743 protein-coding genes, 4 tRNA genes, 9 pseudogenes and 1 CRISPR repeat array (2 of these 757 running past the window's edge) are annotated in these 922,746 nt (G+C 61.9%); of the genes and pseudogenes, 379 read left to right on the top strand and 377 right to left on the bottom strand.

The window, feature by feature from the left end:
- From bchL to J8C05_RS15035, 4 genes are all read right to left on the bottom strand, one after another.
- Positions 1-102, bottom strand: partial view of a ferredoxin:protochlorophyllide reductase (ATP-dependent) iron-sulfur ATP-binding protein gene (gene bchL, locus J8C05_RS15050; protein ID WP_211423558.1) — the 5' portion only. Its footprint begins 774 nt before the window's first position; the window shows 102 of its 876 coding nt (coding positions 1-102); its start codon is at positions 100-102; its stop codon lies beyond the left edge, outside the window.
- An 86-nt stretch (positions 103-188) separates the two neighbouring features.
- Positions 189-1,496 carry a glutamyl-tRNA reductase gene (hemA, locus tag J8C05_RS15045; protein ID WP_211423557.1) on the bottom strand — a complete coding sequence of 436 codons (1,308 nt, stop codon included), beginning with the start codon at positions 1,494-1,496 and terminating at the stop codon, positions 189-191.
- A 43-nt stretch (positions 1,497-1,539) separates the two neighbouring features.
- Positions 1,540-5,373: a magnesium chelatase subunit H gene (locus tag J8C05_RS15040; RefSeq protein WP_211423556.1), complete on the bottom strand. Its 3,834-nt coding sequence runs from the start codon at positions 5,371-5,373 to the stop codon at positions 1,540-1,542.
- Between the two features lie 249 nt (positions 5,374-5,622).
- Positions 5,623-6,615 carry a hypothetical protein gene (locus J8C05_RS15035; protein WP_211423555.1) on the bottom strand — a complete coding sequence of 331 codons (993 nt, stop codon included), beginning with the start codon at positions 6,613-6,615 and terminating at the stop codon, positions 5,623-5,625.
- Between the two features lie 88 nt (positions 6,616-6,703).
- On the opposite strand from J8C05_RS15035, the gene J8C05_RS15030 reads away from it, so the two are divergent.
- Entirely contained in the window at positions 6,704-7,171 is a 468-nt protein-coding gene (locus J8C05_RS15030; protein ID WP_211423554.1) for a hypothetical protein, read from the top strand.
- A 67-nt stretch (positions 7,172-7,238) separates the two neighbouring features.
- On the opposite strand, the gene J8C05_RS15025 is transcribed toward J8C05_RS15030, so the two are convergent.
- A complete protein-coding gene (locus J8C05_RS15025; protein WP_211423553.1) occupies positions 7,239-7,946 on the bottom strand; it encodes an SDR family NAD(P)-dependent oxidoreductase in 708 nt (235 codons plus the stop codon).
- Between the two features lie 227 nt (positions 7,947-8,173).
- Here J8C05_RS15025 and J8C05_RS15020 point away from each other — a divergent pair, with 227 nt between their 5' ends.
- A complete protein-coding gene (locus J8C05_RS15020) occupies positions 8,174-8,461 on the top strand; it encodes a type B 50S ribosomal protein L31 (RefSeq protein WP_058865972.1) in 288 nt (95 codons plus the stop codon).
- A gap of 84 nt (positions 8,462-8,545) precedes the next feature.
- A complete protein-coding gene (gene rpsN / locus J8C05_RS15015; protein ID WP_211423552.1) occupies positions 8,546-8,851 on the top strand; it encodes a 30S ribosomal protein S14 in 306 nt (101 codons plus the stop codon).
- 123 nt (positions 8,852-8,974) lie between these two features.
- Here the strand turns inward: rpsN and J8C05_RS15010 are convergent, their stop codons facing one another.
- The 10 genes from J8C05_RS15010 to queF form a co-directional block, all read right to left on the bottom strand.
- On the bottom strand, positions 8,975-9,772 hold the full coding sequence (locus J8C05_RS15010; protein ID WP_211423551.1) for a carotenoid biosynthesis protein: 798 nt from the start codon (positions 9,770-9,772) through the stop codon (positions 8,975-8,977).
- Complete coding sequence (locus J8C05_RS15005; protein WP_014100813.1) at positions 9,769-10,020, bottom strand: hypothetical protein; 252 nt, start codon at positions 10,018-10,020, stop codon at positions 9,769-9,771. The genes J8C05_RS15010 and J8C05_RS15005 overlap by 4 nt, the downstream gene beginning before the upstream one ends.
- 3 nt (positions 10,021-10,023) lie before the next feature.
- Positions 10,024-10,500 (bottom strand): hypothetical protein, encoded by a 477-nt coding sequence (locus J8C05_RS15000; RefSeq protein ID WP_211423550.1) that lies wholly within the window; start codon positions 10,498-10,500, stop codon positions 10,024-10,026.
- Positions 10,501-10,553: 53 nt separating this feature from the next.
- Positions 10,554-11,978, bottom strand: a complete 1,425-nt coding sequence (locus tag J8C05_RS14995) for an aspartate kinase (protein ID WP_211423549.1) — start codon at positions 11,976-11,978, stop codon at positions 10,554-10,556.
- Positions 11,975-13,039, bottom strand: coding sequence for a homoserine O-acetyltransferase MetX (metX, locus tag J8C05_RS14990; RefSeq protein ID WP_211423548.1), 1,065 nt, complete (start codon positions 13,037-13,039; stop codon positions 11,975-11,977). The genes J8C05_RS14995 and metX overlap by 4 nt, the downstream gene beginning before the upstream one ends.
- Positions 13,040-13,192: 153 nt before the next feature.
- A complete protein-coding gene (locus tag J8C05_RS14985; protein WP_211423547.1) occupies positions 13,193-14,509 on the bottom strand; it encodes an O-acetylhomoserine aminocarboxypropyltransferase/cysteine synthase family protein in 1,317 nt (438 codons plus the stop codon).
- A gap of 221 nt (positions 14,510-14,730) precedes the next feature.
- On the bottom strand, positions 14,731-15,936 hold the full coding sequence (locus tag J8C05_RS14980) for a hybrid sensor histidine kinase/response regulator (protein ID WP_211423546.1): 1,206 nt from the start codon (positions 15,934-15,936) through the stop codon (positions 14,731-14,733).
- Between the two features lie 4 nt (positions 15,937-15,940).
- Positions 15,941-16,609, bottom strand: a complete 669-nt coding sequence (gene plsY / locus J8C05_RS14975) for a glycerol-3-phosphate 1-O-acyltransferase PlsY (protein ID WP_211423545.1) — start codon at positions 16,607-16,609, stop codon at positions 15,941-15,943.
- 19 nt (positions 16,610-16,628) lie between these two features.
- On the bottom strand, positions 16,629-17,396 hold the full coding sequence (locus J8C05_RS14970) for a class II aldolase/adducin family protein (RefSeq protein WP_014100806.1): 768 nt from the start codon (positions 17,394-17,396) through the stop codon (positions 16,629-16,631).
- Positions 17,397-17,430: 34 nt separating this feature from the next.
- The gene (gene queF, locus J8C05_RS14965) at positions 17,431-17,826 is read right to left on the bottom strand and encodes a preQ(1) synthase (protein WP_211423544.1); all 396 of its coding nucleotides are present in this window, start codon (positions 17,824-17,826) and stop codon (positions 17,431-17,433) included.
- Positions 17,827-17,983: 157 nt separating this feature from the next.
- Between queF and J8C05_RS14960 the strand changes: the two genes are divergently transcribed.
- The 4 genes from J8C05_RS14960 to J8C05_RS14945 all read left to right on the top strand — a co-directional run bounded on the left by J8C05_RS14960 (position 17,984) and on the right by J8C05_RS14945 (position 21,977).
- Positions 17,984-18,877 (top strand): 3-hydroxyacyl-CoA dehydrogenase family protein, encoded by an 894-nt coding sequence (locus J8C05_RS14960; RefSeq protein ID WP_211423543.1) that lies wholly within the window; start codon positions 17,984-17,986, stop codon positions 18,875-18,877.
- Positions 18,878-18,963: 86 nt separating this feature from the next.
- The gene (locus J8C05_RS14955; protein WP_211423542.1) at positions 18,964-19,275 is read left to right on the top strand and encodes a DUF2103 domain-containing protein; all 312 of its coding nucleotides are present in this window, start codon (positions 18,964-18,966) and stop codon (positions 19,273-19,275) included.
- 24 nt (positions 19,276-19,299) lie between these two features.
- Positions 19,300-21,351 carry an NAD-dependent DNA ligase LigA gene (ligA, locus tag J8C05_RS14950; RefSeq protein ID WP_211423541.1) on the top strand — a complete coding sequence of 684 codons (2,052 nt, stop codon included), beginning with the start codon at positions 19,300-19,302 and terminating at the stop codon, positions 21,349-21,351.
- Between the two features lie 14 nt (positions 21,352-21,365).
- Positions 21,366-21,977 (top strand): hypothetical protein, encoded by a 612-nt coding sequence (locus J8C05_RS14945; RefSeq protein ID WP_211423540.1) that lies wholly within the window; start codon positions 21,366-21,368, stop codon positions 21,975-21,977.
- Here J8C05_RS14945 and J8C05_RS14940 read toward each other — a convergent pair.
- The gene (locus J8C05_RS14940; protein WP_459543879.1) at positions 21,974-22,822 is read right to left on the bottom strand and encodes a DNA-methyltransferase; all 849 of its coding nucleotides are present in this window, start codon (positions 22,820-22,822) and stop codon (positions 21,974-21,976) included. The genes J8C05_RS14945 and J8C05_RS14940 overlap by 4 nt on opposite strands.
- Before the next feature lie 383 nt (positions 22,823-23,205).
- On the opposite strand from J8C05_RS14940, the gene J8C05_RS14935 reads away from it, so the two are divergent.
- The 6 genes from J8C05_RS14935 (at position 23,206) to J8C05_RS14910 (ending at position 30,506) form a co-directional block, all read left to right on the top strand.
- Entirely contained in the window at positions 23,206-24,801 is a 1,596-nt protein-coding gene (locus tag J8C05_RS14935; RefSeq protein ID WP_211423538.1) for a putative Ig domain-containing protein, read from the top strand.
- Positions 24,802-24,909: 108 nt separating this feature from the next.
- Complete coding sequence (locus tag J8C05_RS14930) at positions 24,910-25,899, top strand: DNA-methyltransferase (RefSeq protein ID WP_211423537.1); 990 nt, start codon at positions 24,910-24,912, stop codon at positions 25,897-25,899.
- On the top strand, positions 25,896-26,465 hold the full coding sequence (locus J8C05_RS14925) for a BglII/BstYI family type II restriction endonuclease (RefSeq protein WP_211423536.1): 570 nt from the start codon (positions 25,896-25,898) through the stop codon (positions 26,463-26,465). Before J8C05_RS14930 ends, J8C05_RS14925 begins: the two co-directional genes overlap by 4 nt.
- 184 nt (positions 26,466-26,649) lie before the next feature.
- The gene (locus J8C05_RS14920; protein WP_459543852.1) at positions 26,650-27,081 is read left to right on the top strand and encodes a VOC family protein; all 432 of its coding nucleotides are present in this window, start codon (positions 26,650-26,652) and stop codon (positions 27,079-27,081) included.
- Positions 27,062-29,620: a S9 family peptidase gene (locus J8C05_RS14915; RefSeq protein ID WP_246840781.1), complete on the top strand. Its 2,559-nt coding sequence runs from the start codon at positions 27,062-27,064 to the stop codon at positions 29,618-29,620. The genes J8C05_RS14920 and J8C05_RS14915 overlap by 20 nt, the downstream gene beginning before the upstream one ends.
- A 10-nt stretch (positions 29,621-29,630) precedes the next feature.
- Entirely contained in the window at positions 29,631-30,506 is an 876-nt protein-coding gene (locus J8C05_RS14910; RefSeq protein ID WP_211423535.1) for an alpha/beta fold hydrolase, read from the top strand.
- Between the two features lie 21 nt (positions 30,507-30,527).
- Here J8C05_RS14910 and sctN read toward each other — a convergent pair whose 3' ends face one another.
- Positions 30,528-31,856, bottom strand: a complete 1,329-nt coding sequence (gene sctN / locus J8C05_RS14905; RefSeq protein WP_246840780.1) for a type III secretion system ATPase SctN — start codon at positions 31,854-31,856, stop codon at positions 30,528-30,530.
- Positions 31,857-32,065: 209 nt separating this feature from the next.
- Between sctN and J8C05_RS14900 the strand changes: the two genes are divergently transcribed.
- Together J8C05_RS14900 and J8C05_RS14895 are read left to right on the top strand one after the other, a co-directional pair.
- Positions 32,066-33,616: a peptide MFS transporter gene (locus J8C05_RS14900; protein WP_211423534.1), complete on the top strand. Its 1,551-nt coding sequence runs from the start codon at positions 32,066-32,068 to the stop codon at positions 33,614-33,616.
- A gap of 35 nt (positions 33,617-33,651) precedes the next feature.
- Complete coding sequence (locus tag J8C05_RS14895; protein WP_211423533.1) at positions 33,652-34,752, top strand: alpha/beta hydrolase; 1,101 nt, start codon at positions 33,652-33,654, stop codon at positions 34,750-34,752.
- Here J8C05_RS14895 and J8C05_RS14890 read toward each other — a convergent pair.
- A complete protein-coding gene (locus tag J8C05_RS14890; protein WP_211423532.1) occupies positions 34,659-35,111 on the bottom strand; it encodes a hypothetical protein in 453 nt (150 codons plus the stop codon). The two genes, J8C05_RS14895 and J8C05_RS14890, sit on opposite strands and share 94 nt — an antisense overlap.
- Before the next feature lie 95 nt (positions 35,112-35,206).
- On the opposite strand from J8C05_RS14890, the gene acs reads away from it, so the two are divergent.
- Genes acs through J8C05_RS14870 form a run of 4 tightly spaced genes read left to right on the top strand, consistent with a single transcriptional unit; the run spans position 35,207 to position 41,190 of the window.
- Entirely contained in the window at positions 35,207-37,156 is a 1,950-nt protein-coding gene (gene acs, locus J8C05_RS14885; protein WP_211423531.1) for an acetate--CoA ligase, read from the top strand.
- A gap of 6 nt (positions 37,157-37,162) precedes the next feature.
- Positions 37,163-39,376, top strand: coding sequence for a protein-disulfide reductase DsbD family protein (locus tag J8C05_RS14880; protein WP_211423530.1), 2,214 nt, complete (start codon positions 37,163-37,165; stop codon positions 39,374-39,376).
- A gap of 50 nt (positions 39,377-39,426) precedes the next feature.
- Positions 39,427-40,578, top strand: a complete 1,152-nt coding sequence (locus tag J8C05_RS14875) for an AAA family ATPase (RefSeq protein ID WP_211423529.1) — start codon at positions 39,427-39,429, stop codon at positions 40,576-40,578.
- A 3-nt stretch (positions 40,579-40,581) separates the two neighbouring features.
- A complete protein-coding gene (locus tag J8C05_RS14870; RefSeq protein WP_211423528.1) occupies positions 40,582-41,190 on the top strand; it encodes a hypothetical protein in 609 nt (202 codons plus the stop codon).
- Positions 41,191-41,219: 29 nt separating this feature from the next.
- On the opposite strand, the gene J8C05_RS14865 is transcribed toward J8C05_RS14870, so the two are convergent.
- The gene (locus tag J8C05_RS14865; protein WP_211423527.1) at positions 41,220-42,446 is read right to left on the bottom strand and encodes a BtaA family protein; all 1,227 of its coding nucleotides are present in this window, start codon (positions 42,444-42,446) and stop codon (positions 41,220-41,222) included.
- Positions 42,447-42,481: 35 nt separating this feature from the next.
- The gene (locus J8C05_RS14860; RefSeq protein WP_211423526.1) at positions 42,482-43,156 is read right to left on the bottom strand and encodes a class I SAM-dependent methyltransferase; all 675 of its coding nucleotides are present in this window, start codon (positions 43,154-43,156) and stop codon (positions 42,482-42,484) included.
- Positions 43,157-43,374: 218 nt separating this feature from the next.
- On the opposite strand from J8C05_RS14860, the gene J8C05_RS14855 reads away from it, so the two are divergent.
- The 4 genes from J8C05_RS14855 (at position 43,375) to J8C05_RS14840 (ending at position 50,211) form a co-directional block, all read left to right on the top strand.
- The gene (locus J8C05_RS14855) at positions 43,375-44,217 is read left to right on the top strand and encodes a DUF4384 domain-containing protein (RefSeq protein WP_211423525.1); all 843 of its coding nucleotides are present in this window, start codon (positions 43,375-43,377) and stop codon (positions 44,215-44,217) included.
- Between the two features lie 78 nt (positions 44,218-44,295).
- Entirely contained in the window at positions 44,296-44,892 is a 597-nt protein-coding gene (locus tag J8C05_RS14850; protein WP_211423524.1) for a sigma-70 family RNA polymerase sigma factor, read from the top strand.
- Positions 44,889-46,805 carry a serine/threonine-protein kinase gene (locus J8C05_RS14845; protein ID WP_211423523.1) on the top strand — a complete coding sequence of 639 codons (1,917 nt, stop codon included), beginning with the start codon at positions 44,889-44,891 and terminating at the stop codon, positions 46,803-46,805. The genes J8C05_RS14850 and J8C05_RS14845 overlap by 4 nt, the downstream gene beginning before the upstream one ends.
- A 64-nt stretch (positions 46,806-46,869) precedes the next feature.
- On the top strand, positions 46,870-50,211 hold the full coding sequence (locus J8C05_RS14840) for a CHAT domain-containing tetratricopeptide repeat protein (RefSeq protein WP_211423522.1): 3,342 nt from the start codon (positions 46,870-46,872) through the stop codon (positions 50,209-50,211).
- A gap of 16 nt (positions 50,212-50,227) precedes the next feature.
- On the opposite strand, the gene J8C05_RS14835 is transcribed toward J8C05_RS14840, so the two are convergent.
- From J8C05_RS14835 to clpA, 15 genes are all read right to left on the bottom strand, one after another.
- Positions 50,228-50,848 (bottom strand): hypothetical protein, encoded by a 621-nt coding sequence (locus J8C05_RS14835; RefSeq protein WP_211423521.1) that lies wholly within the window; start codon positions 50,846-50,848, stop codon positions 50,228-50,230.
- Positions 50,849-50,952: 104 nt separating this feature from the next.
- Entirely contained in the window at positions 50,953-51,558 is a 606-nt protein-coding gene (locus J8C05_RS14830) for a hypothetical protein (RefSeq protein WP_211423520.1), read from the bottom strand.
- Between the two features lie 223 nt (positions 51,559-51,781).
- A complete protein-coding gene (locus tag J8C05_RS14825; RefSeq protein ID WP_211423519.1) occupies positions 51,782-52,390 on the bottom strand; it encodes a hypothetical protein in 609 nt (202 codons plus the stop codon).
- A gap of 295 nt (positions 52,391-52,685) precedes the next feature.
- Complete coding sequence (locus J8C05_RS14820; RefSeq protein ID WP_211423518.1) at positions 52,686-53,231, bottom strand: hypothetical protein; 546 nt, start codon at positions 53,229-53,231, stop codon at positions 52,686-52,688.
- Between the two features lie 727 nt (positions 53,232-53,958).
- Entirely contained in the window at positions 53,959-55,356 is a 1,398-nt protein-coding gene (locus J8C05_RS14815; protein ID WP_211423517.1) for a hypothetical protein, read from the bottom strand.
- 89 nt (positions 55,357-55,445) lie between these two features.
- Complete coding sequence (locus tag J8C05_RS14810; protein ID WP_211423516.1) at positions 55,446-55,994, bottom strand: hypothetical protein; 549 nt, start codon at positions 55,992-55,994, stop codon at positions 55,446-55,448.
- Between the two features lie 92 nt (positions 55,995-56,086).
- Positions 56,087-56,704: a hypothetical protein gene (locus J8C05_RS14805; RefSeq protein WP_211423515.1), complete on the bottom strand. Its 618-nt coding sequence runs from the start codon at positions 56,702-56,704 to the stop codon at positions 56,087-56,089.
- 422 nt (positions 56,705-57,126) lie between these two features.
- Positions 57,127-57,690, bottom strand: coding sequence for a hypothetical protein (locus tag J8C05_RS14800; RefSeq protein WP_211423514.1), 564 nt, complete (start codon positions 57,688-57,690; stop codon positions 57,127-57,129).
- Positions 57,691-58,062: 372 nt separating this feature from the next.
- Positions 58,063-58,260: a hypothetical protein gene (locus J8C05_RS14795; RefSeq protein ID WP_211423513.1), complete on the bottom strand. Its 198-nt coding sequence runs from the start codon at positions 58,258-58,260 to the stop codon at positions 58,063-58,065.
- A 118-nt stretch (positions 58,261-58,378) separates the two neighbouring features.
- Positions 58,379-59,512 carry an alanine racemase gene (locus J8C05_RS14790; protein WP_211423512.1) on the bottom strand — a complete coding sequence of 378 codons (1,134 nt, stop codon included), beginning with the start codon at positions 59,510-59,512 and terminating at the stop codon, positions 58,379-58,381.
- Positions 59,513-59,523: 11 nt separating this feature from the next.
- Positions 59,524-61,329, bottom strand: coding sequence for an aspartate--tRNA ligase (aspS, locus tag J8C05_RS14785; RefSeq protein WP_211423511.1), 1,806 nt, complete (start codon positions 61,327-61,329; stop codon positions 59,524-59,526).
- Positions 61,330-61,332: 3 nt separating this feature from the next.
- Positions 61,333-63,999 carry an MGH1-like glycoside hydrolase domain-containing protein gene (locus J8C05_RS14780; protein ID WP_211423510.1) on the bottom strand — a complete coding sequence of 889 codons (2,667 nt, stop codon included), beginning with the start codon at positions 63,997-63,999 and terminating at the stop codon, positions 61,333-61,335.
- A gap of 94 nt (positions 64,000-64,093) precedes the next feature.
- A complete protein-coding gene (locus J8C05_RS14775; RefSeq protein ID WP_211423509.1) occupies positions 64,094-64,657 on the bottom strand; it encodes a hypothetical protein in 564 nt (187 codons plus the stop codon).
- 9 nt (positions 64,658-64,666) lie between these two features.
- On the bottom strand, positions 64,667-65,863 hold the full coding sequence (locus J8C05_RS14770) for a protoporphyrinogen/coproporphyrinogen oxidase (RefSeq protein WP_211423508.1): 1,197 nt from the start codon (positions 65,861-65,863) through the stop codon (positions 64,667-64,669).
- Positions 65,860-68,124: an ATP-dependent Clp protease ATP-binding subunit ClpA gene (gene clpA, locus J8C05_RS14765; protein ID WP_211423507.1), complete on the bottom strand. Its 2,265-nt coding sequence runs from the start codon at positions 68,122-68,124 to the stop codon at positions 65,860-65,862. The genes J8C05_RS14770 and clpA overlap by 4 nt, the downstream gene beginning before the upstream one ends.
- A gap of 247 nt (positions 68,125-68,371) precedes the next feature.
- Between clpA and J8C05_RS14760 the strand changes: the two genes are divergently transcribed.
- From J8C05_RS14760 to J8C05_RS14730, 7 genes are all read left to right on the top strand, one after another.
- On the top strand, positions 68,372-69,172 hold the full coding sequence (locus J8C05_RS14760; RefSeq protein ID WP_211423506.1) for a tryptophan 2,3-dioxygenase family protein: 801 nt from the start codon (positions 68,372-68,374) through the stop codon (positions 69,170-69,172).
- Positions 69,169-69,567: a RidA family protein gene (locus J8C05_RS14755; protein ID WP_249355654.1), complete on the top strand. Its 399-nt coding sequence runs from the start codon at positions 69,169-69,171 to the stop codon at positions 69,565-69,567. The genes J8C05_RS14760 and J8C05_RS14755 overlap by 4 nt, the downstream gene beginning before the upstream one ends.
- 90 nt (positions 69,568-69,657) lie before the next feature.
- Positions 69,658-70,806, top strand: coding sequence for an MGDG synthase family glycosyltransferase (locus tag J8C05_RS14750; RefSeq protein WP_211423505.1), 1,149 nt, complete (start codon positions 69,658-69,660; stop codon positions 70,804-70,806).
- Between the two features lie 21 nt (positions 70,807-70,827).
- Positions 70,828-71,577: an SDR family oxidoreductase gene (locus J8C05_RS14745; RefSeq protein WP_211423504.1), complete on the top strand. Its 750-nt coding sequence runs from the start codon at positions 70,828-70,830 to the stop codon at positions 71,575-71,577.
- The gene (gene mutY, locus J8C05_RS14740) at positions 71,574-72,662 is read left to right on the top strand and encodes an A/G-specific adenine glycosylase (RefSeq protein WP_211423503.1); all 1,089 of its coding nucleotides are present in this window, start codon (positions 71,574-71,576) and stop codon (positions 72,660-72,662) included. Before J8C05_RS14745 ends, mutY begins: the two co-directional genes overlap by 4 nt.
- 94 nt (positions 72,663-72,756) lie before the next feature.
- Positions 72,757-73,173, top strand: a complete 417-nt coding sequence (locus tag J8C05_RS14735) for a hypothetical protein (protein ID WP_058865934.1) — start codon at positions 72,757-72,759, stop codon at positions 73,171-73,173.
- Between the two features lie 27 nt (positions 73,174-73,200).
- The gene (locus tag J8C05_RS14730; RefSeq protein ID WP_211423502.1) at positions 73,201-74,340 is read left to right on the top strand and encodes a DUF3810 domain-containing protein; all 1,140 of its coding nucleotides are present in this window, start codon (positions 73,201-73,203) and stop codon (positions 74,338-74,340) included.
- Here J8C05_RS14730 and J8C05_RS14725 read toward each other — a convergent pair.
- From J8C05_RS14725 to J8C05_RS14705, 5 genes are all read right to left on the bottom strand, one after another.
- The gene (locus J8C05_RS14725) at positions 74,337-75,476 is read right to left on the bottom strand and encodes a 5-(carboxyamino)imidazole ribonucleotide synthase (protein WP_211423501.1); all 1,140 of its coding nucleotides are present in this window, start codon (positions 75,474-75,476) and stop codon (positions 74,337-74,339) included. The two genes, J8C05_RS14730 and J8C05_RS14725, sit on opposite strands and share 4 nt — an antisense overlap.
- Before the next feature lie 6 nt (positions 75,477-75,482).
- Positions 75,483-76,112 (bottom strand): metallophosphatase domain-containing protein, encoded by a 630-nt coding sequence (locus J8C05_RS14720; RefSeq protein ID WP_211423500.1) that lies wholly within the window; start codon positions 76,110-76,112, stop codon positions 75,483-75,485.
- 176 nt (positions 76,113-76,288) lie between these two features.
- Complete coding sequence (malQ, locus tag J8C05_RS14715) at positions 76,289-77,842, bottom strand: 4-alpha-glucanotransferase (protein WP_211423499.1); 1,554 nt, start codon at positions 77,840-77,842, stop codon at positions 76,289-76,291.
- Positions 77,839-79,410, bottom strand: coding sequence for a glycosyltransferase family 4 protein (locus tag J8C05_RS14710; RefSeq protein WP_211423498.1), 1,572 nt, complete (start codon positions 79,408-79,410; stop codon positions 77,839-77,841). The genes malQ and J8C05_RS14710 overlap by 4 nt, the downstream gene beginning before the upstream one ends.
- 147 nt (positions 79,411-79,557) lie before the next feature.
- The gene (locus J8C05_RS14705) at positions 79,558-81,039 is read right to left on the bottom strand and encodes a protein adenylyltransferase SelO (RefSeq protein WP_211423497.1); all 1,482 of its coding nucleotides are present in this window, start codon (positions 81,037-81,039) and stop codon (positions 79,558-79,560) included.
- A 131-nt stretch (positions 81,040-81,170) separates the two neighbouring features.
- On the opposite strand from J8C05_RS14705, the gene J8C05_RS14700 reads away from it, so the two are divergent.
- Both J8C05_RS14700 and kdsB read left to right on the top strand, forming a co-directional pair.
- Positions 81,171-82,085: a branched-chain amino acid ABC transporter permease gene (locus J8C05_RS14700; protein ID WP_211423496.1), complete on the top strand. Its 915-nt coding sequence runs from the start codon at positions 81,171-81,173 to the stop codon at positions 82,083-82,085.
- Between the two features lie 21 nt (positions 82,086-82,106).
- Positions 82,107-82,859, top strand: coding sequence for a 3-deoxy-manno-octulosonate cytidylyltransferase (kdsB, locus tag J8C05_RS14695; protein WP_211423495.1), 753 nt, complete (start codon positions 82,107-82,109; stop codon positions 82,857-82,859).
- Between the two features lie 18 nt (positions 82,860-82,877).
- Here the strand turns inward: kdsB and J8C05_RS14690 are convergent, their stop codons facing one another.
- The 9 genes from J8C05_RS14690 to J8C05_RS14650 form a co-directional block, all read right to left on the bottom strand.
- The gene (locus tag J8C05_RS14690) at positions 82,878-83,183 is read right to left on the bottom strand and encodes a hypothetical protein (protein WP_211423494.1); all 306 of its coding nucleotides are present in this window, start codon (positions 83,181-83,183) and stop codon (positions 82,878-82,880) included.
- A 167-nt stretch (positions 83,184-83,350) separates the two neighbouring features.
- Positions 83,351-86,041 carry a hybrid sensor histidine kinase/response regulator gene (locus tag J8C05_RS14685; RefSeq protein WP_211423493.1) on the bottom strand — a complete coding sequence of 897 codons (2,691 nt, stop codon included), beginning with the start codon at positions 86,039-86,041 and terminating at the stop codon, positions 83,351-83,353.
- Positions 86,042-86,217: 176 nt separating this feature from the next.
- Positions 86,218-87,165: a hypothetical protein gene (locus J8C05_RS14680; RefSeq protein ID WP_211423492.1), complete on the bottom strand. Its 948-nt coding sequence runs from the start codon at positions 87,163-87,165 to the stop codon at positions 86,218-86,220.
- 249 nt (positions 87,166-87,414) lie between these two features.
- Positions 87,415-88,209, bottom strand: a complete 795-nt coding sequence (locus J8C05_RS14675) for a hypothetical protein (protein WP_246840779.1) — start codon at positions 88,207-88,209, stop codon at positions 87,415-87,417.
- 402 nt (positions 88,210-88,611) lie between these two features.
- The gene (locus J8C05_RS14670) at positions 88,612-89,430 is read right to left on the bottom strand and encodes a hypothetical protein (protein ID WP_246840778.1); all 819 of its coding nucleotides are present in this window, start codon (positions 89,428-89,430) and stop codon (positions 88,612-88,614) included.
- A 257-nt stretch (positions 89,431-89,687) separates the two neighbouring features.
- Positions 89,688-90,971 carry a glycosyltransferase gene (locus J8C05_RS14665; protein WP_246840777.1) on the bottom strand — a complete coding sequence of 428 codons (1,284 nt, stop codon included), beginning with the start codon at positions 90,969-90,971 and terminating at the stop codon, positions 89,688-89,690.
- A gap of 19 nt (positions 90,972-90,990) precedes the next feature.
- On the bottom strand, positions 90,991-92,142 hold the full coding sequence (locus J8C05_RS14660) for a PHP domain-containing protein (RefSeq protein ID WP_211423490.1): 1,152 nt from the start codon (positions 92,140-92,142) through the stop codon (positions 90,991-90,993).
- A gap of 210 nt (positions 92,143-92,352) precedes the next feature.
- Positions 92,353-94,233 (bottom strand): serine/threonine-protein kinase, encoded by a 1,881-nt coding sequence (locus tag J8C05_RS14655; protein WP_211423489.1) that lies wholly within the window; start codon positions 94,231-94,233, stop codon positions 92,353-92,355.
- Positions 94,230-94,868: a M15 family metallopeptidase gene (locus J8C05_RS14650; RefSeq protein WP_211423488.1), complete on the bottom strand. Its 639-nt coding sequence runs from the start codon at positions 94,866-94,868 to the stop codon at positions 94,230-94,232. Before J8C05_RS14650 ends, J8C05_RS14655 begins: the two co-directional genes overlap by 4 nt.
- On the opposite strand from J8C05_RS14650, the gene J8C05_RS14645 reads away from it, so the two are divergent.
- The 15 genes from J8C05_RS14645 (at position 94,789) to J8C05_RS14565 (ending at position 121,468) form a co-directional block, all read left to right on the top strand.
- Positions 94,789-95,187 (top strand): pentapeptide repeat-containing protein, encoded by a 399-nt coding sequence (locus J8C05_RS14645; protein WP_211423487.1) that lies wholly within the window; start codon positions 94,789-94,791, stop codon positions 95,185-95,187. The genes J8C05_RS14650 and J8C05_RS14645 overlap by 80 nt on opposite strands.
- Positions 95,188-95,211: 24 nt before the next feature.
- A complete protein-coding gene (gene msrB, locus J8C05_RS14640; protein ID WP_211423486.1) occupies positions 95,212-95,619 on the top strand; it encodes a peptide-methionine (R)-S-oxide reductase MsrB in 408 nt (135 codons plus the stop codon).
- Positions 95,619-96,365 carry a bacillithiol biosynthesis deacetylase BshB1 gene (bshB1, locus tag J8C05_RS14635; protein WP_211423485.1) on the top strand — a complete coding sequence of 249 codons (747 nt, stop codon included), beginning with the start codon at positions 95,619-95,621 and terminating at the stop codon, positions 96,363-96,365. Before msrB ends, bshB1 begins: the two co-directional genes overlap by 1 nt.
- A gap of 77 nt (positions 96,366-96,442) precedes the next feature.
- On the top strand, positions 96,443-96,865 hold the full coding sequence (locus J8C05_RS14630) for a nucleotidyltransferase domain-containing protein (RefSeq protein WP_281503763.1): 423 nt from the start codon (positions 96,443-96,445) through the stop codon (positions 96,863-96,865).
- Between the two features lie 14 nt (positions 96,866-96,879).
- Positions 96,880-97,152, top strand: coding sequence for a nucleotidyltransferase family protein (locus J8C05_RS14625; RefSeq protein ID WP_459543851.1), 273 nt, complete (start codon positions 96,880-96,882; stop codon positions 97,150-97,152).
- A 296-nt stretch (positions 97,153-97,448) separates the two neighbouring features.
- The gene (locus J8C05_RS14620; protein WP_459543850.1) at positions 97,449-100,289 is read left to right on the top strand and encodes a helicase-related protein; all 2,841 of its coding nucleotides are present in this window, start codon (positions 97,449-97,451) and stop codon (positions 100,287-100,289) included.
- Positions 100,286-106,093, top strand: coding sequence for an Eco57I restriction-modification methylase domain-containing protein (locus tag J8C05_RS15815; protein ID WP_459543849.1), 5,808 nt, complete (start codon positions 100,286-100,288; stop codon positions 106,091-106,093). The genes J8C05_RS14620 and J8C05_RS15815 overlap by 4 nt, the downstream gene beginning before the upstream one ends.
- 67 nt (positions 106,094-106,160) lie before the next feature.
- On the top strand, positions 106,161-107,207 hold the full coding sequence (locus J8C05_RS14600; protein ID WP_211423481.1) for an Rpn family recombination-promoting nuclease/putative transposase: 1,047 nt from the start codon (positions 106,161-106,163) through the stop codon (positions 107,205-107,207).
- 20 nt (positions 107,208-107,227) lie between these two features.
- A complete protein-coding gene (locus J8C05_RS14595) occupies positions 107,228-108,250 on the top strand; it encodes an Rpn family recombination-promoting nuclease/putative transposase (RefSeq protein WP_211423480.1) in 1,023 nt (340 codons plus the stop codon).
- A 20-nt stretch (positions 108,251-108,270) separates the two neighbouring features.
- Positions 108,271-109,305: an Rpn family recombination-promoting nuclease/putative transposase gene (locus tag J8C05_RS14590; RefSeq protein WP_211423479.1), complete on the top strand. Its 1,035-nt coding sequence runs from the start codon at positions 108,271-108,273 to the stop codon at positions 109,303-109,305.
- A 20-nt stretch (positions 109,306-109,325) separates the two neighbouring features.
- A complete protein-coding gene (locus tag J8C05_RS15685) occupies positions 109,326-110,336 on the top strand; it encodes an Rpn family recombination-promoting nuclease/putative transposase (RefSeq protein WP_211423478.1) in 1,011 nt (336 codons plus the stop codon).
- Positions 110,337-110,525: 189 nt separating this feature from the next.
- Complete coding sequence (locus J8C05_RS14580) at positions 110,526-115,679, top strand: DEAD/DEAH box helicase (protein ID WP_211423477.1); 5,154 nt, start codon at positions 110,526-110,528, stop codon at positions 115,677-115,679.
- Between the two features lie 101 nt (positions 115,680-115,780).
- A complete protein-coding gene (locus tag J8C05_RS14575) occupies positions 115,781-118,519 on the top strand; it encodes a site-specific DNA-methyltransferase (protein ID WP_211423476.1) in 2,739 nt (912 codons plus the stop codon).
- Between the two features lie 12 nt (positions 118,520-118,531).
- The gene (locus J8C05_RS14570) at positions 118,532-119,170 is read left to right on the top strand and encodes a hypothetical protein (protein ID WP_211423475.1); all 639 of its coding nucleotides are present in this window, start codon (positions 118,532-118,534) and stop codon (positions 119,168-119,170) included.
- 36 nt (positions 119,171-119,206) lie between these two features.
- Entirely contained in the window at positions 119,207-121,468 is a 2,262-nt protein-coding gene (locus J8C05_RS14565; protein ID WP_211423474.1) for a DEAD/DEAH box helicase family protein, read from the top strand.
- Between the two features lie 131 nt (positions 121,469-121,599).
- Here J8C05_RS14565 and J8C05_RS14560 read toward each other — a convergent pair whose 3' ends face one another.
- Complete coding sequence (locus tag J8C05_RS14560) at positions 121,600-123,411, bottom strand: DNA/RNA non-specific endonuclease (RefSeq protein ID WP_211423473.1); 1,812 nt, start codon at positions 123,409-123,411, stop codon at positions 121,600-121,602.
- Positions 123,412-123,821: 410 nt separating this feature from the next.
- On the opposite strand from J8C05_RS14560, the gene J8C05_RS14555 reads away from it, so the two are divergent.
- From J8C05_RS14555 to J8C05_RS14545, 3 genes are read left to right on the top strand one after another with little or no spacing between them, the layout of a single operon-like run.
- On the top strand, positions 123,822-124,433 hold the full coding sequence (locus J8C05_RS14555) for a DUF1517 domain-containing protein (RefSeq protein WP_211423472.1): 612 nt from the start codon (positions 123,822-123,824) through the stop codon (positions 124,431-124,433).
- Positions 124,434-124,443: 10 nt separating this feature from the next.
- A complete protein-coding gene (locus J8C05_RS14550) occupies positions 124,444-125,469 on the top strand; it encodes a VWA domain-containing protein (RefSeq protein WP_211423471.1) in 1,026 nt (341 codons plus the stop codon).
- Entirely contained in the window at positions 125,466-127,028 is a 1,563-nt protein-coding gene (locus J8C05_RS14545) for an OmpA family protein (protein WP_211423470.1), read from the top strand. The genes J8C05_RS14550 and J8C05_RS14545 overlap by 4 nt, the downstream gene beginning before the upstream one ends.
- A 75-nt stretch (positions 127,029-127,103) precedes the next feature.
- Here J8C05_RS14545 and J8C05_RS14540 read toward each other — a convergent pair whose 3' ends face one another.
- The 6 genes from J8C05_RS14540 to J8C05_RS14515 are packed head-to-tail and all read right to left on the bottom strand — an operon-like array spanning position 127,104 to position 133,944.
- Positions 127,104-130,346: a VPS10 domain-containing protein gene (locus tag J8C05_RS14540; protein WP_211423469.1), complete on the bottom strand. Its 3,243-nt coding sequence runs from the start codon at positions 130,344-130,346 to the stop codon at positions 127,104-127,106.
- A 56-nt stretch (positions 130,347-130,402) separates the two neighbouring features.
- Positions 130,403-131,065: a 5,6-dimethylbenzimidazole synthase gene (bluB, locus tag J8C05_RS14535; RefSeq protein WP_211423468.1), complete on the bottom strand. Its 663-nt coding sequence runs from the start codon at positions 131,063-131,065 to the stop codon at positions 130,403-130,405.
- Positions 131,065-131,886, bottom strand: a complete 822-nt coding sequence (locus J8C05_RS14530; protein ID WP_211423467.1) for an SDR family oxidoreductase — start codon at positions 131,884-131,886, stop codon at positions 131,065-131,067. Before J8C05_RS14530 ends, bluB begins: the two co-directional genes overlap by 1 nt.
- Before the next feature lie 28 nt (positions 131,887-131,914).
- A complete protein-coding gene (locus J8C05_RS14525) occupies positions 131,915-132,259 on the bottom strand; it encodes an Hpt domain-containing protein (RefSeq protein WP_211423466.1) in 345 nt (114 codons plus the stop codon).
- Positions 132,256-132,984, bottom strand: coding sequence for a peptidase (locus tag J8C05_RS14520; protein ID WP_014101464.1), 729 nt, complete (start codon positions 132,982-132,984; stop codon positions 132,256-132,258). The genes J8C05_RS14525 and J8C05_RS14520 overlap by 4 nt, the downstream gene beginning before the upstream one ends.
- A 12-nt stretch (positions 132,985-132,996) precedes the next feature.
- Positions 132,997-133,944, bottom strand: coding sequence for an alpha-E domain-containing protein (locus J8C05_RS14515; RefSeq protein WP_211423465.1), 948 nt, complete (start codon positions 133,942-133,944; stop codon positions 132,997-132,999).
- A 245-nt stretch (positions 133,945-134,189) separates the two neighbouring features.
- Between J8C05_RS14515 and J8C05_RS14510 the strand changes: the two genes are divergently transcribed.
- The 9 genes from J8C05_RS14510 to J8C05_RS14470 all read left to right on the top strand — a co-directional run bounded on the left by J8C05_RS14510 (position 134,190) and on the right by J8C05_RS14470 (position 144,799).
- Entirely contained in the window at positions 134,190-135,680 is a 1,491-nt protein-coding gene (locus J8C05_RS14510; protein ID WP_211423464.1) for an Eco57I restriction-modification methylase domain-containing protein, read from the top strand.
- A 23-nt stretch (positions 135,681-135,703) separates the two neighbouring features.
- Positions 135,704-136,003: a BsuBI/PstI family type II restriction endonuclease gene (locus J8C05_RS14505; protein WP_246840774.1), complete on the top strand. Its 300-nt coding sequence runs from the start codon at positions 135,704-135,706 to the stop codon at positions 136,001-136,003.
- A gap of 85 nt (positions 136,004-136,088) precedes the next feature.
- Complete coding sequence (locus J8C05_RS14500) at positions 136,089-138,854, top strand: response regulator (RefSeq protein ID WP_211423463.1); 2,766 nt, start codon at positions 136,089-136,091, stop codon at positions 138,852-138,854.
- A gap of 180 nt (positions 138,855-139,034) precedes the next feature.
- Positions 139,035-139,961, top strand: a complete 927-nt coding sequence (gene hpnC / locus J8C05_RS14495; RefSeq protein ID WP_211423462.1) for a squalene synthase HpnC — start codon at positions 139,035-139,037, stop codon at positions 139,959-139,961.
- Positions 139,962-139,974: 13 nt separating this feature from the next.
- Positions 139,975-140,856 carry a presqualene diphosphate synthase HpnD gene (hpnD, locus tag J8C05_RS14490; protein ID WP_211423461.1) on the top strand — a complete coding sequence of 294 codons (882 nt, stop codon included), beginning with the start codon at positions 139,975-139,977 and terminating at the stop codon, positions 140,854-140,856.
- Positions 140,857-140,860: 4 nt separating this feature from the next.
- Positions 140,861-141,628, top strand: coding sequence for a hypothetical protein (locus tag J8C05_RS14485; protein ID WP_211423460.1), 768 nt, complete (start codon positions 140,861-140,863; stop codon positions 141,626-141,628).
- Between the two features lie 4 nt (positions 141,629-141,632).
- Positions 141,633-142,364: a hypothetical protein gene (locus tag J8C05_RS14480; RefSeq protein WP_211423459.1), complete on the top strand. Its 732-nt coding sequence runs from the start codon at positions 141,633-141,635 to the stop codon at positions 142,362-142,364.
- A 54-nt stretch (positions 142,365-142,418) separates the two neighbouring features.
- Positions 142,419-143,159 (top strand): hypothetical protein, encoded by a 741-nt coding sequence (locus J8C05_RS14475; protein ID WP_211423458.1) that lies wholly within the window; start codon positions 142,419-142,421, stop codon positions 143,157-143,159.
- Positions 143,160-143,347: 188 nt separating this feature from the next.
- Entirely contained in the window at positions 143,348-144,799 is a 1,452-nt protein-coding gene (locus J8C05_RS14470; RefSeq protein ID WP_211423457.1) for a circularly permuted type 2 ATP-grasp protein, read from the top strand.
- Between the two features lie 50 nt (positions 144,800-144,849).
- Here the strand turns inward: J8C05_RS14470 and J8C05_RS15585 are convergent.
- Positions 144,850-145,824: pseudogene (locus tag J8C05_RS15585) on the bottom strand (CofH family radical SAM protein); the annotation flags it as partial.
- 209 nt (positions 145,825-146,033) lie between these two features.
- On the opposite strand from J8C05_RS15585, the gene J8C05_RS14465 reads away from it, so the two are divergent.
- A complete protein-coding gene (locus J8C05_RS14465; protein ID WP_211423456.1) occupies positions 146,034-146,732 on the top strand; it encodes a WG repeat-containing protein in 699 nt (232 codons plus the stop codon).
- 27 nt (positions 146,733-146,759) lie between these two features.
- On the top strand, positions 146,760-147,641 hold the full coding sequence (locus J8C05_RS14460) for a hypothetical protein (RefSeq protein WP_211423455.1): 882 nt from the start codon (positions 146,760-146,762) through the stop codon (positions 147,639-147,641).
- Positions 147,642-147,651: 10 nt separating this feature from the next.
- Here the strand turns inward: J8C05_RS14460 and J8C05_RS14455 are convergent, their stop codons facing one another.
- A complete protein-coding gene (locus J8C05_RS14455; protein ID WP_211423454.1) occupies positions 147,652-149,490 on the bottom strand; it encodes a tetratricopeptide repeat protein in 1,839 nt (612 codons plus the stop codon).
- Positions 149,491-149,818: 328 nt separating this feature from the next.
- Between J8C05_RS14455 and J8C05_RS14450 the strand changes: the two genes are divergently transcribed.
- The 4 genes from J8C05_RS14450 to hpnE all read left to right on the top strand — a co-directional run bounded on the left by J8C05_RS14450 (position 149,819) and on the right by hpnE (position 153,602).
- Complete coding sequence (locus tag J8C05_RS14450; protein WP_211423453.1) at positions 149,819-151,063, top strand: acetate/propionate family kinase; 1,245 nt, start codon at positions 149,819-149,821, stop codon at positions 151,061-151,063.
- 320 nt (positions 151,064-151,383) lie between these two features.
- Positions 151,384-151,758 carry a hypothetical protein gene (locus J8C05_RS14445; RefSeq protein WP_211423452.1) on the top strand — a complete coding sequence of 125 codons (375 nt, stop codon included), beginning with the start codon at positions 151,384-151,386 and terminating at the stop codon, positions 151,756-151,758.
- 20 nt (positions 151,759-151,778) lie between these two features.
- Complete coding sequence (locus tag J8C05_RS14440) at positions 151,779-152,144, top strand: LysM peptidoglycan-binding domain-containing protein (RefSeq protein ID WP_211423451.1); 366 nt, start codon at positions 151,779-151,781, stop codon at positions 152,142-152,144.
- Between the two features lie 75 nt (positions 152,145-152,219).
- Positions 152,220-153,602, top strand: coding sequence for a hydroxysqualene dehydroxylase HpnE (hpnE, locus tag J8C05_RS14435; protein WP_211423450.1), 1,383 nt, complete (start codon positions 152,220-152,222; stop codon positions 153,600-153,602).
- An 89-nt stretch (positions 153,603-153,691) separates the two neighbouring features.
- Here hpnE and J8C05_RS14430 read toward each other — a convergent pair whose 3' ends face one another.
- A complete protein-coding gene (locus tag J8C05_RS14430; protein WP_211423449.1) occupies positions 153,692-156,595 on the bottom strand; it encodes a serine/threonine-protein kinase in 2,904 nt (967 codons plus the stop codon).
- A 43-nt stretch (positions 156,596-156,638) separates the two neighbouring features.
- On the bottom strand, positions 156,639-157,268 hold the full coding sequence (locus J8C05_RS14425) for an ECF-type sigma factor (protein WP_211423448.1): 630 nt from the start codon (positions 157,266-157,268) through the stop codon (positions 156,639-156,641).
- 369 nt (positions 157,269-157,637) lie between these two features.
- On the opposite strand from J8C05_RS14425, the gene J8C05_RS14420 reads away from it, so the two are divergent.
- Positions 157,638-159,629: a LysM peptidoglycan-binding domain-containing protein gene (locus J8C05_RS14420; protein WP_211423447.1), complete on the top strand. Its 1,992-nt coding sequence runs from the start codon at positions 157,638-157,640 to the stop codon at positions 159,627-159,629.
- Positions 159,630-159,713: 84 nt separating this feature from the next.
- Here the strand turns inward: J8C05_RS14420 and J8C05_RS14415 are convergent, their stop codons facing one another.
- From J8C05_RS14415 to J8C05_RS14350, 14 genes are all read right to left on the bottom strand, one after another.
- Positions 159,714-160,559, bottom strand: a complete 846-nt coding sequence (locus J8C05_RS14415) for a tetratricopeptide repeat protein (RefSeq protein ID WP_211423446.1) — start codon at positions 160,557-160,559, stop codon at positions 159,714-159,716.
- 213 nt (positions 160,560-160,772) lie between these two features.
- Complete coding sequence (locus tag J8C05_RS14410) at positions 160,773-161,750, bottom strand: tetratricopeptide repeat protein (RefSeq protein ID WP_211423445.1); 978 nt, start codon at positions 161,748-161,750, stop codon at positions 160,773-160,775.
- Between the two features lie 81 nt (positions 161,751-161,831).
- Positions 161,832-163,265 (bottom strand): serine/threonine-protein kinase, encoded by a 1,434-nt coding sequence (locus tag J8C05_RS14405; RefSeq protein WP_211423444.1) that lies wholly within the window; start codon positions 163,263-163,265, stop codon positions 161,832-161,834.
- The gene (locus tag J8C05_RS14400; protein ID WP_211423443.1) at positions 163,262-164,122 is read right to left on the bottom strand and encodes a PP2C family protein-serine/threonine phosphatase; all 861 of its coding nucleotides are present in this window, start codon (positions 164,120-164,122) and stop codon (positions 163,262-163,264) included. The genes J8C05_RS14405 and J8C05_RS14400 overlap by 4 nt, the downstream gene beginning before the upstream one ends.
- A gap of 54 nt (positions 164,123-164,176) precedes the next feature.
- Positions 164,177-165,961 carry a trypsin-like peptidase domain-containing protein gene (locus J8C05_RS14395; RefSeq protein WP_211423442.1) on the bottom strand — a complete coding sequence of 595 codons (1,785 nt, stop codon included), beginning with the start codon at positions 165,959-165,961 and terminating at the stop codon, positions 164,177-164,179.
- A gap of 184 nt (positions 165,962-166,145) precedes the next feature.
- Positions 166,146-166,706: a hypothetical protein gene (locus J8C05_RS14390; protein WP_211423441.1), complete on the bottom strand. Its 561-nt coding sequence runs from the start codon at positions 166,704-166,706 to the stop codon at positions 166,146-166,148.
- Between the two features lie 24 nt (positions 166,707-166,730).
- Positions 166,731-168,071, bottom strand: coding sequence for an RNA-guided endonuclease InsQ/TnpB family protein (locus J8C05_RS14385; RefSeq protein ID WP_211423440.1), 1,341 nt, complete (start codon positions 168,069-168,071; stop codon positions 166,731-166,733).
- Positions 168,062-168,712 (bottom strand): IS607 family transposase, encoded by a 651-nt coding sequence (locus tag J8C05_RS14380; protein ID WP_459543848.1) that lies wholly within the window; start codon positions 168,710-168,712, stop codon positions 168,062-168,064. The genes J8C05_RS14385 and J8C05_RS14380 overlap by 10 nt, the downstream gene beginning before the upstream one ends.
- Positions 168,713-168,743: 31 nt before the next feature.
- Positions 168,744-170,975 (bottom strand): hypothetical protein, encoded by a 2,232-nt coding sequence (locus J8C05_RS14375; protein ID WP_211423439.1) that lies wholly within the window; start codon positions 170,973-170,975, stop codon positions 168,744-168,746.
- Between the two features lie 214 nt (positions 170,976-171,189).
- Positions 171,190-172,425, bottom strand: coding sequence for a zinc metallochaperone GTPase ZigA (zigA, locus tag J8C05_RS14370; RefSeq protein WP_211423438.1), 1,236 nt, complete (start codon positions 172,423-172,425; stop codon positions 171,190-171,192).
- A gap of 78 nt (positions 172,426-172,503) precedes the next feature.
- Positions 172,504-173,934 carry an ABC transporter permease subunit gene (locus tag J8C05_RS14365; protein ID WP_211423437.1) on the bottom strand — a complete coding sequence of 477 codons (1,431 nt, stop codon included), beginning with the start codon at positions 173,932-173,934 and terminating at the stop codon, positions 172,504-172,506.
- Between the two features lie 16 nt (positions 173,935-173,950).
- Positions 173,951-175,369 carry a DUF3526 domain-containing protein gene (locus J8C05_RS14360; protein ID WP_211423436.1) on the bottom strand — a complete coding sequence of 473 codons (1,419 nt, stop codon included), beginning with the start codon at positions 175,367-175,369 and terminating at the stop codon, positions 173,951-173,953.
- Between the two features lie 28 nt (positions 175,370-175,397).
- Entirely contained in the window at positions 175,398-176,099 is a 702-nt protein-coding gene (locus J8C05_RS14355; protein WP_211423435.1) for an ABC transporter ATP-binding protein, read from the bottom strand.
- A gap of 180 nt (positions 176,100-176,279) precedes the next feature.
- Entirely contained in the window at positions 176,280-177,092 is an 813-nt protein-coding gene (locus tag J8C05_RS14350) for a hypothetical protein (protein ID WP_211423434.1), read from the bottom strand.
- A gap of 311 nt (positions 177,093-177,403) precedes the next feature.
- Here J8C05_RS14350 and J8C05_RS14345 point away from each other — a divergent pair, with 311 nt between their 5' ends.
- The 10 genes from J8C05_RS14345 (at position 177,404) to tsaE (ending at position 190,087) form a co-directional block, all read left to right on the top strand.
- Positions 177,404-180,394: a sigma 54-interacting transcriptional regulator gene (locus tag J8C05_RS14345; protein ID WP_211423433.1), complete on the top strand. Its 2,991-nt coding sequence runs from the start codon at positions 177,404-177,406 to the stop codon at positions 180,392-180,394.
- 54 nt (positions 180,395-180,448) lie between these two features.
- Positions 180,449-181,237, top strand: a complete 789-nt coding sequence (gene rfbF, locus J8C05_RS14340; protein WP_211423432.1) for a glucose-1-phosphate cytidylyltransferase — start codon at positions 180,449-180,451, stop codon at positions 181,235-181,237.
- On the top strand, positions 181,222-182,262 hold the full coding sequence (locus tag J8C05_RS14335) for a GDP-mannose 4,6-dehydratase (RefSeq protein ID WP_459543847.1): 1,041 nt from the start codon (positions 181,222-181,224) through the stop codon (positions 182,260-182,262). Before rfbF ends, J8C05_RS14335 begins: the two co-directional genes overlap by 16 nt.
- Positions 182,243-182,704 (top strand): dTDP-4-dehydrorhamnose 3,5-epimerase family protein, encoded by a 462-nt coding sequence (locus J8C05_RS14330; protein ID WP_459543846.1) that lies wholly within the window; start codon positions 182,243-182,245, stop codon positions 182,702-182,704. The genes J8C05_RS14335 and J8C05_RS14330 overlap by 20 nt, the downstream gene beginning before the upstream one ends.
- A 20-nt stretch (positions 182,705-182,724) precedes the next feature.
- A complete protein-coding gene (locus J8C05_RS14325; protein WP_211423431.1) occupies positions 182,725-183,684 on the top strand; it encodes an NAD-dependent epimerase/dehydratase family protein in 960 nt (319 codons plus the stop codon).
- The gene (locus tag J8C05_RS14320; RefSeq protein ID WP_211423430.1) at positions 183,681-184,784 is read left to right on the top strand and encodes a glycosyltransferase family 4 protein; all 1,104 of its coding nucleotides are present in this window, start codon (positions 183,681-183,683) and stop codon (positions 184,782-184,784) included. Before J8C05_RS14325 ends, J8C05_RS14320 begins: the two co-directional genes overlap by 4 nt.
- Before the next feature lie 125 nt (positions 184,785-184,909).
- Positions 184,910-185,815 carry an ATP-dependent sacrificial sulfur transferase LarE gene (gene larE, locus J8C05_RS14315; protein WP_211423429.1) on the top strand — a complete coding sequence of 302 codons (906 nt, stop codon included), beginning with the start codon at positions 184,910-184,912 and terminating at the stop codon, positions 185,813-185,815.
- A 27-nt stretch (positions 185,816-185,842) separates the two neighbouring features.
- Positions 185,843-187,123 carry a Glu/Leu/Phe/Val family dehydrogenase gene (locus J8C05_RS14310; protein ID WP_211423428.1) on the top strand — a complete coding sequence of 427 codons (1,281 nt, stop codon included), beginning with the start codon at positions 185,843-185,845 and terminating at the stop codon, positions 187,121-187,123.
- A gap of 278 nt (positions 187,124-187,401) precedes the next feature.
- The gene (locus tag J8C05_RS14305) at positions 187,402-189,525 is read left to right on the top strand and encodes an OmpA family protein (RefSeq protein ID WP_211423427.1); all 2,124 of its coding nucleotides are present in this window, start codon (positions 187,402-187,404) and stop codon (positions 189,523-189,525) included.
- Between the two features lie 79 nt (positions 189,526-189,604).
- The gene (gene tsaE / locus J8C05_RS14300; protein WP_211423426.1) at positions 189,605-190,087 is read left to right on the top strand and encodes a tRNA (adenosine(37)-N6)-threonylcarbamoyltransferase complex ATPase subunit type 1 TsaE; all 483 of its coding nucleotides are present in this window, start codon (positions 189,605-189,607) and stop codon (positions 190,085-190,087) included.
- A gap of 57 nt (positions 190,088-190,144) precedes the next feature.
- Here the strand turns inward: tsaE and J8C05_RS14295 are convergent, their stop codons facing one another.
- The 7 genes from J8C05_RS14295 to J8C05_RS14265 all read right to left on the bottom strand — a co-directional run bounded on the left by J8C05_RS14295 (position 190,145) and on the right by J8C05_RS14265 (position 199,495).
- The gene (locus J8C05_RS14295) at positions 190,145-190,912 is read right to left on the bottom strand and encodes an FHA domain-containing protein (protein ID WP_211423425.1); all 768 of its coding nucleotides are present in this window, start codon (positions 190,910-190,912) and stop codon (positions 190,145-190,147) included.
- Between the two features lie 52 nt (positions 190,913-190,964).
- Positions 190,965-191,747 carry an inositol monophosphatase family protein gene (locus J8C05_RS14290; RefSeq protein WP_211423424.1) on the bottom strand — a complete coding sequence of 261 codons (783 nt, stop codon included), beginning with the start codon at positions 191,745-191,747 and terminating at the stop codon, positions 190,965-190,967.
- A complete protein-coding gene (locus J8C05_RS14285; protein WP_211423423.1) occupies positions 191,744-192,370 on the bottom strand; it encodes a carboxypeptidase-like regulatory domain-containing protein in 627 nt (208 codons plus the stop codon). The genes J8C05_RS14290 and J8C05_RS14285 overlap by 4 nt, the downstream gene beginning before the upstream one ends.
- A gap of 97 nt (positions 192,371-192,467) precedes the next feature.
- Positions 192,468-193,004 (bottom strand): metal-binding protein, encoded by a 537-nt coding sequence (locus J8C05_RS14280; RefSeq protein ID WP_211423422.1) that lies wholly within the window; start codon positions 193,002-193,004, stop codon positions 192,468-192,470.
- A gap of 57 nt (positions 193,005-193,061) precedes the next feature.
- A complete protein-coding gene (locus J8C05_RS14275; RefSeq protein WP_211423421.1) occupies positions 193,062-194,672 on the bottom strand; it encodes a long-chain-fatty-acid--CoA ligase in 1,611 nt (536 codons plus the stop codon).
- Between the two features lie 181 nt (positions 194,673-194,853).
- Positions 194,854-195,540 carry an SOS response-associated peptidase gene (locus J8C05_RS14270; RefSeq protein ID WP_211423420.1) on the bottom strand — a complete coding sequence of 229 codons (687 nt, stop codon included), beginning with the start codon at positions 195,538-195,540 and terminating at the stop codon, positions 194,854-194,856.
- A 67-nt stretch (positions 195,541-195,607) separates the two neighbouring features.
- A complete protein-coding gene (locus J8C05_RS14265; RefSeq protein WP_211423419.1) occupies positions 195,608-199,495 on the bottom strand; it encodes an ATP-binding protein in 3,888 nt (1,295 codons plus the stop codon).
- 177 nt (positions 199,496-199,672) lie between these two features.
- Between J8C05_RS14265 and J8C05_RS14260 the strand changes: the two genes are divergently transcribed.
- The 3 genes from J8C05_RS14260 (at position 199,673) to J8C05_RS14250 (ending at position 202,452) form a co-directional block, all read left to right on the top strand.
- Entirely contained in the window at positions 199,673-200,425 is a 753-nt protein-coding gene (locus J8C05_RS14260; protein WP_211423418.1) for a response regulator transcription factor, read from the top strand.
- A 118-nt stretch (positions 200,426-200,543) separates the two neighbouring features.
- Complete coding sequence (locus tag J8C05_RS14255) at positions 200,544-201,869, top strand: NAD(P)/FAD-dependent oxidoreductase (RefSeq protein ID WP_211423417.1); 1,326 nt, start codon at positions 200,544-200,546, stop codon at positions 201,867-201,869.
- Positions 201,870-201,873: 4 nt separating this feature from the next.
- Positions 201,874-202,452 carry a hypothetical protein gene (locus tag J8C05_RS14250; RefSeq protein ID WP_211423416.1) on the top strand — a complete coding sequence of 193 codons (579 nt, stop codon included), beginning with the start codon at positions 201,874-201,876 and terminating at the stop codon, positions 202,450-202,452.
- A gap of 68 nt (positions 202,453-202,520) precedes the next feature.
- On the opposite strand, the gene J8C05_RS14245 is transcribed toward J8C05_RS14250, so the two are convergent.
- Together J8C05_RS14245 and J8C05_RS14240 are read right to left on the bottom strand one after the other, a co-directional pair.
- Positions 202,521-203,240 (bottom strand): sigma-70 family RNA polymerase sigma factor, encoded by a 720-nt coding sequence (locus J8C05_RS14245; RefSeq protein WP_211423415.1) that lies wholly within the window; start codon positions 203,238-203,240, stop codon positions 202,521-202,523.
- Between the two features lie 34 nt (positions 203,241-203,274).
- Positions 203,275-204,378: a transglycosylase SLT domain-containing protein gene (locus tag J8C05_RS14240; protein ID WP_211423414.1), complete on the bottom strand. Its 1,104-nt coding sequence runs from the start codon at positions 204,376-204,378 to the stop codon at positions 203,275-203,277.
- Between the two features lie 258 nt (positions 204,379-204,636).
- On the opposite strand from J8C05_RS14240, the gene J8C05_RS14235 reads away from it, so the two are divergent.
- Entirely contained in the window at positions 204,637-205,059 is a 423-nt protein-coding gene (locus tag J8C05_RS14235) for a hypothetical protein (protein WP_211423413.1), read from the top strand.
- Between the two features lie 37 nt (positions 205,060-205,096).
- Here J8C05_RS14235 and J8C05_RS14230 read toward each other — a convergent pair whose 3' ends face one another.
- Positions 205,097-206,167 (bottom strand): phosphotransferase family protein, encoded by a 1,071-nt coding sequence (locus J8C05_RS14230; RefSeq protein ID WP_211423412.1) that lies wholly within the window; start codon positions 206,165-206,167, stop codon positions 205,097-205,099.
- Between the two features lie 148 nt (positions 206,168-206,315).
- Here J8C05_RS14230 and J8C05_RS14225 point away from each other — a divergent pair, with 148 nt between their 5' ends.
- From J8C05_RS14225 to J8C05_RS14200, 6 genes are all read left to right on the top strand, one after another.
- The gene (locus J8C05_RS14225; RefSeq protein ID WP_211423411.1) at positions 206,316-206,837 is read left to right on the top strand and encodes a DUF6702 family protein; all 522 of its coding nucleotides are present in this window, start codon (positions 206,316-206,318) and stop codon (positions 206,835-206,837) included.
- Positions 206,837-207,337: a CIA30 family protein gene (locus J8C05_RS14220; RefSeq protein ID WP_246840773.1), complete on the top strand. Its 501-nt coding sequence runs from the start codon at positions 206,837-206,839 to the stop codon at positions 207,335-207,337. Before J8C05_RS14225 ends, J8C05_RS14220 begins: the two co-directional genes overlap by 1 nt.
- A 173-nt stretch (positions 207,338-207,510) precedes the next feature.
- Positions 207,511-209,496 carry a LysM peptidoglycan-binding domain-containing protein gene (locus J8C05_RS14215; RefSeq protein WP_211423410.1) on the top strand — a complete coding sequence of 662 codons (1,986 nt, stop codon included), beginning with the start codon at positions 207,511-207,513 and terminating at the stop codon, positions 209,494-209,496.
- 44 nt (positions 209,497-209,540) lie between these two features.
- Positions 209,541-210,065: a hypothetical protein gene (locus J8C05_RS14210; protein ID WP_211423409.1), complete on the top strand. Its 525-nt coding sequence runs from the start codon at positions 209,541-209,543 to the stop codon at positions 210,063-210,065.
- Between the two features lie 213 nt (positions 210,066-210,278).
- Positions 210,279-210,698: a hypothetical protein gene (locus tag J8C05_RS14205; protein WP_211423408.1), complete on the top strand. Its 420-nt coding sequence runs from the start codon at positions 210,279-210,281 to the stop codon at positions 210,696-210,698.
- Positions 210,695-211,090, top strand: coding sequence for a hypothetical protein (locus J8C05_RS14200; protein WP_211423407.1), 396 nt, complete (start codon positions 210,695-210,697; stop codon positions 211,088-211,090). Before J8C05_RS14205 ends, J8C05_RS14200 begins: the two co-directional genes overlap by 4 nt.
- Before the next feature lie 44 nt (positions 211,091-211,134).
- Here J8C05_RS14200 and J8C05_RS14195 read toward each other — a convergent pair whose 3' ends face one another.
- Both J8C05_RS14195 and J8C05_RS14190 read right to left on the bottom strand, forming a co-directional pair.
- On the bottom strand, positions 211,135-212,484 hold the full coding sequence (locus J8C05_RS14195) for an MFS transporter (RefSeq protein WP_211423406.1): 1,350 nt from the start codon (positions 212,482-212,484) through the stop codon (positions 211,135-211,137).
- A 40-nt stretch (positions 212,485-212,524) separates the two neighbouring features.
- Complete coding sequence (locus J8C05_RS14190) at positions 212,525-213,577, bottom strand: polysaccharide biosynthesis/export family protein (RefSeq protein ID WP_211423405.1); 1,053 nt, start codon at positions 213,575-213,577, stop codon at positions 212,525-212,527.
- A 304-nt stretch (positions 213,578-213,881) separates the two neighbouring features.
- On the opposite strand from J8C05_RS14190, the gene mog reads away from it, so the two are divergent.
- Both mog and J8C05_RS14180 read left to right on the top strand, forming a co-directional pair.
- Positions 213,882-214,418: a molybdopterin adenylyltransferase gene (mog, locus tag J8C05_RS14185; RefSeq protein WP_211423404.1), complete on the top strand. Its 537-nt coding sequence runs from the start codon at positions 213,882-213,884 to the stop codon at positions 214,416-214,418.
- A gap of 4 nt (positions 214,419-214,422) precedes the next feature.
- The gene (locus tag J8C05_RS14180) at positions 214,423-216,399 is read left to right on the top strand and encodes a PEP/pyruvate-binding domain-containing protein (RefSeq protein WP_211423403.1); all 1,977 of its coding nucleotides are present in this window, start codon (positions 214,423-214,425) and stop codon (positions 216,397-216,399) included.
- Here J8C05_RS14180 and J8C05_RS14175 read toward each other — a convergent pair.
- Together J8C05_RS14175 and J8C05_RS14170 are read right to left on the bottom strand one after the other, a co-directional pair.
- A complete protein-coding gene (locus tag J8C05_RS14175) occupies positions 216,352-217,431 on the bottom strand; it encodes a helix-turn-helix transcriptional regulator (protein ID WP_211423402.1) in 1,080 nt (359 codons plus the stop codon). The two genes, J8C05_RS14180 and J8C05_RS14175, sit on opposite strands and share 48 nt — an antisense overlap.
- 212 nt (positions 217,432-217,643) lie before the next feature.
- Positions 217,644-218,711 (bottom strand): HNH endonuclease, encoded by a 1,068-nt coding sequence (locus tag J8C05_RS14170; protein WP_211423401.1) that lies wholly within the window; start codon positions 218,709-218,711, stop codon positions 217,644-217,646.
- A gap of 391 nt (positions 218,712-219,102) precedes the next feature.
- Here J8C05_RS14170 and cas7g point away from each other — a divergent pair, with 391 nt between their 5' ends.
- The 7 genes from cas7g (at position 219,103) to cas2 (J8C05_RS14135) (ending at position 229,678) form a co-directional block, all read left to right on the top strand.
- Positions 219,103-220,422 (top strand): type I-G CRISPR-associated RAMP protein Csb1/Cas7g, encoded by a 1,320-nt coding sequence (gene cas7g, locus J8C05_RS14165; RefSeq protein WP_211423400.1) that lies wholly within the window; start codon positions 219,103-219,105, stop codon positions 220,420-220,422.
- 5 nt (positions 220,423-220,427) lie between these two features.
- Positions 220,428-221,978 (top strand): type I-G CRISPR-associated protein Csb2, encoded by a 1,551-nt coding sequence (gene csb2, locus J8C05_RS14160; RefSeq protein ID WP_211423399.1) that lies wholly within the window; start codon positions 220,428-220,430, stop codon positions 221,976-221,978.
- Positions 221,979-221,981: 3 nt separating this feature from the next.
- Positions 221,982-225,053, top strand: coding sequence for a type I-G CRISPR-associated helicase/endonuclease Cas3g (gene cas3g, locus J8C05_RS15680; protein ID WP_211423398.1), 3,072 nt, complete (start codon positions 221,982-221,984; stop codon positions 225,051-225,053).
- Between the two features lie 41 nt (positions 225,054-225,094).
- Positions 225,095-226,006: a type I-G CRISPR-associated protein, Cas3-extension family gene (locus tag J8C05_RS14150; RefSeq protein ID WP_211423397.1), complete on the top strand. Its 912-nt coding sequence runs from the start codon at positions 225,095-225,097 to the stop codon at positions 226,004-226,006.
- Positions 226,007-226,409: 403 nt separating this feature from the next.
- On the top strand, positions 226,410-227,663 hold the full coding sequence (locus J8C05_RS14145) for an RNA-guided endonuclease InsQ/TnpB family protein (RefSeq protein WP_459543845.1): 1,254 nt from the start codon (positions 226,410-226,412) through the stop codon (positions 227,661-227,663).
- Positions 227,654-229,354 carry a CRISPR-associated endonuclease Cas4g/Cas1g gene (gene cas4g/cas1g / locus J8C05_RS14140; RefSeq protein WP_211424023.1) on the top strand — a complete coding sequence of 567 codons (1,701 nt, stop codon included), beginning with the start codon at positions 227,654-227,656 and terminating at the stop codon, positions 229,352-229,354. Before J8C05_RS14145 ends, cas4g/cas1g begins: the two co-directional genes overlap by 10 nt.
- Before the next feature lie 27 nt (positions 229,355-229,381).
- Positions 229,382-229,678 carry a CRISPR-associated endonuclease Cas2 gene (cas2, locus tag J8C05_RS14135; protein ID WP_014101551.1) on the top strand — a complete coding sequence of 99 codons (297 nt, stop codon included), beginning with the start codon at positions 229,382-229,384 and terminating at the stop codon, positions 229,676-229,678.
- Positions 229,679-230,346: 668 nt separating this feature from the next.
- On the opposite strand, the gene J8C05_RS14130 is transcribed toward cas2 (J8C05_RS14135), so the two are convergent.
- Together J8C05_RS14130 and J8C05_RS14125 are read right to left on the bottom strand one after the other, a co-directional pair.
- Positions 230,347-232,434, bottom strand: coding sequence for an adenylate/guanylate cyclase domain-containing protein (locus J8C05_RS14130; RefSeq protein ID WP_211423395.1), 2,088 nt, complete (start codon positions 232,432-232,434; stop codon positions 230,347-230,349).
- A gap of 89 nt (positions 232,435-232,523) precedes the next feature.
- Complete coding sequence (locus J8C05_RS14125; RefSeq protein WP_211423394.1) at positions 232,524-233,312, bottom strand: 3',5'-cyclic-nucleotide phosphodiesterase; 789 nt, start codon at positions 233,310-233,312, stop codon at positions 232,524-232,526.
- 945 nt (positions 233,313-234,257) lie between these two features.
- Between J8C05_RS14125 and trfA the strand changes: the two genes are divergently transcribed.
- Positions 234,258-235,931: a plasmid replication initiator TrfA gene (trfA, locus tag J8C05_RS14120; RefSeq protein WP_211423393.1), complete on the top strand. Its 1,674-nt coding sequence runs from the start codon at positions 234,258-234,260 to the stop codon at positions 235,929-235,931.
- Between the two features lie 73 nt (positions 235,932-236,004).
- Here the strand turns inward: trfA and J8C05_RS14115 are convergent, their stop codons facing one another.
- From J8C05_RS14115 to J8C05_RS14090, 6 genes are all read right to left on the bottom strand, one after another.
- Entirely contained in the window at positions 236,005-237,924 is a 1,920-nt protein-coding gene (locus J8C05_RS14115) for a response regulator (RefSeq protein WP_211423392.1), read from the bottom strand.
- A 37-nt stretch (positions 237,925-237,961) separates the two neighbouring features.
- Complete coding sequence (locus tag J8C05_RS14110) at positions 237,962-238,549, bottom strand: ferritin-like domain-containing protein (protein WP_211423391.1); 588 nt, start codon at positions 238,547-238,549, stop codon at positions 237,962-237,964.
- 262 nt (positions 238,550-238,811) lie between these two features.
- Complete coding sequence (locus J8C05_RS14105) at positions 238,812-239,780, bottom strand: DNA adenine methylase (protein ID WP_211423390.1); 969 nt, start codon at positions 239,778-239,780, stop codon at positions 238,812-238,814.
- Between the two features lie 3 nt (positions 239,781-239,783).
- Entirely contained in the window at positions 239,784-240,548 is a 765-nt protein-coding gene (locus J8C05_RS14100) for a tetratricopeptide repeat protein (RefSeq protein ID WP_211423389.1), read from the bottom strand.
- An 89-nt stretch (positions 240,549-240,637) separates the two neighbouring features.
- On the bottom strand, positions 240,638-241,195 hold the full coding sequence (locus tag J8C05_RS14095) for a cytochrome c3 family protein (RefSeq protein ID WP_211423388.1): 558 nt from the start codon (positions 241,193-241,195) through the stop codon (positions 240,638-240,640).
- 217 nt (positions 241,196-241,412) lie between these two features.
- Positions 241,413-242,612, bottom strand: coding sequence for a cytochrome c3 family protein (locus J8C05_RS14090; protein ID WP_211423387.1), 1,200 nt, complete (start codon positions 242,610-242,612; stop codon positions 241,413-241,415).
- Positions 242,613-242,904: 292 nt separating this feature from the next.
- Here J8C05_RS14090 and J8C05_RS14085 point away from each other — a divergent pair, with 292 nt between their 5' ends.
- The 4 genes from J8C05_RS14085 to J8C05_RS14070 all read left to right on the top strand — a co-directional run bounded on the left by J8C05_RS14085 (position 242,905) and on the right by J8C05_RS14070 (position 246,609).
- The gene (locus tag J8C05_RS14085; RefSeq protein WP_211423386.1) at positions 242,905-243,675 is read left to right on the top strand and encodes a hypothetical protein; all 771 of its coding nucleotides are present in this window, start codon (positions 242,905-242,907) and stop codon (positions 243,673-243,675) included.
- Positions 243,676-243,704: 29 nt separating this feature from the next.
- The gene (locus J8C05_RS14080; RefSeq protein ID WP_211423385.1) at positions 243,705-243,998 is read left to right on the top strand and encodes a hypothetical protein; all 294 of its coding nucleotides are present in this window, start codon (positions 243,705-243,707) and stop codon (positions 243,996-243,998) included.
- 107 nt (positions 243,999-244,105) lie between these two features.
- Entirely contained in the window at positions 244,106-245,143 is a 1,038-nt protein-coding gene (locus J8C05_RS14075) for an META domain-containing protein (RefSeq protein WP_211423384.1), read from the top strand.
- A gap of 14 nt (positions 245,144-245,157) precedes the next feature.
- Positions 245,158-246,609, top strand: a complete 1,452-nt coding sequence (locus tag J8C05_RS14070) for an ABC1 kinase family protein (protein WP_211423383.1) — start codon at positions 245,158-245,160, stop codon at positions 246,607-246,609.
- A gap of 30 nt (positions 246,610-246,639) precedes the next feature.
- Here J8C05_RS14070 and J8C05_RS14065 read toward each other — a convergent pair whose 3' ends face one another.
- From J8C05_RS14065 to J8C05_RS14055, 3 genes are read right to left on the bottom strand one after another with little or no spacing between them, the layout of a single operon-like run.
- Positions 246,640-247,539, bottom strand: a complete 900-nt coding sequence (locus J8C05_RS14065) for an aldo/keto reductase (protein ID WP_211423382.1) — start codon at positions 247,537-247,539, stop codon at positions 246,640-246,642.
- A 24-nt stretch (positions 247,540-247,563) separates the two neighbouring features.
- Complete coding sequence (locus tag J8C05_RS14060) at positions 247,564-247,893, bottom strand: putative quinol monooxygenase (protein ID WP_211423381.1); 330 nt, start codon at positions 247,891-247,893, stop codon at positions 247,564-247,566.
- A gap of 39 nt (positions 247,894-247,932) precedes the next feature.
- The gene (locus tag J8C05_RS14055; RefSeq protein WP_211423380.1) at positions 247,933-251,304 is read right to left on the bottom strand and encodes a sensor histidine kinase; all 3,372 of its coding nucleotides are present in this window, start codon (positions 251,302-251,304) and stop codon (positions 247,933-247,935) included.
- Positions 251,305-251,520: 216 nt separating this feature from the next.
- On the opposite strand from J8C05_RS14055, the gene J8C05_RS14050 reads away from it, so the two are divergent.
- Genes J8C05_RS14050 through J8C05_RS14040 form a run of 3 tightly spaced genes read left to right on the top strand, consistent with a single transcriptional unit; the run spans position 251,521 to position 254,253 of the window.
- Entirely contained in the window at positions 251,521-252,558 is a 1,038-nt protein-coding gene (locus J8C05_RS14050) for a cysteine hydrolase family protein (RefSeq protein WP_211423379.1), read from the top strand.
- Positions 252,558-253,346: a ParA family protein gene (locus J8C05_RS14045; protein WP_187288463.1), complete on the top strand. Its 789-nt coding sequence runs from the start codon at positions 252,558-252,560 to the stop codon at positions 253,344-253,346. The genes J8C05_RS14050 and J8C05_RS14045 overlap by 1 nt, the downstream gene beginning before the upstream one ends.
- 4 nt (positions 253,347-253,350) lie before the next feature.
- Positions 253,351-254,253, top strand: a complete 903-nt coding sequence (locus J8C05_RS14040) for a ParB/RepB/Spo0J family partition protein (protein ID WP_211423378.1) — start codon at positions 253,351-253,353, stop codon at positions 254,251-254,253.
- A 126-nt stretch (positions 254,254-254,379) separates the two neighbouring features.
- Here the strand turns inward: J8C05_RS14040 and J8C05_RS14035 are convergent, their stop codons facing one another.
- A complete protein-coding gene (locus tag J8C05_RS14035) occupies positions 254,380-257,415 on the bottom strand; it encodes a TonB-dependent receptor (RefSeq protein WP_211423377.1) in 3,036 nt (1,011 codons plus the stop codon).
- 138 nt (positions 257,416-257,553) lie between these two features.
- A complete protein-coding gene (locus tag J8C05_RS14030; RefSeq protein WP_211423376.1) occupies positions 257,554-258,723 on the bottom strand; it encodes a hypothetical protein in 1,170 nt (389 codons plus the stop codon).
- A 339-nt stretch (positions 258,724-259,062) separates the two neighbouring features.
- Here J8C05_RS14030 and J8C05_RS14025 point away from each other — a divergent pair, with 339 nt between their 5' ends.
- Positions 259,063-259,980: a ferredoxin reductase domain-containing protein gene (locus J8C05_RS14025; RefSeq protein WP_211423375.1), complete on the top strand. Its 918-nt coding sequence runs from the start codon at positions 259,063-259,065 to the stop codon at positions 259,978-259,980.
- Positions 259,981-260,272: 292 nt separating this feature from the next.
- Positions 260,273-260,500 (top strand): type II toxin-antitoxin system MqsA family antitoxin, encoded by a 228-nt coding sequence (locus tag J8C05_RS14020; protein WP_211423374.1) that lies wholly within the window; start codon positions 260,273-260,275, stop codon positions 260,498-260,500.
- A 106-nt stretch (positions 260,501-260,606) separates the two neighbouring features.
- On the opposite strand, the gene J8C05_RS14015 is transcribed toward J8C05_RS14020, so the two are convergent.
- The gene (locus tag J8C05_RS14015; protein ID WP_211423373.1) at positions 260,607-262,313 is read right to left on the bottom strand and encodes a CTP synthase; all 1,707 of its coding nucleotides are present in this window, start codon (positions 262,311-262,313) and stop codon (positions 260,607-260,609) included.
- Positions 262,310-268,105: an alpha-2-macroglobulin family protein gene (locus J8C05_RS14010; RefSeq protein WP_211423372.1), complete on the bottom strand. Its 5,796-nt coding sequence runs from the start codon at positions 268,103-268,105 to the stop codon at positions 262,310-262,312. Before J8C05_RS14010 ends, J8C05_RS14015 begins: the two co-directional genes overlap by 4 nt.
- Positions 268,106-268,490: 385 nt before the next feature.
- Here J8C05_RS14010 and J8C05_RS14005 point away from each other — a divergent pair, with 385 nt between their 5' ends.
- Positions 268,491-270,296 (top strand): M14 family metallopeptidase, encoded by a 1,806-nt coding sequence (locus J8C05_RS14005; RefSeq protein ID WP_211423371.1) that lies wholly within the window; start codon positions 268,491-268,493, stop codon positions 270,294-270,296.
- A gap of 162 nt (positions 270,297-270,458) precedes the next feature.
- On the opposite strand, the gene J8C05_RS14000 is transcribed toward J8C05_RS14005, so the two are convergent.
- The 4 genes from J8C05_RS14000 to J8C05_RS13985 are packed head-to-tail and all read right to left on the bottom strand — an operon-like array spanning position 270,459 to position 272,376.
- Complete coding sequence (locus tag J8C05_RS14000; protein WP_211423370.1) at positions 270,459-270,866, bottom strand: hypothetical protein; 408 nt, start codon at positions 270,864-270,866, stop codon at positions 270,459-270,461.
- Positions 270,867-270,900: 34 nt separating this feature from the next.
- Positions 270,901-271,605, bottom strand: coding sequence for a hypothetical protein (locus J8C05_RS13995; protein ID WP_211423369.1), 705 nt, complete (start codon positions 271,603-271,605; stop codon positions 270,901-270,903).
- Positions 271,606-271,657: 52 nt separating this feature from the next.
- Positions 271,658-271,867: a hypothetical protein gene (locus J8C05_RS13990; RefSeq protein ID WP_058865798.1), complete on the bottom strand. Its 210-nt coding sequence runs from the start codon at positions 271,865-271,867 to the stop codon at positions 271,658-271,660.
- Between the two features lie 50 nt (positions 271,868-271,917).
- The gene (locus J8C05_RS13985) at positions 271,918-272,376 is read right to left on the bottom strand and encodes a tetratricopeptide repeat protein (protein ID WP_058880936.1); all 459 of its coding nucleotides are present in this window, start codon (positions 272,374-272,376) and stop codon (positions 271,918-271,920) included.
- 312 nt (positions 272,377-272,688) lie between these two features.
- Between J8C05_RS13985 and J8C05_RS13980 the strand changes: the two genes are divergently transcribed.
- The 3 genes from J8C05_RS13980 (at position 272,689) to J8C05_RS13970 (ending at position 277,716) form a co-directional block, all read left to right on the top strand.
- Positions 272,689-273,903 (top strand): FHA domain-containing protein, encoded by a 1,215-nt coding sequence (locus J8C05_RS13980; protein ID WP_211423368.1) that lies wholly within the window; start codon positions 272,689-272,691, stop codon positions 273,901-273,903.
- A gap of 72 nt (positions 273,904-273,975) precedes the next feature.
- Complete coding sequence (gene sctV, locus J8C05_RS13975; protein WP_211423367.1) at positions 273,976-276,123, top strand: type III secretion system export apparatus subunit SctV; 2,148 nt, start codon at positions 273,976-273,978, stop codon at positions 276,121-276,123.
- A 258-nt stretch (positions 276,124-276,381) separates the two neighbouring features.
- Positions 276,382-277,716, top strand: a complete 1,335-nt coding sequence (locus J8C05_RS13970) for a hypothetical protein (protein ID WP_211423366.1) — start codon at positions 276,382-276,384, stop codon at positions 277,714-277,716.
- An 83-nt stretch (positions 277,717-277,799) separates the two neighbouring features.
- Here the strand turns inward: J8C05_RS13970 and J8C05_RS13965 are convergent, their stop codons facing one another.
- Both J8C05_RS13965 and J8C05_RS13960 read right to left on the bottom strand, forming a co-directional pair.
- Complete coding sequence (locus J8C05_RS13965) at positions 277,800-278,807, bottom strand: lysylphosphatidylglycerol synthase transmembrane domain-containing protein (RefSeq protein ID WP_211423365.1); 1,008 nt, start codon at positions 278,805-278,807, stop codon at positions 277,800-277,802.
- Complete coding sequence (locus J8C05_RS13960; RefSeq protein ID WP_211423364.1) at positions 278,804-279,316, bottom strand: tetratricopeptide repeat protein; 513 nt, start codon at positions 279,314-279,316, stop codon at positions 278,804-278,806. The genes J8C05_RS13965 and J8C05_RS13960 overlap by 4 nt, the downstream gene beginning before the upstream one ends.
- 146 nt (positions 279,317-279,462) lie before the next feature.
- Between J8C05_RS13960 and J8C05_RS13955 the strand changes: the two genes are divergently transcribed.
- The 6 genes from J8C05_RS13955 (at position 279,463) to fliK (ending at position 285,773) form a co-directional block, all read left to right on the top strand.
- Complete coding sequence (locus J8C05_RS13955) at positions 279,463-280,866, top strand: dicarboxylate/amino acid:cation symporter (RefSeq protein ID WP_459543844.1); 1,404 nt, start codon at positions 279,463-279,465, stop codon at positions 280,864-280,866.
- 66 nt (positions 280,867-280,932) lie between these two features.
- A complete protein-coding gene (locus J8C05_RS13950) occupies positions 280,933-281,925 on the top strand; it encodes a hypothetical protein (protein ID WP_211423363.1) in 993 nt (330 codons plus the stop codon).
- A gap of 27 nt (positions 281,926-281,952) precedes the next feature.
- Positions 281,953-282,600, top strand: coding sequence for a type III secretion system stator protein SctL (gene sctL / locus J8C05_RS13945; protein WP_211423362.1), 648 nt, complete (start codon positions 281,953-281,955; stop codon positions 282,598-282,600).
- Positions 282,597-283,544, top strand: coding sequence for a formylglycine-generating enzyme family protein (locus J8C05_RS13940; RefSeq protein ID WP_211423361.1), 948 nt, complete (start codon positions 282,597-282,599; stop codon positions 283,542-283,544). Before sctL ends, J8C05_RS13940 begins: the two co-directional genes overlap by 4 nt.
- A gap of 45 nt (positions 283,545-283,589) precedes the next feature.
- Entirely contained in the window at positions 283,590-284,885 is a 1,296-nt protein-coding gene (locus tag J8C05_RS13935; protein ID WP_211423360.1) for a tetratricopeptide repeat protein, read from the top strand.
- A gap of 117 nt (positions 284,886-285,002) precedes the next feature.
- On the top strand, positions 285,003-285,773 hold the full coding sequence (fliK, locus tag J8C05_RS13930; RefSeq protein ID WP_211423359.1) for a flagellar hook-length control protein FliK: 771 nt from the start codon (positions 285,003-285,005) through the stop codon (positions 285,771-285,773).
- Here the strand turns inward: fliK and trpA are convergent.
- The 4 genes from trpA to J8C05_RS13910 form a co-directional block, all read right to left on the bottom strand.
- On the bottom strand, positions 285,761-286,576 hold the full coding sequence (gene trpA / locus J8C05_RS13925; protein WP_211423358.1) for a tryptophan synthase subunit alpha: 816 nt from the start codon (positions 286,574-286,576) through the stop codon (positions 285,761-285,763). The genes fliK and trpA overlap by 13 nt on opposite strands.
- Positions 286,577-286,612: 36 nt before the next feature.
- Positions 286,613-287,305 (bottom strand): 7-cyano-7-deazaguanine synthase QueC, encoded by a 693-nt coding sequence (gene queC / locus J8C05_RS13920; RefSeq protein ID WP_211423357.1) that lies wholly within the window; start codon positions 287,303-287,305, stop codon positions 286,613-286,615.
- Positions 287,306-287,354: 49 nt separating this feature from the next.
- Positions 287,355-288,803 (bottom strand): hypothetical protein, encoded by a 1,449-nt coding sequence (locus J8C05_RS13915; RefSeq protein WP_211423356.1) that lies wholly within the window; start codon positions 288,801-288,803, stop codon positions 287,355-287,357.
- A gap of 140 nt (positions 288,804-288,943) precedes the next feature.
- Positions 288,944-290,287 (bottom strand): MFS transporter, encoded by a 1,344-nt coding sequence (locus tag J8C05_RS13910; protein WP_246840772.1) that lies wholly within the window; start codon positions 290,285-290,287, stop codon positions 288,944-288,946.
- A 515-nt stretch (positions 290,288-290,802) separates the two neighbouring features.
- Between J8C05_RS13910 and J8C05_RS13905 the strand changes: the two genes are divergently transcribed.
- From J8C05_RS13905 to J8C05_RS13895, 3 genes are all read left to right on the top strand, one after another.
- On the top strand, positions 290,803-294,027 hold the full coding sequence (locus tag J8C05_RS13905) for a TonB-dependent receptor (protein ID WP_211423355.1): 3,225 nt from the start codon (positions 290,803-290,805) through the stop codon (positions 294,025-294,027).
- A gap of 66 nt (positions 294,028-294,093) precedes the next feature.
- On the top strand, positions 294,094-295,959 hold the full coding sequence (locus J8C05_RS13900; protein ID WP_211423354.1) for an alpha-amylase family glycosyl hydrolase: 1,866 nt from the start codon (positions 294,094-294,096) through the stop codon (positions 295,957-295,959).
- A gap of 24 nt (positions 295,960-295,983) precedes the next feature.
- Positions 295,984-298,128, top strand: coding sequence for a glycoside hydrolase family 15 protein (locus J8C05_RS13895; protein WP_211423353.1), 2,145 nt, complete (start codon positions 295,984-295,986; stop codon positions 298,126-298,128).
- A 60-nt stretch (positions 298,129-298,188) separates the two neighbouring features.
- Here the strand turns inward: J8C05_RS13895 and J8C05_RS13890 are convergent, their stop codons facing one another.
- Positions 298,189-298,944, bottom strand: coding sequence for a helix-turn-helix transcriptional regulator (locus tag J8C05_RS13890; protein ID WP_211423352.1), 756 nt, complete (start codon positions 298,942-298,944; stop codon positions 298,189-298,191).
- Positions 298,945-299,116: 172 nt separating this feature from the next.
- On the bottom strand, positions 299,117-301,096 hold the full coding sequence (gene shc / locus J8C05_RS13885) for a squalene--hopene cyclase (protein ID WP_211423351.1): 1,980 nt from the start codon (positions 301,094-301,096) through the stop codon (positions 299,117-299,119).
- 220 nt (positions 301,097-301,316) lie between these two features.
- Here shc and J8C05_RS13880 point away from each other — a divergent pair, with 220 nt between their 5' ends.
- Genes J8C05_RS13880 through J8C05_RS13870 form a run of 3 tightly spaced genes read left to right on the top strand, consistent with a single transcriptional unit; the run spans position 301,317 to position 305,131 of the window.
- On the top strand, positions 301,317-302,513 hold the full coding sequence (locus tag J8C05_RS13880) for a 4-hydroxy-3-methylbut-2-enyl diphosphate reductase (protein WP_246840771.1): 1,197 nt from the start codon (positions 301,317-301,319) through the stop codon (positions 302,511-302,513).
- A gap of 40 nt (positions 302,514-302,553) precedes the next feature.
- Positions 302,554-303,555 carry a fatty acid desaturase family protein gene (locus tag J8C05_RS13875; RefSeq protein WP_211423349.1) on the top strand — a complete coding sequence of 334 codons (1,002 nt, stop codon included), beginning with the start codon at positions 302,554-302,556 and terminating at the stop codon, positions 303,553-303,555.
- 10 nt (positions 303,556-303,565) lie between these two features.
- Positions 303,566-305,131, top strand: a complete 1,566-nt coding sequence (locus tag J8C05_RS13870) for a CYTH and CHAD domain-containing protein (protein WP_211423348.1) — start codon at positions 303,566-303,568, stop codon at positions 305,129-305,131.
- A gap of 6 nt (positions 305,132-305,137) precedes the next feature.
- Here the strand turns inward: J8C05_RS13870 and chlG are convergent, their stop codons facing one another.
- Complete coding sequence (gene chlG, locus J8C05_RS13865) at positions 305,138-306,097, bottom strand: chlorophyll synthase ChlG (RefSeq protein ID WP_211423347.1); 960 nt, start codon at positions 306,095-306,097, stop codon at positions 305,138-305,140.
- A 575-nt stretch (positions 306,098-306,672) separates the two neighbouring features.
- On the opposite strand from chlG, the gene J8C05_RS13860 reads away from it, so the two are divergent.
- Together J8C05_RS13860 and J8C05_RS13855 are read left to right on the top strand one after the other, a co-directional pair.
- Positions 306,673-311,367, top strand: coding sequence for an LAGLIDADG family homing endonuclease (locus J8C05_RS13860; RefSeq protein WP_211423346.1), 4,695 nt, complete (start codon positions 306,673-306,675; stop codon positions 311,365-311,367).
- A gap of 260 nt (positions 311,368-311,627) precedes the next feature.
- Positions 311,628-313,235, top strand: coding sequence for a hypothetical protein (locus J8C05_RS13855; protein WP_211423345.1), 1,608 nt, complete (start codon positions 311,628-311,630; stop codon positions 313,233-313,235).
- Between the two features lie 37 nt (positions 313,236-313,272).
- On the opposite strand, the gene J8C05_RS13850 is transcribed toward J8C05_RS13855, so the two are convergent.
- The 4 genes from J8C05_RS13850 to J8C05_RS13835 all read right to left on the bottom strand — a co-directional run bounded on the left by J8C05_RS13850 (position 313,273) and on the right by J8C05_RS13835 (position 317,833).
- Complete coding sequence (locus J8C05_RS13850; RefSeq protein ID WP_211423344.1) at positions 313,273-314,220, bottom strand: cobalamin-binding protein; 948 nt, start codon at positions 314,218-314,220, stop codon at positions 313,273-313,275.
- 240 nt (positions 314,221-314,460) lie between these two features.
- Positions 314,461-315,387 (bottom strand): hypothetical protein, encoded by a 927-nt coding sequence (locus J8C05_RS13845; RefSeq protein ID WP_246840770.1) that lies wholly within the window; start codon positions 315,385-315,387, stop codon positions 314,461-314,463.
- Entirely contained in the window at positions 315,384-316,451 is a 1,068-nt protein-coding gene (locus J8C05_RS13840) for a DNA methyltransferase (protein WP_211423343.1), read from the bottom strand. The genes J8C05_RS13845 and J8C05_RS13840 overlap by 4 nt, the downstream gene beginning before the upstream one ends.
- A 140-nt stretch (positions 316,452-316,591) precedes the next feature.
- Positions 316,592-317,833, bottom strand: coding sequence for an FAD/NAD(P)-binding protein (locus J8C05_RS13835; protein WP_211423342.1), 1,242 nt, complete (start codon positions 317,831-317,833; stop codon positions 316,592-316,594).
- A 201-nt stretch (positions 317,834-318,034) separates the two neighbouring features.
- Between J8C05_RS13835 and J8C05_RS13830 the strand changes: the two genes are divergently transcribed.
- The gene (locus tag J8C05_RS13830; RefSeq protein ID WP_211423341.1) at positions 318,035-321,370 is read left to right on the top strand and encodes a TonB-dependent receptor; all 3,336 of its coding nucleotides are present in this window, start codon (positions 318,035-318,037) and stop codon (positions 321,368-321,370) included.
- On the opposite strand, the gene J8C05_RS13825 is transcribed toward J8C05_RS13830, so the two are convergent.
- The gene (locus J8C05_RS13825) at positions 321,367-324,384 is read right to left on the bottom strand and encodes a protein kinase domain-containing protein (RefSeq protein ID WP_281503774.1); all 3,018 of its coding nucleotides are present in this window, start codon (positions 324,382-324,384) and stop codon (positions 321,367-321,369) included. The genes J8C05_RS13830 and J8C05_RS13825 overlap by 4 nt on opposite strands.
- 69 nt (positions 324,385-324,453) lie before the next feature.
- Here J8C05_RS13825 and J8C05_RS13815 point away from each other — a divergent pair, with 69 nt between their 5' ends.
- Both J8C05_RS13815 and J8C05_RS15575 read left to right on the top strand, forming a co-directional pair.
- Positions 324,454-325,104 (top strand): IS607 family transposase, encoded by a 651-nt coding sequence (locus J8C05_RS13815; protein ID WP_459543843.1) that lies wholly within the window; start codon positions 324,454-324,456, stop codon positions 325,102-325,104.
- Positions 325,095-326,429, top strand: a complete 1,335-nt coding sequence (locus J8C05_RS15575) for an RNA-guided endonuclease InsQ/TnpB family protein (RefSeq protein WP_211431228.1) — start codon at positions 325,095-325,097, stop codon at positions 326,427-326,429. Before J8C05_RS13815 ends, J8C05_RS15575 begins: the two co-directional genes overlap by 10 nt.
- A gap of 309 nt (positions 326,430-326,738) precedes the next feature.
- Here J8C05_RS15575 and J8C05_RS15570 read toward each other — a convergent pair.
- A pseudogene (locus J8C05_RS15570) lies at positions 326,739-327,164 on the bottom strand (ligand-binding sensor domain-containing protein); the annotation flags it as partial.
- 288 nt (positions 327,165-327,452) lie between these two features.
- On the bottom strand, positions 327,453-327,845 hold the full coding sequence (locus tag J8C05_RS13805; RefSeq protein ID WP_082670891.1) for an HU family DNA-binding protein: 393 nt from the start codon (positions 327,843-327,845) through the stop codon (positions 327,453-327,455).
- Between the two features lie 284 nt (positions 327,846-328,129).
- Between J8C05_RS13805 and J8C05_RS13800 the strand changes: the two genes are divergently transcribed.
- On the top strand, positions 328,130-329,773 hold the full coding sequence (locus tag J8C05_RS13800) for an NAD+ synthase (protein WP_211423338.1): 1,644 nt from the start codon (positions 328,130-328,132) through the stop codon (positions 329,771-329,773).
- A 49-nt stretch (positions 329,774-329,822) separates the two neighbouring features.
- On the opposite strand, the gene J8C05_RS13795 is transcribed toward J8C05_RS13800, so the two are convergent.
- Entirely contained in the window at positions 329,823-333,752 is a 3,930-nt protein-coding gene (locus J8C05_RS13795; protein WP_211423337.1) for a Kelch repeat-containing protein, read from the bottom strand.
- Between the two features lie 371 nt (positions 333,753-334,123).
- Between J8C05_RS13795 and J8C05_RS13790 the strand changes: the two genes are divergently transcribed.
- The 13 genes from J8C05_RS13790 to ribA all read left to right on the top strand — a co-directional run bounded on the left by J8C05_RS13790 (position 334,124) and on the right by ribA (position 350,641).
- A complete protein-coding gene (locus J8C05_RS13790; RefSeq protein WP_211423336.1) occupies positions 334,124-334,423 on the top strand; it encodes a PqqD family protein in 300 nt (99 codons plus the stop codon).
- Positions 334,424-334,433: 10 nt separating this feature from the next.
- Positions 334,434-335,687 (top strand): radical SAM/SPASM domain-containing protein, encoded by a 1,254-nt coding sequence (locus tag J8C05_RS13785; RefSeq protein WP_211423335.1) that lies wholly within the window; start codon positions 334,434-334,436, stop codon positions 335,685-335,687.
- A 340-nt stretch (positions 335,688-336,027) separates the two neighbouring features.
- Positions 336,028-336,894, top strand: a complete 867-nt coding sequence (locus tag J8C05_RS13780; protein WP_211423334.1) for a hypothetical protein — start codon at positions 336,028-336,030, stop codon at positions 336,892-336,894.
- Positions 336,891-337,316, top strand: a complete 426-nt coding sequence (locus tag J8C05_RS13775; protein ID WP_211423333.1) for a S26 family signal peptidase — start codon at positions 336,891-336,893, stop codon at positions 337,314-337,316. Before J8C05_RS13780 ends, J8C05_RS13775 begins: the two co-directional genes overlap by 4 nt.
- Positions 337,317-337,324: 8 nt before the next feature.
- Complete coding sequence (locus J8C05_RS13770; RefSeq protein WP_211423332.1) at positions 337,325-341,521, top strand: C25 family cysteine peptidase; 4,197 nt, start codon at positions 337,325-337,327, stop codon at positions 341,519-341,521.
- A 132-nt stretch (positions 341,522-341,653) separates the two neighbouring features.
- Complete coding sequence (locus tag J8C05_RS13765) at positions 341,654-342,052, top strand: hypothetical protein (protein ID WP_211423331.1); 399 nt, start codon at positions 341,654-341,656, stop codon at positions 342,050-342,052.
- Positions 342,049-342,879, top strand: coding sequence for a tyrosine-type recombinase/integrase (locus J8C05_RS13760; protein WP_211423330.1), 831 nt, complete (start codon positions 342,049-342,051; stop codon positions 342,877-342,879). The genes J8C05_RS13765 and J8C05_RS13760 overlap by 4 nt, the downstream gene beginning before the upstream one ends.
- Positions 342,876-343,886, top strand: coding sequence for a COX15/CtaA family protein (locus tag J8C05_RS13755; protein ID WP_211423329.1), 1,011 nt, complete (start codon positions 342,876-342,878; stop codon positions 343,884-343,886). The genes J8C05_RS13760 and J8C05_RS13755 overlap by 4 nt, the downstream gene beginning before the upstream one ends.
- 102 nt (positions 343,887-343,988) lie before the next feature.
- A complete protein-coding gene (locus J8C05_RS13750) occupies positions 343,989-344,462 on the top strand; it encodes a VOC family protein (protein ID WP_211423328.1) in 474 nt (157 codons plus the stop codon).
- Between the two features lie 119 nt (positions 344,463-344,581).
- Positions 344,582-345,331, top strand: coding sequence for a LolA family protein (locus J8C05_RS13745; protein ID WP_211423327.1), 750 nt, complete (start codon positions 344,582-344,584; stop codon positions 345,329-345,331).
- Positions 345,332-345,723: 392 nt separating this feature from the next.
- Positions 345,724-346,494: a LolA-like protein gene (locus J8C05_RS13740; protein ID WP_211423326.1), complete on the top strand. Its 771-nt coding sequence runs from the start codon at positions 345,724-345,726 to the stop codon at positions 346,492-346,494.
- A gap of 185 nt (positions 346,495-346,679) precedes the next feature.
- On the top strand, positions 346,680-349,802 hold the full coding sequence (locus tag J8C05_RS13735) for a WD40/YVTN/BNR-like repeat-containing protein (RefSeq protein WP_211423325.1): 3,123 nt from the start codon (positions 346,680-346,682) through the stop codon (positions 349,800-349,802).
- 200 nt (positions 349,803-350,002) lie between these two features.
- Positions 350,003-350,641 (top strand): GTP cyclohydrolase II, encoded by a 639-nt coding sequence (gene ribA, locus J8C05_RS13730; RefSeq protein WP_211423324.1) that lies wholly within the window; start codon positions 350,003-350,005, stop codon positions 350,639-350,641.
- 132 nt (positions 350,642-350,773) lie between these two features.
- Here ribA and J8C05_RS13725 read toward each other — a convergent pair whose 3' ends face one another.
- Positions 350,774-351,739, bottom strand: a complete 966-nt coding sequence (locus tag J8C05_RS13725; protein WP_211423323.1) for an enoyl-CoA hydratase/isomerase family protein — start codon at positions 351,737-351,739, stop codon at positions 350,774-350,776.
- 241 nt (positions 351,740-351,980) lie between these two features.
- On the opposite strand from J8C05_RS13725, the gene mdh reads away from it, so the two are divergent.
- Positions 351,981-352,904 carry a malate dehydrogenase gene (mdh, locus tag J8C05_RS13720; protein ID WP_211423322.1) on the top strand — a complete coding sequence of 308 codons (924 nt, stop codon included), beginning with the start codon at positions 351,981-351,983 and terminating at the stop codon, positions 352,902-352,904.
- A 62-nt stretch (positions 352,905-352,966) separates the two neighbouring features.
- Here mdh and J8C05_RS13715 read toward each other — a convergent pair whose 3' ends face one another.
- From J8C05_RS13715 to J8C05_RS13705, 3 genes are all read right to left on the bottom strand, one after another.
- Complete coding sequence (locus J8C05_RS13715; protein WP_211423321.1) at positions 352,967-353,947, bottom strand: glycosyltransferase family 9 protein; 981 nt, start codon at positions 353,945-353,947, stop codon at positions 352,967-352,969.
- Between the two features lie 23 nt (positions 353,948-353,970).
- Entirely contained in the window at positions 353,971-354,921 is a 951-nt protein-coding gene (locus tag J8C05_RS13710) for a VWA domain-containing protein (protein ID WP_211423320.1), read from the bottom strand.
- Between the two features lie 63 nt (positions 354,922-354,984).
- On the bottom strand, positions 354,985-355,521 hold the full coding sequence (locus J8C05_RS13705; protein ID WP_211423319.1) for a hypothetical protein: 537 nt from the start codon (positions 355,519-355,521) through the stop codon (positions 354,985-354,987).
- Between the two features lie 289 nt (positions 355,522-355,810).
- Between J8C05_RS13705 and J8C05_RS13700 the strand changes: the two genes are divergently transcribed.
- Together J8C05_RS13700 and J8C05_RS13695 are read left to right on the top strand one after the other, a co-directional pair.
- Positions 355,811-356,311: a histone gene (locus J8C05_RS13700; protein ID WP_211423318.1), complete on the top strand. Its 501-nt coding sequence runs from the start codon at positions 355,811-355,813 to the stop codon at positions 356,309-356,311.
- 180 nt (positions 356,312-356,491) lie between these two features.
- On the top strand, positions 356,492-357,901 hold the full coding sequence (locus J8C05_RS13695; RefSeq protein ID WP_211423317.1) for a serine/threonine-protein kinase: 1,410 nt from the start codon (positions 356,492-356,494) through the stop codon (positions 357,899-357,901).
- A 77-nt stretch (positions 357,902-357,978) separates the two neighbouring features.
- Here the strand turns inward: J8C05_RS13695 and J8C05_RS13690 are convergent, their stop codons facing one another.
- Both J8C05_RS13690 and J8C05_RS13685 read right to left on the bottom strand, forming a co-directional pair.
- A complete protein-coding gene (locus J8C05_RS13690) occupies positions 357,979-361,140 on the bottom strand; it encodes an IPT/TIG domain-containing protein (protein ID WP_343316666.1) in 3,162 nt (1,053 codons plus the stop codon).
- A 278-nt stretch (positions 361,141-361,418) separates the two neighbouring features.
- Positions 361,419-362,966, bottom strand: a complete 1,548-nt coding sequence (locus J8C05_RS13685; protein WP_211423315.1) for an ABC1 kinase family protein — start codon at positions 362,964-362,966, stop codon at positions 361,419-361,421.
- Positions 362,967-363,583: 617 nt separating this feature from the next.
- On the opposite strand from J8C05_RS13685, the gene clpS reads away from it, so the two are divergent.
- Together clpS and J8C05_RS13675 are read left to right on the top strand one after the other, a co-directional pair.
- Positions 363,584-363,901, top strand: a complete 318-nt coding sequence (clpS, locus tag J8C05_RS13680) for an ATP-dependent Clp protease adapter ClpS (RefSeq protein WP_014101365.1) — start codon at positions 363,584-363,586, stop codon at positions 363,899-363,901.
- 258 nt (positions 363,902-364,159) lie between these two features.
- Entirely contained in the window at positions 364,160-364,870 is a 711-nt protein-coding gene (locus J8C05_RS13675) for a class I SAM-dependent methyltransferase (protein ID WP_211423314.1), read from the top strand.
- On the opposite strand, the gene J8C05_RS13670 is transcribed toward J8C05_RS13675, so the two are convergent.
- From J8C05_RS13670 to J8C05_RS13660, 3 genes are all read right to left on the bottom strand, one after another.
- A complete protein-coding gene (locus J8C05_RS13670; protein ID WP_211423313.1) occupies positions 364,857-365,681 on the bottom strand; it encodes a class I SAM-dependent methyltransferase in 825 nt (274 codons plus the stop codon). The two genes, J8C05_RS13675 and J8C05_RS13670, sit on opposite strands and share 14 nt — an antisense overlap.
- The gene (locus tag J8C05_RS13665; RefSeq protein ID WP_211423312.1) at positions 365,678-367,237 is read right to left on the bottom strand and encodes a radical SAM protein; all 1,560 of its coding nucleotides are present in this window, start codon (positions 367,235-367,237) and stop codon (positions 365,678-365,680) included. The genes J8C05_RS13670 and J8C05_RS13665 overlap by 4 nt, the downstream gene beginning before the upstream one ends.
- A 168-nt stretch (positions 367,238-367,405) precedes the next feature.
- The gene (locus tag J8C05_RS13660; RefSeq protein WP_211423311.1) at positions 367,406-368,812 is read right to left on the bottom strand and encodes a dihydrolipoyl dehydrogenase family protein; all 1,407 of its coding nucleotides are present in this window, start codon (positions 368,810-368,812) and stop codon (positions 367,406-367,408) included.
- A 279-nt stretch (positions 368,813-369,091) separates the two neighbouring features.
- On the opposite strand from J8C05_RS13660, the gene mqnC reads away from it, so the two are divergent.
- Positions 369,092-370,186, top strand: coding sequence for a cyclic dehypoxanthinyl futalosine synthase (gene mqnC, locus J8C05_RS13655; RefSeq protein ID WP_211423310.1), 1,095 nt, complete (start codon positions 369,092-369,094; stop codon positions 370,184-370,186).
- Positions 370,187-370,199: 13 nt separating this feature from the next.
- Positions 370,200-371,279: a mechanosensitive ion channel family protein gene (locus J8C05_RS13650; protein WP_211423309.1), complete on the top strand. Its 1,080-nt coding sequence runs from the start codon at positions 370,200-370,202 to the stop codon at positions 371,277-371,279.
- 54 nt (positions 371,280-371,333) lie between these two features.
- Here the strand turns inward: J8C05_RS13650 and J8C05_RS13645 are convergent, their stop codons facing one another.
- From J8C05_RS13645 to J8C05_RS13630, 4 genes are read right to left on the bottom strand one after another with little or no spacing between them, the layout of a single operon-like run.
- Positions 371,334-372,116, bottom strand: a complete 783-nt coding sequence (locus tag J8C05_RS13645) for a glycosyltransferase family 2 protein (RefSeq protein ID WP_211423308.1) — start codon at positions 372,114-372,116, stop codon at positions 371,334-371,336.
- A gap of 8 nt (positions 372,117-372,124) precedes the next feature.
- Positions 372,125-372,889, bottom strand: a complete 765-nt coding sequence (locus J8C05_RS13640) for a glycosyltransferase family 2 protein (protein WP_211423307.1) — start codon at positions 372,887-372,889, stop codon at positions 372,125-372,127.
- An 8-nt stretch (positions 372,890-372,897) separates the two neighbouring features.
- Positions 372,898-373,818, bottom strand: a complete 921-nt coding sequence (locus J8C05_RS13635; protein WP_211423306.1) for a hypothetical protein — start codon at positions 373,816-373,818, stop codon at positions 372,898-372,900.
- On the bottom strand, positions 373,802-374,749 hold the full coding sequence (locus J8C05_RS13630; protein ID WP_211423305.1) for a hypothetical protein: 948 nt from the start codon (positions 374,747-374,749) through the stop codon (positions 373,802-373,804). Before J8C05_RS13630 ends, J8C05_RS13635 begins: the two co-directional genes overlap by 17 nt.
- Here J8C05_RS13630 and J8C05_RS13625 point away from each other — a divergent pair.
- The 4 genes from J8C05_RS13625 to J8C05_RS13610 all read left to right on the top strand — a co-directional run bounded on the left by J8C05_RS13625 (position 374,748) and on the right by J8C05_RS13610 (position 380,431).
- Positions 374,748-377,798 (top strand): TonB-dependent receptor, encoded by a 3,051-nt coding sequence (locus J8C05_RS13625; protein WP_211423304.1) that lies wholly within the window; start codon positions 374,748-374,750, stop codon positions 377,796-377,798. The genes J8C05_RS13630 and J8C05_RS13625 overlap by 2 nt on opposite strands.
- A 229-nt stretch (positions 377,799-378,027) precedes the next feature.
- Positions 378,028-378,663, top strand: a complete 636-nt coding sequence (locus J8C05_RS13620) for a hypothetical protein (RefSeq protein ID WP_148264122.1) — start codon at positions 378,028-378,030, stop codon at positions 378,661-378,663.
- 24 nt (positions 378,664-378,687) lie between these two features.
- On the top strand, positions 378,688-379,674 hold the full coding sequence (gene hpnA, locus J8C05_RS13615) for a hopanoid-associated sugar epimerase (protein ID WP_211423303.1): 987 nt from the start codon (positions 378,688-378,690) through the stop codon (positions 379,672-379,674).
- Between the two features lie 13 nt (positions 379,675-379,687).
- Positions 379,688-380,431 (top strand): 2OG-Fe(II) oxygenase family protein, encoded by a 744-nt coding sequence (locus tag J8C05_RS13610; protein ID WP_211423302.1) that lies wholly within the window; start codon positions 379,688-379,690, stop codon positions 380,429-380,431.
- Between the two features lie 39 nt (positions 380,432-380,470).
- On the opposite strand, the gene mtnP is transcribed toward J8C05_RS13610, so the two are convergent.
- Positions 380,471-381,364, bottom strand: coding sequence for an S-methyl-5'-thioadenosine phosphorylase (mtnP, locus tag J8C05_RS13605; protein WP_211423301.1), 894 nt, complete (start codon positions 381,362-381,364; stop codon positions 380,471-380,473).
- Positions 381,365-381,415: 51 nt separating this feature from the next.
- On the opposite strand from mtnP, the gene J8C05_RS13600 reads away from it, so the two are divergent.
- The 5 genes from J8C05_RS13600 to J8C05_RS13580 all read left to right on the top strand — a co-directional run bounded on the left by J8C05_RS13600 (position 381,416) and on the right by J8C05_RS13580 (position 390,101).
- Entirely contained in the window at positions 381,416-382,456 is a 1,041-nt protein-coding gene (locus J8C05_RS13600) for a hypothetical protein (RefSeq protein ID WP_211423300.1), read from the top strand.
- 128 nt (positions 382,457-382,584) lie between these two features.
- Complete coding sequence (gene acnA / locus J8C05_RS13595) at positions 382,585-385,323, top strand: aconitate hydratase AcnA (RefSeq protein WP_211423299.1); 2,739 nt, start codon at positions 382,585-382,587, stop codon at positions 385,321-385,323.
- A 98-nt stretch (positions 385,324-385,421) separates the two neighbouring features.
- Positions 385,422-386,192 carry an ABC transporter permease gene (locus J8C05_RS13590; protein WP_211423298.1) on the top strand — a complete coding sequence of 257 codons (771 nt, stop codon included), beginning with the start codon at positions 385,422-385,424 and terminating at the stop codon, positions 386,190-386,192.
- Positions 386,193-386,297: 105 nt separating this feature from the next.
- Complete coding sequence (locus tag J8C05_RS13585; RefSeq protein ID WP_211423297.1) at positions 386,298-389,423, top strand: AMP-binding protein; 3,126 nt, start codon at positions 386,298-386,300, stop codon at positions 389,421-389,423.
- Between the two features lie 21 nt (positions 389,424-389,444).
- On the top strand, positions 389,445-390,101 hold the full coding sequence (locus J8C05_RS13580) for a phosphoribosylanthranilate isomerase (RefSeq protein WP_211423296.1): 657 nt from the start codon (positions 389,445-389,447) through the stop codon (positions 390,099-390,101).
- Between the two features lie 80 nt (positions 390,102-390,181).
- Here the strand turns inward: J8C05_RS13580 and J8C05_RS13575 are convergent, their stop codons facing one another.
- From J8C05_RS13575 to J8C05_RS13560, 4 genes are all read right to left on the bottom strand, one after another.
- Complete coding sequence (locus tag J8C05_RS13575) at positions 390,182-391,180, bottom strand: ribonucleotide-diphosphate reductase subunit beta (RefSeq protein WP_211423295.1); 999 nt, start codon at positions 391,178-391,180, stop codon at positions 390,182-390,184.
- 106 nt (positions 391,181-391,286) lie between these two features.
- Complete coding sequence (locus J8C05_RS13570) at positions 391,287-393,689, bottom strand: ribonucleoside-diphosphate reductase subunit alpha (protein ID WP_211423294.1); 2,403 nt, start codon at positions 393,687-393,689, stop codon at positions 391,287-391,289.
- Positions 393,690-394,039: 350 nt separating this feature from the next.
- Complete coding sequence (gene coaE, locus J8C05_RS13565; RefSeq protein ID WP_211423293.1) at positions 394,040-394,651, bottom strand: dephospho-CoA kinase; 612 nt, start codon at positions 394,649-394,651, stop codon at positions 394,040-394,042.
- Between the two features lie 34 nt (positions 394,652-394,685).
- The gene (locus J8C05_RS13560; RefSeq protein WP_211423292.1) at positions 394,686-395,678 is read right to left on the bottom strand and encodes a threonine ammonia-lyase; all 993 of its coding nucleotides are present in this window, start codon (positions 395,676-395,678) and stop codon (positions 394,686-394,688) included.
- 199 nt (positions 395,679-395,877) lie between these two features.
- On the opposite strand from J8C05_RS13560, the gene truA reads away from it, so the two are divergent.
- The 4 genes from truA (at position 395,878) to J8C05_RS13540 (ending at position 401,701) form a co-directional block, all read left to right on the top strand.
- The gene (gene truA / locus J8C05_RS13555; RefSeq protein ID WP_211423291.1) at positions 395,878-396,834 is read left to right on the top strand and encodes a tRNA pseudouridine(38-40) synthase TruA; all 957 of its coding nucleotides are present in this window, start codon (positions 395,878-395,880) and stop codon (positions 396,832-396,834) included.
- Positions 396,835-397,039: 205 nt separating this feature from the next.
- On the top strand, positions 397,040-399,976 hold the full coding sequence (locus J8C05_RS13550; protein WP_211423290.1) for a response regulator: 2,937 nt from the start codon (positions 397,040-397,042) through the stop codon (positions 399,974-399,976).
- 19 nt (positions 399,977-399,995) lie between these two features.
- Positions 399,996-400,775 carry a type II restriction endonuclease gene (locus J8C05_RS13545; RefSeq protein ID WP_211423289.1) on the top strand — a complete coding sequence of 260 codons (780 nt, stop codon included), beginning with the start codon at positions 399,996-399,998 and terminating at the stop codon, positions 400,773-400,775.
- Positions 400,772-401,701 carry a DNA adenine methylase gene (locus J8C05_RS13540; RefSeq protein ID WP_211423288.1) on the top strand — a complete coding sequence of 310 codons (930 nt, stop codon included), beginning with the start codon at positions 400,772-400,774 and terminating at the stop codon, positions 401,699-401,701. Before J8C05_RS13545 ends, J8C05_RS13540 begins: the two co-directional genes overlap by 4 nt.
- A 78-nt stretch (positions 401,702-401,779) precedes the next feature.
- Here the strand turns inward: J8C05_RS13540 and J8C05_RS13535 are convergent, their stop codons facing one another.
- Both J8C05_RS13535 and J8C05_RS13530 read right to left on the bottom strand, forming a co-directional pair.
- Positions 401,780-402,601, bottom strand: a complete 822-nt coding sequence (locus J8C05_RS13535) for a glycosyltransferase family 2 protein (protein WP_211423287.1) — start codon at positions 402,599-402,601, stop codon at positions 401,780-401,782.
- 2 nt (positions 402,602-402,603) lie between these two features.
- The gene (locus J8C05_RS13530; protein ID WP_211423286.1) at positions 402,604-403,671 is read right to left on the bottom strand and encodes an NAD-dependent epimerase/dehydratase family protein; all 1,068 of its coding nucleotides are present in this window, start codon (positions 403,669-403,671) and stop codon (positions 402,604-402,606) included.
- A gap of 86 nt (positions 403,672-403,757) precedes the next feature.
- Between J8C05_RS13530 and J8C05_RS13525 the strand changes: the two genes are divergently transcribed.
- Together J8C05_RS13525 and J8C05_RS13520 are read left to right on the top strand one after the other, a co-directional pair.
- A complete protein-coding gene (locus J8C05_RS13525; protein ID WP_211423285.1) occupies positions 403,758-404,825 on the top strand; it encodes an NAD-dependent epimerase/dehydratase family protein in 1,068 nt (355 codons plus the stop codon).
- Between the two features lie 166 nt (positions 404,826-404,991).
- Positions 404,992-405,315 (top strand): nucleotidyltransferase domain-containing protein, encoded by a 324-nt coding sequence (locus J8C05_RS13520; RefSeq protein WP_211423284.1) that lies wholly within the window; start codon positions 404,992-404,994, stop codon positions 405,313-405,315.
- 101 nt (positions 405,316-405,416) lie between these two features.
- Here J8C05_RS13520 and J8C05_RS13515 read toward each other — a convergent pair whose 3' ends face one another.
- Both J8C05_RS13515 and J8C05_RS13510 read right to left on the bottom strand, forming a co-directional pair.
- On the bottom strand, positions 405,417-407,948 hold the full coding sequence (locus J8C05_RS13515; protein WP_211423283.1) for a TonB-dependent receptor: 2,532 nt from the start codon (positions 407,946-407,948) through the stop codon (positions 405,417-405,419).
- Between the two features lie 32 nt (positions 407,949-407,980).
- Positions 407,981-408,682 carry a phosphorylase family protein gene (locus tag J8C05_RS13510; protein ID WP_211423282.1) on the bottom strand — a complete coding sequence of 234 codons (702 nt, stop codon included), beginning with the start codon at positions 408,680-408,682 and terminating at the stop codon, positions 407,981-407,983.
- A 51-nt stretch (positions 408,683-408,733) separates the two neighbouring features.
- On the opposite strand from J8C05_RS13510, the gene hpnI (J8C05_RS13505) reads away from it, so the two are divergent.
- The 10 genes and pseudogenes from hpnI (J8C05_RS13505) to bchU all read left to right on the top strand — a co-directional run bounded on the left by hpnI (J8C05_RS13505) (position 408,734) and on the right by bchU (position 422,220).
- On the top strand, positions 408,734-409,945 hold the full coding sequence (gene hpnI / locus J8C05_RS13505) for a bacteriohopanetetrol glucosamine biosynthesis glycosyltransferase HpnI (protein WP_343316663.1): 1,212 nt from the start codon (positions 408,734-408,736) through the stop codon (positions 409,943-409,945).
- A complete protein-coding gene (locus J8C05_RS13500) occupies positions 409,932-411,872 on the top strand; it encodes an ArnT family glycosyltransferase (RefSeq protein ID WP_211423280.1) in 1,941 nt (646 codons plus the stop codon). Before hpnI (J8C05_RS13505) ends, J8C05_RS13500 begins: the two co-directional genes overlap by 14 nt.
- Positions 411,873-411,905: 33 nt before the next feature.
- Positions 411,906-415,592: a hypothetical protein gene (locus J8C05_RS13495; protein ID WP_211423279.1), complete on the top strand. Its 3,687-nt coding sequence runs from the start codon at positions 411,906-411,908 to the stop codon at positions 415,590-415,592.
- Between the two features lie 82 nt (positions 415,593-415,674).
- Entirely contained in the window at positions 415,675-416,634 is a 960-nt protein-coding gene (locus tag J8C05_RS13490) for a ribonuclease Z (protein ID WP_211423278.1), read from the top strand.
- Positions 416,635-416,824: 190 nt separating this feature from the next.
- Complete coding sequence (locus tag J8C05_RS13485; protein WP_211423277.1) at positions 416,825-417,466, top strand: peroxiredoxin; 642 nt, start codon at positions 416,825-416,827, stop codon at positions 417,464-417,466.
- Positions 417,467-417,484: 18 nt separating this feature from the next.
- Positions 417,485-418,423: a PLP-dependent cysteine synthase family protein gene (locus tag J8C05_RS13480; protein WP_211423276.1), complete on the top strand. Its 939-nt coding sequence runs from the start codon at positions 417,485-417,487 to the stop codon at positions 418,421-418,423.
- A gap of 3 nt (positions 418,424-418,426) precedes the next feature.
- Complete coding sequence (locus tag J8C05_RS13475) at positions 418,427-418,852, top strand: M67 family metallopeptidase (RefSeq protein ID WP_211423275.1); 426 nt, start codon at positions 418,427-418,429, stop codon at positions 418,850-418,852.
- Positions 418,853-418,858: 6 nt separating this feature from the next.
- Positions 418,859-419,119 (top strand): annotated as a pseudogene (locus J8C05_RS15810) (MoaD/ThiS family protein); the annotation flags it as partial.
- Positions 419,105-420,310 carry a molybdopterin-synthase adenylyltransferase MoeB gene (gene moeB / locus J8C05_RS13470; RefSeq protein WP_459543878.1) on the top strand — a complete coding sequence of 402 codons (1,206 nt, stop codon included), beginning with the start codon at positions 419,105-419,107 and terminating at the stop codon, positions 420,308-420,310. The pseudogene J8C05_RS15810 and the gene moeB, both read left to right, overlap by 15 nt.
- Positions 420,311-421,149: 839 nt before the next feature.
- Complete coding sequence (bchU, locus tag J8C05_RS13465; RefSeq protein ID WP_211423273.1) at positions 421,150-422,220, top strand: bacteriochlorophyllide d C-20 methyltransferase BchU; 1,071 nt, start codon at positions 421,150-421,152, stop codon at positions 422,218-422,220.
- Positions 422,221-422,457: 237 nt separating this feature from the next.
- On the opposite strand, the gene J8C05_RS13460 is transcribed toward bchU, so the two are convergent.
- Positions 422,458-425,211, bottom strand: coding sequence for a cation-translocating P-type ATPase (locus J8C05_RS13460; protein WP_211423272.1), 2,754 nt, complete (start codon positions 425,209-425,211; stop codon positions 422,458-422,460).
- Positions 425,212-425,483: 272 nt separating this feature from the next.
- Here J8C05_RS13460 and J8C05_RS13455 point away from each other — a divergent pair, with 272 nt between their 5' ends.
- The 6 genes from J8C05_RS13455 to ggt (J8C05_RS13430) all read left to right on the top strand — a co-directional run bounded on the left by J8C05_RS13455 (position 425,484) and on the right by ggt (J8C05_RS13430) (position 432,595).
- Positions 425,484-427,625, top strand: a complete 2,142-nt coding sequence (locus J8C05_RS13455) for an MFS transporter (protein WP_211423271.1) — start codon at positions 425,484-425,486, stop codon at positions 427,623-427,625.
- Positions 427,626-427,692: 67 nt separating this feature from the next.
- Positions 427,693-428,343 carry a hypothetical protein gene (locus tag J8C05_RS13450; RefSeq protein WP_211423270.1) on the top strand — a complete coding sequence of 217 codons (651 nt, stop codon included), beginning with the start codon at positions 427,693-427,695 and terminating at the stop codon, positions 428,341-428,343.
- Between the two features lie 143 nt (positions 428,344-428,486).
- Positions 428,487-428,891: a carboxymuconolactone decarboxylase family protein gene (locus tag J8C05_RS13445; protein ID WP_246840768.1), complete on the top strand. Its 405-nt coding sequence runs from the start codon at positions 428,487-428,489 to the stop codon at positions 428,889-428,891.
- Complete coding sequence (locus tag J8C05_RS13440; protein ID WP_211423269.1) at positions 428,888-429,865, top strand: alpha/beta hydrolase; 978 nt, start codon at positions 428,888-428,890, stop codon at positions 429,863-429,865. Before J8C05_RS13445 ends, J8C05_RS13440 begins: the two co-directional genes overlap by 4 nt.
- 11 nt (positions 429,866-429,876) lie before the next feature.
- Positions 429,877-430,830 carry a ChaN family lipoprotein gene (locus J8C05_RS13435; protein WP_211423268.1) on the top strand — a complete coding sequence of 318 codons (954 nt, stop codon included), beginning with the start codon at positions 429,877-429,879 and terminating at the stop codon, positions 430,828-430,830.
- 31 nt (positions 430,831-430,861) lie between these two features.
- A complete protein-coding gene (gene ggt, locus J8C05_RS13430; protein ID WP_211423267.1) occupies positions 430,862-432,595 on the top strand; it encodes a gamma-glutamyltransferase in 1,734 nt (577 codons plus the stop codon).
- 11 nt (positions 432,596-432,606) lie between these two features.
- On the opposite strand, the gene J8C05_RS13425 is transcribed toward ggt (J8C05_RS13430), so the two are convergent.
- The 6 genes from J8C05_RS13425 to J8C05_RS13400 form a co-directional block, all read right to left on the bottom strand.
- Complete coding sequence (locus tag J8C05_RS13425; RefSeq protein ID WP_211423266.1) at positions 432,607-434,040, bottom strand: efflux transporter outer membrane subunit; 1,434 nt, start codon at positions 434,038-434,040, stop codon at positions 432,607-432,609.
- Positions 434,037-435,092 carry an HlyD family secretion protein gene (locus tag J8C05_RS13420; protein ID WP_211423265.1) on the bottom strand — a complete coding sequence of 352 codons (1,056 nt, stop codon included), beginning with the start codon at positions 435,090-435,092 and terminating at the stop codon, positions 434,037-434,039. The genes J8C05_RS13425 and J8C05_RS13420 overlap by 4 nt, the downstream gene beginning before the upstream one ends.
- The gene (locus tag J8C05_RS13415; protein WP_211423264.1) at positions 435,089-435,835 is read right to left on the bottom strand and encodes an ABC transporter ATP-binding protein; all 747 of its coding nucleotides are present in this window, start codon (positions 435,833-435,835) and stop codon (positions 435,089-435,091) included. The genes J8C05_RS13420 and J8C05_RS13415 overlap by 4 nt, the downstream gene beginning before the upstream one ends.
- 89 nt (positions 435,836-435,924) lie before the next feature.
- Positions 435,925-437,070: an ABC transporter permease gene (locus J8C05_RS13410; protein WP_211423263.1), complete on the bottom strand. Its 1,146-nt coding sequence runs from the start codon at positions 437,068-437,070 to the stop codon at positions 435,925-435,927.
- 7 nt (positions 437,071-437,077) lie between these two features.
- Positions 437,078-437,584 (bottom strand): PaaI family thioesterase, encoded by a 507-nt coding sequence (locus tag J8C05_RS13405; RefSeq protein ID WP_211423262.1) that lies wholly within the window; start codon positions 437,582-437,584, stop codon positions 437,078-437,080.
- 52 nt (positions 437,585-437,636) lie between these two features.
- The gene (locus J8C05_RS13400; RefSeq protein ID WP_211423261.1) at positions 437,637-438,254 is read right to left on the bottom strand and encodes a TetR/AcrR family transcriptional regulator; all 618 of its coding nucleotides are present in this window, start codon (positions 438,252-438,254) and stop codon (positions 437,637-437,639) included.
- 125 nt (positions 438,255-438,379) lie between these two features.
- On the opposite strand from J8C05_RS13400, the gene ggt (J8C05_RS13395) reads away from it, so the two are divergent.
- From ggt (J8C05_RS13395) to J8C05_RS15750, 3 genes are all read left to right on the top strand, one after another.
- On the top strand, positions 438,380-440,128 hold the full coding sequence (gene ggt / locus J8C05_RS13395) for a gamma-glutamyltransferase (protein ID WP_211423260.1): 1,749 nt from the start codon (positions 438,380-438,382) through the stop codon (positions 440,126-440,128).
- Positions 440,129-440,289: 161 nt separating this feature from the next.
- Positions 440,290-441,258, top strand: coding sequence for a response regulator (locus J8C05_RS13390; RefSeq protein ID WP_211423259.1), 969 nt, complete (start codon positions 440,290-440,292; stop codon positions 441,256-441,258).
- A 24-nt stretch (positions 441,259-441,282) separates the two neighbouring features.
- The gene (locus J8C05_RS15750) at positions 441,283-441,528 is read left to right on the top strand and encodes a DUF4388 domain-containing protein (RefSeq protein WP_211423258.1); all 246 of its coding nucleotides are present in this window, start codon (positions 441,283-441,285) and stop codon (positions 441,526-441,528) included.
- A 454-nt stretch (positions 441,529-441,982) separates the two neighbouring features.
- Here J8C05_RS15750 and J8C05_RS13380 read toward each other — a convergent pair whose 3' ends face one another.
- The 21 genes and pseudogenes from J8C05_RS13380 to J8C05_RS13320 all read right to left on the bottom strand — a co-directional run bounded on the left by J8C05_RS13380 (position 441,983) and on the right by J8C05_RS13320 (position 457,126).
- Entirely contained in the window at positions 441,983-442,531 is a 549-nt protein-coding gene (locus tag J8C05_RS13380; RefSeq protein WP_211423257.1) for a hypothetical protein, read from the bottom strand.
- Positions 442,532-442,785: 254 nt separating this feature from the next.
- The gene (locus tag J8C05_RS13375; protein WP_211423995.1) at positions 442,786-442,959 is read right to left on the bottom strand and encodes a hypothetical protein; all 174 of its coding nucleotides are present in this window, start codon (positions 442,957-442,959) and stop codon (positions 442,786-442,788) included.
- 22 nt (positions 442,960-442,981) lie between these two features.
- The gene (locus J8C05_RS13370; protein WP_211423994.1) at positions 442,982-443,461 is read right to left on the bottom strand and encodes a PP2C family protein-serine/threonine phosphatase; all 480 of its coding nucleotides are present in this window, start codon (positions 443,459-443,461) and stop codon (positions 442,982-442,984) included.
- Between the two features lie 189 nt (positions 443,462-443,650).
- Positions 443,651-443,809 (bottom strand): hypothetical protein, encoded by a 159-nt coding sequence (locus J8C05_RS13365; RefSeq protein WP_211423993.1) that lies wholly within the window; start codon positions 443,807-443,809, stop codon positions 443,651-443,653.
- Between the two features lie 219 nt (positions 443,810-444,028).
- A complete protein-coding gene (locus tag J8C05_RS15675; RefSeq protein ID WP_281503769.1) occupies positions 444,029-444,154 on the bottom strand; it encodes a hypothetical protein in 126 nt (41 codons plus the stop codon).
- A gap of 121 nt (positions 444,155-444,275) precedes the next feature.
- Positions 444,276-444,647: a hypothetical protein gene (locus tag J8C05_RS15565; protein WP_246840815.1), complete on the bottom strand. Its 372-nt coding sequence runs from the start codon at positions 444,645-444,647 to the stop codon at positions 444,276-444,278.
- Positions 444,644-444,775, bottom strand: coding sequence for a 3-hydroxyacyl-CoA dehydrogenase family protein (locus tag J8C05_RS15560; protein ID WP_246840814.1), 132 nt, complete (start codon positions 444,773-444,775; stop codon positions 444,644-444,646). The genes J8C05_RS15565 and J8C05_RS15560 overlap by 4 nt, the downstream gene beginning before the upstream one ends.
- Positions 444,772-445,200, bottom strand: coding sequence for a 3-hydroxyacyl-CoA dehydrogenase NAD-binding domain-containing protein (locus J8C05_RS15555; protein WP_281503768.1), 429 nt, complete (start codon positions 445,198-445,200; stop codon positions 444,772-444,774). Before J8C05_RS15555 ends, J8C05_RS15560 begins: the two co-directional genes overlap by 4 nt.
- Positions 445,157-445,354, bottom strand: a complete 198-nt coding sequence (locus J8C05_RS15670) for a 3-hydroxyacyl-CoA dehydrogenase NAD-binding domain-containing protein (RefSeq protein ID WP_281503767.1) — start codon at positions 445,352-445,354, stop codon at positions 445,157-445,159. Before J8C05_RS15670 ends, J8C05_RS15555 begins: the two co-directional genes overlap by 44 nt.
- A 207-nt stretch (positions 445,355-445,561) precedes the next feature.
- Positions 445,562-445,912 (bottom strand): hypothetical protein, encoded by a 351-nt coding sequence (locus J8C05_RS15665; RefSeq protein WP_281503772.1) that lies wholly within the window; start codon positions 445,910-445,912, stop codon positions 445,562-445,564.
- A 31-nt stretch (positions 445,913-445,943) separates the two neighbouring features.
- Positions 445,944-446,045, bottom strand: coding sequence for an enoyl-CoA hydratase-related protein (locus J8C05_RS15660; protein ID WP_281503771.1), 102 nt, complete (start codon positions 446,043-446,045; stop codon positions 445,944-445,946).
- A 121-nt stretch (positions 446,046-446,166) separates the two neighbouring features.
- Positions 446,167-446,265, bottom strand: a pseudogene (locus J8C05_RS15655) (hypothetical protein); the annotation flags it as partial.
- Between the two features lie 86 nt (positions 446,266-446,351).
- Positions 446,352-446,654 carry a hypothetical protein gene (locus tag J8C05_RS15805; RefSeq protein ID WP_459543877.1) on the bottom strand — a complete coding sequence of 101 codons (303 nt, stop codon included), beginning with the start codon at positions 446,652-446,654 and terminating at the stop codon, positions 446,352-446,354.
- A gap of 24 nt (positions 446,655-446,678) precedes the next feature.
- Positions 446,679-447,563, bottom strand: coding sequence for a thiolase family protein (locus J8C05_RS13355; RefSeq protein ID WP_459543871.1), 885 nt, complete (start codon positions 447,561-447,563; stop codon positions 446,679-446,681).
- A gap of 115 nt (positions 447,564-447,678) precedes the next feature.
- The gene (locus J8C05_RS13350) at positions 447,679-448,947 is read right to left on the bottom strand and encodes a glutamate-5-semialdehyde dehydrogenase (RefSeq protein ID WP_211423992.1); all 1,269 of its coding nucleotides are present in this window, start codon (positions 448,945-448,947) and stop codon (positions 447,679-447,681) included.
- A gap of 23 nt (positions 448,948-448,970) precedes the next feature.
- A complete protein-coding gene (locus J8C05_RS13345) occupies positions 448,971-449,828 on the bottom strand; it encodes a hypothetical protein (RefSeq protein ID WP_211423991.1) in 858 nt (285 codons plus the stop codon).
- Positions 449,785-450,801 (bottom strand): alpha/beta hydrolase, encoded by a 1,017-nt coding sequence (locus J8C05_RS13340; RefSeq protein WP_211423990.1) that lies wholly within the window; start codon positions 450,799-450,801, stop codon positions 449,785-449,787. The genes J8C05_RS13345 and J8C05_RS13340 overlap by 44 nt, the downstream gene beginning before the upstream one ends.
- Before the next feature lie 79 nt (positions 450,802-450,880).
- On the bottom strand, positions 450,881-452,020 hold the full coding sequence (locus tag J8C05_RS13335; RefSeq protein WP_211423989.1) for an agmatine deiminase family protein: 1,140 nt from the start codon (positions 452,018-452,020) through the stop codon (positions 450,881-450,883).
- On the bottom strand, positions 452,007-454,154 hold the full coding sequence (locus J8C05_RS13330) for a SpoIIE family protein phosphatase (protein ID WP_211423988.1): 2,148 nt from the start codon (positions 454,152-454,154) through the stop codon (positions 452,007-452,009). The genes J8C05_RS13335 and J8C05_RS13330 overlap by 14 nt, the downstream gene beginning before the upstream one ends.
- A gap of 8 nt (positions 454,155-454,162) precedes the next feature.
- Positions 454,163-455,059, bottom strand: coding sequence for a carbon-nitrogen hydrolase (locus tag J8C05_RS13325; RefSeq protein WP_211423987.1), 897 nt, complete (start codon positions 455,057-455,059; stop codon positions 454,163-454,165).
- 36 nt (positions 455,060-455,095) lie between these two features.
- The gene (locus J8C05_RS13320; protein ID WP_246840813.1) at positions 455,096-457,126 is read right to left on the bottom strand and encodes a thioredoxin-like domain-containing protein; all 2,031 of its coding nucleotides are present in this window, start codon (positions 457,124-457,126) and stop codon (positions 455,096-455,098) included.
- Positions 457,127-457,193: 67 nt separating this feature from the next.
- Here J8C05_RS13320 and J8C05_RS13315 point away from each other — a divergent pair, with 67 nt between their 5' ends.
- Positions 457,194-457,394 (top strand): cation transporter, encoded by a 201-nt coding sequence (locus J8C05_RS13315; protein ID WP_246840812.1) that lies wholly within the window; start codon positions 457,194-457,196, stop codon positions 457,392-457,394.
- Complete coding sequence (locus tag J8C05_RS13310; protein WP_246840811.1) at positions 457,394-459,715, top strand: heavy metal translocating P-type ATPase; 2,322 nt, start codon at positions 457,394-457,396, stop codon at positions 459,713-459,715. Before J8C05_RS13315 ends, J8C05_RS13310 begins: the two co-directional genes overlap by 1 nt.
- Positions 459,716-459,721: 6 nt before the next feature.
- On the opposite strand, the gene feoB is transcribed toward J8C05_RS13310, so the two are convergent.
- From feoB to J8C05_RS13265, 9 genes are all read right to left on the bottom strand, one after another.
- Complete coding sequence (gene feoB / locus J8C05_RS13305; protein WP_211423985.1) at positions 459,722-461,914, bottom strand: ferrous iron transport protein B; 2,193 nt, start codon at positions 461,912-461,914, stop codon at positions 459,722-459,724.
- Positions 461,915-461,919: 5 nt separating this feature from the next.
- Complete coding sequence (locus tag J8C05_RS13300) at positions 461,920-462,147, bottom strand: FeoA family protein (RefSeq protein ID WP_211423984.1); 228 nt, start codon at positions 462,145-462,147, stop codon at positions 461,920-461,922.
- A complete protein-coding gene (locus J8C05_RS13295) occupies positions 462,144-462,413 on the bottom strand; it encodes a FeoA family protein (protein WP_014101291.1) in 270 nt (89 codons plus the stop codon). Before J8C05_RS13295 ends, J8C05_RS13300 begins: the two co-directional genes overlap by 4 nt.
- Before the next feature lie 110 nt (positions 462,414-462,523).
- Entirely contained in the window at positions 462,524-463,132 is a 609-nt protein-coding gene (locus J8C05_RS13290; RefSeq protein ID WP_211423983.1) for a protein-methionine-sulfoxide reductase heme-binding subunit MsrQ, read from the bottom strand.
- 50 nt (positions 463,133-463,182) lie between these two features.
- Positions 463,183-464,523 carry an RNA-guided endonuclease InsQ/TnpB family protein gene (locus J8C05_RS13285; RefSeq protein ID WP_211423982.1) on the bottom strand — a complete coding sequence of 447 codons (1,341 nt, stop codon included), beginning with the start codon at positions 464,521-464,523 and terminating at the stop codon, positions 463,183-463,185.
- On the bottom strand, positions 464,514-465,164 hold the full coding sequence (locus tag J8C05_RS13280; protein ID WP_211423981.1) for an IS607 family transposase: 651 nt from the start codon (positions 465,162-465,164) through the stop codon (positions 464,514-464,516). The genes J8C05_RS13285 and J8C05_RS13280 overlap by 10 nt, the downstream gene beginning before the upstream one ends.
- Positions 465,165-465,173: 9 nt before the next feature.
- Entirely contained in the window at positions 465,174-467,615 is a 2,442-nt protein-coding gene (locus J8C05_RS13275) for a hybrid sensor histidine kinase/response regulator (protein WP_211423980.1), read from the bottom strand.
- 70 nt (positions 467,616-467,685) lie between these two features.
- Complete coding sequence (gene sctT, locus J8C05_RS13270; protein WP_211423979.1) at positions 467,686-468,528, bottom strand: type III secretion system export apparatus subunit SctT; 843 nt, start codon at positions 468,526-468,528, stop codon at positions 467,686-467,688.
- 32 nt (positions 468,529-468,560) lie between these two features.
- A complete protein-coding gene (locus J8C05_RS13265; RefSeq protein WP_211423978.1) occupies positions 468,561-469,055 on the bottom strand; it encodes a DUF427 domain-containing protein in 495 nt (164 codons plus the stop codon).
- A gap of 111 nt (positions 469,056-469,166) precedes the next feature.
- Here J8C05_RS13265 and J8C05_RS13260 point away from each other — a divergent pair, with 111 nt between their 5' ends.
- On the top strand, positions 469,167-470,633 hold the full coding sequence (locus tag J8C05_RS13260; RefSeq protein WP_211423977.1) for a nicotinate phosphoribosyltransferase: 1,467 nt from the start codon (positions 469,167-469,169) through the stop codon (positions 470,631-470,633).
- 48 nt (positions 470,634-470,681) lie between these two features.
- On the opposite strand, the gene J8C05_RS13255 is transcribed toward J8C05_RS13260, so the two are convergent.
- Entirely contained in the window at positions 470,682-471,077 is a 396-nt protein-coding gene (locus J8C05_RS13255; RefSeq protein ID WP_014101285.1) for a phosphomannose isomerase type II C-terminal cupin domain, read from the bottom strand.
- 169 nt (positions 471,078-471,246) lie between these two features.
- Here J8C05_RS13255 and J8C05_RS13250 point away from each other — a divergent pair, with 169 nt between their 5' ends.
- From J8C05_RS13250 to J8C05_RS13225, 6 genes are all read left to right on the top strand, one after another.
- Positions 471,247-471,990, top strand: coding sequence for a tetratricopeptide repeat protein (locus J8C05_RS13250; RefSeq protein ID WP_211423976.1), 744 nt, complete (start codon positions 471,247-471,249; stop codon positions 471,988-471,990).
- Positions 471,885-472,748, top strand: coding sequence for a DUF4388 domain-containing protein (locus tag J8C05_RS13245; RefSeq protein WP_211423975.1), 864 nt, complete (start codon positions 471,885-471,887; stop codon positions 472,746-472,748). The genes J8C05_RS13250 and J8C05_RS13245 overlap by 106 nt, the downstream gene beginning before the upstream one ends.
- A gap of 126 nt (positions 472,749-472,874) precedes the next feature.
- A complete protein-coding gene (locus J8C05_RS13240) occupies positions 472,875-473,627 on the top strand; it encodes an esterase family protein (protein WP_246840810.1) in 753 nt (250 codons plus the stop codon).
- A gap of 90 nt (positions 473,628-473,717) precedes the next feature.
- The gene (locus tag J8C05_RS13235) at positions 473,718-475,091 is read left to right on the top strand and encodes a thermonuclease family protein (RefSeq protein WP_211423974.1); all 1,374 of its coding nucleotides are present in this window, start codon (positions 473,718-473,720) and stop codon (positions 475,089-475,091) included.
- Positions 475,092-475,156: 65 nt separating this feature from the next.
- Complete coding sequence (locus J8C05_RS13230) at positions 475,157-477,007, top strand: serine/threonine protein kinase (RefSeq protein WP_211423973.1); 1,851 nt, start codon at positions 475,157-475,159, stop codon at positions 477,005-477,007.
- 170 nt (positions 477,008-477,177) lie between these two features.
- Positions 477,178-477,657, top strand: a complete 480-nt coding sequence (locus tag J8C05_RS13225; protein ID WP_211423972.1) for a tellurite resistance TerB family protein — start codon at positions 477,178-477,180, stop codon at positions 477,655-477,657.
- 124 nt (positions 477,658-477,781) lie between these two features.
- Here the strand turns inward: J8C05_RS13225 and J8C05_RS13220 are convergent, their stop codons facing one another.
- The 11 genes from J8C05_RS13220 to J8C05_RS13170 form a co-directional block, all read right to left on the bottom strand.
- Positions 477,782-478,117: a HesB/IscA family protein gene (locus J8C05_RS13220; RefSeq protein ID WP_058868567.1), complete on the bottom strand. Its 336-nt coding sequence runs from the start codon at positions 478,115-478,117 to the stop codon at positions 477,782-477,784.
- A gap of 220 nt (positions 478,118-478,337) precedes the next feature.
- Positions 478,338-478,625: a hypothetical protein gene (locus J8C05_RS13215; RefSeq protein ID WP_058868568.1), complete on the bottom strand. Its 288-nt coding sequence runs from the start codon at positions 478,623-478,625 to the stop codon at positions 478,338-478,340.
- A 169-nt stretch (positions 478,626-478,794) separates the two neighbouring features.
- Positions 478,795-478,989, bottom strand: coding sequence for a hypothetical protein (locus tag J8C05_RS13210; protein ID WP_211423971.1), 195 nt, complete (start codon positions 478,987-478,989; stop codon positions 478,795-478,797).
- Between the two features lie 102 nt (positions 478,990-479,091).
- Positions 479,092-479,799, bottom strand: a complete 708-nt coding sequence (locus J8C05_RS13205; protein WP_211423970.1) for a transposase — start codon at positions 479,797-479,799, stop codon at positions 479,092-479,094.
- Positions 479,800-479,876: 77 nt separating this feature from the next.
- On the bottom strand, positions 479,877-480,146 hold the full coding sequence (fliQ, locus tag J8C05_RS13200) for a flagellar biosynthesis protein FliQ (RefSeq protein WP_014101275.1): 270 nt from the start codon (positions 480,144-480,146) through the stop codon (positions 479,877-479,879).
- 43 nt (positions 480,147-480,189) lie between these two features.
- Complete coding sequence (sctR, locus tag J8C05_RS13195) at positions 480,190-480,954, bottom strand: type III secretion system export apparatus subunit SctR (RefSeq protein WP_014101274.1); 765 nt, start codon at positions 480,952-480,954, stop codon at positions 480,190-480,192.
- Positions 480,955-480,961: 7 nt separating this feature from the next.
- Positions 480,962-481,363 carry a FliO/MopB family protein gene (locus J8C05_RS13190; protein ID WP_211423969.1) on the bottom strand — a complete coding sequence of 134 codons (402 nt, stop codon included), beginning with the start codon at positions 481,361-481,363 and terminating at the stop codon, positions 480,962-480,964.
- Between the two features lie 3 nt (positions 481,364-481,366).
- A complete protein-coding gene (sctQ, locus tag J8C05_RS13185) occupies positions 481,367-482,677 on the bottom strand; it encodes a type III secretion system cytoplasmic ring protein SctQ (RefSeq protein WP_211423968.1) in 1,311 nt (436 codons plus the stop codon).
- A 50-nt stretch (positions 482,678-482,727) separates the two neighbouring features.
- Positions 482,728-483,933, bottom strand: coding sequence for an iron-containing alcohol dehydrogenase (locus J8C05_RS13180; RefSeq protein WP_211423967.1), 1,206 nt, complete (start codon positions 483,931-483,933; stop codon positions 482,728-482,730).
- A 158-nt stretch (positions 483,934-484,091) separates the two neighbouring features.
- Entirely contained in the window at positions 484,092-485,186 is a 1,095-nt protein-coding gene (locus tag J8C05_RS13175) for an ABC transporter permease (protein WP_211423966.1), read from the bottom strand.
- Between the two features lie 9 nt (positions 485,187-485,195).
- Complete coding sequence (locus J8C05_RS13170; RefSeq protein ID WP_211423965.1) at positions 485,196-485,957, bottom strand: SAM-dependent methyltransferase; 762 nt, start codon at positions 485,955-485,957, stop codon at positions 485,196-485,198.
- A gap of 238 nt (positions 485,958-486,195) precedes the next feature.
- Here J8C05_RS13170 and J8C05_RS13165 point away from each other — a divergent pair, with 238 nt between their 5' ends.
- Together J8C05_RS13165 and J8C05_RS13160 are read left to right on the top strand one after the other, a co-directional pair.
- Positions 486,196-486,585 (top strand): hypothetical protein, encoded by a 390-nt coding sequence (locus J8C05_RS13165; protein WP_014101268.1) that lies wholly within the window; start codon positions 486,196-486,198, stop codon positions 486,583-486,585.
- Between the two features lie 29 nt (positions 486,586-486,614).
- Positions 486,615-487,226 (top strand): DUF5942 domain-containing protein, encoded by a 612-nt coding sequence (locus J8C05_RS13160; RefSeq protein WP_211423964.1) that lies wholly within the window; start codon positions 486,615-486,617, stop codon positions 487,224-487,226.
- Here J8C05_RS13160 and J8C05_RS13155 read toward each other — a convergent pair.
- From J8C05_RS13155 to J8C05_RS13125, 7 genes are all read right to left on the bottom strand, one after another.
- Positions 487,223-488,191, bottom strand: coding sequence for a DNA-methyltransferase (locus tag J8C05_RS13155; RefSeq protein WP_211423963.1), 969 nt, complete (start codon positions 488,189-488,191; stop codon positions 487,223-487,225). The two genes, J8C05_RS13160 and J8C05_RS13155, sit on opposite strands and share 4 nt — an antisense overlap.
- 106 nt (positions 488,192-488,297) lie before the next feature.
- Positions 488,298-489,644 carry an amidohydrolase family protein gene (locus tag J8C05_RS13150; RefSeq protein ID WP_211423962.1) on the bottom strand — a complete coding sequence of 449 codons (1,347 nt, stop codon included), beginning with the start codon at positions 489,642-489,644 and terminating at the stop codon, positions 488,298-488,300.
- An 8-nt stretch (positions 489,645-489,652) separates the two neighbouring features.
- Positions 489,653-491,083: an amidohydrolase gene (locus J8C05_RS13145; protein WP_211423961.1), complete on the bottom strand. Its 1,431-nt coding sequence runs from the start codon at positions 491,081-491,083 to the stop codon at positions 489,653-489,655.
- A 109-nt stretch (positions 491,084-491,192) separates the two neighbouring features.
- Positions 491,193-492,200, bottom strand: coding sequence for a phytanoyl-CoA dioxygenase family protein (locus J8C05_RS13140; protein ID WP_211423960.1), 1,008 nt, complete (start codon positions 492,198-492,200; stop codon positions 491,193-491,195).
- Between the two features lie 32 nt (positions 492,201-492,232).
- On the bottom strand, positions 492,233-494,248 hold the full coding sequence (locus J8C05_RS13135; RefSeq protein ID WP_211423959.1) for an amidohydrolase family protein: 2,016 nt from the start codon (positions 494,246-494,248) through the stop codon (positions 492,233-492,235).
- A 203-nt stretch (positions 494,249-494,451) separates the two neighbouring features.
- Entirely contained in the window at positions 494,452-495,024 is a 573-nt protein-coding gene (efp, locus tag J8C05_RS13130; protein WP_211423958.1) for an elongation factor P, read from the bottom strand.
- A gap of 18 nt (positions 495,025-495,042) precedes the next feature.
- Positions 495,043-495,879 carry an oxidoreductase gene (locus tag J8C05_RS13125; RefSeq protein WP_211423957.1) on the bottom strand — a complete coding sequence of 279 codons (837 nt, stop codon included), beginning with the start codon at positions 495,877-495,879 and terminating at the stop codon, positions 495,043-495,045.
- 78 nt (positions 495,880-495,957) lie between these two features.
- On the opposite strand from J8C05_RS13125, the gene J8C05_RS13120 reads away from it, so the two are divergent.
- Positions 495,958-496,608, top strand: a complete 651-nt coding sequence (locus J8C05_RS13120; protein ID WP_459543876.1) for an IS607 family transposase — start codon at positions 495,958-495,960, stop codon at positions 496,606-496,608.
- Positions 496,599-497,921: an RNA-guided endonuclease InsQ/TnpB family protein gene (locus J8C05_RS13115; RefSeq protein WP_211423955.1), complete on the top strand. Its 1,323-nt coding sequence runs from the start codon at positions 496,599-496,601 to the stop codon at positions 497,919-497,921. Before J8C05_RS13120 ends, J8C05_RS13115 begins: the two co-directional genes overlap by 10 nt.
- Before the next feature lie 46 nt (positions 497,922-497,967).
- On the opposite strand, the gene J8C05_RS13110 is transcribed toward J8C05_RS13115, so the two are convergent.
- Positions 497,968-498,435: a hypothetical protein gene (locus J8C05_RS13110; protein WP_014101259.1), complete on the bottom strand. Its 468-nt coding sequence runs from the start codon at positions 498,433-498,435 to the stop codon at positions 497,968-497,970.
- 135 nt (positions 498,436-498,570) lie between these two features.
- Here J8C05_RS13110 and gap point away from each other — a divergent pair, with 135 nt between their 5' ends.
- Positions 498,571-499,584 (top strand): type I glyceraldehyde-3-phosphate dehydrogenase, encoded by a 1,014-nt coding sequence (gene gap / locus J8C05_RS13105; RefSeq protein ID WP_211423954.1) that lies wholly within the window; start codon positions 498,571-498,573, stop codon positions 499,582-499,584.
- 95 nt (positions 499,585-499,679) lie between these two features.
- Here the strand turns inward: gap and J8C05_RS13100 are convergent, their stop codons facing one another.
- Together J8C05_RS13100 and prfB are read right to left on the bottom strand one after the other, a co-directional pair.
- Positions 499,680-502,487 (bottom strand): DNA translocase FtsK, encoded by a 2,808-nt coding sequence (locus J8C05_RS13100; RefSeq protein WP_211423953.1) that lies wholly within the window; start codon positions 502,485-502,487, stop codon positions 499,680-499,682.
- Between the two features lie 42 nt (positions 502,488-502,529).
- Positions 502,530-503,664 (bottom strand): peptide chain release factor 2 gene (gene prfB, locus J8C05_RS13095; protein ID WP_211423952.1). Its coding sequence is split into 2 segments (ribosomal slippage): positions 502,530-503,597 and positions 503,599-503,664, totalling 1,134 coding nucleotides; the frame shifts between segments, so codons are not numbered across the junction.
- 294 nt (positions 503,665-503,958) lie between these two features.
- Between prfB and J8C05_RS13090 the strand changes: the two genes are divergently transcribed.
- Positions 503,959-505,851: an ABC transporter ATP-binding protein gene (locus tag J8C05_RS13090; protein ID WP_211423951.1), complete on the top strand. Its 1,893-nt coding sequence runs from the start codon at positions 503,959-503,961 to the stop codon at positions 505,849-505,851.
- A gap of 569 nt (positions 505,852-506,420) precedes the next feature.
- Here J8C05_RS13090 and J8C05_RS15545 read toward each other — a convergent pair.
- Positions 506,421-506,585, bottom strand: coding sequence for a hypothetical protein (locus tag J8C05_RS15545; RefSeq protein ID WP_246840809.1), 165 nt, complete (start codon positions 506,583-506,585; stop codon positions 506,421-506,423).
- A 66-nt stretch (positions 506,586-506,651) separates the two neighbouring features.
- On the opposite strand from J8C05_RS15545, the gene J8C05_RS15540 reads away from it, so the two are divergent.
- Positions 506,652-507,410: a HEAT repeat domain-containing protein gene (locus J8C05_RS15540; RefSeq protein WP_246840808.1), complete on the top strand. Its 759-nt coding sequence runs from the start codon at positions 506,652-506,654 to the stop codon at positions 507,408-507,410.
- A 110-nt stretch (positions 507,411-507,520) separates the two neighbouring features.
- Here the strand turns inward: J8C05_RS15540 and J8C05_RS13080 are convergent, their stop codons facing one another.
- On the bottom strand, positions 507,521-508,861 hold the full coding sequence (locus J8C05_RS13080) for an RNA-guided endonuclease InsQ/TnpB family protein (RefSeq protein WP_211423950.1): 1,341 nt from the start codon (positions 508,859-508,861) through the stop codon (positions 507,521-507,523).
- The gene (locus tag J8C05_RS13075) at positions 508,852-509,502 is read right to left on the bottom strand and encodes an IS607 family transposase (RefSeq protein WP_459543870.1); all 651 of its coding nucleotides are present in this window, start codon (positions 509,500-509,502) and stop codon (positions 508,852-508,854) included. Before J8C05_RS13075 ends, J8C05_RS13080 begins: the two co-directional genes overlap by 10 nt.
- 87 nt (positions 509,503-509,589) lie before the next feature.
- Between J8C05_RS13075 and J8C05_RS13070 the strand changes: the two are divergent.
- From J8C05_RS13070 to J8C05_RS12970, 22 genes and pseudogenes are all read left to right on the top strand, one after another.
- Positions 509,590-510,144, top strand: a pseudogene (locus tag J8C05_RS13070) (DNA methyltransferase); the annotation flags it as partial.
- Between the two features lie 47 nt (positions 510,145-510,191).
- Positions 510,192-510,323, top strand: coding sequence for an ABC transporter ATP-binding protein/permease (locus J8C05_RS13065; protein WP_014101250.1), 132 nt, complete (start codon positions 510,192-510,194; stop codon positions 510,321-510,323).
- On the top strand, positions 510,320-510,739 hold the full coding sequence (locus J8C05_RS15800; RefSeq protein ID WP_459543869.1) for a nucleotidyltransferase family protein: 420 nt from the start codon (positions 510,320-510,322) through the stop codon (positions 510,737-510,739). The genes J8C05_RS13065 and J8C05_RS15800 overlap by 4 nt, the downstream gene beginning before the upstream one ends.
- Positions 510,636-511,382: a restriction endonuclease subunit S gene (locus tag J8C05_RS13055; protein ID WP_211423948.1), complete on the top strand. Its 747-nt coding sequence runs from the start codon at positions 510,636-510,638 to the stop codon at positions 511,380-511,382. The genes J8C05_RS15800 and J8C05_RS13055 overlap by 104 nt, the downstream gene beginning before the upstream one ends.
- A complete protein-coding gene (locus J8C05_RS13050; RefSeq protein WP_211423947.1) occupies positions 511,369-511,728 on the top strand; it encodes a virulence RhuM family protein in 360 nt (119 codons plus the stop codon). The genes J8C05_RS13055 and J8C05_RS13050 overlap by 14 nt, the downstream gene beginning before the upstream one ends.
- Positions 511,729-511,737: 9 nt before the next feature.
- Positions 511,738-511,869 carry a hypothetical protein gene (locus tag J8C05_RS15650; RefSeq protein WP_281503766.1) on the top strand — a complete coding sequence of 44 codons (132 nt, stop codon included), beginning with the start codon at positions 511,738-511,740 and terminating at the stop codon, positions 511,867-511,869.
- Between the two features lie 469 nt (positions 511,870-512,338).
- On the top strand, positions 512,339-512,608 hold the full coding sequence (locus J8C05_RS13045) for a hypothetical protein (RefSeq protein WP_211424502.1): 270 nt from the start codon (positions 512,339-512,341) through the stop codon (positions 512,606-512,608).
- Between the two features lie 132 nt (positions 512,609-512,740).
- Complete coding sequence (locus J8C05_RS13040; RefSeq protein ID WP_211423946.1) at positions 512,741-516,118, top strand: Eco57I restriction-modification methylase domain-containing protein; 3,378 nt, start codon at positions 512,741-512,743, stop codon at positions 516,116-516,118.
- Entirely contained in the window at positions 516,115-517,242 is a 1,128-nt protein-coding gene (locus tag J8C05_RS13035) for a hypothetical protein (RefSeq protein ID WP_211423945.1), read from the top strand. Before J8C05_RS13040 ends, J8C05_RS13035 begins: the two co-directional genes overlap by 4 nt.
- Positions 517,243-517,248: 6 nt before the next feature.
- Positions 517,249-518,931, top strand: a complete 1,683-nt coding sequence (locus J8C05_RS13030) for an ATP-binding protein (RefSeq protein WP_211423944.1) — start codon at positions 517,249-517,251, stop codon at positions 518,929-518,931.
- 78 nt (positions 518,932-519,009) lie between these two features.
- Positions 519,010-519,663 (top strand): hypothetical protein, encoded by a 654-nt coding sequence (locus J8C05_RS15525; RefSeq protein WP_246840806.1) that lies wholly within the window; start codon positions 519,010-519,012, stop codon positions 519,661-519,663.
- Complete coding sequence (locus J8C05_RS13025; protein WP_459543875.1) at positions 519,546-520,352, top strand: methyltransferase domain-containing protein; 807 nt, start codon at positions 519,546-519,548, stop codon at positions 520,350-520,352. Before J8C05_RS15525 ends, J8C05_RS13025 begins: the two co-directional genes overlap by 118 nt.
- A 287-nt stretch (positions 520,353-520,639) precedes the next feature.
- On the top strand, positions 520,640-520,981 hold the full coding sequence (locus J8C05_RS13020; protein WP_211423942.1) for a hypothetical protein: 342 nt from the start codon (positions 520,640-520,642) through the stop codon (positions 520,979-520,981).
- A gap of 356 nt (positions 520,982-521,337) precedes the next feature.
- Positions 521,338-522,027 (top strand): JAB domain-containing protein, encoded by a 690-nt coding sequence (locus J8C05_RS13010; RefSeq protein WP_211423941.1) that lies wholly within the window; start codon positions 521,338-521,340, stop codon positions 522,025-522,027.
- Positions 522,024-524,942: an ATP-dependent DNA helicase gene (locus J8C05_RS13005; RefSeq protein ID WP_211423940.1), complete on the top strand. Its 2,919-nt coding sequence runs from the start codon at positions 522,024-522,026 to the stop codon at positions 524,940-524,942. The genes J8C05_RS13010 and J8C05_RS13005 overlap by 4 nt, the downstream gene beginning before the upstream one ends.
- Before the next feature lie 3 nt (positions 524,943-524,945).
- A complete protein-coding gene (locus tag J8C05_RS13000) occupies positions 524,946-526,304 on the top strand; it encodes an AlbA family DNA-binding domain-containing protein (RefSeq protein ID WP_211423939.1) in 1,359 nt (452 codons plus the stop codon).
- A 10-nt stretch (positions 526,305-526,314) separates the two neighbouring features.
- Positions 526,315-528,249 carry a DNA methyltransferase gene (locus tag J8C05_RS12995; protein ID WP_211423938.1) on the top strand — a complete coding sequence of 645 codons (1,935 nt, stop codon included), beginning with the start codon at positions 526,315-526,317 and terminating at the stop codon, positions 528,247-528,249.
- 2 nt (positions 528,250-528,251) lie between these two features.
- Entirely contained in the window at positions 528,252-531,056 is a 2,805-nt protein-coding gene (locus J8C05_RS12990; protein ID WP_211423937.1) for a DEAD/DEAH box helicase family protein, read from the top strand.
- Between the two features lie 180 nt (positions 531,057-531,236).
- Entirely contained in the window at positions 531,237-533,024 is a 1,788-nt protein-coding gene (locus J8C05_RS12985) for a GmrSD restriction endonuclease domain-containing protein (RefSeq protein WP_459543868.1), read from the top strand.
- The gene (locus J8C05_RS15715; protein WP_211423936.1) at positions 533,024-533,671 is read left to right on the top strand and encodes a restriction endonuclease subunit S; all 648 of its coding nucleotides are present in this window, start codon (positions 533,024-533,026) and stop codon (positions 533,669-533,671) included. The genes J8C05_RS12985 and J8C05_RS15715 overlap by 1 nt, the downstream gene beginning before the upstream one ends.
- A gap of 267 nt (positions 533,672-533,938) precedes the next feature.
- Complete coding sequence (locus J8C05_RS12975; protein WP_459543867.1) at positions 533,939-535,192, top strand: RNA-guided endonuclease InsQ/TnpB family protein; 1,254 nt, start codon at positions 533,939-533,941, stop codon at positions 535,190-535,192.
- A gap of 10 nt (positions 535,193-535,202) precedes the next feature.
- On the top strand, positions 535,203-535,451 hold the full coding sequence (locus J8C05_RS12970) for a HepT-like ribonuclease domain-containing protein (RefSeq protein WP_014101219.1): 249 nt from the start codon (positions 535,203-535,205) through the stop codon (positions 535,449-535,451).
- Positions 535,452-535,500: 49 nt separating this feature from the next.
- Here the strand turns inward: J8C05_RS12970 and J8C05_RS12965 are convergent, their stop codons facing one another.
- A complete protein-coding gene (locus J8C05_RS12965; RefSeq protein WP_211423934.1) occupies positions 535,501-540,834 on the bottom strand; it encodes an AAA family ATPase in 5,334 nt (1,777 codons plus the stop codon).
- 214 nt (positions 540,835-541,048) lie between these two features.
- Here J8C05_RS12965 and J8C05_RS12960 point away from each other — a divergent pair, with 214 nt between their 5' ends.
- The 5 genes and pseudogenes from J8C05_RS12960 (at position 541,049) to J8C05_RS12940 (ending at position 544,399) form a co-directional block, all read left to right on the top strand.
- On the top strand, positions 541,049-541,525 hold the full coding sequence (locus J8C05_RS12960; protein WP_211423933.1) for a DUF4760 domain-containing protein: 477 nt from the start codon (positions 541,049-541,051) through the stop codon (positions 541,523-541,525).
- A gap of 24 nt (positions 541,526-541,549) precedes the next feature.
- Positions 541,550-541,750, top strand: coding sequence for an AhpC/TSA family (locus J8C05_RS12955; RefSeq protein WP_014101215.1), 201 nt, complete (start codon positions 541,550-541,552; stop codon positions 541,748-541,750).
- Positions 541,751-541,762: 12 nt separating this feature from the next.
- Positions 541,763-542,074, top strand: a pseudogene (locus J8C05_RS12950) (redoxin domain-containing protein); the annotation flags it as partial.
- A gap of 73 nt (positions 542,075-542,147) precedes the next feature.
- Positions 542,148-543,401 carry a hypothetical protein gene (locus tag J8C05_RS12945; RefSeq protein WP_211423931.1) on the top strand — a complete coding sequence of 418 codons (1,254 nt, stop codon included), beginning with the start codon at positions 542,148-542,150 and terminating at the stop codon, positions 543,399-543,401.
- Positions 543,401-544,399, top strand: a complete 999-nt coding sequence (locus J8C05_RS12940; RefSeq protein ID WP_211423930.1) for an RluA family pseudouridine synthase — start codon at positions 543,401-543,403, stop codon at positions 544,397-544,399. The genes J8C05_RS12945 and J8C05_RS12940 overlap by 1 nt, the downstream gene beginning before the upstream one ends.
- A 122-nt stretch (positions 544,400-544,521) precedes the next feature.
- Here J8C05_RS12940 and J8C05_RS12935 read toward each other — a convergent pair whose 3' ends face one another.
- The 4 genes from J8C05_RS12935 to J8C05_RS12920 all read right to left on the bottom strand — a co-directional run bounded on the left by J8C05_RS12935 (position 544,522) and on the right by J8C05_RS12920 (position 547,480).
- Positions 544,522-544,791 carry a hypothetical protein gene (locus J8C05_RS12935; protein WP_211423929.1) on the bottom strand — a complete coding sequence of 90 codons (270 nt, stop codon included), beginning with the start codon at positions 544,789-544,791 and terminating at the stop codon, positions 544,522-544,524.
- Between the two features lie 97 nt (positions 544,792-544,888).
- Positions 544,889-545,599: a hypothetical protein gene (locus tag J8C05_RS12930; RefSeq protein ID WP_211423928.1), complete on the bottom strand. Its 711-nt coding sequence runs from the start codon at positions 545,597-545,599 to the stop codon at positions 544,889-544,891.
- Positions 545,583-546,092, bottom strand: a complete 510-nt coding sequence (locus tag J8C05_RS12925) for a hypothetical protein (RefSeq protein WP_211423927.1) — start codon at positions 546,090-546,092, stop codon at positions 545,583-545,585. The genes J8C05_RS12930 and J8C05_RS12925 overlap by 17 nt, the downstream gene beginning before the upstream one ends.
- 50 nt (positions 546,093-546,142) lie before the next feature.
- Complete coding sequence (locus tag J8C05_RS12920) at positions 546,143-547,480, bottom strand: hypothetical protein (protein WP_211423926.1); 1,338 nt, start codon at positions 547,478-547,480, stop codon at positions 546,143-546,145.
- A gap of 385 nt (positions 547,481-547,865) precedes the next feature.
- On the opposite strand from J8C05_RS12920, the gene J8C05_RS12915 reads away from it, so the two are divergent.
- Genes J8C05_RS12915 through J8C05_RS12900 form a run of 4 tightly spaced genes read left to right on the top strand, consistent with a single transcriptional unit; the run spans position 547,866 to position 553,101 of the window.
- On the top strand, positions 547,866-548,339 hold the full coding sequence (locus J8C05_RS12915) for a (2Fe-2S)-binding protein (protein WP_211423925.1): 474 nt from the start codon (positions 547,866-547,868) through the stop codon (positions 548,337-548,339).
- Positions 548,336-550,471, top strand: a complete 2,136-nt coding sequence (locus tag J8C05_RS12910; protein ID WP_211423924.1) for a xanthine dehydrogenase family protein molybdopterin-binding subunit — start codon at positions 548,336-548,338, stop codon at positions 550,469-550,471. Before J8C05_RS12915 ends, J8C05_RS12910 begins: the two co-directional genes overlap by 4 nt.
- Complete coding sequence (locus J8C05_RS12905; protein WP_211423923.1) at positions 550,468-552,126, top strand: N-acyl-D-amino-acid deacylase family protein; 1,659 nt, start codon at positions 550,468-550,470, stop codon at positions 552,124-552,126. The genes J8C05_RS12910 and J8C05_RS12905 overlap by 4 nt, the downstream gene beginning before the upstream one ends.
- Before the next feature lie 15 nt (positions 552,127-552,141).
- Positions 552,142-553,101, top strand: coding sequence for a pseudouridine-5'-phosphate glycosidase (locus J8C05_RS12900; RefSeq protein WP_211423922.1), 960 nt, complete (start codon positions 552,142-552,144; stop codon positions 553,099-553,101).
- Positions 553,102-553,230: 129 nt separating this feature from the next.
- Here the strand turns inward: J8C05_RS12900 and J8C05_RS12895 are convergent, their stop codons facing one another.
- Positions 553,231-553,599 (bottom strand): hypothetical protein, encoded by a 369-nt coding sequence (locus J8C05_RS12895; protein WP_211423921.1) that lies wholly within the window; start codon positions 553,597-553,599, stop codon positions 553,231-553,233.
- A 208-nt stretch (positions 553,600-553,807) separates the two neighbouring features.
- Positions 553,808-555,178, bottom strand: coding sequence for an acyclic terpene utilization AtuA family protein (locus J8C05_RS12890; RefSeq protein WP_211423920.1), 1,371 nt, complete (start codon positions 555,176-555,178; stop codon positions 553,808-553,810).
- Between the two features lie 248 nt (positions 555,179-555,426).
- Between J8C05_RS12890 and J8C05_RS12885 the strand changes: the two genes are divergently transcribed.
- Positions 555,427-555,735 carry a hypothetical protein gene (locus tag J8C05_RS12885; RefSeq protein ID WP_211423919.1) on the top strand — a complete coding sequence of 103 codons (309 nt, stop codon included), beginning with the start codon at positions 555,427-555,429 and terminating at the stop codon, positions 555,733-555,735.
- A gap of 402 nt (positions 555,736-556,137) precedes the next feature.
- Here J8C05_RS12885 and J8C05_RS15795 read toward each other — a convergent pair whose 3' ends face one another.
- The 10 genes from J8C05_RS15795 to J8C05_RS12840 all read right to left on the bottom strand — a co-directional run bounded on the left by J8C05_RS15795 (position 556,138) and on the right by J8C05_RS12840 (position 565,022).
- Entirely contained in the window at positions 556,138-556,401 is a 264-nt protein-coding gene (locus J8C05_RS15795) for a zinc ribbon domain-containing protein (protein WP_459543866.1), read from the bottom strand.
- The gene (locus tag J8C05_RS12880) at positions 556,367-557,392 is read right to left on the bottom strand and encodes an RNA-guided endonuclease InsQ/TnpB family protein (RefSeq protein ID WP_459543865.1); all 1,026 of its coding nucleotides are present in this window, start codon (positions 557,390-557,392) and stop codon (positions 556,367-556,369) included. Before J8C05_RS12880 ends, J8C05_RS15795 begins: the two co-directional genes overlap by 35 nt.
- 103 nt (positions 557,393-557,495) lie before the next feature.
- On the bottom strand, positions 557,496-558,632 hold the full coding sequence (gene arsB, locus J8C05_RS12875) for an ACR3 family arsenite efflux transporter (RefSeq protein WP_211423918.1): 1,137 nt from the start codon (positions 558,630-558,632) through the stop codon (positions 557,496-557,498).
- Positions 558,633-558,931: 299 nt separating this feature from the next.
- Positions 558,932-559,642 (bottom strand): GntR family transcriptional regulator, encoded by a 711-nt coding sequence (locus tag J8C05_RS12870; protein ID WP_211423917.1) that lies wholly within the window; start codon positions 559,640-559,642, stop codon positions 558,932-558,934.
- Positions 559,639-560,226 carry a helix-turn-helix domain-containing protein gene (locus J8C05_RS12865; protein ID WP_211423916.1) on the bottom strand — a complete coding sequence of 196 codons (588 nt, stop codon included), beginning with the start codon at positions 560,224-560,226 and terminating at the stop codon, positions 559,639-559,641. The genes J8C05_RS12870 and J8C05_RS12865 overlap by 4 nt, the downstream gene beginning before the upstream one ends.
- Before the next feature lie 5 nt (positions 560,227-560,231).
- Positions 560,232-560,468: a 50S ribosomal protein L28 gene (gene rpmB / locus J8C05_RS12860; protein WP_211423915.1), complete on the bottom strand. Its 237-nt coding sequence runs from the start codon at positions 560,466-560,468 to the stop codon at positions 560,232-560,234.
- A gap of 112 nt (positions 560,469-560,580) precedes the next feature.
- On the bottom strand, positions 560,581-560,913 hold the full coding sequence (locus J8C05_RS12855) for a UvrD-helicase domain-containing protein (RefSeq protein ID WP_211423914.1): 333 nt from the start codon (positions 560,911-560,913) through the stop codon (positions 560,581-560,583).
- Entirely contained in the window at positions 560,910-563,327 is a 2,418-nt protein-coding gene (locus tag J8C05_RS12850; RefSeq protein WP_211423913.1) for an Hsp70 family protein, read from the bottom strand. The genes J8C05_RS12855 and J8C05_RS12850 overlap by 4 nt, the downstream gene beginning before the upstream one ends.
- A 222-nt stretch (positions 563,328-563,549) precedes the next feature.
- A complete protein-coding gene (locus J8C05_RS12845) occupies positions 563,550-564,290 on the bottom strand; it encodes an EI24 domain-containing protein (protein WP_211423912.1) in 741 nt (246 codons plus the stop codon).
- Positions 564,291-564,335: 45 nt separating this feature from the next.
- Entirely contained in the window at positions 564,336-565,022 is a 687-nt protein-coding gene (locus J8C05_RS12840) for a hypothetical protein (RefSeq protein ID WP_211423911.1), read from the bottom strand.
- A 214-nt stretch (positions 565,023-565,236) separates the two neighbouring features.
- On the opposite strand from J8C05_RS12840, the gene J8C05_RS12835 reads away from it, so the two are divergent.
- Positions 565,237-565,821 carry a hypothetical protein gene (locus tag J8C05_RS12835; protein ID WP_211423910.1) on the top strand — a complete coding sequence of 195 codons (585 nt, stop codon included), beginning with the start codon at positions 565,237-565,239 and terminating at the stop codon, positions 565,819-565,821.
- 31 nt (positions 565,822-565,852) lie between these two features.
- Here J8C05_RS12835 and J8C05_RS12830 read toward each other — a convergent pair whose 3' ends face one another.
- The gene (locus J8C05_RS12830) at positions 565,853-569,371 is read right to left on the bottom strand and encodes a TonB-dependent receptor (protein ID WP_211423909.1); all 3,519 of its coding nucleotides are present in this window, start codon (positions 569,369-569,371) and stop codon (positions 565,853-565,855) included.
- Positions 569,372-569,690: 319 nt separating this feature from the next.
- Positions 569,691-570,506: a pyrroline-5-carboxylate reductase gene (proC, locus tag J8C05_RS12825; RefSeq protein ID WP_211423908.1), complete on the bottom strand. Its 816-nt coding sequence runs from the start codon at positions 570,504-570,506 to the stop codon at positions 569,691-569,693.
- Between the two features lie 281 nt (positions 570,507-570,787).
- On the opposite strand from proC, the gene J8C05_RS12820 reads away from it, so the two are divergent.
- The 4 genes from J8C05_RS12820 to J8C05_RS12805 all read left to right on the top strand — a co-directional run bounded on the left by J8C05_RS12820 (position 570,788) and on the right by J8C05_RS12805 (position 579,441).
- On the top strand, positions 570,788-571,558 hold the full coding sequence (locus J8C05_RS12820) for a class I SAM-dependent methyltransferase (RefSeq protein ID WP_211423907.1): 771 nt from the start codon (positions 570,788-570,790) through the stop codon (positions 571,556-571,558).
- 21 nt (positions 571,559-571,579) lie between these two features.
- A complete protein-coding gene (locus J8C05_RS12815) occupies positions 571,580-574,111 on the top strand; it encodes an ABC transporter permease (RefSeq protein ID WP_211423906.1) in 2,532 nt (843 codons plus the stop codon).
- 118 nt (positions 574,112-574,229) lie between these two features.
- Complete coding sequence (locus J8C05_RS12810; protein ID WP_211423905.1) at positions 574,230-576,161, top strand: APC family permease; 1,932 nt, start codon at positions 574,230-574,232, stop codon at positions 576,159-576,161.
- On the top strand, positions 576,151-579,441 hold the full coding sequence (locus tag J8C05_RS12805) for a two-component regulator propeller domain-containing protein (RefSeq protein WP_211423904.1): 3,291 nt from the start codon (positions 576,151-576,153) through the stop codon (positions 579,439-579,441). The genes J8C05_RS12810 and J8C05_RS12805 overlap by 11 nt, the downstream gene beginning before the upstream one ends.
- A 111-nt stretch (positions 579,442-579,552) precedes the next feature.
- On the opposite strand, the gene J8C05_RS12800 is transcribed toward J8C05_RS12805, so the two are convergent.
- Positions 579,553-579,625, bottom strand: a tRNA-Arg gene (locus J8C05_RS12800).
- A gap of 145 nt (positions 579,626-579,770) precedes the next feature.
- Between J8C05_RS12800 and J8C05_RS15710 the strand changes: the two genes are divergently transcribed.
- The 7 genes from J8C05_RS15710 to J8C05_RS12760 all read left to right on the top strand — a co-directional run bounded on the left by J8C05_RS15710 (position 579,771) and on the right by J8C05_RS12760 (position 593,311).
- Entirely contained in the window at positions 579,771-581,957 is a 2,187-nt protein-coding gene (locus J8C05_RS15710; protein ID WP_343316703.1) for a DNA methyltransferase, read from the top strand.
- A gap of 122 nt (positions 581,958-582,079) precedes the next feature.
- Entirely contained in the window at positions 582,080-583,081 is a 1,002-nt protein-coding gene (locus J8C05_RS12785; RefSeq protein ID WP_211423903.1) for an ABC transporter substrate-binding protein, read from the top strand.
- Positions 583,078-584,052: a DUF3108 domain-containing protein gene (locus tag J8C05_RS12780; RefSeq protein WP_211423902.1), complete on the top strand. Its 975-nt coding sequence runs from the start codon at positions 583,078-583,080 to the stop codon at positions 584,050-584,052. The genes J8C05_RS12785 and J8C05_RS12780 overlap by 4 nt, the downstream gene beginning before the upstream one ends.
- Before the next feature lie 357 nt (positions 584,053-584,409).
- Complete coding sequence (locus tag J8C05_RS12775; protein WP_211423901.1) at positions 584,410-588,228, top strand: TonB-dependent receptor; 3,819 nt, start codon at positions 584,410-584,412, stop codon at positions 588,226-588,228.
- 238 nt (positions 588,229-588,466) lie between these two features.
- The gene (locus J8C05_RS12770; protein ID WP_211423900.1) at positions 588,467-591,226 is read left to right on the top strand and encodes a protein kinase domain-containing protein; all 2,760 of its coding nucleotides are present in this window, start codon (positions 588,467-588,469) and stop codon (positions 591,224-591,226) included.
- Positions 591,223-592,914, top strand: coding sequence for a sodium:solute symporter family protein (locus J8C05_RS12765; RefSeq protein WP_211423899.1), 1,692 nt, complete (start codon positions 591,223-591,225; stop codon positions 592,912-592,914). Before J8C05_RS12770 ends, J8C05_RS12765 begins: the two co-directional genes overlap by 4 nt.
- 112 nt (positions 592,915-593,026) lie before the next feature.
- Complete coding sequence (locus J8C05_RS12760; protein WP_211423898.1) at positions 593,027-593,311, top strand: hypothetical protein; 285 nt, start codon at positions 593,027-593,029, stop codon at positions 593,309-593,311.
- Positions 593,312-593,426: 115 nt separating this feature from the next.
- On the opposite strand, the gene J8C05_RS12755 is transcribed toward J8C05_RS12760, so the two are convergent.
- The 11 genes and pseudogenes from J8C05_RS12755 to J8C05_RS12705 all read right to left on the bottom strand — a co-directional run bounded on the left by J8C05_RS12755 (position 593,427) and on the right by J8C05_RS12705 (position 601,629).
- Positions 593,427-593,633, bottom strand: a complete 207-nt coding sequence (locus J8C05_RS12755; RefSeq protein ID WP_459543874.1) for a nucleotidyltransferase family protein — start codon at positions 593,631-593,633, stop codon at positions 593,427-593,429.
- 298 nt (positions 593,634-593,931) lie between these two features.
- On the bottom strand, positions 593,932-594,702 hold the full coding sequence (locus J8C05_RS12750) for a hypothetical protein (RefSeq protein WP_211424043.1): 771 nt from the start codon (positions 594,700-594,702) through the stop codon (positions 593,932-593,934).
- Between the two features lie 416 nt (positions 594,703-595,118).
- On the bottom strand, positions 595,119-595,319 hold the full coding sequence (locus J8C05_RS12745; RefSeq protein ID WP_211423897.1) for an energy transducer TonB: 201 nt from the start codon (positions 595,317-595,319) through the stop codon (positions 595,119-595,121).
- A gap of 24 nt (positions 595,320-595,343) precedes the next feature.
- Positions 595,344-595,655, bottom strand: a pseudogene (locus J8C05_RS12740) (HepT-like ribonuclease domain-containing protein); the annotation flags it as partial.
- Positions 595,656-595,685: 30 nt separating this feature from the next.
- A complete protein-coding gene (locus tag J8C05_RS12735; RefSeq protein WP_459543864.1) occupies positions 595,686-596,939 on the bottom strand; it encodes an RNA-guided endonuclease InsQ/TnpB family protein in 1,254 nt (417 codons plus the stop codon).
- Positions 596,940-597,101: 162 nt separating this feature from the next.
- Positions 597,102-597,392 (bottom strand): nucleotidyltransferase family protein, encoded by a 291-nt coding sequence (locus tag J8C05_RS12730; protein ID WP_211423894.1) that lies wholly within the window; start codon positions 597,390-597,392, stop codon positions 597,102-597,104.
- 76 nt (positions 597,393-597,468) lie between these two features.
- Positions 597,469-598,665, bottom strand: coding sequence for a TonB family protein (locus J8C05_RS12725; RefSeq protein ID WP_211423893.1), 1,197 nt, complete (start codon positions 598,663-598,665; stop codon positions 597,469-597,471).
- A gap of 55 nt (positions 598,666-598,720) precedes the next feature.
- Entirely contained in the window at positions 598,721-599,044 is a 324-nt protein-coding gene (locus J8C05_RS12720; RefSeq protein WP_211423892.1) for an SCP2 sterol-binding domain-containing protein, read from the bottom strand.
- Between the two features lie 21 nt (positions 599,045-599,065).
- Complete coding sequence (gene moaA, locus J8C05_RS12715) at positions 599,066-600,091, bottom strand: GTP 3',8-cyclase MoaA (protein ID WP_211423891.1); 1,026 nt, start codon at positions 600,089-600,091, stop codon at positions 599,066-599,068.
- 87 nt (positions 600,092-600,178) lie between these two features.
- Positions 600,179-601,216 carry an isoaspartyl peptidase/L-asparaginase family protein gene (locus tag J8C05_RS12710; protein ID WP_211423890.1) on the bottom strand — a complete coding sequence of 346 codons (1,038 nt, stop codon included), beginning with the start codon at positions 601,214-601,216 and terminating at the stop codon, positions 600,179-600,181.
- A 170-nt stretch (positions 601,217-601,386) separates the two neighbouring features.
- On the bottom strand, positions 601,387-601,629 hold the full coding sequence (locus J8C05_RS12705; protein ID WP_014101176.1) for a hypothetical protein: 243 nt from the start codon (positions 601,627-601,629) through the stop codon (positions 601,387-601,389).
- Between the two features lie 141 nt (positions 601,630-601,770).
- Between J8C05_RS12705 and J8C05_RS12700 the strand changes: the two genes are divergently transcribed.
- Entirely contained in the window at positions 601,771-602,328 is a 558-nt protein-coding gene (locus tag J8C05_RS12700) for a flavodoxin family protein (protein WP_211423889.1), read from the top strand.
- 87 nt (positions 602,329-602,415) lie between these two features.
- Positions 602,416-603,159, top strand: a complete 744-nt coding sequence (locus J8C05_RS12695) for a superoxide dismutase (RefSeq protein ID WP_211423888.1) — start codon at positions 602,416-602,418, stop codon at positions 603,157-603,159.
- A 28-nt stretch (positions 603,160-603,187) separates the two neighbouring features.
- On the opposite strand, the gene J8C05_RS12690 is transcribed toward J8C05_RS12695, so the two are convergent.
- Positions 603,188-604,219 carry an aldo/keto reductase gene (locus J8C05_RS12690; RefSeq protein ID WP_459543863.1) on the bottom strand — a complete coding sequence of 344 codons (1,032 nt, stop codon included), beginning with the start codon at positions 604,217-604,219 and terminating at the stop codon, positions 603,188-603,190.
- A 225-nt stretch (positions 604,220-604,444) separates the two neighbouring features.
- Between J8C05_RS12690 and J8C05_RS12685 the strand changes: the two genes are divergently transcribed.
- The 4 genes from J8C05_RS12685 (at position 604,445) to hpf (ending at position 608,027) form a co-directional block, all read left to right on the top strand.
- Entirely contained in the window at positions 604,445-605,395 is a 951-nt protein-coding gene (locus J8C05_RS12685; protein WP_211423887.1) for a universal stress protein, read from the top strand.
- A 170-nt stretch (positions 605,396-605,565) separates the two neighbouring features.
- Positions 605,566-606,111, top strand: coding sequence for an HNH endonuclease (locus tag J8C05_RS12680; RefSeq protein WP_058868425.1), 546 nt, complete (start codon positions 605,566-605,568; stop codon positions 606,109-606,111).
- Between the two features lie 115 nt (positions 606,112-606,226).
- Entirely contained in the window at positions 606,227-607,225 is a 999-nt protein-coding gene (locus tag J8C05_RS12675) for a serine hydrolase (RefSeq protein ID WP_211423886.1), read from the top strand.
- Positions 607,226-607,460: 235 nt separating this feature from the next.
- Entirely contained in the window at positions 607,461-608,027 is a 567-nt protein-coding gene (hpf, locus tag J8C05_RS12670; protein WP_058868423.1) for a ribosome hibernation-promoting factor, HPF/YfiA family, read from the top strand.
- Between the two features lie 153 nt (positions 608,028-608,180).
- On the opposite strand, the gene J8C05_RS12665 is transcribed toward hpf, so the two are convergent.
- On the bottom strand, positions 608,181-609,506 hold the full coding sequence (locus J8C05_RS12665) for a hypothetical protein (RefSeq protein ID WP_246840805.1): 1,326 nt from the start codon (positions 609,504-609,506) through the stop codon (positions 608,181-608,183).
- A 381-nt stretch (positions 609,507-609,887) separates the two neighbouring features.
- Here J8C05_RS12665 and J8C05_RS12660 point away from each other — a divergent pair, with 381 nt between their 5' ends.
- A complete protein-coding gene (locus J8C05_RS12660; protein ID WP_211423885.1) occupies positions 609,888-610,778 on the top strand; it encodes a DMT family transporter in 891 nt (296 codons plus the stop codon).
- Positions 610,779-610,831: 53 nt separating this feature from the next.
- Here J8C05_RS12660 and J8C05_RS12655 read toward each other — a convergent pair whose 3' ends face one another.
- From J8C05_RS12655 to J8C05_RS12645, 3 genes are all read right to left on the bottom strand, one after another.
- On the bottom strand, positions 610,832-612,367 hold the full coding sequence (locus tag J8C05_RS12655; protein ID WP_211423884.1) for a hypothetical protein: 1,536 nt from the start codon (positions 612,365-612,367) through the stop codon (positions 610,832-610,834).
- 160 nt (positions 612,368-612,527) lie between these two features.
- Positions 612,528-613,109, bottom strand: coding sequence for a cob(I)yrinic acid a,c-diamide adenosyltransferase (cobO, locus tag J8C05_RS12650; protein WP_058868419.1), 582 nt, complete (start codon positions 613,107-613,109; stop codon positions 612,528-612,530).
- Positions 613,106-613,519, bottom strand: a complete 414-nt coding sequence (locus tag J8C05_RS12645) for an acyl-CoA thioesterase (RefSeq protein ID WP_014101164.1) — start codon at positions 613,517-613,519, stop codon at positions 613,106-613,108. Before J8C05_RS12645 ends, cobO (J8C05_RS12650) begins: the two co-directional genes overlap by 4 nt.
- A gap of 93 nt (positions 613,520-613,612) precedes the next feature.
- Between J8C05_RS12645 and J8C05_RS12640 the strand changes: the two genes are divergently transcribed.
- Both J8C05_RS12640 and rpmB (J8C05_RS12635) read left to right on the top strand, forming a co-directional pair.
- Positions 613,613-614,926: a HEAT repeat domain-containing protein gene (locus J8C05_RS12640; protein WP_211423883.1), complete on the top strand. Its 1,314-nt coding sequence runs from the start codon at positions 613,613-613,615 to the stop codon at positions 614,924-614,926.
- A 135-nt stretch (positions 614,927-615,061) separates the two neighbouring features.
- Entirely contained in the window at positions 615,062-615,298 is a 237-nt protein-coding gene (gene rpmB, locus J8C05_RS12635; protein ID WP_041569990.1) for a 50S ribosomal protein L28, read from the top strand.
- Between the two features lie 341 nt (positions 615,299-615,639).
- Here rpmB (J8C05_RS12635) and J8C05_RS12630 read toward each other — a convergent pair whose 3' ends face one another.
- The 6 genes from J8C05_RS12630 to J8C05_RS12615 all read right to left on the bottom strand — a co-directional run bounded on the left by J8C05_RS12630 (position 615,640) and on the right by J8C05_RS12615 (position 618,307).
- Complete coding sequence (locus J8C05_RS12630; protein WP_211423882.1) at positions 615,640-616,344, bottom strand: AAA family ATPase; 705 nt, start codon at positions 616,342-616,344, stop codon at positions 615,640-615,642.
- Positions 616,345-616,520: 176 nt separating this feature from the next.
- Positions 616,521-616,733, bottom strand: a complete 213-nt coding sequence (locus tag J8C05_RS12625; protein WP_211423881.1) for a DUF2283 domain-containing protein — start codon at positions 616,731-616,733, stop codon at positions 616,521-616,523.
- Between the two features lie 12 nt (positions 616,734-616,745).
- Positions 616,746-616,850 carry a zinc ribbon domain-containing protein gene (locus J8C05_RS15790; RefSeq protein ID WP_459543873.1) on the bottom strand — a complete coding sequence of 35 codons (105 nt, stop codon included), beginning with the start codon at positions 616,848-616,850 and terminating at the stop codon, positions 616,746-616,748.
- A 143-nt stretch (positions 616,851-616,993) separates the two neighbouring features.
- Positions 616,994-617,257 carry a type II toxin-antitoxin system RelE family toxin gene (locus J8C05_RS15785; RefSeq protein WP_246604703.1) on the bottom strand — a complete coding sequence of 88 codons (264 nt, stop codon included), beginning with the start codon at positions 617,255-617,257 and terminating at the stop codon, positions 616,994-616,996.
- Complete coding sequence (locus J8C05_RS12620) at positions 617,254-617,559, bottom strand: hypothetical protein (RefSeq protein ID WP_211423880.1); 306 nt, start codon at positions 617,557-617,559, stop codon at positions 617,254-617,256. The genes J8C05_RS15785 and J8C05_RS12620 overlap by 4 nt, the downstream gene beginning before the upstream one ends.
- Before the next feature lie 457 nt (positions 617,560-618,016).
- Complete coding sequence (locus J8C05_RS12615; protein ID WP_211423879.1) at positions 618,017-618,307, bottom strand: hypothetical protein; 291 nt, start codon at positions 618,305-618,307, stop codon at positions 618,017-618,019.
- Positions 618,308-618,459: 152 nt separating this feature from the next.
- Here J8C05_RS12615 and J8C05_RS12610 point away from each other — a divergent pair, with 152 nt between their 5' ends.
- The 4 genes from J8C05_RS12610 to J8C05_RS12595 all read left to right on the top strand — a co-directional run bounded on the left by J8C05_RS12610 (position 618,460) and on the right by J8C05_RS12595 (position 623,263).
- Positions 618,460-620,088 (top strand): DEAD/DEAH box helicase, encoded by a 1,629-nt coding sequence (locus J8C05_RS12610; RefSeq protein WP_211423878.1) that lies wholly within the window; start codon positions 618,460-618,462, stop codon positions 620,086-620,088.
- Between the two features lie 2 nt (positions 620,089-620,090).
- Positions 620,091-620,702 (top strand): class I SAM-dependent methyltransferase, encoded by a 612-nt coding sequence (locus J8C05_RS12605; protein ID WP_211423877.1) that lies wholly within the window; start codon positions 620,091-620,093, stop codon positions 620,700-620,702.
- 110 nt (positions 620,703-620,812) lie between these two features.
- On the top strand, positions 620,813-622,126 hold the full coding sequence (locus J8C05_RS12600; RefSeq protein WP_211423876.1) for a lytic transglycosylase domain-containing protein: 1,314 nt from the start codon (positions 620,813-620,815) through the stop codon (positions 622,124-622,126).
- A gap of 9 nt (positions 622,127-622,135) precedes the next feature.
- Positions 622,136-623,263, top strand: a complete 1,128-nt coding sequence (locus tag J8C05_RS12595; protein ID WP_211423875.1) for a serine hydrolase domain-containing protein — start codon at positions 622,136-622,138, stop codon at positions 623,261-623,263.
- Here J8C05_RS12595 and sufU read toward each other — a convergent pair.
- The 6 genes from sufU to J8C05_RS12565 form a co-directional block, all read right to left on the bottom strand.
- Positions 623,252-623,701: a Fe-S cluster assembly sulfur transfer protein SufU gene (gene sufU / locus J8C05_RS12590; protein WP_058868402.1), complete on the bottom strand. Its 450-nt coding sequence runs from the start codon at positions 623,699-623,701 to the stop codon at positions 623,252-623,254. The genes J8C05_RS12595 and sufU overlap by 12 nt on opposite strands.
- A 12-nt stretch (positions 623,702-623,713) precedes the next feature.
- On the bottom strand, positions 623,714-624,967 hold the full coding sequence (locus J8C05_RS12585; RefSeq protein ID WP_211423874.1) for a cysteine desulfurase: 1,254 nt from the start codon (positions 624,965-624,967) through the stop codon (positions 623,714-623,716).
- Positions 624,964-626,298, bottom strand: coding sequence for a Fe-S cluster assembly protein SufD (gene sufD / locus J8C05_RS12580; RefSeq protein ID WP_211423873.1), 1,335 nt, complete (start codon positions 626,296-626,298; stop codon positions 624,964-624,966). The genes J8C05_RS12585 and sufD overlap by 4 nt, the downstream gene beginning before the upstream one ends.
- A complete protein-coding gene (gene sufC / locus J8C05_RS12575; protein ID WP_211423872.1) occupies positions 626,295-627,092 on the bottom strand; it encodes a Fe-S cluster assembly ATPase SufC in 798 nt (265 codons plus the stop codon). Before sufC ends, sufD begins: the two co-directional genes overlap by 4 nt.
- Before the next feature lie 69 nt (positions 627,093-627,161).
- Complete coding sequence (gene sufB, locus J8C05_RS12570; protein WP_211423871.1) at positions 627,162-628,598, bottom strand: Fe-S cluster assembly protein SufB; 1,437 nt, start codon at positions 628,596-628,598, stop codon at positions 627,162-627,164.
- Positions 628,599-628,674: 76 nt separating this feature from the next.
- Positions 628,675-629,154 (bottom strand): RrF2 family transcriptional regulator, encoded by a 480-nt coding sequence (locus J8C05_RS12565; RefSeq protein WP_058868397.1) that lies wholly within the window; start codon positions 629,152-629,154, stop codon positions 628,675-628,677.
- Between the two features lie 150 nt (positions 629,155-629,304).
- Here J8C05_RS12565 and J8C05_RS12560 point away from each other — a divergent pair, with 150 nt between their 5' ends.
- The 4 genes from J8C05_RS12560 to J8C05_RS12545 all read left to right on the top strand — a co-directional run bounded on the left by J8C05_RS12560 (position 629,305) and on the right by J8C05_RS12545 (position 633,218).
- Complete coding sequence (locus J8C05_RS12560; protein ID WP_211423870.1) at positions 629,305-629,925, top strand: helix-turn-helix domain-containing protein; 621 nt, start codon at positions 629,305-629,307, stop codon at positions 629,923-629,925.
- A 107-nt stretch (positions 629,926-630,032) separates the two neighbouring features.
- The gene (hemH, locus tag J8C05_RS12555; protein ID WP_211423869.1) at positions 630,033-631,091 is read left to right on the top strand and encodes a ferrochelatase; all 1,059 of its coding nucleotides are present in this window, start codon (positions 630,033-630,035) and stop codon (positions 631,089-631,091) included.
- Between the two features lie 18 nt (positions 631,092-631,109).
- Positions 631,110-631,817: a response regulator transcription factor gene (locus J8C05_RS12550; protein WP_211423868.1), complete on the top strand. Its 708-nt coding sequence runs from the start codon at positions 631,110-631,112 to the stop codon at positions 631,815-631,817.
- Positions 631,818-631,826: 9 nt separating this feature from the next.
- Positions 631,827-633,218: an ATP-binding protein gene (locus tag J8C05_RS12545; protein WP_211423867.1), complete on the top strand. Its 1,392-nt coding sequence runs from the start codon at positions 631,827-631,829 to the stop codon at positions 633,216-633,218.
- On the opposite strand, the gene J8C05_RS12540 is transcribed toward J8C05_RS12545, so the two are convergent.
- The 3 genes from J8C05_RS12540 to J8C05_RS12530 all read right to left on the bottom strand — a co-directional run bounded on the left by J8C05_RS12540 (position 633,215) and on the right by J8C05_RS12530 (position 635,457).
- Complete coding sequence (locus J8C05_RS12540) at positions 633,215-633,559, bottom strand: DUF190 domain-containing protein (protein WP_211423866.1); 345 nt, start codon at positions 633,557-633,559, stop codon at positions 633,215-633,217. The two genes, J8C05_RS12545 and J8C05_RS12540, sit on opposite strands and share 4 nt — an antisense overlap.
- Positions 633,560-633,681: 122 nt before the next feature.
- Positions 633,682-634,695 (bottom strand): lipase family protein, encoded by a 1,014-nt coding sequence (locus J8C05_RS12535; RefSeq protein WP_211423865.1) that lies wholly within the window; start codon positions 634,693-634,695, stop codon positions 633,682-633,684.
- 222 nt (positions 634,696-634,917) lie between these two features.
- Complete coding sequence (locus J8C05_RS12530; protein ID WP_211423864.1) at positions 634,918-635,457, bottom strand: YbjN domain-containing protein; 540 nt, start codon at positions 635,455-635,457, stop codon at positions 634,918-634,920.
- A gap of 282 nt (positions 635,458-635,739) precedes the next feature.
- Between J8C05_RS12530 and J8C05_RS12525 the strand changes: the two genes are divergently transcribed.
- Positions 635,740-639,276, top strand: a complete 3,537-nt coding sequence (locus J8C05_RS12525; RefSeq protein WP_211423863.1) for a TonB-dependent receptor — start codon at positions 635,740-635,742, stop codon at positions 639,274-639,276.
- 8 nt (positions 639,277-639,284) lie between these two features.
- Here J8C05_RS12525 and J8C05_RS12520 read toward each other — a convergent pair whose 3' ends face one another.
- The gene (locus J8C05_RS12520; protein ID WP_211423862.1) at positions 639,285-640,694 is read right to left on the bottom strand and encodes an ATP-binding response regulator; all 1,410 of its coding nucleotides are present in this window, start codon (positions 640,692-640,694) and stop codon (positions 639,285-639,287) included.
- 111 nt (positions 640,695-640,805) lie between these two features.
- Between J8C05_RS12520 and J8C05_RS12515 the strand changes: the two genes are divergently transcribed.
- The 4 genes from J8C05_RS12515 to J8C05_RS12500 all read left to right on the top strand — a co-directional run bounded on the left by J8C05_RS12515 (position 640,806) and on the right by J8C05_RS12500 (position 643,038).
- Positions 640,806-642,110, top strand: a complete 1,305-nt coding sequence (locus tag J8C05_RS12515) for a tetratricopeptide repeat protein (RefSeq protein ID WP_211423861.1) — start codon at positions 640,806-640,808, stop codon at positions 642,108-642,110.
- Complete coding sequence (locus J8C05_RS12510; RefSeq protein ID WP_211423860.1) at positions 642,107-642,304, top strand: DUF2256 domain-containing protein; 198 nt, start codon at positions 642,107-642,109, stop codon at positions 642,302-642,304. Before J8C05_RS12515 ends, J8C05_RS12510 begins: the two co-directional genes overlap by 4 nt.
- A gap of 108 nt (positions 642,305-642,412) precedes the next feature.
- A complete protein-coding gene (locus J8C05_RS12505; RefSeq protein WP_211423859.1) occupies positions 642,413-642,703 on the top strand; it encodes a nucleotidyltransferase family protein in 291 nt (96 codons plus the stop codon).
- On the top strand, positions 642,700-643,038 hold the full coding sequence (locus J8C05_RS12500; protein ID WP_211423858.1) for a HepT-like ribonuclease domain-containing protein: 339 nt from the start codon (positions 642,700-642,702) through the stop codon (positions 643,036-643,038). Before J8C05_RS12505 ends, J8C05_RS12500 begins: the two co-directional genes overlap by 4 nt.
- 279 nt (positions 643,039-643,317) lie before the next feature.
- On the opposite strand, the gene J8C05_RS12495 is transcribed toward J8C05_RS12500, so the two are convergent.
- Complete coding sequence (locus J8C05_RS12495; protein WP_246840804.1) at positions 643,318-643,809, bottom strand: low molecular weight protein-tyrosine-phosphatase; 492 nt, start codon at positions 643,807-643,809, stop codon at positions 643,318-643,320.
- A gap of 40 nt (positions 643,810-643,849) precedes the next feature.
- On the opposite strand from J8C05_RS12495, the gene J8C05_RS12490 reads away from it, so the two are divergent.
- Both J8C05_RS12490 and J8C05_RS12485 read left to right on the top strand, forming a co-directional pair.
- Complete coding sequence (locus J8C05_RS12490) at positions 643,850-644,509, top strand: L,D-transpeptidase family protein (protein ID WP_246840803.1); 660 nt, start codon at positions 643,850-643,852, stop codon at positions 644,507-644,509.
- A gap of 98 nt (positions 644,510-644,607) precedes the next feature.
- The gene (locus J8C05_RS12485) at positions 644,608-645,477 is read left to right on the top strand and encodes a hypothetical protein (RefSeq protein ID WP_211423856.1); all 870 of its coding nucleotides are present in this window, start codon (positions 644,608-644,610) and stop codon (positions 645,475-645,477) included.
- Positions 645,478-645,509: 32 nt separating this feature from the next.
- Here the strand turns inward: J8C05_RS12485 and J8C05_RS12480 are convergent, their stop codons facing one another.
- The 9 genes from J8C05_RS12480 to J8C05_RS12440 all read right to left on the bottom strand — a co-directional run bounded on the left by J8C05_RS12480 (position 645,510) and on the right by J8C05_RS12440 (position 653,990).
- Positions 645,510-646,457 carry an RluA family pseudouridine synthase gene (locus tag J8C05_RS12480; protein WP_211423855.1) on the bottom strand — a complete coding sequence of 316 codons (948 nt, stop codon included), beginning with the start codon at positions 646,455-646,457 and terminating at the stop codon, positions 645,510-645,512.
- On the bottom strand, positions 646,454-648,931 hold the full coding sequence (locus tag J8C05_RS12475; RefSeq protein ID WP_211423854.1) for a PPC domain-containing protein: 2,478 nt from the start codon (positions 648,929-648,931) through the stop codon (positions 646,454-646,456). Before J8C05_RS12475 ends, J8C05_RS12480 begins: the two co-directional genes overlap by 4 nt.
- Before the next feature lie 12 nt (positions 648,932-648,943).
- Positions 648,944-650,284, bottom strand: coding sequence for an RNA-guided endonuclease InsQ/TnpB family protein (locus J8C05_RS12470; RefSeq protein ID WP_211423853.1), 1,341 nt, complete (start codon positions 650,282-650,284; stop codon positions 648,944-648,946).
- A complete protein-coding gene (locus tag J8C05_RS12465) occupies positions 650,275-650,925 on the bottom strand; it encodes an IS607 family transposase (RefSeq protein ID WP_459543862.1) in 651 nt (216 codons plus the stop codon). The genes J8C05_RS12470 and J8C05_RS12465 overlap by 10 nt, the downstream gene beginning before the upstream one ends.
- A gap of 167 nt (positions 650,926-651,092) precedes the next feature.
- A complete protein-coding gene (locus J8C05_RS12460) occupies positions 651,093-652,109 on the bottom strand; it encodes an isocitrate dehydrogenase (NAD(+)) (RefSeq protein ID WP_211423852.1) in 1,017 nt (338 codons plus the stop codon).
- The gene (locus J8C05_RS12455; protein WP_211423851.1) at positions 652,106-652,705 is read right to left on the bottom strand and encodes a Uma2 family endonuclease; all 600 of its coding nucleotides are present in this window, start codon (positions 652,703-652,705) and stop codon (positions 652,106-652,108) included. Before J8C05_RS12455 ends, J8C05_RS12460 begins: the two co-directional genes overlap by 4 nt.
- 49 nt (positions 652,706-652,754) lie before the next feature.
- Positions 652,755-653,171: a hypothetical protein gene (locus J8C05_RS12450; protein WP_211423850.1), complete on the bottom strand. Its 417-nt coding sequence runs from the start codon at positions 653,169-653,171 to the stop codon at positions 652,755-652,757.
- Between the two features lie 23 nt (positions 653,172-653,194).
- A complete protein-coding gene (locus J8C05_RS12445; protein WP_211423849.1) occupies positions 653,195-653,878 on the bottom strand; it encodes a DedA family protein in 684 nt (227 codons plus the stop codon).
- 35 nt (positions 653,879-653,913) lie between these two features.
- A tRNA-Pro gene (locus J8C05_RS12440) sits at positions 653,914-653,990 on the bottom strand.
- A gap of 285 nt (positions 653,991-654,275) precedes the next feature.
- Between J8C05_RS12440 and J8C05_RS12435 the strand changes: the two genes are divergently transcribed.
- Complete coding sequence (locus tag J8C05_RS12435; protein WP_211423848.1) at positions 654,276-654,914, top strand: hypothetical protein; 639 nt, start codon at positions 654,276-654,278, stop codon at positions 654,912-654,914.
- A gap of 13 nt (positions 654,915-654,927) precedes the next feature.
- The gene (locus tag J8C05_RS12430; protein WP_211423847.1) at positions 654,928-655,722 is read left to right on the top strand and encodes a hypothetical protein; all 795 of its coding nucleotides are present in this window, start codon (positions 654,928-654,930) and stop codon (positions 655,720-655,722) included.
- Between the two features lie 53 nt (positions 655,723-655,775).
- On the opposite strand, the gene J8C05_RS12425 is transcribed toward J8C05_RS12430, so the two are convergent.
- Positions 655,776-657,005, bottom strand: coding sequence for an MFS transporter (locus J8C05_RS12425; RefSeq protein WP_211423846.1), 1,230 nt, complete (start codon positions 657,003-657,005; stop codon positions 655,776-655,778).
- Positions 657,002-657,547 (bottom strand): DinB family protein, encoded by a 546-nt coding sequence (locus J8C05_RS12420; protein WP_211423845.1) that lies wholly within the window; start codon positions 657,545-657,547, stop codon positions 657,002-657,004. Before J8C05_RS12420 ends, J8C05_RS12425 begins: the two co-directional genes overlap by 4 nt.
- Before the next feature lie 303 nt (positions 657,548-657,850).
- On the opposite strand from J8C05_RS12420, the gene J8C05_RS12415 reads away from it, so the two are divergent.
- The 3 genes from J8C05_RS12415 to J8C05_RS12405 all read left to right on the top strand — a co-directional run bounded on the left by J8C05_RS12415 (position 657,851) and on the right by J8C05_RS12405 (position 665,477).
- Positions 657,851-659,737, top strand: coding sequence for a hypothetical protein (locus J8C05_RS12415; protein WP_211423844.1), 1,887 nt, complete (start codon positions 657,851-657,853; stop codon positions 659,735-659,737).
- A gap of 63 nt (positions 659,738-659,800) precedes the next feature.
- Positions 659,801-664,015 (top strand): LVIVD repeat-containing protein, encoded by a 4,215-nt coding sequence (locus J8C05_RS12410; protein ID WP_211423843.1) that lies wholly within the window; start codon positions 659,801-659,803, stop codon positions 664,013-664,015.
- A gap of 427 nt (positions 664,016-664,442) precedes the next feature.
- Positions 664,443-665,477 (top strand): RNA-guided endonuclease TnpB family protein, encoded by a 1,035-nt coding sequence (locus J8C05_RS12405; protein ID WP_211423842.1) that lies wholly within the window; start codon positions 664,443-664,445, stop codon positions 665,475-665,477.
- Here the strand turns inward: J8C05_RS12405 and J8C05_RS12400 are convergent.
- From J8C05_RS12400 to J8C05_RS12395, 3 genes and pseudogenes are all read right to left on the bottom strand, one after another.
- Positions 665,402-665,665, bottom strand: a pseudogene (locus tag J8C05_RS12400) (zinc ribbon domain-containing protein); the annotation flags it as partial. The gene J8C05_RS12405 and the pseudogene J8C05_RS12400 overlap by 76 nt on opposite strands.
- Positions 665,666-665,686: 21 nt before the next feature.
- Positions 665,687-665,950: a zinc ribbon domain-containing protein gene (locus tag J8C05_RS15780; RefSeq protein ID WP_459543861.1), complete on the bottom strand. Its 264-nt coding sequence runs from the start codon at positions 665,948-665,950 to the stop codon at positions 665,687-665,689.
- Positions 665,925-666,941, bottom strand: a complete 1,017-nt coding sequence (locus J8C05_RS12395; protein ID WP_459543853.1) for an RNA-guided endonuclease InsQ/TnpB family protein — start codon at positions 666,939-666,941, stop codon at positions 665,925-665,927. The genes J8C05_RS15780 and J8C05_RS12395 overlap by 26 nt, the downstream gene beginning before the upstream one ends.
- Positions 666,942-667,171: 230 nt before the next feature.
- Between J8C05_RS12395 and iscB the strand changes: the two genes are divergently transcribed.
- Positions 667,172-668,581: an RNA-guided endonuclease IscB gene (iscB, locus tag J8C05_RS12390; protein ID WP_459543872.1), complete on the top strand. Its 1,410-nt coding sequence runs from the start codon at positions 667,172-667,174 to the stop codon at positions 668,579-668,581.
- A gap of 341 nt (positions 668,582-668,922) precedes the next feature.
- Here iscB and J8C05_RS12385 read toward each other — a convergent pair whose 3' ends face one another.
- The 3 genes from J8C05_RS12385 to aat all read right to left on the bottom strand — a co-directional run bounded on the left by J8C05_RS12385 (position 668,923) and on the right by aat (position 673,108).
- On the bottom strand, positions 668,923-669,849 hold the full coding sequence (locus J8C05_RS12385; RefSeq protein WP_211423840.1) for a magnesium transporter: 927 nt from the start codon (positions 669,847-669,849) through the stop codon (positions 668,923-668,925).
- A gap of 123 nt (positions 669,850-669,972) precedes the next feature.
- Positions 669,973-672,228 (bottom strand): VWA domain-containing protein, encoded by a 2,256-nt coding sequence (locus J8C05_RS12380; RefSeq protein ID WP_211423839.1) that lies wholly within the window; start codon positions 672,226-672,228, stop codon positions 669,973-669,975.
- Between the two features lie 181 nt (positions 672,229-672,409).
- Complete coding sequence (gene aat, locus J8C05_RS12375) at positions 672,410-673,108, bottom strand: leucyl/phenylalanyl-tRNA--protein transferase (RefSeq protein WP_211423838.1); 699 nt, start codon at positions 673,106-673,108, stop codon at positions 672,410-672,412.
- 106 nt (positions 673,109-673,214) lie between these two features.
- Between aat and J8C05_RS12370 the strand changes: the two genes are divergently transcribed.
- Entirely contained in the window at positions 673,215-673,481 is a 267-nt protein-coding gene (locus J8C05_RS12370; RefSeq protein WP_211423837.1) for a DUF167 domain-containing protein, read from the top strand.
- Between the two features lie 9 nt (positions 673,482-673,490).
- On the opposite strand, the gene J8C05_RS12365 is transcribed toward J8C05_RS12370, so the two are convergent.
- A complete protein-coding gene (locus tag J8C05_RS12365) occupies positions 673,491-674,852 on the bottom strand; it encodes a formylglycine-generating enzyme family protein (protein ID WP_211423836.1) in 1,362 nt (453 codons plus the stop codon).
- Positions 674,853-675,120: 268 nt separating this feature from the next.
- Between J8C05_RS12365 and J8C05_RS12360 the strand changes: the two genes are divergently transcribed.
- The 3 genes from J8C05_RS12360 to J8C05_RS12350 all read left to right on the top strand — a co-directional run bounded on the left by J8C05_RS12360 (position 675,121) and on the right by J8C05_RS12350 (position 678,459).
- Positions 675,121-676,404 (top strand): HEAT repeat domain-containing protein, encoded by a 1,284-nt coding sequence (locus tag J8C05_RS12360; RefSeq protein ID WP_211423835.1) that lies wholly within the window; start codon positions 675,121-675,123, stop codon positions 676,402-676,404.
- Between the two features lie 92 nt (positions 676,405-676,496).
- Complete coding sequence (locus J8C05_RS12355; protein ID WP_211423834.1) at positions 676,497-677,123, top strand: TetR/AcrR family transcriptional regulator; 627 nt, start codon at positions 676,497-676,499, stop codon at positions 677,121-677,123.
- Between the two features lies 1 nt (position 677,124).
- Positions 677,125-678,459 (top strand): efflux RND transporter periplasmic adaptor subunit, encoded by a 1,335-nt coding sequence (locus J8C05_RS12350; RefSeq protein ID WP_211423833.1) that lies wholly within the window; start codon positions 677,125-677,127, stop codon positions 678,457-678,459.
- 3 nt (positions 678,460-678,462) lie between these two features.
- Here the strand turns inward: J8C05_RS12350 and J8C05_RS12345 are convergent, their stop codons facing one another.
- A complete protein-coding gene (locus J8C05_RS12345; protein WP_211423832.1) occupies positions 678,463-680,304 on the bottom strand; it encodes an LIC_10190 family membrane protein in 1,842 nt (613 codons plus the stop codon).
- Positions 680,305-680,357: 53 nt separating this feature from the next.
- On the opposite strand from J8C05_RS12345, the gene J8C05_RS12340 reads away from it, so the two are divergent.
- From J8C05_RS12340 to J8C05_RS12330, 3 genes are all read left to right on the top strand, one after another.
- Complete coding sequence (locus tag J8C05_RS12340) at positions 680,358-683,471, top strand: efflux RND transporter permease subunit (protein ID WP_211423831.1); 3,114 nt, start codon at positions 680,358-680,360, stop codon at positions 683,469-683,471.
- Positions 683,472-683,502: 31 nt separating this feature from the next.
- On the top strand, positions 683,503-684,888 hold the full coding sequence (locus tag J8C05_RS12335) for a TolC family protein (RefSeq protein ID WP_211423830.1): 1,386 nt from the start codon (positions 683,503-683,505) through the stop codon (positions 684,886-684,888).
- Positions 684,889-685,002: 114 nt separating this feature from the next.
- A complete protein-coding gene (locus tag J8C05_RS12330) occupies positions 685,003-685,521 on the top strand; it encodes a CBS domain-containing protein (protein ID WP_211423829.1) in 519 nt (172 codons plus the stop codon).
- A gap of 44 nt (positions 685,522-685,565) precedes the next feature.
- Here J8C05_RS12330 and J8C05_RS12325 read toward each other — a convergent pair whose 3' ends face one another.
- The 9 genes from J8C05_RS12325 to J8C05_RS12285 all read right to left on the bottom strand — a co-directional run bounded on the left by J8C05_RS12325 (position 685,566) and on the right by J8C05_RS12285 (position 696,721).
- Positions 685,566-688,661 (bottom strand): efflux RND transporter permease subunit, encoded by a 3,096-nt coding sequence (locus tag J8C05_RS12325; RefSeq protein WP_211423828.1) that lies wholly within the window; start codon positions 688,659-688,661, stop codon positions 685,566-685,568.
- Between the two features lie 13 nt (positions 688,662-688,674).
- Positions 688,675-689,796, bottom strand: coding sequence for an efflux RND transporter periplasmic adaptor subunit (locus J8C05_RS12320; protein WP_211423827.1), 1,122 nt, complete (start codon positions 689,794-689,796; stop codon positions 688,675-688,677).
- Positions 689,797-689,846: 50 nt separating this feature from the next.
- Positions 689,847-690,503, bottom strand: coding sequence for a TolC family protein (locus J8C05_RS12315; protein ID WP_211423826.1), 657 nt, complete (start codon positions 690,501-690,503; stop codon positions 689,847-689,849).
- Positions 690,418-691,131, bottom strand: coding sequence for a TolC family protein (locus J8C05_RS12310; protein WP_211423825.1), 714 nt, complete (start codon positions 691,129-691,131; stop codon positions 690,418-690,420). Before J8C05_RS12310 ends, J8C05_RS12315 begins: the two co-directional genes overlap by 86 nt.
- A 126-nt stretch (positions 691,132-691,257) precedes the next feature.
- Entirely contained in the window at positions 691,258-692,403 is a 1,146-nt protein-coding gene (galK, locus tag J8C05_RS12305; protein ID WP_211423824.1) for a galactokinase, read from the bottom strand.
- Entirely contained in the window at positions 692,404-693,183 is a 780-nt protein-coding gene (locus J8C05_RS12300; RefSeq protein ID WP_041569983.1) for an SDR family NAD(P)-dependent oxidoreductase, read from the bottom strand.
- Positions 693,170-694,921, bottom strand: coding sequence for a protein kinase domain-containing protein (locus tag J8C05_RS12295; protein WP_211423823.1), 1,752 nt, complete (start codon positions 694,919-694,921; stop codon positions 693,170-693,172). Before J8C05_RS12295 ends, J8C05_RS12300 begins: the two co-directional genes overlap by 14 nt.
- A gap of 22 nt (positions 694,922-694,943) precedes the next feature.
- Positions 694,944-695,570, bottom strand: coding sequence for a nucleotidyltransferase family protein (locus J8C05_RS12290; protein ID WP_211423822.1), 627 nt, complete (start codon positions 695,568-695,570; stop codon positions 694,944-694,946).
- Complete coding sequence (locus J8C05_RS12285; RefSeq protein WP_211423821.1) at positions 695,567-696,721, bottom strand: XdhC family protein; 1,155 nt, start codon at positions 696,719-696,721, stop codon at positions 695,567-695,569. Before J8C05_RS12285 ends, J8C05_RS12290 begins: the two co-directional genes overlap by 4 nt.
- A 195-nt stretch (positions 696,722-696,916) precedes the next feature.
- Here J8C05_RS12285 and J8C05_RS12280 point away from each other — a divergent pair, with 195 nt between their 5' ends.
- Complete coding sequence (locus J8C05_RS12280) at positions 696,917-698,137, top strand: hypothetical protein (RefSeq protein ID WP_211423820.1); 1,221 nt, start codon at positions 696,917-696,919, stop codon at positions 698,135-698,137.
- 102 nt (positions 698,138-698,239) lie between these two features.
- Here J8C05_RS12280 and J8C05_RS12275 read toward each other — a convergent pair whose 3' ends face one another.
- From J8C05_RS12275 to J8C05_RS12215, 13 genes are all read right to left on the bottom strand, one after another.
- Positions 698,240-699,391: an RNA-guided endonuclease TnpB family protein gene (locus tag J8C05_RS12275; RefSeq protein ID WP_211423819.1), complete on the bottom strand. Its 1,152-nt coding sequence runs from the start codon at positions 699,389-699,391 to the stop codon at positions 698,240-698,242.
- 323 nt (positions 699,392-699,714) lie between these two features.
- Positions 699,715-700,350, bottom strand: coding sequence for a PP2C family protein-serine/threonine phosphatase (locus J8C05_RS12270; RefSeq protein WP_211423818.1), 636 nt, complete (start codon positions 700,348-700,350; stop codon positions 699,715-699,717).
- A 20-nt stretch (positions 700,351-700,370) separates the two neighbouring features.
- Positions 700,371-701,624, bottom strand: coding sequence for an RNA-guided endonuclease InsQ/TnpB family protein (locus J8C05_RS12265; protein ID WP_459543860.1), 1,254 nt, complete (start codon positions 701,622-701,624; stop codon positions 700,371-700,373).
- Positions 701,625-701,629: 5 nt separating this feature from the next.
- Positions 701,630-702,268 (bottom strand): triple tyrosine motif-containing protein, encoded by a 639-nt coding sequence (locus J8C05_RS12260; protein WP_211423816.1) that lies wholly within the window; start codon positions 702,266-702,268, stop codon positions 701,630-701,632.
- The gene (locus tag J8C05_RS12255) at positions 702,235-704,328 is read right to left on the bottom strand and encodes a ligand-binding sensor domain-containing protein (RefSeq protein WP_211423815.1); all 2,094 of its coding nucleotides are present in this window, start codon (positions 704,326-704,328) and stop codon (positions 702,235-702,237) included. The genes J8C05_RS12260 and J8C05_RS12255 overlap by 34 nt, the downstream gene beginning before the upstream one ends.
- A gap of 376 nt (positions 704,329-704,704) precedes the next feature.
- A CRISPR array of direct repeats spans positions 704,705-714,492; the repeat unit is 36 nt; unit sequence GTGATCAACGCCTTTCGGCATCAAAGATTTTTGCAC.
- A gap of 246 nt (positions 714,493-714,738) precedes the next feature.
- On the bottom strand, positions 714,739-715,029 hold the full coding sequence (cas2, locus tag J8C05_RS12250; protein WP_014101088.1) for a CRISPR-associated endonuclease Cas2: 291 nt from the start codon (positions 715,027-715,029) through the stop codon (positions 714,739-714,741).
- A gap of 27 nt (positions 715,030-715,056) precedes the next feature.
- Positions 715,057-716,748 carry a type I-MYXAN CRISPR-associated endonuclease Cas4/Cas1 gene (locus J8C05_RS12245; protein WP_211423814.1) on the bottom strand — a complete coding sequence of 564 codons (1,692 nt, stop codon included), beginning with the start codon at positions 716,746-716,748 and terminating at the stop codon, positions 715,057-715,059.
- Between the two features lie 68 nt (positions 716,749-716,816).
- Positions 716,817-717,491: a type I-MYXAN CRISPR-associated protein Cas5/Cmx5/DevS gene (cas5, locus tag J8C05_RS12240; RefSeq protein WP_211423813.1), complete on the bottom strand. Its 675-nt coding sequence runs from the start codon at positions 717,489-717,491 to the stop codon at positions 716,817-716,819.
- 6 nt (positions 717,492-717,497) lie between these two features.
- Positions 717,498-718,451 carry a DevR family CRISPR-associated autoregulator gene (locus tag J8C05_RS12235; protein ID WP_211423812.1) on the bottom strand — a complete coding sequence of 318 codons (954 nt, stop codon included), beginning with the start codon at positions 718,449-718,451 and terminating at the stop codon, positions 717,498-717,500.
- Complete coding sequence (cas8a1, locus tag J8C05_RS12230; protein WP_211423811.1) at positions 718,448-720,019, bottom strand: type I-MYXAN CRISPR-associated Cas8a1/Cmx1; 1,572 nt, start codon at positions 720,017-720,019, stop codon at positions 718,448-718,450. Before cas8a1 ends, J8C05_RS12235 begins: the two co-directional genes overlap by 4 nt.
- Positions 719,977-722,445: a CRISPR-associated helicase Cas3' gene (cas3, locus tag J8C05_RS12225; protein WP_211423810.1), complete on the bottom strand. Its 2,469-nt coding sequence runs from the start codon at positions 722,443-722,445 to the stop codon at positions 719,977-719,979. Before cas3 ends, cas8a1 begins: the two co-directional genes overlap by 43 nt.
- Positions 722,442-723,041 (bottom strand): type I-MYXAN CRISPR-associated protein Cas6/Cmx6, encoded by a 600-nt coding sequence (gene cas6, locus J8C05_RS12220; RefSeq protein ID WP_211423809.1) that lies wholly within the window; start codon positions 723,039-723,041, stop codon positions 722,442-722,444. Before cas6 ends, cas3 begins: the two co-directional genes overlap by 4 nt.
- Before the next feature lie 71 nt (positions 723,042-723,112).
- Positions 723,113-724,099 carry a helix-turn-helix transcriptional regulator gene (locus J8C05_RS12215; protein WP_211423808.1) on the bottom strand — a complete coding sequence of 329 codons (987 nt, stop codon included), beginning with the start codon at positions 724,097-724,099 and terminating at the stop codon, positions 723,113-723,115.
- A 165-nt stretch (positions 724,100-724,264) separates the two neighbouring features.
- Between J8C05_RS12215 and trpD the strand changes: the two genes are divergently transcribed.
- On the top strand, positions 724,265-725,230 hold the full coding sequence (trpD, locus tag J8C05_RS12210; RefSeq protein WP_211423807.1) for an anthranilate phosphoribosyltransferase: 966 nt from the start codon (positions 724,265-724,267) through the stop codon (positions 725,228-725,230).
- Between the two features lie 91 nt (positions 725,231-725,321).
- The gene (locus tag J8C05_RS12205) at positions 725,322-726,494 is read left to right on the top strand and encodes a ferritin-like domain-containing protein (RefSeq protein ID WP_211423806.1); all 1,173 of its coding nucleotides are present in this window, start codon (positions 725,322-725,324) and stop codon (positions 726,492-726,494) included.
- 55 nt (positions 726,495-726,549) lie between these two features.
- On the opposite strand, the gene J8C05_RS12200 is transcribed toward J8C05_RS12205, so the two are convergent.
- From J8C05_RS12200 to J8C05_RS12165, 8 genes are all read right to left on the bottom strand, one after another.
- A complete protein-coding gene (locus J8C05_RS12200; RefSeq protein ID WP_211423805.1) occupies positions 726,550-726,927 on the bottom strand; it encodes a SaoD/DsrE family protein in 378 nt (125 codons plus the stop codon).
- A gap of 106 nt (positions 726,928-727,033) precedes the next feature.
- Complete coding sequence (locus tag J8C05_RS12195) at positions 727,034-727,975, bottom strand: NAD-dependent epimerase/dehydratase family protein (RefSeq protein WP_211423804.1); 942 nt, start codon at positions 727,973-727,975, stop codon at positions 727,034-727,036.
- The gene (locus J8C05_RS12190) at positions 727,972-728,595 is read right to left on the bottom strand and encodes a class I SAM-dependent methyltransferase (protein WP_211423803.1); all 624 of its coding nucleotides are present in this window, start codon (positions 728,593-728,595) and stop codon (positions 727,972-727,974) included. The genes J8C05_RS12195 and J8C05_RS12190 overlap by 4 nt, the downstream gene beginning before the upstream one ends.
- A gap of 9 nt (positions 728,596-728,604) precedes the next feature.
- A complete protein-coding gene (locus tag J8C05_RS12185; protein WP_211423802.1) occupies positions 728,605-730,005 on the bottom strand; it encodes an AsmA family protein in 1,401 nt (466 codons plus the stop codon).
- A complete protein-coding gene (gene rnc / locus J8C05_RS12180; protein ID WP_246840802.1) occupies positions 730,002-730,730 on the bottom strand; it encodes a ribonuclease III in 729 nt (242 codons plus the stop codon). The genes J8C05_RS12185 and rnc overlap by 4 nt, the downstream gene beginning before the upstream one ends.
- Positions 730,731-730,782: 52 nt before the next feature.
- On the bottom strand, positions 730,783-731,139 hold the full coding sequence (locus J8C05_RS12175) for a HepT-like ribonuclease domain-containing protein (protein ID WP_211423801.1): 357 nt from the start codon (positions 731,137-731,139) through the stop codon (positions 730,783-730,785).
- A complete protein-coding gene (locus tag J8C05_RS12170; protein WP_407062871.1) occupies positions 731,126-731,431 on the bottom strand; it encodes a nucleotidyltransferase family protein in 306 nt (101 codons plus the stop codon). The genes J8C05_RS12175 and J8C05_RS12170 overlap by 14 nt, the downstream gene beginning before the upstream one ends.
- Positions 731,432-731,779: 348 nt before the next feature.
- Positions 731,780-732,766, bottom strand: a complete 987-nt coding sequence (locus J8C05_RS12165) for a hypothetical protein (RefSeq protein WP_211423800.1) — start codon at positions 732,764-732,766, stop codon at positions 731,780-731,782.
- Between the two features lie 338 nt (positions 732,767-733,104).
- Here J8C05_RS12165 and J8C05_RS12160 point away from each other — a divergent pair, with 338 nt between their 5' ends.
- The 15 genes from J8C05_RS12160 (at position 733,105) to J8C05_RS12090 (ending at position 751,186) form a co-directional block, all read left to right on the top strand.
- Positions 733,105-734,274 carry a hydroxymethylglutaryl-CoA reductase gene (locus J8C05_RS12160; RefSeq protein ID WP_058866193.1) on the top strand — a complete coding sequence of 390 codons (1,170 nt, stop codon included), beginning with the start codon at positions 733,105-733,107 and terminating at the stop codon, positions 734,272-734,274.
- A 121-nt stretch (positions 734,275-734,395) separates the two neighbouring features.
- A complete protein-coding gene (locus J8C05_RS12155) occupies positions 734,396-734,845 on the top strand; it encodes a hotdog fold thioesterase (protein WP_246840801.1) in 450 nt (149 codons plus the stop codon).
- 111 nt (positions 734,846-734,956) lie between these two features.
- Positions 734,957-736,078, top strand: a complete 1,122-nt coding sequence (locus J8C05_RS12150) for a hypothetical protein (protein WP_211423799.1) — start codon at positions 734,957-734,959, stop codon at positions 736,076-736,078.
- Positions 736,079-736,216: 138 nt separating this feature from the next.
- On the top strand, positions 736,217-736,756 hold the full coding sequence (locus J8C05_RS12145) for a hypothetical protein (RefSeq protein WP_211423798.1): 540 nt from the start codon (positions 736,217-736,219) through the stop codon (positions 736,754-736,756).
- 224 nt (positions 736,757-736,980) lie between these two features.
- A complete protein-coding gene (locus J8C05_RS12140) occupies positions 736,981-737,448 on the top strand; it encodes a CBS domain-containing protein (protein ID WP_211423797.1) in 468 nt (155 codons plus the stop codon).
- Positions 737,449-737,526: 78 nt separating this feature from the next.
- Positions 737,527-739,380, top strand: a complete 1,854-nt coding sequence (locus J8C05_RS12135; RefSeq protein WP_058866189.1) for a 2-oxoacid:acceptor oxidoreductase subunit alpha — start codon at positions 737,527-737,529, stop codon at positions 739,378-739,380.
- Positions 739,381-739,443: 63 nt separating this feature from the next.
- Entirely contained in the window at positions 739,444-740,487 is a 1,044-nt protein-coding gene (locus tag J8C05_RS12130) for a 2-oxoacid:ferredoxin oxidoreductase subunit beta (RefSeq protein ID WP_211423796.1), read from the top strand.
- A 200-nt stretch (positions 740,488-740,687) separates the two neighbouring features.
- Complete coding sequence (gene trpB / locus J8C05_RS12125) at positions 740,688-741,869, top strand: tryptophan synthase subunit beta (protein ID WP_211423795.1); 1,182 nt, start codon at positions 740,688-740,690, stop codon at positions 741,867-741,869.
- Between the two features lie 164 nt (positions 741,870-742,033).
- Positions 742,034-742,795, top strand: coding sequence for an ATP-binding cassette domain-containing protein (locus tag J8C05_RS12120; RefSeq protein WP_211423794.1), 762 nt, complete (start codon positions 742,034-742,036; stop codon positions 742,793-742,795).
- A gap of 25 nt (positions 742,796-742,820) precedes the next feature.
- Positions 742,821-744,383 carry a glycine betaine ABC transporter substrate-binding protein gene (locus J8C05_RS12115; RefSeq protein ID WP_211423793.1) on the top strand — a complete coding sequence of 521 codons (1,563 nt, stop codon included), beginning with the start codon at positions 742,821-742,823 and terminating at the stop codon, positions 744,381-744,383.
- Between the two features lie 185 nt (positions 744,384-744,568).
- Complete coding sequence (locus J8C05_RS12110; RefSeq protein ID WP_211423792.1) at positions 744,569-745,594, top strand: PHA/PHB synthase family protein; 1,026 nt, start codon at positions 744,569-744,571, stop codon at positions 745,592-745,594.
- Positions 745,595-745,694: 100 nt separating this feature from the next.
- On the top strand, positions 745,695-747,491 hold the full coding sequence (locus J8C05_RS12105) for a GmrSD restriction endonuclease domain-containing protein (protein WP_211423791.1): 1,797 nt from the start codon (positions 745,695-745,697) through the stop codon (positions 747,489-747,491).
- An 847-nt stretch (positions 747,492-748,338) separates the two neighbouring features.
- Complete coding sequence (locus J8C05_RS12100) at positions 748,339-748,617, top strand: hypothetical protein (RefSeq protein ID WP_211423790.1); 279 nt, start codon at positions 748,339-748,341, stop codon at positions 748,615-748,617.
- Between the two features lie 474 nt (positions 748,618-749,091).
- The gene (locus J8C05_RS12095; protein ID WP_211423789.1) at positions 749,092-749,847 is read left to right on the top strand and encodes an SPASM domain-containing protein; all 756 of its coding nucleotides are present in this window, start codon (positions 749,092-749,094) and stop codon (positions 749,845-749,847) included.
- Entirely contained in the window at positions 749,801-751,186 is a 1,386-nt protein-coding gene (locus J8C05_RS12090; RefSeq protein ID WP_211423788.1) for a hypothetical protein, read from the top strand. Before J8C05_RS12095 ends, J8C05_RS12090 begins: the two co-directional genes overlap by 47 nt.
- Here J8C05_RS12090 and J8C05_RS12085 read toward each other — a convergent pair.
- Positions 751,140-751,883, bottom strand: a complete 744-nt coding sequence (locus tag J8C05_RS12085; protein WP_343316697.1) for a glycosyltransferase family 2 protein — start codon at positions 751,881-751,883, stop codon at positions 751,140-751,142. The genes J8C05_RS12090 and J8C05_RS12085 overlap by 47 nt on opposite strands.
- On the opposite strand from J8C05_RS12085, the gene J8C05_RS12080 reads away from it, so the two are divergent.
- Positions 751,882-752,646 carry a TIGR04282 family arsenosugar biosynthesis glycosyltransferase gene (locus J8C05_RS12080; protein ID WP_211423787.1) on the top strand — a complete coding sequence of 255 codons (765 nt, stop codon included), beginning with the start codon at positions 751,882-751,884 and terminating at the stop codon, positions 752,644-752,646. The two genes, J8C05_RS12085 and J8C05_RS12080, sit on opposite strands and share 2 nt — an antisense overlap.
- A gap of 122 nt (positions 752,647-752,768) precedes the next feature.
- Here the strand turns inward: J8C05_RS12080 and J8C05_RS12075 are convergent, their stop codons facing one another.
- On the bottom strand, positions 752,769-754,430 hold the full coding sequence (locus tag J8C05_RS12075) for a GMC oxidoreductase (RefSeq protein WP_211423786.1): 1,662 nt from the start codon (positions 754,428-754,430) through the stop codon (positions 752,769-752,771).
- A 26-nt stretch (positions 754,431-754,456) separates the two neighbouring features.
- On the opposite strand from J8C05_RS12075, the gene J8C05_RS12070 reads away from it, so the two are divergent.
- From J8C05_RS12070 to J8C05_RS12045, 5 genes are all read left to right on the top strand, one after another.
- Positions 754,457-754,831 carry a hypothetical protein gene (locus J8C05_RS12070; RefSeq protein WP_211423785.1) on the top strand — a complete coding sequence of 125 codons (375 nt, stop codon included), beginning with the start codon at positions 754,457-754,459 and terminating at the stop codon, positions 754,829-754,831.
- A gap of 79 nt (positions 754,832-754,910) precedes the next feature.
- Positions 754,911-755,486, top strand: coding sequence for a type 4a pilus biogenesis protein PilO (gene pilO, locus J8C05_RS12065; RefSeq protein WP_211423784.1), 576 nt, complete (start codon positions 754,911-754,913; stop codon positions 755,484-755,486).
- Positions 755,487-755,903: 417 nt separating this feature from the next.
- Positions 755,904-756,716 (top strand): hypothetical protein, encoded by an 813-nt coding sequence (locus J8C05_RS12060; protein ID WP_211424042.1) that lies wholly within the window; start codon positions 755,904-755,906, stop codon positions 756,714-756,716.
- Positions 756,717-756,795: 79 nt separating this feature from the next.
- Complete coding sequence (locus tag J8C05_RS12050) at positions 756,796-758,085, top strand: RNA-guided endonuclease InsQ/TnpB family protein (RefSeq protein ID WP_211423783.1); 1,290 nt, start codon at positions 756,796-756,798, stop codon at positions 758,083-758,085.
- A 200-nt stretch (positions 758,086-758,285) separates the two neighbouring features.
- Complete coding sequence (locus J8C05_RS12045) at positions 758,286-759,233, top strand: hypothetical protein (protein WP_211423782.1); 948 nt, start codon at positions 758,286-758,288, stop codon at positions 759,231-759,233.
- A gap of 128 nt (positions 759,234-759,361) precedes the next feature.
- Here the strand turns inward: J8C05_RS12045 and J8C05_RS12040 are convergent, their stop codons facing one another.
- From J8C05_RS12040 to J8C05_RS12020, 5 genes are all read right to left on the bottom strand, one after another.
- Entirely contained in the window at positions 759,362-759,697 is a 336-nt protein-coding gene (locus tag J8C05_RS12040) for a hypothetical protein (RefSeq protein WP_211423781.1), read from the bottom strand.
- Between the two features lie 296 nt (positions 759,698-759,993).
- Complete coding sequence (locus J8C05_RS12035; protein ID WP_211423780.1) at positions 759,994-761,283, bottom strand: RNA-guided endonuclease InsQ/TnpB family protein; 1,290 nt, start codon at positions 761,281-761,283, stop codon at positions 759,994-759,996.
- Positions 761,284-761,296: 13 nt separating this feature from the next.
- A complete protein-coding gene (locus J8C05_RS12030; RefSeq protein WP_211423779.1) occupies positions 761,297-762,301 on the bottom strand; it encodes a hypothetical protein in 1,005 nt (334 codons plus the stop codon).
- A 285-nt stretch (positions 762,302-762,586) separates the two neighbouring features.
- Positions 762,587-762,772, bottom strand: coding sequence for a hypothetical protein (locus J8C05_RS12025; protein WP_211423778.1), 186 nt, complete (start codon positions 762,770-762,772; stop codon positions 762,587-762,589).
- A 28-nt stretch (positions 762,773-762,800) separates the two neighbouring features.
- On the bottom strand, positions 762,801-763,667 hold the full coding sequence (locus J8C05_RS12020; protein WP_211423777.1) for a DUF547 domain-containing protein: 867 nt from the start codon (positions 763,665-763,667) through the stop codon (positions 762,801-762,803).
- Positions 763,668-763,996: 329 nt separating this feature from the next.
- Here J8C05_RS12020 and J8C05_RS12015 point away from each other — a divergent pair, with 329 nt between their 5' ends.
- The 7 genes from J8C05_RS12015 to J8C05_RS11985 all read left to right on the top strand — a co-directional run bounded on the left by J8C05_RS12015 (position 763,997) and on the right by J8C05_RS11985 (position 770,298).
- Positions 763,997-764,719 carry an NAD(P)-binding domain-containing protein gene (locus J8C05_RS12015; protein WP_211423776.1) on the top strand — a complete coding sequence of 241 codons (723 nt, stop codon included), beginning with the start codon at positions 763,997-763,999 and terminating at the stop codon, positions 764,717-764,719.
- A 7-nt stretch (positions 764,720-764,726) separates the two neighbouring features.
- The gene (locus J8C05_RS12010; RefSeq protein ID WP_211423775.1) at positions 764,727-765,629 is read left to right on the top strand and encodes a Rossmann-fold NAD(P)-binding domain-containing protein; all 903 of its coding nucleotides are present in this window, start codon (positions 764,727-764,729) and stop codon (positions 765,627-765,629) included.
- A complete protein-coding gene (locus J8C05_RS12005) occupies positions 765,623-766,381 on the top strand; it encodes a 4Fe-4S binding protein (RefSeq protein ID WP_211423774.1) in 759 nt (252 codons plus the stop codon). Before J8C05_RS12010 ends, J8C05_RS12005 begins: the two co-directional genes overlap by 7 nt.
- A gap of 174 nt (positions 766,382-766,555) precedes the next feature.
- A complete protein-coding gene (locus tag J8C05_RS12000; protein ID WP_211423773.1) occupies positions 766,556-768,025 on the top strand; it encodes a glycosyltransferase family 2 protein in 1,470 nt (489 codons plus the stop codon).
- Positions 768,026-768,308: 283 nt separating this feature from the next.
- On the top strand, positions 768,309-769,475 hold the full coding sequence (locus tag J8C05_RS11995; protein WP_211423772.1) for a hypothetical protein: 1,167 nt from the start codon (positions 768,309-768,311) through the stop codon (positions 769,473-769,475).
- 92 nt (positions 769,476-769,567) lie between these two features.
- Positions 769,568-769,981, top strand: coding sequence for a nucleotidyltransferase substrate binding protein (locus J8C05_RS11990; protein WP_211423771.1), 414 nt, complete (start codon positions 769,568-769,570; stop codon positions 769,979-769,981).
- A 44-nt stretch (positions 769,982-770,025) separates the two neighbouring features.
- Positions 770,026-770,298 carry a nucleotidyltransferase family protein gene (locus tag J8C05_RS11985; RefSeq protein WP_211423770.1) on the top strand — a complete coding sequence of 91 codons (273 nt, stop codon included), beginning with the start codon at positions 770,026-770,028 and terminating at the stop codon, positions 770,296-770,298.
- Between the two features lie 334 nt (positions 770,299-770,632).
- Here the strand turns inward: J8C05_RS11985 and J8C05_RS15775 are convergent, their stop codons facing one another.
- The 3 genes from J8C05_RS15775 to J8C05_RS11970 all read right to left on the bottom strand — a co-directional run bounded on the left by J8C05_RS15775 (position 770,633) and on the right by J8C05_RS11970 (position 772,592).
- Entirely contained in the window at positions 770,633-770,848 is a 216-nt protein-coding gene (locus tag J8C05_RS15775) for a DUF6079 family protein (protein WP_211424041.1), read from the bottom strand.
- Between the two features lie 25 nt (positions 770,849-770,873).
- Positions 770,874-771,719, bottom strand: coding sequence for a hypothetical protein (locus J8C05_RS11975; RefSeq protein WP_211423769.1), 846 nt, complete (start codon positions 771,717-771,719; stop codon positions 770,874-770,876).
- 108 nt (positions 771,720-771,827) lie between these two features.
- Positions 771,828-772,592 carry a DUF6683 family protein gene (locus J8C05_RS11970; protein WP_211423768.1) on the bottom strand — a complete coding sequence of 255 codons (765 nt, stop codon included), beginning with the start codon at positions 772,590-772,592 and terminating at the stop codon, positions 771,828-771,830.
- A gap of 249 nt (positions 772,593-772,841) precedes the next feature.
- Between J8C05_RS11970 and J8C05_RS11965 the strand changes: the two genes are divergently transcribed.
- A complete protein-coding gene (locus J8C05_RS11965; protein ID WP_014101027.1) occupies positions 772,842-773,264 on the top strand; it encodes a secondary thiamine-phosphate synthase enzyme YjbQ in 423 nt (140 codons plus the stop codon).
- Positions 773,265-773,289: 25 nt separating this feature from the next.
- Here J8C05_RS11965 and J8C05_RS11960 read toward each other — a convergent pair whose 3' ends face one another.
- The 6 genes from J8C05_RS11960 to cobN form a co-directional block, all read right to left on the bottom strand.
- The gene (locus J8C05_RS11960; RefSeq protein ID WP_211423767.1) at positions 773,290-774,702 is read right to left on the bottom strand and encodes a cobyrinate a,c-diamide synthase; all 1,413 of its coding nucleotides are present in this window, start codon (positions 774,700-774,702) and stop codon (positions 773,290-773,292) included.
- A gap of 6 nt (positions 774,703-774,708) precedes the next feature.
- The gene (locus J8C05_RS11955; RefSeq protein ID WP_211423766.1) at positions 774,709-775,146 is read right to left on the bottom strand and encodes a YddF family protein; all 438 of its coding nucleotides are present in this window, start codon (positions 775,144-775,146) and stop codon (positions 774,709-774,711) included.
- A complete protein-coding gene (locus J8C05_RS11950; protein WP_211423765.1) occupies positions 775,110-776,051 on the bottom strand; it encodes a class I SAM-dependent methyltransferase in 942 nt (313 codons plus the stop codon). Before J8C05_RS11950 ends, J8C05_RS11955 begins: the two co-directional genes overlap by 37 nt.
- 157 nt (positions 776,052-776,208) lie before the next feature.
- A complete protein-coding gene (cobO, locus tag J8C05_RS11945) occupies positions 776,209-776,838 on the bottom strand; it encodes a cob(I)yrinic acid a,c-diamide adenosyltransferase (RefSeq protein ID WP_459543859.1) in 630 nt (209 codons plus the stop codon).
- Between the two features lie 38 nt (positions 776,839-776,876).
- On the bottom strand, positions 776,877-777,803 hold the full coding sequence (locus tag J8C05_RS11940; RefSeq protein WP_211423764.1) for an ABC transporter substrate-binding protein: 927 nt from the start codon (positions 777,801-777,803) through the stop codon (positions 776,877-776,879).
- On the bottom strand, positions 777,787-781,707 hold the full coding sequence (gene cobN / locus J8C05_RS11935) for a cobaltochelatase subunit CobN (RefSeq protein WP_211423763.1): 3,921 nt from the start codon (positions 781,705-781,707) through the stop codon (positions 777,787-777,789). Before cobN ends, J8C05_RS11940 begins: the two co-directional genes overlap by 17 nt.
- Positions 781,708-782,153: 446 nt before the next feature.
- On the opposite strand from cobN, the gene J8C05_RS11930 reads away from it, so the two are divergent.
- The 4 genes from J8C05_RS11930 to J8C05_RS11915 all read left to right on the top strand — a co-directional run bounded on the left by J8C05_RS11930 (position 782,154) and on the right by J8C05_RS11915 (position 784,570).
- Positions 782,154-782,468 carry a hypothetical protein gene (locus J8C05_RS11930; protein ID WP_211423762.1) on the top strand — a complete coding sequence of 105 codons (315 nt, stop codon included), beginning with the start codon at positions 782,154-782,156 and terminating at the stop codon, positions 782,466-782,468.
- Positions 782,469-782,607: 139 nt separating this feature from the next.
- Complete coding sequence (locus J8C05_RS11925) at positions 782,608-782,832, top strand: hypothetical protein (RefSeq protein ID WP_211423761.1); 225 nt, start codon at positions 782,608-782,610, stop codon at positions 782,830-782,832.
- 7 nt (positions 782,833-782,839) lie between these two features.
- Positions 782,840-783,601: a DUF6683 family protein gene (locus J8C05_RS11920; protein ID WP_211423760.1), complete on the top strand. Its 762-nt coding sequence runs from the start codon at positions 782,840-782,842 to the stop codon at positions 783,599-783,601.
- 33 nt (positions 783,602-783,634) lie between these two features.
- Positions 783,635-784,570: a DNA adenine methylase gene (locus tag J8C05_RS11915; RefSeq protein WP_211423759.1), complete on the top strand. Its 936-nt coding sequence runs from the start codon at positions 783,635-783,637 to the stop codon at positions 784,568-784,570.
- 46 nt (positions 784,571-784,616) lie between these two features.
- On the opposite strand, the gene J8C05_RS11910 is transcribed toward J8C05_RS11915, so the two are convergent.
- The 7 genes from J8C05_RS11910 to J8C05_RS11880 form a co-directional block, all read right to left on the bottom strand.
- Complete coding sequence (locus J8C05_RS11910) at positions 784,617-785,072, bottom strand: hypothetical protein (protein WP_211423758.1); 456 nt, start codon at positions 785,070-785,072, stop codon at positions 784,617-784,619.
- 41 nt (positions 785,073-785,113) lie between these two features.
- Complete coding sequence (locus J8C05_RS11905) at positions 785,114-785,995, bottom strand: radical SAM protein (protein WP_211423757.1); 882 nt, start codon at positions 785,993-785,995, stop codon at positions 785,114-785,116.
- Positions 785,973-786,860, bottom strand: a complete 888-nt coding sequence (locus J8C05_RS11900; protein WP_211423756.1) for a radical SAM protein — start codon at positions 786,858-786,860, stop codon at positions 785,973-785,975. Before J8C05_RS11900 ends, J8C05_RS11905 begins: the two co-directional genes overlap by 23 nt.
- Positions 786,861-786,900: 40 nt before the next feature.
- The gene (locus J8C05_RS11895) at positions 786,901-788,040 is read right to left on the bottom strand and encodes a radical SAM/SPASM domain-containing protein (protein ID WP_211423755.1); all 1,140 of its coding nucleotides are present in this window, start codon (positions 788,038-788,040) and stop codon (positions 786,901-786,903) included.
- Complete coding sequence (locus J8C05_RS11890; protein WP_211423754.1) at positions 788,018-789,889, bottom strand: hypothetical protein; 1,872 nt, start codon at positions 789,887-789,889, stop codon at positions 788,018-788,020. The genes J8C05_RS11895 and J8C05_RS11890 overlap by 23 nt, the downstream gene beginning before the upstream one ends.
- The gene (locus J8C05_RS11885; protein WP_211423753.1) at positions 789,886-791,139 is read right to left on the bottom strand and encodes a hypothetical protein; all 1,254 of its coding nucleotides are present in this window, start codon (positions 791,137-791,139) and stop codon (positions 789,886-789,888) included. Before J8C05_RS11885 ends, J8C05_RS11890 begins: the two co-directional genes overlap by 4 nt.
- Positions 791,140-791,230: 91 nt before the next feature.
- Positions 791,231-793,378: a BACON domain-containing carbohydrate-binding protein gene (locus J8C05_RS11880; RefSeq protein ID WP_211423752.1), complete on the bottom strand. Its 2,148-nt coding sequence runs from the start codon at positions 793,376-793,378 to the stop codon at positions 791,231-791,233.
- A 249-nt stretch (positions 793,379-793,627) separates the two neighbouring features.
- On the opposite strand from J8C05_RS11880, the gene J8C05_RS11875 reads away from it, so the two are divergent.
- Complete coding sequence (locus J8C05_RS11875) at positions 793,628-794,548, top strand: hypothetical protein (protein WP_211423751.1); 921 nt, start codon at positions 793,628-793,630, stop codon at positions 794,546-794,548.
- Positions 794,549-794,784: 236 nt separating this feature from the next.
- Here J8C05_RS11875 and J8C05_RS11870 read toward each other — a convergent pair whose 3' ends face one another.
- Positions 794,785-799,098, bottom strand: coding sequence for a S8 family serine peptidase (locus tag J8C05_RS11870; protein ID WP_211423750.1), 4,314 nt, complete (start codon positions 799,096-799,098; stop codon positions 794,785-794,787).
- Between the two features lie 495 nt (positions 799,099-799,593).
- Between J8C05_RS11870 and J8C05_RS11865 the strand changes: the two genes are divergently transcribed.
- From J8C05_RS11865 to J8C05_RS11845, 5 genes are all read left to right on the top strand, one after another.
- Positions 799,594-799,758, top strand: coding sequence for a hypothetical protein (locus J8C05_RS11865; protein ID WP_246840800.1), 165 nt, complete (start codon positions 799,594-799,596; stop codon positions 799,756-799,758).
- A gap of 132 nt (positions 799,759-799,890) precedes the next feature.
- Complete coding sequence (locus J8C05_RS11860; protein ID WP_211423749.1) at positions 799,891-800,541, top strand: IS607 family transposase; 651 nt, start codon at positions 799,891-799,893, stop codon at positions 800,539-800,541.
- Complete coding sequence (locus tag J8C05_RS11855; protein WP_211423748.1) at positions 800,532-801,872, top strand: RNA-guided endonuclease InsQ/TnpB family protein; 1,341 nt, start codon at positions 800,532-800,534, stop codon at positions 801,870-801,872. Before J8C05_RS11860 ends, J8C05_RS11855 begins: the two co-directional genes overlap by 10 nt.
- Positions 801,873-801,886: 14 nt before the next feature.
- On the top strand, positions 801,887-802,198 hold the full coding sequence (locus tag J8C05_RS11850; protein WP_211423747.1) for a nucleotidyltransferase family protein: 312 nt from the start codon (positions 801,887-801,889) through the stop codon (positions 802,196-802,198).
- Positions 802,188-802,529: a HepT-like ribonuclease domain-containing protein gene (locus J8C05_RS11845; RefSeq protein ID WP_211423746.1), complete on the top strand. Its 342-nt coding sequence runs from the start codon at positions 802,188-802,190 to the stop codon at positions 802,527-802,529. The genes J8C05_RS11850 and J8C05_RS11845 overlap by 11 nt, the downstream gene beginning before the upstream one ends.
- 117 nt (positions 802,530-802,646) lie before the next feature.
- Here J8C05_RS11845 and fahA read toward each other — a convergent pair whose 3' ends face one another.
- The gene (fahA, locus tag J8C05_RS11840) at positions 802,647-803,966 is read right to left on the bottom strand and encodes a fumarylacetoacetase (RefSeq protein WP_211423745.1); all 1,320 of its coding nucleotides are present in this window, start codon (positions 803,964-803,966) and stop codon (positions 802,647-802,649) included.
- A 30-nt stretch (positions 803,967-803,996) separates the two neighbouring features.
- Positions 803,997-807,365 (bottom strand): DEAD/DEAH box helicase, encoded by a 3,369-nt coding sequence (locus tag J8C05_RS11835; RefSeq protein ID WP_211423744.1) that lies wholly within the window; start codon positions 807,363-807,365, stop codon positions 803,997-803,999.
- Positions 807,366-807,598: 233 nt separating this feature from the next.
- On the opposite strand from J8C05_RS11835, the gene J8C05_RS11830 reads away from it, so the two are divergent.
- The 6 genes from J8C05_RS11830 to J8C05_RS11805 all read left to right on the top strand — a co-directional run bounded on the left by J8C05_RS11830 (position 807,599) and on the right by J8C05_RS11805 (position 811,341).
- Positions 807,599-807,850, top strand: coding sequence for a hypothetical protein (locus tag J8C05_RS11830; protein ID WP_211423743.1), 252 nt, complete (start codon positions 807,599-807,601; stop codon positions 807,848-807,850).
- Positions 807,851-807,998: 148 nt separating this feature from the next.
- Complete coding sequence (locus J8C05_RS11825) at positions 807,999-808,361, top strand: hypothetical protein (RefSeq protein WP_211423742.1); 363 nt, start codon at positions 807,999-808,001, stop codon at positions 808,359-808,361.
- 45 nt (positions 808,362-808,406) lie between these two features.
- Positions 808,407-808,802: a tetratricopeptide repeat protein gene (locus J8C05_RS11820; RefSeq protein WP_211423741.1), complete on the top strand. Its 396-nt coding sequence runs from the start codon at positions 808,407-808,409 to the stop codon at positions 808,800-808,802.
- Positions 808,803-808,878: 76 nt separating this feature from the next.
- A complete protein-coding gene (locus J8C05_RS11815) occupies positions 808,879-809,304 on the top strand; it encodes a hypothetical protein (RefSeq protein WP_211423740.1) in 426 nt (141 codons plus the stop codon).
- Positions 809,291-810,370, top strand: coding sequence for an EscU/YscU/HrcU family type III secretion system export apparatus switch protein (locus J8C05_RS11810; RefSeq protein ID WP_211423739.1), 1,080 nt, complete (start codon positions 809,291-809,293; stop codon positions 810,368-810,370). The genes J8C05_RS11815 and J8C05_RS11810 overlap by 14 nt, the downstream gene beginning before the upstream one ends.
- 320 nt (positions 810,371-810,690) lie before the next feature.
- Entirely contained in the window at positions 810,691-811,341 is a 651-nt protein-coding gene (locus J8C05_RS11805) for a hypothetical protein (protein WP_211423738.1), read from the top strand.
- 41 nt (positions 811,342-811,382) lie between these two features.
- Here J8C05_RS11805 and J8C05_RS11800 read toward each other — a convergent pair whose 3' ends face one another.
- The 8 genes from J8C05_RS11800 to J8C05_RS11765 all read right to left on the bottom strand — a co-directional run bounded on the left by J8C05_RS11800 (position 811,383) and on the right by J8C05_RS11765 (position 818,709).
- Positions 811,383-812,756: an O-antigen ligase family protein gene (locus J8C05_RS11800; protein ID WP_211423737.1), complete on the bottom strand. Its 1,374-nt coding sequence runs from the start codon at positions 812,754-812,756 to the stop codon at positions 811,383-811,385.
- A complete protein-coding gene (locus tag J8C05_RS11795) occupies positions 812,756-814,033 on the bottom strand; it encodes a tetratricopeptide repeat protein (protein WP_211423736.1) in 1,278 nt (425 codons plus the stop codon). The genes J8C05_RS11800 and J8C05_RS11795 overlap by 1 nt, the downstream gene beginning before the upstream one ends.
- A 51-nt stretch (positions 814,034-814,084) precedes the next feature.
- The gene (locus J8C05_RS11790; RefSeq protein WP_211423735.1) at positions 814,085-814,801 is read right to left on the bottom strand and encodes a hypothetical protein; all 717 of its coding nucleotides are present in this window, start codon (positions 814,799-814,801) and stop codon (positions 814,085-814,087) included.
- 74 nt (positions 814,802-814,875) lie between these two features.
- Positions 814,876-815,733 carry a vWA domain-containing protein gene (locus tag J8C05_RS11785; RefSeq protein ID WP_211423734.1) on the bottom strand — a complete coding sequence of 286 codons (858 nt, stop codon included), beginning with the start codon at positions 815,731-815,733 and terminating at the stop codon, positions 814,876-814,878.
- A gap of 170 nt (positions 815,734-815,903) precedes the next feature.
- Positions 815,904-816,389: a flagellar export protein FliJ gene (fliJ, locus tag J8C05_RS11780; protein WP_211423733.1), complete on the bottom strand. Its 486-nt coding sequence runs from the start codon at positions 816,387-816,389 to the stop codon at positions 815,904-815,906.
- A 136-nt stretch (positions 816,390-816,525) separates the two neighbouring features.
- Positions 816,526-817,710, bottom strand: coding sequence for an alpha/beta fold hydrolase (locus J8C05_RS11775; RefSeq protein ID WP_211423732.1), 1,185 nt, complete (start codon positions 817,708-817,710; stop codon positions 816,526-816,528).
- On the bottom strand, positions 817,707-818,177 hold the full coding sequence (locus tag J8C05_RS11770) for a hypothetical protein (protein ID WP_211423731.1): 471 nt from the start codon (positions 818,175-818,177) through the stop codon (positions 817,707-817,709). Before J8C05_RS11770 ends, J8C05_RS11775 begins: the two co-directional genes overlap by 4 nt.
- 163 nt (positions 818,178-818,340) lie before the next feature.
- Entirely contained in the window at positions 818,341-818,709 is a 369-nt protein-coding gene (locus J8C05_RS11765) for a hypothetical protein (RefSeq protein ID WP_211423730.1), read from the bottom strand.
- 314 nt (positions 818,710-819,023) lie between these two features.
- Between J8C05_RS11765 and J8C05_RS11760 the strand changes: the two genes are divergently transcribed.
- From J8C05_RS11760 to J8C05_RS11715, 10 genes are all read left to right on the top strand, one after another.
- A complete protein-coding gene (locus J8C05_RS11760; protein WP_246840799.1) occupies positions 819,024-821,510 on the top strand; it encodes a TonB-dependent receptor in 2,487 nt (828 codons plus the stop codon).
- Between the two features lie 107 nt (positions 821,511-821,617).
- Complete coding sequence (locus tag J8C05_RS11755) at positions 821,618-822,841, top strand: efflux RND transporter periplasmic adaptor subunit (protein ID WP_211423729.1); 1,224 nt, start codon at positions 821,618-821,620, stop codon at positions 822,839-822,841.
- 46 nt (positions 822,842-822,887) lie between these two features.
- Positions 822,888-826,145 carry an efflux RND transporter permease subunit gene (locus J8C05_RS11750; protein ID WP_211423728.1) on the top strand — a complete coding sequence of 1,086 codons (3,258 nt, stop codon included), beginning with the start codon at positions 822,888-822,890 and terminating at the stop codon, positions 826,143-826,145.
- Between the two features lie 168 nt (positions 826,146-826,313).
- Positions 826,314-826,760 carry a hypothetical protein gene (locus tag J8C05_RS11745; protein WP_211423727.1) on the top strand — a complete coding sequence of 149 codons (447 nt, stop codon included), beginning with the start codon at positions 826,314-826,316 and terminating at the stop codon, positions 826,758-826,760.
- A gap of 261 nt (positions 826,761-827,021) precedes the next feature.
- On the top strand, positions 827,022-827,549 hold the full coding sequence (gene phaR, locus J8C05_RS11740; protein WP_211423726.1) for a polyhydroxyalkanoate synthesis repressor PhaR: 528 nt from the start codon (positions 827,022-827,024) through the stop codon (positions 827,547-827,549).
- On the top strand, positions 827,546-829,090 hold the full coding sequence (locus tag J8C05_RS11735) for an acyl-CoA synthetase (RefSeq protein ID WP_211423725.1): 1,545 nt from the start codon (positions 827,546-827,548) through the stop codon (positions 829,088-829,090). The genes phaR and J8C05_RS11735 overlap by 4 nt, the downstream gene beginning before the upstream one ends.
- Before the next feature lie 25 nt (positions 829,091-829,115).
- Positions 829,116-829,937: an alpha/beta fold hydrolase gene (locus J8C05_RS11730; protein WP_211423724.1), complete on the top strand. Its 822-nt coding sequence runs from the start codon at positions 829,116-829,118 to the stop codon at positions 829,935-829,937.
- Positions 829,938-829,962: 25 nt separating this feature from the next.
- Positions 829,963-830,964, top strand: coding sequence for a 3-oxoacyl-ACP synthase III family protein (locus tag J8C05_RS11725; protein ID WP_211423723.1), 1,002 nt, complete (start codon positions 829,963-829,965; stop codon positions 830,962-830,964).
- Entirely contained in the window at positions 830,961-832,508 is a 1,548-nt protein-coding gene (locus J8C05_RS11720; RefSeq protein WP_211423722.1) for an acyl-CoA synthetase, read from the top strand. Before J8C05_RS11725 ends, J8C05_RS11720 begins: the two co-directional genes overlap by 4 nt.
- Before the next feature lie 54 nt (positions 832,509-832,562).
- The gene (locus J8C05_RS11715) at positions 832,563-835,985 is read left to right on the top strand and encodes a TonB-dependent receptor (protein WP_211423721.1); all 3,423 of its coding nucleotides are present in this window, start codon (positions 832,563-832,565) and stop codon (positions 835,983-835,985) included.
- A gap of 102 nt (positions 835,986-836,087) precedes the next feature.
- Here the strand turns inward: J8C05_RS11715 and J8C05_RS11710 are convergent, their stop codons facing one another.
- The gene (locus tag J8C05_RS11710) at positions 836,088-837,599 is read right to left on the bottom strand and encodes a Do family serine endopeptidase (RefSeq protein ID WP_211423720.1); all 1,512 of its coding nucleotides are present in this window, start codon (positions 837,597-837,599) and stop codon (positions 836,088-836,090) included.
- Between the two features lie 208 nt (positions 837,600-837,807).
- Between J8C05_RS11710 and J8C05_RS11705 the strand changes: the two genes are divergently transcribed.
- From J8C05_RS11705 to J8C05_RS11690, 4 genes are all read left to right on the top strand, one after another.
- Complete coding sequence (locus tag J8C05_RS11705) at positions 837,808-838,356, top strand: Spy/CpxP family protein refolding chaperone (protein ID WP_211423719.1); 549 nt, start codon at positions 837,808-837,810, stop codon at positions 838,354-838,356.
- A 47-nt stretch (positions 838,357-838,403) separates the two neighbouring features.
- Positions 838,404-839,549: a glycosyltransferase family 87 protein gene (locus tag J8C05_RS11700; RefSeq protein WP_211423718.1), complete on the top strand. Its 1,146-nt coding sequence runs from the start codon at positions 838,404-838,406 to the stop codon at positions 839,547-839,549.
- 34 nt (positions 839,550-839,583) lie between these two features.
- Positions 839,584-841,134, top strand: a complete 1,551-nt coding sequence (locus tag J8C05_RS11695; protein WP_211423717.1) for a glycosyltransferase family 39 protein — start codon at positions 839,584-839,586, stop codon at positions 841,132-841,134.
- Positions 841,135-841,227: 93 nt separating this feature from the next.
- Entirely contained in the window at positions 841,228-842,649 is a 1,422-nt protein-coding gene (locus J8C05_RS11690; protein WP_211423716.1) for a glycosyltransferase family 39 protein, read from the top strand.
- 23 nt (positions 842,650-842,672) lie between these two features.
- On the opposite strand, the gene J8C05_RS11685 is transcribed toward J8C05_RS11690, so the two are convergent.
- Positions 842,673-843,032, bottom strand: a complete 360-nt coding sequence (locus J8C05_RS11685; RefSeq protein ID WP_211423715.1) for a hypothetical protein — start codon at positions 843,030-843,032, stop codon at positions 842,673-842,675.
- A gap of 170 nt (positions 843,033-843,202) precedes the next feature.
- On the opposite strand from J8C05_RS11685, the gene J8C05_RS11680 reads away from it, so the two are divergent.
- A complete protein-coding gene (locus tag J8C05_RS11680) occupies positions 843,203-843,634 on the top strand; it encodes a DUF2237 family protein (protein WP_211423714.1) in 432 nt (143 codons plus the stop codon).
- Positions 843,635-843,700: 66 nt separating this feature from the next.
- Here J8C05_RS11680 and J8C05_RS11675 read toward each other — a convergent pair whose 3' ends face one another.
- Positions 843,701-845,212 (bottom strand): aldehyde dehydrogenase family protein, encoded by a 1,512-nt coding sequence (locus J8C05_RS11675; RefSeq protein ID WP_246840798.1) that lies wholly within the window; start codon positions 845,210-845,212, stop codon positions 843,701-843,703.
- A gap of 324 nt (positions 845,213-845,536) precedes the next feature.
- Here J8C05_RS11675 and hpnH point away from each other — a divergent pair, with 324 nt between their 5' ends.
- Positions 845,537-846,547, top strand: coding sequence for an adenosyl-hopene transferase HpnH (gene hpnH / locus J8C05_RS11670; RefSeq protein WP_211423713.1), 1,011 nt, complete (start codon positions 845,537-845,539; stop codon positions 846,545-846,547).
- Between the two features lie 35 nt (positions 846,548-846,582).
- Here hpnH and J8C05_RS11665 read toward each other — a convergent pair whose 3' ends face one another.
- The gene (locus J8C05_RS11665) at positions 846,583-847,206 is read right to left on the bottom strand and encodes a hypothetical protein (RefSeq protein ID WP_211423712.1); all 624 of its coding nucleotides are present in this window, start codon (positions 847,204-847,206) and stop codon (positions 846,583-846,585) included.
- Between the two features lie 122 nt (positions 847,207-847,328).
- Here J8C05_RS11665 and hpnJ point away from each other — a divergent pair, with 122 nt between their 5' ends.
- From hpnJ to J8C05_RS11545, 24 genes are all read left to right on the top strand, one after another.
- Positions 847,329-848,795: a hopanoid biosynthesis associated radical SAM protein HpnJ gene (gene hpnJ, locus J8C05_RS11660; protein WP_246840797.1), complete on the top strand. Its 1,467-nt coding sequence runs from the start codon at positions 847,329-847,331 to the stop codon at positions 848,793-848,795.
- Between the two features lie 48 nt (positions 848,796-848,843).
- Entirely contained in the window at positions 848,844-849,692 is an 849-nt protein-coding gene (gene hpnK, locus J8C05_RS11655; protein ID WP_211423711.1) for a hopanoid biosynthesis-associated protein HpnK, read from the top strand.
- Positions 849,689-850,105: an EamA family transporter gene (locus J8C05_RS11650; RefSeq protein ID WP_211423710.1), complete on the top strand. Its 417-nt coding sequence runs from the start codon at positions 849,689-849,691 to the stop codon at positions 850,103-850,105. Before hpnK ends, J8C05_RS11650 begins: the two co-directional genes overlap by 4 nt.
- Positions 850,102-850,482 (top strand): EamA family transporter, encoded by a 381-nt coding sequence (locus tag J8C05_RS11645; RefSeq protein ID WP_211423709.1) that lies wholly within the window; start codon positions 850,102-850,104, stop codon positions 850,480-850,482. Before J8C05_RS11650 ends, J8C05_RS11645 begins: the two co-directional genes overlap by 4 nt.
- A gap of 74 nt (positions 850,483-850,556) precedes the next feature.
- On the top strand, positions 850,557-851,729 hold the full coding sequence (gene hpnI, locus J8C05_RS11640; protein ID WP_211423708.1) for a bacteriohopanetetrol glucosamine biosynthesis glycosyltransferase HpnI: 1,173 nt from the start codon (positions 850,557-850,559) through the stop codon (positions 851,727-851,729).
- Between the two features lie 194 nt (positions 851,730-851,923).
- Positions 851,924-853,702: a GlcG/HbpS family heme-binding protein gene (locus J8C05_RS11635; protein ID WP_211423707.1), complete on the top strand. Its 1,779-nt coding sequence runs from the start codon at positions 851,924-851,926 to the stop codon at positions 853,700-853,702.
- A gap of 26 nt (positions 853,703-853,728) precedes the next feature.
- Positions 853,729-855,168 (top strand): cytochrome c3 family protein, encoded by a 1,440-nt coding sequence (locus J8C05_RS11630; RefSeq protein ID WP_211423706.1) that lies wholly within the window; start codon positions 853,729-853,731, stop codon positions 855,166-855,168.
- Positions 855,169-855,235: 67 nt separating this feature from the next.
- Entirely contained in the window at positions 855,236-856,777 is a 1,542-nt protein-coding gene (locus tag J8C05_RS11625) for a transcription antitermination factor NusB (RefSeq protein WP_211423705.1), read from the top strand.
- Positions 856,778-856,832: 55 nt separating this feature from the next.
- Positions 856,833-857,981 carry an N-acetyl-alpha-D-glucosaminyl L-malate synthase BshA gene (gene bshA / locus J8C05_RS11620; RefSeq protein WP_211423704.1) on the top strand — a complete coding sequence of 383 codons (1,149 nt, stop codon included), beginning with the start codon at positions 856,833-856,835 and terminating at the stop codon, positions 857,979-857,981.
- A 505-nt stretch (positions 857,982-858,486) separates the two neighbouring features.
- Positions 858,487-859,131: a cytochrome c3 family protein gene (locus tag J8C05_RS11615; RefSeq protein WP_246840796.1), complete on the top strand. Its 645-nt coding sequence runs from the start codon at positions 858,487-858,489 to the stop codon at positions 859,129-859,131.
- 19 nt (positions 859,132-859,150) lie between these two features.
- Complete coding sequence (locus tag J8C05_RS11610) at positions 859,151-862,390, top strand: TAT-variant-translocated molybdopterin oxidoreductase (protein ID WP_211423702.1); 3,240 nt, start codon at positions 859,151-859,153, stop codon at positions 862,388-862,390.
- A gap of 25 nt (positions 862,391-862,415) precedes the next feature.
- Entirely contained in the window at positions 862,416-863,822 is a 1,407-nt protein-coding gene (gene nrfD, locus J8C05_RS11605; RefSeq protein ID WP_211423701.1) for an NrfD/PsrC family molybdoenzyme membrane anchor subunit, read from the top strand.
- Positions 863,819-864,367 carry a DUF3341 domain-containing protein gene (locus J8C05_RS11600; protein WP_211423700.1) on the top strand — a complete coding sequence of 183 codons (549 nt, stop codon included), beginning with the start codon at positions 863,819-863,821 and terminating at the stop codon, positions 864,365-864,367. Before nrfD ends, J8C05_RS11600 begins: the two co-directional genes overlap by 4 nt.
- Entirely contained in the window at positions 864,351-865,016 is a 666-nt protein-coding gene (locus tag J8C05_RS11595; RefSeq protein WP_246840795.1) for a c-type cytochrome, read from the top strand. The genes J8C05_RS11600 and J8C05_RS11595 overlap by 17 nt, the downstream gene beginning before the upstream one ends.
- Positions 865,016-866,251 carry a hypothetical protein gene (locus J8C05_RS11590; RefSeq protein ID WP_211423699.1) on the top strand — a complete coding sequence of 412 codons (1,236 nt, stop codon included), beginning with the start codon at positions 865,016-865,018 and terminating at the stop codon, positions 866,249-866,251. The genes J8C05_RS11595 and J8C05_RS11590 overlap by 1 nt, the downstream gene beginning before the upstream one ends.
- Complete coding sequence (locus J8C05_RS11585; RefSeq protein ID WP_211423698.1) at positions 866,238-866,891, top strand: hypothetical protein; 654 nt, start codon at positions 866,238-866,240, stop codon at positions 866,889-866,891. Before J8C05_RS11590 ends, J8C05_RS11585 begins: the two co-directional genes overlap by 14 nt.
- 75 nt (positions 866,892-866,966) lie before the next feature.
- Positions 866,967-867,857 carry an SCO family protein gene (locus J8C05_RS11580; protein ID WP_211423697.1) on the top strand — a complete coding sequence of 297 codons (891 nt, stop codon included), beginning with the start codon at positions 866,967-866,969 and terminating at the stop codon, positions 867,855-867,857.
- 10 nt (positions 867,858-867,867) lie between these two features.
- The gene (gene coxB / locus J8C05_RS11575; RefSeq protein ID WP_246840794.1) at positions 867,868-869,040 is read left to right on the top strand and encodes a cytochrome c oxidase subunit II; all 1,173 of its coding nucleotides are present in this window, start codon (positions 867,868-867,870) and stop codon (positions 869,038-869,040) included.
- A 53-nt stretch (positions 869,041-869,093) separates the two neighbouring features.
- Entirely contained in the window at positions 869,094-870,800 is a 1,707-nt protein-coding gene (locus tag J8C05_RS11570) for a cytochrome c oxidase subunit I (RefSeq protein WP_211423696.1), read from the top strand.
- Positions 870,793-871,470 (top strand): cytochrome c oxidase subunit 3 family protein, encoded by a 678-nt coding sequence (locus tag J8C05_RS11565; protein WP_246840793.1) that lies wholly within the window; start codon positions 870,793-870,795, stop codon positions 871,468-871,470. The genes J8C05_RS11570 and J8C05_RS11565 overlap by 8 nt, the downstream gene beginning before the upstream one ends.
- A 16-nt stretch (positions 871,471-871,486) precedes the next feature.
- Positions 871,487-871,870, top strand: a complete 384-nt coding sequence (locus tag J8C05_RS11560; RefSeq protein ID WP_058866102.1) for a cytochrome C oxidase subunit IV family protein — start codon at positions 871,487-871,489, stop codon at positions 871,868-871,870.
- Positions 871,871-871,914: 44 nt separating this feature from the next.
- Positions 871,915-872,823 (top strand): heme o synthase, encoded by a 909-nt coding sequence (gene cyoE / locus J8C05_RS11555; RefSeq protein ID WP_211423695.1) that lies wholly within the window; start codon positions 871,915-871,917, stop codon positions 872,821-872,823.
- Between the two features lie 56 nt (positions 872,824-872,879).
- Positions 872,880-873,689, top strand: coding sequence for a PhzF family phenazine biosynthesis protein (locus tag J8C05_RS11550; RefSeq protein WP_014100969.1), 810 nt, complete (start codon positions 872,880-872,882; stop codon positions 873,687-873,689).
- Between the two features lie 261 nt (positions 873,690-873,950).
- Positions 873,951-877,349, top strand: a complete 3,399-nt coding sequence (locus J8C05_RS11545) for a TonB-dependent receptor (RefSeq protein ID WP_211423694.1) — start codon at positions 873,951-873,953, stop codon at positions 877,347-877,349.
- 99 nt (positions 877,350-877,448) lie between these two features.
- On the opposite strand, the gene J8C05_RS11540 is transcribed toward J8C05_RS11545, so the two are convergent.
- From J8C05_RS11540 to J8C05_RS11460, 17 genes are all read right to left on the bottom strand, one after another.
- The gene (locus tag J8C05_RS11540) at positions 877,449-878,762 is read right to left on the bottom strand and encodes a glycosyltransferase family 4 protein (RefSeq protein ID WP_211423693.1); all 1,314 of its coding nucleotides are present in this window, start codon (positions 878,760-878,762) and stop codon (positions 877,449-877,451) included.
- Positions 878,759-879,346: a WcaF family extracellular polysaccharide biosynthesis acetyltransferase gene (locus J8C05_RS11535; protein WP_211423692.1), complete on the bottom strand. Its 588-nt coding sequence runs from the start codon at positions 879,344-879,346 to the stop codon at positions 878,759-878,761. The genes J8C05_RS11540 and J8C05_RS11535 overlap by 4 nt, the downstream gene beginning before the upstream one ends.
- Positions 879,343-880,506 (bottom strand): glycosyltransferase, encoded by a 1,164-nt coding sequence (locus J8C05_RS11530; protein ID WP_211423691.1) that lies wholly within the window; start codon positions 880,504-880,506, stop codon positions 879,343-879,345. The genes J8C05_RS11535 and J8C05_RS11530 overlap by 4 nt, the downstream gene beginning before the upstream one ends.
- A 16-nt stretch (positions 880,507-880,522) precedes the next feature.
- Positions 880,523-881,458: an NAD-dependent epimerase/dehydratase family protein gene (locus tag J8C05_RS11525; RefSeq protein WP_211423690.1), complete on the bottom strand. Its 936-nt coding sequence runs from the start codon at positions 881,456-881,458 to the stop codon at positions 880,523-880,525.
- Between the two features lie 19 nt (positions 881,459-881,477).
- Positions 881,478-882,788 (bottom strand): hypothetical protein, encoded by a 1,311-nt coding sequence (locus tag J8C05_RS11520; RefSeq protein ID WP_211423689.1) that lies wholly within the window; start codon positions 882,786-882,788, stop codon positions 881,478-881,480.
- 29 nt (positions 882,789-882,817) lie between these two features.
- Entirely contained in the window at positions 882,818-884,020 is a 1,203-nt protein-coding gene (locus J8C05_RS11515) for a glycosyltransferase family 4 protein (protein ID WP_211423688.1), read from the bottom strand.
- Between the two features lie 13 nt (positions 884,021-884,033).
- Positions 884,034-884,732 (bottom strand): FkbM family methyltransferase, encoded by a 699-nt coding sequence (locus J8C05_RS11510; protein ID WP_246840792.1) that lies wholly within the window; start codon positions 884,730-884,732, stop codon positions 884,034-884,036.
- A gap of 14 nt (positions 884,733-884,746) precedes the next feature.
- Positions 884,747-885,676 carry an acetylglutamate kinase gene (gene argB, locus J8C05_RS11505; protein WP_211423686.1) on the bottom strand — a complete coding sequence of 310 codons (930 nt, stop codon included), beginning with the start codon at positions 885,674-885,676 and terminating at the stop codon, positions 884,747-884,749.
- 6 nt (positions 885,677-885,682) lie between these two features.
- On the bottom strand, positions 885,683-886,630 hold the full coding sequence (locus J8C05_RS11500; protein ID WP_211423685.1) for an N-acetylornithine carbamoyltransferase: 948 nt from the start codon (positions 886,628-886,630) through the stop codon (positions 885,683-885,685).
- Positions 886,627-887,664 (bottom strand): N-acetyl-gamma-glutamyl-phosphate reductase, encoded by a 1,038-nt coding sequence (argC, locus tag J8C05_RS11495; RefSeq protein ID WP_211423684.1) that lies wholly within the window; start codon positions 887,662-887,664, stop codon positions 886,627-886,629. The genes J8C05_RS11500 and argC overlap by 4 nt, the downstream gene beginning before the upstream one ends.
- Before the next feature lie 6 nt (positions 887,665-887,670).
- Complete coding sequence (locus tag J8C05_RS11490; RefSeq protein WP_211423683.1) at positions 887,671-888,717, bottom strand: hypothetical protein; 1,047 nt, start codon at positions 888,715-888,717, stop codon at positions 887,671-887,673.
- Positions 888,714-890,072, bottom strand: coding sequence for an argininosuccinate lyase (argH, locus tag J8C05_RS11485; RefSeq protein ID WP_211423682.1), 1,359 nt, complete (start codon positions 890,070-890,072; stop codon positions 888,714-888,716). Before argH ends, J8C05_RS11490 begins: the two co-directional genes overlap by 4 nt.
- Positions 890,073-890,084: 12 nt before the next feature.
- Positions 890,085-890,351, bottom strand: a complete 267-nt coding sequence (locus J8C05_RS11480; RefSeq protein WP_211423681.1) for a hypothetical protein — start codon at positions 890,349-890,351, stop codon at positions 890,085-890,087.
- Positions 890,352-890,472: 121 nt separating this feature from the next.
- Positions 890,473-891,678, bottom strand: a complete 1,206-nt coding sequence (locus tag J8C05_RS11475) for an argininosuccinate synthase (RefSeq protein ID WP_211423680.1) — start codon at positions 891,676-891,678, stop codon at positions 890,473-890,475.
- The gene (locus J8C05_RS11470; RefSeq protein WP_211423679.1) at positions 891,675-892,184 is read right to left on the bottom strand and encodes an arginine repressor; all 510 of its coding nucleotides are present in this window, start codon (positions 892,182-892,184) and stop codon (positions 891,675-891,677) included. The genes J8C05_RS11475 and J8C05_RS11470 overlap by 4 nt, the downstream gene beginning before the upstream one ends.
- 141 nt (positions 892,185-892,325) lie before the next feature.
- The gene (locus tag J8C05_RS11465; protein WP_211423678.1) at positions 892,326-893,723 is read right to left on the bottom strand and encodes a sigma-54-dependent transcriptional regulator; all 1,398 of its coding nucleotides are present in this window, start codon (positions 893,721-893,723) and stop codon (positions 892,326-892,328) included.
- Positions 893,720-895,282, bottom strand: a complete 1,563-nt coding sequence (locus J8C05_RS11460; protein WP_211423677.1) for a sensor histidine kinase — start codon at positions 895,280-895,282, stop codon at positions 893,720-893,722. Before J8C05_RS11460 ends, J8C05_RS11465 begins: the two co-directional genes overlap by 4 nt.
- 236 nt (positions 895,283-895,518) lie before the next feature.
- Between J8C05_RS11460 and J8C05_RS11455 the strand changes: the two genes are divergently transcribed.
- On the top strand, positions 895,519-896,829 hold the full coding sequence (locus tag J8C05_RS11455) for a nucleotide sugar dehydrogenase (protein WP_211423676.1): 1,311 nt from the start codon (positions 895,519-895,521) through the stop codon (positions 896,827-896,829).
- Positions 896,830-896,940: 111 nt separating this feature from the next.
- On the opposite strand, the gene J8C05_RS11450 is transcribed toward J8C05_RS11455, so the two are convergent.
- Positions 896,941-898,401, bottom strand: coding sequence for an amino acid permease (locus tag J8C05_RS11450; protein WP_211423675.1), 1,461 nt, complete (start codon positions 898,399-898,401; stop codon positions 896,941-896,943).
- 162 nt (positions 898,402-898,563) lie between these two features.
- On the opposite strand from J8C05_RS11450, the gene J8C05_RS11445 reads away from it, so the two are divergent.
- Positions 898,564-899,691 (top strand): branched-chain amino acid ABC transporter permease, encoded by a 1,128-nt coding sequence (locus tag J8C05_RS11445; protein ID WP_211423674.1) that lies wholly within the window; start codon positions 898,564-898,566, stop codon positions 899,689-899,691.
- 198 nt (positions 899,692-899,889) lie between these two features.
- Positions 899,890-899,965 (top strand) — tRNA-Phe (locus tag J8C05_RS11440).
- A 238-nt stretch (positions 899,966-900,203) separates the two neighbouring features.
- On the opposite strand, the gene J8C05_RS11435 is transcribed toward J8C05_RS11440, so the two are convergent.
- The 6 genes from J8C05_RS11435 to J8C05_RS11410 form a co-directional block, all read right to left on the bottom strand.
- The gene (locus tag J8C05_RS11435) at positions 900,204-900,722 is read right to left on the bottom strand and encodes a hypothetical protein (RefSeq protein ID WP_211423673.1); all 519 of its coding nucleotides are present in this window, start codon (positions 900,720-900,722) and stop codon (positions 900,204-900,206) included.
- Positions 900,723-900,744: 22 nt separating this feature from the next.
- A complete protein-coding gene (locus tag J8C05_RS11430; RefSeq protein WP_211423672.1) occupies positions 900,745-902,193 on the bottom strand; it encodes a hypothetical protein in 1,449 nt (482 codons plus the stop codon).
- 10 nt (positions 902,194-902,203) lie between these two features.
- Complete coding sequence (locus J8C05_RS11425) at positions 902,204-905,290, bottom strand: DUF3987 domain-containing protein (protein WP_211423671.1); 3,087 nt, start codon at positions 905,288-905,290, stop codon at positions 902,204-902,206.
- A gap of 99 nt (positions 905,291-905,389) precedes the next feature.
- Positions 905,390-905,608 (bottom strand): MerR family transcriptional regulator, encoded by a 219-nt coding sequence (locus tag J8C05_RS11420; protein WP_211423670.1) that lies wholly within the window; start codon positions 905,606-905,608, stop codon positions 905,390-905,392.
- 84 nt (positions 905,609-905,692) lie between these two features.
- Complete coding sequence (locus tag J8C05_RS11415) at positions 905,693-906,640, bottom strand: hypothetical protein (RefSeq protein ID WP_211423669.1); 948 nt, start codon at positions 906,638-906,640, stop codon at positions 905,693-905,695.
- 130 nt (positions 906,641-906,770) lie between these two features.
- Positions 906,771-908,063, bottom strand: a complete 1,293-nt coding sequence (locus J8C05_RS11410; RefSeq protein WP_211423668.1) for a tyrosine-type recombinase/integrase — start codon at positions 908,061-908,063, stop codon at positions 906,771-906,773.
- A gap of 173 nt (positions 908,064-908,236) precedes the next feature.
- On the opposite strand from J8C05_RS11410, the gene J8C05_RS11405 reads away from it, so the two are divergent.
- The 7 genes and pseudogenes from J8C05_RS11405 to J8C05_RS11380 all read left to right on the top strand — a co-directional run bounded on the left by J8C05_RS11405 (position 908,237) and on the right by J8C05_RS11380 (position 912,746).
- Positions 908,237-908,330 (top strand) — tRNA-OTHER (locus J8C05_RS11405).
- Positions 908,331-908,907: 577 nt separating this feature from the next.
- On the top strand, positions 908,908-910,071 hold the full coding sequence (locus J8C05_RS11400) for a hypothetical protein (RefSeq protein WP_211423667.1): 1,164 nt from the start codon (positions 908,908-908,910) through the stop codon (positions 910,069-910,071).
- Positions 910,072-910,268: 197 nt separating this feature from the next.
- On the top strand, positions 910,269-911,156 hold the full coding sequence (locus J8C05_RS11395) for an alpha/beta hydrolase family protein (protein ID WP_211423666.1): 888 nt from the start codon (positions 910,269-910,271) through the stop codon (positions 911,154-911,156).
- Positions 911,062-911,436: pseudogene (locus tag J8C05_RS15745) on the top strand (DUF2703 domain-containing protein); the annotation flags it as partial. The gene J8C05_RS11395 and the pseudogene J8C05_RS15745, both read left to right, overlap by 95 nt.
- A gap of 45 nt (positions 911,437-911,481) precedes the next feature.
- Positions 911,482-911,757: a hypothetical protein gene (locus J8C05_RS15500; protein WP_246840791.1), complete on the top strand. Its 276-nt coding sequence runs from the start codon at positions 911,482-911,484 to the stop codon at positions 911,755-911,757.
- 36 nt (positions 911,758-911,793) lie between these two features.
- On the top strand, positions 911,794-912,405 hold the full coding sequence (gene sigZ / locus J8C05_RS11385; RefSeq protein WP_211423664.1) for an RNA polymerase sigma factor SigZ: 612 nt from the start codon (positions 911,794-911,796) through the stop codon (positions 912,403-912,405).
- Positions 912,402-912,746 (top strand): Mpo1-like protein, encoded by a 345-nt coding sequence (locus J8C05_RS11380; RefSeq protein WP_211423663.1) that lies wholly within the window; start codon positions 912,402-912,404, stop codon positions 912,744-912,746. The genes sigZ and J8C05_RS11380 overlap by 4 nt, the downstream gene beginning before the upstream one ends.
- Positions 912,747-913,572: 826 nt before the next feature.
- On the opposite strand, the gene J8C05_RS11375 is transcribed toward J8C05_RS11380, so the two are convergent.
- The gene (locus J8C05_RS11375) at positions 913,573-913,713 is read right to left on the bottom strand and encodes a hypothetical protein (protein WP_211423662.1); all 141 of its coding nucleotides are present in this window, start codon (positions 913,711-913,713) and stop codon (positions 913,573-913,575) included.
- Positions 913,714-913,751: 38 nt separating this feature from the next.
- Here J8C05_RS11375 and J8C05_RS11370 point away from each other — a divergent pair, with 38 nt between their 5' ends.
- From J8C05_RS11370 to J8C05_RS11360, 3 genes are all read left to right on the top strand, one after another.
- Positions 913,752-914,930 (top strand): ATP-binding protein, encoded by a 1,179-nt coding sequence (locus J8C05_RS11370; RefSeq protein ID WP_459543858.1) that lies wholly within the window; start codon positions 913,752-913,754, stop codon positions 914,928-914,930.
- 292 nt (positions 914,931-915,222) lie between these two features.
- Positions 915,223-915,804 carry a winged helix-turn-helix domain-containing protein gene (locus tag J8C05_RS11365; RefSeq protein WP_211423661.1) on the top strand — a complete coding sequence of 194 codons (582 nt, stop codon included), beginning with the start codon at positions 915,223-915,225 and terminating at the stop codon, positions 915,802-915,804.
- 137 nt (positions 915,805-915,941) lie between these two features.
- Positions 915,942-916,736 carry a hypothetical protein gene (locus J8C05_RS11360; protein WP_211423660.1) on the top strand — a complete coding sequence of 265 codons (795 nt, stop codon included), beginning with the start codon at positions 915,942-915,944 and terminating at the stop codon, positions 916,734-916,736.
- Positions 916,737-916,870: 134 nt separating this feature from the next.
- Here J8C05_RS11360 and J8C05_RS11355 read toward each other — a convergent pair whose 3' ends face one another.
- The 4 genes from J8C05_RS11355 to J8C05_RS11340 form a co-directional block, all read right to left on the bottom strand.
- A complete protein-coding gene (locus J8C05_RS11355; RefSeq protein WP_211423659.1) occupies positions 916,871-919,606 on the bottom strand; it encodes a phospholipase D-like domain-containing anti-phage protein in 2,736 nt (911 codons plus the stop codon).
- A 10-nt stretch (positions 919,607-919,616) separates the two neighbouring features.
- Positions 919,617-920,969, bottom strand: a complete 1,353-nt coding sequence (locus tag J8C05_RS11350; RefSeq protein WP_343316685.1) for a hypothetical protein — start codon at positions 920,967-920,969, stop codon at positions 919,617-919,619.
- 77 nt (positions 920,970-921,046) lie between these two features.
- Positions 921,047-922,345: a KGGVGR-motif variant AAA ATPase gene (locus J8C05_RS11345; protein ID WP_211423657.1), complete on the bottom strand. Its 1,299-nt coding sequence runs from the start codon at positions 922,343-922,345 to the stop codon at positions 921,047-921,049.
- On the bottom strand, positions 922,342-922,746 hold the 3' portion of the coding sequence (locus J8C05_RS11340) for an SAM-dependent methyltransferase (RefSeq protein ID WP_211423656.1). It continues 12 nt past the right edge of the window; 405 of the gene's 417 nt are visible here — the last part of the coding sequence; the start codon falls outside the window, past its right edge — the gene reads right to left on this strand; the stop codon is at positions 922,342-922,344. The genes J8C05_RS11345 and J8C05_RS11340 overlap by 4 nt, the downstream gene beginning before the upstream one ends.

The following is a 922,746-nucleotide window of genomic DNA, read 5'->3' as shown; positions in this document are numbered from 1 at the left end:
CACCTGAAGGACACGCGCGCCACGCTTGGCCATGGCGATGGCGATGTTGGAAGAGGTCGTGGATTTACCGATACCGCCTTTGCCGTAGATTGAAACGATCATGAATCAGTACCTCACCTGGGGTTGGAATGGATGAAAACTGGTCAGGGGACGAAGGGCCGGTTCCAACCCTCCATCACGGAGTCACTTCAGGCCGAACGCGCCAGGCGCACCTGCTGTTGAGCGCCAACCCGCACTTCCAGCCCGAAGGTTTCACACAGCCGGCTCTGCTCGCCCTGCGCGGCGGCTTCGCGGATGTTCTCGATGAGCGGATGGGCGAATTTGCGCAGAATCGAGGTGATGATGACCTCGCGCACGTACCGCTCGACTTCGGGAGACATCCCGCCCAGCCGGTCAATGCGCTTGCGATGGCGCTCATATTCGGCCTGGGCCATCTCCACAAGGTGCGCATTGAGCGCGGCAATGAAGGGGGCAGCGGCCATGCTGCGCCATTCGGCCACAAAGGCCGCGACTTCCTCCTCGACAATGCGACTGGCCCGTTCGGCTTCCTGTTTCCGCTCGCGCAGGTTGCTTTCAACCACGGCCTGAAGGTCATCCACGTCATACACAAAGACCTGCTCCAGGTCGTTGATGGACGGGTCCACGTTGCGCGGCACGGAAATGTCAATGATGAACATCGGGCGGTGCCGCCGCCGCTCCATCGCCGCCGCCACGTCGGCCACACGCACAACGAAGTGCGGGGCCGCCGTGGCAAAGATGAGGATGTCGGCTTCCGGCAACCGCTCCCGAAAGCGGTCGAAAATCACGGCCGAGCCATTGAACTTGGTGGCCAACTGAACGGCTTTGTCGAAGGACCGGCTGGCCACGACGATGTGGCTCGCTCCGGCGCTCATCAGATGGGTGGCAGCCAGCTCGGCCATCTCCCCGGCGCCGACCAGCATGACGGTCTGCCCTTCAAGACTGGTGAAAATACGCCGCGCCAGCTCGACGGCGGCGTAACTGACCGAAATGGCGTTGGCGCCGATTTTCGTCTCCGTGCGGACCCGCTTGGCAACGCTGAACGCCTTGTGCATCAGCTTGTTGATGAGCGTCCCGGTCTTGTTCAGTGACTGCGCCGTGGCGTAGGCGTCCTTGACTTGTCCCAGAATCTGCGGCTCGCCGATGATCATGGAGTCCAGGCTCGACGCCACCCGGAAGACGTGCCGTACCACATCCTGGTCGGTGTAGTAGTACAGGTGCTCGTCGTAACTGTCGCACTTCTGATGAATGGCCTTGAGGAAGTTTTTGACGCAGGCGATGCCCTGGGTTCCTTCGTATGGCGTCACACCCAGCAGTTCAACCCGGTTGCAGGTGGAGAGAATCATCCCTTCGCAGATGTTTTGTCCATCCACGAACAGGTTGAGGGCTTCAGGCAGGTAGTGCTTGCTGAAAGCAAAGCGTTCGCGGACCGCAATGGGCGCCGTGTGATGATTGAGGCCAACGAGTACAAACTTCATGGCAGTTCACTTGGGGGGTACTTCCCGGATAAGGGCTTGGGGATCACAAAGTCACGTTTTCCAGTGCGTCTTCCATCTGGGCGTAGGCTTCACGCAACTGTTCAAGCGTCGCCTCGTCTGTTTTCCACAGCCCCCGCCCATGGGCTTCGAGCAGCCGGCGGGTCAACTTCGACAGACTGCTGGGGTTGAGGCGCTGCAACCGCGCACGCATGGCTTCGTCAAGCACGTAGGTCTGCGCCACGCCGTCATACACCCAGTCATCCACGGCCTGGCAGGTCGCGCTCCAGCCAAAAGTGTTGGAAACCTGCCGTTCGATCTGGCTCACACCGGCGTAGCCGTTCTCCAGCATGGCTTCGTACCACTTGGGATTGAGCAGCTTGGTGCGGGATTCGAGCCGGACCGTTTCTTCGAGACTGCGCACCTTGGCTTCGGCTCCGGTCGCATCAGCCAGCATCACGGCCGGCGCGGCACCATCGCCCCGCAGGTGCTTGACGGCGCTGGTGACACCGCCCAGGTACTCGTAGTAGTGGTCAATATCGGTGATGTTCATTTCAGTGGAATCCACGTTCTGAAACGCCAGCGTGACGCCCCCCAGAACCCGTTCGTAGTCGGCCCGGGCCTCGACAAACTGCCCGTTCGGGTCGTAGGCAAAGCCCTTGCGTGAAAGGAACGTCTGGGCAATTTCACCGTCGTTTTCCCACGTGGACGAATCCACCAGATGGTTGACATTGGCCCCGTAGCTGCCGGCGGCATTCGAGAAAATCCGCCGGACGGCATCTTCCCAGGCCACGCCCTGCCGCAGCATTTCCTGCACGTGGGCGCGGATGAAGTTTTGCGCCTCCGGCTCATCCGCCTGGGCCGCCAGGCGCACGGCACGGTCAAGCAGCCGCATCTGCTGCGGCAGGACATCCCGGAAGATGCCGGACAGCGTCAGCACCACATCAATCCGGGGCCGTCCCAACTCGGCCAGCGGGAGGAGTTCGACGTTGGCAATGCGTCCCATCTCGTCGGCCACGGCCCGCGCCCCCAGCAGCCACAGGGCCTGGGCCACGCCCACGCCGCCACTTTTCAGGTTGTCGGTGCCCCACAGCACGAGCGCCACGCTGCGCGGCAGTGCGCCGCCGTGCTCCCGCGCATACCGCTCAAGAAGCTGCTCCACGGACTTCTGGGCTTCGCGCGTTGCGGCATAGGTCGGCATGCGGTACGGGTCAATGGCATGCAGGTTGCGCCCGGTCGGAAGAATGCTGGGATCACGCACGACATCCCCGCCCGCCACCGGCGCAATGTAGCGCCCGTCCAGGGCCCGCAGAATGGCATCGAGTTCGGCGTTGGTGCGGAGTTTTTCGTGCAGGTCAAACAGAAACGCAAAGTGTGCGTCAAAGAGACTCCGCCTGGCGCGGCAGAGTTTGGCCAGGTGGCTCGCCCCGGCGCTGGCCGAACGCTTCTGGTGCATTTCCAGAATGGCCTCGCCGATGAAATGCCGCGCCTGCCGCTCCAGCTCAACGTTTTGTGAAAAGGTCGCCAGCGCATCGTCCGTCCCGGTCTTTCCGGCGGCGGACTTCCCGTTCAGATCGGCCCAGTGGGCCAGGACGGTTTTGGTCAGGCTTGGCAGGTGCTGCCCCGCAACCGGAAAATCCGCCACGACGCGCAGCATCCCGACGAGTTCCTGGCTGTCGAGGCCGTCATCCATCGTGTGCAGCCCCGTCGGAATGAGGCTGTATTCCAGTTCCAGCAGGTCGGCATAAAGCTTCTGGAAGCGCTCGGTCGTCAGTTCGTCGGGGGTGAAGTCGTGGTCGAGCAGGTTGAGTTCTTTGGCCTTTTCGACGATGGCCGGGATGTAGGCTTCGCGCCGGGTCGGTTCATTGCGGAAACCGTCCATGGTTTCCTTGAGCGTCACGAATTCCTTGTAGAGACCGGCCGCCTCGATGGGCGGGCTGAGGTAGCTCACCAGCATCGCGTAGCCCCGGCGCTTCGCAATGAGACCCTCCGACGGGTTGTTGGCGCAGTAGGCATAGACGTTGGGCTGGTCGCCAATGAGCCGGTCGCTCCAGCAGAACTGGCTCAACCCAACCTGCTTGCCGGGCATGAACTCCGTCGCCCCGTGCGTTCCGAAGTGGAGCAGCACATCCGCCCCCCACGTCCGGTTGAGATACGCATAAAAGGCGGTAAAACCGTGGTTGGGCGTGGCGTCCTCCGAAAACAGCAGGCGCATCGGGTCATCCTCGAAGCCAAAACTCGGCTGGACAAACACCCCGACGTTGCCAAACACCCGTCCCATGATGGCGAAGTCGCCGCCATAGACGTTCTTTTCACCTGGCGAGGGTCCCCACGACCGCTCGATTTCGCGGTAGATCGGCACGAGCCGCTCGTATTCCAGCCGTGGAAACAGGTCACAGACGTTGGCCGGCTGGCCGTACTGGACGGCATTGCCGTGAACGATGCTGTCGCGCAATTCGTCCACCGTGGCCGGCACGTCGGTGAGGTGGTAGCCAGCCTGCTGCATTTTGCCGAGCAGGCGGTGCAGGCTTGTCCACACATCAAGGTAGGCCGCCGTGCCAACGTTGCCCTGGCTCGGCGGAAAGTTGAACAGCACGATGGCAACGCGCCGTTTGGCCGGCGGCAGGCGGCGCAACCGGACCCGCGCCATAACCCGCCCAACCAGACGCTCGACCCGATCCGGGATGGGTTCCAGCAGGCGCGAGTTCCCGGACTTGCCGGCAAAGACAATCTGATCGGTCGTCCCGTCCAGCTCTGGAATGGAGACCATCAGCGTTGCCTGAAGGCGGTTCAGTCCCTGAGTGTCGGAGAGCCACTCCTCGATGGTCTGAAACTCCAGCGAGGGCGCGCAGATGTAGGGCACGTCAAGCTGCTTCAGCAGCCGCTCGGCCGCCAGGGCGTCGTTGTAGGCCGGCCCGCCGACGAGAGAAAACCCGGTCAGTGACAGCACGGCATCCACCACCGGGCGGCCGCGTTCGAGGAAGTATTTTTCCACCGCCGGCCGGCCGTCCAACCCAAAGGCATAGGCCGGAATGACATTCGCGCCACGCTGTTCAAGGGCTTCGATGACGGCCGCATAGTGCGCCCGGTTGCCCGACAGCAGATAGGACCGCAACATCAGCACGCCAATCGTAGGAGCATTCGGCCGCGACGGGACGTGCGTCCGCAGTTCCCTGATGGATTCGACAATGCGCCCTTCACGGGGGTGAAACAGCCCCACATCGGGGTATTCAACCGGCGGCTTCGGGTTGAAGCGCCCACGGTAAGCTTCCGTGTAGCGCGTCAGCAAAAACAGCAGAAACTGCTCCAGATTGTCAGCCGAGGCGTTGAGCCAGTACTGGATGCTCATCATGTAGGCGTGAATGTCCTGCGCCGTGCCGGGGATGTACTTCATAATCTTCCCGGCATTCTTGAGCATGGTGAGCATGGTGCGTCCCGGCGGCTGGGCCGCCTTGGGTTCGGCGGTCGGGGCGTCGTCCTTTTTGAAGGAATCCTTGACGGCCCGGATCATGCGCAGCGGCGAATACCACGGCGTTTCGCCTTCATCCTTTTTGGCCAGCACGAAGCGTCCCAGGCGCGTCTCCCGAATCAGCGACGGCGCGCACATCACGCAGATGACAGCCTGGTAGCGGGCGGCATGGCGGTGGAGCAACTCCCGGATAAGGGCAATTTTTTCGTCGTCAAACTGGTGGACGACAAACACCAGGTCGGCTTCCGCCGCGTCGGCGCGGAGCTTTTCAATGGCCTCAGCCCGGTCAAGTTCGGCTGCAATGTGAAAGGCCACCTGGAGATTGACGCCGTGCTGCTCACGGACCCGCGCCGCAGCAACAGCAAGGGCCAGATCGGCCTGTCCATCGAGTGCGATGAAAAGAAACTTCATACCCGAAAACGCTCTTCTGAAACCCAAAGCAAGCGCACCGCCGACTTTCCCGGCAGGACACGCCTCGGATGGGACTCACGCGATTCGGGGACGCACACCTTCCAGCAGGCAGGTGAGGGGGGAAGGCTGTGAGGGACTGGGTGAGCCTGAAACCAAGCTATAGAACGGTTTATGGCATCGCAAAAAAATTCTTTGAAGTTTTTCCGTATCAGGCCCGGAACGCGCAGCGCAGGCCCGGAACGCACGGCGTCAGGCGCCGGGCGGCAGCTCCAGCGCCCAGCGTCCAATGCCTTGTGCGGTCTGTGCCATAGCCCCCAGAGCCAGAAAGCCAACGGTCCAGCGGGCATTGATTTCCAGAAGGCAGCGCCACCCCTGGGAGTGTTCAAGAACATCCATTCCCCACGGGCCGCGGTAGCTCTCCGCGGCCAGGCGCGCACCGACCTGTCTTCCCAGAGACAGCACCGAAGCCGGCAGCGATGCCGCTTCCAGTTCATAGCCGACAAGCACGCCAGCCCCGTTGGTGACAGGCCGGCTGACGCCCAGCAGCCGCAGGTCGCCCTCCGGGTCAAGGAAGCCACACAGTCCGTATTCCTGCCGCACGTCATACCAGGGCTCAAACAGCAGCGGCAGCCCTTCGGCAAAGCGCCGGCGACACCAGGCGGCGGCCGGTGGCGACACCACGGGCCCGCGCCCCAGCACCCGCTCGCGGGCGGCAACCCCGTAGGGATGCTTGATGACCCATTTGGCTTCTGCCTGCGGACAGGCCTGCGCCACATGCGCCACGAGTTCCGCCTCGGACGCCACCAGCCGCGCCCGTTCATCGGCTACAGCGAGTTCGACTTCCAGACTGTGGCTGTAGACTTTCGAGTTGACCCGCGCCACGCTGTTCAGTGGCGGCGGTGACAGCCGCGCGCCAGCGCGCACTCCAACGGCCAGCGCCGTGGGCGTCCAGCCCCAGGGCGTGAAGTGGTAGGTGGACGCCTCCTGCGTGCTTTCCAGCGGCAGCAGGGCGATGCCCCGCCGGGCGGCCACGTCCTCCAACGATGTCCGCCAGGCGTCGGGCGTCAGCAGGGCATCACCGGGCCGAAGCAGGTATTTCAGCAGGTTGTAGGCGATCACCCGGTTGCGCGCCGCAAAGCGTCCGGTCGGGACGTAGCGCCGCCCCTGCGACAGAGCCGCCAGTTCGGCCTCAAAATCGGTGTTGACGTACCACAGGCGCGGTTCACCCGGAACGTCCCCCATGGCGTCCTTGTCAGGGCTTGACGCCAACGCACCCGGTGAATGACTGTGCGTTAATCTCCCCCGGACCCCAGTTCCTTCAGGAAGCATTATGATCAAGTTCTATTCCAAGGCATGGCTCGATGAAATGGCGCGGCGGATGGAGACCGACCCGCGCTTTCTGGCAGATGGCAAAAAACTCAACGGCACGTTCGTCTTTCGGGTCTATGACGGCCCGGACGGCCGGGACCGGCGGACACAGTGGACGTTCAAACAAGGCAAGGCCATCGAATGGAAGTATGAAGACCACCCCAGCCCGTGGCAGGCACTGCGGGAAGAACCCTTCAGCGCCAACTTCGTGTCCCGCACCACCATGACCTACGACAAGGCGGCCCGACTCAACCGGGGCGAAATCACCGTGCAACGGGCGCTGTCATCGCCGGACTACAAAATCGAGGGCAACATGAGCCTCGTCATGGCGATGATGAAGTCCTTTCAGGCGTGGAACCTCGTCGCCTCGGAAATTCCGGTCGAGTACGACTTCACGGCCGAAGACCAACCCCAGCCGGACCAGCCCTGACCGGACCAGCCCGGTCACGCCGGCAGCACGAATGCCGGGTGCGCCGCCGCCGCCAGCCGGCCGGTTTTCAGCCCCCCACCGGAAGGCTGGTGCCACTGACGGCCCGGGCGGCATCGGACAACAGAAACACCAGCACGGCGGCAATGTCTTCCGGTGCAACCCACGTGGCGCGGTCCGCCCCCGGCATCGCCGCCCGGTTGGCCGGCGTGTCAATCATGCCGGGCAGGACGACGTTGGCCCGAATCCCGTAGGGCGCACCCTCCGCCGCCAGGGTTTCCGTCAGACGGATGACGGCGGCTTTGGCGGCAGCATAGCCGGCATGTCCGGCCGTGCCGCGCAGCGCCCCCAGCGAGGAGACATTGACGATGCTTCCCCGGCGGCGCGGTTGCATGGCGCGGAAGGCGGCCCGGCTGCCCAGAAAGGCCGTCCGCAGGTTGAGCGTCAGCATGGCTTCAAACTCCGCCAGTCCGAGGTCGGCGACGGGCGTCCCCCCGGCATAGCCGCCGACCAGATTGAGCCAGCCGTCGAGTCGGCCGTACTGCTGTATGGCGTGGTCAGCCAGCGCCGGGACACTGGTTTCATCCGTCAGGTCGGCTGACACAAACGCAAGCTGCCCGTCCGCAGCTCCAAACCGGGACCGCCATTCATCCGCGGCGATGCGTCCGCGATGACTCACCACAACCACGGCCCCGGCGCGCAGGCAGGACTGCACGACGGCCGGCCCCAACCCGCCGGTGCCGCCGGCAATGACAATGACATGTTCCTGAAGTGACATAGGCAACGTCCCCCCGTCCGCTACCGGCGCACAGGCCGCTTCCGGGCGGTTGGGATACATCCTTTCTGAAATTTGCGCTTGGCGAAGGGCAGCATTTCCGTGTAGGATTGCGGTTTCGCTTTGGCTTCGGCCCGGCGCGTCTCAGCCGGTGAGTTTGTGCAAGACCAAACGGGGCGTCCAGTGAAGATGGCATGGCATCCGGCGCCCGTCTGGCAGGAAGGTGAGCAGTGAAAAAAGGCATCCATCCCGAAAACTACCGTCCCGTCGTGTTCCGGGACGACTCCGCCGACGTCAACTACATCATCCGTTCGACGGTCAGAACCAACAAGACCATCACCATTGACGGGCAGGAATACCCGCTGGTGATGCTGGACATCTCCGCTGCCTCCCATCCGTTCTTCACCGGGAAGCAGAAGTTTGTGGACACTGCCGGGCGCGTTGACCGCTTCAACCGGCGCTATGGGAAAAAGACGACCGGGGCCGCGGACAAACCGGCGGCGAAGGCGTCGAAGTGACGGACCAATTGATGGACAGGGCGGCGGCGTCCGCCCGCCAAGGCAGGTTGCCGAGCCAACATCGCTGATTTCACGAGAGTCGTTATGGCCAAGAAAAGTCGCATTGCCAAAGCTGAGAAAATCAAGCGCCTTGTCGCCAAGTATGCCGAAAAGCGGGCGGCGCTGAAGGCGATCATCCGCAATCCGAACGCAACCGACGAAGAGCGCGAAGCGGCGCTGTACAAGCTCCAAGACCTGCCGCGCAACTCCTCCCCGGTACGCATTCGCAACCGCTGCGCCATCACGGGACGCCCACGCGCCTACCTGCGCAAGTTTGGCCTGTCGCGCATCAAGTTCCGCGAACTGGCCCTGCGGGGCGAGATTCCGGGCGTCAAAAAGGCCAGTTGGTAACCTCCGCCACACGGCACAACCCACCACCGGACCTCACGTTCCCCAGCACCGACTTCCCCACCCGGCCCGGCGTGTGTGAACCCGCCGGGCTGTGGTGTTTTTCTGTGGCTGTTGTTTCCGCCGTCATTCACCGGGCCGGCTTCGGTAGGGTGAGAGGGCGTGCTGAACGAACATCCAGCCGATGAGGAACGCAATGAAGGTGCTGGCCCAGCCCATGGTCGTCTCGCCAATCCAGAAGGTGACGGCAATGTTGAAGGCGAAGATGCCAAAATAGACCCCCAGCGGGGCAACGTGCTGGAACGGAAAGGCAAAGGTTCCCGTCCGCGCGACACCCCGCAGCAGCGTCGCTTCCCACAGGCGAAAGGTTGTGGTGATGAGCACGCTGACCACAAACCACCCGACATAGTTTTCAATCGTCACGCCAAAGTGCGGGCCGCCATGTGGATAGCCGTAGATTTGCCCCAGAAACCACCGTTCGCCCTGGAGCGTCACCGGATCAATCACCACATCGAGAAACATCATCAGCAGTCCGGCATAGACGGTCGTCAGCCATGACCGCCGCGCCGGAGCGTCATCGGGCGACACATGCCAGGAAGTCAACGGCGTGCGCAGGATGACGGCCGCCTCGAAGCTGATGAAGGAAAGAAAGGCAAAGGACAGCGAATCAAAAAAAGGCACGCCCGCCACCCACAGTTCGCGGTCACTCGTGCGGTCAATGTAGTCGTACCGCCCGAAGGGAAAACCGTTGTGAATGGAACTCCATTCACAGGCCCACGCAATGAGATAGGCCGTGACGGTCCAGACCAGGGTACGCAGCCAGCCCAGCCGCGCCACAGCCAGAAACAGGTACGCCAGCAGGAACACAAAGACGTAGGGACGCAGCAGGACGGTCCCCGCCAGGCGGTGCAGCAGATCGGTCATGGTTGAAAGTCGCGGATGAGCGGCAACGGCTCATCGGCGGTCAACAACTCCAGCGCCGCCAGGATGACCCGCCGTTGGAGCGCCGGGTTGTGGGGTTCACCCAGGGGATACCCCAATGGGAACGGCACCCACAGGGCGCGCGGCGGACGTACCTTCTCGGTGACGAACCGGTACAGCGAAATCGAGACCGTCACGATGCCTTCGTTTTCAAATGCAGCCTGAATCAGTCCGACCGACTGATTGCACATCGGTCAGACCGGGGTCAGCAGGGCGACTTCCACGCCGTCGGCCCGGGACTGGGCGGCAGCTTCCGGCGCGGTACGGGCAATGAGTTCCCCCGGCTTGGCAATCGAACCGCAAAATGACCAGGCCCGCGCGTTGAGTGCCCCCACGACACCTTCCGCCACGAGTTCCTGAAAACGGGTGATGGGCAGCGCCAGGTTCGGGTCCCGCTCGATGCCCGTGTGGTCAAACGAAGGGCTGACGTGTCCGACCTTGAGCGTGGTGAGGTCACAGTCGGTCGGAATGACGCGAAAGGACGGATCGCCGGCCAGCTTGAGATCAAACGCCGGTTGCGTGGGCAGGTGAAAGGCGGCTGTCGTCACCAGGCCGACCTTGCAGGCGGACAGCGGCTTGGTCAGCCGCGCCGGTTGCCAGACGGACACCGTGTAGCGGTAGGCGCGCATAAAGGAGCGGACAAGCAGGCTGGCATCGGAAAGTTCCGCCATGGCGACTCACCTCCGGCAGTTGGGGCGTTTCACGGGTGACAACGGTGACACGCTCAGGCTGGATTTTCAATGAGCTGTGCGTGCAGCTTCTGGACGGCCGTCGGCGCGGCAGCTTCCGCCAGAAGAAACAGACGCGCGTGGGGCGATGGATGGGGCAACAGCGGCGTGGAACGAAACTCGGCCAGAATTTCGCTCAGCGCCGGATGTAGTTCCGTGGCCTCAGTTCCGAAGTTGCCGACGACACACAGCAGCGCGCGGTCGGTCGTCACCTGCACGTCGCCACAGGTCTGAAGGTCGCGCCGGGCCGCTTCCAGTGCCTCGCCGTCCTCCACTGTGGCCGTCAGCCCCAGGCGCGAGGCCGCCAAGTGCTCGACCAGGATGCCGTGGGCGTCCAGAATCTGGGCCATTTCGTCCAGGGCCACCGCCGCGCGCCAGCTCCCCCGTGGACGCACGTGAACGGCCGCCACACCGTTGCGGTGGGTGACGGCCAGAATGGCCCCGGACGGAGCGCCGGATGAAGCCCTAATCGTCGAGTAGCCAGCTTCCGGGTCGTACGAGTTGCGAATGCTCACCGGAATGCTCAACCGCTCGACCGGCTCGATGGTGCGTGGATGCAGCACTTTCGCTCCGTACAGTGCCAGATCGGTGGCTTCCCCGTAGGCCAGCGTGTCCAGCCGCCGTACTTGGGCAACCAGACGTGGATCGGCCGAGTAAATGCCGGCGACATCCGTCCAAATCTGGACTTCGCAGGCCTGAAGTGCTGCGCCAATCAGGGTGGCCGAATAATCCGAGCCGCCGCGGCCAAGTGTCGTGGTCGCGCCGTCAAAGGTCGCGCCGATGAAGCCGCCCAGCACCGGGATGACTCCTTCCGCCAGCAGCGGCTCCAAAACCTGGCGGGTGTGGGTTTGCGTCGCATCCCAGCGCGGGCGCGCCCGCCCGTAAACATCATCCGTCACAATGCAGGTGCGGGCATCCACCGTACGGCAGGCGGTGCCGTCACCCGACAGAACGGCCGCCAGCAGCGCGGCGGAAAGATGCTCACCATAGGCCACGACTTCATCGCGCAGCGGTGGAATGGTGCCCGGATAGCGACGCATCACTTCCAACGCCTGCCCGATGTGTTCGCGTGCGGCATAGAGCACGTGGACGAATGCACCGTAGGCGATGCCATCAGTCAGCCGTTCGGCCACCTCGCTGTAGCGGGCAAAATGGGGTTCCAGCCACTCCAGCGCCGCCGTCGTGTCCTGTTCCAGGGAACGCTTGACGGCATCCAGCAACGCATCGGTCATCCCGGCCATGGCCGACACCACGACGACGGGCTGCTGTCGGGGCGGCTGTCCCTGCTGCCGACGAATGATGGCGGCCACCCGCTCAAAGGCCGCCGTGTCCTGAACCGAAGTGCCGCCAAACTTCATCACCACGGGGCACAGCCCGGAGTTGGCGGCCGAAGGCACGGAAAGAGATGGTGTTGGGTTCATGTGGGTTGGGTCGTGAGTGCCGCACGCAGGCAGGGGGCAACAGCATCGGGTTCGGCCAGAAAGCCATCGTGACCATGGTCGGTCGTAATTTCATCATACTGAACCGCTACCTTGACCGCCCGCAGCCGGTGGGCCAGCGCGCGGACGCCGGCTGCCGGAAAAAGCCAGTCCGAAGACAGCCCCACCAGGTGTATCCGGGCGCGAATCCGCGCCAGGTCAGCGTCGGTGAGATCGAAGGTGTCCATGGCCTTGCTCAGCACAAGGTAGCTGTTGGCGTCGAACCGCCGGACGAACTTTTCTCCCTGGTGGTCGAGATAGCCGGCTACGTCGTATCTTCCGGTCAGCGTCTTTCGGGGGTCTTCACCTGACCGGTCGGGACGGCGGCCGAAACGGGCATCAAACAGCGCCGCTGACTTGTAACTGCACATGGCAATGGCGCGGGCCAGGGCGAGTCCGGCCACCGGCTGCGTCGTGTAGTCGCCATCCTGCCAGGCGGGGTCGGACAGGATGGCCTGCCGCTGAAGATGGTTGAGCGCCAACCCCATGGCCGGCAGTGGCGTCGCGCCAATGGCGCAGCAGACATCGAGCACGGCGGGGAAATCCGTGGCCCAGCGCAGCGCCTGCATGCCCCCAATCGAACCGCCAATCACGGCCGTCAGGCGCAGGATGCCCAGTTGCCGCAGCGCAAGGTACTGGGCGCGCACCATATCCCCGATGGTCACCAGCGGAAACCGCGCTCCGTAGGGGCGTCCGCGCTGCCGGTCAGGTGTTGTCGGCCCGGTCGAACCATAGCAGGAGCCAAGCACATTGATGCCCACGATGGCATAGTGCGCCGGGTCCAGCAGGCGCCCCGGACCCACGAGTCCGCCCCACCAGTCGGCCACCCGGGCCGAGCCGGTCAGGGCATGGCAGACGAGAATGACGCCGCCGGGAGCCGTTTCCGGTTGGCCGTACCAGGCGCACCGGAGCGTCACCTCCGGCAGTTCGCCCCCGGCTTCCAGGCGAAAGGGATGCTCGTCGAGGGTGACATCGCACTCGACCGTTGGTTCGATGGCATCCATGGCGTTTTTTCAGGGCCCCGGCAACTTTTCCTTCCCGCCGGGAAGGAAAAGCGCCGCAGGCAAAAACCATCGCCGACGCCAGGCGCTGGGACGGAAACTCTCTCAGCCCGAACCGTCACAAGAGAGCGCCGGCGCCGACGAAGCTCGCAGGTTTCAGGCCGTGGCCGATTGCGCCGCCGGTGTTTCCGAAATGACGGCGCTGCGCAACCCGGCGTCAAGGTCGGCCAGGATGTCGCGGATGTCCTCAATCCCGACGGAGAGCCGGATCATCTCCGGCGTCACACCGGTCGCCCGCTGTTCTTCTTCGGAAAGCTGGGAATGCGTGGTTGAAGCCGGATGAATGACCAGGGACTTGGCATCGCCGATGTTGGCCAGCAGGCTGAACAGCCTGACCGAATTGATGAAGCGTTTGCCGGCTTCGTAACCGCCCTGAATCCCGAAGGTCACGAGCGCCCCGGCCCCCTTGGGCAGATACTTTTCCACCCGCGCCTTTTGTTCGCCTTCCGCCAAACCCGGATAGTTGACCCAGGCGACGTGGGGATGGTTTTTGAGGAAGTTGGCGACAGCGAGGGCGTTTTCCGAATGACGCGCCATGCGCAGGGAGAGCGTTTCCGTCCCTTGCGCCAGCAGGAAGGCGTTGAAGGGCGACAGCGCCGCGCCGGTATCCCGCAGGCCCTGCACCCGCGCCTTGATGATGAAGGCCAGATGGCCAAAGGCTTCCGTATAAACGATGCCATGGTAGGACGGATCGGGCGTCGTGAAATCGGGAAAACGCCCGGAAGCCTTCCAGTCGAAGTTGCCCCCGTCAATGATGACCCCACCAATGCTTGTCCCGTGACCGCCAATGAACTTCGTGGCGCTCTCGATGACAATGTTTGCGCCGTGCTCGATGGGACGGCACAGCGCCGGCGAAGCGGCGGTGTTGTCAATGATGAGCGGCAGTCCGTGGCGATGGGCAATTTCAGCAAGGCGCGTGATGTCGGTCACGAGCAGGTTCGGATTGCCCAGGGTCTCCGAGTAGATGGCCTTGGTGCGTTCGTCGATGAGCTGCTCGATGCCGGCAAAGTCGTCGGCATCCACAAACTTCACGGTGATGCCCAGCTTGGGCAGGGTGTAGCGAAACAGGTTGTACGTCCCGCCGTAGAGCGAGTTGGTTGAAATGATGTTGTCACCGGCGCTGGCAAGCGTGGTGATGGCCAACGTTTCGGCTGCCTGCCCGGAAGCTGTCGCCAGCGCGGCCACTCCACCTTCGAGCGCAGCCAGGCGTTTCTCGAACACGTCGGTCGTGGGGTTCATCAGCCGCGTGTAGATGTTGCCAAACTCCTTGAGCGCGAACAGACGCGCGGCATGGTCGGCGTCGTCGAACTGGTACGAGGTCGTCTGGTAAATCGGCAGGGCGCGGGCTTTCGTTGTTGCCTCGGGCGCGTAGCCGCCGTGAAGGGCCAGGGTATCGAAGTGGTATTCCGCCATTGGGACATCCTCCGTGAAGTGACCGGCGTGAAATGACCCGGCGCAGCCCCAAAAAGCAACTACCCCGCACGCTTTGCCCAAAGCGTGCGGGGTAGGTACGGCTCAAAACCACCGGCGCTTTAGCAGTTTTTAGCGTGGAGCAAGTTGCCTAAATCGCCACGTCAGGTTGTCAAAGTCATCCGTTATGACGGACGAACGATGGATGATAACGGAGAGCCTTGTCAACCCATTTCCGTGTCGGCCGCCGGCAGCGCAGAGGATGACGAAAGCAGGCACGTGTTTGTTGTCGGCAGGGCGATGGTAAAGGCAGTTCCGACACCTTCGGCGCTCTTGACACTCACCTGCCCGCCATGGGCGGCCGTGATGCGCTGCACGATGGCGAGTCCCAGTCCGGTGCCCAACTGCCGGGTGCGCTGCCGGGCCTGGTAGTAGGGGTTGAAAATGTAGGGCAGGTCCTTGGCCGGAATACCCGGCCCGGTGTCTTCGACGTGAATGACCAGAAAACTTTTACCCGCGTCCAGCCCGACGCCTTCTGTTTGCTCGGCGCGCAGCGACACCGTACCGCCGGCGGGCGTGAACTTGATGGCGTTGGAGAGCAGGTTGCCGATGGCACGCAGCATTTTGCCCCGGTCAAGCAGCAGACTGGGCAGGTCAGCCGGGCACTCGACGCGCAGGGTGATGCCCTTGCGCTCGGCGTTGAGGGAGACCTGATCAGCCGCTTCCTGGACGAGCTCCCCGGCAGCCACCAGTTCCAGTTCGAGCGTGGCTTCCCCGGCTTCGGCCTTGGAAAAGTCCAGCACCTCGTTGACCAGCCGGGTGATGTGGTCGAGGGTACGGTAGCCATGCTGAAAAATCCGGCGCAGGTCGTCATCCAGGATGCCGGTTTCCTCCGCCCGGAGCTCCGTCAGTTCCAATGCGCCATAGACTGTGGCGAGTGGCGAGCGGATGTCGTGGACGAGCACGGCCGTGAATTCCTCCCGCTGGTGGGCCAGCTCTTCCAGCTTGGCAACGGTTTCCTGAAGCTGGGCAGCTTTTTCGCGCAGTTGGTGTTTGAGTTCGTGAATGCGCATGGCGCTGCGCACCCGCGCCAGAAGTTCCTTGGTTTCACAGGGCTTCACCAGGTAGTCATCCGCCCCGGCATCAAGCCCCTGCACCCGGTCTTCGAGTTCGCTGCGCGACGACAGCATGATGATTTGGCTGTCGAGCAATTTGGGATTGGTGCGAATCAAACGGCACACCTCAGGCCCATCCAGACCCGGCATCACCCAGTCCAGCAGAATCACCCCCGGCAAGGCGGCTTCGGCCTGATGCAGGGCGTCTTCTCCGTCCACGGCCTCCAGCACGGCAAAGCCGGCCTTGGTCAGGATTTTTCTGAAAAACAGGCGTATCGTGGCTTCGTCATCCACCACCAGCACCGTGTTGGACATAGGCTCAGGAACCCTGTGGCGGCGTCGAACGCAGCCGCGTCTCTCCAAAGGTCAATTCCGTGCCCCGATAGAGCCGCTGGAGATTCTCGCGGTGGCGCGCAACAATGACCAGACCAATCACAACCGACCACACCAGGGTCGGCAACCAGACGGACGACGGACGCCCCGCCCACCAGCCATCACAACTCCAGATGCCAAGCGGCAGCGCGACCACCCCCAGCAGCGAACCTAGCGACACCGCGCGCGTCAGGGCAAAGGCAACCACCCAGACTCCGAGCGACAGAAGCGTGGCCCACGGCGACAGCATCAGAAACACGCCCACTCCGGTCGCCACACCCTTCCCGCCGCGAAAGCCGAGATAGACCGGAAACATGTGCCCCAGTACGGCCGCCAGCCCCACGGCGCCCTGAGCTGTGGGCGCGGACAATCCGAACCACCGCGTCGCCAGCCACAGCGCCAGCAGGCCCTTGGCCACATCCAGCACGTAGGTTGCCAGCCCGGCCGCGAGTCCGGCCTTGCGGACGACATTCGTCGCCCCGGTACTTCCCGACCCGGAAGCCCGTACGTCTTCACCGGTCACGGCTTTGGCAATCAGGAAGCCCGAAGGCAGGCCGCCGATGAGGTAGGCCAGCGTCAGAGCGACAAACCAGGTTGCCAGCGGTGCGGTTTCCATCGGTTCCGGTATCGTTGCACTAGTTACGGTATGAGGCGTCCACCCGGTCGAGTTTGCGCAGCAGCGCAGGCCAGACCAGTTCAGCGCCCAACCCAAGCGTCACCTGGTCAGCCTGGGCGCGAATGCCCCGCAGAATCGGCTCAGGAATCGTCACGAGCGGTTGCCCGCCAGACTGCGCCAGAACCTGGATGCGGCAGGCGCTTTCCACGACGTACATCAGCAGGAAGGCTTCGGCGGCCGTCCGCCCGACAGTCAGCAGGCCGTGGTTGCGCAGGATGAGAATCTGCTTGTCGCCCAGGTCGGCCACCAGACGTGGCTTTTCGTCTTCATTGAGCGCCACGCCTTCGTAGTCGTGATACCCAAGGCTGGCAAGGGCAAAGAGCGACTGCTGGGAAAGCGGCCGCAGCCCTTCGGCCTGGGCGGCAACGGCAATGCCATGTGGCGTGTGCGTGTGGAACACACACCGGGCATCTTCCCGCGCGGCATGAATGGCGCCGTGAATGGTGAAGCCGGCCGGATTGATGCGGTAGGGTGTTTCCATGACGATCTGCCCATTGAGATCAATCTTGACCAGGTTCGAGGCCGTCACTTCTTCAAAGAGCAGACCGTAGGGATTGATGAGAAAGTGGTGGTCTTCCCCCGGAACGCGCATCGAAATGTGCGTAAACACCAGGTCATCCCAACCATACAGCGCCGTGAGGCGATACATGGCGGCCAGATCAACCCGCGCCTGCCATTCTTCCGGCGAGACACGGTCACGAACACTCAGCGGCGCAGGTGCGGTCATAGGACAATTCCTCCGTAGGCGCAAATGGACGGGTTCAGGCCGGGCGGTGGGCAGCCTGGTAGGTGGCTTCGACCAGGGAACTGATGCCGCCGCGGGGTGTAAAGTCACCCGTGACCGTACATTCGACCGGATCGCAGGCCGCAACGACATCGCGCAGGATGCGGTTGATGGCGTTTTCGTAAAAAATCCCCAACTGGCGGTAGGCGTGCATGTAAAGTTTCAGCGATTTCAGCTCCAGGCAGCGGTCACGGGGCACGTAGGTGATGGTCACCGTCCCAAAATCCGGCTGCTCGGTGAGCGGGCACACGGACGTAAACTCCGGGATGCGAATCGTAATTCGGTAGTTCGGAAACTGGTTGGCCCAGCACTCGATGGGTGGCAACGGTGCATCCAGCCCCTTTCTGGCATGTTCATCGGTGTAAGCGCCCATGAGACATTCAGACCTCGTTTCCTGAAAATCGGTGTTACCTTACCAGCCGCCAGGCGGACTGGCACGAATTTTTCTGACATGAATTTTTGCGCCGTGGAGCTGAACTTTTGCGACATTGAGGCGCAAGCACTTTTCATTTGAAAGGAATCATAACGGTATGACTGAACTGCGCAACATAGGCGTCGTCGGCTGCGGCACGATGGGCGCCGGTATTGCCCAAACCGTGATTCAGGCTGGCCTGGATGTGGTGGTGGTCGAAGCGGACGACGACCGGCTGCAACGCGGTTTTACGATGATTGTTTCATCCCTGTCGAAACTGGTCGAGAAGGGGCTTTTGGAAGATGAAGCCAAAAGTGCGGCCCAGCAGCGGCTGCGTGGCTCGACCGAGCTTGCGGCGCTGGCGGGATGTGACCTCGTCATCGAGGCCATCGTGGAAGACCTGGCTGCCAAGCAGACGTTGTTCCGCCAGTTGGATGAACTGTGCCGGCCGGAAACGGTCTTTGCCAGTAACACCTCCTCGCTCTCGATTACCCAGATGGCGGGTGTCGTTTCACCGGCGCGGCAGACCCGTTTTCTCGGCCTGCACTTCTTCAATCCCGTCCCGCGCATGGCGCTCGTGGAAGTCGTCCGGTCGTTTCTGACCGACGCCGCCGTGGCCGAGCAGGTCACGGCTTTTGTGCATGCGATTGGGAAAACGCCTGTTCAGGCTACGGACAAGACGGGCTTCATCGTCAACCGCCTGCTCGTGCCCTACTCGCTCGACGCCATCCGTGCGCTGGAAGAGGGCGTCGGCTCGATAGCCGACATTGACCAGGCAATGAAGTTGGGGGCGGGGCATCCCATGGGGCCGCTGATGCTCAACGACCTGGTGGGGCTGGATGTCCTCCTCAACGTGGCCAATGTCATGTACGATGCCTTCCGGGAACGGCGGTTCGCGCCCCCGCCGCTTCTGACGCGCATGGTGGCGGCTGGCTGGCTGGGTCGCAAAACCGGACGCGGCTTTTACGACTACAGCGACCCGAAACAGCCCAAGCCCATGACACTACAGTGACAGGCCGGCTGCCCGGGCCGGGCAACGGGCCTGGGACAGGCAATTGAAGGCCCTCCACTGGCAGCTTTCTTTTGGGAGGCGTCGGCATGGTCAGGAAAAAGTCTTCGGAAGCAGCCGAAGGTCGCCTGGTGTGGAACCATTCGACCCACATTCCGGGACTCATCCCCGTGCTGACGCGCCTGTGCAAAGTGCCCGGCGTCAAGACGGTGACGCCGGGCCGCCTGGGACAGGCCAAGGGACGCCCGCTGCCTCTGACGATTCGGGTCACGGTGCCGATTGTCGGCGGCTTCAAACTTCAGGCGCGTTCCAGCGGGGGCGTCCAGGAAATTTTTGTCATCACTTCCCTGACCGAAGCGGAGTTGCAGCAGGCCATAGACGGACTTCTGGCCGACGACTGACCGCCGCGCCCGCAACCAACTACGATGTCTGACGCCTCTCCCACCCTGTTTTCGGAATCTCTGCCATTGACGCGGGAGGCCGCTGAGCGCGAAGCGGCAGCCCTGCGGGCTGAAATTGCGCGTCATGACGAGCTGTACTACCAGCAGCATGCGCCGGTCATCAGCGATTACGACTACGATCAGCTCGTCAAACGGCTTCAGGCCATCGAGGCGGAGTTTCCCGACCTCATCACGCCCGATAGTCCGACGCAGCGGATTGGCGGACGCCCCAGCGAAGGCTTTGCCTCTGTGCCGCACCGGATTCGCATGCTGTCGCTGGACAACGTCTATTCGCCTGACGAACTGCGCGAATGGGAAGCCCGTTGCCGACGCGCCTGTGACGGGCCGTTTGACTACGTGGCTGAACTCAAAATTGACGGCCTGAGTCTGGCGCTGCGCTACACCGACGGACTGCTGACGGAAGCCATCACCCGTGGCGATGGGCTGACCGGCGATCTGGTGACGGAAAATGCCCGTACGATCCGACAGATTCCCCTGCGGCTGGCGCAGCCGCTGGCGGCTGACATCGAAGTACGGGGCGAGGTCTATCTGCCTCTTTCGGCGTTCCGGCGGCTTAATGCCGACCTTGAAGCTGAAGGCGAAAAAACCTTCGTCAATCCCCGGAACGCTGCCGCCGGCACGATGAAGCTGCTGGACTCACGGGTGGTTGCCAGTCGGCGGCTGGCGATGTTCTGCTACGAGTTGTTTGCCGACGGCGTCAAACCCTTTGCCACGCACTGGGAAAGTCTTGAATGGCTGCGCCAGGCGGGTTTTCCGGTCAATCCTCATGCGCGGCGGTGCGCGACGCTGGATGAGGTGCTGGCGTACTGCGCCGAAATGGAAAGCCAGCGGATGGCGCGCGACTACGATACCGACGGCGTAGTGGTGAAAATCAACCCGGTGCGCGTTCAGGACGAGTTGGGCGCGACGGCCAAAGCGCCACGCTGGGCGGTTGCCTACAAATTTGCGCCGATGCAGGCCCAAACCCGGCTGCGCGGCGTGACGTGGCAGGTTGGTCGTCTGGGTACGCTGACGCCGGTGGCCGAACTCGAACCGGTTTTTGTAGCCGGGACGACTGTGGCGCGCGCTTCCCTGCACAATGAAGACCAGATTCAGCGGCTTGACGTACGGCAGGGCGATCTGGTCATCGTCGAAAAAAGCGGCGACATCATTCCGCAGGTTGTGGGCGTGGTCATGGCGGCGCGCACGGGCGCGGAGACGCCGGTTGGTGTCCCGGAATACTGTCCGGGCTGCCCGGAGCGGCAGGTCCGGCTGGTGCGCCCGGAAGGTGAGGTGGCGTGGCGGTGCCCTGAAATGCACTGCCCGACCAAGCTGCGGCAGCAGGTACAGCATTTTGCCAGCCGTCCGGCGATGGACATCGAAGGGCTGGGCGAAGTGCTCGTGGACAAGCTGGTACGGGAGGGCCTCGTGACGGACGTTGCCGATCTCTACGCCCTGACGGCCGAACAGGTCGCGGCACTGGAGCGGTTGGGGGAAAAGTCCGCAGCCAATCTCATGGCACAGCTTGAGCGCAGCCGGACGGCCGGGTTGGAACGGCTTATCTTTGCCTTGGGGATTCCCGATGTCGGCCGCCGCAAGGCGCAACTTCTGGCCCAGCACTTCGGCTCGCTGGCGGCACTGGCGGCGGCTTCGGAGGCGGAGCTGGTGGCCGTACGGGACATCGGTCCGTCCACAGCCGCGCACATCCGTCAGTGGTTTGCCGACGCCCGGCATCAGCAGACGGTGGCACGGCTGGAGGCGGCGGGTGTTGTGACCCGGCTGGACTCGTCCGGTGCGGGTACGACGGCGCGGCTGGCAGGCAAGCAGTTCGTACTGACGGGAACTCTGCCCAACCTGACGCGGGAGGAAGCGACAGCGCGCATCGAGGCGGCTGGCGGACGGGTGACGAGCGCCGTCAGCAAGAAGACGGATTATGTTGTGGTGGGTGAAAATCCCGGCTCGAAGCTGGCCAGGGCCGAGGCGCTGGGCATTCCGGTTCTGGACGAAGCCGGACTGCTGGCATTACTCGCCGGATAAGAAGACCTGCCGCTATGTCGGATACTGCTGCCGTCTGCACACCTGTCCCGGTGAATCCAGGCGGCTTCAACCAAAAGTCCACGCTTCCGTATGGCTTGCAACTCAATCAACTGCACCAGGCCATGAATGACTTTCTGGGCTTTGTCAACAGGCAGCTTTACTCAAAAGGGATACCCCGCCTCGAATGTCTTCTTATGCCAGCAACCTTCAGTAGTTTGGTTGGAGAGTACATCGTTTACAGAATTCCCTTCTACTGCACGCAACTGGTAAAGAATCAACACCACAATGGGCATCCAGACCTGATTCCAACAGGAATTTTCCCCCAAAATGCCGTTCTTCACACAGACGAGGGCATAGAAGTAAAGGCTTCAAAATACTCAAGTGGTTGGCAGGGACATAATCCTGAATCCGTTTGGCTTCTGGTATTTCAGATTGATTGCAACTCACCCAATGAGAAGGTCACGCAACCCAAGCCTTTTCAGTTCAAGGCGGTTTATGGGGCCAAACTTGACAAGCAAGACTGGAATTTTTCCGGCCGCTCAGCCACGAGCCGTCGGACGATAACAGCCAGCGTCAACAAAAGTGGACTTGAGAAGATGAAGCAAAACTGGATATACCGGACTTAGGGCAACTGAAGAGACATTTGATTTTCCTTGACGTCAAGTGCCGATAAAGCCGGTATGGACGTCAGGCTTAAGTGGTAGTAATCCGGGTTTTTCTCGATACCGAGGGCAGAATACCCAACTGCCTCGGCAGCCGCAATCGTGGAGCCTGAACCCATAAAAGGGTCAAGAAGAATGCCTTCGCCAAGCGGCAAAGAAGCATACACAAGCTGGCGCAGAAAAGATTGCGGTTTCAGGCTCGGATGATTGGCCAGCATCCGTTCTTTTCGTGGCGTGCGTTCACTTTCAATGACGTCCTCGAAAGGATTGCCATCGGGCTTGCGCCGCAAGCCGCCGGTCTGAAACTGTCGCAGGCACTCGCTGACGGTCATGCCTTTAGGTAGTGGCTTGCGGAAGATGCCCCAGGGTTCGTAACACCCACGCGGCATGGAACAGACATCGGGAAACTCCTCTTCGGCATTTTTGGGCTTGTCCCCGCCCCGCAGGGTTCTCACCAACCGGATGACCTGCCCCCGAAACTCCAGGCCGGCGCGGACCAGAGCCGCAAAAACGGTTTGCGACAGAAAAACATTGGAGGCAAGAAAAAGATGCCCGCCTGGGTACAGGACCCGCAGGGCAAGCATTGCCCACTCCTGAAAATACACTTCGATTTGTTCCCGCTCCTTCCCGTTCAGGGCCGTGAAGCGCGGGAGCGGTGATCGGGTGTGCCCATCAAAGGAAGGTGGGATGCGCCAGATACCGCCGTGACCGTTTGAGCGTTTGGCCAACTGTTCCGGGTCATACTCTTTCAGCCCGTATGGCGGATCGGTGACGATGGCATGGAAACATTCGCCCGGCACGCGACGCATCCACTCCAGGCAGTCGGCGTGAATTACCACGGAGTTTCCCACAGACTGATACGCACAGTCGCCGGCGTAGCGTTGTCCAAGCTGTTCCGCAGTCATTCAGATTACCTGTTCATGGCTGTTCACAGAACGAACCCCGGCACACTGGCTTTCATACAGCAGGTTCGGTTTCCTGCATCTTTCGCCGTGTTCCGTTTCCGGGAGTTTTCAGAAACGCCGGCGGAATTGGTAGCACAATCCGGGGCAGGTCAGACATTGGACGCTGCGCCGGCCCCCTGTCCACAGCACCAAGTATCCCGGACTCAACAAATTGGCCGCGGTGTCCCGAAGCGGTAAAGTCCCGGCTGGTGGGGATTTTTCTGGCGAGGTGAAGGATTTTGCCTGCAATGCGGTTTCTCATCAGCGTGCTGTTGCTTGCCCTGACAGCCATGCCGTGGCCGGTTGTCCATGCGGCGCGGGCGGCCCGTCCGGTGTCCGCCCTCCCGGAAGAGCCTCCGGCCGAACCGAGCTACCCGGACATCGCGGCCAACGACGAACCGACGCCACGCCTCAACGGCCCCCGCGTGGTGGGCACGACGCCGGGGCGCGAGTTCATCTACCGCCTGCCCGTAACCGGCGCCGCCCCGCTGACCTGCACCGTCACCAATCTGCCGCCCGGCTTGACCTTCGATGCCGCCACAGGTGTCATCCGCGGCCGGGTGGAAAAAGAAGGCGTGACGCCGGTTTCGATGACCTTGCGCAACCGCTACGGCACGGCGCGGGCCACGCTGCGCATTGTCGCCGGCCGGAACAAACTGGCGCTGACGCCGCCCATGGGCTGGAACTCGTGGAACGTCTGGGGCACGCAGGTTTCGGACGAAAAGGTGCGCGCCGCCGCCGAAGCCCTTGAACGGACCGGGCTGGCAGCTCATGGCTACCGCTACGTCTGCATTGACGATGGCTGGCAGGGCCGCCGTACGCCGGAGGGCGTCATGCAGCCCAACGAACGGTTCCCGGACATGAAAGCCCTTGGCGACTGGCTGCATGCCAGGGGCCTGCTTTTCGGGATGTACACCTCGCCGGGGCCGTTTACCTGTGGGCGTTATGTCGGCAGTTGGCGGCACGAGGAAGCTGACGCCCGGCTGTATGCCAGTTGGGGCGTGGATTACCTCAAGCATGACTGGTGTTCGTACGAGGGCATTGCGCGGCAGAAGACACCGGAGGCACTGCAGCAGCCATACATCGTGATGCGGACGGCACTCGACAAAACCGACCGCGACATCGTTTATGCCATCTGTCAATACGGCATGGGCGAGGTGTGGACGTGGGCGCGCCAACCCGACATTGGCGGCAACCTCTGGCGGACGACGGGCGACATCGAGGACACGTGGCAAAGCGTCGCGGAGATTGGGTTTCGACACTCGCCGCTGGCACGGTTTGCCGGGCCCGGCGGCTGGAATGACCCGGACATGCTTGTGCTGGGGGTTGTCGGGTGGGGGGAAAAGACCCGTCCGACGCGCCTGACGCCGGACGAACAGATTACGCACATGACGTTGTGGGCGCTGCTGGCAGCCCCGCTCATCCTGGGTTGTGATCTGACCCGGCTGGATGAGTTCACCCGGCGGCTGCTGACGAATCCCGAAGTCATTGGCATTGACCAGGACGAGTTGGGCGTACCAGCCACCCGGCGCGATACAGCACAGGATGGAACGGAAGTCTGGGCGCGTCCGCTGGCTGACGGCCGTCTGGCGGTCGGGTTGTTCAACCGCAGCAACGACACGCAGACGGTCACAGCGAACTGGCGTGACCTGGGATTGCGCGGGCGCTGTACTGTACGGGATGTGTGGCAGCGGCGTGATGTCGGGACGTTTGACCAGGTGTTTGCCGCGCTCGTACCGCCACATGGCGCGCGGTTGTTGCTTTTGCGCCCCCAGCCGACAGCGCCACGCTCCCCACGGCGGACGGCCACGCCGCCCGCCAACCAGCACGGGAACGGGAACTGAAAGCTGCCATTGCCGTTTCTTCACCGATCAGGAATCCTGCCCGGTGACTTGAGGGAAGTTCACAAACGCTTTGCCTTTGGAAGTGCTTTGGATTCAAAGAAGTCCATCATGAGCAGCCTGCCTTTGTTTCACCCGGTCAAATCAATTGAAGCCACTTTTCATCAGGAAGCTGAAATCGTAGCTTTCAATGGCGATGTGGCGGACTTTGTGGCACAGATTCCAGATGAATCCATCACACTCATTATCACTTCCCCGCCATACAATCTTGGAAAAATCTACGAAAACCGCACAACGATAAGTGACTATCTGGAAACCCAATCCAGTCTGATTTCGGAGCTTTGCAGGATACTGAAACCAAACGGGAGTATATGCTGGCAGGTTGGTAACTTCGTGGAAGATGGAGAAATCTATCCATTGGATATTTTCTATTATCCCATTTTCAAAAAGTTTAGAATGAAGTTGCGCAATCGGATAATATGGACGTTTGGACATGGACTGCATTCCTCCAAACGTTTTTCTGGTCGGTATGAAACAATACTATGGTTTACCAAGTCAGATGACTACATATTCAATCTCGACTCCGTTCGTGTTCCCTCAAAATATCCGGGAAAACGTCACTTCAAGGGACCAAACAGGGGAAAGCCATCAGGCAATCCCCTTGGTAAAAACCCATCCGATGTCTGGGAGATACTCATCCAGGACTGGGAAGCCGCAGTATGGGACATTCCCAATGTGAAATCCAATCATCCTGAAAAGACCATCCATCCCTGCCAGTTTCCCATTGAACTCGCCGAACGCTGCGTACTGGCACTGACCAACGAGTGGGATTGGGTTTTTGACCCCTACATGGGCGTTGGCTCAGCACTGGTGGCGGCTGTCAGGCACGGCCGGCGGGCTGCAGGATGCGACAAAGAAGCCACCTACGTTGAAATTGCCCGCCGGCGCCTGTCCGACTATTTCAACGGCACCCTTGGGTATCGCCCAATAGGCAAGCCGGTTCATCAGCCGACGGGGAGAGAGAAGGTGTCGCAGGTTCCAGAGGAATGGAAGGAAAAGTTGCAGATTGACACTATAGAAAGTCAGGACAAAGCTGAATGAACATTGCAGGCATTTACTCGTTCAATAATGGCAAAGAAGTTGTCGAAAGCGAATACACTCTGGAATTCAGCGAAATCAAAAATATCATCCGCAGCATAGACAGCGAAAGGTGCAGAACGAAAATCAGCAGGGAAAAAACAATGTCTGGAAGAAAGCTCTACAATCCAAAAGAACTGAATAAAGCATTCACAGAAGAGTTTGCAAGGCAAAATTGGAAAAGGCATAGAATAAAATGTACATATTCCAGTAAATACTACACAGAAAACTTTCACCCTGCAGAACAACCAAAGAGTGCATTCCGCGAAATTGATTTTGTAAAAAATCGTCTCGGTGTAGAGGTTCAATTCGGCAAATACGCTTTCATGGTGTACAATGTGTGTGCGAAAATGACTATTTTTCACAAGTCGAATGTGATAGACGCAGGTATTGAAATCGTACCCGTCAAAACTTTTGCTGACAAAATGTCAACCGGTGTTTCCTATTTTGAGCAGTTTGTCTGGGACCTGGAGACCCGTGGCGTCTCCAACATTGACATCCCGGTGCTGGTGCTGGGCATCACGGCCTGAAAACGGCATTGCGCCAGGATGCCAGATGCGATGTCGTACGCCACAGCCGGTTTGTACCCCCTTCCCGACCATCCCGGTTGTCTCGCCTTTGGCGCGCGGCTTAAGATGACCAGCGCCGCCGGATGAAAACGCCCTCTTGGGCAGGCGGCAGAGACTCTTCCAAAGACCTGTCCCAATACGGCCTATGCTGAACGCACCCTGCTTTCACCTGGCATTTCCCGTAACTGACCTTGGAGCAACCCGCCGTTTTTATGTCGAAGGTCTTGGCTGCACTCCGGGCCGGGCCTCAGAGCGGGCGCTGATTCTCAACTTCTTCGGACACCAGCTCGTCGCCCATCTCGTCTCCGAGCCGCCGCCACCACAAACCGGTATCTACCCGCGTCACTTCGGCATGGTGTTTCCCACCGAGACCGCCTGGGCCGACGTTGCCGCACGCGCCAGGGCGCACGACCTGCGCTTTCGCCATCCCCCGCGCGTCCGCTTTCCCGGCGAGCCGACCGAACACCGGACGTTCTTTCTGGAAGACCCGTCGGGCAACCTGCTGGAGTTCAAGCACTACACCAACGCCGAAGCCGTGTTCGGGTGTCCCGAACTGAATGACATCGGCGACGCCTAAGCCACCCCCCAACGACCACAACCTGCTGATGCTGCCTATGGTTCCCAAACGGACTCCCTCCCGCGCCTGCATCGGCGCACTCCTGCTCCTTGGCTGGCTGGCTGGATTCGGTCTGGCTTCCACGCCGGCCGAAACACCCTACCGCACGCCGCCCAAAGCCATTGCCGACCTGGTGGACGCCCCCCTGCCGCCCGCGGCCCTGCTGAGTCCGCAACGGAACTGGCTGCTGCTGGCCGACCGCCCCACCCTGCCGCCCATTGCCGAAGTCGCCCAGCCCGAACTCCGCCTGGGCGGTATCCGCTTCAACCCAAAGACCAACGGCCCCAGCCAACCGTCCTACCTGACCGGACTCACGCTGGTGCGCCTGACGGACGGGACGAAACGCCCTGTGACCGGACTTCCCAACCCGGCACGCCTGAGCGACCTCAGTTGGTCGCCGGACGAACGCTTCCTGGCGTTGACCCACACGACGCCCGACCGCGTCGAACTGTGGCTGCTCGATGTCGAACAGGCCGCCGTGCGCCGGCTGGGTGATTTCCAGCTCAACGCCATTGCCGGACGCCCCTTCCAGTGGCTTCCCAACAGCCAGGCGCTGCTGTGCCGAACCGTACCGGCCAAGCGCGGTGCACCGCCATCACCGCCAGCCGCGCCGGACGGACCCATCGTGCAGGAAAACCGCGGACGGGTCACGGCCGCCCGTACCTTCCAGGACCTGCTGCGCAATCCCTACGACGAAACGCTGTTTGACTACTATCTTACGTCCCAGCTTGTCCGGGTTGACCTGAACGGCCGTACCAAACCCATCGGCGCCCCGGCCGTTTTCCAGAGCGCTGCGCCCTCACCCAACGGGCAGTATTTCCTGGTGCAGATACTGCACCGCCCCTATTCTTACACCCTGCCGGCAAACTATTTCCCCAACCGGATTCAGGTCTGGGACGAAAACGGGAACGTTGTCCGCGAAGTTGCCGACCTGCCGCTGCGGGATGACATCCCGACGAGCTTTGACGCTGTCGCCAAAGGCCCCCGCAACGTACAGTGGCGCAGCGACGCTCCGGCCACGCTCGTCTGGGTGGAAGCCCAAGACGAAGGCAACCCAGCCGTCAAGGCTGACATTCGGGACCGTCTCTTTTTCCTGTCCGCGCCATTTGCCGGCACACCGACTCCCAGCCTCGGCTTTGCCTACCGCTTTCTGGCCGTCCAGTGGCACAGCGGACAGTTGGCCATTGCCTACGAAGGCTGGCGCAAGACGCGCCTGCGCCGTACCTGGCGATTCCAGCCGGATACGCCCGATGCGGCACCGACGCTTGTGTTTGAACGTTCAACCGAAGACCGCTATGGCGACCCCGGCAACTTTCTTACAGCCACAGCACCCAACGGCACACCCCGCCTGCTTTCGCCCGATGGCGGCAGGACGCTCTACCTGACCGGCGAAGGCGCTTCGCCGGAAGGCGACCGCCCGTTTCTGGACCGCTTCGAGGTGGCCACAGGCCAGACAACACGGCTGTGGCGGTCAGAACCGCCCTACTATGAAAACCCCGTAGCCCTGCTTGACCCGGCCGCCACGCGCGTTCTGCTCACGCGCGAGTCGCCAACCGCGCCGCCCAACTACTTCATCCGGGACATGGAGACAGGCCGGATGACGGCGCTCACGGACTTCCCCCACCCGACGCCGCAGCTTATCGGCATCCAGAAAGAGCAAATCCGCTACAAACGGGCCGACGGCGTTGATCTGACGGCCACGCTGTACCTGCCACCCGGCTACGATCCCAAGCGGGACGGCCCGCTGCCGCTGATGATGTGGGCCTACCCACAGGAATTCGTCAGCGCCACGGCCGCCAGCCAGGTACAGGGATCACCCTACCGGTTCGTCCGTGTCAGCTACTGGGGGCCACTTTTCCTGCTGACGCAGGGGTATGCCGTTCTCGATGACCCTTCCTTCCCCATCGTGGGCGAAGGCGGTCGCGAACCGAATGACACCTACATCGAGCAGCTCGTAGCCTCGGCCAAGGCAGCCATTGATGAGTGTGTCCGGCGCGGTGTCGCCGACCCCAACCGCGTCGCCATCGGTGGCCACTCCTACGGGGCGTTCATGACGGCCAACCTGCTGGCCCACTCGCGGCTGTTCCGCGCCGGGATTGCCCGCAGCGGCGCCTACAACCGGACGCTCACCCCCTTTGGCTTTCAGGCTGAAGAGCGTACCTACTGGCAGGCCCGCGAGGTGTATCAGCGCATGTCGCCGTTCAACTACGCCGACCAGATACGCGACCCGCTGCTGCTGATTCACGGCGAAGCCGACGACAACTCCGGCACCTTCCCCATCCAGAGCGAACGGCTGTTTCAGGCCATCAAGGGCCTTGGCGGGACAGTACGGCTGGTGATGCTGCCTCACGAACGCCATGGCTACCGGGCGCGCGAATCCATCCTGCACATGCTCTGGGAAACGCACACCTGGCTGGAAGAGCACGTCAAGGCGGCCAAACCGCTGGAAGCCGAAACGAAACCGGCCGGGACCCGTTCCGGCCAGCCGGAACAGCGCTGACGCAACATCCATGGAACAACCTTTGAACCCATCGTCACACTACTTCCACTCGCACCGGCTCAAGCTGCACTACTGGGACTACGGCGGGCCCGACGACCGCCCGCCCCTCATCCTCGTTCACGGCACACAGGATCACGCGCGAAGCTGGGATGACTTTGCGCGGGAGTTCCGCCGTGAGTACCACGTTTATGCCCTTGACCTGCGCGGTCATGGCGACAGTGCGTGGGTGGAAGGTGCGATGTACGCTTTCCCGGAGTTCATGCTCGACCTGGTGGCCTTCGGCGGTGTCGTGCAGCGGTTTCCGGCGGCCATCGTCGGGCACTCGCTGGGCGGCATTGTGGCCATGCACTACGCCGGCGCGTTTCCCGAACGGGTTGCGGCCGTCGTCAACATCGAAGGCTGGGGCCCGCCCCCGGCAACCAGGACGAAGACCTACACGGAACGGCTGCGCACCTGGGCAGAACGGGTGCTGGCGGCCGAAAGCCGGACGCCGCGCCGCTATGCCTCCATCGAGGAAGCCACCGCCCGGATGAAGGAAGCCAACCCGCATCTTTCCGACGCCATGGCCGCGCACCTGACGCGCTACGGCACGAACCGTACGGCCGACGGCAGCCTCATCTGGAAGTTCGATCCCTACCTGCGCAACCTGCCGCCGCTGGGACTGCCGACCGAACTGGCCAGGGAACTCTTTGCGGCCGTGAAATGCCCGGTACTGTGCATCCGGGGCGCGAAAAGCTGGGCAGCCAATCTGGCCCAGAGTCCGCAGCTTCAGATGATCGAGCGGATGCAGTACGTCGAAATCCCCGACGCCGGCCACTGGGTTCACCACGATCAGTTTGAAGCCGTCGTGGACGCAACGTGCCGCTTTCTGGCCGATGTTCCGTAGGCCGGGCGCGCCCTTTCTGCGTCAGGAAACCAGCTTCGTCAGGCGGTTGAGCGTGTCCTGGAAATCGGCTTTCTCGCTCGTAGGCTGGCGCAAAAACTGGTTGACGGCGTCAATTTTGGAAATGGCGTAGTCGGTGCGCTTGTCCTTGCCGCTTTTGTAGGCCCCGATGAGAATGAGGTCCTTCTGCGACTCGTAGGCGTCGAGGATGTCGCGCAGTTTCATGGCCTTGGCGATGTGGTCCTTGTCGGCCACGGCCGTCATGACGCGCGACACCGAGTGCCGTACATCAATCGCCGGATAATGCCCGGCCGCCGCCAGCGCCCGCGAGAGAATGATATGCCCGTCGAGAATCGAGCGGGTTTCGTCGGCAATGGGTTCCGTCATGTCGTCGCCTTCGACCAGAACGGTATAGAAGGCCGTGATCGAGCCGCGCTGGGAATTGCCCGTCCGTTCGAGCAGCTTGGGCAACTCGCTGAACACCGAAGGCGGAAAGCCGGCGCGTGCCGGCGGCTCCCCCGTGGCGAGACCAACTTCGCGCAGCGCGCGCGCAAAGCGCGTCACGGAATCCATCATCAGCAGCACCTTTTTGCCTTGGTCGCGGAAGTATTCGGCAATGGCCGTGGCCACGTGCGCGGCCTTGAGGCGCACCAGCGATGGCTCGTTTGAAGTGGCAACCACGATGACCGAGCGTTTGAGACCTTCGGGTCCGAGGTCATGTTCGAGGAAGTCGCGCACTTCACGGCCACGTTCGCCGATGAGCGCGATGACGTTGACTTCGGCTTCGGTATTGCGCGCCAGCATGCCGAGCAGGGTGGATTTCCCCACGCCAGCCGCCGCAAAGACGCCGACACGCTGGCCTTCGCCAACCGTCAGGGTGGCGTCTATGGCGCGGACGCCAGTCATAAACCGCCTGGTCACGCGCTGGCGCTTCATCGGGTCCGGTGGGCGCGCCGTGACGGACACCTCCACGGCATTCGGAATCGGCCCCTTGCCGTCCATCGGCTCGCCCAGGCCGTCGAGCACCCGCCCCAGCAGACTGTCGCCCACCCGGACCTTGAGGGAGCCGCCGGTCGAGATGACCTCCGCCCCCATGGCGACATCCTGCAACTCGCCCAAGGGCATGAGGATGATTTCCGATCCCCGGAACCCGACGACCTCGGCCTTGAGGTCATGCGCCCGGTGCGGCGACCGAATCAGGCACAGCTCTTCCACGCGGGCGCCCGGCACGGATGCCCGTACCAGCAGGCCGACCAGTTCCGTCACGCGCCCCCGGACTTCCACCGACGGCAGCCAGTCAAGCGCCCGGACGTAGGGTGACAGGTCGAGTTTCGGTAACGCCAGGGTCTCCATGGCCTTTCCACAGCCTCCGGCTTCGGCAGAAATGTTCCGGCAGCAATGTTGAAGCGATGATAGCGGCCGGCAGCTTTCTGTCATAGCCGGCCAGACCGGCCCGGCGGCCAAAGTTTTTGCGCCATGCATTTCATCCGTGTACGAACGACGTGAATGCGTTATTGTGCGCAGCCAAATTCATTTCGATTCCCGTCAAGGAAGCTCACACCATGTCGGCTGCCATTGCAGAGACGCCGGAAGGCGTCATGTCAGGGAAGCAGTTTTTCGGCCATCCCATTGGCCTGATGACCCTGTTTTTCACGGAACTGTGGGAGCGTTTCAGCTACTACGGCATGCGGGCGCTCCTCGTTTTGTACATGACGGCCAGCCACGAAAACGGCGGGCTGGGCTATTCCAACGCGCAGGCGGCGCTGGTCTATGGGACGTACACCTCCGCCGTCTATCTGCTGGCCATGCCCGGCGGCTGGGCGGCTGACCGGCTGCTGGGTCTGAAATATGCCGTCTTCATTGGCGGCATCATCATTGCCGCCGGTCACTTCACCATGGCCTTTGAGTCGGAAGTGGCTTTTTACACCGGTCTCGTGCTGATTGTGCTCGGCACGGGTCTTCTGAAGCCCAACATCAGCGCCATTGTCGGGCGGCTCTACCGGCCGGAAGACCAGCGCCGGGATGCCGGTTTCTCGATTTTTTACATGGGCATCAACATCGGAGCCTTTCTCGCCCCGCTGGCCTGCGGCTTTCTGGCCCAATCCGACACGTGGAAACGCACCATTGCCGGCTGGGGCTTTCAACCAAGTTCAAGCTGGCACTGGGGCTTTGCCGCCGCCGGCATCGGGATGACGCTGGGACTGGTGCAGTACCTTGTCGGGTTCAAGTATCTGGAGGGCGTCGGCGAACGTCCGGTGCGCGAAGATGGCAACGCGACGCCGGTCTGGCAGGGGCTGGCCTCCTACCTGGCCGTGGCATTCGCGCTGTTTGCCGTCGTCGCGGGCCTTCAGCAGCTCCACGGGCTGGTTGTGGGCCGTCTGGGCAATGCGGCCGGCTATGCCTACATTGCCCTGGTCTTTGCCGGCATCATTGCCCTGGTCTGGTTTTCCTTCCTCCGTACCCTGGCGGAAGACGAACTCAAACGGATGCTGGCCATTGTGTATTTCTTCCTGGCCTCGATTGTGTTCTGGGCGCTTTTCGAGCAGGCCGGATCGAGCCTCAACCTCTATGCCGACCGGCTGACGGACTGCCGCATCTTCGGTTTTGCATTTCCTTCGAGCTACTTTCAGTCACTCAACGCCATGCTCATCATCTTTCTGGCCCCGGTCTTTGCCTGGCTCTGGGTGCAGTGGGGCGACCGGCAGCCGTCCAGCCCGGCCAAGTTTTCCGTCGGCATCCTGTTGGTTGGCGTCGGCTTCGTTGTGGCGGCCGTGGGCGTGGCCTTTCTCAACGGCGGCAAGCTGAGTCCGTGGTGGCTGGTGGCCGTCTATCTCATCCACACGCTGGGCGAACTGTGCCTGAGTCCGGTGGGTCTGAGTACGATGACCAAGCTGGCCCCGGAACGGCTGAGCGGGCTGGTGATGGGGATATGGTTTCTGGGGCCGACCTTCGGCAACTACATCGGCGGTCTCATTGCCGGTCACTTCGACGAAACCCGCCCGGAAAGCGTCGGCTCGCTGTTTTACCAGGTGGCGGCGACCGGGATCGTGGTTTCCGTGGTGGCGTTTGTCCTCACACCGTTCATCCGCCGGCTCATGGGTAACGTGCGCTAGAACAACCGCCATTGAACGGAGTGGTGCAGAAGCGCATGGCAGGACTGAAAACAACATCCACAGAGACCAATCCACAGGCTTCCTTTGCCCGGCGCTATCTCTTCGCAGCGCGCCTGCTGCGGGTCTTTCTGGTGCTGTTCACGCTGGGACTGCTGGGCTACATCGGCGCAGGCATTTACTTCTACACCCGCCAGCACGCCATGGTGTTCCGCGCCGTCGCCCGTGGGGAACGGGCCCGGCGGCAGGTGATGCCGCCGCTGGGCGCAGGCTATGTCACGTTTCCGGCGGCGCGGGGTGAAACGATTACGGCGCTGTTCGGCCCGGCGCTCGACGAACACGGCGACCGGGTGCTTCCCGATACGGCCCGCCGCCCGACCCTGCTGTTCTTCTACGGCGTCGGCGAATACCTCAACTATCCGTTTCTCCGTTCCCAGATTGAAGTCTTCCGCCGGGCCGGGTTCAACGTCCTGGTGCCGGAATACATCGGGTTGGGACTCAGCAGCGGGGAGCCAAGCGAACAGGGCCTGTATGACACGGCACTGGCCGCCTTTGAATATCTCAAACAGCGGCCGGACATTGATCCGCAGCGGATTTTCATTGTCGGGCACTCGCTGGGCGGTGCGCCGGCCGTGGATTTGGCGGCGCGGGTGCAGCCGGCCGGACTCATCACGCTGGCCACCTTCACGTCACTGCCTGATATTGCCGCCCTGCGCTACCCGATGTTTCCCTGCCACTACCTGACGCGCATCCGCTGCCCGAACGTCGAAAAAATCCGGCAGGTGCGCGCGCCGATTCTCATCCTGCATGCTGAAAACGACACCACCGTGCCGCTCTGGATGGCCGAGGCGCTGACCAAGGCGGCCTTTGAAGGCGGCAATCAGCAGGTGGTGCAGATCACCATCCCCAGCGGGAATCACGACACGACCTTTGCCCTGCCCCATGGGGAGGCTGTCCGCGCCATGCAGGCGTTTGCCGGGATTGCGCCAGCGCACCCGGAGACAGCGCACCCGGAGACAGCGCGCCCGGAGACGCCGCAACCGGCTCAGGCCGCCGGTGGTGTCGGGTCCACACCTTCCGCCGCCGTCCGCAGCATCGCCGTCGGGACGACCACCGCGGCCACAATGAACAGGCAGTAGCCCAGCGCCATGAGCACGGCGCTGCGCCCGCCATACTGCCCACGGGACAGGAAAAACGTCCAGAAGGTGGCCACGCCAACTTCAACCAGCGGCAACAGCAGCAGGCGGCGATTGGCAACTGGATCAAGCCCGATGAGAAAGTACGCCGCCGCGACGACACACAGCGCAATACCATACTGCTGCGTCATCGCCGGGTCACTGATCTCCCAGCCGTAGAAGCTGGCCGCCGCATCCTGAAAAAAGAGCGCCATGAGCGCGTTGGCCAGCTCGACGCCGGCAAGCAGAAAGAACACCGCCTGCAGCCAGTAGCGGGCATAGGTGGCTGACCTGGAAAGTGGTGCAGAGTTCGCGCGTTCCATACCTTTCAAGCTACATTCCACTAGACCCGCCGACAACCTGCCTTGCCGTCGGGTTGGCCCCCGTCATTTTGCTGCATCCTGGAGCCACACAAGCCATGACTGAATCCTATGCCATCGAGTCTCACCAGCATGAAACCAGACAGTTTCCACCGCCGCCGGACTTTGCCTGGCAGGCCAACGTCACGCCGGAACTCGCCGCCCAGCTCTATGCCGAAGCCGAAGCTGACTTCGAGGCTTTCTGGGCCAAACAGGCAGCGGCTCTCGACTGGATGACGCCCTGGACGCAGGTTCTGGAGTGGAACCCACCCCACGCCAAATGGTTCATCGGCGGCAAACTCAACATTTCTGCCAACTGCCTTGACCGTCACCTGAAAACCTGGCGGCGCACGAAAGCGGCCATCGTGTGGGAAGGCGAGCCAGGCGACACCCGGACGCTGACGTACTGGGAATTGCACCGCGAAGTCTGCCGGTTTGCCAATGTTCTGAAGAAGTTTGGCGTCCGGGCCGGCGACCGCGTGGCCATTTACATGCCGATGACGCCGGAAATCGCCATCGCCATGCTGGCCTGCGCCCGCATCGGGGCGACACACTCCGTCGTCTTCGGCGGTTTCTCGGCCGAAGCCCTGCGCGACCGCATCAACGACGCCGGATGCAGGCTTGTCGTCACGGCCGACGGCTGCTGGCGACGCGGAACGGAAGTCCGCCTCAAACCGGCCGTGGATGTGGCCCTTGACCAGACGCCGACGGTCGAAACCTGTATTGTGCTGCGGCGGACCGGCTCGAAGGTGGACATGCAGCCCGGACGCGATCACTGGTGGCACGAAATGCTCGAAACGGTGGGCGACGACTGCCCGCCGGAAGCCCTCGACGCCGAACACCCGCTGTTCATCCTCTACACCAGCGGCACGACCGGTAAACCCAAGGGCATCCTGCACACGACGGGCGGCTACCTGACCCAGGTGGCGGCCACGGCCCGGTGGGTGCTCGACCTCAAGGACGATGACGTGTACTGGTGCACGGCCGATGTCGGTTGGGTGACGGGCCACAGCTACGTCGTCTATGGGCCGCTGGCCAACGGGGCCACGGTGATGATGTACGAAGGCGCGCCCAACCATCCTGAGCCGGACCGCTTCTGGCGCATCGTGGACCGCCACGGCGTGACGATTCTTTACACCGCCCCGACTGCCATCCGGGCGTTTATCCGCTGGGGTGAGCAGTGGGTGCTGAAACATCGTCTCGACAGCCTGCGCCTGCTCGGTACGGTTGGCGAACCCATCAACCCCGAAGCCTGGATGTGGTATCGCCAGGTGGTGGGGAAAGGACGTTGCCCCATCGTGGACACCTGGTGGCAAACCGAAACCGGCGGCATGATGATTGCGCCCCTGCCGGGGGCCACGACGACGACGCCCGGCACGGCCACCCGTCCGCTGCCGGGCATCAGCGCCGACATTCGTACGAAGGACGGGCAGTCCGTCGGAGTCAACGAGGGCGGGTATCTCGTGCTGACGCGGCCCTGGCCGGCAATGCTGCGTACCATCTGGGGCGACGACGAACGCTACCGCCGGCAGTACTGGAGCGAGATTGAAGGCGTCTATTTTGCCGGCGACGGCGCACGGCGCGATGAACATGGCAACTACTGGATCATGGGGCGGGTGGATGATGTCATCAACGTCAGCGGCCACCGGCTGGGCACGGCTGAAATCGAAAGTGCATTGGTGTCGCACGAAGCCGTGGCCGAGGCGGCGGTCGTCGGCCGGCCTGATGAACTCAAAGGCTCAGCGATTGTGGCGTTTGTCACGCTTCAGGGCGGCCGGGCCGGGGATGATGCCCTCCGGGCTGCCCTGCGCGAGCATGTGGCGAAGGAAATCGGCGCGCTGGCCAAGCCGGACGACATCCGCTTTACCGATGCACTGCCCAAGACGCGCTCCGGTAAAATCATGCGCCGCCTGCTGCGCGAAATCGCCGCCAGCGGCAATGTCGTCGGGGATGTCACCACGCTGGAGGATTTTTCGGTACTCGAAAAGCTCCGCACTGATGAGGATTGAGGTTTGATGATGCAACACAGGTGGAAACACGGCCGGCTGTGGTTGGCGGCCGTTGCTCTGGGACTCTTCTCGATTGGTTGGCCGGGTGGGTTGTGGACCAGCCCGGCGGTGGCGGCGCCCGTGGAACAACCGCACGTCAAAGCCGAACTGATTGCCGAAACGACGGCCATCCGGCCCGGCGTGCCGTTCTGGGTGGCCATCCGCTTTGAGCTGGAAGAACACTGGCACACGTACTGGCGCAACCCCGGCGATTCCGGGCAACCCACGTCCATCAAGTGGAAACTGCCGCCCGGTTTCAAAGCCGACGACATTCAGTGGCCGATTCCCAAACGTATCGAGGTCAGCGGCCTGGTTGGCTATGGCTATGAAAAGGAAGTCCTGCACCTGATCCGCATCACGCCGCCAGACAAGCTCCCGGTCGGCAAGCCGGTGACGCTGGCAGGCAAGGTGCGCTGGCTCGTATGCAAGGAAGAATGTATCCCCGGCGACGCCGAGTTGACGCTGACGTTGCCGGTGACGAATGACGTTCCCCAGCCTTCGCCGTGGACGGAGGCATTTTCCCGCGCCCGTGCGCAGTTGCCGCTGGCGACTTCGGAATGGAAGCTGCGCGCGGCACAGGACGGCGACCATCTGGTGCTGTTGCTGACGCCGCCGACGGGGGCCGAACCGCTGACGGAGGTGACGTTCTTTCCCTTCGAGGAACTCGTCATCGAAGGCGCTGAACCGCAGCGCCTGCTGCGCGTCAAAGGTGGGTACGCCCTGCGCCTGGTGCGCTCAAAAGTCGCTGAAAAGACGCCAACCCAACTGGCCGGGGTGGTTGTCACACCCACCGGGTGGCGCGGGGCCGGAACGGAACCGGGGTTGACGGTGGAAGCGCCGATTGAACCGCTGACGGCGCTGGGCGATCTGCTGACACCAGTCGCCGGCACCCGGTCTGACCGGTCATCGTCGGGCGGTCAACCGCTGGGCTGGCTGGCGCTGCTCGTCACGCTGGGCGGCGCGTTTCTCGGCGGGCTGATTCTGAACCTGATGCCATGTGTGCTGCCGGTGCTTTCGATCAAGGTGCTGGGTTTTGTCGAGCAGGCAAAGGCCGGGCGGGGCGAGGCCTGGCAGCACGGGCTGGTGTTTACGGCCGGCGTCGTGCTGTCGTTCTGGGCGCTGGCCGGCATCCTGCTTGCGCTGCGGGCCGGCGGACAGCAGCTTGGCTGGGGCTTTCAGTTGCAGGAACCGGCCTTTGTCGCCTTTCTCGTGGCCGTGCTGTTTGTTTTCGGGCTGGTGCTGTTTGGCGTCTTTGAAGTGGGACTGACGCTGACCACGGTTGGCGGTGCGGCCATGAACCGGAGCGGGCTGGCCGGCTCGTTTTTCACAGGCGTACTGGCCACGGTGGTTGCCACGCCGTGCACGGCCCCGTTCATGGGGTCGGCGCTGGGGGTGGCGCTGGCGCAACCGACGGCCGTGGCGCTGCTCATCTTCACGGCGCTGGCGCTGGGGATGTCCGCGCCGTACCTCATTCTGGCCGCCGCGCCGCAGCTTCTCCGCTTTGTCCCCCGACCGGGCGCGTGGATGGAGAGTTTCAAGCAGTTCATGGGCTTTCTGCTCATGGGGTCGGTCGTCTGGCTGCTGTGGGTGCTGGGGCTGGAAGTTGGCGTGGACGGGCTGGCACTGATGCTCGGCATGCTCGTCCTCATCGGGCTGGGCGGCTGGATTTGGGGACGCTGGGGCAGCCTGACACGGACGCCGGCCGTCCGGCGCATCGCCATGGCCACGGCTCTGTTGATCATCGTGGGCAGCACGGTCTTCGGAGTGCGGACGATTCACCAGCTTCCGTCAGCCGCCAGTGCGGCGACCGGTTCCAGGGAAACGAAGTCCGGCGGCATCCGGTGGGAGCCGTTCTCACCGGCCCGGGTCGAAGAACTGCGCCGGGCCGGCAAGCCGGTCTTTGTGGATTTCACGGCTGCCTGGTGCCTGAGCTGCAAGGCCAATGAAAAGGTGGCGCTGGAGACCGAAGCCGTGCGGCAGGAAATCGAGCGGCGCGGTATCGTCATGGTCAAGGCCGACTGGACAAACCGCGACGAAGAAATCACCCGCACCCTGGCCGAGTTTGGACGGAGCGGCGTACCGCTCTACGTGTTTTATCCGGCCAACGGCAGGGAGCCGAAAGTGCTGCCGGAGGTCATCACGCCGGGACTCATCCTGGAAACCTTCCGGGAAGATTCCTGAATGCAGAACAGGCCAGACAAGGGACAGGGGCGACGTGGGAGAAACCATCCATGAGCGAATGTGGAACCCCCCGGTTCACACGCCTGCAACTCCGCAACTGGAAGAATTTTACCGACTGCGACGTGGAGATTGGCCGGCGGCTCTTTCTCGTCGGGCCCAATGCTGCGGGCAAGTCCAACTTTCTGGATGCCTTCCGGTTCCTGCGCGATCTGGCCATTCCCGGCGGCGGCCTGCAGGAAGCCGTGCGCCGGCGCGGGGGAGTCAGCGCCCTCCGCTGCCTGGCGGCACGCCGCTTTCCCGATGTTGAGATAACAGCCACGCTCGAAGTGGCCGATCACATCCAGTGGACCTACCAGGTGGCTTTCAACCAGAAGCAGGGCCGCCTGCACCTGCGCAAGGAACAGGTCCGGCGCAACGGAGAGGTCATCCTCGACCGCCCCACGGCGGATGACCGGCGCGACCCCGAACGACTGACGCAAACCTACCTGGAGCAGGTCAATGTCAATCAGCCGTTCCGTGAAATTGCCACGTTTTTTGTCTCCGTACGCTACCTGCACCTCGTTCCCCAACTGGTCAGGGAACCGGACCGCTCGGTGGGACGCGCCCATGATCCTTTCGGCGGTGACTTTCTGGAGCAGGTGGCCAAAACGCCTGCCAAGACGCAGAAAGCCCGGCTGCAACGCATCCAGGAGGCGCTGCAGGTGGCCGTGCCCCAGATGCAGGCCATTGAACTCTGGCGCGATGCACGGGGCACACCGCACCTGCGCGGGCGCTACCAGCACTGGCGTCCACAGGGGGCATGGCAGACCGAGGAACAGTTGTCGGATGGCACCCTGCGGCTGCTGGGACTGCTGTGGGCTGTGACAGACGGCACGGGGCCGCTCCTTTTGGAGGAGCCGGAACTTTCCCTGCATCCGGGCATCGTCAGCACCCTGCCGCAGATGCTGGCCCGCATCCAGCGCCGGAACGGACGGCAGATTTTCCTGAGTACCCATTCACCCGAACTGCTCCGCGATGAAGGTATTGGCCTGAATGAAGTCCTGTTGCTGCTTCCGGCTCTGGAAGGCACAACCGTCACACCGGCCAGCTCCATCGAAACCATCCGCCAGCTCCTGGAAGGTGGGCTCTCCATCGCCGAGGCCGTCCTGCCCCACACCACACCCAGGCAGGCCGAGCAACTCATGCTCTTCGGAGAGAGCTAGCGCATGCGGGCGAGGATTTACGCAGCCGTTGAAGGGAAAACCGACAAGGTGGTGGTTGAGCGGCTCATCGCGCATGTCGGGGCTGAAGCGGGGCCGGTGTACGTGGCGGAAGGCAAGCCCAATCTCAAAAAGCGGATTGCCGGCTACAACCAGGCCGCCCAGCATTCCCTGTGGCTGGTTCTGGTGGATTTGGACCGCGACGGCTGTGCGCCGTCATTGCGCGTCGCCTGGCTGCCGGAGCCTTCTTCCGGGCTGTGCTTCCGCGTTGCCGTGCACGCCGTCGAAGCGTGGCTGATGGCGGACGCCGAAACGCTCGCCGGTTTTCTGGGCGTGGCGCGCAGCAACATTCCGGCCGACCCGGAATCGGTTCTCGATCCCAAAGCAATGCTGGTCGAACTGGCGGCGGGATCACATCGCCGGGACATCCGCGAAGACATGGCTCCACAACCGGGGAGCGGCCGGCGGGTTGGCCCGGCTTACACGTCACGCATCATCGAGTATGCCGGCAAACACTGGCATCCCGACACAGCCGCGCTCCAGGCTACAAGCCTGGAGCGCGCCATCCGGTGCCTGCGCCGGCTGGCTGCCGGCGCGTTGTCGCCTACGCCGTAAACCTTCTGCCCGAGGGTAAAGGGCGGCGCTCAGGCTTCGTTGACGACGTACAGGTGAAAACCGCCGTAAATGGCGCAGCGGTCCTGTGTGAACAACTCAGCCGAGCGTTCCCGTTCGTAGCGCACGCGCGCCCGCAGCTCCGGCGGAAGCGCCTGTTCCACCGGCGAAGTTTCCGGGGCCGTACGGAAGATGATCCGCGAACCGGCCGGGGCCACCCGCAGCACCTCCCGCCACAGGGCGGCAATTTCCTCGTCTTTCATCCAGTCCTGGGCATCGAGAAACACAAACCGGTCGTAAGCCCCGGCCGGCTGCCGGCGCAGGTGGTCCGTCAGCGAAGTCACCTCGGTCGTGACCCGCGAAATGTTGGCGCGCAGCGTCCCGAAGTGTTCGGCTCTGAGGTATTCGGGAATCGCCCGGCAGTGTTCGGTATCGTAGCGCCGCGCCAGCGCCTGCCAGGCAAAGTAGTTTTCCTCGATGGGAAAATCGCAGATGAAGCGCCGGACGCGCCGGCGGTACATCGCCAGGATGTTCTCCGGCGTTTCACGGCGCATGGCTTCGTACTGCCGGGGTGGAATCCCCAAGCCAAAGACGATGAAGGGCAGCTTGGAGAGCAGGCGTACCAGCCAGTGGTCGAAGTAACGCCCAATGGTGGCATCAAAGACGCGGGCGCGTTCGTCCGGGTCGGTGACGTGCACCATGCGGTCCGGGTAAATGCCTATCAGGTGGGCGAGTTTTTCGAGGAAGCGCAGGTAGAAGCCATTGCGGGCGTGGTCGTACAGGTTGTCGGCGAAAAAGTGGATGCGCCGCTTGCCGAACATCGTCAGCCCTTCCCAGAAGTCCCGCGCGGCCCCGTCCAGGTGTGCGCTCAGATAGGTGTCGTACGCCCTGACGTTGCGTGGGTCATTGGCTTCCCCAAACATGCGAAAGAACGTCTCGTGGTCAGGCAGATGGCGCACGGCCGCCAGCTTCAACCGCAGCAGTGCCAAGTGGTAGCGGTTCAGATCAATCGCCGTTATCTGTGCCGGACCGTGAATCAGGTAGTTGAGAACGTTACAGCCGCCGGAAGAAATCGTCAGGATGCGGCTTTCGGGCGTGAGTTCCAGCGCCGCCAGGTCAACCCGTGGGTCTTCCCAGATTTGGTTATAGACGAACGCATCGAAGTACGCCGTAAAAAGCCGTTCCAGCAGGCCCTGCTTTGAGGTGATGGGGCTTTGGTGAACGGCGGCGCGCAGCAGTTGGGCCGTATCGGTTGCCACGAATGAATGCCTCACAAGGGGAGTTGTTTTCAGGATCAGGAAACCGCCCCGGCAGCGCCGGGAACGGCCGTCTCAAAGAGCGCAATGAAAGCGTAGCGTCCGCCGACGGATTCGACGGTGAGTTTTCCCTCGCCCCGGTCACGGCGGGCCGCCAGCGCATCGAGGATTTCGGGGCGTGGCGTCACATCGAAGCGCCGCACCCACGCCGTCAGGACTTTTTCAAACCACACCGGCAATTCTTTCTGGTCCCAGAAATCCACCACGGCCAGACAGCCGCCCGGACGGACGCTGGCCAACGCCGTTGCCAGCGCCGCCTGCCAGTCAGGAATCATCGAGAGCGAATAGGAAAAAAAGGCGACATCAAACGGCGCTTCGAGACCAAACAATCGGTGGTGGTCAGGCGCTTCGGCCGCGGCCAGTGCCACGGTGACGTTCTCCAGGCGGCGGCGGCGGATGTTGGCACGCGCCGAGCGCAGCATTTCATTCGAGATGTCAAGGCCATAGAACTGCGCCTGGGGATGCCGACCGGCCAGAATCACCAGATTGCGCGCCGTGCCGCAGCCGATTTCAAGGACGCGGGCAGCCGGGCGCACCGGCAGCCGGGCCAGCAGCCGATCACGTCCAAACAGGAAGTATTTGCGGGACAGATCGTAGATGTATCGCTGCCGCCGATACATCGCATCCATTTTCGCGGCGTGGGGGTTCGTCATCGGGTTTACGAGTGTGGCGCGAAACTGTGGCGACCGGGCCAGGTTGAAGCTGGCGTAACTTAGTCGGACAGGCGCAGTTCCGTCAATTGACCGCCAAACGTCGGCTGCAACGGTCAGCGCCCTCCCTATGCTTTTCACCGGCCCGTGATACTGTTTCCGGTCAAACATCGCGTCATGAGGTACAAACCACTTCCCCCTGGAAAGGCAGGTTTATCCCTATGTCGGTTGCAAAAGTCTCTGTCAAAGCCGGTCTCTTCATCGTGGCGGCCCTGTCTGCTGGTGGGTTTCTGTTGGCGCAGTCCGGGCCGGGAGGCGATGATCAAGTCCGCGATGCCTTCATCCGTACGCGCCCAACGTCCGTCAAGCAGACGCGCCCGGTTGTGGCCCGCAACAAATCGCCGAAAAACCGTCCAACCCCTCCCGCCAGCCTGGAGCCACTCGGCCTGGGTTACACGCTCTATGCCAGGAATTCGCAGGGACGCCCGGAGCGGGTTGATCCCCGGCGGGTTTTCAATACGGGCGATGAAATCCGCTTCGTGGTGGAAGCCAACCAGGATGCTTACCTCTACGTTTTCAATGCTGATTCCAAAGGCGCACTGCGGATGATTTACCCGCACGCGCGGCTGCAAAACGGCGACAACTTCATCCAGGGGCATGTGCCTTACCAGATTCCCTCGGCCAAGGAACCTGACCCCGAAGCCCAGTGGTTTGCCTTTCTGACACCGGGCGAAGTACGCGAAAAAATCTTCTTCGTGCTATCGCGGTCACCACTGCCGGATGTGCCAACCAATGAACGGCTCATCCAGGCCGTACGTCAGTCCGGGCAGGAAGTCTGGACGCCTCCGGGCAACGTCTGGGCACGAGTCGAGACAGCCATGGAACAGCCGGTCAAGCGCACGATTGTGCGGCAGGAACTGGGACGCCTCCAGTCTCCCGACGAGGCGCTGGCGATCACCCGCGAAATCGGCCTGCGCCCCAATGTGGCAGCCCCATCGGTCATCCATCTGAGTGAGTCGGCGGCGGATGCCCTGGTCGTGGGACTTGAACTCGTCAAACAGTGAATGCACGTGAAGGGTGCTGGCAGAGGGTGAAAGCCACGGTGAACCCACGCCGACGTGTGACCTGACCGGCAGGTTTGTATGGGGGACATCACGCAACTTCTCAATGCCTGGCAGGCCGGAGATGAAAGCGCCCTGGCGCGCCTGATGCCGGTTGTTTATGCAGAACTGCGGCGCATTGCCGTCCGCGCCATGCGCCGGGAAGCCGTCGGTCATACGCTTCAGCCGACGGCGCTCGTCAATGAAGCGTACCTGCGACTCACCCAGCAGGAGCGCACCAACTGGCGCAACCGCACGCACTTCTTTGCGATTGCCGCCCAGCTTATGCGGCGCATCCTGGTGGACCACGTCCGGCGGCGGCAACGGCAACGGCGCGGTGGCGAGCACGTCATCATCACGCTGGATGTGATGCCGGACCTGGCAGCGCCGGAACCATCCGGCGGCGCAGTGGATGTGCTGGCGCTCGACGAAGCCCTGGGCAAGCTCGAAGCCCTCGCGCCCCGGCAGTGCCGCATCGTGGAGCTGCGCTTTTTCAGTGGATTGACCGTCGAGGCCACGGCCGAGGCGCTGGGTATTTCCGCCATTACGGTCAAGCGGGAGTGGGCCATGGCCAAGACGTTTCTGTATCGGGAGTTGCGTCCGGCGCGCGAAGCGGCCTGCGGGGGAGAGCGGCCATGACACCAGAGCAATACCAGCGGGTAACGGAAATTTTCAATCAGGTCATCGAGTCACCGTCTGACCAGCAGGCCGGCCTGCTGTCGGCGCTCTGCGCCGGGGACGACACCCTGCGCCGGGAAGTTGAGTCCCTTCTGCGGGTACACCCTTCGGCGCAGAGTTTTATCGAGGAGCCGTTCCGGGCGTCCGGGCTGGAAGACCTGGAGGATTTGCCCACCGAGCAGGCCGTGCTCCAGACGCAATCCTTCTTCCATCTGGACACGGGACAGCAGGCGCGCGGCACGAGTGTCAGCGACCGCTACGTGGTGGAGCGGGAACTGGGGCGCGGTGGCAACGGCATCGTCTATCTGGCCCGTGACCAGCAACTCCATGGGCGGCTGGTCGTCGTCAAGGTCCTTCTCGAAAACCAGCAGGGCGAACCGCTCGCCCAACGGATGTTTGAGAGTGAAAGCGAAGCCCTGGCCCGCATTTCCCATCCGGGTGTGGTGAAGGTTCTGGACCGCGGCCGGCTGCTTTCCGGGCAGTCATATTTCGTCATGGAATACGTCCGTGGCGAGACGCTCCGGGCCGTGATGCAGCGGCGCAGGCTGTCGCTGGCCGAAGTCGCCGGGGTTGTATCGCAGATTGGCCGGGCGTTGAGCGCCGCCCATCGGGAAGGCGTCTATCACCGCGACCTGAAGCCCGAAAACGTCATGCTCGAAGACCTCGGCGATGAGGCGCTGCACGTCAAGCTGATTGACTTCGGCATCGCCAAGGTGGCGAACTCGGCCGTGAAACAGGACGGCCCGGATGGTCTGGTGGGCACGTTGCCCTACATGGCCCCGGAGCAAATCCTTGCCAGCGGGTGCTCGGCTGCGACGGACATTTACGCCCTGGGCATCATTGCCTACGAACTGCTGGCCGGGGAGCGGCCCTACAAGCCGGCCCAGTCCAACCTGCGCAGTGCCATCCAGTCCATGACCACCCTGCAGCGCGCCGGTTTCGGCCAGCACCTGCGCCAGCGCCGTCCTGACCTCGATGAAGAAGTCGAACAGGTGCTGCGCAAGGCACTGGCTTACGATGCCGGTCAGCGGTACGCCAGCGCCGAAGATTTCGTCCAGGCTTTTCTGCACGCTCTGGAGCTTTCAGCAAAACAGGAAGCGTCACTGCGCGCGGTGGAAGAGGAACCGACGATTTCGCTTTCCAATCTGCCTCCCGCCGGCGAGGCCGCCACGCTGGACGAGTCGGCCATCCCCACCTCGACCACCACGGCCGAGACACCACCGCCGGCCCCTTCCCCACGGGAACGGGCGCTGGAGCGCATGGCTGTGACGGCAGGCGTTCTGGTGCTGCTGATCGCGGCCGGCAGCGCCCTGCTGTGGTGGTGGGATGCACCGACCAAAGGCAAAATGACGGCCGCCGCTGGGGCCCCGTCATTGCCGGCGCCGCCGGCAGCCGCCAGCGCGCTGACCTGCAACATCGAACTCGTGACGCCCGGCAGTCCGCAGCAGGGTGCCGGCTTCCTGCGCCCGGAGGAGGTCGTCCCGCCGGGCAAGGACATCGTCTTTCACCTGACGCCGCACCAGTCCGGCTACCTCTACCTTTTCGCACCTTCCAACGGCCAGTTGTCGGCGTTCCGTGTCCCGGATGAACCTTCTGCCGTGGGCTATCCGCTTGTTTTTCCCAAAGATGCCTCGATTGGTCTGGCGCGCACGGCGGCCACACGCTTCACCCTGGTGCTGTCGGGAGCCAGACTGACGGTGTTTGACGGACTGCGTCCGGGACAGGCGCTGTCCGCCGCCCAGCAACGGGAACTGGCCACACTCGTCGAACGCTTCGCGCCAAAGGCCCAGGTCATCATTGAAGACACACAACGCCAGATCAGAGTCCCTCCCGGAACCGACCCGGCAGTGTGTGAAGTCATTGTACGCCACTAAAGCTGCGTCCGATCTGAACTTGTCACCCATCGCACAGGCTGCAATTTCCTGTGGAGGCCCCCCCATGCGCATCCCGTCTGCCCGAACTCTGCTCACCGCCTTCTGGCTGGCGACCGGCCTGCTGAGCGTGGCCGCACCCGCCGCGGCCCAGAACCCTTCCGACCCCACCGGGCAATCCATTGAAACCCTGGTGCAGAAAGCCGACGCCCTCATTCAGGCCGGGCAGTATGACGCCGCCCTGCGGACGGCACAGGAAGCCGTGACGGCAAGTGAAGCAGCCCGGTCCGGTGGCCGGGAAGGTGTCCCGCCGGCGCTGGTGGCGCGCGCCTACAATGCCCTTGGTGTGGCGCAGGCCTTCAAGCAGATGCCCGAAGCTGAAGCCGCGCTGCGGCGCGCCCTGTCGCTGCGCGAGCAGCATTTCGGCGCGGAACATCCTGAAGTGGCGCAGAGTCTGGCGAATCTGGCGATGTTTTACCGGCTGCGGGGGAACTACCAGGCGGCCGAGCCGCTGTACCGCCGGGCGCTGGAGATCATCGAGAACGTCCGCGGGCCGGAGCATCCCGAACTGGCGATGGTGCTTAACAACGTGGCGCTTTTTTACAAGACCAAGGGTGATTATGCGGCGGCCGAGCCGCTGTATCGGCGGGCGCTGGAGATTCGGGAAAAGGCGCTCGGTGCCGGGCATCCCGATGTGGCGGCAACGGCCAACAACCTGGCGGAACTCTACCGCACTCAAGGCAGGTACGCGGCGGCCGAGCCGCTGTACCAACGCGCCCGCGCCATCTGGGAAAAAACCCTGGGCAGGGAACACCCTTACGTGGCCACGGTGCTGACCAATCTGGCGTTACTTTACAAGGACCAGGGGGATTACCAGCGCGCGGAACCCTATTTCCAGGAAGCCCTCAGCCTGCGTGAACGCATTTTCGGCCCGGAGCACCCCGAAGTGGCCACGGCGGCCAGCAATCTGGCGGAGCTGTACCGCGTACAGGGAGACTACACGGCAGCCGAGCCGCTGTACCGCCGGGCCATTGCCATCTGCGAGGCCAGGCTGGGGCCGGCGCATTCCGAGCTGGCCATCGGGCTGAACAACGCCGCCGCCATGTACCGGGACCGGGGCGATTACACAACGGCCGAGCCGCTGTACCGGCGCGCTCTGGACATCTGGGAAAAGGCGCTGGGGCCGCAGCATCCGCTCGTTGCCAATGCGCTCAACAATCTGGGCGAGCTGTACCGGATGCAGGACCGCCCGGACCAGGCCAGGCCCCTGCTTGAGCGGGCGCTGGGTATTCGTGAAAAAGCCCTTGGCGCGGGGCATCCACTCGTTGCCTCAACACTTGCGAATCTTGGCGTGGTTGAGCTGGAGCTGGGCAACCTGGCTGCGGCCGGGCAGGACTTCACCCGGGCGTTGTCCATTGCCGAGCAGGCCGTCGGCCCGACGCACCCGCTGGTGGCGAGCATCCTCAACCATCTGGGGCATCTCAGCCGACGACGTGGGGACGACGCCGGCGCGGAATCGTTTTACCAGCGCAGCTTCCGCATTCGGCAGCAGGTGCTTGGGCCGGGACATCCCGACCTGGTGGCCTCGGCGATGCACCTGTCCCTGCTCTATCTGGCGCGCCGTCAGGCGCAGACGGCGGGTGAGTGGCTGGCCCGCGCTACAGACCTGTCGGAAGCCGACGCCCGGCGCAATCTGGTGGTGGGTTCGGAACGACAGAAAATCCTCTATGCCCAGCGCGCCGGACACCTGGCGGAACTCACCGTTGCCTGGCAGGTCCGGTATTTCCCGGCGGAGGCCACGGCGGCGCGGCTGGCGCTGCTGACCGTCCTGCGCCACAAGGGACGGGTACTGGATGTGTTGGCCAATCAGACGGCGGCGCTCCGTCGCCGTGCGACGGCGGCCGACCGGCAGGTGCTGGATGACCTGCAAGCCGCCCGCAACCGGTTGACCCAGCTTGCCGGAAAACCGGAGGCCCAGGATGAACGCGCCCAACTGGAACGTACCATCGAGCAGTTGGAAAGCCAGCTTGGGGAACGCTTTGCCCAACTCGGCGCCCAGCTCCAGACGGTGACATTCGAGGCCGTACAAGCGGCACTGCCAAAGAACGCGGCGCTGATTGAATATGTTATCTACCGCCCGCTCGACCCGTCCCAAACCGACCGGCTGGCCCCGAAGCGCCACCTTGCCGCCTACCTGCTGCGGGCTGGCGACCCTGCGCCCCGGTTCATCGAGTTGGGCGAGCTTGAACCCATTGAAACACGCCTGGCGGCTTTCCGTCGCGCATTGGGCAATCCGCAGTCGGATGTGCGGCCGCTGGCGCGGGCGCTGGATGAGCAACTTCTGGCTCCGGTGCGGTCACGGCTGGGCAAGGCCCGACATCTGTTCATTGCGCCGGACGGGAGCGCCAACCTCATTCCTTTCGAGGCGCTGGTGGACGAACGTGGGCGCTACCTCGTGGAGCGTTACGACATCACCCTGTTGACCAGCGGACGTGACCTTGTGCGGCTTGAAGCAAAACGCCCTCCTGAGCGTCGGCGTGGACTTGTCATTGCCGACCCACGCTTCGATCTGGGCGAACAGGCCGCACAGCAACCAGCCGGACAACCTGCCAACGGGATGCGCTCGGTGGATTTCCAGACGGTGGTGTATCCACCGCTGCCGGGAACGCGCCGCGAGGCGCAGCTTTTGCAGCGCACTTTCCAGGAAGCCGAGGTGGTTCTGGGCGAGGCGGCAACGGAGTCGCGGCTCAAGGCCATGCACGCCCCGCTGTATCTCCACATTGGCACGCACGGGTTTTTCCTCCCCGAAAACACGACCGAACAGGGCGCGGCGGAATCACGGGAGTTGGGGCTGGTTATGGAGAGCCGTCCGGCTGTCCGGGAAAATCCCTTGCTGCGGTCCGGTCTGATTCTGGCCGGGGTGCAGCAGGGGCAAAGCGGCGCCGGTGAAGATGGCGTGCTGACGGTGCTCGAAGCCGCCGGACTCGATCTCCGGGGAACGCAACTCGTGGTGCTTTCGGCCTGTGAAACCGGGCTGGGTGAAGTGCGCCAGGGGGAAGGGGTGTACGGGCTGCGGCGGGCGCTGGTGCTGGCCGGAGCGGAGACGCAGGTCATGAGTTTGTGGAAAGTCTCGGATGCGGCGACGGCCGCCCTGATGGGCGAGTTTTACCGGCGGCTGGGCCGGGGTGAAGGCCGGATGGCAGCGCTGCGGGCGGCCCGGTTGGGGCTGTTACGCGGAGCCATACGGCCGCAGTCGGAAGAAACCCAGCGCGCCATCAGGTTGTCGTCCGGCAAGCCGACAACCGGACGCCCGGCCAACTGGCAGAATCCGTACTATTGGGCAGCGTTTGTCATCTCCGGCGACTGGTCTTCGATAACCCTCTACCGCACGCCACACGCACCTCGCTGAACCGAAACCGTATGGTTTATGTCTTCTCGATTACTGGAACACCCAAGAGTTCGGCTATCAGATGAGCGAGTTCAAGTTTTCTTTCGTTTTCGACAGAAGTCTCGAATACAATCGGAGCATTTGGCTGCGTATCTCCTATAACATAAATAGACTCCGTAGAAGAGTTTAGGTATATGTCTAGTTTGCCGTAACTATCAACAACTACTTTCACATTCTTGATGTCCGACATGCTGTAGCATTTTTCAATTTCGATTTTCCCTTTTCTTTCATTTTCAAATGTAATAATTTTCTTGCTCTTATCAAAGATTGTTCTTCTGGCATCTTTTTTGGTAATTATAGTCCGCAAAAGAGCAACAACACCACCCATCAAAAGAAATAAAACAAATGGTAATGATAAGTACGGTTCTAACCATGACAAGTCTACTCTTAGGAAACTAACCATTATAGGTGTGGTGATGTAGTACAGAATCGGTACTAAAACTACTGCAAGAAGTAAAGCTGCGCCTATTTTTACGCTGACTTCTTCAAACAAAAAGTTATACTTTCTTTCAATGACCAATCTGCTACCTCTTACATAAATAAACTTGACATCCATTGATATCTCCCTCTCAATAGAAGCTTCGTCAATACCCCGCATCGTGTACCTCCATAATAAGCCGCTCTCTGCACTTGTCCTTTACTTTTCGTCGGAACTCAACCTTTGGTTTTCATTTAAGATCATCAGAGTTGATGGAGTACGAATCATGTTTTCTCTATTATTGAAACCCCAAGAAGTTTCGACATTCGGTGGGCAAGGTCGAGTTTTCCCCGGTGGTCTTTGGTTTTTTCCAGTCCCGCTGCTGATAAAATTCCAATAGCACTATTATCAGCAAACTTTAGATAAATGTACATTCTCCCATAATCACCAGTGGAGATTATTATATTTTTAACGTTCAAAAAACTGTACTGTTCTTTTGAGTTTATTTTCCCATTCTCTTCATTTATGACAGTGATAGCATTGCTGTACTTATCAATAGTTATTCTCTCAGTAGCGTTTTTTATAAGACCCGAAATGAGGAAGAACGCTACAAAAATTAGCATAGTAGCAAAAAGTACAAGAGCGGGAATTCTGCAAACTGTAGGGGCTTCTTCAGAGCTTCCTTCATAAGAGCAAAAGGTGAACATTAAGACAATACATGGTAATGAAATTATTAAAAAGGACATGACAACGTAGGACACATACCTAATACCTAGGAACGCAGAGTATCGCCGCTCGACAGTTATCTTGTCCTCACCTTCGTAAGTAACTATATAGTAATTAGTAAAGTCATAACCAGGAAAATATACCGGTGTCATTTTCTTCTCCATGTCAGTTTTCTTTCCTTTCCTTTAGGTCTTCTCCGTTACTGGAACTCCCAGCAGTTCCGCCATTCTGTGGGCAACCTTAATCTTCCCCTCATCACTCATTCTATTAAGTTCTTTAATGTAGAAAGATTTAGAGACAGAGTCTAAACATAAGTTCGTTGTACCATATTCATAGACAATCACTCTAATGCCCTACACACCTGGCAAACCCATGGCTGCGCAGTTTCTATGTCTTCTCAATCACCGGAACACCCAGTAACCCTGCTATCTTGTGAGCAATTTCAAGTTTCTTGCCATTATCAGAGATTTCATTATCGCCCACAACATAAATGGACTTAGTAGTTGAGACAAGGTAAATATTCATTCTGTAATAGCTGTCAACAACTACCCTAACGTTTTTGATAAGCGACGTGCTATAATTTTTCTTGACCTTAACTTTCCCCTTTTTCTCCCTCTCAAGAAAAACTTTCTTTGTTCTAGAGTCAATGACGACTCTATCTACGGTATCCACAGGAAGTTTAATTAGAAATACCGAGAGCACAATCGATAACAATAATGAGGACAAGCTCCAGATGCCTGCTATAAGGAGTATGGAGGAATATTCTTTCCCATAGAGAAACACCAATATAAAAAGAAATGGCAAAAGAACAAAAGGAGGTACAAACAAAAGACCTGGTTCACCAAGTTTTCTGAGAAAACTATATCTTTTTTCTAAAACTAGTATCTCATTATTTATATAAACAACAAAAATTCCACCTCTTGCCATATCCTCCCTATAGAGAACCTTGCAACCTTTAGCAATAAGATTTTTATCAAGAAAATCTTGCCGATCCATCACGCGCCTCCCGTTCCCCTTACTTACTTGCCAGGGTGCAGTCCCAACTTTGCAGACTTTTTTGGAGGGGTAACACTGGTCAAGTTAAGGAAACCCAAACAAGGATAAGCTAAAGGCTACATCTACCTAATCCACTCACTGCTAGCTAACACGGCTACTGGGCATATTGACAACAAGATGCAAACAAGCATGTTCTGCTATACTAAGGGACACTTGCTGTCCCCAGTGGTCATCACTCATTTTTGCACTAAACCTACCTATCGGCCGCACCCACCAAGCTAAAGTCGCACAGTTTCTATGTCTTCTCTATTACTGGAACTTCCAGTAACCCTGCTATCTTGTGAGCAATTTCAAGTTTCTTTTTATTTTCAGAAACTTCATCACTAATGATACGAATAGACTCAAAATTAGAATCCAAGTAAACAGACATTTTGTAATAACTATCAACATATACTAGTATATTTTTGATAGCTGATACAGGAAACTCCCTCTCAGATTTTACCTTTCCTTTTTTCTCTTCCTCAATTCTGACAGTTTTTCGATTCATATCAAGAATTACTCTTTTTGCATCTATAAGTCTCCTGACCATAAAATAAAAAGACACGACAAGTAAAAAAGATAAGAAGAAGGATTTTAGATTTAACTCACCTAGTAACAAAACCTCTAATACAATAATAAGTATGCTTAGAAGCATCGGTATAAGAAATACAAATATAACACTTGGTCGCTTGAACCATGGACCATAATTTCTCTCAATAACTAATCTATTATTACCCCAATAGAGTTTAAGCTCCCTAGATATATTCTCTTCGATGCTGGAAAATATAGCTTTACTATTCATCACAAACCTCCTGGCAAACTGCTTTTTATACCCATCTCACCGGTCATTGAGACACAGCCCTGATCAAGCAGGTTTTGTTGAGAGACAACGTTGCTGGAGTTAACGGGACTTGAACGAGGTGTAAAACAACAGCAACACCTAACCAAACTTTAGCTAATGTTATCTAGTTTAGCTATCCCGAGTAGCAGGTGCAAAGTTCAATTGGCCCAGGGAACAAAGCGTGCGGCTGACCACACAGCAGGGCAGGTATTGCGGGGTGTGACCGATACCAGCTGGGGCGCAAACGCGTTGTGCACTCACTCGAATGCCTTGGGGCTGTTCAGAAAATGTAGTTTGACGGGCAGAGGCAAACTGGCAGCTTCTCTTGTGTTGGAAGCGCTTGCTACCCACAGTAGCCAGAGTGCTCCAGTTTTTGCGACTTGGAACAATTGATGGAACGCACCTTTCAAACCAGAACCACTTGGTTCATGTCTTTTCAATTACCGGCACCCGCAGAAGCTCTCCTATCCGATGGACAAGTTTGATCGTTCCCTCATTGTCAGGGTCTTTCATGCTATAACTACTTTTTTATCACCTATGTAGACAACTCGTTTTCCTCCAAGTTTCCTAGTATAAGTTATGTTATTTTTATACATCAGGCAATCTCCAGTCAGAAGATTCTTCTCACTTGTTTTGATATTTGGTAGACAATAATTACGTGACCTCCACTAAGCCGAGACTGGCTGGTTTATGTCCTTTCGATCACTGGCACTCCTAGAAACTCTGCTATCCGATGGGCAAGCTTAAGTTTCTCTTCGTTGCTAATATCATCCATGGGTCCTACAATGTAGAAAGACTCATTGGTGGACTTTAGGTACACGTCCATTCTATCATAATTACCAACGACCACTGTCACATTTTTGATAGACGAAGTGCTACATTGCTTCCTAAGTTTGGATTTTTTCCCTCTTTCCTCTTCAAATCTAACGAGACCTTTATTAATGTCAATCGTTGTCCTGTCGACAGCATTCTTAGTTAATCTTCTAATGGATATAGCAGCAAGTACAATCATAATGATAAAGGCAGTCGCGAAATTCACAGGACTAAGCGAACGAAATAATAGAAATAGAAAGAACCAAAATAATAGAAAGAACATGGGGATAAAAATACAGCCAATTGGCCCTATTGGCGCCAAAAGTGGATTACGTCTAGTTTCTACAACTAGTTTGCCCTTATCCATATAGACAAGTACGTCGTCACTTACCTTAGTGATACCACTACCAATAGCCCCAGAGCTCTGAGTGCTAAACTGTTTACTGGGGCTTATTGTGGTGTAGCTCGTTTTTACACTGCTCTCACCGGGCAAACCGGTAGAATCCTCAGCGATACTATAGTTGCGGGTATCAGATTGCCTGTCAGAATATACCGCAGTACTCCTCGCTCCTTCAGGAATCCTGTTGTCCAGCTTTTGGTCTTCAAGCGAATACCTCTCTTGTCTTTCAACTAAATCCTCGCGGACTATAGTACTGCCAGCGCTGCCATCAAGAACTGGTACTTTCAAAAATTCTGCCGCCTTATATGCTAACTCTAGTTTCTTCCGGTTACCAAAGGGGGTTTCGCCCCATTCTCCCAATGGAATCAAAGGTATCCGACCCTCAGTAGACTCTAGGTGAAATCGTACCATAATGGCAGGCTGATTTATACTGATTCTCACACTCTTGATAGTAGAAATAGAATATTGTTTTTTGGGCTTAACTTCTCCCTTCCTTTCATCTTCAATCAAGACCATGCTTTTCTCTTTATCAAGGACAGTTCGTCTAATTCCATCCATTACATACTTCCCAGTTGCTAAGTATATCTGGTAGTAAACAAGAACGATCAAAAGTAATGCAGATAGTGCTGTGGATGCTGGAACTGAAAAAGTCCTTACAAAGTTAGAGATTTCTTCGAGATTTAATTGTTTGGATATAACATCAGCCAAAAAGAAGGCAAAGGCTGTCAGCAAAAAAAGCACTGCACTAAAGAGAATCGTATAACCTGTCCTCATTTCTGATGAAGAGTAATGTTCCTCTACTATAATTTTTTTATCACCCATATAAATGATTTTACTATCCCCGAATTGCTCAACGATAACATCCTTGTTCATAGGATACCTCCTGTTTTTTAACAGTTATATGAAGCCTGCTTATTTCACTGGTATTTCTTGTATCAGCTTAGCTGATTGATGGTCCAGACTTACTTAACTTGTGGTTTTATGCTACTGACTGGTACACCTATAAGGTCTGCTATACGGTAGGCAAATTCGAATTTTTGCCTATAGTTTTCAGTTTTTCCTAATTTTGCTGACAGCAGAAAAACATTCTCATCGCAAACGAGTAAAGAGACCTGAACTATATTATACCCGTCATTATAGATATTTAAACTCTTGATATTAGAAAAACTGTACCGGTTGAAAATTCGAATCGAATTACCTACTTGACGTTCAAAAGTAACTAAACTTTCATTTTTATCAATTGTTATTCTTTCTATTTCCTCTTTAAATAAAATACGAACTAGAGCAAAAAAAGCTGAACAGACAATAGAGCCAAGAAAAAATGGCAGTACTACTCTTGCAGCCCCAGTAAGCAAATATGGTACCAGGCCAAGAGAGATAATTGCACATGCAAAGAAAAGCGTGCTAAATAGGTCGGTAGTCTTTTTTTCTATAACTACTTTTTTATCGCCTATATAGATAACTCGTTTTCCTCCAAGTTTCCTAGCATAAGTTATGTTATTTTTATACATCAGGCAATCTCCAGTCAGAATATTCTTCTCACTTGTTTTGCTATTCGGTGGACAATAATTACGTAACCTCCGCTAAGCCGAGACTGGCTGGTTTATGTCCTTTCGATCACTGGCACTCCCAGAAACTCTGCTATCCGATGGGCAAGCTTAAGTTTCTCTGTATTGCCGATACTCTCCCTATACCCTATAATACAGAAAGACTCAGTGGTGGAATCTAGATATATGTCCATTCTATCATAATCATCAACATCCACTCTCACATTTTTGATAGATGAGATGCTACACTGTTTCTTAAGTTTGGACTTTTTCCCTCTTTCCCTTTCAAATTTAACGGAGCCTATGTTGTTATCAATTATTACTCTATCTATAGTATTCTTAGGTAAACTTTTCGAGAAAAGTGTAGCAATTACAACTAAAATAACAGACAAAGAAAAAACAATTATAAAAAAAGCGGCTATGGGAACGGCTATGGGAATGATAGAAATTATAGAGCCGAGCAAAAAAAATAATAAAAATGGAATGCAGCCAATTGACCTAACGAGTGAGTTATACCTACTTTCTATGACTAGTTTGCCCTTATTGATATAGACAAGTACATCATCACTTAACTTAGTAATACCGTTGCCAATGGTCTCAGGGGTTTGTGTACCGAACTGTTCACCAGGGTTCATTGTAGCCTCGCTCGCTTTTACACTGCTCTCACCGGGCAAAGAGAAGCAGTCTCATTTAGCTAGGTTTTGCAACAAAGAACGCCGTTGAAGTTAATGAGACCTGAACAGGACGTAAAATAACGGTAACATTTTCCCGACAAATCTCGACCGGTTGTTATCCAGCCCAGCCAGCCGTGATGGCACCGCAAGGTACAACCGGCTCAAAAAGAACAAAGCCGTGTGGTTTGACCACACGGCAGGGCAGGCATTGCGGGGTGTGACCGATACCAGCTGGGGCGCAAACGCGTTGTGCTCACTCGAATGCCTTGGGGCTGTTCAGAAAATGTAGTTTGACGGGCAGAGGCAAACTGGCAGCTTCTCTTGTGTTGGAAGCGCTTGCTACCCACAGTAGCCAGAGTGCTCCAGTTTTTGCGACTTGGAACAATTGATGGAACGCACCTTTCAAACCAGAACCACTTGGTTCATGTCTTTTCGATTACCGGCACGCCTAGAAATTCGGCTATCTTGTGGGCAAGCTCAAGTTTCTTTGCATTATCCCAGACTTCTCCTCCTATGATGCAAACGGACTCAGTTACAGAACCTGGATAGAAATCCAGATAGACACCCATACGACTGTAATCATCAACAACCACTTTTACATTCTTGACAACTGAAGTGCTGTACTGGGCTTTTGTTTTCAATTTCCCTTTTTTCTCTTTTTCAAATCTAATTATCATTTTCTTTTTGTCTATTATTTTCCTGTCAATAACGTCACTGGCTAACTTTGATACAAGAAGAAAAATCATAATAAATAAAGCCATAAACAAAACAGGAAGTAATATGGAAAACTGGAGTTGAAAAGTTAAAACCAAAATAATAGCGAACAAAAAAGATAAAAGACAGCCAAGCAATTCAATGATCGGCCTGGATTTACTCTCTATAACTATTGTGTCATCATTTGTGTAGACCAAAACATTGTCTATCTTGATAATATCACCCTCTGTGCCGGAACCTGCTGCATTACCGCTTGTTTTCTCATCGCTCATGTTTGGCAGTCTCTGCTGACTCATCACACACCTCGTGCCAATCTTCCCTGCCCTTCGAGCTTTGTCGAAGGGCAGCCTTGATCAGGTAGGATTTGCAGCGGAAAACGCTGTTGAAGTTAACGGAACCCGAACGAGGCGTAAAATAAAAGTAACATTCACCCGATGAGCCCTGCCTGGCTGTTATTCAGTCCAGCCGGACGGACTGGCGCTGCAAAGCACAACCGGCTCCAAAGAACAAAGCCGTATGGTTCGACCACACGGCAGGCTTTATCGGGCTGATGGGCACCGTTCGGGACAAGCGCAGTATAACTTACCCAGACGTTCGGGCCCGGGCGTTCGGGGCGGTTCAGGCGACGGCGGAAACGCACACCGCTAAATCGAGTAACCGGGCGAACGGCGCTTGATGTCGAGAATGATGGCAAAGATCATTCCCATGATCAGGATGAAATGGCTGACACCGCCCAGCGCATCGGCAAAAGCCACCGTCAGTACCCAGAAAACAAGCAGGGGAACGTAGGTCAGCAGGGCGTAGATGATCGCCATCTTCCAACTGATTTCTTTCCAGTTCATGACCAACCTTACCGCGACCGGATGACCGGTCGGCGCAAAAGCTCGATATTGGGGACGCACCTGCCAATCTAGTCCTGCCCCGCGCCAGCCTACCGTTTTCCGCCACACAAAGCCCAAACTACCAGCCCTGCACAATCGGCCACCGGGCGACAATGGTCCCATCGGCAACCACCAGGTAGTGCGCATGCTGCGCGGCCGTCAGACATGAATGGTTGACCGCCACGCGCAGGCGCGTCCCGACAGGCAGCCGCTCCAGCAGGGCCGGGTCAGCCACCGGAATCCGGCCGTGCTCCTGCGACACCGCCGCCACCCGCAAGCCCAGCGGCCGTCCGGCAAGGTCGCCAACCAACCCATAACCGCTGTGGGGAAAGAAATCCGCTGCGCCAATGTCTTTCGACAGGGCAATGGCACCGGCATCCACCACGACCTTCCCTTCACTGCGGTGCACGACGGCGGTCAACACCGTCAGGGCACAGTCGTCAAAGGCACAGACGCCGCACTGCGCCTGGAAAGCGTCGAAAAAAACGTAGTTGCCCGGCCGGACCTCAAAGTTGGGCGGTAGTGGCTCATCGAGCGCAACTACTGTCGGCGTTGAGCCAATACTGACGCACGGCACTGCCAAACCCCTTTGTTCCAGCGCCGCTGCCACATGTGCCATGCGGTCGCGTTCGAGATAGGCCACCATTCGCCGTTCAGCCGTCGTACGCGCCGCGTATGACTGCCCGGCGTGCGTCAAAATGCCGGCCAGCGTCAGCCGTCCGGCGGACGCCACCGCACGTGCCACCTGCTCAATCCGGTCAAGGTGGTCAAAAGACACGCCGGTGCGCCCGTCGCCGCAGTCAATTTCAACGAAAACATCCAGCGACACCCCGGCAGCTTCTGCCGCCGCCGAAAGCAACGGCGGCAACGTCGGCTCATCGGTCAGAACGGCCAGTCGCCGAACCTGCCGGGCAAGCTGGCAGAGGCGCCCGAATTTGCCCGGCTCGACCGGCACGGCATAGAGCAGATCGTCAAAGCCGGCTTCGGCAAAGGCAAAGCCTTCGGCGAGCGTCGAGATGGTGATGCCGCCAAACTGCCCGGCAACCTGCTTCCGGGCAATCGGCGGGCACTTGTGCGTCTTGACATGAGGTCGCAATCGCGCGCCCAGCCGGGCGACATGGGCGCTCATCCGCGCCAGGTTGCGCTCCAGGCGGTGCTGGTCCAGCAGAAGCGCCGGTGTCGGGACAGTCAGCAGGTCTTCAGGGCGTGTCACACCGGCCGTCGTCACGGGTCGAGGCGCAGACGCAGCTCACGCAACTGCGCCGGGTCAACCACATTCGGCGCGTCGCACATCAGGTCGGTCGCATGTGCCGTCTTCGGAAAGGCAATGACATCACGGATGGATTCCATCCCGGCCAGCAGCATCACCAGCCGGTCAAGCCCCAGGGCAATGCCGCCGTGCGGGGGCGTGCCGTAGGTGAGCGCGTCAATGAAGAAACCAAAACGCTGCCGCGCCGCTTCCGCGCTGAAACCGAGCGCGTCAAACACCTGGCGCTGCACGTCCGCCCGGTGAATACGAATCGAGCCGCCGCCGACTTCGACGCCGTTGAGCACGAGGTCATAAGCCTGCGCGCGTACCTTTCCCCACTGCTCCGGGCCGGCGGCAAGCAGCGGCAGGTCTTCCTCGCGCGGCGAAGTGAACGGGTGGTGCATGGCGTACCACCGGCGCTCGTCAGGGTCGAACTCAAACATCGGAAAGTCCGTCACCCAGAGGAAGGCAAAGTGCTGCGGGTCGAAAAGCCGCTCCCGGCGCGCAATTTCCACCCGCAACGCCCCCAGACTGGCGGCAACCACCGGGTGACTTCCCGCGACAATGAACACCATGTCGCCCGTTTCGGCGCCCACCGTACGAACGACCGACCGGGCTACGTCCTCGCCCAGCGACTTGACCAGCGGCGACTGCACGCCATCAGGCAGCACTTTCAGGTAGCCCAGGCCGCCGGCGCGGTGGTCCTTGCGCAACCAGTCGGTGAAGTCGTCGAGCGTTTTGCGGCTGTAGTCAGCCTTGCCGCGCGCCACAATGGCTTTGACACACCCGCCGGCTTCCAATGCCGCCTGGTAGGGCGGGAAATCCACCGACCGGACGACCTCGGAAATATCCTGCAACTCCATGCCGAAGCGGATGTCGGGCTTGTCCGAGCCGAAGCGGCGCATGGCTTCGTCGTAGGTCAGGCGCGGCAACGGACGCGCCACCTGGATACCACGCAGTTGCGCCAGCTCGACCATCAGCCCCTCGATGATGTCAAACAACACTTCGGTCTGGGGAAAGGACATTTCCACGTCAAGCTGGGTGAACTCCGGCTGGCGGTCGGCGCGCAGGTCTTCATCCCGGAAGCAGCGGGCAATCTGGTAGTAGCGGTCACAGCCGCCAATCATCAGCAACTGCTTGAAGAGCTGCGGCGACTGGGGCAGAGCAAAAAAGTTGCCCGGATGCAACCGGCTGGGAACGATGAAATCCCGCGCCCCTTCCGGCGTGGAGCGAATGAGAAAGGGCGTCTCCACTTCGAGAAAGCCATGGGCTTCCATCCAGCGCCGGATGGTTGCCGTCACCTGGGCCCGCAGGCGCAGGTTGGCCTGCATGGTCGGCCGCCGCAGGTCGAGATAGCGATACTTCAGGCGGACATCCTCACCGGCCAGCGTCGAGGTCTTTTCCTCGTCGAGCGGCAGCGGCGGCGTCTGGGCATCGTTGAGAATGCGCAGTTCGTCCGCATGGACTTCAATTTCGCCGGTCTCCATCTTGGGGTTGACCGCATCGGGCGCGCGCCGGACGACGACGCCCCGGACGGCAATGACGTATTCGGTGCGCAGCGGCCGCGCCTTGGCGTGCACCGCCCCGTCGCCCCGGGCGCTGTCAAAAACAACCTGCACGAAACCGCTATGGTCACGTAAATCCACAAAGGTCGCCGTGGCGTGGTCGCGTCGCCGTCCGACCCACCCCATCAGGGTCACAGTCTGCCCAACATGCTGGACGCGCAACGTCCCGTTGAGGTGCGTGCGCTGCCAGTCCCCAAGATGCTCCAACACAGTCATGGTTTACCCTTCGCCGCTCTGGGCCAGCAGTTTGGCCACCAGTCCCGTCCATCCGGTCTGGTGACTCGCGCCCAGTCCCGCGCCAGTATCGCCGTGAAAGTATTCGTAAAACAACACCAGGTCGCGCCAGTGCGGATCGGTGTCGAAACACTCCATCCCCGGATGCCGATAGACGGGCCGCTTCCCGTCGGCGTCGCGCAGAAAAATCCGCGACAACCGCCGGGACAGCTCAGTAGCCACTTCCCACAGGGTCATCAGGTTGCCCGAACCCGTCGGGCACTCGACCTTGAAGCTGTCGCCGTAGAAGTGGTGAAACTTCTGCAGCGACTCGATGATGAGAAAGTTCACCGGAAACCAGACCGGGCCGCGCCAGTTGGAGTTACCCCCGAACATCGGGATGGAAGACTCGGCCGGGTCGTAATCCACCCGGTATTCCTGCCCGTCCACGTGCAGTACGTAGGGATGTTCCCGGTGGTAACGCGACACCGACCGGATGCCATAAGGCGAAAAAAACTCGTTTTCATCCAGCATGATGCGCAGGATGCGCCGCAGTTGGGACGTGTTTGGCAGCGAAAGCAACTGCTGGACGACATTGCCCTGCTCATCCACCGAAACAATGCTGTTGACGAGTTCAGGGCGGTTGCGCACGAACCAGTCCATGCGCCGGCGAAAGCCGGGCAACTGCTCCAGCCACCAGCTTTCCATCATCTGCACGGCAAAGAGCGGAATCAGCCCCACCATGGACCGGACGCGCAGTTGCAGCCGCCGCCCGTCGGGAAAGGCAATGGCGTCGTAGTAAAACCCATCCTGCTCATCCCAGAGCGCCTCCCCTTCCACCCCCACGCGATGACTCAGGGCATCGGCAATGTAGAGAAAGTGCTCGTAAAACTTGCTCGCCACATCCTCATACACCCGGTCGTACCGGGCGAGTTCGAGCGCCATGGCCAGCATGTTGAGGCAGTACATCCCCATCCAGCTTGTGGCGTCCGACTGTTGCAGCGTGCCACCGGTCGGCAGTTTGGCGCTCCGGTCAAACACGCCGATGTTGTCCAGTCCCAGAAAGCCGCCCTCGAAGATATTGCTGCCGTCGGCGTCCTTGCGGTTGATCCACCAGGTGAAGTTGAGCAGCAGCTTGTGGAAGATGCGCTCCAGAAAGGCCGTGTCCCCCTGCCCGGTACGCTTCTTTTCGATCTTATAGACGCGCCAGGCCGCCCAGGCATGCACCGGCGGATTGACATCGTCGAACGTCCACTCGTACGCCGGAAGCTGGCCGTTGGGATGCATGTACCACTCGCGCAGCATGAGAATGAGCTGCTGCTTGGCAAAGTCGCTGTCAACCAGCGCCAGTGGGACGCAGTGGAAGGCCAAATCCCAGGCGGCAAACCACGGATACTCCCACTTGTCCGGCATGGAGATGACATCCTCGCAGTGGAGGTGCTTCCAGTTGCGGTTGCGCCCACGCAGGCGGCTCGGCGGCGGCGGTGGCTGGAGCGGGTCGCCGGTCAGCCACCGGTCAACCTCGTAGGCGTAAAACTGCTTCGTCCAGAGCAGGCCGGCAAAAGACTGCCGCATGACGTTTCTGGCATCGGCCGAAAGCGTTTCAGGGATGCGGGTGGCGTAGAATTCGTCGGCCTCGACCTGACGCTCGGCCAGCACCCGCGCCGCCGGCCCGAACGGTTCCCCGCGCAGTGTGTCCGGGTCGTAGTTGCACAGCCGCAGCCACAGGGTCGTCGCCGCGCCCCCTTCCAGCTCGAAGTGATAGTGGGCGGCGGCTTTCGTCCCGGTGCGCTCCGGGTTGACGGCATACGTTCGCCCATTGACAAGGTATTCGTTGATGCCGTCCTTGACGTACGGTGTGCGGTTTGGAACGCCGTACAGCCGCTCCAGGTTGGTTTCATTCTCGGTAAAGAGCAGGTCGGGCGCATCAGCGCAATATAGCCAGCGATTGCCCAGCGTGGGATGATCGCACGCCATGACGCGCGTCCGGCTCAGGTCCGGCGCCTGCCGGATGTAGGGCTTTTCGCCGGACATCGGCTGCCACGACCAGGTGTTCCGAAACCAGAGCGTCGGCAGGATGTGAATCGGTGCGCGCGCCGGCCCCCGGTTGACGACCGTGATGCGGATGACGATGTCATCCACGTCGGCTTTGGCGTATTCGACGAAGACATCGAAGTAACGCTGTTCGGCAAACACCCCGGTGTCGAGCAGTTCATACTCCGGCTCGCGTCGGGAGCGGGCGCGTCCAAAGTGGAGCAGTTCCTCGTACGGAAACCGCGCCTGGGGATACTTGTAGAGCCACTTCATGTAGCTGTGGGTCGGCGTCGAGTCGAGGTAGAAGTAATACTCCTTGACATCCTCGCCGTGGTTGCCCTGCGGGCCGGTCAGGCCGAACAGCCGTTCTTTCAGGTGCGGGTCGCGTTCGTTCCACAGTGCCAGCGCAAAGCACAGGATTTGCCGCCGGTCACAAATCCCGGCCAACCCGTCTTCGCCCCAACGATAGGCTTTTGAGCGGCTGTGCTCATAGGGAAAGTAGCTCCAGGCATCGCCGTGGGGGCTGTAGTCCTCCCGAACGGTGCCCCAGGCCCGCTCACTGACGTAAGGGCCCCAGCGTTTCCAGTGTTTCGTGCGCGCGGCCGATTCGGCGAGCCGCAACTCTTCAGCAGTCGGCATGGAGGTTCAGGAAAGGGCAGGTGCCCGGTGGTGGCGGAAGATGATTCGTGCGGGGGTGGAAGCTATCACCAACCGGACCGAAGACAAACGACTTTCAGGGAAACAGCCGGGCGCGCCGGTTACCCGGCTCGCGCCGCAGGGCGGCGTCGAGGGCTTCGGCAACAATGTCGCGGTGGTGGTCATGGACGAGAAACACCTCGCGCTCCTGGCCATTCTGCGACAACCGTACGCCGAGCGGCTCGCCATCGCCATCGAGACGCACGTCACAGACGCGGACGTTGGCCAGCTCCGCCGTTGTTGCGCCCGTGACCTGCTGAAACAGACTGGCGGGTTCTCCAGCAACCAGTTCCGGCTGACCGCCTGTGCCATCCGATGGTGCCCCGGAAGACGCACCTGGAGTATCCACTGACGCAGGCTTCATCGGCGGCAGCACAACCTGCGGGCGACGGCGGCGGCGTCTCCGGCGCCGCTTGCGCCACGATACTTGGGAAGCTCCCACAACCATGCCTCCCAGACCGCCGATCAGCCACAGGAGCGGCAGCATTTCTTCGCCAACATAGTTTTGCAGTGCGTAGCCCCCCACCACCGCGGCCACAACGCCGAGCACACCACCACCCACACCGAAGGCGAGGAACTTGCCAAGCGTTTGCAGGAGCATACCCAAGGCTCACTTCAGGGAAGTCAGCCGGGTAAACTCCTGCACGGCGCGGAGGGCGCAATCCTCAATCGAGACGCCTTCAAAATAGTTACCGACAAGAAACAGCGGCATGCCGGCAAGGGTCGCGTTCAGGCTTTCGACGAGGGCGGCATGGCCGACTTTGGGCGAGGGAAGCACATTCGTCCGAAAGACCGACTCAACAATGTCTGTCGGGGCAATTCCCAGCACGTCCGCAATGCGCCGCAACCGGCCTTCTGCGTCAAGTTTGCCCGGCTTGAAATGAAACGCAAAACCACGCCATGTTGCGTCGGGCACAACATCGCGTGATACTGCTGAATAAAACACATCATCCCGCGCAATCAAGCCCGCAATTGGAGGAATTCTGACGGCGGCCCGGGGGACGAGCACCCCCACCGTCTCGATGGTCTCAACCCGAATCCGGGACAGTTTTTCGGACACCGAAGGAAAGGCATGACGCAGCAGTTGCGCCGCCACGTGGGGCGGTGTCGCCACGACGAGCAACCTGGCCTGATAGGCGGCACCGGTGGACGTGGTGACTTCAAAGCCGGTGTCACCACGTTCCACGCTCAACACCTCGCAGTTGGCCACCAGATGGATACCCGGCTGTGCCAGAGCAGCCTTGACGATGCCCTGCAAGCCATCGGGCAGCGTATAAGTTCGCTGTACATCGGCCCGGCGGGGACGCTTCTTGAACAGCATCTCGGCCGGCAAACCACCGGCAGATTGGCACATCACGGCATTGAACGCCGGCGCGAGAACATCGGCGTAGTTCTTCGCGCCCAACAGTCGGGTGTAGTAGTCGGCCACACTGAGACCGTCCTTTGGCGTTCGCAGGCCGAAGGGGAAATGCCGCAGCGCCTCGAAGAAGTGCAGTTGGGAGGGGATGGATTTGACCTGGTTGGCCACCAGAAACCTGAAGCCCACCCTGGCGCGTGGGCGCAGCGCCGGCAGCAACCCGCACTCCTCGATGACGGAAAGCAGCGTGCCATAGCTGTTGTAACAGGTATGCGCGCCCAGTTCCGTCCAGAAGCCATTACCTCTGGCAAAGCGGTGTGACCGCAGCGCCCCGCCCGGTTCGGCGTCTTTTTCCAGAACCAGCACTTCCATGCCGGCGCGGGCGCAGCAGTGGGCAAAGGTTGTTCCGGCAATGCCGCTGCCGATGACAATAACCGCTGCCGGTTTCACAGTGCAGACTCAACCGGGTGGTAGTGGAGGGTGAGGTCCTCACCGGACAGGTCAACCACGGCGCGGCCACCCTTGGTCAGCGTGCCAAAGAGCATCTCATTGGCTAGTGGCTGCTTGATCTTCTCGTGAATGAGCCGGCCCATCGGGCGCGCGCCGTACTTCGGATCAAAGCCCCGTTTGGCCAGCCAGTCCACCGCCGCCGGGCTGACCTCCAGCGTCACCTGCCGGTCGGTCAACTGCGCCTGGACTTCATCGAGAAACTTCCGCACCACCCGCTGGATGTGCTCGAACGACAGCGGCTCGAACACAATCCACGCATCGAGGCGATTGCGAAACTCCGGTGCAAAGGTGCGTTCCACGGCCTGTTTGGTACGCCCCCCGCCAGCTTCCTTCTTGAAACCAATCGCGGCGGCACTCATTTCCTTTGCGCCGGCGTTGGTCGTCATAATCAGGATGACGTTGCGGAAATCGGCCTTTTTGCCGTTGTTGTCGGTCAGCGTGGCGCTGTCCATGACCTGGAGCAGGATGTTGAACACGTCGGGGTGCGCCTTCTCGATTTCGTCCAGGACGACGACCGAGTAGGGATGCTTGTTCACGGCATCGGTCAGCAGACCGCCCTGATCAAAGCCCACGTAACCGGGCGGTGCGCCGATGAGCCGCGATACGGTGTGCTTTTCCATGTATTCGCTCATGTCGAAGCGCAGGAACGTCACGCCCAGCGCCAGCGCCAGTTGCTTGGCCAGTTCGGTTTTGCCGACGCCGGTCGGCCCGGAAAACAGAAAGCAGCCAATCGGCTTGGTCGGGCTGCCCAGTCCGGCACGGGAAATCTTGATGGCATTGACGACCTGCCCGATGGCCTTGTCCTGACCGTAGATGACGGCTTTCAAGTCCGCCTCCAGCGTCTGTATGCGGTCGCGCTCGGCGGCGGAAACGGATTTGGCCGGCACCCGCGCCATCCGCGCCACGACGGTTTCGATCTCATGCGTCCCAACGGTCTTGGGACGCTCATCCGGCGGCAACAGCCGGAGCGCCGCGCCAGCTTCATCCATCACGTCAATGGCCTTGTCGGGCAGGCAACGGTCAGTGATGTGCTTTGCCGCCAACTCGGCGGCAGCCCGCAATGCCTCCTGGGTGTAGTTCACGCCATGGTGCTGCTCGTAGGCCGGCTTGAGACCGCGCAGAATCTGCTCCGCTTCGTCAATGGTCGGCTCACCGACTTCAATCTTCTGAAAGCGCCGCGCCAGCGCGCGGTCGCGCTCGAAAGACTGCTTGTATTCCTGATGCGTGGTCGAACCGATACACCGCAGTTCACCGGCAGCCAGCGCCGGTTTCAGAATGTTGGCTGCATCCATCGTGCCGCCGTTGACGGCACCGGCACCGACAATGGTGTGGATTTCGTCTATGAACAGAATGGCGTTGGGCCGTTTCTTGAGCGCGGCAATGACCTGCTTGAGGCGCTGCTCGAAGTCCCCCCGGTAGCGCGTCCCGGCCAGCAGCGCCCCCATATCGAGGGCATACACTTCGGCATCCTTGAGCAGGTCCGGCACGTCGCCGGCGTGAATCTTCATCGCCAGCCCTTCGGCAATGGCGGTTTTCCCCACGCCGGGGTCGCCGATGAAGATGGGGTTGTTTTTGCGCCGCCGGCAGAGCACCTGGATGGTGCGTTCGAGTTCCGCCTGGCGGCCAATGAGCGGGTCAATCAACCCCTGGGCGGCCCGTTTGACGAGATTGACCGTGTAGATGTCGAGCGGATTCCGGGCGGGAGGGGCTTCGTCGCCTTCGGCATCGTCGGTTTCATCTTCGGCCACTTTGGGGATGCCGTGCGAGATGTAGTTGAGCACGTCCAGCCGCCCGATGCCCTGGCGCTTGAGAAGATACACGGCGTGGGAGTGTTCCTCGCCATACATCGCCGCCAGAATGTTGCCGCCGTCAATCTTGCGCTGTTCGGAAGCTTGCGCCTGGGCGTAGGCCCGCTCCAGCACGCGCTGAAACGCCGCCGTCTGCTCCGGCGGGTTGGGCAGCTTGCCGGCTGGTGGCTTCACCGGCGTCAGGCGCTCGGCAAAAAACCGCTCCAGGTCACGGCGGAGCGCATCGAGGTCGGCGCCGCAGGCGCGCAGGATGTCCGCCGAAGTCGGGTCATCGAGCAGGGCGAACAGCACGTGTTCCAGCGTGAGATACTCATGCCCACGCGCCATGGCCTCATTGACGGCAGCGGTGAGCGCGGTTTGCAGGTCTTTGGTGAACATCGCAGGCATAGGCATGGGAAACCAACAGCAACTTCGTCCGGTGCGGACCGTTATCGAGCCAACGTTCAGACGCAAGCATAGAACGTCCCCCGGCCGCGGCAAAAGGCCTCGCCGCTTCCGGGGCAACCCCCAGCCGCCAGCGCGGTTTCCCGCTCCCAACCCCGGCCGGGGAAGCGAAAAAGACAGGCAGCAACGCCGGTGAAACGTTATATTCAAACCGGCACGCCAGGCTGACCGGCTTACCGCAGGACAAGCAACCCTGATGACCAGCACACCGCTCACCTACTGGGATTACGTCAAGCTCGACACCATTCAGGCCCTGCAATCCGGGCGTCAGACCGACTGCTACGACGAGGTGATGTTCATCGCCGTCCACCAGCACTTCGAGTTCTGGTTTGCCCAGGTCATCCGCGATCTGCGGGAAATCATCCGCCGCTTCCGCCTCACCCCACCGGAAGTTGCTTCAGGCACAGCCCTGCTGCACCGCTGCAACGTCGAGTTTGCCCTCGCCACGCGGGGCTTCGAGGTGATGAAGACGCTGACCCGTGAAAGCTTCCTGGCGTTCCGGGGTGCGCTGCAGCACACTTCGGGACTGCAAAGCGTTCAGCTTACGGTGATCGAACTGTTGGTGGGACGCACGGCGGAGCAGCTCTACCACCACCTCATCGCCGGTCCGGGCATGCGTGACTTTCTGGCCCAGTACGGCGGCCCCGACGGCCTTCTGGCGCAAGTCCTGCGCGAAGTCGGGCAAACCGGAAACCTGCGCCAGAACTACGACCGGCTTGCGCCCACCACCGCGCCCGACCAGTTGCTGGCGCTTGAGCGGGAACTCGTCACCCTTGACCGTCAGTTGCTGGACTGGCGACGACACCATGCCGAAACCGCCGCCCGCGTGCTGGGGCGGGATTTCAGCGAATCAGCCGGCACCGTGGGCAACACGCACTCCTGCCGGGACAACCTCGACATTGGAAAACGTCACACCCGGCGCTACTTTGCTGACCTTGAAGCCAAGCTGGCTTCTTCCTCCACGCCGGAAATGCCTTCCCAGGAGACCACCCCATGATCTGCACACGCATTGCCACCGACCAGGCCCCGGCGGCCATTGGCCCCTATGCCCAGGCGGTACAGGTTGGACCGTTTATCTTCACTTCGGGGCAAATCCCCCTCGACCCCGCCACGATGACCATCGTCGGCGACGACGTGGCGACCCAGACCCGCCAGGTGCTCACCAACCTGGCGGCCGTCCTGCAGGCCGCCGGCAGCCACCTCTCCCACGTCGTCAAAACGACGGTTTTCCTCAAGGATATGAACGAGTTTCAGGCGATGAACGAAGTCTATGCCACGTTCTTTCCCAGCGCGCCGCCGGCGCGTTCGACCGTTGAAGTGGCCCGGCTGCCGAAGGATGTCCGGGTCGAGATCGAATGTATCGCCGTCCTTCCCGACCAGACTCCCCGGTAACGCACTGCGTCAGGGGCTTGTTTCCAGCCAACGGGCGTCACTATAGTGTGGCTCCGGCAAGCGTCACATCCCGCACCGCGTGAGGGTCGAGTGGAAAAAAAGGTTCTTATTCTGACCTCCGATACCGGCGGAGGTCACACCAGCGCTGCCCGCGCGCTCGAAGCGGGACTGACCAAGGTTGCCGAAGGTGTCAATTTTCTGGTTCATACGGCCCACGCCTTGGAAGAATGCAGTGCGGTGACACGGGCCGCCGGCAACGTCTATAACTTTCTGCTGCGGTCCCACCAGAAATACGTCAAGTACTACCACCGCTTCATCAACCGCTACCACCCGGAGCAGTGGGTCCTTATCGAGCGGTACGCCAAACCCTATCTGGAACGGCTCTTCGACAAACACTGCCCGAATCTCATCGTGTCGGTGCACCCGATGTTGCAGTACCCCATCGCGCGCATCCTGCACGACCTCAATCTGCGGGGCAAAATTCCGTTTGTCACCGTCGTCACCGATCCCTGCGGCAACTCCTGGCGGGCGTGGAGCGATGCGTATGTGGACCTCTACATCGTTGCCCACGAGCGCGCCAAAGCCGAACTGCTGGAATACGGTGTGGAAGAGCATCGGATTCGGGTCATCGGCATGCCGATCCACCCGAAGTTTCAGGAGGTCAACAACCTCGACCCCGGGATGCTGCGGAAGGAACTCGGTCTTGACCCGGAGAAGTTCACCGTCTTCGTCAATGCCGGCTGGATTGGCGGCGGCAACATTCCACGGATTTACCGTTCCCTGGTGGCGGCGGACCTCGACCTGCAGGTGGTGTTTCTGACTGGAAAAAATGCGCGTCTGGCGGACGAGGCGCGCACGCTGGCCCGGCAGGCGCGGTTTCCGGTCAAGGTGCTGGGCTTTTCCAACCACATGGAGCGGCTGATGCGCGCCTCGGATGTCATGGTCTCGAAGCTGGGCGGGCTGACGACCTTCGAGGCGCTCGCCACCCGGCTGCCCATCATTGCCGACGCCGTGACGCCGCCGATGCCGCAGGAAGCCGGTACGGGAGTGCTGCTCGAAGAACACAATGCCGGGCTGATGCTGCGCCGGGCCGAGGACATCGTGCCCACGCTGCGGCAACTGCTCGATACGCCGTCCCGGCTCAAGGCCATGCGCGAGGCAGCGGCAGCGCTCGGCGTCCCCGATGCCACTCAGCGCATCGTGAACGAACTTTCAGCACTTGTCCCCGCCAGTTCCTGAAAAACAACAACGGCTTACCCCATGTCAAAACTGCTGGAAGGCAAAGTGGCGCTCGTCACCGGCGGCTCGCGCGGCATCGGACGTGGCATCTGTGAAGTCTTCGCCCGTGAAGGCTGCGATATTGCCCTCAACTACCACACCAACGATGCGGCGGCTGAAGAAGCAGCGACAGCCATTCGCGCCCTGGGGCGGCGCGTCGTCACCTACCGCGCTTCGGTCGCTGACCGCCCGGCGATGAAACGGGTCGTGCAGGAAGTTCTGGCCGACTTTGAACGGATTGATATTCTCGTCAACAACGCGGCCGTGAACCGGCCCGACATGTTCCTCACCATGAGCGACAAGGCGTGGGATGAGGTCATGGGCGTCAATCTCAACGGCCTGTTCAACGTCACCAAGCCAGTCTTCAAGCACATGGCCCGGCGGCGCTACGGACGGATTCTCAACATCAGCTCGATTGCCGGCATTCGCAGCGTGCCGACCAGCGTCCACTACGCCACCTCGAAGGCCGCCGTCATCGGCTTCACGAAGATGCTGGCGCGGGAAGGGGCGGCGTTCGGCGTGTTGGTCAACGCCATTGCCGCCGGTATTTTCGACACGGATTTGGGACACACCCTGCCGGACCGCTTCCGCGAAATCTATGAGATGTGGTGTTCGGTCGGGCGGCTGGGCAACCCGCAGGAAGTCGGCGAACTGGCGGCCTTTCTGGTTTCCGACCGCAACGCCTACATGAACGGCGAAGTCATCATTCTCGACGGTGGCACGGTCACATGAAAGCCACGCCAGTGACCGTACGACGGCGGTTGCTGGAGTGGTTTGACGGCCACCGGCGCGCTCTGCCCTGGCGGCAGACGACCGATCCCTACCGGCTGTGGGTGGCCGAAACACTGGCGCAGCAGACCCAGGCTGTGCGCGCCGCCGCCTATTACCTCCGCTTCATGGCGTGCTTCCCAACCGTCGCCGATCTGGCCGCCGCCGACCTCAACACGGTGCTCAAGCTGTGGGAAGGACTGGGCTACTACCAGCGCGCCCGGCGGCTGCACCGTGCGGCCCAAGAGATTTGCGCCCTCCGGCAGGGACAGCTTCCGGCAACCTTTGCCGAATGGCGAACGCTGCCCGGCGTCGGGGACTACACAGCGGCCGCCGTGGCCTCGATGGCCTTTGGCGAACCCGTCGCAGCCATTGATGGAAACGTCCGGCGCGTTCTGGCGCGCTTCTGCGCGACGGACATCGGCGATGACCTGGCGCGACAGGCGGCGGTGGTGCAGGCGGCAGCCCAGGCGCTCGTCGGCGGCGCGCGTCCGGGTGATGTCAACCAGGCGCTCATGGAGCTTGGTGCCATGGTGTGCCGCCCGCGCACGCCACGGTGTGCCACGTGTCCACTGGCGGCTGACTGCATGGCGCAACGCTACAAACTGACGGCGCACTATCCGCTCCGACCGCCCCGCCGGATACGTCCGACCCGGATGTTCGCGTGCCTGCTCGTCACCTGGCAGGGGCGCTACCTGGTCGTTCGCCGCCACCAAACGGGACTGCTGGGCGGGCTGTGGGAGTTTCCCACCTTTCCCTGCCGGGAAGGCGAGTTGCCGGCCGAGACAGCCGCCAGTGGACGGCACAGGCTGGGACTCCCACCCGGCCCCAGCACGCCGGGCCCCGTCCTCGCCCACAACTTCACCCACTTTCGCCAGATACTGCACGTGTTCCTGGCAACGGTTGAAACACCCGGCGCGGCGACAGATGCCGAAGTGCGCTGGGTGACGCCGGATGAACTCGATGCACTTCCGCTGACACGTCTGGCCCGGCGGCTCGCCCAATCGGTGGGAACAAAACCGGCTGGTGTGGAAACAGCTCCGGGCTGATTCCCTTCGCGGCTATCCCTGCCGTTCGTGCTATGTTTCGTGCGACATCCGGCGCATCTGCTGCGCAACTTTCTTTCGACCGAGGCCGCTTCCCGTGAGCAAACACAAAAAAGACGACAAACACGACAAACTCAAGGACAAACGCAAAACCTCCCCACCGACCATCTTCGAGAACGTCGTTGAGCAGGCCACCGAACGCTGGGAGCAACTGGTTCACAATCCGCAGTTTGCCACCGCGCTGGCCACGGCACTCGAACAGCCCATGAATCTGGCCAACCGCGTACAGGAACTCGTCGGCGCCAGCCTGCGCACGATGAACATTCCGACGCGCGACGATTACAAGCAGCTCAGCCGCCAGCTCGATGCCATTGCTGACCAGCTTGAAGCGCTCCGGGAGCGCCTCGAAGAAATGGCCGAACACCAGCCCGAACCACCGCCACCACCGGCTGCACCGCGCAAAGCTGCCAGCCGGCGGAAAAAACCCGCGCAAGCCGATGATGCCGAGGCCTGAACGGACACGCCCCGGCCGGTCTCTGCCATGCATCGCCCCGCTGCCCTGACCTGGAGCCTGTGGCTGCTGGCGGGCGTCGTGAGCGGCAGCGCCTATGGCCTGCGCCGGCTGGCAGAGGCCTGTCCAGACTGGGTGGAAGGATGGTATGCCCGGCGGCTGTATCCCCTCCTGGCCGCCTGGGTGGGATGGCCGGCCCGGCTCGTGCCTTTCTCGCTGGCCGAAGTCCTCGTGGGGTTTCTGGGGTTGGGGGGGCTTGGTCTGCTGGGCTGGGCGCTGTGGCGCGGACGGCGCGAGCGCCCACGGCTGGGCATCCTGCTGGGGCGTGGCGTGCCGGTCATCCTGCTCGTCGTCGGGCTGGGAACACACGTTTTTCTGCTTCTGTTCGGCTATCACTACGCGCGGTCGGCCGTGCGGCAGACCTTTGCGCTGACGCCGCCACCGCCCGACCCGGTGGCCCTCGAACAGTTTGCCCGCACCTGCATTGAACGGGCCAATACCGAGCTGGCGGCCGCAGCGCCGGTGATGGATGCCGAGCAGGGCAGCTGGCTTCCCATGTCGCCGGCCCAACTGGCCAGCCTGCTGACCGAAAGTTTCCGCCGTTGCCCGGAGCTTTCCCATCTGGCCGACATCCCCTTTGCGCCGCCCAAGGCTCCCTGGTCATCGGAACTGATGGCGCGCGCCGGCATTTCGGGCATTTTCATTCCCTTCACCGGTGAGCCGCACTACGACGCGCACCAGCCGGCCAGCAGCCTGCCGTTCACGCTGGCGCACGAAATGGCGCACCAGCGTGGCTTTGCCTTTGAAAGCGAGGCCAACTTCGTCGCCGCCGTGGTGTGCCTGCGGTCAGATCACCCTTACATCCGGTATAGCGGCTGGGCCGGCGCGGCCCGGTATGCCCTCCGCGACCTGGCGCGGACACCCGAACGCTACACGGCCGTCCTGGCGCTGGCCGGCGACGGCCTGCGCGCGGACTGGCAGGCGCAGCGGCACTACTGGTCGCGCTACGCTTCCGGTCGGCTGGCGCGCGTCTCAGCCCGGCTCAACCATGCCTACCTTCAGGCCAACGGCGTCACGTCGGGAATTGCCAACTACGGCGAAGTCACCGGCTGGCTGCTCGCCTGGCAGGCCGCCGGCAGGCTCCCGGAACCGACCGAACGTGGCTCCTAGATGGCTATGGCCCGCGCCGCCCGCAGCGCCCGCTCGCGGGTTTCCACCAGGTCAGCGCCCAGGGCCGTGACATGCCCCATTTTGCGTCCCGGACGGGAAGCCTTTTTGCCGTACAGGTGCACCGTCACGCCCGGCACCTGCAACGCCGTTTCCAGTCCCGTCGGTTGCGCCGGCGCTTCAAAGCCGCTGAGCAGATTGACCATCACGGCCACGGGCGTACGCATGCGCGGCGACCCCAGGGGCAGGTTCAGACCGGCCCGGATGTGGTTTTCAAACTGCGAGGTTTCACACGCCTCGATGGTGTAGTGGCCCGAGTTGTGCGGGCGCGGCGCAATTTCATTGATGAGCACTTCGCCGTCATTGAGCAGAAACAGCTCAATGCCAAAGATGCCCGTCCCGTGGATGGCTTCGAGCACCTGTCGCGCCAGCGCGGTCACGTTCGCCGCCGTCGTTTCGGAAACCGCCGCCGGAGCCAGTACCGTGTGGCACACGTGGGCATGCTGGATGGTTTCCACCACCGGGTAAATCACCTCTTCCCCGCGCTGGTTGCGTACGGCCATCACGGCCAGCTCCTTGGTGAACGGGATGAATTCCTCGACCATCAGGGGGCTGCCGCGCCGGAGCAGTTTCTCAAAGGCCGGAGCAATGTCAGCGGTTCCCCGGATGAGTTCATTCCCGTAGCCGTCATAACCATTTGTCCGGCACTTGAGCACCAGCGGCAGGCCGAAGCGGTGGCTGGCGGCCAGCACGTCATCGGGCGTGTCCACGGCCGTAAAGCGGGGCACGGGCAGCCCGGCCTGAGCCAGCGCCGTTTTCTGGAAAAACTTGTCCTGAACGAGGGCAATCGTCTGTGAAGACGGCACGACCTGACATTTGCCGGTCGCTTCGAGGTAGCGCAGGATGTCGGGCGCAATGAACTCGTTTTCGAGCAGCACGACATCGGCACCGGCGGCCACGGCATCGAGCAGCGCCGGGGAGGACCAGTCACCCACGAAGCGCTCCGTAGCCAGCCGCAGGGCCGGGCTGTCGTCGCCCGGACGCGCCACGATACCCACTTCACAGCCCAGACGGTAGGCGGCCGCAGCCGACATGCGCGCCAGTTGCCCGCCACCCAGAATGGCTATCCGCTGCGTCATGGACGGCTACACTTCCAGGTCAACCACAACCGGGGCATTGACGACGCGATAGCGCAGGTTGCACAGCGCCGCGTTGACAAACTCGGTCGTTCCCTTCCGCAGGCGGCCGTAGGCTTCGTGAATATGGCCGAAGACGTGCAGCCGGGGGGCAACCCGCTCCACGGCCGCGCGCAGTTCGTCACAGCCAACCCGCCAGCCAAACTGCGTGCGGTCGAGAATGTCGTACGGCGGCGTGTGGGTAATCAGGATGTCAATGCCTTCGGGAATCAGGTCCCACTTTTCCCGCAGGGCCGTTTTTTTCCACAGGTTGAAGGCCCCGTTCATAAACCAGGGCTGCCACGGGCTGCCGTAGATTTTGAGACCACAGGCCACGGCTGAGGCATCCACCAGATGGATGGCATTTTCCAGCAGGGCATCCGCGGCGCCATCGTTTTCCTGGGCGCAGTGGTCGTGGTTGCCGGAGACGACGAACTTGTGCGGATGTGGCTGCCGGCGCAGAAAAGCGTCGAAAAGGCGGAGTTCATCCATGGTGCCACGCCGCGTGAAGTCGCCGGCATGAATGAGAATGTCACCCTCCGGCACGTGAAAGTCGTGGTTGCCGTGGGTATCGCTGATAACGACGATGCGAACGGACATACCGCATTACCTCGGAGCGCGGCGGCCATTCCCGGATGAATGGCCAGCCAGGTGATTTGGGCCACAATAGCGCATCATGTCCGCAGATTTTCCGCTTTTTTTCAGCACAGTGCCGCGCCCAACGTACCGACCAGGGCCGGGCGTCATCGGGAAAACCGCCACGGCCGTCCGGCACGTCAATCCGAGACGGATGAACCGGGCAACCGGCCGTACAGGGAGGCCAGCTCGCGCAGGCGTTTGGCCGCTGATGCCGTGAAGTCCTCCCGCCGGCAGCGCCAGGACCAGTTGCCGCGTTCACTGGCTGGCAGGTTCATGCGCCCTTCACTCCCCAGCCCCAGGACATCCTGCATCGGAACAATCGCCGTATGGGCCACACTGGCGTAAGCCGCCCGGATGAAATCCCAGTGAATCTCAGCGCCATTGGTGTTGAGATACGCCCGACAGAAAGCCCGTTCCCGCTCAATCCCTTCGGCGTCGCGCGTCGAACCGACGCCTGGACGACTGGCATACCAGCCAACCGTCGTGTCGTTGTCGTGCGTTCCGGTATAAACCACGGCATTGGGAACGTAGTTATGCGGCAGGTCCTGATTGTTGGGATCGCCGCCAAAGGCAAACTGCAACACCCGCATGCCGGGAAAACCGAAGGCATCGCGCAGCGCCACGACATCCGGGGTAATCACACCCAGGTCTTCGGCAATGATGGGCAGGACGCCAAACGCGCGTCTCATTGCCGTAAACAGCTTGCGTCCGGGTGTTTTGACCCACCTGCCGGTAGCCGCCGTCGGCGCGTCGGCCGGAATGGTCCAGCAGGCAGCAAAACCACGGAAGTGATCCAGCCGCACGACATCCACGAGCCGGAACAGATGGCGCATCCGGGCCAGCCACCAGCCAAAACCATCGTCCGCCATGCGCTGCCACCGGTAGAGGGGATTGCCCCAGAGCTGTCCCGTGGCACTGAAGTAGTCCGGCGGTACGCCGGCGACATGCGTGGGCCGCCCCTCGGCATCGAGCTTGAACAGTTCCCGGTTGGCCCAGACATCCGCCGAGTCGTAGGCGACAAAAATTGGCGCGTCGCCGATGATGCGGATGCCACGGCGGTGACAGGCTTCACGGGTACGCTGCCACTGGCGGAAGAAAAGCCACTGCTGAAACTGGTGCGAGGCCACGGCCGCACTCAGGTTGCGCCGGGCGGCTTCCAGCGCCGCTGGCTTCCGGTCGCGCAACTCCGGCGGCCACGTATGCCATGCGCGGCCGCCGTGGGCATCCTTGAGCGCCCGGAAAAGCGCATAATCGGTCAGCCAGTCGGCTTCGGCCGCGCAAAACGCCTCGAAATCGGCCCGCCAGGCATCCGGGGCGGCCGCCACGAAACGCTCAAAGGCTTCCGCCAGAAGCCTCTGCTTCCAGGTGATGACCGCGCCGTAGTCCACAGATTGTTCGGAGAAAGGCGGACGTTCGTGCAGCCGTTGGCGCGCGACGAGACCCAGTTCAACCAGGGTCTCCGATGGAATCAGCAGTGGGTTCCCGGCAAAGGCCGACAGGCCGGCGTAAGGCGAGTCGCCGTAGCCGGTGGGCACCAGCGGCAGGATTTGCCAGTAGGTTTGCCCGGCGGCCGCAAGAAAGTCGAGCCATTGTTCGAGGTGCCCGTCCAGTGTGCCAATGCCGTCCGGTCCGGGTAACGAGGTGGGGTGCAGCAACAGGCCGCAGGCGCGCGGCCACCGGTAGGTTGTCACGGACGTGTTATTTTGGGAAGCAAGGTGCTGCCGGAGTCAAAGAAACTCTCGTGCAGCCGCCGGGGATCGGGAGCCTCGACCGGCAACCGGGAGACAGTTTGCTCGATGACCCGCCGCAACTTGCCAAAGAGAAGGTTGACATCAAACAGCAGGGGACGTTCGGGGGAACGGTGGAGTTCGAGGCATCCCGACTGACCATCTTCAAACCGCAGGGGAATCACCAGCTTCACAACGGGACAATCCTCCTCCTCGGTGGCTGTGGCCGCCGTCCAGGTGGCAATGACCAGCGCCCCCCGGCGGGCAAACCGAAAGCCGGGGTGTTCCTGGACGTGCCAGGCATACTTGAGCGGCAGGTGAATTTCGACCTGGGTGAAATCGGTCGCCTCGAAGCATTTGCTCAGGTGGGTGTAAAACGCCTCGAAGCTCTCTGAACCCAGCAGAGACTCGGTCAGTTCGTGAATGCGGATGTTGTTGGCAATGACGCTCCGCTGGTTGAGCGACCGCTGGATAACCCGCCCGATTTCACCAAACTCGTGGTAGCCGAAGTGCTGCACAGCAATCCAGATGACAATGCCCAGCGTCAGCAGAATCAACCCCAGCAGGCGGTTGGGCGAGTTGTACGCCAGCAGACTCATGAGCGCAAAGAAGGCGGACAGGCCGTACAGAAAGATGGTCGTCGTGCGGTGTGAATAGCCCTGCGCCAGCAACCGATGGTGCATGTGCCGGCGGTCGGCTTCAAAAATGGGCTTGCCGGCCAGGAACCGCCGCCCGATGGAGAGCGCCGTTTCCATGATGGGCAGCCCGAAGGCCAGCAGTGGAATGGCCACGGTCACGGTGGTGGCGGATTTCTGCGCATACAGCAGCGCCAGCCCGGCCAGCGTGAAGCCAATGAACAGGCTGCCGCAGTCACCCATAAACACCGTCGCCGGATTGAAGTTGTACTTCAGAAAACCGGCTGTACCGCCGGCCAGCGCGCACAGCAGCAGCGCCAGTGGCACATTGCCGTTGGCCGCCGCCACGTAAGCCAGAGTAAGCGTCGAAAACAGCGCTGCGCCGGCCGACAACCCATCCACACCGTCAATGAGGTTGAAGGCATTGCTGATGCCGACCAGCCACAGCACCGTGATCGGCAGCCCCCAGATACCAAGCTCGATGGTCGTGCCGGTCAGGGGATTGGGCAGACTCGTGATGCCCTGAACCGTAAAGTGAAACCAGGTGGCAATGAGAACCTCGATGACAAACTTGACGCCGGCCCGTAACCGCCGGATGTCATCCACCAGACCCAGGATGAACATTGCCAGCGTGGGCAACAGGAACTTGGCCGACAGAGCCACTGTGCCGCTGAGCTGTCCGCCGGCCTCAAATCCGAACGCTGTGGTCACTCCCACCAGAAAAGCCAGAAAAATGGCAATGCCGCCGACGCGCGGAATGGGCAGGGTGTGGACGTGGCGTGCCGCCGATGGCGTATCCACGAGCGATTCCCAGCGGCGCGCCCAGTTGCGAATCAGCGGCGTCAGAAGAAAAGCCGCCACCAAGGACGCGCAGAAAACCGCGGCATACGTCAGCATGCGAACCAGACTCCTCTCTTTCCGGGCTTTGACCTGGTTGGTGCGCTATGCCTTGTCAGAACATTCCAGCCGGATTGTCTATGATGCCCGGTGGAATGTCCAGCCCGGATGTGGTCTGCGGAGCCTGCCGGCAGCCCCGAAACATCTTCAGGAAGAACAGCTTATTTCGAGGCGACGCCCCCAGTCCGGCGGCGGTTCGGCATACCGGGCCGCCTCCGGCTGCTCGGCATAGGGCTGTCGCAGGACGGTCAGCAGCCGCTCGAGTTCGGAGAAGTCCCCTTCCCCGGCGCGTTCAATGGCGATCTGGGCCAGGTAGTTGCGCAGGACGTACTTCGGATTGACGCTGCGCATGCGCGCCTGGCGCTCCGGCGACGGCACGCCTTCCTGAGCCAGCCGCAGGCCGTATTTTGCCAGCCAGGCAGCCACGGCCTCCCGATCCACAAACAGGTCCTGCAGGCGTGCATTCGCGGGATGTACCGGGTCTTCCGGGACGGTTTCCGACAATCGCCGGAACGCGAGGGTGTAATCGGCCCGGTTCTGCGCCAGCAGTTCGAGCCAGTCGGCCAGCAGTTCGGCATCTCCGGGTTGCGGGTGGCGCAACCCCAGTTTGGCGAACATCAGCCGCTCATACTCGTCAAAAAACACGTCCCGAAAAGCGTTGAGGCTGTCCACCAGCCGCTCGCGCGGCACCCAGGTCAGGAAGGTCTGCGCCAGACAGCGCAGATTCCACAGGGCAATGCCCGGCTGCTGGTTGAAGGCATACCGCCCGGTGACATCCGAATGGTTGCAGATGAACTGCGGGTCGTAGTCGTCCAGAAAACCAAAGGGGCCGTAATCGAGCGTCAGGCCCAGAATGGACATGTTGTCGGTGTTGAGTACGCCGTGGGCAAACCCGACAGCCTGCCACTGGGCAACCAGCCGCGCCGTCCGGTTTACGACTTCCTGCAGGAAGGCGGCAAAGCGGTCTTCTTCACCGAGCCCCTGAAGTTCCGGGAAAAACTGCCCGATGACGTAATCGGCCAGACGCGCCACATCCGCCAGGCGACGGCGATGGAAAAACACCTCGAACGAACCAAACCGCACGTGCGTCGGGGCCAGCCGCACCAGCAGCGCCCCCTGCTCAACCGTTTCCCGGTACACCGGCTCGTCGCTGCCGATGACGCAGAGGGCGCGCGTCGTGGGGATGCCAAGCGCGTGCATGGCTTCGCTACCGAGATACTCCCGAATCGTCGAGCGCAGGACGGCGCGGCCGTCGCCCATGCGGGAATAGGGCGTACGGCCGCTGCCCTTGAGTTGCAGGTCCCACTTCTCGCCGCGCACATTCCGTACTTCACCCAGCAGAAGAGCGCGGCCGTCGCCAAGCTGCGGCACATACACGCCGAATTGGTGGCCGGCATAGAGCGCCGCCAGCGGCTCGGCGCCGGGCAGTGCTTTTTCGCCGTTGAAGTACGCCACAAAGTCCGGGCGGGCCGCCTCGGAAGGGTCCAGGTCCAGCAGGGCGGCGGCTTCCGGGTTGAAGGCCACCAGACGGGCGCTACGCAGCGGCGTCGGTGCCACCCGGCTGTAGTAGTCTTCCGGCAAGGTGGTGTATGTATTGTCGAAGACCAGCGTTTCAAGCGTGCGTGACAAAGGCGAACGGCTCCTTGCGGCCACGGCGTGGAAAACAGCCGGGGCTGTTTCCGGCCGGGGTGTGTGCTGCCGGATGACAGACGGGCCGCATTGAAGCGGTTTATCCCACCAAAACCAACCTGCTCTGCCGTATGGAAACCTTCCTCCAACAACTCATCAACGGGCTGGCGCTCGGCAGCATTTACGCGCTCATTGCCTTGGGCTACACGATGGTCTATGGCGTGCTGCGGCTCATCAACTTTGCCCATGGAGACGTGTACATGCTGGGGACGTTCGCCGGCTACTACACGGCGCTGCGGCTGGGCTTTTCCGAAGTCAACCCGTCATGGTTGCAGGCAGCCGTGGTTTTGCTGGTGGCGATGTTGCTGTGCGCCGTGGTTGGGCTGGCCATTGAGCGGCTGGCCTACCGTCCGATTCGCCAGGCTTCCCGCCTGACGGCGCTCATCACGGCGATTGGCGTATCGCTGTTTCTGGAAAACCTGGGGCAGATTGTCTTTGGCGCCAACCCCAGGTTTTTCCCGCAACTGCTTCCACCCGGACAGTTTCCGGTCTATGGCGCGGCCCGGATCACCACTCCCGACCTGGCCATTCTGGGCGCATCGCTGCTGCTGACGGTGGGGCTGCACCAGCTCGTCCACCGGACGGCTTTCGGACGCGCCATGCGCGCTGTGGCCCATGACCTGGACACGGCCAGGCTGATGGGCATTGACACCAACCGCATCATTGCCCTGACCTTTGCCCTTGGCTCGGCGCTGGCGGCGGCGGCCGGCATTCTCGTGGCCCTGCGTTATCCGAAGTTCGACCCGCTGATTGGCATCACGACGGGACTCAAGGCGTTCATTGCGGCGGTTCTGGGAGGCATTGGCAACGTCACCGGCGCGGTGCTGGGCGGCGTCATTATCGGACTGGCGGAAACGATGGCCACCGGCTACCTGCCGGCGGCGCTCAATCCCTACAAGGACGCCGTGGCCTTTGCCATTCTGGTCACGGTGCTGCTCGTACGCCCCACGGGTCTGCTCGGCACGACGGCCCCGGAAAAAGTTTAGGACGAAAACGGAGTCAACGCCTTGCCGTCAACGGTGGCCATCATCCCCGCCCGCTACGACGCCACGCGCCTGCCCGGCAAGCCGCTCATTGACCTCGCTGGGCAGCCGATGATTCAGCGCGTCTATGCCCGGGTTCGGCAGGTGCCGGAGATTGAACGGGTCATCGTCGCTACCGACGACCCCCGGATTGCGGATGCCGTTGCGCAGTTTGGGGGTGAAGCCCGGATGACCCGCGCCGACCATCCCAGCGGCACTGACCGCATTGCCGAGGTGGCCGCGACACTCGATGCTGAAATCATCGTCAACGTCCAGGGCGATGAACCGCTCATCGCACCCGAAACCATCACGGCAGCCATGCTCCCGATGCAGTCCGAGCCGGACCTGCCCATGGCAACGACTTGCGAGCCGCTGGAGGCGGCAGATGCCGAAAATCCCCATGTGGTCAAGGTGGTGTGTGATGCCCAGGGTAACGCGCTCTATTTTTCACGCGCCCCGATTCCCTATCCACGCCAGCCGGACATCGCCCGGACCCTGTGGCGGAAGCACACGGGGCTGTACGTTTACCGCCGCCGGGCACTGCTGCACCTGACGGCGCTTCCGCCAGCACCACTCGAACTGGCCGAAGGACTGGAACAACTCCGCGCGCTGACCCATGGCCTGCGGATTCGCGTCGTGGAGACAAAACACCGCGCCATTGGCGTGGACACCCCCGACGATGTCGTGCGTGTCCGCCAATGGCTGGCCAGGCTGGAAAGCAGCGCGTTGCCGGAGTAAAGCCGGAAACGGCCGGGGCTACCGTGGATCGTACCAATCCGTCGTGGGCCGGCCTGTAATCCGTGGCGTTTTCCGTGGGATGGGCTTGGTGTACTGCTCCGGCTGAAAGGCGGAAGTGCGGCGGCTGGCGTAAAAACCGGCCGGAAGTTTTCGCCCCCGTGGGATTTCACTTCCAAAGCCACCGGCTGGCGCCGGTGGGGTTGTATTCATGACTGGCGGGGAAGTAACCCGCGCTGCATAAAAGTTGCGCGACAACTTGCGTCCTTCGGGAATATCCGATGAACTGCGGTAGGGTGACAGCCGGGAGGGAATTTCTTCAGCCATTGGTGTAAGACCTCACAAACCTGTAGCTTTTGGCCTGTAGCTTTTGGCAGCACAGCATCGGCTTTCGGCCCCAGTCAGGCTAGGGGCAAAGCCGCTGACCAGGCTGTACACATCTATACACGCCCCGGCAACCGACTGACCACGCAACTTCGCAGGAGGCAGGCAGGTCACATGACCTTGGTGGAACCAACTGCCCGGGCCACGGCCGACAGCAGCACTTCCGGGGTGAAGGGCTTTTGCAAAAACATGGTGGCCTGGGCTGCCAACTCGCCCGAGGTGACCTCTTCGCTGTAACCGCTCACGACCAGTACCGGAATCTGTGGCTTGTACTGGCGGATGGCCTGAAGGCATCCCAACCCGTCGAGCTTGGGCAGCAGGGCATCAAGAATGACCAGCTCGAAGGCGTCAGGCTGTTCGGCGAAGCGGGCGACACCCTGCTGCCCGTCCGTGGCCACAACCACGTCGTAGCCGACTTCGTGCAGGATTTCCGTAAAGAGCTGGGCAATCAGGTTGTCATCCTCGACGACCAGGACAAGCCTTGCGGCTTCCGGCAGGAGAGGGATTCCTCCGGGCGTCCGCCGCAGGTTTTCCGCCACCGGCTGCTCGCCGGTTCTGCCTGACCGCAACGCCGGAAACCGTACCTCGAAGCAACTGCCTTTTCCGGGAACACTCTTGACGCCAACGGTTCCACCGTGCGCCGTGACGATCCCGTGAACGACTGAGAGGCCAAGTCCGGCCCCATCGCCCAAGTCTTTGGTTGTGAAAAACGGGTCGAAGATGTGCTGGCAGGTGGTTTCGTCCATGCCAACGCCGGTGTCGGCCACGGTCAGACAGACACAGTGACCGGCAAGCTGGCCGCTGAGGGTACGTCCATCGCGTTGCACGGGGAAGACATCGGCCCGGGTGCCCAAGGTCAGCGTCCCCCCGTCGGGCATGGCGTCGCAGGCGTTGCGGCACAGGTTGATGATGACCTGCTGAATCTGGTCGGGATCGCCATCAAATGGCGGCAAATCCGGCAGAAGGCTCGTCACCAGCTCGACGTTGGGAGGGAGCAGGCTGCGTACGAAAAACAGACTGTCCTCAACCACGGCATTCAGGTTCACCGTCTGCCGCGAGGCTTCTTTCCGACGGCCAAAGGCCAGCAGCTTGGACACCAACTGCGCCGCGCGCTCGGCGGAACCTTCAATGGCCCGGAAGTATTCATCGAGAGCCGGATCATTCATCTGGCTGGACTTGCGGTGGGCCAGCCGCGAAAACCCAAGGATGCTGTTGAGCAGGTTGTTGAAGTCATGGGCAATCCCGCCAGCCAGCCGTCCCACAGCTTCCATTTTGTGGATTTGCTGGAGCGTGGCTTGCAGGCGCTTGCGCTCTTCCACGTCGCGCATGACGGCGATGAGGTACTTTTTGCCGCCGGAAAAAAACTCGGAAACCGAGTTTTCGAGGGTCACTGTCGTTCCGTCAGCACGCTGGGCCGTGAACTCGTAGGTAGCCGGAGCGGCTTCTCCCCGCATGCGGCGCTGGGTATAGTCGCGCAGCCGGCCTTCCTCATGCGGCGCACACATGACGGAAAAATCCTGCCCAACAAGGGCCTCCGGTGTTTCCACGCCGTAGAGGCGCGCCACGGCCTGATTGGCATAGACGATCCGCTGGTCATCCTCGACGATAATGCCGTCCAGGGCCGCATTGAGGATGGCATGAAACCACTCCTCCCGCTGGCGCAGTCGTTCGTTCAGGTGCTCGGCTTCGGTCACATCCTGCAGGAGCGCCAATTGACATGGCAGGTCCCCAATGACGAGCGTCACGGACGAGAGCACGGCTTCCCCAACCCGCCCGTCGCGTGTCCGGTAACTGCCCCGGAAGTCCAGAACCCGGCCGTGCGCCTCCAGCTCGTGATAGTAGCGCTCGCGTTCTTCAGGCTTGACCCACAATCCCAGTTCAAGCGCCGTACGGCCAATCAACTCGGTGCGGCTGTAGCCAAACAGTTTGGTAAAGGCAGCGTTGACATCGAGATAGCGCCCGTCAGGGATGGTTTGAATTGCGGTGGCAATCGGAATCACCTGAAAGACACGGTAAAAGCGCTCCTCGCTCTCCACCGAGCGGAGCTTGGCCGCCTGCTGATCGGTGATGTCTTCGACATAGATGGATACAGCCTCCGTGACCAGACCCGGCTGACGCAGCGGCTCGAACGTCGCCGAAAACCAGCGGGAAGACCGCAGCGACTGGTGAACGAAGGAAACGGCGCGTCCCAATCGCAGGGCTTCACGGCACCACCGCTGCCAGACAGCCACATCGGCCAACTGGGCTTCGGTCAGCCCCAACTCACCCAGGGGGAGACCCATCAGTTGTTCTGGAGACCGACCGAAATCCGCGGCAAACGTGCGGTTGATGAACCGGAAGACAAACCCTGCGCCGACGCTTTCCATCACGGCCAGGCGTGCCGGCGCAGAAACCGAGAGGCTGGCCAGAAAAGCGGACTGTAGCCGGCCCTCGGTCGCCTGACGCCGGGCCTCTACGGCCTGCTGGATACGGTGCAGCACCAGCGGCAAGGGCATCTGCTCATCAAAACAATCCGTCACCCCGGCTTTCAGCCAACCGGCTATTTCCGGTTCACCCAGACGCCCGGTACAGACCAACAACGGCACCTGCTGTTCGCGGGCTGTTTGCCACCAGTCAGGCAGCGGGCGCGCAGCCGCCGCTGGTGCATCCAGCACAATGGCATCCGTCTGCAACCACCAGTGCGGAGTTTGCACCGGCAGCGGATCAACCAAAAAGCCGGACTGGCGCAGGGCCGCAGCCAGGCGACCAAGGTGTGGAGTGGATCCGATGGCAGCAATGAAACGTTGACGAGCGGCTGACAAGGAAATACGTCGAGGACACAGGACGTTGGCCGTCAGTCGGGCCGTTGGGGATGGCTGACGTGCCTGAGCGTAGAGGATTCAGATGTGCTACAGCAATGGAAATTCCACACCCGGAAGGCTTCAGCCCCGGTTGGTGCCACACCGCCCAAAGGGACAGTTTGTTGACCTGACGCCCGTCAGTCACCACGCGCATAGCTTTTGGCGCGTGCCAGGGATTCCGTGATGAAACGCCAGGTTTCAAGCTGCGCCTGCACCGGCGTCAGATCGAGCGTGAGCACGTAGTCGAGGTGCTCCTGTGGCGTGAAGTTCTGAACCTTGCTCACATCGAACGTCCGCGAAAAAACCATTCGCGGATCGATTTCGTCAACAACGTGTCCGGAGGCATCCACCTTGCGTTCGTGCAGGCCATACATGACATAGCAGGCCATGCCATGATGGACGAGCAGATACAGTTCGACGGCATCGAACTTGCCGATGTAGCGCAGCTCATCAACCTGACCAATGTCCACCGTCGGGGTTGTCTCCGTTTTGACCGTGGCCACGGTTTTGGTCAGGTGCGTGTTGAGGCGGCCATCAGTGACGACAATCGTCGGCGTCCGGGTGTCTTCCGGTTTGGCGCACTGCGCCAGAGAGGTACTGAGTGCGTCAAAGGTGGTTTTGGCGTCGAGGTAGGCCTTCCTGATATCGAGATACAATCGGGAGTTGGGATTGGCCCGATAGATGCGGTTGACCTCTTCATAGTACCCGTTGAGGACACCATACCGCTCCTGGACTCGGCTGCTCCAGTTGGCATACAGTGCGCTGTATTCGTCATAACGCAGCGTCCGCCGCCCCACCGGCTGGCTCAGTGGTGAGGCGGCCAGTTGCTTCTGCATCCCTTCAATTTCGGCCCTGAACGCGCGTAACGCCCCCAGCAGTTCGGCTTCGGAAAGCACCTTTGACGACTGTGCGTATCCGGTCTGATGCCACCACCCCGCAGGAGTCCCCAGCACCATCAAAGCCATCAGGGCCACAAAGCCAAGGCAACGTCTCCAACCAGCCACGGGACAACCCGCCACCGGAAAACCCGCCACCGGAAAACCCGCATACCATCCGGGGACAAACCATCTTACAAAGCGCGTCATGACAGCAACCTCGACTGTGATGGCATAAAGCTTCTGGGGGCAGCCTGAAAAACGAGCGTTCGTCTTGGAAAAAAGGCAGCCTAAGCTGTAATCATTGGTGGCTAAACAGTGAAACACGAAAGCAGGCACTTTGTAAACAGCCTTTTTCCGATGGTCTGACGCACCAACTCCGTGCGTCAAAAAGATTGACGGGGAGGTTCCTGTGGGAACCTCCCCGTCCAGGGGCCATCCAGATTGTTTCCCGGTGCATCAATTCACACGGGTGTAGGATTTGGTGCGGGCAAAGAACTCACTCAGATCACTGAGCACCTCACCCTGAGCATCCACGGCAGCGATTTTGAGCTTGAGTGCGTTTTCCAGGTGTTGGGCCGGCGACAAGGCGCGCACCGCTGGGGTGAACGGAAACATCTCTGAGCGCACGACAGAAAGATGAAACTGCTCGCTGGACTTGCCGGTGTCGTCCGTAGTGACTTCCTTCCAGCCAAACATGACGTAGCAGGCCATATCACCCTTGACGAGCAGGAACATCTCCACCGAGTCGAAATTGCCGATGAAGCGTGAGTCATCCGACTCGATGATGTCCTTGGCCGCTTCAGCCGGGGCCGGTGGCAGGGAGGAAGTCCGGGCCGAAGTGGCAATCCGCTCGTTCAGCCGCCGATCAGCAACGGCAACAGCTTCGGTGCGCAGGGTATCCGGCGGCTCGATGGCATTGAACGTGGATTTGAGGTTGTCAAAAACGGCCTTGGCATCCAGATAGGCCTGGGTCATGGGCTTGTACAGCGGCGAGTTAGGGTTGGTGCGATAGACCCGGTCAATCTGGGCGTAGCAAGCTGCCAGGCGACGGTAGCAGTCATCAATCTTGGCGCTGTAAGCCTCAAAGGTCCGGCGGTAGGCTTCATAGTCCATCGTCCGACGGCTCGGCCGTCCCGCAGCGGCCCCCTTGCCGGCCACCTGCGAAAGCAGGTCAAACATCTCGCTGCGGAGTGCTTTCAAGGTCCCGATGATTTCGCTGTCGCCCATCACCTGCCCCTGTGTCCCGGGCATGGTCCCGGGCATGCCCCAAGTCAAACCCGTGTCACCGGGTGCCCAGCTCATGCCCACCAGGAGACAGACCACCAGGACCCACAGGGTGAACCGATCCCGAAACTGACGAAGTGGATGTCGCATTCTTCTGACCCTTTCCATAGATAAGGTTTGCCCGGCGTGACGCAACACGGGAGAGGGCAGGTTTGCGCGTATTGCAGAGCCTTTGCCCTAAAAATTCAATACCCGGTTGAACTTTTATCTACATCAAACCGCACTTTCGCGCACCAAGGCAAGATTATTGAAGCAAGATTGAGGTAACCTGGTTTGTTCCCTACTTCACACAGCCGTCCTTATCCCGCCTGCGTCTCCCGGATGATCGGGCCGCCGGAGCAGAAAGCCGGACAAGTGTCCGGCCGGGGTTCAGTTGGTTCGGGCGTAGGATTTCGTGCGGGCAAAAAACTGCTTGAGGTCGGTCATCGTCTCGCCCTGCGCCTCGACCATGGCAATCTTGAGCTTCAAAGCATGTTCCAGGTGCTGCTCCGGTGTCAGGGCGCGCACTTCCGGCGTCATCGGAAACGACTCCGACCGGGCAACGGCCAGGTGGTATTCCTCCAGCGACTTGCCGTTTTCATCTTCCACGACATCCTTCCAACCGAACAGCACGTAGCAGGCACTGTCACCACGCACGAGCAGAAACATCTCAACGGCATCAAACGTGCCGATGAAGCGGGAGTCATCTGCATCCACGATTTCCTTGGCGGCCTGTGGCGGTGCTGTCGGAACAGCGGCCGTGCGCACAGAGGTCGCAATCCGTTCGTTGAGGCGTTGGTCATTGGAAACCACGGCTTCTGTCACCACTTTTTCAGGCGGTTCGAGCGTGCTGAAGGTGGATTTCAGATTGTCGAAAACACCCTTGGTGTCCAGGTAGGTCTGCACCATCTGCTTGTACAGCGGCGTGCTGGAACCCGTCCGATAGACCCGGTCAATCTGGCTGTAATACGCAGCCAGACGACGGTAGCAGTCATCAATCTTGGCGCTGTAGGACTCGAAGGTTCGGCGGTACGACTCATAATCCATGGTGCGCCGGCTGGGGCGGGTCATCGCCGCCCCCTTTCCGGCCACCTGCGACAACAAATCGAGCATCTCACTGCGCAACGCACGTAATGACGCCACAATTTCGCTATCGGTCAGCGCCCGCTCCTGCGCTGGCGCCGAACCGGAACCGAACAGAAAAGGCATTACCAGGAAATTCACACAAACAAACAGCCGCAGCAGACGGCCACCTGACACACTTCTGACATCTTCTACGGCCATGTTGGTCTTTACCCAGTCGCTACAAACAAATCACGATGCCGGGAGGCATGGCTGCCGCTACACCCGGTCATCTTTCGGTCATCCGGGACGTATGACATGGCCAGGTTACAGAACTATAAAAACACGGTAACAGGCCGGATTTTTTTCCACCCGAAACCCGATTTTTCTCCAGAAAAAACGTACTAAAACTCACCCACCAAGTGCCCCCTGGTGCAGGCGGCCCGGTATGCCAGACAGACCTCATCGAGAACGGCATCCCATGAGGCGCGCTGCGCACGCGCCCGTGCAGCTTCCCCCATGGACTGGCGGCGTTCGGCGGAACGCACCAGTTCAGCGACAGCCGCCACGAAGGCGGCATCATCGTGGGCCACGACGCCTGACTCGTCGGGATCAACAAGAAACTTCGGCCCGCCTTCCCCTGTCACCACACAGGGAACGCCGGACGCCGCCGCTTCCAGAACGACATTGCCGTACGTGTCCGTTCGGGACGGGAACACAAAGATGTCAAAGTCGGCGTACTCCTGCGCCAGCCGCTCCCCCTGCTGCACACCGGCAAAGGTGGCCGTCTTCATCGTCTGGGCCAGCCAGTCGCGTTCGCTGCCGGCGCCGACGATCCGAAATTCGATATTTGTCAGCTCCTGCGCCAGCAACTGCTGCTCCAGTTCGGCCAGAAAGCGGACGTTTTTCTCGGTGCTCAACCGCCCGACAAACCCCAGACGGACGACGGAAGGCAGCCGGGGCCGCGTGCGATGACGGGGATGAAACTGCTCAGCGTCAATGCCCCGCTGCATCAGATAGGTGGGTTTGCCTGTCTTTTGCGCCACCAGGGCGACGAGTTCCGGGTTTGGCGCAAGGCATACGTCGGCGTATTCGTAAAACTTCATCGTGGCCCACAGGGACTTGGCTTCCGCCCACAGGCTGGTCTGTTCCCGCACCAGCGGCGAGATAAAGGCGTAGTCCAGCAGACGCGACCACCGCTGTCCGGCGTACTCGTGCAGATTCGTGTGCCAGGACATCACCAACGGCAGGTGGAGTGACTTGGCAACATAGACGCCGAGTTGTCCGATGTCGCTGGGGCCGGTGACGTGGACAACCTGCGGGCCGAAAGTACGCACCTGCTCCCGGACTTCGCGGGCGTAGCGCCACAGCCAGAGGTCAAAATTGAGGTCCGCATCCAAGGGGAACGACCAGCCACCCCGCTGGAGTTCGATGGTGGTGACAGAGCCATCGGTCTGGGGGTGGTGGCTGCCGGGAGAGGCGCCACAGCGCACGAGCAGCAGCGGCAGCCCCCGGCGACGCGCCACACCTTCCAGCGTCCGAAAGGTACGGGCCACGCCGTTGGCTTCATGATAGGCATCCGGGAACAAGGCGACGCGCAGGAAGTTGGTCATGGTGCATCCAGGTGAGAACCGTTGGTCAGCCGACGCCTCGGCCGGGCGGAAGTTTCCCTGCGGTACAGATGCCATGACGCTCACCACCGTTGGCTTACAGTTCCCCCAGCTCGAACTGCGGCTTGGGGAGGACCCTTTCCAGGGCCGGACGCCAGTGCCGGCGTCCGAGTTGCCGAAAGACCCAGGTGGCCATCCGCGCCCACAGCGGACTGTGATCAGACCAGCACTGGCGCAGCGACTGCGGCTGCCCCTGCGCATCCAGAAAAAACAGGCGCTCGGTCCAGTGGCGCTGTCCTTCGGGATAGTCCGGGTAATCGTCCAGAATTTGCGCGGCGGCCTCGAACACGCGCAACACCATGTTTTCCTGATACGTCGGCAGCACGACCACATGACTGCGGCGCATCACCCGTAGTTCCTCAACCATGGCCTCGAAGGTCTCAGCATCGGTCAGGTTCACCACCGTGTTCGGGGAAAGCCCGTGGCGGTCGCCGCCGGAAACCAACGGCAGCTCCAGCTCACGCGCCAGACGCGCCACGTCGAGGTTTTCACGCCACGAGCGGAAGCCGTTGATTTCCAGGGCGTGCAGCCAGCGGCGGTAGCGGTCGAGAAAATCCTTGAGGGCGGTCATGTGCTGCGCCTGGCCAATGTTTTCAATGTCCCAGAGCGGATGGTTCAACACCACCAGCACGCCCGGAAGCGCGTTGAGCATCGCGAACAGTTCTTCCAGAACATCGGGCCTGGCGCGTGCTTCCGGGTCTTTGGTAAAGGCAAACAGTTCTTCGGCAATGGCGCGGGCATGGTCAGGCGGGAGGTTGTGCACGCCGACGTGAAAGTAGGCCACGCCAAACGGCACCGTCCATTCGGTCGAAATCGGCACATCTTCCCCCATGGCGCGCAGGCCGCAGCAGGCTTCGATTTCGTCGTGGTCGGTGATGGAGACGATGCCCCGTACGCCAAGGGTCGCTTCCATGTGCCGCACTTCAGCATCGTGCAGCACGCGGGGCGTCACCGGCGGCGTCCACCACGCCTGGGTGAAATCCAGCGGACGCCCATGCCGCGCTTCGTAACCCTGGCACAGACGGGCAAAACGTCCGGCCACAAGGGGAATTTTCGCAGCGTAGTGCGGGATGAAATCCAGAACTTCGCGGGAGAATTTGGTGTGACAGTGAAGTGACACGCCGGTGCGCAACCCATGGCGGAAAACGCTCCCCGGCTTGACAATGCTCAGTGTCGTATTGTGCGACATACGTCCCTTTCGGTTGCGGAAGCTTTCAGCAACACACCGTCCGGGGCGTGGCGAGACCCCGGACGACAGACGGAATCACACGGACAAACCTCGACGGTTCAAGGCATAAGGCGTGATTCCCTGCGTCGGGACTTTCGTATAGGCGAGCTATGTGACGGAGATATGGCCAGAAACTGAAATCGGTGGGAAGGCTGTGGCTTCCATCCGGGGTCAGAAATCCTGGTCCAGTTCCGGCAGATTCAGCATCGGATTGGTTCGGCGCTGGAGACCGGCGTTGATGGACTTGATGAGCAGTGTCCAGCGCGCCGACTGCCCCTGCGCCGTGGCCATCAACCGCTGCACCGGCTCAGGCGAAGTGCGCCGGGCAAGGTCAACGACCTGTGGCGTCAGGGCAAACCGCCCGGACGGGAACGGCGCCGGCAGCGAACCGGGCGTCATGGTCAGCAGATGCCGGCGGTTGAGCCCCAGCTTGACCAGCCCAACGGTGTGCCGCCAGGCATTGCGCGAATCAAAACGGATGATGTCCGCCACAGCGGAGGCGACCGGCAGCGGCACACTCTGATCCAGCCGCAGCCGCGCTATCTCGACGATGTTGGCCTCGAGACTGTAGGACGCCAAACTGACGGTCTGCGACTTGAGCGCATACGTCATCTTGGCGAAGTCACCTTGGACGCCGACCGGCATCAGCGTGATTGCCCCATGGCGCTCACAGTCGAGAAAGGCCGCGGCCCAGATGGCCTGGGCCAGAACCGCGGCGCTCACCCGTGTTGGCACATGCAGCAGCCTGGCCCAGGGATCCACTCCCACCGCCGGCGGTGCAAAGTAATCCCCAAACAGCAGAACAACTTCACTGGCCGCCAGCATACCTGCCGAAGGTAACGTGGACGGGAGGTGGGCGGGAGACGCGCCAGTGCTACCGGGCGTCGGTGATGCCACCGGCACCCGTGGCGGTGGCATTGAGGGCCCAGCCGGAGATGAGCCAAGGAAGGGCTGGGTGGGAAGTGGTTGTCCTGACGGCGGTAAGCCCGAAGGGGGCGCAACCGACGGCGACGATGGGGCTGGTGACAGGGCCGGATTGGGATGCCCACATTTTATGCAGAACTTGGCCGATGCCACCAGCGGCGCCCCACAGGCCACACAGAAACGACTCGGTGTTGCCGGGGGAACTTGACTTGGCGCAGCCGACGGCGGAACGGACAGTTGGGGTGGGGCACTGGCCTGTACGACAGTGGCATCGAGGTCATCGGTCACGGCCCGCACGGCCTTGAACGCTGCCCGGAGCTGCCGCCGCATCTCTTTGGCGGAAGCCAGCCGCTCATCACGCGAAACCGTCATGGCCTGCCGTACAATTTCGGCGACCGTCCGTGGCACCTGGGGATTGACATCGCTGGCCAGCGGCAGCGGATCAGGCTTACCGGACAGCAAAGCATCGGCCCGCGCCAGGGCATCCACCGGAGGCCGCCCGGTGAGCAGGCAGTAGATCGTGGCCGCCGCCGAGTAGAGGTCACTGCGCGGGTCTGTGGAAAGACCGCGCATCTGCTCCAAAGAGGCAAACACCGGCGTAAACCCCACCAGGCTGCGCTGCTGGATGGCATCCCCCGATAAATCCCCCTTGGCCAGACCAAAGTCGAGCAGCACGAGGCTGTCTTCCGGCGTCAGCTTGACGTTCTGTGGCTTGATGTCGCGGTGAATGATGGGCGGCGTCCGTCCGTGCAGGTACTCCAGCGCATCGAGCAGTTGGTCGGCCCACCTGGCCACCTGCGCCAGCGGAAAGGGACCACCCTGCTCCGTGAGCAGTTCCGCCAAATCCTTGCCGGGAATGAACTGCATCACCAGAAACTGCCCGTCCGCCTCGGCAAAGTGATCGAAGACGACCGGCAGGGCGGCATGACGCAAACCATTGAGCAGAATGGCTTCCCGCTCGAAAGCCGCCACCAGCGCCTCGCCGGTCACAATCATCTGCTTGAGGGCGACCGTGCTCCCGAACTTTTTGTCCGTCGCCTGATAGACCGCGCCCATACCGCCCTTGCCGAGCAGTTTCACAATGGCATAACGCTGCTGAAGCACCGTCCCTGGACTCAGCGGATTCATAAGCGCGGATTGGATGGCGGTATCTCCCCCGGCTGCGAGGGCAACTCAGACACGGGAATTTCAGAAAAGGGAATGTCCTGGACGCGGTATTGCCGCCAGTCCTTGTGATCAAAGTGCCACCACTCGTAGCGGTACACCTTGAAATCATGAAGTTCCATGGCGGTGCGCAGCAGGTCGCGCAAACGGCGTTGTTCTTCCGTGCCGCCAGTGTAATCCGGGTGGGCGCGCTCGCTCATTTCGTCATAGTCGCTCGGCATGGTCACGAGTTCGCCGGTGTTCAGGTCGTACATGGACACATCCACGGCACAGCCACGGTTGTGCAGTGATCCCTTGGACGGATCGGCGACATAGTTGCGTTTGTCGGGTGGCGTCAGTTCCCAAAACAGTTTCGTCACCCGCCACGGCCGGTAGCCGTCAAAAACCACGATACCGTAGCCATGCGCCTTCAACCACCGATGCGCCTTCACCAGGGCTTCCGCCGCCGGACGCTGCAAAAAGGCGCGCGGTTCGTCATACACCGGACGTCCGACGAAGTTGTTGGCCGTGGCATAGCGGATGTCGAGCCGGATACCCGGGTCGAGCCGGACAATCTCCACGAGTTCACTGGGCCGAAAACTGCCGGTTTCGACCGGCATCGTCACCGGCGCCCCTTTGACAGGCGCTTCTTTCACGGGCGCGCCTTTGACAGGCGCTTCTTTCACGGGCGCGCCTTTGACAGGCGCTTCTTTCACGGGCGCGCCTTTGACAGGCGCTTCTTTCACGGGCGCGCCTTTGACAGGCGCTTCCTGGGGGGCCGAAGCCTGGACGGACTGGCCGTTGCCCCAACCACCGGCGAACAACAGCCACCCGGCAACAACCCATGGTCTCCACATCATCACGGTATCTCCAGAGAGGCGTCGGCTACGCGGGCTTGAGCGTACACCACGGAACATGAAAGATGTGCGACGCACATGACAAGCAAGGCGTGGGGGAGGTTCCATGAAAACGTTTCCCGTTCAGAAAGACGAAGCCGAGTGGCAGGCGCAGCTTACGCCCGAACAGTACTACGTCACCCGTCTGAAAGGCACGGAGCGGGCCTTTACCGGCAAGCTGTACCGCGAGAAGCGTACCGGGACGTACCACTGCGTGGCCTGTGGCGCACCGCTGTTTACGTCGGCGACCAAGTATGAATCCGGGTCGGGCTGGCCGAGCTTCTGGGAGCCGGTCACACCGGAGGCCGTCGTGACCGAACTCGATCTCAGCCACGGCATGCGCCGGCTTGAGGTGATGTGCGCCCAGTGCGGCTCGCATCTGGGACACGTCTTCGAGGACGGCCCACGCGACAAAACCGGACTGCGCTACTGCATCAACTCCATCTCCATGGACTTCAAGCCAGCCGAAGAGTGATGTCAGCCATTGCGGACGCGGTGTGCGCCGTGGACGCCCTGGCCATTGGCGCCCATCCCGACGACATCGAGCTGGCCATGGCCGGCACGCTGCTAAAGCTGGTCGCCGAAGGCTACCGCACGGGTCTCGTGGATGCCAGCCGCGCCGAACTGGCCACCCGTGGGACGCCGGAGCAGCGTGCCGCCGAAGCCGCCGAAGCGGCTGCACAACTGGGCGCGAGCTTTCGCGTCAATCTGGGCTGGCCCGACGGCCACTTCACCGACCAAGACGCCGCCCGCCGTGCGCTGGTGCGCGTCATCCGCCAGGCGCGGCCGACGCTGGTCTTCACGCACCATCCGGCAGAAGAACATCCCGACCACCAGTGTCTGGCGCGGATTGTCGCGGCAGCCGTTCACCATGCCCGGCTGGCCAACTATGACGCCGAAAGCGGCCTGCCGCGCTGGCGGACGCGCGCGCTGATTCACTTTCTGCCACCGCTCAACCCGGCGGTCGTGCCGACCTTTCTCGTGGACATCAGCGCCCAGTTCACGGCCAAGTATGAGGTCATCAGTGCCTACGCTTCGCAACTGCACCAGCCGGGCAGCCGGGAGCCGCAGACGTACCTTTCGGCGCCGGATTTTCTCCGCCAGCGGCGCGCAGCCGACATCTACCGTGGCAGCCTGATTGGCGTTGCGGCGGCGGAAGGTTTCGTCACAGCCGCACCGCTGCCGGTGGCCGACCCCATCCGCCTGTTTCTGAACCAGTAGCCGCGCATGGATAATGCCTGACCCAGGACGGCATTCGGAGACGTGCAAAAAACCCTCTTCCGAATGGATTGAAGGAGGTGGGATGGTCAAGCCCAACCGGATCGAACCGATCATCCGGGAGTACCGGGATCAACTGGCCAGAATTTCTGGGTGAAGCGTTGGAAGCCGTTGTGCTCTACGGCTCCCATGCACGCGGAGACGCACAGGAAGGTTCTGATATTGACATCCTGTGCGTGATGCGTCTCCCTTTTGACTACGGCGCACTGATCAGGAACACGGCCGAAGCCGCTGCACGGATCAGCCTGAAGTACGATGTGGCCATTTCTACCGCGTTCGTGCTTTCCGAAGAGTATCAGACACGAAACACCCCGTTTCTGATGAATGTTCGCCGTGAGGGTATGAACGGGACCGGGGCGTTGTTGGGAAAGGCGAAGGAAAGCCCCGACGAAGCTCACCGCCGCCCTCGCAGCCAGTCTCGAAGGGAAAGGAGTGGGCGATGACACCTGAAGAAGTCTTGAGAACCAGGCGGGAAGAGATTTTACAGACGTGCGCCAGGTACGGCGCTCACAACGTGCGTGTCTTTGGCTCAGTCGCTCGCGGAGAAGCCGATGAACAGAGCGATATTGACCTGCTTGTGGACTTCGAGCCGAACCGGAGCCTTCTCGACCACGCCGGCCTCTGGCTTGAGCTTCAGGAACTGCTGGGAGTCAAAGTGGACGTGGTGAGCAGTCGCGGACTCAAAGCCCGTATCCGTGAGCGGGTGTTGCACGAGGCTGTCCCGCTATGAGACTCCCTGAAGAACGCCTGAAAAACGCCTACAAAGTGCCACTGAATAGGCTGGGCCGTGCACTTGGAATCACTACGCAGAACTCCCGGACAGCCTCAAAGCGCACGCGCATCCGCCCGGCATCAGGCCGGGCATCAGGTACGCGCTGCCACGGCAACTGGTCATGTGTTTTGATGCCCGCCACCCCGCAGCTTTATGCGACGGCAGGATGCCCTTCACCACCTGCAAGCTTCTGACGGAGGCCCCCGATGCACCCTGGCTCGATTGTCCGCTGCCGAAACCGCGAATGGGTCGTAATGCCTGCCGACACAGACGAATTCATCGTCCTCCGCCCCCTCACCGGCACGCCGGACGACGTGGTTCACATTCACCGGAAACTTATGAACCTCGTGGGCGGGGCCCTGCCGTTTGAGCGCATTACGCCCGCGTCCTTCCCGCTGCCCACCACCGACGACATTTCCGACGCCACCAGTGCCCATCTGCTCTGGCAGGCGGCACGGCTTACCCTGCGCGAAGGCGCGACGCCGTTCCGCTCGCTCGGCCGCCTCTCCATCCGGCCGCGGACGTACCAGTTCGTCCCCCTGCTGATGGCCCTGCGCCTCGACCCCGTGCGGCTGTTCATTGCCGACGACGTGGGCGTGGGCAAAACCATCGAAGCCCTGCTCGTCGCCCGCGAACTCCTCGACCGCGGCGAAATCCGCCGCTTCTGTGTCCTCTGCCCGCCGTGGCTGTGCGAACAATGGGCGCAGGAACTCACCGAAAAGTTCAACCTTGAACCGGTCATCATCCGGTCGGGAACCGTCGGGCAGCTTGACCGCCAGACGCCGGCCGGACGCAGCCTCTACGAACACTTCCCCATCCAGGTGGCCAGCCTTGATTTCGTCAAAACGGAGCGCAACCGCAGCCAGTTTTTGCAGTTCTGCCCCGAACTGGTCATTGCCGATGAAGTCCACGGCGCGGCCGCCGCTCCGGGCACCAACCAGCAGGAACGGCACGAACTCCTGCGCGCCGTCGCCCGAAAAGCCGACCGGCATCTGATCCTGCTGACGGCCACGCCGCACAGCGGCATCGAAGACGCCTTCCGTTCGCTGCTCGGCCTGCTGCACCCGAAGTTCGGAACGTGGAATCTCCAGACGCTCACCGAAACCCAGCGCACCGAACTCGCCCGGCATTTCGTCCAGCGCACCCGGCGCGACATCGCGCAGACATGGCAGGAAACCGCCTGTTTCCCCACGCGGGAATCCACGGATGAAACCTACGCCCTTTCCGACCGGCACCGTGAGCTGTTTGAGCGCACCTATGCGTTCTGCTCAGAAATCGTGCGTACCGGCGCGCATCTGGAAAAGCGCCAGCGGCGGGTGCGCTACTGGGGCGCGCTGGCACTGCTGCGCTGTGTGATGTCCAGCCCGGCGGCCGCCCGCACGGCGCTGACCAACCGCGCCGGCGTGCCGCCCGAAGAAGAAGCCGAAGCGGAAGCCTTTGGCCGGCTCGTGTTCGAGTCGGCGGAAGACCGCACTGACGACGAAGCCCCAACCCCAGCCGTTGAGGCGGCCAACACCACCCTGCCGGAGACCGACCGCCGCCGGCTGCGCGAACTCGCCCGGCTGGCCGAACAACTCCACGGCCCAGACGACGACACCAAGCTGGCGCGGGTCATCGCCATCGTGCGCCGGCTGCTGAAGGAAGGCTTCCATCCCATCCTCTGGTGCCGGTACGTCGCCACGGCCGACTACCTTGCCGACCACCTGCGCCAGGCGTTGGAAACCGCCGCCCAGGTCGTGTGCGTCACCGGCCGCATGGGCGATGACGAGCGCCAGGCCAGAATCGCCGACCTCGACGCGGAACGCCCACGGGTACTCGTCGCCACCGACTGCCTCTCCGAAGGCGTCAACCTCCAGGAACTGTTCACGGCCGTCATCCACTACGACCTGCCGTGGAACCCCAACCGGCTGGAGCAGCGCGAGGGCCGCGTGGACCGCTACGGCCAAAGGGCCAGGCGGGTCAGGGTCATCCGGTTCTTCGGGCAGGACAACCCCATAGACGGCGTGGTGCTTGAAGTGCTGCTCGACAAGGCGCGGGAAATTCACCGTACGCTCGGCACGCACGTGCCCGTGCCCGAAGAAAGCGAAAGCGTCACCCAGGCCGTTCTCCAGGCCCTCTTCCTGCGCCAGGGGCGGCGGGCGCTGACGCGCCAGCCGGCACTCAACCTCGGCGTACCGGAAGTGGAGACGTTTCATCAGCAGTGGCAGCAGTATGCCGAACGCGAGCGGCTCAACCGCACCCGGTTTGCGCAGCGGGCGCTCAAGCCCGAAGAAGTCCAGCGCGAAGTCGAGGCCACGGATGCCGTCCTGGGCGATCCCACCGCCGTGCGTCAGTTCTTTCTGACCGCGGCGCAGCGTCTTGGGCTGACCGTTGCCCCGGAAAAACAGCCGGGCGTTTTCCGGGTGAGTCTTACGCCGGAAGCCACGGCCACGCTGCCCGAAGCCATCCGGCTCGCCCTGCCCTCCCCCAAAGGCGGCCGCTGGCGCATCAGCTTCGACTCGCCCACGCCCGAAGGAGCCGAATACATCGGCCGCAACCACCGCTTTGTGGCCACACTTGCCCGGTATCTTTTCGAGGCGGCGCTGAACCAGCCCGGCAACGCAACGGTCTCCCGCTGCGGGGCCATCCGTACCCGTGCCGTGACGGCACTGACGACCATCCTCCTGCTGCGCGTACGCTATCTGGTCGAGCAACTTCAGGCCCCAGCGCTGCTCTCCGAGGAAGTTCTGGTCCTGGCCTACGCCGGACTGGAAGCCGGTACTACCCGCTGGCTGGACACCAGTGATGCCCTCCGGCTGCTGGCGGAAGCCCAACCCGACGCCAACCTCTCTCTGGCGGAGAAACGGGAGCTGGTGACGCACATCCTTGACAATCTGGGCGCATGGCAGGCGGAGTCGGCTGAACGCTGGGGCGCCGCGCACCCGCTGCAAAGCGCTATCCGGGAGCACGTTGCCCGCCGCGCCAATGAACTGACTGAATCCCACAAGCGCATCCGGCAGGCCGTGGCGCTGCGCATACGCGGGCTTGCGGTCAAGCCACAGTTTCCCCCTGATCTTCTGGGAATTCTTGTTCTGCAACCCATGGTGTCACGATGAGCCAGCTCTCCGCCGTACGCATTGAAGGGGGGCTTTTGGGCCCCGATACGCTGGAAAAGCTTGTTGCCGGCGAGCTTCCCGGACAGAAGCTGCAAGACTTCGGGCTGGACGGTCGGCGCAGCCTGACGGATGAAATAGCCAGCGTCTTTGCTGATGCCCGCACCCAGTGGGAAGTCTTCCAACGCCGGCTGGAGCGTCTGCCGAAGGACGACCCGGCCACATCCGTCACCCGTGATGCCTGGTTGATCCCGTTTCTGAGCCTGCTGGGCTATGAACTGCGCTACAACGCGCGCGCCCATGAAATAGACGGCGCGACGTTCGCCATCTCGCACCGGGCCGGCGAAGCGGAGGATGCTCCGCCGGTCCACCTCGTGGGCGTACGGCAGGAACTGGGGCGGCTGGCCCCGGGCAGCCGGTCACGCCTTGCGCCGCATTCGCTGGTGCAGGAATACCTGAACCGGACCGATCACGTCTGGGGACTTGTCACCAATGGTCTCGTGGTGCGCCTGTTGCGCAACAGCACCTTTGTGCGCCGGCAGGCCTATGTCGAGTTCGACCTGCGCCAGATTCTTGAAGAGCAGCGGTTCGGAGACTTTGCTGTTCTCTACCGGCTGCTGCACCGCACCCGCCTGCCGCGCACGGCCGAAGATGCCCCGGACTGCCTGCTGGAGCAGTACTACCGGGACGCCATAGAACAGGGCGGGCGCGTCCGGGAGGGGCTGCGCGCCGGCGTGGAAGCCTGTATCAAACACCTCGCCAACGGCTTTCTCGCGCATCCGGCCAACGCGGGGTTGAGAGGGGAGGAAGAAGCGAGTAGCGAATGGCGAGTAGCGAGTGGAAGTGAAGCGAGTAGCGAATGGCGAGTAGCGAGTGGAAGGGAAGCGAGTAGCGAATGGCGAGTAGCGAGTGGAAGGGAAGCGAGTGGCGAGTGGCGAGTAGTGAGTGGAAGGGAAGCGAGTAGCGAATGGCGAGTAGCGAGTGGAAGTGAAGCGAGTAGCGAATGGCGAGTAGCGAGTGGAAGTGAAGCGAGTAGCGAATGGCGAGTAGCGAGTAGTGATCAACCACTCGCCACTCACCACTCACCACTCGCCCCCCACGACTTTTACCGGCAACTCTTACGTCTGGTCTATCGCCTGCTCTTCCTGCTGGTTTCCGAAGACCGGGGGCTGATTGGCGACAGCCCTCTTTATCGGGAGCATTACGGCGTGGCGCGGCTGCGGCGGCTGCTCGACCGGCACAGCGCCTACACCGACCATGAAGACATCTGGTGCAGCCTCAAGGTGCTGTGGAAGGTACTTTCCGACGACAACCTTGCCGCGTGCCTGGGCATGTCCCCCCTCAACGGGGCGCTTTTCGAGCCCCTTGACCTCGACCAGTGCAGCATCAGCAACCGCGACTTCCTCGAAGCCTTCTGGCATCTGGCGTATTACCGGGAAGAGCCTTCGGCGCCGCCCCGGCGCGTGAACTATGCCGCGCTGGATGTCGAAGAACTCGGTTCGGTCTATGAGAGCCTGCTCGACTACCACCCGCAGATTGACACATCGGGCCGGACGCCCCGCTTTGAGTTGGCGTCCGGGTCAGAGCGCAAGAGCACCGGTTCCTACTACACCCCGCCGGAACTCGTGGCGGAACTCATCCGTTCGGCGCTCGAACCGGTACTGGAAGAACGGCTGGCCGAGGCCAGGCGAATGGCGGATGAGCTACAGCGAGTGGCGAATGGCGAATGGCGAGTGGTGCGTCAGATGATTATCGAACGCTTTGGAGAACGCCATGGCAATTCAATCCTATCAAGACTTGGAAGTCTGGCAGAAAGCGATGCACCTGGCAGAACAGGTGTATCAGCTCACCGCGAGCTTCCCGCGAGAGGAACTGTTCGGGCTGACGAGCCAGATGCGGCGGGCAGCAGCCTCGGTTCCGGCAAACATCGCGGAGGGGTGGGCCCGGCGGGGAACGAAGGAGTTTCTTCATTTTCTCAACATCGCGGCGGGCAGCCTGAGAGAGCTGGAAACTTACACTTTGCTGGCACAGCGGGTGGGACTGGCGGCTCCGGTGACAACCCAGCCGATACTGGACTGGATTCATGTACTCAGCAAACAGATGGTGAATCTTCAGCGCAGTCTCAGGAGGAGTTAGTCCCCCACTCGCCACCCGCCAGTACGGGCAGTTCCCGGAACTGCCCCTACCCCTCACCACTCGCCCCTGAACCACTCGCCACTCGCTACTCGCCACTCGCCACTCGCTACTCGCCACTCGCCACTCGCCACTCACCACTCGCCCAAGCCCTCGCCGAACACACCCTGCTCTCCCTCCGCGTCCTTGACCCCGCCTGCGGTTCGGGACATTTCCTGCTGGCGGCGGCGCGGCGGCTGGGCAAGGAACTGGCCAAAATCCGTACCGGCAAAGACGAGCCTGATCCCGATCACGTCCGCGAGGCGATCCGCGACGTGGTGAGCCACTGCCTCTACGGCGTGGACAAAAACCCGTTGGCCGTGGAGCTGTGCCGCGTGGCCCTGTGGCTGGAAGCGCACTGTACGAACAAGCCTCTCACCTTTCTGGACCACCACATCAAGTGCGGCGACTCGCTGGTGGGCGTCCGTGATCTGGCGGTTCTGGAAAAGGGCATCCCCGATGAAGCCTTTGTGGCGGTCAGCGCCGATGACAAAGCGACTGCCAGCCAGCTCAAAAAGCGGAACAAAAAGGAACGCCACACGCTGGAGACCGGGCAGGGGCAACTTCCGTTCGACCCGACCGACATGCTGGCCGGGCTGCGGGAGCAGCGCCAGCAGCTTGAAGCCATCGCCGATGACTCGCCCGCCGACGTACGCCGCAAGAAAAGCCTCTATGATGACTATGACCGGGACCCGCAGCGCCGGAAGCTGGCTGAAGCGTGCCACCTGTGGACCGCCGCCTTCTTTCAACGCCTGAAGCCGGGAGCCGCCCCGTCCGCCATCACCACCCAGGTCATCACGGACCATCTCGCCGACCGGCGGCATCCCCAGGCGGTGGCCATCGCGGAAGCTCTCGCCGTCCAGCAGCACTTTTTCCACTGGCCGCTGGAGTTCCCGGAGGTGTTTGGGGGAATGGCGAGTAGCGAATGGCGAGTGGCGAGTGGTTCAGAAGCGAGTGGTGAGTGGCGAGTGGCGAGTGGTGGGGAGGCGAGTGGCGAATGGCGAGTGGCGAGTGGTGGGGAGGCGAGTGGCGAATGGCGAGTGGCGAGTAGTAATTCACCACTCGCTACTCGCGACTCCCTACTCGCTGCCTTTGATGTGGTGCTTTCCAACCCGCCCTGGGAGCGCATCAAGCTGCAGGAAGAGGAATTCTTTGCCGGGCGCGACGCCCGGATTGCCCAGGCGCCGAACGCGGCCGCCCGCAAACGACTGATTGCGGGACTGCCCGTGACCAACCCGGACCTCTGGGACGCCTACCAGCGCGCCCTGCACAGGGCGGAAAGCGCCAGCCGCTTCCTGCGCGGAAGCAGACAGTACCCTCTGACCGGCCGCGGCGACATCAACACCTATTCCGTGTTTGCCGAGCGCATCCGGTGTCTGCTGTCATCTGCCGGGCGGGCCGGCATCATCCTGCCGACCGGCATCGCCACCGACGACACCAACAAATCCTTCTTCGCCGACCTTGTGGAAAAAGGTCATCTTGTCAGTCTGTTTGATTTTGAAAACCGGGAAGCCATCTTCCCGGCCGTGCACCGCAGTTACAAGTTCTGCCTGCTTACCCTGACCGGCGGGAGTGAGGAAGCGGGTAGCGAACAGGGAGCGAGTAGCGAGCGGCGAGTAGCGAGTAGCGAGCAAGGAGCGAGCAGCGAGCAGCGAGTAGCGAGTAGCGATCAACCACTCGCCACTCGCCATTCGCCACTCGCCAATTCCGCCACTCGCCACTCACTACTCGCTTTTTTCGCCACCCGCGCCGAACATCTCCGCGACCTGCGCCGCGTCTTCAGCCTGACCGCGGCCGACATCGCCCGCATCAACCCCAACACGCGCACCCTGCCGGTCTTCCGTACCCGGCAGGATGCCGACCTGACCCGGGCCATCTACGAGCGGGTCCCGGTGCTGATCAATGAGCGTGAGGTGAGTGGCGAAGTGGTGAATGGCGAAATAGCGAATAGCGAAAAGGGCGAAGTAGCGAATAGCGAAGTAGCGAATAGCGAAACAGCCATTCGCCATTCGCCATCTGCCATTCGCCCAGCCGCCCAGCCGAATCCCTGGGGCGTGCGTTTTCTTGCAATGTTTCACATGTCCAACGACTCGCACCTCTTCCGCACCCGCGCCGAACTGGAAAAAGAGGGCTACCGGCTGGTGGGGAACCGGTTTGTGAAGGAAGCGAGTGGCGAGCAGCGAGTAGCGAGTAGTGAGAAAGCGAGTCGCGAGCAGCGAGTAGCGAGTTGTAAGGAAGCGAGTGGCGAGCGGCGAGTGGCGAGTAGTAATTCACCACTCGCTACTCGCGACTCACTACTCGCCAATTCCGCCACTCGCCACTCCTCACTCGCCAACACCTATCTTCCCCTCTACGAAGCCAAGATGATCTGGCACTACGACCATCGCTACGGCACGTATGAGGGCATGGATTCGCGTTCCGGCACGCAACTGCCGACCCCCGACGGGCGTCAGCATGCCGACCCGCAGTTTGTGGTGCAGCCGTGGTACTGGGTGCCGGCGGAAGAAGTCGCGGCCCGTCTGGGCGACTGGCAGCGCGGCTGGCTGCTTGGCTTCCGCGATGTGACCAACGCCACCAACGAACGCACCGCCATCTTCAGCCTGCTGCCCAAGGTGGGGGCAGGACACACCTTGCCAATACTTCTGACGAGTGACATTTCGGCTCTCCATTTCCCTTCTTTGCTGGCTAACCTGAATGTTCTGGCTTTTGACTGGGTATTGCGTCAAAAAATTGGTGGCGCACACCTTACCTTCTTCATCCTCCGCCAGCTTCCCGTCCTGCCACCGGCGGCCTACAGCCCGGAAGACCTGCGTTTTATCGTCCCGCGCGTACTGGAACTGACGTACACCGCTTGGGACATGCAGCCCTTTGCCGACGATGTGTGGCAGGAAGCCGATGATACGCTGCGTGCCGCCATCCGTACCCAATGGGAAGCCAACCGCAGGGAAGCGAATGGCGAGTGGCGAGTAGCGAGTGGGAGAGAAGCGAGTAGCGAGCAGCGAGTAGCGAGTAGCGAACAGGGAGCGAGTAGCGAGCAGCGAGTAGCGAGTTGTAAGGAAGCGAGTGGCGAGCGGCGAGTGGCGAGTAGTAATTCACCACTCGCTACTCGCGACTCACTACTCGCCAATTCCGCCACTCGCCATTCGCCACTCGCCAATTCCGCCACTCGCCACTCACCACTCGCCTCTGAACCACTCGCCCCCTTCATCTGGAACGCTGCCCGCCGGGCGCAGATTCGCGCCGAACTCGATGCGTATTACGCCCGGCTGTACGGCCTGACACGCAAGCAACTGCGGTACATCCTCGATCCGGCTGACCTGACGGAACGCGAACTGGAAGACATCCTTGACCCGTGGGAAGAGAGAGGGGCGGATAGCGAAGTAGCGAGTAGCGAGCAGCCACTCGCCACTCGCCACTCACCACTCGCTCCTGAACCACTCGCCACTCGCCATTCGCCACTCGCTCCTTCCGCCACTCGCCATTCGCCAACTTCCCATTCGCCATCCGCCCACACCTTCCCCGGCGAAACCTTCCGGGTGCTGAAGGAAAAGGAAATCCGGCAGTTTGGCGAGTATCGCACCCGGCGGCTGGTGTTGGAAGCATGGGCAAGACTCACCGGCAGCGGGAATGGCTGACGATGTTCCGTATCGCCGATGCGCATGCGCGGCTGGTGCATCGCACTGACACCTGGATTTCCTGCCTATGACCGACGCGCCCTTTCACGACACCGGCTACAAGGCGCTGTTCAGCCTGCCGGAGCTTGTCCAGCAACTGATTGAAGGCTTTGTCACCCCGGACATCGCCCAACTGCTGGACTTCTCCACGCTGGAACTGGTGGCGGGCAGTTTTGTCACCCCGGCGATGCAGTCGCGCGAAGAGGATGTCGTCTGGCGGGTGAAGATGGCCGACACGATGCTGTACCTGTATCTGCTGCTGGAGTTTCAGTCCACGCCGGACGCGGCGATGCCGGTGCGGATGGTGCAGTACGTGGCGGCGCTGTACGACTCACTCATCAAGGAGAAGCGGGTTGACCCGCGTCGGCTGCCGCCGGTGCTGCCGGTGGTGCTGTACAACGGGGAGCGACGGTGGCGGGTGGCGACGGATGTTGGGGAGGCGATTGAGTGTCCGCCGGTGTTGCGTGCATATCAGCCGCGGCTGCGGTACTACCTGCTGGACGAGGGGGCGTACGGCGACCACGAGTTGGCTGGGGTGCGGAACGTGGTGGCGGGGATATTTGCGCTGGAGAATGCGGAGGGCAAAGAGGAAGCGTTGGCGGTGGTGGGGCGGATCAGCGAGGCGCTGAGGGGGATGCCGGGGCGGGAGCGGATTGACCGGGTGTTGACGCAGTGGGTGAAGCGGTACTTGCAGCGGGTGCATCCCGGGGCGATGATGGGGGTGGAGGAGAGTCTGGAGACGGGGGAGGGGACGATGCTGGCGACGAACGTGCAGAAGTGGGCGGAAGCGTTGTTGCGGGAAGGCGTGCAGCAGGGCTTGCAGGAAGGGATGCAGCAGGGCTTGCAGCAGGGCTTGCAGGAAGGGATGCAGCAGGGCTTGCAGCAGGGTATGCACCGTGGGCAGCACGAGGGCAAGCTGTGGGCGCTGCGGCAACTGCTGCGGGTACGGTTTCCAGACGCCGACCTGATGCCCTACCAGTCGCGCCTGGACGCCGCCACCGACGCCGAACTGGAACATCTGCTGACCAAAGCCGCCACGGCCGCGACCCTCGATGCGGTGTTTGCGACGGAATAGCCGCACGCAGCCGCCCGCCGATGACCGACGCGCCCTTTCACGACACCGGCTACAAGGCGCTGTTCAGCCTGCCGGAGCTTGTCCAGCAACTGATTGAAGGGTTTGTCACCCCGGACATCGCCCAACTGCTGGACTTCTCCACGCTGGAACTGGTGGCGGGCAGTTTTGTCACCCCGGCGATGCAGTCACGTGAAGAGGATGTCGTCTGGCGGGTGAAGATGGCCGACACGACGCTGTACCTGTATCTGCTGCTGGAGTTTCAGTCCACGCCGGACGCGGCGATGCCGGTGCGGATGGTGCAGTACGTGGCGGCGCTGTACGACTCACTCATCAAGGAGAAGCGGGTTGACCCGCGTCGGCTGCCGCCGGTGCTGCCGGTGGTGCTGTACAACGGGGAGCGGCGGTGGCGGGTGGCGACGGATGTTGGGGAGGTGATTGAGTGTCCGCCGGTGTTGCGTGCATATCAGCCGCGGCTGCGGTACTACCTGCTGGACGAGGGGGCGTACGGCGACCACGAGTTGGCTGGGGTGCGGAACGTGGTGGCGGGGATATTTGCGCTGGAGAATGCGCAGAGCAAGGAAGAGGCGCTGGCGGTGGTGGGGCGGATCAGCGAGGCGCTGAGGGGGATGCCGGGGCGGGAGCGGATTGACCGGGTGTTGACGCAATGGGTGAAGCGGTACTTGCAGCGGGTGCATCCCGGGGCGATGATGGCGGCGGAGGAGACTTTGGAGACGGGGGAAGGGACGATGCTGGCGACGAACGTGCAGAAGTGGGCGGAAGCGTTGTTGCGGGAAGGCGTGCAGCAGGGCTTGCAGGAAGGGATGCAGCAGGGCTTGCAGCAGGGCTTGCGGCAGGGTATGCACCGTGGGCAGCACGAGGGCAAGGTGTGGGCGCTGCGGCAACTGCTGCGGGTACGGTTTCCAGACGCCGACCTGACGCCCTACCAGTCGCGCCTGGACGCCGCCACCGACGCCGAACTGGAACATCTGCTGACCAAAGCCGCCACGGCCGCGACCCTCGATGCGGTGTTTGCGACGGAATAGCCGCACGCAGCCGCCCGCCGATGACCGACGCGCCCTTTCACGACACCGGCTACAAGGCGCTGTTCAGCCTGCCGGAACTGGTTCAGCAACTCATTGAAGGGTTTGTCACGCCGGACATTGCCCAACTGCTGGACTTCTCCACACTGGAACTGGTGGCGGGCAGTTTTGTCACCCCGGCGATGCAGTCGCGCGAAGAGGATGTCGTCTGGCGGGTGAAGATGGCCGACACGATGCTGTACCTGTATCTGCTGCTGGAGTTTCAGTCCACGCCGGACGTGGCGATGCCGGTGCGGATGGTGCAGTACGTGGCGGCGCTGTACGACTCACTCATCAAGGAGAAGCGGGTTGACCCGCGTCGGCTGCCGCCGGTGCTGCCGGTGGTGTTATACAACGGGGAGCGGCGGTGGCGGGTGGCGACGGATGTTGGGGAGGCGATTGAGTGTCCGCCGGTGTTGCGTGCATATCAGCCGCGGCTGCGGTACTACCTGCTGGACGAGGGGGCGTACAGCGACCACGAACTGGCGGCGGTACGGAACGTGGTGGCGGGGATATTTGCGCTGGAGAATGCGGAGGGCAAAGAGGAAGCGTTGGCGGTGGTGGGGCGGATCAGCGAGGCGCTGAGGGGGATGCCGGGGCGGGAGCGGATTGACCGGGTGTTGACGCAGTGGGTGAAGCGGTACTTGCAGCGGGTGCATCCCGGGGCGATGATGGCGGTGGAGGAGACTCTGGAAAGGGGGGAAGGGACGATGCTGGCGACGAACGTGCAGAAGTGGGCGGAAGAGCTGCTGCGGGAAGGCAGACAGCAGGGCATCCAGCAGGGGATACAGGAAGGTATGCAGCAGGGGCTACAACAGGGCATGCAGCAGGGCGTCCATCGTGGTCAGCACGAGGGCAAGCTGTGGGCGTTGCGGCAACTGCTCCGGGTACGGTTTCCAGAAGCCGACCTGACGCCCTACCAGTCGCGCCTGGACGCCGCCACCGACGCCGAACTGGAACATCTGCTGACCAAAGCCGCCACGGCCGCGACCCTCGATGCGGTGTTTGCGACGGAATAGCCGCACGCAGCCGCCCGCCGATGACCGACGCGCCCTTTCACGACACCGGCTACAAGGCGCTGTTCAGCCTGCCGGAACTGGTTCAGCAACTCATTGAAGGGTTTGTCACGCCGGACATTGCCCAACTGCTGGACTTCTCCACGCTGGAACTGGTGGCGGGCAGCTTTGTCACGCCAGCGATGCAGTCGCGCGAAGAGGATGTCGTCTGGCGGGTGAAGATGGCCGACACGACGCTGTACCTGTATCTGCTGCTGGAGTTTCAGTCCACGCCCGACGCGGCGATGCCGGTGCGGATGGTGCAGTACGTGGCGGCGCTGTACGACTCACTCATCAAGGAGAAGCGGGTTGACCCGCGTCGGCTGCCGCCGGTGCTGCCGGTGGTGTTATACAACGGGGAGCGACGGTGGCGGGTGGCGACGGACATTGGAGAGGTGATTGAGTGTCCGCCGGTGTTGCGTGCATATCAGCCGCGGCTGCGGTACTACCTGCTGGACGAGGGGGCGTACGGCGACCACGAGTTGGCTGGGGTGCGGAACGTGGTGGCGGGGATATTTGCGTTGGAGAATGCGGAGGGCAAGGAAGAGGCGCTGGCGGTGGTGGGGCGCATCAGCGAGGCGCTGAGGGGGATGCCGGGGCGGGAGCGGATTGACCGGGTGTTGACGCAGTGGGTGAAGCGGTACTTGCAGCGGGTGCATCCCGGGGCGATGATGGCGGCGGAGGAGACTTTGGAGACGGGGGAAGGGACGATGCTGGCGACGAACGTGCAGAAGTGGGCGGAAGCGTTGTTGCGGGAAGGCGTGCAGCAGGGCTTGCAGGAAGGGATGCAGCAGGGCTTGCAGCAGGGTATGCACCGTGGGCAGCACGAGGGCAAGCTGTGGGCGTTGCGGCAACTGCTGCGGGTACGGTTTCCCGACGCCGACCTGACGCCCTGGCAGTCGCGCCTGGATGCTGCCACTGACGCCGAACTGGAACGTCTGCTGACCAAAGCCGCCACGGCCGCGACCCTCGAAGAAGTCTTTGTGACACCATAGCGCGGTTTCAAAGCACCTCCAGGCAAGCCATGGCTGAAGCCAGGCACTTGCGGGGCGATGAGGCTTATCATCCGCCGGCCGGACCCCGCTGGGAGCGCGGGCATCCTGCCCGCATGTCTCTTCCGGGGTGGCGGACCCATCCCAAGGCCGTGGGCGTCGCCGTAGAAAAGACTTTGCAGGGTAGCGCCGATGTCCACCATCTTTGACCTCCACTCCGCCGTTCTGGACGACTACCAAAACTTCGTCCGCTCGTTTTTCCTCATTGCCGATGACCGGGCGCGGGCATTCGTGGACCGGTCAATGGAAGAAGAGGGCTATCTCTGGCCCGAACCGCTGGTGCAGTTGAGCCCCGCCTACGCTTCCGGGCCGACCGTTGATGAGCTGGCCAGCACCGGTCACATCACGCGGGAGACAGCACGTATCTTCCGCCTTGAGGACGGACACCCTTTTCGCCTTCACCGCCACCAGGCAGAAGCGATTGACAAAGCCGCACGGGGCGAAAGCTTTGTCGTCACCAGCGGCACCGGTTCGGGAAAGAGTCTCTGCTACTTTCTGCCCATCATTGACAGCCTGATCCGCCATCCCGACACCGGCGGGCGGGCCGCGGCGCTGGTCATCTACCCGATGAATGCGCTGGTCAATTCCCAGTTCCAGGCCCTGGACGCGCTCAAGGAGCGTTATGAACGCACCTCCGGCCGCCCCTTTCCGGTGCACTTTGCCAAATACACGGGAGAAACTTCTGAAGCCGCGCGCGAGAAGATACGGCTCAACCCGCCACAGATTCTGCTCACCAACTACGTCATGGCGGAACTGCTGCTGGTACGGCCCGAAGATCAGCGGTTTCTGGAGCAGATCGCGAATGGCGAACGGCAGAGCAAGGTAGAAGCCACACTGCCACCGGCGATTCGCCACGCACCATTCGCCGACCGGGGTTTACGCTTTCTGGTCTTCGACGAACTGCACACCTACCGGGGCCGGCAGGGGGCGGACGTGGCCATGCTCGTTCGCCGGCTCAAAGAACGTTGTGCCGGGGACGGCCTGTTACACATCGGCACCAGCGCCACCATGATCTCGCGGCCGGATGCCACCGCCGAAGAGCGTCGGCAAAGCGTCGCCGATTTTGCCAAGCGCTTCTTCGGTCATCATTTCGGGCCGGAGCATGTCATCGAAGAAACCCTTGTGCCTTTTACCGAAGGCGGCCGACCAACCACAGAAGAACTGCAAGCCGCCGTCGGGACGCCCCTGCCCGGCGACCTCTCCGCACTGCGCGGCCACCCCCTCATGCGCTGGCTGGAATATGAACTCGGCATCGAACAAAGTCCCGATGGGATGCTCAGGCGCCGGACACCACGCGAGCTTTCCAAAGTAGCCGAACAACTCGCCGCGCTGACCGGCGGCGATGTCCAGCGTTGCACCGACGCCCTGCGCAAACTGCTGGCGCACGCCAGCCGCCTCCAACGGGAGGGCCGCACCCGGGCGCCAGCGTTCAAGCTCCATCAGTTCATCGCTCAGGGTCGGACGCTCTATGCCACCGTGGAAACACACGAAGCACGGCGGTTTTCACTTGAAGGGCAGGTACAGGCCGGCGAAGACAAGCTGTTTTTTCCAGTCAAATTCTGCCGCCAGTGCGGGCAGGACTATTACCATGCCGTGCAGCAGGAAGAGCGATTTTTGCCCCATCCGGTAGGGACAGAACCGGATGGGGACGACGCGCAGGCTGGGTATCTGATGCTGGCCCCCGGCGAGGGTGACTGGTCACGGGAACAGCTTCCCGAAGACTGGTTCAAGGCTGACGGCAAACTGAGTCCGACTTGGAAGGAGCGGGTGCCGCAGGCGGTCTGGGTCCGGCCGGACGGAGCGTATTCCCCGGCCCCGCAGGATGGAGCGCAGAAGATGTGGTGGCAGCCACACCCGTTTTCCCTGTGCCTTGGCTGTGGTGAGTACTACACCGGGCGCGAGCGCGATTTTGTCAAATTTGCCTCCCTCTCAAGTGAAGGACGCTCCAGCGCCACGACGATCCTTGCCAACTCCCTGCTCCGGCATGCGGCGCGCACCGGAGCGGCACGGGACAAACTGCTCACGTTTACGGACAACCGCCAGGACGCCTCGCTGCAGGCCGGACACTTCAATGATTTCGTCCACGTGGCGCTGCTGCGGGCGGCGCTGTATGTGGCACTGCGTCAATCCCCGGAACTGGCCTTTGACCAGGTGGCGGAAGCCGTCGTCCGCGCGTCAGGGCTTGGCATTGCCGACATCGCCCAGAATCCGCTTCTTGACCCGGAAACCTCAGCGGCCGGCGAAGTCTGGAAGACGTTTACCGACCTGACGGAATATCGGCTCTATGATGACCTGCGGCGGGGCTGGCGGGTGACACACCCAAACCTCGAACAGGCAGGGCTGCTCAGCATCGGGTACGACGGACTGGATACACTCTGCCAAAGCCAAAAGCTGCTTGATCTTCATCCGTGGTTCAGGCAGGCCGCTGGTGAGGAACGGAAAACCCTTCTCCGGGCGGTGCTGGACCAGTTCCGGCGCAAACTGGCCATCCGGGTTCGCGCACTGGAGGAAGATTTCCAGAAAAGCCTGCGCCGGCGTGCCGGGCAATACCTCAATGAGTTCTGGGGACTTGACCCGGAGGATGACGAACTGCGCCCGGCCAACCGCTTTGTCCGGCACCGTCCGTCAAGCCGTCAGGGACCAGGCTTTGGACTGAGCGCGCGCAGTCTCATTGGCCGCTTCCTGAGCAAGCGCCTTGGGCTGAACGCTGAGGCGTACGATAAATTTCTCGGCGCGCTCCTTGACCTTTTGGTCGGTCACGGCCTGCTCGCCACCGACACCACCGACAACCAGACGTACTATCAGCTCGATGCCGGGTGTCTTCGCTGGTGTCTGGGACAGGGGACGCCACCAGCTCCCGATCCCCTCTACTCACGACGCGCAGACGCGGCGGGTTACGCGGTCCCTTCCCGTCCTGTCAACGCCTTCTTCCAGCATTTTTACCAGTCGGCGGCAGCCAGCCTGGCGGCGCTCGAAGCCAGAGAACACACGGCGCAGGTGGTCAGGCCCGGCGAGCGCGAGCGCCGCGAACGGCGCTTCCGTTGGGAGGGGCAGGACCAGACAAAAGAGGCGGAGACGGGTCGCCGACTGCCCTACCTCATCTGCTCCCCGACGATGGAACTGGGCGTGGATATTGCCGATCTGGAGCTGGTGCATCTGCGCAATGTTCCGCCGACGCCGGCAAACTACGCGCAGCGCAGCGGACGTGCCGGCCGGCAGGGACAACCCGGACTGATCGTGACCTACTGTGGCGCGCTCAACAGCCATGACCAGTACTTTTTCCGCCGCCGCGCCGAAATGGTGGCCGGGCGAGTGCGGCCGCCACGGCTGGATTTGGCCAACGAGTCGCTGCTGCGCGCGCACATCCATGCGGTCTGGCTGGCGCACGTACGCCTGCCCCTGAAGAACTCCATCGAAACGGTCATAGATACGGCACGTGAGGAACTGCCACTGCGCGGGGAAGTGATCGCTCAGCTCCAGCTTTCCGAGTCAGCCCGCCAGCAAATCGGGCAGCGCGTGCGCGCCCTGCTCGCGGCTGACGGCGAAGCGCTCGCCAGAAGCGGCTGGTTCAGCGACCGCTGGGTGCGGCATGTCATCGAAGAGGCGCCCCGTGTGTTTGACCGGGCGTTTGACCGCTGGCGGGAACTCTATCGCGCGGCCACCCGCCAGTTGGAGGCAGCCCAGGCCGCCCTGCTGCGCGCGCGCAGCAACGATGACCAGCAGGAAGCCAATCGCCGCCAGCAGGAAGCACTACGCCAGCGCAATCTGCTGCTGCAAACCAACACCCGGCGCGAAGAAGGTGATTTCTATCCCTACCGTTATCTTGCCAGCGAAGGGTTTTTGCCCGGCTATAACTTTCCGGCGCTGCCGGTGCGGGCTTGGGTGCCACGCGGCAGCGAAGGTGAATTCATTGCCCGGCCGCGGTCGCTGGCGATCCGGGAGTTTGCGCCCCACAACTTTCTCTACCACGAGGGACGCCAGTGGGAAGCCGTGGCCTTCCAGACGCCTCCGGGCGGACTGGATGAACGCAGGTACAGCCAGAAACTGTGTCTGACGTGTGGCGCTTTTGCCGACCCGCACTTTGATTGCTGTCCCGTCTGCCACACCCGGTTCGATGGTTCCAACAGCCTGGTTGCCCCTTTGCTGGATATGCCCAATGTGCGGATGAAACGCCGCGCGCGCATTACGGCCGATGAAGAGGAACGCCGGCGGCGGGGATACGAGCTGCAAACGTTTTTCCAGTTTGCCCCGGAGGGTTCCGGCCACCGTGTTCAGGAGGCCGATGTGGTCAGCGGACAAACGCTGCTGCTTCGCCTGGTCTATGCTCCGTCGGCGACGCTGCTCCGTATCAATCACGGCTGGCGCGGCTTGGAAGCCAAAGGCTTCCTGGTTGACTTTGAAAGCGGCGAGGTCATTTCGTCGGCTGACAAGCAGAGTAATTCTTCCCGCCTGCGCAGTCTGGAACATATCCGATTGGCCGTACGCACGACGCAGAATGTGCTGCTCGTACGCCTTGCCCAATCCGACCGGTGCGCAGATCAGACGCTGGAGGCCACTCTGCGCTACGCCCTCAAGCGGGGCATTGAAGAGACGTTTGAGCTGGAAGAGACGGAACTGGCGGCCGAACCCATCGGCGACGGGGAGCACCGGGCCATTCTGCTGTATGAAACGGCTGAGGGCGGAGCGGGCGTCCTGCGGAGATTTGTGGAAGAGGCAACCACGCTGGCTGAGGTGGCGCGTGCCGCGCTTGAGATTTGTCACTTTGAACTCCGGGAGGACGGCCTGAGCGACACCCGACCGGATTGCCGCGCGGCGTGCTACGAGTGCCTGTTGAGCTTCGCCAACCAGCATGAAGCGCTCAAACTCAACCGGCACCACATCCGGGAGTTGCTGTTCAACCTGGCCGCCGGCCGTACGGAGCCGCGGGTGAGAGGCAAAACGCGCAACGAACACCTGGCGTGGCTGCGGTCCCTCACCGATTCCCGCTCCGAACTTGAACGGCGGTTGCTTGACGCGCTTGCCGAAGGCGGCTACCGGCTGCCCGATGACGCACAGAAGCGGATTGCCGAACCCGACTGTATGGCCGACTTTTTCTATGCACCGAATGTCTGTGTGTTCTGCGATGGCTCCGTGCACGACGAGCCAGCCCGGGCCGCGCAGGACCGTGAGCTGCGCGCGGAACTCGTGCGCAGTGGCTACCGCGTCATCAGCGTCCGCCATGATTGCGACCTGGAGGAGGCGCTGGCCCGTTACCCCGAGGTGTTCGGTGGCACCGGGCCGGGCTGAGCCAGAGTTTTCCGAGCCTGGTACACACACGGCACCCGGCAGGCAGCACGTGGCATTCGGGAAGGTGCACGAAGCACGCTTCCCATGGGTGAAAAGCATTCATGAAAAACACGAATGAAAAAAAATTCTTTGAAAGACTGGAAGAAGTGTTCATCGGTGCGCCAGTCGAGGGAGCATCAGGCTATATCAACCTCATGCGCATCAAGTCGCACTATTTCAAAAGCGTGATGGAGCCGCACCTGAGACAGGAAACCGAAAGCGTACTGAACTCGTTCCCCGATTTCCGTGAGGAGCTGTTCGACAAGCTCTACACATTCTTCCGCCGCTACTTTACCGAGGGCGGTTCCATTGGCTTTGTTTTCACCCCATATCACCAGAGCATCTACGAGCAGGTCTATACCAATGAACATGACGTTGTGCTGTTTTGGAAAACAGCCCGGCTTTACTATGTCAAAACTGACCACCTGTTTCAGAGTATGACCGTGGAAGTGGATGGCTTCCGCTTCCATTTCGATGCTTCACAACTGGAGCACAAGCGTGCCAACGAGAAACGCGAACTCTTCTATACCTTCAGGGAGCACAGACCGGAACATGATGTGATCATCTTCACGGTTCACTACCCGGAGAAAGGGCGGCAGACCAGGATTGACACGATCCGTCTGGCCATTCGGGATGGGTTGGGTTTGAACCGCTATACAGCCGCTGTCCCTTCTGCCGAGACCCTCCAAAAGGCATTCCGTCTTTTTGAACGCCAAAGCAAGCTGGATTACTTTCTCTGCAAGGATGCCAGGGGCTTTCTGCGCGAGCAGTTTGACCTGTGGATGTGGCAGTACCTGCTGGGCCGACCCGGTGAAGCACCACCTGTCGGGTGGACGGAAACACGCCTCAAACAGTTGCAGGCCCTCAAACACATTGCCTATCGGGTGATTGATTTCATCGCGGCTTTCGAGGATGAGCTGGTCAACATCTGGAACAAGCCGAAGTTTGTGCTGAACAGCCACTACGTGATGACACTGGATCGGATTGCCAGACAACCGGGCGGGATGGAGATACTACAGCAGATTCTGAGCCATCCGGGCATGCCGGGCCAGCTCCAGGAGTGGCGCGATCTGGGCATGGTGGACGACAGGTTTCAGCCTGGACACATCTGGCAGGAAAACCTCATAGACGGAAGACACCTTCATCCGCGCTACCAATATCTTCCGGTTGACACCAGATATTTTCCCGATTTGGAACTTCACGTCGTCGCCCTTTTTGAAAACCTCGATGAAGCACTGGATGGCTGGCTCATCAGAAGTGAAAACTACCAGGCACTGCATACGCTTCTGCCCAAATGGCAGGGGAAACTGAAAGCCATCTACATTGATCCACCCTACAACACCGGCGTTGATGAATTTCTGTATGTTGACAGTTTCAAACATTCCTCATGGCTGACCATGATGGAAAACCGGCTTGCAGTTGCCAAGTCATTGCTGGCAGGCGACGGTATCATCTTTATCAGCATCGGAGACCTGAATCCACAGGAGGGCGAAAGCTACCGGTTACAAATGCTTGCTTCAAGTATCTTCCCCAAACGCTTTGGTAATCTCATCTGGAGAAAGCGGGGGGGGATAGGGAGTTTCTCCGAAAGGGACATGACAGAGAACCACGAATATGTCTTAGTGCAAGGCAACGAAGAGGCGTTTCTCTATCACAACATCCTCAGCGAGCAAAAACTGGATGAATTCAGCAACGTGGACGGGAGAGGTGCATACCGCTGGATGGGACTGCTGGGCCCAAGTCAGCAGACAAAGGAAAAACGTCCCAACCTGAACTATGAGCTGCTGGTGCATCCCGAAACGCTGCAACTGGTGGGCTTTCGATATGCAGTGCATGGGAGTGAGGTCTATGATCTGCGTACGAGGACGGAAGATGAAAACCTGGCTGAGACCGTCATCCGTATTGCCCCGCCCGGCAAAGCCACCTGGCTGATTTCCAGAGAACAGATGTGGAAGCATGCCCAGTCGGGTCTGATTCAGTTCAGACGTACCTCAAAAGGCACTTATGAGCCACAAATCAAAAACTATCTCCACGATGCTGAGGGCAACCCCAAGGGCAATCTGCTCAAAAGTCTGCTCGCGGATAATGGCGTGCCGGTGGGCACCAACGCCGATGCCAGCCGCGAACTGTCGGCACTGTTCCCTGAAACAGACGTGCAACGGATAAAGCCGAAGCCGGTTTCCCTGGTTCGCCTGCTCCTGCAGGTTGCTTCAGCATCAGGTGATACGGTCATGGATTTCTTCGCAGGTTCAGGCACGACAGCGCACGCCTGCCTGAATCTCTGCCGGGAAGATGGCCGGAAAAGAAAATACATTCTCGTCGAAATGGGTGAATACTTTTACACCCTGCTGATCCCCCGCATCAAGAAGGTCATCTTTTCGGACAAGTGGAAAGACGGCAGAGCGCAAACGGATGGCAAGGGCATCAGTCACTTCGTGAAGTACTATGAGCTTGAGCAGTTTGAAGATACCCTGAGTCGCGCCCGCTACGAAGACAGCAGTCTTTTCACACCGCCGGCCGGGGCCGACCCGTGTCAGTATGTTTTTCTGCGCGATCCGAAGATGCTGGATGCCCTGGAGATAAGCCCGGAGCTGGATGAGGTGCAGTTGAACCTGGGCAAACTTTACAGGAACATAGACCTGCCCGAAACACTTTCCAATCTGACAGGCAAGCGGGTTCGACGCATTCAACCGGGACTTCAGCCGTCAGCCATCCCTGCATCCGTGCAATTTGAGGATGGTCAGCAGTTGGATTTGGAGCATCTCGATTGGCGACAGATCAAGAGACTAATTTGGTGGTAGGAGGTAAACCGTGTGGACCACTTCAGTCGCTACAGCAGGAAAGAATCACACATTCTGGACATCTGGAAAGCAAAGTCCGGCCTGATTCCACATGAATGGAACATTCAAAAAGACAATACCCCATATCATGACGCCAAAGTGATATTGCCCGATGGCACACAATTTCTGGTTCAGGTGAAAGAGGAGGAAGCGCGCTGGTACACCATAACAGGTAACATCGGCCTGGATTACATTTCCGCATTCAGCTTTATTGATAAAGCGTATGAGACAAACTGCCTGAAAACATTGAACCACTGGATACCACCAAAAGAAATTTCCACTTTTCTCAAGAAAATCAAAGTCGAAAAATACGGCAAACTGAAAACCTGTGATGCCCACGTGCACGTCTTCTATGTCGGCGGGAAAGGCGCAACCGGAAAGACGGAACTCCCTTTGCTGCTTAAGACCTACTGCAACAAATGGCTGAAAAGTGAAGCTTTCATCAGTTATCTGAAATCAAAATACAGGCTAAGGATAAATAACAAAAAGGCGTACAACATTGACGAAAGCTGGCACTCGGCTGCTTTTTTCCTTAGCCCTTCAGATAACATGCTGCGCAAGGGTGAGATAGATACACACGAAAAACTTCTGAAGTGCATAGGTAAAAGTTAAGGCATCGGATGAGCTGACCGATACAGTGTGACGACAATGACGCGCATCCACATGCAATACATGGCAGAAGATATTCCCGACAGCCGTCTGCCCCAGGGGTGGATGGATGACCTTTCGCACTTCTCCCCTACGAAGCGCCTGTTCGATTACCAGCAACGGGCGCTCCAGAACGCACTCAAGGCCCTGTGGAAGTATTACGAAGATTTTGGTAACGGCCCGCCTCACCCTGCCGACGACGCCAACCGTCAGCGCAAGATGCGGTTCTGGCAGTGGTATGGCGACAACGGACTTTCAGAGGACTTCTCCATTGAGCTGAAACCTGCCTTGGCTGATCTGCTCCTGAACTACTATGCCGATTATATTCACGCCCAAACCGGGAACATCAGCTACGAAGCCTTTATCAACCGCCTGAACTTCTGGATGGCCACGGGCAGCGGCAAGACCGTTGTCATTGTCAAGCTCATGGAACGGCTGGGGCGGCTGATTCAGGCCGGAGAAGTGCCGCCGTGCGATATTCTGTTTCTCACCCACCGCACCGACCTCATCGAACAGCTCAGGCGCCATGTGGCGGAGTTCAATACAAGCCACAGTGACACGCCGATTGTGCTGCATGAACTGAAAGACTACGCCGCGGTCAAGCGCGAGCGATCTTCCCTGTTCCGGGAACAGGGGATCACCGTCTTTTACTACCGTTCTGACAACCTCAGCGCCCAGCAGAAGGAAAAGATTTTAGACTTCCGCAACTACGATAATGACGGAAAATGGTTTGTGTTGCTGGACGAGGCCCACAAAGGCGACCGCGAGGACTCCAAACGCCAGCACATTTACTCGATCCTCTCGCGCAACGGTTTCCTGTTCAACTTCTCCGCCACCTTCACCGACCCACGCGACATCGCCACCACGGTCTGTAACTTCAACCTCGCGGAGTACATCCGCCGGGGCTACGGCAAACACCTGCTGGTGGTGCAGCCGGAACTGAGCGCCTTCCGGGACAAACCGGAAGACGACCCGGACGCGGAAAAGCGGAAGGTGGTGCTGAAGATGCTGATCATGCTGGCGTATGTGCGGAAAGTGTATGAGCGCACGGTCCAGCCGGCTGGCCTTTACCACCGCCCGCTGCTGCTGCTGCTGGTGAACTCGGTCAACCCCCGGGATGCCGACCTGGAACGGTTTTTCCGTGAGCTGGAGCTCCTGGCCCGGCAAGGCGTACCACCTGACCTGTGGCAGGCAGCCAAGGAAGAGCTGCGCCGGGAACTGGAGCAACAACCTGAGTTTCTCTTTGAAGATGAAAAGGTGCGCATCAACCCGGCTGTATGGGACAGCCTTTTGCCGGAAGACCTCTGTCAGTGCGTGTTCAACGCCAGCAGCCACGGGGAGATTGAGGTTTTGCTACGCCCCTCCAATCGTCAGGAGATGGCGTTCAAACTGAAGACGGCTGACCGCCCCTTTGCCCTCATCAGGATTGGCGACATCTCCGCCTGGCTCAAAGAGAAGCTCACGGGTTATGAGATCGTGGAGCGATTTGACAATGAAAGTCTGTTTGCCGGTCTGAACGGGGATGCATCAGACATCAACATCCTGCTGGGCTCCCGCTCCTTCTATGAGGGCTGGGACTCCAACCGCCCGAATGTGATTGGCTACATCAACATCGGCATAGGCCCGGATGCCCGGAAATTCATTCTTCAGTCGGTAGGGCGCGGGGTGCGGATTGAACCCATCAAAAACAAACGCCAGCGACTGCTTCCGCTCTGTAACGCCAACGACGTGGAGGCGAATCTCTTCGGGCATCTCAAGGATGCCGTACAGCCACTGGAGACGGTGTTCATCTTTGGCACGAACCGCCACGCGATTCAGACCGTTCTTGACAGCCTCAGAAAGGAGCAGGCGGCCTTCCACGAACCGTCATTGAGCGGCTGTGAGGTCAGCCCACATGCGAAAGCGCACAACCGGCTCATCCCGGTTGACAAACCCGCCGAGGCACCACCGGCAAAGCGGCTTCTGCCAGCCAGGTTTGAAATCGCACCAGAGGACGTTCAGGCGCTCCGGTCGTTTGTGCAGGGAGCCGATGACCGGGTTCTGCTGGCCCTCACCGACGCGACGCCGGCAGAGGTAAAACTTCTGCGCGATGTGCTGAAGGATGCTTTGAAGCAAAACCGTGTTTTCACCGTCCAGGGAGTTCCTTCCGGCGACATGAGACGGCTCCTGCGGCGGGTGGTGGCCCACCTGGGGCTGCTCGCTGAAGCCGGCGGCGGACTCAGGCAGCCGGAGAACGAAATCCGTCACGGCTGGCCAGGATAGACAGGCCCGCCCGGCATGTCCCCGGCGCGATGACGCCGGTCAGCCCCGCAGAAAAAACCGCACGGCGGAAGCCAACCACCGTGCGGCCGAATGGTGCGGACTGGCCAATCAGGACTGGCCAATCAACCGGACTAACGCCCCTTCTCGCGCAGCGCCGCCTGCACTTCCGGCGGCAGGTTCGTAAAGAACTGCGTGTTGGTTGCACGCTCGATGTCCGCCACCGACACCCGGTAGTTTTCCCAGTTGTCGTTGCGCATGCCCTGGCGGTTCGGCATGTCCACCGCGATGACCTGCGTATCCCGGTTGATACGCTCCAGGTCGTTATCACCCCGTGGGATGAGCACCACCACTTTCCAGACCCGTTCGGGAATGGCGATGTTGGCGTCACCTCCCTGCCCTGGAATCCGGCCCACTTCGCCGTAGCTGCCCATGATGGTGTAGGCCTCCATGTCGTTCTGGCGAATCTGGTCGCGGACGTACCGTTCCATCCGCTCCCAAGGCCCCTGGTTGTTGTCCGGCGCCTGGGGAAGGACATTCGTCATCAGAAATGTGCCGTTGTTGGCCGCGCGCGAAGCTGTACGGTCGGCGCTCGGCAGGTGGTGCCCACGGTCATAGCCGCTGCCGGTGTAGTCAAACGTCGTAACGCGCCGCCAGCCTTCGGGAAGCTGGTTGTCGGTGCTGTTTTCATCGAACTTGCCACGCCCTTCGCGTCCGAGGTGCGACTGGTCGGTGTGCCAGGCCACCCAGTTCGGTTTGGCGTCAGCCCGGTTGTAGGAAGCCGTGAACTGATCCCGGACGATGAGGTAGTTGTTTTCCTGGCGCACATCCGGGACGGCATTCGAGGGATTGCCCAGCAGCAGCGGGCTGTTGTCCGGTGGCGGCGTCGGGCGCGGGGGCGCCGGCGGCGGCGTGCGGTCCGTGCCCGTGACCGACAGCGACCAGCTCCGCAGCGTTCCCACATCGGCCCGCTCGCGGTCTTCCACGATGAGCGTCCATTCGCCTTTGGCGTCCGTTCCGTTGAAATCGGCAGGATTGGCCGTGAAGCTGACCGTACCGTTGCCCCGCCCGCCTTCACGGTTGCGCAGCGTCACTTCCTGTCCCTGGGGCGAACGCAGTTTCACCACCAGATCGCTGGCGTAGGTGTGGGCAATGTTGACATCCACGCGCACGCCGGTCGTCTTCAGATCGTCATTGATGGCAATCGTTGAGGTTGTCGTCTGGAGGTCGCGGATGGCCGCGTTCGGCGTGGCCGTTTGCGTCACCGTACGGCCGCCGGCCGCCGGCGGCGGCTCTGGCGCGGGCCGGGCGCCGGTCAGCGCCAGCGACCAGTTGCGCAGCGTACCGACATCGCCGCCAGCACGGTCTTCGACCACCAGCGTCCAGTTGCCTTTGGTTGAAACCCCGTTGAAGTCGGATGGGTTCGCCGTGAAGCTGACCGTACCGGTGCCGCGTCCGCCCTCACGATTGCGCAGCAGCACTTCGCGCCCTTCGGGCGAGCGCAGCTTGACCACCAGATCGCTGGCGTAGCTGTGCGCGATGTTGACATCCACGCGCACGCCGGTCGTTTTCAAATCCTCGGTGATGGCAATCGTGGAAGTCGTTGTCTGGAAGTCACGGATGGCAGCGTTGGGGGTGGCTGAAGCCGTTACCGTCTGGGTATTGCCGGCTGTGGCAGCCGCAGACGTGGCAGCCGTGGGCGCAGCGGCCGGGCGGAACATCGAGAAGAGGTTGGCGCGCAGTCGGTCGGCCTGGTTGAAACCGGCCCGGGCCGTGTGGGCGGCATCGAGCGAAGTCGGGCTGAACGTCGTCGGGCGTGCCGGCGTCGTTTCGGAGGGGGTCGGCGCCGGTTGGGGGCGCGTCCGGGGAGCAATGGACTGGTCTTCCACCCGCGCACGTTGCAGACGGGAGATGAGGGCAGCGAAGGGATTACCGATGCGCGACATGACAAAACCTTTCAAAGACCACAGGGGCGAATGAAAAAATAGGTAACGGCTCTGGTGCCGGGTGGACCACACATGGGCCTTCCACACCACGTTATCGCCCCGGTCAGGCGCGTGTTGCGTCTGGCTAAGTCTTTTCTGGAAAAATAGTTAGGCCCCGGCTGAAAGATGAACGGGAGGTTACGGGAAGAACTCCCGCGGCCGCCCACGATACGGAGATGAAACATTCCGGGGAGCACCGACCCCGACACAGCCAGCCGGCCGCAGCTTGTGAGGCCGGGCCGATGTACAGGGTTGCTCCCCCCGAAGGCTAACGGCAAAGGGCGGCCGAAATATGCTATATGCTACCCGCCCTGGGGGCGGTCCTTGAGGGCCAGAATCTTTGATGTACCGGGAAACGAGGAAACAAACGGATGTCGCGCCGTTCGTGGTTTGCCAGGCTGTTCCTCAAGGATGAGGAACTCTACTTCTTCGGCGTCCAGCTCGTCATTCGCGCCTTCGGCGAAGACACCCTCCGCCGGCGGCTGGCTGCGGTTGTGGCCGACCCGGATGGCGATCTGCAGGATGTCGCCGCCAAACAGCGTTACCTCAAGCGCATCGTGGCGCTGCTGCTCGAACAGGAACCCTACTGGACCCACACCTACTGGGAATATGTCACGGGCGCAGAAGGACAGCGGATGTTCGAGGAATGGTCGGCGGAACTGTCGGCTTCCTCGGCGACCGAAGATGAAGAAGTCGGCGAAGACGTGGACCAGATGCGTCGTCTCTCCAACCGCAAGGACTACGTCGCGGCAACCATTCTGCTGCTGCTGAGCGTCCCATACCCGCCCGGCGAGGCTGTCACGGACGAACGGTGCTACTGGCAACGCGAAACCCTGCGCTCGCTCGTCAACGGCATCCTGTATGTCAACCCGGAGACGATCCTCGGCGATGCCGTCTTCGTCATGCCGGGCAGTCCCGAAGACGGCCTCTCCGAAGAAGACCTCCTGACGGGCGGGTGGAGTCACCTGCGCGTCATCATGTGAGTTGCCCACTATGTCCTTACGCTGGCCTGGCTTCTTTCCGGCGCTTCTGGTCACGTTGCTGTTTCCTTTGCTCAATCTGGCCCAGGACGGCGGACGCCCACGCACCGTCACCCCGCCGCTGCCCGACCCCGGCGACGAAATCGCCATTGTCGCCGACTCGCGGGGTGTTGTGTTCAGTGTCGTGGACGAGCGCGGGCGCATCGTCTCCAACCTGCAAGCTTCTGACTTCGAGCTTTATGAAGACGGGCAGCGGCAGACCATTGACCTTTTCCGCACAAGCAACGAACTGCCACTGATGCTGGCCGTCCTTCTGGACACCAGCGACAGCCAGGCGTCGCTTTTGCCGGCCGAAAAACGCGCTGTGGATGTGTTCTTCGATGCGTTTTTCCGCCCCGGCAAAGACTACGGCGCGCTGGCGACGTTCGGCGGTGAAGTCCATCTCGTCAACGGACTGACCAGCCACCTCAAATCGCTCAAAACTGCCCTCGGACGCATCGAACGCGAACAGCTTTTCCGCGATGAAGACAACGGTACACCCCCGCTCGGCACGGCGCTCTATGACGCGCTGGACATCACCGGGCGCGAAATCCTCGAAGGACACACCGCCCGGCGGGTCATTGGCAGCGGCGGCACGCGCCGCGCCATTCGCCGGGCCATTTGCGTGCTGACCGACGGCCGCGACACCGCCAGCCAGCTTTCGCCGGGGCGCGTGGCGGCCAGTCTGCGCCGGCGTGGGATTGTCGTCTATGCGCTCGGTCTCGGCGACCGCTTCCGGTTCGGCGACGTGGACCGCGACGCCCTCGAACAGCTCTGCACCGCCACCGGGGGCAAGGCATTCTTCCCGACTGACGAAGCCGATCTGGAACGGAGCTTCAAACGCATCGTGGACGATCTCAGCGGGCAGTACATTGCCGTCTATCGCCCGACGGGGCCGCCCGGCGCAGCCGCCCGGCGGACAGTGGAAATTCGTCCCCGTGACCGGCGGCTGCGGGTCTTTTCCCAAACCGAATACACTTCCGAGTACGACACCCCATGACAGAACCGACCATGCACCACAGGATAGGCCGGCTGTTCCTGGCCGCGGCCCTTAGCCTCGCTGCCCTGTGCCCGGCTGCGGCGCAGCAGCTTCCGCCCGTGCCGCGCAGCGATGTCACCTTTCGCACCGTCACCATCCGCTATCCGTTCGACCGCGAAGTGCGCGTCCCGATGGTGGGCACCCAGCGGTTCGGGGCAAATGTCAGCGGCGAGGCCGTCGTCGAACGGCGCAGCAGCATTACGAAAATCTCCCTGACGCTCAAACGGCTGCCCCGCCCGGCCACGGTCGGGCCGATGGCCGCCACATACGTCATGTGGGCCGTGACGCCCGAAGGCATCTGCGACAACCTGGGCGAATACCGCAAGCGGCAGAGCGACACACTCGACGGCTGGTTCGGCTCGGAAATCAGCACCACGACCCGTCACCGCAACTTCAGCCTGATCGTCACGGCCGAGCCGCACTACATGGTCACGTCGCCCTCGCGCCTCGTCGTGGCGGCCAATGCCGAAGTCCGTACCGGACAGGTTTTCGTTGCCGACAACGAAATTGACTTCTCCGGCGATGCCGACGTGGAAAACCGGATCGTCAGCCCGGAGCCGCCGGCGGCCGGGCGCGATCCGCGCTATCCGCCGGAGCTGCTTCAGGCACAGCGCGCCCGCGACATTGCCCGCTACTACGAGGCCGATCAGCTTGCCCCCCAACTGATGGCCGCCGCCGGCGATGCATTTGCAGCCGCCGAAGACCTCTACCGCCGTGGACGCCGCGATGAAGCCGCCGAAACGGCTGATACGGCCATCCGGCTGGCCGAGCGGGCGCGCCGTATTGCCACGGCGCGCCGCGCCGCCGAACGCCGCCGCCAGGAACTGGCGGCCAAGGATGATGTCATTGCCGAACTTCAGGATCGGGTCGGACAGATTCCCACCCTGCAGGCGCAGCTTGACAACGAACGGCGGCTGCGGCGCGAAGTCGAGGCCGACCGGGAGCGTCTGCGTGATGCCTACAACCGCACGGTTGCCGACAAAACGCAGGGGGATGCCAATACAGCCAGTTTGCGCGAGGAAATCCGCCGCCTGCGCAGCGAACTCGACCGTGCCCAAGCGGCGACCCGCGAAGCGCGCATCCGGGCCCTGCGGGAAGAGCTGGCCCGTCTCTTTGGCGATGCCCGGTTTGAAGCGCGCGGCTCGGTGCTCGTGCTGCCGGACAGCGATTTCATCACCATGCCCCGCCAGCCCATGGCTCTGACGCCGGCGGCGATGGCCAAACTCGACCGGCTGGTGGAGTTTCTACGCCTGACCGAAGCCGCCGTACGCATCGAGTCCTACAGCGACAACGCCGGCACGGAACAAAGCCGCCAGGACTTCTGCCGCGAGCGCGGGCAACTCGTGCTGGGCTACCTGACGGCGCGCGGCATTCCCACCGAGCGCGTCCAGGCGTTTGCCATGGGCAACGCCAACCCGCGCCAGCCGAACACCACGCCCCGCGGCCGGACCGCCAACCGGCGCGTCGAGCTGATTCTGCCGCCACCTTCCGAACTCGAAAGCGCCACGGCTACGTCATGATGGCCGACACCGGCGCCAAAGCCGTCCCGCCCCGTCCCGGTAAGGGACAGGGCGGGACACCGGAACCGGCAGCCGCTACCGCACACCGGCGCGGGGCGCGATGCGCGGCAGGTTCAACGTCTGAAACTTCGCGTTGAACTCCGCCAGATCGCGCGTTATGACCTCGCGCAGCTTTTGCAGCTCGGCATCTATTTTCCCAGTCAGATCGGCAAAGACCTCCCGCGCCTGCGCGGTCGGAGCCGCGTCCGCGCTGTCCACCACGCCAATCAACGCCGCCAGCTTGTTGTTGAGCCGGATGGGATAGTTGAGCGGGTCCTGGCCGCTTTGAATCTTCGTCTGCACGAGCATTTCCTCAATAGCCGTGAGCTTTTCCTTGAGGGCCTTTGCCAGTTCGAGCAGCGGCTTGGCATCCTCCCGTCCGCGCAACTGGCTTTCGACCTCTTCCACCTGCCGCCGGGTATCCCGGATGTTCAGAATGGCCTGATGCGTTTCTGAAACCTTGTCCCGGATGGCCACCAGCAGGTCAAACTGCGCCTGAAGGTCCGCCGGCGTCACCATCACCCGTGGGTCGGCGACGAGATCAAAGGTCTGGGTCTGCCGTACGTCATCGGCCTGAAGCGTGACGCGATAGGTTCCCGGCAGCACCCGTGGGCCGCGCAAGTCAGCCGCCCACAGCACCATGCCCGGGACGCGCGTTGGCCCCGGCAAACGCAAGTCCCACACGAAGCGGTTGAGGCCCGGTTCATACGTGAAGGTGTCGGTCGGCCCTTCGTCGCGTCCGGGCCTGGTCGGAGGCGTTTCGGCTCCCGCCTTGGCCCGTCCGGTGAACGTGCGCAAGGGCTTGCCGGCGGCGTCTTCAAAGGTGAGCGTCACCTGTTTCAAGGGCTTGTCGGGCAGCTCGAAAAAGACCACGGCCCCCACCGGCGGGTTGGCCCCGACGGTCGCCGTGGGCGGCGGCGCAAAACCGCCAAAACCACGCAACCGGTGGGTTTTTTCCGGCGCGTACAGCCTGACGCCCGCGCCCGTTGACTGGGATGTTGGCTGGGCGGCGTACTGCTGCAATACGGTCAGGTCATCGAGCGCCCAGAAGGAACGTCCCTGGGTGGCCACCACAAGCACGTTGTCGCGCGGCTGAATGGCCAGGTCGGTAATCGGCACGGCCGGCAGGTTGAGTTGCAGTGACCGCCAGTTCGCACCGTCGTCAAAGGAAACGTACATGCCGGTTTCCGTCCCGGCGTAGAGCAGCCCCCTGCGCCGGGGGTCTTCCCGGATGACGCGGGTAAAGGCGTCGGCCGGAATGCCGTTGACGATTTTCGTCCAGGTTTTGCCGTAGTCGGTCGTCTTGTAGAGGTAGGGCGCAAAGTCGTTGTGCTTGTACATCGTCGCCGCCAGGTACGCCGCGCCCGGCTCGTGCGGTGAGGCTTCGATGGCGTTGATCTGAATCCAGTCGGGCAGCCCTTTGGGCGTGACGTTTTCCCAGGTTGTTCCGCCATCACGGGTCAGGTGCACGAGGCCGTCATCCGTTCCGACCCATATCAGACCGGCTGTTTTCGGGGATTCGGCCAGAGCAAAAATCGTGCAGTAATACTCGACGCTGGTGTTGTCCTTGGTGATGGGGCCGCCCGACGGCCCCATCTTCGTCGGATCGTTGCGCGTCAGGTCGGGCGAGACAGGCTTCCAGCTTGCGCCTTCGTCATCGCTGCGGAACAACCGGTTGCCAGCGGCATACAGCGGATGCGGTGGATGCTGTGAAAAGATGACGGGAAAGTTCCACTGAAAGCGGTACTTCATACTTTCCGCGCCAGCACCCATCGGATTTTCAGGATACACGGTGATGTCGCGCACCTGTCCGGTACGCCGGTCGTAACGGGTCAGCAGGCCGCCGTAGCTGCCGGCAACAATGATGTCCGGGTTGGCCGGGTGTGGCGCAATCCAGCCGGACTCGCCGCCGCCGACATCTTCCCAGTCGCGCAGACCGATGCCAAAGCCACGGGTCGCACGGCTGGCAATGCCGACCGTGGTGTTGTCCTGCTGTGCGCCGTAGATGAAAAACGGAAACTGGTTGTCGAGGGCAACGCGGTAGAACTGGGCCGTGGGCTGGTCGGTTTCCGTCCAACTGCGGCCGCCATCGGTGGAGACAGCCGCGCCGCCATCATTGCCCAGAATCATGCGGTTTGGCTCATCGGGCGCAATCCACAGGTCGTGATGATCCGCGTGGGTCGTGGGCATGGGGGAAAACGTCCGCCCGCCGTCGCTCGAACGATGCCACTGCACGTTGAGCACATAGACGACGTTGGCATCCTTTGGATCGGCCTGAAGGCGGGAAAAATACCAGGCGCGCTGGCGCAGGTTGCGGTCGCCCGTGGTGCGCGTCCAGGTGGCGCCGCCGTCGTCGCTGCGAAAGATACCGCCTTCTTCAGCTTCAACGCTGGCCCACAGCCGGTCGGGGTTGGCCGGCGAAACGGTGACACAGATTTTTCCCAGCACTCCCGTGGGCAGCCCCGGCTTGCGGGTCAGTTCCTGCCAGGTCTCGCCGCCGTCGGTGCTTTTCCACAGGCCGCTTCCAGGACCGCCGCTGCTGAAAAAGTACGGCCCGCGCTGTGCCTCCCACATCCCGGCGTAGAGAATGCGCGGGTTCGTCGGGTCCATGGCCAGATCGGCGCAACCGGCGCGGTCGCTGACAAAGAGCACGCGCTGCCAGGTTTTGCCGCCGTCGGTCGAACGATATACGCCACGTTCAGGATTCGGCCCGAAACAGTGTCCCATGGCAGCCGCATAGACGACCTCCGGGTTGGTCGGATGGATGCGAATCCGGGCAATGTGGCGCGTGTTTTCCAGCCCCACGCGCCGCCACGTCCGGCCGGCGTCCGTGGATTTGTAAACACCGTCGCCGTGCGAGACATTGCCGCGCCAGGTGTGTTCGCCCATGCCGACGTAGATGACATTCGGATCACTGGGGGCAACGGCAATGGCACCGACCGAGCCGGTACGGAACGAGCCATCTCCAAGCGGCTGCCAGTTGACGCCACCATCGGTTGTTTTCCACACACCGCCGCCGGTAGCGCCAAAGTAGTACAGGTTGGGCTGTCCGGGGACGCCGGTCACAGCATCCACCCGTCCCCCGCGAAAGGGGCCGATCAGGCGGTACTTGAGTTGGGTATAAGCCTCGGCTTTGGCTTCCGGTTTGTCACCGGCGGACGGTTTGGCCGCCGTCTGCTGCGCCCGCACCAGCGGTGTTGCGGTCAACAGAGCAGCAATCCACAGGGCGAGCCACCACCGGACGCGCGCCGGTGAACTGGCATGAGAACTTGGTTTCATGGTCAGTCGTGTTCTGTACAGAAAGTGTCAGAGGTTGTCGTGGGGGGAGTCAGGGTTCACGGTTGGCGAACGCCGTAGCGGTCGAAATACACCATTTCGGTCAGGTCACGCGCATGTTCCCAGCCTTTGGTTTCAAGTTCGGGTTGGGCGGGAAAGTCGCTGACGTACCCGACGCACAGGTAGGCCACCAGCGTCAGGTGCGCCGGAATGTCGAGCCGGGTTTTGACCGTTTCCGGCTCAAGGATGCTGACCCAGCCGACGCCGATGTTTTCGGCGCGCGCTGCCAGCCAGACGTTCTGCACGGCGCAGACCGTCGAGAAGACGGCCGTTTCGGGCATGGTCTGGCGTCCCAGACCGCGCCCGCGCTGGGTCGTCGTGTCGCAGGTGAAGCACAGGTTGAGCGGTGTCTCGATAATGGCCGCCAGCTTGAGGGCATCATAGGCGCGGCGGTCGGCGTCCGTATAAACTTCAGCCGCAGCCCGGTTGACGCTTTCAAAGTGCGCGTGAATCTGCCGCCGCACCTCCGTATCCCGGATGACGATGATCTCCGTCGGCTGCATGAAGCCCACGGATGGCGCCGCAGCGGCCGCGCCGAGCAGCCGCCACAGGATGGCATCGGGGATGGGTTGTGGCAGAAAGGTGGAGCGAATGTCCCGCCGGGTGTGGATGGCCCGATAGACGGCCGCCCGTTCGGCTTCTGAAAACATCCAGTCGTTCATCAGCCGCCTTCACGAAACTCCGGGTAGAGCGTCATGCCGCCATCAACATAGAGCGTCGCACCGGTGATGTAGTCCGAAGCATCCGACGCCAGCCAGACGACTGCGCGCCCGATGTCTTCCGGCTCGCCCACCCGTTCGTAAGGGATGAGTTTGAGCAGGGCCGCCTCGGCTTCCGGTGTCTCCCATGCGGCGCGGTTGATGGGCGTCCGAATGGCACCGGGTGAGACGGCATTGACGCGAATCTTCTTCCCGGCCACTTCCTGCGCCAGCGATTTCACGAGCAGCGACAGACCGCCTTTCGAGGCAGCGTAGTTGACATGCCCGGCCCAGGGGATGACATCGTGAACGCTGGATATGCAGATGATTTTGCCCAGCGCGGACGACACCTCCGGGCGCGCTTCCTGGGCGAGAAACTGCCGGACGGCCGCGCGGGTGCACAGAAACTGCCCTGTCAGGTTGACGGCGATGACGCGCTCCCAGGCTTCAAGTGTCATCTCCACGAAAGGCGCATCGCGTTGCAGGCCGGCGTTGCCAACGAGGATGTCAAGCCGTCCGAAGGCGTCCAGCACGGCGGAAAACATGGCCGTCACTTCGGCTTCGACGCTGACATCAGCGCGGACGATCATGGCCCGACCGCCAGCCGCCGTAATGGCGTCGGCGACTGCCTGTGCGCCGGCCGGGTTTCCGGCGTAGTTGACGGCCACGGCCGCGCCGGCCCGGGCCAGTTCACGCGCCACGGCGGCGCCAATACCGGAACTGGCGCCGGTCACAAGCGCCACTTGTCCCTGCAACACTTCACCGATGTCCACAATGGGGGGCATGCGATTCTCCTTGCGGGTGGGGCGGGGTTCAGTTTTCCATTTCGGCCTGAAGCGCCAGGCGAACCTGCTGAAGCTCGGTTTCGATGGCGGCCACCGCGCCGGCCACATCCGGGATGTGCCCTTCACGGGCGGACGTTTCCAGAGCTTCGCACATGGCCATGAGATTCTGCGCTCCAATGGTGCTGGCAGCGCCACGTAACTTATGGGCGGCCCGCTCCAGAGTGCGGATGTCGTTGGCGATCTGGGCGGCGTGGAGTTGCGCGAAGGTCACTTTGGCATTGTCGAGAAACGTGTTCACCATCTCGGCAAAAAAGCCATCGCCGTCATCGAGGGCTTTGAGCGCCGCGATGGTGTCCAGATCGAGCGAACTCATAAGCCAGACTCCAGGTTGAGGAAGCTCAGCCAGTTTCCAGGAGCGTCAGCGACGAGACGGCGGAGGTTGGTACGCCACCAGACGGCATAGCTTGCCATGTCCGGCTCAGTGAAGCGATGCTCAATGAAATCGGAAGCTCCGGCGCGCAGGACGGCAACATCCAGCGGATAGCTCACATCGCTGGCGCTCGTCAACGTACAGTCGAACGCCAGCAGCGCCGCCTTGAGGGCCGCTTCAAGAGAACAGCCGTAATCCAGCATCCGGTCGAGAATGGGCTTGCCGTAGAAGGCATTGCCGATGATGGCGTAGGGCGATGACTCGCCGATTTCGACCCAGTTGGCCTGGGGATAGACCAGAAACAGCCGGTGTTCGCCGTCGTCGGGCAGCCGTCCGCCAATAATCGAAAAGAGGTCAAAACGCAGGCCGTCGCGCTCCAGCATGGCATGGTCTTCACGCACGACCCGCCGTACCTGCTCGCCATAGGCATTGACGAGTTCATACAGCCGGCGGTGAATGACGGTTTCGCCCCGGAGCCACTCGTCAAAATACGTCACCACCTTGTCGCGTGCGGAACGCAGGCCCGAAGTCATGACGAAGACCGGCGCGGCAGCCGCGCGGTGGATGGTCAGCTTGCGCGAGGTACGGCACTCGGTCCCGGAAGTAATGCGGGTGTCGGCGACGGCAACCAGCCCTTCCACCGTCTTGATACCGAGGCAAAAGGTCATAGGCACAATCCTTCAGTTGGGAAAAAATGTCGCGGCAATGGCATCGCCGGCGGCATAGAGGTCACGCCGGAAGCGGTTCAGAAACGGACGGGCGTCGTGGGGCGACTCCGGCGGAAGAATATCCTCGACGCCGGCGTAGTCGAGCTGCGCCGCCAGCCGTCCCAGCCGTTGTTCGGGCAGGTTGGTGTAGGTGCCGGGCAATGTGCCGGAAATGGCATGGACGGATTCCACGCAGCGCAGCAGGCAGTAGTGCGCCGCCCGTGGAAACTCCCGGCTCAGCAACAGGAATTCAAAAACCCGGCGTGGTTCGATGCGGCCGAAGCGTTTGCGATACATCTCAAGGGCGCTGGCAGCGCGCAGCAGGCCCGACCAGTGCAGATCGTCTATGAGGGAGCTGCCGGCGAGGGTCGTGGCGTTGAAGCGCTCAACCCCCAGAATGCAGGCCGTTTTGTCGGCGCGTTCGAGCAGCCGTCCGATCCGGTTGAAGTGCCAGGCTTCGCCGTGGGACATCGTTGAATCCGTCACGCCAACAAACAGATGGCTGGACATTTTCACCTGGGTGAAAAAGGCATGCGGCATGGCACCGAACCGCCCCTGGGTGGCGGCGCTTTTGACATCGAGGTAGAAGCGGTTGGCCTGCTCCCACATTTCCGAGGAAATGGTGTCGCGTACACAGCGGGCATTTTCCCGGGCCCGTGCCAGCGTGGTCAGGATGGAGTTGGGGTTTTGTTCATCGAAGGTCAGGTAGCGCAGTACGGCCGCCGGGGTGGGCGTGCCGTAGCGGGCGGCGAAGTCAACGGGGTCGCCCACACTGGCGACGAGTTCGACCCAGGCGGCCGTGTCATCGGCCGGCAGGTCGAGCGTCAGCGTCATGGTGGCATCCACGAAGCGGGCAATGTTTTCCGCCCGTTCGATGTAGCGGCTCATCCAGAAGATCGAATCGGCAACCCGGCTCAGCATGGACGTGGCAAAATACGGCGGACAGGCTCAACACCACCGCCAGAAATCCACCTCAGAGATACAATAAACGGCATGGAATATCATCCGTGGCAGGGGGATGACCTGCCATAGTTCACTGGTCGGGCAGGATGGTTGTCAGAAGCCAAATCTACAGGCATGAAGCTGTGATGCAAAGGGCCAGCGCGACACTTTGGAAACCAGACGAACAGCAGGTGGACGAGCGTCTCCTGGAGACGGTGGAGAACATGCGGCGCCATCTTTCGGAGCACCTGGATCGGCAGCGCCGCGCCCTCTGGGGACAATTCTTCACACCGGCCGCCATCGCTCTGTTCATGGCAGAAAGCTTCGAGGCGCGCCAGCCGGCACTGCGGGTACTGGATGCCGGTGCCGGGGTCGGTTCCCTTTCGGCAGCCTTCGTGACCGCGATGGCTCGCCGGGAGCAACGCCCGGAGGCTATCTCCATCACAGCCTTTGAGATGGATTCCAAACTCATTCCTTATCTCCAAAGGACGCTTGATCTTTGTCAGGCAGCCAGCCACGCGGCGGGCATTCAGTTCGACGCCCGAATTGTTGAGGGAAATTTCCTCGAAGCCGGGCCGCGAACATTGACTGGCGATCTCTTCACGCCGGGTTTGGGTGAAGGCTTTGACTGCGCGATTCTCAATCCGCCCTACCGGAAGATTCGTTCGGACTCGCGCGACCGCCAGCTTCTGCGCGCAATGGGCGTGGAAACAAGCAATCTGTACACCGGTTTCCTGGCCGTCGCCACGACCCTGCTTGCGCCCGGGGGCGAAATCGTGGCCATTACGCCCAGAAGTTTCTGCAATGGCCCTTACTTTGAACCTTTCCGCCGTTTTTTCCTGAAGGCGATGCGCTTCCGCCGCATTCATGTGTTTGACCGGCGTGATCACGCCTTTGCCGACGATGCAGTTTTACAGGAAAACATCATTTTCCGGGCTGTGAAGGCCGCCGACGGAACGGATGACGTGGTGGTATCCGGCAGTCCCGACCTGAAGGAGGCCAACCGGCACATTCAAGCTGTAAAACACGCTGATCTCGTCCGGCCGGGTGATCCGCATCTCTTCATCCACGTTGTCCCGGACACGGACGGGCAGGGCGTCCGCCGCCGGATGCTGGAACTTGAATGCACCCTGGAAGAGCTGGGCCTGGCGGTATCCACCGGGAGGGTGGTGGACTTCAGAGCCAAGCACCTGCTCTGTCTCCAGCCGGAGCCGAATACTGTGCCGCTCATCTATCCCTGTCACCTGCAACGTGGTTTTGTCGAATGGCCTGGCTGCCGGGCGCGCAAGCCGAACGCCCTTGTGCTTGGCCCGGGAGCGCAGAAGCTGCTTGTCCCAAAAGGCTGCTATGTGCTCGTCAAACGATTTTCAGCAAAGGAAGAACGGCGTCGGGTTGTGGCTGGCGTCTATGATCCTCTCCGTCTTCCTCAAGCGGAACAGGTTGCCTTCGAGAACCATCTGAACTTCTACCACGTACGAGGCGCTGGTTTGCCAGTGAACCTGGCCAGGGGGCTTGCTGTATTTCTCAATTCGACCCTTGTGGATGCTTACTTTCGCCAGTTCAGCGGTCATACCCAGGTCAACGCCACTGACCTCCGCTCACTGCGCTATCCGGCAAGAGACAAATTGGTGCGGATTGGCCAGCACATCGGCACAACCTTTCCTGACCAGGCGGAGGTTGACCGCCTGGTGAGGGAGGTGGTGAACCGTGGCTGAGCAGGCTGACACCAGGGAGAGCGGTGCTTGATGAGCATGGCAAAATGCCAGACGTTATCGTTCATTTGCCGGAGAAGCATTGGCTTGTTCTCATCGAGGCCGTCACCAGTCATGGTCCCATCAACGTCAAGCGTCAGCACGAACTCAGGGAGCTGTTCAAAAGAGTCTCGGATGGACTGGTCTTCGTCACCGCCTTCCCTACCCGTCGGGCGATGGCCAGGTATCTCTCCGAAATCGCATGGGAGACCGAGGTTTGGGTCGCAGAAGCGCCAGGTCACATTATCCATTTCAACGGCGAACGCTTTCCTGGTCCGTATGAATGACAGGTCTGGCTGACAACCGGCTGGAGCGGACAGGATTCCACGGCTGAATTGACCGGTAACGGGGTCAGTTCGACCCGGAGCTTGTATGTTGCCAACACTTCAAAAAGCCCTTCGCTTTACAAGCCGTCGCCTGATGGCCGGGTTTGCCCTCGTAGTGCTCATCATCGGCGGGCTGGCCGTGGCCTGCTCCAACCTCGTGCGACAGTTGCGCGCAGCCGAAGCCCGGGTGGCGCGCAGTCTGAAAATCCTCCACCTGACTGCCGATGCGCGGGAAGCGGCCCTGCGCGTCCGGCTGCACGTACGGGGCTATGTCATCACCGGCAAAGAGACCTACGTCGAAGAAGCCTCTCAGCAGGTTTTCCAGATACAGCGCATCCTGCTGCAACTCCATGCCGAGGTCGGAGATCATCCCTCCCAACGGGAATACGTCCGGCAACTCGAACAGGTCATACTTGAAGGCAAGGACTACCTGGATTGGGTCATTGCCCTGCGGCGAACCAACCGTGAAGCAGCGTTCGAGGTGGTGCCCGGCCCCAAGGGAAACGCCCTGGCCGAGCGCATGGATCAGCCGCTGGAAGCCATCGTGCAAACCGAGCAAAAGCAGTTGGAAGCGGCGCTGGCGCTGGCGCGCAGCAGTGCCGAAGCCCTGGAGTGGCTCATCCTGGCGAGCGTGGGCGTCATTGCGGCGCTGCTCGTTGTGGCCTATTTCATCGTGGCGCGTGAACTCGACAAGCGCCGCACACTTCTTTCCCAACTCGAATACGCCCGCGACGCCGCCCTGACCCTGGCACGCCGGCAATCCGATTTCCTGGCCAACATGAGCCACGAAATCCGTACGCCGATGAACGGCATCATGGGCACGAGCGAACTGCTCCTGCGTACGCCCCTGGCTCCCAACCAGAAAGACCTGGCTGAAACCATCCGCTACAGCGCCGAATCGCTCCTCGTCATCATCAACGACATTCTCGATTTCTCGAAGATTGAAGCCGGCAAGCTCGATTTCCAAGTGAGCGACTTCGACCTGCGGGCCACTGTGGAGCAGGCCGTCGAGACCGTGGCCGCCACGGCCCGCAAGAAATCCCTTGAACTCGTCACGCTGGTGTACCGCGATGTGCCCGAGCAGCTTCGTGGCGACGCCGGCCGGCTCCGGCAGGTGTTGCTCAACCTCGTGGGCAATGCCGTGAAGTTCACCGACCGGGGCGAAGTCGTCGTGCGGGTGACAAAACAGGCCGAAACCGAAACCCACGTCACCCTGAAGTTTTCCGTAACCGACACCGGGATTGGCATCCCCAGGGAGCTTCAGGAAAACATCTTCGAGGCGTTCGCCCAGGTGGATGCCTCGCGGTCACGCCGTTTCGGCGGGACGGGCCTGGGACTGGCCATTTCCAAACGGCTCGTCCAGATGATGGGCGGCGAGATAGGCGTGGAAAGTGAAGTGGGCAAGGGTTCAACGTTCTGGTTTACCGCCACGCTCGAAAAGGCTGAGGCGGGACAGCCGCTCTCCACCTACGAAATGTGGTTTGGGTTGCGGGCGCTGGTTGTGGACGACAACACCACCAACCGCACGGTGCTGGCGCAACTGCTGACCGACTTTGGCATGTTTTGCGAAGTCGTGGCCAGCCCGGAGGAAGCCCTCGCCGCCCTGCGGGAAGCCGTGGCACAGGGCGATCCATTCCGGGTGGCGCTGCTGGATGCCCACCTGCCGGCCGTGGATGGTCTGTCGCTGATACAACGTATCCGCGGGGAAAAAACCTTTGACACGCTGGCCTGCATTTTGCTCACACTGCCGCCATTGCCCGATCCGGACGAAATCCAGCGGATGGGAGCCACGGCGTGCCTTGCCAAGCCGGTGCGGATGATGGCGCTCAAGGAGGCGCTTCGGACGGCGCTCGGCAAACCACGTCCCCGCTCCCCAAAGACCAACTCGCAGGAAACCCCACGCCCCACCATCACGACACCCACGAGCATACCCCGGCCCGATGTCGCCCAACCCAGGGGCGCCCCCCCCCAGGGCGGCCAGCCGAAAACCGTCCTGCTGGTTGAAGACAATGTCATCAACCAGCAGGTGGCGTGCCGCATGCTGGAAATTCTTGGCTACCAGGTTTGTGTGGCGGTCAATGGATTTGAAGCCCTCGAACGGCTCCAGACCCAGCCACCGGACGCCATCCTGATGGATTGTCATTTGCCCGAAATGGACGGCTACACCGCCACGCAGCGCATTCGGGAGCAGGAACGCACACTGGGACGCCACGTGCCCATCATTGCACTGACGGCCAATGCCTTGGCCGGCGAACGTGACCGCTGCCTGGCCGCCGGGATGGATGACTACCTGGCCAAACCCTTCAGGATGAAAGACCTCGAAGAGGTGATGCAGCGGGTGCTGGGCGCGGCTTCACAGCCGACACCAGCCGCACAGTTGGAACACCGCACCGGAGAAATCCCGACTGAAAACGCGGAAAGTGAGGCCGCCCTGCTGGATGCGGATGCGTTCTGGATTGGCACCGGCATCACCCCCGGAAGCCACGGCGCCCAGCAACTGGCACAGCAGATTATCGCTACGTTTCAGTCCGATGTCGCGGACCAGATGCAGGAACTACGTGCGGCCATGGAACGGCAGGACGCAAAAGAGGTTCGCGCCATTGCCCACCGCCTCTACGGCAGTGCCGCCCAGCTTGGGGCCCGGCGACTGGCGCGGGCCCTCAAACGCCTTGAAAAAGCGCCTGACGCCAGCACATGGGCTGCGCAGTTGCGGGTGGTGGAGGAAGTTTCAGCGGCCACCAGTCGCGCCTTTGATGAAGCCCTCCAACGGAAGGCTCTCGTCCAGACGCCGCATGGCTGGCCGCATGGCTAGCCGTGGCCGCCAATGCGGGCGCGCCCGACGCCCGAAAACGACCTGCGAAAACGCCCTTGACGTTGGCCGGTAGCGCAACAAATATCGTCTGGCGGTAAACCGGAGCACCGCCCATGGCGGTGTGGTGCATGGCTCCGGCAGTGCCCGCAGCTTTGTTCCAACGGCAGGTTGTTTCACATCGTGTCCTCTGCATCGCCCCAGTCTTCCTCTGGCGCCCCTTCGCTCGAAGCCGCTTATGCGTACTGCCGGCGCGTCGCTCTCGGTCACTATGAAAACTTCCCGGTCGGTTCGCTGGTCCTGCCCAGGGCCGTGCGTCCGCACGTCTATGCCATTTACGCTTTCGCCCGCGCCGCCGACGACTTTGCCGATGAAGGCACGACGCCGGCCGCCCAGCGGCTCGCCAACCTGGCCGACTGGCGCTGCCAGCTTGAAACCTGCACCGTGGGACGCCCCACGCACCCGGTGTTTCTGGCCCTGGGCCACACCATTCAGACCCACGACCTGCCACGGCAGCTTTTCCACGACCTGCTGGATGCCTTTGAACTCGATGTCCGCCGCGCGCGGCACGCGACGTTCGAGGACCTGCTGGACTACAGCCGGTGTTCGGCCAATCCGGTCGGGCGGCTCATGCTGCTGCTGTTCGGCCACCGCAACCCGGTGTGGCACGAGATGTCGGATGCCATCTGCACGGCGCTCCAGCTTACCAACTTCTGGCAGGATGTGGCCGTGGACCTGCGTCAGAACCGGGTGTATCTCCCGCTGGACGACATGACGCAGCACGGATACAGCGAAACCGATTTGCACGCATGCCGCCACACACCGGCCTTTGTGAACCTGATGTCCAGCCTGGCGGCGCGCACCGAGGCGCTGTTTGAGCGCGGCCGCCCCTTATGCGGACTCGTCCCTGGGCGCTTCGGGTTTGAACTGCGCCTTATCTGGCTGGGTGGTATGCATATTCTGCAGGCGCTGCGCCGCATTGAGTTCAACGTTTTTGAGCGGCGACCGACGCTTGACCTGCGCGCCAAAGCGGCCCTGGCTCTGGGTGCCTTGCGCCGGGCAACGTTTTCGGCCACCACCCCACCGACGACGCTTCAGATACCAACCTGATTGATGTTCACCAATGGACCATACACTCCAGCCTTCGGTCACGGCTGTTGCGGAAGGCATCACCCACCGTTCACGTACTAACTTCCTCTACTCGTTTCTCATCCTGCCCCGGGCGCAACGGCGTGCCATTGAAACTGTCTATGCGTTTTGCCGCATCGTGGACGACATCGTGGATGGCGACAGTGTGGACACCACCAACCCCCAAAGGGAACTCGACCGCTGGCGCGGCGAAATCCATGCCTGCTTCAACGGACAGACCCCCCGCCATCCGGTAGCCCGCGAACTCAAAGCCATCCTGCAGACCTTTCCCATCCCCGAAGAGCACTTTCTGGCGCTCATCCGTGGCATGGAAATGGACCTGGTGCGCCGCCGCTACGCGACATTTGCGGAACTGGATGAGTATTGCTATCACGTCGCCTCGGTCATCGGGCTGATGTGCATTGAAATCTTCGGCTACCGGCACGCCAGCGCCCGCGACTATGCCATTCATCTGGGCAAGGCGCTCCAGCTGATCAACATCGTCCGGGACGTACCCGAAGATGTGGCCCGGGGGCGGGTCTATCTGCCGCTCGATGAAATGGCCCGGTTTGGCGTGACCGAAGAAGCTTTGCGGGCCGGGGTTTACGACGAACCATTCATCCAGTTGGCGGCACAGCAGGCGGCGCGGGCGCGCCGTTTCCGCTTTCAGGCGGTGGTGGCGCTGCGGCCTGAAGACCGCCCATCCATGGTCGCGGCCGAAATCATGGCGACGATTTACTTCAAACTGCTCGACCAGATGGAGGCGATGCGGTTTAATGTTTTTCACCATCGCCCACGTCTGTCCAAGCTTCAGAAAGCGCTGATTGCGGCAACGCTTTTGCTCAAGTCGCGCCTGTTGCCCTTTGGAAAGGAGTAGCCCCGTGCCGCCCATCCTGCTTCAGGTTTCCGGTCGTTGTTTCCAGCCAGCGGCGACATGGCTGGTTGGTGCCGGGATGGTCTGCCTGTTGTACGCTACGGACCTTGCGCAGCAGGAAACCCGGCCGCGCCGGGTGCGTCCGCCGGTCTCTTCCAGCCAGCCAGTCCCAGTTTCCCAGCCGGACTTCACTTCACCTGCCGCCAGTCCGTCCGCACTCAGCCGTGACCAGCGCGAAAAGAGGCTCATCGCCGCCCGTGAATTCGTTGTTGCAACGGGATTGCCGACCATCTGTGTCCGAAAGCTCCTGGATGCCTTTGAGGAGTACTTCCGTAAAAAACCGCCCAAGCATCAGGTGCAAGCCGACATTTTTATGGGCTTCATCGAACAGTGTGCGGGAGATGAAGCGCTCTCCGAAGAAATCGCTGCTTACCTGGCGCGAAACTTTGAAGAACAGGAATTACTCCAGCTCAAAGCCATTGCGAAGACCAGTGCCGGGCGGAAGATATTTTATCGCTTTGATAACCTTCCCCAGGCAGAGCGACTTAGCGACCCGGATTACCTGCGTCTCTTTGATGAACAGGAACTCAAACAGTTTGAGACGTTCCTGCGGATACCCGCTTTTCAGAAGTTTTCCGTCCGGTCGGCTATGTTGCTTGGCATCAGCGCAGAAATCATCACGGGAAAGCTTGAGTCGAACCGCGATGAACTGTTCCGCCAGATGCTCGACGAGATGTACCGTTACCGAAAGGAACAACCTTTGTCCCGAGACTGAAGCCATGGTGTCCCTACATACCCCGGCAAAGCCTGTCCTCGGTCTGGTTTTCCTTGGTCTGTTCTGGCTGTCCCTGCCGGTTGCAGCCCAACAGGAAAGCCGCCAGCCGTCAAGACCACGTTCTGTGATCACCTCCGGTCAACCAACCGGCTCGCCAGCGCCGGCCTCCAGCCTTCCCGCTGATAGTCAGGCGACGCCAAACCAGACCCGAAGCGAAATCAACCTTGCGGTGGCACATGAACTGCTTGACCTGACCGGATTCCCTTCTCTTGTCAAGCAGACCATCATCAAGGGACTGCAAAAGGAAATGCGCAAGCGGCCTGACATGAGCGAAATAAGCTCCTTTGTGCGCGACTTTCTCCAGAAGCGCATTTCAGTACAAATCATCACCGAAGAAATGGCCAGGTATCTGGCTGACAAATTCGATGCACAGGAGTTGCGCCAGCTCAAAGCCATCATGGACACCGGCGCTGGCCGCAAGATGTTTACCAGTTTTGACACCCTGCCAGCACCGGTTCGACTCCGGGAAGCCAGTTACCTGGAAATTTTTGACGAGCAGGAAACCATACAGTTCAAAACTTTTTACCGGCTCCCTGTCTTTCAGAAGTTTTCTGACTACCTTCCGACGCTGTTTCAGATTGGGAAACAAAGCTTCGACGAGCAATACAAGCTTCAGGAAAAAGAGATGTTTATGGAAAAGGTCCGCCAGCTTCAGGAAGAATCGCCACAGCCGTAGGTATGTTCCTGTGACTTTCCCACCCCTTTACTCAGAAAAACAAGGAGCCGGTTTATGTCAGTTCCTCCGCTTCAGGTTTTCGGCTGTCGTTTCCTGCTCTCGGTAACGTGGTTGGTTGGCTTTGAGCTGGTTTGGCTGTGCGCCCCGGCTCTTGCACAGCAGGAAATCCGTCCGCGCCGGGTGCGCCCGCCGGTCGCCTCCGGTCAGCCGGACACACCTCCCCGTCCGACCTCCCCAACGGCATCTCCCCTACGGCTTACCCCGGAACAACGTGCCAGGAATCTTCCGCTGGCGCAGGAACTGCTCGCCCTGACGAAGTTGCCCACCATTTGCGAACGCAAAATGATGAGCGTTTTACTCAAAGAAATACGTACCACACCTGAAATGCGTGGTTATACCGATATCTTCCGCAACTTCTTCCAGCAGCATGTTTCAGCCTCGCTTATGTCCGAAGAGATGGCACGGTATCTGGTTGAAAATTTTACGGAACACGAAATGCTTCAGCTCAAGGCTATTGTGGACACCAGCGCCGGACAGAAGATGTTCAGTACTCTTGAAAATCTGCCTGACGTAGAGCGACTCAACGATGCCAACTACCTTCAGCTCTTTGATGAGGAGGAAACCAGACAGTACAAGGTTTTCTCCCGCCTTCCGGCTTTTCAGAAATTTTCCGACTGCGTTCCGACACTGATAGACCTCGGCGGCGAAGTGACCACAAAGCGTGTCAATGCCCATTTACCTGACCTGATGGACGATCTCAGGCGTCGTATGCAGGAGCAACCCCCGCTGAACTGAGTGGACAGACCACATTGGTGGCTCCATTCCCCGACTGGACGACAAACCGGCGGGTTCGCTATGGTTGTCCGGCAATCCTTGGCACAGCGATCGTCCAGCCCCAACGTCGGCGCAGAATCCGGCCCCGACCCAAGGGACGCCCTGTTCCACGCCTGGACGGCGCGCCCGGCACGGTCAGGTTCACGGTCATGTTCGAGGACTACGACGTTGGCGACTTCTACGACGAGATGTTTCTGATGCCGGGCGTGCCGCGCCCGGAAGCAGCCTTCCTCATGCAAACGCTGTCCCTGCTACGTGATGAGGAAATCCTCCGGCGGCAGGCCACAGCCGAGCAGTCCCTGCTGCACCTGGGCATTACCTTCAATGTCTATGGTAGCCAGGACGGCATCGAGAAAATCTTTCCTTTTGACCTCATTCCCCGTGTCATTGCCGCCCGTGAATGGGCCTGGATTGAAGCCGGTCTCCAGCAGCGGATTCGGGCGCTCAATGCCTTCATCGCCGATGTGTATGGTGAACAGCGGATTCTGCGCGATGGCATCGTCCCCTCTGACCTTGTTCTCACCAATCCGGCGTATCTCGAAGCCTGCCGTGGCTTGCGTCCACCGCACGACATCTGGTGCCACATCACGGGCACCGATCTCGTCCGCGACCGCGACGGGCAAATCTACGTCCTGGAAGACAATCTGCGCTGTCCGTCGGGCGTGTCGTATGTGCTCGGCAACCGCTCGGTGATGAAGTACACGCTGCCACAGCTCTTTGAAGCGGCCACGATTCGCCCGGTGGCGACCTATCCCAGCAAGCTGCTGGAAACGCTCAAGCGGCTGGCGCCAGAGCACCTCCTTGACCCAACCGTGGTCGTGCTGACGCCGGGCGTGGCGAACTCCGCCTACTTCGAGCATTCCTTCCTGGCGCAGCAAATGGGCGTCGAACTGGTGGAAGGGCGCGACCTCGTGGTGGACGGCGGTCTGGTCAAGATGCGGACGACCCGCGGCCTCAAGCCGGTGGATGTCATTTACCGCCGGATTGACGATACGTTTCTCGATCCCGAAACCTTCCGCCCGGATTCCCTGCTGGGCGTCCCGGGCCTGATGCAGGTCTATCGGTCCGGCCGGGTCGCACTGGCGAATGCCCCCGGTACGGGCGTCGCCGACGACAAAGCCATCTACGCCTACGTTCCTGACATCATCCGCTATTACCTGTCCGAAACGCCGATCCTGCCAAACGTGCCGACCTACCTGTGCCGCGACCCGGAAGCGCGGGCTTACGTTCTCGATCATCTGGAGCAGCTTGTGGTCAAAACGACCGGCGGCTCAGGCGGGTACGGCATGCTGGTCGGCCCAGCCTCGACGGCGCTGGAGCGCGATGCCTTCCGGGAACGCATTCTGGCGCGGCCGGAGGACTACATTGCCCAGCCAGCGCTGCGGCTGTCGCGCGTCCCCGCGATTGTGGGCGACCGCATCGAGGGGCGCCATGTGGACCTGCGCCCGTACATCCTCTACGGCGAAGACATCTTCGTGCTGCCCGGCGGACTGACGCGCGTGGCGCTGCGCCGTGGCTCGCTGGTGGTCAACTCCTCGCAGGGCGGCGGCAGCAAGGACACCTGGGTGCTGGCCGATGACCACGATTTGACCCGGCCATAGGTGGTCGTCCGCTGAACCGGCTCCAGCCCCAGCGCAGCAATGGTTGCAGCCAGGCGTTCGGCCGGAACGTATGCACCAAAACGCGATCCGGCACGGTTGGAAATTTCCTCTTCAAGCAACGTGCCCCCCAGGTCATCCGCGCCACAGAGCAGGCTGCGCCGGGCCAGCGCCAGCCCCCGTTTGACCCATCCGAGTTGCAGGTGCATGAGATCGCGTCCGAAGAACAGCCGGGCCACCGCCAGCACGAGCAGCACTTCCCCATCGTCAACTTCACGGCGGCCCACGGCGCGCCCCAGGGGTGACTTGGCGGCAATGAACGGCAGCGGGATGAACTCCGTCAAACCGCCGGTCTCGCGCTGCAACCGGCGCAGGGTATCCAGGTGCGCCACCCGGTCGTCCAGCGACTCAATGTGCCCAAACAGCATGGTGGATGTCGTGCGGGTGCCGGCCCGGTGCGCCGCCCGGACGATTTCCAGCCAGCGCGCCCCGCTGATTTTCTCCGGGCAGATTCTATGGCGCGTCGGTTCGACGAGGATTTCGGCGGCCGTCCCGCAGAGCGTGCCCTGCCCGGCGTCGCGCAGGGCATCAAAAATCCGGCTCAGCGACCAGCCGCTCCGCTGCTGGATGAAGTCAATCTCCTGCGGCGAATAGGCGTGCAGGTGCACGTCCGGGCAAGCCTGTTTGAGCGCACGCAGCAGGTCAAAGTAGTAGCTGACCGGAAGGGCCGGGTTGAGTCCACCCTGAATCGTCACTTCGGTAATGGCGTACTCCCGGCGATACCGCGCGACCTTCTCCACGGCGGCATCCATGCTGTGGGCATAGGCTTCGCGGGCATCAGCTTCGCGGCGGAAGGCGCAGAAGGTGCAGTGCAGGGCGCAGATGTTGGTGAAGTTGAGGTTCAGATTGACGACGTATGTCGCGCGCGGCCCCACAAGCGCCTGCTTGCACGCCTGCGCGGCCGCAAAAATGTCCTGCCGCGCCGCCGAATCCGTCGTCCCCAGAAGCAACCGGGCTTCCGCCGGCATCAGTGGCTCAAAGCGGAGTGCTTTTTCCAGAACAGCCGTCACCTTTGCCATAGCGGTCGTGGAGTCTGCCACGTTGCCCCAAGGGTCACAAGCGTGGCTGGATTTCGTATCTTTCCTGTTTCTGTGACTTCCCATCCAAAAACATCCGCTTTATAGTGGGCAGCCGGCGAATGACAACCAACATACGTCTCTGGTGAGGTCTTTGTCCCATGCATCACTTCCTGCATCGTGTACTGACATCGGTCATTCTCATCGGGCTGCCGGCAATGGCCGCCACGGCACAGGAAAAACCCCGTTCCCCCAAAGCTACCGCTGCAAGAGCGGCTTCGGAACAGAAAACGGCGCCAACGTCATCCACGGAAGACATGCTCTACTGGATTCGGGAAGACGGCAAATTTGGCTACATTGACAACACCGGCAAGGTCGTCATTCCCGTCCAGTACGAAAACACCTTTGGCTTCCGGGAAGGGCTGGCCGGAGTACGCATCAACGGCAAGCACGGCTACATTGACCGCACGGGCAGGCTCGTCGTTCCGGCTGTCTTTGATATGACCTATGCTTTCCGGGAAGGGATGGCGTGGGTCAAACAGGACGGCAAATACGGTTACATTGACAAAACCGGCAAGATGGTCATTCCACCGCAGTTTGACGATGCCGAAGACTTTTCCGAGGGACTGGCCGCGGTCAAAGTCGGCAATCTCTACGGCTACATTGACCGCACCGGCAAGATGGTCATTCCGCCCCAGTTTTCCCATACGCACCGCTTCATGGGCGGGGTGGCGCAGGTCGTGGTGGACAGGCGGACGGCCTACATTGACCGCACCGGGCGCGTGCTCTGGGTTCAGAAAGACAGTCCCAAAGAAAGCTCCAGGGAAGGCCACGAAGGCGGAAAGCCGCACAAACACTGACCCGGCCTCGCCCGCTGGTTCCGCTCCATGCTCCTGAACCGTTCTGACCACGTTCCACACCACGCCTGGTTCTGCGTGACGCTGGCGCTGCTGCTGGCGTCGTTCGGCGCGTGGCCAAGCCGAATCCAGGCCCGCACCCCGGAAGCCGCCGCGTCGGCCGACTGTTTTTCGCTGGACGGTCTGCCGCCGGAACAACGCGCCCGCGCCGAGGCTTTGTTTCTGGCCATGCTGGATTCCGAAGCCCTGTACACCATTGCCGCCGATCTCAAGCCGATGAGCAGCGGCTACATACGCTTTCAGTTCGAGGTTGCCAAGCCGGAACTGGCCGACATTGAAACGACCCGCGCCCTGCTGGCCCGTTTCCGGTGCGGCGACCGCTTTTATGCTGACGTGCTCACCTTTGCGGCCGTGTATGACGGGAAACGCCATGCCGAAGGCGTGGTGTTCAACCGGGCGGCGCTGGAGCGGGCCATCCGGTCACATCCGGCTTATTTTGCGCTCTTCGGGTTGACGCCCAACGCGCATCCGATGGCCGTCGTGCACACCGTTGAGCAGGCGGAGCCGGCCGCCCGCTGGCGGGGCTACGGCTATCTTTTTGGCTATCCCGACGCCGCCGTGGATTTCTTCGTCACGGCCGGAATCTCTCAGGCAGAAACCGGCAAGTTCGTCGAACGGGATTTCCGGCACATCCCGACCCAGACGCGGGCTACCGGCGGATTTACCTGGGCAGTTCCCAAGGGCAGCGCGGAAACCGATGAGGAAAAACACCTGCGCACAAGGGCGCTGGCGGTACTGGAAGACTACCGCGCGCGCCGCGCCCGACTCATCGGCGAAGGTAAACCCGGTGTCGTGGCCCTGCTGCGGGAGTTGACGGCCCAGCCGGCGCGGAAAGCCGCCGCCGCCCCGTAGCCGGCAGCAGTCAGCGGCCGCCGGCAGCGCGGATGGCATTGACGATTTCGATGTCGCCGTTGCGCACGGCCAGCGTGTAGGCCGTCATCCCGGCGCGACTGCGCACATTGACGTTGGGACGCCGGGCCAGAATCGCCCGTACGGCCGCCCGGTGGCCCCGGTCAGCGGCGTGCATCAGCGCCGTCATGCCTTCTTCATCCTGGGTATCAACCCCGATGCCACCCCGACTGAGCAGCGCCGTCACACACTCGATGTTGCCGGTGCGCGCGGCATACATGAGTGCCGTTCGTCCCTGACTATCCACCGCGCTGACATCGGCCTGCGCCTGCAACAATGCCTGGACAATCCGCCCGTAACCACTATCGGCCGCGATCATCAGCGCCGTCATGCCGTTGGCCGCCACCACGTTGGGCGACATCCCCTGCTGAAGCATCTGCCGCACGCGCACTTCGTTGCCATCCCGAATCGCCCGTAGAAAAGCCAATGCCTGGGTGTTCCCGATGCTTGATACCGCGCCGGACGGGGAGCCACCGGTGGTCATCCCACCGCTGGGCAGCGGGTCAGGGTCAGTTGGGGCAGGGTCCTGGCGTGGCGTGGAACGCCCCGGCGAAGCCGGACGCGCCGGCTGGTCATCCGGCAGTGGCTCGGTATCCTGGCCGGGAGGCATCCCGGTTACAACCCGCCGTGGACGCCCACGCCGCCCGGCAGAGTCGTCCGGCGGTTCGGCGCGGTCATCCGGCGGTTGGCGGCGTGGTGGAGCGGTCTGGGGCGGTGGTGTGGCCGCCTCAAGCTGTGCGGCCACATCTTCGGCAGCCTTGCCGTACACGGTCTTCTGCCCGACATCGAGCGTAAAGCACTGCCTGAAATCGGCATCAGCGGCTTCCGGTTGCCCCATCTCACGGTGCGTCATGGCGCGGTAGCAAAAGACCTTGCCCGTGTTGGGGTCAAGTTCCAGCGCGCGGTCAAAATCCGCTTTCGCCAGCGCATAGTCCTTGACCTGGTAGCGCGCAAAACCGCGTCCGACGTAGCCGCGCGCGTTGTTGGGATCGAGGCGCACGAGCTCGTCGAAGTCCTTTACCGCCCGGTCGAAGCGTTTGAGTTCAATGTGGGCCTGGCCGCGGTAGGCCAGCATGTCCTGATTGTTTGGTTCGGCGCGCAGGGCTACATCGAAATCAGCGATGGCACGTTCGTACTTCCCCTGCACATAGAGCGCCACACCCCGCGCCGTCCGCGCCCGGATGTTGTTCGGCTCCAGCAGCAATGCCTGCTCATAATCCGACAGGGCGCGCCGGCTGTCGCGTTTGGCCTCGTAAGCCCGGCCCCGATAGACAAACCAGAGCGCTTCACGAGGGCTGGCCTTGATGGCGGCATCAAAGTCACGGATGGCCTCGTCGTACTGCTCCAGCCCGAAATAGCACAGGCCGCGGTAGCCGATATTGGACTGGGACTTGGGATCGAGTTTGAACGCTTCGGTGTAGTCCCTGATGGCATCGGCGTACTGGCCAAGCTCGTAGAGCGTCAGGGCGCGCAGCTCATAGGCTTTGGCGTAGTTGGGGCGTAACTGGATGGCGCGGTCGAAATCCCGGCGCGCTTCTTCGCGCCGTCCGGTGGCGCGGTAGGCAAATCCGCGCCAGTTGTACGCTTCCGGGAAATCTGCCTTTCGTTCGATGGCCTGGGTGTACAACTGGATGGCTTCTTCATACTTCCCGGCGGACAGCGCCTGGGTGGCCTGGTTGTAGGCCGCAAGGGCATCGGGCGCGGCCGCCCCCTGAGCGCCGGGGAGAGCCGGGAAGGCAATGGCCGGAGCGCCAGGCCACAGGGTCATGCAAAGCAGGATCAGGGCACGCATGGGATGGTTTCCTCGTCTCTTGTCGCCGCTTTCGAGACTGTCGTTCGGTGACACACAGGCACGTGGACGTGCCTGCGCGGGCAGACGTTGCCTTCAATCCTACTTGAAAAACAGAATGGCAACGAGGGGTTGCCATGGGCATCCCCCAACGACACCGCGCAGGAAGCCACCCACCACGGGCCATGTACCAAAGCGACCGTTATGTTCCCACCCCCGGTTGGAGAGCGGCGACTTTGGAAGGCAACCGTCCAGTCTGCCAGGCGGCGCCGGTCATACTGCACGTTCCGACATCTTCTTCTGACAGACTCCTTCCGAAGGGCCTGGAACTATGAACATTCTCGTTCTCAACTGCGGCAGTTCGTCGGTCAAGTTTCAAATCATTGCCACCGACGTGGACGCCATCGAGCACAATGCCGACCGCCGGTTGGCTTCCGGCATCATCGAACGCATCGGCGGTGAGGCCGTGCTGACCTTCCGCGTGGACGGCAAGGTTTCACGCCAAACCGCCCCGGTCCGCGACCATCGTCAGGCCGTCGAACAAATCCTGCGCTGGGCCTGTTCCGGCGAATCAGGGATTACGGAAGTCCAGAGCGTTGCGGACATCCACGCCATCGGCCACCGGGTGGTTCACGGTGGCGAATGCTTTACCCACTCGACGCTCATCACGGACGAGGTCATCCGTGGCATCGAGGCCTGCATTGATCTGGCGCCGCTGCACAACCCGGCCAATCTGAAGGGCATTCGGGCCGGGGCGGAAGTGTTCGGTCCCGGCTTTCCCCAAGTGGCTGTCTTTGACACAGCCTTTCATCAAACCCTGAACGAAGTGGCCTATCTCTACGCCCTGCCCTACCAGCTTTATCGGCGGCACAGGCTGCGGCGGTATGGTTTCCACGGAACTTCCTTTCGCTACGTGGCCTTCCGTTACCGCCAACTGACGGGCAAATCGCGCGAGGAAACCAACATCGTCGCGCTCCATCTGGGCAATGGGTGTTCGGCCTGTGCCATCAGGGCCGGGGCGTCGGTGGACACGTCCATGGGCTACACCCCGCTCGAAGGGCTGATGATGGGCACCCGCGCCGGCGACATTGACCCCTCGATTGTGGATTTCCTTGAAATGAAAGAAGGTTTCACGGCGCGGGAAATCGAGGCGTTGCTCAACAAACAGTCGGGGTTGCTGGGTGTTTCCGGGTTGACCAACGACATGCGCGACCTGCTCGATGAAATCCACGAGCATGACGACCGCCGCGCCAAACTGGCGGTGGCGATGTTCTGCTACCGGGCCAGGAAGTACATCGGAGCCTACTTGGCCGCGATGGGCGGCGCAGATGCCGTCGTTTTCACCGGTGGCATCGGGGAAAATGCGGCTGAAGTCCGCACACGCATCTGTGAGGGGCTGGAGTGGTTTGGTCTCGAACTCGACCCGGCGCAAAACCAGGCGCTCGTGAACCGCAAGGAAGGCGTCATCAGCCGCGCAGGGAGCCGTCTGGCGGCCTATGTCATCCCGACCGATGAAGAGTTGCTCATTGCCCGCGACACGGCGCGCTGTGTGGCGGGCGTCCCGAATCCCTACTGAACCACAGTCATGACACGCCATCCGCTCCGCCAGACTGACTTCCTCATGCAGAGCTGTGGAGAATCACCTCTCCGAAGCTCCGCGTGAGGAGGGTAAGGGTTGGGAATGCGAATGGGGCGGCCTTTGATGAGTTTTTGGTTCCGACTTGAGTAGCTTCCACACAGCAAGCCCAAGGAGGGAGGGTTGAGCAACCCTCCCTCCTCATACTATTCCCTATTCCCTATCCCCTACCTTCTCTCCCCGGCGCTAGGCAAAACCCGGAGCCCGTGCTAGCGTGCGCCTGCTCTACTTCATCACTGCCCCAGGAGCCAGCAGGACCCATGCTTACTCGTCGCCATTCAGGACTGGCAACCGCCACACTCGGGCTGGTTGTTGCCGCCGGGTTGGGGTTATCGAGCGGTTGTACTTCCGAAGAGAAGAAACCGGAAGCGCCGCCGCCGACCCAACAACAGGCCCCAGCGCCACCACCACCTGCCCCAGAACCGCCAAAACCATCTCCCGAAGACATCCAGCTCCAAAGCGCCATTGAGGCTGCCCTGCAAAAGGCAAAAATTACGGGCGTGACCGTCACCGTCATGAATGGTGAGGCGACGGTCAAGGGCACCGTACCAAAGGGCAAAAAGGCACAGGCATTGGCCGCTGTCGGTTCGGCCAAACCGAAAAAGGTCATTTCCGACGGGCTGACTGAACAGTAAGGGATCAAGGAGGGCACATCATGTCTGCAACGGAAAAATACCGCGCGCTGATTGATATGGCACACCGGCACGGCGTCGCCAGCTTTTCGGCTTCGGAGGAGGATGGCGTCCTGACGCTTTCCGGCTCGACCACCGAAGCCGTCCAGCAGGAAATGCTCAAAGCCTGGCAGATCATTGACCCCTCCCTGAGTGCAGGCGATCTGGTGTTTGCCATCACGGCCGACGGTCAGGGCAGCGGACAGACCTACACGGTCAAGCCCGGCGACACGCTGAGCAGGATCGCCGCGCAGTACGGGACGACCTGGCAAAACATCTACGAGCACAACCGCGATACCATCAAAAATCCCGATCTGATCTATCCCGGACAGGTCATTCGGATTCCCTGAGCAGAGACGTTTACCGCTTGAACGTGGGCAGGGCGCGCTCCACAATGTGGCGCGCCTTTTTCCTGTGGCATGGGAATGCAACCGCTTCACTGCATTGTCATCGGTGGTGGTTTTGCCGGATTGAGCGCCGCGACGGCGCTGGCGGAACGGGGCGTGCGCGTCACGGTACTGGAGCGCCGCCCACGACTGGGCGGCCGCGCCTATTCGTTCCGGGATGAAGTGACCGGCGACACCGTGGATAACGGGCAGCACCTGATGATGAGCTGCTACCACGAAACGCTGCGCTTTCTGGAACGCATTGGCAGCCACCACCTGGTACGCACCTTCGACGCCCCACAGGTGGACTTCCTCGCGCCGGAAGGCTCGGCTTCATTTCGGTGTCCGCCGCTTCCGGCACCACTGCACCTGCTGGGCGGGTTGCTCGGCCTGGGCGGGCTGTCGCTGCGTGACAAGCTCGGACTTCTGCGGCTGGTGTGGAACCTGCACCGCCACAAACATCACTACCGGACGCGACTGGCCGACCTCACGGCGGCCGAATGGCTGGCCCGCTGTGGGCAGTCGGCGCGCATGCGGACGCGCTTCTGGGACCCGCTCATCATCGCCACGCTCAACGAAGCACCAGAACGGGCAGCCGCCGTCCTGCTGATGCGGGTGCTCTACCAGGGTTTCGGCGGGAGCTTTGAGGATGCCAAGCTGGCCGTCTCGACAGTGGGCTTGAGTGAACTCTACACCGGGCAGGCGCAGCACTTTATCGAGGCGCGGGGCGGCAGCGTGCGCTGTCAGGCCGCCGTCAAAGCCCTTGCCGTTGAACAGGGGCGCTTCCGGGGCGTCATTCTGGCCAACGGCGAAATGTTACCCGGCGATGCATGCATCAGTACGGCCCCCTACCACGATGTCGCCCGGTACGCCGGGACCCTCATTCCGGCCGCTGCGCAGTTGACCAGTTCGCCGATTGTCTCCGTCAACCTGTGGTTTGACCGTCCGGTACTGGATGCGCCTTTCGTCGGCTTGCTGGGCACGACCATGCAGTGGGCCTTCGACAAACGGGCGCTGACGACGCCGGTTTCGCCCCATTATCACCTTTCCCTCGTCATCAGCGCCGCCCGCGAAACCGCCCAATTGCCGTCTAAAATGTTGATTGAGTTGGCTTTATTTGATCTCGACCGAGTTATGTCAAAGGTCAATAAGGCACGTCTTGTGCACGCGCGGGTCATCAAGGAACAGCACGCCACCTTTGCGGCGACCCCGGCGGCCGAAAGGCTCCGCCCGGCGCACGAAACCGGTATCGCCGGGCTGTACCTGGCCGGTGACTGGACGGATACCGGGCTGCCGGCCACCATCGAGAGTGCCGTCGCCAGCGGCCATGCCTGTGCCGAGCGGGTTTGGGCGGCGTGTGCTGTCACGTCTCCCGAAGGGTTCAGTCTGCCGGCGCACCGGGCAGCAGTTTCTGCCGGCTGAACCGGCGGGTGATACCAGACAAAGCACACAGGGTGGTGTTCCGGGCAGTTTCCGGTTTTCGACGCGGTCTTCAACGGGACATTGCCGTACTAGGGCGTGTCCTGTAGCAGCGCCCGTGTGATTTCTGCGTACGTCTGGCGGTAACGGTTGGCTCCGGCTTCATCTCCAACCTGTTCCAGGGCCTTGATGAACAAGGGCTGGATGCTTTCTTTCCCTGGTGCGTCAGATGCTGCCAGAGTGCGCAGCAGCGTCAGCGCCCGGTGGGGATTGGTCAGCCCCAGCGACGTATCGAGATACAGATCAGCCGCCGTTCCAAGGACCGCGGGCGGCGGTGCTCCGGTCTCAGACTGCGCCAGCCATTGCGCCAACCGGGCTTTGGCCGCCAGGGACGCGCCGGGATTGCCCAGGCGTCGGTAGGCTTCCGCAAGCACGCGCCAGTAGCGCACCCGCTGGATGTCATCCGGCAGGTCCGGGATAAGGGCTTCAAGGCGTTGAACCGCCTGCCGGCCAACCGCCAATGGCTGGCACTGCACGGCCAATCTTGCCAGGTTCAAGGGCACTTCCCTATGAAGCCCTTGGGCTTCCTGTGCCAGAGAACCGATTTCCTGCAACTTTTGCCGATAGGTCTCGATACGCTGCCACTGCGCAAAGGCTCCCGCCGGATTGCCCGCGTCTTCTTCCATAGTTGCAAAGCGGCTCAGCAGAGAAACGATGTCCAGCAGCAGTTCGTGGTTCGTGGGGTCTTCCGATGCCAAAGCCTCAAACTGCCGGAAGACCGTCTCAAACTGCCTTCGTGAGACAGCAAATTGCCTGAGCCGGCCGTTGATCTCGGCTTCATCCACCAGGCTGTCCAGAACCGAGCGCCGGAGTTCAACCGACGTTGGTTGTGAGTCCAGCAGATGTTGGCGCAGGGCCAGTGCGCGTTGATGCAGGACCCATGCCCGCTGGTACAGGCGCTGCGCTTCATCCGACAGTCCGGATGGCCGGAGATGACGCCCCAAGCTAAGCAGACCATACACTTTGCGCTGAAGAACACCGGCCAGCTTCTGCTTGCAGGACAGCGTAGCCGATGGGCCGGTGGCCACGGGTTCAAGCAGGTGGTAAGCCTTGGCAAAGTGCTTCAGGGCTTCAGTGGCGTTGCCTTGCATGTGGTGCCAGTCACCATTGGCGATGGCCAGCGTCGCCGCGAGGTAGCGGACTTCGGGATGCTCCGGGTGAAGTCCGGTCAAACGCTCGCGGAGCGTTGCTGCCCGGTCGAGATGGAAACGGGCGGCAGTGAAGTCCCGGTTGCGATACAGCACCAGCTCACCGAGCCGCTCATAGCTGATGCTCAGGTCACGCAGGCACTCAAAGTCATTTCCCTGCAACTGGCAGGCTTTCTCCAGCCACTGGCGTCCGGTTTCGTAACTTTTCAGCGCACCGGGCACGTCGCCGAGGTTGGCGGTGTAGGGGCGTCCCTGAACCTCACCCACGCGGATGTAGGCGCGTCCCAGTTCGCGCTGGAACTTCGGATCGGAACTGGCCTGTTGTCCCAGCCGGTCAAGGTAGATCAGCGTCTGCTGCACCAGCACCCCACGGGCGGAAGTCGAACCGGGCAGGCGCTCGATGGCGTCGTGCAGCTCAAAGATGTTCGAGCGCGCCAGCGACCACGTTTCCTGAAACTGCCGTTTGGCCCGCTCCTCGGCCAGCGCGGCCAGATGGGCCTGCCGGAGTGAAATGACGGTGGTGACGGCCAGCGCGGTGATGAACACCAGCGTGAGGCCGGCTGTGACCCGGTGGCGATGCAGGAATTTCCGCAGCCGGTAACGCGCTGACGCACCGCGTGCCAGCACGGGCCATCCCTGCAGATAGTGCTCAATGTCCGTGGCCAACTGTTCCACTGAGGCATACCGCGCCGGTGGGTCCTTGTGCATGGCCCGCATGACGATGGCATCCAGGTCGCCGGACAGTTCCCGGCTGGACGCCGGCCGGACATCGACTGATGGACCGGACGGTTTCAGCATCTTCTCCGGCTGCCGCACCGCCACGCTGGGCGGCGGCGGCTCGACATGTTGAATGAGGTACTCCAACGATGGCTTTCCTTCCCGGACATCCTCAACCTGAAAGGGCAGGCAGCCGGTGAGCAGCTCATACAGCAGGACGCCCAGCGCATAGACATCCGTCGCCGTGGTCACGGCTTCCCCGCGCACCTGTTCGGGGCTTGCGTAGGGTACGGTCATCGCCCGCTGGCGGGTGACGGTGTGGGCTTCGGCTGTGGAGGTCTGCTCGTCCAGCAGCTTGGCAATGCCAAAATCAATGAGCTTCGGTATGCCGTCCTCCGTCACGAGGATGTTGCCCGGCTTGAGATCGCGGTGGATGACCAGATTCTGATGGGCGTAATGCACGGCATGGCACACCGACTGGAACATTTCCAACCGTTGCCGCGTCGTGAGCTGTCGCTGCTGGCAGTAGGCGGTAATGGGCACGCCCGGTACGTACTCCATGACGAAAAAGGGCAGCCCGTTCCGGGTTGTTCCGCCGTCCAGCAGGCGCGCAATGTTCGGATGTTCGAGGCGGGCGAGAATGGCCCGTTCGGTTCGCAGACGGCGCTGCAAAAAGTCGCGGTTGAAGGCGTACTGGTGTCCGATTTTGATGGCGACCCGTTGTTCAAAATCCAGGTCATCCCGCACGGCGAGATAGACGGTTCCCATGCCCCCGGTGCCGAGTTCGTGGAGAATGCGGTAGGGACCAACCTTATCTTCGAGCACCGACGTGGTTTGCCTGGCGGCCAGGGCGCGGAGAGCATGGTCAACCAGCGGTGAAGAGCCAAAGTTCCACGAAGCCTCATCCGCCTCGTAGGCCGTAAGCAACTCCAACACTTCCCGGCACAGGCTCGGATGCCCGCCACAGGCCGTTTGCACAAACTCACGGCGGGCCGCCGGAGGCAGTTCGATTGCTTGGCGCAGGATTTCGTTGACCTGCGCCCAGCGATCAGCAGACAAGTCGGTGGCCATGGGGGGATGACCTCCTGCTTCTGTTTTTGGGAAAACTGACGAATCAGGCCGCCGTCGGGCAGCCCGCGGCTTCAGCGTCAGAACCCGGCGTACTGACGGACAGGAAACGCCGTAACCAGGCCCGGGCCAGTGCCAGCTCCCGATTGACGGTGCGAAGCGACAACCCCAGCGCCTCGGCAATTTCCAGGTTGGTCAACCCGCCAAAGGCATGCAGTTCAAGTACCTGCCCCAATCTGGGGTCGTGGGCTTCGAGGCGGAGCAGGGCCTCGTGCAGGGCCAGAATGTCCGCGCTTGGCAGTCCGGCCACTGCCGGCATCTCCTGAAGCGACACCAGACGGCAGTCCGCGCCACGCTTGGCCGCTCTGGCGCTACGGGCGTAGTCCACCAGAATGTGGCGCATGACCCGACTGGCCAGACCGAAAAACAGCCGCCGGTCCGAAAGGTTCAGGTGCTTGCACTTGGCCAGTCGCAGGTAGGTTTCGTGAACGAGCGCCGTGGTTTGCAGGGTATGCAGTCCCTGTTCGCGCCGCATGTGAGCGTGCGCCAGACGGTGCAACTCAGCATAGACATCTTCCACAAGTTGATTGATGCCAGCCTGGTTGCTGTCCGGTGGAGAAACATCCCGCTCCACGAAGGTCGTGGTGGAGGCAAGGCAGGCAAGGGAGTCCGGCATAGAGGGGGAGCCTCGTTTCTTCAGTAGCATTCCCGAAACTTCGCGCACAGGCCGCAGCTTCCCGTTGCCTTCCTTTCGTCATAGAGCAGGAGCCAGCCGGCCGTCCCCAAGTGCCAACACAACCTGGTCAGTCGTTCAGCTTCAAGAGGACCACACTTCACAAGTACATCACTCACGCCGGTTTTTCTAGCAGCATTCATCAAAAGCGACGCCGGAAGCGAAGGCTTGTTGGAGAACATCAGCATGTTTTTCGGCAACATGGATGCAACATCTGCCGAAGCCACCCGATAACCTGGTTGCCAGGTCAGAAGGTCATGAATGTGGCCGCAATCCCTGGAATCCCGACCCCGGAAAAGAGAGGCTCGCGCTATGTCTGTTCGTACCCGGCAGGTTTCCTCGCCACCTCCCGTCTCACGTCAAACCACAAGCCCGGCAACAACGGCACGCCGTCAGACGACCAGCGCTGCCACGGCCACACCCCAGGAAGCCGCCACGCGCCGGGCAGAACTTTCCACCGCCGGCGCCATGACGCGCGCGCGGCTGACATCGGGCCTCATCTACGACGGCACACGCCCGGCACCCGGGACGACGAACACCAATGCCGCGCGCCCGATTGATGCGCCGCTCAAAGGTGATCCCAACCACCGGACACCGGAGACCTACAACAACGTCATCAACCAGTTTGCCGTAGCGCACAACCCGCGCTACGCCATCCGTGACTCCAGCGGCGACGGCATCAAGGACACGTTCTGCAACATTTTTGTCTGGGATGTCACCCGCGCCATGGGGGCTGAAATTCCGCACTGGGTGGACAAACGGACCGGTCAGCCAACGACTGTTTACAACTACAGCCAGAGCCGTGAACTCGACGCCAATGCCACCATGGACTGGCTGCGCCAGCACGGCGCGCAGCACGGCTGGCGGCGGGTCAGCGCCGAAGAAGCCCAGCGATTGGCCAATGAGGGACACCCGACGATGGTCGGGTGGAAGAACCCAGGCGGGATTGGCCACGTGGCCATCGTGCGTCCGGGCAACATCAACGAGCGCGGTCCGGCCATTGCGCAGGCCGGTTCGACCAATGTCAACTACGCCCACGTACGCGACACCTTCGGAAGCCGGCCGGTTGAATACTGGGTCAATGACCGGGGACGTGCAGCCGGCGGTTCATCGCCCGCCCCCACACCGACCCCGCAACCGCCAGCTCCAACGCCGCCACCGGCAACACCTCCCAGCACGACACCTCCGACCACCGGGCTGCCACAGGCCACACTGCGGCAGGGCGACCGGGGTGAAGCCGTCCGCGCGCTTCAGCAATCCCTCATCCGGCTTGGCTACATGACCGAAGCCGCCTACAACACCGGCCCTGGCGTTTTCGGTCCCCGGACGGATGCCGCCCTGCGCGCCTTCCAGCGGGATGCTGGCATCACCGTGGACGGCATTTACGGGCCACAGACCCGGCAGGCACTGACCCAGGCCCTGGCACGGGTGCAGGGTGGTGGCAGCACCTACACGGTACGCCCCGGCGATACGCTGTCCCAGATTGCACAGCGGCACGGGACGACCGTGGATGAACTCGTCCGGCTCAACAACATCCGCAACCCGAACCTCATCTATCCCGGTCAGGAACTGCGCCTGCCGGCCCGGACGTACACGGTACGCCCCGGCGATACGCTATCCCAGATTGCACAGCGGCACGGAACGACGGTGGATGAACTCGTCCGGCTCAACAACATCCGCAACCCGAACCTTATCTATCCCGGTCAGGAACTGCGCCTGCCGCCGTCATCCGGGACACCGGCGCCAGCGCCGCGCCCGGCCCCGGCGCCCACACCCAATCCGGGTCCGCCGCCATCCGGCGTGGGTGGGAGTGCACCCATCGGGCAGATTCCACGCACGGGCAATGCCTTCATTGATTCGATTGCGGCAGATGCCATCCGCAACCAGCGGGAGACCGGCGTGCCAGCTTCCGTCACCATTGCCCAGGCCATTCTGGAAAGCGGCTGGGGCCGCTCAGAGTTGTCCCGCCAGGCAAATAACTTTTTCGGTATCAAGGGCACGGGGCCGGCCGGCTCGGTGACGATGCGGACGCGCGAAGTCATCAACGGGCGTGACGTTTACGTGAACGCGCAATTCCGCAGGTATCATACGCCGCAGGAATCGTTTGCCGACCATGCGCGGCTCTTCACCCAGAACCGGCGCTATGCTGAAGCCATGCGGCACACGCACGATGCCTTCCGGTTTGCAGCGGAAATTCACCGCGCCGGGTATGCCACGGACCCGGAATACACGAACAAGCTGCACAGCCTCATGCGGCAGTACAATTTGACGCAGTTTGACGCGATTGCCCGCGGCCAATCCTAAGTTCCTGGCAACAGGCAGACGTGAGTCAATCCCGTGGGTGGTGAGGTCTCAAGCTCACCACCCACAGTTTTTGGGAGGTCAAGGCTATGGGGTGGCGGGCTGTATCCTCGTGGCAAATCTATAGACCCGCAGAGCAAGGTCGGTTTCGTTATACCGATTCGTCCAGGGGGCGAAGTTGTAGTTTTTCGTCTTTTTCTGGCTGTCACGCAGCTTGACATGGAAGGCGGCATACTCCGATCCGACGAACTCATTAGGGAGGAACTCCCGGATGCTGCCATGGTCAGCGGTAAAGCTATGTTGGGCGTCGTCAGCCCGGAACTCCATGCCGTCGGCGCTGATATACAGATAGCCGGTACAGATGCGCACAAAGAGGCCGTCGTGGTCATGGAAGACCCGGAACACAGCACTTCCCCCCAGCTTGATGGCCTCGCGCATGTAAAACTCGGCGACCGCCACCTCCTGCTTCCAGTAGAGACTGCACAGTCCCAACAGTGAGAAGGCGTAGGGACCGGAAGGTTCCAGATCGGCCGCTTTGGTCAGGAGACGCTCTGCCTTATCCGGTTCGTTTCTCCACAGGGCCTCCATGCCCTGCTTCAGGAGAGGTTCATACTGCGGCGCCCAGGCATCGGAAGGCGGCGTATTCTGCGCCGGGTCCTGCGGGGGGTTGTCGGAGGACCTCCAGTTGTGGGGTGGGGCAACGCCTTTGCAGCTTGGGTGGTTGAGGGAAAAACATTCTGCCCGCCCAACCGGGCGCATGGGATGTCCGATACCGGCGGTTTGTCGCCTGGTTTTCTGTTTGACGGTCTGGCGCAACCGTTCAGAAGCCAGGTTCTTCCCGGAAACCGACGGTTGCCCACTCAGCGTCAGTGCCGGAAAAGCCAGAAAGACAAGGCAGACCCACAACCGGGAAGGCCTCTTTTTGTGGTTCATCGCTCCCCCGACCTCTCTTCTTCCCGGTCAGTCAGAAGTCACAGGTTGAGGGCTTGACAGCAGCACTTGCGCGCCCGTCATGGCACGTTCACGGCCGGAACCCTCTGCCGGGTTGACGCCCTTTGGCTGCTGCCGGCAGGCAGTCCCCTCGTGACAGACTGACCAATGCGTGTGTGGTGATGTTTTGATTTCACCACACACGGTTGGAGGAGGCTAGTCCCTGGAGGGCGGGAGGCGCGTCAGTCCGGCGGCGTTGTAGAGCCGGATAGCCAGCTCTGATTCAGAACGCTGCTGTGTCCGGGGGGCAAAGTTGAAGTTTTTGGTCTGGTTCTGACCCGTGCGCACCTTGATGTGAAAAGCGCCGTATTCCGACCCGACGAAGGCGTTGAGTTTGAATTCCCTGATGCTGTCGCGGGTGGCGGCAAAGGTATGTTGGCCATCATCCGCCCGGAAGGTCACATCCTGGGAACTGATGAACAGGGAGCCAAAGCAAACGCTGGTGAAGAAACCATCGTGGTCGTGGGCTACCCGTAATGCGGCACTGCCGCCCAACTCGATGGCGCGCCGCATGTGGCGTTCAGCCATCGCGAGGTCCGGCTTCCAGTAAAGACAGGTCATCCCCAGCATCGAGAAGGCACGCGGGTCGGAAGGATTCAAGCTGGCGGCCGTCGTGAAGTGGGTCAGTGCCAGATCGGCCTGCTCACTGCGCAGGGCCGCCACCCCCTGGTCGAAAATTTCATCATAGTCCGGCCCTGGAGTTGGGGGCGGCGGCGTGTTGACTGACGACTCAGCATCCTGTTTCCAGGACGATGCGTTGTTGTTCGTCGCCGTGGCATTGGACTGGGTATCGTTCTCGTACATGCCAACCGGGTCTGCCAGGATGCCACGGTAGTTGAGGCGTACAGCCTCGATAATTTCGGGCGTGGCACCGGCGGCCAGCAATGCCTGCTCGTTCTCGTCTGTAAGCTCGAAATCAACCCCGCGCCGTTCAATCTCACGGATAATCTCTGCCGTTGACAGGCCATTGATGCGGAGGGCCTGTGTCAAACCGGGCAAGCGAATCGGACGCTTGGCGCGGGCGGTGGTTTGTCGCCCCGGTTTCTGTCTGGCAGCCTGGGGCGCTTGGCCCGCAACGAGAAGCATCTCGGAGCTGGAAAACTGCCAACTCAGGATGAGGGGAAAAACGATCATAAAGACGAAGAAAGTCCACAACCGGGAAGGTCCTCCTCTGCGGTTCATCGTCCACCTCACTTTCTCCCGGTCAGTGCGCCGTCACTGGTCGAGGGCTTTGAGGTCCTCGCGGCGGCGGCGTTCACGCTCGCTTACCACGGCGCGGTCTTTGTCCCTGCGTTTCGGCGATGGCTTTTCCCTGGACTCTTCCGGCGCCGTCGCCCGGTCGGATGCCACCGGTGGCGGAACCACCGGTGGTGGTGTTGCCGGGGTCGAGCCAACCGGCGCTCCGGGTGGTGGCAAGGTCTGAGTGTTCTCTGGATCAGTTTCCGGAACCATGGTCGGCCGTTCCTCGATGGATACCGGCGATGTCGCGGCAGGTATTTGGGAAGAAGCTGATTCCCTGCCTGGTGGCGGAGGCAGTGTCGTCACGCTGCCTGTCGGTGGCATGGCCGGGTGGCGGTGCACCCAGACATAAGCCAGCATCGCCAGCAGAAACGCAAAGACGGCAAAGCCGGCCAGGCCCCAGGTGAGCACCTTGCGCCACGGCGGTTCGGTTGGCTTCAACGCCGGACGTGGCAGGGTGGGGTTGGCCACAGACGGTATGGCCATGGCCGGCGGCATGAAAGGTGCGGCCACAGGCGCCACGGGTGTTACGGGCGGCGGCGCGTGTGGAAGTTGAACGGCCACGCGCAGGTGGGCAGGAACTGAAGCGAGGCCCGGCGCAGCAGCCAGCGACAGGGCCAGCTTGAATTCTTCCGCCGTCTGGAAACGCCGCAGCGGGTCTTTCTCCAAGGCATGCAGGACCACCTGGGCGACGGTTTCCGGGATGGTCGGCGTCAACACCTGTGGCGGCGGCGGGGGATTGTGGATGTGCGCCTGAAGCAGGGCATACTCACTGTCGGCAACGAAGGGCACGCGCCCGGTCAGCATTTCGTAAAGCAGAATCCCCAACGCATAGATGTCGCTGCGGGCATCGGCTTCCTTGCCCTGGATTTGTTCGGGCGACATGTATTCGAGCGTGCCCACGATGGCGCCGACCCGTGTCTGGTGGCGGCTCCCCATGGCGCGGGCAATGCCAAAATCCATGACCTTGGGTGTGCCATCCGGCAATATCATGACGTTGGACGGCTTGATGTCGCGGTGAATGATGCCGTGCCGGTGGGCATGGCCGATGGCATCGAGGATGCCGGAAAACACGACAACGGACTGCCCCAGCGGCATCGCTCCGTACTGCCGCAGCCAGGCATCGAGGGACAGTCCCGGCAGGAATTCCATCACCATGGCGAACTGCTGCGGGCCAATCGGCACAAAGCCATACAGCGTCGCAATGTTGGGATGATTGAGTTTGGCCAGCAGAACGGCTTCGGTACGAAACCGCTCGATGAGTTGCAGGTTGTTGACGAGTTCCGGCTTGAGAACCTTGATGGCCACCGGACGGTCAAGCATGACATCCACACCGCGATAGACCGTCCCCATGCCACCTGTTCCCAGGCAGGATTCAACGCGATAGGTGCCAATTACACTGCCGATCATGAGACGACCCTCGCTTCCCGGGTCTCGCGCAGCAGCGGAGGCACGCCCCCGACTGACCGCGCCGGCCCTTCTGAACCGGCCGCCCACACCACCCCGACCGTGATGTTGTCGTGGCCGCCACGTGCTTTGGCGAGGTCAACCAAACGTTGACAGGCGATGTCCGGCGGCGCGTCGAGCAGGACGGCGTACATTTCCTCATCGGTGACAAGGTCGTGCAGGCCGTCCGACACCAGCAAAAACTGATCCCCAACGGATACCCGTAAGGGGCGCTCCCAGAAACCCGGCGTGATGGTGGGCCTGGTACCCAGCGCCTTGAGCAGGATGTTTTTTTCTGGATGCCGCGCAGCGGCTTCCCGTGACAGGCGCCCCTGGCGGACGTACTCCATGACCTCTGAATCATCTTCGGTCATCTGATAAATACGCCCGCCCCGAATCAGGTAGAGACGGGTATCCCCGACGTGGCCCGCAAAGGCTTCCTGCCCCCGAATGGCCAGCGCCGTACAGGTCGTTCCCATACCGCGCAGCAGGGGGTGTCGCCGGGCAGTCTCCCAGATCAGGTGGTTGGCTTCGACAAAAGCCTCCCGCAGAGCTTCAGCCGGTTCGGCGGGCGAGGTGTAATAGACCCGGCGGATGACTTCCGCCGCCATCCGGCTGGCCACCTCCCCTCCCGCATGACCGCCAAGACCATCGGCGACCACCATCAGCGTGCCCTTGCGCTCAGCTTCCAACGTTTCAGCCGGTGGCGCTTCCGAAAGTGCAAAATCTTCATTGACGCTCCGCTGACAACCCACATCACTGAGCAGAGCCGTCACCAGCGTCAATCGGGAAAGCTGGATGTTTCCAACACCTTGCGTCATGGCCGTCGCTCCTTTCTGCCCGGCGCACATGGCACACGTGGCTTCTGGCAGCGCCTACCGGCTGCCCGGGTTCATCAACTCCAGGGCATACCGAATCGGCACGGCGTAGGTGACGCGTTCGGCGCCCGCATTGAACACGGCAATGACGCGCCCACGGTTATCGAAAACCGGCCCGCCGCTGTTGCCCGGACCCGTCGAGTTGATGGAGAGCTGATAGCTGTCCCCCATGACGCTCACCACCCGGTCCCGACCGGCGACGGTCGTCGAGGTGTCATCGCGCAGCAGGGAACTGATGACGCCCGAACTGACGGTGACATTGGGCACCACTCTGGTCTGCGCCTCACGGTTGAAAACGTCTTTTGATGCAATGACGCCATACCGCTTCGGCGTCAGCCCCGGATAACCAAGCACGGTGACGTTGTCGCCGGGCTTGATGCTGTCGTAGCCGTCAAACAGTTCGACGGGCTTGATCCGTCCCGGAACACCGATTTTGACCAGGGCCACGTCGTGGCGGTCCGAAGCCACGGAGAGCTGGCCCAAAATCCGCTGGGTTTTGTTGGCAAAGGTTACGTAGAGATAGTCGTTGCGTCCCTCGAAGCCACCCTGGAGAAACTTCCCTCCGGCCTGCTTCGTCTCGCTGGGCACCCACTCCGGCAGGGTCGCCAGAAAGGTGCAATTGCCGCTGCCCACATCGAAGACCATGACAGTGGCATCTGGAAACTCATAGCGCGACTTCCAGCTTGCGGCGACGTGCCGGTTGGTGAGCAGGAAACCATCCTCACTCACGACAAACCCCGTGCCCGTGTGTTCGCCGCCAATCGGGCGGTTGTCCCTTGAATCCGTGGTCAACCACGGTTCAACCGTGCCGTCTTCAAGGCGCACAAACAGCGCCAATCCGTTCTGGTAGCGGTGGTACACCTGTTGTCCGGTCGGGGTGAAAATCAGTTTCCAGCCGACTTCGAGATACACCACGGAAGCCGAATTGGCTGCCGCAATGGCGCTGGGGTCGAGGGGAGCATCTGACTTCTGACGCTCGACTTCCGAGCGTGCCACTTCCGCGTCCTTTTTGGCCCGTTGGGTCTCCTGCTCGGCAGCAACAATTTTCGTATTCACCTGCTGCTGTTGCTTGTATCCCAGATACCCAAGGTAACTGACCAATCCGGCCACAACGAGTAGCACCAGGGAAGACACCAGCACGATGGTCAACCGGTTGTCGCTTTTGGCCTGGCCGATCAGGCGTTCGACCGTTGCCTTGCCAATCCCACCACCCGCTGCAACCGGCGTCACGGCAACTGGCGGCTGCCAGGTGGCAGGCGGCGGAGCGCCAACCAGCCCACCCGGAGGCGTTGCCGGAGAGGCCAGAGCGACGGACGGCATCGCAGCCGGCGGCTGAACATCGGCCATCCGGGTTGCTTTGGGCGGCGCTGGAGCCAGGCTCTCACCGGCAATGCGCGTGGGACGGGGCGCTTCCGGTGGACGTGGTTCAACATCAAAGATGAACTCCGGGCCACCCGGACCAAGCTGCACAACATCGCCCGGATAGAGCCGAACCGGCGCCGCAATTCGCTGCCGGTTGACGTACGTCCCATTGCGACTTCCCAGGTCTTTCAGCGTGAAGACTGGATGTTCTCCACCCTCGATGCTGATTTTGGCGTGATGCCGCCCCACGAGATCATCCCGGTCGGGGTCATAGCGAACCCGGCAGGCGGCGTCACGCCCGATCTCCAGTTCGTTCAGGTGTGCCAGCGGAAATTCCTCAATCTGGTTGACCCGCGAACCACTGACATGACGCAAAACGATTTTGGTTACGGTTGGTGAAGTGTACGTCGCGGTGGCCATGGCAGGCGCTCCTTTTATCTGGTTTGGGGACGGCGATGACGGCATCGTGTCGCAGTGGTTTCCCCTCACCCCTTCAAGCGCAAAACAGGCGGCGAGCATGCCAACGGATGAAAAAATTTTGGCGGCGAGCCAGCCCCCATAAGCCGACCCACCGCCAGGTTTCATCGGAGAGCGTATGACGCGCCTAGCGCAGGCCCGTCGTGACGACCAACTTGCCCTTTGCGAAGGGATTGTCCTCGTCAGGAAACGTCACCACAGGATACCGTGACGGAGCGGAGGGATCGTAATCCCACATACCGGTAGCGATGACTTGCCCGTTGCGCCCGGCAACAAACTTGATGCGGCCGCTACGCTCGGCATCCGCCGGGATCGTAACCCGTACCCGACGGGTCTCACCCGGTCCAATGCGGTTTTCAGGGCCGAAGGCTTCGCCGGCAACACAGAGATGGACCGGATCACTGGAAGCGTTTTTGAACACGGCCTCAATTACCTTCTGGGATGAAGGCGGAGGTTGCCGCATCCCACCACCCGGAGGACTACTCAGTGGACTGACCGGAGGGCTGGTTGGCGGCGGTTGCTGTCTCCCGCCACCGGGTGGGTTGTCCGGTGGACTGGCCGGCGGTGTCCGACCGTCAGCTTCGGCCGGATACCCCTTCACCACAGCCATCCCGGCGCCGCCAGTCCCGCTGTTCTGCGCCCACGTCGCCGGGTCAGAGTCCACAATGGTGTATGTCCCGGCCGGCACGACGACATTCGGCGTACACTGCTATCAAGAATGTGCGCAAAAGTGCGCACGGTTCTCTTCCTGCCCCGACGCGTCCTGTTGACCACCGTCGTATCTGACAGGCGTGACTTTCCCGACTACGGCGGGGACGGTCCCCGCCGCAGCGCCGCCATGGCTGGACGGACTCGCCACGGGTAGGGCAGTTTCGGTTGCCAGCCGTTTCAGGTTCAGCGCCGCATTGAGGTCACGGTCATGGTGCGCACCACATTGAGCACACACCCATGATCGATCTCTCAATGTCAGCGCCTCGTTCTTCCAGCCACAGATGGAGCACAGTCGGCTACTTGGATACCAGCGATCAGCGATGGTAAGATGAGTACCGTAGCGCCGGGCCTTGTATTCCAACTGCGAGCGCAACATCCCAAAACCCACGTCAGAGATGGCGCGGGCGAGTTTCTCGTTCTGCAGCATCCCTTTGACGTTTAAATCCTCGATCACCAACGCTTGGTTTTCGCGGCAGAGTCGAGTCGTGAGCTTGTGGGTGAAATCCGCTCGGATATTGGCCATGCGGGCATAGAGCCGTGCCAATATCGCAGCGGACTTCTGCCGGTTGTTCGATACCGGCAGGCGCGTTCCTTCAGGCAGGCGGGCATGGCGTTCAAATCCGGCTGCCTTCCTGGCGGCTTCCAGCTTGCGGCTGAGACGTCGGCTACGGATTTCCAGACGGCGCAGCGCTGCTTTGAGCGGCTTTGGCGCCTCGATGACTTCACCGCTGGAGATCGTTGCGGCAGCCTTGATGCCCAGGTCGATGCCGTTGACCTCGTGCGACGTGCGACGCCGATAGAATTGCGCATCAGGCACCTCGACCTGTATTGCCACAAACCAACGATCCGCGGTGCGAGAAACCGTTGCGCCCAGTATCTTTCCTTTGAATCGCAGTTCCTCGGTCATGGCGACTTCGCCGATCTTGGGTAGGCGGATCGTCTTACCGACCAGACGGAACTTGTCGTTGGCTACGTAAAAGCTGTCGCGGCAGCGCCCCTTTTTCTTGAAGCGCGGTGCGTGTGCCTCTTTGCCAGCCTTGAGGTCGGTGAAGAATCTTTCCCAGGCTTTGGCGAGATGGGCAAACGGCTGGGCGTGGGCATCCCGGTGAATGTCTTGCAACCAGGGCCGACCGTTCTCATCGAGCCACTGCGGGTCGGTGTACTTGATGGCGTTGAACTGTTTTTTGAGCGCCATGGCGTTTGGCCTGCCGCCTGCTGCGTATTGCCTGTTGCACTCACTGAGCGCCCAGTTCCAAACACGCCGCGCCGTGCCGCAGGCGCGCTTGAAGTAGTCCACCTGCTCAGGAGTCGGACAAAGAGCGATCTTGTGGGTCAGTTGCATTGTTGGACCTTTTTGACGTCATTCACATCCTGTTTCAGCGCTTCATCCAACTTCTTTCGATAGTTCCTCAAACCGTACAGCCGGGACGAAAAACAGTGCACGATGGCCATTAAGTCCTGCACCATTTCCTGTTCAGGAGACAGCCGTTCCTGGTTGAGTACCAGCACTTCGCAGCCATGGGTTTGGGCGTAATGTTCGAACCACTCAAAGCCGAAACGGGTGAGGCGGTCCCGGTGAGCGAGGATCAGCATCCTGACTTCCCGTCGCCCGATCTCGTCCATAAGGGCCAGAAACCGCTTGCGCCTGAAGTTCAGCCCGCCGCCCACTTCCTCGATAAACCCGACCCCCGCCAATCCCTTCGCCACCACGAACTCTTCCAGCACTTTGCGCTGATTCGCCAAGTCCGGCTTCTGCGCCGCACTCGATACCCGACAGTAGGCGACAAGCTTGGTTGGCGCATGGTTGGCCTGCCGCAAACCGATGAACTCACGGATCTGCGTCTCAGTGTAGAGGCGGCGGTTGCTGTCCGTTCGGGCCACCGGAATCAGCCTTCCTTCGCGTTCCCAACGCTGCAACGTCTTGACCGAGACACCAAGGAGTTTTGCCGCCTTGCCTGTGCTTATAGTGCTTTCCATGAGCATTATTATACACTATCGCGTACTATACGGCAAGCTAGAGTCCGGCTCCCACCCGTAGGGGCCTTTGATGACCGCGGGCTTGCGGGTCAAAACAAGCCCATCCTTCGAGTTTGGCCCGCTTGATGAGTTCCAGGTCATGCGTCACCGAAGCCTCAGCTTTGGCTATATCGGTGATGTAGCGCCGGAGCAGGTCGGCATCGAGTTCGGGCTTGGCGGTCAACGGCAGCGAGCGCGTCAGGGGCCGTGGTCGGACGACCCGGCCCAACCGGCTGATCATGGCGCCTTCAATGGCGTCCCGTGCCTGCACAACACCTTCGTACACGCGAAGAAACTTCTGGATGGCTTTGACGGCGGCGACCTGTTTCTCCCGGTCAGACATCAGCCACCCCTTGATGACGCTGTAGGGTGCGCCTTCCGCCTCCAGCGACCGCGTCCCTTCCGCCGTGATTTCCAGTGCCCTGAAAACGGTTTGCAGCCGTTTATATTGCTCGACGACCTGCCGGCCACGGTCGGTATCCAGCGCCAGCTCGGCGGCCCGGCGTTCTTCAAAGGTACGCACAATGGCTTCGGCCGTGGCTTGCCGGGCCTGTTGCCGCCAGGACTCACAGGCTGCCAAGAGGGTATCGAGCGCCCGGCGCTGCCCCCGGTCAAGAGACGACGCCCACGCTTCCGCCGTGGTCGCATCCTGGGGCAGATTCACGCCCCAAATTTTGCTCAGGTCAGTGAGGTCCTCATTGACCTTGCGGGTTCCCGCACAGGCCCGCATCAGCGGGCCATCCTGGGTAAACAGTCCCGGCCGCCCCTGGTTGATAGTGGACTGGATGGCTTTGGCCAGCGCCAGAATGGCCAGGCGATTGGCGCCCGAACCGAAGTCCGTCGCCTTTGAGCGGCGGATGAAATCCTGCGCCACGGCTTCGGCTTCTCCGTCACACATGGCGTCCACAAACTGGCGTGCGCCGGGCACCCCGCCGACACCCAGCCCCCCCAGATCAATGAGCCGTGCCTGGTCATCAAAGCGACTGGCGGCGTAGAGGCGGTCGAGTTGCTGGTCGAACAGCGTCTGTGCCCCCAGGGTGATGACCGTTTCGCCGAGGGCTTCGACCAGCGCCGGCAGCGCCGTTTCAGGCACGAGCAGATACATCACGGCCCGGAGAAAAGCCGCGTTGTCACCCTGTTTGAAGGCGTACAGCGATTGGAAGACCATCCCGAAAAAGGTGTTTTCCACGAGGGTCCGGCTCAGCGCCATGACGAGTTCGACATCGCTTTGCGCCGTGGTGATGCTGTTCAGCACACCGGCCCACATGGACGCTGACCCCAGACAATCCACCACCTTCAGCCCTTGGGCCCGCGCCGAAGCGCCGATCTCGGTCAACAGATCAACCGTGCCGCTTCGGTAGCGTCCCTCGGCCGGTGGGAGGATACGTCCGATGTCCAGCATCTGACCGGCCCGTTTGAGCAGTTCCTGTCCCAGTCCGGTGAGTTCCAGAAGCTGTTTCAGACGGTTCTTTTTCCCGGTTTCGGCCTGGCGGATTGTTTCCAAAGCAAGGCGCTGCTGGCGCAGGGCATTTATCGTGCCGTCCGCTTCGGCCTGCCGCACCTTTTCGATGGTTTGCCGGGCGGCCCGGGCATGTTCGGCATAGGAGCCGCCGGGGTCGCCCCTGGTCTCAATGATCCGAAAATCATTTTCCAGCCGGTCCAAAGCCTGCCGGCGGCGTTCCGGCGTCGGCTCCTCCAGGATGATGCGGTCAATCTCGGCCTGGTAGGCGACCTCCGAATACCGCAGGATCATCTCCGTCAGCCGGTTGCCGAGTTCCTGCAAACCGGCGTCCGGGTAATCGCCGAAATGTTGTGTGAGCAGGATGTCGAGTTCGGCCGGTGTGGCTTTCTCAACGGCGCGGGCCAGGCTCAGCAGCGAGGTGTAGGCTGGATCGGAGAGCAGCGGATCATCGGCGATGAGTTGCCCGACCCCCGGTGCAGCCTGGGCCAGCGTGTGGGCACGGGGCAGGTACTTGAGCATCCGTTTGAGCCGCACGTCCTCCGCAAGTTGTCCCCGCTGCTGAGCCAGGTTGAGTGCGCGCAGGGTATCAATCACAGGTACATTGGGCACGAGCTGCCGGATGCGCTCGGCCAGCGTCACCGGAGACTGGCCATCCCAGTTCAGAACAGCCCGCCCGACTTCATTCAGAGCGGGCAGGTCCTGTGGCGTAACACCGGCAACGGGTTGACCGGCGTGGAGACTGAGAAAGCACAGAACCGTGAACAGCACACCGAGACGAACTGAAAACCACCACGGGGAAAACCTTCTCCCAACGGGAAGCGGCGCGAAAACCCGGAGGCAACGCATGGCCATGCTCCTTGTCGGTGAACTTGCGCGGCCGGGAGCAGAACAACTCCCCCGGAAACCGCTCACGCCTACAAGCGAGAATGGCGTCCGAAATGTGCCAGTCTGGTTGTGTGCTCAATGTGACCGGGGCTGCCGACTAGTTGACATCGGCAGCGGTGAGTTCCCAGTCGCCAAACGGATCAGGCAACCTTGCCCAGGCGGCCAGACCCCGTTCGGCTTCGGTGTCGGTCAGCAGACAGGCGTCAAGGGCGGCTTCAATGGCCTCCCGGTTCATCCGCCGGTCGCCAATGAAAACCAGTTCCTGGCGTCGGTCGCCGAAGAGGCCCTCGAAAAGGGAGCGGATTTCGGCACGCATGGCATCATCCACGCCCCATTCGCTCTCCGGTTGGGTGGCCCACCAGTAACCTCCGGGTTCGATCCGACAGGCTCCGCCGGCCTGACTCCAGACACCTACCATAGCCATGCGGGTGGCCAGCCAGAAAAAGCCCTTTGACCGTAACACCCCGTGCCACTCCTGACCGTCGGTTTCGCCGTGGAAAAACGCCCACAGCCGTTCGGGATGAAACGGACGCCGCCGCCGATAGACAAAGCTGGATATGCCGTAGGTCTCGGTTTCCGGCGGATGCTCGCCACGTAACTCCCTGAGCCAGCCGGCGGACTGACTGGCGCGCTCAAAGCTGAAGCGTCCTGTCCCAAGCACTTCTGTCAGCGGCACGACACCAAACCGGCAGTCCAGCAGACGGGCTTCCGGGTTGAGACGCCGCAGGATGCCCCGCAACCGGGCCAGTTCCTCCGGGGTCACAAGGTCAGCCTTGTTGATGAGCAGGACATCGGCAAACTCGACCTGTTCGATGAGCAGATCGGCAATGGTCCGGTCATCTTCCGGGCCAACTTCAAGCTGGCGTTCAGCAAGGCTTTGTGCCGCCTGGTAGTCGTGCAGAAAGTTCCGGGCATCCACGACCGTCACCATGGTGTCGAGACGGGCGATGTCCGACAGGCTGTTCCCGGACGCATCGGTAAACGTAAAAGTTTCTGCCACGGGCAGGGGTTCAGAAATGCCGGTGGACTCGATGAGCAGGTAATCAAACCGTCCTTCCCGCGCCAGCTTTCCGACTTCCACGAGCAGGTCTTCCCGCAGCGTACAGCAGATGCAGCCGTTCGACATTTCGACGAGCTTTTCCTCGACCCGGTTGAGCGCGGCTCCACCCTGGGCGACGAGTTGTGCGTCTATGTTGACCTCGCTCATGTCATTGACGATGACAGCCACGCGCTTTCCTTCGCGATTTTGCAGGATGTGGTTGAGCAGGGTGGTTTTTCCGGCTCCAAGGAAACCGGACAACACAGTAACGGGTAAACGCTGCGATGTGGACATTGACCCCGAACCTCCTTACGTAGGGGCAGGTTCTGAACCTGCCCCTACTGACTGACTGACGTTCACTGACGTTCACACTCACGGGCGGGCAAGGATGCCCGCGCTCCCAGTCCGCGTGCCTGCCACCCAGAGCAGGACGCCCCCCAGACCCAACCACAAACCACCAGCCAGGGCCAGGCGCGGATACAACGCCGAAAGGGGCGGTTCGCGCAGGGTGAAGCGCGGCCAGGTTGGCACTTCTTCAGCGCGAATGAGGTCGTTGGACAGGACACGCCGCGCAAACCGTTCACGCCATGTCTCGTGGAAAGCCAACACCTGGTCGTAAAACGCCAGCCAGCGGTCGGCATCCACGCCGGAAAGCCCATCCAGAAGCGACTGCATCAGGGCCGTCGGCGAGAGCCATGCCAGGCGCGCACGCCATTGGTGACGGCGGCGACGCGCCTGTTCCCCGGCTTCCCGCAACGGACGCAGTTCAGACTCCATGGCCGCCTGGTGCGCCAGCGCCTGCATGGAGAAGTCTTCTGCCGGAAGCGCCGTCGGTACACCTTGGGCGGCAAGGTAGCGGGCTGTCAGTTCCTTTTCGTTGGCCTCAAAGGCGCGGTCAGCCGAACGCCGTGCATTGACGAGTTCGATGGGGGACGGCCCGGGAGCCAACCCGTTGGCGACTCCCGCACCAGCCGCCGGAATGAGAAGGCCCCACACCAACCACACCACTGACAACACCACGGCGTTCGTTGCCGAAGCCCACCCGCCAGCCGCCACGACAGCCACCACCGCCAGCCACAGCCAGACATACACCGCGACCAGCCCCATCCAGAGGACAAGCCGCAGCAGGGCCGCTCCCGATGGCCCTTCGGTCAGCAAAAAGGCCAGCAGGCCTGCCCCCCACATGGTTCCCACCAGCCAGACGCCCCGGGCCGCAAGCTTTGTCACCAGCAACGCAAAGGGGGTGATGGGCTGCGCCAACACCAGCGCCAGCGTTCCCCGCTCACGTTCGCCCGACAGCACATCGTAACCAAAAGCAAAAACCATGAGCGGCAGCAGGAAGGTGACCACAAAGGCGATGTCAAACCACCCGGTTGCCGCATGGAGCGGGTTTTCCGGGTCGGGTTGTACGGCTGCCTCGCGCATGGTGATGCGAAAGGCGTAGGGACGCAGGTCGCGGTCGCCAATGGCAAAGGTTGCCAGGGGCGCAGGCGGCAGCAGGGCCGGCTGAAAGACCCGGAACATACCGGCAATCAACGGGCGGCGGGGATCAAACTCACGGTCGGGGGCCTGCTTCTGTTCCAGCCCCGCCACAGTTTCACGGTAGGCAGCCAGGCGCTCATCGGCGGACTTCTGGAACGCGGCGCTGGCCGTTTGCTGGAAGGTTGTCCAGCGCAGGCCGTTGTAAGCCCCGAAGACACACAGGCCGGGCAAAACCAGCCCAACCAGCCACAGACTCTTTTCCCGCAGAAGGTGCCGCCACTCGTGCCGGAAGACAGACAGCCAGAGTTTTGAGTGCATCATGAAAAGGGTTGTCCGTTCAGGTTGTCGCGGCCAGGGCGCGCGCTGCCAGCCAGAGTGCCAGCAGTGAGAGACCCACCCAACCACCGAGCCAGGCCAGCGCCAACCACTGCCGTTGCAGCGCCAGCGTCAGCGGCGGCGGGGTGTAGGTAAAAGGCTGGACACTCGTCCAAAGCCGGGTATCGGCAACGTAGGTTTCATCCGTCGCCAGCGTTGAGTTGTAGGCCCAGTCTTCGTTGAGGGTTTTGATGAGCGGTTGGCGGTAGCGCTCGGCGGCGTCGGCAAAGTCCAGGTGGTGGAAGACATCCGTTCCGGCCAGGGCCATCGAGAGGCTGCGGACGGCCAGCACCGGCGCGACGACGGCGGCGGCGTTGTGCAGCGCCACCTGCTGCTCGAACGCTAACCACAGGCGGGCATAGTGATGGGCATAGACCTGGTTGCTGTGCTCTTCGCTTTCCTGCATCAGCAAGCCAGCCGGATTGATGGGCAAGTCTTCCAGGCGCTTGGCGTTGTACTGGGCCAGCAACCTGGCCTCGAAGGCTTTGAGTCGCTCTTCCTGGGGATTGTGACCATCAATCCCCTGCCTGATGTCGTGTGCGACGGCGGCATCAAAAGCTGCGCGGGCGGGCGTCGGATACCAGCGGGCCGCCAGGTCAGTCACCATCCGCGGCACGACGAAACTACTCACCGCCCAGAATGTCAACATACCCAACAGTGTCATCCGCGCTGACCAACGGGACGACACCGCCAGGGTCAGCGCCAGAAAGATGAAGCCGTAGAGCAGATAGCTGATCACCATCAGGGCCAGGCGGACAAAATCCCACGGGGCATCCTCCAGCCACCACAGAAGCAGGACACTACCGACCACAGCCGGCAGCAACGCCACGCCCAGGGCGGCTCCGATGCCGGCCAGTTTGCCCGCGAGCAGCGTCCGGGGGCGGACGCCAAGGCTGAGGAGGTAGCGCAGCGTACCGTGTTCACGTTCGCCGGCAAGGGCGTCGAACGCCAGGACGATGATGAGCAGCGGGAGCAGGTACTGCAACACTCCGGCGGCGGTGAGGGCGAGCAGGCGTTGGGTACGTCCATCCTGGGCGGCAGCGCCGGTGAGATCATGGCGTTTGTGGGCTTCGAGAAAAGCCACGACGCCGGCATGTTCATCCACGCCAACATCAACGAACGCCAGCGCCGTCTGGGGCTTGAAGGCATAGATGCCGTAGTGGGCAGCCGCGTGGGGATTCTTCGGCGGCTGTGTCACCCAGTGCTCACGGGCGACGGCGTTCGCAGCAGTGCGCTGGGCACGAACCCTCTGCGTCTGTTGCCAGCCGATGATGAGAACGGCCAGAAGGCAAAGTCCAACGGCGCTGCACAGCCAGCGAAAGCGGCGGTCGCGGAGCAGGCCTCGGAACTCCTGCCGGGCAATGGTCAACCATCCAGCCATGTTGTTCGGTTCTCCCTGGTGGCGGGGTTCAGTTCCGCATGTAGTCGAGATAAAGCTGTTCGAGCGCCTGGGGTGTCAGGTCAGTGCCGGCCAGGGTCGTCAACAGTTTTCCCTGGCGCATGATGCCGATGTGCGTACCGATTTCTCTGGCGCGGAACAGATCGTGGGTCGCCATCAGGACGGCCATGCCCTGGGTGGCCAGCCGGGTCAGCAGTTGTGAAAACTCATTGGCAGCCTGTGGGTCCAGTCCCGAAGTTGGCTCGTCCAGCAGAAGGGCTTTGGCTTCTTTGGCCAGGGCAATGGCGATGCCGACCTTCTGGCGCATCCCTTTGGAGTACGTGGCTACGCGCCGCTCGGCAGCCTCGGCAGACAAACCAACGCTGGCCAGCCAGTCGAGAAGTTCGCGCCTGGTGTAGTGTTTTCCGGCCAGCTCGCTGAAGTAGTCGAGGTTTTCAAGTCCTGTAAAATTTCGATACAGCATGACCTGCTCCGGGATGTAGGCAAGCCACTGCTTGGTTTCGATGGGATGTTCGGCAACGACATAGCCGTTGATGCGGGCTTCGCCCCTGGTCGGCATAATGAAGTTCAGGAACAGGTTGATGGTGGTTGTTTTGCCAGCGCCGTTGGCACCCAGCAGGCAGAAAATCTCGCCGGGGGCAACCTGCAGGTTGAGGTCATCCAAGACAATGCGCTCACCATAGGCTTTGGTGAGGTGGACGGCTTCGAGCATGGGCGGCACGGGGGTATCCTACCGGCACACAGGAATCAGTAAATAGGAATAATCTGAATACCAGAGAGCCGCCCCCGATGCAAGAACCGGGCGCGCGGGCGTCTCGCCCGCACGAGCTTGGGAGCGCGGGCATCCTGCCCGCATGACGAAAGGAAATGAGGCGTGTGGGTATCCAGAGAATTACCGACCGGGTTCCGTGAACTCCACGACTTCCACGGCCGGCTCCGCCGGCGGTGCGAAGTCATCCCAGCCGGCCACCACCACCCCCAAGCCACCGTCAGGGAAACGTTCCATCATCCGGGCAACGTCGGGCAGTGGTTCCTGTGCCGACTCGGTAACGGCGCTGGCCAGCAGCGTACCGGCGGTTTCCATCCAGACGTGAACTTCACGGCCGCCAACCGGCATCCGACCCAAGTAGGCGTAAGGCGACCGGACGGTGTAGGCATGGCTGTACCAGAGCTTGACGGTGGCCCCGTCGGCTGTGGCGGAGTACCCGGCGAACTCGTAGGTCACACTTTCGGCAACCTGGATGCCATCACCCACAGCAGGCGGAACCGCTAACGCAACGTCAACGGCGGCCGGTTTCCGGGTCGTGCGGGAGACAACGGCCGTCGGTGCCGCTTTCTTTGCCGCAACCGTCAACTTGACTGGACTCTTAGCCTTCCGGGCCGCCAGGGCGCGCTCCCCGACACGGGTTCTGCCCAACCACATCTGGCGCGCGGCGCGGTTGTTGGCGGTCTTACCCGTCCGGCGCACATGCGCCCGGCAGGAAACCCGGCAGGATTTGCGCCGGACAAACCGCCGACCGGACTTCACACTGGCTGGCGCACTCGCTTCCATGCCAAGCGCCGGCTGCCGGGAAGCTCCGGCTGAAGACAAGGCATGGGCACGGTCACCTGCCACTTCGCCGGCGAGCGTCGCCGTGCCACAGAACAGAAAGGTGAGGCAAACCAGGATGACAGTGCGTATCAGACCGTGAAAGAATCGCGCCATCGTGTTACGCTCCAGAACCAAACCCGAACTCAGCCGCCGTGTTTGTCGCGGTGCCTGCGGCTCAACCGAGTCCTGGTGCAACTTCCGCGCCACACGCTTCCTTCATTCGATGTCGCCCTCCGCCGACGCCGGGACAAACCGCAAAGTCTTTGCAAGAAAAGCCTTAGATAAAAGTGTCAACAAAATTTCCACGGCGGCGATAACTGTCTCACAGAGACTCTCATGGGTTTCATGCGTCAATGTCCCGGACAGATGACTGTCGAATGAACACGTTTCACCACATCAGGCTTGCCTGACCACAACCTGGCACCATGCGTTACTTTGACCTGCAACCGGCCGATGACCTTTCCGCCATAGGGCGCATCACCCAGGATATTGGGGATGTTTCGGGACGCGACCCACTGGCCGCCCTCAAGGAACTTGAAGACCTGCTTTCGATTTCCCTGCCACCGCTCGACTCGCTGCGCCGCTGTCAAATCGCTGAACAGTGGGAAGTGCTGGGCAACTACAGTGCGGCCGAGCAGCAATTGTCCCAAATCAGCATGGAAGGACTGCCGGATGACATTGCAGCCCAGGTGCTGCTGCGGCGGGCCAGCCTCTGCCGCTGGACGAGCGATGCGCCGCAGGCCATTCACCTCGCCAAGCAGGCGCAGGAACTTGCCCAAAAGGTCAACGATGACGAATGCGCCGGCGAAGCCGCGGCCGTCATTGGCTATGCTTACTGGCTGCTGGACGAATACGAAATGGCCTACGACGCCCTGCGGCAGGCCGTTGAAGTGCTCGGGCGGACCAAAAACCTGCGCGCCTTTGCACAAGCCTGCTGGGCGCTGACCTACGTCTGCAATCTGCTGGGACGCACCTCTGAAGCCCAGGAGGTTTCGGAGCGTGGCATTGTGGCGCTGACCAACTCCCCCAAGGCCGACAGCCCCTTCGGGCAGACCATTCTCGGACACCTGCGGGCCAGCCAGGCAGTCATCGCCTTTGAGTGCGGCAACGTCGAGATTGCCCTCATGATCCACGAGCGGGCGCTTGATCACTGGATGTCCACGAATGACCCGCGCCTGCTGGCCAATGGCTACCGCAATGTCGCCGAAATTCACTTTGCCACCGGCAACTGGGACCAGGCCGAGGCCCTGCTCGAACAGGCGGACTACCTGATTAGCGAAAGCGATCCCTCCATCCGCTGTTCAACACTTATTACCATGAGCCGCCTGTCGGCCCGGCGTGGCAAGTTTTCCGACGCCCGCCTGGCGCTGGCCGACGCCAACATGCTGGCGTCACAATCCGGCAGCCGCAGCCTGTTGGCCGAATACCACGATGCCCTTGGTGAAACCGACCTGCTGGAGCAAAACTACGCCGACGCCGAAAACAACTTTGCGGCGGCGCGCGACCTGTTCATCAAGATGAACCAACCCAGCCGGGTGGCTTACGCCAACCTGCGGCTGGCCGAAACCCGTCTCGCGCAGGGGGACCTTGCCGGGGCCCAAGGCTTTTTTGAAGTTGCCCGTGAGTTGGCAGCCCGGACAACGAACCCGCTGCTCGCAGCCCATGTGGACCGCCTCAGCGGCAAACTTGCGCTGGCGCAGGGAGACACGGCGACCGGACTCTCCGCACTGCTGCGCAGTATTCACGGCTTCGAGTCGCTCAACTTTGCCTGGCAGGTGGCCCTGGGTTACTTCGATGTGGGGACGGCCGTAGGTGAGGGCATTCCTCTCATGCAGCAGCGGGAATGGCTCGAAACGGCCATCAGCATCTTCCGCCATCTTGGGACGGCCCCCCACCTGATGGCGGCGGAAGCGGCGCTGGTCGAACTCAGCCGGCGCACGCCCGTGACCCTGCAGGACCTGCCCGGTCTCAACACCACCCAGGTTGAGCGTCTGACAACGGCGATGGCTTCGACCGAATCCGTCGCCCGTGAACTCGCCGCCATCATTGACAGCTACAAGATCGCCGTCGCCGTCTTTGCCGAAAATGTCGAAGGCGATGTCCTGGTCATCACCTCCCGTGGGCTGGAAAATGAAACCATTCAGGATTTGCGCACCCTTCTGAGACGACGCCTCCAGCACCCGGACACGCCCCACAGCGACTCCATCCGCTTCGAGTGTCTCTGGCAGACCGAAACCCATCTTTCGCCGCATCGTCCGCGCAGCCTGTGGGTTCATCTGGGACGGCTCAAACCGGACATCGAGCCACTCGTTCATTCCCTGCTGCGTCTGGCCGGAACGGCCCTGGAGCTATGTCATCTCCGGGCCGTGGTGGATGAGCTCTCCACCGCCCAGAAAGTCAGCGAAGTGCGTGTGGATGATGCCACCCTGTCTGAACTGGGACTCATTGGCGTCTCGCCAGCGATGCGCGAGATTGCCGCAAGGATTCTGCGCATCCGGGATGCTTCCGTGACGGTGCTCATCACCGGCGAGTCCGGCACTGGCAAGGAAGTCGTGGCGCGCGCCATTCACCGTGCCTCGGCGCGGCGTCACAAACCCTTTGTCGCCTTCAACTGCGCGGCTGTTCCGTCCGAACTGCTTGAAAGCCAGCTCTTCGGCCACAAGAAGGGGGCCTTTACCGGGGCGGACAAAGATGCCCTGGGGGTCATCCGGGCCGCCGACGGCGGAACACTCTTCCTCGATGAAATTGGCGAACTGCCGCTGCACCTTCAGCCCAAACTCCTGCGCTTTCTTCAGGAACGGGAAGTCCACCCGGTCGGAGCCGACCGGGCGATGGCCGTGGATGTACGGGTCATTGCCGCCACCAACCGCGATCTGGCACGGGAAGTCGCCGCCCGCAGCTTTCGGGAGGACCTGTTTCACCGGCTCAATGTTCTCAACATCGCCCTGCCGCCGCTGCGCGAACGGCGGACTGACATCCCTGTGCTGGCCCAGGCGTTCCTTCAGGAAGCCGCAGCGCGCAACCAAAAGACAGTGACGCTGTCCGAAGCAGCCCTGACGGCGCTGACCCTTTATGACTGGCCGGGCAACGTCCGGCAGTTGCAGAACGAAATCGAGCGTGTCGTCGCGCTGGCCGATGACCGGGAGCTGCTTACGCCGTCGTCATTTAACTTTACCGTGCCGTCCGCCAGCCCGCCGACCGAAGCCGGACTGGAAACCATTTTCCCGGAAGGGCACATTCCGCCAAAACTCACCGACGCCGTAGCACTGCTCGAACGCCACCTGATCACCGAAAGCCTCAAACGCCACGGCGGCAATGTCACCCGGACGGCGCAGGAACTTGGCATCAGCCGTCCGAGCCTCTATGCCAAGTGCAAAACCTATGGCATTACCATCAGCAAAGCGGTAGGAAGCTAAGCCGGGCAGGATCAGGCTGGAGGCAACCCGCACCAGATCGAGGAACGCTCTGTCATGAAAGTTGCCATTCTCTGTGGTGGGCGGGGGACACGCCTGCGGGAGGTGAGCGAAACCATCCCGAAGCCCATGGTGCCGATTGGCGAGCATCCGATTCTGTGGCATGTCATGAAACTTTACGCCTCGCACGGGCTGACCGAGTTTGTCCTGCTGCTGGGCTACAAGGGGACGGTCATCCGGGAGTATTTTCTCAACTTCGCTGCCTACGAATGTGACGTGACGGTGCATCTGTCCGCAACCGGCGACCGCCGCCTCACCTTTCACGGGCCGCCGGCCGAGCCGTGGCAGGTGACACTGCTCAACACCGGTGAAGACACCCTGACCGGCGGGCGGGTCCGCCGGGCGCGCCGCTATCTGGAAACGGACGAGCTGTTCTGCCTGACCTACGGGGATGGCGTCGGCAATGTGGACATCACTGCCCTGCTCGCCTTCCACCGGCAGCACGGGCGGCTGGCAACGGTCACGGCCGTCCGCCCGCCGGGACGTTTCGGCGAACTCGTGCTGGATGACCACCGCCACGTGCGCGTTTTCAACGAAAAGCCCCAGGTGAGCGGCGGCTACATCAACGGCGGTTTTTTTGTCTTTCACCGGGATGTCCTGGAGCGGTATTTTCCCGACCGCGATGACCTCATGCTCGAAAAGGAACCTCTCGAAGCCCTGGCGCGGGATGGCGAACTCATGGCCTTCCGGCACGATGGCTTCTGGCAACCCATGGACACACCGCGCGAGTTTCAACTTCTGAATGACCTGTGGAGGAGCGGCGAGGCCCCGTGGAAAATCTGGTGAACTTCTGGCGTGACCGGCGGGTGTTTGTTACCGGGGCCACAGGTCTGGTCGGGTCGTGGCTGGTCAAGGCGTTGCTCGCCCAAGGCGCGCAGGTCATTGCCCTCATCCGGGATGCCGATCCGCAATCCGAACTGCTGCGCTCCGGCGACCTCCGGCGCGTCGCCGTCGTCAACGGCCGGCTGGAAGACTTTGCAACGCTCGAACGCGCCCTCCACGACCACGAACCCGACACCGTGTTTCATCTGGCGGCGCAGACCATCGTTGGAGCGGCGCACCGCAATCCGCTGGAGAACTTCGAGTCGAATGTCCGTGGCACGTATCACCTGCTCGAAGCCTGCCGGCGGGGACAGCCCTTCGTTCAGCGCATCGTGGTGGCTTCCAGCGACAAGGCCTACGGCACGGCTGAAACCTTGCCTTATGTCGAGACCATGCCGCTGCGCGGCCAGCATCCCTACGAAGTGGCCAAAAGCTGTGCCGACCTCATCACAGCCGCCTATCACCACACCTACGGCCTGCCGGTGGCCATTGCCCGGTGCGGCAACATCTACGGCGGCGGCGACCTGAACTGGAGCCGCATCGTACCAGGCACGATCCGCGCCTTCTGGCGGGGTGAACGCCCCATCATCCGCAGTGACGGCACGTACGTCCGCGACTACCTCTACGTCGAGGACGTGGTTGACGCCTACCTGCGGCTGGCCGTTTACCTTGACCGGCCGGGCGTGGCGGGGGAAGGGTTCAACTTCAGTCCCGAACGCCCCATGACGGTGCTGGAACTCGTGGAGCGGATTCAGGACCTGATGGACTGCCGGCACATTCCGCTCGACATCCGCAATACGGCCGTGGGCGAAATTCACTCGCAGTACCTGGATGCCTCCAAGGCGCGGGAGCGTCTCCGCTGGACGCCCCGGCGTACGCTGGAGGACGGCCTGCGCGCCACCATTGCATGGTATCGCGCCTTCCTCGATGAGCAGGACCGCCTCTGGAAAGACCGAAATCTGACGGGAGATGGCTTCAACCATGATTGACGGCGTGGCCGTGCGTCCTCTGCGGCAGATTCCCGATGAACGCGGCAAAATCATGCACATGCTGCGGGCTGATGCGCCGCACTTCGAGCGGTTCGGCGAGATTTACTTTTCCTGCGTCTATCCGGGCGCCATCAAGGCCTGGCACATCCACAAGGCAATGACGCTCAACTACGCCGTCATCGTCGGGCGCATCAAGCTCGTGCTCTACGACGACCGGGAGCACTCGCCGACCCGTGGTGAACTCATGGAGCTGTTCATCGGGGACGGCAACTATGCGCTCGTGACCATCCCGCCCCGGATTTGGAACGGCTTCAAAGGCATTGGCACGGAAACAGCCATCGTGGCCAACTGTGCCACCCTGCCCCATGACCCGGAGGAAATCGAACGGATGGACCCGTTCACCGACCGCATTCCCTACCGCTGGGACATCCGCCACGGATGAGTTCCGGCACATGTCCAGGCATGGCTGAACCGGTGTATCTCCTCATTGGCGGAGCCGGCTACTTTGGCGCGCGGCTGGCGGAAGACCTTGCCCAACGCGGGCGGGTTGTCATCACCGGCCGCCGCCGCTCCCCCGCGCGTGACCGGTGGCTGGCGCGCCATGCCGGACGCATCACCTGGCAGTGCTATGACGCCGCCGAAACGTCCCGGCTGCCGGCGGAAACCGACTATGCCGCCGTGTTCAATCTGGCGACACCGGGCGCAGCCGAAGCTGCCGCACAGCCGGAAACCGCCCGGCAGCAGGCCTTGACCACGGTGGAACAGGCACTGCACCTCGTCACCACCGGGCGCGCGCGTCGGCTGATACATTTTTCGACCTTCCACGTCTATGGCGCGCCGTCGCCTGAAACGCCGCGCACCTGGTACGGGGAGGACGACCCGCCAACGCCGACGCACCCCTACGGACATATCCATGCCGCCTGCGAGGCCCGTCTGGCCGAGGCAGCCCTGCCCTCCGTCCTGGTTGTGCGACCGACGAACCTTGTGGGGCGGCCGGCGCACATGGACCTGGGACCGCAGCAGCGGCTCATCTTTCTTGACCTTTGCCGGCAGGTTGTCACCCAACGCGCCCTGACGTTGCTGACCGACGGTTTGGCCTACCGGGACTTCTTGCCGATCCCGGCGGCGCTGGCTGCCATTCACTGCCTGCTCGATGCCCCTTCCTGGCCCCGGCAGTGTCATCTGGCGGCCGGCCAGGCCATGACGCTGCGGACGCTGGCCGAACGCATCCAACAGGTTGCCGCCCGGCAGTACCAATGGGAAGTGGCACTGACCACGGGCAACCGGACGGATGCCTTCCGGGTTCCGTTTCATGTGGACACCACCACCCTGCGCCGGCTGGGATGGTCGCCGCCCGAAGAAGCGGTGCTCGATGCTGAAATTGCCGCCACCCTGGCCAGCTTTCAGACGGTCACGGAATGATGCGCCCGCCGCCGGTTGTTCTTTTTGTCACCAGCTATGTGTCGCCGTTCATGACCGAGCTGACGGCGGCCGTCAATGACCTGGGACAGGTGGCGTTCCACGCCGCCTATCTCGAAACCTCCCAGTTTGCCAACCACGGGGCGCACTGGAACACAGCGGCCGAGCGCCCGGATACGCATCGCCGCCCGGCCGACGTGCCGGTGACGGACTTCCTGCGGGACTGGTTTGACCGCTACCGTCCGCAAGTTGTGATTTGCGGCTACGGGCGGGGGCCGGCGTACGAAGCCACCTTTGCCCACTGCCGGCGTACCGGTGCGGTCTTTGGCGTCTTTGCTGAACAGCCCATGCGCGATGGCCGGCTCAAGCATCTGGTGCGCCGGGCCTACTACGCCCAACTCTGGCGGCGGATGCCCCCGGCCTTTGTCCTGGCTGTTGGCGACCGCGCCGTACAGTTTTACCGGCATCTGTTGCGCGACCCCGAAGCGGCTGTGTTTTTCCCGTACTATCAGGATTTACGTCCGGTGCTCGCCATTCCCGACCGGCCGGCGCGGGACACGCTGCACTTTCTCTTTTCCGGCCGGCTGGCAGCGCAGCATGGCATCCGTGGTCTGGCGGCAGCCTTTGAAAAGCTGGCGCAGACGCATCCCGGCCGCTTTCACTGGTGTGTTTCCGGCACTGGAGACGAAGAACGCTGGATTCGACAGACTATGGCGCGTTGCCCGGCGCTGGCGCAGGCGGTGAGCTTCGACCGGGAGTTTGCGACCTGGAACGACCGTCTGCGGCCGTTTGCCGCTTCGGACGTGCTGGTACTGCCGAGTTTTCATGCCGGTTGGGGGCTGGTCATTCCCGAAGCTTTGGGCGCGGGGATGCCGGTCATCACCACGCGCGGCGTCGAAGCAGCGCGTTATTACGTCGAAGCCGGCGTCAATGGGCTGTTCGTCGAACCGCATCCAACGGACATCCACCGGGCGCTGGCCTTTTGCCTCGATCACCCGCAGGCCGTCGAGGCCATGCGCCGCCACACCCGCGCCTCCGTGGCGCGGGGCGACGTACGGGTGGGCGCTGCCCGGCTGGTGGATGTGCTGTCCCGGTGGCTGTGACCGGTGGCTGTGAGGCGGTCAAACGGCTGCGGCAGCCTCACGGGCAAAGGCTTGAACTTGCGCGGATGGCGGGCGTATGATTTCGCACGCTTCGCGCATCTTTCGACCAACGGAGCTATGCTTCCGTGGACGCCGCTTCCTCCCCCTCCTTATCCAGCCACACTGCCGCTGACAAAGAACAGGCGCTCCGGGCGTGGTTGCGCCGGGCGCAACGCCTGATTGTGGCGCTTTCGGGTGGTGTGGACAGTGGCTATCTGGCCTTTGTGGCCCATCAGGAATTGGGCACGCAAGCTCTTATGGTCACTGGCGACAGCCCCAGTCTGGCCCGTGCGGAGCGGGAAGCCATAACGCAGTTTGTGACGCGCTATGGAATGCGTTATGTGTTCGTGGAAACCCGTGAACTCGACGATCCATCCTACCGCGCCAACCCGGTCGAACGCTGCTACTTCTGCAAACAGGAACTCTTTGGCCAGCTCTGGTCTCTGGCCCGGCAGGAAGGCATCGGTGTCGTCTGCGATGGCACCAACGCCGATGATGCCAGCGACTTCCGTCCCGGACGGCGCGCGGCGTCCGAACAGTCTGTCAGCAGCCCACTGGCGCAGTTTGGATTCACCAAGGCGGACATCCGGGAACGCGCGCAGCACTGGACATTGCCCATGGCCGACAAGCCGGCTTCGCCCTGTCTGGCATCGCGGATTCCGCACGGGCAGCCGGTGACCATTGGCAAGCTCACGGCCATTGAGCGCGGTGAGCAGGCGCTGCGGGCGCTGGGGTTTCGTGAGGTACGCCTTCGGCACCACGCGGAGGTGGCCCGGATTGAATTGGCTCCTGCCGAGTTGCCCCGCGCCCTCGATCCGGCGATGGCCGCCCGCCTGGTGGCGGCGCTCAAACCCCTTGGCTTTCGCTTCATCACCCTCGACCTCGAAGGCTTTCGCAGCGGCTCGCTCAACCCTGCTGCGGCCAGCCATGCCGCGGTCTGTCATACCGAACGTCATACCGAATCGCCGTCCGCACTTTCGAGGACACTCTGACCGCCATCATTTCGTGAGGAACGTCCCATGCCAAACGCTTTTGTTGATGACGCCCGTAATTTCAAGGAAGACAACCCGTTCGAGTCCATGATGTCGCGCTTTGACAATGCGGCAAAGCTGCTCGACCTTGACCCGAACATCTATCGCATCCTGCGCTGCCCCACGCGCGAAATGACCGTGTACATCCCGACCATGATGGATGACGGTCACTATGAAGTCTTTGTGGGCTATCGCGTCCAACACAACTTTGCCCGTGGGCCAGCCAAAGGCGGCATCCGCTATGCGCCCGACGTGACGCTGGATGAGGTCCGCGCCCTGGCAGCCTGGATGACCTGGAAGTGCGCCGTGGTCAACATTCCCTACGGCGGCGGCAAGGGGGGCATTGTGTGTGACCCGCACAAGCTGTCCATGACGGAACTCGAACGCCTGACCCGGCGCTACACCTCGGAAATTCTCGACATCATCGGACCCGAACGCGACGTTCCGGCGCCGGACATGAACACCAACGAGCAGGTCATGGCGTGGGTGATGGATACCTACTCGATGCATGCCCGCCACACCGTCAATGCCGTCGTCACCGGCAAACCCGTTGAACTCGGCGGCTCGCGGGGCCGGCGGGAAGCCACCGGACGGGGACTGCTGTTCGTCATCCAGGAAGCCTGCAAGAAGTTCGATCTCAAGCCGGCGGAAACCCGGATCGTCGTCCAGGGTGCGGGCAATGTCGGCGGCATCGGCGCGACCCTGCTGCATGAGGCCGGGTTCAAGGTCATCGGTATCTCGGAAATTCGCCACGGACTGTACAACCCGAACGGGCTGGATATTCCGGCAGCACTGGATTACCTGCGCAAGCACAAGACCTTCGAGGGCTTTGAGGGTGGCGAACTCATCTCCAATGCGGAACTGCTTGAACTCGACTGCGACGTGCTGATGCCGGCGGCAACGGAAAACCAGATCACGACCCAGAATGTCGAACGGATCAAGTGCCGCATCCTGTGCGAAGGGGCCAACGGGCCGACCACGGCGGCCGCCGACGAAGTGCTTGAAAGAAAGGGCGTTTTCGTCATCCCGGACATCCTCGCCAACGCGGGCGGCGTGACAGTTTCCTACTTCGAGTGGGTGCAGAACCGCATGGGCTTCTTCTGGAAGGAAGATTTCGTCAACGAGCGCCTGCAGGACACGATGGTGTCCAGCTTCAACGATGTCCTCAGCTATGCCGAAAAACACAAGGTGAACATGCGCACGGCGGCGTACATGCTGGCGATTGACCGCGTGGCTTACGAAACCAAGATGCGGGGCATTTACGCCTGATACCCAAGCAGGCTCCCGGAGCGTTTGCACTTTTTTGGAAAAGTGACGCCATGCCAGCTCTGCCTGAAGTGCGTGAGACCAGGAAGCGATAAAACTTGGTTTCCGAAAGTTGGCTGTGTTAGCTTTGCCCAAGTTTTGTCACCAAAAGCGTTGCACGAGTCAGCCCACCGGCTGATGGGTCTGAAAAACGATGAAGGTCTTTTGCTTTTTTTGTATCGTGCGGACGTGACAAGGTTGGAACAACATCAACTGGTCATGTGACCAGGAGGGGATAAAGAATGAAACACCGTACTTGGCTTGCGCTGTTCGCCTGCATGTTTTTGGGCAGTGCGACGGTCATGGCGCAATCGGCGCGCGAGCAGGACCGCCCGCTCAATCCGACCGTCACCGGCGGCACCGGTCTGTTTACGGTCTATGACGCCTCAACGCTGAAGCGGGGCGAGTTTAATATCGCGGCCTACTACAACAACTTCGACCGTGAACCGGGCAACGTGGACATCAGTCAACAAATTGTGAGCGGTGCTATCGGGCTCACGGATCGGTTGGAATTCTTTGCCGCTTCGGTCTTCCGGCAGCAGCTTGTTGCCAACCAGCGCCGCGAGATCAGCGGGTTCTTCCTGCCAAATGTACGCTTTCCGGGAACGCCGGCCGGGCCGGTGCCCCTGGGACCCGGCTCTTCAGCCGGCGCGCCTTTCGTCGGCCTCATCGGGCCAAGCACAACCAACATCTCCAACGCCGGCGCCGCCGTTGGCGGGGTGCTGCCGGGGCTGGTGCAAAGCGGAACGCGCATTGTTGGCACCGGCGCCAACCAGCGCCTGATAGGCAATCTGCCTGGCTACCTGAATGACTTTCCCTTCCTGGCCAGCAGCGAATACACCAGCGGCAACACGACGCTCGGCGCCAAGTTTCGCTTTACCGACCCCGAAAATCCGCTTGGGTTGGCGATTGTCGGTTTCGTGAGCATCCCGACCTCTTTTGCCAACGGCATCTTTCGTGGTGCGGGCAACGGCGTGGTGCGTGGCAGCGGACCGGGCGCGGTGGACTACGGTGTGATCCTCGTGCCGGCCGTCCGTGCCGGGCGCTTTACCTTCACCGGCAACCTCGGCGCCGTCAAAACCGGCGATCCTTCGGCCAACAACATCCGCTACCTCGACCGGCGCAACATCTTCATCGCTTCGGGCGCGGTGGATGTGGCCGTCAACAAGTACTTCCAGGCCATCGGTGAAATCACCTCCAACATCTACTACGGCAGTGGCACGCCGAATCTCAACCCGGTCAATCCGCTTGACCTGACCGTTGGCGCCCGCTTCACGCCAACCGGCAATGACAAGTCGGTTCACTTCAGCTTCGGTGGCGGCTACCGGCGGCTGCTGAACAATGCCAACTCGGAACGCGGCTCGAACCGGGGTGATGTCAACGGTTTCGTCGTGAACGCCGTGATTGGCTACCGGCGGCGCGTGCAGACGGTTGAAGCGCCTGACCCTTGCGCCAACAACCGGCCGCCAACGGTTACACTGTCCTCTGACCGGACGCGCCTCAAGACCACCGAACAGGCGCGGCTGACGGCCGTGGCCAGCGACCCCGATCCGTATGACACGAACCTGACCTACAACTGGACGGCCAGCGTCGGACGGATTGAAGGCACCGGGCCGAATGTGACCTATGTTCCGCCCACGGACCGCGCCGGCACAACCACGGTGACGGTCACGGTTTCGGACCTGTGCTGTGCTACAGCGACAGCCTCGCTTGAACTCACCATCGAGAAGAACACCTGCCCGACGGTGACGGTGACGGCCTCCCCCACGCAGGTCAAGGAAGGCTCCGACGCCCCCATCAGCCTCTCGGCCGTGGGACGTGACGCCGATGACGATCCGCTGACCTATCGCTGGACGACCTCGGCCGGGCGCATCCAAGGCAGTGGCGCCAATGTCACACTCGACACGACCGGGCTTTCGGCCGGGCGCGTCGTCGTGACTGTGACGGTGGACGATGGCAAGTGCACGGGCGAGGCCTCGACGGCGATTGAAATCCTGTCGCCGCCGCCGCCGCCACAGGCGTACACCATTGCCTGCGATGGCACCCTGGCCAACCCGCCGTTCCGCCGCAACGTGGTGCGGGTGGACAACCAGTGCAAGGCGCTGCTCGACCAGATCGTGACCCGCCTCCAGAGCGACCCGACGGCACAGGTCATCGTGGATGGCCACGCCGACAAGGGTGAGAAGCGCGGTACGGCGCGGAAGCGGGCGGACAACGTCCGGGCCTACCTGGTGGGCAAGGGTGTTGACCCGAACCGCATCGAGTTGCGCATCTTCGATGACCAGCGGGCCGCCGAGGCCCCGGGTGGCAACAACCGCCGGGTCGTGGTGACGGTCGTGCCGGAAGGCGCCCAACGCCCCGAATAACGGGAGGCCCTCAACCGCAACCCTCAACGACGGGGCAGGCAAACCGCCTGCCCCGTTTTTTCTTTCTGTGGTCAGTCCGGTGAACGAGCAAACCTACCTCAGCCACAGCCCGGAGGAGACATTTGCCGTGGGCTACGGCCTGGGTGAGCGCCTGGCGGCGTGGCCGGACGCCACAGGGCGGGTGGTGTTGCTGAGCGGGGAGCTTGGCAGCGGGAAAACGCAGTTCGTGAAAGGTTTGGCCGCGGCTCTCGGCCTCGACCCGGCGGAAGTGACCAGCCCGACCTTTGCCCTCGTTCAGGCGCATGCCTTTCCGGGTGGGACGCTCTGGCACGTGGACCTGTACCGCCTGCCGACTGGCCCCGGTGCGGCCGAGGCCATCGCCTTGGCGGAGCTTCTGGAGCAGGCCGGCATCATCGCGATGGAGTGGCCGGAGCGGCTCGGCCCGGACCTGCCCCTCCTTGTCGCCGATGAAGGCAGGACGTGGTGGGTTCAGCTTGATGAGCTGGAGGACGGAATCCGCCGCATCACCATCCACCAGCCAGCCCCCCACCCGGCAGACTGACCAGACCTTCACTGCCACCCTGGTGCACCGGGAAAGGCAGCGTACGGAGGAGGACGATCAGGCAGGTTCGGCGTCCCCGGACAGCCCGGCGTTGGCTTCGTCGAGTTCACGCAGAATGTCCAGCGTCAGGCTGGTGTTGCTCCCAGCCACAATCGTGACCGGAAAGGGCTTGGTCGAACGTTCGACCTCGAAAAAGCCTTCGGTGAAGCCGACGAACCTGCGGAAGGCTTCGAGTCCGCGCAGGTGTCCCACCTCACAGGTCACGATGAGACCTTCGTTGAACCCCAGCCAGCCGCTCTGCCCTTGAGTGGCGCGTACGGTGAAGGCCGCGGTCAACCGGTTGGCTTCCACCACCTGGATGACATCAAAGACGGAAATCCGGCTCAGGTCGCCGGTCAGAAACTTCGATCCGCTGCGCAGGGGAAGCACAAAGACAAAGGTGTGGGAGCCAATCGTAAAACGGTCGCCATCCGACAACAGGCAGCGTTCCTGGGGCGCGAGCCGCCGGCCGTTGAGAAACGTACCGTTCGTGCTGCCCAGGTCCATAAGGAAGTAGCGTTTGCGGTCGGCTTCGCTGGATTCAAGGTCAAGTATCACTTTGGCGTGCTCACGGGAAGCCACGGCGTCGTTGACAAGCGGCACGGTTGCCAGCGGGGAGCGCCCGATGACCGTCGTCGGGTTGTCGAGGATATAGGTTTGCTTGACGGCAGCGCCCTCCAAAACGAGCAGTGTGGCAAACTGGTCATCCGACGATGCGAGCCGCCCCAGGGTCTCCACATCGAGCCGAGCCGTTTTGATGGTTGGCACTTCTGAACTTTCCGACATTGCTTGCCTCGCTTGCCAAGCCGGGCTGACCACCCGGCCCGCCCTCCCTCGCTTACTGTGGGGTTGATTTCATGAGCACCTGGCACATGGCCGCGTGGAGATGCCCATTGCTGGCCACAATCTCAGGCACATACGGACTGAACGCCTGCCCGCTGAAAGCCGTGACCTGCCCTCCAGCTTCGGTAACGAGCAAACTGCCGGCGGCCATATCCCACGGCGCAAGGTTCAGCTCCCAAAAGCCATCGAAACGCCCGGCCGCCACATACGCCAGATCGAGTGCCGCCGATCCGTCGCGCCGGATAGCCTGCGCAACGTCCAGAAAAGCACTGAAGTGATCCAGGTTTTTTTGTGGCGACGCCTTGACATTATAGGGAAATCCAGTGACAAGCAATGCCTGTTCCAGACTGGTTACGCCCGAAACGTGCAGCGGCCGGCCATTGCACCGGGTTCCCTGCCCCTTCGCTGCCGAAAACAGCTCATCGCGGAGCGGGTCATAGACCACACCGACGATGGTTTCCCCCTGCCACTCAACGGCAATGGCGACGCTGAAAAACGGATACCCATGGGCATAGTTGGTCGTGCCGTCCAGCGGGTCCACAATCCACCGGAAGTCCGAGGCCGTTTCCGTCAATCCACTTTCCTCCGCCAGAATGGCATGGTCTGGAAAGCGCGCCTGAATGCGACGGCGGATGCACTGCTCGGACAGCACATCCACTTCGGTGACAAGGTCAATCCGCCCCTTGTGGCGCACATCGAGGGGCGCGCCAAACCGCTCGCGCAGCAGCGCCCCGGCCTCGCGGGCGACGGCTTCAGCAAAAGGCAGGAGATCGGTCATGGCCGGCGCTTCTCCGGTTCAAGCTGAAAAGCCATGTTGCGCGCTTCCCGCTTCTGCACATCCAGTTCCTTGGTCTGGGGGCGATAGCCTTTGGCTGTCGCCGTGATACGGTACACCGCTTCGCCGCCGGGAAACCGGAAGGCAAACTCGCCAGCTCCGTTGGTGGTGGTGGTTCCAACCTTGCCCGGCTTGAGACTGGCCTCCGCCGCCGACACCCGCTCGGCGATGACCGTCACGTTGGGCATCGTCAGACCGTGCTCGTTGAACACCGCGCCGCGGATCACCGAATAGGCGCGTTCGGCCTCCAGCTCGAAGGGACGCTTGATGACCGTCGTCTTTCCGCCCTCGACAGTTTGCAGGATATTCAGCCGCGCCGCCGACCGGCCTTCGGCTTCGACTTCGACCACGTAGTTGCCCGGCGGCAGGCCGTCCAGGTGAAACTCCCCTTTGGCGCCGGTCTCCCCGGTATAGGTTTCCTTCGTCACCGGGCGGGTCAGGGTCACTTTGGCGCCGGCCAGCGGCTGTTTGTTTTCACGCGCCACCACGCGCCCTTCCAGCTTTCCCGTGGCCATCGGCGACTGGGCCAACAGGGTGACACCACACAGGTACCACCCGGCTACCATTCCGACCAACCATTTCCGCAGCATAGCGTCGGCGGCCGGCAGCCCCCGCCGCCGGCTTGGTCTCCTTCCAGATTCGCGCTGACCGGATGTGCCCAGGCTAAAACGTCTTGAACATGCTCTTGAGCGCGCTCCCGATCACATCGGTCAGCGTATGCGTGGCCGCGCCCCACCACAAGCCGATGAACGCCACCAGCCACACCTTGCCGTCCACGGCGCGGAACAGACGCGACATGTGATGCCCGGCTGTTTGCAGGGTCCGTACGGCCTGATCGCCATCGGCCGGCAGCCCGTCAATCCAGACTGCCCGCACGTAGAGCACAGCGGCCAGCGCCAGGGTCATCACCAGCGTGAAGTAGCCCACCCGCAGCCAGGTGCTCCACAGCAGGCCGTGTGTCCAGTGTGACCGGTGCGGAAAGAGCTTTTTGTAGGGGTACCACAACCAGCGCAGGATGCCCCAGCGCGTGTACTGCTTGCTGTGCGTGTCGAGGTCGGGGCCGAACATCAGCCCGCCAAAGAGCATCGTTGCCGTCCCCAGCACCGTCAGCCCCACGTGGCGTGTCAGAAAGAACAACCCGACGGCCGTGGGTACGGCCAGGGCGTACGTCACCAGGTCATGCGTTCGGCCGGAAGGCATCGTCCTCTCACCCGTCTCAACCGTGTCAGTGCGCTATGCCGTCAGGCGCTCACACGTTCAGGCACTGGCCGACTCATGCGCCAGCGCCTCGCGCAGCGCCCGTTTGAGCACCTTGCCCGTCGGACCAATCGGCAACTCCGTGCGAAACTCAATCAGGCGCGGGTATTTATACGCGGCCATCTGTGCTTTGCACCAGTCGCGGAGTTCGTCCTCCGTGATCGTGGCGCCCGGCTTGCGGACGACGTAGGCTTTGACTTCCTCGCCCAGCCGCTCATCGGGCACGCCAATGACCGTCACCAGCGAAACGGCCGGGTGCGTCATCATCACTTCCTCAATTTCGCGGGGATAGACATTGTAGCCGCCACGGATGATGAGGTCTTTCTTGCGGTCAACAATCGTGATGTAGCCATCTTCATCTATGAAGCCCATGTCGCCGGTGTGAAACCAGCCGTTGCGCATGGCTTCGGCCGTGGCCTCGGGCCGTTTGTAGTAGCCTTTCATCACACAGTGGCCACGCACGACAATTTCGCCCACCGTGCCGGTCGGCACGGGTTGGTCGTTTTCGTCGTGAACCCGGATTTCAATCCCCATCAGCGGTTGTCCGACCGTCCCCGGCTTCGGCGGCCTGGTGATCTGGTTATAGGACAGCACGCCGGTTTCGGACATTCCATAGCCTTCCAGCACAAGGGTCTTGAACTTCTCCCCAAAGGCGCGCATCAGCTCGACCGGCATGGGAGCTGCCCCGACGTTTGCAATCCTGAGCGTTTCGGCAATCGGGGAAACGTCTATGCCGTGCTCGTTGGCGTAGTTGAGCAGCGCCCAGTACATCGTCGGCACAGCCGCCCAGGAGTTGATGCGCTCGGCGATCATGGTCTCAATGGTTTGTTTGGGATCAAAGCGCGGCAGCAGGACGGACGTACCGCCGGCATACATCACCACGCCAAACTGCGCAATCAGGGCCGTGGCGTGAAAGAGCGGGGCCGTGGAAAGCACCTTGAATTCGGCTTCGAGCCGGACATCCACGGTCGGCAGCAGCACGTCGCGCACGTGGATGAAGTTCAGAATGAGCTGCCAGTGCGTGAGTTCCGCCCCCTTGGGCTGCCCGGTCGTGCCCGAGGTGTAGAGCATCAGCGCCGTATCGAACGGACTGACCGGCGGGCGCTCACAAGTTGGCGGCTGGTTGGCCATCAATTCCGCCAGCGTGATGGCGCCGGACAGCGCCGGTGGACGGTCAGGACTGGCCGGCATGACGACGAACGTCTCGCACATGGGCGCTTCCTGGAGCGCCGCCTGCGCCATCTGCGCCATGGGCAGTTCCGGGAGACCTTCAAAGCAGAGAAGGGCTTTGGCGTCACAGTCGTTGAGGTGATAGGCAATCTCACGGGGCTTGAGCAGGACGTTGAGCGGCACAACCACCGCGCCGGCCTTGAGGATGCCGAAAAAGGCCATGGGAAAGTAGGCCACATTCGGACACGACAGCGCCACGTGGTCGCCGGGCTGAATGCCCCGCGCCCGCAGACCGTTGGCAATCTGATTGGCCGCCGCCGCAAGTTGGGCATAGGTCAAACGGGCCGGCCCGGCGATGACGGCCAGCCGGTCAGGACGATGTACGGCATGATGGTCGAGGATGGAAGCAATCGAATACGTGGCAGCAGCAGGAAGCACCATGACACACACCTTTTCAGAGAGATTGACGCATCCGGCAGACACGACCCGGAATGGGCCGGACCGACGCAGGCAGATGGCAACTATCGTGGCGGGTCACTTTGCGCGCGTCAACCGCCTTCGCCTTACCTGAAAGAACTCATCCACCCGAAGCCGGCAGCGGCGGTTCACTCACTGGTCACATTCAGAACAGCCCGGTCTGATGCGGTTCCGGCATCACCGGCGCAATCAGCGATGCGTCATCGTTGGTCACGACATTGACGGCGCGCGATACCGGATAGAGCTGCATGGCTTCGGCCGGATAGGGGCGCAGCAACCGGTCGAGCCGGTCGGGATCGTTTTCTTCCAACCAGCGTCGCTCGTCCTCCGGCGGCAGGATGACCGGCATGCGCGCGTGGACCGAGGCCAGCAGGGGGTTGGCCTGCGTCGTCACCACCGTGCAGGAACGCAGCACGCTGCCGTCAGGCGCGGGACGTTCGTCCCACAGGCCGGCCAGTGCAAAGGGGCCGCCGTCCTTGAGGATGGCCCGGAACGGCGTCCGCGTGCCATCCTGGTTCTTGCGCCATTCGTAGAAACCGTCACAGAGCACCCAGCAGCGCCGCCGCCGGAAACTTTCCCGAAAGGAAGGTTTTGTGCGCAGGGTCTCGGCGCGGGCATTGATGAGGGGTGGCCCGGAGGTGTCCTTTTGCCAGGCCGGGAGCAGCCCCCAGCGCGCGCTGGAAAGCGTGGTTGGCGCGTCGTCAAACACGACGGCCACCGGCTGCGTCGGCGCAATGTTGTAGCGCAGGCGCAGCGCAACCTGGGCGGTCGTCAGACCAAAGCGCGTCATCAAAGCTTCCTGGGGTGTGGTCAGCGTGTAGCGTCCGCACATGAGGTGGAAACCTTTTACGGGCAGGTTCTGCCGGACAGGCGCTGCCTCCCGGCGGCGCTGCCGGCGTTCATTCAATCCTGGCAATCGCCATCGTGATGCGCGATTCAGCCTCCTGGGGCTGGACGCGCGGCAGCGTGATGGTAAAGCGACTGCCCTGCCCGGGACCGTCCGACATGACTTCGATACCACCGCCATGCGCGTCAATGTAGCTTTTGGCAATGGTGAGACCGAGACCTGTGCCGCGCGTGTTGAACTCGAACCGCCCGGACGAATGCCGTGACGTATCCCGGCCGGTGTAGAACCGCTCAAAGATGTGAGGCAAATCGGCGGCATCAATGCCGATTCCGTTGTCGGCAATTTCAACGGTGACGAATGTTTCCCCGCCCGTCACGGTTACAGCAATCTCGCCGCCATCTGGGGTGAACTTGATGGCGTTTTGAATGACGTTGAGAAACGACAGGTTGAGTTTGTGGGCATCGCCTTCAATCTGGGTGTTGCCGCTGGCCACGAACAGCACCTGCTGCCGGCGCCTGGACGTAAAGACGCTGACCTCCTCCAGAATCTCGCGCAGCAATGACTCGACGATGACAGGCTCGCGCTGGAGACCAATGTAGCCTTCCTGAATCTTGAGCACCTCGAAGATGTCCTCGACAATCCGCGCCAGTCGGTCGGTGGTTTTCAGGCAGGTGGCCAGGGCCATCTGCTGGCGTTCAGTAGGCGGGTCAAACGCGCCAAACGCCAGGGCTTCGAGAAAGCCCTTGATGACCGTCAGCGGGGTGCGCATCTCGTGCGAGGTGACAGCCAGGAAGTTGTTTTTCATGACATCGAGTTCCTGCATCCGGGCCACGACTTCCTGTTCACGGCGGTAGAGACGCTCGGCCCGCTCGGCTGCTTCCCGGAGCTGGCGGTTGATGGTGGCATTCTCGATAGCCACAGCCGCCTGGTGGGTCAGCCCCTCAATGAGGTCACTGTCCCGCTCGGTAAAGGGTTCCCGTCCGGGCGGACGCCGGATGTCCAACACGCCAATCGTCACGCCGCTGCGGTTGCGGATGGGCACATCCACGATGCCGTGAACCCCATACACCTCGATGAGTTCAGGATGCGCCAGGTCAGGGCAGGTGCGGACATCATTGACAATCCGTGGCTTCCCTGTCGCCGCCACACTCCCGGCCACGCCCTTGCCCAGCGGAAAGGGGACTTCACAATCTTCCCAGGCTTTTCCATTCCAGACGTGGCGAAAGACCAGCGTATCGCCCTCCATTAGGCCAATCCCGCCCGGCTCACCCCGTACCAGCAGCGCGCTCTCCGAGGCAATCTTGCGCAGGACTTCCCCCACATCCAGAGTCGAGTTGATGACGCGCGTGCTGTCGAGCAACTGCCGCAGCGCCGCAATGCGCAGTTCCTGATGGCGTCGGATTTGGCGTACCCGCAGGTCATACAGGGCATAGCCAAAGCCAAACAGCGCCAGGGCATAGAGCACGTAGGCCCAGGGTTGCCGCCACGGTGCCGCCTGAATGGAAAACGACAGGGTGACGGGCCTGACCATCTGCCCCGTGGCATCCCGCGCCCAGACCGTGAGCGTGTAGTTCCCCGGCGGCAGATTTGAGCAGTCGCGCCGGGTGCGTCCTGTCCAGGGGGTCGGTTCGGCATCGTAAGGGACAAGTTGCGTGCGGTACATCACCTCCTGCCCACGCCGCAGCACGGGCAGGACAAAGTGAAACGAAAGGTCGCGCAGCGCATGGGGGAAAGCCAGCCCGGGCGACGGGGACAACAGGGTATCCTCCGCAGTGGCGATGTGCACCAGCAGTTTTCCCGGTGTCTCTTCGGCAGGAAAGATATGTGTGTCGAGGACAGCCAGGCCACGCACCGTCCCCACCCAGGCCCGGCCCCGGCGATCACAGCCGGCGCGCCCGAAGTTGCATTCATTGCTGGGCAGACCGTCTTCCACGGTAAAGGTTCTCAGCGCACGCTCCGAACCTTCACGCGCCCCGTCCAGCGCCAGACACACGACGCCCCGGTTGGTCGTCGCCCACAACCGGCGGTGGTCATCCTCGAACAGGTGATACACCACATCGTTGGGAAGCGCGGGCGTGGTCCGGGTGTTGAGGTGTTCGAGGATGCGCGGGGGGGCAGCCGGTTCGAGACACACCAGACCCCCACCCTGCAAACCACACCACAGCCGGGTGTGGCCGGCGGCGTCACGGGTCACATGCAGGGCATTGACCATCGGCTGCCCACTCAGCCCAAGCTCAAAACGCTTCCACCCGGCCGCCGTCCGGCAGGCAATGCCCTGGTCAAGGCCGGCCCAGAGCTGCACTTCCCCATCCGGGCCGGACACTTCAGCCACCGTGTACACGGCTTCATTTTCGAGACCCAACGACTCGCTTTCGCCCGTATCGGGACGCAGGGCCAGCACCCCCCGGTTGGTTCCCACATACAGCCGCGCCGGCGCTGTCGCAGTACGTGATGGACACAGAACATGAATGTGGGCATCCGCCGGGACGGAATCAACACGCGAAGCGCGCAAGGGACGTCTGTTCTCTGCGAGTTGCCACAAACCGGCCGTGGCCGTGCCAATCCACAGCACCCGCCGGCCCGGTTGCCCGGTTGTCAGCAGCGTGCGGACGTTGTCGGCCGGGAAGCCCTGTTCGGGGCCAATGGTTGCCCATGTGCCACGCTCCCACCTGGCCAATCCGGCCAGCGTTCCGGCCCAGAGAATTTCCGTGCCATCGGCGGCGTCCCAGACTTCGGTGCACCAGGCCATGTCGGAAGGTAGCCCCTGCGCCTTTGACAGTGACCACCATGCGCCGTGGTGCAGGTAGGTCACGCCACCGCCGCCGCCCTGTCCGATCCAAATCCCGCCACTGCGGGGTTGACTGATGAACAGGGAACGCACGAGGTCACTCGACAGCCCCTGGGCTGTTGCGTAGCGCCGCCACTGGCCGCCGGCTTGGGCGTACAGCCCCTGATTCGTGCCAATCCATACCAGGGGCCTGCCATCCGGGCCCTCGACTTCCAGCATGGCATTGATGGGCAGTGTTGCGAGTTCCGCTGGTATCCCTGACAACGGCTGCACCTGTCGGCCGACCACCAGGGCCGCGCCGCGTACCGTGCCGACCCAAACGCTGTCGGGCGCCAGCCGGCGGGACAGGCAGGTGATGTTGTTCGCTGGCAACCCCTCCGCAGTTGTCAATGGCTCCCACTGCTCGGTGCCCAGCACCTGCCGCCAGAGACCGCGGTCCTGCGTCCCCACCCACAGGGAGGGCGCCGGTTGGTCGGTGATGCCCAGGCACTGCACCACACAGCCCTGGAGCGGCAGGGCCGCTGGCGGGCGCTCCCACCGCTCGTCCCGGAAGCGAAACAGTCCGTCGTGCGTGCCAATCCACAGCCCCCCTGCCCTGTCGTCCGGTATGGCCAGCAGTGCAGTGATGTTGTTGGCGCGCTCACTGCCGAGCGAAAACACCCGCCACGGCTGGGACGGATGCGCCAGCGCATCGTAGCGACAGAGCCCGTTGGGCGTTCCCAACCAGACGCTGTCCCCGGTCACGGCCAGCGCCGTCACGAAGTTGGAACCCAGGGCGCGTGGCACAGGGACCGGCGTCCAGAGGTGGCCGTCGAAATAGGCCGCACCGTCCTGTGTCGCCGCCCAGAGTCGGCCCTGCTGGTCACGCACCAACGCCCGGATGGAGTTCTGGGGCAGCCCCTGCTGGTCGGTGTAGGTTTGCAGCGCCGGCTGGGCTATGCTGAGTGGCGTTGCGGCGGTTGGCGGCGACGATATTTTTCCCGGACGGGGAAGGGATTGCGGCTGCGCCCACCCTCCCAACAGACAAAGCCAGAAGCACAGCAGGACGCACCATGGGCAACGGCGTTCGGACCGACGCCGGACATAACTTCGCAGGGGATGGGCGGAAGCTGAATGCCCCTGCACGGTGGCTTTTCGCAAGGCGCTGCCCATGTTCAACACCATTTGAGCATGTGGCGTCCGAAGCTGGTGGGAGACCGGCTGATGGAACGTGGATATGGTGCACTGTGCGCGCCACATCCACGGCAAGTCAAGCAAAAGGTTCCGGCTGGTCAGGGGAAACCGGAATGTGTTAGAAAACGCACATCACATCCAGTAAGGATGCCGTTTATGACCCTGCCCTATGTGTCGCCGGCCGAGACGTCTTCATTGTCTTCAGCCCGAATCCTGGTGGTTGACGACGAGCCATTGATTCGTCAGTCCATTGGACAGGCCCTGCAGAAACAGGGTCATCAGGTTGCACTGGCCGCAGACGGGCGTGATGCCCTTGAGCAGCTTGGCGCAGCGACCTTTGAGTTGGTGGTCTGTGACATCAGCATGCCGCACCTGGATGGCATCGAGCTGTGCAACCTCGTGCGCAGCGACCCGCGGACGGCCGCCATACCGTTCCTTTTCCTCAGCGCCTACCAGGACATCGAAACCCGGCTCCAAGGACTGTCTGCCGGTGCCAGTGATTTTCTGGGCAAGCCGTTCAGCCTCGATGAGCTGGTCTATCGGGTCAACCGCCTGCTGACCAATCGCCGTTCCCCGCTCGTGGATGAAGCCCTTGAAGTCAACCCCAACCATCTGGGGCAGTTTTCCTTCGAGCAGGCGCTTCACGTCATTCGCAGCCAGGCGTTGAGCGGACTGCTGACGGTTATTTTCCCCCAGGGCGAGGTTGGGCGGGCTGTGTTCGAGCAGGGCAACCTGACGGCAGCGGAAATCGAAGCGGCCAACGGCGACAGTGTACTCGCGGGCTCTGTGGCGCTCGAATACCTCTTGCAGTCGCCACGGGTGACGTTCACGTTTTCCGGGCAGCAGACTCTCGACAACGCCGTGCTGATGACCCAGATCACACGGACGGTCGAATCGGAAGCCGGCTAGGAAGCAACGTTGTACGGGTGACACACCCGTGTCGTTTTTTCATTCTCAAGTAACGCCGGTGTGGGATAGGATGCGTCTGTCCTCCCGCCAACTTCTCTGACACGGACGTTCACCACCGATGACTGCCCCGCATACGACCTCATCGCCGGTTGACATTCTGGTTCTGGGCGGTGGCTTTGCCGGCCTCAACACCGCCTTCCAGTTGTCGAACTATCCCTGGACGCGCCCGGTGCGCATTACGCTCGTCGATCGCAACGACCGTTTCCTGTTCACGCCGATGGCCTACGAAATTCTCACCGGCGAAGTTGAGGTGTGGGAGATTGCCCCCTTGTACCGCGACATCCTCGGCAACCGGCCGGTGCGGTTCGTGCAGGGCGTCATTGAGCGGATTGACCTTGAAAAACGCCAGGTACAGGTTGGCGATACGACGCACCGGTACGACTATCTCGTGCTGGCGCTGGGGGGACGCCCCAACTTCCGGCAGGTGCCGGGCGCTGACAAATACTCGCAGCCGTTCTATGACCTGGCACACGTCCAGGCCTATCAGAAGCACCTGGCCCACACGCTCGACCGCGCCAGGCAGACCACTGATCCCAAGATGCGCAAGGCGCTGTTGAACTTTCTGGTGGTTGGCGCCGGCACCTGCGGCGTCGAAGTAAGCTGCAAGCTGGCCGATTACCTCGACGCGCAGGCCCGGGTGTACGGACTCGACCGCCAGGAAATGGAAATCCACCTCATTGACCGCAATGAGCGGATTCTGCGGGGTGTGGCCCACCGTCTGGAGCCGATTGCCCTCGACGCGCTGCGGCGGCGGCGGGTCAACCTGGTTCTGGACTGGGGCGTGACCAAAGTCACCCCGGAAGGCGTCGAAATCCGCTGCGACAAGCAGGGCACGCTCAAGCAGGTGGCGGCGGCCACCATCACCTGGACTGGCGGCATCGAGATGCATCCGCTTCTGACGGCCCTTCCCGTGGAGAAGGATGCGCACGGACGGATTCGGATCACGCAGCAGCTTGAAGTCCCCGGCCAGCGTGGCGTCTATGCACTGGGGGACGCCACGCATTTTCCGACCGACGATGGTCACGGGCTGCCAGCCACGGCCCAGGTTGCCGTCCGGCAGTCGGAAATTGCCGCGTGGAACATCCGCGCTGACATCGAAGGCTGGATGAAACTGCCCTACATTTACATCGGCCTTGGCGAAATGCTGACCCTGGGCATCGGAGAAGCCGGCGCGGATGCCTTTGGGATGTGCATCGGCGGCACGCTTGGCGCGGCCATGCGGCGTGCGGTTTATCTGACGAAGCTCCCGACGATGGGGCTGAAAGTGCGGGTGGGCGGCACGTGGACGGGTGAGATTGCGAAAAGCCTGCTCGCCACCGGCGAGCGCGCCGTGGATGCCGTCCGGCAGGCCGCCGCACAGGCCCAGACGAATCAGGCGGCCTAGCCGTATGTTCCGGCAGCTTCTTGACTGGCTTGTTCCCGGCCGGACTCCCCGGCAGCCCCCCAATCCGCCGGCCACCGGGGAAGCCGATCCGACGGCGGGCTGGACGGCGCGGCCGGCCCTGCCCCTGAAGCTGCACCTTCCCGCCGGCATCCTCAACGACCGTATTTCCCTGGGTGATCACTACCGGGTTCTGAGCCGGCTGGGACGCCCCGGCAATCCCCAGCCCTACGCCGCCGACCGCTTTCAGTACCCGTCCATGGGACTGACCGTGGAAGGGACGCGCGAGCGCATTGAATACTTTGAATTCATCATCGGCCCCGAAGCGTGGGAATCGGACGTGACGCCGGCGCTGGTGACGCTTGAGTTCCCCGATGGCCAGCAACTGCGGCTCGATAGCCAAACCGATGAAGCCACGCTTACGGCGTACTTTGGGCCGCCCCTCGAACGTGACGCGGATGAAGATGAAATCATCGTGCGTCACGAGCTGGATGGAAAACTGCTGGATTGGGAGTTGACGCCACAGGGCAAACTCAAACGGTTGCACGTTGAGTTGCCGCTGCCGCCACCGGCCAGCACCGGCTGACCACGGCCATACCGGGCAGTTGTCCACCCGGCTGAAGCTTCGGCGTTTCCTGTCGGGTCCGGCCTGGCTCAGCCAGACTCCTCCGGCCTAAGCAGCCTCTCGCGCTGCATGGCTTCGCGCAGGCGCCTGATGGCGCGCGCATGCAGGCGCGATCCCCACGAACGTGACAGCCCCAGTTCGGCCGCGTAGTCCGCCGCGCTCCGTCCCTTGAAATACAGGGCCTCGATGGTGGCGCGGTCCTCATCGGGCAGTTGCGCCACAAGGCGCATCATCCGGCCGATGAGGTCATCCCGCTCCAGGGCGCTGGCAAAATCCAGGCTCCGGTCATCGGCAATCGTGAGTTCCTCGTGATCGAGCGACAGCAGGTAAATCGGGATGAGACTTTCAAGCTGCGCCCGCGCGTCGGCAATGTCGTCATCGAGGGTCGTGCCATGGGCCGGACGCCCGGACTCCTCTTCAGCCAGACTGTGGAGAAAGTCCGTCGCGTTGGCTTCGGCACGTACGCGCCCGCCGTCCACCCGGGCAAAGCTGGCCATTTTGCGCACTTCGTCCCAGATGGCGCCCTTGATGTAGTAGTGGGCAAAGGTGACAAACGACACGCCCCGCGCCGGATTGTATTTTTCGGCGGCGCGCACCAAGCCCAGGTTGCCGTAGGCAATCAGGTCGTCGAGTTCGACACTGGGCGGCAACTTCCGCACGATGTCATAAGCAATCGTCCGCACGTAGTGCAGATGCTGCTCGATGAGCGCATCCCGCTGGATGTTGGGAGATGGCTGCGTTCCGCTCATGCCGTTTCGCGCCACCGTACGGAGTGACCGAATGTCACCCGGCGGCGGTACGGCGGCGCGCGGCCCGAGCGACGATGTGTTCTGGGTAGTTGCGGATTTCGACAAACTTCTGGGCCGCCAGTTTAGGAAAGTAGCGCGCAGCGGCCAACGCCAAGGGCGCAGTTTCGCCCCCAAGTGCCAGATGTTCCCACTTGGTGGCCCATTCGCGGGCAAACGCAACGGCTTCCGGCCCGGTCAGCCCTTCTTCGCGCGCGCGGGCAAGTCCATCCCGGTAGGCATGCCCCATTGCCACCGTAATCGTTCCCTCTCCGCCGTTGTACGCGCCCATGACAAACTTCCAGTATTCATCCCCCTGCGGCGTGCCGTAGCGCGAAAAGGCCATTTCCGTCAAGCGCTGCGCCTTGACGTGCAGCAACCGCGCAGCGGCCGGAATGGCCAGGCTCGGATTGAGCCGCTCGTCGCTTTCCGTTCCCGGAACGCCTACGGACAACCCCAGTTCGCGGGCTTCACGGCGGCCAATCTGGGCAATACCGGCGTAGCCATACTGGTTGACGACATCCGTGCGCAGCCCCGACTCCTGCACGAGCAAACTCTTGAGCAACTGGGGCGGCAATCCCGGACACAGGGCCACGGCCTGCTCGATGAGGGGATCGAGCGCGCTCGCTGCTGCCATTTTGTCCCTGCCGGTCACACGCGGCGCCGTTTCGCCGGATGGCGGCACGCCGAACGGCGGCGCGCCGAAGGGACGGTCGGAGACTCCCGGCGCAGCCGATGACTGAAGCGCCGCCAGGTCGTTGAGCATGGGCTGCACGAGCCGGGCGCTGATGTCGTTCCATTCATCGAGCAGTTCCGGCGACTGCGACAGGTCAGCCCCGATCAGCTCTGGATGGCGCGCCTGAAAGATCAGGTCCGTCAACTGCCACGGATCGGTAAAGCCGGACTGCACCGCCATGACGATGGTCCTGAGTTCTTCACGGGTCCGGCGCTGCGTCTCCGGGTCGTTGCCCAGAGCCTGTTCCAGGCGGGTTTCAAAGGCCGTTTTACCGGTGGCACGGGTGGCAGCGGCCGGTTGCCGCAGGAAGGCATCCGGTCGTATCCGTGCGGGGTCGGTGCGTTGAATGGTCTGCTCGTTTGCCATGGCGCTTCCCTGTCAAGCCAAACTCAAAACCCTGTCTTCCCTTTATCGCCGCCGACGCGGGGGCTTTGCAACGTTTCCGGCGCTCACGCGCAGTGCGCCCTATCCTTGGTTATCGTTCCATGTACAGCCATGTTGCGTGCACCTTGGGGAACGTCCGTGCCAAGACATACGCGACGCGCCCGGCGGTCTGTGCTAGCTTGCGCGGCGTCGTCAAACGGCTTGTGACAACTTGTTACGTGAAAGGAGTGTTCCAAATCCATGCGAAACCTCTGGAGGCGATACGCCTGGCTGCGATACGGACTCTGCCTGTGGGTCGTCCTTGGCCTGCTGCCCGTGGCCGCCACCGCCCACCAGCCCGATGAACCGAAGAAAGCTCCGGCTGTCGAAGGTGAATACGATATGGAAATCACCGTGACTGGCGCGGGGATTTTCCCTGTCGAGCTGAAGGTCATGCGCGACGAGCAGGGCAAACTCACCTGCGAATCCAAAGACCAGATCGGTGTGTCCATCACGGGCATCACCGTGGACGACGACGGGCAGGTGACGTTGACCGGCAACTACCAAGGCATGGAGTTCGAGTTCAAAGGCAAACTCGAAGGTGACACGATGAAGGGTGAATTCGACATTTCGGGCTACGCCGGCACGTGGGTGGCCACCCGCCGCAAGCCTTCAAAGGAATAATGGCGTAGGGCGAACGGCTGTTCGTCCCTGCCACCGGTCATCCCATGGCGCGCTGGGCCAGTTCGGCAAAAAGACGGGCCGTGGCGCCCATGCGGGCAAAGCGCTCGTCGTGCGTGAAGCCCTTCACATACCGGAAGTAGATTTGCTGGACGATGACCGCCACCTTGAACAGGGCAAACGCCTCGTGCCAGCGCATTTCACCTACATCCCGGCGGCTGGTTTCGGCATAGCGGGCGAGCAGTTCGGCGCGGGTCAGGTTGCCGGGCAGCGCCGTCAGCCCGAAACTCATGGCGTGGACTTCCGGCGGATCATCCCGCTCCACCCAGTAGGCAAGTGCTGTGGCCACGTCCGTCAGCGGATCGCCCACCGTAGCCATTTCCCAGTCCAGCACGGCGCGAATCCGGGTCAGATCGTCCGGGTCGAGAACGACGTTGTCGTACTTGTAATCGTTGTGAATGAGTGTGGCGGCGCTGTCTTCGGGAATGCGCGCCGTCACCCAGGCAATGACCCGTTCCATGGCCGGCACGTCATCGGTCTGGGCAGCGCGATACCGCTTGACCCAGCCCTCGACCTGACGGCGGACGTACCCGGCCCCCCGGTAGAGATCGTGCAATCCGGCGGCTTCAACATCCACGGCATGCAACTCAGCGAGGTGGTCAATGAAGTTTGTCGAAAGCCGGCGCATGGTTTCGGCATCGAGCGTGATGCCTTCCGGGACCCTGGTGCGCAGAATGATGCCCCGCACGCGCGTCATGACGTAAAACGGCACGCCTAACGGCGAACTTTCCGCCGGGATGTAGCACAGCGGCTGTGGCACGCGCGGATAGACCCGGTGCAGGCCCGACAGCACCCGAAACTCGCGGTGCATGTCGTGACCCGCCCGGATATGTTCCGCGCCGAAGGGCGGACGCCGCAGCACGTATTCCCGGTCGCCGCTCCGCAGGGCGTAGGTCAGATTGGAGTGCCCGGCCGGAAACTGCTCGATGATGAGCGGCGGGGCAAGCTCCGGGAGGTGCGGTTGCAGGCAGGCCAACAGCGCCTCTGCATCCAGGTCCTCACCAGCCCGGGGTGGACGCGGAGCATCAAGGGCAGAAAGCGGAATGGTCATCGGTGTGCCTCACTGGATGAACCGGCGCGGCCGGTCAGTCTCGGCAGTTGCGTCTGGACAGAGGTCTGGAAAAGGGGAAATAACATACCGTTGACCGGGCGACAACGGGCCGCCGGTTGTTACGGATGGGAATGGGACAGGAAAGATCATGACCTCACGACGGGCATTTCTGGCAACGGCCTTGCTGCTGGCCTCCGGCACGGGCTTGGGTGCGCCAGCGGCGGCGCACAAATTTCACGCCAGTTTTACGACCATTGAGTTCAATGCGGAAACCGGCTCGCTGGAGATTTCCCTGCGCGTCTTCAGCGATGATCTGGAAAACGCCCTCAGCCGCCAGGCGCGGCGGCGCATCGAACTCGACCGGACACCGGATGTCGCTGAGCTGGCCAGCGCCTACGTGCGGGAACGGTTCAGACTGCGCCGTACTGATGGCACACCGGTGCGGGTGGCGTGGGTCGGCATGGAGCAGCGGGTGGATATGACGTGGATATACATCGAAGCACCGGCTCCTGCTGGCTTCACCGGACTGGAAGCCCTAGTGACGGTCTTCTTCGAGCTGTTCCGCGACCAGAAAAACAACGTTTCATGCAAGGATGCGCAGGGCAAGCGCCACGACATCCTGTTTCGTCCCAGCGACAACACCTTCAAACCGCTGGTGCCAGCTTCCTGATGATGGTGGTGTTCGACTTTACAGACCCGACGGCCGCCACCGCCTGGTACGCCATTGGCGATCAGGTCATGGGCGGCTGTTCGTCCGGGCAGTTGCGTCCGACGAACCACGGCTTTGCCGTCTTTGAAGGTGTGGTGTCTCTGGCCAACAATGGCGGCTTTGCTTCCGTGCGCTCGGTCCCCCTTGCGCAGCGCCTGCCGCCCCGGGCGGTGTTTGTCATCGAGGCCAGAGGTGATGGGAAAACCTACAGGTTCGTGGTGCGTACCGATGCGGCTTTTGACGGCCTGGCCTATCAGGCCACCTTCACGCCTGCGCCCAACACCTGGCAGACCTGCCGGTTTGCCGCAGCCGACTTTGTGCCGACGTTTCGCGGCCGCCCTGTTCCGGCCCCGCCCCTGCGGACGGAAGCCACGACGACTGTGGGCCTGATGATTGCCGGCAAACAGGCCGGCCCCTTTGCCCTGGCCCTGCGGCGGTTGGTGGTTCTCACCGAAGCCTGACCGGCGCGGCTTCCGTGTGGCGCACACTTTGAGCAGGCAGGGCAGACATTTCGCTGGCAACTGGCCGGCTCAAAAACATGCTGCCCTGACGCAACATCGGACGCGGCCAACCGATAACGGAAGTGAGGACCGACAGTGTCGGCACACCACGATGGATGGGAGACTTGAACGCGATGGCACGGCTCAACGGGGTTACACGGACACCGGCGACTTCTTCACAGACTCCAACCACCGGCACCCAACACCTGATCCGGCGCGGGGAAACCCTGTCGGGCATTGCACAGCGTTATGGGACAACGGTGGATGCGCTCCTGCAGGCCAACCGCCAGATCAGAAATCCGAACCTCATTTACGCCGGACAGACGCTGACGATTCCAACGACCCGTAACACAAGTGCGCCGAACCAGGCCGGCAGTCAGGCTGGCAGCCAGTATGTCGTGCGCCGGGGCGATACGCTTTCCGAAATTGCCGCCCGCAACGGCATTGATCTGGCGCGGCTCATCAAGGCCAATACGCAGATTCAGAATCCCAACCTCATCTATCCCGGACAGGTCATCAACCTGCCGGGCCGCCAGGTGGCAACTCCGGCTCCGGCGCGCCCTAATCCAGTCCAACCCAGCCCAACTCAACCTGGTCCGGTGCCCTCACGCCCGACGCCCGCGCCCTCCCAACCGACCACGCCTGCGCCGCCCCGGGTGGACACCACCGCCCCGGTTGGCACGATTCCACGCACCGGCAACGCCTTCATTGATTCGATTGCAGCCGATGCCATCCGCAGCCAGCGGACAACCGGTGTGCCAGCGTCAGTGACGATTGCCCAGGCCATTCTCGAAAGCGGCTGGGGACGTTCGGAGTTGACCCGCCAGGCCAACAACTACTTCGGCATCAAGGGCACAGGGCCGGCCGGGTCGGTCACGATGCGGACGCGCGAGGTCTTCAACGGCCGCGAGGTCTATGTCAACGCCCAGTTCCGCAAGTACAACTCGGCAGCCGAGTCCTTCGCCGACCACGCCCAGTTCTTCATCCGCAATCCACGCTATGCCACCGCCATGCGGCACACCAACGACGCCTTCCGCTTCGCCGCTGAGATTCACAAGGCCGGATACGCCACCGACCCGAACTACACCAAACTGCTCCACAGTCTCATGCGCGAGTACAATCTGACGCGCTTTGACGCCATTGCGCGGAATGGCAACGCCACACCGGCACCGCCTCCGGCAGCGCCAACCCCGGCACCTGCGCCCTCGGCACCGCCGGCGGCCGGCACGCGGGAGCACCGGGTTCGGGTCGGCGACACGCTCTCCGGTATTGCCCAGCAGTACGGGACGACCGTCGCGGCGCTTCAGCGCGCCAATCCCAGCATCACCAACCCCAACCTCATCTATCCGGGCCAGCGCATTGTGATTCCCGGCAGCGGCAGCACGAATGGCAGTCGGCCAGCGCCGACACCAGCCCCGTCCACCCCGCCGACCTCCGGCTCGCCTGTGCCTCCTAGCCGGGGATTGCCACGCACGGAAGGGATGACCACAGCCCAGAAGTTCGCCCTGTATGCCAACTACATCGAGCGCCACGGCTCCGCTCAGGCCAAGGCCGATCTGGCCGCCGGACGGACGGTGATTCTGGGGCTGCGCGTGGAGACCAACACCCGCGCCAATGGTGGGCAGGGCGTCTATGACGACCGCATCGTGACCCTGCGCAAGCTGCCCAACGGCCAGTTCCAGGTGACAGAACTGCGCGCCAACACAGAACCGGGCAGCCAGTATGAAGATGGCTGGTCAGGACGGACGCGGCGCCCGATGGGCGTGGACAGCAACCGGGATGGCCGGCTCGACCTGGGGCGGCTGGTGGATGGCACGCACGAATATATGCGCGCCAATGTCGGCCCCAACTTCGGCCCGACCCAACCCGACGGGAACAACATCCTGATGCCCACGACAAGCCGCCCGGTCGTGCGCGACACCAACCACGACGGTGTCTTCGATGAGCGCGATCGCAACCGGAACAGCTTTGAGGGACAGACGATGTACTTCCACCGTGGCGGCACGACCAACACCTACTCGGCCGGATGCCAGACCATGCCCCAGAGTGAGTTCAACCGCTTCTGGGATTCGCTTGGCAACCAGCAGCGGTTCCAGTACGTTTTGGTCACGGTTGGCTAGGAACAACCGCATCGCACTGGCGGTGCAGGAAAGGACAGACATCTATGAGCGGACAAATTGGTGGCATTGCGCCCGGCGTTCCCACGCCGGGCACTTCCAACCATCCCCACGGAGCACAGTCACCCGCGACTGGCGGCAAATCCTTTGAATCCATTATGCAGCAGACAGCCGGGCAACCGACCGATGTGCTCCACCAGGGAAGCGGTACGTCGGGCCTGACCTTGGAGCAACTCCGTGCTGACCTGATGCAACGCTTAGCCAACCCAAACGCCAACGACTTTGGAATTTCCTTTGACCAGGCGCGGCTGCGGATTTCTGCTCTGCGGGATGGTATCCACGGCATGGCTCCCGACCGGCGCTCGCCGGATATGCTGGCGCGGTTTTCACAGGTTGAAAACCAGTGGATGCAGATTGAGGCGATGCTCAATTCCGACCGGGAGCTGTCGCAGGGGGAACTGCTCGGCCTGCAGGCGCGCATGTACCAACTGACTCAGAACATCGAAATTCTGAGCAAGGTCGTGGACCAGGTCACAGGCGGCATCAAGACCGTTCTTCAAACGAACGTTTGAATTGCCCGGCCTGGCTTCCTCCACTCGCCAGGCGGTGAGTTGACAGGCGACTTGGAACCGTTACAATCGGCATGCCGAGCTTCCCGTTCAGTTCCGGTAAATCCTTACCGGAGTTGAACTTGAAGCAAGCTGCCAAGCTGTGCGTCAAGTCTTTGATGAGATGTCCGCCGCACAGCCGCCCCCACCACATTCGACACGAAGGGCATTGTGCCGATGAAGCAGCACCGCAGACCACGCCGAGGTGGCAGTCACAGCAACAACCAGAATGGCAATGTTGCCAAAAGCTCCAAGGGAAAACGCCCCGGACAACCAAATCAGAATGGGTTGCCCCAGTATGCCGATGAGGTGTACGAATCCGCTGTTGCCCCACAATCACCGGCTGAACTCGAAGCCTATCTGGCAACGCAGATGCGGCGTCTCATCCATGCCCGTCAGGAGCAGGAACGGGCGCTGCGCCAGATTCGGGCCCTGGGCGAGCAACTCGCGCAGGAAGGCACGCCGCCACAGGTCCAGGAGCAGTACGCGCAGGCAGTCGCCCTCTGGCAATCGTCCCGCCGCAATGGGGTGAGTGCCCGGCAGAAACTGCTGTTTGCCATGTCTGAAAAGCTCATGATTGATACCAACCAGCCATGACGGAAGTTGGGACCTCCCCGCCAGTCACGCTTGACGAATCCCTTGTCAACCGTATCCACGAGTTGGCCCGCGCCCTTGGCGTGGCCTCCGACTCGTTTCTTCTCTCCGACTTTGCGGTGGTGGATGCCGACCTGCTGCGCCAGATTGCTGACGGTTTGACCCTGGCTTTCGTGACGCACTGCTACCACCACCATCCTCGCGGGGAGAACGTCTATGAGCTGATGGCGCTGGAAGAAAAAACCGCTCCCAACACACCGGAAGCGGCCGCGCTCGAAGCCCGTATCGAGGAAGCCGCGGCTGCCCAGATTCCCTTTGTGGTGAGCGTCAATCGCCTGCTCGAAGACTACTACCGCATCCGCTGTCAGATTGAGGCGCACCTGAGCGCGCTGTAGGGCGTCACGGCTGAAAAGCGTTCACCGGGCCCGGTTGATTCCGGTCAGGTTTCGCCGAGGTGCGAATCCAGCCACCAGCCGCCCAGCGCCGCAACGCCCACCGCAACTCCGCAAGCCAGGATGGTTGTCGTTGTGGAAACGCGGCTGGCGATGGCACCCGCTGCCAGTCCTCCCAGGGCGTACCCCCCTTGGAACGTCACCAGAAAGAGGCTCATCACGCGCCCGCGCACTTCATCCACCAGACCAAACTGGACGAGCGCCGTCAGTTGGCTCAGCAGGGCAATCAGTGCGCCGCCGGTGGCGACGATGGCCAGCGCCCCGGTGAGCGGTGAAGGCATCAGGGCAAAGAGGCACAGCGCGGCGCTCGTCGCCCCCGTCAGAAAGAGCGCGCGCCGCCCGCCGCCGACCGGTTTCGGACGCTGCGCAATGTAGAGCGAGCCCAGCACCGTCCCCAGTCCGTAAAGCCCAAGCAGCACGGTGTAGAGCCACGCCGGGCCATTCCAGGCTTCCCGTACGTGACCGGGCAGCAGCACCGGCACACAGCCCCCGAAGAACGTGGCCACAAAACACAGGACATAGACTTCGAGGAGCCCCGGACGCCGCTTCAGATAGTGGCGCACCTGCCGCATTTCCTGGGCCAGCGCCTGCCACAGGCTGAGCTTGGTCAGTGGCCGCAGTGGACGGGTAATCTTGGCAAAGGCATTCATCGTCGGGGCTTCTGGCGGGCGCTCCGGCACACGCCCGGCCACCACCAGCAGCAGCACAAAGGACAGACAGTTGGCCGCGTAGCACGCAGCCGGCCCCAGCATCAGCAAAACTCCACCTGCCGCCAGCGGGCCGACCATGCGCGCCACACTGAGTTGCAGCGAGTTGAGTGCCGTTGCCTGGGGAACTTCGCGGGTGGGCACCAGCCGTGGCAGCAGGGAGACATAGGCCACATTGGCAAAGGCCTGCCCAATGCCGGTTCCGCACGACAGCGCCAGAAGCCACCCCACCGTCGGCTGTCCGGTCACAAACAGCAGTGTCCCCCAGGCCGTACAAAGGATTTGCAGCAGGGAAGCCACCAGAAAAACCCGCCGCCGCTCGAACCGATCCACCACCACGCCGCTGGGAAAGGTCAGCAGAAACAGCGGCGACAACATCAGAAAGGCGTCCAGCCCCAGATACCAGGCGCTGCGCGTGGTTTCATAGATGAACCACGCCTGGGCGGTGTTCTGCATCCAGGTGCCGACATTCGACAGCAGGGCCGCGCCCAGCAACCACGCCAGCGCACGATGCTGCAACACCTGCCAACTTCCCCGCGCGGGCGCGTCCTGCTCCTGCGCCCGCAGCAGGTCCTGCATCAGCTCCGGGTCAAGAGCCCGAAAGTTGGTGGTGTCGTGGATGTTGCGCATGGCCGCAGGCTGTCGGGAATCCGCATCCCGGAAACCCGGATTACCGGATGATGGAAGTCGTCAGGATGGGAATGAGCGCCGAAGTGACAAGTGTAGGCAGGTTGCGCATCAGGGCCGTTCCGGCCGACCGCAGTTCGGAATGGGGCACGTAGAGCACATCGTTCGCCTGCAACACCAGGTCTTTCTGTTTCCCGGACTGAATCGCGGCGAGGCTGACCTTGATTTCTTCACGCTCCAGCTTGCCGGGCACCGTCCGGTAAAGGCGGAGGTCATTGCGCTTCGCTCCCTCGGCCAGCCCGCTGGCCATGGCGATGGCCTGCGTCACGGTAATCGGGTTGCGCGCCGTAATGGGGCCGGGCTTGCGTACATTCCCGGCCAGATAGACGACATCGGCCCGCGGCACGGAGATGATGTCCCCCGGCTGCAACAACAGGTTGTTTTTGGCATTGCCGGCGATGATGTCATCAATGTTGATGGAAAGGATTTCGACATCCGGCGGCACATCCTCATCCGTTCCCGGTGCTGACGCCGTATCCGTTACCGGTGCCGGCTGGGATTCTTCCGCCGGTTTTGACACATAGCGGATGACATTGACAAAGCGGCTGGAGTCTTCGGCGAGTCCCCCTGCCAGGGCCACGACATCGAGCAGGCGCATGGCGCGCCGCAGCGGTTGCCGTCCCGGCGTGCGGACGGCGCCAATCACGGTCACGAGCCGGGAGTTGAATTCCGTCACCGTGACGCTGACTTCCGGCTGCCGGAGATACTTCCGCAACTCCTGCCGCAGCAAATCGGCGGCTTCGCTCTCGGTCAGCCCGGCCAACTGCTGTTTGCCAATGAACAGCAGCTCGACGCTGCCGCTGTCGCCCACCCGGAAGCGCCCCGTCAGATCGGGCTGCTTGAACACCTTGATGTCCACGACATCCCCTGGGCCAATCACGTAGTCCCCGGTTGGCGCTGTATAGACCTGGGTGGCCCGCACGGCCGGGCTGGGCATCACCGGCGGAAATGAAGGTGGATTCGGCGCTGGCTCCTGGGCAAAACTGAAACCAGCCAGCCCCGGCAACGCCAACCACCATAACGCAAGGCAAAGCATGTGTCGTCGGTTCAACATAGCGCCATCCTGAATCAGAAGTTTGGATAGAGAGTCAGATAGTGACCCTGACTGTAAAGCATTCTCCCCAGGCATCAAAGCCGGTTTGTTGGACGTGGTGCTGCACTTCGCCACTCACCATTCACCATTCACCACTCGCCACTCGCTGGTACGGGCGACCGGCCCCGCTGCCGCTGGTACGTGCGACCGGCCCGGCTGCCACTGGTACGGGCGACCGGCCGGTCGCCACTACTCGCCATTCGCCATTCGCCACTCGCTTCACCATTCACCATTCGCCACTCACACCATGACACTCTCAACCATCACCATCGGCATTCTGACCATTTCGGACCGCGCCAGTCAGGGGGTGTATCAGGACGAGTCCGGCCCGGCCATTCTGGCTGTGCTGCGTGAGTACATCGCCAACGACTGGACGCCCATCATGCGCCTCGTACCTGATGAGCAGCCGCTCATTGAGGCTGAACTCCGGCGGCTCACAGACGAAGACGGCTGCTGCCTGGTCGTCACCACCGGCGGCACGGGGCCCGCCCCACGCGATGTGACGCCGGAAGCCACGGCGGCCGTCTGCGACAAAATGCTGCCCGGCTTCGGCGAACTCATGCGCGCCGTGTCGCTTCAGTACGTCCCGACGGCCATTCTCTCCCGGCAGACGGCCGGCATCCGGGGGCGCAGTCTCATCGTCAACCTGCCCGGCAAGCCCAAATCCATCCGGGAGTGCCTGGCCGCCGTATTCCCGGCGATTCCCTACGGCATTGACCTTATCGGTGGTCCTTACATCACGGGCAACCCGGAGCACGTTACCGTGTTTCGTCCGAAGACGTGATCTGATGCGTGCGTTTTGCGCCCTCTGCCGGGCTGTCCGTTGCCACCTGGCCTGGAGCCTGGCGTTACTGCTGTTTTGTGTGTCGGTTGTCGGCGCGCAAAGTGTTCCTTCGGCGGCAGTGGATGCGGCGGCTCCGGCCGATGACCCGACAGCCCCGGACTATGTCACCCGCCTGACCCGCGCCGACTTCGACCGGCTGGCGCGTCTGACCAGCCAGGGCAAGGAGCTGGCTGTTCCGGGGGTCATGTTCGTCATTGACCGTGCGGATGGGCGCGTCTATTACGCCAACTCGCGCCGGTTCCGGTTTCACAGCGACTTTGCCCGCGCCACCTATCTGACGCTCGATGCCGGCGATGTCTTCCTGCGCCACAACTACACCAACGAACGCCGGCGGTTCCTGCTCGGTACGCTGACGTTTCAACCCCGGCTGGAACGTTTCACCTACGAGTTCTGGGAAGGCGACCTGCTGACGCCAACGTTGCTGGCCGAAGCTCACCAACGCCTGACGGCCACGGGCTTTGCCCCGCTGACGTTCAAGGCCAACGCCCGCCGTCACGAAGAAGTCGCCGCGCAGCTTCCCGACCTGCCCTGGGTTCGGGCGGAGGCCACCCTGCCGGAGACGACGTTTCTGGCACTCAATCCCGGCCGCGCCGTGGGCGTGCTGCGGCTGGTGGAGCAGTTGCCGCCGGAACAACCCTTCGAGCGCGAAGACATTGTGATCTTCAAGGAAACGCCCCTTTCGACGCCGCCCCTGCGCGGCATCCTCGTGACGCAGCCGGGCGCGCCGTTGTCGCACCTGAATCTGCTGGCCAAAGGCTGGGGCATTCCCAACGCCTACGTCAAAGACGCCGACGTACGCTTTCGGAGCCTCGTCAACCGCTGGGTCACGCTCGTCGTCACGGATGACGGCATCACACTCGAACCGGCTGAACAAATCACCGAATCGGAACGCGAACGCGAACTCAGCCGGGAACTGCGCCTCCCACGCGCCGATCTGCGCTGGCGCGCGCTGACCGACCTGTACCGCCAACGGGCGCGGGATGTCGTCCGGTTTGGGGCCAAGTCCGCCAATCTGGGCGAAGTCGCCCAGGCGCGTCTGCCCGGCATCATCGTGCCGCGTGGCTTCACCATTCCCTTTGCCCACTACAAGGCCTTTGCCGACCGGCACGGCATCGAGGCGCGCGTCCTGGCGCTGCTCAACGACGAGCAGTTTCACCACGACCCACAAACCCGGCAGGTTGAGCTGGCGAAGCTGCGGGACTTCATCGTGGCCGCGCCTTTTGACCGGGCATTGCGCCGCGCTGTTCTGGCGAAGGTTCACCGGGAATACCGTGGACGCGGGCTGTTCGTCCGCAGCTCGACCAACGCCGAAGACCTGCCCGACTTCAGCGGCGCCGGGCTGTACACCACCGTGCCCAACGTCATTGGCGACGAGGCTTTGATGACGGCCATCAAGACCGTCTGGGCCTCGATCTGGAACTTCGAGGCGTTTGAAGCCCGTGAAGCGGCGCGCATTGACCATCTGGCCGTCTATCCGGCGGTCCTCATCCAGGAAGGCATCAACGCGGACAGCGCCGGTGTACTTATCACGACCAATCCCTTTGACCGGCGCGACGCCGAGGGTATCTACATCAACGCCAAACGGGGTCTGGGCCTGCGGGTCGTTGAAGGCCGGCGCATCCCGGAGCAGATCATCTACCGTCCCCAAAGCGATGCGGCCCTCGTTCTCACCCGCGCGGATGACGAAACGATATTGACCTTTGACGTAAAAGGCGGCGTCCGGGAAGTGGCCGGCGTTCCCGATCAACCGGTACTCACCGCCGACCTGATCCGCCGGCTGGGGCAGGCGGCGCTGGCGATTGAGCGTCTCTTTGGCGGTGAAAAGCAGGACATCGAATGGCTGACCTACCGTGGACAGCTCTATATCGTGCAGTCACGCCCGTTCATTGACCGCAACCGGCGGCTGGGGGCGGTACGCTGACGGCGGCAGTACGCGCGCGCGGCCCAGGCAGCAGTCCTCGATGCGCTGGCGCAGCGCGGCGGGCGCCAGAACCTCGACTTCCGGCAGCCAGCTCAGGATGAACCGCTCCAGACCGCGCCCCCGCGCCACGGTCATTTCGATGTCAACCGTCTCCGGCCGGCCGCGGGTGGCCGGTGTGTAACTCACGATCCGTTGCGTGACGTGATGCTGGCGCTCCCGAAAAACCTGTGAGGTGACGCCGAAAAACCGCAACCGAACCCGGGTCGGTGCACCGAAAAAACCGTTGAAATGGTATCGCTCCAGGTAGCTCTGCACGCTGGTGAAATCCGGCGGCAGGGTGAACCACTCATCAAGCAGGGTGACGCGCCGCATGTGGTCAATGGCCAGGGTGACAATGCCGCGCCGGCGGCTGTCATAACCAAAAGTCTTGAGCGTCCCGCCGTTGGGATCGAAATACAGCCCGTAGGTGTCATAGCGCCGGGTCTTCGGACGGCGGCTGCTGAGCGAGACGTATTCGACCTCGACGCGCTGCTTCCCGATGGCAGCGGTAAGCACCTGGTTCAGGGTTTCCAGGTGGGGCGTGTAATCCTTCGCCGGGACGAGGGCTGTGCCATAGACGGCGGCCAGCTCACTGAGATGCGCAGCCAGGGCAGGAGGCAAAGTGGCGCGCAGCTTTTCCAGCAGTGACCGCCCATCCTGACTCAACGGCCAGCGGGGCGAGGAGCCATCCATGAGCACCGCCTTTTGCGCCAACCACAGCGCTGCCACTTCCGCTGGCTTGAGCGCCGGCGGCCGGAAGGTGTAGCCATCAGCGAAACCGTAAAACACCTCCCGCCCCCGTTTCTCCTCAGTAATCCGGTAGTGAAACGAAAGCTCATCTACGAGCCGCTTGATGGTTTTCTTGTCACAGCCGAAGTGTTTGGCCAGTTCGGTCTTGGATTTGAAGCCGGAGGCCAGCAGCAGGGGCAGCTCAATGGCCAGGCGCGTCAGATTGCCGCGTTTGGAGTCTGCCTGCGGAGAGACCGGGAGCATGAACGGCTTTCTGTACTCCTTGCGTCAGCCTGAAAGCTTTTGTCGCACAGCACGACCCCGGCGGGCGTGGCCTTTGCGTACGCCCAACCGTTGCGGCGGCTGTTTTGAACCTGTGGCGGATAGATTAGGACGTTGCCCCGTTCCTGTCCACTAAAGTGGCGCGGAAACAGACGGCGAAACTGACTGTCGGCGCGTCCCTTTTGAAGCGGTTGTCAGCCCTTCCTGTTACGCAGGTCTGTGGCATCCTTGTTGCTTTTTCCAATGTTACAAATGTCACAGAGTGTCTGATAGTTTTCGAGCGCATCAAGACCACCGCGTGAGCGGGGAATGATGTGGTCAACGTGGAGTATGGCTCCATCGTGTGAACTTCGCCCACAGGCAACACATCTCCATTGATCCCGCTGGAACACCTGCCAGCGCATTGCAGGCATGACGCGGACTTTCGATTCTGCCGCCCGGGCAGCATGGACTCCAAGCGTTTCCGGCACTGGCAATTCAGTTTGTTCCTCAGTTTCCTCCAGCTCCCGTTCCAGCCAGGCAGACAGCTTCGCAACAAGTGCATCAAGCCGGATCGGCAAACCTTTTGCCATCTGGATATATGAATCATAAACGGGGAAGAAATAAGCGAAGCGATTCACTATTTGCTCCAGAGTGTCTCCCGATACCGGGAAGTGATAAGTGTGACCGAGGAAATGATTGTCATAGAGCTTATGCTTCAACCGGAGTTGATATTCGTCACGGAGTGGTGCAAGGAGCGGCAAGTCTTCCAAGTACGGAATACCCGGTGCCATGCCCGACGCGAAACACAAGGGATTGACCTTGTGTTCGTTATCAATGTGAAAGCGGAGCAGCATTTCAAAAGATCGCGTGTCAAGTCCCTTCAACCACGCATTCTCCAAAACGGTGAAAACGCCATATTGGTCAAGCACAAAAGCAAATCGGAAGGGCAGGATTTGAACGGGTTTTCCATCTTTGCGCGCAAAGCCCGGCCACTTGGCTTTGCGCTGCCCACCGAGACCGACAAAGACGGATTCATACTTGATGAGCAGTTCCCGGTCACGCTTCTGCCGGAAGTTGGGATAGACGCTGACGATGGAATCTTCAAGCGCCTCGATACCGTAAATCTCGCGGATGCAGGCAATTGCGACGTTCATCACCACGCGCAGGCGCGGCAAAACTGAGTGTTTGAGCGCATCCGCCCGCAGTTGAGCGTCGTCAACGAGAAAGAGATTGGCATCCTGCTCATCGAATGTAATGTCTGAGAGTGCTTGAACGCTCATTGTAATGGCTGACGCTTGGCGCAAGGGACGTGCCGTTTGCGGTGCATCCCGCTTGATGCAGTGTCAGGCAATGTACCGGAAAGGGTGCTGTCGCCGGAGTACCACAAGCCCGGTACCGAAGGCGCTGTCGGCTCAAAACACAGTTAGCCAGCGACCACTTTCCTTTGGATTCAGCCCGTATCGGTTTTCTCCCCGCCTCAGCCTGAAAGCTTTTGTCGCACAGCACGACCCCGGCGGGCGTGGCCTTTGCGTACGCCCAACCGTTGCGGCTGATGCTTTGAACCTGTGGCGGACAGCTTAGGACGTTGCCCCGTTCTTGTCCACTGTCGTCCCTACCATATCGGACTGGCTGCTGTCGGCAGCCGAATCCAAACCCAGCGAGGTCAACGCTATGTCACTTTCACTTCAGCAACTCCAGCAGGCCGTCCGCACGGCGACGGCCCTGCGCTGCCGTCTTCGTCTCCAACCGGCTGGCGGCCCTGGCACCAAGGTCTTTCCCCCAACCTACGAAGGCGGACGCTACGCCCTCGAAGAACGCCGGATGCCGGGTTACGACCATCCGGTACGCTGCGTCCTGATGGATTCCGTGCAATCCCAGGCCAACCGCATGGAAGAGGCACTCCAGCAGGCCGTGGATGACGGCCGCCTTGCCCTTCCCCTGGTCGAAGTGGATTTCACGCCCTACTTCCCCGGCAATGGCCAGCCGGAAGACATGCGGCTTCTGGAACCCATCGGCAGGGTGTCGTCCCTGCAGGCCCCACACCGCATCGTGGATGCCATCCTGCGCGACAGCGTCGTGATTCAAGAACAGGGGAAGCCGTTTCGTTCGTCCAACGTCAAGCAGGAATCCTCCTATGGACGCCGGCTTCGTGAAGCGGCAGCCCACCATGCCACGCCTTTGTTCGAGCTGTGCCCAACAGCGCTTCTGTTTGGCATGTGGGATTCCACCGGCCCCAAAGGCGGCCTGGGCGCCAAATTCGAGCGCGCCATGGTGAGCGAGATCGTGGGCATCAACGCCGTTCTGGGCGCGAAAACCAGCAGCCGGATTGACCCGCTGGGCATCCAGCTCAAGGCCGGGCCGCTGTACCGGACGCCGCCCACCGAACCGCTCGGATGGACGCTTGACCCTGGGAAAGCCGTCAAGGACAACAAGGGCAGGCACGTTCTGCTCGGTACCGGACGCACTTCAGAAGCCACCGGACGCCCTTCAGAAGCCAATCACGGCAATGTCACCCCAACCATCTCCGAACGTGACCGGCAGGGTGAATTCCTGGGCGGCGGCGTCACCATTGACTACGCCGAACAGAGCATCGTCCTGTCGCTGCCGGCCCTGCGCCGGCTCCGCTTCCCCATCAATGGTCAGCACAACCCCAAGGCCGATGAAGCGGCGTGGACCGTACTGGCGGCGCTGGGCCTCTGTGCGGCCATTCTGGCCGACGACGCCGGGCTGGATTTGCGTTCCCGCTGCCTGCTCTGGCCGCAGGAGCCGTTGAAGTGGGAACTGCTGGGCCGCCCCGGTGAAATTCAGTCAGACATCGTTCTCGATGCGGAAGCCGCGCTCCGGCTGTTCATGGAAGCCGTTGACGAAGCCCGGAAGTGTGGCCTTCCGTGGCGCACCACCCCGCTCCAGCTTCAGCCGGCGCCGGAACTCGTCAAGCTCGTCGTCAAAAGCCAACAACTGGCGCAGAGCCAGGGAACCCAGGAGGAGTAACCGCCATGCTGACGTTGGCTTGGACCTACCTGACGGGCTACGCCCGCGCCACCGACCCGGCGCGGCGCGACGCCCCGGAGTGGCCGCCACATCCGGCGCGGGTGTGGCTGGCGCTGGCGGCCGCCTTTTTCGAGACCGGCGAGGACCCCGCCGAAGGTCAGGCGCTGGAGTGGCTGCGCACGCTGCCTGACCCGCAGGTGTGGCTTCCTGTCCAGGCTGGCGGCCGCCGGCACGTTGTCACCGCCTACGTGCCGGTCAACGACAAGGCCGAAGGCACGGCCCTGCTGCAATCCGCCCCGCTGGCACGCAGCAAGCAGCCGCGCACATTTCCGGCGGTCTGGGTTGGCGACCGGCCATGCTTCCTGCACTGGCCGGAAGCCCCGGACAGCGACCGCTACCGACCGGCGCTGACGCAGCTCTGCGCCAGGGTGACGCGCCTCGGACACTCGGCTTCACTGGTGCAGATGTGGGTCGCCGAAAGACCGCCCACACCGGAGGACAGCTTTGCTGGCTGGCTGCCGACGGAAGAGGCGGACAGCGGGTTGGCTGACCTGCACCTCCGCCGTATCTTCCAGGGACCTTCACTCGAACGCCTGCGGGAAACGTTTCAGGCTGGCCGGCGTCCGCTGGTCGGTCTGGCCGCCGGGTATCGTGCCGCCACCTTCACACCGCCGCCTATGACCAACACAACGGTTTTCGACCGCGACCTTCTGGTGTTGACACAAGTTGACGGCCCGGCGCTGCCGGTCACCGCCAGCCTTCAGGTGATGCAGGCGCTCCGGGACACCCTGATGGCGCACTGCCCGCAGCCGCCGCCGGCATGGGTGAGCGGCCATGACGCCCAGGGCCAACCGCTGGCCGACGGGCGCGGACATCTGGCGCTGCTCCCTCTGCCTTTCGTGGGCTACGAATATGCTGATGGGCGGTTGCTCGGCGTGGCGCTGGCGTTCCCCACGGAGATTGACCGCCGCGAGCGCGGCCGCGTCATCGGGCCGCTCTTTGTCAACCAGCAGGGCAAGCCGGCGGATGTCAGTCTCCGGCTCGGCCGGCTGGGCGTCTGGGTGCTGCGCAAGCGTGCCTGGGACGACACCCGCCTCACGCTCCAGCCTGAAACCTGGACGGCCTTTCCCCGTGGAGCCAAACGCTGGGCCAGCGTGACGCCGGTCGTGCTCGACCGCTTCCCCAAAGCCAACCGCCTGACCGAGCGCGCCAACTGGGAATACGAAGTCGGCTCCATTCTCTTTGAGGCCTGCCAGTACGCCGGGCTGCCGGAGCCGGTTGAAATTGACTTCGGCACAACGGCCTGGACTCCGGGTGCTCCCCGCGCCATTGCCAAAGAGCGTCCCGTGCGCGGCGCTTCCCCGCCGGCGCAGGCCAGGCTGGGCGACGGATTTCCCCCCTACCTGCTCAAAGGCGCACGCGCTGCAAAGCCACAGGTTCATGTCTTCTTGCGTTTTGCCGAGCCGGTCGTTGGCCCGGTTCTGCTCGGCGCTGGCCGCTTTCTCGGCTACGGCCTGTTCAAACCCCTCGATTTTTTTGTTCCCAAACGGAGCTAGCCCATGACGCAGGTTGGTATTGACGACTTTGACGCTTTTTTCCGCGAAGCTCACGACTGTGATCCCTACCCGTGGCAGCGGCGACTGGCGGCCGCAGCCGTAGCTGGAACCTGGCCGCCGGTGCTCGATCTGCCCACCGGCAGCGGCAAAACGGCCGTGATTGACATTGCCGTGTTCGCTCTCGCCTGTCAGGCGGCGCTGGAACCGCCGGCGCGCACGGCCGCGCGCCGGGTGTTTTTTTGCGTCAACCGGCGCGTCATTGTGGATGCCGCTTACGAGCGGGCCCTGCGCCTGGCCGGGAGACTGCTGGAAGCGGAAGCTTCCCCGACCCGGTGGCCGACGCTGCACAAGGTTGCGGCGGCTTTGCGGCAGCTTTCAACCCTCCGCCCGGAAAGCGCGCCACCGCTCGATGTGCTGGAACTGCGCGGCGGTCTGTACCGCGACAATCGCTGGGCCCGGTCGGTGACGCAGCCCATGGTGGTCTGCACAACCATTGACCAGTTTGGCTCGCGGCTGCTCTTTCGCGGCTACGGTGTTTCGGCCCACGCGGCTCCGATTCACGCCAGTCTGGCCGCCTACGACAGCCTGGTGTTTCTCGATGAAGCCCACATCAGCAAACCTTTCCAGCAAACCCTGGATGCCGTCCGGGACTACCTTGACCCGCAGCGGTGGGCAGAAGAAGCCATCGGTGTGTCCCCTTTTCGGCTCGTGGCCATGACGGCGACGCCGCCCAAAGCCGCCGGCCAGGCGGCCTTCCGACTGGACCATACCGACCGGCGCACGCCACGCCTGGCTGCCGTTCTGGGTGCTGACAAACTGGTGCAGCTCAGGGTTGTCTCCGATCTTCCGAAAGACCTTGTTTCTGAAGCCGAGGCGATGGCGGAAGCCGGTCAACTGGGCAAAGCGGCTGTTGGCATCATTGTCAACCGGGTGGCGACGGCCCGCGCCGTCCACCGGCTGCTCTGCGAAGCCTTTCCCGATGCCCCGGTGGAACTCGTCATCGGCCCGATGCGTCCGGTTGACCGCGACGCCCAGCAGCGGCGCTTGATTCCGCTCATTGGCCCTAACCGGCCTGACGAAAGCGCGCAGCTCAGCTTTGTGGTGGCGACCCAGTGCCTTGAAGTCGGCGCCGACTATGACTTTGACGTGCTGCTGACGGAATGCGCCTCACTGGACGCGCTCCGGCAGCGGTTCGGACGGCTCAACCGCCGCGGTCGGCCCATTGCAGCCTTGGCCGTGGTGTTCATCGAAGTAAAGGCGCTCAATCCCAAAAAGCCCGATCCTGTCTATGGCGACGCCCTGCCCAAAACCTGGGAATGGCTTACCAAGTGGGGGCAATCCAAAAACGTGAATTTTGGCATTGACGCTTTTGACGCTTACCTGAACGGCCAGGGGCTGCCCGTGGAATGTCTGGCGCCTGCCGCCCGGCGCGAACCTGCGGTGCTGCTGCCGGCGCATCTGGACTTGCTCTGCCAGACGAGTCCCCGCCCGGCGCTGGAACCCAACGTGGCGCAGTTGCTGCATGGCCCGCAGCCCGGCGAACCGGACGTGCAGGTGTGCTGGCGGGCTGACCTCGATGCTTTTCCGCCGGATGACTGGAGTGAAGTCGTCAGCCTGCTGCCGCCGACGGCAACCGAGTGCATGACCGTACCGATGTCGGTGGTGCGCCGGTGGCTGACCGGTGCGGAGGAGACTGGCAAAGACGATGCGGCTGACCTTTTGGAGCTTGGCGGCGAAACAGCCGGGACGGATGCCAAACCGGAAGCTACAGACGGAAGTGCCGTCAAGCCTGAGCGCCGTGGCCTGCTGTGGCGTGGTCTGGCGGACAACCGGCTTTTGACGGCAGTGGGTGACCTGCATCCGGGCGATACCCTGATCCTGCCGGTGGCGGCCGGCGGCTGGGAGGTGTTGGGACATCTGCCGGCGGACGCCTCGCCAGATGTAGCCGAAGCTGCTTCTGTGACAGCCCGCAACCGCCCTGTCGTACGGCTGCACCCACATCTTTTTGACCGCGAGTGGCCGGCTCTGCAGGAACTCTTCACCCGCCTGACCGAGCCGGAAACCGTGTTCGGGGTGGAGGACTGGCGCGAAGCGTTGCGCGCTCTGGCTGACGACCTGCAAACCGGAGCGGAAGACAAGTTGCCTCAGCACTGGCCGGCTGACGCCCTGCGCACGGCGCTGCACCAGTTGGCTGACCCAAAGCTGGGCCTGCTTCGTACGCCTTACCCGGACGGCCGGGGCTACGTGCTGACCACCCGGAAGCGACTGGCCGGGAGGGCGGACTGGTCGCTGCCGCTGATGGACGAAGGCGAAGATGAGCGTTCCTGGATTGCCAGCGCCGAGCCGGTGACGCTGGCGGCGCACAGCCGGCATGTCCGGGATGAAATCCAGCGTACGGTACGGGCGCTGCCGCTGAACATTCGGGAGGAAGTGTTTCTGGCGGCGGCCGAGGCCCACGACTGGGGCAAGGCGGATGAACGCTTCCAGGCGCTTTTGCAGCGTGCTGACCGGACGGAAACCTGGCTGCTGGGGGCTTCCCCGCTGGGTTTGCTGGCCAAGTCGGACGGCTTGCCATTGACGCCGCTCGAACGGCGGCAGGCGCACGAGCGGGCCGGGCTGCCGGCCGGTTTCCGGCACGAGATGCTTTCAGTGCAGATGTTGGAAACCCTCCTTGGGAGTGTGGGCGTCCCGCCCGCAAAGCCTGGGAACGCGGGCATCCTGCCCGCAGAGCCTGGGAATGTGGGCGTCCCGCCCGCAGGGACTGAACTCGATCTCATCCTTTACCTCATTGGCACACACCACGGACGGGGCCGCCCGCTGGCCCCGGTCGTGGTGGACCTCGAAGCGCCTGACGTTGCCCTCACGGCCGAGCTTTTGGGCCAGTCGTACACCGTGGCGGTATCGCATGCCTGGCGTGAAAAAGCGCCGCCGCACCGGCTCGATTCGGGCATTGGCGCGCGTTTCTGGCGGATGCAGCGCCGTTTCGGTTGGTGGGGCGCGGCGTATCTGGAGACGATTCTGCGCCTGGCTGACCACCAGTCCAGCGCCGATGAAGAAGCCGGTCTTGTGTCATGACCGGGAGAGGAAATGGCTTTTGACTGACTTGGGAGAAACCGATGACACCGAATCACCACATTGTGTTGCGCGGATTGGATGGCACAACGCCGCTGGGTTTTCTGGCGGCGCTGGGGCTGGTGAATGCTTTGCGGGAATGCCTGCCGGATTTGTGTCTGGCGTGGACGACTGACGAGGGCGGGTGGGTAGCCCAACTGGGCAGCTCAGCGCCAATCCGTCAGGCCGACCTGCTGGACCGGCTGGATAAAACGCTGGTCAAGTCACTGAACCAGCATCCGGCGCGGCTTTACGAAGAAGTCAAACAACAGCCGGGGAATGTGTTTTTGCAGGTACGTCAGGCAGCGGCTGTTGGTCATCGTCGGGAGGCTGATTTTCTGGCCGCGATCGCCAGCAATCTGGCGCCGGCAGAGGCGACGAGCCAGCTTCAGACAACGCGCCGGGATTATCACGTAGGCAATATCGAGTCCATTTTGGGAAGAACCACGCGCAGTCATCTGGACCGGACGCTGTTCAAGCCGTGGGATTACGCCGACCCGATGGACAATCAATCCCTACATCTCGACCCTTCGGAGGACCGGCGGCATGCCTATCAGTGGCATAAGCCCTCTGGCGACCCGACCCGCAGGCGGCGGGGCACGATGTTGGGTGCCAACCGGTTGGCAATTGAGGCGTTTGCGTGGTTCACCGTCTGGCCTGTGGGTGGCGCGCTCAAAACGCTTGGATTCAGCGGGTTTGGCAGCCGGGAGACGCGGTGGACGTGGCCCATCTGGACGCCCTTTGTTCCGCCTGATCTCATCCCTTCCCTGCTGGCGTTGGCGCCACTTCAGGATGATCCCATCGGGGAGAGCGACCGGCGGCGGTTGCGTCACATGGGGATTGCGGCGGTGTATCGCGTACGGCGGATTTTGGTCGGCAAGACACCGAACTTCACGCCGGCGCGCAAGATCGCCTAATCCCCTGGGAGCGCGGGCATCCCTGGGAGCGCGGGCGTCTCGCCCGCGTGAAAGCCTGGGAGTGTGAGCATCCCTGGGAGTGTGGGCGTCTCGCCTGCGTGAAAGCCTGGGAGTGCGGGCGTCTCGCCCGCGTGAAAGCCTGGGAGTGCGGGCGTCTCGCCCGCATATCTCGAAGCGCGGGTATCCTGTCCGCAGAACCACTTCACAAAATTTGAAAGCCTATGAAAGAAAACTTCCTTGCCACACCGGACCTCATTCCGGCCCGGATGCTCAATGAGTATGTGTACTGCCCACGTCTGTTTTACCGAAAAAACGCCGTAAAGCCCTGCACTTTAGGGCAGGGATATAAGGCGCACGCTGTTTTATCAAGCCAAACCTGTGATAAAATAGCAGTATGAGAGTCATGGAAGCCAAGCTACTCAACGGGACAGCAAAGCAGTATCACGCTCTGGATGAAGCCATCCGTACCACACAGTTTGTCAGAAACAAATGTGTGCGGTACTGGATGGACAACAAGAGCGTCAACAAAGCTGTTCTCTATGCCCACTGCAAAGACCTGGCCAAAGAGTTTGACTTTGCCAGGAAGTTAAACTCAGCGGCAAGGCAGGCAAGTGCAGAGCGAGCCTGGGCTTCCATTTCCCGGTTCCATACCAACTGCAGAAACAAGGCGGTCAGGAAAGGCTATCCGCAGTTCAAGAAGAACTGTCGGTCGGTCGAGTACAAGCTGTCCGGCTGGAAGCTGTCTCCTGACGGCATGTCCATCACGTTCACCGACGGCTTCAACGCAGGAACATTCGCCTTGTACTGCAATGGTGAGGCAAGACACCATATCCTGAACTGCAAAATCAATCGGGTGCGGGTGATACGCAGGGCAGATGGGTACTATGCCCAGTTCTGCCTGGATGTGGAGCGCAAAGAGCGGGGAGCATACACAGGCAATGTGATTGGCATTGACTTGGGCTTGAAGGCTTTCTACACCGACCAGAACGGCAACCCTGTAGAGTGTCCCAAGTATCTGCGGAAAGCAGAGAAGCGGCTAAAGCGCCACCAGCGCAGGTTGAGCAGGAAGTTCAGGAAAGGGGCGAAACCTCAATCCAGGAACTACCACAAGCAAAAGAAAAGACTGGGCAAAGCACATCTGAAAGTCCAACGCCAGCGTAAAGACTGGGTGATTAAGTTAGCCCGGTGCGTGGTGGCATCTCACGATGTCGTGGTGTACGAAGACTTGCAGGTGAAGAACCTGGTCAAAAATCATCATCTTGCCAAATCCATTCATGATGCTGGCTGGTCTCAATTCACTGCGTGGCTGGACTACTACGGCAAGGTGTGGGACAAGGCAGTCGTCAGCGTACCACCGCAGTACACCACACAGGACTGTAGTAACTGTGGGCGTATGGTAGTAAAAACCTTGGCCACCAGAACCCATAGTTGTCCTCAATGTGGATTTGAATCAGACAGAGACCGGAATGCGGCTTTGAACATCCTCAAGAAGGGACTAAGCATCTTGGGAATGGAGTGGCAAAACAGTACCTTTGGGCAAAAGGGAACTGCCTCGAAAGAGGGAACGCTTGGGGAGAGATGCACCGCTGCTTTAGAGGGGCAACCTGATGAAGTAAGTGCGCTCGCAGAACCAGGAACAAGAATCCCCTGCCTTTAGGCAGGGGAGTATGTCAACTTGAGTATGTACAGCGTGAGTGGGCGGAGAATGTTGACGTTCTGGAAGGACGTTTTGTCCATCGGCGCGTTGATCGGCCGGGCGGGCCGGCGCCGGTGCCGGCCGAAATCACGGCGGAGAGCAAAATCCATGCGCGTTCGGTGGAGGTTGGCTGCCCGGAGCTTGGCGCTGTGGCGGTGATTGACCTGCTTGAAAGTGACGACGGGCAGGTGGTGCCGGTGGATTACAAACGGGGTGCCGCGCCGGACCTGCTGGAAGGCGCTTGGGAACCGGAGCGCATTCAGGTTTGTTTGCAGGGGCTTTTGCTGCGCGCCAATGGCTATCGCTCTGGTTATGGGATTATCTACTACGCAGCCGATAAAACCCGTGTCCGGGTGGATTTCACGCCGGTTCTCATCGCGCGGACAAAGCAGCTTTTGGCAGCGGCGCGGGCTTTGGCGGTTTCCGGTACGATACCTCCGCCGTTGGTCAACTCCAACAAGTGCCCACGCTGTTCTCTGGTCGGTATTTGTCTGCCGGATGAAATCAATTTCCTGCGCGGCGATGACAAGGTTGATGACAGGGCTTCAGAAGCCACGGCAGCAACGGTTCTACCGTCTGCAGCCGAAGCGGCTGAAGTCGCGTTGCCGGTTCCAACCGGCAGGGAAGTACGGCGACTGGTACCGGCGCGTGACGACAACAAGGCCGTCTATGTTCAGGGTCAGGGTTATGCGTTAGGCCTCAATGGCACCGTACTTGAAATCCGCGACAAAGGACAGGCCGTAGATGCGGTGCGGTTGGTTGAAATCAGCCAGGTCAACCTTTTTGGCAACGTACAGATTTCGGCGCAGGCACTTCGGGCTTTGGTGAACCGGGAGGTTCCCGTCTTGCACCTGAGCTATGGTGGCTGGTTGCAGGCTGTGACGACGGCCCCACCACACAAAAACATTGAATTACGTCAGCGGCAGTTTCAGGCGGCCGGAAATCCGGAGTTTTGTCTCAGGCTGGCGAAGGCTTTTGTAAGTGGAAAAATCCGTAACAGCCGTCTTCTTTTGCGGCGAAATGGGCGTCAACTTGATCCAGATGTGTTGTCCCAGTTGGCGGCCTCGCGTGGTGCAGTTGAGAGGTGTGAGGAACTGTCTTCGCTTTTGGGAATTGAGGGCAATGCAGCGCGCGAGTATTTCCGTCATTTCCCGGCAATGTTCAAGCCGGGCAATGAGCCGCCATTTGATTTTACCGGGCGCAACCGGCGTCCGCCCAAGGACCCGGTCAATGCCTTGCTTTCCTTTGCGTACAGTCTTTTGGTCAAGGAAATGATGGTGGCCGTCATTGGCGTTGGCTTTGATCCTCACCTTGGTTTTTACCACCAGCCGCGCTATGGAAGACCGGCTTTGGCTCTTGACCTGATGGAGGAGTTTCGCCCTTTGGTAGCGGATTCGGTAGTCATCACGGTTATCAACAATGGTGAAATCGGGCCTTCGGATTTCATCCAGCGGGGCGAAGCAGTGGCATTGACACCGCGTGGTAGAAAGACCTTCATCGAGGCTTTTGAGCGTCGGCTGGATCAGTTGGTCACACATCCGGTTTTCAACTATCAGGTCAGCTATCGGCGGATTTTTGAAATTCAGGCGCGACTTCTGGCGCGTACGCTGATGGGTGAAATTCCACGCTACATTCCCTTTGTCACTCGCTGACGGGTGGAAAAACCAGGAGAGGGTTCGATGCGGAGTCGGTACATTGTTTGCTATGACATTGCCAATCCGAAGCGGTGGCGTCAGGTCTATCGGATTATGCGTGGATTTGGCGATCCCTTGCAGTATTCGGTTTTTCGGTGTGATTTGTCGGCGACGGAGCGTGTCCTGTTGTTGATGGCGGTGACCGAAGTAATCAACCAGCGTGAGGATCGGATTATGCTGGTGGATGTTGGTCCGGTGGACGGGCGTGGCCGGACTTGCATCGAGGCGCTTGGGAAGCCTTTGGAAGTGGCGCCGACGGAGCGCATCACGGTTGTTGTATAGCGTTCATTGGCTTAGAGTGGTGACGTGTGGGGTCTGTGCGAGAGGCGGGGTGGTGCCGTGTGGTGCGGGAGCCGCTCGCAGGACTTAGGGGCTTATGTGGCTTGAGTTTACAAAAACAGGGTTGACGCGATCCGGGTTTCGTGGGTACAAACTCTCCGCCGCTCGCAAGATACCCTGCAGGTCTTTGAAAGCAAGGGACTTGTGAGAGTGCGGTTTTCCGCTTTGAAAAAAAAGCGGCTCCATTGAAGCGGAGTGCGCGTCAGAGGACGCGCACCTCTGACGCGGGTAGTTTTCCGCTTTGAAAAAAAGCGGCTCCATTGAAGCAATTCAAGGGGTCTTTTTCAAGACCCATGACACGAGTTTTCCGCTTTGAAAAAAAGCGGCTCCATTGAAGCCTTCTGCCGGATATAATCCGGCCTCCTGCGCCCGAACGTTTTCCGCTTTGAAAAAAAGCGGCTCCATTGAAGCGCGGACATAGCAGATAGTGGACAGGGAATAGAAAATAGTTTTCCGCTTTGAAAAAAGCAGCCCTATCGAAGCTCCACTATTTCCTACCCCCTGTCCGCTATTTCCTACCCCGTTTTCCGCTTTGAAAAAAAAGCAGCTCCATTGAAACCTTTGCAAGGCTTCAATGGAGCAAAGCAGGAGTTTACGAGAACGTCCAACCCCTACCAGTGCGGGGCCTGGCCGATAATCTCGATGCCGGTCAGATACCCCTGTTCATCCCGGGCAATCGTCCGTACAATCGCCTCTCCACGCCAACCATAATCCGGCACCGAAACGGTGAGCGGTGATGGAATGGCCATCGGCTGCGCCAGCCGAACACAGGCACCTGACTGGCTGACATCCACCGTCTCCGTTTCCTGCTCAAAAGACCGGCCGCTGAGGTCCGTTCCAGCAACAACCACCCGGACCGTAAGCTTCCGGCGCGGTTCACGCCGCACTGTCGCCCACCCCTGACGGGGCCGCAAAAGTGTCTCATGTTCCACAAACACCAGGTTTTTTGCCGTGCTGTGAAAAAACGTGTGTTCGCCATCGCCATCGCCCCGCTTGTCCACCTCACCTTTCGCTGAAACGAGTTCCTCGCCCCACAAAAGGCGATACACGTTGACCTCCCGCAGCTTTCCCTTGACCTTCAAACCACCCAGCGGAACAAAAGCAAACTCCCGTTCCTCTTCCCCAAACTCAAAACCGGTCTGAAGCAACGCCTTCAAACACTGGGCGGTTGTCTCCCCAATCAGGATTTCACCCGGTTTGGCATTGGACTCCAACCGCGCCGCCAGGTTCACGGCATCTCCAATGACGGTGTAATCCGTACGCTGGCGGGAACCAATGTAACCCGCCGTCACCTCCCCGGTGTTGATGCCGATGCCAATACTCAACCGCAGGTCTGATCCCCTAGCTTTTAGGTCGGCATTGACCTGCTCGATGACTTCCTGCAGGGCAATCGCCGCTTGGACAGCATTGATTGGGTCACGCTCACTGGGCTGAGGCGCCCCAAATAACGCCATGATGCCGTCGCCAATGAACTTGTCGAGCGACCCCCCGTGCCGAAAAATGGCCGTCGCCGCCCGTTCAAAGTAGTTGTTCAAAATGGCAACGATTTCCTGCGGCGACTTGCGCTCGGAAAGCGTGGTGAAACCCCGGATGTCTGCAAACAGCGTCGTCACCACCTGGTTTGTGCCGCCAAGTTGCAGGCTGTCCGGGTCCTTCATAATCTGATCGACAACGTGCGGCGGCAGAAAGCGCCGGTAAGCCGTTCGCGCGGCTTCTTCATGCAGGAGACGTTCATGGGCCATGAGGCTCTCCAACGTCAGTGCCACCGTCGAAGCCAAACCCGTCAGGTAATCCACATCGTCTTCCGTAAAACCATCCCGATGCAAACTGTCGGCATAAATCACACCCAGCGGACCCTCTTCCTGACCGAGCATCGGCACACACATCAGAGACTGGATGCCCAGAATGGCCGTGCCCTTGACGTCCGTCATGTCCCGGCTCAGCAGTGAAACCCGCTCCTGCATCACCTTCCGAATCACACTGCGGCTGACAGGCATCTTCCCGTAAGCCGCACGCGTGACGTCATCGCGGTATGTGGCCCACTCAATCATCGGCTGATCATCCAACCCCCGCTTGCCAATCAGCAGCCGCCCCGCATTCGAGATTTCAAAAACCTGCCGGGCAACCTCGGCATAGATGGCCGCTTTGTCAAACTCGCGCGCAACCCGTTTGTTGAAGTCGTAAAAGAGACTGAGAATCTGGCTGCGCTTTTTCAAAAGGTGCAGTTCTTCGGCGCTGACCGGAATGCTCTGCGCGGGCGGCGGTGCCACGGCCCGGAAACTGCTCGACGGCTTCCCCGTCACCTCCCCCGAACGCCCCAGCGCCAGCAGTGCCGCCGCCTTCTGCAAGCGGACCGTCCCGGTAATCGGTGTGTCGTCATAACGAATGTTCACCGGCGGCGCCGGCAGCCGAAATACCAACGTATGACTGCCAATGCCAATGCTGTCGCCATCCTTCAGAGAGACCGGCCGCGTCACCAGCTTGCCATTGAGAAGCGTGCCGTTCCGGCTGCCCAGATCAACCAACTCGTAGTTCCCATCCGGTAAGGCTTCAATCCTGGCGTGCGAACGGGACGCCCGCTCATCCGCGACAATGACATCACTGGTGGTGGCGCGCCCAATCACCAGCGGAAACTTCCGGCATTCGTCCACACGCTCATTCGCCGTTGGCCCCGTCACAACCAGTTTGGGAAACTCCATAGGCTCAAACCTTCTCTTCCCGGGTGCGTCATCCTCCGCAGCACCACCGCCGAAACGTGCCACCACCACCTCAGCCGTCCCAGCGCCCCCTACCAGGTATAGTCCATGTCGAGTTCCGCCACCCGTACGTTGGGGAGCGCGAGCGCCCGGACTTCATCCTGTACCTGCTCACGGCAGAAAGGTTTCAGATTCACAGCCAGCACCTGCGAGGGACGCCGCAACTTCGCCAACTCGCCAACCAGCAGGCGGGGCGAGAGATGACATGAAGCCTTCGCCACGACCTCATTGGCGTTGTCAAAGGCAACATCCACAAAAACAGCGTCCAGCCGCGGCAGGGCATTGAGAGCTTCCCAGAATTCATCCGTCACGCCGGTGTCGGAGGTAAACGCAACACACCGCCCCTGCCCATCCTCAATGATGAGACCAGCCGTTTCCACCGTGTGTGTCACCGGAATCGCCGTCAGCCGCAACCCGGCCACCCTGAACGGCTCCCGCCAGGTGAACGGCACGAAGGTCAGCAACTCGCCATGCGCATTCCGCAGGCGGGTGAAGTCCGGCCAGATGACATCGTTGAAGATGTGGCGGCGCAACCGCTCGATGTCGGCTGCCGTGGCGTGAATGCGCACCGGTGTCCGAATGCTGGCAAACATCTCCGAGAAAATGAACGGCAGGGAAGCAATGTGGTCCAGATGGACATGCGTCAACACGATGTCCTGCACCGACAACAGGGCTTCCCCCGTCAGATGGAAAGCCAGGGCCCCGGCATCAATTGCCACGCAGTCGTTGACGACGAACGTAATCAGCAACTGACTCCGTGGGTCCGTCAGGCTCGGCAACACCCGCACACGCATGTCACATTCCTCCTTGGCATCCGCCACCAACCACCACATCCCAGTTGTAGAACGGCAGCCGAACCTGCCCCACAAGGTCATTCCGGCCGAGGCGTCCCGTGTCCCCGCCGTCCCCCACCCATCAGGGAGCATCGCCAAGCTCCCCATATTGACCTTTGACGTAAAACGCCGGTCCAGCCCACGCCGGAATCCAGTCAACGTACGACTTGAAGCCCACCCCGGTAATCCACACTCCGCAGCCATGTTGCACCGTGCACAGCCGTTGTCAAACCCATATCTTGTGGCTATTGACCTTTGACATAAAGACTATTGACCTTTGACATAAAAACTATTGACCCTTGACATAAAACTATTGACCCTTGACATAAAACTATTGACCCTTGACGTAAGACTATTGACCTTTGACGTAAGAAAACACCCTCAGATGAACACTATCCGCCCGTTTGTGCACCACAATATCTTGTGGTTGGCATAATTTCCGCCATTTTTGCGTCGGTTTGACTCGAACGTTGCGCGGCGCTATTGACCTTTGACGTAAAACTATTGACCTTTGACATAAAAACTATTGACCTTTGACGTAAACGCTATTGACCTTTGACATAAAACTATTGACCTTTGACGTAAAAAAGGCCCTTTTTTGGCTCTTATGTCAAAGGTCAAGGTTGAGGCACTATTGACCTTTGACATAAAAATTCGCCCGTAAGCTATTGAAAACAAAAGACTTTTGGGCGTCATTAACTAATTAATGATAATTGATGATGATGAATTAAAGGGCATCCCAACCTTTGACCCGGCGTGCCGCCGCGCCGCCCGCGACGAAGGCGTAACGATAGCGTGGACGGCACCGCCGTTTTATACTGTCGTCATTGCCAACAGCCTCGAAGCTCCGGCCCGTGGGACGGAAATGCCCCTGCCCAATCCCGCCATCGGGTTGGGAGGCGAGGACTGGAACAAGCCAGGAGAACGCCCACCATGGCAGAGAAACGCGGCCGCCGGAAGAAACGTGAGACGGACACACCGGAGGGAACCCCCACCGCCGCCGGAGCAGCCTCCGCTGCGGCAGCCACCGCAGTCGAAGGGGATGACGCCGAAAAGCCCGAGGTCATCCGTATCGCCCAGGATGAGTTCAACCTGGCGGTCTTCCCGATTGCCGTCCTCGACAAGCGCGCCCAGAAAAGCAAGAACTACCTGACCTTCACCGAGCACATCACCTCGAACGGCCGTGAAATCCAGCGGGTGTGGACCGTCATGCCCCACCCCATCGAGGGCCTGCCCAGCACGACGGACGAAGATGTGTACGTGGCCCTGATGGAGCTTTCGTATGAACAGGGCGCGCAGAAGAAAGTGTACTTCAGCCGCTACGACCTCATCCGCCGGCTGGGGTGGCCGATGAACGCCAAGCACTACGAACGGCTCGAAAGTTCCCTGCGGAAACTCGCCGCCGTGCGCATCGAAGCCAAGAATGCCTACGTGGACCGCCACACGGGACGCCTGGTGGATGTCGGGATGAGCATCATCCAGGAGTTCAAGATTTTTGATGAGGGGGCAGGCAAGCGCACCGGTGCCAAAAGCTACGTGATGTGGAGCGACCGCGTGGCCCAGAGCCTGAGCGAAAAGCTCTTCAAAAAGCTGGATGCGGATTTTTACTTCAACCTGACCTCGCCCATCGCCAAGCGGCTGTTCCGTTACCTCGACAAGAAGTTCGGCAGCTCCGATTACTTCGTCATCAACGTGCGCAAGCTGGCCTTTGAACACGTCGGCATGTCCCGCGAGATGACCTACGTCTCACAGATTATGCAGCGCCTCGAACCCGCCCTGAACGAGCTGGTGGCCAAGCAGTTCCTCGTTGAATGGACGCTGACGGAGGAAACCATCCACTTCCGCAAGAACCTCGACTTCGGAGCGCGCATCCAGCAGATGGCCCTGCCCATCTACGACGTGATGGATGCCATGTGCGACGATGACCTGTCGCCCGAAGAACGCGCCGTCCGCGACGTGGCGCTCCATCTGGAAGGGCAGCTCACGGCGCGCGGCATGATCGGGTCGGTCGCCAAGAAGCTCGTGGAAAGCTTCGAGCTGCAGGGCAAGCTGGAAACCATCGAGCAGGCCCTCGCCACGTTTGACCGGCAATACCGCCAGCGCGACCTCGCCAATCCGGGCGGACTGCTCTACACCCTGATCGTCAACGGCCAGGAAGCCCTGCCCAAGCTGCCTCCCAAACGACGACGGTCATCTGCCAAAATGCCCCGTGCTCGCGCTGAGAAGCCCGCTGAGGCGTCGGAAAGCACCGGGGAGGGTATGGATAGCCATGAGGCGGTTCCGCTCTTTTCTACGCCTTCCCAGGAGCGGATGCAGGAACTCGAACTCGGCTACCTCGAACACCTCGAACGGACGGGCGAGGCCCTGCTGTCCCAGCTCAGGAAATCCGAACTCAGGGAACTGGTGGCGCGTGAGCGGGAGGAACTGCTGGCTTCGGACCGGCGGAAAATCTACGCCCGGTGGGAACCGGATGTGCTGGATGAACACCTGCGCCGGCTGGTCGGGCGCAAGCTGGCCGAGGCCCAGGTCGAATCCTTTGCCGCCTGGTGCGCCGCGCGCGGCGTGGAACTCAACGAACTGATGCACCCCCCGACGACACCGGACTGACTCCCCACTGCCCCCCCATGTCCGTCCCGCGCAGCGTCCGCAGGGCAACTTCGGCGCAAGAGCCTACGCTTCACTACGCCTTCAGGACTTCACGCAGCGCCTGGAGCACCTGCGAGGCTGTAAACGGCTTGCTGAGCCAGACCCGAACCGGCAGGTGCTCCACCCGGTGGCGGCAGGTTTCGGCATCTTCGCCACAAACCCCAATGAGCGGCAAATCCGTTGACAGCGACGCGAATACCGGGCTGCTCTGCACAACGGTTGGCAGGGCCGCGTCAATAATGGCTGCTGCCGGGCGCTGGGCCAAACCGGCGGCCAGTTCGGTGTCGTCGCGCGCCGTGATGACCGTGTAGCCGTTGGCTTCCAGAACCGTACGCAGCAGGTCGAGGGTGGAAGCTTCGGCATCCGCCACGAGAATCAGTTCACCATGCCCGGAAATACCTTGCTCCGGTGATGCCGAAGGGGCTTCCGAGGCTTCGGTGGCCGGGAAGTAGAGCCGGAAGGTCGTGCCGCGCCCAACTTCACTGTCCAGGGCAATGAAGCCGCCGCGCTTGTTGACAATCGAGACAACTGTAGCCAGTCCCAGACCCGTGCCCTTGCCCTGCGGCTTGGTGGTGAAAAACGGCTCGAAGATGCGCTCCCGCAGTTCCGGCGGAATCCCTGTGCCGGTATCTGTCACTTCCAGCAGGACATAATACTCACTCTCTCCGCTCGTGGTCTGATGGGGGTGCAACCGGGTGGCCTCTTCGGCCGGCAGGTCGCGGGCAGCCAGGGTCAGGGTGCCCCCCTGGGGCATGGCGTCGCGGGCATTGACGCACAGGTTGAGCAGCACCTGGGTGAGTTCCGTCGGGTCGCCGGCAATCGTCCGCAGTGCAGCCGGGTAGTCCGTACGCACCGTGATGTTTTTGGGAAACGTCTCACGGGCAATGGAGGCCACTTCGCGCAGAATGTGCTTGGGTTGGACCAGACTTGCCGCGCCGCTGCCTTCCCGTGCCAGCGAAAGCACCTGTTTGACGAGCGCCGCGCCGCGCTCGACGCTGCTGTTCATCATGTTGAGCACTTCGGTCAGCGCCGGGTTTTGAATTTCCTGCCGGAGAATTTCGAGGCCGATGCCAATCGGCGTGAGCATGTTGTTCAGGTCGTGCGCCACGCCGCTGGCCAGCATGCCGATGGTCTCCATCCGCTGGGCGCGGAGATACCGTCGTTCGGCCTGCCGCTGTTCGGTGATGTCGGTTGCAATCAGGAGTGTGGAACGTGCGCCATCTTCCGAGCGGGTCACGGCGGACCAGCGGGTCATCAGGATGATTTCGCGGCCGTCGCGCCGGTGGGTTGTCAGTTCTCCGGTCCAGTGCCCTTCCTGAACAACGGATGTGAGAGCGTCCAGGGGGAGTTGGCCGCTCTGGGGAAACAACAGGTTGGCGGCAGGCTGACCCTGGGCTTCCTCTGAAAGCCACCCGAACATCCGCGCCGCGCCAGCACTCCAGAAGGTGACGTGGCCCTGCCGGTCAATCTGCACAACGGCATCCTGGGTCTGATCGAGCAACTCGGCCAGTTCCTTGAGACGGGCCGCGGCGCGGGCACGTTCCGCCGCCCGCTGTTCCCGTTCCTGGAGGAGCAGGCGGTAGCGGTTGAGCCGGACGATGCTGCGGACGCGCGCCCGCAACTCGGCCTGGTCGTAGGGTTTGGTCAGAAAGTCATCCGCTCCGGCTTCGATCCCCTGGAGGCGCGAGGCCTTGTCGCTCAGGGCCGTCACCAGCACGATCGGGATTTCGCCCAGACATGGGTCGGCCCGCAGCTCCCGGCACAGGGCAAAGCCATCCATTTCCGGCATCATCACATCCGACAGCACAACGTCGGGCAGAACGCGCCGCGCGGCTTCCAGGGCGGCTTTCCCGTTGTCCACGCTCGTCACCTCGTAACCGTCCTGGGAAAGCCAGACCTGCAGAAGCTTGCGCGAGGCCGGATCGTCTTCGGCAATCAGAACTTTGGCAGACATAACCCGTACATCAGGAACGAACAGCCTGGCAGCATACCTATCTCACGACGGCATCCGGCGCCGGCTGCTGCCGCAGAAGGAGCCGAATCGCTGCTGCATGCTGGGACTCATCACACGCAATACCGGCAATGGTGGAGAGCATCGCCCTGGAAGTCAACTGAGGTAAAAGACCCAGGTAGGCGCTGGCCGCGCCGCCTTCCAGACCCAGGGCAAAGACCAGAACATCCTCGGCCGTCCTGAACTCAATGGGGGCATCGTCCTTGCCCTTGAACGTGTAGCTGGCCAGGGCCACGGCCGGCGTCCCGCCCAGCTTGCGAATTTCCCCGACCAGGAGATCACGGTGCGCCCGGTGCTGGCTCTGGAAGTGCCGGGCCAGTTCGAGGGTTTCGCCCTTGAGAAGTCCCGTTCCTACACCTGCGTCATAGGCGGCAATCGCCTGGTGTTCCAGTGCCAGCGCCGCGTTGAGAAGGGCCACATCGGCGTTGCGCGGACTTCGCTGCGCTGCTTCAGCCAGATGGCCCAGACCGGCGCTGATGCCGGCCACAAAGCCCATGTGCAGGACGGCCCGCCGGGGAAGCGCCAAGGCGCGCAGGCTGCCGTGGATTTCCGCATCATTGCTGCTCATGACGGTCTCTCTTTCATCGTTGGCGTGGCTGCCGCCAGCGCCCGGGCCAGTTCAGCCAGGCGGGGATTGCCAGGGTTGACGGCCGCCAGGCAATCGAGCATCGCTTTGTCCCGGTCCCTGTCCCCCAGCGCTTTTGCGGCCGCGTCATGTTGAACTGTGCGCGTAGTGTTAGAAGGTTTTGCCTGCTTTCTATTTCAAACTGATAGCTTTTCAAGAGTCTTACGCTATTACAATCTTTCTCATACTTTACGGAAAATTGTGTTCACGGGTTTCGCACGTGTTGAAAATTGACTTCCAGGGTTTGTTGTTCACATTGATAGTTGATGACTAAGAGTTCGTTAATTTTGCCACGTCTTTCGCCGTTGCAATTTACCGCCCTGCTTGCCGAAACCCTGAAAATGTTATAACCGGAATAAGCCTTTTCAAAAAAATCGTCTTTGGGATTCTCGTTCTTAGGGTCGGAATTAGAAAGCATTAGTTTTGCTCCCGTTTCCCTATCCAATTTTCGGAAAAATTGGGCTAACTGCAGTTGTTCTTTATCATCAAATCCTGCGTCTGTGTAAGTTGTAAAACTTGCTGTTTGACTGATGGGTCTGTAAGGTGGGTCAAGATAGACAAATGTATTTTCGTTTACTTTGTCAAAGCAACTTGTATAATCAGCTTGCTGAATCTCAGCACGTTGCAGGACTTTTGAGACAGCTAAAATATTGGGTTCGTCAAAAATCACTGCTGTTTTATATTTTCCATAAGGCACGTTAAACTCACCTCTCGAGTTAAGGCGGAAGAGCCCATTAAAACATGTTTTGTTCAAGAAGATAAGTTGTGCAGCCCGTGGAATCCAGTTGTCTGACAGTTTTTTGTAGTTTATTTCAAAATGCTGCAGGTTGAAATGCCGGCGTACTGTCAAAAATAAATCTTTGCGTTTCTCTGGTTCTGTTTGGTCGTAATCCTTTTGATACTGCTCCAAAAAGTCAAGTAAATCGTTAGGGCGTTGTTGGATAACCTGATAGGTCAAAATCAGGTCTTTGTTCAAGTCCGACAGATAGGCACTTTCAATTTTATACCGTTGTGAAAGAGCGAAAAACAATGCGCCTCCGCCCAAAAAAGGCTCAACATAATTTTTAATGATGCCTTTTCTAAGTTCATCAGGGTAGAAATTTTCAAATTGCTCCAGCAGTTGGCTTTTACCACCTACCCATTTTATGAAGGGTCTGGCTCTTGTCATAATCATCGCTCATGACGGTTTTTCTTTCGCCGTGGGCGTGGCTGCCGCCAGCGCCCGGGCCAGTTCAGCCAGGCGGGGATTGCCAGGGTTGACGGCCGCCAGGCGGTCGAGCGCCGCTTTGGCCCGCGCCTTCTCTCCCAGCGCCAGCGCGGACTGGACGATGATTTCAAGCGTCCGCTCCGCATGGGCTGCCAGACGGTGGGCGCGTTCGGCCTCGGCCAGGGCCGCCCGAAAGTCTTTTCGCCGCAGGTGAACGTAGGCCAGTTCGGTACGGATGTCGGCATCGTCAGGACGCCGCTCGACGGCCTGGGCCAGCGTTTTTGCCGCTGCGTCGTATTGCTCCAGCTCAGCCTGTGAGACACCAACGGCCAGAAGGGCATCCACACTGTCGGGGCGCAGGTGGCGCGCCCGCTGGGCGTAGTCGAGCGCCCCGGCAAAGTTTCCCGCTCGGTACAGTGCCGCTGCCGCATCCATCTGCGCCAAGTAGTTGCCCGGATCGGCATCGGCCGACTGACAAGCCGCCCTGACCGCTGGCGAGGCACTGGGGCCACCAGCCGTGGTAAGTGGTGGATGCGTGGCCGGAAGGGCACCGCGGCTCTGGTCCGGCGTCAATGGTGGCGCGACCGCTGTTGCTGCTGGCCGGCCGTCCGGCGCTGGTGGCGACGCCCCCGCTCCGGCAGCTCCGCCCAATGGCAGCCAGTGCCCCAGTCCGTAGCCGCCCAGCGCGCCCACCACCAACCCAAGGACAAAGGTTTTGAAGGAAGCCGTACTCACCGGTTCCGAAAACGACGGTTCAAAACAAAGCTGCGAAAGATCACACGGGAAGCCTGGCCCCAGGCCGTGCTGCCCGTGTCCGTGAAACGTCAGGAATCCTGGCCGGTGTGGCAACTGCTGCACGAGACCACCTTGCCGGCTTTGGGAAATTCCTTCTCCAGCCGCTTGTGGCAGGTGATGCACCCGGCCTCACTGGCGGCATTCTTGGAGTTGTCCACGCCGTGGTAAGCCGCATCTGCTTCGACGGCCGGAACACCCTTGAACTTGTGGTCCTCGTTCGTCCCCTCGACCGGCGACGGTGCCTTGTCCTGGTCAGTGTGGCAGACGGTGCACTTCATGACCGGCTCGCTGGCGACATCACCTTTGGCCGTGAGGGTCTTGGAGTTGGTGTGGTGGCACACAACACAGGTCGAACCTTGGTAGTCCACATGCTGCTGGTGGTCGAAGGGGGCCTTGCCTTTGTCGTCCTTGTACCCGGCGTACTTCGAGAAGGGCGGGTCGCTTTCGGTGTTGTCAAACACCAGCTTGCCCGGCATTTTCGTGCTGGCGTTTTCATCCAGAACCGCGTTCGTGAGGCGCGCGGCCGTCGGCGCGGCAAGCAGCCAGACGGCGCTAAAGAGATAGACTGCGATGAACCATCGTTTCATGGGTTGTTCCCGCTCCTTTTTGGGGAGAAATCCGCAAACGGGGGGGGCACATGGGTGTGCAGCAGGTGGTTGAGGCAACGCTTGTCTGATGCTGGCCCGTGTGACGACGTTGGTCAGGTCGAATCGCTGGGACGATACACGAGCCGCCCACGGCCTGTCATGCCCGGAAACGTTCCCGTCCTGCCCGTCCACCGGAGGCCGGTCAACCCGGGAAATATCACCGCCGGGCCAGGTTCGGAACCGGGCCCGGTTCCGGCGACGGGCTGAGGGCGGCCGTCGGTGTGCCGAACAGGGGGCCGAGCTGGGAGGGTACGTGACACTTCAGGCAGTGGGCCTGGGTGGCCTGTCCGTTGGCGTCCAGGTCGCCGAAGGCGCGCTTGCCGTCGTGGCAACTGAAGCATCCCTGCCCCACGGCCGAGCGCGTTCCGGTCAAGTGCTGTTTGGCGCGCGGCGTGCCAACCTGGTTGGCATAGGTGCCGTTGAGGTTGTGGCAGTCGGTGCACTTGCCCTGCTGGTGGGTGGCGTGGGTGAACTTGAACGAGTACGACCGCACGCCCTGCATTTTGGCCGCGAGCGGCCGCAGTTCCTCCAGCTTGGTCGTTGTCACATGGCAGGTGTTGCACGCGCCGGAAGCCAGCGCCCCCGGCGGAACCTCGCTTTTCGTGCCCAGGGCCGGCGGCCGGTACTCGCTCGTCCGGTGGCAGGCATAACAGGTTGTGTGCGCCTCGAAGGTCACCCCCGGTTGGGGATGGGGCAGCACGCCGTGACAGTCCCGGCAGGTTTTGTCATCCATCTTCTGCCCGGCCCGTTTCTGGTCGGGCAGATCGGACGGATAGGCATAGGCCATGTGTTCCCGGTGCTGTTCCGCCGTGAAGATGACATTGTGGCTGAGCCGTCCCGGGAAGGCGTCCATGGCGTTGACGCCTTCCCGGTCGAGACCCACCTGCTGGTGGCACACGTAGCACATCGCCGACCATTGCCCGGACGGTTCACCACGTCCACCTTTGTCGGCCCCCTTGTCGGCCACCGGCGTCGGTCGGGTCTGGGTGAACTCCGCCATGTGGCAGGCCATGCAACTGGCATGACCGGGATAGGGTGGTTTGTTGGCTTCTTTGGGGTTGTCGGCGTACTGCGCCAGCTTTTGCAGATTCGCCTCGACGCCGTGGCAGTAGTTGCAGGTCAGCCGCGCATCCACCTGCTCCGTGTGGTCTGCGTGCAGAAACTTCGTCAGGTCCTTGGTAGGCGAAATCACCACCGGCGTCAGCGGCCCGATCTCGAAAGTGTCGGCCTGAATCGGTTTCGGCGGGCGTGCTTCGGGTGTGTGGCGCGAGCAGGCGGCGAGCCACCCCCCCAGGAGCGCGAACAGGACGACAATGCCCAGGCGTACGGACGAACGAAGGCGGAGTGAGGTGTCCATCGTGCATGCACCGAACCGGCGGAATCGCCAGAAGTCGCAGAATGAGGCGTGCCAGAACAGGGCCAGGGTGGGGGAATGCTCCCGGTCGGGAGCATTTTCCCTGGTGCGGCAAGATTTGTCCAAAAAAACACAAAACACGGCAAAGTCAAAGCCAAATTGACACTTCAGCCCGTGACGACCTACAGTAAAAACAAGCATTCACGCGCCCGTCTGGTCAGACTTCCTGCTTCAGTCCCCGTCGAGTGGTGTCGGGGCGCGGCATCACTGTCTTGAAAGGAAAGCCAAACCTGTTATGGGACTGTTTCGCAACGTCATCAACGAGCGGTTCGGCGACTTTGAAAATGCGCTCGCCGAATACATTGACAATGTCGGCAACACCTACACGGCCTTTGCCGGGGCCTTCATCAAGGTTCAGAAAACCATGTTTCCTGACCTGTCGGCCGATGTGGAGGAGTTGCCCATTCCGGCGCCCGCGCCGGAAGCTCCCAAGCCGGCGGCCCCAAAAATGACCACGCCGGCCGCCAAACCGGCGCCGGCGCCCAAGCCGGAGCCAGCGGCAAAGCCCGAACCGAAGGTCGAAACCAAACCGGAACCGAAACCGCAGGCGGCCGCTCCGCCCCCAAAATCTGAACCGGCGCCGGCTCCACCCACCCCGCCGGCGCCGGAAGTGAAAGCTGCTCCAGCGCCTCCGCCCGAACCGGCACCGGAAGCCAAAGCGGCCCCGGCGCCAAAGGCCGAACCGGCGGCCGCGCCCAAACCCGAACCCCCGGCCGAAACCAAGGCGCCGCCCGCGCCGGAAGCCAGGTCCACGGCCAGCCTGCCGGAAAACAAGCCGACGGTGGAGAGTCCGGCGGCCGGTCCGACGGAAAGCATGCCGGCCGCCGAGAAGACGCAGAAACTGGCTTCGCCGCCGCCGGACACCAAATCCCTTGAAGAAACCCAGCCCATGGCCTCGCCGGCGGCGCCGCCGCCAGCGGCTGCCCCGCGACCAAAACCGTCCGCGCCGCCACCTTTTGGCGGCGGGCCGCGTCCGAACCGCCCCGGCAAGCCGGAAGGCGAATGACCTGACTGACGCCCTGAAGGAGGATGTGTATGGACCTGCTCAAGTTTGAACGTGACGATCTGAAGCCCCTTGAGGGCCTGGTGCGGCTGGCCGCCATTGCCGGGACGGGCATCTTCTACGTGACGACCTTTCAGGTTTCGAGCTTTTTCCCGAACTTCTACATCCGGCTTTACAACGAGCTGGCCGATTTTGACCCCGGCAAGGCCGGCACGATGGGCAGCGGTGCGGCCCCGCGCACGGCAGCACCGAAAGCCGCCGAAAAACCGGCGGCCAAGGCTCCAGCCAAGCCGGCCGCCAAGGCGGCCGCCCCGGATGAAGCCTGAGCCGGTGCTGGGTGGCTGAACCCCCCGCAAGCCACCCACGTTTGCCGGCCGGCATCGCAGACGCGCGTCCTCCAAAAAGCTCCAAAGCGAAGGTTTCTCCCGTCCCCATGCGTGTCACCCTCCACTTCCTGCCCCGTTTTCTGGCGTTGTTCTGCGCCCTGACTCTCCTGTTGGCAGCGGCGGCTGAAGCGCGTCCGGCCGGTGAAAGCTGGCTGGACCGCCCGCTGACCGACTGGAACCGCTCCCGTGGCGGCCAGCTCGCACCACTGCCTGACCCGCCCGATGTCCCGGATGTGGCCGCGCCGGACATCTGCAATGAGCAGATGCGCAAACCGGTCCAGCCATTCGAGCGGACGCTCGTCGCCCGTGGCTGGAAGCTGTTTGGCCCGGTGCAGGTCTTCGGCCCGGCCCAGGTCGTCATGGCCACGTCGGGACTCGATGGCATGTGCCGTCCACTGGGTTTCCAGGCGTTTGTCACTTGGGACGGCCGCTATGCCGGCACGCTGTCGCCGGTCGCCATGCAGGCGCGCACGGATGGCGCACTCACCCGGGTCGAGCTGATTTCCCCCTCGCGCCTGATGGCGGAGTTCAGTCGCTATGCCCCCGGCGACCCGGCCTGCTGTCCTTCGCGGACGGCGGTCGTCAACTACGTCCTGCAGCCGGGCGAGGCGCCCACCCTTCGGGCCGAAGATGTCTCACACTTCCAAACCTGTCCCGAACGGCCGGCCGAGCCGGGCGCATCCAGTGCGGGCGCATCCAGTGGAGGGACACCGATTGGCGGCGTGAGCGGAACTGCCGGACCGGACCGATTGGCCGGCAAACGCTGGACGCTGGTGGAAGTCGAAGGTGAGACGGTCAATGTCGCCGAACCCTTCATCGAGTTTGATCCGGCTAGTCGGCGCTACACCGGCTCGGACGGTTGCAACCGCTTTTCCGGGCGCTACGAAATCCAGGGTGCCAGACTGCGGTTTGCACCGCCCACCAGAACCAAGCGCGCCTGCCTCGATGAGCCGGTCCGGCGACTCGAAAGCCGCTTCAACCGCTTGCTTCCCCAGGTCAACCGGTTTGAAATGCTGGGCGACCGATTGGTGCTGTATGCCAGCAAGCGGCGGCTCATGGTACTGGCTGCCCGCTCTTCTGACTGACCCAGGCCGTTCCCATGCCGCCTTCCGTCACAACCGGGCCTCTCAGAGCGGTGCGCCCGCTGCGTTTGCTCGTCCGCACGCTGACGATTGTGGCGACGCTGCTGCCGGTGTGGTGGCTGGTTGCCCGCCGGCTGCTCTGGGCGGCCCTGCGCGCTTCCCCCGCCCGTCTGTCCCCGCTCGATGAGCGCGCAGCGCAGCGTTTGCGTGAAGCCTGCGAGCGGCTGGGTGTCATTTTCGTCAAACTGGGGCAGCTTCTCGGCGTCCGCGCGGACTTTCTGCCGCCGCCCTACGTCGTGCAGCTTGCCCGTCTTCAGGATAGCGTCACACCCGTGCCGTTTCGGGTGGTCAAACCGGCGCTCGAACGTGAGTTCGGAATGCCGCTCCACCTGGCGTTCGAGGCCTTCGAGGAAACACCCCTCGCCACGGCCAGCATCGGGCAGGTGCACCGCGCCCGGTACGCCGGCCGGGAAGTCGTCGTCAAGTTTCTGCGCCCCGACACCCGCGAACTGCTGGCGCTCGACCTGCGGGTGCTCCGCTTCTGGGCGCGTCTGGGCCGCCGGATCGATCCGCGCCGCCAGTGGGACCTCATTGACGACATTCTGGACGCCATTGAGGCTGGGTTTTTTGAGGAAGCCGACTTTGCCGCCGAACGCGAGCATGCCGAACGCCTGCGCGAGCAACTGGCCGGAATACCGGGCGTGTATGTGCCCTACACCGTTCCGGCGCGCTGTACGCCGAATGTGCTGACGCTGGAGTTCTGCTCCGGCGTCCGCATTGCCAACGTGGAGCAAATCCGCGCCTGGGGGCTCGACGGCGACGCCCTGCTCAACCGCCTCGTCGAACTCTACGCCCGCATGATGCTGCTGGACGGCTACTACCACGCCGATCCGCATCCGGGGAACTTTCTGGTGCAGCCCGACGGCACGCTGGTTCTGCTCGACTTCGGACTGGTACGGGAGCTTTCCGAACCGACGCGCCGTACGCTCTACACCGCTGCCCGGGCCGCGCTCAGCGGCGACATCGGGCGGGTGGTCGAGTGTCTCTATGCGTCCGGGATGCTGCCGCCCGACGCGCCCCGCGCTGAAGCCGAACGGTTCGTGGTGTCGTTTGCGCGGCTCAGCGTCGCCTTCAATCAGGACACCCGCGGACGGGTGACGGCGCTGGAAGACCTGCTGCGTGGTTATCCGAATCTCAAGTTCGTCATTCCGCCCGACCTGCTCTACGCCTTTCGTCTGGTGCAGATGCTGGAAGGCGTGGCGTCGAACTTTCGTCCCGGCTGGAATGTCGTGGCGGATGGCGGGCAGGGGCTGGCCGCGGCCTTTACGGCCTTCCTGCTTGACGGTCCGCCGGATGGCAGCGCGTCACCTTTCGACCGTTTTGTGGATACGCTGCGGCTGGGTTTCGGCACGGCAGCCCGTACCCTCGTGGATCGCCTGGGCATTCTCGTCCGGGTGCTTGCCCGGTGAACGATTCCCGGCTGCGCCGGTCGCTCTCCATTACACCTGACCGACCCAGGAAGCATCGGCGACCGCGTGCCACCGTTCCCGGATGGCAGCAATTTCCGCCTCGGAAAGCGGCCCGGCCAGAAGCTGCCGCGCGTTGGATTCCCACCGGCCCGGCTGGGTCGTGCCGACAATCGCCGTGTGGACGCCCGGCTGGGAGAGCGTAAACCGCAGGGCATAACCGACAGCCGCATCCACTTCCCAGGCCAGAAACGGGTAGTTGAGCTTCTGGAGCCGCTCCCAGTACACGTGGTGGTAGGGGTCTTTCGGCTTGCGCCCGGTGCGCCAGGCGGCGTTGGCAATCGGACGCTTGGCAATCACACCCATTTGCCGCTCGCGGGCCAGCGGCAGCGTCAGCTCAAGCGCTTCCTGATCGGCAATGCTGATGGAGGTTTGCAGGGTGTCAAACACGCCCATGGTCACGGCCAACCGGGCGGCTTCGCCATCCCCGCTGTAGCCGATGTAGCGCGTCCAGCCCTTTTCCCGCGCCCGTTGCAGCCCCAGAATGGCATCGCCCTGCCGCAGGGTGGCGGCATCGCAGGAGTGCAGTTGCACAAGGTCAAGGTAGTCCGTCCGCAGCCGCCGGAGGCTTTCGCTGATGTGGCTCAGGATGCCTTCCGTGGACCAGTCGTAGCGGGTAAAGCCCTCCGTCGCCCCGCACTTCGTGAAGATGAACACCTCTGACCGCCGTCCCTGGAGCGCCACGCCCAGCAGCGCCTCGCTCGTTTGGTACGCTGCGGCGGTGTCCACGACGTTCAGCCCTGTATCCAGGGCTGCCGTAATCAGGGCCGTCACCTGTCCCTGGGTGATCCCCGGCGTAAAGCCGATTTCGGCCCCGCCAAAGCCCAGGGCGCTGACGCGCATACCGGTGTGGCCAAGTTGTCGGTACTCCATGCTCTGCACCTCCGGGGTGTGCGTTCAGGAACTGTGCCGGGCCGCTGCAAGTTGGTCGAGTTCGAGCGCCGTCCACTGCGAAATACGCACCTCATCTGCCAGCCACGCCGGAACCTTGGCCAGCGCCGTCCGGGTGTGGGGCTGTGCCAGGTGGGCTTCGAGTGCGGTCCGGGTGGCCCACTGCTCAATCATGACAAACGAGGTTGGATCGTCAGCCGCAACGTGCAAATCGTAGCGCAGACAGCCCGGCTCGCGGCGGGTGGCGCGGATAAGCTCGGCCAGCGCCGCGCGAAGCTCCGCGAGATGCTCCGGTTTGGCGCGAAAATAGGCTAAGACCACGATGGGAAATGACATAGAAGCTCCTTGCCAGGTTTCACTCGGAACCAGGTTCACTCAGGATGCCGCCGATGCCGGCTCATCCGAGCGGTCCTCATTCTGATTGGAAAGTGCCGGCTGGGGAAGTGGCAGCGTGACCCAGAACGTCGTTCCAACACCGACCTGGCTGCGTACGGTGACGTTCCCGCCGTGGGCGGCAATGATGTTACGCACAATGGCCAGTCCCAACCCGGCCCCGACGGCATGCCCTCTGGTGGATTGGCGGTAGGGATCAAAGATGTAAGGCAGTTCGGTTTCCGGGATGCCGATGCCGGTGTCACTGACTTCGATCACCAGGAACCGTCGCCCACGTTCCACTCCGGTTCCCTGAATGACTTTTGTTTTCAACCAGATGCAGCCACCTTCCGGGGTGTATTTGACGGCGTTCGACAGCAGGTTGACCAGGGCGCGCTCCAGCTTTGGCCCGTCGGCTTTGAGGCTGGGCAAGTCAGCCGCAAGCTCACTTTCCACGGTTTGTTGCTTGTCCCGGCTGAGCGGCAGAATGGTTGCCAGGGCGCTTTCCAGCACAGTGCGCAGGTTGGTTTCCTGCAGGTCAAGTTGCAGCCCGCCGGCCTCCGCCCGCATCACCTCCAGCATTTCATGGATGAGCTGAAGCGTCCGCTCGGCGCTCCGGGCTGTGTTGTCCATAATCTCCTGAATTTCCCGGTCAATGCTGTCGCCAAGAAGGGTTTTGAGCAGTTCCAGCAGCATCTTTACCGAAGCCAGCGGCGCTTTCAGATCGTGGACGAGCATGGCCGTAAAGCGTTGCTTGACTTCATCCAGTTGCCGCAGCCGGTCGTTGGCCTCAATGAGTTCCCGGTTCTTGTAAGCGAGTTGACGGCTAAGTTTTGTCTGCCGCTGCTTGGCGCGAGTTTGGGCGGCGAGTCTGGCCTGCGCCACGCGCGTGCGCATCAGCAGGCGCGTCCGGTCACGGCGCAGCCGGTAGCCACCCCACGCCAGCAGCGTCCCGACCAGAAAATAGCCGGCATAGGCCCAGGTCGTACGCCACCAGGGCGGCTGGACGTACAGGCGGACTCGCAGACCGTCCTCATTCCAGGCGCCGTCGTTATTGGACGCCCTGACGTGGATGACCCAGTTGCCCGGTGACAGATCGGGCAGCGTAAGTGTGCTTTGCCGGTCCAGCACCCGCCACCCGGCGTCCCGCCCTTCCACCCGGTAGGCATACTGGTTGGATTGGGGGGCGTTGAAGTCGAGCGCTGCCAACTGGAGGGTTACAGTGCGTTCATCGCGGGGGATGTCAACCGGGGGGCTTTCCGCTGTAACGAGTCGTGTCTGCTGTCCCGTCTGAACAAAGGCAACAACAGGTGGCGGGTAGGGGTTGTCTTCCAGTTCGTCTGGCGGAAAGGCGGTCAGTCCCTGCGTACCGCCAAAGAAGATAATGCCGCTCCGGGTCTGGAGATGGGCCCGGCGGTTGAACTCCCGGCCCTGCAAGCCTTCTTCGGCGCGGTAGTGACGCAGCTTGCCCGTCCGGGGTTCGTACCGGGCAATGCCGTCGTCGGTGCTCATCCACAGCCGTCCCCGGCGGTCTTCCAGCACAGCATAGACGTTGTTGTGGGGCAGCCCGTCGCGCTCGGTCAGCGCCTGAAAGCGGTCGTGCGCCGGGTCGTACTGTAACAGGCCCATGCCCTTGGTCGCCAGCCAGAACCGGCCGGCGCTGTCCGTGAGAAAGTAACAAACCGTCGGAGGGCCCGAAACCGACCGGCCCAGCTCCTCCTGAAAGTAACGCAGAGTCCGGCCATCCGGCGCCAGGCGCAGCAGTCCTTCGTCCAGGCCAATCCAGAGCGCACCTTGGGCATCCCGGTAAAATGCCTGTACTTCGCCAATCTTCCCGGCAAGGGAAGTTTCTGTCAGGCGCGCCGCAAGAGGTTCTGTAACCCGGCGGCGGTCGGGCGGGATGGCGAAGATGTGTGCGCCGCTTCCCACCCACAGACTGCCGTCCATGTCTTCAAAGAGGGTAAGCACCGCCGGCTGTTGCCCTGCTTCATTTGGCGGTAAGGGAAAGGTTGTGAACCGTTCCCGTTGCGGATCGAATGTCTGCAACCCGCTGCGTGAACCCACCCAGAGTTGCCCCTGCCGGTCTTCCAGCACGGCCCAGACAGCGTCGTGGGCCAGCGAGGCAGTATCGCCCGGACGATGCCGGAAGTGCCGAATCGTGCGGGTCCGGGCGACGAGACAGTTGAGGCCGCCGTACTGGGTCCCGACCCAGATATTGCCAGCGCGGTCTTCACACAGCCCCCGGATGTAGTCGTCGCTGAGGCTCAGGTGGTCAGGGCGATTGGGGTCACTGCGGTAGGTCTTGAAATAGGCGGCATAGGGGGTGAGCAGGGACAGCCCCTGGCGTACATCGCCCACCCAGAGCACGCCCGAACGGTCGCGCAGGATGGCAAGCGGTTCACCGCCGGCGAGGCTGCGTGGGTTGGCGCGGTCATACACGGCGTAGTCGAGGGCTTTTGTCCGCGTGTTGAACCGCCCCACGCCAATGCCGTTGATGGCGACCCAGAGCAGATCGCCGTCGGCGACAAGGAAGTTGGCTGTCAATTCCGCGGTCAGGGTCGGTCGCTGCCCGATGGGATACTCCCCAACCACCCGTGCGGTCTCCGGCGCCATCTCCAGCAGCCTGAGCTGACCATTCACCCTGGCCGCGCCGTAGAGGTAGCCGTTGGGGTGCGCCAAAAGCGGGTTGTTTTGGTCAAGGCTGACTTCCGTGGCTGCCAGGGACCCGGTCTCCGGGTGGAACCGGCAGAGCCGGAAGGAAACGTTGACCCAGATACGTCCCTGGTGGTCAATGGTCAGGTCGCGGACACCGATGGGCTGGGCCGGTGCGGTTTCCGGCGGTTTCACCTCCGGTAGTGCAAAGGACCGGGAAGTTTTCGTGCGTGGGTCATAGCGGACGAGTGTGGTTTGACCGGCCAGCCAGAGGTATCCCTGCTGGTCTTCGGCGAGGATGTTGAGTCTCCAGTTTGAAGTTTCAGGCAGGTTGAGTGGCTCGCGGAGAAACCGGTCCTGCTGCCAGTCGTAGCGGCACAGACTGCGGTCTGCCAGCCGTGCCCACAGGGTACCGTCGCGCGCTGCGTGCAGCTTGAACACCCCGTTCGCAGGCAGGCTGTACGGATCGTCCGGCTGGTGGCGGTACTGCTTGATGCTGTGCCCATCGTAGCGGTTGAGGCCGTCTTCAGTGCCAATCCAGAGCAGCCCAAACCGGTCCTGCACCAGTGTGTGAACGGCCAGATTCGACAGCGCCTGGTTGTGTTCAAACCGCTGAAACCGCAGTGCATGCGGCCAGGTGGTCGCCTGTCCGAAGACCGGGCCGGTAAGCGCCAGCCAGACACAAAGACACAGACCGAGAAAGTATCCGTAGTGGGACTGCATAAGAGGGTTGCGATGGCCACAGGTGGGGCGTCCGGTGTCTGGTAACTGCGTGGTACTGCTGGATGTATAAACCGAGGCTGCGCAGGTTGTCTATTGACGCTCGTCTGTCGGCGCTCCAAAGTCTGTGTGCGCAGTGCTCGCTGGATGGCGTTGCCGGCCGCGCTGACTTCCAGCCGCATTGCCAGCGTATCCTCTTCTCTTCAGAAAAACTCCCCGATGTCTGACACCACGCCCTTGCCCTTTCCGCCCCACTACGATCCCATCCAGACTGTTGCCGCCGAGTACCCGGGCACGGCGCCACAGGCGCTCTTTGCGCCAGCGATGGCCTGGCAACAGGCCCACTCCCTGCGCCCGGCGGCCGACGATGCCCGGCGGGCGCACCTGCTCGTCATTGACATGCAGGTGGACTTCTGCTTTCCCTCCGGGGCGCTGTACGTCGCCGGCCGGTCGGGAACCGGCGGAACGGATGCCCTCCGCCGGACGGTCGAGTTTATGTACCGTTACCTGCCCTGGATTTCAGAGATCACCTGCACGCTGGACAGCCACGTGCCATACCAGGTGTTTTTTCCGGGCGCCCATCTGACCGAAGACAGCACGCCGGTGGCTCCCCACACGGTCATCACCGCCGCCGACTACCGCGCCGGCCGCTACCGCCCCAATCCGGCACTGGCAGCGCCGCTTGGCGTGACGACGGAATGGCTGACACACCAGGTTACGGACTACTGCACGCGCCTGGAAGCGACCGGCAAGTATGCGCTCTACGTCTGGCCCTACCATTGCCTCGTGGGCACAGCCGGCCACCGGCTGGCCGGGGTGCTGGCGGATGCCTGCCTGTTCCACGCCTTTGCCCGCGGTGCCGCGAATGCGCCGGTGCTCAAAGGCGACAGCCCCCTGACAGAAAACTACTCCGTCTTTGCCCCGGAAGTGACCACGTGCTGGGACGGACAGCCGATGCCGGGTGCCGTACGCCACGAGGCGCTGCTCAAGCGCCTGCTGACGGCGGATGTCATTCTGGTGGCCGGTCTGGCGTCGAGCCACTGTGTGGTGGCAAGCGTCGCCGACCTGCTGGCTTTCGTGCAGGAGCACAACCCGTATCTGGCGCACCGGATAGTCCTGCTGCGGGATGCCATGGCGCCGGTGGTCGTTCCCGGCGCCGACTTCACGGACGCCGCCGAACAGGCGCTGGCTTCTTTTGAAGCCGCTGGCGCGCGGGTGCTGACCACGGACGATCCAGTGGAGGCATGGTGGGGCTGATGCGCGTGGCAATTTTCAACCAGTCGGGTGGGGTGGGAAAAACGTCGCTGACGCGCGACCTGGGCTATGAACTGGCCACGCGCGGTCAGCGGGTGCTCGTCATTGACGCCGACCCGCAGGGAACGCTCGGCAGCTTTCTGGGGATGGAACCGGCGGCGCGCCCCCGCGAGGAGACATTCTGGGCCGCCGTCTGCGACGGCGCAGAAGCCGCTCCGCGCCTGTGGCCGACGGAGTTTGACCTGACCATCGGACTGGCCAACCGGTTTCTCGTGGGCGACGAGCTGAGCCTGATGCAGCAGAGCGATCCGGCCCGGCTGCTGGCTGTGGTCGAGGCGCACCTGACGGCCTACGACTGGGTGCTGTTTGACTGCCCGCCGAAGATTTCCGAAATCACGCTTCAGATTCTGCTGGCGGCCGATGCCCTGCTGGCCCCCGTCCAGACCGAAGCCAAGTCGGTGGAGAGCTTCGCCGAGGTGCAACTGGAGGTCGTCCGGGCGCAGCGGCGGCGCAAGAACATGCGGCTGCCGCCGCTGCGGGTGCTGGGCGTGGTGCCGACGCTGTACAACCCCCGTCTGGTGCTGCACCGCCACCACTACGCCGAACTCACCGGGCGGATTTGCCCCTCGTTCGGGTTTCACGTCTTCAGTCCCATTCGGGACTATGTGGCGGTCTCCGAAGCCGGTACGCGGCGGCAGCCGCTCAAGTGCTATGCACCCCGGTGTCCGGCGGCGGCCGATGTGGCCGCGCTGGCGACGGCGGTGCTCCAGATGTCATCTGACCACGGGTGAGGTTATGTCCAAAAGCAAGCGATTTGCCACAAGTACGACCCTTTCACCCGCCCGCCTGTCGGCGCTGGCCGACCACGTGGCGGCTGAGTTGGGGGCGGAGCCGGCGGCCCGGGTACTGGACGTGCCGCTCGACGCGCTGCGGGAAAATCCCTACCAGCCACGGCGCACCTTCGATGCCGATGCCCTGCGCGACCTGACGGCTTCAATACAGCAGCACGGGATTTTGCAGCCGCTCATCGGGCGGCGCGAAGCCGACGGGCGGGTGACGGTCATTGCCGGCCACCGGCGCTGGCAGGCGGCCAGAGCGGCCGGGCTGTCGGCGGTGCCCGTCGTGCTGCGGTCGGAAGTCTCGGATGCCGACCTGCAGGTGCTGGCGCTCATCGAGAACCTTCAGCGGGAAGACCTCCACGCCGTGGAAAAGGCACGCGCGCTGGGGGCGGTGGCGCAGCGGTTTCCGACGCAGGCGCAGGCGGCGCAGGCGCTGGGGATGAAGCGGTCGGCGCTGGCGATGTGGCTGCGCGTGCTGGAGCTGGACGCCGCCGTGCTGGAAGTCTGCGCGACGATTCCCCAGTGTTCGCTGCGGATGCTGCTCGATCTGCTGGCATTGGCTCCGGCGCGGCGGCTGGCCGCCGCCAGGCGGCTGGCCCTGGGGCCGTCCGCCGGGCCGGCCCCGGAAGCCGGACGCGCCCCCGCCCGCGAGGGAGGACAACCGGCGGCCGCACCGACCCGGAAGGCGGAAGCGCCGGCCGGGGCGGCGGTCTTCCGGTTTGCCTACCGCCTGCCGGACAAGCCCGCCACGCTGCGGGTGACGGTGACGACGACGGCCCGCCGGGCGGTGACAACGGCGGCCGAGGTGCGGGCGGCCCTTCAGGCGGCGCTCGACCGGCTGGCCGCCGGGGAGGCGTGACCGGCGGGTGCTGTCAACGCGTTGACAACGCTGCAAATTGTTGCTGGCAAAGCCTTTGAGATGCATTAGCCGGGGTGCGGCGGGCGTCGCCCCCGGCCGGGCCGCGGATGTTCCGATAATGCCTGACTAGAAGTTAAACCGCAGGCTCAGGATGACGCGCCGGTTGCCGGCGTCCACCGGTTCGCCCCCACCGAACCGGCCGCCAAAGAAGCCGGCCGTGTTCGTGGACTGCCCGAAGAAAGGCGACGCCAGGTTGCCCACCGGCGGCCCCGGATTGACACGGTTGAGCAGGTTCTGCACCTGGACGCTGAAGGTCAGGCTGAAACGCCGGTCAGAGCCACTGCCGCCGCCGAAGCCCCCAAAACCACCGAAACCACCAAAACCGCCAAAGCCGCCGCCCCCACCGCCGCGCCGGCCGCCACCCCGACTGCCGCCGGCAGCGCTGGCATCCGGGCCGCCCTCACGCTTGGGGCCGAACCCGAAGGTTTTGGCCAGCCGCAGGTTGATGATGAAAAAGCCGGGCCCCTGGGCAAAGTTGCGCGGAATGAGGCGCTGCCCCGGCAACGGCTCGGTGTCAAAAGTGCCGAACCGGGTTGTGACCACGCTGGGACGGGTCAGGTCGGTGGCAAAGGCCGGCCGGTCGTTGAAGACCGTATCGCCGTTGAGATCGCGCCCGACGGTGATGTTGAACGGTGCACCGCTGCGGGCAATGACAAACGGCGACAGCGTGATGCCGAACGGCAGGTTGAAGTTGGAGAACATGAGCAGGTTGTGCCGGATGTCGAGCGAGGAGCGCCCGAACTCGGCGCGCAGGTCGTAGGGGTCAGCCGGCTGGGTAAAGGCCCCGTCCGTGTCGCTTTCCGCCTTCGAGAGCCGGTAGAACGCGCCCAGCGAGAAGCGGCTGTTGAAGCCCGTCCGCACGCCGACGACGAGTTGGTGCTGGGTGAGCCGGCCCGTGGATTCCGTCTCGAACACGTTGCCAATCGGCCCCAGGGGAAAGACACCGCTCCCTGGCTGGCGCGGGTTGAACGTCCCCGGCAGCGGCGCGTTGACGTTGCGCGTCCGCAGGGCGTGCAGCGTACGGTTGAAAATGTAGTTGACCGAGGCCACGACGCCCTTGGGCAACTGCCGCTCGATGCCGATGTTGGACTGGATGGAATAGGGCGCCTGAATGGCGTTGTTCAGCCGCCGGATGTTCTGGGCGCGCCGGAAGGGTGCCAGCAACTCCGCCGGCGGAATGGCCGGAAACAGGTCGAGCAGTGCCGGATCGGTAACGATGAACTGCTGCTGGGTCTGGCCGTCGAAGCGCCGGGCCTGCAGCGTCAGCGATTCGTCAATCCGGTTGTAGAACAGCCCTGCCCCGAAGCGCAGCACGGTTCTGGTCTGTCCGCTGTTGCGCCCGTCCAGCCCCCAGGCCAGCCCGACGCGCGGCGCAAAGTTGAAGTTGCTCGCAATGTTGGTCTGGTTTTCGTACCGCAGCCCGTAGCTCAGCGTCAGGTTCGGGCGCACTTTCCAGTCGTCCTGGGCAAACAGTCCCACATCGTGCTGCCCCACCGTGGCGAGCGGGTTGCCAGCCGACAGCGTAAGCTGCGTGGCTCCGCCGCCAAGGGCGCGAATCTGCACTGGCGACAGTCCGAGCTGCTGGCCGAGCAGCGTCCGGCGGTAGCGTTCGAGACTGGTGATCTGCACGACCGAACCGGGAACGGGCTGGTTGTTGGCATCGAGTTCCGGGGCGACGCCGCCGGCAAAAATGTACGTCCCGCCGAAGTTGTTGGGCGAGATGTCCTCCGTGCGGATGTAGCGGTAGCGTCCGCCGAACTTGACCGTGTGATCGCCCACGGTCCAGGTGGTGAAGTTGTTGACCTCAAAGCGGTTGGTGCTGGAACGCGCGTTACCGGTCTGGGCGCCGCCGCCAATGAACGCCCCCTGAACGTTGATGGCCGGGGTGTCCAGCGCCGGGGTCGTGGCCAGGGTCTTCCGCACGAACTGAAAGCGCGTCTCGTTGACGGCGGAAGGTGACAGAATCGCCGTTTCGGTCAGTTGCAGCCGGTGGTCGCGCAGTTCGTTGGACAGCGCCTGCTCCGGCAGGCTGAAGGAAGACAACCCGCCGTTGCTGACGCGGCTGCTGTTGAAGCTGTAGCGGCCGACGAGCGTGTGCTTTTCACTCAACTGCACGTCAAAGCGCGGTGTGATCTCCCACTGCCGCCGGGGGACGACGACGGCGCGCGCAAAGCTCGTCGGGTTGAGATTGGCGTCGAGGATGGTGGTATTGAGGTTGGCGTTGTCATCCGTTTCCCGGCGCTCGGCATCCAGGGCGAACGACGCCTTGCCTTTTTTGAGCGGGCCGCCGAGGTTGAGTCCATACTGCCGCTGCTGGAAGGACGCGCGGCGCGGGGTGAACGGATTGCGGGAGTTGAAGATGGCATCTCCGGCGTTGAAAAACGCCGAGCCACGGAAGCTGTCGCTGCCCGGCTTGGTCAGGATTTCAATCCGCCCGAAGCCAATCTGGTCGAACTCGGCGGCAAAGGGGTTGGCGTTGATGCGGATTTCCCGGATGGCGTTCTTCGAGGGAAGCCGTCCGCCGGAAAAGCCATCCACGAAAATCTGCCCGCCGTTGGGGCCGGCGGAAGGTCCGGCCAGGGCCTGCAGGGCGCTTTGCAGGTCATCGGGGTCATCGGGCAGGGCTTCGAGGTCCTTGCCGCGCAGCACGATGGCCCCGGCATTGTTGTCCGGGGCGGTCGAAATCGGCGCTTCGGAGTTGACCTGCACCTGTTCGGCCACCTCGATGGCCAGCTTGATGGCGACGCTTTCCCGCCGCCCCGGCGCAATCGTCACCGTGATGTCCTCGTAGGGCTTGAAGCCTTCCATTTCCACGTGCAGCGTGTAGGGGCCGGGTGGCAGGTTGGCAAGGGTGAAGTTCCCCAGTTCGTCGCTGGTGGCGGACAGGCGTTTGCCGGTGGCGTCGGTCAGGGTGACGTTGGCGCCGCCGATGACGGCACCGGTTTCGTCCGTCACCTGCCCCCGCAAGGCCCCCTTGCTCTGGCTGGGTCCGGAGGTTGTGCGGCGTTCCTGGGCCGGCGTGGGCGTGATGGTGGCCGCCATCCAGCCGGCGCCCAGCGCCAGAAAGCATCCCAAAGTTTGCCAGGTCGTCAGCGTTTTCATCTTGGTGTGTTTCTTTTCCTTCATTCTGCGTTCAGGTTGCTTTTGGGCAGGTTGCTTTTGGGTTCGTGCCGGGCTCTCGTCTGGTCAGGTCCGTCGTGGCGGCACTGTGTTCAGGGGGTGTGTTCCGGGAAAACCTTTTCAGGGCAGTCCGATGCCGAGTTCCAGTCCGCCAAAGCCACCACCCCCGACGCCAGCAGCGCCGCCAGCCTGCCGGGCAAACCGGGCAAAGAGGGTGTCGAGTCCCTTGACGACGGTAATTGCCGTCACGCGGTTGGGCGTAGCGCCTTCGGTGGTCAGGACCAGCAGTTTGGTCTCCGGCTTGAGTTCACTCAGTTGCAGTGGCGGCAGGAACTCGATGAGCGCCGCCGGGTCGAATCCACCGGCCATGAAGCGCCCCCCTCCCGGCCCGCCGCCCGTGCCGCCGGGGCGTGGCCCCTCACCGGCCGGCGGCCCCGAAGGCGGCCCGCCCGGACGCTGGCCGCCGGGAGGGCCAAAGAATCCACCCTGCTCGGGCACCTGCTTGAGGTTGGAATCCGGCGTGATGCGCAGGGTCAGCGTCGCCCCGCTGTCATCCCTGGCCGTGATTTCCTGGCTGTCGGCATTCACGTTCACGACGGTCACGGAGAGCGTTTTGAACGTTCCAAAGACAACCTGTTCGGCTTCATAGCTTGTGCCGTCCTCGTTGCGTTTGCCGAGCGCCCGCACCTGGTCGCCGACGCGGATGGCTTCAAGCCGACTCGGTTGCGCATCGCTGAATTTCACAGAGTCCGGCGCATAGCGGCGAAAGGTCGTTTTGTCGTTCGTCACAATGGTCAGTTCCTTGAGGCCTTCGCGGGTACGCTGACTGACGGTGATGGTGCGTTTTGCAGGGTCAACGGCCGTGACCTTGCCGAATGTCCCCCGCTCGCGCCACGCCGCCCGCTCGATTTCCTGCTTTTTGGCGATGTCGCCCTTGCTCATGACGATCATGAGTGTAATCGGCGCCACACTGCCCGTTGGCGTCAGGCGCTTTTTGGCCGTGACACGGTCACCCAGCTCAATCTCCGCCAGGGTGATGGGAACGGCGTCCGCCATGGCGGTTTTGCCCAGCGGCAGCCGTTTGAACTGTGATTTGTCGTCGTAGGGAAAAACGACGACTTCGCCAGTGTCGCTTTTGACCGTGATGGTTGAGGTTTCAATGTCGAGGTCCGTCACCGTGCCAATGACGGTGACGCTGGCCGGAGCCTGTGCCGGCGTTTCCTGTCCCGGCGTCACGGGGTGGATGCGTCCCGTGGCGGTCGCCGGGTTTCCCACCAGGCAGGATGCCATACAGCTCACTATGAAAAATTTTCGGATGGGCATCGTTCAGTACACCTCGCAGCCGCAAGGCTGGAATCGGTCGCGTCTGTGCGACTCGTACGCCGGTTGTGCCGCAGAGTTCCGCGCAGGTATGTGTCGGGGGCGACGTTTGACGATTCTTTACGCGGGTGGACTGCCCGTGGCGGCTTCGGGCCGGCAGCGGTGGACGTAATGCCTTGTTGCGCGCGCCAGTCGTGCCGGAGCATCAGCCGGGCCGGTTTTGGACGTGAAAACGACTGCCCAAACCGGCAGCGGGCATGCTAGAGTCGCTTTCGTCTGAAATCGTACACTTCTCTGGATTGAGGCCCGATGACCACAGCAACGCACAGTTCCGTGACCGAAACGGCCGTCAAACGCGCCGTTCCCATGAATGTCTTTCGGCAGAGCGCGCCGCTGCGCACCGTCTGCCTGGAAAACCGCGAACTGGTCGGCCCCGGCGGAGTTGGGACGGTTCGCCACCTCGTGTTTGACACCTCAGCCGGTCCCTACCCGTTTCTCGAAGGCCAGAGCGCCGGTATCCTCCCGCCGGGCCTGGATGCCAACGGCAAGCCCCACAAGCTACGGCTCTACTCCATTGCCTCGACGCGCCACGGCGACACCGGCGACGGCAAAACGCTTTCCCTGTGCGTGCGGCGGCTGGAGTATCCGCACCCGGAGACGGGCGAAACGGTCTATGGTGTGTGTTCCACGTACCTGTGTGGCCTGAAGGTCGGCGACGAAGTCGACGTGACGGGGCCGACCGGCAAAGCGATGCTGCTGCCGGATGACCCGGCGGCAACCATCGTCATGCTGGCGACGGGCACCGGCATTGCCCCGTTTCGGGCGCACCTGTGGCGGATGTTCCGGGAAAACAACACGGACTACGAGTTTCGCGGTTCGGCCTGGCTGATTTTCGGCATTCCCACCACGCCCAACATTCTCTACCGGGAAGAGCTCGAAGACTTCCGGCAGCACGCCAACTTCCGCCTCACCTACGCCATCAGCCGCGAGCAGAAAAATGCCAAGGGGGGGCGGATGTACATCCAGGACCGCGTTGCCGAACACGTGGGCGAGCTGTGGGAGCTGCTCCAGCGCGACAACACGCACGTGTTCATCTGCGGCCTGCGCGGCATGGAAGACGGCATTGATGCGGCGTTCGAGGCACACACGGCGCCGCTGGGCATCCAGTGGGCGGAGTACCGCAAACACCTCGAAAAGAGCCACCGCTGGCACGTTGAAACCTATTGACGCCGACGGTTGCGGGAGGCGTCCTGGTGACAACCGCGCCGCCACACGCCACACCGGTAGGGGCAGGTCAGGGACCTGCCCCTACGTTTTGACCCTACGTTTGGGCAGGTCAGGGACCTGCCCCTACGACGGGCGAAATTGTTGAACGTCAAAAAGATACCGTTACTGGTGAATGTAAGTATCTGGTCAAAGGGAACACGGTGGCAGGCGACGGGATGATGACCGTTACAAAAATCAGTCCAACCGGCAAGCTGGTCATAATCACCGTCTATCGGCTGTAAGGGTGAGAGCCATGATGTGTGATGTTTGTGGCAGGGAAGGCGCACGGGTTCGATATGTCACCCGCAGTTATGGCAAGGGTGAGGATTTGCTGGTCATCGAGAACATTCCCTTGGTGAGTTGTCCACATTGCGGCGAGAGTTACTTCACAGCAGAAACGCTGTACGAAATTGAGCGCATCAAACTGCACCGTCAAAGTTTTGCAGGTAAACGACAGGTAGCCGTTGCCAAGTTTGCCTGATTTCAATGGGCAAACCGTAGGGGCAGGTTCACAACCTGCCCAACCACGGGGGCAGGTTCACAACCTGCCCAACCACGGGGGCAGGTCTCTGACCTGCCCCTACGGTTCACCCGCCGCTGGCGGCCTGCCCGGCAATACCGGCGCGTTCGCTGCTGCCTGCTGTCAGCAGGGCGACCGGATGCCTGCCGGTCGTCGTCTGCTGCCGGACTTCATGTTCGACCCGGTAGCGCCGCGCGGCCGCAACGAACGAGACAAACAGCGGATGCGGCATGTGCGGACGCGATTTGTACTCCGGGTGAAACTGGCAGCCAATGAACCACGGGTGATCGTCCCGTTCAACCATTTCCACGAAGCGCCCGTCGGGCGACCGTCCGACGACGCGCAGCCCCAACCGCGCCAGATGCGGCTCATATTCCGTGTTGAACTCGTACCGGTGACGGTGGCGCTCTGAAATCTCGGTCGTCTGGTAGATGGCCGCCACCTGACTGCCCGGTTCCAGATGGCACGGGTACGCCCCTAGGCGCATCGTTCCGCCCATGTCTTCGACGCCGATGAGGTCGCGCAGCAGGAAAAAGACGGGATGGCGCGTGTCCGGGTCAAACTCGGTGCTGTCGGCGTCGGCAAGTTCAGCCGTGGTGCGCGCCAGCTCGATGCAGGCGCACTGCATCCCCAGGCAGATGCCGAAGAACGGCAGCTTGTGCCGCCGGGCATAGCCGATGGCGCGCAGCATGCCGTCAATGCCCCGCTTGCCGAAGCCGCCGGGGACGAGAATCGCATCCACGTCGTGCAGGCGGCTTTCCCAGCGTTCGTCCACAGTAAGGTCTTCGGCCTCGATCCAGCGGATGTCCACCCGCAGACGATTGGCAATGCCGCCGTGCAGCAGCGCCTCGGTAAGGCTTTTGTAGGATTCGCGCGAGCCGACATACTTGCCAACGATGCCGACGGTCACGGCGTCGTCCGGGTGGCGGATGATGTCCACCATGCGCCGCCAGGCGCGCAGGTCGGCTTCGCCGGCCGTCAGTCCCAGCCGCCCCAGAATGAGTTCGTCGAGGCGCTGTTCGGCAAACTTGAGCGGCACTTCATAGACTGTCGAGACATCCTCGGCCGTAATGACGGCTTCTTCGGCGACGTTGCAAAACAGCGCGATTTTTTCCTTGATGCCACGCGGAATTTCGCGGTCGGTGCGGCAGATGAGCACATCGGGCTGAATCCCGATGCTCAGCAGGTCCTTGACGGAATGCTGCGTGGGCTTGCTTTTGAGTTCCCCGGCCGCCTGGATGAAGGGCACGAGCGTCACGTGAATGAACATCACATTCGAGCGCCCGACTTCGTAGCGCATCTGCCGGATGGCTTCCAGAAAGGGCAGCGATTCGATGTCACCAACCGTGCCGCCAATTTCGACGATGACCACATCCACGCCGTGGGCGACGGACTGGATGGCATCCTTGATTTCCGTGGTGATGTGGGGAATGACCTGCACGGTCTGCCCCAGATAGTCTCCGTGCCGTTCCTTCTCGATGACCGAAAGGTAAATCCGGCCGGTCGTGAAGTTGTTGGCGCGGGTCATGGTGGCACGGGTGAAGCGTTCGTAGTGACCCAAATCCATGTCGGTTTCGGCGCCATCGTCCGTCACAAACACCTCGCCGTGCTGAAACGGCGACATCGTGCCCGGGTCCACGTTGATGTACGGGTCAAACTTCTGCTGCGTCACCCGCAGCCCACGGGCTTCCAGCAGACAGCCGATGGAGGCGGCCGCAATGCCCTTGCCCAGCGACGAGACCACACCGCCCGTCACAAAAATGAACTTCGTCATGGATGCCTCACCGTGCGGCGGGCCGTCGCCGGCGGGGTGTCTCCGACAACAACCTGCACTTCAGCGCCATTGGCGCGAATTTCCGGGACGTACATGGCGTGGCCGAGCGTCGGCAGGGCAGCGAACTGCCCCGGCGTCTCAGCCCGCAGCTCATATTCCATCTGCCAGACCCCCTGTGGCAACTGTTCCACGAACAGCGCCACGTGGCGGTCACGCAGTTCCTGATAGACCACTTGCGTGCGGCCTGTCGGCTCCAATGTCTGGGGGCGGACTTCGCGGATGGTGAGACCCGCGCCGGAGCGTACCTGAACCGCCTCAAAGCAGGCCGGTTTGAGGTCCTCGAAGACCAGGTAGGCGTAGTCGTTTTTGGCTTCAACCGTGACGGTACAGAGCAGCCGGTCGCCGGTGGTCACGGGCGCGCCGTCCGCCAGCGGCACGCGCTCATAGACGACGCCCCGCAGCAGCGTCGGCCGCGGGACAAGCCGCCAGTATTGACGTTTGACATAAATCTCATTGCCGGCCGGCGGAATGGGCGCTTCACGGCTGAAAAACCGGGCGCTGGCGGCAACATACAGCACCCTGCCCTGCGGCTTGAGAATGCGGATGTCGTTGGTGCCATCCCGCAACACGGCAGCCGGGACGACTACCGTTCCCGGCGTCATCAGACCAGCGCCGGGTTCCAGCCGCTGCCGGGCCACGGAGGTTCCGTTGACTACAATCTCGTAGGCCACCGGTTCGGCCGTTTCGCCGGTGGCCCGCAGGTAGTCGTTCAGCGCCAGCAGGGCAATGGCGGTGTCGCGGGTGTTGCTCCACTGCGCGCCGCGCCGGTTTTTGACCAGCCAGTTCATCGCCGGCGTGACGAGTTCGTGGCCGGGTTCAATTGCCACCAGCGCCCGGAGCACAAACGCCGTCGTCTCCACGGGGCTGTCCGTCCAGCGATACCAGAAGCCGCCGGCGCCCCAGCGTGCCGTGGTGAGGTCACTGTTCGGTGCGCTGTCGCGGGTGACGCCATTGGCCAGATTGCGCGCCAGAACCTGCGCCCGCTCGCGCATCCCGGAGTGCTGGGCCGCCACAGCAAAGAGCGCGCGCCCGTAGGCCGTCAGGCGGTCGCGCTGCTGCCAGAGGTTGTCCAGCGCCGTCTGTTCCGTGGGAGCCATAGCCGTGTGGCCTTTGGCGCGCCGGGCTTCGGCCAGCGCATGCAGCAGCCAGGCCTGCCGGTCGGGCGACGTTTCTTCGGCGATGAGCTGTTGTTCGAGAAAGGTCATGCCGCGCGTCAGTACGTCGTCCCGGACTTCCAGCCGCGCCTGCCGGGCCAGCGCCAATCCCCACACGACATAGGCCGTCATGAAGCGGTCGGTGGGCGTCTCTTTCCACCAGCCCCAGCCGCCGTCCGGGTGCTGCGCCTCGTAAAGCCGATCCAGTCCCTGACGGATGATGCGGTCGAGTTCGGCCAGATCACGTTTGCTGCGTGGGTGCGTCCTGTCGGCCGTGGCGGCTTCGATGCCGCCGAACATGCGCCCGGCAATGGCTTCCGGTGCGATGCCCTGCTCACGCAGGGTTTTGGCAATGATGGCCGCCGGAAGGAACCGGCTCATCGTCTGTTCGGTGCAACCGTAGGGATAATCGAGCAGGTAGGGCAGGGCATCGAGCATGGTCACGGCCAGACTCGGCGCCACCTGGATGACAACCTGGGTGTTCTCCCGTTCCCGTGGCAGCTCAAGCCGCAGGTGTCCTTCGTTCTGACGCACCTGCGTGGCCTGCGCCACGAATTTTTCGATGCCGCGCACGTAAGCCTGCACGGTGCGCGTCATGGCATCGCGGTGTTCCCCGGCAACGGCCGTTACAGTCAGCTTCACGTCACCCGGCTGCTGAATGACGACTTCCCACGTGGCCTGGCCATCCGCATTGGGGGCAACCGTCACCTGGCGGGTTTGATGCGCTGCGTCAAGGGCAACACCTTCGGCCGCCAGCGTCACCGTCGCTGTCAGCGGCCGGTCGGTTCGGTTGTTGACGACGGCCGAAAACGTCGTCCGGTCGCCCGTCACCAGAAAACGCGGCGTTTGCAGCCGGACGACGAGCGGCTGATTGGTAACGGTACGCATCTCCGTCTGCCCGACTTCGCTGGCGGCCGAAACGGCGCGCGCCACAACTTTCCAGGTTGTCAGCGAGTCGGGAAACGTCGCCGTTACAGTGGCCTGCCCGTCGGGCCCGGTCACGATGTCGGGTTGCCAGAAGGCCGTGGCGCGGAAGTCGCTGCGCACAATGATCTGCCCGCCAGCGTCGTCTGCGCTGCCACTTGCCACGCCGGCAGAGAGTTCGTCGCGCCCGGCTTTGGCTGCATTTTCCCGGCTGCGGGCAACGGGGGCTGGTGCTGCCGGGCGAGCCATGCTCGCGGCGGCTTCCGGTGCGGCTTCGGCCGCGCCCTCGAAGTCTTTGGCTTCTTCGGCGCGCGGAGCTTCCGGGCGCGCGTCCGTCGGCGGTTCCGGTTTCAGGCGCACATAGGGGCGATACTGAAGGGAAGTTGTCGTTGCCACATAGGGTTGGCGGCGGTTGCCGTGGAAAAAGCGCCGGGGATCGGGGGCGTAATCGGTCTGAATCGCGCTGACAGCGTCATCCGTAACGGCCAGGGCAACTTCGGCCGGCAGGGGGCGTCCGGCGGCATCACGGGTAAGCAGCGTGAAGGTGACGGGTTCGCGTGGCCTGACTTCGGTGCGGTCAGCTTTCACCTGCACATCCAGCACCTGGGAAGTGGGCGGCACGGTGAATTCCCGGCGGACGTGTGACCAGCGCAAGTCCAGCAGCGAGTCGGCTTCAAGGTGAAAGTTGGGGGTGTCGCGGTCGGTAATCTCCAGTTCAACGAGTTTGGCCGTTCCCGTCAGACGAATGACGCGCGTTTCCTCCAGACCATCGCGGATGATGGAAAGCCACACGGTACGCCCGCTCGTCGGCGCCACGAGCATCACCGGGACGGTCCGCCCGACGGCCAGGGTGTCGCGGTCGGCGATGATTTCCAGGTCGGAGGCAAAGTAGCCGGTGTCGCTGGTTGCCGTGGTCGAAACCCAGACCGTCGCCTCGGCGGTGATGGGGTTGCGGTTGGGTTCGGGCGTCACCCAGGCGATGCGGTAGAAGCCTTCCCTGGGCGCCGTGAAGGTGAGTTTCCCTTCGCCCTGCGCCGGGTCGGTCTGTACGGTGCGTTTGAGCACTTCCTCACGTTCGTAGCCGCGCTGCCGGAGTCGGTATGGCCCAGCCTCCGGGTGTGCCCTGGCTTCGGCTGCCGTGACCGTGCGCCCACGGGCGTCAAGGAAAATTTCCCGCCACGTCTCGCGGGTGACGGTGACAGTGCCTTCAGCAGCAACGGGTTGGCCGTTGATGTCACGGGCCAGAAAGGTAACGGCAATGGTTTCGCCGGGGCGGTGCAGGCGGTGCTCCGGGCGTACATCCACGGCGAACCGTTGCCGGCCCACACGCACATTTGTCTGCCCGACGACTTCCCGCCGTGACGCATCCGTGACGCGCACTTCGATGTGGTAGGCCAGATCGGTTGCGGCAAAGCGGGGCGTCGGGAGGCTGATGCGGGCGCGTCCGTTGCCGTCGAGAATGAGGTTTTCACGCCGGATGATGCGGCCGCCGCGGCCGTCGGTGTCATTCTGGAAACCGGCTGCGTCATCGTCGAACCACAGACTTTCGGTCCGGTAAAACAACGGACGGTAGAGGGGTTGTTCGCGCACGATGACTTCGGCCCGTCCGCCGGCCACGGCGCCGCCGAAGTAATACTCGGCCGTGAGGGTGAGTTCGACGCGGTCGCCAGCGCGAAATGCCTTGCGGCGGCCGTTTTCTTCCGGGGTCGCAATCGCCACGCGGAATTCGGGCAGGCGGTATTCTTCGAGGCGAAACAGCGTGGCTTCGCCGTAGATGGTGTCAAATTCCTGTCCATCACGGGGCTTGCCGAAGCGGATGGTGTATTCGCCGAGCGGCCATGTGGCATCCGGCGTGAAACTGCCCCATGCGCCGCCGAAGCGGCTCAGCGTCACCTGACCGAACGCCACGCGCTCACGCCGTGGGTTGAGCAGTTCGTATCCCAGCGGGCTGCCGGCCGGGGTGCGGTAGGACTTTCCTTCGGATTGGCGGGCAATGATTTTCCACCGGGCTGTGTCGCCGGGACGGTAGGCGGCCCGGTCGGTGAAGGCATAGATTTTCCAGTCAGCCGGCGAGGATGAATCTGCGCCGCCGCTGTGCAGACAAAGCGCCTGCCGTGCGCCAGAAGCGGCCAGCACCAGCGTGGCGTAGCCCTGGTACTCCGCTTTCCCGAAGGTGGCGAGGCCGTCCTGATTCGTCGTGCCGGTTTGCTCCACCCAGACGGGCGTATGGCGTTGCCGGTTGTAGGCGGTGAACCACACCCGCAGGCGCATGCCGGGGATGGGCGTGCCGTCGAGTGCCGAAGCAGCGAAGACGACCAGCCGCCGGCCGTCGGACTTGACCAGCAGGGCAGCGTCGGTAACAAGCACCAGTTCCCGCGCCGTCTGTTTTCCGGCGCGGGCTTCGAGCAGATACGCGCCGACGGGCAGCGTTTCATCGAGGGTGACGAGCGCCTGCCCAGGGCGATGGTCACCTTGGTTATCTCCATCGCGGGACAGCGTTTTGACCGGCTTGCGCCCGGAGAGGTCAACGGCCTTCAGTCCCTGTTCATCGGTGCTGGTCGGTTGTATGTCCTGCGGCAGATCAATGGCATACAGGGCCAGCTCGATGCGCTTCACATTGCGCCAGTACAGACCGAACCGGATTTCGGAATCGGGGAGAAAGACGTTGCCGACGCCAAGCGTCAGGGAAGGGGTCGTGATGTCAGCGATGCGCTGTTGGGCTTCCTCCAGATAGCGCGAGGTTCCCGGACGGTAGGCGGCAACGAGCTGCCGGTACTGCGCCAGCGCAGCGGCATAATCCGGGCGCATCTGAAAGGTGCCGTCCGGCTGCTGCACAGGGCGGCCCGTGGATTCAAGCCACTGCCCGTAGTGGAACAGGGCGTCGTCGTACCAGGCTGTTTTCTGACCGAGGGCGACGGCGGCGGCGAATTCTTCCTCAACGCGCGCGTTTGATTCGTAATCGCCGCCCTGTTGCCGCAGGCTCATGGCTGTCAGGTAGTGCAGGTGGGCACGTTCTTCGTCATTGCGGGCCAGACTCATGGCTTCGTCCAGCGTGGCGATGGGAATCCGCTGGATGCGCTGGCCGAGGGGCCACGTTTCGTTGTCCACGGCATAGGCGGCCCTGAAAAGGATGTGCAGGTAGCGGTCGCGCGCGGTCGCCAGGTCTGGCGAGTGCGCCCACCAGTCGAGCGCCGCCGCATAGTGTGGCCACGCCTGATACCAGTTCTGGCTGTCGGGACGTGTCCACCAGAAGTCACCGAGGGAAACCTGCGCTTCGGCCCAGACCAGATCGCGTTCTTCGGTCCGGGATGCGGCTTTGACAAGGTCTTCCAGGGCGGTTCGGGCGGCCTCGGACGCCTGGGCATCTGCCTGACGGGTGGCGGCGCGGGCGCGCCAGTCGGTATCGGCCAGGCGGAAGCGTACCCACCGGGCGTCGTCCGGGGCGAGCCGGGCCAGGTCGAGCTGGGCGTAACGCTGCTGCGCCAGGGCGTAGGAGCCTTCGGCATAAAGGCGTTCGGCTTCGGTTTTGACAGACTGGAAATCCATGGTTTGGGCGTGGGCCGGCTGAAAGACAAGCATCAGGAGCAGCCCCCAGAGGACGGCGCAGCGCCAGCCTCCGGTGAGACGTTTATCCGGGCGATGGCAGCAGAGCATGGCACAGACCTTTTCGCGTTGAGAGATGAAATCCGGCGCTGCCCGTTGACGTTTGAACGAAGGCCGGGTTCCCGGCAGGAAAGGCTAGCCCGACGAAAACAACCTCAATGGTCTTTTCTGCGGGCCGTATCGGCCGGTGTCCGTGGGCAGGTAAGACCAAACGAAAAGGCTTCCTGACCTTTTGCCTTTGTGAGAAACATCATGGATAAACCGAAAACCGGTGGATGTTGTGATGTCTTTGGATGTACGTCCTGTTGTCGGTCGAAGCCGCCCGGCGTGGCGAAAAAGATTTCAGTGGTGTGGCTGGGCTTTCGTTCTGTATGTTGCGTTGACCTTGACCACATGGGGGCAAATGCCGGCCCCTGACCCTGAAACCGCACCGCCTATGCCTGTCAAACTCGAACCCATGCCGCCCCGCTCCGGCTATGAAGCCCCGGCCGCAGCCGCGGCCCGTTCGCTCGTGGAAAGTACGGCGGCCGCGCCCAAAGCCTTTCTGACGCACTGCGAAAAAACCGGCTATGCCGAAACCGGCCATTACGCCGAAACCGTGCGTCTGTGGCAGAAGATGGCAGCCGCCTCGCCGCTGGCCAAACTGCTGACCATCGGAAAAACGGCCGAAGGACGGCCGCTGTACGTCCTCGTGGCCTCGAAGGACAAAGCCTTCACACCGGCTGCCGCCCAGGCGACGGGCAAACCGCTGGTCTTTATCCAGAACGGCATCCATCCCGGCGAAATTTCAGGCAAGGATGCGACCTCAATGCTGCTGCGCGACATCCTCATCACCAAACGCCATGCAGCGCTGCTCGATTCGGTCATCATCCTCGCCATGCCGGTTTTCAATGCCGACGGGCACGAGCGGTTCAGTCCGTGGCACCGCATCAACCAGAACGGGCCGCGGGAAATGGGCTTTCGCGCCACGGCCACCCGCCTGAACCTCAACCGCGATTACCTCAAAGCCGATGCACCGGAAATGCGCGCCTGGCTGCGGTTTTTCACCACCTGGAAGCCGGATTTCTTTGTGGACAACCACGTGACGGACGGCATGGATCATCAGTACGACGTGACGCTCGACATGCCCACCGAGCAGAACATCTGGCCCTCCGTTGGAGCGTGGTCAAAGGACAGCTTCCTGCCCCGGCTCTATGAAAGGTTGGAGTCCGATGGCCACATTGTCGGCCCCTATGCCGAGCCGCGCGATCCATCCGACTGGTCGAAGGGATTTGATGTCGGCGTCATCGAGCCACGGTATTCGACGACCTATGTTGCGCTGTGGCACCGTCCGGCCCTGCTCGTCGAAACCCACAGCCTCAAGTCGCACCGGACACAGATGTGGGCGCACTACGACATCATGGTGCACACGCTCGAACTGGTGGGTGCGGAAGGGGCGCGGCTGCGCGCGCTCATCCGCGCTGCCGAACGGGAAATGGCGCAGCTCGGCACAGGCTATGCCCCACAATCCCCGCTGTTCCTTGCCGGGACGTGGAGCAGCGCTGGCGAGGCGTTCATCTACCGGGGCGTCGCCTGGCGCGAGGAAACCAGCGTCGTTACCGGGCGGCCCGTGCGCGTGTATGAAAGCCGGCCGGTGGACATCCCCACCCGGCTGTTCAGGAAGCTGAAAACCACGGCGGCGGTTCCCGTGCCGCTCGGCTATCTCATCCCGGCGGCCTGGACGGGCATCCTCGATGTGCTGGCGGCCCACGGCGTTGAAATGCACCGTCTGAAGCAGCCCACGACCGTAACCGGCGAGACCTACCGGTTGACCGAGCCAAAGTGGGCCGCGCGGCCTTTTGAAGGTCGTGTGATGCTGACCGGTGTTACGGCCAAGCGGGTGCGGGCGACACAGACGTTTCCAGCGGGGACGGTTTATGTACCCATGACGCAGCCGGCGGCGCGCGTTATTTTCAACTGGCTCGAACCTGAAGGCCCTGACTCCGCCGTACGTTGGGGGTGGTTCAACACCATCTTTGAGCAGAAGGAATACGCGGCGGATTACGTTTTCGAGCCGATTGCCCGCGAGCTGCTGGCCAGAAACCCGAAACTCAGGGCCGAATTTGAGCGCCGGCTGGCCGCCGACGCCGATTTTGCCGCCAGTCCACGGGCGCGGTTGCAGTTTCTCTACGAGCAGACACCGTACTACGAAGCCGACAAGGACCGCTATCCAGTGGTGCGCGTCATCGAACCGTTGCCGTAGTTGCCGGTTGGGTTCGGGTGGGACGGGCTGGTAGTGCCCGACCCACCGGGGACGAAGCAAAGAAACGAGATCGGGCAAAAAAGAAGCGCGCCGACCGAGGGCGCGCCGCGTTCTGCTATGTGGTGGGACTGCCGACAGAGAACCAGCAGTGGGGTGCCAAAACTACATCGTCAGTTGCGCCTGCTTGACCTTGTCGGCGACAGCATCGCGTCCCGTCACCGCATCCATCAGCGTCTTGAGAGCTTCGTTGAACTTCGTCAGCGCCGTGGAAATCTTCTGCAGCCGCTCGGCAAAGCTTTGCAACCGCTGGGCGAAGCCGCCGATGCCGCCAGCCGCCCGATCAAGGAAGTCCGTCGCGCGTCCAAAGGGCCCAAGCGGGGGATTCTTGGCAATGTTGGTGTTGCTGCCGTTGAGCAGCGAGGAACCTATCCGTTGCACGAGGCTTGACAGCGCGCCCTTGACGCCGTTGCTCAAGAGGGAGGTGGCCAAGCCTTTGACCGCATTCATCGCAACACCCTTCAGCATCGGAAGGGCAACTTTCGCAAGACCGGCAAGTATCGGGAGTGGCATGATGGAATCCTCCTAAGAAGTGTGTGCGGTGTGCCTACCGCAGGTTGTTGAGCGCCTGCATCACGGCGTCATTCATGGCTTTCTGCAGGTTTGACTTTGCCGCGCCAGCCTGCGTAATCGCATCTTTGATTTGCTGAAGGGCAAACTGATATTCCTGCATCTTCTGCTGATAGCGCAGCCGTTCTTCGTCGGAGGCATTCGGGCCCGGCATCTGCGGCTTTTCCGGCAGGCCGAACTCACTGCTGTTGGCACGCGGCATCACGGCCGTTGAAGGCGTGCCGGAAGAAGCCGGTGGCCCGGTTGCGGCCGGTTGCCCCGTCGAAGGTGAAGAAACCTGCGCCTGCTTGATCTTGTCCTCAACCGCTGTACGCCCGGTGATGGCATCCATCAGCGTCTTGAGGGCTTCGTTGAACTTCGTCAGCGCCGAGGAAATGTTCTGGAGGCGCTGGCTGAACTGCTGGAGCCGCTGCGCGAAATCGCCCAGACCCTTCGCGGCACGGTCAATGAAGCTGGTTGCCCGACCAAAGGGGCCAAGCGGCGGATTCTTGGCGATGTTGAGATTGCCGCCCCGGAGGAAGGAACTGCTGATGCGCTGAACCAGGTTGGTGAGTGCGTTACCAATGCCGCCCCCACGGAGAAAGGATGTGGCGATACCGAGCAGAGGATTGCTGCCGGCGACGGTCCTGAGAATCGGTACGGCCACGCGGGCAATACCACCGAGTATCTTTCCTAACGGCATGACGAGCCTCCCTTTCATAAATCAGGCCCGGGTGTGACCCAGGCCCGCAGGCTTAGCGCAGGTTGTTGATCATCTGCATGATGGCGTCGTGCGCCGCTTTCTGCAGGTTCGACTTCGTCACGCCTTCCTGCGTGATGGCGTTGACCGCCTGCTGGAGGGCGAACTGGTAGTTCTGCATGTCCTGCTGATACTTGAGACGGTCGGTGTCTGAAGCATTGGGACCGGGCATCGTGGGCTTGGGTGGAAGACCGAAGTTCGACATTGTGAGAAGGTTCCTTTCTTTGGGAGTGGGTCAATAAAGACCGGTAGGGTTTACTGAATGCTGTCGCCGCCCTGCTCGGCAGCTTCCTGCACAATCTGGTGAATGCCCAGCGCAATGGCGCGGGCGCGATTGGCGCCGGGGTCCTTTTCTTCCGGGTCGAGGTCAATGGCGCGTTGCAAGTCGGCGATGGCCTCTTCGTAACGCTCCATGCGCAGAAACACCTCGGCGCGATTGACGTAGGGGGCAATCATCTGCGGGTCAAGGGCAATCGCCCGTTCGAGGCTGGCGAGTGCCAACTCATCTTCCTGCGTCCGGGTGTAGAGCGCACCCAGTGCGGCATGGGCGGCGGCACTGGTCGGATCGACTTCAACCAGACCCTCGAAAATTGTCCGGGCGCGCTTCAGGTCGCCTTGCTCGTAGTACATGGCGCCAATCTCGCCCATGCGTTGGAAGTCTTCATCGGTAATGCCAAGTTGCTGGCGTGGCGTTTCGTTTCCGTTGGCACTCATCGGGAGGGTCTCCTGTACGTTCTCTGTGGTCATCGGATTCGGACGCAACCGTGAAGGCGTTTCCGCTTGCACTCTCGTTATCGAAACGGGCGTCACGGTGTTGCGTCCAAAGCGGCGGAACCGGGAAAATTTTCTGCCTCGCGTTTGTGGCGCACGCCAGGAACATCGAGGTTACGGCGGCGTAACGTTGGCCGTGAACACATCTGAAGTTTACATGTACGCGCTAGCATGACCGAACATTGGCTGGAGAGACAAGAGCCACGGCGGCGAATCCCCGGTTCACATCCGGTTGCCGGCCGGAGGAGTTTCTGAATGGAAGTCAAACTCATCGTGCGTGAGGTGGGCGCACCACCTGCCGCCAAGCCCCTGCTGGAAGATGTCTGGCGCACGAGTGTCATCAGTGTGGGAAGCAGCCCCCAGGCCACCCTGCGGCTGACCGGTCTGGGGATTGCCGCCGAACATGTGATCATCTTCGAGGAAGACGGGCACATCACCTTCGTCAACCATGGCGACGGCACACGCCTCAACGGCCTGCCGGTCCGCATCGGCGACCGGCGGCCGCTGACCTTTGGCGACCGGATACACATCGGCAACTACGTCATCACGGTGCTCGACGGCAACTCCCCGGCGGCCCGACTTGATGACCCCCGGGCCACGAGCCTGCTCCAGGCGGCCACCCGTGAGCTGTTCACGAGTGGCATGAAGTTCGATCTCGACAGCCTGCTGCCGGCGGCATTCCGCCCTTCCAGCCTGCGCAAGTCACTGGAGATTCCCGAAAACGCCAGTTTTGCGCAGATACTCGAAGCCATGGTCGCCCCGGAGGACAGTTTCCGCTTCGTCATCGAGGGGGGCTACCAGCCGAACGTCTCCCTGCCGCTGCCGGCCGGGGATGCGGAAGTCCCGCTGGGATGGGAGGCTTCGGGCCTGCGCATCACGCTCAACCAGCAGGAACTGGTGACGTACTGTGCGCTCGTCCGCAAAACCGGGGAGCGGGTTGTCCTGCATCCGGTGCTGGCCGAGCACCGCCTGACGGTCAACGACGAGCCGGTGACCGAGCCACGCGCCCTCGTTGACCGCGACCGCATCCGGTTTGCCTCGCCGCTGACCCGCCCGCTGGAGCGGCCCCTGCCGACGCTCGTTTTCCGTACGCCAGCCACCCTGTCCATGCTGACCGACGCCGTGGCAACGGCCCCTCTGCGGGAAGCAGAGCCATTTCTGAACGGGGAGCCGGCTGACCTCGAATCTGCCGGCTCGCTGGAGACCGATGAAGCGTCCCTGCGCCAGGTGCTGGAAATGCCGGCCGTGACTGAAGCGGACATCCGTTCCGTGGCGCCCGAAGCGCTGCCATCGGCGGCCGCGCCCGGTGCGCCACCAGCGACCGGAGTTGCACCGGCAGTGACAGCGCCGGCAGCGGAAGCCGCGACGTACTATTATCTGGGTTATTTCACCGGCGTTGAACTGGCGGTCATGGCTGTGGGGACGCTTCTGGGGGCGCTGCTCGTCTATGTGCTTCTTGAAACGCTCTAGGCCGGCGACGCTGTGTGTTGCCCGGTTTGTCCAAACGCTTCTGATTCGACGGTGACTGGTGCGGAGAAAACCATGACTTCCCTGACTGACCAGGTGAAAAGCTTCAGCGGCATTGACTTTGCCGCGGCCCTCTCGAAAAACAGCGACCTGCTGATTGCGGCCGGAATGATTGTGCTCATCGGCACGATCATCGTGCCCGTGCCGACCTTCATCCTCTCCATCCTCATCGTGGTCAACATCACCATTTCACTCGCGGTGATGATGGTGTCGCTCTACATTTCGAGTCCGTTGCAGCTTTCGACCTACCCGACCATCCTGCTGCTGACGACGCTGTTCCGGCTGGCGCTGAGCATTTCCTGTACGCGCAGCATCCTGACAAAGGGCGATGCCGGCGATGTCATCAAGGCGCTGGGAGAAATCACGGCCCAGGGCAACCTCGTCGTCGGGTTCGTGATGTTCATCATCCTGCTGGTCGTCCAGTTTCTGGTCGTAGCCAAGGGCGCTGAGCGCGTCGCGGAAGTTGCCGCCCGGTTTACCCTCGATGCGCTGCCCGGCAAGCAGATGGCCATTGACGCCGATATGCGGTCGGGCCTCATCACGATGGATGTCGCCAAAAAGCTCCGCTCAGACTTGGCGAAGGAATCCCGGCTGTACGGTGCGATGGACGGGGCCATGAAGTTCGTCAAGGGCGATTCCATTGCCACCATCATCATTGCCGTCGTCAACATCGTGGCCGGGATGGCGATTGGGGTGCTGTACAAGGGGCTTTCCCCGGCCGTGGCGGCGAAGAAGTACCTCATCCTGACCATTGGTGACGGCCTCGGCGCTATCTTCGCCTCGATCTTCATCGCCATTTCAGCTGGTCTGGTGGTGACGCGCGTCGCCGGCGACGATACCGACGAAAGCAGCAACGTCGGCGCGGACATGAGCGCCCAGATGCTGGCCAATCCCAAACCGCTGCTCGTGGTTTCGGGGCTGTTGGGTTCGCTGGCTGTCGTGGCGGTACTGGCCGGGAGCGTCGTCGCCCTGCCGGTGCTCATCGTGGCGGCGGTGGTGGCGCCGGTGGCGTTCAGTCTGCGCAAGCGCCAGCAGGCGTTGGCGGCGCAGGCGGCCGAGAAGAAAGGGGCAACGGCAGAGACGCCCGAAAGCGACGACATCCAGCCGTCCTACACCGTTCCGATGGCGATTGTCACCAGCCCTGAGCTGGCGCCCTACATTGACCCGGAATTTCCGGCCGGGGCGAAGTTCCGCGAAGGGCTGACGGCGCTGCGCAACACGATGTACTACGACACCGGCGTGCTCATGCCGCAGATTTACGTCACCGGCAACGCCCCGCTCGAACCCTTCCACTATGTGTTTGCCGTCAAGGAAGTACCCGTGGCGCAGGGCGTCGTCAAACCGTTTCACTTCTACGTCAACGATTCGGTGGAGAACATCCGGGTGTTTGGCATTGAGGGCGAGGAAGTGCGCAACCCGGCCGATTTGCGTCCCGGCGCGTGGGTGCCCGATGACTACCGCCTGCTGGCGGCCGTGGCCGGTCTCAAAATCTGGGAGCCGAGCGACTTTCTGCTGCTCCACATCTCGAACATCCTGCGCCGTCACGCGCATGAATACGTGGGCATCCAGGAAGCGCAGGCGCTGCTGGATTTCGTCGGGCGCGGCGCGCCGAAACTGGTGGAGGAAGTCGTCCCGAAGATTGTTTCGCTGCACCTGTTCACGGATGTCCTGCAGCGCCTCGTGCAGGAAGGCGTCTCGATCCGGGATGTGAAGTCCATTCTCGATGCGCTGGCGGAATGGGGACGCATCGAGAAGGACCCGGCGCAACTGACCGAATACGTGCGCGCCTCGATGAAGCGGGTCATTTCCTTCAAGGCTTCCGGCGGGCGCGGGACGCTGTTTGTCTATCTGCTTGACCCGGAAATTGAGGACATCGTACGCGGCTCGATCCGGCGCACCTCGACTTCGGCCTTTCTGGCGCTCGATCCGACGATCAGCAATGACATTCTGGCGGCGCTGCGCCATGAAATCGGCGAGTTGCCACCCACGGCCCAGAAGCCCGTCATCGTGACGGATATGGACATCCGGCGGTTTGTCCGCAAGCTCGTGGAAGTGGAGTTTCCGAACGTCTCGGTGCTTTCCTATCAGGAGTTGTCGCCGGATTTGACCATCCAGCCCATTGCCCGGATTGCCCTGCCGCACGGCGGGCGACTGGCGGCCTAGCCGGGTTGGGTGGGAAATGCTGCGCCGGCCGGCGCTGGCGGTCGGCGCGGTTTTTTCTGCATCCGTCAGGTTTTTTGTAGCCCCACCTCTTCATGTGGTGTTAGATTACCAACACTTTCTGGTGTTCCACACCCGTCCTGTTTTGGGTAGCCGAGTCTCTGCCCGGTGGAGTCCTGGTGCGTTGTTTCTACCTGATCCAGCTCAGGTTCAGCCGTCGCACCACAAAGGGATAACACGCCACTTACGGAGACCAACATCGTGACCGTACAACCTGTGCATCACCCTTACGCCCGGCATCGCTGGCCGTCGCTGGCCGCGGTGCTGGTGACACTGCTGTCTTTTGCCGCCTTCCATCCCCCGGTTCCGGCGCAGGACAGGAAACCGGCCGAGACCAATCTGCGCATGACGGTCAGTGAGACGCCGGGGCGCAACAATGGTCAGCGGACAACAGACCTGCCGCCCACGACGCTTTCTTCACCCGTCGTGCTGTGGGACAACGGCCCGTTCAACAATGTGAATGGACGGGCCTCCGAGGAAAATACCGCCATACCAAGCGCCCGCTCGGCCGATGACTTCGTGCTGACATCGAGCGCCACTATCGGGACTATCACCTTCGACATTTACGCCAGCACACCGACCACCCAGCCCGGCGCCGTGGACATCTATGCCCACAGCGGCGGGATCGGGCCGGTCAACGCCCTGCCGCTGGCCACCTACACATCGACGACCTTCACCGTTGTCGGGTCAGGGTTTGGTTTCGACATCCGGCGCTACACGGTGACGCTGTCGCCGCCGCTGACGCTGGCGGCCGGGCGGTACTGGGTCAGCGGATATGTGTTTGGCGGCGGCAGTGGGCGCGGGTTTTTCGCCAATTCCAACGGCGCTGTGCCGAACCCTGAGCAGGAAGGCCACTTCCGCAGCGCCTTTTTTGGTTACCCGAACTGGACGCCACAGAGCTCCGATGGATTGCCACCACACTTTGCGTTTACCGTGCTGGGGTTCAGCAAAACCAATGTCAACGCGAACGTGAACCTGGTGACCACGCTTACCGGGCTGCTGGGGTCGGCCTGTTCGCCGAACTACCTGAACCAGTTCAACATCAACGCCAACCTGGTCAACACCGGGGCGGCGGTGCTGGGCAATCCCGAGTTTCAGGTCGTGGAACTGCAACAGGCCAACGGAACGCCGCCGCCCAATCCCTACCGGCTCAAGACGGCCGATGATTACGTGCCCTGCAACACTGGCGGGGTGGTGGGTTCAACGCAGCAGGTATCGCCAGCACCGTTCAACCTCAACCCGGGCGCTTCCGTCCCGGTGGCGTTTCAGCTTGACCTGCCGGGCCCCATTCAGCCGCGCCGGTTCCGGTTTTTCGTGGATGTGTTTGCCGTGGTGGGTGGCGTTTCGGAACACGTGCCGGACGGCGGCAAGGGGTTGAAGCGGGAGCGCCTGGGGCAGTTGGCCATCGAGGTGACGGGCTTTGACCGGAGTGGAGAGCCGCAGTTGTCGGCGCGGTTTGTGCCGGAGCGGAAAGGGAACGGAAAAGGCATTGGCGTTGGCGTGCAGGGGGTGAAGGGGGCGCTGGTGCGGCGCTAGGAGACAGTTGAACCCCTGTGGCTGACTGGCGGGCGGACCTGCCGGCGCGCATCCAGCGCTGGAAGCTGTGTCTGCCAGAAAGGTCAGTGCCGGTAAGCGGTCGGCGGCGTTGGGGAAGCCTCAGCGCCGCCGATTGGCTTTTCCAACTGATAGCCGGAAGACACCGGCGTGTGTTGCCCAAGGTAACGCCAGCCGAAGAGCGCCGGAAGGACGCTGTTGATGACAAACAGCAACAGCGTGGCATTGACGGCCGTGGCGACCTGTACGCCACAGGTGTGCAGCAGTGCCGCGGCCGTCCCCTCGCGGACGCCCAGACCGGCCGGCGTGATGGGCACCAGATTGGTGAGCAGAATCCAGGGAAAGGCAAAGGCCACGGCCGCAAAGGCCACCGGCTCGAAGGCGCAGGCCAGCACGTACAGCGACACGACATCCAGCGCCATAAGCACAATACTGGCAAGAAGGTTGACCGCCACATCGCGCCGGCGCAGCGCCGCAAAGGCCGCCGCCAGCGTGGCCAGCCGCGTGCGTACCGGCTCCGGCAGCCGTTCCCACCGGAGCACCACCGGAACGACAGCCGGCAGCGCCAGAACCAGTCCCCCGGCGCTGAGTCCGGCCAGAACGAGCCAGCCACGCCATGCCGCCGGCGCAACGGCCGCCGTGCCAAAACCGGCCGCCATGGCGATGGCCGCCACATCGGCAGACCGATCTACAAGAAACAGCCCGCCCACGGCCAGCCGCGCGCCCGGCGGAAAGGCCGCGGCGCGCCCAACCTCGCCGATACGCCCCGGCGTCAGCAACCCCAGCGCCATGCCGCCCAGCAGGGAGCGCCAGGCGTAAGCCACCGGCAAGCCCGGCAGGACGCGCCGGAGCAGAACCCACCACTTGGCCGCCCGGATGACCAGCATGATGCCGCCCAGAAGCAGAGCCAGGGCAATCCAGTGCCGTTCCGCCCGGCGCAGCGCCGCCAGAACTCCGCCCAGGTGTCCCGACCGGGCCAGAAAAACCACGAGAGCCAGCAGGAACAGCCACCGGACGACGGTCCACCACCGGCGCGGCGGTCGTCCGTCCGGCATGGCCGTTGTCGTCGTCACAACTGGAAACCATCCCCAAGCTGGCGGATGTCGCGCGGGGGCAGAGCCGTACGCACCGGCGGCCGCCCACCCTGCTCGATGAACGTCAGCAGCGCCCGCGCCCGCTGGATGTAGGGTGGCGGCGTTGGCTCACGGACAAGCGCCACCGCCCGCTGCAAATCGGTGCGCGCCCCGGCAATGTCACCCAAGTGGAGCAGGGTTTCACCCCGGTTGACGAGCGCCACGGCGTCGTCGGGTGTCGCCGCCAGGACGCGGTTCAGATGGGGAAGCGCCCCGGCATAGTCGCGGATACGCAGTTTGAGCGCACCCAGCGCCGACTGGAAGTACAGCGTCGCCGGCACGAGCGCCGCCAGCCCCTCAAACACCGTAATGGCTTCCGCATGGCGGCCCTGCTCGGCCAGACTGTAGCCCAGGTCGGTGACAAGACGGACTTCTTCGGGCGTCCAGCCGGTCGCCGCCGCCAGCGACAGCCCTCCCTGCAACCAGTCGTGGTCCTGTTTGGTGAGCATGGGCGCTTTCACCTGAAATGTCCTGCTGCTGCGCACAACGCTACCCGTGGAAAGGCACAACTGCAAGCCGGCCTTTTCCAGTCCCCGGAAGCGCCACAGAAAGCCGGGCTTTGACATTTCAAGCCGGCTTTGCGAAAACAAGACGCTTGCCTGAAATCCACGGCGCGCAAGGTATCTCCGGCAACGGCATCTCCGGCATCGGTCGCATCCGCCCTATGTTGAAAAAGATTCCCCTGCACTGGCAAATCCTGGCCGGGATGGCAGCCGGCATTCTCATCGGCTTTGTGGCCGACCGGCTGGGGGCGCAGCAGGTCGTCAGGCACTGGATCAAGCCCTTCGGGACGATCTTCATCAACCTGCTCAAGATGATTGCCGTGCCGCTCATTCTGGCCTCGCTCATCAAGGGCACGTCCGACATGAAAGACATCGGCCGCCTGTCCCGGATGGGCGGGCGGACCTTCGTGCTGTACCTGCTGACGACCGCCGTGGCCGTTGCCCTGGGGCTGCTTATTGTCAATGTCGTCAAACCGGGCGCCGGTGTCACCCCGGCCACACGCGAAACCCTGCTGCGCGCCTACGCCGGTGAGGCCGGCCAGCGTATCAGCACCGCCCAGGCCGAGCAGGAAAAAGGGCCGCTCCAGCCGCTGGTGGACATCATTCCCGACAACGTCTTTGCCGCCACGACGGACAACCGCCGCATGCTCCAGGTTATTTTCTTTGCGCTGCTGGTCGGCGTCGGGCTGATGCTTGTGGCGGAAGACAAAGCCAAGCCGGTCAAGGACTTCTTCGACGGCCTGAACGAAGTGATTCTCCGGTTGGTGGACCTCATCATGCTGGCCGCACCGGTGGGCGTCATGGCACTGCTGGCAGCCCTGATGACGGAATCGCCCAGCGCCGACATTCTGGTGAGCCTCGTCTGGTATGCGCTGTGTGTGCTGGCCGGCCTCGCCGTACTGGTGCTGCTGTTCTATCCGCTGCTCGTGCGGACCGTCACCGGGAAATCCTACGGCTTCTTTGTGCGCGGCATCCTGCCGGCGCAGTTGGTGGCCTTTTCGACGAGTTCGAGCGCGGCGACCCTGCCCGTGACGATGGAGCGCGTACAGGAACATCTGGGCGTTCATGAAGAAGTCGCCAGCTTCGTCCTGCCGGTCGGCGCGACAGTGAACATGGACGGAACGGCGCTGTACCAGGGCGTGGCGGCGGTATTCATCGCACAGGTGTTGGGCCTGAACCTCGACCTCGGCGACCAGTTGAGCATCCTGCTGACGGCGACGCTGGCCTCGATTGGAGCGGCCGCCGTGCCCGGCGCCGGACTGGTCATTCTCGTCATCGTTCTGGGTGCCGCCGGGATTCCCCAGGAGGGACTGGCGTTGATTTTCGCCATTGATCGCCCGCTGGACATGTGCCGTACCGTTGCCAATGTGACGAGCGACGCCTGTGTGTCCATGCTGGTGGCCCATAACCTGGGTCTGCTGGGCGAACCGCACGAGCGCCGCTTGGATGACTTCTATCCCAAACACACGGCGTCAGTTTCGGAGACGCCGGAATAGGCCCGGGCGCAGCGGCCCCTGGGTTTCCGACAGTCTCCGGCCGGCTGCCACGCGGAGAACAACGCCATGGGAAATCCCACCGACTGGTTACTGGCACTGGCGCTGGCGTATGAGCGCAACACCGCACAGCAGCCCATTCCGCCTTCCGAACTGTTCGCGCTTCTGCCGGCAGAGGCGCAGCAACGCCTGACTTCCCGCCAGCAGGAAATAAGCGCGCAGGATGACGCCACGGTGACGGCCTGGCTGGCGCAGACGCTCGACGGTTTGCGGCAACGGGTGCGGCAGCGGTCACCAGCGCTTGATGAACGGGTTCATCCGTCGCACATCGCGGCGGCGCTGCGCCATGAGCCGCTCTACATTCAGCGGCTGTTGCTGGCGTCGTTGCCGGCTGCCATTGGAACGGCCGTGGCGCGCGCGCTCCGCCAGAGCCAGATGCGCCTCAACATGGATGACCTCGCCCCCGTAGCCCCGGTGCTCAATGCCATCCGCCAGCGTTTCCTGAGCCAGTTCGTGAGCGCCGACCAGATTGCGCCGCTGACGGTATTTGACGAACTGACCGAAGCTGAGTTGTACCGGGTGGCGCACGCCGTGGGCGTTGCCGAGGTGGCGCTGGCCAGCTATGACCTGCCCACAACCGAGGCCGTGACGGCATTGCTGCGGCGCTTTGCCGAAGCCGAGGCCCGTGCCATCGCCGAACAGATTGCGGCGCTGCGCATCCGGCCCCGCCCGCCGGCAGCCGCGCGGCGGGAGTTTGCGCGCCAGCTCGTACGGACGGCCATGACGGCCCACAAACGCGACCCCGAACTGGTGACGACGCTGGGCTGGCAGGTCATCATGGTGGCGCTGCCGGCCGCCGGTGACGCCAACCGCCTGGCCTTTGCCTTTCAGAAGTTGCCGCCGAAGCTCGTCCGGCGCCTGCAGGAGTGGCTCGACGCCCCACCGTCCACAGCCCGCCCGGAGCTGCAAAAACAACTGTTTGAAGACGTTTCGCGCTGGGCGCAACATCATCGTAACCAATCTATGCCCGACTTGTCGGGCGCAGCCGTCGCGCTCGAATAGCGCCCGTTGGTCCGGCCCACGTTGCCTATGCTCGTCGTCAAGCCATCTGTCCCGGAGTTGATTCCGCTCACCGGGGGTATCGTCAAACGCGCCGTCGTCGAGGCCCGCGCCGAGGCCCGGCGGCTTGTGCGTGAGGCACAGGCTGAAGCTGACCGGCGCATTGCCGAAGCGCAGGCCGAAGTGGAGCGGATTCGTGCGGAAGCCTGGAAGGCCGGTTACGAAGCCGGACTGGCGGAGTTCACCACGCGCCTGCTGGATCTCCAGCACCGCCGCGAGGCGCTGCTCACTCAGGCTGAACAGGAAGTGCTGCGTCTGGCGCTGCGGGTTGCCGGGAAAATCGTCGGGCGGGAGCTGGAAGTCCAGGAAACAACCCTGCTGGACATTGTCCGCACGGCGATGCGTAACCTCCGCCAGGCGAGTACCGTGACCATCTGCGTCAATCCGGCTGATGTACCCCGGCTCGAACGGCACCGCGAAGCCATTGAAACCCTCCGGCGGGGGCAGTTTGTCAACATCGTTCCCGATACCCGCGTGTCGGTGGGGGGCTGCATCCTGGAGAGTGAATCCGGTATCGTAGATGCCCAACTCGACACCCAACTGCGCGTCATCGAGCAGGCGCTGCTCGAAATGCATGCCATGCAGCGGCGTGAAGCGCGTCAAAGCTCACCTGAATGAACTTTCGGACGCAACAGAAACCCGCGGACAGTGCCCGCCTGGTGGCTCTCGGCATCGCCACGGCAGTGTGCCTGTTCCTCTCCATTCTGCTCGGCGGCGGATTGTGGTTTTTCTTCGGAGGGCAGTCCCCGCCATCTCCGGTGGCTGCGCCGCCATCCCCGCCAGCCAACCTGCCAGCGTCGCCGCCGCCGCCCGCGCCGTCACCGGTGCCACCCACGCCGGTCATCGGCACCGTTCTCATTCCGGGTGGAACGGTCGCTGTGGGCGGCGTTGAGGGCATTCCCCCACGCAAGGTTGCCGTGGAGACGTTTTTCATCTCCGAAACGGAAGTGACCAACCAGCAGTATCACGAATTCATCGTGGCCACGCGCCATGCCGCCCCGGCCGGCTGGACGGGAAGCAACTTTCCCGTCGGAACCGCCATGCAGCCGGTGACGAATGTTTCCTGGCACGACGCCAATGACTTCTGCACCTGGTATGGCACGAAAATTGGCGCGACCGTCCGCCTGCCCACCGAAGCCGAGTGGATGCGCGCCGCGCAGGGCGATGACAACCTGGTGTATCCTTGGGGGCGCACCTGGCAGGACAACGTGGCCGCTTCCAAACAGACTGGCGGCAAGATATTTCCGGTCAAGAGCTTCCCGGCCGGGCGCAGCCCCTACGGCGTCTATGATCTGTCCGGTAACGTCTGGGAATGGACGAACGATGTGGAACTCGATGCCGAAGGTGCGCCAAAAACGGACGAAAAGGGGCAGACCCGGCGCATCATCAAGGGTGGCTCGGCGGACGAGGAGCCGCGTACACTGAGCCTTTCCGTACGCAAGGCCGTTCCGCCGACGGTGACGGACCCGATGCTTGGATTTCGTTACATCGTCGTGCCAAGCTCAGCACCGGCAAACAACGCCACGACCGTCGGCACGCCCCGGCCGTCCACGACGCCCTAGACCCAGGCCAACCCCTGGCGAGGTAAGCTGATGAGGTGAGGAAGCATGACCCGGCCATCTGATGCAATGCTTGTGGGGCTGCTCATCGGGCTGATGGGTGGGAACTGGTCGGAGGCTTCCTGCCTGGCCCAGGAATCCAACATCGAGCGGCGCGTGAAGGGTGAGCCAAAGCCGGCCGAGCCGGCCCCCGAACCGGAGCCCGGTCCCGCTGGCGACAGAAAAGCTGCACCACGTCCACGAACTCCAGCGTCGCCACGGAAGAAGCCCGTTCCGGCGACGGAACCGGCGCCGCCGCCGGCCGCCCCGCCAGCCGAAGCGCCACCCAAGCCGCTGGACATTCTCGTGACGGTCAATGTGTCCCAGGCTGACATTCTCGTTGGGGAAAAGGTGGTTGGCGTCGCCCGCCGCGACCAGCCGCTCAAGCTCCAACTGCTGCCCGGTGTCGTGCGCATCAGCGCCACGAGTGAGCACTACCTGCCCTTTTCCCAGGAAGTCGAGATCATCCCGGAGACAAAGCGCCTCGACATTGCGCTGGATTACGACGTTGGCGCGCTGCTGGCGCGCTATGAGAACCCCCGGACGACGAACCTCGTCACGGCCGAGGAGTGGGAAGCTCTGGTGGAGACGGCCAACCGCCACATCGAGGCCGGAGACCTGCGCATCGAGTACCGGGCGCTGGGGCTGTTGGGCCAGGGCCAGTTGGCGCTGCGCATTGGCGATACGGCCAGCGCCATCCCACGGCTGCTGGAAGCGACCCGGCTGGTGCCGGCTTCCTCGATTGCCAACTATGCCCTGGGGCTGGCCTGTCTGGCCGCCAACCAGCCGGCCGAAGCCACCACTGCCTTCCAGCGGGCGATTGCCGCCAATCCCGTGCTGCCCATGGCGCACTACGGCCTGGGGCTGGCTTTGCTGCGGCGCGGTCAGTCGCGCGAAGCCATCGCCAGTCTGGAACGCGCTGAAGCCCTGGGTTACGCGCCGCCGGAACTGCCGTTGCAGCTTGCCCGCGCGCTGGTGGCCCAACGGGCCTATGGCGCGGCCATCGAGCGCTTGCGGCCGCTGATGCTGTCGCCTTCAGTTGAGGTGCTTGTTACGCTGGGCGACGCCTACGCCGGGCAGAAGAAAACCGATATGGCGCGGGAAGCCTACGAAACCGCCCTGCAACGCAACCCATCCTCGCCCTTGCCCCATGCGCGCTTGGGCGAAATGTTGTTCCGCGCCAAAAAGTACAAGGAAGCGCGCCCGCACCTTCAGCAGGCCGTGGAGCTGGACCCGGATGGGCAACAGGTCAACACGACCGAACTGCGTACGTTGCTCCAGAAGGCCGCCGGCAAGAAGAAGTAGAAGGCAGCGGATGCGAGAAGATGTCTGTTTCCGGGACGCAACATCGGCCGCGAAGTACCGAAAACCTGGATGGGCCGCCATGTGCCGTTACGTTTCACTGTTCGGAGTCATGCACCAATGAAGGTCAACCCGTCGGCAAACCCGTCAGCGTCTTCCCGTCCCACCGGCAAACCGTCCACTCCGCCACCGACGCGCGGCTTTGATGACCTGCTCGGCCAGCTCGATGGACTGACCGAAGGCGAAGCCGCCGGCCAGCCTGACGCGGCCGCCGCGTTGGGACAGGAATCCCTGCACGAAGCGCAGGCCGAAAGCGCCGGCGCGTCCGACCACAAACAGACGGCCGAAGACGACCGGAAGACCCCGACCGCCGCCGAGGATGCGGCCCGCGCGGCCATGCTCCCGACCAACCGGGAAATCCGCCCGGAAGCCACGGCCGAAGTGACGCCGCGCCGTATCCTGCACGTCCTCGACATGGAAAAAATCGTGGCGACGGTGCGCACGCAGACCTTTTCCGGCAACGAAGCGCAGGCCACGATTCAGCTCAGCCATTCAGTGCTGCACGGGCTGAGCATCACGCTACAAACTGACGCCCGCGGCCGTGTCTCGGCGGAAATCACGGCCACGACCGAAGCCGCCAAGCGCATCGTGGATGCCCACGCGCGCGAACTCAATGAACTGCTCCAGGCGCGGGGTCTCGATGTGGTTTCCTTCTCGACCAGACTGGCCGGCGCGGACGCCGGGGCGTCGTCCGGCAACGGCGGCGATGGCTCGGCGGCGTCAGGCTTCGGGCAGCACCAGATGACCGACACAGTGGCCGAAAGCGTGGAAACCACGGACGCCACCACCCCGGCGGCACTGCCCGGCGGCGAGAACATCTACACGGCCTGAACGGCGTTCCCGTCAACGGCTGCCTGCATCGTGCGGCAGAACTGCTCCACAGCCGGCCCGAAGTCTTCCCCGGCGGCGCGGATGATTTCGATGATCCGCGAGCCGGTGATGACCCCATCCGCGCCCAGCGCCACCATGTGTTGCGCGGCCGCCGGCGTCGAAACCCCGAATCCGACACAGAGCGGCAGGTTCACCACGGCGCGCGCCCGTTCCAGCGTCACCCGAAGCTGGTCGTCGAAGTGCGTCTGGCTGCCGGTGATGCCCAGGCGTGAGACGACGTAAAGAAAGCCCTCTGCCAGCGCGGCCAGCCGCTGCAACCGCGCGGCATCCGTCAGCGGAGAGACCATGAAAATCGGCGCAATGCCGGCCTGCCGGGCGGCGGCCGTCATTTCGGCCGCCATTTCCGGCGGCAGGTCGGCAATGAGAACGCCATCCGCGCCGGCCGCGTGCACATCGGCAAAAAACTGCCCGGCCCCACGGGCTGCCACCGTGTTGTGATAGACCAGCAGACCAATGGGAATGTCGGCATCCCGTTGCCGCACCTGGGCGATGAGCGCCAGCGCATCGTGAACGCCGAAACCGGACGCCAGCACGTCATGGGTGGCCTGCTGGATGACCGGCCCATCGGCAATCGGGTCACTGAAGGCAATGCCCAGCTCCAGCGCCGTCGCGCCGCCGGCCAGCATGGCCTCGATGCTGGCCAGGCAGCGCGCCCGGTCAGGGAAGCCGAGAACGGTGAAGGGAATGAAGGCTTTTCGTCCAGCCTGGCGAAGCGCGGCAAACCGCGCGGCATACCGATTCATGGTTGGTAAGGGTTCGTTCGTGCGGGAGTGTTGGATTCAGGAAGCATAGCGCAGCGGATCGGTTGCGCCAGCCTCGGCAAATCCTTTCAGACGAAAACGGCAGCTATCACAGCGGCCGCAGGCGAGTCCTTCCGGCGTCGGGTCATAGCAACTGTGTGTCAGGCCGTAGTCTATGCCCAGCGCCAGTCCACGCCGGATGATTTCGGCCTTGGTCAGCGTGATGAGCGGCGCGTGAATCTTCCACGGCCGGGCGCCTTCAACGCCGGCGCGGGTCGCCAGTTTGGCCATGGCTTCGTAGGCGCGCAGATATTCCGGCCGGCAATCGGGATAACCGGCGTAGTCATAGACGTTGACACCCAGAAAAACATCCGTGCACGCCAGGGTTTCCGCCCAGGCGAGCGCAAAGGAAAGAAAAATCGTGTTGCGGGCCGGAACGTACGTTGGCGGAATTCCCACGCTTTCAAGCGGGCGGTCTTTGGGTACGGGCAGATCAGAGGTCAGCGCCGAACCGCCGATGGCGCGCAGGTCGAACGTCACCACCAGATGGCGGGCCACGTTGAACGCCGCTGCCACCCGGCGGGCGGCTTCCAGTTCCAGCCGGTGCCGCTGTCCGTAGTCGAACGACAGGGCATGGCAGGTGAAGCCTTCGGCCTGAGCAATGGCCAGCGCGGTGGTCGAGTCAAGTCCACCGCTCAGCAGAACGACTGCCGGGCGGGATGAATGGCTCATCTGCGACATAGGGTGACTTCACGTGCGGGCATGATGGGGGCGGCAGGCATCACTGGCGGCTGTCGAAGACAACCTTGCCGAGATCACGCTCAACCCGGCGTTGGGCGCGCAGCCGTTCGGCTTCTTCGAGTTCCAGTGTGATGATGGGGAATTCATAGAGCACCTGCCCTTGGGCATCGGTGCGTATCTCGCCGGGCAGGTCGCGCACCAGCCGCGCCAGGATGTCTTCGACGGTCTTTTTTGAGAGTGGTTCGGGCCCGCTGGGCTGATTGACAATATGCAGCACCTGTTCCGGCGTTTGCGCCCGGCCGCGGTTGAGAAAGATGGCGCGCATGACCCTGCGGCGTTGGTTTTCGGCGTTGCGGCGCGCCTCCCGCCACAGTACCACCGGCAGGCGCAGCAGGGGCACGGCAAAAAAGATGACCGAAAAAAGCAGGGGCACGGTTCCCAGCCAGAACACCGACAGGGCCTCCTCGAACGCACCGGACAGGATGATAAGCGAAAACAGCAGGTTGAAGCCGTTGAGAAAGACAATCAGGACATTCATCTGGGGCGTATTGCCGGTCAGAAAGTGCGGCGGCTCATATTCGTCCCAGTAGTACACGATACGCCCCTCATCCTCACCGGCGGTACGCAGCAGGCGGTCAAACAGCCCGTACATCAGCTTGCGGTCGCTAATCCGAATATCGCCCTGAAAGCGTCCGATGCAATCGGAGAACAGAAGCGCCGCCGGCGTCGAGTCCAGTCCCGTCAGCGCCTTGATTTCAGAAACAAAAAGAATGCCCTTGTTGCGGCGCACATAGGCGGCGATTTCCTTCTGGTTTTCGAGTGGGTCACGGGTTACGCGCGGCGGCCCGAAAACGAAGTCATACACGGAAGCAATAAAGCTCTTTTTGGCAGGTTGTGCCGTCTGGGCGTTCTTCGGCTGGAAGGGGGAAAGGGGGGCGGACTTGGGCTGATAGGTTGCGTACCGATAGCCATGCTGATCGGTCTGGTAGGTTGTCGTCGTCGCCGCCGTCCCCCAGTCGAAAATGGCCACGAACAGCCGCGCGGCGTAGTAGATCAGGTGAAACGGAGCCGCACTCCGCGAGCGTCGTCCCTTGCTTTTGTTGCCTCCCGCAAACAGCAGTGCAATGACGGCCATCACGAGTATGGTGAGGAAAATCAGAAAATAGACCACCAGTGTGATGGCAATCCACGCCTTGAAGAACAGGACAAAGCCTTTCCACAACAGCTCCAGAAACTCGTCGAGATATTCACGGAATGATTTTTCATCGCGGCGATGCAGTCGCGGGCCGAAGTCATAGATGAGGTCGCCGTTTTCTGTGACCTGAAGAACGCAGTCATAGCGCATGAGCAGTTCACGGAGCGCAGCTTCGGCTTCGTCAATGGACAGTCCGGTGGTTGCGGCCGCCTCAGTGAGGGTCAACCGTTTGGCGCCTTCCGCCAGCCGGCGTTCCATCACGCTGAATCGTTCTGCCGGAGTGAGGTTGGTCATAGAGGCGTTGGACTGAAGCAGGATCGGGACGAAGCAAGCATACGCAAGCTACCGCCCGCCAGGCAAAACGCGGCCGCAGGAGTCCGAAAACCCGGTTGGTGCCACCACACCGGACAAGGCGACACTCAGAGAGCGGCCACTCAGACTGGACGGTAGGCGGTGGCAGTTGCCGGTCGCTCGACAAAGAGTGTCGCGCCGGCCGCCGCCAGCAGGCTGGCCCCGCCCAGCAGCACGACATAGAGCGGGTTGCCACCAAACACGTACTTGACGAGCGGCTGGAAGGTCAGCGCCGCCGCAATTTCAGGCAGCACGATGAAGAAATTGAAGACGCCCATAAAGACGCCCATCCGGTGGCCGGGCAGGGCGCGCGCCAGAATGGCGTAGGGCATCGAGAGAATCGAGGCCCAGGCAATGCCGACGCCAACCATGGCGACCAGCAGCCAGTAGCGGTTGGCGACGAGTCCCGTTGAGAGCAGTCCCAGCCCGCCACAGGTCAGGGCGATGGCATGGACGGTTGCACAGCCATGACGCGCTGCCAGCTTGGGCAGGGCAAAGGCCACGACAAAACAGACGACCGAATACGTGGCAAAGCAGATGCCGCCCCAGTTGATGCCTTCGTCGTAGGCTGGAGCCGCCGGATCGGCCGCTCCGAAGATATGACGCGCGATGGCCGGGCCAAAAAACAGCCACATGCAGAACAGCCCCAGCCAGGTCAACACCTGCACCACAGCCAGCCGCTTCATCACCGATGGCATGGCCGTCAGGGCATTTCCAATGTCGCCAACCCAGTCAAAGACACCGGCCTGCGCCTTCGCCCGGCGGAACGCCTCCAGGTCAGAGGGCGGGTCTTCGGGCGTCGTCAGTACCGTGACAAGTACCGCGCCCAGAAACGCCGCCGCACCAAGCTGGAAGGAGTAGAGCGTTGCCAGTGGCACGCCATTGGCGGCGCGCCCGGTGATGTCCAGCCATTCGCGCAGGATGTAGGGAAGAATGTTAGCCAGCGTGGCGCCAACACCGATGAAAAAACTCTGCATGACGAAGCCCAGCGGACGCTGTTCGTCATCGAGCCGGTCAGCGACAAAGGCCCGGAACGGCTCCATGCTGACGTTGATGCTGCTGTCGAGAACCCAGAGCAGCGTCGCCGCAACCCACAGCGCTGGCGAGTGTGGCATGGCAAACAGCGCCAGACTGGCCAGAATGGCCCCGGTCAGAAAGTAGGGCCGGCGGCGGCCCAGGCGCGTCCATGTCCGGTCACTCAGCGCGCCGACAACAGGCTGGACGATGAGGCCCGTCATCGGCGCGGCCAGCCAGAGCAGGGGAATCTCATCCGGCTGTGCACCGAGTTTTTCGTAGATGGCGCTCATGTTGGCCATCTGCAGGCCCCAGCCGAACTGGATGCCCAGAAAGCCAAAATTCATGGTGAAAATGTCGCTCATCGGGCGACGACGCGACAGAGCAGAAGACGGAGACGAGGCCATGGTCATTTTGTTCTCCGGGTACAAACACGGCGGTTGCCATTGCCGGGTGACGTTGCCGAAGGGCACCAACGGGGGGCACCAGGCACACCATCGCTCCCAGGAACCCGGAACCAGTTTTTTTTCACCTGTCGGCCGGGGGATGGTTGACACCGTGAAACAGACTTCGTAAGTTTCCGCACGCTCTAACACGCTTGTAACGCAGCGTCAACATTGATGACGCGCTCATTCCGCCTCCCCCCAACGGAGTGGGCCCTGCCGCCAAGGGTAATCAGGAGATGTGCGCCCGGAAGCGCGCCTGCATCCAGATCTGATGAGCGGACGTACAACGTGCGCAGATGCTTCAGCCCAATTTGACCCGACTTGGCCACCCCCTGTCGGCTGCGATGAGAGCGTCATTTCTCAGGAGGAATCCCCCTATGTCTTACGCTCACCCCGCGCGCATGGGGCGGTGTGTGTCAGCCGCAGAAACCGGTTTGAAACGGCGGCGAACACATTGCTGGCTCCGTTCGTGCGGCATACTTTTGGGCGTTCTGTTTGGTTTCGTCTGGCCGGCGCTGGCCCAGAGTGATACGGCGCGGCTGACCGGTGTTGTCACCGACACCAGCGGCAGCGTCATTGCCGGCGCGACCGTCACCGCCACCGAAACCGCAACGAATGCCAAGCTTGAAACAACGACCAATGCGGATGGGGTCTATGTGTTCCCGGTACTCAAGGCCGGAACCTACCTCATCGAATTTTCAGCGCCCAACTTCAAGAAACTTGCTCGCCCGGAAGTCGTTTTGCGCGTCAATCAGGTGCTCAGCCTGAATGCCGAGCTGGAGCCGGGCAACATCACGGATGTCGTGGAGGTCACGGCTGGCGCGCCGCTGGTGGAAACCGCGAGTTCGTCCGTCGGGCAGACCATCACCGGCCGGCAGATCGTTGACCTGCCCATCAACGGGCGGAACTTCACCCAGTTGGCCACGCTGACGCCGGGCGTGACGCGCGGCACACCGGGCAGCAACGCCGATGGGTCCGGCGGCAACGCCGAAACCTTCCGCCAGGGTGACACCGGCTCGGCGGCGCTCTCCGTCAACGGTCTGCGGGAGCAGAACAACAACTTCACCCTCGACGGGATTGACAACAATGAGTCCATTGTCAACAGCATCGTGTTTTTCCCGCCCATTGAAGCTATCGAGGAGTTTCGGGTCATCACGAGTGTGGCCCCGGCCGAGTTCGGGCGTGGTGGCGGGGCTATTGTCAGCGCCACGATTCGCTCCGGCTCGAATGATTTTCACGGCTCGGCTTTTGAGTTTTTCCGCAACTCGGCCATGGATGCCCGCGCCACTGATCTCGTCGGCTTTGTGCCGCCCAAACCGGTGTTCATACGGAATCAGTTTGGCGGCACCTTCGGCGGCCCCATCGTCCGTGAAAAGACGTTTTTCTTTGCCGACTACCAGCAACTGCGGCAGCGGCTGCCGCGTGAGGAAGGACGCACCTTCACCGTGCCGACGGCGCGCATGCGGCAGGGCGATTTCAGCGAACTGCTCAATCCCAACTTCACCGGTCTGGGCGCGGCGGTGCAGATTTTCGACCCGCTGACCGGAGAGCCGTTTCCGGGCAACATCATTCCCCAGAACCGGCTCGACCCGGCTGCCGTCCGGTATCTGAACTTCTTTCCGCTTCCCGACCTGCCTGACCGGGCGCGCTTCAACTTCTTCAACCGCCAGCTCCAGCGGCAGAACTTCAAGGGCGGCGACCTCCGGCTGGACCACCGGTTCACGGAGCGGGATACCGTCTTTGTGCGGTTCAGCATTGCCGACGACCCGCAGTTCGATCCGGGGCGGCTGGGCATCAACGCCCAGACCGGCTTTGGTTCAGGAACGAACCGGCAGTTCAACCACAGCGTGATGGGCAACTACACGCGCACGTTCACGCCCAATGTCGTCAATGAGCTGCGGTTTGGCTACGTCAAGCAGAACATCGAGTTCCTGCCGCTCGGCTTCGGGACGGACCTCAACCGTCAGCTTGGCATCCCCGGCATCAACGGCATCACCCGCGCCAACGGCATTTCGCTCATTGGCGGCGGCAACGGGGACTTTCTGGAATACCTGGGCGACTTTGGCGAGTTCATCCTCAACCAGCGGACAATTCAGTTCACCGATGCCGTGACCTGGGTTACTGGCAACCATTCGGCCAAGTTCGGGGCTTCCATCATTCAGCGCAACATCCGCTCGGTGCAGGCGGATTTCAGCAAGGGCTTCTACTTTTTCTCCGACCAGGTCGTGACCTTCACCCCTGGCGGGCCGCCGCCGGCGAGTCCGGGCCTGGGGCAGACCGGCTACCAGGTGGCGCAGATGCTCGTCGGGCGCACAGCCTTTACCACCACGGCCAACCCGGAAATCCCGGCCGCGACGACGCGCAGCTATGAGATGGGCTTTTTTGCGCAGGATGACTGGCGCATCAACCGTCGGCTGACGCTCAACGCCGGCCTGCGTTATGAGCTGTTTACGCCCTACTACGAACTCAACAACCGGATGGCCAACTTTGACCCGTTCAGTGGGCGTATCCTGCTGGCCGGGCGCGACGGCAATTCACGTTCGCTGGTGGATACCGACCGCAACAACTTTGCCCCGCGCATTGGCGCGGCTTTCGACCTGTTCGGCAATGGGCGCACGGTGGTGCGCGGCGGCTGGGGGCTGTTCTATTCGCTGGACCGCGGCGGCATTGCCAACCAGTTGACGCAGAACCCGCCGTTCATCGTGACGCAGTTCCGCTTCGACGGCCCGGGCTCGAACGTCCGGTTGGGCCAACCGATCCCCCCACCTGACCCGATCAACCCTGCCTCCCCGAACCTTCCGCCCGGCACGCAGATTCGCTTCACCCCGCGCAACACGCGCAACACGCGGGTGCAGCAGTTCAATGTCACCTTCGAGCACCAGTTGACCGACTTTCTGGCCTTCCACATTGCATACGTCGGCACACGCGGCGACAACGTCACGGCAGTGACCACCGTCGGTGGCTTTGGAGACGCCGAAATCACCCGGCGGTTGACGACCATCGCCAACGTGGGCGAATCCCGCTATGACTCGCTCCAGATCAAGGTCAACCAACGGGCCTGGAAGGGATTGAGCTACCTGGCGGCCTATACCTTCGGGAAAGCCACCAACAACTCACCCGGGCCGTTTCCCGGAACGGGCGGCGCCGGCCGCTCCACGCCGGCCGATCCCGGCGGACTTGCCCCCGGTCTGGCCGACTATGACGTACGGCATCGGTTCACCTGGGCCTTCAACTACGACCTGCCGTTTTTCAGGGAAGCCAGCAGCCGGGTTATCCGGGCGCTGCTCTATGGCTACCAGCTCAACGCCATCCTGACGCTGCAGGGCGGAACGCCCTTCTCGGTCTTTGGCGGCGATGGCGGCCGGGCGCGGCTTGTGCCGGGGCAGGACCCCAATGCCGGCCGGCGCAGTGCCGCGCGGTGGTTCAACACCGATGCCTTTGCACCCTCCGCCAACCCGTCCGAACAATACCCACGCAACGCCTTCCTCCGGTCACCGGGTATCTCCACGGTGGATGGCTCCATCTTCCGGCGCTTTACCATCACGGAGCGCGTCAATCTGGAGTTCCGGGCGGAGGCGTTCAACCTGTTCAACAAACCCCAGCTTGGTTTCCCGAACGTCTTTCTGGGCGGCGACTTCGGGCGCATTTTCTCGGTGCGCAACCGCTCGAACCGTTCGGTACAGCTTGGCCTGCGGCTGTCCTTCTAGCCTGTCACCTGACGCACCCCGGGCGTGAGCGGAATCCTGTTCCGCTCACGCTGCCTTTCCCCGCTTATGAAACGAATCAACTGGTTGTTCTGTGCCGTCGGCGGTGGCTGGTGGCTGGTGTGGCTCACCGTGGTGGGCCTGTCCCAGGTTGTAACCAAAGTCGAGCCGCCCGACTGGCCTACCGTGACCCGTCCGACGACCATCGAGCTGCTCATCACGGGTGAACATCTGACCGGCGTGCGCCTTGACAGCAACACGCCCGGCATCACACCCGGCCGGGTCGAAGTGACCTCCAGCGGGCGCTATGCGTTCTGTGAAGTGACCATCACCCCGGAGGCGCGTCCCGGACCTGTCCAACTCAATCTGCTTACGCCCAATGGCGCGCGGCCGCTCCCCTGGGCGGTGTTTTCGCCCCTGCCCCGGACGACGGCCTTTCGCGGCCTGACACCGGATGATGTCGTCTATCTGCTGATGATTGACCGCTTTGCCAATGGCGATCGCAGCAACGACGCGCCACCCGGAATGCCGCCAGCCAACCGTGCCAACCCACGCGCCTATCACGGGGGCGACCTGCGCGGCGTCATCGAGAAACTCGACTATCTCCAGGCGCTGGGCGTCACGGCCATCTGGATGACGCCGGTTTATGACAACGCCGATACCAGCGAGGACTATCACGGCTACGGCGCGACGGACTTTTACGCCGTCGAATCGCGCTTCGGAACGCTGGAGCAATACCAGACGCTGGCACAGGAAGTGCGGCGCCGCGGCATGAAGCTGCTTCAGGATGTCATTCCCAACCACACGGGGCCGCAGCACCCCTGGGTGCGCCGTCCGCCAACGCCGACCTGGTTCAACGGAACCCCGGAACAACACCTCACCTGCAATTTTGACATCCCGGCGTTGACGCGCCCGGATGCCACGCCGCACGAGCGCGCCTTGGTGCTCGAAGGCTGGTTTGCCGGTATCCTGCCGGACCTCAACGGCGCGGATGAGAAGTACCAACGCTATGCCATCCAGAATTCCCTCTGGTGGGCGGAAAAGGTGGGGCTTGACGGCATGCGGCTCGACACTTACCCCTATGTCGTCCGTCCGTTCTGGCGCGACTGGCAGCGCGCCATGGATGACGCCTTTCCGAACTTCACGGCCGTCGGCGAAATCTGGCATGGCGATCCAAACATCATTGCCTTCTTTCGTGGCGGGAGAACCGGTTGGGACGGCATTGACACCGGGCTGCGGTCGCAGTTTGACTTTCCGCTCTTTTATGCCATCCGGGACTTTGCCGCCGGGGATGCTCCGGCGTCCCGTCTTGCTGGTTTGTTGCAGCAGGATGCGCTCTACGGCAATCCCCACATGAACGTCACCTTCATCGGCAATCACGACGTGCCGCGCATCATGCGCGCCTGTGGCGGCGACTGGCGGCGCGTCAGACTGGCCCTGACGCTGCTGATGACGCTGCGCGGCATCCCCCAGCTCTACGCCGGGGATGAAATCGGGATGGATGGTGGCGAAGACCCCGACAACCGGCGTGACTTTCCGGGCGGCTTCGGCGATACCCCGAATGCCTTTACCCCGGCCGGGCGGACGCCCGACCAACAGAAACTGTGGGAGGAGACGCAGCAGTTGCTGACACTCCGTCGCCGTCACCGGGCGCTGCGGCATGGCCGCCATCGCGATCTGGTTGTGGAAGGCCGGCAGTGGGCCTTTCTGCGCGAAGACGGCAAGGAAAAGTTGCTCGTCGTCGTCAACGGCAACGGAAACCGGGTGGAAGTGCCGATACCTGCGGCCTCCATTTGTGACGGCGCACCCAACCGGCCGTGCACGGTGAATCCGGTACACAGTTCATTTCCCGTCAACGACAGAAAAATGCAGGTGCGGGAAACCCTGCGTGTGCCGGTGGAAGCCTTTGGCTACCGGGTGTTTCGCGTTCGATAAGCGTGTTTTCCACAAGGAGTCACCATGATGAAACTGGTAAGCATCGTGCTTGCCGTGGCGCTGGTCTGTCCGGGGCTGTTTTCCGTGCCGCCCCTATCGGGAGAGGCATCGGGAGAGGCTCCGGGCCGGCCCGGCGTCAGGTCCACCTGGACTTCCGGCGGCAAGCTGGGCGTGGGCACGGCCGTCAGTCGGCGATCACGGGTGTGGTTCACCCTGGGCGCAACGGGCCTGACGGAGGTCTATTACCCGACGGTGGATATGCCCAACCTGCGGGCGCTGGATTTTGTCATCGTCGGCAACGGGTACGTTGGGTGTGCGTCCCGCGATGCCTTGGAGCGGGAGACGCGCCGGACCCGCGACGATGCCCTGTCCTTTGCCCAGACCATGAGCGACGGCAAGCGGTGGCGCATCACACAGCGTTATGCCTGTGACCCCAACCGCGATGCGCTGCTCATCGAAGTCGAAGTCACGGCGCTGGACGGCGGCAACTACGAGGTCTTTGCCCTGCTTGACCCGGCCGTGGCCAACAGTGGCCTGGGAGATACGGGCGAACACCGCGGCCGGACGCTCGTCGCTTCCGACCGCGATGCCACAACCAACCAGACCATTGCCATGGCGTTCGCCGCACAGCCGGCCTTTGAGGTGGTGTCGAGTGGCTTTGCCGGGGTCAGCGACGGCTGGACCGATCTGGCTGCCGACGGACGGCTGGACGGACGTGAACAGCGCGCTGTGGATGGCAACGTCGTGCAGATTGGACAGTTGTCCGCGCCCCGGACGACTTTGGCGCTGGCCTTTGCCGACCGCCCGGAAACGGCGGCCAGTGTTGCCGCGGCGGCGCTGGCCGAGGGCTTTGCCGCCATTGCCGGGCGTTACGAAGCCGAGTGGCAGGCCTTTACGGCGCGGTTGCCACGGGTGGCTTCCGAATACCGCGCCCAGTTTGCCGTGGCCGCCATGACCCTGCTGGCCCACGAGGACAAAACCTACCCTGGCGCGGGCGTCGCCAGCCTGAGCATTCCCTGGGGGGAAGCCGCTGATGCCGACCGCCCGACCTCCGGTGGCTATCATCTTGTCTGGTCGCGTGATCTCTACCACGTCGCCACCGCCTGGCTGGCCCTTGGCGACCGTGCCGCCGCCGGCCGCGCCCTGGACTACCTTTTCAAGGTGCAGCAGAACGCCGACGGCAGTTTTCCGCAGAATAGCTGGCTGGATGGGCGTCCCTACTGGCCGAGCGTCCAGCTTGACGAAGTGGCCTACCCCATCATCCTGGCCTGGCAACTCGAACGCTTTGACCGCGAGACCTACACCCAGCACGTCCGGCCGGCCGCCGAATACATCCTGCGCCACGGCCCCTACACGCCACAGGAGCGGTGGGAGGAGGAAGAGGGCTATTCCCCTTCCACGATAGCCGCCGAAATCGCCGGTCTGATCTGCGCGGCAGACATTGCCCGGCGGCTGGGCCGCGCTGAAGACGCCGAACGCTATGAGCGCACGGCTGACCGCTGGGCCGAAGGCGTCCAGCAGTGGTGCTACACAACGACCGGCCCGTGGGACGAAGGTGAAGCCGAACGGGGGTACTACCTGCGCATCAATAACAACCGCGACCCAAACGACGGTTTCAAGCTCGACATCAACAACGGAGGCGGCCAGCACGACGAGCGCGCCATCGTGGATGCGGGTTTTCTGGAACTCGTACGGTTGGGCATCGTACCGCCCGACGATCCCAAAATCGTGCGTTCACTGCGGATGGTTGACCGGGTGATTCGGGTTGAAACGCCGATGGGGCCAGGGTGGCGACGCTACAACTACGATGGCTATGGCGAACGCGCTGACGGCAGCGGCTGGCAGGACAAAGGCATCGGGCGTATCTGGCCGCTGCTGACTGGCGAGCGCGGCGAATACGTCATTGCCAGCGGCGGCGATGCCAATCCCTACGCGAAAACCATGCTGGCCTTTGCCGGCCCAACGGGGATGATTCCCGAACAGGTCTGGGACCAGGCCTATCCGCCCGACGCCCGCTACCGGATAGGTCAGGGCACGGGCAGCGCCACGCCTCTGGCCTGGAGCATGGCGCAGTTCGTGCGGCTCGTGATGTGCATCGAAGCCAGGCGGGTCATCGAACAGCCGGCCGTGGTCTTTCAGCGGTACGCCGGAAAGCAACGCCCCCGCTGACGGGCAGGAATGTCATCCCTGCCTGTCATTGGGGGCACACCCGCATCAACACTGGCGGTCTTACTGGAGGGCGCTGTTTTCGCGGTACTCCGTGGCGCAGCAGCCCGTGTACCGCTTGAAGGCCCGCGAAAAGTAGTCGCTGTCTGCAAAGCCGACCTTGAAGGCCACTTCCTTGATGGTTGTGCAGTTGGCCGTCATCAGCAACTGCTTGGCGGCTTCGAGGCGGGTCTGCTGGAGCAACTGCCGGAACCGCATTCCGGCGTGACGGTTGAGCAGCCGCGACAACTGCCCCGAAGAAAGGTTGAGCCGGCTTGCCACCGCGCGCAGGTTGAGGTTCGGGTCCTGATAGTGTGCGGCGACCACCTTCATCACCCGGTCCATGAGAAACGCCTCGGCTGGCGGTTCGAGGTCGGCGGTCGTCGGCAGCGGAAACATGTGCTTCAGGGACTGGGCTGCCAGCCAGACTTCATCCGGCGAGGAGGCGCTCAGCATGAAGTCCGCTGAGACCGTGTTTTTGACCTCCAGGGGCGACTGCCCGTTGGAAAACTCGTGGGCGCGCCGCAGGAACACGAGACAGGCATCCGGCGCTACCCGCCGCAGCTCATTCACGATTCGCCGCCGGATGGGAAACAGCGACACCCCGACGATGATGATCTGGTACTTGCTCAGTTCGGAAAGTCGCGTCCCGGCTTCTTCGAGCGTATAGGTCGCCGTTACCGGCAGCCCGTATTTCTCGACCGCCTTGGCCGCATGGTTGAGTTCATCTATGACGGCGACGCGGTAATCTGGAACATGACCGTTCGTGTAGGTGCTCATCACTTCCTCCCTGGGCAGCCGCGCCCAATGCGACATCACAAGCTTTTCAGGAAGCCACTGTGGAATGGCAAACTGGAAAAATCCAGTAACGGCAGTGACAGTACTCCGTTCCAGTCAGAAGGGCAAGAATTTTCTACACCGGAAGGTGTAGCGAATTTTCTAGCTTGGCGGCCTAGGCCCGGGCGAAAGCCCGGTAGCGCCCCAGCGCCATAAGCGGGAAGTAGTTCCGGTAGAAGTGATAGTTCATGTAGAAGTGGTTGGGGAAGCCGGTGCCGGTAAACTCGGCTTCCGTCCAGCTTCCGTCGTCATTCTGGTGGGTGACGAGGTATTCGATACCCCGGCGGGCGCAGTCGGACTTACCTTCACCACCGGCCACCAGTCCGAGCAGTGCCCAGGCTGTCTGGGAAGGCGTGCTTTTGCCGACGCCCATCAGGGTCCGGTCGCCGTAGCTGGCGCAGGTCTCGCCCCAGCCGCCGTCTTCGTTCTGGCAGGAGTTGAGCCACTGCGTACCGCGCATGATGAAGGCTTCGCGGGGGTCAAGCCCCAGAGCAACCAGGCCGCAGATGACCATGTGCGTGCCGTAGATGTAGTTGACGCCCCAGCGTCCCCACCAACAGCCTTCCGGTTCCTGTTTGCTTTTGATGAAGGCAATGGCCCGTTCGACCTTCTCCCGTGGCGCGGCATAGCCGGTGACGCCCAGCATTTCGAGGATATGGCCGGTGAGATCGGCCGTGGGCGGGTCAATCATGGCTTTGAGGTCGCCATACGGGATGTCGTTGAGGATTTCGAGGGTGTTGTCCACATCAAAAGCGCCCCAGCCACCGTTTTTGCTCTGCATCGAGAGTGTCCACTCGATGGCGAGTTTCAGGCGGCGCTGTTTTTCGGCTTCGTCGGGAAGTTTGAGCCGGTGCAGCGCCATGGTGACGACGGCCGTATCGTCCACATCGGGGAAAAAATCGTTCCAGAACTCGAAGGCCCAGCCGCCGGCCGGCCCGGTCCGGTTTTTGAACCGCCAGTCGCCGTCCCGGAAAATCTGCTTGGAGAGCAGCCACTCACCGGCGCGGACGAGCGCCGGATGATCGTTGGGCAGCCCCGAATCGAGCAGGGCGAGGATGGTCAGGCCCGTGTCCCAGACGGGAGAAACACAGGGCTGCGTGTGGAACTCATCTTCGGTCTCAATGCAGAACCGCTCCACGGCCGCGATACCCTTCTGCATGGCCGGGTGGGTCGGCGCATAGCCCCGGCAGTGCAGCCCCAGGAGCGAGTTGAGCATGGCCGGGATGATGCCGCCCCAGTCGCCGCTGTCGTCCTGGTGGTCGAGCGTCCACTGTTCGGCCCGCGCCAGGGCTTCCGCCCTACGTGGCGAGAGGTCGAACCGCTCCATGAGTTTGAGCATCCGGTCGAAGCCGATGAACACACCTCCCAGCGACAGGGGGCCGGCGGGATTGGGCAGGGACAGGTCGGCCTGGGCGCGGCCTTCGGCATACAGCTCATCGGCATCGCCGCCCGGTACGCGCACGACGGGTTTCCGGTCGCTGACAAGGAGCAGGGGAACCGTCGAGCTGCGCGCCCAACTGGCGAGTTCGTAAATGGTGAAGGGAAACCAGTCCGGCAGGAGCATAATCCACGGCGGAAGCGTCGGGCAGCCTTCCCAGGGAAACGCGCCGAACAGTGCCAGATGGATTTTGGTGAACACCCGCGCTTTGGTGATGCCGCCGCGCGCCAGAATGAACTGCCGGGCGCGCGCCATGTGCGGCAGGTCGGGGCTGTCGCCGAGCAGTTTGAGGGCAAAGTAGGCCTCGATGCTCGTGGAGAGTTCACCGCCGTCGCCGTAGTACAGCTCCCAGCCGCCGTGTTCGCGCTGCTGGCGGCGCAGGTAGGTGCGGATTTTTTCAAACTGCCGCGTCCGTTCGCCATCCGTGCCGAGCACCTTGTGGAGAAACACGTACTCAGCCGTCAGGGTGACGTTGGCTTCGAGTTCGGCCCACCAGTAGCCTTCCGGGTACTGCTTGGAAAGAAGATACGCTTGCGCTTTGCGGATGGCTGCCTCGACGGCGGCCGCTGTGGCCGGCGCCGGCCGCGCCGGGCGGAAGGCGGGCGGCAGTGGTGACTCGACGACAGGTTGTACAAAGCGGGGCGCAAATCCGGGCATAGCGGTGGTTCCTCGGAAAAGCAGGGTACGGACGCCGGCTGTCGGGCAGCCAGCGCGAAGTCGGCGACTCTATCTCAGAATCAGAAGCCAGGCTACACCTGCCGGGGGCGGGAAGGTCACTGGCTGGAGTGCTTTCGGCGTTGCTTGGCGAATGGTTACAGCGCGATGTAAGCTTGCAGCTAAGGTCGTTGACTCTTCCCGGAATACACAGGTGTTTCTCATGGCAATAGCGAATGATGCGGCTGCGCCGGCAAAACGGCAAAATCCTTCCCGGAGCGGGTTTGGTCTGCGCGCTGAAGTTCACGATGAAATCCGAAACGACTTTGACAGTGCGTTGGTCCAGCGCATCAAGGCTTCCGGTGGGACGCACCGGGCGGGCCGTCTCACCTTCCGTCTCGCGCAGGAGTTCGGTTTCTGCTATGGCGTTGACCATGCCCTTGACCTGGCCTACGAAACCCACGTGCGGTTTCCCGACCGGCGGGTGTATCTGACCGGGGAAATCATCCACAACCCCACCGTCAATGAGCAGTTGGCCCGGATGGGCTACTGCTTTTTGCGGCCGGGCGACGAGGTGACGGCGGAGGACATTGTCCTGATCCCGGCCTTTGGTGCGCCGACCCACGAACTGGAGCGTCTCAAAAGCATCGGCTGCCTGCTGGTGGACACAACCTGCGGCTCGGTGGTGCACGTCTGGAAGCGGGTTGAAAAGTATGCGCGGGAAGGCTTTACGGCCATCATTCACGGCAAGTACGACCACGAGGAAACCGAGGCCACGCGCTCGCGGACGACGCTCTATCCCGACGGCAAGTTTCTCGTCGTGCGCGACCGGGCACAGGCGCAGGATGTGTGTGATTACATCCTTGGGCGCGGCCACCGCGAAGCCTTCCTGGCCAGGTATGCCGCCGTGGCGACGCCGGGGTTTGACCCGGACCGCGACTTGCAGCGTGTCGGGCTGGCCAACCAGACGACGATGCTTTCGAGTGAGTCCCTGGAAATTGCGGAGATGATTCGGCACGCCATTGAGGAGCGATATGGGGCCGAGGAGGTCAGGGCGCGCTTTCGCTCGTTTGACACCATCTGCAGCGCCACCCAGGAACGGCAGGATGCCATCCTGAAGCTCATCGAAGAACCGCTTGATCTGGTCATCGTGGTGGGCGGCTACAACAGCAGCAACACCGAGCACCTGTGTGAAATTGCCGCAGAGCGGTTGCCGACTTACCACATCAATGCGCCGGAGTGTCTGGTATCGGCAAGGGAAATCCGCCACAAGCCGGCCTTCAGCAAGGAAGAGACGACTTCGTGGGACTGGCTCCCGGAAGGACCCGTCACCATTGGCATCACGGCCGGGGCTTCGACGCCCAACAAGGTCGTCGGAGATTGTATTGAACGCCTTGTGGCACTGGCCGACGTGGGCTGAGCGTCCCCCGGTCAGATCAGTGTGGAGTGCAGGGTTGACGATGGTTGTGGGAGAACGGGGTGAAGAGTTCCGGCAGACCGGCCGGCGGCCACTGCTGGCGCCAGCCGTGGTCAAGCAGCTTTCGGCGCTCTCGCCGCTGCGGGCAACGTCTTCGCTGCTTCTTGACTGGGGTATCATCGTCGGTCTTGTCACCGCAACGGTCTGGCTCAACCATCCGCTGTTGTGGTGCCTGGCACCCTTGGGTATCGCGGCGGCGCAGCACGGGCTGGCCATTCTGGCCCACCAGGCGGCGCACTACCGGATGTATGAAACCCGATGGCTCAACGATGCGGTTGGCATGCTGTGCGCTGCTCCGCTGGGGGTTTCCATGCACACGTACCGCATCATTCACCGGATTCACCACAACCACCTGTACAGCCCGATTGACCCGGACATGGCGCTGATGGCGGGGTATCCCCGTGGGCGCTGGCACCTGCTCAAAAAGTTCATCAGGGACCTGCTGGGGATTACGGCGGTCAAAAACTACCTGTACTTTTTCGGTCGGCCGCTGCGCCGCACCGCGCCGGAAAAGCCGGCGGCACATGTGTCCATAGTGGATGACACTTCGGAGAACCTGCGGCGGGCGGCCCGTCGGGATCGGCGTTTTGTCATTGTCTTCCATGTGACGCTGCTTGTGGCGGCTGTTGCTGGTGGGTGGTGGCAGAGTTATGTCGTTTTATGGCTTTTGCCGCTGGTGACGCTGCTTCAGTGGCTGTTGCGGCTGCGCGCGCTCTGTGAACATGGCGCGGTAGCGGACACTTCAACGCCGTTGCGCGCGGCGCGCACGAACCTTGTGCCGTGGTACATCCGCTGGTGGCTTTTCCCGCACCAGATGCACTATCACATCGAACATCACCTGTATCCCAGCGTGCCGCACTACCGGCTGCCGGCCTGTCATGCGGCATTGCGGGAAGCCGGCGCGCTGGCCGACGCTGAAGTGTCGTCGTCACTGCGTGCTACGTGGCGGAAGTTTTATGCGCCGGCTGCCCGGCCGACGGCGTGAAGCCGTGCTTATGGGTAGGTCAGTCAATGCACCGGAGGTCGCCACGGCGGCCGCTCCGGTCGAAATCGAAATCAAACTGGCGTTGTCACCCAGGCTGATGCCCCGCTTCAGACGGCATCCCCTGCTGCGCCAGGCGGCGCGGTCACGCGCCAAACTCTACACCCTGTATGTGGACACCCCGGATGTTGCCCTGCTCCGCCAGGGTATCGCCCTGCGCCTGCGCCGCAGCGGACGCCGCTGGCTGCAAACCCTGAAGGCGGGGGCTGGCAGCAGTGGGCTGCTTGCCGAACGCCCGGAGTGGGAGATGCCGGTTTCCGGCAAACGCCTGAAGTTGGACCTGCTGCCTGCTGAAGCCCGGTCGCTGCTCCCGCCGGAGGCTGCCGCCAGCCTTGCACCCTGTTTCGAGACAGAAGTCTGGCGCGACACCTGGCAACTCAACCACGAGGGCGCTCTCATTGAAGTCGCCCTGGATCGCGGTGAAGTACGCGCCGGGACACGGGTCTGCCCCGTTGCCGAAGTCGAACTGGAACTCAGGAGCGGCGACCTGCCACCGTTGTTCGACATCGCCGAACGCCTGGCCGCCGACCTGCCGTTCCAGCTCGAACCGCGCAGCAAAGCGCAGCGTGGCTACCAGCTCGTGGGTGCATTGCCCTGTACGCCGGTCAAGGCCAGCCCGCCGCTCCTGCTGCTCGATGCCCCGGCCAGTGTGTCGTTTCAACACATCGTACGGAGCTGCATGCGCCAGTTTGAGGCCAATCTGCCGGGCCTGCTCAGCACGTCCGATCCCGACCCCGAATTCATCCACCAGATGCGGGTTGCCCTGCGCCGTATGCGGGCGGCCATCGGCCTGCTGCGCTTCATGGGCTATGCCAAGCCGGACTGGCTTGGCGAACTCAAGTGGCTGATGGGCGAACTGTCCGTAGCGCGTGACTGGGACGTGCTGGTGACGGAAACCCTGCCCCGGATTCAGGCGCATCTTCCGCAACCGGAACGGCTGGCCGTCCTGCTTGAAGCTGCCGAAGCGCAGCGCCGGGCGGCCAATGACCGGGCGCGCGCAGTGGTGACATCGCCGCGTCTGGTACCGTTGTGGCTGAAGGTTGAGCGCGAGTTGGCGCTGCTGCCCGTCTCGCCGGCCACGACGGCCGACTGGTCGCGGGCGGCCCTGCGCCGCCGGCGGCGCCAGTTGGTACGCCTGGGTGCGCGGTTGCACGAGCTGGATGCCACTGAACGCCATGCCATGCGGATTGCGGCCAAAAAACTCCGCTACAGCGCGGAATTTTTTGCCGTCTGGCATCCCAAGGCGGCCCGGCGCTTCATCCGGCACTTGGCCGACCTGCAGGACGTGCTGGGCGTACTCAATGACGCCGCCGTGACGGCGCGCCTGCTGTCCGAGCTTGCTCCGGCCGGCGAGGCTGCCAGCCGGGAAGCCGTGGGCCTGGTCATGGGCTTTCTGGCCTGTGAGCAGGCCTACCGTTTGGCCAGGCTGGAGCAGCTCTGGCGCGAGTTCCACGACATCCCGCCCTACTGGAAAAAAGGCAAACCTCCCCTTCCGGCGGATGTTCACGCAGAAGGCTGACGGCTGTCAGGCGCGGACGGCCCAGGCGGCAAGGAACATCCCCAGCACGAGAAAGCCCTGGGCGTGGGCGTTGTACCAGATGGCCTTGTGGATGGGATCGGCCAGAAATGTGCGCTGAAACCACATCTGCGGCAGTACCGTAGCGCCCACCAGCGCTGCCCACAGCCATTCACCCAGCAGTGCCAGCAGTCCGGCGGCGGCGAGTTGTCCGGCGTCCAGCACGAAAATGCCCAGCCAGGCTCCCCGCGCCACCCCAAAGACCTGGGGCAGGGTGTGGATGCCCATCCGCGCATCGCCTTCAAGTGACTTGAAATCATTGGTCGTCATGCTGCCGATGCTGGCAATGACGTAGCAGACGGCGACGGCAGTGGCCGTCCAACTGATGTGGCCCTTGAAGGCCAGCTCGCCCGACATCCAGGGAAGCAGGATGTACGAAGCGGCAACCGTGGCATTGCCGACCCACACAATGCGCTTCAGCTTGATGGGTTTGGCGCTGTAAAGGTGAGCGTTGACGATGCCGATGATCGCCAGCGCCACAATCCACGGATGGATGAGGTAGGCCGTCAGAAGGGTGAGGGCGCACAGCAGGCTGATGCCCAGTGTGGCTTCGCGCAGCCCAATCCGGCCTGAAGGAATGGGCCGGTAGGGTTCGTTGATGGCATCCACGTCGCGGTCGAAGTAGTCGTTCATGGCCTGGCAGGTGCCGGAAATGAGCGGCCCGCTCATCAGCAGTCCCAGCCACAGCCGCCAGTCGGCGAGGCTCGCCACGGTGAACGCAGCGCTGCACAGGGCGCCAGCGACGTAGGCGCACATGACGGGAATCCAGGTGACAGGCTTGAGCAACTCGACCCATGCCGAGACCTTGTGGCGCGCCGGACTGGCGGTGCGAGGTGTCGCCCGTGACAGCGGAAGCGATGATGGTGCAATACCTTCTTTCACGGCCAGACGTTTCCTCAACCCTTCCATGGCGTTATTTCCAACTTATGGAATCGCCCGGCGGATGCAAAACCCATTTTCTCGATGGCTGGTGTCCGGCGGCGTGGCTGGCCCGGTTGCTTCGGACGCTGCCTGATAGTTCCCTGGATGTACCCGGCGTGGAGAAATCTGGTCAGCGCGGCGCGCGTGAGTCAGCGCGGCCGGTTAAAGCCTCAACCGGGCGGCGGGTGTTGCCGGTGGCCGTGTCCGGCGTGTGGTGTCCTTCACGTTCCTGATTGGGCAGGAACGGGTAAGTCTGACGGGACGGTTCATGATGACCCAACCTGTCCGCACGTGGATGTGGCACCGTAGGCTGCCTGCCTGAGAAAGCCTATCTGCGCACCGTAGCCACAGACACCCGGTGAATACTTTTTCGGCGAAAAGCTGCGGGCAAGCAGGCGATGCCCGCCCTTGGGCGGCACTGGCAGGGCCGCGCGCAGAATCAAGATGTGTACCCTACCAACCAGCGTCACTACCAGATATAGTGGTTCTGTCTGATTTTCGCTTTCCAGCCGTGCATACCGGCACGCTTTGTCCCTCTGTCCAGCCGAGGAGTTTTACGATCCATGATGAAACAGGAACCTGCCCCCGCCAGTCTCACCGACATCGCCCGTACGGTCCTGATGAAACGCTATCTGCTCAAAAACGAGCAGGGCGAGGTGATTGAGACCCCCGAAGCCATGTTCTGGCGGGTGGCCGGGACCATCGCGGCCATTGACGCCCACTATGGGGCATCGGCCGGGCAGGTTGCAGAACGTGCCGAACGTTTTTACGAACTGATGGCGCAGGGCTGGTTTGAGCCGAACAGCCCGACCCTGATGAACGCCGGGCGACCCTTGGGACAGCTCAGCGCGTGCTTCGCCGCCGGTACGATGATCGAGACGATCGCTGGGCCGCAGCCCATCGAGGAGGTGCAGGTCGGCACCCTTGTGCTTACCCACGCCGGCCGCTACCGTCCCGTCACCGGGACGATGCGCCGCACCGGCTGCCTCTACCGGGTGAAGGTTGATAAGTTGCCGGCGCTTTATGTCACCGCCGAGCATCCCTTCCTCACGACCGATGGCTGGGTGCAGGTCAGGGATCTGGCGCCCAAACAGCACTTCGTGAAGATCGGCTGCCCAGAGATCGGGAGCGCAACCGTCACGATGCATTTTGACGGCCACGTTGAGGATGGCTGGGTCCATGCCCGGCTTGAGGGCACCAGCCCACGCTCACAGCGCCGCTACGCCCAGCGTGATGCGATCTCGCGCCAGGTCGCTCCGATCCGCGACGGCGTCACAATTGATGCGGCTCTCGCCTGGATGCTGGGCCTCTACCTCGCGGAAGGGTCCATCTCGGCCGGGTACGATATCCGCTTCACGCTCTCCTGGGATGAGGATGAGCACGCCGCACGCCTCGCCGCGATCCTTGAGGGTAAACTCGGCCTGCCCGCCCGTGTGCAGAAAGGCACCCAGCCGCAAGGCCGGCGGGGCGATGGCTGGACGACCGTGCGCCTCCAGAGCAAGCTGCTTGCGCAGTGGCTCGTCGAGCATTTCGGCGCCGGCTTCGACCAGAAGCGGCTGCCCGCCTGGGCCATGAGCCTGTCGCCCGATCTTCGCCAGGCGCTGCTCCAGGGTGTCGCCGACGGCGACGGCACCCCGGTCAACAGCCATCAGACCCGGATCACCCTCTGCAATGAGGTGCTGGTCCGCCAGCTCTTCACCTTGGCCTACAGCCTGGGCTACTACCCGACGCTACGGGCAGATTCGCTGCCAGCACTCGGCACCGTGCAGCCTTGGTCGCTGGCCTATGGCGAAACGTACAACGCCGGGATGGTCCGCGACGGCGCCTATCGGGTCCTTGAAGTCGCCGCGCTTGATGAAGAGGCGATCGTCTATAACTTTGAGGTCGAGGAGGATCACACCTACGTCGCCAACCAGATGGTGGTGCATAACTGCTTTGTGCTCCCCATTGAAGATACCCTCAACAGCATTTACGACACCCTCAAGCATCAGGCGCTGATTCATCAGAGCGGCGGGGGCACTGGCTTCAGCTTTTCGCGGCTGCGCCCGCGCAACGACGTGGTGCGCAGCACCATGGGCGTAGCGAGCGGCCCGGTCAGCTTTATGGAGGTGTATAACCACTCGACCGAGGCGATTAAGCAGGGAGGGACGCGCCGTGGTGCGAATATGGGCATTTTGCGCTGCGATCACCCCGATATTCTTGAGTTTATTACCTGCAAGCGCGATACGACGAAAATCACGAACTTCAACATCTCGGTCGCTATCACCGATGCCTTCATGCGCGCTGTTGAGCGCGATGAAACTTATGAACTGATCAATCCGCGCACCCGCGCCGTACAGATGGCTTCACGCGACGGACTGAAACATCCGTTGACCGGCGAGATACTGGTGCCGCCCGGTCAACTCATGCGCCTACGCGCCCGGATGGTCTTTGACCTGATCGTGCAGTGCGCGCATGCCACTGGCGAGCCGGGACTGTTTTTCATTGACCGGGCCAACGAGTACAACCCGGTGCCGTCCCTGGGCGGGTACGAGGCCACGAATCCGTGCATCACCCGTGATGCCTGGGTGCAGACGAGCGACGGCCCCCGTCAGGTCGCCGAACTGGTCGGCATGCCGTTTACAGCCATTGTTGACGGAATGGCGTATGGCAGCGACGCCCGTGGCTTCTGGTCCAACGGACTCAAGCCAATCTATGAACTGAAGACTTCCAGCGGTTACTCGCTCCGGCTGACTGGTAATCACCGTGTGATGCGCGTGAACGCCGTGGAGCGCAACGGTGAGCAGACCGAGTGGGTCGAGGTTCAGCGCCTTCAGCCGGGCGACTTGGTGAAGCTTCACAATCATCGTGAGTTCACCCAGTGGGAGGGCGCCGGCACGCTGGAGCAGGGCTGGCTTCTGGGTCTCCTCGTCGGTGATGGAACGTTCAGTGAGAACCGGGCCGTCCTCTCCTTCTGGGGGCAGGACGCTGAGTATATGGCCCAGCAGGCATTGGGTGCCATTAGTAGGGAAGCGGGTAGCGAATGGCAAGTAGCGAGTAGGAAGGAAGCGAGTAGCGAATGGCGAGTAGCGAGTAGTAATTATTATCCACTCGCCACTCGCCACTCACCACTCGCCCCTGGCATCCAGCCGATCGAGGAGCGCAACGAATTCCGCGTGCGCTCCAGTGCGCTGGCCGCCCTTGCTGCTGCTTTCGGCATCACGCCTGAGAACAAGAGCCTCACAGACAGCACCGAGCGCGCCTCCAGCCTGTTCTACCGCGGTCTGCTCCGTGGCCTGTTCGACGCCGATGGCACTGTACTGGACGGTGGCGGGAAGGGCATGTCGGTTCGCCTTGCCCAGTCGAACCTCGCCCTTCTGGAGCGCGTCCAGCGCATGCTGCTGCGCCTTGGCATTGCCAGCCGCCTCTACCGCAACCGCCGGCCGGCCGGCGAGCGTGTCCTGCCCGATGGCCGCGGCGGCGGGAAGCTCTATGCCACGAAGGCTCAGCACGAGCTCTGCATCTCGAAGGACAACCTGCTGACCTTCGCTTCCCTGGTAGGTTTTACCAACCCGGCCAAGGCTCAGGCGCTCAGCTCCGCTCTCGCCGCTCGCTCTGCCCGCGGCCACTACCGTGAGTGCTTTGTGGCCGAGGTCGAGTCGTTGACGCTCATTGGTGAGGCTGAGGTCTTCGACTGCTCCATCCCGGGCGTCAACGCCTTCGACGCCAATGGACTTTATGTGCACAACTGCGGAGAGCAGCCGTTGCTGCCCTACGATGTCTGCAATCTTGGCTCGATCAATCTGGGCAAGTTTGTCACGCCCGAACGAACCGTTGACTGGAATCACCTGCGCGAGGTGGTTCACGAAAGCACACGTTTTCTCGATAACGTGATTGATGCCAATCACTACCCGCTGGAACAGATTGCGCACCTGAGCCAGCGTATCCGGCGGATTGGGCTGGGGGTAATGGGCTGGGCGGACATGCTGGTGCGGTTGGGTGTTCCGTACAACTCGGATGAAGCCATCGAGTTGGCGCGGAAGGTCATGCACTTTATTGACGAGGAAGGGAAGGTGGCTTCCGAGCAGTTGGCCCGCGAGCGTGGCGCATTCCCCGAATGGGAGCACAGCATCTGGGGTCCCGACGCCACCTGCGCCCGCCGCCCGGACGGCGCGCGGATTCGTCCGCCACGCCGGCTGCGCAACTGTAATGTCACCACCGTGGCCCCCACGGGCACTATCAGCATGATTGCCGGCTGTTCGTCGGGCATCGAGCCGCTCTTTGCCATTGCCTTCTGGCGCTACCAGGCCGATAGCCGGATGCTTGACATCAATCAGGATTTCGTGGCCCAGGCGAGACGGGAGGGCTGGTACAGCCCTGAACTCATGGAACGGATTGCCGATACCGGTCACATCCATCACCCGGAAGTGCCGGCCGAGGTACAGCGGGTGTGGGTTACGGCCCACGACATCGCGCCGGAGTGGCATGTGCGCATGCAGGCGGCCTTCCAGGAATACACCGACAGTGCCATCTCGAAGACGATCAACTTCCCCCACGAGGCGACTGCCGATCAGGTCCGTGAAGCCTACGAGCTGGCATTCCGTCTGGGGTGCAAGGGCATCACCGTCTATCGCGACGGTTCACGGGCCAACCAGGTGCTCTCCACCGGTTCCACCGGCAAAAGCACCAGCCCCCCGTCGGCTGAACCAACCCCGGCCGAGCTGAAACCACGACCGGTCCCGGCCGAAGGCTTGCCCAGCCACTCGTTTCCGGTGATGACGCCGCTTGGCAAGCTGCGGTTGTTCGTCACCGAGCTGGACGGGAAACCGTTTGAAGTCTTTGCCATCATCGGGCGGGCCGGGAGTGATGTGACGGCCTTTACCGAAGCCATCGGGCGGTTGATTTCGCTGGCCCTGCGCTGTGGTGTGCCGGTGAAGCTCATTGCCGAGCAGCTTCGCGGCATTGGCGGTTCGCGTTCGGCCGGCTTTGGCCCGGCGCGCGTCCTTTCCGTCCCCGATGCCATCGGTAAGGTGTTGTTCGAGCACTATGTCAGGAACGGCCGTGGGAACGGGACTGGTGACAGCAACGACGAAACTGTCCACGGGGATATGGCTCACACGGGCGAAGCCGCTTCACAGGCATCAGACTTCTTTCTGCACCATGACGCCGGGCCGGGGGTTTTGGAGGCGGCCGAGCTTTGTCCCGAATGTCAGAATGCAGCGCTGTTCAATGGGGAAGGGTGTCGCAAGTGTCACGCCTGTGGGTATAGCGAGTGCTAGGGCGTTTCTCAGGAAACGCTGATCTCGGAAACGCTGGCCTCCATCGTGCGTGGCATCGGACGGGCTGATGGGCACAGACGCCGTACAGCCACCTGTACTTCAATGGCATGATTTCCAACGTATGGGAATCGTCCGGCTGGTGCACAATCTTGTTCCCCGACGGACGGTTCCGGTGGCCCGGCCGGCCCAGGCGCTGCGTACGTCGCGTGGATACCCCCTGTGACTGCTCCCCCGGACGTACCCTGCTGCAGAAAGAACCTATGTTGCCCTGCCTGTCATTGCGTCGCTTTGGTTTTGGTCATCAGTGTTGGCTGTGGATATTCGGCAGCTTCCTGCTGGGACTGGTCATAGCCCCTGCCCAGTCTCCGGCACAAGCCCCGGCCCAGGCTTCGGTCCAAACTTCAGCCCCGGCCCTGCGTTCGGTCAAATCCCTGCCGGCGCCGAAAGTCGTGGCGCGGTACTGGGCGGCCTTGGGCGGCGAGAAAGCCCTGCGGGCAGCCGGTGCCACCACGCTGCGCGGAACCGTGCAGACGGTGGCGAGTGAAACCGGCAGCTTTACGCTCGACCGTCGTGCCCCCAACCAATTGCGTCTGGAACTCACGTTCGAGGACGACCGCCGGTGCCTGGGCACGAGCGGTACTTCAGCCTGGGTACAGACCACCCGCGACGGAGCTTCGACGCTCGTGGATGACATCGGCCGGCAGCGTCTGCTCGAAGGCTGGATGCTGGCCGGCCACATGCTCGACGCCAAACAGCAGGGGATTGCCCTGCGTTCGCTGCCGGTTGTGGAATTCGCCGGGCAGCCCTGCTACCGCGTCGTCTTCACGTCACGCGAACGGGCCACAGCCACCGGCTACTTTGCCGTCGATTCCGGTCTGCTCGTCCGTCTGGAAAGTGGGGAAGGCGCCGCGCGCCAGGTCTTTCAGTTTGCGGACTACCGTCTGGTCAACGGCCGGCGTGAACCTTACACCCTGACCCTCGAAGCATCCGGCGGGCCGGCCCTGACCCTGACGGTGCAGGAAGCGATACCGGTCACCAGCTTCGCGGCCAATCATTTCGACATTCCCACGGGCGACCCGGCGCTGGACGTTCCGGCGCTGCTGACGCGCATCGCGCAGAACCAAAAGGCACTGGATGAGCGCGTGACGCAGTACACCTACACGCTGACGGAGACCATTCGGCGGCTGGACGGTGATGGACGGGTCAAGGAAACCGAAGTCAAGGTCTATGAAGTCTATCCCCTGACCGGTGGTGTGCGCGCCCGAAAGCTGGTCGCGGTCAATGGGAAACCGCTTTCACCTTCGGAAGCCGAAAAGGAACAGCGCCGGGTGACGAAGTTCATCGAGGAAAACGAAGAACGACAGCAGAAGCGCCAGTCCGGCAAGGCTGATGAGAACGATGAAGCCCAACGGCGACGCCTTGCCATTTCGCAGTTTCTGCGCGCCTGTGAGTTCTACAATCCGCGCCGGGAAAACCTCCGGGGGCGGGAGGTCATCGTCTGCGATTTTCGTCCACGCCCCGGCTACAAGCCGACCAATGACGCCGAGAAAATCATCCAGAAGCTCGTCGGCACGGTCTGGCTCGACGCCGAAGACGAGGAAGTGACGCGACTTGAAGGACGCTTTGCGAGTGATTTCAAAGTGGGCGGCGGCTTGCTGGCATCGCTCAAGCGGGGGGCGGCATTTGTTTTTGAGCAGACCCGCAATGTGGAAGGCGTCTGGTTGCCGCTGCGCGAGGATTTCAACGCCGGCATCAAGGTCCTGCTGTTGGCAGGCCTGAACATCAGCGTCGAGAACCGCTACAGCGATTACCGGAAGTTTTCGACCGAAACCAAAGACGTTACCGAAAACCCACCCGCCACACCGTAGGGGCGATTGGTCAATTGCCCCTACAGGAAAACGTCCGTCACACACCAACGGCCGCGCCCTGATGCTTCGGGCGATGGGCAATAGCCGGCTCGACGGCTGGCCGCGGGTGCAGCGCCGGATGCAGCGCATGCGCCAGAATCTCCAGGCTTTCAACCAGGCGCGGCCCCGGACGGCTGAAGTAATGCGAGCCGTCGGTGACATAGACCTGCCCCTGCCGGACGGCCGGCAGGGATGACCAGACGGGATGTGCTGCCAGCAGGTCGAGGTCTTCCAGCGTACGCTCAACCGAAAAGCCGCAGCAGGCCACGAACACGACTTCGGGACGGGCGGCAGCGACTTCTTCCCAAGTGAGCGTCCGGGAGGGTACGCCGGCCCGTCCCAGCACTTCTTCGCCACCAGCCAGATGTACCAGCTCCGGACTCCAGTGCCCGCAGGAAAACGGCGGATGGAGCCATTCCAGCAGGGCCACCCGTGGACGCCGGTCAACCGTGGCGCTGCGGCGCACAACGGCTTCCACACGTGCCTTCAAACCGGCAACGACTTCCTCGGCAACGGCCTGCCGCCCGGTAGCGGCGGCCACCTGATGCAGGCTGGCAAAGACTTCCTCCAGGGTTTGGGGTTCGAGATTGATGACCTGTGGGCTGCCGGGCAGACGGCAGGCGGCGGCTTTGACTTCTTCTTCCGCGACGGCGCAGACATCACACAGCGCCTGCGTCACGATCACGTCCGGCTGCAAGGCTTCGAGGACGGGCAGGTTGAGGGTGTAAAGCGCCTGTACCGACTGGAGCCGCTCGCGTACGAGGTGGTCTATTTCCTGGCTGGTGGCGTCGGTCGGAATGAGCGTGTGGGTGACTTTGGGCAGGTCCCGGACAGAAGGCGGGTAGTCGCACTCGTGCGTTACGCCGACGAGCTGCGCTTCGAGGCCAAGCGCGCAGATGATTTCTGTGGCGCTTGGCAGCAGGGAAACAATGCGGAGGTCGGTCATCGGAGCAGGTCTCCAGAGCATTTTGGGCTGGCGGCCGCGGAGTTTATACCGCTGCTGGGGCGTCCACCAAGCAGGGGCGGTTGGGCCAACCGCCCCCACAGGTGGCAACCCGCCCTTACGGCGTTTTTCTCTGTTTCTCAATTTCGCCCACAATGTCGTCCAAAGCTGTACTGGTAAGAGAATATCCCGCTCCTGAGGGGAGTGTTTTGGCTGAACCGGGCTGTTTATACAGCATCCCCGTCATGTGCTGCTTTCAAGCAGACGTTCAAGTTCTGCCACGATGGCGAGTGCTGCCTGTGCTTTCAGTGAAGGGATGTCGCTCGCGCGCTGCACCCGTTGCCTCAATTGCTCCAAAGCCGAACGGGCTTTGGTTTCCGTTGTGCTTTCCTGAAATGTCTTCAGAAATTCCCGCCAATAGACCACCTCAATACCACATAGTTGGACTTTGTTGAGCTTCTGCATGTAGGTGTCCATCAGTCCTGTCCGCGCCAAACGTCCGAAGTTGCCGCCGCCGTCGGCGTGGGGCTTGTCGAGAATTTGAGCCGTCTTCGGTGGATAGGGACTAGCCCCTTTGGGAATATCAATCCTGGTAGCCTGCTTTGTCTTCCTGATGTGTTGCCAGTGGTAGTTGCGGTACTCGGCAGCGTACTTTGCCGATTCGACGAAGGGTTCAAAGAGAATCGGAGATCCGCTAAGTACGTTTCCGAGAACCCATGGAACGACAACAATCAAGTCCCGCTGTGCGCAGGCGGCCGAGGTAACCTGAAACCTGAGACTCGGTTCGGCCTCTTTCGCAAGCAGATACCACCCCTTCAGTTCAATCCCAAGGAGAATTTCACCTGTGGAGGTCTTGCGCAGGAGAACGTCGGGGAATGTTTGGGCCTGTCTGACGAAGGTGTAGAGGGCGTAACTCCCGTTTGGATCCCAGGTGTTCCGAATGAGATTCAGGGTACGGACCACCTGCTCCTCAATTGTCGCACCAAGCACGCTGTTGAGTGTGTGAAGGTCCGTGGCCAGAATGCCCGAAATATGGGTCTCGGTGCGGAAGTAGATTGGAAGGGACGAAATGGCTTCGCGCACATTCATGTAAAGCTGGTAATGGGCGTCGCCGGGTGCAGGCAAAAATGATTCTCTGGTCGGCTCAGGTGGTCGGTTTTCTTCTGTCATGCCGTAGCCAACCTTTCCACCGCTGCGGCATAAAACTCCGGGATAATCTCGGCCGCACAGTAAGCGCGGCCAAGGCCATGCGAAACCACAGCACCCGGACAGAGGCCGCCGAAAGGTTCCCAAACGACATCCCCCTGGTCGGTTGAGGCTTGGATGATCAGGTCAATAAACTTCAGTGGCTTCTGGCTCCCGTGAAGGCTTTTGAATTTGTATCTCATCCCGTTGCGTGTTCCCTGGATTCGTTCCGCTCCGCTGACCTGTGGTTCACGCCACACATTGGTGATTCCGAGATCACATTTGAACTTCGCCCGCAGTTTGGCCCATTCACCGCCGGATATGGGGGTTTTTCCATCAAGGCTGAAATAAGGCCTGCCCGCCGGGTCGCCATGCTCATTGGCGTACTGGGCAAGTCTTACGAAGGCGTCGGGGGGTGGGTAGTACCAAAGGTGATCGGCGGTAAGGTATTTTCGGGTGGCTGCGTTGAGAACTCCACACGCTTCATTGGCCACGCGAAACGGCAACCCTGTCCGCTTCCACTCGTGGCGGAGCCACTCCTGCATCGTCAGTAATTGCGTGCCAACTCTGAAAGTGGCGGTCCTGACATAGTGCACGCAGACTTCTGTGACCACCGGAAACTTGCGCAGCGTCTGCGTGTTGGCGTTACCTGCGACATGGCTGAGTCCCTTGTCCCAGATGTTGCAGCAGCGGTATTCCCATCCGTTGGCGATGAGCACGGGATGCACGGTGGCCCATCCCACCTCGGTATTCCAAAACCAGAGGGTTGTCTGCGGCGTGGCATATTGGCTCCATGCCTTGATGTGCGGCTCGTACCAGTCGGCAAGGGATTCAGCCCGATGGTTGTCGCCGGGAAATCCACTCACGCCATAGGGTCCGTCGGAAATGATGCATGTCGGAGTGGGCCAGGTGGCGTAAAGGTTCTCTGCGTGATCAAAGTGGATTGAGACCTGTCCGCGAGTGTACACGTCACCAATCACCGGCTCCCGTTCTTGCCCTTTCCACTGGGAGAACAGATGAGCCTGTGTCGTACTCGTGCTCGTGGTCATGGATGAGTCCTCATCTCGTCGTGCTGTCAGGGCATCCTGCCGTACAACCTTTCGGCCTATGGATTTGAAGTCTATACCGCGCCACGGCAGGGGTGAAGGAGGGGCGGTTGGCAACCGCCCACACCGTTGTCCAACCGCCCTTACCTTTGGCCAACCGTCCCTACCATTGGCAACCCGCCCACAACCGAACGGTTGGCCTGCCCCCGCTCGACAATGTGCGCCAGACGATCCGCCGCCTTGCGTGCGCCGGCAATGTTGCGCGCCGTCGGCCCAAGTTCGAGTTCGGCCAGCGGCCCCATGACGTACAGCCCACGCGCCCACCGCAGAGCTTTGGAAACCACGGGATAACCACATGGAGCGACCGGAAGCCCGTAGGCCGCAATTGCCTCATCAAGCCACGGCCCGCCGGGGCGCTGTGGTTCAAAACCGGTTGCCAGCAGCAGGTTGTCGGTCTCCAGGGTGTCGCCGGTCATCAGTGACAACAGCAGCCGCCCATCACCTTGGGGCGTCGCTCCTGTGACGTTGGCTTCCCGAAGACAAAGCTCGCCATGCTCTGCCGCGCGCCGCAGGTCGTGATAGACATCCTTGGGCATCGAACCCCGGTGGCGCGCCTCACGAATCATCTGCCGCCGCCGTTCCAGTGAAGTTTCGGCCTCGAAGGCGCGCATGTACTTGGGCCCCAGCCAGCCTGGATCGCTGTCGAACTGGTGAATCCGAACCGGATGCGGCATCAGCAGCGTCACTGTGCCCGGTTGCCGGGCCGCCAGCGCCAACGCCAGTTGGGCCGCGGAAATCCCGCCACCAAACACCACGGCGTGACGCCACAGCGGTAACTGTGCTGTATGAACGTCACGGTCGAAGACATGACGCACCGGTGCGCCGGCTGCCCGGCAGAGACGCGCCCAGTCAGGGTAAGCCGGCCGGTCACTCAAACCGAGCGCCAGAATGACACGGCGGGCTTCCAGAGCACCGTCTGGCGTTTCGACCTGCCAGCCACGTTCACCCAGCCGCCGCAAGCCGACGGCTCCGCCCTGAAGGTGCAGCTCTGTCAGGCGGTGCTGCGCCAGCAAGTGCCGGCAGTGCGCCTGGAAAAGAGCATAACCGGGGCGGTCGTAGGGCGGCGCAAAAGCGGCAAACGGTTTTCCTTCGGGAGTGCGTGAGAACTCAAAGAGGTCAAACGCCCCCAGCCCAAGGTGGTGCACCAGCGGAGAGCGCAGAAACGGCATCTGAACATTGCCTGTGCACTGATTCCAGCGCGCCAGCAGCGTGGGCTGCGGATCGAGGATGCGCAACCGGTCTGCCGCCACTCCGGCCCGGGCCGTCAGAACCAGCGCGGCATGGGCGCCGTGAATCCCCCCACCTATCACCAACCAGTCCAGCATGGTTTCTGTCCAGCCTGCTTTTGAAGATGATCTGATTCGTAAAAATACTATTTACTTCAGGCGAGTCAGGTTCGCAAGTTGGCTACGGTAAAGTGTTTTTGACTGGACGTGGCCCACGGCACCGGGTGGACAACGGGACGCTGATTCAAGTAAACAGGAATTGTCTTGAAAATATGTCTGTCTTCTCCGAGGGCTTTTCCTATGCGTGAAAGCGTACGTGTCTGGTTTGGGCCGCGCCCCTGGGCCGTGGCCGGCGTGATCTGGCTGTGCAGCTTCCTGTGGAGCCTGACCGTACTGGCCGGGCCGACGGGCACCATCACCGGCGTTGTGCGGGACAGCGGCGGCGCGTTCATCAGTGGCGCGGAAGTCTCCGCCACGAATCTGGCGACCAACTTCACCCGTACGGCCATAACCAACGCCTCCGGGCGCTACGTCATTGCCGAACTGCTGCCCGGCGACTACCGGCTGGAAGTCAAACGCGACGGTTTTCAGACGGCCGTGGAAACGCGGGTGGTCGTCAACGTCGAGGCCATCGTCGCCAAGGACTTCACGCTCGTGGCCGGGGCGATCAGCGAAACCATCACGGTCGAAAGTGACAGCGATCTGGTCAACCGCGAGTCGGGCGCCGTCGGTACGGTGATTGAACGCAAGTTCGTCGAAAACCTGCCGCTCAACGGACGCAGTTTTCAGGCACTCATCGAGCTGACGCCGGGGGTCGTGCTGGCGACGCCAAGCATTTTTTCGACCGGGCAGTTCAGCATCAACGGACAGCGTACCAACGCCAACTACTTCATGGTGGATGGCGTCAGCGCCAATTTCGGGGCGGCCGTCACCGCGCAGTCCTTCCAGCAGGGCGCCGGGACGCAGCCGGCGCTGACGATTCTGGGAAGCACCAGCAGCCTCGTCCCGGCCGACGCCATGCAGGAATTCCGCGTCCAGACCTCCAGCTTTGCCGCTGAATACGGCCGGACGCCGGGCGGACAGATTTCCATCTCAACCCGCAGCGGTAGCAATGATTTCACCGGCTCGCTGTTTCATTACTTCCGCAATGAAAAGCTCGATGCCAACGACTGGTTCAACAACCGCAACGGACTCCCACGGTTGCCACTGCGGTTGAATCAGTTTGGCGGGACCTTTGGCGGCCCTATTCGGATTCCGGGGCTGTATGACGGACGCAACCGGTCATTTTTCTTTGCTACGTACGAAGGGCTGCGGCTGCTTGTGCCGGGGACGGTGTTTGCGGCCCGCGTGCCGTCGCTGGCGGCCCGCCAGTCCGCGCCGGAGCCGTTCCGGTCCGTGCTCAATGCTTTTCCACGTCCGAATGCGCCGGCAGAACCTGGCGACCCGGCCGATGCGGCGCGCTACATCACCGGAATTTCCGATCCATCGGAAATTGACACGGTCAACCTGCGCTTCGACCAGAAGTTCGGGCAGTCAGCCAACCTGTTTTTCACCTTCCTGAACTCGCCTTCCGGGAGCCGCTTCCGGTCGTTTCCGAGCCAGGAAAACGCCTTCGAGCGCAACAACCGCAGTCTGACCGGCGGCCTGACCTGGGCCATCCGTCCCAATCTGGTGCTGGATGTGCGGCTCAACTTCGGGCGTTCACGCGGCAACTTCGACTTTCGGGGCGTCGAGCGCGACGGCGCGGTGCTGCCGCCGGATTCGCTCGTCTTTCCGTCTTTTGCGCCCCGCGCCACAACGGCCGTAAGCCTCCAGACCATTCCCGGTGTGTCAGGTGTTTCGGCGGCCAACCTCACGCAGGGACGCACGCTGGGGCAGCTTCAGCGCCAGTTCAACCTGGTGGGCAGTGTGACCTACATTGTCGGCAACCACGAAATCAAGGTCGGCGCGGACTATCGGCTGCTGCGCCCCATTCAGGATACGCGGTCGCTTTCCATCAGCTATGTCTTTGGTACTGTGGCGAGCCGGGCCACAGGCGTCCCGACCTCGATTTCCATTCAGGCGTTTGCGCCGGTCACGGGTTTCCGCATCCACAACTTTTCATCGTTCGTGCAGGATACGTGGCGCATCCGGCCGCGTCTGACGCTCACTTTCGGGTTGCGTCATGACCTCAATCCGCCGCTGGCCGGCGAGCGTTTGCCCTTCTCCATTGACGGGCTGGAAAACCCGCTCACGGCCAGGCTGGCTCCGGCCGGCGCGCGCCAGTGGCGGACGCGCTACACGGATTTTGCCCCCCGGCTGGGCGTGGCCTACCAGTTTGCCGAACGTTCCGGTTCGGCGCTGGAGCAGGTCTTCGGCGGCTGGATTCTGCGCGGCGGTTACGGGATATTTTACGACCTCGGAACCGGCACGGCGCTGCGTGGGTTCAACAGCTTTCCCTACAATACCTTCAGGACGATTACGAACCCGGCCCAACTCCGCTTTCCGGCCAACGAAGCCGACCTTCAGCCGCCGCCGTTTCTTGATCCCAACAACCTGCCTATCAACGCCAGCTTTTTCGTCTTTGACCGAAACCTGCGCCTGCCCTATACGCACCACTGGAACGTGACGCTCGAACGCGCCATCGGGCGCCACAATGCCATCACCATTTCGTATGTCGGCGCGGCGGCGCGGCGGCTGTTGCGCGCCGAACAACTGCGGAACTACAACGAAGCCTTTGCCCGGCAGAACTTCGGGTTGGACCGTCCGGTGATTGTCATCAACCCGGCCGTGTTTGGCCCGGCGCCTTCGGCTTCGCCAGCCGCCGGCTCACCGGTTAGTGTCACCCGCAATGCGACGGCATCAAACTACAACGCCCTGCAGATGCAATACCGGCGGCGGTTGTCACGGGGTCTTCAGGCGCTGGCTTCGTACACCTGGTCCAAGTCCATTGATGACGTGTCGGATGAGGTCTTTCAGGGTATTCCGCTGGAGGGTTTCAACCAGCGCCTGGAGCGCGGCCCGTCAAGTTTTGACATCCGGCACACCTTTACGGCGGCTGCAACCTATGACCTGCCGACCCTGACGCAGCAGCCCTTCGTGAAGGCGCTCATCGGGGGGTGGTCCATCAACGGCATTTTCCGGGCGCGTTCCGGGGCGCCGCTCAACGTCATTTCCCAGTCCTTTGATGTCTTCAACATCGGGACGACACGCCGCGTTGACCGCGTTCCGGGGCAGCCGGTGTTTATCAGCGACCGGAATGCGCCGGGTGGCCGGCGGCTGAACCCGGCGGCCTTTGCCGAGCCGGCCCGCAACCGGCAGGGGACACTGGGCCGCAACAGCCTGCGCTGGCTGGCTGCGACGCAGTGGGACCTTTCCGTTCGCCGTACGTTCAACTTCGGCGAGCGCCTGCGGTTGCAGTTTGCGACGGATTTCTTCAATGCCTTCAACCAGGCGAACTTCACGCCGCCCAGCCCGACGCGCCTGCCCAACGGCACCCTGGTGGGCAACGGAGAGGCGTCGAGTATGCTGGGGCGGGCGCTGGCGGGCGTTGGCGCAACGGCCACCCGGCAGACGAGTCCGTCCAACGGTTTCAACCAGCTTTTCCAGTTTGGCAGCCCGCGCTCGATTCAGTTCTCGTTGCGCCTGCTGTTTTAGGCTGGGGGGGGCAGGTCCGTGGCTGGGGCGTGGTGGGGACGCCCGTCCTGTGGTGGCTGGCGTCCCTGTTCCGCCGGTTCATCGGCCATCAGGGTCGGAGTGGACTCCGGCGCGGCGCCCGGACGGGTGATGAGCGGACTCTGGGACACCGTCACGTCCTGGCAGGTGGCCGCCCCGTGGTCGCCCGTGTCGGCGGCGAGCAGCCGCGTTGCCGGTTCGCCGCTCCGGGTGGGTGTCTCCTGGCGCCGGTAAGGTTCCGCCGTCGTGAGCCGGGCCGGGGGGAGTCCCCGGGCAAGTTCGGTCAGTGCCGTGGCCAGGTCAGCGGCCGAGGGGCGCTCGGCAGGGTCCTTGGAGAGTGTCTGCGCAACAAGGCGGGTGAGGTCTGCCGGGAGGTGCGGCGCGAGCTGGTCGAGGGGTGGCGGCGCGTCATTCAGGTGTGCCAGCAGCACGGCAAACGGGTTGCTTTCCGTAGCCGGGAAGGGAAGCCGGCCGGCCAGCATTTCATATGCCATCACGCCCACGCTATAGACATCCGCTTTTCCGTCGTGGGGCTTTCCGGCGACCCGCTCCGGCGCCATGTAGGTGGGGGTGCCGATAATCGTGCCGGAGGCCGTCAGGTGAGCGTCCCCGGCCTCGGCCCCGACCAGCTTGGCAATGCCAAAATCCACCACCTTGACCATTTCACCCCGCGATGTCCGGTGCAGGAAGACATTATCCGGCTTGATGTCGCGGTGGATGATGCCGTGCCGGTGGGCTTCAGCCAGGGCGCGACAAACGGGAATCAGCAGCCTGATGGTCCGCAGCAGGCTCAGGCGTCCGGGCAGTTCGTGGCTGAGCGGGCGTCCCGTCAGCAGCTCCATGACGAGATAGGCAATGCCGTCGTGGGACAGCCCGGAGTCCAGGACGCGCACGATGTTGGGGTGGTCAAGGCGTGAAATGGCGACGCCTTCGCGGTGGAAGCGTTCCAGCGCCTCGGCACTGTCGTTTCCGGCGACAGGCTTGAAGACCTTGACGGCGATGGCGTGACCCAGCCCAAGGTGCGTTCCCCGGAAGACGGCGCCAAAACCGCCGGCGCCAATTTTCTCATCGAGCCGGTATTTGTCATCGAGGGTCGTTCCGGGAAGGGCGTCCGCCAGGGCGGAAAACATGCGGTCGGCCCGACGCTGGGAGGCAATGAGTTCCGCGTTGCGGGCTTCCAGTTCACGGTTGCGCGCGGCCAGTTGGCGGGCGGCCCGCGCCTCAACCTCGGTGGCCTGCGCCTGGGCTTCCGCGGCCCGGGCGCGGGCATCGGCGGCCTCCCGGGCGGACTGGGCCGCCTGGGCGGCGGCTTCTGCGGCCTGCATCTGGAGCTGCGTTTCACGCCAGGCCGCCTGGGTACGCCAGCGGCGCACCCGCGCCCGGTACAGTCCTGTCACCAGCCCCAGTCCGGCGAGGGCATAAAGGGCATAGGCCCAGCCCGTCCGCCAGGGGGGCGGCAGCACCCGCAGGTGGACGCGCAGTCCCTGCTCGTTCCACTTGCCGTCGTTGTTCGCAGCGCGAACGTGGAAGACGTAGTCTCCGGGGTCGAGATTCGTATAACCGGCGTAGCGCCGGGTTCCACAGTCCACCCAGTCCCGGTCAAAGCCTTCCAGCCGGTAGGCGTACCGGTTTTTCTCCGGTGTGATGAAATTCAGGGCGGCAAACTCAAAGGCAAAGAAGTTCTCACGGTGGGTCAGCGTCAGGCGCTGGGTCGCGGCGAAGCTGGTGATGGGGCGGTCAAAAATCCGAAAGCTGGTGATGGCGACCGGGGGGAGAAAGGTGTTGTCCACGACCTGGGAGGGATGAAATGAGAAAAAACCGGCGGTCGTGCCAAAGTGCAGCCAGCCGGCGGCGTCGCGCCACCGGGCGGCAGTGCTGATTTCGTTGGCCGGCAGTCCGTCCCGGGTGTCGAACGTACGGCAGGCTCCGGTCTGGGGATCAAACCGGCAGAGGCCCTGGTTGGTGCCCAGCCAGAGGTGCCCGGCATCGTCTTCCAGGATGGCGTTGATGACATTGTTGGGGAGTCCGTCAGCCGTGGTGTAGCGGACGAAGTTTCCATGGTCAGGCTGGAAACGGTTGAGTCCGCCGGGCGTGCCGGCCCAGAGTCTTCCCTGGCGGTCGAGGTGCAGGGTCAGCACCCAGTCGTGGGTCAGGCTGTCGGCGCGGCTGGGATCGTGCTGATAGCGGTTTTCCTGGTGGGTGACGGGGTGCCACCGGCGGAGGCCCTGTTCGGTGCCCAGCCAGAGCGCGCCGGAGGGGTCTTCCTGAATAGCCCAGATGGCATCCAGCCGGGGTTCGTCGGGATGCGGTGGGAGCCGCTCCAGAACGGTTTGAGTGTGCGGATCAATGCGGTCGAGACCGCGCTGCGTCCCGACCCACAGTGTCCCGTCGCGTGTTTCACAGAGGGCGTGAACCCAGTCATCACTCAGGCTGGTTGGCTGGTCGGGCTGATGACGCAGACGGGTGAAGCGACGGTACGGCGCGGCGAGGCGATGGAGTCCACCCCGTTCCGTGCCGACCCAGAGCGTGCCCTCCTGTGTGGCGAGCAGCGCGCCTACGATGCCATGGCGGAGTTGGCCGGCCTGGGCGCCGGCCGGGTAGCGTGTCACGCGCTCGCGTGCGTCCAGCCGGTTCAGCCCCTGGTTGGTGCCCACCCAGAGGTTGCCAGCCGGGTCTTCCACCAGTGACCAGACGAGGCTATCGGTGAGGTGATCGGGGCGGTCCGGGTTGGCATCGTGAACGATGAAGCGCTGCTCGACGACCTGATTCAGTCCCCCGAAGTCGGTTCCGACCCACAGCGTTCCCGCCTGGTCGCGCATCATCTGCCAGATGAAGTCGTGTCCCAGCGTGTCCGCCTGGCGTGGATGGTGTCGGAAGTGAGTGAAGTATCCGCCCTCCCGTTCATCGTCCAGGCGGCTGAGTCCGTCCCCCCACGTGCCCACCCAGAGCCGGCCCTGGTGGTCCTCGGCCAGGGCGCGTGTCTGGTCACTCGCCAGGCTGTCCGGCCGGTGACGGTCCGGGAGCCGGACTCTAGCTTGCCGTATAGTACGCGATAGTGTATAATAATGCTCATGGAAAGCACTATAAGCACAGGCAAGGCGGCAAAACTCCTTGGTGTCTCGGTCAAGACGTTGCAGCGTTGGGAACGCGAAGGAAGGCTAATTCCGGTGGCCCGAACGGACAGCAACCGCCGCCTCTACACTGAGACGCAGATCCGTGAGTTCATCGGTTTGCGGCAGGCCAACCATGCGCCAACCAAGCTTGTCGCCTACTGTCGGGTATCGAATGCGGCGCAGAAGCCGGACCTGGCGAATCAGCGCAAAGTGCTGGAAGAGTTCGTGGTGGCGAAGGGATTGGCGGGGGTCGAGTTTATCGAGGAAGTGGGCGGCGGGCTGAACTTCAGGCGCAAGCGGTTTCTGGCCCTTATGGACGAGATCGGGCGACGGGAAGTCAAGATGCTGATCCTCGCTCACCGGGACCGCCTCACCCGTTTCGGCTTTGAGTGGTTCGAACATTACGCCCAAGCCCATGGCTGCGAAGTGCTGGTACTCAACCAGGAACGGCTGTCTCCCGAACAGGAAATGGTGCAAGACTTAATGACCATCGTGCACTGTTTTTCGTCCCGGCTGTACGGTTTGAGGAACTATCGAAAGAAGTTGAATGAAGCGCTGAAACAGGATGTAAATGACGTCAAAAAGGCCCAACAATGCAACTAACCCACAAGATCGCTCTTTGTCCGACTCCTGAGCAAGTGGACTACTTCAGGCGCGCCTGCGGCACGGCGCGGCGTGTTTGGAACTGGGCGCTCAATGAGTGGAACAGGCAATACGCAGCAGGCGGCAGGCCAAACGCCATGGCGCTCAAAAAACAGTTCAACGCCATCAAGTACACCGACCCGCAGTGGCTCGATGAGAACGGTCGGCCTTGGTTGCAGGACATTCACCGGGATGCCCACGCCCAGCCGTTCAGGAATCTCGCCAAAGCATGGGGACGGTTCTTCGCCAAGGAGGGCAAAGAAGCGCACGAGCCACGGCTCAAGAAAAAGGGCCGTTGCCGCGACAGCTTTTATGTTGCCAACGACAAGTTCACCCTGGAAGGCAAGACGATCCGTCTGCCCAGGATCGGCGAAGTCGCCATGACCGAGGAACTGCGATTCAAAGGAAAGATACTGGGCGCAACGGTCTCCCGCACCGCGGATCGTTGGTTTGTGGCAATACAGGTCGAGGTGCCTGATGCGCAATTCTATCGGCGTCGCACGTCGCACGAGGTCAACGGCAGCGACCTGGGCATCAAGGCTGCCGCAACGATCTCCAGCGGTGAAGTCATCGAGGCGCCCAAGCCGCTCAAAGCAGCGCTGCGCCGTCTGGAAATCCGTAGCCGACGTCTCAGCCGCAAGCTGGAAGCCGCCAGGAAGGCAGCAGGATTTGAACGCCATGCCCGCCTGCCTGAAGGAACGCGCCTGCCGGTATCGAACAACCGGCAGAAGTCCGCTGCGATATTGGCAAGGCTCTATGCCCGTATTGCCAATATCCGGGCGGATTTCACCCACAAGCTCACGACTCGACTCTGCCGCGAAAACCAAGCGTTGGTGATCGAGGATTTAAACGTCAAAGGGATGCTGCAGAACGAGAAACTCGCCCGCGCCATCTCTGACGTGGGTTTTGGGATGTTGCGCTCGCAGTTGGAATACAAGGCCCGGCGCTACGGTACTCATCTTACCATCGCTGATCGCTGGTATCCAAGCAGCCGACTGTGCTCCAACTGTGGCTGGAAGAACGAGGCGCTGACATTGAGAGATCGAACATGGGTGTGTGCTCAATGTGGTGCGCACCATGACCGTGACCTCAATGCGGCGCTGAACCTGAAACGGCTGGCAACCGAAACTGCCCTACCCGTGGCGAGTCCGTCCAGCAATGGCGGCGCTGCGGCGGGGACGGTCCCCGCCGCAGTCGGGAAAGTCACGCCTGTCAAATACGACGGTGGTCAACAGGACGCGTCGGGGCAGGAAGAGAACCGTGCGCACTTTTGCGCACATTCTTGATAGCAGAAACCGGGTGAACCGGCCGCGCGCCGGCTCAAAGCAGGTCAATCCCGCGCCAGCCAGCCAGAGCCGCCCCTGACGGTCGAAATGCAGCGCCAGGACAGGCTGATCACCGAGCACCACGGTGGATGCCCCGGTGTCCGGGTCGAAACACCACAGCCCGCCGTTCGTGCCGAGCCAGAGCTTTCCCGTTGTGTCATGGGCGATAGCGCGGATGACGCTGAGGCTGTCCGTCTGTTCCGCGGGGGCGGGGGGCGAGGCCAGGCGAACCAGGCGCTCACCCTCCAGCCGGTGGAGTCCGCGCGGCGTGCCAATCCACAAAACACCGCGGGCATCGCAGTGCAGGGCCGTGATGCGGTCGTGTGCGAGGCCGGCCTCGTCTCCGGCGCGGGGTTGAAAACGGGTGAAGGTCTCCCGTGCCGGATCATACCGGTTGAGACCGTGCTGGGTGCCGACCCACAATCCGCTGCGGTCCGCACACAGCGCCGTGATGTAGTTGTCACTCAGGCTGGACGGTTGGGACGGATCGGTGCGAAACACCCGGAAGGTGTAACCGTCATAGCGGTTGAGCCCATCCTGCGTGCCCACCCAGATGAATCCCTGGGCGTCCTGGGCCAGGCACTGGGCGGTACTCTGTGAGAGTCCCTGCCCGGTTGAAAGACGCACGAAGGTCGTCGGAAGCTGGCGTGGTCTGGCCCGGACAGGCGTCTCCAGTCCAGGCAACAGCCCGCACATGAGGGCCAGCAGTCCACAGTGCAGGAGATAGTGGCGTCGGTAGCGGCCCGGCAGGATGGGACAGGTAGGCGTGGAGCGCACGGAAACCCCGACTGGTAACAGCACCGCGTCGGCTGCCCTTGGACGACACGCACGCGCCGCCTGGGAAACCACCGGGAGCATACTGCGCCCAAGCGCAGAACAGCAATCCGGGGAGCGTGCGCTCCACGACGAAATGCCTGTGGCCGCACGCCACAGGCAGGAGATTCAAACCCGGCTGGAGGGTGCGGCTCCCGCCTGCTCGACCGCCTACTCGAAACCGGCCGCTTTTTTGGCAGCGGCGGAAATGACGAACTTGAGCCGTTTCCGGGCTTTGATTTTGATCTTTTCGCCGGTGCGTGGATTGCGCCCTTCCCGCGCCTTGTATTCCCGGACAACCAGTTTCCCGACCCCTGGAATCGTGAAGCCGACTTTGGCCTGTGCGGCGGCGAGCCGGGCCTGTTCATCGAAAAATTCCCGCACCTTCTGTTTCGGGAAGCCGAACTTTTCGGCGAAGTGGTTGACAATTTCGGTTTTGGTCATCGGCTTGGCTGCCGCTTTCTTGGCCGGCGCCTTTTTGGCCGGCGCTTCCTCTTTGGGAGCTGTGGCTTTGGCCTTGGTGGTGGCTTTGGTTGCCGTGGATTTTGGAGCTTTGGCCGCCATGGCAGTGAATCCTCCTGCTAGCGCGAATGCGCAAAATGATGTGATTTACCCTTGTCGTGAAGCGGATTTCTGCACGAGACTAGCCAGCCATCCGCATGAAATCAAGCGATTTTTGATGCCCTCTACGACTGATAGTGCCTGGGGCGGCTTGATCTGCCACCGGTAGTGTCCGTTCCCTTGTGGCCGGCGGCCGGGACACCACAATATCAACCCCGTGACAACGGCATATCGGCGTGTACAATTCAGGCTTTTCCCCTGCACGCCGTCCGAGCCAGAGGATAACCATGAAAATTGCGCTTGCCCAAATCAACACCATGGTCGGGGCTTTCGTCGCCAATGCGGCCAAAGTCCGCCAGTACGCCATGCGAGCCGCGTTACAGGGCGCCCGGTTGGTCGTCTTTCCCGAACTGACGATTCCGGGATACCCCCCGCTGGACCTGCTCGACCGCCCGGCTTTCATTGCGCGCAACCTGGCTGCACTGGATGACCTTGTGCGCTTCTCCGCCACCGTGGACACCGCCCTGCTGGTGGGGTTTGTGGCGGAAAATCCCGATGACTTCGGCAAGCCGCTCTACAATGCCGTTGCCCTGCTCGAAGGCGGCGAACTGCGCGCCATCCGCTACAAGACGCTGCTGCCCACCTACGATGTCTTTGACGAAGCGCGGCATTTCGAGCCGTCCGAGCGGCGGGAAATCATCCGCTGGAACGGTTATCGGCTGGGGGTCTGCGTCTGTGAAGATGCCTGGAACAGCCGCGAGTTCTGGGACACCCACCTGTACGACATCGATCCCGTCCGCGAACTGGCCGAGCAGGGGGCGCAGGTCATCATCAATGTCTCCGCCTCACCGTTTCACCGGGGCAAAGGGGCGCTCCGGCAGGCCATGCTGGCCCATCATGCCAGCACCCTGAAGGTGCCCGTGGTGCTGGTCAACCAGGTTGGCGGCAATGACAGTCTGGTGTTCGACGGACGCAGTCTGGTGCTCGATGCGCAGGGCGAACTGGTGCTCGAAGCCCACGCCTTTCAGGAAGACCTCCGCATCGTTGATCTGGCTGATCTGCCGGCGCCCATCACACCCCGCATCACCGACGAAGTCGCTGACATCCATGACGCGCTTGTGCTGGGCATCCGGGATTACCTGGGCAAGTGCGGTTTCCGCCAGGCCGTGGTGGGCCTCAGCGGCGGGATTGACTCGGCCGTGACGGCAGCCCTGGCCGTGCAGGCGCTCGGGCCGGAAAACGTCACCGGAGTGGCGATGCCCTCGAAGTATTCTTCCGACCACAGCCTTGAAGACGCCGCCGAACTGGCCCGCAACCTGGGCATCGGCTTCCACGTCGTGCCCATCGAACCAGCCGTCAGCGCCATGACGCAGATGCTGACGCCGGCCTTTGGCTTTCCCCCGCATGGCGTGACCGAGGAAAATCTCCAGGCCCGGCTGCGCGGTGTCACCCTGATGGCCTTTTCCAACCAGTCGGGCGCGCTGGTGTTGACGACCGGCAACAAGTCGGAGCTGGCGGTGGGGTACTGCACGCTGTATGGCGACATGTGCGGCGGCCTGGCCGCAATTTCCGACGTACCCAAAACCGATGTCTATCGCCTCGCGGCCTACATCAACCGGCATCGGGTGGTCATCCCGACCCGTACCATCACGAAACCGCCTTCCGCCGAACTGCGCCCCGACCAGACGGACCAGGACACGCTCCCGCCCTATGACATCCTCGATGCCATCCTGGAGCGGTACATCGAGCGGTACCAGAGTCTGGATGAAATCGTGGCCGAGGGATTTGACCGGGCCACGGTCGAGTATGTCGCCAGACTCATCAACCGCAACGAGTACAAGCGACAGCAGGCCGCACCCGGCATCAAGGTGACGCCCAAGGCGTTTGGCCGCGGCCGGCGCGTGCCGATTGCCGCCGTCATCGAAAGCTGAAGGGCGGGCCCATCCCGGTTGACGGGCCGCATCCGCGAGGTGTTCCGCGCTACAACTGCCCGTCCCAGTTGCCGACAAGCGGCACGTCGCCATCCGCACCATAGACCAGCAGGAAGTCAGCCGTGCCGGGCAGGTTGGTGTTGCGCAGGAAGAACGTCAGCACGCGATAGACGCCGACCGTATCCACGCCATCGCCGTCGAAGTCCCCGACCACAACCTTGTCATCGGGGTTGCCAAAGTTGAACACCAGATCGGCATCGCCGCCGGTGTTGGCATTGCGCAGCAGGAAGGTGTTGCCGCGCACCACGCCAACCGTCGTCGTGCCGTTGCCGTCCCAGTCGCCGACAATCGGGCGGTCGCCTTCCTCGCCATAGACCACGACGATGTCCGGGTTGCCGGCTGTGTTGCTGTTGCGCAGAAAGAACGTCCGTTCGGCCGGGCGATAGACGCCAATGGTCGTCGTGCCGTTGCCGTCCCAGTCGCCGGCCAGCGGGATGTCCTCCGCGCCACCGTAGGCAAAGGCAATGTCGGCCACGCCGCTGTCGTTGCTGTTGCGCAGGAAGAACGTGCCGTTGCGGAAGACCCCGACGGTGGTGATGCCGTCGCCGTTCCAGTCACCGGCCAGGGGCACGTCGCCGTCCGCACCAAACGCGAAAGCCAGGTCGGCGTTGCCCGACGTGTTCGAGTTGCGCAGGAAAAACTGCCCCCGGCGGAAGATGCCCACGGTGTCGCCCTGTTCACCCCGGGCCCCGTAAGCCCCCAGCGCATTGGAGACACCGCCGCTGCCACGTCCGCCCCAGACGACCATCTGCCGGCGGGTGGCGTCCCAGATCGCCGTGTGGCTGGCGGTCAAATCCGGCGCGCCCTCGGTTTCGACCGGCCGCCAGAAGTCGAACGTCGGGTTGTAGCGTCCGCCGGTGGCGCCGGCGTCACCCCAGACGATCATTTCGCGGCCCGTCCAGACGGCTGTGTGGCCGGAACGCGCCGACGGTACGCCGTTGGCGGAGGTGGCCGCCCAGGTGTCGGCAGCCGGGTTGTACAGCGCCCCGGAGTTGAACGCCCGGGCGGCGGTGGTCGCCCCGCCCCAGACGATCATCCGGTCGCCCGTCCAGATGGCCGTGTGGTCAAAACGGGCATCCGGCGCGCCGTCCGTCCCGCCGGAGCTGGTCGGATCGGTGCGCGTGGGCGTCCAGGTGTTCGTCGTCGGGTTGTAGCGTCCGCCGGTGCGCAGTTCGGAAAAGCGGTTGTCGGCAAAGGTCACGCCGCCCCAGACGATCATTTCGCTGCCCGTCCAGACGGCCGTGTGCCGGGAGCGCGGCCCGGGGCGACCATCCGCTGCCGTCGCCGCCCACGTATCCGTTGCGGGGTTGTACCGCCCGCCGTTGTCAAAGTAGTTGGTCTCATTGTTGGACGGATTCGTGAAACGTCCGCCCCAGACGATCATTTCACTGCCCGTCCACACGGCGGTGTGTTCTTCCCGTGCCGAGGGGGCATTCGTCAGCGAGGTGGGCGTCCAGGTGTTCGTGACGGGGTTGTAGCGCCCGCCGGCGTTGGTCTGTCCGCCCCAGATGATCATTTCGCTGCCTGTCCACACGGCGGTGTGGCCCACGGGCGGCAGGTTGATCGCCGCGCCGGGCGCGCCCTGGGTGGACGTGGGCAGCCACTGGGCCGTGGCGAGGTTGTAGCGCCCGCCGGTCAGCGTCCGCACACCGGCTGATGCACCGCCCCAGATGATCATTTCCACGCCGGTGTTGACCGCTGTGTGGCCTTCGCGGGCGATCGGAACGGGCGTGGTCGCCGTCGGAAGCCAGGTGTTCGTGAGGGGATCGTAGCGGCCGCCGGTGGCGTCGCCGCCCTGTCCGCCCCAGACAATCATGTACTTCGTGGCGTTCTGGTTCGGTTCGGCGTAGGCATCCGTCCAGATGGCCGTGTGGTTTTCACGTCCCGACGGAGCGCCGACCGTTGTGACCGGCGTCCAGGTGTTCGTCGCCGGGTTGTAGCGTCCACCGTCGTTGAAGCGTACGTCGAGCGCCGCCCCGCCCCAGACAATCATTTCCGTGCCGGTCCAGACGGTACTCTGGTTGACGCGCGGCGTTGGCGCGCCGGCCGTGGCAATGGCTGTCCAGGTGTTGTTGCCCGGGTTGTAACGGGCACCGGCCACGGTCGGCGCTGGCGCGCCGGCCACGCTGCCCCAGACGAGAAGTTCCGTTCCCGTCCACACAGCGCTGGGGGTGAACAGTCCGGGGGCATTGGTCGTGCTTGTCGCCGTCCAGGTGTTGTTGCTGGGCGTATAAATGCCGCCGCTGTTGAGGCGGCCGCCGTCGGCGTTGACGCCGCCGAAGACAATCATCGCCGTTCCGGTCGAAACCGCCACGTGGTCGGTCCGCGCCTGTGGTGCGCCCGTCGTGGCCGTGGCGCTCCAGGCGTTGGTTTCGGGGTTATAGACGCCGCCGGTATTGGTTGGGATGGGAATGCTGCCGACAAAGTTGAGGTTGCCGCCCCAGACAACCATCCGCCCGGCCTGCGCCAGCCAGACAGCAACGTGACTGAACCGGGCGGCCGGTGCGCCGTCGTTGGCCGTGGATGAACTGGGGTCGGTGCGGGTCGCTGTCCACTTGTTTTCGACCGGATCGTAGAGTGCGCCGGAGTTGACCGGCGTGCCGCTGACGCCGCCCCAGACAATCATCCGCGTGCCGGTCCACACGGCCGTATGGTTGACCCGTGGCGCTGGCGCGGCGTCGGTGGCGCCGATGGCGCTGGGGGCAACGCGCGTCGGCGTCCAGGTGTCGGTAATCGGGTTGTAGCGCCCGCCGGTGTTGAGCGGGCTGCCGCCGCTGAACGTCCCCCGGAAACCGCCCCACACAATCATTTCGACGCCCGTCCAGACTGCCGTATGGCGGAAACGCGCGGACGGGACACCATCGCCGGCATCCTGCGCCCAGCGGTTGTCGTTGCCGGCAATGGCCTCGGGAAAGCCGCTTTCCACTGCGCCCGGCGCACGGAGTTCTGGAAACGACCCGGAGACTGTCGGGATGACGGGGCTGTAGTTGGCCCTGACCTGCGCCCACCAGGTATCGAAGTCCACCTTGCGCCATTCGGCTGTGACAAGCCGCACCCGGTCGCTCTCAATCGCCTGAAGCTGCTGAATGAAAAACCGCTCGTCGTCTTCACACAGGGGCGTCACCATACCGGGCGCCAGTTTGGCCGGGTGGCTTCCGAAGCGTTCTGCAAGCCGGGCCATTTCGTGTTCCCAGTCCGCGCCGGACACCGGCAGGCGGCGTAGGTCGGCAACCGCGAAGGCTTCAGGCCGGTCACGGCGGATGAACTCGACTTCGGTGCAGACCGCGCCCAGCCGGGAGAGCGTCTCAACCGCGGGCGCGATTTCCAGCGCCTGGCGCACCTGGGCTTCGAGCCGGCCGTGAAACCGCCGGTCACGGGCATAGTCCGCCTGCAACCGCTGTCTGACCAGCACCGGCCGCGCCAGGCATTCGGCAATGGCAATGGGGTCGTTGTCCAGCGCCGCAAACAGCTCCTGCAACACTTCCGGTTGTTTGGAGTGGCGCATCATCCGGCTGACTTCGGCGTGGAGTTCGGCGGGCGTTGGCGCGTGATGCCAGAGCAGGTCCAGTGCGTGCTGCTGGCACAGTTCGTCTGCGACAAGGGCGCGGAGTTGCGGCTGGGAAAAGAGACGGTCGAAAGCCGGCTTGGGTGTCGTGGCCTCCCAGCGCCGCCGTTTCCAATAGACCTGTTCAATCGCCCGGCGGTAACGCACCCGCTCATCGAGTGTGAGTGTACGCCACTGTGCAGCCCCCGGAAGGGCAAGGGTTGTCGGAGCCGTTCTGGTGTGCGCTGGGGGTTGGGAAGGGCGCAGTGGCCGTGGTGTTCCACCGGACGCCAGCGTGGGCGGGAGAGACAACAGCAACGGATGCAGGCACAACATCAGAACCAGACCGAGACGGGTCAACAGGCGTGAAGACATCAACAAGGTCATCCTTAAGAGCGTCATCCAACGTATTTGGAAGCGATCCCCCACCAGCATTCGCCGTGGCGGCGCGCGAAAACAAGCGCCCATTCTCACCAAGCACCAGTGAAAAGCCAAGTCAAAAGCCATCATGCCCGGTTTCGCCTGGGGCAGGGCGTTTCTGACGCTGGCAGGTGGCGTTGCGCAAGCCCGAAGGCAAAAAATTTTGAAAGGCATGTGACGCCCCTGCCGATAGAAGCGTCTGAGTGAGGTGAGAACTTTTTTTGGGAGACTGTCCTGGACTGACAAGCTGGTGCAACACAATTGCAACTCTTTATGGGTATGAAGTGAGACTCATAAAAAAACAACCCGAAAGCTGGAAAAATCTTATGAGCAACCTTGTCAAAAAACTTCCATGTGTGACGCGCCGCATTGCCGACGAAACCCTATTGATCCCGATTCGCGGGCAGGCGGCTGATCTGGATGCCATCTACGTCCTGAACGACACGGCCGCCTTGCTCTGGTCACAGCTCGATACAACCGGAGACGTAGCTGCGCTCGGCGCGGTGCTCTGTGAGGCTTTCGAGGTGTCACCGGAACAGGCCGCGCAGGATGTCGCTGAATTTCTGGCCGCACTTGAGGAAAGCGGGATCATTGAGGTTCCTTGCGCGGCCAGCTCGGCTGCCTGAGAGGGAAGCCATGGAAAGCGTCTCTTACGCGGAACTGAGCCGCCGGTTGCACGGGCGGCTGCTGGCCGGGCGTATCCCGCTGGAAGCCACCTTTGAGGTGAGCCGCCGCTGTCCGCTGGTGTGCCAGCACTGCTACAACAACCTGCCAATGAACGACCACGCCGCCCGGCGGCGCGAGCTTTCGCTGGATGAATACCGGCGGATTTTCGACGAAATTGCCGAAGCCGGAACGCTGTGGGTGCTCTTTACCGGCGGGGAAATTTTTGCGCGCCGGGACTTTCTGGACATCTACACCGAAGCCAGGCGCCGGGGTTTTATCATCACGCTGTTCACCAACGGCACGCTGCTGACGCCGCGCATTGCCGACTATCTGGCTGAATGGCGTCCCTTTGCCATCGAGATCACGCTCTACGGCCACACCCGCGAAACCTATGAGCGGCTGACCCGCGTGCCCGGCTCCTACGACCGCTGTCACCAGGGCATCCGCCTGCTGCTTGAACGCCGGCTGCCGCTCAAGCTCAAGACCGTCGGCACGACCATCAACAAGGATGAAATCTTCGCCATGCGCGACTTTGCCGAGAGTCTGGGTGTGCCGTTCAAGTTCGACAGCATGATCAATCCACGGGTTGACTGTTCGCAGTCGCCGCTGGAAGTGCGCCTGACGCCGGAAGAAGTCGTCGAGCTGGACCTGCGCGATCCGCGCCGCATGGCCGAGTGGCGCGCGCTCAACGACCGCTACCGGACGGCTGCCATGGCCCCCTATGTCTCCAACACCGTCTATGACTGCGGCGGCGGTGTCAGTTCCTTTGCCGTAAACCCATACGGCGAGATGTCCATCTGCGTGCTGTCGCAGGTGGACACCTACGACCTGCGCCATGGCAGTTTCCGCGAGGGCTGGGAGCAGTTTCTGCGGCGGGTGCGCATGCAGCCCCGAACCCGTCCGGCCAAGTGTACAAGCTGTGAAATCCGCCCGATGTGCACAAGCTGCGCGGCCGTCAACGAACTGGAAAACGGCGACAAGGAAGCCGCCGTGGATTTCTTCTGCCGGACAAATCATCTGCGTGCCTATCTGCTTGGGCTTGACCTCAAGCCCAACCCGCTGTGCGAGTACCGTCCGGGAAGCGAGCGTTACGAGGACATCCAGGCTTCTGTAGCGGCCTTGCGCGCCCGGGCGCGGGAACTCGGTGTTGACCTGTCGTTCAAGCCCCGCCGGACCTTGCCAGTGCTTCAGGGACACCCGACGGCGGCATCCCAGACACTGTAACGTTCAGCCTTCTGTTGTTCACCGCGTTCACGTGTATGTGTCCAGCCCCCGCTCTATCCAGACCCCGCAACATTTAGCCTTCTGAATCACACTTTTGAAGAAGCCATGACCGAACCGTATTCATCATCCGCATCGGCGCCGGAGCCGCAGGAAAAGCTGGCGCGGCGTCCATACACCAAACCATCCATCGTCCGGGTTGAGTTGCGGGCTGAGGAAGCCGTGCTAGGTGCCTGCAAGACTGCCAGCACCAGTGGGCCAAGCAACCCTAGTTCATGTTCATTTCTTGGTCCGTGTTTCTCCATTGCTTCCTGAACGTCTCTGTTCCCGGCAAACCCGGTTGATGATTGGCGGGCTGCGGCTGGCCGTGGACGCCACCGGCCTCGGCTTGCCCCTGCAAATCAACGGCCCGGCCGCTCGCTTCGTTGCACCGTGGGAGGACGCGCCGGCAGACGCCACGATCCGCGTTGGCTGGCTGGACGAAGCCGTGCCGCCGCCGGAGCCGACGGAACTGGTCTTTGCCTCCGGCGGGATGTGGACGCTGTACCGGGCCGCCGGTGGTTATCGCTACGACATTGCCTCACCGGTTTTTGGCCCTGAACCCTACCGCATTGCCTGGTTTGCCCCGACCTACCAGACCGGCTGCGTCTGGTATCGCCGCCTGCCGGCCGTCATCGCCGCCATGCAGTCGCCGCTGGAATATCCCGTGGATGAGCTGCTGGTGACGAACCTGCTGGCGCGTGGGCGGGGCGTCGAACTCCATGCCTGCGCCGTGGTGGATACGGACGGGCGCGGGTTCCTCTTTGTCGGGCAGTCCGGCGACGGCAAAACGACGACCGCCCGGCTCTGGACGCGGGCCGGGGCGACGGTACTTAGCGATGACCGGGTCATCGTCCGCCAGTGCGATGGGCAGTGGCTGATGTTTGGCACGCCGTGGCACGGGGAAGGCGAGTTTGCCGCGCCGGCTGCCACGCCTCTCAACGCCCTGTTCATTTTGTGCAAGGGCGCCGAAGACGCGGCCCGCCCGCTACCGCCGGGGCTGGCGGCGGCCCGGCTGTTTGCCCGTGCTTTTCCGCCTTTTTATGACGCGGCGGCGCTCGATTTCACGGCTGGTTTTCTGGAACGGCTCGTGACGGCCGTTCCCTGTTACGGACTCGTGTTTCGTCCGACGCCGGCTGTTGTGGACTACGTACGGAGGATGCAGCCATGACCGATGTCTGCTGGACGACGCTGGTCCGAAGTCTTCTGGCGCAGGGCTGTCCGGTGCGGTTCACTGCGCCGGGGCGCAGCATGGCGCCGACCATTGCCGACGGCGAGACGATTACCGTCCGGCCGCTGGGCGCCGATGAGCAGCCGGGGCGTGGGGAAATCGTTCTGGCGCAGGTGGACGGCCGGCTGATTGCGCATCGCATCATCGCAGTTCGTTCCGCTGCTGATGACACGTGGTTTGTACTGCGCGGCGACGCCCAGGGGCAGGCAACCGATGTTGTGCCGCGCCGGGCGATTCTGGGGCGCGTGCTGTTGCCGCCACGTTCCTGCCGCGCACGGCTGGCCGGGGCCGTCCGGCGGTTCGGGCAGCGTTGTGCGCGGTGGAAACCTTTTTTGAAGCCTGTATTGGAGAAGACGCCATGAAACCGCAGATGAATAGGACTCGTTTTTGGGCCACAGTCAGACCGCTTTACGTGCTGGTGCTGGTTGGGTTACTGGCAGGGGTGGTGCCGCCGGTGGTCAGGCGGCCGGAAGTGCGGGCCGCCAAAACCCCGCTCAACGCGCAGATGATCACCGTCCGCGACAGCAACGCACCCCTGGGAAATGGTGATTTTGTGGGTTGTTCGGCTTCGCCGGGTCTCAACACGTACTACTCGGTGTTCATCGAGGTGCCGAGCGGCACTTCGCGGCTGACGATTGACATTTACGACGCTGACTACGGTTCGACAGGCGGGCCGTCCGGGGTGAACCGTTTTGACAACCGGGTGGGGAACATAACAACAAACTACTCCCTGTTTGATCCCGCCGGTACATCCATCTCTCTCAATACTTCCCTGAGCGATACAGGGCTGAACTTCACCCAGGGTGACAACTCGGCCGTGGGCACGAACGGCCCCGACACCAGAGCCGCCAACAACCAGTGGAAGAACTTCTTCACGAGGGAAAATCCGGCGGCCGGTCACTGGGAGCTGCGCATCATTCAGCCTGGTGGAGGTAATAGCGGCGTCAATCCCTTCGGGGTGGCGGCGCACACGCTTGATCCCGGGGCCAACCGGGATCAGAACCTGGGTGGTCCCACGACCGGTCGCGGGCTGAACATGTACTTCGATCCGGGCATCCATCTTGGTCCGCAGAATACTGAGCGCCAACCTCCCATTACGTGGAACTACTACCCCTACATCACCAGCGGTTGTACGTGCCGCGCCAACGAGTTTGACTGGGACGCCTCCAGTGGCACTGGCGCAATCACCTTCGTGAGTCGGACCGGGGGCTACACCCGCAACATTCCTACTGGTACTGAAACATTGTCTCCAAATGGGGAGTGGAGGAGCTTTGTGGTTGGTCCGTGGACGACCGGCGTCAGCGCTGTGGACTACGGTATCTGGAGTAACAACATCACTATCAACGGCGGCAGCGCTAACCACATCACCTACTACATCGGCAACCACGCTGCCGCCGTGCCAAACACTTCCGGCAACAACATCACTCTTGCCAACTGGCGGCAGGGGGACAAGTTCCGGGTTTACTTTCCGGGGGATGCGGGGGCGACGACTGCGCCGGTGAAGCCCTATATGACGCAGCGCCTGTTTCACATTGGCAATCCGACGAATGGCCCGAACCCACCGTGTAACGGTCAGACGACCTTCTACCGGGTGCGGGTGGACATCGTCAACCCGACCGATCATGACATCGTGCTGGACGGCACGACCATCGGCACGCGGACGCGGCGCGTGGTGGCAAACATCCCCACCGTGACAGGAGTTTTCTACGCCAATGAGTCCACCTACGGCGGGGCGCAGGCAACCCAGGGGACGTTTACCCAGCCGGCCGACGACGCCACTTCGGGGAGCATCACCTGGACGCCCGGCACAATTGCCGCCAACAGCGCCGCTTCGCTGTTCTACGTCATCCGGGTTTCACCAACCACAGGCTCACCCTGTGTGATGAATGTCACGGGGACGCCGGGCGGGACGCCGGAAGGCACGACCGCCGTCTGGCGGGACGAGACCGGCAACACGACCCAGGAGCGGGCGACCTACACCTTCGGCCCGCTCTGCGAGCTGGCTGTAAACCGGGCTGGCTGCACTGAGTGCGGAGGCAGTCCCCAGCCGGTGCCCACAAAGGTTGACCTGACCGACTTTGAGGCAACGCGCTACGCGACGGGTGATGTGCTGGTGCAGTGGGCGACCGGTTACGAAAGCGCGCATTTGGGCTTTCACCTCTGGCGCGAACGCGATGGGCGGCGCGAACGCCTGACGCCGGAACTCATTGCCGGCAGCGCCCTGCTGACCAGTGATGCCCTGACGGCCGGGCAACGCTACACGTGGCGCGATGAAACGGCGCGGCTGGTAAAGGGCAGCGCCATCTACTGGCTGGAAGCCTACGATCTGGATGGTTCGCGGCAGTGGTACGGCCCTGTCACCCTGCGCCAGACGCGCGAGGCTGTGCCGCTGGCGTTGCTGAAGAACTCGCCGTTGCTGGGACACAGCACGTCCCGGCTGGGGCGGCAGATTGAGGATGATGCCGCACCGGCGGGTGCCGAACTGACCGGCAGCAAGGAGGCTTCCCGGTACAAGGCCGGGGCTGGCGTCGGGCCGGAGCAGCCGGGCGATTTGGAGACGCAGCAGTGGCTGGCGGCGCAGCCGGCGGTCAAGCTGCGGGTGACGCGGACGGGGTGGCAGCGGGTGACGTTTGGGGCGCTGACGGCGGCGGGGCTGTCGCCGACGGCTGATCGGGAGCGGCTGCAACTGTATGCCCACGGGCGGCAGGTGCCGCTGCGGGTGACGGCTGAGGGCATCGAGTTTTACGGCGTGGCCGACGACACGCCGGATAGCGGCGAGCGGGTCTATTGGCTCGTCGAGGGACGGACACCGGGCAACCGGGTGGGGCCGGGCGCTGGCGCGCCCATGCTGCGCCCGACATTGCAGCACTTCCGCTCGCGGGTGACGCGCGCCGACAAGACCATCTACTTTGCGGCGCTGCTCAACGGCGACGAGGACAACTTCTTCGGCAGTGTCGTCACCAACAGCCCCGTAGCGCAGGACATCGTGGTACGTGATCCGGCGACGGCGAGCGGCGAGCCGGCGCAGGTGAGCGTCGAGCTGCAGGGCGTCTCGCTCGGCGCGCACACGGTGAACGTCTTGTGGAACGGGCAGCCGCTTGGCGCGGTGACGTACACCGGGCGGAGTGTGGGGCAGGCGACGTGGACCGTGCCGGCCGAACAGGTCATCAACGGTGCGAATACCGTGACGCTTCAGGCGACGGAAGCCGGGGATGTCAACCTGGTCAAGACGCTGACGGTCGAGTATGCCCGGCAGCTTCAGGCGGCGGATGACCGGTTGCTGGTTCACGTACCACGCACGGGCGGGCGGCACACGCTGCAGGTGACAGGCTTTACGGCTCCGGCTGTTGCCTTTGACATCACGCAGCCGGAGGCGCCGGTGCAGCTTCCGGTGCGGATGATGGGGCAGACGGCGATGCTGGGGGCCGCGGCAGGGCGGGACATCCTGCTGACGACAACGGGGGCGATGTGGTCGCCGCAGGTCGAAGCCAACACGCCTTCAGCCTGGCACCGCACGGACATGGCGGCCGATTTCGTCATTTTGACCCACGGCGCTTTCCGCCCGGCTGCCGAACGGCTGGCCCGGACGCGGCAGGCGGAAGGGCTGCGGACGGTCGTCGTGGACATCACGGATGTCTATGACGAGTGGGGCTATGGCGCGCCCTCCACGGCCGCCGTGCGGGCGTTTCTGGAGACGGCGGCTTTGCGCTGGGCGCGGCCGGCGCGGTATGTGCTGCTGATGGGGAATGCGACCTTTGACCCGCGCGACTATCTGGGCTTTGGCGGGCACTTCATTCCGACGAAGCTGCTGGCGGTCGGCACGCTGGAAACGGCCGTGGACGACTGGTTTGGCGACTTTGGCGGGACGGGACTGGCACAGCTAGCCATTGGGCGGTTGCCGGTCAGGACGCCGGCCGAAGCGGAGATTGTCATCGGCAAGATACTGACCTATGAGCGGGCCGGCGCGGCCGACTGGAAGCAGCGGGTGGTGGTCGTGGCGGACAATCCTGACGACGGCGGCGATTTTGACCAGGCGGCGACAGACATCATCGGTCTGGCGCCCGATCCGGCGCAGGTGACGCCCATCCGGCTGAGTGTGCTGGGTGCGGCCGGGGCGCGGGCGGCCGTGCTGGCGGGCTTCAACAGCGGAGCGGGGCTGGTCAACTACGTTGGGCACGGTTCAACCCAGAACTGGGCGGCCGAGAACCTTCTGACCAGCGCCGATGCGGCCGGGCTGATGAACACGGGGCAGCCGGCGATTGTCGTCGGGATGACCTGCCTGAACGGTTTTCACCACGACCTGTACACGACCAGCCTGGGCAAGGCGCTGGTGCTGGCGCCGGGCGGGGCGGTGGCGACGTGGACGTCGTCGTCGCTGACGGGCAGCACAGAGCAGCACGGGGCGAATGTGGGGCTGCTCGATGCCCTGTACGGGCTGGAGCCGGCCGCGCGTCTGGGCGATGCCATCCGGCGTGCGAAGCTGGGGACGAACAGCCTGGAAGTCCGGCGGTCGTGGACGCTGTTGGGCGACCCGACGCTGCGCGTGCGGGAGGTACCCCGGCGGTAGCACGACCGGCTGTGGCAAGGCTTCCGTTGCTTGATTGACGCTGGTGAGCGCCGTACGATGGGTGCGGCGCTCATCTTTTGAATGGCGCTCAAGTTGCGCCCTGGATGCAGGGCCCGTGAAGGATGAGAAACCATGAAGTCCCTACCGATGCCATTGCTTTCGATTGCCAACGGCGCTGCCCTGATGGCGTTGAGTGTGATTGGTTACGTACTCAAGGACCCGGCCAACAGCGGCAGGACGGCACTGATACCGGGTGCGTTTGGCGTGCTGCTTGTGCTGTGTGGCGTGCTGGCGCTGCGCGAATCGCTCCGCAAACACGCCATGCACGCGGCTTCGGCCGTGGCCCTGCTCGGTACGGTTGGCGGGCTTGTTCCCATCGTCATGAGTCTGGTGAATGGCACGTTTGGCGCGCGGTTGCTGGCGCTGGCGCTGCAAATCGGCATGCTGCTGATCTGCGGCGAGATGCTTGCCCTGTGCATCAACTCATTCGTGCAGGCGCGGCGGCAGCGCGCGCAGGAAGCCGCCGGATGACCGGCCTCCGGCTGGCGGCTGGCAGGCTGGATGCCTGCCGGTGGGCATTTCTCGCCCGTCTGGGGTCAGAGACGACCCGGCGGGTCTATGCGGCGGCGCTGGTGCAGTTCGATGCCTGGCTCCGGGAGCAGGATAAGGGCTGGCTGGATGCCACACCGGAAGATGTCAACGCCTTTTGTCAGTTTCTGCTGGCGCGGGTATCCCCGCCGACGGTTGGCGTCCGGCTGACGGCACTGCGGAAGTTCTACACCGAGCTGGCCGCGCACCATCTGGTGGAGCGTAACCCGGCCCGGATTGTGGGCCCCTCCACGCGCGGTCGCCGGGAGACAACAGTTTGCGATGCGCCGATGCTGACGGCGCTTCTGGCGCTGCCGGACAAGCGTACACTGGTTGGGCTGCGCGATGCCTGTGTGCTGCGGCTGCTTGGGGAGCTGGGCTTGCGCGTGTCCGAAATCTGCCTGCTCCGGCAGCAGGATGTGGTGCGCTGTCCCGCTGTGGAAACCGGCCTGGGGCTTCAGGTGGGACGGGGCACCCGCTGGGCGCGTACCGTGGGGTTGTCGCCGGCGGTCAAGGTGGCGCTGGATGATTATCTGCGGCGCGATCTGCCGTTGCGTCGGTTGGCCAAAGGGTTTGGGCCGGAGGCGGCGCTCATTCAGGGCACGGCAGCCAACCGTCCGGTCGGGGGGCGTTCCCTGACGCCCCGTTTCATCTTCAAGCTCGTGCGGCGGTACGGTGAACTGCTTGACTATCCGGCACTCAACCCCCAGATGATACGCCGGGCCGCGCGTGCCAAAGCACCGGAAGAAGGTTTAGTGACAAACGTATGACAGGTGAACGTAAGGGATTGACCGCCGGGGCACCGGCTGAAGACCGGTTGCGCCGTTTTGCCTGGGGCGTGGTCGGGTGGAATGTGCTGGTGATCGTCTGGGGGGCTTACGTCCGGGCGTCAAAATCCGGCGACGGCTGCGGCAGTCACTGGCCGCTGTGCAACGGCGAGGTCGTCCCGCCGGCGGGACAGTTCGCCACGTTCGTGGAGTTTATGCACCGGGCCACGAGCGGCATTGCCCTGCTGGGTGTGGTGGCGCTGGTGATCTGGTCGTTCCGGCGCTTTGCGCGCGGGCATCACGTCCGCCGGGCGGCCGGCTGGTCCCTGGCCTTCATCCTCATCGAGGCGCTCATTGGCGCGTTACTTGTCAAGCTGGAACTTGTGGCCGACAACCGCTCGGTGGCGCGGGCGGTCTATATGTCCGTGCATCTGGTGAACACGTTTCTGCTGCTTGGCGCGCTGACCCTGACGGCCTACTGGATCAGCGGTTTTCCGCCGGTGCGGTTGTCCGGCCACGAAAGGACCGTCCGCCATCTGTTGGCGTCCTTCGTGGCGGCGCTCGTGGTCGGCGTCACGGGCGCGATTGCGGCGCTGGGCGACACGCTGTTTCCGGCCACTTCACTGGCGCAGGGGATTGCCGAAGAGTTTTCGGGACTGGCGCATTTCACGGTCAAACTCCGCTGGCTCCATCCGGTGGCGGCCGTGCTGGCGAGCGCCGTCATCGTCATGGCGGCCGCCCGGCTGCGCACGGGCCCCGCCACGGCGCGGATGTCTGCGGTCGTCATCGCCATCGTGGGCGCGCAATTCGTACTGGGAATCATCAACGTCTGGTTGCTGGCGCCTATCTGGATGCAGCTTATTCACCTGTTTTTTGCCGATGCCCTGTGGGTGGCGTTGGTGCTGCTGGCTGCGGCGGCGCTTGGTCAGGATGCCGAGCCGGTGACACCCGCTACCCTGGGAGCGCGGGCGTCCCGCCCGCAGGATGATTACGCTGCAACAGGAATCTGAAAGATGATTGGCAGTGCCTGGGAGCGCGGACTTCCAGCCCGCTATTACATTACATGACCACTCTGCGGGCGGGACGCCCGCGCTCCCAGGGGAAGGCACGCCATGCAAGCGACATTGTATCCCTTTCATCTGGCTTTTCCGGTCACAGACCTGGCGGCGGCCCGGCGCTTTTACGTCGAGTTGCTGGGCTGTCGGGTGGGACGTGAAAGCGACGACTGGATTGACTTTGACTTCTGGGGACACCAGATCACGGCCCATCGCATCACTGGCGGCAGCGCCCTGGTGGCAGGTCACAATCCGGTGGACGGCAAAGCCATCCCCGTGCCGCACTTTGGTGTAGTGCTTGACTGGGAGACCTTTCATGCGCTGGCAGAACGACTCACTCAAGCGGGCGTGACGTTCGTCGTCCCGCCATACATCCGCTTTGCCGGGCAGGTCGGTGAGCAGGCAACGATGTTTTTCTGCGATCCGGCCGGCAACCATCTGGAATTCAAAGCCTTCCGCCATGCCGCCGAACTGTTCGCGCCCCAGGGGGCTGCCGGGGGGCAGCGCACTGGGGGTGAAACCATCCGATAAACTGTTGTGTGTTGTCCGGGAAAACTCCCTGAGAACTTTACGGCTGCTGTGGGCGTTACCGCGCCATGACCATACACACCCTAACTTTCCAACCATTCTTCTTTCAAAGGAGCTTTTGCATGCTGCGTCGCACCTCGCTGTTGTCCTGTGGGCTTTTGGTATGTGTTCTGGCACTGGCTTTTGGCAGCGTCCGGGCTGCCGATGAACCGACGCTTGAAGCCGTCGTTGCCCAGATTGTCAAGGCGCAAGGCGGAGAAAAACTGAAAACCATCAAATCCATCAAGACAACCGGCAAGCTGGTCTTCGGCGGTGGGCAGGCCGAGGGGCCGCTGGTCGGTTTCGTGGCGCGTCCCGGCAAAGTACGCCAGGAAATCAGTCTGGGTGGGGCCAAACTCGTGCAGGCCTACGATGGTACGACGGCCTGGCAAATCAATCCCTTTACCGGCTCTTCCAAACCCGAAAAAATGGCTGAAGATGAGGCCAGTGTTTTGATGGATGCCGCCGACATGGACGGCCCCTTCGTGGATTCGGCCAGGAAGGGCTACAAGCTGGAGCTGGCGGCGGATGAGGAACTCGACGGGACGCCGGTACACGTCGTCAAAGTGACTAACAAGCGCGGCAAGGTTGAAACCTACTACGTGGATGCCGGGAGCGGTCTCATTCTTAAGGTCCGGGGCAAGGAAAAAATCCAGGGCAATGAGGTTGAAGTCGAGACGCTGCTTTCCAACTACAAGGAAGTCAACGGGATCATGACCGCCCATGCCATTGACCGGTTCATCGGAGGGCAACCGTTCATCCAGATTGTGTTCGAGCGGGTGGAACACAACGTCGAGGTTGAGGACAGTCTGTTCAAGATGCCCGAAGAATAACCTGACCGGTTGACCGGGCCGGTCATCCGGCCAGCCCGGTCGTTACGCCGACGCACTCTGCTGACTGGCGTTCTTCCGGGCGGACCTGCACCTGACGATGTTTTCCTGCGACCCGGCAGGCAAGCATCTGGAATTCAAAAGCATCTGGAATTCAAATGGAATTCAAAGCCATCGGCCATGTTTCTGCCACGTTGCCGAAGTGTTCGCGTCTAAGGGAGTTGTTGGGGGGGCAGCGCACCGGAGGCAAAACCGTCCGATGAACTGCCCGTGTCGTCCACGACAACTTCTGAAGGAAATCACCTGAGAACCTTGCGGCGGGCGTGGCCACACTGTGCAGTGATCCGTGCACACCCTGAGTTCCCAACCCTTCTTCCTTCAAAAGGAGCTTTTGCATGCTGCGTCACGCTTCGCTGTTGACATGTGGGTTGTTGGCATGTGTTCTGGCACTGGCTTTAGGTTGCAGGAAGCCAACCCTTGAATCCGTCGTTGCCCAGATTGTCGAGGCGCAAGGCGGAGAGAAGCTGAAAACCATCAAATCCATCAAAAAGAGTGGCAAACTGGTACGCTTCAAAGGAAGGGAAGGGGAAATGCTGAAGCTGGTCCATTTCGCGGTGCGTCCCAACAAAATGCGCCAGGAAATGAGTCTGCGTGGAGCCAAGATAGTGCAGGCCTGCGACGGCACGTTTGTCTGGCTAATTGACTCCTCTAGTGCTTCTCTCAGCCCCAGAATTATACCCAAAGATCAGCTCAGCGAATTGATTCAATCGTTGTTCTGGGTCAGTTCACCCGACTTCGACGGCCCCTTTGTGGATTCAGCCGAGAAAGGCTATAACCTGGAGTTAATGATGGATGAGAAACTCAACGGCACGCCAGTCCACGTCGTCAAAGTGACCAACAAGCGTGGCAAGGTTGAGACTTACTACGTGGATGCCGAGAGCGGTCTCATTCTCAAGGTTCGGAGCAAGGAAAAAATTCAGGGCGAAGGGTTTGGAAGCAGGGAGTTTGAAATTGATACGCTGTTTTCCGACTACAAGGAAGTCAACGGGATCATGACCGCCCATGCCATTGACCGGTTCGTCGACGGGCAACAGGTCGTCCAGATTGTGTTGGATCGGGTGGAACACAACGTCGAGGTTGATGATAGTCTGTTCAAGATTCCCTAAGTCGAGAGGCCCGGAGTCAGGAGTCCCCCAAAGTGGAATACAACTACGACGAAGAATACTGACCAGTTATCGGGCCGGTCATCCGGCCGGCCCGGTCGTTACGCCGACGCACTCTGCTGACTGGCGTTCTTCTGGGCAGCTTTCACCTTCAGTTCAACTCCAGCACGCTGTTTTTTCCAAAGCCTATGTACACCCTCAAGCCACTGTTCAGGGCGGCGCTCGCCCTGTGCTGCCTGTTTTCGCCTGGTAGTCTGGCCCAGCAATCTTCCAACCCGACGCCAGCCGCCACCGCCCCGGCCCCGGTGGCGCTGGATGCCTCGATGCTCGGAGCTTTCACCGCACGGGCCATCGGCCCGGCAACGATGAGCGGCCGGATTGCCGCCCTCGATGTCGTCAACACCAACCCGAAAACCATCTATGTCGGCGCAGCCAGCGGCGGCGTGTGGAAATCAGCCGACGGCGGTCTGACCTTCCGCCCGGTCTTTGACAAACACACCCAGTCCATCGGCGCGCTGACCATTGACCAGAGCCGCCCGGAAACCGTCTGGGTGGGCACCGGGGAAGGCTGGACGCGCAACTCGGTCTCGGTCGGCAACGGCATCTATAAGACGACCGATGGCGGCGAAACCTGGACGCGCGTGGGGCTGGAAAAAACCGAACGGATTGCCCGCATTGTCATTGACCCGCGCCGTCCCGACACGGTTTATGCGGCGGCGCTGGGGCCGTTGTGGTCCTCCGGCGAGGAACGCGGGCTGTACAAAACCACCGACGGCGGCAAGACCTGGACGAAAGTCCTCTACGTCAATGCCGACACGGGCTGCGCCGACGTTGCTCTCGATCCCCAGGAACCGGACATTGTCTATGCCGCCATGTGGCAGTTCCGCCGGCAGCCCTGGACGTTCACTTCCGGCGGCCCCGGAAGCGGTCTCCACAAATCCACCGATGGCGGCAAGACCTGGAAGAAGCTGACCGCAGGCCTGCCCGAAGGCGACCTGGGGCGGATCGCCCTCGCTGTTGCGCCGTCACGTCCGAATGTCGTCTATGCCAACGTCGAAAGCCGCAAGACGGCGCTGTATATGTCGCAGGATTTGGGTGAAAGCTGGACGAAGGTCAATGATGCCAATGCCAGCGTCAAGTCGCGTCCGTTTTATTTCAGCCTGCTGGTGGTTGACCCGAAGGATTACCGGCGGGTGTACAAGCCGGCCACCACGCTGGCCCGCAGTCAGGACGGCGGCAAGACCTTCGAGACCATTGCCGGCAGCACACACAGCGACCACCACGCCCTCTGGATCAATCCAGCCAATACTGACCACCTGCTGCTTGGCACGGATGGCGGCGTGTATGAATCGCTCAACGGCGGCCGGACGTTCCGCCTGCTGCGCACGCTGCCGGTGGCGCAGTTTTACCACGTGACGGCCGACAATGCGCGGCCGTACAACGTCTATGGCGGCTTGCAGGACAACGGCACCTGGATGGGTCCATCACACAAGCCGGGCGGCATCACCAATGCCGACTGGCGCAACATCGGGTTTGGAGACGGCTTCTGGGCAGTGCCCGACCCGACCGATGCCAACGTGGTCTATCTCGAATCGCAGGGCGGCAATCTGGCGCGGTGGGACCGGCGTACCAATGAGACGAAGTTCATTGCGCCGCCGGAGGTGCCTGGCGAAAGGCTCCGTTTCAACTGGAACAGCCCCATTGCCGTTGGGCGCAAAAATCCGGCCAACCTCTACTTCGGCGCGCAGTACCTGTTTTTGTCGCGCGACAGGGGTGAATCCTGGACGCGGATTTCCCCCGACCTTACCACCAATGACCCCGACAAGCAGAAACAGGAAGCCTCCGGCGGGCTGACCGTGGACAACTCCACGGCGGAGAATCACTGCACGATTTTCACTATCAGCGAGTCGCCGCTGGATGAGAAGGTCATCTGGGTTGGCACTGACGACGGCAACCTGCAGGTGACCCGCGATGGCGGCCGGACGTGGACGAATGTCGTGCGCAATGTTCCGGGGCTGCCGCCCAACACCTGGTGCAGTTGTGTCGAGGCGTCCCGGTTTGCGGCTGGAACGGCCTACGCCACGTTTGACGGCCACCGCACCGGGGATATGGCGACATACATCTATCGGACGGATGACTTCGGCCAGACCTGGCAACGCCTGACGCAGGGCGATGCGACCGGCTACGCGCACGTCATCCGGGAAGACACGATGGTTCGCAACCTGCTGTTTCTTGGTACGGAAATGGGTTTTTTCGTCTCCATTGACCGGGGCGAGCGGTGGGTGAAGTTCACCGGCGGGCTGCCGAACGGGCTGCCGATCTACGATCTGTGCGTCCACCCACGCGAAGGCGATGTGATTCTGGCGACCCACGGGCGGGGCATCTACATCGTGGACGATATTTCCCCCCTGCGGCAGTTGACGCCGGAAGTGCTCGGACGTGAAGTGGCTTTCCTGGAAACACGTCCGTCCCTGTTGCGGACGCCGGTCATTTCCCAGAGCTTCTCCGGCGACGATGAGTTTCGCGGCACACCACTGCCGGACGCCGCCATCATCACCTACTACCTGAAGGAACGGCATGTGGTGGGCGATTTCCGCGTGGAAATCTACAACCCGGCCGGGGACTTGATTTCGACGCTGCCTGGCGGCAAACGGAAAGGCATCAACCGGGTGGAGTGGTCAACCCGGCTCAAACCGCCCCGGGTGCCGCGCTCGGAAGCTGCGCCGTTCCCACTTCCGGGCCCGACGGTGCTGGAAGGGACCTATACGGTCAAGCTCATCAAAGATAAGCAGGTGTACACCGGCGCGATCACGTTGGCAGCGGACCCGACTTCGCCGCATCGCCCGTCCGACCGCACGCTGAAGCAGCAGACCCAACTCGAACTCTATGCCCTGCTGGAGCGCCTGGCTTATGTTGATGCAGCGCTTACTGAAGCCCGTGATGCTGCACGGGCGCGCGCCAAGGGGCTGGCGGCTGAGGACGCGCTGGGCAAGCAGCTTACGGATTTTGCTGACCGTTGCCAGGCGCTGCGGGCGACCCTCGTGGCCACCCGTGAAGGCGGTATTACCGGCGAGGAGCAGTTGCGTGAAAAGCTGGCCGATCTCTACGGCAAGATCAGCTACTACGGTGGGCGGCCGTCGGCCTCGCAGTTGGCGCTCGTGGTGCCTTACCGGCAGGCCGTCGAGCAGGCTGAAGCGCAGCTCAGGAAGCTCATGACGGATGAGTTGTCCCCGGTCAATGCCGCACTGAAGGCCCGGAACCTGGCTGTCATTGAACCCCTGACCCGTGAAGCATTCGACCGCCGCCCCTGATCAGGCCCGGCGCTTTCCAGCCAGGGTAAGCCTTGTTGGAGAAAGGCTGCCCAAGTGCGGAAAGCACGCTTGCCGTTGCTGGGTGCTCTTTCTACGATGAAGCAAAACGCATCCGGCTTTTTGCCCCACGAAGCCGGAGCCAGCCCACCAGGGCTTTGCCGGGGTGGGACAACAAATAGAAAGTGGAGACAGTCATTCACATGGAAGCCATATCAGGGGAAGGAGCGAAGGAAAGTCATCCCGCCTGGACGATTGAGCGGGTGGCTGAAGCGAATCTTCCCACGGAGTTCGGTCTGTTTCGCATTATCGGTTACCGCAGTCTGACGAGTGATGAGGAGTTTGTGGTGTTGCTCAAGGGGGTGCCATCCCCACACGTACCAACGCTGGTCCGCATTCACTCCCAATGCCTGACGGGCGATGTCTTTCATTCCATCAAGTGTGACTGCGGCCCACAGTTGCAGCGCGCCATGGAAAAAATTGCAGCGGCAGGTCTCGGTGTCATTGTCTATCAGCACCAGGAAGGGCGTGGCATCGGGATTTTGAACAAGATTCGGGCCTATGCCCTGCAGGATCAGGGCGCGGATACCATTGAGGCCAACGTCCGGTTGGGCTTTGACGTGGATGCCCGCGATTACACCCAGTGCGTCGAGATTTTGCAGGAGCTTGGGCTGAAGAAAATCCGTCTGATGTCAAACAACCCGCTCAAACTGGCAGCGCTTCAGAATGCCGGGCTGGAGGTCGTCGAGCGCGTGCCCATTGAACTGACGCCACGGGCGCCTTCGGTCAACTACCTCCGCACGAAAAAGGAAAAAATGGGACACTTGCTGAGCGTCGTCTGACGATGCCGGCTGGTGTGGACGGGAATGGGCCGACCCCCGGCGGCCCTGTACCGTTTCACCTTTTCCATGTTCCCGCCCAACAACTGCCCCTCGCCCCTTGGGCTTCGTCCCAAAGGCGAGGTCTTCTTTTGTTCAGGTGTTCCCGACTTGCCACCGGGGGCGGAAGTCTTTGTCCACGAGCCGCGCCCGGACGCCCTCGGCGTAATCCGGGTGCCGGATGGCCTGCCGGGCCAGGTCGGCTTCCCGGTGGAAGGCTTCCTCAAGCGAAGTCGGCGGCGCCGTGCAGAGCAGATGCCAAGTGAGCGCCAGGCTATGGGGTGAAGCCGCCCGCAGTGCCTGGGCCGCTTTCTGTGAACGTTCATCGGAGGCGGCTTCGAGCGAGGCCCGGACGGCATCGAGTGAAGGTTGACTGAAGTGCGTGGCCACCCAGTCGTCATGGACGACCGTCGTCCGGTCCGGCTGGCCGGGCGCATCCAGCCAGGATAAGTCAGGATTGGCAGGCAGGCGTTCCACCAGTTCAGCCGTTGGCAGCCCGTCCAGGTAGTGGGTTGCCAGACCAACCGCCTGCGCCGTTGCACCGTCAATGCTCTCGCCGGTCAGGGCAAGATACCGCCCCCACGCGCCGGGGAGTTGGTTGAGAAACCAGCTCGCTCCGACATCCGGGAAAAAGCCGATGTGGACTTCCGGCATGGCCAGGCGGGTGGTTGGCGTGGCGATCCGGTAGCGCGCCCCGATGGCTAGCCCCAGCCCGCCGCCCATCGTGACGCCTTCCATCAGCGCCACGATGGGTTTTGGAAACCGGTGCAACCGCAGGTCAAGGGCGTATTCAACAGCAAAGAACTCATCTCCGCGTTCCGGCTGACCCTCCAGAACGCACTGCCGCAGCCATTTCACATCAGCGCCGGCGCAGAAACCGCGCGCGCCGGCCCCACGGAGTACCAGGATGTGGAGGTGTTCGTCAGCAGCAACTTCATCAAGGAACGCATCGAGCCGCCGCAGCATGTCCGTCGTCAGGACGTTGATGACCTGTGGCCGGTTGAGCGTCACAACGGCCAGCCCGGCGTGCTTTTCCAGTTGTACGGATTCTTCAGCAAGCATCAGACATCGTGAACAGACAGGGAAGATGGCGTGGCCACGCCCTGGGGTGAACCACAACCGGCAACCGAGCATGACGGATGGGCGGAAGGTTCGTCCAGCCGCAGCTTCCGGTTCCGGTGTTTTGGAGTGAGTGTGTGCCAACGCACAAAGCGCGTGAAAACCCGCCGGGAGTTGCGCTAGGCTCGGCGTGCGGTGGGCTGTGGCTCGCCACATTCATTTTCCCGGTCTGAGGAAGGTCATCATGGGACGCAAAAAGATCACTGTTGTCGGGGCTGGCAACGTTGGCGCGACGGTTGCCGAACTGCTTGTACTCAAGGAGTTGGGGGATGTTGTTCTGGTGGACATCGTCGAGGGGCTGCCCCAGGGGAAAGGGTTGGATTTGAACGAAATGGCGCCGGTTGAAGGCTACGATGCACTTGTGACCGGAACCAATGGCTACGATGAAACCAAGGATTCCGATGTGGTCGTCATCACTTCCGGCGCGCCACGCAAGCCCGGTATGAGCCGCGACGACCTGGTGGAGATCAACCAGAAGATTGTGGCCAGTGTGACGGAACAGGTCGCGCCCCGTTCACCCAACGCCATTCTGGTCGTCGTCGCCAACCCGCTGGACGCCATGTGCACGGTGGCGCATCGGGTGTCAGGGTTTCCACGGGAGCGCGTCGTGGGCATGGCTGGCGTGCTGGATTCAGCCCGGATGCGCTACTTTCTCGCCGACGCGCTTCAGGTTTCGGTGGAAAACATTACGGCCTTTGTGCTGGGCGGCCACGGCGACACCATGGTGCCGCTGCCGCGTTACTCGACCTGCGCCGGGATTCCCATTCCTGAACTGCTCCCGGAAGACACCATTGCGGCGATAGTCGAGCGGACACGCCATGGCGGGGCGGAAATCGTCAAGCTGCTGGGAACGTCAGCCTGGTATGCGCCCGCTTCGGCAACGGTCGAAATGGTCGAGGCTATCATCAAGGACAAGAAAAAAATCCTGCCCTGCGCGGCGCTGCTTCAGGGCGAGTATGGCATCGAGGGCCTCTTTATCGGTGTTCCGGTCAAGCTCGGCAGTGGTGGCGTCGAGCAGATCATTGAGATCAAGCTGACGGAAGACGAAGCGGCGGCGCTCAAAAAGTCAGCCGCGGCCGTGCAGGAACTCGTCAATCTGCTGAAGTAAGGCCAGCCGCGGCAAAAAGCAACGTCCACCGGTTTTGAACTGTCCCCGCGATGGTGAAGCGGTCAGTCGTCCGAAGTGAACAACGCGGCGGTCCGACTGGCCGCCATCACTTGGCACACGAGTCCAAACACGTCATCCACCGTGGCCGGACGCGATGGTTGGGCATAGAGCAACCGGCTGTGCCGGTGGCGGGGAGCCAGCCAGCCGGAATCTGACGTGCCATCCATGATGACCACGCCGGGCGTTTGAACGGCGGCGGCCAGGTGAACCGGCAGCCGATTGCTCCCCACAATCACTGAGGCTTGCGCCAAAGCGACAGCGAGTAACGCCAGGCTGGGACGGCACAGAAAGAGGGGCGCAAGCCGGTGCTGTTTCCAGGCGGCGCGTTGCCGCTCGGTCAGCCCGGTTTCCTCTTCGGTCTCGATGACCAGCAGTTGCGCGTCATACTCGGCGGCGAGACGGACGGCCAGAGGCAGGAACTGTTCGCTGGGCCAGACCTGGGGAGCAAAGCCGACGGTCGGGTGCAGGGCAATGGTGAGCCGGTCGTCGCGCCAGCCGAGCCGGGCGAGTTTTTGCTGTTCGGTGGCGCGCACGGCTGGCGGGAGCCGCAGATGCGGAACTGGTGCCGTTTTGGGAACGCCAAGCCGGGCAACAAGCTCCGCCGCCGCATCGGTGAAGTGGCGACGGGGGCGCGCGTTACCGGCCTGAAGCACGAGCCGCCGCCGGGCGCGCAACAGCATGGCGCTGGCGTTTTCCAGAAACGTCCCGGTGAGGCTCACTACTGCGTCAAAAGTCTGCTCGCGCAGGGCTGCGATGGCGCGCAGTCCCTTGAAGACCGACGGTTGAGCGATAGTGGAAAGCGCTGGACCCAGCGCCAGGGTCGTGTCGGCACAATCCGCCAGATGCGCCAGTTCACAGGCCCGGTCCGGCGCCGCCAGCCAAATCTGCGTCCCGTCGAAGTGTCGCCGGGCGGCCTGCATTGCCGGTAGTGCCAGGAGAAACTCAACATTCGTGCCGGTGTGCGTAAAAAGCAGGTGCTGCACGGGAGTGACGGTGGGGAACGTGGTCAGGTGTAACTTGTCCGCGCGCGCCAGGTGACGCGCGGGCGGCGCACGATGACGCGAATCGTGTGTGGCTGCCCGTCGTAGCCCTGCGGCGGATAAAAGCCCAGCGTATATTGGGCGCGGAGTTCCTCGACGACTTCCTGAAAGCGGGTTTCCAGGTGCGCGCCGCCGGGAGACCTGATGTAGCGCCCTCCGGTGGCCGCCGCCAGTTCCGCCAGCCATTCCGCGTGTCGCGCCTGTTCGGGAGTCCGCCCCGGAAAGTTGGCATTCTGGAGGTCAACGGCATACACCAGCACGTCCGCCTGAGCCGCCGTGCGCACGACGGCCGGTGCGCGGGTTTCGCTGGCGGTGTCGGCTCCGTCGGAAATGAGCAGAATGGCCCGCCGCTGCTCGGGACGGGCATCGAGTGCCTCAATGACGGCGCGCAGCCCGTCGTAAAGGCGGGTTTTCCCACGCGCGCGCAGGCGCCACACCCGTGGGGTGATGGTCTGCGACGAAGAAAATTCCTGGAGCCGTTCGATGTCGCTGCCAAAGGCATAAATGGCCACGGCGTCGTCCGTACGAACCAGTGACTGGAAATGCGCGGCTGCCGCGCAGGCTCTCCGCAGCTTCGTGCGCATGCTGTCGCTGGTGTCAAGCATCACGGCGGCACAGAAGGGAGCGTCATCGGCGCTGAAATGCTCGATGCGCTGCGGAGCGCCATCCCGGAGAAGGCTGAAATCCTCCACACGCAGTCCGCGCACATACTTCCCCTGGTCGTCCATGACGGTGACGTTGACGAGAACCAGCTCCGTTGTCAGGCGCAGGGTGTCTTCTTCTTCAGGGGATGTGGGCCGTTGCGCCAGAAGCGGGCGGCTGCCCAGGGCACAACCGAGTCTAACCCCGCAGGCAGCCAGCCAGGTTTGCAGCCAGCGGCGACGTTCCGGGAAGCGGAGACCACGGTCGTTTGACACCTGCACACCTCACTGCATTGGACTTTGGACGGGCTGGAACGTACGGGGACGAACGGGCCGGCTTCAGAGATCGGTTGCGCGCAGCACGCGCGACAGACGCAGGAGGCGCGTCGTTCGCGCGAGGATGCCGACGGAGACCGTATGGCGTGAAACCTGTTCGGATTGCTGCCGAACTTCCGTGCCCAGTTGCGCCAGCAGCGCGATCTGTTCGCTGAAATCACCTGGCAGGGGCGTGGCGTCTTCGCCCTCCCCCCGGGCGCCCTGAAGGTCGCGCACGCGCTTGGCCAGTTTCTCGACCTGCTTGAGGTCTTCGATGTCCTGCTTGGACAGTTGCGGGCGCGTCCCTTTGGGCACGGCATCGAAGCGTTTGGCCAGGCGGCGGGTCAGCGTTTCGAGGGCGCGGCCGGCTTCCCGCAGATCGCGCAGGGAACGTTCCTCGCGGTCAATCTGCTGCCGCGTTTTCATGTCCTCCAAATGTTCGCTGGGCGTTTGTGCCTTTGGAGCAAGTGGTGTCGTCACCGCCATGCGCCCCCACGTCTGTCCGGTTGTTTCCAGAAGGGTTGGGAACAGAAGCCCAATCCCCACCCAGTATGTCGGCATTCCTTTGAACAACACGCTGCGCCTCTCCGTTTCTGCCCGCTGAAATACTACGGGGTTTTGGCACCGGCGCAAGTTGCCCGGCATCCGGTTGCCAGCGGCGGATATTTCACGACTGCTCTCCCAGTCGGGTGACATCGGGTGGAAAAAAGATTGACAAACCTGAGAATCCTTACCTATACAGAGTCACACACAAGATGTTGTGGAGATATACGGCTTGAGCACAATCAAAGTCGCTCCACAGCCGGTTGTGGTTGGCTTTCTTCAGCATCCCAACATCAGGAGATTCTCCATGGCAACCAAACGCAAAGCCGCAGCCAGCAGCCCGGCACCCGAAGCGCCGGCCAAAAAGAGCACGACCAGGAAAAAAGAAGCCACGGTTGAAGCTGCCGTAGCACCGACGGCCAAAAAGGCCACGGCCAAAAAAGCCACTCCGCCCAAGGAGACGGCCAAGGCCGCCGAGGTGGAAAAAGCGCCAGCCAAAGCCACGCCGAAAAAGACGAAAACCCCGGCCAAGACTTCAGAGGCCGCATCGGCTCCGAAGCCGGAAGCGACAAAGAAGACGAAAGCCAAGGCGGCGCCGGTGGCGGAAGCCAAACCGGCTTCGACCGTGACGGCTGACGCTCCAGCGCCGAAGAAGGCGGCCACCGGGAAGACGAAGGCTCCGGCGAAGGCGGAGGCGCCCAAGACGGCAGCGCCCAAGCCAGCGGCGGCGGCGCCAAAGAAATCCAAAAAGAAGGAAGCCGAAGCCAAGGCTGAAACGCCCAAAAAGGCAACCAAAAAGGCCAAGTAATCGGCCATTTTGACTGGAAGTGGTCCTTCCAGGAAGTTGCCGGCTGGAAGTGTGGCCGAACGAATCGGTATGATGCCGGGGCTGGATTTCCCTGCCTGGCCCGGCGCGGCACGACTGTCCCTGTCTCTGTTGCATGGTACAAGTCGAAGCCTTGCGCCCGTGCCTGCCGTTTGAGTTGCCATGAAGCTATGCCCCGTCTGTCACACCTGCTATGAGGACCGCGCCCGGTTTTGCGTCCGCGACGGCGCGCAGTTGCTCACCGGATTGCCCGGCCCGACACTGCTGCCCGGCGACCGCTTCCGGTTTTTGCGTTTGCTGGCCACCGGACGGATGGGGGATGCCTATCTGGCTACGGATGCCGTTGCCAACCACCACGTTCTCATCAAGGCCCTGCCAGCCCACCTGTTTTCCAATGCGGAGAGTTGTCAGCAGTTCACGGCGAATCTCACCCGACTGACGACGTTGCAGGTGCCCAACCTGGTGGCTTATCAGGCGGTCATCGAGATGGGGCAGGGGCATGTGGCGCTGGTGACGGAGTATGTCGTCGGTCATGATCTACGCGAGGAACTGGCTGATCACCGCCCACTGTCGCCCCGTCGCGCGGCAACGGTTATTGCCGGGGTTGCGCAGGGGATGGCTGCGGCCCATGCGGTCGGCATTCCGCATCTCGACCTCAAGCCGGAGAACATCCTGCTGTTTGCCGATGCCGAAACCCAGGCGCTGCGGGTGAAGGTGGCCGATGTGGGGTTGGCCTGCCTGAAAGAAGGGCTGGCCGGCTCGGTGACGGATGACACGGGTTCGGAAATTGCGCGTCTGCCCTACTACACCTCACCGGAGGCATGCCACGGCGAGGCACTGGACTGGCGAACGGACATCTACAGCCTAGGTGTCATCCTGTACGAGATGCTGGCTGGTCGTCCGCCATTTTACGCCAAGTCACCGGGCCAGGTTTTGGCGATGCAGACGGACACGCCGCCCAAGCCTCTTTCACTCATCAATCCGTCGCTTCCCGAAGCGCTCGTCCAGCTCACGATGCGCATGCTGGCCAAGCAACCGGCGGAGCGTCCCCAGACGATGCAGGAAGTCGGGGATGTCTGCCAGCGCTGGTTGCAAAGTCAGGAGGGAAACGAAAGTTTCATACCGCCTTCCCCACGGGGCGGCACTGTGGCCGAAGCACCAGCATCGGCGGCCTCGGTTTCATCAAGTGCTGCGCCGGGCATTTCGCCGCCGCTGACGGCTTCCTATGACCTGCCGTTGCGGCTGACGATCATTGATGCTGACGACGAAGGCAATCGCTCCCGCACCATTCCAGGACGGGTACAGGAAGCCTCACCGCAGGGAATGCGGATTTTGACCGGCACGGTTGAGACCGGCCAGCTCAACATCATTCGCGATCACACGGTAGCCTTCAAAAACCGGCTGGCCATCGAGGTTGACCTGCCGGATGGGACCGTGCGGATGCACGGTTTTGCCGTGCGCTACCAGCGTGCCCCGGACGGCCGCAACTGGGTGGTGTACATCTACATCAAGGAAATGCCCCGCGACGACCGCCGTCGTTACGAAGCCTTTTTGCGCGAACGCAGCGCGTGACAGCCACAGGACAGGACCGCCGCGGGCGTCACCGGCAGCCGTCCTGCCCGTTTCTGGTATGGTTTCTGGCGTGGTCCCTAGCGCGGACCGACAATCTGCCACCGCTGGTCAGGCACCGCCGGCAGCGGCACACTCTGCACCAGCGACAGATTCCGCAGCAGCCAGATGACGTTCTGGCCCGTACGCTCGTTGCGCCACACCACGTCCGGCTGCCCGTCGCGGTTGTAGTCGCCCACCGCCGCCAGCCGCCACTCCGGCCCCAGCGCCGGCAGCGGACGACTCCCCACCGCCGTCGCCCCGATGAACGTCACCACCCGCGCCGTCCCGGCCCCCTGCCGGTGCAGCAGCACCCCCAACTGCCCGTTGCCCTCAAAATCCCCGCTCCCCACAATCCGTTCGTCCGCCGTCAGACCGGGGATGACCAGCGGAATGACGGCACTCCGCGTCCGCCCATTCATCAGCCACACCTCCACGGCATCCGTCGCCAGATTGCGCCGTACGATGTCCGGCTGCCCGTCCCGGTTGAAGTCCCCCGTGCAACTGATGAACCAGTTGCGGTCGGTCTGTTCGGGCGTGACGGGAAGCGCCGCCACCGGACGCAGCCCGGCAAAGCTCCACACCGCGTCAAAGCCGGTGATGTCCTGATTGCGCCACAGCAGGTCGGTCGCCCCGTCGCCGGTGAAATCCGCCACTCCGCCCACAACCCAGCAGTCCTCTACAAACGGCAACGCCTCGCTGCGCACAAAGCTCGTCCCCTGCATCACCCAGATGGCGCTTTCGCCCGTCGTCTGGTTGCGCCAGACCACGGTCGAGTTCCCGGTCTGAAAATCGCCCGGCGGGATGACGGGCGGCGTCTTCCAGCGCCCGGCCAGCGGCACATCCCCCGCCTGCCCAAAACCTACCGCCACATCGGCAAAGCCCGCCGTGTTGGTGTTGCGCAGGAAAAACGTCCCCGCCCGGAAAATGCCCACCGTCGTCACCCCGTCGCCGTCCCAGTCGCCGGCCACCGGCAGGTCGTTCGCCAGACCGTAGAAGAAACTCAGGTCGGCGTTGCCGGAGCTGTTGTCGTTGCGCAGGAAGAAAAAGCCCGTGGACGGACGAAACGCGCCAATGGTCGTCCGCCCGTCGCCGTCCCAGTCGCCGACCACGGGCAGGTCGGTCGGCAGTCCGTAGTTGATGATGATGTCGGGCGCACCAGAGGTGTTGGTGTTGCGCAGCAGGAAGACGCCGCGCCGGAAGACCCCAACACTGTCAAAGCCCTTGCCCGTCCAGTCGCCTGCCACGGGTATATCGCCCGCCTGCCCAAAGGCCACGGTGGTGACGGGCGCACCGACGGCGTTCTCGTTGCGCAGAAGAAACTGCCCGGCGCGGAACAACGCGACGGTGGTTTTGCCGTCGCCGTCCCAGTCGCCGACCACGGGCTGGTCGCCGGGCTGACCCAAGGGAACGGCAATGTCGGGCGGACCGGCGGTGTTGGACTGGCGCAGGAGAAAGCCCTGGGTGGGACGCCAGACGCCGATGGTCTGGGGTGGCACACGTGGGACGACGGTGAAGCTGGTGGCGCTGGTGGCGCTGCCGGCCGGGGTGATGACGCGGATGGGGGCGGTCACGGCGCCGACAGGGACGGTGGCGGTGAGTTGGGTGGGGCTGGTGACGGTGAAGGGCGCCGGCAGGTCGCCAAAGGTGACGCTGCTGACGTTGAGGAAGTTCGTGCCGGTGATGGTGACGGACGTGCCGACGGGACCGGACGCGGGTGAAAAGCTGGTGAGGGTGGGCGCCTCAAGGACGACGAAGGGTTCGCGGCTGGTGGCAATGACGCCGGCGGCCGCGATGGAGATGGGGCCAGTGGCCGCGCCGGGCGGGACGGTGGCGGTGATCTGCGTGGGACTGTTGACGGTGAAGGTTGCCGCAACGCCGCCAAAGCGGACCTCGGACACCTGAACGAAACCGCTACCGGAGATGGTCACGATTGTACCCACGGGCCCGGAGGTGGGTGCAAAGCCGGTGAGAGTAGGCGTTTCAAGGACGACGAACGGCGTGCTGCTGGTGGTGGTGCCGCCGGGACCGGTGATGCTGATAGGGCCGGTGGTGGCGCCCGCCGGCACGGTCGCCGTGATCTGTGTCGGGCTGGCGACCGTGAACGTGGCATTGACGCCGTTGAAGCGCACGTTCGTGACGTTGGCAAAGTTGGCGCCAAAGATGTTGACCACCGTGCCAACGGGGCCGGACGGAGGCGTGAAGTTGCTGATGATGGGTGGCGTCGGCCCCGTGGTGACGATGAAGTTGGGCGTTGCCGTGGCCGTGCCGCCGGTGGTCGTGACGGTAATCGGGCCGGTGGTGGTGCCCGCCGGCACGGTCGCCGTGATCTGTGTCGGGCTGGCGACCGTGAACGTGGCATTGACGCCGTTGAAGCGCACGTTCGTGACGTTGGCAAAGTTGGCGCCAAAGATGTTGACCACCGTGCCAACGGGGCCGGACGGAGGCGTGAAGTTGCTGATGATGGGTGGCGTCGGCCCCGTGGTGACGATGAAGTTGGGCGTTGCCGTGGCGGTGCCACCCGTGGTCGTGACGGTAATCGGGCCCGTAGTGGCTCCGGCCGGCACGGTGGCCGTGATTTGTGTCGTGTTGGAGACAGAAAATGTAGCCGCGACGCCGTTGAAGCGCACAGTCAGGACATCGGCAAAGTTTGTGCCGAAGATACTGACCACCGTGCCGACGGGGCCCGCCGGAGGTGTGAAGTTGCTGATGATGGGTGGTGTTGGCGCGGAAGCTGTCGTGACGACAAAGGGGACACTGCTTACGGCAAATTCCTCATCATCCCGTTGCACCTTGATCGGCCCGGTGGTGGCACCACTGGGAACCGTAGCCAGAATTTGCGTGTCACTCACCACTTCAAACGCAGCCGGAACGTCATTGAAGCATACCTGCAGGTCAACAACGGGCTCGGGGTTATCCACGGCATTGCCGACGTTTACCGTACTCACGCCTTCATCCGGCTGGAAACCCGTGCCACTGATGGAAACCACCGTTCCTACCGGGCCGCTGGTGGGTGTAAAGCCGGTAATGGTGATCTCCGTTGATGGGGCGAAGGTATGGGCAGGGGAGGACGAGAGGGCTGGAGTCCATGTCCCAGACGCAACACGGGCGGCGTATCCCTGCCCAGGCCAGATGACGCACGTCAAAAAAGTGATGCCACACAGCAGCAGAACCAGTCCCGGTTTGAAGAAACGCCTGCACATAAGCTGAATGTCCATTCTCTGATGAGGGGGTCGCCGCCTGTGGCACTGTCGTTGCTGCGACTGGGAATGTAACCCCGCCTGGTGACAGGCACCCCAACCCAATCAATAAAGGCTTACCAAAAGCCTGTACAGCGTAGCTGAGCCGGGATGGTCTGACTATCCCGGAGATTGCTGGACAGATTTCTGCCGGGCTGTGAATCGGCTCTGGAGGACCACCCGCTTCGGATTTTTGGGATGCCGGGGGTACCCGCCGGTTGGCAAGTGAACAAAGTGGCGGTTCAGGAAGGAAGGGTCAGGCTGGGTGGTGGCGTGGGCGCCGACACCACGGTTTTGTCCGGCGTGCCCTGCCACATACGCCGTACGAAATCCTTGGCATAGGAGACCTTTTTGCGCTGCATCACCCGGCTCAGGTAGGCATCAAACCGCTCGGCAAAGACTTCCGCCGCATAGCGCAGGGCCGTGGCGGCCGGCACAATGCGGGCAATAAGTTTGAACCCAACCCGCTTGGCAATCGGAACGGCGTCCCGAATGCTGTCGAAGTGATTGTCGAAGCGGATGGCCACGCCTTCGATGAGGGTGGCCATCCGAAACAGATACACCATCTGCCGGGGCATGCGCAGGTGATGCAGGATGCGGGTTTTCTCGAAAAGCTGCTCGACGGCCATCTGGACCTGGCGCTGGTTGGTACGCGCCAGATGCCGCAGGTTCATGATGGTCTCGGTCACGTAGGTCAGTTGCTCGGCCGGGGTGTCCGGGGCCACCATCTCCAGTTCATAGAGCTTGGACACCACTTCATCATACTGGTTGGCATTGGCCGCCAAGATCAGTCCTAAAAACCGGTCGCGTGTCACCGGATCGAGTTCGTCCACCATGCCGTAGTCGAGCAGGATGATGTCGCCCCGGCGGTTGATGAGAATGTTCCCCGGATGGGGATCGGCATGGAAAAAGCCGTGGACGAGAAGCTGTGAGAAAACGATTTCGAGCAGGGCTTCGACCAAATCGCCCAAATCGAGGCCGTAACTGCGGATGGTCTCCACCGCGTCAATGCGCACCCCTTCACAGAATTCCATCACGAGCAGGTCTTCATAGGTCAGTTCGTGCGCAATTTCCGGGATGACCAGCCGGGGATGCCGGGGCTGTTGGGCGCGCAGACGCTCAGCATTTTGCGCTTCGAGGCGGAAGTCCAGTTCGCCGACGACAATCCGCTTATACTCCGTAAACAGAACCTCGAAACCACGGTACAGGTAGTGCTCGCCCAAAAACGGGCGCAGCCACTCCAGCAGCCTGCTCAGGATGGCGTTGTCGAGGGTGATGGTTTCCACCACGTGGGGCCGCCGGATTTTGACGACGACATCAACGCCCTTGTACCGCGCCCGGTGAACTTGCCCGACTGATGCCGAGGCAATGGCGTTGGGGTTGAAGTCGGTGAAGATGTCCTCCGGGCTTTTGCCCGTGCGGCGACGGATGACGGCGCTGACGTAGTCCATGCCGGCCGCCGGGGTCTGGTCAAGCAGCCGGGCGAATTCCCGCGCGTAAGTTTTGGGAATCAGGTCCTCCCGTACCGCCAGAATTTGCGACAGCTTGATGTAGGACGTTCCCAGCCGGGCAAAGGTATCCACCAGCTTTCTGGCGCGACGGGCATGCTGCTCCTCTGTCAGTGTGCGCGGAGCGCCCCACTTGATCCACCGTCGCCGGTCGCGCAGAAAGCTGACCAGAAACGGCAGAAGAGCGATGGAGACGACGGCAAAGCGTCGCAGATGGCGCAGGTTGTCACCAAGTGATAACGCGCGCGAAAGAACCGGAGCATCGAGCGTCTGCGCGGACATGACTACCGTGAACGGGCGAAACCGTGTCCGTACACGACTGTTTCGCTGTGGTGAACGTGACGTCGGGTGGGTACGTTAGCAGACATAACCAGCCCGTGCATCACTTTCGCGCGGCATGTCCATCGGGGGCTGCAATGTGGAGACACGACACGCGCTTAACACAGGACAATAGTCACCAACCAGGCTTCTGTCGGTTGGTCTGCGTACCGTGCGCCAATACGCAGACGGAAAGCCAGGGACTGTTTACTTGGGATGGTCACGTGGGTAGAAATTACGAACGGGCAACACCCGCCCGGGTGGACCCGGCAGGCAACGCCTTATGATGAATGAAGTGCGGAATGTCCGCACGTGATGTACGGTGTGCGGGAATACCAGCCAAGGGAAGAAAACAGGAAAGGAAGACTGATGATGCAGGATTGGATCAGCCTGATGGTTGTCGCCGGGGCAGCCGGTTTCTTGCTCCACCGTGCGTGGCAGGCCGTACGGGCGTGGCAGTCGCCAGCGCCAGGCTGCACCTCCGCCTGTGGCTGCCGGCAGGCAGTCCTGCGGTCAGGGAAGGGCATCGCGGCCACACCTGCGAAGACCACCGGTGACATCCAGTAGGGGGGAGAGTAGCCATGCCGAAGCTGACACCAGACCGCGATGAGGGCGTGCTCGTCAAAGAGCATACGACAACCAAGGAACCGCCGATGTTTCGCGTCCTGCTCCACAACGACGACTACACGACGATGCCCTTTGTCGTGTACGTCCTCCAGCACATTTTCCATCACTCGGAAAGCGAAGCCACGCGCATCATGCTCAACGTGCACCGGCGGGGCATCGGCGTGGCCGGCATCTATCCGTACGAGATTGCCGAAACCAAGATGATGCAGACCATTCAGCTTGCCCGTGCCAATGAGTTTCCGCTGCTGTGTACCATCGAGCCGGCCGAATAGCGGCAGGCACAGCTTGTAAAGCCTGCCGGGTGCTTTCCGCCGCATCACCGGTGCAGGTAAAAAAGACCGGAATTTTTCTGGAACTTTTCCAATACGTCACAGTTCAACCCACCTTGAGAGTAACGGTAGCCGGCTGGCCTGCCTGGCACTTGCCCGGCAGACGTGGCTACGGTTGCTCGTGGCGTAGTGTACATTCCTCCTCTCTGCTTGCGCGGTGGTTTCCCCCACCGCATTTTTTGTCTGGAGGTCTCTACGCCCGTGCCAACCGACTTCCCTGAACGACGCGCCACATTGCCCACACCGGAGTTTCGTCCGGCGCTGGCCTTTACGGCTCTGACACCTTGGTTCGATGTCGTGGCCAGGGTGGCCGTGCGGGATGATTTTCTCAAGCGGCACCTGTCCGGCCTGCTTCCCCTGGCGCCGGGGCAGTCCGTTCTGGACGTGGGCTGCGGCACGGGAACCCTGCTCCTCCGCCTGCACGAGCGGCAACCTGAAGCCCGGTTGTTCGGCGTGGATGCCGACCTGGGCGCCCTGGCGCTGGCCGAACAGAAAGGGCGGCAGCAGAGGGTCAACTGGTCGCTGCTGGCAGCCTCGGCCACCCGGCTGCCCTTTCCCGACGGCTGCTTCGATGCTGTCGTGACTTCGCTGGTCTTTCACCATCTGACGACGCCGCAGAAAGAACAGGCACTGGGGGAAATCCGGCGCGTCCTGCGCCCGGAGGGAAGGCTGCTGCTGGCCGATTACGACGCGCCACGTACCTGGCTGGAGCGGCTGGCTTTCCTCCCAGTGCGTCTCTTTGACGGCTTCGATGCCACGGAAGCGCACGTGCAGGGCGCGCTGCCGGGGCTTCTGCAGGCCGCCGGGTTGACGGCCGTCGAAGTCTGCGCCGAGATTCCGACGGCCTTCGGTTACATTACCGCCTGGCAGGCCCGGTCGCCGGCTCAGGAAGCCCAGCTCAGGACGGCTTGACCGCCGTGATGATGGCGTAGCCGAGTTCCCCCCGCTCGATGGCCGCCGCGGCGCTTTGTGTGACCTGCTTGGCCCTGGGGAAATCCACATCCGGCAGTGTGAGCTTTTTCAGGGCCACCATGAGTTCCGCGCCCAGAATTTTCGCCCGGACACCAGCCACCATGTCGGCCAGCGCCGCGTCGTGGTTTTCCACGAGTCCCGGCGCAAACCCGGCCGCGCCAAGCAGTGCCGTGTAGGTTTCCACCGGCTGCGCATCGGCAATGCAGGCCACCCAGGCGAGCAGGGTTTCCAGCTCCGGGGCCAGCGGCCCGCGCCGCGTCAGATCGCTGAGGCCAACCTGCCCGCCCGGTTTCAGCACGCGGAAAAACTCCCGCGCCGCCTGGGGCTTGTCCGGGAAGGTGCAGTAGGCGCACTCACACACGATGGCGTCGAAATGGTCGGCGTCCACGTCGAGCCGTTCGGCGTCGCCGACGACAAACCGGACCCGGTCGGCCAGTCCGCGCGCGGCGGCGGCTTCGTTGGCCAGGCGCACGTTTTCGGCACCGAAGTCCACCCCAACCACCTCACAGCCAAAGGTTTCCGCCAGATGCAGGGCGCTTGTGCCGCGTCCGGCAGCGACATCGAGCACCCGGGCGCCGGCCTGAAGTCCAAGCACCTGCCCCAGCCGTTCGGTCAGCGCCAGCCCACCCGGATGAAAGGACTCGCCAAACAGAAAGCGCACCACATCGCTTTCATAAAACTGCGCACAACAGGACTTGACCGCCTCCGGGGCGGTGGACTCTCCGGCAACGGTTTCAGCGACGGTGCTCATGCTTTTGGCTCCTCGGAAAAGGAAAAGGTGATGGGGCGGACCTGAAAGGGTTTGCCTTCCTTGCGCGCCAGCTTGCGCTCCCACTCCAGGGCTTCGAGCTGTTCCCGCGCCTGCTGGCGATAGCCGATGGTGTTGTAGGCGCAGAAGGGCACCTGTTTGCCGCCCGGCAGCAGGAACTCCTTGCAGCACTTCATGAGATTTTTCTGGTTGAAGGTGTAGGGGTCCATGAAGTCCTGGAGCATGATCATCTTCATCTTGTCGGCAATTTCGCCGATGCTCAGCGACTCGAAGCCACAGGCCTGACATGACATCTGAAGGTCGCGGGCCGATTTGGCCGTGCCGGGGGCCGTCGAAGATGACCACAAGCCTTCGAGGGCAATTTTGATCTCGGCGCTGTAGTCCGGCATGACCTTGTTGGTGATGTAATCCAGATAGTCATACACGTTGACGACGCGCGGCAGCGGCGTGACCGTGCCGTTTTCGACAAAGGCGTAGGTTACTGAGTTGCAGGTCGGGAAGCAGCAGGGCACAGGCACGAAGTCACTTTTGCGGAACAGCCCGTCGGTTTGCGTTTCGATGAGGGACAGGATGTCGGGAATCGTCATCCGCTGGAGCGGATCGTGTTCCATGTGGCGGCCGGCGTGGAAGGCCGGCTGGAAGTTGACGCCGCGCACCGCCGGGTGCTCCATGGCGAATTGGACGATGCGCCCGACTTCGTGGTCGTTGACGCCGCGCTCGATGGCCGGCACGAGAACGGCCGTCAGTCCCTTGTCTGCCAGGCGGTCGAGGGCGCGGATTTTTTCTTCGAGAATATCCGGCTCACCCCGAATGATGCGGTAGGTCTCACGGTCAAAACCGTCGAACTGGAAGTACAGCGCCGGTTGAATCTCCGCCAGTTCGTCAAGGAAGGCGTCGTCGCGGGCGATGCGCTTGCCGTTCGTGTTGAGCATGATGAGGTTGATGGGGCGCTTCTGGGCCTCGCGCAGAAAGTCCAGAATCTGCGGATGCACTGTCGGCTCACCGCCGGAAAACTGCACCACCTCGGCGCGGCCTTCCGCCCGGACGAAATCATCCAGAATGGACCGGACTTCTTCGAGCGTGAGGCTGAAGCCCGGCCCGGCCTCGGCAAAGCACAGCGGACAATCCATGTTGCAGACGCTGTTGACTTCGATGATGCCCAGACAGGTGTGCTGCTGGTGGTCAGGGCACAGCCCGCAGTCGTGCGGACAGCCCGCCACGACTTCACTGTTGAAGTGCAGCGGGATGGTGCCGGGCTTGTTGTAGCGCACGTTGGTGATATACGCCTGCGCGTCACTGTAAATCAGCGATTCGTAGAGTTTCCCTCTGGCACGTTCACAGTCGCAGCGTTTGCGCATGAACACCTTGTTGTCGCGGACGATGATGTGGGCATCCACCACCTTGGTGCATTCGGGGCAGATGCTGCGGGTGAGTTCCAAAAACACATAGTTGGCATCCCGCTTGCGCGGCGGCTCTGCGGCAGACGGGACAGCGTCCGTGGCAGGTGAACATTCAGGAACGGTCGTGGTGTCGCTCATGGCGGTGATTCTCTCCGGTCAGAGGCATTGGTGAATCCTTCACCGGGCAGTCAGACAAACCCAACCCGGCCGAAACTTATTCCATCGCAGCGTAGCCAGAAGCGGGCTGGCAGGTCATGGAGCGTACGGCGCACCAGGGGCGGCTGGATGTGCGCCCCGGCGCAGGATTCAGCGCATGATTTTCGACAGGCTCTGGATGACCTTGCCGGCCGTGCCGGTAAGGAAGTTTTCGACCGCTACGCCGGCGGCCAGTTGCTGTGCCGCCGTTGAGTAGGTCGGATAGGCATGGATGGCGTTGGCCACATCCGTCACCTTGAGCCGGTGGTTGAGCGCCAGGGTGAACTCCGTAATGGCTTCTCCGGCGCGCGGGGCCACCATCGTCGCGCCCAGCAGTGTGCCATCGCTGCGCGAGATGACCTTGAGAAAGCCATCCGTGTCGGCGTCGCACACGGCCCGGTCGGTGCGGCTCATCTTCCACCGGCTGACCTTGAGGGTGTCTCCATACCGGGCGCGGGCCTGGGCTTCGGTCATCCCGACGTGGGCCACTTCCGGGTCGGTGAACGTCACCCAGGGCACAATGTCCGTAAACCCGGTCGTGCTGCCGAGCAGAAGCGCATTGCGTACGGCCAGGAACGCCTGCCAGCCAGCAAAGTGCGTGAACTGGTGTCCGCCCAGCACATCGCCGGCCGCAAAAATGTGTTTGACGTTGGTGCGCAGACTTGTGTCCACCGGAATGCCACGGGCATCGGCCTGAACGCCGGCCCGGTCCAGATCAAGACCCGCGATGTTGGGACGCCGGCCGGTAGCAATGAACAGCAGGTCGCCTTCGGCCGTGCCGGCTTCACTTTCCACGCGGATGGTTCCGTGCTGCCGGCTCGCGGCCCGCGCCCGGCCGGGGATGAACTGCATGCCCTCCCGCTCGAAGACCGTTCTAAGCGTCTGGCTGACTTCGGGTTCTTCTTTCGGCAGCAGCCGTTCTGCAACAAGGATGACCTGCGCGCCCAGCCGCTGGAACGCCTGCGCCATTTCGCAGCCAATCGGCCCGCCGCCAACGACGATCATCCGCCGGGGAAGTTCATCGAGGTCGAAAATGGTTTCGTAGGTGAGAAATGGCACCTCGTCCAGCCCGGCCAGATCAGGGCGGACGGGATGCGCGCCGGTGCAGATGAGAAAATACCGGGCCGTCAGGGTGCGCTCGCCAGCCGCCAGGGTTTGGGCGTCCAGAAAGCGCCCCGGCGCCAGAATGACGTCAATCCCGCTGCGCCGCAGCTCATCCGGCGCTTCATGGGCGTAAATCTCATCAATGACACTCCGCACATAGGCCCGCACCTGCGCCATATCCGTTCGGGGCGGTTCGGCGACAATGCCGTAGTGCCCGGCCTGGCGCACTTCGTGGGCCACTTTGGCTGCCTTGAGCAGGGCTTTGCTCGGAACACAGCCCGTCCAGGTGCAGTCTCCGCCGATGCGGTGCTTTTCGACCAAGGCCACCCTGGCCCCAAGCTGCGCCGCAAAACCGGCTGCGGTCAACCCGCCGGAGCCGGCCCCGATGATGACGATGTCAAAGTGTTCGGTCATGGCTTCCGGTCAGGCGCCAAAGCGTGATGTCCGTACCGGCGTGTGGCCGCAGGTTCATCAGGTAGGGGTGAGACGGACGCCAGTGTAGTCAAACGTATGAAACTTGGCACGCGGAAATTGTGCTGCCCGACGGATGCGCGGAAGCCACGTTCGGCCGGCGGGGTTTTTCGGCCCCGTGATTTCCCAAGGTTGCGTTGCGCCGGGCACTGTGAGGCGTGTAGTTTCAGATTGCCCGTCAAGCGTTGGCAGCCTGCTTTGTGTCGTCTTTGTGACCTGCTTATGACTGATGTTTCCGCCCAGCTTGAACGCCTGTACTGTGGGGAGCGCCCGCCGGCCGAGGTCTGGCTGGAGGTGATTTACCGCGCGCCGCTCGATGAGTTGTTGTATTGGGCCGACCGCCTGCGGGCTGACTGGCACCCGGATAACGTCGTGACCTATGTCATTGACCGGAATATCAACTACTCGAACATCTGCACGTCGGTGTGCACGTTCTGCGCCTTTTACCGCAAGCCGGGCGACCCGGAAGGGTATGTCCACGACTACGAAACGCTGTTTCGCAAGGTGGAGGAAACGCTGGCGCTTGGCGGCAGCGGCATCCTCATGCAGGGCGGCCTGCATCCCGACCTCAAGCTGGAGTGGTACGAAGAACTGCTGCGCCAGTTCAAGGCGCGCTATCCCATTCACCTGCACTGTTTCTCGCCGCCTGAGATTCTGAACTTCGCGCGGGTCAACCGGCTTTCCGTGCGTGAGGTGTTGCAGCGGCTGCGTGCGGCCGGGCTGGATTCGATTCCGGGCGGCGGCGGCGAAATCCTCGTGGACGAAATTCGCATGCGCCGCCGGACGGAGTGCAACAGCCAGGAATGGCTTGCGATTATGGAAACGGCCCACGAGTTGGGCATCCCGACCACGGCCACGATGATGTACGGCATGGGTGAAACCGACGCACACCGGCTGGAGCATCTGCGCAAAATCCATGAACTCCAGGCGCGGACCGGTGGTTTCATCGCCTTCATTCCCTGGACGCTCCAGCCGGATTCCGTGCCCATCGGCAAGGTATTTCCAGACCGCATCGCGCCGGACATCTACCTGCGGTGGTTTGCGGCGGCGCGGCTGTACCTGCGCAACATTCCCAACCTGCAGGTGTCGTGGCTGACGCAGGGGTTTGACGTGGCGCGGCGTGCCCTGCGTGGTGGGGCCAACGACATGGGCAGCATCATGATCGAGGAAAATGTCGTCTCGGCGGCCGGCGCCAAGTATCGCGCCGACGAAGCCCGGCTGGTGCAGGTCATTCGGGAAGCCGGTTTCGTCCCCTGCAAACGCAATGCGGCCTACCGCCGGCTGGAAACTCCGGCCGCGGCAGAAGCTGTCGCATAGAGGCTGACACGGCATGATACTGGCTCTGGTCGATCCGCTCTGGACGCGCCTCATCCAGTTCTTTCGTACGTCCTACATCGAATTGCTCATTGTGCTGGCGTGGGCGACGCTCATCTGGGTGTTCGTCCTGCTGCTTAGCCACAGCATCCGGGCGCTCGTGCGCCGGGTGGCAGCGGAGCTGGAGCCATATTACAACGCGCTGCGCCATCCGGTGCGGGCGTTCCTGTGGCTGCTGGTGTTGCCGTTGGGGATGGAGTTCATCGAACTGCCCCGGTCGGTTCAGAACCGCATTGAAGCCGGTTTCAAGGTGACGCTGACACTGGTCGCCCTCTGGCTGGGCTTTGAGCTGGTGGCCGTGGCAACGGAGTTTGCCCTGCAGCGCCTGGCGGCAGACGACGGCACGGATGAACAACGGCGCCGCTCGGCGGCGACCCGGCTGGCGATTCTGCAGCGGCTTATCCAGGTGGGCATCATCGTCGTCGGCGCGGCGCTGTTTCTGATGCAGTTTCAGGTTGTCCGTACGATTGGGGTTTCGCTGCTGGCCTCGGCCGGTCTCGTGGGTGTTGTGGTCGGTATTGCCGCCCAGAAGACGATTGGGAACTTCGTCGCCGGCATCCAGATTGCCGTCACACAGCCCATCCGGGTCGGCGACACGGTCATCGTCGAAAACGAGTACGGCCAGATCGAGGAACTTACCTTTACGTTCGTTGTCGTCCGGCTGTGGGACAAGCGGCAGCTTATTCTGCCGGTGTCGTACTTTCTCGAACGGCCCTTCCAGAACTGGACGCGCTACACGCCGGAACTCATCGGCGCCGTGTTTGTGCAGGCGGATTTCGGCGTCCCCGTGGACGCCATGCGGGCGGAGTTGCAACGGCTCTGTGAAGCGGACCCGAATTGGAACGGACAGGTCTGCCGGTTGATTGTCAGCGATGTCAACGAGCGTTCCATCGTCGTGCGCGCCACCGTATCCGCTGATGAGCCGGCCAAGCTCTTTGACCTGCGCGTGGCCGTTCGGGAAGGTCTCGTCCGCTGGCTGGCGACAACCGAAGACGGTCGTTACCTGCCGCGCATCCGGCAGGCGGACCTGCTGTGAGAGGCAGTCTGGCGAAAGTCCCCGGCGCGGATGCCCGGCCCATGTTGCCTGCCGCTACAACAGCCAGCCAATGTCGGGATGATAGACCCGCCCCAGCGTGCGCCCTTCCAGGCTGCGGTGGCGCTGGTGATCGTGCATGCGCCGGACGCCCGTGTTGGAAGCCTTGAGTCCATAGGACAACGACTGGGGGCGGACGTAGTACGTCCCGAACACGGCCGGAACAAACACGATCAGCCTGTCGTCGCTGGCCAGGCGCAAAAACAGCTCCCAGTCCTCCTCGATGCTATTGATGACGGGTTCGACCTGAAAGCCGCCGCACTGCCGGAGCTGGGCGGCGTCCCACAGGCTGCACAGGTCAACCTCATTGTTCTGAAAGATGGACGACCGGTAGGCCACGTTGGAGTACAGGCCCGTGATCCGTCCGGCTTCGCGCACAATGAGGTTGCCATAGACAACGGCCGCTCCGGTTTCCCGGATGGCACGGTAAAACAGAAACAGGTTGTTGCCCTGAAGCTCATTGTCGGCATCGAGCCAGCACACATACCGGTAGCGGGCCAGATGCAGGATGCGGTTGCGCACGGCGGCCGGGCCCTGCTGGCTCTGACCAAAGCCAACCCGCAGGGTGATGTCCGTGAGGGTTGCCTGCGCCTGCGCCAGCCATTCCACCGAGCCATCCCGTGAAGCATCATCCACAATGATGAGTTCGCCGGGGACGCCACAGGCGGCCAGACTGTGAAGCGCACGGCGGGCGGAAGCCACGCTGCGCGGCAGAAACAGCCGGTGGTTCCAGTTCGCCATGCCGATAGTGACGCCATTGGCGTTCCACGGGTGCGTCATAAGTTGCGTCATGCCAGCCATCCAACGTCAGGGTGATACATCCGTCCCAGCAGGCGGCCTTCCCGGCTGCGGAGTTCGTTCTGGTCAAATATCCGGCGCAGCCGCTGGATAAGCGTCTCCGGGGCAAGGGTATGCAGGCCGCCGGACAGGCGGTGGTAGTACCCCAGCACGGCCGGCACAAACACGATCAGCGCACCGCGCGCCAGCAGGCGCATCATCAGCTCCCAGTCTTCCAGCAGGCCGCGCGTCGTCTGGTAGCCACCGGCCGCCAGCGCCGCCGGGATGTCGAGCAGGGCAAAGTTGTCCACGTAGTTTTGCCGATAGACCCGCGCCTGAAGCGGCTCGTTGGAAAGCACATCGGGTTGGGTATTGCCCAGCACGAACAGGTTGCCGTAGGTCAGCGCCGCTCCGGTTTCCAGCGCCGCGCGGTAAAACAGCCACAGGTTGGCGGGTTCCAGAGCATTGTCGGCATCGAGCAGGCAGGCGTGGCGGTAGGCGGCGTGGGTCAGCCCCGTGTTGCGGGCCGCGCCCAGCCCGACGTTGCGCGGCAGCCAGACGACCCGTACGGCCACATCGGGATAGTGCGCCGCAAGGTTGAACAGGTACTTCTGCGAGCCATCGCGGGAGGCATCATCCACGACGAGCAGCTCGCCGGCGACGCCCTGCGCCTGAAGGCGGCGCAAGCCGTCCAGCGCCGAACGTACAGCGCGGGGCAAAGCGAAACGATGGTTCCAGTTGGGGATGAGAATGGACAACCCGGCACGCTGGACCATGACCGCCCTCACCACAGTGCCGCAAAGGCCGCCCCCAGAGGGGGACGCGCCAGAAGCTGCGCACAGAGCGTTGTGATAAGCCGCGCCGGTGCGTCCGTGGCGGCAAACCGGCGCAGTACGGCCACGTCGGTCAAAACGCAGCCCGGTGCTTCGGGGCCGTCCGCTGGTCGCGCATCGAGTTTGATGGGGCAGGCGCCGGACAGCAGGGCTTCCAGCGCCCGGAACGCCTCGAAGTGGGAGTGCGCGTGGCGCGAAACCCACACGTAAAACCGGGTCTTCGCCAGCAGGCGCGCAAGCTGGGCGCGACTCAGCCGTCCACGGTCGGGACGACCCTGCCAAGGTTCATCCGCCGGCAAAAAGGCCACGCCATCCGGTTCCCAGTCGGTCAGCTCCGCCACGAGCGCCGCCCGCCCGGCCGTGGCTTTGCCTACCACGGCCCATGGAATCGGGCGCAACGGGAACTGTTCGGCAGCCGTCGCCTGCACCTGCGCCAGCACCGCCCGTTCGGCCCGGGTTGGCGTGTGGTACAGAAACCGGTAGGGCAGGGAAGCCAGCGCCGCCGGCAGGGTTTGGGGGTGCCAGCCGACATCCACCAGGGCTGTCCACTCCGGGCCCTGGAACTGGCGCTGAAACGAGTCCGTGCCGACACACTCGGCGATGAGCAGGATGCGTTCCGCCGCACTATTGACCTTTGACATAAGCACCACAACATCCCGCTGTGACAGGCGTGGGTCATTGACCAGCCCGGCCCAGTTGACCGCGAGCACCCGGCGCGCCGGGGCCGCCGCAAGCCAGTCGGGAACGTCCCACAGCCGCGCCCGTGGCCGCCAGTCGTCCGGCAGGTCAGACCACAGGCGTGTGGCCAGATTGCCGTAAAGCCAGTCCGTGGCGCGGCTGTAGAGGATGTCAAGATCAAACGGGCTGGACATGGTTGGCAGGCGGCTGCCCCGCAACGATGGCGGCAAAAGCGTCTCCAAGGGCCGGCCGGGTGAGCGCGGCGGCATACATGGCCGCCAGCAGGCCGGCCCATCCCGACGTTGCCAGAGCTTCCTTCATGGCGTCCAGGGACGGAAACACACAGGGTACAGTAGCAAAGCTGTCCGCATGGCTGGGGTCAATCTTGACGGGCAGCGCCCCGCACCGCAAGGCATCGTGGACGCGGAATGTCTCAAAGTAGGGAACCGAATGTTGGGTGCGCCAGATGTAAAGCCGCGCCTGATGCAGCAGCCGCTCCAGTCCGTCGCCTGTCAGGCGGCCGCTGCCGGGGCGCGCCGGGCCGGGTTCGGCCAGAAGAAGCAGGCCGTTCGGCTGCCAGCGGACGAGTTCCCGGGCAAATGCAATGCGCTCCGGCGTCCGCATCCCGACAAAAGCCCAGGGAAGCGGGCGATGGTCGCCCTGCGCCGGAAGTTGTTCCAGAGCCACGCTTAGCCGCCGGAACTGCTCCTGTTCGGCGCGGGTCGCCACGGTGCCAAGGACGTGATAGGGTAGCGCGCAGTATGGCTCCGGTAGTGGATAGCCGAACCATCCGACTTCGATGAAGTCTGTCCAGGCAATGCCCTCGGCGAAGTGCAGTTCAAACCAGGTCGTGCCAACGCATTCTGCCGAAAGCAGTGTGCGCCGGGGGGTATGGGCAACGCGGGCGCACAGTTCGGCAACGCGCGGGCCGAGCCGGGGTTCGCGCACGGCTTCCTCCCAGTTGACGACAACGACGTGGTCGGACGGCTCGCTGTCCAGCCACTCGACCACGTTCAGCAGCCGTGTCGTGGCGCGGAGCGGCTCCGGCAGGTCGGCGTGGAGCCGCCGGGCAAAGTCTGCGTGATACCAGTTGTTGGTGTGGCTATAGATGATGTCCATAGACATGATGGCTGACCGCCGGGTGCGTCTTGGCTGGGCCGTCCTGTGGATGCTGCTGTTGGGTTGCGGCGCAGCAGCCCAGTCAACGCTCGCCCGGCTGACCGGCAGTGTTGTGGATGGCGAGCGTTTGCCGGTCGCCGGCGCAACCGTGGTGGTTCACGATACGCGGCGCAACGTCGTTCGGGAAGTGACAACCGATGCGCAGGGGCGGTACGTCTTCACGGCGCTTGAACCGGCGACGTACCGGGTGGCAGCGCGCCATCCCACGGCGGGGGCGGCCGTCGAGATGCTCATCACCCTGCAACTGGGGGAGCAGCGGGACGCCCTGCTGGTGCTCGTGCCCACGCCGACGTTCGACGCCGAAGTGCGGGCCGACACGACGGCCATCGAGACGACCAGCGCCGGGCAGAGTCGCACCGTGGATGAGCGGAGCATCCAGGCGCTGCCGCTGTCCGGCCGCAACTTCGTGGACCTGGTGAAACTCTCGCCCGGCGTCACGCCCGGCCGCGAAAACGTGGGCGGCGGGCCGTTCAAGGAGCCGGACATCGGTGTTGGCGCGGCCGCCGCGCCGCGCATTGCCTTTGGCGGCCAGACCGAACTCAACACGCTTGTGCAGCTTGATGGCCTTGACCATATCCAGACCGTCACGGGCCTGCCACGGGCAACCCCGCCGACCGAGGCTGTTGCGGCCTTTCGGGTGAGCAATGCCACGTTTGAAAGTGAGTACGGGCGCTCGCTGGGCGGTTTTGTCAACATCCTGACGAAATCCGGCACCAATGACCTTCACGGCAGCCTTTACGGCTATGGCATCCACGACGCGCTCAGCGCCCGTCCGCTGCTGACCGGCTCGCAGTGGGTGCTGCGCCAGTTCCAGTACGGCGCCACGCTTGGCGGGCCGCTGCGCCGGGACCGCTGGTTTTTCCTGACCAGCTACGAAGGGCAGCGCCGGGCGGAATCGAACCGGTTTTCGCAGGTCATCCTGTCGAATCTCGAAGCCATCAATGCCGTCCGGCGACACTACGGCCTGACGCCGGAAACGGCCGATCAGATACGAACCGGGGACTACGATCTGGGCTTTGGGCGCGTGGACTGGCGCCCGAACGACCGCCATACGCTGGCCGTGCGGCTGAATGCGCTGGCCGGCACGGCGCGCGGTTTTCTGGGCGGCGGCGGCCGGGCCTCACCGGCTTCGACGACCGCCCGCGACAACCGGACGACGGATGTGACCGTCAGCGCCACCTACACGGCGGTGCTGACGCCGACGCGCGTCGGCGAAGTACGCGGGCAGTGGGCGCGCCGTGACTTCACCTTTCGCCCGCGTTTTGCCGAACCGGCGCTGGAGCTGCCCAACCTGATCGTCATGGGCAAAAGCACGTCCGACGTGGATGACTACCGCGAAGACCGGCTTCAACTCGCCGGGGTACTGACGCAGTTGAAGGGCGCGCACACCGTCAAGGTCGGCGGAGACTGGTCGCGGCTGGACGACACCGCGCGGTGGGATTTGTTCTTTCCGGCGCGCATCATTTTTGGCGGACTGCTCCCGGCGTTTCTCAACCGCACGCCCGACGGGCAGCCAAATCCGCAGCCGAGCACCTTCTGGTTTCCCTTCGTGACGGGCGCAACGACGGCGCCGCCAGTGCCCTTTCCCTTTACACGCGCCGTGCCAGAAGCCCTGCGGCCGAATGTCACCACGCAGCTTGTCCACGCGCATTACGGCCTGTTTGGGCAGGATCAGTGGCAGGCCGCGTCGTCGCTGACCGTCACCTTCGGTCTCCGGTACGACGTGGAAACCTATCCCCGCCGGTTTTTTGACCGGCGTGACCGCAACAACTTCCAGCCACGGGTGGGGGTGGCATGGGCCGTGGGGCGCGGTGTCGTCCGGGCGGGCTACGGGGTGTTCACGGACCGGATAGCGTCCAGTGTCGGGCAGGTCATCTTTGGCGCGGAATGGATTTCACGCGGCGACGTACCCACCGCGCCCCAGGTCTTTGCCGATGTGGCCCGCTTTGCCGGACGTTTCCGGCAGGCGACGATCAGCGGCCCGCCTTCGGCCACCTCGCCGATTGGGGCCGCGCGGGCAACCGATATTTTTCTGCGCGGAACGGCCAGCGCGCCGGCTGGCTATGGCGTACCGGTCGGGCAGCCATTGCCGCCGGGCACCCTGCCGCTGCCAACAGCGGAAAGCGGTGCTACGGCCAGTTTTGCCGACAACCTCAGCCGCCGGCTGCGCAATCCCTACGCTCAGCACTTCACGCTGGGCGCGGAGTATCCGTGGTGGGGGGTGGTGTGGTCGGCGGCGTACCTGCGCGTGCTGGCGCTGAAACTGCCAGGCCACACCGGCAACCTCAATGCCTTTCAGACGGGCATGCTGCCGACGGGCAAGCCCATTCTGGCCAGCCGCCGGTTTGCCGAACTGGGGCACTTTTTTGTCACCGACAACCTTGGCGCAAGTGGCTACCACGGCGGCTTTTTTATGGCCCGCCGCACCTGGCACCGGGGCTGGTCGTTGTCCGTGGCGCATACGTGGTCGAAAACGCTGACGACGGTGGATGCCGTCAACAATCTGGCCGACTATCCCGAAGGACTCACGCTGGAGCGGTTTCTGTCGCGCCAGCATGCGACGCATCGCCTGGCCGCGACCGTTGCCGGAGAAGCGCCACGCCCGACCGGATGGCTGGGCGGCTGGCAGGGAGCCGTCGTCATCGCGCTGGAAAGCGGGCGTCCGTTCAACGTTTTTGCTGGAGGAGACTTCAACGGCGATGGCAATCCCAACAGTGACCGTCCGGGGCTGCTTCCGCGCAACAGCTTTCGGGGTCCGGGATTCGCCACGGTGGATGTCCGCCTTGGCCGCCGCTTCCGGCTGAGTGAGCACAGCGGATTGGAAGTGACACTCGATGCATTCAACGTGGCGAACCGGGTCAACATCCGCGACCTGAATCTGGCTTATGGAGGAACCAGTCTCGCTGTGCCGCCGAACCCACTGTTGCAGTTCGGCGCTCCGCGCGATGTGTTTGGGGCACGGCAGCTTCAATTAGGCGTCAAACTACGGTTTTAACCGCGACTTCCCGTGGTGGAAGCCATTTTGGGTGTCTGTTTGTGCGGGTGCTGACTTGCAGACCGGAACAAAATCAACAATCTTTGCCGCACATACGCCCTGTACATTCAGGGAACGGCTGGTTTCAGGTGTCCCCGGTCGGCTCCACGTGGCGTTTCCACATGGCGTTCGGTTGGGGCGTCAAATCGGTCAGGTTGGTCATCACGGTTTGCAAAGGAGAGAACCGGTTGTGCATTGGCGGTGGAACTGGACAGGCAAAGGCTTCCTCTGGGTGTGGTTACTCGGTGTGGTTGGATTTGCGCCCGTAGTGGCGCTGGCGCAGCAGGATGGCGGCACGCGCCCGATGCGGGCGACATCGGTGCACACCCTCGTCGGCGGACGGGTGCGGATACAGTTCACCGATGCTTTCCGTGGCTATCTGCGCCGGGCGCATGTGGCGTACGATACCGTCGGGGCCTCGGCCGCCGATGGCGACGCCGTAACCTTGCCGGTGGCGGACGGCCTGCTTGATCTGGCGTCGGGACGCGGCACGGCTGTATGGCGCGGCGGACTGGCGCTGGAAACGCCCAAAGCCGATGTCGAACTCCGGGGCTTTCGGCTGGATACCGTCGGCAAACTGCCGTTGGTGTGGGCCACTCTGGTGACCGAGGGTGAGCTCGACCGGACGGTGCCCCTGTTCACGGCAACACTTCCCTCCGAACAGCTTCCCCTCCGGTTGATCGGCGGTCGTGTGACGACGCTCCGCAATGTCGAACTGCGCCTGACGGCGGAAGGTGCGCTGCTTCTCAACCAGCTTTCCGAACGTGAAATCTTCTCCTCAAACCAGATGGTCGGTCTGGTCAATCTCATTGCCATCGTCGAGTAGCCCTCTGCCCATTGGCGCGCGCCCATGAAGGTTTTTGTCACAGGCGGCACCGGCTTTGTCGGCGCCAGTGTGCTGCGCGAACTGCTTGCCGGTGGGGCTGAAGTCCGGGCGCTGGCGCGACGCAACAGTGACCGGCGCAATCTCGAAGGTCTGAACGTCGAAGTCATCGAAGGCGATCTCGACGACGTGGCGCTGCTGACCCGCGCCATGGCCGACTGTGAGTGGGCCTTTCACGTGGCCGCCCACTACAGCCTGCTGCGGCGTGACCGGGACGCCATCTATCGCGCCAATGTCGAAGGCACGCGCCACGTCCTGCAGGCAGCGCGCGCCGCCGGCATCAAACGCCTTGTCCACACCAGTTCGGTGGCGGCCATCGGCGTACCGCCCGAAGGCGAAGTTGCCGACGAGACGTTTCAGACCACCGTCGGGGAACTCGTCAGCGATTACAAGAAGTCCAAGTTTCTGGCGGAACAGCTTGCCCGCGAAGCCGCCCGCGAGGGGCTTCCCGTTGTCATCGTCAATCCCAGCACGCCTATTGGGCCGTACGATGTCAAACCCACGCCGACCGGCGACATCGTGTTGCGGTTTCTGCAACGGCGCATGCCGGCCTACGTGGACACGGGGATGAACCTGATTCACGTGCGGGATGTCGCCATCGGGCATATCCGTGCCGCCGAGAAAGGGCGCGTCGGCGAGCGGTACATCCTCGGCCACCGGAACATGACGCTCAAGGAAATTCTGGACACCCTGGCGGCCATTACCGGGCTGCCGGCCCCAACGCGCCGCCTGCCCCACTGGTTGCCGGTTGTCGTTGGCGCAATGGATGAATTCTTCCTGAGTCGGCTGACGGGAAAGCCGCCGACGGTCGCCTTTGATTCGGCCCGCATGGCAGCGCATCCGATGTATTATGACGCGACACGTGCCGTGACCTACCTGGGCCTGCCCCAAACGCCCATCGAGACGGCGTTGCAGGAAGCTGTAACCTGGTTTCGGGACCATGGCTACGTCTGAGGGAGCCGGTTGTATGAACCTTCTGGAATCCACACCTGCTGCCGTTCCTGCAATTCGGGAGTGCGCTGAGCCAGCCCTTCCGCTCCCATCCGATCTGGCTGTATGCGTGCGGGGCTGGCTTGGTGTTGCCGAATGTGCGCGTCTGGTCGAGGGGGTCTATGCCGCTCGTGACCACTGGGTGGAAGCCTTTGGTGGATTGCAGTTTTCCCTGGGGCGCGCCTGGTACACCGACCTCGAAATGGAACGTGAGGCAGACTACTTTGCCGAAGCCGCCGAACGCAATGCCCTGGTCGAAAGGTATGCCCCGGGCCTGCAGCGCCGGATGCGCCGCCTGCTGCGCGCGGCGGTTGGGCAGCCGGTCATTCAGCGGGAGGGTTGGTGCGGGGCCGGGGTGCACATCTTTCCGGCCGGCGGTTGGGTGGCCCATCAGGGCGGCGAAATCCACTTCGACATCGAAGGGCTGCGGCCCGAACAGCTTGCCGCCCGCGCGCCGGCGCTCACCGTGGTCGTCATGCTTCAGCCGCCACAGTCCGGCGGCGGTCTGCGATTGTGGGACGCCCGTTTCGATGGCGATGAAATCCCGTCGCCAGCGCAGTTGGAGCAGCCCAGTGCGTCCGTTACCTATGGCGTCGGCGACGCACTGATTTTCGACAGCTACCGTCTGCACTGGATTGAACCCTTTGACGGCGACCGCGACCGCATCTCCGCAACGGTGCATGCCGTCCGGGTGGGGGCAGTCTGGGAGAGTTGGTTCTGACCGCGCCCGGCACGTCCGCCAGGCAGAGTACCGGCCGCGTTACAGTGGCAGGTACTTGCCGATGATGGCCGCCAGCCGCCGGCGCGTTTCGGGAAACACCAGGTCCGGGCGCGTCATGATGGCGTTTTTGAGCGCAGAAGCGTAGGGCGAGGTGGGATTGGTCGCAGCCAGGCGGCGGAGCGTTCCCCGCACGATGCGCTGCGCGGTCGCCACGTTGCGGTTGAGGTAGTCAATGACCATTTCCACCGTCACATCGGCATGACCCGGATGCCAGCAGTCGTAATCCGTGACCATTGCCAGCGTGGCGTAACTCATTTCCGCTTCGCGCGCGAGTTTGGCTTCCTGGAGGTTGGTCATCCCGATGATGTCCATGCCCCATTGCCGGTACACATTCGACTCGGCGCGGGTGGAAAACGCCGGCCCTTCCATGCACAGGTACGTACCACCCCGGTGGACGGTCACGTTGCCCAGTTCGCGTCCGGCCGCTTCCAGCGCGTCGCACAACACCGGGCACACGGGGTCAGCAAAGGTGACGTGGGCCACGATGCCTTCGCCGAAGAAGGTGGATTCGGCGGTTCGTCCGCGCGTCCGGTCGAAAAACTGGTCGGGAATGACGACATCGAGCGGCTTGAGTTCCTCCCGCAGTGAGCCGACGGCCGAAATCGAGATGACAAACTCGACGCCCAGCATCTTCAGGGCGTACATGTTGGCGCGATAGGGCAGTTCGGAAGGCAGCAGGAGATGTCCGCGACCGTGGCGCGGCAAAAAGGCCATGGGCACGCCGTCCAGCCGTCCGGTGATGATGGCGTCGGAGGGTTTTCCAAACGGGGTGTCGAGAAACAGCTCTTCTGTTTCCTCGAAAGCTTCCATGCGGTAAAAACCACTCCCGCCGATGACGGCATACTTGATGGGCGACGAAGGTAAGGTGGTCATACAGGCGTTGTACACTCCACAATGAAATCACCAGGTGAGCCGTACGATAGCATGACTGTAACCGATGGCATTCAGCGCCGCGCCCCGGATGGGAGCGCGTCTGTTGTGTCACCAGAGGCGACCAAACCGGGCACTGGCCCGGCGGCCTGGCATGTGCTTGACCGGCGGATTGCCTACCTGGCGCGCGCCTGTGGGCTGCTCCGGGGGACGTTCGCCCTGACCGCGCCGGAAACGGCTGACCCGCCGGATACCTCGCCCGAAGCCCTCAACCACTGGCCGGCGAGGTTTTTGACGGCCGTCGCCCAGGAAGACGATGCCGCTTTCGTGCAGCGGTATGCTGCCTTGTTTGCTTCCGAACCACCGGCCGAAGCGCCGCATGTGGGCCTGTTTGACCGCCTGGCGGAGGTGCCGTCGCTGGCGGCCTACGACGGCATCCTGGGGCGGTGGCTTGACGCGGAGGATGTCATTCACATCGGCGACCTGATGGCCGTCCGTCGCCAGCAGGGGGGAAGTCCGCTGTTGCTGACCATGGCCGATGTGCATCCGGCGCTGGCGGTGTCCCGCTGGTGTCTGGTGACGGACGTGCAGCACCGGGAACGGTTCGAGCCGTGGCTGCGGCTGTTGCGTACGCTGGGGACGGAAGACTTCGATCCCCTGGCCATGCAGTGCCGGGTGCTGGAGCTGCGCGAGCGCCTGCGGGAAGTCCAACTGGAAGCCGAGCGGAACCTTCAGGCGGAACTTCAGAAAAAAGACCGGGAGGTGGCCGCCGTCTGGCACGCCAAAGACGAGGAAATTGCCCGCCTGGGGGCGCAGTTGCACAACGTCCAGATGCAGGCGCAGACTCAGGCGGCGCAGCTTGCGGCCCGTCTGGCTGAACTGGAAGCCGCAGTGCAGGCCAGGGAAGGGGAGCTTGTCCAGGCGCACCAGCGGCTTTCCGAAACACAGTCCGCCCTTCAGTCCTGTCAGGAAGAACTCCACCGCACCCAACAGCAGGCGGCGCAGTTCCAGCATCAGCTTCACGCCATTCTGGCGTCACGTTCGTGGCGGCTTACGGCCCCACTGCGGCGGTGGTTCGGCCGGGGGATGCCCTGAACTCCCCAAAGTGCAACGCAGCCCTGCCCGCTGGAGCTGGCTGCACCTGTGCTCTGGACTCGCGCGAAGTCGCCCCGGTGTGATATGTCATCGGAAATGTTCTCAAAAATACAAACTGGCGAAAACCTATGGACCTGACGGCACTGACTCAAACCTTTCCCCTTGGCAGCGGTGGTACGGGGCGGCTGGTCTCGCTCCCGGCGCTGGCAGCGGCCGGCTTTGGCGATACTGCCACGCTGCCGGTCTCACTGCGCATCGTGCTGGAATCTGTCTTGCGCAACTGCGACGGAAAACGCATCACCGAAGACGACGTGCGCCGTCTGGCGCAGTGGGCGCCGACGGCTGAGCGGACGGCGGAGATTCCCTTCGTCGTTGCGCGGGTACTGCTTCAGGATTTCACCGGCGTGCCGCTGCTGTGCGATCTGGCCGCCATGCGCTCGGCGCTCGAACGCCTGGGCCGCGACCCGGCGCTCATCGAGCCGCTCGTGCCCGTGGATTTGGTCATTGACCATTCCGTGCAGGTGGATTTCACCGGGCGCGAACGAAACCTGCCGACCCTGGGCGGCAACGGGCTGGGTGGCAATGGCACGCCGGCCGATCCGCTGACGCTCAACATGCAGTTGGAGTTTGAGCGCAACCGGGAACGCTATGAGTTTCTGAAGTGGGGCATGCAGGCGTTCAGGACGTTTCGGGTCATTCCGCCGGGCATCGGCATCTGCCATCAGGTCAATCTGGAATATCTGGCGCAGGGCGTACTTTCCCGCGATGACCTGTACTTCCCGGACACGCTCGTGGGGACGGACTCCCACACAACCATGATCAACGGCCTGGGCATCGTCGGCTGGGGCGTGGGGGGCATCGAAGCCGAAGCCGCCATGCTGGGTCAACCCGTGTCGTTTCTGACCCCGGACGTGGTTGGGGTCAACCTCAAGGGCCGCCTGCGCGAGGGCGTTACGGCCACCGACCTCGTGCTGACCGTTACGGAAATGCTGCGCAAGGCGGGTGTCGTCGGGAAGTTCGTCGAGTTTCACGGGGAAGGGGCGGCGGAGTTGAGCGTTCCCGACCGGGCCACAATTGCCAACATGGCGCCGGAATACGGTGCGACCATGGGCTTTTTCCCGGTGGATGAAAAAACCTGCACCTATCTGCTGGCCACGGGCCGCTCGCCGGAGCACGTCGCCACGGTGCGTAACTACTTCGAGGCACAGGGGATGTTCGGCATCCCGGCCGCGGGGGCCTGCCGCTATTCAACGGTTCTGGAACTGGATTTGGCGACCGTGGAAGCCAGCGTGGCTGGCCCGAAGCGTCCCCAGGACCGGATTGCCGTCGGGCGGTTGGCCCCGGCCTTTGGGGAGAGCCTCCAGAAGCCGGTCAAAGAAGGCGGGTTCGGTGTCGCACCCGATGCGGTTGCCACACGCCATGCCGTAAGCGATCCCTACTTTGGCGATCTTGGCCACGGGGATGTCGTCATTGCCGCCATCACTTCCTGCACGAACACGTCAAACCCCAGCGTGATGCTGGCTGCCGGTCTGCTGGCACGGAAGGCGGTGGCGCGTGGGCTGCGCGTGCGCCCCACGGTCAAGACTTCGCTGGCCCCCGGCTCACGCGCCGTCACGGCTTACCTGGAAAAAACCGGCCTGCTGCACGACCTGCGGCAGGTGGGCTTTGATGTTGTGGGTTATGGCTGCACGACCTGCATCGGCAACTCAGGTCCGCTCGATCCGGCCATCGAGGAAGCCATCACCACGCACAGCCTGGTGGCGGCCAGTGTGCTTTCCGGCAACCGCAACTTCGAGGCGCGGGTGCATCCCAATGTCAAAGCCAACTTTCTGATGAGTCCGCCGCTGGTCGTTGCCTTTGCCCTGGCCGGGCGGGTGACGCTCGACCTGGCGCAGGAGCCGCTGGGGTATGACGATGCCGGTCAGCCGGTGTATCTGCGGGAGGTCTGGCCGACGACCGAAGAGATTGGAGCGGTACTGGCAGCAGCCTTTGACCGCGAGACTTACCAGCGGCTTTACGCTGATTTCACCGCTGAACATCCGCTGTGGAATGCCATTCCCACCGTCACCGGGCAGGTCTATCGGTGGCAGGCGGATTCGACCTACATCCAGGAACCGCCGTTTTTTGCCGACTTCAGTCTGGAAACGGGTACGTTTGCTGACATTCACGGCGGGCGGGCGCTGGCGATCTTTGGCGATTCCGTCACGACCGATCACATCTCCCCGGCGGGCAGCATCAAGCCGACCTCCCCGGCCGGGCAATACCTTCAGGCGCGACAGGTGGCCGTGGCCGATTTCAACAGTTACGGCGCGCGCCGGGGCAACCACGAGGTCATGATGCGCGGCACGTTCGCCAATGTCCGCATCAAAAACCTCATGGTGCCGGGGACGGAAGGCGGCATCACGGTGCACCAGCCCAGCGGCGAACGGATGGCCATCTATGACGCCGCCATGCGCTATGCCGAAACCCGGACGCCGCTCTTTGTTTTGGCCGGGAAAGAATACGGCACGGGCAGTTCCCGCGACTGGGCGGCAAAGGGCACGGCGCTGCTGGGCGTACGGGTGGTGGTGGCGGAAAGCTTCGAGCGTATCCACCGCAGCAACCTCGCCGGCATGGGCGTGCTGCCCTGTCAATTTACTGGCGGTGTCACGGTACAGTCGCTGGCCCTTGACGGCAGCGAAACCTATGCCCTGGAAGGTTTGTCCGGTGGCGTCAGCCCGCGCCAGATGGTGACGCTCGTGATTGAACGGGCTAACGGGACGGTGGAGCGCATCCCGGTGCAGCTCCGCCTCGACACCCCCGTGGAGATTGACTATTACCGCTACGGCGGAATTTTGCCCTACGTGCTCCGGCAAATGCTAACGTAGCGGGCTTGGGTGGAACACCGCCGTCAAACGCTGTGGCGGGCTGAACGACGAAGCCGGAGGAAACACGCTTCTTGCAGGACCTGAAGGACATATCGCGGATGCGCCTGACGATTTTCCGCGATTACGGTTGGCTGCTGTATTCTCTTGTCATCCGCGACCTGCGCGGGCGGTACAAAGGTTCGGTACTCGGTTTCTTCTGGACGTTCCTCAACCCGCTGCTGCTGATGCTGACCTACAGTATCGTCTTCGGGTACTTCCTGCAGGTCAACGCGCCAGCCTATCCGGTCTTTATCCTCAGCGGCCTGCTCCCGTGGATATGGTTTTCGACGGCCCTGCTGCAAGGTTCGACCTCGATTCTGGAAGGCGCTTCGTACGTCGGTAAGACCATTTTCCCCACGCCGGTGCTGCCGCTCGTGCCGGTGCTGGCCGGGATGGTCAACTATCTGCTGTCGCTGCCGCTGCTGTTGCTGCTGTTGCTTGCCTTCCGGCTGCCGCTGGGGTGGGGACTGGTATGCTTTCCGGTGCTGGTGCTCATTCAGGCGCTGCTGTTGTCCGGTCTGACGATGGCGCTGTCGGCGCTCAGCGTGACGTTTCGGGATACGCAGCACCTGCTCGGTCACATCGTGACCATTCTGTTCTTTATGATGCCGATTATGTATCCGCTGACGGCGATTCCCGAACGGGCGCGGTGGATTGTCGAGCACAATCCGCTGGTGGGACTTTTTTACGGCTACCAGCAGATATTCTATTATGGCGAAGTCCCTGACCCGCGCCGGTTGCTGTGGCTGTTGGTGCTGGCCGTGGCGGTGTTCTACGGTGGGCAGTTCACATTCAACCGGCAGTCGGAGTCCTTTGCCGAACACATTTAGCGAACGCACGCCAGCGCCGGTTGTGGGGCGCGTGGGAGGCGCACGTTTGGGCATCTTTGCCAGCTGCGCCATTCCGTTTTTCAAGTCCAAGGAGAGTGCCAGCTTATGAGTGCACCGACGCCACAGGCTCGCCCTGTCATCAATCCGATTCGTACCCGGTCTGACTGGCAGGCCCAGCGGGCCGCCTGCCAGCAGGACCCCGGCGCTTTCCACGGCGCCATTGCGCGCCGTGAGCTGCACTGGTTCGACCCCGCACACCGGGCGTGGGTGACGTACGACGAAGCCGCCGCACGCTGGACGGGCTATGACGATGCGACCGGTGCGCCGGTGACGCCCGACCTGCCGCCGGATTTCAGCCCGTGGAAGCGGGCGTTTGACGACTCGGACGCACCTTTCTACCGGTGGTTTGCCGGTGCGTGGACAAATGCCTGCTTCAACGAAGTGGACCGCCACGTGCTTGCCGGGCACGGTGAGGAGGTTGCCTTCTACTTCGAGGGCGACCGCTGGGACCAGTCCCTGGATGAGGGCCGGGGCGGCCCCGTCGTCTCCTTTGCCGTTACCCGCAAGCAGCTTCTGCTGGAGACCGTCAAGGCGGCCATGGTGCTTCAGAAGTTGGGGCTGCGCGCCGGCGACCGCATCGCCATCAACCTGCCCAACATCATGGAGCAAATCTATTTCACTGAAGCGGCCAAGCGGCTGGGGGTCATTTACACGCCGGTGTTTGGCGGTTTTTCGGCCAAAACCCTCAGTGACCGCATCCACGATTCGGGCGCCAGAGTTGTCATCACCTCGGATGGCGGCTACCGGAATGCGCAGATTGTGCCCTACAAGGAAGCCTACACCGACAAGGCGCTGGATGATTACGTTCCGGTGGCGGACGTGCTCGACATCGTTCACAACACACTGGAACTGCTTACGGAGAAATCCACCTTCGGATGGTCAGGTGAGCATTTCCACGATGCCGTCATCGAGCATATCTGCCGGGCCGTACGGGAAGCCATTGCCGGGGACATCACCGTGGAGCGCGCCGACGCCATGCGCGGCGTCGGTGTGGGGTTGAGTGAACTGCGCCTGCTGTCAGCCAAGGCGAAATCCATGATTCGCACGGCCATTGCCAAGGCGCTTGTGACGACGCCGGCCCGCGTCGAAGCTGTCATCGTGGTCAAACACACGGGACAGGATATTGTCTGGCGTCCTGAACGTGACCACTGGGCGCACGACCTGCTGGCTGCGGCCAGCCGGCAACTGCTCGAAACGGCACGGGCGCGCGGGTTGGCCGTCGAAACCGAAGCCGATTTGCTGGCGCTGCCGACTGCGGATTTCATTGCCGTACTCTACGCGCATTCACGTCCGGTGCCGGTGGACGCCGAGTTTCCGCTGTTTTTCATCTACACCTCCGGTAGTACCGGGAAACCCAAAGGGGTCGTTCATGTTCACGGTGGCTATGTGGCCGGCATTGCCCACACGATGCAAATTGCGTTTGACGCGCGGCCGGGCGATGTCATGTATGTCATCGCCGATCCGGGCTGGATTACCGGGCAGAGCTATCTCATTTCGGCGGCGCTGACCACGCGGGTCACCAGCGTCGTGGCCGAAGGCGCGCCGGTGTTCCCCAATGCCGGGCGCTTCGCCTCCATCATCGAGCGTTACCGGGTCAACATCTTCAAGGCCGGCTCGACCTTCCTCAAGGCCATCATGAGCGATGCCCAGAACCGCGCCGATGTCGAGCGGTATGACGTTTCCTCGCTGCACGTGGCGACGTTCTGTGCCGAGCCGACCTCGCCTGCCGTACAGCAGTTCGGCATGGACCTGCTCTGCCGGCAGTACATCAACTCCTACTGGGCCACGGAGCACGGCGGCATCGTCTGGACGCACTTTTACGCCAACGAGGACTTTCCCCTGCGCCCCGACGCCCACACCTATCCGCTGCCGTGGGTGATGGGGGATGTGTGGGTGGCCGAGGAAACGGATGACGAGGGCGTCGTCCGGCGGCACCGCCCGGCCGAAATCGAGGAAAAAGGGGAAATCGTCATCACGCAGCCTTATCCCTACTTGGCGCGCACGGTCTGGGGTGATGTCGGGAAGTTTGCCGTGACGACGATCCCTGTGGGTGACGGGCGGGAAGCCGTGGCTGTTACGCCCGCCTGGCGCGGCGATTTCGAGCGTTACAGGAAGCTGTACTGGACGAAATGGGCCGGGACACTGGCCTACACCCAGGGCGATTTTGCACGCAAGTACGCCGACGGCAGCTTCAGCCTGCACGGCCGCTCCGACGACGTCATCAACGTGAGCGGGCACCGTCTGGGCACGGAAGAAATCGAAGGCGCCATCCTGCGCGACAAACAGATCAACCCCAACTCCGTCGTCGGCAACGTCATTGTCATCGGTGCGCCCCACCGCGAGAAGGGACAGACACCGGTGGCCTTCATTCTGACGGCCGCGGGACGCAAGCTGACGACCGAAGACGAACGGCGGCTGTCGGAACTTGTCCGCCAGGAAAAGGGGCTGACGGCTGTTCCGTCGGACTACATCCCGGTCACGGCGTTTCCTGAAACGCGCAGCGGCAAGTACATGCGGCGTTTCCTCAAGAACCTGCTCTTTGGCGAGCCGCTGGGCGACACCACGACGCTGCGCAACCCCGAAGTGCTCGCTGACATTGCGGACAAAATCAAAGCCTGGCGCGAGAAGGCACGCCTGCGCGAAGAAAGCCGCGTGTTTGAGACCTATCGTTACGTGCGTGTGCAGTACTTCGACGTGGTGCCGCCCAAAGCCGGACAACCCGCCCAACGGATTGCGCTGGCCACGATTACCAACCCGCCGGTCAATGCGCTCAACGAACGGGCGCTGGATGAACTCATTACGGTCATCGAGCACCTTGAGCGCCGCGAGGATGTGAAAGTCGTCATCTTCACCGGCGAGGGCACCCGCTCGTTCGTGGCCGGGGCCGATGTCAAGCAGTTGCTTGACTTCAAAACCGTGGCGGAAGCCCTGCCCCTGCCCAACAACGCCCACCTGGCTTTCGGCAAAATCGAGCGGATGCACAAGCCGGTGATTGCCGCCATCAACGGGGTTGCCCTGGGGGGCGGCAACGAGTTTCAGATGGCCTGTCACTACACGGTGAGCGAGCCGACGGCCATCTTTGGGCAGCCCGAAATCCGGCTGCATCTCATTCCCGGCTACGGCGGCACGCAGCGGCTGCCGCGCCTGCTGGCGCTGCGGCGTGGAAACTGATACTGCCGGATGCTGTCAGCGATGCCGTCAGCGCCCGTCCGCATCAAAATCTGCGGTGTCACGTGCCCTGCCGATGCCGAGGCGGCCGTGGCCGCTGGCGCTGACCTGCTGGGGCTGATCTTTGCCCCTTCCAGCGTACGGCGTGTGGAAGTGGAAACCGCGCGCGCCATTGCCGCAGCCGTCCAGGGACGCGCCGAGACCGTCGCCGTGTTTCAGGATGCGCCTGCTGACGCCATCAATGCCGTCGCAACGCACATCGGTTGTGATTTCGTCCAGTTGCACGGGCAGGAAGCCCCGGCGCTGGCAGCCAGGGTCATCCGGCCGGTGATTCGCGCCGTGGTGGTGACGGCCGCCACGGCAGAAACGGAAGTCAGGCTGTGGGCGCAGACAAAGAACGTCGCCCACCTGCTGTTTGACCGCCCCAAGGCGCAACCGGAAGCCGACTGGGAAGCCCGGCTCGACCGCCTCTGGGCGGCGGTCACTTCCGGGACCGACCGCTTTCCGGGGAGCTTTGTCGCCGGTGGGCTTTCTGCCGAAAACGTGCCGCAGGTGATCCGGCGGTGGCGTCCCTATGGTGTGGATGTGGCTTCCGGGGTGGAGTCTGCGCCCGGACGAAAAGACGCCCGACGGATGCAGGCCTTTTGCCAGGCCGTCCGGCAGGCGCTGGAACCGGTCTGAGTCCGGTCGTGGCTGCCAAAAACGAACGCCGACCCATTCCGGGTCGGCGCCTCCCTTTGGCTGTGCTTTCCGGTTCTGCCCTAGAAGGCTTCGTCGAAGGCGACTTCTCCGGTGACGCCAACCTGATAGGCCGCCACACGTCGTTCAAAGAAGTTCGTCACTTCCTGCACATCCTGCAGGTCCATGAAGGGAAACGGATTGCGGACGTAGAAGCGTCTTTCGCAGCCGAGTCGCGCCAGGCGCTGGTCGGCCACAAACTCCAGGTACTGCCGCATGTCGGCCAGCGACAACCCGGCCACACCGCCCGAAAGCAGGTCTTCCGCAAACTGCATTTCGCAGTCCACGGCTTCCTCAATCATCTGCACCAGGGCGGCTTCCATCGCGTCGTCGAACAGTTCCGGTTCTTCCTGCCGTACCTGGTCGGCGACGGCAAAGGCAAAGTTCATGTGCAGGCTTTCATCCCGGAACACCCAATTCGTCCCCGAAGCCAGCCCGTGCAGCAATCCCTTGGAGCGCAGAAAATACACGTAGGCAAAGGCCGCAAAGAAGAACAGCCCCTCGACGCAACTGGCAAAGCACAGCAGGTTGAGCAGGAATTTCCGGCGGTCTTCGCGGGTGTGCAGTTCATCGAGCATGAAGATCGAATCCATCCACCGCTGGCAGAACTGTGCCTTGCGCGCAATGGAGGGAATGTTGTGGACAGCGGCAAAGGCGCGCTCCCGCTCAGCCAGGTCGGGAATGTAGGTGTCGAGCAGCGTCAGGTAGAACTGGACGTGGAGCGCTTCCTCGAAAAGCTGCCGCGAAAGGTACATCCGCGCTTCGGGCGCGTTGATGTGCTTGTAGAGGTTGAGCACCAGGTTGTTGCCCACAATGGAATCGCCGGTGGCAAAAAAGGCCACCAGGCGGTGAATGAGGTGGCGTTCCGCTGGTGTCAACCGGCTGTGCAGGTCAGCCACGTCGGTTGAAAAATCCACTTCCTCAACCGTCCAGGTGTTTTTGACCGCATTGCGGTACATCTCATAAAACAGCGGATACTTCATCGGCCGCAACGTCAGGTTGAAGCCGGGGTCGAGTAACATAATGAGTCCTCCTTACATTTCAGGCGCGCGGCGAACCGGTGCCGCGCCGCCCGAAGTACGAAACATTCTGCCCCTGGCCAGGTATGACGGGGATGGCTGACCGGGGTTACTGGCAGGCTTCACAGCTTTCCGGGTTGGCCAGCGAACAGGCCAGCGCCCCATCGTCCGATGGGGTGGGTTGTGGCGCGCCGGGGCCATTCCCGCCCGTGCCGGCCGCGGTCGGCGCGACGGTTGCCTTGGCAATGGTCGTTGCCGGACGCGAGCGCAGGTAGTAGGTCGTTTTGAGGCCCTTCTTCCAAGCGTACATGTACATCGAAGACAGCTTGCCGATGCTGGGCGATTCCATAAACAGGTTGAGTGACTGGGACTGGTCAATGTAGGCCCCCCGTGCGGCAGCCATATCAATGAGCGCCCGCATGGGCAGTTCCCAAGCCGTGCGGTACAGCCGCCGGAGGTCTTCGGGAATCGCGGCAATGCCCTGAATGGAGCCATCGGCCAGCTTGATCTGGGTACGGATGTCTTCGTTCCACAGCCCCAGCCGCTTGAGGTCTTCCACGAGGTAGCGGTTGATTTGCAGGAAGTCGCCCGAAAGCGTCTCGCGTTTGAAGAGATTGGACACCTGTGGCTCGATGGCTTCGTAGCAGCCGCAGATTGAGGCAATGGTGGCCGTCGGCGCAATGGCGATGAGCAGGCTGTTGCGCAGTCCCGTCGCCCGGATGCGCTCGCGCAGGGCATTCCAGCGTTCGGGATCGGGCGGCGTAACGCCCCACAGATCGAATTGCAGAATGCCCTGGGCCGCGCGGGTTTCAGGAAAGGCCGGGTGCGGGCCATGCACTTCGGCCAGGTCACAGGACGCCGCCAGCGCGTGGTAATAGACCTCTTCCTGGATGCGGGTGGAGAGTTCCAGCGCTTCGGGCGAATCAAACGGCAGGCGGAGCTGAAAGAACACATCCTGCAGGCCCATCAGTCCCAATCCGATGGGCCGCCACCGGCGGTTGGATGCGGCGGTGGAGGGGATGGGGTAGAAGTTGATGTCAATGACGCGGTCAAGTTGGCGAACCGCGATGCGGACGTTGCGCGCCAGCTTCTCGAAGTCAAACCGGCCGTCCGTGACATACCGGGCGAGGTTGAGCGAGCCGAGATTGCACACAGCGGTTTCCGTTGGGGAAGTGACTTCGATGATTTCCGTGCAGAGGTTGGACAGATGCACGACCCGGCCGGGCTGGGCCGTCTGGTTGCACTTGCGGTTGGCGGCGTCCTTGAAGGTCATCCAGCCGTTGCCGGTCTGCGCCAGCGTCCGCATCATCCGCTGGTAGAGGTCACGGGCGCGTATCTGGCGGGTGTAGAGTTTTTCGCTTTCGGCCTTGAGGTACGCCGCCTCAAACTCCTCGCCATAGAGGTCGGGCAGGTGCGGCACGAGCTTGGGGTCAAACAGTGACCACGGGCCGTCTTCCTCAACGCGCTTCATGAAGAGGTCGGGAATCCAGTTGGCCAGATTGAGGTTGTAGGTACGGCGAGCTTCATCGCCCGTGTTGTCACGCAGTTCGAGGAAGTCTTCGATGTCGGCGTGCCAGGGTTCGAGATAGACGCAGCAGGCCCCCTTGCGCTTTCCGCCCTGATTGACGGCCGCGACCGAGGAATCCAGCGTTTTGAGCCACGGGACAATGCCGTTGGAGTGCCCGTTCGTGCCCCGGATGAGCGACCCTTTCGACCGGACGCGGTGATAGGCCAGCCCGATGCCGCCGGCAAACTTCGACAGCAGCGCCACGTCCGTATATTTCTGGTAAATCGCCGCCAGATCATCTTCCGGCGAGTCGAGCAGGAAACAGGAAGAAAGCTGCTCGTGGCGCGTGCCGGCATTGAACAGCGTCGGGGTGCTGGCCATGTATTCCAGCGAGGACAGCACCTGATACAGCTCAATGGCTTCGGCCACCGTTTGCGCCAGCCCGCTGGCCACGCGCAGGAAGAAATACTGGGGCGTCTCGATGACCGCGCGCGAGGTGGGATGTTTGAGCAGGTAGCGGTCATAGACGGTGCGCAGACCGAAGTATTCAAACGCCTGATCGCGCTCGTCGCAGATGGCTTCGTCGAGCTTGCGCCGGTTCTCGCTGACGAAGTTGCGAACGCGGTCATTGATAAGGCCGAGGTCGTAACCGGCAGTGATGGATTGCGAAAAGGAATAAATGTTCTGGTTGCGGACTTCCTTGTGAATGTAGGTCGCCAGCAACCGGGCTGCGAGGCGCGAATACTCCGGCTCCTCGACGATGAGCGAGGCGGCCGTGTTGATGGAAAGCTGGTCAAGTTCGGCCGTAGTGGCCCCATCGTACAGTCCACCGATGGTTTTGGTCGCCACCCGGTAGGCGTCTATATTCGTCAGCCCGGTACAGCACCGTCCGACGGCGCGGATGATCTTGTTGACATCCACCGGCTCGTAGCTGCCGTTGCGTTTTCTGACACGCATGCTCGAAGGAATGCTCTCGGTTTGGCGGGCAGCAGCGGATTCGTTCATGGCAGTGACTTCTTTATAAGCAGGGACAACAAGGGCAGTGAGTGCGTCAACGTGCATGGGCGGAAACGCCGCAGATGTCGTCGTCGGACCCCGGTGCGCCAGCTTGTTCCCGTGAAGGATTACCTGGTTGGTGAGTTATCCGGGCAACCTGCCCGGTGAACGAGCGCGATTGTGGGCTGGCGGCGGCGGATTTGTCAAGGCTTCCGGCACAAGATGTTGTGGCTTTTGCCCGTAAACCTACCATCCGTCGTAAGTTAAACCGTGCGTAAGGCCCCGCCGTCGCCCGGAACCCGGGCGAACCCTGGAGGCAAATCCTGGGCTGGACGGACATTGCCCCACGAGCGCCAGCTTCAGCGGGTCAGGGCGCGGGCGCGCAGGGCCGCATGCAGGGCAAGCACCTGCTGGCGGGTTGGCTCGAACCCTTCCGAGGTGTCAATCTCGAAGTCGGCGTAGCGCCGTTTTTCTTCGGAAGGCATCTGGGCAGCGATGCGCTGGGCAGCTTCCTCACGACTGAGACCATTGCGCGCCATCAGGCGGGCGAGCTGGATTTCGGGGCGGCACCAGACGACCACCACCACGTCAAGGCGCCGGTAGCCGCCGGATTCAATGAGCAGCGCCGCATCCACGACGGCAATGCCCTGTGGGTCACAGGCTTCGACTTCGCGCAGCAGGCGGTCCTGTTCGGCGTGGACGCGCGGATGCACGATGGCATTGAGCCGGGACCGCGCTTCGGCGTCGGCAAACACCAGGCGACCGAGTTTGGCGCGGTCCAGCGTGCCGTCGGCGGCCAGTACGTCCGGGCCAAAGGCGTCCACGATGTCGTTCAACGCCGGCATGCCGGGCTGCACAACGGCCCGGGCAATGTCGTCGGCATCGAAAACATGGCAGCCCAGTTCGCGCAGGAGGGCGGAAACATAGGATTTGCCCACGGCGATGCCGCCTGTAAGTCCGACGCGAAGCATAGGGCTACCTTGCCGGGACGGTTTGCGGGAGGGTTCAGTTGATGCCCATCAGCATGTCGGCGGCCTGCTGGTAGGAGGCAAAGACGCTTTCGGCCGCCGCATTTCCACCGCAGATGAGCGCCACCGGACACTCATACTTGCCCAGTGGGACGCCGCCATCCAGCAGGGCGGCCACCACGGCGGCCCCGGCCGGCTCGACAATCTGATTGCACTCCGCCCACAGCCACCGCATTGCCTGGACCATCTGGCGGTCATCAATGAGGTGCACCGTATCCACATACTGGCGCGTGACGCCGAAGGTCAAATCACTCACACTGCGGGGGGCCAGCGTATCAGCAATGGTACGCACCTGTTGGACGCCCGTCCGGCAGCCGGCCGCCAGGCTTTTGCTCATGGAAGGCGCGCCGACCGGCTCAACGCCGATGATGGTCACACCAGGCTTTTTCTGGCGGATGGCCGCCGACACGCCGGCAATCAGCCCGCCGCCGCCGACGGCCACCAGCAGGCAGTCCATGTCGGGCAGGTCTTCGAGCATCTCCAGTCCGACGGTGCCCTGTCCTTCGACGACCGAAACGCCGTCGAAAGCCGGGACGTACGCCAGACCTTCCGCCGCAGCATGTTCGAGCGCCCTGGCGTTGGCATCGTCCCAGGCTTCGCCGTGCTTGATGACTTTGGCCCCGTAGCGCGCAATCCGCATGACGCGGTCTTCGCTGGCGCGTTCGGGCAGGTACACAATGGCCGGCACGTCGAGACGGTTGGCTGCATACGCCAGCGCCAGCCCGTGATTGCCGCCGGAGGCCGTAATCACGCCGCGCTGACGCTGGGACGGATCGAGCTGGAGCAGGGTGTTGAACACGCCACGCGCCTTGAACGAGCCGCTGACCTGCATGTTTTCGAGCTTGAAGTGAATGCGTGGGTGCACGTCACGGTGCACCAGGGGCATTGGCAGCATCGGGGTATGGCGGATGTAGGGGGCAATCCGCTCCCGCGCCGCCACGAAGGCTTCGAGGGGAATCGAGTACGACATAAAACGACTTGAGCCAAGGGTAAAATCAGTGCTAACCGCACTCAGTAGTGTCGGGCGTTTGGCCGCGACTGTCCAGTAAAATCTCTCTCCCGAAGACGACCGGGGGAGAAACCGCCGGGCGGCATGTCTGGCGACCACGATGCATGTCACGATGCACGTCAGGCGCGGGTGCGACTGCCTCGCGCCGGAAAGTCAGGAAATGATGTCCAGGCCAGAGAAGAATGGGAAGGTTGCCCAACCGTCACGCTATGGCTATCGGTTGACGATTGAGTACGACGGCTCACGGTATGCCGGATGGCAGGAACAGCGTCAGGTGCGTACGGTTGCCGGAGAGTTGCGCCGGGCATTGAGCGAAGTGCTTGCCGACCCGACGCTTGACCTGGGCGGGGCCGGGCGGACGGATGCCGGTGTGCATGCGCTGGGGCAGGTTGCCCACCTGCGAACGGTAACGCGCCTGGACCCGGATGAACTGCGTCACCGGGTCAATGACGCGCTGCCGAGTGATATTTGCGTTTTTGATGTCGCACCGGCCCCGCTGAGTTTTCACGCGCGGCACGACGCCATTGCGCGCTATTACCTCTACCAGATTGCGTTGCGGCGGATGGCCTTTGCAAAAAAGTACATCTGGTGGGTGCGGGACCGGCTCGATGTGGAAAAGATGCGCGCGGCAGCGGAAGTCCTGCGGGGTTTTCACGACTTCACGGCGTTTTCCCAGAAGGGCCCAGTTGACCACAGCCTGACGCGCGACGAGCGGGCCCGGACGGAATCGAAGCTCGTGGATGTGCATGAGCTGACCGTGAACCTGCGGCCGGGGATGATGGTCGTGCGGATTGGCGCGTCGCACTTTTTATGGCGGATGGTACGCCGGATTGTCGGGGCGCTGGTGGCCGTCGGCGCTGGAAAGCTGACGGTGGAGGACATCCGGCTGGCGCTGCGGCGGGCGCAGCCGAATGAGACCATCGCGCAGTTGACGGCCCCGGCTTCGGGCCTGTTTCTGGAAAAGGTGGAGTATCCGCGTGAGTTGGTTGACCCGCAGCCAGTGGATGTCCTGGCGCGGCTGGGACTGCCGGCCGAGCGGGAAGCAATGGTGCAGAAGTACCGGTCGGAGCCGAAACGCCGTTCACCGCCGCGGCCGGCGCGCCCCGGCCGCCCCTAGCTCCTGTCCGTCTGGTGGACAGCCTTGGCGGCGGTATAGCTGATGTTGAGATTTTTGCACCGATTCGTGCAGACTGAACCTCTTTCCGACCCCGTTGCGCGCCGTTGCCGCCTTCTGCCTCCGGAAGATTTGTCGGTAGCGGCGACGAAAATGCCGCGGCCGCAGTAGTGGCTTGTCGCCAGAGCAGAAATCGTTGGAGCTGAACATGAAGACTACCTTTCCTCCGTGGAAATTGGACGTGCCGGCTGCCCTGGCGGCGCTCGTTGCCGGGGGACTGGGGCTTGGTCTCAATGCCTTCCCGCTATCTATCGGCAGTGATCTGCACTTCATCTTTGGTCCGATCTTTCCGCTCATCATCGCCTTGACTTTCGGCCCGTTATACGGAATGGTCGCGGCCCTGCTGGCCGGTCTTGCCACGGTGTGGTTGTGGGGCCACGGGCTGGCGCTGCCTTTTCTGGTGGCTCAGGCGTTTGTTGTCGGGTGGTGTGTCCGGCGCTGGAAGTGGCGGGCGCTCTTTGCAGATGCCGTCTTCTGGGTCGGTATCTCACCCCTGCTTTACTTCCTGCATGTCCGTTCCGGGGTGTACCCGGATGGCCTCGGCCCGGCTGTGGCCTTCAAGTATGTCGTCAATGGGTTGCTGTGCACGACCCTGGCCGATTCATCTCTTGGCTGGCCGGCATTCGGACGTCTGTTGGCACGGTATGGCGCCAGGCTGCCGGAAAACACCATGGCTGCCCGGCTGACACGGGTGCTCACTCTGGTGGCGGTTGTGCCGGCGTGTGCTCTGTCCGCCTGGTATGCCCACGCTGCATCGAACCAGCAGGAGCAGGAAGTACGCGCTGAGCTGACAACACAGACCAGGTTTGTGGCCAATGTGCTCAGTGACAAGCTACTGGTAGCGCGGCAGGATGTGACCATACTTGCCGAACGGCTGTCCGAGATGCCAGACGACCCAGCCGCCGTCGCGCGTAGGTTGCAGCGTTATCACCAGCACGCTTTTCTGTTCGAGACACTTCTGGTGGCCGACACGGCCGGCAAGGTCATCGCCAGCAGTCCCGTGGTTTCCGAACCGCAGTTGAATGTTGCCGGCCATCCCTACCTGCAGGCGGCACTGTCCGGGCAAAACGTCGTGATTTCAGATGGTTTGCACTGTCCGGTCCCGGCGGGGAAGGACCCCTGCATAGCATTTGCCGCGCCGATTCGGTTGCCGGATGGCAGCGTGCGAGGCGTCGTCGAGGGGCGGATGACGACCACCCAACTCTCACGGCTGCTGTCGGGCAGTGTCGCCCATCGGGGTGAACCGTTCCACCTGGTCGTCCTGGACTGGCAGTCGCAGGTTCTGGCGACAAACCGCCCTGACCTTTTTCCACTGCTGGCCAAAACGAGGCTCTCCGACATCCGGGCGTATGACCGGGCGCTGTGGCTTCCGATTCCTGCCTCCGGGCAAGAAGCCCGCTTCTGGGTCTGGCAGGAACGGGAGCCGGAGACCGGCTGGCGATGCTATGCCCTGGTCCCCTTCGCGGTTGTCCATCAGCGGGCGGCGACGGTGTTCATCCCGTTCCTGCTGGCCATTCCGTTTGTGTTGTTTGTAGTGGCGTGGGCGTCGGGTGTGACCGTCCGCCGGGTGATGCGACCGCTGGACGAGTTGACCGCCACAGCGCGGGTGCTTGCCACCGATCCAGAGCGGGCACCAGACATCCTGCCAGACAGCCCGAACGGGCAAACCCTGCCGGCGACGCAACTGCCGGCAGAGATTGCCCACCTGACGGAGGCTTTCCATGCCATGGCCAGACAGGTGGGAAAGACGATGTCCTACCTGCGCGCCACGAACATCGAGTTGGAAATTGCCCGGCAACGTCTGGAGGACGCGCGTGACAACCTGGAGCGTGAGCTGGCGGCGCGGACAGCCGAAATCGAACGCCGTGAAGAAGCGCGTCTGCGGTCGCAAAAGCTGGAGTTGCTGGGGCACCTCACCGGTGGCATCGCCCATAACTTCAACAATCTTCTGACCGTGATTCTCAGCTACAGCTCGCTTGAACTCAGTCGGCGTGCGCCCGATGATCCGGCGTGTAAGGGGCTTCAGTCTATCCGGCGGGCCGCCGAGCGCGGACGTGATCTCGTCAAGCAGTTGATGGCGTACAGCCGCGCCAGCGAAGCCAGCGCCGCCCTGTGCTTCCCGCTGCACGATGCCCTGCGAACGGTGCAGGGGATGGTGGAACGGCTTTTCAACGAGGAGGTCGAACTGACCACAAACTTCGCCGCTGGCGAAGTCTTCGTGTACGCCATCCCACAGGAACTGGAGCAGGTTTTTCTCAACCTGCTGGTCAATGCCCGCGACGCCATGCCCAACGGAGGCACGATCAGTCTGGAAACCACCCTGGTAACCGATGCTGCGGCGGAAGCCGGCGGCGTGGTCTTTCCGGCCGGAAGCCGCCTGGAGGATTTCCTGGCGGCGCAGCCGGTCGTCCGCATCTCCGTACGCGACACCGGAACCGGCATCCCGCCGGAAGTCATGGCGCGGCTGTGTGAGCCGTTCTTCACGACGAAGGAACAGCACAAGGGCACCGGACTTGGGCTTTCAACGGCCCTGGGGACGATCACTTCCGCCGGAGGGCTGCTGCGGGTTGAAAGCGAAGTTGGGAAGGGGACAGCCTTCCACGTGTACCTGCCGGTGGCTGAGCAGCCAGCCTCTGGCGTTCCAACCTCTGGCTCACATCGGTTGTCGTTCCTCAAGCCGTCGGCGCAGGCGCAGCGGGTGCTGGTCGTTGAGGATGACCCGGACGTGCGGGCGACCGTGGGGGCAGCGCTTCTGGCGGGTGGTTTTGCCGTTGTCGAAGCCAGAGACGGGCAGGCGGCATGGAACATAATCCAGCAACAGGCCGGGCGCTTCGATCTGGTTGTCACCGATGTCCGCATGCCGAACGTCAACGGCGTTCAGTTGGCTTCCTCCATCTGGGAGACTTATCCCGACCTGCCGGTGCTCTTCATTTCGGGCTACGCTGACAGGGAGGATACCGGGCAGAGCTTTGCCTTCCGGGATAACCTCATCTACAAGCCTTTCACGGCGGCTGAAATTGTCGAAAAGGTCAAGTCCATGATGGATAGAAATGCTGCTGAGTACGTAACGAGGGAAACTGAGTAGTCCTCTGAGCTGAACAAACATGGAGAAAGAAGATTTTTTGAGACTGCTTCGGGATGAAGTTGAGGAATTTAAGTCAGCAGTTTCTACACAAAATGGAGATTGGATAGTCAAGGGATTTATTGACATAGCCAGAAATGTTTATACGATTTCAATAGACACCAAGGTTATCTCGAAGGTTATAGAGATTCTGCTATTCCCCAGACTTTCAAGCTTTGCAGAGAGAAACAGTCTGAGTATCAGACTGCCTGAGCACCAGAATTTCTACCCTGATATAAGTTTTGTTGATAGCAGTGGATGCTATTTTGCTCTTGATATTAAGAGTACCTATAGAATTGATGATAGATATGTGAATGGTATGACTCTTGGAACTTTTACTGGGTATTTTCGAGATAGAAAAAGTACGAAGAATATAACTCGCCCATACAATTCTTACAAAGGGCATTTTGTCCTCGGGGTAATCTACACCAAGATAGATAAATTATATGAGCAAAGAATCTATAGCCTCAACGAGCTTGAGTACATCAAATCTGTAATCGGGAATTTCTCGTTCTTCATTCACGAGAAGTATCGTATTGCTTCGGATCGGCCAGGAAGTGGAAACACAAGAAATATCGGATCGGTCACAGAAGTTGATAAACTGGTTAATGGCTCCGGCCCGTTTGCTGCACTAGGAGAAGAAGTATTTGATGACTACTGGACTTATTACTTGACCAGGGACATGGCCAGAGCAGCCGAGCTGACGAATCCTCCTTACACAGATTTGCCCAGCTATCTGGAATATAAGAAGCTAAAGAAATGACAAGCCAAAAACTGCCTTGGATGATAGAGAAAGTGATAGTTCCCCCGATCAAATGTCAGGGAATCAAGACCAAGCTCGTCAAGTTCATTCTAAGTAATACCTCCTGGAGTGGAAAAGGTCGCTGGGTAGAGCCTTTTTTGGGATCAGGAGTGGTGTTATTCAACCTTCAGCCGGAACGTGCCCTGGTCAACGACATTAACCCTCACATTATTAATCTTTACAGGATGATCTATGAGGGGTCATTATCACCTGAAGAAGTAGGTAGGTATTTGACAGCAGAAGGAAAAAGATTGTTATCGAAGGGAGAAGAGCATTATTATTTCATCAGGGAGCGTTTTAATAAGACTGGCGATCCTTTGGATTTTATTTTTCTTAACAGGTCCTGCTTCAACGGTGTTATGCGCTTTAATAGCAAAGGTCAATTCAATGTTCCATTCTGCCGAAAGCTGGATCGTTTTCGTCCAGCGTATGTGACCAAGATAGTTAATCAGGTTCTCAAAATCAAAAAGATGGTCTGCAATAAGGATTGGGAGTTTCGTAATGAAGACTGGCGAAAGTGCCTTGAAGGCCTATCAAAAGATGACTTTGTTTACCTCGATCCTCCGTATGTAGGTAGGCACGCTGACTATTACCAAAGGTGGTCAGAACGTGAAGCCCTGGAGTTGGCAAGAATTATCAAGAGCTTACCCTGTGGCTTTGCATTGTCTATGTGGAAGCAGAATAAATACCGGATTAATGAGCACCTTGAGTATTACCTGGATGGATTGGTCGTAAAAAGCTTTATGCATTTTTACCATGTAGGTTCAAGTGAAAATCTGCGAAATTCAATAGAAGAAGTTTTGCTGATAAAACCTGGATGTGAAACAGCACCTTTTGAACTTCTAAAGTCAAGTAAGGCTGCCCAGTTGGCGCTTGCTTTAGGTTAAGCAGAGGCTAGAAAGGACCGACGCCAAATATCCGTCCTGTGATTTGAGTGGAAGTGAAAAATTTGCTGTTCGGTCCGGTTATTGGAGAGCCTTCTCGGTCTCGGTGGCGGGCATCGCCTGGGGTAAGGCCGGTTGTGGCTTGCGCCGGTAGTCGCCACGGCTGAAATACTTCTCCAGCCAGACGTAACAGCAGATGAAGAAATACCGGCTGCCCATTTCCTTGATCTTGAGCTTGGCCAACCCCGTACGCCGGTTGCGCCAGGTAATGGGAATGACCGTCCAGGTGTAGCCCCGGACAATCGCCTTGAGCGGCAGTTCCACTGTCAGGTTGAAGTGCGGCGACAGAAAAGGCCGGCAGCCCTCAATGACCTCCCGCCGGTACGCCTTGAAAGCATTCGTGGTGTCGTTGAGCCGGATGCCAAACAGCAGCCGCAGAAATGTATTGGCCAGCCGGTTGAGTACCCACTTGATGGGTGGGTAGTCAATCGTTCCCCCGCCTTTGACGAAGCGGCTGCCAAAGACGCACTCATAGCCCCGGTTGAGTTCCCGCCAGTAGCGGACGACATCGCGGCAGTCATCCGATTCATCCGCCATCATGATGACGACCGCATCGCCCGTGACGTGCTCAAAACCAAAGGTGATGGCGCGCCCAAATCCGTGCTCACCCGTGTTCTGCACCGGACGCAGGGTGGGAATGTCGGCACAGGCCGCCTGCAGGACTTCCCACGTGGCGTCCGTACTGCCGTCGTCCACGACGATGATTTCGTGTGGAATCTGGTGCAGCCGCAGTTCAACGTACAGGTGCTCGACGGTCGAACGGATACACCCGGCTTCATCCCGCGCCGGAATGACAACGGACAGGCGCTTCAGGGGCGGCAGGTTCGGGTCGGGTGCAAACATGGCTAGTCCTCGGAAAGCCGCAGCCACTCTGGATGTTGCCGGGCATGCTCTGCAATTTCAGCAAAGATGGCTTCGCGTGTGTACGTCGGCCGCCAATCATAACGGGTCCGGGCCAGACTTGCATCCAGCACCAGCCAGCCGACGTCGAACGGCCGCGGTGTCAGGTCAGCCGTGACCTCGTGTGGCCCGAAACGGTCGGCGCACCAGGCGCTGAGTTCCGCCAGAGAGAAGCTGCTCTCCATGCCGCCTCCGACGTTGACGACGCGCGGAAGTCCGGCGTCCTGCCCGGCGTTCATCTGCGCCACCAGAAGCGGAACGAGGTCGGCCGGGTGGAGGCAGTCGCGTACCTGGCGTCCACTGCCGCCAAAACCAATGTAGCGCAGCGGCCGCCGCGCCGCGTAGGCGCGAATCCAGAAGGAAACAATGCCCTGATCAGCCTTGCCGAACTGTTCCGCTCCGGCCATAACCCCACAGCGATTGATGAAGACCGGCAAACCAAACGCCGCGCCGTATTCGAGCGCCAGCACTTCCGACGCCAGCTTGGCGCTCCCATACAGCGACAGCGGTGGCGTCGTCGAAAAGGTTTCCGTAATGCCGGCCGGCGTGAGTCCGTCCGCGCCGGCGTTTGGGTCAGGGACAAACCGGTTGGCCTGTTCGCGCAGCGGCAGGGCGCACAGGGCCGCGATGGAATAGACCCGGCTCGTGCCAAGCAGGATGAAGCCGGCGTTCCACCGGCGGGCCAGTTCGAGCAGGTTGAGCGTGCCGACAAGGTTGTGTTCGAGCAGTTGGCGGGCGCCGGTTTTGCCATCCACGCCGGCCAGCACACTGGGGTTGGCGGCCGCATCAATAATCCAGTCACAGGGGGGCAGTCCTTCCAGATCGCTGGGCAGGCGAATGTCGCCGTGCAGGAGTCGAAAGCCGGCCTCGCGCAGCCGTTGCCGGTTGATTTCGCTGCCGGGGCGCACGAGGTTGTCCAGTCCGACCAGTTCCACACCGGTCAGCCACTCGCGGAGCACACGGGCCACGACACTGCCGACAAAGCCGCACATGCCGGTAAGCAGAATCCGCATCAGCAGGTCTCCATTTGAAAATGAGCCGGGTGGCCAATAAGGTTGTGATGACGTGAGAACCATAACACTGAGCGAGGAACCTGCACGTGCCTGCTCCGGTTTGCCTGGTCACCGGCTCTTCGGGACTGATCGGTTCGGAAGTCGTCGAGTACTTTCACCGCCGTGGCTTTGTGGTGCACGGCATTGACAACAACCAGCGCGCCGTATTTTTCGGCCCGGCCGGCGACACCCGCTGGAACCAGCAGCGGTTGATGGCGACGCTGGCGCACTTTCATCACCACGAGCTGGACATCCGCGACCGGGCCGGTGTCGCGGCTCTGATTGCTGAGTTGCGCCCCAACGTCATTATCCACACGGCGGCGCAGCCCTCCCACGACCTGGCGGCGCGGGTGCCCTTTGATGACTTCGACGTGAACGCCGTCGGGACGCTCAACCTGCTCGAAGCAGCACGGCAGCACTGCCCGGAGTCGCCTTTCATCCACATGTCCACCAACAAGGTCTATGGCGATGGGCCGAACCATATCCCGCTGGTCGAACTTGAAACCCGGTGGGACTACGCCGACCCGGCCTACGCCCATGGCATTCCCGAAACGTTTTCCATTGACCACACGTTGCACTCGCTGTTTGGAGCCTCGAAGGTGGCGGCCGATGTGCTGGTGCAGGAATACGGACGCTATTTCGGTATGCCGACGGTCTGCCTGCGTGGTGGCTGCCTGACCGGCCCCAATCACGCCGGCGTCGAACTGCACGGGTTTCTGAGCTACCTCATCAAGTGCAACCTGGAAGAACGGGAATACAAAATCTACGGCTACAAGGGCAAGCAGGTGCGCGACAACATCCACGCCGAAGATGTCGCGGCTTTTATGTTTGCCTTTTACGAGCACCCACGGGCCGGGGCGGTCTATAACCTGGGCGGGGGCAGAGAAAATGCCTGCTCAATTCTGGAAGCCTTCCAGATGGTTGAGGCGCTGACCGGCAAGCCGCAGCGGTACAGCTATGTTGACCAGGCGCGCATTGGCGATCACATCTGCTACTACAGCGATCTGCGGAAGATGAAAGCCGATTATCCGGGCTGGAACATTGAGCATTCACTCGCGGATATTTTCGCCGACATTGTCAAGGCCTGGGAAATACGACTCAAAGCCAACCTGTGACCTCTTGCTCACACAAGGGGGACGAAATCCGGGTATCTCTTTGCGCCAGTGCGGAAGCGCCCACAGGTGTTCGTCGTTTTCGGTTGTGACTGAATCTGCCTTGCGACGGAAGCGCTGGCCGCGTATCAAACCTTGAAGCACAGCCCGTTGCTCCTGGTGGCCACCCATGGATGACATCATCAGCACAGCCAAATCCATTATCACCGAGGAAGTCGCGCGGGCCGGATACCAGGTGGTGCGCATTCTGCTTTTTGGAAGCCGCGCACGCGGCGATGCCCGTCCTGATAGTGACTGGGACTTTTTTGTTATCACCGACCGGGAACCCCTGCGGGAAGAAAAACAGACTATTGTCGCAACGCTCAGCCTTCGGTTTGCCGCACTTGGCTTCTATGCGGATGTTATTCTTCAAGCGGAAGCCTTGGTACAGGCCCGCAAGGCAAATACTGGCTTTCTCGCGTACTACGTGCTCAAAGAGGGACTGCCGATATGAATGAGGATGCCGTGTTGCTCCGGGCTTGGTCCATGCAAATGCCAGCTTTTGCTTCCTCAAAAAGGTGCATTCCAGAGACAAGCCTCTCTCTTCTCGTAGAGCTAGAAGTTGACATTGAAATCAATCCGGTAGAAGCGCCGGTAAACGGCAAAAAAGGTGCCGAACTGGGGCGCACCCGTGTTGGCAAAGACATTGCGCGGATTGAAGTGATTGGTCACGTTGAAAATGCTGACCGTAAAGCTGGCCGATTCGACGCCAGCCTTTTTGCCAAAAAGCGTCGGCTTGAGCCATTCCGGCACCTTGAAGGTTTTGGTCACAGCCAGATCAAGCGCCACAAAACGCGGGAAACGGGTGTTGTCCGCATTGCGCTGCCCGATGAAGTTCTGATTTTCGTCGGTGACGCTGAACGGGAAGCCGTCCCGCCACTCGAAAATGGGTGCCAGCTTGACCTTCCACGGCAGGGCAAACACCCCACGGGCAAAAAAGCGGTTGGGTGCGTCAATCGCGGCATTGCCGAACTGATCGCGACGAATGACCGGATTGGGAATGTCGCCAAAGTAGCTGATGAAGTCGTTGAGCTGCGCCCGCGTCTTGCTGCGGACGTAGGAAACCGTAAGCGTGTGGTCGCGCGTGAAGCGGATGTCGGTCGTGGACTCAAAGGCCCGGTAGGTAGCCCGCCCGGTGTTGAACAGCCGGATAATGCCGTCCGTCGGGCGGAGGATGGGTTCGATGAACAAATCATTGAACGTCCGGCTGTCGAGGTAGGCCAGCTTGGTCAGGACGTGCTTCGTGATGCGCTGCGCAAATTCCACCCGAAGCGTCCGGTTGAAGGGAATGCGGAAGTCGCCGCCGCGACCGGGATCGTTCGTCGGGTCGCGCGCCAGGTCATAGACGAAGGGGCGCGCCGGCTCGCGCAGGCTACCGTCCGGGTTGAAGGTGGCGACAATGGGCCGCGGCATGCTCCGAAAGGCCAGGGCGTTGAGGGGGAGTTTGTCGTAAAACAGCCCGAAACCGGCCCGCAGCACGGTGTCATCCGTGCCCCGTGGTGAATAGGACAGGGCAATGCGCGGGGCCAGGTTGATGCTCGTGGCGGCCTGCTGGGTCTCGATGCGCAGCCCGAAGTCAAGCTGGAGATTGGGGCGGATGAGCCACTGATCCTGCGCGTAGCCGGAAACTTCGATGTTGTCGGCGCGCAGGTCGCCCCGGTTGGCATAGGTGATGCGTTGCAGCAGAAGACCGTTCGTGCGGCGCAGTTCAACCGGTCGGCTGGTCATCTCCCCCCGGTTGCGCATGGCGTTGACATCGAAGCCAAACTTGATGCGGTGCCAGCCCATGGCCTCGAATGCCGCCATGGTGTTGGAGAACTGCAATTGGTAGCGTTCCGTCGTGCGGTCGGTCGTCGTAAAGAAACGGCCCAGCCGCCCGACGGGTGTGATCACCATGGTGCCCTCGTCCTTGCCAAAGGTTTCGACGCCAATCCGCTTGTAGTTGAACTGCGTTTCGAGCGTCGAACCGGCCCCGGTGGCGTAGCGGTGCGTTGCTGCCAGGGCCAGGTCGGTCGTCCGCTGGTTGGGCGACACCGGTACGGGGTTGAAGAAGTCCAGTCCGACGTTGCGTACCAGCCGCCGGGCGACATTGACCGTCGTCGTCAGGGTCTGGCGGTCCGTCAAAAACACATCAAACTGGCTGAAACTGCGGAAGGAATACTTGCGGACTTCGTTATCGGGATTGGGCAGCCCACGCACCACGGCCTTGTCCACGATGACTTCAAACGCCTGGGCGAAGAAAGCCTTGTCGCGGACGATGGGGCCGGAGACATTCACCCGGGGCGAGACATTGGCAAAACCAAACAACTGGCCGCTCCGAAAGCGCGGTTCGGGGAAGAAATCGTTGATGCCAAAGGTCCATTTGTTGCTGCCCGGCCGGGTCTCGATGCGCGTGACGCCGCCGGTGAATTTGCCAAACTCCGGCAGGTAGGGGTTGGTGAACACCTCGGCCTGCTGGACGGCTTCAAGCGGAATCTCGACCTGAAATGTTCCCGTCGCCGGGTCATTGCTGATGTTGCCGTTGACGAGCACCGCGCTCTGGTTTTCCCGTGCGCCCTTGATGCTGGTGCGCCCGTCGTTGGAGCGGATGACGTTCGGCACGGGCGGAAACGAGGTGAGGATGTCGCGCCCCCGCGCCGGCAGGATGCGCACTTCGGCCGGTGTGATCCGGTCAGCCGGGGCGCTCCCCTGTTCGACCAGCGGCCGTTCGGCGTCGCCGCGAATCTCCACGATTTCGCCACCGGTCAGGCTCAGTCCAATCGGCTGTTCGGCGAGAACCCCCGCTTCGACCACATAGTTGTCGTCGGTCAGGGTGTCGTAGCCGGCGGCTTCGATGTTCAGGGTGTAGGTCCCGCCGGGCACGTCGGCAAAGGTCGCTTTTCCGGCGGCGTCCGTCGTCCGGGTGAGCGCGCGCGTGCCGGATGCCCCGTCCCTGGGGGAAAGGGTGATGGTGGCGCCGGACAGAGGCTTCTGGGAGCTGGCGTCCGTGATGGTGAAGACGACCATGCTCGTCTGTTGTCCGAACAGGCTGCCGGTCAATGACCCCATCCACAGCAGAATGATGAAACCAAAATACCTTATGTGCATACAGGCTTGTCGGGGCGCTTCAGAAACGCCTTTCAGAATAAATCCGTCAAACAAACGTCAGCCGCCTGGCGAAGTTTCATCAGCGCATGGCACAGATGGCGGAGAAAACGCGCCGCGGCAAGCGGATGGGACAGCAGGGTGGCGGTCATCCCCAACGGGCGGAGCGCATAGTTCGGGTCGAGTCCGGCGTTGAGATTGGGCAAATCCTGGTGCGAATCATCGCTGATGATTCGCAGCAACAACAATGGAAGTTCGGAACGCTGTGCGGCCCGGGCAATGGCGTGGCTTTCCATGTCCACGACCAGCGCCGTCGTTTGCGCGTGAAGCCGGCGTTTTTCGGCCGCCTGACAAACGACATAGGGCGTGGTCAGATGGTCGCCCTGATGAACCGTGAAGCCGGCCGCCGTGAGACGGTCGGCAGCGCGGGCCAGCGTGGCAGGGCAGCCGGGCAACGGGTCGCCTTCCACCAACCGGGTGTGAACGCCCAGCACGGCATCCCCGACGGCCAGGGATGGTGACAGCGCCCCGCCAATACCAAACACGGCCACCAGTGGACGACAGTCCGGCGGCAGCGCCGTCAACGCGCGCCGGGCGGCACGGGCGGCATTCGCCGGCCCGACGCCAGTGCACACGACCTGCACGGCACCTGACGCCCCCTGGACGGCCCGCTGCTCGCCCGGTGTGGCGACGAACAACAACATGGCTGGTGGCTGAGATGGGGCTTGTTTCGGCATAAGCCGCTGACTATAACCTAAAACTTTGTGCGTTGGCTGTCCTGATGTCTGGTGAGGAAGCGCCCCGTGTCCTGGTTTCGCCTTGGATTGCAATTGGTGTTGGGTTTGGCCGCGGCGGGAGGACTGGCTTACATGCTTCTGGCATTGTGGTCGGCGGCCACATTTCCCCGTCGCCGTCCGGCCCGGAAACGGCTCTCCGGGAAACGGCAACCGCCGGTGTCGTTGCTCAAGCCACTACGTGGCGCTGAAACCGGGCTTGAAGCCTGCCTGGGCAGTTTTTTTCAGTTGAAGTACCCACGGTATGAACTGCTTTTTGCCGTCCGCACGCACGACGACCCGGCCGTGGAGGTCGTCCGTCGCCTGCGCGCCCGTTTTCCGGGAGTGCGCGCCCAACTGCTGGTGACAGGCGAGCCGCCCTACGCCAACGCCAAAGTGTTCAGCCTTGAAGCCCTGGCCAAAGCCGCCGCTTACGACCTGCTGGTGGTGACGGACAGCGACACCAAAGTGGCGCCCGACTATCTCGACAGCATGGCCCTGGCCTTTGCCGAACGCGAGATTGGCGTTGTGACCCATCCCTACCGTGGCGTCGCCGGCGGCGGCGATCTGTGGTCACGGCTCGAAGCCCTGGGCATGACGACCGAGTTCATGGCCGGGGTGGTCGTCGCCGAACGGCTGGAGGGCATGAAGTTTGCCCTGGGCCCTTCGATGGCCGTCCGGCGAAGTTGCCTTACGTCCATCGGTGGGTTTACCGCCATGAAAGACTACCTGGCCGACGATTTTGTGCTGGGTGCGTGGGCGGCGCGCGCCGGCTGGAAAGTGCTGCTGTTGCCCCAGGCCGTCGAACATCTCGCCACGGCGCGGGGCTTTCTGACGAGCTTCAAACATCGCCTGCGCTGGAACCGGAGCAGTCGGTTTTCGCGTCCGGCGGGTTATGTCGGGCAGGGTTTTACCTACGGACTGGTCTGGACGCTGCTGTTTACGGCCGTGGCCCCGTGGCCGCTCAATCTGGCGGCGCTGCTTGCCGGTTGCCTGCTCCGGGGGAGTCTGGCTCTGGTGCTGGCCTGGCGTCTGAACGACCCGGCGGTGAAGCATCACCTGTGGCTGATTCCGCTTCAGGACATGCTGAGTTGGGCGTCCTGGATAGGCGGCTTTCTGGGCAAAACCATCGAGTGGCGTGGCGAGCGTTACGTGCTGCGCGATGGTGGCCGGTTCGAGCCGCTGTCGCGGCCGGTTGTGTTGGGAGAAATGCGTGCTGCCAAGTGAACGTCCGGTGTGGCGCGGCGAGCTGGTGGTGCTGGCTGTGGCGTCCATCGTCTTTTTGAGCGCCTGTGTCTCCCCACCGCATCTGATGGATGATGTGGACGCCGCCCAGGCGCAGATTGCCCGCACGATGCTGGCGACCGGCGACTGGGTGACGCCCCGGCTCAATGGCGTTGCCTACCTGGAAAAACCGCCCCTCAAATACTGGCTCATCGCCCTTTCCTTCCGGGTGTTTGGCGTGTCGGACTGGGCCGCGCGGCTCCCGATTGGGCTGGGCGCGGTGGCGCTGTGCTGGCTCGCCTGCCGTATGGGCGGCTGGGCGTTTGGCGCGCGCGCCGGTTTCCACGCCGGCCTCGTACTGGCCACGAGCATCGGACTGTTTCTCTTTACGCGCATTCTCATTGCCGACGTGCTCCTGACCCTCAGCCTGGCCCTTGCCATGTGGTCATTTTTGCGGGCGCTCGACCCCGCTGAACGCCATCCACGGCGCTGGGCGATGCTGCTGGCCCTGTGCCTGGCCGCCGGGTTTCTGCTCAAAGGCTTCATCGGATTGGTGTTTCCACTGGCGGCCATGGGGTTGTACGCGGTCTGTACCGGGCAGTGGCGGCAGCGTGACTTCTGGCAGCGCCTTCCGCCGGTGACGTTGAGCCTGCTCGTTCTGGGGCTAACGTCCCCCTGGTTCATTGCGGCCACGGTGGCCAACCCGCCTTGGTTTGACGTGGCCCTGACCAGTGAGCCGGGCAAGTACCGTGGGTTCTTCTGGTTTTTCGTCTTCAACGAGCACGTGCTGCGCTTTCTGGGACGCCGCTACCCACGGGATTACAACACCGTACCCCGCCTGTGGTTCTGGTGTTCACACCTGATCTGGTTCTTTCCCTGGAGCCTGTTTCTGCCCGGCGTGGCGCGGCTGCGGTTGACGCGCCGACCGGACGACCGCGCCAGCCGGATGACCCTGCTGGCCGTCCTCTGGATTGGCTTCGTCATGCTGTTTTTTTCGCTCTCGACCACGCAGGAATACTACTCGCTGCCGATATACCCGGCGGTGGCGGTGCTGCTTGGGGCGGCGCTGACCCATGACGGGCGCTTTCAGTCGGTCGCGCGCTGGTTGACAGGCGGCATGGCGGCGCTGGCGGCGCTGGCGGCCGGTGCGCTCATCATCCTCAACTGGCAGACGCCGACACCCGGTGACATTGCCCAGGCGCTGGCCAAAAGCACGGATGTCTATGCCGTGTACACCCTGTCGCTCGGCCACATGGGCGACCTCACGCTTCAGTCGTTTGCCTACCTGCGGCTGCCGCTGGCGCTGGCGACGGCGGCCTTTCTCACCGGAGCCGTGGGGGTGGCCCTGGTCCGGGCCGGCTGGGTCTGGTTGCCGGTGACGGTCATGCTGACCCTGCTTCTCGTGGCCGCCCGCATCGCCATGGTGGCCTTTGACCCCTACCTGGGTTCTTATCCGCTGGCTCAGGCGCTCATTGCGGCCCAGCAGCATCAGCCGGGGCAGGTGGTCGTGGACAATCAATACTATGCCTTCTCATCCGTTTTCTTTTACGCCGACCTGCGCCACGCCTGGCTGCTCAACGGACGGGTGACGAATCTCGAATACGGCTCCTATGCTCCCGGTGCGCCGCAGGTGTTTCTCGACGATGAAGGCTTCGTTGCTCTGTGGCGCGGGGCGGAGCGGGTGTACCTGCTCGTCGAGGATGTTCACCTGCCCCGCATTGAAACGTTGGTTGGAGCGACGGCTTTGCATACGATAGCGGCCAGTGGTGGGAAGTTTTTGCTGTGCAATCAGCCCAAAGTACAGCAAAACTCCGCTTCACCAGCGTACAAAAACCAGCCAAAGGTGCTAGGCTACAACGGCCCTGGCCCAAGCCGTGTTGGTTCTTCGATGAAAACGAATCTTTTTTTCAGCGATGCTCAGGCTGCGTGACGTGTGGTGAGCCTGGATGCCGTCAAGTGAAGTATGACAGACGAAGCTTTGCAGCCAGCCATTGAGGACTTCAGGGGGTTTCTGGCCGGACAGCGCGCGCCGGCCCTGGTCGCGGCCTCCCTGGTCACGGTGTTACAGAGCGACATCCGCACCGTAAGCTGGGTGGTGCTCGACTGGGCGGCAAAAGCGGCCCAGCAGCAGCCGGGGAGCAACCCGCTGGAGATTGTCCTGGCGGCGCGCAACAAAGTCTTTGACATCTTTTTTTACCGCGTCGTCCGCTTTGACCAGGTGTACCGGTTCTTTCCGCGCTTCGAGGAACACCTGCTGGAGTTTTGTCCGCCGGCCTACCGCCCCCATCTTCAGGCCCTGTTGGCCCAGTATCCATGGCAGCACATCCGCCCGATTGGGGAGGGGCGGGAACGGGCGATGTACGCGCTCGAAAAGCGCATGGAGGTGCCGGTTCAGGAAGAGGCTTTCAACGAGAACATCTACCGCAACGCCACCCACAACGTCCTGTCGGCCGACCGGCGCTTTGAGTTTGCCGATGAGCAGACCAGCGCCGATGTGCTGTCGTACCAGGGAAAAGTCAGCAGTCTGATGGGCGATGTCGTGGGCCTGGTCACGGACAAGCGGGTACGCCAGGAAATCATCGCCGCCAACGAAGCCGACAAGGATGCTGAATACGAAACCAAACGGCGCTTCAATCTGGAGGATTACCTGGCGCAGTCGGTGGATTTGGCCGTGGCCTTCTTCAACGACGACTTCCTGCCGCAGTCCTGCCAGATGATGGACCTGGTTGAAGAGCTGGCCCGGGCCCGGGACTTCTCCATCGAGAAAAGCCAGCGCCTGCAAAGCAAGGCAAGTCTGTTCAGCAGTCGCAAGATAGACGAATACTGCTCCTCAAAGCTCTCCCGGCTGCTGGTCGGCGATATTCTGAATCAGTTTGCCGTCTGGAACCCGGAAAAGCTTTTCCAGCAGCTTTTTGAGGAACCTGACCGGCGCATGCGGCGGGTGTTGCTCAGTGTGCTGGAAGCCAATGGGGAGCGGATTTACCCCATGCTGTTGCACCAGCTTGAGCACTGCACGCCCGAAACGCCCTGGTACTACATCCGCAACCTGATTTTCCTGCTGGGGCGCATCGTCTCGCCCAAGCCTGCCGAACGGGCCCGGGCCGTGGTGCTTGTCGGGCAGCATTTCCACCCGCGCACGGTACGGCAGGTCAACAGCCAAAGTATTGCCACGTTGAGTTTTATCGGCGGGGAGGCGGCGGGCGAATGCCTGCGCGCCAAGCTGGCGGAATTCAAGCGCCTGGACGATCCGGTGTCGCGCGACATCGCCGACAAAATTGCCATGGCGCTGGTTTCACTCGATGATCCGCTGTCCATGGAGGTTTCGCTCGACCACGCCCTCAAGCACTGGAGCGATGAGTACGTCGAGCGCTTTGCCCAGACCCTGCTTTCCCCGCCGACCATCAGTTTTCTTCTGGGACGGGTGCGTGCCGAACTGACCAAGCTGCGCCGTTCGTTTGCCTTTCTGGGCAATACGGAGGCGGCGACGCGCATCCTGCGCTGCCTGGCCTATCAGTACACGGATGAGGTGCGTGAGCTGTGCCAGGAGATCGTAACGTCGCTGACGCCACGCAACGCCCTGCACATTGCGGCCAAACATCTGCTCGACACGGCGAAGCCGGCCCCGCCGCCGCTGGCCGTGGACCGGACGCTCAACCGGCTCCTCGTGCAGAAGCACCTGCCGGAAGCTTTTGTCTATGCCTGGGAAGCCGGTCTGACCGGGCACTTTCACATCACGCTCACGGACAACACCGAATGTCGGGTGGATTGGTCGCTGGGGCGGGTTGTGCATGCTTCCGTGCCGGCCTTCTTTCTTGAATCGGACAATGCCTTTTACTGGCTGTTCATGCTCGATCCGCGTGAGATTGCGCTGGCGTATTTCGACACCAAAACGCCACCGGCCAGCCACAACATCACGCTTGAAACCCCGCCGCTGCTGCATGAGGCGTTATTGCAGCGCAGCGAGCTGAAGCAAATCTCGAACACGGCCATCAAGCCGGATTCCTCATTTACCCGGCGTCCGATTCACGAGGCGTTGCTCAACCTCAAGGACAGCCCCGATCCCAAAACGTGCCGGATGGTGTGGGATGCGCTGGCCGAGCCGGCCAGCATCGAAACGCTTCAGCAGCGCACAAAGCTGGGCAAGTACGACCTTTACAAACAGCTTTTCTATCTCATCCGGCAGAACTACGTCGCCGTGGATGCGCTGCGGGTCGGCACGGATGCCGCCGCTCTGGCGGATGGCCTGAAGATGCTTGATGAGAATCTGAAGCGTATCCGGCGCAAGCCCCTGTTGTTTGCGCCATACAAGGCGGTGGTTGAAATCTGCGCCGAAACGGCCCGGGCCACGCCGGACGAGGTGCTTCAGCTTACCTTTGCGACGCTGGGCAACTACTTCAAAGCCGCCTATGACGAGCGCCGGTTTCTGGTTGCCGCCATGATTGATGCGTGCGACCGGGCGCTGGAACTCGTCAACCAGTACCTGAAAACCAAGCAGGCCGGAGACAAAAAGGCCCTGCTCGACTACATGGGCTTTACCTTCCAGGTCCCGACCGAGGTCACACCGGTCGCGCCGGCGGCGGTTGCCGAATCCACAACGCTCCAGAAACTCGAAAACATCCAACTCATCAACGATGCCTTCGATGATGCGGCGGAAGCCCTGTTTGATGAGTCCTCGGTGGATGACCTGTTCGAGAACCTTGATGCCGTTCTCACCGCGCAGGGCCTGGGTGGCGGCAGCGCCACGATTGACAGCGGTTTGACCGAACACGAAGAGGCCATGCTGATGGAACTCTACGACAACATCGCCGTGGCCTACGTCAAGCCGCTCAAAGACTTCATGCGTGAAATCCAGCTCAACCAGAAGATCAGGCGCCGGACTTCCCTGGAGTGGATTGAAATGGTCGAGCCGTCGGTCAACCTGCTCTACGGTTCGGCTGAAAAGATGGGCTACCAGAAAATCTGTGTGGCCCTGAAGGAAATGCAGCAGGCGCTTCAGTCGCAGAAAAGCGTTCCCGACCAGGCGTATTTCACCGAAGCGGCGCTTCAGCAGGTGCAGGCAAGTTACGAACGGCTGGCGCAGATGCTGCCCCGGACGTTTGCGCTCGATTTGTCGGCGTCAGACCTCAACAGCAAAAAGGAAGTGCTCATCGTCAAGTTCATTCTCAAGCAGATTCCCGAAATCAACGAGAAGCTGATGAACCGCATCATCCTCGCGGGACTGTCCACCTTCGACAAGTTCATGCAGAGCTCGCCGGATGAGATCGCGGCGGTGACAGGGCTTTCCAAGCGGCAGGGCGAGGATGTGTTCATGAAGTTTTACCAGTACCGGCACATCTACTACCGCCACGACGATGAAGCTTACCGCGACCGGTTCTACAGCATGTTTGATGTCAAGCTGAGCCTTCTGCGCGAGTTGCACCTGGAGATCGAAGCCCTGACTGAAGAACACCGCCGCACCAAGAAAGCTGAGCTGGAAGCCCGCATCGAGAGTCTCCAACAGGACCGGCAGCGCATGCTCTGGGGGCTGTTTATCCTGCTGTGCATCAAGGAAGAGTACGACCTGATCGAGTCGGTACAGCAGTCCATCTACGATGTGCGCATTCAGAAGCTCGAAGACTATCTGGCCAGGCTGGCCAAGCAGGCCGCCTGAAGGTTTTCCGGTCGGCTGCGGCGGCGCCTGAAGCTGTGGCGGCACGGCGCGCCGCTGATGGCTGTGAAAGGATGGAGGTGCCGTGTCAGACCGTCTCCTGATTGCCTTGGGCACTTCCAGCCAGGTGCCCACCCGCGAGCGCAACCACAACGGGTATTTTGTCCGGTGGGACGACGCCGGGTTGCTGTTTGACCCCGGCGAGGGCACACAGCGCCAGATGACGCACTTTGGCGTGGCGGCCTCCGACATCACGGCCATCTTTCTGACGCACCTGCACGGCGATCACTGTCTGGGCCTGCCGGGCGTCATCCAACGCCTGTCGCTGGATGGTGTGGCGCATCCCGTGGATTTGTACTACCCGGCGTCAGGTGCGGAGTACGTTCAGCGTCTGCGCCGGGCCTCCATTTTCACGGAGACGGCCGTCATTCGGGAGCATCCGGTTGACGCCCCCGGCGTCATCTGTGAGACGGCGCGCTTCCGCATCGAGGCGCACCCGCTTGACCATACGGTTGAAAGCTGGGGCTATCGTCTGGTGGAGCCGGACACGGTGGCGTTGCTCCCGGAAAAGCTGGAGGCGCTGGGGTTGCGCGGCCCGGTGGTAGGGCAGCTCAAGCGGCAGGGCTTCCTTGACCTGCCGAACGGGCATCGCCTTCAGGTGGCTGAAGTGGGGCGTGCCAAACGTGGCGGTTCGTTTGCGCTCGTGATGGACAGCCGACCCTGTGCCGGTGCCCTTGCCCTGGCAGCCGGAGTGGACACCCTGTTGTGTGAGGCGACCTTTCTGGAAAGTGAAGCGGCCGAAGCCGAACGCTACGGCCACATGACGGCCCGCCAGGCAGCGACGGTGGCCCGCGAAGCCGGAGCGGGGTTGCTCGTTCTCACGCATTTTTCACGGCGCTACCGGCAGACGGAAACCTTTGTGCAGGAAGCCGCAGCCGTTCATCCCAACGTCATTGCCCTGTCGGATGGCATGACCGTTCCGCTGCGCCACACAGTCCATCCGGTGCGCTCTGGCGTGGCAAACGTGGTTCGGCAGAGAAGTTGATAACCACAAGAACAGCCTCACAGTTCTGACCTGGGCCTGTTGTCCCGGCCGGGTTTGTCTGCGTCCGAGCGGTTTCAACGGGAGGATGGTGCGGCCGTGAGTTGACCGGATTTCCGGTATCATTTACAAAATCTCCGTTTTATTGACGGTCAGACACGCCAACCCGCAACCTGAACAGAGGTGATCAACCATGGAAACGGCCATTTCACTCCCGCGCATCAACGATCCCGCGCCTGACTTTGAAGCCAAGTCCACGCACGGGGTCATTCGACTTTCGGATTACAAGGGCAAGTGGGTCGTGCTGTTTTCACATCCGGCCGACTTCACCCCGGTCTGCACGACGGAGTTTGTCGCTTTTGCCGAGCGGGCCGCCGAGTTCGAGCAGCGGCAGGCGCAGCTCATCGGGCTGTCGGTGGATTCCGTCCCGGCGCACATTGCCTGGGTACGCGACATCGAGCGTCACTTCGGCGTCAGGATTACGTTCCCGGTCATTGCTGACCTGGATATGAAAGTCGCCCAGAAGTATGGGCTGATTCATCCCGGCGCATCGGAGACGGCGACGGTGCGGGCCGTCTTCATCATTGATGACAAAGGCATTGTCCGGGCCATCATTTACTACCCGATGAATCTGGGACGGAACATGGATGAAATCCTCCGGGCGCTGGAGGCCCTGCAGACGGCTGACGCCAACGCCTGCTCGATGCCAGCCAACTGGCGGCCGGGCGATAAGGTGGTCGTTCCGCCACCCCAGACCGTTGCCGATGCCGCCGCGCGGGTGCAGGCCAGTGAATATGAGGTCATAGACTGGTATCTCTCGAAAAAAACGGTCTGAGGGCAGGGAGCAGGCAACGTGGCTGAATCACCCGGAACCCTGGCGGCGGCGATTGGCAACACGCCGCTCATCCGTTTGCAGCGCGTCACCGCCGGTCTGCCGGCAGGGGTGGAAGTGTACGCCAAAGCGGAACATCTCAACCCTGGCGGTTCGGTCAAAGACCGGGCCGCGCTCAACATGATCCGGGACGGGGAACGGCGCGGGGCGCTTTATCCCGGCAAGACGATTCTGGATGCGACCAGCGGCAACACCGGTATTGCCTACGCCATGCTCGGCGCATCCCTGGGGTACGCCGTCACGTTGTGCCTGCCCAAAAATGCCAGCCTCGAACGCAAGAAAATGCTGCGCATCTACGGGGCCGAAATCATCGAGACGAACCCACTGGAAGCCACGGACGGCGCCCAACGTCTGGCCCGGCAGCTCGCCGCAGAGTATCCGGACCGGTATTTCTATCCCGACCAGTACAACAACGACGCCAACTGGCAGGCGCACTACCAGACCACGGCCAACGAGATTTGGGCGCAGACCGGGGGCTGCATCACGCACTTCATTGCCGGGCTGGGCACGTCGGGGACATTCATCGGCACGTCACGCCGACTCAAGGAACTCAATCCATCGGTTCAGTGCATCTCCATGCAGCCGGACTCGCCGCTGCATGGGCTGGAAGGGATGAAGCACATGGCGACGGCGCTCGTACCGGGGATTTATGACCCCCACCTGGCGGATGCCAACGTTGAGGTCGGTACGGAAGCGGCCCAGGCGATGATGCGCCGGCTGGCGCGCGAAGAGGGTTTGTTCGTCGGCGTAAGCGCCGGAGCCAACGTCGTGGCCGCACTCAATCTGGCCCAGACGCTTCCGCCCGGTTCCGTGGTGGTGACGGTGTTGTGCGATTCGGGAACGCGCTACATGAGCGAGGACATCTGGCAGGAAAAACCCCCGGAAGGAAAACACCCCTAGACGATGCTGGTGCTGACACCCGAACAGGAAGCGGCCATCCGCGCCCATGGCGAAGCCGATTACCCTTACGAATGCTGTGGCCTGCTGCTTGGCACCTTTGCTGCCGACGGCCGCAAAACGACGGTGGAGGTGATGCCGATTTCCAATGCGCGGGAGGAAAGCGCCAAGCGCAACCGTTTTCTCATCACGCCGCAGGAACTCATGCGTGGCGAACGCTATGCGCGCAGCCGCCAGCTCGACATCATCGGCTTTTATCACTCGCATCCCGATCACCCGGCCGTCCCATCGGGTTATGACCTTGACCATGCCCTGCCGGTGTATTCCTATGTCATCGTGTCGGTGGCGCAGGGACGCGCCGGGGAGGTGCAGTCCTGGGAACTGGAAGCTGACCGCAGCCGCTTCAACCCTGAATCCATCGTGAAAGGATGACGTGCCATGCCTGTCACTGTGTTGATACCAACGGCGTTACGTGGCTTTGCCGGTGGCAAAGCGGAGATTGAAGTGACGGCCGCAACGGCTGGCGAGGCCCTGCTGGCGCTGGGCAACGCGCACCCCGAACTCAAAAAACACCTCTTCGATGAGCAGGGTGCCGTACGCAGCTTCGTCAACGTTTACGTCGGCGATGAGGACATTCGCGCGCTTCAGGGGCTGGAAACGCCGGTGCGCGACGGCGAAACGGTCATGATCGTGCCTTCGATTGCCGGGGGCGCACCGGATGGTGATACGGCCGGGCGTCCGCTGCCTGAACTGACCCCGGAGGAATACACCCGCTATGGGCGCCATCTCATCCTGCCCGAAGTGGGACTGGAAGGCCAGCGCAGGCTCAAGCAGGCGCGCGTTCTGATGGTGGGGACGGGAGGGCTGGGCGCACCGTTGGGGATGTATCTGGCGGCGGCCGGCGTCGGGACGCTGGGCATTGTGGATTTTGACGTGGTGGATGCCTCGAACCTGCAACGGCAGATCATTCACGGCACGAAGGACATCGGCCGTCCGAAGGTGGCTTCGGCGCGCGACCGGCTTCAGGACATCAATCCCAACGTCAAACTCGAAATCCACGAAACCCGTCTGACGAGCCGCAACGCACTGGACATCATCCGCGAGTACGACATCGTCGTGGACGGCACGGACAACTTTCCCACCCGCTACCTGGTCAATGACGCCTGCGTGCTGCTCGACAAGCCCAACGTCTATGGTTCGATTTTCCGCTTCGAGGGGCAGGCGAGTGTCTTCTGGGGATCGCGTGGTCCGTGCTACCGCTGTCTGTATCCCGAACCGCCACCGCCCGGACTCGTGCCGTCCTGCGCTGAAGGGGGGGTGTTGGGTGTGCTGCCGGGCATTGTCGGTGCCATTCAGGCCAATGAGACCATCAAGCTGATTCTCGGCGCTGAAGGCGTGCTGCTGGGGCGGCTGCTGCTCTTTGACGCCTGGCGGATGAAATTCCGTGAACTCAAACTGCGCAAACATCCGCAGTGTGTGCTGTGCAGCGACCACCCGACGATTCGGGAACTCATTGACTACGAGCAATTTTGCGGTCTCAAGCCGCCAGCTTCGACGGAGAAACCGGCCATGGAAGAAATCACTGCGGTGGAACTCAAACGCCGTCTCGATCTGGGTGAAGACTTGCAGATCATTGATGTCCGCGAGCCGCACGAGTACGACATCGCGCGCCTGCCGAACAGCAAACTCATTCCGTTGGGAGAAGTCGTCGCCCGCCGGGATGAGATTGACCCGACGCGCACGACGATTGTCCACTGCAAGATGGGCGGACGCAGTGCCCGCGCCATCCAGGCGCTGAAAAATGCAGGTTTTCCGGGGGAACTCATCAACCTGGCCGGCGGCATCACGGCCTGGTCAAATGATGTTGACCCCAGCGTGCCAAAATACTGAACCACACCACAGTTGTCCCAGTGCGTATGGGATGCCCACTCAGGTGGCATCAGCACCGGTTTCCTGCCGAAAGTGCTGGTCAGCGCAGGCTACTGGGAGGCAGGACGTTCCGGTGTGAGGGGCACAAGCCAGGCCGGTTGCCCTTCCGGTCATTCTGGTGCTGTGGGCTGTTGCCTGCTGTCCCGAAGTCTGGCAACCCGTAGGGGGGCAGGCGGGCACGCCAGCGACTTTGGAACGTCCGCTGTCGCCGGTGGTTTGGGCTGGCTGTGGATGAGGTTGCGGGTGACACGCTCATCGTTCACAACATTGGCACCAGCGCATGTCTGCGCAAGTCTGGAAGATGTGCTGTTTGCCTGGCGGGTGACCGGCCACTACCGGTACTTTCCATCATCCGGGCAAAACACGGCCGTGCCACGCGCCGCCTTGAAATCCTGAAACAAAGACAAACGCACCCGCCCTGGGAGGTCAACCTCCCAGGGCGGGTGCGAAAGGTGTTCCCGGCGACGTGCCGCCTTCCGGTGGCTGAAGCCGGGCTTTTTCCGTTGGCTCGGTTGCCTGGTTGGCACCTAGTTGGCAGCGATGTCCTTGGTGTTGGCAACGACAAGCTTGATGATGCCCCACAACGCCGCGTAACCACCCAGGACGAACAGGCAGGCAAGCAGAATGGCCGTCATGGCAGTGACCCTCCTCTGGATACGTTTCGAGCGGGGAACTCACTCTTTGGCTCCAGCTTACAAAACCAACATAGCGCATCAGCGTCGGTTTTTGTACGTTGGATAAGGATTTCACTCACCATCATCTCCGGGCTGGCAGGCTGTCGCCCGGCAAAGGAGTTCCCTATGTCAAGTCCGGTTCCAGCGGCCGCCGAACACCCGGCCGATGTGCTCGATGATGCGCTCTATGAACAGTATGTGCGTGCGTGCGATATGACCTATCGCGGCACGGTGGATCTGTTTGTCCTCAAGGCCGCCTATGAGCTTGGTCTGTTTGGTCATCTGGCTGAGCAGCCCCAGTCGGTCGAGGCGCTGGCAACCGCCACCGGAAGCCGTCTCAACCGGTTGGTCAAGTTTACGGACATGCTTGTGGAAATGGAGCTGCTCACCAGGGATGCTGAAGGCCGGCTGGCGCTGACGCCCTTTGCCCGCCAGTTTTTCCTGCCGCCCAATCCGGCCAACGAAAACCTGACCATGGAGCCTTTTGTGCGCTACGCCGTCACGATTATGGAGCGGTATCACCTGCATCTGGCCAAGGTCATCCGGGGCGAGATGGACTTCACGGCGCTGACGCCCTGGCCGCCCAGAACCCGCGAAGACAGCGCGTTTTACGAGGAAATCCACCGCAGCAACAACCATTTCGTCCGCAACCTGCTCGTGGAGGAAGCCGATCTCGAAGGCGTCACGCATCTGCTCGATGTCGGCGGCGGCAATGGCGACATTGCGATTGCTCTGGCCAAGCGGTTTCCGTCTATCGAACGCATCACGCTGGTCAACCTGCCGTCGGCGCTGGAAATTGTGCGGGACAACGTGGCCGCGCACGGATTGTCTGACCGCATTGTGCCGGTGGCCCTGGATATGTACCGCGATCCGTACCCGGCCTGCGACGCCGTACTGTTTGCCCGCATTCTCTATCCCTTCAACGCCCAGGTGTGCGCCATGCTGCTGGGGAAAGCGCAGGCGGCGCTGCCGTCGGGCGGGCGCGTCATCGTGGCTGACATGCTGCTGCGCGACGAACGTGGCTTGGCCAACTACGACTACCTGGCACATTTCCTGACCAGCGTGGGGGTTGATCCGGCAATGATGACCTTCAAGCGGCAGGACGAATACTTCGACGTGTTCCAGCAGCTTGGTTTGGTGGAGGCCCGGAAGGTCGAGCGCCACGGCCACGTGCTCTACCAGGCGCGCAAGGGGTGATTGCGCCGATACACAAACCGCCTCAACCCATGGCCACAACCCGTGTAGGGGCAGGTTCAAAACCTGCCCCTACATGACCGATCCCACATAACCTGCCTTTATGCAACCACATACATAAATCACCCTTATGATGGGGCACCACGATGGGGCAGGTTCAGGAACAGGGCCGGTTTGCCGCAGGTCTAGCGTAGGGGCAGGTTTGGGAACCTGCCCCCACGTCAATTGTGTTCGGTGGATTCAGGCCGTGGTTGGGGTTTCCTGGGCCAGGGTGCGCTCCTGACTCATCCGCTGCCAGCGTTTGTAGGTCTCCATCACGATGAACACGATGGTTGCCAGTGCCGCCAGTCCAAACCACTTGTCCAGAGACAAGGGTTCAAGGCGCAGGACCGACTGCATCACCGACCAGTTCATCGAAAGGATGTGAACGCTGAGCGCCGTGAGCGCCCCGCCAATGAGTACCGGGTTGCGTCGCCAGGAAATGCTGAAGGCCGATGCCGTTTCCGACCGGCAGGTAAGCACGTAGAAAAACTGAATCAGCACAAAGAATGCCAGCAGAATGTTGCGCGCTGAGTTGACTTCCACACCGCTGTTCATCAGGTACACCCACAGCCCAAAGCACAGCACGGCCATGGTTATGCCGCCGAGCAGCACGCGGGTGATCATGCGCCGGTCGAAAATACCCTCCTTGGGATCGCGTGGCGGCTGCCGCATCGCACCCTCCTCGCCGGCCTCGAATGCCAGCGCCACATCCTGAATGCCGTTCGTCACCAGGTTGAGCCACAACCACTGCACGGCCGACAGCGGCATAGGCAGTGCCAGGGCGACCGTGCCGCCGATGAGAATGAGCGAAGCCGCGCCGGTCGAAATGAGAAACCAGGTGACTTTGCGGATGTTGGCGTAGGCGTAACGACCTTCCTCGATGCCAGCCACAATCGAGGCGAAGTTGTCGTCGGTGATGATGATCTGCGCTGCTTCCTTGGCCACGTCCGTGCCGGAACCCATCGCCACGCCAATGTTGGCCCGGTTGAGCGCCGGAGCGTCGTTGACGCCATCACCAGTCACGGCGACGACTTCACCACGTGCCACGAGCGCATCCACAATGGCCAGTTTCTGGTCCGGCGTAACCCGGGCAAACACCCGCACCTGCGGATGGGCATCGAGCCATTGCCGGAGTTGTTCGCCGGTCAGTCCGGCCAGTTCCTTTCCGGCAACGGTCTCCTCCTTGCTTTGCGCCAGTCCCAGGTCACGGGCAATGGCCAGCGCGGTCAGTGGATGATCGCCAGTAATCATCAGCACCTTGACGCCGGCGCGCCGCGCCTGGGCAACGGCGGCTTTGACCTCCGGGCGCAGCGGGTCAATGAAGCCCACGAGTCCAACGAGGGTGAGTCCTTTGACCTGCGTCAGGTCGGGCAGTGCATCGCCTGCCGGGGCTACCGTGCCGTGGGCGATAGCCAGCACGCGGTAGCCTTCGGCCGCCAGTGCGTCGGACTGCTGCACCACATGGTTGAGGTCCAGCGGGCGTTCGCCGTCGGCGGCCAGCATGGTCTGGCAGAAACCGGCCACGACCTCGACCGCCCCCTTGACGGCCACCTGGATGTGGTCGCCGCTGCGGTAGGCAACAGCCGCATAGCGCCGTTCGGATTCAAACGGGATTTCTTCCAGAAGCGGATGGTTTTTCCGTTCCGTTTCGGGTGTCAGGCCGAGTTTGTGGCCCAGAGCCAGCAGGGCCACGTCCATGGCGTCGCCACTGTGCCGCCAGCCCTCGGCAGTGCGTGTCAGCGCCCCTTCATTGCACAGAATGGCCGCCCGTCCCAGGCGGCGCAATACCTCGCGTTGGGCGTCGGTCAGCGGACGACCATCAGCCAGCGTGACTTCACCTTCCCCGCAGTAGCCCTGACCGGTGGCTTCAAAGCGTTGCCCGTCCGGCAGTACCAGCACCTGCGCCGTCTGCTCGTTGAGGGTCAGCGTGCCGGTCTTGTCGCTGGCAATGACCGTGCAGCTCCCAAGACTTTCCACGGCCACCAGGCGCCGCGCAATGACCTTGCGGTTAGCCATTCGCGCCGTTGCAATGGAGAGCGCCACGGTGAGCGCCACCGGCAGCCCCTCTGGAATAGCCGCCACGGCCAGCCCAACCATGACGAGAAACACCTCCCGGACAGGCAGACCCTGAAACACCGACACCACGCCGAGCAGACAGGAGCAGGCCAGAATGATGATGCCGACCTGATGGGAAAACTGCTCCATGCGCACGAGCAGCGGCGGTTTGGCGCTGGCGACCTCGATGAGTGACTGGGCAATGCGGCCGACTTCCGTGCGGGTGCCGGTTTCGACCACGACCCCCATACCGCGCCCCGTCACCACCAGCGAGCCGGCAAAGACCATGTTCGTCCGGTCGCTGACCGGTGTGGTTTCAGCCAGCGGTGCGACGGACTTGGTGATCGGCATGGATTCGCCCGTCAGCAGCGCCTCATCCACGCCCAGGTTCGACACCTGAACCAGACGCACGTCGGCGGCCACCTTGTCGCCGGATTCAAACAGCACGATGTCGCCCGGCACGAGGTCTTCGGCCGAAACGGTGAGCACTTCGCCGCACCGCCGGACCCGCGAGCGGATTTCGAGCAGGCTCTGCAAGGCGTAGGCGTTTTGTTCAGCCCGCCATTCCTGATAGGTTCCAATGATGGCATTGAGGATGACGACGCCAAAAATGAAAGCGGCATCCTTGAAGTCGCCGATGGCGAGGGCGACCAGGCCGGCAATGAGCAGAATGTAAATGAGCGAATTCGTGAATTGGTGCAGAATGACAAGCCAGAGCTGGGGCGGCGGCTTGGTGGGGAGCAGGTTCCGTCCATACTGACGCTGGCGCGCCGCCACGTCGTCGGGAGTGAGTCCGTCGGGAGTCGTTTGCAGGCGGGCGTAGATGTCCTGCGCTGAAAGGGCATGCCACGGAGTGGGCGGCAGGGCATTGGTGGCGGCCGAGTCGTCTCGCTGCATGAGGCATTCTCCTTGGTTGGAACATCAGAACATCGCGCCAGGAGCAACCGGATGAAATCGGGTAGGTCTTCTGACCCGGCGCCGTCCGCCACGGGAAAAGGCGGAAGTTGGTCGGCGCCAGCGCAATGCGGTGTAAGACGCCGATTCAGGGCGTCTATCGTAGGTGTTTTGCCGGCGGATGGCTACCCGGCGGGGCGTTGCTCCGGGCTGGCGGCCGGTTGGTGTATCGTCCCGCGTCATCCGGGCCGCGCGATGGCAGAGGGACCCTGCCGATGGCTCCGGCCGACTGTCGCCTGTGGAGTCTGGTGCTGATGAGTCATCCCGGAAGCCGTGAGACCGTGGCCTACTGGGCCGTGTGCCTGCTGATGCTCGCGGCGCTGGTGGATTCGCAGCTCATCGGGGCCATTGCCCCAAGCATTGCGTCTGGAATCGGCGCTTCCAAAACGGCGGTGGCCCAGAGCGCCGCCGTGTATTCGCTGGCCAATGCGGCAACGGCCTTCTGGCTGGTCGGGCCGGGCCGCGCGTTGCATCCCATCCGCGGCCTGCCGCTGGCGGCACTGTTGTCCGTCGTGGCGTCCGTCGTGGCCGCCCTGTCTCCGAACCTGTGGGTCTTTTATCTGGCGCGGATGGTGGCCGGCTTTTCCGGCGGTCTTGTCTCCGCCCTGGCCATTGCCGCGTTGGCCAACACTTCGAGCTATGCGGCCCGTGGGGTGCAGATGAGCGGCGTGGCGGTGAGTTACTTTCTGGCGCCGGTCATTGGCGTGCCGCTGGGCGCTTTTCTCGTCGGACGCTTCGGCTGGGCGTCCGCCTTCTGGTTTGCGGCGCTGGCCACGACGCTTTCCGGCGCGCTGGTGCTCCGGTTTCCGCTTGCGGAAACATTGCCGGCGGCACCCACCCCGACGCCAAAGGCCGGAGGCATGCGAAGCCTGTGGCAGATGGCCAACCGCTCCCGTTCGACCCGGCTGGCGCTCATCAGCGCGGCTTTCGTTTCCGGCGGTCTCGTCGCCTTTTCTGCCCTGCTGGGCACGTGGCTGTCGGATGCCTTTCGCGCCGACGAATTCCGCATCGGGCTGATGTTTGGCCTCACCGGGATTGGGGCTGTCATCGGGGGGGCCGTGGGCGGCAGGCTGGCTGACCGCTACGGCAAGCGGCGGGTGGCCGTTCTCGCCAGTGGCTGGATGGCGTTGGGGCTGCTGCTGGTGCCTACCTTTGCCTGGACGTGGGGCCTCTACGTCTCCGTGGCGTTTGCGGCACTGTGTGCGGCCGTGCGCGTGGCACCCCTTCAGGCGCTCACCAGCGAGTTGGTTGCCCCACATGAACGCCCAGCTTTCATTGCCCTGCGCAATGGCTGCTCGCAACTGGGCATCGTGGCCACGGTGGCGCTTGCCGGTGTTGCCTACCGTGCCGGTGGCTTTCTGGCCGTGGCGGCCGTCTGCGCTGGCGTCACGGTCGTGGCCTGGGCCTGCCTGCGCGGCCTCGACGATCCACAGGTGGGACGGGTGTCCGGGGACGTTCCCCGGCCGCGGCTCTGGCCGCTTGTCCTGCGGCGCGTCATGGTGTGGGCGCTCATCCTGGGACTGGGACTGCCTTACTTGGTGAGTGTCGCCGTGACCAAGGCGCGGACGCGCCCGGATGAGCGTCGGCGCACGGATACACCGGCGGCGCTGGGCGCACAGTACGAGAACGTTGCCTTTGAGTCGGCCGGCATTCCACTTACCGGATGGTATCTGCCGGCCCGGACCCATCCGGTCACGATTGTCATCACCCACGGGCTTTTCCGCTCCCGGTATGAAACGCTGGAGCGCGGCGTGGCGCTGTGGAAGTTGGGCTACGGGGTGTTGCTTTACGACGTACGCCGCCACGGGCGGAGTCGTGGTGAGTTTTCGACCGTCGGCTACGCCGAGCGGCGGGATGTGCGGGCGGCTGTGGAGTTTGTCCGCCAGCGCGCACCCTATGACCGCATCGTGTTGTTGGGCATCTCGATGGGAGCCGCCGCGAGCCTGCTGGCGGCGGCCGAAACCCCGGAAGTCGCGGCGGTCATCAGTGACAGCAGCTTTCGGTCATTTCAGGATGCGGTGGCCAATGACGTACGCTACCTGGGGCTGCCCCGGTGGCCGCTGACGCCGGTGCTGGCCTACACAACGGCCTGGCGGATGGGCTTTGCGCCCGGTGACTTTGACGTTGAACGCGCCGTGCGCCGGATCACCGTGCCGATACTGTTCATCGGTGGTCGCCAGGACCGGCGCATGCCGGTGGAAACGACGCTCGAACCGCTGTACCAGGCGGCCCGGCATCCGGCAAAACGCCGGCTCATCATCGAGGGGGCGGCGCATGGGGAAGCCTATCCGCTCGCTCCGCAGCGTTATATCGAGGCAATTGATGGCTTCATTCAGGAAGCACTCATGCTACCGTAGGAAAGCGTGTGATGCGTTTGATGAAACGCCTCGAAAACCTTCAATCCATTCCGAGAGGAAAAATCCAATGACCGTTGTTCGTACCGGAGCGTTGACCCTGGTGGCCCTGCTGGGCTTGAGTTCTGCCGGAACCTTCCCGCCTGCGGCCCTGGCGCAGCCGGCGGCCCCGGCGCAGATGGGGCAAGGGCAGATGGGGATGGGTGAAAACGATCCCCGCAAGGCGACGACCATTCAGACGACCTCAGCCAGGCTCGGCAACGTGGCCGATGCCGTGATGGTTCGCTATCTGAACCTGCCTTGGGGAGCGCAGACCTTTGGTTACATTGAAAATGGCGGCAACCAGTTCTACAGCACCCGGACCTGGCCCGTGGCCCATCTGACCCTCAAGACCCGCGTCAAGTTTTTCGGTCGGGAATTTGAGCCGGGCGACTATGTTCTGACCATCGTGCCCAAGGGGCTTGCTCCCAAAATGGGGATGCAGGTGCGCAGCTTCCAGCCGCGCAGCGAGGGCGGAACGTTTCTCGTGCCGGGCAACGTCTTTACCGAGACGCCCGATGGTCCCATCGTGGCTTCGCGCCCCATTGAATTCACACCCGGCGCACCCCAGAGCGACGCCATGCGGATTTCGCTTGTGTTCAGGAAGAACATGGTCGAGATGACCATCAACTACGGCGACCGCTCCTTTACCGAAAAACTGGAGATGGTGAAGACGAAGTGAGGTACACGGCGGTGAGCCGGCGGGCTTGCCGCCGTTTCTGCCTCCTGCCAAACCTTTTGCCGGCTGGCGCTGCTGTGTTTTTTGCGCTGGCGCTGCCATGACTGGCCCGCCCGGAGCCAGGCCTACAGGGGAAAGTAACGTTCATGTCTGACACGCAGGAGCCGTTGATTCCAACCGCTGGAAGTGCCCCGACCAATTCCTATTCCATGCTTGAACCGCGCATGAAGAAAGTCTATGGGGCTTACTACAAAGAGCTGTATTACACCCCGGAGCGGCGGGTGCTCGATCCGAAAATCCAGGAACTCATCTCGATTGCGGCTTCGCTGGTGGCCAAGTGCGAAGGCTGTCTGGACGGTCACATGAAGAAAGCGCTCGAACTGGGGGCGACCAAGGAAGAAATCAGCGAAACCATCTGCATTGCGGCCGCCATCAATGCTGCGGCCATGATTGACCTGTCGGATCGCTGCGCCGAGCGCCTCAACCTCAACCACTTTCCCACGACACCGCCTGCCGCTGGCGCGTCCTCGTCAGGCTCCAGCGCGTCATGAAGCCTATCCGAAGCCTGAACCGGCTGTGGTTTCTGGGTTGGCTGTGGCTTCTGGGGTGGGTTGGCCTGTCTGGCACGGCGGCGGTGGGGCAGGCGGTTCAGACGCCGACAGAGCCGCTTCCGGGAAAGACGGACGCGATGGACTACGGGGTGTTTCACTCGGCCAGCCTGGGGCGGGAGGTGCCTTATGCGGTGTCGCTGCCGCCGTCATACCGCACGTCGCCGGAGCGGCGTTACCCGCTCGTCATTTTTCTGCACGGCATGTTCAATGACGAGCGTGACTGGGAGCGCCGGGGTGTCCAGGCAGCGCTGGATGCCCTGCGCGCCAGGGGGCAGGTGGGCGAATTCATCGTGGCCATCCCACGCGGTGAAAACAGCTTCTACATCAATGCCAGGCAGGGCGAACGCTACGAAGACGCCATCGTGCAGGACTTTCTGCCCTTCATCGAGCAGCGGTACCGCACGCTCGGCACGCGCGCCGGCCGTCTGATGGCCGGCATTTCCATGGGTGGCTATGGCGCTTTGCTGATTGCGTTCAAGCATCCGCAGCTTTTTGCCGGTGTTGCTGCACACTGTGCTGCGATTTTTACCGAGGTGCCACGGCCGTCCCAGGGAGCCGATGACCGCATCGGAACGTGGCGCTACGGACTCGCCACCAAACTGTATGGCGATCCGCCGGACCCGGAGTTTTTTGACCAGCACAGTCCTCTGACGCTGGCGCGCCGGCAGGCTGCGGCCCTGCGCCAGCTCAAAATCTACTTCGACGTTGGCTCGGAAGACCGCTACCGCTTTGATGTCGGCAATCAGCGGCTGCATGAAACCCTGGAGTCCCTTGGCATACCCCACGAGTTTACGCTGGCTTCCGGCGGTCACGGCTGGGCTTTTCTCCTTGCGCGCAGCGAGGCGGCCTTTGGCTTTTGCTGGCGTACGCTGTCACCGTCTGTCCTGCCCCGTCCGGTAAAGGCTCTGAAATGAGGTATTCCGCCATGCGCAAAGGCAGACCTGGTTGGGTGGTGTATGCCCTCATCGGATGGTTCGTGTTGGGAGGCGCGATGTCACAACAAATCCAAGGTCAGGCAACCTCGCCGCCATACCGCATTTACAAGCCGGACGGCCAGCCGGCCACGCTCGATGACATTGTGGCCGCCCTGGCGCGGGTCGAGGTGGTGTTCATTGGCGAGTCCCACGATGACCCCGGCGCGCACGCGCTCCAGCGCGACCTGCTTCAGGCTGCCCACGCGCGCTACGGTACGGATACCGCCGCCGAAAAGCGGCAGGTGGTGCTCTCGCTGGAGATGTTCGAGCGGGACGTGCAGCTTGTTCTCGATGAGTATCTGGCCGGTCTCATTCCCGAAACCCAGTTTCTGGCGTGCAGTCGTCCGTGGAACAACTACCAGAGCGACTATCGTCCGCTGGTGGAGTTCGCCAGAGCCCAGCGCCTGCCGGTCGTGGCGGCCAATCCGCCCCGCCGCTACGTGAACCTCGTCGGACGTGAAGGGCGCGACGCCCTGACCAGGCTTTCCCAGCCGGCCCGGGCGCTGCTGCCGCCGTTGCCCTACGGGGCTGCTTCGGCCGATTACGAAGCCAAATTCCGCAGCCTGATGGCCGGGATGCACGGCGCGGCAGGCGGCGACGGGGAACGCCAGATGCCGAACCTTTCGCGCATGCTCGATGCCCAGTCGCTGTGGGATGCCGGGATGGCCCATGCCATTGCGGAAACCCTCGCCCAGGTGCCACGCGCCCTTGTCATTCACCTCAACGGACGCTTCCACAGTGAAGAAGGTCTGGGGATTCCAGAGCACCTGGCGACCTACCGCAAGGGTACCCGCATGCTCATGGTGACGGTCGTCGCCGATGCCGATGACCCGGAAACGTTTGACGTGGCGCGCTTTGGCAAACTCGGCGACTTCGTGGTGCTCAGTGTCAAACCCAAGCCCTGAAAGGGCTGTAACCAACCGTGGCCCATTCCTGATGAAACCCTGTTCGATACCGCTGTTTTGGAAGCTGGCCGGACGCAGCTTCCTGATCCTGGTCTGCGTCGCCGCCCTGTTGCCGCCACAGATGAAAGGGCAGGTGGCGCGGCAGCCGGTGCGCGCCAGGCGCGCCATGGTGGCCTCGTCCAGTTCGTTTGCCTCGCAGGTCGGGGTGAAAATTCTGCAGGAAGGCGGCAATGCCGTGGATGCCGCCGTAGCCGTCGGGCTGGCGCTGGCCGTGACCTTCCCGGTTGCCGGCAACATCGGCGGCGGCGGCTTCATGCTCATCCGCATGGCGGACGGCCGGACAACGGCCATTGACTACCGTGAAACCGCGCCGGCCCGGGCAAGCCGCAACATGTACCTTGACGCCAACGGCAATCCCATCCCGGAGAAATCAACCCTGGGCTATGCTGCCGTGGGGGTTCCCGGTACGGTGGCCGGTTTCGATCTGGCACTGCGCAAGTACGGGCGGCTGAAATGGGCGCAGGTTGTGGCCCCGGCCCGGCGGCTGGCACAGGAGGGGTTTCCGGTCAGTTACGCTTTCTCCCGCGGCCTGCGTATGGCTGAGCGGTTGGACAGGTTTCCCGACAGCCGCCGGATTTTCCGTCGGGACGGTAACTACTACGCGGAGGGCGAAGTGTTCCGCCAGCCGGAACTGGCGGCCACGCTGGCGCGCCTGGAAAAGCGCGGACCGCGCGAGTTTTACGAAGGCGAAACCGCCCGGCGGATTGCTGCCGCCATGGCCGCCAATGGTGGTTACATCACCCTCGATGATCTGAAGAACTACCGTCCGGTGGAACGCGAGCCACTCCGGGGGACGTACCGGGGGTACGAGATCATCACCTTCCCGCCGCCCAGCTCCGGCGGCATCGTGCTGCTCAACGTGCTCAACCAGCTCGAAGGCGACAACCTGGCCGCCCTTGGGGCCGGCTCGGCGGAAGCCAGCCATCTGCTCATCGAGGCGATGCGACGCGCCTTCGCCGACCGCGCCACCCTGATGGGCGATCCCGATTTCGTCACCGTTCCGGTTGCGGAACTCATCTCAAAAGACTACGCCCGGGCGCGCCGCGCGACGATTGATCCGCAGCGCGCCACACCCAGCGCCGACATCCGACCGGGGCTGGACGCGCCGGTTTCGGAGGCCAGTGAAACGACGCATTTCACCGTCGTGGATACCGAAGGCAACATCGTGACAAATACCTACACGCTCAATGGTCCCTACGGGTCGGGCGTGACCGTGCCGGGGACAGGCATTCTGCTCAACAACGAAATGGATGATTTTGCGGCCAAGCCGGGGGCGCCGAACTACTACCAGTTGGTGCAGGGAGAAGCCAACTGCATTGCGCCCGGCAAGCGTCCGCTGTCGTCCATGACGCCGACGATTGTTCTCAAGGAGGGCCGGCCCTGGTTTGCCATTGGCAGTCCCGGCGGGCCGACCATCATTTCCACCGTGGTGCAGGTGGTCATCAACATCATTGACCACCGGATGAACCTTCAGCAGGCCATTGATGCGCCGCGTCTGCATCACCAGTGGCTGCCGGATGTGGTGATGTGGGAGCCTTATGGGATGACCGCCGACACCAGACGCGCGCTGGAGGCCAAAGGACACCGGCTGGACATCGTGCCGCGCTACAACGGTGATGCGGAAGGCGTCATGATTGATGAAACCGGCATCCGGTTGGGCGCCAGTGACCCCCGCAACCCTGACGCCCTCGCGGTTGGATACTGAAAAACGGTCAATCACCAGCCTCCACCCAGCGCCTTGTAAAGGGCGACGGCCTGGCGCAGTTGCTGGGTTTCGCTTTCAATCTGGTCGAGGGCGCTGGAAAGTTGTCCGCGGCGCGCTTCCAGAACGGTCGTGAAGTCTTCCAGCCCGCTGGCATAACGGACTTCGGCCAGGCGGGCGCTCTCCCGTTGCTCTTCTGTCGCCGCGGCCAGCGCGCGCCGCCGCTCACCTTCGCGGAGGTAGCTCACCAGCGCGCGCTCGACTTCCTCGAAAGCGCGGAGCACGGTTTGTTCATACCGGAGGGCGGCCTGCTCGGTCTGCGCATCACGCACCGCAATCTGGTTGCGGATGCGTCCGCCGGTCAGGATAGGCAGCCGGACCGTCGGGCCGGCGGCAAAGAAATTTCCGGCGCCAAGGGTCAATCCGGCCACGCTTGTGGCCTGACGCCCGACACCGGCCGTCAGGGCAAACTTTGGAAACCGGTCCGTTCTGGCCGCGCCGAGCCGCGCCAGGGCAGCCGCCAGTTCGGCTTCCGCCTGTCGGATGTCGGGTCGGCGCTGCAGGAGGTCGGAGGGAAGGCCGACGGGAATCTCCGGTGGAGACATGGGCCGGGACGCGCTCTCGGTCAGAGGTTCGGCCAGGGTTCCGGGGGGCGTTCCCACCAGGACGCTCAAGCGGTACAGGCTGTCGCGGATGCTGGCTTCGAGGGGCGGCACGGCCGCCCGCAGTTCCTCCCACTGTGCCGCTGCACGTGTCACGTCAAGCTGCGAGGTCAGCCCGGCCTGAAACCGTGTGCGGGTGAGTTCCAGGATGTCACCTTGGATTTGGAGCTGCTGCCGCACCAGTGCCAGTTTCTGCTGCGCTCCGCACAGATCGATGTAAATCCGAGCCACTTCGGCTGCCGTCATGAGCCGTATGCCATGCATGGCTTCTTCGGCCGCACGGGCGTCCTCGCGGGTTGCCAGGGTCAGCAACCGTGTGCCACCAAAGAAATCAAGTTCCCAACTGGCATCGAAGCCGAGTTGGAAGATACCTGTTTCGCTGGAAATGCCGGGCAGGTTGGTGATCCGTCCGATACCCTGGGGAAGCCCGCCACGGAGGCGTTGCGTACTGGCTGCGGCCGAGAGGTTCGGGCGCTGGGTGGAGGCTTCCACACCAGCCTGTCCGCGTGCTTCCCGAACCCGCGCCAGGGCGATGCGAATGTCAAGGTTCGCGTTGAGGGCGCGTTCCACGAGGTGCGTCAATTGCGCGTCATGAAAGTGTGTCCACCAGGTGTCGAGTCTGGCGGATTGTGGTGAAACCCCCTCGCCCATGGGTGAGGTCCAGGCGGAAGGCGTCTCGACGACGACTTTGCGAATCGGCGGTCTGGCCGCACAACCGGCAACCACCACGGCAAGGCACAGTGTCGCTCCGGCGCGAAGCCAGTCCTTCGGTACATCACCTGTCATGGCTGCCCTCCCTGGTCAATGTAAACATCCATTTGTTGCCCGACGAAAATCGGGGTGTCCTTCGTGGTCACGCGGTAAATCACCTGGAACACCCGGGTATCCACCCGCTCGGTGGCATCACCGGTGAGTGATTTCTTGGGAATGACCAGCGGTTCCTGGCGAACGAACTCCAGCGGCAGGGCCACGTTGGCCTGCCCACGTAGGTAGCCGACGGCCTTGGAACCAGGACGCACTTTGTGGGCTTCGTTCTCGTCAATTTCCACCCGGACATGGAGCTGATCGGCGCTCCCCAGAATGAGAAGCGGCTTCGTCAGTTGACCGGCCTGGGCATATTCGCCGGGATGAACGTTGCACTGAAGGATGGTGCCGTCGGTCAGCGCACGGATGGTCAGGCGTTCGAGATCGGTTTCAATCCGCTTCACATGGGCTTCCGCCAGTTTGACCTCGCTGCGGGCGACATCGAGATCGGCTTTCCACGTGCCGGCCTCCAGCCGCGCAAGCTGGGCCTGGGCTTCCTCATGACGCGCTTTGGCGGCGGCAACCGCAAAACGGCGCTGCTCGACTTCTTCGGTGCGGACCGCGCGCTGGTCGGCAACCTGCTCGATACGTTTGAGGTTTCCTTCGGCATCCGCCAGTTGCGCGGCGGTTTCCTGTACCCGCGCGGCAAGGGCCGGGCGGTCGGCGCTCCATGGCGCCTGTTCGAGGCGCTCCAGCCGGGCGCGCGCCACCGCCAGGGACTGGCGCCGCACCAGAAGCTCCGCCTGAAGGTCACGTCCGTCGAGTTCAAACAGCCGGTCGCCGGGTTTGACCCTGTCCCCGACGGCCACGAAGACGCGCATCACGAGTCCCGCCACCGGGGTGTTGATGGCAATGTTTTCGCTGCTGGCTTCGATGAGTCCCACACCGGCCACACTCCGGGCATGGACGGCGCGGGGCGGCGGCGCCGGCGGCCGTTCGGCTGTTCGGACCGGTTGGGAGACATAGACGGAATAGCCCGCATAACTGAGCGCCGCGACCGTGACAAGCGGCAGTGTCCAGACTTGAAATTTCATACGTCCTGCCTTTCCGTGTGTGTAACCCGTCCATCGGCCATGTGGGCAATGGCATGGGCAAAGTTGAAGATGCGGCTGTCGTGCGTCACAACAATGACGGCACGGCCCGGTCCAACGGCAACAGAGGTGAGCAGCTCCATGACGGCCCGGCCCGTGACACCATCGAGCGCCGAGGTCGGCTCATCGCACACAATGAGCCGTGGTTCGTGAATCACCGCCCGCGCCAGCGCCACGCGCTGCTGCTGGCCGCCGGAAAGCTGTGAGGGGAAACTCGATACCCGATGGGACAGCCCCAACTGGCTGAGCAATGCGGTGGCACGTGCCACCGCACGGGCGCGCGGCACGCCGGCCGCCAGCAGGGGGACGGCGACGTTCTCGGCGGCGGTAAGGGCCGGAAGCAGGTTGAACTGCTGAAAGACAAAACCAAGGTGCCGCCGGCGAAACTGTACCTGCCGGGTGTTGGACAGCCGCGAGGGCGTCTGTCCCAGAACGTGAACTTCACCTTCGGTGGCCTCCAGGAGTCCGGCGATAATGGAGATGAGTGTTGTTTTGCCGGAGCCGCTTTCACCGACCAGAAAGGTCATTTCACCAAATCTGGCCTCAAAGTCGGCGCCACGCAGGGCGAGGGTTCTGGATTCACCCTGTCCAAAGACTTTCGTCACGCCATGGCAGGCAACGGCCGGGCCTCCGGTCGCTGGCAGGACGCCTCCACGTTCAGGTTCCAAGGGTGTGGTGTGGTTCATGGTCATTGGCCTCCAAAGCCACTGCATCCGGGAAAAAGTCCTTTAGGATATGCGTCATGGGATGTGCGTCATCTCCAGGGCGCGACGGCCTAGCCGCGAAAGACGATGGCGGGTTCGAGAAAGAGCACCTTGCGAATGCTCAGCAGGCTGGCCAGCAGGACGATGAAAAACACGACGCCGCCCGTGCCGATGGCGACCTGCCAGAGCAGGATGAAACCGCGCAGTTGAATGGCGGCGTCCCGCGTCAGATCAAAAAATGCCGCGCACATGGCCATGCCCAAGGCATAGCCGATGATGCCCACTACCACCGCTTGCAGCAGGATCATGCTGACAATCCGCAGGTTTGTGACGCCAATGGCCTTGAGGGCGCCAAACTGTTTGAGGTTTTCAATCGTGAAGATGTAGAAGGTCTGCCCGGCCACGACCGTCCCCACCACGAGCGCAATGAGGACGGTAATGCCAAAGTTGACCGGAATGCCCGTATTGCGGATGTAGTAACCGATGGTTTCCCACTCGAACGCCTCGCCCGTCATGGCTTTGAGCTTTGGGGAGGTTTCGCCAATCCGGCGGCAGAGGTCGGGAATATCCACGCCAGCGGCGGCCTTGACCAGAATGAAAGACAGATGATTGCGCTCACGTCCGACGTAGTTCACGGCCTGGCTGTAGCGCGTAAACATGACGGGGAACGTGGCGAACGGCGCGCTGGCTTCGCAGATGCCGACAATCGTCACCCGTCGGTCATTCATTTCCATGACCTGTCCGACGCTGAGCGGGGCCTTGGGGAAGAAAAAGTAAAATCCTGCGCGGTCAATGATGACCGCATCCGGCTGCCGGAGGTCTTCAATGCGGCCCACGAGCATGCGCCGGGGGGCGCCGACCAGCGTTTCATCATCGAGTCCCATCAGAATGACGGTTCGGAACCGTCCGTCTGCCGCGCGTACCCGTGGATTACCCTTGAAGAGCCGTACGGCCCACTCGACTCCGGAAATGCCCCGGACGCGGTACAGATCGTTGGTGGTGAGCGCGGCGACTTCATCAATGTACTGGGTTTCTTTGTCCATCACCCACAGATCGGCATCGGGAATATCCCTGATCTGGCTGCGGGTGCGGTTCATCAGCCCGGAGAAGATGGATGCCTGGTGCGCCATGAGAAATGATGCAAAGGCAATGGAGAACACCAGACCAAGAAATTTGGAACGGTCGCCAAGGAGCATTTTGAGCGCGACGAAATTCATGGCTACCTCACGGTGCTGGGGATGGCGTGTGTGGGGGCGTGGTGTCCGGGGTGTCTGAAGCGGGGCCGATGTCCTGGACTGGTACGCTGGTGCGAAGCAGGTTGCTGGTTGCGTGTGCCAGACAGCGCTGGCCGGCGTCATAAAGCCAGCACTCGGCATTGATGATGTTTTTGCCGTGGCGTATGACGCGCGTGGTGGCGGTGATGACCGCCCCGGCCGGGACGCTGCCAAGAAAGTCAATGGTGAGGTTGACGGACGTATAAAACACCTCCACGTCGAGCGTGCCGTGGACAGTGGCGCCGATGACTTCATCCATGATGGCTGCGGCTGCGCCGCCGTGCAGGATACCGGCAGGATTGGTCATGTCTTCCCGGACGATGAAGGTGAAGGTGGTCTCGCCGGGCCGGGCCGCGGTGAGCGTTCCGCCCAGCCAGCGCGCCAGAGGGGAGGGGCTGTGGGTGGCGAGAGGGCAGCCAATCAGACGGCGGAAGCGTTCCAGGCGGGTGCTGTTCATAACGGCGTCCTTTTTTTGAACAATGTTCACTTTCAGGGAAAAAAATGAGCGGTCACCCCTGCCGGCGGCGCACGCCGTCGAGCAGCAGGGTGAGCATGCGCTCGATGAGCCGGCGCCTGGCAACGAAGGGAAAGTCAGGCTGGGTGATGAGCAGGGACGTGAGACCATGCGCGGCTGCCCACAGCGCCTGGGCCGTGGTTTCGGGGTCTTCGTCCGTGAGATGCCCGTCGCTGATGGCACGCCGTACGGCCTGGCGCAGGTTGTCAAAACAGGCTGGACCGTGTTTGAGTTTGTAATGCTTGCGTTCCCCCTCAAAGAGGGCTTCGTTCTGGACAAACGCCAACAGGTAGTGGTTGGGGTGACTGAGCCCGAACTCGATGTAGGTGCGCAGCCCACGGCGCAACGCCGTGAGGCTGTCGGTTTCGCGCAGGGAGATGTGCCGCAGTTTGGCGTCGAGTTCGGTGAAGGTCTCGGTCAGCAGGGCGTCGAGCAGTTCGGACTTGTCCTGGAAGTAGAGATAGATGGTGGCGGGGGAGTATTCGATTTTTTCGGCAATTTTGCGCAGTGAGGTGTGCTGGTAGCCTTCAGTCACGAAAAGGTCGCGGGCGGCATCGAGAATCAGCCGCCGGACATTGGCCTTGTGCCGACTTTTGCGCTCTTGTACACCCATAGCCGGATTTCCTTCCGAATACTGTTAGCTTAGTGAACGGCGTTCATTTTTGTCAAGGGACTTTTTTCTGAACCGCCCTGTGTCCCGGACGGGTTCCGGCGGCAGGGACGGAATGGAGTGTGACCATGAACCGGAAAGCCTGGTTGGCTTGCATTCTGGTTGGCATGCTGGGATTGGCGTGCCTCAGCCCTGTACTGGTTGAGACAACAAGTGGTGCACCGGCGCGGACAACTCCGGGAGACCGCATCACAGGGCGCACCTTTGCGACACGCTCAGAGGTCATTGCGCGCCACGGCATGGCCTGCACCAGTCAGCCGCTGGCGACGCAGGTGGCCGTCGAAATTCTCAAACGGGGCGGCACGGCCGTGGATGCCGCCATTGCCGCCAATGCCGTGCTCGGCGTGGTTGAACCAACCGGCTGTGGCATCGGCGGCGACCTGTTTGCGCTGGTCTGGGACCCCAAAACAAAGCGCCTGCACGGACTCAACGCCAGCGGGCGGTCGCCCAAACGCCTGACCCTTGATGAGTTCCGGCGGCGGAACCTGACGCGCATCCCGTCCTACGGACCACTGCCCGTCACCGTGCCGGGCTGTGTGGACGGCTGGTTTGAACTGCACGGGCGTTTCGGCCGGCTGCCGATGAAAGACCTGCTGGCACCGGCCATCGGTTATGCGCGTGACGGGTTTCCGGTCTCCGAACTCATTGCCTACTACTGGGAGCGCAATGTCGCGGCGCTGGCGCCGTTTCCCAACGTCCGTGACGTGTATGCCCCGAACGGCCGCACCCCACGCAAGGGCGATGTGTTTCGCAATCCCCAACTCGCCGCCACGCTCGAAAAGATTGCTGCCGGGGGGCGGGAAGTCTTCTACCGGGGAGAGATCGCGCGGGTCATCGCCGACTTCATGGCCCGGCAGGGGGGCTTGCTGGATGCCGAAGATTTGGCTGCCCATCGCTCCGACTGGGTGGAACCAATTGCGACCAACTATCGCGGCTACGATGTCTGGGAGTTGCCGCCAAACGGGCAGGGGCTGGCGGCCCTGCAGATGCTGAACCTGCTCGAAGGCTATGACCTGGCGAAGTTCGGCTTCGGCAGCCGCGAGCACATCCACTATTTTGTCGAGGCCAAAAAGCTGGCTTATGAAGACCGCGCCAGGTTTTATGCAGACCCGGCCTTTGCCCAGGTTCCGGTTGCGGAACTGCTGTCGAAGTCATACGCCGCAGAGCGCCGCAAGCTGATTCATCCCGTCCGGGCCGGCGCGCGGTACGAAGCCGGTGAGCCGGCGCTCAAAGCTGGCGACACCATTTACCTCACCACGGCCGACCGGGACGGCATGATGGTTTCACTCATTCAGAGCAACTACCGGGGCATGGGGTCAGGGATGGTGCCCGACGGCCTGGGATTTATGCTGCACGACCGGGGGGAGATGTTTTCGCTCGAAGCCGGTCACGCCAACGTCTATGCCCCCGGCAAGCGTCCGTTTCACACCATCATTCCAGCTTTCGTCACCAAAGACGGGCGTCCGTGGATGAGTTTTGGGGTGATGGGCGGTGGCTTCCAGCCGCTGGGACACGTCCAGATACTCATCAACATCATTGACTTTGGGATGAATCTTCAGGAAGCGGGTGACGCACCGCGCATAGACCACCAGGGTTCCTCGGAGCCGACGGGCGAGCGCGCCACCGGAGTCGGGACGGTGACGCTGGAAACCGGGTTTCCCTATGAAGTGGTGCGGGAACTCATCCGGTCAGGCCACCGCGTCGGTGTTTCCGTCGGGGACTATGGCGGCTATCAGGCCATCCGGTGGGACGCCGAACAGGGCGTCTATTACGGAGCTTCCGAATCCCGCAAGGACGGACAGGCTGCCGGGTATTAGATCGGTTCCAGCCGGATGGGGTGGGGGCAGCGTTGCGTAACCCTTCCAATCGCCATACAATCGGTTGCATAGCGGCTGTAACCAATCAGTCACAGTTGAGGTTGCAGGTCTGGTTGGTTGTGTGCAGCGCCTATTTCGCCAAGGCGCGGTCAAGAGACGCCATGCCGTCCACCGAACTCCACGAATTGCTTCGGCAAGCCATCGAGTCGGCCAAGTCTGGCGACAAGGCGCGCGCGCGTGGACTCCTCATCGAAGTGACCGAAGCTGACCCAAACAACGAAGTCGCCTGGATGTGGCGGGCTTCGGTATCGCTGACGCCAAAGGACGCTGCGTGGTGCCTGACCAAGGTGCTGAACATCAACCCGGCCAATCGGCAGGCCCAGGAGTGGCTGGATAAAATCCGGCAGTTACAGGACCAGCCGCCAGCCGTGACCAGACCACTCGTGACAGGTTCCCCAGAGCCACCTGGGCGTTCGGGTTCGACCGGTGCGCACCAGGTTACACCCTCCCCGGATTCGCCGACGGTCAGTGATCTGCCCTCATTTTCGGCGCCGCCTTCGGTTTCGCCGGACCGCCCGCCGTCACCCACCCCGCCGCGGGCAGCAGCCACGGTGCAGGCGATGCCGGCGGTCACGGCCCCGCGCCCGGCGCCGGCGCCGGTGCGTCCGGCCCCTGGGAAAACCGGTGAGATGGAAAAAGTCGAGCCAAGCCTCCGGCCCGAACCGCCTCCCGGAGCCAAAGTCATCCTGGCCGTGGATGACAGCCTGACGGTACGGCGGGTCATCACCCAGGCTTTGGAAAGCCAGGGCTATCGGGTCATCACGGCGGCGGATGGCTACGAGGCGCTGGCCAAGCTGAAGGACATCACCCCCGATCTCGTGATTCTCGATGTGGCTTTGCCGGGGGGGATGGCATGGCTACCAACTCTGCAAGCAGATTCGCGCAGAAAATCACGGCGCAGCATTCCGGTGATTATGCTCTCCAGCCGGGAGAGCCTTCTGGACAAGGTGCAGAGCCGGTTGGCTGGGGCGGCGCAGTACCTGCCCAAACCCCTTCAAGACGGAAGACCTGCTGCTGGGTGTCCGTCGCCATCTCAGGCAATAATACGCCCAAACCATTGGCTCCATTGATGTTTGGAGCCTGTACGGAACAACGTGGCTACTTTTGGATCACTTTCTGACCTGGACCTTCTGACACTCACCCAGATTCTCTGCCGCGCCGGCCGCCTGGCGGCACTTGAACTCGTACAGGATGAGCAATGCGGCTGGATATACTTTGAAAACGGCCGGGTGGTGCTAACGCCATGCTGGACACGCTGGCTGGCGAGCCGGCGCCTCCTTGCCCTGCTCCGCTGGAAGTCCGGGCGTTTTCGCGTCATACCCGGCTTTTTATGCCCCTGACCAGACATTGGAGCTGTCCTGGCCCGAACTGACGGTACTCGTCCCTGAACCTGCCGTCGGGGAAGTGGCATGTACCGTAAGTAGCGAGTAGCGAGTAGCGAGTGGCGAGTAGCGAGTGGCGAGTGGTGAGGGTTACTCCACGCGGGCGTAGCTGCGCGCCTTGAGCAATTCATCCAGGACCAGGTTGGCCGTACTTTCGTCCGTCTGCCAGAAGGGTGAATTTCTGTTGCAACACGGCTTCAAAGTGCTGGGTCAGTCTGGCGTCCGGCCGCCTGTTTGGACGGGAAGGGTTCGGAATAGAGAATGGTTTGGCGCACGACCTCGGTGACACGTCCGTTCGGATTCAACGGTTCGTTCCCGAAGGCCTGTCAGCAGGTAGTACGCGGTATCCTTGATGGTGACGAGATAGACTTCGACCGAATCGAACTTCCCAATGTAGCGGATGTCATCGGCTTCAAGGAATGTCCCGCCCGATACTTTGCTCGGGTTTGACCGGGGCTGGCTCGGGCGCTGTCCGCGCAAGATGCCTGGTCAGCCGTCCATCTGTGACCCGGACTTCCGCAATCTGGAGGGTCTCCGGGCGCGGACTGCTGGAGAAGTTTGAAGCCAGGGCGTCAAAGTCCTGCTTGGCAATCGGCATAGGCCTGCCGGGCGGCGAGGTAGAGGCGAAGAGGTGGGCATGGTGCGGTAGAGCCGCGACACCTGCTCGTGAAAAATACTGCAACCGCTCACGACAGCTCGAAATCCGGCCACCCAGCGTCTCGAACTGCCTGCGGTAAGCCTCAAAACCCTTGCCGCGACGCGCCTTGTCACCTCCCTGCAACCCGGCGACATAGCTCGCAAGCTCGCCCTGCAGAGCCGCGATTTCACCCCGCAGCGCCTTGATGGCGGCTGGCAGTTCACTGTCGGACGCGCCCTCGGCCTGCGCCCAAGCCGGCTCGACCGTGACCAGATTGACAGTAAAGAAAAGAAACAGGAACGGCACAGCCGTGAGCCATTTCATCCACGACATTGCAGCTTCCTCGTCAGTTTGGGAAGTTTGGTCGCACACTGAAGACCGGTGCCAAGCCAGATGCAGCGGAAACGCCAGAATTTACTGCCGTGACATCTATGTTACGCCGCGCTTTACGACAGTGTAAAGGCTTATTTATCTGGTCGGGTGAACCGTCCATGGCGGCTGATGCGGCACGGGTGCCCACAGGGGCGCTTCACCCTGCCCCCGGGAACTGACCGTGCCGCATGCCGCCAGAGGTGGCGCTAGAGGATGAGATTGCCGGTGACGCTGAAGGCCCCGGAGGGCAGTTGCATGGCTGCGGCCGACACAATCGGCAACCGCACGCCAAGGATGGTCATGTCATCCCGCTGTGGCTCGTTTTGCTGGAACTGGCTCATTTCCTTTTCGAGCGCAAAACGCTGACCGAGGCAGGTCATCGGGGCGACTTCGAGCAGCTTGTCACGCAGGCGCCGCGCTCCATAGCGTTCGGACTGCGGGTTGGCCCTGGTCAGCATAGCCGTCCGTGGTCAGGTAGAGCATGGCCCCACGTGGCAGTTCGAGTTCGTGGTTGGTGTACTGCCAGCCTTCCCGCTTGCGTCCGCCACCAATCGTGCGCCGATCACCTTTGATCTCCTCGAGGTCCCACCGACGGTTTCCTGTTGGGATACAACATAGAGCGGGCGGGCGCGCTCCAGCGAAGGTGACTTTGGAGTCGTCCAGCCGGCAGAGGCAAATTTCCATTCCGTCGTCAATTTCGAGCCGCCGACTCGTCTGGCGCAGCGAGTGCAGCACGCCATCATGCAACTGTTCGAGAATCGTGCCCGGCAGGTGGCGTGGGTTCTGGGCGACGATCTGGTTGAGCAGCGTCGTGCCCACCATCGAGAGAAAGGCCCCCGGCACACCGTGCCCGGTGCAGTCGGCCACCGCCAGGTAGAACACAGTGTGTTTCTTCGTCCTTGACGATGTGCGTCCCAGTAGAAATCACCCGATACAATGTCCCGTGGTTTGTAGATGAGAAAGTACTGGGTGATGAGTGCATCCAGTTTGGCCTCGGAAGGCAGAATGGCGCGCTGGATTCGCTCGGCATTGCGGATACTGTCCAGTATGCGCATGTTCTGCCGACGGTACTCATCCCGCTCCTGCGCGATCTGTTTGACCCGGTCTTCCGAGGCCACCGCGCAGCGTCACCAGATACCGCTCCAGATCGTGGATGAGGGTCTGGTTTTCCTGCCGCAGCGCCGCCACTTCGGCCGCAGCTTCCAGCGTCTGACGTGCAGCAAAACACATCCAGCGGCAGGCCAATGTAGCGAAAGTCGCGCAGGGCGTCCGGCGTTCCGAGCGTGCTGACGATGCGGTTGGTTTCGATGAGCAGGATGCCTTGCGGCGGTTTTGTGCCACTTGGGGATGTCCCCCACGATGGCTTCGCCAGAGACCCACACCGGGGCGGTTCGCCACACAGGATGATGGGCGCTGTGGCCCGGCCCGGCCTGCTCCCGCAGGTCGGCTTCAGTGGCCACCGGCCACGAATATGAAGCGCGAGCCGAACGCCTGGCTCAGCTCGCGCAGGAACCCTTCCGGGACACCAATGGCAAAAACCGCGACGGATTGCTGCTGTTGAGATGGATGGTTCATCAAGCGCCCTTACGACCAGGCATCACAGTGCAGGGAATGACTCACCGGCTTCCACCATGGCCAGCAACCGCGCCGGTGGGTGAAGCGTTCTCCGTACCTGGCGGCCAGGGCCTGGGCGCGTTCAACAAAGGCCCCGAACGCCGTAGCCGTTGATGAACTGCAACGTCCCACCGGTGTAGGCCGGGAAGCCCCAGCCAAACAGGCTGCCGATGTTGGCATCCGCCACCGAACGCACCACGTTTTCTTCGAGGCAGCGAACGGTTTCAAGCGCCTGAATGAACAGCAACCGGTCGCGGATGTCCTCGAAAGGCAAGGCGGTCTGGGCTGGGAAAAGCTCCTGTAGTCCCGACCAGAGGAACTTTTTGCCTTCGGGCGGATATTCGTAGAAACCGGCGCCGGCCGCCTTGCCGGCGCGTCCCTGGGCCAGCATGGCGTCAAGGACGCGATTCGACGGCTGCTCCGGGATGGGTTTGCCTTCCGCTGCCAGAATCACGCATCCGTCTGCTGGCGTACGTAGTGCATCAGCTTCAGGCTCACCTCGTCCGAAACGGCCAGCGGGCCAACCGGCATCCCGGCCTGCATCCCGGCGGCCTCGATGACGCTGGGCCGGCTGGCCTTCAAGCAACAGCGTCATGCCTTCCGAGGTGTAGGTGGCAAACACCCGCGAGGTGTAAAACCCACGCCGGTCGTTGGACGACGATGGGCGTCTTTTTGATCTGCCGGACGAAATCAAAGCTGCGCGCCAGGGTTTCCGGCGAGGTCTTTTCGCCGACGATGATTTCAACCAGCGGCATTTGTCCACGGGCGAAAAGAAGTGCAGCCCGATGAAGTTTTCCCGGCCGCTCGGACACCTGGGCCAGACTGGTAATCGGCAGGGTGGATGTGTTTTGAGGCAAAAATGGCCGTTGGCGCCAGTTGCGCTTCGGCTTCCTGGGTGGCTTCCTTCTTGATGGCCCGGTCTTCAAGACGGCCTCGATGATGAGCTCACAGCCACGCAGGTCTTCAGCCTTCGTCGTTGGGTGGATACGCGCCAGCGTCGCCGCCAAGATCGGCTTCGGTCATCCGGCCTTTCCCGACCCGTGGGCGGAGCACCTTTTCCGTGTAGGACTTGCCCTTTTCGGCCTGTTCCAGCGTGACATCCTTGAGGACAACCTCCAGTCCGGCCATGGCGCAGGCATAGGCAATGCCGCTGCCCATCATCCCGGCCCCCAGGACGCCGACTTTGGAGAAGGTGGCCGGGGGAATACCGGCCGGACGACTGCCGCCGCCATTGATCTTGTTGAGGCTGAAACCAGAAGGCCGCGATCATGTTTTTGGCAACCTGCCCTGTAGCCACGTTCGCCAGGTAGCGCGATTCGATGCGGTCGGCCGTATCGAAGTCCACCAGCGTCCCTTCCACGGCGGCGCTCAGGATGGCCCAGTGGGGCCGGGAAGTTCCCCCGGGTTTTCTTGAGCAGCACGGCCGGATGCGGCCGCCAGCATCTGCGCCACCTTCGGCGTGCGCGCATCGCCGCCGGGCAGCCGGTAGCCCTTCGTATCCCACGGTTTGGCGCGGCTCTGGATTGGCCTGAATCCAGGCTTTGGCCTTGGCAATGAGTTCTTCGGGGTTGCCGCCAGTTCGTTGACGATGCCCAGCGTCCTGGCTTCCGCTGGAGAGAGCCGTTTGCCTTCGGTCAGCAGCGGGAGCGCCGTTTCAAGCCCCAGCAGGCGTGTCAGGCGCGTGATGCCGCCGCCGCCGGGAATGAGGCCCAGGGTCACTTCCGGCAAACCCACCTGCGCGTCCGGGCGGTCAATGAGAATGGCGGTAGTGGCACGCCAGCGCCAGTTCCAGTCCGCCGCCCATCGCTGCGCCATTGATGGCTGCGACAAAGGGTTTCCCAAACGTTTCCATGCCGCGAAAGATGCGCTTGACCTGCTGGATTTCCTGAAACAATGCCGCCGGATCCACGCACTTCCAGCATCGGCTCCAGGTCGGCGCCGGCCAGGAACGTCTTTTTCGCCGAGGTGATGATGACACCCGTCAGCTCGGTTTCGGCCTTGAGCCGGGCGAAGGTTTCCGCCAGCGCTGCGTTGAACTCGGCGTTGATGACGTTGGCCGACCGCTGCGGCATGTCCATTGTGATGGTAACAATGTTGTCCGTGTCTTTTTCGTACCGAAACACCATAGGCTCCCTTTCTGGTCAGATTCTCCGCCTGGTCAGACCCGTTCGATGATGGTGGCAATACCCATGCCGCCGCCGACACACAGGGTGATGAGCGCTGTGGCCTTCTGGCGACGTTCCAGTTCGTCGAGCGCCGTGCCGAGCAGCATCGCACCGGTCGCACCCAGGGGATGCCCCATGGCAATCGCGCCGCCGTTGACGTTGATCTTGTCGGGGTCAATGTCCATGTCGCGGGCAAATTTCAGGACGACCGAGGCAAAGGCTTCATTGACTTCAAAGAGATCAATGTCGGCCGTCGTCATCCCGGCCTTGGCCAGGGCTTTGCGCGTGGCCGGCAGCGGGCGGTGAGCATAATGGTTGGCTCACTGCCGGTCACGGCCGCGGCGACAATCCGGGCGCGGGGCTTCAGACCCAGCGCCCTCGCCCTTTTTCCCGGCTTCCGACAAGCACCAGCGCCCGCACCATCCACAATGCCAGACGAGTTGCCGGCCGTGTGGACGTGCCGAATCCGCTCGACGCCGGGATACCGCAACTGCGCCACCGGCATCGAAGCCAATCCCGCCCATTTCGGCAAAGGAAGGCTTGAGTTGCGCCAGGGCTTCGAGCGTCGTGTCCGGGCGGATGTGTTCGTCCCGGTCAAGCACCAGCATCCCATTGAAGTCCGTAACCGGAATGAGTGAACGCTGGAAGTAGCCGTTGGCTGTCGCCTGGGCTGCACGCTGGTGCGAACGCAAGGCATAGGCGTCCACGTCTTCACGCGAAAAGTTTTCGAGTGTTGCAATCAAATCCGCCCCAATGCCCTGCGGGACGAATCGGAGCGTGGCGCTGACTTTGGGATCGAGCATCATCGGGCCGCCGTCGGAACCCATCGGCACGCGGCTCATGGACTCCACGCCGCCCCCGATGACCAGGTCTTCCCAGCCGGAGCGCACCCGCATGGCGGCGTGGTTGACCGCCTCCAGACCCGAAGCGCAGAACCGGTTGATTTGCTGTCCGGCAACGGTTTCGGCATAGCCGGCATAGAGCGCCGCCGTCTTGGCAAGGTTGGCGCCCTGGTCGCCAATGGGCGTCACGCAGCCAAGGATGATGTCGTCCACTTCGTCAGTAGCGAAGCCGTTGCGCCGCTGAAGTTCCCGCAAAAGCTGGGTGACAAGATCAATTGGCTTGATTTCGTAGAGCGCGCCGGAGGACTTACCACGGCCGCGCGGAGTACGAATCGCGTCAAAGATGAAAGCGTCGCGCGTCATCAGGAAAACAACCCCTTGTCGGTGAGGATGATGGTGAGGTCAAGGCAGGCGACATCCTACACGAAGCCGGGCTGTCCAAACAGCCCTTTTGCCCCGTAAATCCAGCCCTTCGGCATCAGGTGCGGGTCTGTCCTTCGCCCAGAACGACAAACTTCTGCGTCGTCAGTTCGCGGGCACCCATCGGGCCAAAGGCATGGAGTTTGGTCGTGCTGATGCCGATTTCAGCGCCGAGGCCGAGTTGTTGCCCGTCGGCAAAGCGGGTTGAGGCATTGACCACGACGGTGGAGGAGTCAATGTCGCGGAGAAAGCGCATGGCTGTCGCATGGTCGCGGGTGATGATGGCTTCGGTGTGCTGTGAACCGTAGGTCTGAATGTGCGCCACGGCGGCGGCATAGTCGTCCACGATTTTGACGGCCAGAATGTTGTCCAGAAACTCGCAGCCAAAGTCAGAAGGCTGCGCCGCCACGATCCGGTCGGACGCATAGCCCCGCTCACGCAGCGCCTGTTGGGTACGCTCACAGACGCGCAGCTCGACGCCGGCTGCCACCAGCGCCTGAACTGTCGGGAGCAGGCAGGTCTCGACGGCAGCCGCGTGAATGAGCAGGGTTTCGGTGGCATTGCACGTCGCCGGACGCTGGGCCTTGGCATTGACCACAACCGGAACGGCGATGGCCGGGTCGGCGCTGGCATCCAGATAGGTGTGGCAGACACCTTCATAGTGCTTGATGACCGGAATCCGTGAGTGCCCGGCAACAAAGCGGATGAGTTCCTTTCCGCCGCGTGGAATCACAAGATCAACGAGGTCATCGCAGGCCAGCAGTTCGGCGACTATGGCGCGGTCGGGCGTGGGGATGACCGTCACCAGCGCCGGCGGCAGACCGAACGATTCCAACACCGCGCCCATCAACTGCCCCAACGCCTGGTTGGAATGAAACGCCTCCGAGCCGCCGCGCAGCACGACGGCATTGCCGGCCTTGAGGCACAGCGCCGCCGCATCCACGGTCACGTTGGGGCGCGATTCATAGATGATGGCCACAACTCCCAGCGGAATCCGCATCCGTCCCACGAGCAGGCCGTTGGGCTGCCGGCGCAGTTCGGCAATTTCGCCAACCGGGTCGGGTTGGGCGGCTATCTCCCGCAAACCTTCGACCATGGCAGTCAACGTTTTGTCGGTCAGCGCGAGGCGGTCCCGCAGCGGCGCGGCCAGCCCGGCGCGTTCAGCCGCAGCCAGGTCTTCCGCATTGGCGGCCTGCAGGGTGGCGCGCCGGGCGTCAATGGCATCGGCCAGCGCCAGCAGGACCTGATGTTTGATGTTGGCATTGAGGGTGGCGGCCCGGCGGCTGGCTTGTTTCGCAGCCATGAGGTGGTGGCGTAGTTCAAACATACGGCAGGGCAAATCCAGATGGGTCAGTCCAGAAGACCGAGGGCGCGCAAATCGGCGCGTGGTTCGTCAAAGGAGCAGGAGCCGTAAGAGCGGCAAAAACTCTGCCGCGCCGCCGCGATAGCTTCCGTTGGAAGGGTCTGGCAGTGCCAGGTCACACCGGCGTCCGTGAACTGAAAGTTCGACACGTCTTCTTCGAGGAGCACCCGTTCGACGTTGTCCGGGGCCATGCCATGCCAGGCGAAGGCGGCGGCCAGAAAGACGTTCAGAAAACCGTGCATGAGTCCCTGCGGGCTGTCAGGGGCGTAGGTCAGGGGATACATGGCGCGGATGGGATGATGGAGTCCGGCCGTGGCCTTGAACGGCACCCGCCAGTCAGCAGCGCGGAGGATGAAGCTCGCCACAGTTTCAGGCGAAGGGAACGCCTCGGCTGTCAGTCCGCCGGTGCGGATTTTGGCCCCGGCCCCCAGTTCGCGCAGCGTCGCCCACATCACTTCGCGCTCGTCCGTCGGATTCAGTTCGATGAAGACCTGAGCTGTGGGCCAGCGTTCCACGAACCGCCGTACCACGGCCGGATCGTTGGTTTTGGCTTCGACCGCCACCACATGCAATCCGTCCGGGGGCAGATCGGTAGCTTCAACGAGCAGGCTGACCGGCCAGCGGAACGGTGGGTCGTCCGGCGAGGCCGCCATCTGGGTTGCCGACTGGAAAGCGCTGACCTGGCCGGCCGGGAGCACAAATGCCCCCAGCATCCAGGCATCGGCCGAGGTGCGGAAACGCCGGTAGTTCTCCACGGCGTTTGCCAAATCCAGCGCCGCCGGCGGGAACAGCCCGGCGTAGTCAATGAGCCGTGACAGCAGTGCTTGCAGCGAGGCGGTAGTCATGGATGGAAGGCCCTGGAAGCTGAGAATTTGAGGACGAAGCGTGGTTGACGGCGCGCCGGATGAACGCCGCCGTCGCTGCCAGCGTGCGCCGTCCTTCCGGGATAAGGCGGCAGAAAATCGGCCACACGTGCGGCAGGTCGGCTTCGATGTGCAACTCGACCGAAACACCGGCGGCTTCCGCACGTGCTGCCAGGCGGCGGGCATCGTCAAGCAGCACTTCGCTGGAACTGGCAAAGACCAGCAACGGGGGAAGCCCATGCAGGTCGGCGTAAAGCGGCGAAACCAGCGGATGGTCGGGCGGTGTGTCCCCGGCATAAATGCGGCCGGCAAGGCGGATACCCGCGCCGTAAAACATCACATCCCGGTCGGTATTGGTTTCGAGCGTTTCACCCGTGCCGGCCAAATCCGTCCAGGGCGAGTAGAGTACCGCGCCAGCCGGTTGGGGCAGACCCAGCTCACGCAGCCGGACCAGGGTGGAGAGCGTCAGCCCCCCGCCTGCCGAGTCGCCGGCCAGGACGAGTTGGCGCGGTGCCATCCGCTGCCCTTCAATCAGCCAGCGGTAGGCGGCAACAGCATCATCGAGAGCTGCCGGGAAGCGGTGTTCCGGGGCCAGCCGGTAATCCAGCGCGAAGACCCGTCCGCGCAGAAGTGTGGCCAGTGTTACGGTGATAGGGCGATGGGTTCGTGGCGAACAGGCGATATAGCCTCCGCCGTGGAGATACAGCACCGTGGCAGGCGGATAGTCCGTCTTCCACGCCAGCCATTCACCCCGGATGATGTCGCTGTCCAGCGTGGTCAGGGACACGGTACGAATGTGCAGGTCTTCAGGAATCGCCGGCTGAACGTAGCCGGGCATGTGTCCCAGCTTCTGTCGCGCCTGACGCACGATCTGCATTTCGTCCTGCGAGGTCGGCTTGCGCTTGATTTTGAAGGCGATGAAGCGCGCGAGCGCTGCTGCCTGCCAGCTTGCCATAGGGGTTTTCGATACTCCACGTGACGGGCAATGGTATCGGCGCCTGGGGGCAGACACCGCACGGGTACGACCTGCAATCCTAGTCCGTTTCAACCAAACTTGCACCCTGTGGGGAAGTTGGTGCCGGTTCGGGAGCGGCCGGTACGCCGGCCGGCTGTTCATGAGTCAGGCAGTGCAGGGTGCCCAGCCCCCAGACCAAATCCACGGCATGGATACCGCACACGGTCCGATTCGGAAAGCACTCACCGAGAATGCCAAGCGCCACGCGGTCGTTGGGATCGTTGAACGTGGGCACGAGAACCAGCCCGTTGGCGATGTAAAAGTTGGCATAACTGGCCGGCAATCGCTGGCCGGCAAAGATGAGTGGGCGCGGCATCGGCAGACGGATGACCTCGGGACGTGAGCCGTCGGGCAGCCGGAAATCCTGCGCGCGCTCGTGGTTTTCCTTGAGCGCTGCGTAGTTGGCATCGCCGGCATCGGTTTCATCGCACAGCACCAGTGTCGTCGGATTGACGAACCGGGCCAGATCGTCCACGTGGCCGTGGGTGTCGTCACCGGCAATGCCTTTCCCAAGCCACCAGACGGTCGAAACCCCCAGGGTGTCGCGCAGCACGGCTTCCACTTCCGCCCGTGACAGGTGCGGGTTGCGCGGCTGCGTCACCGTATCGAGCAGACATTCCTCGGTGGTCATCACCACGCCCTGCCCGTTGACATCCACGGCGCCGCCTTCCAGCACAACCGGTTGCCCTTTGGCGTGCGGAACGAACACCGGAAAGCCAAGCTGCTTTGCCAGCCGCAGGGCCAGCTCGTCGTCGAGCCGGAAATCCGGGTATTTGGCCCAGGCGTTGAAGCGAAACTTGCAGATGGCGGCTTCGCGTGCGCCGTCCCGGTCGCGGACGACAAAAATCGGCCCGGCATCGCGCAGCCAGCCGCGATTGGTGGGGACGCGAAAAAAGCGTACCTGGGCGAGGTTGGCCCCCATGCGCCGCAGCATATTCCGGGCCTGTGCCTGGAGCGTCGTATCCTGAACGACCACGTGAACCGGCTGCCGGTCGGCCAGCTTGCGGATGATTTCCCCGTAGGCCCACTGCACGGGCCGGAGCTTGCCCGGATAGTCCGTACGGTTATGGGGAAACGCCAGCCAGGTGGCCGCCTGGGGCTCCCATTCGGCCGGATGGCGGAAACCAAGGGCAGCCGGGGCCGCATCAAGGAGTTGCATGGGTGGTGCTTCCATTCCAGCGAACCAGTGAGGCATCAAGCCGTAAACCGACAATCGTGATGTCATCACGTTGCGCGGTGTGGCCCTGATGTTCGTCCAGCGCCGTTTCGAGCGCCACCCGTTGCTGCCCGGCCGGGCGGGTGGCGATGTCGCGCAGGAGTTGCATAAGCGGACCCGTCTTGAACCGCTTGCCTTGGGCATCCGGTTGGTCGGCGAAACCGTCCGTGGTCAGGTAAAGCATCATCGGCGATGTGACGGCAACGGCGACATTCTCGAAGTGACGTGGTTTGCGCGCCCGTCCCCCGATGGGATGCCGTGAGCCGGCGTATTCGGTCAACTGGCCGTCGGCGACGGCATACAACGGACGGCGCGCGCCGGCAAACGTCACTCCGTCGGCCGTAAAGCGACAGATGCCGATGTCCATGCCGTCTTCCACGCTGACCGACTCGTGGCTGCCCTGCTTGAGGGCACGCTGCACACCGGCGTCCAGTTCGGCCAGAATGCGGGCCGGGTCGTCAATCTTGCGCTCGACGACGATCTGAGTGAGCAGATCGTTGCCGATAAACGACATAAACGCGCCCGGAACGCCGTGGCCGGTGCAGTCGGCCACGGCCACCAGACAGGCCCGTTCGGTCTGGTGAAACCAGTAAAAGTCGCCGGAGACGATGTCACGTGGTTTCCACAGTGCAAAGGCCTCGGCAAAGGTCGCGTGCAGGTTTTTGATGTCCGGCAGTACGGCCTGCTGCATGGTTTGTGCGTAGCGCAGACTGTCTTCGATGTCCTGATTTTTCTGCTCCAGTTCATCGCGCTGCCGCTGCACCTCGACCGTCCGCTCAGACACCAGACGTTCAAGATTGCGGTTGACCGCGTCAATCTCGTCCCGGTAGCGCCGCGCCACAGCCCCGGCCATGGTCAGGAGCAACGCCCCGAAACTGATTTCCACCAGGTAGCCCGCAACCGGGCCGGCGAACCACATGGCCACCGCCGACTGGGGTTCAACCATGGGCAGGACGATGGTTTTTGTAATCTGGACCGCTTCGGCCAGTATGATCAGCCCCATGGAAAAACACAGGGTTCGGGCGGCCACGTTGCCCCGCCACGCCTCACGTCCGACCAGAATGCTCGTGAAGCCCAACAGGGCGGCCACGGGAACGGCAAATATCAGACTGCGGACCAGACCTTGCAAAAACCAGCCGGGCAGGGCAAGCGTGCCCAAAATCACCAGGCCCAGCGTGATCTGAAACCAGCGCACCCACCGCGGCGGGGGAAGCTTGAGAAAGCTGAACAGGAAGCCAGTGCCCGTGATGAGCTGAAACTGGATGGAGACCACGTTGAGCTGGTTGTAGGCCAGCAGGGAGACGTACTCCAGCAAAAGATTGGCGAGCGAGAGCGAGTTCAGGGCGTAGCCGGCCGCAAACAGACTCAGCCAGAGGTATTCCCGCTGACTGCTTCTCCCCTGGTAAACATAAAGGCTGAAGTAGAGATACAGATGATAGACGGCGAAAAAGCCAATGGTCAGGGCCGTGGCCACCCGCGCTATATCCCTTTGCATGCGTTCAGCGCGCAACTTCTGGAGATCGCGGTCAAGCCGGTCAGTGTGACCAAGTTGGGCGCCGTAGAAGGCCCCGCCCGTGACCAGCGGCGGACTCAGCTTTTCCCACGTCCGAATGGCAATGACGAGCCGGCCCTGACCACCGTAAGCTTCCGCCGGAATCCGCAGCGGTGCATAAGTAAAGCCATTGGGGAACGACGGCTGCGGCGCAAGGCGGCCAAGCTGGCCGATCCTGTGGCCGTTGACATAGGCTTCATAGGCGGAGTGCGAGATGGCATGGACGACCAGGAGACCCAACAGGGACTGGTCGGCAACAACCACCGTGGTGCGATACCAGCCGGGCCCGGAGCGCCACCCGGCTTCGGTGAAAGCCTGGGTGTCGAGGTGCAGCACCTTCCAGTCCCGGTCATCCAGGTTGGGGTCCGCCCAGCGCGGATCATCACCCGGCCGGTATTTCCAGACAGAAAGCTTCACCGGTTCATCCAGGGAGAGCGGCGTCTCCGGCGGGGTCTCCGGCTGGGCCACACCCGAAAAGACGAGCCACAGCACCCAGAAGCCCGCCAGCCAACCCCTGCGCCACATGCTTTGCATCACGAATCGAGAAAGCGCCGGGTCAGCCCGTCGTAGGCTTCAATGCGCCGGTCACGCAGAAAGGGCCAGTTGCGCCGTACGTCTTCCAGTCGGGAGGGGTTGACCTCGGCGAGCAGGATGGTTTCTTCATCCGTCGGCGCCTCGGCCACGATCACGCCCTGGGGGTCGGCCACAAAGGAACTGCCCCAGAACTCCAGTCCGCCCAGCTCATCGGTTGGCGACGGTTCAAAGCCAATCCGGTTGACCGCCGCGACATACATCCCGTTGGCAATGGCATGCCCACGCTGCACCGTCCGCCAGGCGTCGCGCTGGGCGGCCCCGTGGGTTTCCTTTTCGTAGGGATGCCAGCCGATGGCCGTGGGATAAAACAGCACCGTCGCGCCGCGCAGCGCCGCCAGCCGTGCGCCTTCGGGAAACCACTGATCCCAGCAAATAAGCGAGGCTAAGCGTCCGTAGGGCGTGTCGAAGGCGACGAAGCCCAGGTCGCCGGGCGTGAAGTAAAACTTTTCGTAGTAGGCCGGGTCGTCGGGAATGTGCATCTTGCGGTACAGCCCGCGGATGTCGCCCCGGTCATCCACGAGCGCCACGCTGTTGTGGTAGAGGCCGGCCGCCCGCCGTTCAAAAAACGGCACGAAGAGGTACGTCCGCGTCTCCCGCGCCACAGCCTGCATTGCCCGCAAAGAGGGACTGTCGTCGAACGGTTCGGCGCGGTCAAACAGCGCCGTGTCCTCCATCTGGCAGAAGTAGGGCGACTGAAAGAGTTCGGGCAGGCAGATCACCCGCGCGCCCCGGTCGGCCGCTTCCCGGACGAAGTGCGCCGCCCGGTCGAGATTTTCCGCCCGGTCGGCGGCGCACCGCATCTGCACGAGGCCAATCGTAAATGGCTGGACTTTCATCGTTGGTGACTCAGTTGGTGACTCAGGGCGCACGACTTACGGCGTCGGCGGGGGAATGGATTTCAGGAGGACGGGCCGTTTGGTGCTGCCTTTGGGCCGCCCGATAAACGGCACGTGAAACCGGTAGGTGGCGACCGAACAGAAGCCTTCGTTGCCTTCCTTGCAGAAGGTGACGGAAACCACGACATCGAACGCGCCCATGCCGTTGGCCGTCACCGTGTAGGGGATGCTGACGGGAAACCGCAGCTTGGACGACGTGACCGCCATGGCCTTGGCCGGAATGGTCAGGCCTTCGGTGCCGGCCTCGATGCTGACAAAATACCGTTGCTCGGCCGTAGGCGCGTACTTGAAGCCCGGCGGAAGCAGAATGTCCACGACGATTTCACCCGCGCCGGGCGTGAGGCGCTGGGTCGGGACGCCGATCTGCTCTTCGTTGGGCAGGGCGTCGGCCTTGAGTTTGATGGGCGTCGGAGCCGTGAGCTTGTCAAAAGCAAAGGTGCTTACCCGCGTCGGCTCAAACTCCACAAGCCGGATGACGTGGTTGTTCGTGTCGGCGACAAACAGTTTTCCGGCGGCGTAGGACAGCCCGCCGGGTTCGTGAAACAGCGCCGGCAGGTCATTCTGAAGCCCCGGCACGCCACTGCCGATGAGGTTCGAGACGAACCGCGTGCGCAGGTCAATGGTGCGCAGTTTGTGGTTGTAGGTGTCGGCGACATACAGCTTGCGCTCGGCGGCCGCCACGCCCAAAGGATGCTGAAACCGGGCATTTTCGCCCTTGCCGTTGGCGTCGCCGAAGTCGAACAGATCGCCGCCGGCCAGCGTTGTCACCTGCCCCGTTGCCAGATCGATGGCCCGCACGGCGCTGATTTCACTGTCGGCCACGTAGAGCCGCTTGCCGTCGGTGGACAGCCCCGACGGCTGGGCAAAAACAGCCGTCTCCAGGGTGCCGTCCTGCCGTCCTTCGGCGCCTGTGCCGGCATAAGGACCAACCACGCCGGTATCGAGGTTGTACTGCCAAATCTGATGCGCGCCGGCCATGGCGATGAACAGGGTGCGCCCGTGGATGGCCAGGTCCCACGGGGAACTCAAGCCGACACTCGTTCCTGGCCCGGTCTGCCGGCTGCGTTCGTTTTTGCCGGTGCCGGCAACGGTTTCAACCATCCTGGTTTTGAGGTTGACGCGCCGGAGGAGGTGGTTGCCCGTGTCGGCGACGTACAGGAAATCGCCATCGAGCGCCATGCCCTGGGGATACCGGAACTCGGCAAAGTCGTACTGCCCGTTCCGCGTGCCGGGTGCGCCGGAGCCGATGGTGTCGAGCACCTTTCCGTCGAAGCCGGCAACGACAATGCGGTGGTGGTTGGTGTCGGCAATGAACAGCCGCTGGCTGGCGGCGTCGGCATACACCTTGCCGGGAAAGCGAAGCGGGCTGTCGGTTTCCTGGGACGGCCGCGGGACAACTTCAACGGGGTCCAGCTTGAGCGTGCCTTTTTTGCGGGCTTCAGCAATCAGGGCGGCAATGTCGCGGTCGAGTTCCTCGCGGTGGCCTTCGCCGGCGTACCGGCTGGCCACGTAGCCATCCGGCGAAATGAGCACCAGCGTCGGCCAGGCGCGAACGGCATAGGCGTTCCAGATGGCAAAGTTGGCGTCGTTGACGACGGGATGCCGGATGTCGTAGCGCACGACGGCCTGCTGAATGCTGTTCGTTTCCTTTTCGGTCTTGAACTTGCCCGAATGCACGCCAATCACCACCAGTTCGTTGGGATATTTGGCTTCAAGGGCTTTCAGGTCGGGAATGACGTGCAGGCAGTTGATGCAGCAGTAGGTCCAGAAGTCGAGCAGGACGACTTTCCCGCGCAGTTGGGCGAGCGACAGCGGGCCCGGAACGTTGAACCAGGCCATGCCGCCTTCCAGTTCGGGCGCGCGGACCGGGCCCATTTGCAGGGTCGGACGAGACAGGGAAGGTGAATCCGGCATCGGTGAAAACGCGGCCGCCGGCAGGGCGACGGGCAGCGTCGGCAGAACAAAACCCAGGAGCGTGATACAACATACCAGCCACAAGCGTTTCATGCGGCGCATGGTGCTGTGCCGCCGCCGGTCTGACAAGGCCGGAAGTACATCCGGGGAAGTGAAAGCCATGCACGAAGAAACCATCGAAATTGAAGGCATGAGTTGCGGCCACTGCATACAGGCGGTCGAGACGGCGCTGCGGTCGCTGGCCGGCGTCGAAGTGCGGCGGGTGGAAATCGGGCGCGCCGCCGTGGCCTATGACCCGGCAACCGTCAACCGGGCGCAGATTGCGGCAGCCGTCGAGGACGCTGGCTTTCAGGTGGTGTGATGCTGCCGCTGACTTCTGCGGCACCGGCGTCGTCAAACCCAGCGACACCGGCGGCCGAAATTGAAACGGCCGTCATCGGCATCAACGGCATGACCTGTGCTGCCTGCGCCAGCCGTATCGAGCGCGTGCTGCGGCGGGTGGAGGGCGTAACGGCGGCGGCGGTGAGTCTGGCTGCCGGGCAGGCCGTGGTGACGTTCCAGCCGGGGATGACCGACCTGCCGGCCCTGCATGCCGCCATTGAAAGGGCCGGCTATGGGGTCGTCCCGCCGACAACAGCCGAAGACGGGACAGCGGCCGATGAGACGGCGATGCTGGAGCAGCGTCAGCTTGGCCGGCAGGCGCTTGTTGCCGGGCTGCTGGCTCTTCCGCTGTTTGCCCTGGAGATGCTGCCGATGCTCATCCCGGCGCTGCATCATGCCCGGCTGGCCGTCCTGGATGAAGGTACGTGGCGTGGAATCGGCCTGCTGCTGGCGACACTGGTGCAGTTTGGTCCGGGGTGGCGTTTTTACTGCGCCGGTTGGGCTGCGGTCCGCGTCTGGTCGCCGGATATGAACACGCTGGTGATGCTGGGGACGACGGCGGCCTACGGCTACTCCGTCGCCGTTGTGTGCTTTCCGGCGGCCTTTCCGCCCGGGACGGCGCACGTGTACTTCGAGGCGTCGGCAACCGTCGTGGCACTGGTACTGCTGGGCAGGTATTTCGAGGCGCGCGCCAGAGGGCGAACGGGCGCGGCCATTCGCCATCTGCTGGCATTGCAGCCGAAAACGGCCCAGGTCAGGCGCGGCGGGCAGACCTTCGAGCTGCCGGTGGCGCTGATCCATCCGGGTGATGAAGTCGTCGTGCGTCCCGGCGAGCGCATTCCCGTGGATGGGACGGTCGTGGAAGGCGCTTCTTTCGTGGACGAGTCCATGCTGACCGGCGAGCCGCTGCCGGTGGACAAGACCGTTGGTGCGGAGGTCATCGGCGGAACGGTCAACGGCCAGGGCTATCTCGTGGTATGCGCCAGTCGCGTCGGCGCAGAGACCGTGTTGCAGGGCATCGTCCGGCTGGTGCAGGCGGCGCAAGGGTCCAAGCCGCCCATTCAGGATGTCGCCGACCGGGTGGTACGGTGGTTCGTACCGGCGGTTCTCGGCGTGGCATTGGTCACGTTCGGTGTCTGGTGGTGGCAGGCAACCTTTGAGCTGGCTCTGGTCAACGCCGTGTCCGTTCTCATCATTGCCTGTCCCTGTGCCCTGGGACTGGCAACGCCGACCTCCGTTCTGGTCAGCACCGGCCAGGCGGCACGGCTTGGCGTTCTCTTTCGCAAGGGCAGCGCCCTGCAGATGCTGGACGAACTGCGGGTGGTCGTCTTTGACAAGACCGGCACGCTGACGGCCGGCCACCCTCGGCTGACTGACCTGCACGGTTGTGACCTGCCGCCGGAAGTGTCGGAAACCGACCTGCTGGGCTGGCTGGCGGCGGTGGAGAAGCCTTCGGAGCATCCCATTGCCCGGGCCGTCGTGGCAGAGGCCGAGGCGCGCGGCCTGCCGCTGCCGACGCCAACCGACTTCACGGCGCTGCCGGGGCAGGGCGTCACAGCGACCGTGGCCGGACATCACGTGGCGGTGGGCACCGACCGGCTGATGGCGCATCTGAACGTGGCGACTGAAGCCGGCGCGCCGGTCATCGCTGAACTGGCGCGCGCCGGGAAAACGCCCATGTATGCGGCGCTGGATGGTCGCCTGGCGGCGGTGCTGGCCGTAGCCGATGAGATAAAGCCAACGGCGGCCGCGGCTGTGGCCCACCTGCGCGCCCAGGGGCTTGAAGTCGTCCTCGTCACGGGCGACCATCCGGCAACGGCCCAGGCGGTTGCCGCCCGCCTGGGGATTGATGAGGTGTTTGCCGGGGCGCGTCCGGCCGACAAAGCTGACATCGTGCGGAGGCTTCGGCAGCGCGGGCGGCTGGCTTTTGTCGGGGATGGCATCAACGACGCCCCGGCGCTGGCCGTTGCCGACGTGGGCATTGCCCTGGGCACCGGAACGGATGTGGCCATCGAGGCTGCCGATGTGATTCTCATGTCCGGTGATCCGGTCGGCGTTCTGCAGGCATGCGATCTGGCGCGGGCGACGATGCGCAACATCCGGCAAAACCTGTTCTGGGCTTTTGCCTACAACGTCGTGCTCATCCCGGTGGCGGCAGGCGTACTGTACCCTGCGTTCGGTCTGCAACTTTCACCTGTTGCGGCCGGCGCGGCCATGGGGCTGTCAAGCCTGTTTGTGCTGACGAATGCGCTGCGGCTGCTGCACTGGCGGCCGCGGGCCGTTGCCGCCCCGCTTCCCTGATCGGGGTCACTGTCCCAAGCCGAGCCACCGGCCTCCCTGATAGACGAGCAGGCTGCCGACGTAAGCCAGCGCCGTCATGTAGGCAAACATCACCACGGGCCAGCGCCAACTGTTTGTCTCCCGCCAGGCGACGGCCAGCGTGGACATGCACTGCATCGCCAGCACAAAAAAGACCATCACCGACACGGCCACGAGAGGCGAAAACACCGGCCGCCCATCCGCGTGACGGTCGGCTTGCAGCGCCGCGTGGAGCGCCTGGTTGCCGGCGGCGTCTTCGTCATCGCCGATGCCATAGACAATAGCCAGCGTTCCCACGAACACTTCCCGCGCCGCAAATGCCGAGATGATGCCGACGCCGATTTTCCAGTTGAATCCCAGCGGCGCAATGACCGGCTCAATGAGCTTGCCGGCCTGCCCGATGAAACTGCGTTCCCGCCGTTCGGCTTTTTCGAGCCGTTCGAGCACCTGAAGCCGGTCGGCCGCTTCTTCCCCGGACATCTGCCCGGTCTGGGTAATGGCTGCGCGCTCAGCGGCGTAGTCCCGGCTGAGTGTCACCGACCGGGGATGCGTTGCCAGAAACCACAGGACAATCGAGATGGCCAGGATGACCGTCCCGGCGCGGTAGAGAAACTGACCGCCGGCGGAAAACATCGTCAGCAGGACGGTCCGTGGGGAAGGCAGCCGGTACGGGGGCAGTTCCAGAATAAGCGGCGGCGATGCCCCACGAATCAGGGTTTTCTTGAAAAGCCAGCCCATCGCCAGCGCCGCCAGGATGCCCAGGGCATACATGGCAAACAGGACGACGCCGGGCAGGGAAAACACGCCCCACAGCCGCCGGTCGGCCGGAAAACAGGCCCCAATCATCAGGGCATAGACCGGCAGCCGCGCGCTACAGCTCATCAGCGGCGCAATGAGAATCGTCACCAGCCGGTCTTTGGCGTTTTCTATGGTGCGCGTCGCCGTGATGCCCGGAATGGCGCAGGCAAAGGAACCAAGCAGTGGGATGAACGACTTGCCGCTGAGTCCCACCCGGCGCATCAGCCGGTCCATGATGAATGCCGCCCGCGCCATGTAGCCTGTGTCTTCGAGCAGGGCAATGAACAGGGTCAGGATGAGAATCTGCGGAAGGAAGGTAACAACCGCGCCAACGCCGGCAATGACGCCGCCCACCACGAGGTCGTTGAGTTCGCCGGCCGGGAGACGTTCCCGGACGAGCGCGCCCAACCGGTCCATCATCCAGCCGATGGTATCCATCGGCACCTGCGCCCAGGTGAAGATGCTCTGGAAGATGAACAGCATCAGGCCGGCAAACAGTACCGGCCCCCACAGGCGATGCGTGACGATGGCATCAATCCGGTCGCTGGTGGTGCGTTGAAACTGGCCCGGTTGCTGGATGGCCGCCCGGCACAGGGTTTGAATCCAGCCGTAGCGCCCTTCGGCCTCAGCGCTCCACCACTCGATGCCCATGGCTTCCAGCCGTTCCCGCGCCGCCGCAACGGCCGCCTGGATGTCCGCCGGTGGCGGCGTGTCGTCTTCGGCCGGCTCGTTGAGCAGCAGCCGGATGGCTTCGCCTTCGGCGGCGGCATCCGTTGCCCACCGGCGCTGGCGCAGTTGTTCCGCGAGTGCCGAAACTTCGGCTTCGATGACCTGCGGGAGTCGCCACTGTCGGGTGGGTACCGCAGGCAACGGCCCGACGAGTTTCCGGCGCAGGGTTTCAAGCCCGATGCCCTTGCTGGCGACGATGGGCACGACGGGAATTCCCAATCCCTGGGAAAGCCGGTCGAGATCGAAGACGAGACCTTTGGCTTCTGCCAGGTCCATCATGTTGAGCGCCAGCCAGACGGGCCGCCCCAGTTCCATGACCTGCGTGACAAGGTACAGGTTGCGTTCCAGGTTGCTGGCATCGGCAATGGCCAGAATGCCCTCCGGCGGCGGCGTGTCGGTCTGTCGTCCCAGAACGACATCGCGCGTGATGCGTTCGTCCAGCGAACGCGCTGAAAGGCTATAGACCCCCGGCAGGTCAATGAGGGTGACTTCCGTTTCGCCGACGGTCAGGCGGCCTTCCTTTTTCTCGACCGTGACGCCCGGATAGTTGCCGACCTTCTGGCGCAGGCCCGTCAGGGCATTGAAAAGCGTCGTTTTGCCAGAGTTGGGGTTCCCGACCAACGCCAGCCGGCGGGAAGGTGTTTCGTCACTCACGAATGTTACTCACCTGGGGAGACTTCAATGGCAGCGGCCTCATCCTTGCGCAGCGACAGCCGATAGCCCCGCAGCTCGATTTCCAGCGGATCGCCCAGCGGGGCAACGCGGATGAGTTTGACCACAACGCCGGTCGTCAGACCCATTTCCTGGAGGCGCTGGGCAATGGCCCGCCCGCCCCGGACGCGCTCGACGCGGGCCGTCGCACCGATGGCCAGGGCATCGAGTGTCATGGCAGGCGCTCCACGAGAATGCCCTGCGCCGTGTGGCGGTTGAGCGTCATCCGTACGCCGAGCACGGAACACACCAGCGGATCGCCGTCCGCAATGACACGCACTTCAGAAGTCTCACACAGCCCGCGCTCCCGCAGGGTTTCCGCGCCGTCCATGTCCAGCAGCCGCCGGACGCGCACGCGCTCGCCGGCCGGGACATCGGCCAGGGTTTGGGGTGTGGCGGAAGTTGCCGAGGAAGGGCGTAAGGCGGCAAGCCAGCGTTTCATAGGTCAGGGCATACCTCGGTCGTCGGCATCACGTGGCCGGAGGCCACCATGGCAGCCGTCAACCGTAAGTGAAATGAAAACTGTTTTCAAGTTTTTCCGACGCGGCTGTGTCAGCGTTTGGGGTCGAGGCCCAGGGTGGTGAGTTGCTGTGCCCGCAACCAGCGATAGACCAGCAGGAGGCCGACGATGGCGGCAAAGGCCAGCGGCATGGTCGTATCGGCTTTGACAAACAGGTAGAAGTGGATGACGCCAGCCACGGCTGCCACGTAGGTCAGGCGGTGCAGGCGTTTCCAGCGCGCCGCGCCCAGCCGCTTGATCATCCGGTTGGTGGATGTGGCCGCCAGCGGAATCATGACGAGAAAACCCAGCATGCCGAACAGGATGAACGGCCGGCGCAGGACATCCACACCCACGGCCGCCAAGTCAAACATCTTGTCGAACCAGACGTAAGCCGTGAAGTGCAGGCTGGCATGGAAAAACGCCAGCAGTCCCAGCGTGCGCCGCAGCCGGATGAGCCAGGGCGGACCAAACCAGGCCACCAGCGGGGTTACGGTCAGGGTCAGGGTCAGAAAGACCAGCGCCAGGCCGCCGGTCAGGCGGAGGATGAACTCCAGCGGATTGGCCCCAAGCTGGCCCCGGAATCCGTCCCATCCGCACAGCGCCAGCGGAAACAGTCCGTTGAGCAGCACCAGCCGCTGCGCAAAGGCTGGGTCAAACAACGTTGCTGTCGTCGGTTTTGGATTGGATGGCTTCAACCGATCAGCTGCTATCAAGAATGTGCGCAAAAGTGCGCACGGTTCTCTTCCTGCCCCGACGCGTCCTGTTGACCACCGTCGTATCTGACAGGCGTGACTTTCCCGACTACGGCGGGGACGGTCCCCGCCGCAGCGCCGCCATTGCTGGACGGACTCGCCACGGGTAGGGCAGTTTCGGTTGCCAGCCGTTTCAGGTTCAGCGCCGCATTGAGGTCACGGTCATGGTGCGCACCACATTGAGCACACACCCATGTTCGATCTCTCAATGTCAGCGCCTCGTTCTTCCAGCCACAGATGGAGCACAGTCGGCTACTTGGATACCAGCGATCAGCGATGGTAAGCTGAGTACCGTAGCGCCGGGCCTTGTATTCCAACTGCGAGCGCAACATCCCAAAACCCACGTCAGAGATGGCGCGGGCGAGTTTCTCGTTCTGCAGCATCCCTTTGACGTTTAAATCCTCGATCACCAACGCTTGGTTTTCGCGGCAGAGTCGAGTCGTGAGCTTGTGGGTGAAATCCGCTCGGATATTGGCCATGCGGGCATAGAGCCGTGCCAATATCGCAGCGGACTTCTGCCGGTTGTTCGATACCGGCAGGCGCGTTCCTTCAGGCAGGCGGGCATGGCGTTCAAATCCGGCTGCCTTCCTGGCGGCTTCCAGCTTGCGGCTGAGACGTCGGCTACGGATTTCCAGACGGCGCAGCGCGGCTTTGAGCGGCTTTGGCGCCTCGATGACTTCACCGCTGGAGATCGTTGCAGCAGCCTTGATGCCCAGGTCGATGCCGTTGACCTCGTGCGACGTGCGACGCCGATAGAATTGCGCATCAGGCACCTCGACCTGTATTGCCACAAACCAACGATCCGCGGTGCGAGAAACCGTTGCGCCCAGTATCTTTCCTTTGAATCGCAGTTCCTCGGTCATGGCGACTTCGCCGATCTTGGGTAGGCGGATCGTCTTACCGACCAGACGGAACTTGTCGTTGGCTACGTAAAAGCTGTCGCGGCAGCGCCCCTTTTTCTTGAAGCGCGGTGCGTGTGCCTCTTTGCCAGCCTTGAGGTCGGTGAAGAATCTTTCCCAGGCTTTGGCGAGATGGGCAAACGGCTGGGCGTGGGCATCCCGGTGAATGTCTTGCAACCAAGGCCGACCGTTCTCATCGAGCCACTGCGGGTCGGTGTACTTGATGGCGTTGAACTGTTTTTTGAGCGCCATGGCGTTTGGCCTGCCGCCTGCTGCGTATTGCCTGTTCCACTCATTGAGCGCCCAGTTCCAAACACGCCGCGCCGTGCCGCAGGCGCGCTTGAAGTAGTCCACTTGCTCAGGAGTCGGACAAAGAGCAATCTTGTGGGTCAGTTGCATTGTTGGGCCTTTTTGACGTCATTCGCATCCTGTTTCAGCGCTTCATCCAACTTCTTTCGATAGTTCCTCAAACCGTATAGCCGAGACGAAAAACAGCGCACGATGGTCATTAAGTCTTGCACCATTTCCTGTTCGGGAGACAGCCGTTCCTGGTTGAGTACCAGCACTTCGCAGCCATGGGTTTGGGCGTAATGTTCGAACCACTCAAAGCCGAAACGGGTGAGGCGGTCCCGGTGAGCGAGGATTAGCATCCTGACTTCCCGTCGCCCAATCTCGTCCATAAGGGCCAGAAACCGCTTGCGCCTGAAGTCCAGCCCGCCGCCCACTTCCTCGATAAACTCGACCCCCGCCAATCCCTTCGCCACCACGAACGCTTCCAGCACTTTGCGCTGATTCGCCAGGTCCGGCTTCTGCGCCGCACTCGATACCCGACAGTAGGCGACAAGCTTTGTTGGCGCATGGTTGGCCTGCCGCAAACCGATGAACTCACGGATCTGCGTCTCAGTGTAGAGGCGGCGGTTGCTGTCCGTTCGGGCCACCGGAATTAGCCTTCCTTCGCGTTCCCAACGCTGCAACGTCTTGACCGAGACACCAAGGAGTTTTGCCGCCTTGCCTGTGCTTATAGTGCTTTCCACAAGCATTATTATACACTATCGCGTACTATACGGCAAGCTAGAGTCCGGCTCCCCGGTGGATTTGGCCCGGTGGCGTCGGGTCAGCGGCGATGTGGCCTGGAGGGCCGCCACCAGATCATGGATCGTGAAGGGCTTGCCCAGGTAGTCGTCCACGCCGGCGGCAAAGGCGGCGCGGCGTTCTTCCTCCAGCACCGCCGCCGTGAGCGCGATGAAGCGTGGACACATATCTGGCGCCAGTGCCGCCCGCACTTCCCGGACGGCTTCCAGTCCGTCTTTTCCCGGCATTTGTACGTCCATGAAGACCAGGTCGTAGGGTTTTTCACAGGCGACCGCGCCCAGGATGGCTTCCACCCCCTCGATGCCATCCGAGGCGGTATCGGGCTGATACCCCAGTTTTTCGAGCATCCGCACGGCCAGCTTCCGGTTGACGACATTATCTTCGACGACAAGCACCCGCAGGGGATGCTGCTGCCCAAGAGTGGCATCAAACAGCGGTTGGGGCGTGCTGGGCGCTGGTTCGGGACGCGGTGCAAGCAGCTCTTCCAGTTGGCGCTGAAAGCGCATCAGACGGATGGGCTTGGGCATCATCGCGGACGGCGCAAACGTGCTGAGCTGCGCCTTGAGACTTTCTTCCATCGTTGAACCGAAGAACAGAATCGGCGTCCGGGCATAGGCTGGTTGCCTGCGGATTTCCCTGGCCAGGGTCAGACCGTCCATGTCGGGCAACTGCACGTCGAGAATGAAGATGTCCACTTTGGTGCCCGGTTGTTGCAGGCAGTGCAGGGCTTCGGCAGCCGACGCTGCCATCAGCGGCGTGGCGTGCCAGGCGCGAAGCTGGTACTCCAGAATGTGCCGGTTGGTCGCGTTGTCATCCACCACGAGGGCGATTTTGTTTTCGAGTTCGGGCAGCGAGCCGCGGACGTACACCCGTGGCTGGTTGGGAGCGGATTCACACAGTAGGGTGAAGTGGAAGGTCGTCCCCCGTCCGACTTCGCTTTCAAACCAGATGTTGCCGCCCAGCATTTCGACCAGGCGTTTGGAGATGGCCAGTCCCAGACCTGTGCCGCCGTAAACCCGGTAGGTCGTTTCCGTTGCCTGTTCGAAATCCCGAAACACCCGGTCGTGGGCTTCGGGCGGGATGCCAATGCCGGTGTCGCGCACATCCACCCGCAGTTCGTAGCGCCGGGGTCGGTCGTTGGCGGTAAGTTTGGTCAGGCTTGGCTCGTCATCGTCGAGTGGTTCGGCGCTGACCGTCACGACGACTTCGCCCTGCTCGGTGAATTTGATGGCGTTGCTGAGCAGGTTGAGCAGCACCTGCCGGAAGCGTGTCGGGTCACTGACAATCGTGGTCGGGACGTTGTCTTCGATGAGGTAGGCCACATCCAGCCGCTTGCGGCTGGCCGGTTCGGCAATGACATCCAGTGTGCTTTCGATGCACTCACGCAGATCAAACGGCGTCTGCTCGATGTGGAGCGCGCCGGCTTCGATTTTCGAGAAGTCCAGAATGTCGTTGAGGATGACGAGCAGGCTCTCGGCGCTGGAGCGGATGGTTTCCAGGTATTCGCGCTGTTCGCCGGAAAGCGGCGTGCTGGCCAGCAGGTTGGACATGCCGATGACGCCGTTCATCGGCGTGCGAATCTCATGGCTCATGTTGGCCAGAAAAGCTGATTTGGCGCGGGCTGCGGCCTGGGCGGCATCACGGGCCTGTTCCAGCCGCCGGTTGAGGCTGGCCAGACGGTCGCGCGCCAGCGAAATTTCACGGATGACGGCGGTCGTCTGTTTCAGCGCCCGGCGGACGATGAAATTCCCCTCCAGAGTGAAGATGACCAGCACCACGCCCAGCCAGACCCACCCAAAAACCTGCAACTGCACGCGGCACGCATTCGATCCGGCTTCGAGTTCGTCAACGACGGTTTCCATCCTGGCCAGAAACAGCCGTTGGTGTTTCAGGACAGTTTGAAACTGCTCCGGTGTGGGTGGGCGGGGCAGGCCCGTGGCATCCGTCGTGGCCAACACCTGCTCCAGCGTGCTGACCATGGCGTTGAAGTGGGGCAGGGTGGACTGAAGGGCCGCACGGGAGGCCGGCGTGCTGCACGCCGTCAGGCCGGTTTCGGAGTTGCCATCCTGGAGCGTCTGGTGGGCCGCTTTCCACTGCTTGAGGGTGTCCCGCAGTTCGTCAAGGTAAGCCTGGCGTTCCGCTGGCGTCGCTGCGACCTGCCAGGCCAGAAGGCACTTGGTCAGCCGTTGGCTGCGCATGCGCTGGCGACCGGCAATGTTGATGATGCGGGCGTCGTCGCGCTGCCGGTGAATGAAGGTCTGTACGGCAACCTGCCCGGCAATCATCAGAGCCGTGAGCGTCAGCAGCAGAACGGCATACAGCCACCGAAGCCGCCGTACCTGTGCCAGGTTACGTTGGAGAGCCGCACTGTCGGGAGTCCAGGAGGGATCGGAAGGCATAACGGGCAAGGTGTGCGGCAGTGAAGGCAGGCCGGGTGTATCTGGGGGGACTGTAATCCGCCATAGTAACCTACGGCGCAAGCTGCCGCATCAGCACCTCGAAGGCTTGCAGTGCCTCCCTGAAAGCCGCCTGATACTGTTCGGCATAGATGGCCAGCGACAGCATGACGATGAAAATACCAAGCGCCATCTTGACCGGCATGCTGAGGAAGAACACGTTGAACTGCGGCGCAACGCGGTTGATGAGTCCGAAAAACACATCGGTCAGCAGCAGGGCAGCCATGGCAGGCGCGGCCAGGCGGACGCCAAGCGTCAGGATTTCACCTGTCAGCAGGATGATGCTGGTCAGTGCCGGCGACAGGCCCGTGCCCAGCTTGGGAAAGTCCGTCACGGGGATGAGGTCAAAGCTGCGAAACAGGGCTTCGATGACCAACCGGTGCGCGCCCAGCGCCAGAAAAATGACAATAGCCACCTGAAGCTTGAACTGCCCCAGTTCGGAGACCTGTTCCTGAAGCATGGGGTTGAGCATCTCGCCCATCATCGCGCCCCGCTGCGCGTCAATGATGCGCCCGGCAACCTGAATGGCCTCAAAAACCAGCGAGGCGACAAAGCCCAGGGTAAACCCCACGGCCACTTCCTTGATGACGAGAATGGCAAAGCCAAAGGGCCCGCCGCGCAGGGCAAGTTCCGGCACGCTCGCGCTCAGACCCGGCACGATGAGCAGGACGAACGCCACGGCTTCGGCGACCTTGATCTGGTTGGGCACGCTCTGTCCGCCGAAAAAGGGCACGACGGTCACAAAGGCCAGCATGCGGGCAAAGACCAGTCCGCCCAGCACGAGCAGCGCCGCCACTGACACCTGCACGTCGAGCAGGCGCAACAGTGCATCAATGAAGCCAATCGGGTCCGTCATACCTCATGCGCCGGCCCTCACAAGTTGGCGCATCACCAGCCCCATGAGCCGGGAACGCCTTTGAACGGCCCAACGATGTCCTTGGTAATCCAGCCGCCGTAAAAACCGCCCGGCTGGGGGACGACCAGTTCATCGTCCACGTAGCAGGCATCCATGGCGGCAGCGTAAAAAGCGACGTAACCGGCAATGGGCATAAACGAAGGCGTCGGCCGCGGGTAACTCCAGGCCGCATCCGGTGCGATCCGCTGCCCGACCCGTACGCTGTGGTACTGAGCCATGCCTTTCCACTCGCAGTAGGACGTGCGGGGCGTGGCCACGAGGGCCTCGGGAAGGATGTCCGCCGGCGGAAAGTAATAGACCGGCGGATGGCTGGTTTCGAGGACGCGCCAGCCCTGGGTCGTTTCGGCAATGGTTGTGCCGGCAAAGACGACGCGCAGCCGTTTCGCCGTGCGTTCGAGGCGCGGCGGACGGGGATAGTCCCAGACGGATTCCTGGCCGGGTTGTGGCGGAATGGGTTTTGGAAGCATAGGCCTTGAGTACGGGAAAGAATGGCTTGCCAAATTGACGCCAACGCGGAACAGTTACAGCCCCTGCTGGCACAGTCGGGAGTTTGACAGCGCGATGGAGAGTTGAACCGTATGCCGACGACACGGCCCGTTCCGTCCCTATTATTGACCGATTTGTATCAGCTCACCATGGCGCAAGCCTACTGGAAGTCGGGGCGTGGCGAAAAGGAAGCCGTCTTCCAGATGTTTTTCCGCCGGCACCCGTTCGACGGTGGCTTTACCATTGCCTGTGGGCTGCACTCACTCATCGAGATGCTGGTAGAAGCCACTTTTGATGACAGTGACCTGGCTTATCTGGCCAGCCTTCCGGGACGGGATGGTCAGCCGCTGTTTGAGCCTGACTTTCTGGCGACACTGCGCGACTTTCGGCTGGCATGTGACATAGACGCCATCCCCGAAGGCACGATTGTCTTTCCCTTCGAGCCACTCGTGCGGGTGACGGGGCCGCTCGTGCAGGCCCAACTGCTTGAAACCATCATTCTCAACATCATCAACTTCCAGACCCTCATCGCCACGAAAGCGGCGCGGATTTGCCTGGCGGCGCAGGGGGAACCGGTCATCGAGTTTGGGCTGCGTCGGGCGCAGGGACCGGATGGGGGGCTGTCGGCCAGCCGGGCGGCCTATGTCGGCGGCTGTGCGGCGACCTCGAACGTCCTGGCTGGCAAGGTGTATGGCATTCCGGTACGCGGCACGCATGCCCACAGTTGGGTGATGTCCTTTGGCGACGAGCTGGAGGCGTTTCGCACCTATGCGGCGGCGATGCCCAACAACTGTGTCTTTCTGGTGGACACCTACGACACGCTCGACGGCGTACGCCACGCCATCGAGGTTGGCCGCTGGCTGCGCGAGCAGGGCCATGAAATGATCGGTATCCGGCTTGATTCGGGAGACCTGGCCTACCTGAGCATCGAGGCGCGCAAAATGCTCGATGCCGCCGGTTTCCCGGACGCCGGTATCGTTGCCAGCAATGACCTCGATGAAACCATCATCAACAGCCTCAAGCAGCAGGGAGCCTGCATCAACGTGTGGGGCGTGGGCACGAAACTCGTGACTGGCTACGACCAGCCGACGTTGGGCGGCGTCTATAAGCTGACGGCGCTGCGTGACCGTGGTGACGACTCCTGGCGCTACTGCATCAAGCTGTCGGAGCAGTCCATCAAGATTTCGACACCGGGTATTCACCAGGTGCGGCGCTACAGCGTGGATGGCGAACTCCTCGGCGACGCCATCTATGACCTTCCCTCACCGCCGGCTTCCGGGTGCGTCATTATTGACCCCCTTGATCCGACCCGGCGCAAGCGCATCCCGGCTGAGGCGACGTACGAAGACCTGCTCGTGCCGGTTTTTCGGCGCGGTGAGTGTGTGTATGGGATGCCGTCCCTGGAAGCCGTCCGGCAGCGGGCGCAATCAGGGCTGGCCCGGCTGGCGCCGGGGCTGAAGCGGTTTGTCAATCCGCACATCTACCCGGTAGGGCTGGAACAATCCCTCTACGACCTGAAGATGCGGCTGATTCTGCAGGCGCGCAACGGTGGTCACTAGCCGAAGCCAGGGACAGTGGACAGGCTGCCGTGGCTGCCGGTCGTGTCGCTAGGTTGCGCGCCCGTAGTCGTCCTGAAGCCGGATGATGTCGTCTTCGCCCAGGTAGTCGCCACGTTGAACTTCGATGAGCACCAGCAGGATGTCATCCGGGTTGGCAATGCGGTGCGCTGCGCCTACCGGCACATCCACGGCTTCGCCGGTGTGGACAAGGTGTTCGTGGCCGTCGAGTGTCACCTGGGCGCGTCCCTGCACCACGATCCAGTGCTCATGCCGCCGCGTGTGCTTCTGGTAGCTCATGCGCCGGCCCGGCAGAACTTCGATGCGTTTGACCTTGTAACCTGGGCCTTCGTCGAGAACAACATACTGCCCCCAGGGGCGCCGGTCGTATTCCAACGCGCGTTCCAACCCGCGTGGATGTTCAATGGCAGGGATCACGTCACTCATGAGGTCTGGTCATGTGATGTCTGGCTATGCCGTTGGGGTTTGAATACAGCGTTCAATAAACTCGTCCGGGCGTTTTGGATGGCAGGGGCGTTGGTTTCCCATCCGGGGGCCTGTGCTAGACTTGCATACCGCCGGGAAACCTAGCTGAAAGCCACGGAGCGGTTCAAGCATGGGCCTGTTTGACAAGGTTCGCTCGATGCGCGAACAGGTCGTTGGACTGATTGCCGACATCCGCCAGCGACACGACATCGAGGAGCTGGAGCGGAAACTGGCGGCTGCCCCGGAAGATACTTTCCTGATGCAGCAGTTGAGTGACGCTTACCAGCAGGCCGGCCAGAGCCGGCAGGCGGTGGACCTGCTCTGTCGCATTGGGGAACTGTATCGCTCCCAGAGGAACCCTGAGACGGCGCTGGCCTATTTTCGGCGTGCGGAACGCCTGGCCACCAGCGACGAACGCCTCCGGCTCCTGCGGTTGATGGTGGAACTGATGATCCAGTTGGGGCGCTACAGTGATGCCTTTGAGCGCGCACAACAGGTCGTCGAACTTCTTCTGACCCACCACGAGTTGGCCGCAGCCCGTGGCTATGTCGAAACTCTGCCGCCGCTGGGCGAGCAGGATGCCAAGTACCGCAAGGAACTCGTTGATCTGGTCAACATCAACCGGCAGGAATGGGCCCAGGGCGCGCGTGGTACATGGCTGGACCCTGGCGGGGAGCGGTCATTCAGCTCCGAACGCCGGGAGCAGTTTCCCGACCAGACCATTCTGGTGGTGGATGATGAGCCGGGCACCTGTGAAGTGCTGAATCTGTGTCTGCGCCGCCTGGGCTGCACCGTACTCACGCCGAGGATGGCGAGGCGGCGCAGGAAGTCGCGCTGCGGCACCAGCCCTCACTCATCATCTGCGATCTGCTGATGCCACGCATGGACGGCCGCCAGTTTTTCGATTGGACGCGCCGGCATCCCACGCTCCGGGACGTGCCCTTCGTGTGCCTGTCATCCAAGGGACAGCCGGAGGAGCGCCTGGCCGCTTTCGAGCGGGGCGTCGAGGATTACTGGGTCAAGCCCTTCAGCGCCACCGAACTGACCTTTTGCGTCAAGAACCTGCTGCGCCGGCTGCAACCCAATGCCGATTTTCGCGGCAGGCTCCAGGAAGTTTCCTTTCCTGAAGTGCTTCAAATCATTGAAGGGGGCCGTAAAACCGGGCTGCTCAAGGTGACTTCCGCCGGGCGTGAGGCCACGTTGTACGTCCGCGAGGGACAAGTGCTGGATACCGAACTCGCGTCTTACCAGGGAGTGCGCGTGGTGTATATCGTCATCGGCTGGTTGCGCGGCGAGTTTTCCTTTCGGAGCGCTCCGGTGGACCGACTGCCGCAGATTCCCCTGACGACCCAGCAGCTTCTGTTGGAAGCCGTCCGCCGCTATGACGAGACCCAATCCCTGCTCGATGCCGAGCCGGACCTGGACCGTCCATACATCGTCAGTGACCGGTTTGCCTCGCTCGTCGTCCCGGAGGATTTTGCTTCGGAAATCAGCTTTCTCAAGGCGCTGTTTGACGGGCAGCGTACCTTCCGGGAGTGCCTGCAGTCGCTGGAGGGAGACCTGGAAGCGATGCAGATGGTGGTTGAATTACGCCGTGAAGGTTTGCTCGTCCCGGCTTCAGCCCGGTCGTAGTGACACCAACCCGGCGCACCGCCATGTTCAAAACAGCCTGCACATCGGTTTGGGTTCATGGTATCGTCGCGCCCAAATCCGCTTCATTCCGTACCATCCATCTTTCCCCTGGAGAATCATACATCCGTGCGTAAACAAGTCCACCGTTGGTTCAGTCCACACCTTGGCAAGGAAATGCCGATTGCCGTGTATGGCCACTATGGCAAGCCGTTGCTGATGTTCCCCACGGCGGCGGCCGACTTCGAGGAATACGAGCGTTTTCTGGTGATTGATGTGCTGCGTCCCTACCTCGATGCCGGGATCGTCAAAATCTACTCCATCAACAGCATCAACCGTGAAAGCTGGATGAATGAGAACCTGTATCCGGCCCAGCGGGCCGCGCGCCAGATGGCCTACAGCAACTACATCTCTCATGAAGTATGCCCGTTCATCCGCAGCGACTGCGGTGGTTCGCCCATCAAAATTGCCGCCACCGGAGCCAGCTTCGGGGCCTATCATGCCGCCAACTCCGTGTTTCGCAATCCGGGCAGTTTCGACACCCTGATTGCCATGTCCGGTTCCTATGACATCCGTCCCTGGTGCGATGGCTTTCACAATGACGATGTGTATTTCAACAATCCCATCGAGTATCTGCAGCACCTGAACGACGACTACTTCCTGCCGCTGCTGCGGCACCACACCGACATTCACATCATTTCAGGGCAGGGGGCTTATGAGGCACCGGAGCGGTCGCGTGACCTGTCACGGGTGCTGTACAGCCGTGGGATTCCGCACTCGCTCGATCTGTGGGGCTATGATGTCAATCATGACTGGCCGTGGTGGCGGCGCATGCTGGACCTCTATGTGCCACGCCTCTTTCATGCCTATGGTCCGAAGTGACGGCGCCGGCGGCTGTCTCCCTTACTCCCGGTGACAGGCCGTGACGCCAACCAACCGTGGCAGTGTTCTGCCCAAGTGAGGTTTGCATCCATGGTGAAGCGTTGGATTTCAGGCAGGTTTCCCTGCGTCGCTGCGTCGCTGGGGCTGTTGATCGCCGGGTGGCTGTCTCTGCCGGCAGTGGCTCAGGTGGCAACGGGAACCTCAACGAAGATTACAACCATCAAGCAGGTTCTGACCGGTGATACCATTGTGCTGCAAGATGGGACGATTGTACGCCTGATTGGCATCCTCGCCCCTCCTTCAGGGCCGGCGGCCGAGCAGGCGCGGGAACGGGTCCGGCAGCTCGTTCTGGGCAAAACCGTTGAAGTCTGGCTTGAAAACCAGAACCTCGATCTGGGGCACCGGGACAAGTACGGACGGCAACTGTCCTACATCTACCTGCTGCCAAACCGGAAGCTGCTCAATGCCGAAATCCTCCGCGATGGCGATGCCTACTACTTCAGTCAGCACTTCATTGACGTGCGGACGAAAAACATTCTGCTGGCCGCGGAATACCAGGCCCGGAAGGCCAGGTTGGGCGTCTGGGCGCAGGCTACGGAATCACCTGAAGCCATCGCCAAGCGGGAAGGGCGTGTCTATGAAGAGCCGGACTTTGCCCCTCCAGCGGAAGGGGAATCCCCGAACGATGGGGCGCGTTCCGGGGCGACGGGTATGACCAGCATGGGCAGTGAGTCCAGCGGCGGCGCCATGGAGCGTGCCTCGTCGGGGACGCCACGCCCGACCTCGGCTCCAGAACTCGACACCAAAGCCACCTACAGCAACATACGGGTGGAAAGCTGCGCGGTGCTCGATGTGCCGACACTGGGGCCGGTTGCCCTCATTGGGGTCCAGAACAGCACGGCCAAAGCCGGTGAACTGGCCCGGCTTGAAACCGTCAAGCTGGTGCAGGGCAAGCGGCTGCGCTTCGCGTATGACCCGGCCAATGCCGCCCGCGACCACCGCGACCGGGATGGGCGGCTGCTGGTGTATGCCTTCCTGCCGGACGGTGCTTTGCTGAACCTGCAGATTGTGGCGCGGGGCATTGCCGATGTGGATATTGACTACGACTACAGATACAAATCGGAAATGCTGACGGCGCGCGACAATGCCCGTGTCCGGGAGCTTGGGCCGCGCTGGCGCAATGACATTCCGCGGACGGTTTCCCTCGAACGCATTCGGGCTGAGATGATCAAGCTGATGAATGAGCAGTTCGGACGCGCTGGCGCACGGATCGAAGTGGTCGGCGACGAACGGGACGTGTTGCGCATCTCGCATGATCTGATTGACCAGCCGACGGCCGAGCAGTTGTACCGCGCCTTGTCCGTCAGTGAGGGGGGCAACCTCCCGCTGCTGCGCAGTAGTGGCATCCGGGAAGTCCAATTCACGGATGCCAAGGCCACAAAGATTTTTCGATTCCCACTGTGAGCCGTTGGTGTGGTGCACGCCGGACGTGAACCTGCTGCCGGCCCGTGGTCATTCCGGGGGCTGTGATGTCCAACCCACGCCGTCAAAACCTGTCTGACCCCTATCACCTGGTGGGCACCGTCATCAACGGCAAGTATCGGTTGGATGCGGTACTGGGCATTGGAGGCATGGGGATTGTCTATCTGGCCCAGCACACGGGAATCAACCGCAACCTGGCGCTCAAGGTCCTCAAGCCCGACGTGGCCGCCGCCGATGTGACGATTGCCGAGGCTTTTCACCGGGAAGCCAGAATTTCCGGCGGACTGTCCCATCCGAACATCATCTCCGTCACCGATGCCGATACCCTGCCGGACGGCACACCCTTCATGGCGATGGAGCTGCTGGAATCGCCGACGCTCGAAGACGAACTCCAGCGGAGCAGGACGTTTCCGCTCGACCGGATTGAACGCATCCTGAGCCAAATCTGCGACGCCCTCCACTATGCCCACCAGTCGGGGCTGGTACACCGCGATCTCAAACCGGCCAACATTGCCCTCGTGGGGGCGGGCCAGCCGACCGAGCAGGTCAAAATTCTCGACTTCGGAATTGCCAAATCACTGGATGAAGGCGTCGGCAAAGTCAGTCAGGCCATCGGGACGCCACTCTATGCCTCCCCGGAACAGTTCATTCACGGCGGCGACATTGATCCCCGCGCTGATCTCTACAGTCTGGCCGTGATTCTGTATCGCATGCTGACCGGTGTGTTGCCGTTTCAGGGCAAGACCATTGGCGAAATTGTGTCCATGCACCTGACGGCACCGCCGCCGCCGCTGCGCACGCACGCGCCGGAGTTGCCGGAGTCGCTGGAGGCTTTTGTGATTGGGGCGCTGGCCAAAAAACCGGATGGGCGTCCCGCAACGGCCCTGGATTTTCTGGCTGGCTTCCGGGCGGCACGGCAGGGGGGCGTCATCGGGGAGATGAGCGCCCCGCTGCTTGGCAGCGGCACGGACCTCATTGCTGCGGTGCTTGATACGCCCCTGCCCACCCCGCCATCCACGACGCCGCCCGGTATCCCTGAAGCAACCGGCAACATCACGACCTCGCGGGTGTCACCGACACGTTCTTCAGGGCTGTCTCCAACGCTTCCTGCTGCTGGCAGTCCAGGCCAGCCACCTCCGGCCTCCCGGACGCTCACCCTGAGTCAGACGGAGCACCAGGACACCCCACCTCCCCCGGCTGGATATGCCACGCCTTATGCTGCGCCTTCATCGCCACGGTTGGGCGTGCCGGTGTGGACCGTGGCCGTGGCGGCGTTGCTGGCCGTGGGGCTGCTGCTGGCCGTGGGCGTGTATGTCATGAGGGGACGTGCGGCAGGTTCGGGGGCCGAAGCTTCTGGCGCGACCGGTGCCGTTCCCCAGGTTGGTGAGGCGCCCCAGGCGACGGGCAAAGCCCCGGCACGGGTGTCGGATGCCCTGCGCAGCCGCTTTGACCAGGTCTCCCGCCAGGTTTACCAGGCGGTCGAGCCGCTGGCGCTGGATGACCGTGAAGACCCGTTGCTGCGTGAGCTGCGGCGGGTGACGGCGTTGAATCCGGCCACCATTACCTCACATCAACAACAGGTTGAGGCGGCTGAAAACCAGGTGGCGCAGGCTGCGGAAAAGTGGCTGAACGCAGAAGTGCCAGATACCTGCGCGGCAGAGTGTCGTGCTTTGGGAGAGCGCTACCAGCAGCTTCGGGACGCCTTGCACAACTACGGTGTTTCAGTCCGTAACCTGGGAAACGCCTTTTCGCGAACGGATTTCGACATGTCCCAGCCCCGTGAGCGGTTCGCTGAATCAGAACGGCAGGAACTTGGACGAGACCGCTCGCTACTGGAAAGTGCCTGGCGTGACACCCGCCGGGCGGAGGGCCGTTTCCGCGACTGCACGGGGCTGTGAACCGACGCCGGGCCGGCAATGTTCGTACGGGCTTTGCCCATTCGCCGCCGGACGGAAACACCTTGTTTCGGATATGGTGAGTCAAGTATCGTCCCGTCGGTTTGGGTGCCTTGTATGCCGATTTTTTGAATGCTCTGAAGGGGTTGCCGATGACTATGGAAGACAACACGATGCCCGACGTACCTTCAACTGAGGCTGCGGCTGAAGTCCCGACAGATGACCAGCCCTTTGCCGGTTTTCCACGGGAGGAGTTGCTGGCCTTCGTGCGTGGTGTGGCCAACATCGTGGCCGCAGATGGCAAGGTGGCTGAAGAAGAGCGTGTGATGCTCTACGGCCTTGTTCACCAGACCGGTCTTTCCATTCTCGATGAGGACGTCAAGGCGGCCATCGAAGCCGAACTCGCCGGTCCATCGCCAATTGAGAAAGTCATCAAACCGGTCACCAATCCGCTCCTGCGCCGGGCGTTGTATCAGACTTGTGTCGAAGTTGCCGTCGCAGATGGCCACCTGGCGGATGAAGAGCGTTTGAAGCTTGTCGAGATTGCCGGTGTGTTCGGCCTCAACTCCGATGCCGCGCGCGACTTCATCCAGTGGACGCTCGACAGTATTGCCATTGAGCAGCGGGGACGGGAAATCATCACCAAGCTCTGAAGACCACCTGCCCGATTGCCCTCCACAAAGGAAAAGCGCCAGAGAAATCACTCTGGCGCTTTTGCGTTTGAACTGGTGTTTGAGTGGCGTTTCGCCTGACGTGGCGGCGGGATGCGTCTGCCACCTACACCGTGAACGAAGTGCCACAGCCACATGAGCCGGTTGCCGAGGGGTTCTTGAACGTGAAGCCTGAACCCATCACACTCGACACATAATCAATTTCCACGCCTTCCAGATATTGCCCGCTAAAGGGGTCCACGAACAGGCGGATGCCACCATTGTTGTCGTGAACGATGATTTCATCATCTTCACGTGGGGCATCCTCGACATCGAGTCCATACTGGAAGCCTGAGCACCCGCCGGGCATGACGCGGACGCGCAAACCACCGTCCGCCCCAATGTTCTCGGATGCCATAAACTTCTTCACTTCTTCAACTGCCTTGGCTGTCAAAAAGATCATGACCGCACGCCTCATCACTTACAAGGTGGAGATTGGTGACCTACCTTGGTCTTTACTGAATTCCGGCGAACCCTGTCAACGAACGCTCCCGAAACAGCCGTGTTGCAAGAGACAAGGCAAGTGAGCAGCACCCGGCAGTGCACTGGACAGGCTGCCACCCGCCCTTCCGTTGCCTTGGGGCTCAATGGTGACGTGGGGATACCTGGCCCCGGGACCTGGCCTAAGACTTGGTGGTGAGGACGATGCGCTTTGGCTCTTCACTGGCCGCGCTCTTGGCGGAAGATGCCGGCGTATCGGTCGTGGCCGGTGTCCCGGACAGGCCCGCCATGATGCCGCGCATGGCGGAAACCGGCAACGCCGTCAGTTCGCCGATGGCGTCAATCCCTTTGAATGGGAGACCCGGGATGAACTTCAGCACCGAAAGCGTTGTTTCGACACCAATCTGGTGCAGGTGGAAGATTTTTTCCGACAGGGGAAGATTCGAGAAATTGCCTTCAATCGAGCTCATGTGAGACTTCTCCGTAAACGCGAGGGAGGTGAATGCCTGTCAAAAGCATACACGATGATGGGTGTCGGGTGAACCCTTCACTGGCCTGGCCGGTTGGCGTGAACAACTGTCTGGCAAGCCAGCCAGAAAGGCACTGCTGTGACGCCACGGCTGTGGAATGCCCACTGGCTCAAGGCAGATAGCCGCCCCGCCTTCCGCCCAGTCGCCGCTCTTTTTCCTGCTTCCCGACCAGCCAGAACATGGGCCAGAACGCACCGGCAAGGGCTGCGGCAACCAGGTTGCCTGGCATCTTGAGCGCCCGGATGAAGGTGTAAATCCCAACGGCGAGATACAGCAGAAGCAGGAAGCTGATGAGCCAGTACATGTGAGTTCTCCAGATTTCAGTCGCGCGTGACACTGACACACATTCGTTTCCTGGGGACATTCAAACCATACCACGTCCGGCCTGTACGCCAAGCCACACCGCTCATTCGTCCGCCCACGGGGGAGCGTCGGTTGCCGGCGCGTGTTCGTGATCCAGATGCCATTGAAGGGGGTTATTCAGGATGTAGGCGCGGATGCGGTTGAGGGATTCCGCGTGGCGGATGATGTGTTCGTAATAATTGCGTTGCCAGACGGTTGCGCCGGGCGTGCCACGGCGATCGTTGATGCGTTTGGTGGATACCGTTTTGAATGCGCCGATCAAACGGCCGAGGGGTTTGCGTTTTCCCGCAGGAACGGTCGGCGTGGTGGGGGTGGTTGGTGCGGCGGTCGGTGCCATGGTGGTAGGGGCGGTTCGCGAACCGCCCCTACCATGCGAACCGCCCCTACCATGCGAACCGCCCGTAACATCAAAACCGTCCGCAACATCATCACCGCCCCTGCCATCGGAACCGTCCGTGCCGCCGGAACCGCCCCGGCCATCGCCCGTGATCACGATGATTCCGTGCAGGTGGTTGGGCATGACCACCCATTCGTCCAATTCCACATAATCGTATTGCGTCGCCAGCCACCGCCAGGATTCGGCAACAATTTCCCCGTACGCATTCAACCGCATTTCACCCGCCATGATCTCCCCAAACAGACACACCCGCCCCTGCGTGCAGAGGGTGACAAAATACGCCCCCATCCGGGTGTAATCGTAGCCCTTCAGGCGGATTGAACGGCGGTGATGCCTTTCAGGGTCATACCGCATGCTGCCGGCTCCCTGCCTTTTCCAGCCCTGCCCGCGCTCGCGCCATGACGGCTCCACAGGCGGATGAGGCGGTCGTCCTACGGCAGTGCACTGACCTTCGGAATGTAGGACATCACCTGCTGCGTAAAGGTGATGAGTTGGGTAAACGTCCAGCTTCCAAAGAAAATCAGCGTCAGTACGGTAGCAATCATCTTGGGCACGAACGTCAGCGTCTGCTCCTGAATTTGCGTCAGGGCTTGCAGCAGGCTGATGACCAGCCCCACGACAAGACTCACCACCAGCGCCGGCAGGGACAAAATGAGAATCAGCCAGAGGGTTTGGTTGGCCAGCGTCAAAAATGTCTGCATAGGCGCACCTGTTGCACGAAGCCGTCAGGCATACACGAAGCCGTCAGGCATAGCTGAGCACGAGATTCTGGATGAGCGTCACCCAGCCTTTGACCAGCACAAAGAGCAGCAGTTTGAAAGGCAGGGAAATCATCGTCGGCGACAGCATGAACATCCCCATCGCCTGCAGGATGTTCGACACGAGCATGTCAATGACGAGGAAGGGAATGAACAGCAGGAAGCCAATCTGAAACGCCTCGGTCAACTGGCTGGTGACAAACGCCGGCACGACGACGCGGAAATCCCGTACCGTAATGGCATTCGGGTCCTTGCCGTTTTTCTGCGCCAGACGCTGGGCCAGCCCCAGAAACAGGCGGCGGTCAGCCTCGTGGGCATTGCGTTCGAGAAAGGCACGGAGTGGCTCCTTGCCCTTGTCCAGCGCCTTGAACAGCGTATCCGCCCGCATTTCCGTGAAAACCGGCGCGGTGGCGTCCGACAGGCCGGCTTCCTCCAGCATTTTCTCAGCGACAGGCGCCATGATGAATATCGTCAGAATGAGCGAAATCCCGGTGATAACCTGGTTGGGCGGCACCTGCTGCGTGCCCAGCGCGTTTCTGAGGATGGAAAGGACAACCGAGATTTTGACGAACGAGGTCATCATGATGAGCGCAAACGGAGCCAGCGCCAGCGCGCCCAGGGTGACAACCAACACCACCGGGTTCGCCTGAAGCGCCCCCTGCGCCGTCGCCACCAGAGACGAACTGATGCCCATCCCGGCAAAGAGGGAAAGCGTCGCCACGGCTTTCACAAGACCAGAACGCAATGCCATCCGCGCCTCACTTTCGCATCAGCCACCGCCCGACGGACTGCGCCAGCAGCGGCGGGGGCTGGGAGGTCTCACGCGCTGCCAGGTGCTTCCCGACGGCAGCCGCATCAAGGGTTTCCATAACCTGAAGTCCGGCTTCCGAGACGCCGACCAGCAGGTACTTTCCGTTGACTTCAACGACATACAGCGTCCGGCGCGGTTCGAGCGGCAGAACGTCCACAATGTGCATCAACCCGGTCGGCCGGCGCAGACCGAGGCCGCCCAGTTTCGGCAGGACAACCCGCAGGGTGACATAAGCGACGCTACAGACAATCCCCAGCGCGACGAGGGTCTGGAGCAGTGCCCAAAAGAAACCGCCGCCGGTTGGCGGAAGCGGTTCGGTGGTGGCCTGCCATCCGATGAGCGCCAGCATGGCTTAGCTCCGTGCCTGGGTGATGCGTACCCCCAGACGGCCCTCGACATCCACGAGTTCACCGCGCGCAATGGGACGGCCATCAATCGTCAGCGTCACCGGATCGGTCGGCTTGCAACCGAGTTCGAGGACGTACCCTGTGCGCAACTGGGCCACTTCCTCAAGGCGCAGGCGGCGCGCCGCCAGCTCAATGCGTACCGTCACGGCAAGGTCATCCAGGGATACGGCCGGTGGCGTGGCCGTTTCTTCAGTCGGCATGGAAGTTTCCTCGGACGAAAGCATGGGTAATGTGGGAACGATGTCCTGGATGGTCAAGCGAAATTCGTCATCCAGTTCACCGAACAGCATCAGGGTTTCTGGAACGCCTACCGTGACGCTCCCGATGCCGCCCGGCTGGAGCACCGACTGGATTGTTTCGAGGATGACAAAGTCGCCGATTTCGAGCGTGCGAAGCTCTCCGTAGGTCGCTTCGACCAGTCCGATGACCAGTGCGGCGGAAAACGTCGGCTGCACCCTGGCCAGCTCAGCCACGTGCTTCTGGCGAATGAGCGCCAGTGTGGGGTCGGAAACCGGCCGCGCCAAGAGGTGGCTGCCCACCTGGCGAAATGCTTCGAGCGTTGCCGCGTCCAGGATGAATTCGGCAAATCCGACGGCTTCGGCAAACTTCAGGCTGACGGTGCCCACCAGATAGCGGGTCGGGGTGTCGGACGTGGCGGCCGACTGGAAATGTCCAAAGGACAGCCAGCGCGCGCAGGATGTCAGCCGCAGCGTCGGCTCGCCAAGCAAGGCGTTGACATCCCAGGCCAGGGTAAGCAGCAAAAACTCCAGCGCCGCTGCCTCGGCTGAAGTGACCTGGCGCAGACCGTCCGGCGGGGTGCCGTTGCCGCCCAGCATGCGTTCCACGAGCGCCGCCGCAAAGCTGGCGTCCGTTTGCAGAAACAGAGTCGCTTCCGGTTGACCAACGCCAAAAGTGGCGCAGAAACGGTGACTGTCCGTGGTTTGCCCAAGTTCGGCTGCGCTGACTTCAGACCAACCGAAGGAAGTCATCCCGAACAGTTCCGGCGGCGTACGGAGAATGGTCAGCAACCGGGGCGCGGCTGCCCGGAACATCGCTCCGAAAAGCCAGGTCGGAACGCTGCCCAGTCTGCGGCTGGCCTCGACCTCGGCCCGGGAGCATTTGGGCAGCGCGTCCGTCCAGTGCCGCTCGCGGGCCAGCGGCTCCTCCGTTGGTGGGGGCGTCGCTTCCGGTTCAACCGGGGCCACGGGCTGGGCAAACAGATCAAAGGCAAAGGGATCATCCAGGGTTTGACTCATGGGGCGGTGCTCCCTCGATTCACTGTTCGGCCACCCGCGCCGGCGCGGGGCTACAGGGTGCGCATCACCAGGGCGAGAATGTCCTCACGTTCACCTTTCACCGGATTGAAGGACAGGCAGATGTCTTCCAAAGTCAGGTCGGTAATTGCCGCCGCTGTATCGGCATCCGTCGGCACGCCGACTTCCCGGTACTGCATCGGGACGCCGCACCGTTGCTTCAGCTCACGTACGGCGGCAATGGCGGCCGTTGCCAACGCCTCGGTGGATTGCCCGGTGTCGGCAATGCCCATGGCGCGGGCAACGGCGGCGTAGTAGGTCGCCACCGCCGGCAGGTTGAACTCCATGACAAAGGGCAGGGCAATCGAGTTGGACAGCCCGTGGTGCACGCCAAACAGCGCGCCGACGGAGTGGGCAATGGCGTGCACCGCGCCGACCGGCGAGTTGGAAAACGCCATGGCGGCCATGGTTGCCGCATACTGCATTTTGGCGCGGGCTTCGGTCGGCCCTGGCTCCCGGACAGCCGCTTCCAGATTGTCGGCAATGAGTTCGATGGCGCTCAGGGCAAGCGCGGCCGAAATGGGTTCGCGCTCAACGCAGGAATAGGCCTCGATGGCATGGGTGAGCGCGTCAAATCCCGTCCAGGCGACGAGTCTGGCCGGTAGCGTCGCCACCATGTTGGGGTCGAGAATCGCCATGCGCGGAAACAGGAACGGGCTGGCAATGGTGAGTTTGCGGCGCTGAACGTTGTCTTTGACAACCGCTGCCAGCGTGACTTCACTGCCCGTGCCAACCGTGGTGGGAATGGCCAGAATCGGGGTGATGGGGCCGGGCACCATAAACCCACCTTCATACTCACTGGCTTCCCCGCCATAAGCCGCAATGACAGCCGAAATCTTGGCCGTGTCCATGACACTGCCGCCGCCCACGGCCACGATGAGCGACACCTGTGCTTCGTTGAGTTTGGCGGCCGCACGCTTGACAAACTCCGTGTCCGATTCGGCCGGTACGTCGTCCATGACGGCCACGATGGTGTAATCCGAATCGGCAAAGGCCTGCCGGACGACATCAAGCAAACCGGCAGCCGCCACGCCAGCGTCCGTAAAGACGGCAAGGCGGGTGCGTTCGGCCAAATCGGGAGCAAGCTGGAGTTCAACGGTCAGGTTGCCGACTTTGCCAATCCCGTACTTGATTTCGGTCGGAACGGCAAACGTGGCATCCGGGCGGGTCAGGGGTGGATTGCCGGAGATGAAGCCCATCAGAAAAGGTCCTCAGTTGTGTGGAGATGAACTTGGGAGCGCAGGACAGGTTACGCCTGGCCCGGTCACTATAGCGTAGCGTCCGGCCGGACGCACGAGTGCCGTTTATACCTTTCCCGTCCGTCTGTTCCGGCAGCCTTTCGTTTTCCGAACCAGTGTTATTCAGCCAGAGTTTCCACCGGGTCAAGCCGCGCCGCCCGCCAGGCCGGATACAGTGCGCCCAGCGCCGTACTGAGCAGGCTGATGAGCGCCGCCAGGCCCAGCCAGCGGAGTTCGATCTCCGGGCGCAGGGCCGTAAACGTCGTGATGCCGGCAACGGCCAGATACGCGGCTCCAATCCCCAGCAGAAGACCAAGCAGGCCGACAAACAGCGCCTCGGCTTCGATGGCCCGAATAATCCACCACGGCGACGCGCCAAGCGATTTCAGAATCCCGATGTCCCGCTTGCGTTCGGCGATCGTGGTGTACATCGTCAGAAAAACAAACGTGATGCCGACGGCCACCGCCAGCCCGATGACCAGTTTGAGAAAGGTGTTGAGCGCCGGAATGCCCTGCTCGTAAGCCGCCGGCAGGTCGCGGATGAGAATCACCGTGTTGTCGGGCAGTTCCTCAACGATGTGGGCGGCGACGGCTTCCTGTTCAGCCGGGTTGGTGCACTTGACATAGATAAACGTGCACCGTTCCGGGGCCGCCAGCAGTTTCTGCATGGTGGCGAGCTGCATTTTGAAGCGGGCCGTACCGGCTTCCGGCGCATACACGCCCGTAATCCGGAAGGGACGTTCAAAAACCCGGACCGTATCGCCAATGGCAGCCCGCCGGGTACGGATGAACTCGGCATCCACAACAGCGTCGTACTCATCAACCGGCGGCGTCCCGGCCTGAAGGCGGATACCGGTCAGGCGCTGGTAGCTTTCCCACTCGATGCCCTCGATGATTTCCACGCCGATACCATAGTCACTTGGTTTGAGATACTGCCCTACCGGAGCCGCGTCGGCCACGCCGGCAATCTGCCGCAGGCGGTCGGTGTACTGGATCGGCATGACCAGCGCCGAGGTGGAAGTCAGGTTGAAATCGCGCCAGAACATCAGTTCCGCCCGGACGTTTGTTTCCCGCTGGGCGCGTCCGCGCTGGGAGCCGTTGACCAGACCGGCATTGACCAGAATGAGGGTGACGGCCAGCGCCACGCCAAAGGCGCTGAGCGCCGTCCGCACGGGCCGGTGCCGTAGATTTGACCAGACAAGTTGAAACAGCATCGGGAAAGGTCAGGGTTTGCGGCCGATGAGAATGACCCGGCGCGAAGCATCTGCCACGTATGCCGAAAGGTCATAGTCGCCGAAAATGGACTGGACGTGCAAACCGGCGGCTGCAAAAAAATCCTTCAGCATGGGCAGGCGGATGTCCTTGACGCGCTCGACAAAGCGGAACGACCGGCCGCCATCTTCAAAGGCAATCGTCTTGAGGATGAAGCCATCCCGGTATTCGCGTTGGATTTCAAAGCGGATGCCGCCGATGACCTGTACGCTGAAGGGCGTCAGGCGGGGAACAACCCAGTGGGCGTTGAGAAAATCGAGGACGAACCAGCCACCCGCATCAAGCGCCTGGGCGGCAGCGGCAACGACGCGCGCATTTTCGTTGTCGTCGGCAAAGTAGCCAAAGCTGGTGAACATGTTGAAGGCGCTGCGGTAGCCGCCATGGGCAAAGGGCAGCCGCATGTCGTGGACGTGAAACCGCAGAGTTTCATCAGCATAGCGTTGGGCGACGGCAATACAGTCCGGGGAGATGTCGAAGGCGTCCACTTCGAGGCCGTGTTCGTGGAGGCAGGTGGCGTGGCGGCCGCGTCCGCAGCCGATGTCAAGCACGCGGTCGCCGGGGCGCAGCTCCAGATGTCGTACGAGGTTGGCAATGAAGAAACAGGCTTCGGTTTCGTCCCGGTGGTGGTAGAGCAGGGCGTAGTATGGGCTTCCGAACCAGTCTTCACCGGCCAGGGCAGCGGGGGTTGGGGCGGCAGATTCCGGCTGCGTCATAGGTGGAAAAGCTAATGACGGTCGGCGGGAAAACGCAAGCCGTAGCGGTGTCGTTCCTGAAGCTTTCCCGTTGTCGGCCTGGCTTGCCGGTCGGGTCACGGTTTTTCCGGCGCCGGGAGGTTTCTCCGGTTGTATCCGTCTTGTCCCTCCGTCATAATGGCGACACATTTCCAGCTTGTACTGGGCGAAGTTCAACGCTCGCGGGCACGGCCCGGAATCATCCTGAAAGGAAACGGCTATGCGCGGAATACCTGGACTGATCGGCATCGGCTGCTTTTTGGCGGGTATTTACGGACTCGGACGCAAAATTGTCCTGACAACCGGCAGCGGGGGCTTGTTTTACAGCAGTGGCCGCGGCTGGTGGTATGGCTGGTGGTATGGCATTGCCGCCGCCGGCACGGTGCTGCTGGCACTGGCCGGACTGCTGGCCGTGGTGTTTTTGCGCGGGCAGGCCCGCTGGATTGGAGCTGGTCTTTTGGGGCTGAGCGGTATTCTGGTCGTCTTTTCCGGGCGCGCCGTACTGCTCCCGACGACACTTTTTGAGTTTCTCGTCTCTGCCTTCCTCATGGCAATTGGCGTCAAGCTGTTTCTGAATTCGGCGCTGGCGAACCGTGGGCTTGGCTACTGACCCGGACTGGCAAGGGAACGGCATCTGCCATGAACCCCTACTTCTGGAACGGGCTGCAACACGCGCTGGCTGGTCTGGCGTGCGCGTGGGGCTTTTTTGCGCTGGCGAAGAAACTGAAGGCGACCGCATCACCACGGCTGGAGCCAGCGTCAGAAGCCGCCTCCGCACGTGCGGACGCAGACCCCTCGCCCGTACGGCTGTCACAGGCAGGGTTCTGGCTGGCGCTGCTGATGGGGTCCAGTGCGCTGTTTTTTCTGCCGGGGCACATTGACCGTCCGGGGACGTGGGCTGACTGGCTCTGGCAGTTTACGCACTACCCCGTACCGGACTGGGACATTCTGTGGCTGGGAATGCCTTGGCACCGGTGGTTTCTGACGCACTCGGTGCTCATTCCGTTGATTGTCGTTGGGCTGACGTTCGAGCATCGGCTGTGGCGTGCGGTCGGCTATGGTCTGGCCGTCGGTGTGGCGAGTCATCTCGCCTGGGACGCCATTACACAAAGCCCCAGCACGCCGATTGTCTTTCTGCCGGATGCGTTTCTGATTCGGGGGGACACCGCCCGGACGTGGCTTCTGGTTCAGGCGGCGCTGGCCTTTGGATTGGCCCTTCTGGCTGAACGGCGGCATCCAATGGATACCTAGCCGGGAAGTCTCTGGGGCAAATGAACATTCGCCCGTACGGTTTGCGTTCCGCCGTTTGTCCCGCTGCTCAAAACCGGAGTGGCTGTTGTCCGGTCTTTCTGGTATGGCGTTGGGTCGAAGCCGGCCCACGTGATGCCTTCCACGCCGTCAAACCGCTGCGCCATCACCGCCAGCGCCTCCGGGTTGTTGTCCACGAGCAGGAAACGGCGGCCGAGTTCGAGTGCCGCTGCGCCGGTCGTGCCGCTGCCGGCAAAGAAATCCAGTACCAGCGCGCCGGGCAGCGATGACGCCTGGATGATGCGCCGCAGAATACCCAGCGGCTTCTGGGTCGGGTAGCCCGTCTTTTCGGCACTGTTCGTCGGCACAATCGTGTGCCACCACGTGTCCGTGGGAAGCTTTCCCCGCGCCGCCTTCTCCGGGCCAACCAGTCCCGGCGCCATGTAGGGAATGCGCTCAATGGCCTCCTGATTGAACACATACCCCTCAATGTCTTTGACATAGAACAGGATGTTGTCGTGCTTCGCGGGCCAGCGGCGGCGCGGACGGCCGCCGTAGTCATACGCCCAGATGATTTCATTCAGGAAGTTCTCCCGCCCGAAGATGCCATCGAGCAGGATTTTGCAGTAGTGAACTTCGCGGTAGTCCACGTGGAAATACAGCGAGCCGTGCGCGGCCAGCACCCGGTGCGCTTCCACCAGACGCGGTGCCAGAAAGGCCAGGTAATCGTCAAAGTCGTCGCCAAAAGACCGGCTGCCGATGACCTGACTGGCGTAGCGCCGCCCCTGAAAACCAATCCGGTCGCCGGTGTCCGAGCGTACCGTCCGAAGCTGAGTCCGGCGCTGAACCCGGCCGGTATTGAACGGCGGGTCAATGTAGATGAGGTCCACCGAAGCCGACGGCAGGCAAGCCAGCACGTCCAGGTTGTCAGCCAGATGGATGCTGCCTTTCGCGTCGGGTTCCAGCATGCCTGCCCTCAGTCCCGCGAATCCACAGGATGCGGGGATTTGGAATAAGCCCTGTGGCGGACGCACACCAAATCCTGACACATCCGATGATTATCGGAAACTGGCGCTATTTCCGTTCCTTGAACTGCTCGTAGAGTTCCGTGTGGCGACTCGTCAGTTGTGCCGGACGGCCGTCAATGAAGGCATATTTGACGCGCGTCCGGGGTTCGAGCAGGTCGCCATCCGCGACCACGACGTTCGCCATTTTCCCCACATCGAGCGATCCCAGACGGTCGCTGACGCCCAGCACTTCGGCCGCCGAAAGCGTCACCGCCCGCAGAGCCGCCTGGGGGCTGAGGCCAAACGCCGCCGCCATCCCGGCGTGATAGGGCAGATCGCGGACGTGCGCCCCGTTGTCGCCTGTCGAGATGCAGAACTTCACACCCGCCTGGTGCAGCTTGGCCGCATTTTCATAGAGCACATCGTAGGGATCATCTTCCCGGCTGGGCAGGTCGAGCACGCCTGTCAGAATGACCGGGACGTTTTTGGCTTTGAGTTCCGCCGCACACATCCATGCGTCATTGCCCCCAACGATAATCGGGCGCAGCCCCATGTCCTCGGCAAAGGCCAGCACGGCGCGAATGTCCTGCGCCCGGTCAGCCCGGAAAAACACCGGCATTTCACCGCGCAGCGCCGGCAGCAGGCTTTCATACACAACGTTCGTCGCTGGACGCGGGATGTTCGGGTCGGCGGCTGCGGCGGCTTTGGCGCGGCCGTAATCAGACGCTTCGCGCAGCACCTGCCGGAGTTCCTCGACACGCCGGTTGCGCGTCGCAATGGCCTCGGCAATGTTGGCCGGCGGCGGCTGGCGAAACGCTGCAAACGGCCCCCCGCCGCCCAGGTTCAGCCGTGGAAAGTTGATGACCAACCCCAGCGACGGTACAACCGCCATTTCCTGGGGCGACGTTCCGTAGAGGTTGATAAAGGTCGCCTGCCCACAGATGACGCCCCCATCGGGCATCGTCGCCGCGCTCGTGATGCCGTTGTAGCGGGTGACGCGCACGTGGGCGCTGTGCGGATTGACGGCCACGATGGCGCGCGCGTTCGGGTTGTAATCGCCGACTTCGCCCTGATCCACCGTGGCGGCTACGGCCGGGATTTCAACCAGGCCCAGCGATGTCGCCGCGTCAATCATGCCGGGATAGACCGTCAATCCCTTGCCGTCAATGATTTGCGCCCCGGAGGGAATGGCCGCCGTGGCACCGACGGCGGCAATCCGGCCGTCCCGGATGACCAGCGTGCCGCGCTCGATGGTTTCTCCGCTGACCGTCACCAGTCGGGCGTCGCGGATGGCCACGGTCACGCGCGGCGCAATATCCAGCTTTTGCTGGGCAAGGGCGTCAAGTGTCAGGGCCAGGCAAAAGCCAAGTCCCGCTGCCAGACGAAACCAACGAAGTTGACCAACAGCTCTCATCGTCGCGCTTACTCCTTTGTCATCTGCATGCAGTTGTCGCCGAAGCTGTAGGCCGGACGACGGCGGGCCGGTGCCGGCGGCGGTGCGCCGCCACCCTGTGGACGGTTGACTTCCGCCGCTTCGAGTTCGGCGCGCTCCTTGGCCAGTGCCTCGCGCCGCGCCAGGTCGGCTTGCCGGTCAAAGAACACTTCGCCGTCTATGAACGTCGTCTCAACACGGGCATAGACGCTCAGGGGATGCGCCGTCCAGATCGCCAGGTCGGCATCCTTGCCGACTTCCAGTGAGCCAACCCGCCGGTCAATGCCCAACTGAATGGCCGGGTTGATGGTGATGAGCCGCAGCGCCTCGTTTTCGGTCAGGTCGCCGTACTTCATGACGCGCGCGGCTTCCATGTTGAGCCGGCGCGCGCGTCCGTCATCATCCGAGTTGAGCGAGACAATGACACCGGCGCGGGTCATCAGGGCGGCGTCATGCGGAATGGCGTCGTAGGCTTCGACCTTGTAGGACCAGAAATCGGCAAAGGCGGAAGCGCCGGCGCCGTGTTTGGCAATTTCACGGGCAATTTTGTAGCCCTCCAGCACGTGCTGGAGCGTCCGCACCCGAAAGCCGAACTCCTCGGCCAGATTCATCAGCATCAGGATTTCTTCGGCGCGGTAGCAGTGCGCATGCACGTAGCGTTTGCCTTCCAGCACCTCAACGAGCGGCTCAAGCTGCAAGTCCCGCCGGGGCGGTACGACATTTTCGCCACGGGCTTTGGCGGCGTTGTAGTCATCCCACTGGCGCTTGTAATCCCGCGCCCGCACGAAGGCATCACGGATGGTTTCCTCCACGCCCATGCGTGAGTTGGGATACCGCTGCGTCTGTCCCGGAAAGCGGAAGTTCGACCGCTTGGGATTTTCGCCGAGGGCAAACTTGATGCCTGGCGGGGCGTCGGGGAACAGGAATTCCTCGATGGGCCGCCCGTACTTGATCTTGACGACCTGGTTTTGCCCGCCAATTGCGTTGGCCGAGCCGTGCAGCAGGTTCAGCGCCGTAACGCCGCCAGCCAGAGCGCGGTACAAATCCACGTCGTTCGGGTTGAGCACATCGCGGATGCGGCACATGGAAGTCACCGCAAGCGAACCTTCATTGACCGCATCGAGCATCGAGTGCGAGTGGCAGTCAATGATGCCCGGCAGGACATACTTCCCCGTGGCGTCAATGACCCGCGCGCCGGCCGGAGCCGTCAGACCCTTGCCGATTTTGGCAATCTTGCCGTTCTCAATGAGCAGGTCACTGTTTTCCAGCGTGCCTTTGGTGACGGTCAGCAGGGTGGCGTTCCTGATGAGCGTTGGTGTCTGGGCTTGCTGCCGGGCCGGTGTCTGGGCCAGCGTTCCGAAGCCGAGCGCCGTGGCCAGCCCACAGGCGAGGGCAAAGCGTAAGGGTGTGGTGTTCAGCATACAAACGTCCTCGGACCTCCGAGCAGGGGGATAGACAGGTTGCCAGACCGGGGCGGTGTCATGCCGCCACGTAGGGCCGGCCGGTTCGTCAGGTTGTTGACAAGCTCCCTCATTCGACGGCTTCTCCGCGCCGAAAGGCGTTTTCTTCTTCCGGGAGCAGGGGGTTTTCGTACAGGTGTGCGCCATTCCATGTCCAACGCCTGGGGATAACCTCCGGCGCGCGGCGGTCGCGTGGGTAGGCGCGCAGCGATGAGTAGTGCGTCACGAACGATTTGCGTGTCAGGTTGGGATTGTTGACCTTCGTCCCGCCGTGGGCCAGCGCAGCGTGCCACACGAACATGTCGCCCTTCCTGGGAAGAAAAACCTGGCGTTCGATGCCCCGTGCCGCGCAGTGTCTTTCCAGGTGTTCCCGGAAAGCATCTTCCCGGAGCGGCGATTCCGGCGTCAGAAAGAGACCGTTCCCGAAGTTGAACTTGGGCAGCCGGTGGGAGCCGGGGAAATAACCGAGCGGGCCGGCGTCCGGGTGCACGTCCTCCAGCGCAATCCAGGAAGCAGCCAGGTGGCTGGGAATCTGCGCCACGACGTAGGGAAAGTCCTGGTGCGTCCATTGTTCCGAGCCGTGGATGAAGGTCAGCGACTGCATGGCCACAACCTCGTCCTGAAACACATGGCGCAGAAACGTCACGGCCTTGGCGTTGAGGGCCAGTTTCTTCCCGGCCACCGAGTGGTTGTGAAAGTCCATGAGCCGAAGGTGATGTTCGCCTTCGAGTGTTTCCCGGGACAACGCCTGCACCGGCTGGACGCCAAAACTTTCTCCCAGAACGAGCGCCCGCCAGCGCCGCTGTGCATAGAGTTCTTCGATGTCGGCCAGGTAGGCGTCAATCAACTCGTGGCTGACCGCCTGGGGAAAGATGGCATAGCCCAGATCGCGCCACGACCGCAGTGCCGGCCCGAACATGTCCTGTTCCGCCTTGGAAAGGCCGCGAAGATAGCCTTCGAGATCGGCTTCCGGGCGGTCAATCCAGGGCAGCGTCTGGGGATCAAAGTCAGGTTCCGCCGCCTTGTCCGGGATGCTGCGGCGTCCGGGGAGAAACGTTTTCAGCCACGATCCAAGCATTGCTCTCTGGTTTGCGGGCGGCTTACCCGTCATTACTGGGGGCGTGTGCCGCTGAAAGCCGCTGTACCTTGCGGAGAAGTCACCGTCCCTTCGAGGCTGTTGCCGTTGCCGGTGCCGCTGAGCTGGAGTTCAACGCTGCGGCCGCCGAAATCCACGCGGGCCGTGGCTTCCATGCGGTTGCCGGTGACACGTCCGTTGCTCAACTCCACGGTGCCGACCGGCCCCAGGCTCAACGTCCCTGACACATTCGTGCCTTCCTGCCGGAGCGTCATCGTTGCCGGAAGGCTCTGCGGTCCGAAGGAAATGGTGAGGTTCCAGGTACCGGTAAAGTCAAAGACCGCTCCCGACCCATTGGCTGTGCCGGTTGCCGCTGCGCCCGGCGTCGCCGGCGGAGCCGTGCCCCGTTTGAACAGGCGTTCGGGTTCGGCTTTCCCGTCCACGGTGAAGGTTCCGCGCAGTTCGTCACTCGTGTACTTGCCGGTAAAGATCGCCGCCCTGGTTGCGCCATCCCGTGGCAGGTCAGCAACGAACCGTACGGTGGAAAGAGAAGCGTCTTCATCCAGACCGAGACGCAGTTCACGTACCTCAACGTCGGTGTCACCCACGCGCACCTTGCCCTTGAGTTCGTTGTTCTCACGGCTGAAGGTGAGCTTCAGGTCTTTTGTCTCCCACGTGCCGGCGATCTCGCCTGGCGTGACGTTGGAGCTGCGCAGGTTGACCATGGCCCCGTCAATGAAGACGAAGGCCACTTTGCGCCTGGCATCAAAAAGGTCTCCCCGCACGGCCACCAGGTTGGCGACCTTACCAGCTTCGAGGCTTCCAAGGCGGTCGGCCAGACCGAACATTTCTGCCGGCCGAAGCGTCAGCGCGCGAATCGCCGCCTCAGCCGGCAGGCCGTTCTCAGTGGCTTTTTTGACGTTTGACAGGGCTTCCGCCGGGGACAGCCCGCCGGTCTGGAAAGCAAAGGGAATGCCGGCGCTGTGCAGTGCCGCCGCCGTTTTGAGCGCCGCTGTGCGCGCCCGGAGCAGGGAAAGCGGTTCCGGATCAGCTTCGGGCGCAAAGGCCGTGGTGCGCTTGGGGAAATTCAGCGACAGCAGCACAGCCGCCTGGTCCGCCTTCAGGCGGTCGGCCACCTTTTCGGCTTCACGCCCACCGGCAATGATGGGGCGCAGGTTGAATTCGCGGGCAAAGTCGAGTGCCCGGATGATTTCACGTTCGGTGTCGGCGTGGAAGACCACGGGCAGTTCGCGGTTGAGCGCCGGAAGCAGGGCCTCGAGCGACGGGTCATCCGCCGGCCGCTTCATGCCCCGTGGGTTGGCGCGGTAGGCCGCCCAGTGCGCCTGGTACTGCTGGGCATCGAGAAATGCCTGCCGCACCATGGAAAAAACGCCCATAAGGGAGTTGGGATAACCGCTGCCGGAAACCACCCGGAAGGCAATATGCAGCGCCACAGGCGTGCGGATGACCATTTCGCGGGGCGAATCGGCCGCCAGGGCAATGACGGCCGACCGCCCCAGAACGATGCCGTCGCGCGGAATGGTCAGCGCCGTGGTGAAGCCGGCCTGCCGGGCGGCTTCCAGTCCGTCCCCGTTCGGGCGGACAAGTTCGGCCGCCAGAAGCTCCGGCTGGAAACCGTTTGGACGGGTCGAGTTGGCCAGCCCGCCAACCGGTACGGCCGGAGGCGTCGCCCCCGGTGTGGCCCGGACGGGTCCCGCCAGCGGCGGTGTGGCCAGCGGCGCTGGCGCAAAACCGAGGTGCCCAACGGCTTCCATGAGACCGGGATAGACCGTCAGGCCCGTGCCATCCAGTTGGCGCGCATCGGCCGGCGGTTTGACATCCGCGCCAACGGCGACAATGAGGCCATTCCGCATGACAACCGTGCCCCGTTCAATGGGCGGACCGGCAACCGGAACCAGGCGGGCATTGACGATGGCATAGCTGCGCGCCGGTGCAACCTCACCGGGCCGCTCGGACTGGGCGGCGGCCGGCGTCAGCAGGGCGCTGCCCAACGCCAGACAAAGCAGGACAGAAAACGTGGATGTGCGCATTGATTCTGGTCAGCAGAAAAGACTGGAGATTCAGCCCCGTCCTGGGTGTGTGACAGGGGGTGGGAAATGTTCAGTATGGCGCACCCGCTCCCCCCTGACCAGACCGAAAACATTTTTTTACAACGGCACGCTTTCGGGCGAAACGTCCGCCAGCCGCGGCCGGTGGCGGGTGATGTTGCCGGAAACGTTGCCGGACAAAGCGTTCAGGATTTGGCGCGGCGGGCAAACTCGCCGGTCGTGGTATCCACGACGATACGTTCTCCGACTTCGATATACAGCGGCACTTTGACGCTCGCGCCGGTGCTGATGCGCGCCGGTTTCGTCACCTTGCCGGCGGCCGTGTCGCCGCGCGCGCCGGGTTCGGTTTCCACAACCTCAAACTCCATAAACTGCGGCAGTTCCACACTGACCAGATTGCCTTCGTAAAACAGCGCCTTGAGCTGCGCGTTTTCGGTCAGATAGGGCGTCAGCCGCTCCATCGCCGAAGCCGGCAGGGTGTACTGCTCATAGGTTTCCTGGTCAAGAAAGACATACTCGCCGCCAGATTCGTACAAAAACTGCACTTCCCGCTGGTCAATGTCGGGTTCATCGAATTTGTCACCCGATTTGAAGGTTTTTTCCAGGACGGCCTGGGTCAGAACGTGGCGCACGCGCGTGCGGACAAGCGTTGCCGCGCCCCGCGCCGAGGGCGTCTGAACCGTCCAGTCCAGGACGGTGTAGGGTTCGCCATCCACCAGAATGTAGGCCCCGCGTTTGAAGTCAGATGTTGAAAGCATGATGGCTCCTCCCGTGCGTCAGGCGTCGTAATCAAGGGAACGGGCCCAGCTTTCATGCTGCGCCAGTTCGGCCAGTTGGCTTTCGAGCTTGTTCCGAATGAGGTCCACGGCACGGTTGCCCATTGCCAGCCGCAGAGGTGGGTTCTCCATAGTGACCAGTTCCAGCATGGCGCGTGCAGCTTTGACCGGATCGCCTGCCTGCCTGCCATTCGCCTGCTCAAAGTAACGGCGCATGGCACCGGCCGTGGCGGCGTAGTCCGGGATGGCCGGCGCAACAACCAGCGAGCGCCCGGCAAAATCCGTCCGAAAGGGGCCCGGCTCAATGATGACAACCTTGATGCCCAGCGGCGCAACTTCCTTCGCCAGCGCCTCCGAGACGGCTTCAAGGGCAAATTTGCTGGCGCAGTACAGCCCCAGTCCGGGATTGGCCAGCACACCGGCAATCGAAGACAGGTTCAGAATCCAGCCCTTTCGCTGGCGGCGCAGGTAGGGCAGAAAGGCCCGCATCACGGCCAACGCGCCGAAAAAGTTGACCTCCATCTGGCGGCGAATCTGCTCGTCGGTGACTTCCTCGATGGCGCCAGCCGTTCCGTAGCCGGCATTGTTGACGACAACATCCACCTGTCCGAGCCGTTCGATGACCTGGGCAACGACCCCCGGCACGGTGCCGGCTTCTGTCAAATCGAGATGGAACGCATGGGCGCGACCGGGCGCGAGTGCTTCAAAGGCGGCCAGGTCAGCAGGTCGCCGCGCCGTTCCGGCCACGGTGTGGCCCTGTTCAAGGGCAAGTTTGGCAAGTTCCAGACCGAAACCGGTCGAAACGCCGGTGATGAACCACGTTTGCGGTGAAGGCATCGCTTTTCCTCATTCACGGGAGTAGGGGCACGGGAGCCGGACTCTAGCTTGCCGTATAGTACGCGATAGTGTATAATAATACTCATGGAAAGCACTATAAGCACAGGCAAGGCGGCAAAACTCCTTGGTGTCTCGGTCAAGACGTTGCAGCGTTGGGAACGCGAAGGAAGGCTGATTCCGGTGGCCCGAACGGACAGCAACCGCCGCCTCTACACTGAGACGCAGGTCCGTGAGTTCATCGGTTTGCGGCAGGCCAACCATGCGCCAACAAAGCTTGTCGCCTACTGTCGGGTATCGAGTGCGGCGCAGAAGCCGGACCTGGCGAATCAGCGCAAAGTGCTGGAAGAGTTCGTGGTGGCGAAGGGATTGGCGGGGGTCGAGTTTATCGAGGAAGTGGGCGGCGGGCTGAACTTCAGGCGCAAGCGGTTTCTGGCCCTTATGGACGAGATCGGGCGACGGGAAGTCAGGATGCTGATCCTCGCTCACCGGGACCGCCTCACCCGTTTCGGCTTTGAGTGGTTCGAACATTACGCCCAAACCCATGGCTGCGAAGTGCTGGTACTCAACCAGGAACGGCTGTCTCCCGAACAGGAAATGGTGCAAGACTTAATGACCATCGTGCACTGTTTTTCGTCTCGGCTGTACGGTTTGAGGAACTATCGAAAGAAGTTGAATGAAGCGCTGAAACAGGATGTAAATGACGTCAAAAAGGCCCAACAATGCAACTAACCCACAAGATCGCTCTTTGTCCGACTCCTGAGCAAGTGGACTACTTCAAGCGCGCCTGCGGCACGGCGCGGCGTGTTTGGAACTGGGCGCTCAATGAGTGGAACAGGCAATACGCAGCAGGCGGCAGGCCAAACGCCATGGCGCTCAAAAAACAGTTCAACGCCATCAAGTACACCGACCCGCAGTGGCTCGATGAGAACGGTCGGCCTTGGTTGCAAGACATTCACCGGGATGCCCACGCCCAGCCGTTCAGGAATCTCGCCAAAGCATGGGAACGGTTCTTCGCCGACCTCAAGGAGGGCAAAGAAGCGCACGAGCCACGGCTCAAGAAAAAGGGCCGTTGCCGCGACAGCTTTTATGTTGCCAACGACAAGTTCACCCTGAAAGGCAAGACGATCCGTCTGCCCAGGATCGGTGAAGTCGCCATGACCGAGGAACTGCGCTTCGCGGGCAGGATTTTGGGCGCAACGGTTTCTCGCACCGCGGATCGTTGGTTTGTGGCCATACAGGTCGAGGTGCCTGATGCGCAATTCTATCGGCGTCGCACGTCGCACGAGGTCAACGGCATCGACCTGGGTATCAAGGCTGCTGCAACGATCTCCAGCGGTGAAGTCATCGAGGCGCCAAAGCCGCTCAAAGCCGCGCTGCGCCGTCTGGAAATCCGTAGCCGACGTCTCAGCCGCAAGCTGGAAGCCGCCAGGAAGGCAGCAGGATTTGAACGCCATGCCCGCCTGCCTGAAGGAACGCGCCTGCCGGTATCGAACAACCGGCGAAAGTCCGCTGCGGCATTGGCAAGGCTGCATGCCCGCATTGCCAATATCCGAGCGGATTTCACCCACAAGCTCACGACTCGACTCTGCCGCGAAAACCAAGCGTTAGTGATCGAGGATTTAAACGTCAAAGGGATGCTGCAGAACGAGAAACTCGCCCGCGCCATCTCTGACGTGGGTTTTGGGATGTTGCGCTCGCAGTTGGAATACAAGGCCCGGCGCTACGGTACTCAGCTTACCATCGCTGATCGCTGGTATCCAAGTAGCCGACTGTGCTCCATCTGTGGCTGGAAGAACGAGGCGCTGACATTGAGAGATCGAACATGGGTGTGTGCTCAATGTGGTGCGCACCATGACCGTGACCTCAATGCGGCGCTGAACCTGAAACGGCTGGCAACCGAAACTGCCCTACCCGTGGCGAGTCCGTCCAGCAATGGCGGCGCTGCGGCGGGGACCGTCCCCGCCGTAGTCGGGAAAGTCACGCCTGTCAGATACGACGGTGGTCAACAGGACGCGTCGGGGCAGGAAGAGAACGCAGATTGACGAACGGGGCAACCGTCCCGGCGTCCCCGATGTATGGCGCGCATCGTCAGTCGGCCGGCGGTTTTTGGCAACCGAATTGCACCAGCGCCGCCAGACTCAGGATGCCATGGAGCGTCCAGGCCAGGGTACGCCACCAGTTCGTGGCCACCAGCGTCTGGAGCGTCGTCGCATCAAAGCCCGCAGCCAGCCGGTCATGGCACGGTATGGAAACCAGAGCGGTGACGCCAAACGCCAGCCCGACGCAGGCCAGCCCGCCCCAGAGCAGCCCGCGTGCAATGCCGGGCGGCGGCTGGAAGGCAAGCCAGGCCGCGGACAGTCCTTCGATGAGCATGGGCAGGGCAACGACCGGGAAAATGGCCGCCACGTGCCGGTGATGATAGTCGGTGAAGGCGTCCATCCCGACGTGGCGAAACAGCGGATAGTGAACCTGCTGTATGAGCCAGATCACGCCCGTCATGTAGAGCGCTGTTGCCGTGTTGAGGCTCAGCACCCACCAGGCCAGACTACCGGACATCAGCAGACCTCCGGCAGGCTACGGATGGGAATCTCCCCGCAAGGCCGCATTTGGCGGCCGGATGTGTTAGTTTCGGCACGGAGCATGAGTTCCTTTCCTGACGCTTCAACCCCTTACATCCCACACGGAGGCATTATGGCAGTCAAAGTCGGCATCAACGGGTTCGGGCGCATTGGGCGCAACATTCTGCGGACGGCGCTGGGGCACACAGACATCGAGTTCGTGGCGGTCAACGACCTGACCGACGCCAAAACCCTGGCACACCTGCTCAAGTACGATTCCATTCTGGGCAACCTGACCAACCACACCGTGACGGCGCCCGATGAGAACACCATTGCCGTGGATGGGCATCCCATCCGGGTGTTCAAGGTGCGCAGTCCGGGCGAGATTGACTGGGCTTCGACCGGGGCGCAAATCGTCGTCGAGTCCACGGGTCTGTTCACCAACAAGGACAAAGCCGTGGGCCACCTGCGTGACAGCGTCAAGAAGGTCATCATTTCGGCCCCGGCTAAAAACGAAGACCTGACCATCGTGCTGGGGGTCAACGAGTCGGCTTACGATTCGGCGCAGCACCACGTCGTCTCGAATGCGTCCTGCACGACGAACTGCCTGGCTCCGGTGGCCAAAGTCATCCATACGGCATTTGGTATCGAAAAAGCCATCATGACGACCGTGCATAGTTACACGAACGACCAGCGGATTCTCGATCTGCCGCACGACGACCTGCGCCGGGCGCGGGCCGCAGCCCTTTCGATGATTCCCACCAAGACGGGCGCAGCCCAGGCCGTCGAACTCGTCATGCCGGAACTCAAGGGCAAATTCGATGGCATTGCCGTGCGCGTTCCGACGCCAAATGTCTCGCTCGTGGATGTGACGTTTGAAGTCGCCAAGGCAACCGACAAGGCCGGCGTCAATGCCGCGTTGCGTGAAGCCGCCGAAGGTTCACTCAAGGGGATTCTGGGTTACTCCGAAGAACCGCTGGTTTCGATTGATTACCGGGGCGATGACCGTTCATCCATCGTGGACGGCTCTTTCACCCGCGTCATCGGCGGTCATCTGGTCAAGGTGCTGTCGTGGTACGACAACGAGTGGGGCTATAGCTGCCGCGTGCGCGACCTCATCAAGTTCATGGCCGAAAAGGGTCTCTAGGGCTTAGGCACTGTCGGCAATGCCGTCTGGGCCAGGTTGGGGAAACGGAAAAGCCAGCCGTTTCCCCAACGACTTTCGGGTGACTTCCAGGCCGGTCACTCATCGTCTTCGGGCATCAGCGCGTGCCCATCGAGCATTTCCACGTAGTCGTAAGCCGCCTGTTTGACAACCCGCGGGCGGCTGCCGTCAATCGGGCCGATGAAGCCTTCCCGTTCCATCATGTCGAGAATGGCTGCGGCCCGGCCGTAGCCAATCCGCAACCGGCGCTGAAGCACCGACGTGGAGGCTTTTCCCATCTGGACGACGATGCGTACGGCTTCGTCATAGAGGGCGTCGCGCTCGCCCACGCCGGCTTCGGCCGCTTCGACTTCCTCTTCCGACATCTGCACGCTTTCGTCGTACTGCGGCGCGCCCTGCTGCTTGATGAAGTCGGTGATGCGGTTGATTTCGGTTTCGCTGACGTACGCCCCGTGGATGCGGATGAGCCGTGAGGAGCCGGGTGAGAAGAGCATGTCGCCCTGACCGAGCAACTGTTCGGCCCCGTTGGTGTCGAGAATCGTGCGGGAGTCCACCTTGGAAGAAACCCGGAAGGAAATCCGCGCCGGAAAGTTGGCTTTGATGAGGCCGGTGATGACATCCACGGAGGGCCGCTGCGTGGCGATGACGAGGTGAATCCCCACGGCGCGTGCCATCTGCGCCAGCCGCGCAATGGCGGTTTCGACTTCGTTCGAGGCCACCATCATCAGGTCGGCCAGCTCGTCAATGATGATGACGATGTAGGGCAGGCGCGGCGGCGGCCCGTCGGGAAAGCGCGTCGGATCGGGGGCTTCCGTCACGGCGCGATTGAAGCCTTCGATGTTCCGTACGCCGACGCTCGCCAGCAGCTTGTAGCGGTTTTCCATTTCACCCACGGCCCAATTGAGCGCGTTGGCCGCCCGCTTCGGGTCGGTGATGATGGGTGTCAGCAGGTGTGGAATCCCGGCGTACAGCTCCAGTTCGACACGCTTCGGGTCCACCATGATGAGCCGTACATCATTGGCCGTGGATTTGAACAGAATCGAGCAGATGAGCGAGTTGATCATGACGGACTTGCCCGAACCCGTCGAACCGGCAATGAGCAGGTGGGGCATTTTGGCCAGATCGGTCGCGTATGGCTCACCGTTGATGGTTTTGCCGAGCGCGATGGGCAGGCGTCCGGGGTTGTCGCGGAACACGTCCGATTCGATGATTTCGCGCAGGTAAATGGTGTCGCGGCGCGCGTTGGGGACTTCAATCCCGATGGTGGCCTTGCCGGGGATGCGATCAATGCGTACCGACTCCGCCTGAAGCCCCAGACAGAGGTCATCCACCAGTCCGGCCACCCGGCTGTACTTCACGCCGGGGTCAGGTTTGAAACCGAAGGTCGTGACCACGGGACCCGGTTCGATTTCGAGAATTTCACCGATGACATTGAATTCACGGCACTTTTCCGCCAGCAGGCGGGCCCGCGCGCGGAGTTCTTCATCGGACTGGCTGGTTTGGGGCGGCGCCGGGGTCAGCATCTCCACGGCCGGCAGGGCATAGACCGTTTCTTCGACGGCCTTGGCCGCGGCAGCCGCCGCCGCGGCCGCACCGGTGGACACCGGGCGCTGTCCGGCGGCAGGGGGTGGCGCCGGCACGGCCGGTGCTGGCGTCGGCGGCGTCATCTGGCGGCGGACGATGTGCACCGCCTGTACCATTTTGGCCACTTCCTGCTCGGCGTTGGCGGCAAGCTGTTGTTCGGCTGCGGCCAGCCGGCGGCGGGCGGCGGAAACTTCGGCCGGACTGCCGTTTCTGTCACGGTCTTTATCGCGGACAAGGGGATTGTTGCCGCTGTTGCGCCGTTCGATGGCTTCACGGGCCAGTCGCCGGACTTCCGAAACGGGGCCCTGCGGTGGCTCCGGCTGGGGTTGAGATGCCGCCGCAGCCGGGACGGGCGGGGCAACCGGTGGTGTGGCGGGCAGGGGAGGGGCAATGGGCGCGCCCGGTGGTGCGCCACCCGGCGCATCCGCGGCCGGAGGCGTCGCCGGGGACGGTGACAGGGCTTCCGGATCAACTGCCGGTATCCCGTGTGGCGTCCGCTTGACCGGAGAGACGATGCCGGGCGCTTCGTCGCCATAGAGAGCTTCAGCAATCCGCTGCTCATCACAGCTTTTGTCGTCCGTCGTTTCAGTGGAGGGCGTAGTACCGCTGACCTTGGTGCGTTGGCGTAGGGAAGTGAGCGAAGGGACGCCGTTGGTCGTCACCGTTGCCGGATGGTCATTCGTCTCCGGGGCGGGCTTGGCCCGGCCAAACGGGAGTTCCTGCCACCACCGCAGCAACCAGCGGCGGGGGGAGAAGGTCGTCGCCAGCATCAGCGACAGCACCGCTGTCCCACTCAGAAGCAGCCCCGTACCAACCGGGTTGAGCACTGATTCCAGCCACTTTTCAAGCGCAAAACCGATGAAGCCCCCCAGACGGATGCGGTCATAAAACAGCGGCAGTTCCTGAAACAGGGACAAAAAGCCGGCCAGCGACAGCAGAACACCACAGATGCCGGTTGCCTGTTCGGCGGACACCAGCAGGGCTTTCCCCCGAAAGACCTGAATGGCATGCCAGCCGAGCAGCACCGGCAAGCCGTAGGCTAACAGCCCTAAACCCTGAAAGAGCACGTCGGCAAGATTGGCACCAACAACGCCGACGGCATTGTGCCGCTGGTCAGTCCGGGCACTGACGCTCCAAGCCACGTCATCGGGATGAAAGGACAGCAGGGCAATGGCCAGGGTCAGGGCGCACAGTCCAAGGACGATGCCAAGGGCTTCCCCAAAGCGTGAGGAGAAGAACCAGGTCGGCCCTTTGTGCGCTACAGGGGGTGGAAAACTGTCCGTCGTCGTTGCGTTCATCATCGTCATACGACCGCCAGAGGGAACCCCAACCACGATTGAGGCTCATTCGTCATCGCCAGCCACGAGGACGCCATCGGGTTGGCGGCTCCTGGCAACCAGGTATTCCTTGATGAAGTCATCCAGATCGCCGTCGAGTACACTCTCCACATCGCTACGCTCCAGCTTGGTGCGGGTGTCTTTGACCAGGCGGTAGGGGTGTAGCACGTAATTGCGGATTTGGGAACCAAAGGAGATGTCCCGCTTGGCGGCCTCCAGCTTGGCGCTCTCGGCCCGCCGGCGTTCGAGTTCGAGTTCATAGAGCCGTGATTTGAGCACTTTCATGGCCACTTCACGGTTCTGATGCTGTGACCGCTGGTTCTGGCACGACACGACGATGCCGGTCGGCAGGTGGGTGATGCGGATGGCGGAATCGGTGACGTTGACGTGCTGGCCGCCGGCCCCGGAGGAACGGTAGGTGTCGATCCGCAGGTCTTTTTCGTTGATTTCAATCTCGATGTCGTCCTCGACCTCTGGGGTGACGAAAATGGAGGCAAAGCTCGTTTCGCGGGTTCCAGCGGAAGAAAACGGCGAAATCCGCACCAGCCGGTGCACGCCGCTCTCACACGAAAGCAGGCCGTAGGCATAGTCGCCTTCGACCGTGAATTCTGCCGAAGTGATGCCGGCTTCCTTGCCCGGCTGGACATCGAGCAGGCTGGTTTTGAAGCCACGGCGTTCGCACCACCGCAGGTACATGCGCAGCAGCATTTCGGCCCAGTCCTGGGCATCCGTGCCGCCCGCTCCCGACTGAATACGGACGATGGCGTTGTTGGCGTCATTCGGCCCCGACAGCAGCATCTGGGTTTCGTCCGCTTCAACTTTCTGCTGGAGCACCCGCAGGCGTTGTTCCAGTTCTGTCAGCGAGGCCGGGTCGGCTTCGGCAAACTCGAAGAGCACCTCCAGGTCGGCTGTCTCGCGGTCATAAAAGGCCGCGGTTTCGATGGCCTGGGCCAGTCGGCGACGTTCCTTGAGGATTTTCCGGGCCTGCTCCTGGTCATTCCAGAAGTCCGGCTGGGCAATGCGCGCTTCTACTGTCTCCAGCCGCGGACGCTTGCTTTCCGGGTCAAAGAAACCTCCGCAGGTGGGTGATGCGTTCAAGCAGCGCGTCGTAGGTGTGACGAAGTTCCAGGGTGTCGGGCATAGGTGTTGCGTAACCTTTCTGTGGCGTCCGTGTAAATCGAGGCTAAACCAAACCGCTGCCGCTGAAAACCGCACAGAGCTTGGAAAAAACCGTGAAAATACACGGAAAACCGAAATTTTCAACGTTTCGCGGAGACATACCTCAGCAGGGGCGACCGGACGCCGGGGGCTGGCGATTTGCCTGTTCAGGGGAATGTTGATTCGCTACCTTAGCGCAGAGCCGGCGTCTGGTTCCAGCGAAAGGAAGAAAGCACCGGCCCGATCTTCCCGGACCTTCTGCAAATTAGCCTGTTTGATGAGTCAGCCCGACGACGAGGTTCTTGGAAAAGCCTATGATCACCGCTTGGCGCGGCGGCTTCTGACCTATCTGAAGCCCTACCGGGGACGGGTGGCGCTGGCCATTCCGCTCATTGCACTTACGGCCGGTTTCGAGTTGCTGGCGCTCAACCTGACCATGGCGGCGATTGACCTGTTTTTGCTGCCGCCGGCCCCGGAGCGGCTGGGGTTGTTTTCCCGCCTGTTGGCGGCGGGGTTCGAGGCGTTGGGCGGGCGTCCGGCACCGATGGACGGCGTGGCCGTCATCGGCAGCCTGTATCTGGGCCTGATGGTCGTCGTTTTTGCACTGACCTACTGGCAGACACTGCTGTTGAACGGCACGGGGCAGTTCGTGATGTACGACCTGCGCCGGGAGCTGTTTGCCAAATTTCAGCGGCTGCCGCTGAGTTACTACGACCGCACGCCGATTGGGCGCATGACGACCCGCCTGACCTCGGATGTGGACGCCCTCAACGAGCTGTTCACTTCGGGTTTCGTCACCCTGTTGAGCGATGTCGTCGTGCTGGTCGGGCTGCTGACCTTTCTCTTTCTGGTCAACTGGAAACTGGCTCTGGTGAGCCTTGTTGTCGTCCCGCTGCTGGCGGCGATTACGGCCTGGTTTCGTCGCCACGCCAGTCGTACCTACCGCGAGGTACGCACCCGTCTGGCCCGCATCAACGCCTTTCTGCAGGAACATCTTTCGGGCATGGCGACGGTACAGTTGTTCAACCGTGAAGCCCGCGAAGGGCAGGCGTTTGAAGCCATCAACGATGCGCACCGGCAGATCAACATCGAGACGATTTTTTACTACGCGGTGTTTTATCCGGCGATTGGTTTTGTCAGCAATCTGGGCGTGGCGCTTGTCATCTGGTACGGCGGCGGGCAGGTTCTGACCGGGACGCTTTCGCTGGGCGCGCTTTTCTTTTTCATTCAGGCGATGCAGCGTTTTTACGAGCCGATTCAGGACATCAGCGAGAAGTACAACATCCTTCAGGCGGCGATGGCTGCGGCGGAGCGGGTGTTCAAGGTGCTCGATGAGCCGCTGGTGATAACTTCTCCGCCGGCGCCCGAACGGCCGGCCGTTATGCGTGGCGAAATCGAGTTTCGGAACGTGTGGTTTGCCTACAAGGGGGAAAACTGGGTGTTGCGGGACGTGTCGTTTCGCGTGGCGCCGGGGCAGACCGTGGCGCTCGTTGGGGCGACGGGCGCGGGAAAGACCTCCATCACGAGTCTGCTGATGCGTTTTTACGATGTGCAGCGCGGGCAGATTCTGGTTGACGGCGTGGACGTACGGGAGTTCGACCTGACAGAACTCCGCCGTTACTTTGGAGTGGTATTGCAGGACCCGACGCTGTTTGCCGGCACGATTGCGGACAACCTCCGGTTGGGCGCGAAGGATATTTCCGAAGACCGGTTGATTGCGGCGGCGCAGGAGGTGCAGGCGGATGCGTTCATCCGGCGTCTGCCGGGTGGGTATCAGGTGGAAGTCAAAGAACGGGGCGCAACGCTGTCGGTGGGGCAGAAGCAGCTTCTGGCGCTGGCGCGGGCGCTGGCGTTCGATCCCCGGATTCTGATTCTCGACGAAGCCACGGCGAGCATTGACAGTGAAACCGAGGCGCTCATCCAGTCAGCCATTGAGCGTCTGCTGGTGGGGCGCACCTGTGTGGTCATTGCCCATCGGCTTTCCACGGTGCGCCGGGCGGATAACATCATTGTGCTGCACCGGGGTGAGATTCGTGAAATGGGGACGCATCAGGAACTCGTGGCGCGCGCGGATGGGATTTACCGCCGGTTGTACGAATTGCAGTACCGCGAGTCCACGCCGCCGCCACGCGCCGCCAGCGCGGCCACGGTCGTCCGGTCGCCTGTATGAGGAGCCTGTCCATGAAACCCGGCAGGATCCTCTGTTTGAACCCAGCGCGAAGAGCCAGTGTCACGGCGTCAGGTATTCAAGACGGATTCCAGCTTTTTTCGGATGCTTGCAGCCGGCGCCGTTGGCGCCCGTGCAGTGCAGCAACATCTGAATTCCCTTGGGCACAACATCGTTGAGCTGGAGCGTGGGGCGCTCTCGACCCGGATTTGGCGTGGTGTGAAGCGAAAGCGGGTTCGCATCCCGGACCTGTGTTGCACACGATGTGGCGTTCGTATCGAATCGCGAGCAAAGACAAAGACAGAGTTGAGCAGGTCGCACTCACCTGGTGAGGCGGAGCGGGCCTGGCACTATGGGATGCTTGACTCGGACTGGGTTGCCTTTCCCATTCTGTCAGCGGACGAAAGCGTTTGGAGCGCAGGCCGTCTGCATAAACAGCGTTCCCTCTGGAGAGAACGTCACTTGACGGCCTGGCAGGTCGAAGACTGGATAAACCTGTTCACAGTACAGTCTTTCAAGCAGGTCACACCGGAACAGCTCAAGCCGAAGGGAATTAGCGAAGGGGCAGAGGTTCAGGTGAAGTGGAAAGCCCGCTTCGCATCCGGCAGCAGCCACGTCGTTAAGGTAAGGAACACCTTGAATATCTGTTGGACGACAACCCAGGCAGGCGCTGGCATTTCAGGCTTGCCGAAGACGTACGCCCATTCCTGGCGGCCGGAGACCGCTTTCAGCGTCACCAGGTACTTGCCGGTCAGGTCAAACCCCTGACATCTGACGAATCCCGCTGTGCGGGCAGATGTGACATGGCAAGGCTGCTTGCTTCACGCGAGCGCACCGTTCGTTTTACTGGATGCAAACTCGCCAGGCTGGCAAAGGCCACTGAGCTTGAGGGTGTTGTCAGGGCTTTGGCAGAAGACAGGGAAGAAGATGCCTATGTTCGCATGGAGGCGAAAGCTTACCTCTGTGAAGTGGTTGGAGACTCTGCTGAAGAACAGTTCGATGCCATCTTGAAAGACACTGATGAGGAAATGCGATTGGAGGCCGTCGTAACCTTGGCTGAGACGCACACACCGACGGCTTTTGATCTTTTGTGTACCGTCCTTCACGACACCAATCAGCCACTTTTTCTGCGGAGCGCCTGTGCGTGGGGAATCGGGTGTCACGGAACCAAAGAAGCCGCAGAGGTTCTCGTCCAGGCGTTTGCAGATGTGGCTCCTGAAATTCGTCAGGAAGCACTCCACGCACTGCAGGACCTTGGAGCTATCGGATTGGACCCGCTCGTGAAAGGGTTGGAGAATCCCTCTGCCGACATCGCTGCGGGAGTTGCCGAAGCATTGCGCCGGATTCCCAATATACCAGTAGGGAGGATTGCGGAACTCGCAGAGCAAACCAGCTCGACTTGGCCCGCCTGGACTCTGGCACATTTTCCGAAGGAAGCCGTCACACCCTACGTCGCCGCCTTGCAAAGCAAACGGCCGGAGGTTCACTACGCAGTCTCCGTGCTCTGGAATTTCCTGGAGAGCTGGATTGCTGCCGACTGGACGCCGGGAGCCATGCCATGACCGGAATTGCCGCCACGACACCTTTTCGGGTGCTACCGACGCCGGTTTATACCACACGGCAGGGTGCCTGCTATCTTGGTGATGCCTTGGACCTTCTCAGGCTTCTGCTATCAAGAATGTGCGCAAAAGTGCGCACGGTTCTCTTCCTGCCCCGACGTGTCCTGTTGACCACCGTCGTATCTGACAGGCGTGACTTTCCCGACTACGGCGGGGACGGTCCCCGCCGCAGCGCCGCCATTGCTGGACGGACTCGCCACGGGTAGGGCAGTTTCGGTTGCCAGCCGTTTCAGGTTCAGCGCCGCATTGAGGTCACGGTCATGGTGCGCACCACATTGAGCACACACCCATGTTCGATCTCTCAATGTCAGCGCCTCGTTCTTCCAGCCACAGATGGAGCACAGTCGGCTACTTGGATACCAGCGATCAGCGATGGTAAGATGAGTACCGTAGCGCCGGGCCTTGTATTCCAACTGCGAGCGCAACATCCCAAAACCCACGTCAGAGATGGCGCGGGCGAGTTTCTCGTTCTGCAGCATCCCTTTGACGTTTAAATCCTCGATCACCAACGCTTGGTTTTCGCGGCAGAGTCGAGTCGTGAGCTTGTGGGTGAAATCCGCTCGGATATTGGCCATGCGGGCATAGAGCCGTGCCAATATCGCAGCGGACTTCTGCCGGTTGTTCGATACCGGCAGGCGCGTTCCTTCAGGCAGGCGGGCATGGCGTTCAAATCCGGCTGCCTTCCTGGCGGCTTCCAGCTTGCGGCTGAGACGTCGGCTACGGATTTCCAGACGGCGCAGCGCTGCTTTGAGCGGCTTTGGCGCCTCGATGACTTCACCGCTGGAGATCGTTGCGGCAGCCTTGATGCCCAGGTCGATGCCGTTGACCTCGTGCGACGTGCGACGCCGATAGAATTGCGCATCAGGCACCTCGACCTGTATTGCCACAAACCAACGATCCGCGGTGCGAGAAACCGTTGCGCCCAGTATCTTTCCTTTGAATCGCAGTTCCTCGGTCATGGCGACTTCGCCGATCTTGGGTAGGCGGATCGTCTTACCGACCAGACGGAACTTGTCGTTGGCTACGTAAAAGCTGTCGCGGCAGCGCCCCTTTTTCTTGAAGCGCGGTGCGTGTGCCTCTTTGCCAGCCTTGAGGTCGGTGAAGAATCTTTCCCAGGCTTTGGCGAGATGGGCAAACGGCTGGGCGTGGGCATCCCGGTGAATGTCCTGCAACCAAGGCCGACCGTTCTCATCGAGCCACTGCGGGTCGGTGTACTTGATGGCGTTGAACTGTTTTTTGAGCGCCATGGCGTTTGGCCTGCCGCCTGCTGCGTATTGCCTGTTCCACTCATTGAGCGCCCAGTTCCAAACACGCCGCGCCGTGCCGCAGGCGCGCTTGAAGTAGTCCACTTGCTCAGGAGTCGGACAAAGAGCAATCTTGTGGGTCAGTTGCATTGTTGGGCCTTTTTGACGTCATTCGCATCCTGTTTCAGCGCTTCATCCAACTTCTTTCGATAGTTCCTCAAACCGTATAGCCGAGACGAAAAACAGCGCACGATGGTCATTAAGTCTTGCACCATTTCCTGTTCGGGAGACAGCCGTTCCTGGTTGAGTACCAGCACTTCGCAGCCATGGGTTTGGGCGTAATGTTCGAACCACTCAAAGCCGAAACGGGTGAGGCGGTCCCGGTGAGCGAGGATTAGCATCCTGACTTCCCGTCGCCCAATCTCGTCCATAAGGGCCAGAAACCGCTTGCGCCTGAAGTCCAGCCCGCTGCCCACTTCCTCGATAAACTCGACCCCCGCCAATCCCTTCGCCACCACGAACGCTTCCAGCACTTTGCGCTGATTCGCCAGGTCCGGCTTCTGCGCCGCACTCGATACCCGACAGTAGGCGACAAGCTTTGTTGGCGCATGGTTGGCCTGCCGCAAACCGATGAACTCACGGATCTGCGTCTCAGTGTAGAGGCGGCGGTTGCTGTCCGTTCGGGCCACCGGAATTAGCCTTCCTTCGCGTTCCCAACGCTGCAACGTCTTGACCGAGACACCAAGGAGTTTTGCCGCCTTGCCTGTGCTTATAGTGCTTTCCATGAGCATTATTATACACTATCGCGTACTATACGGCAAGCTAGAGTCCGGCTCCGCGTGAAGGACGCCGTCAACACCGTGTAGTGGTTCTCAAAATCTGAGTGGCCGAAGGCGGACGCCCGACAGGTTCTGGTTCCCTACTCCGGGCGTATGAAAACACTGTTGAAGAATCCGCAGGCGTTTTACCAACTCAAGGAGCGGCCATCCGGTCACGACATCAGCCAAGGGTTTGCCGTGGACAATGGTGGCGCCATCCCCTCGAATCTGCTCCAGATTCCCAATACCGAAAGCAACTCTCCTTACCTGCGCCTCTCGAAGCTTGTAGGTGCGGAAACCCATCCAGCCCGTTTCCCACCTGCCTTGCCTGAATTCTTCATCCGGTTCCTCACGACGGAAGATGATCTGGTGCTGGACATCTTTGCCGGATCAAACACCACAGGAAGTGTGGCCGAGCAGTTTGGACGGAGGTGGATGGCGATGGAAATCAATCCGCAGTATGTTGCCAGTTCGGCGCTTCGGTTCCTGAACCATCTTTCTGAGCAGGAAGTGAGGGACTATTTTGCCCGGCTGTCCGCAGGTCAGAAGTCTATCCCGGTGGACCTGTCGGGTGCGCCTAAGTTATTTGAGCAGGCCGCCACGGGCGAACCATAGTCAATCCATGGGGATGAACCGTGTTGTGTCTTTGGAGATTTCGTCACATGGGGACGCATCAGGAACTCGTGGTGCGCGCGGATGGGATTTACCGCCGGTTGTACGAGTTGCAGTACCGCGAGTCCACGCCGCCGCCACGCTCCGCCAGCGCGGCCACGGCCGTCCGGTCGCCTGTATGAGGAAGCTGTCCATGAAACCGGGAGAACGGTTGAAAGCCCAGCGGGAAGAAATACTGCGTATTGCGGCAAGGCACGGCGCACGGTATGTGCGGGTTTTCGGCTCCGTTATCCGGGGTGAGGCTGACGAACGAAGCGATATTGATTTTCTCGTGGAGGATTCGGCGCTACACCCGCGCCAAGCAGAAGCTGATCAAGCTGCTCGAAGAATACCGTCAGGCCCTCATCCACCAGGCCGTCACCGGCAAGATCGACGTCCGCACCGGCAAGCCGTACCCGGCCTACAAGGACTCCGGCGTCCCGTGGCTGGGCCACGTGCCGGAGCATTGGGAGGTACGCACAATCAAGAGCCTTGCGGGAAAGGGATACAAGACCTTTGTAGACGGCGACTGGATCGAGAGTCCATATATAAGAGCTGAAGGAATCCGACTGATTCAGACAGGAAACATTGGTATCGGTCACTACAGGGAGAAGGAATTCCGCTTCATCGACGAAGAGACGTTTGTTGCATTCAGGTGCACTGAGATCATGCCGGGAGACGTTCTAATTTGCCGCCTCGGTGATCCGGTTGGGCGAGCGTGTTTGGCGCCCAACCTCGGAGTACGCATGATCGCGTCGGTCGATGTGTGCATTCTGAAGCCGAACGAAAGTGCAATCGCGGCATTCCTGGTGTATGCGATGTCATCACCAGTCTACCTAGAGTGGATAGGCTCGCTTGTTCGCGGAAGTACTAGAGACCGTGTCAGCCGCAGCATGCTTGGCCGATTCTGTGTGCCTCTTCCCCCCCTCCCCGAACAAACCGCCATCGTCGAGTACCTCGACGCCCAGACATCCAAGCTCGACGCCGCCATCGCCGCCGCCCGCCGGGAAATCGAACTGTTGCGCGAATACCGCGAGCGGCTCATCGCCGACGTGGTCACCGGCAAGGTGGATGTGCGCGAGGTCGCGGTACAGTTGCCCTATGAGCCGCCTGAGGAGGAGGCTGGAACTGAGGAAGAAGAGCCTGTTGCCGAAGAGCTCGCAACCGTAGATTCGCAGGAAGAGGCGAATGGCGAAGAGTAAATCAACATCGAAGCATCAGGTGATCCGAGAACCGCTGGCTGCCCAAGGCGGCGAGATTGTGCTTTATCAGGCGCCCGACGGCTCGGTCAAGCTGGACGTCCGCCTGGAAAGGGATACCATTTGGCTCAGCCAGAAGCAAATGGCTCTCCTTTTCGATACGGAACGAAGTGTTATCACAAAGCATTTGCGCAACATCTTTCAAAGCGGAGAGCTTGAAGAAAAAAGCAATGTGCAAAAAATGCACATTCCCGGTTCGGACAAGCCTGTCGCGTTCTATAGTCTGGACGCCATCATCTCGGTCGGTTACCGGGTCAACTCCAAGCGCGGCACCCAGTTCCGTATCTGAGCTACTCAGGTGCTGCGTGACCACATCCTCAAGGGCTACACGGTCAATGAGCGCCGCCTCAGGGAACTGCAACAGACGATCCGGTTGGTTTCCACGCTTGCGGACCGGCGAGCACTGAGCGGCGAAGGCCACAGCGTGTGATTGCCAGTGCGACTTCAGCTATGGCTTCGCCCGCCACATGTGCGACGCCCTGCCGCACTCATGATCAAATGTGCAAGCAGCGCGAACGGGCGTGCAAACTATTGCCAAAGGCAGCGTCGTCTCCGGTACATCGAAGAACATGGAAATGAAACTGACCAACGTTGCCCGCACCAGTTTGGAGGAGCTGCGCCGAGACTACGAGGACTTCTTGCGGCAACGTGGGTTGCCGCTGTGGCCGCGCGACGATCCGCGCCGCCAACTCCAAGGAACTGGACTATGGCGGGTGAGAAGCTTCTGAAAAACTAATCGGGAGGAAATCGTGCGCGGCTTCGGCCTGTTGCTCTCGACGATGCAACAGCACGAAGAGGTGCTCAAACGCTTGCTTCGAGCGCAACCTTGGGATAACTCTGGATAGGAACATCCGTGCAATGAGACTGCAGTGCCATAGTTTTGCCATGGAGTGAGTTCAATGCCACGCAAAATGAAGACGCATCAGATAGACCCGAACGGCGTGCGCGACTTCCGCCACGCTGACGCCCGGCGCCCGAACAACCCGCCCGCTGGCGTCGCGCCCACGTACGAAGTCCGCGAGCGGCAGACCACGCACTACACTTACGAGCCCCACCTGGACCCGCAGCTCGTCTGGGCTGGCAAAGCCGAACACACCTCGTTCGAGGTGGACGTGGTGCCGCTCCACATCCACGAACGCATCTCCCGCGGGCGATCGTGGAGGCGGTAAAGAAGCCGGAGCCGCAACTCGACCTCTTCGGTGAGACGTCCCTGTCCGCTGACAGACAGATTCAATTCTGCAAGCGTGAAGTTGGCTGTGCGAACTCCTTGCTCCAGGTGCCTGCTGAGAGGAGAGAGGATTATGCAGCCTGAAGCCTTAGAGCTAAAGGTTCGTCAATGGAGCCGAAAGATGCACGATGCATTGCAAGACGTGCACCGCTCCAAGCTGAGCGAAGCGGATTTTCGTCGGGTGATTGATCCGCTGTTAGTGCAGTTTTGCGAGCAGATCGGTGACACTTCTCTGGCCCGTGCGGAGTATACCCTTGCCACCGGACGAGCCGACGCCGTCTTTAATCGCATGGTAATCGAGTATGAACGCCCCGGCAAGCTCAAGAAAATTCCCGACGCCGCCACGCGCCAAGCGGTCCAGCAGGTCAAAGACTATCTTGAAGGGCTGGCGAAAAAAGAGCGTCATCAAATCGAGCGTCTGGCTGGGGTCGCTTTTGATGGTTGCCTCCTTATCTTCGTCCGCTACGTCAACGGGAGGTTGACAGAAGAGACCCCTGTTGATGTGAACCTGCACTCACTGGAGCGCTTCCTGACCTGGTTAGCAGGTCTGTCGTCAGGCATCGCCCTGACCCCCGAAAACCTCACCCGCGATTTTGCCATCGAGCAACTGCGCACGCAGAATATCCTGCGAGGCTTGTTCCGGGCGCTTGGTCCCGCCCTCGAGTCTACCGATGGCTTGGTTGCCAAATTGTTCGAACAGTGGCGGCTCTTTTTCAGCGAGGCGATTGATTATTCTGAGGCATTCGGCGGTCGCAAGCTGGAGCCGCTGAAAAAGTGGGTGCGCAAGGCTGGATTAAAAATCGAGACCCCGGCAGAGGCAGAACGTTTCTTTTTTGTTCTGCACACCTACTTCGCCCTGCTCGTCAAACTGCTCGCCTGGCTGGCGCTCTCGCGGCACATGGGGGGCAAAATGGGCGCGCCTTCGTTTGCCAGCCTGACCTCCGCAGATGGCGAGACGATTTACCGCAGTTTGCAAGAGATGGAATCCGGCGGCATCTTCCGCGCCTATGGCATCCTCAACCTGCTCGAAGGAGACTTTTTCGCCTGGTATCTCTACGCTTGGAACGACAAAATCGAAGCTGCCTTGCGGGAAATCATCAAACGATTGGACGAATACGATCCCACAACGCTGACCCTGCTGCCAGAAGAGACGCGCGACCTATTTAAGAAACTCTATCACTACCTCCTGCCACGCGAGATCCGCCACAATTTGGGCGAGTATTACACCCCGGACTGGCTGGCGCAACGATTACTCGTGCAAGTGGCTGGCGACCTTTTCGAACCTGGAAGGAAAGTTACAGAGGCTGTGCTGCGCCAGAAGGTCCTACGCACGCGCTTCCTTGACCCGGCTTGCGGCTCCGGTACATTTCCGATTCTCATCATCGCGCGGATGCTGGAGTTGGGCCGGACGCTGCTGGTGCAGGAAAGCGACTTGCTGGAAAGCATCCTACACAACGTCGTCGGCTTTGACCTAAACCCGCTGGCGGTGCTGACGGCGCGCGTGAACTATCTGCTGGCGATTGCTGACCTGCTTGAATATCGCAAAGGCGAAGTCACCATCCCAATCTATCTGGCCGATTCGGTGCGCACACCGACGCTGGGCGAGGAACTCTTTAGCCACGACGCCTATGAATTCCCCACCGCAGTCGGGCAGTTCCTGGTGCCCGCCGTTCTTTGCGTGCCGGGACGTTTTGATCGCTTCTGTGACATCTTGGAAGACAGCCTGCGCGCCGGTCTGGGGGCGGATAGTTTCATCAAACGGGTCGAGCACGGAGTGTCTCCCAGTAGCGGGTCGGAGTGGGGGTGGGACGACCGCGCCGTCTCCCTCACACGCGAGCTCTACGAGAAGATGCTCGAGCTCCACCGCCGCGGGATGAACGGGCTGTGGGCACGCCTCTTGAAGAACAACTTTGCCCCGCTCGCCGTCGGACAGTTCGACTACATCGTCGGCAATCCGCCGTGGGTCAATTGGGAGCATTTACCCGATGGGTATCGGCGATCTATTGTGCCGTTGTGGGCACGCTATGACCTCTTTCGCCATAAGGGTTTCGACGCCATTTTGGGCAAGTCCAAAGACGACATCTCAGTGTTGATGACGTACACTGTGATGGACAGGTTACTCAAGGACAATGGCCGGCTCGGTTTTGTCATCACCCAGTCTGTGTTCAAGACAGGTGGGGGAGGACAAGGCTTCCGCCGCCTTCAGATTCCCCAAGGCAAGGGAAAGGCGACGCCTCTGCGCGTGGTGCACGTGGACGACATGGTGAGCCTCAATCCGTTCGAGGGCGCTTCCAACCGAACGGCGGTGATGGTGTTGGAGAAAGGGAAGCCAACCCAGTATCCCGTCGCCTACACGTTGTGGCGCAAGACCAAAGGGGCTCGTTTTACATACGACAGCACGCTGAACGAAGTCGAAGCTGCCACGAAACGCCTGCATTTTAAAGCTGAACCCGTTGACCCAAAGGACCCAACATCCCCCTGGCTGACCGCACGCCCTAAGGCGCTCAAAGCCATCCGCAGGGTGCTTGGTATGTCGGACTACCAGGCCCACGCAGGCGCCTACACCGGCGGTGCCAACGCCGTTTATTGGGTTAATATCAATAAGCGTCCCGATGGGTTGGTAGTAGTTCGCAACATCACCGAAGGCGCAAAGGTGAAAGTGCAGGAGGTGACCGAACCGATTGAGCCTGACCTGCTCTACCCGCTCCTGCGCGGGCGGGATGTCCGTCGTTGGAAAGCCCAACCGTCGGCATGGATTTTGATTACTCACTTGCCGGGAATGGGGCTTAAGGCAATCCCCGAAAATGAGATGCAGACTCAATACCCCCGCACCTACGGCTACCTGAAGCGCTTTGAGGAGGTGTTGCGGGAGCGCGCCGCCTTAAAGCGCTACTTCACCCGCAAGGACAAAAACGGTCGCATCGTGGAAACAGGACCGTTCTACTCCCTGTTTGATGTCGGCGACTACACTTTCGCCCCGTGGAAGGTGGTGTGGCCGAACATAGCTTCTGCGTTGAAGGCGGCTGTTGTAGGATCGGCTGAAGGCAAAATCATTGTCCCCCAGCATATCGTGACACTGGTTGCCTGCGAGAGCGAAGAGGAAGCCCATTATATCTGTGCGCTGCTCAACTCTTCTTCGGCTAACTTTGCTGCGAGGGCATATTCGCAAGAAGGCGGAAAAAGTTTCGGAGACCCCCACATCCTTAAACACATCCGCATCCCTCGTTTTGACCCGAAAAATCCCGTGCACCTTCAGTTAGCGGAGTTGTCCAAGCAGGCACATAAGGCGGCGAAAGCCGGCGATGAGATGCGGTTGCGGGAGATTGAGGCGGAGATTGACCGCCAGGCGGCGAAACTTTGGGGCTTGAGCGATGACGAGCTGCGCGAAATCCAGCAGAGCCTGCGCGAGCTGGCAGGACAAGAAGAGCCGCAAGCCGAGGAGCAACCATGAGAGCCCTGCAACACCTGCGTCACATGCTGAAGGAAATCGCTCAGGACGTGGAGACGCTCCCCGCCGTCGGCGGTGCCGTGGAAGACCTGGAACGTCCCGACTTCGAGGAGCGCGAGGACCAGGCGCTGAACGAGGAGGAAAAAGTCTTTGAGACGATTTTCGAGCGCGATCCCTCGGGCCCTCCGCGTCTGTATCGCCCTGTGCCACCGCTCAAGCGCACCGAGCACCATCTCTTTCGCTACTTCCTCGATGGCTCGTTCCGCTCGTACTTTCTGGGCACGGTACTGGAAAACGAGCGCGAATCGCCAGTGCACTATGCGCAAATCGGCGCGTGCGTGCTGCGCCGCGAGGACGACGGCTCGGTGCGCCGTGAGGCTCTCCAGATACGAAACATCCTGCTCGCGGGTAAAGACCGCCTTTCCCAAGAAGTGTGGACGAAGCTGGAAACACTTGCCCAGCAGGCGGAGATAGACCTGGTGGACCTCACCGAGCGCGATATCGTGAGCGGCGTGCTGACGGATTTCGATCTACGAAATAAGGCGGCCGGCAAAGTGCGTTTCGCTATGCACAAGTTAGAAGCAGAGATCATCAAGGAGATCTTGCCACAACTTTCACAAGAGCAGTGGCTCGTGGTAGATGGCTCTCTGCTGTTTGAGCCGACCTTGGCGCAGCTAGGCAGCGGCAACCAAATCAAGCCTGTAGTCGGCGTAGCCAAGAACTTCCGCAAAGACCCGCAGTTCGTATTTGGTCGAGGGCCGCGCGCCGAGCGCCGCTCTATCTACAAACTGCTATCGGAGTTGCAAGCGGAACACCGCACCGCCGCATTCAGTGCGCGCGGCGGCAAGGTGGTATTCTGGTACGTCCGTCTGCGAGAGCAAACGTACCTGGATTACCCGCTGATGGGCGTCGTCAAAGTCGAACTGGCGAACCCTTCTCAGCAGCCGGTTCCTTCTGATCTGATTGACAAAATCTCGCGCGCCCTGGTAGCGGAGCGCAACGTCACTCCACATGGACAAGATCGCCGCTGGCATGCGCATCTGTACCCCATCTTTCTCTCCGAGCGCGCCGTCAAAGAGAGCCTCTTCTCACGAGAGGCCGTGCAACAGTTTCTCAAATGGAGGTGAATCGCCATGTCCGCAGAGCACCCAGTGATTGGACTTTCTTCGGCAACAGCCAATCAGCCAACCACATCCGATAGTTTCTGCTTCTGGCTTGCGCCAGGGGTCATCGTCAACCCCTTCGATATTGTGGAGGCAGAGCAAGTGGCTCCTGATGGGACAAGTCGCACGTTTGGCATCGTCACCACGCTGGAGCACAGCACCGATGCGCCGACGCATCTGTCCAACTTCATCTCGAACGATTTTGGGCAGGTGTCGGTTGAGCCGAACACGGTGCGCCAAGGCACGACCGTTGCGCACGCGGCTGTCCTCTCAAACGATCGAGACATCTACATGCCTGTGATGAATGACCGGCCGGTACGCTTTGCCGATGAGACGGGCATTCACACGGCGTTGGGCGTTGACCAGGTGCCGGAGCGGTATCGCGTGCCGGCAGGGCTGATTGAGATGTCCAACGGAACCCGTGCCGTCGTCTATCTCGACAGTCGCTACATTCTCGGACCCGAGGGCGCGCACGTCAACATCACCGGCATCTCAGGGTTGGCCACGAAGACGTCCTATGCCATCTTTCTCATTCAGTCCATCTTGCAAAAGGCCCAAAACCGCGATCGCATCGGCGTCATCATTCTGAACGTCAAGCACGGCGACCTGCTCACGATTGACCAGCCCCCGCGCGCAAGGCTTCCTCCGGAGGAGCATCAGCTTTGGGAAGCGCTTGGTCTAACGCCCCAGCCGTTCAGCAACGTGCGCTATCTGTTGCCACACGGCAAGACGACGCACAATGACGGCAGGCCGAACAGTTTCCGCCTCCCGGAGCGCGACTGGTATCTCTATGCCTACTCGCTGGCGGACACGTACAACAAACTGGATTTGCTCCTCTCCAACATTCCCGATCCGTGGGACACCGTCGGCGCACTGATCGGCGAGATTAACCAGGGGCTTTCCGATCCTAAAACGGGACAGTGGGGGCCAACAGGCAAATGGAAAGGTGTAACCGATTGGAACAGCCTGCTGAACGGCGAACCACTGGTCAAGGACGGCCAGGCCCAGCAAGTAGGCGACGTCCGCGCCGTCTCCGTCGGCCGGTTTCGACGCCTGCTGAGGCGCACCGTAGAGACCCGCCAGACCGGGATTTTCGTCGACCACCGTCCCCGGGACGTCAAGAATCTGAGCCAGGAGATCGCCAGGATACGCGGCGGGGAGACAATCGTCGTTGACATCGCCCGCCTGGCCGATGATGAACAGACGCTCGTTTTCGGAGACATCCTGCGCACCATCTACGCCCTCTACGCCGAGGAAGGGAGCGAGAACGAGAATTTGCCGGAGAAGGTGATCATCTTTGTGGACGAACTGAACAAGTATGCGCCTGCCCGCGAAAAAGGATCACCCATCATTGAGCAGGTGTTAGACATTGCCGAGCGCGGGCGTTCGCTTGGAGTTGTGCTCTTAGGTGCGGAACAATTCATGAGCGCCGTGCACGAGCGCGTCGTTGGCAACTGTTCGACGATGGTCATCGGTCGCAGCGGCTCGGCTGAACTTTCCTCGCCAGCGTACCGTTTTCTTGACCCAGCCGTCAAAGCCAACGTCTCACGCTTGCAGAAAGGCGAACTCGTGATTAGCCACGCCACATTTCGTCAGCCGGTGAAAATCCGGTTCCCGCGTCCAGCGTACTTGCAAGAGGGAATTCAAGACTAATGGGATTATGCGATAGTAAATCTGGTCACGCCACCACGCAAGTTCCATCTCGAGCACCGGGACCTCAAGCACGCAGCCGTGAAGGCCATCCATTTTCCAAGCAACTGTCAGGGCGGCGGTGACTATCTCACGCCGATGATCAACCTGCTCAAACAGCAGGGCGACGTGCTCTTTCCCACCGGCAAGAGGTTAGAGCTGGAGAGCATCCGCCCGCTCAACCTGGGCTACCTGCATGCCGAAGCCGAATGTCGGCAGAATGGGAATGTGTTGCGCGTTGCCATCAGCTTCGGTTCCCAGCATGGGCTGGTGATCGCCCACCAGGTGCTCAACAAGCTGGCCAACCCTCAGGACCGGCGATTCTCCGATGCGGTGCTCCTGGTATGCCCCAATCTCACCATCCGCGAACGCCTGCAAGTGCTTCTCCCCTGGAAAAGTGGTAACTACTACGAAAAATTCGACCTGGTGCCGCGCGCGATGCTGGAACGGCTGCAGCAGGGGCGCTTCCAAATCACCAATTGGCATCTTTTCCAGCCGCAGGACGACAGCCGCTCGAAAAGCGTCGTGCAACGCGGCGTGGAAAGTGATACAGCGTTCTTCGGCGGGTGCTCAAAGAGCTGGGCAACAAGCAAAACATCCTGGTCATCAACGACGAGGCGCACAAGAGCCAATACGACTTCATTGACGGCTTCGCGCGCCACATGTGGGACGCCCTGCCGCACGCCTCGTTCATAGGTTTCACCGGCACGCCGATCGAGCTGGCCGACGCCAACACGCGGGCCGTGTTCGGCGATTACATCAGCATTTACGACATTCAGCGCGCGGTCGAGGACGGCGCGACCGTGCCCATCTACTACGAAAGCCGCTTGGCCAAGCTCGATCTGCCGGAGGAACTCAAGCCGCGGCTTGACGCGGAATTTGAGGAGGTGACCGAGGGCGAGGAAATCGAGCGCAAGGAAGGACTCAAGACGAAATGGGCGCAGCTCGAAGCAGTCGTCGCACACGGCGAGCGACTCCCGTTTGCCGACGCTACGTTCGACTGTGCTGTTGCGTCCGAAGTAATCGAACATCTCCCAGAACCGGAGCGAGTGCTCGACGAGATGTGGCGTGTTGTCCGGCCGGGTGGACGTGTGCTCATCTCCACACCGTATCGGGAGCGCATTCGCTACGTCCTCTGCATCCACTGCAACCAGCCCACACCGATCCACGCTCACTTGAACAGTTTCGACGAACACCGACTCGCCTCGTATCTGCGCCAGGGACGGTTCGGCTATACAACGTTTGGGAACAAAGCCTTGCTCATTGCACGGACGCATGTTCTGCTCGGATGCGTTCCACACTGGCTATGGCGACTCGTCGATTGGCTCGCCAACAGGATTCTCCCCAAGCCTGCCCACATCGTTGCCTGGTGGGATCGTGCATAATCGTGTTCTGCTCGCGTAGAGTGCGCCCTGTTCGGAAGGGTCGCGTCACTCTCTCCCACCACTTGCGATTTCCTCCCACTATCTGGTGCACTATCCCCTTCCATTCGGATTGGCACGTGCCTACTTGCGAAATTCTCTACATGTTCGGGTAATTTTGCCTGTGGAGTACCCTTTCGGTCAGCATCAATGCCGGTGAGCGTTTTCATTTTGCCAACGCACAGAACACAACCTACCGCGGCATATCCACGCTGCTCCTATCGGACAGTGGGTGCGAAAGCGCTCTCTCAATGGAATCCTACTTTGTTCGTTTCACAATTGCCATTATCGTTGTTCCACCATCTATTTGCATAGCCATGCAACCACCCAAAAAGCACAAGGCTGAAATTACCATTTCCGCGCGGTTTGAGGAGATGGAATTTTTTGGCGCCTACATTCGAGAACTTAAGCTCTCGCTCACTACCCGTGACTCCCAAAGGCACGAGACAACGATCACGAATCGGTTGAGAACCTACGACACCACGGTAGATGATGGCCGAGCGCTCAACGTTGAGATTCAGCATCCACAAATGCCTCACGGTGACGACATTTATAGCCAAAGCCACTTCAATGATAAGTACACCCACTTTTAATTCTCGCGCTTGGGCTACAGCATTACCTTAGTGGTGCGGGACAGCACCATCTCGGCTGCATCCCCATAGTCCTGTGCCCGAAGTGGGAACAGCAATAGCTCTTGTGGCGAAATTTGCATTGCACTTCGAAGAAAACACACCATGACATCGCAACGCAATCGAGATGGAGCTTCAAGCACCGCGACGCTGGGCTACGAAGCACAGCTCTGGCGGATGGCCGACGCCATGACCGCCATCGAACGCGACAACCCCGCCCTCCAACGTCTCCAAGTGGGGCGGCGAGTGCCTCCGCGACGACAAGCGCTGGAAATACGGTGTGCCACCGACGGGCAACGCCAACTTCGCGTGGGGGAAATATGAATGAAAGCGAACGGAACTATCGCGGTCACCGACAGCGTCTTCGTGATCGCTTCCTTAGGTCAGGGCTGGCTGGCTTTGCCGACTATGAGGTGGTCGAGCTGCTGCTGACGCTGGCGATTCCTCGTGCCGATGTGAAGCAGCCGGCCAAGGCGCTGATCGCGCGGTTCGGCAATCTCCGCGGCATCCTGGACGCGCCCATTGAGGAGCTGCGGGCGGTGCCCGGCATCGGCAGCGTCACGCCGGTTGCGCTGCAGATCATCAAGGCGGCTGCGACGCTCTATCTCCAGCAGAGTGCCGAGCGGCTTGACTCGTTCGCGGATCCGGAACGGCTTTCCGAGTTCTGGCGCATGCGGATCGGCGCACTGAAGAACGAGGTCTTCGAGGTCGCTTATCTGGACTCGGGCTATCGGCTATTGCGCGACGGCGTGGAAAGGCTGGAGGAGGGCACAATCGATCGCGCGACTGTCTACCCACGCAAGGTCATCGAAGCGGCGCTCAAGCGCGGCGCTGCAGCGATCGTGCTCGCGCACAACCATCCGAACGCCGACCTTAAGCCGAGCGAGCACGACAAGGTGCTCACTCGGGCCATCGTCCTCGCCGCGGAGACGGTGCATCTCAAAGTGGTCGATCATCTGATCGTATCGGCACAAGACACATTCAGCTTTCGGAAGGCGGGACTGTTATGAACATCGCGCCCACCATCACGAAACACTACCAAGACCTCAACGACGCACAACGGACCATCGTCGCTCATCTCGACGGCCCGCTCCTCGTGATCGCCGGCCCCGGTTCCGGCAAGACCTACAGCATCGTGCTTCGTGCGCTGAATCTGCTGCTGTTGGGGAAAGCGCTGCCGCGGCAACTGGTGCTCTGCACGTTCACCGAGAAGGCCGCTTTCGAGATGCGCGACCGCTTGGCCACCGCCGCTCGCAAGGTCGGCTACACCGGCGATCTTTCGGAGCTGACCGTCTCCACGATCCACGGCTTCTGCAATCGCATCCTCTTGCAGCATCGCCATCGCACCAACCTTGGTCATGGCTTCGATACGCTCGACGAGCTCACGCAGCTTCTCTTTATCTTCGAACACTTCGATGAGATCATCGGGCCGGCGGAGAACGGCTTTTTTCTTGGGCGTTGGAAGACTCGCTGGACCGCGATTGAGGGCGCACGCGGCTACTTCAACAAGATTACTGAAGAGCTCGTCGATCCAGCACAGCTCATCGCCTCCGCTGACCCGTTCCATGTGGCTATCGGCCATGCATACCGTCGCTACGAGCGCGCGCTTCTCAACGCCAACCGGACCGACTTTGCGCACCTGCAGCGTCTCGTGTACGACCTGCTGAGCGATCCAGACACTGCGGACGCCGTGACTCGTGACCTGCGCTACGTCCTCGTGGACGAGTACCAGGACACCAACTACATCCAGGAGCAGCTTCTCCTCAAGCTCACGGAGAAGACACGCAATCTCTGCGTAGTGGGGGATGAGGACCAAAGCCTGTATCGCTTTCGCGGGGCCACCGTGCGCAACATCCTCGAGTTCCCGCAGCGGATGCCGGGTTGCAAGGTGGTGAAATTGACGACCAATTACCGCTCGCACCGCGCGATCGTAGAGCGCTATGACCGCTGGATGGCTTCGGCCGACTGGTCCAACCCACACGGCCCGTCATTCCGGTACGACAAGACCATCGAGGCCGATCCAGCGGCCGCCCATCCCTCCTATCCGGCCGTCATCGCGATCTGGGGCAAGGACAGGCGCGACGAGGCCGCCCGTTTCGCCGACCTAGTTGACTTCCTTAAGAAAAATGAGGTCATCGCGGACTACAGCCAGGTTGCGCTCCTGTTGCATAGCGTTCGTGAGGAGCACAGTGGCCCCTATCTGGCCGCGCTCGCGGCCAAAGGGATCCCGGCATTCTGCCCCCGTGCCCGCGCGTACTTCGAGATTCCGGAAGTCCGTGACCTGGTTGCCTGCTTCGCCGTACTGTTCGGATGGCACGGCAACGGCCGCGGGCAGGTAGGCGGTGCAGTGGCCGAACTCGCTGCCTACGTGGACGACGCCATCGTCCAACTCGGCCGTCGCTTCGGCGCTCCGCATCCTCTGGCCGACGCCCTCCAACGATGGACCGGCGAGATCGAGACGCCCGAGAAAAGCGAGACGCTCGACCTTCGCCCAGCCGACTACTTCTACCGCCTGCTCGCGCTCGACCCGTTTAAGACTGCGGTGCGGAACGAGAACACCGCCCGCAACCTCGCGATCTTCTCCCAGCTCCTCAGCATCTTCCAAAGCTACTACCACTACACCGTAGTAACCCACAAGAACCGCGAGTTCCTCCGCTTCCACTTCTTCAACAGCTTCCTGCGCCTGCTCTACGACGGCGGGATCAACGAGTACGAAGACCCGGACCAGCCCTTCCCCAAGGGACACGTGCAGGTGATGACGATCCACCAGGCTAAGGGGCTTGAGTTCCCGGTGGTGGTCGTCGGCTCGCTCAGCACACAGCTCTCAAGTCCCAAGCAGATCGACCGCGACCTCACACCCTTCTACCACCGGCCGCCCTTCGAGCCGGAGAATCGCATCACCCTTTTCGACCGGATGCGCCTGCACTATGTGGCTTTCTCGCGGCCGCAGAAGCTGCTCGTGCTCACCGCCCACGAGACCCCGAAGGACCACTTCGCACCCATCTGGGAGGGACTGCCGCAGTGGCCCTACGTACAGAAGGACCTGCTGGCCGCTCAGCGCTTCGAGGCACGCGAGCGGATGCCGGTGAAGAAGACCTACAGCTTCACCGGCGACCTCAAGATCTACGAGACCTGCCCGCGCCAATACCAGTTCTTCCGCGAGTACGACTTCACGCCCTCGCGCTCGGCGGTAATCTTCTTCGGTCTGCTCGTGCACCAGACCATCGAGGAGATCCACCGCATCGCCCTTGACGGCAAGCTCGACACACTCGACGAGCCCCGCATCCGCGAGCTTTTCGAGCGCACGTTCCGCTTCCTGTGCCTCAGCGACGTGCGGCCCATCGGCGACGCGGCAAAAGAGGCGGCGTTCACGCAGGTGCTGAACTATTTTCGCCAGAACCGCGACGAGATGCGGCGCGTGATCCAGACCGAGGTGGACGTGTCCCTAGAGAAGGACGGCTACATCCTCGCCGGCAAGGTGGACCTCCTGCTCGGCGGGGATGGGAAACTGGAGCTTTTAGACTTCAAGACCTCGCCACGTCCGAAAGACAGCCCTGAGCTGATTGCCGCCTACGAGCGCCAGCTCTGCACCTACGCCCATATTCTGGAACGGCGGCACGGCAAGCGCGTGGATCGGCTGATGCTCTACTGGACTTCGGAACCGCGCAAAGAGGACGCGCTGATGGTCCTGCCCTACGACCCGAAGCGCGTCGAGGAGGCCGGCCGCTACTTCGACGAAACTGTGCGTCGCATCCAGGCGCGCGAGTTCGTGGTGACCACGCCGCCCGAGCCGGCAATCTGCAGAGAATGCGACTTGAGGCTACTGTGCCATGCGGAGGGTATCGTGGGCGCCGGTGACATGGGTCGCGCTTCAAACAACTCTAAAACTCGACCTTCACGACCTCTTCCGAGTAAAACGGACTGATCCATGACGGCCAAGGTCGAACAATTGTTGGCGCAGCACGAGGGCAAGACGCTGGAGTTCAAGGCTTGTCTTGCCGAGCCGTTGCCTTTTCTGAAAACCTTGGTTGCCTTTGCCAATTCCGCAGGAGGAACGATCATTTTCGGAGTTGAGGATAAAACGCGCCGCGTGTTGGGAGTGGACGACCCGCTCGAGCTGGAAGCCAGGCTGGCAAACCTGGTCAGTGACGGCATCCGTCCCAAGCTTGCCCCTGACATCGAGATTCATCCCTGGCGGCGCACGCACCTCCTGGTGGTCCGGGTTTACCCGAGCCCTGTCATGCCGCATTATGTGCGGGCACTCGGACCGGAAAATGGCGTTTTCATCCGTGTAGGCTCCAGCAACCGCCAGGCCGATCGCGTAATCCTCGACGAAATGCGCCGATTGGCGGCTCAACGTTCCTTCGATGAGGAACCGTTGCTGGATCTTGACTCGGAAGCCATCGACTTCCGAGCTGCTTCCGAGCTGTTTGCGCCTGTGCGGAGGCTCTCGCAGCAGGACCTTGAAATCCTGGGGCTCACCGTGCGCCACCGTAGCAAGTTAGTCCCGACGGTGGGCGGCATGCTGCTGTTCGGCAAGAACCGGTTGCGGCTGTTCCCGGACGCCTACCTTCAGGCCGCTCGCTTCGGTGGAACCAATCGGACACGCATTCACGACACGGCGGATTTCGATGGACCGCTTCCGGCCCTGGCGGATCGAGCCATCGGCTTTCTGCGCAAGCATGAGGCCGTCGCCATCGAAATCAAGGCGCCCCGTCATCAGGAACGGTGGCCCGTTCCGCTGATCGCCATCCGCGAGGCGCTGATCAACGCGCTGGTTCACGCCGACTATGCCCAGCGGGGCGCGCCGATCCGCCTGGCCGTCTTCGATGACCGCATCGAGGTCGAAAATCCCGGCCTCCTGCCCTTCGGCCTGACCATCGAGGACATCCGGGCGGGCGTCTCAAAGCTGCGCAACCGCGTGATCGCTCGCGTCTTCAAGGAATTGGGACTCATCGAGCAGTGGGGCAGCGGCATCGGCCGAATGATCACCGTATGCAAGGAAGCAGGCCTGCCCGAACCGGTTTTTGAAGAAGTGGGCCTGCACTTTCGCGTCACGCTCTACAAGACGCCGGCGCCTGCCGAGGCGCCCGACCCCATCGAAAAGGCGATTTTCGAGTTGCTGGCCGATGGCAGCGGCTATACCACCGCGCAGGTGGCGAAAGTCATCCGCCGCACGCCGCGCGCGACGCGGGCGCGCCTGGCCTCCATGGTTGCCCGGGGGCTGGTGCAGGAAGTGGGCCGAGGGCCCCAGGATCCGAAACGGAAATACTATCTTGCAAAGTAAGGAGTAGTTTATGGCAAAGATCGAAATCACCAAGACCGAGCTGGTCTGGCCCGGCAAGTACAACGAGGACGGCACGCTCAAGGAAGTGCCGCGCGTGAGCCTGCCCTTCCAGGTCGTCGAGCGCGTGAACGAGAGCCGTGCCACGCGCGAGGCGAAGAAGAGCGGCGTGCAAGGCACGCTCTTCGATGTGTGGGAGGGCAAGGAGGGCGACACCTTCGAGGCGGGGTGGCGGAACAAGCTCATCTGGGGCGACAACTTGCTGGTGATGGGCTCGCTCTTAGAGAAGTTCGCGGGGAAAATCGACCTCATCTACATCGACCCGCCGTTTGCGACGGGGGCGGATTTTTCATTTACTGCGCCGATTGGTGAAGCCAGCGAGGAAGTGTTCAAAGAACAGTCGGTCATTGAGGAGAAGGCATATCGGGATACGTGGGGACGAGGCATCGAATCATACCTCTCAATGATCTACGACCGCCTCTTCGTAATGCGCGACCTTCTGGCACCGACTGGCGTCATCTACGTCCACTGCGACTCACGAGTGAACTATCTGATGCGGGCGATGCTTGACGAAGTGTTTGGCAAGGACAACCTACGAAACGAGATCGTGTGGTGCTATCGGGGCGGAGGAACTCCGGAAAATGACTTCGCGGAGAAGCACGACGTGATCTTTCGGTACAGCAAGGGGCCGACCTACTATTTCGATGTTGATCCAGTGCGGATTCCTTACTCGGATGCGAGCACTGAGCGTCTGCAGAACAAGGCGAATGTCTTCCGCGGCGACAAGGTCTACCGCAACTACGAACCAAACGAGCTCGGCAAGCATCCTGAGGACTGGTGGACCATCCAGCCAATCATGCCCTCCGAGAAACAAGAGAGAAGTGTCTGCTACTATCCTACGCAAAAGCCCGTTGAGCTTCTCCAGAGAATCGTCGACTCTTCAGCGCCCCCCAATGGGCTTGTACTTGATGCGTTCTGCGGCAGCGGGACCACCCTCGTGGTCGCTGAGGGTCTTCGCGTACTCCGAGGCGAGAAGAGCGAGAAGTCTCTTGGGCTTGCCCAACACCGACGGCGGTGGATCGGCTGTGACCTTGGGCGCTGGGCGATCCACGTCACCCGCAAGCGGCTGCTCTCCATCCCCAACTGCAAGCCCTTCGAGGTGCTGAACCTCGGCAAGTATGAGCGCCAGTACTGGCAGGGCGTGACCTTCGGCGAGGCGAAGGACAAGCCGCTCGCCGAGCGGGCGCTCTACGAGTACCTGGCCTTCATCCTCAAGCTCTACGGCGCGCAGCCGGTGGCGGGCATGGCGCACCTGCACGGCAAGAAGGGCAAGGCCATGGTCCACATCGGGGCCGTGGACGCGCCGGTGACCATTGACGAAATCAACCAGGCGCTCGACGAGTGCGTTGCCCTTAAGCAAACCGAGCTGCACGTGCTCGGCTGGGAATGGGAGATGGGCCTTGCGGGCCCGAACAACGAAGTGCGCAAGGGTAGCCCCATGCACGAGATCGCCAGGCAGAAGGATGTGAAGCTCCTGCTCCTGCAGATCCCGCGTGAGGTGATGGAGCAGCAGGCGGTGGAGAAAGGGGACGTGCGCTTCTTTGAACTGGCGTACTTCGAGGCGAAGATCATCCAGCCCAAGACGCTGACCGTCCAGGTCGAGCTCACGGACTTCGCCATGCCCAACGCGGACCTCATCCCTGAGGACGTGCGGAGCAAGGTCAAGAAGTGGTCGGACTACATCGACTACTGGGCGGTGGACTGGGACTTCCAGAACGACACCTTCATGCAGGGTTGGGTGGCCTACCGCACCCGCAGGGAGCGCGGGCTCCCGCTCGTCTCGGACACGCACATCTACGAGAAGCCGGGCAAGTACCGCATCCTCGTCAAGGTGATCGACATCTTCGGTAATGATACATCGCAGGCGTTTGATGTGGAGGTGAAGTAGCCATGGCCAAGTCCGTCATCTCTTACGACAAAGACCTGCCGGAGATCCCGGGCCGCCAGCCCTGGGAGAAGCCGACACAGCACCTCGTAAAGGACCAGAACGCACCCACGGGCTGGGCCGTCGCCGATGGCCGCCGCCCGAGCAAGCTCTTGCTCGTCCCAAAGATCCGCGAGCAGGTGGACACATGGCGGGAAAGCGGTTATGAGCGTGCGTCCGACGTCACACGGCGACTCTTCGAGTACTGGTTCGAGGAGGACCACGAGGTCCCCGGTTTTGGCGTTCCCTTCCGCTACTACTTCTGTCAGCGGGAGGCCATCGAGACGCTGGCGTGGCTGGTGGAGATCGCCGGCCAGCGTGACGCTCAGGAGCGTGACGCTCAGGAGCGTGACGCTCAGAAGCTTGATGCTCAGAAGCTCATCCAGGCCTACGCCACGACCTTCGAGAAGGACCTCTTCACCAAGAACATCACCTTCCAGACTACAATGGACGGCCAGCGACAGCTCCGCCGCTACGTGCCGGAACTCAACGCCGAGGGTGTGCAGGACCTCCCGCCCGAGAACCTCCGGCGCTTCGCCTTCAAGATGGCAACCGGTTCGGGGAAGACTTGGGTCATGGCGATGGCAGTGGTCTGGTCTTACTTCCACAAGAAGAAGGTGCCTCGTTCCGACCTCTCGACTAACTTCCTCATCGTCGCGCCGAACGTGATCGTGTATCAGCGGCTCGAAAAGGACTTTGCCGCCAACCGTATCTTCTACGAGCTGCCGCTAATTCCGCCGGAGTGGCGCGGCGCGTTCTCGCAGAAGGTGATCCTGCGTGGCGAGGCGACGGAGCCCGACCCGTCCGGCAACCTGTTCCTCACCAACATCCAGCAGCTCTACGAGTGGCGCGACGAGGAGTGGACACCGGCCAACGCCATCGAGGCGCTGCTCGGCAAGAAGCCTGCGCAAGACCTCGCTGCTTCGGGCCAGCGTTCGATGCTGGAGCGGGTGAAATCGCTCAAGGACCTCGTGGTGATCAACGACGAGGCGCACCACGTCCATGACGATGACCTCGCCTGGAACCAGTCGCTGCTCGCGATCCACCGCGCGCTGCCCAATGGCCTCGCCCTCTGGCTTGACTTCTCGGCGACGCCTAAGGACCAGAACGGCATGTACTTCCCCTGGACCGTGTGCGACTACCCGCTCGCCCAGGCCGTGGAGGACCGCATCGTCAAGGCGCCGCTCATCGTCACCAAGGAGGACGACCCGAAGCAGCCGAAGGACGACCCGGACGGCGTCACCGCGGACAATATCGCCGAAAAGTACGGCTACTGGCTGCGGGCCGCTGTGCAGCGCTGGAAGGAGCACTACGAGGTTTACAGGAAGCTTGGCACCCGCCCGGTGCTTTTCATCATGGCTGAGAAGAACGTGTACGCCGACGCCATCGGCGAGTACCTGTGGAAGACCAAGGAGTTCGGGTTCAAAGAGTCCGAGGTGCTGGTGATTCACACCGACAGCACGGGCGAGATCACCAAGAAGGACCTCGAGAAGGCGCGCGAGGCGGCCCGCGACATCGACAAGGCCGAAAGCAAGATCAAGGCGATCGTCAGCGTGATGATGCTGCGCGAGGGCTGGGACGTGCGCAACGTGACCGTCGTCCTCGGCCTGCGGCCGTTCACGGCGAAGGCCGAGATCCTGCCCGAGCAGGTCATCGGGCGCGGCCTGCGGTTGATGACCCAGGTGAGCCCGGACCGGACGCAGACGCTGGAGGTGCTCGGCACGCGCAACCTGCTGAACGTGCTGCGCAGCCAGCTCGAAGCCGAAGGCGTGGGTGTCGCCAGCACCAAGACCGATCCACCGCCGCCGGTCATCATCGCGCCGCTGCAGGAGCGCCTGAAGTACGACATCGCGATCCCGATCACGAAGCCGAGCCTGGTGCACGACATCCGCAAGCTGTCCGAACTGAAGGTGGAGGCACTCGACGCCATCTACGAGCAGGAGGATCTCGCCGAGCCGTTCCGGGTAAAGCTGAAGCTCGAGTTCGCCACCACCGAGACCGAGGTGCACCAGGCCGACATCGCAGCCGGCGAGCTGCCGCCCGCGCAGGAGCTGCTCGCCAGCATTACCAACAAGGCCATTGACCGCGCGAAGCTGCCGAATCGCTTCGCCGAGCTGTACCCGGCAGTGCGGGGCTACGTCGCGACCCGCTGCTTCGGCAAGACGGTCAACCTCGATACCGACGCGCTTCGCTCCCATCTCTCGCGGCTCGAGTTGCAGGAAGGCATCGCCAAGTACCTCGCCCGCAAAATCGCCGAGCTCACGGTCGAACGCCGTGCAGTGGAGTTCGACAAGGCCGACTTCAAGCTTTCCGAGACGAAGCCCTTCAGTTGGCGGCGCAACCTGCCACTGCTCGAAGCCAAGAAGACCGTCTTCAACTACGTCGCCACGTATAACGGCTTCGAGCGGAGCTTCGCGAAGTTCCTCGACAAGGCGAACGACGTGGACCGCTTCGCGTCGCTCGGCACGACCGAGCAGGGCGAGTCCGGTACCCAGTTTCGGGTGGACTACCTGAAGCCGAGCGGCGCCATTGGTTTCTATCATCCGGACTGGGTGGTGGTGCAGAAGACCGAGGCGGGTGAGGTCAACTGGATCATCGAGACGAAGGGCCGCGTGTGGGAAGGCACAGCGACGAAGGACGAGGCACTCAAGACGTGGTGCGAGCGAATCAACACGGCGACCGGAGCGGTGTGGCGCTACGCGCGAATCAATCAGGCCGAATTCGATCGATCTGCAGCAGAAGCTTTAGATGACCTCGTGTCAGCGTCCTGATTGCAGACGAACCATTCTGCCGCCGGACAAGCAGGAGAAAGCGACAGAGACCGTGCTGGAGCAGGCGGAGCTGCTTTCTGCAGAATGGGCGATGGCATAATTTCGGAGAAGGTCGAGAGCTGGACGTTCATTCCAGCATTGCTCTTTTCTCTGTGAACTTTCTTGGAGAGAATATTCGCGATGCGCTACTCAGTCACCCCGCATCCCATTGAAACCCTATTGACTTGGGTGAAATCCGGCGAGATCGCCATACCCGAAATCCAACGGCCCTTCGTCTGGGATGCCACCAAGGTGCGCAACCTGCTCGATTCCCTTTACCGTGGGTATCCCGTAGGCTACTTGATCACTTGGCGCAACCCCACGGTCAAGCTCAAGGATGGCTCGTTATCCGCCGGCAAGCGCATTCTGATTGATGGCCAGCAACGGATCACGGCGCTGATGGCCGCCCTCCTGGGCAGGAAGGTCATCACCAAGGACTACGATACCGTCCGCATCCGGATTGCTTTTCATCCGCAAGAAGAGCGCTTTGAGGTCAGCAACCCCGCCATCGCGAAAGATCCCGCGTGGTTGGCAGATATTGCCGAGCTGTTCTCGCCCTCCGCGAGCGTTTTCCAGATCGTGACAGATTATTGCCAACGGAATGCGGGTACCTCACAAGATGCCGTGTTCGCCACCCTCGAGCGGCTACGGAAGATCATTCACAACCACGTCGGCGTGATCGAGCTGGCTGACGATTTGGACATCGAGACGGTCACCGAGATTTTTATCCGTGTGAACTCGGCGGGTGTGGAGCTTTCCCAAGCCGACTTTGCCATGTCCAAGATCGCGGTGAACGAAAAATACGGGGGCAACCTCCTGCGCAAGGCGATTGACTATTTCTGCCACCTCGCGGTCGCTCCCGAATTCGCCTCGAAGATCGAAAATGGTGATCCGGATTTCGTACGGTCCGAGTTCTGGCCGGCCATGCGCTGGCTCAAGGACGTCAACGACGACCTCTACGACCCCACCTATACGGACATGCTGCGCGTGGCGTTCACCTACGAGTTTGGCCGCGGCAAGCTGCAGGACCTGGTGGCGCTGCTTTCGGGGCGCAATTTCGAGACCAAGCAGTATGAAGAATCAATTGCTGAGGAGTCCTTCGCTAAACTCAAGTCGGGCATTCTGGCCTTCATGAACAAAACCCATTTCGATCGCCTGACCATGATCCTGCGGTCGGCCGGCTTTGTCACCAGTGACCTGATCACCTCCCGCAACGCGGTCAACTTCGTCTACATTGTCTACCTGCGCGGCCGGCGCGAAGGGCTTGCGGCCGACGACATCGAGCGGTTGGTGCGCCGCTGGTATGCAATGTCCATCCTTACCAGCCGCTATACCGGCAGTCCCGAGACGGCCTTTGACCTCGACATCCGCCAGCTCGAAGCGCAAGGACTGCGAAGCTATGCCGACGCCGTCATCGCGACCGAACTGCCGGACAGCTTTTGGACGGGAATGTTGCCTCAGCTCATGGAGACCTCTTCGGCTCAGTCCCCGTACTTCATCGCCTATCTTGCCGCCCAAGCGCGGCTTGGCGACAAGGGTTTCCTCTCCAAGGACATCACCGTGCGCGATCTCTTGCTCAACCGCGGCGACAAGCACCACATTTTCCCGCGGCGATACCTTCAGCAGCAGGGCTTGAGCCGTGGCCAGTACAACCAGATCGCCAACTTCGTCATGGCGCAAAGTGAAATCAATATCGCTATTGGCGACAAGCCACCGGAAGTCTACTTCAAGGAGATCGCCGAGCAGGTGAACGGCGGCCCGAAGCGCTACGGCGGCATCACCGACCCGGAGGTTCTGCGGCAGAACTTCGAGGAGAACTGCCTGCCAGAGAGTCTGCTCAACGGCCAGGTGCCGGATTATGAAACGTTCCTTGCCGAGCGACGCCGGCTCATGGCCCTTCGCATCAAACGCTGGTTTGAGGTGCTCTGATGATCGAGGAACTCAAGCCGTACCCCGCCTACAAAGACTCTGGCGTCCCCTGGCTTGGCAAGGTGCCGGAGCATTGGGAGCTCAAGCCGCTCAAACGGTTGGTACGGTTAAATGCGAGTGTCCTGCCAGACACTACTCCTGCTGACTATGAATTCCGGTACATTGACATAGGTACGGTGGGCACAGGTTTTCTAACCAGAGAGCCACAACGGCTGCGATTTGGTAACGCCCCCTCCCGCGCCAGACGAGTTCTCCATATGGGAGTTACCATTATCTCAACCGTTCGAACTTACCTGAAGGCGGTCTATTATGTGGACAAAGACGCAAAGGCTCTAGTGTGTTCGACCGGCTTTGCTGTTTTGACGCCAGGACCCAGCACACAGCCGAAATACGTGAGCTACTTGGTGCAGAGCAATACTTTCACTGATCGTGTAACTGCCGAATCGGTTGGCACGGCTTACCCGGCAATTGCCGAGGGGCGACTTGGGTCATTCTATGTCCCTGTTCCACCCCTCCCCGAACAAACCGCCATCGTCCGCTTCCTCGATTACATGGACCGGAGTTGGAAACCGGACGGTCGCTTTTTGATCTCGGAGGGCTCCAGTATGACCTGGAGCAGCTTTTGGGTTGCCGCGTGGATGTGGTGACGGAACGAGACTTGAAGTCACGCATTCGGGAGCGCGTCCTTCAGGAGGCCGTGCCCGTATGAGGGATAGCAGAGAGAGAGCGACTGCGCGACATACTGACATCCCTTGCTGCCATTGAGCGCTATGCGGATCGCGAACAGGAAACCATTTGAGCAAGATGAACTCTTACCGAAAAAACGCCGTAAAGCCCTGCACTTTAGGGCAGGGATATAAGGCGCACGCTGTTTTATCAAGCCAAACCTGTGATAAAATAGCAGTATGAGAGTAATGGAAGCCAAGCTACTCAACGGGACAGCAGAGCAGTATCAGGCTCTGGATGAAGCCATCCGTACCGCACAGTTTGTCAGAAACAAATGTGTGCGGTACTGGATGGACAACAAGAGCGTCAACAAAGCTGTTCTCTATGCCCACTGCAAAGACCTGGCCAAAGAGTTTGACTTTGCCAGGAAGTTAAACTCAGCGGCAAGGCAGGCAAGTGCAGAGCGAGCCTGGGCTTCCATTTCCCGGTTCCATACCAACTGCAGAAACAAGGCGGTCAAGAAAGGGTATCCCAAGTTCAAGAAGCATTGCCGTTCTGTGGAATACAAGGTATCTGGCTGGAAGCTGTCAGGGGATGGGATGACTATCTCGTTCACCGATGGCTTCAATGCTGGCTCGTTTGCTCTGTACTGCAATGGTGAAGCAAGACGGTTGATTCTTGAATCCAAAATCAATCGGGTGCGGGTGATACGCAGGGCAGATGGGTACTATGCTCAGTTCTGCTTGGATGTGGAGCGCAAAGAGCAGGGAGCATACACAGGCAATGTTATTGGCATTGACTTGGGCTTGAAGGCTTTCTACACCGACCAGAACGGCAACCCTGTAGAGTGTCCTAAGTATCTGCGGAAAGCAGAGAAGCGGCTAAAGCGCCACCAGCGCAGGTTGAGTAGGAAGTTCAAGAAAGGGGCGAAACCTCAATCTAAGAACTACCACAAGCAAAAGAAAAGACTAGGCAAAGCACATCTGAAAGTCCAACGCCAGCGTAAAGACTGGGTGATTAAGTTAGCTCGGTGCGTGGTGGCATCTCACGATGTCGTGGTGTACGAAGACTTGCAGGTGAAGAACCTGGTCAAGAACCATCATCTTGCCAAATCCATTCATGATGCTAGCTGGTCGCAGTTCACCCAGTGGTTAGACTACTACGGTAAGGTATGGGACAAGGCAGTAGTCAGCGTACCACCGCAGTACACCACACAGGACTGTAGTAACTGTGGGCATAGGGTAGTAAAAACCCTATCCACCAGAACCCATAGTTGTCCTAAATGTGGATTTGAATCAGACAGAGACCAGAATGCGGCTTTGAACATCCTCAAGAAGGGACTAAGCATCTTGGGAATGGAGTGGCAAAACAGTACCTTTGGGCAAAAGGGAACTGCCTCGAAAGAGGGAACGCTTGGGGAGAGATGCACCGCTGCTTTAGAGGGGCAACCTGATGAAGTAAGTGCGCTCGCAGAACCAAGAACAAGAATCCCCTGCCTTTAGGCAGGGGAGTATGTCAAAAACGTGGTTTCTTCGGCATCTTCAAATCATTGGTGAGGCAGCCCGCGCCTTGCCAGAAGAGGTTCGGATGCTGGCGGCTGAGATTCCCTGGACCAAAATCATCGGTATGCGCAACGTCCTGGTGCATGGCTACTTCGAGATAGACACCGACGTTGTTTGGCATACCGTGCAGCGTGACATACCGGCCCTGAAATCAGCAGTTGAGCGATTCTTGCAGCGCCTCGAAGCTGAAGAACCCTGAGCAACGATTTCCAATCCCAAAGCGCACAGTCCTGCCATGACCCGAACTCTTACGAGATGCGGATGCCAACCAGCGTGACATCATCCCGCTGTGGCTCGCCGCTGCGGTGCGTGTCAAAACACCATTCGAGGTGCCGCTGCTGCAAAGGAAGCGCCTGGGAAGCCACTTCCTGAAGCGTTTGTTTGAGCGCCGAAGACCCGTAACGCTGTCCCTGGGGATTGTTCTGGTCGGCAAAACCATCCGAACTCAGATACAACATCGCGCCGGGAGGCAGGTGGAGGCGGTGCCCGGTGAAAAGACGCTGCCGTTTGCTGCTCCCGACACCGCCCCGGTCGCCGCGTATCTCGCGCAAAAGCCCCTGTTCCACGACGTACAGCGGACGCCCGGCCCCGGCAAAGGTCACAATGCCGTCTGGTTCAAGCTGGCACAGCACAACGTCCATGCCATCGCGCTGCGCATCCTGACGCGCGTCATGACGCAATGCCGTACGGATGCCGGTATCCAGGGCTTCCAGAATCGCCGCCGGCGACTCGATGCCCCGTTCAATGACAATCTGGTTGAGCAGTTCATTCCCAATCATGGACATCAGCGCACCCGGTACGCCATGGCCTGTACAGTCCGCCACGGCCAGCCAGCGTGTCTCGCGCCCGGCGGTGCACCAGCAGTGCAGCCAGTAGAAATCGCCGGAGACGATGTCCCGCGGTCGCCAGAGAACGAAATGCTCGGCAAAGGCCCGGGTGAGTTCTTCGGGTGTGGGCAGGATGGCGCGCTGAATGCGCTCGGCATAACGGATTCCATCCAGGATTTCGGTCGTGGTTTGTTCCAGGCGCCGGTTTTTTTCGGCCAGCTCTTCCGTCCGCTGCCGGACCTTCTCCTCCAGGTTGGCATAGAGGCGGGCATTTTCCAGCGAGACCGCGGCCTGGGCGGTGAGAATCGTCAGGGCTTCGCGGCGTTGGGCATGAAAGACATTGGCGACGGCGCGGTTTTCCAGATAAAGCAGGGCGCGTACCTGCCCCCGATGCCGGGCCGGGAGGCAGAGCGCTGACCGCAGCCCGACGGACTGAACGTAAGGGTCATGGCTGAAGTCCGGGGATTCCGTGGCATCTTCGAGGAAAATACCTTCACCGGTGCGCAGGACGACGTGGATGATGCTCAACGGCAGCGCGTCAACTTCTTCCAACGGGCGCGGCGTCGGCGTGGCCGGCGCCGGGCGGTGGACATCCCGCTCCGCTTCGACGTACCAGCGGCCATCTTCCCGGGGGAGCATCAGGACGCCACGGGTGGCGCCGGCATTTTCCAGGGCAATTCTCAGCAGGGCATCGAGGAGGCGTTCCTGGACGATTTCCCCGGCCAGCACGCGGGCCGCTTTCATGACGCTGGCCATATCGAGTGAGCCGCCACCGCTGGTCGAGGAGGTCGGGATGCTGGTGGTGGTCAGCGCCATGTGGGTGCCGGTTGAGCGCATGAAGTCCGGCTCCGTCAGCAGCGCGCCGTACTGCTCATCGAAATACCGGACCTTTTCCGTCGCCCCCCACCGGACATAGGCGCGGCGTGCATCCTGGGCATAGGCGCGCGCGATTTTGGTGCGTTTCTGGTCGAGGAAAAAGCGCGCGGCACACTCGTTGGCCAGGGCTTCCTCGTGGATGAAGCCATTTTCACGCGCCGTGGCAATGGCCCGGTCGTATGCTTCCAGGGCGGCTCCGATGTCACCCCGCAGCGCGTGGAGTTCCGCGTCTATCAGGTGAAGTTTCTGACCATAGTTCATCGGCGCCAGCTCGGCCCACCGGGCCATGCGGCGGCGGGCGGCGTCGAGCCAGTTCCACATGGCCTCGGCCTCCGGCTCCGCCACACGGCCGGTGCGCAACCGGGCCAGGCGAGTCAGCGCGCCGAACAGATACACGTTCGGCTGGAGGCAGGATGACTGCAAACCGGTCATGTTGGCTTCGCACAGCAGGGACTGTTCGTAGGCCCGCTGGTTGTCGCCAAACAGATAGGCAAGCTTCATCCGCAGATAGGCCAGGGTGCCAAGGGTTCCCTGGTCGCCGGTGGCCGCTACGGCGGCATCGTCCATGGCCTGGTCGCCCTCGCCCCACGTGATCTGCATCGGGTCATCCGTCTGGGTGCGCAGGTTGCGGACGTAGGACAGGCAGAGGTTGTTCGTCCGGTAGTTGCGTTCCTGGCGCAGGGCGCGGATGGCTTCGCTGTGCTTTTGGGCGTCGCGTTCCAGGCTGTCGAGTGGTTGGCCGATGAAGATACCAAGCCAGGTGACCGCCAGCAGCGCCGTCGAAGCAAACTCCAGATCGCCCGTCTCAACCCCTTCCTGATAGGCCGCGCGGAGCGGCGCGATGGAATCCCGGGCCGGTTCCCGCCAGACGCTGAGAAAGAAATAGTAGGAAATCAGCGCCCGGGCGCGGGCTTCACTCGTGGGCCGCTGGTCGAGCAGGCGGCGGGCAAAGCGCCCCGTGGCATACCCCTGCGCCGGGTCGTTGAAACCACTGCACAACACGAGCCCCAGCGCCACAAAGGACGAGGCCGCCAGGTCGTTGAGGCCATGTTCGAGAACGAGTGCCACGCGCCACAACACAACCAGCGTAAACAACGGGCTGTTGCTGAGAAACGCCGGCACCGACATCCGGTACAGCAGACGGGAGGCCGCCAGCGCCTGATGGTCCTGCATTTCCGGCAGGTTCAGCGGCGCATCCGTGTCGAGGGAGGCGATATGGGGGCCGAGGCGTCCCCAGACGGCACCAATGTCGGCTGGCGTCGGGTGTTTGGGCAGGGGAATGCCAAGCTGCTGCAAAACCGTCCGGGCATGGGCCAGCGCCGCGTGGAATTGGTACTGGGCCGAGTGGGACAGGATGGCGATTTCATGCGCCAGAAGGGCGTCAGGCAGCGTCCGGGCATGATGGAACACGGTCTGCGTGAGCGTCTGGGCAACCTTTGGGTTGGCGCTGAAAAAGGCTGTCTCGGCCGCTTCGAGGTGCAGATGCAGGGCGAGTTCGTAGTGGTGTTCCCAGGCATCCGGGGGCAGGAGTTCCAGCCCAACCTGCAAATACTCCAGCGCTGGCGCAAAGGCGGCCGCGGCTTTGGCGGCGCGTCCAGCGTGCAGGTTGAGGTGCGCCAGTTCTTCACGTTCTTCTGCAGTGGCTTGCTCCCGGCCCCGGTTGAGGTGGTTGACGATGTCAAAGAGGCGGGTCGTGAAGCTGGCCAGCGAAGTGTCCGGGGTGAGGGGGTGGGCCGCGGCCAGCAGGCGCCAGCCGATGCGCCAGTGGCGCGCGCGCCGTTCCGCTTCCGGCGCCAGTTCGTAAGCCGCCTGCTGTACGCCGTCATGAACGAAGGCAAAACGGTCCGTCCGACGCCCGGCGGTGGCTTCGCCCAGCACGAGGTCGGCGGCAACCGCCGCTTCCAGGGCAGCCTGTGCGGTGGACACATCGGTTTCCGCCGCCAGCGCGGCCTGTGCCACATCAAAGGTGCTGCCAAGACAGGCGGCGGCATGCAGGACCTGCTGGACGGAAGCCGGGCAGCGGTGGAGTTTTTCGATGAGAAAGGTGACGGCATTTTCCGTCAGCGCAGCCGTGGCGATGCCTTCCAGGTCGGCCCGCCAGCCCTGGCCCGGGTGAAAGGTCAGCCAGCCATCGGCGGCGAGGCGCTCCAGCAACTCACGGACGAAGAAGGGGTTGCCACCGGTTTTGCGATGGACGATGGCCGCCACGGCCGCAACATCCTCCGTGGCACCCATGGCCGCCGCCGTAAGCTGTTCCACGCTGTCGGATTCCAGCGGCTTGAGGGGGATGTAGGTCAGGGGAATGCCCGTGCTGCGAAAGGTGTCCAGGGCCAGCGTGAGCGAATGCCCGGCGCTTTCTGCCTGCTCACGGGAGGCCAGAATGATGAGCGCCTGTAACCGCTGCCGGTTGCGGGCCAGCGCGGCAAGAAGTTCGAGTGAGGCCGCATCGGCCCACTGGACATCATCCAGGAACAGCACCAGCGGGTGATGTCTGGCGGCAAAAACACTCAGCAGCCCTTCAAAGGCGCGCTCCAGGCGGTGGCGGGCTTCCATCCCGGAGATTTCATACGCCGGCATGTTCTCGCCCACGATGAGCGCCAGATCGGGAACAATCGGCAACAGCATGGCGGCGGATGCGCCAAGGGCCGTGCGGATGGCTTCCCGCCAGCTTTGGAGTTCGGCGTCACTGCGCGCCAGCAGTTGCCGGACAAGCTGCCGGAGCGCCAGTCCCAACCCCGAATAGGGGGTGCTTCCCCGCAACTGCTCATATTTGCCGGTAATGAAAAAACCGCGCCGCGCCGTGACGGGCACGTGCAGTTCGGCAATGAGGGCGGTTTTCCCAATCCCGGAAGGCCCGGTGACGAGAACCATTTCACATCCGTTCTGGCTGATGCGGTCGAAGGCTTCCCGCAGGAGGGCAACTTCGCGCTCGCGTCCATACAGCCGTTTGGGGATGACAAAGGTGCGGGCGTCATGCCGTCCCAGCGGAAAGGGATCAATGGTGGGTGGCGGGTGCTGACCGTCGCCGGTAAGCTGGCGCTGACACTCAAGCAGGTCGGCCCGGACGCCGGCGGCCGTCTGGTAGCGGTCGTCGGGAGATTTGGCCAGAAGCTTGGCCACGATGTCGGAGAGGGGCGCCGGTATCTGGGGATTGCGCTGCCGGACGGGCGGCGGCACGAGCGCCAGGTGCGCATGGATGATTTCCAGTGGGTCGTGCGCCCGAAACGGCAGGCTGCCCGTCAGCAACTCGTAGAGCAGCACGCCGAAAGCGTACAGGTCGGCGCGCGCATCAATCGGGCAACTCATGCGGCCGGTCTGCTCCGGCGCGAGGTAGTCGAGCGTCCCCTCGAACATATCTGTCGCGGTATGCCGGACTGCGAAGCGACGGCTGCGGACGGCAATGCCGAAGTCAATGAGCTTGACCTGCCCGGTGGTGCGATTGACGACGATATTTGAAGGATTCACATCCTTGTGAAGGATGTTGTGCGCGTGGATGACTTCCAATGCGTCGAGGACGGCAAGGGCAATGGTGAGCCGTTCCGTCAGCGGCAGGTGTGCGTACGATGCCACCAGGTGGCGCAGCGCCTGTCCGCCGAAGTCTTCGACAATGAGAACGGGGCGATGTCCGACGCGCGTCAGTTCATGGGCGCAGATGATGCTGGAACATTCCCCGGCCTGGGCGGCCAGCGAGGAAAGCAGGTTCCACTCGTGGTCGTAGCGTTGCATCAGGGCGGCCGGCGGCATGGCTTCGGCCGTCGTTTTGAGGACGACGAAAGCACCCGTGTCCGCCCGCTGTGCCCGCAGCACCAGGGTCCGGGTGCTGCGGTACACTTCGGCAGCCACGATATAGCCAGGTGGTACGCAGTCGTAAACCGACATCAGGCAGGTGGGGCTGGCACAAGGTACAACCGCCAAAGTGTAAAGCTTGTTCTGAACGAAAGCTACAGAAGTTTGGCAGTGCTTCCGGGGCTGACAGGGCGTTGGAGGCCAGCGCACCGGGCCGGACGCTGCACTTTCGCGCCCACCGTTTCGCACTGGCTGTGATACAGTGCCGGCGACAGACATTTCTTCCTATCAACCACGAGGCTGTGGCATGGCGACCCATGAAGACGCGCAACTGATTCTGAAACTCTACGAACTGCGCCGCGACCCGGTGATGCGCGAGGCACGGGATTTCGTGGCTTTCAAGTTTTTCCCGGAATCGGCCCAGGACATCAAGGACCTGCTGTTTGACAAGCGCAACCCGGTGTATGGCGCTTACTGGCGGCAGGTGACGACGTACTGGGACATGGCCGCCGCGCTGGTCAACCACGGGGCGCTGGACGAAGCCTTGTTTTTTGACACCAACACGGAGTGTTTTGCCGTGTTTGCCAAAATGGAGCCGTTTTTGCCGGAACTGCGCGACATGTTCGGACCGTGGTACATGGTCAACCTCGAAAAACTCATCCGGCGCTACCCGAACTATAGTGAGCGCCTGGCGGGCCTGCGGACGCGGCTGAAGCTGTACGGTGAAGCCTACAAGAGCCGGAAAACCCGTGGCTTCCATCCCGAAGGTGGCAGTGACGAATAAGGACATCGAGAAGGGGGACAGGCCGTGAACCTTGCCAAGCTGCTGGAGCTGCCTTTCAAGGGAAACTTCATTCCCTATCCGAGCCGGTCGGTCGTGGAACTGGGGCAACTGGCGCCGGACTTTACGCTGCCCGACATTCACGGGCAGCCCTTTACCCTGTCGGCGGTGGCGCCCCGGTGGTGTCTGCTCTACTTGACCCGCATCGTGGACCGGGGCTTTATCTGACCGTTCTGCTATCCGCGACTGGTCGAGTTGCGCGAACAATACCCAGCTTTTCAGGAACGAGGAGCCGAAGTGGTGGTCGTGACCACAACCGATGTGCCAACATCCAAGCTTATCGCCGGGGATTTGGCGCTGCCCTATCCGTTGCTCAGTGACCCGGAGTGGACGGTCTTCAAGGGCTATGGCACGGGGGCCGCTTTGGGCGTGCCGCTCCCGGCACAATTTCTGATTGACGGCAATGGCCGGGTCGTTGAACGTTATCTCTGTGATCTCGTACCGAATCATCCGCCGCTGGATGTAACTTTGGGACAGATACCCACTCGTTGAGTGCCTCCATCCCGCCCGGCGCCGGCTGTGTCCATACCGGACGGCCGACGCCGGCAAGAGAGTGGATACCTTCATGAAGGCCTGCCCGAAGTGTGAAACCCCCTGGGATGACGGCAAGCGGTTTTGTCCCTATCACGGGCTGCCGCTGGTGCCCCTTCCAGAGCCGGCACCCGTACCGGTGGATGCGGAAGTGACCGCCCGGATGAGTGAACAGGAGCGGGCACAGCTCTTCACGCCGCAGTTTCCCATTGCGGAGTCGCCTTCGTCGGGTCGGTTGGCCGCCCCGGCGTCAGCCACGCCGTCTGAAACGACAGCTTCATCGGAAGCGGCAGTTTGGTCCGTGGATGACCCGCCAACACTCAAGTCGCAGCGTCAGAAGCCGCCGCCGGAACCCGACACGGTCATTCCTCCGACCGTCATCGTGTCGCCGGCGGCAACTCCACCGGAACAAACGGAAGCCGCACCGAAACCTTCCGTGACAGACACCTTCATTCCCCCAACGGTCGTCGTTGCCCCGGCCGAGGTGGAAGCCATCCTGCGGGCGCAGGCTGGCGCGTCGCTTCCAGTCACCTCCCGTCCAGAGGCGGAAGCCCTCCCCGTGACGGGCAAGGTGGACGCCATACCCACGGCGCTGGTGGACCCTTCGGCGACACACCACCTGCTGTGCATGGAGCTGGAGCCGGTGAAGCCGCCGGCGTCCGCGCCACCTCCGGCGGCAGCCGCCGGTGACGATGTCGGGTTTATTCTGGACCTGGAGAAAAGCAGCACCCGCCTGCCGCCGCCACCCCAGGCAACGGAGCCGCCGCCGGGTGGAACGGCGTCACCGGTTGGGCGGAATCTGACGCCCTCAGCCGTTCCGTCGCTGGTGACACCTCCTTCCCCCACCCTCAAACGGCGCACCGCCGTGCAGTATTTCAAGCTGTTCAACGAGCGCAAAAAAGTCATGCAGCAGTTTGTCCACGGGCTGGACCCAAGGTGCGTGACCATCACCGAGGGGCACAGCAATCAGGAAGAGTTGCTGATGCACCGCTATGACCTCACTTTCCGGTATCTGGCATCGCAGCGGACCTTTCCGCTGGTCGTCATTTTGCAGCGCAAGCCGGTCTATGACCTGATTACGTCGGTTGATCTCTACGAGATTGGCGAATCACCCCGGCTGCGCGAGGAACGCACGAAAAGTCTGGGCGGGGAGTGCAAGTCAACGCCGAACGGCGTTGTCTATCACCTTTCCTACGACGAAGAGTTACCCACCGAGCAATTTGGTGATTGGCTTCAGAAAACATTTCAGGAGATTGCCAAACTCCTTCCGGGTTTGAGCTTCCCGTAATGGATGCAGCCCCTTCCACTGTCAGCGCCCTGGACCTGTCGGCGGCCGAGACGGTGCTGTGTCGGGTGCCGGAAACAGCGGCTGGTCTCCGGCTCGATGTGTTTCTGGCCGAGGTTCTGTCCGTCAGCCGGGCGCGTATCCAGCGGGCCATTGCCGACGGCGAAGTCCGGGTCAACGGACAGGTGCGGCGCGCAAGTTACCGTGTGGAGCCGGGCGACGACATCGAGGCGGATGTTCCGGCGCCGGTGACAACGGACCTCGTGCCGGAGGACCTGCCGCTCACGATTCGGTTTGAAGATGAAGCGATCCTGGTGCTGGAAAAACCCGCCGGGCAGGTCGTCCATCCGGCGGCAGGTGTGACGCACGGGACACTGGCCAATGCGCTGGCGTTCCACTTCGGCCAGCAGCGGCCGGGGGCGGAGCCGTTGCGTCCGGGAATTGTACACCGGCTCGACCGGGATACTTCGGGCCTGATGGTCGTCGCCAAAACCGACGCGGCGCTGGAACACCTCGCCGGGCAGTTTCGCGCCCGCACGGTCGAAAAGGGCTATCTGGCGCTGGTTCACGGCGATGTCGTCGGTGCCGGCACGATTGATGCGCCCATTGCCCGTGACCGCAAACACCGCCTGAAGATGACAGTGGACCCGGGCGGACGCCCGGCGCGTTCCCACTACGTGGTTCGGCAGCGGTTCGGGCCGGTGACGCTCCTTGAGGTACGGATTGAGACCGGGCGGACGCACCAGATTCGGGTTCACTGCGCCTACATCCGGCATCCGGTCGTGGGCGATCCGCTCTACGGTCTGGGGCGTGACCAGCAACTGCGCCATCCGTCCCAGCGTCAAGCCGTCGAGCGGTTGGGAAGGCAGTTTCTCCACGCGGCGCATCTGGCATTTGTGCATCCCGTATCGGCGCAGCCGATGCGTTTTGTGTCGCCGCTACCGCCAGACCTTCAAGGCTGTCTTGTGGCCTTTGCCGGCTCGGAAGCCCGTTTGGCCTAGCGGCGCTTTCCGGCTTGTTGGCCCGAACAGGCGGTGTGCAACAAGACAAAACGCGCGGGGGAGCGCCCCCGCGCGTGGAAAAGAGGTGAACACGAAAGGCTCGGTTGCGGATGCCGGCCGGTTCAGCGGGCTGTCTTCTTGGCCTTCTTGCCAGCGGTGCACTGCCCATCCACGCAGCAGTCGCTGCCGGGCGCACAGCAGTCCGCACCCATGCCGCAGGCCTGATCGGCGCAGCAGTTGGGCTTGGCACAGCAGGAAGCCGTTTCTTTCTTCTTGGTGGCGCAGCAGGCGGCCGGGGCTTTCTTCGTGGCCTTCGGGGTCTTGGCCGTGGCCAGGTCACCGCCGAAGAACGTGGTCATGAGGAACAGGGCTGGAACGATAACTTTCAACATGATGTGTCTCCTTTTTGTGTCAACGAAGGTGTGAAGTCCAGGCGCTCAGCATGGAGCGCATAAGCCGTCAAAGCGAAGGACAATCCACTTCCGAAGACTAAATCCTGAAGACACAGCACCTGAGATAGGTGTCCCGGCGGGAAGGCTGGTACGCCACGACCACCGGCGGCTGGAGAGCCGTGGGACGCCGGACAACGGGAAGGCGAACCGGCAGGCAGGTCGTTGCGGCCAGCGGCGCCTCAAAAGTAAAGAGCGACGCCACCGTGAACCGGTCTGGCGTTTCGGCAGGGTGGCAGCCACAACGTGCATCGTCAGCACCAACAAGGGCCGCCGTGCTTCCGGCCGTCAGTCCGCTTGTTTCCAGACGAAGCGTTGGCTGCCCGGAAATGGCTTTCGCTGCCAATGCGACTGATGCCGGTGTGGCTGGTGCCGGTGTGGCTGGCGTCGCCGGGGCTTCAACCCCCGGCTGCGGGAGCCGCTCCTGCTTTTTGACCGCACAGCAGTGGTGTTTTGACCGAGGTACGGCTGGCGTGGGGGTGAGGGTGTCCGGTGTGGCTGGCGTCGTCGTGGCAACGGTGCCGCCGACGGGCAGGGCAATGTGGGCCGTTGCCGGCTGGGCTTGCACCTGAGCCGCATGCATGCAGCCACCCAGCAGGCAGTTCAGCACACAGGCCAGTGGTGTCACGCACAGCGCCGACAGCACCACCATCGTTACCAGAACTGACCAACGGGAACGGGACACACGCACCATGCCGGGTAGTATCAAGGCAGAAACACCCACGGTCAACAGATCAGTTTTCAGTGGCATCGGCCGGCTGGAAGACATCCAGGCGCAGATGATGACCGTTTTCCGTGACCGGCCGGCACTGCACCGGCAGGTCGGCAACCGTGGAGATGAGGGCTTCAAAAAAGCCTGCCAGAAGCGGGAGGGCATCGGGTTGCCCATCCTGAATGTGGATGGCCAGGGTCGGTTCCTGCGCGACGAAGTCGCATCGCCCAAATCCATGCGCCTGCAGGTAGTCGCCGCACAGCCCAAGAAAGGGCTGAACGGGCGACTGTGCCAGTGGCAGCGTCTGTCCGGTACGCTCGGCCAGGAGCGCCGGAAAGTGCACAACCATCCGTTCGCCCCAGTCCTGTCCAATCTGGCGCAGGCAATCGGGGAGGTCTTCGTCTGCTTCGCGTAGCGCGGCCAGCAGGTCCGAGAGTGCCGGCGCCAGCATCCCCGGCGCACCGGTCGCATCCACACAGATACCGTGCTTCCCGTCACTCTGGAGAAAAAGCCCGTCGGTTGGTGTGCTCATCCGGTCGACCTGCCCCAAGTCAGAATGTCTTTGGAAAAACAGCCCGTGTGTTATCCGAAGCCGAAGCCGCCACGCCCAAACGAGCCGGAGCGACCGGCGCGGGTGCCGGTAATCCGTCCGCCGGAGCCCACCCGCACCGTACTGCGTCCAAACCCGCTTGGTTTGCTGCGTCCGACGCCCCGCGCGCCCCCCATCCGTGAGGACGAAAACATGGTCTGCCGCGGAGCCGGCGTGTAGCTTGGCACACGCGAGGCCATCGGGTTCGTCGCCGGAGAGACCGTGCGGTAGTAGGGCGTGCGGCTGACATAGACCGGCGAGGGAGCATAGTAGGGGTAGGCATAGAAGAACCACACGCTCCCCATTGGGTGTCCCCCGTAGTAGTACCGGGGACGACTGCTGGTGCCCACGCTTTGGTTCGGGTCAGGCGTGAACTCACTGGCTGGCAGGATGGCGACACTGATGCCGGCGTTTTTGTAGTCCACGAAATCCTCGTTGAGGTCGTCCATCTCCACCTTCCGGGAACTGTCCGGCGTCACGTAGATGATGTGCTTGATCCCGGCTTCCGTGAGTTTGGCCGCCGGCGGAACCTTGGCCAGGTAGCGGTTGTCGAACTGGTTGTCAGTATCCTTGTAATCGTTGATCCGGTAGGCATCGAGCAGAAAGACCGGCGGAGCATGTTCCGGGAGCGTCGCCTGTTTGGCGGCAATTTCGTCGGCGTAGTAGAGCATCGCCGCCAGAGTTTCATGCGACGGGACAACCCCAAGTGGATGCGGATAGTTATCAAACGTCGTAATCAGGCGTCCGTGGGAGGCCAGTCCGGCCCCGTAGGCAACACTGTCGCGCCCGATGAGGTCCACGATAATCGCCGTTTCGCCGGGATTGGCGGCATTGGCGAGGATGTCTTCGGCCAGCGCCTGTCCGCGCCCGTAGCTGGCGTCCATGCTTGGGCCAAAGATGGGCTTGAGCTGGTTTCTGAGCGACTCCGCCTGAAGGGACTGGATGAGGGTCGGCACGAAGTACGGCTGCCATTTGCCGCGTGGCTCGAACGCCGCCAGCATGGCGTTCTGGTCGAGATACTTCTGCCAGTCCTGACTGTTTCGGGAGTCAAGTTGCGTTGTCGGAACGCTGAAGGTCAGCGGACGGTTTTCCGAACCGATGTTCCAGCCGCTCTTTTTCTGAAGTTCGAGCGAATCCGTGTCAATTTCCTCCTCGCCGAACACGGCGACAAGGGCCGCAATGCCGCCAATGGTCACTGCGCCAGCCGCTGCCCCGCCGATGATCCAGCCCCGACGTGAAACCTTCTGCCACCACGGCTTGGATGCGCTGGCGTACCCGGCCGCGTAGGGACTGGCTATCTGACCCGGTGCCGCATAGTTGATGCGCCCCACGCCCCCCGGCCCGGAAAACTGTTCGCCAGACGACGCTCCGGCTGGCTCGGATGAGGGACCGGGATTTGCGAAATAAGGGGACTGGGACGGTCCGGGTGGGGTCTGAACCGGTGGCCTGCGGGAAGATGGCGGAACAGATTGCTCTGACATAGACAGATTCCAGGAATGACTGTTGAGGGCTGAGGCTGGCTTGAGGACAGCGGTCGTGAGCGCAGGCTGCGCATGGTTACTTAGCACACTTTTCGGATGCGGTGAATTGTCTTTCCTGAACTTTGCCCTGTGACATTTCGCGTTGTTTTTTCGGATTCGGTGGCGTAAAAGCCGACGTTGGGATGCGTTGCGACGCGCGCCTGACCTGACTGCATCAGAGATTGAGGTACTGGGTATGCCGACCACGGTGACGATCAATGGCACGAAACAAACCTGTGACGCGCCGCCCGAAATGCCCCTGCTGTGGGTGCTGCGCGACGTTCTTGGGCTGACCGGAACGAAATATGGCTGCGGCGCTGGTCTCTGCGGAGCCTGTACCGTCCACCTGGACGGTGTTGCCGTGCGGTCGTGCACGCTGCCGCTGTCACGGGTTGAAGGCAAGCGCGTTACAACCATCGAGGGGCTGTCGCCGGATGGAATGCACCCCGTCCAGCAGGCGTGGAAGCTCGAAGATGTCGCCCAGTGCGGCTACTGCCAGCCCGGACAGGTCATGGCCGCGGCGGCGCTGCTGGCGGCCAAGCCCAAGCCTACCGAAGAAGACATTGCCAACGCCATGGCCGGAAACCTCTGCCGGTGTGGGACGTACCAGCGTATCCGGGCCGCCGTACAGCGCGCCACCACGTTGCAGAAAGGGGAAAAACGGTCATGACGCTGATTGTCAACCTTTCCCGACGCGAGTTTCTGGCCGGGGCGACGCTGACCGGGGTGGCCCTGACACTTGGCTGCCACGTCGAGTCGAACGGGGTGCGGGCGGCGGCGGATTCCACCGCCCCGGTGCTCGCTCCCAATGCCTTCGTGACCATTCGCCCTGATGGGCGCGTTCTCATCACTGTCAACAAGACCGAAATGGGGCAGGGCGTACGTACCAGCCTGCCCATGCTGGTAGCCGAAGAACTGGATGCGGACTGGAAGCAGGTTGCCGTGGAGACGGCATCGTTTGACCCATCGCGCTATGGATTTCAGGGCACCGGCGGCAGCGGCAGTCTGCGGGGGGCCTGGGAACCGCTGCGGCGGACCGGTGCCACCGCGCGCGCCATGCTGGTCGAGGCGGCGGCCCGCCGCTGGAATGTCCCGGCCGACGCCTGCCGGACAGAAGCTGGCTTTGTGTTGCATCCTTCGGATGCGACGAAAAAGCTCGGTTACGGCGAACTCGTCGCCGATGCCGCCAACCTTCCCGTTCCTGATCCCAAGGCGGTCAAACTCAAAGACCCCAAGGATTTCAAGCTCATCGGGCGGCGTGTGCCGCGCTACGACAACCCGGACATTGTCACCGGCAAGGCCGTCTATGGCATGGATGTGCGCCTGCCGGGGATGCGTTTTGCCACGATGGTGCATCCCCCGGTTTTTGGCGGCAAGGTCAGGCAGGTCGAGGACACTGAAGCCAAACGGGTGCCGGGCGTTGAACAGGTCTTTGTGACGGACCGGGGGGTGGCCGTTGTGGCCACCAACACCTGGGCGGCTTTTGAAGGCGCGAAAAAACTCCGCATCACCTGGGACGACGGCCCCCATGCGAAGTTGTCCAGTGCGGACATTCGCGCCATGTTCATTGAGAAATCCACGTCGCCGGGGGATGTCGCCCGGCAGGACGGAGACTTCGACAAGGCATTTGCTTCAGCCGCAAAACAGCTTGAAGCCGTTTATGAAGTGCCGTACCTGCACCATGCCACCCTTGAGCCGCAAAACTGTACGGCGCGGGTCAGCGCCGAAGGTTGTGAAATCTGGGCCCCAACGCAGTTCCCGAACTTTGTTATGGATGAAGCCCGACGCATTACCGGGCTGGATGCCGGGCGCATCAAAATTCACGTCACCCTGCTCGGCGGCGGTTTCGGGCGGCGGATTGAAGCCGACTATGCGGCGGATGCCGTTGAAGTCGCCAGGCGGCTCAACGGTGTCCCGGTGCAGGTGACGTGGACGCGCGAGGAAGACATGCAGCACGGCTGGTATCGCCCGGCCAGCCTGCACGTGGTCAAAGCCGGCTTGGCTGGGGACGGACAGCCGGTGGCCGTACTGCACCGGTTGGTGGCCCCATCCATTCGGGGGCAACGCCAGCCGGACGGGGGCAAAGGCGTCGATCCGGGGGCCATGGCCGGTATCACCACAACAGCCTACGAACTGCCGAATTTTCGGGCGGAGTATGTCCGCGCCAACACCGCCGTGCCGATTGGGTTCTGGCGCGCGGTGTTCGATTCGCAGAATGCCTTTGTGCAGGAATCGTGGATGGATGAGTTGGCCCATGCTGCCAAAGCCGATCCGGTCGAGTTTCGGCTGGCGCGGCTGGGGAAAGCACCGCGCCTGAAGCGGGTACTGGAGGTGGCGGCAAAGGCGGCCGGGTGGGGACAACCGTTGCCCAAGGGGCGCGCCCGTGGCGTGGCGTCCCATTTTTCCTTCGGCGCGTTTTGCGCCCAGGTTGCGGAAGTGTCCGTTGAGGATGACCTGCCGCGTGTTCACCGGATTGTCTGTGCCATGGATGTCGGTACGGTGGTCAACCCAAGCCAGGTCGAGGCGCAGATCGAGGGTAGTATCGCCTTTGCCCTGAGTGCGGCGCTGTACGGCGCGATCACGGTCGAGCAGGGACGGGTCGTGCAGTCCAATTTCAATGATTATCCGCTGTTGCGGATGGCCGAAATGCCCCGCGTCGAAGTCCATCTCATTCCCAGCAGCGAGTCTCCGTCAGGTGCCGGCGAACCGGCGCTGCCGCCCGTGGCCCCAGCCGTTTGTAGTGCCCTGTTCGCTCTGACCGGGAAGCGGATTCGGAAACTTCCCATTGAGCTGGATACATGATCTGGTCGCAACGACGCCTGTGGTGGCTGGTTATCTGGTGGTTTGTAGCCAGCCACTGGGCTGTGGCGCAAAAAACCGCGGAAACGGCCCCTGAAAAAGCCCCTGAAAAAACGCCAGTGCCCACGTCGTTTGAAACCTACGATGTGCTTATCACGAACGCCCGCGTTGTGGACGGCACGGGCAATCCCTGGTTTCGGGCCGAGGTGGCCATCAAAGATGGTTACATCGTGCGCGTGGGGCGCAAGCCGACCGGCCGGGCCACGACAGTAGTGGATGCCAAGGGACACATCCTTGCGCCGGGCTTTATTGATGTCCATGCCCACGTGGAAGACATCTTCCGCTACCCGGAAGCCGAAAACTTCATCCGCATGGGCGTGACGACGCTTGTGACCGGAAACTGTGGGAGTTCGGTGACGGATGTCGGAGCATTTCTGGGGGGCTACAAAGAAACACCGTTGACGGTCAACCTGGCAACGCTCATTGCGCACGGTTCAGTCCGGGCGGCCGTGATGAACTATGCCAACCGCGAGCCGACCTCCGAAGAACTGGATGAAATGAAACGTCTCGTGGCCAAGGCCATGGACGATGGCGCAGTGGGGCTTTCCACGGGACTGATCTACGTTCCGGGGAGTTTCGCCAAAACGGATGAAATCGTCGCGCTGGCGGAAGTGGTCGCGGCGGCTGGCGGGTTGTACGTAACCCACATGCGCAATGAAGGCAATGGTGTGCTGGAAGCCATTGCGGAAGCCATCACCATTGGTGAGCAGGCCGGTCTGCCGGTGGACATCTCCCACCTCAAGGTGGCCACGCCCCGGCTGTGGGGGCAGGCTGACCGCGCACTGGAACTGATCCGGGCAGCACGCGCCCGGGGGCTGGAAGTGACAGTGGATCAGTACGCTTACACAGCGTCTTCGACTTCACTGGAGAGCCTGCTGCCGGACTGGGTGCTGGCCGGTGGGCGCGAAGAGGCGCTCCGTCGCCTTGCGGATGCCACGCTCCGGGCGCAGGTCAAAGAGGAACTCAAAGCCAACCTGAAGGCCAAGACCCGCGAGGATTTCAGCTATGCCGTGGTGGCGTTTTACGGCGCAAATGTGGACTACAACGGCAAAAATCTCGTGGAAGTGACGCGCCTGGCCCGGGGCACGGATGACCTGGATGCCCAGACCGAGCAAATCCTGGTGATGTATGAGCAGGGCGGGGCCGGGATGATCTACCACACCATGCGGGAAGATGATGTGGCCACCATCATGCGCGAGCCGTTCACGATGGTGGCGTCTGATGCCGGCGTGCGCAAACTGGGCCTTGGCGTACCGCATCCGCGTGGCTATGGCAACAATGCGCGGGTGCTGGGGCGGTTTGTGCGGGAGTTGGGGGTACTCCGTCTGGAAGACGCCGTACGCAAGATGACGAGCCTGCCGGCGCAGACGTTCCGGCTGGGGCGGCGGGGTCTGATTCAGGAAGGTTTCATTGCCGATCTGGTGCTGTTTGATGACCGGACGATTCAGGATAACGCCACTTATGACGATCCCCATCACTTTCCAACCGGGATTCAGGCGGTGTTTGTTCGTGGAGTGGCCGTTCTGCAGGATGGCAAGCTGACCGGTGCGCGTCCGGGACAGGCCATCCGGCGGGCGGCCGCCGGGGAAGCCAGATAGACCCGGAGGGGCCGGATGAACGCGGAAGGGATTGAGCTTTCGGCGGAAGTGGCGACGGCGCTGGCACAGGGGCAGCCGGTGGTGGCGTTGGAGAGCACCGTCATTGCCCACGGGCTGCCCTATCCGGTAAATGTGGAGACGGCTTTGGCGATGGAGGCCGAAGTGCGCGCTGGTGGAGCTGTCCCGGCGACAGTGGGCGTAGTCGGGGGGCGGGTGGTGGTGGGGATGGACAAGTGTCTGATAATGCAATTTGGTGAATCTGCGTGTTGTGATACGCCCTCTGCTGAGGGAGATGTATCGCCCAATAAACAAACGGTGGCCAAGCTGGGGGCGCGTGATCTGGCGGCGGCCGTGGCTTTGGGCTGGGACGGGGCTACGACCGTCGGGGCAACCGCACGGGTGGCTGCCCTGGCCGGCATCGAGGTCATGGCCACCGGCGGGATTGGCGGGGTTCATCGCGGTGCTGCCCAGAGCTGGGACATCAGCGGCGACCTGACCGCCCTCGCCCGGTATCCGGTGCTGGTGGTCTGCGCCGGAGCCAAAGCCATTTTGGACATACCGGCCACCCTGGAGTGGCTGGAAACCCATGGTGTGCCGGTTGTGGGGTGGCAGTGTGCGGAATTTCCGGCCTTCTACACGGTGCGCAGCGGGCGGCGGCTGGGCTTTACTTTTGAATGTCTGGATGACCTGGCGCGCATGTGGCAGGTGGAGCGCACTTGGGGGGGAGGGGGCGTTGTTGTGGTGCAGCCGCCGCCGGAGGAAGTCCCCGGTGTCGAGGTCGCCATCGAGGCGGCCCTGTCACGCGCTGAAGCCCTGGGCATCCGGGGGGCGTCCGTCACACCCTACCTGCTGGCGCAGGTGAGTTCATTGACGGATGGCAGAAGCCTGGATGCCAATGTCAAACTGTTGAAGCAAAATGCCCAAACTGCTGCCAAAATAGCCTGTGCAATCGCTTCCAAAAAATGGAAAGACTGAGTATATATCCTGGCAAGAAAAATGTTACAGCCGGACCAAGCTTCCCTCACAAAGAAGAAAAAAAACGCCCGGTATTCCGGGCGTTTTAACTTTTTGTTGAGCAGAAGAGACTTCGTGTTGTACCCAGGCTTATTGATTGGGAGCTGCCTGGGCGCTCGTCACGCTGAAGCGCTCACGTGAGCCATCGAACTTGATGCTCTTGAGCACGTTGGTGTCACCATTCTGGGTGAGCGCAATTTCATCACCGTTTGCCTTACGCTCATCGGTGGTAAGGCTAACTGTTGTCCTGGCAATGACTTCCCTGCCGTTGAGGATCGTCATTTCGCCAGTTTCCTTGTTGATCTTCACCTTGTAGGTGCCCTTTTTCACGACGGTGCCGTTGACCGATACATCCCGGTTGAGCGTCAGGGTTTTGGTCACTTCGCCTGCCAGAGCGGAAACGCCAAGCAGGGCCGTCAGGGTGAGACCAAGGATGAATGTCTTTCCGAAGAAACGCATAGGAACTCCTGTAAAAACTTTCCGAAGGTGGCGGTATGGTCGAACCTTCCAGTTCATTCCATACCATTGTCTTTCGACGCCTTCTATAACGACAGACGGGTTCCCAAGGTTCGGAAAAATTCCCGAAGATTTCCGTAATGCCCGAAGTGGACAAGATAACCGGCGGGGCGGCATCCGACGATCAGGCGCCAGGCGCCGCACGGGAACATCACCCGTTGGCCAGAAGCTGAACATCCGGTGTGACGACGGCTTTGGGAATCAGCGTCGGGAAGTAGGCGACGACTTCCTCGACTTTTGGCCGCCCGGAGCCAAAGCCCGTGACGGTCGGCGGCCCGTTGAGGGCCAGCGGGGCCAGCTCTTTGGTGAACCGCTCGACGCTGGCCTGGTCAGAGGAGCGGACAGCCACCCGCAGGACGACTTCCGGCAGGTCGCGGGATGGCTCTCCGGCCAGTTGCAGACCGTGGCACGCGCCAGCGCCCACATACTCCGTCCAGATTTCGTCAAAGTGCAGTCCCAGGTCGTGCAGCCGTTGGCGCAGCATGGCATCGGCCCGGCGGGCTTTGGCGTAGGCATCCGGCCAGGCGTAGATGAGGCTGCCCACGGCCTTGTATCCGGCAAAGTAACTGGCCGAGACCTTGTAAAACTCCGTAGCCGGCCGGCCCTGAATGCCCCAGACCCGGACGCGATCGGTGTCTTCCTGGGCAAGCTGGATCGTCGTGAAGTCGGCAATGCAATCCGGCGTGATGTAGGTCGTCGGATCGCCCATTTCATAGACAAGCTGTTCCTTGACCGTGGCCACGGTGACGCGCCCGCCGGTGTTGGGGTGTTTGGTGACGACAAACGTCCCGTCTTCGTGCATCTCGATGATGGGAAAGCCGATGTTGGCGTAGTCCGGGGTCGTCTCCCAGTCCACAAGGCAGTTGCCGCCAGTGCACTGCGCTCCACACTCGATGATGTGTCCGGCAACCGTGCCGGCGGCGAGCCGATGCCAGTCATCGGCTGCCCATCCAAACTCGTGAATGCAGGGGGCAAGCGCCAGTCCAGTGTCAGTGCAGCGTCCGGTGATGATGACCTGGGCCCCCCGGCGGAGGGCCTCGGCAATGGGCTGGGCACCGAAATAGACGTTGGCGCTCTGGAGATGTGCGCGGACGGTGGCCAGCGGCTCGCCGGTATCGAGATTTTCAAAGGTGTGACCGGCCGCCATGAGTTCGTCGAGGCGTCCCAAAATGTCGTCTCCGGCGACGATGCCAATCCGCAGTTGGTCGGCCAGTCCATGCCTGGCCGCGACCATCCGCACAGCTTCGGCACAGGCTTGGGGGTTGACGCCCCCGGCGTTGGCAATGACGCGCACGTTTTTTGCCAGAACCTGCGGCAGGATGCGGTCCATCAGGGCCACGAAGTCAGTGGCGAATCCGGCCTTCGGATTCCGGGACTTCTGCTTCTGCATGATGGACATGGTGACTTCGGCCAGATAGTCGAGCACGAGGTAGTCCACGGGGCCGCCTTCGATGAGCCGCACCGGCGCTTCCAGCCAGTCACCCCAGAAGCCCTGCCCGCAAGCGATACGAATGGTTTTCATGGCAACAATCCAACATTCCTTTCAGGTGTTTGTCACGCGCGGGGCATGGTAGCCAGTTGGCCTGCCGGCCGGAAGCACAAATGAATCAGCGGTGTGGGTGGTCCCAGGCGGCTGGAGGCTGCGGGGGCTGGAAGGGATCGGGGGGCTGAACATGCGCGCTTTCCGAAAAAAAATGGAATCTGCCGGGATGTGAAAGCGTATAATTGACTGCTGCCTTGGGCAGCGACTACTTCCAGCGGAGAGGATGCATGAAACTCAGAGTCATTAGCAGCAAAAAGTGTGGTGGGCGGCTTGTTGTGACGACGGCGTTGCTTTCAACCGGTACCCCGGCCCGGGTCGGCTGGTGGATCAGCGGAAGGAGCAATGAAGACCTGATTCAGGTTGATGACGATCCCTTTGCCTGGGATGACTACTATACAGAGGGACTTACGAAGGACGAGTATTGGGAGACCTATGAACTGGCCCAGAAAGTAGCTTATTGGTGCAGTCAGAAGGGCCTCAACTGCACCCCGAATCGTTACCGCCGGATCATGCGCAAAATTGCACACCGGAACTGAGGAACTGACGGGCTGCTGGTTGCACGCGCAACCGCCACGAAGACCAAAAGCATAGAAACCACAGATGCACGGGCTGGCAGTGGGCTTGATCGGCACCACCGCCAGCCCGAATTTCATGGGCCTCCGTCCCCTCGGCTGCGGGCCAGCCTGTCAACCCCGGTGCTGAAGGCTTCCCACACCGGCCTGTGGAAAACACCGCCGCCGGCTGCCGTCAGAGGAAGTCAAGACCGGATGTGGTTGATGTTGCAGTGGTTGATGGTCCAGTGGTTGGAGGTGTGACAGGCGGAGTAGCAGCGCGGGCCGATTGGATGGTCAGCACCCGCTCGGCAACGAGCGGGTCGAGGGCTTGCAGCAGCGGCAGCTCATTGCCCTCGTTCGTGCTGAGTTGACATACTCCCCTGCCTAAAGGCAGGGGATTCTTGTTCTTGGTTCTGCGAGCGCACTTACTTCATCAGGTTGCCCCTCTAAAGCAGCGGTGCATCTCTCCCCAAGCGTTCCCTCTTTCGAGGCAGTTCCCTTTTGCCCAAAGGTACTGTTTTGCCACTCCATTCCCAAGATGCTTAGTCCCTTCTTGAGGATGTTCAAAGCCGCATTCTGGTCTCTGTCTGATTCAAATCCACATTGAGGACAACTATGGGTTCTGGTGGATAGGGTTTTTACTACCATAATGCCCACAGTTACTACAGTCCTGTGTGGTGTACTGCGGCGGTACGCTGACTACTGCCTTGTCCCACACCTTGCCGTAGTAGTCCAGCCACTGGGTGAATTGAGACCAGCCAGCATCATGAATGGATTTGGCAAGATGACGATTCTTGACTAGATTCTTCACCTGCAAGTCTTCATACGCCACGACATCGTGAGATGCCACCACGCACCGTGCCTGCTTAATTGCCCAGTCTTTACGCTGGCGTTGGACTTTCAGATGCACTTTGCCCAGTCGCTTTCTTTGCTTGTGGTAGTTCTTGGATTGGGATTTTGCCCTCTTCTTGAACTTCCGACTTAATCTGCGCTGGTGTTGCTTTAACCTCCTTTCACTACGCCTCAAAAACTTAGGATACTCTACAGGGTTGCCGTTCTGGTCGGTGTAGAAAGCCTTCAAGCCCAAGTCAATGCCAATCACATTGCCTGTGTATGCTCCCTGCTCTTTGCGCTCCACATCCAGGCAGAACTGAGCATAGTACCCATCTGCCCTGCGTATCACCCGCACCCGATTGATTTTGGAGTTTAGGATATGGTGTCTTGCCTCACCATTGCAGTACAGAGCAAAAGCACCAGCATTGAAGCCATCAGTGAAGGTGATAGACATTCCATCTCCTGACAGCTTCCAGCCAGATACCTTGTATTCCACAGAACGGCAATGCTTCTTGAACTTGGGATACCCTTTCTTGACCGCCTTGTTTCTGCAGTTGGTATAGAACCGAGAAATGGAAGCCCAGGCTCGCTCTGCACTTGCCTGCCTTGCCGCTGAGTTTAACTTCCTGGCAAAGTCAAACTCTTTGGCCAGGTCTTTGCAGTGGGCATAGAGAACAGCTTTGTTTACGCTCTTGTTGTCCATCCAGTACCGCACACATTTGTTTCTGACAAACTGTGCGGTACGGATGGCTTCATCCAGAGCCTGATACTGCTCTGCTGTCCCGTTGAGTAGCTTGGCTTCCATTACTCTCATACTGCTATTTTATCACAGGTTTGGCTTGATAAAACAGTGTGCGCCTTATATCCCTGCCCTTAAGGGCAGGGATATAAGGCGTTTTTTCGGTAAATTATTCATACGGGCTGATACAGCGGGGATCAAGCAAGGTAGCCTTTTCTGGCTCACGGGGAAACCAGCCTGCCGTCAGCTTGCAAATCTCCACCAACATCAACATTACGGGCACCTCGATTAGCACCCCCACTACCGTTGCCAGTGCCGCCCCAGAATTTAAGCCAAATAACACTACCGCTGTCGCGATCGCCACTTCAAAGTGATTACTTGCCCCAATTAGAGCGGCGGGAGCCGCATCCTCATAGGAAAGCTGTAACTTTAACCCTGCCACATAGGTCAGCAAAAAGATAAAGTTAGTTTGCAAAAATAGGGGTACGGCAATCAGCAAAATATCCAAGGGGCGATTAACAATCAATTCTCCATTGAAAGCAAACAAGAGAATTAGGGTGATCAGTAATGCGGCGATCGCCACTGGGCTTAAGTATTTCAGAAACTGTCGCTCAAACCACTCCTTGCCCTTGTAGCGCAAAATCCACCAGCGCGAATAAATCCCCGCCACCAGCGGTAAACCCACATACACCAGTACAGAGAGAACAATGGTCTCCCAAGGAACTGGCAAATTATTCACCGCTAACAGCCAGCGTCCCATTGGCGCATAGAGAAACAGCATAGCTAGGGAATTGACCGCTACCATCACCAATGTATGACCCTGATTGCCATAGGAAAGATAGCCCCACATCAGCACCATCGCTGTACAGGGAGCGATCCCCAAGAGAATTGCCCCCGCAATATAGGAATTTGCCAGAGGTATCACACCTCCCCTAATTATTTCCTCTCCCTCAATCAACGGCTTAAATAGCCACCCCAAGAAAAATTGGGCAAAGACCACCATCGTAAAAGGTTTGATTAGCCAATTCACCACTAAAGTTAGAATCACGGGTTTAGGAGCGCGTACCGCTCTAGTGGCTTGGGTGAAATCAATTTTGACCATGATGGGGTACATCATGAAAAACAGACAAATGGCGATGGGGATGGAAACCTGATAAACACTCCACGAATCCAAGGTAGCGGCAACATTGGGAAACAACCGCCCCAACCCAATACCAGCAACAATGCAAAGCAATACCCAAATCGTAAGGTAACGCTCAAAGAAGCTCAATTGACTGCCAGCCTTAATTTTTTCCGTCTTAGTCATGCAACAGCCTCTATGACTTAGCCTAAATAATTGCCACCAGTTACAACTTTGGTAGTTCGTGGCTTCACAACAACTGCTGATCCGCGCCAGAAAACTAAGTTAGACAAACTTGCCATTACAGCAAACATTGACTGGGGCGAAACCTTTAGCTGACAAATTGTAATCATAAATACGCATAAAGAATCAGTAGAGGACTACTAATTAAAATGGATAGGTATCTATATTGATGGCGATTGATATTTTGGCAAATCTTGGTCGCTGTGTCAATACCTAATTTTGATTTCAGCTACTCAGAAAGACTAGCGATTAATAGTTACCGCATAGGTGAGCAAATCTGCCCGAGATGGGGCAGAGCCATAGACCAGCGATCGCTGATACTGATCGTAGGCAGTGTAGCAATAGACTAAGAGAGGTTCTCCCAGCGGCACAGCCAAATGCTCACTCAATTGCTGATCCGCCCGGGTACACTCCAGACTCGCCTCTATCTTGGAAATATGGATACCGTTGCGCTCTAGGGTGGGGAAAGTCATGGCAGTTTTTAATTCATTAGCAAACTGCCGTCCCAATTCCAAAAGAATGTAACTCTTATCTAGGATTGCAGGAATTCCATCCAAAAGGAGAATTTTGCTTTGAAAACAAGCTAAATCACTGCCCAAAATCTCTTGCACCCGAGGGGGTGGACTAACCGCTTGAAACTCTAGGTGGCAAATGGCAGACTGCACCCCTTGGCGCTTCATATCCTCCTCGAAAAATATCAGCGGGCTAGACAGGGAATAAACCCACTTGCACTGATTTTTGACAAACACACCTCTACCATGCTGTGCACTAGCCAACCCCTGATGCACCAGATTATGAATGGCGCGCCTGATAGTAATGCGGCTGACTTGAAACTGCTCCATCAACTGATGTTCGCTGGGCAGTTGTTCGCCTACGGCATAGACTCCTGTTTCGATCCGCTGACGCAATACCTGAGAAATTTGCAAATGCAGAGGAATACGGCGATCGCTCATTCTGCTGTGTTTTGCGGATAAAAAATAATCGCCAAAAAGCGAATCGGCAATTCAACTAGGGCTTTTGGTCCATGGGGAATATGCCCCTTAAAAGTTAGAGCATCTCCCTCACACAAAGTGTAGCTATTTTGCCCATGACGATATTCCATTTTGCCTGACAGCATATAAATAAATTCGGTGCCCACATGCTCAAAAATAGGAAAAACTTCTGAAGCATCATCCATCGTAATCAGAAACGGCTCGAACTGCTTGACGGGTCCTTGATCGTAAGCTAACAAATGGTAGGTATGACCTCGCTTAGTCCCCCGCCGTACCACTTCCATACCGCAATTACGCTTCACCAACTGCGCCCCGCCCTCTGGCACATCGTAATCGCGGAACAGAGTCGCCAAAGACACCCCCAACGCCTTCGCCAGCTTTTCCAGCGTTTCTAGGCTAGTGGCAGTTTGGGCATTTTCAATTTTGGAGATCATGCCCCGCGAAATACCTGCATGATCCGCCACATCAGCAATAGTTAGCCCCTGCCGTTGTCGGAGTTCTTTAAGGGTATTGCCGACATACCGCTCCAGAGAACCGCCATTCATGCTAACTAAAGTTTGCGGAGATCGATGCCCGCCTCCTTGGCAGAGGTGTCGAGGCTTTTGTACTGTAGGGTTTTGATTGCTTTGGTCGAGAGCTTGAGAGTAACAAAACGCTTGCCCTCTGCCCACCAAATGCGTTTTTGTTGCAAGTTGACTTCTTGCAACCGCTTGTTGCGCTTATGGGAAAAAGAGATAGTTACAGCATTGTTGGCTGTTTTACCCGTTAATTGACAGCGGCGGCTCATGGCTCAATTTCTTTACTAAAATTAGTGCTTATCTAGTATAGCATAACTAGCCAATTATTATGCACAGTGGTTCAGATACTCCTTTCTCACCCTCAAATTGGCAGTTTTCCCTCTATCCCTGCCCTAAAGTGCAGGGCTTTACGGCGTTTTTTCGGTAAAACACCCGGCACCAGTCATCGTATGTCGTGACCGCATCCTCGGGCAGGTTCAGCAGGGCAAGCGCCGAGCGGATGTAGTGCTTGAGGACGTTGGTGTAAACGAAAATGCGGAAGCAGTTGGGCTTTGTGCCAAGGTGGCTGCGCAGGAACGCCGCCCGGTGGAGCAGGATTTGCGTTTTGCCTGAGCCGGGCGCACCAAAAATGACCTGATGGGACAGTGGACTGAGTTCAACCGCCCGGAGTTGTTCGGAGGTCAATTCGCTGCGTGGCAATAACCAGGTACTCATCGCTTCTGTAGCGTCGGCAGGATTTCCGGCAGGTCTCCTTCGTCACCGTCCTCAGTGGTGCTCTGGCGCGTGGCCTGACGCCGTTTGCGCCGCATCTGCTCATTCCCGACCTGTCTGATACGGTCTTCGTCGCCGGCCATCAGAGCCGCTTTGCCATACCAGTTCAGTTCCCAGTCGTCCAGAGTTGGCACGGGGTCAAAGTGCTCGAAGGCTTCCTTCAGGGCTGAACTGACGTCCTGATGGCGGTTGAGCTTCTGGTAGATTTGCGCCGCCAGAACGAAGTACGGCCCTTTGCCATTATGTTCCAGTGCGGTTTGGATGGTGTCTGCGGCCTGGCTGAACTGTTTGCGCCGGAACTGTGACAGCGCCAGGTTGAACAGCGGCGCCGGGTCGTGTGGTTCGGCCGCAAAGGCTTCACGGTACGCCTTTTCCTGGCGTGCCCAGTCGCCCTTTTCTCCGTAGCAGATACCAAGCTGGTTCAGGATGTCGGCATCAGGACGCCCTTTCTGCTGGAGCGCCCGCTGGAGGTAGAAGATGGATTTGTCTATCTGCCCCAGTTCGTAGTAGTCGTCGGCCAGGCTGACCAGCACTTCTGGCACCCGGTGCCCGGGTATCTTGCCGGTGCGGAGGTCTTCTTCGGTCTCGTCAATGCGCTGGCGGATGGGGGGATGGGGATTGACGACATTGGTCAGCGGGTTCTCAATCGTACAGGCAAAGGGCCGGGCATCCGGCTGATCGCGCAGTGTGAGTTCAAGGTGCAGGACCTGGTTTTCGTCATAGTGAAACCGGAGCCGCAGCGGTTCACCGGCTTTCACCGGCCCTTGAATCTCCCACTGCCCGATGAAGATGGGCCGCGCTTCCGCTCCTGCCACAATCTCGACGCGCAATGTCACCGCGCCGACGATGGCAGTTTTGGGCACGGCCAGCGAAAGGTGCTCGCCGAACTTGTCCGGGTCCGGGAAGGGAAGCTGTGCGCCCTGCGGCACGATGGTCAAGGGACCCGAAGTGGTGCGGATGGCAATGCTATCCGGCGCCACCGGCTGGATCAGGCTGCGGTTGAACAGCGCCAGCGCCAGCGCATGGTAGGCCGCGCCACGCGCCACAGCGACCTGGTTCGATTCGCGGTCTTCGTAGGTAAGCACCCTGGCGGCCCGGAAGTACCCCGCCACAGCGGTTTTGACCTGCGGAATGAGGCTGCTGCCGCCAACCAGCAGACAGAGGTTGACTTCCGAAGGCCTGAGCCCGGCGCGTTCCAGGGCATCCTGAAGAGGCGCAAAAATCGAGCAGGTCAACTGGTATTCCGTTTCCTTCGCGTACAGCAGTTCAGTATCCAGAAACGGCTCCAGGACGGTTTCAAACTGCGCGGCGGTCAGGTGTGGTGATTCCAGCTTCAGGTCGCGGCCGGGACAGGGGCAGGGATAGACGCCGGGCTGGGTTTTGACCACGTCTGTTTTGGCGGCGCTCTGGTACTTGCCAAAACCCTGAAGACGACTGATCTCCATGCACAGACCGATTTTGAGCGATTCCGCCACGCTCAGCAGGGCAGGTTCGATGTGCAGCTTGCGGTCTTCGTAGGACAGGTCGGTGTCGGCCAGACGAGCCTGCTTCACGAGTTGTGGAATCAGAACCTGGTGCACAATGGCCGTGTCAATGTCGCCGCCCCCCAGCCGGTGATAGCGCGACACCGACAGCGGTGAAATCTCCATGCCGCCGGAGGGCCCTTTGGGATTGAAGCGGAATACGGCCACATCGCAGGTGCCACCGCCGAAGTCAAAAACCACCAGGTTGCTGTTGCCAGTAGTTGCCCTAAGAAAGTCAGCCTGATGGGAGATCAGGTAATCGAGAAACGCGGCCACCGGCTCATCGAGCAGGTCGCCCCCGGCCATCTTCAGCCCAGCCATTTCAGCCGCGCGGAGCGTATCTCTTCGCTGGGCTATCTGAAACGAAGCCGGAACGGTCACTACCGTGCGTGTGGGCGGGATGGGGTTGCTTTCCTGAGCCGCCGCTTTGAGAAAAGCCAAAACCTTCCCGCCAATTTCAGCCGCCGAGCGGAACCCTTCCGGGGCCATGTGGTAGGTACGCCGGGTGCCGATGTCGTTTTTGCACTCGTAGAAAATGTCCCTGTTTCTGCGCAGTGAGGTGTTGGCCCGGAGCCGTTTGGCCCCTTCGCCCACGAGGACGTGGTTGGCGTGGATGGCCACCACGGACGGCACCAGGACGTGAATGTAGGGCCCGGTGCTGGTCGGTTGCTCGACTTCGAGGCAGCGGGCAAGCAGGGCCTCTTTGGTGTCGGGTGACCAGAGAATCTCAGCCAGGGTGGAGTTGGTCGTGCCCAGATCAATGCCAATGACGCGCACCGGCGCTTTGGGGAGAGCCAGTGATGTGGCCTGGGGGGGCAAGCAGTTCCAGCGCACTCATAAATTGCCTCTTTCTGTTCAGGGAAAGATTCGGAAAAAAGTCCGGTGCGGACAGCTAGCTATTTTGCCTTTGGCACAGCCATTTTGCCTTCGGCCAGGAACAATGTCGAGGCGGTAAAGGTTATTCAGAGCAGGGTAATGCCACCTCCGCAATGCAGCCTGCCGGAGTTTGGAGGCAGACCCTTCGACCGGCACAAATTTGCGTTCGTGATCCCCGCGTCATTTGGCAGGCAGCTCGGCAGTGGCCTCGCAGAAAAAGATCGTTCCCGCCGCAATGCAGACCGGCACGGTCAGAAGGTTCAGCAGGGGAAGGCTGACCAGTCCCAGGCAGACCAGTCCAAACCCGGCGCTCGCCGGAAGGTGGCGACGGATGAAGCCCAGCTTGGCCCGAAAGGACAGCCCCCGCCGTTCGAGTGGCGGATCGAAAAAATCCAGGCAGGCCAGAGTAGCGCCCAGCGCCAGTCCGCCCAGAAGAGCCAGCACCGAACCGGCGCCCGGAATGAGGTGGAGCAGGAGCATGGGCAGCCCGATGGCCAGCGCAAGCAGCAGTTTTTTGAGTTCAAAGGCCATCGCCCGCCCCAGATCACGGGCAATGCCGGTCAGGGTGATGGGTGGGGATGCCGGCGCTGTTCCGCGCAGGCGTTCTTCCAGCAATTCGGACAGGCGGCTGTAAAACGGCGCTCCGAGCACCACACCAAAGCGCACGAGCAGGTAGCCCAGCGCGACAAAGAGCGCAATGACCAGCAGTCCGCGCAGCAGCCAGGCCATCCACGGGGGCCAGCCTTCCACAAGCACACCGATGAGGTGAAAGCCGGCCAGCAACAGCGTTGTGTACAAAACGACTCCCACCAGAAGGTTGAGTCCAACCGGAATGGCAACGTAGCGCCAGAGCACCGGTTGGCGAACCAGCAGACGAATGGCGCGCCATGGGCAGCCGGCGCCGCGCAAGAGGGCATACATAGGTGAGGCACGCCGGGATGCGGCAGCGTGCCGAAGCCGGTTTTTTTAGCGGACGCTCGGATCAACCATGACCGATGTGGGACTGCCCGGTTCCGACGCCGGTGTCACATCGGAAAGGACGGAGTCCAGGTCGGCTTCGTTGAAATCCAGTTCTCCAACGAATGGCCGCAACAGTTCCGACAGCCGCTGGCGTTCGGCGTTGAGCCGCGCCTCAAACTCCCGCGCCTGACGCTCGGCTTCCTGGGCTTCCTGAACCAGGCGTTCCTTTTCCTCTTCCTGCCGCCGGATGAATTCCAGCCGCTCCGCTTCCATTTCCTTGAACCGCTCGGCATTCCGGCGTTCGAGGCTGTCCGCCCGGTTGAGCAGCGTTCCGTGGTACGCATCGAGCGCCTTGACCTTGCGGGCCGCATCGGTCTTTGGCTCTTCGATGGTGTGCCCTTCGCGGTCAAGCGCAAACTTGAGGGCAATGACCCGGGTTTCCGGCGGCGCATTGGCGATGATTGGGTTGGCAATCATCTTTTCCAGTTCCTCGACCCCACAGGGTGAGACCGGGACGCGCGCGCTGCGGTAAATGGACTCAAAGCTGCGCAGATGAGGTGGTGCGTCCTCTTCCGGTGGACGTGGTGGTTCGTGCGTCGGTTCTTCATGATGAGGGCGACGTTCACGCTCATCACGGTTGCCTTCCGGTTTCGAGCCAAAAAGCCTGCCGAGCATGCCAGTTCCGTTGCTCATAGACGCCTCTTTCGACCGGGAAGACCATCCCGGCGCATCCAAAGTCAACTGCACTTGGGTACTGACCTATTGTGTGTGAAAGCCGGGCCGGAAACAAGCCACTCCGGGACAGTCGCCGCCCAGCCGTATGCTGCATCACGCTCGGCTGCGCCGGTCAGCCCGCATAATCGCTTTGTCCCCCCGGCTTCCATCCTTCGCATGTAGGTAAAGGCTTATGACATCATCCCGGCCCACGGCCAGACTGGGCGACATCGTGGCGCGTTTTTCGGTTTTCACCGGCTTCTGGGCAATTGCCTACTTCTTCATGTGTCTGACCGCCTTTGCCATTGCGCATCCCCGGTGGACGTTCACCGTGGATGTCGGGGCGCTGCTGACTTGGTTTGCCATCTATCTGACAGTTGCCCTGACGCTGGGGAATCTCATCGGCGTGGTTTCCAACCTTCTCCGTCCCCATACCGGCACCGTGACCCATGGCGACTTCGACGGACGGTTTGCCGGGAACTGGCGGCAGGTCATCCAGTTCTGCTTCGGAACACTCGTTTCCGGTCTTGTCTTTCTGGCGCTGGCCAGACTGACGGCCGGCCTCGCGCAGCAGTGGTTTGACGCCCCGTTGGACATCCTCAACGGCACGTCGCTTGGTGTGGCGGCCCTGGCTGTGGCCATCGAGAGCACGACGACGACCCTGCTTGTGCTGGGCATTATCTTTTATGTCAAAGGTCAAATCGAAGCGGTTCGCGCCACCCACCCGCCCGACACCGCCAGCGCACCCGGCACGGTCGGAACCCCCGTGCCGGGCTAGTTTTTTCCGGCTGGCGCTGCCCGGTCGCCCGTTAGAAGGCGAATTTGAAGGCGAACTGCACGATACGCGGCCCCGTGGTGGCCTCCAGAATGCGCCCGAAGTTGGGCGTTCCCACCACGTTGCCGGGATTGGCAAAGTTCGTCTGGTTGAAGATGTTGAAGAACTCCGTCCGAAACTCGGCCCGGTAACGCTCGCGGAACACCAGGAACTTCACCACGGAAAAATCGGTGTTGCACTGCGCCGGTCCCCGCAGGGTGTTGCGGCCGACGGTGCCGAAGTTTCCGACGCCGGTCGAGGGCACGAACCGGCTCGTGTCGAAGTACCGGTCGAGGCGGCGGCGCACATCCCCGGAGAGGCTTCCATTGCCCTGTCCGGCTGGAGCATAGGAAGCGCGGGCGCCGTCACTCAGCCCGGTGCTGCTGACAACGGTGAAGGGGAGTCCGGTCTGGACGATGGAAACGCCGGAAAGCTGCCAGTTGTTGGCCAGCGCCTTGAGGGCAAAATTGTCGCCGTCATAGAGCTTGGGCAGGTCATAGACGAAGCTCACCACGAGCCGCTGCCGCCGGTCGAAGTCCGCTGTGGCGCGGTTGCCACGGAAGGTAGCCTGGTCGCCAAAATCCGGCGACACATCGCTGGTTCCCAGTGACGAAAGCTGACCGGAGTACTCATCAATGGCGTGTGCCCATGTGTAGCTGACCAGCGCCTGAAGTCCCTTTGACAGCCGCCGCGTCACCGTGGCCTGCAGGGAGTTGTAGCTCGCTACAGCCGACGATTCCTGCACCGTGACCGAAAAGGAGTTCAGGCTTGGCTGGGTAATCTGGGACAGGATTGTGCCGAACGGACTTACCGTGCCGCCGGGGGCAAAGGGCTGGTTGACGTTCTTGAAGCGTTGCAGCTTGCGTGTCTGGGAGCCGACGTAACTGACTTCAAGCTGGGTGTCCTTGATGAACTCCCACTGGAAGCCGAGCGAGTACTGCTGGACGTAAGGCGTCCGCAGGTTGCGTCCGGGGTAAATGCCCTGGACGGCCACCTGCCGTCCACCCAGACAGAAGGGCAGTCCGCGGTTGGTCCCTGGCGCACCGGTGCAGCTTGTGCCGGGGAAGAACGATGGATTGCCCGTGTCAATCGGTCCCTGCGCGGACGGGATGGGGGCAAAGGGATTGGCGAAGCCGCCGCCCGCCACGGCTGGGAAGAACGGGACAAGCGGAAAGACCGGGAAGCTGAAGCTGGAGTTGATGACCGTGCGGGCGTTGAAGCGGTCATAGTAGAGTCCATAGCCGGCCCGCACCACAAAGCGGTCCGTGGAGAGTGGTTTGAACGCCAGCCCAATACGCGGCGCAAAGTTGTTCCAGTCGGATTCGGTGAAACCACGCCGGCTGTCGCGCGTAATGCCCGGCAGTCCCACGCGGTTGTTGGACGGCACGAAGAACCCGGCAAAGGTGCCCGCCAGGTTGGAAACGCCGTTGGCCCCGGTGCCGACGACCGACCGCGCCACGGCTTCATCAAAGGTGGCCATCAGCCCATCCACCTCATAAAACGGACCAAAGTAGTCGTAACGGAGACCGAGGTTGAGGGTCAGCCGACTGTTGACCTTCCAATCATCCTGGAAAAAGAGCGTGAAGTCGTTGGCGCGGAAGTCACGTTTGGCCCCGCCCGGCGAGATGACCGACAGGAAGGGCGAGGTCAGCCCCCCGGCAACCGACGACAGTCCCGGATTGACGCCGGTAATCAAAAATTCGGTGAAGGGCAGGGTGGGCAAAAACTGGGGTGCGCGGTTGACCGAGCCGGGAGGAATGCCCAGCGCCGCAAAGGCTCCCAGTCCCGCTGCATTGGCAAAGCCGCCGGTAAACTGAAGCAGTCCCCGCGCGCCGACGTTGAAAAACACCCGCTGGCGGTAGGGACGCACTTCGCCGCCAAACTTCATCGAGTGCGCTCCGGCCGTCAGCGAGAGCGTGTTGTTGAACGTCCAGCCTTCCGTGGTGTTGAAACTGTCGGACGTTGTGGCCGGGCCAACCGAAAACATGTTCGAGAAGACAAAGCCCGGCAGACCCGGAAAGCGCGCGCTGCTGGGCGAGTTGATGCCGAAATCGGCCGCCCGGAATGGTTCTGTGGGTTTCCCCTGCGTAATCAGGCGGTTGTAACCAAACCGGAATTCGTTGATGAGTGTCGGGGTGATGATGCTTGTCCACGAGGCGGTCGTGACGCGGTTGTTGGTGATGGCATCCACCGGGTAGCCCGGCAACTGCAGGGCATTCCCACCCCCGAACTGACGAAACAACCCCTGCTGAACTGTATTGTTGGCAAAGAAGAACTTGCCCGACACGCGGTTGTTGTCGTTGATTTGCCAGTCACCGTTCGTGTTGAACTGCTCTTCCCGGAAAGTGGATTCGGCCACTTGGACGCCGGTCGTCCGCCCGTTGCCGCTGGGAATGAGAAACTGCCCGTTGGGGTAGCGGCCCTGGAGCAGACGCACCTGCGGGGAGGTGGCAAACGCCGCTGAATTGATGAAGGACGCAAATCCGGGTGCACGGCTCAGGGCAATGGCCCGGATGGCCGTCAGGGAACGGTCATCCGTCAGGTCCGGCGCCGGGTTGAATGGCGCAATGCTGTTGTTGGTGGACGTGCCGTTGGTTTCGCGCGTTCCCTGGTAGGAGCCGAAAAAGAACAGACGGTTTTTGACGATGGGGCCGCCAATGGTTCCGCCGTACTGCTTGCGGTTGTTGGCCTGGCGTGGAATGCCGCCCCGTTTCAGAAAGAAGTTGTTGGCATTGAGCGCCTGGTCGCGCAGGAAGAAGTAGGCGTTGCCGTGAAACTCATTCGTGCCGCTCTTGGTGATGGCGGCCACGACCCCCCCGACGTTGCGCCCGGCCGAGGCATCGTACTGGCTCGTCTGGACGATGAACTCCTGCAACGTGTCGGTGGCCGGGACGGCCAGGTTGGCAAAGGACCCGGTGCCGATGGAGTTCACGTCAATCCCGTTGATGAGAATCGAGTTGCTCGTCGTGCGCTGGCCGTTGACGTTGATGGCTGTATCACCGCGGCCCACTTCCGACGTGTTGAAGATGTTGGAGGCGGCTCCGGCGGAAAGTGCCAGAAGTTGCTGGAAGTTGCGGGTCGGCAGGGGAAGCTGGCGGATGTTGCGCTCATCCACGACGCGCCCATGCGCGGCCGAGTCCGCCTGAATCAACGGCGCTTCGCCCGAAACGTTGATGACCTCCGATGCCGCTTCCCCGATTTCAAGCGAAACATCGTTCGTTGTCACGCCGGTAATGTTGACCGTGATGTTTTCCGTCACGCTCGTCTTGAAACCGGCCGAGCGGACTTCCAGCCGGTACTTTCCGGGCGGAAGCAGGGTAAACACGTAATCGCCGTTGCTGCCGGTCGTCACTTCGCGCTTGCTGCCGGTTGCCTGCTCGGTCAGCGTGACCGTTGCCCCGGCCACCACTGCCCCCTGGGGATCGCGAACTGTGCCGCGTAACTGCCCGGTGCTGGCTGATTGCGCCAGTCCGGGAAAGACGGCAAACCCCAGAATGAAATACAGGGCCAACATCACACCTGCCAGTGCTTGTCCACAACACAGTTGCGTCAGACAGCCGTTTTGCGGGGCAGACCATCGGCTGTCCATCACCCGGTTTTGACGCAACCTTCCGTTACACCACTCGAAGGCCATGGCTGCTACCTATCCTTTTTCCAGAGGGAAATTGCGTGCCGCCCATGGATGATGCTGCACTGTAAGTGTGGCGCATCCTGCACAGAAGCAAGCATTTTGAGCGGCGTGACGCAAAGATAGCCATCGGCTGAAGCTGCGTCAATTGGCGAATCGGATGGAGCTGCCAGAACCTCGCTGCGCCACCCCCGCCAACGTCCCCTTAGCTGTTGACAAGTTCCCGGGCCCGCTCAGCAGCGCGCACCACAGCTTTGATGAGCGTGACGCGCAGCTTGCCCTCTTCGAGTTCAAGCAGCCCGTCCACGGTACAGCCGGCCGGTGTTGTGACGCTGTCCCGCAGCAGTGCCGGGTGCTGTCCGGTTTCAAGCGCCAGCTTCGCTGCGCCGAGCATGGTCTGCGCCGCCAGCAGGGTCGAAATGTCACGCGGAATGCCGAGCTTGACGCCGGCTTCCGACAGGGCTTCGAGCACCACGTAGATGTAGGCCGGGCCACTTCCCGACAGACCCGTAACCGCATCCATGAGCTTTTCTTCGAGAAAGGCGGTGCGCCCGACGGCGCTGAAAATTTCTTCAGCTAACCGCTGATGCTCCGGTGTGGCGCGGCGTCCGGCGCACAGGACGGACATGCCCTCGTTGAGCAGCGCCGGCGTATTGGGCATGGCGCGGATGACGGCCGCCGGCACCGGCAGACGCTCTTCAATGAAGGACGTACTGACCGATGCCGCCACGCTGATGAAAAGTTGTGACGCGGAAACGGCCGGGGCAATGCTTTCGAGAACGGCCGTCATGTTCTGGGGTTTGACGGCCAGAATGACAATGTCGCGCCCGGCGACGGCCGCAGCATTGTCGGTCGTGACCGGGATGCCAAGCCGCAAATCCACGCGCGCCATCGAAGCCTGGCGGGCTACGGAGCCAATGAGGTTGGTACGCTCGACATCTGCCCGGCGGACGAGTCCTGAAACCAGCGCCTCACCCAGTTTGCCGACGCCGAGAATGGCAATTTTTTTGTCGTAGAGCATAAGCTGACGCCATGTGGTTGAATGGTTTTGCCGAACTTTCGGATGTGATGTTGTAACACACCAGACAAGGCGTGAAGCTGCCGGATGGTACCGCCGGGGTGTGATGGCATCCGCCGCGGGCTGTCCGGAAAACTGGCCGGGCGGTCTGGTGTCGGCATCGTCCTCAGGTCTATGCTGCCCGAACGATGCTGAAGTTGTAACGTGGCTGCTTGTGCCTTCAGCCAGCCAAGCTTTCAGGTTGCCTGGGGAAGTGCGTCCACGACACAGGGTGGAATGAGAAGATGCTGGAGACGGATGTTGCCCGGCGACTGATTGCGGCGCACCACTGGCACCACGATTTCGAGGTGCTCCCTGACGTTCGGACGCATGGCACGTACAACCCGGAGGGGCTGTGGCTGGAGTTGGAACTGCCGGAAGACCTGACCGGTATTCGCCTGGCGGATGTGGGCGCCTCGAACGGGTATTTCAGTTTCCGGGCGCATCGGCAGGGAGCCTCCGTCGTTGCGTTCGACTATCGCCACCGGGATAACTCCGGCTTTGCGCTGCTGTCCATGATTCAGGGCGTGGACATCCCACACCATCAGGTCAATGTTCTGGACGCTTCGCTGGGCGGCTATGGGCCGTTTGACATCGTGCTTATGCTGGGGCTGCTCTACCACACGGCCGACCCTTACCGCGCTCTTTCCAACGGCGCGGCGCTGGCGTCGCATCGGCTTCTGATTGAGTCCTATTGCATAGATTCCGAGTTGCCGGAAGCCCTGCGGTCTGAGCCAGTGATGCGCTTTCTCCCAGACCCTGAACGGTTCCCGGACCGGGGACAGCCGAATGCAGACGCAAGCAACTTCTGGGGATTTACTTCCGTGTGCCTGAAAATGATGGTTGAGGACGTGGGCTTTGCCGTTGATCGGTTGCGGGTCCGGGAGCAGCGGGTGCTGCTCGATGCGCACCGGGTGGGCGGTGAGGAGCGCCGCCAGCGCCTTGCCTACCGTTGCCTGGACCATCATCCTCCGGCTGGCGATCCCTCCGAGCCGTCTTCCTGGACGATTTTCTAGCCCCGGTCCCGGCTGCCCTCTATGTTGTTTGCCCTGCGTATGTTCTGGCGCGAGATGCGGGCCACCTGGCGTCAGATGGTCTTTTTCCTCGTCTGCCTGGCTGTGGGGACAGGGCTGGTCATCACCCTCCGCTCGGCCATTCAGAACCTGCGCGTGGCGCTCGTCCGGCAGTCCCGTGGCTTTCTGGCGGCCGATGTGGAAGTCCGGCTGCCTTACGGGCGGCTGGCCGTGCTGCGCCCCCGTCTGGATGCCGTCCTGACCACCTTTCCCGATGCCGCCCGCACCGATGCCATCGAGCTGGCGACGGGCGTCGTGGCGGACAGCGAAGAAGCAACGCGCGTGCTCGTGCGCGCCGTGGATGAACGCTATCCGCTCGATGGGCAAATCCTGCTGGAAAGCGGAACGTACCACTATGACCTGCTGACCGGGCGGGGGATTATCGTGGCGGCATCCCTGCTGGACCGCCTGGATACCGCCGTGGGAAAGCCGCTGAAGATTGGCAGCCAGACATTCACCATTCGCGGCACCTTCCGCCGCGAGGATACGCCGACGGCCATCGGCGCGTCACCGCTGGTCCTGATGTCGGCGGCCGATATGAAGACGACGGGGCTGCTGACGCCTGATGCACGCGCCACCTATGCCGTACGGTTGCGCGTTGGCGACCGTCCCGACCGCATCGCCGACCTGGCCCGCGCTCTGCGCCAGGAACTGCCGACGAACAGCGGGGCGTCGGTCGAGACCGCCCGCGCCCGTGAAGCCCGTGTGTCCGCGCCGCTGGACGAAACCGAAAACTTTTTCGGACTGGTCGGCATTGCCGTCACGATGCTGGGCGGCGTCGGTATCGCCAGTGTCACCTACACCATCATCGGTCAGCGCATCCGCGCCATTGCCGTCCTCAAGTGTCTGGGCGCTTCCAGTTCTCTCGTGTTTGGCGTCTATACCCTCCAGATGGCCATGCTGGGGCTGCTGGGCAGCGCCTGCGGCTGGGGACTGGCGGCGTTGTCCGTCCGGGGGCTGGGGCCGAAGGCCGCCGGACAGTTCCCCTTCCCGGTGGTGTTCGAGCTGACCTGGTCCGCCATCGGGCAGGGCTTTGGCATCGGACTCATCGTGGCGCTGGCCTTTTCGGTCGTCCCGCTGGCCGGTGTGCGCAATGTCAAGCCCAATCTGCTCCTCCGCAGTCGGGTCGAACCGCTGGCACTGCCGCTGCGCTGGGCGCTCCCGGTTGGACTGCTCGCGCTGGGCGCGCTGTATGCGCTGTTTCTCTGGCAGGCGGGGTCGTTCCGTCTGGGCAACACCGTGTTCCAGACCATGGCCGTGACCCTGCTGGTGCTCTATGCCGTCAGTTGGGTGGTCATCCGTCTGGCGAGCCTGGGGCGGCACGTGCCCTTGTTCACCCTCCGGCAGGGATTGGCGGCGCTGCGCCGGCCCGGCAACCAGGCCGCCGTGATTGTGATGACGGTCGGCGTGGGGCTGTTCTTTGCCCTGACCGTGCGCCTGGTGGAGCGCAATCTGCTCTACAGCGTCAATCTGGCCGCCGCCGAAAACCTCCCGAACCTGTTGTTGCTCAACGTCCTGCCCTCCCAGACCGACCGGGTCGGGGCTGTTGTGGAACAGCATCTGCAGACACGCCCTACGTTCATCCCGCTCATCTCGGCACGGATTACCGCCATCAACGGCCGGCGGATTGACTTCGCCGCCATCCGGGAAGCCGGACGGCGGGCGGCCGTTGACCGTGAGTTTCGCCTGACCTACCGGGCCGAACTCGATGCCGGGGAAACCGTCGTGGAAGGGAAGTGGTGGGCCCCCACGCCCTCGGACACCCTGGAGCTGTCGCTGGAGACCTTTCTGCAAAACAATCTCGGTGTGCGTGTCGGCGACCGCCTGACGCTTGACATCCAGGGGCGGGAAGTGACCGGCATCGTGAGCAGTATCCGGCGCATCGAGCCGCGCCGCAGCCAGCAGTTTTTTGCCATTGTGGCCCGGCCGGGGAAGGTTCTGGAGCAAGCGCCACAGACCTTCCTGGGAACGGTCAAAACGGATGTCCTTGACCGCTCGCCCGACGCCTACCGCAGGCTGACGGCAGCGGTCACCAGGGTGTCTCCCAACGTTCTGGTCGCGCTGACGAGTGAGTTCCTGAAAACGGTGCGCACGATTCTGGAGGGGCTTCAATCGGCGCTGACCACAATTGGCAGCCTGGTTGTATTCAGCGGCGTGGCCATGCTCATCGGGGCTGTGACCCTGACCCGCTATCAGCGGCAGTATGAAACCGCCCTGCTCAAAACCCTTGGGGCGCGTTTCGTGACGCTCATCGGGCTGACCCTCATCGAATACGGTGCGCTGGCTGTGGCCGCCGTCATCATCGGCGGCGGCGGCGCGCTGGGGGCAAGCTGGTACATCACCCGCTACGTCCTGCGCAGCGAATGGCTTCCGTTCTGGGAAGACTGGCTCATTGGTGCCGGGGGAACGTTTCTGCTCGTCCTTCTGGTGGGGGGCGTGGCCAGTTGGGACATCCTCCGCAAAAAACCACTCGGCATCCTGCGCAGCGGAGACTAGCGCACACCCTGGCGGCGGCTTTGTTTCGCTCAGTTTGGCCAAACTGCGAAATGCTTTAGAATGCTGCCCCGGAGCGGTCGTCAGGGCTTCAGGCACAGGCCTGACGACTGAAAAATGTATGTTACGCACCATTGTTCGGTTCAGGGCCTGGTTTCTGGAAGGCGCACGTGATCGGACGCTTTCCGCTGCCAAGGCCCGCGTCCACACCCATCCCACCAAGCCCTGGTGGCAGGTGATGTGTCTGACCGGTGTGGATTACTTCTCGACTCTGGCGTATCAGCCCTACATCGCTTTTCTGGCCGTGGGCGCGCTGGCACCCGTCGCCACGCTGTTTCTGGTGGCGCTGACCCTGTTCGGGGCGGTGCCCATGTACTGGCGTGTGGCCCGCGAAAGCCCGAATGGGCAGGGCAGCATCGCCATGCTCGAACAACTGCTGCCGGGATGGCGGGGAAAGACCTTCGTTTTGTGTCTGCTGGGTTTTGCCGCCACGGATTTCGTCATCACCATCACGCTTTCGGCGGCCGATGCCGCCGAGCACCTGATTGAAAATCCCTTCGCTCCGCATTGGCTCGACCACCGGTTGCTGCTGACCTTTTTCCTGCTCGTCCTGCTGGGCGCCATTTTTCTCAAGGGCTTTGCCGAAGCCATCTACATTGCCGTCGCCTTGGTCATTGCCTTCATGGGGCTGAATGTCATCGTCATCGGCCGGGGGCTGTACGAAATCATCACCCACCCGGAGGTGTTTCCCCGCTGGCAGCAGGCATTGGCGGCGGGTGCTTCCCACGGCAATGTGTGGCTGATTTTCGTGCTGTCACTGCTGGCTTTCCCTAAACTGGCACTTGGTCTGTCCGGTTTTGAAACCGGTGTGACCGTCATGCCCCTCATCAAGGGCGATCTGACCGACACGCCCGACAACCCGGCCGGGCGCATCCGCAATGCGAAAAAGCTGTTGCTGACGGCGGCGGTCATCATGTCGCTGGCGCTCATTGGCAGTTCGCTCGTGACGACCCTGCTCATCCCGCCGTCCGCGCTCGAACCGAACGGCAAGGCGGCCGGGCGCGCGCTGGCCTATCTGGCGCACGAGTTTTTCGGCGTCGGTTTTGGGACGCTCTACGACCTGACGACAGCGGCCATTCTGTGGTACGCCGGCGCTTCCGCCATGGCCGGGCTGCTGAATCTCATCCCGCGCTACCTGCCGCGCTACGGCATGGCCCCGGAGTGGGCGCGGGCGAATCGTCCGCTGGTGGTGGTCATCACGGGCGTGACGCTGTTCGTTACCTGGTTTTTCGACGCCAGCATCGAAGCCCAGGGCGACGCCTATGCCACCGGCGTGCTCATGCTGATGCTGTCGGCCTCGATTGCCGTCGTCATCTCGGCCCGCCGCGATGGGGGCTGGACGTACGCCGGTTTCATTGCCATTGCGCTGGTGTTTACCTACACGACGCTCGAAAACATCCGCGAACGCCCGACGGGGCTGAAGGTCTGCCTGGCGTTCATTCTGTCGCTCATCTTTGTTTCGCTGGTTTCGCGGGCGCTGCGGGCGACGGAGTTGCGGACGAAGCGCGTCGTTCTGGATGACAAAGCCCGGAAGTTTCTGCACGAAGCCGTCCGCAACAACATGCTCCGTATTGCCGCCAACCGTCCCCAGACCGGCACCGAGCGGGAATATGCCCGCAAACGCGCTGAACTCAAGCGGGTGCACCGCATCAACCACGACGAACCGGTGCTGTTTTTCGAGGTGCAGATTGTCAATCCCTCCGAGTTCAACGATGAGGTGCTCGAAGTCCACGGGGTGACGGTGGGGAAGCATCGTATCCTGCGCTGTGACAGCCCGGCCGTGCCCAATGCCATTGCGGCCTTTCTGCTCCATGCCCAGAAGGAAACCGGCGTGATTCCCGACGTGTACTTTGGGTGGACGGAAGGCAGTCCGATTGGCTACGCCTTCAAGTATCTGTTTCTGGGCGAAGGCGACACGGCTCCGGTGGTTCACGAGGTGCTGCGCAAAGCGGTTGATAACCCGGAAAAACGCCCCTGTGTCCATGTTGGTTGAATCTGGAGGCATTCCACTACCGATGGTGTACTGCCAACCGGTGCGCCGTCGGTGGTGCTTCAGCCGCTGGTATGTCCTGTGTTTCTGGTGGCTGTTGTGCGCCATACCGGCTGCGGCGCTGGACCCGCACAAGACGGTCACGCAGTATGGACGGGACATCTTCCAGGAGGGACTCCCCCAGCAGAGCGTCCACGCCATTCTGCAGACCCGGGATGGCTACCTGTGGTTGGCCACGTATGAGGGCGTGGCCCGCTTCAACGGGTTCAGCTTCACGGTTTTTGACCGGCGGAACACGCCGGCCATCAAAAACAACAGTGTGTGGTCCCTGTGTGAAGACCGCGCCGGCACGCTGTGGATGGGCACGCTCGGCGGCGGACTGCTCCGCTACCGGGACGGCGTATTTACAGCCCTCACGAAAGCCGACGGACTGGCCGGTGACTTTGTTTATGCCCTGTGCGAAGGCCCGGATGGTACGCTCTGGGTCGGAACGAACCAGGGCCTGAGCCGTTTTCACCAGGGCCGCTGGGAAATCTGCCCGGCCGAGCGCCCCTTCAAAATCCTGGCGCTCGGCTTTGACCGCACCGGTATGCTGTGGGTCGGAACGGAGGGCGCCGGGCTCCATCGCGTGGTGGGCGGGCAGCTTGCGCGTTTTACCGTGGACGAAGCTCCTGCCGGGGATACCGTCACCGCCATCCGGGAGACTTCGGACGGCATCCTGTGGCTCGCCTTCTATGGGGTGGGGCTGGTGGCCCGCCGGGAGGGGCAGACCACACTGTATGCCGAGCGGCAGGGGCTGCCCAGCCGGCTGGTCTGGACGTTGTGGGAAGACCGTGACCGCGTTCTGTGGATTGGCACCGATGGCGGCGGCGTCGCCCGTCTGTACCAGGGACGTTTTGAGACTTTCACGGCGCGCGACGGACTGACCCAGGACTTCGTGCGTTCGCTTTCCGAAGACCGTGAGGGAAGCCTCTGGCTTGGCACGAATGCCGGGTTGACGCGCTTGAGGGATACAAGGGTAACGGTCTTTGGCGCGCCACAGGGGTTGCCGGCCGAGAGTGTCCGCAGTGTGTGCGAAGACCAGGCCGGGCGGCTCTGGATCGGGACGGATGGCGGCGGGGTGTGTGTGCTCGACGGTCGCCAGACGACGGTGTACGGCAAGGCGCAGGGATTGACCAACGAGGCCGTCCGGTCGGTGTACCCGGACCGGGGTGGTGGCGTCTGGGTTGGCACCAATGGCGGTGGGGTGGTGCTCATCGAGAACGGCAGGATCGTGGCGCGCTATGACAAATCACGTGGACTTTCCAGCGACGCAGTCTATGCCCTGTGTCAGGACGACACCGGCGCCCTGTGGATTGGCACTTACGGCGGCGGTTTGAACCGTCTCCAGGCGGGACGGATTGAGCCGTTTACGGTCGAGAATGGGCTGCCAGACAACATCGTGCGCTGCCTGTTGCCCCGGCGGGCAGGTGGCGTCTGGATCGGTACGCAGGGTGGGTTGTCGCTCTGGCACGCCGGACGGTTTACCCACTACGGGATGGCAGAAGGGCTGCTCAACAACACGGTGTTTACCCTTCACGAGGACCCCGACGGCACGCTCTGGATTGGGACGGAAGGTGGGTTGAGCCGTTTGCGGCGTGGGCAAATCACCTCCCTCACCAGTCGGGTCGGGCTGTATGACGACAAGATATTTCACATCCTGGACGACGCCGAAGGTGGTTTCTGGATGAGCTGCAACCGGGGGATTTTTTGTCTCCGCCGTGACGATGTTGAAGCCGTTCTGGACGGCCGCCGTCCGGCATTGGAGTCCACCAGGGTGTATGGGATTCCCGATGGCATGAGGACGCGCCAGTGCAATGGGGCTTCCTCTCCGGCCGGCTGGGCGACCCGCCGTGGGGAACTGTGGTTTCCGACCGCGCGTGGCGCGGTACGGATCATCCCCCGTGAACTGGTTTCCAACCCACTTCCGCCGCCGGTCTGGATTGAGCGCGTGGTGGTCAACGGTGTCCCGTGCATTGATGTGCCCACGGCCGAGGGGCAGGGCACCTTTGCGCAGGATGAAGGGCGGGTGGAGTTCGACTGCGCCGGCCTGAGTTTTCTCATTCCGGACCGCGTCCGGTTTCGCTTCCGGCTGGAGGGCTACGATGCCAACTGGGTGGATGTCGGCGACCGCCGGACGGCCTTCTACACCAACCTTTCGGCCGGGCGGTATGTGTTTCGTGTTCAGGCCTGCAACAACGATGACGTCTGGAATGAGGTCGGCGCAGCGTACAGCTTCTATCTCTACCCTCCACTCTGGCGGCGGTGGTGGATGCTCACGCTCTACGGATTGGTTGTCGTCGGAGCGGTGTATGGCGGTGTGCGGTGGCGGCTGGGGATTCTGGAGCGGCGCGCCGCGCAGCTCGAAGCGGTTGTCCAGGCGCGGACGGCGGAGGTCGTCCGGCAACGCGATGAGATCGCCATGCAGCAGGCGGAGATGCTCGACAGCATCCGTTACGCCGAGCGCATTCAGCGTTCCATGCTGATGTACCGGGAGCGGATGGCAGCCGTTCTGGAAGAGCATTTCATTGTGTTTTTGCCCAAGGACATCGTATCGGGTGACTTTTACTGGTTCGATCAGGTGGGGGAAGATGAAGACGTGATAGTGGCGGTCGCCGACTGCACCGGGCATGGTGTGCCGGGGGCGCTGCTGGCGATGGCCGGCAGCATCCTGCTGACCCAAATCGTACGCGGGGAGGGCATCACCGATCCGGCGGCCATCCTCGAACGGCTGGATGCCAGTTTGCTGGAGACCCTTCAGGTGCACGGGCACCGGGAGACGGCGGCATCCGTGGAAACGCTGGATGGTTTGGAGATGACGCTGTGCCACATCAGCCTCCGGCACCGGCAGGTGACCTTTGCCGGCGCCGGGCGACCGCTCTACTACGCCGTGGCCGGTGAAGGACCGGAAGAGAATGGGCTCATCCGCCAGTTGTCGGGCAACCGACGTGCCATTGGTGGTTTCAGTCGCCGCCACCGGGAGACGTTCCGCAACCATGGACTGTCCTTTGACCGGGGGCTGGTTCTGTATCTGACTTCCGATGGGTTTGCCGATCAGCCGGGGGGAGCACAGGGCCGCCGATACAGCACGCGGGTTCTGCGTCAGCAGCTTGGCCGGTTGTATCACCGGCCCCTGGCTGAGCAGAAGGCGCAGTTGCTCGCCCTGTTGCAGGACTACCAGAACGGGCTGCCGCAGCGGGATGACATCACTGTGCTGGGCATCCGTCTGGGCGACTGGGATTGATCGGTGAAAGCATTTCGGTGGCGGCCCCCGGATGTGGGCATGGCTACCCTGTGGCGTGGACGGTCAAGGCGGTAGCGCAAAGCCGGTTGCCTGCCGGTGGGGCCGGCAATATGCTCGCGGCCGGAATCGAACCGGCGACCTACCGCTTAGGAGGCGGTTGCTCTATCCACTGAGCTACGCAAGCACATCAGCCTTCCGCTGGACAATCGCTACCCGGAAAGAAGCCGTGCTGTCAAGCCGCCGGAGTACGGCAAAGCTGTCTGCCAGGTTTTGAATGGCGCCGGACCGGGGGTTGCGGGAATCCGTGTGAACCGAAAATCATGGGTGACATGCGCCGGTTTTCTCTGCAGAACAACCAGATGGACGATGCTGACGAGCCGGTTCACAACTGGTATCGCTTCGTACTGTCGTTTCCACCTCACCTGGTGCGCCACTACCTGCACCGGTTTGGCGTCTCGGAGCACCACTGCGTTCTCGATCCATTTTGTGGAACGGGGACGACCCTCGTCGAGTGCAAAAAGCTCGGTATTCCCAGCATCGGCATTGAAAGCAATCCGGTGGCCTGGTTCGCCAGCCAGACCAAGGTGGATTGGCGTCCAGACCCGGATGCGTTGTCAGACCACGCTGAATGGATTGCCGGCAAGACCTGGGCGGCGCTTCAGGCGTCCGGCATTGCCGACGAGGCGTTCGGACTGCTTGCCGCGACGAATGGCAGCCGCACCCCAACGCCACCCGAACTCAGAGAGCTTCCACCGGAACAGATGGAGTTGCTGCTGACCAACTCCATAAGTCCGCTCCCTCTGCACAAAACCCTCGTTCTTCTCGAACATTTGCAGGCCGATACCGATAGCCGTTGGCGCCACCACGAGTTGCTGGCGCTCGCCAGGGCCCTGGTTGAGTCCATCGGCAATCTCCGTTTCGGCCCGGAGGTGGGCGTGGGAGCCGTCAAGCCGGATGCGCCGGTCGTCAGCAGTTGGTTGGAGCGGGTCAGATGCATGGCGCAGGATTTGCGCCAGATGCGCGGACGCGACACCCCGGTCCGGGTGCATCTTGCTGATGCGCGCCAGCTTTTGGATGTGCTCCAGCCACAGTCCATTGATGTGGTTTTTACGTCACCGCCCTACCCGAACGAGAAGGAATACACCCGGACGACGCGCCTGGAGTCCGTTGTCCTGGGTTTCATCCGCAATCGCGCCGATCTCAAGGCCCTCAAGCGCGGGTTGATTCGCTCAAACACGCGCGGAGTGACCAGCGAGGACGACGACGATGGCTGGGTCGCCGCCTGTCCGCGCATCCAGGCTCTGGTGGAGAGCATCGAGGCGCGCCGGCTGGAACTTGGCAAGACCAGCGGTTTTGAACGGCTCTACGGCCGGGTGACAAAGCTGTATTTTGGCGGCATGGTGCGCCATCTGTCCGAGTTGCGCCATGTGCTGCGTCCTGGCGCACGCCTGGCCTATGTCGTTGGCGACCAGGCTTCGTATCTGCGCGTGCTGATCCGTACGGGACAAATCCTGGCCGAACTGGCGCAGGACCTGGGCTACGAGGTGGAAAGCATCGATCTCTTTCGCACGCGGCTGGCAACGGCAACCCGCGAACTGCTGCGTGAGGAAGTGGTTGTCATGCACTGGCCGGGTGCGCGGAATGCCTTCGGCGGCACATCCATGACCCAGAGCCTGCCAAATGCGCGCAACGGAGGCGTCATGACGACACAGTACGCCAGCATTGTGGAACATATCTTCAGTGAAAAGTACGAGGCAGGTGCGTCGGAAGTCAGCTTTACGCGGGCTAACATCGTCATGGCGGCTCAGGCGTTGGGGGTGGAACTGCCGAAGAATCTGGGTGATGTCATCTACAGCTTCCGCTACCGCACCCCCCTGCCGCCATCGGTATCCGGCACCGCACCGTCCGGCAAAGCATGGATGATTCAGCCGGCTGGAAGGTCACGCTATCGCTTTGTGCTGGTGAACGCTGATTTGGCACGCATTGTGCCTGACCCGAACCTCACGGAGACGAAAATACCTGATGCCACACCAGGATTGGTCAGCCGCTATGCTTTGGACGACGAACAAGCCCTGCTGGCCAAGGTGCGTTACAACCGGCTGATAGATATGTTCACCGGCGCGGTTTGTTACTCCCTGCAGAATCACCTGCGCACGACTGTGCCGGGCATCGGACAAATCGAAACTGACGAACTGTACGTTGGTGTGGACAGGCACGGCGTGCATTACGTCTTTCCTGTTCAGGCCAAAGGCAGTCAGCGAAAAGGTAGTCAGGGACAAGCCAGCCTGGTTCAGGTTGAGCAGGACGATGCAATGTGCGCCAGCAAGTTCCCGGGTCTGCTTTGCCGGCCGATCGTGGCGCAGTTCATTCAACCCGATCTGGTTGCCTTGCTGATGTTTGGCAGGACGGACAGCGGTGAGTTGGTGCTGATGGCGGAGAAACACTACCGCCTGACGCCTGCTGACCAGGTGACACCGGAGGATTTGCAACGCTACCGCGAGCCGCTTGAAAACTGAAGGAACCGGCCTGTGCCACTGGTTGCCGGGCTGATGTCCGTGAACAGGCGCTACATTGGGAAGCCAGGCTTTGAATGCTAAGCTCTGCGCCGCGAATACCGTTTGGAACCTGCCGGGGAAGTGTGGCTGCTCGTCATTGCATCATCAGGATCATCGGGTGTGCCGGACTGGTGCTGGTCCTGACCGTCCTGCCGGGGTGTCTGCCCTTCGCGCCGTCGGCTTCGGGAGAACGGGCGTCCGAAGGGAAGGCGTCGCCAACCCGTACCGTGACGGACAGCAGCGGCCGCCAGCTCGTGCTGCCGTCCAAACCGCAGCGCATCGTGTCGCAGACGGTGGCAACCGATGAAATCCTGCTCGCGCTGGTCGCACCGGAACGCCTTGTGGCCCTGAGTCATCTGGCCGACGATGCGCGCTACAGCTACTGCGCCGACCGCGCCCAAACCGTCGCGGGGCGGTGTGGCGGGAGCGCCGAGGCCATTCTTCAGTTGCGGCCTGATCTTATCTTTGTCGCCAGCTACAGCCGGGCGGAACTCGTGGAACTGCTGAGCGCTGGCGGGGCCCCGGTCTATCGGTTGACCAAGTTCGGCGGTCTGGCCGACATCCGAGCCAACATCCGTGCCATTGGCGAAGCGGTTGGGGAAACGGCGGCGGCCGAAGCCCTCGTGGCCGGGATGGACCGCCGCTTTGCGGCCCTTGGCGAACGGGCGCGGCAGCGTGGACGGCCGCTACGGATGCTGTCTTTTGGCGGGTCACACTTCACCGCCGGCGCGGAGACAACCTTCGATGACCTGGTACGCGCCGTCGGAGGCATCAACGTCGCCGCCGAACAGGGCATTGTCGGGTTTCGCCAGATTAGTTCCGAGCAGCTTCTGGCGTGGCGGCCCGATGTCATTGTGGTGAGCGCCGAGTCGGGCAAGGAAGATGCGGTTCGCCGGCAGTGGCTGGAAGACCCGGCCGTGGCGGCGGCCATCGGCCGGGACCTCAACCGTCTGATGGTGGTGGAAAGCCGCGCGCTGACGACCGTCTCCCAGCATCTTGCCGACGCCGCCGAGCATCTTGAAGCCCGGCTTTTCCCATCTGCGGAACGCCCCCGACAACTGTCCTGCAACCTGGCCGCACCATGAGATTCCCACTGAAACTTCGCCTCTGCTGCCTGTGGGTGCTTCTGTTTCCCGGTCTCCCCGGCCTTTCTGCGGAGGTTGCCTGGGGACAGACACCCACCGCGCCCGTCAGCGATACCGCGCCGGCGCTGGCGGGCAAGCCGACCGTTGCGCCGCCCTTTCCCATCCAGCCTCCATTTCCGTTCGCCGTGGGCGAGAAGCTGACGTACGAGTTCAGTTTTTCGCGTTTTCCGCTGTCCGGTAAGCTGGGGGAACTGGTGCTGTCAGTTGTCTCCGCCGATGAGGCCCAGTCCGCAAGAACGGCACTCGTGACCCAGATCAAGCCGGAAACCGACCTGTGTCCCCTGCCCGCCCCATTATCGGGATTGGCCTTTCACGCGCAGGCACGGACGCGCGGGTTTCTCCCGGCGCTGCTGCGGGTGGACGTGCGGAATGAATACCTTTCCGTGGTCGAATCCGCTGATCTGGGGCTGCTTTATAACCAGCGCACACTGCGCGAGCGCGAGCGCCAGCGCCTCCAGATGACCTGCCAGGCCCGCACGGACGGAAAGCGCGTGGTGCTGGAGCAGAGCGGCGAAGGGGCGGTCAACACCCGGACGCTTCCGGCCCGGGGCTGGACGACCGACCTGCAAACCTTCTGGTACGTCCTGCGTACGCATCCGCTCACACCCGGCGCGGTCATCCCGATGGTGTTGACAGAAGATGACCGCATCTATGACCTGCCGGTGGTGGTGACGCCAGAGGTGGCACGTATCCAGACCAGTGCCGGAACCTTTCGCGCCCGCAAGCTGGAACTCAAGGCTTACGAGTCCGGCTTTACCCGTTACAAGGGAAGCTTTCTGCTCTGGGTATCAGAAGATGCCGCGCGTCTGCCGGTGCGGGTACAGTTCAAGGCGCGGGGCGTGACGGTGACAGGCGAGTTGGTAGGCTATACGCTGCTCCGCCCGGAGCTGCGTCCCGAACGGCGGCGCTAGTTCCGGTGGCGCTGCCAGAATCCGGCCGGAGAAACCGAAAATCTGAATGCCTGTCCGAATTTTCGGTCAGGGAAGCCCGGTCTCCACGTGGCTTCCGACGCCGACCGACAGGCCCGCCTGCCCGCCGTACTGTCTGGGATACGTGTGTTTGCTTACTTTTTGCGGCGTTTGGTCGGCTGGGTTATCGGGGGGCGCGTTTTGGTACTCGATTTGCCTGCTTATAAGGTATAAGTAATAAGTTGTCCCTGCAAAACGTATCGCTTGGCCGGTTTCCGGCGTCAACCTTCCCTCGGCAGCCGGGGAAACCGCCATTTCTGATGTGGGGCAACCGAAATCCACAGTTTGAGGACGATTTAGATGACCACCTGTGCATCTCCTTTCACAACACGGTGGGGGCGCTGGTCCTGGTTATTTCTGCTGGTGCTGTGCCTGGGGACGTTGAACCTCAGTGCGCTGGCGCAGATTGGGACGGGGACCATTCGCGGCACCGTGACCGATGAGCAGGGTGCGGCGATTGCCGGGGCAACCGTGACGCTGACCAATCCGGCAACGGGCACGACCCGCACCCAAACCACAAACGAGGCCGGCACCTTTTCTTTCACGGGCGTTCCGGCGGCAACCTATACGCTGAAAGTCGAAGCCACAAACTTCAAAGCCTATGAACAGCCGGACATCCGCGCGCGGGTGGATGGCAGTACAACCGTGGGCGTGGTGCTGTCGGTGGGTGAGGCGACGGAAACCGTCACCGTGACGGGCAGCGGCTCCGAAGTCATCGTCAATCGCCAGGACGCCAGTATCGGCAACACGATTGCCCAGCGGCAGATTCTCGAACTGCCTCTGGCCGCGCGCAACATTGCCGGTCTGTTGAGCTTGCAGCCGGGTGTGGCCCCGGACGGCTCGGTAAGCGGGTCGCGCAGCGACCAGGGCAATATCACGCTCGATGGCGTGGACATCAACGAGCAGCAGAACAACAGTGCCTTTGCGCCTGTGCTGCGTACCTCGCCGGAATCGGTTGAGGAGTTCCGGGTCACGGTGAGCAACCCGAACGCCAACCAGGGACGGTCGTCGGGGGCGCAAATCTCCCTCGTCACCAAGAGCGGCACCAACGAGTTTCACGGCTCGGCCTTTTTCTTCCACCGTCCGACAATCGGCAACGCCGGCAACTGGTTCACCAACGCCATCGGGCAGCGGACACCACGGGTGTTGCAGAACGTCTTTGGGGGTGCGATTGGCGGGCCCATCGTCAAGGACCGGTTCTTCTTCTTTTACAACTACGAAGGACGGCGTGACCGCTCGCAGCAGTCAGTGTTGCGCGTCGTTCCCCTGCCGCACCTGGGACGGGGCGAACTGCGGTTCAATGCCGTCAATGCGGCCACCGGCGCGCCGGTCGGGATTCGGACGTTGACGGCGGCGCAGATCAGCCAGGCGTTTCCGGCACTGGCGGCCGCAGGCGGCGGTTCGGCGTTGAATCCGGCAGCGGTGGCGTACCTGGCACAGGCGGCCAGTCGCTATCCGGCAAACGACGCTGGTGCCGGGGATGGCGTCAATACTGGCGGTTTTCGTTTCAATGCGCCGACGCCATTCGACTTCAATGCCCACATTGGACGGCTCGACTGGAAGGTGGACAACGCCGGCCGGCACACGCTGTTTGCCCGCGCCAACGTGCAGTATGACGTGCAAACCCAGACCTCCTTTTTCCCCGACACTCCGGCGCAGCGTCTCTGGTCGCACCCGGTTGGCATTGCGGCCGGCCACACGTGGAACATCAGCAACCGCTGGACAAATGTCTTCCGCTATGGTCTGACCCGCTTCGCCACCAGTCAGCAGGGTGATACGGCGCAGAACTTTATCAATTTCCGGTTCGTGTTCCAGCCAACCTTCAATGCCCGGACGCTCGACCGGATCGTACCGACACACAACTTCACGAATGACACGACATACGTGTTTGGCGACCATACGTTTCAGTTCGGAGCCAATGTCCGCATCATTCGCAACCGGCGGACGGGTTTTGCGCAGGCTTTTGATTTTGGGGTCATCAACCCGATTTTCTATGCCCAGAGCCTGACGGCCCCCATCAACACCTTTGCCGTCAACAACCTGGGGCTGGCCATCCAGCCCGGCCGGGCCGTGCCGGTGCGGGATGCCGTCAATGCGCTCATCGGGCGCATCAACCAGTACACGGTGAATCTGACCTACGATCAGCAGGGGCGCCTGCTGCCGGCCGGCAGTCCTACGGAGCGGTCATTTGCCGCCGAGGAATATGACTTCTACTTCCAGGACATCTGGCGCATCCGGCCGAACCTCACGCTGACCTACGGCATCCGCTATGGGTTGAGCCGGCCCGTCTATGAGCAAAACGGTTTCCAGGCCGGCACGAACATTCCGCTGGGCGACTTCCTGCGGGGACGGGCCATTGGCGCTGCCCAGGGGCGGCCATTCAACGACCTCATCACCATCCGGCTGGCCGGTCCGGCCAATGGTGGCGATCCGCTCTACCAGTTTGCCTACAACAACTGGCAGCCACGGGTAGCCATAGCGTGGACGCCCGATTTCAAGGAAGGCTTCTGGGGTAAGCTCTTTGGCAGCCGTCAGCAATCGGTGTTTCGCGCCGGTTTTTCACTGACCAACGACTACTTCGGGCAGCAGATTGCCGTGCAGTTCGACCAGCGCAACACGCTGGGCTTTGTGCAGCAGCAGCAAACATCCTTTGCTCAGTTCCGGCTGACGAGTCCGCCTTTTGCGCCGCTCTTTACGGCGCAGGGGCAGAGCTTCCGCACCTTCCCCGGCATCAACCCGCCGGCCCAGTTGCGCTTCCCGCTGACCCAGCCGGATGACGGCCAGCAGCGGATCGAGCAGTCCATTGACCAGACGACCCGCCTGCCACGCAACTTCAGTTGGAACTTCTCTTATGGACGGGAACTTCCAGCCGGCCTGTTTGTCGAAGCCTCGTACATTGGTCGGCTGGGGCGGAATCTGCTGGCGCAGCGCGATGTCATGGCGCTCAACAACCTTGTCGATCCGCGCACCGGTGTGGACTGGTACACCGCGGCCGGTCAGCTTGAAGACCTCCGTCGCAACAGCACGCCGATTTCGCAGATTCCCAACATTCCGTACTTCAACAACATCCTCTTCCCGGGCATCCTGGCCAATCTCTTTGCCGGCTTTGGGGGCATCCAGGCCGGTATGACGAATAGCCAGGCCATCTATGCCATGCTTCAGAATCCCGGCACTTGGGGCCTGCTCGGCCCGGCTGACTGGACGACCGTTCAGCTTATCCTCAACAACAGCCCCCGGCCGGGCGGCTACCAAATTGACGGGATTTCTCCGCTGGGTGAAGACCTGTTTTTCCATCCGCAGTACGGCGCGCTCAACACGATTGGAAGTTTTGGCACGTCGGATTACCACGGGGTGGCCATCACGGTGCGCCAGCGGTACAAGAACTACCTGACGTGGGATTTCAACTACACGTTCTCGAAGTCGCTCGATGATGCTTCCGGGCTTCAGACAGCGGGCTTTTTCGGCGGTGGCGGGCTGGTGCTCAATCCGTTCCGGCAGCGCGACAACCGGGCGGTCTCGAACTTTGACCTGCGCCACGTCATCAATGCCAACTTCGTCGTGCAGCTTCCGTTCGGGCGTGGGCGCGCTTTCTTCGGGAATGCTTCGCGCATCCTGGATGCGTTCATCGGCGGCTGGCAGCTTGGCGGTATTGCCCGGTATAACTCCGGGCGGGTGGCCGGCGCGGCGACGGGCGACGGTACGGCCTATGCCACCAACTGGCAGGTGCCGAGCAATGCCGTGCGCATCCGGCAGATTTCATCTTCGCCGACGCGCGGCAACAACCCCAACCTCTTCCGCGATCCGGTCTTTGCCTCCCAGAGCTTCCGCAGCGCCAGACCCGGCGAGACCGGCGAGCGCAACATCTTCCGGTTCCCGGCCTTTGCCAACCTCGACGCCAGCCTGGCCAAGAGCTTCACCATGCCGTGGAGCGAAAACCAGTCGCTTCAGTTCCGGTGGGAGGTGTTCAACGTGACCAACTTCCAGCCGTTTGACGGGGTGCAGACGTTGGCGACGCCAACCGATCCCTTCCGCAGCCAGCCACTGCCCAACTTTGGGCGGCTCACGTCCGTGCAGAGCCAGCCCCGGTTTATGCAGTTCGTGCTGCGGTATGTGTTCTAAATCCAAAAACAATGGCCACGACTCTGTCGGGGGTGCTCTGCACCCCCATTTTTTCTCTGGTTCGATGCGTCAGGAAGACAGCCTGATTCCGGGCCACCGTGGCCGACCAGCCCTGGTTGACGTGTCCAACCGCTTGCCTATAGCTTATTTCCCAGCCATCGTAAAAAACCCTCAGTGCTGTACGCCACCGCTCACCTGACGCTATCCCGACGCCCCTGCTTTGGCGGACGTGTTTGTTATGCCTGCTCTTGGGACGTTCCTTGCCCACTACGAAATCTATGAAAAGCTCGGCGCCGGTGGGATGGGTGAGGTCTATCGGGCACGCGACACCAAGCTCAACCGGGATGTGGCGATCAAGGTGCTGCCGCCGCACCTGGCCAGCGACCAGGAAATCCGGTTGCGGTTTGAACGCGAGGCCCGCGCCATTGCACAGTTGTCGCATCCCAACGTACGCGCCATCTATGACTTTGATGTGGTAGGGGAGACGGCCTTTGCCGTCATGGAGTATCTCGAAGGGGAATCCCTGCGTGCGCGGCTGCGGTGCGGTCCGATTCCCCTGGCCGACGGCGTCCGTCTGGGTGTGTCCATTGCCGAGGGGCTGGCGGCCATCCATCAGAAAGGCATCATTCACCGCGACCTCAAGCCGGAGAACATCTTTCTGACGACCGACGGGCAGATCAAGATTCTCGATTTCGGCGTGGCCCGGGTGGTGAAGTCAACGGTCATTTCTGAAGATGAAGAAACCCGGCATGACAGCGATACCTTCAGCACCTTGCCGGGCATGGTCGTCGGCACGGTGGGGTACATGTCGCCGGAGCAGGTGCGCGGTGCGGCGCTTGACGGGCGCAGCGACATTTTCGCGCTCGGCTGTGTGCTCTTTGAAGTCTTTACCGGGCAGCGTGCCTTTCAGGGCGCAACCCCGGTGGAGGTCACGGCCTCAATCCTGCGGGATGATCCCTTTGAGCAGCTCGATAACACGAAATCGCTTCCGGCTGATCTCAGGCAGGTGCTCGTCCGGTGTTTGCAGCGCCATCCGGCACAGCGCTTCCAGAGCGCCCAGGATTTGGCTTTCGTCCTGCGAACCCTGCTACCGACAATTTCCGAAAAAACCAGGCCGGACCTGTCCACACAGCCTGCTGACAAGTCAGCGTCACCGCTGCCGACGACGCGCAAGCTGCTCCCGGCAACGGCGCTGAACCGCTCCCGGACGCTCTGGTGGATGGGTGGTACTCTGTTGTCGGTTGTGTTGCTGGGGAGCATGGTGGCGTTTCTCTGGAGCGGCCGGTCGAGGCCGCTGTTTTTGACCTATGCCTACCTGACCAACGCCGGAAGCGACACGTCGCCGGCGTGGTCGCCGGATGGGCAGAGCCTGGCTTTTGCTTCCCGGCGCGATGGACGGCAGCGCATCTGGGTCAAGCGCATCACCGGTGAGTCCGTCGAGGTGGCCATTACGGACGGCGATGACGGCCGCCCGCGCTATTCGCCTGACGGCCAGCAGATCGCCTTCATCCGCCAGATGGAGGACGGTACGGCAGCACTCTACGTCGTGTCGTCGCTGGGTGGTGAACCGCGCCGAATTGCAGGGGAAGCCGTGGATGCCGACTGGGCACCGGATGGCCGCCGGTTGTGCCTGACCCGGTGGGTGCGGGGGCAGGGCGTCACCTCGACCCTGCTGGAACAGGTGGAAAGTGACGGAAGCAACCTGCGCACCATTGCCCGATTGGAGGGCTTGCGGCTGCGCTGCCCGCGCTGGTCGCCGGATGGACAGTACATTGCGCTGGTCAAGGATGTGGTTGCCGGCAACGTCTTCTCGCCGGTGGTTCTGGTCAAGGTCTCCACCGGCGAAGCGCGCCAGCTTAACCCAAAGGAGCGTGGTGGCTATCTGTCGAGTCCGGCCTGGCTGGAAGACAGTTCGGCCGTGGTGGCCATCCAGGCCACGTCACCGGAAGCGCCGAACATCATCACCCCGGCGCGGGTGCTGGTGTTTGACGTACGGACGGAGGAGTGCCGTACCGTTGCCGCACTCCCGCACGATGCACCGGTATGTGATCTGCGGAATGGAAAGCTGGTTTATGAAGCGCGCTCGCGGCGCGGCAATCTCGTGGAGGTACGGCTTGGCACCCGCCCCAACGACATGCCCCAGATGCGGGTCCTGGCCCGGGGCACAAGCATTGACCGCCAGCCGCGCTACACACCGGACGGCAAAGGGTTGGTGTTTACGTCCAACCGCGCTGGCAACAACGACATCTGGCAGCTTGATTTCGGCAGTGGACGCCTCCGCCCGCTGACCACCCACCCGGACACCGACTGGGACCCCGCAGTGGCGCCGGATGGAGCAGCCCTGTACTGGAGCTCCAACCGCAGCGGAACATTTGAAATCTGGACGGCCGCCCCGGACGGCACGCGCGGCCGGGCGCTGACGGCGTTTGGCGCCAGCGCCCAGAACCCAACCGTATCACCTGACGGCAAAGAGGTCTTCTTCACGGTGAGCGATCATCCCCAGTATGGTCTGTGGCGCATGAAAACCGATGGCTCCGGTGGCCAGCGTCTGGTGGCCGAGATGCCCGCCCGGTGGCCGGAAGTCTCCCCTGATGGGCAGTACCTGCTCTACGTGACCACCATGAAGGAAGGCACCGGCAATGCCATCCGGGTGGTCCGCACGGCCGATGGCGAACAGGTCTTTTCCATTGAGGTCGGACTGGGCGGTTTGAGCCACGGGCGGACCCGGTGGTCCCCGGATGGAAAGCAGATCGCCTGGGTTTCAACCATCGGCACTGGCGGTATTTTCATTCAGGATTTTCGTCCCGGAACCGACACCAGCCGCACGCGCCGCCAGCTCGTTGGAGACATCTTTGGGTCGCCGCCGGAAAGTTTTGCCTTCTCACCCGATGGCCGGGCGTTGGTTGTCGCCGCCAGTGATGATGCCCCCAACCTGATGCTGTGTGTCGGGCTTCCAGACCTGACACCCTCCGGGGCACTGGGTCTGATGCGCCGATGACCGCACTCGATTGGGCTGTCATTGCCGCCTACTTTGCCTACCTCATCGTGGATGGCCTCCGCGCCGGCCGGCGTGGACAGACTTCGGACGGCTACTTTCGGGCCGACCGGAGTCTGGGTTGGTGGACGGTCGGGCTGTCGGTGATGGCCACCCAGCTTTCGGCCATCACGCTCGTGGGCGCCACCGGACAGGGCTACACCGATGGACTGCGCTTCGTACAGTTTTACTTTGCGCTTCCCATCGCCATGGTCATCCTGTGCGTCACCGCCGTACCGGGCTTTCACCGGGCCAATGTCTTCACGGCCTACGAGTTTCTGGAACGGCGCTTCGATGCGCGGACGCGCGCGCTCACCAGCCTCTTTTTTCTGCTGTCGCGGGGGTTGGCCACTTCCGTCGTCATTGCCGCGCCGGCCGTGGTGTTGTCCGTCGTACTGGGCTGGCCGGAAACCTTCACGGTGCTGGCCATGGGCGTCGTCACGACGCTCTACACCGTCCTGGGTGGCGTGCGCGCTGTGGCGTGGAACGATGTCAAACAGATGGTGGTGATTCTGGTCGGGCTGGCGGCCATGCTCGGGTTGCTGGTGGTCAAACTCCCGCCGTCGGTTTCCTTGTGGGATGGGCTGCACGTGGCGGGCGCCACGGGACGCCTCACGGCTGTGGTCTGGTCGTTGGACTGGCGCGAGAAGTACACCGTCTGGTCAGGGCTGCTGGCCTCGCTGTTTCTGTTTCTGTCCTACTTTGGCTGTGACCAAAGCCAGGTGCAGCGGTATCTGGCCGCCACTTCGGTGGATGCCGCGCGCCGGTCGCTGCTGCTCAATGCCTTTGTGAAAATCCCTCTCCAGGCAGCCGTGCTGCTGATTGGAGTGCTGATGTTCGTTTTTTACGTCTTTGCGCCGGCGCCGCCGCTGGTGTTTGCCGGAAAGGCGGAGCTGACAGATGAAACGGCACGCCAGACCTATGCCCAGCTTGCGGCCGACTATGCTGTGGCGACCGATGAACGGCGGCAGGCGGCCCTTCGCTACGTGGCTGCCCGGCGGGAACATGCGGCGGCGGCAGCCTCTGCCGAAACAGCTTTTCTGGAAGCACAGGCGCGGTGCGACGCCCTGCACCGGGCGGCTACGAAGCTGCTGTCCGGGACGACCGGACGCCCCTACGACGACACCAACCACATCTTTCCCACCTTTGTTCTGTCCCAGCTTCCGACGGGGCTGGTAGGGTTGATGCTGGCGGCCATCTTTGCCGCGGCGATGTCCACAAGCGCCGGGGAACTCAACGCGCTGGCGACGACGACGGCGCTGGATATGTACCACCGGTGGTGGGCGCCGGAGGCATCGGAAGTCGAACTGGTCAGGTTTGGCCGGCTGGCAACAGTGTTCTGGGGCGGCTGGGCCTGTGTCGGCGCGCTCTATGCGACGCATCTCGGCTCGCTCATCGAGGTTGTCAACCGCTTTGGCTCGTGGTTTTACGGGGCCCTGCTGGGCGTTTTTGTGCTGGCCGTGGCTGACCCACGGGCCGATGGACAGGGTGCTATCAGCGGGCTTTTGCTGGGGATGGGCGTCGTCTGGGTGTTGGCGGCAACCGATCTGGTCGCTTTTCTCTGGCTCAACGCCGTGGGCTGTCTGGTAACGTGCGTCGTTGGCGTCATCGTCAGCCGCATCCGCTGGTCTGGCCGGCGGGAGAAGCAGTAGCCGGGAGAAACCATGTCAGGTTTTCAGAAAACCATACCGGCTCGCCGGTTGGTTGCTTGTCCGTGGGTTGGCATCCGACATTCCCGTGACTGGGGATTGGAACGGGGATGGTGTGGAAACAGTAGGGATTTTCCGTCAGGGGCAGTTCTTTCTCAGAAACAGCAACACCCCCGGCTTTGCCGATGTGCCGGTGGTGGTCATCGCCGGAACGCAGCCCGGAGACCTGCCTCTGGCGGGCGACTGGGACGGCGACGGACGCGATACGCCAGGTGTTTTCCGGGCAACGGCGCAGAGCGCCCAGTTCTTTTTGAGCAGTGCCAATGCTTCGGGTCCGCTGCCGACGCCAATCAACTACGGGCTGGTCAGTGACCGCCCGGTGGTTGGCAAGTGGCGGTGAGGGGTGTGGAAATGGAGCCTGGAGCTGGCTGGACATCCGCCCCGGCCCGAAGGCCGAGGCTTGCCGCGCAACTGGCCAGAGGTGCCGCCTCTTTCAGGATGCGCCGGCGCAGGAGCTAGTAAAGGCCGCTATCCGTGACAACATCGGCCTTGCGTCCGAGCAACTGCCCGAGTTCAAAGGACAGTGCCACCTGGTCAAGCAGGCTCCGGCCGGGTTCAAATTCAACCAGGAAATCAACATCACTGTCCGGCCGGTCTTCACCGCGCACGGCAGACCCGAACACCCGCACGTTGTGCGCTCCATATTTGGCGCAAAGGCGCAGAATATCTTTCCCACTTCTCTCATGACTACAGGCGCAAGGCCACTTGCGGAAGCCTTTTTATGTGGCTGCTTGTGTAAATGCCAAATCTTACTTCATCAAAGAAGAAAGCAAGCTGTCACTAATAAAGTTAAGAACTACTGGAAGGAAATCCACAAGCTGAGTTTGTAACTCGCTCAGGGCTGTTTTCAAGGGAGTGTAATGCGAAGTACATCAGGTTTGTACTACTGAACTTGGCTAATGCCGTAGGTGAGATACAATTGCGGCAACGATTGCTTTGACTGTCGTGATAGATTAATCTTTATCTAAAGAAGCTAAGTTTTTTTGTGCGCATGCGTTCTTGTTCTTTCCTGAGTTGTTCTTCTGTATAGTAAACTGTTTTTTCTCCTCTTACTGCATAGTCTATAAGTGCAAGGATAATTATGAAAAGTGCTCCTATTACTCCTCCGGCAAGAAAAAATAAAGTGAAGCAAATAGTAAAAAGGACGACATCGCGCGAGTTCCATTGTTTAGGTTTTTTCAGTTGTGCTTCTGTCGGAGTTCGGAAGACAATTTGCCATCCTGAACTTACCAACTCCCTAATGCGCTGATCAAGTAAGGGTGATATGAAGCCTGTGACTTGGGCTACGCTGACAGTCATAGGAAGCGATTGTGCGTTCCGTAAGTCTCTGCCGCAAAACCGGCAGACAATGGCTTCGGCTTTGATGGTTTCCGCACAATATGGACATTTCCTTACGGCTTCATTTTCCTCTGCCTTGTGTGCTGGTTGTAATGGAGTCTCAAATTGCTGCGGAGGAGTAGGATAGGGATCAACCTGAATATCAGTTGCCGGAGATACTGGAGGCTTCAGTCTGGCCAAGCTGTTTTGTGCAATTTCGTTGTCGGGATTGATGGATAGCACATGCTCCAAAATCTTCCGTCTTTCCTCATCTGAGCCAACAACAGTGGTCATCCATAACCAGGCTGTTTCGTTTTGGGGATCGGTTTGCAGTACCTGATTGAGCAGTTGCCCGCCGGTGTTTTTGTCACCGGCTTTGATAGCCGCAATGGCCTGTTCGAGAGTGTCTGACATTGGGCAACCTCCTTCCCAGTTCGATGTTGCCATCAAACTCCCGATGACACGTTTTTTGTAAGTAAGACCGTCCTGTTTGCCTTTAGCCACCTTCCCGGCTATGAAGCCCGGTTCTTCCAATCAGCAGGCGTGCACGGAAGACCGGACGCCCGCTGCTTCTGGAGGAAGGCGCTTCAGCCGCCTTCGATACCCAAAAGCGAAGGTTCAACCAATACTGTGAGCGAAACAGCGTTTATTGTCTTTTGCTTGTTATTCTGGTGTCAAGAGCGGATTTTGCTCAGGCGTCGTTGCGTGCCGTTGTTGACAAAAGCCAACCCGGCAACCAGAGGTCAGCCGTGCCTGTCCGGGCGTGGCGGGAGTCCGTTCGGCTGCCAGCCGTCAGTTGGATTGATTCCTGGATTGATTCGCTGTGATGGCTACTGGTTGACGAAGCGGTACTTGATATCCATGGTCGTCGTGACGGGCTGCCCGTTTTCCTGAGCCGGGGTGAACCGGATGCTCCGCGCGGCGCGCATGGCTTCCTCATCAAGACCACTGCCCAGCCCGGAAACCAGCTCGACGTTGCCAGTCCGCCCATCAGCGCGAAACTCAACTGACCCACGATGCGTCGGTGACATTCTGCCAGTCATCCCGCTTGCCACTCACACGTCATCTCCTGGCTCTGCCTGTGCTGTATTGTCGCCCGCCAGCTCACGTTCAAGCTGGTCGAGTGGCGGCAGGAGAGCCACGATGACCCGCTTGAGTTGGGGAACCTCTTTTTCAACCAAAGTCCAAACCCGTTCCAGGTCCACTCTCTCGTACTGGTGAATCAGTACATCACGCAGTCCCGCCAGCGCGCGCCAGGAAATCTCCGGGTGGGCTACCCGATAGGTCTCGTCCAACCGCTTTACTGCCTCACCGATGACCTCAAAGTTACGGAGCACTGCATCCTGAACCATGTCGTCAGCGAGAAAGCGTGTCTTGCCTTTGACATACTCCCCTGCCTAAAGGCAGGGGATTCTTGTTCTTGGTTCTGCGAGCGCACTTACTTCATCAGGTTGCCCCTCTAAAGCAGCGGTGCATCTCTCCCCAAGCGTTCCCTCTTTCGAGGCAGTTCCCTTTTGCCCAAAGGTACTGTTTTGCCACTCCATTCCCAAGATGCTTAGTCCCTTCTTGAGGATGTTCAAAGCCGCATTCTGGTCTCTGTCTGATTCAAATCCACATTTAGGACAACTATGGGTTCTGGTGGATAGGGTTTTTACTACCCTATGCCCACAGTTACTACAGTCCTGTGTGGTGTACTGCGGCGGTACGCTGACGACTGCCTTGTCCCACACCTTGCCGTAGTAGTCCAGCCACTGGGTGAATTGAGACCAGCCAGCATCATGAATGGATTTGGCAAGATGATGATTTTTGACCAGGTTCTTCACCTGCAAGTCTTCATACGCCACGACATCGTGAGATGCCACCACGCACCGTGCCTGCTTAATTGCCCAGTCTTTACGCTGGCGTTGGACTTTCAGATGCACTTTGCCTAGTCGCTTTCTTTGCTTGTGGTAGTTCTTAGATTGGGATTTTGCCCTCTTCTTGAACTTCCGACTTAATCTGCGCTGGTGTTGCTTTAACCTCCTTTCACTACGCCTCAAAAACTTAGGACACTCTACAGGGTTGCCGTTCTGGTCGGTGTAGAAAGCCTTCAAGCCCAAGTCAATGCCAATAACATTGCCTGTGTATGCTCCCCGCTCTTTGCGCTCCACATCCAAGCAGAACTGGGCATAGTATCCATCTGCCCTGCGTATCACCCGCACCCGATTGATTTTGGATTCAAGAATCAACCGTCTTGCTTCACCATTGCAGTACAGAGCAAACGAGCCAGCATTGAAGCCATCGGTGAACGAGATAGTCATCCCATCCCCTGACAGCTTCCAGCCAGATACCTTGTATTCCACAGAACGGCAATGCTTCTTGAACTTGGGATACCCTTTCTTGACCGCCTTGTTTCTGCAGTTGGTATGGAACCGGGAAATGGAAGCCCAAGCTCGCTCTGCACTTGCCTGCCTTGCCGCTGAGTTTAACTTCCTGGCAAAGTCAAACTCTTTGGCTAAGCCTTTGCAGTGGGCATAGAGAACAGCTTTGTTGACGCTCTTGTTGTCCATCCAGTACCGCACACATTTGTTTCTGACAAACTGTGCGGTACGGATGGCTTCATCCAGAGCCTGATACTGCTCTGCTGTCCCGTTGAGTAGCTTGGCTTCCATGACTCTCATACTGCTATTTTATCACAGGTTTGGCTTGATAAAACAGCGTGCGCCTTATATCCCTGCCCTAAAGTGCAGGGCTTTACGGCGTTTTTTCGGTAAACCGCTCAATCTTCCCGATGCACTCCAGGATATGCGCCAGGTACACTCTGGGGTCTTTGCTCACAATGGACGCGCCTCCTTGAGGATGCGTCGGCGCAGGAGCCAGTAAAGGCCGCTATCCGTGACAACATCGGCCTTGCGTCCGAGCAACTGCCCGAGTTCAAGGGCCAGTGCTATCTGGTCGAGCAGACTCCGGCCGGGTTCAAAGTCAACCAGGAAGTCAACGTCACTGTCCGGCCGGTCTTCACCACGCACAGCAGACCCAAACACCCGCACGTTGTGCGCTCCATATTTGGCACAAAGGCGCAGGATGTCTTCCCGTTTTTCCTGCAGCAACGCGCGTAAGGTCATCGCCCAACCCTCTTCACCCGCGCCACGCATCCGAGCGGTGGACAGATCATCGGGGCCCGGCCAAGCCCTGTGGTGGCTACTGGTTGACGAAGCGGTACTTGATGTCCATGGTCGTCGTGACGGGCTGCCCGTTTTCCTGAGCCGGGGTGAACCGGATGCTCCGCGCGGCGCGCATGGCTTCCTCATCAAGACCACTGCCCAACCCGGAAACCAGCTCGACGTTGCCAATCCGCCCGTCAGCGCGAAACTCAACCCGTACCACCACCACGCCCGTGACGTTCCGCATGGCGGCTTCCCGCGTGTAGCGCGGTTTGTCCTGTGACAACAGCACAACACCCGTACGATTGCCCGCCCCGGCCGATGGCTCCGACGGTTCAGTACGGGACGGCGCAGTACGTGAAGGTTCGGTACGGGAAGGTTGACGCTCCGGTGCCGGTTCCATCCGTGACGCCGCCGGCCGGGATCGGGTTTGCGGAACGTCGGCCTGTGACCCGTTGGCCGCCTGAACCGGCGGCGGTCCATCCGCAGGCGCAGAAGGCGGCGTCGTGGCCGGTGGCGTCGGCTCCGTCCGTACCGGACGCGCCAGATCACTTTCAATCCGCTGGACGGCCGCCGCCGCCAGCGGCCGCAGGTCGGGGTCGTCACCTGTCGTCAGCGCGCGTAGCGCCGGCAGCGCCGGAGCTGCATAGCCGCCCAGTCGTCCCAGCGCGGTGACGGCCGCCTGGCGGACATCACGGCTCTGGTCAGTCGTCAGGCGTACCAGGGGCGTCACGCCGGAAAGTGCGGATGCTCCAAGCGCACCAAGGGCCAGCGCCGCCGCCCGCCGCAGTTCGGCGTCGCTGCTGCGCGTGGCTTCGATGAGGGCTGCGGCCGGTTCGGCCTGCGACGGTTTCAGCAAACCCAGAACGGCCGCTGCCGTGACGCGGTTGGGTTCATCCACATCCCGAACCATGGCCGTCAGGGTCGGAACGGCGGCCAGCCCCGGCGAACCGATGAAAGCCAGCGTCCACATCGCCTGTTCCGCCACACGCGGGTCCTCGTCCCGCAGCGCCTTGACGAGTTCGGCTGCCGCTGGCGCGGCGGCCGGCCCCAGCTTCCGCAGGGTGAGCGCGGCACGCAGCCGGGTTTCCACATCGGCATCCGAAAGCTGTGCCGCCAGTTGCGGCACCGTCAGCCGGTTGCCCGCCGTGTTCCCCGGCGGGGACTGCCCCTGGACGGATGCGCCGGCCAGCATCAGCCAGCCAGCCAGCGTCAGGGCCATAAGACACAACATGGAACTGGAACCGTGCCGGAACTTCACGACCGACATTGCATCCTGGCCCCCGGTGTCACGAGAAAGCCGCCATGAAGGTCTTGAGTGCCTGTGGGTCATTGGACTTGATGCGTCCGGTGAAAAAATCGCCGGCGCCGGGCTGGTATTCGCCGCGCCACATCTGCAGGAACAGGTCAGATGATGTTTTCAACACCACATCGGCCTGATCCGTCACCTTGCCCCTGGTCACGCGGCAAGCCCTGGCATCCAGCGTCACCGTCCATTTCTCGTCATCCAGCGAGAAGTAAAACGTCGTCGGTTTGGTGTAGGCCCCGGGGCGGTATTTCTTCTCAAGGTTGCTGAAAATGGCCGCAATCGGCGAGCTGGGTTTGTCCGGCATGACGCCCTCCCTTGGCATGCATCACCCGCCAATGCAGGACATCGTGCGGCTCGGCGGGATGAAATCGGGTTCGTTGATGCGGTGCCCGGCTTCTTTTTGGGCAACCGCCGTCAGGATGCGCTCAGCCAGTTCCCGCTGCCCGGCCCCGGCCCGCAGCGCATCGCGTAAATCATACTCAACGACCGAAAAAAGGCATGTCCGAAGTTTGCCGTCGGCGGTCAGCCGCAGGCGACTGCACGCGCCACAGAACGGCTCGGTGACAGGGGCAATGATGCCGATTTCACCCGGCGCACCATCGGCGAAACGGTACCGCCGGGCCGTTTCGCTGGGTGACTGTCCGGCGATGGGGATGAGCGGATAGCGCGCCTGAATGCGGTCGCGGACTTCCCGGCCGGGCACGACCAGCGTCGGTTGCCACTCGCCCGGCCCATCGAGCGGCATGTACTCGATGAACCGCAGGCTCACATCCCAGGCGCGGGCAAAGTCGGCAAAGTCTTCGATTTCGCCATCGTTGACGCCACGCATGAGCACGCAGTTGACGCGCACCGGTGTGAGCCGGTAGCGATGCGCCAGCTCGATGGCGCGCAGCACACGGTCCAGCGCCCTGACGCGCGTCAGGCGGTGAAAGGTTTCTTCGCGCAGCGAATCCAGGCTGATGGTGATGCGTTGCAGTCCGGCTTCGGCCAAGGCGGCCGCATACTGCTCGAACCGGTAGCCGTTGGTCGTCAGCGCCAGGTCTTTCACCCCCGGTAACTGGCGCAGGGCGCGCGTCAGCGCCACAACGTCGTCACGCAGCAGCGCCTCGCCTCCGGTGAGACGGATTTTCTCGATCCCCAATCCGACGAACACCCGCGCCAGCGCCAGAATTTCATCCAGGGTGAGCAGTTCTCCGGCGGCTTTCCACGTCACGCCTTCGTCCGGCATGCAGTAGGTACAGCGAAAGTTGCACCGGTCCGTGATTGAAATGCGCAGGTCGCGGATGACGCGCCCGTGGGCATCGCGGAGCAGTGGGTGCAGGTGGACGGTCCGGGGATGGGCGTAGGTCATAGAGGGTAATCCGGCGGCAAAGCCCCGTGGCCGGAAGCCTAGCGGTTTCCCGGCCCGCAGGAAATGATGCCTGCCGTCACCGGCCCATTACCCGTCATCGCGGTAGATGCCGACAAAAAGCCGTCCGTCCGGGTCAATGCTGGCGCGATGCATGCCCGGTGAATTGAAGGGCAGGGCGATGTTGCCCTGCCGGTCAAGGGCAATCGCACCGCCAATGCCGCCCATGGTGACGAGCTTGCGCAGGATGACTTCTTCGGCGGCTTCCTTCAGGGACAAGCCCTTGTAGGCCATCAGGGCGGCAATGTCGTAGGCCACAACCGACCGGATGAAATACTCGCCATGCCCGGTGCAGGAAACGGCGCAGGTCGCGTTGTCGGCATAGGTGCCGGCGCCGATGATGGGCGCGTCCCCGACCCGCCCAAAGCGCTTGTTGCTCATCCCGCCGGTTGAAGTTCCGGCCGCGAGGTTGCCCTGGGCATCGAGCGCCACGGCGCCAACTGTCCCGAACTTGGCTGCTGCCGCCGGTTCAGATGGAAACTGCCGGGCGACTTTCTTGCGCCTGGCTTCCTCGGCCTTGATTTTTTCAAGTTCGCGCCGACCTTCTTCCGTCCCGAAGTACTTTGGCGAAACGAGTGTCAGTCCGCGCTCGGCGGCAAAGGCTTCGGCACCGCTCCCGACCATCAGCACGTGCGGGGAGTGCTCCATCACGGCCCGCGCCGCACGAATGGGGTTTTTGATGCGTTTGACGCCGGCCACGGCCCCGGCCGCCCGGTTGGCCCCGTTCATAATCGAGGCGTCGAGTTCACACGTGCCGGCGCTGGTGAACACGGCCCCCTTGCCGGCGTTGAAGATGCCGGAATCCTCGAGCAGGACGATGGCCGTCACCACAGCATCCAGTGCCGTACCACCGCGCTTCAGGACCTGGTGGCCGGCCGTGACGGTTTCGGTCAGTTTCAGCCGGTACTGCGCTTCGCGTTCCGGCGTCATGGAACCTTTCTCGATGACGCCAGCTCCGCCGTGGATGGCAAAAGCGATCGGTTGTGATGGAGCGCCGCGGACGATTGCCGCCGCCGTTGTGGCAAGAGCCGTGGACAAAAACGCACGGCGTGACCAGATGTGGTTCATAGGGCTTGAACAGTTTGCAAGATCGTTGGTCAAGGTTGCGTAGCCTTATATGACTTGGGCCGGTCTCGCAAGCGCATTCCAGCGTCTGCCCGGACTGGCTGTCCCGAACGCAGAAACATTGACCCTTCCGGCATCCATCCCTAATGTATAGCCAGCCGGAGCACTTGCCCTCACACCTGTTCCGGCGCGACGATAAACGTCCCCGCCCGATGCTTATGGCTCACCATTGTCGCTTCGATTTTCCGCCCGAAAAGTGCTTCGATATGGGGTGCGAGCACTTTTACACCCAGGTGCAGGTACGGTTCGAGACCATATCCGAGCTGCTGCTGCACGTCCCTGTCACCGATCCCGTCCTGCACAGCAGGCTGAGTCAGGAACTTGAAAGCTGTCTGCGCCTGCTCCGGGACTTCCATGTGATGTTTCCAGAGTGCAGTGCCTCGGATTGCCTGACGCACGTTCCGAAACGGGCCGAAACCTCTGTGCCGGCGGGTATGTAGTCAGCTCCTGCACGCCACCGGACGCGGGGAAAGACCTCTGGAGTGATGCAAAAAACCATGACGAGCGTAACGATTGTTTACCACAGTGGCTACGGCCACACGGCTGCGCAGGCGGCCGCTGTTCTCGAAGGCGTCCAAAGTGTGCCGGGGGTTTCGGCGCAGCTTATCCGTGTCGAGGACGTTGAAAACCACTGGGAAACCCTGGATAGGTCGGATGCCATTGTGTTTGGCTCGCCAACCTACATGGGGAGCGTGTCGGGGCCATTCAAAACCTTTATGGATGCCACGTCGCGCCGCTGGCTTCAGCAGGCGTGGAAAGACAAAATTGCCGCCGGGTTTACCAACTCCGGCAGCCTGAGTGGTGACAAACTCAATACGCTCGTGCAGTTGGCCATTTTTGCCGCCCAGCACGGCATGCTGTGGGTTGGACAGGCAGAACTGCCAGCCGGACGCGCTGACGACGCCATCAACCGGATTGGAAGCATGCTTGGCGCGGCCGCCCAATCCGATCACGGCAGCACGGGGCCGTCCGAAGGCGACCTGGCTACGGCAGAACGATTTGGTGCGCGCGTGGCCAAGGCTGCCCAACGCTGGCAACGCGGCGCTACCACCTGAACTGCGGACTGCACTAACCTACTTATTCCTGCCCCCCTGGATGTCCTGGCTGAACAAGCCTGTGTCACTGTGAGGAGCACTCTTTCGATGACTGAATCCCGACGCACATTTCTGAAGGCAACCGCCCTGACGACCGCTGGCTTTGCCCTGGGAAGCACCTTTGAGGCACTGGCTTCTGCGGTGGACGACGACAAGCTCGCTGCCGCCAGCCGTCTGACCGATGCTGAAGGGCAGTTTGTGCTGCCGCCGCTTCCGTACGAGTACAAGGCCCTGGAGCCGGTCATTGATGAAGCGACGGTACGCCTGCACCACGACGTACATCACAAGGCGTATGTTGATGGCGCGAACAAGGCGCTGAAGCAGCTTGCCGCCGCCCGTGCCGAAGGGAACTTCGATCTCGTCAAGCACTGGTCGCGCGAACTGGCCTTTCACGGTTCGGGGCACGTCCTGCACACGCTCTACTGGACGAGCCTGACGCCTGCCACGGGCAGCGAACCCAAAGGTGAGCTGAGCCGCGCCATTGACCGGGATTTTGGCGACCTGGCCAAGCTCAAAGCCCATCTGACCAAGGCGACGGTGGCCGTTGAGGCATCAGGCTGGGGTGTGCTGGCCTACAACGTGCTCGACCGGCGGCTGATGGTGTTGCAGGTGGAGAAGCACCAGGACCTGACCGTGTGGGGAGCAGTTCCGCTGCTGGTCATTGATGTCTGGGAGCACGCCTACTATTTGAAGTATCAGAGCCGCCGCGCCGAGTATGTTGCCGCTGTGTGGGATGCGCTCGACTGGACGGCTGCCGGTCTTCGCTTCGAGGCGGCCCGGAAGGCCGCCTGAATGTGTGCATCGAACGGCGGCCATCGTCTCAGCGGCGGGGATGGTCGATCTTGTCGAGCGCGCCGCCAAATGCGAACTGCCGGACGGTTTCTCCCTGGAAAAACCGGTGCGGGAAGCCCAGCTCGATGGCACTGGCTTCAGTCAGCCGCGCCAGGTGTTCTTCGCTGAGGCTGAAATCCAGACAGGCAAGGTTGTCCTTGAGCTGGGGAAGCGTCCGCGCGCCCAGAATCGGAATGATGGGCTGGGGACGCTGACGCAACCAGTTCAGGGCCACCTGCGCCGGTGAGCGCCCGATGTCCTCGGCAATCGTCATGACGAGTTGCGCCAGTTCCCGGTCGCGCTCCTTGGTGGTTTTGAGGCGTCCGGGGAGGGCATCACCTTCCTTGAGGTTGTTGTATTTGCCCGTCAGGACCCCGCCGCCGAGCGGACTCCAGGCCGTGATGCCAATGTTGAAGTGCGCGGCCATCGGCAGCAGTTCGCGTTCAGGGGTTCGTTCGCGCAGGGAGTATTCGATCTGAAGGCCGACAAAGGGCGTCCAGCCCCGAAGCTGAGCGAGGGTGTTGGCGGAAGCCACAATCCAGGCCGGGGTGTCGGAGATGCCGGCATAGAGCACCTTGCCCTGGCGCACGAGGTCGTCAAAGCCCCGCATGACTTCTTCAATGGGCGTGGTGAAGTCCCAGACGTGCAGCCAGAGCAGGTCAATGTACTCCGTCTGGAGACGGCGCAGGCTGGCTTCGACCGCCTGCATCATATTCTTGCGGTGGTTGCCGGAGGCATTGACTTCACCACAGCCGCTCGTGTCAAGGCTGTACTTGGTCGCAATGACCCACCGTTCGCGTTCGCCCCGGATGAACTCTCCGATGAACGTCTCACTTTCGCCTTTGGTGTAGAAGTTTGCTGTGTCAATGAAGTTTCCACCGGCTTCCGCATAGGCTTCAAGCATCGCGCGGCTTTCGTCCTTCGAGGCTCCGGTTCCCCAGGCTTCGCCGAAGGTCATCGCCCCCAGGCAGAGTTCGGAAACCCGCAGTCCGCTGGCGCCAAGCAGTTTGTATCGCATCATGGGCTTTTCCTCAGTTCAGAGACATCGGCCGCGCCCGACCGTGGACGCCGGGCGTGCCGTCCCTGCTTCATAGACCAAACCGGGCAGGCATGAAATGACCTTTCGCTGAAAAACGGCCCGGCCAAAGGGGCGTTACGTTATAGACTCATGACAGAAACCCGATCCGTTACGGCGCTGCCCTCTGCGGCCCCGTCCGGGTGGACTGTCTTCAAAGGAGATGCCCTCATGCCTGCTGATTACACGGTTCGTAAGGTTTTGGTTGCCACGGATGGCTCCCCGGCGAGCTTTGCCGCCATTTCCGACCTGGTTCACGCCGGATTGCCGCCGGAGGGCGAGGCCGTTGTCCTTTCCATTGCCGACCGGGTGCCGCTGTTTCCACCACGGACCCCGGAGGAAATCCTGTATCTCGAAGACGCCCGTCTGGCCGTGCCGCGCCACTGGGCGCGCAGCGCCGCGGACATTCTCCGCCGCCGCTTTCCGCAGTGGGTCGTGCGCGAGGAAACCCGCGCCGGCGCGCCGGCGCGGGAGATTCTCAACTTTGCCGATGAATGGTCGCCGGATTTGATTGTGCTGGGTTCCCACGGACGCTCGACCCTGGGGCGGCTGTTTTTCGGAAGTGTGTCGCGCAAGGTCATGCTGGAGGCACGCTCGGCCGTACGGATTGGCCGCCGGCTGGAACGTCCTGACAGTGAGCCGCTGCGCATTCTGGTGGGGGTGGATGAAACTCCGGCTTCCGAAGTGGTCGTGGCGGCGCTGTCCGCGCGCCATTTTCCACCCCAGACCCAGGTCAAGCTGGTGACGGCGACCGGCGTCTTTGAGTATTTCAGCAGCGATATTCTGGGGAGCAGCGTGGCCGTGGTGCCGTCCGACACAATTGATGAGTTGCGTCGCACGGCGGCCGAGGCGGCCACTGCGGTACAGGAAAAACTGCTGGCGGCCTATCCCGATTGGAAAGTGACCCTGTCGCGGGAAGTCATCGAGGGCGATCCCAAGAGTGTTTTACTGGACATCGCCGAGAAGTGGCCCGCCGATGCGGTGGTCCTCGGCACGCGCGACCTTTCCGGGGCAGAGCGGTTTTTCATCGGGAGTGTGTCGTCGGCCATCGTCGCCCATGCGCCATGTACGGTCGAAGTCATCCGCCGCCGGGATGAAGCGGACGGCTCAACGCCTTCCTGAGCGGAAGCGTTGGACATGGCTGGAAAAGGCCGCTCGTCGCCGATACAAGGGGTTGTCAGTCCGCGCCGGTTTCGCGCATCATAGGGCAACCCCCATGCTCCAGGTGTGCATGGCCCTGGTTTCCTGGCGGGGTCGCGCCGTCTGGGCTTGTACGGAAGGAGAGTGCGAGCTTGATCATTGCGCAACGGAAAGTCCTCCTGCTCAATGCCTCGTATGAACCGCTCGGTCTGGTCTCGGTGCCACGCGCTCTGCGTATGGTCTGGCAGCGGACGGCCGAGGTCCTCGAAAAGGATGGCGACCGGGTTTTGCGAACGGTGCGGTTTACGTTCGCCTGTCCCTCGGTGGTGCGGTTACACGAGTACGTCAACGTCCGCAAGCGGCGGCGCTCATCGGGTGGGTTGCGGACGAAGATTCTCATCCGTGACCGGTACCGGTGCCAATACTGCAACAAGCGGGGCACGGCCGCTGACCTGACGCTGGACCACATCGTACCCCGGTCACGGGGTGGACAGTCAGTGGCTGAAAACCTTTGCGCCTGCTGCCACGACTGCAACCAGCGCAAGGGCGACCGGACCCCGGATGAGGCCCGCATGCCACTGCTGTCGAATCCGGCCGCCCTGTGGCATGACCTTGACCTGACGGCGCTGCATCACGCCGCGGCCTCCCGTCCGGAGTGGCGTAAGTATCTCTATCTTGACGATGCGGCGGCTGCCTGACAGCGCGCGTCGGACGTATCCGATGCGCGCTGTTTCGTTTTTGCCCATTCGTTGGTGAGGGTTCAACGTGTTGGTACGCACCGGTTCCCGTCTGATATGGCGGGCAAGTCTCGGCTTGGTCTGTTTCAGCCTGTGGAGTGTAACCGGCGGGCTGTGGGGCGGACTGCCGGTATCGGCGCTGGCGCAGTCCGGTGCGGCCACAGCCGGGGCGGAAACGCCGGCGGAGGAGCGTCCGGCACGCCAGACGGCTGCCATGATGCGCCGCCTGCAGCGTCGGCTGGCGGCTTTCAAAGGCAAGGTCTTCTGCTTCGCCAAAAATCTCGATACCGGTGAAACCTTCGGTTACAACCCGGATGCCAGGGTGCGGACGGCAAGCACCATCAAGGTGCCCATCATGGTGGAAGTCTTCGCCCAGGTGGCCGAAGGCAGGCTGCGTTGGGATGACAAGCTGACCGTCGTCCGGCGGCATGAGTATGAAGACGGCGGCGTGCTGTTTGAGCTGACGCCGGGCACCCAGATCACCGTCCGTGATGCCGTGCGGCTGATGATTGTCGTCAGTGACAACATCGCCACCAACATCCTGCTTGACCGGATCACCACGGATGCGGTCAATGACCGCCTGGCAAAGATGGGTTTCGAGCACATCCGTTCCCTGCGCAAGATCGCCGGTGGCGGTGAAAGCACCTTCCGCGAGAGCAACCTCGAAGAAAACAAAAAGTACGGCATCGGCGTCGCGACCCCGCGCGAGATGGTCCGGCTGCTGGAAGGTCTGGAGCGCGGGACGATGGTCAGCCCGGAGGCGTCACGGGAAATGCTGGCCATTATGAAACGCCAGCAGTATCGGGAGGGCATCGGCCGGCGCCTGCGTGGTGTTGAAGTTGCCAACAAGCCGGGCGCGCTGGACCATCTGCGCAGCGACATCGGCATCGTCTATACGAAACACGGACGCATTGCCATGGCCATTACGGTTGAGGACATCCCGGTCGTGGACTATTGCAGCGAAGCCGAAGGCCACCTGCTCATTGCCGACATCGTTGACCTGCTGCTGGAAGGTCTGGCCGCGCCGGCTTCGCCTGCAGAACGGCGCGCCGAGCGCAAACCGCCCTCCCGCTGATGCCTGCTGCTGAGTCAGCCCACAACACGCCGTCTATTCTTGCCCTGAGTCCGAAGGTGGCAGCGTCTGCCAGCCAAGGAAAAAATAGCGTGGCCGGCTTTGCCGTCCTATAATGGAGGCGTTACCAGGTTCAAGACAGCCCACTGGAGGGGACGCGGAACACAACGCCTGCACAGCCAGGAATTTCCGGTCTTCAAGCGGTGCGGATGTCAACTCAGGAGCTTTTTCGTCAACAATGAAACTTGACTTTACTGTACGGCACTTCACCCTGACGCCTGCCATCAAGAAGTTTGCCCGCGAGCAAACCAAGAAAGTTGCCAAACTGCTCGATGACCGGGACCATATCCGCCTGCATCTCACGATGGCCATCGAGAAACACCGTAACCTGGCGGAACTCGTGCTGACCATGGGCGAGCAGGTCCTGACTGGCAAGGCCACGACCGACGACATGTACCAATCCATCACCCAGGCGACGGAAAAGCTGGCCCGCCAGGTCAACAAGCTCAAGGAAAAGGTCGAGACCAAACGGAAGACCCGTGCCAGCGTCAAGGAAGTCACGGCAGCCGCTGAAGCGGCCCGTTCGGAAGCCGAGGTCACGGCAGACGAAGCTGCGCCAGAGGCCACGAAAAAACCACGCATCATTCCGACGCGCCGCTATGCCATCAAACCCATGACGCCGGATGACGCAGCGGCCAGTCTGTCGCCGAAGGACCAGTTCGTTGTTTTCCGCAACATGGTCACCGATCGCGTTGGTGTGCTCTACCGTCGCCCGGATGGCAATTTCGGCCTCATTGAACCGTAAGACCTGCGCCTGAAAGCGTGTCCGGCCGGACGCAAAGCTCCCAGCTCCGTGTTGCACTTGGAAAAGCTGCGCGCAGGAAAAAAGCCCGACGTGGCTGTGCCACGTCGGGCGACATCCGGCCTCTCACCTCCGGCCCATCAACTGTGGCTCTGGTCAGAGGGTGGCGGGCTTGGAATCTGGTTTCCTGAGTCCCGATGATCGCAACAGATCGCGCAGGTACAGCTCGCAGACCGGTTCCTGCCGGAAATGCGAACCCAGAAGCTGGCGCAGCCGCTGGATGGCTTCGTAGCGTCCGATGCCGGTGCTCGCTTCGTAGCGTTCCCAGAAGTCTTCCCACCAGTCTGTTGGCTGCACCTTGGCGCCCTCGTACTCCGTGACCCGTCCGGTCTTGCCGCCGGTCACAAGGCTGCCGGCATCTTCGCTCTGGACGTAGATGCGCTCGATGTTGGCCTTGATAGCCGCAATGTCGGCTTCCGTGGCAACGCCGTTCGAGGTCGCTTTGTAAAACTGAACCGTGACGCGCACCGGGAAGCGTTCATCGCGTTCGATGGCGAGGTTGTCAATCTCGGTGAAGCGCCCTTCCAGCTTGCCGTGTCCGATCACGGCATCTTCAATATCGCTCCCAAAACTGGGGAGGGGATAGGCTGCCTGGCAAGGGGGAATCATCTCCTCAAAACCGATCTTAGCCCTGGGTGCCGGAGGAGGCTGTTGTTTGAGGGGCACCTGGATGAGCAGCACCAGGTTGAGTCCCGAAGTCTGACCGGGCGCGCCCGGCGTCGGCGAAGTCTGGTCGCCCCCCTTCGCCACAAAGTCACTCTCCCGTTCGCCCGTCAGACTTGCCCGCTGCCCGTTGGCATTGAAAAACAACCGCTGCCCCCACACACTGCCGCTGCGAAACGCATCCCGTTCATTATCAATCACCGTGACGCTCGTCCCCTCCCGCGTCGCCAGAATCGTCAGCACCGCCGGGTCGCCTTTCTTGGATTGGTAGTTGAACAACACGGGATTGAACGTCGCCTTGCCGCTTTTGGGAATCGGCAGAAAACACGCCTGGGCGCTGACGAGCACCCGGGTGTCGCGCGGAGCCAGCAGGCTGCGCTTTTTGCTGCACTCCGAAAAGTCAAGCCACGAGTCACGCCAAGAGTCCGGATTGGTCAGGTAAGGAAGCGGATCGGCAAGAAAGTCATACAGCGAGACGCGCCGCAGGGATTGCCCCTGGTGGTTGCCCACGAGCAGGGTGAAGTCGCGCGGGTCGAGGTCGCAGGTGAGGTCGCGGAAGTTGGGGTAGCGGATGACCGGCATGCAGGTGACTTCAAGGCTCCCTGTAGCCGGGTCTTCGAGGCCGACCTGGATGGTCATGTCGCTGATGTTGGGGCCGACGGCGGAGTTTTTGTAGCGTCCGGTGTCTTCCCAGGTGAGGTTGACGATGTCGAGGCCGTATTTCTGGACAAGGGCACGGGTGTGGGTATTGCGCACCATATCGGCTGTAGCGGCGATGGTGCGCTGGTACTCCGCCGCTTCCTTCGGGGAAAGTTTCGGTGCCGGGGCCGATGTTGCTGGATTTTTGGATGGCTTGCTTTTGGGCCTGACATTGTCCTCCAGGTGGGTTGCGTGTGGGGCACATGGCGGCGGATGAATTCCGTCACCGGTTGGTTTGGGCAAAAACGCGCGCGTCAGGTCAGGCCAACCGCCAGAGATGGACGCCCACGGAGCTATGGCCTAACCGAAAGAGGCTTACTGCTGGCGTCTCTTACAATGCGTCATAAAACGCAGCACAACGCGCATAACCGTGACACGCGAACATGATACGTGACCGTGTCAATCCCTGAAGAAGTGGAGTTCAGCCTTACTTTGCCTTTTATGCAGCAACGACAGTGGCTCGGCATCATGTGCGTCATCGCGGCTGCGGCACTCTGGAGTCTCGGCGGCGTCGGCATCAAGTCAGCCCACGCCGATGCGTTTGCCATCGCCGGTGTGCGGAGTTTCTTTGCCCTCTTCGTGCTGGCCGCGGCGCTGCTCTGGCAGCAGGCATCCCACCAAGGCAATCTGCTCCAGACGACGCTCGCGCGGCGCTACGTGTGGTGGGGTGCGGCCAGCTATGCGTTGACCATGATTGCCTTTACCTGGGCCAACAAGCTCACCACGGCGGCCAATGCCATTTTGCTGCAATACACCGCGCCCATTTTTGTTGCCGTACTGGCGCGGCCGCTGCTCGGTGAACCCATCCATCGCCGCGACCGCTGGTCCATCGGCGGCTGTTTCTTTGGCATGGCGTGGTTTTTTCTGGACCGGCTCAGTCCGTCCGGGATGTTCGGCAACCTGCTGGCCATTGTCTCCGGGATCGGCTTTGCCGGGATTGCCATCTGCCTGCGGGCTGATGCCCGCACCCAGCCGCCGACCGGCGGCACGCCGCCCTCAAGTCTCGTCTTGATTGCCCTGGGCAATGCCCTGACGGCCCTGTGCTGCGCTCCGGCTATTGTGGCTTCGCTTCCGTTGCCAGTCACCACCCTCTGGCTGCTCGCCGGTTTGGGAATACTTCAGATTGGCGTGGCTTACGTCCTGTTCGCCATCGGGGTCAATCGCGTCTCGGCGCTGGAAAGCACCCTGCTGGCGATGCTGGAGCCAATCCTGAATCCTATCTGGGTCGCCTTGGCCACCGGTGAACGGCCGTCCGCCATGGCGCTCATTGGCGGGGCCATCGTGGTTGGCGTCATTGTCTGGCGTCAGCTTGGAAAAACCGCAAACACTTGAGAGCACAAAAACGCCCGACGTGGTGGCCACGTCGGGCAATGGCCGGTTTGGCCTTAGCTGGCTGGCTTGCGGTGTGGGTGCTTCCTGCCTGCTGAGCGCAGCAGATCGCGCAGGTAGAGTTCACAGACCGGTTGCTGCCGGAAGTTCGTTCCCAACAGCTCGCGCAGCCGCCGGATGGCTTCGTAGCGTGAAATGCCGGTGCTCGCTTCGTAGCGTTCCCAGAAGTCTTCCCACCAGTCCGTCGGCTGTACCTTGACGCCCTCATATTCCGTCACCCGCCCGGTTTCGCCACCGGTGACGAGGCTGCCCACATCGGTGCTCTGGGCGTAGATGCGCTCGATGTTGGCCTTGATAGCCGCAATGTCGGCTTCCGTGGCGACGCCGTTCGAGGTCGCTTTGTAAAACTGAACCGTGACGCGCACCGGGAAGCGCTCATCGCGTTCGATGGCGAGGTTATCAATCTCGGTAAAGGGCCCTTCCAGATCGCCGTGTCCGATGATGGCATTTTCGATGTCGCTGGCGCGCGGGGCGGGCATGCCTGCTGCCTTTGACTCGTAGGCAATGCCCGGAACCATTGGAGGCTTGCTTCGGGGAAGTGGCCGCTGTTTGAGGGGCACCTGGATAAGCAGCACCAGGTTGAGTCCTGAAGTCTGACCCGGCGCGCCCGGCGTCGGCGATGTCCGATCGCCCCCCTTCGCCACAAAGTCACTCTCCCGTTCGCCCGTCAGACTTGCCCGCTGCCCATTGGCATTGAAAAACAACCGCTGCCCCCAGATGCTGCCGTTGCGAAACGCATCCCGTTCATTATCAATCACCGTGACGCTCGTCCCTTCCCGTGTGGCCAGAATCGTCAGCACCGCCGGGTCGCCTTTCCGGGACTGGTAGTTGAACAGCACAGGGTTGAACGTCGCCTTGCCGCTTTTGGGAATTGGCAGAAAACACGCCTGGGCGCTGACGAGCACCTTGCTGTCGCGCGGAACCAGCAGGCTGTGCTTTTCGCCACGCCACGAAGCCGGGTTGGTCAGATACGAACGCGGATGGGCAAGAAAGTCATACAGCGAGATGCGCCGCAGGGGTTGCCCGTGGTGATTGCCCACGAGCAGGGTGAAGTCGCTGGGGTCGAGGTCGCAGGTGAGGTCCCGGAAGTTGGGGTAGCGGATGACCGGCATGCAGGTGACTTGGAACTGTCTTGTAGTGGGGTCTTCAAAGCCGACCTGGATGGTCATGTCGCTGATGTTGGGGCCGACGGCGGAGTTTTTGTAGCGTCCGGTGTCTTCCCAGGTGAGGTTGACGATGTCGAGGCCGTATTTTTGGGCCAGGGCAATGGCTTGGGCGTCCTGCACCATGCCGGCTGTGGCGGCAATGGCGCGCTGGTACTCCGCCGCTTCCTTCGGGGAAAGTTTCCGTCCCGGATCGGAAGCCGGTCGCGGAGCGGGCTGGGGCTGGGGTTCCGGTGGAAGGGCTTCGGCTTCAGGGGGCTGGGGGGTGGTGATGGGCACAGGAGTTGGTGAGGTGCGTTCCAGGTATCCGGCCACGGCTGCCGTGCCGATGGTGAGTCCGGCCAGGACAAGTGAAAACAGGCGCGTCATATTGGGCTGACCTCCACGAAGTTGGGTGATATGCGGCGCTGTGGACGTATCACACGCCCAAAGGTTCCCAACCCAACGTCCTTGGTGTCAGCTTCCTGTGAGTAGACGGCTGCCCGGCCATTCTCCGGCTCAGGCAGGGAAAACGTTTCGAGGGAATGGTTCAGAACTCGATGCCAATCTGCGCCACGACCCGCCGGGTGGTGAAGGGATGCTTGACTTCGCGCATTTCCGTCACCAGGTCGGCCATCTCGATGATTTCGGGCGGCGCATCCCGTCCGGTCAGAATGACGTGCATGTGCGGCGGACGGTTCTGGATGGCTTCGATGACTTCGGCAGTGGTGAGCCAGCCGAAGGTGAAGGCGTAGGTGATTTCGTCCAGTGCTACGATGTCGTATTCCGGCGACTGGAGTTTGGCCTTGCAGATTTCCCAGGCGCGGCGGGCCGTCTGCCGGTCGCGTTCGGGGTCATTGGTGTCCCAGGTGAAGCCGTCGCCAAGCGGCAGAATTTCAAAACCCAGCTTTTGGGCGCTCTGAATCTCGCCATAGACGCCAAACCGTGGGTCTTCGGTCGTCTTGATGAATTGCAGCATGATGACCTTGAAGCCGTGGGCGACGGCGCGCATCAGGGTTCCCAGTGCGGCTGTGGTTTTTCCTTTGCCGTGACCGGTGTTGACGATGACGAGGGGAACGCGCTTGCGCTTTGCCGCGCGCGCTTCTGGGGTGGGTGTGTCCGATGGGGTCATACGGTGGTGTGTGCCGGAGGGGTGGATTCAGGAAAAATGGGGGTGGGGCGTCCGTCGTCGCTCATCGCCACATATACCACATCAGCTTCAGTCACGCGCACGACGGTGTTCGGTTCACGCATCCGCTCGGCATCCACCGTGACACGTATGGTGATGGATGTGCGCCCAATCTTTTCAACCTGGGCGTAGAAGCTCACGGTGTCGCCCACGTACACCGGCGCGACAAAGACCACTTCGCGCATGGCGACGGTGACGTACCGATGCACAGCAATGCGGCGGGCTTCGATGGCGCCGGCGAGGTCAATGTAACTCAGAATGACGCCACCGAAAATCGTACCCAGCGCGTTGGTGTCGCGGGGCAGCATGGTTGTCCGAATGGCCGGGGTCGGCGGAAGGGTTCGTTCGGGCATGGGTTGCAAGCCACCGGGAAAAGTGGGGAGACGCGCCGCAAGCTAGGCCATTCATTGAAACCCGGTCAACGGTTGGTTAGCATCGGCTCCCCTATGCGCTTTTTTCATTCACTGCTTGTGCTGTGGTTGACAGGATGTGTGGTGGGCCTCTGGCTGCCGGTGCTGGGGCAGGACCGCTACCTGGCCGATTTGACGAGTCCCGACCGGCGCACACGCCAGCGCGCCGCCGTGGCACTGGGCGACCGCCGGTTGCAGGCGGCCGTGCCGGCGTTGCTGGAGGTCCTCAGGAACGATCTTGACCCACAGGTGCGGGCCGAAGCCGCCGTGGCGCTGGGGAAAATCAAGGACCCACAGACGCTTCCACCGCTCATCGAGGCCCTGCGCGGGCCGGACGCCGACGTACGGCGGGCCGTACTGCGCGCCCTGCTGCTGTTTTACATCGAGGAAGACATCGAGTTTGTCTTCGCGCGCCGGCGCGGATTGGACCGGTTCAATCCCTTTCTGGAAACTGACGATCTGACCATGGTTCTGCCGGGTACGGAGGTTGCTCCGGCTGTCCTGCAGGCCTTGGCTGACGCCATGCGCGATGACGCCCGGGTGGACAACCGGCGGGTGGCCGTGCGGGCGCTGGGCGTTTTGCGGGGCGAGAGCATGGTGAGCGCCATGGTCGAGGCGCTGGGCGATGCCGACCTGCGTGAGGACATTTTCCGCGTACTGGCAAAGTTTGGACGTCCTGAATATGGCCTGCACGTTTTGCCCTATCTGGATGACCCGGATGCCAACGTGCGCCGGCAGGCTGTCGAGACGCTGGGGCGGCTGCGGACCCGTGAGGCGGTGACGCCGCTGATGGCGCGCTACCGTGCTGCCCGGCCCGGACGGGATGCCGACCAGCAGACGCGGATTCTCGCGGCCCTGGCGCGCATTGGCGATCCGATGAGCGAGTCTGTTTTCAGGGAAAACCTCGACCATCCAAGTGCGGAGCGCCGCCGCTTTGCCGCCGAAGGGCTGGGACGCTGTGAGGCTACGGCCTACGTGGATGAGCTTTCCAACCGCCGTCTCGCCGAGAAGGACGAACGGGTACGGCTGGCGCAGGCGTTTGCGCTCTACCGGCTGGGACGCCGGGAGTTTCTGCAGGATGTGATAAGGCAGCTTGACTCACGCCGGTATGGGGAGCAGGCCGAAAGCTACCTGCTTTCACTGACGCGGACGGCCGATCTGCATCCCTACCTGCGCATAGCCGGACCACGTGGCACAGAGCGGATGCTGCGCGCGCTGGGACAGGTAGGGACACGCGATGATCTTCCGGCGTTGCGTCCATTCCTCAGCGACCGTGACCGCCGGATTGTCAATGCTGCCAACCGTGCCATCCGGCAGATTGAGACCCGTGCCGGTGCTGTTCGTGACTAGTGGCCAGTGGCTGGTGATTGGATGTGGTGAGACGGCGGCCAGTCCGGGTGCTTTTGGTTTTCGGGTTGCGGACGAAAACGACTTGGGCTATAAACACCGGCTTTTGAAGCTGCGCGGGAAGCGAGGTGAGATGTCATGGCCAAGGTTTGTCAAGTGACCGGAAAGCGCCCGATGTCGGGCCACAACGTATCGCACGCGAACAACCGCACGAAGCGGCGTTTTCTGCCCAACCTGCAACGGCAGCGGTTCTGGGTGCCGAGTGAAAACCGGTGGGTACGGCTGCGTCTTTCGGCGCGCGCCATCAAAACCATCAACCGGTATGGGATTGAGTACGTCCTGAAGAAAATGCGGGAAGAGGGCAGGAAAATCTGAAGCAGGAAAAGCTCAGCTTGCGAAGGGCTTTCCAGCCGCCTTTTCTGCTTGAAACATCGAGACCGCTGCGTTAGGCGTTATTCCCTTGCGCAGCGGTTTTTTGCATCATACGAAACCTTGCCACCGTCAACAGCCGGTCAGACGCCAACGTTGACCAGTACCGTCTTCACGAAGATGCCGGGGGCAAAGGTCTGGGAATTGCCCGAGGCCGCCACATAACCGGCCGGGCGGCGGACCTTCAACCGGGTCAAAAGTGCAGGTCTCGCCGTGTAGCACCAGTGATGCAGGGAGTTCCCGTAGGGCGGGTTGACTGATGAGGCGATCAATGACGGTCTTGCCCATTACGCGGCCCCGCGCGGTTTCGCGGCCTTCGCCACGTCCACGATGGCGTTGAGCGCCTGGCCGATTTCGGCATCGATCGCCTCTGCCGGCACAAAGGCTGCCAGCACGTGGTAATCCGTCTTGCGCATCAGATTGGGCAAATTCAGCTTTGCGTAAAAGTGCCTGAAGAGCGGATCGAGGAAATCATCGCTCGCCTTGACATCTCCGCCCCAAGGGTCTTTACCCAACGTCTGCAGGGACTCTTCCACCTGCTGGATCGCCTCTTCCATGGCATCCCGCCACTGCATGCCGAAGAGTTCTCCTTCCTGTTGGCGCCCCTCCGCTTCGGCATAGGCCAGAAGCGTCGTTTGTCCTTGGTCCACGCCCTCGACGGTGATCTCGATGCGCACGTTCTGTGTGCGGGGCTTGCCTTCCGCGCGGCTGCTCTCGCGGACGCGCAGATCGCGCCAGAGCAGATTGGCCACGGGCACCGGCACGGTGACGAGGTCGCGGCGGTTGATCGTCACGCCCGGCCGTTTTTCGGGCACCACGCCGCCGCCGCGCTTTTCCAACCAGCGCTTCGTGCCGACGTCCCACAAGGCAAGTGCCTGCAAGGCCGAGGTCTTGCCGGCGTTGTTCGGGCCGATGAACACTACGCGCTCGCCCAGTTCGATCTCGACGTTTTCAAAGAGCTTGAAGTTGCGGATGGTAAGCCTGGTAAGCACGACCTATTCCGACCCGATTATCTTCAGGCTCTCAATACCGCAGTCGTCCACGATCCTGACGGCGATGCGTTGGTGTTCCACCATCTCAAACGGTAACGACACGGTGCCCCGGTAGGACTCGATCAACTCCTCGTCGGTCTCGGCTTTCAGGTGCTTCGCGAGCTTCGCCCATCCTCTCAGGCGACTTCCGGCACGGACTCGAACAACAACCGCCGGAGATCGGTTTCCGGCGCCCGCTTCGACAGGTACAGCATCTCGATTCCCACGACACGGTCCTGATCGTCATAGTCCACGATGATGCCGGGCGAGGCCTCCTCCGTACGACTTGCCGGCGCCTCACCCAAGGTCAGGTACAGAGCGTCAGCTTGCTCATCAATCTTCAGTTTCATCGTTTCGTCGCGTCAGCACTTCGTTTTTCCAACCGCAGCCGAACACAGGCGACTGCTCGGATGCCAGGGATCAGTAATGATGAGCCGTGTACCGTACCGTTTGGCCTTGTATTCCATCTGCACGCGGAACATCCCAAAGCCCATACCCAGCCACGAGCCACTGGTTACCAGCCACCAGCCATACAGCATGCAGTCGCGCCCCGAAGCGGCGTCGGCTTGGAAGGCGCATGTTGGGTGGCATAGCGGGTATTTGCTGATTTTTACTTGAGAAGCCGTTCATATTCGTCATGCGTACCAATCCAAAACCACGTTACCGTATCGCCTCTCAGCAATCCAAGCGCTCTGTATCCCAAACCAATGCGTACTGAGTAAACTGGCTGGCTTTCTTTCACTCGCTTGAAGAAAAGGCCTGGATGGGCTGGATTATCTCGCCACAATTTGTAAACCTGCCGTGCTCGCTGACGGATTTCTGGTGGCAAAGCCCAGTAATGTTTCCAGAATGACGGAGTGGTTTGGGAATTCATTGATGCTCGATGAACTCACCGTGTGCATCGAACATCGGCAATACTTTACCTTCATTCATCCCGGCTTCGACTGCCGCTGCCAGCGCCGCCAGCTTATCATCGTTGGTTGCCGCAAATTGCGTATCCCATATCGCTTCATCCGCTGCCACTTCTTCAAAGGTTTCTTCGCCGGGCAACGGATGTGTTTTGAGGAAGAGCGCAAATTGATAAAGTTGTACCGTGCGCGCCAGGGGCATGGCCGCAGCAATCTCTGTGATGGCCTTTATCAAATCTGCGTGAGTCTGTCGTATGTTTGTTTCCATAATTTTCGCTCCGTCGAAATGTGGATAGCAGTCAGTGACGCCGTGCTTGCACAAGCCTGATCGGCTGCTTCCCGATTTCGCCGCAGGCGCTCAAGGGACTGTTGACGTTCTCTGACAGCAGGAGATTCGAGTTCCCGCACAAAATCAGCAGTGTCTCCAGGTTCGGCCAGGGAACCTCGCGCCACGCCCGGAAAGTGCAGAAACTTCCCCGTCCCGTGACTCGCCTGTTTCTCCACACCGGCGCTCACGTCAGTTGCGAATACATCCCAATACGTCTCTTCTTTGGGCAAGCGCAGGAAACAGCGATAGATCGCCTCGGCCAAGGCCATTCATTTCTGCCAGGCGATCAACTCCCGGTAACGTTGCAGCGATGCCATACGGCGCCAACACTCCCTGGCTGCTGCCCATTACCACTCCCAGCCACTCGCCATTCGCTACTCACCACTCGCCGTGTCTGTTACACCTCCACGACAGGAAACTGCGTCGGGAGCGGCGGTTGCGGCACGATGGACCGGTTGGACACTTGGACGCCCCGCAGATGGCGACGTATCGGACCGCGATAGACAGCCCCGCAGCGGCGGCACCGGTAGTAGGTCTCGCCAGGCTTCAACTGCTTGCGCAGGTCGTCGGGCGCCGTCAGCCATTCCCGCAGGTGGCCGCTGCAGACGCTTTCCTTGCCCTTGTCGTCCACTTTTTTGACTGTGCAGTTGTGTTGAATGTCAGGGTTTTGCAGGGTTAGAATTTCCATCACCATTTCCTCCCGGATTAGGGAACGTCCTGCAGTACACTGTTGACCGGAAAGCCTACGGTACACTGTATGCGGCCACACGCCAAGCACGTACCTGCGCCAGGGCGCGCCAGTGGTAGAGATGGCTTCAATCCTGTTCGTGGAGTTGCGACGTGCGCCTGCCATTTGAACCGGCTTCCTTCCCGGATGTGCTGAACACACTGCTTCAGTACGACCTCACGCCAGCCATCATCTTCCTTCCAAGTCGCCGTGGGTGTGACGAAGCCGTGGACAGCTTCCGCCGGACGCGCCTGCCGGATTTGTCCAGCGAGCAGCAGCGGCGCATTGCCAATATCGTCGCGGAGTACCCCGACGAAGCCACCTACGTCGAGCAGCACCGGCAGTTCTTTTTGCTGTTGCGAAAGGGCATTGCCGCCCACCACGCCGGCCAGTTGCCGGCCTGGAAACACGTCGTCGAACGGGCGATGGCGGCTGGCGCGCTGCGCGCCGTTTTTGCGACCTCGACACTGGCCGCCGGAATTGACATGCCAGCGCGCTCCGTGGTGATTACGGCTTCCAGCCTGCGCTCCGATGACGGCCACCGGGACATCAAGGCCTTCGAGCTGGCCCAGATGACCGGCCGCGCCGGCCGGCGGGGACGTGACCGGGTCGGGTTTGCCATTTTCGTGCCCGGCCCCTTCCAGGATATGCACGTCATTGCCGAAAAACTGCTCAGTCCGCCGGAGCCGGTCGAGAGCGCCTTTGACGCCAACTACACCATGGCGCTCAACCTGCTTCAGAAAATGTCGCCCCAGGCGGCCCGCAGCCTCATCGAGCGCAGTTTCCGGCACTTTCAGAACCGGAAGCTCGCTGACCGCCTGCGGCCACGACTTCAGGAAGTCAAAGCCCTGCTGGATGCCGATGCCGAACAGTGCCCGGCCGGCGACCGCGCCCTGACCTTTGCCGCGTACCGTCCGATTGCCCGCGAACTGGCGGCAGCGCGCAAGCAACTGCGCCGCTGGCAAAATGCCAAACGGCAGCTCGATCTCGACGATCCTAACACCCGCGCCGATTATGAAGCGGCTGTGGCCACGGTGGACCGGCTTGAGGCGGCCGCCAACGATTTTCCCTGTTCCATGTGCTCCCAGGTCGGCAACTGTGGGCCCCGCGCGGCAGAAATCCTCGAAGCCCAGCGGCGCTATGAGCACCTTGCGGCCCGCTGCTCTGAGGTCGAAAACGGTCTGTGGGAACGCTTCAAAAAATGCGTCGCCGTGTTGCAGCACTATGGCTATCTCGACCGGCATTGGCAGCCGACGCCCGATGGGCAGTGGGCCGCGCAGTTGCGGGTGGACAACGCCGTTTTCGTCGGTGAGCTGATCCGGGCCGGCATTCTCGATGTCGAAAGCCCGCGTCACCTGGCCGCCCTGTGTGGGGCCATTGCCGCCGAAGACCGTGAGTTTCCGCTCTATGAAGAAACCCGTGCCGAATATCTGCGTCCGCTGCGGCAGGTGCGCGGTATTGCCTACGCCATTGCCGACGTGCAGGCGCGCTATGACAACTACTGCACGATGACGATTGACTACGATGCCGGCCGGCTGCTGTGGACGTGGGCCGATGGACAGTGCGCCTGGGAGACCCTGCTGGCCATGACCGAAGCCGTTGAAGGGGATGTGGCGCGGCTGTTGCTGCGTACCTCGGACTTGCTGGGGCAGTTGGCCGGCCTTTCAGCCTCGCATCCCAAGCTGGCGGAGCAGGCGCGGGCGGCCATCTATGCCATTCGCCGTCCGCCGGTCGAAGACTGACCATGAACGCTGCGCGGGGGGAATGCCGCCGGCTCGATGTGGGTTGCGGACGACGGAAGCTGCCGGGGGCAATTGGATTAGACCAGGTGGCTTTGCCCGGCGTGGATGTCGTCCACGATTTGAACGTCATTCCCTATCCGTTTCCTGACGGGGCGTTTGATGAAATCCACGCCCGGCACGTCATCGAGCACGTGGCCTCGGTTCCGGCCTTTCTGGCTGAACTGCACCGCATTGCGGCACCCGGAGCGCGGCTCTACATCGAGACGCCGCATTACTCGTCGCTCGGTTCGTGGAATGACCCGACGCACCGCTGGCACCTGAGCGCCTACAGCTTTGACTATTTCGCCGTCGGGCATCCGGCGGCGCACTACGTTGGCGGCGGCTTTCGCCTGCTCCGCATCGAGATTACCTTCCTGCGCCTGTGGCGCTGGCTGGGCGTGGCCTGGCTTGTCAATGCCGTCAACCGGCATCCGCGCTGGCGAATCTTTCGCAAAACCTGGGAAGAATACCTCAGTTTCATCATTCGGGCGCGCGACATCCACGCCACGCTCGAAGTCGTCAAGCCGGAGGCGGAGACAGCGTCCGGCTTGCAGTCCGCACGGCAAAACGTATAGCCTAGCCGTTGTGCCACAGCACCGGGCAGAGGCGGGTGCCGGGGAGGCGTTGGGTCGGCCCCAAGGTGGTCGCCGACGGAAGCCTTGCTCACGTTTTGAAGGGGAAGTCAATGAAGTTCCGGTCGTTCGGGATAACCTGGTGGTTGGGAGTGGCCTTGTTCACCGGACTGGCCGCCGCCCAGGAAACGGCGCTGCCAGCCGCGCCACCCCGCGACCTCGTCTTTCCCGGAATGAACCTTCCCGGCGATGAGCCGCCGCCGGAATGGGTACGAACCTTGACCGAACGGGCGGAGAACTACTTTGTCTTGGGCGCGCGGGCGTTTGACGCCAACCGTTCGGAGTCGGCGCGCGAATACTTCAACCTGGCGGTGGATGTGCTGCTGGAATCTCCGGCGGGCGCGCGGGCGCATCCGGCGCTCAACGCCTACTATCGCCAGTTGATTGAGCGCATCCGCTACTACGATCTCCAGATGCAGCAGACCGAAGTGGGTTGGGGCGAGCAACGCTTTACGCCTTCGCCGCTCGATCTGCTGCGGGATGTCGTGGTTTCCGACGCCGATCTGGCCGAAGTGGAAGTGCGTGGCGAACTGGATTTCACGGCCGTGGCGGCAACGCCTGAAGTGCGGCGGTTTCTGGCCTACTTCACCCGTGGCGCCGGACGGGCCACGATTATCAATGGTTTGCGCCGGAGCGGTCGCTACCTCGATCTGGCCCGCCGCATCTTTGCCGAGGAAGGCGTGCCGCAGGATTTGGTGTGGCTGGCTCAGGCCGAGTCCGGGTGGAGTCCGGGCGCGCTGTCACCGGCTGCCGCCTACGGCATCTGGCAGTTCATTCCTTCCACCGGGGCGCGTTTCGGACTGGTGCAGAATGCCTGGATTGACGAGCGGGGCGGCATTGAGCAGCCCACCCGCGCCGCTGCCCGCTATCTGAAATGGCTCAACCGGCGCTTCAATGGCGACTGGCTGCTGGCCATGGCCGCCTACAACTGTGGCGAGGGCAATGTCGAGCGGGCGCTGGCGCGCAGCCGTTACCAGGATTTCTGGTCGCTGCAACGGCAGGGACTGCTCCCCCGTGAGACGCAAAACTACGTGCCGATCATCCTCTCGATGATTCTCATCGCCAAGCACCCGGAACTCTACGGCTTTCATAATGTGCCGCGTGAAGCGCCACTCCGCTACGATGTGTTGCCCGTCACCTCCACGGTGGACCTGCGAACCGTTGCCACCCAGGCCGGTCTCGCGCCGGAAGTCATCCGCAGTTACAACCCGGAACTGCTGACCTACACCGTCCCGGCCAACTATCGCCTGCGGGTTCCGCCCGGCGCGCGGTCCGGGGTGCAGACGGCACTTCTGGCCCTCCAGGCGACGCCACAGCGCCCGGACGGGACGGTTCGGACGCGCCTGGCGCGCCGGAAACGTCCGTAGCCGTAGCCGATGCCCTTGCCAGTCCCGACCGACCTTCCGCCCTCTGTGTTTCCAGAGGTGCTGCCACCACATGCCGGCGCCTGGCTGTGCGTGGTGGATGTGGAAGGGATGGTGCGGCAGTGGTCGGTCGGGGGTGTGGACGGCTGGCGTGACCGGTTTGCACTCGGCTCCGTCGCCAAGCTCGTCGTGGCGCTGGTTGTACAGTCCCTTGAGGAACATGAGCTGGTGCGGCTTGACGAGCCACTGCTGCCTGGTTGCCCGGTCACACTGCGGTGTCTGTTGCGCCACACGGCCGGGCTGCCGGATGTACTGCCTTCGTCTTCACTTGACCTGGCACAGGCACTGTCCAGCCGTCTGTTGCCGCCGGAGACTGCCTTTTCCTACAGCAACCTGGGCTTCGCCGTCATTGGCGCCTGGCTGGTGTCGCGCACGGGACAGCCAGTATCAGCACTGGCGGCACGCCACGTCTTTGCGCCCCACGCCATGGATCGGGCCAGCCTGCGCGATGATGTGTTGGGGGCAGCGGGTGGGCTGACGGCGACCGGCGAGGATGTCGCCCGGCTGCTGAAGGGGCTGCTGTGTGCGCCGTCGCTGCTCAAATCGCTGGTGACGGCAACGGTCAATGTGCCGGGGCAGCCCGGTCTGTCGGCCGGGCTGGGCTGTTTTCGGCGCGTTTGTGGAGATACCTGGCTGGTGGAACACGAGGGGTTCACCGGCGATGCCGCCTGCGTGGTGTGTCTGGCACCGGAAGCCGGCTGGGGCTATGCCATGTTGACCAAAGGCTGGCCGTACCGCCTCCGCCGGACACGCAACCAACTTGAAAGCGCTTGGTTCGGGCTGCTGCCGGCAGCCGAAATGCCACTGCGGCGGCTGCCAGCCGCAGCGGCGGCGCGGTATGTCGGCGACTATGTGAACGGCCCCCGGCACGTGCGTATCGTCAGCCGGGAGAACGGACTCCACCTTGAGCGCGCAGGGCAGCGTTTCCCGCTCGTGCAGGCAGGTGAAGAGCACCTTGCCGTGGCCGTGCCGCTCCGGGACAGGCCCCCGACGATTGCCGTCGTCACCGGGGCCGATGGCTGCGCCGTCGCCCTGTATCCGTTCGGCTCGCTGCGCGCCCTGTGCCGCTCATTCGGTTGAGGCTGCCGGCTGGCTTTCCAGCGCATTGTGCAGCGCATGCCAGGGCAGACTGGCGCATTTGACACGCACCGGATAGTGGCTGACGTTTTCAAACATGGTGAGCTTGCCGAGATGGTGGGCTTCACGTGCCGGGTCAAGCTCACCCTTGACGAGGCGGTGAAACTCCTCGAAGAGCTGTTCGGCCTCGGCCCGCTTCCTGCCTTTGACGCTGGTGGTCATCATCGAGGCGGAGGCCATGCAGATGGCACAACCGGCTCCCTGGAAAGCCACATCCTCCAGCGTGTCATCGGGCCCGACGTTGACATAGACCGTCACCCGGTCGCCGCACAGCGGATTGGCCCCTTCACACTTGTACTGTGCGTTCTCGATGGCCCGAAAGTTCTTCGGGTGCTTGCTCAGATAGATGATTTGTTCGCCGTAAAGACTTTTGTTGCTCATGGTGGTGACGCCCTAAAGGGCAAAGACGGCAATGGTCTTCTCGATGGCCGCGCCAAGGGCTTCGATTTCCGACGGCAGGTTATAGAACGCAAAGGAAGCCCGCGCCGTTGCCGGGACGCCATACCGCGCCATGAGGGGCTGCGCACAGTGATGTCCGGCACGGATGGCAACGCCTTCCTGGTCAAGCAACGTGCCGATGTCGTGGGGATGGATGCCGTCAATGACGAAGGAAATGATGGCCGCTTTGCGGGACGCCGTTCCGATGATGCGGACGCCGGGGATGGCCGTCAGCCGCTCCGTGGCCTGTTCGAGCAGTTGGTGCTCGTAGGCTGCAATGGCTTCCAGCCCGATCCGGCGCATGTACTCGATAGCCGTCCCCAGTCCGATGACCTCGGCAATGGCCGGTGTGCCGGCCTCGAACTTGTGGGGAATCGGCGCGTAGGTCGTCTTTTCAAAGGTGACGGTTTCGATCATATCGCCGCCGCCGAGAAACGGATTCATCCGTTCGAGCCACGCCGCCTTGCCATACAGAATGCCGACACCGGTTGGGCCGTAGGTTTTGTGGCCGGAAAAGACATAGAAATCACAGTCGAGCGCCTGGACATCCACCGGCATGTGGGGCGCGGCCTGCGCGCCGTCCACGAGGACGGGAACACCTTGGGCATGAGCCAGCCGGATGATTTCCTCCACGGGATGAATCGTGCCCAGCGCGTTGGAGATGTGGCCGACGGCCACGAGCCTGGTGCGGTCAGTCAGCAGTTTTTCGTAGGCTTCCAGAATCAGTTCGCCCCGATCATCCACGGGGATAACCCGCAGGTGTGCGCCTTTTTCCTCACACAGCATCTGCCACGGGACGATATTGGCGTGGTGCTCGGTGGCCGAAATGATGATTTCGTCCCCGGCGCCGACGAACTTCCGCCCGTAGCCGTGCGCCACAAGGTTGATGCCTTCGGTCGTACCTTTCGTGAAGATGATCTGGCGTGCTTCGGGAGCGTTGATGAGTTGCGCCACCAGGTGGCGCGTCTGCTCGTAAGCCTGAGTCGCCTTGGCTGACAACAGGTGAATGCTGCGCCGCACGGTCGAGTATTCTTCCGTGTAGAACCGGTTCATGCGGTCAATGACCACCTGCGGTTTCTGGCTGGTGGCGGCATTGTCGAGATACACAAGTGGGTGGCCGTTGATGGTGCGCCGGAGCGTTGGAAAGTCTGCCCGCAAAGCGGCGACATCGAGCGCGGGTGGCGTTGCCAGAACTGCTTGAGCCGTCATAACACACAATCTCCAGAAGCCGACTGGGATGATTCGACGCGCTTGGCCAGCGCGCCGTCGAGCCGAACCTTGAGGGAGGGGACGGGAAGTTTTTCGCTGACCTCGCGGGCAAAGCCAAACGTCAGCAGACGGCGGGCGTCGGCCAGCGTCAGGCCCCGGCTGCGAAGGTAAAAAATTTCGTCTTCGTCAAGCTGGCCGACCGTCGCGCCATGGCCGCACTTGACATCGTCGGCAAAGATTTCGAGTTGGGGTTTGGTGTCCACCCGTGCCTTTTCGGACAGCAGAAGGTTTTTGTTGGTGGTGACGGCGTTTGTCTGCTGAGCGCCGTGGCCGACGATGACCCGCCCGTCAAAGACCCCGTGGGCCTGTTCATCAAAAATGCCCTTGTAGAGGATTTCACTGGTGCTGTTGGGAACGGCGTGGTCCACCGTCACGTGGGTATCGGCAAGCTGTTGTCCGCGCAGAGCCTGGAGACCATAGAGCCGGCATTCACCGCCTTCGTCCAGGAACCGGGCGTGGATGTCCTGCCGCGAGAGCTGTCCGCCCAAGGTGTGGGCATGTCCGGTGAAAACCGCGCCCCGGCCAATGTCCACCCGGAGGTCGGCGATATGGTAGGCGGCAGTGCCTTCGGTCTGTACCTTGATGTGGGTCAGGTTGGCGCCCTGACCCAGCCGTACATCCGTCACGGTGTTGGTCAGGTAGGGATGCGCGCCGAACCGTCCTTCCTCATCGCACAGCACAGTGTGAATCTCGACGACGGTCGCAATGGCGGCTTCGTCGAGTTCGATGATGACGCGCGGATGCGTCATGCGGTCGTCGTCCGTCGGCGCGGTGACAAAGAACAGGCCAATTGGCGCGGCCAAGGCTTTGCCGCGCGCGACCCGAATGGTGACACCCTCGCGTAGAAACGCCGTGTTGAGCGCCCGGAAGGGGGAAGCTTCGGCTTCCGGCAGGGAAGCCGGGCCATCGAGACGCCGGATTTCGACACCTGCCGGCAGTCCGCTGAGGTTGGAGAGCGCCGCCTGGAAAGCGCCGTTGACGAAGACCATCCGTGTCGTTGCCGACTCATCGAAGAAGGCGATCCCGGATTGCAGGTTGGCGGCCATCAGTCCGTCCGCCGTGGCAGGGCGAAAGGGGCGTTTGGTCAGTGGGGCAAGGTTCGTGTAGCGCCAGGCTTCGTCCCTGACCGTCGGCAGACCGAGGCGCTCGAACGTGGCAAAGGCGTCTTCCTGCACCCGTCCGTAGGACGAGGCGGCGCGTACTGGTGCCAGCGCAGCAAAGGCTTCGGCAAAGGGATTGGGTGTTTTGGCCGTTTCGGCTTTCATCGTCATACCCCCGCTCCTGCCCCGGCGGCTTTGGCTTCGACTTCTTCCCGAATCCAGTCGTAGCCGCGCTGCTCCAGTTCCAGCGCCAGTTCCTTGCCGCCGGATTTGACGATGCGCCCGTCGAGCAGGACGTGGACGAAATCCGGCTGGATGTAATCCAGCAGCCGCTGGTAGTGCGTCACAAGGATGATGGCGTTGTCGTCGGTATGGAGCCGGTTGACGCCGTTGGCCACGATGCGCAGCGCGTCAATATCCAGCCCGGAATCGGTTTCATCGAGCACGGCCAGCTTTGGCTCCAGAATGGCCATCTGCAGGATTTCATTGCGCTTTTTCTCGCCGCCCGAAAAGCCCTCGTTGACAGACCGTTCAATGAAGGTGCGGTCCATCTCCACGATTTTGATCTTTTCCTGAAGCAGATCGTCGAACTCCAGCGGGTCGAGTTCTTCTTCGCCATGGTGCTTGCGGAGCTGGTTGTAGGCCGCGCGCAGAAAGGTGGCGTTGCTGACGCCGGGGATTTCCATCGGGTATTGAAACGCCAGAAAAACGCCCTCGCGTGCGCGCTCATCGGGTTCGAGTTCAAGCAGGTTTTTCCCGAAGTACAGGACTTCGCCGGCCGTGACTGTGTAATCGGGATGCCCGGCCAGCACCTTGGACAGCGTGCTTTTGCCTGACCCGTTGGGGCCCATGATGGCGTGAATTTCGCCGGCCCGCACCGTGAGGTTGACCCCACGCAGAATGGGGCGGTCTTCGATGACCGCCTGAAGGTTGTTGATGTCAAGTATGATTGGGGCTTCTTTCACTGCCGTATCCCTTTCTGTACCTTGCCCTGTGTCTTGCGCCCTGGCTGTCAAAAATGGCGCGCGTTGTGTCTAACCAACGGAGTTTTCGAGCTTGAGGCCGAGCAGCCGCTGGGCTTCGACGGCAAACTCCATGGGCAGCTCCCGGATGACTTCCTTGCAGAAGCCGCTGATGATCATCGAAATGGCGTCTTCCTGCGGGATGCCGCGCTGCATGAAGTAGAAGATTTGCTCTTCGCTGATTTTGGAAGTCGTGGCTTCGTGCTCGACCCGGGCGGTGTGGTTCTGCACTTCGATGTAGGGAAAAGTGTTCGCGCCACAGTCGTGACCGATGAGCATCGAGTCGCACTGGGTGTAGTTGCGGGCGTTTTCCGCGCCGGGCAGGATTTTGACCAGCCCCCGGTAGCTGTTGTTCGACCGCCCGGCAGAGATGCCCTTCGACACAATGCGTGACCGCGTGTTTTTGCCGATGTGGATCATTTTCGTTCCGGTATCGGCCTGCTGGCGGTGGTTGGTCAGTGCCACGGAGTAAAACTCGCCCACCGAGTTGTCGCCGATGAGCACACAGCTCGGATACTTCCAGGTGATGGCCGAGCCGGTTTCGACCTGCGTCCAGGAAATTTTCGAGTTGCGCCCCAGACACTTGCCGCGCTTCGTGACGAAGTTGTAAATGCCGCCGCGTCCTTCTTCGTCCCCGGCATACCAGTTCTGGACGGTGGAATACTTGATGTCGGCGTCATCCAGCGCGACGAGTTCGACCACGGCCGCATGCAACTGGTTTTTGTCAAACTTCGGCGCCGTGCAGCCTTCTAGGTAGGAAACCGACGCGCCTTCCTCGCAGATGATGAGCGTCCGCTCGAACTGTCCCGATTCCGAGTTGTTGATGCGGAAGTAGCTCGACAGCTCCATCGGGCACTGGACGCCCTTGGGCACGAAGACGAAGGACCCGTCGCTGAACACCGCCGAGTTGAGCGCTGCGAAGTAGTTGTCCGTGATGGGCACGACCGTGCCGAGATACCGCTGGACGAGTTCCGGGTGTTCCTTCACGGCTTCCGAAAAGGAACAGAAGATGACGCCATGCTCACGGAGCTTTTCCTTGTAGGTCGTGGCCACTGAAACGCTGTCGAAGATGGCATCCACCGCCACATTGGCCAGCATCTTCTGCTCGTGCAGTGGAATGCCAAGCTTTTCAAAGGTGGCGAGCAGCTCCGGGTCCACTTCGTCGAGGCTGTTGAGCTGCTTCTTTGGCTTCGGCGCTGAGTAGTAGATGATGTCCTGGTAATCAATGGGCGGATACGTCACGTTCTGCCAGGCCGGCTCCGTCATCTTCAGCCACTGCCGGTAGGCTTTAAGCCGGAACTCCAGCATAAAGGACGGCTCTTCCTTCTTGGCTGAAATCAGCCGGATGGTGTCTTCACTGAGGCCACGCGGGGCGACATCGGATTCGATGTCGGTCGTAAACCCGTATTTGTATTCCTGTGTGGCCAGGGTGGCAGCAAGCGCGCTCATGACGATGTTCCTTCCTCGTGGTTGACCAAGTGTGTGTGCCGGGGGACATCCCGCACCAGCGCCCAATCGCTGACTGTCAGACGGACATTGCCGCCGAAGAACGTGCCGGACGCTGGATTTGAAACAGCCGCTCACTCACTTCACATTCGTGGTGGACGAGCTGGGCGAGGGTAATCCGGCTGAGAACCTGCTTGACGGTCTCATTGAGTATCTGGAGCACCGGACGGATGCCGCAGTCCGTGTTGTGGACGCAGACTTCCTGAATGCCTGAAAAACTCTTGCAGTGTTCTTCCAGATCGGCATGCTCAAAAACACTGATGACTTCGCTGACCGTGATCTGGTCGGCCGGGCGGGCCAGCATGTAGCCTCCCTTAATCCCACGCGCTGACTTCACGATGCCGGCGTTGCTGAGCAGCCAGAGAATCTTGCCGGCATTGGCCGTGGAAATCCCTTCCCGCTCGCCAATCTGTTTGAGGGTCAGCCCCTGTCCGTCGGGTTGGCGGGCAAGCTGGATGAGGCAGCGAAGTCCATATTCTTCTTGCGCCGTAATTCGCATCGGTGTGAAACTCTACTTCATGATCCGGGGCTTTCCCTCGGTCGGATTCCAGTGCCATCCACCTTACCGAATACTTTACTTTTTCGTCAACAATGTCTGCCTGGCTTCGACCGGGTGGCGGACAGCTCGTTCACAGGTGGGCGATGAGTCGTGAAACCAAGGTCAAAAGTAACGGACACTGAAAGGGTTGCGGCCTCCGAGGCGCTGGAGCTGAAACGGCGGGTGGGGAGCAATCTCGAACTGCTTCGCCGGCAACGTGGGTTGAGCCTGGAACGGCTGGCGGCGCAGTCCGGGGTGAGCCGGGCCATGCTGGGGCAGATCGAGGCAGGCGAGAGCGCGCCGACGATTGCCGTCCTGTGGAAGATTGCGCGTGGGTTGGGCGTGCGCTTTGCCGATCTGCTGGGCGATGAGCCGGAGCAGGCGGTGGTGGTGTTGCCGCGCTCGGCCGCCAAGGTGCTGCGTTCCCAGGATGGACGCTTTGAGAGCCGTGCCCTCTTTCCCTTTGACCGCGAGCGGCGGGCCGAGTTCTATGAACTGCGGCTGCGCGCGGGATGCGTCGAAATGGCCGAGCCGCATGCCGAAGGCACGTACGAAAACCTGGTTGTGCAGCAGGGCTGCCTGGCGCTGACAATTGGCGACCGCGAGACGATCCATCTCCTGCCCGGCGATGCCGTCTATTTTCGGGCCGATGTACCGCACGTTTATGCCAATCCGGGCGCTGAAGAAACACTGGCCTATCTGGTGATGACCTATGCCAGCCCGCGCTTGTAAACTTTCTCACGCACGAGTGGCTTGGCGCGCTCCGGCGAGTTGCGTATAGTCCCTCGTGCCCTACCCCCGCGGCTGCCTGCGTTGATTTCTCCGGGAATTCATCACCAATGAACATTCGACCTTTCAAGCGTCCCCAACCTGTGCGCCTGGGTGTTTTGCTGCTCAACCTGGGCGGGCCGGAAAAGCTGGCCGATGTTGAGCCCTTTCTGCGGAATCTCTTTTCTGACCCTTCCATCATCCGTCTGCCCATTCCTGCGCTCCAGCGGCCGTTTGGCTGGTTGATTGCCCGGCTGCGCCGGGGCAAATCCCGACGGTTGTATGAGAAAATTGGCGGTGGCTCGCCACAGCGGCGTATCACCACTGAGCAGGCTGCGGCGTTGCAGGATGAACTGGCCCGCCAGGGGGTTCAGGCGCGCGTGTATGTCGGGATGGTGTGCTGGCATCCGTTGATTGAAAGCACGTTTCAGCAGGTGCTCCAGGACCGCATCACGCACCTCGTTGTGCTGCCCCTGTTTCCCCATTTTTCCGTGACCACCACGGGAGCGGCTGCCAAAAAGCTCATTCGCTGCTTTGACCAGCACGGTGGCGTCCGGGAGATGCGGCGCAGCTACGTGACACGTTATGAGACCGAGCCGGGCTACATTGCGGCGCTGACCGATCTCATCGCGGAAGAAATGCGCCGGTTTCCCGACCCGCGCCCGGAAGCGATTCAGTTGTTGTTCAGCGCGCACAGCATTCCGACCAAGTATGTTGAGCGGGGCGACCCCTACCTGCGGCACCACGAACAGACCATTGCTGCCGTCATGACGGTGCTTGAGCGGCGGCTTGGGACGCGGCCGCCACATCGGCTCTCCTTTCAGAGCAAGGTCGGCCCGGTACGGTGGCTGGAACCCTCCACGGAAGACACCCTGCGGCGGCTGGCCGGCGAAGGCCACGAACAGATATTGACCGTTCCCATCAGCTTTGTTTCCGAGCACATCGAAACGCTGTACGAACTCGACATCCAGTACCAGGCGCTGGCCCAGGAGGTCGGCATTCCCCATTTCCGCCGTGTTCCGGCACTCAACTGCCACCGGGCTTTCATCCGTGGTCTGGCCGGGTTGGTACGCGCCCGCCTGGCGGCTGGCTATCCGTTGCAGGCAGCGGAACAGGCTGCCGGGGGATAAACCAAGGCGGAACTCGTCATGGAACGCCTGCTTGTCATTGACGATGACACCGAACTCTGTGAACTCGTGGTGGAGTACCTGACGGCTGAAGGGTTTGCCGTCGAAGTCGTTCACGATGGCGAGTCGGGAGTGAGGCGGGCGACGAGCGAACCGTATGCGCTCATCATTCTTGACGTGATGCTTCCCCGGCTGGATGGTTTCGAGACGCTCAAGCGGATTCGGGCCGTGTCGCACGTGCCAACCCTGATGCTGACGGCGCGCGGCGACGATGTGGACCGCATCGTGGGCCTCGAAATCGGTGCGGACGACTATCTCTCCAAACCTTTCAATCCCCGTGAACTGCTGGCGCGCATCCGGGCCATTCTGCGGCGGACCAAACCGGAGTTGCTGGCTGAAAAACTGGTTGTCGGGGATGTCGAGCTGGACTTCGGTTCGCGCAGCCTCCGAAAGCAGGGGCAGACCGTGGCCGTGACATCCGTTGAGTTCGACCTGCTGGCCGTTTTGCTGCAACACGCCGGCCAGATTGTCTCGCGCGATGATCTTTCGCTGCGGGCGCTGGGAAGGTCGTTTCATCCGCTCGACCGCAGCGTGGACATGCACATCAGCAACCTGCGCAAGAAACTCGGCCCGCACGTGGATGGCAGCGAGCGCATCAAGTCGGTGCGCGGCGTCGGGTATCTTTACGCCGTATGTCCACCGGCGGAAACACCGGCGTCCTCTGCGTAGCGCTTCATCATGCGCACCCTGTTCATCAAGATTTTCCTGTGGTTCTGGCTGGCGATGGCCGGGTTGACGGTTCTGGTCACGGCGGTCGGCTCCCTGACGGCTTCCGACGTTGTCTGGCCCGGCCGCCGGACCCTGACCGCCGCGACGACCCTCTATGCCGAAACGGCTGCGCTGCTCTATGAACAACAGGGGCCGGAAGCCGTTGCCGATTACTTCCGGCGGGTGATGGAAACGTCCAAGTTGCAAGCCGCACTGCTCGATGAGCAGGGACAACTGCTTGTAGGTACGATGCCGCCCGCCTGGCCGATGAGCCCCGATGGCCGCCGCCGTGAGGAATTCGCCATCGTGGAAAGCCGAACCTTCCTGCTGCGGACGGTGGAAGGCGCCAGCGGCCGGCGCTACCTGCTGGCGACCGTGTTTGACCGGAATCTGCTGCCGATGCCGCCTGTCTGGACGCGGGCGCGTATCATCCGCCTGTCTGTTTTTGTGCTGGGCAGTGGCATCGTCTGCTATGGGCTGGCCTGGTATCTGACCCGTCCCATCGGCCGCCTGCGCCAGGCGGCCCAACGGCTGGCGGCCGGCGATCTGACGGCCCGTACCGGAGCGCGGCTGGGGCGTCTGACCGATGAAATCGGCGGTCTGGCGCGCGACTTCGACGCGATGGCCGAACGCATCGAAGCTCTGGTAACGTCCCAGCGCCGGCTTTTGGGGGATATTTCACACGAACTGCGCTCGCCACTGGCACGCCTGCGGCTGGCACTTGAACTCGCCCAACGCAAGGCTGGCCCCGAAGCCCAGTTGCACCTGGCACGCATCGAGCGGGAGTCCGAGCGGCTGGATGAACTCGTCGGGCAACTGCTGGCGCTGTCGCGGCTGGAAAGCACGGCGTCCCTGGATGCGACCCAGTGGCTGGATGTGGCGACGCTGACCCAGCAGGTGGCCACGGACGTGGATTTTGAAGCCCAGGCCGCTGACCGGACCGTGCAGTGCCGCATCCTGACTGATGATGCCCACCGGCCCATTCTCGGCGATGCCGAACTGCTGCGCCGTGCCCTGGAAAACATCATGCGCAACGCCGTACGCCACACGCCACCGTCATCGTGTGTCGAAGTCGAGGTCAGGGCTGTTTCCGACCGGCTTCACATCACGGTTCGGGATTACGGCAAAGGCGTCCCACCGGAGGCGCTGGAGGACATTTTCAAGCCTTTCTACCGGGTTGAAACCGCCCGTGACCGGGCCAGCGGAGGTGTTGGTCTGGGGCTGGCCATTGCCGCGCGCGCGGCGGCGCTGCACGGCGGGCAAATCCGGGCTGAGAATCTCCCGGATGGCTTTCAGGTCACGCTGGTGCTTCCGGCGATCTCCGCCGGCGTGACGCCGGCGCTCCCGGGCGCCTCCGGTTAGTTGGCGTCCTGGTGGCGAAGGATTTCAACATCGAACCGGATAACCAGACCGTCCGTGACCAACTCGTCTATGATGGGCAGCAGGCTGGCAATCCGCTCCGGCATATCAATCACCGTCACCACCAGCGGAAGGTCCGTTGCACCGCCGAGCCGGTCGGCCGCCCGGATTTGCCCACTCAGCCCGAAACCGGCAATGCCACGTGTCACCGTCACTCCAGCCACGCCGGCCAGGCGCAGACGGTGAACAAGCACCCGATGGAGCGGTTCGGTTTCCCACAGGTCGTCATCACCAATGAAGATTTGCAGGGCCTGGGCCGTGCCTTCGAGCTTGCGTGCTGCCATGACCGGACTGCTCCCTTGAAACACGCTGGAGTAGGGAAGTGCCAATGTGGCCGAAGACAAAAACAAAAGGCAAGCCGACCGTGAGCCGGCTTGCCGGGTGTCCGGTGTCACTGGTTGTGGTTTCAACTTGTCGTGTGAAACTTGACCATCCGCAGTTGCCAGTAAGCTGTCAGGTCTTTGCAGCCGAAGTGACCGTATGGCGCCACAGAAAAACCGCGCTCGCCGGTCTGTCCCGGAATGCGGCAGGTGTTGCGGCCATACACCAGACAGCCATAGCCGATGACCTCATCCACACTTGACCAGATCGAGTAGCGATAGGCTCCCTCGTAGCCAGTACTGGAGTTCAGTTCGGTGAGAAACGCCGATACGCCATACGGCCCAAACCCACCCAGCAGGTAGCCGGGATAAAACCCATTCGTGTTGCCGCAGGTCGGCGTGGTTGGGCCGGAGAGATAGCAGGTGGCCAGTCCCTGGTTGCCGCCGGCAATCCCCACGAAGGTGTCCACGATGGAAGTCAGGCTTGGGCCGAGGTTATAGCTCCCACCGGCCAGCGCATCAGAAGCCGGGCCGCCCTTGATGGCCTTGCGGGCCAGCGTCACGCCCATCGAGTGCGCGATGATGTCCACCTTGGCCGCTCCGGTGTACTGCCTGACCGCCTGGATGAAAGCACGCAGCCGGGTGAGGTGTTCGCGCGAGTGGTACTGCTGCGCCGAAAAGAGGGCATTGGCCGGACCCCAGGTGGTGGCATACAGCTCACTTGTCTTGTAGCCCTGCGAGAGAAAGTACTGAATCGAGGCGTTCCAGCCGGTTTGACCCGGAACGCCCGTGCCCACGGCTTTGTCGGAGTTGCCGTGAATGAAGATGACCGGCTGGTTGACGACCGTATCGGCGTCATTCTGCCGTCCGCCATAACTGCCCCCGGCCAGGTCGGCCCGGGCAAAATCAAAACTTCCGTAACCGTTGGCGACGAGCCAGTTGCGGAAATGGGGCGTGATACCCGACGTGGAAACCTGGGCGGCCGCCGGCGCGGTGGCTTTGCCCCTGGCCTCCACCGGCAACCCCAACAACCCAAAAAGGATGGCACTGAGGAACAGGCTGGCTGCCAGCCAGCGGCGATGCAGTGGTGTGTGACGCATGGTTTTTTCGGCAGAGCGTGAAACTGTGCTGATCAAGGCAAGAGCAAAACTGTGGCGCAACAGCGAAACGGAAGGAAACGGCAGTGTATTCACCAGACCACCAGGCAGCAACACCGGCCGCGATGGCTACCGGGGCAGCCGGGAAGTCGTGAGAAATCCTTCCCGGCCGCTGATACCGTCCCGCCGGGATCGGCGTTTGATGCCAGCCCCTGCTCCTGCCCCCTACTCCTGCATGTACTTCCGAAACTCCTTGGCGAAGTACACGAACGTTTTCATCCACTCCTTGACGTTCTGTTCCGTCACGCCGCCCGTCAGTTCGTAGTCGCTTTCGAGTACCGGATCGTTGTCGTTGTCGAGGTAGGCTTTGGCAAACCGCTTGACGCGGTTCCATTCATTGATGCGATTGAGCGTCATGGGCTGTCCGCCCCAGACAGCGGCCAGCAGGAGGCTTTTGTCGCGTTTGACAAGCCGCATCTTCAGACCGTCTGTAAGCTCGATGAGGTAGGTGTTGTTGTCCAGTTCACGCCACTTCACGTCGGTGAACGAGCGGAGGATGCGCTCGAGGCGTGTTGTCGTCATCACATCAAAAACTTCAACCTGTTGGGGTGATGCGGATGAAACCGGTTCGCCAACAGCGGCCAAAGCCGTCGGTGACAACAGTGGAGCGCCAGTGAGCAGCACCAGGGCCAGCCCAAGCGGCAACGCCTTTCGTCTCCGTGGGACGTTCGTATGGGAAGCCGGGAGCGTTTTGTCGAATGTCATCGTGAGGGTCCTTCAAATGGAATAGAACAAAGCACCGGACGGTTGGCAGGGCAATAGCCAACCCGCCCAGTCGTGACGGGAGGGGCTGGGTGGCGGGCATCATACGCAAATTCCGGGACTCAAGAAAACAGTTGACAAGACCTGATCCCATGCATTCGCTATAGGGTGCATGTGTTGACACACCCACGATTCCATTTCGTTTCCGGCACCCTTCAAAGTACTCTTGAGTGCCATCCAAACCTTTTGAAGATAAAACCTGTCTTTCAAACCGAGGCCATTGCCATGAACTGTACTATCACCTGCTCGCTGTGGCGGCGACTCGTCTGGCTGCTCCTGGGGCTGTGGCTTCTCCTGCACGCACTGTCGCCCTGGGTTGGGTGGCAGGCCCAGGCGCAGACGACGACCGGCACCATTCTCGGCACGGTTATTCAGCGCGACGCAACGCCCGTCCCCGGAGCCATCGTCCGTATTCTCAACAAGGTCAACGGCCTGACCCGTACAGCGCGGACGGACGCCCGCGGTGTCTATCGTTTCGACCTGATTTTGCCGGGGCTGTATGACATTCGCGCCCAGGCCGACGGCTTCCGGGAAAACGCCATCGAGAACTTCATCGTCGAGGTCAACCGGGAGAAAATCATCCAGCCACCCCCGATTGTGCTTGACCCGCCAACGGCTCCGGCGCCGACGCCCACGACGCCCGGACAGCCGCCCGCGCCGACGCCGGGAACAACCCAGGCCAACATTGCCGATGCCGCCCTGCGTGGCAGCGCCACGGCCGAATTCATCCTGGCGCTGCCGCTGCGCGGTATCCGCAACTTCGACACCTTTGCGCTGCTGGCGCCGGGCGTGGCACCGCCACCCTCCTTCTTTGGCGTCAGCGGGCCCGGCATTGGGCCGAACGTGGGCGGGGGCGAGTTCGTGGTCAACGGCGTTCGGGCGCGCGGCAACAACTTCACCATTGACGGCGCCGACAACAATGACCAGGACGTGGGCGGGCGGCGGCGCGGTTACGTGGCGACGGCACCCCAGCCCATCGAGAGTCTCCGGGAATTTCAGATCACCACCCTGCTGGCCGATGCCGAAAGCGGGCGCAACGGCGGCGGACAGATCAACGTCGTCTCGCGCACCGGTGAGAACGAGTTTCACGGCAACCTGTACTCGTTCTTCAACGACGCCCGGCTCAATGCGCGCGATGCCTTTGATTTTCGCGCCGGCTCGGTACGGATTGGCAAGCCGCCCTTCACCCGTCACCAGTCAGGGGCCACGCTGGGCGGCCCCTTCCGGCAAAACCGCTGGCACTTTTTCACGGCGTTCGAGCGGATTGGCGTCAATCGTACCCAGGCGACACACTTTGCCGTCCCGACGGCCGCTGAGCGGGCGGCGGCGCTGGCCATCGGCCGCGTTCCCAGCCTGCTGGGGCGCGATCTGCTCGATCTGTACCCCCTGCCCAACAATCCGGGCGGCCCGCATGGCGTCAATACCCTGACGCAGTTCCTGGCGGGTAACGGCGCGGCGACGCTGTTTTCATTTCGGAGTGACTACCAGTTCAGCCCGTTTGACCGTCCGACGCTGTTTACGGCGCGCTACAACCTCAGCGACGACCAGGGGCGGCTGCCGAACGTCGGGGACGCCATCAACTCCGGGGTGGATTCCCGGACGCGCACCCACAATGTCGCCTTTGATTTCACGACCCGCATCTCCGACCGGTTTTCAAACCAGATGCGGTTGTCGTACGGCCGGCAGCGGCTTGGCTTCGATGAAATCCCCGGCAGTCCGTTCATCTTCCAGACCCGCTCGATTGGAGTGGATTTGACGGGCGATGGATTGCCCGATGGACGCAGCGGCCCGCTGGGTCGGGTGAACGTGCTGCCCTACAGCAGTATCGGTGTGGACCCCAGCATCTTTCCGCAGGGGCGGGTGGTAAACACGATTCAGCTTGCCGATACCTTCATCTGGAATCACGGACGCGGAACGCTCAAGGCCGGTGCCGACATCCGCTTCATTCGCTCCAACAGTTTTGCCGACATCAACTACCGGCTGAACCTCAGCTTTGCGCCGGGTATCGTCATTCCGCCGGGCGGAAACTTCCGCTATGCCAGCGGGGTGGATTTCGTGGGACTGGGGCTGCCCTCCGATATTGGGCAGACCTTTGTGACCGATCCCAACTCGACCCTGGGGCTGCGGACAACCGAATACAACTTCTTCATCAACGAGACGGTCCGCCTTGGCTCACGGGTCATCGTCCGGGGCGGGGTGCGGTATGAACTCAACACGGTTCCCGATACCGGCGATGAGCGGCTGCGCCGTGGCCTGGCCGTGCGTCCCGAGGATTTTCCCGTTGCGCCGGCCGACCAGCCCCGGGCGGCGGCCTTTTTTGCCGCGTTCAACAACTACCAGGGGTTTGTCAACCAGCGGGATGGCATTTATGACCCCTCGCGCCGAAACTTTGCCGGTCGGGCCAGTCTGGCGTGGGATGTGTTTGGCAGCGGACGCACGGCCGTGCGGGCAGGCTACGGGATGTTCTACGACATCATCCCGCTCACCATCACCGGGCAGTCCCGTAATCTGTTCCCCAACAGTGTGCAGTCCAACTTCCGGTCCGGCATCGTGTTTCCCGACATCCTGCGTTCCAATCCGGCGATTTTCCTGTGTCCGCCGGGGAGCGGCCGGTGTGGCGGACGTGTCCCTCCGCTTCCCGACGTCACGCCCGGCAGTGAAAGTCCAAGCCCAACGGCGGCCTCTGTTGCGGCGCCGATTATCGTTGGGTCGCCGCCGTTGTTTCTGGGGGATTTGTTCGACCGCCAGAACTTCAGTCTGGCCTATACGCTGCCACGGCGGAATATGAGCGTGGCGCGGGTGCATCAGGTGTCACTGTCGGTGGAACAGGTGCTGGCCGACCGGCTGACGGCGGCCGTGGCCTACGTCGGCACGTTTGGCGGCAACATCATCCGCCCCGGCACGCCCAATGGGGGGGCGCTGACGCCGCTGTACTTCTTCCAGGCCACGCCGACCAGCCCCTTTGACCAGGTGCAGGTCCTGCAGCGGCGGAATGATACGGCGGCCGGGGCCATTTCGGGTTTTTCGACCGATGCCGACGCCACCTACCATGCCCTGCAAATCAGCGTCCGGCAGCGGTTCACACGTGGGCTGACATTCCAATCCGCCTATACGTGGGCGCATGCCATTGACAGCACTTCGGAACTGTTCGACACCGCCGGCAACGCCAACCGGTCGCAGATCGAACTTGACGTTCCCAGCATCACACGGCTTGAACGGGGCAGCGCGTCGTTTGACATCCGGCACCGGTTCACGACGGGCGTGCAGTATGACCTGCCCTGGCTGGCCTCCAACCCGTGGCTGGGTGGGTTTCAGGTGTCAGGGATCGTGACCCTGCAGACCGGGCAGCCCTTCACGGTGATCACAGGGCTGGACACGAACCGCGACGGCAACCGCACTGACCGTCTGGCGACGACGCAGGGGTTGGTGCTCCGGCGGCGCGGCGCACAGCAGATTGCGCTGGCGCCGGGCGTCAACCCGCTGACCCTGACTTCCTTCAACTTTACGGGTCCAGGCGAGGGCCTCGTCGGGCGCAACACGTTCCGCGCGCCCGGCGTGGCACTGGTGGATGTGGCGCTGACCAAGCGGTTTGTGTTTGCCGAACGGTATGCCCTGCTGCTGCGGGTTGAGGCCTTTAACCTGTTCAACCGCACCCACTTTGCAACGCCGATCAGGATTCTGGAAGCGCCGGCCTTTGGGCGGGCCGTGGCGACGGCCGTCCCGCCCCGGCAGTTCCAGTTTGCGCTGAAGTTTCAGTTCTGAGGGGTGGCTCAGTTGAGGTGAAGGGGCAGGCGCACGGTGAAGGTCGTGCCCTGCCCCTCGGTGCTTTCAACGGAAATCCGTCCCCGGTGGGCGGTGACAATGCGCTTGACGATGGCCAGACCGAGACCCACCCCCAGGCTGCGGTGTTTCCCGCCCTGGCGGTAAGGCTCAAACATTGTTGCCTGTAACTCCGGCGCAATGCCGGGGCCGGTATCGGCCACGCTGATGACCACCCATTCACCGTCGGCGGCGCCGCTGACTGTGATGCGTCCGCCTTCCGGCGTGAACTTCAGGGCATTGGAGAGCAGGTTGGAGACGACCCGCTCCAGCTTCGGGCCATCCCCGACGAAGGGCGGCAGGTCTTCCGGGGCGTCCAGTGTCAGTTCGATGTTTTTGCCCTGCGCCTGCAAGCTGATTTCACCCACACAGCGTTTCAGCAGGACGGTGGGGAAGACGACGCCTTTGAGCAGGGTCATGCCGGTCTGATTGGCGCGGAACAGTTCCAGTAGGTCACTGGCAAGCTGCAGAACCTTGTTCAGTCCCTGGCGGGCTACGGAGACGATTTCCTGCAGGTTCTGGTTTGCATAGGCATCCTGGGCTTCGAGCAGTTCCAGCGCCATCTGCATGGCTGTCAGGGGTGAACGGATGTCGTGCGCGACCATGGCCGTAAAGTCTTCGCGCAGGCGCTCGGTTGTTTTGCGGTCCGTGACATCCCGGATGAGGGCCACAAACGTATCCGGGCCATCGGCAATGAGCCGCGCCTCGAACTCACGCCAGACACCTTGGCACTGGGCCCGGTACTCCACCGTGAGCTGGGTTTCAGCGGTCAGGTTGTTCAGTGCATGCTCAATCCTGGTGACACCTTCCACCGGGAGAATGGCCGCCAAACGGGTGTCAGGCGTGATTTCGAGGTTGAACATCTCCGCCGGACAGGTTTCGCTGGGCTTGAAGTACGTGACGGTTCCATCCCGCCGGCCGCGAATGACGACATCAGGCAGGGTGTTGACAAGCGTGCGGTACTGCTGTTCACGTTCCCGGAGCGCCGCTTCGTGACGCGCCGCGCGTAGCAGGTGGTACAACCGGCGCTCGAGCAGCTTGAGATTGACCGGCTTGGCAATGAAATCGGTCGCTCCGGCTTCAAACGCCTCGACGATGACCGGCTCGATGTCATAGGCCGTCAACAACAGAATGGGCAGGGTTTGTCCCTCCGGGAGTTGGCGAATCTGCCGACACACGTCCAGGCCGGAGCCATCGGGCAGCATGGCATCGAGCAGCAGGGCATCCGGCAGCCCATGCTGTATGCACGTCAGCGCCTCACTAACATTTGACACGCCGATGACCCGGTATCCCTGCTGTTCCAGAAAAAACCGGAGCAGCCGCCGCTGCACGGCGTCGTCCTCGACAACCAGAATTGTCATGAGTGAATCGGATGGCATATCGGACAGAAAACTTTGACTGAGGATTGTAGCATGCCGCTGCGGGTTGGTCTTTCACGTCCGGTTGGCGTTTCTGATGTGGAGGCTTGCGTTATGTTCTGGCGTCTGAGTTGGTGGTTGGCCGGGCTGTCTGTCTGCCTGGTCTGGCTGGGTGGATGCGGCGTCCTGGCGGCCCCGCCTGGCGGGGTCGGCCCCCGTCCAGTGGGGGTCGGCCCCCGTCCAGTGTTAGACACGCCCGCGGCCACAGAAGCCTTTGAGCAGGTCCGCACCAAGGGCTTCGATGCGCTCTACAACCTCGACTACCGTGGGGCGTGGGCGGCTTTTGAACAGCTCACCCGGATTGACCCGACGCATCCGGCCGGCTACCTCTACCTGGCCAACTGTATGTGGGCTGAAAAGCTCTACCGTACGCGCCGCCTGCAGGCGACAACCTACACCGGCGAGACCTTTTTTGCTGATACGAAGGAAGTCTTCGACAAGGACTTTGACCGCCGCTTACGCGAGGCCGTTGACCGTACCCTCCAGGTGGCGGATGCCCGTCTCCGGGAGAATCCGCGTGACACTGTGGCGCTCTACTACAAAGGCATGGCGCACGGTCTGCTGGCCGCTTATGAGGCCACGATTACGCGGGCCTTTCTGGCGGCCCTGAGCCAGAGCAACAAGGCCGTTGCCCTGCACCGCGAGGTGCTCAAGCTCGATCCCGACTACGCCGATGCCAACCTCTCGATTGGCTTGTACAACTACGTGGTCGGCTCGCTGCCGCTGCCGGTCAAGGTCATTGCGGCGCTGGGTGGTGTGCGTGGTTCCAAAAAGCGCGGGCTGGCATTGGTGGCCAAAGCCGCCGACGAGGGACGGACCGCACAGGACGCGGCGCGGCTGCTGTTGATTGCACTCTACAAGCGCGAGAAACGATATGCGGATGCGATGTCTTACCTCGAAACGTTCACCCGTCAGTATCCGGCCAACTATGTTGCCCGTCTGGAGCTGGCCGACACGTTGGTACGCCTGGGGCGTATGGAGGAAGGCATTGCGCGCTTCGAGGAACTGACGAAAGAGGATGCGGCCGGCCCTTACCGTGATGCCATCCACTACCAGTTTGCCGATGTGTTGTTTTCGGTCGGCCGGGTGGCCGAAGCCGTGCCGCATTTTCGCAGGGTGCTGACACTTCCCAACGCCAATGCCGACCTGGCGACGCTGGCGCAGTTGCGACTGGGTGAAGCGCATGACGCGCTGGGGCAGCGGGCCGAGGCCATGCAGGCGTACCGGGCCGTTCTCAGGCGGCCGAATGTGTTTGATGTCCACGCCCGGGCGCAGGCGCACCTGAAAAAGCCCTATGTGGCGACGACGGCCACGGTTCCGCCAACTTCGCCGGATGAGGCAGAGGAATCCCAGCCATGACTCACAAAAAGCCCTTCCTGCCGGAAAAGATGTGTCCCGTGTGCCGTCGGCCTTTTCGTTGGCGCAAAAAATGGCGTAACACCTGGGAGCAGGTCATCTATTGCTCGCAGGCCTGCGCCGGACGCAAACGCCCGGAAGGATTATCTTCCAGCGCGGCTAAGAGAAAAGATCAGAGGAGTAAGAGAGGGTATTGATGAACTGAGACGTTTCCTGAAAAATATGCTCTTCGTCATCTGAAAGGGTCTCGGTCCATACTCTCTCAACTGCTTCCTGTCACGATTATCAAAAGGAAAAAGCCGACAATGAATACTGAAGACATCATTCTCAGGCTGCGGGCTGTGAAGCCCATCATTGTCAGCCGCTACAAGGTGAGAGAGATCAGTCTTTTCGGCTCTTTCGCCCGCAATGAGCAAAACATAAGCAGTGATGTTGATGTTCTGGTAGAGTTCGATGACAAAGCCGACCTGCTTGATTGGATAGGCTTGGGGTTTTATTTGGAAGAAATACTTCAGCATCGTGTGGATGTAATTCCAAAACGAGCCTTACGGAAGGAATTGCAGGAATCAGTCCTTCAGGAACGTATCGTCCTATGAGAGACTATACGCTCTATTTGAAAGACATTTTGGCAGCTATAGAGAGTATTGAAAGTTTCATAGATGGAATGGATGTTGAAGAATTCTGGTCTGATGACAAAACATCAAGTGCAGTTGTGAGAAAACTTGAGATTATTGGTGAGGCAGTAAAACACGTGCCTGACAGAATACGCCAGCAAAATCCTCAAATTATGTGGCGGGAAATGGCAGGGATGAGAGATAAGTTAATTCATTCTTATTTTAGCGTGGACTATCAGTTGATCTGGAGGACAATTACAGAGCGGTTGCCACAGATTAGAAGCGAGATTCAGAAAATCCTGCAGGATATGGCTTAGATCAGTGGAGGTGTAGAGCGAAAGATGGGTGGCTGGGTAGGGTATTCACTTCAACCCCCGGTGTGTCCGGGAGCTATCCACGGCTCGCAAGCCGGCGCCGGACGCAAACGCCCGGAAGGATTATCTTCCGGCGCGGGCGCGAGAAAAGGGCAGAGGGGTGAAACGTAAGCCTGGTTATGCCCCGGCTGGAGCTGCGGAGCGAAGATTGAAGGACTGTCACTCGATTTTGAAAGACATTCTGGCAGCTCTGGAGCGCCGCAGAGGTTTATTGCGGAAGCTTCATTCGGTTGGAGCGGGCAGGTGCTGTTGCCGGATGTAGGTCAGCAGGTTGCGCGCCGCCATTTCCAAAGCGCGGTACACCAGCTCGAACCCCTCTTCACCACCGGCATAGGGATCGGGGACTTCAGCAATCCCGATGGCCGGTGCAAACTCCATCATCAGGAAGATTTTGTGTTCACAGCCGCGCGGACACAGGGAGCGCAGGTAGGCATGGTTGGTGCGATCCATGGCCACTAGGTAGTCAAACTGGTGAAAATCATCCCGCCAGACTTCCCGCGACCGCAGATCGCTGATGTCAATGCCGCGCTTGAGTACCGTCCGCTGGGCGCGTGGGTCGGGCGGTTCGCCAACCCGCATCGGCGAAATGGCGGCGGAGTCTGTTTCAATCTGGCCGGTGAGCCTGGCTTCAGCCACGAGGTGGCGAAAAATCCCTTCGGCCATCGGGGAGCGACAGATATTGGCTGTGCAGACAAACAAAACGCGAATGGTCATCGTGGTTTCCAAAAAGGTATAGGGAATATCGGAACTTGATATGGAGAGCATCGCAATTGCAAGTGGGGGGACAGTCCATCGGTTGTTGGCTGCGACGCGCCGGTTGCCTGCGCTGTTGCCTTTTCTGCTGGCCATGCTGGCCGAGAGCGCCGCTTTGCCGCCCCAGACCACACCTGCACCGGAAGCCGGCGAGCGGCTGTGGGCCGCTGCCGTACAATCCGGCGTGCCTTTTCCGCTCAGGGCGGTCTCCCTGCGGGTGTACAAGTCATTGCGGCGGCTTGAACTATGGTCCGGGCAAACCTGTGTCAGGACTTACACGGTTGCCCTTGGTGCTGAACCGGAACAGGACAAACTCCGCGAAGGCGACCATCGCACGCCGGTCGGTAGGTTTTATGTCTGCACCCGCAATGATCGCAGCCGGTTTCACCTGTTTCTGGGATTGAGCTATCCGAATGAGGAAGACGCCGAACGGGGGCTGCGGGATGGCCTCATCAGCCGTCGCCAGTACCGCGCCATCCGGCAGGCGCAGCGGCAGCAGGTGCGTCCGCCGTGGAACACGCCACTGGGCGGGGAAGTCGGCATTCACGGGGGCGGGACGGGCAGTGACTGGACGTGGGGCTGCGTGGCGTTGAGCAACGACGACATCGAAGAACTGTGGCTGGCCTGCCCGCTCAAAACTCCGGTGACGATCTATCCGTGAGCCATCCGGGTTGACTTTCCGCTCCGTGTCGCCAAGCTTAGCGGCAGCATTGACCGGCAACGCCCAGACTCCATTCGCACGACCCATCGGGAGTTCGTATGTCTCTTGGTTTCCTTCGTTCGCTGGCGCCGGTGTGGCGTCACGGCTGGCGTCAGACCTGCCGGCGCTGGCCGGCGCTGATCGGTTTGTGGTGTGTATTGCTGCTGACCACGGCCTGTCAGAAGCAGGAAGCGATTGTCACCGTGCCGACGGAGACGGAAGCCAACGAAATCATCGCGGTACTCCAGGACCGGGGCATTGAAGCCAAAAAGGAAGCGGCCGGCGGCGAAGACCAGAAGGGGTGGCGCATTCTGGTTGTCGAGGACGCCTTTGCCTCCGGGAAGGCGGCGCTGGCCATCCGCATCCTGCAGGAACTGGGCCTGCCGCGTCCGACCGGGACAGGGCTTGGCGAGGACACCGGCGGGGGGACGTTCGGCGGGTTGTCGCCGACGGCCGAGGAAGCCAAAAAAATCAAGCAGATCAAGACGGAAATCGAGCGCCAGTTGCGCCAGTTGCCGGATGTGGCGCGGGTGAGCGTCAACATCGTGCTGCCGGAAAAAGACATCGCCAGCTTGCAGCCCACTCCCGCCAAGGCCTCGGTGCTGCTGGTGACAACCGCGGCCGAAACCCGTTTCAAGGAAGAGGATGTCCGGCGTCTGGTGACGGGCGGCGTTCCCAATCTGGACGCCAGCAATGTCGTCGTCACGATTTTCCACGAGCCGCCGCGCCAGCTTCAAACCCAACTGTCCGACATCGAGAAGCGCGCCAAGGTCAACAAACTCATTGCGTTTGTCACGGTGTCCGTGGTGTTGATTGCCCTGGGGCTGGGCGGCCTGCTGTTCTATGTCAAACGGCGGCAGGCGACGCCGGCCGCGGCGGAAGCCCCGGCCGCAGCCGAGGGCAGCGAGCGCAAGCAGCTTCAGGCCTGAAACTTCAGGCCTGAAAGAAGCCGGTTGAGTGTCTAACTGATCCTGCCCGGTACGGGCATCGCTTCCAGCCAGGGCGTAAAATCATCAGGCGGCGGCGCGCAGAAGTGCATCGGGCGTTTTTCGAGCGGATGCCAGAGTTTCACTTCGGCGGCATGCAGCATCTGCCGGGACGCACTGCGGCCGGTTTCAGCCGTCAAGGTTTGGTTGGCCCGCCGGCCATAGACCGTATCGCCCAGGATGGGATAGCCCAGGTGGGCGGCGTGGATGCGTATCTGGTGCGTCCGGCCCGTCAGGGGCTGAAACTGCACCAGTGCCCACTGCGGCCCACACCACAGCACAGTGAAACTGGTCTGCGCCGGTTTGCCATCCGGCAGGACGCGCCAGCGCGGCCACAGGGACGGCGACCGTCCAATCGGAGCGTCAATCGTTCCAGTCTCGGCATCGGGATGACCCACCACCAGCGCCAGGTAGGTTTTGGCGATGTCGCCGGCCTGAAACAGCGGTGCCAGGGCCCGCGTGCCACGGTCATTTTTGGCCACCAGCACCAGACCTGACGTGTCGCGGTCCAGCCGGTGAAGCAGCATCGGGCGGTTGGTTCCAGTGGAAAATGCCGGATAGGTGAGCAGGCGGTTGAGCAGCGTCCCGGTGCGTTCTTTGGGCGTCGGATGGGAGAGCATCCCCGGCGGCTTGGCGACGACGAGCAGCACGTCGTCTTCGTACACCACCGGCAGGGTGAAGTCGGCTGCCGGCAGGCGGACGTGCGGCGGCGCAACGAGTTGCCAGCGGACGCGGTCGCCGGCGCGCAGTCGCCAGCCGGCGGTGCGCGGGCGGGCGTTGACCCGGATTTGCCCTTCGGCTACCGCCCGGCGAATGGCCGTCAGGGGCCATTCGCCGAGTTGGGCCCGTACAAACTCGTCCAGGCGTTGCCAGTGTGCCGTTGGTGGAACGGTCACTTCCGCTTCCAGCCGCAGCTCGCTCATCGCCACCGCCCCACGATGGGAATGTCGCCCGGACTGCCGTAGTTGACCTGAATATCGGCAAAGCCAGCGCTGTTAGAGTTGCGCAGGAAAAAAACACCTTGGCGGTAAACCCCAATGCTATCAAAACCTTTGCCTGTCCAGTCGCCAGCTACGGGGATGTCCCCGGCCTGACCATAGAAAAAGTCGCTGTCGGCAAAGCCGGAGGTGTTGCTGTTGCGGATGTAGCAGAAGCCGTTCGAGGGGCGGAAACAGCCAACAGTTGTCGTGCGGTTGCCGTCCCAGTCGCCGACAATCGGCAGGTAGTTCGGGTTGCCGTAGTTCACCACGATGTCGGGACTCCCGGCGCTGTTGGAATTGCGCAGGAAGAATGTTCCGTTGCGATAGACGCCGATGGTATCCACCCCATCGCCATCCCAGTCGCCGGCCAGGGGAATGTCCCCCGCGCTGCCGTACGCGAACGACAGGTCGGCAAAGCCCGGCGAATTGCTGTTTTTGAGGAAAAAGGTGCCGTTGCGGAAAATGCCGACCGTGTCAATGCCATCCCCGTTCCAGTCACCGGCAATCGGGCGGTCGCCTGCCTGACCATAGAAGAAGCTGTTGTCGGCAAAGCCCGGCGTGTTGCTGAAACGCTGATAGACAAAGCCATCCGAGGGCCGGAAGCAGCCGACCGTGGAAGGCGGCGGTGGTAGCGCGCCACCGGTGACGTTGAGTGACATCTGGTAGGTGTTGCGCGTGTCGTTGAACAGGAAGACCCGCAGGAAAAACAGGTTGGCCGGACCTGTGTTGGTGAAATCAATGGTTTCGCTGTTGCTGGTCGAGTTGGAGATGGCCACCGGCTGTGGTTCCTGGTTGCGGTAAAGCTGCATGTCAATATCGCCGAAGTTGTGCGTGAAGTTGATCGTTGCGAGGATGCGTGCGCCGGTTGTGGCCTGAATGGCATACCAGTCTTCGGAAACTTCCTTGACGACGAGGTTATTGGCGTTGACGGGCAGGGTGACGAAGCGCGCCTCGGCCCGGGAGTTGTTTGGCTCAAAGGCATCATCCGAGCCGCCGTCAAGGAAGCTGTTGATGCTGGGGGCAAAGGCGGAAAACTTGCCGTAGTTGTCAAACAGTTGGCTGGGTGGCACACCGCAGGCGGCCGGCCCGCAGCTCAGCACGCCGATGAGAAAGCTGCCCTGGCTGGTTGAGTACCAGATGCCGGAGCCGCTCGAACCGGGTTCCGTAACGCCCTGATTCCAGTTAACCCGGTAGCCGCCCTGCAATCCGGTACTGCCGCCACAGTTGGTGTTTTGCCCGGCGAGTGTGCCCAGCGACCGCCGCAGGAAAGAGAGTTGGGGCTGGGAAATGGGCGTCCCCCCATCCGGGTGGTGCAGGGCAAACACGTTTGTACCATCCGGGCGTGGATTGATGTCCCATCCGGCGTGGAACAGGTTGCGCGGAATGACGCCGAGAATTTCAAGCAGCGTGTGGTCGCTCGGCGCATTGGTTTGAAGCAGCGTCGCTCCGGTCGGGGAACGGAAAAAGTTGCTGCTGACAACGCCGCTGTTACAGGCCGTGGTGCGGTAAAACCAGAACGCCTGCACGCTCTGGGCCTGGGCTGCCGTGCTGACACAGTGGTTGGCCGTCAGAAAGAAGGGTGCAAAGTCGCCGCTGCGTGTGGCAAGGACCGTCCCGGTACAGACGGATGTGCCGCCACTGGTCTGAAAGACAATGCGCGCCACGCTGTCTTTTTCCGGTTCAGGTCCGCACATGGCGTCGAGATTGCAGGCCCCGGCTTCGGGCCCGCTGCCCTCCACCTTGCCGGTTGTCTTGACCGTCGGGGGCAGGGGACTGTCCCAGATGTGCGCCACTTCCGTCACCCGGAAAGGCGCTGTCCGCCCGGCCGGTGCAAGCCATTCGACCACAGCGGTCTCTCCGGCCAGGACATCCGTCCAGAACTCGCCACTGCCGAACGGTCCCCTGCCGGTGTAGGGTCCTGAAACGGTATTGTCAGCAGCGCCATACACGTAGAGTTCAGCGCCCGGTGGCAGGTCAACGCCCTCGAAGTGCAGACGCAGGGCTGCGGCACGGGGCGAAGTCAGGGCAGCGGCATAGCTGGTCAGCATGTCGCCGCCGGTTTTGGCCCGCACGTCACCCAACCGGCGTGGCTGCGTCAGCCAGTCCTGTCCCACAGGGCGGTTGGCGCCGATCTGGTTCGGGGCGACGGCCAGCCCCTCGGCGGTGAAGGATGGCAGTTGGTGGGCCAGCGCCGCACAGGTTGCCGGAGAGAGGCGTTCGCCAAGCAGGCGCAGGCTGGGTGGGGCGGCTGGGCGAAGATGGTTTTCCCCCCGGTTGGCGGCAGGAAGCTGGATCGCCAGCGGCGGCGTGACGGCGGCGGACTGGGTGGCCGCCGGCCGGGGCGACAAGCCCAAAAACAGCGCGCCGGCCAGCATACAGATGCCAAGGATGACCCAGCGGAAATGTTGTCGCGGCATGACAAGCTGCTATCAAGAATGTGCGCAAAAGTGCGCACGGTTCTCTTCCTGCCCCGACGTGTCCTGTTGACCACCGTCGTATCTGACAGGCGTGACTTTCCCGACTACGGCGGGGACGGTCCCCGCCGCAGCGCCGCCATTGCTGGACGGACTCGCCACGGGTAGGGCAGTTTCGGTTGCCAGCCGTTTCAGGTTCAGCGCTGCATTGAGGTCACGGTCATGGTGCGCACCACATTGAGCACACACCCATTTTCGATCTCTCAATGTCAGCGCCTCGTTCTTCCAGCCACAGATGGAGCACAGTCGGCTACTTGGATACCAGCGATCAGCGATGGTAAGACGAGTACCGTAGCGCCGGGCCTTGTATTCCAACTGCGAGCGCAACATCCCAAAACCCACGTCAGAGATGGCGCGGGCGAGTTTCTCGTTCTGCAGCATCCCTTTGACGTTTAAATCCTCGATCACTAACGCTTGGTTTTCGCGGCAGAGTCGAGTCGTGAGCTTGTGGGTGAAATCCGCCCGGATATTGGCAATGCGGGCATGGAGCCTTGCCAATATCGCAGCGGACTTCTGCCGGTTGTTCGATACCGGCAGGCGCGTTCCTTCAGGCAGGCGGGCATGGCGTTCAAATCCTGCTGCCTTCCTGGCGGCTTCCAGCTTGCGGCTGAGACGTCGGCTACGGATTTCCAGACGGCGCAGCGCTGCTTTGAGCGGCTTGGGCGCCTCGATGACTTCACCGCTGGAGATCGTTGCGGCAGCCTTGATGCCCAGGTCGCTGCCGTTGACCTCGTGCGACGTGCGACGCCGATAGAATTGCGCATCAGGCACCTCGACCTGTATTGCCACAAACCAACGATCCGCGGTGCGAGAAACCGTTGCGCCCAAAATCTTGCCCGCGAAGCGCAGTTCCTCGGTCATGGCGACTTCACCGATCCTGGGCAGACGGATCGTCTTGCCTTCCAGGGTGAACTTGTCGTTGGCAACATAAAAGCTGTCGCGGCAACGGCCCTTTTTCTTGAAGCGCGGTGCGTGTGCCTCTTTGCCAGCCTTGAGGTCGGTGAAGAATCTTTCCCAGGCTTTGGCGAGATGGGCAAACGGCTGGGCGTGGGCATCCCGGTGAATGTCCTGCAACCAAGGCCGACCGTTCTCATCGAGCCACTGCGGGTCGGTGTACTTGATGGCGTTGAACTGTTTTTTGAGCGCCATGGCGTTTGGCCTGCCGCCTGCTGCGTATTGCCTGTTCCACTCATTGAGCGCCCAGTTCCAAACACGCCGCGCCGTGCCGCAGGCGCGCTTGAAGTAGTCCACTTGCTCAGGAGTCGGACAAAGAGCAATCTTGTGGGTCAGTTGCATTGTTGGGCCTTTTTGACGTCATTCGCATCCTGTTTCAGCGCTTCATCCAACTTCTTTCGATAGTTCCTCAAACCGTACAGCCGGGACGAAAAACAGCGCACGATGGTCATTAAGTCTTGCACCATTTCCTGTTCGGGAGACAGCCGTTCCTGGTTGAGTACCAGCACTTCGCAGCCATGGGTTTGGGCGTAATGTTCGAACCACTCAAAGCCGAAACGGGTGAGGCGGTCCCGGTGAGCGAGGATTAGCATCCTGACTTCCCGTCGCCCGATCTCGTCCATAAGGGCCAGAAACCGCTTGCGCCTGAAGTTCAGCCCGCCGCCCACTTCCTCGATAAACTCGACCCCCGCCAATCCCTTCGCCACCACGAACTCTTCCAGCACTTTGCGCTGATTCGCCAGGTCCGGCTTCTGCGCCGCACTCGATACCCGACAGTAGGCGACAAGCTTGGTTGGCGCATGGTTGGCCTGCCGCAAACCGATGAACTCACGGATCTGCGTCTCAGTGTAGAGGCGGCGGTTGCTGTCCGTTCGGGCCACCGGAATCAGCCTTCCTTCGCGTTCCCAACGCTGCAACGTCTTGACCGAGACACCAAGGAGTTTTGCCGCCTTGCCTGTGCTTATAGTGCTTTCCATGAGCATTATTATACACTATCGCGTACTATACGGCAAGCTAGAGTCCGGCTCCTTTCAGGGTCTGCCGTCGGAAGCCGACAGCAGCAAAAGGTGAAGTGGGGCGGAGGTCAAGCGTACCTGTCTGGCCGGCGATGTGATTGGCAAGGTGATGTAGCCACAGTGAGATAGCGGCTTCAGTCGGCCGGGTTGTCCGTCAGGCGGGTGGCAATGGCTTCGGTAAACTCGGTGGTGGTGGCCGTACCGCCCAGATCGGGTGTTTTGATGCCGTCCTCACCCAAAACGGCAAACAGCGCCGCCTCGATGCGGTCAGCCGCCTGGTTTTCCTCGATGTAGCGCAGCATCATGGTGGCGCTCAGGATCATGGCCGTCGGGTTGGCCAGTCCGCGACCAGCAATGTCCGGGGCGCTGCCGTGGACGGCCTCAAAGACCGCCATGCCGTCGCCGATGTTTGCCCCTGGCACAACACCCAATCCGCCGACCAGTCCCGTGGCCAGGTCGGAGAGAATGTCGCCGTAGAGGTTTTCCATCAGCAGAATGTCATAGCGTTCGGGCTGCATGACGAGCTGCATGCACATGTTGTCCACGATTTTTTCTTCGGGCTGCACTTCCGGGTAGTGCTGGACGACCTTGCGGAAGCAGTCCAGAAACAGCCCGTCCGAAAGTTTCATGATGTTGGCCTTGTGGACGACCGTGACTTTCCGGCGGCCGTGCTTGCGGGCGTAATCGCAGGCAAACCGGGCAATACGGGTCGAGGCGCGCTCGGTGATGACCTTGAGGCTTTCCACGACGCCGGGCACAACGACGTGTTCCAGCCCGGAGTAAAGGTCTTCGGTGTTTTCGCGTACGACGACCAGATCAACGTTCTCATAGCGCGTTCTGACGCCGGGGATGCTTTTGACCGGCCGGACGTTGGCATAGAGGTCGAGCGCCTTTCGCAGCCCGACGTTGACGCTGGTAAAACCGCCGCCGACCGGTGTCGTCACCGGCCCCTTGAGCGCCACCCGTGTGCGGCGAATGGAAGAAAGCAGGGCGTCGGGGAGGGTCGTTCCGTGTTCGGCCAGCGCCTGCGCGCCGGCCGGGAAGCGCTCCCAGGTGATGTCCACGCCGGCCGCGCTCAACACGCGCAGCGTTGCAGCCGTGACCTCCGGGCCGATGCCATCCCCCGGAATAAGCGTAACGAGGTGTTTCATGGGGTTGCCCCTTCGACTGGATTGGCGACAGCGAAGCTAACTTTGTCGTATATCTCCGCCAGCGGCAACTGGCAGCCAATCGAAGTCAGCATCAGCACAGCGGTCAGGTCGCTTGTCTCGTGAAGCAGCCAGCACCCGTCGGCCTGGCGGGTGTGGTGTTCGACGTGGGGCGCGGTCTGGGCCACCACGAGGTATTCCTGCAACGATGCGAGCCGGCGGTACTGGGCAAACTTGCCGCCCCGGTCGTAGTCCGGCGTCGAATCCGAAAGCACTTCAACGATGAGGATGGGGTTGAGAATCGTATCCCGGTGGTCATCCGCGTAAACAGGTTCGCCACACACCACGACCACATCCGGGTAGAAGTAGTTGCCGGCCGGAGTCCCGACCCGTAAATCCGAAGCGTGAACTGTACAGTCGCGCCCCTTGAGGCGTTGCCGCAGCTCTGCCGCAATGTTGGTGGCGATGAGCGAGTGCCGGAGGGTTGCGCCCGACATGGCAAAAACCTCGCCGGCGACGTACTCGCTTTTGTACGTCGCCCGGCGTTCGGCGGCCAGGTATTCGTCCGGCGTCAGGCGGATGTGCGGCAGGCTGGACATGATGAATCCCCTCACGCCTAGTGTATCAACTGGCAACCGCCGGTGGAAATTATGCCCGGTCTGACGGCGGTGAGTCGGAAGGTGATGTGACGGCCACGAGGGCGTAGCGTTCGGGGCCGAGACGTTCGAGCCGTCCGGCTGCAACTTCGCGTTCAAGCCACCGGCGCGTTTGTGTGGCGCTCAGGGGGGTGCGGTCTTCGATCATCTGAACGGTGATGACCCCGTGTTCCGCCGCCAGCCGGGGCAGCCAGGCGGCGGCTTCCGCTTCACCTCGGCGGCGACGGCTGGCGTTGGCCATCTCGATAACGGCCGTGCCTCCCAGAAAAGCCACCACCCCGCCGATGAACATGCCGGCGATGAGTCCCCAGTGGCGGTTGGGTTGGAAAGCGTCATAGAGCGCCAGAAAGGCGACCACCAGCCCGCCCAGGGCGAGAAACGATGAACATCCATACCGCAGGAAGTTCATGGTCAAACGGCCGTCCGGGTGGCTCAGGGCTGAATGTCCGGCGACAGGCTGGTGGCTGCCAGCGCCGGACGGCGGAAGACATACCACCGCACGAGGAAATAGATGCTGATAATGGCGACGATGACCCCGACACCGAGAAAAAACCAGCCGGTATGCTGCTGAAGCAGGCTCATGGCTTCACTGCCGTAACGCATGCTCAGGTAGGCCAGCGTGCCGTAGCGGATCGCCCGCCCGATAAACAGCCCGACAAACAGGCGTCCCTGGTGAAACTCCAGCAGTCCGGCGCAGATGACGAAGGGTTTGAAGGGAAATGGCGGCGGCATGACGGCTGCGGCCGCGAGCGCCACGATGTCGTACTGCCGGATGAGTTGCTCAATCCGCGCCTGCCGCTCCGGGGAAAGCCGCCGCGCCAGCAGGCTTCTTCCCAGAAAACGCTGCCGCAGACGGCGGACAATCCAGTACACCGTCATGCAGCCGAGCGATGAACCCAGCGCGGCCAGCGCCGCCGCCCACCACCACCACACCGTACCCTGGGCGCAGAGCAGCGCCAGCGTCGCATCAGGGATGGGCGTCAGAGGGATGACCGAGTCCACGTAGGCCAGCAGCAGAACGCCGAACACACCAAAGCCGGACAGCCACAGGCCGAACAGTTGGAGCTTGCCCAGCAGGGCTTTCCAGAACGGCGCAGAGAAACCAGCCAGGGTCATCGGGAATACTGGGAAGGGAGCCACGGCAGCGAAGGTGGTCGGGGCGGCAAGATTTGAACTTGCGACCCTTCGCTCCCAAAGCGAATGCTCTACCAGGCTGAGCCACGCCCCGACGTGTTCATGTTGGTAATGGACTTGTGCGTGCAAGTCAAGCCATCGCATCCTGTTGTGACTTCCAGTGGGCTGGCGCATCCGCCCCGCTGTGAAACCCCGGGCGGCTTTGAAATGCTGCTTGAAAAGCGGTTGAAAAGTAGTGGACACCGGCACGCCAGCGCGATTGAATACACCCACGACCGTCTGCCCGTGTGATGTTGTGGATGCTGCCGGCAAAGCCTGAATGCCCGTGGCGGGAGTAAGCTGTCGGCCCCGGCGGCCCGGACCGGCCGCCTCTGTGTGTATGGATTGGACAACTGCCCCGGATGCCTTCATCGAACGCTGCATATTAGCCATCGGTGGACGAACCGCGCTCTACGGCGTGCGCGCCCTGCTGATGCAGGTTCGCCGGACGCTGATGCAGCCGCCGGAAACCATCGAACTGGAAATCCTCCGCGCCTTTGGTGGCCGCATCCGCCTCATCGAACGCCGTCCCGGCTGTGAACCCAGGGTGATTGTGATCAACGGTTTTGCCGGTCAGGTGATGGAACAGGGGCGGCTGGCGCCCTTGCCGGCGCTGGAGCTTGAAGCCATCAAGCGGCGCATCCGGCTGTATCCGCGCAATTTCCTGGCCCATGCCGAGGAATATGATTACGCGCCGCCAGTGGCCGACCGCGACACCGATGGCGACCCCATCTGGCGACTCGACCTGCCTTCCGAGGAGGTGAGTTACGGCTTTGACGCCGCCCATTTCCAGTGCCGCTTCCTCGAAGACCGCGAGACGGGCGAGCGGATTACTTACAGTGATTATGTCGCCACGGATGGTATTCTCACGGCACGGCGGGAACAGTGCTGGCAGGCCGGGCAACTCATCCACGAGGACGACATCCTCTATTTGGCTTTCAATGTTCCGTTCGATGATGCCGATTTCACCGTTTTGTAAGTGGTTCTTTGCTATGACGTACGCTTGGCTACGAAGACCGGCCGGACAGGTGCCCAGCCACCCGGCCGGGCGGTGGCTGTGGTGGGGGCTTGCTTTTGTTCTGTCGTTATCGCTGGTGGCTTCGGTGGAAGTCGCTGCCCAGCGGCGGAAGCCCTCCCGCCGGACGCCGCCGCCACCGCCGGTCAGCCCGATGGTGGGCAAGGACATCCGCATCAAGCGCATGGACGGCCTCGAAATTGTCGGCAAGCTGGTCAAGCTCGACCTGCAGGGCATCACCTACCTCAACGCCGGCGGCGAACAGGCCACGATTGCCCTTGAAAACGTGGCCGTGCTGACCTTTGGCGAACCCGTCAAGCGCATTGACCAGCGTTTTGTCAGCGATGCCCGCCAGGCGGTGGACGCCCTGAGCCGCATCAACACGCTGGTCAACGGCAACCCGACGTTCAGCCAGTATGACGGACTGGTTGTGGATGCGCGGGTGGCGGTGGAGTCGTTCCTGGCCAAGTACAACGACTATGAGGAACAGACGGACTTTTTCGATGACCTCCGCAGCGTGTTGCGCAGTTACGAACTCGTCCGGCCGTTGTGGGCCACGATGCAGGGGGCTGACCGGCGTATCTCGCTGACGGAATCGGCGCCGGAACTCATCCCCATCCTCCGCATGTATCCTGACCTGCGCGCCACGGAGTACAACCAGAATGGGCGCTATCCGACGGACAAGGTGATTGCCTACGTCTGGAACCGGACGGCGCAGCGGCTGCGGAGCGTACGGGCGCAACTCGACCAGCTTGCTTCCAAGGCCACCTAGTCCCCGCTGGGCCGTCCCGGTGTCCGGCCCGCGTTGCCTGACGGACCGCCGCGCTAGCCGGGCGTATGCCGTGCGAGCCACTCGACGCCGGCCGTGGCCCCCAGAGCGAGCAGGACTGTGGCGGCAATGAGGCCGTCCATGGCGGCCCACTGCGCTCCCAGTCCACCCAGAAGGGCCCCGGTGACGGCCCCGACGCCGAGCAGCACCGAATAGACCCCCATCGTTGCGCCCCGTCCGGCCTGTTCCCCGACGGCCTCGGCCAGAAGCGCCAGCGCCGTCGGCGTAAAGCCGCTTTCGACCATGATGGCCAGCGCCGTGCCGCCTCCGATGAGCCAGCGGATGCCGGGCGGCTGCCCGCCGGCGTGATTGAGCGCGTAAAAACCAAGGCAGGCCACAAACAGCCCGCCAAGCGCCAGACGCAGCACCGTAATGCGGCGAAACCGGTGCAGAACGAAACTCCATCCGGTGACGCCAGTACCGAAAATGACGGCGTAGCCGAAGAGCGCCCAGCCGACACCCTCCGGCCAGTCAGCAAAAACGCCGGTCAGGAACTGGCCCCGGCGTTCCGGGAGGGTCAGCAGAAACGGCAGGGTTGAGCCGAGCCAGACGCCGGCCATGGCGTTGATGCAAATCCAGGCCGGAGCCAGACGGCGCAGCATAGGGGCAGCCAGTGCCCCGCGCAGGCCTTCCCATGGGTTGGTCGCTGTCCCGCGTCCCTGCGCGCCGGAGAGGAACAGTCCGGCGGCGGCAACATACAGGCCCGCCGCGGCCGAAAAGCCCCAGACGCCGATGGATTGCCACAGCAGGCTGGCCAGAAGGCCGCCAAAGGCCAGCCCGCCCAGCAGGGACATCTCGAAAAAGCTCATGACCTTGCCGCGCCGGACGGCATCCGTCGCCGTGGCTTCGGTGAGAAAGGCGAGCACGGAGGGCGTGGTGGCGGCGACAGCCAGACCTTCGCCGGCGCGCGCCAGGAAGAACACAGCCACGAAGCTGCTCAGTCCGAACATCTGGACGGCGGCTGCCCCCAGCAGCGCCCCGAACACCATCATCGTCCGGGGCGTCCGGGCGTCGGCGAGCAGTCCCATGGGCAGGGCCCCGACGAGTTCAACGCCAAAGGCCACGGCCGTCAGCGCGCCGACCAGGCCGGCATCGAACGTCCGTCCCTGGGCGACAAGCGCCGCCAGATACAGGCCGATGAGCACGCCGCCGGTGGCCCCGGCAATCCGCATCAGCGCGTTGCCGAGCAGGACGGCCGCGAGAGCCTTGGTTGGCAGGGGCGTCATGCTTTTGCGGCCAGTCCCTCCCGGATGAAGCCCAGGTGCATGTCCATGTGGCGCGTCTGAAGGTCAAAGACTTCGCCAATCGTGGCCAGCCCCCACGGCACCGGCATGGAGCAGGCAAGCTGGTCGTCGCTCGTGCGGTCAAGCATGTCCAGCGTATGGGCGCGCGTTTCACGCGCCATGACCACGAGTTCAGCAAAGGATTTGTCGCGGTGCTTCAGAATCCACTGGTCGTTGAAAGCGTGCACGGCCGCCATGACGTCTTCATTGGGGCGGTTTGGCGCGTTGGCGTAGGGCTGGGGACGGGCTTCCGGGTTCTCAGTCAGGGCTTTTTCAATTTCCCGTTGAAAGTACCGCTCCGTGCCGATGAGGTGGGCGAAATGGTCACATGGTGTCCAGACGATGTCGGGATTGGCGCGGCTGGGTTTGAGCGGGCAGGTGCGTTGGGCGTCGGAAAGGGCCGTGAGTTCACGAATGGCGGCTTCAAGGCTGTGCGTCAACCGCTCCCGAAGTCCCTCGCGTGACAGTTCCGGTGTGGTGTCCATGGTGCGTCCTTGTCTGAAAGGGATGTCTGTGCCGCGCGCAGCAGGCGTGCCAGCCAGGATTGTTGGCGGCAGCACAGTGCCATCCTAGTCGGTTTTTCTCCGGTCGTCACAGACCTTTTATCAGTTTGAAAAGCACGATTCTGGACGTGTGTCGGTTGTTCCAAACTACTGTTTGACACCCTATGAAAGGTGTGATTGCTTACAAACTCAAATGAGACATCGCCTGTGCCACTTGATGTCCCAGTTGCGACGCCCGGCGCCCAAGGGGTCGCTGCACTTCACCAGGCTGACAGGAGTTTTGGCATGAACCAGACTCGCCGTTTGGTCGCGCTCATCGTTGGGTGGGGGATGTGGCTGGGCTGTTCCGTTCCGGCCCAAAATCTGACGACGGTTTCCGAGGCGGCGCTGGCTCCTGTCGTCCAGGAAGCCCAGTCCCGGCAGGATGGGGCGCGTGCACCACGTACGACCGATGCCATTCCTGAACTGCGCGAGCTGACCGTGCCCGGCGCGGAAGGACCCAGCAGCGTCAAGCCCCGCAGTGAGCGCCGCGACAGCGACGTGGGCGTGCCCATCGAGGACCGGTGGCGGATTGGTTTCCCGGAATGGAACCGCTACGAAAAGGGCAGTATTCTCAATCCGTACCGGCTCAACGTCCTCAAAGGCGACTATCCCATCCTGGGGCAGCATACGTTTCTCGTCCTGACCTTCGAGAGCATCACCTTCGTGGATGGACGGCGGACGCCCCTGCCGCAGGACATCAACGCCCGCCGGCCCGGCGCAGCCGAGTTTTTCGGACGCGGCGGACAGTTCCTCAACCAGCAGAACTTTGTCACCTCGGTTGAGCTGTTCCACGGCGATACAGCCTTCAAGCCACCTGACTGGCGCATCAAGTTCACGCCGGTGTTCAATCTGAACTACCTGGCCGTACGGGAAAACGGCATCGTCAACCGGGATGTCCGCAAGGGGACGACGCGGTTTGACACGCACATCGGCTTCCAGGAAGCCTTTGCCGAAGTGCGGCTGGGCGACACAACCCGGCTGTTTCCGTTTCTGCGGGGGCGCGGCAGCCGTGGCGGGCACAGTCCGTTTTTTGATTCCACCTCGCTGCGGGTGGGCGTCCAACAGTTCAACAGCGACTTCCGCGGGTTGATTTTTGATGACTTCAACCTGGGCGCGCGCCTGTTCGGGAACTTCCGCGACAACAAGTGGCAGTTCAACGCGGCGTTTTTCTACATGCTGGAAAAAGACACCAACAGCGGCATCAACACCTTTGACCAGCGGAATCAGCGGGTGTGGGTGGCCAATCTCTACCGGCAGGATTTCATCAAGCCCGGCTACACGATGCAGTTGAGTGTCCACTACAACGATGACCAGCCGAGCATCAAATTCGACCAGAACCGCTTTCTGGTGCGGCCGGTGCAGGTGGGCCCCGTCACGCCGCACAGCGTCAAGGCAGGCTACATCGGCTGGACCGGCAACGGTCACTTCCGCCGCATCAACATCAACCATGCGTTTTACCAGGTGCTGGGGCGCGATTCGCTGCAACCGATTGCCGGGCGTCCAACGCGCATCAATGCCCAGTTGGCGGCGCTGGAGCTGTCGTATGACCGCGACTGGCAGCGGTTCCAGGTGTCGGGCTTCTTTTCCTCCGGCGACTCGAACCCGACCGACCGGGTGGCGCGCGGCTTCGACTCGATTCTCGACAATCAGTTTTTTGCCGGCGGCGAAAACAGTTTCTGGAACAGCCAGGAAATCCGTTTGACGCGGGCGGGCGTGGCGCTCGTGACCCAGGGCAGCCTCATTCCGAGTCTGCGGAGCAGCAAGCTGCAGGGGCAGGCGAATTTCGTCAATCCGGGCATCATCGTGGCCAACCTGGGGTACGAAGCCAATCTGACGCCCAAGCTCAAGCTGCTGGCGAATCTGAACTACCTCCGTTTCCACCACACGGAATCGTTGCAGTTGCTGACGTTCCAGCGCCGCATCCGCAACAACGTCGGGATTGATTACGGGGCGGGCGTCGTGTACCGCCCGCTGCTGAGTGAAAACATGATCATCAAGGGTGGCTTTTCGGTCATGAATCCGCTCGATGGCTTCAAGGACATTTTCACGTCAAACTGTTCGGGACTGAACTGTGGTGCACAGTCACGTTTCCTGTTTTCGCTCTACGCCAAAGCCATCTTTACGTTCTGATGCGATGCGTCTGTGTGACAGGCCCTCCCCAAGCCTGTCTCCCGGACGGAAGGGTATTTGACCATGGCGATTGCCTTCAGAATCAAAGTTGTGACCCTTTGTGCCGCCGTCAGTACGGCCTTCATTGGTTTCAGTCTCCTGCCGGCGTTTCGTCCGGTGGCCGGCAGCGATGCGACCACGCTGGTTGTGGAGACCACGCCGCAGGATGGGCCGGCCGCGGGGGCAGGCGCATCCAAACCTTCCGCGCCGGTTGACCCGGCTACGGCACGCGCGCGCATTTACCGGGCAGCGAAAGACAAGACCGAGGATGACTGGCGGCTTCAGAACGGCAACGACAGCGGCTGTATAAGCTGCCACACCGGTTACGAAGGCGGTTACAAAACGGCCCACATCGCGCCCGACGGCAGCGCCCTCAACATCGGACGCAACATCACCTGTGTGTACTGCCACGGCGGAAACGGCGAGGTCATGAAGCCTGCCGGGAGTGAGAAGGGCCAGCCGGCGTACATCAAAGCCCAGAACGAAGCCCATCCGCAGCCCACCAACCCGAAGCTGTGGAAGCGCAAGGACGGCTCGGCCAACTCCGCCAACCCGGAGCTGTCCTACACGGCCCTGCTCAAGGAAAATCTGGACTTCGTGCGGTTCGTCAATCCGGGCGACCTGCGGGTGGCCGACATCACCTGCGGTGAGTGTCACAACAAGGATGCGCGGCTGGACGGGCAGGCGTTCATCGTGGACAAGGTCAAGACCAGCATGATGACCCACGGGGCGATGCTGTGGGGAGCGGCGCTCTACAACAATGGCGCGTACCCCTACAAAGACACCCGGTGGGGGGAAAGCTACAACCAGGACGGCGCGCCCCAGGCGCTGATGTCCCTCAAGCCGCCAACGCCTTCCGAACGGAAGTATCGCGGCATCATCCCGTTCATCACGCCGCTGCCCCGGTGGGAAGTCACGCAGCCGGGCAACATCCTGCGCGTCTTCGAGCGCGGGGGCAGGAAGCAATCGGAAGTGGGCAACCCCTTCCCGGAAGCCGATCTGGCCGGTTTGCCCGAAGTCAAGCTCAGCCCGCGCGGGTTTGGGACGGTGCTGCGTACCGACCCGGTGTTCCTGGGACTGCAAAAAACGCGCCTGCTCGATCCGCTGACCTCCCTGATGGGCACCAACGACCATCCCGGCGACTACCGTTCCAGCGGCTGCACGGCGTGTCACACGCCTTACGCCAACGACCGCTCGCCGGTGCATTCCTCGACCAGATTTGACTATGCCCACACGAATCGCGGCACGACGAAAACCGCCGACCCCACGATTCCCAAAGATGAGCCGGGCCATCCGGTGCGCCACGTCCTGACCAACGCCATCCCGACCAGCCAGTGCATGGTCTGCCACATGCATCCGGGAACGAACATGCTCACGACTTACCAGGGCTTCATGTGGTGGGATAACGAAACCGATGGCCGCCCGATGTACCCGGAAACGCCGCTCAAGCGCAGCGACGAAGAACTGGAAAACATTGCCCGCCACAACCCGGAAGGCTCGGCCCAGCGCGGCAAGTGGGGCGACCGGGCCTTTCTGGGTGAAGTCTGGACTGAGGTCAACCCCAAGGCCCAGCGCACCCAGTTTGCCGATTTCCACGGCCACGGCTGGATTTACCGGGCCGTTTTCAAACAGGACCGCAAGGGCCGCTACCTGGATGAAAACGACCAACCCGTGCCGAACGTGACGCCGGAAGCGTTGCGCGAGGCGGTGAACTATACGTCTGAAGGCGTTGAGGTTAACAAAACCACTGTGCGCAGCGGCGTGCCGGTGCACCTGAAGGACATTCACCTGGAAAAGGGCCTCCACTGTGTGGACTGCCACTTCTCACAGGATGGCCACGGCGACCGGCTCATTTACGGCGAACCCCGGGCTTCCATCGAGATCAGTTGTCAGGATTGTCACGGCTCGATTTACGCCTATGCCAATCCAAAGTCGTTGACGACTGGCTTTGCTGGGGGCGCACGCAAAAAGAGCGCCGATGACGCACTGGTGACAGGCAAGTTCACGGCGCGTAACAAGACGGATGCGGAAGCGCCGGGCGGCAGCAACTCGCTGGATGGCTACAAAACCCGGACGGTCTATGAGCGCGACCCCTCAAAACGCCGCGCGCGTGGTTTCCGGCAGGCATCGGTGCTCGAAATCCCAACAGCCGGCCCCTACAAGGGCAAGGTCATCCAGTATTCGATGGTGGACCCGGAGAAATTCTGGGTGGTGGTGCAGACCAGGGACTCGGTCACGCCCGGCAACGAGCATTACAGTGAAAAATCCCACTACGCCAAGCTGCTGATGAAGGGCGACGTGTGGGACCCGGCGGCCAAGCCGGAGGAAAGCAAGGACAGCCAGCTTGCCCACAGCGACCAGAAGATGACCTGCTATGCCTGTCATTCGGCCTGGATGACGAGCTGTTTTGGCTGTCACCTGCCGATGACAGCCAACCGGAAGCGTCCGATGAATCACAACGAAGGCGGCCCGGAGACACGCAACTGGACTTCCTACAACTTCCAGGTGCTGCGGGATGATGTGTTCATGCTGGGCATTGACGGCACCGCCACCGGCAACCGCATTGCACCCGTCCGTTCATCCTCGGCGGTCATCGTCGGTTCGCAGAATGCCAACCGGCTGTGGCTGTACTCGCAGCAGCAGACGATTTCTTCCGAGGGCTATTCGGGACAGGCCATGAACACGCACGTTCCCCACACGGTGCGCGCGCGGGAGACCAAAGGCTGCACCGATTGCCACATTTCCAAAGACAACGACAACAACGCCATCATGGCGCAGTTGCTGCTGCTGGGGACGAACTACGTCAACTTCCTGGGGCGCTACGTCTATGTCGCCGAAGGCCACCATGGCATTTCGGCCGTCGTGGCGACGGAGCGCAGCGAGCCGCAGGCCGTCATCGGCAGCACACTGCACGAACTTGCCTATCCGAAGGAGTACAAAAAGCACAAGGCGGGTGGCGACAAGCTCCACGAGCACTACCACCACCACGGCCATGCCCTGAGCCTGCAAATGCGGGGCGAGTATCTCTATGTGGCCGAAGGCGAGCATGGCGTCCACATCTATGACATCGCCAACATTGACAACAAGGACTTCTCCGAACGCATCACGACCGCGCCGGTTTCACCGCTGGGGCAGAAGTTCTATGTCAAGACGAAATACGCGACGGCCATTGCTTCGCCCACGACGCTGGGGGTTGACCCGACCCGTCAGCGGTTTCCCGAAAACGAGGAACAGCCCATCAGCTTGGTCTATGCCTATCTCTACGTCAGCGACCGGGAGGAAGGGCTGGTCATGATCAACGCCGCCACCCTGCTCGACGGCGATCCGGCGAACAACTTTCTCAAGAAGGACTACACCTTCAACCCAAACGGTCTGCTCAACGGAGCGGAAAATCTCACCGTGGCTGGCGACCATGCCTACATTCTGTGTGACCGGGGACTGGTCATCGTCAATGTGGCCAATGCCGCTGCGCCGAAGGTGGTCTCGATTGTCGAGGGCTTCAAAAAGCCCAAGGGCATTGCCGTTCAGTTCCGCTATGCCTTTGTCACGGATGCGACCGGCATGCATGTCGTGGACATCACGCTGCCGGAAAAAGCCCGTCTCGTGCCAGGCGCGACGATACCGCTGGAGGACGCCCACCAGATTTATGTGGCGCGCACCTACGCCTACATTGCCGGTGGCAAGCAGGGGTTGGTCATTGTGGATGTGGAACGGCCCGAACAGCCGAAAATTGACCAAATCTTTACGGCTGGCGGCGTCATCAACGATGCCCACGATGTGAAGGTGGGGATGACGAATGCCAGCGCCTTTGCCTACGTTGCTGATGGTAAGAACGGTCTGCGCATCGTGCAGCTCACCTCACCGGAGACCATGGCGACGAACAGCGGTTTCAGCCCGCGGCCGGAGCCACGGTTGATTGCGACGCATCCCACCAAGGGTGAATCGCTGGCGGTGTCGAAGGGGCTGGACCGTGACCGGGGCGTGGATGAAAGCGGCCACCAGCTTGTGGTCTTCGGGCGGCGTGGGGCGCGGCCCTTCAATCTCGAAGAAATGCGACGGCTTTACCTCAAGCCGGATGGGACGGTCTATAAGGTATCGAACGAGGTGCCGAAAGTCCCCACCAAGGGCTGGTACGCCGAAGCCCAGACGCCACCCTCGAAGTCGGTTTCGTGGTGGCCGCTGGGATGGCTGGCGCTGTTTGCCGTCATCACCCCGTTTGCCCTGCGGCGGCGGCGATAGCCTCTGCCGCCGGGTGAACGGCTGAAAAAACGCCGTGCAGGAAGGAAGGACGTGGCGGTTACTGTCTGTGCTGTGGTTCGGCGTCTGGAAAACGTGCAGTGCCGCCTGATGTAAACAGCCCTCGACTGAAGTCGAAGGCTTTATTGTGGGACGCAGCCAACATGGTTGACATCCCCAACATGAGGCGTGTTTACAGACCCTCCGCCAGAAAGCCTGCGACTTTAGTCGCGGGATGAATGGCGGGCGCGCTTTGTGCGCCACCCCTCTCCATGATCTTGCATAGGCTTGCAAGATACATGATAATCTCAACATGGCAACACTCACCAAGACCCTCAAGCTGCCGTTTCTGCGCCTCAACAAGGCCAAGGCGCAGGAGTTTGCGCGGCTGGAGCGCCTCAACACCGAGGTTGCCAATCAAATCCTTGCCATGCCGAAGGCCGAGCGCAGAAAGCTCACCACCAAGTCCTTTACTCAGGTTGAAATCGGCAGCGGCTGGATCAACCAAACCATTCGTAACGCCAACGCCAGGACAAAGGCCAAGCACTTTCGGCGTCTGCCGCTTGAAACCAACAACCAGAACTGGACGCTCCACCGCGTCGGGGACACGTTCAGCGTGTCCTTCGGACTGTTGCGAGGAATCAGGAAGCGCATCCCGATTGAAGTGCATCTCTCCTCTCATCGGGAACTACTGGAGGCGATACTGAATGGTTCGGCCAAGCCCGGCAACATCAAGCTGTTTTGCTCCCGCCGTGGGGTCTGGTATGTGCTTATTTCCGTATCGATGGAAGTTCCCGATGCGGAGCCACGAGACCGCTGGATCGGCGTGGATCGCGGACAGAACGTGCCCGTAGTGGCGGCAACGCCCGATGGCCCGGTTGTGTTCTGGAAAGCCCGGCAAATCCGGCATGTGCGCCGGGTGTTTGCCAGGCGCAGACAGATGCTGCAGGCCACGGGCAAGCACCGCGCGGTCAGGAAGCTGGAGAACAAGGAGCGGCGCATCGTCACGCATATCAACCACGTGATGAGCAAGCAACTGGTTGCCCTGGCCAAGCGCTGCCAGGCAGGAATCCGCTTTGAGGACCTCTCGGGCATTCGGGCTTCTGCCCGGCAGCGAAAAGACACCAGGTCGGATGCGGGGCAGAACCGGGACTATTGGCCGTTCTATCAGTTGGAGACGTTTGTGCGCTACAAGGCCCTGGCTGCTGGCGTGGCGGTGGATGCGGTACCTCCGCACTACACCAGCCAGACCTGCCATCGGTGCGGGGCGATCAACAAACGTCAAAAACATGCCTACGTCTGCACACGGTGCGGATACAAGGCGCACGCCGATGCCAATGCTGCGATGAATGTCCGGGATTGGTATGGGCTGTGCTGCCCGCTGGTTCTTCATGCTCCAGCGGGCGGGCTGCATGAACCAGCCCTGAACTGGGTACGCGAAACGGCCGCGCAAGCGGCCGCGTAGCAAGAACCAGAATCCTCCGGCTTCAGCCGGGGGAGGTTCAAAGCCGCCCTTGGCAGCGGGGCTCCACTGCCAATCCGGGCAAGGTTTCGACTGGCGTTGCCGTCGGCGTGCGCCCGGAGACCACACTTTTTGCACACGAAACGATGCCTGACGCGCTCGCCGATACTTCCACAATTGGAGCACGTCTGGCTGTTGACATACTCCCCTGCCTAAAGGCAGGGGATTCTTGTTCTTGGTTCTGCGAGCGCACTTACTTCATCAGGTTGCCCCTCTAAAGCAGCGGTGCATCTCTCCCCAAGCGTTCCCTCTTTCGAGGCAGTTCCCTTTTGCCCAAAGGTACTGTTTTGCCACTCCATTCCCAAGATGCTTAGTCCCTTCTTGAGGATGTTCAAAGCCGCATTCTGGTCTCTGTCTAATTCAAATCCACATTTAGGACAACTATGGGTTCTAGTGGATAGGGTTTTTACTACCATAATGCCCACAGTTACTACAGTCCTGTGTGGTGTACTGCGGCGGTACGCTGACTACTGCCTTGTCCCACACCTTGCCGTAGTAGTCCAGCCACGCAGTGAATTGAGACCAGCCAGCATCATGAATGGATTTGGCAAGATGATGATTTTTGACCAGGTTCTTCACCTGCAAGTCTTCATACGCCACGACATCGTGAGATGCCACCACGCACCGTGCCTGCTTAATTGCCCAGTCTTTACGCTGGCGTTGGACTTTCAGATGCACTTTGCCCAGTCGCTTTCTTTGCTTGTGGTAGTTCTTGGATTGGGATTTTGCCCCCTTTTTGAACTTCCGACTTAATCTGCGCTGGTGTTGCTTTAACCTTCTTTCGCTACGCCTCAAAAACTTAGGACACTGTACAGGGTTGCCGTTCTGGTCGGTGTAGAAAGCCTTCAAGCCCAAGTCAATGCCAATCACATTGCCTGTGTATGCTCCCTGCTCTTTGCGCTCCACATCCAGGCAGAACTGGGCATAGTACCCATCTGCCCTGCGTATCACCCGCACCCGATTGATTTTGGAGTTCAGGATATGGTGTCTTGCCTCGCCGTTGCAATACAGAGCAAAAGTACCAGCACCGAAGCCATCGGTGAACGAGATAGTCATCCCATCTTCTGACAGCTTCCAGCCCGATACCTTGTATTCCACAGAACGGCAATGCTTCTTAAATTTGGGATACCCTTTCTTGACCGCCTTGTTTCTGCAGTTGGTATAGAAACGGGAGATGGAAGCCCAAGCCCGTTCTGCACTTGCCTGCCTTGCCGCTGAGTTTAACTTCCTGACAAAGGCAAACTCTTTGGCCAGGTCTTTGCAGTGGGCATAGAGAACAGCTTTGTTTACGCCCTTGTTGTCCATCCAGTACCGCACACATTTGTTTCTGACAAACTGTGCGGTACGGATGGCTTCATCCAGAGCCTGATACTGCTCTGCTGTCCCTTTTAGTAGCTTGGCTTCCATTACTCTCATACTGCTATTTTATCACAGGTTTGGCTTGATAAAACAGCGTGCGCCTTATATCCCTGCCCTAAAGTGCAGGGCTTTACGGCGTTTTTTCGGTAAAGCGCCGAAGGTTCTCATCGCTTCCGCAAGGAAGGAGCCGGTTGCAGACATTTCCGAGGGGAGATGGGCCGCAAGGCTCACGTCACAAGTCCCGTAAGGGACCGTTACAGGAGGAGTCAGACTTGGCAGTGTTTGTCCTGGACAAGCGGAAGCGGCCGCTGATGCCGTGTTCCGAAAAACGGGCCCGGCTGTTGCTTGAGCGCGGACGCGCGCGGGTACATCGGCTCGTGCCATTCACGATCCGTCTGGTTGATCGGACGGTGGAAACGTCCGTCGTGCAACCTGTGCGGATCAAGATCGACCCGGGAAGCAGGACCACGGGCCTGGCGCTGGTTCGGGAAAGCGAAGAGGTTGACGCCGAAACGGGCGAAGTGCGCCAAGCCGCGCATGTGGTGTTTCTTGCGGAGTTGTCCCACCGGGGCCACGCGATCCGGGATGCGATGACGGCCCGCCGGGCGTTTCGGCGAAGACGCCGAAGCGCCAACCTGCGCCATCGCGCCTGTCGGTTCGCCAATCGTCGGAAGCCTGAAGGATGGCTTGCCCCATCGCTGCGCCATCGGGTGGAAACAACGCTTTCCTGGGTCAATCGGCTTTGCCGCTGGACACCTGTGACCGCAATCTCGCAGGAACTGGCGCGCTTTGATATGCAGGCGATGCAACATCCCGAAATTCGGGTGCGGACGGTATCGGTAGGGGCGGCTTCCGAAGCCGCCCGTACATACGAGGTACGCGAATACCTGCTGGAGAAGTGGAAGCGTAAGTGCGCCTACTGTGACACGCAGGATGTGCCGTTGGAGATTGACCATATCCATCCGCGCTCAAAAGGCGGCAGTCATCGGGTGAGCAATCTTGTGATCGCTTGCCGAACCTGCAACCAGAAGAAGGGCAACCGCGATGTGGCGGAGTTCCTGGCCCGTGACCCGCAGCGATTGGCGCGCATTGAAGCGCAGGCCCTATCCCCGCTGCGTGATGCGTCAGCGGTCAACAGCACCCGCTGGGCGCTTTACGCGGCGCTGAAGGAAACGGGTCTTCCGGTTGAGGTGGGTACTGGCGGCCGGACGAAATTCAATCGCTCGCGGCTCGGTATTCCGAAAACGCACGCCCTCGATGCCGTCTGCGTGGGGCAGGTCGCAGCCGTGCACGGCTGGAACGTGCTGACCCTTGGCATCCAGTGCGCCGGACGCGGCAGCTACCAGCGCACACGGCTCAACCGGCATGGCTTCCCGCGCGGATACCTGACCCGCAGCAAACGCCACTTCGGATTTCAGACGGGCGACATGGTGCGGGCGGTGGTGACGACTGGCAGGAAGGTGGGCACGTATGTTGGTCGGGTTGCCATTCGCGCCGGCGGCAGTTTCAATCTCCAGACCAAAAACGGTCTGGTGCAAGGGATCCATCACCGGTTCTGTGCCTTGATGCAACGTGCCGACGGTTATGGGTATGCGTGGAGCCGGACAGCTTTCGTGAAAGAAGAAGCGGGAACAGGAGCCGCGCTATCCCTCTCCGCCCTGAAGGGCGGAGTCTCCCGCGCAATTTAGATGAAATCAGGTCTGGCACAGACCTTACCGGTTACGCAGGACGAGCGATACGCACCGATCTCGCTGCCATCGGTAGCGATCTGAGCGTACAACCAACGGACTGAAGCTCCGCGCGCCGCGAAGGGCAGGCGGAGCGGCGTCAGGTACAAGCGCGTGTCGGGTGGCAGCTTTGCCGTGGAGATTTCCTTGGGGTTGCAAACCCTGGCTCATCAGGTTTGCTTCCTGTCGTTTTCTCAGACCCGATGAATATCGTCAGCCCTTCGCCGCTGCTGAATAAGCGTGGCTGATCCAAGGCGTCATCGTAATCCAGCCGTCCTTCCGGGCGCATCCTTCCGGGTATATCAGCGGCGCGGCTTCCCCGGTGTGCAAAAGCCGGAACAGGGAAGCCGTACGCCAAACATGTGACAGGTAGTGCCAAAGTCAGTCGGATAGGGCGGCTTGGTCGTCTGGCAGATAGTTCCCGGAACACAATCCACATCCAGGGCGCAGTTGCAGGTTGGCCCACGCACACCCACGAAAAGACCATCGGTTTCGTAGTCCTGAAAGAACACGGGCGAGGAAGTTTTCCCGGAAAATACGACAAAGAGTTCGTCCGTTTTGTATTCGCGCAGTGCGGGAACACGTTTCAGAAAGGCTTCGATTTGCGGCACCGCCTCCGGCCGAATCCACACTCTTCCCTGATAGCGGAGAAGAATGCTGGGCCCAAAGAAATAGGTGTGCATCTGACGGCCAATGGCTCTCTCTTCTGGCGAAAGTTCGGCAAGGTAGCGCAACCCGACTTCGTTTTTCAGTTTGAACTGTTCAGGGGTGTCTTCCGGCATCCGCTGGCGGTCGTAGGCGGCCTGAGTCTTGGTGAGAAAGCTCCTGATGACCTTTTCCTGAGCCGGCCACCGGCGAATGGCCTCGGCTTCCATGAGTTCAAGCAACCGACGCCGGACATTCGGATCGAGGAGGGAAAACGTCCAGTAGCGAAAGGGACTGGGGGCGGCCAAAAACATCGGAAGCTGTTCGGTTGGCGGGAGTGTGTCCAGGGCCAGCGCGAATTGACTGAGGATGACGCGAACCCCGGAAGGCGGAGCCGAAAGCATTTCGGGTGGTATCGAGGTCCTTGGCTGTTCCAGGTTGACGAGGGGATCCGCCGGAGCCGATGACGCGGCTGCCGGAGGTTTCTCTTTCTTTGCCGTCTGCGCCGTGATCACCCACGGCAGCCCCGGGATCACGGCCCAGGTGAACAGCACGGCAAGTGATGGCCGGAATACTTTGCCCATGGATACAGGCTCCTTTCGTGAATGGGAAACGATGAAAACCGCACGCCTGCGGCGCAGCCGGTGGATGTGCCGCAGGCCCTGCCCTGACACAGCCGGCCTCCACAGCCGGTCGGCCCCCACGACTCAGTGAATAGTGAAGTCTTGCGACTGGACTGCTGTTTTTTTGGTTGTTTCCTCGTACGCTACCAGTTTCAGCCGGTATTGACCAGCGGCCAGCCCTTCAAGGGAGACCTGTCCGGCATAGGTCAGGGTGCCGTCCGCGTTGGGCGGAGACTGTGTACGTTGCAGAGGACTGACATAAACGGCTTCCTTGTCACGGAAAATCTGGGTCTGAAAGGCCAGATTGGACTTTCCGGCCGTTGGTTTTCCCTTGGGCACGTTGTGGGCCGTGACGACGAACACGAGTTGCGCCCCGGCCGGATAGCGGCGCACCGCCTGATTGATGGGTGCCAGATTGGGGGGCAGGGCCTGTCCCGCCACCGGCTGGGAGTCGCCCGGCTCGGTTGCCGTCGGTTGGGCAACCTGCAGAAAGATGATGTCGGAAAGCATCATCCCGGCCTTTGACACATTCGGAATCTCAATCCACCGGTTGACAGCGCCCCGGTGCTCCGTGATGGGGTCATAGATGGCGGCGCGGACGTTGTACATCCCGGGCGCGAGTTTGAGCGACTTGGTCTGCGATCCCCACCCGGCCTGCGCCAGCGCCAACCGCTCCGGCAGGATGTTCAACGCAATAGTGTCTTCCTGCGCCATCAGCGCCTTGCCGTTGAGGTCAAAAACGACAAAGCCCATCGTCAGGGTATTGGACTTCCGCCCCTTGACATCCCGGAAGGCAATGTCTTTCAGGGGAAACGCCAGGGAGAAGCTCGTTTCGAGATCGTTGGAAACGAAGGTCGAGGCCAGCCGCAGAGGGATGTCGCGCGGTGGCACCGGCGCGCCGAGCGCCGCTTTGACTTCACGCGCCGCCAGGGCTTCAGGGCTGAGCTTGGCGTCCTGCTTTTTCTTTTTCCCGGCGGCTTTCTGGATGGACTTTTCGCTTGGCGAGAAAAAGCCCTGCTGCGTGCGGATGGTGAAGCTTCCAGGGAGGTTGAGTTTGACTTCGATTTTGTGAAAGCGGCCATCCGGCTTTTTGTCCGGGTAGTAGGCGAGCGCGTAGTAGGTGGAGGCATCGGCCACCGCCTTGCTGAAAGCGCCGGACAGATCATTCGTGTTGACAAAGGTCAGCCCACCGGTAGCTGCGGCCAGTTCCCGGAAAGCATCCTGGCGGGCCTGTTGTGCCTGCGAGGCAAGACTCAGCCCAATTCCGGTCGGATCAAAGCGACCGGGTTGGCTGGCGTCAAAGCCCGCCGCGACTTCCAGACCGGCGCTGTGGATGGAGTACACCGTAACACCAGCACGGGTTGCGGCGTCAAGTACCCGCTGGATGCGAAAGCGTCCGTTGCGGTTGAATTCGTCGTTGATAAAGCCATCCGTGGCGAGGAGAAGCGTTTTTCGCCCCGGATAGTTGCCGAGCGCCAACGCTGCCGCGCGGATGGTCTCAAGGGTGCTGGTCGTCAGGTATTCCGTCCGCTGGGCAATGCTGCGCGCCGAAGCGCGCACGATGGTTTCAGCCTGGTTTGGCGGGGTGCCCGGAGAAGAGCGGATGTACAGTTGCGTCAGAAAGTCAATGGTCTGACGGTCATTGCGCTCAACCAGAAACGCCTCGTAGTCCGTCATGGTGAATCCAAAGCCGAAGCTGCCCTGGTCAACGGCCTCATTGCGTGGCGTCAGCCGCTCGATGGCGAGCCGCATGATGCGCCTGTCGTCGGTCATCTGCTGGAGAAAGCCCAAGGTTCCGCTCGTGGACAACACAAGCAGGTGATCACCTTCCACGATGTTTTTTTCGACAAAGTTGAGCAGGGCGTTGCGCAACGGCAAAAAGTTGCCCGGCGCAATGTGGAGATCATCCACAACGAGCGCAAAGTAGCGCCCTTCCGGTGTTACGGCCGGCGGGCGCAACCGGTTTTCCGGTTCAGTGCTGGCCTCCGGGTCATCAGCAAGCACGCCATTGGCGACCGCCGAAAAAAAGGCGATGTCCTGTGGCTTACCATCCTCCCGAAGCACAAAGTGTTCCCGCTTGAGATTGTTGACCGGGCGGCCCTGTTTGTCAGTGACACTGACGTAGAGCTGAAGCAGCTCCGTGCCAAGAGTAATAACGTCTTCTTCGTCTTCTCCCTGACCTGGCGCCGGTTCCTGCCCCGCTGCCTTGGGGGCATCCGCCGGGGGCGTGCCGGGGGCGGCCGGTGGGGCTGGCGGTTTCTGGGCAAGAATCGCCAGGGGAAGCCATCCAGTGATAAGTGCAGTCAACAGCACGGATTTCAGTCCAGACGCTTTCAGCACGCCACTTCCTCCACGAAAAACCATCCGGTATGGACATGGCAATGGAAGCCTGTCCCCTTTTCATAAAGGTATGGCGCAGGGTTTACAGTTTTTGCAAGTTGTAAAGATCACCAACTCCGGCCGCCTTCCGGAAGTGACACTTATTGTGCCGGGAAAGCCGGAAGCCGTGGTGGTGGATGGCTCAGGAAAACAGGACTGAATGGGGTATGCGTCGCCGTCTGGGTGGCGGCAACGGGATGGACGGCTCGGCAATGGACTGTTTGAGCCGCCGCATGAAGGTTGCCCGTGGAACTTCCTTTGCACCAAACAGCGCCATGTGCGGGGTCATCACTTCGATGTCAAACCAGGTCATTCCGTGCTGGCGGAAGTAGGCGACGGTTTCCACAATGACGAACTTTGACGCATGCGGTGCGCGGAAGAACATACTCTCACCGGAAAAGGCCCGCCCGATCATGACGCCATACATACCGCCAACAAGTTCTCCATCCGGGGTGCGCGCCTCAAAGCTGTGCGCATGGCCGGCTTCGTGGAGCGCCGTGTAGGCGGCTTCGATTTCCGGCGTAATCCATGTTCCCTGCTGACGCTTGCGCACGCTGGTGCGGCAGGCGTGGATGACCGCTGCGAAGTCCGTGTTGATGTGGAAGGTATAGTTGACCTTCTTCAGGTAACGCGCCAGGCGGGAGGGGATGTGAAAGTCGTCAAAATCCAGAATGGCCCGTTCTGCCGGCGCAAACCAGAGCATCGGGTAGCCTTCGTGTGGCCAGGGGAAAATGCCGTTGCTGTAGGCCAGCAGCAGGGAGGACACATGGAGGTCGCCACCCACCGCCAGCAGTCCATGTTCATCGGCTTCTTCAACCGGTGGAAACTCCAGAATGGGCATGAGGCGTTTCTGACCTGTGTCGTGGGTAGGGAATCATAACTGATATGTGGCGTCCGGTTGACAGAGGCATTCTGATACTGACGCCAATGGACGCTGGAGTTCAACGATGATACTGCAAGTTACCGTCAAGCCCAACGCGCGCCAGCGGCGGCTGGAACGCCTGTCTGATGGGACCTGGCGCGCCTATGTCATGTCGCCGCCCCACGAAGGCCGGGCGAATGCCGAGCTGATTGCGTTGCTGGCCGAGCATTTCCACTGTCCCAAGTCCGCAATCACCATCCAGCACGGCGTAACGGGACGCCACAAGCGCATTCACCTGGATGTTCGCGGAGATGCGCCCAAAGCCGGCCGGGGAGGAACTGACAGTGGGTAAGCCAGTGCGTCATTCTGCGTCATCATCCGTGAGCTTCAGGTCTTCCGCCAGAATGGCGACCCGCAGCCCGGTGCCACCGGTGCAGGTGATACAGGGCCCGATGCGTTCGGGTTCCGCCCGTCCGCGCATGCCGCAGCGGCACAGCTCGGCCTTGTATGTGGAGCTGCCGCCACGCCGTACGCGATAGATTGGATTGACGACATCGTAGGCGCTGCCATCCGTCGGTGCATTATCGTAATCCTCGACAAAGGCATCCTGGCACCATTCCCAGACGTTGCCGTGCATGTCAAACAGTCCAAAGGCGTTGGCAATGCCCAGCGAGCCGACCGGCAGCAGGCGTCCGGCCGTGAGCGTCACTTTGGCGGCACCGTAGGGCACTTCGCCGTTGATGTTGGCGACGCGCGTCGTGAGGGTGTCGCCAAACGCAAAGGGCTTTGTGGAGCCGGCCCGGCAGGCATATTCCCATTCCGCTTCGGTCGGCAGCCGGAACCGTTTGCCGGTGATCTTTTCGAGGCGGCGGCAGAACTCCACCGCCTGCGACCAGGTGACGTTTTCCACCGGGAGCATGTCCGTATTGTCATTGTTCTGGGGCGCGCGGGGCGAGCGTCGTCCACGCGGCGCTTCCGGCTGGGAGGGATTCGGCGGCAGGTCATCCCTGACCTTGGGCAAAGCCGCCACAAAGGCCCACTGCCGGCGGGTGACTTCATAGCGTCCCAGGTAAAACTCCGGCACGGCCACCTCGTGGAGTTTTTCGTTGGGCAGGCGTCCGGCTTCGGATTCCGGCGATCCCATACGGAACTCTCCACCGGGAATGCGAACCAGTTCCAAGGCAATGCCTTTCTCCAGGTCGAGCTCGATGGCGACGACTTCCGACTTGAGAATGCGCGGGTTGACGAGGTTGCCTTCGGGCGTGAGGTCCACGGTCTGAAACTCATCGAAGGCCAGTTCGCGCAGGATGAGCGCGGCGTCCGTATTTTGCTTGTCCCGGCCGCGCAGGCGCTCGATTTCAGCATTTTCGGCCAGTTGTTCGGCGAGGCGGCCGTACTTGCTGCCAGAGCCGTACTTGGCCAGGAACGTTTTGAACGCCTGTGGATCGGTGCTGTTGCGGATGGCGTTCCACTCCCGGTCTTCTTCCGAAAGCCGTATGACGGTTGCCACCCGCTTTGGTGTGACGCGCACGACGCGCACGGGCTGCGTGGTACCAACCCGCGTACTGATTTCCTGGCTGGCGGCTGTCCATCCGACCGGTGTGGCAAGGCTCAGCACGACCGTCAAAACAGCGCCCAGGGCGAGGGGAACAGTGATGCCACGGCGCCCGTGGAGGGCGTGTGGAAAAGCAGAACGTCGGGATATGGACCGGAGTGATGTCATGGCTGGTCTGCGGATATGTCAGGTCATCATCATGCCAGAGTCGCCAGAGGCGGCGGAGGTTGTTCTGGCCGTAAGCCAAATCAAAATTCCAAATCAAAATTCAGGTCAAGCCATGGCGACACATCCCGGCGGGGCGCAGGAAGGCACAGGAACATGTGGATGTTGCCGCGGCCACTGTGAATGACAGCGATTTTATCGTAGATTAGAGACACTTCCACGACCACAGGCAGGTCGCTCTGGCATCATCGCTGGCGAGGAAAAGCGCATCATGAAAGGTCTCCCCGTCCTCTGGGTTCTGTTTGCTTCGTTTTGCACGGCGGCGGCTATCGTCCTGACGGTGCGGTGGCTCTACCGACGGGCGGCGCGACCGCGCCGGCGCCCTCTGCGCGAGATTCTGGAGAATCTGGACCACGCCCGCCCGATACGCCGGGTGCGGGCGGCCGGTGAGTTGTCCGAGCGCACCGGAGCGGAAGCCAGGGAGGCCGTGGATGCGCTGCTGCGGCGGCTGTCGGACCCGGAGCCGGAAGTCCGTGCCGTCGTGGTGGATACGCTGGGCAAACTCGATGATCCACGGGCCAGTGAACTGCTGCGGGAGCGCCTGCACGACGACTCGACGGAAGTGCGCGGGTTGACGGTTTCGGCGCTGGTAAGCCTCAGGGATTTTGCAGCGCTGCCGGAAATCGTCCGCCTGCTCGATGACGAAGACTGGACGATTCGCGCCTGGACGGCTTCAGAGATGGTCCGGCTGGGGCGTGAGGAGGCGCTGGAAACCCTGTTGGCGGCGCGCAACCGTGAAGTCTGGCGCGCACATCTGCGGCTTTGCGACAGCGCACCCCGCGTCGTGGACGAACGGGCGGTCTCGCCCTTGCTCATCGAGATGCGCAAGGCCAAGGAAATGGGCATCCGGGTTGAGGCCATGCTGGCGCTGGCGAGCTTCGGTTACATCCCGGACGAAGAAGCCCGGCTGGTGGAAAATCTGGTGGCCTCGACGGAAGAAGAGCATCCCAACCTGCGCTTTCAGGCCATTGCCATGTTGGGCACGATGGAGATGCGGCGCATCGAGCCGTATCAGCAGGCCCAGCGCATTCTCGAACGTCTGGCCGTGCGGGACGAAAATGCCCTGGTGCGCGCTGCCGCCCGGCATAGTCTCAAAGGCTTCACTATTGTCCGCGAAAGGACGATTCGTTCGCTGCCACCGCCGGACACGATGCCGGCGGTCTCGCCGGTCCGGGTGGAGATGCAGTCGCTCGACATGCTCACGTCCAACCTCAAAAACACAGCCCTGCCGATGCGCTGGCGCTACGTTCACGCGCTGGCGGCAACGCGCCATCCAAAGGCCGTCGTGCCGCTGGTTGAAGCGACCCACGACAAGGAATGGCGTGTACGGGCAGCGGCGGCGCGGGGTCTGGGGCTGCTTGTGGGCGTCGGCGAAGCCGATGTGCGTCCCACGCTGGAGCGGGCGGCCATCGAGGACGAGCATTTCAGCGTCCGGGAGACGGCCGAGCTGGCGCTGGCACGGATTACCCCGACTTCGACGCCACGTTCCCGGTAAAAGCGGGTTTTCACAGGCGCAACTGCAACCAGGGGTTGTGCCAGTGGTTGTCCGGGTTGACACTGTACCGTCTGGACGGTACAGTACGCGCCATGCGTCGTCCTTCAACCAAATCCGCAACTCCAGCCCAGGTGACACGGGATGAACTGCTCCGCGCGACGGTGCGGGTTGTTGCCGGGGAGGGGTTGCCCCGGTTGACCCTTGACGCCGTTGCACGTGCGGCCGGCGTCAGCAAGGGGGGACTGCTGTACCACTTCCCAACCAAGGAGGCGCTCATCCGGGCGCTGATTGAGACGTTTGTTGCCGAATGGGATCGCGCCATGGCGCGGGAGTATGCCCGTGATCCAGAGCCGGAAAAGCCGGGGCGCTGGCTGCGGGCTTACGTACGGGCTTCCTTTGCCGAAGTCGATCCGAACGAGTCGTTGACCTTGGGTCTGGGACAGGGCGATCTGGCGAGTTTTCTGGCGGCGCTGGCCGTCAACCCCGAACTGCTGGGACTGATTCAAACGGCCTATGACCGCTGGCATCGGCTGCTGGTGTCCGATGGTGTGGATGAAGTGACGGCCACGGCTGTCCGGTTTGCCGCCGATGGCATCTACTTTGCCGAAGGCTTTGGCCTGGCGCCGCCCGTCGGCCGCCAACGGCAGCAGGTGTGTGACCTGATCCTGGCCTGGAGTGCAGCACCCGGCCGCACCGGTACGGAAATGGCAGGGGCGTGACATGGGGCGCAGGGAAGGGGAGCGGCTTTCAGTGTGCCGATGCGGTGACAATGGCATAGCGGCCTGGGTTGTAGGCGGGCTGTGTCTGGTGGCGTTGGTTCTGGGGGGTGGGTGTCAGCGTCCAGCCCAAAACCAGGCATCGGCCGCAACGGAAGTGCCAACGCCCGTGACGGTGGCGCGCGTGCAGGTGCGGATGCGCCCGCAGTCCATCCTGGCGACGGGAAACGTTGTCCCGTGGCGGCAGTCGGCAGTGGCTTCGGCGGCAATGGGGAAGGTGGTGGACATCCCGGTGGATGTGGGCGCGGTGGTACGGGAAGGGCAGGTGCTGGCGCGACTCGATGACCGCGAAGCGCGGCAGCGGCTGGCACAGGCCGAAGCGGCTCTGGCACAGGCTGAGGCGGCCGAAGCCCAGCTCCGGGCCCGGCTGGGACTCTCCGGCGAGGTGTTTGACCCACGTCAGACGCCAGAGGCCGAGGCGGCCCAGGCGGCATTGACCGCAGCGGAAGCCGAGGCGCGGCTGGCCGGGGCCACCCTGGAACGCTACGAGCGGCTGGCCCGCCATGACAACATCACCCGCGCGGTGCTCGACGAAGCCCGCACCCGGCTGGAAGCCGCGCAGGCGCAGGTTCAGGCGGCGCGCCGCCGCTACGCGGCCACCCTGGACGGGTTGCGGGCCGAATATGCCGGTTTACGGGCGGCACAGGCGCGCATTGCCGAAGCGCGGGCGGCCGTGGCACTGGCGCAGAAAGCCGTGGAAGACACCACCGTACGGGCGCCTTTTGCCGGGTATGTGGCCGAGCGGTTTGCCAATGTGGGCGAGTATGTCACGCCGGAGAAGCCCCTGATGGAGTTGGTGGTACTGGAACGGTTGAAGCTGGAGCTTCAGGTACCAGCCGGGGAAGCCGGGCGGGTCCGGCGCGGGCAGGCGGTCGAGGCCACAACCGACGCCTATCCCGACTGGGTCATTCGTGGCGAGGTCACGACGATTCGCCCGCTGGTGGAGGCTGATGCGCGCCGTCTGCGCGTTGAGGTCATCGTGTCGAATAGGGAGCAGCGGTTGCGTCCGGGGATGTTCGTCACGGCGCGGCTGCTGCTGCCGGAGCGTACGCCGTGGGTGATGGCCCCGCGCGCGGCTGTCCGGTGGCATCCGGGTCTGGGCGCGCAGGTGGCGTATGTCGTTGAGGGGGATCGGGCGCGGCTGCGAGTGGTTCAGGTGGGGGAAGGCATTGGGGAGGAAGTCGAAATCCGGTCCGGTCTGGAAGCCGGTGAGCGTGTCGTTGTGACCGGTCTGGAGAAGCTGGAGGACGGGAAAGCTGTTTCCAGTACAGATAGATGAAGGCTACTCCGGGCTGTAGTTTTTTCTTTTGAAGCCACCGGCAATACCTTTTTCTTTATCAATCAATTCAACTTCTTCAAGTGGCATCTCAAACCAAAGTTTTCCTTGGTAGCAGGGTAGTGGTGAGTAGCCACAAGTAGGGTGACTTGTTGGACAGAAGAAGTTAATTGAGTTGATTTCGATCTTCTTAAAGTTTCTTACCAAAGATGATTTGTCAGGCAGAATAAGTGGATTCTCTGTGAATGAATATAGACTAAGTGTTATGTAGTATGAAGAGTTTAGTAGGAAGTTTTTCAGAGACACAAATTTTAGAAGGGTGGTTAGATATTTGCCATTTATAAAATAGTAAACTGCTACAAGGAATAATAATACAAAATTAGCTGCTGTACTTTTTATTCCGCTGTAGAGGGACTCTGCAGCAGATAATGAAAGTATCATAGCAAATAAGGAAATATTTATATTCTCAAGAGAAATAAAAAAAACATGCAGTGCAGCTATTCCAATTATATATGGCAGAATGAACCTGGCACTTGGAGCTAGTGAAAATGTATATATTATACCCAAAAGCAGGGGGAGTTTAGCAGCTATGTGTAATTTATAATGCTCTAAAATTTTATATCTCAGAAAAAACAAAGTACACGGTAGCAAAAAGATAAAGAAATACATAAAAAATACAACTGATTTCCCCTCATACCTGCTGGACCACAGAGAAAACCAGTTAGACACATGCTCCGGGTAATCAAGTGTGCCAAATTTGGCATAGGCAGAGATATGTCTTACAAGTGTTCTTGAAAATTCTTCTCCTACAAACCAAGGTACTTTGACATGAAGAAAACTTGATGGATAAAAAGGACAACCAGAAGCTAAGATTAGTGCAAAAGTTTTGGGCAAGAAAAAGAATATAAAAAGCATAGAAAATTTGATAGATTGATTGGCAAAATTTTGAATCTTAGAAAACTTAAGATTATGTATGAATAAAAATACACCAATTAGAAAAATGGGAATTGAAGTTAATTTTAGTCCAAGGGAACTTGACGATAGTACTAATGTTATCCAAAAAAAAGTAAGATAGCTTTTATTTTCTTTGTATTCATTGTAGCTATGTGGCTTTGTAATTGTTTTTATGCAGAAGAAAATGGATGTTCCAAGTAAAAAGCTAATTGCCATTTCAACTGAAGTTGGTTGTACCATGATACTTAGTGATGTTAGACAAAAGAGAAGGTATGAAGCTAAGAAAACTTCCTCTTTCTTTCCTTCCTTAATGTTATAAAGACTTTGTAGAAGTTGACAGATTGATAGGAAGTAAGAAAAAGCACCAACTATCAAACTTGAATAAACGTTGAGAATATCTTCAAGTGGGGCTGGCAGGGCAAACCATATTGATTGATGTCCAAGTTGTGCTGAAATTAATGCAAGACCCTTCACTAAACCATAGTCATGTAAATATCTCGAGAGTTGGATGTGATAGATAAGCATATCAACAGTGCTTTCGTAAGGTATATTTATAAAGAAAAATGTAATTACAGAAGAAATTGCCAAAATGTGAATTTTGACGAGAAAGATTTTTAGTGTCTCTCTCAAGTATTCTGTATCAAAAATACAGAATATTCTTATGATAAAAATCAGTATAATTCCCAAAAGGCAATTTAATCTTAGAGGGGTTATGAAAGAAATTATAAGCAAAAAGTTGGCTAGAATTAAAGACCCCGCAAATATAGCTATAAAAAAATAATTGACAAGCATATATGATATATCTTTTTTTTCAATGAGGAATGAAAAAAAAGATATAAAGATTAATGAACCAATCAAAGATAAAAAAATCCAAGTCAGAAAGCAGATAATCATTTTGATTTACTCTAATCCTGTAGTTCAACAAATAAATCAATTGGTACAAGGCTATGCAGTGGCTGGCTGAAGTCTGTATCCGGCGTCCGGTTTTCACAACCATGCTCATCGTGGCCATTGCCGTCTTTGGGCTGGTTGGCTACGGAGCACTTGGCGTGGACAGATTTCCCAATGTTGATTTTCCGGTTGTCACCGTCGTCGTCACCAATCCCGGCGCACCGGCCGTCGAAATCGAGCGCGACATCACGGAAAAAGTCGAGTCGGCCGTCAATGCCATCAGCGGCGTCAAAGAAATCCGCTCCACTTCAGTTGAAGGCATCTCGCAGGTCAATATCCAGTTTTCACTCAACAAGGACTTCGACGTGGCGGCCCAGGAAGTCCGCGACAAGGTCAACCTTGTCATCCCCGAACTGCCCAAAACCATTGAACCGCCTACGGTTCAGAAATTTGAAACCAATGCCTCGCCGGTCATCCGGCTGGCCGTGTCCGCTCCCTATCCGCTGGTTGAAACGACACGTCTAGCACGACGCCAGATCAAGGAACAACTGGAAACCCTCGATGGCGTCGGGCGGGTGGCGCTGCTCGGTGGGGTGCAGCCCGAAGTGCGTGTCACACTTGATCCGCTGCGTCTGCGCGCTTACGACCTGACGCCACTCGACGCCGTTGCCGCCATCGAACGCCAGAACCGTGACGCCCCGGCCGGGACGCTGGAGCAGGGCGCGCGCGAAACGGCCCTGCGCGCCCCAGGCAAAGTCCCGGATGCGGCCACCCTGCGCCGGTTGCCGCTGGCCTACCGCCAGACCTATCCCGTCTGCCTGGAGGAGGTCGCCCACGTCGAGGAAACCACGCCGCTGCCCCGTACCATCACGGCGCTGGACGGACGTTCGGCCGTCATCGTGCAGGTCTCCAAACGGGCCGGTGGCAATGCTGTGGCGCTGGCTGCCGCCGTCAAGGCCAGGCTGACCGAAATCCGTGCCAGTCTGCCCCCGGAAGTCACCGTGACCGAAGTCGGCGACAAGTCCATCTTCATCGAAGCCGCTGTCAACGATGTCAAAACCCACCTGCTTGAAGGGAGCCTGTTGGCATGTCTTGTGGTGCTGGTGTTTCTCCGGCGCCTGGGGCTGACCCTCATTGCCGCCCTTGCCATCCCAACGTCCATCATTGGCGCGTTTGGCGTCATGGCCACGTTTGGCTACACGCTGGACACCATCACCCTGCTGGCGCTGACGCTCATGGTGGGCGTTGTCATTGACGATGCCATCATCGTGCTCGAAAACATCGAGCGGTTCATCCGCGAAAAAGGCCTGCCGCCGTTTGAAGCCGCAGTCGCGGCGACGCGGGAAATCGGACTGGCCGTGTTGGCCACAACCCTGTCGCTGCTGGCCGTCTTCCTGCCGACGGCCTTTATGGGCGGCATCGTCGGACGCTTCCTCGCGCCGTTTGGCATCACGGCCGCGGCCGCCGTCGCCATTTCCATGTTCGTTTCCTTCACGCTGACGCCCATGCTGTGCGCCCGCATGGCGGTTTCGCACCGGGACCGGCCCGCTGCCGCCGGTTGGACGGCACGCTATTACGGGCCGCTGGTGGCCTGGTCAGTTCGTCGGCGCGGATGGGTGGCCCTGACGTGCCTGGGGGTGGCGGCTTCCGTTGTTCCGCTGTTTATCGTCATCGGCAAGGACTTCATCCCCCAGGATGACGAATCGGAGTTCGAGGTGACGCTCCGCGCCCCGGAAGGAACGTCCCTCGCTGCCATGAGCCTGCTGGTTGAGCGCATCGCGGCCGATCTGCGTACCCTGCCCGGCGTCGCCCACACCCTGACGACCGCCGGAAGCGGCGATCCACCCGTGGCTTCCCGTGGCTACATCTACGTCAAGCTGAGACCTCTGGCGGAACGCACCGCCTCGCAGGTGGAACTCATCGGACAGGCACGCGAACGTCTGCGGCCCTATGCCGCACAGGTGCGTACCAGTGTGCAGCCGATTACGCCCTTTGCCGGCGGGGGCTATGAAAACGCGACGATCCAGTATGTGTTGCGCGGCCCCGAACTGGAGCCGCTGGCGCTGTACGCCGAACGTCTCATGGAAGCCATGCGCCGGATGCCGGGGGTGGTGGATGTCAACTCGACGCTCGTGCTGGGCGCGCCGGAACTGCGCCTGGTTGTTGACCGGGCGCGGGCGGCTGATCTCGGCGTCGCCGTCGAAGACGTGGCCACCACGCTCAACCTGCTGGTGGCCGGGGTGGAAGCCGGTACGCTGGCGGCCGACGCCGGAGCGGCCGCTGACCGGCCGCGCATCCGGCTGCGCGCAACGGATGCCTTTCGCAGCCTGCCGGAACGTCTGGGGGCAATTGCCGTGCCGACGGCCAAGGGTGCGCCCGTGCCACTGTCCGGCCTGGTGCGCCTTGTCGAAGGGACGGGGCCGGTGGCCATCGAGCGCCTCAACCGCCAGCGCTATGTCACCGTTCTGGCGAATGTCGCCGCGGGGTATTCACTTTCGGCGGCCACCGAACAGATTGATGCCGCCTTCCAGGCGTTGGAACTTGCCTCCGGCTACGAGCGGGTCTTTGCCGGGGATGCCAAAGACATGGCGGAATCCGCCTACTACTTTGCCATCGCTTTCGGGCTGACTTTCGTCCTGATGTATGTCGTTCTGGCCGCCCAGTTCGAGTCGTTCATCCATCCCGTGACCATTCTGCTGACGCTCCCGCTGGCGCTCCCGTTTGGCCTCGTCTCCCTGCTGGCTGTTGGGCAGAACGTCAATCTCTTTGTCGGGCTGGGGGTCCTCGTGCTGTTTGCCGTCGTCAAAAAGAACGCCATCCTGCAGATTGACCACATGAACGGCCTGCGGCGGGCCGGCTGGGCGCGCGATGCGGCCATCATTCAGGCGAACTGTGACCGGCTGCGCCCCATCCTGATGACCACGCTGGCCTTTGTCGCCGGCATGTTCCCGCTGGCGCTTTCACGTGGGCCCGGCGCAAGCAGCAACCGTTCGATTTCCGTTCTCGTCATTGGCGGCCAATCGCTGTGTCTGCTGCTGACGCTGCTGGCCGTGCCGGCCTTCTATGCCCTGTTTGACGATCTGGCGGCCTGGCTCGCCCGCCGCCGCTGGTTCCGGCCACGCCGAAGCCTGGGCAGTGAGCCGTCCGTGAAATCGGCTGCCCACGACTGAGGAGGTAAACATGTGGAGGCAAGAAACGGCCATGTTCCTGTCCCGACACGTCTGGCTGCCTGTCATCATTGGGGTGGCCCTGTCCGGCAACAGCGCCCCGGCGCAGCACCTGCCGCCGGTACGCCGTCTGCCGGTGCCGGGCGTCGTGTATCCGCCGGCTGGCGGTCACGCCCCACGTCCACTGTCCCCGGCGCGCGCCGTGGAAATGGCGCTGGCCGGCGAAACTTCGGTGCGCCTTGCCGCCGAGCGCCGGGAGGAAGCCAGGGGACGCGCCCTCGAAGCCCGTGCGGCGCTGCTGCCCAACCTCAGTGGCGTGGTGACACGCGCCAATTCCGCCATCAACCTGGCCGCACAGGGATTGGGCGGTTTCCTGCCGGGCATCAGTTCCATCATCGTCTTTGACACGTTTGACGCCCGCTTGCAGCTTACGCAGCAGTTGTTTGACTGGTCGGCCGTGCAGCGCCATCGCGCCACGCAGACGGCCCGCCAGGCCGCTGAAGTGGAAGCGCAGCTCGTGCGGCAACAGATCACCGGCGAAGTCCTGCTGGCCTATCTGGATGTGCTGCGCGCACAATCGCTGGTCAGCGCCGCCGAGCGTGAAATCGTGACGGCGCGCGCCCTGGTGCATCTGGCGCAGGAACAGCGCGCGGCCGGACTGGCCACCCAGCTCGATGTCGTTCGGGCCGGCGTCCGCCTGGCTGAGGAAGACGCCCGCCGGGCGCAGGCGCAGGTTGAGCTGGAGCAGTCCCAGGCGCGGTTGCGGCGGCTCATGGCCGTACCGGCCGACGCCGAACTGACCCTGACCGGCGAGCTGCGGTTCGTCCCCGTATCCACGCCGGACGTGGCCGCCGCACAGTCGGCCGCGCTGCAGCAGCGGCTTGAAGTCGTCCTGGCCCGGCTTCAGTACGAAGCGGCCAGCCGGGAACAGGCGGCCGTGGCGGCCGAACATCTCCCCTCGGTTGAAGTTTTCGCTGACTATGGCCTGAACGGCGTGCGCCCAAACCGCTTTGCCCTGCCGACGCGCACGTTCGGGGTGCGGGTCAACGTTCCGGTGTTCAACGGCGGCGCTTCGTTTGGCCGGCTGGTGGCCGAAAAGAGCCGGGCCCGCCAGCGTGAGTTGGAGGTTGCCGATGTCCAGCGGCAGGTCGAGCAGGAGGTACGGCTGGCCGTGGTCCTGCTGTCGGCCGCAGCGGAGCAGGTTGCCGCAGCCGAGCAGGCTGTGACACTGGCGCAGCGTGAAGTCGAACTTGCCGAAGAACGCTTTGCCGCCGGTGTGGCCGACAACCTGGAGGTCATCCGGGCGCAGTCGGCGCTCAGTCAGGCCCGCACGGCACGGATTCAGGCGCTGGCACAGCACGTCATGACGCGCGTCAACTGGGCTTTGGCCCTGGGCACGATTGAGCAGTTTCAGTGGTGAGGCCATTTCAGAGGGTGACGCCACACCGTGCGCCGTGTTAGTCTGCTGTCTCCTGCACGTTGCCAACCTGGTCTGTTCGGTGCGTGCCATTCCTGCCGTGGAGGAAAGGCCGTCATGAAGTGTCCGGCTTGTGGCTTTGAAAACCTGCCTGGTGCAGAAACCTGTGAGGCCTGTGGTTCTGACCTCACCGCCGTGGAGATGGATGAGCCGGGGCTTCCGATTCAGCAGCCCCTGGCCGAAGACACCATTGACCGCCTCTTTCCCTATCCGGCCATCACAGTTGAGGTGGGCACTTCGATTGGGGCCACCCTGCGCGCCATGCAGGAAAAGCGGTTTGGCTGCGCGATGATCGTCCGTGGCGGGAAGCTGGTCGGCATCGTGACCGAGCGCGACATGCTCTACAAGGTCGCCAATCGCATCACCGAGCTGGACGCCACGCCGGTGGATACCATCATGACGCCCAACCCCGGCGTTGTGCGGCATGGCGATACCCTGGCCAAGACGCTCAATCTCATGGCGATGCACAAGTACCGCCACGTGCCGATTGTGGACGACGAGGACAAGCCCATCGGTTTCCTCTCCTCGAAGGGCATTTTCAAGTACCTCTGCCAGCACGCTCTGCCCAAGGCCTAGGCGGCAAGACGGCGGGTTGCCGCTCCAGCGGCGCTTGCCGGACATCAGGCGGGCGGCACTGTGGTTTCGGGAAGTGGCGGCTTCTCCTCGGCGACGAGAACGGCATACAGGCTGGGCAGGGCCAGCAGCGTCAGAATCAGGGCCGAAAAGAGACCGCCCACGACGACGGTCGCCAGCGGACGCTGGACATCCGAGCCGATTCCGACGGCGCGCGCTGCCGGAATCATCCCCAGCAGCGCCACGATGAGCATCATCAGCACCGGCCGCATCTGCTGACAGGCGCCGGTGAAAATGGCGTCCCGTACGGACAGCCCCTCAACTTCACGCAGGCGGTTGATTTCCGACACGATGAGCACGCCGCTCATCACCGCGACGCCAAACAGGGAAATGAAACCAACGGCGGCCGAAACGCTCAGGTTGATATTGCGCAGCCACAGGGCCACCAGCCCGCCGACGAGCGCAAAGGGAACGCTGGCGAGCACGATGCAGGCATCCCGCGCCCGGCCGAACGTCAGAAACAGCAGCCCGAAAATGATGGCCAGCGTCACCGGCAGCACGATGGTCAGCCGCGCCCGCGCGCGGGTGAGGTTCTCGAACTGTCCGCCCCACTCGACGGCGTAGCCTTCAGGCAGGTTGACCTGGGCGGCTACAGCCTGCTGGGCTTCGCGGACAAAGCCGCCCTGGTCGCGTCCCCGGATGTTGGTGCGCACCGTCACCTGGCGCTGGTTTTCACGCCGGGCAATGATGCTGGCCCCTTCCACAACGGCAATTTCAGCAAGCTGCGACAGGGGAATGCGCCCGCCATCGGCCGTCGGCACCAGAAGCTTGCCAATCGTGGCCGCACTGGCGCGGGCTTCCGGCGTGTAGCGGACGACGATGTCAAACCGCCGCTCGCCCTCAAACACCACGCCCACCGGACGGCCGCCGATGGCCAGCTCGATGAGGTCCTGTACGTCAGCCACGTTGATCCCATAGCGCGCCACTTCTTCCCGGTTGACGCGCAGCCGCAGTTGCGGCTGGTCGGCTTCCTGTTCAATGGAGCTGTCAGCCGCGCCCGGAATCTGCCGGACAATGGTCAGGGTCTGTTTGGCCAGCTCCCGCAACTGCTTCAGATCGGGGCCGCGCAGAATAATGGCCAGGTCGGCACTCGATCCGGTGGCCATTTCGGTCGAGGTGTCAATGATGGGCTGGGTGAAGTTGAAGGTCGCTCCGGGAATGCCGGCTTCCAGCCGACGCGACATTTCCGCCACGAGTTGGGCCTTGGTGCGTCCGGTCGTCCAGCTTTCGTAAGGGTGCAGGTTGACCAGCAGCTCGTTGCGGTTGGGGCCGAACGGGTCGGTGCCGTCGTCATTGCGTCCGCTCTGGGAGATGACGCCGGAAACCTCTGGAAATTCCCGAATCAGCGCGCGGATGCGATTGGCCGTGCGGGCCGATTCCGTCAGGGAAATGCCGGGCGGCAGGTTGGCGCGAATCCAGATGACGCCTTCATCAAGCTGCGGCAGGAACTCCGTCCCAAGGCGCAGCCCGATGCCAAGTCCAACCAGCACGATGGCGCCGGCAGCCCCCACGGTGAGCCAGGGGCGCGCCAGGGTGACTTCCAGCGCGGCGGCATAGCCCTGCCGCAGCCACCGGACAACCGGGTTTTCCCACGTCCGCACACTGCGCGTCAGCCAGTAGCTGGCCAGCACCGGCGTCAGCGTCAGGGACAGCACGAGTGACCCAAGCAGCGCACTGCACACGGTAAACGCCATAGGGCCAAACAACCGGTACTCGACCCGCTCCATGGTGAACAGCGGCAGGTAGGCGGAAATCAGAATGACCATGGAGAAAAACACCGGCCGCTCGATGTCGAGTGCCGCCCGCCGGACGGTTTCAAACACACTTCGCCGGGAATGCCGGTCATCCGCCAGCCGGTGCACGATGTGCTCCACCATGACCAGCGTGCCGTCCACGATGATGCCGAAATCGAGCGCCCCCAGACTCAACAGATTGGCAGGAATGCCGGCCAGCTTCAGACAGACAAAGGCAAACAGCAGCGACAGCGGGATGGTGATAGCCGTCAGCAGCGCCGCCCGCACGTCGCCCAGGAAGAAAAACAGCACGAGCGTAACGACGATAAGCCCTTCGATGAGTGTCCGCGAGACGGTGCGCAGGGTGTTGGAAACCAGTTCCCCCCGGTCATAGACGGTCACGAGGCGGACACCCTGCGGGGCAAGCTGGGTGTTGAGTTCGGCAGTGGCTTCCTTGAGCGCGGCCAGTGTGTCGCTTGGATTTTCCCACCGGCGCAACAGCACAATGCCCTCGACGCCGCCGGATACGTCGTCGTAGCCAAAAATGCCGGTTTGCAGTGCCGGGGCCACGCTCACCTGGGCCACATCGCGGACAAACAGGGGAACGCCGTCAAAGGCCCCGATGACGATGCGTTCGATGTCCTGCCGGGAGCGAACCAGCCCGACGCCGCGCACGACCAGGCTCTGCTGCTGATTGTCCACGATGCCACCGCCGGCATTGCGGTTGTTGGCGCTGATGGCGTCGGCCACCTGCCTGGCCGTGAGGGCGAATTTTTCCAGCTTCAGCGGGTCGAGTTCCACGCGGTAGGTCTTGACCAGCCCGCCAAAGGTGGCCACATCCGCCACGCCCGGCACCTGGAGCAGGCGCGGCAGCACCACCCAGTCCTGAAGCTCGCGCAGCTTCATTTCCGGGATGCCGTCGCCGTCAAGCCGGTAGCGGTACATTTCGCCAATGCCCGACGTCAGCGGCCCCAGTCCCGGCTGTACGCCTTCCGGCAGTTCGGCCTCCCGCAGCCGTTCGAGCACAAGCTGCCGGGCGAAGTAATCATCCACGCCGTCGTCAAAGGTCAGCTCGACGACGGACAACCCGAAGATCGTCCGGGAACGGCGGCCGATGACCTTGGGCGTGTTGTTCAGGGCGCGTTCGATGGGAATGGTGACCTGCTGCTCGACTTCTTCAGCGGCATTGCCGGGAAACTGGGTGATGACGACGACACCCGTATCGGAAATGTCCGGGTATGCCTCGACCTTGAGGTTCTGAAACGCCCAGACGCCGGCGCCGATGAGCAGCAGGGCTGCGGCCAGGACAGCGGCGCGGTAGCGCAGCGCCAGATTTGGAAGTTCAATCATGGTTGCCCTCGCTTCAATTGCGGTACAGCAGCATCGTTCCCCCGACCACCACCCGTTCTTCCGGCCGGAGACCTTCGAGCACGGCGACCCGCTCGCCAAGCGCCACGCCCACCCGCACGGGACGCCAGTCAAACCTGCCCGCTTCCCGTTCAACAAAGACCCCGGTGACGCCTTCCCGTTCAACAACCGCCGCTTTCGGAATCACCGGCAGCGGCGTCGGGGCGTCAGAGAGGCGGAGACGGGCGAACATGTCCGGGCGCAGCCGCTGTACGCCGGAAGTGAGTTCCACAATGACCCGCGCCGTCCGGGTCTGCGGATCAATCGTGTCGGCAATGCGGATGACCCGCCCGGTGAAACGTTCGTTGGGAAAAGCCGTCAGTTCGACTTCGACGTTTTCACCCACCTCCACAAGGTAGAGGTTGGCTTCCGGGACGTTGGCCGTGACGACCAGCCGGCTCAGGTCCGCGACGGTCATCAGCGACACGGACGTATCGGTGCGGTACTCGCCGGGAACCACGGCGAGTTCAAGGACCTTGCCGTTGAGCGGGGCGCGGACGGTAATGCGCTGTTCGCGTCCGCTGTCATCCAGCCCAAGGGTTTCGAGCCGCCGGCGCACCTGTTCCCGGCCGGCTTCGGCCTGCGCCACGACGGCGCGGGCCTGCTCAACCGCTGCGCGGGACTGCACCACAACGTTGTCCGCCGCCAGAACTTCCTTCTGGGCAATGGCCCGGTGTTCGTAGAGGTCTTTGGCGCGTTCGGCATCCTGCTCGGCTTTGGCCAGCGCCGCTTCGGCCTGCGCCAGACCAGCCCGGGCCTGTACGAGGTTGGCTTCGGCCTGCCGCAGCGCCCCGATGGCTTCTGCCACGTCCGGGCTTTCCAGCGTCACCAGCGGTTGGCCGGCCCGGACAGCATCGCCTACCCGGACACGCACTTCCGTAATGCGTCCGGGCAGTGGCAGCATGATGCGCGCAATGCGGTTGGGATCGAGTTCGACCTTGCCGGGCGCGACGACTTCATCGCGCGGCACACGTTCGACGGTCACGGGTTCGACCCGGATTTCCTGTTTCCAGTCGTCTTTCCGGGCCGGATTGACCGGCGCTTCCGTCGGTTTCTGGCACCCGATGGCCAGACTCATGACAAAGCCGGCTAAGGCCAGTCGACCGGCGTGGGTTTTCAAGACATCTCTCATGGCGTTCCCTGAGCGGTCAGGTTGTCCAGCGTAAAACGCAGCCGCGCATATTCGGCGCGGGCATCAATGTAGCCCTGCATCGTTTCGTTGTAGGTCCGCTGGGCGTCCAGAAATTCAACGAAACTGGCTTCACCCCGGCGGTAGGCGTATTCGGTCACGTTGAGAACATCGCGGGCCTGTTCGAGCAGGCCGCTCTCGAAGCTCAGCAGGACGGTGTTGGCGGCCCGGCACTGGGCATACGTGGCTTCAAGTTGGGCGCGAATTTCCCGTTCGAGGGCCGCAATGCGCAGTTCGGACTGGCGGATTTCGGCCTGCGCCCGGGCAATCCCGCCCTGATTGCGGTCATAGATGGTCAGCGGCAGGGACAGGAACAGTCCCAGCGAGTTGCCCGTTCCGGCCAGACCCTGCTGGCGGCGGTATTCCACGCCGACGGTGTACTCGATTTTGCCCTGGGCAATCTGGAGTTTGAGATCGGCCAGCGTCCGCGCCTGCTCGGCGCGCAGCGCACGCAGGTCGGGACGCAGATCAAGCGCGCGGGACAGCAGCGGGGAAAGCCCCGGCGGAAGGTCATCCCGGCGCATGTCCCCGACGGCCTCGAAGGTATCCAGCGCCTCGGCCCGCCCCATCAGGGCCTGAAGCCGGTTTTGCGCCACGCGCCAGCGGGGTTTCCGCCTGAATGACCGCCTGGTTGAGCTGGATGGCGGAAACGCGCGTCCGTACCAGTTCAATCGGGGCCAGATCGCCGGCCCGCACCCGGGCGGCATTGATGGCGACGAGTTCTTCAAAGGTCTGCTGGTTGGCGCGCGCCAGTTGCAGGCTTTCTTTGGCGGCCTGAAGTTCGACAAACGCCTGCTGGACTTCGAGCGCAAGCTGGCGCAGCGCGTCCTGGAGGCGAAGTTCGGCTGCCGCGCGGGCCTGCTCGGCGACGGCGATCCGGGCGCGGCGCTTGCTCGGCCGTTCCAGCGGCCAGTCCACGCGCGCGGCATATTCGGGCGGACCGGCATTGTTGGTGTTGTCGTAACCCGTGCCGAGAACGTCGAGGTGGTCCCCGCCCAGGCTCAGCACCGGATTGGGACGCAGCCGGGCCGCGATGACTTCAGCTTCCGCCCGTGGAATTTCGTAGCGTTCAGCCAGAATGCTGAGGTTGCGTTGCAGGGCTTCGGCGACGGCCTGTTCGACGGTGATCGCCATCGGGTTGGGCGTCTGGGCCGAAGCGCCAACGGTCAGCCACAGCAGGGCCAGAACGGTGACACACCATACGTGCATCCGAACACCAAGCATGGACAGCTTTGTACTCCAGAAGGGTGTGGGTTGGTGTCCCCGCAGGATGAGGTAAGTTATCGTGGAAGACGAACAATTGACGTGGCTAAACAAACAGCCTGTCTTTTCCCGACCAAGGCTGTCCGGTCAGTCCATTTCGCCGACGCCAGCGGCCGGTTGGACGACCCACATCCGGGCCGTGCCGCCGGTGTGTTGGGCATAGGCCCGTGGGACTTCACGCAAAAAGGCATCCAGGGCTTCCGGCGCGACGAGGTTGACCGTACAGCCACCAAACCCGCCGCCGGTCAGCCGCGCACCGTAACAGCCGGGAACCTGCCGGGCGGCCGCCACCAGCGCATCGAGTTCCGGGCAACTCACGGCATAGTCTTCCGAAAGTGACCGGTGGGAAGCCGTCAGCAACGCCCCGGCCTGGGTCCAGTCGCTGGCGCGCAGCGCCTGGGCAAATGCCGTGACCCGGCCGATCTCGGTCACGACATGCCGCACCCGTTGCAAGAGTGAATCCGAAAGCATCCCGGCCGCCTGCGCCAGTTCGGCTTCGGTGACATCCCGCAATGTTGTCCGGTCGGGAAACAGGCGCTGGAGAACACTGAGTGCAGCTTCGCATTCCTGCCGGCGTGTGTTGTATTCCGAAGCCGCCAACTGGTGCTTCACGCCGCTGTCGGCCACCACCACGGCGCACTGGTTCGTGTCGAGCGGAATGAAGTCAAAAGCCAGCGAACGGCAGTCCAGCCAGACGGCATGCCCGGCGCGCCCGTGCGCCACCACGAACTGATCCATCAATCCGCAGCGCGTTCCGACGAAATCGTGCTCGGCCGCCTGTCCGGCGCGGGCGAGTGCCAGACGGTCAACTGTGTGTCCGGCCAGAGTGAGCAGGGCAAAGCCGACGGCGACTTCCAACGCGGCCGAGGAAGACAGTCCCACCCCGGTCGGGATGTCGCTTGTGATGAGCAGGTTCGCGCCGGTCAGGCGAAAACCGGCAGCTTCGAGGTGAAAGGCCGTTCCGGCAAGGTAATCGCGCCACGTGCTGGTACGCCGGCCGGGGGCATCAAGGTCAAGAACGTCTGTTTCCCCCAGGTCGTGGGCGATGACGTGCAGTTGCCGGTCAGAACGGGGACTGGCCCAGACCCACAGGCGCAACCCGATTGCCATCGGCAGTACGATGCCCGCGTTGTAATCCACGTGTTCGCCGATGAGGTTGACCCGTCCGGGAGCTGAAAAACACCGGCCGCCGACGCCAAACTGCTGCCGGAAGGTTTCCGCCGGGGTTGCCATTCACAGTACCCGCTGGATGAGCGCCCCACCGTCCACGGTTAACACCTGGCCGGTCATGTAGGATGCCTTGTCGGAGGCCAGAAACAGCGCGGCAAAGCCGATGTCATCCGGTTCGCCAATGCGTGGAATGGGCTGGGTGGCTTTGAGGCGGCGCATCAGGTCTTCGTTCTTCCAATAGAACTCGCTGAAGTCGGTGCGAACAAGACCCGGTGCCAGCGCGTTGACCCGAACGCCGTGGGGGCTGAATTCCTGCGCCCAGTTGCGCGTCATCATGATAAGTCCGGCTTTGGTGAAGCTGTACAGCAGTCCCTGATACTGCGGCTGAATGCCGGAAATGGACACGACGTTGATGATGGAGCCGCCGGTGCCGCGCTCGATCATCTTGGGCACGGTCAGCCGGATGAGCCGCAGCACAGACTTCACGTTGACATCCACCATTTTGTCGAGCATTTCGTCGGTCACATCGAGCGACGGCCCTTGGCCAATGTTCGTCACGCTGTTGTTGACGAGAATATCCACCGGGCCGAAAACCCTTTCTGTTTCGGCCACGAGGTTTTCGATGTCTTCCTTGCGTCCGACATGGCAGCCGACGCAGTGGATGCGTCCGGGCATGTCGGACAGCTCGGCGGCTGTCGCCTGAAGCACTTCCAGCTTGCGGCTGGCAATGACGACATTGGCGCCAGCCGCGACAAAATGCTTCGTGATGGATTTACCGATACCGCGGCCGCCGCCGGTGACGATGGCAACCTTGCCGGCAAGTGAGATGTCATTCAGGGCCATGGTGCACCAAACCTGTGTGTGGAGTGGAATGTCGCCAGTTTGCCGGGAACACGTGTGAAGCGCAATGCTGCCTGCGGGCTGGAAGTCCCTCTTTCAATGCCGGCTTGGAAGCCTGCGCTCCCGGTAATTGCCCCAGGGTCACATTGCCGTCCGTTGCCTTGCCGTTACGCTCCAGCGTGCACCGTTCGAGCCGGGCGGCAGCGCGCTCCAGCGCCCGGACGCCCGCCTGCCGGTTGTCTGCAATGCGGCTGTCATAGGCCCGGAGCTGGGCCTGCCCGGTAAGCCGGATGCCATCTCCGCCGTGTCCGATAATGTCACATTCAACGAGTTCCAGCCGGGCGCCATCGGTGGCGGCAAGACCATGGCCCGGACCGTCGTGCAGGCGGCTGCGGCGCAAAACAAGCCGCGTCTCCATCCCTTTCACGGCAACACCCTCGCCCGCCACAGCCGTCATCTGACTGTCCTCGATGGTGAGTGCGCCCCCGTCGAGTTGAACGGCCGGGGCGTTCTGGCTCCGCATGGTCAACCCGCGTACGACTTGTGAGCCAAGGCTCTGGCGCAGGCAGGGCGCATCATGTGAAGCAATAATGACGCTGCCAGCCGGACCATCGGCGACGAGTTCGATGTTTTTCGTCAGGACGACGGTTTCGCGGTACACGCCGGGACGAATGAGGATGCGCGTACCTGTCCGGGCTGACCGGATGGCTTCTGAAATCGTCGCAAATTCGCCGCCTGCCGGGGCCACAATCGTCTCGTTCGGCAGCATTCGCCACATGTCTTTGCCTTCAAAATACCGAATCGTCAGCCAGATGCCGGCCAGCATCAGAAAACTGATGAGTCCGATAACCAGTAGCGCCAGGCGGCCCGTGTGGCGTCCGGGCGGGGCGGCGGTGGCTGCCATCGCAAACGGACGGAGGGACGGTGACGACGTGCGCGCCGTGGTTTCCCGGGACAGCTCTTCGGCGCAGGCGGCCAGTTCTTCGGCCATCTGCTGCGCGGTGGCGTACTGCCGGCGGCGGTCGCGTTCGAGCGCATGGGCGACGATATGCCGCAGCCGCGCCGGAAGGCTGTGTGGAAGCGGGTCGGGATAGAGCGTCCGAATGGCCAGCAGCAGGTCGGCGCGGTTCTGGTGCGGAAACGGCAAGTCTCCGCTCAGCAGCTCGAACAGCAGTATGCCAGCCGCCCAGATGTCGTCCTGGGGCGTCGGCAGCGCGTCGAGCGCATGGGGAGAGACGTACGGCAGGTTGTCTGCCGGACGCGGGCGGACATGGCTGAAGCCGTAGCCCCGCAGGCGCACCTGTTCGCCATCGAGCGCCACGTAATCCGGGGCAAGTCGTCCGTGTACCTGCCCGTGTTCGTGCAACACCTGAAGCGCCGCCAGAAGCTGCCGGATGGTGTGGACAGCTTCTTCCGGCGTGAGCGGACGTGGACGTTCGGCCAGCGACACGGGCAGGTAGGGGCTGACGACGAACATCAGCGCGTCCATGGTCACGACATCCAGCACCGGAAGCAGGTTGGGGTGCGGGGGTAGCTTGGCCAGCTCGAACGCCAGGCGGGTCAACGGACTCGTCGCCGGTGTGTCCTGGAACACGTCAAGCCGGACGACAGCCTGATCTGAAAGGCCCTGTCCGCACCAGGCGGCATCGCCCACATCGGCTGGCAGCGGGGCATCGAGGCGGTAGTCGCCGATGACCTGACCGGGGCGTAAGGGCGGCACGTTGGCAGCAGGCTGGGACATGTGACATTACGCAAAACAGACGTTACCGACGCAGAAAGGCGATGTAGTCCTCTTCGGTGTCAATGTCGCATGCGCCTTTGGGAAAGGGCAACGTCGTCACCTCGTGGCGGTATTCCCGCAGGTAGCGTCGGGCGCCGATGTCGCCGTGTGCTCCAAGCAGCCGGTGACGCCAGACGTACCGGAAGAGTACCGGCACGCCGGGCGTCCCGGCATAGTCGCAGGCGGCCGCCGTGGCTTCGGGATGGTCGCGGAGAGCGTCCTGAAGCCGGTGAAGCTGTGTGACCGACACCAGCGGTTGGTCCGGGGCGAGGACGAAGAAGGTGGCTTCCGGCGGCCGGTTCGGGGGAAGTGCTGCGATGCCACAGCGCAACGAAGCGCCCAGCCCTTCCGCCCACTGTGGGTTGTCAATGAGTTCGACATCGGGGGCGCCGTCGGCGTCGGCGAGGTGGGCGCGGTAGCTTTCGGCATGGCCGCCAAGCACAACGAGGATGGGCGCAGCTTGAACCGCGCGCGCCAGACGGATGGCCCGTTGCAGGAGGGATTCGCCGTCAATGGACAGCAGAAGCTTGGGGTGTCCGCCCATCCGCCGCGCCGCGCCACCGGCCAGCAGGATGGCGGCACTGGGAAACCGTCCGGGCACGGCGCTCATGGCAACAGGGAAGAGGAGTCCGGCAGGGGCGTGTGAATTGGCGCCTGCCGGTGGCGGAGGAACTGGCCATTGCACCGGTTGGCAACGGCCAGAATTTCAGCCACGATGGAGACCGCCACTTCCACAGGCGTTTCCGCGCCGAGGTCGAGACCAACCGGAAAGTGCCAGGCTTCAACAATTTCTGGCGCGACCGGACAGCCTTCGTCCGCCAGTTCGGCCAGCATGCGTTCGGTGCGCCGCCGGGGACCCAGCAGGCCGACGTAGCGCGGTTGGACGGCGGCCAAACGGCGTACGATGGCTTTGTCGCTGGGGTAGTGATGGGTCATGACGACGACATGATCCTGCGCCCGCAGCGGGAGGTCATTGACCGTGGGCACCACGAGTACCTGCCGGGCGGTGGGGAAGCGTTCCGGCGTGGCCAGCGCGGGACGCCAGTCGGCCACAGTGACATACCAGCCGAGCCGGTCGGCGAGTTGTGCCAAGGGAAGTGCATCATCGCCAGCGCCCAGAATGGTCAGTTGGAGCGGCGCGGGCAGGAATTCGACAAAGGCTCTGAGACTGCCCTGCGCGGTGGTGTAGGTCATCTGCCGTGAGCGGCGTTCAGCCAGGCAGGTACGCAGTTCGAGGTGGAGTTGTCGGAGCCAGTCCGCCTGTTCAACCGGTGCACCGTCGGCTTCGGGGGTGTTGGCCGTGTGCAGCAGCCGAAAGCCGACGCGGCCGGCAAATCGGCCTTCGGCCTGGAAAATATGCGCCAGGGCGGCATCTTCGCCCGTGGTGCGGATCAGCGCCAGCAGGTCAAGGGGGTGATCGGGCTGGTGGGCATGGAAAGGCTCGATGTAGATGAGGGTTTCACCTTCACAACCCAGCGCCGGCCCCCACGTCGTATCCGTAGCGACATCGTGCAGGTCATAGCTTACCAGTTGCGCTTTGCCGCTGGCCAGAATCGCCTGCGCCCGCTCGATGAGGTCCGGTTCAAGGCAGCCGCCACTGATGTTGCCAACCGTCTCGCCTGTTTCAGCGATGAGCATGCGCGCCCCGGGCCGCCGGTAGAACGAGCCGGTAACGCTCACCACGGTGGCAAGTGCCAGACGGCACGGGGTCCGGGAGGTGAAACGGCGCAGCGCCAGCAGAAGCACATCGAGTTCAGACATCGTGGTATAAAAGGCTACGGCTGATGAAAAGGTTGTTCACCACTGGCTGAATGAACGGCGGTTGTTCGTGCTTTGTAACATGCCTGGGTTGTCACACTGAAATTTTTGAGTGCCGTATAACCTGCCAGCCGGAACCTTTTGCTGTCGGCAGCGACTACCAGCTTGCCAACCGTACCCACAACTGAAGGACTGGCTATGTCATCTGCGTCCGAGGAACTCGACAATCCGCTGTATGGCGACTTTGAGGATTACCTCGACGGCAAGCTGCCGCCGGCGCGCCACCGGGAAGTTGCCGACCTGCTGGCGCGTTCCGCGGCGGCGCGGGAAATGCTGGAAGAGCTGCGAACGGCGCGCAAGTGGTTGGAGGGAACGCACTGGGACGTGCCGGAGCCAAGCGGGTGGCCGTCGGCGGGGGAAATTCTGGCCCGTGCCGGCTGGCGTCCTGCGGCGTCGTTGCCGGCGGCCAAGCCTGACCGGTCAACCGGAAGATTTGCCGGGTGGCTGTCCGGGTGGATGCCCTGGCAATGGAATGTTCGTTCGCCGGTCTGGGTGTTTGGGGCCGCGGCAAGTGTGCTGTTGCTGGTTGGAGGCGGTTTGTGGTGGTGGGTTCTCAGCCCGTCGGCGCCGGATGAACTGGCACAGTCAAAGGCATCTGAAACTTCAGCGCCACCAACTTCTGAACTGCCAGCACAGCCAGGTGCGGCAACGGCCCGGCCGGAGGATGCCGCCCGTCCGGTACTGCCTGCCGAAGCCGCACCGGTTGGTGCTGCACCACAGAAAAAAGACCCGGCGGCATCGGTGCTGGAAGCGGCGTCGCCGGAGGGGAAATCAAAGCGTTCGGGGCCCTCAGCCGGTTCGTCCGGGACGGCGGAAGACCGGCAACGGGCGGGAGCTTTACGCGCGCCGGCGTTGCCGACAACACCGCCGGAACAGATGGCTGGACAGTCATCCGTGGCGGCTGCGCCATCAGCCGGAGATGAAACGGCGCACAAGGCAGAAGCGATGTCGGCGGAACGGCGGGAAGCCCGTCCGTTGGCCGCAGCTCCGCTGCCGGAGGCGGGTGCTGCGCCGTCTGTGGCCGGGCGGGCGTCCGGTGCTGGAGCCACCGACAGGGCCCGCGATGAAACGAAGGAAGCCCCAAGGGCAAAGCCGGGCTCGGCCGCCGATGCTCAGGGAGCAGCCGCCCCAGTCACGGCGTTGACCTTACGCCTGGTGGTGGCGAACCGGCGCGCGGCGCTGACTCAGGTGGCGACTGTGGCGCGTGAGTTTGGCGGCAGTGTACGGCTCGATGGTGAACAGGTGGCCGTGACCGTGCCGGCCGGGCAGGTCTCCGCTTGTGCCGTCCGGCTACGGGCGCGGGTGTCCGTGGCGACGGAAGGGGAAACGTTGCAGGTGACGATCCGGGAGCGTGAGTGAGGGGGGCGAGTGGCGAGTGGAGAGTAGCGAGTGGCGAGTGGCGAGTGGCGAGTAGTGAGTGTTGAACCTCCCCCGGCTGAAGCCGGAGGATTCTGGTTCTTGCTACGCGGCCGCTTGCGCGGCCGTTTCGCGTACCCAGTTCAGGGCTGGTTCATGCAGCCCGCCCGCTGGAGCATGAAGAACCAGCGGGCAGCACAGCCCATACCAATCCCGGACATTCATCGCAGCATTGGCATCGGCGTGCGCCTTGTATCCGCACCGTGTGCAGACGTAGGCATGTTTTTGACGTTTGTTGATCGCCCCGCACCGATGGCAGGTCTGGCTGGTGTAGTGCGGAGGTACCGCATCCACCGCCACGCCAGCAGCCAGGGCCTTGTAGCGCACAAACGTCTCCAACTGATAGAACGGCCAATAGTCCCGGTTCTGCCCCGCATCCGACCTGGTGTCTTTTCGCTGCCGGGCAGAAGCCCGAATGCCCGAGAGGTCCTCAAAGCGGATTCCTGCTTTGCAGCGCTTGGCCAGGGCAACCAGTTGCTTGCTCATCACGTGGTTCATATGCGTGACGATGCGCCGCTCCTTGTTCTCCAGCTTCCTGACCGCGCGGTGCTTGCCCGTGGCCTGCAGCATCTGTCTGCGCCTGGCAAACACCCGGCGCACATGCCGGATTTGCCGGGCTTTCCAGAACACAACCGGGCCATCGGGCGTTGCCGCCACTACGGGCACGTTCTGTCCGCGATCCACGCCGATCCAGCGGTCTCGTGGCTCCGCATCGGGAACTTCCATCGACACGGAGATGAGCACATACCAGATCCCGCGACGAGAACAAAACAGCTTGATATTGCCGGGCTTGGCCGAACCGTTCAGTATCGCCTCCAGGAGTTCCCGATGAGAGGCGACATGCACTTCAATCGGGATGCGCTTCCTGGTTCCCCGCAACAGTCCGAAGGACACGCTGAACGTGTCCCCGACACGGTGGAGCGTCCAGTTCTGGTTGTTTGTCTCAAGCGGCAGACGCCGAAAGTGCTTGGCCTTTGTCCTGGCGTTAGCATTACGAATGGTTTGGTTGATCCAGCCGCTGGCGATTTCGACATGAGTAAAGGAGCTGGTGGTGAGCTCTCTGCGCTCGGCCTTCGGCATGGCAAGGATTTGATTGGCAACCTCGGTGTTGAGGCACTCCAGCCGCGCAAACTCCTGCGCCTTGGCCTTGTTGAGGCGCAGAAACGGCAGCTTGAGGGTCTTGGTGAGTGTTGCCATGTTGAGATTATAATGTATCTTGCAAGCCCATGCAAGATCATGGAGAGGGGTGGCGCACAAAGCGCGCCCGCCATTCATCCTGCGACTAAAGTCGCAGGCTTTCTGGCGGAGGGTCTGTAAGTAGCGAGTGGCGAGTGGGGGGTGGCGAATAGCGAATAGGGAATAGCGAATAGCTGATGGGGAAAGGAACGATGCGAGCAGATAACGGAGAGCTGGCTGGTTCGTTCGTATGTTTCTATCCTTTTTTCACTTTCCATTTCTCAGTCTCCATTTTCCATTCCCCATTCGCTATTCGCCACTCGCCACTCGCTACTCGCCACTCGCTACTCGCCATGTTTCACCGTGAGGCGGACACCAACAATGGCAATGTCATCGAGTTGGGCTTCTGTGCCGCGAAAGAGATGGATTTCCCGTGAGAGGGCTTCGGCCTGCCTGGCGGCTGGCAGGCTGGCTATTTGCTGTAGCTTCTGCCCGGTTCGGCGCGAACCATAGCGTTCACCGGTGGGGTTTTTCTGGTCGGTGAAACCATCGGTCAGCAGGTACAGCATGGTTCCGTCAGCGTAGTCAACCTCGTGGTGGGTGAAGGTCCGGTATGCCTCGCGTTGGCGTCCGCCGATGGATTTCGTATCGCCTTTGATGGTGGTGAGTTCACCGGCCGGCGTCATGAGGTAAGCGCGAAGGGCCGCGCCGGAAAAGCAGAGCCGGCCAGTCGCGCGTTCGATGCGGCACAGTCCGATGTCCATGCCGTCCTGGGCGGTTTTGGTGTCACCGTCCTGCTGCAGGGCGCGGCGAATGCCAAGGTGGAGCTGTTCCAGAATGAGAGCCGGTTCAGTCACACCTTCCTGAATGAGTCGATCGAGCAGTGTGATGCCGATCATGGACATCAGCGCGCCCGGTACGCCGTGCCCGGTGCAGTCGCCGACGGCCAGAAGCACCGTATCGGCGTCGAGGTTACGCAACCATTGACATACTCCCCTGCCTAAAGGCAGGGGATTCTTGTTCTTGGTTCTGCGAGCGCACTTACTTCATCAGGTTGCCCCTCTAAAGCAGCGGTGCATCTCTCCCCAAGCGTTCCCTCTTTCGAGGCAGTTCCCTTTTGCCCAAAGGTACTGTTTTGCCACTCCATTCCCAAGATGCTTAGTCCCTTCTTGAGGATGTTCAAAGCCGCATTCTGGTCTCTGTCTGATTCAAATCCACATTTAGGACAACTATGGGTTCTGGTGGATAGGGTTTTTACTACCCTATGCCCACAGTTACTACAGTCCTGTGTGGTGTACTGCGGCGGTACGCTGACGACTGCCTTGTCCCAAACCTTGCCGTAGTAGTCCAGCCACGCAGTGAATTGAGACCAGCCAGCATCATGAATGGATTTGGCAAGATGATGATTTTTGACCAGGTTCTTCACCTGCAAGTCTTCATACGCCACGACATCGTGAGATGCCACCACGCACCGTGCCTGCTTAATTGCCCAGTCTTTACGCTGGCGTTGGACTTTCAGATGCACTTTGCCCAGTCGCTTTCTTTGCTTGTGGTAGTTCTTGGATTGAGATTTTGCCCTCTTCTTGAACTTCCGACTTAATCTGCGCTGGTGTTGCTTTAACCTTCTTTCACTACGCCTCAAAAACTTAGGATACTCTACAGGGTTGCCGTTCTGGTCGGTGTGGAAAGCCTTTACGCCCAAGTCAATGCCAATAACATTGCCTGTGTATGCTCCCTGCTCTTTGCGCTCCACATCCAGGCAGAACTGAGCATAGTACCCATCTGCCCTGCGTATCACCCGCACCCGATTGATTTTGGAGTTCAGGATATGGTGTCTTGCCTCACCATTGCAGTACAGAGCAAAAGCACCAGCATTGAAGCCATCAGTGAAGGTGATAGACATTCCATCTCCTGACAGCTTCCAGCCAGATACCTTGTATTCCACAGAACGGCAATGCTTCCTGAACTTGGGATACCCTTTCTTGACCGCCTTGTTTCTGCAGTTGGTATGGAACCGGGAAATGGAAGCCCAAGCCCGTTCTGCACTTGCCTGCCTTGCCGCTGAGTTTAACTTCCTGGCAAAGTCAAACTCTTTGGCCAGGTCTTTGCAGTGGGCATAGAGAACAGCTTTGTTTACACTCTTGTTGTCCATCCAGTACCGCACACATTTGTTTCTGACAAACTGTGCGGTACGGATGGCTTCATCCAGAGCCTGATACTGCTCTGCTGTCCCGTTGAGTAGCTTGGCTTCCATTACTCTCATACTGCTATTTTATCACAGGTTTGGCTTGATAAAACAGCGTGCGCCTTATATCCCTGCCCTAAAGTGCAGGGCTTTACGGCGTTTTTTCGGTAAAAGTCTCCCGAGACAATATCGCGCGGCAGATACACCACGAAGGCATCGGTGAGTGTTGTGGTGAGTTGTCCGGCACGTGGCAGCAGCGCCCGTTGGATGCGCTCGGCGTAGCGGATGCTCTCAAGCATCTCGGCGTTTTTGCGTTCGATTTCATCGCGCTGGCCGCGTAGTGCTTCCTGTTGTTGGTAAATTTCAGCCGTACGCGCCGCCACGGTCTGTTCGAGGCGGAGGGCCAGCCGGCGCAGCGCCGCGAGCCGCCACCGAACGCCTCCGGCAATGAGACTGAGCGCCAGCAGGAGGTAGCCGGCATAGGCGAGGCGGGTACGGTACCAGGGCGCGGGAATGGAAAACCTGACTTCAGCCACATTCGCGCTGGCCACACCGTCGCGGTTGAAAGCGCGCATGCGGAAGGTGTACGTGCCGGGGGGCAGACCGCTGAAATAAGCCGTCCGCCGTGAGCCGGCGGCTTGCCAGTCCTGACTGAGACCGCTGAGCTGATAGGCAAAGGTCACCTGCTTGGGCAGGATAAAACTGAGACCCATGTATGGATTTCAACGGTTTGGGTGTGCACGGGCAGCACCGGAGACAGGTTTTCCAAGGATTGCCCATCGGCCAGCAGCCGTTCGATGGTCACGGGTGGCGGCGAAGCGTTGTAAGGCAGTGTGACTGGGTTGAGGATGGCGATCCCGTTGGTCGTGGGAAACCACAGGCTTCCATCGGCGGCCCGGCAGCCGGCGGGCTGGCGGCTGCCGTTGCCTTCCTGGTCGCGCATGCCGTCGGACGGGCCAAACACGCGACATGTGACGCGGGGTTGCCGTTTTTCGGCGCAGGCAATGATTTCAGCCCGTGGGACGGTGAAAATTCCCAGATTGCTGGACATCCAGAAGCGATCCTGATCGTCCACCAGAATGACGTGAATGTTGTCGTCGAACAGTCCCTGCCGGGTCGTGATGGCGGTGAACCGGTGGTTGGCGAAGTGAACCAGTCCGCCGGCCGTGCCAAACCAGAGAATGCCCTGTGAGTCGTGGTAGAGGTATTTGACGTTGGGGTTGGGCAGTCCGTCCGCCACACCGTAAAGGGTGAAGCGTCCCTGCCGCTGGCAGACCAGCCCGCGATTGGTGCCGATCCACAGGTTGCCATCCCGGTCACGTCCGATGAACAGTACCTGGGCGTCGGGAACGGGGTAGCCTTCGTTTGTTCCCATCCGGGTGAACTTGCCTCCGGCAAAGCGGCAGAGTGTCGTGCCGGCGCCAATCAGCAGGCTGCCGTCGGGTTCCTCGTGGATGACGCGCACGGGGAGTCCGCTCAGTCCGTTGGCTGGTCGGTAGGTGGTGAAACGGTTGCCTTCCTTGCGGGTCAGTCCGGTGGAGGAGCCGAGCCACAGCGCGCCGGTATGGTCTTCACACAGCGCCAGGACGTCGTCACCCGGCAGCCCCGGCCGGCCCGACTTTCCCGGACGCTGGCCCCAGGTAGCCGTCACTTTGCCCTGTTCGATACGTGACAGCCCGCCTTCGCTCGTGCCGACCCAGATCACTCCCGCCCGGTCCTGCAGGATGGGGTAGGTATAGGTTCCCAAAAGTCCTTCGGGTTCGCCCAGAGGGGTCACGGCCCCGTCGTGGAAGCAGTACAACCCGCGTCCCGTTCCCACCCAGAGTTCGCCTTCGCGTCCGGTCAGGAGACAGAGGGACATTTCGTGGACGCCGAAGGTCACAGTGTCCGTTCCGGGATGGGGGGGCGGTGTGAACACGTCAATGGTTTCGCCACGGCAGCGGATCAGTCCCTGGGTGTAGGTGCTTACCCAGAGGTTGCCGTCGGGGTCTTCGCAGATGTCCGTTACCGGGCTGGTGACTTTGGTGGGGATGCAGCGGGTGGATGATGGGGGGCGGTAGAGCAGTCCGGTCTGGGTGCCAATCCAGAGGCATCCGGCCTGGTCTTCGTACAGCGCCTGGATACTGTGGTCGGTCAGTTCTGTGGTTTCGATCCGTCCCTGCTGGAAGCGGGCCAGTCCGCTGGTCGTGCCGATCCAGAGTATGCCCTGGCGGTCAAAGCGCAGGGCGCCGATTTTGGTACTGGGCAGTCCGGCGGTGTAGTGGGTAAATCGCTGCCCGTCGAACGCCACCAGTCCGTTCATGGTGCCGGCCCAGAGCGTCCCGGATGGGTCTATGGTGAGGGCATTGATGATGTCATCGGGAAGACCGTCATCCATTCCGAAGCGTTGCCAGCGTCCCTGGTCATACCGGAACAGTCCGCCGCCACGGACGCCGCCACTGCTGAAGAAGCGGTCACCTCCGGTGCCGATCCAGAGGGTGCCGGACGGGGCTTCGCACAGGACGGTGATGCGGTTGTTGTTGAGGATGGGAGTGTTCTGGCGATTGAAGGTGGTGAAGTGGATGCCGTCGAAACGTGCCAGACCTTCGTGGGTGCCGACCCAGATGTAGCCGTCGCGGGTTTGCGTGATGGTGAAGATGGCGTTGAGGGGGAGTCCGTCATTGGCGAACCAGACCTGGCGGACGTATTGCGTCAGGACTTTGTTTGGGTCGAGGGCGTAGGCTCCGGGGGTGTTGCACAGCAGGATGATGAGGCAGAACAGCCAGCGGGGCATACGTTGGGTGGTGCGATGAGGGCCGGGGTGGCGGGGCGTGTGATGGTGGCATTGAATAATCTACCGGTTGTTCTTGTCCTGTCCAGCACGCTGCGGTTTCCTGCCGAAAGCCGCCCGAACCGCCGTTGGAACTACCGGTTGTTCTTGTCCTGTCCAGCACGCTGCGGTACTGGTGGATTGCCTGGCCCGCCGGGTTTCGCCGGTTAGGGACAGGGGAGGGGAACTGCTGGTCGGTCAATTTGTTTGGCGATGTGGTGTTGTCAGGCAAAAGCAATCTCTCAAGATTGCTTTTGCCTGACAACGCCTTGTGGGTGATCAACATTTCTCAGCATCAGAGAGTTTCATACATCTACCATTCGCCATTCGCCGGTCTTAAGTGATCAACGCCTTTCGGCATCAAAGATTTTTGCACCAGACCATGCGCCGGTCGGCGTTCCGCCGACAATCGTGATCAACGCCTTTCGGCATCAAAGATTTTTGCACAAAAAGCCTTCGAGTTTTCCACTTCGGGGCTGTGCCTGTGATCAACGCCTTTCGGCATCAAAGATTTTTGCACGAGGAGCTTCGTATCGTCTGCGAAGCGGTATTTTCGGTGATCAACGCCTTTCGGCATCAAAGATTTTTGCACCTGATTGACGCACTGGTGCTGCCGTAATGGACGAAATGTGATCAACGCCTTTCGGCATCAAAGATTTTTGCACGCGTAGCCAAGCCGGGCACGGATTTCCAGGAGGGCATGTGATCAACGCCTTTCGGCATCAAAGATTTTTGCACGGACTCCCATTGCCAGCCCCCATTTGACCGACGTGTCAGTGATCAACGCCTTTCGGCATCAAAGATTTTTGCACTTCCGTCACGTCATCAGTGCTGTCGGATGTTTTTACGTGATCAACGCCTTTCGGCATCAAAGATTTTTGCACACAACCTGCGAGCGGAATCCTACTGGGTTCTGGCTGAAGTGATCAACGCCTTTCGGCATCAAAGATTTTTGCACATTGTCGGCTCGGACGTTTTCTATTCACGCTTTGTGTGATCAACGCCTTTCGGCATCAAAGATTTTTGCACCGCCTCGAATTAATCAGCGGCGGCACAATCGACGGGTGATCAACGCCTTTCGGCATCAAAGATTTTTGCACGATAGCGTTGCTCTGCCATTTGACGACGGGCGAATGGTGTGATCAACGCCTTTCGGCATCAAAGATTTTTGCACAAGCGGTAAAATCCCCTTCAATTGTAACCCGCAACTGTGATCAACGCCTTTCGGCATCAAAGATTTTTGCACCTAACCTGTCAATCAACGCGGCACACGCCGTCAGGTGATCAACGCCTTTCGGCATCAAAGATTTTTGCACGTATAGGTGGAAACCGGTACGTAGGCTGTCGTTTTGTGATCAACGCCTTTCGGCATCAAAGATTTTTGCACGCGCGCGTCAACAGACGCAGATGCGCAAAGTGTTCGTGATCAACGCCTTTCGGCATCAAAGATTTTTGCACCTTTGATGAAGGGCGCGAAGATAGCGTTGCTCTGGTGATCAACGCCTTTCGGCATCAAAGATTTTTGCACCTACCCCGCTGATAAGAATAGCGCAACGCCGCAAGTTGTGATCAACGCCTTTCGGCATCAAAGATTTTTGCACCACCTTTTTGCCACCGAGCCTGCCGGCATCTTAACAGTGATCAACGCCTTTCGGCATCAAAGATTTTTGCACTGCAGATGGCCGGGCGCGGATTACGCCCGAAGTCCCAGTGATCAACGCCTTTCGGCATCAAAGATTTTTGCACCTGTGCGCAGCTTCAGGCGTGATTCACCAGTGTCCGGATGTGATCAACGCCTTTCGGCATCAAAGATTTTTGCACGACGATTCTTTCTCCCGCCGCGCCCATCAGGTGGTGTGATCAACGCCTTTCGGCATCAAAGATTTTTGCACAGCTTGCCCACTTGCTCCCGGACGGAGTTGAAGGCGGTGATCAACGCCTTTCGGCATCAAAGATTTTTGCACCTGTCTAGGGCCTTCCAAGAGGGGCTAGGCAGCGGGTGATCAACGCCTTTCGGCATCAAAGATTTTTGCACCGTGTCTTCTTCGCCATCGTCCTCAACGGGAAAGTGTGATCAACGCCTTTCGGCATCAAAGATTTTTGCACGATGGGCGCGGCGGGTGAGAGAATCGTGATTAACGTGATCAACGCCTTTCGGCATCAAAGATTTTTGCACCTATTCTGCCAGAAAAAGTAACAGCACAGTGCGAGGTGATCAACGCCTTTCGGCATCAAAGATTTTTGCACCGCTACTCTTGCTTTCGATTGTTTCCAGGGTTGCGTGATCAACGCCTTTCGGCATCAAAGATTTTTGCACGACCATCCGTACCTGACACGTAAGCGCGTCAAGCCTGTGATCAACGCCTTTCGGCATCAAAGATTTTTGCACTGGTGGGTTGACGAGTTGCCGTTCTAGCCCCGCCCGTGATCAACGCCTTTCGGCATCAAAGATTTTTGCACACAACACCGCGTCAACGTGACGCAGGATCATATCGGGTGATCAACGCCTTTCGGCATCAAAGATTTTTGCACAGCCTTCCATCCGGCGATTTCACTTCCAGCGCTGTCGTGATCAACGCCTTTCGGCATCAAAGATTTTTGCACCGCGCGCTCGTGCTCGATTGAAACCGAGACCAATATGTGATCAACGCCTTTCGGCATCAAAGATTTTTGCACGTTCTCATCGCGCAACACCGCGCCCTTCAGCGTAAAGTGATCAACGCCTTTCGGCATCAAAGATTTTTGCACAAACGGCTGCCCGCCCCAAAGAAAAGTCAGGTCGGGGTGATCAACGCCTTTCGGCATCAAAGATTTTTGCACAAAAGCGGCACAGGACACTACCTGTCTGTCCAGTAGTGATCAACGCCTTTCGGCATCAAAGATTTTTGCACACTCCACCAAACAACTGGCAAGTCCTGCTGGACGCGGTGATCAACGCCTTTCGGCATCAAAGATTTTTGCACCCCGTACTGGGTTTTGCGCCACCGCGCCGACGTAATGTGATCAACGCCTTTCGGCATCAAAGATTTTTGCACTGCAGAACCAGTGAGGAAGAAAGCCTGGGGAAAAAGTGATCAACGCCTTTCGGCATCAAAGATTTTTGCACTGTACAGCGCCAGCGTAGGGCGAAAAGAGCTTGGCGTGATCAACGCCTTTCGGCATCAAAGATTTTTGCACTTTCGTAGATATGCGCCTTTTGCGCTTGCGTCAATCCGTGATCAACGCCTTTCGGCATCAAAGATTTTTGCACGTAGCTGGAAAAAACCAAAAATCAAACCGGTTTTAGTGATCAACGCCTTTCGGCATCAAAGATTTTTGCACAAAGCCCTATAAGCGATTTTAGCGCCACCGGCAGGGTGATCAACGCCTTTCGGCATCAAAGATTTTTGCACCCGCCAAGCTCGAACAAAATCCGGTTCCGGCGGTCTGTGATCAACGCCTTTCGGCATCAAAGATTTTTGCACACTCCCCTGCTGCCCCCAAGCAAGCCCAGCGCGTGCGTGATCAACGCCTTTCGGCATCAAAGATTTTTGCACAATACAGGCGCAGCGTGCCGCCGCGGCAAGCGCAATTCGGGTGATCAACGCCTTTCGGCATCAAAGATTTTTGCACCGCGCGCCCCGACCACTGGGCGCAGGTGCAGCTTTAGTGATCAACGCCTTTCGGCATCAAAGATTTTTGCACCGCCCGGTGAGCGACACCGAGGCGGACGACCCGCGGTGATCAACGCCTTTCGGCATCAAAGATTTTTGCACCAGTGTAAAGCCCGGCGGGCGCGTCAAGAAGCTCGGTGTGATCAACGCCTTTCGGCATCAAAGATTTTTGCACAATCTCGCCCGTCTGGAGTTGCTTGGCGAGTTCGCGGTGATCAACGCCTTTCGGCATCAAAGATTTTTGCACTCAGCGTTGGATCAGCCGCCGCCACAAGATATTGTGGTGATCAACGCCTTTCGGCATCAAAGATTTTTGCACCTGATGCGCCCGGTGTGCGGCGGCAGATAGTTCACCGTGATCAACGCCTTTCGGCATCAAAGATTTTTGCACCACTGAAGCCAAGCGCGTCTTAGGGATTGCAGAAGTGATCAACGCCTTTCGGCATCAAAGATTTTTGCACAATATCAGCCTACAGGCTTGCCGCCCAAAATGCGCGTGATCAACGCCTTTCGGCATCAAAGATTTTTGCACTTTATTGACCGCACCAAGCAATACAAGGATTCTGTGTGATCAACGCCTTTCGGCATCAAAGATTTTTGCACTCAAATCCTGTGGTAAGGACGTTGGCGTTGGTCAAGTGATCAACGCCTTTCGGCATCAAAGATTTTTGCACCAGCACGATCCACCGCTGGATGGCTTCCACCGGCGGGTGATCAACGCCTTTCGGCATCAAAGATTTTTGCACCAGATCCACCGTAAACCCTACGCGCTCGTTTGACGCGGGTGATCAACGCCTTTCGGCATCAAAGATTTTTGCACGCAGCGCACCCGACGGCCCGCTGGCTGTTTCTCAGTGATCAACGCCTTTCGGCATCAAAGATTTTTGCACCGGACAGGAAAAAAAGAAAAAAAGGAGGAGGAAACGTGATCAACGCCTTTCGGCATCAAAGATTTTTGCACACCCTGACCCGCTGTTTTCCCCACACCAGGGTTAGTGATCAACGCCTTTCGGCATCAAAGATTTTTGCACCGGCGGCGGCGGCACGCCAGGACTCGTAGGAAGCAAGTGATCAACGCCTTTCGGCATCAAAGATTTTTGCACCGCTCCGTCACGGCATTGTCACCTTCCGGCAGCCCAGGTGATCAACGCCTTTCGGCATCAAAGATTTTTGCACGACTTCGACTTCTTCCTCGTCAATAAAGAATTGTACAAGGTGATCAACGCCTTTCGGCATCAAAGATTTTTGCACGACCGTGCCGGGCTGGGAAAGGAAAAAGAAACTTGTGATCAACGCCTTTCGGCATCAAAGATTTTTGCACCTATTTTGGGGCGATATGGCGCTGTCGCTACGCCGGTGATCAACGCCTTTCGGCATCAAAGATTTTTGCACTTTCGTAGATGTGCGCCTTTTGCGCCTGCGTGATGTGATCAACGCCTTTCGGCATCAAAGATTTTTGCACCTCCACGGCGTTGCGCACAGCAAGCAAGGTGTCAAGTGATCAACGCCTTTCGGCATCAAAGATTTTTGCACCCGCCAAGTGGCTGGAAAATGTCCCTATGGAGAAGTGATCAACGCCTTTCGGCATCAAAGATTTTTGCACCGTAACGCGCAAGCCGCTTTCGACGCGCGCTGGCGGTGATCAACGCCTTTCGGCATCAAAGATTTTTGCACATTGACCTGACGTTGAGTTTGTACTGGAGGGTGTGTGATCAACGCCTTTCGGCATCAAAGATTTTTGCACGTAGCTGGAAAAAACTAAAAACCAAACCTGCTTTAGTGATCAACGCCTTTCGGCATCAAAGATTTTTGCACCAGCGCGGGATTTCGCCCGACAGCGCTGACGTGTAGTGATCAACGCCTTTCGGCATCAAAGATTTTTGCACGACAGCTTAACAGCGATAGAGGGCATCAGCCGCGGTGATCAACGCCTTTCGGCATCAAAGATTTTTGCACGCTAGGATTTCGGCAGGCTCGGCGGTAGATAATTTCAGTGATCAACGCCTTTCGGCATCAAAGATTTTTGCACAAGGTTCTGTTCAATGAGTTCCTTGACGTGGGTGAGGTGATCAACGCCTTTCGGCATCAAAGATTTTTGCACCCGGAAGCTACTTGCACGATTTCCTCTGGCGCGTGTGATCAACGCCTTTCGGCATCAAAGATTTTTGCACATTCCCACGCCGGCAACCCTGAATCCAGCGGCCAGTGATCAACGCCTTTCGGCATCAAAGATTTTTGCACTTTGACGACACGCGCTCAGGGGCGCAGGCTGTCGTTGAGTGATCAACGCCTTTCGGCATCAAAGATTTTTGCACGGCTGAGTACTACCAGACTTATTCCGACTATAAGTAGTGATCAACGCCTTTCGGCATCAAAGATTTTTGCACCGTTTCGGGCGCGTTGGGAAGTCACGTATCGCGCTGTGATCAACGCCTTTCGGCATCAAAGATTTTTGCACTGCTTTGCGCAACAACAAGGACGCCGCCAGCCCAGGTGATCAACGCCTTTCGGCATCAAAGATTTTTGCACACTTCGCGATAGACAGTCACCACAACGCCTTGCGATTCGTGATCAACGCCTTTCGGCATCAAAGATTTTTGCACCGGTAGCTGGAAAAATGGAAAACGAAATTCGAGTTTAGTGATCAACGCCTTTCGGCATCAAAGATTTTTGCACCGGTGATAACCTGCCCCCGTTTCGCCGTCCGGGTGTGACGTGATCAACGCCTTTCGGCATCAAAGATTTTTGCACGACTGGAGCTGGGATGACCGGCGGGAGACCGCCTTGTGATCAACGCCTTTCGGCATCAAAGATTTTTGCACTGCGGCGCGAGCAGCCCGTCCACGCGGTTTGTCCCAGGTGATCAACGCCTTTCGGCATCAAAGATTTTTGCACGAGGCTTGCGTGGTCGCCAGCCCCACACGGCGTAAGTGATCAACGCCTTTCGGCATCAAAGATTTTTGCACGTCAGCCACCGGCGCAAGCACTGGCGCGCCGTCGGGTGATCAACGCCTTTCGGCATCAAAGATTTTTGCACTTATCACCGTCCGGCTGGATATTCTCTGTCTGCGGAAGTGATCAACGCCTTTCGGCATCAAAGATTTTTGCACCGCCAAACTGCTGTGGCGCAAGTAGCCCGTCCACGCGATTGTGATCAACGCCTTTCGGCATCAAAGATTTTTGCACCTTCCACTGGCGTCCCCAAGCATCCCAGCCCAGAGTGATCAACGCCTTTCGGCATCAAAGATTTTTGCACCCTGTGGCTATCTGCACGATTTCCTCCGGCGCGTGTGATCAACGCCTTTCGGCATCAAAGATTTTTGCACAAACGCGCCGAGACCGATATTGAACGCCAAGCTGACGTGATCAACGCCTTTCGGCATCAAAGATTTTTGCACTGCGCGCCGTGAAGTTTCCCTGCGGCACGTTCAGGTGATCAACGCCTTTCGGCATCAAAGATTTTTGCACTCCGGGAATTCTTCCTCAAACTTTTCAGGCGTCATCGTGATCAACGCCTTTCGGCATCAAAGATTTTTGCACCCGCCTGCCGCGTTGCTGTCAGACGCAACCGGCGGTGATCAACGCCTTTCGGCATCAAAGATTTTTGCACTGCGCGCCCCGACCACTGGGCGCAAGTACAGCTCTAGTGATCAACGCCTTTCGGCATCAAAGATTTTTGCACTCTTACGGCAGCTACGAAGACGGCGGCGACGTATCAGTGATCAACGCCTTTCGGCATCAAAGATTTTTGCACCCGGAAGCTACTTGAACAATCTCCTCCGGCGCGTGTGATCAACGCCTTTCGGCATCAAAGATTTTTGCACCAGTTCGCCGGTTCGTCGCACAGTACGGCGTGACAGTGATCAACGCCTTTCGGCATCAAAGATTTTTGCACGAATCGCGCGGATTTCTTGGGGCAATTGGAAGCCCGGGTGATCAACGCCTTTCGGCATCAAAGATTTTTGCACCTCCACAAGTTCTTTATGCTGCGCATCAGTCATTTGTGATCAACGCCTTTCGGCATCAAAGATTTTTGCACCGGCAATCGGGACAGACGGGAGTGGACGGCGGGAGGTGATCAACGCCTTTCGGCATCAAAGATTTTTGCACAATCTTTCCAAGAATGAATCGGCGTACCTTGCGCTGTGATCAACGCCTTTCGGCATCAAAGATTTTTGCACGACGCGCCTTTTATTGCGCACTCGCCGTTTCTGCGTGATCAACGCCTTTCGGCATCAAAGATTTTTGCACCCGTATAAAGCCCAGCGGGCGTGTCAAAAAACTCGGTGTGATCAACGCCTTTCGGCATCAAAGATTTTTGCACTCGCCCCGGCAATTACCACCAAGCCGGGACGTGCAAGTGATCAACGCCTTTCGGCATCAAAGATTTTTGCACCGTTGGAAAAAATGACGCCGGACGAAATCCGCGCGCGGTGATCAACGCCTTTCGGCATCAAAGATTTTTGCACATTCGTTCTTTGCCGCCGGCGCTGTCGGGAAAAAACCGCGTGATCAACGCCTTTCGGCATCAAAGATTTTTGCACTGCCGAAGCGCGTGCGGTAATACGTCCCGTTGACGTGATCAACGCCTTTCGGCATCAAAGATTTTTGCACTTTATGGGCGGTGGTGCAGCCGTTGTTGGCGCGCGAGGTGATCAACGCCTTTCGGCATCAAAGATTTTTGCACACTTCGACGGTTCGTTTCTTCGCCAACTCGTCAGAAGGTGATCAACGCCTTTCGGCATCAAAGATTTTTGCACCGAAGAACTCCAGCAGCGCGGCATTGAAGCCGCGTGGTGATCAACGCCTTTCGGCATCAAAGATTTTTGCACCGTAACTTGGCTGAAATTGACGCGGGGGACGTAAGTGATCAACGCCTTTCGGCATCAAAGATTTTTGCACACCACGAGCCGCCGAACTGCTGTGGCGCAAGCAGTCGTGATCAACGCCTTTCGGCATCAAAGATTTTTGCACTTTGCCCAGTTCGGCTCGAAGGCGAAGACAGGCGCGCTGTGATCAACGCCTTTCGGCATCAAAGATTTTTGCACAGAGTACCAAAACTAACGCCCGAACAATGGGACGAGTGATCAACGCCTTTCGGCATCAAAGATTTTTGCACCGCCCGAACAAACTCGGCTCGCGCGTAGGGCGTGTAGTGATCAACGCCTTTCGGCATCAAAGATTTTTGCACTCTTTCGCTCGCGCTCATGCCGTTTTCATACGCGCTGTGATCAACGCCTTTCGGCATCAAAGATTTTTGCACTAGCGCAGCCTACAAGCTCGCGGATACGGCTGACCAGGTGATCAACGCCTTTCGGCATCAAAGATTTTTGCACCAGTGCCGGGATTGACCAGAATCGTCGTGCCGTCCAGTGATCAACGCCTTTCGGCATCAAAGATTTTTGCACGGTCGTTGGTTTTGGGGCGCAGCAACGCCGAAATCAGTGATCAACGCCTTTCGGCATCAAAGATTTTTGCACATCAGGTGGAAGCCGAGGGGTTGGGTGCGTCATAGTGATCAACGCCTTTCGGCATCAAAGATTTTTGCACCCGGGACGCGCCTCGCGCACGCACACGCACACGCGCGGTGATCAACGCCTTTCGGCATCAAAGATTTTTGCACCGCCCAGTTCGGCTCGAATGGGAAAACCGGCGCGGTGTGATCAACGCCTTTCGGCATCAAAGATTTTTGCACGTGTACTCCAGGGTTGGAACGTAAGCCCGTACCTTGTGATCAACGCCTTTCGGCATCAAAGATTTTTGCACAGCGGCGGGGAAAAGATTGCCGGTGGATCGGTAATGTGATCAACGCCTTTCGGCATCAAAGATTTTTGCACCGACTTCTGGCGCGCGCGCGGAGACCAGTTTTCGCGTGATCAACGCCTTTCGGCATCAAAGATTTTTGCACCACACACCCCCCCTCTCCAACTCCGGGACTACCAAGTGATCAACGCCTTTCGGCATCAAAGATTTTTGCACCCCAGCAGCGTGGCAGGCAGTGTGAAACTTATGCAGTGATCAACGCCTTTCGGCATCAAAGATTTTTGCACTTGTCCGGCTGTCTAGTGGGAAGTACACTGTCGAAAGTGATCAACGCCTTTCGGCATCAAAGATTTTTGCACTCCACTGTAACTTTTCTGCGATTAGGTGTTGACACGTGATCAACGCCTTTCGGCATCAAAGATTTTTGCACGAGAAGCGGAACAGCAAAGACCCACGCCAGGCGTAGTGATCAACGCCTTTCGGCATCAAAGATTTTTGCACTGAAGCGTTCCCGAACAGCCCAACGGAACGCCAGCGTGATCAACGCCTTTCGGCATCAAAGATTTTTGCACCGCGCGCCTGTGTTAACGATAGTCTCAATGACCGGTGATCAACGCCTTTCGGCATCAAAGATTTTTGCACCCAGCCGATCAATCAACGCCGCACACGCCGTGAGGTGATCAACGCCTTTCGGCATCAAAGATTTTTGCACAGCGCCCCCAAACGGTAAGCACTGGCCACATAAAACTGCTTCTTGCTCAAGCACCTGAACCGGAAAGGCGGCAAGCCGCCTCCCGTCTGCCGGGTAATGCCCGTAACTCCTGCAAAATAAAGCACGCTGGCCCATTCAAGCAAGTCTTCCCCACATTCAGGCAGGAAAAGCGTTCGCTTCAAAGGACTTACCAGACACTCACCGGCAAAGCATCCTGTCCACACCGACATGCGTGAATCCGCCCGCCTACAGGATTTCAATCCGCTTGCGTTCTTCATCCCAGGAAGTTTTGGTTGAGGTGTCAACCACACGCCTTGCGCAGCCGGGACACAAATGAATGACCAGTAAATCATCTTCACTCGTCATCAGCTTTGCCAAATCAAAACGCAACTGCTCAAGGTCAGTTTTGGTGCAATACATGCGGAAGACGGAAAATTGTACCCTTTCCGCATTCCCCTTGACGCGCTCATAAACTTTGCGCCACCGCTTTGGATCGCGTACGTCATAGCTGACGAGATACCACCGCCTTTCTCCCATAACTCTGCCCCCCCCCTTGAGGCGGTCTCAGCGCAACCGCATTCTGGCAAACAAGCCCGGCGCCCCAGTCCACTCCTTTTCAAGCAGACGGGCTTCAAGTTCAATCGTGCGCTGGTACGAAAGCGAGTAACGCAAGACCGGATGCTGCCAGCTTTCCTGCTTCCGTTCCTCATACAAGGCAATGGCTTTGCGCTTTCCTTCCAGCGAAAGCCAAACCTTGTGTGGCGTAACAACGAAGTCTTCCGTGGCGTCCCACTGTTTGCGGTTGATTGACGCAACAACCGGCATATCCGCCAGCGGTACGCGAAACAGCTCCATCAGGTCGAGCGCCAGTGGATGCGCGGCACTCCGGGGCGTGTGCAAAAAGCCAAACGAGGGTTCCAGCCCGACGGCGATCAAGGCTGCCAGGCAATCCTTGTAAACAAGGGCATAGAAAAAGCTCAGCAGCGCATTGACCCGGTCGCGTGGCGGACGCCGATTGCGTCCCACAAACTCAAAACCTGCCGGGCTGCCCCGTTCACCAGGGGAAGTGCGGATGAGCGATGCAAAAGCCGCAAAGTAGGCCTGCCCGGCCGATCCTTCATAGCCCCGAATCTCATCCGGTTCTGTCGCTCTGGAAATCTGCGCCAGGGCATGGCGCATCTGTGTCAGGTGTTGTTCCAGTTCCGGCTCGCGTCCAGCTTCAGTTGCCGTAGGTCGCGTCGCCCGCAGGACATAACGTATCTGGTTCTCGACCTTTGCCATGGCCAGACGCCGGGCCAGTCCAAGGCAAAAATCCGGGTCAGACATGGCTGCATACTGCCGGTGCCGCCGCTGTACGCCGGGTGTCCCGCCACGAAAACTGCCGACGACATTCCCGCCTCCGGTCAACCAGTGGATGGCAACGTCATTGGCGGCGCAGTAGTGAATCGCCTGGGTCGTTATCTGTACCGCCCCATGCAGGATGACCGCGCCAACGTCTTTGCCGGGAAACCTGACGGGAACCCGTCCGGGAATCTCAACAACCAGCTCTTCGGCGGAGCGTTCAACGCGCGTACCCGGTTCGGTGATATGCAGGATGCGCCGCTCATCCCGTTCAGGAAACAGGCGTCTTACCTTGGCATCTTCTGGTTCGACTTCATCAGGGACGGCGTTCACCGTCATGACGGCCAGCCGATCCTCTTCCGGCAGGCATATCGGTGCCAAGGCACAGTGGCGGCACAGCCGCGCATCAGATGTGACCGGCGGACGTTCGAGGTGTTGGCGGAGTTCGGCGGCACGCGCAACCGCCGCGCGAAGCTCCCGGCGGGCCGCGTCATCAAACGGGACGCGGACTGTCACATTGTCGGCGTGATACCGGATGCGTCCTTCCAGAATGGTCTTCCCGGTGGCTTCCTCCAGCAGGGCGCAATAGGCAATGACCTGAAGCCGATCTGACGGCCAGGCCGCGCGCCGGTTGGATTTCCCCTTCTTGTGCTCGTAGGCAACGAGTGACCCATCCCGGTAGCGCACGGCATCCACCTTGCCGCGAATGCCCCACCGCTCGCTTTCCATTTCGTAGGTCAGGGTTTCAATCCCTTCACTGATGTCCTGCAGGTGGACACGGCGGCCCTCATAGACGCGCTCATTGGCAAGACGAATCTCCTCGACTTCTTCCAGGTAGAAAAGACGCTCACAATAGGCCAGTGCATGCAGTGCCATGACGCGCGTCAGTGGCACGACATCATCCGGTGTTCCCATACTGTCCTCCCAGGTCGTAAGCCGGTTTTCAGCGCCTTGCGGCATCACAGATGTGTTTGCTTCCGCGTTTACGCAGGCGGCCGGATGACCGTCCAGTACGCTTCCAGAGGCGGCTCGGTTGGAGTGACAGGCTCACGCTCCAGTTCGTAGCGTTGCCATCGGGTATGACGCGATCCGACGTGATCAACCCACACCGGCAACTCCAGCGATCCTTCCTGGCTTGGCTTCAGCCGGTGCCAGTCCCCGGTTGGCTCTTGGACAAGGCAGATGTCGTTGACGGCATCATCGCTGAGTCCAAGGCTCAGAACGCCGTAGCGGGTGATCGTCTCCGGTGTTTCCAGGGCTTCCCGCAGACGCATTTCAAGCCTTGGCTCCGGGTTGGTTTCCTGCGCCGAGTCCACCCAGCACAGAAACGCGATGTCGCACAGGGTTTCAATGTAGTCCGGTCTATTCCCCTGTTTAGACTGTTTTGATGCTTCGCCGTACTTGTAACGGCTCAGCTTGCGCAACGTCTGGGCTACACGGGGAAAAGGCGAATGACGCCGGCTTCCGTCGCGGTAACTTCCACTGAAGGCCAGGGACAGACGGACGCCCGCATGCCGACGACGGAAACCTTCGCCCACAAGCGACAGCAACATGCCGTACACCGTGGCCGGCGGCGGCAGCGGATAGGTTTCGGCCAGCGACCGTGCGTAGGACTTGCGAAAGCTTCCATAGGGCACTTCAACGTGAAGTGTGAGCATGGGCGCTCACCTCCCTTCGGCAAGAACGGCAAAGGCTTTGTCCCGTCGGGCGATGCGCCGCCGGGCCTCATCCGCCGCCTTGCGGATGCCATCGAGTACCGTCACGCCCAGTTCCTTCAGCTTTTTCCCCTCATCGGTATGTGACAACTCGCCCCCGATGATGAGTTCTTCTGCCGGGATGTCCCCGCTTGCGACGCGCCGGATGAGCCGGGCGACGGTGTATGTGCGCCCTTCTTCATCGTGCTCAAAGCAGTTCTGGATTCTGGAAGCATGGGTAGAGGTGACGCGAAAAACAATCGAGGCCGGCGAAAAGTCATAGTAAAACCGCGCGTGGTTGCCGGCGACCGGAGGCGGTTCGATGAGCGCGTCAATGAGGTGGCCAATGTTCTGCTTGTCAAGGACATCATTGAGGTTGAGGGCAATGCTGTACTGGTACTCCGTCGTGTGCATCTCGGCGTTGTAGAGCGACAGCTTGCCCTTTTCCTTCACCCCACTGACGCAGTTGAAGGACAGCTCACCCCGGTATGGGCGCAGCGACACCGCACGCCCGACGGCCAGTGGGCTGGTGCGCTTCGTTACCGTCCCTTTTTTCTTCTTGCCGGACTTTGCTGTTGATCCCGGCTCGGCTTCTTCATCATCACGTTCAGCCTGGGCGGCGGCAGCATCCATAAAGCCCATCAGATCGTCGTCAATGAAGGGCGTTCGGCTGCCCCAGTACGTCCGCTTTTCGTCGGCATAGATCAGCCTGTCGCCGTCATAGCGCCGGTTGACAGGAAGCCCGGCGAGCTGAAAGTGGTGGCGCAGTGCAAAGCGGATGGCTTCGGCCGAAATGCTGGTGTGCACATCATCCTGATGAAACACCTTCTGGAGGGTTGTGGTGTTGCCGAGGTTGTCACCGCGATTGTTGGCAGCAACAGCCTCGCCGGTGAGAATCGTGGCGTACAGGTAGTGGGTCGTCATGCGTCAATGCCTCCTTCACTAAGGTTGTCTTCCCTGCCCATATAGCTGACGAGGGCAAATAGAAGCAGGTTTTGGAATCGCTCGAAGTTGCGGGGGTTGAAGATGAATTCGCGCACGCGCGCTGCGTTGCGCTTCATGCCAGCCAGCGCCGCACCTTTGGTGGCATCGGCGCAGAAGCGGAGAAACCATCCGGCAAGGGCTTCAGCGGTCTTGGCCCGCAGGATGGCGTTGCGGGTACGTTCGCGCTCGCGCTCGACAAGGGCGGTGAAGTCACTGCCTTCCCGTTGCGCGCGTTCGCTGAGGGCGCCCATGGTCATCCGCCAGGCTTCGTGAAAGATGGCGATGATGGCCTGGTCGTCCTCGTCTTTGATGGCCTTGGTCATGGCGGCCAGTCCTCCTTTTTGGAAAGTGAGTTGTTCAAAATCCTTTTTTTCCTGGCAACGCTGGATGAAGTCAGCGCACCAGTGCCGTTCTGCGGCAAGGTTGGCGGCAATGAGTTCCGGCAGCGGGTTGGGCGAAGCAGGAAAGGCTTCGCCCCTGGCCGAGGTCAACAGCCGCCCCTTACCGAAATGCTGAAGCGCTGCGCGGAAGACCTCGATTTCGGGGTACTCGGCGCCCAACCGCACGACAAGGCTGCGGTTGATCTGGTTTCTGTCCCAAGCCACTTTGCCCATCGCCACGGCCAGGCAGCCGGACACACTGCGCCCGAATTCCTCCGTGAGATTGCCGGCTTCAAGGGCAAGAAGGAAGCGCAGCGCTGCTTCCTCGGCGCCTCCGGCGATGCGGCCGGGATAACCATTCGTCAGAAAGTTGGCACCGCGGGCCGCTATCTGGCGCAGGTTGCGGGCGAAACTTTTCAGGTTTTTGACATCGGGAATGACAAGACAATACTGCGCCCTGCTTTCGTGGCGGTACGAGCGCAGCAGAAAGACTGCTGAACCGACCATCAGGTAAAGCAGAAGCAGCACTTCTTCGGGGGGACCTTCAAGCTCACTGGCGCCCGTCATCGCCCCCGGCACAACCGACTGGGGAATCAAGGCCACAGGTGGCAAGGGGGCTTGATCGTCGTCGCCCAAAAGACCTGTTCCCTGAGCTTTCTGGTGGGCATAGGAGTTAACTGCCTTGTAGGTAAGCAGATACTCCTGTTCTTCACCTTCCACTTGCACCTTCAGTGTCCGGGGTGTTTTTTCACCTGGGCGCATCTTGTTGTGTTGCAGGAAAGTCCCGCACAGTCCCGTATGGATGGCCAGCCGCAGGCCATCCCGGTCGGTCTCGATGCCATGTCCGGGCAGGTCAATGAGTCTGTCCGGTGTCAGCCGGAATGAAGCTTCCAGCAGGCGGCGAATGAACTGCCGGTCGGACAACTCCTTGTCCCACCAGATTTCGACTTTGCCCGCATCAACTTCGGCCGCGATCCCTTCCGGCTTCAGGCGGGGATTCTTCTTCCAGGCTTCTATGGTCGCGGCCAGACCGCCCAGTGCCGCCCGGTGATAGACCGTGAAGTTCGGGTTTCCGAGTTCATAGACTAGAGGATTTGGCAGTTGGTAGCCGGTTGTGCGCTGACCCATCTTGCTCCGGTTCCTTTCTTTGTCTCTGGGTTGAAGTCGTACGCCACCCGTTCGGCCGGCGCGAGGCGACGGCTTCCCACCGTTCCCCACCGCAGAACTTCGGGCCGAAACGGGATGGCAACCTCGTGCTCGATGAGCCAGTCGCGGCCTGGCTCCGACTGGCCGTACGCTTTCCAGTCAGCTTCGAGGATGACGTTGACCGTGTAGCCTTCGCTGCGCGTCATGCCGGGACGGGTTTCCCACCCCCCCGAAACAAAACACGCCGCTTTCCAGGCCTGCTCAACATCGAAGTCTTTTCCCGGTGAGAGGCTTCCAAAGGCGTCAGCCAAGTCGCGCTGACTCAGGGGTTTCTCAAGGGCCAGCAGATGTGCAAGCCAACCTTCGGCAGTGGCAATATCTTCTGCTTCATAAGGCAGCGCCGGGTTATCCCTTTCGTTTGCTTGCGGCGGAAGAGGGCAGACGAGGACGGGCCTGGGAGGCTGGGGATGCTGTGGCGTTGACCGGCGGTTGGCCCGCCCCATGCGCTGGATGAGCGCCGGGACGGAGGCAATGTCGGTGATGAGCAGATCAGCCGACAGGTCAAGGGACATTTCGGCCACCTGGGTTGTGACCAGAATCTGGGCATCTTTACCCTTGAACTTCCCGATGACGTAGTGGTGCAGCCGGCTGCGGTCCTTGTAGCGAAACCGCGAGTGATAGACGTTGACCTCGACCTGTGGAAAACGCTTCCGGCAGTCCGCGTAGGTTTCGTTGGCCCATTCGACGCGGTTCCGCACCCAGAGCACCTTGCCGCCCTGCGCGATACAGTCGGCGACGGCCTGCCAGACTTCTTCCGGGCTGCTGGGATAACGGAGTTTATAGCGGGGAAGCTGTTCGTATTCCGCCGGGCCGGCAACGATCTGCAAATCCGGGCGAACCTTTTGCAGCGCCGCCAGCCGGTGCTGGGGCAGGGAGGCCGTCATCAGCAACACCGGCTGCCGTGGAAAGAACCGCAGGAACGCCAGCAGATGCCCAAACAGCCGGTCATCAAAGGCATGGATTTCATCAAAGACAATCGCACTCAGGGCAATGGCCGGGAAGGCATAGAGTGACCGGCGGGCGTTGGCCATCAGTCCAAGCACGGTGTCGGCCGTGGTGACGACCAGCGGGGTGTCCCACAGGGACAACGCCTCGATTTTGTCCCGCAGGTCGTCGAGGGCGCGCTGGGCGGCACGCTCGGCGTTGCTGGCGTCCACATCGGATTCCTGGTCGGCCGTTTCCGCCAGAGCTTTCAGGTCAACGGTCGAACGTGAGTGGGTCAGCGCGGCCGAAAGTCCCGCTTCGAGGGCGTAGTCCTTGAAGTGCTCGGTCGTCGTCCCAGTGGTCGGCAGGCAGAAAAAGAGCCGGAAGTTGGTTTGCCCGGTGCGCCGTTGCCACGCCTGCGCCCACAGGTAGGCCGCCAGACTCTTGCCGGAACCACAGCCGGCGCAGGCCAGTGTGACAAAACGTTCCGAAGCGGCCACCTCGCACTGAAAGGGACGAAAAGCAAAGCCGGGCGGAAGTTGGGGTGCGTCGGAAGGGCGCGGCTGCCCGGTGGCCTTCCACGCCCATTCGCCGATGAGCTGATCAAAATCCGCTGCCTTGAGTCCGACCTGTCCCAAGGTTTGGCGGACAAAAGTATCCAGCGAGTAATTGGCAGCGCTTTGTCCCTGGGCGGCGACGGCGCTGGCGGCCACATCCGCTGCAATGCCAAGCGCCTTCATCACCGCCAGGCGCTTTGACCATTCCGGGGCAAGCTGCTCCCGGAGGCCATCAAAATCTTCTTTCAGGTCCTGCAGGGCGCGCCGTGCTGAAACCGCATTTGGGTTGCGGTTGTCCGGAGCAATGATGAGCGGTGCGGAGAACGTTGGGGGAAGCGTTTGCGTCCCCAGGCTCTGGCCAAGCTCAATGAGCATCTGCTGGAAGTCGGGATGATTCAGCCAGACTGTCAGTGCGGGCGCTGCGGAAGCCTGGGTGTCGCAATCAAACTTGCGGTGATGGCCCATGGCCGCCCAGAGGGCAAGCACAAACCAGTCACCCAGAGCCGGTTCGAGACATTCGCGCAGTGCTTTGTTTTGCCAGAGCAGCAGACCGGAAAGGGTCTCGTGGCGCAGGAGCTGGATGAGTTGCGGCGCTTTCGTCACCATTGCCTGAAAATGGCTGTTGGCTTTGCCAAGGTCTTCAAACCAACCCACGGCAGCCATGGCCTTTTTGAAGGCTTCAATGTCGGTTTCGGTAAGTCCGGCGCGCTCCAGGACAAGTCGGCCAATGACTTCCACCAGCGCCGTGCAGGCTTGCGCCACATCGCGGTTGTGCTGAAGGAGCAGGGCGTAGTCCGGCGGTTGCTGCGGAAACTTCGTTTGTGGGTACGACTTTGCCAGTAGGTACCTGGGAAGTGCGGTGCTCACGGCTGTCCCTCCTTTCGCGGAACAAAAAAGCCACAGCCCATCTTGCGGCGACCGCCGAGGCCGGCCGCCTGCAACGTCACCGAAGCCTCCGGGTCAAGACCCGAAATGGACAGGGCATAGCCGACGAGATGCCGTCCGTGAACCGTGAACGTACGGCGGGCGCCACGTGCAACCTGTCCGTTGATGCCGAGTACCGCAAGCTGCCGAGCAATTTCGACATCAAAGCGGGCTTCATCCTGCCCATTTCTGGTCGTCACCAGATGGGCATAGAGCGTGGATGCCGGCCGGAGTGTGTGGATGCTGGGCACACCGAGGCGCAGACGGCAGCCGCCCACGTCGAGCGTCCGCCCGGCCAACGCCAGAAAACCGGCGAGTCGGTCGGCCGGGGTACGTATCACCAGCCGACTCCAGTCCTGGAGCAGCAGGTTGTTGCCGTTGGCATAGAGTCCCCGGATGGGTGCCATCCGGACGGCGGTATCATCGTGAAGCCACGGCAGAAGATGGGACAGGGCGGCATAGAGCAGGTAGCCGTGATCCACCGGCAGGCGTTCGCCGGACAGGTAAAAACGCATTTCAACGATGGGGCTGTCGGTCATGACGTACTCCTTGGACAATGGTTCAGAGGCATCACCTCCAGGCCGGGACAGAAAACCTGTCTGACCTGAACTCAGGCATACAGTTTCAAAAGAGCTTCGGCTTCCGTACGCAGCATGGTGCGAAGCTGCTCCGGGGCAATGACGCGCACCCGTGCGCCATACTGCAAAACCCACTGCCGGACGCCTTCCAGCGCCCCGACCTGCATCGTCACCCGCAATCCGCCATCGGGCAGGTCGGTGTAGTGCGCCGTTTTGTGAACCTTGCTTTGCTGACGAATCCAGCGCGCCTGATAGGCGTCAAACTCCACGACGACTTCGTAGGTCTGATCTTCTCCACGAATCATCCCGAAGCCACGGTTCAGATAGGTTTCGATGTCAAAGCCGGTCGGCGGCTCGAAGGTTTCATCAAGCAGTTCGGCCGCACGGACACGTCCCAGGTGAAAGTCGAGCACTTTTTGACGCAGGTGGTCGAAGGCGATGACATACCACTCAGCTTTGGCGCTGTGCAGGCGCAGAGGATTGACCGTGCGCGTTTTGGTCTCACCCGAAGACTGGGTGAAATAGGTCATCCGTACCGCGCGACGTTGCTCAATGGCCTTGGCAAACAGTGCGAGATACGTTTGATCAACGGGGCTGGTCGGCAATGGCTCAACGGATTGCAGGGTCATCAGGTGGTTCAGGTCCACGGAGACCGTTTCGGTCAGCGTCTGTATGACCTTGGTGAGCGCCTCGGTGATGCCAGCGGCGGCCTGTCCGCCGTAGGCCTGGGCCAGCCGCTCGGCCATGAGAATCGCTGCAATTTCGCCTTCCGTCAGCGTCATCCACGGCAGCGAATGAACCGGCTCGGTGTAGTGAAATCCCCGCTGCTGCGCGCAGTACTTCAGTGGCAACTGGAAGCGGTCGCGCATAAAATCTATGGTTTCCTGTGCTGTCTTGCGTGAAATACCGAAGTGTTCGGCAATACGCCTGGTATTCGGAAACCGGCCCGCCTGGATTTCACGGTGAATCCATGTCAGACGTTCGAGTTGGCGAAGGTGTGTGCGTTGTTTGGAGTTCATACTGGTCAGTGTCACAGCGGGTAGTGTACGAGGGGTGATCCCACGAATAACGTGTGACCACCGAGCACCCGAAAAAAATTGTTTTGTGTCAGATGCTTCGCCGTTTGCCTGTCTCCAGTTGCCAGCCCGATGCCGGACCGCCGGGCCGTCTGGATTCAACAGAAGATGATGGATGAGACCCTGGCCAACCATCTGGCCGCGCTGCTTGCCGGCCGCCTGAGTGAAGCGGAAACCGATGCGCTGCTGGCATCGTTGACGCCCGATACCGCAACGTTCGAGCAATTCACCACGCTCATTGCAGCCGTCCGCGCCACGGCCTGCCCACTGCCGGAGCTGGCTGAGCCGGTCTTTGACTGCTGCGGCACGGGCGGCAGCGGTCGGCCGCACTTCAATGTCTCAACCACGGTGGCTTTCGTCTTGGCGGCCGGGGGCGTGCGCGTGGTCAAGTTCGGCAACCGCGCTGCCACCAGTACGAGCGGGAGCTTTGACCTGCTCGAACAGCTCGGCGTCCCGGTCGAGTATCCGCCGGAGCGGCTTCCGCGCCTGCTCGCTGCCACCAACCTGGCGTTTCTCTACGCACCTCAGTGTTACCCGGCGCTCAAGGCTGTGGCGGCGGCGCGGCGGCGGTTCGGGCGTCCGACCCTTTTCAACTACATCGGCCCGCTGCTGCATCCCCTGCATCCCGGCCGGCGCGTCATGGGGGTGTCGCACCCACGCATGCAGGCGTTCATTGCCCAGTGGCTAGCGACCGACCCACGAACACACCGGGCGGTCGTGGTGCGCGGCCACGAAAACCGGGACGAACTGACGCCGGTCGGGACTTCCGTCATGTATGAGGTAACACCTTGGCGGATTGACAAGCGACCCTGGACACCGCCCGACCTGCCGTGCGATGTGGAAGCTCAGCCCTACACACCAGAGGCCAATCTGCGGCAGTTCCGGGACATCGTGACGGGACGGGATACCGTTTCGGCCGATTACCACAGCGTACGGCTCAATGCCGGTCTTGGGTTTGTGGCCGCCGGACGGACGGAAACGCTGGCTGACGGTGCCGCCTGCGCGGCCGAACTTCTCGCCGGCGGAGAGGTTCAGCGCCAGGTGGCAACCTTTTTGGCGCACGTGCACAGGTGAAAGCGTTTGCTCTTGTGGGCGTGGGGCCGTAACCTTCCCGCCTGTGATGGCCCCCGTCACGACCGTCCGTCACAAGGGAGGCACGTCGCTTATGTTGCGTCTGCCTACGCGCGAGGCCGTCCTGTCTGAGCTGGATGCGCTCATGCAACAGGGCGCTTTACTGTACCAGGCTACGGCCAATGGCAATGTTCGGGTACTGGCGGGGCTGCTCGGCCCGGCCTACCGTGGTCTGATTCAAAAACGCGGCAAACGGGAAGACACCACGGCGTTGCCGGTGGGGTATCCGGCCAACTTCGACTGGCGTTACGAACGCAATCAGCCCGAAATTCGTCGCCTGACCGAAGCTGCCAAAACCGCCCAGTGGAATGCCACCACCGATCTGGACTGGAAGCGTCCTGTCGATCCGTTTCATCCCGACACGGTGCTGCTGCCGGAGAAGTTTCACCCGGCCTACTGGCTTCCGCTCTGGTCAAAGCTGACCGAACATGAGCGCCAGGTGCAGCTCCACGCGCTGACAAGCTGGCTGCTCAGCCAGTTTCTGCACGGCGAACAGGGGGCGCTCTACGCGGCGGCGCTGACCACCACGGCCGTGCCGTGGCTCGATGCCAAGCTCTACGGCGGCACGCAGGTGATGGATGAAAGCCGTCACGTCGAGGCGTTTCACACCTATCTGACGACGAAGCTGGAAAAGCTCTACGACATCAACGACAACCTCTACGTCGTCATTGACGCCCTGATGACGGATTCGCGCTGGGACGTGAAGTTCCTGGGGATGCAAATCATGATCGAGGGGCTGGCCCTGGGGGCTTTCACCACGTTGCGCCAGTTGTCGGGCGAGCCGCTGCTACGCGACATGCTCAAAATGGTCATCACGGATGAAGCCCGCCACGTCCACTTCGGGGTGCTGGCGCTGGGCGAGTTCTACCTTCGGGAGGTCAGTGAACGTGAGCGCCGGGACCGTGAAGACTGGGCGTTTGAAATGGCCGTGCTGCTGCGCAACCGGTTCCTTCTGCACGAAATCTACGATGAGCACTTTGCCCATCGCCTGCGCCGTGCGCAGTGGAACCGGCTGGTGCTCCACTCGGACATGATGGCCATGTTCCGGCGGACGATGTTTCGCCGCATCATTCCCAATCTCAAACGGATTGGGCTGCTCAGCGACCGCATTCGTCCGCACTACGCACAACTGGGACTGCTGGCCTTTGAGCACGAACGTCCGGCGACGGAACTCACGGCCGCCGACCTTCTGGAAGACACCGTGTGAACCTTCCACACCACAGTCTCAGCCACATCGGCCGTTGATGGGGTGGGGTCCGGGCTTACAGCGTGATGACGTAGTCGGGTGGATTTCCGGCCAAAGCCGCATAGAGCTGCGGAAAACACCCGGCTACGACGCCTTCAACCAGCCCCTTGGCTTTGACCTGTCCCTTGCCGCACTGCTCGAAGTTGCCTTCAGCCAGGTTGCGGCGCACCGCGCACTGGTCACACACCATCAGCAGGATGCCCTGTTCCTTGGCGAGGCGCGCCAGCCGCTCACCCACAGGGTCACCCTGCCGGAGGCAGAACAAGTTGTCATCAAAAAACATCATTCCGACGACCTGTGCGCCGTGTTCTCCGTCTTCGAGCTGCGGCAGGATCATCGTCGCCAGTTTGAAGGTGCTGGCCATGTCGGTGGCAAAGACGTAGGCAACTTTCATGAGCGTGCTCCAGAGTACGGGTGTGTTTTGTGTTCAGGAAAAATACGATTTTATACGCAGTCAGGCAAGAGGTCGCGCCGTCTGTGGCTGGCCGCGAACTGGGCAGCTAAAGGCGGGGTGTCTGGTAAACCAGTTCGCGCAGCCCGGTTTCAAAGTCCACCCGGGGTGAATACCCAAGAAGACGACTGGCTTTGGTGATGTCGGCGCAGGAGTGGGCGATGTCGCCGGGCCGTGGTGCAGCGTGGATAGGGTTAAGGTCGGTCCCAAACAGCGCATTGAGCTGCTGCACAAGCCTCTGAAGGGAAATCTGCCGTCCGCAGGCGATGTTGAACACTTCGCCTTGGAAGCGCCCCGGAGCGTTCATAGCCAGCAGGTTGGCCTGCACAACGTTGGCAATCGGGGTGAAGTCCCGCGTGGCTGTCCCGTCGCCGTAAATCGTAGGCGGTTCACCGCGCGCCATGACCTGCACAAACCGGGCGATGACGCCGGCATACTGATTGTTTGGGTCCTGGCGCGGCCCAAAGACATTGAAGTACCGCAGGCACAGCGTATCCATGCCGCTCAAAGCCGCGTAGGCGGCCATGTAGCCTTCTCCGGCCAGCTTGGTTGCCGCGTAGGGACTCAGCGGCCGTGGCGGCATGGTCTCCACCTTGGGAAGAGTTGGTGTGTCGCCGTAGATGCTCGATGAAGAGGCGTAAATGACGCGCCTGACGCTGCCGGCCCGGGCTGCGGCAGCGAGCAGCGTCAGGGTGGCGACTTCGCCGCAGCGTTGGGAGGTGAACGGGTCCTGGACGGAGCGGGGCACACTGGGCAGCGCTGCCTCGTGGAAAATGACTTCCACGCCGGCTACAGCCTGCTGCGCCGTTGCCGGGTCTTCCAGCGCGCCTTCGATGAACTCAACCTCGGCCGCGACAGCCGCCAGATTGTGCCGAAAGCCGGTGATGAGGTTGTCCACGACCCGGACGCGATGGCCGTCCCGGACGAGCCGTTCGACCAGATGGCTGCCGATGAAGCCGGCGCCGCCGGTGACGAGACAGCGGATGCTCATCGCCGCCTCCCGATGACAGCATAGAGGGGATCACCAGTGCCGGGGCTGCGGTCAAGGGTGTGAATGTTGTCCCAGACGCCAGCCGCCTGAAAGAAATTCTCGACCAGCCGACAGCGCCCGGCATCGTCGAGCATCAGCCAGATGGCAATCGCCTTGGTGGGAAAACAGCGGTTGGAAAAGGTGACGACCAGCGGCCCGCCCGGACGCAGGACCCGCCCGATGTCGCGCAGTACGGCCACCGGATCGGTGAGATAGTCAATGGAAACGCACAGACCGGCGGCATCGAAACTGGCGTCGGCGAGGGGCAGGACCGGGTTGGTATTCAGATCGTGAACGAACCAAGCCGTCAGCCGGGGATTGGCGGCCAGCTCGGCGGCATTCATCCCAATGCCGGTGACCTGGCGATAGGTTACTTCTTCCGGCAGGTGGCTGACCCAGCTTGAACAGACATCGAGGATGTCGCCGCCGGAAGGAAAATACTCACGGTAAAGCTGCGTGACAGCAGCGATGGCTCCGGCGTCAATGTGGGTGACGAAGCGCGGCAGGCTGTAGAACCGGGCGTCCGGCGTTTCGTCCCAGCGTCGGAAGGCATCAGGTGGCAGGTGCAGGGGATGACGCATGGACTCCGGCTACAGGGAAAGGCTGATGATTTCGACGACCGGCCGCTCGAACGTACCGGTGACACGGACCGGAATCATCTGCCGCTCACTCAATGTTCCAAAGAAGGGGAGCCGGCTGGCGCTGCGTCCCGTAACGAAGTTCAGCGGGAAGCGCAGGTCGAAGTTAATCTGCGCCGGGCGCTCGGCCAGGGAAATCGCACCCTGTCCAAAAATCTGGCGGTCTTCCGCGAGGGTGCAGGTGAGTCCGTCGAGCCTGACCGTGGTGCCTTCCAGGGCAAAGCGGAAGACGAGTTCACGGAAGGACAGCCCTTCGCTGGTTGAGGGCAGCCCGGAGTCCGTTCCCAGCAGGCGTTCCTGCACAGGGCCCAGGTCGAAGTTGCCCAGACGCATGGGCAGCGCGGTGGGCGCAAGCGTACGTCCAATGGCTCCCGGCCGGAAGCGGGGGAAGTGTCCGTCACGCAGATCGCCATCGCCGGAGCCGGACAGTCCCTCGAAGTTTCGTGTCTCGTAGCGGTACTGTCCCGCGATGTCGAGCCGGAACGTCCCCTGACCGGTCACGGCTGCCGTTTCCGGGGGGGAAGCCAGTGTTTCGGTTGCAATGTCGGTCAGGCGGCCGGTGATGGCAAAGCCCAGCCGTTCCGGGGCAAAGGTCAGGCGTACGGCGCTGGCTTCGAGTGTCCCGTTGAGCCAGTCGGCTGTGGTCTGGCGCAGCGTCACCTCGCGTCCCTGCACACGTCCTTCGGTGTTCAGGCGCTCGAACCGGAAGGGCGTGTCGGGCCACGACAGGCGGCTGTTCTGAACAGTCAACTGCTCGATGGTGAACAGCTCTGCATTGGTGTCAGTCGGCGTGTCGTCAGCGGCAAGGCGCAGCGTCAGTCCCAGGTGATGGAAAACCCGGTGTGACGGCGCAGACAGGCTTGCGGCCAGATGGGGCGCGGCCAGATGGGGGGCGGCTGGATGGGGTGCGGCTGGCGCAGGGGACGGCCGCCACTGGCCGGACGGCCCGGCAGCCGTGCTGGTTGGAAGCTGCAAGTCCGCTTCGACCAGGTGCAGGTGGGTAAAGGTCGGGCGGCGGCGGAACAGGTTGAGCCAGCCGATGCCAAACTCGCCCTGCCGGATGGTGCCCGTCAGACGGGCGTCCGGGCGCTGCTGCCCCAGGGTGACATTTTCGACGACAATCGTCAGCGGCAGAAATGAGGTGGCCTGGGCGCTGGCCACCTGAACTGGCGTGCCGAGCGCCCGGCTCAGAAGCTGCTCCAGTCGGGGAATGAGCCACCCGGACGGGATGAGACGGGGCGCGACAAAAAGCAGCAACAGCAGTCCCGCTGCGGCCGCGGCTACGGCTCCCAGCAAAAGCGGCCATCGGCGCCGCCGGGACGGAGCGTGGGCGTTTCCTCTGGCAGCGGTCATGACGTTTCGACCTCGGCTTTCAACTGCTGAAGCGCCAGGGCGGCGGCTGCCTGCTCGGCGGCTTTGCGGCTTGGCCCGCGCCCTTCGCCCAGCCGTTGCCCTTCGATGGTGACGACGACGTGAAACGTCGGCTGGTGGGACTGCCCTTCGACGGCAATGGTTTCGTAGCAGGGAAGCGGGCGCCGGTGCAGACGGAGCCAGTCCTGAAGCGCCGTCTTGGCGTCGAGTGCGGCAATGTGGGCAAAGTCGAGCGCCGCGACCTCAGCGGCGAAAATACGCCGTACGGCGGCGGTGGCGGCAGTGATGCCGCCATCGAGATAAAGGGCTGCCACGACGGCCTCGAAGGCATTTTCCAGAAGCGTCGTCTTGTGGCGTCCGCCCTGTTGCTCCTCATTGCGGCCGAGGCGGAGGGCTTCACCCAACCCGATGCGCTCGGCGGCCTGGGCCAGTTGGGCGGAAGCCACGAGGTGCCCCTTGGCCTTGGCCAGATCACCTTCGCTGGCGGCAGGGAACCGCTCGACGAGCCACGCACAGATGATGAACCCCAGTACGGCATCGCCAAGGAATTCGAGGCGTTCGTTGTGGGGGGTGGGTGGGTGCTCCAGGGCGTAGGAGCGGTGGGTCAGCGCCTCGGCAAGCCGTTCACGGCATGCAAACCGGTGGCCCAGCCGGGTTTCAAGCTGGGCCATGAGGTGTTCAAAGGTCTGGTGGCCACGTTTTGGCATGAGGTGGATGATGGGGTTGGGTGTCAGCGAAGGTTGGACAGGATGCGGGCGTTCAACGGTTGCTTCCGGTGTCCACGGTTGAAAGATACTTCTCGATCCCGGCCACAAGGGGTGGGAGTCCCTGCTGCACCGTTTTCCAGAGGATATCCAGGTTGATGTCGAAATAGGCATGCACAAGGCGATGTCGCATACCGATGATGCCGTTCCACGGCAGGTCAGGTATTTCGGCTCTTACCGTGGGAGCCATCTGATACGCTGCCTCGCCAATGATTTCAATGGCCTTGACCAGCGCCCAGACAAGCTGACGATCGCTGTCGAGGTCAATACGCTGCTTTCCGTGAACAAAGCGCAGCGCTTCGTGAGCGGCGTCCAGCCTGTGGCGAAGCCGGATCAGGTCATTCGGTTGCATATTGCAACGCAGCTTCCCTGAGAACCTGGTTCCGAAAATAGGGACTCAGGTCTTCCGGAGTACGCAGATCAACCCGGCGTCCTCCCAACATGGCTGATAATTCCTGCTCCATTCCCACAATGTCGAAGAGGGTTGGAACCCGGTCAGGCTCGAACTCGACCAACACATCAATGTCGCTGTCCGGTCTGAAGTCTTCCCGCAGGACCGAGCCAAAAAACGCCAGTTGCCGGATACCCCGCTGGCGGCAGAATTCTGCAATGCGCTCACGGGAGACAGCCAAGTGCCTCATCATCCGACTTTCCTCCCGCACAGTCAGAGACATACCCCGACTCCACAAGTAACCTGGTTCTTACCACAGATGGAATTGATAACAGCGCCACCGGAAACCGCGAAGCTTCTGCTATGTGTGGGGGAAAACGCCAAGGCGTGACGCCGTGGGACAGCGCCTCGGCAAGCCGTTCACGGCATGCAAACCGGTGGCCCAGCCGGGTTTCAGGCTGGGCCATGAGGTGTTCAAAGGTCTGGTATCCACGTTTTGGCATGCGGCGGATACGGGTTCAGAGGACACGCAGGGAGGACCGTCGCTGAATGGGGCCTGTCAGGGCGTTCAGGCTGGAGCCTTCACGGCAGGCTGGAGCCTTCACGGCTGGCAGGTGGATTTGAAGCCGGCCATGAACTCGTCCAGTCCGTCCTTCTTGCCGTCATTCCAAATTTCGTAAGACTCTTCCATTTCCTTGCGGGCGTTGGCGACGACTGCCTTGTAGGCCTCCTTGTTTGGGGAAGCCTCAGCCACGAGAATGCCGCGGGCGAAGAACTCAGCCGCCTTTTTGGATTCTTCCCTGGCTTCCTGCAGCAGCTTCTGTCCTTGTTCACCACTTTGTGCTTCGGCCGAGAGCTTGTTGAAGGCGTTGGCCTTGTCGTCATACCGCGCGTTGTGGATTTGGCCGAGCAGGAAATAGACATCGGGATAGGCGTCGCACTTGGTTTCAATGACTGCCAGCAGCGATTTTTCCGCCTGGTCGTTCTGCCTGGCAGCGAAGTGCGCCAGGGCTTCAATCCGGTGAAGGTAGGCCACAAACCCCGGCTTGACCTTGTCCCAGGTGGTCGTCTTGGAGTCGTAGAGCATCGCTTCGCTCCGGTTGTCCTCGACGATGAGTTTGCGGGCTTTGGTGGCGTATTTGGCGGCTTCCGCCCACGCCCCGGCGGCCTCCGGCTTCACCCCCTGTTTGAGCGCCCGGGCTTCGGCCAGCGTCGTCAACTGAAAGGCAAAGAACAGATCGGTTTCAGGGACGGAAGCCACGTATTCATCGGCAATTTTGGCGGCATTAGCCAGGTCGCCGGCGTCTTTGTAGCGGGTAAACAGGGCGTAGCGGGCCGCATTGACCTGTCCCTGGACGTACTTGACATACGTCGGGGTCGGGTCGGAATCGAAGAAGGCGCGCGCCAGTTCAAGTTTTTTGGCCGGGTCCTGCTCCGCCTCAATTTTCTTGTAGTCGTCATATTCCTTGCGCTGCTTGGCAGCATTGTCCTGTGCGGGCACTCCGGCGACGGTGTGGGCAAAAGTGGCAGTACCGGTCGCCCCGGCGGCAAGTGCAAGGCTGAGGACGGCAATCGAAACAGTCTTCATGGCAAATAGGCTCTCCTCGAAGTGGTTCAGTCAATGATTTGGGGTGGGCAGCCCCAACGGGCAGGTACGGGCCAGGTCCGGTGATCAGACACGTTGCGTTTCTCTCGTCTCTGGGGTCAAATCCGTGGATTGAACGAAACCGGTAATCCAGCCGAAGCAATGATGCTGACAAGCCCGTTTGGGTTTGTCAAACGGGGACGAACGTGGAAAAGTGCGGACTGCTGACCGCCATCCGTGCGTACTTCAGGGTTGACGCACCGGGGCGGTGATGTATAACGCGCGCTGATCACGTATGCGCTCCCACTCATCGAAATTCTTTCCGAAGGAGAACCCAGACTATGGCCTCTGTGCGCGTTCCGTACAGTAAAGAAGATGACTATGCCGATGAAATCATCCGGCAGCGGCAGGAACTGGCCGCGCAGTACCTAGGCGAGCCGTTCCAGCATGTCAACCGCTATTCGTTCGACCCGCATGTTTGCCGTGGCAACATCGAAAGTTTCATCGGTGTGGCGCAGGTGCCGATTGGTCTGGCCGGGCCGATTCTCATCCACGGGGAGCACGCCCAGGGGGAGTTTCTGATCCCGTTGGCGACGTCAGAAGGGACGCTCGTGGCAAGCTATAACCGGGGCATGAAGGCGCTGACGATGGCGGGGGGCGTCCTCTGTACGGTGACGGCCGACCAGATGCAGCGTGCGCCGGTCTTCATTTTCCAGAACGCCCGCGATGCCCGCGATTTTGCTGACTGGCTGCGTGAACACTTCACTCAGGTCAAGGCGGCTGCCGAATCCACGACCCGCGTCGGCAAGCTGCTCAATATCGAGTTTTACCAGGCGAACAAGTTCCTCTACACGCGCTTCAACTACTCGACGGGCGATGCCGCCGGGCAGAACATGGTCGGGCGGGCAACGTATGTCGCCTGTCAGTGGATTGTGCAGAACCACGGCAAGGTCGTGCGGTGGTTTCTGGAGTCCAACTTCGCCACGGACAAGAAAGCCTCGCAGATCAACAGCATCATGACGCGGGGCAAGCGCGTCACGGCGGAAGCGACCATCCCCGGCGATCTGCTCCGCCAGGTGATGCGGACTTCACCCGAATCGCTCCACTACCATTTTCAGGTGCAGTCCATTGGGGGGTTCATGTCGGGCGTCAACAACAATGGCGCGCACTCGGCCAATGGCGTGACGGCCATGTTTATCGCTACGGGGCAGGATGTCGCCAATGTGTCCGAGTCCTCGGCGGGCATTCTCTACTGCGAACGCACGCCGGATGATGCCCTTTATCTCTCCATCACGATTCCTTCGCTCATCGTGGCCACCTACGGCGGGGGAACGGCCCTGCCAACCCAGCGCGAGTGCCTGAAGTTGCTTGGCTGTGACGGGCCGGGTAAGGTCAACAAACTCGCCGAAATCGTGGCGGCGGTCGTCCTGGCCGGGGAGCTTTCGCTGGCCTCGGCCATCAGTTCGCACGACTGGGTGTCGAGCCATGAACAGTATGGACGCAACCGCTGAACATCGCTGAGGCGCAGGTCCGCGCTTGCCGCCACGCGCCGCAGGGGCTGACATCGGTCTGACACCCGGCGGGCGCCGGTCGCGTGACCTGCCATTTTTCCCGAAACGACAGCCACTGCCTATGAGTGAATCACAACTGGCCGTTTTTCCGCCGGATGCCGCACCGGCTGCGCTGAGCTCGGCGCGGTTTGGATTGGCAGCGCACTTGGGAATTGAATTTGTGGAAGCCACACCAACCTGCCTGCGGGCGCGCATGCCCGTGGATGAGCGGACGAAGCAGCCCTACGGCCTGCTGCACGGGGGTGCCTCTGTGGCGCTGGCCGAGACGATGGGCAGTGTAGCCTCGCATCTGGTGTCCCCGGAGCGGATGGTGGTTGGGCTGGAAATCAATGCCAATCACCTCCGTGCGGTGCGCGAGGGCTTTGTCTATGGGACGGTGACGGCCCTGCACATTGGGTCGAGCACCCATGTCTGGGACATCCGAATCCAGGATGAAGAAGGACGGCTGGTGTGCGTCAGTCGCCTGACTGTTGCCGTGCTCAACCGTCCATCTCCGCCGCCCGTGGCCTGAATTCTGATTCTCCATCCCGAAGTCCTGCCGGTGACGCAGCGCGCATCCTGCCTGGTGACAGGGATGTTTCTTCTCGTCCCGGTCCGGCTTCGGTTGCGGTCCGATTGTTGTATGCCCAAGAAAACCAAAGCTCAGAAACTGCGGGCGCAGCAGCGCCAGGGCAGTGGTGTGCGCCAGGTGGGGGCTGGCGGTGCCACAGCCACTTTTCAAACGGGGCCGCGTATGTCCTGGGGACGTTATCTGGGACTGCGTTTTCTGCTCCACGCCGCACCGGTTGAAGACAACCACGCCGGAGATGAGCACGCCGACGAACCACCGGCGGCCTTCACAGACGTTGCCCTGCTGTGTATTGACGAACTCCGGGACGGCATCATCAGGGTGTTTTTTGAGCGTCTGCCGGCGGAGGAACTCGACCGGCGCATGCGCGAAGCCCCTTTTCCCTGGTTGCCGGCCGACCAGCTTCAGGCGGCGCGGGTGATAGCTTACGGGCGGCGCATCAATGACTACATTGGCAAAGCGCCCCCGGACAACTTGGCCGACTTTCTGGCGCGGCTGGGTGACCTGCCGGAAGTGTCGCTGCCGTCGGGCGTCTTTTTCTGTCCGGTGTCCGATGACCCCCTGCCCAGTGTCTATGCCGAGCAGATCAGAAAAAATGCGCTGGGCGGGGTGGATGCCTACTACGTTTCCGACCGCGCCCAGCGCAAGCAGCTTGGCGCACGCCATCCACGCTATGCGCTGCCACAGCACGTCCGCTACCGGACGGCCATGTTGGAGTCAGAGCGTCTGACCTGGCGGCCTGCCGGGTGGGACACGCCGGTGCGCGCCATTCCGCTTGAAGGCATCGAGGATGCCGTCGGGCTGGCGCTGACCCAGGACCTTGTCCGTGGAACGGTGTTTTCCATCGAGCGGCATATTGCCGATGCGGCCGTGCCCAATCCCTTCATCACTGATGCCGATGTTGAACAGGCGCTGCTGATGGCCCAAACGGCTGCCGCAGCCGGAGAAGACCCGCCGCTGGAGCATCCTTCCGCTTCCGTGGCTTTCATCCTGCAGGCAATTGACGAGGGACTGGCGCTGTGCCGGCAGATTCACCGGGAGAACGTCGAGCGTGAAATGGAAGCCGCCGTTGTCGTGCGCGCCTTTGATGGTTGTCTTCAGAACCTGCGCCGTCCGCGCGGGGTGACGCCGGGGCCGCGGGCGTATATTGAATACCTGGCACTGACCCTGCGCTAGCGCCGGGTCAGGCGCTGAACCGGTGTGGCGCAGACGGCAGGCTGTCGTCAAAAGTCGTTGACTTTGTGCGGGGTGGGCGGCACAACTCACCTGTGACCTGAAGGGCAAAGGTCGGGAACGTTAAGCGGAGGAACGAACATGAGGCGTGAATCATACCTGCTGTCGAACGGGCGGAGCATTGTCTTTACGGACCGGAAGCTGTGGCTGACCCGCAATGGCGAGCTGTCCGATGTGCTGAAGTCGCTGCTGGCAGTTGGTTTTGCGGTCGTGTCCTTTGTGACGACCATGGCGGCGGCCGCAGGGCTGGCGCAACAGGTTTCCCTGCCGGGTGTGTTGTGTCTCATCGCCGGCAGTGCCGGGTTGTACACCACGTGGCTGTTTTTCCGGCAGGCGATGGGAGCCATTGCCGGGTTGCCTGAACTTGTGCTGGAGCGGTCGGGAGACCGGCTGACGGTGTTTGGCGCCGACTATGACCTTTCCACGGCACGTTTCTTTGGCGCGTGGGGGGTGTTGGGCATTCGCCAGGGTGGGGTGGACATCCCGCTTCTGCAGGGCCTCGATACGGATGAAGCTGACTCGCTGGCGGCGCATCTCAACGCGACGTTGCTGGGGGATGTGACCGGGTTGGCGACGCAGCCCGCTTTGGCGGACGCCCCGCGCCTGTCGGCCCAGGCGTGATGAATTCCACGTTGTCACCCGTCTATGCGCCAGTCCAGACACGGTGGGTAGCGTTCTGAGCCGGCCGTTCGAGCCGGTTTTTTCAACAGCGGCATTGCCAAAAGTAAGGTTTCTCACATAGCATCCGGGGCAACAATGTCCAGAAGGCGGTTGCTGCCCACGGCTTGTGAAATCCCATCTTTGGAGCACGGCGCAGGTCGTGCATGGCACCGCAGGTTGTCACCATGTCTCTCGAACATGTCATTCAGGATTGGAAAGTGCGGCATCTGGAGCCCTCGCGCCCGGTCATCGTCACCCCGGATACGTCGTTGGCGGAAACCATCAGGGCCATGATGGCCGAACGGGCCGGCTATGCTTTCGTCTGTGAAAACGGCTCCCTGCTCGGCATCGTGACCGAGCGGGATTACCTGCTCAAGGTGATGGGGCTGGGCGTCGAGTACACAGCACCGGTCAAGGACTTCATGACGCCGAATCCGACGACCATCCGGGAAGATGCCACCATCGTCGAGGCCATGCGTCTGATGGATGCCGGGAACTACCGGCATCTGCCGGTGCTCGACGCCGACGGCGGGATTCTGGGCGTGATTTCGACCCGCCACATCATCAGCTTTATCGTCGAGCACTTTCCGCAGGATGTGGTCAACCTCCCACCCAAACTCGATCAGAAGAGCCTGACCGTTGAAGGCGGTTAGGTTGTTGCCGCTTGTGCCGGAGCCGCCCCGCGGCCGGTCCTGGTCTCATCATTTACGCTCAAGGCGGAGTAGATTCCGATGTCATCCACGGCCATTCTCGGTAATACCGAAGAAAAAATTCAGGAAGTCACTTCCGTCACCGTTCGCTTTGCCGGCGATTCAGGGGACGGGATGCAGTTGACGGGAACCCAGTTCACCAACACGGCAGCGTTGCTCGGCAATGACATCAGCACGCTGCCGGATTTTCCGGCCGAAATCCGTGCGCCACAGGGCAGCCTGCCGGGGGTTTCCGGTTTCCAGGTCAACTTTTCGAGCATGGACATCCGTACGCCGGGGGATGAGCCGGATGTGCTGGTGGCCATGAATCCGGCGGCGCTGAAGGTCAACCTGCCGGATTTGCACGAAGGTGGAATTCTCATCGTCAACGAAAACGAGTTCATCAAGTCCAACCTCGACAAGGCCGGCTACACCTCGAACCCGCTGACGGATGGCTCTCTGAAGGGCTACCGGCTGATTTCGATTCCCATCACCGACCTGACCTACAATGCGCTGGCGGACATGGACATGACCAAGCGCAACAAGGAGCGGTGCAAGAACTTCTTTGCGCTGGGCATCGTGTTTGCCCTCTTTGACCGGCCGCTGGAGCCGACCTACCAGTGGATCGAGCAGAAGTTTGGGGCAAAGCCGGAAATTGCGGAGGCCAACCGGCGCACGCTCAAGGCCGGGTATGACTACGCCGACACGACCGAAATTTTCACGACGCACTACCGGGTGCGCAAGGCCAGCCTGCCGCCAGGCAAGTACCGCAAGATTACCGGCAACGAGGCGACGGCGCTGGGGTTCGTTGCGGCCTCGGAACTGACCGGGCGGCCGCTGTTTTATGGCAGCTATCCGATTACGCCGGCTTCCGACATCCTGCATGAACTGTCCCGGCTCAAGAATTTCGGCATCAAGTCCTTTCAGGCCGAAGACGAAATTGCGGCCATGGGGGCGGCGATTGGCGCGGCCTTTGCCGGACACATCGGGCTGACAGGAACCAGTGGTCCCGGGGTGTGTCTCAAAAGCGAAGCGATCGGTCTGGCGGTGATGACGGAGTTGCCGGTCGTCATCATCAACGTCCAGCGGGGCGGCCCCTCGACGGGACTGCCAACCAAAACCGAGCAGTCCGATCTGCTCCAGGCGCTTTATGGACGGAATGGCGAATGCCCGGTGGCCGTGGTGGCGCCGTCGTCGCCGAGCGACTGCTTCAATATGGCGGTCGAGGCCGTCCGCCTGGCTGTGACCTTCATGACTCCGGTTTTTTATCTTTCAGATGGCTACATTGCCAACGGCGCCGAGCCGTGGAAGATTCCGCAACTGTCTGAACTCCCGCCCATGAAGCAGGTGTTGCGTCAGGACCCGACGGGTTTCCTGCCCTATGAGCGGGACGAGCAGACGTTGGCGCGCCCCTGGGCGGTGCCGGGGACGCCGGGACTGGAGCATCGCATCGGCGGTCTGGAAAAGCAGCATCGCACGGGCAATGTCAGCTATGACCCGGCCAACCACGACTTCATGGTACGGCTGCGGGCGGAAAAAATTGCCCGGATTGCCAACTTCATTCCCGACCTGGCGGTGGAAGGCGACCCGGAGGGGGACTTGCTGGTGCTGGGCTGGGGCGGCACCTACGGGGCGATTGCCACCGCCACCGAGGAGTTGCGCCGTCAGGGCTACCGCGTGTCCAATGCCCACCTGCGCTACCTCAATCCCTTCCCGCGTAATCTGGGTGACGTGCTCAAGCGTTTCAAACGGGTGGCCGTCGCCGAACTCAACCTTGGACAGCTCAACCTGCTCATCCGGGGCATGTTTCTCGTGGACAGTGTGAGCATCAACAAGGTGGCTGGCAAACCGTTCAAAATCTCGGAACTCATCACGCGCTGCAAAGCCTTGCTGTGATGAGAGTCGTGACTTTACCGGCGGTGCATCCTCCGGCATCGCCTGTGCAGGGGCAGAATCATCATGACCGAACCGCTCAAGATCGCTGGCGCGTCGGAGACGCCACTCAACTTGCAACGTACGGACTTCATCTCCGATCAGGAAGTCCGCTGGTGTCCGGGCTGTGGCGACTACTCGATTCTCTTTCAGGTGCAGTCGGTTCTTCCCAAGCTCAACATTCCCCGCGAAAACCTGGTGTTTGTTTCGGGGATCGGCTGTTCGAGCCGGTTTCCGTACTACATGAACACCTACGGCTTCCACACCATTCATGGCCGCGCGCCTACGGTGGCCACCGGCATCAAGCTGGCGAACCCGGACCTTTCGGTGTGGGTCATCACGGGGGATGGCGATGGTCTGTCCATCGGCGGCAACCATTTCATCCACGTCATGCGGCGCAACCTGGATGTCAACGTCCTGCTGTTCAACAACCGCATCTACGGGCTGACGAAGGGGCAGTACTCCCCCACGTCGGAGTTCGGCAAGAAGACGAAATCCAGCCCCATGGGGAGCATCGAGCGGCCCATCAATCCGTTGTGTATGGCGATTGCTTCCGAGGCCACGTTTATCGCCCGTTCGATAGACGTGGATACCAAGCACCTGGCGGCCACCATCGAGCGGGCGGCGCGGCACAAGGGGGTGTCCTTCGTGGAGATTTACCAGAACTGCAACATCTTCAACGATGGGGCCTACAAGCCCATCAGTGACAAGGAAGTGCGGGCGGACAACATGCTCTACCTGGAGCATGGCAAGCCCATGATTTTTGGCAAGGACCGCAACAAGGGCATCCGGCTCAACGGCATCCGGCCCGAAGTCGTCACCATTGGGGAACAGGGCGTGACGGTGGACGATCTGCTCGTCCATGACGAAAACGCGGAAGACCCGACGCTGGCCTACCTGCTCACCCAGATGAACTTCCCGGAATTTCCTGTGCCGATGGGCGTGTTCCGCAATGTCTTCAAGCCCACCTTCGAGGAACTGACCCGGCAACAAATCGAGGTGGCCATGACGCGGGGGAAAGGCGATCTGGAGCGATTGCTCCACAGCGGCGACACCTGGGTGGTCGAATAGTCCGGCCGTTTTATCCCAACCGGGCAGGCTTCGTCTGAAGTCTGTCCGGTTTTTCATTTCCGGCCGGAGCGGAAAAAACCGTTGCTTTGCCGGCCCCCCACGTGAACGATTTGAAAACCTTGAAACACAACCTGTCCTGACCGCCAGAGCCAGTGTCGCCGGATGCACGGAGGTGTTGGCAGGACAGTCCCGCAGGTGTCATGCAGTCTTTCGGTTACTTTGGACCTTTTGGCGGCATCTATGCGCCGGAAACCCTTATGCCGGCGCTCGAAGAACTGGAAGCCGCTTTTCTGGCCGCACAGTCTGATAATGTTTTTCAAGAGACGTTCCGGGACCTTTCAACCGGTTTTCTGGGGCGCCCGACGCCGCTGTTTTACGCCCGGAACCTTTCCCGTGAGTTGGGCATCGAGCTGTACTTCAAGCGGGAAGACCTGCTGCACGGCGGCGCGCACAAGACCAACAATGCGCTGGGGCAGGCACTGCTGGCGAAGCAGATGGGCAAAACGCGCCTGATTGCCGAGACCGGCGCCGGGCAGCATGGCGTGGCCACGGCCATGGCCGGGGCGCTGCTGGGGCTGCGCACCGAAGTTTATATGGGCGAAGTGGATATGGCCCGGCAGCAGCCGAACGTCTTTCGCATGCAGGTGCTGGGGGCGACGGTTCATGCCGTCCGTACCGGTGGGCGTACGCTCAAAGATGCCATCAATGACGCCCTGCGGGACTGGATGACCAACGTCCGCACCACGCATTACGTGCTGGGAACGGCCGCCGGGCCGCATCCCTTTCCAACCATGGTCAAGTATTTCCAGCGGGTCATTGGCGATGAGGCCCGGGCGCAGATGCTGGAACAAACCGGCCGTCTGCCGGATGTCGTCGTGGCCTGTGTCGGCGGCGGCTCGAATGCCATCGGGATGTTCACGGCCTTTCTGGAGGATGCGGATGTGCAACTTGTAGGCGTCGAGCCGGGAGGACGGGGGCTGGATACGGGTGCCCACGGGGCTGTTCTGGCCAGAGGAACACCTGGCACGCTGCACGGTATGCGCAGTTATGTGCTTCAGGATGAAGATGGTCAGATTCACGAAACGTACAGTATCTCGGCCGGGCTGGACTATCCTTCTGTCGGTCCCGAACATGCCTATCTGAAAAGCATTGGGCGAGTGCAGTACGACGTGGCCACCGACGACGAAGCCATTGCTGCCTTTCACCATCTGTCGCGGTGTGAAGGGATCATTCCGGCGCTAGAGCCGGCCCATGCTGTTGCCTGGGTACGGCGTCATGCGCGTCACTATCCGCCGGGGACAACCATTCTGCTCAACCTCTGCGGGCGCGGCGACAAGGACATGCAAACCGTGATGCAGTATGCCGCCGGGGGAAGCGTCTGATGGTGGCGAGTGGCGAGTGGCGAGTGGCGAGTGGCGAATGGCGAGTGGCGAGTGGCGAATGATGCAGTATGCCGCCGGGGGAAGCGCCTGACGGGCGCGTGGGCGTACGGGCCAACAATCTCAACGCTGTTCTGACGCCCTGAAACAGGGACAGTGGGGAGGCGATGAGCGACGTACCTGTTCCGAAGCCGGTGGCTGCGCCCGTCGTCGAGTTGCACGGGGTCGGTCTGGTACGGGCCGGGGTGCCGGTGCTTGACGGCATTGATCTGGCGGTGGCGTCGGGGGAGGTGTTCATGCTGCTCGGCGCTTCGGGGAGCGGAAAGACCTCGCTGCTCAAGCTCGTCAACCGCCTGCTTGAGCCAACCTCCGGCGAGGTGCGGGTGGCCGGGCAGGCGGTGGCGATGTGGGATGTCATCCAACTGCGCCGTCGGATGGGGTATGTCATGCAGGATGCGGGACTGTTTCCGCACCTGACGGTGGAGCGCAATGTCGGGCTGCTGCTGGAGTTGTCCGGCTGGACGCCGGAGCGGCGGCGGGCGCGGGTGGTGGAACTGCTGGACAGCGTCGGTCTGCCGGCCGGGATGTATGCCGGCCGGTTTCCATCCGAACTGTCGGGCGGCGAGCGGCAGCGGGTGGGGCTGGCGCGGGCGCTGGCGCTCGATCCTGACCTTCTGCTGCTGGATGAGCCCTTTGGGGCGCTCGATCCGGTCGTGCGTTCCCGGCTGCAACATGAGTTTGCGGAACTGGTCGCCCGGTTGGGAAAAACGGCGTTGTTCGTCACCCATGACCTGCGGGAGGCGCTGCGGGTGGGGACGCGCATCGGGTTGCTGGTCGGCGGGCGGCTGGTGGCGGATGCGCCGCCGGAAACCTTTCTGAAGCTGGACTGCCCGGCGGTGCGCGAATACGTGCAGGCGGCGCGCTTCTGAAGCCGGGTGGTCGTCCATCACACGCATGACGTGGCTACAGTTCATTCTGGAAGAGCGGGCCATCTGGCTGACAGCCTGGCGGGAGCACGTTCTGCTCGTTCTGGTGGCCACGGTGCTGGCGCTGGCCGTCGGGCTGCCGCTGGGGATTGCGGCGGCCCATCTGCCCCGCGTGCGGGGGGTGGTGTTTGCCGTGGTCAATGCCGTGCAGACGGTGCCGAGCCTGGCCCTGTTTGGGCTGCTGCTGCCGTTGCCGTGGCTGGGCGGCATCGGCGCGCGCACGGCGATTGTGGCCCTGACGCTGTACGCGCTGCTGCCCATCGTGCGCAACACGGCCACGGGGATTCTGGGAATTGAACCGGGTGTACGGGAGGCGGCGGCAGCCCTTGGGCTGACGCCGTGGCAGCGGCTGCGCTACGTGGAGTTGCCGCTGGCGACGAACGTCATTCTGGCCGGGGTACGGGTATCCGTCGTGCTGTCGGTCGGCACAGCCACGATTGCGGCGGCCATTGGCGCCGGCGGGTTGGGGACGCTCATTTTTCGCGGGCTGCGGCAAAACGACAACCGCCTGCTGATTGCCGGCGGGGCGCTGGCGGCGCTGCTGGCGCTGCTGGTGGATGTCATCTTTGCGGCTTTCGAGCGCCATGCCCCGGGGGCTGCCCCGCGTCTGGTACGGGTCCGCCGTCTGGCGGCGGCGGCTGGACTGGTGGTGCTGTTGCTGCCGGTGCTGTGGAGTTACCGGGTGGCCTCCGGGCCGGTGATGCCGACGGGACGGCCGGTTGTCGTCGGTTCAAAGGACTTCACCGAGTCGGTCATTCTGGCAGAAGTGCTGGCGCAGGCGCTGGAGGCGCGGGGTGTGGCCGTGGAGCGCCGGTATGAGCTGGGCGGCAACCTGGCGCATACGTCCCTGCTGGCAGGGGCGGTGGATGTCTATCCCGAATACACCGGCACGGCCTGGACGGCCATTCTGGGGCAACGTCCGCTGACCGATCCGCAGCGCGTCTATACGGAAGTCCGGCAGACGTATGCCGCGCGTTTTGGGTTGGTGGTCGGGCCGCCACTGGGCTTTCGCAATGACTTTGCCATTCTCGTCCGTCGCCAGACGGCCGTGGAGTACGGTCTGCGGACCATTTCTGATGCGGCGCGGGCGCCGCTGCGGTGGCGGGCCGGCTTTGGGCAGGATTTTATGTCGCGCGCTGATGGGTACGCGGGGTTTTGTGCGACGTATGGCTTTGATTTTCAGTCGCCACGGGAAATGGACTTGGCACTGACCTACCGGGCGCTGGCGGCCGGCGAGCTGGACATCATTGCCGGCAATGCGACGGATGGCCTCATCGCGGCGCTTGATCTCGTCGCTCTGGAAGATGACCGGCACTATTTTCCGCCCTACCAGGCCGTGTATGTCGTGCGTCAGGCGGCAGGGTCCGAAGTGCCGTCGCTTGCCGAAGTCGTGCAGTCATTAGCAGGGGTAATTTCGACGGCGGCAATGCAGCGGATGAACTATGCCGTGGATGGTGAAAAACGCACGCCACGTGAAGTCGCGGCTGATTTCCTGGCAGCTTACCGGGCGGGTATGTCTTCCGTCCCCTGATATTGAGCCTGTTTTGTAACCGGGGTGACCTGTGCTGGCCTGCTTACCAGGGGCAGGGGACAATCCTTTGCCATTGGGCGAGCAAGCTGGTGTTTTGGGATGGGCTTGGGGGCACTTGTGTGACTGGTGGGTTGCTGGGTAGGCTCTTGGCTACCCATTCCCATTGCTCACTGGCCTGAACGAGTATGACCCAACTGGCACACATCACGCGCCTGCTGGCGCGGCTTGGGAAAAAACCGAACATTGCGCCGACGCCGTCGCGCCTCGTCTATCATGAAAACAAGTTGCGGGTTTTGGGTTATGCGGCTGCCGGGAAGCGGCAGAAGCAGCGTCCCTTGCCGGTGCTCATCGTCAACTCGCTCGTCAACAAGTACTACATCCTGGATTTGACGCCCGGCAAAAGCTTCGTGGCGTATCTGGCCGGAGAGGGCATCCCGGTGTACATGATTGACTGGGGCGTACCGGATGCCGGCGATGCCCGGCTTACCCTGGCGTATCACGTCAATCACTATCTGCGGCGGGTGGTGGAGGCGGTTTGTGTCGACGCTGGTGTGGAGCAGGTTGTCCTGGTTGGCTACTGCATGGGCGGGACGCTGTCGCTGATGTACACGGCGCTGCATCCGGCGCGTGTTGCCGGGCTGGTGTTGCTGGCCACGCCGGTGGATTTCGCCAATGACGCCATACTCAACCTCTGGACGCGCCGGGAGTATTTTGATGTGGACAAGCTCGTGGATACGTTCGGCAACCCGCCGGAGCAGCTTCTGCAATCCACCTTTATGATGATGAAGCCGACGAAAAACATCACCAAGTATGTGGATTTGCTCCAGCATGCCGACAATGAGGATTTTGTGGAGACTTTTCTGGCCTTTGATTACTGGGTCAACGATGTTGTTTCGCTGCCGGGGGAGACGTTTCGGCAGTTTGTGAAGTGGTGTTATCAGGAAAATCAACTCGTGCAGGGGAAACTCAGGCTGGGGCGGCGGACGGTGAAGCTGGAGCAGATTGCCGTGCCGGTGCTCAACGTGGTGGCCAACCACGATGACGTTGTGCCGCGTGTATCTTCGGAGGCGTTAATGGGGCTGGTTGGGAGTCGGGAGAAGGAACTGCTGGCGGTCAATGGTGGGCATCATGGGTTGTCCATTGGGAAGAGCGCCGTGGAGGTGGTGTGGCCGCGGATTGCGGCGTGGGTGCGGGAGCGGCGTGCGGGGTGAGGTAGGTTGGCGTTCTGGGAAATTCTTTCGTCTGATAACGCATGAGAAATCACCTCAGAGCATCTCATGTTTGAATGTTTGAAATGGAAGGGGGGAAGCCATGGCGCCCCAGCGCTACTCCGTCACGCCGCATCCGATTGAAACCATCCTCGCCTGGGTCAAGTCAGGTGAGATCGCCATTCCTGAGATTCAGCGTCCGTTTGTGTGGGAAGCAACGAAGGTGCGCAACCTGCTTGACTCACTGTACCAAGGCTATCCCGTCGGCTATCTGATTACCTGGCGCAATCCTACGGTAAGGCTGAAAGACGGGACTCCATCGGCTGGAAAGCGAATTCTCATTGACGGGCAGCAGCGCGTCACCGCGCTCATGGCGTCGCTCCTGGGGCATGAGGTGCTGACCAAGGACTACGAGAAGGTTTACATCCGCATCGCCTTCCATCCCCAGGAGGAACGCTTCGAGGTGGCCAACCCGGCAATTCGCAAGGATGCTGCCTGGATCGAGGACGTGACCGCCGTATTCGCTCCCTCCACGAGTGTTTTTCAACTCGTGACAGGGTATTGCCAGAAGAACCCTGGTGTTTCGCAGGATGCCGTATTCGTCACTCTTGAAAAGCTGCGCAAGATTATCAACAACCACGTTGGCGTGATTGAGTTGGCGCACGACCTCGACATCGAGACGGTCACGGAGATCTTCATCCGCGTCAACTCAGCCGGTACCGAGCTGTCGCAGGCCGACTTTGCCATGTCCAAAATCGCCGTGAACGAAACCTACGGTGGCAATGTGCTCCGCAAGGCGATTGATTACTTCTGCCACATGTCCGTGGCACCGGAGTTCGTGGTACACGTTGAGAAGCGTGACCCGGCATTTGTCGCCTCCGAGTTCTTCTCCGTCATGCGGTGGCTCAAAAATGCCAACAACGATATCTATATCCCGTCCTATACCGACATGCTGCGGGTCGCTTTCACGTCGGAATTCGGGCGCGGCAAGCTGCAGGACCTGGTGGCATTGCTTTCGGGGCGGAACTTTGAAACCAGGCAGTTTGAAGAAGCCATCTCTGAGGCGTCATTCGACAAGCTCAAAAAGGGCGTCCTGGCTTTTATCAACCAAACCCACTTTGAGCGCATCACCATGATCCTGCGTTCAGCCGGTTTCGTGACCAGTGACCTCATCAGCGGCCGGAATGCGGTGAATTTTGCTTACGTTCTCTATCTCCGCGGCCGGGCCGAGCGCGTGCCTGCCGCGGACCTTGAGCGGCTGGTGCGGCGGTGGTACGCCATGTCCATCCTGAGGAGCCGCTACACCAGCAGCCCGGAAACGACCTTTGACTACGATATCCGGCAGATTGCGGCGCGCGGGTTGGTGTCCTATTGTGACGAGATCATCAAAAGTGAACTGCCGGACAGCTTCTGGACTGGTACGCTGCCGCAACTGATGAACACCTCTTCGGCACAAAGCCCTTACTTCCTGGCCTATCAGGCCGCACAGGTGAAGCTCGGCGACAAAGGGTTTCTCTCCCGTGACATCACCGTGCGGGACCTCCTGCTGAACCGCAGCGATGTGCACCACATCTACCCCAAAAAACATCTTCAGAGACAGGGGCTTGCGCGGGGACGCTACAACCAGATCGCCAACTTCGTCCTGACGCAGAGCGAGATCAACATCGCCATCGGGGACAAGCCGCCCGATCAATACTTTGCCGAGCTGGCCGAACAGGTGCACGGTGGCAGGAAGCGATATGGCGGGATCACCGATGAAACCGAGTTGCGTGCCAACCTGCGCGCCAACTGCGTCCCGGATTCGCTGCTCGACGGGCGGATTCCGGGCTATGACGAGTTCCTGGAGGAGCGGCGCAAACTGATGGCGCTCAAGGTCAAGGCCTGGTTCGAGGCGCTGTGATGCCGCGCGGATGCCCTCACACGGATACGGTACCCGCCGGGGACAGGCCGCCACACGACCAATGCACCTCGCCGCTGTCGTTTAACCGAAAACTGGTGCAGCAGGAGATTGTCGCCAAGCTGACCGACTTGAAGGCGGCCATTGAGCGCGGCGAACTGAATTTGGCGGTCTCAAGGCCATCTGGTTCGGTCGGCATCTGTACCAGCCGCTCCTCTCTCTCAATAACAGTGTGGTTGAGATTTCACCGGTGACTCTCAACCTGGGTGAGCAGGCACCACGTGGTGTTTCAGGATAAGGACAGGGACAGCTACATCGGGATAGTTCTTCAGCTTGCAACCGGCGGGCAGCCCTGACGCCTTAGCGTTTTAGCGGGAAGGGGGCGGTGAAGGCGGAGGCGGAAGGGCATCGCCGTCTGGTGCTGGAGCGCATTTTCTCTCGCAGGAAATCATCACACCCAACAGATGGCAGACGGTAAACAGTCCGGTTGGGCCGGAGGTGTGGGAACCCGGCAGACCGAACCCGGCATGCCGTCCACATCCGTGGCGCAGTCACAGCTTGCCAGGCGTGGCGCTGCAAAAACCATCGGTTTCATAGGCGTTGGCAAAGTCTGGCGTAGCGGGACAGCGGGGATTGGTTTCAGTGACACAGGTACAGACTGGGGTGAAACCACTCCCCTCTGCCCCAAACCTGCCGGACGGCAGGGAATGGTCGGGCAGAAACCATTGAAGCTGGTGCGCGTCCGGCACAAGGCGGTGCATTGCAAACGTCCGGGAGCGTTTCGGCAGGCGGAATAAAGTCGCCTGCCGGCAGGTTCTACCTGTCAAATCTCTCGGACAGGGGGCCCCCCATGATGCAGTTACTTTGGAACAAGCGGCGCTTGGCGTGGCTGGGTGTCGGGTTGGTGGCAGGTACGTTGGTTATTGGCAGACAACCATCTTCACCGTTTCCGGTTGCCGCAGATGCTTCGGCCCGTACCGCCGCACCACAGGCGGCGGCACCGGTCGAAATTGAGCTGGTTCAAACACCGGGTCAATTCGAGACCAAGGGGCTGAGGCTCAAACCAGGCAACTACGTGTTCAAAATTGTCAACCGTGGCATCGGGCATGAAGTCGGGTTCTATCTCTAGGAAAAAGACAGGAACGGTCGGGCGGTCAAAGGCTCAGACGCCGGCCATGTCCGGGACGGAGAGACAAGGAAGACCAAAGTTGTCCGTTTGAACCGGGGAACCTATGTGTATAGCTGCCCATTGAACCCGACGCCACACTACACCATCACCGTCGAGTAGGCGGCTCTCCGCGCCCAGAGCTGAAGGCACTATGGAATCCATTTACTTTGTTCTGTCCTGGCCCTGCCATCGGCAGTGCCCCCACTGCTACGATGATCGGTTTCACCCCTACCAGGGTGAGGAAATGAAGTCCCTGGTTGCTGAATCAGCGCGCAACATCGAGCGCCTGGTTGCGAACCTGCCGCAACACATGCGCTATTTCGATCTCCATGATCCCGATGAACAGGGCAGACCCCGGGAAAAGGTCGGGCGCATCATTCTGGCTGGGGGGAAGTCCTGCTGCCAGCCGTCCGCGAACAGGTTCTCTATCCGGCCATGGAGGCAATTCATCGCAAATATGCCACCGAAGGCGGCGTTCACATCGTTGTCCAGACCACCGGAGACCTGCTGACCTGGAGCTTGATTGACGCGCTGGTTGCGCGTCATGTCTCGTGCCTGCTGATTTCAGGGGTGGATAGTTTTCACAAGGGGCTCGAAACCAAAGCGGCGCAGCTTGGGTTTGTGACACGCCTCACCATGTTGCTCGAAACGCGGGGGGTACGGAAGCTCGCGCTCGAAGACGCCAGGCGTGGCCATCTCACGCCACAGGGGCGGCCGACCTACCTGTTTTTCGGCGCGCAACCGGACTTGTGGATTGGAAAGCTCTGGCCGCGCGGGCGCGCCATGGTGAACGAGTTGTCCACCGCCCGGCTGTGCGACAACTTTTGTAACCAGCTCTCGGGTGGGGTGGGCTTTTTGCAGCCCAATTTTCAGGGTTCGGAGGTTTCCATCGAACCGAATGGCAATGTCTATCCCTGTTGTCTAAAGACCAGACTGGCGATTGGCAATCTGCTGGAGGATCCCCTCGATGCCATCCTGGACCGGCTGCAGGGAGACCCGGTTTACGAAGCCATTTCCATGGGGCATCCCGAACGGATGGGCATCCGCCACGGCTGGTCGGTCGAGACCTTCGTTGAAAAATCCCAGATGCGACTGCCTTCCGGGGCCACGTATCGCAATTTCTGTATCGGCTGTGACCGGTTTCATGAAGAGGTCCTCATCCCGCTGCGCCGATCAGGACGCCCGGAGTGAGGGCGTCCCCACCGAGGTCGGGTCAGCGCCCCCCCGGCCGGGATGGGTGCCGGCTGCCGCGCCGGTCATGGCCGCCGCCTATGCTGTGTTGCCAGGGCTGACGCTCTGGGGCGTAGCGAGTGTCTGGTTTCTGAGGTGCTACATTCTGGTGGCCCTGCTGGCGGGCGTCCTCTGGGGTGGGCTGCTCTGGCAGTGGCGTCCCGGATGGTTTTCCCCGCGTGGGATTGTGTTCTGGGGGGTGCTGTTCCGGGTGCTGCTGCTGCCTGTTCCACCCCTGACTTCGACGGATGTCTTCCGGTATGTCTGGGATGGCAAGGTGTTTGTGTGGACCGGCAACCCCTATCGCTGTGCGCCGGTGTCCGATGAACTGCGGTCGCTCCGTGACGGATATGTGTTCCCACACATCAACCACCCTGAGTTGCCCACGATTTATCCACCGCTGGCACAGGTGTTGTTTGCGGTGGCCTATCTTCTGGGGAACGACTCGCTGTGGGGAATCAAGCTGCTCAGCCTGCTGGCCGAGGGGGTGACACTCTGGTTGCTGGGGTTTGTCCGGCTCACCGCTGTGGGGCGTGATGCTTCGTGGATTGTGGCGTATGCCTGGTGTCCGTTGCCAATTCTGGAGTCCATGGTGGGGGTGCATGGCGATACGCTGGGAATGCCGTGGTTGGCAGCGGTGTACCTGGCTGCGGCCGGCCGTCGCCCGGTGGTCGCCGGACTCGCGTTGGCAGGCGCAGCCCTCATCAAGCTTTTCCCACTGGTACTGCTCCCGGCACTGTGGCGACAGGAACGGGGGCGTGCCGTAGTGGCCGTGTCTGCGGCCAGTCTCCTGCCGCTTGTGGCAGGGTGGGCCGCATTTTTCCTCGATGCGGCTGACCCGCTGGTGTCACTCAGGGTGTATGTGTGGAACTGGCAATTCAACGCGCCGTTGTTTTCCGGTTTCCAGCACTGGCTCCAGGATGGCTACCGCGCCCGGCAGATTTGCCTGCTGCTCTTTCTGGCAACGGCCGCCGGGGTGGTCATCCGGGAAACCCGTTTCATACCGGCGGCACAGTGGTTGTGGTTGGCCTTCTTCCTGTGTGGGACGACGGTTTTCCCGTGGTACCTGATGTGGCTTGTGCCGGGACTGATGGCGGGATTTTCCTTTCCGGTCGTGTGGCTCATCGTGACGGCCCCTCTGACCTGCTTCACCGAGCTTGGGTATCAGGTGGAGGGTGTGTGGCGGGAGTCGTACTGGGTCTGGGCTGTTGAGTTTCTGCCCGTGACCGGTTGGCTGGTCGGGAGGGGTGGGGTCAGGATTTGGCAATGGCATGGCGGAAGACGACATGGAGAATCTTGATACCGGCGCGGACGCTGCTGGCGAGCGTTCCGCTGATTTTTGAGACGCCGATGCGCGGGCGGTAGCGCACGGGGACTTCAACGACCCGCAATCCGGCCTGGAGCGCCCTGATCTGCATTTCGACCGTCCATCCATAGTCCCTGTCGCCCATGGCAAGGTGCTGGAGTGATGTCCGGCGAATGGCCCGAAAGGGTCCGAGATCGGAGTAGGCATGACCCCAGATGAGACGGATGAGCGCTGTGGCCAGCCAGTTTCCGAAGCGTTGGTGGGGCAGGAGTGCCGCTGGTTCGGCCTGTCCCAGAGTCCGCGAGCCGATAACGAGGTCGGCGTTGCCCTGCTGAATGGGGGCCAGCAACCGTGGCATGTCTTCCGGGAAGTCGGAATGGTCAGCATCGAGGAAAACGACGATGTCAGTTTCCGGAGGAAGGTGGGCAAGGGCGCGCTGGCAGGCGGCTCCGTAGCCGCGTCGTGTTTCTGTCACAACCAGGGCCCCGGCTGACCGGGCAATGCGGGGGGTTGCGTCGGTACTTCCATTATCACAGACGATGACTTTCGCCCCAAGCCAGGGGGGAATCTCCGCCAACACCTGACCGATGGCCGCGGCTTCGTTGAGTGCCGGCATGATGACCACCACACGGGGTGGCGGAACCGGGAAACGGGGTGGTACGGAGTGAGCCGGTAAGGAGTTATCCATCATGCGGTTATTCGTCCTGTTTGCCCGTTCGCCCTATGGCGAGGGCATCAAAACGCGGCTGGCGCCCTGCTGTGACGGGCCAGCCCGACGGCGCCTGCACCACGCCTTCGTTCTGGATTCACTGGCCAACCTGCGCGGTGCTGCCAGGCGGCACGCCGGACAGGTGTGGTTTCGGGTCGCCTCCCCGTGGCCGACACGGGCCCCGGCGGGCAGCGATGTTTTTCCCCTGCCACCGTGGTTGAAGGAGCGGGCGCTGGCAGCGCAGGTGGGGGAGTCCTTTGGGGAGCGTTTGGGTTATGTCTTTCAGGAAGCCTTTGCCGCCGGTTACACGCGGGTCGTGGTCGTTGGAAGTGACACGCCCCTGCTGCCGGGATACCTGATTGAAATGGCAGTGGCCGGCCTTGAGCGTGTTCCGGTGGTGCTTGGTCCTGCCGAGGACGGAGGGTATTACCTGATTGGGGTCTCTGCCGCCATGGGCCGGCCGGAGCGTTTGTTTGAGGGGATTGCGTGGGGGACGGCACAGGTTTTGGCGCCGACACAGGCGCGCTGTGCCGAAGCCGGGGTGGCACCGGCGGTCCTGCCGGTGTACTTCGACATTGACCGCTGTGCGGACCTCGCCCGGCTGGAGCGGGACCTTACCGGACTGGCCAACCCACGACGGTATGCCACGGGACGACTTCTCCAGGCGCTGGGGCGGCTGGCCACGACCGCCGTGGCTTCCACCACCGGGCTGGTTGTCCGGGCGGCTGAACAACGTGCTGAATGACGTTGGGTGTGGTGGGGCGTGCACAGACCAGGTTGGCAGAAAGCGCGCGGGGATGGCTGAGGAAATACGTCCGGCGGGCATAACCTGCCGGGTGGGACTTTTATTCCCGGTGCGGTCATACTTCAGCGCCGTGGTGGGGGGTGACGCAACCAATCGGCGATAAAGTGGGCCTGCCGCAGGGCGAGTGCCATGACGGTCAGGGTGGGCTGGTTGAGCGAGGAAACAAACAGTGAGGCATCGGCGATGAAGAGGTTGGGAATATCGTGGGTTTGACCGAATTCATTGGTGACTGAGGTCACAGGGTCCTTTCCCATGCGGCAGGTGCCACAGGCATGCAGTCCACCACCGGTTTCCGGGACCATTCGCCGGACGGTGATGTGGTCTGCGCCGAGGGTATCGAGGAACGTGCAGCCGGCGTCAACCATGGCCTGCCATCGCGCCCGGTCTTCATCTGACAGCGTAAAACTGACTTTGGGCAGCGGGCGTCCCCAGGTGTCCACCTGATGGGGGTCGAGTCGGATATGGTTTTCGCGTCGCATCCCGACTTCAGCGATGCCTTGCAGCCGGATGGAAGCTGGATGCCAGGCGGACAGCGCCTGCTTCCAGGCACGGCCGAATCCCGACTGGAGCTGCGCCGGAGAGGGGAACAGCGTGGGGCCGCTCTGGGTGAGAAACAGCCACCCACCCCCAAAGTCAGCTTCCGATCCGGGGCTGAGGTTGACATGGCGTGGGATGAGTCCATGCTCGCCGTGGTGTGGGGAATCCGCCCTGGGGCCGGATTTCCGCGCCGTGCCTTTCAGTGCCGGAAGCCAGCCCTCGATTTCAACGCCCATGCTCTCCGAAAGAAACACGCCGACCAGTCCACTGCTGTTGGCAAGTCCCTTTCCCCCATCCGGGTGCGGGGAAGCCAGCAGCAGACGGGCCGTTTCAACGGCCGAAGCGGCAACGACGACAACCTGGGCCGTGAGGCTGGTGGTGGCTCGGGTCTGCCGGTCCATGATGTTGACGCCATGGGCCCACCGGTTGGCATCGGGGATGATTTCGGTGACGATGGCGTTGCTGCGCAGGGTCAGGCGTCCGGTACGGGCTGCCGCCGGGACGAGTCTCGAAAACGCATCATATTTGGCCGCCGTGCGGCAGCCGAGCGCACAGCGTCCACATCCGTGGCAGGCTGGTGAACGTTCACCATTGGAAATCGCCTTGCGGGCGAGCACAAGCGGCACTCCCTGCCGGGCGAGAGCCGCCTGCATCTGACGCTCTGCGGCGCGCAACCCGAACAGCGGGGGCTGGAACTGTCCATCCGGGTGCTGAATGAGCCCGGCCGGCTGCCCTGTGACGCCCATAAGTCGTTCGGCGGCGGCATACCAGGGGGACAGTGTCGCGTGGTTGAGCGGCCAGTCCTCACCGCGTCCCGTCAGGGTACGCGCCTGAAACTCCAGGTCGCCAAAGCGCAGGGCATGTGCTGTCCAGTACAGGGTTTTGCCGCCAGCGACCCGCACGCGCTTGAGGAAGGACCGGCCCGCTTCGATGCCGAGGCGGTACGGTGCATCGGTATCGGAAATGAGGTGGGCTGCCGGGTAGGCTTCTTCCCCGTCCGCTCCGTGTCCGCGCCAGGGAAGTGTTTCCGGCGGGGTGTCGGTCAGGAACTCCCGCTGAGGGTCGGGTACTGGGCCAAACTCAAGGACGGTCACGGTCAGACCGCGCATGACCAGCCCATAGGCAACGGCCAATCCGGCCGCCCCGCCCCCAATGACAATGACCTGCGATACGTTGTCTTGACGCATGGTGCTGTCCGAAAGTGAACCCCCAGGTGGCGACGGCCTTCGGGGCGGGTGAAGTATTCCAGTGCGGCGATGTGCCGGAGGGTGACGAGTACCCGGTGCGCGCTGGGGGGGAGGGTGGGCGTCCACACCAGGTTCAGTCGGTGTTCCCGTGCATCCTGGCCAAGACGGGTGAAATCCCGTCCAAGCCGCTGCTGCAAGATTGCCAGTCCCCGTTGAAAATCGGTGTGCTGTTGCGGGTGGGGGGCAAGGTGATGGGAAAGCAGGCGCAGCACTGCCGGCGGATCCGCCCCGGTGCGTGGCTCACGGTCAGGTGGCAGGAGGGTCGTGGTGAGGTCCCGGATGAGGCGACGTTCACCGGGCGTAAAGACTGCTGCCCGGTCCTGAGCCAGGGCCCCGGCTGAATCCCCGGCTGAATTCCCAGCCGAAGCCCCACGGCACGCTGCCGTCAAGCCCCTGGTCAGGGGCAGCAGGAGAAAACCCGTGAGCCCTTTTTTCAAAAACCTGCTTCTGGGATTGCTGGCGGCAACCGGCATCTCGGCACTGGGAATCTATTTTCTGGATGGCTATCTTTTTGGCGACTGGCAGGCCCGGCTCGACAAGGAAGCACAGAAGGTTCAGATGCTTGAAAACGAAAATGAGCAGCTGGCCTGGCTAGAACCCCGGCTCGCGGAAGTCCGCGAGGAATCCCGCCGCCTGGAAGAAGCCGTTACCGGGCTCCAGATGCGGCTGCCGAGTCAGGATCAGTTTGGGCAGATGATTCAGGATTTTACTTCGGCGGCACGTGAGCGGCAACTGTCCCTGACCGTTCAGGCCCAGCCTCCGGTCAAACGTGAAGGCATCCAGTCCGGGACACTCGATTTTACGGTCGAATCCATCACCGCAGGCGGCTACCCCCGTGTCCGTTCCTTTGCCGACTGGCTGCGGGACTACCCCCGCCTGCTTTCCTTCCGGGACTTTGAAGTGCTGGTGGGAACGGGAGGACAGATCAGCCTGCGCGCCACCTGTCTTTCGCCGGCCATGTTTGATGTTCCACTTCCGTCTCCGCCACCACGGTAAACCCTGTCCGTCCGGGACCGGACAACGGGCTGTACCGGCCGATGATCCGGTTCTGCCCGTGTTTCCGGTGCCTGACGCCCCTCCTCCCTGAAGCTGAAGGACACCCTGTTTCCAACAACTTTCAAGAAAGGAAGAGCCTCATGCCTCGTCATTCATCCGCCCGTTTCCGGTGCGCCGGACCTGCCCTGCGTCTGTTCCTGCTCTCCGTTTTCCTCACGCCTTCCGCCTTCGGGCAGTCCATGTGGAAGCCCTTCGAGCCGGAATGGCGGATGACGGCCCGCACCGCCCCCCCCTCCACCGTCGCCGGTACCGATGCCGATACCGCCTGGCTTTCGGCGGCCTGGGAGTCCGGTGCGGATGATCTCAATCTGTCGGACCTGAACCGCCGGTTTCCGCTGCTTCAACTGGCGCAGGAACTTGCAGACGCCATCGAGAAAGCCCCCCCGCGAGCACCTGCTGCGCTTCAGGGAAATCCCGGAGGGGCTGCAGATGTATGTCTTCTGGCATCTCTCCACATCCACCCAGTCCGGAATCGTGCGGACCGGAATGCAGGAAATGATCGCCCGCTACCCCCGGCAAAGCGCAACGGTGGCCTCCCTGGAGAAAAAGTATCTGGCCCTGCTGCCCCTGTTTGAAAAGGTGCGGAGAACCGGCCGGATGTCGGGCAACGTGGCACGGGCGTTCAAGGACAGCCTCAAACCGGCGGAAAAAATCCTGGCCTCGGCCATTGGCGATGCGCTTTTTCCCGGCTCGCTGTTCATGATCTATCCGACGGAAGCGGAAATCAGTCCGGCCGGATGGCAGTGGTTGTCCCGGATGGCTTCCACATCTCCGGCTGCCCGTCAGTTTCTGACGCTGCCGAAGGCCCCGGATACCGAATCCGGCACCACAAGACCGTCCCCGGAGGATGCCACCGATGGATTTTTCGTCATCCCGCAGGGAAATGTGCAGAAAAATCCCGCCTCCGGGTGCATCTGCAACACCAACCGGGAGTGTCGGGGACGACTGGCAACCTGCACCCCCGGGGGATGTTATAACCATGGGTACAGACAATGCAGTTGGTGGTTCTGGTGGATTTACTGTGACCGGGATGCGCGGCAAGCCCCGCCGTTCAGGGCGGGGAAGGATAGCGCAGACGGCGGAGCCGTCCTTTGGGTTTATCTCAGTGCGGTGTCTGTTGCTGCTCGATGTACTGGCGCACGATGGTATTTCACCAAAAAGACCACGTGAACGTGCACCTTGAAAACACAGTGCCGCCCATGTCGAATATCGTTGTCATCACCCATAGACCAAGAGTATAATTGCGGTTATGCAACGCCTCCAGGCCTTCAGATTCGAACTCATGCCAAACGGCCAGCAGGAGCGGCAGATGCGCCGCTTCGCTGGCGCTTGCCGGTTCATCTACAACAAAGCATTGGCCTTGCAGAAGGAGCGCTACGAGCGTGGCGAGAAGAAGCTCGGCTATGCCGGGCTGTGCAAGTTGCTCACTGAGTGGCGCAATAGCGCAGAGACAGCTTGGCTGGCCGATGCACCGATTCACCCGCTGCAACAAAAACTCAAGGACTTGGAGCGCGCCTACAGCAACTTCTTCGCCAAACGCGCCGACTTTCCGCGCTTCAAGAAGAAGGGGCGGTCGGACAGCTTCCGCTATCCCGACCCCAAGCAAATCAAACTCGATCAGGGCAATAGCCGTATCTTTTTGCCCAAGCTCGGTTGGCTGCGCTATCGCAACAGCCGGAAAGTGCTGGGCGATCTGCGCAACGTCACCGTCAGCCTGAGCGGCGGCAAGTGGTTCGTTTCCATTCAGACCGAGCGAGAGGTCGAGCAGGCCATCCCGCAGGGTGGCGCGGTCGGCATCGACATGGGTATTGCCCGGTTCGCTACGCTCTCGGACGGCACGTTCTGGACACCCCTCAACAGCTTCAAGCGGCATGAGGTTGCCCTGCGCAAAGCGCAGCAAGCCATGAGCCGCAAGGTCAAGTTCAGCAACAACTGGAAGAAGGCGAAAGCCCGCGTCCAGCGCATCCATTCCCGCATCGGCAACGCCCGCCGCGATTTCCTGCACAAGGCCTCGACCGCGATCAGCAAAAACCACGCGATGGTGTGTATCGAGGACTTGCAGGTGCGTAATATGTCCAAGTCGGCGGCAGGCACGGCAGATGCGCCGGGAAGAAACGTTCGGGCCAAGTCCGGCCTGAACAAATCCATTCTCGACCAGGGCTGGTTCGAGTTCCGCCGCCAACTGGACTACAAGCTGGCGTGGAGAGGCGGCCATCTCATTGCCGTGCCGCCGCAGAACACCAGTCGCACTTGCCCAGGCTGCGGCCACGTGTCGGCGGACAACCGCCAGACCCAAGCCCGGTTCGTATGCGTGGCGTGCGGCTATGAGAATAACGCCGACGTTGTTGGCGCGATCAACATCCTTTCTCGCGGGATACAACGATTGCGGGACGAAGGGCAGGACACGGCCAACGCTTTGGTCGGGATGCAGGTGGACTGGCTGCCTGTGTCAGCCCGGATGGCCTGTGGATCGAACTGCATAGGCAGTCGGAAGCAGGAACCCGCCGAGACGACGGCGCGTGGAGCGATCCGTGCGTAGTTGTGGTAGGAATCTCCGCCCTTTAGGGCGGGGAGGACGTCAAGGGCTCTGCAGTTGATCGTGTGGCATGCTCCGGTTTTCATGCCGGGCACTCTCCCTTGGTTTCCGCTCCGGTTTTCCACCAGCTGTTATCTCCCGCAAGCAACTTTCAGTCTCACCGGTTTCAGTCTCATCAACCAGTCCTGTAACCCCAGTTACCGATGCCGATTTCCAGAACATCACAGCACCCCATCCTGCGCTTTCTGCCCTCCCGTTTCCGGCGGCTGATAGTCTGGCTTGCCGTGGCCGGGGCTTCCCTGCTGGTGGTGCTGGTCTTCTGGGAATGGGTCATCCCGTGGAAAATCAGGGTTCACATCGAGGAATGGTGGTGCCGGCTGCATTCCGTTCCGAACCACTCGGTGACCCTTTCCCTGGCTTGCGAAATGGCCCGCGACTTTAACCGCCTCCCACGTGAACGCTGGCTGGACCACCTGCTTTCCATCCCACCTCCACTGCGTTTTTTCATTCTCCGCATGATGGACCCGGAGACCAGTCTGACCCTGCTCTCCATGCTGGAAGAAAGGGCCTGCACCCGGTTCCCCCACCAGACGGCAACGGTTCACAGCCTTTTTGCCAAGACAGCCGAACTCTATCGCCTGCAGGACGCGCCGCCCAACAATGCGGCGGCACTCCCCCTCTTCCGGGAAGTTGGTGCGGAATGGCTGCAGTCCCTGACCCCGGAAGAAAAAAACCTGGCCCTGGTATTGCACCGGGAGTGGTTTCATCCGGCTCTCCATCTGCGCCACCGCAACCGGGTCTGGATTCTTCCGACGACGGTTCCCGTCATCAATGACTGGCTGTCCCGTTATGATAGACTCCGGGAAGAGATAGACCTGTTTCCGTTCAGCCCTTTCCCGGGCGACCCTGCGGCGCCTGATTTTGCCACCCATTATGAAACCGACGGTTTTTTTGCGGCACCGCGCCTCGCCACCTGTGACTGCGCAACCGATGTGGATTGCCTGCCGGGTTCGGTCTGCCATGTTTCCATCCCCGCTCCTCCATCAGACACCTTCACCTGCTGTCACCTGCTGGGGGTCATCATTCCATGTCAGGGAAAATGCCTCCCGTCTGAAAAGATGCCCGCCCCCCCGGTCCAGTCCTCATCCTGAGCCTTCCCTCAACCGGGTCATCCGGAAACCAGGGATATACGGCAAGGACTCCTCAAAAACCCGGACATCCTTACGGGAGCCAGATGCAGAAGAGTGCCCGTCGGCTCAGGGGAGGGTTCATGGCATGGCTATGTGATGTTCGGGGTGGTCCGGGAGCGTACCCGGTGGCGCTCTATGAACCAGGCAACGCAAAAGCTTCCGTGAATGAGGAGCAGGCGGGTGGCTGACTCCCGACCGTCACTGTCCGCATAGATCAGGTATGAGAGTACGGAGAGTCCGCCGTACAGCAGCCAGGACCACTGTCCGGTCAGGGCGGCAAGGGGGATGATCCAGATGAAGTACCAGGGCATGACGGTCGGGCTGAAAAAGAACAGTCCACCAAGCACGCAGAGCAGCGTTTCGGGGGCGGACCGGGGTGTGAGCGGCAACTGACGGCGGTACAGGAAGAGCAGGGTCAGAAACACACCGCCGCTGATGGTCCTGGCCAGGACCGCATGGTTGAGTGGAAGTCCACTCAGGTGGAGCAGTCCATGGCACAGTTCGGAGAAGCCGGGGTTGAAGGTCCAGTGTTGGGTATAGGCCGCCAGTCCCGCCCAGGCGACTTCTCCGTGCCGGAATGGCCACAGCCCGGTGGCGAGGGTCAGTCCAAAAGCGCAACTCCCGGCCCAGCGCAGGTGACGTACCGCAAAGGGAAGCAGCAGGAGGGGGGCGAGTTTGTTGACGTCCTCCCCGCCCTAAAGGGCGGAGATTCCTACCACAACTACGCACGGATCGCTCCACGCGCCGTCGTCTCGGCGGGTTCCTGCTTCCGACTGCCTATGCAGTTCGATCCACAGGCCATCCGGGCTGACACAGGCAGCCAGTCCACCTGCATCCCGACCAAAGCGTTGGCCGTGTCCTGCCCTTCGTCCCGCAATCGTTGTATCCCGCGGGAAAGGATGTTGATTGCAGCAACAACGTCGGCGTTATTCTTACAGCCGCACGCCACGCATACGAACCGGGCTTGGGTCTGGCGGTTGTCCGCCGACACGTGGCCGCAGCCTGGGCAAGTGCGACTGGTGTTCTGCGGCGGCACGGCAACAAGGCGTCCGCCCTTCCAAGACAGCTTGTACTCCAGCATACGACGGAACCCGTACCAACCCTGGTCGAGGATGGACTTATTCAGCCCTGACTTGGTATGGACATTCTTCCCCGGAGCATCGGCCGTACCTGCCGCCGACCGGGACATATTGCCCACCTTCAGGTCTTCGATGGCTACGACCGCGTGGTTTTTGCTTATCGCCGTCGAGACCTTGTGCAGGAAATCGCGCCGGACATTGGCAATACGAACGTGAATCTTCTGGACGCGGGCTAGCGCCTTCTTTCGGTTGTTACTGCCTTTGACTTTACGGGAGAGCGATTGTTGTGCCTTGCGCAAGGCTACCTCATGCCGCTTGAAGCTGTTGAGCGGAGCAAAGAACGTGCCGTCCGAAAGCGTAGCAAAGTGGGCAATACCCAGATCAATCCCAACCGTGCCTCTCTTTGGTCGAGGCGTCTCAACTTCACGTTCGGTCTGAATTGACACAAACCACTTGCCGCAAGACTGGCTGACGGTGACGTTTTTCACTGTGCCCAGCACTTCCCGGCTGTTGCGGTAGCGCAACCATCCAAGCTTGGGCAGAAAAATACGGCTGTTGGCCTGGTCAAGCTTGATCCCTTTTGGGTCGGGGTAACGAAAGCTATCTGACCGGCCTTTCTTCCTGAATTGCGGGAAGTTGGCCCGCTTGGCGAAGAAGTTGGTGTAAGCCCGCTCCAAGTCTTTGAGCGCCTGTTGCAGCGGATGAATTGGGGCATCGGCCAGCCAGGCCGTTTCCTCGCTGTGCCTCCACTCGGTAAGCAACCTGCACAACCCGGCGTAACCCAACTTCTTCTCGCCCTTCTCGTGCCGTTCTTTCTGTAGCACCAGCGCCTTGTTATAGACATACCGACATGAGCCGGCGAAGCGACGCATCAATCGCTCCTGCCGGCCATTGGGTATCAGTTCGTACTTGAAGGCTTGAAGTCGCAGCATGGTCTTGATTGTACTATGAACTGCGTTTGGACGGCTTCGCCGTCTGCGCTATCCTTCCCCGCCCTGAACGGCGGGGCTTGCCGCGCATCCCGGTCAACGTGGCAGCGGCCAGCCAGATGCCAATGGCCACCGGCCGGGCGCGGGCCAGTGCCAAAGTCAGCCCCAGAAGCATGAAGGCGACCAGGGCGTCGGCGTGCCCGGTGCCGACACCTTCCTTGATGACGAGCGAACTCCAGGCGTAAAGCGCCAGTTTCCAGGGGGGCTGGTCAAAGTGCGTGAGCGTCAGCCAGAGCAGGGCCATCACGCCCAGGTCCAGGAGCAGCAGGCACAGCTTCCATCCCACGACGCTGCCTGGAAACAGGGTGTAACTCAGGCGGAACAGGAGCTGGAGTCCGGGGGGATAAGCCGTTGGAAGGTCAGGATGATTGATGTGGGCGTGAATATCACGCCAGTGGTCATTGGGAAGCAGGCGGGCGCGCTCCGCTGCCGGCACGCTGGTGAGCCCCCACTCCAGCGCGTCGTCGGGTTCGAGAAAACAGGCCGGTGGGTACTGGTATGGGTTGAGTCCCAAGGCTTGCTGGTGTCCGTCCCACAGGAAGCGCCACAGGTCATGGTCATAGAGCAGGAAACGGTTGAAGACCACTTCCTTTCCGGTGAGGTCGGCGTGGAGTTTGGCTGGTGTGATCCCGTCGGGGATGCCGGCCGGAAGCACCAGCAGCCGGAAGCCCGTGCCAACGAGGACGACCAACGCGGCTACACAGCCCGGTTGGATACAGAAATGCTGTGTCGCCAGGGTGCGAACGGCCATCACATACAGCAGAAAAAGCCAGGCAAACAGAAGTAAAAACGCATGCACCCCGGCGGCACCCGGCAGGTTGGTCAGGTGGAAGCCGGTGTAGGCATAGGCGAGGGCGGAAAGGCCCAGCGTTACCGGGAGTAACCCCTTCCGGGACCATTTCCGGCGCTCTCCCGGTGGGCAGGGTTCACAGGCACTGGGGCTGAGGTCGCGTTGTTTCAAGGGGGTCCGTCAAAAAGCATCCGTCAGAAAAGGCGGCTGATGCCGACCGTAACAAAGGTTCCGGTCGGGGTGTTTTGCCCAGCCACGGCGAATTGAATTCCCCCGGTGGCCGTGAGCCTGGACCGGCCGCCGAAGGCTGACTTGTCTTCGGCCCGGAACCGGGTCTCACGGTTGAACACAAGGGTGGTTTCGCGTCCTTTGGCATCCCGCAGCGTGATGGATGAATTGCGGATGGCGCGTAACTCACCCCGAACGGAGCGGCTGATGGTGAAGTCGTCCCGGGCCTCAGAGCCGGGGGTGGAGACGACTCCTCCGCTCCCCCCGCTGGTGAAGGCGTTTGCGGATGCCCTGACGGACACCCCTGGGGTCACGTTGCCGCTGGGGGGGCACGTTGCCGCTGGTGATGCCGACGAAGCCCGTGATGACGACGACCGGGCAGGCACACCGTCGCCACATGGAAAAACATCGCATGGCGCGACTCCTTGCTGGTCCCTGTGTTTCAAGGGGCCGGGTTGGGGGCGGTGGAAAAGTCATTGAGCCGCCAGTCGTAGGGGAGGAAAGCCATGGCCTTGACTTTCCCGGTGAGTTCAGGACGGTATCGGGTGATGAATGCGGTGACATCGCCAAAGTCGGCGGCATACCACTGGAAGATCATCGAGACTGTCAGCGTGCCGGTCTTTTCGTCAAAGTGCGCGCCACGGGCGGGATCGTTGAGAAACGCCACCGTTCGGGCGTCGAGCTGTTGGTCGAGCGTGTCGCGGCAATAGGCGTCGGCAGCGAGAACCGGGCAGCCGTTGGAGGCACAGTTGATGGCGAAGTGGATGCGCGGGTCGTTGAATGTCGGACGCAGGATCGTGGCTTCGATCTGGTTGAGCGTCAGGGACTGTCCGCCTGCCACGGCTGGGGTTTCCCAGAATCCCCTGGCTCCGGGGTCTTTGAGTTCATTGAAGTTGACACTTGTCAACGGATACCGTTCCAGCCCGCTGTTGAGGGTGAGGGCATTGTAGGCATTGATCCAGAATGCCTTGCGCGAGGGTTCGTCGAGGCTTTTGGGGGACGTTCCGGCCAGCCATTGGACATAGTCCCTGAGTGCCGCGCGGTCACCCGGGCTGCGCAACCAGGACTCGTACCTGACCTTTCCCTCCACGACATACGTCCTGAGCAGTCGCCCAAAGGCGCGATGCCGTTCATCGGCCGGTGCGTCCGCCGGGGAAGCCTGTGGCTCACGGCTGGCGGCCGCCGGATGGGAACGGTCGGACTGGAGATGCGGCCCTGGTCCGGCCGCCGACTGGCAGGACTGGCCGGCCAGGAGCAGGAGCGGGGAGAGCCAGAAGACCAGCGGGTGGGCGTTCACCGGTTCACGCATCGGGTGAGGTCTGCTTTCTGCGAAGATGCCAGGGCTGCCTGAGCACCGGCTCATCAGTCAAAACCCACGGGCGGGTGGCTTTATTCCCCTGGTTTTTTTGCCGGCTGATGCCCGGCCGGGCTTTCAGGCGTGGCGGATGCTCCTGTGACATGCGTCGCGGTATGTGTGGGGCGGTATGTGCGGGCGGGAGCGGGCACGCGGGAAGGGAATAAACGTCACTCCGGAAAAGTTATGCCCATCAGATGCGGTCCTGCCGCCAGGGTGGTGTGCCGCGCGGACTCGATGGCGGGCGGCCGAGGGGCTGGCCCGCCGCGTGGAGGGCAAACAACGTGCCTGGTTTTGTCAAGCGTTACCTGGAGTGGCTGCAGCAGGGTGTCCCGACCGGAGATGTCGTGCGCTACCCCGTGATTGGGCCGGACTACCGAACCAACCTGGCGGGGGTCTTCATCATTGGTGATCTGTCGGGTCTGCCTCTGCTGAAGTTTGCCGCCAGGCAGGGCTTCGAGGTGATGGAGACCATTCACCGGGAGTTGCAGTCCCTGCCACCGGTCGCTTCACCAGATGTGTTGGATGTTGTGATCGTGGGTGCCGGCGCTGCCGGTTTATCGGCAGCGCTCCAGGCCAAGCGGCTTGGACTGAACTATGTTGTTCTGGAGTCGGTCCGGGCGGCCAATACGATTGTCAACTTTCCCAAGGGGAAACTGATCTTTGCCGAGCCGATGCAGATTGCGAATCCGAGCGAGCTTCCCATTCGTGAATCAAACCGTGAGGAACTGCTGGCTGCCTGGCAGGCGTTGCTTGACCGTGAGCAGCTCGCCATTCGGGAAGGGGCGGAGGTGACAGACATTCAGCGCCGCACGGATGGCCACTGGGCTGTTACGGTGGCCGGGCAGCCAGCCGTGGTTGCGCGGCGGGTCGTGCTGGCGACAGGGAAGGCGGGCAATACCCGGCGGCTGGGCGTTCCGGGGGAGGACCTCCCGAAGGTTCTGGACCGGCTCTTCAGTCCACAGGATTTTCACGATCTGGACATCCTCGTGGTAGGGGGGGGGTGATACGGCGGTGGAAACCGCCGTGGCTTTGGCTGAGGCCGGCAATCGGGTGACCCTCGCTTATCGGCGTTCGGCTTTTTCCCGTATCAAGGCTGGCAACCACGAACGGATCCGGCAGCTTGCGGACGCCCGGCGGATCACCCTGTTGTTTGACACCACCGTGGTGCATATCTCCGAAACGGAGGTCGAACTCGATGTCGGTGGGCAGCGCCGGCGCCTCCCGAATGCCCTGGTCTTCGCCATGATCGGCCGTGAGTTGCCCTATGCGTTTTTTGAACGAATCGGCATTGCGATTGAGAAGACCTGGACGCTCACCCGCTTTGCGCTCTACGGTCTGGCGGTGTTCATCTTCACCTCCATTTACTTTGGCAAACATGTCGTGGCATCGCGGGTGCTTCAGGAAGGTGAACCGGTCCGGCGCTATTCCGAATGGCTCGTCCCGGCGATCATCGTCGCCGGCATGATCGGCGTGGTGTATGTGGTCTATCTCCGTTTGAATCGTGGCAAGCTGGACACCTTCCGGGCCTATGTGGGTCCGACGGCGGTGCTGATCGTGACGTTAGGGGCGTCACTCGGTGCGCTGTGGTGGATGAGCGGGCAGTCTGATGCCAACTTTCTGTGGGGCAGGCATCCTGGATTCTGGTACAGCCTGCTGTACACGGTCACAATTTTCATCTTTGGCCTGCGTCGCATGCGGCGCAAGCAAGTGGGATGGCTACATCGTCCGTCAGACCCTCAGCCTGGCGCTCATCCAAGCGGTGCCCCTGTTTCTTATCCCGGAGCTGTTACCGGTCATTGCCCGTCACGGCTGGATTCCGGCCTGGATCGAGGCGCCAGGCCTTTCCGCATGGGGATTACTGGCGGTGGTATGGATTTATCCTGGCGTATCCCCTGTTCATTCACAATGTGTTGACCGGGGAGCCGAGTGCCTTCTGGCTTGTGGTCTCGGTCATCCAGACGTTCGTGCTCATTCCCGGGCTGGTGTACTTTTTTGGCAAGGGGGCCTATTGTGGCTGGATTTGCTCGTGCGGTGCGCTGGCTGAAACCCTCGGTGATGACTATCGCACGCTGGCTCCCCATGGCGAGCGGGCCAAGCGTTGGGAACATCTGGGGCAGGGGGTACTGCTGGTTATTTTCGTGCTTACGTTGGGTTGGGGGTTGACCCACTGGACGCCGGCCGGGTCCTGGTTTCGGACGGCCACCTTTGGTGGACTGTCCCTGCCTGTAGCCGTTGAGCACCTCAGGCACTGGTATGAGCTGGTGATTGACGTGGGGTTTGCCGGCACGATCTCCCTTGGGGTTTACTTTTTTTATTCCGGTCGCATCTGGTGCCGGTATGGCTGTCCGCTGGCGGCGCTCATGCACATCTACGCCCGCTTTACGCGCTATCGGATTTTTGCCGACAAACCCAAGTGTATCAGTTGCAACATCTGCACCAGGGTTTGTCACATGGGGATTGACGTGATGGGCTATGCGAGCCAGGGGCGTCCGATGGATGATGTCGAGTGCGTACGGTGTGCCGCATGTGTTACGAGCTGCCCGATGGATGTCCTGAGCTTTGGCATGACAGGGAAGGAGCATCCCCACGATCCGGCGTCGCGCCTGTATCAACTCCGGCGCGGGGCTTCAGTTCCTGGGTCGGCAGTGACAGGTTCACAGCTATGACCGGGCGGGGCCATGGCTGTTTCCGGGCGCCTGCACCTCTGTACTCCAATCCACAACCGGGTTGGCTCTCGCCATTCTGAAGGCTTTCTGATAATGGTTTGCCAGTCATTCCCCCAGTGGCTGGACAGCCGTGGCGCTCATGGCATTCCTGGATTGAGTGAGGCCGGAACAAACTTGCTTTTCAGGCCCTATGGGTATGTTCTGGGGCTGGTCGTCCTGGTCATCGGATGCAGCATCTGGGGTTTGGTGACCGGTCAGCCAGAGGTGATTGTATGGTTGACCCTGGGCTATCTGGCCTATGAAATCAGCCTGACGCTCTTTCTCTTTGTGGCCACGGCGCTGGGGATTGCCGCCTGGCAGCGTGGCTACCGTCCACCGTGCCCGGAAGCCGCCCACCCGGTCAGTGTACTCATCGCCGCGCACAACGAAGCCGATTGTATTCTGGAAACCCTGACGAGCGTGTTTGGTCAGGTGGGGGTGGTCCCGGAAGTCATCGTGGCGAGCGACGGCTCAACGGATGGCATGAATGAAATGCTCATCAGGACTTTTGGACTGACCGCCGTGGACGGGCAGGAAAGATGGTGCGGCGAGGTTCCCCGGGTGGACACCGCTCCGGCGCGGCTCACATTGCTGGCACTGCCCAAAGTCGGGAAGGGGGCGGCGCTCAATGCGGGGCTGCGGGTGGCGGAGGCGGAACGGCTGGTCACATTGGATGCGGATACCCTGCTGGCTCCGCGGGCGCTCCTGGAATTGGCGGCGACCTTTGAGGACGGCGTGACCGTGGCGGCGGGTGGTTTTATCTACGTCCGTGGTGCGGCCGGTGGGCCCTGGATGGTACGTCACCAGTATCTTGAGTTTTTTCGCAACTTCATGTGGCGCATTGGTCTGGCGCACTGTGGCGTGTGTCTCCAGGTCTCAGGTGCATTTGGCGCTTTTCGGACGGCTGCGTTGCGTGAGGTGGGTGGTTTTTCAGAGGCGACGCTCGTTGAGGACTATGAAATCATTTACCGGCTGCATGAGGTCTATCAGCGTTTGGGGCGTGTGTATGCCGTCCGCGTGGCCCCGGCGGCGGTGGCCTACACGGATGCTCCACGTACCCCGTGGGCGTTTGTCAAGCAACGCACCCGCTGGTTCGCCGGATTTCTGAATACCCTGTGGGACTACCGCCGGATGATTGGTGCGCCGTCCTACCGTGCTATTGGCTGCTTCATGCTCCCCGTCAAGGTGGTGGACGCGCTTCTGCCAATCTGGGGGATAACGTCACTCTTCATCCTGGTTGGGGCCTTTCTTTTTGGGCGTGAGCAGTGGCGCTGGTACGCCGTGGCACTCTTTGGGGCGAAGTGGCTGTACGATCTCGTGTTGACCGGGCTTCTGGTCAGCCTCCACGAAAGGACATTTCCGGGACGCCCTTTATCCTTGGGACGGGCGCGGCTGGTCCTGACGATACTGACGGAAGCCATTGGTTTTCACTGGTTCCGGCAGGCTGCCGTGTTGAATGCCTACCGTTGGTTTGGCTTTGGGATTCGGCGTTGGGAGCAGGCGCGCTGGCAGCCGGCTGGGGGGAAGCCGCCGGTGCGCACGGCTGCACCGGCTTTGTCATGGCTGGGGTTTGGCAAACGGCAGCAGGACCACTCACAACCTTGATTGATCACGGCTGTGACTGAAGCCGCCTTGCTTCTGTCGTTTCCGGGGCAGGGGTACGGAGTGTTTTCAGCTTCAGTCCGGTTTTGGATGCTTATTTTGGAGGCTTAGAGTCTGATAATATAGATTATGTTTCTATGCCCGTCCGCAAGGATGCAGAAATGTTGCCGGAATGTTCAACGGACGTAGCACCGAAAGCCTAACCACAGACAGCAAAAGTTCAAGGCCGGGTAAAGTTCAAGGTCGGGTTTTGTCTGGTTCATCCCGACTGGAAAGGTATCGAACCATGCCCACAAAAGGCCTACGGGCAGGACGCCAAGGCTGGTTCATCGGCCTGCTGGCAGGACTTGTCACACTCAGTCAGACCAACGTCACTGCCGGCAGGCATCCTTCACCAGTCAGCCACGAAGCCGTCTCTGTGGCCGGGTTGAATCTGGGACCGGAAGAACAACGGCTTCTCGACACCGGCGGCATCGTCGTCCGTCCGCTCCCGACCGGCCACGCCAAAACCATTGCCGCTCAGGGACTGGCTATAGTGGAAAGCCCGCCGGAAACGTTTCTGGACGCCTACCGCTCCCTGGAAGCCATCCGGCATGGCGGAAGCGTCACCACCTGTGGGCGATTCAGCCCCGTCCCGACGCTTGCAGACGTGGCGCACCTTCCTGTGAGTCCTGACACCCTTACGGAGCTTTCCACGGCGCACGTGGGAGACTCAAAAATCAAGCTTTCTGCGGCAGAAATTGAAACCCTGACGCAACTCCGGCAGACCTGCCCGGCGGCACAGCTCCGCCCGTCGCTGGCGGATGCCTACCGGCAGATGCTCTGGAAGCGCGCGCTGGCGTACGCCACCCACGGGCCACGGGGACTTCCAGCTTATGCTGACAAGAACATGCCGACCGACGTACCGGCCGCCGTGGCGTCGCTGGTGTCAGAGTGTTTTCGTCTGGCACACCCGGCATCCCGGGCGCACACAATGCTTGAGCGTTTTCCCCGCCTGGATGCCATCCGGGGCGAGTCTTTTCTCTACTGGGCCGTTCAGAAGTACGGTGATCTCAAACCCGTCACCACCGTTGTGCACGTCCTGATGTGGCAGGACAAGGGGCGTGACTATATTGCCTCAACGCTCATCTACGCCAATCACTACACGGAAGCCGCCTTTGTTCTGGCGGAACTCATTCCCTTCACTGACCCCACCGGACGGACACAGACTATTGTGGTGTACAGCGTGTGCCTTCAGACTGATCTTCTGGGTGGGCAGCTTGGGTTTTTGAAGAAGAAGTTTGCCCAGTCAAAGCTGCTGAGTACGCTCAAGGGTGGGCTGACGACGTTGCGGACAACGGTCCTGGCGGCTTCCCGGGCGCGTGGGACGAGTCTGGTTGGGGTGCTTGGGAGCGCGGGCTTCCAGCCCGCAGATCAGAAGGTTGAGGACAACCTGAAGATACTTGGGTTTTGAAAGCGCCGGGGCGAACCTGGATACTCAGGTGAACAGCGGTATATTTCCCTGCCAACGGTCTTCGGAAATACCCTGGATTCTGAGGTGCATCCATGACCACAGACTGGTTGGACATTCGTCCCTTCGAGAATGCGATTGCCCGTCTTGAAGAGGGTATCTCAGAATATCAGGCTGACCCGACACGGACGCTGTTGCGCGACGGTGCGATCCAACGCTTTGAATTCACCTATGAACTGGCCCACAAGACCCTGAAGCGTTTTCTTGAGTTCGTTTCCCCAAGTCCAGCCCAATACGACCAGATGTCCTTTCAGGACCTGATTCGTTCCGGTAATGAGCAGGGGCTTCTGCTCGGTGATTGGCCGACCTGGCGGCGCTACCGTGAAATGCGCAGCAAAACCAGTCATACCTGTGACGAAGGCGTTGCGCTCGAAGTCGTGGCCGGGATTCCTGCTTTTCTGGAAGAAGCCCGCCATCTGCGCGACGCACTGAAGGCAAGGCTCACATGAGTACGGATTGCCCCCCGATAGATATTCACCCGGGACACTGGGCTATGGTGCGACGTATCCTGCAGAAGCATGTGCCCGGGTATGAAGTGTGGGCTTTTGGCTCTCGTGCGAAGCGGACAGCCAAACCGCATTCCGATCTCGATCTGGTGATCATCAGTGACCGGGCATTACCGCTGGATGTCAGGGCTGCTTTGCGGGATGACTTTTCGGAATCTGACCTGCCATGGAAGGTGGATGTGGTGGACTGGGCCACCACCAGCCAGGCCTTCCGGGAGATCATCGAGCGGGATAAGGTTGTAGTACAGGGTGGAAAGTGAAATACTTGGAAGCGCGGGCTTCCAGCCCGCAGATCAGAAGATTGAGGACAATCCAAAGCTACTTGGTTTTGAAAACGCCGGGGCAAAAATGGATACTCAGGTGAGCAACAGCGTATTTCCCGGCCAACGGTCTTCGGAAATACCCTGGATTCTGAGGTGCATCCATGACCAACAGACCAGTTGGACATTCGTCACTTCGAGGATGCAATTGCCCGTCTTGAAGAAGACATCTCAAAAAATATCAGGACGACCCGACACGAACGCTCTGCGCGACGGTGTGGACCAACGCTCCAAATTCACCTGCGAACTTGCCCAAAGACCATGAAGCGTTTTCTTAAGTGTATTGCCCCAAGTCCAGCCCAATCCGCTCAAAGGTGTCAATGTAGAGGCGCAGGAAAGGGGTGCACGAGCCGTCCATACGCTCATTCCTGCGTCCGTAGAACCGGGCAAAGGGGGTGAGGTACTCCCGGATTTTCATCTGCTGGCAGGCGGCAGTACCTTGGTCAGCATCCTGCGCCTGCACGACTGACCTGGTGGGTCTGCCATCCATCAGCCCACTGTATTTCATTGGCCTTTCAATGCTGGTTACGACTGGGGGTTACACATTCTCCTTTGCCATCATCAATAATAATTATGAATCCGTCATCATATATGACTTCTTCCGTAGGTGATGGTTTTGTTCTCTTATCCGGCGGAAACATCATGATGAGTTCACGTGCGGTTGGAGAAAACGAGCTTATTTTCTCAAGAAAGTTCCATCCGCGTTCTCCTATAGCCATTTTGTCTATGCTTTGCATCATGTTGATATACACTTCTGAATTCATACGGCTTAGATCACTTGCTCCTTTAATAATCTCAATTTCACCAGGCGTCAGGCTCATGATAAATTTCCGCGGGATTTCAAAAGATATGCGCGATTGCTGCAGGGCCTGCCTGATTGCGGGGATCATTTCCACAATCTTTTGGTGCAGGCTTTTGACATCGGCAGCTTTTGATGGATATTTCGGGGCAACTTCCTTTTCCATAGTATACGTAAAATGCTGGATTATTTCTTCCTCTGGAAGACTCCACATGATAAATCTGCGCAATCCAGATGGCATCTGCATTATTTTTTCAAACTTCGTCTCCGTGGGCTCGTTTTTCATGCTTTCGGCAATATCCCGCGCCAGGTCCATCAATCTGAATTTTTGATTCAGAATTGAAAAGTCTATATCTGGTATTGGAGAGTCCGGGGGAACAAACAGATCGTCCGGTGACGGTTGAGGTTTTTCCTGCGACGCACTGCCTGCGACCGGAGGCGATTGAGGTTTCTCCTGTGACACAACGCCAAGCACCGGGCCTGTCATGGCAAAAACGGACAGAAAACATCCGAACAGAAACATGGTTTTTTTCTTGGAAAATTTGATGGATACGAATTTCATGTTCAGGTCTCCTATCTATGACACCGGTTTCCCGGTTGATGGTTGAATTGCTGTTTGTCTTACCCGGTGCCTTGCCCAGGCTGGGCTTTCCAACCCCGTTTGTCCCCATTACTTTTTCGAATCTGTCGGCCAGCCCAGCGCCTGAAGCGTGACCTTGGCCAGCCGCTTGGCCGCCAGTTCAGACTCACGGGTCCCATTCTGTTGGGCGTCAAGGTGAAACGTCGTCATCAGCCCGCCAAACAACAGGCATGTGTCATACAAGGCTGTCAGTTCGGCCGCCGGCTGCTGCATCAGCTTCGGGTCAGAGGTCAACAGTTCGTGAACTGCCCCCAGCAGAAATTCTGACTCCTCATCGGTGAGGTCCCGTCCGCGTTCAATCCCGACAGCAACCCCGACGGCCAAAGCCACCGCGTATGTCAGGTTGTTTTTGCGAAAGTCCGGGCTTCGCTCAATTTCCTTGAAAATGGCATCGCCCAGCGAAAGCAGCGTCGCCCGCTGCTGCGGGTCGTTGGACAACGACGCAAACTGCTCGGCAATGGACTGCCGCCGGCGCGGACGAAAATCCGTCACGGCATACTGGCGCGGTGTCTGTACCGGACGGCTTTCCGGTGCGGCCGCCGGCGTACGCCGTTGGGCATTGCTGCCGGCCCGCCCCCGGTCGCCGGAAAGACGCAGCGGCACCGACTGGTAAAACACACTGCGCTGGGACAACGACAGCATGAGACTCAGGTTCGCCATGGCCATGGTCTCAAACTGCATCCCGCTCAGCGGATCAGTAAACTGGGCGCGCGCCTCACCAGAGGCAGCCGCAAGCCACGACGCAAACAGGAAGAAAAAAACAAAACTCCGGCGCAGCGCCCTGCACTTCAACATCGCTTGCGCAACTCCTTTCACAACCGGCCCGCATCGGAAGGGGCCGGTACAAAATGTCGTGTGGCACAAGGATACGTGCTTCACTGTGTCAACGCAATACAGCGCCGGGGATTTTGAGAAAATTTCGCGTACTTTCAGATTTTTGTACGGCGCGCCGTCCCTTGCTTCTGTCACACGGCCCAGGATCATGGCCACCGGCAGCACATCAGCAATCATGCCGGACAAACTCACACAAGGGTGCGACTGCGTATGAAATCCCTGACGGAATACCTGACCTTCAACCTTCCCTCCAAAATGGCCTTCGTCAACATCACACCCCAGGTTGAGGCAATTGTGCGGCGCAGCGGCGTCAAGGAAGGGCTGGTGCTGTGCAACAGCATGCACATCACCTCCAGCGTCTTCATCAACGACGACGAAGCCGGACTGCACCACGACTTCGGCGTGTGGCTGGAACAGCTCGCGCCTTTCAACCCGGACCCGAACCACTACCACCACAACCGCACTGGCGAAGACAATGCCGATGCCCATCTCAAGCGCCAGATCATGGGACGGGAGGTTGTCGTCGCCATCACCAACGGACGACTGGATTTCGGCCCGTGGGAGCAGATTTTTTACGGTGAGTTTGACGGCTACCGGCCCAAGCGGGTGCTCGTCAAGGTCATCGGCGAGTGACTGCCTGCGCCCCGGTTCCCGGCTCTCATGAACGCTGCGCCCGCCCCCGGCTTTCCTGCCACAGGCGGCAACGGGCCACCATCTGTGCGGCCAGCCGCGCATCCTGCCCGAAATGCAGGTGAATGTAGCTGGCATGCAGGTAGCCGCTGGCAAACCCTTCGGCGCGTGGTTGTTCTGCCGGATGACGCGGCTCAATGACGTAGGCCGGCGGCGCTCCTTCCGGGCGCTGCCACGTCGAGTAGTGAAACTCGTGCCCCCGCAGCCGTTGTCCGGCCGCGCCCAGAAGTCCGTCGGCAGCCAGCCTGACTTCCCGGTAGCCCATGACCAGCCGGCGCTCCATCCGGCAGACACCGGGAACAAGGCCAACCATCGGATGGCGCTGCCCTTCGGCATCTTCCAACGCCTCGGTCAGATACATCAACCCGCCACACTCGGCGTAGATCGGCATCTCCTGGGCGTGGGCTTCCCGAACGGCCGCCAGCAACGGACGGTTGGCACTGAGGGCGGCGGCATAAATTTCAGGATAGCCACCGCCGAAATACAGCCCGCTGATACCGGGCGGCAGAACGGCATCGCGCAACGGACTGAACCACACGACCTCCGCACCCGCGACCCGCAGCGCGTCCAGATTGTCCGCGTAGTAGAAACAAAACGCCTCGTCACGGGCGACACCTATCCGAACCACGCCATCCGAAGCCGCGGCCAGGGCCGCAGCCAGTGGGCCGGCGCTGTCCGGCAGCGGTAGCGGCGGCGCGGCTTCAGCCAACGCCACGACCGCCTCCAGATCAACATCACGTGCCATCGCTTCCCGTGCCCGGGCCAGGAAGGTCTGTACGGCCTGCGGCCGTTCCTCCACGGTCAACAGCCCAAGATGCCGCTCCGGTATGGTAAGGTCGGGCAGGTACGGAAGACAGCCAAGTACTGGAACGCCGTACTGCGTGATGGCCTCCCGCAGCCATGCGGCATGGCGCTCCCCGCCAACCCGGTTGCAGATGACGCCAGCGATATTGACCTTTGGCATAAACGTGTGAAAGCCGTGGACAACCGCCGCCGCACTGACCGACATGTGGCTGCAATCCACGACCAGAATGACCGGAGCCGCCAACAACAGCGCCATCTGCGCTGTACTGCCAGCGAGCGGATCGCTGCCGGCGCCGTCAAAAAAGCCCATGACGCCCTCGATGATGCTCACGTCGGCCGTGGCAGCCACCCGCGCAAACACCAGTTGCACCGCAGCCGGCGGCAGCATCCAGGCGTCGAGGTTGCGTGAGGGCCGCCCCGTGGCCGCCGTGTGGTACATCGGGTCAATATAGTCGGGGCCGACTTTGAACCCCTGTACGCGCCGGTCTGCTGCCAGCGCGGCCATAAGTCCCGTGGCGACAGTGCTTTTGCCGTGACCGCTGGCCGGCGCGGCAATGATGATTCTGGGAGGGTTCACGGCACGTTATTCAAGACGGGTCACCAGACCGAGTTCATAGCCGATGGCTTCGATGTCGGCAATGGAAAGCACCAGTCCTTCCGGCGGGCGCTGATTGAGGCGTAGCACAATCGCCGACTCGCCTGCCAGATGCTCAACCGTGACCCGGTTGAACGGCACTTCAATGCCCAGCAGCCGGGTCATCAAGGCTGCTGTGGCGCGATGCCCGACTGCCGAGTAGAGCGTCCGTCTCGCCTGGCGAAACCGGGCAATGAGCTGCCGTGCCGCTTCCGGTGTCACCGGCTCGTAGCGATAAACACCATAGGCGGTGAGAATGCTGGCGTTGAGAAACAGGAGACGCCCCGACGGCCGGTTCGACGGAGTTGTCAGACCTGCCGGCTGATGTGGTGTCTCATGTAGGCTGTGACCTAGTTCCTGAACCGGGTCATCGGCGGGGTTTGACATGCTGGTTCCTGATGAGGTGTGCCGTGGTGTACGTGCCGGCGGATGGTGGGCGCATAAAGCTGGTCAAGCAGGGCCTTGCCGCTGGTGAAATCGCGTGTCCCGTACTGCCCGGCAAAATACTGCCGGAGGCGATGCCACAACCGGCGATAGGGATGTGCGGTTGTGTAATGCTTCAACGGCGTGTGTCCCCGGACAATGCGGATGATGCTTTCCGCATTTCCCGGAATCGCAAGCGCCGCCGGAGCGCCGTTTTTTTCTGCGTTTTTCCGGGCAAAAAGGGTGATGTTCCCGCCATCGTCGGAGGTCAGTTGACCAATCCCGGTGAAGCCTGTTTTTTCAGCAAGCTTTTGCAGCGTTGAGAGGTTGAAGTTGAAGATGTGGGCTTCGTGAAAGGTGTTTTGGGGCGCCTGGCAGGTCGCCTCAACATTCGGCACTTCGATAACCAGTATCCCGCTGGGCTTCAGCAGCCGGTGCAGTTTCAACAGGACTTCGGCCGGTCGTTCGGTATGCTCCAGGACGTGCCACATCGTGATCAGGTCAAAGTGTTCTTCCGGCAAGGCCACATCCTGAGCAAAGCCGATATGGACCTGAAGCCCATACTCACTTTCGGCATATTCCGCATAACCCCGGTTTGGCTCAATGCCCTGCACGGTGTGACCCAGTTTGTGAAGCAGATAGATGAACTCCCCTCCCCCGGAACCCACATCCAGGATCGTCTGTGGGGTCGGCAGCAGATGCCGGATGGTCTGACAGCGTGCCAGTGCCAACCTGCCGGCGCGCAGAATATGCTTTGGTTTGGGCGTGTACGTGCCTTTGTAGTGGAGGCGGTAGTGTTGTGTGTAGAACTCACGGGGGTTATGGGGAAGCGGGTCTGACCAGACCAGCCCGCACTGAAGGCAGATCACCGTTCGGAGAGGTTTCCCATGGCGGCCGCGGTTAGCCAGGACAACGCTTTCAGGGTTGCCGCACAGTTGGCATGGCGATGCGCCCACGGCACGCGGAGCCAGAGTGGAGAGGGTTGCAGATGGGCTTTCCAGAGAAATCATCAGCGAAGCCTACCGGCTAGAATTCAATGCCCCGCTGCGCCTTGATGCCGCTGCGGAACGGATGTTTGACAAGCTTCATTTCGGTGACGAGATCGGCCAGCTCGACCAGCTCCGGGCGGGCGCTGCGCCCGGTGATGACGACGTGGAGCGCCGGACGTTTCTGCCGCAGCTTTTCCATGACCGGTTCCAGAGGCAGCGTGTCATCGCGCAGGACAATGTTGAGTTCATCGAGCACCACCAGATCGTAGTGCGGGTCTTCCATCAGGGCGCAGGCTTTGGCCCAGGCACGTTCAGCCGCGGCGCGGTCGCGTTCCCGATCCTGGGTTTCCCAGGTGAAACCTTCGCCCAGTGCAAAGAAATCCACCCGGCCGGCGAGTTCCCGGGCAAAGGCAGCTTCCCCGCTCTCCCACGCCCCCTTCGTAAACTGGACGATGCCAATCCGCATCCCGTGCCCCAGTGCCCGAAACACCATCCCCAACGCCGCCGTGGTTTTTCCCTTTCCGGGGCCCGTGTGGACGATGATCAGCCCTTTTTCCTGGGTAGCCTGCGCGATGCGCGCGTCCTGGAGGGCCTTTTTGCGCGCCATCTGCGCCCGGTGCTGTGCTTCATCGCCTTCAGACGGTTGCGTTATGTCCTCCGCCATCATGTGTCCTTTCCTTTCCCACTGGGTCTTTGCCACGGCACTCACTGCGGCAGGGCATTGACAGCACGAACAATATCACCCACGGCGTCGGCAATGTGGTGCGATACCGTCCGCAGCGACCGTGACGGCAGCGCCACGACGCGCCGTTTCCGAATGGCACTCAGGCTGGCCAACCGCTTGTCGGCCAGCAATTGTTCCCGGAAGCCACGGTCGGCCGCCAGTCCCGTCGCCACAAAGATGACGTCCGGGTCACGCGCCAGCAAGGCCTCGGCCGAAAGCGCCACGTGGCCGGTCAGGTCCGCAGCGGCATTGCGCAGACCGGCCGCGGTCAGTTTCACATCCGCCATGGTATCGCACCCGGCCACCATCAGCGGCGGCATCAGGTACAGCGCCCGCCACCCGGCCCGGTCAGGACGCAGCCCGTCCCGCGCCTCAGCCAGTTTTGCCCGCATGTCGGCAATCACGGCCTCGGCACGCTCCACTTCACCCACCGTCTGACCAATCCGACGCAGATTGTTTTCAATGTCAGCCAGTGACCGGAAATCCTCGACGACCACGGTTGGCGTTCCGGTCTGCTCGACGGCCTGCCGCAGTTCCGCTTTGGTGTAGCGCGCCAGCAGCACCAGATCAGCCCGCAGCGAAAGCATCCGCTCCGGCTCCCGTTCGACAAAGACACCAATCTGGCGGGCCACATCGGCAACGTAACTCACTTCGGGGTCGGCAGCGTACTTTGACAGCGCGACGATCCGTTCCGGCGGCACAAGCGCGCAGAGGATTTCATCCGTACCAACCGAAAGTGAGGCGATGCGTTGTGGCTTGGGCGCGGTTGTGTGTGCAGCCGGCCGGTGGTTGTCGGCTGGCGCACGAAAGGACTGACAGGCACTGCCCGGCCACACCACGGCTGTCACAGCCGCAACGGCCGTGGCCGTCCGTGACCAGTTCCCTTGCGCGTTATGTCTCCCGGTCACAGTTCACCTCCGCCTGCTGGATGGCTTCTTCAGCCGTTGCCTGGACGGCTGTCAGACGACGTAGTACCGCCGGCGGCGGCTGCGCCCACAGCCCTCGCCGGGCCGCTTCCAGAAGCCGCGCAGCGATGTCCCGCTGTGCCCAGGGATTGCTCCGGCGCAGAAACGCGGCGGCCGCTTCGTCAAAAAGGTACGCCTCGGCAACCCGCTCATACATCCAGTCCGCGACGAGACCGGTCAGCGCGCTGTACCCAAACAGGTAATCCACGGTGGCGGCCATTTCGAGGGCGCCCTTGTAGCCATGTTCCTGAATGGCCCGCAGCCACTTTGGATTCGTCACCCGTGCGCGCAGGACCCGGCGCAGTTCTTCGTCAAGTGAGCGCACTTGCGGCCGCGCCGGATCAGACGAGTCGCCCAGCAAAGTCGGCGGCAGTTCCCCGCGCAGGTTGTGGACGGCGGCCGCCATGCCGCCGTGAAACTGCATGTAGTCATCGCTGTCAAGAATGTCATGCTCGCGGTTGTCCTGGTTCTGGGCCACGACTTCGCAGGCCGCCAGTCGCGCCGCCAGGATGGTTTCGGCCGGTGTGCCATACTCGCCCGCCGTGTAGGCGTAACCACTCCAGCGCAGGTAAATCTGCGCCAGGTCTTCGCGGCTCGTCCAAGCGCCTTCGGCGATGGCGGCCAGGATCCCCACGCCATAGACGCCGGGCCGGTTGGAAAAAACCCGGAAACGCGCCTGCTGGCGGGCTACTTCGGGCGGCGTACCGGCGGCAATCCGCTGCTGTTCCTCCACCCGGACATGCTTGCGGACGTAGTTCCATTCGTCCGGTTCATCCGCTTCGGCGGCCAGATGGACGGCTTCATCGAGTAACGCCAGCAGGTTGGGAAAGGCATCGCGGAAAAAGCCGGAAACCCGGATGACGACATCAATGCGTGGGCGCTGCAACTGCTCGACCGGCAGCAGCCGGAGACCAGCCAGGCGCTGGTTGGTCACATTCCATACCGGCTCGACGCCAAGCAGCCAGAGCACCTGGGCAAGGTCATCGCCCTGGGTACGCATGTTGGCCGTTCCCCACAGCGTCAGGCCGATGACTTCGGGAAAACGTCCCTGCTGCCGGACGTATGTCGTCAGCAGTGCGTCCCCCAGTTGTCGTCCCACCTGCCAGGCAAAACGGGAAGGAACGGCGCGGATGTCCACGGCATAAAAGTTCCGCCCGGTGGGCAGCACGTCCACCCGGCCACGGGTTGGCGCGCCGCTGGGACCCGGTGGAATGGACTTCCCTTCGAGGGCATCCAGCAGGTTGCGGATTTCCTCCGGCGCCTGCCGTATCCGGGGCAGGATGTCTTCCACCAGATACGTCAGTGTGCGTTGCGTCTCCGGTTTCTCTCCGGTCAGTTCGGTCACGGCGGCCGGCACAAAATTCCGCTCGGCCAACTGCCAGACCAGGTTCCGCAGGGCGGCGTCTATGGCCCGCCGCAACCTTCCGACCGTGGTGATGGGAGTGTCACTGAGCACCGCCAGGGAGGGTGGTGTCGCCGCCGGGGACCACGGCGTTTCGGCCGGAAGGGTCAGGAGGTCGGCCGGCAGGTTGAGGTCGCGCGCCAGTGCCGCCGGCAGCCCCGGACATGACGGCCCGCCCTGCCGCGCCAGCGCACAGAGAAAGTCCACCAGCCGTTCACCGGCGGGCGCTTCACCCAGAATGTGCAGCCCGTGGCGAATCTGGATTTCCCCCAAGTCACAGAGATAGCCATCTAGTTTTTTCAGGAACGCCGGCAGGGCGTCTTCGTCCGGCCGGGCGGTGTAGCCCAGGTCGTGGTGCAGGTTGGCCGCTACGACGGCTTCCCAGATAGCATCCACAATGAGGCTTCGTTTGTCAGGGTCGAGTTGGTCGGCACGTGCCAGTTCCGCCAGAAGCCCCTGGAGTGGAGCCAGTTCACCTTCCTGGTCGGCTTCGGCCTGCGTCATGGGCGGCGGCAGGTGGCTGACCAGAACGGACTGCCACCGCCGTTTGGCCTGTAGCCCCTCACCCGGATCGCCAATCAGAAAGGGATACAGCACCGGCGTATCCGGCAGGACGAGTTGGGGGTAGCACCGGTCGGACAGCCCCAGCGACTTGCCCGGCAGCCATTCCACCGTACCGTGTTTGCCGCAGTGAATGATGGCGTCCACGCCAAACACGGACCGCAGCCAGTGATAGACCGCCAGATAATGGTGCGGCGGGACGAGTTCCCCGCTGTGGTAGATCGCCCGTGGGTTTTCCCCGTACCCACGCGGCGGCTGAATGAGCACCAGAACGTTTCCGTAGCGCCGTCCGGCAATGTAGCCCACATCGCCTTCCACCATGACGCGGCCCGGCGGCTCGCCCCAGGTTGCCCGGAGTTCCGCCTGGCACACGGCCGGCAGGGTTGCAAACCACGCCTGGTAGTCCACCGTGCGGTAGTGTGCTGCCGACGCTTTCTGTTCTGCGGAAAGCACGGGTGCTTCGTATCCGCCCCGGGCCAGCAGTTCCGCCATAAGGGTGTCGCCGTCCGGCGGCAGTTCGCCGACGTGGTAGCCCCGTGCGCGCAGCGCCCGCAGAAGGTTGAGGACGGAAGCCGGTGTGTCCAACCCGACGGCGCTGCCGACCCGTCCGTTGCGGTTGGCAAAGTTCGTCAGCACAATCGCCAGCCGCTTCGTGTGGTTGGGCAGGCGACGCAGCCGCGCCCACCGGGCAGCGAAGGCAGCCAGCCGCTCCACCTGCCCCGGAATGGATTTCTGGCGGCTGGCCCCGGAAGGTGCTGGCTCCTGAACGCCGACCACGGTCGAGATAATCCGTCCGTCGAACTCCGCCATGACGACTTTCATGGCGGCATCGAGCGGTGACAATCCGGCCGGATTGGCTTCCCAGGCGTCCAGCGTGTCACGCACCGTCAGCCCCTGAATGACAGGAATCCCCAGATTGACCAGGGCTTCCAGGGTGGCTCCGGCAGCTTGTGGGCCGCGCGGCCCATGTCCGATTTCAGCCAGGGCGTAGCTGACCAGACTCACGATGACTTCGACGCGGGCTTCGCCGGGTTGCCCGAAGTAAGCCGCCAGTGTTTCCGGCGCCAGCTCCCGCAGGCTGTAGCAGAATACCGGCAGCACCCGGCAGGAAGTGGCTTCGAGCGCGCGGATCAGGGCATCCACAACGGCCAGATCGCGGCTCTGCCAGTAGGCCCGGTAAAACAGCACGCCCACCAGCGGTGCGGTTGGGTCGCGCCAGTGGTGGCGGCCGAAGGTTTCGATGTCCAGTGTCGCGGTCACTTCCAGGTCGGCCGCGGCGGGGTGGTACAACCCACACAGCGGCATGGCGGCCGGCGGCGCGGCGTCAAAGGTGGTGCCCAGCACCTGATCGGACAAGTACCGCAGCCCTTGGGCATAGTTGGCGCTGCCGCCAGCGACGCAGTAGGCAAAGAATCTCGCGGCTACCTCCGGCGCAACCGTCGTGTAGTCGGCCAGGTCAGCATCAGGCCGGTCATCCCCCGGCAGCGCCAGCAGTGCCACGCCCGTTCGGCGGTGCAGGGTGCGCAACTGTTCCAGTCCTTCCTGAAAATACGCCCGTCCGCCCAGAATGCGGACAATCACCAGGCGGGCGGTGGGAGCGATGTCGGACAGAAACGCCGCCACTTCGGCCGGTGTTTGCAGGGCGTAGCTGGGGTGCATGTGCAGCGGTGGGAAGCCATCCGGCAGTTGGGCCCGGGCGGCTTCCAGTACGGTCAGCTCGGTATCAGAGGCGGAGATGAAGACGACATCCGGCCGCAGCCGGTAGGGGTTGTCGTGCGCTTCACGGCAGCGGTTGTCACTCTGCTTGGCGGCGACAACGGTGTAGCGCGACGGGTTGGATTTGGGCGGCGTCTCGCCGGGATTCGTCGGGTGGTAAATTCCCATGTTGACAAGGGCAGGTTATGAGTAGTTGCCGTCTTTTGACCGGCTTGCCGGGGAGACCTTGGTTCGCGGCCGGGTTTTATGCGAAGTTGGGCCGGGTCATCAAGTCAACGGGTCATCAAGCCAACGTCGGCGGGTGTCCGCGACACAAAGTGACCGTCCGGGCTGCGAGGCGGGTGAGTTCGTCCTGCGGGTGACACGTGCCGACACATCGCCGCACACGTTCTGGATGTCCCGTCTGGAAACCACCGCTTCAGGATGGCCTGTTCAAGTCGTTCAGGTACCGGCCCAGGGCCTGGTAGAAATCCGGGTGGTCCAGCTTTTTCAGGACGTTACCCTGTTCGGGGTGCAATGGCAGGAATCGTCCTTGGTCATGTGCTTCCCCGTAAGAATGCCCATCGTCAACGGTCACCACCCCTGTGAGGAGGATGGCGTCGGGGCGGAAGGCAATGGCGTTCTGGATTTTGAACCGCTCGAAGACAACCGGGTGGATTTCAGCGTGGCGCGGCACCCCCGGAGCCCCCCACCTCGAACTGATCACTCTCGGACAGATGATGCGCACCCGCGCCGGGCACACCCCACCGGCGGAAACCATTGCCGCCCAGCTCGCCGCCACCCCCGCTCTCGTCCGCCACGGAGACTACTGGACCGATACCGCCACCGCCGAACTCGACCAGGACGTCTGGCAGCGCCTCCGCGCCATCCCTCCCCGGCCTCAACGCCGGGGTTTCCCGCGCAATTCGATGATGCCAATTGTTCAGTGAACAATTGCAGACCTGAGTCGCCTTTCCGGTATTTCCCGGCTGAGTTGGACTCCTCTCCCACTTCCAGTAGGCTGGCCTTGGTAGCCCTACTCTCCCTCTCCATGCACGTTATCGGATTGCCCATCAAAATAGTTGAAGTATGTTCTCAGCATTGAGAACAAGATTCAGCGTGAAAAAAGCGCAGAAAAAAAGCATGTTATCGGCATTTCGCAAGACACTATGGACAAACGTTATCAGTAAGTCGTATTCGGCGGTTGTCACTCTGCCTGGCGGCGACAACGGTGTGCCGCCGCCGGTGGGTGTCCGGGATGCCAAAGCCATGTGGCATTTGGCTGTGCCCGGAATCGTGCTTTTCCTGTGGTGAGGTGCCTATGCTGAATGTATGCCGTGTTGTTCTTGGGTTGTGGATGGTTTTGGGTGGCGTTATCTGGGTGCCGGGGCAGAGCCGGCCGGCTTCCCGCCCTCCGGCCAACCCTGACTGGTATGACTACGAGCGGGTCGGCCGCCGGCCGACCATCAACGGCCGTCCCGCCCGGGAAAAAATGCACACCTACGAGGAGCGGGCCGGGGCAATTTTTTCCGACCGCCCGGTGACACGCCGTGGAACGACCTTCCCCAACGCTCCACAGCGCGGCCCGCGCCGCAGTGTCACGAGTTACCGTCCCGTGGCGGATATGCTTGCCCCGGAGATTCTGGCCCAGGAAGCCGATGGCGATCCGCTTCAGGTACGCCGCTTTTATGAGGAAGCCTTGCGGGAGTACCGCCGTGGTCTGGTCGAGCAGGGCTGGCCCGTTGAAGATGTCGGCTCGGCGATTGCGGTGTACCTCAACAACCACTACACCGTTGTTTTCGGCCAGCCGATGCCTCCCGGCGTTCCTTATGCGTTGTATGAGCTTTTCCAGGGGATTCTGGGAAATGACGGGGATTTTACGGCTTCAAGCGACCGTGAGCGGCAACTGCTGGCCGAGTCGTTGGCCATTCTGGCAACGGCGATGTACTCGCAATATACGTCGGCGGACGGACGTGAGCGTGAACGTCTGCGGCAGCAGGCCCGCGCCAATCTGGAATCCTTCACCGGGCAGTCAGCCGAGGAATTCCGTGACTTGGTGCTGGCCATCCGTGACCAGTTATAGATTGGTCGTTTCCCGTCGTTTGTAACCGAAGCCATGCTGAAAGCGCGGCCCTTTCTGAAATGGGCAGGCGGAAAAAGCCAACTCTTGGATCAAAACTACTACCCAAGTAACCTGCGAGCCGGTCGCATCAGGCATGATGTCGAGCCTTTCCTGGGCGGCGGGGCGGTGTTCTTTGCCATCGCCCGGCGTTACCCCATCGAAAGCGCCTGGCTTTCGGACATCAACCCGGATTTGGTTCTGACCTGGCAGGTTGTACAGCAGCGGCCGGCTGACTTGCTGGACACTCTGGAAAGCTACCAGAGAGCTTATGACCGGACCCCGGAAGAACAGTGCGGCCATCTGTTTCTGACCATGCGCGATGCCTTCAACAAGGGCTGCCTTGACATCAACGCAGCACAACACTCTGCCGACGGGATTCGACGGGCCGCGCAGCTTATTTTTCTGAACAAAACATGCTTCAACGGTCTTTTTCGTCTCAACTCGAAAGGAGCCTTCAACGTACCGTTTGGGAAATACAAAACCGCCGTCATCTGTGACGAATCAAACCTGCTGGCCGCTTCCCGCGTTCTGCAGAAGGCGGAAATACGACAGGCCGACTACACGGAATGCTGGCCCAGGGTCAACGAAAGCACGTTTGTCTATTTTGATCCGCCCTATCGTCCACTCAGCCGGACGGCCAGTTTCACCACCTACACCGGCGGCAGTTTTTCTGATGCTGAGCAAATCCGCCTGGCCCAATTTTTCCGCCGGCTGGACCGGGAAAAAAACGCCCGCCTGATGCTTTCCAATTCCGACCCGACGAATGAAAACCCGGACGACAGCTTCTTTGAGCGTATCTATCCGGGATATAACGTCTTCAGGGTTTCGGCCGGCCGCGCCATCAACTCCAATGGCGAAAAACGTGGGAAAATCAGTGAGCTTCTGATTACCAACTACCCGTGCTGCCCACAAAATGCAGAAATATGGTAGGGGCAACTCCGGGAGTTGCCCCTACAGTAAATGCCGGTTGCCATCCCTATTTGGCCACCCACTGGCCGCCGCGCCAGCGGTACTCCAGGTCGTAGTTTTCATCATCCCGTGATGCCACCTGGCGCTTTGTCGGCTCGCCGTTGACGATGGTGATCTTTTCATCCCACCGGTTGTTGCGGTTGAGGTCAATCTTGGCGCGATTCCAGCCCGCTCCCGGATTGTCGCAGTAAAGGGTGATTTTATACGGCCGACCCGGAAAAGCATCTTTGATGCGGTCACTTGTCACCGGCCGGCGCAGTGCCTCCAGCAGGTCGCGATCCACCGGGCGTAAACTGCCTGTGGTGGTCGGTGCGGGCAGCGCCGGTGGTTGAGATACAACCGGCCGCGACACAACATCCTGTCTTGCCGGTTGGCGGAGAAGCCACACGCAGGACCCGATAATAACGGCTGACAACACCAGCCCGCCCGTGATGACCAGCGCCAGAAACGTTTTGAACTTCATGCCCTCACCCTGCCCTTTCTGTCCAAGCGGACGTTACCGGTTCACGAACGCGTCATCATCCCCCGCTCAATGGGGACGGTACAGTTGCAATAGGCATACTGGCACGGCTGGGCTGTCTCACGGAGCGCAAACGTGCCATCCAGAAAGTTCCCCAGATACTCCTGCCGGTACCGCCGCGCCGGATAGCACCGCCAGGCCGCACCCCGGTCATCGAGGGTGAAGGCAAGGGCTCCCGCCCAGCAGGGCCGCCCCTGAAACGAAGGCGCAAGCATCCCCAGACCGTTGTGTCCGCCCAGCGCCAGAAGCTGCGCCTGCTCCCCGGCTGTATAGGCAATGACATCCCGCTGCTGCTTTTCAGGCTGTACCTTGAGGCGAATCCCGGCTGTGGCAAAACGCTGTACCAGTTCCGGCAGAACAGGCAGGTTGGCGCGTGTGGCCACACAGGTGACGTGAAAGCTCGCCCCCGGCGGCAGCCGCGTCATCACATGACGCGCCTTCTCAATGAAGGCTGTTTCTTCCTGCTCCGTCGCCACGTACTCCCGGTGCAGGCTGGCCGAGAAGACCCGCAGCGCCGCTCCTGCCGCCTCCAGAAACCGGTCGAGCTTCTCAGTGCCGGCCGAGAAGTTCGTCACAACGCTTACGTGATGCCCCATTTCAGCCAGGCCGGCCACAATCTCCGTCAGGGTTGGGTGCAGGAACGGCTCGCCGCCCGAAAGCTTGATTTCCCAGCGTCCCGGCAGCCGCCGGAAGCCCTCCAGAAAGCGTGGCGTATCGCGCGCCCAGCGGGTCCGGTCATCCAGAAAACGCTGCGTACAGTATGAGCACCGGTAGTTGCACGTCGTGTTGATGTTCCACATCACGACGCCTTCCGGCGGACGCGGCGGTACCGGCCATCCGGCATCATCCCGTGTGTCGGTCGCCATGCGTGTCACCTCCGCTTTCCGGCGTTGCAAGCCCTTCAATCATGCCCCGGTTGGCCGGGACCGTACACGGACAAATATCGTACGGACACACTTCCGGGCCGGGTTTCAGACGAAAGCTCCCGTCGAGCACATTGCCCAGATACCCTTCCCCGAAACGCTTTGCCGTGCGGCAGGAAAAGGCGTGGCCAAACTGGTCAATGACGAAGTAGGCCGCTCCTGCCCAGCAACGCCGTCCACGGTAGGAAGGCGCGATGTTGGCCTCCCGTGCCGTTGGATGTGCTCCGGTCAGCATGCGCACCAGGGAAGCTTCCATAGCGTCGTATTCGTAAACGCCGTGCTTGGTTTTCATCACCTGGGGAAAGTACCTAAGCCCCGCAGCTTCCACGGCGGCCCTGACTGCGGCCAGTTCGCTGACGGTTCCCGGCACGAGCACGTTGTTGACGACAAATGCCGTTTCCCGGCGCAGCCATCCCCGAAACGTAACCGCCTTGGCAATGAAGTCGGCAACATCCACGTACTCCCGGTGCAGGCTTGCCGAGAAAACTTCCAGTTTGTCGCCCACCAGGTCCACAAATCGCCGCAGCACGGTCAGCGGCGCTGAAAAATTGGTCAGTACCGAAACCCGGTGCGGCAACGCCGCCAGACCGGGAACGATATGCTGCATAAAGCCCCGGAAGGCGAACGGCTCCCCGCCCGACATCTTGATTTCCCACACGCCCGGCAACGTCGCAAAAAACGCCAGGAAACGTTCGATGTCGGCGTCGGACGGGTGCCCCTGACGATAGCGGCGTGACTGTATGCAGTACGAACAGTCGTAGTTACACACACCGTTGGTTTGCCATTCGATGGTTGGACGCGGCGGCATGATGTTCACCTTAGCCATGGTGTCGCCTAAGTAGCGTTACCTAACCTAACCTATGACCGGCCGTGCCGTTCCTTCTCTCAATGTTATCAGACGCTTGTCCTGCAGAACGACCGGTCAGGGACGCATACACCACCGCCCCAAACCGCTCCCGTACCTTCGCCGCCAGCTTGACGTTCTGGTTGAACTTCCCACACTGCCGACACGCCGGCGCATACTGCCCGGCCCGCAGCGATGCCCGCAGTGCCTCCCACGCCGCCCCAAACCACTGCTCCGAAAACGGCCCCCAGTCCAGGTGCCCGACCTGCAACGTCGCCGCACAGCAGTACAGCAGCGCCCCTTCAACCGTAATCCGCGCGTAGTGCCAGCCCATAAAACACCCCACTTCCTCGATGGGCGTCGTCGCCAGTCCTCCGGCCGTAAGCTGTTGGGCGAAAACCTCCAGGTTCGTCACTACACCCAATTCCGCTGCCGCCGCCCGCGCCGCCGGAACGAGTTGCTCCCGCAGTTCCACCCGCTGCGCTTCCGTGATGGCACATGCTTCCGTGCCATTTCCCAGGCTGGCCAGCTTGAACGTCACCTGCCGCGCTGCGTGCCGCGCGGCAAAGTGCACCATCTCCACCAGTTCCGCAGCCGTATCCCGGTTGATGACCTGGACGTGCTTGACCGCCACCCCCAACTGCCGCCACCGGGTCAGCAGCCATTCCAGACGCGCGAAATCACTTGCCCGCAGGTTGGGATGAAACGCGGTATAGGATGCCGGACTCACGCCATTGACCGACACCAGCATGGCATCCACACCCAGCGCCGCCACCCGGTCGGGATCGGCCAGCAGCGCATTGGTCAGGATGGTCACGTGCCACCCGTAGCGTTTGCACTCGGCAATGATGTCGTATATCCCCGGATGGACAAACGGATCACCCATTCCTGACAAAATGACCGACTCGACGGACTGCATCCCGGCCAGATCGGCCGCCAGGGCCCGAAATCGCTCCAGGTCAAACAGCTTCCGCTTCCAGGCCGGCGGGCGCGGTGTGGTCAGCAGCGGCGAATGGTCCCAGCAGGTTGTGCAGTTTGTGTTGCAGCCGTTGGCGAGGTCCACATGCACGGTCTGCGGCCCAACCACGGTCTTCCCCACTGCCAGACCTGCCCACCGCCGCTTACGCGCCTGCGCTATGTCCATGACGCACCTCCTCGGCCGCCTTCAAAACCGCCGACAGCCACTGCCATGGGTCAGACTCGGCTCCGGCCGTATGGCGCTCCAGCACGGCCAACGCCCGGTACAGACTTTCCCCGGCCGTACCCACTGCCGCCAGAAATGTCGTCAGAACCCGTACCTGATCCCCGGCCGCGGCCCGGCGTGACCACGGCATCTGCCGTAGAAACATCGTTCGGGCGCGCTCATCCCCCACGGCTCCCAGCGCCTCCGCCAAACGCTGCCATAACCCAAAGGCATGGTCGAGATCAGCCGCATCGGCCAGACGCGGCAAACGTCGCAGAAAGGTGAGCAGGTCGTCCAGTGTCATCCCCTCCGGGATGGCTTCCAGCCACTCGGCCAGCTCATCCCCGTCCGTGATGGCCGCCGTCAATGCCCAGAGTCGCGCACAGGATTCCGTATCGGGTTGCCGTTGCTCCAGCCAGCGGCAGAGGCGCAGGGTTGCCCGTGCCATTGCGGACTGGAGTTCGCCGGTATCGAGAACGAGTTGTAACCCATACCAGGCAGCCTGGCGTGCGCCCCCCAATGCCACAACGGACCGGGCCTGCGCCCGCAACCGCGCCCGGACTTCCGGCTGTCGCAAATCGGCTATTATGGCGGCCAACCCGGCGGCGTCCGGCGTTCCATCCGCATTGAGCAGCAGCGGCAGCACGGCGCCGGCGGCAGCCAGCCGCGCCACCCGCGCGGCCTGGTCATCGGCAATCTTTTCCTGGGCAAACAGCGCCGTAGGCACCCCGGCGGCCAGCAGTTCGTGTGTGGCGTTGAAACCGGCGGCCGAAATGGCGGCATCCAGCCCGGCAAAATCCTCCACCGCCAGCGGCTCCGTCAGCCAGGTGATGCCCTTTCCCCGTCGGGGCGCACCGGTAAACAGCGGCCCTGCCCCCACGACAAGGTGAACATCATCCAGTGGTTCAAGGGCCGTAATCAGCGCCGTCAGCGTCCGCTCGGCCAGTGCATCCCCGCCACCGCCGGCGCTCAGCCACAGCGCCAGCGCCCCATCGGGAATCCCCAGCCGCCGGCGCGCGGTTGTCCGGTCATGCAGTTCTTCCGGTTCGCGTAGCAGGATGGGCGGAACGCGCCGCACCCGCGACCGGACGGCTGCCGGAAAGACAACCCCGTTGGACACCACTGGCCCGGACGGAAGCCATCCGCCCTGTCCGGCGTCAGCCACGCTTTCGCCCTCAGCCGGCGCTCCCCGGCCTTTGACCGGCAGGTTCCGGTCCGTGGTTCCATCCACCGTCACACCCGGAAACGGGTCTTCCAGTGGTTCTTCCAGAAACGAGTCGGCAAACGAGTCGGCCGGTGCAGAGAAATCAAAATCGTTATCAGACGAATGTCGCACCGCCCCGCCCTCCCCAACCACCACAATCCGGTCATAGAACGGCAACCACGCCGCAAAACCCGCCGCATCAAAGCCCGCCTTCACTTCCCGGCACACAAACAGCTTCCGCGCCGGCACATCCAGTACCGGACCCAGTTCGCCAAACGTCCCACCGGGAAACGTATCCACCACCAGCAGGTCCGGCTGGAGCAGCCCCAGACTGTGCCACACCCACTGCCGCGCCAGCCGCAGATAATCCTCCTTCGGCAACCCGGCCGCCCGCACCGCCGTCTTGCTTGGCAGCTTGAAAACGGCCACCCCTTCGCGCAACGCCAACGCCCCGGCCTCGGATGTGGTCAGCACATATACGTCGAGCCGCCGCCCGGCGCACAGCGCCAGCCGGCGCATCCAGCGCAATATCGCCAGCACGCGCGTCAGGTGCCCCACACCGGCCCCGTTGACCGCATAGGCCACGACTTTAAGCGGCCGCGTCATGACACATCCATTCCCTGGTAGTAGCTGTATTGTGGCTCCGGCGGACGCACATACGTATAGCCCGGATGCGCCTGCCGGTACTCATAGACTTCCGGGATGAAGTTTCCATCCAGCCGCCCGTCTGTCATCACGTCCCACCACAGCATGTCCGCCGCGAAATCATAACGGTCGTAACGGTCATAGGTCGCCACACGGTCATACTGGCGCCAGAAGCGCGCCCGTTGCGCGGCCAGGCGCTCCCGTGGATCGCGCAACCAAACCTGTGCCTCATTGGGAGGAATCCAGGCGTTCGCATACTTCGGACGGGAATACTTGGTGATTTTCCGGTCCAGCCTGGTCAACTGCCCGGACAGGTAATGCCGCTCCTCCTCGAAACGGCGCTCCGCCATGGACTTGGTATAAGTCATCTGCTTCTCGACCCCATCGAGCCGTTTGATCAGCGACTCGCGGACGCGATCCCCGCTGGCCCACTGAAACAGTTGCTTCCGGTCGGCCAGCGCCAGATGCTCCCGCAGCATCCGGCGGAAGTCCCCCAGAACGGCCTGTGGCAAATGGCTCAACCGCTGCTGCGCTGTGTTGAGTTCGGTAATCAGCTCGCGCACCTGCCGGATGTTCTTTTCAATGCTGTTCAGTGTCTGCTGACAGACGGCTTTCCCCCGCAGCAGGTTCTCATAGGCCGCGCGCACTTCGGAAAACGCCTTGCAGCCGAACTTTTCCGTGATCTCGTCGCCCCGCTTCCAGTCCTTGTAGTACTGCAACGTCAGAGCGCTCTGCCGGTAGCTCGGCGTCCGGTAGCCGCGCCGGTACAAATCCAGAAAACCCGGCTCCCGCTCGTAGCGTTGGAGGCCGCTTTCGATGAGCGTCAGTTCATCCCGCGCCTGTTTGGCGCGCAGGGTCAACACACCGGCCGTCGGATCGAGCAATTCCTCGCGCCGGATAAACCGCTCATCCGCCGTGATGGCCGCAATGCGCTGTGTCAGCCGCTCCTGCTCGGCCGCCAGATGGGCCGCCAGGTTCAGTCCGCGAAACCGCCCGTAACCGGTAAACCGCTCCACAGCGTCGAGCGTTGCCTGGTCAAGAGTCGGCAGGTTGACCTCGGCCAACGCATCGAGTGTCTGTTCCCGGAGCTGCTCCAGAGCTTTCCCACGTGCTTCGTGCCGCCCCATGAGTTCCGTGGGCAGCGCCGCCAGCGCCTGTTGCAGTTCCGTCCGGCGCTGCCGGGCCAGAGAGAGAAATTGGCTGACGTACACGGGAAGGCCGCCCCAGAAAGAAAAGTGAGAAATGGTACATTTGAACCCTACGGCAAAAGCCGGTTTCCGGCAAGCTCCCGCAGGCGGTTGCTCACGGCCGCCCGTTCCAGTTCCCGACCACCGGCAGGTCATTCACATTGCCATAGTTGAACGACACATCGGCAAAGCCGGGACTCAGTTCGTTTTTCAGGAAAAACCGCCAACTGCCTTCGGTCAGGCGGACGATGCCAATACCATCCCGCCCGTCGCCATCCCAGTCGCCGGCAAAGGGCAGATCATCCGCCAGCCCGTAAAAGAGCGCCCCTTCGGCCACGCCCGACAGCAAATCATTGCGGTAGTAGAAAAAGCCGTTCGCACGGCGGTAACAGCCGACCGTCGTCGTGCCGTTGCCATCCCAGTCACCCACCACGGGTACATCCGTGCCGAGGCCGAAGTTGACGATGCTATCCGCCATGCCGGCGCTGTTGGTATTGCGCAGCAGGAACACGCCATTGCGAAAGACGCCCACCGTATCCCGGCCGTCCCCATTCCAGTCCCCGACCACCGGAATGTCTCCCGGCGCGCCAAACGAAAACGACACATCGGCAAAGCCGGCGCTGTTGCTGTTTCTGAGAAAGAACGTTGCCGCTCCGCTCACGATCCGAAACACGCCAATCGTCGTGGTGCCGTCGCCGTCCCAATCGCCGGACAGCGGGATGTCATTCCCCTGCCCAAAGAAAAAGGCCACGTCGGCGAAGCCGCTCGTCAGGCTGTTGCGGAGATAGAAAAAGCCATCCGACCGGCGGAACAGCCCCACGGTCTCGAAAGCTGAAACGGCCTGGTTGACCGTGACGGTCCGCCCTGAGACGGTCAGCGTCCCCGTCCGCGCCCGTCCACGGTGGGCCGCCACGCGGTACGTCACCGTCCCGTTCCCGCTGCCCGTTGCCCCGCTCAGGACCGTGATCCAGGGCACGTCACTCACCGCGCGCCAGGTACAGCTTCCGGCAGCCGTTACCGTCACAACGCCTTCCCCACCCAGCGCCGACACGTTCGCCACTGCCGGCAACACCGCTGAAGCGCACCCGGGATCATCGCCAAGCAGACGGACGATACCGGCCCGGGGCGTGCCATTGAAGGTTGCAAACGCCCCGCCCAGGATGATCCGGCCATCCGCTTGCAGCGCCAACGCCAGAACGGCGCTGCTGGCCCCGCTGCCAATGTCAAAGCCGGTGTCCAGCGAACCATCCAGCCCGTTAAGCCGGGCGACAAAGTTGCGCGGCGTCCCGTTGACGGTCGTGAAGTCGCCGCCAATGAGTATGCGTCCGTTCGGCTGAAGGCGCACCGCCTGCACCACCGGCAGCAACCGTCCCCCCACACCGCCAAAAGCGCCAAACGATGTGTCCAGTGCGCCGCCGGGTTCCAGACGGGCCACCCCGTTGCGCTCGATGCCACTGACAAAACGAAAGGCGCCGCCGATGACAATGCGCCCATCCGGCTGAACTTCCAGTGCCAGCACCGTGCCATCCATCGGGCCGCTCTGTGAAAAGGTCAGGTCCAGCCCCCCGTCAGGCGTCAGCCGCGCCACCCGACTGCGGGGACTTCCGTTGACCTGGGTAAAGGCTCCACCCACCAGAACACGTCCGTTGGGCTGAAGGGCCAGCGCAAAGATGGCGCCGTTGGCTGCCGCATTGGGATTGAAGCTGGCATCCAGCGCACCACTGGGTTCGAGCTGGGCGATACGCTCCCGCCGCTGGCCTGCCAAAGCAATAAAATCTCCGGCGACGAGCAGCCTCCCATCACTGCGGAGCGCCAGCGCATAGACGATGCCATTGGCATCCGTTTCGGCGACAAAGCCGGTATCCACCGAGCCGTCGGGGTTGAGCCGGGCCAGGCTCCGGCGCGCGATGCCGCCCACGCTGGAGAACTCCCCCCCGATGACCACCTTGCCATCGGACTGGACGACAAGCGCCTCCACCCGCCCCGCGATGCTGCCGGGTGTGAAGGTCGTATCCAGCGAACCATCAGCATTGAGCCGCGCCAGGTTGCTCCGTGGTATGCCGTTGAAGGCCGTGAATTCCCCGCCAATGACCAGCTTTCCATCAGCCTGCACGGCCATGGCATAGACAGCGCCGTTGACGCCGCTTCCCGGGTTGAATGTGCCATCCACCGCCCCGGACTGCCCAACCGCCTGACCAACCAGCATTCCCAGCAGGAAGATGAGCCATACCGGAAAAGCACGCGCGAGTTGCTTCCTGCGCATCTTCTGTACGCTCCCGAACCAGGTTGCCGGTTATACCTGAATCTAAAATTCCCGCGGCTCCTGATTCAAAAGAAAAGTGTTCGGTTCCGCCATCCGGTGTGTGCGCTGGCTGCCGCCTTGTCAGCCATCCCGGCTGTCCGCACCTTCCATTCCGGCATCTACTATTGCAGTTTTATTCTCCCCATCTAACATCACGGCATTACTTATCAAACCACCACCTCGAAAACGCTGTCTCTGGAGGTTGCCTGTATGCCTGTTCTCCGTGACATTCTGCTGTGGGTTGTTTTGGGCGGCTGTTGCCTGTGGACTTTGAGCTTCTCATCCGCCTGGGCAGTGCCACCCACCAAGGGGTATGCTGTTTGCGCTCAAGGGACACCAGGCGCCACCTCTCCCGAAGTGTCTTCCGAAAGGACAATCAAGCCCGCGAGCCTGACCCGCCGCTTCCCGTTTTTCCTGAACCTCTGCTACGAAATTGCCGGATATATTGACCGCCAGCCCGAGGAACAACAGGTTGCGCTGTTTTACCGCTTCCCTCCGGCCTTGCGGATGTTCATCGCCTGGTATCTGCCGGTGGATGTCAGTACCCGGGCATTCCTGGCCGGGATGAAACCTTACTACCAACGCTATCCTGCCGAAGCCGAGACCCTGCGCCGAATCTCCGCCTGGCATGTTGAGTCCATCATTCCAGAGATGCGTCGGCAGGCATACTACTCCGGGTTGAAGCCGGATCGTATTCGCGCCCGGTATGACCTTCTTTCGCCTCATGAAAAGAAGGTGCTTGATCTGACGGTGGGGGAGTTGTTCCCACAGCCGCTGATCCTGCTTGATCCCGATCGGGTAGCTCTGACGCCCCAGGCGGTGGAATTCCTGAAACAGTCTCAGTCGTCTTTCACGACTGCCCAGGTCTGGGTCAAGGGTGGGAACTTACCGATGCTTACCCCTGACAGCCGCAACCTGACCGACGGTTTCTTTGCGCTGGATGTGCCGATCCAACGTTTTGCCGGGTGTATGTGCATTTCGGACAGCCATTGTCCACAACGGGGTGACGGTGTGAAAAAAGACACCCGCTGCCAAGGCGGTGCCTGTACTCCCATGGGAGCCCAGTGTAGCGTCGGCTTGGGGATCACGGACTGCACCGGGCAATGCCTTCCGATCAATCAGGCTGAGTGACCTCAACAATCGCAGTGAGTAGCGAGTAGCGAGTGGCGAGTAGTACGGGCGACTCGCGAGTCGCCCGTACCGGCGAATGGCAAATGAAGAATAAAGGGCAACGATGGGGTATTTTCCATCCTCTGTTCGTCAGTACGGGCGGTTCCCCATAGGGACGGTTCCCGGTAGAGGCGGTTCGCGGAACCGCCCCTACCTCGCTATTCGCTATCTTCTATTCCCTATCTTCTATTGTCCCCTCACGGCACCGACACCGGCGGCAGCTTGATCTGCCCATCCCAGTTGCCAATGAGCGGCACATCCCCCGGCGCACCGTAGTTCACACGTAGCTCCGGCGCCCCGGCCGTGTTTGCCGTCCGTAACTGAAACTGAATCGTTCCCCCGACGTTCACCACCACGCCCACCGCCGCAAATCCCTGCCGCGTCCAGTCCCCAGCCACCGGCGCCACCACCGTCCCCGTCGTCGTCACCACGAAGCTGGCATCCGCCGCCCCGCTTACATTCGCGTTCTTCAGCAGAAACTGTCCGTTGCCCGGCCGGTACAACCCCACCCCCGTCACCGGGCTGCCAGCCACCCACCGCCCGGCCACCGGCCGGTCACTCGCCTGCGCCCCCGTGATCACCACCGTCAGGTCAGGATTCCCTCCCGTATTCGCATTCCGCAAAAAGAACGTCTGACTCCCCGGACGATACACCCCACACGTCACCGTCCCGTTCCCGTCCCAGTCCCCCGCAATCGGAATGTCCCCCGGCTGCCCAAACGCAAACGACACATCCGCAAATCCGCCCGTGTTGTTGTTGATCAGGAAAAACGTCATCACCCCGTTGACATTCCGGTATATCCCCGGCGTGTCAATGCCGTCGCTGTCCCAGTCCCCGGCAACCGGCACATCTCCGGCCGTCCCGTAGAAAAAGTCCTGGTCGGCAAAGTCCGAAATCAGCCGGTTCTTCAGGTACATATACCCATTCGACGGCCGGAACATCGCCATCGTCGCCCCCAGCGGCGCGCCCCCGCCACTGCCCCCAGCCTGCGTCACCGTCACCACCTGCCCGGCCACCAGCACCGTCCCCGTCCGCGCCGCCCCGCCCGGATTGCGCCCGACGGCCAAAGTCACCGTCGCGCTTCCCGTCCCCGTCAGCGCCAGCCGCCGGTTCACATCCCCAAGCTCGCCGACCATCCGGGGCGTCACCACCTGTCCACTGGCCAACTGCGCCGACACCAGCTTCACCCACGGCGCATCGGTGTTGCGCACCGTCGCTTCCCACGCGCAGCCTGCACCCGTCGTCACCGTCACCGTCACGCTCGGCACCGCATCCCCGCCGACATTCAGGGTTGACGGGCTGACGGCATACTCACACAAAACACACGGCCCACAGCCAAGCTGTGCCTCAAGCCGCAATCCAGGCGTCACATTGGGCTGATCGAACGAAAATTGTGTGAAGAGCGAACCACTTCCCGTAGCCTGGACGCCCACTGTGGCACTATTGCCATTTCCCGGACCGGTCTGGGCATAGCGGTACTCAAAGCGGTTCGTGCCTTCCTGGAGCACTACCGCCACACGGATTTCCTCTGAGGTCCCAAACCGTACCCCGCGCCACTCGATGATCCACTGCCGGTTGGGGGCGCTTCCCGTAACCTGGGTGAAGATGCCACTGGGTGGCCCCGACTGCTGAGCCCGGAGGTCAATGTCATCCCAAAACACGCAGAGCGCCGGCGCACTGCCAAAACCGGGAAATGGCAGTGATGTGTTTTCAAACACACTCCCTCCACCACCGGCCAGGCGCAACACCCCGTTTGTGTCAGCAGTCACCGTAGCACCGGCGGCCACGTTCGTCCCGTAAATGGAAAAGGCAAATGGGGCCGTGAGTGGAATCAAGGCATCGTCCAACTGGCTGCCAGCAACGAGCTGCCCACCAGCGGGAATCGTGGCCCCACCCGATGGCGTAAACACATAGTTGTTTCCCCCGGTTGGCACCTGCACCGTGGTCACGAACGGGCTGCCGCCGCCGGCAAAGTTCACCGTCAGTTGAAACTGCACAACCTGCCCACAGGGCACCGTTGGCCCCAGCAGAAAGCGAAAGGCCGGGGTAGGACCGGTCACACTCTGCCCCTGCCCAATGTTGGCAAAAGTTCCTGTGCCGCTGAGGATGGAGACACCCGGCGTCAGCGCCGTCAAGGTCGCCGAAAGTCCCGTGGCCGGCGTCCCATCGTTGCGCAACCCAAGCATCAGACTGCCCTGCTCGCAGGGTTCAATGAAACCGTTGCCGTTGCCGCCGACCTCTGTTGCCATGACATTCGACACCGCAAGCAACGGCGTGGTTGGCGTGCTGGCCACGGCATTCCTGATCACCAGGGCAAAATGCTGGTCGGTCGTATCACTGTTGCCCGGAATCCCATCTCCGTTGAGTGCCGTCGCCGCCACCCGCACCACAACCGGCGTCCCCGCCGGCTGGGGCGGCAGAAAGACGTTCTCGACGTTGTTCCGGTTGTCGGCATTGCCACCTGGCGTGGAAAGACCGTTGGCAAAGACGTTCCCCCGGTAGGTCTGTCCCCCAACCGACACGCTGAGGTCAAGGTCATTGACCAGCGCCGGGTTGGCGCCGGGCGCACCCGGCACATCCGTATAGACCAACGTCACCCGCAGGGGCTGTCCGCCGTTGGCCACCTGCCCGGTAAACACGTACGTCTGCCCGTTGTCCAGCAGCGGCACGTTTTCGTTGACATACACCGTGGGGACGCCGCCGGGAATGGAGTTGCGCAGGTTGATGCGCCCCCACCCTTCCGCAATGTTGGGAATCGGCTCCGTCGAGCTGCTGCCCGGCACGCCCGGATGCTCGGCATTCATATCCACCGCGCCATTGATAAGGGCCGCCTTAATGAGCGCTGGCGCCGGAAACTGCCCCGCATTTGTCGCACGCCACCAGCCGGAAAACACAGCGGCCGCCCCGGAGACATGCGGCGCGGCAAAGGAAGTCCCGCTGCCACGAATGTGAACGCCATCACCCAATGTCCCAAAGCCAACCTGATTTGAGGCGGACTGCGGCCCGGTAATCTGCTGCCCCGGCGCGCAGACATCCGGCTTGATACGGCCATCCGCCGCCGGTCCCCGGCTCGAATAGTTGGAGATGAAGTCTATGTTGGTGTTGGGAACACCTTGGAAGGAAGGCAACTCCGGGCGCAGCCCCACCGATGAGCCAACGGTGATGACGTTTTTGGCCGCTTTCGGGCGTGTCAGGGTTTGTGAGCCTGGACCATTATTGCCGGAAGAGAACACAAACAGCAGCGGATCAATCCCATCGCCCTGTGAGGCGTCACGGGTGAAGGCGTCGTACTGCGCCTCACGGGTACCATAGTCGGTGGCAACGCCGGCGCCCCAACTGTTGTTGGAAATCGTCGCCCGAATGCCATTTGGCGGCAGTGTCGTGACAGTATCGTTGACTGCCGTTACGTCGCCCCCCTGAAAAGCTCCGCCCGTAATCAGCGGCACACTGACAATGTGTGCGCCTGGCGCAACGCCAAGCCCGTAGTTGTAGCCCCGGGGATCGAGAATGTTCGGAAAGGGCGTTGTGCCGGCAATGATGCTGGCACATAGATGCCCGTGACCGCCGCGAAACGACTGTGAACTGTCAGCGCCACGGGGCGGCCCCGCCACGGCATTCGCCGTCGTGATGTAAAAGCCTTGGGGGCTGGGAATCTCCACCCCGTCATCCACCACCCCGACCGTAATCCCGCTGCCGTTGCTGCCAAACTGCGTCTGTGGGTTATAGCCCGGCGCGGCCAGGTTATCTATGCCGGTTCCGGTGTAGTTTCCGGCCGTGACGTGCGCATTGCGCTCGTCTTCGGGCGTAGGCGTGACATACGGCTCAATCGCCATGACTTCAGACGCCTGTGCCGCCTGGATGACGGCCGCTGGCGACAACCGTACCCGCAGCACATCAAACACCGCACCCGCCGGCATGGTCTCCACCGTGATGACCTTGCCGACGTTTTCCAACCGTTTGGTCGCCGCTTCCAGCCCCGAACGCTTGAACGTGGCCACAAGGTACGTCCCATCTGCGGACGGCTTTCCGGCTTTTCCGGTCAGCAGCCACTGCAACGCCGGGCTGAGCTTGTAGGCCGGCTGGTACAGCCCCATCCACCGGACATAATCCCGCCGCGCCGCCGTCTCGCGGGCCGCAGCCGGAACATAGGCCAAATACGCCTGATGCGGAATGTATTGCAGCGGCTCGATGCCTGCCTGCCGCAGTTCTGCCAGCCAGGCATCCTGCGCCCGTCCGTTGAACTGGACAATCTGGTAGCTGTCGCCGGCGGCTTCCGTGAGATACCCGCCCCGCGCCGCCAGCGCCCGCGCCGGGTCGTCCTTCCTGGGATCAAAACAAAAGCCCCCAATGGAAATGGTGAAATCCGTCGGCATAGCCACCTCTGACATGGTTATGGAATAGCCCCGTCCGGCCGCCTGCTGCCGAACGGGCAGCCCAATGGCGACGAGCATCACGAGCAAACCAACCAGAAATCCAATCCACAAGCGACGGGGTGGCATTAACCGTGCCATGGGCAAGCCTCCAGAACCAGTGACAATAGGGAGATGTAATAAAAGCAGACGTTTATCGCCTTTGTATCCCACAGAGAGCAGGCGAATCAAGGCAAAGTCTGAAAAATCCTGGAATCAACTCTGGTTTGATGGCAGGACAGTGATAGCTGCTCGGAAATTCCCCTGCGAAGCGCGCGAGGAGCTTCTGTCCCGGATGCCTCGACACGTTCAGCGCCATGGCTGGCTCATGCCCGGCCCGCTTGCCCGCCTTGACCTGAACCGGCGGCCAGACGGCGACTGGTTCGCACCCATTTCGGCTTGCCCCTGTTTTGTGGGCTGCTTTTTCCCTGGGCGGCGATATGCCCCGGCAACCCGCTGTGATACAAGTTCCAGAAACGCTGGAACTTTCTGCTGGAGCATCGTAACGCGCTCCTGGGTTGTGCTGGTGGGAGAGGGTGTCATGCCATTGCCGATTCAAGCCCCAATGGAAAAGATTGAGGCGTTCTGCCGTAGAAGGTGCAGCGCCTGTGGCTGTCTGGATCGGTTCTGCGGCAGGAACTGGGCGAGATTCTGGGACGTCCGGTGGACCTGGTTGAGCGGCAGTGCGTGGAACACAGCAACAACTGGATTCGTCGCCGTCATATTCTGGAGAGTGCGCAGACGTTCTATGTGGCGCGATGAGCAACCTTACTGGACATCGCCCTTGCCACCCGCCGGATCGCCGCTTTCGTCAAGGAATCAGACGTTACCGTCTGAAGATTCCTGTCGGAGCCGGACTCTAGCTTGCCGTATAGTACGCGATAGTGTATAATAATGCTTGTGGAAAGCACTATAAGCACAGGCAAGGCGGCAAAACTCCTTGGTGTCTCGGTCAAGACGTTGCAGCGTTGGGAACGCGAAGGAAGGCTGATTCCGGTGGCCCGAACGGACAGCAACCGCCGCCTCTACACTGAGACGCAGATCCGTGAGTTCATCGGTTTGCGGCAGGCCAACCATGCGCCAACAAAGCTTGTCGCCTACTGTCGGGTATCGAGTGCGGCGCAGAAGCCGGACCTGGCGGATCAGCGCAAAGTGCTGGAAGAGTTCGTGGTGGCGAAGGGATTGGCGGGGGTCGAGTTTATCGAGGAAGTGGGCGGCGGGCTGAACTTCAGGCGCAAGCGGTTTCTGGCCCTTATGGACGAGATCGGGCGACGGGAAGTCAGGATGCTGATCCTCGCTCACCGGGACCGCCTCACCCGTTTCGGCTTTGAGTGGTTCGAACATTACGCCCAAACCCATGGCTGCGAAGTGCTGGTACTCAACCAGGAACGGCTGTCTCCCGAACAGGAAATGGTGCAAGACTTAATGACCATCGTGCGCTGTTTTTCGTCCCGGCTGTACGGTTTGAGGAACTATCGAAAGAAGTTGGATGAAGCGCTGAAACAGGATGCGAATGACGTCAAAAAGGCCCAACAATGCAACTGACCCACAAGATTGCTCTTTGTCCGACTCCTGAGCAAGTGGACTACTTCAAGCGCGCCTGCGGCACGGCGCGGCGTGTTTGGAACTGGGCGCTCAATGAGTGGAACAGGCAATACGCAGCAGGCGGCAGGCCAAACGCCATGGCGCTCAAAAAACAGTTCAACGCCATCAAGTACACCGACCCGCAGTGGCTCGATGAGAACGGTCGGCCTTGGTTGCAGGACATTCACCGGGATGCCCACGCCCAGCCGTTTGCCCATCTCGCCAAAGCCTGGGAAAGATTCTTCACCGACCTCAAGGCTGGCAAAGAGGCACACGCACCGCGCTTCAAGAAAAAGGGCCGTTGCCGCGACAGCTTTTATGTTGCCAACGACAAGTTCACCCTGGAAGGCAAGACGATCCGTCTGCCCAGGATCGGTGAAGTCGCCATGACCGAGGAACTGCGCTTCGCGGGCAAGATTTTGGGCGCAACGGTTTCTCGCACCGCGGATCGTTGGTTTGTGGCAATACAGGTCGAGGTGCCTGATGCGCAATTCTATCGGCGTCGCACGTCGCACGAGGTCAACGGCATCGACCTGGGCATCAAGGCTGCCGCAACGATCTCCAGCGGTGAAGTCATCGAGGCGCCAAAGCCGCTCAAAGCAGCGCTGCGCCGTCTGGAAATCCGTAGCCGACGTCTCAGCCGCAAGCTGGAAGCCGCCAGGAAGGCAGCCGGATTTGAACGCCATGCCCGCCTGCCTGAAGGAACGCGCCTGCCGGTATCGAACAACCGGCAGAAGTCCGCTGCGATATTGGCACGGCTCTATGCCCGCATGGCCAATATCCGAGCGGATTTCACCCACAAGCTCACGACTCGACTCTGCCGCGAAAACCAAGCGTTGGTGATCGAGGATTTAAACGTCAAAGGGATGCTGCAGAACGAGAAACTCGCCCGCGCCATCTCTGACGTGGGTTTTGGGATGTTGCGCTCGCAGTTGGAATACAAGGCCCGGCGCTACGGTACTCATCTTACCATCGCTGATCGCTGGTATCCAAGTAGCCGACTGTGCTCCATCTGTGGCTGGAAGAACGAGGCGCTGACATTGAGAGATCGAACATGGGTGTGTGCTCAATGTGGTGCGCACCATGACCGTGACCTCAATGCGGCGCTGAACCTGAAACGGCTGGCAACCGAAACTGCCCTACCCGTGGCGAGTCCGTCCAGCCATGGCGGCGCTGCGGCGGGGACCGTCCCCGCCGTAGTCGGGAAAGTCACGCCTGTCAGATACGACGGTGGTCAACAGGACACGTCGGGGCAGGAAGAGAACCGTGCGCACTTTTGCGCACATTCTTGATAGCAGACATAGCCATGGCCCTGCGCATTGAACTGTCACACGAAGCGATTGCCGATTTTTGTCGGCGCTGGCGCATCAGGGAATTCGCCATCTTCGGTTCAGCATTGCGCGAGGATTTCCGGCCCGATAGCGATGTGGATGTGTTGGTCACTTTTGAGCCGGGTGTCCACTGGGGGTTTCATGACCAGTCGGAGATGACCCGTGAACTGGAGTCTTTGTTCGGACGCAAGGTGGACTTGGTCGAACGGCGACTGGTTGAGCAGAGCAGGAACTATATCCGGCGCAAACATATCCTGAGTCACCTGGAGCACATCTATGTGGCGTGACTCGGCTCTTTTGCTCGACATGCTCATTGCTGCCCGAGAATCCCGCGAGTTCTGTAAGGACCTGACCTGGGAGGTATTTCAACAGAGTTCCCTGCACCAGCACGCTATCGCCAAGGTCTTGGAGAACATTGGTGAGGCAGCGCGCAAGGTCTCCGACGAGACGAGAGCCGCGCATCCTGAGATTCCGTGGTTCCAGATCATTGGACTGCGCCACCGAATCGCCCACGATTACTTTCACCTTGACCTGACGAGAATGTGGGAGATTGTCCAACATGATGTGCCGGCGTTGATCGGGATGATTGAGCCACTGGTGCCCCCGGAGGAACCATGAAAGCACCAGAACTCGAACCACTGCCTGCGAAGCAGATGATCACGTGAAAAAGCTGTTCAAATAGCTTCCTTCCAGCAGCGTGACGCGCACCGGTCGTGCCGTACGCCCCCTTGTTCCCTAGCCTGCAATGCGCCCGCGGCACTCCCCAAAGCCAATCCGCCGGAAGCCATCGCGCTTACAAAAGCCCCGCAGCGTCACTTCATCGCCATCTTCCAGGAAGCGGCGCGTCTCGCCGGACGGCAACGCCAGTGGTTCGCTGCCCCGCCAGGTCAGCTCCAGCAAACACCCCCGCGCGTCTTTCGTCGGGCCCGAAACCGTGCCGCTCCCCAGCAGGTCCCCCGGCTGAAGATCACAGCCGTTGCTCGTGTGATGGGCGATCATCTGCGCCGGCGTCCAGTAGAGATCACGCAACCGGCTCTGGCTCAACCGTACCGGCGGCAGTCCCTGCTCCCGCATCCGGGCCGTGGTCAAAAAAACTTCCAGCGTGACATCAAAGCCCCCGCCGGCCTGGTCGGCTCCATCCCACAGGTAATCGAGCGGCGCCGGATCACCCTCCGGCCGCGCCATCGCCGGACAGCGGAACGGCGCCAGAGCATCCCGCGTCACCACCCACGGCGAAACACTCGTGGCAAAACTTTTGGAAAGAAACGGCCCCAGCGGCTGGTACTCCCACGCCTGAATGTCCCGCGCCGACCAGTCATTGAGCAGACACAGACCAAAGATATGCCCTTCCGCTTCGGCAATGGGAATCGGCTCGCCAAGCCGGTTGCCCCGCCCGACGAGCATGCCAACCTCCAACTCATAGTCGAGCAGGCGTGAAGGGCCAAAAACCGGCAGCGCTTCCGGGTCGGGACGGGTCTGCCCCTGCGGCCGCCGGACGGGCGTCCCACTGACGACCACCGACGATGCCCGCCCGTGATAGCCAATCGGAATGTACTTGTAGTTCGGCAGCAGCGGATTGTCAGGACGGAACATCGCGCCAACGTTCGTCGCGTGAAAGACCGAGGCGTAAAAATCCGTGTAGTTTTTGAACTCCAGCGGCCGGTGCATGGTCACAGCCGCCTGGGGCAACAACCAGGGCGACAACCGCGCCTGCCGGGTTGTGACATCGGCCGCCCCTTCCCACAGGGCGTCGGAGAGCCAGCGCCGCCCGGCCGTTACCTGCTCCGGCGGCAAGGCGCACACGGCGGCCATGTCACCAGTGGCACAAGCCGCAAAAAACGCGGCGGCAGCGCCGGCTTCCGCAGGCGAAAGCGTCGTCGCCAGGCGGGTCAGATCAAGCACCTGATCGCCAATGGCGACACCCAGCCGGGGCACTGGCTGAGCAGATTCCGAAAAACGTCCCAAAGGCAGGTTCTGAAGGGGAAAATCCGTATCGGCCGTGTTGGCTGACGCGACCCAACTCTGGCGGCCGGCGTCGTGGGTGAAATCAAGCATCGGTTTTGTCCCGGTTGGATGGCCGGTCTCTTACGAAAGCAGCAGTTCAAGGTCGGCGCGTTCGAGCTGGCGCAGAAGGCTATTGTCGGCCGTAATGATGGCGTCGGCAAGCTCCCGCTTGGTCGCCTGCAACTCCAGGACTTTTTCCTCGACGGTATCCCGGACGATGAGCCGGTAGGCAAATACCGGGCGCACCTGCCCAATCCGGTGCGCGCGGTCAATGGCCTGGGCCTCTACGGCCGGATTCCACCACGGATCGAGCAAAAACACATACTCCGCCGCCGTAAGATTGAGGCCCTGCCCGCCAGCCCGCAGGCTGATGAGAAAAAGCTGACAGTTCGGGTCCTGCTGGAAGCGCTCCACCCGTTCCTGGCGGTTGCGCGTACGTCCATCGAGGTATTCGTACGTGATGCCGTCGGCGTCGAGGCGCTTCCGAATCAGCGCCAGCAGACTGGTAAACTGTGAAAAGACCAGCACCTTGGAGCCACTTTCGAGCACTTCCGCCAGATGCATGAAAAACGTGTCGAGCTTGGCGCTGGGGCCCTCCACCCGCGCCGGATCGAGCAGCCCCGGATGGCAGGCCGCCTGCCGCAGCCGCAGCAGCGCCTCCAGAATCTGAATGCGCGTGCGCTGAAGCCCTTTGGTATCCACCAGGCCCAGCAGGGTCCGGCGGTAGTGGTCACGGAGTTCGTTGTACGCCTGGCGCTGCTCAGGTTCCATTTCGCAGTAAATCGTCTGCTCGGTCTTGGGCGGCAGGTCGCGCGCCACCTGCTCTTTCGTGCGGCGCAGGATGAACGGCCGCAGCGCACGGGCCAGCAGCGGTTGCAGCTCGGCATCCACCGTCCGCCCGCCAGACGCCGTGAGTTGAAACACCGAGGCCGCGCCGAGCATGCCCGGATTGAGAAACTCGAACAGACTCCACAACTCCCCCAGGTGGTTTTCCACCGGCGTCCCGCTCAGCGCCAACCGGTGGCGGCAGTTGAGCAGGCGCGCGGCCTTGGCCGATTCACTGCGGGCATTCTTGATGGCCTGGGCTTCGTCCAGGATGGCGTAGTCGAAGGCAAAGTCCTTGAGCAGCAGAATATCGCGGCGCAGCGTGCCGTAGGTCGTCAGAATGAGATCGTAGTCGGCAAACTGCTCAATGGAGCGCGCCCGGCCCACACCGGTGTGCTCCAGCACCCGCATCCGGGGTGTGAACTTCTCGGCTTCCTGCCGCCAGTTGAACACCAGCGACCGGGGTGCCACCACGAGCGAGGGCGGCAGGCTTTCGGTCTGCCGCCGTACCCGCCGGGTTTCGAGCAGCGCCAGGGTCTGCGCCGTTTTCCCCAGTCCCATGGCATCGGCCAGACAGCCGCCAAACCCAAACCGCTGCAGAAACAGCAGCCAGCCCAGCCCTTCCCGCTGGTAGGGACGCAACTCGCCGACAAAACCGGGAGGTTCCAGTGCCGGCTCAACACCGCTGAAACGGTGCAGTTGTTCACGCAGCGCCTGAAAGCGGGTGTCCACCCGCACTTCCGGCTGTGCCGCCAGCAGGGTATCCAGCAGGCTGATCTGGGCGCTGGAAAACCGCAGATGACCGTCTTCCACTTCGCCCAGCGTCGCCAGAAAGCCATACCGCTCGAACCATTCCTCAGACAGTACACCCAGCGAGCCATCGGACAGCGTAACCACCGTCTCCCCCTGCCGCAACGCCCGGAGGAGTTCCGGCAGGTGGGCCGTCGCCGTTCCAAAATCACAGTTGCCGTGCAGCTCGAACCAGTCCACCCCGGAACGGACTTCCAGCGCAAAACTCTGAAGTGGACGAAACAAACGCCCTTCCGACTCAATCCGCCACCCCTGCAGCACCAGATCGCGCACCAGCGCCGGCAGACGTTTGACCGGAACCCGGTATTCCGGCGTTCCCGCCTGACTGCGGTCCGGGCGCAGACCCAACGCCCGCAACTGCTCAGCCGCCGCCCGTTCCCGGACGAGATCGCGCCGGATGAAGCGCCGCCGGGGAGCATCAAAGATGCCCGGCTGGACGCTTGTGGCTTCCAGCCAGTGACCTTCGTACTCAAAACCCAACGTTGCCCCCAACCAGCCCTCACCGGGACGCCCTTCACCGGCCCGCAGCCGCAGCACCGGCAGGGGCTGCCCCTGGCAGGTTTCAAACCGCAGGTCTTCCGGCAGCGTCACCGGCGGCAGCGTCGGCAGCCGTAACAGCTTTTCCACCAGGTCGGGGCCGTCTTCGAGGGGAATCCGCACCGCGTCTGACTTGCGCAGCAGGCCAATCCAGTAAAAAACGCCTTCATCCTGGAGCGGCGCGACGGAAACCTCCGAGAACACAAGTCCACCGGCCAGCAGCAGCCGGGGCGCTGACAGCGGCAGCCACGCCTCCCCCCGGCGCAGCCCGCCGACCAGCACATAGTGCGGCGGCGTTTCCACCTGCCGGACCTCAAGCTGCATCCGCCACCCTTCCGGCTCCCACTGCAGGGGTGGACGCTGCACGACCTGCGCCGGGGCGTCGGCCTCATCCGCCGTCTGCAACCAGCACCGCCCGGTGGCGCACAGCAACGGCATGACAACCGTCAACGCGGTGGTGGGAATTCGCACCGATGACGGCACCGGCGCGGCATCCATCGCCTGCTCCCAGTCCACATGCTCCCGAATGCCGCTCAGCAGGGCGAGCGCCTGCCGGTCCCGCTCATCGGGCAGGGTCGCAATCTGGCCGACGGTCAGGCCTGACGCCCGTAGCCGGCCCCACTCGCCATCGAGTTTGCGTGTGCGCGAAAACACATCCACGACGAGCATGCCGTGGGCGAGCGTCCGTGCCAGGTTGATGAAGTAGAGGATTTCCTGTTCGGCGACATCCGTCGCCGCCAGGCGGGCCTGCTGCCCAAGCCGGGCAAACCAGCGCCGCCAGCCAGCGGTTGAAACAGCCGGGAGCGCCGCGCTCCCGGACGTGCTCCCGTTGGAAGACACCGGGGTGCCACCGGCCACGTCGTCCAACCCATCGCCTTCATCCAGGCGCTCCAGCTCGGCCATCAACAGCCGGAAGGGCCGCCCGGCGGGCGGTGGCAGCACGTGTTCCTCCTGCTCGGCAAGGCGGACTGTCGCCCAGATATGCTTGCAGACCTGCCCTTCCTCGAAATAGGGGCAGGTACAGGACACCACGAGCACATCATCGTCGCGCAGCAACTCGACCCGGTAGGTCATCCGCCCCCGAACGTTGGCCGTTATCGTGTCGCCATGGGCTTCGACGGCTGTCACCCGGCCTTCACGCAGCAGTGCCTCCCCACGTTCGCGCACCTCCGGCGCAAACGCTTCGGCAATCCGCTGCGAAACGGAATCGGCAGCGCCATCTCCCGGCCGGGAAGAAACAGGCGCGACGGGCAGGGCGGACGGCGTGGAACGGTTCATAGCATCACCAGGGTGGGCTATACCGACCTGACCGCCCACCAAAGTGTAGGAAGATAATCGGGCCTGTTGTGAACGACAACCATCCGGCGAAGTTTCCAGACGGTTGCGCATGGTCTGCGCCACCCTCTGGCAGGTGCCTGGCACAGACTCGTCCATCCCAGGCCGGCTTTTGTGCTAGCATCGCGCCACGCTGTAACCACTCCGTATCCTGTGTCTGACGATCCAAAAATCCCATGACGGACAGTACCTTTCCGGTCGCGGAACTGCTGCGTTACCCGACACTTGATGCCCTGCTTCAGTCGCCGGACAACTTGGCGGCGCTCCGCTGGCAGCTCGATGCCACCCGGCACGCCCTTGACCGTGCCATCCGGCAGGGCGCCAAAGCCGAGGCCACGACCGCCTCACAGGCGGCGCAGGCCTGGCACATCGTGGGGAAACTGCTGGACGAGATGGCCGCGCTGTACCAACAGCAAAACCAGACCTGACAACAGGCAGGTTTTGTCCGGTTGGCGGCCCGCCGGTCAGCCGGTTCCCACGCCACCGCACCGGACGCAACAATGGCCGGTGGCCGACGATAACCATGGACGAGGGAAGCCTCGCGACACTTGCAAAACAACTCAGGAGACCTCGATTATGCCGGATGCCATCATCAGTGGACTGCAACCTCCTACCTCGTCACCGTACAACTCTCAGCCGGGGGCCGTTCCAGGACGTGAGCCGGGGCGGTTTGGGCGCATTTTTGGCGGCATTCTCGGTGGGGCGCTGAATGTCGTCGCCCCCGGCGTGGGTTCCATTGTGGGCGGCATCCTGCGCGGCGGAAACCTGCCGGGTCTGGCCGATGCCGAAACCATGCTGGCCCAGCAGTATCACCAGCAGATGCAGCTTTTCTCCATCCAGAACCGCGTCAACAGCCTGTCGCAGCAGTTCCAGATGCTCAGCAACCTGATGAAGGCGCGCCACGACAGTGAAATGGCCGCCATTCAAAACCTCAAGTAGTCCCGGCTGTCCTTGGATGCCATTGTGTTGGTGACAGCACCTGCGATGTCTGTACTGCCCACCCCTTCGGATGATGAGTTGCGCGCCGTCCTGGAAGCCGGTTTTCTTCTGCGCGATGTCATGCGCTACACCGAGGCGGCCACGGTCTTCCAGGGGGTGGCCGCCCTGCGTCCTGACCTTGAGCTACCGGCACTGGGGCTGGCCAGCGTCCTGATTCGGCAGGGAGACCTGGCCCGCGCCCAGGAGTTGTGTGAGTCTGTCCTGGCCCGTTCTCCCGACAGTCTGCACGCCCAAGTGCAACTGGGCGAGATTTTGCTCTATCGTGGATCACGGGAGGAAGGCGAAGAGCGGCTACGGTCGGTCATTGCCGAAGGCGGCGATTCGCCCCACGCGGTGACGGCCCAGGCGCTGCTCGACACCCTGGCGGCGCTGACCGAATGACCCTTATCCGTCCCCGGTTCCTTCAGCCACTTCGCGCTTGCGCCCGGCTGTCTGCCAGACGAAAGGAGCTGCACCCATGAAAATCCGTCCGGGGTCGCCATTTGGTTCGGGTCCAACCTCATCTGAACCGGTCAAGGGCAAGAAACGCGCCGGTGGACTCTTTGGAAATCTCATCGAGGGTCTCGGCGAAACCGCCGAAACAGACGCATCCGCCGAGACATCCACGACCAGCAGCGTGGAGAATCCCGCCCGGTCAGCTCTGGCGGCCATTGCGGCACAGTCCAACCTGGCCAACCCGGAAGAAGCGACGGCCGCCGTACGGCAATCGGCCCAGTCCCTCCTGACGCTCAGCTTTTCGGAAACCATCCAAGACTCGCCGCTCAGCGAACGGATGGCGGATGATTTGGCCAACCTGGCAGCCAATGACCCGCGCTTCCGTCGCAAAATGCTTTCCATTCTGTCACGCCTGAAGACCGAGACGCCGTCCCATGTCGGAAAGTAGCGGAGAAAAGACCGAACAACCGACTCAAAAAAAGCTCGACGATGCGCGCAAAAAAGGACAGGTGGCCAAAAGCCAGGACCTGGTTTCAGCCGCGCTGCTCGTCGGGTCCATGGGCATTGTTTTTCTTCTCACCGGTAACTTCATCGGCGGGCAGGTGGTCGGACTCACCCAAAAAAGCATTCAGCATGCGGCAACCTTCAGGGGCGAGCTGGACATGGCCGCTGCGGGTGAGGTGCTGCTCGAAGGGCTGACCACGCTGGCCATGACCCTGGCGCCGCTTTTTCTGGTGGTGTTCGTTCTGGCGGCGCTGGTTGGGTACATTCAGGTTGGGGCGCTGTTCTCGACCGAGGCGCTCAAGCCGGACATGAACCGGCTCAATCCCTTCACGGCCTTCCAGCAAAAGTTCTTCAAATCACGCACCTACATCGAGTTTGCCAAGACCCTTCTCAAGCTCGTCATTGCGACGGGCATTGCCAGCTACACCATTCTTGGTTCGCGGCACATGCTTCCGTCGCTGGCCCGGGTCTCCCCGGCGGAAACCAGCCAGTTCATCCTGGCGCAGATCATTGAACTGGGTCTGGCGGTGGCCATCTGTTTCGTGGCGCTGGGGGCGCTGGATTTCTTCCTTCAGAAGTTCCTCCACCTCCAGGACCTGAAAATGACCAAGCAGGAAGTGAAGGAAGAGTGGAAGGAGCAGGAAGGCGACCCGCACATCAAAGCCGAACGCCGGGCGCTGCACATGGAGTTGCTCAACGAAGCCAGCGCCCAGGCTGTCCGTGAGTCGGATGTCGTGTTGGTCAACCCGACGCACGTCGCCGTTGCCCTGCGCTATGACCGCAAAACGATGCAGGCGCCGCAGATTACAGCCAAGGGTGCTGATCTGATTGCCGCCCAGATTCGCAAGGTGGCCCAAGAGGCTGGCGTCCCCATCAAGCAGGACATTCCGCTGGCGCGCGCGCTCTATGAACTCGAAGTCAACAGCGAAATCCCTGAAAACCTCTACGAAGCCATTGCCATTGTCCTACGCTGGGCTTACACCGTCGCGGAAACCCATCCCCAGTCGTAGAAAGTGCTTCAAAGGCTGTAGTCGTAGAAAATGCTTCAAAGACTGTTCCCAGCAACCTATTTTTCGTTATCAGATGCAGGTAACTAACAGCAGAGGGCTTCTGCACACCTCGTTGCCCCCACAACCGGCAACCCCCACCAGCCCACGAGCCACACCCCACAGGCACGCCACAGCCATACCGACAAAAGCCCTTTTCTCAGCCAGCCCGCTCGCTTACCATCCACCTCCAAACAGTCAAACCCACAGCCCCTGGGCGGCGTCCAGCGCGCGCGTCCCAAACGACTTCCCCACGACTTTCCCCATCCCGGAGGCACATATCCATGCCAGAAGTCGGCGGCGTCAATCAGCGGCAGCCCCTGCCTTCGACCAACTCAGCCGGCGGAAGCCACGAGCGGGTCGGCGGCACAAGGTTCAACCCCGTCCAGGGCACCATCGGTCAGCCGGGCGAAATCGGCCAGCCACGCGGACTCCCGGCCCCGGAAGTTCCAGGACAGAAAAATATCCTTCCCGATGCCCTGCTCGGCCGTGACCCGTCGCAGGCCCTGGCCGCCGAACAGCTCCGGGCCACCGGCGGCGCTTCAGCCACGGAAGAACTGCTCGGTCTCAACCAGCAGCCGACCATGCCGGGGACAATCCTTCCCCCGCTCGGCAACGACGTGGCGCTGCGGCACCTCACCCCGACCATGCGCCGTGAACTGCTGCGCAAACTCCTTGACCGCCAGCAACGCAATGCACGCCGTCTGCTGGCCGTTCTGCCGCGTGACGAGGAAGAGCATGACCCGGAGCGCCGCCGGAGACGCGCGCTGCCGGAAGACATCCCCGCGCCGGAAGCCCTGGCCCTGCCCGAACCCCAGCGTCAACGGGCGTCCCATGAACTGCACCAGTCGCTGCGGCTGCTGGAACTCATTGACCGCCTGATGGCCATGCAGGACGAAACCCTCGCCCAGATGAGCACCAGCACCCAACGCTGAAACAGCCCGGTTGAACCCGGTTGAAAAAGCCCAGCGGCACTTCAGTCTTCGGGAGGCGTGTCCGCCAATGGTTCCGGGGCCGGAGTGGTTGTTGCCAGCGCTGCCAGAACCACGAAGTAGGCGGCATTGGACGGAATCTGCCAGTTGAAGTCAAAACAGGCGTGCACCAGCCCGGCAACGCATCCACTGACCGTGCCCAGGTGAACGTATGTCCATTCCGTTGTCCATTCCGTTGCCCATTCCGTTGCCCGGCGCTCCCCTGACCGGCGGCGGAATCCCTGGCGCACCCGCCGGAAAAACCACCCCAGCCAGGCCATCCCCAGCGCAAAACCGACGAGACCGGTTTCGGCCAGCAGTTGCAGGTAGTCGTTGTGCGCCTGCTCGACGCGATTCACCCCGTTGGACGTATCCACCCGTGTGTAGGCAATCTGGAAGGTTCCCAGCCCGCTTCCGGTCAGCGGACGCTCGCGCACAAGCGTCAGGGTGTTTTTCCAGATGACATTGCGCGCCACCTGGTCGGCTGTGGCCGGCAACTCACCGGGGGCTTGCAGGCGGCTGACAAGGGGATCAATGCCCATCCACCAGACGCCGACGAGAACCCCCAGCGGAATCAACGACAGACTGCCCAGAGCCGCCCGTCGCCAGCGCCGTTGCACCCGCGCGGCGAGCGCCACTGCGGTCAGTGTCCCGGCAGCTCCGGCAATCCAGCCACCGCGTGAAGCGCATAGCGCCAGGGACAACAGCATGACCACCGCCGCCACCACGTAGAGCCACCGCACATCGTCTTCAGTCCCACGCCGCCGCTGGGCCGCCATGGCCACGGCCAGCGGCGCCAGCAGTTCGATCATCCCGGCGTAGTGGTTGCGGTTGACAAAGGTGCCGAAGGGCGTTCCCAGCAGCTTCCGAAATGCTGCGTAGCTTCCCTGTCCGATGAAGTGCTGCATGATGGCATAGAGGGCAAAGAGACCACCCCAGGCGACAAAGACGCGGGCAAACAGCACCGCCTGCTTTTCAGAAGCAAAGAAGTTGGCGCTGACAACGAACAGACAGACCATAGCCAGCAGGTGAACCGTCGCCTGGCGGGTGTAGAAATCATCCACCGTCTGCACCCCGGGCACCGGCAGCCGTTGCACCAGAGCCAGTCCAATGATGCCCAAACCAATCATGGCCCCGGCCGGGAGGTTGACTTCCCGCTGACCAAGCCAGGTCTGGATGCCCAGCACCAGCGTCAGCCCAAAAGCGCCGGCGTGCAGGATGAGCCGCGCCCAGCCCTCAACCGAACCAAACGGCATCGGCAGCCACACCAACCACAGCAGAAAGCCGACGAACAGCGCCGCGTTGAACCGGGAGGCGGGATGCGGCTCGTCCAGGGAATCCAACCGTTGGCGGAGATGGTGCAGTGCGGAAGATGGCATCAGCGCGCTTTGGAAATCACTTCGAGGGCAAAACCACCAAACCAGACCGTTCCCGAAATGGGACAGGTCCCCGGCGTCAGACACTCCGACGGGCGCAGGATGACCAACTCAACAGCGCCAACTTCCGGCGGAACGGCAAACTCACACACCACGCGCTGCCATGGCTGGTTCTCGCGCCAGGGCGGAAGGGAACGTACACGCCACTTCGGATTCCCCACCCCCTGCAATTCCACGACCGGCGGCGCAGCCGCCACCAGATCACGGCTGCGCACGAAGTAGGTCAGCCGATACGCGCCCGGTGGCAGCGCCAGAAGCTGACGGGCGTGGTAAAAGGCCGGGCCCGGCGAGTCATAGGCAATTTGCAGGGCATTGCCCCCAACCGGGACATCGGCGGCCCGGTCGAGCGCCAGCCGCGCACCGGCTTCATTCTGCTGAAAACGCCACTCAAAAATGGGCACCTTGGCCACCGGCTCACGGAATCCCCCGTCGTAGATGGCCGTCCGTACCAGCCCTGCCGCCTGCCGTTCGGGCAGGGCGGCCCACACCTGCCAGGCGGCTTCATAAGCGCGGGCCGCCAGCAAATCCTGGATGAAAGCGGTTGTGCGCTTCCGTTCCGGGTCGGGCTGCTTTGCCAGCACCGCCTGCCAGCGTTGGATGGCCGCCGCCACACGCTGCTGCTGCACGAGCAGCCGCAGGTACTGGTATTCCACATCCGGCAGTCCCGGCGGCAGCAATGATTCGACATACGACTGGTTGCCGTTGGAAATCCGCCATCCCAGATCGAGCATCAGGATGGCCTGGGTTGGGTTTGAGCGCAGTGCGCCACGCGCATAAGGGGCGGCTTCCTCCAGCTTGCCGACCCGAATCAGGGCGTTGGCCAGTCGCCACTGCGTGATGAAATGGTTGGGGGCCAGGGACTGGGCCTGCCGCAGGGTGCGCTCGGCTTCGTCCACCTGCCCACTGATGGCCAGCGTGTCGCCCAGCCAGCCCCACAGGCGCACGTCATTGGGCGCCAGCGACAGAGCGTGGCGCAGATGACGTTCGGATTCCTGGTAGTCGAGATGCTGCGGGTCCAACAGGCAGGCCAGCCCCAAGGCACCCCAGAGACGTGGATTTGAGGGCGCGCGCGTCGCCGCCTGAAGCAGATCTTCATAGGACGCTGGCGGGCGACGTTGCTGCCAAACATCATCGGCGGCTTCGTTCTGCCAGGACAGCCAGAACCCGAAGCCGCCGATGAGCATCAGAGACAAACCAGGAATGAGGCGCCGCGGCTTCATGCTGTCAGCGCCAATCCGCCGGAGCATTCCCGCCGGCAGGTCTTGAGGAACTCAGGGACGTGCCGGACTTACCGGCGCGTCATCCTGACCGGTCGTGATGATCGGGATGATGCCGGTGATAGCCCCGGCCGCCACAACCGTCGCCAACACGCCCGGATTGGCGCCAATCACCGGCACAACTGGTGGAATCACCGGCAGCGCCGGCGAGGCCGAAACGGCACAGTCAAAAACAGCACACCGGAAATCATCCATGCCGGTTGAGTCAAAACGAGTGTAGGCGCTTTCCGGGTAATCCCGGGCCTGCGCTTCGCCAATCGTCTCTATTGCTGGCGCGGAGGCTTCCGGTCCGCTGAACGTCGCGACATTGCCTTTGATGACATCAATGTGGGTGCACCGGGTTGAAAAAACCTGGACAACCGAGCCACTGCTCTTGATGCAACGGAGAATCCCGGCGGCCAGTTCGATCCGTACCCGGTCGGCCAGGAAGTTGACAACGATTTCACTGTTGTCACCCATGTAGAACTGCCCGACATTGGCAATGCTCAGGATGGCGTAGCCGGTCTTGCCGGTGGTGATGCGGCTGCCGCTGGCGACAGCCATACTGCCGGCCGCCGGGTTGCCGTTGATTTTGACGTCACCGCGCGGCATCAGTTGCGCTGCCTGCGCGCCCTGCGCGCTGACGTGACGACCGGAGAGCGGAAACCACGCCGCCGTTGCCAAAGCAACGGCCAGCGCGAAAGCACATGCGAGTTTCAGATGGCGCGTCATCGGATGGGTTCTCCAAAAAAAGAGTTGAAAGACCTGTAAAAAAACAATGCGATCAAACGGCCGGAGCCTTCGGCTCACCGCGCCGACAGTGTAAATGGTATTTCAGGATTTGTGGATTCCCAGGTTGCCCGGTAGAGTGCGCCCGGCGTGGTGAGGCGGCGCTTGAAATACGCGCCAAAGGCTTTCCAGTCATCGTAGTTGACCACTTCGCCGCCGGTCTGCCGGACGACGAAACGGAGCGTCACGTTCGGGATGTCCATGCGCCGTGAACCACTCCCCGTCACGAGGACGGCGTTTTCTTCGTCCACCCGGGCGCTGAAGCTGCGGTAGGCCCAGTTGACGTACGACACCACCATGTTTTCCTTGATGACGCGCGGCAGGTCTATACGTTCGGTAAAGCTGTCATTGCCATCGGTGACGACGATGCAGTGCGTCATCCTGTTGCCGATGACTTCCTGCAAACCGGTCAGAGCCCCGTAGATGTTGGTTTTTGACTTCATCGTACCGTCGTTGGTCCCACCGCTCGACCACAACTGCTGCTCTTTGGCCAACGCGCCGTCGAGGGCGGCCCGGGAGGTCGTAAAGTCCTGCAACATCGTTTTCTGCATGCTGAAGCGGGCAATGGCCGTGGGCACAGCCATCTGGGACGGCAGCGCCTTGCGCAGTTCTTCCACGATCCGTGGATAGATCGGCACCATGCTGCCTGAACCATCCAGAATAATGACCACCTGCTCAACAGGCTTAATCTGGGTCACGGTCGCCGGCACGCGCATCCCGCCTTCAAGGACACTGTAGTTGGCGCCGGCCCGGTCGCCGAGAATGCGTTCCTCGCGCTTCATGGTGGGCATCTGTGCCCAGACGACATCGCTGGCCAGCCATCCGGTCAGCAACACCGTACCCAATCCCAACCCAAATCGAATCTGGCGTATCATGATTAGCTTCTCCCTATCTGAATCTGAATCTTGAGGCAGGTCAACCGGCGGCAACTGATATGCTTGGTTGATGTTGGACAAAAATGTGTGGTGTAAGACAAATTTCCTGCTTGGTAACACTACCGGCACTGCATCGTCAAGCACTCGCTAAACTACGCCATCCCAGCGGCTTAGTCCTGCCGGCCATGACGCGCCGTGCCAAACTCGTCATTGGCCTTGTTTTCGCGGCGTTCAGCCTCCAGCTTGCGGGACTGCTGCCAGTTTTCCCGGTGCTTCTCGATGGCCTGCACCTCTTTGGAAGCCTCGATGAGGCCCTGCAGGGCCGCTTCAACGGCGGCTTCGGCCTGCTGTATGGCGGCGCGCTGCTGCCCGACGGCGGCGCGCAGACGCCGTTCTTCTTCTTTGAGGTCGGCCAAAAAAGTACGGTGCGCCAGCAGGACATGCGCCGCTGAGCCGGCCCGCAAAGCCGCAACCAGCTTCGCATCAGCCTCGGCCTGCCGCTGCCGGCAGGCATCCACAGCCGCCAGCCGCCGTGCCAGCTCGGCTTCGGCCTCCGCCAGCGCCTGGCGGGCCGTTGCCAGGCGCTGCGCCGCGTCTTTTTTGACCTGCTCACGCACCTCCAACACGGGCTGTAGGCGATAACGGGGCTTCTTCATAGGGCTTCTGGCAGGGGAAAACCGACGCTTCTGATTGGTTCAAGGTTCTGCCGCCAAGCAAACGCTTCTGAAGAGGGGCTGTCAAGCCCGGTGTCCTCCCCGGACACAATCCGCCCCCCAAACCCGTCACGCGGTGCTAGCGGGAAGCCAGCCACTGCCCAAGGACGGGCCATACGGTCGTCAGCGCCCCGCGCCCGACGGCCAGCGCCAGGTGGCCCAGCCGTACCCGGCATTCCCGGTAGCGGGCCGGTGAAAGCCGTTCCCCCAACGCAGCGGCGCTGTCCGGATTCACAATCTGATCCAGAAGCCCGATGACGTTGAGCACCGGACAATCCAGTTGCGCCAGGGCCGCACGCCGCCCATGGATGGTCAACGTGCCTTCCCACAAAGCGTTGGCGCGGTAGTAGGTCGTGACGAAGTCAGCATAAAACTGTCCCGGCAGGGGAACGGCATCCGCCAGCCAGACTTCCGTCGCCAGGTGGGTATCCCGCTCGACCGCATCCAGCCACATCAGCCAGGGCTTGGTGGTGTAGGTTATGGGCTTGATGCCGCGAAAGGAAGCACTGACCAGCCAGCCTGGCAGGTTGCCAAAAATGTCCACCAGGCGCTGTGGGTCAAAAGCCGGGTCGGCCAGCCACGTCTGCAACGGCGTGTCGCGGACGAAATCCGCCGGCGTCCCCAGCAGGATGAGACTTCGCACCGGCGCCGGATGGAGCGCCGCGTAGGTCGTTGCCAACACGCCCCCCATGGAGTATCCCAGCAGATGCACCTGGGCAGCACCGGTTTGAGACAGGACCGCCTCGACCGCACGTCCGATGACGCCCTCCAGCACATCTTCCAGATGCCACCGGGATTCCTCCCTGCCGGGCGTTCCCCAGTCGAGGACGAACACCTGGTGTCCCTGCCCCGCCAGAAACGCCACCAGGCTTCGTCCGGCATAAAGGTCAAAGATGTAGTGCCGGTTGATGAGCGAGTTGACAACCAGCACCGGCGGCGCCGAAGTCCGGCGGCCGTTCTGAACCGGCGCGTAGTGGCGCAACTGACTCTGCCCAACCAGCGGTGTGACCACGCAGGGGGTCGTCGCCACCGGCGGCGCCACGGCCCGCGCGGTCGCCAACTGCACCTGGCAGCGCGTTTCCTGGGCGATGGCAAAGGGATGCCACGGCTGGGCCGCACCAGTCCAGGACATCCAGTCCAGCCACCGGTTCACATGCCAGCCCGACAACCCAGCCCACGGCTGGCGTTCGGTCTGGCGCAGCCACCAGCCGTCGAGCCGCCACTGCCACTGTTCGAGAAATTCACTCAAAGGCAACAATGTCAAGAATTTGCCGCCGCAGCATCCGGTGCCGCCTCTGAAACAGTTTTCGGGGACATCGCCCGTGCTGTCCGCCGGCGGGTGGTGGTCGTCCGGCGGGCCGTGGGCTTGCGCGCCGCCGGTCTGGTCACTTTGGCCGCCGGTTCGCTCCGCACCAGGTGCGCGGTCAGCTCGTCAAGCTGCTCCTGAACGAGGTCCAGCTTGCGGTCAAGCGCCGCGATTTCCTCGCGCGTTGGCACGTTCATCAGCCGCAGCCCAAATCCAACCACCATGCGGCTGCGCTCAACCAGCGTCAGGACGCCCTGAAGGTAAAGCGACACCGGACGCAGAAACCAGGGATGCCGCAGCAGCCTGTCCCACTGCGCGGAAGAAGTCCGCGTCGCCGTCTCATACAACGCCTGCGGAAATGGCTTGGCGGACGGGTTTGGCTTGGTGCCCCGGTTGGATTTTGCTTCGGCTTGCGCCCTGGCCATCGTTTTGTTGTCCTGTCGTCGGGGGTGACAATCTTCCGGCGAAAGCCGGTCATTCCTGAAGGCGAACCCTGAAGGCGACCCGTCAGCGCCCGGCCGGCGCTGACGGGTCAGGAAAGAGCCGGCGCCGAACACGCCGCTCCCGCCGGTGAACGTTTTGGCGAGTTTACTTGACAGACTGGCTGACCGGAAAGGCCATCAACTCCATCTGCTTCCGCAGCCCTTCACTAACCAGCACATTCCACTGTTCAAGGGTGGCACGGGTGGCATCCATCCCGGACACCGTCAGGTCACGGGCCGCCTCGCCGGCCGCTACGGTCGCCCGCTCCATCCCGGTCAGCGCCACCATGGCTGACTTCATCGCTTCCTCCTGTACCGACAACCCAGCCCGCAGCGAGGCAAATGTCAACGCCCGGGAAGCTTTCGCCATGTCCAGCATGGCCTCGGTCGAAGACTGCATAGCCTGCGCCAGCGGGTCAGCAAAGGGGGGTTGGCGGTCAGAGGTCTCGGTCGCTTTTGGCTTCGGTTGTGTCATGGCAACAATCAACTCCTGTTCATCAGAAATACAGCCCCGTAGGCTGCTCCCAGACTAGCCCCCAATAACGCATTGTGTCAAGATTTTTTTTCGCATCTGCACAAAAAAATCTGCAAACCTTGAAAAGTCTTCATTTACACTTGTTGTTTGTGCGGAAAAAGGCGTTGACGCGGCATCTTCCGGCGCAGTGTGTGTCTGAACAGTCACAGACGTACCCGGCCGGGCAAAGTTGTACACGTCCAGTTGCCAGAAAGGAGGGCGACGCCGGCGTGGCGAACAAACTTTGGTTCGCAAACAAACTTTGGTTCGTTGGTGTGCTTCTGTGGACAATCAGCGCCACCCTGTTCTTTGGGACAGCGACCGGAACGGCGGCACAACAGCAGACGAGTGTCGTGGCATTCGTCATCACGGACAGCACAACGCGGAACCCCCTGGCGGGGGCCACCATCACGCTGACGCCAAAATCCGGCTCGCCAACCGCGCCCGTGCTGACGAAAGTCACCGATGCCAACGGCAAGGCCGTGTTTACCGAGGCCCCTGGCGGAGACTACCGGCTCACCGTCACGGCTACCGGCTACACGCTTCTGACCGACGAACATTACGCCGTTGAGCCGGGCGCTTTCCTCGAACAGCCCATTGAACTCAGCCCTGCCACTGGCGACATCGTCGAAGTACGCGGCGACGAGGAAGCTCCACTCATTGCCCGGGGGGCCACGGCAACCACCAGCCTGACGCCGGCCGAGATTCGCATCCTGCCCGCACGCGGACGTGACATCCTGACGGCCTTTCCCCCGGTGCCGAACGTCATCCGCTCCAATGACGGCCGCACGAGCATCAAGGGTGCGCGCGAAGACCAGGCGGCCATTCTCGTCAACGGCAGCCTCAGCAACGACCCGGCCACCGGACGGTTCCAGGTCGAAATCCCGCTGGAAGCCCTCCAACGGGCGGAAATCTTCACCAATCCCTACCTGCCGGAATATGGCAAGTTCACCAGCGGCGTCAAACGACTGGAAACCAAGCCCGGCGGCCAGCAGTGGAAGTACAGCCTCTATGACTTTTTCCCGTCCGTCCGCGCGCGCTACGGCAAAATCTTCGGTCTGGCCAACGTCTCCCCCCGCGCCACCATCACGGGTCCACTCATCCGCGACCGGGTGTTTCTGGCCCAGGCGCTCGAAGGCATTGTGGACAAAGCCATCGTGCGCGGACTGGCCAGCCCGGACAACGAAATCCGCAAGTATGCCGCGCGGAGTTTCAGCCAGTTCGATGTCATTCTGTCGCCCCGCCAGAGCCTGACCGCGACGGTCAATCTGGCCTGGCAGCGGCTGCGCAATGTTGATCTGGATTTTTTCAACCCCGTGCCGGCTTCGGCGAATCGGCGCACCCGCGATGTCACCCTGGCCGGTATCCATCGCTTTGCCACCGCGGCCGGCTCGGTCAGTGAGACGCGCTTCAGCTACAAGCGCATTGGCGTCGGCGTCTTCGGCAAGGGGGACGCGCCCTTTGCCATCACGCCCTTTGGGCGCACCGGCAACTTTTTCAGTCAGACCGAGCGCACGACGGAACGCTACCAGCTCCAGTTCTCCACGGCACTGGCGTCTTTCGAGGCCGGGGGCTGGCACCAGATCAAGTTCGGCGTGGACGGCAGCGCCGCCCGCAACCGGGGCTGGGTGCTCAACCGTCCGGTTGACATCCGGCGCGCCGACGGAACGCTGGCCGAACGCATCGTGTACGCCAATCCCGGCAACCTGGCGGCCAGCAACGTCGAAGTCGCCGGCTACGCCCAGGATCAGTGGCTCATCCGCCCCAACCTGCAACTCGATTACGGGCTCCGGCTGGAATGGCAACAGGCAGCGGCCCAGCTCAACGTGGCGCCACGCATTGCCCTTTCCTATGCGCCCGGCAAAGAGCAAAACACCGTCCTGCGCGCCGGATTCGGGCTGTTCTATGACAAAATCCTGCTCAACGCGCTGGCGTTCCGCCAGATGCCACGTCCGGTCAGCACCGGCTTTGCGCTGGATGGCACAACACCCGGCCCGGCGCGCCCGTTGACGCTCGCCCTGGCACGCCCGGACGGTCGGTATGACGTGCCCTACAACCGCTCATTCCGGGTTGAACTGGCGCGCAAACTCCATCCGCGCGCGCTGCTCAAGCTGGCCTATCTCGACAGCCGTACGTTCCGGGATTTCTATGTGGAGCCGTCAGCCGATGCCATCCGGCTGTTCAACACCGGACGCGCCAGCTACCGCGCCTTTGAAGTCACGGCCGATGTCAAGCTCACGCCACGTCACACGTTTGTTGTTTCCTACGTACGCAGCCGGGCCCGCGCCGAACTCAACGACTTCATTTCGTACTTCGGCGACACGCCAAACCCGGTGCTGCGCCCGAACCAGTTTGGGAACGCGCCGATTGACGCGCCCAACCGGTTTTTTGCGCGCGGCGTCTTTGCCCTGCCGGGCGACCTGACGCTGGCGCCCATCTTCGAGTGGCGGGACGGCTTTCCCTACAGCGTCGTGGACGAAGCCCAGAACTTCATCGGCCGCCGCAATGCCGACACAACCCGCTACCCACGGTTTATGGCCGTTGATCTGGCCGTGACAAAGAAGATTCGCCTGCCGCAGTGGGTGCGCCGGGGCGCGTTTGGGCGGAAGATTGACACTGAGGCGGTCAGCGTCACGGTCAACATCTTCAACCTGACCAATCACTTCAACCCGCGCAACGTGTTTGCCAACACGGGCGCGCCCCAGTTTGGGACGTTCTTTGGCGTGTATCGGCGGTTCTTCAACATTGAAATGAACCTGTAGTTTCCCGTGGCGTTTCACCGGGATACTTTGCGTTTATCATCCCGGCGGCAGACGAAACGGCGGCGCTGTACCGTCTGCACGCCCAACCGGCCATGAGGCCCACCGACATGATCACCACCATCGCACACAGGCTCGGCATGGGGATGTTCTCCGTTGCCGTGCTGTTTGGCGTCGCCGGCAATCTGGCCTGCCAGCGCGATCTGGCCCGGGCGGCCCGGGGCGACGCGAGTCCGACACCTGAAGTCCGGCGCGTCAAAACGACGCCAGTAACCAGAACACAGGTCGAACATGTTGTCACGGCGCTGGGCACGCTGGCCCCCCTGGAGCAGGCCACCCTGCGCGTCAAGGTTCCCGGACGGCTCCAGTCCATTCCCGTTGATCTGGGAACCACCGTCCGACCGGGGCAGCTTGTGGCCCAGATCGAACCCGACGATTACCGTCTCCGCGTCCAGCAGGCGGCGGCGGCGCTCGCCCAGGCCCGCGCCCGGTTGGGGCTGCCGGCCGAGGGCAGCAGTGACCGGGTTGACCCGGAGCAGACCGGTCTGGTCCGCCAGGCCAGGGCCGTTCTCGAACAGGCGCAGGTGGAGCGCGAACGCTTCCAGGCGCTGCTCGATCAGGGCATCATCTCGCGGTCACAGTTCGACGCCGCCGATGCGGCCTACAAGGTCGCGCTCAGCCGCTACCAGGACGCGCTGGAGGAAATCAACAACCGGCTGGGCATCCTGGCCCAGCGGCGGTCGGAACTGGCCATCGCCCAGCAGCAGTTGGATGACACCGCCGTGCTGGCCCCCTTTGGCGGGGTCGTGCAGGAACGCCTTGGCAACATCGGGGAGTTCCTGGCCGCCGGCTCGCCCGTGGCCACCATTCTCAAACTCAATCCCCTGCGGCTGCGGGTGGAGATTCCCGAACGTGAAACCTACCAGATCAAGCCGGAGCAGAAGGTGCGCGTCACCGTCGAAGGCAGCGACAAAGCCTACACCGGCATCGTCAAACGGCTGAGTCCGGCGCTGCTGGAGCAGAACCGGATTCTCATCATCGAAGCGGAAGTCAGCCACGACGGGTCTCTCAAGCCGGGGTCCTTTGCCCGGGCCGAGATCGTCACCAACGACCGCGAAACGGCCGTGACCGTTTCTCCGCGCGCCATCGTGACCTTTGCCGGGATTGACAAGGTACTGACCATCCGGGACGGCAAGGCGCTGGAACGACCGGTCACGCTCGGACGCCGGACGGCGGAATGGGTCGAAATCGTGAAGGGCGTGCAGGTCGGCGATGAGGTCATCCTCGATCCGGCCAACCTGCAAACCGGACACCCGGTCGTTATCGCGGACTGAACTGGCGCCCCGGCTTCCCGGAACAGTCGCTTCTGGACGAAACATCATGCAGAAACTTGCCGAAATCTGTATTCGCCGCCCGGTTTTTGCGGCCATGCTCATCCTGTCGCTGGTCGTCGTCGGGCTGGCCGGCTACTTCCGGCTCGGTGTGGACCGCTTTCCTTCGGTTGACCTGCCGACCGTCACCATCCGCACGGCGCTGCCCGGCGCATCGCCGGAAGAAGTTGAAACCGAGATTTCACAGAGGATTGAAGAGGCCGTCAACACAGTGGACGGTATTGACCAGCTCCGGTCGGTTTCCGGCCCCGGCATTTCACTGGTGCTGGTGACGTTCAAGCTCAACCGGGACATCGAAACGGCGACGCAGGATGTGCGGGACCGGATCAATGCCGTTCTGCGCGACCTGCCCGTGGAGGCTCTGCCGCCCGTGGTGCAGAAGTTCGACAACGACAGCACACCGGTGCTCTCCATTGCCCTGTCGGCTGACCGTCCGCTTCGGGAACTGACCGAGCTGGCGGACAAAATCGTGAAAATCCGCCTCGAACGCGCCGGGGGCGTCGGGGAGGTCCGCATCATTGGCGGTCTCAACCGCGCCATCAACGTCTGGGTTGAACCGGAACGCCTCGCGGCCTACCGGATTCCCATCACCCAGGTGCGCCAGGCCATCCAGCGCCAGAACGCGGACATTCCCGGCGGCAATGTGGATGCCGGCAAACGCGAAATGACGCTCCGCACGCTGGGGCGCTACACCGACCCGCGCGACTTCGAGAACCTGACCGTGGCCCTGCTCAACGGCCGGCCCATCTACGTTCACGACATCGGCTACGTCGAAGACGGAACGAAGGAACCGCGGTCACTGGCGCGGCTGAATGGCACGCCGACCGTCACGCTCGAAATCCGGCGGCAGTCCGGCGCCAACACGGTCGAGGTCATCAACAACGTCAAGCAGGAACTGGAGCGTGTGGCGGGGCAGCTTCCGGGGGATGTCCGGCTGGAAATCATCCGCGATCAGTCACGGTATATCGAAGCGGCGCTGCACGAGATTCAGACCCACCTGGTGCTGGGCAGTCTGCTGGCCTGTCTGGCCGTGCTGCTCTTTATGCGTTCGTGGCGCTCGACCATCATCGCCGGCGTCGCCATTCCGGCTTCGGTGATTTCAACCTACGGCATGATGTGGGCGCTGGGCTTTACCCTCAACGGCGTCACAATGCTGGCGCTGGTGCTCATGGTCGGGGTCGTCATTGACGATGCCATCGTGGTGCTGGAAAACATCTTCCGCTTCATCGAGGAAAAGGGACTGCCGCCAATGGCTGCGGCCCGGGAAGCAACGGCCGAGATTGGACTGGCCGTGCTGGCCACCACGCTTTCACTGGTCGTCATCTTCCTGCCGGTGTCGTTTATGTCCTCGATTTCGGGCCGCTTCCTGTATCAGTTCGGCCTGACGGCGGCCGTTGCCATTCTCGTTTCGCTGCTGGTGTCCTTCACCCTGACGCCGATGATGAGTTCACGGCTGCTCCGGGCGGCGGACGCGGCGGCCCAGCACGGCTCGGCGCACCGGCCGGCGGCCTCCCGACGCGGTTTCTACGGCCTTATCGAGCGCGCCTACCTGGCGCTGCTGCGGCTCTCCCTGCGGCATCGCCTGGCAGTTTCCCTGCTGGTCCTGCTTGTCATGGCTTCCGGGGTGCCGCTGTACCAGGCTGTCCGGCAGGAATACACGCCGTCGAATGTGGATGAGTCGGAGTTTGAAATGAACGTGAACGGCCCGGAAGGCACGAGTCTGGCGGCCATGGATGAGACCATGCGCGCCATCGAACAGGACGTGCGGACGACGCCGGGCGTGGCACTGGTGCTGGCCACGGCTGGCGGCTCGTTTCTGGGCGGGGTGAACCAGGGCAACCTGTACGTCCGCATGGTGCCACATGACGTGCGGACCTTTTCCCTGACGCGCCTGTGGCGGGAAACCTGGCGGGGACGCCCGCTCGATGCCTTCAAAGGCAACTTCACGCAGCGCGAGCTGATGCAGACCCTGCGCGCCAAAATGCGCAAGTACGCCCCCTTTCGCGTCAGCCTGCGCAATGCAACCTCATTCAATATCGGCGGCGGAAACTTTGAGATTGATTTCGTCCTGCGTGGCCCCGATCTGGTGGCGCTGGCGCGCTATGGCGAACAGCTCCGGGAAAAAGCCATGCAGTTGGGGGGCATCGTGGATACCGACACGACGCTGAAGCTGGACAAACCGGAACTGCGGGTGGTGATTGACCGCCAGCGGGCGGCTGACCTGGGCGTGGAGACGGCCGACATTGCCACGAGTCTGCGGCTCATGGTCGGGGGCGATGACCGGGTTTCCCGCTACCGGGATGTGGCGCTCAACGAGGATTACGACGTGCAAATCCGGCTGGTCAACGGCCAGCGCAACGACCGGGAAGCCATCCTGCGCCTGTACGTGCCCTCATCGCGGGGCGGACTTGTTCCCCTGAGCAACCTGGTCACGATTACGGAGGAAACCAGCCCGTCACGCATTGACCGTCTGGACCGGCAGCGGCAGGTATCGCTGCGGGGCGGCGTCGGCCCGGGCTACGCCCTTGCCGACCGGCTGGAGGCGCTCAAGAAAGCCGTTGCGGAGATGAACTTGCCCACAGCTTACACCTATGCGGTTTCAGGGCGTGGGCGCGAACTCGAACGCACCTTCACCGAGTTCATCTTTGCCTTTCTGCTCTCGGTGGTGTTTATGTACATGATTCTGGCTTCCCAGTTTGAGAGCCTCATCCATCCGGTCACGATTCTGTTAAGTCTGCCGCTGTCGGCGCCCTTTGCCCTGCTCTCCCTGTGGCTGACCAACGACACGCTCAACCTGTATTCGGCGCTGGGGATTCTGGTGTTGTTTGGCGTCGTCAAGAAAAACTCCATCCTGCAGATTGACCAGATGAATGTGCTTCGGGCGCAGGGGTTGGAACGTCAGACGGCGATTGTGCAGGCGAATCAGAACCGGCTGCGTCCCATCCTGATGACGACCCTGGCGTTGGTGGCCGGGATGCTTCCGCTGGCCATCGGCACGGGGCCGGGGGCGGAAGAACGGCGCTCGATTGCCTTGGTGGTCATTGGCGGACAGAGTCTCTCCCTGCTGCTGACGCTGCTGGTCACGCCGGTGGCCTATTCCATCTTTGACGACCTCGCCGCCACCCGTTTCTGGCACGGCCTTGCCGGCCGGTGGAAACCCCTGGGGCGGGTCTGGCGCGACCGGTCGCCCGCCAGAGACAAAGCCGACCCCACGGAACAACCGGCCAAAACCACCGGTGAAACCTGAGCCGGTTTTCTGTCGTTTGCGACAACCCCCTGGACGCTTCAGCCCGAAAGGCAACGTGGGATGTTTTTTACCCACGCCCTTTCAATTTTGGGCTTGACCCCGAACGGTCGGCATCTTATCCAGACGACCAACCACACTCATATTCACAATACCCGGAGAGCATGTCCTGTGCCTGTCAAATCACTGTTTGGCCTGTTGTTGTTTTTCAGTCTGAGCATCACCACCCCGGCTTGGGCGCAAATGGCAAGGAACCCGGAACGCCCGGCTGCTTCTGACCAAAACATCGAATACCGCCTCCTGGCCACGTCAAAAACCTCGACGATGGAGCGGGAAATGAATGAAGCGGCCCGGGAGGGCTTTCGTTTCGAGGGCGTCATGGGCGGCGAGACGGCCTTTGGCGGCAACGAATGCGTCGTCATCATGTCGCGCACGGCCCCGCTGGGAACCGAATTCGAGTACAAACTGCTGGCGACTTCCCGGACCTCGACCATGCAGAAGGAACTCGCTGAGGCCGGGTGTGAAGGATTCCGGTTTGCGGCGATGGCCGTGGCCGAGACGGCCTTCGGCGGGCGTGAGGTCGTCGTCATCCTGTACCGCCCGGGGACGCTGCGGTAGCGCACCAGCACCAGCCCTCCAATCCCTGCCACCCGGCAAACCCACAGATACGGCCAACTCACAGTCTCACCCGGCAGCGCGCCACCCACAGGCCGCGGCCCGGCTTTGCCGGGATGACAGCAAACACCAGACGGAGCCAGGCAGCCGGTGTCTTTTCGCATTGGCACAAAACAACAACCTGACTTATTGCAGCAATTTCAAAGATAGGTATTGACGCATGTCAAGCAATTGCGTAAAACGGCCCATGACGCGCCAATGCCTATGCCTGACACACGTACCATCAAACGCTACGGCAACCGTCGGCTCTATGACACGGCGTCCGGGGGGTACCTGACCAGCCAGGACGTGGTGGACATCATCCGCCAGGGGTACGATATTCGCGTCGTGGACTCGCGCACCGGCGAGGATGTCACCAAGCCGGTGCTTGTCAACATCATTCTCGAAGAAGAAAAACTGCGCCAAAACCTGCTGCCGGTGTCCTTCCTGCTGCAACTCATCCGCCTGCAGGGGGAAACGCTTCAGGACTTCTTTCAAAACTACCTCACGGCCAGTCTCGAAGCCTATCTCAAGACGCGTCAGGAATTTGACCGACGGTTCCGGGAATGGCTCAACCTCGGCGCGGCCATGTCCGGACTCGGCAGCGCGGACGCTGACGCGGTCAGTCCCGTTCCAGCGCCGCCGCCAGCCCGGTTGGCCGCCAAACGGCCGGCCAGACGCCAGTCCAAAAACCAATCCAAAGACCAACCCAGGCGCCAGACGGAGCGCAAAAGCCGTCGTTCCCCGTCATGACTGTTCTCCCGGCTCCGACATTTGACTGGCTGGCCATTCGCGCGCGGCTTTCCCCCGACCGCATCGCGCTGCGGGATGCCGCGCAGGACTATGCGTCGGTGACGTATCGCCAGTGGTTCGAGCGCGTCAATCAAACGGCACACTTTCTGCATGACCGGCTGGGCGTCCGCCCCGGCGACCGCGTTGCCGTCCTGGCGCGCAACAGCGTCGCCTACCTCGACATTTGGTTTGCCCTGGGACAACTCGGCGGCATCCTGCAAAACCTCAACTGGCGGCTGAGCCGGCGCGAACTGGCAACGCTGGTTGCGGACGCAGCCCCGGTCGCCATCCTGGCCGATGCCACCCACCGTGAAACAGCCGCCGAACTGGCCCAGCCGCACGCGCTCCAGCGCGTCAGTCTCGATGACAGCGACCCCACGGCCATCGCCCTTGGCGAACGTGCCACCTGTCCCACAACGCCGATGCCGCCGCCGCCCATCACGCCCGAATCCCCCTGGGTGGTCTGCTACACCGGCGGCTCCACCGGTACGCCCAAAGGAGCCGTCCTCTCCCACCGCGCCATCTTTGCCAATGCCATCAATACGGTGCTGTCCTGGGGCATACGGCCCGACGACGTGACGCTGCTCGACGCGCCGCTGTTCCACACGGGCGGGCTGAACGTCCTCACCGCGCCGCTCGTCGCCACTGGCGGCACGAGTATTGTCGCCAGCGGGTTTGCGCCGGAACAAACCTTTGACGCCATCGAGCATCACGGCGTGACGATCCTCTTTGGCGTGCCCACGATGTTTATTGAGCTTCAGCGGCATCCCCGCTGGGCCACGGCGGACTTCAGCCGGCTCCGCTTTGTCATCAGCGGTGGCGCGCCCTGCCCGATGCCCGTGTTTGAAGCGTTTCGGGCCAAGGGCGTCGCCTTCAGAACCGGCTATGGACTGACCGAAGCCGGCCCCAACAACTTCTGGCTGCCGGATGCCGAAGTCCACAGCAAACCCGGCGCCGTCGGCTATCCGCTCTGGTCCGTCGAAGCCCGGCTTGTGCGGTCGGACGGCACCCCCTGCACCACCGACGAAGTGGGGGAGCTGTGCCTGCGCGGGCCGCACCTTTTCTCAGGCTACTGGAACAATACGGCCGCCACGGCCGCGGCGCTCGACGCCGAAAGCTGGCTCCATACAGGCGATTTGGCAACCTGCGACGGCGACGGATGCTTCCGCATTGTCGGCCGGCTCAAGGACATGTTCATTTCCGGCGGCGAAAACGTCTATCCGGCCGAGGTCGAAAGTGTGCTGTACGAATGTCCGGCGGTCGCCGAAGCCGCCGTGCTGGGCGTTCCTGACCCAACCTGGGGCGAGGTCGGCGTGGCCTTTGTCGTCCTGACCGGGGAATGCTCCGATGCCGAACTGACCGCATTCTGCCGCGCCCGGCTGGCCGGTTACAAAGTTCCCAAACGCTTCATTCGCCTGCCGGCCCTTCCCAAAACCGGCGCCCACAAGGTGGACAAAGTGACGCTGCGGGCACAACTCACCCAACCGGACGCACCACATTGACACCCCACAGGAAAGGAACCAGCCAATGCCCTGCCTGACCACCAACGGGATCAACCTCTATGTCGAAGACACCGGCGGCCCGTATCCGCCCGTCCTGTGCATTGCCGGCCTTGGCTATGACGAATGGTTCTGGGCGCAGTCGGTGGCACCCTACCTGCGGGACCATTACCGGCTCATCATGCCGGCCAACCGGGGCGCCGGGCGCAGCGACAAGCCGGCCGGGCCCTACACCACCGCCCAGATGGCTGCCGACATGCTGGGCGTCCTGGACGCCCTGGCGCTCGACCGCGTCATCGTCGTCGGCCATTCCCTGGGGGGCTTCATTGCGCAGGAATTGACGCTGGCCGCGCCGGAGCGGGTGCAGAAGCTCGTTCTGGCCGGCACGAGTTTTGGCGGCCCGCAGTCCATCCCGCCGACGCCGGCGGCTATGGCCGTTCTCATGCTCGACCGGAACCTCGACCCGATGGAACTCATCCGCCGGGGGCTGGAAACGGCTGTGGCGCCCACCTTTCTCGCCGCCAAACCGCCAATGCTCGAAGCCCTGATTGCCTACCGGCTGACGACGCCCGTGCCGCCCGCAGCTTTCCAGAGCCAGCTTGTGGCCGGCGCGACTCATGACGCAGCGGAACGCATCAGCGCCATTACCTGCCCGACCCTGTTGCTGGCCGGGGAACTCGACCAGGTGGTGCCGCCCGGCAATGTCGAGCTTCTCAAGGCCAAACTGCCCCACGCGGAAACCGTCATCATCCCCGACGCCGGACATCTGTTCCCCATCGAGAAACCCCAGGAAACCGCTGCCGCGCTGGCCAGTTTTTTTGGTCGCACCCCGGAAGACGCATCGGTCTGACGGCAGCCACAGAAGGAGTGCGCCCATGTCGCGCCACGTACAGATTCTTGCCACCGGCTGTTATGTCCCCGCCCAGGTCGTGCCCAACGCGGTCTTTGACGAGCGTTTTGGCGAACCGGTCGGAGACTGGCTGGTGGCCAATGTTGGCATCCACGAACGGCGCTACCTGAGCGAAGGTGAGACCACCTCCGACATGGTGACGGCCGCAGCCCGCCAGGCGCTCGAACGGGCGCAACTGAATCCAACCGACCTGGACCTCATCATCGTCGCCACGGACACGCCGGATTACCTTTCGCCGGCAACGGCTTCCGCCGTTCAGGCGAAGCTGGGAGCATCGCGCGCTGGTACGTTTGACCTCAACGCCGCCTGCGCCGGCTGGGTCACGGCGCTCAATCAGGGGGCGCTGACGCTTCTGGGTGACACCGACTACCGCTACATTCTCGTTGCCGGCGGCTATGCCATGAGCCGCTTTCTCGACCCAAACGATAAGTACACCGCCACGTTGTTTGCCGATGGCGCCGGGGCCGTCATCCTTGGCGCCGCCGAACGTCCGGGCTTTCTCGCCGGCAAGCTTCAGGCCCTTGGTGCGTTCCACGACGCCATGGGTATTTACACCGGCGGCGCTTTCCGCCCCTGTACACCGGAGACACTCGCCACGTATGGGCCGCCCAAGGTGCAGTTTGTTCGCAAGTTTCCACGCACCTTCAATACGGAATACTGGCCCCAACTCATCCGCGCGGCGCTTGACAAAACCAACCACGCCCTCGATGACGTGGACTGGTTCCTGTTTACGCAAATCAACCTGCGCACCATCGAAATGGTGATGCAGCAACTCGGACAACCGCTCGCAAAGACGCACTGGGTCATGGACAAGTGGGGCTACACCGGCTCGGCCTGTCTGCCTATGGCGCTCGATGACCTGGTTGTGACGCGGCGCGGTTTGCGTCCGGGGCAACTCGTCGTCTTCTGCGCCAGCGGCGGCGGGATTGCGCTGGCAGCTTCTGTCTGGAGGTGGCAGCAAGGATGATTGGGCTGGGTGATTACCTTGGACGACGCGCCGTGTATTCGCCGGAAGCGTTGGCCTTCGTGGATGCTTCAAAGCCGGAGCCGCTTCGCCTGACCTTTGCCGAAGCCAATGAGCGGGCCACGCGCGTCGCTGCTGCTCTGCGCCGGCTGGGTGTCACCGCCGGCGACCGGGTGGCCATTCTTGCCCGCGATGGCATCGAACATCTCGACTTGTTCTTTGCCTGCGCCAAGCTCGGCGCGCTGCACGTGCCGTTCAACTGGCGGCTTCACTGGCGGGAACAACTGACCATCCTGGGGCAGCTTCGCCCGCGCGTGCTGGCCTTTGGCGCCGATTTCGTCCCGACGGTCAGCGCCATGCAGGAGACCGGCGAACTGGCCGGGATACACCTCGTCCATCTCGATTCCCAGCCGGTGGCCGACAGCCTGCCCCTTGCCGACTGGCTGGCAACCCCGGCGCCGGATTTCATCCCGATGCCGGTGCAACCAGAAGACATTGCGGCGCTCATCTTTACCGGCGGAACGACCGGCACGCCCAAAGCCGCAGCCATTTCGCACCGGCAGATCGCATGGAACACCCTCAACACAGTCATCCATGACCTGCGTCATGGCGACCGCTATCTGAATGTGTTTCCGCTGTTTCACACCGGCGGTCTGTTTGTCTATACCGTCCCGCTGGCCATTCTGGGCGGAACGACCATTCTGGTGCGGCAATTTGACGCCGCACAAACACTCGACCTCATCGCCCGCGAGCGGGTGACGGTCTTTGCCGGCGTCCCGACGATGTACCAGATGATGCAGGCCGCGCCCAACTGGGACACCGCCGATCTGTCTTCGCTGCGCTTCTGCACCAGCGGGGGCGCGCCGCTGCCGTTGCCCGTTATCGAAGCCTACCGGACGGCCAAGGGTATTTGTTTCAAGCAGGGTTTTGGGATGACCGAGTTCGGTCCCGGCGTCTTTGCCCTGGCACCGGAAGATGCCGAACGCAAAGCTGGCTCGATTGGGCGGCCCAACTTCTTTGTCGAAGCCGCCGTGGTGGACGAGCAAGGTCACAAACTGCCGCCGGATACACCCGGCGAGCTGGTACTGCGGGGGCCGTCCGGCTCATCCGGCTATTTTGGCAACCCGGAAGCCACGGCGGCCAGCCGCGACGCTGAAGGGTGGTTCCATACCGGCGACATGGCGCGGCAGGACGCCGAAGGCTACTTCTTCATTGTGGACCGCAAGAAGGACATGTTCATTTCCGGCGGCGAAAACGTCTATCCGGCTGAAATCGAACAGGCGCTCTATGCCCATCCGGCCGTGGCCATGTGCGCCGTTGTGGGCGTTCCTGACCCCAAGTGGGGCGAAGTCGGGGTGGCCTGCGTCGTGCTGAAGCCGGATATGACCGCCACCGAGCCGGAACTCATCGCCTTTTTGCGCGACCGTCTGGCGGGCTACAAGGTGCCCAAGGCAGTACGGTTTTTCGACGCCCTGCCCATCAGCGCTGCCGGCAAGCTGCTCAAGCGTGAGCTGCGCGAGCGGCTGCTTGGTTCACCCAACGGATAAACCATCCTGGAAAAAATCCCTACCAGTTCACTCAGGAGTAAGGAGTTCACCCCCATGTGCAACCGACTTTTGCGCCTTTGTCTGGCGCTTTTCATTGGCTGCCTGGCCGCACTGCCCGTCTTTGGGCAGGTCTCGACCGGACAGTTGAGCGGCACCGTGACCGATCCATCGGGTGCCGTTGTTTCCGGTGCGACCGTCACCGTCATTCAGAAAGGCACGGGCACGACCCGGACGGTGACGACGGGCGATACCGGCACCTATACCGTGCCGCTGCTTCCACCCGGCATCTACCGGGTTGAGGCCACGGCCGCCAACTTCCAGAAAACGGTTCTGGACGGCGTTCCCGTCCGCATCACTGAAAACACGGTTGCTGACCTCACCCTGCAGGTTGGCGATGTCAGCGGCGAAGTCATTGTCGTCACTGCCGAAGGGCCGCTGGTGCGGACGGACTCATCCAGCCAGGGGCGCGTCATCGAGGAGCGCAGCCTGCGTCAGTTGCCGCTTCCAACCCGCAACTTCCAGCAGCTTCTGACGCTCAGCGCCGGCACTTCGGCCAACATCACCAACACGTCAGAAGTCGGACGCGGCGACACGGCCATCAACGTCAACGGCCAGCGGACGACGAGCAACTCGGTGCTCATCAACGGGATTGACGCCAACTCGATTGGGACGGGTTCGACGCCCAATCTGGCTGTTCCCGCCACGGACTCGCTTCAGGAGTTCATCGTGCTGACCAGCCAGTACGATGCCTCGGCCGGACGCAATGCGGGCGGCATCGTCACCGCCGTGACGAAGTCGGGCACAAACGAGTTTCACGGCAATGCCTACTTTTTCCTGCGCGACACCTCGCTCAACGCCAACAACTTCTTCCTCAAGCGCCAGGGCATCGATCGTCCCACCAACGAACGCTACCAGTACGGCGGCACGCTCGGCGGTCCCATCATCAAGGACCGGCTCTGGTTTTTCGGCTCCTACCAGGGCACCCGTGAAACCAACGGTACGTCGTTGACCAACAGCCTGGCGGTGGTCGGCACGCCGCCCGACCTGACCGATGACCGTTCGGATGCGGCGCTGGCGGCACTGTCCCGTGCCCGCGCCCCCGGACTGGCCGCGTTCGGACAGCTTGGTTTTGTCAACCCGGTGGCCCGCCGTCTGCTCCAGGCGCGTTATCCCGATGGCTCTTTCCTTATTCCGTCGGGCAACGGGCAGATTGCGCGCATCCTGCCGACGCTCTCGAAATTCCGGGAAGAACAGTTCAATGCAAACGTGGATGCCCAGCTCGGCAACGCCAACCGGCTGGCCGTCAAGTTCTTCTTTGCCAACAACCGGACTGACCAGGGGTTGTTCAATCAGTTCGGGTTGGCCAATGCCCTTCAGACGCCGGGCTATCCGGTGCGGACAGACGCCAACAACCGCTTCCTTTCCGTCACCGATACGCACGTGTTTGCCAGTGGCTTCATCAACGAGGCGCGCTTTGGCTTCAACATCATTCCGGCAAAAGCGACGCCGACCGAACCGTTCACAGCCAATCAGTTTGGCATCAACTCGCCCAATCGCGGCCGCTTCCCCGGCATGCCCGCCATCGGGCTGACCAATTTCTTCACCGCCGGGCCCTCCGGTTTTTCGGCCAGCGACAACCAGGCGGACACCCTCACGGCCGGCGACACCGTGACCTACACCACCGGCAATCACGCCATGAAGTTCGGGGGTGAGTACCGTTACAACCGGGTGCGGGTGGATTTCGATGTCTTTGCCCGTGGCGCCATCACCTTCACCGGCGCGCTGACCAATCTGGCGGCCCTGGCGCCGCTCTTTACACCGGGACGGCGCGATGCCTTCACGGAATTTCTCGTGGCGGATGCTTTTCCGGGCTTCAATCCGGTGTTTTCGATTATCGGCCCCGGATCGGCCAAACGGCAGGTGCGGGCGCATGACTTCGCGTTGTTCTTCCAGGACGACTGGAAGATTCACCCGCGCCTGACCCTCAACCTTGGCGTCCGGTACGACTACTTTGGACCCTTTTTTGACACCGAAGGCCGCTTCGTGACTTTCGATCCGGCGCGCTTCCGTGCCAACGCCCCCGGCAACGGCTTTCTGCAGGCCGGCAATGCCAGCCCCGGCATTCCCAATGTGCCCAAAGTCGAGCGGGGACTCGTGCCGCCCGACCGCAACAACGTTGCACCCCGGATTGGGTTTGCCTTTCGGCCGCTCGACAGCAACCGGTTCGTCATCCGGGGTGGCTACGGCATCTACTACGACCGTCCGAACTCGCGCGTCGTCAACAACCAGGGGCTGACCTATCCCTACTACACACTGGCGCTGGCGCAGTTTTCGCGGCCGCTGGCCAACCCGTTCGTGCCGATTCCGCAGCAGTACCCGGTCGGTTTCCCCTTCACCGTACCGAATGACCTGTTCAACCCCTTGCTGCCGGTGGGACCGACCAACCAGCCCAACATCGTCATTCCGGTGCAGGGCATTTACGTCAACCGCAACCTGCGCACGCCCTACATTCAGCAGTATTCCTTCGGCGTGCAGTGGGAGTTCATCAAGGACACCCAGCTTGAAATCGCCTATGTCGGCTCGGTTGGCCGCAAATTGACGCGCTTCCGCAACCTCAACCAGACGACCTCGCCGAATGCGGTCGGGACGTTCACCCTCAGCCCGCTGTTTTCGACGATTCCAACCATCGGTTTTGGCGTCCACGCCCAGGAAACAACCGCCAACTCCAGCTACAACTCGTTGCAAATCAGCGTGACGCGGCGGCTGGCCAAGGGGCTTCAGGGGTTGTTTGCCTACACGTGGTCACACACGATTGACAACTACTCCGGGCAGATCACTTCCGCCGGGACGAGCGACGTGTCGGCCGACGTGGGCGACCAGGCCACCTTTGCCGGAACGCGCGGGACGGCAGACTTTGACCGGCGGCACCGCGTCGTGGCCAGCTTCGTCTATGACCTGCCGAAGTTCTATCAGGGCGACGGGGCGCTGAAATACCTGGTCAACGACTGGCAGATTGCTGTGGTGTCCATCGTCCAGTCAGGACTGCCCTTCAACGTGATTTCGGGGCGCGGACTGTTCGATGCCTCGCGGGCGGACTTCATCCCCGGCTTCCGGGGCAGCGCCGCGCGCAGCGGGGATGTGCGCAGCCGGCTGGACAGCTACTTCAACACGGGTGCGTTTGTCGTCGCGACGGGCGTTGGCAACTTTGGCAACACCGGCCGCAACATTCTGCGCGGCCCGGCGCAGGCCAACAGTGACATCTCCATCGTCAAGTTCTTCCCGATTGGTGAACGGCAGCGGGTTGAATTCCGCACGGAATTCTTCAATGCCTTCAACCAGACGAACTTCGCCAATCCGGTCAGCACCGGAGCGCCCATCACGCCGGGCGGCGCGCCGTTGAACCCGAACTTCGGGCGCATCCTCTCGACTTCGACGGGGCCGCGGCTCATTCAGTTTGCGTTCAAGTACAGCTTCTGACCGTCACCGGCAACCAGACGCCGGCAACGTCAAAAGGGGTGGGGACGAATTCCCCACCCCTTTATCTTTTCACGTAGCCGGTCTGCCGGCCGTGCGCTCCGGCTACTCGATATTGACCGAGATGAAGCGGAACTCCCACCGGCCGTTGAGCTGCACTTCGACTTCGAGCACCACGGTTTCACCGAGGCGCAGGTTCTGGGTGAGTTGCGCCATGTCTTCGGGCGACTTGACCGGACGCCGGTTCAGGCTGTGCAGCACCATCCCCTTGACCAGGCCGGCTTCGTCAGCCGGACTGGCGGGACGTACGGCTTCAACCAAAACCCCTTCGGGACGGCGCAGTTTGGAGACGAGATCAGCCGGAAGCGGCGCCACCTTCAGACCCAGCAGGTTGGCGTCCTGAGCAGCGTCGGTTTTGGGCGTTGGCTGCATCGCCGTTTCGGCGGCCGGGCGTTCATCAATCGTCACCTGCGTTTGCTGGCGCTGTCCATCCCGGATGAACTCGACCGTCACCGTTTTCCCGACTTCAGTTTCAGCGACCTTGCCCGTCAGTTCGCGCTCATTGCGGATGGGCATGCCGTCGAAACGCACGATGAAATCTCCGCTCCGCAAACCGGCGCGCGCCGCCGGGCTGTCGGGGCCGACCGTATCCTGGACCAGTGCCCCTTCGGTATTGGGCAGGCCCAGCGATTTGGCCTGGGCGTCGGTCAGCGGCTGAACCGGCAGGCTCACGCCAAGCCAACCCCGGCGCACCCGCCCTTCCAGAATGAGCTTGCGGCAGATGCGTTCGACGAGATCGGAAGGAATGGCAAATCCGATGCCTTCACTGCCGCCTGACTCGGAAAGAATCATGGTGTTGACGCCAATGACTTCCCCCCGCAGGTTGAGCAGGGGCCCCCCGGAATTGCCCGGATTGATGGAGGCATCGGTTTGCAGATAGTTGTTGTACTGCGCAAACCGGTTGGCGCGGGAACTCGGCAGGTTGCGTCCCGTGGCGCTGATGACGCCCACCGTCAGGGTTTGTTCGAGGCCGAAGGGCGCACCAATCGCCATCACCCAGTCCCCCTGCTCCATTTCCGACGGATCGCCAAGCGTCACCGGCGTCAGTCCCGTCAGGTCAACCTTGATCACGGCCAGATCGGTGGCCGCATCCACGCCGACCAGCTTGGCCAGCACCTGCCGGCCGTCGTCAAACGTCACCCGGATTTTGTCAGCTTTGCCGACAACGTGTTCGTTGGTGACGATGTATCCGTCGGGACTGATGATGAACCCGGAGCCAGAGCCACGCTGTTTGAGTCCGTCCTCCATTCCCGGAATCGGCGGATGGTTCCGCCCCAGCCCCAGCGACTCGGTGGAAACGGTCTCGACGACCCGGAGGCTGACCACCGATGGCTTGACAAGCTTGCCAACCTTCCGAAAAACCGTGGAAAGGTCAGCCGCCGCGCCGTTGAGCGGCTCTCCCCGGTGTGACACGATGGAGAGCTTTGACAGGTCGGGAGCCGCCGGGCGTGCGGTCCGGGCGAGCACCATCCAGCCGCTCACCACCAGCGCAAATCCGATAGAGGCAACGAACACCGACTGGAGAGCAAAACCAAGCAACTTGCGACGTATCTGCATAGGGGCCACGTCCAATGGGGAGTGATAAGTGATGGGAGGGAGACAACCGAGTGTGGGGCGCATGCAACCCGACTGTCAACGATGGTTGTCGCCTATCATGCCGTTTCCCCGCGGGGTCACGGTGAGAATTTTTCCGACTTTTTCCCCCGGCTGGGTCTCCATGGTGGCAGGTATTTCAAACCCACACCAAACGAACTGAACACAAGCCATGATGCCACGTTTGTTGCCAACCGGAATGTTCTGCCAATTGCTTTTCAGCGGCCTGTGGTTGGGCGTCGTGGGCGGGGTGCTGGTTGCCCAGCAGCCAGCACGCCCGATGCCTGAACCGGACGCCGATGTGGCCATCCTGCGCCAGGGGGCAGAACTGCCGGCCGCCCTTTACGAATCGCGTCTTCTGGTGCGGGTGTTGGGGCTGACGCCGGAACAGCGCCGGCAGATGCACGAAGTTCGCCGCCAGGAGGGACCAACCCTGAATGCAGCGCGGCGTGAGGTCTTCCGGTGCCGCCAGGCGCTTACGGAAGCCATCTACAGTGTGGAAACCAGTGAATCACTGGTTGAGCAGTGCGCCCGCGAACTGGCTGCCGCCGAGGCCAACCTGACCCAGCTTCGGGCGCGGATGCAGTATCGCATCCGAACGGTTCTGACGCCCGACCAGGTACGTATCCTCAATGAGTTGCGCGCCGATCCGGGAACATTCCAGCCCCGTGCGCCGGAGCGCCCCGGTCAACGTCCGCCCGGCCGGCCGCCAACGCCATAGCCTTGCCCATCGCCTCGAACGTGAAGTCATCGTTGTGGCTTTTCCGTATGGGATGGGGCTTTGGCATCGGTGTGCTGTGCTGGTTCAGCGCCACGCGCAGCGGCACGACCCCGGAGCGTTACGGCAACGATTTCACCGTGTTTTATGCTGCCGCGCGGCAGGTATGGCTGACGGGGAATCCCTACGAGATTCCCATCCGTGCCGCCACGCCCTATCTCTATCCACCCCTGTTTGCCCAACTTCTGGTACCGCTGGCGTGGCTTCCACTACCGGTTGCGGCATTCCTCTGGGCTGCGGGTAACGTCCTGGCCGCGGGCTGGCTATGGCGACTGGTACAGCGGGTTCTGCCGCCGACACCCACCCCAAATCTGATGTATGCCGGGTGGTGGCTGGCGCTGGGGCCCGTCCTGCTTGGCAACTTCCTGCTTGGGCAGGTCAATCTCTGGATCGCCGCGCTCGTGACCTTTGCCTTGCTGGCCGATGCCCATCGGCAGCGCGCCGCAACCGGCGGACTGGCGCTGGCGGCGGCCGTCAGCGTCAAGCTTTCACCGGCATTGCTCATCCCATACTTCGTTGGACGGCGTGCGTGGCGTTTGCTTGCGTGGTGGGCGGTGTGGATGGTGCTGGGCAATGCGCTGTCCTGCGGGGCGCTGGGCACCCACAGGTGGGCCATCCTGCACGACTGGTACCGGGAAATCATCCTTCAGGGGTGGCATTTTGATTTTGCCGTCGCCAGCAACCAGTCGCTCTACGGTGCGCTTTTGCGGGCTGTCCGGTGGGCTGGCGTTGGGGGACAGCTTCCCTACTGGCCGGTGGCCTTGCTTGGCAGCGGCGGGCTTTTTCTTCTTGGGCAGGCCCATTGCCGGGGCGTGGGGACTTCGGTGTACCGGGCAGCGGCCGTGGCTGGCGCGTGGGGCGTCCTTGGCAGCCAGCTCAGTTGGGTGGCGCACTTTGCAACATTGGCCCTGGTGGTTGCCATCCTGCTTCGCTGCCAGAAAAACCATTCTCTGGAGCGGATGTGGCTTGTGGCCTTCGGGGTGTGTACGTGGTCCAGTTTTCAGGTTGTCCCGGGTATTCTGCGCCTGGGGGTTGAGGCGTGGTCGCTCTTTACGCTGGTGGGACTGGGCGCTACACTGACGCTTGTCTTTCTGACCGAACAGGACTTGCCGGAGCGTCTGGAAACGACCGAGTAACCTCTGTCGTTTGCCCGGTGGATTTCAGGTTTGCATGTCATCCGTCCAGGTCGCCGCTGAGACAAGCCTTATGGAGTTCGATACCAGTCCGGCCGCAGAGCGCCGTCTGACGCGCAGCGATACGCTGATCATCGCCCTGTTCACCGCGCTGTATGTACCTTACGTAGCCCACGCGGCAGTGACTCGGCCTTTCTGGATAGATGAGTTGTTCACCTTCTATGTCGTCACGATGCCCGACTGGAACGGAGTCATGGACCTTTTGTGGCGTGGTGCTGACCAAAACCCACCGCTTTTCCACGCCGTGACACGCCTGATTGTACTGGCATTCGGTGAAAGCGAATGGGCTTTTCGCCTGCCGGCGATGGTCAGGTACTGGGTTCTCTGCGTGACGCTCCACCTCTGGGTACGCCTGCTGGGTGGCGGACAGACGGCGGCCCTGGTGGCCATGACGACACCGGTGTTCACCAACGTGGTGTACTACGCCAGCGAGGCCCGTCCCTACGGACTGATGCTCGGCTGTTTTGGTATGGCACTGGTGTGCTTGGCCTTGGGTGACATCTTTGCCCAAAAACCGGAGGCTTGCCGTCGCGCCTGGCTCGGCCTGGGCGCCAGCCTGTCCCTGGCGATGGCGTTTCACTACCTGGCGCTGATTCCGATCGGGTGCCTGTGGCTGATGGAAGCCTACCGCACCTGGCGTACCCGGCAGTGGCGGTGGGCCGTCTGGGCGGCGCTGCTCGTGCCGCTGGCCGTTCTGGCTTACAACTGGCCCGTTTTCACCGAACAGTCCAAACTTCTTTACTGGAAACCGGAACTGCGCTGGTTTGAGCTTCCCGATTTTTACCGCTGGATGCTGGGCAACTGGGCCTGCCTGGCCTTTCTGGTCATGGTCGGGATGGTTGTGCTTCGGGAGTGGCGACAGCGCCGCACCGCACACGAGCCTGCATCACCCGGCAACCGACGGAATGCACCGGAATGGCTCGTGTTGGGGCTGGTATTGACCTTTGGGTTGCCGGTAGGGTGGATGGTGCTGATGCAGGCAACGGGCAAAACCATGTTTACGCCACGCTACCTGCTGCCGGCCGTGGCTGGTCTGGCCATCCTGTTGACCTTTGGCGTCCGGCATCTGGCCATACGCCCCGCCAGAATACTCGCGGCCGGAATCTGGATGCTTCTGGCGACCTCAACCCTGTGGGTAAGCCTCCAGCCGTGGCAGTTGGCACGTCCGGGTATTGAGGAAATCACAGACCTTCCCAACCCGACGCAACCAGTTATCCTCAATGTCCAGCGTTTTCTACCCATCAGGCACTACTACCGCGACCAACTCCCGCAGGTGGTTTATGTCTTTGGAATTATGACCTATTGGCAACCCAAAGACCCGGAACGTGGGCTGCGCGCATTTTTACGAAACCCGCGCGCCCCACGTTTTGAGGATGTGGAAGATTTCCGAAAATCACATAAAAAATTCTATATAAACTGTCATAAATCTGCTGACAGAGAAATGCTTGAGGCACTGGAGAGACGACAGATGCCGGTCGTCCGGGAAACGGCTGAATACATTGTCTATGATGCTTATACTTCGGACTAGGCTCCAGTCCCGGTGGGCCTCTCACGCAACAACAGGGTTGTAATCTACATGTCAGCCGAGTCAACAAAGTCACCGGCTTTACGTGAGGACATTTTGACACTTGTCCTCTTTACACTGCTGTATGTGCCTTACGTAGCCCACGCTGCGGTAACCCGGCCTTTCTGGCTGGATGAACTGTTTACGTTTTACATCGTCACCATGCCCGACTGGGCCGGGATGATGGACCTCATCCAACGCGGCCCTGACCAGAACCCACCGCTTTTCTATGCCCTGACGCGCTTCATCGTGTCCATTTTGGGCGAGAGCGAAGGGGCGTTCCGCCTGCCGGCGATGGTCGGCTACTGGGTCTTCTGCGTGACGCTCTACGCCTGGGTACGGCTGCTGGGCGGGGCGCGTGCCGCGGCCCTGGCTGCGCTGGTGACACCTGTGCTGACGGCGGCGGTGTACTATGCCAGTGAAGCCCGTCCGTACGGACTTGCCCTTGGGTGGCTCGGTATCGGACTTCTGGGCTGGCAACTGACGCGACACCCAAGCTGGCAAGCTGTCGGAATCGTCGGACTCAGCACTGGTTTATCCATTGCCTTGGCACTGCACTACCTCATCATTCTGCCGGTATGCCTGCTGTGGGCAATCGAGGGGCTGTTGGCGTGGCGACAGCGGCAGCTCGATGGACGGCGGTGGATTGCCATGTTCTCACCGCTGGTCGTTCTGGCCCTGCACAGCTCATTCCTCTACCGGCAGGGGCAACAGCGGTTCTGGAAGATAAGTCTCGAATGGAAGGAATTGGCTGATTTCTACTGGTGGCTGCTTGGCTCGCCAGCCTACCTGGGACTGTGCGCGGTGGTCGGGCTACTCACCTGGAGCAGCCTGCGGCGCCGCACAATCCACAACCGCAATGCAGATGTCTGGCTGATAAGCGGCGTCGGGTTTCTCTGCCTGCCGCTGCTCTGGATGACTTTTCTGAAGGTTACGCATCAGGCCATGTTCCAGGAGCGATACCTGCTTCCGACGCTTGTTGGTCTTGGGGGACTGACCGCCTACGGACTTCGCCATCTGCCAGAGCACCAGACCCGGCTCACAACACTGGCCATCTGGTGCCTGCTGGGCATACCAGTGTCTGGGGCAGCCATGCAGCCTTGGCGTCTCAGCCCCCCAAGTGTTGCGGAAGTCATGGACCTGCCGAATCCGGACTACCCGGTCGTCGCCGCCGCCCACCTGTACTTTCCAATCCGGTATTACTACCCGGGGCAATTCTCCCAACTCGTCTATGTTGATCCCAAAAAGCGCGAACCACCATCCGTGGCAACCGGCATCTGGGCCCTGCAACGCCATCCAGACGCGCCGATCTGGCTGGACAACGATGAGTTTTTCAGTCTGTGGGAAGGAAATTTTTACTTCACCTGCCACAAGACCTACATGAAACACTGGATAGGCGAGTTTGAGCGACGGGGCTACCCCATCGTGCGCGAGACACCAGGCTACATCGTCTATGAATGGCAGCGGAAGCGGATGTAGGCCCCCAGGACTGTGCGCCACACTCAGCCCGCGATACTGATCTCCATCTGCGGGCGGTCCCCATCGCGGGAAAGTAACCGGACCGTCGCCTTCATGTTCGGTGTCAGTTGCAACGCCTCCATCAAATCCGTCGAAAGCCGCAGCATTCCACCCCGCCCGCCGGCAATATAAGCCGTCAAACTCCCCGGAACGGCATTGACCTCGAACGTAACGGTAACGCAGGTCGCCGAAGGCAACCCATGAGCGTCCTTGACCGACGGCGGCAACCCGATGAACGTCCGCTGGTGGGGATCAGCACAGGCAAAGTTTTTGGCAAGCTGCGCGGCTTCACCCGGCAGAATGGGCGAAACGAGCGCGGTGTACTCGAAAATTGGACTCATCATCACTATGCCCCCTGGTTGAAAACACCAAATCTACAGGCCGCGCAGCCGGCGGGGACGGTCAGCTTGACGGCCACCTGCCACACAAACCAGAATTTTCCGCACAGGAATCCTCCCGGAATTCCTCACACCGAAGCCATCATTTCAGACCACCCACCCAAAGGTCACGTCCCATGTCCCAAACCAAGCTGACACCCCGCAACGTCCTCGGCGGCCCGCTCGAAACCTGCTGCACCTCCCCGCTGACCGGTTTTTACCGGACAGGCAAGTGCGAAACCGGCCCCGATGACATTGGCACGCACGTCGTCTGCGCCCGAATGACGGCCGAGTTTCTGGCCTTCACCAAATCGCGGGGCAATGACCTGTCAACCCCGGCCCCGTGGTTCCGCTTTCCCGGACTCAAACCCGGCGACCAGTGGTGCCTTTGCGTTTCCCGCTGGAAAGAAGCCCTTGAAGCTGGTGTCGCGCCGCCGGTCATTCTCGAAGCCACCCACGAAAAGGCGCTCGAAGTGGTCTCCCTTGCCGACCTCAAACGCCACGCCCTGCCGGAGCCGTTCAGCGATGTGGATGAAATCGCTCTGCCGGATGACGAAAAAACCAGTTAGTACGCCCTCGTCCAACCGACGGCCCGCTCACGATGGCACATCGTGAGCGGGCGCTCCGGCTGAAACCTAGAACGGGGTCAGCAACATATCCCCCAGTTCGACATAGACATTTTTGACCTGCGTGTAGTGGCGCAGCGCCTCCGCGCCTCCCTCACGGGCATTGCCGCTTTGCTTGTAGCCCCCAAAGGGCGCGTGCGGGAAAAAGATATTGTGGTTGTTGATCCACACCTGCCCGGCACGCAGGGCTTTCATCAGGTTGAGACCACGCTTGATGTCGCGCGTCCAGACGGAAGCCGCCAGCCCATAGACCGAATCGTTGGCCTGGGCAATCACCTCGTCTTCATCCTCGAAAGGAATGACCGACGCCACCGGCCCAAAGATTTCCTCCTGCGCAATGCGCATGCGATTGTGCGCGTCGGCAAAGATGGTGGGGCGCAGATAGTTGCCGGCTTCCGGCAGCCCGGACGGATGCGTGCCGCCCGTGATGAGCCGCGCGCCCTCAGCCCGTCCCAACTCGACGTAACCCAGTACCTTCTCGTACTGGCTGCGGGTCACGAGCGGGCCGTTGTTGGTTGCCTCATCCAAGGGCGGCCCAACCACAAGCCGGTCGGCTTCCGCGGCAAAGCGCTCCAGGAATTCCGCATACACGGCGCGGTGGACAAAAATCCGCGTGCTCGCCGTACAGGTCTGGCCGGAGTTGTAAAACGTCCCCATCAGGGCACCCGTCACGGCCAGCTCCACGTCGGCGTCGGCACAGATGATGAACGGCGACTTGCCGCCGAGTTCGAGCAGCACCCGTTTGAGCGTCCCGGCCGCGGCCCGGCTTACCAGCTTGCCGGTTTCCGTCCCACCGGTCAGCGACACCAAATCCACTTCAGGATGTTCAAGCAGGTAAGCCGCCACTTCATGCCCCGGTTCGGTAACGATGTTGAGCACCCCATCGGGAAGCCCGGCCGCCACGCACAGTTCACCCAGTTTCAGGGCTGTCAGCGGCGTTGCCGGCGACGGCTTGAGCACCACACTGTTGCCGGCCGCCAGCGCCGGAGCGATTTTGAACGCCGCCAGCACCAACGGATAGTTGTTGGGCGCAAGGCCCAGACACACCCCCGCCGGCTCCCGCAACGTAAAATCCAACCCCGATGCCGGCACCGGGATGGTTTCACCGTAGATTTTGTCGGCCCAGCCGGCAAAGTGCCGGAACGTGTCCACCACCACCGGGATTTCAAAGGCGCGGGCATAGCCGACCGGCTTGCCCTGATCCCTGGCTTCAAGCTGCGCCAGAACATCGAGATTGGCTTCGATGAGGTCAGCCAGCCGGTTCAGAATCTTCGCCCGCATGGAGCCATCAGCGTTGCGCCAGGTGCCCAGTTCATAGGCTGCGCGCGCCGCCTGTACGGCCCGCTCGGCGTCGGCAACTGAAGCATGGGGAACGGCCGCCAGCGGCGTCCCATCGGCCGGCGAAACCGTGTGAAAGACACGCCCGTTTTCAGCCCCAACGAGCTGTCCGTCAATGAGCATCTGGTAGGTTGGCAGGTCCCCGGTCGCCGGGGTATCGGGTGCGGTGTGTGGAGCAGACATGGAGGTTGGTACGTCCTTTCGCCAGGGTGAACACTGGGGCTTACGTTAGGCACACCTTCGTTCCAAAACAAGGGCCAGCGCCCTGGCTGTTTCCTTGCCAGGGCACCCGTCGGGTCATCCCCACGGCATTGCCGCTTTCGCCAGCCGGAACAGTTACGCGCAGCACAGGGTGCGGGAGACCTGTGAGGCTCAGCAACGGAAGCCGTCATTGTTGACGACTGTCAGATGTGATACCAACGGCAACCTTGAAAACGCCAAGTACAAGGGCAATCACCGGCACCACCGGAGTTTTCCCGAAGTCGCCCACGCCGAGACCGAAACATCATGCGCTTCCCCCTTCAATTCACGATTGCGCAAGCCCGCCACCGCGCCAGAATGGAACGCCTTGGTCGGAAACGTTACCCGACCGTGCTCATGCTCGAACCGCTCTACACCTGCAACCTCGCCTGCCTGGGCTGTTCGACCGAGCGTTACACCGGCAAGCTCTCCGACCGGCTGCCGCCGGAACAGTGCTTTGCTGCGGTGGATGCCTGCGGCGCGCCCATCGTCAACATCTGCGGCGGTGAGCCATGCCTGTACCCGGAACTCAAAGAGCTGCTTGAAGGGCTGTTTGCCCGCGACAAGCATGTGATCTTCTGCACCAATGCGCTTAAGCTCGAAGAAAAACTCTTCGGCGTCGTGCCGCCCACCCACCGGCTGCTGCTGATGATTCATCTCGATGGCATGCGCGAAACCCACGATTACGTCACCAACCGCGCCGGGGTGTTTGACAAGGCCATTGATGCCATCCGAAAAGCCAGAAAACTCGGCTACAACGTCTATCTGAACACGACGGTCTTCCGCGAAACCAGAATCGAGGAAGTCGAACAGCTTTGCCAGCTCGTGGATGAACTCGGCGCAAACGGGATTCTGATTTCTCCGGGCTACGAGTACCAGAGCGTCAAAAACGACATTTTTCTCAACCGCGAACAGACGCACGAAAAATTCCGGGCCATCCGCGCCTTTGCGAAGAAATACAGGATCAACGCCACGCCCAAGTTTCTGGACTTTGCTGCCGGCCTCATTGAGCTTCCCTGCGCACCGTGGTCCACGGTCAACTACACGCCGAAGGGCTGGAAAGCGCCCTGCTACCTCATCGAGGGCGAAGGCTATTTCCAGGACTTTGAGACCTTCTGGAACACGGTTGACTGGGACTACTGGGAAAGCCGTCAGGACCCGCGCTGTGTCAACTGCAAGATGCACAGCGGCTCGGAACACAGCGCCGTCGAAGAAGCCATGAAAACCCTGCGCGGCAAGCTGCAACTCGCCGCCTGGTCGCTGGGTATGGGGGTATGAACACGGCGCAGGACGGACAAGCACCAGGCCGCCAGTCACGGCTGAAAAGCGGCCTCAGTCAAACCGACATCAAGCCGCAGGTCACGCCATTCGGTCAGACTGACCCGTTGGCCGTCCACGGTTTCGAGCAACTCGATGGGCAGATTGACCTGGGCATCCACCACGTAGAGCCGCACCCGATTGCCACGCGCCAGCCGCAACAGGTAGGCATCGCCCCGGAGCGTCACAGCGGCTTCCGCGCCAGCCTGCAACGTCTGCGCAATCTCTTCGATCAGACTGCCAAAGTCACTGCGGGCAAAATCGCGCAGTTCATCCCGCACCAAAAAGGTTGGGATGGGAAAGCCATTTTTGCGCAGGCTGGTTTTGCCGTCCCGGCCCAGGACGACAACCGAGCCCTTCGACCGGCCGACGCGCCCCACCAGCTTGATGAGATGCGGCTTTTTGAACGCATAGTCGCTTTCGGAAAATTCATCGGGCCGTCTGAAGTTCCGCTCAATCAGACGACAGGTGTAGTCCTGCACGCGCTCAAACGCGGCCCGCATGCGTTCGACCAGTTCCGAGGGGGCCAGATCATCCGCCCCGGCCGGGCCGGGCAGCCCGATCAGCAGCAACCCCAGCACGACGGCGACCAAGTTGCGACGAAATACCGGTCCGCTCATGAAACCCGCCGCCCTCCTTCGGGCCGGGGAACCAACCGTCTGGCAACGGACAGCCTTGAAATCAACCTCCGGGCGGAGGCAGCACGCCCTCCCCACGGGGTCACGGAGAACATAAACACACTATGCCGATGAAAACCTTGCTGCTCAATCCACCTTCCTTCGAGGGCTTCGATGGCGGAGCCAGTTCGCGCTGGCCGGCGACGCGCGAAATTGCGTCCTACTGGTATCCGGTGTGGCTGGCCTACCCGGCCGGCATGATTCCCGGCGCGCGGCTGCTCGATGCCCCCCCCCATGGCATCAGCCTCCAGGAAACCCTCAAGATCGCCCAGGATTATGAATTCATCGTGCTGTTTACGAGTGCGCCGGGGCTGCATAACGACCTCAAACTGGCGCGGATGTTCAGGGAGCAGAACCCGCACGTCAAGATTGCTTTCGTCGGTCCGCACGTGACCGTCCGGGCGGAAGAAACGCTGCGGCTGGCCGCCGGGGCGATTGATTTCGTCACCCGCAAGGAATTCGACCACAGCGTGACGGAGTTTGCCATGGGCAAGCCGCTCGCCGACATTGACGGCATTGCCTACCTTGACGCCAACGGGCGCTTCATCTGCACGCCTGACCGGCCGCCCATCCACGACCTCGACGCCCTGCCCTGGGCGACTGAAGTCTATGCCCGCGACCTCGATTACACGAAATACAACGTGCCCTTTCTGCTGCACCCCTACGTGGCGTTTTACTCGACGCGGGGCTGCCCGGCCCTCTGTACCTTCTGCATGTGGCCGCAGACGATTTCCGGGCACCCCTGGCGCAAGCGGTCAGCCCAAGACGTAGCGAATGAATTTGCCCACGCCTGGGAGCTGTTCCCCAAACTGAAGGAAATCTTCTTCGACGACGACACGTTTTCCTACCAGGCATCGCGGACCATCGAAGTCTGCGAAAAACTCAAGCCGCTCAAGAAAACCTGGTCCTGCACCGCGCGCGTCACCACAACCTACGACGCCCTGAAGGCGATGAAGGAAGCCGGCTGCCGGCTGCTGATCGTCGGGTTTGAGTCCGGGGACGACCAAATCCTGAAAAACATCAAGAAAGGCGCCACGACCGAGATGGCGCGGCAGTTCATGAAGCACTGCAAAAAGCTCGGTCTGGTCGTTCACGGCGATTTCATCCTGGGTCTGCCCGGCGAGACGCCCCAGACCATCGAGAAAACCATCCGCTTCGCCAAAGAACTCGACTGCGAGACCATCCAGGTTTCGATTGCCCACGCCTATCCGGGTACGGAACTCTATGACCACCTCGTGGAACAGGGCTGGCTGACGGAAGGGGCGATGACGGACGAAGAAGGCCATCAGCTTCCGCACATCGAATATCCCGGACTGACCAAGGGCCAGATTATGAAGGCCGTCGAAGACTTCTATGACGGCTACTACTTCCGGCCCAGGATCATCGCCCGGATTGTCGGGAAAGCCATCTTTGACGGGCAGGAACGGAAACGCCTCTACAAGGAAGCCCGTGATTTTCTGCGGCTGCGCTCCAAGCGGCAGGCGTATTACCGCAGCCAGGTGGAAACGGCCGGGACTCACAAGGGAGTGTAGCGCCGCCATTTCCGGCACGCGCGTCCAGCGCCGGGCAGGTTGCAGGCGATGTCCATCAAGCTCATCATCAATGCCGACGACTTCGGGGTTTCCTCCACGGTCAACCAGGCCGTGGTCACGGCCCATGACGAAGGCATCCTGACGAGTTGCAGCCTCATGGTCGGGGGCGATGCCTGCGACGAGGCCGTGGCGCTGGCCAAAGCCCGTCCCCGCCTGAGCGTCGGACTGCACCTGACGCTGGTGTGCGGCAAATCCGTCCTGCCCCCCACGGAAATTCCACACCTCGTTGACGGCCAGCGGCAGTTTGCTTCCAATCCGGTCATTGCCGGAGTACGGTACTTTTTCGACCCACGCTGCCGGGCGGAACTGCGCCGGGAAATCCGCGCCCAATTCGAGCGTTTTCTGGCCACGGGGTTGCCCTGCTCCCATGTGGACGGCCACCTGCACTTTCACCTGCACCCAGTGGTCTTTCCCACTGTAGCGGCCTGCGCTGCCGCGTTTGGCGTCCGGTTCGTCCGCCTGCCACGCGAGCGGCTCTGGCGCAATCTGGCCATCCGGCGGCAGGGCTGGCCCGTCAAGGTGGGACACCGGATGGTGTTTGGCTGGCTTTCCGCGCTGGCCACCAGACACCTGCGGCAGCACCACCTGCGCGCCGTGGACGAAGTTCACGGACTCTACGAAACCGGACGCTTCACGGAAGACTACTGGCTGGCGCTGCTCGACCGCCTGAGTGCCGCCCCGCAGGAAGTGTATTGCCACCCGGAGGTGGCATCGCCTATGTTGCCGGCACATAACGCCCAGGGTCCCGCCGAACTGGCGGCGCTGTTGAGTCCGCAGGTCAAAGCCCGCCTCCGGCAACGACACATCCAGCCCGTGACCTACGCAGACTTGTCATGAAACTCCATCCTTTTGTGGCGGCTTCGGTCATCGTCAATTCGCTGGGCAATGTCCTGCTGACGCTGGCGATGAAGCGTCTGGCCCCCACCCTTGAAGCCCACCTGGCGGCGTATGACGTGGGGGCGGTGCTTCTGACCCTCGCCACCGACGTGACCTTTCTGGGTGGACTGGCTCTGCTCATCGCGTTCTTCATCCTGTTTTTGACGCTGCTCTCCAAGCTCGATCTGAGTTACGTCCTGCCGGTCACGTCGCTGGGCTATGTCATCACGGCCCTGCTGGGCGCGCTGCTGCTCAGAGAAACCGTCTCGGCGCTGCGCTGGACAGGCATTGCCGCCATTGCCATCGGGGTTTACCTCGTGACACGCAGCGCCGAGGCCGACCGGCGCACTTCACGTCTGGAGGCAACGTTATGACGGCCTCCGTCTCTGTCGTCATTGCCCTGATTGCCGGCATTGTCGTGTTTGGTACGGTGGGCGACCTCATCCTGAGCCGGACCATGAAGCAGGTTGGGCGGGATGACCTGCGCACCTGGCGCGATGCCCTGCGGCTCGCCGGGCGTACGCTCGGTGCACCGGGGTTTTACCTCGGTGTGGCCTGTATGGCCGGCGCGTTCGTTTCACTTCTGGCGGCCCTTTCCGTAGCGCCGGTGAGTCTGGTGGAGCCAGCGACGGCGCTGAGTTTCGTTCTCAATACCTTGGGCGCCCAGTTCCTTCTCAAGGAACGGGTCAACCCCACCCGCTGGATGGGCACGCTGCTCGTCACCGGCGGCGCTTACCTGCTGTTTTTCTGACCCCTCACTGCATCGCCATGACTGCCGGCTGCCTTCTGATTTCATTCCCCGACACGGAGACTGGAGACTAGTCCATGCGTGTCACCCCCTGGCTGTTTGCCGGTCTGGCGTTGCTGGTGGTGGCTTCGAGCGCCTACCAGTTCGTCGTTCTGCTGGGCACGCTCTGGTTCCGGCGTCTCCGCTTCCGGGAACAGCGCAGCCTCACCAGCTTCACCCCTCCGGTCAGCGTCCTCAAGCCCATCCGTGGCGCCGATGACGACCTTGAAGCCTGCCTGGAAACATTTTTCCGCCAGGATTACCCGCACTACGAAATTGTCTTTGCCCTCCACGACCCGGAAGACGCCGCCGTTGCCGTCATCGAGCGCCTGCGCCAGATCTATCCCGGTGTACGTACCACCTGCGTTTTTCAGCCGCCGCCGCTGGGCATCAATCCCAAAGTTGCCAACCTGGCCCATGCCCTCGACGCCGCACGGTACGACACCGTCGTGCTGAGCGACGCCGACATTCGCGTTCCACCCAACTACCTGCGCACCGTCGTCCGCCCGTTGCAACATCCACAGGTGGGCGTCGTGACCTGCCCCTACCGGGGAACGGCGGATGGCGGACTGACCGCCCATCTCGAATGTCTGGGCATCAGCACGGACTTCATGGCCGGGGTGCTGGCGGCCCGGATGACCGAAGGGATGAGCTTTGCCCTTGGCGCCACGATTGCCACCCGCAAGACGGTCATCGCGGATTTTGGCGGCCTGTCCCGCCTGGCCGACCATCTGGGCGATGACTACCTGCTCGGACATCTCACCCACCGGGCCGGTTACGAAGTGTGTCTGTCTTCCTGTGTCGTGGAGACGGTTGTGCCGCGCATGACCTGGTGCGACTTTCTCAGTCATCAACTGCGCTGGGCGCGCACCATTCGGACGGCCCGCCCCGGCGGTTACACCGGAATGTTCATCACGCATACCTTCTGGCTGGGGTGGCTGCTCGTCGCGGCATTCCCCGCCGTCCCGCTTGCCTGGCACCTCTTTCTGGTTGCCCTGACCCTGCGGTTTCTGGCGGCGTGGCAGATGGCACACATTCTGGGAGACCGCGCCACAATCCGCCGCCTTGGCTGGCTTCCGCTGCGGGACCTCCTCCAGGTGGCCATCTGGATGGGCGGCTTTGGCGGGCGGACCATCACCTGGCGCGGGCAGATATACCGTCTGGCCGGCGACGGACGCCTTCTTCCCTACCCCGTGCCGGAACGTCACTAGCCAGCCGTCCCACCTCCAACTTCCGGGAACAGCGCCACGACTTGCTTTTCAGGTTGTAATCTCAAAGCGTTTTGGTATGTTTGCGGACACTTTCGGGCCACTCTACCTGCGCGACAGCCGCCACATGCACAACGGACCCGACAGATACGCACCTTGCAGACGGGTTCCGCCCTGGGCCCCACGAGGATATGTCCATGCGTTGCCTGCGTTCACTTCCATACCTGCTTTCAGTGCTGCTCATTGGCGGCGTCCCACTGCTTTCGGCCTGCGGCTCACGCAACATTGCCGGCAGCAATGCCGTTCTGACGCCGCCTCCCCAGACCCAGGCGCTCAACAAACCGCTGTGTCCGACGCCGAACGAGCGTGCGCTGTCAGCCAGCGATGTCACGCAGATCATCACCCAGGCCGTCACCCGCGCTGTTGCCCTGAACCTGCGCGCCACGATTGCCGTGACCGACCGGGAAGCCAATGTCCTGGCCGTGTTCCGCATGACTGGTGCCAATCCCAACACGTTCATTTCGGGCGGTCCACTGGGTGGACGGCCGATCCCCAGCGAACTGGCGGCCATTTCCAAAGCCGGCACCTGTTCGTTCTTCGGCACGACCGGCAATGCATTCACCCCACGGACGGCGAGCTTCATCGTCCAGGAACACTTTCCGCCAGGGGTGTCCTTCACGCGGGGCGGACCGCTGTTCGGCGTCCAGTTTTCGAGTCTGCTCTTCAGTGACATCAACCCCCGGCTGCCTCTGGGGCTGTCAGCCGATGCCGGCGGCGTGCCGCTGTACATCGGCGACTCACCCGTAGGCGGCATCGGGGTTGAACTCGACGGCAACTACAGCCTCGACCCGGACCCGACCGACAACGACCAGGCGCCGGAGGAAATCATCGCTGTCGCCGGTTCACGGGGTTTTGAAGCGCCGGCCGGTATCCGGGGCAATCAGATTCTGGTGGATGGTGTCGCCCTGCGGTTCGTCAATGCGCCGCCACCCGTCGCCGAGCCGCCGGTCAACCTCGCCGCCCAGGGAAGCTTCATGGTCATTCCGGCCTTTGGCACTCAAGCCACGCCCAGAGCCGGCGTCCCGTTTTTGGGCCCCGGCAGTCAGTTTACCTGCGGCACACTCGGTGGGCGGCCGGTGCGTATCTTCACACCGCTGGCCAACATCACGCCCAGCGCCCAGCTTTCGGTGGCCGAAGTGGAACGGTTACTGTCCCAGGCCATCCAGCAGGCGTACGCCACCCGCGCCGGGATTCGCCTTCCCCTCAACAACTTTGCCGAAGTCAACGTGGCCGTCGTGGATGCCAACGGCAACCTGCTCGGACTGCGTGGGACCCCCGACGCCCCGGTTTTCGGATTGGATGTCTGTGTGCAGAAGGCCCGCTCGGCTGCCTTTATGAGCAATCCCAATGCCGGCGCCATTCTCACCGCGGCCGGGCTGGGCAGCTACGTCAGCCGCGCCGCGGCCGATGGCATTCCGCTCAACGGCGCAATTGCCTTCAGTTGCCGGGGTCTGGGCGATATTCATCGTCCGTTTTTCCCGGATGGGATTGACTGCACCGGCTCGGGACCCTGCGTGCCCAATGCGCCGGGGCCGTTCTCAAACGGAAGCCGGCTGTTTACCAGCACCAACGTGTGGAGTCCGTTCAACACCGGACTCCAGCTTGATCTCATTGCCGGCACGCTGGCCGACATTCTTACCAATTATTCCAACCCCGGCAGCGTGCCGGTCATCCGCCGCCCGCCGGCAAATGTCCGCAACGGACTCCAGATTTTTGCCGGCGGCGTGCCGCTCTACAAAAACGGCGTCCTGGTCGGGGCCATCGGCATCAGCGGCGATGGGATTGACCAGGATGACATCATTGCCTCGTTCGGCTCGGCCGGCTTTGAATCTCCGGCCAACATACGGAGTGACCAAGTGATCGTCCGTGGCGTCCGCCTGGCGTTCGTCAAATTCCCCCCCAATCCCAATCTGTGAACACCTGCTGCGGCTGACGAAGCAAAGTGAACGAGGTAAGGTGGGACGTGGTCAAGACCGTGCGCCTCAAACTGGTCATCCTGTGGCTTGCTCTCATCGGGAGTGGCTGGTTCAGCCTGGCCCAGTCACCAGGCAAGCCCTCGCCGGCCCAGGCGCCTGCCGGGTCGGCAACGGGCACTTCTGCGCCGGCGCCGACCGGGACGATTTACCCTCCCGCGCCGGAAGACAACCTGCCGGAAGGGGCGTTCCGGCATGACCAGCACCCGACGGGCGACGTGGCCATCGTGGACAAGGAACTCATCCGCTTCAACGGCGGCAAGCCCACCATTCAGCTTGACTGCAACTACTGCCACCTCGTGCGGCCGGAAGAAGTCCGCGCCGACGGATTTGGGCAATACCCGCTTGAAACGCCGGCCTACCTGCAGAAGTACGCCGGACGGCAGGCCCCGGTCAAACACTCCGCCTGTACTGCCTGCCACAGTTTTATGGTGACGCCCGGCAACCGCGCGCGTATGGCCAAACTCCAGGCCATGTGCGCGGTCTGTCATAACGGGCCACCAGTTGGTCAGACGGCCAAAGACATCCACCCATTCCCCAATCCGGCACGGCAAACCCAGTTCGGGGCGCTGTACTCCCACGCCATTTCGGCCCATGCCAAAGAAAGCTGTGAAAGCTGCCATCAGGTGCAGGGCACACTGCCGATGCTGACCGGCACGCCGGAAGCGGCGCGGCGCAACATCTATGTGTCACGCCCCGAACACCGCGAGTGCTTCGTGTGTCACATCGAAAATGCCAAAACCCTCACCGGCCGGGACGCCGCCGAGCCGTATGCAACCAACTGTGCCGGTTGCCATCCACTGGAGCGCCAGCCCGACCGCCGTCTGCTCCGTGCGCCGCGCTATACAACCATCACCTCAGAGTTTCAGCACGGCAGCCACCACGCCGTGTTCAACCGGCAGTGGGACCCCGGCAAACCGTTTGAGACCATCGAGTTTCTCAACAAACTCGGCAAGGTGACGCCCCTGGCGGCCATGACGCACCCCGACGCCGCCAGCCGGCAAACGGCTCTTTCCTGCCGGAGTTGCCACGGCAATCTGCTGACGCTCACGAAGGAACTCCGGGACGCCCGTCCGAAACGCGGCAAAAAAAGCAAGGAAGAGTTTGCCAAAGAAAAACTCGAATGGGACTGGCTGGTGCAGACCACCTTCCGGCGCAACCCGACCTATCCGGCCAACCAGTCCTGCGCCGGTTGCCATGGCTTCGAGCGCATCGAGAAAATCAACGACAAGGACACCAAGGAACGGGTGCAGCGCCTGGCTCCCCTGCCCGGCTTTGCGCCGGCACAGCACAGCTTCATGGCGGTGTTCAACCTGGGAAGCTGCGATAGCTGCCATCCGTCAACCGTGAGCAAGACCAAACCGGAAAGCCACAAGCTGCGCCGTCCGGCAGCGTCAGAAAGCAAGTGAGTCGTCGCCCGTCACCCACGGGAAGACACCTGAACCCGGCCTGTATCCCATGCCAGAAACATCCGATGTGTCACCACCGACTGCGACACCGACCGCGCCGCCACGGGAGATCAGCCGGGCGCGCCGGGCGGCCTTTCTGGCGCTGATGCGCGTCGAGACCGATGAAGCCTGGTCCAATGAAGCCCTCGATGCGGCCTTTGCCCGGTTGTCCCCTTCCGGCGACCCGGAACAACTGGCTGCCGACCGCCGCCTGGCGACGGACATCGTGCTGGGCACGCTGCGCTGGCGCGGCAAGCTCGATGCCGAGCTTCGGGAACATGCCGGACGGGAACTGACCACCCTCGATCCGGCCGTGCGGACGGCCCTGCGCATGGGGCTGTACCAGATCACCTTCCTGACGCGCACGCCGCCCTTTGCGGTCGTCCACGACGCAGTGGAACTCGTCAAACAGTCGTCCGAAAGCAGCCATGCCGCCGGGTTCGTCAACGCCATCCTGCGCGAAATCCTGCGGCAGCGCGGTCTGGATGAGCACAAGCTGGCTCCGGTCCGGCGGATTCTGAAAAAACCGACGCCTCCGCCGGTTCCGGCCAAACGAACCCGCCGCAAGGTGCTGCCCCCACCCCCGCCTGCCCGTACCTCACCAGCCACCATCACCGACCGGGAAGCCGAGCTGTCCCATCCGGCCTGGCTGCTGAGCCACTGGGCGCGCGCCTTGGGAGAGACCCGCGCCACCTGCATTGCGGCCACCAACAACCTGCCGGCGCCGACCTTCATCTGGCTCAATCCGCTCCGCCAGGACCCCCAAGTCACATGGCAGGAACTGACTGCCGCCGGGTTCACACTCCAACCCTTCGCCGGGCTGCCGGAAACCTGTACGGTTGAGGGCAATCTGTCGGCCCTGGCACCGTTTCTGACCAGCGGCAAGGTTTACGTGCAGGACGCCGGCTCGCAGCAGGTCGCCCGCTGGCTGGGCGTCCAGCCGGGGCAGCGCGTGCTCGATATGTGCGCCGCGCCGGGCGGCAAAACGGCCCAGCTTGCAGCCCTGATGCAGAACGAAGGCACGATTACGGCGCTGGATGTCCATCCGCACCGGGTCGCGGCCATGGAGCAGAATCTGGCCCGGCTGGGCGTCCGCATCGCCCGGTGCTACGTCGCCGACGCCACCTCGACGCATCTGATTTCCCCGGCCGACCACCGCCGCTCCCGCAAAAAACTGCCCTTTTCACTCTTCCCGGATTCCTTCGATGCCGTGCTGCTCGATGCGCCCTGTTCCGGCACCGGGACGCTGCGCCGCCACCCGGAAATCAAGTGGCGGCTGACGCTGCGCAAACTGTCCGAACTGGCCGGGATTCAGACCCGGCTGCTCTGGAACGCGGCCCAGGCCGTCAAGCCCGGCGGCTTCCTGCTCTATGCGGTCTGCTCCCTCGAAGCCCGTGAAGGCGAAGAGGTCATACGGATTTTTCTCAAACACCACCGCAACTTTGAGGTTGTCCCCCCACCTGATGCCGGCGACGCGCTGACCAGCGAAGGCTTCCTGCGGCTGTGGCCCGACCAGGACGGAACGGATGGCTTTTTTGCGGCGCGGCTGCGTCGCCACGGCCCGGACTAAGGACAGACGCCTGAGAAGCCCACCCGGAGAAGCTTCTGGAGAGGAACCCACCGCCGTGAAAATCGGTATCACCTGCTATTCGTCCTATGGCGGAAGCGGCATTGTCGCTTCCGAACTCGGTCTGGAACTGGCCGCCCGCGGCCACGAGGTGCATTTCATCTGCGCCACGCTGCCCCTGCGCCTCAGCCGCATGCCGGACCACATGCACTTCCACGAGGTCGAAGCCACCAACTACGCCCTGTTTGACACCGCGCCCTATGCCCTGGCCCTCGCGGTACGCATGGCCGAAGTCGCGCTCGAATACGAACTCGACCTGCTGCACGTCCACTACGCCATTCCGCATTCGGTCAGTGCCTTCCTGGCGCGGGAGATGCTCAAGGACACCCGCCCGGTGCCCTTCATCACCACCCTGCACGGCACAGACATCACGCTGGTCGGCACTGACCGCTCCTACCTGCCCATCACGCGCTTTGCCATCCGGCAAAGCGACGGGGTGACTTCCGTTTCGGAGTACCTGCGCGCCGAAACCTGCCGCGAATTCGACATCTGCACCGACACCCCCATCGAGGTCATTCCCAACTTCATCAACAGCCAGGTTTACCGGCGGCGGGAAAATCCGGCGCTCCGCGCCACCTTTGCCAAACCTGATGAACCCATCCTGGTTCACGTCTCCAACTTCCGCGCCGTCAAACGTACAACCGACTGCATCCGCATCGCCGCGCGGCTCAGCCGCCACCTCCCCGTACAGTTGGTCATGGTCGGCGACGGCCCGGAGCGCGCCCAGGCGCAGTGGCTCGCCCGGCAGAAAGGCATTGCCAACCGGGTTCACTTCGTCGGCAAGCAGCCCGACATTCCCGCCTACCTGTCGCTGGCCGATGTACTGCTCCTGCCTTCCGAATCGGAATCCTTCGGGCTGGCGGCGCTCGAAGCCATGGCCTGTGAAGTGCCGGTGATTGCGAGTTGTACGGGGGGGTTGCCGGAACTCGTCACGCCCGGCGAAACCGGCTTTCTGGCCGAAGTCGGCGACATCCAGGCCATGGCCGACCACGCGCAGCGGCTGCTGACCGACGCCGACCTGCATCACCGCATGCGCCAGGCCTGCCGGCGTGTTGCCGTGGAAAACTTCAACGCCAACGACATCGTGACCCGCTACGAAGCCTACTACCGGCGGGTCATTGAGCAGTTCCGCGCCCGGCGCGGCTGAACCGGCACCGCCCGGCGCGTCACCATCGCAACCGCCGGGTTCCGGGCAGCCGCCGCCCTTTTGTGAAAAAACATGCAAAAAGGGCTTGGAACGTTCGGAAAAACACGCTAGATTAGCGGCACTTCGTACGGCAGCACACGAAGCCCGAGGCTTCGGCGGTAGTGCGAATCACCTCCCCGGTTCATCTGTCGCTGCTGTCAAGTGTACGAAATCAGACGCCTGATGACATTGATGACGTTTCGAGTATCCGTCCCGTTGCTGTCCCCCCACCTACTGTTGCGTCCAGGCCTGTTGCGTCCAGGCACCTGCGGGATAAGGCGACTCGATGGCTACCCTGAACAACAGTGACGACGTCCCAGATCGGCAAGCTGTGTCCTGACTCCCCATCGCGCCCGTCCCCTGCCGGATGGACGGGCAGTGCTCTGGCTAGCACCTGGTTTTCAGCCGGGCGGGGAGTGGCGCGCAACAGAGGGGTTTGATTATGGCTCAACATTTCCATCGCAGCATGAACACGATCGCGAAGGTTTCGATCTTCGGAGCCGTGTTCATCATCGGGTTCAGTGCGTGGCTGCTGCTTGAAATCAACCGCTCGTCGAACGTCACCAACGTGGGGATTGCCCTCCCCCAACCGGTGCAGTTCAGTCACCAGCACCACGTTGCCGGGCTTGGTATCGAGTGTCGCTACTGCCACACCTCGGTTGAACACTCGTCCTTTGCCAACGTGCCCCCGATTTCGACCTGCATGAACTGCCACCAGCAAATCTGGTTTGGGGCGCCGATGCTTGAACCCGTCCGTGCCAGTTGGAAATCCGGGCAGGCCCTGGAGTGGAACCGCGTTCATAACCTCGGCGATTACGTCTATTTCAACCATGGCGTCCATGTGCAGAAAGGCATCGGGTGTGTGTCCTGCCATGGGCGGGTGGACCAAATGCAACTCATCTACAAGGACCAGCCCCACACGATGGAGTGGTGCCTGAACTGCCACCGGAATCCGGCACAGCACATCCGGCCGCGCGACCAGGTCTTCAATATGACGTGGAAGCCAGAAGACATTGGCGAAACGCAAGCCAGTTTGGGAGCGCGTCTCGTCAAGGAATACAACATCGAACCGGCTCGGAAGCTCACGAGTTGCTCGACCTGTCACCACTGAACCACTGAAGCGCGACGCCATGACCGATCATTCTGTACCTTCCTCCGTCCCTTCCCCGCCGAACGCCCGCCAGCCGGAACCAACCCACTGGCGCGGTATCGAACGGCTGCTCGCCGACCCGGAAGCACAGGCGGCGCTCGCCGAGACCTTTCCGCGTCAGGCGTCACTGCTTGGCGATGCCCTTGACCGGCGGCACTTCCTCAAAATCATGGGTGCCTCCTTCGGGCTGGCCGGACTCACCGCCTGTAGCGCCTACCCGGACGACGGCAAAATCGTGCCCTACGTCAAAGCGCCGGAGGAGATTGTTCCGGGCAAGCCGCTGTTCTACGCCTCGACCTTCAGCATGGGCGGGCAGGTGACGGGCGTACTCGTCGAAAGCCACATGGGCCGCCCGACCAAAATCGAAGGCAACCCCGATCACCCGGCCAGCCTGGGGGCGACGGATGCCTTCACCCAGGCGGCCATCCTGACCCTCTACGACCCGGACCGCTCCCAGACCACCCGCTACTATGGCGATGCGCGGCCCTATGACATGTTTCTGCGCGACCTGCGCAAGATGCTTGACCAGCACCGGGCTGACCAGGGCGCCGGACTGCGGATTCTGACGGAAACCGTTACCTCACCGACGCTTGGCTTCCAGCTTCAGCGCATTCTGGCTGCCTTTCCAAAAGCGAAATGGGTGCAGTACGAGCCATGCGGCCGCGACCAGGTGCGCGCCGGGGCCAAGCTGGCCTTTGGACGCGCTGTGGCCACGCAGTACCGCTTCGAGGACGCCGACGTGGTGGCGGCCTTCGATGCCGACTTCCTGGCGGCCGGACCCGGCCACGTGCGCTATGCCCAGGATTTCAGCCGCCGGCGTCGCGCCCGCTTCGGCCAGGACACGACCAAACAGATGTCGCGGCTGTACATGGTGGAGTGCACGCTCACGTCCACCGGTACCGTGGCCGACCACCGGATTGCGGTGCGCCCCAGTGAACTCATCGAAATTGCCAATGCTGTCGCCGTCGGGCTGGGAATTGACACCGGACGCCCGGCGCAGCCGCCGGCAGCCCATGCGAAGTTCGTCGAAACGCTCGTCAAAGACCTGCAGGCCCACGCTGGCAAGAGCCTGTTTCTCGTCGGGGACTACCAGCCAGCGGCCCTGCACTTCCTCGCCCACGCCATCAACGCCAGGCTGGGCAACGTCGGAAAAACCCTGTTTTACACCGACTCGCCCGAAATCGCGCCGACCGATCAGGAAGCTGAGTTCCGGCAACTTGTGGCGGACATGCACGCCGGCGCGGTCGAAACCCTCATCATCCTGGAAGGCAACCCGGCCTATACGGCGGCGGCGGACGTGGACTTTGCCGGCGGGTTGCAGAAGGTCAAACTGGCCGCCCACCTCAGTCTCTACTTCGACGAAACCTCAGCCCGCTGCCACTGGCACATCCCGGCCTCGCACTTCCTCGAATGCTGGGGTGATGCCCGCGCCCACAACGGCACGGTTTCCGTGCAGCAGCCGCTCATTGCGCCGCTTTACCGGGAAACCAAATCACCGCTGGAACTTCTGGCGGCCTTTCTGGATGAGTTCAACCAGAACAGCGATGAAATCGTCCGCCACTTCTGGCAGCGCAACCTGGCGCAGTTGAAGTCCGGCAAAGCCTTCACGCCGAATGCCACTGGCCCGGTGCGCGTGGGACGCAATGCTGTCGGACTGCAAGACGACTTCGAGAAGCAATGGCGACGCACACTGCATGACGGCTACCTGGACGGCTCGGGCTTTACGCCCATCGAGGTCACACTGACCGGTGTCGCCTCCCAGGTGCTCGCCACGCTTCCCAAACCAGCCGGTGACGGGTTGGAAGTGGTTTTCCGCCCCGATCCGATGATTCACGACGGACGCTTTGCCAACAACGGCTGGTTACAGGAAACACCGAAACCACGCACGAAACTCACCTGGGATAATGCCGTCATTGTCTCGCCTCGCACCGGGGCCAAACTGGGCGTTGTACGGACGCATGACGCCGACCCCTACGGGGTGGTCGAAGTGGAAGTCGCCGGGCGGCGGGTACGCGGCGCGGCGCTCATTATCCCCGGCCACCCGGACGACACGCTGACGCTGCACCTGGGCTACGGGCGGGAGCGCGCCGGCAGTGTCGGCAACGGCGCCGGTTTCAATGCCAATGTCCTGCGGGCCGCAGACCATCTGTGGGCTGCCAGCGGGGCCAAGGTCGCCAAAACCGGCGAGACGGCCCGCCTGGCCTGCACCCAGATGCACTGGGAAATCGAAGCCGCCGGGGCCTTTGAGCGGCGGCAGCTCGTCCGGGAAGCCACCCTGACGGAATACCTCTCCGACCCACAGTTTGCGCGCACCGAGTTCGATGACCCGAAAGCCCGCAAACTGACGCTGTTCGAGCCGCCGGACGACTACACCAAGGGCTATGCCTGGGGCATGGTCGTGGACATGAACGTGTGTACCGGCTGCCAGGCGTGCGTTGTGGCCTGCACGGCCGAAAACAACATCCCCATCGTGGGCAAGGCCGAAGTGCTGCGCGAACGCGAAATGCACTGGATTCGGATTGATCAGTACTACAGCGGCGACCCGAACGATCCCAACCTCGCCCTGCACCTGCAACCGGTCATGTGCCAGCACTGCGAAATGGCGCCGTGTGAACTGGTCTGTCCGGTGGCCGCGACGACCCACAGCCCGGAAGGCATCAACGAGATGACCTACAACCGCTGTGTCGGGACGAAATACTGCGCCAACAACTGCCCCTACAAGGTGCGCCGGTTCAACTTCCTGCACTACTCCGACTATGACACGCCGGTGCTGAAGCTGGGGCGCAACCCGGACGTGACCGTGCGGACGCGCGGGGTGATGGAGAAATGTACCTACTGCATCCAGCGCATCAATGCCGCGCGCATCGAGGCTGAAAAAGAAGACCGGCGCATCCTGGATGGCGAAGTCATCACCGCCTGCCAGGCTGCCTGCCCGACGCAGGCCATCATCTTCGGCGACATCAACGATCCGAACAGCCAGATTGCCCAGTTGCGCCGGGAGCCGACGAACTACGGGCTGCTGGCCGAACTCAACGTCCGTCCCCGGACTTCCTACCTGGCGAAAGTGCGCAACGTCCACCCCGACCTGACGCCTTCCCGCAAGCAGGCGACCGGTCACGGCGGCGGTCATTCCGGCGGACACCACAGCGGCAACGCCGCGGAACCCCACGGCAGCGGCACGCCGGACAAGCCCACCGGAAGTCACGCGCCCGGTCACTGAGAAAGCACAGGAGCGACCTTGACCTATGTCCGAGTCGAACACGTTTGAACACTCTCAGTCGCCCACGAGTCGCCTGCCCATCATCGGGCCGGGGCATACCTACGCCAGCATCAACGAAAAGATCAGCGCCATCGTCCTGCTGCGGGGAACGACCTTCGGCTGGCTGGTTGGTTTCGGCATTGCCTTCATGATTTTCATGATGATGCTCGGCTCGATCAGCTACCTCCTCTACAAGGGTGTCGGGGTCTGGGGCATCAACAACCGGGTCGGCTGGGGTTTCGACATCATCAACTTCGTCTGGTGGATCGGCATCGGCCACGCCGGAACGCTTATTTCGGCCATCCTGCTGCTGCTGCACCAGAAATGGCGCACCTCCATCAACCGCTTTGCCGAAGCCATGACGCTGTTTGCCGTGGCCTGCGCGGGGCTGTTTCCGGTGCTGCACCTGGGGCGGCCGTGGTATGCCTACTTTCTCTTTCCCTATCCGAACACGATGGGGATGTACTTTCCGCAGTTTCGCAGCCCGCTCGAATGGGACGTGTTCGCCGTCTCAACCTATGCCAGCGTGTCACTCGTGTTCTGGTACGTCGGTCTGATTCCCGACCTGGCGACCCTGCGTGACCGGGCGCGGAACTGGTTTACCAAAACCGTCTATGGCTTTTTCTCGCTGGGCTGGCGCGGCTCGGCCCGCCACTGGCACCGGTACGAATCCATCTACCTGCTGCTGGCCGGTCTTTCGACGCCGCTGGTGCTGTCGGTGCACACCATCGTCAGCTTTGACTTCGCGGTGTCGATCATTCCCGGCTGGCACGCGACATTTTTCCCGCCCTACTTCGTCGCCGGCGCCATCTACGCCGGGTTTGCCATGGTGCTCACGCTGGCCATCCCGGTGCGCTGGGTCTATGGGCTGGAAGACTTCATCACCGACAAGCACCTTGAAAACATGGGGCTGATTACGCTCGTGACGGGGAACATGGTGGGCTACGCCTACATCATGGAACTGTTCTACGGCTGGTACAGCGCCAACGAGTACGAGCAGTTCATGGTTCACAACCGCGTCCTCGGTCCCTACTGGGCGCTGTATGTGGCACTCATCGTGTGCAACATCATCGCGCCGCAGTTTCTGTGGTCGAAGCGGATTCGACGCAATGCCTGGTGGCTGTTTGCGATTTCGATGTTCGTCAGTGTCGGCATGTGGCTGGAGCGGTACGTCATCATCGTCGTCAGCCTCCACCGGACCTTCCTGCCCTCCGGCTGGGGCACCTACGCCGGGACGTTTTGGGACTGGACGCTGTACATCGGCACGATGGGCTTCTTCCTGACGCTGCTGTTCCTGTTCATCCGCCTGCTGCCGATGATTTCGATGTCTGAAATGCAGATGCTTCTGCCGGGCGCCACAGGCACGCCGGAGAAAGGAGCGGCGAAGTCATGAAGCCAAGCAACCGACCGCGTTACTACGGGGTGTTGGCCGAGTTCGAGTCACCGGCGGCGCTGGTCGCGGCGGCCCGCGCCACGCATAACGCTGGCTATCGCAAGTATGACGCCTATTCGCCCTTCCCCATCGAGGAACTGGCCGAGGCGATGCACGACCACAAAAACCCCATTTCAAAGATTGTCTTTTTCGCGGGGCTGACCGGGGCGTGTGTCGGATTTGGCATGCAGGTGTACGCCAACCTGGTGCACTACCCGATGAACATTGCCGGCCGGCCGCTCTACGCCTGGCCGATGTTCATCCCGATTACCTTCGAGTGCACGGTGGCATTCGCCGCCTTTACCGGGGTGCTGGCGATGCTGGCGCTCAACGGGCTGCCCCGACCGCACCATCCGCTGTTCAACGTGCCAAGTTTTTCCCAGGCCACGCAGAGCCGCTTTTTTCTCTGTATTGAGTCGGCCGATCCAAAGTTCGACCTCGATGCCGTCCACCGGTTTCTCGAAGGTCTGAAGCCAATGGAGATTCACGATGTTGAAGACGACTAGTGGCCCCATGCAGCGCCTCGTCTGGGCCGGCATCGTGGCGACGCTTCTGGCCGGCGGCGCCGGCTGCAAGCAGAAGATGAGTTACCAGCCACGCTATGACCCCCTGGAGCGGAGTGAAACGTTCAACGACCGGGCCTCGGCGCGGCCGCTGGTGGCCGGGACGGTTGCCCGTGGTTTTCTGCGCGATGACCCGGAAGTGTTTCTGGGGCGCAGGGAAAACGGCGACTACGTGACGACCTTTCCCTTCCCCGTGACTGAAGAAGTCCTCAAACGGGGACAGGAACGGTTCACCATCTACTGCACGATGTGCCACGGGTTTTCAGGTTACGGAAACGGCATGATCGTCCAGCGCGGGTTTTCTCCGCCGCCCTCGTTCCACGACCCGGAAACCCGTGAAAAATCAGTGGGTTACTACTTTGCCGTCATCACCAACGGCTATGGCGCCATGCCGGGCCATGCCCACCAGATTCCGGTTTCCGACCGGTGGGCCATCGTGGCGTACGTCCGGGCCCTGCAGTTGAGCCAGAACGCCCGCCTCGAAGACGTACCGGCCGACCAGCGGCCACAGCTCGATGCCCGGCCAACCCCTCCGGCAGCTTCCAAACCGGCCGCTTCACCTTCGGCCTCACATTCGGGAGGAACGCACTGATGAGCTACGAAGCGACGCAAGTGCAGTGGGACGCCCCCGTGCCGGCGGTCGTCAGGCAGCTCCAGATGCCGGCGCTCATCATCGGTATCGTTGGCGCCGGGCTTGCCATTGTGGCGGCGGTTCTTGACTTCCGGCAGTTCCTGCACGCCTACCTCTTCGCGTTCACCTTCTGGAACGGAGTCACGCTGGGAGCGATGGTTCTGCTGATGATTCAGTACCTGACAGGCGGCGGCTGGGGCATTCTGGGGCGGCGCACGATGGAAGCTGCCATCCGCAACATCTGGCTGATGGCGCTTTTTTTCCTGCCGATTCTGGCTGGCGTGCTGCTCAACAAACTCTACATCTGGACGGATACCGCCCGCGTGGAAGCCGACCATCACCTGCACCAGAAGGCGACCTATCTCAACATCCCGTTTTTCCTGGGGCGTTTGGTGTTCTACTTCACGGTGTGGCTCGTCTGGGCGTACTTCCTCAGCCGCTGGTCACTGGAGCAGGACCAGAGCGGCGACAAGAAACTGGCCCAGAAACTGCGCAACCTGAGCGGCCCCGGGCTGCTGGTGATGGCCATCACCATGACGTTCTCCAACATTGACTGGCTGATGTCGCTTGAGCCGTACTGGTTTTCCTCGATGTATCCGCTCATCAACATGGTGGGCAACCTGCTTTCGGCAGTTTGCTTCACGGTGGCCTTCGTGGCCCTGATGTCGGATATGCCTCCGTTCAAGGGGCTGATTACCTCCAAGCACTTCCGCGACTTCGGCAACCTCATGCTGGCGTTCACGATGCTGTGGACGTACACCTCGCTGTCCCAGTTTCTCATCACCTACTCCGGCAACCTGCCGGAAGAAACGCCCTGGTATCTGAACCGGCTCAACGGCGGCTGGGGCTATGTGGCGGCCAGCCTGCTGGTCGGCCACTTCATGCTGCCCTTTGCCGTCCTGTTGCAGCGGCAGGTCAAAGACCCCGGCAAACCGCTCATCTACGTCGGGGCCTTCATCATCTTCATGCGGATGGTGGACCTGTTCTGGTGGATCAAGCCGACGTATGACGCCGGGCACGGTTTCCACGCCGTCGAGCATCTGTCGCACTTCAGCCTGACCTGGATGGACATTGTCACCCCGCTGGCCATCGGCGGCATCTGGGTGTGGTTCTACCTGCGCAACCTGCAACAGCGGCCGCTCATTCCCCGGCACGATCCGAACATGAAGGAGGCGTTTGCCCATGGCGGACACTAAGCACGACAAATCCGATCACCATGAGTTACCCAACGGCGTCGGTTTTGAGCAAAGCGACGCCAACATCAAGGCGGTGTTCGGCGTCGGGATTGCCGTCCTCATCTTCACCATCTGCTGCGCTGTGGTCATCAACGTGCTCTACAGCTACCTGGATGAGCGCGGCCACCGCGTTGTCCAGCCAAAGACGGAACGCGCCAAAGCGGAGCCACGGGTAATCAACGATCACGAACCGCCGCTTCAGGAATCGCCGGAAGCCGACATGCGGATATGGCGCGCCAAAGAAGACGCCCACCTGAAAAGCTATGGCTGGGTCTCGAAGGAAAAAGGCATCGTTCACATCCCCATTGAACGGGCCATGAAGCTGACGCTCGAACGCGGTCTGCCCAGCAGCAACCGGGTTCAGCCGTTCAATGCGCCCACGGGTGTTCATCGTCCGGGCGGAACGGGGATGCCGCTGTTCGACAAGGAAGAAGTGCTGCGGCATTCGGGCGATTCCAACTCCGGGCGGCCGCTGCCGCGCCCGGCGACGGCGGCGGCTTCAACGACAACCGCGCCGGCAGTGCCGCCCACAATGGCCCCCACGGTCGGGCCGCCGGCAGCGCCCGGTAAAACAGACGCCCCCCATGGCGGCCCACACTGACGCTGCCTGACCGGAGTGACCGGGAGCTGGCTGGCACCGGTGTGGCTGGTTTTTCAAAGGATTGAGTGGTCTCGTATGAAGAATGTTTTTGCAACGGTCTGGCTGATCTGCCTGGGATGTGTGCTGGCCACACCGCCAGCGCTGGCCCAGTATGGCGTCGGGCAGCAGGTCGAGATGCCAAGCCAAACCGGCATGCCCTCCGGGTCGCCGGAACTGCTCAAGCAGATTGGCGTCACGCAGAACCTGGGCGCACAGCTTCCTCTCGATGTCCAGTTGCGGGATGAAACCGGCCAGGAGCGTCCACTGCGCACCTACTTCACGGATAAGCCGGTCATTCTGGCGCCGGTCTATTTCACCTGCCCGATGCTCTGCACCCAGATCATCAACGGCATCATCAAGGGCCTGCGCGAAGTCCACTACATGCCGGGGCAGGACTTTGAAGTGGTGATTGTGAGCATTGATCCGCGCGAGACGGCGGAACTGGCGGCCGGCAAGAAGCAGAGCTACCTCAAACGTTACGGCCGTCCCGGCACGGAAGGCGGCTGGCACTTCCTGACCGGACGGGAAGAAGAGGTCTCCCGGCTGGCGGCGGCGCTTGGCTTCCGTTACGCCTGGGATGAAGCCACCCAGCAGTATGCGCACGCCAGCGCCATCATGGTCGCCACCCCCCAGGGCCAGCTTTCACACTACTTCTACGGCGTCGAATACCGCCCCAATGACTTGCGCTTCGCGCTCATTCAGTCCTCACAGGGCAAGATCGGCAGTCCGGTCGAGCAGGTTCTGCTCTACTGCTTCCACTACGACCCCGTGACCGGGCGCTACACGCCCCTGATTCTGACGGCCGTCAAGATTTTCGCAGTTCTGACGGTGCTGCTGCTCGGCAGCCTGATTGGTTATTTCCTGTGGCAGGAACGCAAGGAACGGCAGGCGCTGGCTGCCGGTTCAACCACGGCCAATGCCGGATAGGGATGTTGTCATGATGCCATTGACCATATTGACCACATGCTTCAATTGGACGGCAGCGGCGCTGCGGCTGCCGCTGTTTCCAGAACAGGCATCGGCGAATGCGCCCAACGTGGATGCCCTGTACTTCTTCATGCTCGCGGTCTGCGGCGGCGTCTCGATCGCCATTGTTCTGCTGATTTTCTACTTTGCCGTCAAATATCGCCGGCGGACGCCCGACCAGTTGGCGGAAGAGGCCCATGTCCCCGTTGCACTGGAGTGGGCGTGGATCATCATCCCCTCGCTGTTTTTCATGTCGTTTTTCGGCTGGGGTGCTTTTCTGTACTTCGCGGATGCCAAAGCTCCGAAAGACGCGCTGGAAATTGCCTGCACGGGGCGCCAGTGGATGTGGAAGTTTCAGCACCCGGACGGACAGCGTGAGATCAACATGCTGCACATCCCCGTCGGGAAACCCGTCAAACTGGTCATGGTGTCGGAAGATGTCATCCACAGCATGTTCGTGCCAGCCTTTCGGATTCACATGGACGTGATTCCCAAGCGGTACACGGAAGTCTGGTTTGAGGCAACCAAGCCGGGGACGTACCACATGTTCTGCTCGCAGTATTGCGGCACGGAACACGCCAACATGATTGGCTCGGTCGTGGCCCTCGAACCGCATGAATACCAAACTTGGCTCAACGGGGCGGCGACCGGCTCGCTGGCACTGCGCGGCGAGGCGCTGTTCAACAAGCTCGCCTGCAATGGCTGCCACACCGGCGATGCCGAAGCCCGTGGGCCCTACCTGCCCGGACTGTACGGGCGCAACGTCCAGCTTACGACCGGCGAGGTCATCGTCGCGGACGAAAACTACATCCGCGAGTCCATCCTCAAACCCGGTGTCAAGATTGCTGCCGGTTACGACAACATCATGCCCGGCTACGATGGGCAACTGACCGAGGAACAAATCATCGAGTTGGTGGCCTACATCAAACACCTGGGCAAGAAGTACGAGCAGTTTGAGCCGGTGGCGCCGCCGACGGCGCCGGCCCCGCGCCCGGCCGGTCAGAATCCCGACCAGACGCTCCCCACCGGCAACGTCAAACCCAGTATGACGCCGGGCACATCACCTCCGGCGACCACGGCACCCGCTGGTGCGGTCCCTACGCCGCCCCCGGCGTCAGAAGGGACCCGTCCGAAACCCAATTGATACCCAAGTGATTCCGCCAGCCGGCAGCTTTCTGGCCCGCACCGAGTGACACCATGATTGAAGAAAACGTCTCCCTACCGCGCATTCACTATCTGAACTCCCACTACGGGTGGAAATCGTGGCTCTTCACGACCGACCACAAGCGGATTGGTCTGCTCTACATGGTTTCCATCACGCTGATGTTCTTCCTTGGCGGCTTCTTCGCGCTGCTCATCCGGCTCGAACTGCTGACGCCCCAGGCGGACATGTTCACAGCGGATACGTACAACAAGTTCTTCACGCTGCACGGGGTGATTCTCATTTTCTTCTTCCTCGTGCCCTCGATTCCGGCCACCCTGGGCAATTTCCTCATCCCGCTGATGATTGGCGCCAAGGACGTGGCCTTTCCCAGGCTCAACCTGCTGAGCTGGTACATCTTCGTCATCGGCTCGCTGTTTACCCTGTGGGTGGTGGCCGTGGGCGGGATTGATACGGGGTGGACGTTCTATACGCCGTACAGCACGACCTTCGCCAACACGCATGTGATTGCGGCGACGCTGGGCGTGTTCTTCACCGGGTTTTCCTCGATCCTGACCGGTCTCAACTTCATCGTCACGATTCACAAGATGCGCGCGCCGGGGCTGACCTGGTTCCGCCTGCCGCTTTTCATCTGGTCACTGTATGCCACGAGCATCATTCAGGTGCTGGCGACGCCGGTGCTGGGCATCACCATGGTGCTCATTGCCGCCGAACGCTTCGCCAAAGTGGGCATCTTCGACCCGGCGCTGGGCGGCGACCCGGTGCTGTTCCAGCACATGTTCTGGTTCTACTCGCACCCGGCGGTGTACATCATGATCCTGCCAAGCCTGGGTGTGGTCAGTGAACTGATCTCGGCGTTCACGTGGAAGCGGGTGTTTGGCTACAAGTTCGTGGCCGTCTCCTCGCTGATGATCGCCATCTTCAGCTTCATCGTGTGGGGACACCACATGTATGTCTCCAGCATGTCCATCTATGCCGGCATGCTGTTTTCCATTCTCAGCTATCTGGTGGCCGTGCCTTCGGCAGTCAAGGTCTTCAACTGGACGGCTACGCTGTACAAAGGCTCGGTTTCCTACGATACCCCGATGCTGTATGCCCTGGGCTTCATCGGGCTGTTTACGATTGGCGGTTTGACGGGCCTGTTTCTGGCCTCGATGGGGCTTGACCGGCACCTGCACGACACCTACTTCGTCATTGCCCACTTCCACCTCATCATGGTTGGCGGCGCGGTGATGGGCTACTTCGGCGGTCTGCACTACTGGTGGCCCAAGATGTTCGGGCGGATGTACCCCGAATGGTGGGGCCGTCTGAGCGCGCTCATCGTGTTCGTGGGCTTCAACCTGTCGTTCTTTCCGCAGTTCATCATCGGCTACCTGGGGATGCCGCGCCGCTACCACGTCTATGCGCCGGAGTTCCAGGTGCTGAATGTGATGTCCACCGCCGGATCATCCATTCTGGGTGTGGGCTACCTGTTGCCGCTGGTGTACTTCATCTGGTCGCTGCGCTACGGCAAGGTGGCGTCAAATCCGTGGCGCGCCAAGGGACTGGAATGGGAGACGACTTCGCCGCCGCCGCCGGAAAACTTCCTCGAGCAGCCCATCGTCACCGAAGAAGCCTACAACTACCCGACGCGCCCGGCGCAGCCTGGCAAACAGACCGGCAAGCTCACCGGCGGACTGAATCCCCCTGCATCCCCCACGGCAACCGCAACTGGAACTGGAAGGGAGGCCGAAGTTGTCTAACGCACACAGCCCTGTCGCCCATCACTTCTACACCATCGAGCAGCAGAAGGAATCGGCCACCATTGGCATGTGGCTGTTCCTGGCGACGGAAATCCTGCTGTTCGGCGCCCTGTTCACGGCCTATGCCGTCTATCGGTACAAGTTTCCCGACGCCTTCATGGTGGCCAGCTCACGCATGGACTGGAAAATGGGCGGTCTCAACACGCTCTTTCTCATCGTGAGCAGCGTGACCATGGTGTTTGCCGTTTCCTCGGCGGAAAAAGGCCGCCGGGGTGGTCTGCTGGGCTTCCTGGCGGCAACCGGCTTCTTTGGGACGCTGTTTCTCGTGGTCAAATACTTTGAGTACAAGCACCACTACCTCGACCACGACGTGCCGGGCCTCAACTTCCAGTGGACCGGAGCCCCCGAACTCGCCAATGGGGCGCAGATGTTCTTCTTTCTCTACTTCTTTATGACGGGTCTGCACGCCCTGCACATGATCGTTGGGCTGGGCCTGCTCATCTGGATTTTCATCACGGCTTATCAGGGCAAGTATTCCCCGGAATACTACAACCCGGTTGAGATGTTCGGGTTGTACTGGCACTTCGTGGACCTGGTCTGGATTTTCCTTTTCCCCCTGCTCTACCTGCTTGGGGCACACCTGCCGCCGGGCGGTGGCGGACATCACTGAATCGGAGGCAACGGCCATGGGACAGGCGACACAACAGCCAGCCACACACCATGCCAACGGGCATAGCCATGCCCATCCCACGATTTCCCCGGCGACCTATCTTCTCGTGCTCGTGGCGCTGGTCATCGGCACGGTGGTTACGGTCTGGACAGCCAGCATGGACCTGGGAGCGTTCAATACGCCGGTGGCGCTGGCGATTGCCATCGGCAAGGCGGCGCTCATCATTCTGTATTTCATGCACATCCGGTACAGCACCTGGCTGACGCGAACCGTCGTCATCGGTTCGTTTTTCTTTCTCATCGTGCTGTTCGGACTGACCTTCGCCGACTATTTCACGCGCGAAAAAACGCATGAGATTCCTTCGCTCTACTCACCTGATCCCATACTGAAACAGCAGTAGGCTGTGTTCCGGGCGCTTTGCCCTCCCGGTTGTTACAGGTCGTCATGCCGAAATCACTTGCACTTGCCTCTCCGACGCCGGTTGTGGCCCTGGGTCTCCGTGACCGGCTGGCCGCTTACTGGGCCCTGACCAAACCCCGGATTACCTTTGAGGTTGTCCTGATTGCCGCCTTTGGTTTTCTGCTGGGCACGCCGGGGCCGGTGGACTGGGCCCGGTTCTGTCACGCCATGCTTGGCATCGGCCTGCTCTCCGGCGGGATTGCGGCGCTCAATCAGTGGATGGAACACCCGGCTGACGGGCAGATGCGGCGCACGGCGACCCGCCCGATTCCCAGTGGAAAGGTGACACCCTTTCAGGCGCTGCTCTTTGGTCTGGTGCTGACCATTGGCGCTGAAGCCTACCTCTGCCCGACGGTCAACCCGCTGACGGCTGTTCTTGGGTTGGCCACCGCCATCGGCTACGTGTGGATTTACACCCCGCTCAAAACGCGCACCTGGCTTTCGACGGCGATTGGTTCCTTTCCCGGTGCCATGCCGCCGCTGGTCGGGTGGGCGGCGGCTGCCGGTTCACTGTCGCTCGAAGCGTGGGTGCTGTTTGCCATCATGTTTTTCTGGCAGTTCCCGCATTTCTACGCCATTGCCTGGATGTACCGTGAAGACTACCGCCGGGCCGGAATCGGGATGCTGCCGGTGATTGAAGCCGATGGCCGTCGTACCATCCGCCAGACGCTCATCACGGCTCTTGTTACCGTTGGGCTGAGTCTTCTGCCCTTCTGGCTGGGGCTTTCGGGCTGGATATATCTGGCTGGGGCGCTGTTGCTCGGCGCGCTTTTCCTTCAGTCCTGCCTGGTGCTGGCGCGCACCCGGACGAATCTGGCCGCCAGACGGGTGTTGCGGGCTTCCGTGGTGTATCTTCCCATGTTGTTCCTGCTGATGACGCTCAACCGTCTCTAGTCCGCTGAGCGACAAGCAGCCAGGCTTCCCCCATCTCAACCTGGGAGTCATCATCCATGCCCATTCAGCTTACGGTAGTGGACGCTTTCACGGACAAACCCTTCCGGGGCAATCCGGCGGCGGTATGTCTGCTCGATGAAGCCCTTGACCGGACGCTCATGCAGTCCATTGCCCTGGAAATGAACCTGTCGGAAACAGCCTTCGTTCTGCCCGACGCCGACGGACGGTGGCAGCTACGGTGGTTCACCCCGGAAGCTGAAGTCCAGCTCTGCGGCCACGCGACCCTGGCTGCCGCCCACGTGCTCTACGAACAGGGGCGCGTTCCAGCCAACGACGTGGTGCTTTTTCAGACAGCCAGTGGTGTCCTCACCTGCGTTCGCCACGCAGATGGCGACATCGAGATGGATTTTCCCGCCATTCCTGTCACGCCCACAGTGGCACCGATGGAGTTGTTTGCCGCCTTGGGCGTGCCGCTGGCCTACGTCGGCGCCAGCGAGTCGAACTATCTCGTCGAAGTCGAGAACGAAGACATCCTGCGCTCCATCCAGCCAGACATGCGCCTGCTGGCGACCCTGCCCAAGTGGGGCACGATTGTCACCTGCCGGGCGACAGCGCAGGATGGACTCCCTGACCACGACTTTGTTTCACGCTTCTTTGCTCCGGCCAAGGGTGTGGGAGAAGACCCGGTGACGGGTTCAGCGCACTGTTCCCTAGCTCCCTACTGGAGTGCCAAGCTCGGCAAAACCCGGCTCATCGGCTTCCAGGCTTCCAGGCGTGGCGGCATCGTCCACGTCGAAGACCGTGGGACACGGGTCAATCTCGGCGGCCGTGCCGTCACCGTGCTTCACGGCAGCTTTCACTTCTAACCAAAGCCTGTCCAGGAAGACCGACGAAACGCTGAAAATTGATTGCAAAACACTTTCCCATTCGTTCACACTGTGTTCACATAAGTGCGAATAATGGCGTTACGTGTGGCCTCATGACGCCAAACGAACTTGAATAAAGGGTTCTCATGGCGGAAGGCGTTTCGAGCAACGGTGGTCTGCCGGGCAGTCCAGCGACTTTGTGCGAGCGACGTTCTCCGTCTGGGTTCTATCCTGTCCTCTGTGTGTAAAGGGAGAATCATCATGCGAGATGTTTTGCGACTGAAGCGGCTCTGGCTGCTTACGGTGGCATTGTGCTTCGGCTTTTCAGGACCAGCCTGGGCCCAGGCACAAGCCACGACCGGACAGATTGCAGGCGTCGTCATTGACCAAACCGGGGCGGCCATCGCCAATGCAACCATAACCGCTGAAAACCCGCAAACCGGTTTCAAACAAACGACGACCTCCAAAGCCAACGGTGAGTATGTGCTGGTTCAGTTACCGGTCGGGAGCTACAAGCTGACCGCAGAAGCGACCAACTTTGCCTCCACTACCGTCGAAAACGCCACGGTCATCGTCGGGCGGACGCTCAACGTCAACCTGACGCTCGGCGTGGAAGCCGTTACCGGTGAAGTCATCGAGGTGACGGCCAGCGGGGTCAGCATCCAGACGACCCGCAGCGAGGCCGACGCCATCCAGAACTCGACGGCCATTCAAAACCTGCCCATCAACGGGCGGCGCTTCCAGGATTTCGTCACCCTGTCGCCCAATGCCCAGGTTGAGCCGCGCCGGCAGCAGATTTCCCTTTCGGGACAGCGCGGGATTTACGGCGCCAACGTCAACGTGGACGGCATGGACTACAACCAGCCGTTTTTCGGTGGCATCCGCGGCGGCGAACGCTCGAATTCCGCCTTCACCATCCCGCAGGAATCCATCCGGGAGTTCCAGGTGGTTTCAGCCGGCTATTCAGCCGAGTTCGGACGCTCCACGGGCGGAACAGTCAATGCCGTCACCAAGAGCGGCACCAATGAATTCCACGGCACGGCGTTTTACCTGATCCGCCCGCAGGAAGCCGCCCGTACCAATGACTTCTTCCGGGCACAGGAAGCCCAGTTTGTCGCGCAGGGCATCACGGGCAAAATCAATGCCGCGCCGACGCAGCAGCAGTTTGGCGGCTCCGTTGGCGGCCCCATCGTCAAGAACAAGTTTTTCTTCTTCTTTGCTTATGAGCAGCAACGGCTGCGCCAGACGCGCAGCACGGCCTTCCCCAACCTGGCGCTGGTCAATCCAGCCACGTTGACGCCTTCACAGCGGGCTGTGTATGACTTCTATGTCAGCGAGCAGGGGAATTTTGAACAAACCAACGATGCCTGGGCCCCACTCCTGCGGTTGGACTGGCAGATCACCAGCAAGAACCTTCTGACGGTGCGTTATAACTTCAGTTATAACCGCGCCTTGAATGCCAACTCCAACGGCCCGCAAATTTTCCCGACAACCAACAGCTCCCTGGCAAACAACGGTGCGGAGCGCAACCGCAACAACATTGGCGTGGTGTCGCTCTACAGCACGCTCACACCGAGCCTGTTCAATGAGTTCCGCTTCCAGTTTGCGCGGGAAGACCGCCCACGTGGCTCCAACTCCAGCCGTCCAACATTCAACAGCTTCATTGGTAATGTTGGGGCCGTCGCCTTCCTGCCAACCACGCAGTACGACACGCGGACGCAGTTCGTCAACAACCTGACAGTGCTGGCCGGCAACCACACAATGAAATTCGGCTTTGAGTACAGCCGCGTGTTTGCCAACCAGTTGTTTGGTTTCAACCAGTTTGGCAACTACTCGCTGATCGGGGCTAATACGACCTTGGCCGTTATCAACGGCGTCCAGGTGCCGGTCGTGCCACCTAGCGCGCCGCCGACAGCCCAGCGTGGACGGTTTGACGTCGCCGCCAACTACACGGTGCAGATTGGCAACCGGTTCACCGAATACACTGTCCATCAGTTGGCCTTCTTTGGTCAGGACTCGTGGCGGATTCGCCCCAACTTCACGCTCAACTACGGGCTGCGCTGGGAAGGGCAATACAACCCCACCCCGGCGGCCAACAATACGAACCTCGTCAACATTGTCCGCAGCGTGCAGTATCCGATTGACGTTCCCGGACTGCGGCGCAATCCCACCCAGATTCCAGACGTGACCAACCAGTACGCCCCACGGTTGGGTATTGCGTGGGACCCGTTCAACAACGGGAAGTCAGTTTTCCGCGCCAATGGTGGTATTTACTACGCCACGACGCCCCTGCTGCTGTTTGCCGATGCCACCAACAACTTCCGCATTCCGCCGGGTAACCTGTCGGCACAGATCCCCTTCACCCTGCCAGCCGGATTCAACCAGACGGCGTTTGACGCCTCGCCAGCAACGGCTGGATACCGGGCCGTTATGGGTACGGGCGCGGCACCGAACACCGTGTTCCGGCAGTTCCTGCTGGCTGGCATCAACCTCAACAACTTCCAGCTTGGGGCGCTGCCGACGGTCACACCGGCGCAGCTCACCCAGATTGCCAATGTGCTCAACCAGTTCCTCCCGGCCGGTGCCACGCCGTTTTCACTTTCGGCAGCGGCGGCCCCGCTCTTTATTTCGGAAGACTTCCGCAACCCACGTTCCGTCCAGGCCAACTTCGGGTATGAATACCAAGTGGCGCGTGGGCTGACGTTCGGTGTGGACTTTTCGCTCATCAACACGGTGTACCTGCAGCGGAACCGGCAGTTGAACCTTCCGGCCCCGCGCATCAACCCGGATAACATTCCGGGCGACATCTCGCTGCGTCCGATTTTCAACCCGACGGTGGCGCCCTTTGCCACCCGCCCCAACCTCGGTGTCGGGCAGTTGACCGTGCGTGAATCCACGGCCCGGTCGCTCTACCGCGCCATGGTGCTGCGGGCGAAGTTCGAGCGGCGGTGGGGTCAATTCTCGGCTTTCTACACGCTCTCGGACAATGTCTCGGACGATGACAACGAACGTGAAGCTGGCGGGTCGTTCCCGGCCAACTCGTTTGACCTGCGTGCCGAGCGTGGCTTCTCCAACATTGACCGGCGGCACCTGTTTGTCGTCAACCCGGTCATCTTCCTGCCCTATGGGTTTGAAGTGTCAAGCGTGGTGCGGTTGCAGTCGGCCTTCCCCGTTGATGGCATCGTAGGCAACATTGGCGGCGGCTCAGCCGACGTCAACCGTGACGGAACGCTCGGTGCCGGGTCGGGCGGACAGCTCGACCGGCCGTACCGCGCGCCCGGCCAGCCGTTCCCGCGCAATGCGTTCCGCAACCGCCCGGTCTACAACGTTGACCTGCGCCTGCAGAAGCGTTTCAAGATCACCGAATCCCAGGATGTCACGATTTCGGGTGAGTTCTTCAACCTGTTCAACCTCATGGGACTGCAATACAGCGGCGCCGCGGTGACGAGTCTGTGCAACTTTGCCGGATTGACGGGCAATGCCCTGATCGCTGCGCAACGCAACTGTGGTATTCCGCAGGCGAATGTGCCGCTCAACCCGAACTTCCTGTCCCTCCGGGAGCGCAACCTGAACAGCCCGCGGCTTGGGCAGCTTCTGCTCAACAACACGCTGGGGAACTCGGTGTTCCAGTTCCAGGTTGGCGTGCGGTATCAGTTCTAAACCAGGTAGCTACAGTTGGCTTTCCCGGCGGCAGCGCAGCAGCGCTGCCGCTTTTTTCTTTGGCTTTCGGCTTTGTCTCTTTGGCTTTCCAGCAAGGCGTCAGTGTGCTGGGCGGGTACGCATCGCGGACGTGACGACCTCCCAGTAGGCATCAAGTGCCAGTTCGCGCCGAAAATGCTGCTCAAAGCATTCACGGGCGCGGCGCTGCATGGCGGTCAAAGACTCCGGCTCGTCGGCCAGCCGGCGCAGCGCAGCGACCAGTGCCGCCACGTCACCTGGTGCAATGCGAACACCACAGGCATGCGCCTGAATGATGTCAGCCACCTCGGTATGCTCACCGACCAGTGCGAGAATGGCCTGTCCGGCGGCGAGCGAACCATAGATTTTGCTGGGAATGATAAGACCTTCGGCCGCCGGTTCCATCGTCACCACCGAAAGATCGGCGCAGGTCAGCGACAGGGGCAGCCGTTCCACCGGCTGGTAGGGTAAAAACTTCACGTTGGGTAACTGTTTGTCCGCGGCGATCCCGACGAGGCGGGCCCGTTTGCCCCCGTCGCCGATGAAGAGGAAGAAAAACCGCGGATCATGACGCAGGGCGTCAGCGGCAGCCAGAACGGTTTCCAGGTCATGCGCCAGTCCCATGTTCCCGGAATACAGCACGGTGAGCCGGTCATGAGTGCCGTGTTCCAGCGCAAAGGGATTTTCCGCCTTTGGGCGGGGATGAATGGCCGTTCCATCCGCCCAACTGGGGATGACACGCACCGGCAGGAAACGCCCTCTGGAACGGGCATGGGTGGCTTCAAGCGTCACGCGCATGCGATTGCCCAGCGTAATGACCGCCGCCGCCCCGTCATAGACCAGGGCGTTGACGGCATCCCACAACCGCCGCACCAGAGAATGTTCCTTCAGGACCCCGAACCGTACGGCCAGATCAGGATAGATGTCCTCGACAACGCAGACATAGGGACGGCGCTGCATCATCCATCCCAGCCACCCGACGAGGCCAAGTAGTGGCGCATTGCACACCAGCAGTACGTCATATCCCCGAAAACCCACGGTCGTCTCGATGGCAGCCCCGGCGACGAAGGTCGCCAGGTTGAGCAGCCGGCCCCACAGACGACGCTTGTCAAAACGGGTACCCAGCACCCGGCGGATGCGGATTGCCCCCAGCCGGTCATGGGCCGGTAACGGCTGAGCATCCCGCTGGTATGGCGCGCGGCTCGTCACCACCATGACCTCACCACCACGCCGGGCGAAGTCCTGGGCAATTTCGGTGGTGAACTGCGCCACCGCGGCCGTTTCAGGATAAAAGTAGTGGGTCAGAATGAGCAGACGCGGCGCCGGTGTGGCCGACGGCGCTGAAGTGGGCAACCTTTCCGAAGTGGAAGGGACGGTCTCCCGGTGGCGTGTCATGACGGTTGCGACACCTGGGCGACAGATGGCTCTGTCGTGCGAAGCACCCGCTGCCGCACCCACTGCGCCGGACATCCGCGATAGATGCTGTATGGCTCGGTTTTGCCGCCGATGACACTGCCCGCCGCAACGACGACGTGACTGGCAATCTCGGTTCCCGGCAGCACGATGCTTTTGGCGCCGATCCAGGCCCCATCCGTGATGACAATCGGCCCCACCATCAGGTCGAAGGAAGGCGAGGTGTAGTCGTGGTTGCCGGTCAGCAGGTATGCCCCCTGTGAAATACAGGCATGGGCACCAATTGTCACCTGAGCCAAGTTGTCAATCCACGCACCTTCACCAATCCAGGTAAAGTCGCCAATCGAGAGAAACCACGGGTACTTGATGTTGACGTTCGGTTTGATGACCACGCCCTGCCCCACCCGCGCGCCGAACAGCCGGAGCAGGGCCACCTTCAGCGCCGAGGGATAGGGCAGGTCAGACTTGAAAATCCAGGCATTGACCAGCATCCACAGCACACGCTTGAACACCGGGCCGGGCCGGTACCAGGCATTGTCAAAACGGGAAAGATCAACCTTCGTCATGTCGCCAGGATGCGCTCGTACGTTGCCAGCAGTTTTTGTGCCACCCGTTCCCAAGTGTAGTGGTCAAGAATAAAGGCTCTTCCGCGGGCACCCATTGTCCGGGCGGCGGCCGGATCACCCAGATAGCGGTCGAGCGCCTGCGCAATGGACTCCACGGAACACTCAACGATACAGGCCGCGCCAGCCGCGCCAGCCTCCGGGAAGTTGCAGCCATCCGTCATGATGGTCGGCGCGCCCGCGGCCAGACACATCAGAATGCCCATGCTGAAGCCCTCGGAGTAGGAAGGCGCGATGTGGAGTTCAACGCTGCGCAGCATGGCATAGAGTAGCGGCCCGCTCATCCAGCCGGCAAAGGTGACGGACTCCAGACACCCGGCCGCGGCAAAAAACTCCTTTGCCCGTGGGAGAAAGCCGATGTTGTCCTGTCCCACCACCAACAGGTGGGTGTCCGGGTATTTGGCGTGTATCCGGGCAAAGGCCGGCGCCAGCAGATCAAGCCCCTTTTTGGGATCGATGCGCCCAAAAAACAGCAGAAGCCGTTTGTCGCGCAGCGCCGGATAAGCCGCATAGAACACCTCGCGGGCAGGCAGCGTCTCAAACTCGGCACGGTGTAACCCGTTGGGGATGAGTTCAATCGGTGTCTCCAGGCCAAGCGCCTGAATGTGCTCGGCTTCCCGTGAAGCCGTGGCCTGAATGAGCCGGGCGCCGCGCAGCGCCGGACGCTCCACCAAGGCATAGTAGGTGCGCTTTTTCCACGCCTTGTAGGCCAGCGCCCATGGCTCAAGCATGCCGTGCGGCGTGGTGACGTATGGCCACCCGTGCTGCCGGCACTGCCACTGTACTGCGGCAATGAGCGGCGCAAAGATGGAATGCGTGTGGACGAGATCATACGCCTGCCCATGCTGCCTAAACCACCGGACGAGCGGCCGACTGAGGATGAAGTCTTGGCGATGCCAGCAGGGGAAGTACATGACGCGATAACCGTCTTCGGAAATCCAGGTGTGGTGGACGACCGCCTGCCGCTGCTCACCGTCGGCATCGGTGGTGATGATGTCCGCCTGTGCGCCGGCGCGTCCGACGGCCTGGGCAATCCCGGTCACGACTTTCGCAATCCCACCGTACTTGGCGCCCAAATAAGGGACGACATACAAAACCCGCATGCCGGACTCCAGTCCTTCAAGGCACCAGCGTTGCGGCCTGCATCCAGGCGGCTGTCTGCGCGATGCCCGCTTGCAGTGAGGTTACAGGGTGCCAGCCAAACGTGCGTCGGGTAGCCTCGCAGTCAAGGCAGATGGATGGAGCATCAATGCGGCGCGCTGGCTCGTGGCGGACCGTCACGGACCGCCCGATGACCGATTCAATCGTGGCCACGAGTTCATTCAGGCTGTAGGCGCGTCCGCCGCCCAGATTGAACACTCCATTGACCCCCACCGCACCGCTCCGGGCCTGCACCAGCGGCTCCAGCATATCGGAGACGAAAAAGAAGTCGCGGCTGGTTTGCCCATCACCAAAGATGACAACCGGTTCTCCCCGCAGGGCACGATACAGAAAGACGGCCACAGCCCCCTGCCGGCCGAGTGGATTCTGACGCGGCCCATAGGGCACCGAAGGACGGAAGATGACATATTCCAGACCGTAAAGGTGGTGGTAGGCCCCAAGGTATTTCTCAACGGTCAGCTTCGTCACCCCATAGGCATTGATGGGCTGCGTGGGATGGTCTTCCGTAATGGTTCCGGCGCGGGGCATTCCATACACCGTGCCGCCGGAGGAGACATACACCACCCGCCGTACACCGGCTTCCCGACAGGCGTCGAGAAGCTGTACCGTGGGCATGAGGTTTGATTCGATGTCGGCAACCGGATGGCGGGTCGCCGTCTCGTGAATCGAACTCCAGGCGAGATGATACACCGTCTCAACGCCAAACTCCGTCAGGACATTGCGCACGAGGTCGCGGTCAGACAGGCTCCCCGCCACGCTCCGCACTCCCGGCGGCGGCGGGTCATAGCGGCGCTCCCGGCGGTCAAAGACAATGACCGGGGCCTGCCCGGCCAGGCGGTCAACCAGATGGGAGCCGATGAAGCCATTGCCGCCCGTGACCAGAATCGTTGCCATGGCACTCATCTGTCCGGCTTCAGGCCCGGATGGGAATCGGCCGTGGCCCGGGCCAGGGGGCCGGTTGGTTCACCTGTTTCAGCAGCCGGCGGTTCGACCAGGCAAACATCAACACCGTCAGGGAAGACATCCCCAGCCAGGCATAGATGCCCGGCAGGTCACCGCCCCGCAGGAGCGGGATCATCCACGCCACAAACAATCCACGCAGCACGCTGTACAAGAACGGGTGCAGTGTGGTCATCCATTCCGTTATGGCAGCCAGACCCAAACCGTAGAGCACCGCAAAGACAGCAATCCCGATGACGCCCCCTTCACCGTAGAACGAACCGTAGATGGACTGGGAAATCCCCAGTATCCCCTGCGATGCATCGCGCAGACCAAGCTTGTTGACATATCCGCCCACCGGCTTGTCGGGCCAGAGTTCCCGTGGAATCGGACGGGTCAGCACTTCGAGGTGCTCCGTGCCCAGCGTGAAATCCATCAGTTCGGGATAGACGAAACGGACGATGGCAAATCCATCCAGCATGTTGGCGTCTTCCCCCGCGACCAGCCGCTCCCAAGATGTGCCCGTATGCTGGAAAGCTGCTGCCTTGTCGTTGACGTTGTCAGCCTGCCGGACAGCTCCCGCCAGACTAAAGGCTATCACGGCGACGATCGCCCCCAGCAGCAAGGCGACAGCCCGTTTCCGTGGGACGTAAAACACCGAAAGCGCCACAGCAATCCCGATGACCAAACCTACAAACTGAAACCGCAGGAAAGCACCAAAGTTGTTGTAGGCTGCTGCCACCACAATGAGCAGGCAGACGCCCTTCTGAAAGGGGGTGTGCAGCGCCCCAAAGCGCCATGCCGCCACCAACAGGGTCGCCACCCCAATCAGGGTGAGCGGAAACAGAAAGACGTAGCTGCTGCTCGTCAGATTGAAGGCGGCACTGCGGGCATACTCGCTCAGAAAGAAAAACACAATGCCCAAGGCAAGCAGGGATGACACCGTGCGTGGCGGCAGCCGCTGGAGACCTTCCGCCGCCACCACCGGCAGTTTCCGCCGCATGCGGGCGCAGTAGGTTGCCATCAGGACGAATTCCCCAAAGGCGATGAACGGCAGAACCTCCAGGGCATCCTCGTCGGTGATGGGCGGTAAGCCAAAGGTATAGACCGTCTCTATCCATTCCCCCCACCCCTGGGTCACAGCAAAATACCGGTATGAGCTGAAAAACATCGTCAGCCCGGCGATCATCAACGGAACTTCATCGTTCCTTCGGAAGAACCACACGCCGGCAAAAACCAGCAGCGCCGTCTGGATGAGGACGATGAGCGGGAAAAGCGTATCCATAGGGCATGTCCACCGGCAGCAGGGCCCGGTCAGCGGGCGGTTTCGAGCAATGTTTTCCAACGGATGCCGTAGGCGTCCCAAGTGTACGCCGCGACGCGCTGGCGCGCCAGTCGTCCCATATCGAAGGTTTTGTCCGGCTGAGACAGCGCCGTTTCCATCAACGCCTGTAACCGCGCAGCATCGCCGGCCATCATCAGCCAGCCATCCACACCGTCTTCAATCAGGTCGGGGCCAACCGTGGCATCTGAGGCAATCACTGGGACGCCGCAGGCCATGGCTTCCAAAACAACCAGCCCAAAGCCCTCGAAGTAACTTGGAAACACCAGCACGTCACACGACCGGATGATGTCCGGCAGGTCGCGGTGCGGACGCTTGCCCATGACCTTCAGCCCCGGCAAATCGGGAATATGCGGCTGCACCTCCGGTGCAACCGGCCCCACCAGCCACAATTCGGCGTGCCGTGGAGCCAGCTTTTCCCAGACTTCCAGGAGCAGCGGAACACCCTTGCGGGCCGTCACCGAACCAAGAAACAGGAAGCGAAAGGGGCGGCCGGCCTCCGGCGGCGGACGCGGCGTGAAGGCCTCCAAGTCAACACCATACGGGTTACAGACAATCCGCTCCACGGGAACCCCATGAGCGACAAGCGACCGGGTGGTAAAGCTGCTCGCCACCACAATAGTGTCGGCCAGGGCATGTTCCTGCGCTTCGTGGGCCAGCATTGCCGGCAGCGGCGGCACAAGGCTTTCGCGCCAGTCGGGATAGCGTGCGGCGACGGTTTCAAAAACCCATTTTTTCCACAGGGGATGGGCAATGCTCTGGTCAAGGATGAACCGCCGGCCCAGGTCACGACACCGCTCGGCCAGCATCCACGAGGACGTATCAAAACCAATGACCACATCCACCGCGCGCAGCGCCGCCGTGGGGATGCTTTCCTGAAAATGCTGGTTGCGGCGCAGAAAAACCTCCAGCGCCGGCGCTCCCTGCCGGAGCGCCCACAGCGCCGCCAGCTCACGCCACGGGCGCAGATGAAGATGCCGGCGCGCCACGCCCGACAGCAGCCGGTTGCCCAGTCGTTCCCGGACGCCTCCCACCTGCGTCAGTTGCCGGACCCACCAGGCTTCCTCGCGCAGCGCCAACCCCGTCCAGAACCCCTCCAGCATCCCCAGCCGTGCCAACTGCCGGGCAAGCTGGAAGGCATGCTGCGTTCCGGGATGGGCAAGCAGAACCTTCATCGTTTGGCGGAGTTCACTCGCTGGAAGTCGGCGACGGGAGGCGTGTCGTCACCCAGCAGGTGGGAATCGTGCGTGCCTCCGGGCCGAACAGCCAATGGGGACGCAACGGGTGAACATCCACCGTCCGGCCCGCTGCCCGCAGCCGGCTCAGGACCGGCTCCAGCAGGTGCTCGCCATGGACTTCCACCAGCCACTGCACCGGTGCGGTCAACAACCGCCGGGCGCCGTCGAGCACGTCCACTTCAGCGCCTTCGACATCCACCTTGACCAATGCCGCCCGTCCGGCCAGCGCCGGCCGGGCATCCAAAGCGGCATCCAGCGTGACGGTCACGCCGTCGTTTCGGGCCCCGACGTACAACGGCAGGAACTCAAACGTCGCGCCAGCATAGGCGGCAGCCCACCGTTGGGCAGGGCCGGTGAGTTGTTCTGCCAGAGACGGCGTATCGTCTATTCCCGGCTCAAAAGCCACAATATGCGGGCGGCGGCCCTGCCCCAGAATGGCGGCGGCGCATCCGTAAGTGAAATAGCCATCATTGGCACCGACATCCCAGATCACATCCACCTGCCGCAACGCCGCCTTCAGCCACGGATTGAGTACATGCTCATAAGCGCCCAGGATTTTTCGCTTGGAGTGGGCCGGATTGAGAATGAGCCGCGCCCCGCGAAAGGGCCCGGCCAGAATCGTCACGGGTGTCGGCGTCTGTTTCGTCAAAAGGGCCAGCAACGTCATGGCTGCCGACGGGACAAAGCCGGCGGGCGGCTTGCCACTCCATTCTCGCCGTTGACAGTGATCATCGTCCCATCCCCTTCTTCCGTGAAAATCTCCCGGAGCAGCGCCCCGGCTTTCATGCCGTTGATGACGTGCACTGAGTTGACTCCGGCACGCAGGGCGCGCGCCGCAGCTTCAAGTTTCGGCAGCATGCCACCGGCCACCTTTCCGGCGTCCATCATGGCGGCGGCTTGCCGCAGCGTCAGGCGGCTGATGCGCTGCCCGTGCTCATCCAGCACACCATCCACGTTGGTCGCCAGAACCAGTTTTTCAGCCCGCATCTCCGCCGCAATGACAGCCGCCACGGTATCGGCATTGACATTGTAGATGTCGCCATCCTCATCGGCAGCCAGCGATGCCATGACCGGAACAAAATCCTTCTCGATGAGGGTGTCAAGCAGCCGGGTGTCCACATCCAGAATTTCGCCGACGTAGCCATAATCCACCGTCTGCGGCTTGCCGGTTTCCAGATTGACGACCACCTGCGGCGGGCGCTTGCGTGCCGTCAGGATGTTGCCGTCCACCCCACTCAACCCGACGGCGGGAACGCCGGCCTGGCGCAGCGCGCCGAGGATTTCGACGTTGACCTTGCCGCCAAAAACCATCTTGACCACATCGAGGGCGCGCTCGTCCGTGATACGCCGGCCGTTGATGGTCTTCGGCTTGATGCCAAGCTGCTGGCTCAATTCATTGGCCTGCACCCCACCGCCGTGTACGGCCACGACGCGAATCCCAATCTGGGCGCACAGCGCCAGTTCTTCACAAAACGAATCGAGGGTGTCTTCCTCTGCGGCAACCTTGCCGCCAAACTTGACGATGAAGGTCTTTCCCTTGAAACGATTGATGTACGGGAGGGCTTCCCGCAGCACATTGGCGTCAAATCCCATAGGCCGTCAAATCAGATGCAAACAAAACTGCAAAATGGATTTCTGAACGTGCAGCCGGTTTTCGGCTTCGTCGTAACAATCGTTTTGTGCCGATGCCAGCACCGCGTCTGTCACCTCGACGTTGCGCCGCAGCGGCAGGCAGTGCAGAAACCGCGCTGAACCGAGTTTTTCCGGTGTCAGTATCCAGTCCCGATAGCGTGCTGGCGGCGGTGCGCCGTAATTCACCAGCGACGCCCAGGACTTGGCATAGACCACATCCTGCCGGGCCAGCACCGACTGGTCATGCACGACCTCGACATCACCGAGACGCTCCATGACCACGTCCGGCAGCGGAAACTCCGGCGGGGCCACGATGGTCAGCCGGCAGCCAAGCTGCGCGGCCACCAGCGCAAACGAGTTCGGCACCGCCGTGGGCAGCGCCTTGATATGTGGCGTCCACGCCAGCGCAACCCGTACGCCTTCCGTCCGCCCGAAACGCTCCCGGATGGTCAGCATGTCGGCCATGGCCTGGCAGGGATGGTACAGCGCCGATTCGAGGTTGATGACCGGAACCGTGGCATACCGCCGGAAGGCCTCGATGACCGGATCGGCCGCGTCCTCTTCGGGCCGCTTCAGGGACGGGAAACAACGGATGGCCAGCACATCGAAGTAGCGCGAAAGCACCTGCGCGGCGTCGGCAATGTGCTCCGGTTTGTCGCCATCCATGATGACGCCTTCCTGGTATTCCAGATTCCAGGTTCCGCGCCCGACCTCGAAGGTGACGGAGTTCCCGCCCAGTTGCGCGATACCGACGGCAAAACTGGCGCGGGTGCGAAGTGAGCTGTCAAAGAACATCAGCGCGACGGTTCGCCCACTCAGGGCTGTTGAACGCTCACCACGGTGCGTCATGGCATGCGTCAAAATGGTTTCGAGTGTGGCGCGGTCATAGTCCCCGGTGTTGATGAAGTGTCTCATGGATTGCACGCAAAAGCGGTCAGACCGAGCGTTTCAGGCAGACCATGCATGAGGTTGAAGCACTGGAGCGCCTGCCCGCCGCCGCCTTTGATGACATTGTCCAGCGCCGCCCAGACGATGGCCGTTTGCCCACGGACGGCCAGCCCAAGGTCACAGTAGTTCGTCCCACCAACCCACTTGATGTTGGGCGGTGTCTCACGCAGGCGGATGAAAGGCGCGTCGGCATAGTGTTCCGCGTAGAGCCGGTGCAGCCCTTCGGGTGAAAGGCTCTGGCGCAACCGGGCATAGACGGTGACGAGAATCCCCCGCACAAACGGGCCGGAGTGCGGCTGGAAGACAAAGTCAACTTCCTGTCCGGTTTTGAGCCGCAGGGCCTGGGCAATTTCGGGCACGTGCCGATGGGTGAACGGCTCGTAGGCAAACAGGGCGTCCGCCCGGAACGGATGGTGCGTCGTGGCCCGTGGGCTGGCCCCCGCTCCCGAAGAGCCAGTGACACCGTTGACAAAAGCCTGTTCCAGCCAACCGGCAGCAACGAGTGGGTACAAAGCCAGAGTGACCGCTGTGGCGAAACAGCCCGGCGCCGCTACGTAGTGCGCCCGACAGAGGTCTGCCCGAAACAGCTCCGGCAGGCCATACACAAAGCGCGAAAGCCACGCCGCTGCCGCATGTGGACGCCCGTAGGTTGCGTCATACACCGACCGGTCACGCAGCCGGAAATCAGCCGAGGCATCCACAATGCGCGCCTCTCCGGCAAGCGCGTCAATGTGCGTCATGGCTTCGCCATTGGGCAGGGACAGAAAGATGACTTCCGCACTCCCGGTTTCGGTTAGCGGAGCAAACACCAGACCCGTTCCCGTCAGGTTGGGATGAACAGCGTCCAAGGGTTTGCCAGCCGCTTCCCGCCCGGTGATGGCAACAACTTCAACCTGTGGGTGCGCCAGCAGGAGGCGAAGCAGTTCTCCGCCAATGTAACCGGAGGCGCCGACGACGGCGACGCGCCGCCGCGCCGCCGATGTGGATGACGATGCAACCATTCGTTATCAGGCCACAGCAACGCCTGTTTCGTAACAGGCGGCTGGCGTCGCCATACGCAGCAGGCTGCCAGTCAAGTCGAGCGTGGCAAAGAGTTTTTCAGGGTACTTCAGGCCGTTGACGGCCGGAATGCCAAGATGCTTTTCCAGGTAATCGGAGCCGGAAATGTTTTCCGTCGCCAGCCCGCTGAAGGCGGCAATCCGCACGCCGAGCGGCTCCAGATAGAGACGCGCGCCATAGGCGCCCATCAGGTCTCCGGCGCAGACGACGACGGCGGCCACCGACGCCATGATGTCCGCATCGGCAATGACCGAATCCACCCGATAGTGCCCGAAGATGCCGTCGCCCAACTCAAAGATGAGCAGATCGCCATCGAGTGCGTTGGCAACGGTTTTGACGATGGGTGCGAGGTCTGCGGCGTCCACTGTCGAGGGCAGCCCGCAGTCAAGGAAACTCTTGACATCCACGGCGCCGGCGGCCTCGAACTTTTTGAGGTCCCGGATGGCTCCGACGCCCGACAGCTTGGCTGCCCCGACGCGATAGCCATGCGCCGTCGCCACCCGGATGAGTTCCGCCGCCGTAACCGTTTTGCCGACGTTCATGCACGTTCCCACCACCAGCACAATCGGACGCCGCCGCAGCAGATGACTCGCCGCCGGCAAGGCGTCACGTTCCAGGTTGACCGTGCCGCGCTCGTCACACAGCGTACCGAGATAACGCACGCGCGTGGCTTCCCCAAGCGCCGTCGTGGCATCGAGAAACCGGCCAATGACCCCACCCACATTGAGGATCGAAAGCTCGTCGCCTTCCGCCAGGGTTTCAGGGACGCAGCCGACGAAGCCACGTAAGGCCTGGCGTGAGCCGAGCACCCCGATGATGCGTTCGCCGACGGTCAGCGGGACCGTCGCCCCATCGATCAGTTCGAGGTTTGGATAGTTCTGGTTGATGGTGAGCACCTCCACAGCCACCACGTCGCCCAGTCGCGGCGTGGATTGCGGCTGGATGGAGACACCTTCGCCAATAAGCACCCGAAGCGTCGAAGAACCTCGTTTCATGGTACGTCCTCCCGGCGCGTGGCGCGCGCCGCAGCAATCTGGTCGGCAATTCGCCCTGGCGACGTGCCTCCGTGGGAAGCGCGTCCGGCAATGGACTGTTCCGGGGTCAAGGTTTCAGGCATGACGCGCAGACCGAGCGTTGCCCATTCATCCGCTGCGACTTGTGAAAAGGCTACTCCGCGCCGCACCAAATTGCCAATCCTGGCGTAGGCCGTCCGAAACGGAACCCCCTGGGAAACCAGTTGCTCAACCAGGTCAGTGGCATACAGCTTTTCATCTGACGCCGCCTGACGCATGACTTCACGGTGAACCGTCATGTGCTGCACGGCCAGCGTACAAACCTTGACCGAAGCCAGCACCGTCGCACTGACCCGCATCACGGGCGGTTTCGTTTCCTGCAAATCCCGGTTGTATCCGGTCGGCAGTCCCTTGAGCGTGGTCAACAGGTTGACCAGCTCGCCAATGCACTGTCCGGCCCGCCCGCGCACCAGCTCCAGGCAATCCGGGTTTTTCTTCTGTGGCATCAGGCTGGAGCCAGTCGTCAGCTCATCCGGCAGGCGGATGAAGTTGAACTCCTGCGAACACCACAGGATGAGCGTCTCGGCAAGCTGCGAGAGATGGACGGCCAGCAGCGCGCTGGCAAACACGAACGCCACCGCGAAATCCCGGTCCGTGACCGCATCGAGCGCATTGCTGAACACACCGTCAGCGCCCAGTTCCTGTGCCGTCCGGTGTGGATCAATGGGAATGGCCGTACCGGCCAGCGCCCCGGCGCCCAGCGGTGAAATCAGCGGTTGCCGCAGCCGCTCCCGGTCGCGCCCCAGTGCCGCATGGTAAGCCAGCAGGACGTGCGCCAGCGAAACCGGCTGCGCCCGCTGAAGATGCGTGTAGCCCGGCAGGACGACATCAGCATAGGCTTCCGCCTTGTCCACCAACGCCGTTGTCAGCTCATCCAGCGCCTTCCGCAACCGGTTCTCGCAGTCGCGTACGTAGAGCCGCAAATCCAGCGCCACCTGATCATTGCGGCTGCGCGCCGTATGCAGCAGGCGGGCATCCTCGCCAACCAGCTCTTCCAGCCGCCGCTCGACGTTCATGTGCACGTCTTCGTAGGCCGGATCGAGCTCAAGACCTTCGGCGCGAATCTGCTCCAGTCCCTGGCGCAGGCGCGCTGCCTGTTCGGCCGTCAGAATGCCGCAGGCTTCAAGCATGGCGACGTGCGCGAGCGAGCCGCGCAGATCGGCATCGAGCAGATGACGGTCTTCCTCCACCGAAGCGACGAAGCGGGCGATCTCCTCCTGCATCGGCGCAGTAAAAGCCGCCCGCAGCGCCTGGGCGTTGGATACGTCAGCACTCATCGGCGGTTATCCTCACTCATCCCGGACAGATTGTTTGGCAAACAGGTGCTGGTAGGTCGTCACCTCCAGCCCGAAGAGCGCCACCGTCAGCAGGGCAAACGCAGCATGGGTCAACAGGTTGATGCGCGCTGGTGGCAACGTTCCAAACACCACAATCAATGCCGTCGTTATGGCGAGCATAAATCCAAGCGTCGCCAGCACTTCTTCCCAGAAAAGCGACTGGTGACGGGTTTTTCCCACAGCAGACCGGGCAGAAACAGCAAACGGAAACAACGGCATTGGCGGCACCTCCATCAAGAACATTTCCAGTAGAGACCTTCGCCACACCTGAAAGGTGCGCGATACGATGGGGGCGATGCGTAAACTCGGCGTTTCAGCAACGCATCGCGCTCGTAAACCTTCAGCCCGCACTGTCTTCGGAAGACAGGCGAGCCTGCTGCCGCAAACGTAAGGAATGGATGGCGATGAAGCCTCCGGCGTCGGCCGGTGCAACCTGCGGGCGCGTCTCGAAACTCACCGCCTCGGCATTATAGAGACCAACCGGCGACTTCCGACCGACAACATAGGCCGCGCCCTTGTAGAGCTTTAAACGCGCCGTTCCGGTTACGTTCCGTTGAGTGTGCGTCAGGGTCGCCCGCAACAACTCCATTTCAGGTGAAAACCAGAAGCCGTTATAGACCAGTTCGGCAAATTTCAGACCCAGCGTTTCCTTGAAATGGGCCACTTCGCGGTCGAGCGTCAGCGACTCCACCGCCCGGTGTGCCTGCATCAGCAGCGTCGCACCCGGCGTTTCATAGACGCCGCGTGACTTCAGCCCGATGAAGCGGTTTTCAACGATGTCCACGCGCCCAATCCCATGACGCGCTCCCAGCGCGTTGGCGCGCTCCAGCAGCCGGAAGGGTGACAGCGCCTCGCCGTCAATGGCCACGGGCCGTCCGCGCTCGAAGGCAATCTCAACAAAAGCCGGTTCATCGGGAGCTTTTTCGGGATCGGTCGTCCACTGAAACATCCCCTCCGGCGGCGCCTGCCAAGGGTCTTCCAGTACACCGCCTTCATAGCTGATGTGCATGGCGTTGGCATCGGTCGAGTAGGGCTTTTCGGCTGTGACCGGCGTCGGAATGCCATGCCGTCCGGCATAGGCCAGCAGGTCGCGCCGCCCCACAAACGACCAGGTGCGCCAGGGCGCAATGATGCCCAGCTCCGGCGCCAGGGCAGCGACGGTCAACTCAAAGCGTACCTGATCGTTGCCCTTGCCCGTTGCTCCGTGGGCAATCGCGTCACAGCCGGTCGCCCGCGCCGCCGCGACGAGTGCTTTGGCAATGACCGGCCGGGCCAGCGCCGTCCCCAGCAGGTAGGAGCCTTCATACACGGCATGCGCCGCCAGCGCCGGAAACACGTAGTCGCGCACGAACTCTTCCCTGACATCCGCCACAACGACCTCATCCGCCCCGGTTGCCAGCGCCTTTTCCCGCACTGCAGCCAGGTCTTCGTTCTGCCCGACATCGGCCACGAACGCCACCACCGGCACGCCGTAGGTTTCCTTCAGCCACGCCAGAATGACGCTCGTATCGAGGCCGCCGCTGTAGGACAGGGCTATTTTTTTCATTTCGCGGATTTCCCTCCCTTTTTTCGCTCGCGCTTGTTTCCATTGTGCGGCCCGCTGTCCAGACCGGCAATCGCCACAATCCGCTCGACCACCCGCCGCGCCTTGCCCGCCGTTTTGACGACGACCAGCACCGTATTGTCGCCGGCCACCGTGCCGACGACCTCCGGGAACGCCAGCCGGTCGAGCGCCTCGGCCACCGGATGGGCATTGGCGGCGTCGGTGTGCACCACAACCAGATTTCCCGCGTCCGCGACGCGCCGCACCAGCCGCGACAACAAAAACGCCTCGTTTGAGCTGGGCAGACTGCCCGCCAGCCGCCCGTAGTAGCTGCCACTGGCATCCGTCAGTCGCACGATTCCCAGTTCCTTGATGTCGCGCGAGATGGTGCCCTGGTCACAGGTGATGCCGTACCGGGCAGCCAGCGCCGCACACAGTTCCGCCTGGGTGCTGAGTCGCTCTTGGTGAATGACCTCCAGCAACGCCTGCTGACGCGCGGATTTGTCCATTGCAGCCCGCCGGGTCCCCCTTCTTCTGTCGCTTTGGCCGGCAAACGCTTCCGGCTTGCGGAACGAACGGCGGATATTACGCATATTTATGCACCTGTCAAGCATAGATATGCAAAAAACCGCCTCTTGTTCCGGCAGTCATCAGGGTTCGTCCAGGCCCCGGTCATCGGTCAGCTTCACCCCCAGCCGTTCAGCCATGCGGTACAGCGTCCGGCGATCAACGCCGAGCACTTCGGCAGCGCGCGTACGGTGGCCGCTGACGGCTTCGAGCACATAGGTCAGGTAACGCCGCTCCAGTTCATCCAGCGTCGGCAGGTCGGCAAAGGGGTTCGGGTCGCTCCCGGCCGGAGATGTGTCCGGGACGGACGGCTTCACGGGTTGCAGTTTGAGCGGCAAATCTTCCGGGCGGATAACGTCATCGCGGGCGTGGAGCGCCGCGTACTCAATCACGGACTGGAGTTCACGGACGTTGCCGGGAAAGTCGTAGGCCGCCAGAACGGTGAGCGTTGCCGGTTCAAACCACAGGTGGCGTCCCACGGTCTGTGCCACCTGGCGCAGAAAGGCCTCGGCCAGTAGCGGCAAATCGTCACGCCGCTGGCGCAGGGGCGGCACGTGCAGCGTGACCGTACTGAGCCGGTAGTACAGGTCTTCCCGGAAGCGTCCGGCGGCGACTTCGGCTTCGAGGGCGCGGTTGGTGGCGGCAATGACCCGGACATCCACCTGCTGCGGCCGCGCCGCCCCCAGGCGGCGGACTTCCCCTTCCTGCAAGGCCCGGAGCAGCTTGACCTGCATCGGCAGCGGAAGGTCGCCGATTTCGTCCAGAAAAAGCGTTCCGTGATGGGCTTCCTCCCACAGTCCCCGGCGGTCGGCCACGGCGCTGGTGAACGCCCCACGGACATGCCCGAACAGTTCGGCTTCAAGCAGCGGTTCCGGCAAAGCGCCGCAGTTGACCGGGATGAAGGGGCCGCCTGACCGTGGGCTATGCCGGTGAATGGCCCGGGCGACGAGTTCCTTCCCCGTGCCGGACTCCCCCAGCACCAGCACCGTCGAGCGCGTGGGTGCCACCCGCGCAATTTCTTTGTACAGCGCCACCATGGCTGCCGAGCGCCCGACCAGGCCGGACGCATCGGCCAGGCCTACGGCCGGCGCAGCCGCCGGTGCTTCCCCCTTCCGGGCTTCGTCCTTCCGGGCAAGGGCCGATTGGACGGCCGCCACGACCTCATCCACCTTGAACGGCTTGGAAATGAAATCCCACGCGCCGTCGCGCAACGCAGCCACGGCGGCATCGAGGGTGCCGAACCCGGTGATGAGAATGACCGGGCAGTGGGCACGGAAGTCAGTGAGCAGGTCGAGTCCCGTGGCCTCGGCTTCCAGGTTGATGTCGCTGATGACCAGGTCAAAAGCCTGCCGGGCAAAGCACAGGCGGGCGGCTTCCGGTGTGGTGGCCGTGGAGACCTGCCAGCCGCGCGCCGTGAAGATTTCACGCAGCAGCTCACACGAAGCGGCGTCGTCATCCACCACGAGAATATGTCTGGTCATGGGCGTGGCTCCGTCGCCGGCGGGAAGGTAAGCCGGACGGTCGTTCCCTGCTCCGGCTGGCTCATCACCGTCATGTCTCCGCCATGTTCGCGGACGATCTGCCGGGCCACCACGAGGCCCAGTCCGGTTCCGCTCCCACGCGGTTTGGTCGTGAAGAAAGGTTCAAAAATGCGTGTCCGTACGCTTTCGGGCATGCCCTGTCCGGTGTCACGCGCCTCGATGACGAAGTGTTCCACGCCCGTTCCGGTTTCCCACCGGGCGCTGGTCACGGTGAGCTGCCCACCGGAAGGCATGGCGTCCATGGCGTTGTTGAACAGGTTGATGAAGACCTGCTGGAGCTGATCCACCGTGCCGCGCACGGGCAGCGGCGTCGGGCTGAGCTGTGTCACCAGATGGATGTGGCGCAGGGTCAGGGCCGGCTGGATCAGCTCGAACGTCCGGCGCAGGACAGCGTTCAGGTCAAGCAACTGGTGTTCGCTGGTGTCGGCCCGGGTTCGGTCGAGCATCGTCCGTACGATGCGCTCAATGCGCTCGATTTGCAGGCTGATGGTTTCGAGTCGGGCCTGGGCCCTGGGATTGCCGTTGAGGTCAGCGCCGAGAAGCTGCACGTGTCCGCTGATGAGGTTGAGCGGTGTGCCCACCTCGTGGGCCAACTGGGCTGCCGTCTGTCCAGCCGCCGCCAGACGCTCCATGTCGGTCAGGCGACGGGTCATTTCCCACAGTTCGCGGTTGAGCGTTTCAAGTTGGGTATTGCGTTCAGAAAGCTCGGCCGTGGCTTCGGCCACACGGGCTTCCAGTTCCTGGCGCTGCTGCTCGCGTTCGTCGGTCATGGCGCGGACCTGCGCCAGCATCCGGTTGTAGCCGTCGGCGAGCCGTCCCAGTTCATCCTGGGTGCGGACTTCCACCGTGGCGGAAAGATCACCTTCCTGCACGCGCTGCATGGCGGCCAGCAGGCGCTCGATGGGCGCATAGACCGTCCGGCGGAAGAGCCAGTTCATCGCCAGGGTGATGGCCAGCACGCAGCCCAGAGCGAACCACAGGGCAAGGGTGCGGTAACGGGTCAGTACGGCTGTGGCGAGACCAATTCGCTCGATGTATTCCACTGCGCCTTCGGGCCGACCGGCCCGTTTGATGGGCACGCATATCCAGTAGGCATCTCCGCCGCTGCCGTTCAGACGCAGTTGAGTGGGCAGGTTCGTCATGACCGGCGTCCGCAGCGCATTGGCGATGGCAGCCGGGTCCGGCGGCGGCAGGTCGTCTTCGACCAGGGCCGTGACGACCTGGTAGCTTTTCCCCGACCGCTCCCAGACCCGGATACCCAGGGCGTCGGGCCGCGCCTGCTTGGACAGCGCCACAAGGCGGTTGAGACCGGTCTGTTCGTTGGGCAGGCGCGCAATCTGCTCGGCGAGCGTGACAGCGTGGAGTTTGACCCACACCCGTTGTTCATCGCGGAGCAGCCGTGCCAGTTCACGGTTCGACAGCCACACAAAAGCGCCCAGGACGGCAATCGTGAGCGCCGAGGCCAACAACGTTGTCCGGGTATGCAGTTTCAAGGCCATAGCCGAAACGGACCCCACCTCCGGGACTGACCAGGTTCGGCAACCGACGCCGCCGGGTCACGGATGTATCTGCCGGCGGGCAAGCATAGGGCACTGTCGGGTTGTTGCGGAATTGACGGGCAGCCCTGACCGTCACAAGTTCCCTACAACTTCAACCTTGCCTTCTGGCACAGTATCGTGGCGCAGCCGCCTGTCCGGCGGCCTTGTGCAACCTGGTGGAGTTTCGAGGAGCCTTCATGTCACAACACATGGCTTGTCCGACCGTCGGCATCGTTGGTCTGGGCTACGTTGGGCTGCCGCTGGCCGTACAGTTTCTGCGCAGCGGCTGCCGGGTCATCGGCTTTGACATTGACCAGCACAAGGTCACAGCCCTCAATGCCGGGCGGAGTTATATCAGAAACGTCCCGGCAGCCGTGATTGCCGAAGCCGTGGCGACCGGGCAGTTCCAGGCGACGGCTGATGTGGCCCGGCTTGCCGACGTGGAAGCGATCCTGATCTGCGTTCCCACGCCGCTGACGGCGCACCGTGAGCCGGACCTGTCCTTCATCATTCAGACGGCTGAAGCCGTTGCCCCGCATCTGCGGGCCGGGCAACTCGTCAGTCTGGAATCCACGACCTATCCTGGAACGACCGAAGAAGAACTCGTGCCCCGGCTCGAACGGGGGTCAGGATTGCGCGCCGGACGTGACTTTCATGTGGTCTATTCGCCGGAGCGTGAAGACCCCGGCAATCCCGACTTCGGGACGCGCAACATTCCCAAGGTCATTGGCGGCCTGACCTCCGACTGCCTGGCGGCCGGCATCCGGCTGTACCGCCACGCGGTGCAAACCATGGTGCCGGTTTCTTCGACGCGCGTGGCCGAGGCCACGAAACTCGTCGAAAACATCTTCCGCTGCGTCAACATCGCCATGGTCAACGAACTCAAAATGGTCTTCGACGCCATGGGCATTGATGTGTGGGAAGTTCTGGACGCCGCCAAAACCAAGCCGTTTGGCTTCATGAAGTTCGAGCCGGGGCCGGGCCTTGGCGGGCACTGCATCCCCATTGACCCGTTTTACCTGACGTGGAAGGCACGGGAGTTTGGCGTGCAGACCAAGTTTGTGGAGCTGGCCGGCGACATCAACACCAGCATGCCGCGCTATGTGGTGACACGCCTGCTGGAGGCCCTGTCGGATTGCGGCCGCGCGCTGCGCGGAGCCAACATCCTGCTGCTGGGGCTGGCCTACAAAAAAAACGTGGACGACCCACGCGAGTCCCCGACCTTTGCCATCTGGGACCTGCTGCGCGCCCGGCAGGCGAACGTACAGTTTCATGACCCGTACATCCCGGTCGCCCCGGCCATGCGGGAATATCCGGCCTATGCCGGCACGCCATCGGTTCCGTTGACCGAAGCGGTTTTGGCGCACAGTGACGCCGTGGTGATTTGTACGGCGCACGACGGGCTGGATTACGGTTTTGTCGTCCGGCATGCCCGGCTTGTCGTGGACACCCGCAATGCCTGCGCCGGGCTGCCGGCCGAGTTGTTGCATAAGGTGGTCAAGGCCTGAAACCAAAGGATGTCACTGTAAGCCTGACCACACCTTGACTGTAGCTACTCGCCGGAAGGGGTTTCCGTCCCAGCGTTCTCAAGCGCCGACCTCAAGCGCCGACCGGCCGGGCTAGCTTTCAGCCGGCTTCAGTCTGCTGTGCCGGATGCCATAGTTGAAGTAGATGACATAGCCGGCAGCCATCCAGATGACGAGCCGCAGCCAGGTGTCGAGGGGCAGGGCGGCCATCATGCCAAAGCACACCAGAATCCCTAGCGCCGGCACGACCGGCACGAAAGGCGTCCTGAAGGGCCGCTCCCGCTCCGGCTGCGTGTAGCGCAGCACGATGATCCCGGCGCACACCAGAATGAAGGCGAACAGCGTGCCAATGCTGGTCATCTCACCCACGACGCGCGCCGGCACAAAGGCGGCAAAGAGGCTGACGAAAACGGCAAACAGCGCGTTGGACTTCCACGGCGTACGGAAGTACGGGTGCACTTCCGAAAAAATCTTCGGCAGCAGCCCGTCGTAGGACATCGAGAAAAAGACCCGCGACTGTCCCAGCAACATCACCAGGATGACCGAGGCGTAGCCGGCGAGAATGGCGAGGATGATGCCCTGGTTGAGCCACTTGTAGGGCGTATGGGCAATGGCCGTCGCCACCGGTGCAATTCCCTCGACGCCCTTGAACTCCGAGTAGTGCGCCAGCCCGGTCATCACGTGCGCAAACAGGATGTAGAGCACGGTACAGATACCGAGCGAGCCGAGAATGCCAATCGGCATGTCGCGCTGTGGGTTACGGGCTTCCTGGGCGGCCGTCGAAACGGCATCGAAACCGATGTAGGCAAAGAAGATGATTCCGGCGGCGCGGATGATGCCGCTCCAGCCGAAGCTGCCGAACTCACCCGTGTTGGGTGGGATGTAGGGTTCATAGTTTTTCGGCTCGATGAAGGCCCAGCCCAGCCCGATGAACGCCAGCACGACGCCGACCTTGAGCGCCACGATGAGGTTGTTGACCAGGGCGGATTCCTGAGTTCCCTTGATGAGAATGAGCGACATGGCCACGACGATGAACACCGCCGGCAGGTTGACGACGCCGGTGATGGTCGTGCCGTTGGCCGTGGTGATGGAATCAAAGGGCGACATAGTGAGTTGGGGTGGCAGCGCCACGTTGTAGTACTCCAGGAACTTCACCAGATAGCGTGACCAGCTTATAGAGACGGTGGCCGCGCCGACGGCATATTCCAGCACGAGGTCCCAGCCAATCGTCCAGGCGATGAGTTCGCCCATGGTGGCGTACGAGTAGGTGTAGGCGCTTCCGGCAACCGGAATCATCGCAGCAAACTCGGCATAGCAGAGGCCGGCAAAAAGACAGCCGACAGCGGCGATGATGAAGGAAATGGTGACGGCCGGCCCGGCGTTGTTGCCTGCTGCGAGGCCGGTGATGGAAAACAGTCCGGCACCGATGATAGCGCCGATGCCCAGGGTAATCAGGTTGAAGGGTCCAAGGGTTCGTTTGAGCGAGCTGTGTTCTGGTGATGACTGGGCTTGCAGTTCATCAATGGATTTGACGACGAAGAGCTGATTTGCCACGCTGCACTCCTCTATCAGTTCGGTTGAAATGTTCAGGTCAAGCAGCCGACACAGACGCCCGTGGACAGTGGTACGGTTCCCTCTGTGGCTGGTTCTGGGCTGACGTTGCCGGTAAGCGGCAACATAGCGCGAACGGCACCTGGTTGCAAAAACTTGGTTTGTATGCATCAGCTACAAGCAGACGCCCCCTCTCGCACATCACCGTCCGGACGGTCCTGGCTGAGCGCCATCGGGCTGGTGGCGGGGTTGTTTTTGCTCAACCAGGCGTTCGTCCATGGGGTAGGCGGCTATGGGTTGTCGGAGTACTACCTGCGGGTTCTGACGCTGGTGGGCATTTCCATCATCCTGGCCGTGAGCCTGACGCTGGTCAACGGCTGCGCCGGACAGTTTTCCATCGGGCATGCGGGTTTCATGGCGATTGGCGCGTACGCGGCCGGCGCGGTGACACACTTTGGCGGGGGGCCGTTCGTGGCCCTGCTGGAGGGGCTGCCGGGGTGGCCGGTTCACGCGGTACGGCTGCTGGTGTCCCTGATGGTGGGGGCTTTTGCCAGTGGACTGGCGGGGTGGTTGGTCGGGCTGCCGACGCTGCGCCTGCGGGGCGACTATCTGGCGATCGTGACGCTGGGGTTTGGGGAAATCATCCGGGTTGTGCTGTTGAACATCGAGCCGACTGGCGGTGCGCTGGGTTTTACGAACATTGCCCAGGGGCCGGATGTACCGGGGCAGTTACCGGATCAGCGGTTTGCCCTGTTTCTCGAAGACACGATGTTTTTCTGGGTCTCGCTGGCGGCCGTGTTGACGACGCTCGCCGTGGGACGCCTGGCCTATTCCAGTTTCGGGCGCAGTCTGGCGGCGCTGCGTGAAAACGAAATTGCGGCGGCGGCGATGGGCATTGACACGACGCAGGCCAAAACGACGGCCTTTGTCATCAGCGCGGCGCTGACGGGCATTGCGGGAGGGTTATATGCGCACTATGACAACTATCTGAATCCGGGTTCGTTTACCTTTCTGCGTTCGGTTGAGATGGTGACGATGATTGTTCTGGGCGGGCTGGGGAGCATTTCCGGGGCGATTGTCGGCGCGGCGACACTGACGGTTTTGCCTGAAGCCCTGCGTGATCTGACACGCATCCTGCCGCCGGCAGTGATTGAGGTGGCGCCATTTCTGGCGAATCTGCCTGACTATCGGATGGTGTTGTATTCACTGCTTCTGATTGGGCTGATGATCGTACGTCCGCAGGGTTTGTTTGGGCGGCGCGAATGGGCGTGGCTGGCGCGGTCGTTCCGGTAGGGGGGGGGTAGCGAAGTTTCACTGGAAGCTTCAAAGATTGAAGGTCATCATTGACAGCGGGCGAGGGAAAACGTAAGGTCGCACGTTGCTGACAAGCTTCCGGTGCAACGCTGGTACTTGGAACATTGGAACAAGGGTGGCATCGGGATGGCGCAGTGGCCGGGCAGCCGGTCAGTGCACGTGACAGATCAGGTATATGGCTAGGTAGCTCAGTTGGTAGAGCAACGGACTGAAAATCCGTGTGTCGGGGGTTCGATTCCCTCCCTAGCCACCAATAAAATCAACAGTTTACGGAGAGTTCAAAAGCAGCAAACGCAGTCGCAGCCAAACGATGTAGCCACTATGTAGCCGGTTTTGGGAAATCGGGCGGGTTTCCGTCCGTCCGTCAGGGGTGACTTCTGCCCTGCAGCCGGCGCGCCAGGGCTTCGGTACGGCGCAAAAGAAAAACGGCGCAAAAGAAAAGCCGGCATCCCTGCCGGCTGTGGGGTCGGACGGGCTGACTCCGACGGACGCTATGCCGCGCCCGGCTCCATCACCCCGTAGCTCCGTTCGATGACGATTTCCGTCTTGCCCGTGGCGTCATCCAGCCCGTGGCTGATGCGCTCCATCCGTTGCAGGTTGGTCAACGTCTCGCTGGAAATCTTTGCCGCCTTGAGCGTCTCGAAGGCCAGCCGTTTTTCGTCCAGCGTCTCCGCCGCCCGGTGCATTTCCAGGGCGCTCCAGAGCAGCTCGTACACTTCCCGGGTTTCCGCCTGATGACGCCGGATAACGTCCGCCGCCAGTTCCGCCGCCGCGTCAATCGCCGCCGCCCTTTTTTCCGGGTCGGTGACGGCTGTGCCGGTGACTTGCGCCATGGCTTTGCGCCGCACCAGTTCCGCCGCGTCCGTCCCATCGCCCCAACCTTCGGCTTTGGCGCGCCGGACAATAGCTGCCTTGTCAATACCGTACCGGGATGCCAGCAGCCCGAAGCTCAATCCGGCTTCCCGTTCCGCACGAATCTGCGCCCATGTGTCACGCGATAGTCTTGGCATAGCTTGTTACCTCGTCAGTCGGTTATGCCACAGCGCACGGCTGTGCGCCGTCTGTAATCGTCTCTGGCGCGTTCTGCGCCGGGATTGTGTGGGTTGCGCCGTCCGTCAGCGCCAGAATCTCGATAAAGGCTTCCAGCTTCGAGACGGCCATAGGCAGGCTTTCACGCGCTTCCTGTTCGAGCTTGTCCAGGTAGCCAGACAGCCGGGCGTCGGCTGTCTTTCGGCGCGCTTCCTGCAACCGCCACTGGAAGGCGGCTTCGGGGCTGCCGGTGACGAACACGGCTGCCAGCCACAGCCACGTCGGGCTGGTACGTGCGTCAATGTAGCCCTCCAGCCCTTCGCCTGCTCCCGGCGGGTTGCTGACGGCTTTGCGCGCCAGCTTCGCCAGGTAGCAGCGTGCGACAGGTTCCGTCTCTGCCCTGAAAGCGGCTTCGATGCATTCGAGTATCGCCTTCCGCCCCCCGGTGTCCCCCCGTACCAGCCGCTTGCCGTCCGGGTCAACGGCAACGTCGTCCAGCGCCCAACTCATGTGCAGCGCCGCCAGCCGGTCCAGGAAGTCTCCGGGAGTGCCGGGTTGCAGGTACGCTTCGAGTTCCTGATGCACAAACTCCGCCGGGTACTTGTGGATGTCCCGGCGTAGCTGTTCGAGAAACAGCCGTAGCGCCGGGTTGGTTTCCATCGCCAGGCAGCCGTCAATCTGCGCCCGTAGCCGCACCAGCGCGTCATCCGGCTGGCTGGCTGCTTCGCCGGGCTGTGTACTTTGCCTTGTAGTGCCTTCAGGCGCATTCTGTGGCGCGTCTGAAGGTGAAGTGTCAACCGCCGGTTCAGCGTGCGTCTGTGCCTGTCTGGATGCGCCCGAAGGCTGTGTGTCCGTCTGGCGGGCGTGCGCCGGGGTTGACGGTGACGTGCCGGACGCCCTGCCGGACGCCTTGCCGGACGCCTGGCGCACCAGGTTGGCGATGCTTCCTTCCACGTCCGGCTCGAACGGCTCGAAGCGCGACTTCGCCGCCGGTGACGATTCACCCGCCGGGAGTGCGCCGGCGTCCGCTTCGCTAGGCAGGGTACTTTGCTTTGTAATGCCGCCGGTGCGGGTTGCGTCATCCGGCGCGTCATTTCCCTTCGGGGTTGGTTCCAGCGCGCCGGATTGCCGCGCATCCGCTTTGCCAGGCTGTGTACTTTGCCCTGTAATGCCACAAGGCGCGTCTTGCGTTATGGCTGTGCAGGTTGGGCCGTCCGGCTGGCTGACGTGCGCCGGGGCAGGCGATGACGCGGCAGGCAGGGCAGGCTTTGCCGCATCGTCGGGCGCGCCTGCCAGCCGTGACTGCTTCCAGTCTTCGTAGGCAGCAATACCGGCTTCCAGCCCGTCGCGTCGTGCGATAGTCGCAATCGCCTTGAGTGTGTCACGTTCAGCCGGATGCGCCGCCAGGCTCCGGCGCATGGCTCTGAGCAGTTCGTTGACGTTTGTGTACATGGCTCCCCCCCTAAAACCCGCACGACGGGCACGCCCACGTGCCGTCCAGGTCAAGTGTCATAGGTGTCCGGTGGTCTTCGCACAGTTCGCCCGCATCGGGCTGAACGTCAGCCGCCTTCGATGAGTGTCCGTCGCTGTCTGACGGATTGGCAGGTTGCTGTGAAGGTTCTGCGCCGGGAACGGTTCTATCAGCCGCGCCTTCGCCGTTGCCCTGTGGCTTACGGCACTTGCACATGTCTATGGTTTCGCCGCACATCAGGCACACCGTCTTGCCCGCATTACGGTTCCGGGCAAGCGCCTCCCGGCGCGCCTCCCCGTCCGCATCCCTGTCAGCGTCTGACGCCGGGGTGGGACGGTGCGGTTCGGATGACGGGCTGCCGGCAGCGTCGTCTGAACCGGACACCCCCTGCACACGACGGGATGAACCGCCCGATAAATGCCTGTCGCTGTCCGACGGGTAGGCGGGTGGCTGTGCCGGCGGCTCTGCGCCGTTGGCATAGGCTGGCTGCGTTTTTTCGTTTCCCCCCCATTCTACACTTCCTACGCTTCCTACGGTTTCCCCGCCGTCACTCATGGCAAGTGGTAGAAGGGTGGGGTTGATGCGCAGAAGGTGGCGTCGTCCATCCTTCTGCACCCAAGCATCGCCATTCTCTTCAAGCTGGTTGGTGGCTGCGAAAAACCGCTTCCCGTCCTTGATCGGGCCGTAGTTCCGGGCATTACGGCAGGTCACGTGGTCGGTCTTGTGGGTTGTGCAGTATTCCCGCAGCCAGCGTTTCAGCCGGGCGGCATCGCTAAGGTCAATCGCGCCGGTGGATTCCTCGAAAAACCGCCGGGCTTCGAGTAGGTACCAGTCCACGATATGCGCCGCCCTCTCGATGTACTCTTCCCCGATGTCTCTGGCGTCCCCCTGCTCGAACATGTGCATCACCGCCGCCAGCCGGGCCGCGTTTTCCGCTGCCTTGGAACCCACGTCCCGGAGTCCCTGCAAGTCATCCAGAAGCCGCCGTTCCGTCCGGTTGGCGTAGTCTTTCCAGCATTCACGCGCCTTCGGGGCAAGGTAGAGTGCCGGTGGTTCCAGTTCCTTTTCTTCGTTCCGTGGAAGCGGCACTTCCAGCAGGTTACGCAACCGCTGGCAGAAGGCGTCCAGCCCCGGAGTCCGGCTTGGCGGGTCTTTGGTGATTCGCGTCCCCTGCGTTGACTTCGGGCAGGAAAGCAGGCAGCGCGCCAGAAAGCCCTGTCCACGCGAAACCGCGCCGTGACCGTCCATAAATTTATGCATCACCGCCGGCTGTACTTGCAGCCCGATAGTCAGCCGCACGTTGCGCACGTGGAAAGATTCCTTGGTACGCCGGTCAACGGAAAAGTCAGCCCCGTCCCAAAGCTGATTCAGCAGCGCAAGGTTGCGCACTACGGTGTCTGTGCTCATTGAGTGTCCGCCGAACACCGCCCCGGCTTCTGAACTTACCAGTCCAGCCGAGGGCCACGAGTGCGTCAGAGAGTAAGCCAGCGCCTCGGTAGTCGCGTCCGAGTACAGCAGCTGTGGGACGGGCGGCTTTTCGGGCTTCTGAAACTCAAGCTCGATAAGCGCCTGCTCGTCGGGGCTCAAATCCAGCCCTGTCCCGTCACGCCCCGCTTTCTGGATTGCCTTGAGCAGCCCTTCCCGCTTGGCTTCCCAGGCGGCCATCCTGGCTCTGTAATCCTTGAGTGCGGGTTCGGCTTTTTTCCCGGCTTCCTGCACGAATTCCCGCAACGGCTTGGTGAAGTATCCATCGCAGGTTGTCTTTCGTTCCCCGGATTCGGCAATCGTCAGCAGGAACAGGCTGATGGGACGGCGCATCATCCGGTTGATTTCCACGTCCGCCAGCCCCTGGACGGCAATGGAAGCCGCCGTCAGCGCCGACGCCGCCACGAGTACCGTGGGCGCTTGGGTGTAATCCTGCACTTCCTGCACAGCCTCCCGGATAAGTTCCGGCAGGGCTTCCACCGGGAAGGGCTGTTCGGGCGGCAACGGGTGTTCATCTGTCAGGCAGACGGCTAACGGCGTGCCGCCGGCATCCTGTCCGGCTATCTCCACCGCCGGGATGGGGCACTCGAAAGCCGCCCGCACGGCGTCCAGCCCGTCCCGCACGTGCAGGTCATTGAAGTCAGCGCCCTTGCCCATACCGGACGGTGGTGCACAAAGGCGCGCTCCGAGCTTTCTTGCGGCTTCAATGGCGTCGCTGTGCGGCTTGCCGCCTTCCCCCAGGTCAGCCGCAATCACCAGTTCGCGCCCCGGACGTTGCAGCGCGCGTCCAACCTTCCCGATGTTGCCCACCGACAGCGCCGCCACGACGGGTTCGCCCAACGCTTCGGCAATGGACAGCGCCGTGGCGACGCCCTCGGCAAGAATAAGCCTGCCGGTTTCCGGCAGCGTCCCCGTTGCCCAATATCCGCCGCTTTTCCGCCCGTCTTTCAGCGCGCTCTTACGTCCCTGCTCGTCAATAAGCTCCACCGTGGAAATCTTGTCGCCGATGACAACGGGTGCGATGAGGATGCGCCCTTCGAGCGGTTCGCCTCCGGCATACGGATGGTAGCGGATAATCTCCCTTATGCGCCCCACGTGCAGTTCGCCCAAGGCGTCGGTTGGCTTGACGCCCTTGCGTACCAGGTAGGGGTGGTCATCGCCAGCCGGACACGCCATCTCGCAGAGAGCATTCGCCTTCTGCGCCGCCCGTTCCGCCGCCCCGTCGTCTTTCTGCCTGGACGCCGGGAGCAGGATGTCGGGCGCAACGCCAGCCGCCAGCGCGTCCCGCACGAAGATGGTGTACCGCACGCCGCCGCGTCTATCCCCACATGTGAGCAGCCAGCCGTCGGGCTTGCGGCTGACGTACGCCCATCCGCTTTGCTTGCCCTTTGTGTGGGTGTCGAAGGTGATGGGTTCGTCGCCTGTTTCGTGCAGGCTTTTGGGTGCGCCCCCAAGCCGCTCCCGGATTACCGGCAGCGCGTCTTCAAGGGAACCCGTTATTTCTATGTGATTCGGCGCCCCGTCCCCCGGCAATTTGCCGGGATTTCGGACGGGCAGGTTGTCAAGTTCGATAGGCTCGGGTAGCCTTGTCATGAAGTTTTTTCCCTTTCCCAGCCCGGCACGGTTGCGCTCCCGTCCGGGCTGAAACTTTCCGGGCACGCCAATACGCGCCCGAAGGGTTGATGCCCTGCCCTACGCCGCGCCGGGCGTCTGGCTGTCTGGTTTGCCTTCGAGTAGTCGTCGGATTTCCGCTACCGGCCACATCAGGCGGCCGTGAACCCGAACCGGACGGAGCGGGCCGTTTTCCAGGCACGCCCACAGGCGCAGCGTCTGTGGACGGCGGCCAAGCAACCGGGCGGCTTCCCCGGTCGGGATTGCCGGTCGGGTTTCGTTTTCAAGTAGGTTCTGCATACTGCACCTCCGTTCGCGCTTACTTGCAATCGTCGAACGGGGGCAGGATGCCGCGTCAGCCCGAATCTGTCGTGGAACACTCGATTATTTTTCGGGCGCGACTTTTCCAGGGCGGGGCTGTCTGTCGTTTAGGGCTTTACGCACGTTGTCGTAGGTAACAACGATGTCGGGGCGGTTGATGGCTATAGTTGCGGCTACCGCCATTGCGTGCTTGATGCGGTCCGTCAGGTCGAACTTGAAAATCCTGGTCAGTATGCCTGCAAAAACCCGGATGGCGTCTGTTTTCTCACCCTTCTGCCGTGAATGTAGGGGCAGCGCGGGTATGTAGTCTTCAGCCGCCATAGCCGCAGCCTCAAGCAGGTCGGCCAAGTCAGGGGCTGAATCCCACGCGCTGCGTACCTCCACGCTTGAGTCCAGCTCGTCGCATACCTTCACGATTGAGTCCGGCTCGTCTCCCAGTATTTGCGGGCGCAGGGTTTCCCATGCGTCAACATCATCGGGGTGAGAAGGGACCGCTATCCTGAGTAGCGCGCGCGTTGAAACCAACTCCTTCGGCATACCAACGTCCAGCGATTCGAGGATTCTGATTTGTCTGGACAGTTCCCTGGCGGCCTTGATGATTTCTTGGCGCAGAAGGCGGGCCTCTTTCAGTCGCAGGCGTATCCTGGTGTGGTTGTGCGCCGCCTCACAGGCCGCAAGGAGAAACATGAACACTTTGCGGTCGTCGAGACCAGACAGCCATCTCCCGTAAAGCTCCTGTCTGTCACGGTCACGTCCGTCGTCATGGCTTCGAGTCAGACGCTCGATGCAGGCTATGTCGTCGCGGATATTGTTGATGTGGGCTTGCAGGCGGTCTTGCATGCGCTTACACGCGCTTTGCACGCTGTGGGGCCTTCTCCCGCGCCTGATGTTGGCTGAGATACCAATCTCAGCCAACCGGATTCTCATGTGTTCCTCACTTCTGCGCCATTCTTCCACAATGGCTTCAACCTTCTGTGCAACGCCAGCCGGAACCCATTTTGGGTATTTCATACGCACTCCCTTCCAGTGCAGTCCCTTCGATGGGGTGTCGCACCGGCGGGCGAAGGGTTCCCGCTGTTCGCCGGGGTGAAGTGTAGGAAGCGTAGGGAGTGTAGAATGGGGGGAAATCAGAAATCGGAGTTTACCTTACCACCCGGAGTTTTGCCGGGTTCGCTTCCGCCGGCGGCTGTTCGATGCCGGCCTGTTCGAGAATCCAGCCTTCGATTCCGGTGTGCCACTTTCGCAGCAGGTCAATCGGGCGGGCGCGATAGTGGCGTTCGGCTGTGGCGCTTGGACGGTGGCCCATAAGTTGGGCTACGACGCCCACGGGGGCTTCCACCCATTCGGAAAGCGTCCCGAACGAACGGCGCAGTCCGTGCAGGCTGACGTGTGGGATGCCTGCCAGCCGGCAGACGCGCTCGACGGCGTGACCGGGGCGGTTGATGGGCGCGCTGGCTTTGTCGGACGCGAACACCCATTCATTCCGCCGTGGCAGTGCCGCCAGCAGACGGGCAACGTAGGGCGTCAATGGAATCACCCGTTCGCCCTCCACCTTGTCGCGGATGGTGAGGGTCAGCCATTGGAAATCCACGGCGTCCCACGTCAGCGCCAGCACTTCGCCGGGGCGCGCGCCGGTCAGCAGCAGGGTTTGCAGGTACGCGGCTACCGTCGGATGTTGCTGGCGTACCTTCTCGAACCACGGCTGAAGCTGCTCCCGTTGCAGGCAGTCGTTTTTGGCTTTGGGCGTCCCCAGGGTTTCGCGCGCCTTGCGGCTGTGGGCCGGGTTTTCGGCGGGTAGCACCTGGGCGAAGTCGGGGCGGGTACGACACCAGTTCAGGAAAGCCTTGAGCAGGCGCAATCCGAGACGGGCTTGCGTTGGGCGATGGGCGTTCCGGGCGGCCCACGCTTCGACGGCTTCGGTCGTGAGACTTGCCAGCGGTTGGTTGAGTAGAGCGTAAAGCGGCCCCGGTTGGGTGACGCCTTCGCCCTTTTTCCGGGGTTCGCCACCTGGGGCGGCTATGCGCAGGTGGTCAAGGTAGTGGCGCTCCCCCCATACGTCCCGGCGTTCGTGGCAGTAGGCGTGCCAGACTTCGAGGGCGCAGACTTCGGCGGCTTCCCGCCGGGTGCGGGCGGCTTCGGCTTCCTGCCGCTGCTTTTCGAGTTCCGCGCGCGGGTCAAGACCACGGTCAACCAGTGACGCCAGCTCCCTTGCCCGCGCGCGGGCGGTTTCGATAGTCCAGTGCGCCGGGCTGCCGATGGTCAGCCGGAGGGTGCGCCGGTTCAGCTTTCCCTCGAAGACGTAAGCGCGGTTTCCGGCCGCGGTCACGCGCAGCGCCAGTCCGGGTACTTCGCTGTCGCGCAGGAAAGCCTGTTCTTTTCCTTCGGGGCAGGTAAAGGACTGCACCCTGCCCGCCGTCAGTCGTGCGCGTGTCATTGCCGATACCTCCATCGGATCACTTTTGCCCCCAGTCCGGGTGTCGGCTACACGAATCCGGGTGTCGGCCGTGTAGCCACTATGTAGCCAGTTTTGGTCAAAACCGTTCAATCCGGTTCAACACCAGTATCACCCACAAACCGCTGGAAAGCAAGGGGTAAGCGTTGATTTTTGTTGAGTTTACGGGGTCAAAATGAACACCGTTCAACGCCCCATGTAAACGGACTGAAAATCCGTGTGTCGGGGGTTCGATTCCCTCCCTAGCCATTTTTCCCAAGTTCGGCAACATTCGCCAGGCATCGCAAACTACTGCAAAAGCAGCAAGTTACAGCCAAGCTCAGTTTCGCCGAAGTTCGCCAAAACCCATTTACACCCGGTCATCGTATGGGTACACTGGAGGTATCAGAAAACCTTGGGTGTATCACTTATGCTAACCAATACGCCATGCCTGCCGGCAGGGCCAACAGACAGGCTCTACAGCCTGTTTGATGGCCGTGGTACGGAGCTTTACCCGGCCGTACCCCCTGCTGATTCCAAGGTGTGGCGGATGAAGTTCAGTACTAACCACCACATACCCTCCTCACCCAACCCGAGGGAATCCGTTACAGTGTTCAGGGCGTTTCCAGTTTCAAAGTGAAGATAACCCTGTGGCTCCTTGTGAAGCGGGTTCTGAGACCGGTGGCCTTAAGGATTTCAGGCCGTAGCAGCTTAACCTGAATTGTGAACAAAAGTCCTAAGCCCCGAGAGTCCCACTTCATGGGGAATCATCCTATTCCAGTTCCAGGCGATCCCATTACTCAGGGAGATTGACAGAGTTAGCAGGTATAATATCTGTGAGGTAGCCATGATCGGGACAAAGAAAACTTATACCGATGCCCAATTTGTATTTGTACCTCCGTCTCCTGTTTTCAAGTTTGTTGTCATCCCTATAGCCTTGCTTTGCATGCTCTCGGCTCCATATTATTACACCAGGGACCTGCCTAATGCTTCTAATGTAGAAGTGATGAGAGGTATCGGCAATTTTATCCAGCTTATTCCAGTGCTATTTCTGGTAAACGTACTATCGGAAATGTTACTTGTTCCTGTTTACGGTATTTTCTTTTCAAGCAAGAAAGGTGATAGGGATTTCGGACAAAGTCTAAGACTCCTTAAACTCTTTTCGGCTGGTACATTCAAAGGCATCTGCCCTTATTGCGGGGCCCCCAACGATGTTACAGCTACCCAAGATGAATTCCGGGGCATTGACTGCCCCAAGTGTAAGAACAGGTTTCTGCTCAGGGACGGCAAGTTCTTTCAACTAGACCCTCCCAGTCCGCTGGATGCGAGGTTTTCAGGGATTAGGAATGGGCTTCGTCTGGTACAGATTGCGAGTGTCACTACCTCTCTTGCGCCAGCTATTTTTATCCTTGGGGTGATTCTGGCTACACTGGCTACACTGGCTCAGGATTCCTTGCGGATTAGCGTCTCCGCTCTTCTTTTACCGGCTTTCAGCGTCATTTTGTTGGTTGTCAGTATGGCAGTGCAAACTGCTGGAATGTGGCAATGTTTACAGGCTCCCGAATGGTCTCCCAGGAACCCCGCCAAGACTTGGATCACCGCTGCAGTGTTTTTGCAGGTGATGACCCTTGTGTTATTGATTGGCAAACTTCTCACCCTGAATCAGTCAAATACCCTCCTGCTGAATGCTCTTTTAGGGATATGCGGTTTTTTATGTCAGTTTACTTTTCTTGTATTCTTGATGAGGTTTTGCAGCTTTACTCAACGGGCTGACCTAAGAGATGAGTTCAGGGGAATCCTTACCAATTTTACAATTTTGACAATCCTGTTTCTCCTTGTACCATTGGCGGAACTTGTACTCCCTGCCAGTTACAAGACTCCCCTGCTCGTCCTGATGGCCCTACTGGCATGGGGTACCTTCATGGGATATTTTTTCAGCCTGAGAGGGCTAAATTCCCACACCAGCCAAGCTCTTGCCACCTATAACCTTGGTGCATTGGGCAGGAACTGATAACACTGACCCCAAGTGAGGTCTATTGGGGATAGCATCTATATCGACGCTTACCCTTCACCTTCCACAGAATCCGATAAACCAGGAGCCAAATCCCAAAAACAAACATTACTTTGTCTGGAATTCTCCTGTTTGCCACATATTTGGTTAGGATCAACATAACACTGTTGATGTTGCCAGTAAGTTGGCACTTTTGAATGTCTGCAATTTTCCCTGGAAAAAAGAAAGCACTTTGCAATGTGTTGTCTTCCGCTTTCCTGTCCGGCGGTAGTGACATGACCGTTCCCGACCAGCCCCATGCCGTTCAGGGCCAAAAAGCCAGTGAACCACGCTTCCGGGACATTGCGTTCGTTGTGAAGCTGCTCAAGCAGCCAGATCGCCTTGGGGAGTTGAAAGGGCGGATTGACCCCACGCGAATCGGCATATCCGGTCACTCCTACGGCGGACTGCCAAGTCAGGTGGTCGCCGGCCAATTCGTGAAGCGGTTTGGCTATGCACTGGCGATACCTGAGTTGCAGGGGGCGTTTATCCTCAGCCCATCGCCTCCACGACCAAGCCAAGGCGACACGAAAGACTCGTTCAGGAACATGCCCATGCCTCTCTTTTCAGTAACCGGGACGGAGGATGAGGCTCCGGGACGCGGGTTTGCCGCTAAAGACCGGAGGGCGCTGTTCGATCACACGTCCAACGTGGACCAATGGCTTCTGATTCTCAACGGTGACACACACTTTACGTTCTCGGGCGAAGAAACACTGTTCCCAGTGGCAAGACTTTTTCCGGGTATGAAGCCGGACCCGAACCTTGCCGCCAATCACGAGATTATTCGCGCGGCAGCAACAGACAGATTTCGCGCCAACACCCAAACCAAAACAGGCAGCAGACGGCGGAGTGCCACCGCTGCACTGGAGCGTCAGCGAGCACGGCTGGGGATTTCCGATCTGACCGGCCGGCAGACTTTGCGTCCTTCTTGTAAGTTCTCCGTCTTTGGGGATGAGCACCAGGTTGGGCTCAGTTTCCAGATTGGAGAACCGTCGTATGAATTCTCAAATGCTCCAGGCCGACTCCCCTCGCACAGTGAGGATTGAGTTACTGGCCCTAGACCTCAACACCTGTACCCGCTGTGTTGGCTCACTGGCAAACATTCAGCAGGCAGTCACCCTTCTGCAGGGGGTTCTGGCAGCAACCGGCACCACAGTGTCCGTCGTTGAACGACTGATTGCGTCAGAAGAACAAGCTCACCAGCATCAGTTTGTGACCTCCCCCACCATCCGTGTCAACGGCAGGGACATTGCCTTGGAGACGGTCGAAAGCCCCTGCGACGCCTGTAGTGACCTGTGTGGTTGTAATGGAAGTGTTGCCTGTCGAGTCTGGCGTTACCGAGGCGCAGAGTACACTGAAGCTCCGGTCGGTATGATTGTCGATGCCCTGCTGGCAGCAATCTACGGTGATACATCCACGGTACTGGCAAAGCTCCAGCCCTACACCGGCGTACCAGACAACCTGAAACAGTTTTTTGCCAGTCAGCAGGTACAGGCAGTTTCTTCGGAAAGCTACGCAAACACGATGACAGCGACAGCGTCCGGTTGCTGTGAGGTCAGCGCACAGGCTACCTGTTGTACAGCAGAAGAGAAGGTATCCTGCTGTGGTGCGCCAACAGCAGCGTCTGCCTCTTGTGGGTGTCAGTAGTTTGACCACCAGATTTGACCACCAGGAGAAGCGGTGATGGAGCAGGATTTGGCAGCACTCTGGCAGATGTTTCACGATCGCCTGTACCAATTCATTCGACAACGGGTGAAAAACCCGGCTGATGCGGATGACATCCTGCAGGACGTGTTTCTCCGAATTCATCACCGCCTCCACACTGTGAGAGAGCGTGAGCGCCTTGTGTCCTGGATGTTTCAGATTGCCCGCCACGCTGTAATTGACCATTACTGCTCTTCTTCGAGGCAGTGGGAAACGGCTGCTGAGCAAGAGATGGCGCTGGCGGCTCACTCTGGTGAGGAAGCTGTTACTACGTTGAATCAGGAACTGGCCACCTGCCTGCAACCGATGCTCAGGGCGTTACCCTCCACCTACCAGGAAGCCCTACGGCTGGTGGAACCGGAGGGTATGACCCAGAAAGCCGCGGCAGAGCGACTGGGGCTTTCTCTTTCCGGCGTAAAGTCACGGGTGCAGCGCAGTCGGCAACAGCTACGGGCAATGCTGTTGCAGTGTTGCGAGATCGAACGCGATCGGCTCGGCAATGTACTTGATTACCGACTGAAACAAGGAGCAAGGTGTGGTCCTCACAAACTGGAAGAAACCCATTGTCCTTGTCAGGAGAGTAAACCATGAACACCTATGCTCAACTCCATACCCACCGAACCAACTTGCTGATTCACTTGATTGCTGTTCCTCCCTTCATCGCAGCTCACTTGGGACTGGTCAGTGCCATCGCCTGGCAGGAGCCTCTGTCAGCCATGGCATGGATCGGTTTGGCCGTTATATCGCTGGGATTGCAGCGCCGAGGGCACGCACTGGAGCCAAAAGCTCCAGCTCCCTTTCAAAACGGCCTGAATTTTGTGACCCGGTTGTACACTGAGCAGTTTTACACCTTTCCAAAGTTCTTGTTTTCAGGAAAATTTCAGGAAAGCTGGTTAGCTGCCTCATCTCAAAATACACAGAAGAGAAAGTGAAATGAATAAACCAATACTTGACAGTGCAGTGCCAATTTTAGCCTCATTGAACATCAGCAGAACTATCCAATTCTACTGTACAGTACTGGGCTTCACAAAAATCCACGAAGAGCCATCAGTTTATGGTATTGTACAGCGGGACTCGGTGAAAATTCACTTCTGGGCTTGTTCGGAAAAGCACATAGCCGAAAATACAGCTTGCCGAATCAAGGTCAAGGGTATCACTTCCCTGTACGACGAATTATGAATCAAGGGTGTTGTTCATGACGATGCCCCCCTGCAGGCTAAACCCTGGGGCACTCACGAATTCGGTATTCTGGATGAAGACGGCAACCTGATCACTTTCTTTGAAACAGTCTCACAGCTTGAGTAAATTTCAAGGTTCTTCATGCAGAGAAACAGCACTATCAGAGGGGAACAGCCAGGAGGTGCCACAGCTATCCGGGCTGTAAACCTGGCAGCTTTTCCCACAGATTTTGAGGCCGACTTGGTTGACCGACTACGCCCAAGATGTACCCGTCGAAGCATTTGTGGTACTGGGATTACAACCTGGTTATCTCCGGAACGTGCAAGGGACAGTCAACTATCGCCCAGCTTTTGATGCTGCTGTCCTGAGTGTGATTGCTTCTATTGTGCAGACACTGCATTGCCGTGCCAGCGTTTGTAGAAGGCTTCTACAATACGCCAAGGCTACTTGTCCTGGAGGCACTGACGAGTAATGGACGACTGAGCAGAGGCGCATTCTTCTGATTCAAAAGAATTGCCGGACAATGTCGGCCACGGTGGTTCAATATGGTTTTCTGACTCGAAGTGGGCTGGTTCATTTTCAACATTCATTGGACTTTCTGACAGCATTGGGCGAATGTCCCGCAAGCGATACGAAAACCTTCTGCATGATGTGAAGCTGTACGAGCACTTCAATCATCACCCATTCCAAGGCTTCGACGTTGACCATCTCATCGCCCATTTCCCTACATTTACCTTGCAATCATGGAATCCCATGCCATGATTGCAAGGATGATTCCCCGACGACTTCTGTCAACGCTGACCGCTGCCCTGGCCGAGGTTCCGGCAGTAGCACTCCTGGGTCCACGCCAGGCAGGCAAGACCACGCTGGCGCTTGCCGTGGCCGATACCCGGCCGTCAGTCTATCTGGACCTTGAATCCGAAGCTGACCGCACCAAACTCGCCGATCCTGAGCTGTACCTGGCCCAGCATGCGGACAAGCTCGTCATCCTCGACGAGATTCAGCGCGCGCCACAGTTGTTCCAGAGCCTGCGCGGGCTGATCGACAAGGGACGGCGGCGCGGACAGGGGCGGGGCCGGTTCCTGGTGCTCGGCTCAGCCTCGATGGACCTGCTCCGGCAGTCGAGCGAGTCGCTCGCCGGACGCATCCGCTACCTGGAGCTTGGTCCGCTGGACGCCGGCGAAGTCGAACCCAGGCAACTGGACGCTCTGTGGCTGCGCGGCGGTTTTCCCGAAAGCCTGCTGGCAGAAAGCGATGCCGTGAGCCTGCGCTGGCGCAGCGATTTCATCCGTACCTACCTCGAACGCGACATCCCACAGCTCGGACCGCGCATCCCGGCAGAAACGCTGCGTCGGCTGTGGACCATGCTGGCCCACAGTCAGGGAGAGCTGCTCAACGCCGCATCACTCGCCCGCGCGCTGGCTGTGGACGGCAAAACGGTGGCCCGCTACCTTGACCTGCTCGTGGACCTGTTGCTGGTGCGGCGGCTTGCGCCCTGGCATGGCAACGTCCGCAAGCGCCTGGTGAAATCACCCAAGGTCTATGTGCGCGACAGCGGACTTGTCCATGCGCTGCTCGGCATTGCCGATGGTGAAGCCCTGCTTGCCCACCCGGTGGCAGGTGCGAGCTGGGAGGGGCTGGCCATCGAAGCGCTGATCGCTGCGGCCCCGCCTGGCACACAGGTATATTTCTTCCGCACGGCGGCCGGTGCGGAGATTGACCTGCTGATTGAGCGCCCCGGCGAGCGCCGGCCATGGGCAATCGAGATCAAGCGTGGGCTGGCGCCAAAGCTTGAGCGTGGGTTTTACGCAGCCCGCGAAACAGTCAAGCCCATCCGCTGCTGCGTCGTGTACAGCGGCCGTGAACGCTTTCCGCTCGCTGAAGGCATCGAAGCTTTCCCACTGCCGGAACTTTGTGCGGAGCTTGCCCGCCCATAAGCAGTTCCGCTTCCCCACAGACGGAAAACCTCTCATGAAGCTGCAAGTGGATCACAGGTGAATCATGCTTATCCTCATGAAAATCATGTTGACACTTCTGTGCCTGGGGATGTTCTTTTACGCATGGAGGGCGATAAAGATTGGCCGCGTATATTGCCAGGGGCAGTGGTATGAACGCTCTGAGCATAGCGCCTGGTTTTGGAGCACCATTGCACTCTACTTACTTGGCCCGCCTGTCATTCTCTATCTGCTTTGGAAGTTTTGAATCCAACCTGTCTGAGAAGTTGTCACCATGATGGAGAACAACTCAACCAGCGTGGCCGCTGCCTTCGAGATGCTGCTGGAAGAAATCGAGGCGGAGATTGATTTCGTAAACCGGGCTGGTGCCCGTGCCTTTGAAGAGCGCGATTATGAAAAGGCAAAAGAAGCTATCGAGCGGGCGGAACAGCTCACGGATTTCCGCGACAAAACCAACGCGCTCCGTCGGGAGTGGGAGAGCCTCTTTACCCGGGAAGAAGATGAGGAAGATACCGAAGCCCAAGCCACACGGCGTAACCTCGGCCGTTTGCGCCGTGGGCAGCGGACGCGCGAAGAAGCCTACTACCGGCCGATTCTCGAAGCCCTGCAAGCCCTGGGTGGTTCGGCTCAGGTGAATGAGGTTCTTGACCATGTGCTTCAGACCATGCAGGGCACGCTGAGGGATGTGGATTTCGAGCCGCTCACCTCTGACCCGGACATGCCGCGCTGGAAGAACACGGCGCAATGGGCGCGTAACACCATGGTCAGGCAAGGACTTCTGCGGAATGACAGCCCCCGTGGGGTCTGGCAAATCAGCGCGGCCGGTGCCCGGTTCCTGCGTGACGGCGGCGGCTAACCGGTCCGGGCCGTTTTGCCCTTTTGCCGATGAGTTCGCCATCAAAAAACAATCCTGCCCGGCCGGTGAAATCCCCGGCTGTGGAAACCAGAACTTCTGGCCATTCCTGAAATGAAGCGTTTGGTGATGGGAGCTGCATGATGGATTCGAGACAGGTTCTGGTGGATTGGTTACGTGCGGAATTCGCCACCGAACAGGCATCCGACTTCGCCCGCCTGAAACGCATCCCTGATACCAGAGTCGTCTGGTTTCTGGACACCTTCACCCGACTCAACCCGACGGAGCAATCGGCAGTCGTGGACACCCTCACGGAATGGTCGTCCTACAGTTTTCTGGGTCAACTGCGACCACCCGCCGTTGTCGAGCGTTTCTCCCGGTGCACCGCGCCCCCGGCACTGGCGGAGGGTGTCCGTTGCACAGGCGTCAATCTGTTAGCCGGCCTGGCGAAAACCCGGCAGTACGGCAGCCTTCAGGGATGGCTTACGGCGCAGGGAACAACAGGACTGGCCGCGCAGCCATCGGAACATCTGGCCCGTCGGCTTGAAGACCTGAAACCGATCAAAATCCCCACCCTGCGCCGTCTGGTACAACGGGCGTTCGCCGCACGTTTTGCCACTGCCAGCCAAGACATGGGGAGTGAGTTCTGGCGCTATCAGGGCACACTCGGTGAAACAGCCGTGAGCGTGGAGATTCGCTATTCCGGCCGGATGACGCGGCCGCAACTCCAGTATGGGGTCGAGGTCGCGCATCCCGACGTAAGACGCCGCCTCGGCGGTATCACGTTTGAAGGGGTGCTGGGTGTCGGTTTTGGCTGGTGGGATTATCTGACGGTCGAAAATGCCGAACGCTCCGTCGCGCTGCTGTGCGATCTCGTCGAGTACGCCGCCCGCTTGCCGGAGCGCCTCCCCCTGCAAGGCAGCGTCGGGAACTGACGCGACAGCCGCCGGCAGGAGTTGTTGATGACTACTGGCCTGCACCCCCTACCCGGCACAACGGGCCTGCCGACGGCTTTTCCAAAAGCCCGCATACGCGCCCAAGCTTTGCAAAAAGGCGGAATATCAGGCCGTCAGCCCCAAGGGGTGCGCATCAGGTCCGAGAACTCGCGCCGTGACAACACTTCGGTACATGCGCGCCAGTCCCGCTCCCCAGGCACCAGCGTGGCCCGGTAACGCACATCAAAACCCGTCGCCGCCTTCCGGGCGTTGATGTACTCGTCCAGCTTCTCCCCCAGCGTCCTGATGTCTTCAATCCACTCGTCCATGATCACATCCGGCAACGCGCCAAACAGGTCATACCGATCCCGCATACGCTCGGACAACCGCTCGTAAATGCTTTCGTCCACCGTCTGCTGGAAGACCAGATTGAGCATGTCCACCGTTTCGCGCCGCTGTCCAAATCGCTTGATCCGCCCAATCCGCTGCTCCAGACGGGTCGGATTCCACGGCAGGTCAACGTTGATGAGCGTCCCCAGGGTCTGGAGGTTCAGCCCTTCACATGCCGCATCCGTCGCCACCATGATCCGCAGCCGATACTCCGCCACCATCCGCTTGAGCGTCTCGCGCTCCACCGCGACGCTGTCGCCCCCCTGGTACAGCCGACTGCGCCCGGCCCCGGCATACAGCCCAACGGCCTCGGCCGGATACCGGGCAGCCAGCGCCTCGGCCAACCACTTCGCCGTGTCGTAGTACTGGCTGAAAATGATTACCCCCAACTCAAGCCACTTTTCCCGCTCCAGATAGTGAATGACCGCCTCCAGCTTGGGGTCTTCGGCAATCTGTTCCAGGCAGGACACCAGCTCCTCCAGCGCCGCGCGCTCTTCATGCGTCTCAACAGTCACATCGGCGTCGAAGTCATCCCCCTCCTCGTGAACGGCGCGCCCACCCAACAACCTCCGGGCTGTAGCCAGCGCCGCCTGAAAGCTGGAACAAAGCCGTTGTTCCAGCAACCGCCGGAGAAAGCTGTTCCCCGGTTGGCGCTTCGCCAGCATCCGGCCAAAGGCACAGACCTGCCCGTATGCCTGGCGGAAGACCTCCGACGTACGCAGCACCCGCCCCTCAAACAAAACATCAAACTCGCGGACCGCCCGGACCAGATTCCGGTTCGGATGCACCTCAACGCCGATGCGCGCCAGCAGCCTGGCTTCTTCCAACTGCGGCCGCCGGCGCAGCACGGTGTGTCGGACCAGCGGATTTTCACGCTGAAAGAACGCCACACCGTCCAGGCGTCGCTCCAGTTCCTCCTCCAGAATCTCCTGCGTCTCCGCAGTGAGATCAGTCCATGGGCGGTCCGTCTGCCAGTCCGTTTCCCCCAGACCAAGGTCCTGCCGGATGGCCGAAAACAGCCGTCGGGCGCGTGTTTCATCCGTCGAATCAACATGCGGCAGCGGCGAGCGCAGCAGCTCCCAGCCATAGTTCAGGTCACTGACTTCTTCCCGGCCGGCCAGCAGCTCCAGCACCTTCTCCGGTTGATGCCACAGCGCATACTGATTCCCCAGCACAAACCGTCCCCGGCCGCGATGCAGAATCCCCAGCAGGTCCCACAGATCGGCCGGATGGGTCTGGATGGGCGTCGCCGTACCAAGCAGCACATGGTCAGCCCGCTCGGCTACGTCGCGCATGAAAGCCAGTAATTCGTTGGGGGTGTCGGCGTCCCGCCCAAGGGCCCGGCGCGTCCGCGCCTTGTGTGCCTCGTCCAGAACGACAACCCCAAACCGCAAACCCAGCAAATGCTGTTTTTCGGGCGCATCGCGCATCATCAGCCCGGTAGAAACGATCCCGATGCGAAGCGGACACCGGGCAATCTGCTCACGCCCCACAGGTGAAATGGCGCGCTCATCGGCATCCAGCCACACCTTGCGGACAGTGTCCCAGCGCGCCGTCGGAATCCCCAGCTTGTCCAGCAACTCGGTCTGCCACTGCGCCGTGAGCGTCGCCGGCGCCAGAATGATCACCGGCCGCCGCGGCCCGGCGTCACGGTCAGACAGCAGGCACAGCGTCAGCGCCGCCGTGGCCAGCGACAGCGTCTTGCCCAGACCAACCTCATCGGCCAAAAGCAGCCTGACCACGCCATAAAGCCGGTAGTGACGCAACACCTCGGTCAGAAACCCACGCTGCCACGGTTGCAGCTCATAGCCCTCCCGGTACAGCGGCGACTCGATGAGCGCCGCCGGCGCCAGGTTCTCGTCTTCATCAATCTCATCGAAGCCCACTTCCCGGCGATAGCCGCGCCGATGCACTTCACGCACCACCGCCTGCGGCAGCGGTTTGGCCGCCTGCCAGAGAAATTCAAACTCCGCTTCAATCCAGGCCACCCCCTCCGGCGATTCATCCTCCCACAGGATTTCATAGTGCCGCTGCCAGCCGCTGCGGGTCTCGTTCATCGAACCCATGAAGCCCAGCCTGCGGCCGTCAGCCAGAGTGATGACGCCGGCCTTGCCGTGCACAAAACCGCAAAGGTCATCCGGGGCCACGCGGACAGACTGCCCGTGTCTTTGCAGAAAGGCATCCAGACGGCGGTACCGCTCCCGGTGCAGCAGCGTTTCGGCCTCCAGCGCGCGCTCGTTCCAGCGGCCCAGCATCCGGCTTTCCCGAAGCTGCGCCACTTTCAGATCGTCCGGGTGAATGTCCACGTTGCAGACAATCCGCACGTCGGGAATGTCCTCCAGAACTTCGCCGGCCACCTCAAACAACGAACTCGTGAAATAGCCCGCAATGCGCATGTAACAGCGTGCGCCCCGGAGATGCCGCAGCAGAAAACTGACATCAAGCCGCTGGGTACGCGAAGAAAAACGGCGGATGGTCATCAGTCCGGTCTCAGTTTCTGGGTTTGACGCCGCCCTTGCGGCCCAGACCAAATCCCACGCGATACAGGTCCGGCATATCAATGCGCCCGTCCTGCTTGGTTTCCAGCAATCCCAGACGTCGCAGGTCTTCCCGCACGCCTTCCCACCCCCGCTCAGCATGCTGCGCCGGCAGACGGTCCGAGGGAATGCTTTTGGGACCATCAGGAAACTTTGCCTTCCAGCGCGTCACAACCGCCTCCCATTCACAGGGAACATTCATGCCTTTCAGTTCAGAAAGAACCTCCTGCACCCAGGGATAGTCTTCGGCAATTTCATGAACGCGAATCTCGGAAGCCTTCTGGATGCCGCGCTTGATGCTCTCGTAATGCAGCGCAAACTCATGCTGCCCATAGCGTTCGGCAGAATCCTCCGCGGCCTGCCGGATTGCCGCAAGAAAAGAGCGCGGTGAAGCACGGCCCTGTCCGTCAGCCAGATGGCTGACACACCACGTGTACGGCACACCACGGCGCCTGTCGCGCCCCATCCAGGGACCTGCCAGACGCTCGAAGGCTCTTCGTTGCGCCTCGGATTCGCGCTTCATCTCATCGGCTACGCGCCAGATACCGGCTTCCTCCCGATGGGGGCAAATCGCACGCATACATTCCCCCTGCCCGGCCGGCGCGTTGATCAGGCGTTGCCACAGCAACCCGTGTAAATCATGGCGGTCCCACGTCAATTCGGCCTTGGTAGCCGTGAGTTTCGACGCATCAGGAAAGTTGAAAACCGTCCGCTCGGCTTGATCCTCACGCAGGAACACCTTTGCGTGCAAACCGGGAAACGACTTGAGCCAAAGCACCGTGCGCAAAAGCCCGCGCACGATCTCGTCCATGCGCTGCCAGACGGCGCTGGTGCGATCCAGCGCGTCGAACACGATCAGTCCACGCCAATCCCGCGGCTGCTCCATCAGTCGCGCCGCCGCCTCCGGGTTTGACTTCAGCCACACAACCGTGTCTTTCCATTCCCGGCACGGAATGTCCTGCTTTGATTCTTCCGCCACCCAGCGCAGAATTACCGCGCGCCATAAATCGTACGGATCATCGCCGTGGTCAAGAAACGCCGCGAACACATCGGCGTTCGGGTGGTTGGCGATATTTTCCACGTTGGAAAATCCAACCCGGACCGAGATTCTGGCAAGCTCAGATGTGGCACTTCCCAAAAGCGCGCGCAAAGCGTCCGACTGCAACACTGCTGTCCAGAACGATTTGCCCACTCCACGGGCGCCGACAACGATATGCGCATCCAGGCGCAGGGCTTTGAGATGGGACAGCGGCACGTAGAGCGTTGTGGGATCGGGGGACGCACCGAAGTTGCCTGTCTCCAGCAAGGCGGCGAGAATGGCCGCACGCAGGACCTGGGCTTCGGTCAGGACGGATTGGTCACTCAACATACACCTCCTCCGAATCACCCTGGATAGCCATCAGACCAACCCAAAGAGCGCAAGATTCGGCCGATCATATTCCCGAACACATGCCGGACCTCTTCCTCTGCGATTCGGGCAAACCTCCCATGCAACGTGTGCAAGGCGGCAAAACCCAGATGCCAGCGCACCGCCCACGGCATGTGGGGCGCCAGTTCGTCGGACAGATCAAAATTCCAGCCATCGGCTTCCGAAGGTCTGATCTCGTCGTACAGTGTTTCAAGAAAAAGGGCGTGGGCACGCTCGCGCAGGTTGGCAAGGTAAGCCGCAGGATCAAGCTCCGGGGTGAGCGCCGCCACGATTTGCAGCCGTTCACGGATGCGCTCGGCGACGCCAGCCCGCAGCCAGTGCTCGAACAGAATCCGGTATCCCTTCCACGTCTGATGGCTATCCACGGCAAAGAGCAGTACCAGATTGGCGCCCAGATCGGTAACGCAGGCCGACGCCACCTCGTCAATGCCAGCCCGCGAATCCATCAGCACGACATCCGGCTGGATACGTTCCTCCAGTTCCCGCAACAGCCGCTGCAAGCGGGCAGACCAGGACTCACGGGCGCCATCGTGGCTGACCTTGGGCATCCACACCCGCCCCAGCTTGGCTACATATTCACCGGGGTCCTGCCCGTGGGCCGGCACGACATAGATTTGCCCGTCCCGTGACAACTCACTTGTGGCAAACAGTCCATCGAACACACTGGCGGCATTATCCACCAGGTCTTCCACCAGCCAGTCGGTGATGCCATACGCCGGCTGGCGCTCCAGAGGCAACAGGCTGGACGACAGCCCCGGCGATTCGAGGTCCAGGTCGAGTACCAAAACGCGCTTGCCCAATTGAGCAAGCTTCCAGGCACAGGCGGCCAGTGCAGTTGAGCGCCCGACGCCACCCTTGATCGAGAAAAACACCATACGGGGCGTGCCTTCCGTTTCGGGAGCAATCTGCGCCCAGTTGCCTTCCGTCGCCAGCCGGTCAACCATCCAGACCTTGCCGAAACCTTCCAGCGGGTAGCTGGATGCCCCCAGACAAGCCTCATCCCGGGTTGCCTCATACAGCACGCCGGGCTCAGCGGAACAGGCATGTGGGCCAAGGCGGGAGGCGAGCTGTTGGGAGAGCATCTGAAGGAATGCGCGTTGCGCGCCATGGCTCTCAACCGCCTCCGGGGCGATAAGCCGTACACGGCCGTTGAGGTCCCGATTGATCACCAGCCAGTCCAGCGGTTCGATCTGTTCACGATGCTCCGCCAGCACCTCAGCCGATACAGGCAGAATCTGATCGAAGGTCGTCATATCAGTCCTTCCTTTTGTGCCTGCCTGATGAGCCGGCGGACAGAAGCGGCTCCGGCTTGGTGTTTCTGTACACGGTCCTGTCCGAAGTTCGATTGATGGGCATAGCGTTGCGAAATATGCCAATCGCTGAAAGGGTTCGGGACAGCCAGAACGTAACGGGCGCCCTGGGGGCGACGGCAGCGATAACTCTCGAAGCGCGCCCAAACACCATCAGCGTGCACCCGGTCTTTTTTGTTGTCGGGCCGATCCCGGCTGGTGTCATAAGACATGCCAAAGGCCAGCATCAACTTCTTCAGGCCGCATTCGGCTGCCAAACCATAGAGATGATCTGCATTCGCCCAGCGGCCGGATTGGAAGAGATGCTCCGCATCCTCCCAGTGGCGTTCATGCGCATCCAGATA

This window comes from Chloracidobacterium sp. N, assembly GCF_018304765.1.
Taxonomy (GTDB): Bacteria; Acidobacteriota; Blastocatellia; order Chloracidobacteriales; family Chloracidobacteriaceae; genus Chloracidobacterium; species Chloracidobacterium aggregatum.
Note: the sequence above shows the minus strand (reverse complement) of the source record. Positions and strands in the feature narration are given on the sequence as shown.

What these genes read in the sequence shown, in the direction of transcription:
- hemA (WP_211423557.1), bottom strand. Translation starts at nt 1,496, where the DNA reads ATGAAGTTTGTACTCGTTGGCCTCAATCATCACACGGCGCCCATTGCG.
- J8C05_RS15040 (WP_211423556.1), bottom strand. Translation starts at nt 5,373, where the DNA reads ATGAAGTTTCTTTTCATCGCACTCGATGGACAGGCCGATCTGGCCCTT.
- J8C05_RS15035 (WP_211423555.1), bottom strand. Translation starts at nt 6,615, where the DNA reads ATGGGGGACGTTCCGGGTGAACCGCGCCTGTGGTACGTCAACACCGAT.
- J8C05_RS15030 (WP_211423554.1), top strand. Translation starts at nt 6,704, where the DNA reads ATGATCAAGTTCTATTCCAAGGCATGGCTCGATGAAATGGCGCGGCGG.
- J8C05_RS15025 (WP_211423553.1), bottom strand. Translation starts at nt 7,946, where the DNA reads ATGTCACTTCAGGAACATGTCATTGTCATTGCCGGCGGCACCGGCGGG.
- rpsN (WP_211423552.1), top strand. Translation starts at nt 8,546, where the DNA reads ATGGCCAAGAAAAGTCGCATTGCCAAAGCTGAGAAAATCAAGCGCCTT.
- J8C05_RS15010 (WP_211423551.1), bottom strand. Translation starts at nt 9,772, where the DNA reads ATGACCGATCTGCTGCACCGCCTGGCGGGGACCGTCCTGCTGCGTCCC.
- J8C05_RS15005 (WP_014100813.1), bottom strand. Translation starts at nt 10,020, where the DNA reads ATGTGCAATCAGTCGGTCGGACTGATTCAGGCTGCATTTGAAAACGAA.
- J8C05_RS15000 (WP_211423550.1), bottom strand. Translation starts at nt 10,500, where the DNA reads ATGGCGGAACTTTCCGATGCCAGCCTGCTTGTCCGCTCCTTTATGCGC.
- J8C05_RS14995 (WP_211423549.1), bottom strand. Translation starts at nt 11,978, where the DNA reads ATGAACCCAACACCATCTCTTTCCGTGCCTTCGGCCGCCAACTCCGGG.
- metX (WP_211423548.1), bottom strand. Translation starts at nt 13,039, where the DNA reads ATGGATGCCATCGAACCAACGGTCGAGTGCGATGTCACCCTCGACGAG.
- J8C05_RS14985 (WP_211423547.1), bottom strand. Translation starts at nt 14,509, where the DNA reads ATGGCGGAATACCACTTCGATACCCTGGCCCTTCACGGCGGCTACGCG.
- J8C05_RS14980 (WP_211423546.1), bottom strand. Translation starts at nt 15,936, where the DNA reads ATGTCCAACACGGTGCTGGTGGTGGATGACGAAGCCACGATACGCCTG.
- plsY (WP_211423545.1), bottom strand. Translation starts at nt 16,609, where the DNA reads ATGGAAACCGCACCGCTGGCAACCTGGTTTGTCGCTCTGACGCTGGCC.
- J8C05_RS14970 (WP_014100806.1), bottom strand. Translation starts at nt 17,396, where the DNA reads ATGACCGCACCTGCGCCGCTGAGTGTTCGTGACCGTGTCTCGCCGGAA.
- queF (WP_211423544.1), bottom strand. Translation starts at nt 17,826, where the DNA reads ATGGGCGCTTACACCGATGAACATGCCAGAAAGGGGCTGGATGCACCG.
- J8C05_RS14960 (WP_211423543.1), top strand. Translation starts at nt 17,984, where the DNA reads ATGACTGAACTGCGCAACATAGGCGTCGTCGGCTGCGGCACGATGGGC.
- J8C05_RS14955 (WP_211423542.1), top strand. Translation starts at nt 18,964, where the DNA reads ATGGTCAGGAAAAAGTCTTCGGAAGCAGCCGAAGGTCGCCTGGTGTGG.
- ligA (WP_211423541.1), top strand. Translation starts at nt 19,300, where the DNA reads ATGTCTGACGCCTCTCCCACCCTGTTTTCGGAATCTCTGCCATTGACG.
- J8C05_RS14945 (WP_211423540.1), top strand. Translation starts at nt 21,366, where the DNA reads ATGTCGGATACTGCTGCCGTCTGCACACCTGTCCCGGTGAATCCAGGC.
- J8C05_RS14940 (WP_459543879.1), bottom strand. Translation starts at nt 22,822, where the DNA reads ATGCGTCGCGTGCCGGGCGAATGTTTCCATGCCATCGTCACCGATCCG.
- J8C05_RS14935 (WP_211423538.1), top strand. Translation starts at nt 23,206, where the DNA reads ATGCGGTTTCTCATCAGCGTGCTGTTGCTTGCCCTGACAGCCATGCCG.
- J8C05_RS14930 (WP_211423537.1), top strand. Translation starts at nt 24,910, where the DNA reads ATGAGCAGCCTGCCTTTGTTTCACCCGGTCAAATCAATTGAAGCCACT.
- J8C05_RS14925 (WP_211423536.1), top strand. Translation starts at nt 25,896, where the DNA reads ATGAACATTGCAGGCATTTACTCGTTCAATAATGGCAAAGAAGTTGTC.
- J8C05_RS14920 (WP_459543852.1), top strand. Translation starts at nt 26,650, where the DNA reads ATGCTGAACGCACCCTGCTTTCACCTGGCATTTCCCGTAACTGACCTT.
- J8C05_RS14915 (WP_246840781.1), top strand. Translation starts at nt 27,062, where the DNA reads ATGACATCGGCGACGCCTAAGCCACCCCCCAACGACCACAACCTGCTG.
- J8C05_RS14910 (WP_211423535.1), top strand. Translation starts at nt 29,631, where the DNA reads ATGGAACAACCTTTGAACCCATCGTCACACTACTTCCACTCGCACCGG.
- sctN (WP_246840780.1), bottom strand. Translation starts at nt 31,856, where the DNA reads ATGGAGACCCTGGCGTTACCGAAACTCGACCTGTCACCCTACGTCCGG.
- J8C05_RS14900 (WP_211423534.1), top strand. Translation starts at nt 32,066, where the DNA reads ATGTCGGCTGCCATTGCAGAGACGCCGGAAGGCGTCATGTCAGGGAAG.
- J8C05_RS14895 (WP_211423533.1), top strand. Translation starts at nt 33,652, where the DNA reads ATGGCAGGACTGAAAACAACATCCACAGAGACCAATCCACAGGCTTCC.
- J8C05_RS14890 (WP_211423532.1), bottom strand. Translation starts at nt 35,111, where the DNA reads ATGGAACGCGCGAACTCTGCACCACTTTCCAGGTCAGCCACCTATGCC.
- acs (WP_211423531.1), top strand. Translation starts at nt 35,207, where the DNA reads ATGACTGAATCCTATGCCATCGAGTCTCACCAGCATGAAACCAGACAG.
- J8C05_RS14880 (WP_211423530.1), top strand. Translation starts at nt 37,163, where the DNA reads ATGATGCAACACAGGTGGAAACACGGCCGGCTGTGGTTGGCGGCCGTT.
- J8C05_RS14875 (WP_211423529.1), top strand. Translation starts at nt 39,427, where the DNA reads ATGAGCGAATGTGGAACCCCCCGGTTCACACGCCTGCAACTCCGCAAC.
- J8C05_RS14870 (WP_211423528.1), top strand. Translation starts at nt 40,582, where the DNA reads ATGCGGGCGAGGATTTACGCAGCCGTTGAAGGGAAAACCGACAAGGTG.
- J8C05_RS14860 (WP_211423526.1), bottom strand. Translation starts at nt 43,156, where the DNA reads ATGACGAACCCCCACGCCGCGAAAATGGATGCGATGTATCGGCGGCAG.
- J8C05_RS14855 (WP_211423525.1), top strand. Translation starts at nt 43,375, where the DNA reads ATGTCGGTTGCAAAAGTCTCTGTCAAAGCCGGTCTCTTCATCGTGGCG.
- J8C05_RS14850 (WP_211423524.1), top strand. Translation starts at nt 44,296, where the DNA reads ATGGGGGACATCACGCAACTTCTCAATGCCTGGCAGGCCGGAGATGAA.
- J8C05_RS14845 (WP_211423523.1), top strand. Translation starts at nt 44,889, where the DNA reads ATGACACCAGAGCAATACCAGCGGGTAACGGAAATTTTCAATCAGGTC.
- J8C05_RS14840 (WP_211423522.1), top strand. Translation starts at nt 46,870, where the DNA reads ATGCGCATCCCGTCTGCCCGAACTCTGCTCACCGCCTTCTGGCTGGCG.
- J8C05_RS14835 (WP_211423521.1), bottom strand. Translation starts at nt 50,848, where the DNA reads ATGCGGGGTATTGACGAAGCTTCTATTGAGAGGGAGATATCAATGGAT.
- J8C05_RS14830 (WP_211423520.1), bottom strand. Translation starts at nt 51,558, where the DNA reads ATGGAGAAGAAAATGACACCGGTATATTTTCCTGGTTATGACTTTACT.
- J8C05_RS14825 (WP_211423519.1), bottom strand. Translation starts at nt 52,390, where the DNA reads ATGGATCGGCAAGATTTTCTTGATAAAAATCTTATTGCTAAAGGTTGC.
- J8C05_RS14820 (WP_211423518.1), bottom strand. Translation starts at nt 53,231, where the DNA reads ATGAATAGTAAAGCTATATTTTCCAGCATCGAAGAGAATATATCTAGG.
- J8C05_RS14815 (WP_211423517.1), bottom strand. Translation starts at nt 55,356, where the DNA reads ATGAACAAGGATGTTATCGTTGAGCAATTCGGGGATAGTAAAATCATT.
- J8C05_RS14810 (WP_211423516.1), bottom strand. Translation starts at nt 55,994, where the DNA reads ATGTATAAAAATAACATAACTTATGCTAGGAAACTTGGAGGAAAACGA.
- J8C05_RS14800 (WP_211423514.1), bottom strand. Translation starts at nt 57,690, where the DNA reads ATGAGCGATGAGAAAACAAGCGGTAATGCAGCAGGTTCCGGCACAGAG.
- J8C05_RS14795 (WP_211423513.1), bottom strand. Translation starts at nt 58,260, where the DNA reads ATGAACTGGAAAGAAATCAGTTGGAAGATGGCGATCATCTACGCCCTG.
- aspS (WP_211423511.1), bottom strand. Translation starts at nt 61,329, where the DNA reads ATGACTGTGTTGGAGCATCTTGGGGACTGGCAGCGCACGCACCTCAAC.
- J8C05_RS14780 (WP_211423510.1), bottom strand. Translation starts at nt 63,999, where the DNA reads ATGCCGACTGCTGAAGAGTTGCGGCTCGCCGAATCGGCCGCGCGCACG.
- J8C05_RS14775 (WP_211423509.1), bottom strand. Translation starts at nt 64,657, where the DNA reads ATGCTCCTGCAAACGCTTGGCAAGTTCCTCGCCTTCGGTGTGGGTGGT.
- clpA (WP_211423507.1), bottom strand. Translation starts at nt 68,124, where the DNA reads ATGCCTATGCCTGCGATGTTCACCAAAGACCTGCAAACCGCGCTCACC.
- J8C05_RS14760 (WP_211423506.1), top strand. Translation starts at nt 68,372, where the DNA reads ATGACCAGCACACCGCTCACCTACTGGGATTACGTCAAGCTCGACACC.
- J8C05_RS14755 (WP_249355654.1), top strand. Translation starts at nt 69,169, where the DNA reads ATGATCTGCACACGCATTGCCACCGACCAGGCCCCGGCGGCCATTGGC.
- J8C05_RS14745 (WP_211423504.1), top strand. Translation starts at nt 70,828, where the DNA reads ATGTCAAAACTGCTGGAAGGCAAAGTGGCGCTCGTCACCGGCGGCTCG.
- mutY (WP_211423503.1), top strand. Translation starts at nt 71,574, where the DNA reads ATGAAAGCCACGCCAGTGACCGTACGACGGCGGTTGCTGGAGTGGTTT.
- J8C05_RS14730 (WP_211423502.1), top strand. Translation starts at nt 73,201, where the DNA reads ATGCATCGCCCCGCTGCCCTGACCTGGAGCCTGTGGCTGCTGGCGGGC.
- J8C05_RS14725 (WP_211423501.1), bottom strand. Translation starts at nt 75,476, where the DNA reads ATGACGCAGCGGATAGCCATTCTGGGTGGCGGGCAACTGGCGCGCATG.
- J8C05_RS14720 (WP_211423500.1), bottom strand. Translation starts at nt 76,112, where the DNA reads ATGTCCGTTCGCATCGTCGTTATCAGCGATACCCACGGCAACCACGAC.
- J8C05_RS14710 (WP_211423498.1), bottom strand. Translation starts at nt 79,410, where the DNA reads ATGCTGACGTATGCCGCGGTTTTCTGCGCGTCCTTGGTGGCGGCTTTT.
- J8C05_RS14700 (WP_211423496.1), top strand. Translation starts at nt 81,171, where the DNA reads ATGGAAACCTTCCTCCAACAACTCATCAACGGGCTGGCGCTCGGCAGC.
- J8C05_RS14690 (WP_211423494.1), bottom strand. Translation starts at nt 83,183, where the DNA reads ATGGCTGAAGAAATTCCCTCCCGGCTGTCACCCTACCGCAGTTCATCG.
- J8C05_RS14680 (WP_211423492.1), bottom strand. Translation starts at nt 87,165, where the DNA reads ATGACGCGCTTTGTAAGATGGTTTGTCCCCGGATGGTATGCGGGTTTT.
- J8C05_RS14675 (WP_246840779.1), bottom strand. Translation starts at nt 88,209, where the DNA reads ATGCCCGGGACACAGGGGCAGGTGATGGGCGACAGCGAAATCATCGGG.
- J8C05_RS14670 (WP_246840778.1), bottom strand. Translation starts at nt 89,430, where the DNA reads ATGCCTTTTCTGTTCGGTTCCGGTTCGGCGCCAGCGCAGGAGCGGGCG.
- J8C05_RS14665 (WP_246840777.1), bottom strand. Translation starts at nt 90,971, where the DNA reads ATGGCATCTGTACCGCAGGGAAACTTCCGCCCGGCCGAGGCGTCGGCT.
- J8C05_RS14660 (WP_211423490.1), bottom strand. Translation starts at nt 92,142, where the DNA reads ATGTCGCACAATACGACACTGAGCATTGTCAAGCCGGGGAGCGTTTTC.
- J8C05_RS14655 (WP_211423489.1), bottom strand. Translation starts at nt 94,233, where the DNA reads ATGAATCCGCTGAGTCCAGGGACGGTGCTTCAGCAGCGTTATGCCATT.
- J8C05_RS14645 (WP_211423487.1), top strand. Translation starts at nt 94,789, where the DNA reads ATGTCGAGCCGGATACCCGGGTCGAGCCGGACAATCTCCACGAGTTCA.
- J8C05_RS14650 (WP_211423488.1), bottom strand. Translation starts at nt 94,868, where the DNA reads ATGCCGGTCGAAACCGGCAGTTTTCGGCCCAGTGAACTCGTGGAGATT.
- msrB (WP_211423486.1), top strand. Translation starts at nt 95,212, where the DNA reads ATGAAAACGTTTCCCGTTCAGAAAGACGAAGCCGAGTGGCAGGCGCAG.
- bshB1 (WP_211423485.1), top strand. Translation starts at nt 95,619, where the DNA reads ATGTCAGCCATTGCGGACGCGGTGTGCGCCGTGGACGCCCTGGCCATT.
- J8C05_RS14620 (WP_459543850.1), top strand. Translation starts at nt 97,449, where the DNA reads ATGCCTGCCGACACAGACGAATTCATCGTCCTCCGCCCCCTCACCGGC.
- J8C05_RS15815 (WP_459543849.1), top strand. Translation starts at nt 100,286, where the DNA reads ATGAGCCAGCTCTCCGCCGTACGCATTGAAGGGGGGCTTTTGGGCCCC.
- J8C05_RS14600 (WP_211423481.1), top strand. Translation starts at nt 106,161, where the DNA reads ATGACCGACGCGCCCTTTCACGACACCGGCTACAAGGCGCTGTTCAGC.
- J8C05_RS14595 (WP_211423480.1), top strand. Translation starts at nt 107,228, where the DNA reads ATGACCGACGCGCCCTTTCACGACACCGGCTACAAGGCGCTGTTCAGC.
- J8C05_RS14590 (WP_211423479.1), top strand. Translation starts at nt 108,271, where the DNA reads ATGACCGACGCGCCCTTTCACGACACCGGCTACAAGGCGCTGTTCAGC.
- J8C05_RS15685 (WP_211423478.1), top strand. Translation starts at nt 109,326, where the DNA reads ATGACCGACGCGCCCTTTCACGACACCGGCTACAAGGCGCTGTTCAGC.
- J8C05_RS14580 (WP_211423477.1), top strand. Translation starts at nt 110,526, where the DNA reads ATGTCCACCATCTTTGACCTCCACTCCGCCGTTCTGGACGACTACCAA.
- J8C05_RS14575 (WP_211423476.1), top strand. Translation starts at nt 115,781, where the DNA reads ATGAAAAACACGAATGAAAAAAAATTCTTTGAAAGACTGGAAGAAGTG.
- J8C05_RS14565 (WP_211423474.1), top strand. Translation starts at nt 119,207, where the DNA reads ATGACGCGCATCCACATGCAATACATGGCAGAAGATATTCCCGACAGC.
- J8C05_RS14560 (WP_211423473.1), bottom strand. Translation starts at nt 123,411, where the DNA reads ATGTCGCGCATCGGTAATCCCTTCGCTGCCCTCATCTCCCGTCTGCAA.
- J8C05_RS14555 (WP_211423472.1), top strand. Translation starts at nt 123,822, where the DNA reads ATGTCGCGCCGTTCGTGGTTTGCCAGGCTGTTCCTCAAGGATGAGGAA.
- J8C05_RS14550 (WP_211423471.1), top strand. Translation starts at nt 124,444, where the DNA reads ATGTCCTTACGCTGGCCTGGCTTCTTTCCGGCGCTTCTGGTCACGTTG.
- J8C05_RS14545 (WP_211423470.1), top strand. Translation starts at nt 125,466, where the DNA reads ATGACAGAACCGACCATGCACCACAGGATAGGCCGGCTGTTCCTGGCC.
- J8C05_RS14540 (WP_211423469.1), bottom strand. Translation starts at nt 130,346, where the DNA reads ATGAAACCAAGTTCTCATGCCAGTTCACCGGCGCGCGTCCGGTGGTGG.
- bluB (WP_211423468.1), bottom strand. Translation starts at nt 131,065, where the DNA reads ATGAACGACTGGATGTTTTCAGAAGCCGAACGGGCGGCCGTCTATCGG.
- J8C05_RS14530 (WP_211423467.1), bottom strand. Translation starts at nt 131,886, where the DNA reads ATGCCCCCCATTGTGGACATCGGTGAAGTGTTGCAGGGACAAGTGGCG.
- J8C05_RS14525 (WP_211423466.1), bottom strand. Translation starts at nt 132,259, where the DNA reads ATGAGTTCGCTCGATCTGGACACCATCGCGGCGCTCAAAGCCCTCGAT.
- J8C05_RS14520 (WP_014101464.1), bottom strand. Translation starts at nt 132,984, where the DNA reads ATGACCTTTTGCCTCGGTATCAAGACGGTGGAAGGGCTGGTTGCCGTC.
- J8C05_RS14515 (WP_211423465.1), bottom strand. Translation starts at nt 133,944, where the DNA reads ATGCTGAGCCGGGTTGCCGATTCGATCTTCTGGATGAGCCGCTACATC.
- J8C05_RS14510 (WP_211423464.1), top strand. Translation starts at nt 134,190, where the DNA reads ATGCGGCGCCATCTTTCGGAGCACCTGGATCGGCAGCGCCGCGCCCTC.
- J8C05_RS14500 (WP_211423463.1), top strand. Translation starts at nt 136,089, where the DNA reads ATGTTGCCAACACTTCAAAAAGCCCTTCGCTTTACAAGCCGTCGCCTG.
- hpnD (WP_211423461.1), top strand. Translation starts at nt 139,975, where the DNA reads ATGGACCATACACTCCAGCCTTCGGTCACGGCTGTTGCGGAAGGCATC.
- J8C05_RS14480 (WP_211423459.1), top strand. Translation starts at nt 141,633, where the DNA reads ATGGTGTCCCTACATACCCCGGCAAAGCCTGTCCTCGGTCTGGTTTTC.
- J8C05_RS14475 (WP_211423458.1), top strand. Translation starts at nt 142,419, where the DNA reads ATGTCAGTTCCTCCGCTTCAGGTTTTCGGCTGTCGTTTCCTGCTCTCG.
- J8C05_RS14470 (WP_211423457.1), top strand. Translation starts at nt 143,348, where the DNA reads ATGTTCGAGGACTACGACGTTGGCGACTTCTACGACGAGATGTTTCTG.
- J8C05_RS14465 (WP_211423456.1), top strand. Translation starts at nt 146,034, where the DNA reads ATGCATCACTTCCTGCATCGTGTACTGACATCGGTCATTCTCATCGGG.
- J8C05_RS14460 (WP_211423455.1), top strand. Translation starts at nt 146,760, where the DNA reads ATGCTCCTGAACCGTTCTGACCACGTTCCACACCACGCCTGGTTCTGC.
- J8C05_RS14455 (WP_211423454.1), bottom strand. Translation starts at nt 149,490, where the DNA reads ATGCGTGCCCTGATCCTGCTTTGCATGACCCTGTGGCCTGGCGCTCCG.
- J8C05_RS14450 (WP_211423453.1), top strand. Translation starts at nt 149,819, where the DNA reads ATGAACATTCTCGTTCTCAACTGCGGCAGTTCGTCGGTCAAGTTTCAA.
- J8C05_RS14445 (WP_211423452.1), top strand. Translation starts at nt 151,384, where the DNA reads ATGCTTACTCGTCGCCATTCAGGACTGGCAACCGCCACACTCGGGCTG.
- J8C05_RS14440 (WP_211423451.1), top strand. Translation starts at nt 151,779, where the DNA reads ATGTCTGCAACGGAAAAATACCGCGCGCTGATTGATATGGCACACCGG.
- hpnE (WP_211423450.1), top strand. Translation starts at nt 152,220, where the DNA reads ATGCAACCGCTTCACTGCATTGTCATCGGTGGTGGTTTTGCCGGATTG.
- J8C05_RS14430 (WP_211423449.1), bottom strand. Translation starts at nt 156,595, where the DNA reads ATGGCCACCGACTTGTCTGCTGATCGCTGGGCGCAGGTCAACGAAATC.
- J8C05_RS14425 (WP_211423448.1), bottom strand. Translation starts at nt 157,268, where the DNA reads ATGCCGGACTCCCTTGCCTGCCTTGCCTCCACCACGACCTTCGTGGAG.
- J8C05_RS14420 (WP_211423447.1), top strand. Translation starts at nt 157,638, where the DNA reads ATGTCTGTTCGTACCCGGCAGGTTTCCTCGCCACCTCCCGTCTCACGT.
- J8C05_RS14415 (WP_211423446.1), bottom strand. Translation starts at nt 160,559, where the DNA reads ATGAACCACAAAAAGAGGCCTTCCCGGTTGTGGGTCTGCCTTGTCTTT.
- J8C05_RS14410 (WP_211423445.1), bottom strand. Translation starts at nt 161,750, where the DNA reads ATGATCGTTTTTCCCCTCATCCTGAGTTGGCAGTTTTCCAGCTCCGAG.
- J8C05_RS14405 (WP_211423444.1), bottom strand. Translation starts at nt 163,265, where the DNA reads ATGATCGGCAGTGTAATTGGCACCTATCGCGTTGAATCCTGCCTGGGA.
- J8C05_RS14400 (WP_211423443.1), bottom strand. Translation starts at nt 164,122, where the DNA reads ATGACGCAAGGTGTTGGAAACATCCAGCTTTCCCGATTGACGCTGGTG.
- J8C05_RS14395 (WP_211423442.1), bottom strand. Translation starts at nt 165,961, where the DNA reads ATGGCCACCGCGACGTACACTTCACCAACCGTAACCAAAATCGTTTTG.
- J8C05_RS14385 (WP_211423440.1), bottom strand. Translation starts at nt 168,071, where the DNA reads ATGCAACTGACCCACAAGATCGCTCTTTGTCCGACTCCTGAGCAGGTG.
- J8C05_RS14380 (WP_459543848.1), bottom strand. Translation starts at nt 168,712, where the DNA reads ATGCTCATGGAAAGCACTATAAGCACAGGCAAGGCGGCAAAACTCCTT.
- zigA (WP_211423438.1), bottom strand. Translation starts at nt 172,425, where the DNA reads ATGTCCACATCGCAGCGTTTACCCGTTACTGTGTTGTCCGGTTTCCTT.
- J8C05_RS14365 (WP_211423437.1), bottom strand. Translation starts at nt 173,934, where the DNA reads ATGATGCACTCAAAACTCTGGCTGTCTGTCTTCCGGCACGAGTGGCGG.
- J8C05_RS14360 (WP_211423436.1), bottom strand. Translation starts at nt 175,369, where the DNA reads ATGGCTGGATGGTTGACCATTGCCCGGCAGGAGTTCCGAGGCCTGCTC.
- J8C05_RS14355 (WP_211423435.1), bottom strand. Translation starts at nt 176,099, where the DNA reads ATGCTCGAAGCCGTCCACCTCACCAAAGCCTATGGTGAGCGCATTGTC.
- J8C05_RS14350 (WP_211423434.1), bottom strand. Translation starts at nt 177,092, where the DNA reads ATGGCGCGATTCTTTCACGGTCTGATACGCACTGTCATCCTGGTTTGC.
- J8C05_RS14345 (WP_211423433.1), top strand. Translation starts at nt 177,404, where the DNA reads ATGCGTTACTTTGACCTGCAACCGGCCGATGACCTTTCCGCCATAGGG.
- rfbF (WP_211423432.1), top strand. Translation starts at nt 180,449, where the DNA reads ATGAAAGTTGCCATTCTCTGTGGTGGGCGGGGGACACGCCTGCGGGAG.
- J8C05_RS14330 (WP_459543846.1), top strand. Translation starts at nt 182,243, where the DNA reads ATGGCTTCAACCATGATTGACGGCGTGGCCGTGCGTCCTCTGCGGCAG.
- J8C05_RS14325 (WP_211423431.1), top strand. Translation starts at nt 182,725, where the DNA reads ATGGCTGAACCGGTGTATCTCCTCATTGGCGGAGCCGGCTACTTTGGC.
- J8C05_RS14320 (WP_211423430.1), top strand. Translation starts at nt 183,681, where the DNA reads ATGATGCGCCCGCCGCCGGTTGTTCTTTTTGTCACCAGCTATGTGTCG.
- J8C05_RS14310 (WP_211423428.1), top strand. Translation starts at nt 185,843, where the DNA reads ATGCCAAACGCTTTTGTTGATGACGCCCGTAATTTCAAGGAAGACAAC.
- J8C05_RS14305 (WP_211423427.1), top strand. Translation starts at nt 187,402, where the DNA reads ATGAAACACCGTACTTGGCTTGCGCTGTTCGCCTGCATGTTTTTGGGC.
- J8C05_RS14295 (WP_211423425.1), bottom strand. Translation starts at nt 190,912, where the DNA reads ATGTCGGAAAGTTCAGAAGTGCCAACCATCAAAACGGCTCGGCTCGAT.
- J8C05_RS14290 (WP_211423424.1), bottom strand. Translation starts at nt 191,747, where the DNA reads ATGACCGATCTCCTGCCTTTTGCTGAAGCCGTCGCCCGCGAGGCCGGG.
- J8C05_RS14285 (WP_211423423.1), bottom strand. Translation starts at nt 192,370, where the DNA reads ATGGTAGCCGGGTGGTACCTGTGTGGTGTCACCCTGTTGGCCCAGTCG.
- J8C05_RS14280 (WP_211423422.1), bottom strand. Translation starts at nt 193,004, where the DNA reads ATGCCTTCCGGCCGAACGCATGACCTGGTGACGTACGCCCTGGCCGTA.
- J8C05_RS14275 (WP_211423421.1), bottom strand. Translation starts at nt 194,672, where the DNA reads ATGGTGCTTCCTGCTGCTGCCACGTATTCGATTGCTTCCATCCTCGAC.
- J8C05_RS14270 (WP_211423420.1), bottom strand. Translation starts at nt 195,540, where the DNA reads ATGTGCGGACGCTACACGCTGACCACACCCCAGGAAGCTTTGATGACG.
- J8C05_RS14265 (WP_211423419.1), bottom strand. Translation starts at nt 199,495, where the DNA reads ATGGGCAGCGCCTTGCGAAAAGCCACCGTGCAGGGGCATTCAGCTTCC.
- J8C05_RS14260 (WP_211423418.1), top strand. Translation starts at nt 199,673, where the DNA reads ATGACCCTGCCCTATGTGTCGCCGGCCGAGACGTCTTCATTGTCTTCA.
- J8C05_RS14255 (WP_211423417.1), top strand. Translation starts at nt 200,544, where the DNA reads ATGACTGCCCCGCATACGACCTCATCGCCGGTTGACATTCTGGTTCTG.
- J8C05_RS14250 (WP_211423416.1), top strand. Translation starts at nt 201,874, where the DNA reads ATGTTCCGGCAGCTTCTTGACTGGCTTGTTCCCGGCCGGACTCCCCGG.
- J8C05_RS14245 (WP_211423415.1), bottom strand. Translation starts at nt 203,240, where the DNA reads ATGAGCGGAACGCAGCCATCTCCCAACATCCAGCGGGATGCGCTCATC.
- J8C05_RS14240 (WP_211423414.1), bottom strand. Translation starts at nt 204,378, where the DNA reads ATGGCAAACGAGCAGACCATTCAACGCACCGACCCCGCACGGATACGA.
- J8C05_RS14235 (WP_211423413.1), top strand. Translation starts at nt 204,637, where the DNA reads ATGCGAAACCTCTGGAGGCGATACGCCTGGCTGCGATACGGACTCTGC.
- J8C05_RS14230 (WP_211423412.1), bottom strand. Translation starts at nt 206,167, where the DNA reads ATGACCATTCCGCTTTCTGCCCTTGATGCTCCGCGTCCACCCCGGGCT.
- J8C05_RS14225 (WP_211423411.1), top strand. Translation starts at nt 206,316, where the DNA reads ATGACCTCACGACGGGCATTTCTGGCAACGGCCTTGCTGCTGGCCTCC.
- J8C05_RS14220 (WP_246840773.1), top strand. Translation starts at nt 206,837, where the DNA reads ATGATGGTGGTGTTCGACTTTACAGACCCGACGGCCGCCACCGCCTGG.
- J8C05_RS14215 (WP_211423410.1), top strand. Translation starts at nt 207,511, where the DNA reads ATGGCACGGCTCAACGGGGTTACACGGACACCGGCGACTTCTTCACAG.
- J8C05_RS14210 (WP_211423409.1), top strand. Translation starts at nt 209,541, where the DNA reads ATGAGCGGACAAATTGGTGGCATTGCGCCCGGCGTTCCCACGCCGGGC.
- J8C05_RS14205 (WP_211423408.1), top strand. Translation starts at nt 210,279, where the DNA reads ATGAAGCAGCACCGCAGACCACGCCGAGGTGGCAGTCACAGCAACAAC.
- J8C05_RS14200 (WP_211423407.1), top strand. Translation starts at nt 210,695, where the DNA reads ATGACGGAAGTTGGGACCTCCCCGCCAGTCACGCTTGACGAATCCCTT.
- J8C05_RS14195 (WP_211423406.1), bottom strand. Translation starts at nt 212,484, where the DNA reads ATGCGCAACATCCACGACACCACCAACTTTCGGGCTCTTGACCCGGAG.
- J8C05_RS14190 (WP_211423405.1), bottom strand. Translation starts at nt 213,577, where the DNA reads ATGCTTTGCCTTGCGTTATGGTGGTTGGCGTTGCCGGGGCTGGCTGGT.
- mog (WP_211423404.1), top strand. Translation starts at nt 213,882, where the DNA reads ATGACACTCTCAACCATCACCATCGGCATTCTGACCATTTCGGACCGC.
- J8C05_RS14180 (WP_211423403.1), top strand. Translation starts at nt 214,423, where the DNA reads ATGCGTGCGTTTTGCGCCCTCTGCCGGGCTGTCCGTTGCCACCTGGCC.
- J8C05_RS14175 (WP_211423402.1), bottom strand. Translation starts at nt 217,431, where the DNA reads ATGCTCCCGGTCTCTCCGCAGGCAGACTCCAAACGCGGCAATCTGACG.
- J8C05_RS14170 (WP_211423401.1), bottom strand. Translation starts at nt 218,711, where the DNA reads ATGAGCGTTCAAGCACTCTCAGACATTACATTCGATGAGCAGGATGCC.
- cas7g (WP_211423400.1), top strand. Translation starts at nt 219,103, where the DNA reads ATGTCACTTTCACTTCAGCAACTCCAGCAGGCCGTCCGCACGGCGACG.
- csb2 (WP_211423399.1), top strand. Translation starts at nt 220,428, where the DNA reads ATGCTGACGTTGGCTTGGACCTACCTGACGGGCTACGCCCGCGCCACC.
- cas3g (WP_211423398.1), top strand. Translation starts at nt 221,982, where the DNA reads ATGACGCAGGTTGGTATTGACGACTTTGACGCTTTTTTCCGCGAAGCT.
- J8C05_RS14150 (WP_211423397.1), top strand. Translation starts at nt 225,095, where the DNA reads ATGACACCGAATCACCACATTGTGTTGCGCGGATTGGATGGCACAACG.
- J8C05_RS14145 (WP_459543845.1), top strand. Translation starts at nt 226,410, where the DNA reads ATGGAAGCCAAGCTACTCAACGGGACAGCAAAGCAGTATCACGCTCTG.
- cas2 (WP_014101551.1), top strand. Translation starts at nt 229,382, where the DNA reads ATGCGGAGTCGGTACATTGTTTGCTATGACATTGCCAATCCGAAGCGG.
- J8C05_RS14130 (WP_211423395.1), bottom strand. Translation starts at nt 232,434, where the DNA reads ATGGAGTTTCCCAAACTGGTTGTGACGGGGCCAACGGCGAATGAGCGT.
- trfA (WP_211423393.1), top strand. Translation starts at nt 234,258, where the DNA reads ATGGCAGAGAAACGCGGCCGCCGGAAGAAACGTGAGACGGACACACCG.
- J8C05_RS14115 (WP_211423392.1), bottom strand. Translation starts at nt 237,924, where the DNA reads ATGTCTGCCAAAGTTCTGATTGCCGAAGACGATCCGGCCTCGCGCAAG.
- J8C05_RS14110 (WP_211423391.1), bottom strand. Translation starts at nt 238,549, where the DNA reads ATGAGCAGCAATGATGCGGAAATCCACGGCAGCCTGCGCGCCTTGGCG.
- J8C05_RS14105 (WP_211423390.1), bottom strand. Translation starts at nt 239,780, where the DNA reads ATGATTATGACAAGAGCCAGACCCTTCATAAAATGGGTAGGTGGTAAA.
- J8C05_RS14095 (WP_211423388.1), bottom strand. Translation starts at nt 241,195, where the DNA reads ATGAAACGATGGTTCATCGCAGTCTATCTCTTTAGCGCCGTCTGGCTG.
- J8C05_RS14090 (WP_211423387.1), bottom strand. Translation starts at nt 242,612, where the DNA reads ATGGACACCTCACTCCGCCTTCGTTCGTCCGTACGCCTGGGCATTGTC.
- J8C05_RS14085 (WP_211423386.1), top strand. Translation starts at nt 242,905, where the DNA reads ATGGGACTGTTTCGCAACGTCATCAACGAGCGGTTCGGCGACTTTGAA.
- J8C05_RS14080 (WP_211423385.1), top strand. Translation starts at nt 243,705, where the DNA reads ATGGACCTGCTCAAGTTTGAACGTGACGATCTGAAGCCCCTTGAGGGC.
- J8C05_RS14075 (WP_211423384.1), top strand. Translation starts at nt 244,106, where the DNA reads ATGCGTGTCACCCTCCACTTCCTGCCCCGTTTTCTGGCGTTGTTCTGC.
- J8C05_RS14070 (WP_211423383.1), top strand. Translation starts at nt 245,158, where the DNA reads ATGCCGCCTTCCGTCACAACCGGGCCTCTCAGAGCGGTGCGCCCGCTG.
- J8C05_RS14065 (WP_211423382.1), bottom strand. Translation starts at nt 247,539, where the DNA reads ATGGAGTACCGACAACTTGGCCACACCGGTATGCGCGTCAGCGCCCTG.
- J8C05_RS14060 (WP_211423381.1), bottom strand. Translation starts at nt 247,893, where the DNA reads ATGTCATTTCCCATCGTGGTCTTAGCCTATTTTCGCGCCAAACCGGAG.
- J8C05_RS14055 (WP_211423380.1), bottom strand. Translation starts at nt 251,304, where the DNA reads ATGCAGTCCCACTACGGATACTTTCTCGGTCTGTGTCTTTGTGTCTGG.
- J8C05_RS14050 (WP_211423379.1), top strand. Translation starts at nt 251,521, where the DNA reads ATGTCTGACACCACGCCCTTGCCCTTTCCGCCCCACTACGATCCCATC.
- J8C05_RS14045 (WP_187288463.1), top strand. Translation starts at nt 252,558, where the DNA reads ATGCGCGTGGCAATTTTCAACCAGTCGGGTGGGGTGGGAAAAACGTCG.
- J8C05_RS14040 (WP_211423378.1), top strand. Translation starts at nt 253,351, where the DNA reads ATGTCCAAAAGCAAGCGATTTGCCACAAGTACGACCCTTTCACCCGCC.
- J8C05_RS14035 (WP_211423377.1), bottom strand. Translation starts at nt 257,415, where the DNA reads ATGAAAACGCTGACGACCTGGCAAACTTTGGGATGCTTTCTGGCGCTG.
- J8C05_RS14030 (WP_211423376.1), bottom strand. Translation starts at nt 258,723, where the DNA reads ATGGCATCCTGCCTGGTGGGAAACCCGGCGACCGCCACGGGACGCATC.
- J8C05_RS14025 (WP_211423375.1), top strand. Translation starts at nt 259,063, where the DNA reads ATGACCACAGCAACGCACAGTTCCGTGACCGAAACGGCCGTCAAACGC.
- J8C05_RS14020 (WP_211423374.1), top strand. Translation starts at nt 260,273, where the DNA reads ATGATGTGTGATGTTTGTGGCAGGGAAGGCGCACGGGTTCGATATGTC.
- J8C05_RS14015 (WP_211423373.1), bottom strand. Translation starts at nt 262,313, where the DNA reads ATGACGAAGTTCATTTTTGTGACGGGCGGTGTGGTCTCGTCGCTGGGC.
- J8C05_RS14010 (WP_211423372.1), bottom strand. Translation starts at nt 268,105, where the DNA reads ATGCTCTGCTGCCATCGCCCGGATAAACGTCTCACCGGAGGCTGGCGC.
- J8C05_RS14005 (WP_211423371.1), top strand. Translation starts at nt 268,491, where the DNA reads ATGCCTGTCAAACTCGAACCCATGCCGCCCCGCTCCGGCTATGAAGCC.
- J8C05_RS14000 (WP_211423370.1), bottom strand. Translation starts at nt 270,866, where the DNA reads ATGCCACTCCCGATACTTGCCGGTCTTGCGAAAGTTGCCCTTCCGATG.
- J8C05_RS13995 (WP_211423369.1), bottom strand. Translation starts at nt 271,605, where the DNA reads ATGCCGTTAGGAAAGATACTCGGTGGTATTGCCCGCGTGGCCGTACCG.
- J8C05_RS13990 (WP_058865798.1), bottom strand. Translation starts at nt 271,867, where the DNA reads ATGTCGAACTTCGGTCTTCCACCCAAGCCCACGATGCCCGGTCCCAAT.
- J8C05_RS13985 (WP_058880936.1), bottom strand. Translation starts at nt 272,376, where the DNA reads ATGAGTGCCAACGGAAACGAAACGCCACGCCAGCAACTTGGCATTACC.
- J8C05_RS13980 (WP_211423368.1), top strand. Translation starts at nt 272,689, where the DNA reads ATGGAAGTCAAACTCATCGTGCGTGAGGTGGGCGCACCACCTGCCGCC.
- sctV (WP_211423367.1), top strand. Translation starts at nt 273,976, where the DNA reads ATGACTTCCCTGACTGACCAGGTGAAAAGCTTCAGCGGCATTGACTTT.
- J8C05_RS13960 (WP_211423364.1), bottom strand. Translation starts at nt 279,316, where the DNA reads ATGCTCACCAAACAGGACCACGACTGGTTGCAGGGAGGGCTGTCGCTG.
- J8C05_RS13950 (WP_211423363.1), top strand. Translation starts at nt 280,933, where the DNA reads ATGGGAAATCCCACCGACTGGTTACTGGCACTGGCGCTGGCGTATGAG.
- sctL (WP_211423362.1), top strand. Translation starts at nt 281,953, where the DNA reads ATGCTCGTCGTCAAGCCATCTGTCCCGGAGTTGATTCCGCTCACCGGG.
- J8C05_RS13940 (WP_211423361.1), top strand. Translation starts at nt 282,597, where the DNA reads ATGAACTTTCGGACGCAACAGAAACCCGCGGACAGTGCCCGCCTGGTG.
- J8C05_RS13935 (WP_211423360.1), top strand. Translation starts at nt 283,590, where the DNA reads ATGACCCGGCCATCTGATGCAATGCTTGTGGGGCTGCTCATCGGGCTG.
- fliK (WP_211423359.1), top strand. Translation starts at nt 285,003, where the DNA reads ATGAAGGTCAACCCGTCGGCAAACCCGTCAGCGTCTTCCCGTCCCACC.
- trpA (WP_211423358.1), bottom strand. Translation starts at nt 286,576, where the DNA reads ATGAATCGGTATGCCGCGCGGTTTGCCGCGCTTCGCCAGGCTGGACGA.
- queC (WP_211423357.1), bottom strand. Translation starts at nt 287,305, where the DNA reads ATGAGCCATTCATCCCGCCCGGCAGTCGTTCTGCTGAGCGGTGGACTT.
- J8C05_RS13915 (WP_211423356.1), bottom strand. Translation starts at nt 288,803, where the DNA reads ATGACCAACCTCACTCCGGCAGAACGATTCAGCGTGATGGAACGCCGG.
- J8C05_RS13910 (WP_246840772.1), bottom strand. Translation starts at nt 290,287, where the DNA reads ATGACCATGGCCTCGTCTCCGTCTTCTGCTCTGTCGCGTCGTCGCCCG.
- J8C05_RS13900 (WP_211423354.1), top strand. Translation starts at nt 294,094, where the DNA reads ATGAAACGAATCAACTGGTTGTTCTGTGCCGTCGGCGGTGGCTGGTGG.
- J8C05_RS13895 (WP_211423353.1), top strand. Translation starts at nt 295,984, where the DNA reads ATGATGAAACTGGTAAGCATCGTGCTTGCCGTGGCGCTGGTCTGTCCG.
- J8C05_RS13890 (WP_211423352.1), bottom strand. Translation starts at nt 298,944, where the DNA reads ATGAGCACCTACACGAACGGTCATGTTCCAGATTACCGCGTCGCCGTC.
- shc (WP_211423351.1), bottom strand. Translation starts at nt 301,096, where the DNA reads ATGCCCGGATTTGCGCCCCGCTTTGTACAACCTGTCGTCGAGTCACCA.
- J8C05_RS13880 (WP_246840771.1), top strand. Translation starts at nt 301,317, where the DNA reads ATGGCAATAGCGAATGATGCGGCTGCGCCGGCAAAACGGCAAAATCCT.
- J8C05_RS13875 (WP_211423349.1), top strand. Translation starts at nt 302,554, where the DNA reads ATGGTTGTGGGAGAACGGGGTGAAGAGTTCCGGCAGACCGGCCGGCGG.
- J8C05_RS13870 (WP_211423348.1), top strand. Translation starts at nt 303,566, where the DNA reads ATGGGTAGGTCAGTCAATGCACCGGAGGTCGCCACGGCGGCCGCTCCG.
- chlG (WP_211423347.1), bottom strand. Translation starts at nt 306,097, where the DNA reads ATGGAAGGGTTGAGGAAACGTCTGGCCGTGAAAGAAGGTATTGCACCA.
- J8C05_RS13860 (WP_211423346.1), top strand. Translation starts at nt 306,673, where the DNA reads ATGATGAAACAGGAACCTGCCCCCGCCAGTCTCACCGACATCGCCCGT.
- J8C05_RS13855 (WP_211423345.1), top strand. Translation starts at nt 311,628, where the DNA reads ATGTTGCCCTGCCTGTCATTGCGTCGCTTTGGTTTTGGTCATCAGTGT.
- J8C05_RS13850 (WP_211423344.1), bottom strand. Translation starts at nt 314,220, where the DNA reads ATGACCGACCTCCGCATTGTTTCCCTGCTGCCAAGCGCCACAGAAATC.
- J8C05_RS13845 (WP_246840770.1), bottom strand. Translation starts at nt 315,387, where the DNA reads ATGACAGAAGAAAACCGACCACCTGAGCCGACCAGAGAATCATTTTTG.
- J8C05_RS13840 (WP_211423343.1), bottom strand. Translation starts at nt 316,451, where the DNA reads ATGACCACGAGCACGAGTACGACACAGGCTCATCTGTTCTCCCAGTGG.
- J8C05_RS13835 (WP_211423342.1), bottom strand. Translation starts at nt 317,833, where the DNA reads ATGCTGGACTGGTTGGTGATAGGTGGGGGGATTCACGGCGCCCATGCC.
- J8C05_RS13830 (WP_211423341.1), top strand. Translation starts at nt 318,035, where the DNA reads ATGCGTGAAAGCGTACGTGTCTGGTTTGGGCCGCGCCCCTGGGCCGTG.
- J8C05_RS13815 (WP_459543843.1), top strand. Translation starts at nt 324,454, where the DNA reads ATGCTCATGGAAAGCACTATAAGCACAGGCAAGGCGGCAAAACTCCTT.
- J8C05_RS15575 (WP_211431228.1), top strand. Translation starts at nt 325,095, where the DNA reads ATGCAACTAACCCACAAGATCGCTCTTTGTCCGACTCCTGAGCAAGTG.
- J8C05_RS13805 (WP_082670891.1), bottom strand. Translation starts at nt 327,845, where the DNA reads ATGGCGGCCAAAGCTCCAAAATCCACGGCAACCAAAGCCACCACCAAG.
- J8C05_RS13800 (WP_211423338.1), top strand. Translation starts at nt 328,130, where the DNA reads ATGAAAATTGCGCTTGCCCAAATCAACACCATGGTCGGGGCTTTCGTC.
- J8C05_RS13795 (WP_211423337.1), bottom strand. Translation starts at nt 333,752, where the DNA reads ATGTCTTCACGCCTGTTGACCCGTCTCGGTCTGGTTCTGATGTTGTGC.
- J8C05_RS13790 (WP_211423336.1), top strand. Translation starts at nt 334,124, where the DNA reads ATGAGCAACCTTGTCAAAAAACTTCCATGTGTGACGCGCCGCATTGCC.
- J8C05_RS13785 (WP_211423335.1), top strand. Translation starts at nt 334,434, where the DNA reads ATGGAAAGCGTCTCTTACGCGGAACTGAGCCGCCGGTTGCACGGGCGG.
- J8C05_RS13780 (WP_211423334.1), top strand. Translation starts at nt 336,028, where the DNA reads ATGATTGGCGGGCTGCGGCTGGCCGTGGACGCCACCGGCCTCGGCTTG.
- J8C05_RS13775 (WP_211423333.1), top strand. Translation starts at nt 336,891, where the DNA reads ATGACCGATGTCTGCTGGACGACGCTGGTCCGAAGTCTTCTGGCGCAG.
- J8C05_RS13770 (WP_211423332.1), top strand. Translation starts at nt 337,325, where the DNA reads ATGAATAGGACTCGTTTTTGGGCCACAGTCAGACCGCTTTACGTGCTG.
- J8C05_RS13765 (WP_211423331.1), top strand. Translation starts at nt 341,654, where the DNA reads ATGAAGTCCCTACCGATGCCATTGCTTTCGATTGCCAACGGCGCTGCC.
- J8C05_RS13760 (WP_211423330.1), top strand. Translation starts at nt 342,049, where the DNA reads ATGACCGGCCTCCGGCTGGCGGCTGGCAGGCTGGATGCCTGCCGGTGG.
- J8C05_RS13755 (WP_211423329.1), top strand. Translation starts at nt 342,876, where the DNA reads ATGACAGGTGAACGTAAGGGATTGACCGCCGGGGCACCGGCTGAAGAC.
- J8C05_RS13750 (WP_211423328.1), top strand. Translation starts at nt 343,989, where the DNA reads ATGCAAGCGACATTGTATCCCTTTCATCTGGCTTTTCCGGTCACAGAC.
- J8C05_RS13745 (WP_211423327.1), top strand. Translation starts at nt 344,582, where the DNA reads ATGCTGCGTCGCACCTCGCTGTTGTCCTGTGGGCTTTTGGTATGTGTT.
- J8C05_RS13740 (WP_211423326.1), top strand. Translation starts at nt 345,724, where the DNA reads ATGCTGCGTCACGCTTCGCTGTTGACATGTGGGTTGTTGGCATGTGTT.
- J8C05_RS13735 (WP_211423325.1), top strand. Translation starts at nt 346,680, where the DNA reads ATGTACACCCTCAAGCCACTGTTCAGGGCGGCGCTCGCCCTGTGCTGC.
- ribA (WP_211423324.1), top strand. Translation starts at nt 350,003, where the DNA reads ATGGAAGCCATATCAGGGGAAGGAGCGAAGGAAAGTCATCCCGCCTGG.
- J8C05_RS13725 (WP_211423323.1), bottom strand. Translation starts at nt 351,739, where the DNA reads ATGCTTGCTGAAGAATCCGTACAACTGGAAAAGCACGCCGGGCTGGCC.
- mdh (WP_211423322.1), top strand. Translation starts at nt 351,981, where the DNA reads ATGGGACGCAAAAAGATCACTGTTGTCGGGGCTGGCAACGTTGGCGCG.
- J8C05_RS13705 (WP_211423319.1), bottom strand. Translation starts at nt 355,521, where the DNA reads ATGCCGACATACTGGGTGGGGATTGGGCTTCTGTTCCCAACCCTTCTG.
- J8C05_RS13700 (WP_211423318.1), top strand. Translation starts at nt 355,811, where the DNA reads ATGGCAACCAAACGCAAAGCCGCAGCCAGCAGCCCGGCACCCGAAGCG.
- J8C05_RS13695 (WP_211423317.1), top strand. Translation starts at nt 356,492, where the DNA reads ATGAAGCTATGCCCCGTCTGTCACACCTGCTATGAGGACCGCGCCCGG.
- J8C05_RS13690 (WP_343316666.1), bottom strand. Translation starts at nt 361,140, where the DNA reads ATGTGCAGGCGTTTCTTCAAACCGGGACTGGTTCTGCTGCTGTGTGGC.
- J8C05_RS13685 (WP_211423315.1), bottom strand. Translation starts at nt 362,966, where the DNA reads ATGTCCGCGCAGACGCTCGATGCTCCGGTTCTTTCGCGCGCGTTATCA.
- clpS (WP_014101365.1), top strand. Translation starts at nt 363,584, where the DNA reads ATGCCGAAGCTGACACCAGACCGCGATGAGGGCGTGCTCGTCAAAGAG.
- J8C05_RS13670 (WP_211423313.1), bottom strand. Translation starts at nt 365,681, where the DNA reads ATGAGCACCGTCGCTGAAACCGTTGCCGGAGAGTCCACCGCCCCGGAG.
- J8C05_RS13665 (WP_211423312.1), bottom strand. Translation starts at nt 367,237, where the DNA reads ATGAGCGACACCACGACCGTTCCTGAATGTTCACCTGCCACGGACGCT.
- J8C05_RS13660 (WP_211423311.1), bottom strand. Translation starts at nt 368,812, where the DNA reads ATGACCGAACACTTTGACATCGTCATCATCGGGGCCGGCTCCGGCGGG.
- mqnC (WP_211423310.1), top strand. Translation starts at nt 369,092, where the DNA reads ATGACTGATGTTTCCGCCCAGCTTGAACGCCTGTACTGTGGGGAGCGC.
- J8C05_RS13650 (WP_211423309.1), top strand. Translation starts at nt 370,200, where the DNA reads ATGATACTGGCTCTGGTCGATCCGCTCTGGACGCGCCTCATCCAGTTC.
- J8C05_RS13645 (WP_211423308.1), bottom strand. Translation starts at nt 372,116, where the DNA reads ATGACGCACCCGTGGAACGCCAATGGCGTCACTATCGGCATGGCGAAC.
- J8C05_RS13640 (WP_211423307.1), bottom strand. Translation starts at nt 372,889, where the DNA reads ATGGTCCAGCGTGCCGGGTTGTCCATTCTCATCCCCAACTGGAACCAT.
- J8C05_RS13635 (WP_211423306.1), bottom strand. Translation starts at nt 373,818, where the DNA reads ATGTCCAGCCCGTTTGATCTTGACATCCTCTACAGCCGCGCCACGGAC.
- J8C05_RS13625 (WP_211423304.1), top strand. Translation starts at nt 374,748, where the DNA reads ATGATGGCTGACCGCCGGGTGCGTCTTGGCTGGGCCGTCCTGTGGATG.
- J8C05_RS13630 (WP_211423305.1), bottom strand. Translation starts at nt 374,749, where the DNA reads ATGTCTATGGACATCATCTATAGCCACACCAACAACTGGTATCACGCA.
- hpnA (WP_211423303.1), top strand. Translation starts at nt 378,688, where the DNA reads ATGAAGGTTTTTGTCACAGGCGGCACCGGCTTTGTCGGCGCCAGTGTG.
- J8C05_RS13610 (WP_211423302.1), top strand. Translation starts at nt 379,688, where the DNA reads ATGAACCTTCTGGAATCCACACCTGCTGCCGTTCCTGCAATTCGGGAG.
- mtnP (WP_211423301.1), bottom strand. Translation starts at nt 381,364, where the DNA reads ATGACCACCTTACCTTCGTCGCCCATCAAGTATGCCGTCATCGGCGGG.
- J8C05_RS13600 (WP_211423300.1), top strand. Translation starts at nt 381,416, where the DNA reads ATGACTGTAACCGATGGCATTCAGCGCCGCGCCCCGGATGGGAGCGCG.
- acnA (WP_211423299.1), top strand. Translation starts at nt 382,585, where the DNA reads ATGGACCTGACGGCACTGACTCAAACCTTTCCCCTTGGCAGCGGTGGT.
- J8C05_RS13590 (WP_211423298.1), top strand. Translation starts at nt 385,422, where the DNA reads ATGCGCCTGACGATTTTCCGCGATTACGGTTGGCTGCTGTATTCTCTT.
- J8C05_RS13585 (WP_211423297.1), top strand. Translation starts at nt 386,298, where the DNA reads ATGAGTGCACCGACGCCACAGGCTCGCCCTGTCATCAATCCGATTCGT.
- J8C05_RS13580 (WP_211423296.1), top strand. Translation starts at nt 389,445, where the DNA reads ATGCCGTCAGCGCCCGTCCGCATCAAAATCTGCGGTGTCACGTGCCCT.
- J8C05_RS13575 (WP_211423295.1), bottom strand. Translation starts at nt 391,180, where the DNA reads ATGTTACTCGACCCCGGCTTCAACCTGACGTTGCGGCCGATGAAGTAT.
- J8C05_RS13570 (WP_211423294.1), bottom strand. Translation starts at nt 393,689, where the DNA reads ATGAACGAATCCGCTGCTGCCCGCCAAACCGAGAGCATTCCTTCGAGC.
- coaE (WP_211423293.1), bottom strand. Translation starts at nt 394,651, where the DNA reads ATGCTTCGCGTCGGACTTACAGGCGGCATCGCCGTGGGCAAATCCTAT.
- J8C05_RS13560 (WP_211423292.1), bottom strand. Translation starts at nt 395,678, where the DNA reads ATGTCGTACTCGATTCCCCTCGAAGCCTTCGTGGCGGCGCGGGAGCGG.
- truA (WP_211423291.1), top strand. Translation starts at nt 395,878, where the DNA reads ATGATGTCCAGGCCAGAGAAGAATGGGAAGGTTGCCCAACCGTCACGC.
- J8C05_RS13550 (WP_211423290.1), top strand. Translation starts at nt 397,040, where the DNA reads ATGAAGACTACCTTTCCTCCGTGGAAATTGGACGTGCCGGCTGCCCTG.
- J8C05_RS13545 (WP_211423289.1), top strand. Translation starts at nt 399,996, where the DNA reads ATGGAGAAAGAAGATTTTTTGAGACTGCTTCGGGATGAAGTTGAGGAA.
- J8C05_RS13540 (WP_211423288.1), top strand. Translation starts at nt 400,772, where the DNA reads ATGACAAGCCAAAAACTGCCTTGGATGATAGAGAAAGTGATAGTTCCC.
- J8C05_RS13535 (WP_211423287.1), bottom strand. Translation starts at nt 402,601, where the DNA reads ATGTTTGCACCCGACCCGAACCTGCCGCCCCTGAAGCGCCTGTCCGTT.
- J8C05_RS13530 (WP_211423286.1), bottom strand. Translation starts at nt 403,671, where the DNA reads ATGCGGATTCTGCTTACCGGCATGTGCGGCTTTGTCGGCAGTGTCGTG.
- J8C05_RS13520 (WP_211423284.1), top strand. Translation starts at nt 404,992, where the DNA reads ATGGATGACATCATCAGCACAGCCAAATCCATTATCACCGAGGAAGTC.
- J8C05_RS13515 (WP_211423283.1), bottom strand. Translation starts at nt 407,948, where the DNA reads ATGCACATAAGGTATTTTGGTTTCATCATTCTGCTGTGGATGGGGTCA.
- J8C05_RS13510 (WP_211423282.1), bottom strand. Translation starts at nt 408,682, where the DNA reads ATGCCGAAACAAGCCCCATCTCAGCCACCAGCCATGTTGTTGTTCGTC.
- J8C05_RS13495 (WP_211423279.1), top strand. Translation starts at nt 411,906, where the DNA reads ATGACAGACGAAGCTTTGCAGCCAGCCATTGAGGACTTCAGGGGGTTT.
- J8C05_RS13485 (WP_211423277.1), top strand. Translation starts at nt 416,825, where the DNA reads ATGGAAACGGCCATTTCACTCCCGCGCATCAACGATCCCGCGCCTGAC.
- J8C05_RS13475 (WP_211423275.1), top strand. Translation starts at nt 418,427, where the DNA reads ATGCTGGTGCTGACACCCGAACAGGAAGCGGCCATCCGCGCCCATGGC.
- moeB (WP_459543878.1), top strand. Translation starts at nt 419,105, where the DNA reads ATGATCGTGCCTTCGATTGCCGGGGGCGCACCGGATGGTGATACGGCC.
- bchU (WP_211423273.1), top strand. Translation starts at nt 421,150, where the DNA reads ATGTCAAGTCCGGTTCCAGCGGCCGCCGAACACCCGGCCGATGTGCTC.
- J8C05_RS13460 (WP_211423272.1), bottom strand. Translation starts at nt 425,211, where the DNA reads ATGCAGCGAGACGACTCGGCCGCCACCAATGCCCTGCCGCCCACTCCG.
- J8C05_RS13455 (WP_211423271.1), top strand. Translation starts at nt 425,484, where the DNA reads ATGGCTCCGGCCGACTGTCGCCTGTGGAGTCTGGTGCTGATGAGTCAT.
- J8C05_RS13450 (WP_211423270.1), top strand. Translation starts at nt 427,693, where the DNA reads ATGACCGTTGTTCGTACCGGAGCGTTGACCCTGGTGGCCCTGCTGGGC.
- J8C05_RS13445 (WP_246840768.1), top strand. Translation starts at nt 428,487, where the DNA reads ATGTCTGACACGCAGGAGCCGTTGATTCCAACCGCTGGAAGTGCCCCG.
- J8C05_RS13440 (WP_211423269.1), top strand. Translation starts at nt 428,888, where the DNA reads ATGAAGCCTATCCGAAGCCTGAACCGGCTGTGGTTTCTGGGTTGGCTG.
- J8C05_RS13435 (WP_211423268.1), top strand. Translation starts at nt 429,877, where the DNA reads ATGCGCAAAGGCAGACCTGGTTGGGTGGTGTATGCCCTCATCGGATGG.
- ggt (WP_211423267.1), top strand. Translation starts at nt 430,862, where the DNA reads ATGAAACCCTGTTCGATACCGCTGTTTTGGAAGCTGGCCGGACGCAGC.
- J8C05_RS13425 (WP_211423266.1), bottom strand. Translation starts at nt 434,040, where the DNA reads ATGACAGGTGATGTACCGAAGGACTGGCTTCGCGCCGGAGCGACACTG.
- J8C05_RS13420 (WP_211423265.1), bottom strand. Translation starts at nt 435,092, where the DNA reads ATGAAATTTCAAGTCTGGACACTGCCGCTTGTCACGGTCGCGGCGCTC.
- J8C05_RS13415 (WP_211423264.1), bottom strand. Translation starts at nt 435,835, where the DNA reads ATGAACCACACCACACCCTTGGAACCTGAACGTGGAGGCGTCCTGCCA.
- J8C05_RS13410 (WP_211423263.1), bottom strand. Translation starts at nt 437,070, where the DNA reads ATGAATTTCGTCGCGCTCAAAATGCTCCTTGGCGACCGTTCCAAATTT.
- J8C05_RS13405 (WP_211423262.1), bottom strand. Translation starts at nt 437,584, where the DNA reads ATGAACAGCACCCGCCTGGAACGCTTCCGCCGTCTGATTGGCTGCCCT.
- J8C05_RS13400 (WP_211423261.1), bottom strand. Translation starts at nt 438,254, where the DNA reads ATGGGTGTACAAGAGCGCAAAAGTCGGCACAAGGCCAATGTCCGGCGG.
- ggt (WP_211423260.1), top strand. Translation starts at nt 438,380, where the DNA reads ATGAACCGGAAAGCCTGGTTGGCTTGCATTCTGGTTGGCATGCTGGGA.
- J8C05_RS13390 (WP_211423259.1), top strand. Translation starts at nt 440,290, where the DNA reads ATGCCGTCCACCGAACTCCACGAATTGCTTCGGCAAGCCATCGAGTCG.
- J8C05_RS13380 (WP_211423257.1), bottom strand. Translation starts at nt 442,531, where the DNA reads ATGAAATGGCTCACGGCTGTGCCGTTCCTGTTTCTTTTCTTTACTGTC.
- J8C05_RS13375 (WP_211423995.1), bottom strand. Translation starts at nt 442,959, where the DNA reads ATGACCTGCCTCGGTCAGCGTTTTGCGCTCGAAAAGGAAATGAGCCAG.
- J8C05_RS13365 (WP_211423993.1), bottom strand. Translation starts at nt 443,809, where the DNA reads ATGTGTTTTGCTGCACGTCAGACGCTGGAAGCTGCGGCCGAAGTGGCG.
- J8C05_RS15675 (WP_281503769.1), bottom strand. Translation starts at nt 444,154, where the DNA reads ATGAACCATCCATCTCAACAGCAGCAATCCGTCGCGGTTTTTGCCATT.
- J8C05_RS15670 (WP_281503767.1), bottom strand. Translation starts at nt 445,354, where the DNA reads ATGATGGGCAGCGGCATTGCCTATGCCTGCGCCATGGCCGGACTGGAG.
- J8C05_RS15660 (WP_281503771.1), bottom strand. Translation starts at nt 446,045, where the DNA reads ATGGAAACGTTTGGGAAACCCTTTGTCGCAGCCATCAATGGCGCAGCG.
- J8C05_RS13355 (WP_459543871.1), bottom strand. Translation starts at nt 447,563, where the DNA reads ATGACGCGCGACGCTTTCATCTTTGACGCGATTCGTACTCCGCGCGGC.
- J8C05_RS13350 (WP_211423992.1), bottom strand. Translation starts at nt 448,947, where the DNA reads ATGTTTGAACTACGCCACCACCTCATGGCTGCGAAACAAGCCAGCCGC.
- J8C05_RS13345 (WP_211423991.1), bottom strand. Translation starts at nt 449,828, where the DNA reads ATGACTACCGCCTCGCTGCAAGCACTGCTGTCACGGCTCATTGACTAC.
- J8C05_RS13340 (WP_211423990.1), bottom strand. Translation starts at nt 450,801, where the DNA reads ATGGCAAGCTGGCAGGCAGCAGCGCTCGCGCGCTTCATCGCCTTCAAA.
- J8C05_RS13335 (WP_211423989.1), bottom strand. Translation starts at nt 452,020, where the DNA reads ATGCAACTCCTTGATGCGGCCCCGGCTGCCCTTGGTTTCCGCCATCCG.
- J8C05_RS13330 (WP_211423988.1), bottom strand. Translation starts at nt 454,154, where the DNA reads ATGTGGCGCAGGGGTTGGCTGGCGGGCTTCTGGGTGCTGTGGCTCGTC.
- J8C05_RS13325 (WP_211423987.1), bottom strand. Translation starts at nt 455,059, where the DNA reads ATGAAAGTCCAGCCATTTACGATTGGCCTCGTGCAGATGCGGTGCGCC.
- J8C05_RS13320 (WP_246840813.1), bottom strand. Translation starts at nt 457,126, where the DNA reads ATGAAACGCTTGTGGCTGGTATGTTGTATCACGCTCCTGGGTTTTGTT.
- J8C05_RS13315 (WP_246840812.1), top strand. Translation starts at nt 457,194, where the DNA reads ATGCACGAAGAAACCATCGAAATTGAAGGCATGAGTTGCGGCCACTGC.
- J8C05_RS13310 (WP_246840811.1), top strand. Translation starts at nt 457,394, where the DNA reads ATGCTGCCGCTGACTTCTGCGGCACCGGCGTCGTCAAACCCAGCGACA.
- J8C05_RS13300 (WP_211423984.1), bottom strand. Translation starts at nt 462,147, where the DNA reads ATGACACTCGATGCCCTGGCCATCGGTGCGACGGCCCGCGTCGAGCGC.
- J8C05_RS13295 (WP_014101291.1), bottom strand. Translation starts at nt 462,413, where the DNA reads ATGAAACGCTGGCTTGCCGCCTTACGCCCTTCCTCGGCAACTTCCGCC.
- J8C05_RS13285 (WP_211423982.1), bottom strand. Translation starts at nt 464,523, where the DNA reads ATGCAACTGACCCACAAGATTGCTCTTTGTCCGACTCCTGAGCAAGTG.
- J8C05_RS13280 (WP_211423981.1), bottom strand. Translation starts at nt 465,164, where the DNA reads ATGCTTGTGGAAAGCACTATAAGCACAGGCAAGGCGGCAAAACTCCTT.
- J8C05_RS13275 (WP_211423980.1), bottom strand. Translation starts at nt 467,615, where the DNA reads ATGCCTTCCGATCCCTCCTGGACTCCCGACAGTGCGGCTCTCCAACGT.
- sctT (WP_211423979.1), bottom strand. Translation starts at nt 468,528, where the DNA reads ATGACGGACCCGATTGGCTTCATTGATGCACTGTTGCGCCTGCTCGAC.
- J8C05_RS13265 (WP_211423978.1), bottom strand. Translation starts at nt 469,055, where the DNA reads ATGCTTCCAAAACCCATTCCGCCACAACCCGGCCAGGAATCCGTCTGG.
- J8C05_RS13260 (WP_211423977.1), top strand. Translation starts at nt 469,167, where the DNA reads ATGCCGACGACACGGCCCGTTCCGTCCCTATTATTGACCGATTTGTAT.
- J8C05_RS13255 (WP_014101285.1), bottom strand. Translation starts at nt 471,077, where the DNA reads ATGAGTGACGTGATCCCTGCCATTGAACATCCACGCGGGTTGGAACGC.
- J8C05_RS13250 (WP_211423976.1), top strand. Translation starts at nt 471,247, where the DNA reads ATGGGCCTGTTTGACAAGGTTCGCTCGATGCGCGAACAGGTCGTTGGA.
- J8C05_RS13235 (WP_211423974.1), top strand. Translation starts at nt 473,718, where the DNA reads ATGGTGAAGCGTTGGATTTCAGGCAGGTTTCCCTGCGTCGCTGCGTCG.
- J8C05_RS13230 (WP_211423973.1), top strand. Translation starts at nt 475,157, where the DNA reads ATGTCCAACCCACGCCGTCAAAACCTGTCTGACCCCTATCACCTGGTG.
- J8C05_RS13225 (WP_211423972.1), top strand. Translation starts at nt 477,178, where the DNA reads ATGCCCGACGTACCTTCAACTGAGGCTGCGGCTGAAGTCCCGACAGAT.
- J8C05_RS13220 (WP_058868567.1), bottom strand. Translation starts at nt 478,117, where the DNA reads ATGATCTTTTTGACAGCCAAGGCAGTTGAAGAAGTGAAGAAGTTTATG.
- J8C05_RS13215 (WP_058868568.1), bottom strand. Translation starts at nt 478,625, where the DNA reads ATGAGCTCGATTGAAGGCAATTTCTCGAATCTTCCCCTGTCGGAAAAA.
- J8C05_RS13210 (WP_211423971.1), bottom strand. Translation starts at nt 478,989, where the DNA reads ATGTACTGGCTCATCAGCTTCCTGCTTCTGCTGTATCTCGCCGTTGGG.
- J8C05_RS13205 (WP_211423970.1), bottom strand. Translation starts at nt 479,799, where the DNA reads ATGCGGTATGACCCTGAAAGGCATCACCGCCGTTCAATCCGCCTGAAG.
- fliQ (WP_014101275.1), bottom strand. Translation starts at nt 480,146, where the DNA reads ATGCAGACATTTTTGACGCTGGCCAACCAAACCCTCTGGCTGATTCTC.
- sctR (WP_014101274.1), bottom strand. Translation starts at nt 480,954, where the DNA reads ATGGCATTGCGTTCTGGTCTTGTGAAAGCCGTGGCGACGCTTTCCCTC.
- J8C05_RS13190 (WP_211423969.1), bottom strand. Translation starts at nt 481,363, where the DNA reads ATGCTGGCGCTCATCGGATGGCAGGCCACCACCGAACCGCTTCCGCCA.
- sctQ (WP_211423968.1), bottom strand. Translation starts at nt 482,677, where the DNA reads ATGAGTCAAACCCTGGATGATCCCTTTGCCTTTGATCTGTTTGCCCAG.
- J8C05_RS13180 (WP_211423967.1), bottom strand. Translation starts at nt 483,933, where the DNA reads ATGGGCTTCATCTCCGGCAATCCACCCCTGACCCGCCCGGATGCCACG.
- J8C05_RS13175 (WP_211423966.1), bottom strand. Translation starts at nt 485,186, where the DNA reads ATGCTGTTTCAACTTGTCTGGTCAAATCTACGGCACCGGCCCGTGCGG.
- J8C05_RS13170 (WP_211423965.1), bottom strand. Translation starts at nt 485,957, where the DNA reads ATGACGCAGCCGGAATCTGCCGCCCCAACCCCCGCTGCCCTGGCCGGT.
- J8C05_RS13165 (WP_014101268.1), top strand. Translation starts at nt 486,196, where the DNA reads ATGCGCGGAATACCTGGACTGATCGGCATCGGCTGCTTTTTGGCGGGT.
- J8C05_RS13160 (WP_211423964.1), top strand. Translation starts at nt 486,615, where the DNA reads ATGAACCCCTACTTCTGGAACGGGCTGCAACACGCGCTGGCTGGTCTG.
- J8C05_RS13155 (WP_211423963.1), bottom strand. Translation starts at nt 488,191, where the DNA reads ATGCTGGAACCCGACGCGAAAGGCAGCATCCATCTGGCTGACAACCTG.
- J8C05_RS13150 (WP_211423962.1), bottom strand. Translation starts at nt 489,644, where the DNA reads ATGAGAGCTGTTGGTCAACTTCGTTGGTTTCGTCTGGCAGCGGGACTT.
- J8C05_RS13145 (WP_211423961.1), bottom strand. Translation starts at nt 491,083, where the DNA reads ATGCTGAACACCACACCCTTACGCTTTGCCCTCGCCTGTGGGCTGGCC.
- J8C05_RS13140 (WP_211423960.1), bottom strand. Translation starts at nt 492,200, where the DNA reads ATGCTTGGATCGTGGCTGAAAACGTTTCTCCCCGGACGCCGCAGCATC.
- J8C05_RS13135 (WP_211423959.1), bottom strand. Translation starts at nt 494,248, where the DNA reads ATGCGCACATCCACGTTTTCTGTCCTGCTTTGTCTGGCGTTGGGCAGC.
- efp (WP_211423958.1), bottom strand. Translation starts at nt 495,024, where the DNA reads ATGCTTTCAACATCTGACTTCAAACGCGGGGCCTACATTCTGGTGGAT.
- J8C05_RS13125 (WP_211423957.1), bottom strand. Translation starts at nt 495,879, where the DNA reads ATGCCTTCACCGCAAACGTGGTTCATCACCGGCGTTTCGACCGGTTTC.
- J8C05_RS13115 (WP_211423955.1), top strand. Translation starts at nt 496,599, where the DNA reads ATGCAACTAACCCACAAGATCGCTCTTTGTCCGACTCCTGAGCAAGTG.
- J8C05_RS13110 (WP_014101259.1), bottom strand. Translation starts at nt 498,435, where the DNA reads ATGTCCGGTAGTCTGGCCTGGTGGGTGCTGAGCCTCAACACGGCAACA.
- gap (WP_211423954.1), top strand. Translation starts at nt 498,571, where the DNA reads ATGGCAGTCAAAGTCGGCATCAACGGGTTCGGGCGCATTGGGCGCAAC.
- J8C05_RS13100 (WP_211423953.1), bottom strand. Translation starts at nt 502,487, where the DNA reads ATGATGAACGCAACGACGACGGACAGTTTTCCACCCCCTGTAGCGCAC.
- J8C05_RS13090 (WP_211423951.1), top strand. Translation starts at nt 503,959, where the DNA reads ATGAGTCAGCCCGACGACGAGGTTCTTGGAAAAGCCTATGATCACCGC.
- J8C05_RS15540 (WP_246840808.1), top strand. Translation starts at nt 506,652, where the DNA reads ATGGCAAGGCTGCTTGCTTCACGCGAGCGCACCGTTCGTTTTACTGGA.
- J8C05_RS13080 (WP_211423950.1), bottom strand. Translation starts at nt 508,861, where the DNA reads ATGCAACTGACCCACAAGATTGCTCTTTGTCCGACTCCTGAGCAAGTG.
- J8C05_RS13075 (WP_459543870.1), bottom strand. Translation starts at nt 509,502, where the DNA reads ATGCTCATGGAAAGCACTATAAGCACAGGCAAGGCGGCAAAACTCCTT.
- J8C05_RS13065 (WP_014101250.1), top strand. Translation starts at nt 510,192, where the DNA reads ATGGGGACGCATCAGGAACTCGTGGTGCGCGCGGATGGGATTTACCGC.
- J8C05_RS15800 (WP_459543869.1), top strand. Translation starts at nt 510,320, where the DNA reads ATGAGGAAGCTGTCCATGAAACCGGGAGAACGGTTGAAAGCCCAGCGG.
- J8C05_RS13050 (WP_211423947.1), top strand. Translation starts at nt 511,369, where the DNA reads ATGGCGAAGAGTAAATCAACATCGAAGCATCAGGTGATCCGAGAACCG.
- J8C05_RS13045 (WP_211424502.1), top strand. Translation starts at nt 512,339, where the DNA reads ATGCCACGCAAAATGAAGACGCATCAGATAGACCCGAACGGCGTGCGC.
- J8C05_RS13040 (WP_211423946.1), top strand. Translation starts at nt 512,741, where the DNA reads ATGCAGCCTGAAGCCTTAGAGCTAAAGGTTCGTCAATGGAGCCGAAAG.
- J8C05_RS13035 (WP_211423945.1), top strand. Translation starts at nt 516,115, where the DNA reads ATGAGAGCCCTGCAACACCTGCGTCACATGCTGAAGGAAATCGCTCAG.
- J8C05_RS13030 (WP_211423944.1), top strand. Translation starts at nt 517,249, where the DNA reads ATGTCCGCAGAGCACCCAGTGATTGGACTTTCTTCGGCAACAGCCAAT.
- J8C05_RS13020 (WP_211423942.1), top strand. Translation starts at nt 520,640, where the DNA reads ATGGAATCCTACTTTGTTCGTTTCACAATTGCCATTATCGTTGTTCCA.
- J8C05_RS13010 (WP_211423941.1), top strand. Translation starts at nt 521,338, where the DNA reads ATGAATGAAAGCGAACGGAACTATCGCGGTCACCGACAGCGTCTTCGT.
- J8C05_RS13005 (WP_211423940.1), top strand. Translation starts at nt 522,024, where the DNA reads ATGAACATCGCGCCCACCATCACGAAACACTACCAAGACCTCAACGAC.
- J8C05_RS13000 (WP_211423939.1), top strand. Translation starts at nt 524,946, where the DNA reads ATGACGGCCAAGGTCGAACAATTGTTGGCGCAGCACGAGGGCAAGACG.
- J8C05_RS12995 (WP_211423938.1), top strand. Translation starts at nt 526,315, where the DNA reads ATGGCAAAGATCGAAATCACCAAGACCGAGCTGGTCTGGCCCGGCAAG.
- J8C05_RS12990 (WP_211423937.1), top strand. Translation starts at nt 528,252, where the DNA reads ATGGCCAAGTCCGTCATCTCTTACGACAAAGACCTGCCGGAGATCCCG.
- J8C05_RS12985 (WP_459543868.1), top strand. Translation starts at nt 531,237, where the DNA reads ATGCGCTACTCAGTCACCCCGCATCCCATTGAAACCCTATTGACTTGG.
- J8C05_RS15715 (WP_211423936.1), top strand. Translation starts at nt 533,024, where the DNA reads ATGATCGAGGAACTCAAGCCGTACCCCGCCTACAAAGACTCTGGCGTC.
- J8C05_RS12975 (WP_459543867.1), top strand. Translation starts at nt 533,939, where the DNA reads ATGGAAGCCAAGCTACTCAACGGGACAGCAGAGCAGTATCAGGCTCTG.
- J8C05_RS12970 (WP_014101219.1), top strand. Translation starts at nt 535,203, where the DNA reads ATGTCAAAAACGTGGTTTCTTCGGCATCTTCAAATCATTGGTGAGGCA.
- J8C05_RS12965 (WP_211423934.1), bottom strand. Translation starts at nt 540,834, where the DNA reads ATGTCGGTTTACGACTGCGTACCACCTGGCTATATCGTGGCTGCCGAA.
- J8C05_RS12960 (WP_211423933.1), top strand. Translation starts at nt 541,049, where the DNA reads ATGGCGACCCATGAAGACGCGCAACTGATTCTGAAACTCTACGAACTG.
- J8C05_RS12945 (WP_211423931.1), top strand. Translation starts at nt 542,148, where the DNA reads ATGAAGGCCTGCCCGAAGTGTGAAACCCCCTGGGATGACGGCAAGCGG.
- J8C05_RS12940 (WP_211423930.1), top strand. Translation starts at nt 543,401, where the DNA reads ATGGATGCAGCCCCTTCCACTGTCAGCGCCCTGGACCTGTCGGCGGCC.
- J8C05_RS12935 (WP_211423929.1), bottom strand. Translation starts at nt 544,791, where the DNA reads ATGTTGAAAGTTATCGTTCCAGCCCTGTTCCTCATGACCACGTTCTTC.
- J8C05_RS12930 (WP_211423928.1), bottom strand. Translation starts at nt 545,599, where the DNA reads ATGCCACTGAAAACTGATCTGTTGACCGTGGGTGTTTCTGCCTTGATA.
- J8C05_RS12925 (WP_211423927.1), bottom strand. Translation starts at nt 546,092, where the DNA reads ATGAGCACACCAACCGACGGGCTTTTTCTCCAGAGTGACGGGAAGCAC.
- J8C05_RS12915 (WP_211423925.1), top strand. Translation starts at nt 547,866, where the DNA reads ATGCCGACCACGGTGACGATCAATGGCACGAAACAAACCTGTGACGCG.
- J8C05_RS12910 (WP_211423924.1), top strand. Translation starts at nt 548,336, where the DNA reads ATGACGCTGATTGTCAACCTTTCCCGACGCGAGTTTCTGGCCGGGGCG.
- J8C05_RS12905 (WP_211423923.1), top strand. Translation starts at nt 550,468, where the DNA reads ATGATCTGGTCGCAACGACGCCTGTGGTGGCTGGTTATCTGGTGGTTT.
- J8C05_RS12900 (WP_211423922.1), top strand. Translation starts at nt 552,142, where the DNA reads ATGAACGCGGAAGGGATTGAGCTTTCGGCGGAAGTGGCGACGGCGCTG.
- J8C05_RS12895 (WP_211423921.1), bottom strand. Translation starts at nt 553,599, where the DNA reads ATGCGTTTCTTCGGAAAGACATTCATCCTTGGTCTCACCCTGACGGCC.
- J8C05_RS12890 (WP_211423920.1), bottom strand. Translation starts at nt 555,178, where the DNA reads ATGAAAACCATTCGTATCGCTTGCGGGCAGGGCTTCTGGGGTGACTGG.
- J8C05_RS12885 (WP_211423919.1), top strand. Translation starts at nt 555,427, where the DNA reads ATGAAACTCAGAGTCATTAGCAGCAAAAAGTGTGGTGGGCGGCTTGTT.
- J8C05_RS15795 (WP_459543866.1), bottom strand. Translation starts at nt 556,401, where the DNA reads ATGGTAGTAAAAACCCTATCCACCAGAACCCATAGTTGTCCTCAATGT.
- J8C05_RS12880 (WP_459543865.1), bottom strand. Translation starts at nt 557,392, where the DNA reads ATGGAAGCCAAGCTACTCAACGGGACAGCAGAGCAGTATCAGGCTCTG.
- arsB (WP_211423918.1), bottom strand. Translation starts at nt 558,632, where the DNA reads ATGACTAAGACGGAAAAAATTAAGGCTGGCAGTCAATTGAGCTTCTTT.
- J8C05_RS12870 (WP_211423917.1), bottom strand. Translation starts at nt 559,642, where the DNA reads ATGAGCGATCGCCGTATTCCTCTGCATTTGCAAATTTCTCAGGTATTG.
- J8C05_RS12865 (WP_211423916.1), bottom strand. Translation starts at nt 560,226, where the DNA reads ATGAATGGCGGTTCTCTGGAGCGGTATGTCGGCAATACCCTTAAAGAA.
- rpmB (WP_211423915.1), bottom strand. Translation starts at nt 560,468, where the DNA reads ATGAGCCGCCGCTGTCAATTAACGGGTAAAACAGCCAACAATGCTGTA.
- J8C05_RS12855 (WP_211423914.1), bottom strand. Translation starts at nt 560,913, where the DNA reads ATGAGTACCTGGTTATTGCCACGCAGCGAATTGACCTCCGAACAACTC.
- J8C05_RS12845 (WP_211423912.1), bottom strand. Translation starts at nt 564,290, where the DNA reads ATGTATGCCCTCTTGCGCGGCGCCGGCTGCCCATGGCGCGCCATTCGT.
- J8C05_RS12840 (WP_211423911.1), bottom strand. Translation starts at nt 565,022, where the DNA reads ATGAGCAACGGAACTGGCATGCTCGGCAGGCTTTTTGGCTCGAAACCG.
- J8C05_RS12835 (WP_211423910.1), top strand. Translation starts at nt 565,237, where the DNA reads ATGACATCATCCCGGCCCACGGCCAGACTGGGCGACATCGTGGCGCGT.
- J8C05_RS12830 (WP_211423909.1), bottom strand. Translation starts at nt 569,371, where the DNA reads ATGTTGGCCCTGTATTTCATTCTGGGGTTTGCCGTCTTTCCCGGACTG.
- proC (WP_211423908.1), bottom strand. Translation starts at nt 570,506, where the DNA reads ATGCTCTACGACAAAAAAATTGCCATTCTCGGCGTCGGCAAACTGGGT.
- J8C05_RS12820 (WP_211423907.1), top strand. Translation starts at nt 570,788, where the DNA reads ATGCTGGAGACGGATGTTGCCCGGCGACTGATTGCGGCGCACCACTGG.
- J8C05_RS12815 (WP_211423906.1), top strand. Translation starts at nt 571,580, where the DNA reads ATGTTGTTTGCCCTGCGTATGTTCTGGCGCGAGATGCGGGCCACCTGG.
- J8C05_RS12810 (WP_211423905.1), top strand. Translation starts at nt 574,230, where the DNA reads ATGTTACGCACCATTGTTCGGTTCAGGGCCTGGTTTCTGGAAGGCGCA.
- J8C05_RS12805 (WP_211423904.1), top strand. Translation starts at nt 576,151, where the DNA reads ATGTTGGTTGAATCTGGAGGCATTCCACTACCGATGGTGTACTGCCAA.
- J8C05_RS15710 (WP_343316703.1), top strand. Translation starts at nt 579,771, where the DNA reads ATGCGCCGGTTTTCTCTGCAGAACAACCAGATGGACGATGCTGACGAG.
- J8C05_RS12780 (WP_211423902.1), top strand. Translation starts at nt 583,078, where the DNA reads ATGAGATTCCCACTGAAACTTCGCCTCTGCTGCCTGTGGGTGCTTCTG.
- J8C05_RS12775 (WP_211423901.1), top strand. Translation starts at nt 584,410, where the DNA reads ATGACCACCTGTGCATCTCCTTTCACAACACGGTGGGGGCGCTGGTCC.
- J8C05_RS12770 (WP_211423900.1), top strand. Translation starts at nt 588,467, where the DNA reads ATGCCTGCTCTTGGGACGTTCCTTGCCCACTACGAAATCTATGAAAAG.
- J8C05_RS12765 (WP_211423899.1), top strand. Translation starts at nt 591,223, where the DNA reads ATGACCGCACTCGATTGGGCTGTCATTGCCGCCTACTTTGCCTACCTC.
- J8C05_RS12750 (WP_211424043.1), bottom strand. Translation starts at nt 594,702, where the DNA reads ATGTCAGACACTCTCGAACAGGCCATTGCGGCTATCAAAGCCGGTGAC.
- J8C05_RS12745 (WP_211423897.1), bottom strand. Translation starts at nt 595,319, where the DNA reads ATGTCACCGACGCATCGTGGGTCAGTTGAGTTTCGCGCTGATGGGCGG.
- J8C05_RS12735 (WP_459543864.1), bottom strand. Translation starts at nt 596,939, where the DNA reads ATGGAAGCCAAGCTACTCAACGGGACAGCAGAGCAGTATCAGGCTCTG.
- J8C05_RS12730 (WP_211423894.1), bottom strand. Translation starts at nt 597,392, where the DNA reads ATGACCTTACGCGCGTTGCTGCAGGAAAAACGGGAAGACATCCTGCGC.
- J8C05_RS12725 (WP_211423893.1), bottom strand. Translation starts at nt 598,665, where the DNA reads ATGTTGTGTCTTATGGCCCTGACGCTGGCTGGCTGGCTGATGCTGGCC.
- J8C05_RS12720 (WP_211423892.1), bottom strand. Translation starts at nt 599,044, where the DNA reads ATGCCGGACAAACCCAGCTCGCCGATTGCGGCCATTTTCAGCAACCTT.
- moaA (WP_211423891.1), bottom strand. Translation starts at nt 600,091, where the DNA reads ATGACCTACGCCCATCCCCGGACCGTCCACCTGCACCCACTGCTCCGC.
- J8C05_RS12710 (WP_211423890.1), bottom strand. Translation starts at nt 601,216, where the DNA reads ATGAACCACATCTGGTCACGCCGTGCGTTTTTGTCCACGGCTCTTGCC.
- J8C05_RS12705 (WP_014101176.1), bottom strand. Translation starts at nt 601,629, where the DNA reads ATGGAAGTCCCGGAGCAGGCGCAGACAGCTTTCAAGTTCCTGACTCAG.
- J8C05_RS12700 (WP_211423889.1), top strand. Translation starts at nt 601,771, where the DNA reads ATGACGAGCGTAACGATTGTTTACCACAGTGGCTACGGCCACACGGCT.
- J8C05_RS12695 (WP_211423888.1), top strand. Translation starts at nt 602,416, where the DNA reads ATGACTGAATCCCGACGCACATTTCTGAAGGCAACCGCCCTGACGACC.
- J8C05_RS12690 (WP_459543863.1), bottom strand. Translation starts at nt 604,219, where the DNA reads ATGATGCGATACAAACTGCTTGGCGCCAGCGGACTGCGGGTTTCCGAA.
- J8C05_RS12685 (WP_211423887.1), top strand. Translation starts at nt 604,445, where the DNA reads ATGCCTGCTGATTACACGGTTCGTAAGGTTTTGGTTGCCACGGATGGC.
- hpf (WP_058868423.1), top strand. Translation starts at nt 607,461, where the DNA reads ATGAAACTTGACTTTACTGTACGGCACTTCACCCTGACGCCTGCCATC.
- J8C05_RS12665 (WP_246840805.1), bottom strand. Translation starts at nt 609,506, where the DNA reads ATGGTGCGCAATACCCACACCCGTGCCCTTGTCCAGAAATACGGCCTC.
- J8C05_RS12660 (WP_211423885.1), top strand. Translation starts at nt 609,888, where the DNA reads ATGCAGCAACGACAGTGGCTCGGCATCATGTGCGTCATCGCGGCTGCG.
- J8C05_RS12655 (WP_211423884.1), bottom strand. Translation starts at nt 612,367, where the DNA reads ATGACGCGCCTGTTTTCACTTGTCCTGGCCGGACTCACCATCGGCACG.
- cobO (WP_058868419.1), bottom strand. Translation starts at nt 613,109, where the DNA reads ATGACCCCATCGGACACACCCACCCCAGAAGCGCGCGCGGCAAAGCGC.
- J8C05_RS12645 (WP_014101164.1), bottom strand. Translation starts at nt 613,519, where the DNA reads ATGCCCGAACGAACCCTTCCGCCGACCCCGGCCATTCGGACAACCATG.
- J8C05_RS12640 (WP_211423883.1), top strand. Translation starts at nt 613,613, where the DNA reads ATGCGCTTTTTTCATTCACTGCTTGTGCTGTGGTTGACAGGATGTGTG.
- rpmB (WP_041569990.1), top strand. Translation starts at nt 615,062, where the DNA reads ATGGCCAAGGTTTGTCAAGTGACCGGAAAGCGCCCGATGTCGGGCCAC.
- J8C05_RS12625 (WP_211423881.1), bottom strand. Translation starts at nt 616,733, where the DNA reads ATGAAACTGAAGATTGATGAGCAAGCTGACGCTCTGTACCTGACCTTG.
- J8C05_RS15790 (WP_459543873.1), bottom strand. Translation starts at nt 616,850, where the DNA reads ATGGAATACAAGGCCAAACGGTACGGTACACGGCTCATCATTACTGAT.
- J8C05_RS15785 (WP_246604703.1), bottom strand. Translation starts at nt 617,257, where the DNA reads ATGAATTCCCAAACCACTCCGTCATTCTGGAAACATTACTGGGCTTTG.
- J8C05_RS12620 (WP_211423880.1), bottom strand. Translation starts at nt 617,559, where the DNA reads ATGGAAACAAACATACGACAGACTCACGCAGATTTGATAAAGGCCATC.
- J8C05_RS12615 (WP_211423879.1), bottom strand. Translation starts at nt 618,307, where the DNA reads ATGGAAATTCTAACCCTGCAAAACCCTGACATTCAACACAACTGCACA.
- J8C05_RS12605 (WP_211423877.1), top strand. Translation starts at nt 620,091, where the DNA reads ATGAACGCTGCGCGGGGGGAATGCCGCCGGCTCGATGTGGGTTGCGGA.
- J8C05_RS12600 (WP_211423876.1), top strand. Translation starts at nt 620,813, where the DNA reads ATGAAGTTCCGGTCGTTCGGGATAACCTGGTGGTTGGGAGTGGCCTTG.
- J8C05_RS12595 (WP_211423875.1), top strand. Translation starts at nt 622,136, where the DNA reads ATGCCCTTGCCAGTCCCGACCGACCTTCCGCCCTCTGTGTTTCCAGAG.
- sufU (WP_058868402.1), bottom strand. Translation starts at nt 623,701, where the DNA reads ATGAGCAACAAAAGTCTTTACGGCGAACAAATCATCTATCTGAGCAAG.
- J8C05_RS12585 (WP_211423874.1), bottom strand. Translation starts at nt 624,967, where the DNA reads ATGACGGCTCAAGCAGTTCTGGCAACGCCACCCGCGCTCGATGTCGCC.
- sufD (WP_211423873.1), bottom strand. Translation starts at nt 626,298, where the DNA reads ATGACGATGAAAGCCGAAACGGCCAAAACACCCAATCCCTTTGCCGAA.
- sufB (WP_211423871.1), bottom strand. Translation starts at nt 628,598, where the DNA reads ATGAGCGCGCTTGCTGCCACCCTGGCCACACAGGAATACAAATACGGG.
- J8C05_RS12565 (WP_058868397.1), bottom strand. Translation starts at nt 629,154, where the DNA reads ATGCGAATTACGGCGCAAGAAGAATATGGACTTCGCTGCCTCATCCAG.
- hemH (WP_211423869.1), top strand. Translation starts at nt 630,033, where the DNA reads ATGAACATTCGACCTTTCAAGCGTCCCCAACCTGTGCGCCTGGGTGTT.
- J8C05_RS12550 (WP_211423868.1), top strand. Translation starts at nt 631,110, where the DNA reads ATGGAACGCCTGCTTGTCATTGACGATGACACCGAACTCTGTGAACTC.
- J8C05_RS12545 (WP_211423867.1), top strand. Translation starts at nt 631,827, where the DNA reads ATGCGCACCCTGTTCATCAAGATTTTCCTGTGGTTCTGGCTGGCGATG.
- J8C05_RS12540 (WP_211423866.1), bottom strand. Translation starts at nt 633,559, where the DNA reads ATGGCAGCACGCAAGCTCGAAGGCACGGCCCAGGCCCTGCAAATCTTC.
- J8C05_RS12535 (WP_211423865.1), bottom strand. Translation starts at nt 634,695, where the DNA reads ATGCGTCACACACCACTGCATCGCCGCTGGCTGGCAGCCAGCCTGTTC.
- J8C05_RS12530 (WP_211423864.1), bottom strand. Translation starts at nt 635,457, where the DNA reads ATGACATTCGACAAAACGCTCCCGGCTTCCCATACGAACGTCCCACGG.
- J8C05_RS12525 (WP_211423863.1), top strand. Translation starts at nt 635,740, where the DNA reads ATGAACTGTACTATCACCTGCTCGCTGTGGCGGCGACTCGTCTGGCTG.
- J8C05_RS12520 (WP_211423862.1), bottom strand. Translation starts at nt 640,694, where the DNA reads ATGACAATTCTGGTTGTCGAGGACGACGCCGTGCAGCGGCGGCTGCTC.
- J8C05_RS12515 (WP_211423861.1), top strand. Translation starts at nt 640,806, where the DNA reads ATGTTCTGGCGTCTGAGTTGGTGGTTGGCCGGGCTGTCTGTCTGCCTG.
- J8C05_RS12510 (WP_211423860.1), top strand. Translation starts at nt 642,107, where the DNA reads ATGACTCACAAAAAGCCCTTCCTGCCGGAAAAGATGTGTCCCGTGTGC.
- J8C05_RS12505 (WP_211423859.1), top strand. Translation starts at nt 642,413, where the DNA reads ATGAATACTGAAGACATCATTCTCAGGCTGCGGGCTGTGAAGCCCATC.
- J8C05_RS12500 (WP_211423858.1), top strand. Translation starts at nt 642,700, where the DNA reads ATGAGAGACTATACGCTCTATTTGAAAGACATTTTGGCAGCTATAGAG.
- J8C05_RS12495 (WP_246840804.1), bottom strand. Translation starts at nt 643,809, where the DNA reads ATGACCATTCGCGTTTTGTTTGTCTGCACAGCCAATATCTGTCGCTCC.
- J8C05_RS12490 (WP_246840803.1), top strand. Translation starts at nt 643,850, where the DNA reads ATGGAGAGCATCGCAATTGCAAGTGGGGGGACAGTCCATCGGTTGTTG.
- J8C05_RS12485 (WP_211423856.1), top strand. Translation starts at nt 644,608, where the DNA reads ATGTCTCTTGGTTTCCTTCGTTCGCTGGCGCCGGTGTGGCGTCACGGC.
- J8C05_RS12480 (WP_211423855.1), bottom strand. Translation starts at nt 646,457, where the DNA reads ATGAGCGAGCTGCGGCTGGAAGCGGAAGTGACCGTTCCACCAACGGCA.
- J8C05_RS12475 (WP_211423854.1), bottom strand. Translation starts at nt 648,931, where the DNA reads ATGCCGCGACAACATTTCCGCTGGGTCATCCTTGGCATCTGTATGCTG.
- J8C05_RS12470 (WP_211423853.1), bottom strand. Translation starts at nt 650,284, where the DNA reads ATGCAACTGACCCACAAGATTGCTCTTTGTCCGACTCCTGAGCAAGTG.
- J8C05_RS12465 (WP_459543862.1), bottom strand. Translation starts at nt 650,925, where the DNA reads ATGCTCATGGAAAGCACTATAAGCACAGGCAAGGCGGCAAAACTCCTT.
- J8C05_RS12460 (WP_211423852.1), bottom strand. Translation starts at nt 652,109, where the DNA reads ATGAAACACCTCGTTACGCTTATTCCGGGGGATGGCATCGGCCCGGAG.
- J8C05_RS12455 (WP_211423851.1), bottom strand. Translation starts at nt 652,705, where the DNA reads ATGTCCAGCCTGCCGCACATCCGCCTGACGCCGGACGAATACCTGGCC.
- J8C05_RS12450 (WP_211423850.1), bottom strand. Translation starts at nt 653,171, where the DNA reads ATGAACTTCCTGCGGTATGGATGTTCATCGTTTCTCGCCCTGGGCGGG.
- J8C05_RS12445 (WP_211423849.1), bottom strand. Translation starts at nt 653,878, where the DNA reads ATGACCCTGGCTGGTTTCTCTGCGCCGTTCTGGAAAGCCCTGCTGGGC.
- J8C05_RS12435 (WP_211423848.1), top strand. Translation starts at nt 654,276, where the DNA reads ATGGATTGGACAACTGCCCCGGATGCCTTCATCGAACGCTGCATATTA.
- J8C05_RS12430 (WP_211423847.1), top strand. Translation starts at nt 654,928, where the DNA reads ATGACGTACGCTTGGCTACGAAGACCGGCCGGACAGGTGCCCAGCCAC.
- J8C05_RS12425 (WP_211423846.1), bottom strand. Translation starts at nt 657,005, where the DNA reads ATGACGCCCCTGCCAACCAAGGCTCTCGCGGCCGTCCTGCTCGGCAAC.
- J8C05_RS12420 (WP_211423845.1), bottom strand. Translation starts at nt 657,547, where the DNA reads ATGGACACCACACCGGAACTGTCACGCGAGGGACTTCGGGAGCGGTTG.
- J8C05_RS12415 (WP_211423844.1), top strand. Translation starts at nt 657,851, where the DNA reads ATGAACCAGACTCGCCGTTTGGTCGCGCTCATCGTTGGGTGGGGGATG.
- J8C05_RS12410 (WP_211423843.1), top strand. Translation starts at nt 659,801, where the DNA reads ATGGCGATTGCCTTCAGAATCAAAGTTGTGACCCTTTGTGCCGCCGTC.
- J8C05_RS12405 (WP_211423842.1), top strand. Translation starts at nt 664,443, where the DNA reads ATGCCGAAGGCCGAGCGCAGAAAGCTCACCACCAAGTCCTTTACTCAG.
- J8C05_RS15780 (WP_459543861.1), bottom strand. Translation starts at nt 665,950, where the DNA reads ATGGTAGTAAAAACCCTATCCACTAGAACCCATAGTTGTCCTAAATGT.
- J8C05_RS12395 (WP_459543853.1), bottom strand. Translation starts at nt 666,941, where the DNA reads ATGGAAGCCAAGCTACTAAAAGGGACAGCAGAGCAGTATCAGGCTCTG.
- J8C05_RS12385 (WP_211423840.1), bottom strand. Translation starts at nt 669,849, where the DNA reads ATGGGCAAAGTATTCCGGCCATCACTTGCCGTGCTGTTCACCTGGGCC.
- aat (WP_211423838.1), bottom strand. Translation starts at nt 673,108, where the DNA reads ATGCCCATTCTGGAGTTTCCACCGGTTGAAGAAGCCGATGAACATGGA.
- J8C05_RS12370 (WP_211423837.1), top strand. Translation starts at nt 673,215, where the DNA reads ATGATACTGCAAGTTACCGTCAAGCCCAACGCGCGCCAGCGGCGGCTG.
- J8C05_RS12365 (WP_211423836.1), bottom strand. Translation starts at nt 674,852, where the DNA reads ATGACATCACTCCGGTCCATATCCCGACGTTCTGCTTTTCCACACGCC.
- J8C05_RS12360 (WP_211423835.1), top strand. Translation starts at nt 675,121, where the DNA reads ATGAAAGGTCTCCCCGTCCTCTGGGTTCTGTTTGCTTCGTTTTGCACG.
- J8C05_RS12355 (WP_211423834.1), top strand. Translation starts at nt 676,497, where the DNA reads ATGCGTCGTCCTTCAACCAAATCCGCAACTCCAGCCCAGGTGACACGG.
- J8C05_RS12350 (WP_211423833.1), top strand. Translation starts at nt 677,125, where the DNA reads ATGGGGCGCAGGGAAGGGGAGCGGCTTTCAGTGTGCCGATGCGGTGAC.
- J8C05_RS12345 (WP_211423832.1), bottom strand. Translation starts at nt 680,304, where the DNA reads ATGATTATCTGCTTTCTGACTTGGATTTTTTTATCTTTGATTGGTTCA.
- J8C05_RS12340 (WP_211423831.1), top strand. Translation starts at nt 680,358, where the DNA reads ATGCAGTGGCTGGCTGAAGTCTGTATCCGGCGTCCGGTTTTCACAACC.
- J8C05_RS12335 (WP_211423830.1), top strand. Translation starts at nt 683,503, where the DNA reads ATGTTCCTGTCCCGACACGTCTGGCTGCCTGTCATCATTGGGGTGGCC.
- J8C05_RS12330 (WP_211423829.1), top strand. Translation starts at nt 685,003, where the DNA reads ATGAAGTGTCCGGCTTGTGGCTTTGAAAACCTGCCTGGTGCAGAAACC.
- J8C05_RS12325 (WP_211423828.1), bottom strand. Translation starts at nt 688,661, where the DNA reads ATGATTGAACTTCCAAATCTGGCGCTGCGCTACCGCGCCGCTGTCCTG.
- J8C05_RS12320 (WP_211423827.1), bottom strand. Translation starts at nt 689,796, where the DNA reads ATGAGTCTGGCCATCGGGTGCCAGAAACCGACGGAAGCGCCGGTCAAT.
- J8C05_RS12310 (WP_211423825.1), bottom strand. Translation starts at nt 691,131, where the DNA reads ATGCTTGGTGTTCGGATGCACGTATGGTGTGTCACCGTTCTGGCCCTG.
- galK (WP_211423824.1), bottom strand. Translation starts at nt 692,403, where the DNA reads ATGGCAACCCCGGCGGAAACCTTCCGGCAGCAGTTTGGCGTCGGCGGC.
- J8C05_RS12300 (WP_041569983.1), bottom strand. Translation starts at nt 693,183, where the DNA reads ATGGCCCTGAATGACATCTCACTTGCCGGCAAGGTTGCCATCGTCACC.
- J8C05_RS12295 (WP_211423823.1), bottom strand. Translation starts at nt 694,921, where the DNA reads ATGTCCCAGCCTGCTGCCAACGTGCCGCCCTTACGCCCCGGTCAGGTC.
- J8C05_RS12290 (WP_211423822.1), bottom strand. Translation starts at nt 695,570, where the DNA reads ATGAGCGCCGTGCCCGGACGGTTTCCCAGTGCCGCCATCCTGCTGGCC.
- J8C05_RS12285 (WP_211423821.1), bottom strand. Translation starts at nt 696,721, where the DNA reads ATGTCTGAACTCGATGTGCTTCTGCTGGCGCTGCGCCGTTTCACCTCC.
- J8C05_RS12280 (WP_211423820.1), top strand. Translation starts at nt 696,917, where the DNA reads ATGTCATCTGCGTCCGAGGAACTCGACAATCCGCTGTATGGCGACTTT.
- J8C05_RS12275 (WP_211423819.1), bottom strand. Translation starts at nt 699,391, where the DNA reads ATGGCAACACTCACCAAGACCCTCAAGCTGCCGTTTCTGCGCCTCAAC.
- J8C05_RS12265 (WP_459543860.1), bottom strand. Translation starts at nt 701,624, where the DNA reads ATGGAAGCCAAGCTACTCAACGGGACAGCAGAGCAGTATCAGGCTCTG.
- J8C05_RS12260 (WP_211423816.1), bottom strand. Translation starts at nt 702,268, where the DNA reads ATGGGTCTCAGTTTTATCCTGCCCAAGCAGGTGACCTTTGCCTATCAG.
- J8C05_RS12255 (WP_211423815.1), bottom strand. Translation starts at nt 704,328, where the DNA reads ATGCCCCGCTGGCTGTTCTGCCTCATCATCCTGCTGTGCAACACCCCC.
- cas2 (WP_014101088.1), bottom strand. Translation starts at nt 715,029, where the DNA reads ATGGGAGAAAGGCGGTGGTATCTCGTCAGCTATGACGTACGCGATCCA.
- J8C05_RS12245 (WP_211423814.1), bottom strand. Translation starts at nt 716,748, where the DNA reads ATGGGAACACCGGATGATGTCGTGCCACTGACGCGCGTCATGGCACTG.
- cas5 (WP_211423813.1), bottom strand. Translation starts at nt 717,491, where the DNA reads ATGCTCACACTTCACGTTGAAGTGCCCTATGGAAGCTTTCGCAAGTCC.
- J8C05_RS12235 (WP_211423812.1), bottom strand. Translation starts at nt 718,451, where the DNA reads ATGACGACCCACTACCTGTACGCCACGATTCTCACCGGCGAGGCTGTT.
- cas8a1 (WP_211423811.1), bottom strand. Translation starts at nt 720,019, where the DNA reads ATGGGTCAGCGCACAACCGGCTACCAACTGCCAAATCCTCTAGTCTAT.
- cas6 (WP_211423809.1), bottom strand. Translation starts at nt 723,041, where the DNA reads ATGACCGACAGCCCCATCGTTGAAATGCGTTTTTACCTGTCCGGCGAA.
- J8C05_RS12215 (WP_211423808.1), bottom strand. Translation starts at nt 724,099, where the DNA reads ATGAACTCCAAACAACGCACACACCTTCGCCAACTCGAACGTCTGACA.
- trpD (WP_211423807.1), top strand. Translation starts at nt 724,265, where the DNA reads ATGATGGATGAGACCCTGGCCAACCATCTGGCCGCGCTGCTTGCCGGC.
- J8C05_RS12205 (WP_211423806.1), top strand. Translation starts at nt 725,322, where the DNA reads ATGTTGCGTCTGCCTACGCGCGAGGCCGTCCTGTCTGAGCTGGATGCG.
- J8C05_RS12200 (WP_211423805.1), bottom strand. Translation starts at nt 726,927, where the DNA reads ATGAAAGTTGCCTACGTCTTTGCCACCGACATGGCCAGCACCTTCAAA.
- J8C05_RS12195 (WP_211423804.1), bottom strand. Translation starts at nt 727,975, where the DNA reads ATGAGCATCCGCTGTCTCGTCACCGGCGGCGCCGGCTTCATCGGCAGC.
- J8C05_RS12190 (WP_211423803.1), bottom strand. Translation starts at nt 728,595, where the DNA reads ATGCGTCATCCCCTGCACCTGCCACCTGATGCCTTCCGACGCTGGGAC.
- J8C05_RS12185 (WP_211423802.1), bottom strand. Translation starts at nt 730,005, where the DNA reads ATGACCGCTGCCAGAGGAAACGCCCACGCTCCGTCCCGGCGGCGCCGA.
- rnc (WP_246840802.1), bottom strand. Translation starts at nt 730,730, where the DNA reads ATGCCAAAACGTGGCCACCAGACCTTTGAACACCTCATGGCCCAGCTT.
- J8C05_RS12175 (WP_211423801.1), bottom strand. Translation starts at nt 731,139, where the DNA reads ATGCAACCGAATGACCTGATCCGGCTTCGCCACAGGCTGGACGCCGCT.
- J8C05_RS12170 (WP_407062871.1), bottom strand. Translation starts at nt 731,431, where the DNA reads ATGATGAGGCACTTGGCTGTCTCCCGTGAGCGCATTGCAGAATTCTGC.
- J8C05_RS12165 (WP_211423800.1), bottom strand. Translation starts at nt 732,766, where the DNA reads ATGAAGACTGTTTCGATTGCCGTCCTCAGCCTTGCACTTGCCGCCGGG.
- J8C05_RS12160 (WP_058866193.1), top strand. Translation starts at nt 733,105, where the DNA reads ATGGCCTCTGTGCGCGTTCCGTACAGTAAAGAAGATGACTATGCCGAT.
- J8C05_RS12155 (WP_246840801.1), top strand. Translation starts at nt 734,396, where the DNA reads ATGAGTGAATCACAACTGGCCGTTTTTCCGCCGGATGCCGCACCGGCT.
- J8C05_RS12150 (WP_211423799.1), top strand. Translation starts at nt 734,957, where the DNA reads ATGCCCAAGAAAACCAAAGCTCAGAAACTGCGGGCGCAGCAGCGCCAG.
- J8C05_RS12145 (WP_211423798.1), top strand. Translation starts at nt 736,217, where the DNA reads ATGAGGCGTGAATCATACCTGCTGTCGAACGGGCGGAGCATTGTCTTT.
- J8C05_RS12140 (WP_211423797.1), top strand. Translation starts at nt 736,981, where the DNA reads ATGTCTCTCGAACATGTCATTCAGGATTGGAAAGTGCGGCATCTGGAG.
- J8C05_RS12135 (WP_058866189.1), top strand. Translation starts at nt 737,527, where the DNA reads ATGTCATCCACGGCCATTCTCGGTAATACCGAAGAAAAAATTCAGGAA.
- J8C05_RS12130 (WP_211423796.1), top strand. Translation starts at nt 739,444, where the DNA reads ATGACCGAACCGCTCAAGATCGCTGGCGCGTCGGAGACGCCACTCAAC.
- trpB (WP_211423795.1), top strand. Translation starts at nt 740,688, where the DNA reads ATGCAGTCTTTCGGTTACTTTGGACCTTTTGGCGGCATCTATGCGCCG.
- J8C05_RS12120 (WP_211423794.1), top strand. Translation starts at nt 742,034, where the DNA reads ATGAGCGACGTACCTGTTCCGAAGCCGGTGGCTGCGCCCGTCGTCGAG.
- J8C05_RS12115 (WP_211423793.1), top strand. Translation starts at nt 742,821, where the DNA reads ATGACGTGGCTACAGTTCATTCTGGAAGAGCGGGCCATCTGGCTGACA.
- J8C05_RS12110 (WP_211423792.1), top strand. Translation starts at nt 744,569, where the DNA reads ATGACCCAACTGGCACACATCACGCGCCTGCTGGCGCGGCTTGGGAAA.
- J8C05_RS12105 (WP_211423791.1), top strand. Translation starts at nt 745,695, where the DNA reads ATGGCGCCCCAGCGCTACTCCGTCACGCCGCATCCGATTGAAACCATC.
- J8C05_RS12100 (WP_211423790.1), top strand. Translation starts at nt 748,339, where the DNA reads ATGATGCAGTTACTTTGGAACAAGCGGCGCTTGGCGTGGCTGGGTGTC.
- J8C05_RS12095 (WP_211423789.1), top strand. Translation starts at nt 749,092, where the DNA reads ATGGAGGCAATTCATCGCAAATATGCCACCGAAGGCGGCGTTCACATC.
- J8C05_RS12090 (WP_211423788.1), top strand. Translation starts at nt 749,801, where the DNA reads ATGAAGAGGTCCTCATCCCGCTGCGCCGATCAGGACGCCCGGAGTGAG.
- J8C05_RS12080 (WP_211423787.1), top strand. Translation starts at nt 751,882, where the DNA reads ATGCGGTTATTCGTCCTGTTTGCCCGTTCGCCCTATGGCGAGGGCATC.
- J8C05_RS12085 (WP_343316697.1), bottom strand. Translation starts at nt 751,883, where the DNA reads ATGATGGATAACTCCTTACCGGCTCACTCCGTACCACCCCGTTTCCCG.
- J8C05_RS12075 (WP_211423786.1), bottom strand. Translation starts at nt 754,430, where the DNA reads ATGCGTCAAGACAACGTATCGCAGGTCATTGTCATTGGGGGCGGGGCG.
- J8C05_RS12050 (WP_211423783.1), top strand. Translation starts at nt 756,796, where the DNA reads ATGCAACGCCTCCAGGCCTTCAGATTCGAACTCATGCCAAACGGCCAG.
- J8C05_RS12045 (WP_211423782.1), top strand. Translation starts at nt 758,286, where the DNA reads ATGCCGATTTCCAGAACATCACAGCACCCCATCCTGCGCTTTCTGCCC.
- J8C05_RS12035 (WP_211423780.1), bottom strand. Translation starts at nt 761,283, where the DNA reads ATGCTGCGACTTCAAGCCTTCAAGTACGAACTGATACCCAATGGCCGG.
- J8C05_RS12025 (WP_211423778.1), bottom strand. Translation starts at nt 762,772, where the DNA reads ATGCGATGTTTTTCCATGTGGCGACGGTGTGCCTGCCCGGTCGTCGTC.
- J8C05_RS12020 (WP_211423777.1), bottom strand. Translation starts at nt 763,667, where the DNA reads ATGCGTGAACCGGTGAACGCCCACCCGCTGGTCTTCTGGCTCTCCCCG.
- J8C05_RS11995 (WP_211423772.1), top strand. Translation starts at nt 768,309, where the DNA reads ATGCCCACAAAAGGCCTACGGGCAGGACGCCAAGGCTGGTTCATCGGC.
- J8C05_RS11990 (WP_211423771.1), top strand. Translation starts at nt 769,568, where the DNA reads ATGACCACAGACTGGTTGGACATTCGTCCCTTCGAGAATGCGATTGCC.
- J8C05_RS11985 (WP_211423770.1), top strand. Translation starts at nt 770,026, where the DNA reads ATGGTGCGACGTATCCTGCAGAAGCATGTGCCCGGGTATGAAGTGTGG.
- J8C05_RS15775 (WP_211424041.1), bottom strand. Translation starts at nt 770,848, where the DNA reads ATGGATGGCAGACCCACCAGGTCAGTCGTGCAGGCGCAGGATGCTGAC.
- J8C05_RS11975 (WP_211423769.1), bottom strand. Translation starts at nt 771,719, where the DNA reads ATGAAATTCGTATCCATCAAATTTTCCAAGAAAAAAACCATGTTTCTG.
- J8C05_RS11970 (WP_211423768.1), bottom strand. Translation starts at nt 772,592, where the DNA reads ATGTTGAAGTGCAGGGCGCTGCGCCGGAGTTTTGTTTTTTTCTTCCTG.
- J8C05_RS11965 (WP_014101027.1), top strand. Translation starts at nt 772,842, where the DNA reads ATGAAATCCCTGACGGAATACCTGACCTTCAACCTTCCCTCCAAAATG.
- J8C05_RS11955 (WP_211423766.1), bottom strand. Translation starts at nt 775,146, where the DNA reads ATGTCAAACCCCGCCGATGACCCGGTTCAGGAACTAGGTCACAGCCTA.
- cobO (WP_459543859.1), bottom strand. Translation starts at nt 776,838, where the DNA reads ATGATGGCGGAGGACATAACGCAACCGTCTGAAGGCGATGAAGCACAG.
- cobN (WP_211423763.1), bottom strand. Translation starts at nt 781,707, where the DNA reads ATGGGAATTTACCACCCGACGAATCCCGGCGAGACGCCGCCCAAATCC.
- J8C05_RS11930 (WP_211423762.1), top strand. Translation starts at nt 782,154, where the DNA reads ATGGCGTTCTGGATTTTGAACCGCTCGAAGACAACCGGGTGGATTTCA.
- J8C05_RS11925 (WP_211423761.1), top strand. Translation starts at nt 782,608, where the DNA reads ATGTTCTCAGCATTGAGAACAAGATTCAGCGTGAAAAAAGCGCAGAAA.
- J8C05_RS11920 (WP_211423760.1), top strand. Translation starts at nt 782,840, where the DNA reads ATGCTGAATGTATGCCGTGTTGTTCTTGGGTTGTGGATGGTTTTGGGT.
- J8C05_RS11915 (WP_211423759.1), top strand. Translation starts at nt 783,635, where the DNA reads ATGCTGAAAGCGCGGCCCTTTCTGAAATGGGCAGGCGGAAAAAGCCAA.
- J8C05_RS11910 (WP_211423758.1), bottom strand. Translation starts at nt 785,072, where the DNA reads ATGAAGTTCAAAACGTTTCTGGCGCTGGTCATCACGGGCGGGCTGGTG.
- J8C05_RS11905 (WP_211423757.1), bottom strand. Translation starts at nt 785,995, where the DNA reads ATGGCGACCGACACACGGGATGATGCCGGATGGCCGGTACCGCCGCGT.
- J8C05_RS11900 (WP_211423756.1), bottom strand. Translation starts at nt 786,860, where the DNA reads ATGCCGCCGCGTCCAACCATCGAATGGCAAACCAACGGTGTGTGTAAC.
- J8C05_RS11895 (WP_211423755.1), bottom strand. Translation starts at nt 788,040, where the DNA reads ATGGACATAGCGCAGGCGCGTAAGCGGCGGTGGGCAGGTCTGGCAGTG.
- J8C05_RS11890 (WP_211423754.1), bottom strand. Translation starts at nt 789,889, where the DNA reads ATGACGCGGCCGCTTAAAGTCGTGGCCTATGCGGTCAACGGGGCCGGT.
- J8C05_RS11880 (WP_211423752.1), bottom strand. Translation starts at nt 793,378, where the DNA reads ATGCGCAGGAAGCAACTCGCGCGTGCTTTTCCGGTATGGCTCATCTTC.
- J8C05_RS11875 (WP_211423751.1), top strand. Translation starts at nt 793,628, where the DNA reads ATGCCTGTTCTCCGTGACATTCTGCTGTGGGTTGTTTTGGGCGGCTGT.
- J8C05_RS11870 (WP_211423750.1), bottom strand. Translation starts at nt 799,098, where the DNA reads ATGGCACGGTTAATGCCACCCCGTCGCTTGTGGATTGGATTTCTGGTT.
- J8C05_RS11860 (WP_211423749.1), top strand. Translation starts at nt 799,891, where the DNA reads ATGCTTGTGGAAAGCACTATAAGCACAGGCAAGGCGGCAAAACTCCTT.
- J8C05_RS11855 (WP_211423748.1), top strand. Translation starts at nt 800,532, where the DNA reads ATGCAACTGACCCACAAGATTGCTCTTTGTCCGACTCCTGAGCAAGTG.
- J8C05_RS11850 (WP_211423747.1), top strand. Translation starts at nt 801,887, where the DNA reads ATGGCCCTGCGCATTGAACTGTCACACGAAGCGATTGCCGATTTTTGT.
- J8C05_RS11845 (WP_211423746.1), top strand. Translation starts at nt 802,188, where the DNA reads ATGTGGCGTGACTCGGCTCTTTTGCTCGACATGCTCATTGCTGCCCGA.
- fahA (WP_211423745.1), bottom strand. Translation starts at nt 803,966, where the DNA reads ATGCTTGATTTCACCCACGACGCCGGCCGCCAGAGTTGGGTCGCGTCA.
- J8C05_RS11835 (WP_211423744.1), bottom strand. Translation starts at nt 807,365, where the DNA reads ATGAACCGTTCCACGCCGTCCGCCCTGCCCGTCGCGCCTGTTTCTTCC.
- J8C05_RS11830 (WP_211423743.1), top strand. Translation starts at nt 807,599, where the DNA reads ATGACGGACAGTACCTTTCCGGTCGCGGAACTGCTGCGTTACCCGACA.
- J8C05_RS11825 (WP_211423742.1), top strand. Translation starts at nt 807,999, where the DNA reads ATGCCGGATGCCATCATCAGTGGACTGCAACCTCCTACCTCGTCACCG.
- J8C05_RS11820 (WP_211423741.1), top strand. Translation starts at nt 808,407, where the DNA reads ATGTCTGTACTGCCCACCCCTTCGGATGATGAGTTGCGCGCCGTCCTG.
- J8C05_RS11815 (WP_211423740.1), top strand. Translation starts at nt 808,879, where the DNA reads ATGAAAATCCGTCCGGGGTCGCCATTTGGTTCGGGTCCAACCTCATCT.
- J8C05_RS11810 (WP_211423739.1), top strand. Translation starts at nt 809,291, where the DNA reads ATGTCGGAAAGTAGCGGAGAAAAGACCGAACAACCGACTCAAAAAAAG.
- J8C05_RS11805 (WP_211423738.1), top strand. Translation starts at nt 810,691, where the DNA reads ATGCCAGAAGTCGGCGGCGTCAATCAGCGGCAGCCCCTGCCTTCGACC.
- J8C05_RS11800 (WP_211423737.1), bottom strand. Translation starts at nt 812,756, where the DNA reads ATGCCATCTTCCGCACTGCACCATCTCCGCCAACGGTTGGATTCCCTG.
- J8C05_RS11795 (WP_211423736.1), bottom strand. Translation starts at nt 814,033, where the DNA reads ATGAAGCCGCGGCGCCTCATTCCTGGTTTGTCTCTGATGCTCATCGGC.
- J8C05_RS11790 (WP_211423735.1), bottom strand. Translation starts at nt 814,801, where the DNA reads ATGACGCGCCATCTGAAACTCGCATGTGCTTTCGCGCTGGCCGTTGCT.
- J8C05_RS11785 (WP_211423734.1), bottom strand. Translation starts at nt 815,733, where the DNA reads ATGATACGCCAGATTCGATTTGGGTTGGGATTGGGTACGGTGTTGCTG.
- fliJ (WP_211423733.1), bottom strand. Translation starts at nt 816,389, where the DNA reads ATGAAGAAGCCCCGTTATCGCCTACAGCCCGTGTTGGAGGTGCGTGAG.
- J8C05_RS11770 (WP_211423731.1), bottom strand. Translation starts at nt 818,177, where the DNA reads ATGGCCAGGGCGCAAGCCGAAGCAAAATCCAACCGGGGCACCAAGCCA.
- J8C05_RS11765 (WP_211423730.1), bottom strand. Translation starts at nt 818,709, where the DNA reads ATGACACAACCGAAGCCAAAAGCGACCGAGACCTCTGACCGCCAACCC.
- J8C05_RS11755 (WP_211423729.1), top strand. Translation starts at nt 821,618, where the DNA reads ATGATCACCACCATCGCACACAGGCTCGGCATGGGGATGTTCTCCGTT.
- J8C05_RS11750 (WP_211423728.1), top strand. Translation starts at nt 822,888, where the DNA reads ATGCAGAAACTTGCCGAAATCTGTATTCGCCGCCCGGTTTTTGCGGCC.
- phaR (WP_211423726.1), top strand. Translation starts at nt 827,022, where the DNA reads ATGCCTGACACACGTACCATCAAACGCTACGGCAACCGTCGGCTCTAT.
- J8C05_RS11735 (WP_211423725.1), top strand. Translation starts at nt 827,546, where the DNA reads ATGACTGTTCTCCCGGCTCCGACATTTGACTGGCTGGCCATTCGCGCG.
- J8C05_RS11730 (WP_211423724.1), top strand. Translation starts at nt 829,116, where the DNA reads ATGCCCTGCCTGACCACCAACGGGATCAACCTCTATGTCGAAGACACC.
- J8C05_RS11725 (WP_211423723.1), top strand. Translation starts at nt 829,963, where the DNA reads ATGTCGCGCCACGTACAGATTCTTGCCACCGGCTGTTATGTCCCCGCC.
- J8C05_RS11720 (WP_211423722.1), top strand. Translation starts at nt 830,961, where the DNA reads ATGATTGGGCTGGGTGATTACCTTGGACGACGCGCCGTGTATTCGCCG.
- J8C05_RS11715 (WP_211423721.1), top strand. Translation starts at nt 832,563, where the DNA reads ATGTGCAACCGACTTTTGCGCCTTTGTCTGGCGCTTTTCATTGGCTGC.
- J8C05_RS11710 (WP_211423720.1), bottom strand. Translation starts at nt 837,599, where the DNA reads ATGCAGATACGTCGCAAGTTGCTTGGTTTTGCTCTCCAGTCGGTGTTC.
- J8C05_RS11705 (WP_211423719.1), top strand. Translation starts at nt 837,808, where the DNA reads ATGATGCCACGTTTGTTGCCAACCGGAATGTTCTGCCAATTGCTTTTC.
- J8C05_RS11700 (WP_211423718.1), top strand. Translation starts at nt 838,404, where the DNA reads ATGGGATGGGGCTTTGGCATCGGTGTGCTGTGCTGGTTCAGCGCCACG.
- J8C05_RS11695 (WP_211423717.1), top strand. Translation starts at nt 839,584, where the DNA reads ATGTCATCCGTCCAGGTCGCCGCTGAGACAAGCCTTATGGAGTTCGAT.
- J8C05_RS11685 (WP_211423715.1), bottom strand. Translation starts at nt 843,032, where the DNA reads ATGATGAGTCCAATTTTCGAGTACACCGCGCTCGTTTCGCCCATTCTG.
- J8C05_RS11680 (WP_211423714.1), top strand. Translation starts at nt 843,203, where the DNA reads ATGTCCCAAACCAAGCTGACACCCCGCAACGTCCTCGGCGGCCCGCTC.
- J8C05_RS11675 (WP_246840798.1), bottom strand. Translation starts at nt 845,212, where the DNA reads ATGTCTGCTCCACACACCGCACCCGATACCCCGGCGACCGGGGACCTG.
- hpnH (WP_211423713.1), top strand. Translation starts at nt 845,537, where the DNA reads ATGCGCTTCCCCCTTCAATTCACGATTGCGCAAGCCCGCCACCGCGCC.
- J8C05_RS11665 (WP_211423712.1), bottom strand. Translation starts at nt 847,206, where the DNA reads ATGAGCGGACCGGTATTTCGTCGCAACTTGGTCGCCGTCGTGCTGGGG.
- hpnJ (WP_246840797.1), top strand. Translation starts at nt 847,329, where the DNA reads ATGCCGATGAAAACCTTGCTGCTCAATCCACCTTCCTTCGAGGGCTTC.
- hpnK (WP_211423711.1), top strand. Translation starts at nt 848,844, where the DNA reads ATGTCCATCAAGCTCATCATCAATGCCGACGACTTCGGGGTTTCCTCC.
- J8C05_RS11650 (WP_211423710.1), top strand. Translation starts at nt 849,689, where the DNA reads ATGAAACTCCATCCTTTTGTGGCGGCTTCGGTCATCGTCAATTCGCTG.
- J8C05_RS11645 (WP_211423709.1), top strand. Translation starts at nt 850,102, where the DNA reads ATGACGGCCTCCGTCTCTGTCGTCATTGCCCTGATTGCCGGCATTGTC.
- hpnI (WP_211423708.1), top strand. Translation starts at nt 850,557, where the DNA reads ATGCGTGTCACCCCCTGGCTGTTTGCCGGTCTGGCGTTGCTGGTGGTG.
- J8C05_RS11635 (WP_211423707.1), top strand. Translation starts at nt 851,924, where the DNA reads ATGCGTTGCCTGCGTTCACTTCCATACCTGCTTTCAGTGCTGCTCATT.
- J8C05_RS11615 (WP_246840796.1), top strand. Translation starts at nt 858,487, where the DNA reads ATGAACACGATCGCGAAGGTTTCGATCTTCGGAGCCGTGTTCATCATC.
- J8C05_RS11610 (WP_211423702.1), top strand. Translation starts at nt 859,151, where the DNA reads ATGACCGATCATTCTGTACCTTCCTCCGTCCCTTCCCCGCCGAACGCC.
- nrfD (WP_211423701.1), top strand. Translation starts at nt 862,416, where the DNA reads ATGTCCGAGTCGAACACGTTTGAACACTCTCAGTCGCCCACGAGTCGC.
- J8C05_RS11600 (WP_211423700.1), top strand. Translation starts at nt 863,819, where the DNA reads ATGAAGCCAAGCAACCGACCGCGTTACTACGGGGTGTTGGCCGAGTTC.
- J8C05_RS11595 (WP_246840795.1), top strand. Translation starts at nt 864,351, where the DNA reads ATGTTGAAGACGACTAGTGGCCCCATGCAGCGCCTCGTCTGGGCCGGC.
- J8C05_RS11590 (WP_211423699.1), top strand. Translation starts at nt 865,016, where the DNA reads ATGAGCTACGAAGCGACGCAAGTGCAGTGGGACGCCCCCGTGCCGGCG.
- J8C05_RS11585 (WP_211423698.1), top strand. Translation starts at nt 866,238, where the DNA reads ATGGCGGACACTAAGCACGACAAATCCGATCACCATGAGTTACCCAAC.
- J8C05_RS11580 (WP_211423697.1), top strand. Translation starts at nt 866,967, where the DNA reads ATGAAGAATGTTTTTGCAACGGTCTGGCTGATCTGCCTGGGATGTGTG.
- coxB (WP_246840794.1), top strand. Translation starts at nt 867,868, where the DNA reads ATGATGCCATTGACCATATTGACCACATGCTTCAATTGGACGGCAGCG.
- J8C05_RS11570 (WP_211423696.1), top strand. Translation starts at nt 869,094, where the DNA reads ATGATTGAAGAAAACGTCTCCCTACCGCGCATTCACTATCTGAACTCC.
- J8C05_RS11560 (WP_058866102.1), top strand. Translation starts at nt 871,487, where the DNA reads ATGGGACAGGCGACACAACAGCCAGCCACACACCATGCCAACGGGCAT.
- cyoE (WP_211423695.1), top strand. Translation starts at nt 871,915, where the DNA reads ATGCCGAAATCACTTGCACTTGCCTCTCCGACGCCGGTTGTGGCCCTG.
- J8C05_RS11550 (WP_014100969.1), top strand. Translation starts at nt 872,880, where the DNA reads ATGCCCATTCAGCTTACGGTAGTGGACGCTTTCACGGACAAACCCTTC.
- J8C05_RS11545 (WP_211423694.1), top strand. Translation starts at nt 873,951, where the DNA reads ATGCGAGATGTTTTGCGACTGAAGCGGCTCTGGCTGCTTACGGTGGCA.
- J8C05_RS11540 (WP_211423693.1), bottom strand. Translation starts at nt 878,762, where the DNA reads ATGACACGCCACCGGGAGACCGTCCCTTCCACTTCGGAAAGGTTGCCC.
- J8C05_RS11535 (WP_211423692.1), bottom strand. Translation starts at nt 879,346, where the DNA reads ATGACGAAGGTTGATCTTTCCCGTTTTGACAATGCCTGGTACCGGCCC.
- J8C05_RS11530 (WP_211423691.1), bottom strand. Translation starts at nt 880,506, where the DNA reads ATGCGGGTTTTGTATGTCGTCCCTTATTTGGGCGCCAAGTACGGTGGG.
- J8C05_RS11525 (WP_211423690.1), bottom strand. Translation starts at nt 881,458, where the DNA reads ATGGCAACGATTCTGGTCACGGGCGGCAATGGCTTCATCGGCTCCCAT.
- J8C05_RS11520 (WP_211423689.1), bottom strand. Translation starts at nt 882,788, where the DNA reads ATGGATACGCTTTTCCCGCTCATCGTCCTCATCCAGACGGCGCTGCTG.
- J8C05_RS11515 (WP_211423688.1), bottom strand. Translation starts at nt 884,020, where the DNA reads ATGAAGGTTCTGCTTGCCCATCCCGGAACGCAGCATGCCTTCCAGCTT.
- argB (WP_211423686.1), bottom strand. Translation starts at nt 885,676, where the DNA reads ATGGGATTTGACGCCAATGTGCTGCGGGAAGCCCTCCCGTACATCAAT.
- J8C05_RS11500 (WP_211423685.1), bottom strand. Translation starts at nt 886,630, where the DNA reads ATGAGACACTTCATCAACACCGGGGACTATGACCGCGCCACACTCGAA.
- argC (WP_211423684.1), bottom strand. Translation starts at nt 887,664, where the DNA reads ATGGTTGCATCGTCATCCACATCGGCGGCGCGGCGGCGCGTCGCCGTC.
- J8C05_RS11490 (WP_211423683.1), bottom strand. Translation starts at nt 888,717, where the DNA reads ATGAAACGAGGTTCTTCGACGCTTCGGGTGCTTATTGGCGAAGGTGTC.
- argH (WP_211423682.1), bottom strand. Translation starts at nt 890,072, where the DNA reads ATGAGTGCTGACGTATCCAACGCCCAGGCGCTGCGGGCGGCTTTTACT.
- J8C05_RS11480 (WP_211423681.1), bottom strand. Translation starts at nt 890,351, where the DNA reads ATGCCGTTGTTTCCGTTTGCTGTTTCTGCCCGGTCTGCTGTGGGAAAA.
- J8C05_RS11475 (WP_211423680.1), bottom strand. Translation starts at nt 891,678, where the DNA reads ATGAAAAAAATAGCCCTGTCCTACAGCGGCGGCCTCGATACGAGCGTC.
- J8C05_RS11470 (WP_211423679.1), bottom strand. Translation starts at nt 892,184, where the DNA reads ATGGACAAATCCGCGCGTCAGCAGGCGTTGCTGGAGGTCATTCACCAA.
- J8C05_RS11465 (WP_211423678.1), bottom strand. Translation starts at nt 893,723, where the DNA reads ATGACCAGACATATTCTCGTGGTGGATGACGACGCCGCTTCGTGTGAG.
- J8C05_RS11460 (WP_211423677.1), bottom strand. Translation starts at nt 895,282, where the DNA reads ATGGCCTTGAAACTGCATACCCGGACAACGTTGTTGGCCTCGGCGCTC.
- J8C05_RS11455 (WP_211423676.1), top strand. Translation starts at nt 895,519, where the DNA reads ATGTCACAACACATGGCTTGTCCGACCGTCGGCATCGTTGGTCTGGGC.
- J8C05_RS11445 (WP_211423674.1), top strand. Translation starts at nt 898,564, where the DNA reads ATGCATCAGCTACAAGCAGACGCCCCCTCTCGCACATCACCGTCCGGA.
- J8C05_RS11435 (WP_211423673.1), bottom strand. Translation starts at nt 900,722, where the DNA reads ATGCCAAGACTATCGCGTGACACATGGGCGCAGATTCGTGCGGAACGG.
- J8C05_RS11430 (WP_211423672.1), bottom strand. Translation starts at nt 902,193, where the DNA reads ATGTACACAAACGTCAACGAACTGCTCAGAGCCATGCGCCGGAGCCTG.
- J8C05_RS11425 (WP_211423671.1), bottom strand. Translation starts at nt 905,290, where the DNA reads ATGACAAGGCTACCCGAGCCTATCGAACTTGACAACCTGCCCGTCCGA.
- J8C05_RS11420 (WP_211423670.1), bottom strand. Translation starts at nt 905,608, where the DNA reads ATGCAGAACCTACTTGAAAACGAAACCCGACCGGCAATCCCGACCGGG.
- J8C05_RS11415 (WP_211423669.1), bottom strand. Translation starts at nt 906,640, where the DNA reads ATGAAATACCCAAAATGGGTTCCGGCTGGCGTTGCACAGAAGGTTGAA.
- J8C05_RS11410 (WP_211423668.1), bottom strand. Translation starts at nt 908,063, where the DNA reads ATGACACGCGCACGACTGACGGCGGGCAGGGTGCAGTCCTTTACCTGC.
- J8C05_RS11400 (WP_211423667.1), top strand. Translation starts at nt 908,908, where the DNA reads ATGATCGGGACAAAGAAAACTTATACCGATGCCCAATTTGTATTTGTA.
- J8C05_RS11395 (WP_211423666.1), top strand. Translation starts at nt 910,269, where the DNA reads ATGTCTGCAATTTTCCCTGGAAAAAAGAAAGCACTTTGCAATGTGTTG.
- J8C05_RS15500 (WP_246840791.1), top strand. Translation starts at nt 911,482, where the DNA reads ATGATTGTCGATGCCCTGCTGGCAGCAATCTACGGTGATACATCCACG.
- sigZ (WP_211423664.1), top strand. Translation starts at nt 911,794, where the DNA reads ATGGAGCAGGATTTGGCAGCACTCTGGCAGATGTTTCACGATCGCCTG.
- J8C05_RS11380 (WP_211423663.1), top strand. Translation starts at nt 912,402, where the DNA reads ATGAACACCTATGCTCAACTCCATACCCACCGAACCAACTTGCTGATT.
- J8C05_RS11375 (WP_211423662.1), bottom strand. Translation starts at nt 913,713, where the DNA reads ATGGGCGATGAGATGGTCAACGTCGAAGCCTTGGAATGGGTGATGATT.
- J8C05_RS11370 (WP_459543858.1), top strand. Translation starts at nt 913,752, where the DNA reads ATGATTGCAAGGATGATTCCCCGACGACTTCTGTCAACGCTGACCGCT.
- J8C05_RS11365 (WP_211423661.1), top strand. Translation starts at nt 915,223, where the DNA reads ATGATGGAGAACAACTCAACCAGCGTGGCCGCTGCCTTCGAGATGCTG.
- J8C05_RS11360 (WP_211423660.1), top strand. Translation starts at nt 915,942, where the DNA reads ATGATGGATTCGAGACAGGTTCTGGTGGATTGGTTACGTGCGGAATTC.
- J8C05_RS11355 (WP_211423659.1), bottom strand. Translation starts at nt 919,606, where the DNA reads ATGACCATCCGCCGTTTTTCTTCGCGTACCCAGCGGCTTGATGTCAGT.
- J8C05_RS11345 (WP_211423657.1), bottom strand. Translation starts at nt 922,345, where the DNA reads ATGACGACCTTCGATCAGATTCTGCCTGTATCGGCTGAGGTGCTGGCG.